This window comes from Microbacterium schleiferi (genome assembly GCF_015565955.1).
Lineage (GTDB): Bacteria > Actinomycetota > Actinomycetes > Actinomycetales > Microbacteriaceae > Microbacterium > Microbacterium schleiferi_A.
In genome coordinates this window covers 686383-1609128 of record NZ_CP064760.1, presented here as the reverse complement: position 1 = coordinate 1609128, position 922746 = coordinate 686383, and the positions used below count along the sequence as shown (strand labels likewise).

Here is a 922746-nt window from a genome sequence, read left to right as displayed (position 1 = left end):
TCACCCCCGCTTGCGTCAGGTGTCGGTACGCGGCCATGACGGTGTTGCGGTTGACTCCGAGTGTCTGGGCGAGGACGCGCACCGGGGCAGGGCCTCGCCTGCCGCGAGGTCGCCACGATCAACAAGCGTTCGCACGCTGTCAGCGATGTCGGTCGCAGTGGCCCCGGTGATTCCGACGGTCATGACGCTTCCTTTCGGCGCGTTCAGTCTATGTCGCGTGACGTGCTACGTTTTGGCCTAGGCCAATTTGACGAGGCCATCTGAGCGACGTCACCTCGAGGAGTATCCGTGTCCGCATCCACCACCGGATCGTCCCGCGTCAAGCGGGGTCTTGCCGAAATGCTCAAGGGGGCGTCATCATGGACGTCGTCACCCCCGACCAGGCGAAGATCGCCGAGGATGCCGGTGCCGTGGCGGTCATGGCGCTCGAGCGCGTGCCTGCCGACATCCGCGCCCAGGGCGGGGTGTCACGCATGAGCGACCCGGACATGATCGACGGGATCATCGAGGCCGTGTCGATCCCCGTGATGGCCAAGGCGCGCATCGGCCACTTCGTGGAAGCACAGGTGCTGCAGGAGCTCGGTGTCGACTACATCGACGAGTCCGAGGTGCTCTCGCCCGCCGACTACGTGAACCACATCGACAAATGGGGCTTCACGGTTCCGTTCGTGTGCGGTGCGACCAACCTCGGCGAGGCGCTGCGGCGCATCAACGAGGGCGCTGCCATGATCCGCTCCAAGGGTGAGGCTGGCACGGGCGACGTGTCGGAAGCCATGAAGCACATCCGCAAGATCAAGGGCGAGATCGCCGCGCTCAGCGCACTCTCCAAGGACGAGCTCTACGTCGCCGCCAAGGAACTCCAGGCACCCTACGAGCTTGTCGCCGAGATCGCGGAGACCGGAACTCTGCCGGTCGTGCTCTTCGTCGCCGGTGGTGTCGCCACTCCTGCGGATGCCGCCATGATGATGCAGCTGGGCGCGGACGGCGTCTTCGTCGGCTCGGGCATCTTCAAGTCCGGCAACCCCGCCGAGCGCGCGGCCGCGATCGTCAAGGCGACGACCTTCTACGACGACGCCAAGGTCATCGCCGATGTCTCGCGCGGCCTCGGCGAAGCGATGGTCGGGATCAATGTTGCCGACCTGCCCGCGCCGCACCGTCTGGCAGAGCGGGGCTGGTGAGCACCGTCCGGCCACACGTCGGGGTCCTCGCGCTGCAGGGCGACGTTCGCGAGCACGTCGCCGTACTGCGTGCCTTGGATGCCGAAGTATCGCTCGTGCGTCGCCCCGAAGAACTCGCCGCGATCGACGGGCTCGTCCTTCCCGGCGGCGAGTCCAGCGTGATCGACAAGCTGTCGCGATCCTTCGGGATGCGGGACCCGATCATCGCGGCTCGTGAAGCCGGGATGCCGATGTACGGAACGTGTGCGGGTCTGATTCTGCTCGCCGACCAGATCCTGGACGGAATCGCGGGTCAGCGCACGTTCGGCGGACTGGATGTCGTCGTCCGCCGCAACGCGTTTGGCAGCCAGGTCGACTCCTTCGAGACGGACCTCGAGGTACCGAAGCTCGGCGCGCCGCAGGTGCATGCGGTCTTCATCCGGGCACCGCTGGTCGAGGAGGTGGGGGAGCGCGCCGAGGTGGTGGCATCCCTCGACGATGGCCGTGTCGTCGCCGTTCGCCAGGGTGCGCTCCTGGGAACCTCGTTCCACCCCGAGGTGACCGGTGAGACCCGGTTCCACGAGCTGTTCCTGCGAGCCGTGCGCGCGGCAGCCTGACGGAGCACGCTTCGCGCGGCCGATAGAATCGAGCGCATGTCCGGCCACTCCAAGTGGGCGACGACCAAGCACAAGAAGGCCGTCATCGACGCGCGTCGTGCCAAGTCGTTCGCCAAACTCATCAAGAACATCGAAGTCGCAGCCAAGCTCGGCGGTGCCGATCTTTCGGGTAACCCCACGCTGTACGACGCCGTACAGAAGGCGAAGAAGACGTCGGTTCCCAACGACAACATCGATCGCGCGATCAAGCGCGGCGCGGGAATCTCCGGCGACGCGGTCGAGTATCTGACGATCCTCTACGAAGGCTACGGACCCAACGGCGTCGCGCTCATGATCGAGTGTCTGACCGACAACAAGAACCGCGCTGCCGCGGAGGTACGAACCGCGCTCTCGCGCAACGGAGGAACGCTGGCCGACCCCGGGTCGGTCGCCTACAACTTCCACCGCAAGGGCGTGATCGTCGTCTCCGGCGAGGGCACCACGGAAGACGACGTCATGATGGCCGCTCTCGAGGCCGGCGCCGAGGAGATCGAGCCGCACGCACAGGGCTTCGAAGTCATCACCGAGGCATCCGATCTCGTGGCCGTCCGTTCGGCGCTTCAAGAGGCTGGCCTGGACTACGAGTCGGCGGATGTCGAGTTCGTCCCGTCGCTGAAGGTCGAGGTCGATGCCGATACGGCACGTAAGGTCTTCCGCATTATCGATGCCCTCGAAGACAGCGACGACGTGCAGAACGTCTACAGCAACTTCGATCTCTCGCCCGAGGTTCAGGCCGAGCTCGAGAACGACGAGTAGGGCGCGCCTTCACCCGACGCCGCTCGGCCGCGCCTAGCGTTGCCGGGTGGCGACTGTTCGCGTACTCGGAATCGATCCCGGCCTCACCCGGTGCGGCGTGGGTGTGGTCGATGTCGCCACCGACAGGTCAGCCGTGCTCGTGCACGTCGGAGTCATCCGTACCGATGCCGACCTCGCGATTGAGCGGCGCCTCGCGGGCATCGCGGCGGGCATCCGGGAGGTGCTCGACCGTCATCGCCCGGATGTCGTCGCCGTTGAGCGTGTGTTCGCCCAGCACAATCGCAACACCGTGATGGGTACTGCACAGGCCAGTGGCATCGCGCTGATGCTCGCGGGCGAGCGTGGACTCCCGGCCGCAACCCACACGCCGACCGAGGTCAAGGCAGCCGTGACCGGGTACGGCAGTGCCGACAAGCGTCAGGTGCAGACGATGGTGGCACGCATCCTGCGGCTGGATAGCCTGCCGCAGCCCGCCGACGCTGCCGACGCCCTGGCGCTCGCGCTGTGCCACGCGTGGCGCGGAGCCGGTCATGGCGCAACAGCACCGGGCGCGGGCGCCTTGACGAAGGCCCAGCAGGCCTGGCGCGCTGCCGAGCGTCGCGCCGGCGTCTGAGCGTGTCGCTCGAACAAATGTCCGATCGCGCGCTTAGCCTGCTGTGAGGCGCGTGCCGCGCCGATCGGAAGGAGCACGATGATCTCGTCAGTGCGGGGCGTTGTCGGCTACGCCGACCAGGATTCGGTCGTCGTCGAGGTCGGTGGCGTGGGACTCACTGTCGCCGTGACGCCCCACATCGCGCGTACTGCTCGCGTCGGCGAGCCGTTGTTTCTGCACACGTCGCTGATCGTTCGGGAAGACGCCCTGAGCCTGGTCGGATTCGAGACGCGCGACGAATTGACGACCTTCCTGCTCCTTGTCGGAGTCACCGGTGTCGGACCGAAGTCCGCGTTGGGGGTCCTCAGCGCCATGTCGGTCGACCAGATCGCCACCGCCGTCGCTGACGATGACGACGCGCCCTTCCGGCGCGTGTCGGGCATCGGACCGAAGACGGCGAAGCTCATCGTCGTGCACTTGACCGGAAAGGTCATCGCCCCCGCTGTCTCGTCGCGCGGGGCATCGGCGAGAGACGACCGAACGGATGCTGTCACGGCAGCGCTGACCGGGCTCGGCTGGGCCGAGCGTCACGCCGCCGAGGTCGCAGCCACCGTGGTCGAGGACGCCGCGGCCGAGGCATCCGTCCAGGATCTGTTGCGCCGCGCACTGGCCGAGCTCGGCCCCGCGCGGAAGGAGACTGCTCGTGGATGACCTGACCGATCCGACACCATCCCGGGACGAATCCGAACTCGCGATCGAGGGTGCGCTGCGGCCCGGATCGCTTGCCGACTTCGTCGGGCAGATGAAAGTCCGGGGGCAGCTCCAGCTGCTCCTCGATGCTGCCCGTCTTCAGCAGCGCCCCGCCGACCATATCTTGCTCGCTGGCCCGCCCGGTCTCGGAAAGACCACCCTCGCGATGATCGTCGCCCATGAGAGTGATCGGCCGCTGCGGATGTCGAGCGGACCCGCGATCCAGCACGCGGGTGACCTCGCGGCGCTGCTGTCGAGCCTCACTCCGGGCGAAGTGCTCTTCATCGACGAGATCCACCGCATGGCCAGGTCGGCCGAAGAGATGCTCTACCTCGCGATGGAGGATTTTCGGATCGACATCATGGTCGGAAAGGGAGCCGGTGCCACGAGCATCCCGCTCGATCTGGCACCGTTCACGCTCGTGGGCGCGACGACCCGCGCCGGACTCCTCCCGAATCCGCTGCGTGACCGCTTCGGCTTCACCGCCCACCTGGAGTACTACGAACCCGAAGAGCTTGAGCGGGTGCTGGAGCGGTCGGCACGGATGCTCGAGGTTCCCCTTCCCGCCGGATCCCGCGCCGAGATCGCCCGGCGATCGCGAGGGACACCGCGCATCGCGAACCGCCTGCTGCGGCGTGTCAGGGACTATGTCGTCGTGCACGGCGGAAGTGCGACCGAAGAATCCGTCGATGCCGCGCTCGACCTCTACGACGTCGACGTGATCGGTCTCGACCGGCTGGATCGCGCTGTCCTCGACGCTCTCGTACGCCGGTTCCATGGCGGTCCCGTGGGCCTGAATACCCTCGCTGTCACTGTGGGGGAGGAAGCAGACACGATCGAGTCCGTCATCGAGCCGTACCTCGTGCGGATCGGATTCATGGGCCGCACTCCTCGCGGCCGCGTCGCCACTCCGGATGCCTACGCGCACCTTGGTGTGCGTCACGCCGATCAGTCGCTGAGATTCGATGACCTATAATTCCTGGAGGCTTTGACCCCCACGCGGCCCGACGTCTGCGCGGCCGCACCCGAAAGGCGCCCCTCTTCATGAATTTCCAGGATTTCTTCCTCAACTACGGCCTGCTCATCCTGCTGGGCGCCCTCCTGGTGTTCATGTTCTGGAACTCCAGCCGCCGCATGAAGAAGCAGCGGGAGGAGCAGGCGCAGAAAGCCAGCCAGACCGTTCCGGGAGCCCAGGTGCTTCTGCAAGGCGGTCTCTACGGGACGATCGTCGAGTTCGACCCCGACAACCTCGACCAGCCCGCGCTCGTTGAGATCGCCCCGGGCGTGGACATCAAGGTCCACAGCCAGGCAATCCTGCGCATCATCACCCCCGCTGACGAGGTCGACGACGAGACCGACGACGGATTCGACGACATCGTGGACAACTACCACGACACCCACGACGACGCGTCTGACGCCGTGACGACGGATGCCGAGCCTTCCGCCGACAGCGACGCCGACGGTCGTGACGGCGACGCCAAGCCGAGCGCCTGACCCCTTCTTCGAGAGCATCCCGTGGCTGTATCCACTCCCGTTCGCCGTGCCTGGCGGGCCCTCACCGGTCTGCTGACGATCACGGCGGTCCTGTTCGGCATCAACGCCCTGGGCGTCTACGTCTTCAATGCAAGCTCCTGGGCGCCGGAACTCGCTCTGGATCTGCAGGGTGGTACGCAGATCATCCTGGAAGCACAGACAGCCGACGGGGCCGATCCGTCCACCGAGCAGCTGGATCAGGCCGTCACGATCATCCGTCAGCGCGTTGACGCATCAGGCGTCGGCGAAGCTGACGTGACGACGGAGGGCGGCAAGAACATCGTCGTCCAGATTCCTGGTGAAGCCGACGAGCAGACCCGCCAGCGCATCGAAGCATCTGCACAGTTGCAGCTTCGTGCCGTTCTCTACACGGGATCACCGGCAACGAGCTTCGTCGGCGAGGATGGCGAATCCACGCCCTATCCGACGCCGGATCCGTCGCTCGAGTCCACCCCCGCTGTCGAACCGACCAGCGGCAGCGATCCCAACTGGATCACCCCCGCGCTGCAGGCGGAGTTCCTGGCCTACGACTGCGCCAACCCCGACAACGATCCGGCGAACGCACCCATCGATGAGCCCCTCATCACGTGTGATGCCACCGGGACGGTGAAGTACATCCTGGGTCCTGTCGAACTCGACGGCTCGTCGATTGTGGATGCGACCAACGGCCTCGAGCAGTCCACGGGCCGCTGGGTCGTGAACCTGCAGTTCAACGATGCCGGTACCGAGACCTTCGGCCAGATCAGCCAGCGTCTGTTCGGTGCCACCCCGCCGCTCGATCAGTTCGCCTTCGTCCTCGACGGCTATGTGCTCACCGCTCCCTCGATGAACGCCCAGATTCTCGATGGGCGCCCCAGCATCAGCGGGAACTTCACCCAGGACTCGTCGAAGATCCTCGCCGACCAGCTCAAGTACGGTGCACTCCCGCTGAGCTTCGTGGTCGTCAGCTCTGACACGATCTCGGCGACCCTCGGATCGCAGCAGCTGCAGATTGGTCTCATCGCGGGACTCATCGGTCTGGCACTGGTCGCGGTCTATTCGCTCATCGTCTACCGGGCGTTGGGCTTCGTGATCATCGCCTCGCTGGTCGTCATGGCGGTACTGACCTACGTCATGCTGCTCATCCTGGGCTGGCGCATGGGCTTCCGACTGTCGCTTGCCGGCGTCGCCGGTCTGATCGTCTCGATCGGGTTCACCGCTGACTCGTTCATCGTGTACTTCGAACGCATCCGCGATGAATTGCGCGACGGAAAGTCGATCACCGGTGCCGTCGAAGACGGCTGGGCGCGGGCAAAGCGCACGATCTACATCTCGAAGTCGATCAACATCCTTGCCGCCGTCGTGCTCTATATCCTCGCGGACGCGACGGTGAAGGGCTTCGCCTTCACCCTGGGGCTGACGACCGCGATCGACGTGCTGATCTTCATCCTGTTCACCCACCCGGTGATGCAGTTGCTGGCCAGAACTCGGTTCTTCTCCTCCGGAAACCCGCTCTCGGGACTCGACCCCGACGCCCTGGGCGCGGTGTATCGAGGCCGCGCGCAGTTCCGCACCCCGGTGGCCGCACCCAAGACCGCCGCCGAGAAACGCGCTTCGCGGTCGCGGGGCGAGGCCGCGCGCCGCCAGACGATCGCTGAGCGTAAGCTCGCCGAATCCCGCACCGGGTCTACCCAGCCCGCCGAGGGAGAGGACACCCCCTGATGCGCTCCCCGAATCAGATCGGAAACGACCTCTACAGCGGGAAGACCTCGTTCCCCTTCGTCGGCAAGCGGCGACTGTGGTTCATCATTGCCGCGGTGCTCGTCATCGGAGCAGCCCTCGTGCCCTTCATCCGGCCGGTGCAGTTCTCCATCGAGTTCACCGGCGGATCGCAGTTCACAGTCTCGGGCGTGCAAAGCCCCGACCAGTTGATCGCGACGGAGGCCGTGCAGTCGGTCGTTCCCGGAGCGACCACGAAGGTGGCCACGGTCGGCGCCGACACCGTCCGGGTGCAGACCGATCAGATGACCGATGCTGACACCCGAGCAGTCGCTGCCGCTCTCGCAGAGGCCTACTCCGTCGACACAAGCGAGGTCACCACCTCGTTCATTGGTCCCAGCTGGGGCCAGGATGTCACCCGTCAATCGCTGTGGGGCCTCGCGATCTTCCTCGCGCTGACCTTCATCATCCTCGCGTTGTACTTCCGCACCTGGAAGATGTCCGCGGCAGCGATCATCGGTCTTGTCGATGTGCTGGTCATCACGGTCGGGATCTACGCGCTGTTCGGATTCGAGATCTCCCCGGCGGCGGTCATCGGATTCCTGACGATTCTCGCCTACTCGTTGTACGACACGACAGTCGTCTTCGACAAGATCCGCGAGAACACATCGGAGGACGGCGAGATATCCGGGCGGACGTTCGGGGAGTCCGTCAACCTGGCGGTCAACCAGACGCTCGTGCGCTCGATCAACACCACGGTCGTGGCGATCCTGCCGGTGGGCGCGATCCTGTTCATCGGCGCGTTCTGGCTCGGCGCCGAGACGCTGAGCGATATCTCGCTGTCGATCTTTGTGGGAATCATCGTCGCTGCCTATTCGACGCTGTTCGTCGCAGCGCCGCTGTTCTCGCTGTTCCGTGAGGGCGAGGAGCCCATTCGTCAGCGCGATCAGCGCGTGCTCGCCGCCCGCGAACAGGCGGTCGCTTCGGCGTGACCCCGCCTGCCGCGGCGTAGGATATGTGCTCCAGCGAAGGGAGGGCGATCGGATGACAGAGACCGTCCCGCCCGCCCAGAGCGTTCCCCCGGGCTCGTCTTCTCTCCTTCGTCTGGTGCCGCGGATCTTCTCGCGTGCCGCCCGCCGGGACGACGTCGAGAAGCTGCTGCGCACCGTTCGGACTCACCATCCCAAGGGCGACCTCGCGATCATCGAGCGGGCCTACGCCATCGCGGACCGTGCGCACGCCGGGCAGAAGCGCCAGAGCGGTGAGCCGTACATCACTCACCCCCTCGCGGTCGCGCAGATCCTCGCTGATCTCGGCCTCGGCCCCAAGGCGGTTGCGGCAGCGCTCCTTCACGACACCGTCGAGGACACCGGCTACTCCCTTGATGCCCTCAGCGCCGAGTTCGGCGACGAGGTCGCCATGCTCGTCGATGGCGTAACCAAGCTCGACAAGGTCAAGTACGGCGACAGTGCGCAAGCCGAGACGGTGCGCAAGATGATCGTCGCCATGTCGCGCGACATCCGGGTTCTGCTCATCAAGCTCGCTGACCGCCTGCACAACGCGCGCACGTGGGGCTTCGTCCCGCCCGAGAAGGCGCGCAAGAAGGCGACCGAGACCCTCGAGATCTACGCGCCGCTGGCCCACCGTCTCGGCATCCAGACGATCAAGTCCGAGCTCGAGGACCTCTCGTTCGCTGTGCTGCACCCCAAGCTCTACGCCGAGATCGAGAGCCTGGTCAAGCAGCGCACGCCACAGCGCGACAAGTACCTGCAGAACGTGATCGACGCGGTCGACCGCGACCTGCGGGAGCTCCGTATCCGCGGGCGGGTGCTGGGCCGACCGAAGCAGCTCTACTCCGTGTACCAGAAGATGGTGGTGCGCGGACGCGAGTTCGACGACATCTACGACCTCATCGGCATTCGGATTCTTGTTGCATCGGTGCGCGATTGCTATGCCGTGCTGGGGGCCATCCACGCTCGCTGGACCCCGCTGCCGGGCCGGTTCAAGGACTACATCGCCACGCCGAAGTTCAACCTGTACCAGTCGTTGCACACGACAGTCATCGGCCCCGAGGGGCGCACTGTCGAGATTCAGATCCGCACCCATGAGATGCACCAGCAGGCCGAATACGGTGTTGCGGCGCATTGGAAGTACAAGGAGCGGATGGCGGGCGGCAAGCTCGACGACAAGGCCGTCGACGCCGATCTGGCGTGGCTCGCGCGCATATCGGACTGGCAAGCAGAGACCGCTGACCCCGGTGAGTTCCTCGACTCCCTGCGCTTCGAGATCGGAGCGAAGGAGGTCTATGTCTTCACGCCGAAGGGGCGGGTGATCGGGCTTCCTGCCGGTGCCACACCCGTCGACTTCGCCTATGCCGTGCACACCGAGGTTGGTCACCGCACGATGGGCGCGAAGGTCAACGGACGACTCGTCCCGCTGGAGTCGGAGCTCAAGAGCGGTGATGTCGTCGAGGTGTTCACCTCGAAGAACCCGGATGCCGGGCCCAGCCAGGACTGGTTGACCTTCGTCAAGAGCACGAGAGCTCGTAGCAAGATCCGCGGCTGGTTCACCAAGGAGCGGCGCGAAGAGGCGATCGAACAGGGGAAGGAGTCGATCGCGCGGGCGATGCGGCGCCAGAACCTGCCGTTGCAGCGTCTCATGAACCAGGACACGCTGAGCGAGGTCGCTGACGGGCTGCGCTACGAGGACGTCTCCGCGCTCTACGCCGCCGTCGGCGAGGGCCATGTCTCGACCCAGTCGGTCATCGAGAAGGTGACCGCGATCGTGAGCGCCTCCAGCGACACGGCGACGGGGCCGATCGACCTGCCGCACGTGGGGCGCTCTCGTCAGCCCCGGGCCGGCGACTCGGGAGTTCTCGTTCGCGGTGCCCCGACATCCTGGTCAAGCTCGCCAAGTGCTGCACACCGGTGCCCGGCGACGAGATCCTCGGTTTCGTGACGCGGGGGAGCGGGGTCTCGGTTCACCGCTCGGATTGCACGAATGTGGCCTCGCTCCGCTCTGACCCCGAGCGCCTCATCGAGGTCGAGTGGGCCCCGACGACCAAGAGCGTGTTCCTCGTCCAGATTCAGGTCGAGGCCCTTGACCGGTCGGGACTGCTCAGCGACGTGACCCGCGTCCTCAGCGAGCACCACGTGAACATCCTGTCCGCGTCAGTGTCCACCAGCAACGATCGGCTGGCCATCAGCCGCTTCGTCTTCGAAATGGGTGACATCGTTCATCTCGATCGCGTGCTCAACGCCGTCCGCCGCATCGACGCCGTCTACGACGTGTATCGCGTCACGTCGTCGTAGCGTTCGGCACTGAGCGACCGCAGCAGCTCGAGCGCGCGCACCTTGTGGGGAACCGTGCCGGCCTGCTCGAGCCAGGCGATGCCCTCCCGCACCGCAGCCTGGTTTCGGGCGAAGCCGTTCAGAGCGATCCGATGCGCGGCGTCGCCGACACGGGCGAGATCGGCGACCGTGCGCGCGGGGGTCGTGACCAGGACCCCGCCGATACGCTGCAGGTCACGCTCGGGCAGGTACCGGTCGCGATAGTGGAGGCGCCGATGGATGACGCCGTGGATGCGGTGGGGCACAGCCCGCTGGACCGTGTGCCGCACGGGCGGGTCAGCGATGACGCCGTGGACCCACGCCGCAGAGAGGTGAGTCGCGCCGAGGAGATCGCGGAGCAAGGGGGCCAGCGATGCTGCACGCGCCGCGGAAGTCTCGACGGTATCGGCCGGCATGTAGGCGGCATCGACCTCGATGAGGTGTCCGTCAAGCCGTGCGGCGGAGAGCTCGGCGAGGGAGAGACGCTCGTCGGCGAAGTACAGGAACGGGGAGGCCATCCCCGCAGTCTGCCCCCGCTGCGCCGCGTGCTCCCGCGCCGACCTCGGTCTTGTGGAGAAGTTCTCGTCAGCCTTCGACGGCGCGGAGCCACGCGCGCCGGGCCTCGAGGGCGTCCGTCGCCTGCTTGATCGCGCGCTGGTCCTTGCGAGCCGTCGCCTCGGCGAGCTCGGCCTCCAACTTCTCAATCGCGTCATAGAGCTGACGGGTCATGTCGTTGGCGCGCGCCGTGGTCTCGGGGTTGTTGCGCGTCCACTCGGCATCCTCGCGCGAGCGTACCGACACCTCGATCTTGCGCAGCTCATCATCCAGCGCGCGCTCCTGCTCGCGTGGGAAGACCCGGCCGATCTCATCCCACGACCGCTGAATCGCCGTGAGAGCGCTGCGCGCAGCGGGCAGATCCTGCATGTCCAGAATCGGTCGCGCCTGCTCGAGAAGTTCCCGCTTGGCGTCGATCTTCTCCTTCGACGCCTCGACCTCTGCAGCCTCGCGACCCGCGCGTGCCGAGTACAAGGCGTCACCAGCGGCCTTGAAGCGCGCCCAGAGGGCGTCATCCACCTTCTTGCCGGCACGGCCCGCCGACTTCCACTCGTTCAGCAGGTCACGGTAAGCACCGATCCCGTCTTCGCCACGCGGCGCGAGCGCTTCTGCCCGCTCCACCAGCCGGTTCTTGCGCTCACGCACGGCCTTGTGCGCCTCGTCGAGTTCGGCATAGAACTCGCGACGGTGCTTGTCGACAGTCGCGCGGGCGTCACGGAACCTCTTCCACAGCGACTGCGAAACGGACTTGGGAAGGTGCGGACCGTTCTGCTGGTGAGACTGCCACTGATCGAACAGCGAGCTTATCTCCGCCGATGCCGTCTTCCACTGCACGGTCTTGGGATCGCGCGTCGCGATGGCTTCGGCCTGTTCGACCAGGCGTGTGCGTTCAGCGATCGCGGCATCCACGGCTTCGCGGGCCTGGGCTGCCTCGGCAGCGCTCGCTTCGGTCAGCGAGGCGGTGAGAGCCTCCACACGAGCGCTGAGAGCGGCGAGGTCGCCCACAGCGGATGCTCCGGCGATCTTGCCGCTGAGCGTCGAGGCCGTTGCGCGAAGATCTGCGGCGCTGGCGCCACCGCGGCGGTGGCGCACCTCGAGGAGGGAGACCTCTGAGGCGAGATCGGAGAACTTGCGCTCGTAATAGGCCAGCGCCTCCTCGGCGGTGCCATCGGGATACTGACCGACAACGCGCCACTGGTCGCCCTCGCGGACGGAAACCGTGCCGTCATCATCGACGCGCCCCAGGGCTGATCGGTCGGGGTGGAGGACGAAGCTGTGTCTGACACGGAAGGCACCTCAATGCGGCGAAGCCGCCTGCGGGGGATGGACGCTTAAGCCTAATACGGAGCGCCCGCGCGACCACGGCTGTCGCGTCGGCGATGTCGGGCCCCGCGGATAGCCTGGATCCCATGTCGAACACGGCGGGGCTCTTCTCCGGTCAAACCCCGCTACCTGTGCGGATGAGACCAACCTCGCTCGAAGAGGTCGCAGGTCAACAGCATCTGTTGCGTCCCGGCGCGCCCTTGGTCGTGCTCGCCGATCCCGACGGCGGTGCGCGCGCAGCGACATCCGTCATCCTCTGGGGTCCGCCCGGCACCGGGAAGACGACGCTCGCCCAAGCCGTCGCGCGGTCCTCCGGTCGCCGCTTCGTCGAGCTCTCGGCGGTGACCGCGGGGGTCAAAGATGTTCGCGAGGTGATGCAGGATGCTCTGACCCAGCGAGACCTGTATGGCACCTCGACGATCCTGTTCCTCGATGAGATCCACCGGTTCACAAAAGCCCAGCAGGATGCGCTCCTGCCCGGTGTCGAAAACGGCTGGGTCGTGCTCATTGCTGCGACGACCGAGAACCCGTCGTTCTCGGTCGTCTCCCCGCTGCTGTCGCGGTCACTGCTGCTGACGCTGCAGCCCCTGACGGACGCAGATCTCGCCGGCCTCATTGATCGGGCTGTCTCCGATGCTCGGGGCCTCGCCGGTGCCGTGACATTGACCGATGAGGCGCGAGCCGCGCTTGTTCGGCTCGCTTCCGGAGATGCCCGCCGCGCTCTGACCGCGCTGGAGGCCGCGGCGTCGCTCGCGGAGCCGGACTCCGATGGTGGGGCAGGCACGATCACCGCCGAGCACGTCGCGCAGGCTGTGGATCGCGCGCTGCTTCGATACGACCGCCAGGGCGACGAGCACTACGACGTGATCAGTGCGTTCATCAAGTCCATCCGCGGGTCGGATCCGGATGCCGCCCTGCACTATCTCGCGCGCATGATCGAGGCGGGGGAGGACCCCCGGTTCATTGCGCGGCGCCTCATCATCTCGGCTGCCGAGGATATCGGCCTCGCTGATCCCCACGCGCTGCCGCTGGCTGTTGCCGCGGCCGACGCCGTACAACTCATCGGGTTCCCCGAGGGGCGCATCCCTCTCGCAGAGGCGACCGTCTATCTGGCGACGACCGCCAAATCGAATGCCGCCTACCTCGCGATCGATGCCGCCATCGCCGACGTGCGCGGGGGAGGTGCTGGCCGCGTTCCGCCGCACCTGCGCGATGCGCATTACCCGGGAGCCGCACGGCTCGGCCACGGAAAGGGCTACCGCTACCCGCACGACGATGAGCGTGGTGTGGTCGCGCAACAGTACCTGCCCGACGCGTTGCGGGACCGCAGCTACTACCGCCCCACCGCCCGCGGAGCCGAACGTGAGATCTCGGCCAGGTGGAGCCGTATTCGCCGCATCCTCGGTCGACCGGACGAGCCTGGCGCCGAGAGCGCCGGCACATCCAGCGCCACCTGACCGCTCTGGTAGACTTATTCGGTTCGAAACCGAGTTTTCGGATATCCCCTCACTCAAGAACACCCCTTCGGTGCGCTGCGACGTGCGAACCGAGGTGGGAGTGCGGGATACGTCCATGAGCCGCGAGAGACGCGGACATGTCATCGAAAGGAATCTTCGTGCCCACGAAGTCCCAGGATCGCCGCAAGGTGCGCATGTCGCGCGCCCTCGGCGTCGCACTGACCCCCAAGGCCGCTCGTTACCTCGAGAAGCGCCCCTACGCACCGGGCGAGCACGGCCGCACCAAGCGCAAGGCCGACAGCGACTACGCGGTCCGCCTGCGCGAGAAGCAGCGTCTGCGCGAGCAGTACGGCATCCGCGAGAAGCAGCTGCGCATCGCGTTCAACGAGGCCCGCCGCAAGGACGGCCTGACCGGTGAGAACCTCGTCGAGCAGCTCGAGATGCGTCTGGACGCCCTCGTCGTGCGCGCCGGTTTCGCCCGCACGACCGCTCAGGCTCGTCAGCTCGTGGTGCACCGCCACATCCTCGTCGACGGCCAGACCGTTGACCGCCCGTCGTTCCGCGTCGCGCCGGGCCAGCTCATCCACGTCAAGGCGAAGAGCGAGGGCCTCGAGCCGTTCCAGGTCGCAGCAGCCGGCGGTCACGCTGAGGTTCTGCCGCCGGTTCCCGGCTATCTCGAGGTCGAGCTCGACAAGCTCCACGCCCGTCTCGTGCGTCGCCCCAAGCGCGCCGAGGTGCCCGTGGTCTGTGACGTCCAGCTCGTCGTTGAGTACTACGCGGCGCGATAAGCGGCGCGTAGTACAGCCGCGCAGCGGCCAACAGCGCAGTTACGCGGCGCGATAAGCGGCGCGTAGTACAGCCGCGCAGCGGCCAACAGCACAGCCACGCGGCGCGCTAGGCACGCCGCTCGAGCACGCACACGAAGGGCGTCGGGGTAACCCGGCGCCCTTCGCCGTTGTCACCTACGATGGAAGAAGCCGTCTTCGCGGAAAGGGAGTGAGCGCATGAAAAACCTGCTGTGGTTCGCACTGGGGCTTGCCGGGGGTTTTGTCGCTGCCCATTACGTCAACAAGGATCCGCGCGGACACGAAGTGCTCGCCGAGGTCGATGCCCGCATTTCCCAGTTCACCGACCGGATCGCCGATGCGTACCGTGAGCAGGAAGCGCGCATCGCAGGAATCGTCGAAGACGCGGTGGACGCGGCATCCGCAACGGTGGAAACCGTGACCGATGCCGTCGCGGATGCTACCGGCGACGCCGCCGAGGCAGCGAAAGACGCCACGAAGAAGCTGACTGACTGATCTCACCGCGTGCGGCATCGCCCGGGACGGGCGATGCCGCTCTCCCGTGCAAAGGAAACCCGATGAAGACCGCTGAGATCGCCCAGCGCTACCTCGACTACTTCGAGAAGAACGATCACGTCATCGTCCCGAGCGCGTCGTTGGTCACCGACGACCCGTCGCTGCTGTTCACCGTCGCGGGCATGGTGCCGTTCATCCCGTACCTGACCGGGGTGGTCCCCGCGCCGTACGCCCGGGCAGCTGACGTACAGAAGTGCATCCGCACCAACGACATCGAAGAGGTCGGCAAGACTGCGCGTCACGGCACCTTCTTTCAGATGCTCGGCAACTGGTCGTTCGGTGACTACTTCAAGGCCGGTGCGATCGAGTACGCCTGGGAACTGCTCACTTCGTCCGAGTCGGCCGGCGGCTTGGGTTTTGCCGAGCGCGACCTTTGGGTGACGGTGTACGAGGACGACGACGAAGCGGCGGACCTGTGGAAGCGGATCGCCGGACTGCCTGACGAGCGGATCCAGCGCTTCGGCAAAGAAGACAACTACTGGTCGACCGGCCAGCCGGGGCCGGCGGGTCCCTGTTCGGAGATTTACTTCGACCGCGGGCCCGCGTATGGACCCGACGGGGGGCCCGCTGTCGACGACAGCCGATTCACCGAGATCTGGAACCTCGTGTTCATGCAGTACGCGATCACGAATGTTCGGTCGAAGACCGACTTCGACGTGATCGGTGAGCTGCCGCAGAAGAACATCGACACCGGTATGGGGCTCGAGCGCGTCGCGTTCATCAAGCAGGGCGTCGACAACATGTACGAGACCGATCAGGTGCGCCCGGTACTCGACCTTGCGGTCGCGCTGTCGGGACGCACCTACGGCGCCGTCCACGACGACGATGTGCGATTCCGCGTGGTCGCCGACCACGTTCGTTCCTCTCTCATGCTGCTCTCGGACGGTGTCCGCCCCTCCAACGAGGGTCGTGGCTACATCCTTCGCCGACTCATGCGACGCACGGTTCGTGCGATGCGACTCCTCGGGGTGGACGCGCCGACCTTCCGCGAGCTGTTCGCCGCGTCCCGCGATGCGATGGCTCCCGCCTACCCGATTCTGGCCACCGACTACGACCGGCTCGAGTCCGCGGCAGTCGCCGAGGAGGAGACGTTCCTGCGTACTCTCGCTGCCGGGTCGACGATCCTTGATCTCGCCGTGGCCGAGACCAAGGGCGCGGGCAAGGACCAGATCGCCGGATCCGAGGCCTTCCTGCTGCATGACACCTACGGTTTTCCGATCGATCTCACGCTCGAGATCGCCGAGGAGGCCGGTCTCAGTGTGGATCGCACGGCGTTCGACGCGCTGATGCAGGAGCAGCGACAGCGTGCGAAGGCCGACGCGAAGTCGCGCAAGCGTGCGATCGCCGATCATTCGGTCTACCGCGAGTTCCGTGCGCTCGGCGAGACGACCTTCACCGGCTACACCGATCTGGAGACCGAGTCCCGCATTCTGGGTGTACTGGTCGACGGGGTATCGGTCGATCGAGCCACGACCGGCCAGATCGCCGAGGTTATCGTCGCCGAGACAGCGTTGTACGCCGAGTCTGGTGGGCAGGTGGCCGACAAGGGGATCATCGTCGGTCCCGGCTATCAGCTCGATGTCATCGATGTGCAAAAGCCGGTCCCGGGCCTTGTGAGCCACACCGTGGAGGTGACCAGCGGAGAAGTCGCCGTCGGTCTTGCCGCGACGACGATCGTGGATGCCGCCAATCGCCGCGCGGCCGCGCAGGCCCACTCGGCAACCCACCTCGTCCATGCCGCGCTTCGCGACACGCTCGGGAGCTCCGCCACCCAGGCGGGATCCCTGAACCGGGCGGGCTATCTGCGCTTCGACTTCGCCTGGACGCAGGCTCTGTCGCCCGAGACGAAGTCCGAGATCGAAGAGATCGCGAACAACGCCGTGCGTGAGAACCTGCAGGTGACCACGCGCGTGCTGGCGCTCGACGACGCCAAAGAGCTCGGCGCGATGGCTCTGTTCGGCGAGAAGTACGGCGACACGGTTCGGATGGTCGACATCGGCGGCCCGTGGTCGCGCGAGTTGTGCGGTGGCACTCACGTCGCGACGAGCGCAGAGGTCGGTCTGATCAACCTCGTCGGCGAGTCGTCGGTCGGCGCCGCGAACCGGCGCGTCGAAGCGCTCGTCGGCGCTGACGCCTTCCGCGAGCTCGCCGCCGAGCGAGCGATCGTCTCGCAGCTCACCTCGTCGTTGAAGACGCCGCGCGATCAGTTGCCGGCGCGGATCGCTGAGCTCGCGGCGAACCTCAAGGCCGCCGAGAAGAAGATCGCATCGCTGCAGGCCAAGGCTCTCGGTGAGCAGGTTCCGGATCTGGTAGCCGGCGCACGTCGCGTGGGTGCACTCACCGTCGTCGCAGCGAACCTGGGACGCGCGGGATCGGCTGACGACGTGCGCGCCGTCGCCCTCACCGTCCGCGAGCGACTCGGGTCCGACGCCGGAGTCGTTGCGCTGGGCGCCGATGTCGGCGACCGCCCCGTCGTCATCGTTGCCACGACCGAGTCGGCGCGTTCGCTCGGTATCAAGGCGGGCCCCTTGGCCAAGGCTGCGGCCACGACTCTCGGCGGCGGCGGCGGCGGCCGTGACGATCTTGCGCAAGGCGGCGGCACGGATGCGAGCGCGTTGCCGCGCGCACTCGATGATGTCGTGACGGCGCTGCCACGAGCGTGAGCGCATTTCGCCGCGGCATCCGTTTGGCCGTCGACGTCGGGAAGGCGCGCGTCGGCGTCGCCCAGTGTGATCCTGACGGCATGCTGGCGACACCGACAGAGACAGTTCCGCGCGCGGAGAACGCCATCGACCGCCTGGCGGAGCTCGTCCGCGATGCGGAGCCGCTCGAGGTGATCGTCGGTCTTCCGATCAACCTGCGGGGGAGCGCACCGCCTCGACAGAGGATGCGGAAACCTTCGCTCGGGAGTTGAGTGCGCGGATCAGCGTCCCGATCCGGATGCTGGATGAGCGCCTCAGCACGGTCTCAGCGCACAGCGCACTGCGCGCATCCGGCAGAACCACCCGAACTTCTCGTACGATTGTGGATCAGGTCGCCGCCGTCGTGCTGCTACAGCAGGCGTTGGATATCGAGAAGAGCACCGGCCGCCCACCGGGTGCGCTGCTACCCCCCGCCGAGGAGCCTGCCTGACATGCCCGACGATTCGTCACCGTTCGACGATCCGTTCGCCGATCTGTTCGGAAAGTTGCCCGATGGCCGTTCCCGCGCGGCGGGTGGCCCCGGATCCCCGTCATCCGAACCCGCCGAGCCCGCTCCGGGCGCCGACGACGCTGCGGCCGAAGCCACCGGCGATGACACCGCAGACGACGATGCCGTACAGAACGACAGCGCGGGGGAGCCGGCAGAGTCGCCGGCGTCTGCGCTCCCGCCGACGCCCGACGCGGCTGAGCAGCCGACGTCGGCCCCGCCCTCACGGCGCGCAGCCCGCGAGGCGCGAGCTGCGGGCACGTCCGGTGGCGCGGCGGCGCAGCCGCCAGCAGAGCAGAAGAGCGCGAGCGCCGCAACGGACGACGTACCCCCGGAGCTGTTCTGGGCCGCGGTAGCTGCCCCACCGGCGTCAACGCAGAGTCTCACCTCGACCTCGACATCTGTCCCTCGGGCGGATCGCCCTGCGCCGGCCGCGACCGGCACCCTCGACGACCTTTTCTCCGGGGAGCGCACAACGGATGACATCGGCATGACCGCCCCTCCCGCAGCACGCCGACGCCGCCGACGCGGCGGATGGATCGCCCTCGCTATCGTTCTCGTGCTGCTCGGCGGCGCGGCGGCGGGTGGCTGGTGGGTCTGGTCCACCTACGAGGACAAGATCCGCGAAGTGATGGGGTGGGAAGAGCCGAAGGAATACGACGCGGGGATGGCCACCGGCGAGGCGTTCCTGACGATCGTGTCCGGCGACACCGGCGCTTCGATCTCGCCCAAGCTGTACGAGGCGGGTGTGACCAGGACTCCTGACGCGTTCTACGACTACCTCGTCGCCAATGACCTCAACCCGCCCTTCGTCCCGGGAATCTTCCGGCTGCAGCAGCAGATGACCTCCGCGGCGGCACTCGATGCGATTCTCGATCCCGCCAACAAGATGGAGAACTCGGCGCAGCTGCGGGAGGGACTCACCGTCGATCAGTCGATCCAGATCCTCTCCGATAGCCTCGGCATCCCGCTCGAAGACTTCCAGGCTGCGGTGTCAGACCCGAGCGCGTACGGCGTTCCCGTCAACGAGGCCGTCGTCGCTGCCGGCGGGCACCCCCTCGAGGGCTGGTTGTTCCCGGCCACCTACACGTTCGACCCGGGTGTTACCGCACAGCAGGTCATCCAGACCCTCGTCAACCGTGCGTTCCAGTCCCTGGACGCGGCAGGAGTCCCGGTCGACGACAGGGAACGCATCCTGACCATTGCGTCGATCATCCAGCGCGAAGCCCGATTCGAAGCTGACTTCTACAAGGTTTCACGCGTCATCCAGAACCGTCTGGATCAGGGTATGCAGCTGCAGATGGACTCGACAGCGCAGTACGGCTACGGCGAACTGCACGATGGGACGGCGAGTTCGTCGGGCGAGGCGCTCCGCGACGACAACCCCTGGAACACCTATGTGGTCGAGGGGCTTCCGGTCGGTCCTATCGCCAACCCAGGCGACCTCGCGATCGATGCGGCTATGCATCCCACGGACGGCCCGTGGCTGTACTTCGTCACCGTGAACCTCAATACGGGTGAGACAGTCTTCACGACCAACCTCGATGACCACCTGGCCGCCGTGGATCAGTGGCGGCAATGGTGTTCGGAGAACCCCGACGCCGGATGTTGACGTGACGGCCCGTCGGACGCGTCTCGAGGTCTGGGGCGACCCGATCTCGCACAGCCGTTCGCCGCAGCTCCATGCCGCCGCGTATCGTGCGCTCGGACTCGACTGGTCCTACGGACGTCGACGCGTTGCGGCGGAGAGCTTTGCCGCAGAGCTCGCGTCTCTTGACGAGTCCTTTCGCGGGTTGTCGGTCACCTATCCGCTGAAGGAAGCGGCGTTCACCGCATCCGTGACCCGGGACTCTCGCGCACAGCTCACCGGCGCCGTCAACACCCTCGTGACGGGTGCTGAACCGGCCGGGTTCAACACGGATGTCGGCGGCATCGTGGGGGCCCTCGCCGAGTGCGGCATCACGGAACTGACGGCGGCGCGGATCGTCGGGGCCGGAGCGACCGCCACCTCCGCTCTGGTCGCCGCGGCAGAGCTGGGCGCGCGCCATGTCGATGTCGTCGCGCGGCGGTCCGAGGCTGTCGAGCCACTGCGCGCGATCGGCGAGACGCTGTCCGTCGCGGTTCGAGGCCTCCCTTTCGGAACGCGCTCGCTCGCACCGGCCGATCTGACGATCGCTGCGCTGCCCGGCCACGCGGTCTTGGCGGCCGCCGATGCCGATGCCCTCGCGTCCGGCGGGGAACCCCTGTTCGACGTCGTCTACGGCCAGGGGACGACCGCGCTCCAGGCCGCCTGGATGCGCGCGGGACACGCGATCCACACCGGCGAATGGATGCTGCTGCATCAGGCGGTTCTGCAGGTTCGGATCTTCGTCGCCGGCGATCCGGCGATTCCGCTGCGTGACGAGAGCGCTGTCGTCGGCGCTATGCGGGCAAGCCTCGTGGGAGACTAGACCAATGCTCCGCGTGCTCACGGCCGGCGAATCGCACGGCCCCGAACTGGTTGCCGTCATGGAAGGTCTTCCCTCCGGCGTGCCCATTGCCCGCTCCGAGATTCAAGCGGATCTCGCCCGCCGCAAGCTCGGGTACGGGCGTGGATCACGCATGAAGTTCGAAGAAGACGAACTCACGATCTCGAGCGGCGTCGTGCACGGCGTGAGCCTCGGCAGCCCCATTGCCCTGCGCATCGCAAACACCGAGTGGCCGAAGTGGGTCGAGGTCATGAGCCCCGAGCCTGTCGAGCTCACGGAGAAGTCGCGGGGAGGGGAGCAGCGCTCACGCGTCCGCGCCCGGGCCATGCCGATCTCGTCGGCATGCAGAAGTACGACTTCGACGAGGCGCGCCCGATCCTGGAGCGCGCGAGCGCCCGAGAGACCGCGGCCCGTGTCGCGCTCGGCGCCATCGCGCGCGCATTCCTCGGCGAGCTCGGCATCCGGCTCGTCTCTCACACCGTCGGTATCGGTCCGGTCGAGGCACCCCGCGACGCGCCCCTGCCAACGCCCGATGACGTCGAGGCGCTCGATGCGGACCTGATGCGGTGCTTCGATCCTGAGACCTCAGCGCGGATGGTCGCCGAGGTCGACGACGCCCGCAAGGCCGGAGACACGCTGGGTGGCGTCGTCGAGGTGCTCGCGTTCGGGCTTCCCCCGGGACTCGGCAGCCACGTGCACTGGGACCGACGGCTGGACGGCAAGCTCGCGCAGGCGCTCATGAGCATTCAGGCGATCAAGGGCGTCGAAGTCGGCGATGGTTTCCTCACGACGCGGCGTCGAGGCTCCGAAGCACACGACGAGCTGTTCGCAACCGACGGCGGTATCGTGCGAGCCACCGATCGCGCGGGAGGCACCGAAGGCGGCATGTCGACCGGAACCGTGCTGCGGGTCCGCGCCGGAATGAAGCCGATCGCCACGGTTCCTCACGCTCTTCGTACCGTGGATGTCGCGTCGGGCGAGACCGCCAGCGCCCACCATCAGCGCTCCGATGTCTGCGCGGTTCCGGCCGCGGGTGTTGTCGCCGAGGCCATGACCGCACTCGTACTCGCCGACGTCGTGCTCGAGAAGTTCGGTGGCGACAGCGTCGCCGAAACGCGACGGAACCTGCAGTCCTACCTCGATGCGATTCCCGCGACGCTGCGCACGAGCGCTCACAGCGACGGATCGCTGGCGGATGCCGCGGTCCTCACGGGCGATGCCGCCCTGTAGCCCCTCGTGCTGGTCGGCCCCATGGGGCGGGAAAGACGAGCATCGGCCGTCGCGTCTCGAAAGCCCTGGGGATCGATTTCATCGACACGGATACCGCGGTGCAGCGCGAACACGGGCCGATCGAGCAGATCTTCCAGACCCACGGCGAAGCGGCATTTCGTGCGTGGGAACGAGCCGCTGTTCGCGAGGCCCTGAGTCGCGGAGACGTCGTCGTTTCGCTCGGCGGCGGGGCCGTGTTGGATGCCGACACGCGCGCAGACCTCGCGGAGTGCCGCGTCGTCATGCTGACCGTCGACCCGCGGGTCGTCGCCGGACGCATCCACGGCACGACGCGCCCGCTGCTGGCCGGCGAGGACCCGCTCGTGCGGTGGCGCAGGATCTGGCAGGAACGCCGAAGCCTGTATGAAAGCGTCGCCGACATCACGATCGATACCTCGACGGGACACCTCCAGCATGTCGTGGATGAGATCGCGACGTGGGCGCGGCGCGAGCCCGAACCAACCGAACCACGCGACCCCGAGAAGGAGCAGTCATGACCTCTCCGACGACGATCGCCGTCACTGGCGAGAGCACGTACGAGATCACGATCGGACGCGGCATCCTGGACTCGGTCGCCGCGGCGCTCCCCGCTGGGGCCCAGCGCGTCCTCATCGTGCACCCCCCGACGTTGTCTGCGCAGGCCGAGCAGCTGCGGGAGCGACTGCAGGGCGAACGCACGGTACTCCTGGCTGAAGTTCCTGACGCCGAGGCAGGCAAGCGCGTTGAGGTGGCAGCGTTCTGCTGGCAAGTCATGGGCCAAGCCAACTTCACCCGGACCGACGCCGTCGTCGGCTTCGGCGGCGGAGCTGTCACGGATCTTGCCGGCTTCGTCGCGGCGACCTGGCTGCGGGGCGTGGCCGTCGTTCAGGTACCGACAACGGTGCTCGGCATGGTCGACGCGGCAGTCGGCGGAAAGACCGGCATCAACACCGCCGAGGGCAAGAACCTCGTCGGCGCGTTCTGGCCGCCGGCAGCCGTCGTGTGCGACCTCGACCTTCTGGACACCCTCTCGCGCAACGAAACCGTTGCGGGGTTCGCCGAGGTCGTGAAGGCCGGCTTCATCTGGCATCCGGAGATCCTCGACCTCATCGAGCAGGATCCGGATGCAGCGACAAACCCGGGCTCCGACGCGTTCCGGCGGTGCATCGAGCTGGCGATCGGAATGAAGGCCCGTGTGGTGTCCGAGGACCTGCGCGAGGCCGGGCTCCGTGAGGTCCTCAACTACGGGCACACCCTGGGCCACGCGATCGAACACTCCGAGAGGTACCAGTGGCGCCACGGCGCCGCCATCTCCATCGGCATGGTGTTCGCCGCGGAGCTCTCACGGCTCGCCGGGCGGCTCTCGGATGACGCGGCGCAGCGCCACCGCGACATCCTGACCTCCCTCGGTCTACCGACCACCTACCGTGCCGGGGCGTGGCAGCAGCTGCTGTCGACGATGCAACGCGACAAGAAGACGCGGGGAAGCATGCTGCGCTTCATCGTCCTGGACGACATCGCCCGCCCGACGGTGCTGCAGGCACCCGACGAGTCGCTCCTGTTCGCTGCGTACCAGGAAGTCGCGGCCTAGTGGCCGGCGCGCGCGGCGGCGTCGCCCGGTACGACGTCCGCCGCGTGCGACTGCACGAGTGGGAGGCCGTGCGCGCGTTGCGCATTCGTGCCACGGGCGATCCCGACGCCGGAGTCGCCTTCCTCACCAGCCGGGAGGAAGAGCTGGCTCGGGACGATTCCTTCTGGCAGGCCCGGACCGCGGGCGGAGCTCTCGGTGAGAACGCAGCGCAGTTCGTCGCCATCGCCGGCGGTGGCCGCTGGATCGGGACCGTGACCGTCTTGCTGCGCGCGCCCGGCGAGATCGATCACCTGGGGCATCCCCTGACCGCGCCGCGTGCTGACATCGTCGGCGTCTACATCGACCCCGACCACCGCGGGCAGGGGGTTCTTTCGGAACTGGTCGACGTTGCGTCAGCGTGGGCCAAGGCCGGTGGGCACGGCGCCCTGACGCTCGATGTGCACCAGAACAATGCTCGCGCGCAGCGGGCCTACGCGCGTCTCGGCTTTGCTCCCACCGGGGTCACGTTCGTGAGCACGATCGGCCCGGAACTCGAGATGCGTCGGGCAATAGAGTGACCACTGTGACCACTTCACCGCGTCGGCTGCTGCTCCTCAACGGACCCAATCTCAATCTGCTGGGAACCCGAGAGCCCGAGGTCTACGGGCACGAGCGCCTCGCCGATGTCGAGGCGCTCGTGTCGCAGACGGCTGCGGCATCCGGCTTCGAGGTGCGGGCGTTGCAGTCAAACCACGAGGGCGTCCTGATCGACACCATCCACGCCGCGCGCAGCGACTGCGCGGGCATCATCATCAACCCCGGGGGTTGACCCACACATCCGTATCGCTGCGCGATGCGCTCTCGGGCGTCGCGCTGCCGGTCGCCGAGGTCCACATCTCGAACGTGTACGAGCGCGAGGCGTTCCGCCACCACTCCTACATCCGCGATATCGCCGCCGTCCACGTCGTCGGTGAGGGCGTCCCCGGCTACGCCCGCGCCACGACCGAACTGATCACCCTCCTGACCCCCTGACGCACCCGGCCCCACCAGCGCCCGTCCGCTGAGACACCACCTGGCGCGTGAAGCGGGGAGTCGTCTGTCGCGCCGGGTTGTGTCTCACTCCACCACGGGGAGCCCGGGGGAGCGCGAGCGGGGCGGATGCGGGGGCGCGCGGGACTCCCGTAGACTCGGATGTCGGTCGCAGCCTGGCGCGCGGCATCCACGTATACGAACGGAACTTCCCCTCATGGCATCCACCGCAGACATCAAGAACGGCGTCGTCCTCAGCATCGACGGGCAGCTTTGGAGCGTCGTGGAGTTCCAGCACGTCAAGCCCGGCAAGGGCGGAGCGTTCGTGCGCACCAAACTCAAGAACGTGCTGACCGGCAAGGTCGTAGACAAGACGTTCAACGCGGGCGCGAAGATCGAGATCGAGAACGTCGATCGCCGTGACTACACGTACCTGTACAACGACGGCGAGAGCTTCGTGTTCATGGACCAGACCGACTTCGACCAGGTCAACGTGCCCGAGGCCACTGTCGGCGACGCCAAGAACTTCCTGCTCGAGAACCAGCAGGTCACGATCGCGATGAACAACGGCCTCCCGCTGTACATCGACATGCCCGCGTCTGTCGTGCTCGAGATCACCTACACCGAGCCGGGTCTGCAGGGCGACCGTTCGTCTGCGGGCACCAAGTCCGCGACCGTCGAGACCGGCTACGAGATTCAGGTTCCGCTGTTCCTCGAGACCGGCACGAAGGTCAAGGTGGACACCCGCACGGGTGACTACCTCGGCCGCGTCAACTGACGCGTCGACTCGATGAGTGCTCGCTCGAAGGCGCGCAAACGCGCGCTCGACATCCTGTTCCAGGCAGACGTGCGCGGTGAGGACGTCGCCCTGACGCTTGCCGCCGAGGCCCGCCGTGCCGCATCCGAGCCGGCGCGCGAAGCGTCGTGGCTCTACGCCCGGGAGATCGTCGATGGCGTGATCGACAACGCAGCTGCCATCGACGACGCGATCACCGCCGCCGCGAAGGGCTGGACCCTGGTCCGGATGCCCGCGGTCGACCGCGCGCTGCTGCGGATCGGCACGTGGGAAATCGTCTACAACGATGGCGTTCCCGCCGCCGTGGCCATCGACGAGGCCGTGGAACTTGCCAAGGAGTTCTCCACCGACGACTCGGGTGCGTTCGTGCACGGCGTGCTGGGCCGGGTCGCCCGCGGCGGCGAGTCGGCCGCCGGAACGACCGACTGACCTCGGCGCATTTGCACGGCGTGAACCCAGGGCTCCCGCCGATGCGCCGCCTACACTCGTCTCGGGAGAGGAGCGTCCATGCGCATCACCGGACTCGGCCATGCAGGCATGTTCATCGAGACCGCCGGAGGTTCGATCCTGTGCGACCCGGTCATCGGGCCGTCGTTCTTCGGATCTTGGTTCCCGTTCCCCGATAATCGCGGCCTCGACTGGGAGCGGTTCGGCGCGGCAGACTTCCTCTACATCTCGCATCGACACCGCGATCACTTCGACCCGAGGATGCTGCACCGGTACGTCCGCCGCGACATCCCGGTCCTGCTGCCCGAGTATCCGACCGATGATCTCGAGCGCGACCTCATCGATCTCGGCTATACGAACATCGTGCGCACGGAGGCCGGCGTCCCGCTGCACTTTGGTCCGCTCACCGTCATGGTCACGCCGCTGCGCGCACCCTCCGATGGTCCGATCGGCGACTCGTCGCTGTCGGTGGATGACGGCACGGCCAGCATCCTGAACCAGAACGACTCCCACCCGCTGGATGTGGACAAGCTGCTGTCGTTCGGGACGCCCGATGCGTACTTCACGCAGGTGTCGGGAGCGATCTGGTGGCCGATGGTCTACGACCTCCCGCAGGACTCGAAGCAGCACTTCGCCCAGCTCAAGCGCGAGGCCCAGAACAAGCGCGCGATGTACTACATCGACAAGGTCGACGCTGCGCACGTCTTTCCCATGGCGGGCCCGCCCATGTTCCTGCGCGAGGAGCTGTTCCGGTACAACGGCACGGGCCTGGAGAACGACTCGATCTTCACCGACCAGGCAGAGTTCCTCGAGCTTCTGCGCGAGCAGCGACCCGACAAGGCCGGACACCTGTTCGTACCGGGAACGCAGGTCGACATCGACGGCGGCGAGGTCACCGTCAGCCAGACGCTGTACACGGATGCCGAGATCGACCACATCTTCGGTGACAAGTGGACGTACCTGGCCGAGCAGCGCGACAGCCGTCAGGACGAGGTCCGCGCCGAAGAGAGCCGCCGCGCGCCCATCCTGCCGCCCGACGAGATGCTCGCGGCGATCAAGGAATGGTGGGAGCCGCTCCTGCGGCGCGCCCGCACGATTCGGGACGGCGTCGGTGGGAATGTCCGCTTCCGCATCGGCGATCTCGACATGGTCGTGGACTTCCCGAAGGCGAAAGTGCGCGCGTACGCGGGGGAGGAGTGCATCTACTGGTACACGATCCCCGCTGACCTCGTCTCGACCAACATCGCCGATCACGAGATCGACTGGTCGAACTCGATCTTCCTGTCGATGCAGTTCTCGGTGGGTCGCAGCGGCAAGTTCAACGAGTTCCTCACCACCTTCCTCAAGTGCCTGTCGCGTGACCGCATCGAGTACGTCGAGAACTGGTACGCCGAACAGTCTGATCAGACCGAGGACGTCCAGCTTGAGGACTGGGTAGTCCAGCGCCGGTGCCCACACCTGCGCGCTGATCTCACCAAGACCGGGAAGATCGAGAACGGCGTGCTCACCTGTTCACTGCACGACTGGAAGTGGGATCTGGCCAGCGGGAAGTGCCTGACCACGACGGGGCACCCGATGCGCTCGCACCGGGTCGAGGAGACAGCTGACGCGCCTGCCGCGACCTGAGGCGCGCGTCCGGTAGTCTCGAAGCACAGCAACCTTTAACACCGTCCTGTGAGGCGGAGAAGGGAGCGACGATGAGCACCCGCGCAGTCATGCAGGATGCCGACATCTCACGCGCTCTGACGAGGATCTCCCACGAGATCATCGAATCCAATCGCGGTGCCGGCGAGCTCGTCCTCCTGGGTATCCCGACCCGTGGTGTGCCGCTCGCCGAGCGCATCGCAGCCCTGATCAGCGGCTTCACCGATCACACGGTGCCCGTCGGGTCGCTCGATGTCACGATGTACCGCGACGATCTGCATCGCAATCCGACGCGCACGCCGCACCCCACGCGCATCCCGGACGCGGGGATCGACGGCAAGACCGTCGTCCTCGTGGATGACGTGCTGTTTTCGGGGCGCAGCATCCGCGCCGCCCTCGACGCCCTGCAAGACATCGGCAGGCCCGCCGCCGTGCGCCTGGCGATCCTCGTGGACCGCGGGCACCGGGAGCTCCCGATCCGCCCGGACTTCGTGGGGAAGAACCTGCCCTCCTCGCGGTCGGAGCACGTGGCCGTGCGACTTCGCGAGATCGACGGCTCCGACGAGGTGAGCATCCGATCATGAGGCATCTGCTCGACACCGCGACCCTGACACGGGAGGATGCGCTCCGCATCCTGGACACCGCCGAAGACATGTCCGATACCCAGCGCAGGGAGGTCAAGAAGCTCCCGACGCTGCGGGGTAAGACGGTGGTGAATCTCTTCTTCGAGGACTCGACCCGAACCCGCATTTCGTTCGAGGCGGCGGCAAAGCGCCTGTCGGCCGATGTCATCAACTTCGCCGCGAAAGGGTCCTCGGTCTCGAAGGGCGAGTCCCTGCAGGACACGGCCCAGACGCTCCAGGCCATGGGCGCGGATGCCGTCGTCATCCGCCACGGTGCCTCGGGTGCTCCGCACACCCTCGCCACGAGCGGTTGGATCACCGCGGGCGTTGTCAATGCCGGTGACGGAACCCACGAGCATCCCACCCAGGCACTGCTCGATGCCTTCACGATGCGCAAACGCCTCTATGGCGATGACAGCCGCGGACGCGATCTCTCCGGCACGCGCGTAGCGATCGTCGGGGACGTGCTTCACTCCCGGGTGGCCCGCTCGAATATGTGGTTGCTGCACACGCTGGGCGCGCACGTCACGCTCGTCGCCCCGCCGACCCTGGTGCCCCAGGATGTCTCGGCATGGCCTGCGCAGATCGTGTATGACCTCGACGAGGCGATCGCCGCAGCCCCCGATGTCCTGATGCTGCTTCGCATCCAGCTCGAGCGCATGAACGCTGCGTACTTCCCGAGCGAGCGGGAGTATGCCAGGCGCTGGGGCTTCGATGCGCGTCGGCTCGCAGCTCTGGGCGCCGATAGCATGGTCATGCACCCGGGCCCCATGAATCGCGGACTCGAGATCTCCGCCGAAGCCGCCGATTCGGCGCAATCGACCGTCCTGGAACAGGTCACCAACGGCGTGTCGGTCAGGATGGCGGTGCTCTATCTGCTGCTGGCGGGTTCGACGACATCCACAGCGACGACATCGACAGGGGAGGAACGAGTATGAACGAGGTCCTCTTGGTCCGGGGCGCTGAGCTCGCGGACGGCACCCGCACAGACCTGCTCGTGCAGGATGGCATCATCGCCGAGACGGGGTCGGGACTCGACATGCCCGGCGCGCGCGTCATCGACGCCTCCGGGCTCATCGCCCTCCCGGGGCTGGTCGACCTCCACGTCCACTTCCGCGAGCCCGGCTTCGAGGCATCCGAGACGATCCTGACCGGTTCCCGCGCGGCCGCCGCCGGCGGTTTCACGACGGTCTTCACGATGCCGAACACCTCTCCGGTCGCTGACACCGCCGGCGTGGTCGAACAAGAGCTCGCCCTGGGCGAAGCGGCAGGCTACGTCACCGTACAGCCGATCGGCGCCGTCACGATCGGGCAGAAAGGCGAACGGCTCGCCGAACTCGGCGCGATGGCTACCTCACGCGCGCGGGTGCGGGTGTTCAGCGACGACGGATTCTGCGTCTGGGACCCCGTGATCATGCGGCGCGCACTCGAGTACGTCAAGGCCTTCGGCGGGGTCATCGCGCAGCACGCGCAAGACCCTCGTCTGACCGAGGGTGCGCAGATGAACGAGGGGGTCGTCTCTGCCGAGCTCGGGCTCGCGGGGTGGCCGGCGGTGGCTGAGGAAGCGATCATTGCGCGCGATGTGCTGCTGGCAGAGCACGTCGGTTCCCGCCTCCATGTCTGTCATCTGTCGACAGCCGGCTCGGTGGACATCATCCGCTGGGCAAAGAAGCGCGGCATCGACGTAACCGCCGAAGTGACCCCCCACCACCTCCTGCTCACCGAGGATCGGGTCCGCGGATACGACGCACGGTTCAAGGTCAACCCTCCGCTTCGTACCTCCGAGGACGTGGAAGCCGTCCGGGAGGGGCTCGCGGACGGGACGATCGATATCGTGGCAACCGATCACGCCCCGCATCCGAGCGAGACGAAGGCCTGCGAATGGCAGGCTGCAGCCCATGGGATGGTCGGCCTCGAAAGCGCCCTGCGCATCGTGCACGGCACCATGGTCGACACCGGCCGCATGACCTGGAACGATGTCGCCCGCACCATGTCAGCGACGCCCGCTCGGATCGGCAGTCTCAGCGAGCATGGCACGCCGGTCGCGGCGGGGCAGCCCGCATCCTTCACGCTCTACGATCCCGCACCGGCCCGGACCTTCTCGGTGAATGACCTCCGCGGTCGCAGCCGCAACTCGCCCTACCTCGGCGAGGAGCTGCCCGGCGAGGTCCGCTGGACCATCAACCGCGGCACCGTGACAGTCGCCGACGGCGTCCTCCTCGAGACCCCGGGGGCGCTGTCATGACGCGCGAGACAGCCGTGCTTGTCATGGTCGCCGTGGCTGTGCTGCTGCTGGGCCTGGCCGCCTGGGGCTGGGTGCGGCGCACCCGCCGCGACCGCACGCCCCTCATCACACCGTCCGAGCTCGCCGACGCCGCCACGCCGGGTGAGGCATTCGATGCGCTCTACGTTGCGACGACGGTTCATGACGCACCGCTCGAGCGCATCGCTGCCCCGGGGCTCGGGCACCGATCACCGGTCACCGTGACGGTCACCGACGCCGCTGTCGCCCTGGATCTGACGAATCAGCCGCGCATCACGATCGACGCGGAGCGCGTCACCGCGGTCACGCAGGCCACCGTCACGATCGATCGCGTCGTCGAGAAGGACGGCCTCGTCCGCCTCAGTTGGCTCGCCGACACCGGCGTCGTCGTCGACACCTACCTTCGTCCCCGCGACACCTCGGCTCGCCAGTTGGCCGACGCCCTCTCGCCGCTGGCGAGCGCACCAGACCCCTCCACCGCAACCGGAGATTCCGAATGAGCTTGTTCCACACCGATCCTGCCGTGCTCGTCCTCGAGGACGGCACCCGATTCCGTGGCCGTGCCTACGGCGCGCGCGGCGTCACCCTGGGTGAAGTCGTCTTCGCGACGGGGATGACCGGGTACCAAGAGACACTCACCGACCCGTCCTACGCCGGTCAGATCGTGCTGCAGACTGCCCCCCACATCGGCAACACGGGAATGAACGACGAAGATCCGGAGTCCCGCCAGATCTGGGTGGCCGGCTACATCGTTCGCGACCCGTCCCGGGTCGTGTCGAACTGGCGCGCTGACGAGTCCCTCGATGAAGCGCTCGAACGCGACGGCATCGTGGGCATCAGTGGGATCGACACCCGGGCCGTGACCCGCCACATCCGTTCGGCAGGGTCCATGCGCGGTGGCATCTTCTCGGGAGACGCCGCGGCTCTGGATGCTGACGAACACCGGCGCCTCGTGCTCGAGGCCCCGCTCATGGCCGGACAGAATCTCTCAGCTGCCGTCTCGGTCGCTGCGCCCGAGGTCACGCCGGCCACGGGGGAGCGGATCGGATCGCTCGCGGTCATCGACCTCGGCATCAAGAAGGCCACGATCGACAACCTCGCGGCACGCGGCTTCGATGTTCATGTCCTGCCGCAGGATGCGTCGATCGACGACATCCGCGCGATCGAGCCGGTCGGGGTCTTCTACTCCAACGGCCCGGGGGACCCGTCGGCGTCCGCGGATCACGTCGAGCTCCTCCGTTCCGTACTGGACGACCGGGTTCCATTCTTCGGGATCTGCTTCGGAAACCAGTTGCTCGGCCGGGCCCTGGGGCTCGGCACGTACAAGCTGCCGTTCGGTCACCGCGGCATCAACCAGCCAGTCTTGGACAAGCAGACGGGACGTGTGGAGATCACTGCCCACAACCACGGCTTCGCGGTCGATGCACCGCTGGATGAGCCCTTCGACAGTCCACAGGGCTACGGACGCGTGGAGGTGAGCCACATCGGACTCAACGACCGGGTCGTGGAGGGCCTTCGCGCTCTCGACATCCCGGCCTTCTCGGTGCAGTACCACCCCGAGGCGGCGGCCGGCCCGCACGACGCCAACTACCTGTTCGACCGATTCGCCGACCTCGTTCGCGCGAACCTCAGCACGAAAGAAGCGAATGCCTAAGCGCGACGACATCCGCTCCGTCCTGGTCATCGGCTCCGGCCCGATCGTCATCGGCCAGGCCTGCGAGTTCGACTACTCCGGAACCCAGGCCTGCCGCGTGCTGCGCGCCGAGGGCGTCCGGGTGATCCTGGTCAACTCCAACCCGGCCACGATCATGACCGACCCCGACTTCGCCGACGCGACCTACATCGAACCGATCACCCCGGAGGTCATCGAGACGATCATCGCGAAGGAGAAGCCCGACGCGATCCTGCCGACCCTGGGCGGACAGACGGCGCTGAACGCTGCGATGGCCCTGCACGACCGCGGCATCCTCGAGAAGTACGACGTCGAGCTCATCGGCGCCAAGGTGGACGCGATCCGCAAGGGCGAGGACCGCCAGGTGTTCAAGGAACTCGTGATCGAGGCCGGTGCGGATGTCGCCGCCAGCCGCATCTGCCACACGATGGATGAGGTCCTCGCCGGCGCTGAGGAGCTCGGCTACCCCCTCGTCGTCCGCCCCTCTTTCACGATGGGTGGCCTCGGCTCCGGCTTCGCGTACGACGAGGCTGACCTGCGCCGGATCGCCGGTGCCGGAATCCACGACTCGCCCACCCACGAGGTGCTGCTCGAGGAGTCGATCCTCGGGTGGAAGGAGTACGAACTCGAGCTCATGCGCGACACCGCTGACAACACGGTCGTCGTCTGCTCCATCGAGAACGTCGATCCCGTGGGCGTCCACACTGGCGACTCCATCACGGTCGCCCCGGCGCTGACCCTGACCGACCGCGAGTACCAGAAGCTGCGCGACATCGGGATCGACATCATCCGCGCGGTCGGCGTGGACACGGGCGGCTGCAACATCCAGTTCGCCGTCGACCCCGCGAGCGGTCGGATCATCGTCATCGAGATGAATCCGCGTGTCTCCCGCTCGTCGGCTCTGGCGTCGAAGGCCACGGGGTTCCCGATCGCGAAGATCGCTGCGAAGCTCGCCATCGGCTACCGGCTCGATGAGATCCCGAACGACATCACCAAGGTCACGCCGGCAAGCTTCGAGCCCACGCTGGACTACGTCGTCGTCAAGGTGCCGCGCTTCAACTTCGAGAAGTTCCCGGCAGCCGACACGACGCTCACGACGACCATGAAGTCCGTCGGTGAGGCCATGGCGATCGGCCGCAACTACACGACGGCGCTGCAGAAGGCCCTCCGCTCGCTCGAGAAGCGCGGCTCCAGCTTCCACTGGGGCGCTGAACCGCGCACCGTCGAGGAGCTGCTCGACATCGCACGAACTCCCACCGACGGACGCATCGTCGTGGTCCAGCAGGCCCTGCGCAAGGGCGCGACGGTCGAGCAGGCCTTCGATGCGACAGCCATCGACCCCTGGTTCCTCGACCAGATCGTCCTCATCAACGAGGTGGCAGCCTTCATCGCCGGCGCCGGGGAGCTGGATGCCGAAACGCTGCGCATCGCCAAGGAGCACGGGTTCAGCGACGCGCAGATCGCCGAGCTTCGCGGCATCACCGAGACCGAAGCCCGCGGCATCCGACACGGCCTCGACATCCGCCCGGTCTACAAGACCGTCGACACCTGCGCCGGCGAGTTCCCGGCACTCACGCCGTACCACTACTCGAGCTATGACGCCGAGACCGAGGTCACGGCCTCGGAGCGCACGAAGGTCGTCATCATCGGGTCGGGTCCGAACCGCATCGGGCAGGGCGTCGAGTTCGACTACTCGTGCGTGCACGCCTCCTTCGCCCTGAGCGACGCGGGCTTCGAGACGATCATGGTCAACTGCAATCCCGAGACGGTGTCCACCGACTACGACACCTCCGACCGGCTCTACTTCGAACCGCTCACCCTGGAGGACGTGCTGGAGGTCCTGCATGCCGAGGCGCGCTCGGGCACGATCCTGGGCGTCATCTGCCAGCTCGGCGGCCAGACTCCGCTGGGCCTGGCCAAGGGCATCGAAGCAGCCGGGTACACGATCCTCGGCACGAGCCCGGCCGCGATCGACCTCGCGGAGGAGCGGAGCCTGTTCAGCGGCATCCTTGCCGAGGCAGGGCTCATTGCGCCCCGCCACGGCACCGCCGTCGACGTCGAGGGTGCCGTGGTCGTCGCTGAAGACATCGGTTACCCGGTGCTGGTTCGCCCGAGCTTCGTGCTCGGCGGCCGCGGCATGGAGATCGTCTACGACACGGCGAGTCTTCGCGACTACTTCGTGCGCGTCGCCGACCAGGCGATCATCGGCCCCGGGATGCCGCTCCTGGTCGACCGGTTCCTCGACGACGCGATCGAGATCGATGTCGACGCGCTCTACGACGGTCACCAGCTCTACATCGGTGGCGTGATGGAGCACCTCGAGGAGGCTGGCATCCACTCCGGCGACTCGAGCTGCACGCTTCCCCCGGTGTCGCTCGGACGCACCGAGATCGACCGTGTCCGCGAGGCGACCCTCGCCATCGCGCACGGCGTTGGCGTTCGCGGGCTGCTGAACGTGCAGTTCGCCATCAGTGCCGGCGTGCTCTACGTCATCGAGGCGAACCCGCGCGCGAGCCGCACCGTCCCGTTCGTCTCGAAGGCGTTGGGTATTCCCCTCGCGAAGGCCGCCAGCCGCATCATGGCGGGTTCCTCGATCGCTGAGCTGATCGCGGAAGGCCTGCTGCCGGCATCCGATGGCTCTCGCGTTCCCCTGGACGCACCGGTCGCGGTGAAGGAAGCAGTTCTTCCCTTCAAGCGCTTCCGCACCAAGGACGGCCAGATCGTCGATTCGGTGCTGGGCCCCGAGATGCGATCGACCGGCGAGGTCATGGGTATCGACCGTGACTTCCCGACCGCCTTTGCGAAGAGTCAGGCTGCCGCGTACGGCGGTCTGCCGCTCGAGGGAACGGTGTTCATCTCGGTCTCAGATGCCGACAAGCGTGCCGTGATTTTGCCCGCCCATCGACTGCAGGAACTCGGGTTCACCCTTCTGGCCACCGAAGGCACGGCAGAGATCCTTGCCCGCAACGGGATCGCTGTGGACGTCGTGAACAAGTACTCCGCTACGCAGGCCTCGGGTGAGACCAACGTCGTCGACCTGATCAACGACGGACGCATCGACATCGTGGTGAACACCCCGAGCGGCGGCATGGCCCGGGCCGATGGGTACGAGATCCGCGCCGCCGCGGTGGCGGGCGACAAGGCCCTGTTCACCACGATGGCCGTCCTCGGCGCCGCCGTGAGCGCGTTCCCGTCGCTTCGCCGGGGCTTCGAGGTCAAAAGTCTCCAGGACTATGCACGCGAAAGGGCTGAGCGCGCGTGAACTCGTTCGGTGCTCGGCTGTGGGCCACCCTGGACCAGTTCGGCCCGCTGTGCGTCGGTATCGACCCACATGTGAGCCTGCTCGAGTCCTGGGGGCTTGAGGCCACCGCCGACGGCGCCCGGCGCTTCGGGCTGCGTGTGGTGGAGGCCTGTGCGGGGCGCGTCGGCATCGTCAAGCCACAGGTCGCGTTCTTCGAGCGGTACGGTTCAGCGGGGTTCGCGGCGCTCGAGGAGGTCATGGCGGCTGCTCGCGACACGGGGCTGGTCGTGATCGCCGACGCCAAGCGCGGCGACATCGGAACGACCATGGACGGCTATGCCGCGGCGTGGCTCGAGCCCGGCTCGCCGCTGGAGGCGGATGCCGTGACCCTCAGCCCCTACCTCGGGCCTGACTCTCTGTACGCCACGATCACCGCGGCCATCCGCCGCGGCAAGGGCGCGTTCGTTCTTGCAGCCACGAGCAACCCCGAAGGAAGGCCCGTCCAAACGGCGCTCACCCGAGATGAGGCGGCGCCCGACAATGAGAGCGTGGCGGCGCGGGTCGCCCGCGACGTCGGCGCGCTCAACATCGGTCTGCCCGGTGCGCTCGGTTCGGCGGGACTCGTCGTCGGGGCGACCGTCGATCGCGGCGCTTTCGGGCTCAGCGATGTCGTCCTCGCGGGAACCCCGATTCTTGCTCCCGGTTTCGGCGCGCAGGGCGCGGAGCCGTCCGATTTGCCGCGATTGTTCGGCTATGTCGCCGCGAACGTCGTCGCCTCCGAGAGTAGAAGCATCCTGGCTGTGGGGCCCGACCGCCTGGAGTCGCGCATCGAGCAGCGGTCGGCGCTCTATTCTCGGGCGAGCAATGACTGAGCGTCCCGCTCCGCCCGCGGTCGACCGCGTTGCCGCCTCGCGACGAGCTGTCGCTGCTCGACGGGAGCGCGCCTCGCTCAAGCAGGATGTCGCAACGCGCGTGATCAGCCCGCAGGAGCTCCTGCGCCGGGCTCTTGCCGCTCCGGACTCTCCGGCCGGGGCGATGCGCATCACCGAGTTCCTCACGGCGATCCCCGCTATCGGGGTCGGCAAGCGCGATGCGATCTTGGAGCGCCTGCAGATCTCGCCTGTCAAGCGCCTGGGTGGACTCGGTGTTCGGCAACAGCGGGTGCTGCGCGCCTTTCTCGACGAGCGCGTACCCGAGCCGCTTCCCCGCGCCGACCGGTCGCGCTTGGTCGTTCTCGCCGGCCCGACCGCCGTCGGCAAGGGTACCGTGGCGCAGCATATTCGTGCCCACCACCCGGAGATCCATCTGTCGATCTCGGCGACGACGCGGCCGGCCAGACCGGGGGAGCGCGACGGGGAGCACTATTACTTCGTCGACGATGCAGAGTTCGATCGGCTCATCGCCGACGGCGAACTGCTGGAGTGGGCGACAGTCCACAACGCCTACCGCTACGGCACCCCTCGCGCCCCGATCCGCGACGCCCTCGATCGTGGTCAGTCAGTGCTGCTCGAAATCGATCTGCAGGGCGCGCGGCAAGTCCGCGCCGCGCAGCCGGACGCCACGCTCGTGTTCCTGCTCCCTCCCAGCTGGGACGAGTTGGTGAGCAGACTTGTCGGGCGGGGGACCGAGGATGCCGAGGAACGAGCGCGTCGCCTCCGCACGGCGCGCGTCGAGTTGGCAGCCCAAGATGAGTTCGACTATCGCGTTGTGAACGGTGACGTCGCCGTTGCCGCGCGCGAGGTCGTAGAATTGATGAATGCGCCCGCGCGCTGAGCGCGACTGCGGCGCCACAGACCTCTCACCGACATCCGTCGCCAGCGAAGGGATTCCGCCATGGCCGGGAACAACAAGGGCATCATCGACCCCCCCATTGACAGCCTTCTCGAGAAGGTCGACTCGAAGTACCAGCTGGTGATCTACGCATCCAAGCGTGCCCGCCAGATCAACGACTACTACTCCGACCTGCACGAGGGCAACCTGTTCGACAACGTCGGCCCGCTCGTGGACTCGACCGTGGAGGACAAGCCGCTGACGATCGCGCTCCACGAGATCAACGAAGACAAGCTCCGCCTGCGTCCGATCGACTGACGGTCACCTGTTGACGCGCCGGTGTCGTAGACCGGCGCGATACTGATCGACGTCTACTACTGACGGGAGCTCCATGACCGCGTTGCGTCTGTTCACGTCCGAATCGGTCACTGAGGGTCATCCGGACAAGATCTGTGATCAGATCTCTGACAGCATCCTCGACGCGATCATCAGCGAGGATCCGGATGGGCGCGTCGCTGTCGAAACGCTGGTGACGACAGGGCTCGTTCATGTGGCGGGCGAGGTCAGCACGTCGGCATATGTCGAGATTCCCGCGATCGTCCGCGATGTCGTCAACCGCATCGGGTACACCTCGAGCGAGACCGGCTTCGACGGCGAATCGTGCGGCGTGAGCGTGTCGATCGGCGCCCAATCGTCAGATATCGCCTCCGGCGTCAACAAGGCGTTCGAGCAGCGTGAGCGCGGTTCGTCCGACCCCCGAGACGAGCAGGGCGCCGGCGACCAGGGCATCATGTTCGGCTATGCGACCACCGAGACCCCGCAGCTGATGCCGGTCGCCGCGTGGACCGCGCACCGGATGGCGGAGCGTCTCGCGGCGGTCCGCCGGTCCGGAGAGCTGGCGTTCCTGCGCCCGGACGGCAAGACGCAGGTCACCCTGGGGTTCGAGGGAGCCGTTCCACGCACCGTCGAGTCGGTCGTGCTGTCGACCCAGCACCACCCCGACATTTCGCAGGAGGATCTGCGTGCGCAGATCCGGGAGAGCGTCATCGGTCCGGTGCTCGAGAGCACCGGGCTCGATCTCCCCGACGTCAAGTACTACATCAACCCGGCCGGTCCGTTCGTCATCGGCGGCCCCAAGGGGGATGCGGGACTCACCGGGCGCAAGATCATCATCGACACGTACGGGGAGCGTCCCGTCACGGCGGAGGCGCCTTCAGCGGCAAGGATCCCTCCAAAGTCGATCGCTCAGCGGCGTATGCCATGCGGTGGGTCGCCAAGAACGCGGTAGCGGCGGGGCTTGCCGATCGGCTCGAAGTGCAGGTGGCGTACGCGATCGGAAAGGCCGCGCCCGTCGGGCTGTACGTCGAGACCTTTGGCACCGGTCATGTTCCGGATGAGGCCATCACGAGGGCGATCCTCGAGGTCTTCGACCTGCGTCCCAAGGCGATCATCGATCAGCTGGATCTGCTTCGCCCGATCTACGCACAGACCGCGGCGTATGGGCACTTCGGTCGTGAGCTTCCGGACTTCACGTGGGAGCGCACCGACCGCGCAGACGACCTGCGCTCAGCCGCCGGTCTCTGAGATGACCACTCGGCGCATCGCGCGAGTGATCCTGGATTCGCCGCTGCCGCAGCTAGACCGGCTCTTCGACTACGAGATCCCCGACAACCTCGTCGAGACGGCCCGTGAAGGCGTTCGGGTGCGCGTTCCGCTGCGCGCCGCGGGCAGGATCGTCGACGGCTTCGTCGTGGAACTCGACGACGAGCCCGCGGCCGATCGTCCCCTGTCGGAGATGGATGCCGTCATCTCGCCGGTGCCCGTGTTGCCGCGACGGCTGTACGAGCTCGCACGGAGAGTCGCCGACCGATCAGCGGGGTCGGCATCCGACATTCTGCGTTTGGTTGTGCCGCGACGCATGGTCCGAGCAGAGCGCGCGTGGCAGAACGCCGACCGGGCGGGTGCTCTGCCGGTTCCGGCAGCGACCTCGGAGTGGTCGGACGCTGTGCTTGGCCGCTACCCGGGGCTCAGCGCGTCGCTCGAGAACGGTTCGCGGGTTGCGCTGACGGCTCCCACAGCTCCGGTGGGTGTGGACTCGCCCGTTCCGGGCTGGGTGGGGATCCTCGCTGCGGCGGCCACGAGGATGCTGGCGAGCGGACAGAGCACCATCCTCGTGGTGCCCGACTACCGCGACCTCGAGCAGCTCGAGCAGGGTCTGGTCGCCCTCGGGCTCGGTGACGCCGTCATCCGCACCGACGCGGCCCAGAGCGCCCCCGCCCGCTACGGCGCGTACCTTCGGCTCCTCGAACCGACGCCGTCGATCGTGATCGGCAACCGGTCGGCGGTGTACGCACCGGTCCACGCCTGCGGGCTCATCGCCATCTGGGATGACGGCGACACTCTGCTGCGCGAGCCGTTGTCGCCCGGCGTTCACGCCCGCGACGCAGCACTGGTCAGGCAAGAGCAGGAACAGGTCGCGCTCGTTTTCGCCGGATTCACACGCTCCACGGATGTGCAGCGTCTCGTCGACATCGGCTGGGTCGAGGAGCTCCGCGCGGCGCGTCCGTCGGCGCCGCGCGTGGTGCTCACGCCGCTTCGCGAGGGGGAGACAGGCGCCGCGCGAATCCCGTCAGCAGCCTTCGGCGCGGCGCGTGAGGCAGTGCGGACCGGGCCCGTCCTCATCCAGGTCGCCCGTCCCGGCTATGCGCCCGTGCTCGCGTGCGCTGACTGCCGACGCCCCGCGCGCTGCCGCTCCTGCGGCGGCCCGCTGCACGCCGGGGCGCGAGGCGCGACTCCGACGTGTTCGGCCTGCGGTCGGCGGGCCGAAGCGTGGACCTGCGCCACCTGCGGGGGACACGACTGCTGCTCATCGGATCCGGCAGCAGGCGCACCGCTGAAGAGCTCGGTCGCGCGTTTCCCGGCATCCGCGTCATCGTCTCCGACGCGGAGCATCCGGTGCGTGATGTTCCCGACGCGCCGGCACTGGTCATCGCCACCCGCGGCGCAGAGCCCCTCGCTCCCGGGGGATACCGGGCAGTGCTGCTCCTGGACGGCGAACGAATGCTCCTCGCTGACGATCTGCGGATCGCCGAACACTGCCTGCGGTGGTGGTCCAACGCCGCCGCCCTCGCTGCACCGGGCGCACCCGTTCACCTGGTGGGTGTGGCCGGGACCCTCGGCCGCGCGTTGGCGACCTGGACCCAGCCGGCGTTCGCGCGCGCCGAACTCGCCGAGCGCGCCGAGCTGCGGATGCCGCCGGCTGTGCGCGTCGCCTCCCTCGAAGGTTCCCGGCCGTCGGTGGAGACCGCGCTGGCCGCCCTGCGGTCCGATGTGCCACGGCTGCGCACGGGCGATGTGCTCGGGCCCGTGCCGGTGCCCGGAACCCGTTCCCGGGATGATGAGGTCCGCGCGCTCGTGCGCTGTGACTACCACGATGGCCCGGATGTGGCCCGGTCGCTGCGGGCGGCACTGGTCGCCGACGCGCTGCGCGGTCGTCGCTCTCGCGGACGCAACGGCGGTCCGCGCTCCACCCTGCGCATCCGCATGGATCTGCCCGACCTGACCCTGGAGATACAGCCATGAGCCTGGAGGCACAGCCATGAGCCTGGAGGAACAGCCATGAGAATTGTGTTCGCCGGAACCCCCGACGCTGCCGTGCCCTCGCTGCACGCTCTCGTGGATGCCGGTCACGAGGTAGCTCTCGTGATCACCCGCCCGGATGCGCCCCTGGGACGCCGACGTATCCTGACGCCCTCTCCCGTCGCTGCCGCGGCTGACGCGCTCAACCTCCCCGTGCACCGCGCTGTCCGCCTCGCCGACGACGCCCGTGAGGCGGTGCGCGAGACGCACCCGGATCTCGGGGTGATCGTCGCGTACGGCGGGCTGGTCCGGGAGCCCCTGCTCTCGACGCCGCGGCTCGGCTGGATCAACCTGCACTTCTCGCTGCTGCCACGCTGGCGTGGTGCCGCGCCGGTGCAGCACGCCATCATTGCCGGCGACAGCGAGGTGGGAGCCGATGTCTTCCAGCTCACGCCGGGACTCGACGAGGGCGACGTCTACGGGGAGGTTCGCCTTCCCCGGCCCACCGAATCAACCGCCGGTGAGCTGCTCACGACGCTCGCCGCTGCCGGTGCCACACTCCTCACCGCTGTGGTCCACGCCATCGCGACGGGAACCGCGAAGCCCCGCCCACAACAGGGTGAGGCGACCTACGCCCCGAAGCTGTCGATCGAGGACGGTCGTCTGGACTGGGGGCAACCACGTGACCGGGTGCTCTCCCGCATCCTTGGTGTCACTCCCGAACCCGGAGCTTTCGCAACGACGGGCGGGGCGCGACTGAAGATCCTCGCTGCCGGTCCTGCCCCGATCGATGCTCCGCGCACCCGCCCCGGGTTGGTCATGGCCCACGGCAAGCAGGTCATCGTCGGCACCGGCACCGGCCCGATCGGATTGCGCCGGGTCCAGCCTGCGGGAAAGCCCGCGATGGATGCCGGGGACTGGTGGCGCGGCACGCACCTGACCGAGCTCCAGCTCGACACCGGCGGGGACTCGGGACCGGCGCCCCGCAAGCCTGAGGTGACGGCATGAGCGGGGCGATCTCTGCCAGGCGCGTCGCGTACGAGACGTTGCGCGCTGTCCACGACGCCGACGCCTACGCGAACCTCGTCCTCCCGACAGCCATTGCGCGGGCGCGGCTCAGCCCCGGGGATGCGGCGCTCGCGACCGAACTCACCTACGGAACGCTCCGGCAGCAGGGAACCTGGGATGCCGTGATCGGCGTCGCGGCGAAGCGCCCGGCCGACACGCTCGACCCACCCGTGCGCGACATCCTGCGCCTCGGCGTGCACCAGCTCCTGGCGACACGGGTCCCCCCGCACGCGGCGGTCAATGAGTCCGTCGCCCTGACGCGGGACAGCGTGGGGGAGCGAGCTGTCGGTTTCGTCAACGCCGTCTTGCGCACCATCGGCACAGCGGACCCGGCCACCTGGGTCTCACGTGCCGAAGAAGCCGCGCGCTCCGATGACGAACGGCTGTCGGTTCGTACGTCGCACCCGGTGTGGGTGATCCGCGCTCTGCGGCGGGCGCTCGATGACGAGGGACGCGCGAGCGAACTCGCCGACCTTCTCGCCGCCGACAATGACCCGCCGCGCGTGACGATGACGGCACTTCCCGGACTTGCGACGATCCCCGAGGAGTCGGATCAGACATCCTTCTCGCCCTATGGGTTCCGGGCGCCCGCCGGTGATCCCGGACGACTCGTCGCCGCCTCACACGGTGCCCTGCGTGTGCAGGACGAGGGCTCGCAGCTTGCCGCGCTCGCCCTGTCAGAGGTCGCGCCCGTCCGCTCCGGGGAGCGCTGGCTAGATCTGTGTGCCGCGCCCGGCGGAAAGACAGCGCTGCTTGCTGCCCGCGTGTTCCAGGCACGAGAGGCGGGGACCGCTGTCGAGCTCGAGGCCAATGAGGTGTCGCCGACCCGAGCGGGGTTGGTGCGCCGCTCCCTCGAGCCGATTCCGTTCGAGGTTCCCGTCTCTGAGCAGGACGGACGCGAAAGGGCGGGAGCTGCCGCGTACGACCGGATCCTCGTGGACGCGCCCTGCACGGGCCTCGGCGCGCTGCGCCGCCGCCCCGAGTCGCGATGGCGCAAGAGCCCGCAGGATGTCGCTCCGCTCGCACAACTCCAGCGCGAGTTGCTCTCGGCCGCGGTAGCCGGCCTGCGACCCGGCGGTGTCGTCGCGTACGTAACCTGCTCACCGCACCTCGTCGAGACGCGGGATGTCGCGGCCGAGGTCACTGACCACTACGGCAACGGACTGCGTGAGCTTGATGCACGAGACGTGCTGCGTCGGGTGTCACGCGCTCCGCTCGATCTGGCGACACCGAACAGCGGCGCGGGCCGCGCCCAGCTCTGGCCCCACCGCCACGGGACGGACGCGATGTCGATCACGCTCCTGCAGCGCGCGCAGTGACCGACACGCTCGCCATAATGGACGAGTGAGTTCCCCCGACGCCGCAGCGCACGACCACGAGGTGCGGATCAATCCCAGCATCCTCGCGGCAGACTTCGTCAACATGCAGGCAGAGCTGCAGCGCATCGCAGCAGCGGACTTCGTGCACGTCGACGTCATGGACAACCACTTCGTTCCGAATCTCACGTTCGGACCCCAGATGGTCGAGCGGATCCACGCGACCTCTCCGGTGCCGCTGGATGTGCACCTCATGATCGACGATGTTGACCGGTGGGCTCCCGGCTACGCCGAGATCGGCGCAGCATCCGTGACGTTTCATACCGAGGCCACGACGGAACCCGTCGCCCTCGCTCGGAGGCTGCGATCGATCGGCTCCCGCGCCGGCATCGCGCTCAAGCCCGGGACACCGGTCGAGCCGCTCTTCGAGATCATCGACGAGTTCGACCAGATCCTGGTGATGACCGTAGAACCGGGCTTCGGCGGCCAGTCCTTCATGGCTGACATGATGCCCAAACTCCGGGCGCTTGCCGACGAATGCCATCGCCGCGGTTCCTCGGTGTGGCTCCAGGTCGACGGCGGAATCTCCGCGTCGACGATCGCGCAGGCCGCTGCGGCCGGGGCCGACACGTTCGTGGCCGGGTCGGCAGTCTTCGGCGCCGAGAACCCGGATTCCGCGATCTCGAGCCTGCGCTCCCTCGGCGCTCACGCGCATCGGCACTGACCGACCAGCCCGCGCGATTCGCTACCCTGGCAAGGTGAAGTCGTTCGAGGAGTTGTTCGCCGAGTTGACGGTGAAGGCGCAGACCCGTCCCGAGGGGTCGGGTACCGTCGCCGAGCTCGACGCAGGCGTCCACACGATCGGCAAGAAGATCGTCGAAGAGGCAGCCGAGGTCTGGATGGCCGCCGAGTACGAATCGGACGAGGCAGCAGCGGAGGAGATCTCGCAGTTGCTCTACCACCTCCAGGTGCTGATGCTGGCAAAGGGTCTTTCGCTCGAGGACGTGTACCGACATCTCTGAACCCGTCGCCCCTCCCGCTTCGACCCGAAAGACCCCCATGCTGAGAATTGCCGTGCCCAACAAGGGCTCGCTGGCCGAGACCTCCGCCGCCATGCTCACCGAGGCCGGCTACACCGGACGTCGTGATCCCAAAGACCTCCACGTCATCGACCCGGCGAACGAGGTCGAGTTCTTCTACCTGCGCCCGCGCGATATCGCCACCTACGTCGGCTCGGGGGCGCTGGATGTCGGCATCACCGGCCGCGACCTGCTCCTTGACGCCCGCATGCCGGCACGCGAGGTGGAATCCCTGGGCTTCGCCGACTCCACCTTCCGCTTCGCGGGGCCTCCGGGACGTTTCACGGATCTGGCCGACCTCGAGGGAATGCGGGTGGCAACTGCCTACCCGGGCCTCGTGGACTCGTTCCTCGATGAGCGGGGTATCGCCGTCGACCTCGTTCCCCTCGACGGTGCTGTGGAGTCTGCCGTGCGGCTCGGGGTCGCGGATGCCGTCGCCGACGTCGTGTCCACCGGAACGACCCTCAAGCAGGCGGGGCTGGAGATCTTCGGACCCATCCTCCTGGAGTCCGAGGCCGTCCTCATCGGGGGACCGCGCGAGGTCGAGGGCACCGAGACGCTCCTGCGTCGCCTGCGCGGTGTGATGGTGGCCCGCCAGTACGTGCTGATCGACTACGACCTTCCAGCCGACCTGGTCGATCGGGCGGTCCAGATCGCTCCCGGCATCGAGTCGCCGACCATCTCTCCGCTGCGAGACCCCTCGTGGGTGGCGGTGCGCGTCATGAGCCCTCGCAAGGGCGTCAACCAGGTGATGGATTCTCTCTACGCGATCGGTGCCCGCGCCATCCTCGTCACCGAGATCCACGCGGCGAGGCTCTAGATGACCGTCGCGACGCGCATCATCCCGTGCCTCGACGTCGCCGCCGGGCGCGTGGTGAAGGGCGTCAACTTTGTCAACCTCCGCGACATGGGCGATCCCGTCGAACTGGCCGCGGCTTACTTCCGTCAGGGTGCTGACGAGATCACCTTCCTCGACGTCACCGCAACGGTCGATGAGCGCGCGACCACCTACGACGTCGTCCAGCGGACTGCCGAAGAGGTCTTCATCCCGCTCACCGTCGGGGGAGGGGTCCGGTCAGCCGAGGATGTGGCACGCCTCCTGAGTGTGGGAGCCGACAAAGTCGGCGTGAACTCCGCTGCCATTGCCCGGCCAGGCCTGGTCGACGAGATCGCCGACCGCTTCGGAGCTCAGGTGCTCGTCCTCTCACTCGATGTAAAACGCTCGACTGCCGTCGAGTCGGGTTTTGTCGTCACCACCCACGGCGGTCGCACCGAGACGACGCTGGATGCTCTGGCCTGGGCCCGTGAGGCGATCGAGCGGGGAGCGGGAGAGTTGCTGGTGAACTCCATCGACGCCGACGGCACCCGCGAGGGCTTCGACCTCGAGCTCGTCTCTCTCATGCGCGAGGTTTCTTCAGTACCGGTGATCGCCTCCGGCGGCGCGGGGTCCGTCGAGCATTTCCCGCCGGCCGTGCACGCGGGCGCTGACGCGGTTCTCGCGGCGAGTGTTTTTCACACCGGCCAGTTGACCGTCGGCGAGGTGAAGTCCGCGCTGGCTGCGGAAGGCGTGGAGGTGCGGGCATGAGCGAGCTCGACGACCGGATCGCATCCGTCGCTTTCACGGCGGACGGGCTGGCCCCCGCCATCATCCAGCAGTGGGATACCGGCGAAGTGCTGATGCTCGGCTGGATGGACGCCGAAGCACTGCGGCGCACGCTCACGACGGGTCGCGTGACCTTCTGGTCGCGTTCTCGACAGGAGTACTGGCGCAAGGGCGACACGTCCGGCCACGTCCAGTATGTCCGCGGCGCGAAGCTCGACTGCGACGGCGACGCCCTGTTGATCGAGGTGGAGCAGGTCGGCGCCGCGTGCCACACGGGAACGCGAAGCTGCTTCGACACGACCGACCTGCACCCGAACGTCGGCGACGGGGCCACATGATCGCGCGCGCTCGACTCATCAGTGTCGTAGCGTTCCTCGTGGCGGGCGCGACTGGTCTGATCGCCTCGACACAGACATGGCTGCTCGTGTCGCTCACCGACGGCGCGGCCGAGCCGCTTGCGGTGCCGGGCGCATCCGCGGTCGTGCTGCTCGCGCCCCTGAGCCTGACCGCACTCGCTCTGGGTGCCGCTGTCTCGATCGTGGGCCGTATCCTTCGACCCGTGTTCGGTGTGCTCGGTGCGGCGCTCGGCATCACGCTCGCCGTCCTGACGGCCCCCATCGCGTTTGGCGCACCGGTCCGCGCCGTCGTGGCCGAGGTCGCCGCCGTGACCGGCATCCGTGGCGACGGTGCGGTCTCTGCGCTCGTCGCGAGCATCACGACGACCCCCTGGCCCGTGATCACGCTCCTTGCAGCCGTCGTTCTCGCCGCCAGCGGCCTCTGGGTCGTCGTCACGGCGCGCCTGTGGCCCGACGGCGGCAAGCGCTACCAGGCGGAGAGGGCGGCGCGAGTCCGTAGCAACGAACCGCTCGATGCAATCGACTCGTGGGATGACCTCTCGCGTGGTGGGGACCCCACGACCTGACCGCTAGACTGACCACAGCCCGCGCACTACCGGAGGATATCCATGAGCAACCCCATCGGCGACCCCGGCCACGGACACTCGCCGGCGGCCTGGACGGCTGTCGTCATCATGCTCGCTGCCATCGCCCTGGGTACGGTGGCGTTCGTCCTGGAGATCGTCTGGCTCGTCTGGGCATCGGTCGTTCTTGTCGTGGTGGGCCTGCTTGTCGGCTGGATCATGGCCAAGGTCGGCTACGGCGTGGGTGGCTCCAGGTACACCGCGAAAGAGCATTGAGCATGCTCGCCGACCTCACGGCCGGCGCTCTCGAGGACGCCCGGACGCGAGAAGCGGTGCGTCCGCTCTCGGATGTCGAACGCGCCGCGCTCGCACGTCCCGCCGCCCTCTCAGCGCTCACGGCCCTGGCGCCCACAGACAGCGTGCGGATCATCGCCGAAGTCAAGCGCGCGAGTCCCTCGCGCGGTGACCTCGCCGAGATCCCCGACCCCGCTCACCTCGCGGCCCTCTACGAACGCGGCGGCGCATCGGCGATCTCGGTCCTTACCGAGCAGCGCCGGTTCAAAGGCAGCCTGGACGACCTCGAGGCAGTTCGCGCGACGGTTACTGTTCCGGTGCTCCGCAAGGATTTCATCTCCACCGAGTATCAGGTGTTCGAGGCCCGAGCAGCCGGCGCCGACATCGTTCTTCTCATCGTCGCGGCTCTCGACCAGCCCCTGATCACGCGGCTTCTACACCTGACGGAAGAGCTCGGGATGACGGCTCTTGTCGAAACGCACTCGCTGGACGAGGTGCACCGCGCTGCCGACATCGGTGCCCGACTGGTCGGGGTCAATGCACGCGACCTCTCCACGTTCGAGCTTGACCGCGACCTGTTCGGACGCCTGCGCGCGTCGATCCCCGCGGATGCGATAGCCGTCGCCGAGTCCGCCGTGCTCGCGCCCGCCGACGTCACCCACTACCGGGCTGCCGGCGCGGATGTCGTGCTCATCGGCGAGGCGCTGGTGACCGGCGACCCCGTCGCGACCCTCACAACGTTTCTGGAGGCAGGATCATGACGACGAGCCTGCGCGATCAGCGCGGCCCCTTCTTCGGCGACTTCGGCGGGCGTTTCATGCCCGAGTCACTGATCGCCGCGATCGACGAGCTCACCGCGGAGTATGAAGCGGCCCGCGTCGACCCGGCTTTCCAGGCCGAGTTCCGCCGTCTGCTGAACTCGTATGCGGGGAGGCCGTCCGCCCTCACCGAGGTGCCCCGGTTCGCCGAGCACACCGGCGCCGGCCGGGTCTTCCTCAAACGGGAAGACCTGAACCACACCGGTTCCCACAAGATCAACAATGTGCTGGGGCAGGCACTTCTCACGCAGCGACTGGGCAAGACGCGCGTCATCGCCGAAACCGGCGCAGGGCAGCATGGCGTCGCGACAGCCACGGCGGCCGCGCTGTTCGGCTTCGAGTGCACCGTCTACATGGGAGAGGTCGACACGCAGCGCCAGGCACTCAACGTGGCGCGCATGCGGCTGCTCGGCGCCGAGGTCATCCCCGTCACCACGGGCTCGCGGACCTTGAAGGATGCCATCAACGAGGCCTACCGCGACTGGGTAGCGAGCGTTGAGACCACGAACTACATTTTCGGGACTGCCGCCGGCCCGCACCCCTTCCCCGCGATGGTCCGCGACTTCCAGAAGGTCATCGGCGAGGAGGCGCGCGAGCAGCTCCTCGACGAGATCGGGCGGTTGCCCGACGCCGTCTTCGCGTGCGTCGGAGGTGGCTCGAACGCCATCGGCATGTTCGACGCGTTCCTCGATGACGAGGGTGTCGCCCTCTACGGCGTCGAAGCCGCCGGTGACGGCGTAGACACGCCCCGACACGCAGCATCCATTGAGCGGGGAACGCCCGGGATCTTGCACGGGGCGAAGACCTTCGTTCTGCAGGACGAAGACGGCCAGACCGTCGAGTCACACTCCATCTCGGCCGGTCTGGACTATCCCGGGGTCGGCCCCGAGCACGCCTGGCTCGCTGACATCGGGCGGGCGCACTATATTCCGGCCACGGATGCCGAGGCGATGGAAGCGCTGCGTTTGCTGTCGCGCACGGAGGGCATCATCCCGCGATCGAGTCAGCGCACGCTCTCGCGGGCGCCCTGCGTCTTGGTCGCGAGCTCGGCCCAGACTCGGTGCTCGCGATCTCGCTCTCGGGCCGCGGAGACAAAGACATGGATACTGCTGCGCGGTGGTTCGAACTGTACGACGAGGGGGCCCAGGCGTGAGCGCCGTCGCCGCCGCGATCGACGCTGCCCACGCCCAGGGGCGCGGCGCTCTCATCGGCTACCTCCCGATCGGATACCCCGACCTGGAAACGAGTATCGAGGCCGCGGTGACGCTCGCGGAAGCCGGGGTCGACATCCTCGAACTCGGTCCGCCGTACTCAGACCCCGTAATGGATGGCCCGGTGATCCAGGAGGCCACGAATGCGGCACTGGAAGCGGGCTTCCGGATGCGCGACACCTTCACAGCTGTGCGTGAGGTGACAGCGCGCACCGACATCCCCGCCCTCGTAATGACGTATTGGAACCCCGTGGTCCAGTACGGGGTCTCTCGCTACGCCGATGATCTCCGCGCCGCCGGCGGCGCCGGACTGATCACGCCGGATATCACCCCCGATGCTGCAGCCGACTGGCTCGCCGAGAGCGCACGCACCGGCCTTGACCGCGTGTTTCTTGCAGCCCCGAGTTCGACCGATGACCGTCTCGCCATGATCGTGCGCGAGACGACGGGCTTCGTCTACACGGTCTCGACCATGGGGATCACGGGGGAGCGGGCGCAGCTGGATGCCGCTGCTCGCGCTCTGGTCGCACGACTGCGGGAGCACGGCGCCGAGCGCGCGTGCGTCGGAATCGGCGTCTCGAACGCCGACCACGTGCGCAGCGTGCTCGAATACGCTGACGGCGCGATCGTCGGCACGGCGCTCGTGCGCGCGCTGCGCGACGGCGGTCTCGACGGGCTGGCGGCGGCTGCGCGGGAGCTCGTCGCGGGTACCGTCCGCGGATAAGCGCAGCGCGATCGAACTAGACTCACGTCGTCGGCCCTCCGGCCGGCGCCCGACCAACTGAGGACGATCGATATGATCACCGCTTCCCAGAACGTCCTGACCAGCATCCCGAGCCCGGGTATCAGTTCGTTCCCCGTGGGCCCGTTCACGATCCACTTCTACGCGCTGTGCATCATCGCGGGCATCATCGTCGCGGTCCTGCTCACGAACTACCGGCTGACCAAGCGCGGTGCCGAGAACTGGATCGTCATCGACATCGCGCTCCTCGCGGTGCCCCTCGCGATCATCGTCGCTCGGATCTACCACGTCGTCACCCACCCCGGCTTCTACTTTGGCGAGGGAGCCGACATCTGGGCCATCTTCCGCATCTGGGAGGGTGGTATCGCCATCTATGGCGCGCTGATCGGCGGAGCGGTGGGCGCCTGGCTCGGATGCCGCTGGACCGGCATCCGATTCTGGTCATTCGCCGACGCATTGGCGCCAGGTCTGATCATTGCGCAGGCCATGGGACGCCTCGGAAACTGGTTCAACCACGAGCTGTTCGGCCTTCCCACCGACCTTCCGTGGGGACTGGAGATCGAGTCCACCAACCCGGCCTTCCCGCCGGGTCTTGCCCCGGGCACTCTCTTCCACCCGACGTTCCTGTACGAGATGATCTGGAACCTTCTGGGAGCTGCCGTCCTCCTGTGGGCGGGCCGCCGTTTCGTGCTGCAGTGGGGCCGTCTGTTCGGTCTCTACCTCATCTGGTACAGCGCCGGCCGCATCGTGTGGGAGTCCATTCGGATCGATCCGAGCGAAATCTTCCTCGGTATCCGCACCAACGTCTGGGCCGCGATCTTCGGGGTTCTCATCGGCCTCGCGATCATGATCGTCCAGAAGCGCCGCCATCCCGGGCGGGAGCCCTCGCCGTACGTTCCCGGTCGCGAGCGCGCCGCGAAAGGCACTGTACAATCGCAGGACACTCCCGACTTCGTCGACGTCAGCGAACCACCGGCCCCCGAAGTCACCGCCGGCAGCGCCACAAGCACCCCTCGGCCGCAGTGATCTGATCACCGGAGTAGTACCCCGATCACCGCGTACACCACACACAGCCGGGCCGACGTCGTCCCATCTTGAGCATCAACGTGAGGACGGTAGGAATGGCATCGAGCCCCCGTCGCATCGCCACCGGCGAGACCGGCTTCCCCGCCAAGCAGGGGATGTACAACCCTGACTTCGAACGGGATGCGTGTGGCCTGGCCATGGTCGCGACCCTTCGTGGGGAGCCCGGTCACGACATCATCGACCTCGCCCTGACGGCGCTGCGCAACCTCGAGCACCGCGGTGCGATCGGCTCTGATGCCGGCACCGGCGATGGCGCCGGCATCCTCACGCAGATGCCGGATGCTTTCCTGCGCGCCGTCGTGGGCTTCGACCTCCCGCCGATGGGGGAGTACGCCGCGGGCATGGTGTTCCTGCCGCTGGACCACGAAGCCCGCGCCGAGCAGAAGGCCGGCATCGAGCGCATCGCGGCCAGCGAGAACCTCGAGGTGCTCGGCTGGCGTGAGGTGCCGACCGAGGACGAGAACCTCGGCAAGCTCGCGTTCGACGCGCGTCCCGCCTTCGAGCAGCTCTTCGTCTCCCGTCCCGCGGTCGGCGACGCTCCGGCTCTGTCGGGAATCGCGCTGGACCGCCGCACCTACCGGCTCCGCAAGCGCAGCCGCACCGAGCTCGGCGCGTACTTCGTGTCTCTCTCGGCGCGCACGCTCGGCTACAAGGGCATGGTCACGACGCTGCAGTTGGAGCCGTTCTACCCTGACCTGCAGGACGAGCGGTTCGCATCCGAGCTCGCCGTCGTCCACTCGCGCTACTCGACGAACACCTTCCCCTCGTGGCGCCTGGCGCAGCCGCTGCGCATGCTCGCGCACAACGGCGAGATCAACACCGTCAACGGCAACCGCAACTGGATGCGGGCACGCCAGTCCCAGCTCGAGTCCGAGCTGATCGGCGACATCCGTCCGCTGCTTCCCATCTGCACCGACGGTGCGAGCGACTCGGCATCCTTCGACGAGGTGCTCGAACTGCTCACGCTGACCGGGCGGAGCCTGCCCCACGCCATCATGATGATGGTTCCCGAGGCCTACGAGAAGCAGGTCGGTCTCGACCCAGCGTTGCGGGCGTTCTACGACTACCACGCGATCCAGATGGAGCCCTGGGACGGCCCCGCCGCGCTCATCTTCACCGACGGCACGCTGGTCGGTGCGACGCTGGACCGCAACGGCCTGCGTCCGGGCCGCTGGACCGAAACCACCGACGGCCTGGTCGTCATCGGCAGCGAGACCGGCGTCCTGGACTTCGCTCCCGAGCGCATCAAGCGCCGCGGGCGACTGCGCCCCGGGCGCATGTTCCTCGTGGACACGGCGCAGCGCCGGATCATCGAGGACGACGAGATCAAACACGATCTGGCAACGATGCAGCCCTGGCAGGAGTGGCTCGACGCCGGGCGGGTGCGCTTGTCGGAGCTGCCCGAGCGCGAGCACATCGTGCACCCGATCGCATCGATCACCCGCCGTCAGCGCACGTTCGGCTACACGGAGGAAGAGGTCCGCATCCTGCTGACCCCCATGGGGCAGAAGGGCGCCGAGCCGCTCGGCGCCATGGGAAGTGACACCCCGGTGGCCGTCCTCAGCGATCGTCCGCGGCTCCTGTTCGACTACTTCACGCAGCAGTTCGCGCAGGTGACCAACCCGCCCCTGGACTCGATCCGTGAAGAGGTCGTGACCTCGCTCTCGCTCGGAATCGGGCCGGAGCGTAACCTGCTGGGCTGGGGTCCGAGCCACTCGCGCACCGTGACCCTCGACTTCCCGGTCATCGACAACGACGAGCTCGCGAAGATCCAGCACATCGACACGGCAGTACCCGGCCGTTCGTCCGTGACGATCCGCGGTCTGTACCGGGTCGAAGCAGGCCACAAGGGCATGCAGAAGCGCATCGCGCAGATGTGCAGCGAGGTCGATCAGGCTATCGAGGACGGTGCCGAGTACATCGTGCTCAGCGACCGCGACTCGAACAAGGACCTCGCGCCGATTCCCTCGCTCCTGATGGTCGCAGCCATCCACCACCACCTGATCAGGCGTGAGACGCGCATGAAGGTGGGCCTGGTGGTCGAGGCCGGCGATGTGCGGGAAGTCCACCACGTCGCGACGCTGCTCGGCTACGGCGCATCGGCGGTAAACCCCTACCTCGCGATGGAGACCGTCGAGTACCTGGTGCGCGCCGGCTACATCAGCGGCCTCACGCCCGAGAAGGCTGTCAAGAACCTGATCTACGCGCTCGGCAAGGGCGTTTTGAAGATCATGTCGAAGATGGGCATTTCCACGGTTTCCTCCTACGCCGGCGCCCAGGTCTTCGAGGCCGTCGGTCTGTCGCAGGAGTTCGTGGATGCCTACTTCACCGGCACCGAGACGAAGCTCGGCGGTGTCGGGCTCGACGTCATCGCCGCCGAAAACCGGTCACGGCACGCGTACGCGTACCCCGAAGACGAGGCAGAACGCGCGCACGAGCGCCTCTGGACCGGAGGCGAGTACCAGTGGCGTCGCGATGGTTCGCCGCACCTGTTCAACCCCGAGACCGTCTTCCGTCTGCAGCATTCGACGCGGACTCGCCGGTACGACGTCTTCCGCGAATACACCAAGCTGGTCGATGACCAGGCCAGTGAGCTGAAGACCCTGCGCGGCCTCTTCCGCCTGCGCACCGGCGTTCGCCGACCCGTGCCGATCGACGAGGTCGAACCGGTCTCCGCGATCGTGAAGCGGTTCTCGACGGGAGCCATGAGCTACGGCTCCATCTCGAAGGAAGCGCACGAGACGCTCGCGATCGCGATGAACCGGATTGGCGGCAAGTCCAACACCGGTGAAGGCGGCGAGGATGTCGATCGCCTGCTCGACCCGGAACGCCGCAGCGCCATCAAGCAGGTGGCCTCGGGTCGGTTCGGTGTGACGAGTCTGTATCTCACCGAGGCAGACGACATTCAGATCAAGCTCGCGCAGGGAGCAAAGCCCGGAGAGGGCGGCCAGCTCCCGCCGACCAAGGTCTATCCGTGGGTTGCCCGCACGCGGCACGCCACCGCGGGGGTCGGACTCATCTCTCCGCCGCCGCACCACGACATCTACTCGATCGAAGACCTCAAGCAGCTGATCTTCGATCTCAAGCGCGCAAACCCCGAAGCCCGGGTCCACGTCAAGCTGGTCAGCCAGTCGGGCATCGGTGCCGTGGCAGCGGGTACTGCCAAGGCGCTGGCCGACGTCATCCTGGTTTCGGGTCACGATGGCGGCACCGGGGCGAGCCCACTCAACTCGCTCAAGCACGCCGGTACCCCCTGGGAGCTCGGGCTCGCCGAGACGCAGCAGACCCTGATGCTCAACGGAATGCGCGATCGGGTGGTCGTGCAGGTGGACGGCCAGATCAAGACCGGACGCGACGTCATCATCGGCGCCCTGCTGGGTGCCGAAGAGTTCGGTTTCGCCACCGCACCGCTGGTCGTCTCCGGATGCATCATGATGCGCGTGTGCCACCTGGACACCTGTCCGGTCGGCGTCGCCACGCAGAACCCGGTCCTGCGATCGCGGTTCACCGGCAAGCCGGAGTTCGTCGAGACGTTCATGGAGTTCATCGCCCAAGAGGTGCGGGAGTACCTGGCAGAGCTCGGCTTCCGCTCCCTCGACGAGGCCATCGGTCACCACGAGGTGCTCGACACGAACCGGGCTATCGCGCACTGGAAGGCAAGCGGCATGGATCTGACCCCCGTGCTGGAGGGTCCCGCCTTTGCCGACGACGAGCCGCGCCGTAACCTGCGCCCGCAGAACCACGAGCTGGACGAGCATTTCGACGTCCCGATCATCGAGCGCGCGCAGGATGTCATCGCACACGGTGGTGAGATCACGATCGATCTGCCGGTGCGCAACACGGCGCGGGCCGTCGGTACTCTCCTCGGTCACCATGTGACCAAGGCGCAGGGTCAGAACGGACTTCCGGCTGGTTCCATCACGATCAACCTCACCGGTTCGGCCGGCCAGTCCTTCGGCGCGTTCATGCCGGCGGGCATCACGCTCCGGTTGACGGGAGACTCGAACGACTACGTCGGCAAGGGACTCTCGGGCGGTCAGATCGTCATCCGGCCCCCGGAAGATGCCACGTTCGATGCATCGCAGAACGTCATCGCCGGCAACGTCATCGGCTATGGCGCAACGCAAGGCACGCTCTTCCTGCGCGGCGTGGTCGGTGAGCGTTTCTTCGTCCGCAACTCCGGAGCGACAGCTGTCGTCGAAGGCGTCGGCGACCATGCGCTGGAGTACATGACCGGTGGACTTGCCGTCATCCTCGGGCCGACGGGTCGTAACCTGGGCGCCGGGATGTCCGGCGGAACCGCCTACGTCTACCGGCTCAACTCCGATCTTGTGAACCGGGAAGCGCTGGCAACCGGCGAGCTGGAGCTGGGCCCGCTGGGCTCAGCGGATGCCGAGATGTTGCGGGACCTGCTCGAGCAGCATGTCGAACAGACCGGGTCTGCTCTTGCCGCGGACTTCCTCGCACGCTTCGACGAGGAGGTCGCCAACTTCGTCCGCGTCGTTCCCCGTGACTACGCCGCCGTGCTGCGCACGCGGCAGGAAGCTGTTGACGAAGGACTCGACCCCGACGGCGATGTCGTCTGGACCCGCATCCTGGAGGTGACCGGTGGCTGATCCCAAGGGCTTTCTGAAGGTGACGGAACGGGAGCTTCCCGCGCGCCGTCCCGTGCCGGTGCGCATCATGGACTGGAAAGAGGTCTATGAGCCCGGCGACAACGCCGTACTGCGCCGACAGGCGGGTCGATGCATGGACTGCGGCATCCCGTTCTGCCACCAGGGATGCCCCCTGGGCAACCTCATCCCGGAGTGGAACGACCTCACCTGGCGGGGGAGGGTCGAGCTGCGATCGACCGCCTGCACGCGACGAACAACTTCCCCGAGTTCACGGGTCGGCTGTGCCCCGCGCCGTGCGAGAGCGCGTGCGTCCTGGGGATCAACCAGCCCGCGGTGACCATCAAGCAGGTGGAGGTCTCGATCATCGATCAGGCCTTCGCGAGCGGTTGGGTCGAGCCCAAGCCGCCGGGCCGGCTGACGGGCAAGACCGTGGCCGTGGTCGGCTCGGGCCCCGCGGGCCTGGCCGCCGCGCAGCAGCTCACGCGAGCGGGCCACACCGTTGCGGTCTACGAGCGCGATGACCGCATCGGCGGGCTGCTGCGCTACGGCATCCCGGACTTCAAGATGGAGAAGCGGCACCTCGAGTCGCGGCTTCGCCAGATGCAGGACGAGGGAACCCGGTTCCGCGCGGGCGTGAACATCGGCACCGACATCAGCTGGGATGCGCTTCGCGCCCGGTATGACGCGGTCGTCGTTGCGACCGGTGCGACAGTTCCGCGTGATCTCCCGATCCCGGGACGAGACCTCGCCGGAGTTCACTTCGCGATGGAGTACCTCGTCGAGTCGAACCACGCCGTCGCGGGGGATGCCGTGGCCAATCAGATCACGGCGGAAGGCAAGCACGTCATCGTGATCGGCGGTGGTGACACCGGTGCGGACTGCATCGGAACGGCACACCGCCAGGGTGCGCTGAGCGTCACGAACCTCGCGATCGGTCGCCGCCCTCCCGAGGCGCGCCCCGATGCCCAGCCGTGGCCGATGGCCCCGACGCTCTTCGAGGTGCAGTCGGCACACGAGGAGGGTGGCGAACGCATGTACCTGGCCTCCACCGTCGAGTTCCTCGGCAACGACGCGGGCGAAGTGCAGTACCTGCGCCTCGCCGAGACCGAGTTCGTCGACGGTCGACGCGTCCCCAAGAGCGGCACCGAGCGCGAGATCCCCGCCGACCTCGTACTCATCGCTATGGGGTTCACCGGACCGGAGCGGTTGCTTCTCGAAGAACAGCTCGGCACCAGATTCACCGATCGTGGCAACGTTGCCCGTGAGGACGATTACCAGACGACGCATCCGGGGGTGTTCGTTGCCGGTGACGCCGGCCGCGGCCAGTCTCTGATCGTCTGGGCAATCGCCGAAGGACGCGCGGCCGCTGCAGCGGTGGATCGATATCTGATGGGTGAAACGGAGCTTCCGTCTCCTGTTAACCCCACGGATGTCGCCATCGGTATGGCGCACGCGTAGGCTGGGCCCGGCCCCTGCCTGTACCCGCAGGCCTTCTGCCTGCATCACGCAAACAACGGAGCACACTCGGATGAGACGCGCGAAGATCGTCGCAACCTTGGGCCCGGCAACCTCGACGTACGAGATGGTTCGAGCCATCATCGACGCCGGCGTTGACGTCGCCCGCTTCAACCTTTCCCACGGCGATTACTCGGTACACGAGAACAATTTCGCCAATGTCCGCAAGGCAGCCGACGACGCACAGCGCGCCGTCGCGGTCCTGGTGGACCTGCAGGGACCCAAGATCCGCCTCGGGAAGTTCGAGAACGGCCCGCACGAACTCGCGCCGGGTGACATCTTCAAGATCACCATCGAGGACATCCTGGGCACCAAGGACATCGTTTCGACGACGTTCAAGGGGCTGCCCACGGACGTGAAGCCGGGCGACTTCCTCTTGATCGACGACGGCAAGGTGCGCGTCAAAGTCATCGACACCGACGGCACGGTCGTGACCACCGAAGTCATCGTCGGTGGGCCCGTTTCCAACAACAAGGGCATCAACCTGCCCGGCGTCGCGGTCAACGTTCCCGCGCTCTCCGACAAGGACGAGGCTGACCTGCGCTGGGGTATGCGCACCGGCGCCGACCTCATCGCCCTCTCGTTCGTGCGAGACGCCAAGGACGTGCAGCGTGTTCACGTGATCATGGCCGAGGAGGGGCGCCGAGTCCCGGTCATCGCCAAGATCGAGAAGCCGCAGGCCGTCGACAATCTCGAGGAGATCATCGACGCCTTCGACGGGATCATGGTCGCCCGTGGTGACCTCGGTGTCGAGCTTCCCCTGGAGGCCGTGCCGATCGTGCAGAAGCGCGCGGTCGAGCTCTGCCGCGCCATGGCCAAGCCCGTGATCGTCGCGACGCAGATGCTCGAATCGATGATCAACAACCCGGTTCCCACCCGCGCTGAAACCAGCGACGTCGCCAACGCCGTCCTGGATGGCGCCGACGCAGTGATGCTCTCGGGCGAAACGAGTGTCGGGGATTACCCCGTGGTGGTCGTGCAGACGATGGCTCGCATCATCGAGTCCACGGAAGAGCACGGGCTCGAGCGCATCGCGCCGATCCACACCAAGCCGCGCACGCAGGGCGGCATCATCACGCTCGCAGCCAATGAGGTCGCAGACTTCGTCGAGGCGAAGTTCCTCTGCGTCTTCACAGAGTCGGGGAACTCGGCTCGCCGTCTTTCGCGTCTGCGACCGAAGATCCCCATGCTGGCCTTCGCACCCGACCCTGCGATCCGACGTCGCATGGCGGTCACCTGGGGCATCCAGTCGACCCTCGTGGAGCACGTGTCCCACACCGACCGGATGTTCATTCAGGTCGATGACTACCTGCTCGCCAACGACCTGGCACAGGTCGGAGACAAGGTCGTCGTGATCTCGGGTTCCCCTCCCGGGATCGAAGGCACCACGAACGACATCCGCATTCACAACGTCGGAGACGCCGTGCACGGGAAGGCGCCGGCGTACCAGAACGCGGGCTGATCGCACGACACACGAAAGGGTCGCGCCCAGCACTAGGCTGAGCGCGACCCTTTCGCATTCGGAGGTAGCCGTGCTCGGCATCTGGGACATCTTCTGGTTCGCGCTCGTGATGTTCTACATCGCGGCCTACATCTACGTCGTCGCGCTGATCATCATCGATCTGTTCCGCGACCACACCCTGGCGGGCGGCTGGAAAGCGCTCTGGATCGTCTTCCTGGTGCTCGTGCCCTTCCTGACAGCCCTCGTGTACGTGATCGCGCGCGGCCGCGGTATGGCTGCGCGTGCGAGCCTCCGTCGCGGTGTCGTTCCCGAGACCGATGAGTACCACCCCGCTGCTTCGGCGAACCCGTCCGCCGAGATCGAGCGCGCGAAGGCGCTGCTGGATGCCGGCACGATCTCGCAGGGCGAGTTCGACGCACTCAAGAGCAAGGCCCTCGGAAACCAGTTCTTCGGCGCCTGAGCCGCGCCATCGTGACCTGTGAAAGGCCGCAACCCTGACGGGTCGCGGCCTTTCACACGTGCCGGTGGTGGGAGTCGTCCCCACGGCCACTCCACGCGCCGCTGCGCAGCGCGCGGAGCCTCCGACCGCGTGGGCCCACCCACACTGTGCGTTCTTCCCAAGCCGCGCCATCATGACCTGTGAAAGGCCGCAACCCTGACGGGTCGCGGCCTTTCACACGTGCCGGTGGTGGGAGTCGAACCCACACGCCCGTTCGGGCAACCGATTTTGAGTCGGTCGCGTCTGCCATTCCGCCACACCGGCCGGGCACGTCCGCATTGACGATACCGTAGGATTCAAAGGTGACAGAGCAAGAACAGGCCGCTACGTCCGCCTCCCAGACCCCCCGCCGCGTCGTCGTGGCGGAAGATGAGTCCCTCATCCGACTCGACATCGTCGAGATCCTTCGCGACAACGGGTTCGACGTCGTCGGTGAAGCCGGGGACGGGGAAAGCGCAGTCCAGCTCGCGACCGAGCTCCGGCCCGACCTCGTCATCATGGACGTCAAGATGCCCCAGCTCGACGGCATCTCCGCAGCCGAGAAGCTCAACAAGAACAACATCGCTCCGGTCGTGTTGCTCACGGCGTTCAGCCAGAAGGAGCTGGTCGAGCGCGCGAGCGAAGCCGGTGCCCTCGCATACGTCGTCAAGCCCTTCACGCCGAACGATCTGCTTCCCGCGATCGAGATCGCCCTCGCCCGCCACGAGCAGATCCTGACCCTCGAGGCCGAAGTGGCCGACATGGTCGAACGGTTCGAGACGCGCAAGCTCGTGGACCGGGCCAAGGGCCTGCTCAACGAGAAGATGGGGCTCTCCGAGCCGGAGGCCTTCCGCTGGATTCAGAAGGCTTCGATGGACCGCCGGCTCACGATGCAGGACGTCGCCAAGGCGATCATCGAGCAGCTGGCACCGAAGAAGGCCTAAAGCTCCGCGGTCGGTGGCCCGGTGAGCGAACTCACGCCTGCGGGCGCGTGAGCTCTTCGGGGAGCGGCACATCCTTGATGAGGTTCGTGATCCGGATGGTGGAACAGCGCCGTCCCTGATCATCGGTCACGACGATCTCGTGCACGGTCATGCTTCGTCCCAGGTGCACGGGCGTGCACACGCCCGTCACAAGACCGGACCGCGCCGACCGCGTGTGCGTCGCGTTGATATCGACGCCGACGGCGAGGCGCCCAGCACCAGCCCACAGGTTCGCAGACATCGACCCGAGCGACTCACCGAGCACGACGTATGCGCCGCCATGCATGAGGCCAATGGGTTGCGTGTTGCCCTCGACGGGCATCGTCGCGACCGACCGCTCGACGGTGAACTCGAGGAACTCCATCCCCATCTTTTCGGCCAGCGTTCCCATGCCTCGTCGCGCCGCCCACTCCATGCCGTTGACGTCTGCTGGATGCTGCGTGCTCATGACCACCTTCGCGGAGAGTGCTGTCGGATGCCGTGGGTAGGCTGACAGAGTGACGGACTCCTCGAAGCCTACCCTCCTGGTTGTTGACGGCCATTCGCTGGCATTCCGGGCGTTTTTCGCGCTCCCCGTCGAGAACTTCACGACGAAAGACGGGCAGCACACGAACGGGATCTACGGGTTCTTGTCCATGTTCGTGAACCTCCTGAAGGCCGAAAAGCCCACCCACGTCGCTGTCGCGTTCGATACCTCACGGCAGTCGTTCCGCACCCGTGAGTATGCCGAATACAAGGCCAATCGGGCGGAGACGCCGAAGGAGTTCCAGGGCCAGATCCCGCTGCTGCAGGACTGCCTGCGCGCCATGAACATCACGGTTCTTCAGAAGGAAGACATCGAAGCCGACGACATCCTCGCGACACTCGCCACCCGCGGTGCTGACGCGGGCTATAACGTTCTCGTCTGCTCGGGCGACCGCGACACGATTCAGCTCGTCGATGAGCGCACGACGCTGCTCTACCCGAGCGTCCAGGGCGTCTCACAGCTCAAGCGCTACGACCCCGAGACCGTGCGCGAGCGCTACGGCGTGCCCCCCGAGCAATACCCCGACATTGCTGCGCTCGTCGGCGAGACCAGCGACAACCTCCCGGGCGTGCCCAAGGTGGGGGAGAAGACCGCGGTGAAGTGGCTGACGCAGTTCGGCTCCCTCGACGAGCTGCTCGAGAACGCGGATCGTGTCACGGGCGTGGTCGGAAACAACCTGCGGGAACACCTCGATGATGTCAAGCGCAACCGGGCGCTGAATCGGCTCCTGCGGGATGTCGAACTGCCCGTCGCACCTGACGATCTCGCCGTCACAGCTATAGACGCGCAGGAGGTTCGCGACATCTTCGCGCGTCTCGAGTTCCGCACGCTTCTGCCGAGGGTCTTCGAGGCACTCGGTGGGGAAGAGCCCGTGGCATCCGCACCCACGGTCGCGGTTCCCGGTGCCGCCGAGCTAGAGCCGGGTGCTCTGGCGGCCTGGCTCGCCAGCGGTTCGGGCGAGGTCGCGATCACCGTCGTCCCTGTCGCGGGAACGCCGAGTTCTGCCTCGATACCCGCGCGTCTCGGTTTTGCGCGCGAGAGCGATGTGGTGGAGACGAGCTGGACCGACGAGTCAGTCGCGCACCTGGCGCCCTGGTTCTCGTCGGACAGCCCGAAGGTGTTCGCCGACGCGAAGCCGCAGGTCAAGATGTTGCGCCGCGCGGGCCTTGCGGTGGGCGGAGTCACGTTCGACACGGCGCTGGCCGGGTGGCTGCTGCGACCGAGCTTCCCCGACAAGACCCTCGCCGATCTCGTGGATCGCTACCTGGGGGAGAGGCTCCCGGAAGCCGATCCGACGCAACTGATCCCCGAAACCGAGGGCGCGACCCCGGGTCAGCTCTCGTGGTTCACGCTGCGCGTCGCAACCGCGCTTCGTGCCGAGCTTCCCGACGCCCTCGCGGGTGTCCTGCGCGATATCGAACTACCGACGCTCGATGCGCTCGTCGACATGGAGCTGGACGGGGTCGCGGTTTCGCACGACACCCTCGCGGGGTTCTCCGCTGAGCTGGGCGCCCGTGCTGATGCGATCGCCACCGACGCGTTCGCCACGATCGGCCGCGAAGTCAACCTCGGGTCGCCGAAGCAGCTGCAAGAGGTGCTGTTCGAAGAGCTCGGGCTCCCAAAGACACGCAAAACCAAGACCGGCTACTCCACGGATGCGGCGGTCCTCGCCGATCTGCAGGAAACCAACCCCCACCCGTTCTTGGGGCTGCTCCTCCAGCACCGCGAAGCGACGAAGCTGCGCCAGATCATCGAGTCGCTCGATGCGGCCATCGGCGCCGACGGCCGCATCCACACGACGTACGTGCAAACCGGCAGCCAGACCGGACGACTCTCGAGTACCGATCCCAACCTGCAGAACATTCCCATCCGCACCGACGACAGCCGCCGCATCCGTTCCGCTTTCGTTGTCGGCGATGGCTACGAGACACTCCTGACGGCTGACTACTCGCAGATCGAGATGCGCATCATGGCGCACCTGTCTGAGGATCCTGGGCTCATCGAAGCCTTCAACTCCGGCGAGGACCTGCATCGGTTCGTCGGCGCTCGCGTGTTCGGGGTGGACCCCGCAGACGTCACTCCCCAGATGCGCACAAAGGTCAAAGCCATGTCGTACGGCCTCGTCTACGGGCTCTCGGCGTTCGGGCTGTCGAAGCAGTTGCGTATCGAGCAGGCCGAGGCCAAGCAGCTCATGATGGAGTACTTCGCGCGATTCGGTGCGGTGCGCGACTACCTGCGCGCATCCGTGGAGAAGGCTCGGATCGACGGGTACACCGAGACGATCTTCGGTCGCCGTCGCCCATTCCCCGACCTCACCAGTCCCAACCGTGTGCTTCGCGAGAACGCTGAGCGTGCGGCCCTCAACGCGCCGATCCAAGGCAGCGCTGCCGACATCATGAAGATCGCGCTCTTCCGGATCCACCAGGACCTTCGCGACAGCGACCTCCGGTCGCGCGTGCTGCTGCAGATCCACGATGAGCTCGTCGTTGAAGTTGCGCCAGGGGAGTGGGAGCAGGCCGAGACGATCGTGCGGGCACGAATGGCCGACGCGGCCACGCTGTCCGTGCCGCTGGATGTCGAAGTGGGCCGTGGCGGCGACTGGAACCAAGCCGGGCACTGACAGCTCGTTCTGACTAGGCTCGATCGCATGACTGAAGCCCCTCGATCTGCCACGCCCATCGACGCGATCGCAGACGCGTGGGTCGATACGCTCGCCGAGCGCGTCCCCACCCTTGCCACCTACATCGGTCGTTCTGAGCACAACGCGCGTTACGGCGACTACTCGCCCGCGGGCGCTGACGCGCTTGCCGACGAGGCCCGTCAGACCCTAGCCGCGCTCGGCCGCGCCGAGCCTGTCGACGACATCGATCGCGTCACCAAGGCTGACCTCACGCGTGAGCTGGAACTCGATCTCGAACTCCACGACGCCCGGTGGCACCTGCGTGACCTGAACGTCATCGCCTCGCCGCCCCAGGACATCCGCGCGGTCTTCGACCTGATGCCCACCGAGACGGCCGAGGACTGGTCCGTCATCGCGACGCGACTGGGAGCGATCCCAGACGCGGTTCGGAGCTACATTGAGACGCTCCGAGCCGGGGTCTCGGAAGGCACAGTCCCTGCTCGGCGGCAGGTGCACGAGGTCGTCACGCAGATCGGTCGCTACACCAGCGACCGCGGTTTCTTCGCGGAGTTCGCCGCGGAGGCAGCGCCCGCGGACGGGCAGCTCCCGGCATCCCTCGCGCGCGACCTGTCCAATGCCGCCGGCGCCGCGCGTGTTGCGTATGAGGAGCTCGCCGATGTGCTCGCGGCCGAGGTCGCTCCCGTTGCCCCCGAACAGGACGGCGTCGGTCGAGATCTCTACGCGCTGCACTCGCGACGCTTCCTCGGCGCAACCGTCGACCTCGATGAAACCTACGAGTGGGGCATCGAGGAGCTCGCGCGCATGGTCGCCGAACAGGAAGAGATCGCCGACGAGATCCTCCCGGGAGCAAGCGTCGAAGAGGCCGTCGCGTTTCTCGAGAAGGATCCGGCGCGCAAGCTCCACGGCACCGAGGCTCTGCAGGCGTGGATGCAGCGGACCAGCGATCACGCCGTCGCCGAGCTCGGCAAGACCCACTTCGACATTCCCGAGCCCATCCGCACGTTGGAGTGCATGATCGCGCCGACCAGAGAGGGCGGGATCTACTACACCGGTCCGACCGACGACTTCTCGCGTCCCGGCCGTATGTGGTGGTCGGTTCCCGAGGGCGTCGATGAGTTCGACACCTGGCGCGAGCTGACGACCGTGTACCACGAGGGCGTCCCGGGCCACCACCTGCAGATCGCGCAGGCGGTCTACAACCGCGCCCAGCTGAACTCCTGGCGGCGTCTGCTGGCGGGCACGTCGGGTCACGCCGAGGGCTGGGCACTGTACGCAGAGCGACTGATGCAGCAACTCGGCTACCTCGATGACCCCGCCGACCGGCTCGGCATGCTCGATGGGCAGCGGATGCGGGCTGCCCGCGTCGTCCTCGACATCGGCGTGCACCTCGGCAAGCCCCGTCTGGATGGCGACGGTGTGTGGGATCACGACTACGCCCTCGCCTTCATGCGCCGCAATGTCAACATGTCGGACGAGTTCATTCAGTTCGAAGTCAACCGCTACCTCGGCTGGCCGGGCCAAGCCCCCTCGTACAAGGTGGGGCAGCGTATCTGGGAGCAGCTGCGTGACACGGTCGCCGAGAAGGAGGGCGACTCCTTCGACATCAAGGCGTTCCACAAGCGAGCCCTCGATATCGGCGGCGTCGGTCTCGACACACTTCGCGCGGCTGTGGTTGGTTGAGGCTCCGGAATAGCGCGCGGACGTCGATGGTTCTATGCATGTGCATGGAAAGGATGCCGTCATGATCCAGTTCGGCCTTGATACCTTCGGTGATGTCACGCACGACGAGAGCGGGAAGCAACTCTCCGACGCGCAGACGCTGCGAAACCTCGTCGACCAGGCGGTGCTCGCCGACGAGCTGGGTATCTCATTCATCGGCGTGGGGGAGCACCACCGCCCTGATTTCGCGGTCTCGAGCCCCGAGATCGTGCTCGCCGCGATTGCCGGACGAACGCGTGACATCCACCTCGGTACCGCCGTCACGGTGCTCTCCTCCGATGACCCGGTGCGCGTGTACGAGCGGTTCGCGACGCTGGATGCGGTCTCCGGCGGGCGTGCGGAGGTGGTCCTGGGACGCGGCTCGTTCATCGAGTCCTTCCCGCTGTTCGGGTTCGACCTGGGCGACTATGAGGCGCTGTTCGAGGAGAAGCTCGAACTGTTCGCGCTGCTGCGTGACGAGGCTCCGGTGACGTGGTCCGGCCGCACCCGCGCTGCGCTCACGAACGCCGACGTCTATCCGAAGACCGAAGGACCGGGGCTGACGACCTGGGTGGGTGTCGGCGGATCCCCGGAGTCTGTTGTGCGCACCGCGCGCTATGGGTTCGGTCTCATGCTCGCCATCATCGGCGGGCCCGCTGAGCGCTTTGCGCCATACGTGGAACTCTTCCATCGCTCCCTGGCATCCTTCGGACACGAGCGCAAACCCGTCGGCGTGCACTCGCCGGGCCACATCGCCGACACCGATGAGCAGGCGTGGGAGGAGGCCTACCCGGCCTTCGAGGCGATGAACAACCGGATCGGCGCAGAGCGCGGCTGGCCGCCGTACAGTCGCATGCGGTTCCAGCACGACGTCGGCGCCGGGGGAGCGGTGTACTCGGGATCCCCCGAGCGCGTAGCCCGAAAGATCGCCGACACCGTGCTCACGTTGGGCGTAGACCGGTTCGATCTGAAGTACTCCAACGGCACGCTCGGGCACGACAAGCTGATGCGCTCGATCGAGCTGTATGGCACGAAGGTCATTCCGATGGCGCGGGAGCTGATCGCGGAAGGCGCCGACACGACGAGCGATGCCACGCCCGTAGGCTAGGAGCGTGCACGAGATCCGCTACGTCGCCATCGGTGACTCGTTCTCCGAGGGCGTCGGTGACGAGCTGCCCGACGGTACCGTGCGAGGGTGGGCCGACCTGACCGCACTCGGGTGGGCGAACGCGCTCGGCACCCCGATCTCGTATGCGAACCTCGCCATTCGCGGCAAGCTCGCGCGTCCCATCGTCGAGGAGCAGCTCGAGCCCGCTCTCGCCCTCCACCCCACGCACCTGTCGTTCAACGGCGGCGGCAACGACATGTTGCGTCCCCGCACGACCATCGAGAGCATCGCGGATGCCTTCAGCACTGTGCTGCGCCGGTGCGACGAGGAAGGGGTGAGGTTGGTTTTGCTCTCAGGCGCCAATCCGTCAGCACAGCTACCGTTCCGATCACTGATTCAGCGTCGTGGGGATGAGCTCTCGCGTGCTGTCGTCGCGCGTATCGCCGACCGCCCCGACGTGATTCGGGCGCTGAATTGGCCCGATCGCGAGCTGTCGCATCCGTCGTTCTGGTCGCCGGATCGCCTGCACATGAACGCGCGGGGACACCATCGAGTGGCTGCGCGTCTGCTGGGCTCGTTGGGGCACCCGGCACCGGGGGAGTGGTGGTCGATGCCCGCGCAGTCACCCGCGGATGCTGTTCGCGGACTGGCGTACTACCGGGAACACGTCGGCCCGTGGGTGCGGCGCCGGCTGACGGGTCGCTCATCGGGAGACGGTCGCGCACCGAAGTTCGGCGATTGGATCACGATCGAGCCCGCCGTGGCCTGAGCCGGTCTATCGTGGGGCACAAGGGGTAGCGATGACGACGTTGTGGAACCGCGTGACCGGTCTGTTTCGCCGGAAGCCCATCTCGTACACCGAGGCCAAAGAAGGCCGCGACGCGCAGGCCGAGGTCGATCGAGCCCGCGCTGCCGCCCAGCACCAGTTCCACGACCGCACGGTGCGCAACAGCGGCTGGTTCATGTGACGCCGACGCCGGTACGGATTCATTCCACATTCGGAATCTGATGTCAAGCCGCTAGTGATCGCGGGCCACGTGCCCGAGGGTGTCCGATGCGGCGTCTGCCGCATGACGAAAGGAACACCCTATGAGTATCGGTACCGGCATCGTGCTGTTCGTGATCGGCGCCATCTTGGCTTTTGCCGTGAACGTCGACGTCGAGTGGATCAACCTCGACCTGGTCGGCTACATCCTCATGGGCGCCGGAGTACTGGTCTTCTTGTTCGGGATCATCCTGTTGGCTCGACGTCGCCAGACAGAGACTGTCACGCGTTCGAGCGTTGACCCCGCCACGCAGGAGCGTGTCGATCGTCGCAGCACCAGCACGACTGACGACGGAACCGGTCTCTGATTTCGGCAACGCCGACAACGCACGCGGGCGGATTCATTCGGCGAGAAGCTCGCCCGGGTGGGTGAGTCGCCACCCATCGGTCGGGGGAGCAATCCGCTCGGCGACGATGATGTCGGCGCTCTCTGTCTGGGGGCCCGCCGTCCACGTCACCTGACCCACGACATCGCCGGCCGCGAACTCCTGGGCATCGCTCATCGTGACCGCCACGGAGATCGGCGTGTCAGACCAGGTGAAGATGTCGACGTCACGGGCCAGGACAACATCCGTGCTGCCGCCCCACGGGGCTGTGACCGTTCCGATGCGGTCACCGGCCCGCGCCACCGGGACATCGTGAAAGCCGCTGCGGATGCTGTCGAGGATGCGGAGCACGTCTGAGTTGACGGATTCACGGGTCGCCCCGCCCTGGAGTGCACCCGTGACATCCAGATGAAGGATGCCGACATCGAGCCGCGCGGTGAACAGGAACGCGAACGTGCCATAACCGAGGTTTCCCGTCTTCATCCCCGTGATCCCGTCGACGCCGAGCAAGGCATTGGTGTTCTGCATCGCGCCGGGGCCGGGAATCGAGAGCGAGGAGGTCCCGACGATCGATGAAATCGTCGGGTTGGCGGCAGCGAGCTTTCCGATCGCGACAAGATCGCTCGGCGTGCTCACGTTCTGCGAGTCCAGACCGGTGGGCTCGACAACAGCGGTGCCGGAGAGACCATGGGCGTCGAGCCACTCGCGTGCTGCCGAGCGGAATCCGGATACCGAGCCGAACGCCCACCGCGCGATCGCCTCGGCGTAGTTGCTCGCGGACGGGATCAACATTGTGGCAAGAGCATCGTGCAGCGACATCCTCGTACCCGTCGGCATCGGTGCGATCGTCGCGCCCCGGACGTAGTACTGGTCGTAAAGGTCGTGGTCGGCCTTCGAGAAGGTGATCGTCGGGCCTGGGTCTGACGCATCAGCCAACGGATACTTCTCGAGCACGACAAGCGCGGTGACGATCTTGCTGATGCTCGCCATCGACTGAGGATCCTGAGGACCGCTGGTCTGCCACATCCCGCTCGCAGCCTCGCCGAGATAGACGTCAGCTCCGGACACGCTCACTGCCGAAGCCCCGAACGACGGCAGCGCAATCTGTGCGGCGGCGGGTGTTTCGACGGTCGGGGTCTGCCAGTCCAGCGTCGGCGCGGGCAGGGGAGCGTTGAGGGCCCACGCGACGTAGCCGCCCGTCGCCACGAGCGAAAGCACCAGGAGGATTCCGATCACCAGCCCGGTGATGCGCAGCCCCCGCGACGGCCCCGAGGTGACAACGAACTCCTCGTCGCCGGTTTCCGGCGTCATGAGATCGCTGATCGTCATCTGCTCGTCGCGATCCGGGGGAGGAGTACCTTTCACGCCCAGCCCCCGGCGTGCTGGGCACCCCGCAGGCGCTCACAACCACCCGAACAGACACGTTCCCGCATCCGACACGCCCCTCCGCGTCATGCACCACACCCGATGGATACGAGGCTAACCCGATGACCGCTGGATGACGAACGGCGCTAGCCGGGGAGCGGCCTCACAACGGCACTGTCCATTCGTTTCCCTTGAACTGACATAATGTGCATTATCGGCGACAGCCGATTTGTGCTGACTCACACGCGCGCGCGTCACAAGCGCTGCGGGGCTATCTGGTTAGGCTCGACGGATGCGTCGACGAAACCTGACCTGGACGATCGGTGGCAGCGCGCTCGTTCTGTCCGGAGTGCTTATCATGATGCGCGCGATCATGCTCGGCTCCTCGCTGAGTCCCGCGCTCACGGTGATCGCCGAGCTCGCCTGGGCCGGAGGTGTCACCGTCTTCGCCGTCGGACGAACCAGATACGAGAGTGTCGTCGGCCGTAGGCCGCTGGGCCTTGTCGCCCTGCTGATCGTGGCGTGGTGGCACATGGGTGCCCGGGTCGTCTTCGACGCCCTGTCGCCCAGCGAGACCTTTGCCACGCCAGCAGCGGTTCCCCCGGCTTACCTCATCTTCGGCTATTTCGACCTCGTGGTACCACTCGCAGCGGGAATCATCGCCACCGTTCAGATCGCGCGGACCCGCATCGTCCCGTCTCCGTGGCGCTGGGCGCCGCTGTGGGTACTCGCCCTGAGCGCCGTCGTGTGGGTCGTCACCCAGGGCGCGTACGCGACGATGGCTCTTCCTCAGCAAGCGATGGCCGATGTCGGAACCCTCCTCGGAGCCCTCGCCAGCATTGCGAGCACCATCGGACTCGGCGTTCTCGCAATCGTCCTCAGCGAACGCGGCCGCGCGTCGAGCGTGCAGGTCTTCCGATCCGGTCAGTCGTGACGTTCAGGAGCAGCGCGGGTACTGAATTCTCACGGGCGCCGTAGCGGCACGCACGAGTCAGCGTGGCGCGGACCTGCGGACGGCGGCGGTAGCGTGGAAAGATGCGAGCCCCGGATCCGTTGTGCTGAACGCGGCAACGGGGTTCGCGGTTATCGGACTGGCGATTGCCGTCGGATACCTGATCGGCCGCATCGGTCTGCTCGGCCCGCAAGCCGGCCCGGTTCTGGGTCGACTTGTCTTCTTCGTCCTCTCCCCCGTGCTGCTGTTCGTCGTCCTGTCCGAGGCCGACATCGCGACGCTGTTCTCGGCGCTACTGCCCGTCTCGGCGATCACGGCCGTGCTCATCATCGCCCTGTATGCGACCATCTCGCGCGTGTTCTGGCGCCGCCCCGTGGGCGACACCCTGATCGGCGCTCTCGCGGCGGGTCAGGTGAACTCGAACAACATCGGCATTCCGCTCTCCCTCTATCTCCTCGGCTCTGCCGCCTATCCCGCCCCCGTCATCCTGTTCCAGCTGCTCGTGCTGGTGCCGATCTCGATGGCGATCCTCGAGAGCGTCACCGCCACGACCCGGAACGTCGGGAAGATCGTGCTGCGTACCGTGACGAACCCGGTCGTGATCGGATCGGTGGCGGGCACGATCGTCGCGGCGACGGGACTTCAGCTTCCGCAACTGGTGACCGAGCCCCTGCACTTCCTCGCGGCGGCCTGCGTGCCGGTGCTGCTGTTGAGCTATGGGATGTCGCTGCACGGCCAGCGCGTTCTTGCCGCCGGCGGCCATCGCCGCGAGGTCATCCTCGCAACGGTGTTCAAGCTGATTCTGATGCCGGTTCTTGCCTGGGTGCTCGCCAGCCTCGTGTTCGGACTGCCCGAGGCCAAGACGCTGACCGTCGTCGTCCTGGCCAGCCTCCCGACCGCTCAGAACGTTTTCAACTTCGCCCAGCGATTCGGTGTGGCCGAAACCGTCGCGCGCGACACCGTCTTTCTCACGACGATCGGGTGCATCCCTCTCCTCATCGCTGTCCTCGTCCTTTTGGGGTGATCTCGGGCCGACATGCGCTTCCCACTCCCCCGAAGACGACGCGGAACGCTACGCTGAGAACGCACGCTCTCAGCTAACTCCCAGAAAGGGAACGCAATGTCAACCGAAAGCTCCGTCGCCAAGGAGGCCGTCAACGGCGTCCGCACGGCGCTCGGCATCGCCGGTGTCCTCTCGCTCATCGTCGGAATCCTGATCCTCGTCTGGCCCGGCCGTACGGCGATGGTCGTCACCGCCATCATCGCGATTTATGCCATCGTGGCAGGCCTCGTCTACGGTGGGCTCGGCATCTTCTCGAAGTCGATGGGCGGATGGTCGCGTGTCGGCCACATCATCCTCGGCGTCGTGTTCATCGCCGCCGGCATCTTCGCCTTCTTCAACCTCGCTGCCACCACGGGATGGTTCGCTGTCTTCCTCGGCATCCTGGTCGGAATCATGTGGATCGTCGAAGGTGTCGTCTCGCTGACCACGCTGAGCGACGCCGCCTCGAAGGGTTGGACGATCTTCTTCGCGATCATCAGCATCGTCGCCGGTATCGTGCTGCTGTTCTCGCCGCTGTGGGGTGCCGTCGTGCTCTGGTGGCTGCTGGGAATCTCGCTCGTCGTGCTCGGCATCATCCAGATCGTGCGTGCATTCACGTTCGGCAAGAAGAGCGCCTAACCGCTCGATGCAACGGAGAAGACCCCGGGATATCTCCCGGGGTCTTCTCCGTTGGCGGCTGCAGAGCGGGCTTACGCCCCCGCGAAAGAACTCGTGTCCCCGACCAAGCGCGTGTTGTCGGCCGGAATCGGGTCGACGGCGGCCTGTGCGACCTCGGCGGCGAACTCCGACACGTTGTAGAGCTTCCCTGCCGACTCGCGCCGCGAGGCGATCGCGCCGGGGTTCGCGCGCTCCAGCAGTGTGGCGGTGATCGTCCCTTCGATCATGTCTCCGGAAACGACGACGAAGCCGATGCCGCGCTCGAGAAGCGCGGGCATCCGCTCGCGAAGCGCATCCTCGCCGGCACGCTTGGAGAGAGCCACCGGCTCGTACTCCGGCATCGTCGGGGTTGTCCGGATGAAGTGCGCTTGGTGGCTCGTGACGAAGACCACGCGGGCGTCACCTCGAAGCAGCGGCACCGCCGCCTCGAGGACGCTGACCTGCGCATCACGGTTCAACAGCAGCGCGTAGTCATCTGCCATTCCCGCTTCCATGCCACCGGATGCGTTCAGGACGAGGATGTCGAGGCCTCCGAACGCCTTCTCGACGGCGGCGAACATCGCTGCGACCGACTCGGGATCGGTCAGGTCAGCACCGACCACGAGCGCGTCGACACCGAACGCCCGCACCTCCGCAGCAAGCTTCTCGGCGCGCGGAGCTTTGTTGCGGAAGTTGATGACGACGTTTGCTCCGGCTGCCGCAAGATAGCGGACGGTGTCGGCACCGATTCCGCGCGATGAGCCCGTGACGAGTGCGGTCTTGCCGCGCAGCGTTCCGGGGGCGATCGGGGTGGAAATTTCGGTCACTGTTGCTCCTGTTGCACGTCGGCGCATGGGCCGGGGGGCAGCACCGGAATGGCGCGCGTTCCGACCCTACCAACCGGGCCACGGCGGCCTCGACGTTGATAGGGTCAGACCAGGAGGAAGGAGATTCGGATGTTGCCCGATCTCACGCAGTATCTGTGGATCCTCTGGCTCGCTCTCGCGGTCCTGTTCGTGATCATCGAGCTCCTTACGCTCGAGTTCACGTTCCTGATGCTCGCCGCCGGGACCCTGCTCGGTGGCCTCGGCACGAACCTGCTCGGCGGCCCCTGGTGGCTGCAGATCGGACTCGCGGCGATCGCCTCGGCGCTTCTCCTGTTTACGATCCGCCCGCTGCTCTTGCGTGCCCTGCATCGAAGTTCGCCGGTCGTTCTGACCAACGTGGATGCGCTTGTCGGAATGCCCGCACGTGTCACCCGCGCGTTCGTGCAGGGCGCGGGCGAAGTCAAGCTCGACAACGGTGAGACCTGGACAGCGCGGCTGAGCCCCGGAACCGCGGATGACGAGGCCACCGTTGGTCAGCCCGTCAGCGTCGTCGCCGTCCGGGGCGCCGCCGTTGAGGTCACCCCGGCATCCGTGCCAACGACAGAAAGGACCGCGGAACATGATTGACATCGGCGCGTTCGCGGGACAGATCTTCGTCATCGTCCTGCTTCTGGTCATCGCGATCTTCGTGGTCGTGGTGATCTTCCGATCGATTCGGATCATTCCGCAGGCCACGGCAGGGGTCGTCGAGCGGCTCGGTCGGTACCACAAGACCCTCTCCCCCGGTCTGAACCTCCTCGTGCCGTTCATCGACCGGGTCCGTCCGCTTATCGACATGCGCGAGCAGGTCGTGTCCTTCCCCCGCAGCCCGTCATCACGGAAGACAACCTGGTCGTTTCGATCGACACCGTCGTCTACTTCCAGGTCACGGATGCCCGCGCCGCCACCTACGAGATCGCGAACTATCTTGGGGCGGTCGAGCAGCTGACGACCACGACGCTGCGAAACGTGGTCGGTGGCCTGAACCTCGAGGAAGCGCTCACGAGCCGCGACGAGATCAACACGAAACTGCGGGTCGTGCTGGATGAAGCGACGGGCAAGTGGGGCATCCGGGTCTCGCGTGTTGAGCTGAAGGCAATCGATCCGCCGGTGTCGATTCAGGACTCGATGGAGAAGCAGATGCGGGCCGAACGTGACCGCCGTGCGGCGATCCTGACGGCGGAGGGCACGAAGCAGTCAGCGATTCTGCAGGCCGAGGGCGCCCGCCAGGCGGAGATCCTTCGAGCCGAGGGCGAGAAGCAGGGCCAGATTCTTCGGGCTCAGGGTGAGGCGGAGGCGATCGCGACGGTCTTCAACGCGATCCACGAGGGCAACCCGGATGACAAGCTGCTCGCCTACCAGTACCTGCAGACTCTGCCGAAGATCAGCGACAGCGCATCGAGCAAGCTGTGGATCATCCCCAGCGAGTTCACCGAGGCTCTCAAGGGTGTCTCCGGTGCGTTCGGTCCCCGCGACGCCGCCAAACCCACGCCCGACGAGTAGGTGTGTCCCACCCGTACTTCGCCGATGCGCCGTACCCGCGCGTCCTCGCCCACCGTGGACTGACGCTCGACGACACGATCGCTGAGAATTCCTACGCATCCGTCGCGGCCGCGCAACAGGCCGGCGCCGTCTTCATCGAGTCCGACTGCCACCTCACTCGCGATGGCGACGTCGTGCTCTTCCACGATGCCGATCTTCGTCGTGTCACCGGCGACCCTCGGCGCATCGTCGAGGTCGATCTTGCCGAGCTGACGGCGTTGATGTCTGACCGCGGCGGACTGATTACTCTGCGCGCTGCGCTCCAGGACTTCCCGACCGCGCGCTTCAATCTCGATGTGAAGGCAGCGGGAGCCGCGGATGCCGTCGGCGCCCTGGTCGCCGGTCATGGTGAGCGCGTGCTCCTCACCAGCTTCGCGGATGCCCGGCGCCGCGCTGCGCTCGCATCTGCCGCGCGCCACGCTCCCGCCAACGCCGTCCCCCAGCGACCTCCGCGGGGCGCGAGACGATCGGGCGCGTGCTCTGGGGGCTCGTAGCGCGGTCACCACGCCTGGTGGCATCCGCGCTCGACGGCATCCACGCCCTGCAGGTTCCCGAGCGCCAAGGCCCGGTCCGGGTGGTGACACCGCGGCTCATTGAGGCTGCCCATCGGCACGGAGTCGAGGTCCATGTCTGGACCGTGAACGAGCCTGCTGACATGCGACGCCTGGTCGCCCTGGGAGTCGACGGCATCGTCACCGACCGTGCGGACCTCGCGCTGGTCACGCTCGGGCAGCCCCCAGATCGCGCCTGACCCGCCGGCCGAGAGGGGTACCCGTGGCCGAGCGCGACACGCCGCCCGTCCTCCCCCGCTGAAGATCGGCTGAGAATGCTCTCATCTGCGGGTCGGCGTGGATGATCTGCCCAGCTGAGAGCGTTATACCTGAACAGCGACGAGAGGACCACACAATGGCAGACCGCAGCCTTCGCGGCATGCGACTCGGCGCCTCCAGCCTACAGAGCGAGGACGGCGTCGTATTTCATGAGCGAGCACAATTCACGTACTCCTGTACGTCCTGTGGACGTGACACCACCATGACCTTCGCGGCAGACGCCGAGGTCCCCGAAACCTGGGAGTGCCGCACCTGCGGCGCCGAGGCCCTGCTGCGCGTCGACGGCGAGACCGTCACTGTCGACCACGGCGACGTCAAGGCACCCCGATCGCACTGGGACATGCTTCTTGAGCGTCGCACGATCCCCGAGCTCGAGGAGCTTCTCGAAGAGCGCCTCGCGTTCGTCCGCTCGCGCCGCGGCGCTGGCGATGCTGCGGTCGACAAGCTGAGCGCATAACGCCTTCGCTCCGGCGAGCTCATCGCCGTGGCGGGCAGAACGGGACCGATCCGATCACGGGTCGGTCCCGTTCTCATGTCCGCCGGCGACCCGCGATGACGCCGCTCGCGATCAGACCGACGATACTGAGTATCGCGATCGTCATCCCGAGTGATCCGCCGATCACGACGCTGGGCGTGAGCCCGGTGCGAAGCGGAACCTCCGTGAGCATCGCGCCGGCCTCATCAGCCGGGAGGGAGTCGATGGTTGCGCCGTCGGGGGCGATGACCTGGCTGGTCCCGACCGTGGAGATGTTGACCACCGAGCGACCGGTCTCGATCGCGCGCATCCGGGCGAAGGCGAGTTGCTGGAGGTTCTCGTCGGTGTTCCGGAAGTCCGCGTTGTTCGTCTGGAACATGTACACCTCGGCGCCCTCGCGCGCGCCCTCGTGGATCACATCGTCGTAGATGACGTCGAAGCAGATCGCGAGCCCCACCCCGACGCCGTCGATGTCGACATACGGAGGGTTGGACCCCTGCGTGTACTCGCGACCGATCAGCCCGACCAGGTCCGGCACGATCATCGCGTAGAACCACCGATCCGGAACGTACTCCCCGAAGGGAACCGGGTTCGTCTTGTCGTGATACTGCACGGCGCCCTCCCCGCTTCCCACAGCATCGAGGTGTTGTAGGTGAGGTCGCCCCGTGTTGTTGCGGCGTTCACGAGGAGCGGAGCATCCACCGTCTCCGACAGACCGTCGAGCACTGCCGCCGTCGTCTCGTTCGTGAGCGGATCCGAATCGATGCCCCCTCGGGCCACAGCAGCACATCCATGTCCTGGCCGAAGAGCTCCGTGGATGCCGACAGCTGCGCGTTCAGGATGTCATTCGGCTTCCGGGCATCGAAGTAGCCGGACGGACCGTTGCCCTGCACGCTCCCGACCGTCATCGTGCCGGCGGGCGTCGTGGGGAACTGCGGAGTGATGAGCAGCACGACACCGACCGCCGCGACCGGGATCGCCGTGCGAACATCCGACCACTGGCGCAGGCGCAGCCACTCGATGACCCCCGCCGTGAACGCGACCATGAGGAATGACAAACCGCTGACGCCGATCCACGACGTCAGGTGCGAGAGCGGACTCTCGGACTGACTCATGCCCAGTCGGGCCCACGGAAAGCCCGTGTAGGGCCAGGACCCGGTGACGAGTTCCCGAAGGGTCCACAGCCCGGCGATCAGCAGTGGCGTCAGGACCAGCTGAGCCCAGCGGCCGGGCACGGCCTTCGGCATCCACCGGTAGGCGAGCGTGATGAGCACCGAGCCGAGCGTGACGTAGGCCGTGGCGGCACCCGCCAAAGCGAACCACGGGATCACCCCGAGGTACCGGTTGAGCCACATGATGTGGACGAGGTAGAACGTGATGCCGAAGATGAAACCGACCAGCAGCGAGCCCCAGACGCTCCGACCGATGAGGGTCACCAGCGACAGGCCTGCGCCGATGAACGCCAGCGGCCACCACCCGACGGAGGGGTAGGCGAGATCCAGAACGAGTCCCGCCGCCACGGCGACCAGAACCGCAGCCCACAACGGCAGCAGCGCACGGGGACCGGTGGCGCGGCGCGCGGCGTCGCGCGTGGGTTCGGGCATGGGATCCAGCCTAGATTCGAACGGCTATGGCGTGGCTGAAGGTTCGGCAATCACACCGAGGAATACGCCACGATGCCGCGACGAACGCCATCGAGCGCGCGCCGCGCGACAGTGGCAAGACTCGGCTCGGCGACCAGCGACATCTGATCGAGAAGGTCAATCGTCTGCTTGGCCCATCGCACGAAGTCGCCGGCTGCCATGTCAGCCTCGCGCAGGACGCGGTCGAGTGGCATCCCCTTCGCCCATTGGTGCATTGCAAGCGACAGGCCCGCAGCGGGCGGCTCCGATCCGGGCAGGCGGGAGTCCTGTTCGAGATCGTCCAGACGCTGCCACAAATCGAGAGTCTGCGCGAGTGCCTCCCGGAAGGCGCCACGGGGCAGCGCCCGCTCCCCCGCGCCCGCTTCGTCGCGGCGCGGTTCGTACACCAGCGCACACGCCAACGCGGCGAGTGACGGCGCGTCCAGGGATTCCCACAGTCCGAGGCGAAGTGACTCGGCAACGAGCAGATCCCGCTCCCCGTAGATCCGACGCATCGTGCGACCAGCGGGCGTGAGTGTTGCCGTCTCGTCCGGCTCGACGCGCACGTAGTCGAGGGTCGCCAGTACATCGACGATGCGGTCGAACACGCGCGCGACAGTTCCCGTCCGCGCATCGATCTGGCCGCGAAGCCGCGAGACGGTGCGGTTGAGCTTCCAGTACCGTTCCGCCCACCGGGCGTGGTGCTCGCGGTCCGGGCACTGGTGACACGGATGCCGCTGCATCCGTCGTCGCAGCTCGCTGATCTGGCGCTGCCGCTTGTCCCTTGTCTGCCGAGAGGCATTCGCGTCCTTGCGGTTGAGCTTCTCGAGGTCGCTGAGCTCGCGACGGATCCCGGAGTACGCGGCGAAGTCGCCCTTGTCGCAACTCATCGCCTTCGCATACCCCGCGAGCGACTCCTCAGCGTCTTTCACTTGGCGTGCCAGGCCGACCACCGCGCGGTCGGCTTGGAACTGCGCGAAAGAGGACTCCAGAATCTCTCGCGCCCGAGCCCGGCCGAACTGGTCGATGAGGTTGACGGCCATGTTGTACGTGGGCCGAAAGCTGGAGTTCAGCGGATACGTGCGACGGGATGCGAGCGCGGCGACAGCCTGCGGGTCGAGTCCCTCGGTCCACTGCACGACAGCATGACCTTCGACGTCGATCCCCCGCCGTCCAGCGCGACCGGTGAGCTGGGTGTACTCCCCCGACGTGATCGCCACCCGAGCCTCACCGTTGAACTTCTCGAGCTTCTCCAGCACGACGGTGCGCGCGGGCATGTTGATGCCGAGCGCGAGCGTCTCAGTCGCGAACACGACCTTGACGAGCTTTCTCTGGTACAGCTCCTCGACGACCTCTTTGAAGGCGGGAAGCAGCCCGGCGTGGTGAGCGGCTACGCCGCGCTCGAGGTTCTCACGCCACTCCCAGAATCCGAGAACTGCCAGATCCTCCTCGAGCAGCGTGCGCGTACGCTCTTCGACGATCGCACGGATCTCGGCTCTTTCCTCCGGGGAGGTGAACCGTGCTCCGGAGCGCCGCACCTGCTGCACGGCAGCGTCGCATCCGGCGCGGCTGAAAATGAAGAAGATCGCCGGGAGCAGGTTCGACCGAGCGAGCAACTCGATGACCTCGGGGCGGTCGAGCCGTTCGATACGTTGCGCGTTCGCCGCCCGAACCGGCCGGTGCCCGCCCCGGTGTGGTCGGCGGTGCTGGCCATCGCGGGCGCGGCTTCCCGACATGGCGGCGCTGCGGCTGGCCTGCACGCGTCGGTTGTTCTCATACGTCGAGCCCTTGAACGAGCGGATGCGCATGAGTTCTTGATTCACCTGCGCCGTTGCGACGCCGGCACGGTCATCGAAGAGCGGCAGCAGATCTCCGCGCACGAGCACGTGTTGTTCGAGCGGCACCGGCCGGGTCTCCGACACGATGACATCGGTGTCTCCCCGCACCGTGTCGAGCCAGTCTCCGAACTCTTCAGCGTTCGATACGGTCGCCGAGAGCGAGACGATGCGCACCGCCGGGGGCAGGTGGATGATCACCTCTTCCCACACGGCCCCGCGGAACCGGTCGGCAAGGTAGTGGACCTCGTCCATCACGACGTAGCGGAGGTCCCGCAGCGCCGGCGACCCTGCGTAGAGCATGTTGCGCAGCACCTCGGTCGTCATGACGACGACGCGGGCGTTTCCGTTGATGTTGGTGTCGCCCGTGAGAAGTCCCACCCCGTCGGGGCCGTAGACATCCACCAGCTCGCGGAACTTCTGGTTCGACAGCGCCTTCATCGGCGTCGTGTAGAACGCCTTGTCGGACGGTTCCCGCATCGCCAGATGAATCGCAAACTCTCCGACGATGGTCTTTCCCGCACCCGTCGGCGCCGCAACGAGCGCGCTTCGCCCCGATTCGAGGGCATGGCACCCGGCGATCTGGAACGGATCGAGCTCGAACCGCTGCGCGTCGGCGAAGGCCGCCGTCACCGGGTACGCACGAGCAGCCTCGGCGCGCGCGAATCGCTCCGCGGGGCTCGGAACGCTCACCCCGCAGCCTCGGGCGGCAGCAGGGCTGATTCGCGCTTGGATCGGCGCCGGTCGAACAGCAGCGAGACGCCCGCTGCCGCGAAGAACAGCACCACGAGGATGCCTGCCAGCATCAACATCGAAACGGCATCAGCGGCGGGCGTGGCCACCGCGGCGAACAGGGTTGCCACGAGCACGGCCACCCGCCACCCCTTGAGGATGCCCCGGCCCGAGATGACTCCCGCGACGTTCAGTGCGACCAGGAAGACGGGCAAGACGAACGAGACACCGACAACAAGCATGAGTTTGAAGACGAAGTCGTAGTAGTAGTCAGCTTGATAGAAAAGCGCCGTACCGTTTGGCGCGAACGTTGACATGATCTCGACGATGTGCGGCATCACGATCCAGCCGACGGATGCGCCGGCAAAGAACAAGGGAACAGCTGCTCCGACAAAGGCTGCGGTGTAGCCGACTTCCTTGCGCGTCAGGCCGGGCATGATGAAGGCCCATATCTGCCACAGCCAGATTGGCGCAGAGATCAGAAGACCGATGGCGAACGCGATCCGAATACGAAGGTCGAAGGCACTGGTCACCGTCGTAAACATCAGCTGCACGTCGGATTCGTCGCCTCGCTCCATCGCGATCGCGTTGATCGGGATGGTAAGAAGCTGGATCACAGCATCCGTTATGAAGAACGCAACCACCATGCCGACGACAAGGGCGATCGCCGAGATCATGAGCCGCTTGCGCAACTCGATCAGATGTTGCCCGAGAGACATCCTCCGGTCACGGCGCGGCCGGTTGGGCTCTCCTACCTCCGGCAGGGAACTGGTCGCCACGCGGACGGGTCAGGCTGTGGAATCTCGGCCGCTGGACGACGCGGCCTGCGATGAGCCGGCAGAATCCGTCGACGAAGAGTCGGCGGCTTCGGACGCGGCGACATCGGGCTTCGCGGCATCCTTGGAGTCGTCGTCCTTCATGGCCTTCATCTCGCCCTTGAAGACACGGGCGGACTGGCCGAGGCTCTTTGCCAGTGCGGGCAGCTTCGCCGCGCCGAACAGCAGCAGGATCACCGCGAGAATGATCAGCAGGTGCGGCCACCCGAATGCGTTCCCCATGGGGTCTCCTCACGATTGCGGTGCCTGCAGTCTACCCCGGCACCGCGCGGCGGTCCCGAAACCCCGCCTGAGAACCGACAAAGTCTCTGATCTGCTCCGGCTACCCGCGTTCGGGGTACTGCGCGAGGCCTGCCTCAGCCCATTCCCGCGCTGCCTCACGCGCGCCGAGGGGAGCGACGATGCGCACCTCTCCCCCGCGCCGCGCCGCCAACCGGCGCAGGCTCACTTCATCGGCCACCCGCATCCGCGCCGTGGTCACGCCCGCCGACGTCGTGACTGTTGCGCGGTCGAGGTAGTCGCCGAGGAGCGGGGCGACGGATGCCGGGAATGCGAGCGTCACGATGACCTCGTCGGCCGCGTGATCACCCGTATCGGCGAACCAGCCGGGCACCACTTCCTGTCCGTGCGTGATGGGGATATCGGTCAAGGCAAGCTCGCTCACGCGATCCAGATGGAACGTCCGCATTGCCTCGCGCAGATGGCACCAGCCCTGCAGGTACCACTGCCCCTGAGCGATGAGGACCTTGACCGGGTCGACGGTACGCGTGGTCGGGGATCCTTCGGGCGTCTTGTAGGTGAAGCTCACCGCGACACGCCGAGCGAGGGCATCCGCCACAAGACGCCGAACCGCATCGACCGGTTCGGAGGCGACGACGACGGCCGCGGGAGCGCGTGAGGCGCCGCGGGCGAGCTTGGCCAGAAGATCGGCGTACAACTGCGAATCTCCGACACCGGGAATCGTGGCGGCAAGTTGCAGTCCGGCCAGCAGCGCCGCTGCTTCCCGGGCCGTGAGCCGAGGCGCGCGCTCGAGACCCACCGAGTTCGTGATGGCGATGAGGTCGCGTTCGTCGAGCAGATCCCAGTCGATGTCGAACAGCTCATTCGCCATCTGCCAGTACCCCGAATCCCCCGGCAGACCGATGACCGTGAGACCTCGCACCATGGTGCGCATCTGCGCGGGTGTGACATCGAACTCGTCGGCAGCCTCGGCAACCGAGACCTCACCCTTGGAGATGAGGTACGGAACGAGCTGGAGGAGCAGCGCCGCGCGGTCGGTTGCCACAGACGAACCACTCACTGCGCTTCTCCGCTGTGCGCGTCACGGGCGGCTTCCAGCCGCCGGATCACCTCGGTCTTGACCTCGTCGGGCTCCACGACCCGGACTTCGGGACCGTAGGACGCCAACTCATCGGCGAACACGTGAACATCGACGTAGGGAACCCAGTAACCCTGGGGCGCGGGCTCTGCGCGTCGAGACAGACGTAGCCAGGCTTCCGTCCCCGGGTCGATCTCGACCAGGGCGCGCTGGCGTGCGGCGAGGGCACGAAGCCCATCCAGGGCGCGCTCACCGGCTCCCTCACGCAACGCGGGATCGCCGACAGAGCGCGTGGTGACAACGTCGTCCACGATGCGGGTCAGGAGAAAAGTGCGCGGCGCATCGAGGTCCAGGTCGAGGCCGTACACGTGCCAGCGTGCCTCGAACTCGACGAGCGCGAGCGGCTGCAGCCGCCGCACGCGTGGCGCCGCACTTCCCGGCCGCATATAGCGGAAACTCACGATCCGCGAGTCCTCGATGGCTCGCTGCAGGGGCGCAAACGACGGCTCGCGCAGGCTGATCCGGGGAGAGTATCCCAGGATCGGGTCCTCGACGGGGATTCCCAGCGCGCGGATCTTGCGCAGCCCGCTACGAGCATCCGCCGACAGCGAGCTCTCGCTCCACACGCCGCCGGCGAGGTTCAGCAGTGCCAGTTCGGCAGGCGTGAACTCGATGTCTGCGGGCAGCTCGTACTCGGCGGTCGGGACACGGTAACGCGCTTGGCGCAGGTCGTCCGGATCAGCGCGGTCGCCGATCGTCTCAATGGGAACGCCCAGACCACGCAGGCTCTCTTTGTCGCGCTCGAACATCTTCTCGAGCGCGTCTTTCGACGTGCCGGCCTCAGACTGCTCCCGGTATCCGGACACCGACGACAGGATCGTGTCCTTCGTCAGTCCCTGTTCCGTTGCCATCAGGGCGACCACGAGGTTCACCAACCGTTCCTCGGGCGGAATGCGCACAGTGGTCTTCGAGGGCACGCCCTCATCCTAGGTGCGTGAGACGCGGCAGCTCCTCTTGCGCGGGCGATTCCGCTACGAGGACGGTTCGGGATCGAGACCCAGGATGTCGATGACGAAGACGAGCGTCGACCCGCCAGGAATCGCGCCCTGATCGGCGTCGCCATACCCCTGGTCGGGAGGAACGACGACCAGAACCTGGGATCCGACGGTCTGCCCCTCGAGAGCGGCTGCGAAGCCCGGGACCACGGCGTTCAGATCGAACGACACCGGTTCGGCATCCCAGCTGGTATCGAAGACCTCACGCGTATCCCACAGCAGACCGGTGTAGTTGGCGCGAACCGGACGGTCTCCGGTGACGACCTCGCCGTCACCCTTCTTGATCGTCTGGATCGAGAGCTCGGTCGGTGCCGGGGCATCCGGGATGATCACCCCGGGCCGCCCGTTCGGTGCCCGAACAACCGATGGCAAGCCGTTGCTGTCGGTGAACTGGTCTGCCCCGGTCGCTTTCGGCAGGTAGACCTTGCGCACATCGACGACCGCCACGGCGGAGCCGTCCGCCTCGAGGCCGATCTGCGTCGCGGCTGCCGGGTTGATGGCATCCGGGGGAAGAGCGACGACGACGCGGTCACCCTCCTGCGCGCACTGGAGCGACTGCTCCAGGCCCGGGAGAGTATCGATCCACCGCGACATCGAGAAGACGCTCGAAAGCGTGACATCGTACGAGGTGGCAACGGCGGTCTCCCCCGTCTGACCGTTCAGGACCACCATGTCGAGAACAACCATCTGGTCGGGGGTCGTGATCGCGGTGCCCTCGCCCTCCGAGAGGTCGGTCCATGCGAGCTCATCCACCCGGAACGGCGTGTACAGCTCGACATCAGGAACCTCGCCGAACTCTCCCGTGACGGTCACGAGATCCGTGACGGAGGTGTCGGTGTCGGTAACGCGCACACACCCGTCAGACGGGGTCGTCGAGCAGCCGGCGAGTGCCGCAGCGGTCAGGCCAAGGGTCGCGAGGAAGGCGGGTGTCTTTCGCACCGGATCAGTCTAGGCGGTCGAGGTCAGCGGGATCGTCGCCCGCAGACGAGCCCGCATCGCTGGCCGCGTGGCGCGCGCCCTCGGCTGCGCGCTGCGCTTCGCGAACGCGCTTGCGGAGGTTCTTGTCGGTGATCTGGCGGTCACCGACGGCGCCGGGTGTCCACAGTTCGACGTCCTCGTCGCCGTAGCTCGACTTGGAAGCGCGGCGCTTCTGCTCGGGCGCAACAGCTCCGGGAGCGAGGCGTCGCGCCCACAGCAGGAAGCCGGTGTGGGCGATCATCCGGTGGTCGGGGCGTACGGCGAGCCCTTCGACGTGCCAGCCGCGCACCATCGTCTCGTTGGCGTCCGGTTCCGTGAACAGGCCGGTGTTGCGGATGTACTCGGCCACGCGGCTGAGTTGGGTGGCCGTCGCGATGTAGCACAGCACGACTCCCCCGGGCGTGAGAGCCTCGGCGACGGCATCGATGCACTCCCAGGGCGCGAGCATGTCGAGGATGACGCGGTCGACCGAGCCCGGTTCGACCGCTGTCGGGAGGTCCGCGGCGAGGTCGCCGACGCGCACGTCCCAGAAGGGCGGACGGTGACCGAGGAAGGTCTCGACGTTCGCCTGCGCCACCTCGGCGAACTCGGGGCGGCGCTCGAACGAGACGAGCCGGCCGGCGTCGCCGATCGCGCGCAGGAGCCACAGCGACAACGCACCGGAGCCGACTCCGGCTTCGACCACAACCGCGCCCGGGAACACGTCAGCTTCCGAGAGGATCTGCGCGGCATCCTTGGGGTACACGATTGCAGCGCCGCGCGGCATCGACATGACGAAATCGCGCAGCAGGGGGCGAAGCGCCAGGTACTCGTGCCCGGCGCTGTTACGCACCACGGAGCCGTCAGGAATCCCGATGAGGGTCGAATGGGGCAGCACCCCGTGGTGCGTGTGGAGTTCCCCACCTTCGCGGAGGGTGATCGTGTGCAGACGGTTCTTCGGCCCGGTGAGTTGGACGCGATCGCCCACACGGAACGGTCCCGAGAGACGCGGAGTGGTGCTCATGCGGCGCCGACCTTTCGATGTGCACGGTAAAGCTCACCCAGGTCGGATGCGCTCACGCCGTGAAGCGTCGGCCACACCGCGTGGGCACCGGCACCTTCGAGCGAGACCATCGCGGGAACGCCCAGGACGACAGACCCCGCCGCGACCGCGGAACGCAGCCCATTCGGCGAGTCCTCGATGGCGAGGGTGTCCGCTGGTTCGACGCCGAGCGTCGCACAGGCCTCCAGATACGGATCCGGATACGGCTTGGGACGCGTGACGTCGTCGCCGGCGACCACGATGTCGAAGGCCTCGAAGTCGATGAGATCGGCGATGTGCGTAGCCATGCGCCGCATCGACATCGTGACGAGAGCGGTCTTGATGCCGGCATCCTTCAGGTCTGCCAGGAGTTCCCGCGCGCCCGGACGGAAGGGAACGCCGTCGCGGGAGATGTTGCGCATCACTTCACTGGTCAGGTGGTCGATGATGTCGTCCACCGACATCCGCACGCCCTCGCCCTGCAGGATCCGCGCAGAGTCTTCCAGCGCGAGACCGACGAGGGACAGCGCCTTCTCGTGCGTCCACGTCCCGCCGTAGCTGTCGACAAGCGGGGTCTCGGCCGCGATCCAGTAGGGCTCGGTGTCGACGAGTGTGCCGTCCATGTCCCAGAGCACGGCGGAGAGGACAGGTGGCGCAGTCATCGGACCATGCTATCGATGGGCTCCGATGACAAGCGCCCGCTACCCGACCCCCGCGAGCTCGCCGTTTCTGGCACCCGGCAGAGATGGGCGTCCTATTCTGGATGGATCGCCACCTGAGGAGGTCACGTGGAGGGACTGGGACGCCGGGTTCTCGTCGCCGCATTCGACGGCTGGAACGACGCGGGAGAGGCAGCATCCTCCGCCGTCGCTCATCTGCGGGAGTCGGGCGGCTACGAGACTGTCTACTCCGTCGATCCCGAACTGTACTTCGACTATCAATACACGCGTCCCCAGATCCGCACGACTGCGGATGGCTCGCGCGAGTTGACCTGGCCCGAGACGAGCATCCTCCGGCCAACGCGCACCACCCGGGGCACGCAGCTGTGGTTGCTCACCGGTGTCGAGCCGGCGCGCGCCTGGCAGGCCTTCGCATCTGAGCTGGTCGACGTCGCCCTCCGCGAAGACATCACGGGGCTCGTTGCGATGGGGTCGATGATGTCGGATGTCCCCCACACGCGCCCGATCTCGGTGTTCGCGGGCAGTGAGAGCGAGCCGGTGCGTACGTCGCTGGGACTCGAGCGCAGCACCTATGAGGGGCCGGTCGGGATCCTGAGCGTGATCTCTCACGTCGCCAGCGCCGCCGGTATCCCGGCGGCGCACCTCTGGGCGAGCGTGCCGCATTACGTTGCCGGGCACACGCCCTCCCCCAAGGCCAGCCTCGCTCTGCTCGATCGCCTCGAAGACATCACCGGAGCGAAGCTGGACCGGGGTGACTTGCCCACCCAGGCGCGAACGTGGGAGGCCTCGATCGACGCGGCGGCCGCAGACGACGAAGAGATGACGGAGTACATCCATCAGCTCGAGCGCACCCGCGACACGTGGGACTCGCCGGAAGCGTCCGGAGACGCGATCGCGCAGGAATTCGAACAGTACCTGCGTCGCCGTGGCGATGGCCCGGGTCGCGGCGGGCGCGACGAACCCCGCAAGCCCTGAGGTCCCGCAGGGGCGACCCCGCGTCAGTACGGCTGGATGATGCCCATGCTCAGCAGCACCAGGAGCGTCGCACCGAGCGCGACGCGGTAGACGACGAAGGGCAGGAAGCTGCGCTTGGAGATCCAGCTCATGAAGAACGCGATGACACCGAGCGCCACGATGAAGGCGACGCCGGTCGCGGCGGCCGTCTCGACCGGGGTGAACGGCCCCTGCTCGTCCCAGTTCTTGATCAGCTGATAGAAGCCGCTGCCGAACACCGCCGGGATCGCGAGGAGGAACGCGTAGCGGGCTGCCGCGGCGCGCTCGTACCCCAGAAACAGTCCCGCCGTGATCGTGCCGCCCGAGCGCGAGACGCCCGGGACCAGCGCGAGCGCTTGTGCGAAGCCGAAGATGACGCCGTGCCCGAGGGTGAGCTGGTCGAGCTTGCGGCGCTTCGCACCAACGAGGTCGGCGATCCCCAGCAGCACTCCGAAGAAGATCAGCATCCCGGCAACCAGCCACAGGGATCGCAGGGTCGTCTCGATCTGATCCTGGAAGAGCAGACCGAGCACGACGATCGGCACCGATCCGATGATGATCAGCCAGCCCATGCGGACATCGGGGTCGTTCTGCGGGATCTTGCGAACGAGGGCGAGGGACCAGCGGGAGACGATCCGCACGATGTCGCGCCAGAAGAACACGACCACCGCGGCTTCTGTACCGATCTGCGTGATCGCGGTGAACGCGGCCCCGGGGTCCTGCGCGCTGGGCAGGAACTCGCCGAGGATGCGCAGGTGGGCGCTCGATGAGACCGGAAGGAATTCCGTGAGTCCCTGCACCAGACCGAGGATGAGTGCTTCCAGCAGCATGGATGCCTTCCGGATCAGTACGACAACAGGAGGTCGGTCAGCACACGCTGACCGAAGACGAGGGCCTCGAGCGGGACGCGCTCGTCGACCCCGTGGAACATGCCCGTGAAGTCGAGATCGGCCGGCAGCTTCAGGGGTGCGAACCCGTAGCCGCGGATGCCGAGCGCTGCCAGCGCCTTGTTGTCCGTGCCGCCGCTCATCAAGTACGGCAGGACGGGAACGCCGGGGTCGTGTCGTCCGAGCGCCGCGACCATGGCATCCACCAGCTCGCCCTCGAACGGCACCTCGAGTCCGATATCGCGATGGACGACCTCGATCTCGATGTCGGGCCCCACGATCTCCTGGATCGCCCGAAGCGCGCCATCCTCGCCGTCGGGCAGCGTCCGCACGTCGATGAGGGCTTCCGCCCGGTCCGGGATGACGTTGTGCTTGTAGCCCGCCGTCAATGCCGTCGGGTTGGCCGTCGTGCGAATGGTCGAGCGCAGGAAGCGCGAAGCCGGCCCGGCGGCGGCCGCCACGGCATCCGGATCGTTCGAGGCGATTCCCGTGATTTCAGCGATCCGGTTGGTGAGCCGCTCGGTCGTTGCCGTCAGCTCGACCGGCCACGCGGTGCGGCCGAGCGCAGCGACGGCCTCCGCGAGTCGCGTGACGGCGTTGTCTTCGTGGAAGGCGCTGCCGTGGGCGGCGCGGCCCCGCGCGACGAGGCGGATCCAGACGAGAGCCTTCTCGCCGACCTGGAGGAGGTACGCGCGACGGCCAGCGAGGTCGATCGAGTACCCGCCCACCTCGCTGATTGCTTCGGTTGCACCCGCGAACCACTCCGGCCGGTCGCGAACGACGAGCGCCGACCCTTCGCCGCCGCCGTTCTCCTCGTCGGCGAAGAAGGTCACGGCAAGGTCTCGCGCGGGCTGACGACCGCTGCGCAGGATGTCGGCGACCGACGTCAGGATCATGGCATCCATGTCCTTCATGTCGACTGCACCGCGGCCCCACAGCATCCCGTCGCGGATCTCTCCCGCAAAAGGATCGACCGACCAGTCTTCGGCGACCGCGGGAACGACATCGAGGTGGCCGTGCACCACCAGCGCGGGCTTGTCGCGGTTCGCGCCGGGGATGCGCACACCGACGTTCGTACGCCTCTCGATGGGCTCGTAGATCTCGGGAGTCAGCCCCAGCTGACGAAGGTACTCGGCGACGTATTCCGCCGCCTCTCGCTCGCCCCGGGCTTGTCCCCCACCCCAGTTCGTCGTGTCGAAGCGGATGAGGTCCCGAGCGACGGTGACGACTTCGGGGAGCTCTGACTCGGTATGCGACACGGCCACCAACCTATCGCGCTCAGACGTCGCAATTGTTTCAGAGTGGGACCCCGGGTGATTATCGGCGGCGCCGTGGACGTGATAATGTCGATCTTCGGTTGCAAGGCCGAAACCACTCTGCGCGGGTGGCGGAATAGGTAGACGCGCTAGCTTGAGGTGCTAGTGCCCGTATAGGGCGTGGGGGTTCAAGTCCCCCCTCGCGCACAGACGAAATCGGGTCCCGAAAGGGGCCCTTTTTCGTTTGTCTGGGAGGGGTTGCCGCGAACACCCTCGGGGTGGGCCCACGCCGCCAGAGGCTCCGCGCGCTGCGAAGCGGCGCGTGGAGAGGCGGTGGGGACAAGTCCCCCCTCGCGCACAAACGAAATCGGGTCCCGAAAGGGGCCCTTTTTCGTTTGTCTCGGTGGGTCACACCCGAGTCTCGTGACGGCGCGTTCGGCGTGCCCAGGTGAGAAGCGCGACGCCGACGACCATCACGCCACCCGCGACCAGCGTCATGCCGGCCACATCGGCACCCGAGGAAGCCAGGAGCGAGCCATCCGCGACGCCCGCCTCGTCAGCAGGATCAACGGCAGGCGCAGCAGGCACCGCGATGACGACCGTATAACCGACGGAGTCATCCGGGCTCGCCCCGTTTGCCGCGGTCGCCGTGAAGCCGTACGTCCCCTCACTCGTCGGAGTTCCCGACAGCACGCCGGTAGACGAATCCAGCGAGAGACCCGGGGCACTGCACCCGCGCTCAGCGCGTATGTCACGGTGGGGGTCCCCGTGGATTCGATCGTGTGCGAATAGGCGACACCCACGGTTCCCTCAGGCGGTGCACCCGAGGTGATCGTCGGGCTCGTGGTGACGGTTCCGCCGGAGGAGGCGCACCCGACCGGTCGCGTGATCGTGTTGGTATCCAGTGTGACAGCGCCGGTGCGCGCGAGAAGGCGTCCCTCGACGACAGCACCGGTCACCGCGGTGATCGACTGATCGGCCATGATCGTGCCGACGAGCTGGGAACCTGCGCCGAGCGTCGCCGAACTGCCGACCTGCCAGAACACGTTGCAGATACTCGCGCCGCCGGTCAGGGTGACGAGGGCGGAACTGCCAGCGGTGAACGTGCTGGCTGCTTGGAACACCCACACTGACGACGCGGAACCTGCCAGCGTGAGTTCGCCGCTCAGCGACAGCGCCCCGCCCGAATACACACCGGGAACGAGGGACAGGCCCGTCAGATCGCTCAGTCCGCTCGTGGCTGGCGTGAGGCTCGCCGCCGTGTTGTAGGCGGTCGTCAGATCCAGCTTGGCTTGGGCGGCAACCGGATCGGCCAGGTGCTGTGTTCCGGTCAGCGTGAGGAAGGCATCGCCCGTCAGAGAGCTACCTGGACTCAGGCCGACGTCGCCGACAACGGTTGTCGTCGGGTTGGAGGCCACCGTGATGGTCGATCCAGCCAGGACGGCGAAGGGCTCCGCCGAGCCCAACCCGATCGGGCCATCGATGGTCGTGACAGCCTGGGCGGATGCGGGCATGACGGCGCTTCCGGCGACGAGCACTGCCGCGAAGAGGACGCCAGCGGAAAGACGAGACTTTCGGACCATGATTTCTGATCCCTTCCGGTAAGGAGGGAGACGTCGAAATCCGAGGGTCGCGAGCATCTTTGCCTAACTCAAGGACTAGCACCGTTCGGGCCTGGTTTACCGAATGGCGCAAGACCGATGCACGATCGAGACCCCGCAGCCCTCCTCCGGCTGACCCGGAGGCATCCGTGAGGAGCCCAAGTGCACTGCTAGCTCGTCAGCGTCTCCGCGTGCACCTGATCGGGTGCGAGCCCCACCTCGTCGGGCCCGCTGCTCGGCAGCGCACACGCGTCGCCCTCGCACGCACCACCGGATGACCCGAGAATGTTCAGGACGGCGGCACCGTCTCCGGCCAGCCCGCTCATGCGTTCGCCCGCTCGGAGACGACCTGCTGCAGGACCTGCGCGAAGGTTGCGCTCTCCTGCGCCCCCGACACACCGTACTTGCCGTCGAAGACGTAGAAGGGCACACCCTGGATGCCGTACGCGGCAGCCTGCGCGACATCCGCCTTCACCGCCGCGGTGTATTCCCCAGCCTCCAGCGCACGGATGACATCATCGCGGTCGAACCCGACGGTCGCGGCGAGGTCCCCGAGATCGGCGATACGTCCGACATGACCGCCGTCAACGAAGTACGCCTTCAGCAAGGCCTCCTTCATCTCCTGCTGCCGGCCCCGCTCCTTGGCGTAGTGCAGGAGCTCGTGCGCCTTGATCGTGTTCGTCTGGTGGATGTGGTCGTAGTCGTAGTCGAGACCTTCGGCCGCAGCCAGTGTCGTTACTCGCTCGACCATCTGAGCAGCCTGGTCCGGGGAAACACCCTTGCGCTCCGAAAGGTACTGCACCGGGGTCCCGTCGTAGTCGACGGGAGTATCGGGTGCGAGCTCGAACGAGTGATACTCGATCTCCACGGGAACGCCCGACGCCGCCACGCCGTTCTCGAAGCGTCGCTTTCCGATGTAGCACCACGGGCATTGCACATCGGACCAGACATCGACTTTGATCGGGGCAGCAGGAGACTCGCTCATGTCACAGCGCAACCGCGGTGTCGCGGGCACTATTCCCGGCCGCTCGCGCATCGGGGTCACGAGGGCATCCGGGACTCAGCCGACGGTCACCCCGAACAGCAGGCCCAGCACGTAGGTCACTGCTGCCGCGCCGAACCCGATGGCAAGCTGCCGCAGCGCACGCTTCAACGGCGGGCCGCCCGAGAGAAGACCCACCGTGGCTCCCGTCGCCAGCAGCGCGACACCCACAAGCGCGAGAGCCGTGACGACGGCCGCGACCCCCGACAGCCCGAAGATCCACGGCAGCACGGGAATGATCGCGCCCGAGGCGAAGAACAGGAAACTCGACAGGGCGGCTCCCCACGCGCTTCCGACGACATCGTCGTCCGGTTCCATCGGAACCCCGCCGCGAACGAGCGCGCCGGGCCCGGCAGCCTGTGCGTCACCGATGATCGCTCGCGCCGCAGCGTGGGCCTCGTCTTCCGGCATCCCGCGGGCACGAAACACCAGGGCCAGTTCGTTCGCATCGAGATCGAGGAACGAGAGCACGTCGTCCGCGTAGTCGTTCGGTTGCGTCGCTGCCAGCAGCTCGCGTTGCGATCGCACCGACACGAACTCGCCAGCCCCCATCGACAGTGCGCCCGCCAGAAGGCCCGCAATCCCGCTGAACAGCACGAACTGGGGAGCGACACCCGTCGCCCCGATTCCCATGACCAGCGCAAGGTTGGAGACCAGCCCGTCGTTCGCGCCGAAGACAGCAGCCCGGAAGGTTCCCGACAGCCGGCGTCGTCCCCGAGCGGCGAGACCACGGACGACCTCGTGGTGGATCTTCTCGTCGGCGGCCATCTGCGGGGTCGCGAACGGCTCGCTCTCATACGGGGAACGCGCCTCAGCGTTCTGAGCGAGTGCGAGCACGAAGATCGATCCGAAGTGGCGCGCCATCCACGCAAGCATCCGCGTCGACAGGCGCGGCTGCGGCAGGCCGTCCGGCTCGCCGCCGAGCAATTGCAACCAGTGCGACTCGTGCCGGCGCTCGGCGTCGGCGAGGGCTTCGAGGATCGCGCGTTCCTCCCCGTCTCTGCGGGCGGCCAGCTCGCGGTAGACGCGGGCCTCGGCGCGCTCGTCCATCAGGTACTGAGCCCACCTCCGCCGCTCCTTGGCCGTGGGTTCGGCGTTCATCGGGCTCCTCCTGTGGTCTGTCCCAGGCTAGGAGAGCGTGCCCGGGCGGCTGCGCCGAAACCGAGGATTCGCAGCATTTTGGAGCACCGAATCCCCGCTCACGAGCGAACGCGGGCGCGAAGAACGTCGATGCGCGCCTGGAGCTGCGCGACGGTCGCGTGAGAAACCGCGGGTCCGCCGCAGATGCGGCGAAGCTCCGCGTGCACATGCCCGTGCTGCTCCCCCGACTGGCGCGCGTACAGACCGACGAGGCTATTCAAGAGCTGCCGCTGTTCCTTGAGGGTGCGGTGCAGCGCCGGTGGCGGCGAGGACTGGTCGCCAGCCGACGGTCCGTCCTCGCGCTCCCTCGCCTCTCGGGCCTGGCGATGTCGACTCTGTCGCGCCTGCCGCTGCATCAGAAGATCATGGACGTGCTCGGGTTCGAGCAGCCCGGGCAGCCCCAGAAACTCCTCCTCCTCCAGCGTCCCGGGAGTGGCCAGTTGACCGAACTCCTTGCCGTCGAAGAGCACGCGGTCAAAGTGCGCGATGGCCCCGAGCGCGGCGAATTCGAACTCGTCGGTCAGGGCATCGGAGGCGGCATCCTGACGCTCCGCCGCTGCCAGCATCTCGTCCTCGGCCGACCACTCGCCGTCATCGTCCGACGGACGGTCCAGCGCGTGGTCGCGCTGCCGTTCGAGTTCGCCAGCCAGAGCGAGCAGGGGGGGACGTGCGGCAGGAAGATACTGGCCGTCTCGCCGCGGCGCCGTGCCCGAACGAAGCGGCCAATCGCCTGGGCGAAGAACAGCGGCGTCGACGCCGACGTCGCATACACCCCGACCGACAGCCGCGGCACGTCCACGCCCTCTGACACCATGCGAACCGCGACCATCCACCGGCTCGTATCGGCCGCGAAGGACTCGATACGCGCGGATGCCTCCGCTTCGTCCGACAACACGACAGTCGGCGCCTCGCCGGTGACCGATTGCAGGATCTGGGCGTACGCCCGCGCGGCCGTCTGATCGGTTGCGATCACGAGGCCGCCGGCGTCCGGAACATGCTCGCGCACTTCTGTCAGCCGACGATCGGCCGAACGCAGCACCGCCGGGATCCATTCGCCCCCGGGATCGAGCGCCGTCCGCCAGGCCTGTGCCGTGATGTCTTTGGTGTTGTCCTGGCCGAGCTGGGCTTCCATCTCGTCGCCGGTGCGCGTGCGCCACCGCATGTGGCCGGCGTACACGAGGAAAAGAACGGGGCGCACGACGCCGTCTTCGAGGGCACGCCGGTATCCGTAGTCGTAGTCGGTACGGGAAACGCGAATTCCGTCGGCGGTCGGGTGATATTCCACGAAAGGAATAGGCGCAGTGTCGCTGCGGAAGGGCGTTCCCGACAGGAGCAGCCGTCGCGTTGCCCGGCGGAACGCTTCTCGAAGCGCATCTCCCCAGCTGAGCGCATCCCCGCCGTGATGCACCTCGTCGAGGATGACGAGGGTCCGCGCGGATTCGGTGACCTGCTGGTGCACGGATGCCTTGGTCGCGACCTGCGCATAGGTCACGGCGACCCCGTGGTAGTGGCGTGCGGGGCGGGTATGGCGGTTGGTGAAGTGCGGGTCCAGCCGCAGCGAGACCCGGGCGGCGGCATCCGCCCACTGCGTCTTGAGGTGTTCTGTGGGCGCGACGACCACGACCCGGTCGATAACCCCGCGCCGCAGCAGCTCGGTCGCCAGGCGCAGCGCGAACGTCGTCTTGCCGGCACCGGGAGTGGCAGCCGCGAGGAAGTCCCGTGGCCCGCTGCCGGGGCCGTCGGGGCCGTCCATCGCGAAGTACTGGTCGAGCGCTTCGGCCTGCCAGGCACGCAGGCGCCCCGCCGTCCCCCAGGGCGCACGCTGCGGATACGACGGTGAGAGGTGTTCAGCGGCGAAGCTACCGCGCGGATGATCGGATGCCGGGATCGGCGCTGTCTCGTGCACGATCCCCCTCCCACAGCAACGGTCACACGTCGGACCGCCCGACTACGATAGACGACCAGGAGGACAGAGCATGGCTGCCACCGACGAACACCGCACTCCGTTCATTGAGAACAGCGAACCGCACCCCTGGAGGCGATTCGTCGCTCTGGGTGACTCGTTCACGGAAGGCATCGGAGACCCGGATCCTGCACGCCCGGGCTCGCACCTGGGCTGGGCTGATCGTGTCGCCGACGTGCTGGGATCCCAGACGGAGGACTTCGCCTACGCGAACCTCGCGGTGCGCGGCAAGCTCATCGCGCAGATCGTGGCCGAACAGGTCGAGCCTGCCCTCGAGCTCTCTCCCGACCTCATCACGTTCTGCGCCGGCGGCAATGACGTCATCCGGCCCGGCACCGATCCCGACGAGATCTCTCAACTGTTCGAGGATGCTGTCGTGCGCCTCAGTAGCACCGGCGCGACGGTTGTGGTCTTCACGGGCATTGACACGAGCTTCACGCCGGTCTTCCGGGCGTTTCGCGGCAAGGTCGCGATCTACAACGAGAACCTCCGCGCGATCGCCGATCGGTATGACTGCATCGTCGCCGATCAGTGGTCGCTCAAGGAAATCCAGGATCCGCGCTTCTTCGATGACGACAGGCTGCACCTGAACGCGCTCGGTCACCACGAGGTCGCCCGGATGGTCTTGCGCGCGCTCAATGTGCCCAACGATCTCGTGCCGATGCAACCCGACCCCTTCCCCAACCGCACCTGGCGCGAAGCACGCGCGGGTGATCTCGTCTGGGCTCGCACCCACCTCGTGCCGTGGGTACTGCGGCGTCTGCGGCACCAGTCGTCGGGCGACAACCTGACCGCCAAGCGTCCGCAGCCGCTCCCGGTTGTTACGACCCCACTGATCTCCCCGTCGACAGAGGATGACTGAGGGCCCACAGCGCGACGGCACTCGCCGCGGCGACGTTGAGTGAGTCGACCCCTCCCGCCATGGGGATGGTGACCACCGTGTCTGCCGCGGCAAGGGCGCGAGGCGATAGTCCATCCCCCTCCGCGCCGAGGAGCAGAGCGACGCGCGGTGGGGGGTCGAACTCATCGAGGGTGACCGCGTCCTCACGCAGTGCGAGAGCAGCGATATGGAAGTCTTCGTTGTGCAGGATGCTGCGCGTCTGGTCCCAGTCAGGCAAGCGTGTCCACGGCACCTGGAATACGGTTCCCATGCTCACCCTTACGCTTCGCCGATAGAGCGGGTCTGCGCACCGCGGCGAGACGAGCACCGCGTCGGCCCCGAGGCCCGCACACGCGCGGAAGATCGCACCCACGTTGGTGTGGTCGACGATGTCTTCGAGAACGACGACCAGTCGAGCGTCGCGCAACACGTCCTGAACCGGTGGCATGGCAGGTCGGTGCATCGCCGCCATCGCGCCCCGGTGCACGCTATAGCCGGTGAGGAGTTCCGCGATCTCGGGGTCGACGACGTAGACGGGGACATCCGGGTGCTCCGTGAGCAGGGGTCCGAGGTCGTCGAGCCACTTCGACTGCGTCAGGACCGAGCGTGGCCGATGCCCGGCGCGCAGTGCGCGAGCGATCACCTTCGAGGACTCGGCGATGTAGAGGCCACCGGCGGGCTCGACGACGCGACGCAGCGCAACATCCGTGAGATCCCGGTAATCCGCCAGCCGCGGGTCCGCGGCATCCCGGATGTCGACGCGATGCATCCTTTGATCCTCTCACCCGCGGGGTTGGAACCCAGCCGCACGAAACATGCCCGAAAAGCTGTGTGCCTAGACTCAAGGGAGGCGAGGTAGAGGAGGCGCGGATGTCGCTCATCGACGGCGTCAGCACTGCTGTTCCCGAAGCCCTCGCTCACGCCCTCCGCGTCCTCGACGGTCGGAGGATGACAATCCTCACGGGCGCCGGGGTGTCCACCGACTCGGGGATCCCTGATTATCGCGGCAAGGGTGCGCCGGTGCGCAGGCCGATGACTGTCGAACAGTTCCTCGGTAGCGATACGGCCCGCCGGCGCTACTGGGTGGGCTCCCACCTCGGGTGGCGCAGCTTCGCCTCGGCAGACCCCAACGCCGGGCACCGGGCCATTGCCGCGCTCGAGCAGCACGGCCTGGCTAGCGGGGTCATCACGCAGAACGTCGATGGTCTCCACGTTCGTGCGGGCAGCCGCCGCGTCGTCGAGCTGCACGGCACGATGCGGCGTGTTTTCTGCACCCGCTGCGGTCAGGTCTTCGACCGCCGTGACCTCGCATCGCGGGTGGAGAGCGATAACCCGTGGCTCGTCACGACACACGAACTGCCCCTCGGGCCTGACGGGGACGTGACGCCTGAGACCACCGAAGGCTTCATCGTCCCGGATTGCTCGGTGTGCGCGGGAACCCTCAAGCCCGATGTCGTCTTCTTCGGCGAGTACATCCCCGCAGAGAAGTTCCGCGAAGCCGAACAGCTCGTCCTCGGCAGCGAAGCCCTCGTGATCGCGGGGTCGTCCCTCGTCGTCAACTCCGGCATCCGTCTGCTTGAACGGGCTCGTCGTCGACGCATCCCGATCGTGATCATCAACCGAGGACAGACGCGCGCCGATGCTCGCGCGACCGTGAAGATCGACGGCGGCACTTCTGAGGCTCTCACGGCACTGCTGGAGGGACTTGTGGCTCCGACCGGGCAGCGGGAATTGGCAAGTAGTCTCGAGAGGTGACCTACCTCACGCTGATCCGTCACGGAGAGACCGACTGGAATCGCGCCCGCCTCATCCAGGGCAGCACCGACATCCCGCTCAACGACACGGGGCGTGAGCAGGCCCGCCAGACCGCTGATCGCCTGCGACCTGCGCTTGCGGATCCAACCACGGCGTACATCGTCAGCAGCGACCTTTCTCGCGCCCGCGAGACCGCGCAGATTCTCGCCTCCCAGTGGGCGGCCGCGGCGCCGACCGCGTATCCCGCGCTGCGTGAGCGCGCCTACGGCGATGCCGAGGGGCTGACAGTCGATGACTTCGCCACACGGTGGGGCGACTGGTACACGTCCGAGGTTCCGGGTGCGGAGTCTCGCGAACAGCTGCAGCGTCGGGCGTTCGCCGCGTTGGATGCCGTCGTGGCCGAAGCGCTGGCGGAGCGGCCTGATCTCACGCGCGTGTTCGTCGTCACGCACGGCGCACTCATCCGCTCCGTCATCCATCACGTCAGCGATGGACGCCTGCCCGCTCGCGAGGAGCGGCTTGCCAACGGATCCGACTACACGTTCCGCTACGCGCCCGAAGGACTCACTCTGGTCGAGTACGCGGGCGCAGTGATTTCGCTCTGAGCTGGGCACACCGGCCTCCCTGCTCGGGCGTGCTACGCAGCTCGCTCAGTTTTGTGATGACATCGTGAGCAACATGAGCAATTCACTGGTGGGCGACATGCTAACCTTCCGCGATATGACCGCTCTTGACCACGTCGACCTCGAGCTGTTGGCCGCCCTTGCCACCGACCCGCGAGCCACTGTCGTGGCTCTGTCGGATCGCCTCGGGCTTTCGCGAAACACCGTGCAGGCCCGGATGTCACGACTCGACAAGGCTGGCGTGTTCCTGTCGTACGAGCGAGCGCTCTCGCCGACCGCTCTGGGGTTTCCCATCGAGGCGTTTCTCAACGTCACGGTCCGGCAGGCGGAACTGCCGCGCATCACCTCGGAGCTTGAGCAGATCCCCGAGATCGTCCAGGTGCACGGGCTGAGCGGCTCCGTGGACCTGCTCGCGCGCGTCGCCTGCCGCGACACCCAGCACCTGTTCGACACCGATGCCCGCATCCTCGCGATCGAGGGAGTCGAACGCACCGAGACCTCACTTGCGATGGGCGAGGTGATCGGCTATCGGGTCGGGCCGCTCATGGAGCTGGCACGAGAGGAACGCTAGCCGCCTCCTCTTTCGCCGCCACGCCGGGGTCGGAGCGGACGAGGATCACGCCTGCCAAGATCATCGCTCCCCCGACGGCCTGCATGGCGGTGGGGACCTCAGCGATCACGAGCCACGCGATGAGCAGGGCAAACAGCACCTCCGTGAGCCCGACGAAGGACGCCACGCGGGACCCCAGCATCGATCCGGCGCGCACACCGAACGCGTACCCTCCGGCTGTTGCCACGACGATCACCCAGACGATGGGGATGTACCAGGGCATGCTCACTCCCGCCAGCACGATGTCGACCGCCGGCGCCGTGAACGCCAAGAGTCCGGTACCGACCAGGACACCCATGAGAAGCGCGCCGGTGATGAGGCCGCCCGAGGCTAGGGCGAGCGGGGGGATGTCATCGCCGGTCTTCTCCGCGATCAGGAAGTACGCGGCAGTGCAGGCGGCTGCCCCCAGCGCCAAGAGCGTACCGATCAGGTCGAAGCTCGCACCCGCGATATCGACGACGAGAACCAGGCCGGCGATCGCAAGCACGGACCCGGCGAGGACGCGGCGCGATGGTGCCCGCCGTGTGCGCACCCACGCGAGCCCGACGAGCAGAACCGGCGCCAGATACTGGATGAGCAGCGCCATCGCCACGGGCATCCGCTGGAGTGCTGCGAAGTAGAAGATTTGGCACCCGGCCACCCCCGTGAGCCCGAAGGCCACGATCAGCAGGCCGTGCTTGCGCAGGAAGCCGGGCCGGCGACGGATCGTGACGATCAGCACCGGCGCGAGGATGAGGGCGGCTCCTCCCATCCGCAGGAGCAGCGTCGCGCCGAGGCTCCAGCCTGCCTCCATCAGGGGCTTCATGAAGCTTCCCGACGAGGCGAAGCTCAGAGCGGACAGCAGCCCGATCGCGAGTCCCACCAGGGACGACGATCGACGCGCGGGGGCGGTGAGAACGGGGACCGGTGCGGTCGGAGCAGACATGGGCGGCCTGTCAGGAGTGAAAGGGGTTGACACTCGTGACACACTGGTCACGAACGAAACAGTAGCCCTCGGAATGTCAGGAGTCAACATGGTCTTTATCCATGACACCGAGATGGCCCTGCGCGCGGCCGTCGACCTCGTGAATACGCTGCCGCTCGGCGGTGACGACGACACGCTCACGACCCCCGCGGAGTACGAGGCTTTCCTTTCCCGGTACCCGTACAGCGGCACGGTGTCGCGGACGCGGCAGGAGCGCGAGGCCGTGCGTGGCATCCGTAGCCGCCTTCGCACGCTCTGGGATGCCGACCGGGAAAGCGCGGTTCCGATCGTCAATGCGATGCTGCGCGACGGCGAGGCACTCCCCCAGCTCGTCATCCATGACGACTACGACTGGCACGTGCACGCATCGGATGACGACGCGCCGCTGGCTACCCGGATCCTCGTGGAGACCGCGATGGCCTTCGTCGAGGTCATTCGCATGGATGAGTACGATCGAGTGCTCGTGTGCGAGGCGGATGACTGCGACGGCGTCCTCGTCGACTTCTCACGCAACCGATCGAAGCGCTACTGCGACACCGGAAACTGCGGCAACCGCATGAACGTCATCGCGTACCGGGCTCGGCGGGCGCGAGAAAGTCGCTGATCGCCGCCGCAGCAGGCTCCGGTGTCTCGTAGTGGATGAGGTGCCCCACGTCGGGGATCTCCACGAGCGTCGCGTCAGCGAACAGGCGTGCGAGCACTCTCTCCGCCTCGATCGGCGTGATGTCATCGCGCTCAGCCGCGATCAGGAGGGTCGGCTGCGTGATCTCCGGCGCGAACTCCCGAACGTCGTGCGAGACCGAGGCCAGGAACGCATCGTGCAGCACGTCCCGGTCGGCGAAGCGTGAGAAATAGGTGTCGTGCTGATCGTGGATGAACCGCCGCAGGTCAGGGTCCTTCGTCTTGGCCATCGACACGCTCATGATCCGCACCACGGCGCTATTTCGCAGCAGCGCCGTGCCCGCTCGGCTCGGCATCCGGGCTCCTGCCCAGTAGTAGAACACCGCGAACCGGGTGAGGATGCCGCGAGGGCCCTCCAGCGCCGGGGCTCCGATCGGGTTGACCAGGATGACGCGGGGCGTCTCGAGGCCCGCGGCCACCGCTGCGGCGACGACGATCGAGCCGAAGGAGTGCCCCAGGATGACGGCGCCAGGCGCGACCTGTGCGGCGAACTCCGACAGCCACTGGGCGTACAGCGACAGGTCGTGGCGGCGGCCCGCGATCGGCGCGGTTTCGCCGAAGCCGGGGAGGTCTGGGGAGATGACGCGCATCCCCGGGAGATGAGCCACGACGGGCTCCAACCCGTGGTGCTCGCCCCGAAAGCCATGCACGGCGACGACGGTGATCGGCGCGTCAGCAGGGCCGTAATCCCAGTAGGCCGTGGTCCCGCCGAGGACCGAGACCTCGCGACGGCTCACCGGGATCTCGTCCAGGAGCGCGGCGTACGGATGCGGGGCGGGCACTCGACGAGTCTAGTAACCGCGCCACTCCCCCTTCGCCGAAGACACAAACGACGAAGACCTCGCTCGAAAGCGAGGTCTTCGTCGTGGGCGAATCGGGCTTACTTGCTCGAGCCGCCGAAGTTCTTGAAGCGCTGGTTGAACTTCTCGACACGACCAGCCGAGTCGAGGATGCGCTGCTTGCCCGTGTAGAACGGGTGCGACGCGGACGAGATCTCGACGTCGATGACGGGGTACTCAACACCGTCAAGCTCGATCGTCTTATCGCTCGTCACCGTCGAACGGGTCAGGAAGGTGTCGCCCGAGCCGAGGTCGCGGAACACGACAGCCTGGTAGTCGGGGTGAATGTCAGTCTTCATGGGGTTCCTTGCCGAGATGGGGAAAGAAAGTCTGTGGTGCGCTGGCACCAAAGGACGAGTCTACCAGGTCCGCGTCCGGATACCGGTCACGAGGTCTTCGCGCGGGCGGCGTAGCGCCCACCCTCTTCGTGCAGAGCGATCGGTACCCCGAAAGCTGTGCTGAGGGCGTCCTCGGTGAGCGTCTGGCGCAGCGGGCCCGAGGCGACGACGCCACCCTCACGCAGCAGGAGCACATGCGTGAAACCGACCGGGATCTCTTCCACGTGGTGGGTGACCATGACCATGGCCGGGGTGGTCGGCTCGGCTGCGTAGCCGCTGAGGAGCGTGAGGAGTTCTTCGCGTGAGCCCAGATCCAGGCTCGCGGTGGGCTCGTCCAACAGCAGCAGCTCCGGGTCGGTCATAACGGCCCGAGCGATCTGGACCCGCTTCTGCTCGCCGTCGGAGAGTGTTCCGAAGGTGCGTGTGGCGAGATCGTCGAGTTGCCACTCGGCGAGCACGCGCATGGCGCGACGGATGTCGACCTGGTCGTACTCCTCGCGCCAACGACCCATCACCGCATAGGCGGCAGTCATGACGACATCCAGCACCGTCTCATCCGGCGGGATACGGCGGGCCATCGAGGTCGAGGCGAAGCCGACGCGCGGGCGCAGTTCGAAGACGTCGGTTCGGCCGATGCGCTCTCCCAGGACGCTGACGCGACCCGAGGTCGGGTGGAGCAGGGAGGCTGACAGCTCGAGGAGTGTCGTCTTGCCCGCGCCATTGGGCCCCAGAACGACCCAGCGCTCGTCGTCGGACACCGTCCAGTCGAGGTGATCGATGATGTCTCTGGCGTTTCTGCGGACGACGACGTCGGAGAATTCGAGCACCTGAGCCATACGCTCCAGCCTATCGGGCGGCGCCCGTCACCTCGGCGTACAGCGCGGCGGTTTGCTCCGCGATGCGCTGCCAGCTGAACTCACTGGTCGCGCGCTCCCGGCCCGCCTTCCCGTACGCTGCGGCGCCATCGCGGTCGCGCACGACCTCGTTCAGCACCCGCGCCAGATCGGCGACGAACGCTTCGGGGTCCAACGGCGTTCCGGTGCCGTCCGTGACCTGCTCGATGGGGACGAGCCTGCCCGTCACGCCGTCGGCGACGACCTCGGGGATGCCGCCGGTCGCGGTCCCGACGACCGCGGCGCCGCACGCCATCGCTTCGAGATTGACGATCCCGAGCGGCTCGTAGATCGAGGGGCACACAAACGTCGTGGCCGCGGTCAACGCCACACACAGCTCATGCCGGCTGAGGTGGCGATCGATCCACACGACGCCATCCCGTGCCTGCTGCAGTCCGCGGACGAGGCCCTCGACCTCGGCGAGAATCTCGGGCGTATCCGGGGCGCCCGCGCACAGAATCAGCTGCACGTCGGGGTCGAGCAACTCGGCGGCGCGCAACAGATAGGGAAGCCCCTTCTGCCTCGTGATCCGGCCCACGAAGACGACGGAGGGGCGTGCCGGGTCGATGCCGAGCGCGGCCAGCGTTTCGGCATCCTCGACGGGATGCCACTGCTCGGTGTCGATGCCGTTGTAAATCACCCGCACGGCCGCCGGGTCCAGGTCGGGATAGCTGCGCAGGATGTCGGCGCGCATGCCTTCGCTGACCGCGACGATCGCGGCAGCGCCGTGGTAGGCGGTGCGCTCGATCTCACTCGAGACCGCGTACCCGCCGCCGAGCTGCTCGGCCTTCCACGGGCGCAGTGGCTCAAGGCTGTGGGCCGTGACGATGTGCGGGATGCCGTTGAGCAGCCCCGCGATGTGTCCGGCGAAGTTCGCGTACCAGGTGTGCGAGTGGACGACCGCGGCGCCGGCGACGTCATCCACGATGAGCAGGTCGGTTCCCATGGTCTGGATCGCGGCGTTGGCGCCACGAAGCTCGGCCGGTGTGGCGTACGACGTCGTCCCTGCCTCGTCGCGGTCCGCTCCGAATGCGCGCACCTGAACGTCGAGCGCTTCACCGGCGGGCACATCCGTCGCCGGCAGCGCACGCAGCGCCTTGACCAGCTCCGCGACGTGGACCCCGGCGCCGCCGTAGATCTCCGGCGGGTACTCCTTGGTGACGATGTCAACGCGCATGTGTCGAACGCTAGTACAGGGTCACGGAGCGGCATAGTGTGGGCATATGGCTACGTCGCCGAAGATCTTTGGAATCGTCCTCGCCGGTGGAGAAGGGAAGCGGTTGATGCCGCTGACCGCCGACCGCGCCAAGCCTGCCGTGCCGTTCGGCGGCCAGTACCGTCTGATCGACTTCGCGATCTCGAATCTCATCAACTCGGGGTTGCGTCAGATCGTGGTGCTCACGCAGTACAAGTCGCACAGCCTCGACCGGCACATCTCGCAGACCTGGCGCATGTCACCCATGCTCAGCTCGTATGTCGCGTCGGTCCCGGCCCAGCAGCGACTGGGCAAGCGGTGGTTCTCGGGGTCTGCCGATGCGATTCTGCAGTCGATGAACCTCATCATCGACGAGCAGCCCGACATCGTGATCGTCATCGGCGCCGACCACGTGTACCGGATGGACTTCCGCCAGATGCTTGACGCCCACATCGCCTCGGGGGCGCGGGCGACGGTGGCCGGCATCCGTCAACCCATCGCACTGGCCAACCAGTTCGGCGTCATCGACGTCGAGCCCGATTCGACGCGCATCCGCGAGTTCCTCGAGAAGCCGCAGAACCCGAACGGTCTGGCCGATGCCCCGCACGAGGTGCTGGCGTCGATGGGCAACTACATCTTCGACACGGATGCCCTGATCGAGGCTGTCGAGGCCGACGGCGAGATCCCGACATCGAACCACGACATGGGTGGCGACATCGTGCCGTACTTCGTCAACCGCGGCGAGGCGAGCGTGTACGACATGAAGCTCAACGAGGTGCCCGGCTCGACCGATCGTGATCGGTCCTATTGGCGGGATGTGGGAACGATCGACTCGTTCTTCGACGCACACATGGATCTGATCTCGACGCTTCCGATCTTCAACCTGTACAACACCGACTGGCCGATCCACTCGCAGACGGTCAACTCGCCGCCAGCCAAGTTCGTTCGCGATTCGGTCGGGCGTATCGGTACGGCGATCGACTCGGTCGTCTCGCTCGGCTCCGTCCTGTCGGGTACGCACCTGGAGCGCAGCGTGGTGGGTCCGTGGACGCTCGCCGCCGGCGGGTCGACCATCACGGATGCCGTGCTGTTCGATCATGTGCGGGTGGGCCCTGGCGCCCGGGTGCACCGAGCGATCCTCGACAAGAATGTCGTCGTCGCCGACGGTGCAACGATCGGCGTGGACCGGGCCCACGACCTGGAGCGCGGCTTCACGGTGACCGACTCCGGGATCACGGTCGTCGGGAAGGGCGTCGTCGTCGACCGGTGACCGTGCCGTGACAGCTCGACCAGCCCGCTAGCGTAGACGGGTGATGCCTGCGCGGTTCCTTGTCGTCCTGGACGCCGATTCGACGCTGCTGCGCAATGAGGTGATCGAGCTCATCGCAGACGAGGCCGGCCGAGGCGCCGAGGTCGCTGCCGCCACGGAAGCCGCGATGCGCGGCGAAGTCGATTTCGCCACGAGTCTGCGTCAGCGCGTGCGCGCCCTCGAGGGTGTGCCGATCGCCGCGTTCGAGCGGGTTCGCGCGCGCGTCGAGCCGACGCAGGGTGCGGCGGCGTTCATCGCCGGTGTCCATGAGCGTGGGGGCGTTGTGGGTGTCGTCTCCGGGGGCTTCCACGAGGTTCTCGACCACGTGGCGCCGGGGCTCGGGGTCGACCGCTGGCGCGCGAACCGTCTCGTCGTCGACGATGGCGCACTGACGGGCTCCGTTGACGGCGAGATCGTGGATGCCGCGGCCAAGGCAGCGACACTGCGGGAGTGGGCCGCATCCCTCGAGGTGCCGCTCTCACGCACGGTCGCGGTCGGTGACGGCGCCAACGACCTGCGCATGATGGCCGCGGCCGGTCTCGGCGTCGCGTTCAACGCGAAACCGACGGTTCGGGAACGCGCCGACATCGTGGTTGCACCCGTGGATCTGCGAGAGATCCTGCCCCTTCTCCCCCGCTGACCGCAGCGCAAGTCACGCGGCGAGCTCGCCGATCCCCCGGCGTCGTTTCACGCGTCGGCGGCCGGGTCTAGCGTGTGGCTATGCACATCATTCTGATCCCCGGTCTGTGGCTTGACGCCTCCTCGTGGGACGACGTGACCGCCTCCCTCCGCGCAGCCGGCCACGAGACGCATCCCGTGACGCTCCCCGGCGTGGGTGAACCCGCCGAGGTATCGAGTCAGATCGGCATCGCGGACTGGGTGGATGCCGTGGTCGAGGTCATTGACAGGCTCGCAGGTCCCGTCGTGCTCGTCGGCCATAGCGGCGGTGGGAATGTCGCCTGGGGCGCCGCCGATCGCCGCCCCGACCGGACGGCGCGGGTAATCCTCGTGGACACGATTCCGCCGACTCCCGGCGGAGCCATCTGGGAGTTTCCCGTCGTCGACGGTGTCATCCCGTTCCCCGGATGGGAGACCTTCGAAGAACCGGAGATCCGCGACCTCTCGGCTACCGTGCGCGCCACGGTTGCCGGGAAGGCGCTCTCGGTGCCCGCCCTGGTGCCCACGGACGCCATCGAGCTCACAGACCCACGGCGCCACGGTGTTCCCACGACCGTCCTGATGGGGACGGCCAGCGCCGACGAGATGAGTGGTTACCTCGAGAGCGAGCCCGCGTGGGCGTCGGAGCTCGTCGCGATCGAGCACCTCTCGATCGTCGAGCTCGACTCGGGCCACTGGCCGCAGTTCTCTATCCCGGCCGAACTTGCCGAACAGATCGCCGCCGCGATCAGGGAGCAGTGACGCGCGGGCTCAGTGCCCCATGCCCAATCCCCCGTCGACGGGGATGACGGCACCGGAGATGTAGGCGGCGTTGTCGGAGGCCAGCCACGTGACGACGCCGGCAACCTCATCGGGAGTCGCGAAACGGCCCGCGGGAATCGTCGCCTTGTACTGAGCCTGGGTCTCCTCGGGGAGCTCAGCCGTCATGTCGGTCTCAATGAAGCCCGGGGCGACAACGTTTGCCGTGATCGCCCGACCGCCGAGCTCACGCGTGAGCGATCGCGCGAAGCCCACGAGTCCGCTCTTGGATGATGCGTAGTTGATCTGTCCCGGCGAGCCGTAGAGGCCGACGACACTGGAGATCAGGATGACGCGACCCCACTTGGCGCGCAGCATCCCCTTGGCAGCCCGCTTCACGACGCGGAATGCACCCCCGAGGTTGGTGGCGACAACCGAATCGAAGTCCTCGTCGGTCATGCGCAGCAGCAGCGTATCTTTCGTGATACCGGCGTTGGCGACGACGATCGTCACGGGTCCGAGCTTCTCTTCGACCTCCGCGAACGCCGCGTCAACCGCTGCAGCATCCGTGACATCGGCGCGGACCGTCAGTGTGCCCGCCGGGCCCTCCCCGAGCGCGCCGTTACGGCGACCGGGTACCCCTCGGCGACGAACCTCTCGGCGATCGCGCGACCGATACCCCGGTTGCCTCCGGTGACGAGAACGACGTGATCGGTGGGCATGACGCATCTCCCTGAGCTCGAGTCGAGCCGCGACCGCGGCGGGACCGACCCAGACTACCGTCCACGTTGACACGCCATGGGGCGACTGGAACGCTGGTCAGAGCACGAACGATCGTGCGGATGCGTGTCAGAAAGGCCGAATCGTGAGCGACCCGTCCACCCCCACGAACCCCGACGAGCAACCGTCGAACGCAGCCCCGCCCCTGCCTCCTGCTCCACCGGCACCCCCGCCGCGTACCCGCCCCCGCGCCGCCCGCGCCTCCGGCGTATGGCACGCCTGGCGCGCCGCCCGCCTACGGCGCGGCTCCCGCCTACGCCGCCTACCCGCAAGGGCCCAAGACGAACACGCTTGCGATCGTGTCGCTGGTCTCGTCGCTGGTCGGCGTCTTCGTGATTCCGGTGATCGGCCAGATCGTCGGCATCATCACGGGCCACATGTCGCTCAACCAGATCAAGCGCACCGGTGAGAACGGCCGAGGCCTCGGACTCGCGGGCGTCATCATCGGATGGGTCAGCTTGGGGCTGGCCATCGTGGGAATCATCCTGTTCATCGCGTGGTTCGGAGTGATCTTCGCCAACGCTCGATATTCGTCCTAACACCTCCGCCACGAATGCCGCTCCGACGGATCTCGTCGGGGCGGCGCGGCGTACTCTGGTAGGACCGTGAAACCTCCAACCAAACCGCAACCGGCGACGTCCTTGCCGCGGGCGCCGAAGGAGGACGCGGGCAAGCGATCGACGACGTATCTGATCATGATGGGCATCCGTCTCGTCTGCTTCGCCCTCGTCCTGTTCGTGACGCCCTACAGCTGGTACACGTGGGTCTTCGCGGCCATGGCGATCTTCCTCCCTTATCTCGCGGTCGTGATCGCGAACGTCAGCGCTGACATGACGGCGCCCACGGCGCTCGGCCCCGAGCGCATGATCGAGGCTCCCGCACCGAGTCCGGCGCCGACCGCCACGGCTGCCCCGGCACCGCAGGTGATCCGCATCGACGAAAGCCCGCAGGAGCCCGCGGGTGACAGCTGACTCTCCCGCGGCAACCGCCGAGACGATCTGTTCCCGCGCCGGATGCCGTGAGGCGGCGCGGTGGAGTATCCGATGGCGAAACCCCCGTATCCATACCGGCGACCGCAGCAAGACCTGGCTCGCCTGCGATGAGCACGTCGGCTACCTGCGCGATTTCCTCGCCGCGCGCTCATTTCCGCTCAGTGTCGACGCCTTCACGGCGGAACCGTCGTGAGCGGGCGCACAGCGCCGGCAGCGGTGCGCTGGACGGCATACGTCGGCGTCGCCGTGCTGTTCGCGATCGCCTGCGGCTTTCTGGCGAACTGGCAGTTCGCTCGCAACACGGAGCGCTCCACGCAGCTTTCTCTCATCGAGAACAACTACGACGCCGAACCGGCGGCTCTTGATGATCTCGTCCCGGTGGCCGGGGACCTGCCGGTCGATAGCGAGTGGCATCCCGTGTCGCTCGTGGGCACCTACCTCGTCGACGACACCGTCCTGGTGAGAAACCGCCCCCACGGCGGAACTGCCGCGTTCGAGGTCCTGGTTCCGTTCCAGACACAGGACGGCCGCATCCTGCTCATCGACCGCGGTTGGATTCCCCCGGCCGAAGACAGCGACCCGAGCGCGGTCCCCGTGCCGCCAGCAGGCACCGTCGAGGTGATCGCGCGGCTGCGTCCGGGCGAGTCGCTCCCCCGCTCGGGACGCACCGATGCGCCCGCAGGCCAGGTGCCGACCATTCACCTCCCGCTGATCGCAGATGCCCTGGGAGGCGACTCCGCGTTCATCACCAGCGCCTACGGCATCCTGGTCACGGAGTCGCCCGCCGCGTCATCCCAACCCAACGCCCTCGAGTCCCCGTCCGAGGATCCGGGACCGCACCTGTCGTACGCGATCCAGTGGATCCTGTTTGCCGTCATGGGGTTCCTGTTCATCGGGTACGTGATCCGCACCGAGATCCGTCACCGCCGAGAAGAAGCCGAAGACTCCCCGCGTCCGCAGCGAACCGGCCGACGCCTCGACCGCGACATGGCCGAAGAGGACGAGATCCTCGATCGACTCCCGCAGTAGTTCACCGGCCCTCGCGTACGAGAGGCCCGAGGCGTCAGGCGAGGGTGATGAGGTCGATGTAGTCGCGACCCCAGATATCTTCGACCCCGTCGGGCAGGATGAGGACGCGCTCAGGGTTGAGCGCCTCAACAGCTCCCGCGTCGTGCGAGACGAGCACCACAGCACCCTCGTAGTGCGCGAGCGCACCGAGGATCTCTTCGCGCGAGGCGGGGTCGAGGTTGTTCGTCGGCTCGTCGAGGAGCAGCATGTTCGCACTCGAGACGACCAGGGTCGCCAGCGACAGCCGCGTCTTCTCACCACCCGAGAGCACCCCGGCGGGCTTGAGCACGTCGTCCCCGGTGAACAGGAACGACCCCAGCACCTTGCGCGCCTCGGTCGCCGTGATGTCCGGCGCCGCCGACATCATGTTCTCCAGGACCGACCGCGACACGTCGAGGTTCTCATGCTCCTGGGCGTAGTAGCCGATCTTCAGTCCGTGTCCGGGTTCGATGGTTCCCGTGTCGGGAGCGTCAACACCCGCGAGCATCCGCAGCAGTGTCGTCTTTCCCGCGCCGTTGAGGCCCAGCACGACCACCTTCGAGCCGCGGTCGATCGCCAGGTCCACGTCGGCGAAGATCTCCAAAGAGCCGTACGACTTCGACAGGCCACGCGCCATCAGCGGCGTCTTTCCGCAGGGGGCAGGCTTCGGGAAGCGGAGCTTCGCGACGCGATCCTCCTGGCGCACCTCATCGAGACCGGAGAGCATTTTCTCCGCGCGCGCCACCATCTGGTGCGCGGCCGCGGCCTTCGACGCCTTGGCGCCGAAGCGCGCCGCCTGCAGCTGTAGGGCGGTCGCCTTCTTCTCGACGTTGACGCGCTCCTTCTTGCGGCGTTCCTCGTCGGCCACCCGCTGACGCTGGTAGTTCTTCCAGTTCATGTTGTAGATGTCGATGACCTGGCGGTTGGCGTCGAGGTAGAACACGCGGTTCACCGTCTCGCCGACCAGCTCGACATCGTGGCTGATGACGATGAGCCCGCCCTTGTAGCTCTTGAGGAACTCGCGGAGCCAGACCACGCTGTCGGCGTCGAGGTGGTTGGTCGGCTCATCGAGGATCATCGTGTCAGCATCCGAGAACAGGATGCGAGCGAGCTCGATGCGCCGGCGCTGGCCTCCGGAGAGCGTGCTGAGGGGCTGGTCAAGGATTCGATCGGGCAACGCCAGGTTATGGGCGATCGACGCGGCCTCTGCCTCGGCGGCGTACCCGCCCAGGGACTCGAACCGCTCGGTGAGCGACCCGTAGCGACGCATCGCGCGTGCCGCGATGTCGGCGTCGTCATCGCCCATGGCAAGGCTCGCCTCGTGCATCCCGATGGCGAGCTGTCCGAGCCCGCGTGCATCCAGGATGCGAGTGCGCCCCAGGTCCTCGGGGTTGCCCGAACGCGGATCCTGCGGCAGGTACCCGAGTTCGCCGCTGCGATCGACACGCCCGCCGGCCGGGAGGAGATCACCGGAGAGGACCTTCGTGAGCGTCGTCTTGCCGGCCCCGTTGCGTCCGACGAGACCGACCTTGTCGCCGTCGCCGACGCGGAAGGTCACATCCGACATGAGCACCCGGGCGCCCACGCGGATCTCGAGGTCGTGCACGGAGAGCACAGCAAAGCTCCGTTTCATTCGGTGAGAAGGGTACGAGGAGGCCGATGGCCAGCCCCCTAGTATAAGTCGCAAGAGCTTGCCGCCTGGCTTCCACCGACCAAGGAGCACCATGACGACTGCCGCCGCACCGATGCCGACCACCCGGGTTCTTGCCGATGTCATCGCTCGCCCCACCTCGCGCGCCCGTGCGCTCGCGACCGACGCGGGCCTCGTACTCGCCGGTGTCGCCGTCGTGGCGCTGCTGGCGAAGGTGTCGTTCTTTATCGGTCCGATCCCGATCACGGGGCAAACCCTGGGCGTCATCCTCGTCGGCGCAGCCCTCGGCTCGGCTCGGGGCGCTGCCGCGATGACGACGTACATGTTCGTCGGTCTGCTGGGCCTGCCGGTCTTCGCGGGGCCCGTGGCCGGTCCCGCCTACCTGCTGGCGCCGTCGTTCGGGTTCATCCTGGGCTTCATTCCTGCGGCGTTCGTCGCGGGGTGGTTTGCCGAGCGTTCCTGGGATCGCAAGCCGCTGCTCGCCTTCGCGGGATTCGTGGTCGCGAGCATCATCCCGTTCGTCATCGGCGTGCCCTACATGGCCTTCATCCTGTCGACCGTGATGGGTCAGCAGATCTCGCCGGCGGGTGTGCTGGATGCCGGACTGTGGCCGTTCATCGTCCCGGGCCTCATCAAGGCGGGCTTTGCTGCCCTGCTGATCCCCGGCGCGTGGGCCGTAGTGCGGCGGATCGACGCCGCCAAGAAGGGCTGACCCTCAGCGAGAGAGGGCGCCGATGCGGTCGATCGCGTCGCGCAGGACCTCGGGCGAACATCCAAAGTTGAGTCGCACGAACCCTCGCCCCTCATCGCCGAACGTCGGCCCGTGGTGCAGCGCGACGCGAGCGCCCGTGAGGATGCGCTCCGCGGGGTCATCTCCCCACCCGAGGTCCGACAGGTCGATCCAGGCGAGGTAGCCGGCGTCGGGGATCGTGTACCGCGCCGCCGGAACGTGCTCGGCCAGGAGGTCAGCAAGCAGACGCCGGTTCGTGTCGAGAGCGGCCAACAACGCATCCAGCCACGCATCGCTTTCCGAAGCAAAAGCGGCGATGCCCGCCAGCGCGCCGAAATGACCGGTTCGCCACTCGACTTCCTTCGGCAGGCTCTGCACGACATGTCGCGTGTCATCTGCCGCGGTGAGCATGAGCGCGCACTTGAGTCCCGCGAGATTGAAGGCCTTGCTCGCGCTCGCTACCGCGTATCCGACGGATGCCGCCACCGGAGAAACGCTCAGAAACGGCGTGAAGGTCGCGGGAGCGTGCACCAGCGGCGCGTGGATCTCGTCACTGACGACGATCGCGCCGTGGCGCGCCGCGATCTCGGCGAGCTCTGCGAGCGTCTCGCGCGCGTGGACAGTGCCGGTGGGATTGTGCGGATTGCACAGCAGCACAGCGCGAGCCCCGCCCGCGAGGGCAGCCTCGATCCCTGCCAGGTCGAGCGCGTAGCCGGCATCCGCCAGGAGCGGCACCCGCTCGACAACTCCCCCGCCTCCGGGATGAGGTCGTAGAACGGCGGATAAACCGGCGGCGTGATGACGACACGGTCGCCGGGCGAGATGGTTGCGCGCAGGATCTCGACGAGCCCCATCACGACATCACCCGTGGAGCGGATGTGGGCAGGATCGATGTCCCAGCCGTACCGGCGCTGGGCGAACCCGGCGTAGGCCTGAGCGATCCCGGGGTTCGGCGGCGTGTAGCCGGTGTCGCCGACCTCGACCGCCGCGGTCAGGCGCCGGGTGATGGCCGGTGCGAGCGGATAGTCGGTCTCGGCGACGAACAGCGGCAAGACGTCCGCCGGGTACGCGCGCCACTTGGTGCTCGTCCGCTCGCGCAGTCGCTCGATCGGGAGGGCCTGGAGGGGGCTCACGGTCATCCCTCGAGCCTAGCCTTGTGAGCTGCGCCGACTGGCCTGAACCTGCTCAACGCAGCCGCGCAGCGGGGTGCCGTCCTCGGGGCTGGCACCGGGTCTGGCGGGAGCGGGCGCAGCCCGCGAGGGCATGCCCTGCGCCGTGCCGACATCACGCAGCCGCGCAGCGAGGTGCCGTCCTCGGGGCTGGCACCGGGTCTGGCGGGAGCGGGCGCAGCCCGCGAGGGCATGTCCCCGCGCCACCCCGACATCACAGAGCCGCGCAGCGGGGTGCCGTCCTCGGGGCTGGCACCGGGTCTGGCGGGAGCGGGCGCAGCCTGCGAGGGCATGTCCCCGAGGACGGCACCCCGCGGAGCGGCGGACACGAGACTGCGCCGCGCAACAGCGCGAGATTCAGCCGAAAAGCAGATACCGCGACGGGTCGTCGGGAAGCACCCAGTTGAAGCCCTCCTCGGCGAAGACAACGACAAGGTTGATCGCGATCGTGGCAACGAACGCCCAGACCACAACCCACGCGAGAGTGCGCAGCCAGGGAGTGGCGGGGGCCACCGGCAGCACATCCTGCGCGAACACCGCTACGACACCCGCGAACACGATGACGACGGCAAAGGTGATCAGCGCCCAGGTGTACAGATGCAGGCCCAGGACAGCCTCGCCGTAGCCCGGGTCACCGGGCAGGATGTGCAGCAGAATCTGGCGGATCGAGATCGCCGCGCCCACGATCGCGCCGAGAATGGCAAGTCCGAGGCCCGTCGCGAGCTCGCGCAGCAGGAGTTCGCCGCGCAGCGCCCGAACGACGACGTAGAGAGCGCCGAGGCTCGCCAGCATCATCCCCATCCGCTGCAGGATGCACAGCGGGCACGGCAGTTCGCCGAGCCCGAACTGGAAGACGAACATCGCCATCGAGAGGATGCCGACATAGGCGACGAGGAAGGCCACGAAGGCCCAGAACGCGAGCTTGCGGACGACGAGCGACCCAGCCATCAGAAGCTCAGCTCCAGCACGTCGCTCGCGTGGTAGGCGAACAATCCGAGCACGGCAAGCGCGCCCACGGCCCACGAGCCGATGACCAGCCACCGGCTCTTGGAGAAGATGATCAGGAGCGCGACCGTAAGCAGCACGCCGAAGATGAGGGTGTCCACGCCCTCACCATAGTGGCGGCCCTGCTTCGGCATCCAGAGCGCGCGGGGTGCGCGCATTCAGTCCCGCGAGCTCGCGTTCACCTGGCCAGAACGCTCCTGTCCGCTCAGCCCGGCGATGGCGTCCATCATCCGTTCGGTGATCTCTCGCCGGGCCTTGCCTGCCGGAACACCCTCGAGATCGGAAAGATCAAGGGGTGCGCCGAAACGGACCTCGATCCGGGACCCTCCGCGCACCAGGTGACCAAGCGGCTTCACCGTGCCGGTTCCGATCAGTCCGACCGGAACGAGCGTTGCGCCGGTCTCGTACGCCATCCATGCCGCTCCCCCGTGGCCCTCGTGCAGTCGACCATCGCGCGACCGAGTTCCCTCGGGGAAGACGGCGAAGACGCTTCCGGCTCGGAGAATACTGCTGCCGGCATCGAGGGCGGCCCGCGCGTCACGGCCGGTAGCCCGGTACACCGGCACGCCGCCGATCGAGGTGAAGAACCAGCGCAGGATGCGTCCGAGCACGCCCGATCGGGTGAAGTACGACGACTTGATGAGAAACTGCACGGGTCGCGCAGCAGAGGTCGGAATGATGACCGTGTCCAGTGATGACAGGTGATTACTCGCCAGCAGCACAGGCCCCCGCGCGGGGACGTTCACGCGCCCCACGATGAGGGGTCGGTAGAGGATCCAGAACAACGGCCGAAGGACTACCCGCCCGAGGAAGTAAATGAAGCCGGGACGGGATACGGCGCGAGTCTGACCGGGAGCTGACACCTCGTCACCCTATCGATGACAGCCGGGCGATCAGGCATCACGCCACGCATGTGATCTGATCAGATGGCGAAGCCCAGGGCACGCATCATGTCGCGGCCATCGTCGGTGATGCGCTCGGGGCCCCACGGCGGCATCCACACCCAGTTGATGCGGAACCGTTCTACGACGTCGTCGAGCGCCTGGGCGGTCTGCTCTTCGAGAACATCGGTGAGCGGGCAGCCCGCCGAGGTCAGGGTCATGTGGATGACGAGAGCGTCGTTCTCGTCATCCCAGCTGAGGTCGTAGATCAGTCCGAGGTCGACGACGTTGATCCCGAGTTCGGGATCCATGACGTCCTTGAGGGCCTCAGTGACCTCGTCGAACTTCTCAGGGCTGAGAGTCGCGGTCATAAGGACGATCCTAGGCGTCGGATCCGGCGGCGGGCTCGAGGTAGCGGTCGTACCCCTCGGATTCGAGGCGGTCCGCAAGCTCTGGGCCGCCCTCCTCGACGATGCGTCCGCCGACGACGACGTGCACGAAGTCGGGGTGGATGTAGCGCAGGATGCGGGTGTAGTGCGTGATCAGCAGCACACCCATGTCGCTGTCGGCCTTGGCCCGGTTGACGCCCTCGGAAACGACCTTGAGCGCGTCGACATCGAGGCCGGAGTCGGTCTCGTCGAGCACGGCGATCTTCGGCTTGAGCAGCTCGAGCTGGAGAATCTCGTGGCGCTTCTTCTCGCCGCCCGAGAAGCCCTCGTTGACGTTGCGCTGCGCGAACTTCTCGTCCATGCGCAGGTCTGCCATGGCCTTCTTGACGTCCTTGGTCCAGGTACGGATCGAGGGCGCCTGCCCGTCGATCGCGGACTTCGCGGTGCGCAGGAAGTTCGTGACCGTCACGCCGGGGATCTCGACGGGGTACTGCATGGCGAGGAACAGTCCGGCCCGGGCGCGTTCGTCGACCGACATCTCCAGGACGTCTTCGCCGTCGAGCGTGATGGAACCGCTCGTGACGGTGTACTTGGGGTGTCCGGCGATCGTGTAGGCGAGCGTCGACTTGCCCGACCCGTTCGGGCCCATGATCGCGTGCGTCTCCCCCGTCCGGATCGTGAGGGTCATGCCGTTGAGGATTTCGGTCTCACCGTCGTCCGTGGTGACCGTGACGTGCAGGTCGCGGATCTCGAGAACAGCCATGGGGTTCCTTTTCAGTGGATGTCTGGGGTGACGGCCTTGGTGACGGCGGGGTCGATGAGGACGTCGTCGCCCTCGATCGTGACCTCGTACACCGGCACCGGCTCGTACGCGGGAAGGTTCAGGGGGCGTCCCGTCACAAGGGAGAACGCTGAGCCGTGGGCCCAGCATTCCAGCGTGTCGCCCTCCACGAAGCCATCGGACAGGGAGATGTCTCCGTGCGTGCAGGTATCGCCGATGGCGTGCACGTCGCCGTTGGAGTCTTTGACGACGGCGATCGGCGTGCCGTCGATCACGACGCGCTTGGCAGCATCCTGTTCCAGCTCGCTCAGCGAGCAGACGCGGGTGGCGCTCACGCAGCCGCCTCCTGTTCGAGTTCGGCGGTGACCGCCTCGGTGAGTTCGGCCTCGAGCTCGGGAATGCCGAGGCGCTGAATGATGTCGCTGAGGAATCCGATGACGACGAGTCTGCGCGCCTCGTCCTCGGCGATGCCGCGCGCCTGCAGGTAGAACAGCTGCTCGTCATCGAACCTGCCGGTCGCGCTGGCGTGGCCCGCGCCCTGGATGTCCCCGGTCTCGATCTCGAGGTTGGGGATCGAGTCGGCACGTGCGCCGTCGGTGAGCACGAGGTTGCGGTTGGCCTCGTAGGAGTCCGTGCCGACGGCGTCGCGCCCGATGAGCACGTCGCCGACCCAGACGCTTCGCGCGCTCGAGCCCTGCAGGGCGCCCTTGTAGAGCACGTCGGCGGTGGTGTTCGGGCCGCGGTGGTGGATGTACACCTGGCTCTCGAGGTGCTGCCCGGAGTCGGCGAATGACAGGCCGTAGACCTTGCCCTCGGATCCGGCACCGGCAAGGTCGACAGACGGGTTCACCCGCACGACCGCGCCGCCGAGGCTCACTACGGTGTGGCGGAGGGTGGCATCGCGTCCGACAACTGCCTGGTGCGCGGCGGCATGGACCGCGTCATCGTCCCAGCGCTGCAATGACACAAGGGTCAGATTCGCGCCGTCACGGACGATGACCTCGACGTTCTGGGCGAACTGGGCCGAGCCTTCATGCCGCAGCACGATCGTCGCGCGCGAGTGGGGGGCCGCCTCGATGACAACATGCGCGTGGGCACGCAGCTGAGCGCCCGACCCCGTGAAGACGACCTCGACGGTCTCGTCGAGTTCGGCATCCGCCGGGACCTTCAGGTACAGGGCCTGCGCTGACCGGTGCCACGCGATCGCGCTCGGCAGGTCCTCGGGCACGAATGCTTCGCCACGCGGCGCTTCGCCGATGCCCAGGCTCGCGGCGGCGAGCGGGCCGGTGACCGTGATACCGACCGCGCCCTCGTCACCGGGCTCGTCGGCGAACAGCGGCGCGATGCGAGCGACCGGGCTGTGCTTCCAGTTCACCTCGCGGCCGGTGGGCGCGCCGAACGCCGACGGCTCGTACGAGCGCGGCCGTTCGGAGCGGGTTTGGACGGGAACGAGGTCCCAGCCCCCGTCGGTGTGCGCGGTCGATCCGGGCGCCGTCGCCGACGCCTGTGCGGTAGTCGTCATCTCAGCCGACGCTGCCTTCCATGCTCATCTCGATGAGCTTGTTCAGTTCGAGGGCGTACTCCATGGGCAGCTCGCGGGCGATCGGCTCGATGAACCCGCGGACGATCATGGCCATCGCCTCGTCCTCGGGAAGCCCACGGGACTGCAGGTAGAAGAGTTGCTCTTCGCTGACCCGCGAGACCGTCGCCTCGTGTCCCAACTGCACGTCGTCGACACGGATGTCGATCGCGGGGTACGTGTCTGACCGGGAGACCGTGTCCACCAGCAGCGCGTCGCACCGCACGGTGTTCGCGGAGTGGTGCGCGTTCGGATCCACCCGAACCTCACCCCGGTAACCGGCGCGTCCGCCACCGCGGGCGATGGACTTCGACACGATTGAGGATGTCGTGTACGGCGCCATGTGGATCATCTTGGCGCCGGCATCCTGATGCTGACCGGGGCCTGCGAAGGCGACCGAGAGGGTCTCGCCCTTCGCGTGCTCGCCCATGAGGAAGACCGAGGGGTACTTCATCGTCACCTTGGAGCCGATGTTCCCGTCGATCCATTCCATCGTGGCGCCCTCGTGCGCGACAGCACGCTTGGTGACCAGGTTGTAGACGTTGTTCGACCAGTTCTGGATCGTCGTGTACCGCACGCGAGCGTTCTTCTTCACAACGATCTCGACGACGGCGGAGTGCAGCGAATCGCTCTTGTAGATCGGAGCGGTGCAGCCCTCGATGTAGTGGACGTAGGAGCCCTCGTCGGCGATGATCAGCGTCCGCTCGAACTGACCCATGTTCTCGGTGTTGATCCGGAAGTAGGCCTGCAGCGGGATCTCGACGTGCACCCCCGGCGGGACGTAGACGAACGAGCCACCGGACCACACGGCGGTGTTCAGGGCTGCGAACTTGTTGTCGCCGGCAGGGATGACGGTGCCGAAGTACTCCTCGAAGAACTCGGGGTGCTCGCGCAGCGCCGTGTCGGTGTCCATGAAGATGACACCCTGCGACTCGAGGTCCTCGCGGATCTGGTGGTAGACGACCTCGGACTCGTACTGAGCTGCGACGCCGGCGACGAGGCGCTGACGCTCCGCCTCGGGGATGCCGAGACGCTCGTAGGTGTTCCGGATGTCTTCCGGAAGGTCTTCCCAGGTCTGGGCCTGCTTCTCGGTCGAGCGCACGAAGTACTTGATGTTGTCGAAATCGATAGCACTGAGATCGGCGCCCCAGGTGGGCATGGGTTTGCGACCGAAAAGCTGATAGCCCTTCAGGCGGGTCTTGAGCATCCACTCGGGTTCGGACTTCAAGGCCGAGATCCCGCGGACCACATCCTCGTTGATTCCTCGCTGGGCCACCGCGCCGGCAGCGTCAGTGTCGTGCCAGCCGAATTCGTAAACCCCCAGGCTTTCGAGCTCTGGGCGGTCAATCAGCACATCGGACATCGGTTTTCTCCTTCGCGGCCATTGCGGTGTCATCCGCACCGACATCCGTCGCCCCCGGCGGAGCACCGGAGGGGATGTCGCTTACGGGCCCTTTCACGTCCTCGGCAGATTCTCGCGCCTAGACTGGTGATGATCCTGCGGCTTTTCTCCGCGGAATCAGACCCTTTGAGTCTACAGGCATCGTCCCAGTCCCGGGCCGAGCGCGCCACGCCCCCACCGGGCGATCACAGGAGTGAAGACCGTGTCCGCACCGTCCCCGGCCCCCGCCCGCGTTTCGCTGTTCGAGAGGTTCTGGGGGTGGCTTCCCGACCATGTCGATCGCCGCGTGCGGGTGGCCGCCTGGCTGTCGTTCCTGGCCGAGGTGCTGATCATCGGCACCGGCGGCGCGGTGCGGCTCACCGGCTCGGGCCTCGGCTGCCCGACCTGGCCGAAGTGCACGGCAGATTCGATCGTTTCCACGCCTGACATGGGTATTCACGGACTCATCGAGTTCGGCAACCGCACACTGACGGGCCTCGTCGGCATCCTCGCCATCATCGTGCTCGTCTTCGTTCTCAAGATGCGGCGCGAGCGCCGCGGCCTGTTCGTCCTCGCCCTGATCGTCGTGCTGGGCGTCGTCGCTCAGGCCCTGGTCGGCGGTGTCACGGTGCTCACGGGACTCAACCCGTTCATCGTCGGGTTCCACTACGTCGCTTCGGTCATCCTCGTCGCGGTGTGTGCGGCCTTCCTCGTGCTCATGCGCACGCCGGGCGGACCTCGCGTTCGCATCGTGACGCGGGCGCACGCGGCCTGGGCCCACGCTGCCACCGCGGTACTCGCGCTGACGATCTTCTTCGGCATCCTGACCACCGGCGCCGGTCCCCACTCGGGTGATGAGGATGCTATTCGCAGCGGCTTCAACGCCGAGGTGCTGGAGCATGTGCACGCCTGGCCGTCGTACGCCCTGTTCGCGCTGACGCTGGTGCTGCTGGGCTTCGGCTACCGTCGCCGACACGACGTGCCCCGCGTGTTCGGGTGGACACTGGCGGTTCTCGGCGTCGAGATCGTCCAAATCAGCGTCGGCCTGTTCCAGGCGCGCAACGGGCTCCCTCCGCTCGCGGTGGGTGTGCACATGGTGCTGGCAGCTCTGCTGGCGGCGGCGATGACGGCGCTCATCCTCAATCTGAAGCAGCCCGTGACCCAGGCAGCTCCGCCCGAAGCTCCTCTCGACGCACAGGCGATCCATAGCTGACACATCGACAGGGCAAGCGTCGAGGCACCAGACTTGTCTGGCCGATGTCTTCGGCGTGACTGAATCCCAACCCTGTTCAGGAGTTTTCCTATGACCAACCGTCTTGCCCGTAGCGTCCCGTTCTGGGTGCTGGTCCTCGCCTCTCTTGCCAGCATCGGCTTCGGGCTGTGGATCGTCTTGAGCAAGATCGCGGCGATGAGCTCGACGCTGGCCGACGGCAGCGCGACCTATGAGCAGGTGTATGTCAATCCCGTCTGGATCGGGTTCGGCGGCGTCTTCGTCGGGGCCGGCATCGTCGGACTGCTGCTTGTGCTGACCCTCGCTGCTCTCCGCTCGGCTCTGCCGACGCCCGTGACCGAAGCAGCCGTCGTGGAAGAGACCGTCATCGTCGAGGCTGCTCCCGTCACCGACGAAGCACCCGTGTTCGAGGATGCTGACGTCGAGACCTCGGCGACGGATGCTGCCCCTCCCGCCGCGGCAGCCGAAGCCGCCGCGCAGGCCGAGGCGGAGCCCGAGTCGGAGGCTCCCGAGAAGCGCTGAGATCGCGGCGCCCGCTGACAGCGAAAGCCCCGCCCACCGAACCCACACGGTTCGCCGGGCGGGGCTTTCTCGTCCGTGTACGACTCGGCTTCCGGCGCCCGATCAGGTCGCCGCGACGCCGATCAGAAAGGCAACAGCGGGTCGACCGCGATCGCGACGAACAGCAGCGTCAGGTACGTGATGGATGCGTGGAAGACCCGCATCGGCCGGGGCTCGGTGCCGCGCACGGCCCGGGCGTAGAGAAGGTGTGATTCGTAGATGAACCAGCCGCCGAACACGAGTGCGGATGCCGTGTACACGAGCCCCATCGATGCGACGGGGATCAGCAGCAGCGAGGTGACGACGGTCGCCCACGCGTACAGGATCACCTGCAGCCCGACCTGCGAACCGGAGCGGGTCGCGCCGAGCATCGGGACATCGACCTCGTCGTACTGGTCGCGGTACTTCATCGACAGCGGCCAGTAGTGCGGCGGCGTCCACAGGAACACGAGCAGGAACAGGATGAGGGCCGGCCAAGCCAGCGAGCCGGTGACAGCGCTCCAGCCGATGAGCACCGGGAAGCATCCGGCGATCCCGCCCCACACGATGTTCTGCTCGGTACGGCGCTTGAGGATCATCGTGTAGATGACGACGTAGAAGAAGATCGCACCAGCCGACAGCGCCGCGGCCAGCCAGTTTGTCGTGAGACCGAGCCACAGTGTCGAGCCGACCGCGAGCGACCAGGCGAAAACCAGCGCGCCGCGGGGCGAAACCTCACCGGTGACCAGGGGCCGATTCTCGGTGCGCTGCATGTGCGCGTCGATGTCGCGGTCGAGGTACATGTTGAACGCTGCGGCCGACCCGGCGCTGGCCGAGCCGCCGATGACGGTGGCGATGACCAGCCACAGCGGCGGGAACCCCTGCTGGGCGAGGATCATGACCGGAACCGTCGTCACCAGCAGCAGCTCGAGAACGCGCGGCTTGGTCAGAGCGATATAGGCGCGGACGGTGCGGCCGAACGAGGCGGGTGCGAGCTGCGCACGCGTCGTCGTGGAAATGTCCATTGCCCTCACTATCGGCCGTCACCCAGGGGTTTCCAGTCTATGGCATCGCTCGCGCCCGGCTCGCGCCGAGGCCGGTCCGGGGCATCGAAACACGGCCCACTGGGTGGGTCGAAATCGCTATGCTGAAAGCACACGCGCGCTCTGCGCCGGCTGCTCTTCCCGTGGTGACGCGGTCTGCGGACCGGTGGTCTCAGGGCGCACCCCCTCTCGAACGGAAGGCAATCCGGTGACGGAACTGCGTTGGGAAGAGATCGACAAGCGCGCGGTGGACACCGTTCGCGTTCTCGCGGCGGATGCCGTGGAGAAGGTCGGCAATGGCCACCCGGGAACCGCGATGAGCCTCGCTCCCGCGGCCTACCTGCTGTATCAGCGGGTCATGCAGCATGACCCCGCGGACACGCTGTGGCCCGGGCGCGACCGCTTCATCCTGTCGTGCGGCCACTCGTCGCTCACGCAGTACATCCAGCTCTACCTCGGCGGGTTCGGCCTTGAGCTCGACGACCTCAAGAGCCTGCGCACGTGGGGATCGCTCACGCCGGGACACCCCGAGTACGGCCACACCAAGGGCGTCGAGATCACGACGGGTCCCCTCGGCCAGGGCCTCGCATCCTCGGTGGGCTTCGCCTACGCCGCTCGCTACGAGCGCGGTCTGTTCGACCCGGATGCTGCGCCCGGTGAGTCCCCCTTCGATCACTTCATCTACGTCATCGCCTCAGACGGCGACCTCGAAGAGGGGGTGACCAGCGAAGCATCCTCGCTCGCCGGACACCAGCAGCTCGGCAACCTCGTCGTCATCTACGACTCGAACCAGATCTCGATCGAAGACGACACCAACGTCGCCCTGACCGAAGACGTCGCGAAGCGCTACGAGGCGTACGACTGGCATGTCCAGACCGTCGACTGGAAGAAGAGCGGCGAGTACGTCGAAGACGTCCACGAGCTCTACGACGCCATCGAAAAAGCCAAGGGCGTTACCGACAAGCCCTCCATCATCATCCTGAAGACGATCATCGGCTGGCCCTCCCCCGGCAAGCAGAACAGCGGCAAGATCCACGGCGCCGCTCTCGGTGGCGACGAGCTCGCCGCCACAAAGAAGGTGCTCGGCTGGGACCCCGACAAGACGTTCGAGGTGCCTGACGAGGTCATCGCCCACACCCGCTCGCTCGTCGAGCGCGGCGAGGCCGAGAAGGCGGCGTGGCAGGAGAAGTTCGACGCCTGGGCCGCTGCGAACCCGGAGCGCAAGGCGCTGTGGGATCGCCTGCAGGCCCGCGAGCTGCCCGCCGATATCGCTGACGCCCTCCCCCAGTTCGAGGCGGGCAAGGATGTCTCGACCCGCGCCGCGTCGGGCCAGGTCATCAATGCTCTGGCCGCCGAGCTGCCCGAGCTCTGGGGTGGCTCCGCTGACCTCGCGGAGTCCAACCTGACCACCATCAAGGGGGCGGCATCGTTCATCCCCGAGGAGTGGTCCACACACGAGTGGAGTGGTTCGCCCTACGGTCGCGTGCTGCACTTCGGCATCCGTGAGCACGCGATGGGGTCCATCCTCAACGGCATCGTGCTGCACGGCCCGACGCGCGCCTTCGGTGGCACGTTCCTGATCTTCAGCGACTACATGCGCCCCCGGTGCGCCTGGCCGCGCTGATGAACATCCCGTCGCTGTTCGTGTGGACCCACGACTCTGTTGCTCTGGGTGAGGACGGACCGACGCACCAGCCGATCGAACAGCTGGCTGCCCTCCGCGCGATTCCGAACTTCGCGGTGGTCCGTCCCGCTGACGCCAACGAGACGGCTGCCGTGTGGCTCGAGCTGGTCCGCCGACACGAGGGACCCGCGGGTATCGCCCTGACCCGCCAGAACGTTCCGACGTTCGCTCGCGGGGCGGGTGAGGCATCCGGCGACGAGTTCGCATCGGCTGACCTCGCCGCCAAGGGTGCGTACGTGCTCGCTGACTCACCGACGGGCACCGTCGACGTGATCCTCATCGCGACCGGCTCCGAGGTGCAGCTCGCCGTGGCAGCACGCGAGCAGCTTGCCGAGCAGGGCATCGGCGCGCGCGTCGTCTCCGCGCCCTCGCTCGAGTGGTTCGCCGAGCAGGACGCCGCGTACCACGAGAGCGTGCTGCCGGCATCCGTCAAGGCCCGCGTCTCGGTCGAGGCAGGCCTCGCCCTGCCCTGGCGCGGGATCGTCGGCGACGCCGGCCGCTCGGTGTCCATCGAGCACTTCGGGGCGTCGGCTGACTACAAGACGCTGTTCCAGAAGTTCGGCATCACGACCGATGCGGTCGTCGCTGCCGCCCACGAGACAATCGCTGCCGCTGGCGCCTGAGCCGCGGCCGCACACGAAGGAGAAGCCATGACCACCCCCACCGAGAAGCTCGCCGCCGAGGGCGTCAGCATCTGGCTCGATGACCTGTCGCGGGAGCGGATCACCTCCGGCAACCTCGCGGCCCTCATCGTCGACCGCAACGTCACCGGTGTCACGACCAACCCGACGATCTTCGCCGGCGCCCTCGCGAAGGGCAGCGCCTACGACGGAGCCATCCGCGACCTGAAGTCGCAGGGTGCCGACACCGAGACCGCGATCTTCACGATCACCACCACTGACGTGCGCGATGCCGCCGACGTCTTCCGTCCGGTGTACGACGCGACCGGTGGCGTCGACGGTCGCGTGTCGATCGAGGTCTCCCCCGAGCTCGCACACGACACCGCGGCAACGATCGCGCAGGCCAAGGAGCTGTGGAAGACCGTCGACCGGCCGAACGCGCTCATCAAGATCCCCGCGACCAAGGCGGGTCTTCCCGCGATCACCGAGGTCATCGGTTCGGGAATCTCGGTCAACGTCACGCTCATCTTCAGCCTCGAGCGGTACGCAGAAGTCGTCGACGCGTACCTGACCGGGATCGAGCAGGCCCAGGCCGCCGGTCACGACATCAGCGCGATCCACTCGGTTGCCTCGTTCTTCGTGTCCCGCGTGGACACCGAGGTCGACAAGCGCCTCACGGCGATCGGAACGGATGCCGCAACGGCACTGAAGTCGCGGGCTGGCGTGGCCAACGCGCGCCTGGCGTTCGAGCTGTTCGAGAAGGAGTTCGCAACCGATCGCGCGAAGGGACTCATCGCTGCCGGCGCAACCGTGCAGCGACCCCTGTGGGCCTCCACCGGTGTCAAGGACCCCGCGCTTCCCGACACCCTCTACGTCACCGAACTCGTCGCCCGCGGCACCGTCAACACGATGCCCGAGAAGACCCTCGAGGCAACGTACGACCACGCGGATGTCACGGGTGACAGGATCACCGGCAACTACGCGGATGCACACGGCGTGTTCGACGGGCTCGCGTCGGTCGGCGTGGATTTCGCCGATGTCACGCAGGTGCTCGAAGACGAGGGCGTCGACAAGTTCATCGCCTCGTGGCACGAACTGCAGGCAACGGTGACCACCGCCCTCGAGAACGCGGACGTCTGAGCCGGCGATGGCCTTCGACATCCACCTGACCGGGCACGTCAAGTCGGTCGTCGAGACGACACTGCCCGGCCTCGTCGGCGATCTCGTCGCATCCGGAGTCACCGCTGGCGACACCTCCCTGTGGGGACCCGCCGCCGAGGCGGAGGCCTCGCGCCGGCTCGGGTGGCTTGAGGCAGTCACGGTCTCCCTTCCCCTGGTGCCGCAGATCGTGGCGCTGCGGGAGGAGCTGGTCGAGAAGGGCCTGACCCGCATCGTGCTCGCCGGCATGGGCGGGTCTTCGCTGGCACCCGAAGTGATCGCTCAGACCGCGGGAGTTCCGCTCGTCGTCCTGGACTCGACAGCGCCGGGCCAGGTTCTCGCGGCCCTCGATGGTGACCCGGAAGCCGGTGGACTCGAACGCACTGTTCTCGTGGTGTCATCGAAGTCCGGGTCCACGGTCGAGACGGACTCCGCGAAGCGCGCCTTCGAGGCGGCATTCCGCGATCTCGGCATCGACCCCCTCGAGCGCATCATCGTGGTCACCGACCCCGGGTCGCCGCTGGATGAATCGGCCCGCGCCGACGGATACCGCGTGTTCAACGCCGACCCGAGCGTCGGCGGACGCTACTCCGCGCTCACGGCGTTCGGACTCGTCCCCGCGGGACTTGCCGGCGCCAACATCGAGGAGCTCCTCGCCGAAGCGGATGCGACGCTGCTCGAGGTCGCGATCGACAGCCCCGAGAACCCGGCACTCGTGCTGGCCGCGGCGATTGCCGGCGGAGATCCGCGCCGCGACAAGCTCGGCCTCATCAGCGACGGAACCCACATCGTGGGCCTGCCCGACTGGATCGAGCAGCTGATCGCGGAATCGACCGGAAAGAACGGCACCGGCATCCTGCCCGTCGTCATGCTGCCGGTCTCGCCCGAACTTGAGACCAAGCCGGCGGACCTGCAGGTTCTGCGTCTGGTCGATGAGGCACGTCAGTTCCACCTGTTCGAGCACCACTCGGGTGAGATCCTGGTGAGCGGTTCCCTCGGCGCGCAATTCGTCGTCTGGGAGTACGCCACCGCGATCGCGGGCCGGATGTTGGGCATCAACCCGTTCGACCAGCCCGACGTCGAGTCGGCGAAGGAGGCCACACGGGGCCTCCTTGAGCGTCAGCCCGAACCCACAGCCCCGGCCTTCTCGGTCGATGGTGTCGAGGTGCGGGTCACGGATGCCGCACTCGCGGCATCCGGCACGATCGCCGGTGTCCTCGACGCGCTGTGGGCGCAGATCCCGGCCGACGGCTATGTGTCGGTGCAGGCCTACGTCGACCGCCTCTCGATCCCCCAGCTCCAGGGCCTGCGGGAACTTGTCGCGGCGGATTCGGGACGACCGACCACGTTCGGGTGGGGCCCCCGGTTCCTGCACTCCACGGGCCAGTACCACAAGGGGGGACCCGCGAACGGTGTCTTCCTGCAGATCGTGGAGCGCACCGACATGGATGTCGAGATCCCCGGCCGTCCCTTCACGTTCGGTCAGTTGATCGACGCGCAGGCAGCCGGCGACGCCGAGGTTCTCGCGGCGCACGGACGTCCCGTGGTGACCCTGACCCTCACCGACCCGCAGGTCGAAGTTCTTTCCCTGTTCGAAGCGGCCCAGTAAGGCATCCCATCCGATGACAGTCGAGATCACTCGCGGGCACAATCCGCTACGCGACCCCGAAGACGCACGCCTGAATCGGATCGCGGGCCCCAGTGCTCTCGTGATCTTCGGCGTGACCGGCGACCTCTCCCGCAAGAAGCTCATGCCGGCCGTGTACGACCTCGCGAACCGAGGCCTGCTGCCTCCCGGGTTCGGCCTGGTCGGGTTCGCCCGCCGGGACTGGGAGGACCAGGACTTCGCGCAGGTCGTGCACGATGCGGTTCGCCAGCACGCCCGCACGGCGTTCCGCGAGGAGACCTGGCAGCAGCTGCTGCAGGGCATTCGGTTCGTGCCCGGCGAGTTCGGCGACGATGCAGCCTTCGCGCGCCTCCGAGAGACCGTGCAGAGCCTGGACGAAGAGCGCGGCACGATGGGAAACCACGCGTTCTACCTGTCGATCCCCCGAAGGACTTCCCCGTGGTCGCGCGGCAGTTGCGCACATCCGGGCTCGTGGACGACACCGCCGATCAGCCGGAGCGGTGGCGGCGCGTCGTCATCGAGAAGCCGTTCGGGCACGACCTCGCCTCCGCGCGGGAACTCAACGAAGCGCTGCGTTCGACCTTCCCGGCCGACTCGATCTTCCGGATCGACCACTACCTCGGCAAAGAGACGGTCCAGAACATCCTCGCGCTGCGGTTCGCCAACGAACTGTTCGAGCCCATCTGGAACCGCAACTACGTCGACCACGTGCAGATCACCATGGCCGAGGACATCGGCGTGGGCGGTCGCGCCGGCTACTACGACGGCATCGGTGCGGCGCGCGATGTCATCCAGAACCACCTGCTGCAGCTTCTCGCGCTGACGGCCATGGAAGAACCCATCAGCTTCGACGCGAGCCACCTTCGTGCCGAGAAAGAGAAGGTCCTCGCCGCCGTCACCCTCCCCGCCGACCTCTCTCTGGCAACAGCGCGGGGACAGTACGCCGGCGGATGGCAGGGCGGAGAGCACATCACCGGGTTCCTCGACGAAGACGGCATGAAGCCGGATTCGACAACGGAGACCTACGCGGCCCTGAAGCTCGAGATCAACACTCGACGCTGGGCCGACGTACCGTTCTACCTGCGCACCGGGAAGCGCCTGGGACGCCGGGTGACCGAGATCGCCGTGGTGTTCAAGCGTGCCCCGGAGCACCTGTTCACACGTTCGCAGACGTCGGGGCTCGGCGAGAACGCCCTCGTGATCCGCGTGCAGCCCGATGAGGGTGTCACGATCCGATTCGGTTCCAAGGTGCCCGGCGCAAGCACGCACGTTCGCGACGTCACGATGGACTTCGGCTACGGCCACGCCTTCACCGAGGCCAGCCCCGAGGCCTACGAGCGGCTCATCCTCGATGTGCTCCTCGGCGACCCGCCGCTGTTCCCCCGCCACGAAGAGGTCGAGCTCTCGTGGAAGATCCTCGACCCGGTCGAGAAGTTCTGGGCTGAGCAGGGCGGACCGCTCGACCAGTACGAACCCGGATCCTGGGGGCCGAAGTCAGCCGACCAGCTCCTTGCCCGCGACGGACGCACCTGGAGGCGGCCATGATCGTCGATCTTCCCGACACGACAGTCAGCAAGATCTCCCGCGCTCTCATCGATGTGCGCGAGGAGGGCGGCGCGGTAGCGCTCGGGCGCGTCCTCACGCTCATCATCGTGACCACCGACGGCGGCAGCGAAGACGGCATCGAGGCTGCGAACGACGCGTCCCGCGAGCATCCCATGCGCGTGATCAGCCTCCGTCTCGACCCGGTCGGCGAACCGAAGCTGGATGCCGAGATCCGTGTGGGCGGCGACGCTGGCGCGAGTGAAGTCGTCGTGCTGCGCGCATCGGGCGACGCGGCATCCAACGTCGAGAGCCTCGTGACCGGGCTGCTGCTGCCGGACGCACCGGTCGTGGTCTGGTGGCCCGATAATCCGCCCGCGACCCCGTCGCACTCCCCGCTCGGTCGGATCGCACAGCGGCGCATCACCGATGCCGCCACGGTGCCGTTCGAGTCCGCGCGTGTCGCCCATCTCGGCGACTGCTACTCCCCCGGCGACACCGACCTCGCGTGGACACGTCTCACGCACTGGCGCGAGCAGCTTGCCGCCGTGCTGGACCAGCCGCCGTACGAGCCGATCACCGCAATCGAGGTGCGCGGCGCGGCCACATCGCCGTCCACGGCGCTTCTGGCGGCCTGGCTGCGCCTGACTCTCGGGGTGCCCGTCGACTGGCACTACCTGCCGTCAGAGGAGTGGAGCGACGGCATCAAGTCCGTCCGCCTCACCCGCGCCAGCGGCGACATCGTTCTCGAGCGCTCGACCGCCGCGATCGCCCGGCTGTTGCAACCCGGGCAGCCCGAGCACGATCTCGTGCTGCCGCGTCGCACACTGCGCGAGTGCCTCGCCGAGGAGCTTCGTCGCCTCGACGCCGACCTCTTGTATGGTCGAGTGATCACCGAGGGCTGGGCGTTGCTCGGCCCGGCACAGTCGCAGGAGACCGATGGCTGAGATCACGAACGAGAAGCGGGTGCTCATCAGCCCCGACCGGGACGCCCTCGCGTCGTATGTCGCGAACCGGTTCCTGCGGCGCATCGAGAAGCAGGCCGCAAAGCCCGCCGTTCATGTCTCGCTCACCGGCGGCACGATGGGCATCGCGGTGCTCGAGGCAGCTGCGGCGAGCCCGCGACTCGCGGGCCTGAACTGGGGCAATGTGCATTTCTGGTGGAGCGATGAGCGTTTCGTTCCCCGCCACGATGGGGAGCGGAACGAGAAGCAGGCCCGCGAGGCGCTGCTCGACCAGCTCGACATCCCGGCAGAGAACATCCACTCGGTCGTCGCCAGCGACGAGGGTGTCGACCTCGATGAGGCAGCGCGGGCGTACGCGGCCGAGCTCGCCCGCTTCGGACAGCCTGGCGGCCCCGCGTGGCCGTCCTTCGACATGTGCTTCCTGGGCGTCGGTCCCGACGCACACATCGCATCGCTGTTCCCCGATCACCCCGAGATCCGTGACACCGAGCACGCCGTGCTTCCGGTGCGCAACTCCCCCAAGCCGCCGCCCGAGCGCGTGACCTTCACACGTCCGGTCATCAACGGGTCACAGCGTGTCTGGCTGGTCATGTCCGGCCCCGACAAGGCTGCCGCCCTCGGGCTGGCGCTCGCCGGCGCCAACTACACGAGCGTCCCGGCTGGTGGCGCGAAGGGGCGTCGACGCACCGTGTTCTTCGTCGACCGGGAAGCTGCCGAACAGGTGCCGCCCGAGCTCATCGATCAGGAGTACTGAGGCGGCACTGCCGCTGACGACGCACAACGCCCCGGTCCTCCCTCGTCGGAGGCCGGGGCTGTGTGCGTGCGGGGTGGTACCCGCGCCAAAGATCAGAGGCCGCGGCGCTCCCGCAGCGACTTGAGCGCGTCATCCAGAAGCGCGTCGGCTTCTTCTTCAGTGCGACGCTCTTTGACGTACGCGAGGTGCGTCTTGTAGGGCTCGGCCTTGGCCATCTGCGGCGGGTTTTCCTTGTCGCGGCCGGCCGGGAGCCCGGAGTGCGGGGAGTCGATCGTTTCGGGAATCTCCTCATCGGGAATTCCCGCCGCGAAGTAGCGGACTGTCTCGTTGCCGAGGGCATCCCAGTACGAGACGGCGACGCGGTCTGCGTGATAGCCGTGGTCCTGTTCGCCCATGGGGCCGGCACCCACCCGGGTGCCGCGGATTGCGTTGCCGCCGGTTGCCATCAGATCACCTGGAACTTCGTAATGAGGCCGAGTCCGACGATGGTGACGAACCATACGAGGGCCAGCACGATCGTGAATCGGTTGAGGTTGCGCTCAGCGAGACCCGACGATCCCAGAGCTGACGTCATTCCCCCGCCGAACATGTCGGACAGGCCACCGCCTCGGCCCTTGTGCAGCAGGATCAGCAGCGTGAGCAGCAGGCTCGTGATGCCCAGGATGACCTGCAGAATCAGTTCGAGAATCGCCAAGACGTGAAACCTTTCGTCGCGACGATGTCTCGTCGCACAAGCGTCCAGTATACGGAAAGAGGCGTGCGCGTTTGGTCTCGGCGTGACGCGCGTCGCGGGGCGAGCGCGAAGATGACTTCACGCTCGCCCCGCGAAAGCAGCGAGACGAAACGCCGTCAGACGCCGACGTGCTTCTGGTAGCGGATGATGGCAGCGAACTCGTCCACGACGAGGCTCGCACCGCCCACCAGGGCTCCATCCACGTCGGGCTCCCGCATGAAGCTCGCGATGTTCGCGGCCTTCACCGACCCGCCGTAGAGCACACGCGTGCGTTCTGCTGCGTCCGCGCCCAGTGTGTCAGCGACGACCGCGCGCAGCTTCGCACAGACATCCTGAGCCTGGTCGGGGGTCGCGGCCTGACCGGAACCGATCGCCCAGACCGGCTCGTAGGCCACGACGATGTCGGCATCCGCCGGGACGTCGGCAAGCGCGGTCTTCAGCTGTCCCACCGGGACAGCGCTGGCACCGTACTTCTCCAGGTCTTCCGCGGTCTCACCGACGCAGATCACGGGAACGAGCCCGTGCCGCAGGGCTGCCTGCACCTTGCTGGCCACGACCTCGTCGGTCTCGTGGTGGTACTCACGGCGCTCGGAGTGACCGATGATCACGTACTGCGCATCGAGCTTGGCCAGGAACGCGCCGGAGATGTCACCGGTGAACGCGCCGGAGTCCTTCGGCGACAGGTCCTGCCCACCGAGGGAGAACGGAATCTTGTCGGCATCCAGCAGCGTCTGCACGGTGCGCAGATCCGTGAACGGCGGGAAGACCGCCACCTCCACGGACCCGTCCTCGTGCTTGGCGTCCTTCAGTGTCCAGTGCAACTTCTGGACGAACGCGACAGCCTGCAGGTGGTCGAGGTTCATCTTCCAGTTGCCGGCGATGAGCGGTGTTCTCACTGCTCCCATCCGAGGACCTCCAGTCCGGGTAGCTTCTTGCCCTCGAGGAATTCGAGGCTGGCCCCACCGCCGGTGGAAATGTGGCCGAACTGGTCGTCCGAGAAGCCGAGCTGACGCACGGCTGCTGCCGAGTCGCCACCGCCGACGACGCTGAGGCCGTCGACCTCGGTGAGCGCCTGCGCGACGGTCTTGGTCCCTGCGGCAAAGGCCGGCATCTCGAAAACGCCCATGGGGCCGTTCCAGAAGACGGTCTTGCTCTCGCGGATCGCGTCGGCGAAGATCTTCGCCGTGTCAGGGCCGATGTCCAGCCCCAGGCCCGTGGCGCCGAACGGTGTCTCTTCGAGGGAGTCGGCGGGAGCTACCACGTGCTCCGCGTCGGCGCTGAAGGATGCAGCCATGACGGCATCCACCGGTAGAACGATCTCGACGCCGCGCTCGTGCGCGGTGGTCATGTAGCGCGTGACCGTGTCGATCTGATCCTCTTCCAGCAGGCTCTTCCCCACCTCATAGCCCTGGGCCTTGAGGAAGGTGAACAGCATGCCGCCGCCGACCAGGATGCGGTCAACGCGCGGGAGCAGGTGTTCGATGACGCCGAGCTTGTCGCTGACCTTCGATCCGCCGAGCACGACCGTGTAGGGCCGCTCCGGCTTCTCGGTGAGGCGGTCGAGAACGTCGACCTCCTTCTCGATGAGGAAGCCCGCCGCGGAGGGCAGAATCTCGGCGAGGTCGTAGACGCTGGCCTGCTTGCGGTGCACGACACCGAAGCCGTCCGACACGAGAGCATCGCCGAGGCCGACAAGCTCACGAGCGAACGCGCCACGAACCTCGGCATCCTTCGCTGTCTCCCCCGCGTTGAACCGCAGGTTCTCGATGACCGCGACATCGCCGTCCTCCAGGGCGGCAACGGCGTCGTGAGCTGACTCGCCGACCGTGTCGCGCGCGAAGGCGACCGGCTTGCCGAGCAGCTCCGACAGGCGCTGAGCAACGGGCTCCAGACTGTACTTCGGGTCGGGTGCCCCGTCGGGGCGTCCCAGGTGCGAGCACACGACAAGGCGCGCTCCCTGGTTGATGAGGGCGTTGAGCGTGGGAACCGAGGCCCGCACGCGGCCATCGTCCGTTATGACCCCGTCTTTCAACGGAACGTTGAGGTCACAACGGACGATGACGCGCTTGCCGGCCAGCGGACCCAGCGAATCGAGGGTGCGCAGAGCCATGTCTGGTTACCGGATGCCGCGACTCAGAGCTTGCTGGCGACGAGCTCGGTGAGGTCGACGAGGCGGTTCGAGTAACCCCACTCGTTGTCGTACCAGGCCGAGACCTTCACGAGGTTGCCGCTGACGTTGGTCTGACCGGCGTCGAAGACCGACGAGTGCGGGTCGTGAACGATGTCGGTCGAGACGATCGCGTCGGTGTTGTACTTCAGGTAGCCCGCCAGAGCACCCTCAGCCGCTGCCTTCTCGTACGCGGCGTTGATGGTCTCCTTGGTGAGGCCCTCAGCCGGCGTGATGATCGTCAGGTCGACGATCGACCCGGTGGGGACCGGGACGCGGTACGAGGAGCCGCTGAGCTTGCCGTTGAGCTCGGGCAGAACGAGGCCGATCGCCTTGGCGGCACCGGTCGCGGCCGGCACGATGTTCAGTGCGGCGGCGCGGGCGCGGTGCAGGTCGCCGTGGGGGCCGTCCTGCAGGTTCTGGTCGGCGGTGTAGGCGTGCGCCGTCATCATGAAGCCGCGCTCGATGCCGAAGTTGTCGTTGAAGACCTTCGCGAGCGGGGCCAGGCAGTTGGTGGTGCACGACGCGTTCGAGATGACGTGCATCGTGGCGGGGTCGTACTCGCCGTCGTTGACGCCCATGACGAAGGTGCCGTCGACATCCGTGCCGGGTGCCGAGATGAGGACCTTCTTCGCGCCACCGGCAATGTGCTTGCTGGCGTCAGCGGCCTTCGTGAAGCGGCCGGTGGACTCGATGACGATGTCGACGCCCAGCTCGCCCCACGGGAGGTTCGCGGGGTCGCGCTCTTCGAAGACCTTGATGCTCTTGCCACCGACGGTGATGGAGTCCTCGGTGTACGAGACCTCTTCGGCCAGGCGTCCGCCGACCGAGTCGTACTTGAGGAGGTGGGCGAGCGTCTTGTTGTCGGTGAGGTCGTTCACCGCCACGATGTCGAGGTCCGCGCCCTGCTCGAGAGCTGCGCGGAGGTAGTTACGTCCGATACGGCCGAAGCCGTTGATACCGATCTTGACAGACACGGTGTCTCCCTGATTCTTATCGCGCCGAAGCGCCGGGGGTCAGCTCCGGATCGACGACCCGGAGAGGGGTGTCATTTGTGGTGTATTCCAGCAGACAAATGAGGTTGCCGGAGCCCCCGAGCGGGCGAGGGCTCCGCGGCATCCTCACCTGATCATGACCCTAGCAGCAGAGCCGCCGTCTTCTCACGAGCCGTAACAAAGCGGTCCTGGACGTTGGCCCAGTTCACGATGTTCCAGAACGCCTTGACGTAGTCAGCGCGGACGTTCTTGTAGTCCAGGTAGTACGCGTGCTCCCACACGTCCAGCATGAGCAGCGGGACGCTGGCAGCGGCGAGCTGACCCTGCTGGTCGAAGATCTGCTGGATGATGAGACGCTCACCGATCGAGTCCCAGAACAGCGCCGCCCAGCCCGAACCCTGCACACCGAGAGCGGCGGCGGTGAAGTGAGCCTGGAACTTGTCGAACGAGCCGAAGTACTCGTCGATCGCCGCGGCAAGTTCGCCGGTGGGCTTGTCGCCACCATTCGGCGACATGTTCGTCCAGAAGATCGAGTGGTTCGTGTGACCGCCGAGGTTGAACGAGAGATCCTTCTCGAGCTTGTTGACGTTGGCGAGGTTCCCCGTCTCACGCGCCTCGGCCAGCTGCTCCAGCGCCGTGTTGGCGCCCGTCACGTACGCCTGGTGGTGCTTGTCGTGGTGCAGCTGCATGATCGTGGCACTGATGTGCGGCTCGAGCGCAGCGTAGTCGTAGGGGAGGTCGGGCAGGGTGTAGGTGGCCATTCGCTCTTCTCTTCCTGTCGTCGCGGCGCCAGGAATGCCCCGGCGTCGCTGGGGTGACAGTTGTCATCCTAGTGAGCCTGGGCGACCCCTCGGCGGGTCTTGCGGAAGAAGCTAGGACGCGTTACGGGGTGGCGCTGGTGAAGCGCGGTCAGTCCAGAGCGCTCGCCGGAACCGCAGATTCTGTTCCGGGAATACCCTCCGCGGAGGCCTTCTTGTCGGCCATCGCGAGAAGACGACGGATACGTCCGGCGACGGCATCTTTCGTGAGTGGCGGATCGGCGTGGTGACCCAGTTCGTCGAGGCTCGCATCGCGGTGCGCCAGCCGCAGGTCGCCGGCCTCGCGCAGGTGATCGGGAATGTCCTCGCCCAGGATCTCGAGGGCGCGCTCAACCCGCGCGCACGCGGCGACAGCCGCCTGCGCAGACCGACGCAGGTTCGCGTCGTCGAAGTTCACGAGTCGGTTCACACCGGCGCGAACCTCCCGGCGCTGACGCATCTCGTCCCAGTGCGCGGCGACCTGGCGAGCCCCCATGACAGCCAGCGCCGCCCGGATGGCGTCACCCTCGCGGACGACCACGCGGGGCGCGCCGCGCACCTCCCGCGCCTTCGCGCCGATGCCGAGCCGGTGCGCTGCCCCGACGAGGGCCATCGCCGCTTCCGAGGACGGGCACAGTACGTCGAGCGACGCTGAGCGGCCGGGGTCGGTGAGAGCACCCGAGCCCAGGAACGCGCCGCGCCACACGGCGGCGAGGTCGCCCCGGGAACCGGTCGTGAGCTTGTTCGGGAGGCCGCGCACGGGCCGGCGCCGCTGGTCGAGCAGTCCGGTCTGACGGGCCAGCGTCTCTCCCCCGTCGATGACGCGCACCGCGAACAACGCTCCGGCTCGGGATCCCGAGCCTTGCGTCTGAACGATCTCGGGCCGCACGCCGTAGATCTCCATGAGTTCGCGCGCGACGCGGCGCGCAAGAGCCTCGGAGTCCACCTCCGCCTCGACCGCAACACGGTTGGCGATGGAGTGCAGGCCGCCGGCGAACCGGAGCAGTGATGTCAACTCGGCGACACGGGCGCTGGGAAGCGGGTCCCGTACCGCGATGAGTTCTGCTTTGACATCGGCCGTCAGCGACACGTGGCTCCTTTCGAGGGTGCCGGCAGGGCCGGCGGATAACGCTCTAGCCTACTCGGGCCGAGGTCGAGAAATCTCGGCGGGATGCCGCCCGCGCGCTACTCCCGGCCGAGGTCGCGGTGCTTCACGCGCACCGCGACACCTGCCTCGGCTGCCAGTCGCTGAGCGAGCTCCTCGACGACGACGACCGAGCGATGCTTGCCTCCGGTGCAGCCGATTGCGACGACGGAGTGCCGTTTGTTCTCGCGCTGATACCCCTGGAGCACGGGCTGCAGGGCTGCCGCATAGGCGTCCACGAATTCGCGGGCCCCGGGCTGGCCGAGCACGTAGTCGCGCACCTGAGGATCCTGCCCCGTGAAGGTCCGCAGCGCGGGATCCCAATAGGGGTTGGGCAGAAAGCGCATGTCGGCGACCATGTCGGCATCCGTCGGGAGGCCGTACTTGAACCCGAAGCTCATGATCGTGAGCATGTGTCGAGCGGCGCCCTCGTCGGAGAAGAGCTCGAAGATGCGGGTCGCGAGTTGGTGGACGTTCAGCGACGTGGTGTCCACGACGATGTCTGCGCGCTCGCGAATCTCCGAGAGCCGCTCACGTTCGACGCGGATGCCGTCGATGATCGTGCCATCACCCTGCAGCGGATGGGGCCGGCGCACGGCCTCGAAACGCCGCACGAGGACGTCGTCGGAGGCGTCGAGGAAGACGATGCGGACATTCCGGCGGGAACGCAGCTCCCCCACTTCCGCGGGAAGCGCGGCGAACAGATCGCCACCGCGCACGTCGACGACGGCGGCGACCTTCGGCAGTGCGGACGCCGCGATCTCCGAGAGCTCGAGGAGCGGTTTGAGCATCTGCGGGGGCAGATTATCGACGACGTACCAGCCGAGGTCCTCGAGAGCGTTGGCAGCCGTGGATCGCCCTGCGCCGGACATTCCGGTCAGGATGAGCACATCGCTTCTCGCGGGTGTCGTCTCATCCATCGGGACCCCTCGTCCTCGGGTGTCGCTGTGCACTGGTCGCGCGGTCGTCGGATGGGCCGTTCGCTGCCGGGCAGCGGGCTCCCGCGCGCACTGCCAGCCTATCGACTTGCCAGGTGCGCGTGGATCGTCGCGGCGAGCTTCGGGCCCACTCCGGGGAGCTCCTGAATCTCTTCCGGCGTCGCGTTCCTGAGCGCCGTGACCGACCCGAAGTGGCGCAGCAGGGCGCGAATGCGAGCCTCCCCCAGCCCGGGGATTTCCGCGAGGACGGTCTGGATGTCGCGTTTGCGCTTTCCGCGCTGCTTCGTGATCGCAAAGCGATGGGCCTCGTCGCGCAGCCGCTGCAGCAGATAGAGCGCCTCGCTCGTGCGCGGAAGGATCACCGGGTAGTCCTCGTCAGGCAACCACACTTCCTCGAGGCGCTTGGCAATCCCGCACAACGCGATGTCGGTGTGGCCCGCGTCGGACAGCGCGCGCGCTGCCGCGTTCACCTGCGGCTTGCCACCGTCGACGACGAGCAGTTGCGGGCGGTAGGCAAAGCGGGGGCGGTTTCGTACCGTGACGACAGTGCCATCGCTGGTCGGATCGGAACTGACGACAGCGAGGCCGTCGGCATCCGTCTCGTCCTCTCCGACAGTCACGGGTACTTCCTCGTCGGCGTCCCGCTCGTCGTCGATATATGCGAGGCGGCGCATGAGCACTTGATACAGCGAGTCGGTGTCGTCGGTGGTCTCGGGGACGCCGAACGTCCGGTACTGATCCTTGCGAGGCAGGCCATCTTCGAACACGACCATCGAGGCCACGACATTCGTGCCGCTCAGGTGGGACACGTCATAGCACTCGATCCGGAGCGGGGCCTCGTCGAGCCCGAGCGCCTCCTGGAGGTCGGTGAGCGCCTGCGTGCGCGCGACGTAGTCGCTCGTGCGGCGGGTCTTGTGCAGCAAGAGCGCCTGCTGGGCATTGAGCGCCGCGCTCTTCATGAGCTCGGCCTTCGCGCCGCGCTGCGCGATCTGAATCGTGACGTTCGTGCCGCGCTTGTCTCGCAGCCACGCTTCGAGTTCGGCGGCATCCTCGGGGAGGGCGGGAACGAGGACCTGCTTGGGGATGTCGGCACTGCCGGAGGGACCGTACGTCCGCTGCAGGATCTGATCGACCAGCTCTCCCCCGCTGATGTCCAGTTCTTTCTCGATCGTAGTCGCCCGCACACCACGGACGCGACCGCCGCGGACGACGAAGTGCTGCACGGCGGCGGCCAGCTCGTCCTCGGCGATGCCGAACAGGTCGGCATCCGTGTCATCGGGCAACACGAGAGCACTCTTGTTGAGCACCGCCTCGATCGCCTGGAGCCGGTCGCGGAAGACGGCCGCAGACTCGTAGTCCATCGCGGCGGATGCCTCCCGCATCCGTGCCGTCAACTGTTTCGTGAAGCGCTGATCGCCCCCGGACATGAACGCCACGAAGTCGTCGACGATCGCGCGGTGCTCCTCGATCGTGACGCGACCGGAGCACGGTCCGCCGCAGCGTCCGATCTGTCCGGGAAAGCAGGGCCTGCCCGTGGCCATGGCCCGCTTGTACGAGGAGTCACTGCATGTGCGGATCGGGAACACCTTGATCATGAGGTCGATGACCTCGTGCACCGCCCACACCTTGGGGTATGGACCGAAGTACTTCGCCCCGCGGATCTTGTGGTTTCGCGTGACCATGACGCGCGGCGCCTCGTCGGCGAGGGTGATCGCCATGTACGGGTAGGACTTGTCGTCCTTGTAGCGCACGTTGAAGGGCGGCGAGTACTCCTGGATCCACATGTACTCGAGCTGCAGCGCCTCGACGTCGCTGCCGACGACCGTCCATTCGACGCCGGTGGCCGTTGTCACCATGCGCCGTGTCCGCTCGTGCAGCGTGTGCAACGGCGCGAAGTAGTTGGACAGGCGGGCACGCAGGTTCTTCGCCTTGCCGACGTAGAGCACACGCCCGGCGTCATCGCGGAACCGGTAGACGCCGGGGTTGGTGGGGATCTCCCCGGCGCGGGCCGGTACGCAAGCTGGGGGTGGCTGGCGCGAGCCACGCTCAACCCGCCTTGCGGGCCGCCGGCGCGTCGTGGGCGTCGAAAAGTTCGGCCAGGAACTGTCCGGTGTAGCTCTCGGGGACCCGCGCGACCTGCTCGGGCGTGCCGGTCGCGACGATCTCGCCACCGCCGGACCCGCCCTCGGGGCCGAGATCGATGATCCAGTCGGCTGACTTGATGACGTCGAGGTTGTGCTCGATCACGATCACCGTGTTGCCCTTGTCGACGAGGCCGCTCAAGACCTCGAGGAGGCGGCGAACGTCTTCGAAGTGCAGGCCCGTCGTCGGCTCGTCAAGGACGTAGATGCTGCGCCCGTTGCTCCGCCGCTGCAGCTCGGTGGCGAGCTTCACACGCTGCGCCTCGCCGCCCGACAGGGTCGTCGCCGACTGACCGAGTCGGACGTAGCCGAGCCCGACATCCACGAGCGTCTTCAGGTACCGGTGGATCGCCTGGATCGGTTCGAAGAACTCGGCGGCCTCGGTGATCGGCATCTCGAGGACCTCGGCGATGTTCTTGCCCTTGTAGTGGACCGCGAGCGTGTCCCGGTTGTAGCGCTTGCCGTGGCAGACCTCGCAGTCCACGTAGACGTCGGGCAGGAAGTTCATCTCGATCTTGATGGTGCCATCGCCCGCGCACGCCTCACAGCGCCCACCCTTGACGTTGAAGCTGAAGCGGCCGGGCTGGTAGCCACGCGCCTTGGCTTCGGGGTCTCGCTGAAGAGGGTACGAATGCGGTCGAAGACGCCCGTGTAGGTCGCGGGGTTCGAGCGCGGTGTCCGGCCGATCGGAGCCTGGTCGACGTGAACCACCTTGTCGAGGTTGTCGAGGCCCGTCACACGCGTGTGCTTGCCGGGAACCGTGCGGGCACCGTTGAGCCGCGCCGCGAGCACCTGGTACAGGATGTCGTTGACCAGCGACGACTTGCCGGATCCGCTCACGCCCGTCACGGCGGTGAGCACACCGAGCGGGAACTGCGCGCTGACCTGCTTCAGGTTGTTCTCGCGGGCGCCGACGACTTCCAGCATCCGCTTCTTGTCGATCCTGCGTCGCTTCGCCGGTGTCGGGATGCTGCGTCGACCGGCGAGGTAGTCGCCGGTGATCGAGCCGGGGTCGGCGAGCAGCTCGCCGAGCGGCCCGGAGTGGACGACGTGCCCACCGTCGACGCCGGCGCGGGGCCCGATGTCGACGATCCAGTCGGCGGCGTGAATCGTCTCTTCGTCGTGCTCGACGACGATCAGAGTGTTGCCCAGACCCTTGAGCTTCAGGAGGGTCTCGATGAGACGGCGGTTGTCGCGCTGGTGCAGACCGATCGAGGGTTCGTCCAGGACGTAGAGCACGCCGGTCAGGCCCGAGCCGATCTGCGTCGCGAGACGGATGCGCTGGGCCTCGCCGCCCGAGAGCGACCCGGCGGACCGGCTGAGGTTGAGGTAGTTCAGACCGACCTGGATGAGGAACTCGAGGCGCGCGCGGATCTCGCGGAGCACCGCTGCCGCAATCATGGCTTCACGCTCAGTCAGCTCGAGCGTGGCAAAGTACTCCTGCGCGTCAGCAAGGCTCAGGCGTGAGGCATCCGCGATCGAGCGTCCGTGCACGAGCACCGCGAGGACTTCGGGCTTGAGGCGGTCGCCATTACAGGCGGGGCAGGGCACTTCCCTGAGGTACTCCGACCAGCGCTGGCGCTGAGTATCGGACTCGGCCTGCACGTACTGGCGCTCGATGTAGGGCACGACACCCTCGAAGCCGGAGGTGTAGCGCATCTCGCGGCCGTAGCGGTTCTTCCACTTGACGTTGACCTTGAAGTTCTCGCCGTGGAGGACGGCGTTCTGCACCTCCGCCGTCAGCTCCCGCCACGGCGTGTCGAGCGAGAAGCCGAGGTCATCGGAGAGTCCTTCGAGCAACCGCTCGTAGTACTGGAACAGTCCCTTGCCCTGCGTCGTCCACGGGATGAGGACGCCCTCGCGAATGGACAGCTCGGGGTCACCCAGCATGAGCTCGACATCCACCGACATCCGGGTACCCAGCCCCGAACAGGTCGGGCACGCACCGAAGGGGGCGTTGAACGAGAAGGTGCGCGGCTCGATCTCGGTCAGCTGCAGCGGGTGACCGTTGGGGCACGACAGCTTCTCGCTGAACGACTGCCACGCGTCGTCACCCTCGCCGTCCACAAAGTTGACCTGCATGATGCCGCCCGCCAACCCCAGCGCGGTCTCGACGGAGTCGGTGACGCGGCTCAGGATCTCGGGGCCGGCAACGAGGCGATCCACGACGACGGCGATGTCGTGCTTGTAGCTCTTCTTCAGCGTCGGCGGCTCGGCGAGCTGCACGAGCTCCCCGTCGACGACGGCGCGCGCGTACCCCTTGGCAGAGAGCTCTTTGAAGAGGTCGACGAATTCGCCCTTCTTCTGACTCACCACGGGCGCGACGATCTGGTAGCGCGTGCGCTCGGGCAGTTCCATGAGCTGGTCGGCGATCTGCTGCACCGTCTGGCGCTGAATCTGTGCGCCGCACTCGGGGCAGTGCGGGATGCCGATCCGCGCCCACAGCAGACGCATGTAGTCGTGGATCTCGGTGATCGTGCCGACTGTCGAGCGCGGGTTGCGGTTCGTGGACTTCTGGTCGATCGAGACAGCGGGGCTGAGTCCCTCGATGAAATCAACGTCCGGCCGGTCCACCTGACCGAGGAACTGGCGCGCGTAGGAGCTCAGCGACTCGATGTAGCGACGCTGTCCCTCGGCGAAGATCGTGTCGAACGCGAGGCTCGATTTGCCCGACCCGGACAGCCCCGTGAACACGACGAGAGAGTCGCGCGGGATGTCGAGATCGACATCCTTAAGGTTGTGGACGCGGGCACCGCGAACACTGAGAGTTCCACTGCTGTGGGCATGCGTAGAGACGGGGACGATGGGCACCCGTCAAGTGTAGGTGTGGCCTCCGACATCGGCTCCGGCCCCGCGAATCGCGCGGCCGAGAGGTCCCCTGTCAGGGGCAGTGCATGAGGGGTTTGTCGCCCGAGCGATCGAACGTATGGCGATTCATCGGCTGGTGACACAGCGGGCAGGCGCGCTCGGCGCGCTCCTCGGCCGTCGGGCCCGGCTCGAGCGGGCTGACGGCAGGCGGCCCGGCGACGCGGATGAGGTTGGTGTTGAACCACGTGTACCAACCGCCGGCCTCGCGCACCCGCTCGCGGAGCGGTCGCTTCGGCACCTCATTCGTTTGCGTCATGATGTTTAGTGTACTAATGAATCGCTAGACTGGCGATATGTCCGACGAGGAAGATCTGCTCAAGCTCGACAACCAGGTGTGTTTTGCGCTGGTCACAGCCGCCCGCAACGTCGTGTCGATCTATCGCCCGATCCTCGAGCCGCTCGGGCTGACGCATCCGCAGTACCTTGTGATGCTCGCCCTCTGGGAGCAGTCTCCGCGTTCCCTCGGCGAGCTCGCCGACGAGCTCGCCATGGAACCTGCAACACTCTCCCCTCTCGTCAAACGCCTCGAAGCGCAGGGACGCGTGACCCGCACGCGCCGGCCCGATGACGAGCGCGTGCTCGACATCGGGCTGACGACGGCCGGACGCGCACTCCGCGAGGACGCGCTTGAGGTTCCTCGGCGCATCATGGCAGTCACCGGACTGGGTGTGGAGGAGTTGAAGGACCTCCGCGACGGACTGCGGCCGTTCGCGGGCCGGATGCCGCACCTCGCCGGCTGAGGCATCCGTCGGGCCGCCGGGGCAGCCCAAGGATGTCGCGCCCGTCTACGCCGGTCGCAACGGCGCAAGAAGCCCCCGACACGCCGATGACTGGCCGCCGACGCCGGCGAGTCGCGGAAGACATGCGCCGTTGCGACGCTCCAGGATCGGCCGGTCGATGACCACAGAGGTCAGCTGACGCGCTGCACCAGGTGAACCAGGTGCCCGTCTCAGTCAGCCACGAAGAGGATCACCTGAGGGTCGACGAATCTCATCACGGTTCGATCGTCACACGGCCGGTCTCGTCGAGTGGCCAGGCGGGGTTGTGCGCTACCTCCCACGGATGTCCGTCTGGGTCGATGAAGATGCCGGAGTACCCTCCCCACGGGGTCGGAGCACCGGCTCGCCCCAGGCGGGCTCCCGCGGCCTCCGCGGCCGCAAGAATCGCGTCCACCTCGCCGGGTGCGCGCACGTTGTGCGCAAGCGTCACACCGCCCCATCCGCCCGGATCGTCGACGACGGAGTCAGCCGCCAGTTCAGCGCGACTCCACAGGGCAAACGCCAGGCCATCGAGCTGGAAGAAGGCGACCGCGCCGGGCACGGAACCCGGATGCGGCTCCCACCCCATCGCGCGATAGAAGGCGATGGCACGGTCGAGGTCGGCGACCCCGAGCGTGATGAGGCTCAGCCGCTGTTCCATGGTTCCTCCCGCGCTCTCGTTTCGACTCGCTCCACTCGCTCGACGACCGGAGGCCAAACTCTCGTTTCGACTCGCCCGCTCGCTCGACGACCGGGGCGGGTCAGGCGTGGCCGGCGCGCTCCATGGCTCGCAGCTCCTTCTTCAGATCTTGCAGTTCATCGCGCAGACGGGCTGCAAGCTCGAACTTCAGTTCACCGGCCGCAGCGAGCATCTGGTCTGACACATCCGCGATCATCGCTTCGAGTTGCGTCGCTCCCTCGGCCGCGATCCCCTCGCGCCGCAGGTTCGGTGTCGGGCTCTTGCCCTTGCCGTTCTTCGACCCGGCAGCATCCTTGCGGTTCAGCATCGCCTTCGTGTCGGCACCTTCGCGGATCAGCGCATCGGTGATGTCGGCGATCTTCTTGCGAAGCGGTTGGGGGTCGATGCCGTGCTCGAGGTTGTAAGCGACCTGCTTCTCGCGACGCCGGTCGGTCTCGTCGATCGCCGCGCGCATCGAATCGGTGATGGTGTCGGCGTACATGTGCACCTGACCGGAGACGTTTCGGGCGGCGCGACCGATCGTCTGGATGAGGGAGGTTCCCGACCGCAGGAATCCCTCCTTGTCGGCATCCAGGATCGACACCAGGGAGACCTCGGGAAGGTCAAGACCCTCGCGAAGCAGGTTGATGCCCACCAGCACGTCGTAGATGCCCGCGCGCAACTCACTTAACAACTCGACGCGGCGGAGAGTGTCGACATCCGAGTGCAGGTAGCGCACCCGCACGCCGTGCTCGCCGAGGAAGTCGGTGAGCTCCTCGGCCATCTTCTTCGTGAGGGTTGTGACCAGAACGCGTTCGTCGCGCTCGACGCGAATGCGGATCTCTTCGAGCAGGTCGTCGATCTGCCCCTTGGACGGTTTCACCACGATCTCGGGGTCGACAAGACCCGTGGGGCGGATGATCTGCTCCACGATGCCGTCGGCGATCCCCATCTCGTAGCGACCCGGGGTCGCGGACAGGTAGACGGTCTGGCCGATGCGGTTCTTGAACTCGTCGAAACGCAGTGGTCGGTTATCGAGCGCCGACGGGAGCCGGAAGCCGTGGTCGACCAGCGTGCGCTTTCGCGAGGCATCCCCCTCGTACATCGCCCCGATCTGCGGCACCGTGACGTGGGACTCGTCGATGACCATCAGGAAGTCGTCGGGGAAGAAGTCGAGCAGGGTGTGGGGCGGCTCGCCCGGCTGCCGCCCGTCCAGGTGCCGCGAATAGTTCTCGATGCCGGAGCAGAAGCCCAACTGCTGGAGCATCTCGAGGTCAAAGGTCGTTCGCATGCGCAGGCGCTGCGCTTCGAGCAGCTTCTGCTGAGACTCGAGCTCCTTCAGTCGCCCCGCGAGCTCATCTTCGATCGTGCCGATCGCGCGCTGCACCGTCTCGGTTCCGGCGACGTAGTGCGAGGCGGGGAAGATCGGGATCGAATCCATCTTCTGGATGACGTCGCCGGTGAGCGGATGCAGCAGGTAGAGCGCCTCGATCTCATCGCCGAACAGGTCAATGCGAATGGCGTACTCCTCGTACACCGGGATGATCTCGATCGTGTCGCCGCGGACGCGGAAGTTTCCGCGCGAGAAGTCGACGTCGTTGCGGTTGTACTGCATCGCGATGAACTTGCGGATGAGAGCATCGCGGTCGTACCGCTCCCCCACCTGCAGCGCCACCATGGCCCGCAGGTACTCCTCGGGCGCACCCAGGCCGTAGATGCAGGAGACCGTCGAGACCACGACGACGTCGCGGCGTGAGAGCAGGGAGTTGGTCGTGGAGTGGCGCAACCGCTCGACCTCGGCGTTGATCGACGAGTCCTTCTCGATGAAGGTGTCTGTCTGCGGCACGTACGCCTCTGGTTGGTAGTAGTCGTAGTACGAGACGAAGTACTCGACCGCGTTATTCGGCATGAGCTCGCGGAACTCGTTGGCCAGCTGCGCGGCGAGGGTCTTGTTGTGGGCGAGCACAAGCGTCGGCCGCTGTACCTGCTCGATGAGCCACGCCGTGGTCGCGGACTTGCCGGTTCCCGTCGCGCCGAGCAGAACGACATCCGTCTCGCCCGCGTTGATGCGCGCCGCAAGCTCGGCGATCGCCTGCGGTTGGTCGCCCGAGGGCTGGTACTCGCTGACGACTTCGAAGGGCCTGACGGATCGTGTGGTTTGCACTCTCCCAGGGTAGGCGCGGGGTCAGACATCGGGGCGTGCTCCGCCACACTCTGGCGCGAGGGGTCGCAACACGCCGCACGTCCGGCGCGGGTTGCGGCGTGTTGTGACCCTTCGCGCGAGAGTTCGGGCCGAGCGGGGCGGTGCGCGCGGGAAGAAGGATGCCTACCCTGGAGGGGTGCTCGAGTTCTTCGTGGGATCCGGCCTTGCCGCGGCGGCGGGGCTGAATGCGTGGATGCCGCTGCTGGTGCTCGGGCTGGCCAATCGCTTCTTCGACGCGATCGCGCTGCCGGCCGGTTGGGCCTGGCTCTCCAGTGACGTCGCCCTCTGGGTCATCGGGGCCCTCCTCGTCCTCGAGATCATCGCCGACAAAGTCCCGGTGCTCGACTCCATCAATGACGCCGTGCAAACCGTCATCCGTCCTGCCTCCGGCGGCATCGCGTTCGGTGCCGGGGCGAGCGCAGAGACCCTGCGCGTGGATGACCCGGGCGAGTTCTTCGCGAATCAGAACTGGGTGGCCATCGGGATCGGCGTTGCGATCGCGCTCGGCATCCACGTGGTGAAGGCGTCGATTCGCCCGGTCGCGAATGCCGCGACCGCCGGCGTCGCAGCCCCGATCGTGAGCACCGCGGAGGATGTCTCGAGCCTCGCGCTGTCGATATTCGCGATCGTGTTGCCGATCGTCGGGTTCGTGCTGCTGATCGGCGCGATCGTGACGGCGGTCGTGGTGGTTCCGCGCTGGTGGCGTCAGCGCGACCGGCGGGCGGCGATCCGCAACGGCAACGCCTCCCAGAGCACGTCGACCTGATCGAGGGTCTGCGCGAGGGTTCCCGTCGTGTCGATGACGACATCGGCGATCGCCAGACGAGCCTCGTCGGGAACCTGCGAGGCGATCCGGGATGCCGCCTCCTGCCGAGACATGCCGCGCAGGTCGACGAGGCGCTGTTCGCGCAGGTCGGCCGGCGCATGGGCGACGACGATCAGTTCCCACGGATCGTCAACCCGCGCCTCGACCAGCAGCGGCACGTCGTAGACGACGACGGCGTCGGGATCGGCGGCGAAAGCCTCCCCGAAACGGCGTGCCGACTCCTCACGCACCGCCGGATGCACGATCGCGTTGAGCGCGGCCAGGCGATCGGGGTTGCCGAACACGAGCGCGCCGAGTGCCGGCCGGTCCAGTGATCCCTCGTCCGTCAGGATGTCGTCGCCGAACTCGTCCGCGATCCGTTGCAGCACCGGCGACCCGGCGCCCTGCACGTCCCGCACGACCTGGTCGGCGTCGACGATCACGGCCCCGAGCTCTGCCAGGCGTGCCGCGACCGTGGATTTGCCGGCGGCGATTCCGCCTGTCAAGGCGATCAGCGGCACGGTCAGCTCCCCGCCACGGGGGTCGCGTCGGACTCGGGGAGCGCAGGATGCGACGGCTCGGCGATCAGCACGGAGATGTCTCCCGTCTTGGCGGAGCGGACGGATGCCGCATCCGCCGCGTGGATGAGGTCACCGGCACTGTAGCCGAAGTCCTGGGCGACGGCGACGCCGATTCCGACGACGGGGACGACGGCATCCGGAACGGCTCGAAGGGCCTCGAAGACGGCTGTTGCCAGTCGCGTCGCTTGGCGTCGCGCCTCGGTCGCGTCCCAGGCCGTGTCGCACACCCACAGCACCGTCGCACCGTCGTCGCCGATGATGGCCAGGGGCTCGACGGTGCGCCGCACGGCATCGCGGGCGGCGACGGCGACATGGCGTCCGACCTCGTTCCCGAACGCCTTCGCGATGAACGGCAGGTCGTCGATACGCATCGCGATCACACCGATGCCGATGCCCTTCTCCGCGGCCCGCTCGAGCACATCCGTCACCGTCGCCCGAAACTGCGGCTCGGTCAGGATGCGGTCGGCTCCGTCCGCCGCGACGAGGTTGGTGTAGCCGCGCATCCCGGCGCGGCCAGCGCGCAGGATGGACGTGACGATCGCCGCCGTGATCACGAGCGCAATCGTCACGAAACTCGCCGGGATCGTCGCGAACCACATCTGGAACTCGGGATCGTCGGGCCCGAGCACGAGGAACGCAATGGCTCTCGCCGCCGTGTAGACCGCTTCGACGCCGAGCACGACCCCGAGAGCGATCGTCGTGCGCGTCTGTGCCAGGCGGCCGCGAGCGGTCTCCCACACCCCCAACGAGGCAAGCACCGTCAGCACGGCGTACATCCAGACGACGCCCGCCCAATCACCGCCGTCAGGCCCCGCTGCCGCGACGGCGACGAACGCGATGGCCATGCCTGCCCCGACCGTCGCGTAGGCCCAGCCGGTGCGGTTTCCGTTGTAGCTGCGGCATCCGATCCAGATGAACCCGGTTGCCGCCACGAACGCGGCGTTGCCCGCGGCGATAGCGGCCCAGCCACCTCCCGCTGACCAGATGACATAGGCGATGGTGGTCAGGATGCCGGCAAGAAACGCGCCCGACCAGTGTCGCCCCGAGACCTCGTCGCGGCGGATGAGGGTCTCGGAGACGTAGATGACCCCGACGATCAGCACGACGGCCGCGGTCATCACGTTGACCGAGAAGAGGTCGAGGGTCATCCCGTCGCCTCCATGTCGGAGCGGCCCGCCGTCGTGATCGCCCCCGAGATGCTCAGAGCTTCTTCGGGATCGATCGGCGGCAGCGTCACATCGACCTGCGCGGGGACGCGCACGAGGAACGCTGTGCCGACGCCCTGCTCGCTCCCGACGATGATCTCGCCACCGTGGGCACGAACGATGTCGCGGCAGATCGCGAGTCCGAGCCCCGTGCCGCCGACGTCGGTGCTGGCGCGGAAGAAGCGCCGGAACAGGCGGTTCTGGTCGTCCGGCGACAGACCGATGCCGTCATCGCGGACCAGCACATACGAGGCGACGGCGTCGCCGTAGACGGCCAACTGGACCGAGCCTCCTTCGCGCCCGTACTTGATGGCGTTGCTGACGAGGTTGTCAGCGACCTGCCGCATCCGTGCCGGATCGACGTAGGCGTGAGTGGGCTGAACGTCGTCGGTGAAGATCGTGATCCGCCGCTCGAGCGCGGTCGGCTGCCACGCGGCGGCCGACTCGATCACGAGTCGCTGCAGATCGACATTCTCGGGCGAGACCGTCACATCGACCGTCGACTTCGACGACGAGGTCGCCGAGAGAATGTCGGAGATGATCTGAATCATCCGCTCGGCGTTGTGCATCGCCACGTCGAGGTCACCGCGAACCTTCTCGGGAATGCCATCTGTTTCCAGGGCGAGGTCGAGATACCCGACGATCGCGGTCAGCGGGGCGCGCAACTCGTGCGAGACGGATGCCACGACGTTGTCGCGCGCGAACAGGGCAGTCCGCTCGGCGGTGACGTCCCGCGAGATGACGACGACTCCGGCGTCCCCTCCCTGCGTGTCGCGCAGGCGCCGCGCTGTGACGCTCAGCGCGCGTCGGGTGGTGTCCGGGGAGCCGAACCACACGATCTGGTTGTCGAACACCTCGCCGCGGCGGGCGCGGGCTACCGGCATCCGTTCCGGGTCGAGGGGCGTCTGTCCGTCAGCATCGAACGCGGGCAGGCGGTTTTGTCCGTCGGCGGTCATGAGCGCGTGCTGCATCCGCGCTTGCGCCTCGTTCGTGATGGTGACGCCGTCGGCGGAGATCCGGATGACGCCGAAGTCGACGGAGTCCAGGACCTGCGTGACCAGTTGCTCCTGGTGCTGGGTGCGCTCCAGGCTCTGCCCGAGCACGAGTGCCTGCTTGTCGAGGAGCTTTCGCTGCGCGGCGAACCTGCGCACGCTGAGATACGCACCGGTGGAGACGGCCAACACCACGATCGGCAGGAGCAGGAGCGCAAAGCTGAATGCCGACTCTTGTCCCACGGCGATCACCCAGCCGTACGAGACCCAGATGAAAAGGTTCGCCGCAATATAGCCGACCAGTCCCAGCGCGCCAGACATCCACATCACGGGGAACAGCCACAGCAACGCGAGTCCCGACTCGGGGAACGCGGCGCGCATCAGCAAGATCGCGACGATGTCCAGCACCGGAACGATACCCACCGCCCACGGCGAGAGCGCGTTCCAGGGAACGAGCAGCGTCACGATCGTCAGGACGAACACAACCCCGACGCCGGTGAAGAAGAGGGTGAGGTCGCCGGGAATCGCCGCGATGATCGCGAAGGCGGCGACCGCCAGCACGACGAGACCGAGCATGAGCTGCTGCAACACCGCAACGCGGGCAGATGTCCCGTCGCGGTACGGGGTCAACTCTCCGATGAGGGATCGCCACAGCGTGCTGCGACGTCCGGAGCGATCCTCACCTCGGCGTGCAGAGCGCGTCCCCACGTTCCCCATGAGTGAACGTTATCGCGCGGGTGAGCGCTCGGCTCCTCCGCGCGCCGCGCGATCAGAAACCGAAGTCGCCGAAACCGCCGAAACCACCGTCGGAGAAGCCTCCGTCAGCGGGTCCGGATGCGTCGGCCCAGCCCTGGTCGGGTCCGGTCCCGGCATCAGCTGGTCCAGCATCCGTCGCGCCGGCGTCGGCGGCGACCATCGGCGCCATGAACGCCGAAACGAGCGCGGATCCGATGACGTACCCGGCGACCGTGCCGAGCAGCGATGAGCCGACCATCGATCCGAACGACGGGCCCTGCCGCTGACCGCCCAGGGTGCGTTCCATGGCGCCCGGGTTCATGTACTCGGCGCGGGTCGCGGCACGGGCCATGTCGTTCGGGTCTGCTGACCGGGGGCGCTCGGATGCCGGGAGCGATGCCGTCATGTCAGCGAGAACCTGCTGACGCTGTTGCTCGGTGAGCTTCGAAAAGGCCTCGGCGTGGACCTGCTCGATCGTTTCGGGGGGCGCCGTGCGCAGGAGGTACCGGTAGCGTTCGATCGCCCGTTCGTCCTCACTCTGCGGCGGAGTCGTTGAGGGATACCCGGCGGGTCGGGGCGGGGCGGGCTGCTGCCCGTAGGGCTGCGATGGCCGCGGGTTCTGGGGCTCGGTGCCGAAAAGTCGGTCAAGGAAACCCATGGTGTCCTCCGTGGGGTCGAGTTCGGGGACTCCTCACGCTATCCAGCGCAGCTTTGGGACCGCTGTGAGCAGCCATTGCTCCGCGGCATCCGTGACCGCGACGAACTTCGCAGAATTCGACGTACTCCGCACTCTCGCGCCGCAGCGGCTGCGACGTTCGCGCGAAACTGCGAAGTTGGCGCGAGGAGGCTGGTCCGTGGCCCACGCCGGGCGGTCAGGGCGGATGCCGCGGCATCCGAAACCATGCGGACGCCGCGGTATCCGTAGCCATGGCGAGCTTCACCCGCGTGGCTAGGTGTGATGCCCAGGGAGGTTGTTGAGTCTGCTGATGGGTGCGGCGCCGATTGCGGAGTGTCGCCTGTGGTGATTGTAGAAGTGGATCCAGCCCGGCAGCGCGTTTCGGCGCTCGGTTTCTGACGGGTAGAAGCGGGCGTAGGCCCAACCGTCGGCGAGGGTCCGGTGGAATCTCTCGATCTTTCCGTTCGTCTGCGGCCGGTAGGGGCGAGTGTGCTTTGGGTGGATGTCGAGTTGCGCGCAGGCGTCGCGCCAGGCGTGGGACTTGTATGCCGAGCCGTTGTCGGACAGGACTCGCTCGACCGTGACGTTGCGGTCTTTGAACCAGGCGACGGCGCGGCGGAGCACTCCGATCGCGGTGTCAGCCTTCTCGTCGGCGCAGATCTCGACGTAGGCGACGCGGGAGTAGTCGTCGACGACGGTGTGGAGGAACGCGGTGCCCAACAGTGGGCCACGCCATTTTGAGCGTGGCGCGCCGGTGCGTTCGACGGTCGCGGACCGGTTCCGATCGCCTTGCTGTTTACCGACGTAGCGCCAGCCGCCGCCATCGGGGATGTTGCCGAACTTGGTGACATCGACGTGGATGAGCGATCCGGGGTGGTCGTGCTCGTAGCGGCGGATCGGTTCCCCGGTGACTCGGTCGATGCGGCTCAGCCGGTTGATGCGGCAGCGAGTGAGCACCGCGTGGACGGTCGAGGCCGGGACGCCCAGCTCACCGGCGATTTGCACCGGACCGAGCCGGCGGCGCCACCGCAGTCGGACGATCTGACGGACGAGCTCGGGCGGTGTCTTGGACGGCATCGTGTGCGGGCGGCTGGACCGGTCGATCATCCCGGCCGGCCCTTCGGTGCGATACCGGGTCGCCCATTTGCGTGCGGTGATCGGCGAGACCATGAACATCTTCGCCGCGACGGTGACCGGCCAGCGCTCGTCGACGATGAGTCTGGCCAGCCGTAACCGAGCGCGTGGGGTGAGTGCAGCGTTAGCGTGGGACACGAAGGCCTCCTGTTGCGTGAAGCGGTTCCTTAGCCTCGATCCACCGATGAGCCTTGGGCGAGGGGGCTCGACTTGATGGATGCGGCTTTGACCGGCCGCGGGCAGGGTTGTGTTCCGGGCGTCGCATCCCGGTCGTCCACTGTGTTCTCGGTCGGGCCGTCGTCGCGGCGGTGGTCAGTTCGTGCTGACGTGTGGTGGGGCGTGGGTGGCCGTGAACAGGCGATCGAACGCGGCCTGCCAGGGCCAGGCCGCGGGCAGGTGCATGGTGATGCGCCGGGCGGATCGTGCGAGGCGTGCCGGGACAGTGATGAGGGTGCGGCGGATCGTCGCGGTTGTCGCTCTGGCGAGCCGCCCGGCGCGGTCGGAGATGAGTCCGGCGGTGCGGGTGAGGTTGAACGCGATCACCGCGAGCACGAGCCAGGCGCTGTTCGCGGTGAACACCCCGGACGGAAGGTGAGCGAGCGGTCCGCCCTTCAGATCGGCGTGGACCTGTTCGATGATCGCGTGGGCACGGTGGGTCTTGTCCGCCGCGACGGTGCCCATCGTCTGCTTGTCGGTGGTGGTGAAGAACGCGTGGTGCCGGTAGAAGTCGAACAAGGTCGGCTGCTCCACCTTGTTCGGGTTCAGGTCCGGGATGCGCCGCACCACGAGACGTCCTTCGACCCGTTCGGCGATCTTCCGGGAGCGGAACGCGACGAAGGGCACTTCGGCGACTTCGGCTTTCGAGATCCACCGCCCGGTGGCCTCGTCACGGATCGCGTTCGGATACTCGATCGTCTCCCACCCGTCCTCGGGGATCGACGAGATCGCTGTCTTCACCGCAGGGTCCATCCGGACCGTGACAGATACGTCCGCGCCGGACTTGATCGCGGTGCCAACGGTGCCGTGCCCATAGAACGCGGAGTCGGCCCGCAGCAGCGGCCGGACACTGCTCCCGATGTTCATGCGGCGGAGGGTTGCGAGGACGTCACCGACGATCCTGGCGGCGCCTTTCGGGGAGCCGGTCTTCCCCTGCCGGAGCCGCTGACCCAGGATCACCGGTGCTGACGAGGTCGTCGACGCCGTCGCAAGGAGTGCGTTGAGTCCGCGGACGCCGGAGTACCCGAACGAGGCGCCCTGCTTCTTGTATCCGTGGACCTCGACGATCGTGTCGTCCAGATCCACCATCACCCGCTCACCGCCCCGAACCTGCAGCAGCGGTGCGGCCGAGGCGAGGTTCACCAGAGTCCGGGAAGCGACGGCATCGAGCTGGCGGACATGCCCGAAACGGAACTCGCGCAGGAACGAGCCCAACGTCGACGGCGCATACGTCCGATCGAACAATCGCCCCATCCCGCCGTGACGGAGCAGGTTCATGTCGTCGATCGAGTCCGCACCGGCGAGCATCCCCGCCACCAGCGCCATCACCTTCGACCCGGCGTTCGCGCCCCTGTCCGTCGGGACGCTCAACCTCGACTGCGCGAGCTCGTCGAGGCCCACGGAACGGGCGAGGCGGAGCATCGGGACCAGACCCGCGGCCGACACGAGATTCGGATCATCGAACATCGCTGACACAGCAGCGGGAGCATGCTTGAATTGCACCTACGAGATGCCTCTCGGATCGGTCGAACAGCGGTCTAGACAATCACTATTCTTCCTGATCAGAGGGGCATTTCTGCGTCACCGCGCCCGCTCAACCCCACGGCTCATCGGTGGATCAAGGCTTAGACAGCTCCACTTCACAACGGGAGGCCTTCCCGTGTCAGCAGATCAGGAGTGATTCACGAAGCAACGTCCCTGGGCATCACAGCTAGGGCGACATTCGCCCACGCGGCCGCAGCGAACTTCGCAGAATTCGACGTACTCCGCACTCTCGCGCCGCTGCGGCTGCGAGATTCGCGCGAAACTGCGAAGTTGGCGCGGGGAGGCTGATCCGTGGGCCACGCCGGGCGACCAGGGCGGACGCCGCGGCATCCGAAACCATGCGGACGCCGCGGCATCCGTCACCATGGCGAGCTTCACCCGCGTGGCCAGGGGCAAGACTCGCCTCCGCGGCCAGGGCGAGATTCGCCCACGTGGCCGCGACGAACTTCGCAGAATCGGACGTACTCCGCACTCTTGCGCCGCTGCGGCTGCGAGGTTCGCGCGAAACTGCGGAGTTGGCGCGGGGAGGCTGCTGCGCGAGCCAGGCGGGGCGGCCGGGGCGGATGCCGTCACGAATCGAGAAGACGGATGCCGCGGCATCCGGATAACGTGTGCTCATGTCTGCCGCATCGACGCCGCACGCCGCTGACGCCCACGATCTGATCCGGGTGCAGGGTGCGCGCGAGAACAACCTCAAGAACGTGGATGTCGAGCTGCCCAAGAGGCGGCTTACGGTCTTCACGGGCGTGAGCGGCTCAGGGAAGAGCTCGCTCGTGTTCGGCACGATCGCGGCTGAGTCGTCGCGGATGATCAACGAGACGTATTCGACCTTTATCCAGGCATTCATGAACACGCCGCCCCGACCCGATGTCGATGTGCTCGAGGGGCTGACGCCCGCGATCATCGTCGATCAGGAGCGGATGGGGGCGAACGTGCGCTCCACCGTCGGGACGGCGACGGATGCCAATGCCCTGCTGCGGATCCTCTTCAGCCGGATCGGCCAGCCGCACGTGGGCGGTCCGCAGGCGTTCTCGTTCAACGTCGCGTCGGTCAGCGGCAAAGGTGCGGTGACCACGCAGACGGCCGGCGGCAAGAAGGTCGAGCGGCGCAGCTTCACGGTCACGGGCGGCATGTGTCCGCGGTGCGAAGGCATGGGGCAAATCAACGACATTGACCTCGCGCAGCTGTTCGATGAGGCGAAGTCCCTCGCGGGCGGCGCGCTCACCGTACCCGGCTACACCGCTGACGGTTGGTACGTGAAGATCTACGGTGCGGTCGTGCCGATGGATGTTCCCATCCGTGACTTCACCGAGCAGCAGCGGCACGACTTCCTCTATGCCGAGCCCCGCAAGGTGAAGCTCGAGAACATCAACATGACCTACGAGGGGCTGGTTCCGAAGATCCAGAAGTCGTTCCTCTCGAAGGATGTCGAGGCGATGCAGCCACACATCCGCGCCTTCGTCGAGCGGGCTGTCGCGTTCCAGCCGTGTCCGGACTGCGGCGGGACCCGGCTCAACGAAGGGGCGAGGTCGTCGAAGATCGCCGGCAAGAGCATTGCGGATGCCTGCGCGATGCAGATCTCGGATCTCGCCGCGTGGGTCAAGAGCCTCGACGAACCGAGCGCCACTCCCCTGCTGCGCAGCCTCGGCGCGCTTTTCGACTCCTTCGTCGACATCGGGCTCGGCTATCTCTCGCTCGATCGCGCCTCGGGGACGCTCTCGGGCGGTGAGGCGCAGCGGACGAAGATGATCCGGCACCTGGGTTCCGCGCTTACGGATGTCACGTATGTCTTCGACGAACCGACCGTGGGGCTGCATCCTCACGACATCCAGCGCATGAATCGGCTGCTCGAGCAGTTGCGAGACAAGGGCAACACGGTGCTCGTGGTCGAGCACAAGCCCGAGACCATCGCGATCGCCGATCATGTCGTGGATCTCGGGCCCGGCGCAGGATCGGGTGGCGGCGAGATCATGTTCGAGGGAACGGTCGAGGATCTGCGGGCGTCGGGCACGCTGACCGGACGCCACCTGGATGACCGGGCTCGGCTCAAGGCATCCGTTCGGAAGCCGTCCGGCACGATCGAGATCCGCGGTGCAAGCTCGCACAACCTGCAGGACGTCGATGTCGACATCCCGCTGGGGGTGCTCGTCGCCGTGACCGGGGTCGCCGGATCGGGCAAGAGCTCACTCATCCACGGATCTGTCGCCGATCTCGAGGGTGTCGTCGCGATCGATCAGAGCGCGATCAAGGGGTCGCGCCGGTCGAGCCCCGGCACGTACACGGGGATGTTGGACCCGATCCGCAAGGCCTTCGCGAAGGCGAACGGGGTCAAGCCTGCGCTGTTCAGCGCCAACTCCGAAGGCGCGTGCCCGGTCTGCGGCGGGTCGGGCGTGATCGTGACGCAGCTCGGCCCGATGGAGCAGGTCGAATCGCCGTGCGATGTCTGCGATGGCAAGGGGTTCGCCGAGACCGTGCTGGAGTACCGTCTCGGAGGCCGCACCATCGTCGAGGTGCTCGACATGTCGGCATCCGAGGCTGCGGAGTTCTTCGGCTCTGGCGAGGCGAAGGTTCCTGCGGCTGCGGCGATTCTCGGTCGGATGGTGGATGTCGGACTCGGCTACCTGCGCATCGGCCAGCCCCTGCCGACCCTGTCGGGTGGTGAGCGGCAGCGGTTGAAGCTCGCGGTACAGATGGGCGAGAAGGGCAGCGTGTACGTGCTCGATGAGCCGACCACGGGCCTGCACCTCGCGGATGTCGAGAATCTGCTCGCGCTTCTGGATCGACTGGTCGATTCCGGTGTGTCGGTGATCGTGATCGAGCACCATCAGGCCGTCATGGCGCACGCCGACTGGATCATCGACCTCGGCCCCGGTGCCGGCCATGACGGCGGCCGGGTCGTCTTCGAGGGCATCCCCGCCGACCTGGTCGCCGCCCGCCCAACCCTGACCGGTCAGCACCTCGCCGACTACGTCAGCGCCTGACCCCCGCTCTTGCCCGATACGCTGCGCTCCCCAGGAGGCACCGCAGATCGCACGAGGCACCGTGTGCGGCGCGAGGCGCTGCGTGCCGCACGGTGTCTCGGCGCGGCTACCGTGTTTCGCGCGCCAGCAGGCGAGGCGAACCGACTCCAGGGTCAGGGCTTCTCGGCATCCGCCTTCTCGTACGAAGCGACGAGCTCGAGTTCGCGCGACTTCTTCGGCAGGAAGAACCACACCACCGCGCCGCCGAGCGCGATGGCGATGGCGCCGACCGCATAGGCGGCGATCGCGCCGGTCTCGAGCGATTGCTGTGCGGCCTGGATGATCTGGTCCTTGTACTGCGGATACTGGTCGGCCACGTGCAGCGCCGACGCGTACGACGCCTGCAGGGCTGCGGTGACCTGGTCGCTGATGCTCGAGGCTTCGGAGGACTCCGAAATGAGCTTGCCGAACACGTGCGCGAAGCCCGCCGCGAGGATGGCGCCGAGCACGCCCTGCATGATCGATCCGCCGAGGTCCCGCTGCAGGTCGGCGGTGGCCGAGGCCATGCCCACCCGCCGCACCGGCGTCGATTCGGTGATGGCGCGGGAGGCGGGGGTCATCGCGAATCCGGCGCCAATGCCGATCACTAGGTACGCGATCGAGACATACCAGAAAGGTGTTGTCTCGTTCCAGAACAGCATCGTGATGAACCCGACCAGCACGAAGCCGAAGCCGAGCATCATTGTGAAGCGCGACCCGCGCGAGATGACGAGCTTCGCGGACTGCGGCGCCACGGCGAGAAGGCCGATGCCGGCAGGGACGATCGAGAGCGAGGCATCCAGGGTCGAGTATCCGAGGATGTTCTGCTGGAACTGCTGCCCCACGAACATCGCTCCCATGAGCGATCCGAACACGATGAGGCCGCCGGTCGCAGGAGCCCAGAACATGCGGCGTCGCGCGACGGCGAGGTCATAGAGGGGCGAGGATGCCGTGAGCTGGCGCCATGCGAACAGGGCGATGAGCACGACCGCGGCGATCAGCAGGATGAGACCGAACGTCGCGGTCTCGGGGACGAAAACCGTCGACAGGCCCAGCACGATAGAGCCGATCATGAACACCGAGATGATGCCGCCGAGGTGATCGACCTTTTCCTTGTTCTCGGCGACGTGTGACGGGACGAACAGCCAGACCAGGACGAAGCCGCCGAGGGCGAAGGGCACCGCGAGCAAGAACGCCGAGCCCCACCAGAACCACAGCAGCACGATGCCGGCCAGCACCGAGCCGATGACCGTCGCGGTTGCACTCACCGCCGACCACAGCGCGATCGCGAGGGTGCGCTGCTTGCCGGGGCCCCACAGCGCCGTGATGAGCGAAAGCGTCACGGGGTAGGCCATACCGGCGGCAATGCCGGTGACGATACGGGCGACGATGAGCATCTCGACGGATGCCGCGAAGGCGGCGAAGAAGCTGATGATGACCGTCAGCCCCAGCCCGAGAACCAGGAGCTGCTTGCGCCCGTACCGGTCGGCGACGGCGCCGAGGTAGAGCACCGACATCGCAAGTCCGAGCGAGCATCCCACAGCGACGAGGTTCAGGGAGGTCTGCCCGGCGCCGAATGCGTCGCCGATGTCGGGCAGCGCGATGTTGGCTGCCGCGAGGTTGATGTTGCACACCAGCGCCCCGAGTATCAGCGCGGTCAGCACCAGTTTGGGGCGCTCCGGAGCAGCCGGGGCGGTGCGGGCGGCGGATGCAGCAGCGTCGGTCACCCGATAACCCTAGCGATGCGGCGTACCCGTCGTTCACGGCGCCCCCGGCCGAGGCGTTGCACGCGAGGGGTCGCAACACGCCGCATCCCACCACGCGCGCGCGGCGTGTTGCGATCCTTCGCATGAGCACGCGATTCGGAGCCGTGGGATGCTGAGCGTCAGACGCCAGCCACGAAGGAACGACCATGCCGGGAACACGACGGATGCTGCGCCTCTCGCTCCTCGCGATCGTCGCTGCCCTCCCCGCGCTTGTGACGGCTTTCTCACCGTGGGCGGGCGCGACGGGCACACTGGTCCTGTCGCTCCTTCCCGTGCTGGGCGTCGCGACGGCAGGCGTCCGCCCGATGCTCACCGTCGCGGGCGCGGCCACCGCGACGGTGTTGATCGCGCTGCTTCTGGTGCAGACGGGTCCGCTCCTCCCCTGGCTCGGAACGGCACTGGTGGTCGTGCTCGCCCTTGCGGCTTCGCCACTGGTCGCGGCGGGACGAGCGAGCACGGGGGCTCTCGTCATCGTGTTGGCAGCGCATCTCATGGCGGTTCCGGATGCGGCATCCGCACCCTTCCGGGGTCTGGGCCCCCTGGGCGTCGCCCTCGCGCTCGCCGTACTGGTCGCGTTCGCAACACTGTGGGCGATCGGCGTGATCGCGCTGGCGCTGCGACAGGTGAAAATCCCGAGGTCCGCGGTGCCCCCGCCAACGCTGCCCTACACCTTGCTTCTGGCTGCGCTGGCGGGAGCTTTCACGTTCGTGACGTTGATGTGGTTTCGGGAGACGAACGCCTGGTGGTCGGTACTCACGGTGGCCGTGGTGCTGCAGCCCACCGGAAAGCGAACCCTGTCGCGACTGGCGGCGCGGGTAGGCGGCACGGTGCTTGGCGGATCCGTGGCGCTCACTCTCGCCGTCGCGCTTCCACCCGGGCTCCTCGGCCTCGTCGGAGGCCTCGCGGCCCTGGCCACGGCGATCGTCAAGCTCACCGCGCAGCCCTACTGGGTCTACGCGTCGACCTTGACCGTGACAATCGTGATGACCTCGTTCGCGCCGCAACAGGTGCTGGCCGGTGATGCGTTGCGGGTGGGGATCACGGTCGGCACCGCCCTGGTGACCGCGGCCGTCGCTGCGGTGGTCGCGCGCGCCCTGCCCGCCCGACCTCGCTGAACGCGCTATGCCACGGATGCCGCGCAGCCGCGCTCACGCTCAGGTGCGACTCCCCTCAGCTAAATCCTCATATCCACGCGGCCCAGCCGCGTTCTGCCCGGCTCTAGTCCCTCGCGACGTCCGGATATGAGGAGTTAGCTACGCGCGCCCGTGGCTACTCCCCCGCGGCGTGCGGGACTGTCGTGTTCAGCCCGTCACCCGGTCGTTGAACGAGCGGAGCGAGTCGAAACGCCGCAGACTCAGTCCAATCCGTGGAGGACGTAGACGTTCTCGCTGATGGCCGTGCCGTTGGAGGGCAGTTCCTCGTCGCCCGGGTGGAAGTGGAAAGTGCCGACCCCCGGCGCCGAGACACCGCCGGATTCCAGCGCGCAACCAGCGACCCATTCCGGCCCGTTCTGCGGGTCAGCGATCAGGCACACATAGCCGGGCGTATCCGTATTGACGAGCCACACCGAGACGCCGTCGTAGGTTCCCGCAAGCCGCGCCGTCTCGGGTTCCGGACGGACACCGCCGGGGTCACTCTCGCTCATCTGGTCGAGGATCTCTTGCGGCGGCTGGTCGGCCGCCGTGGCTTCGCGGTCAAAGATCGCGTAACCGTCGTTGCCGCCGGTGCATGCGGTGAGAGCCAGCGCTGCGACCAGCGTTCCGATCGCGGTGGCTAGTGTGCGTCGTCTGAATGAGCGCATGCTCCATGGTCATCACAGATCACGACGGATGTCGAACCTCGACATTCGCGCACCTGACGGGCGACGTCAGCCGATGACGTAGACGTTCTCGCTGATGACAGTGGCGTCCTCGGGCGCCGTCGCACCGTCGGGTACGAGGTGGTACTCGTAGTGGTCCGTGCCGCTGACGGTCACGCCATTCGGACCGCTGCATCCGATGAACCACGGTTCACTATCGGGGTATACGACGAGGCAGATCTCCATCCCGTACATCGATGGTCCTCGGGCGATCCACAACCTCTTGTCGTCGTGCTCGCCGATGTATCGCGTCTCCTTGCGTTCGATCTTGGTTTGCCCACCCTCGACGGCCCCAGGCACCGTGTCTTCTGCCGTCGGTGTTCGCTGGAAAACGCTGTACCGCTCTGGCGGCTCCGTGGCCGCCGTGCAGCCCGCCAATCCGAGCACGCCAACGAACCCAACAGCAAGCACGGCGATCCCCCGATGCATGCGCCCAGTGTGACACAACGCCCCAGCCGTTGCGCGAGCGCTGCGAGACGAAACGCCCGGCCCGGCCCGCCCCGGGAACACTGAAAGGGCGCGGCCCCGACAGGGATCCCGGCCGTTTCACCGCCCACCACGCATCCGCCCCGTCTGATGCGCCCAGATCGCGATCTCGACACGGTTCCGGGCGCCGAGCTTGGTCATGAGGCTCGCGACGTGCGACTTGACCGTGCTGAGCGTGATGTACAGCGCGCTCGCGATCTCGGTGTTGCTCAGTCCCCGCGCGACTTCGGCGAGCACCTGCTCTTCCCGTTCCGTCAGCGGCTCGATGGGCTGCGGCAGCGGCGCTGCGGGCTGGGAACCGCTAAAGGCTTCCAACAGCCGCACGGTGACGTTCGGCGCGATCAGGGCATCTCCGCCGGCGGCAGCGCGCACTGCCTGAGCAAGGAGTGCAGCACCCGCATCCTTGAGCAGGAATCCCCTCGCACCGGCACGGAGCGCCTCGAAGACGTACGCGTCGAGATCGAACGTCGTGATGATGACAACCGCCATCGGGTCGTCCACGCCCGGGCCGGCCAGGATGCGGGTCGCCTCGATGCCGTCGAGATCGGGCATACGGATGTCGAACAGGCAGACGTCGGGACGCAGCCGCCGCGCGAGGGTGATTGCTTCGTTGCCGTCGGAGGCCTCGCCCACGATCTCGATGTCGGGCTGTGCGCTCAGGATCATGCTCAGGCCCGTGCGCACGAGTTCCTGGTCGTCGGCGATGAGCACCCGGATCGTCACGGAGCCCACCCTTCCCGAGGAAGCTCTGCCGTGACAATCCACCCACCGCCCGGTGCGGGACCGCTCGTGCACGTGCCCCCGAGCAGGGCAGCGCGTTCGGTCATCCCGATAAGCCCGAATCCCGGGGCGGACGGCGGAGCGGGGTCGCCGTCGTTGGTGACGCTCAGTCGGACTCCCGCATCATCGGCGGTGACACGAACGTCGACCCGCGTCGCGTGGCGGGCGTGGCGCAGGGCGTTGGTCACCGACTCCTGAGCGATTCGATAGACCGCACCCGCAACGGGCGGCGGAACGCTGGGGCTACTTTCGGTGACCATCACGTCGACGACAACACCTCCCGGCCGCACGCCAGACAGCTGCCCGATGGCGTCGAGGCCGGGGCTCGGGGCGAGATCCGCACTCTCCCCCAGCCGCAGGACGCGAACCATGGACCGGAGCTCACTCAGCGTCTGCGCCGCCTCTGCCTCGATCACACCGAGCGCATTCGTCGCCGCGGCCGGATCATTCCCGGCCACGGCGAGGCCTGCTTGCGCGCGGATGGCGATCGCTGTGACGTGGTGGGCGACGGTGTCATGGAGGTCTCGAGCGAGGTGCTCACGCTCGAGCATCCGGATCCGATCCGTCTGGCGCTGCCGGGCTGCGGCACGGTAGCGGAAGGCCATGCCCAGCAGCAGCGCCGACAGGAGCAGCGCGAATCCGCCGATCAGCTCGACAAGTCCCCCGCCACGGATGAAGGTGAGCCCGAGGCTACCGAGCAGGAGCACTGACCCGATAACCAGGTCACGGCCGGACCCCCAGCGGAAGAGGGCATACACCAGCACGAGCAGGAACAGGCTGCTCGTGAGGTTCGACACGGGCACGACGATGTCGAGCGGCACCAGAACGATGACGAGCATCCAGAGCGGGTGGGCCCGGCGCCACAGCACGGTGGGCGCGACGACCAGCACCGCGGCTACCGAAAGCAGCGGGTTCGTCAGGTCGGGGGTGAGGATGCCTTCGGCGACAGCGCTCGCCGCGACGACCGCGAGCAGCATCCAGTCTCGCCAGACCCGGCGTGGCGGCGGAGGGGAAGCGCGCGGGGCATCCCACACAGAACGCAACAGCCCTCTCACCGGCTCAGGATACAAGCGCGCCACGCCCTGCCCGCTGCCGCGACGCGTCGGCCCGTCGCCGCCGGATGATGAGCTCGGCCACGCCGAGGTTGATGAGGAAGCCTGCGGCGACGACCCACGTTTCACCGGCTGCGTCAGCTTCGCCGAAGGGGATCGCCCACAGGATCGCGACCAGGGCCTGGGTTCCGCCCGAGACGGCGATCGCGAAAGCCCGGATCGACCACGCGGCGTGCGCCCTGAAGTCCCGCTGCGCGATGGCACGCACCGAGAGAGCGAGGAATGCCGCCATGGCGGCGCTGAAGACCAACCTCACGACGGCGAGCGGATACTCGTCGTCGGGTCCGCGGAAGAAGATCGCCAGCCATGCCCCGGAGAGTGCTGCCAGAAATCCGATCGGGATCAGCATCCGACCGGCGCGGCGATGCCACGCTCGCCGCGATCGGAGTGCGGGCGAGAACTGAAACGCTCCCACTAGGCAGAACACGCTCATCGACACGATGTGCGCGACGATCGCGGCAGTCGCGACCCACGTCAGTGGACTGCCGGAGCCGGATGCCACGTCTCGCAGACTGAGGGCACCGCCGATGATCGGGAGCGCGCTCAGAACGAGGAGCCCACAGATCGCGAGCCATCCGGTCGGGGCGTTGGGTCGAGCGGCGGACTGAGGCTCCACGGTGGGAGCGTCGTTGAGGTGATGCGGCATGCGTCGATGCTCGCGCGATCTGCGACCCCGGGCATCAGCCCACGGTACGGATGAACAATCGTCCTTTCGGCTACCCGGGTGGCGGTCTTCCGACCGATGACGGACGCTGGCCCTGCGTCACATGCTCAAGGCATGACAACGACAACGACGATGCGTGCCGTGGTGCAGCGACGATACGGTCCCCCGTCAGTGCTGGAGTGCGCCGCAGTCGAGATGCCTCAGCCCCGACGGGGCGACGTGGTGGTGCGTGTCAGCGCCGCATCCCTCCACCCGGTGACTGCTTCATCCTGGCTGGCGAGCCGTACATCGTGCGGCTGGCGTTCGGGATGCGACGGCCACGTCATCCGATCCGCGGCATGGACCTGGCGGGCGAGGTCGCGGCGATCGGCGAAGACGTCGCCGATCTCGAGCCCGGTGACGCGGTGTTCGGCTGGAGCGGGACAGGATCTCTGGCTGAATACGCCCGCGTGCCGGCGAAACATCTCGCGCCGGTGCCGAAGAACGTCACGATGACGGATGCCGCCGCCGTGCCCACGTCCGGGATGACGGCGTTGCAAGCACTTCGCGATATCGCTCACGTGGCGCCCGGACAGAAGGTGCTGATCATCGGCGCTTCGGGCGGTGTGGGCACGTTTGCGGTGCAGATCGCCAAGGCGTTGGGTGCTGAGGTCACCGGCGTGTGCGGGGGTGTCAGATGGTCTGTGTGAGTGGGGTTCACCTCGAAGGAGAACATCATGGAGACCATGGCTATCAGTCCGGAGCGCGAGGAGCGCAGGCGTCGGCAGAAGGAGCTCGCTGATCAGTTGAAGTCGTCGGGTGCGATGGATGAGATCTTCGCGAAGATCGATGCCGGCACCCCGCTGACGGGCGATCAGGGGCTGCTCGGTGGCATGCTGAAGGCCGCGCTGGAGCGGGGCCTGGACGCGGAGCTGACCGAGCACGTCGGGTACGAGCGTGGTGATGCGGAAGCGTCGCTGTATCCGAACTCCCGCAACGGCACGACGCCGAAGACGGTGTCGACCGAGATCGGTGAGATCGACCTATCGGTCCCGCGGGATCGGAACGGGTCGTTCACCCCGATGCTCGTCCCGAAGGGGCAGCGCCGGCTGGATGGGCTGGACGGGATGATCATCTCGCTCTATGCCGGCGGGATGACCATCCGCGATATCCAGCATCATCTCGCGAACACGATCGGCACCGAGCTCAGCCATGAGACGATCTCGAAGATCACCGACCAGGTCGCCGACGAGGTCCTCGCGTGGCAGACCCGCCCATTGGAAGCGTTGTATCCGGTGATCTATCTCGACGCGATCATCGTGAAGATCCGTGACGGCGGTCACGTGCGCAACAAGGCCGCGCATATCGCCGTCGGGGTCGACATGGACGGGATCAAGCACGTCCTGGGTATCTGGGTGCAGGCCACCGAAGGCGCGAAGTTCTGGGCATCGGTCTGCGCCGAGCTTGCCAACCGTGGCATCCGCGACGTGCTGATCGTCTGCACCGACGGGCTCACCGGATTTCCCGAGGCGGTCGCGGCGACGTGGCCGCAAGCGACCGTGCAGACCTGCGTGGTCCACCTGATCCGCGCGGCGATGCGGTTCGTGAACTACAAAGACCGCAAAGCCGTCGCCGCCGCGCTGAAACCGATTTACACCGCGGTGAACGAGGACGCCGCGCTCGAAGCGCTCGAGGCGTTCAGCGACTCCGAGCTCGGCCGCCGCTACCCCTCGGCGGTGAAGACGTTCCAGGACGCCTGGGACCGGTTCACCCCGTTCCTGGCGTTCCCGCCCGAGCTGCGCCGCGTGATCTACACCACCAACGCGATCGAGTCGCTGAACTACCAGCTGCGGAAAGTGACGAAATCGCGGGGTCACTTTCCCAACGACGCCGCCGCGGTCAAGCTGCTCTGGCTGGCGATCTGCGACATCGAAGACAAGCGCGCCCGAGAACGCGAGAAGGAACGCGGGCGCCCCTCCAGCCAGCGAAAAGCTTCCGGCCGACTCATCGAGGGCAACGTGACCACGAACTGGAAACAAGCCCTCGAACAACTCGCACTCGCCTACCCCGACCGCATCACCCCCTACCTCTAACCACCAACACCAACCCGCTTACACAGAAGACTTGACAAGCCCACGTGTGCAGTGCGCGGAACATGGCCCTCGTCGCGTCGCTGGGCGCCGATCACGTCATCGACTACGAGCGAACCGATCTGTCGCAGCTGACCACGCGCTACGACGTCATCCTCGACAACGTGGAGTCCACGCCCCTCGGCGTCCTCCGCCGAGTGCTGACTCCCACCGGCACGCTGATTCCCAACAGTGGTCGAGGTGGGCGCTGGTTCGGCCCGCTGGGACGCATCGCGCGCGCCCGGATCCTGTCAGCCTTCTCCCGGCAGCGCCTGCGCCCGTTCACCTCGATCGGCACGCGGGAAGATCTGCTCACGCTGGCGGACCTCATCGCGGACCAACGGATCACTCCGATCATCGATCGCGCGTACTCGCTGGATGACGCGTCTGACGCGTTCCTGCACGTTGCGAGCGGACACACGCGCGGAAAGGTCGTCGTCGCGCTCTGACCATGATGCCGGCATCCATCGCCGCATCCCTGAACAGTCCTTTCGCCGCCCGGCGACAGGACCACCCCCAAGAAAGAGGAACCCATGAACACCCCCTCCCCATCGACCCCCCTGCAGAACCGCCCGATTCCCGTGCAAGCCAAGATCGCTGCAGCCTGGACCAGCTTCATGTTCCTGTACATCTATGTGGACTACTACCACCTGCACAAGCCCGAGGTCATCGACAACCTCCGCGCCGGCCAGGTCTTCGAGTTCGCCGTCAGTCCAGCGTTGATGACGGGCTTTCTCGTCGTGACCGGGATCCCGACGATGATGGTGGTGCTCTCGGCAGTGCTCCCGGCGCGGGTCAACCGCATCACCAACCTTGTCGCCGCTGTTGTCTACATCCCGGTGACCGTGTTCAACGCGGTGGGCGAAACCTGGGAGTGGGCGTCCTTCTACGCCCTGTCGATCGGCCTCGAGCTGCTGCTGCTGGCCTTCATCCTGCGCAGTGCCTGGGCATGGCCACGCGAGGTTGCCCCGGCGACGGCCATGGATGCTCCTGCTCACGCCGGGCACCGATGAACCGTCCGACAATCTCGATGCGCGCGGCGGCTCTTGCCGCCGCGCTCGTCGTCGCCCTGCCCCTGGCAGCATGCGGGCACCTCACCGGCAGCGCTCCCCTCCAGACGCAGACACGGGATGTCGCCGGCATCGACTCCGTGGAGTTGCACACGAGCGGTGACCTGATCATTTCGGTGGGCGAGGCCGAGTCGCTGACGATCACCGCCTCGGGCGTCGAGCTGTCGTCTCTCACCTCTGAGGTGCATGGCGGCACGCTCGTGCTGGACATGAATGGCCTCGCCCTCGGCGCCGCCCGCATCACGTACGCGCTGACGGTGCGCTCGCTGGAACGGGTGCAGGTGAGCGGCTCCGGCAGCGTCACGGGCACGGGAGTGTTCGGGTCGACGGGAACGCTCGACCTCGGCGGTTCAGGTAGCGCCGTGTTCACGGGCCTCCACACCGACGATCTGACAGTGATGATCGATGGATCGGGAAGCGTGACGCTGGAGGGATCAAGCGACGCACTGGAGCTCACGATGGATGGGTCCGGGGACTTCGACGGCACGGAACTGCGTACCCGGGCGACGACGGCGTCGGTGGCCGGCAGCGGTTCCGCACGCGTGCACGTCTCCGGTGCCCTAGTGGCGACCGCGAGCGGGAGCGGTGGCCTTACCTACTCCGGTGACCCGGCACGGGTCGATGCGGATGTCTCCGGCAGTGGGGAGGTCGTCGCCGAATGAGGCATCCGTGAACGCTGAAAGGCCGGGACCCCCATAAGGGATCCCGGCCTTCCGTTGCTGTGTGGTGCTACCGGCTGTGACGCGGGTGGTGCCGGGTCTTAGCGGCCCGAGAGCTTCTCGCGAAGAGCCGCGAGAGCCTCGTCATCCGCGAGCGTGCCCACGGGGCTTTCGCTCGAGTACGAGCCCGAACCGGATGCCGAACCGCTGTAGTCCTCGTCCTTGGCCTTGGTGGCCTCGGCTTCGGCGGCAGCGGCGACGGTGGCCTTGTGGGCTTCCCAGCGCGCCTGGGCTGCAGCGTATTCCTGCTCCCACTTCTCGCGCTGCTCGTCGAAGCCTTCCTTCCACTGGTTGGTCTCGGGGTCGAAGCCCTCGGGGTACTTGTACTCCCCGTTCTCGTCGTACTCCGTGACCATGCCGTAGAGGGCCGGGTCGAACTCGACACCGAAGGGGTCGATGGACTCGTTGGCCTGCTTCAGCGAGAGCGAGATGCGGCGACGCTCGAGGTCGATGTCGATGACCTTGACGAACACCTCTTCGCCGACCGAGACAACCTGCTCGGCGAGCTCGACGTGCTTGCCCGAGAGCTCCGAGATGTGCACGAGGCCCTCGATGCCGTCCGCGACGCGAACGAACGCACCGAACGGAACGAGCTTGGTGACCTTACCCGCAGCGATCTGACCGATCGCGTGGGTACGGGCGAACACCTGCCACGGGTCTTCCTGGGTGGCCTTGAGCGAGAGCGACACGCGCTCGCGGTCGAGGTCGACCTCGAGGATCTCGACGGTGACTTCCTGGCCCACCTCGACGACCTCGGATGCGTGCTCGATGTGCTTCCACGAGAGCTCCGAGACGTGCACGAGACCGTCGACGCCACCGAGGTCGACGAACGCACCGAAGTTGACGATCGACGAGACGGTGCCCTTGCGGACCTGGCCCTTGTGCAGGTTGTTGAGGAAGTTCGAGCGCGACTCCGACTGGGTCTGCTCGAGCAGCGCACGGCGCGAGAGCACGACGTTGTTGCGGTTCTTGTCGAGCTCGAGGATCTTCGCCTCGATCTCCTGACCCAGGTACGGGGTCAGGTCACGGACGCGGCGCAGCTCGATCAGCGATGCGGGGAGGAATCCGCGCAGGCCGATGTCGACGATGAGTCCACCCTTGACGACCTCGATCACGGAACCGGTGACAACACCGTCGTTCTCCTTGATCTTCTCGACGTCGCCCCACGCACGCTCGTACTGGGCACGCTTCTTCGAGAGGATGAGGCGGCCTTCCTTGTCCTCCTTCTGGAGAACCAGCGCCTCGACCTGGTCGCCGACGTTGACGACCTCGTTGGGGTCAACATCGTGCTTGATGGAAAGTTCACGGGAGGGGATGACACCCTCGGTCTTGTATCCGACGTCGAGGAGCACCTCGTCGCGGTCGATCTTGACGACGATGCCCTCGATGAGCGAGCCGTCGTTGAAGTCCTTGCCCTTGAGGGTCTCTTCGACCGCGGCCAGGAAGTCCTCAGCAGATCCGATGTCGTTGATCGCAACCTGCTTGGTGGCCGGGGCGGTCGTTGCAGTAGTCATGTAGTGGGTTGTCCTTGGATGGTGTTGTAGTCGGGGCCAGATGCTTTCCGTTCGTTGAGCGAGCGAAGCGAGTCGAAACGCGCCTCTCGGTCGTTGAGCGAGCAAAGCGAGTCGAAACGCACTTCACTCAAACGGATGCCGCACCAAGGCCAGGTGGATTGGGTTATGCGATGTCACTCCCCCGCGTTCCCGCGGGCAGGCATGCAGAACGAAGCCCACGAGTGACACTTCAGGATATCAGAGAGGAAGGCCGGATTCGACGGCGCTGAACGCGGGCGCCGTAAGTTTCGGCCCGACACTGCGGATTGAGATCTACCAACACGAGCGCCAGTCTCAACTCTCCCTCATGACGCGACCGACGAACAGCGGGCACCTCGGGACGCCCGCGTGACTGGTGCTTCCTACGAAAGCCTCTATGTCACCAGACTTATCGGCACTCAATATGCGGGTCTATCCCGCCGTTGCATCGGTCCGCCATACTGACGGAATGCCTGACATGCCGTGGGTTGACGCCATCAAGCTGGTCTTAAGCGAGCAAGGCGAGCCAATGCGCGCCTCAGAAATCGCGCAGACAATCGTTGACAAAAAGTACCGAGTGAAGGTCGGAGCTACACCAAACACAACCGTCGGCTCGATCCTCTCGCAACCCCCTCTCCGCGATGAAGTCGAGAAGGTGGAGCGCGGGATCTACAGGTACCCGCCTAGCAACGAAGTCGAAGGCGGCACTGCAGCAGCGGACGGCGACGCTCCCCCCGCGGAGTCAGGCCCAACCAAGTCGGGGACTGAGCTGACTCAGGACGAGCCGGGGCTACTGAACGCGTTCGGATTGTTCTGGCGACGCGCAGAAGTGGATTGGACGGCAGCCGCGCCGAAGCTATTCGGCGTACAACTCGCTGGGAGCACGGCGGTTGACTTTGGATCGCAGGCGGGCATCTATGTGCTCTACGACGGCAGTCGACTAGTTTATGTCGGTCGCGTGAATGAACCCCGACTCGCTAAACGGCTGCGCGAACACACGCGAGATCGTCTAAGCGGAAGATGGGACCGCTTCTCTTGGTTCGGAGTTCGGGCTGTGACCGATACCGGCCTCGCGGACTTCTCACCGTCAGCTACCGTGACCCTTGACTCGCTGATCAATACCCTCGAAGCGCTGTTCATCGAGGCCCTTGAGCCCCCACAGAACCGTCGCCAGGGTGACGGTTTCGCCGAACTCGAGTTCATCCAGGTACTTGACCCCGGTATCGAGAAGAAGCGCAAGAAGCAGATCCTCGACGAGCTAAGTAAGAACTTGTGAGCTTTGGGTGGCGCCTGGTACCGAAGCCGCAACTGTCGCGGCGGTTCTTGGTCAGCAGCAAAAGCTAACCTGTCCGGCGCTCTCGCAGTCGCTCGTACAGCCCGAAGTCGAGCGCGAGCTGGACGAGCTGGCGGGGTTCGAGTTTGCGGATCGCTGCTAGCACCTCGGCGCTGGCGGTCTCGTGCGACCAGATCGCGTCTTCGAGCACGACCTGCAGGGCGGGCGAGTTCGAGAAGTCGACCTTCGTGTTGTTCTTGGCCTGCTCGGCCAGCCCAGCGTCCGCGACAGCCTCCAGAAGTACACCTTCGATCGCGCCGACCTTGTGCTCGTCCTTCGCGTCGAGGTCCCCAAGGTACTTGTTCACCTTCTCGATCAGCTCGGCGGTGGAGGCTCGCTCCTTCTCGCGGAGCTTCGCCATGCCAGCTTCGGTGAGGCCCCGGAGCCCCTCAGCGTCCCCCGTTACGAGTGCGAGGTCTTCCTGCTTCAGTTTCTCGAGCTTGTAGTGGGTGAGCACGACATCCGACACGTCGACGACCTCGCCGTTCCCGCCATCATCGACAGCGGCGCGCAGTCGTCGACCGAGCAGATCGGCAAACACCGAGAACTTCTCGTATCGCGTGTCGCCAAAGTGAAGGATCTGGGAGAAGAACGCGTACGAGGTGACGTACTGCGCGAGTGTCGAACGGAAGTCGACCAGACGCTCCCGCTCCTCGGCGTCGTCGATCGAGTCCCGCCAGCGCGCGACGAAACGATCGACTGCAGGATCGAGATGCGCCGAGAGCGCGTTGTGTGCAGTACCCGGGTTTGCGTCGGCGCGTGTCCAGTCCGCCCAGACGCGATCGACCTCGGCCCAGGTGAACACCCCAACGGCGTCGAGCTTGTTCAGTTGGTTCGCCACGAGATCCGGATCAGAGGATGTCTCGACCCGCGCCTCTTCGTAGTACTCCTGGAACGCCTGCTTGATCAGCTCGGGCTCATTGACGAAGTCGAGCACGTACGTCTCGGTCTTGCCCGGCATTGTGCGGTTCAGGCGCGACAGCGTCTGAACCGCGGCAATCCCCGAGAGCTGCTTGTCGACGTACATCGCCACGAGCAGAGGCTGGTCAAAACCGGTCTGGTACTTGTTGGCCACGATGAGCACGTGGTGGTCGGGCTGCGCGAACACGTCGGCGAGGTCACGACCCTTGAGTGACGGGTTCATGGATGCCTCGGTCACCGTCGGCTGCTCGAGGCCAGGGAGCGCAACAACGTCAGGATCGGGAACCTCCCCCGAAAACGCCACGAGCGCTGTGAGCGGGAGCCCCCGCTCGCGAGCAAGCTTCTCGAAGGCCCGCGCGTACTTCACCGCCGCCGCGCGTGAAGAAGTGACGATCATCGCCTTCGCCCGACCGCCGAGCTGCGGCTGCACCACTTCTCGGAAGTGGGTGATGATCTCCGACACCTTCGACGCAATATTGGTCGGATGCAACTCGACGAGCCCGATGAGCGCACGCGTCCCCTTCCGCACGTCGACCTCTTCGTCGTCAGACTCCGACCCATCCATCGCGCGTTTCGCGATGCGCGCGGCCATCTCGTAAGTCGTGTAGTTGCGAAGCACGTCGAGGATGAAGCCCTCTTCGATCGCCTGCTTCATCGAGTAGAGATCGAACGGCTGTGGCTTGCCGTCGGGTCCGGGCGTGCCGAACAGCTCCAGGGTCTTCGTCTTCGGGGTCGCCGTGAACGCGAAGAAGCTGATGCGGTGCTCGTCGTCGGCGTGGGCAGCCATCGCGACGAGCGCGTCCTGGTCGGCGCCGGGTTCGTCTTCGTCGATGGTCACGTTCTCGCCGAGGTACAGCAGATCTTTCAACGCTGAGGCTGCCGCCCCGCCTGTGAGGAGTGGGCCTCATCCGCGATGACGGCGAACCGCTTCCCAGCTAGCGCACCGCCCGTCTCACGAATCTGCTTGAGTGCATGCGGGAACGTCTGCAGGGTCACGCCGATGATCGGGATACCTGCGGCCAGCGCTTCGGTGAGCTGCGCCGTCTTGGATCCTTCGGACCCTCTCGTAATGGCCTGGAAGGTGCCGGTCGCAGTGACGAGCTGGTCGACGGCGTCTTGTAACTGTCGATCGAGCACCTGTCGGTCGGCGATCACAATCACCGAGTCGAACACCTTCTCACCCTCGAGGGTATGGAGTGACGCGAGCCGGTGCGCGGTCCACGCGATGGAGTCTGTCTTGCCCGAGCCGGCCGAGTGCTGCACGAGGTACCTATGCCCGGCACCATCGGCCCGCGCTGCCGCGGTAAGCGCCGTGACAGCCCGCCACTGATGGAACCGTGGAAAGCGGATCTGCGACCGGTACGTCACTTTGCCCGTGAGTGGGTCGCTCTGCTTCTCATGGTTGGTGTAGACGAACTTCGTGAGGATCGTGAGCCACGCGTCGCGGTCGAGCACGTCTTCCCAGAAGTAGGCCGTGCGCGGCTTGTCTCCGTTCGGGGCGTTACCCGCACCGCCGTTGTTGCCGCGGTTGAACGGCAGAAACGACGTGGACTCCCCCGCGAGCCGCGTCGTCATGGCGATCTCGTCCTGCGTGAGCGCAAAGTGCACGAGCGCGCCGCGACCCGAGGTCAGCAGCGGCTCTCCCTGCGGATGACGATCACGCTTGTACTGCGTGGTGGCCGCCGCGAGATTCTGAGCGAAGTTTGTCTTGATCTCCACCGTCGCGACAGGGATGCCGTTGACGAAGAAAGCCAGGTCGAGCCTGTCTTCCTTCTTCGTCGAGTAACGCAGTTCGGGCACGACGCGCAGGATGTTCCGCCGATAGAGGTCGAGCATCGCGCGGTTGCGGTCGTCAGCGGGCGGATGCTGCACCATGCGGAACCGCTTGGCACCGACGACGTCGAACCCCTTGCGCAATACCGTGAGCGTTCCGCCACCTTGATGCTCGTCGGCCGCGAGGGAGTCTGCGAGGCGCTTGAGGATCCGCTCACGACCGCTAACATCGCCATCGGCTGTGACGATCTTCCGCAGGTTCTTCGCGTCATCTAGCTCAAGCCAGGCCAGAACATCGTCGGGGTAAAGCGCACGCTCGCGGTCGTATCTCTCGCTCGTGCCGACTTCCCAACCGTGGTCCGCAAGGTGTTTCACGATCAGCTTCTGGAACTCGGTCTCGGCGTAGAGCGTGCTCATCGCGCCTCCTCGATGGCGGTCTGAATACTGTCTACCACCGGCTTCTGCCGCGACGTGACGTCAATCTGGCCAGTGACAGCCGCGGTGATGAGCGCCGCGCGCCGCTCCTTCGCCAGCGCGATCGCGGCGTCAATGTCAGCTTCGAAACGAGCACGGCCGCGCCTCAATTCGTCCACCCGGATCGCCACTTCCCGGCGACTTCGCTCATTCGGAAGAGGAACGCCGATCCGCGAGAAGCTCTCGAACGAAATCTTCTGCATGGTTGCGCTGGCCCCGACCCTAATGCGTGCGATTGACTCCGCGTATGCGCGACTAGCCATCCAAGCCCCTACATACTCCGTACACCCCCCGCCAACTTGAACTCTCCAGAGAAGATCAGAGAGGTACAGATTCGGGTGAGCGTGACGGACATAGACGCCCCGACCAACAAGATCGGGGGTGTTCGCACGGTTGACGATGAGAGAGTCCGCGAGGACGGGAGTGGCTAGCCGCTCGCGCTCCTCCGGTTCAAGTACGGCCTTGTTCTCCGCGGGGTCAAAGTAACCCTTCGATACTGACCCTGTCCGAAGCACACCGGGTTCGGATCCCGTAGCAGGCCAAGCGACGCCATTGACACTAACGCCAGACTCCCGGGCGAGACCCAGGCGCTTCAGCGGCACCAGATGGTCCGAGAAGGCCCGAAATGAGATATCAACTTCGGCGTTGATCCGCTCGGATTCAAGTTCCCTCAGTCGACGTAGATCGGCGATGAAGGCGTCGATCTCGGCGGTCTCGTGGTCGAGGTAGTCCGCGATCTGCTGCTGCACCTCAATGCTCGGGAGAAGAAGGGGCTCGCTACCGAGATCGCTCTGGGTCATGCTCGGTAGGGCCGTTCCCGTCGAGTAGTAGTCGAAGGGGAGTCTTGTTGCCCAGTAGTAGAGAAACTTCGGGCTGATCAGCCGCTGATTTGGCACTGTGTAGTACATTGTGTCCACGGTCCAGAAGCGCCCAGTGACGTAGATTGGCCTGTCGATCGTTCCCTTTCGGCCGAAGAGCACCGATGGCCCGTCATGAAGCCATGCACTGGCCCACCGAAACCGCCCACCTGAGCCATAGACGGGGTATCCGGGCTCCTCGGCCTCAACATGCGCGAAGTCGGCGCCGTTCCGAAACGAGACGACGTCGCGCAATCTGGCTGGTCGCCATCCTTCTGGCGCTGTCTCACGCGGACTCGTCGCGCTACTCACGCCTTGACCGCTTCTAGCCGGACACGGATGCGCCCGAGGACTTGATCCAGGTCGCGGTCGATCTCCTCGAGCGGACGCGGCGGCACGTACTCGTAGAAGTGGCGCGTGAACGGGATCTCGGCGCCTTCCTTCGTCTTGGACCCGTCGATCCAGGCATCCGGCGCGAAGGGCTTGACCTCGCGTTCGAGGTAGTCATGGATGTCTTCGTGCCACGGGACGTTCTCGGTGTCGCGGCGCCCGGCATCCGCCACAGGTCCACCCGCGGAGGTCACCAGTTCGCCCTCGTCGTCGGGCTCACCCAGCTCTGTGACGAGGGCCTTGAGCTGTGCGGGTGAGAGAGTAACGCCGGCATCCGTCAGTGCCTGGGCAAGCGAACGCGAGAACTCGGCGCGGTTGGTCGAGACGACGTCGCTGGTCACGCCTTCGAGTGCTGCACGAAGCGCCGCAAGCTGCGCGGCATCCGTCTTGGCGAACGCTCGTGACGCGAGAGCCTTCTCGACACGCACCTGCGTGATGGCGTAGTTGAGGCGGAGCGGGCGTTCGACCGTGATGGTGCGGTAGAAGAAGTCGGTCGAGCGGAAGATCATGGAGTGCTTGGTCTCCGTGAAGTCGGTAAAGAGCTTCGTGATCTCGCGGATGTGGTCGTCCGAGAGCTTGCGGCGCTTCGAGCCGATGGACTTGCGCATCTTCTCGAACATGCCGGTCGCATCGATCAGCTGCACGAGCCCGCGCCGGTGCGCCGGCTTGTCCTTGTTGAGCACCCAGACATAGGTCGCGATGCCGGTGTTGTAGAACATGTCGGTCGGCAGCCCGACGATGGCTTCGAGGTAGTCGGACTCGAGGATCCACTTGCGGATGTTCGACTCCCCCGAGCCGGCGCCGCCGGTGAAGAGCGGCGAACCGTTGAGCACGATCGCGCCGCGACCAGCTACCGCATTCTCCTCACCCGGCTTCGGCTCGCGCAGCTTCGAGATGAGGTGCATGAGAAAGAGCAGCGACCCGTCCGAGACGCGCGGCAGCCCCGGCCCGAACCTGCCGGCATAGCCCGCGACTGTGTGTTCGGTCTCGATCTGCTTGCGGTACTGCTTCCAGTCCACGCCGAACGGCGGGTTGGACAGGCCGTAGTGGAAGGTGCGTCCCTCGAACGCCGGATCGGTGAGCGTGTTGCCCAGCACGATGTTGTCGATGGGCTGGCCCTTGACCACCATGTCGGCCTTGCAGATCGCATACGAGGCTGGGTTGATCTCTTGCCCGAGCAGGTTCACATGGGCCTTGGCGTTGTGGCCATGGATCCGGTCGGCCGCGACCGACAGCATCCCACCGGTACCCGCCGTCGGGTCGTAGACCTCGCGCACGATACCCGGCGTCATGAGGCTGTCGTCGCTCTCCACGAGAAGAGACACCATGAGCTCGATCACCTCACGAGGAGTGAAGTGCTCACCGGCCGTCTCGTTCGAGGCTTCCGCGAACTTGCGGATCAGTTCCTCGAAAATGTGGCCCATCTGTTCGTTGCTCACGGCATCCGGGTGCAGATTCGCCTTCGCGAAGTGCTGCAGGATCTGCAGCAACAGGTCATGAGAGGCAAGGTCGGCGATCGTGTCTTCGAACTTGTACTTGTCGAAGATGTCGCGCACGCTCGACGAGAACGCATGCACGTAGTCGCGCAGGTTCTTCTCGAGGTTGTCGGGATCGCCCTGCAGCGACTTCAGATCGTGGCGCGAGCGGTTCCAGAACGAGTACGGATGCTTCGCCTTCGCCCGGAGCATCGCCTGCGGCGGCTCGTCGTCGGGGCCAAGACCTTCGCAAGCGGCGAGGACGGCCTGCTTCGTCGGCGCCAGCACCGCGTCGAGACGAGAGAGCACCGTGAACGGCAGGATGACATCGCCATACTCGTGCTGCTTATAGGTGCCGCGAAGGATATCGGCGGCGTTCCAGATGAATGTGGCGTGGTTCAGCGATGACACTGTTCGGGGACCCCCTCGACTACGAACTTCACTCTAGAGGGCCGCTACTCGGTCAGAGTGGCCTACTTCGCGCCATCGCTCTCAGCGGGCGTGGGGCGCGGATGAGCTCCCGGCGCTTGATCAGGTTGCCGCAGGAGTCGCGCTATTGCACCGTGATCCGAAGCAACGCCCCGTCAGACGACACAGCTTCCGCCACGGGCTGGCCAGCGCGAAAATCCTCACCCCCTGCGTCGCCTCGCTCTTTCTCTATTCTTGCGAACTGGCGCTGCGTTTCCGCCACGGCTCGATAGTCGTCGCCTTTCAACGCGGTCGCGACATCGCGCGCCACACCCTGAAAAACGCGGATACGTTCGAGGCCTGGCGCCTCAAGGACCATTTCCTCCCCGATGAATGCCCCAAGATCGTTCTCGCGGACCGTCGCGGAATCCGCTCTCCTCCCTCGCCAATCGAGGAGATGCGGACGCCACAATCGAGCGGATTCCGATAGGCCACCGAACTCGGCCAGTGACGCCATCTCAACGTTCGTCGAACTCGCGAAGAGTTCATCGGCAGCCACGTCGATCTTGTCGGTCGGTCTTGACCGCCGACGGCTAGCGTGTCGTGCAGACCTTAACGAATCGTCACTCGGAGACCACCTGACTTTCCGTTCCTCGGGGTCGACTGCCATGAGGCGGATCCCCGCTGCGTTCGAGACCGTGGACACCACGACTCCAGGAAGCAAGTTGGCGTCCACTGTGAGCCCAGCCAACTGTGTGGTCCCACGGGCAAGCTGATGCTCAGCGTTGGAACTAGAGACGGTGCCTTTCGTTTCCAGCAACTCGAAGTTCCGCACGCTTGGGTCGCTTTCGTCTGGAAAAGCAAGCAAATAGTCGGGCTGGCGACGACCATTGCGCTCGAGCGCGGGCACGACCTCGTCGTAAAGAGCTTGATCCACGTCGATCGCTGCAATCGGGCCAACCTGCGGGTTACGCGCGCGAACCCACATCTTGGCTGCAACGATGCCGAATCCAATGCCGATCTCCTCGGACAGGACCCTTCGCTGATTTGCTCCAATAAAGAGGAGCGCCTCGCCATCAAGACAAAGGTGGCCCGACGCTGGCACACGTCCGAATACGCCAAGGTATCGAAGCACCGACCACCCCGAGTCAGCGCAGAAACAGCCGGGTCCCGCAGGAGTCCGGTCGCACGCGAGAGCTCCAGTAGCGCTTGAATGGGCCGAATAGTAAGAACTCCATTCAGTCCCTGCGCGGGCGTCAACGGAGTTTTGAAGGGCATTCCCGGGTTTTCGTGCACGAGCTGCCGCTGCAGCGCCTCGACGCGATGTGTCAGGGGGTAATCACTTGTCGCGTGTACCGGCGCGGGGGCGCTGAGTACCTTAATCGCATGAACGATCGTCACACCCGCATGATGACGCACCCAGCCAGTATGCGATAGGTCTACCTACCCTTCCGCGCCAGTCGATCCTCGCGCTAGGCCGTGTTGATCAAGAGGTTTCGTTCCTCGGTGGGCAAGTCTTGAACGGTGACGCGACAGGAGATCTCTGACGAGGTGTGGGCCGTGATGGAGCCGTTGATGCCGACGGCGACCGGGAGGTCGCGGCCGTGGACAGATCACCGACTCACTGTTGAGGGGATGGCGTGGAAGTACCGGACCGGGGCGCCGTGGCGGGACGTGCCGGATCGGTTCGGGAAGTGGAACTCGATCTACAAGCGGTTCAACCGGTGGGCCGAGGACGGCACCTGGGAGCGACTGCTCGCCGAGGTGCAGAAGCAGGCTGACGCTGCCGGGAAGATCGACTGGGTCGTCTCGATCGACTCCACGATCGCGCGTGTGCATCAGCACGGCGCGACCCTCGCCCGGGACACAGGGGCTCTGCCGAATCACAAGAATCCGTGGTTCGAGCCGCCTGATCACGGGATCGGCCGCTCCCGGGGCGGGCTCACGACCAAGCTGCACCTGGTCTGCGACGGTCGCGGCCGGCCGCTGGGGATGATGATCACCGGCGGGAACATCAACGACACCACGATGATGACCGCCGTGCTCGAGGACATCCGCGTGCCCCGCGACGGGAAGGGCCGGCCCCGCACCCGCCCCGACCGGGTACTCGCCGATAAGGGCTACCCATCGAAGGCGAACCGGGCATGGCTGCGCGACCGCGGTATCGCCGCGACCATCCCGGAGCGTGACGATCAGATCGCGCACCGCCGCAAGAAGCCGGGCCGGCCGATCGACTTCGGCGACCAGCAGCAGGAGCGATACAAGGGCCGCAACGTCGTCGAACGCTGCTTCAACAGGCTCAAGCAGTGGCGTGGCATCGCGATGCGCTCCGACAAGCTCGTCCGCACCTACCGCGCCGCCGTCAGCCTCGCCGCCACGCTGATCTGGATCAAATCAGACTTGATCAACACGGCCTAGGCTCACCGTCACGTCGAAGGTGACTGTTGGGGGCACGTATGGAGTTCGATGAGCGCATCGCCGCGCTTGCCACGAAGGTGAAGAACCAAGCCGGATCCATCGGGACCGAGGAGGCCACGAAGAACGCGTTCGTGATGCCCTTCATCTCGACGATCCTCGGATACGACGTGTTCGACCCGCTCGAGGTCGTTCCGGAGTTCGTCGCCGATGTCGGCACGAAGCGCGGCGAGAAGGTGGACTACGCCATCATGCGCAACGGTGAGGTGCAGATCCTCATCGAGTGCAAAGTCTCTAAAGGCGACCTGCGCATCGAGCACGCATCGCAGCTCTTCCGCTACTTCGCCACGACGAACGCCCGCATCGCTGCCCTCACCAACGGGGTGGTGTGGCAGTTCTACACCGACCTCGACGCCCCGAACCGGATGGACGAGAAGCCCTTCCTCGTCCTCGATCTCAGTGACGTCGACGACACGCTCATCCCTGAGATCAAGAAACTCAGCAAAGACAGCTTCGATCTCGACTCGATCATCAGCGCCGCAGAGGAGCTCAAGTACGTCGGCGCGCTCAAGCGCGAAATTGCGGCCCAGTTCCGCGATCCGTCGGACGAGTGGGTCAAGTTCTTCACGCAGCGCGTTTATGAAGGCATGTTCACTGCGAAGGTGCGCGAGCAGTTCACGGGGATCGTGATGAAGGCATCCGCGCAGTTCCTGAACGAGCGAATCAATGACCGACTCAAGCTGGCACTCGGCGCCGGCCGCACGAGCGACTTCGTGCCGGATGCGGATCCCGCTGCCATCGCGAGTGAGCCCGTTGCGCGAGAGGACATCTCGCGCGATACCGAGATCGAGACAACGCTCGAAGAGCTTGAGGGCTATCAAATCGTCAAGGCAATCGCGTGCGGCGAGGTCAAGCCGCAGCGGATCACCCATCGCGATGCCAAGAGCTACTTCGCAGTCCTGCTCGACGACAACAACCGGAAGCCCCTCGCTCGGCTCCACTTCAACGGTCGACAGAAGTACCTCGGTCTTCTCGATGAGAACAAGGATGAGACACGGCATCCGATCGAGTCACTCGACGAGATCTACGAGCACGCGGGCGAGATCCGCGAAGCAGTGACGCGATACGCATAGCGAGGCAAGATGACGGACCAACCGCCCGCACCTGCTGGCTGGTACCCCCTTCCAGACGGTAGCCAGGGGTACTGGGACGGTCAGCAGTGGACGACCCCTCCAACACATCCCGCGCCCGCGCTCTCGGCATCCGGCACGAATCCCGGCGGGGGCAAGCCCATCGGCTTCGCGCTGACCGCTCTGATCACCGGGATCGTCGCCTTTCTCACTGGGCTTGCCCCGTGGGTCGGCCTCGTCTTCGGCGCCGCTGCGATCGCCTTCGGAATCGTGGCGACCGTACGCAAGCAGAGCAAAGGCATGGCCATCACGGGCCTTGTGCTCGGCGCACTCGCTTTCCTCTCGAGCGCCGTGGCAACTGTTAGCTTCACCGCATTCTTGGCCAACCCACCGATCGTCGTGGCAGATGACGATCAGTCGCCGACCTCAGACTCGGCGACGCCGTCTCCAACCTCGTCATCAGAGTCGGAGGTATCGACCGCGCCACCGCAGGATGAGGGCGCAGAACTCGGCAGCGTCGCGAACCCTTACCCCCAGCCGTACACAGCAATGGGACTGTTTGGAGGGAGAAGTACGCCCTCACAGCCCGGATCGTGGACGCCAACGCCAACAGTCTCGTAAGCGACTGGAGCGCCTACAACACGGAGGCCCCCAGCGGATACAAGTGGGTGGTCGTCGAACTCACGATGACAGGGCTCGACCCCGACGGCATAGAGCCCGCCCTTGCCTAGTTCGACCTCTTTCTGGCCACCGACGAGGGCAACCGCTATTCGAGCGAGTACATCATTCTGGGTGACGGGATGGCTTCAATGAGCGACGCGCCGACTGTATACCCCGGCTCATCGTTCACCGGCTACACCGCCTACCGGGTGCCGGAGACGGCACAGACGTTCTACATCTACGACAACGGCAACTACGTCGCGTTCTAGGCCGATGGAATGTGCAGCGCAAGACTCCGCCGCGGACGCGTCGAAGCCCAGCCGATAGCGTGTGATGCGACGTACGCCGTAACGATGGAGGTCCGAGCGTGACGATCCCGAAGTGGCACGAGTTTATGGGGCCCGCCCTCCGAGTCATGTCTGATGGCGCCACACGGGATCGACGCGAGATCACCGAAGCTGCTGCGTCCGAAGTCGGCTTGTCGCCCGAGGAGAAATCGATTGTTCTCACAACGGGACAGCCGATGTACGCGAATCGAGTCGGATGGGCGATCTCTCACCTGGCACGATCCGGTGCATTGACCCGACCGGAACGTGGGCGGTATCTCATCACGGATGCTGGCCGCGTGCTCCTTGCTGAACGGCCAGGCGTCTCAAGGGCTGATGTAGAGGCCGTCACTGGGTACCGCCGTACTCGCGTTGTCGCTGCGACGACAGTTGAACTGTCGAACGTCGACGACGATGACGCTCTTGACCCAGCCGAACTCATTGACAAGGGGATTAAACAGATCCACGCGGACGTCGCGAGCGAGCTGCTGACGCGCCTTCACGCAAAGTCACCCTCGTTCTTTGAACAGACGGTTGTCGATCTGCTTGTAGCGATGGGGTATGGGGGCGCGGACGGCCAAGCACGCGTGACACCGATGACGAATGATGGCGGAATCGACGGGGTGATCGATCAGGACACGCTCGGGCTCAACCGCGTCTACGTGCAGGCGAAGCGATACTCGCTCGACACGCCCGTGCAGCGGCCGGAGATCCAGGGGTTCGTCGGCGCGCTAAGCCTCGATCCACCGATGGACGGGGCGTTGAGCGAGCGTCGTGACGTAGAAATGCCCCTCTGATCAGGAAGAATAGAGCTTGCTTAGGGTTCTGTTCGTCTGGTCGGAGAGGCATCTCGTAGATGCAATTCAAGCACGCCCCCGCCGCAGTGTCTGCGGTGTTCGATGATCCGAATCTCGTGTCGGCCGCGGGGCTGGTGCCGATGCTCCGCCTGGCGCGTTCCGCGGGGTTGGACGAGCTCGCGCGTGAGCGGTTGAGCGTCCCGACGGATAAGGGCGCCAACGCGGGTGCGAAGGTGATGGCACTGGTCGCGGGCATGCTCGCCGGGGCGGACTCGATCGACGACATGAACCTGCTCCGCCATGGCGGAATGGGCCGGTTGTTCGACCGGACGTATGCGCCGTCGACGCTCGGGTCGTTCCTGCGGGAGTTCCGGTTCGGACACGTCCGCCAGCTCGACGCCGTCGCCTCCCGGGTGTTCGCGAATCTCGCTGTCGACGCGCCGCTGCTCCGAGCAGGCGATGGCGAGCGGGTGATGGTGGATCTGGACGACACCATCATCGAGGTCCACGGATACCAGAAGCAGGGCGCCGGTTTCGGGTACTCCGGCGTCCGGGGGCTGAACGCCCTCCTCGCCACGGCATCGACCACCTCGTCGGCGCCGGTGATCCTGGCCCAGCGGTTGCGGCAGGGGAAGACCGGGTCCCCGAAGGGGGCCGCGCGGATCGTCGGCGATGCTCTCGCCACCCTGCGCCGCACCCGCGCCGCGACCGGGGCCAGGCCGTTGCTGCGGGCGGACTCCGCGTTCTACGGACACGCGACCGTCGGCACCGCGATCAAGGCGGGCGCCGACGTGTCGGTGACCGTGAGGATGGACCCGGCGGTGAAGGCCGCGATCGCGACCATCCCGGATGATGCGTGGGAGATGATCGAGTACACCGACGCGATCCGTGACGAGACCACCGGGCAGCTGATCTCCAAAGCCGAGGTCGCCGAGGTCCCGTTCACCGCGTTCCGCTCGAGGAAGAAGGCGGAACAGGTCGCCGGACGGTTGGTGGTGCGGCGCATCCCCGATCTGAACCCGAGACAGGTGGAGCAGCCGACCCTGTTCGACGTCTACCGGCATCACGCGTTCTTCACCACCACAGCGAAGGAGGTGATGGACACGGTGGCCGCGGACAAGACCCACCGCGGTCACGCGATCATCGAGCAGGTCCACGCCGACCTCAAAGCGGGGCCGCTCGCGCACCTGCCCTCCGGGGTGTTCACCGCGAACAGCGCCTGGCTCGTCATCGCCGTGATCGCATTCAACCTCACCCGCGCTGCCGGTCTCGTCGCCGACCGAGCGGGACGGCTCGCGAGAGCAACGACCGCGACGATCCGCCGCACCCTGATCCACGTCCCCGCACGGCTGGCGCGCTCCGCGCGCCGAATCACGCTGCACCTGCCCGAGGCCTGGCCATGGCAGACCGCGTTCGACCGGCTCTTCACAGCCACGCACGCGCCACCGCCAACGGTGACCACCTGACCATCGCCGCAACGCGGCACGACCGAGGACCAAGTGGACGACCGGGATGCGACGCCCGGAACTCAACCCTGCCCTCGACGCGTCACCGCGCCCCGATCATGCCGCCCCGGCACACCCACGGCTCATCGGTGGATCGAGGCTAAGCGGTAAGGCCTCCAGCGGGGTCTTTATCACCACCGGAAGATTCAGCTCGGGTGCGCGCGAGTTCGCGGGATCGATACCGACGCGCATCATCCTGATCGATGGCGAGCGATTGGCGACACTGATGATTCGCTTCGGCGTCGGCGTGCAGGTGCGGCAGACCGTCAACATCGTTGAGATCGACGAGGACTTCTTCGAGTGAGCCAACAAACGGACTAGCCGACAGGCGAAAGCCCGAAACGCCGCATCCAGTCGACGTGGTATCTCGGCGAAGCGTGCCGGGAGCCGACTTCCTCCCCCGCCTGCACGATCCCCGGGTATGCGGTCAGCAGGCCGTCCCAGCCGGGGCGCTCGGGAAGCGGGTTGCGAAGGGATAGCTCGTCGAGGAGAGCATCAGCCTTCTGCGTGTTGCAGAGCGCGTGCATCGCGGTGAGGTTGGTGACGTCATCTGCGCCGCCCTTCGCGAACGCGAGCGTGTGGTCAGCTTCAAGCACGAGCAGCCAGTAGGCAGGATGGATGCGGCCACGACCATAGTGGCGGTCGTATGGGAACTCCTCGGGGAACACATCGCTGATCGCCACGAGGACGCACCGCGGCACGCCACGACCGCCGCATCGCGAGCATCGGAACCGATCGCGGATCAGGGCTTCAGCGCGCGAACGAGCCGAGACCCGACGCGCATCCGCCGTTCTGGTCCCGGCGGTCACGGTGCGGGTTGTCGGCACCCGGACGGCCCATTGCTCGCCGGCTATCGGGGCCAGCGATGCTCGCGCGTCTTCGACATCCTTCTTGGCGAGAAGGTGTGCAACGTCTTCGAGGATGTCGGCGTAGAGGTCGACAGCATCGTCGCTGACAGAGTCGATCAGGGTCACGGGCACACCATAGCGAGATACAGGGGCTGGGTTGGGTTGTCGCGCGTCAGAATGTTTGGCAGGGGTAGTTAGTTGCTGATGCAACGCCCCAGCTGAGAGGTCTGAAGCATGAGTCGTCCCCCGACGATCCCGGTAGAGAAGAAGCTCCGCATCGTGTTGTCCGTGTTGCAAGGCGAGATCACGATCGCCGAAGCCGCCCGCCGCGAGAAGGTGTCCGAGCAAGCGATCGGGAACTGGAAGCGCCAGTTCCTCGAGGGCGGCAAGGCCGGCATCGAGGCGGGCAAGTCCAAACCCTCGACCCGGGAGCAGCAGCTCGAGGATGAGGTCGCGGAGTTGACGCAGGCCCTCGGTGAGGCGGCGGTCGAGATCCGGGTGTGGAAGAAGAGCGCGGAGGGCCGGCTGGGCCCTTCGAGGACCTCGAGGTGATCCGTTTGGAGGCGGGCATGCCGACGTCGAGGTTCTGCAAGCTGACGGGCGTGCCCGAGCGTTCGTATCGCCGCTGGCAGGCCAAAGCGAGAGCGGATCGCCCGCCGAAGGGTCCGTGGCCGCAGCCCGCGCGGGACGCGGCCAGGCCGCTCGCGACCAAGCACGCGCTGGCGCATCCGGCGTGGGGTCATCGGAAGATCTGGGCGATGACCCGCCACGACGGGCACCGGGTGTCGCAGGCGACCGTGCTGCGCCTGCTGCGCGATGACGGGCTGATCCTGCCGTCGGAGTATCAGAAGCAGCGCCGTGAGCTCGCGAGAGACCGTAAGGCGGCGTTCGCGAGGAACCCGACGGGCCCGAACCAGGTGTGGCAGCTGGACTTCAGCGAGTTCGAGACCACCCAGGGTGGGACGTGGCGGATCGCGGGGTGCCGGGATTGGTTCTCCAAGGTCGAGCACCCCTTCCATACCTCGCCCACGGCGAACCAGCATGACGCGATCGCCGCCGTCGAGCTCGCCCTGACCGACTACGAGCGCATGTTCGGGCACCCCCTCGTTGATCAGTGTCAGGTCGACCCGGAGACCGGCGAGCTGCTGCCGGTCGTGACCCTCGTGACTGACAATGGTGGCCCGTTCCGGTCGATGAACTTCGAGTTGTTCATCTTGCGTCACCCCGAGCTGCGGCACGTCCGCACTCGGGTGAAATCGCCCGGGCAGAACGGGTCACGCGAACGCGGGTTCGGGACGCTGAAGTACGAGCGGCTGTTCCTCGACGAGATCCCCGACGCGATGACGCTCGTCGAACGCGCTGAGGACTACCGGATCGAATACAACGAGATCCGTCCTCACGAGGCGATCGCCTGGAACCGGCCGATGGACGTGCACCTGGGCCTTGCCGACCCCACCATCCCCAACTTCGAAAGAGAAGAAATCCTGCCAAATACTTGACGCGGGACAGGGTCTATGACCACTCCGGTAGCCCGTTGCGCCAGGAGTGCTCGAGCGGAAGCCCGACCCTATCGAGTGCCGCGAGGTCTCGGAACTTTGGCGGCAACAGCACGGGTGAGGAATCCTGATCCACCATCAGCAGGTCCCACCGGTCCTCGTACCGTTCGAAGACGTCGATGTAGACACGCGCCAGGCTCACCGGCGCGTTGCGCGTGCCCGTCGGCACACTCGGATCCGTCAGCCACGCCATGTGTTGGATCCACGCGGCTGCGGCGATGTGGCTCCGCGGGACGACGAATGTCCGCGGGGTGAGTGACACATCGTTCGGCACGGCGACAAGCACGAAGTACTCGGTCTGACCGCGACTCGGCGACTGCGCCTTCGCGCCTAGCAGCCAGTTGATGTGCGACCAGTCCCTGCCCGTCGCCGTCTTGACCTGGATCTCGACCATGCGCCGCTCGGGATCGTGGGTCGCGACCGCGAGAATATCGGTGCGTTCGAGTCCGTCACGCGTGAGCGCCGGCGCCCACCCGCGGCGGGCAAGGGCGGATGCGACGAGGTGCTCGCCGACCGTCTTGGTCTGCTTGTTGTCAGCCATCGCCAGATCGTAGCGATGTGGCGAGGTCTTGCACCCCGCCGCGGCATCCGGATGCCGCGCTGTCGGCATCCGTTGTCACCGGCGCCCCTCGTGTCTACCCGACCGCGCCGCGCGGGCAGCGAGCTCGTCGCGCACCTCATCGGGGACGTTGCGAATCGTGATGTTCACCGGCATGGCAGCAGGGTAGGCACGGATGCCTGCATTCTGCATGCACTCCCCCTGCCGCGTTCTTGTTGTCAGCCATCCCCAGTTCATCCCACCCGCGATCTTGCTACTTCGGTAGCATCGAAGAATGGTGCACGTGAAAGTCAGCCTCAGCCTCAGCACCGATGACCTCGCGTTCCTCGACGCCCAGACTCGAACTGGCGTCTACTCCAGTCGGTCCGCTGCGGTGCAAGACGCCGTGCGGGCGCTGCGCGAAGAACGACTCGCGGATGCCTACGCCGATGCCTTCGCCGAACCTGGGGACGACGCGTGGGATGCGGCATCCGGCGACGGACTTGCGCGGCCGTGACAGACCCTGTGCGCGCGTTGCGACGCGGTCACGTCGTGCTGGTCGATCTCGATCCAGCCGTCGGATCCGAAGCCGCGCGAACTCGCCCGGCCATCGTTGTGAGCAACGCGACGGCAAACCTCAGCGCCGCGCGCACCGGCCACGGGGTGATCACGGTCGTGCCAGTGACCTCGAATATCTCGACCGTGCATCCGTTTCAGGTGCTTCTCTCGCCGGAACAGTCGGGACTCCCCCAGCCCAGCAAAGCCCAGGCAGAACAGGTGCGCGCAGTGTCGATTTCGCGCGTGAGCCGCGTCACCGGACGCATCACGGCTGAATCGCTCGGCGCTCTCGATGACGCCCTGCGGCTTCACCTGTCGTTGTGACGGACTCGCTATCGGTCGTAGACCTCGCGGCGGTGGCCGGCGCGAACGACCGTGACCACCAGCTCACTGTCGAACACGTCATAGATCACCCGGTAGTCGCCGACACGAATCCGCCAGGCGGTTTCTTCCCCGGCGAGCTTCTTCGCCCCGCGGGGCCGGGGATCGCCAGTCAGATTCGCAACTGCATCAAGGATCCGATCGCGTGCCGGCCGCGGGAGCTTCTTGATCTGACGTGCTGCCGCCGTGGTCAGTTCTACGCGGTAGCTCACGACGCGAGGTCGGCACGCAACTCATCGAGGGTCACGCGGGTGCCGTCATCCTCGGCCTTGGCCTGCCGGTAGGCCGCAACATCCTGGGCCATCTCGAACGCTTCGAGAGCCTCCAGATCGGCCACGCTCACGACCACAGCCGCGAGCTTGCCGTTGCGGGTTACACCAATGCGCTCGCCCGCGTACATTGCGCGTCCGAGCACGTCAGAAAGCTGACTGCGCAGCTCACGCGTCGAGATTTCAGTCGTGACGGATTCCATGCGGACATTGTAGCACTTAGCGCCACCGTGTACACAGTTTCACTCTGTGGATGTCATCACTCAGCCGACCCAGAGGGTCGAGAGCACGAGGCCGGCAGGTGCCAGGGGCAGCACGGCTCCGAGGAGCGCGTCGGTGCGGCATCCGTCTGTTCGCTCGGGATCGCGGCGGGCACGCCATCCGGTCACGACCCACACGGATGCCGAGGCCACCAGCGCCAGCAACGTCACGACGCGAACGGATGCCGCGATCTCGACGCCCGCGATGAGGGTCGTGATCTGCGCGAACGCGATGACACCCCACGGCACGATGGCGACCGCGGATCCGAGGGCGAAGGCGGGACCGCCGAAGCGGCCGGTCGCGGCGCGGTGGTCGTGGACGATGAGGAAGAGCGCGCCGGCCGCGCCCAGCGCGTAGATCGGGACGAGACTCGTGACCTCGGTGATGCCGTTGAGCTGCGCGACGAGAAAGGTGCCGACACCGGCCAGCTGCGAGTACTCGATCCAGCGCCAGGTGTGGCGATCCGCTGCGGCATCCGTGGCGTGACGCCTGCGGACGGCGGGGACGAGCAGAAGCAGGCGCATGGCGGCGACGAACAGCAGGAGTGTCGCGATCGCTGCGCCCATCCGGATGCCGGGCAACACGACGGGCGTCGGAGTGACGACGATGAGCATCCCGCTGTCGTTCTCGGTTGGTGCGATTCCCGGCGGGGTGAGGGTCAGCGTGATGAGGGGCGCGAAGCCGGGCTGCAGGCTCGAGGCGACGAGGGCGACCGCGGCGAGGATGACGGCAGCAGCCGCGACGGCGAGATCAGCGCGCGGCACGGGTGGGGGGTCGGTGGGCGGGGTGTCGGTGGGCGACTGGGCGCGCGGGGTGTGCCGGGTGTCGAGGGGCGGCTGGGCGCGCGGGTTGTGGTGTGTCGCTATGCCACTCCTCCTCGGGCCGGTTGCCACCAATGTGGGTCCCGTGACGAGCTTAGGTCGGGTGTCCGGATGACGTCGCTTCCTCCCCAGGCTGGTGGGGAAATGACCTGTCCACAGGGTGTTTTCGGTTCGCTTCGGGGGCCGGGTGAATGTCGGAGGTCGGTGAGAGAGTGAGCGTATGAACATCCTCACGGCGATGCGCGAGCGGCTTGACCGCCTCGCGGTTTTCGCTGAGCTGGATGTCGAGCCGTCGGGCCTTCCGCAAGGCGCTGCCGCGCTCAGTGACGCGTCGGTGCTGGAGGTGCTGCGGGAGGTCACGGGCATCGCAAACGATGCCGAGCGGTTGCAGTCCGTGGTCGCGGGTGTCGCCGCCCAGCGATCGAAGCGTGAGAACGGGCATTCCGGGCTCGCCGCAACCCAGGGGCACGCGTCGCCGGTCGCTCTGGTGCAGTCGATCACGGGCGGCACGCGGGCGGACGCGCTGCGGCAGGTTCGGGTCGGGCAGTCGCTGCTGGATGGTGCGGCGTCGGATGCGGGTGGTGACTGCGGAAACGGCACGGATGCGGGGGCCGATGCCACCGGCGCTGACGGCCTCGAGACTGAGGCTGGGGCCACCCGGCGCACGCCCTGGCACGCGCCGCTGCAGTCAGCACTGTGGGCGGGTCGGTTGACCACCGCCCAGCACGATGCGATCCGCGGTGGTCTGGGTGAGCCCGAGGCTGACGGTGTCGACCCGGCGTCGGCAGCTCTCGCGTGGTCGGTTGCCGCTGAGACTCTCGTCGATGAGGCGGTGGCGGGGGCATCCGTTGAGGAGCTGCGCGCCCGGGCCCGGCAGTTGCGGGACATTCTCGACCCCGTCGGCGCCGAGAACCGGTTCCAGGCGCGGTACGAGAAGCGGTCGTTGCGGACGTGGATCGACCAACACGGACAACACCACGGCCACATCGTCTTCGACGACGAGATGGCGCTGTGGTTGCGGTCGACCTTCGCCGCAGCGCTCCGCCCCCGGCGCGGCGGACCCCGGTTCATCTCGGATGCCGACCGCGCCGCAGCGAAGGAACTCTCCGACGACCCCCGCAGCAACGAACAGCTCGAATACGACCTGTTCGTCGACCTCATCCGCGCCGGCGCACTCGCGAACGCCACCGATGTGTTCGGGGCACGCCAGCCCGGGGTGCGGATCGTCATGGTCGGCGATGCTGACGGGCCACGGGATCCGATCGGCCGACTCATCAAGACCGGCCACGCCGAAGACGGCGGGGACGCGCTCCCCGGGTCTGTGGTCGACCGGAACATCTGCATGAACGGAACCGTGACCATCACCACCGACTCCGGCGGCAACCCCCTCGACGTCGGACACGAACAGCGCCTGTTCACCCCGAAACAGCGGATCGCTTTGGCCGTTCGCGACGGCGGATGCATCGCCGAAGGATGCCCCATGCCTGCGTCGTACTGCGAAGCTCACCACATCGACCATGTCGCCACCGAGAGCGGCCGAACCGACATTGACCGCGGCGTGCTGCTCTGCCGTTTTCACCACATGCAACTCCATAACAACGGATGGAAGATCGTTCGCGACGGCCATAGGGCGTTCGTTCTGGTTCCACCCCTGGGACATTTGGGGGCGCGCGGCGAACCTGCGGTTCCGCGCGTGTTGCGAACGAAGGCGCCGTGGGCCTGGGCGTGGGATCCACCGCCGCCACCCGACCGACCGCCCTGGCGTGAGAACGCCCCACCGGCCCAACAGCGTCAGCTGGCGGGATGATCAGTCACGACCCCGGAAGGATGAGTCCGCTCGACCGGCAACTCTCAGCGCACGCGCACGGGAGCCGCGAACTGTGTGACGAACCCAGGGTGGTCCATCGGCATCGCCAGCACCGAATCGGGTCGGCGCTCCGCGAGATCCTCGAACCCGCGGTCGGCGAGAAGACCATCACGGATGCCGAGCAACTCCGCTCGCCGCAACGGCCAGGGTTCGTGGGTGTTGGCGGCCCAGATCGTCTGACCGAGATGGCTCTCGTGAAAGCCCCAGCGAGCGGTGAGGAATCGCGAGAGTTCGTCATCCACCACCTCGTCGCTAACCCGCACGCGCAGCCGCGTTCCCGGGCCGCGCGCGGCACCGTCGGGCCGGCGGCGCCGGGAGCGATACTCGACGGTCGCGGCGTCCTCGGCATCCAGGCGGTGGCCAATACTGGCCCACCGGTAGGGCAGCCCGAACAGCGCGTTGGCGGTGAGCACGGGGATGAGGTGCTCGGCCTCGAGGGTCAGAAACACCACCCCGCGGCGACCCTCATCGTCGACGCCGTAGGTGCGGACGTTGATCTCGTTGAAGGTCCCGAGAAACGGAACCGGCGGGGCGGGCAAGAACTGCAACCGCGAGAGGACGAACGGAACGAGCGCCACCCAGCCCGAGCCGTCGAACACGTCGGGGCGCACCCCGGGCGGCAGGAGCGGCGCGAGCCGGGCGGCATCCACCCGCCAGTGCAGAAAGACGGCCCGCGACCAGCGTTGGGCGATGATCGCTCGACCCGGCAACGGCCGAGGGTGGCTCGACGAGACCATGACCCTATTCTCCCGCTGCGGAGACGGCGGAAGAGGCGATTAGCGGAGCGCCGTGCTCAGGTCATGCCCCGGCGAGCAACGACATCATTCGGAACTCAGAGAAGTCTCTTCCGTTCATAACCACGGCGTGAGCCACGCACGCGCCGTCGCGGCGCGCTGGGTCTCATCCGGAACCCACGTGAGCCGCTCGGCGATCAGCGCGGAATCCACAAGCGACGCATCCAGCAGGGCGGCAACGAAGATGCGATCCTTGTCGCGATAAGCGATGAGCTTGGCAGCACAAAGATCGTGCGGATCGAGGCAAAGTCCCACCGCGCCGGCCGTGTTCTCGCCTGTCACCGTCACCAGCCGGGTCTCCCAGCCGAGCGGCAGTCTGGCCGTCCTTCGACCTACGCCCTGAATGTAGAACCCGTGAGTCTCGTGGAACGTTGACATCTCCCCCGCGACCGCATCGATCTCGGTCGCGAGGGACTCCGCATCGTCATCTACCAGCGGGCACATGTCGACCTCGACCGACATCACTGCCTCAGCGGGAAGTTCATCCTCATCCCACGAACCGAGAATCGCCTGCGACCCGATGACGATGATCTCGGACTGCTGGACGATCGTCGTTGCCGCGCGAATCGCGTGCTCCAGTTGCTCCCGCCTCACGCTGCAGCCGCCCGTCGGACAATCTCGCGCCGCTCGTCCTCCGAGAGAACCCCCGCGAACGGTGTCATCTGACGCAGATCATCGGCACGCTCACCCGTCGCCAGCATGAACTCGATGAGCTCTCCCGTCGGCGCGGCGAGCATGCGCTCCCACTCGTCGAGCCACTGCTGGGCCATCGCGCTTCGCGTAGTGGGTCGCATGGTAGCGATGTTCTGCAGGGCGCGTGAACGCACACGTTCGGGCGCATCCCGCAGCTTTCGTGCGACTGCACGGTGAAGCTCACGAGACAGCGCCCTCGACCTGGATACGTCGCTCTCACGCTGTCGCAGCGGCGACGAGACCCGCTGCCGAGGCGGCGCAGAAACTCCCGGCGACGCCACACCCGCAACGCAAAACTCCACCCCCATGGCAGCACCAACAGCCCAAGCCGTAGCGAGCGAACTACCTTCGCCACGCTCTAAGCGTCTGACAGCCTGAACGCTTACGCCTGCGGCGACCGCGACATCGCGCTGGTCGAGCTGACGGCGCAGGCGCTCTGCACGCAGAATCTCACCGAACTGCTGCGGTGACGCGACCGGATACATGTGACGATTCTACGACTAATAGTTTGTTTTCACAGCATTATCACCGGTGGCCGCGGTGCGGCTCCCCTACGCACGCACGGATGGAGAGAAGTTCGACCACCCCAGATAGTCACGGCGTGCCCACGTCGCGACTGTCGCAGGAAATGGCTAACCTGCCGCCTATGACTACCTGGGGGGGCGAGTCAGCAGACTCGCGGCTACGCGACGATCGACTTCGAGACAACGGGGCTCTGGCCCGAAAAGCACGATCGCGCCGTTGAACTCGCGGTCGTTCATTCCGACCCCGACGGCACGATCACGGGCCGGTGGGAGACCATCATCAATCCCGGACGTGATCTGGGTAGGCAAGACATCCACGGCGTGACGGCTCGCGAGGTGCTGTCTGCTCCCCCGTTCGGCGGTATCGCCAGCGACCTCATCGACTTACTCTCGGGGCGGGTCATCGTCGCGCACAACGCCTCGTTCGACATCCGTTTTCTCGACGGCGAACTGAACCGCCTCGGATATTGGCCCGGCGCTCCTTACGCGCGCCTGTGCACCATGCGCGCCGCACGGACGATGCTCGACGGAGGATGCCGCCTGGTCGACTGCTGCGCCGCCTTCGACATCGAACTCAGCGGCGCACACCGCGCGAGCGTCGATGCCTACGCGACAGCGCAACTGCTCGGCGCCTTCATTGCCAGCAGTCGGCGCAGCGACTGGGACGACCTGCTGTTGTCAGCGCCGGCTCTCGTGCCGTACGAGGGCCAACGGATGCCGTGGCTCGCCCGCGAAGGCGTCGCACCCTACTCCCCGGGATTTCTCGAGCGGATTATCGACCGCATTCCCGACGTATCCGAGACCCACGAGCAGGCTGAGTATCTCGCGCTCATGGAACGCTGCCTGCTCGACCGCTACCTCTCCGAGCACGAGAAGAATGCTCTGGTCGACCTCGCTGGCCGCTATGGAATCGGGCGCTCCACCGTCGAGAAACTCCACCACGACTACTTCCTCGCCCTGGTCCGCCTCGCGTGGGCTGACGGCATCGTCACTGAGGCGGAGAGAACTGACATCCAGGCCGTTGGCGAGTTGCTCGAGATCGCCCCGGATGTCGTCGACTACACGCTCGCCGATGACTCGCCGTGGCGTGCGGCTGGTGCGGAGCAACTCTCTCAAACGGTGTCAGGGTTTGCGCTCCAGTCAGGCGATGAGATCGTGCTGACGGGCGAAATGACCAGGCCCCGGTCGGATTGGGAGGCTCGCCTGCGCGAGCTCGGGTACGTTCCGAAGCCGGCAGTCACGAAGAAAGTCAGCCTCGTTGTCGCCGCCGACCCCGATTCGCTCTCGGGCAAAGCACGCAAGGCCCGTGACTACGGCATCCCGATCGTCGGCGAGGAGTGGCTGATCTCGACTCTGGAGGGATGAGACACTGAGCCGTGCTCGATCGACCCGAAATTGTCTGCATCTGTGGGTCCGCGCGATTCGTGGACGAAATGCGTGCTGTGAACCGCGAGCTGACTTTCGCGGGGATCATCGTGGTCGCACCGGGAGAATCAGGCGAGCCCGTCAGCGACGAGCAGAAGAACGTGCTGGACGCGCTCCACCTGCGCAAGATTGATCTGGCTGACCGTGTTCTGGTCGTCAACCCGGGCGGCTACATCGGCGAGTCCACGAGTCGGGAGATCGCGTACGCACGAGCGACGGGAAAGCCTGTGACGTTCACCGCTCCCGTCGACGCATAGAGGCGTCGCTGCGCCCTGGGTGACAAACGATCACTCTTGGGTGTCCGTCGCCACTGTCCGACTGTCGTCGTGGGGCTTCAGCCGTCGCGTCGGGGGCTGACGCCAGCAGACGGTGCCGATGCTGGCATCCGCCGGTTTGAGCGGGAAACGAGGCGACGCTATCGTCGCGAATGTGACGCAATCCCTGGCCGAGGGCTATCGCCGGTTCGCCAAGCTGGAAGCTGCCGGGGTGTCGGAGATCTATTTCGACTGGGCGATCGGGATCTCAGAAGACCCCGTCGTGCTCGGCCTGATCGCTGCCCTACCTGGGATCAAGAGGCAGCCGAACCTCGTGTTTGCGGCTGCCCGATTCATCGGCGCCCCCGTGCGAGGGTACGCGGAGTTCCGCGACTGGCTCGTGTCGCATTGGACGGCCGTGGTCCCCGTGATCATGGCCCGGTCCACCCAGACCAATGAGGCCGCCCGGTGCGCGGTGCTGCTCCCGCTGCTCGCAGAGTTGGATGGACCGCTCGCGCTCATTGAGGCCGGCGCTGCTGGCGGTCTCGTGCTCTACCCCGATCGTTACAGCTACCGCTACACCGTGGACGGCACGACGGATGCGGTCAGGCTTGACCCCGCGACGGGCCCGAGCCCGGTCGAGCTGCCGTGCAGGATCGACCCAGCCAGCGTCCCCTCCCGTATCCCCGAGGTCGTGTGGCGCGCGGGCGTTGATCTGAACCCGATCGACGTCTCCCGTCCCGACCAGCTCGCCTGGCTCGAAACGCTCATCTGGCCCGAGCATACGGAGCGGCGGCACCGCCTCCACGCCGCCGCCGGCCTCGTCGCAGACGACCCGCCGCTTCTTGTGGCCGGCGATATCGTCGACCGGGTTCCGGCGCTCGTGGAGCAAGCACCAGCCGAGGCTCACGTTGTGGTGTTTCACAGCGCCGTCCTCGTCTACCTGGCCGAGGAACGCCGTGCAGAATTCGCCGAACTGATGCAGTCGATGCACAACGTCACGTGGATCAGTAACGAAGGTGCTGGCGTTCTGCCGTTCATCTCCGAGCAGGTCTCTGCGGAGATTCGAGGGCGAACAATTCTCGCGCGCGACGGACGCCCGGTTGCGCTCGTCGGCCCGCACGGCCAGAGCTTTGAGCGACTGCAGCCCCGCTAAGGAAGCAACCCACGCGGCTCTGCTCGTATCGGCCGGCTCAGGTCGCGTTCCAGAGGTCGCGGTAGTAGAGCATCCGCACCGGATCCGGGTCGATGCCATACGCATCCAGCAGCGCACCCTCCCACCCGGGTCCGTAGTTCCATTCCAGGCTCAGCGCGCTCACGGCGATGTCTGCCCACCGATCCGCCACGCCGAGCGAACCGAGGTCGACGTGGCCTGACCAGGTGCCGGCATCCGTGAGCAGGGTGTTCGGGGCGCACGCGTCGCCGTGACACACCACGAGGCGATCGTTCGGCGGCGGATCCTGCAGCGCGTCAGGAACACGGATGCCGCGCGCTGCCGCGTTCGCGAGGCGCTCGGGCACATCCCACCGAAACGGACATGCCTCCACCGGGAGCCCGTCGTGCAGCGCACGCAGACCCTCCCCGATCGCCCGCACCGCCGTCGCCGGATCCTCGAGCCACCGCGGCGATACGGCGCTCTCCCCCAGCATCCCGGTTGTCACGATCCACTCGCGGGTTGCGTCACGTCCGGTCTCGAGCACGTGCGGCACCGGGGTGTACGGCTCCGCCCACCGCAACCGCTCCGCCTCGTCGTCCGCCGACCACTCGGGGTTGCGCGCGTCGTACTTGATGAACCGGATGCCGTCAGCATCCGTCGCGCGAAACGTCACGCCGCCGTACCCGTTGATCCAGACCGGTACAAGGTCGGCAGCTGGGGCGAGCGTGCGAACCCGCGGCGGGATCGGGATGTCGGGCGCAGGGATCGACATGGATCAGCGGACCATCCGCACCGAACTCAGCAGCGGGCGATCTTCGTCTTCGCGCCGGGCGCCGTCGCGGGCGAAGCCGTTGCGCACGTACAAGCGGATCGCGCGCGGGTTGCGCTCGGCGACCCACAGCATCGCAGGGTCATCGCCGACGACGGCATCCAGCAGTGCCCGGCCAAGCCCCGTGCCGTACTCGCTCTCGAGGATGTAGAGCAGAGAGAGCTGGCGCTCGCGCGGCACATCCTCACCCTCGGCGCCGGACGCCGTCGCTGCCATCGCGATGCCGACGATCTTCCCGTCCCGGATGCCGACACGAAACTCCGCGCCCGGCGGCGGTTCCTGCAGCATCCGTCGCCACACTTTCCTGCGCGACTCGGCGTACTCGGGCGTGAAGAAGCCCTCGGGCAGCAGAGGGGTATAGGCCTCTTGCCAGCTCCCGACCAGGACCGCCGCCCACTCGTCGGCATCCGTCGCCTCGGGTGCGCGGATCGTCCAGGTCATGGGGTCATCGTGCCACGCCGCCTCAGGTGTAGCGAGGAGCTATCGGGGCCCTACCTGGCCGGAGCGAGCTCGATCCGCGTATCGGACCCGACGGTGACGACCACCGTGTCGCCGGGGGCTACACCCTCAGGTGCGGAGATCCGAAAAGTCGTCGGTCCCAGGTCGGACGTACAGATGGGCCCGCCTTCGCGTGCGATCTCAATAGTGAACTCGCCGGGAGCTGTCTCCTCCAGGGACACCGGCGCGGCCGGGCACGAGCTGCTGCCCCAGGTGATCACGAACCAGTCCTCCCCATTGTCGGCCCACACGACAGTCGGCTTGGGATCCAGCACGTCAACGTCGATGCCCGCGGCTTCAGGAGGTGTCTCCCGGAGCTTCTCGGTGTAGAACGTGCCGCATCCTGTCAGCAGCAACGCGCCAGCAAGCAGACCCGCAGCCGCTGCCGCCCGGCGCTTCCCCATGGGCTGATCATCTCACCGCGGCTGCGACGGACCAACGGCCGATACCGAAGCGAAATCTGGTCCGACCGGGGGCGCGGAGTCGCTCCTCGCGCCTCACGCGTGCCGCACGCTTGACATCCGCGTACCGATCTGGCGTGCTGAGGAGGCACACGCGCGCCGAGAAGGAGAGACGATGCGACTGCTGTTGACTGCCGGCGGAGTGACCAACCCCAGCATCCGTGCCGCGCTCGTTGATCTGCTCGGCAAACCCATCGAGGAGTCGACGGCGCTGTGCATTCCGACCGCGATGTACGGGCATCCGTGGGTCGGACCGGGCGTGAAGACGTGGGAGTTCGTCGCGGGCGCCGAGACGGGAAACCCGATGGTCTTGCTCGGGTGGAAGTCGGTGGGACTACTTGAGCTCACCGCCCTGCCGAGCATCCCCGACGAGCGATGGATGCCGCAGGTGCGCGAAGCCGACGCGCTGCTCGTGTCGGGCGGTGACGCGATCTATCTGCACCACTGGTTACGCGAATCACGGATGCTGGACCTGTTCGACGAGCTCGAGGACACCGTCTGGGTCGGCCTGAGCGCGGGCAGCATGGTCATGACACCCCGGATCGGGGACGACTTCGTCGGTTGGAAATCCCCGCTCGGCGACCGGGGGCTCGGCCTCGTCGACTTCGCGATCTGCCCCCACCTCACCACCGACGATCGTCCGGGCAACTCGATGGCAGCTGCCGAGCGGTGGGCCTCCGGGATCGACGTGCCCGCTTACGCCATGGATGACGACACCGCGATCGTCGTCGACGGCGACCGGGTCGAGGTCGTGTCAGAAGGGTTCTGGCGGCACTTCGAGGGCTGAGACCGGTTCGCGCCGCGATGGGCTCACGCAGCCCAGTCGCCGAGCGCCCCCTCGAGCGAACCGAGCGCCGCGTCAATCAGCGAGTCACGATCGCCTTCCGGGCACTCCCGTTCGACCCAGCGCAGGCAGGCCGCGTCAAGGAAACCGAAGTAGCCCCACAGCGCGTACTCGTGCCGCACCTGCGAACTCGGAGCGAGCAGGGCCCGCAGCCGCCCGACGTACTCCTCGCGGGCCCTCGCCCGGAGGGCTGCCGCCACGGCAGGCTCGCCCCCGGGGTACCGCAGCGGCATCGCCCAGGCTGACGCGTGCGAGGCGATGTGATCGAGATACACCTCGGTGGCCGCGCGCACGCGGTCGCGGACCGGAACGCCGTCATCCAGTTCTTCCAGCGCTGCGGCCTGACGCTCGAGCAGCTGCGCGATCGCCAGGCGCACGACCGCTGTGTACAACTCCTCTTTGCCCGCGAAATAGCGATAGATCAGGGCATCTGAGGCGCCCACGCGGCGTGCGATCGACGAAACCGTCACCTCGGAGTACGGCTGATCGGTGAAGGCCTCGGCGGCGGCATCCAGGATCGCAGCCCGCCGCGCATCCGGGTCCAGCCGGGTGCGCGGTTGCCGATCAGTGCGAGCCATGTTGCCTACATTACCGTTACTGAACTAGCATCACTAACGTTAGTGAAGTCAATTCAGTAGGAGGTCGGCATGGGATGGGTCGAACACGCGATCTGGTGGCACGTGTACCCACTCGGGTTCGCTGGCGCGCCGATCCGGGAACCTGACGACGCCCCCGCCCTCGCCTCCGGCGCCTTCTCGGCTGGCTCGACTATGCCCGCGACCTCGGCGCCTCGGGCCTCCTCCTCGGGCCGGTGTTCACCTCACGCACGCACGGCTATGACACCCTCGACCAGTTCCACGTCGACCCGCGACTGGGCGCCGACAGTGATCTCGACGAGCTCATTGCAGAGTGTCGCGCTCGCGGCATCCGCGTCGTGCTCGACGGGGTCTTCAGCCACGTCTCCTCGGAACATCCCGACCTGCTGCGCGCGCTGCGCGAGGGCCCCAACAGTCAGGCGGCAGCCCTCTTCGACATCGACTGGGACGCCCCCGGCGGGGCGGCACCGCGCGTGTTCGAGGGTCACGACAGCCTCGCGCGTCTGAGCCACGACCGCCCCGAGGCGGTGACATACGTGACCGCCGTCATGTGCCACTGGCTGGATCGCGGAATCGACGGGTGGCGATTGGATGCCGCGTACTCGGTCGACCCCGCCTTCTGGGCCCAGGTGCTGCCGCGGGTGCGCGAGCGCCATCCCGACGCGTGGTTCCTCGGCGAAGTCATCCACGGCGACTACGCCGGCTTCGTCACAGCCTCGGGCGTTGATTCCGTGACCCAGTACGAGTTGTGGAAGGCGATCTGGTCGAGCATCACGGACCGGAACCTGTTCGAACTGGACTGGGCGCTTCTTCGCCACAACGACTTCCTCGCGCAATTCACCCCGAACACCTTCGTCGGCAACCACGACGTCACCCGCATCGCCACCACCCTCGGCAGCGACGGCGCGATCACCGCCCTGGCGATCCTGATGACCGTCGGCGGCATCCCATCCATCTATGCGGGCGACGAACAGGGCTACACCGGCGTCAAGGAGGAACGCCTCGGCGGAGATGACGCCATCCGGCCCGCCTTCCCGGAAAGCCCCGACGATCTCGCCCCCTGGGGCGCCGCCATCTACCGGACCCACCAAGAACTGATCGGGCTGCGGCGACGGCATCCGTGGCTCGTGACAGCCACAACAGCGGCGCTTGATGTCCAGAACACGACCTACACGTACCGCGTCACGGCGCGCGACGGACACGACCACCTGGATGTCGCGATCGACCTCGAGTCCGCGCCGAGCGCGTCCATCCGCGACCGGTCGGGCGAGGTCCTCTGGCCACACGCGTAGGCACTCCCCCGCGGCCGGCGATCCCTGCGGCACGACCGCGGTTCGCGCTTACGCCTCGACGTGCGCCGCGAGGTGAGCCAGCGTCTGAGTGCCGCCCTCGACAGCGTGGTACTCCTCGACGGCGGTGTCGCGCAGCTGCTTCGTTGGGAAGACGGTCGTGAGCGTCACGCGCGTCTCCTCCCCCACCTCATCGAACGTGAAGACGGAGTCGAACGCGTTCGGGTCGCCCGCGTATTCGCCGTGCAGCAGCACGATGCGCTCGGGCGCGACGATCGTGCGCCACTGGATCCACTCGGCGTACACGGTCCCGTCGGGGCCACGCATCGTGAACTCCCACACCCCACCCTCACGGAACTCGAAAGCGCGCGTCGTGGTCGTGAAGCCATCCGGACCCCACCACGCCGAAAGGTGGTCAACGTTCGTGAACGCGTCGAACACCACCGCGCGGGGCGCGCTGACGAGCCGTTCGATCGCGACGGTCCGTTCCTCTTCGGGTTCGGATACCGCGGTGGATGCACTAGCCATGGAACTCTCCCTTGTCTTGTCGCGTGTCGGGCCTCTGCTGTGCGAGCCGCTGGACATAGGCATCCAGGCGATCGAAGCTCGCGTTCCAGAACTGCTCGAAGCCGCCCGTCCATTCGTGAATGGTGCGCAGGCCGCGGGCATCCAAGCCGTAGAGACGCTGCTTGCCCACCCCGCGCACCTCGACGAGACCCACCTCGCGAAGGACGCGCAGGTGCTTCGAGGTCTGCGGCTGGGTCATCTCGAGCTCGCCGGCGAGGTCGGCAACAGCGCGCTCACCGCTGCGGAGCAGGGTCAGGATGTCGCGCCGCCGCGGTTCAGCGATCGCGTTGAACGCGTCAGAGGTGGTCGCAGCCCGTGCCATGGCATCATCATATGCCCATATAGGCAGATGTGAGCAACATCCGGCTCGCGGTGGCAGTCGCCGCCCGGGGTGTCCGCGCCACTGCGGCGGTCGCAACGGCGCAGAAACGTCATGACACGCCGCACCGGAGCCACAGATACCGGCGGTTGACCAATCCGTGCGCCGTTACGACCATCCCCGAGGGTTCGCCTGCATCCGGGGGCGTCTGCACGCCGACAGTGCGCGCGCGGCATCCGCACCGCTACTGTGATCCCGTGCGAAAGCTAATGGCGGCTATTGCTGCGACGACAGGTCTCGTGTTCATGCTCCTCACCGGGGCCCCAGCCCTCGCCAACGGCGGTTCTGGCCCGCTCGACGGCCTCGACTACGTGTCTCTCGGCGACTCCTACCAGGCCGGCTACGGACTCACCCCGTTCAGCAACACGAGTCCGTTCGCGGGCGACCCGAACGGCTGCTACCAGGCCGATGGCAACTACCCGCACCTGCTCGCCGCCGCGTTCGGTCTGACGATCAACGACCAGACATGCTCGGGCGCCATCACGGCAAACATCGGCTACGGCTCAGCCACGGTCCCGTCGACTGACCCCAATGTCATCCTGCCGACGCTGCCCGACGTTTCGACACTGCAGGTGACGCTGTCGGGGATGACGGCGCCGCAGTTGCAGTCCGCGGGACTCAGCACCGACACCGACGTGGTCACGGTCGGCATCGGCGGCAACGACCTCGGCTTCTCGTCGATCGCCACCGCCTGCATGCGCCTGTCGCTCAGCAGTGACCCGGCCTACCTCGAGTACAAGGTCGGCGCATTCGATAACTGCAAGGACTACTTCGACGACGAAACGACCTATCCCTCGGCCTACCTCGCCGGGCGCATCACCGACTCGGTCGCGCCGCGGCTTGCGCAGAGCTTCGCCGAGATCCGCGCAGCAGCACCCAACGCGCAGGTCTTCGTCGTCGGCTACCCGCAGGTCGCGCCCGATGGCGCCACGGATGCCTGCTTCACCGAACCGACCACCCCCGATGCCGTTCCCTACAGCGGCGTCGATCTGCAGTTCTTACACGACATCGAGCAGCAGCTCGACGACACAATCGAGGCGGCCGCCGTTGCCGCGAACTTCACGTTCATCCCGACGTGGGACCAGACCGCAGGTCACACACTGTGCACCCCCGAACCGTGGATCAACGGGATCACGCTCTATATCAACACCTCGTCGGACTGTAACCCGGGGTATCTGCCCGCCGACTCGGAGAAGTGGGTCTGCGTGAAGCTCGGCGCCCTCCATCCGAACGAGGGCGGAGTGCTCGAGATCGCGAACATCGTCGAGCAGGCCGTGACCGACTGGGCAGCGACACGCGGAGTCACCGCCAGCGCAAGCGAGGTGGCACAAGGCGGCCAGGTAACACTCTCCGGTGGCGGGTTCGGCGCCGGAGAAACCGTCGAGATCTGGCTGAACTCGACGCCCGTCCTCCTCTCCTCGCTGCCGGCCAGTGCATCGGGCACGTTCTCGACGACGCTGACGATCCCCGCGGATGCCGCACCCGGCGCGCACACGATCGTGGCGACGGGTCTCTCGTCGGGCCGTTCCTTCTCGACACCGATCACGATCACGGCATCCGGGTCTTCGAGTGGCGGCGGAGCATCCGTCCTGGCCGAGGGCGGCATGGACACCACCGCCCTGCAGCTGGTGGGGCTGAGTGGCCTGCTGGGAACCACCCTGATCGCCGGCGGTGCCGTGCTGATGCTCCGCCGCCGTCGCGGCATGAGCACGGATCGCTGAGTTCGAGATCAGCCAGTTGTCGCTGCGTGAAGCGCGGTCAGCGCGGCTGACGAGCGAGAACGATCGCGATCGCCGCACACATCGCGGTGCTCACCGCAACGAGAATCGCCCCCATCGTGCCGATGCCCTCGCGCGCGACGAACACGAGATTCAGCGCCAGGCTGATCGCACCCGCCAGAGCCGGGATCCACGCACGCCGCGCGACGGGGACGAGCAGCACGGCAAGCGCAGCAGCCAGGACGACGAGATTGCCTGAGATGCGCAGCGGCTCGACCTGATCGATCGCAACGTGCAGAACGATGTCGAACACGGTCAGTGCGGCAAGAATCGCCGAGAGCACCAGGGCAGAGCGGGAACGGGAGTGCACATCTGAGTTTCTCACCACCAGGCACCGCCTCCTGGCGCCCGAGCGAAGACGGATGCCCGGTGCTGTCGAGGTCAGCGGGCGTCGAGCTGCCTGACGAGCGTGACCGGCGCGGTCACCCGGTACGACGCGTCGATGAGCTCTGCGACCTCATCCCACGCGCCATTCGCGTCGAGGTCGAGCCCGAGCCACCCGGACGGACCGAGGTAGGCCGGGATCCAGAACCGAGGATCCTGCCGAAGCGCCGGCTCGTCGGCAGGGTCGGGTTTGATCACCAGCGCGGCATCGTGGGCGACCCACTCCCCGTCGATGCGCTGTGACCCGCCGAAGATGCAGAAGGTGCGCTTCGTGAAGAAGTGCGGCCGACCGTGTGACACCTTCTCACCGGCACCCGGCAAACCGAGGGCGATCGCCCGCACGCGGGCGAGGATCGGATCGTCCTCGTCGAACATGATCGGATGCGCCACGGTCGACATCCTCGCAGCCCGCCAGCTCTGCCGCACGGATGCCGCGGCAACCGCCGCTACGGAAGCAGATTCGGAATCGCGAACTCGCGCATCGGGTCCCACGGCTCAGTCCATCCGAGACGATCGAACAGGCCGTCCAGCAGCATCGCGGTGAACCCCCAGACCAGGTGTTCTCCGGTATCGGTGCGCACCTGGAAGGCGGGAGCGCGGTGCATTCGTGGGCCTCGATCGATGACGGTGCTGCCCCGATTCGCGGGATCGAGAAGGTCGGCGACCGGGGCCCGGAACACCGCAGCCGATTCGGCCACATCGACAGCGCGCACGGGCGACGGCTCGCGCCACCACCCCAGCACCGGCGTCACGCGATGCGACGAGTACGGCAGCGGCACCTCGCCGAGCGTACCCAGCACATCGACACCGTCCGGATTCAGGCCTGTCTCTTCCCGCGCCTCACGCAGCGCCGCCGCGACCGGACCGGAGTCGCCCGGATCGAGCCTGCCCCCGGGAAACGCGACTTGCCCGGCGTGGGAACGCAGGGTCGTCGCCCGAGCCAGCAGCAGAACATCCAGATCCTGCGAGACCTCGGCGGCGCTCGCACGGTGAGCGCTGGGCGACGAGTCCAACACCCCGAACAGGATGAGCACAGCCGCCCGCCTCGCGTCGGGGTCGTCAGGAAACCCGAGGAGCGCGGCCAAACTGTCACGGGGCCCGACCGTGGGATCGCTCGAGACGAGCTCCAGAAGCTGTCGGCGCGCGCCGTGCGCTCCGACGGAACCTGGCGCGCCTCGGTCACTCCCGTCGGCAGCGCTCACCGGTCCCGCCGCGTCACGGGAGTCGCCTGTCATCCGTCCAGGCTACGGCTGACCGGCCCTCACGCCGCGTACGGCTGGTAAGTTTCCCGCCACGGGACAGGACGAAGAGGTGCTGATGCCTAGACTGCGGGCCCTGCCGATCCGCGCGGTGACTCTCGCGGTGATCGCGATTGCCATCGCCGCGATCGGCGTCGTCGGGACGACCCAGCTCTGGGCGGCGTATGACCGAGCAGCGTCGTCGGCGGCACAGAACCGCGGCATCCTGGATGATGCACTTGCCGAGGCGCGCAGCCGCGCCGATGCCGTCATGGCAGCCCAGGACGAGACCGAGCGCCTGCGCGAGTTCGCGGTCGGTCACGCGAACTGCCTCCGCGTGAATCCGTGGTCAGCTCTCTGCAACAACTGGAGCGCCGAGACCGACCTCGCGAACGCCGAAGCGTCGTTGGCTGACCTTGAAGGCGATATGGATCTCGCTTTCGCCCGGGTCGCGGTCGTGCGCATTCCCAGCGACGCGGCTCGCATCGATGCCGATGCCGCCTACGCAGCAGTCACCGGCGCGTGGGTCGCCGCGATCGCGACGCCGGCGGTGTTGCTGGGGTTTGCGATCGTCATCGCGCATCGGGCGGGACGCGGCACGCCCTGAGCAGGCCAGACGGATTTCAGTCGCTGGCTGCGGTGCCAACCATCTGATCGGCGTGAACGGCGATCCACTCCATCAGCGGCCCCAGGCGCAGCATGAGGTCGTGGCCGAGGGCCGTCAGGGCGTACTCGACTCGCGGCGGCACCTCGGGGTAGGACGTGCGCTGCACCAGTCCGTCACCCTCGAGCGTCTTCAGCGTCGTCGCGAGCATCTTCTCGCTGATGCCGTCGATGCCGCGGCGCAACTCCCCCCACCGGGCGGTGCCGTCGCCGAGAGTGAGCAGCACGAGGATGCCCCACTTCGACATCACGTGGTCGAGGACGACCCGCGTCGGACAGGCCGCTGAAAAGGCTGCCGCGTGAGATTCCCGGATTTCCGCAAGACTTACCGCCACGTGGGTACCTTACGAGGAAGTGGGTACCAGTCGCAAGGAATGCGGTGATGAGCACCCCGGTTGCGGGTGATGAGCGCCGAAGCGGCCTCACGATCGAAAGGACTCATCATGGCCATTCTCGTCACGGGCGCCTCTGGCAACCTCGGCGGCCACGTCGTTGACGCTCTCCTCGAGCGCGGTATTCCGGCATCCGACATCGTCGCCGGCGTCCGCACTCCCGCCAAGGCTGGCCCGCTCACCGACCTCGGTGTGCGCGTCGCTCCCCTGGACTACACCGAGCCCGCCACAATCGACGCCGCCCTCGACGGCATCACGAGCGTCCTGCTGATCTCGGGTTCCGAGGTCGGATCCCGCTTCGCTGGCCACCGCAACGTCATCGAGGCAGCCCAGAAGGCAGGCGTCGACAAGTTCGTGTACACGAGTGCACCGAAAGCGACATCCGTCGACTACGCACTGGGCGCCGAGCACCGGGCAACAGAAGAGGCGATCGCCGCCGCGGGGCTTCCTGCCGTCATCCTGCGCAACAACTGGTACCACGAGAACTACACGCAGGACCTGCTCGGCGCGGCAGACTCAGGCGTCATCGCCGCGGCAGCCGGGGACGGTCGTGTGGCCAGCGCGAGCCGTCGCGACTACGCCGAAGCGGCAGCCGCCGTACTCGTGAATGACGGACACCTGGGTCAGGTCTACGAGCTCGCCGGCGATGTCGCGTGGACCTATGACGAACTCGCCGCCACGGCGGGAGAGGTTCTTGGCCGAGAGGTCGCCTACGTCACCCAAACCGCCGAGCAGAAGCAGGCTCAGCTCGAGCAGTTCGGCCTGCCCGCCGAGGTCGCTCAGTTCGTCGTCGGCATCGATCTGGCGATCGCCGAGGGGGTCCTCGCGGACACTGACGGCACGCTCGCCCGTCTCATCGGACGCCCCACCACGCCGCTGGTCGATGGTCTGCGCACTGCCCTCGCGCAGGCGCAGCCCGCCGCGTGATCACCGCCTGATCACCGCGTGATCGCCGCGGGTCCGGCAGCGCTCCTGTCGGACCCGCGTCAGCCGGCCGCTCGCACCGGCTGACGCAGAATCGTCTTCAGTTTCTCGGGAGCCACGCGGCGCGGGTCACTGAGATAGATCTCGTGATGCGGGCCGTTGAAGGTCAGGCCCTGAGCGGGCATGAGCTCCGCGTGGAGCCGATGCAGCGTCGGAGTCTCGGCGTCATAGGACCCGACGTGCAGGATCTGCAGCGAGAGCCCCTCGTCGATCGTGGGCGCCCCGATCCGGTCGATCGGGAGCTCCGGCTTCTTGCGAGCGGCAGCGTCGAGTCCGGCACGGATGTCGGGATCGGTCACGGCCGGCGGCAGCGGAATCAGCATCGTCCAGTCCCAGGCATCCTTGCGCCGGTCGGCGAAGCTCGACGGGTCGTCACTGGTCCACAGCCCCTCGAGGGGACCGACGACCAGGTCATCACCCGTGCGGGCGCGGAAGGCGAACTTGACGGCGTATCCCGCCGCGTAGAGGGCACCGACGGCGTCCGTGTACGCGGCTGACGTGTTGGGGTCGCCGTGGCCGTCGATCGCGAGATACGTGATCGGGGGCACCGTCACTCGCGTGAACTCGTGCGTCCCGGGCGCGTACAGATCCTTCCGGTCCTTCTTGAGGTCGTACTTCACCCGCGCTCCCCCGCGCCGGCATCGGATGCTGCGGCACCACCTGCCGCGGAGCGCGCCGCGGCCCGCCGAACGACGAGCGCACCGACGAATCCGAGCAGCAGGAACACCGTCGCCACCAGCAGCGACCAGCGCGTGGCATCCGCGAAGCCGTTCGACAGCGCGGTCACCGCAGCCGCGGTTTGGTCTCCGAGCGAGCTGCTGGATCCTTCAGCGCGCAGCTGGCTGATGGTCGTACCCGCGGATTGCCGCGTGGTGTCGGCCAGCTGCGTCGCGGTCGATCCGGTGATCCCGGCATCTGTCAGCGCGGCCGGCAACGTGAGCGCGAGGGCGACCGCCAGCGCAGCACCCGCGAACGCCGTCCCGAGGGCAGACCCCACCTGCCGGACGGTGCTCTGGGTCGCCGACCCCTGCCCCGACACGTCGACCGGCACATCCTGCAGAACCGTTCCGGTCAGCTGCGCGGATGCCAGACCCAGGCCCAGGCCGTAGACCACGAGCGGGATCGCGACAATCCACCCCGAACTCGTGCCGCTAACGAGCAGAGCGAGGACGGCGACCCCGACCACCTCGAGGGCAAGGCCGATCAGCACGGTGCCGGGTGACCCGAAGCGCGCCGCGAGATGGCGCGCGGAGGCGCCGGAGAAGAACGCCCCCACTGCCATCGCCGCCAGCACGAGCCCTGCGCCCATGACATCCAGTCCCAGTGCGTTCACGAGATAGAGGGGCAGGACGAAGATGATGGCGAACTCCCCCACCGCGACCATCGCCGCCGTCACGTTTCCCCATGTGAAGGTCGGGAGCCGGAAGAGGTTCAGATCGAGGATCGCGGACCGGCGCACTTTCTCGCGGTGCCGTTCCCACAGCACGAACAGCACGAGGGCCACGAGCGCGACCGCGAAGGCGATGGGCACCACCGACACGGGAGCACCCGCCGGCCACTGCCATCCGAAGATCGAGAAGTCGCCGGTCGGCGCCCACCACCCGAGTTGCGGACCCTCGATCACGGCGAAGACCAGTGCGCCGAAACCGATCGCGCTCAGCAGCGCGCCGTCGACGTCGGCGCCGGGTCGCCCCTTGGCGCCCTTCGTTTCGGGCACGGTGAGCAAGCCCGCGATGAACACCGCGGCGCCCAGCGGGATGTTCACCAGGAAGATCCAATGCCAGGAGGCCCACTGGGTGAGAGCACCACCGGCGAGCGGACCGACAGCTGCCGCACCCGAGATCACCGCGCCCCACACCCCGAAGGCGGCGCCGCGGTACTTGCCCCGGAACACGGCATTCACGGTGGACAGCGTGGAGGGCATGATCAGCGCCGCGCCGATTGCCTGCACGGCGCGCGCTGCGATCAGGGGGCCTGCGGCATCCGCCATCGCGGCAAGGATGCTGCCGCCGACGAAGACGACGAGACCGACCTGGAACAGGAGCTTGCGTCCCCAGCGGTCGGCGAGCTTGCCGGTCGATAGGAGGAGAGCTGCGAGCAGCACCGCGTAGAGGCTGTTGACCCACTGTGCGTCGGTGAGGTCGAGACCGATGTCGGCGATGATGACCGGGAGGGCAACGCCCACGATCGTGCCGTCGAGCACGATCATCCCCAGTCCCGTGGACAGAACCGCGAGGGCAAGCCACTCGCGGCGGGTCGGGGGCGTTACGCGTAGATCCGTGCTGGTACTCACGGTTCGAGCCTGGCACAACCCCTCACGCCGAGCCCAGACCTTCTCGCGCGAGCCCTCATGATTGCGCGCGCAGACTGTGTGGGGTCAGCCCGGATGCTGGGGGTTCGCGCCGGCGTGGCGCACCCCGACAACGCGCGCCCGGCGATCGGCGGGCACTTCTCCCGACCTACCGAGATACAGCGGTTTCGGGTCGTGCCGTTGATCGGGGGACCTCACGGTTACCCCAGGGCACGTCGTTGTGGGTCGGCCACGGTAACACTCGCGCCATGTCGGGCGCAAGCATCCACCGCGCCACTCGCGCACCCGGGGGGATCAGCCGGTGAAGGGCGGAACCTCCACGGGGGCGGCGAGGCCGACGAAGGCGACGATCTGATGGCCACCGGGGTTTGACTGCAGCGGCACCTGTTCCCAGTTGTTGGCGATCCAGAGGTTGCCCGACGGGTCGACGATGAGTCCCGTATTGCGAACGAGACCATCGAACGCGTAGCCGGCATCCGGTGAGATCGGATCGCCCGTCGACAGGTCGCCGGGGCAGGTGTCGGGCGACGTGCCGCAGAACGCTGAGACGCGCTGGTCGGAGAAGTTGGCAACCCAGACGTTGCCGTTGCCGTCGGTGGCGATGCCCCACGGCCGGGTGATCCCGCCACCGGTGAAGGGCCCCGAGACCGTCTGACCGTCGGCGTCGATGAGCGCGATCGACCCGGTCGGCCCCGACGAGATCGGCCGGGTGGGGCACGGGAGGGTCGTCGAGCCCGAGTTGGCAACCCACACGTTGCCCTCGGGATCGGCCGCGACACCCATCGGCAGCACGAATTCGTCGCCAGTCAGCGGGGCACCACCCACCAGCGTGCCGTCGTAGTTGAAGACCGCCACGGAGCTGCTCGCGATACCGCTCACGACAACGTGGGTACCCGTGTCGACAACGCCGAACGCCTGGTCCAGGCCGGCATCCAGCGTCATCGCCTTCTCGGGGTCGCCACCGGGATACACGGTGACGGTTCCGGTCTGGCAGTTCGCATTCCACACATCGCCGGCGGCCGTGATGTCCATACCCTGCGGCCAGGCGAGCTCGCCGGCGGTGAATCCGGTCTCCGGCGGCGAGAGCGGCTCCCCTTCGAGCGAGAAGAGCGACACGCTGTTGTGTGTCGGCTGCTCGGTGCATCCTTCTCCGGCGAACCCGAAGTTACTGACCCACAGCTGTCCCGAGGGGTCGAAGGCGATCCCGAATCCGGATCCGCTCAGCCCGCCTCCCGTGTATTTGCCCACCATGTCGCCGTTGGGCGCGAACTTCATCAGCAGGTCGCTGCCGCAGGTCGGGTCCTGCGGATCAGCACCGTATTCGTAGTTGTTGTTGACCCAGATGTTGCCGTCGGGGTCGATGGCGAAGTTGCCCGGACCGTCGAGAGTCTGCCCGTCACCGTCGAAGCGCAGCGCGAGGGTCCAGGCGGCGGGTGCTGCCATCAGCCCGGGGCGATCCCCGGCGACGGTCAGCGAGAGGTCATACAGCGTCGAGGCAGCAGGGCTGGGGTCTCGAGCGACCTGCGCGAAAGCTCGGAACGTATCGACGGGCCGATCGTCTGACCGCGCGCTCGCGGCATCGACGAGGACTCGGCACGCGTCAGCATCCAGGACGCACGCACTGAGGATGTTCGTCAGCGACGTAAACGTCGGCAGGGCCTCGGTCTGCGTGCCGTTGGGCGCCGACGTCAGCACCGCCCCGTAGTCGCCGGTGTGCGCATCCACGAGGTTCGCGTACATCGCGGCAGCGTTGGGCAGGCCCGGCGCTGAGCCCTCGACGCCGTCCGGGCCGGTGAACTGCGCGAGGGCATACCCCGCGGCGACGGTGGTGCGCTCATTGAGAACGACAGCGGTGGCATCCGCGGGCACGATCGCCGCGAAGGTCGCGGTCACCGTCGCGTCATCGCCGCCGGGCGCGGTCGCCAGCAGGTAGACGAGGTCATCCTCCCGCGACACTGCACCGAGATCGACGACGAAGTCACCATCACGATCGGATGACGCGGAACCGATCTGAGACGCCGCGTCACCGTCAGCACCGGCTGACCACGCCGACACCTCCCATCCCGAGACAGCGGCACCCTCGACGACCGGCGCGACGGCACCGCTCACGGCCGATCCCTCACCATCGGGGTCGGCGGGTGCCCAGCAGCCCGCCAGCGCGAGCGCGGATGCCGCAACGAGAGCAACAGCGCCGATGATGCGGTGCGCCGGGCCCCGGGTGCTCGTTCTGTCGTCGGATTCGGTCAGGTAGGACTGTTTCTGGCGCACAACGTTCCGCATCGAGGTCACTCCGTCAGGTATGGGTCGATTGTTCGGGCCCCCGCCCACGCGGCAGATTAGCAGCGTCCGATGGCCGGACTGGGTGTCGAACAGGTCGAGATTCGGTCACGAATCCCTCTGTGTTTTCTCTGACAACCCATCCCCGCCTCGGGTTCACCGTCAGCTCGCGAGCGCCCGCATCGAGCAGGAATCAAGAAGTATCCCGCGGCCGTGCACCGTATGTTCGATGTCACCGGCACGAGAGAGGACGCACGATGGCTGACAAGCGCGACACCCCAACGGATGGCTTCAGCGACGCCGAACGCGAGGCGATGAAGCAGCGCGCCGCCGAGCTGCGGGAGCAGGGCGCGGGTGGCACGGGATCGGCGAAGAAGAAGCGCGAAGCGCAGGCGTGCGTGGATGCCATCGCCGCACTGAGCGGGACAGACAAGGCCGTCGCCGAGCTGCTGCACCGGATCGTGCAGGACGAGGCGCCGCATCTTGATCCCAAGACCTGGTACGGATTTCCCTCGTACGCGCGAGACGGGAAGGTCGTCATCTTCTACCAGCCGGCCTCGAAGTTCGACACACGCTACGGCAGCGTCGGGTTCAACGAGGACGCCCTGCTCGACAACGGCGCCATGTGGGCGACCGCCTTCGCCGTGGTCGAGGTCACCGACGAGGTTGAGACGACCCTGCGCGATCTCGTGCACCGCGCCGCCGGCTGACGAGGTCGGCACGACCGGCTCGTGCGTCGGAGCGCCGCGAGCCACGCATGCGGGGTGTGTCGCACGGCCGGCGCGGACGGGACGCACTACCGTCGGTCGCATGGCCGCCCCGCGCACCCGTCGCGCCCGTGTCGCGCGTCGCCGCGCACGGCGTATCGCCGCATCGGGCAGCGATCTCACCGGTGCGCAGTGGTTGCTCATCCGCGAGGCGTGGGGACGGTGTGCGTACTGCGGTGCCGCGGACGTTCCGCTCCAGAAGGACTGCGTCCTGCCGATCTCGCGCGGTGGCAGCTACACGATCGAGAACGTGGTCCCGGCCTGTGGCCGCTGCAACGCGAGCAAGTGCAACACCGAGGTGACCAGCTGGATGCGACGACGACGGCTCGACGAGCCCGCGTTCCTGCTGGCGTGGGCCCTCATCTCTCGCGAGCTGCGCGAGCCGCGCGACGCTGACGCCACCACTGCCAGAACCGGTCCAGCATCCGCTTGACCCAGCCCGCCAGCCGGCGAGCCCAGTGGAACTCGGTGCCGAGCACCGCCAGCCCCAGAAACACGACGAGCCAGCCCGGTCCCGGAAGCGGCACGAGCACGAGTCCACCGAGGGTCAAGACCGTCCCGACGACTCCGACGCCGATGCGGTAGGCGACCTCGACACGCGGATGCCGCGCGACCCACGCTCGGGTCGTGCGAAGCATCCGTCTGATCGGACGGTCCGCGCGCTCGGCATCGGCGATCTCGGCACGGATGTCGCGCTCAAGCGGTCCCGGCGAAGCGGAGTGGGAGTCGTGGTCGGCAGTCCCGGGATGAGTCGTCGAGGACATGGCGCGACGCTAACACGCGCGGCGACAAGATCCCTGAGAAGCCGGGCGTCGCCGGGCTTGACCTTAACACTGTGTCAAGCTTTTGGATGGTCTCTGGAGGTGGACCATGACCACGCAATCAGGAAACGTCGACCGGTTGGACGCGCTGCTGCGAGACGCGTCTGCATCCACCCGGATGCAGGCAGCGCTGACCGCGGGATCCCGACCGGATCCGAGCTTCGTCGAGATCCTCATCGGTCGGTGCGGCGCAGAGCCGGACTTCACCGTTCGCGACACACTCACGTGGGCGATCACGCGTCACGCCAGCGACCTGACGGTGCCGAGGCTTCTCGCCGAGACGCGCAGCACGAACGCGCAGGCGCGCAGCCAGGCGCTGCACACCCTGTCGAAGGTCGGTGAGGCCGCCGGGTGGCAGGCGATCACGCCCGAAGCGCTCGCCGACCCGGATGACGAGGTTGCGCGATCGGCGTGGCGGGCCGCCGTTGTCCTCGTCCCCCGGGGCGGCGAACCAGAGCTTGCCGCCGCACTGGCCGGACAACTCGGCCGCGGCGGCACGGACGTACAGCGCAGCCTCAGTCACGCGTTCGTCGGCTTGGGTGAGGCGGGGTCGAGCGCGATCGACAGGGTTCTCGCGAAGGATCTGAGCGACGAAACCCGGATGCACGCTCTCGCGACCCAACGGCTTCTCGCCGATCCCGACGAGGGCTTCGAGGCAGCCGTGTTCGAAGCGCGGCGGGTCGTGGCGCTTCGAAACGCCCCGACGGTCGCCGACGACGATGCAGAGGAGTCGCCCGGATGAGAATCGGTGATGTCTCGCGGCGTTCCGGCGTGAGCGCGCGGATGCTGCGGCACTACGACCGCATCGGCCTCGTGCAGCCGAGCGAGCGCACCGGCGCGGGGTACCGAGACTACGGCGAGGACGATCTGCGTCGCCTGCTGCAGGTCGAGGCGCTGCGCTCGCTCGGGCTGCCGCTGCGGCAGGTCGGGGATGCGCTCAGCGACGCCGGCGCCACCCCGACCGACATCCTCGACCGGGTGATCGCCGGCACGGTAGAGACGATCGCGCGCGAGCAGGAGCTTCTGGGCCGGCTCCGTCAGCTGCGAGAGCAGCAGCCCGACGCCTGGACCGACGTCCTGCAGACCGTGGCGCTGCTGCAGCGCCTGGGGTCGGCCGACGCATCCGAACGGCAACGCGCCGCGCTCGCACATCCCGCGGCGCCCATGGCCTCCGCGCTCACCGACGCCGTGCTCGCCGAGGACGATCCGAACGTCGCGGGGGCACTGCAGTGGGCGCTCGCGCGATCGGCCGACGAGTCCACCGTCACCGCCCTGCGCAGCGCCCTCGATTCGCCCGATGGCACGGTTCGGCAGCGAGCAATCACGACGCTCACAAAGATCGCGTCACCGGCGCGAACGGATATCGATCCGCTCCTGCTCGACGCCCTCGACCACGCCGACCCGGTCGTCCGCGGGAGCGCTGCTCTCGCCCTCGGCCCGCGCGGAGCGACGGAAGCGGCTGACGAACTCATCGCGATGATCGTGCGGGGCACCGACGACGTCGAAGCAGCCGAGTCGCTCGGGCACATCGCACGCTCCCATCCCGGCGATATCGAGCAGAGGCTGGATGCCGCCCTGACGACACTCGCCGACGCTGAGGCCCGGCTTCGGCTGACCCAGGCCCTCGGTGAGATCGAGAGCGACGAGGCAACCGGCATCCTTCAGCGGCTGACCCATGATCCCGACCGTCGCGTGCAGATGACCGCCCGGTATCTCACGAGCGTGCGCGGCCACTGACACCGGCGCACGAGCGCGCTCGCCGCTACTCTGGGCCCTGACGCCGCGCGAGGGCCGCCGCGGGAAAGGACGCCGCCCAGCCGTGGTCGATTCACTCCCCCGTTCTCGGCTCGCCATCGCCGTGCTGCTCGCCGTCCTCGCGGGCTACATCGACGGCATCGCGTTCATCTATCTCGGCGGGTACTTCGTGTCGTTCATGAGCGGCAATACGACGCAGTCCGGCGTCGAGCTTGCCGGGGGCGATCTCGCGGCCGCTGGATTCGGTTTCGCGGTCATCGTCGCCTTCGTCGTCGGGGTCATGGCCGGAACGGCGATCAGATCGCCACGGCGCGACCGGAGCTGGCTTCTTCTCCTGGCCGTCGCAGCGATCACCGCCGTGGGAGCAGCGCTGGCATCCGCTGCGCCGGTCGACCCCAACGCCGTGACCGGTTCGGCTCTACTCGGCGTCGCGCCCACCGCCGTGTGCCTCGCGCTCGGGATGGGAGCCGTGAACACGGTCTTCAGTGGGCGGGGCGGGCCATCCTTCGGCATCACGTACATGACGGGCGCGCTCGTGAAGATCGGCGAAGGGATCGTCGGGGCGCTGCGCGGCGGCGACCGAACCGGGTGGCTCCGCTACCTCGCGCTGTGGCTCGCCATTGCGGTCGGTGCGATCGGCGGTGCGATCAGCTACGCGGCGTTCGGCACCGCTGCGCTCTGGTACGCCGCGATCTTCGCTGGTGGAATCGCCGCCGTCAGTTCCAGAGTGAGAGCTTCTCGGGGTTCAGCACCAGCCTGACCTCGCGCACACTGGTCGCCCCCACCTCGAGGGTGACGACACCGACGATTCGCGCATCCAGCCACATCGCGAATCCGAGTCCATCGGGTGTCTGGAGAGGGTGCAGCTGGACCTCGGGTCGCTTCTGCCCGATACCCAGCAGGAAGCGGGCCACGCGATCGGCACCGATCACCGGACGGCGGGCTGCGCTGACGCGACCGCCGCCGTCCGAGCGCAACACGACCTCCGGGTCGAGCACGGCGATCAGCTCATCGAGCCGGCCCGACTGTGCGGCCGCCGCGAAGGCCCACACCACCCGATCGTGTTCCTCGCGCGAGACCCGACGCGCCGCAGCGCTTCGCACGCGACGACGAGCGGATGCCGCGAGTTGGCGGCACGCCGCATCCGTTCGCCCCACCACCTCGGCGATCTCACGAAAGGGCACCGCGACGACCTCGTGAAGCACGAAGACGACACGCTCTGCCGGTGTCATCGATTCCAGGACCGTGAGCAACGCGGTGGACACCGATTCGTCAAGACTCACGCGATCAAGCGGGTCCCGCGCGTCGGAGGACGCGGGTTCATGGGGAGCGCCGAACGCTGTCACCGGCACCGGCTCTGGCAGCCACTCCCCGATGTAGCTCTCGCGCCGTGCTCGCGCGCTCCCGAGAAGGTCCAGGCACACCCTGCTGGCCGCCCGAGTCAACCACGCGCGCGGCGAATCGATCGAGGCCCGCTCCTGATCGGAGAGGCGATACCAGCGCACGTACGTTTCTTGCACGGCGTCCTCGGCCTCGGCGATCGTGCCCAGCATCCGGAAAGCTAGCGATACGAGGTGTCGGCGCTCGGCGATCGCCTCGCCGTCGATGGACTCATCGGTCATCGGCTCCCCCGGTGCCACGGTACTGGTCCAACCACTGCGCGAACGTCTGCGACCCGAGACGGGCGTCTGACCCGGGCAGCAGTCCGCCCTTCGCCATTGCGGCGCCCAGTGCCCCGGGAAGACGCACCTCGAGCACCCGGTCCGCCGATCCCGTCCGGCGCAGGTAGCTGCGGGACAGGTCAGCCATCCGCTCCTCGCGCGGTCCGGCGAGATCGGGCTCATCGCCGTGTGCCCCGCTCTCAACGATCTGAACCAATGCGGCGGCGACCTCTGACGCGGCCACGGGTTGTGACCGCATCCGCGGCACCAGGTGCGCGCCGAGAATCTTCGCCTGAGCGAGCACCTGAGCGGCGAACTCGTGGAACTGCGTTGCACGCAGGATCGACCAGTGACCAGCGGACGCCGCGACACGCTGCTCTTGCACGAGCTTGCCCGCGTAATACCCGTGGGGTGCCGCCGCGGCACCGACGATCGACAGCGCCACATGGTGAACATCGGCGCCGCGGGCCGCCGCCAGCAGGTTCTCCGTCACCGATCCGAAGAAGTCCCGGGATGCGCGCGCCGAGAGCGTCTGCGCGGATGCGACGTCGATGATGGCATCTGCTCCCTCGATCGCGGCGCGAAGCCCGTCACCGGTGGTCAGATCGACACCGTTCGAACGCGCCAGGGCGACGACCTCGTGACCGGCACGCGTCGCCTGATCGACGACGTGGTGCCCCACCGTCCCCGTTCCTCCGGCAACCGCAATGCGCATGATCTCTCCTCATCCGCGTCGTCACGACCAGGACGCACGCTCTCATCATTCAGGACGACACAGCTCCCCTGAATGTGAGGTGGCTGCCGGTCCACACCACGCGCATTGTCTGACTATAGTCAGATATATGGTCGCGAATCCCCTCGATCCCGCCGGCGCCCGGGCCGAACTGCGGGCCTTCAACCGCACGGTCACCGAGCGCATCGGCATCCTCGAAGACCAGTACCTCGACCGCGGACGATCACTCGCTCTCGATCGGCTGCTCTGGGAGATCGGCGCAGACGGCGCGGAGGTGCGCGAGCTGCGAGCACGACTCGGATTGGACTCCGGGTACCTCAGCCGCATGCTGAGGGCACTCGAGAACGAAGGGCTCATCGTCACGACCACATCCGGAGACGATAGTCGCGTCCGACGTGCGGAGGTCACGGCTGCGGGCCGCGCCGAGATCGGCATCCTGGATCACCTGTCGGATGATCTGGCCGACGCGATCCTCCAACCGCTCACGCCGAACCAGCAACGCGACCTGCTGGCGGCTGCGGCGACGACCCGCCGCCTTCTCACGGCCTCCGCTATCGAGATCGCACCGGCAGATCCCGACGGTGCCGCGGCGCGCGACGCGATCGCGCAGTACTACGCCGTGCTCACGGAGCGGTTCGAGACCGCGTTCGATGCCACCACCACCCGGCCGGCGCCGGCGGAGGCTCTCAGACCGCCCGCCGGGCTCTTCCTCCTGGCAACCCTCAAGGGCACCGTCGTCGGATGCGTCGGCGTCAAGCTCCACCCGGATGGCGTCGGCGAGATCAAGCGGCTGTGGGTTGCGCCCGAAACGCGCGGGATGGGCCTCGGACGACGCTTGCTCACCGCCATCGAGGATGCCGCACGCGACGCCGGATCAACGGTCGCGCGTCTTGACACGAATCGCGCCCTCACCGAAGCGATCCAGCTCTACCGCTCCGCCGGCTACTCCGAAATCCCCGCGTTCAACGACGAACCCTACGCGCATCACTGGTTCGAGAAGCCCCTCACCGGTCAGCCGTCGACCACGCCGCGACCCACGCCTGCCGAGCGCGTGGGATTCATCGGTCTCGGGCTCATGGGAACCCCGATGGCCCGCCGGCTCCTGGACGCGGGAGTCCGGCTGACAGCATGGACGCGGTCACCGGCAGCGCTCCAGCCGATCGTGGATGCCGGCGCCGCGGCGGGAGCGTCACCGGAAGGAGTGTTCGCGGCATCCGACACCGTGATCGTGATGCTCCGGAACGCAGGCGCCATCGACGCGGTGCTGCGCGACGAAAGCGGAGCCATACACGCCTTCGTGGCGGGGCGCACCATCGTGAACACCGGGACGATCTCTCCGGCCGACTCGCTGAAACTCGCCGACGACATCGCCGCGGCGGGAGGAACCTACGTCGAAGCACCGGTATCGGGCTCGCGCGTACCCGCCGAGACCGGCACCCTCGTGGGGTTGCTGGCCGGGCCGCCGGATGCCGTCGAGCGGGTCCGCCAGCTCATCGGCCCCCTGTGCTCACGCGTCGAAGTCTGCGGCGAGGTTCCGGCGGCGCTGACGATGAAGCTCAGCGCCAACGTGTTCCTCGTCTCGCTCCTGGCGGGACTGGCGGAGTCCTTTCACTTCGCCGAGGCCCACAGCATGGATCTGAAGGTGCTGCGCAGCATCCTCGACGCCGGCCAAATGGCCTCGCCCCTGTCCCGCGTGAAGACCGACAAGCTGGTGCGCGGCGACATGACCCCGCAGGCTTCGATCGCCGACGTCCACGTGAATGCCGAGCTGATCCAGGATGCCGCTGCCGCCGCAGGAATCGCGTCGCCCCTGATCGACGCATGCGCGCAGCTGTTCGCCGGGGGCGTTGTCGCCGGCGACGGCGGACTGGATGCTGTCGCGATCGTGCGAACACTCGCGGGCCTGTCGCGCTGACCGCACAGACGAACTACGGCGCGGCCTCGACGAGACGGACGGACAGCAGGCGATCGTCGTTGCCGGAGGGTGATCCCCGCCCATCGGTGTTGTTGGTCAGCAGCAGCAGTTCGTCGCCGTCGACCACAGCGTCACGGATGCGACCGAGCTCCCCGATCCACAGCGGCTGCGGATCACCGATCAGCCCGCCGGCGTCGACGTCGAGCGTCCACACGCGCTGGCCGCGCAACGCCGCCACGAAAAGGGTGTTGCCGATGGCCGCCAATCCGCTGGGACTCGCCTCGTCGGTCGCCCAGGTGACGACGGGATCCTCGTAGGCGGAATCGCCCGCAGCGCCCTCGTGGATCGGCCAGCCGTAGTTGGCGCCGGGCACGATGCGGTTGATCTCGTCGACTTGGTCCTGCCCGAACTCGGTTGCCCACAGGGTTCCGTCATCGGTCCACGCCAGGCCTTGAACGTTGCGGTGGCCGAGCGAGTAGACAGCCGTCCCGAACGGATTGCCCGGCGCGGGCGCACCATCAGCGTCAAAGCGCAAGATCTTGCCCGCCAATGAGCCCGGGTCCTGGGACGCATCACGGATCCCGGCATCCCCCGTCGCGACGTACAAGTAGCCGTCAGGACCGAAAGCAATGCGCCCGCCATTGTGCGTGTTCGCCTTCGGGATGCCCTCGACGATGAGCTGCTCGCCGCCGAGTCGTCGTTCACCCGGAGCGCCCAGCAGCGGCATCCGGATAACCCGATTGCCATCCCAGCTCGTCAGATACGCGTAGAGCCACGTCTCGGCATCCGTTTCTCGCAGCGCAAGGCCCAGCAGGCCGCCTTCGCCGATCGCACTGACGCCCGAAACGCCGCCGATCGTGCGCGCCGACCCGCTCGCGTCGACCTCGGCGATCTCACCGCCACGCAGACTCACGATCCGCGTACCGTCAGCAAACGGCACCACCGACCATGGCACGCGCAGATTCGCTGCCACCGTCTTCGGCGCACTCGCCGTGCGCCACATCACCGGCATCGAGGATGGCCCGGGGGCGGGCGTTTCGCTCGCCGGCGCCGGAACACGGCTGCTCGTGAGTGGTTCCGGCGCGGATGCCGATTCCACACACGCGGTCAGGCTCAGCGCCGCGGCAAGCACCGCAGCACTGACCGTGCCACGAGCTGCCGCGGGGACCGTCATTCGGACGACGACGAGCGCGAGAAGACGGCGCGCAGCAGGAAGAACACGAAGAGGGCGACGACCGCGACGACCGCAAGTTTCACGATGAGCAGCGCAACGCCCCAGAGCAGTTCCACGAGAATCCATGCGATCACGATCGCCGCGATGACTCCGAGGATCGTCCAGAGAGTGCCTTTGTTCATGACTCCAGCGTACGGATGGCGGGACCGCCCCGGGCGACCGTTGAGATATCCAGCGACGCGTGACACAGCACAGCACGGCGGCCGCGCGAACGCTACGCTCGGGATCGAACGGGGGATCAATCATGTCAAACGACACACCGACGGGGCCCGAGAGCCCGGACACCCCGAGCGAGAACGCGGCGCCTCCGCCACCACCCGAGGGCGCTGCTCCCCGGCGTTCCCGCCCCTCCCGCTACCCCGCCGTCCGCGGGGAGCGGCCCCACGACCCCCACGTATGCGCCGCCGCCGGGGTATACGTCCGTCGCAGCACCGCCCGACACGCGACCGAAGACCCTGGCGATCGTTGCGATCGTGCTCGCTGGCATCGGACTGGTCATGGCGTTCGTGCCCTTCGTGAACTGGTTCGCCGGGCCCGTCCTGATTGCGGCGTTCATCGTGAGCCTGATCGCTCTGATCGGGAGAAAGCACGGCGGCACGGGCCTGAGCATTGCGGCGCTGGTGATCTCGGTCGTCGGGTGGATCGTCGCGTTCGTGATGATCCTGATCTCGTTCTTCTGGATCGGCGGCTTCGCGGCTCTTGTCGCGCCTGACCAAGCTCCGGTCACCGAGGCGACCTCCGTCCCGCCCCAGGACGATGAGCCGATGGATGACGCCGTCGTCGCAGAAGACATCGTCGTGCTCGAGACCGCTGTCGGCCAGTACGCGTCCGACCCGGGCTCCTGGTGGTACGTCGCCGTGATCGACAATCCGAACGAGGACTACATCTTCGATTACGCCAGCATCGACGTCGAGGCGATTGGCGCCGACGGCACAATCGTCGACGTCGCGAACGAGTACCGTGTGCTCCTCTCCGGCGAGACCGCCCTGGTCGGCGACTTCATCGGAGTCGGCGACGCCGAGATCGTCGATCTCAACATCGTCTTCCCCGGTGGCGCGGATGCCGTGTACTCGCCGTTCGTCGAGACCGGTGAGCTCACCCTGGGTGCTCTCAGCTCGTCATCCGACGGGGTGTCGACGACCGTCACGGGCACCGTCAGCGGAGACTTCGCAGAGGACCTGGAACTCGTGCAGATCACGGTCGTCGCCCGAGACCCGTCAGGACAGATCATCGGCGGCGCCTGGACCTACGTGGATGAGCTGCCGTCGGCCGGCACTGCCGTCCCCTTCGAGGCGATCTTCTGGGATCCGCTTCCCGAGGGCACCGTGTTCGAGGCGTACGCCTCCCTCTAGGAAGAGAGGGAGCGCGGGGCTGGCGCCAGAATGGATGCCATGATCCGTCGCGCCGCCCAGAAGACGCGCCAGCTCTCCACCGCCTCGCTGCGGCGACCTTCCCGCTGGCGTGCCCGCCGGAGTTGACCGCTGACGACCAGCGGGCGTTCATCGACGCGCACCTGAGCGAGGCATCCTTCCTCAGCTACCTTGCCGACACCCACCGCGTCGTGCTCGTCGACGAGATCGACGACGCACTCGTCGGCTACACGATGCTCGTTCTGGGCCCGCCGACGGATGCCGACGTCCGCCTCGCGCTGGACGAGGAGGATGCACGCCCCATCGCCGAGCTGTCGAAGTGTTACGTGCTTCCCACCGCGCACGGATCTGGCGTCGCACACCGCCTGCTCGACGCCACCATCGAGATCGCCGCGGCCTCTGGCGCGGAGCGGATGTGGCTCGGGGTCAACCATGCCAACGTCCGCGCTCAGCGCTTCTACCAGAAACACGGCTTTCACGCGGTCGGGACAAAACGCTTCCTCGTGGGAGCGCGGCTCGAGCATGACTTCGTGCTCGCGCGAGAGTTGTGACGCATCGCAGTACCCCGCTGACCCGGGTCTTTGCGTCCACACCGAGACACCGGCGCGGCGACGGCATGCCGCCGCGCCGGTGAGCGTCACCGTCTCGGTCTGGTCCTCACGACGCCCGCGGAACCGGATTCGCCGCGGCGAACAGGTCGGCCGGGTCGAACTGACGCTTGAGTGCGGACAGCTGCGGCGCGGAGTCCCCGAAACCCGCCGCGTTTTCGACGCCGCCGTCGACAAACGTGAGGGCGAGAGAGGAAGCGCGCCAGGACGACATCGCCTCGACCAGCCCGCGAGTGAGCGCCCGCGCAAGGTCGGCCATCTGCGGCTCGGGAATCATGCCGATCGCGGCGAGCAGGTACTCGCCGTCGAGTGACGTGATCGCACCGCCGCCGGACGGTCGCGCTGCCGCACCACCGAGGTGTCGCAACTCGGCCATCATCGGGCTCGGCGCCGACGCCGTGGACACGAACGCATTCACCGCCTCCGGGGTGAGCTCTGCCAACATTGCGTGGGCCGTTGCCGACGGCGTCGGCACGGGCGGGTCCATGTGCACCGCAATCAGCTCGGCGGCGGGAATCCGTCGGAACGTGTCGATTTCGGGAGCGAGGTTGCGCAGCGGTTGCAGGAGCGCGGCGGCATCAGCATCCGACTCGAGGATCGCCCCGTCGATCACCACGACCGAGCGGCCCCGCAGGAACGGCGGAAGCGCCGGGTCCGGCGGGAAGTGCAGGATGCGAAGCGCCGTTGTCGCCGACTCCGGCGCCGTCATCGTCCACTCGCGCCAGGCGTGCGAAACCCGCGCCGCGTGCGGGAGATCCCACAGCAGCATGCCGGCGAACACATCGGCGTACGGGAGCAGATCGATCTCCAGCGAGACGATCACACCGAACGCCCCTGACCCGCCGCGCACCGCCCAGAACAGCTCCGCGTTCTCCGTCGCGCTCGCCGTGACAAGACGGCCATCCGCCGTCACCATCGTCACGGAGCGTACGCTTCCCACAGCAAGGCCATGAGCGCGGGCGTAGAAGGAGAGGCCGCCGCTGAGCGTGTAGCCCACCACCGAGACGTCCCCGGCGCTGCCGTGCAACGCGGTGAGTCCCAGCGGCGCGGCCTCGGCGAGGACGTCATTCCAGTGACTTCCGCCCAACACTCGAGCGGTGCGGTTCTCAGCGTTGACGGTGACACCGCGCAGGCCGCCCATCCACAGCAGAATCGTCTGCGAGAGGTCGGTGTCGGCCAGAGCGCCGGCAGCATGACCGGTCGACTGCGGAGCCACGCGCAGTCCGGTGGCGACCGCGGCACGGACGATATCGACGACATCCTCGGCAGAGGTCGGCCGAGCAACGGCGAACGGCCGCTGATCGATGGCCAGGTTCCAGGGGCGGCGTACGGTGTCGTACTCCTCCTCGCCGGGGAGAACGACTCGACTGCCCAGAGCTGCGCGCAAATACTCGGCGGCAGCGAGCGGGTCGGAAACGGTCGGATCGGGTGATGTGAGAGTCATGATGCTGTCCTTCTGTGACGTGAAAGGCGGGTCGCTCGGCGCGCCCGGCTCACACAGTTTCTGCAGTGGACCAACCCCCGGACCATCCCAGATCAGCGGGGAGTTTTGACTCCCAGATATTCGCGGCGCCGGCATCCCAGACTTCTGGGATGGTGCGGTGGGACATCACGCGGCACACTGATCTCATGGCCACGACTTTGGCGCGCCAGCGGGCAAGCAGCGACATCGATGTCGTCTCGCGCGCCGGTCTTGCACTGCCGGAGTTTCTCGACGAGGCCACCACGACCCTGCAGCGGGTCGTCCCCTTCGTCGCCGCCTGCCTGTCGACCCTGGATCCCGCGACCGCCATGGTCTCGAGCACCCGGAAGTTCGCGGGGCTGGTGGGCCGGAACGACGACGACGTGATGTGGGCGCGCATCGAGTATGGACGTGACGATCCCACGTCGATCACGCGCATGGTGCGCACCGGCAAAGTCTCGGTCGGCGTTCATGAAGAACTCGGCGGAGATCTGGACCAATCCGTGCGCATGGCCGAGTTCATGGAACCGCGCTTCGGTTACCGCGACGAGGCTCGCGTGGTCTTCGCAGACCGTACGGGCGCCTGGGGTGCCATCTCTATGTTCCGCGGGGCCGACGAGGACCCGTTCTCACGATCTGAACTGGATTATCTCGCCGGGGTGGGGCCGGCTTTCACACGCGGCATCCGCGCCGGCCTCTTGGCTCAGGTGAACCGCCTGGACGTCGATCCCAGCCGGGGCCCGGCCGTCGTGATCATCGACGCGCGCGACCGCATCGCACAACTGAGCCCGGGAGCATCCGCGCAGTTGGCTCGTCTTGCGACGGTGCCAAACGCCGGCGATCCGTTCACGCTAGTGCAGGCCCTCGTCAGCGCTGCGCGCCGCTTCGCGAGCGGCGACGCCGACCGGATGCCGCGTCTTCGCGTCCGGACCGATGACGGCGTCTGGCTCGTGGTGCATGCCGCGCCGCTCGGCGGCAGAGAGGACCGGGCCGGCGACGTCGTGGTCACGATCGAGGAGGCGCGCCCCCAGGAGGTGATCGACATCGTCGCGGCGGCCTTCGGACTGACCGAACGCGAGCGGGATGTCTTCGCCCTCGTGCTGCGCGGGTCTGACACGAAAGACATCGCGTCATCGATCCATGTCTCCCCCTACACCGTGCAGGATCACCTGAAGTCGATCTTCGAGAAGGCGGGCGTGACCTCGCGTCGGGAGCTTGTGGCACGCGTCTACTTCGACCAGTACGCACCGCGCTGGGGTCAGGAACTCGCCGCGGATGGTTGGTTCGCTGGCTGAGACATCCCGCATCCATTCAGCGGAATAAATCCGCGCTCCCGGAGGTTGACTCAGACATGCAGCGATTCGGAACACTCTCGTTCGGTCACTACGGCCCGCTCGGCGGGGGACACATCCTCACCGCCCAGGACTCGATGCTTCAGGCGATCGACCTGGCGCAGGGCATGGATGACCTCGGCGTCAATGGCGCCTACTTCCGCGTGCACCACTTCGCGAGGCAGCAGTCCTCGCCCATGCCGCTGCTCGCCGCGATCGCTGCCCGCACGCAGCGCATCGAGGTCGGCACCGGCGTCATCGACATGCGCTATGAGAACCCGCTTTACCTCGCAGAGGAAGCGGCATCCGTCGATCTCATCAGCGACGGACGACTCGCGCTCGGAGTGAGCCGTGGTTCACCCGAGACCGTCGTGCGCGGCTACGAAGCCTTCGGCTACACCGGCTCGGAAGACCCGCGCGGCGCAGACATCGCTCGCGAGCACTTCGATCTGTTCCTGCGGGCAGTCGAGGGTGAGGGCCTTGCCGAGCGGGACGCGATGAGTCCCTTCGGCGGCGGTTCAGGCATGCAGCGCATCGAGCCGCACTCCCCCGGTCTTCGTTCGCGCATCTGGTGGGGCGCCGGAAACCGCGACTCCGCTGAGTGGGCAGGACGGATGGGTGTGAACCTCATGTCCTCGACCCTCCTGACCGAGGACCGTGGGTTGCCCTTCGACGAGCTGCAGGCCCAGCAGATCGATACGTTCCGCGAGGCATGGCGCGGTGCCGGCCACGCCGGCGAGCCGCGCGTATCGGTCAGCCGCAGCGTCTTCCCGATCACCACCGCCGAGGACGAGATGTACTTCGGCGGCCGGCAGGATGGCGACGGCGTCGGCTACATCGACGGGATGCGGTCCACGTTCGGCAAGACCTACGCAGGCGCCCCGGACGTCCTCGTCGAGCAGCTGCTCGCGGATGCCGCGGTGCAGTCGGCCGACACGCTTATGCTCACGATCCCCAGTCAGCTCGGCGTCGCGTTCAATCTCCGCATTGTCGAGGCGTTCGCCAAGCACGTCGCACCGGCGCTCGGCTGGACGTCGACGAGGGACAACGTCACGGCCTAGGCGACAGATCCGCCGACGGCTCAGCGGAGAGCAGCAGATTACGATCGCGATGTGATCCGCTTCGACGAGCCGTTGCCGTGTCGCCCGCGGCGCGTGCTCATCGCGGGAGTATCTGGGGTAGGCAAGCGAGCACATCATTCGCTGGGCATGGTCGACGCGGAACAACCTGAAGAACCTCGTTCCGGCTGTTGAGGCCGACGTCCCGCAACTCACGGTTGTGCGACTCCAGAGTCAACGGGAAGTCGATTCCTGGGTCGCGCGGCTGGGAGGTCTGAGCGGCTCCGCCTAGCATGCAGTCATGAGTTTCGGTCCGGCTACGACCCTGGAGAACGAGTTCGTCCGCCTCGAACCGCTGAGTGATTCGCACACCGGTGACCTCACGGAGGCTGTCAAGGAGGGTGAACTCTGGCGCGCGTGGCACACGAGTGTCCCAGCCCCCGATTCGATGGCGGATGCCGTGCGCTCCCGGCTCGCCGCCGGCGAGCGCGGCGAGATTGTGCCGTGGACGATCATCGATGTCACCAGCGGTCGTGCGATCGGGATGTCGTCATATCTGCACTTAGAGCCGGCGAACCGCCGGCTGGAGATCGGTTCCACGTGGATCGGGCGCGCCCACCCCGAGGTGGAGCCCGTCGCCGGTAAGGATGCTGACAGTGCGTCTCCTCGGATGGTCAGGATCACGGTGCGCGATACCGGGCCCGGTATCGCGCCGGAAGCCCTCGAACACGTGCTCGAACGCTTCTACCGCACTCCGGATGCCGAAAAGGTGCATACGCCCGGGACCGGTCTCGGCTTGGCTATCGCGCACGAACTCGCGCAGGCCAACGGCGGCCGGATCGAGATCCACTCCCCCGACCGCGACGGCGTCATCGCGACCTTGGTCGCACCCGCCGTCACGGCGGAAAGCAACGAGATCCCCCACACGGGGTCTGATCCATCGCTATACCGGCTGGCTACCTCGCAGGTCAGCGACGGTTTCGATCGGCGGCGCCCCGGGGCGGGTCGACCGAGACGTCAAGCGGGTCCAAACCCCGCAGCGAGGTCCACGTCAGCGCCTCACCCTTGGCCGCATGCTCGGAGGCGCGCACCGCTCGCTCATCAGCCCAGCTGTTGAGCCGATGTCCGCTGTGACCGCGGACGTGCTCGAGCACAACATCCGGCATCCCCGCTGCCCGCCGCGCATCGCGGGCAGCGATGAGCCGTTCGAGGATGTCACGATTGGCGACCGGTTTCTTCGCGCTGGTCACCCACCCGCGGCGCCGGTGTCCATCCATCCACGACGAGTACGTGTCGATCGCGTACTTCGAGTCTGCCTGGATCACGAGCTCCCGCACATTGGCGTGGTCGGCGATGGCGTAGAGGAGCCCAAGAAGCTCACCAATGTTGTTCGTGCCTTCCGGCAAGGATCCCGCAGCCCAGTTGCCGTCTTCCCCCACCCATGCCCACCCGGCAGGCCCCGGGTTGCCCTTGCAGGCCCCGTCGGTAGCGACGATATAGCGGTCGGTCGGATGCGGCTGCGTCGGTTGTGGCACGCCCTCCAGTCTCCCAGCCCTCGACCGTGCTCGCGTCTAAGCGGTGGCGTGCTCCAGGATCTCGACTGCCGTCTGGGCGCCGCGCTCTGCCGCAATGAGCGGCCCCAGCTCAGCGTTCGTTGCGGCGTACCGGCCCACCGCATCGAGAGCGTCACCCAGACTGCGGGCGGTGAGCGCGCGAGGCCGAACGGGCGGGGAGCCAGGCCCTGACGGTGCAGCACGGCACCCCAGAACGGCTGATCGGCAAAGAACGGGACGACGATCGAGGTGATGCCAGCCCGCGCCACGGCCTGAACGGTGCCGACGCCGCCGTGATGGACTGCGGCGACGACCTGCGGCAACACCGCCGCGTGCGAGACCGATGTGGTCACGAACACATCGTCTCCGCGCAGTTCGTCGGGTACGGCGATCCCACCGAGCCCCGTCGCGGCCAGCACACGCAGGCCGCGCTCCCGTGCCGCCGTGACGATCGCCGCGCCGAGACGCTCCGGTTCCGGGAAGACCATCGATCCGAACCCCGCGTACAGCACGTCGCCGCCGTCCACGAACTCCTGGAGCTCTGCCGGCACGGAGTTCCTCGTCCCGACGGGCGTGTCCCAGGATCCCGTCAACTGTGTCGTGTCGGGCCAATCCGCCGGGCGACGCAGCAGTCGCGGGCTGATCGGAACGAGCGAGGGTTGCGACCCCTCCGGCGCGGCTGACGCCGAGACGCCGAGCACATCCGCCGCTTCGGCGCGCTCGCGCCGGAAGAGCGCGGAAGCGCCCGCCGCAGCGCGGTACGTGAGCCGGTTGAACGGACCGAGCGAGCGCGAGACGGTGCCCGCGGCGGGAAACTCCCGCGTGGGCGTCAGGGCGGGTACGAGTTCGCCGAGATAGCCCGGAACCCCGAGGGCCCGCGCGACCAGGGGCCCCGAGAGGACCTTGGGGTGAAAGACCACGGCGTCGGGGCGCTCCTCGAGCGCGCGGCGCGCAGAGCCGACGATCACCTCACGCATGATCGGTCGTACGACCGTGTCCATCGAGCGCATCGCTGCCCAGGCTGACAGTCCCTGTGACTGGATGACGGCGCTGTAGTCGGCATCCAGTTCTCGCACGGTCAGATCCCGAAGATCAGCACCCGAGTTGCGGGGAACGATGAGCACAGCCTCGTGGCCGGCATCCTCGGCCGCCCGGGCGAGAGCGACGAAGGGCTCGACGTCCCCGCGCGAGCCTGCGGTCATCAGTGCCAGCTTCATGACGGACCCTCTCGATGATTGAACAGCTGTTCAATCATCGAGAATAGCGCGACTTCCGCCCGCGGTGAAGCGGATCGGGACTCACATGTTGTTCGTGCGGATGCCGAGACCGATAAATCTCAAGGCAAGCGCGGTCGGGGGCGGTGTCGAACCTACGACACTCGATCCCACTGCAGATCCACGGAGCCGCTCCCCGTCTCGTACGGCACCGTGAGGGTCGTCGAGGTGCATACGACCGCGCCGGGCGAACTGAGCATGGGACTGGACTCGATCAGGCCATTGGTCAGGTCCGCGACATCGAAAGCCTGACCGTTGAGTTGAGCGTCCACCGCAAGCGCACTGTCGGTCTCGGTCAGCACGAGTCGCCCACTCTCGATGCTCCACGATCCCGTGACCGCTCCGGTGACCACCGCACGCGGTTCTATCGAGACGGGACCTGCCGACACTGTCAGCACGAAACCGTAGTCGGGCGCGTATGCGTAGGTGCCCTCGGTATCGAGGGTCAAGCCGATCGTGCCGAAGGGCGCGATCTCGAGCTCGGGAATCGAGGCCGCAACAGCTCCGTAGAACGCCGTCACCTGCCCCTCGCCCAGAACCCATCGACCCGGCACACAATCGCCGAGAGCACCCGGCGCTCCGCCGCCCTCGGCCTCCGATCCACCACCATCGGTTCCCGATCCGTCAACGCCGTCGGCACCACCGGAGCCTCCCGCGGCATCGGCGGCAGCCGCGTCGAGGGTGGAGGTCGGTGTCGGCAACGGCGACCCCGCCCCGCATCCGCTCAGAATCGGCACGCTAGCCAGGATCAGGAGGGCTCCGGAGGTCGTGAACTTCGACACAAGAGACATGAGTACGAGCGTCGAGGAGGGACCCTGCCAGCGCAATGGGCAGTTGGTGCCCATTGCGCCGGAGCCCACCCCTCCCGAGACTCTTCTCGTCCCGCACTACCCCAGGAACGCCCCCTGTAGAAACGAGCCCGCCATGCATCGCCCCGCCTTCGTCACCACCACCATGATCCTCGCCGGGATCCTCCTCACCGGATGCGGGGCCTCAGCCGACCCGTCAGCCCCCGTGGAGAACGCGACGAACAGCGACGCAACTTCGGCGGACCAGAACTCCGGAGCGGCCGAAAACGCGGTCGAGCAGGACGAGCGCAGCGGGTCCTCGGTCGAGGTCGTCGCGTACCCCGAAGGATGGCCGTCCGACGTGCCCGTCCCGGCGTGCGATCTCGTGGTTGCAAGAACGTACAACAGCGGATTTCCGGCCTCGGGGGGAGCGGCGGCGCTCGAGTACGCCTGCGACGACGTCGAAGCCGAGGGGGCTGCGCTGCTCGATGTGCTGCGCGCTCAGTACACGACGACAGTCGATGGGGGCACCAGCGGCATCTTCGAGAACGATCAGTGGAATTTCCAGGTCGGATACGACGACGAGAAGATCACGTACGGCCTCGTCGCCAAGTAGCCGAGACGACTCGCTCGAGCCTCGCCCGTTCAGTGCTCAGACACTCCACTCAGGCCGAGTTCGGCAAGCACCTCGCGCAGTTCGTCGCGCGACGAGACGCCGAGCTTTCGGAATGCCGAGTGCAGCTGATTGCTGACGGTCGACTCAGAGAGGCCGAGTGCCTGGGCGATCTCCTTCGTCCGTGCGCGACTCGCCGCTCGCGACGCAACCTCGAGTTCGCGCCGCGACAAGAGCCGTCACTGCACGACGTGGATCCGTCGGGAGCTTCCGCGCCGCGAGCGTTGGCGCCCAGGCACCGAGCGGCACCCCGACAGTGCCGTCAATCCGATCACGGTGACGGTCTCAGCCGGCGACAACTGCTCAGTGAGCTGGCGCGCGAGCACGGACTTGCCGACGCCAGCGGGCCCGACCAAAGAGGCACCCTGCGATGGTGAGCCGACAAGACCATGCAGGAACTCTGCGAGCAGGTCGTCCCGGGGAACGATCGGCCAGGTCGGAGAGCGGCCGTTCGCAGGGCGCACTGAGCTCATGCCTCGTCGTCGGAGGCGCCCGCCCGGTGCGGGACGGATGCCGAGCGCACGCGCGCCGGGCATCCGTTCCCGGGTCTACGACCGGTGAGCCTGGTAGTACTCCAGCAGTGCGCGGGTGGAGGCATCCTGGGCCGCGACGGCATCCGCGTCGCCCTCGATCGCCGGAGCGATCTGCAGCGCCAGCTGCTTGCCGAGCTCGACACCCCACTGGTCGAAGGAGTTGATGCCCCAGATCGTTCCCTCGGTGAACACGATGTGCTCGTACAGGGCGATGAGCTGACCGAGCACCGACGGCGTGAGCGCCGGCGCGAAGATCGAGGTCGTGGGACGGTTCCCCGGGAACGTGCGAGCCGCGACGAGCGCACCGGTCGTTCCCTCGGCCTCGACCTCTTCGGCGGTCTTCCCGAACGCGAGGGCCTTCGTCTGCGCGAGGAAGTTCGCGAGGAACAGGCCGTGCACGTCGCGCCCGCCATCCTCGAGCGGGTAGGCGGGGTTCACGACGGCGATGAAGTCGGCAGGGATCAGGCGCGTGCCCTGGTGAATGAGCTGGTAGAACGCGTGCTGGCCGTTCGTGCCGGGTTCGCCCCAGAACACCTCGCCCGTGTCGGTGGTGACCGGTGAGCCGTCCCAGCGGACGCGCTTGCCGTTGGACTCCATCGTGAGCTGCTGCAGGTACGCGGGGAACCGGTGCAGCTGCTGTGCGTAGGGCAGCACGGCGTGCGACTGCGCACCGAGGAAGTTCGTGTACCAGACGTTGAGCAGGCCCATGAGCACGGGCACGTTCTGCGCGAGCGGCGTGGTGGCGACGTGGACGTCGACGGCGTGGAAGCCGGCGAGAAGGTCGCGGAAGGCATCCGGTCCGAGCGCGATGACCAGCGAGAGCCCGATCGCCGAGTCGACGGAGTAGCGGCCGCCGACCCAGTCCCAGAAGCCGAAGGCGTTGTCGGTGTCGATCCCGAAGGCGGCGACCTTGTCGAGCGCGGTCGAGACGGCGGCGAAGTGGTGAGCGACGGCATCCGTCTTGGCGGCGTCGGAGCCATCGATGGCGCCGGATGCCTGCAGCCCTGCCCAGAGCCAGTCGCGCGCGAGGCGGGCGTTGGTGAGGGTCTCGAGCGTCGTGAAGGTCTTGGATGCGACGATGAACAGCGTCGTCTCGGGGTCGAGGTCGGCGGTCTTCTGCGCCATGTCGGTGGGGTCGATGTTGGAGACGAACCGCGCCTCGATCCCGGCGTTCGCATAGGGGCGCAGAGCCTCGTAAACCATGACGGGGCCGAGGTCTGACCCGCCGATACCGATGTTGACGACGTGCGTGACCTTCTTGCCGGTCACGCCCACCCACTGCCCCGAGCGCACGCGCTCGGCGAAGGCATCCATCGCGTCCAGCACGGCGTGGACGTCGGTGTCGACGTCCTGCCCGTCAACGACGAGAGCCGGTGCCTGTCCGGCGGGCCGGCGCAGGGCCGTGTGGAGCACGGCACGGTCCTCGGACGTGTTCAGGTGCGCCCCGGCGAGCATCTGCGCGAAGCGCTCGGCGACGCCGGTCTGCTCGGCCAGCTCGACAAGCGAGGCGAGGATCTCGTCGCTGACGAGGTTCTTCGACAGGTCGACGTGGAGGTCGGCGAGAGGATGGCTCATCCGCTCGACGCGACCGGGGTCGGAGTCGAACCAGGCGCGCAGATCCGGAGTGAATCCGGAAGCGGCGGCGGTGAGGGCGGACCAGGCGGGCGTGGATGTCGGATCGACGGGTGCGTTCACACTCTCACGCTACCGAAGCGCGCGCCCCGCGTCAGCGGAACGGGCCGTGAGTCCGTTATGCGTCCGGTCCTGGCATCCCTCACCCGAGCGCGTCGAGGAACCCGTGCGTGTACGACAGCGAGGCGGTGCCGCTCGGGACGGAGTTGCACGTGATCGACACCCAGGCGCTGGGCGGCGAGCAGGGCACGTCGCGATCGAGGGACCAGAAGTGGATGCCGGCAAGCCCGTGCGTCTTCGCGTACGCGGCGACCGTGGTCACATCAGCAAGGGTGAAGACCTCATCGCGCACGTCGTTCATGCCGATCATCGGGGTCAGCTCGATCTTGCTCGCCGGGATTGCGTACGTGTGCTGCAGGTTCTCGGTCGCCTGGATCGCCGAGGCTCCCATGTCGCACACTCCCCCGCTGACAACGCACACTCCCGATCCCACGGCGCCGTAGTCCATCACCATGAGGTTCACGGTGTAGTTGCGCAGTCCCGATGCCAGGATCGCACGCACCGTCGCGTCACCGGTCGCGTTGAGGCCGCCGTAGCTACCATCGCTGGCCGCGAGAGTTGCGAGAGTGAACGAGAAGCGCAGGTGCGGATAGGCATCCTGCACACCAGTCGCGGCAGCTACGAGATCACGGATGTCGGCGGCCGACTGACCGGATTCGATGTCGAAGTCGATGCCGATGAGGTGGTCAGATGCGTACCGGTCGATGAACGAGGTCAATCCGGCAGGCGATGAGCAGTGGAAAGCTCCCGCCGCCCCGCCCGTGGAGACGATGTAGTCAACGCCCGCCGCGGCAAGCGCGGGAATGTTGGCATCCGCGAAGGCCTGGGCGGTGACGCCGCCCCAGTTCTCGTTTCCGCACGTTCCCGTCGCGAACGCCAGGGTGACAGCATCCAGGTCGGTGGCGCTGCTGCCGAGCAGCCCTCCCGCGCCCACCAACGGTTGGGAGGCCCCGCCGACGGCGGTTCCCATCGCGAAGGTGTTCCAGTTCATGCCGACGGTGACGTCCTTGTACGGGCTGAAGACGAACTCCGGCGTGACTCCCGGCGTACCCGAGGGCGTCGGAGACGGCGTCGGGTAGGGCGAGGAGGTCGGCGTGGGCGTGGGAGCCGGCGTGGGCGTGGGAGCCGGCGTGACGGTGGGCGTGGGTGTCGGTGTCGGGGTGGGTGCACCACAGGAACCCAGTGACGTCCAGGGCTGGCCCGTTCCGGTTACACCGTTGTGGGTGGCGGGGTCATCGCCCCGCGTCCACCAGTTCGCCCGGTACAGGATGCCGCCCGCGCTTGCCGTGTTGCCCGAGACGTAGATCGCGTCGGCGCTCCACGCGGCGCCAGTGCACGCCGGCGTCGGCTGCGGCGTCGGTGTGCCCGTCGGTGACGGCGTCGGCGTGGAGGTTGCCGTCGGGGTGGGCGTGCTGCCCCGCACGCGCCGAGCGAGGTCCACGGCTGGCCGGTTCCGGTCACACCGTTGTTCGAGACCGGGTCGTCGCCTCGGGTCCACCAGTTCGCCCGGTATTGGATGCCGTTCTTGCTGGCTGTATCTCCGCCGACGTACGTCGCTCCCGACGACCATGACGGCGCGCAGGCCACGGCATCCGACCTCGCTGCGGGTGCGATGGCGACCCACACGCCGAGGAGGAGTCCCAGGGCGGCAAGAACGGCAAGGCCAGGGCGGGCGAAGCGAACGATCATGGAGTCCTCTCGGGTGCGGACGCTGATGCGGAGACGGATGCCGCGAGCCACACGCTAGCGATCACGCCGTCGGTGCCACATCGACGACACGATGAGAAAGTCCTCACCTTCTGGCGGTGCCAGGATGGAGACATGACCCGCATCGGAACCAGCGACCTCGACGTCTTTCCCCTCTGCCTCGGCGGCAATGTGTTCGGCTGGACCGCCGACCGCGACGAGAGCTTCGCGATTCTCGATGCGTTCACCGACGGCGGCGGAGACTTCGTCGACACAGCCGACGGGTACAGCGCCTGGGTTCCCGGCAACACCGGTGGGGACAGCGAGCGGATCATCGGCGCCTGGCTCGCCGCTCGGCCCTCGGCGCGGCTCACGATCGCGACCAAGGTGAGCCGCCACCCCGACTTTCCCGGTCTGAAGAACATCCGCGGCGCCGCCGAAGCATCGCTGGAGCGGCTCGGTGTCGACACCATCGACTTGTACTACGCGCACTACGACGACCCGAGGTTCCCCTCCCCGAGGCCGTGGCGGCCTTCGGGAAACTCGTCGACGATGGCCTCGTCCGCACGATCGGACTGTCGAACTTCACGCCCGCGCGCATGCGCGAATGGATGCAGACAGCAGCCGATCTCGGCGTCGCTCAGCCTGTCGCGCTGCAGCCGCACTACAACCTCGTGCACCGCAACGAGGTCGAGGGCGAGATCGCGCCGATCGCCGAGGAGTTCGACCTCGGCATCCTGCCGTACTACGCGCTGGCAAGCGGCTTCCTCACCGGCAAGTACCGGTCCCCGGATGCCGCCGGCTCGTCGCCTCGCGCCAAGGGTGCCGCCAAGTACGCCACGCCGCAGGGTCTTCAGATTCTCGAGGTGCTCGAGAGGATCGCCGCGGCGCATGACACATCGATGGCAGCGGTGTCGCTGGCGTGGCTGCGCAGTCAGCCGCACGTGGCAGCCCCGATCGCCAGCGCGTCGCGGGTCGATCAGGTTCCCGATCTGCTTGCCAGCGGCACCCTGACACTCACCGACGACGAGTTGGCTGACCTCGATGTCGTCTCGGAGTGGACCCCGACCGACATCTGAGTCGAGCCGTCAGCACTCTCGCGCGCGTGACGCCACGCGCGAAGGGTCGCAACACGCCGTTGCGCGCTCTGTGCGCGCGGCGTGTTGCGACCCTTCGTGTAAAACGGTGAGGCGCCGCAGACCCTACTGGGCGGCGGGGCGCTGGCCCGAGCCGCGACCGCGGGAGCCGCGGCGGCGACGGGCGGGAGCACCGTCCGTGGTGCGCTGCGGGTTGCGGTCCGCGGCGACGCCCTGGTCGGCACCGTGGCGCGGGTTGTGCGCGTGAGTGGGCTTGGCCGTGTGGCCCTGCTTCGCCGAGCGCGCAGGCTGGGTCCCGCGCTGACCGCCACCGGAGCGCTGTCCGCCGCTTCCCGAGCCCCCCGACCGCGCCGGGCGAGCCGACGAGGCGACGGGCGCGGTTGCCGGCAGCATCCGGTGCGGCGCGCGCGGGCCGACGAGCGTGTCAACGGATGCCGACGACGCACGCACCGAGTCAGGCTCGACCTGGATGCCTGCCTTCTTGAGAAGCTGGGCGATCTCGCGGCGCTGGGCCTCGAGCCCGACCGTGACGACGGTGCCCTCGGCGCCGGCCCGAGCGGTGCGGCCCGAGCGGTGCAAGTAGGCCTTGTGCTCGACAGGCGGGTCGACGTGAACGACGAGCTCGACCTGGTCGACGTGGACGCCGCGCGCGGCGACATCCGTCGCGACCAGCACGCGCACGCCACCGTTCTCGGGTGCCGCCGAGAAAGCCGCGAGGTTGCGGTCACGTGCGTTCTGCGAGAGGTTCCCGTGCAGGTCGACCGCGGGAATGCCCGCAGCGGTGAGCTGCTTCGCGAGCTTCTTCGCCTGGTGCTTGGTGCGCGTGAACAGGATGCGGCGTCCCTGCCCGGAGGCAAGTTCACGCACGAGCGCTGTCTTCTCCTCGGTGCCGGGAACGAGCAACACGCGGTGGGTCATCTCCCCCGCGGGCACGCTGGACTCGTCCACCTCGTGGCTCACGGGCGACGACAGGAAGCGGCGAGCGAGTCCGTCGATGCCGCCGTCGAGGGTTGCGCTGAAGAGCAACCGCTGCCCGTCCGCGGGAGTGGCCGTAAGGATGCGGGTCACGCCGGGGAGGAACCCGAGGTCGGCCATGTGGTCGGCCTCGTCGAGCACGCTGATCTCGACGCGGTCAAGGCGCACGACCTGCTGCTTCATGAGGTCTTCGAGGCGGCCGGGGCACGCCACGACGATGTCGACGCCGGCGCGCAGAGCCTGCTCCTGCGGGCGCTGGCTGACGCCGCCGAAGATCGTGGTGACCCGAAGGCCCACGGCGTTCGCGAGGGGCTCGATCGTTGCGGCGATCTGCGTCGCGAGCTCCCGGGTCGGGGCGAGCACGAGACCGCGGGGACGACCCGAAGTGAGGGGGGTCGAGGATGCCGCGATGCGCGCGACCATCGGCAGCGCGAAGGCGATCGTCTTGCCGCTACCGGTGCGGCCGCGGCCGAGCACGTCACGCCCGGCGAGCGAGTCCGGCAGGGTGTCTGCCTGGATCGGGAAGGCCTCGGCCTTGCCCTCTGCGCTGAGCACCTCGGCGAGCACTGCGGGCACGCCGAGATCAAGGAAAGTAGTCATGGGGTTGCTTTCGTGATTATCCGCAGGCAGCGGCACAACCCGCACAGAGCGGCGAAGGGCTGGGTTAAGCGGAGGATTGGCGACGGCGCGGGTTCGCGCATCGGTTCGCCGTTCGAGAAGAGAGCCGGACCGTCAGGCCGGGATGCGTATCGACGACGCTGGCAGAGATCGAGAACGACCGTCCGCCGTGATCGAGCCTATCAGTGTTAGCTGGACACTCGATCCCGGCGGTGCGCGGACGCCCCGGGCCGCTCAGGCGCGGCGGTACTCCGAGACCATCGGGCAATCGAACGGGTCGCGTGCGGCCAGGCCCACGCGGTTCAGGTAGCCGATGACGATCGCGTACGAGCGCCACAGCGAGGTCTCGGTGTAGGGCACGTCGTGGGTCTGGCAGTAGTCGCGAACGATCTCGCGGGCCTGAGCCAGGTGCAGGCGCGACATGCTGGGGAACAGGTGGTGCTCCACCTGGTAGTTGAGGCCACCCATGAGCCAGGTCGCCCACCATCCGCCGGCGACGTTACGCGAGGTGCGCACCTGCTTCGAGAAGAAGTCGAGCTTCGCGTCGGGGGCGATGATCGGCATCCCCTTGTGGTTGGGCGCGAACGAAGCCCCCATGTAGACACCGAAGACCGCAACCATCACGCCCACGAACGCGAACGCCATACCCAGGGGCAGCAGCAGGAAGATCGGGACGAGCACGACGCCGAAGCGCAGGCTCAGGATGCCGAGCTCTGTCCACCGGCCCTTGATCGGTCCGCGTGAGAACAGGTGGCGGAAGCTCAGCGCGTAGAGGTTGAAGCCTTCGAGAGTGAGAAGCGGGAAGAACAGCCAGCCCTGTTTGCGGGTGATCAGGCGCACGATGCCGCGGGAGGCTGCGGCATCCGTCTCGAGGAACGAGATCGTGTCGACCTCGATGTCGGGGTCTTTGCCGACACGGTTGGGGTTGGCGTGGTGGCGGGAGTGCTTCGAGTCCCACCACGAGTAGCTCATCCCGACGATGCCGCCGAGGACCCGGGCGAGCCGGTCGTTGGCGGGGCCGCTCGAGAGGATCTGGCGGTGCGCAGCTTCGTGCGCGAGGAACGCAACCTGCGTGAAGAGGATGCCGAACGCGGCAGCCATGAGCAGCTGCAGCCAGCTGTCGCCGAGCAGGATGAATCCGGTGATGGCACCGCCGAAGGCGAGAGCGATCGCGCCGCCGACAGCGGCGTAGAACCAGGGCGTGCGCTGGAGCAGCCCGAGTTCGCGGACGACCTGCGAGACCTGCGTGTACGAACGCGCCACCGGCGGGAAATCTGCGGTCCCGGCGTAGGTCTGACGAACCGGCCCGAGGCGGGCGGTCTCAGTCACGACGGGGGTGGAGGAGGAAACAGAGGATGACGGCACTACGACACCTGACTTCACTCGTGCGCCGCACGTCGTGCGCGCCGCGGGATGGATGCCAAGGGCAGTTGCCGTTCGCTATCCCCCACCCTACGGAGGACCACATGTCGGCATCCGAATACGCGCCTGTTCACGGGACATCGTCAGGCTCGCGCCGGTCGGTGTGGTCGCGCCGCCGCACGCACCGACGTCGGCAAAATCGCCCAGGTAGGACGATCCCCCGCAGAATCTTCCTTCCTCGGGAAGAGCTCCTACCTCCGCGAGACGGGTGCTCCGCGAAAACGACGAACGCGCCGACTCCATCAGGAGTGGCGCGTTCGAGGGGATCGTGTCAGAGTGCGCGGATGTTCGCCGCCTGCAGACCCTTGGGGCCCTGCTCGGTGTCGAACTCGACCTTCTGCGCTTCCTCGAGGCTACGGTAGCCGCTGCCGGAGATCGCGCTGAAGTGCGCGAACACGTCGGCGGAACCGTCATCGGGAGCGATGAAACCGAATCCCTTCTCGGAGTTGAACCATTTGACGGTGCCGGTGGCCATATCGTCTTTTCCTTCTTATACCTCCGGGTCACAGTGCGTAACCCGCGCGCCGGAGACCGACGCGGGACTCACACTACGGCACGCAGGCCCGAACCCGTAAGGATGTTGTGATCTCGTGACGAAATAGGTCGAGACAGGATGTCGGCGCAGACGATCGCTGCGGCTGCGGACCACGCCTGTGGCCGGCACGCCGCGGGGTATGGGGTCGGAACCGGAGACTGCCCCTGTGAATCGCCCGCGTAGAGCTCGGGAACGCGGTAGCCGAAGCCCTCTGCAGCGTCGATGAGCTGCTGTGCGACGGCGGCGGCGTCCTCCGAGAGCCCCGTGCGCGCCATCCCCCAGGCCGCGATGGCGGTGTCGTGAGCCCAGACGCTGCCGCCGTGATACGACAGCGGCCAGTATCCGGCAGCCTCGGTTGACATCGTGCGGATCCCGTACCCGCTGGAGAGGGTTGCACCCCGAAGCAAGGTCGCGACCTGGGCCTCGTCCCGGGGGTCAAGGATGCCTGTTCCAAGAAGGTGCCCGACATTGCTGGTCAGGGTGTCCACCGGGCGCTTGTGGCGATCAAGCGCGACCGCGGGGTAGCGACCTTCCGGAGTCGTTACCCAGTAAGCCTCCGCAAACCGATTGCGCAAGTCGCGCGCCCACTCCCGCAGGACAGCCGGTTGCACTGGGTCGTCGACGTCGGTGAGTCCCATGTTCTCGAGCAGCTCCGCGCCGCCGACCGCAGCCTCATACGCGTAGCCCTGTACCTCGCACAGCGCGATGGGACCTTCCGCGAGACGACCGTCGCGCCACTGGATGGAGTCACCCGAGTCCTTCCACCCCTGATTCGCCAGGCCGTGACCTGAGCGATCGATGTAGTCGAGGAATCCGTCTCCGTCCGTATCGCCCTCCTCGAGCATCCACCGCAGTGCAGCCCGCAACGCCGGAGCCAGCTCACGCACCTCGCCCTCGGGCATGCCCGACCGCCACGCGTCGACGAGCAAGCAAACCCATAGCGGCGTCGCGTCGACACTGCCGTAGTACAGCGGCGGGAGCGCGACGCCCTCCGCGGGAAGCTGCATCCCTGCAGAGCGCAGTTCGTGCGGGATCTTCCCCGGTTCCTGGGCTGTCGGAGCGTCGTGCGCGTGCCCCTGCACGCGGGCGAGCACGCGCAGGGTCGACGCGGCGATTTCGGGGGCGACCGGGAGCGCAAACCGCGCCGCCCACAGCGAGTCGCGACCGAACAGGGTGAAGAACCACGGCGCGCCCGCGGCGAAGAACTCGTCGGTGGGATCGGCCGGAAGAGACATCCGCAACGCGTCGAGGTCCCCCATCGCCGCACCCAGCCACCGACGCAACCGGGGGTCGCTAACCCGATTGATCAGAAGGGGCAGGTCCCACGGTGCTGGGGAGCTCGCGCCTCGCACCACCAGCGTCGGATCGGTGATGTCGATCCGTATCTCGCGTTCCACGCGCGCCGCCGGTGGAAGATCGAGAGACCACGTGATGTCGATCGCGCCATCGAGTGTGTCCACTGCCGCGTTCGGTGCGGCGACACTGACCGTCGACGATCCGGCGGTGACCCGCATCCGATCGGAGGCGACCGCCTCGATAGTGAACTGCTGTGGTGCGGGCGCTCCCGCCTTCACGTCGTGGAGGGACGAGAACTCGGGGCGAACCTGCGCGCGTAGCGTGAGGCGGATCGCTTCGGTCACGTGGGACTGCACGATGAGCGTCTCCGTTAGCGATCCGTCGCCAACCCGCCGGTCTCGCAGTATGCGCACCTTCGGGTCCGGCATCGGGTCATCGATTCCGCGCGCGAGCAGTCCGAAGACGGCACGATCCGCGCCGTGGGCGACCGTCGAGATGGTCTCCAGGTCTGATTCGTCGCAGTGCACGGTGAGTGAACGGATGACGCGCACGTCACCGTGGAAGACCCCGTCGATGGCAGCTTCCCCGATATCACCGCCTCGGCTGCCCCAGACCTGGGTCGGGGCGCGTAGCACGATGACGGAATCGCTCAGCAGCGGCTGGCGGGGCGGATGCGGGTCGTCGGTCATTCCTTGACGGCTCCTTCACTGGTGTTCATGATGCGGCGTTGGAAGATGAAGAAGATCACAGCGACAGGGATCGTCATGATGGCCGCTGCGGCGAGCTTGATCGGATACTGAGACCCCTGACTGAGTTGGCCGCTGGCCAGCGACGCGACGCCCTTGGTGAGCGTGGTGAGTTCGGGCGATTGCGTCGAGACGATGAAGTGGCTCAGTTCGTTCCACGATCCCTGGAACGACAGGATCACGATCGTGATGAGCGCGGGGCGCGCCATGGGAAGCACAACCGACCAGAAGATCCGGAACGTTCCCGCACCGTCGACCCGGGCCTGTTCCTCGACGGCGACGGGGATCGACTCGAAGAAGTTCTTCATGATGAACACTCCCGCCGCATCGACCAAAAGCGGAAGGATCATTCCGGCGTAGGAGTCGTAGATGCCCAGTTGATTGATCACGAGGAACTTCGGGATCAGGAGCACGACAGCTGGTACGGCCATGACCCCGATCAGAAGCGCGAAGACCACCCCTCGTCCGCGAAAACGCAACCGTGCGAGGGCGTAGCCGGCCAGGGAGTCGAAGAACACGCGTCCGAGGGTGACGCTGATGGTCACGACGACGGAGTTGGCGAACCAGAGAGGGAATGCCGACTCCAGGAACAGCCGCTGGTACGCGGCCCAGGTGAACGGCGACGGGATGAGTCCGATCGGATCTGCCGCGGCATCGGCGTCCGTCTTGAACGAGGTCGCAACCTGCACCAGGAACGGATAGATGTAGATGATCGCGAGCACCGCGAGGATTGCGTAGAGAGCGATCTGCCATGCCAGCACGCGCCCCGGCAGGCGGCGGCGAGCCGCTGACGGGACGGTGGCCGCCACGGTGGGCGTGGCGACGGACTCCCGCGTCGGCGCTGCGGCGCTCATCGCCCGGCCTCCCCAGATGTGGAACCGAGTACGGCGGGATTGACCTGGTACTGACGGATGCGGCGCCGCGAGACTTTGCGTTCACGCAGGACCCACCGCTGCAGGATCGTGAAGGCGACGATGATCACGAACAGAATGAAAGCGATCGCCGCACCCTCGCCCCACTGCTGCGAGATGAACGCCGACTGATAGCTGAGGAAGGCGGGCGTCAGTGTCGTCTTGCCGGGGGCGCCTTGCGTTCCGGTGTAGATCTGGTCGAACACCTGCCAGCAACCGATCAGGCCGAGCGTGACGACGGTGAAGACCACGGGGCGCAGTTGCGGGAGCGTGACGCGCCAGAAGCGCTGCCAGGCATTGGCGCCATCGATCATCGCTGCCTCCTGAATGTCAGGGCCGACGTTCTGCAGCCCGGCCAGGAACAGGAGCATGAATGTGCCGCTGGTAGTGAAGATCGCCATGAGGATGAAGGCGCTCATCGCGACCGAAGGTCCTGCCAGCCAGTCCCAGAGGGACAGGCCGAGAAAGGAGTTGGCCGCCAACGCTTCTGGTCCGCTCTGGATGCCCAGCGCGGAGAGGGCGTTATGCACGACACCACTCGGGTCGTTGAACCAGTTGGGCCCGTTGATCCCGATCCAGGAGAGGACCTCATTGACTACGCCAGAGGTCGAGAACAGGAACAGCCACAGAACGGTGATGGCAACAGAGCTGGTCACCGACGGAAAGTAGAAAGCGGTGCGGAAGAAGCCTCGTCCGCGCAGGATCGCCCGATTGACAAGGAGGGCCAGCACCAGGGATAGCGCCGTCTGAAGCGGCACGACGAGCAAGACGTACCAGGCGTTGTTGCGCAGTGAGATGCCGAAGTCGCGTTCGGCGAGCCCCCGCCGGTTGTGACCGCCGCGTAGTTGTCGAGGCCGACGAAGGACACGTCAGATGACATCGGACTCCCCCGTCCACCCCAGTCGGAAAACGAGACCCAGAGGGCCATGATGACCGGAACGAGGAGGAACACACCGAGGATGAGAAGGGCTGGGGCGGTGAACAGCCAACCGGCTGCGGCCTCGCCGCGCCGGATCCCCTTTCCCGAGGATCCGACGCGGCGCGCCATGGGGGCAGTGAGGCTCATGACTCAGCCGAGGGTCGCCTCGAGGTTGGACTGGACGGAGTCGAGGATGACTTGCGAATCACCCGACGACAGTCCTTCAAGCTGTGCGTTGAAGTCGGCAATGACGTCGCTCGCGCCCTGCTGGTTCGGCGGGAACTGCGCGTAGTCAGCGCCGTCGAGGAAGGCGGCGAGTTCGGGGTTGTCGCTGCGCCACTGATCAGCGGCGGACTGGATGGAGGGCATCGGACCGAATGCATCGGAGAACGCGAGCTGCTGGTCGGTGCTCGTGAGGTACTCCACGAGGCTCAGTGCCGCCTGCTGGTTGGGGCTGTCTGCTGCCATTCCCCAGCAGTTCGTGAACTGCAAGGTGCCTTGGCCGCCGGGACCGGCGGGCAGCTGCGCAACGATGAAATCGACGTCCGGGTAGTCGTTGGACATGGCACCGGTGATCCAGTTGCCCTCGATCACCATCGCGGCCTTCTGCGTGCCGAACGCCTCGCCGCCCCACCCCGTGCCGATGTCGGCGGCGTAGGCGAAGGTGCCATCGTCGAGGTGGCCCTTCACGTAGTCGAGCGCGTCGACGTTCTCGGGGCTGTTCGCGATTGCTTGACCGTCTTGGACCAGGCCGCCACCGGCCTGAGCCATGAAGGTGCCGATGCGCTGATACTCGGCACCGAACGCGAGGCCAACATGGTCATCCGTCGTGAGCTGGGCGGCCACAGTGTCCAGCTCATCCCAGGTGGTCGGGATGTCGGCCTCGGTGAGACCCGCCTCTTCCCACATCGACGTGTTGATGATCAGGGCAAGCGTCGAAAAGTCCTTGGGCGCGCAGTAGAACGTGTCATCAACAGTGAAGTTCTCAACCAGCGACGGATAGAAGTCGTCCTTGTTCGCGAGCACATCGCCATAGGCCTGAAGCGATCCGTTTGCGGCGAATCCGGCGATCGAGTCGGTCGAGAGATAGAACAGGTCGGCGGGTGTGCCGGCCGCGAAGCCCTGAGACAGTTGCTGCGCAAGGTCGTTGGCTACCTGCACGGATGCCGGGACTCCGGACTGCTCAGACCAGGCAGCTACAGCGTCCTCCACGGCCGATGTCTCGGCGTCTCCTGACGAACCGATCAGGACGGTGATGGCGTCGTCGGAGCTTGTGAGCTCGCCATCCGAGCTCCCACCCCCGTCGGAGAATCCCGACCCGCAGGCCGAGAGCGTGAGTGCAGCGACGACGCCGAGCGCGCCTGCGCCGACCACCGTCCGGATGTTGTGTCGTGTCATGTGCGTGTCTCCTTCGATGAACCCGGCTTCCGTGCCGGACGTGACGCAAGGGGTGTGCAGATTCGGATCCTTCGATGAATTTGAACGATCAAACTATTGCCCACGCCCTACGTTAGGAACACCGTCGGCGCCTTGTCAAGACCGTCCTACGGTGCCGGATACGATGCAGATCGCTGAGGAGGTGCGATGAAAGCCCCCACCGTGGAAGACGTCGCCCGCGTCGCTGGCGTCTCGCGCCAAACAGTGTCGAACGTGATCAACACGCCGGCAATCGTTCGCGAGGCCACGCGAGAGCGCGTCGAACGCGCGATCAGCGACCTCGGCTACCGCCCACATGCTGCCGCCCGGTCCTTGCGCACCCGACGAAGCTCAACGATCGGCATCCATCTCGATCCGTACGCCGGGGGAATCTCCGGCGTCGTCCTCGACCGGTTCGTCCATGCCCTCACTGAACGGGCCGACGACCGCGGCATGCGCATCCTCCTGTATGCGGCTCGCTCAGCCCAGGACGAGATCTCGCGGATGAGCGAACTCCTCGACGGCGGCGAGATCGATGCCGTCGTCCTGAGCGGCACGTTTCAGGGCGACCCGCGCACCGAGTGGCTCTCGCACCGAGACGTGCCTTTCGTGGCCTTCGGGCGCCCGTGGGCCGGAGACGACGAAACGGCGCAGCACCGCTGGGTCGATGTCGACGGCGCCGCCGGTACCCGGCAGGCAGCACAGCACGCTCGAGACCGCGCCGGCAGGTTGGTCGGCTTCCTCGGATGGCCGAGCGGGTCGGGCACCGGCGATGACCGGGAACGCGGCTGGATCGAATCCCTCGGCGCCGCTCGCGGACCCCGCCTGGTCGCCGAAGATAGGGTCACGGCAGCCCGAGCTGCCGCAGCCGACGCGCTCGAACGCCATCCGCACCTGTCTGCCCTGGTATGCGCGAGCGACACCCTCGCGATTGGAGCTCATCTGGCGGCCATCGACGCCGGGCATACCGGGCTCGTGGTCTACGGCTTCGACAACACTCCCGCTGCCGAGGCGATGGAGCTCAGTAGCGTCGAACAACGCCCCGAGCAGGTCGCCGCCGGCGCATTGCGCCTGTTGATGGGCGAGAGCGGTTCTGCGGTCGGGGATCTCCCGCCCGAGACGCAACGCCACATCATTATTGAGCCGGCTCTCGTTGTGCGGGGTGCAGCGGCGGCGCCGTGACCAGGGCGCGTACCGGTGTCAGGCGGCCACGGTGCCCGAGACGCCATGACGGGCGCACCGGGCGGATGCCGCATCCGTGCATTCCTCGCACTGTACGACGCGCACCCGGCAGTCCTCGTCCGCGCAGTTGACCATGCGTGATGAGGCGGCGCCACATGTCGCGCACGCCCCGATCGTTGCGGCGTTTGTGCCGAACGTGACCGACTCCCGGCCGTCGAAGACGTAGAGCGCACCCTCCCAGAGCCCGGTGTTGCCGAAGCTCTCGCCGTAGCGGACGATTCCGCCATCCATCTGGTAGACCTCCGCGAAGCCGCGCGAGACCATGAGGCTCGAGAGCACTTCACAGCGGATGCCACCCGTGCAGTACGTCACGACCGGCTTGTCTTTGAGGTGGTCGTATCGTCCCGATTCCAGTTCTGCGACGAAGTCCCGGGTTGTCGCGACATCCGGCACCACCGCGTTCTTGAAGCGCCCGATCTCGGCCTCGAAGGCGTTGCGGCCGTCGAAGAAGACGACGTCATCGCCGCGCTCCTCGACGAGCTTGTGCACGGCGCCCGGCGACAGGTGCGTGCCGCCACCGACGACGCCCGCACCCTCGACGCGCAGCTCCCCCGGCGCGCCGAAGCTCACGATCTCATCGCGCACCTTGACCGACAGGCGCGGGAAGTCCAGGCTCCGCCCGTCGGCGTCGAGCCCGCTTCCCTCCGACCACTTGAAGTCGATGTCACCGAATCCCGGGTACTGACGCGTCTTGCGCCAGTAGGTCTTCATCGCGCCGAGCTCGCCACCGACGGTCGCGTTGATGCCATCCTTCGAGATCAGGATGCGGCCCCGCAGCCCCAGCAGCTCGCAGAGGTCCCGCTGCCACAGCCGCACCGCGGTGGGGTCGGTGATCGGCGTGAACCGGTAGTAGAGCAGGATCTTCGACAGTGCCACCGCACAAGATTAGCCCGGGATCCACGGTCATCCGGGCAGACTGGATGCATGAGCTCAGCCCCTGAACCCGGCCGCCCCTCCCCGTGTTGCCGGCACCGCGCACTGTCGCGATCGCCCTCGCGGTGGATGTCGTGCTGGTCGTCGTCTTCGCCGCGATCGGGCGCGCAAGCCACGGAGAAGAGGTGATCGGTCCTGACGGCCTCGGCCTCGCGCAGACCACCTGGCCCTTCCTGGTCGCTCTCCTGGTCGGATGGCTCACGATGCGCCTCTGGCGGTTCCCGCTCGCGATCCTGAATGCCGGCGTCGCCGTCTGGCTCTACACCGTGATCGGTGGCATGCTCCTGCGTGCCATCAGCGGGCAGGGCGTGCAGACCGCGTTCGTGATCGTTGCGTCGATCGTCCTCGCGGTCTTCCTCGTCGGGTGGCGCGCGGTGGTCGCACTGATCATCCGACGGCGAACCCCGCGCCAGTAATCGCTGGTTGACTGGGGGCATGGCGGATGTCGCGATGTTCCCGCTCGGCACGGTGTTGTTCCCGCACACACCGCTCGCGCTGCGCATCTTCGAGCAGCGGTACCTGATGATGCTCGGCCGCGTCCTCGATGATGACGAACCGTCCTTCGGTGTGGTCCTCATCGAGCGGGGCAGCGAGGCAGGGGTGGCGATCAGCGTTTCTCGGTCGGCACGATGGCTCGGATCCTGCAGGTCGACCCGCGGGCGGATGACATCCACGTGGTCGCTGTGGGTGGGGCCCGGGTTGCCGTTGATCGGTGGCTCGAGGACGCCCCCTACCCCGCAGCATCCGTGACCGCGCTGCCGGAGCTGGAGTGGAACGAGGAGCTGGCGCCCCTCCACGCGGAGGCCGAACAGATCGTCCGCCGGGTGCTCGCGCGGGCCGCCGAGTTCAGCGACGTCCGCTGGGACCCGAACGTCGAGCTGTCGGAAGACCCGGTGGAATCCGCCTGGCAGCTGGCTGCCATCGCGCCGCTGGGCCAACTGGATCAGTTCCGCCTGCTGCGCGCGACCACCCTGGGAGGCCTGCTGCGCGACGTCATCGACCTGACGCTAGACGCGGAGGTGCTGCTGACCACGGGCCCCGAGATCGACGATGCCGGAGACATCGAGCTCGACGGCCCTTAGCCCTCGACCGCCCGCGCGCTACCAGCCGCTGGAACCGGGCACGCCCTTCACAGGGCCACGGATGTCGCTCGTGATCCACCCGCCGTAGAAGCCGCCGGGCTGGGGCGTGACGACCTCACCATCGACGGTGCAACGATCCATCGGGCCGGGGTACAGCGCAACGCGACCGGCGAGGTCCTCGAAGCCGGGCGAGGGCTGCGGGTAGGTCCAGGCGACGCGCGATGCAACCCGCCCGTTCGCCACGATGTCGAAGTACGCAGCCCGCCCCTTGTACTCGCAGAACGATGTTCCCTCGCCCGGGCGCAGAGCCCCTCGGCAAAAGCGTCGATCGGAAGGTAGTACGCCGGCGGATGACTCGTCTCGAGCACCCGGACCACATCCCGGGTATCGATGATCACCGATCCGGCGAACTCGACGACGATGCGCCGATCGACGTGCTCGAGGCGCGGCGGGCGCGGGTAGTCCCAGACTGACTCCTGCCCCGGGCCGACGGGATCGGGTCTCGGTGTGCGCATGGTGCCAGCGTACGGTCATCGCGTCACCAAACCTTCAGCTACGCGAAATGTCGTATGGCCGGATCAGAGCCGGCCACCTACGGTCGGATGCGGAGGGGAGCGTCACAGCATCCGGGATCGTCGTGGGTCCCGAGCAGGGACGCTCAGGGACTGCACCGGCGGACCCGCCACTGATCGTGGAACCCGAGGCCACCGATGGGACCGCCGGTGCAGTGTCCGAGGGGGCGCGGCGGGCGTCAGCCCGAAACCAGCGGCCGAAGCAGAATGTCGGCCGCCTCGGGGTGCACGAGACGCATGACCGTCGCTGCGACAGCAGCACGGCTGGTCACGCCGAGCGTCGCGTGCACGGCTTCGAGGTGCTTGCGCACGGTACCCGTCGAGATCTGCAGCGACATGGCGATCTGGGAGGTGGCGGCGCCGCTGGCCACCATGAGCGCGATCTCAGCCTGGCGTGCCGTCAACCCCGCCGACCGCAACGCCTTATGGGCGCGTAGCTGCGCGTCATCGATCGTGATTCCGGCGGGTTGGGCACCGGCGGGCGCGAGCGCTGCCGGGTCGGGAGCAGACAGGGCCTGATCGACCGTCGTGTCCTGCACGCCATCCGCGAACGGCCAGACGAGATGCCCCTCGGCTCTGCTCACCAAGCGGTAGCTGTTCTCCAGCAGCGGCGCAATCGTGGACAGCACAGCTGCCTCTCGCTGCCCGCACGGATGCGCCGCGGCGCAGTCGATGGTGATGACCATCGACGTCCCGTGAGCGGTCGGAAAAATGAGCACGACCTGGCTGCGCACACCGTTGGGTTCGTAGAACGAGCGGTAGAGCTCGGTGCGGGCGAACGAGCGCTCAGCCCCGTCGACGCTCCACGCGATGGGTCCGACGCGCTGACCCGACAGGAGCTTCTCGAACAGCGGATGCTGCCAAGCGAACTTCTCGAAGGCCGGCCCGTACTGGGCGATCCACCCCGACGGGAACGGTGGCGCCGGCTCGGCGACGACGCGGCGTCCTGTGACGTCGATCTCGGTGCACGAAGCGCCCTGGCAGGGCAGCAGCCGGTACAGCCCGGCGCTCACCCGCGCGGCATAGTCTCGCGTGTCGTGTGAGCCGGCGACCGATTCGAGAACGTCGAGGATCGCCGCGTAATCCTCCGCCTCGAGCTGCATCCGAACATTGTTACAGAGAACGTCCCGGATGACCTGCGACGAAAGTCCCCCGCGATGCGTCGGTGCTCTGCCGCCACGACTACGGACGCAGCAGCACCTTCGTCGCTCGCCGTTCGTCCATCGCCGCGTAGGCTTCGGCAACCTCGCTCAGCGGGAGCTCGAGGTCGAAGACCTTGCCCGGCTCGATAGCCCCGGACCGCACATCGGGCAGCAACTCTTCGATGTACCCGCGAACCGGAGCAACACCGCCGACGACACCGACGTTGCGGTTGAACATGTCGCGAACCGGCAGCTCTGGGCCCCCAGCGGGAACACCGACGAACCCGACGCGTCCGCCGGGGCGGGCTGAGGCGAGAGCCTGGGCCATCGACTCCTTGGTCCCGACGCACTCCAGCACACGGTCGGCACCGATGCCCTGCGTGAGTTGCTGGACGGCCGCGACACCCTCGTCACCACGCTCGGCAATGACGTGTGTCGCGCCGAACTCCCACGCGAGTTCTTGCCGCTGAGGATTGCGGGACATCGCGATGATCTTCGTCGCGCCCAGGCGCTTCGCGGCGATCACCGCACACAGACCCACCGCGCCGTCACCGACGACCACGACGGTGTCACCGGGCTGCACGCCGGCGCTGAGAGCGGCGTGGTGACCGGTTCCCATCACGTCGGCCAACGCCAAGAGGCCCGGAATCTCGTCGTCTGTCACAGGCCCGGGAACGACCACGAGGGTTCCGTCGGCCAGCGGCACCCGAACGCGCTCACCTTGCCCGCCGTCGGCAAAGCCGCCGAACCGGTCGTCCTGGCCCCACCATCCGCCCGTGAGGCACGAGGTACTCACCCCGTTGCGGCAGTTCACACAGGTGTTGTCGCACACGTAGAACGGCGCGATGACGAAGTCACCGGCACGCACGCGATCAACCTGGTCACCAACGGCTTCGACGACGCCGATGAACTCATGTCCGATGCGGTGCGGCTCGCCGGTGGGCGCGATCCCCCGGTATGACCAGAGGTCCGAGCCGCACACGCAGGCTGCGACAACACGGACGATCGCGTCCCCACCGGTCGATAAAACCGGATCCGCAACGGATTCCAGGCGGACGTCTCGGGCACCATGAATGACGGTTGCACGCATGGCTCGAGAATATGCCCCGCGAGCGGCTCGCGGGGCATCGGTCACTTCTTCTCGGTGACCTCGACGGTGAAGGTGACGTCCTGGATGCCGCCGTCGCTGTTGGAGAGCACAACCTCGGTCGTCCCCACACTCAACGCCTTGACTCCCGGGTTGAACGTCGCGGAACCGTCGGTGTAGCCGGCGACGAACTCCGCAACAGCCGTGTCTGCGACCTCACCGCTGTAGCTCTCGACCGCCAGATCGCCGGTGTTGATGTTCAACACCTGGTCGACGATCAGCTCAACAGTCTGTCCCTGCAGCTCACCGGCATCCATCGTCACCGGGGCGATGACGGGCTCGTTGCTCTGCGAGCAACCGCTCAGGGCGATCGACACGGCGAAGACACCGGCGACAACTGCACTCAATGCTCTGGTTCTCATAGCTGTGAGTCTGGCAGGCTCACCCGCGAGCAGTAGTGGGAAACGCCAGAACCGCGCTACAACTGTTATCAAGCGTCGCGGCGACGACCCGCGCCCTCGGCGCAGGGAGGGATCGATGCGCGCGACGGACTCGCTGTCCATCCGCGGGCTCGTGGGTCTGGCGAAGGCTGAGGCCAAGCGCTGGGGCTCGGACCACGCGACGGTGACGCACGCCGCATCCGCGTTCGCCCAAAACTGGAGCGGCGAGTTTCGCGACGCGTTCGGCAACGAAGGCGAACCGCTCCTGCACCGTCTTCTCGCGGCAGGACAGACGATCGGCAACGAAGCCGAAGTTCGCAACATGATCACGGCCTCGCCGGATGCCGCAGCACTGGCGATGCGGTTGCACGCCGCGCTGCGGGGAGATCTCGCGGTCGCCGATCTGTTGCCGGAGGAGAGCACCCCGAGTCGTCAGCGCTCCGAGGACGCCGACGACGCCGGAGCAGCCGACGGTGACGCACCCGCGGTACGCGCGGACCCGCTTGCGGGCTTGCTTCGTGGGCGGGAAGCCCTCGATGTCGCCGCGTATCTGCTCAGCGATCAGCCGCTGATCCCCGCCCTTGTCGGGCGACGCGGATGCGGTAAGACGAGCCTCGCCGCCGAGATCGCGCGACTCCTGCTCGATCTTGAAGACCCGCTGCCCACGCTCTTCTTCGATCCGGGCACGACCGTCGACGGCGAGCCGGCAATGCTGCTGCGTGACACGCTGTCGGCGCTGACGCGGCGCACCGTTGTCGTCGTCGAAGACGTTGACGAACTCGCACGTCTCGGGACCACGGAGCCGGACGTGTCGATCCTCCGCGAGATCTGGCAATCCGAGCGATTTCCCCTCGCACGCCTGGTCATCACCGTGACCGCCCCGTACGAGAAGAGAATCGCGCAGTTCTACGGCGCCCTGTCTGATCGCCTCGTCATCCTGGAGCTGCAGCCCTGGGACGAGAACGTCGTCCGCGGCTTGGTCGTGCCGGTAGCCACCCAGCTGGCCGAACAATACGGCGTCGTCATTGATCACGCCGCCATTGAGGCAGCGCTTCAGCCACCGACCGACACTGACACGCTCGACCACCCGGGGCTCGCTATCGCGCGCCTCGACATCGCCTGCGCCCGCGCCATGATCGCGGGCGGGCACACCGTCACCGTCGCCGACGTCGTACCCGCCTGAGACGCGGCCGCCGCGCATATTCCCGTCTCGCACCCTGCCGCGCCGTGACGCTGAGCGCTAGCGTCGAAGAGGGAGGTCGGAGGATGCTCGATAGCGATCGCTCACAACGGCTCGTTTCCCTTCGCGCCGAGCTGGTGGCGCTCAGATCGGCAGCTGAGGAGGCCGAACGGGCGGCATCCGCTCCCCTCGCCCGGGTGCACCCGATCCATGCCCCGGCGCCGCCAACCTCGTCCGCTATGTCGCCCTGCGGTCGCGGGATCTGCGCGACCTCCAGGATCGTTTGACCGCCGAGGGGCTCTCCTCGCTCGGGCGCATGGAATCCGATGTGTTGCACAACCTCGATGCCGTCCTGGGCACGATCGACGCCGCCCTGGGGCAGGGCGCGCTGGCAGACCGGGAGGAACCCGGAGCGGATGGGCGGGCCCCTGTCCCCGCTCCCCTGAGTGTGCACGCCGCGGCGCTGCTGGGTGGCACCGCCGAAGACCGCCAGACACGGATCATGGTGACGCTGCCGAGCGCGGCCGCCGATGATCCGGCGCTCGTGGCGCGGTTCGTGTCGGCGGGAATGGATGTCGCCCGGATCAACTGTGCGCACGACGATTCCCGCGCGTGGACGCGGATGGCCCGGCACGTTCGGGACGCCGGCACCGACATCCGTATCGCGACCGACCTCGCGGGACCCAAGCTGCGCACCGGCCCGCTCGCGCCGGGACCGCGGGTGGTGAAAGTGTCGCCCACGCGCGATGCGCTCGGACGGGTGATCGAGCCGGCATCCGTGTGGCTTGTCGCGCCCCGCGCCGACGGCTCCGCGCCGCCCCCGGGCGAGATCCCCGTGACGGATGCCGCGTGGGTCACTCACCTGCGGATCGATGACACCGTCGAGTTCACCGATACCCGGGGTCGTTCGCGGTACATGACCGTTGTTGCGCTGCGGGACGGCGGGGCGCGGATCGACGGCGACCGCACGGCGTACATCGGGACGGGCACGCTGCTGGATGTCGATGGCCGCGAGATTCGAGTGGCCGCGCTGCCACCCGTGGACCAGGCGTTGCGGGTCCATCGGGGCGAGATCATCGAACTTCGCCCCGATACGGAACCGGGGTTCACCCACGAGGGCCGGCACCGCGTCGGATGCACGTTGCCGGAAGCGCTCGAGGTGATCCGGGTCGGCGATCGCGTGCTGTTCGACGACGGCAAGATCGAGGGGTTCGTGCGCGCTGTCGGCATGAGCGACGGGCACCGGTTCGCCGAGGTGGAGGTGACACTGGCTGCGCCGAAGGGGACGAAGCTGCGTGCCGAGAAGGGCATCAACCTCCCCGACACCGACCTGCCGATCTCAGCCCTGACCGACGACGACCTGAGCGATCTCACCGAGATCGTCGGGGTGACCGACATCGTCCAGCTCTCCTTCGCGCGCTCACCCGCTGACGTCGAGCGATTGTTCGACGAACTCGACGCGCGCTCCGCCGGGCACCTCGGTGTCGTCGTCAAGATCGAGACAGTTCGTGCGTTCCGGGCCCTCCCGAGATCCTCCTTGCGCTCATGCAGCGCCCCGGGTGGGCGTCATGATCGCCCGAGGAGACCTGGGAGTCGAGGCGGGCTGGGAGCGGCTGGCCGAGGTGCAGGAAGAGATCCTGTGGCTCTGCGAGGCCGCGCACGTTCCCGTGATCTGGGCGACGCAGGTGCTGGATTCGCTCGCCGGCAGCGGCGTACCCACCCGTGCCGAGGTGACGGATGCCGCAGCCGGCGAGCGGGCGGAATGCGTCATGCTCAACAAAGGACCCCACATCGAGGAGGCCATCGAAGCGCTCGACGACATCCTGCGGCGCATGCACGGCCACCTCGAGAAAAAGCGTCCGCTACTGCGACGGCTGCGGGCCTGGTCGCACGAGAGCTGAACGCATCGATCGGGCTTCGCCGGCCCCGGCGCGTCGGCCATGCGTCACACTGTGTGCATGGATGCTGCGCCGACCGCCTACGTGGCAACCCTCGTCGCCGACACCGCGACCACCAAGCTCGACGCTCTCACGATCGTTGCAAGCGCCGCTGGCGGAGTGATCACGGACGCCGGCACGCCGCGGGCCGCTGTCGCCCTGCCCTCGGGCGCCCGAACGGTGATCGAGATTCCGAAGTTCGGCGAACCACCGCCGCTGACGATCGATGTGTTCTCGAGCGAGTCTCGCGCCGCGGCCCGCTCGCAAGCCGAAGCGCTGCGCGAAGCGATAGCCGCCGCGACCGGCTGGGAGGTGCGGGTCCTGCCGGACCGCCTCCGGGTGTGACGCTCGCCGTCACAGACAGTCATAGAGCACCCCTCGGGCTGCGCTCCGCTTAGCGTGGGCAGTATCCCCACTATCCGAGGAGTTCCATGTCCGTTCTGTCCGAGGTGCTTGACGCCAACGAGTCCTACGCATCCACCTTCGACAAGGGCGATCTCGCCCTGCCGCCCGCTCGCGGGTTCGCGATCCTGACCTGCATGGACGCGCGCCTGGACCCCGCCAAATACGCGGGCCTGAGCGAGGGCGACGCTCACGTCATCCGCAACGCCGGCGGCCGCGCTTCTGACGACGCCATCCGCTCGCTCGTGATCTCGTACAAGCTGCTGGGCACGCAGGAGTGGTTCGTCATCCACCACGCCGACTGCGGCATGGAGTTCTTCACCGACGAGGTCATGCGCGATCTGCTCGCGAACTCGCTCGAGACTGCCGAGCTCGGGCCCGACGGCTTCCGCGATATCGGCGAGGGTCCGGGCTCCGCCGAAGCTGCGTACATCGACTGGCTCACGATCAGCGACCGGGCGCAGGCCGTCGTCGACGATGTGGCCCGCATCAAGGCTCACCCGCTCGTCCCCGCCCGCATCCCGGTGTACGGCTACGTCTACGACGTCCGCACCGGGCGCCTCGTCGAGGTGCCGGCCGCGACGGCAGCGGGCGCCGCGGCCTGAGCACAACCGCCTCGGCCGGTTTCGACATCCGTCACTGGATGTCGGAGCCGGCCGTTTCGGCATCGAGGTACCACCAGCGTCCACCGGCGCGCCGGAACCGGCTCCGCTCGTGCTGCTCCCCGGTCTGTGCTCCGTGCCGCCAACGCGCGCGGAACTCGACGATCCCCGCGGTGTCGGTGCCGACCTCCGGGGCGTCGACGATGCGCAGGCCCACCCAGCGCACGTCGGGGTCGAGATCGAGCCGCTCGGGTCGGGTCCGTGGGTGCCACGTCTCAGCGAGGTAGCGGGCGTCGGCCAGGGCGAACGCACTGTACCGCGAGCGCATCAGCCGCTCCGGGCTCGGCGCCGCCTCGCCCCGGTGCAGCGGACCGCAGCATCTGCCATAGATGTTCCCGCTCCCGCAGAGACACGGATCCTGATCCGGCGGGCGACGGATGCCGGACTGTGCCGCGGATCCGAAACTCATGTGAGGATTCTATGAACCGCGAGCTCGGTGGCTTTCCTTAGAGCCGTCTCAGAGGCCGGCCGCCACGCTGGCCACATGACCACAGCGACACCGTCTCGCACCGCCGTCACGGCCCCGCCGCCCGCCGCGCGGCGTCCGCAGCATGTCGTCCCCGCCCCGGCGACCACCGCTGCTCCCACCAAGAGCCGTGCGCGCTCCGCCCGCCGGGCATGGAACCTCGCCGCGACAGCCGTCATCTGGGTGACAAGCCTGTTCGTTCTGGCACTGTGGGTCGCCGGTGGCGGCATCCAGGACCTGTGGGGCTTCGACGCCGCGGCGCTGAATAGTCTTGGCCGCCTGACCGGGCTCATCGCGTCGAACCTCTTGCTCTACCAGGTAATCCTTCTTGCCCGTATCCCCCTGTTCGAGCGGGGCTTCGGCCGCGACGGGCTGACGCGGATGCACCGCCTCGTCGGCTTCTGGTCGTTCTCCCTCATGCTCGCCCACATCGCGCTTCTGGTCCTGGGCTATGCAGCCGCGGCGGATGTGAACGTGTTCGTCCAGCTCTGGGAATTCGTGTGGGACTACCCCGGGATGCTGCTGGCGACCGTCGGGACGATCCTCATCATCCTCGTCGCGCTGACGTCGATGCGTCGCGCGCGGGCGAAGCTGCGCTACGAGTCGTGGCACTTGCTGCACCTCTACGCCTACCTCGGTGTCGGGCTGGCGCTGCCCCACCAGCTGTGGACGGGCGCCGACTTCCTCTTCTCTCCGGTCGCCACCGCGTACTGGTGGGGTTTGTGGGCGGTCAGTGCCGCCGCGATCATCGTCTTCCGCATCCTGGTTCCGCTCGCACGCTCGGTGCGCCACCGAGTGCGGGTCGCAGAGGTTCGCCCAGACGGTACCGGCGGGGTGGCCGTGACGATGACCGGCCGCCGACTGGACCGCCTCGGTGCCCGCGCCGGCCAGTTCTTCATCTGGCGCTTCCTCGACGGTCCGGGCGCCTCCCGCGCCAACCCCTTCTCCCTGGCCGCTGCTCCCGACGGGCGCACACTCACGATCTCTGCCCGGATCGTCGGCGATGGCACGGCACGCCTGGCGCGGCTCACGCCGGGCACACCCGTCCTGTTCGAGGGCCCGTACGGCACGATGACCGGCGAGGCCCGCACCGGCTCGAAGCTCCTCATGATCGGAGCGGGTGCCGGCGTCGCACCCCTGGTTTCGCTGCTGCAGGCTGAGCAGTACGCGCCGGGCCAGGCGACGCTGGTCACCCGCGACCACTCGACGCAGGCAGCTCTGCGCCAGGATGCCATCGGCACACTCATCGCGCGCCGCGGCCTGCGACACGTCCCACTCCCCGGGCCCCGGGCGCACACGAAATCCTCCTGGCTTCCCGCATCGCACGCCGCGTGGAGCGGAGCCGACGCGATCCGCCACCTCGCACCCGACCTTCACGAGTACGACGTGTTCCTGTGCGGGCCAGCCGCCTGGATGAAGGCGCTCGAGCACGACCTGCGGGCAGCCGGCGTTCACCGCGGACGCATCCACTGCGAGTCGTTCACCGTTTGACTCATCCACCTCGAAGGAGCCTTCGATGAAGCGCATCATCTACGGACTGCTCGCCACCCTCAGCGGCGTCGTCCTCCTGTTCAGCTACCGCACCTCGCTCGAGGCGGTGATGCCCATCACTGCTGAGAACACGAGCGGTACGGCGACAACTCCGTCGGCGCCCGCGGCCGCCGCGCCCGCGACCGGCAGCTCAACGCCCTCGGCATCCGCATCGCCGTCCGCCTCCGACTCCGGCAGCGGCACCGGCAGCGGCGCTGCCACTACACCGGCCGCAAGCGGGCTCGCCGATGGCACATTCACGGGGGACGCCGCACGCACGCGCTATGGCAACGTGCAGGTCGCGATCACGATCAGCGGCGGGACCATCACCGACATCCAGGTGCCGCAGTACCCCAACAGCAACCGCGAGGACCAGCAGATCAATGCACGCGCGCTGCCCGTACTGATCTCCGAGACCGCGAGCGCGCAGAGCGCGTCGATCAGCATGGTGTCGGGGGCCACCTACACGAGCCAGGGGTACACCCAGTCCCTCCAGAGTGCGCTGGATCAGGCGCAGCAATGACATCCGCCGAACGCCGCGTCTGGGTCGAGACGATCATGGGAACTGCCGTGTCGGTGCACGCCCACGGCACGAGGGAGTTCGTCGGCGCAGCGGCGACCGCGGCATCCGTGGCCCAGGCTTTCGCAGAGCTCCGAGAAGCCGACCGCATCTTCTCGACCTATCGCGAGGACTCCGAGATCAGCCGTCTGCGGCGCGGTGAGATCACGATGGCCGACGCGCACCCGCTCGTTGCCGACGTCGCCACGGCGTGCCTGGATGCCGAGCGGCGCTCTGCGGGCCGGTTCTCGGCCACCTGGCGTGGCTGGTTCGACCCGACCGGCTACGTCAAGGGGTGGGCGGTCGAGCGCGCCGCGCGGATGCATCTGCTGCCGCTGGTGACACAGACCGGCGCGACGGCGATCGGCATCAACGCCGGCGGGGACATGCAGCTGGGAACCGCCGCGGGCAGCGACTGGGTGTGGCATATCGGCATCGCCGATCCGAATCACCCCGGCGAGGTGCTCGCGATCGTCGATGTGGTCGATGGCGCTGTCGCGACCTCGGGCACGGCCGAACGCGGCACGCACATCGTCGACCCCCGCTCCGGCCGACCCGCCACCGGCGTACGCAGCGCGACCGTCGTCGCCGATTCCCTCGCCGAGGCCGACCTCTGGGCAACGGTCGGGGTCGTCGCCGGCGACGACCTGTCGTGGATGCCCGGGGCCGCCACGCGGTCGGGCCTCACGGTCAGCGACGACGGGCGCGTGCGCCGCTGGATGGGTGAGACCGAGGTGTCGGTCGTCAGCTACGCGGACCCGGCAAAGCTATGAGGAACGTCGTGCCGGTCAGCGAGGTAGCCTCGACGGCGATGCTCCCCGCATAGCGGGACAGCACGTCCCGCACCAGCGCGAGCCCGAGGCCGAACCCGCGCCGCTTGCCCGTCTCTGAGGCACGAGCGAACCTCTCGAAGATGCGATCCGTGTCGGCGGGGGCAATTCCGCTGCCCTGGTCGCTGATGCGGATCTCGACCTCGTCGGCGGCAGCCGAGGCCTCGATCGTCACGGTGGTCCCCCGGGACTGTGCTGGATCGCGTTGTCGATCACCGCGATGAGCACGCGCGTGAGCGTCGGCAGCGGCATCCTCACCGCCCGATCGGTGGAAACGACCTCCAGCGTCACTCCGCTGTCGTCGGCCAGCGGCTGCAGTCGAGCCACGGCGGCATTCACCGCGTCACCCACGCGCGTCAGCGAGGTCGTGTCGGCCGTGCCCTCGGCGGCCATGAGCAGATCGGTGAGCGTGTCGTTCATGGCATCAGCGTCGGAGCGCAGCTGCTCCAGCGCTCCGGCGACATCTCCCCCTCGAGCAAAGCGATGCTGGGCGATCTGGATGCGACTGGTCAGTGTCGTCAGCGGCGTACGCAGCTCGTGGCTGGCGTCGGCGACGAAGTTCCGTTGCAGTCGGAGTGCCTCGCCAAGCGGACGCACCGCGCGGCGGGCGGCGAACCACGCGATCGCCGAGAGCACGATCACGCCCAGGATGCCGAGGCCGATCACCCACGGAAGCAGACGGTCGACATCGACCACCAGATCATCGCCGCCACCGTGGTGACCGGGGAAGTCCGTGCCGTGCTCGTCGCTTTCGACGCGCGCACGCAGCAAGATGACGGCAACCATCACCGTCACCCCGAGCGCGACGACGATCGCCGACGACGCGGCGACCCACATGCCCACCGACAGGGCAGCCTGCCGCACGCGGCGACGATCGCCGGCTTCTGAACTCGTCATGTCGGTTGTCCCACCCGGTAGCCGCGGGCGCGCACGGTCTCGATCATCTCGGGAACCGTCTTCCGGCGGATGTAGTGCACGTAGGTGTCGACCGACCCCGGGGTGTCCCCCTCATGGAACACGGCGCCGAGGATCTCCTCGCGGGTGAAGACATGCTCGGGGCTCGCGCTGAGCACATCGAGGAGCGCCGTCTCGGTGGTCGTGAGCGCAACCCGCGCCCCGGAGGGTCCGTAGAGCGCCTGCGATTCGGGAACGAACACCCACTCACCGAGCATGCGACGGTGCTGTTCGGCCCGATAGCCGCGAACCAGAGCCCGGATGCGGGCGAGCAACTCGCCGTAGTCGAACGGTTTCACCAGGTAGTCATTGGCGCCGGCATCCAGACCCTCGACGCGGTCGTCGACCGCGCCCAGCGCCGTGAGCAGCAGGATCGGCGTTGTGATGCGGGCCGTGCGGATCGAGCGCACCAGCTCGATTCCATCGCCGCCGGGAAGCCGCCTGTCGATGACCATGACATCGAATCTCTGCTGAAGCGCTCGCGCGCGAGCCGACGGGACGTCTGCCTCGTGCACGACAGTGTGCACTTCCGAGAGCACTTCGATGGTCATCTGGGCGACGTCCTGATCGTCCTCGACGTACAGCACGTCGGCGCGCTGTCCGCTGTCGTACGGCATGATGCCTCCCGGAGTAACGCTAGCGCGCTGAGCTCTCCGTGAGCTGGAGCGCGGCGATCCTCCCCAAGCATGCTGCGGCGACGAGGACTGTGGATAGTGCCGTCACGACGGATGCCGCGGGCTACCGTGGTCGACATGAGCCGCCACCGACCGCTCCACGCAGCATCCATCGTCATCGCGGTGCTGCTCGGCGCCGGTGCGCTGGCCGGATGCGGGCCCTCGGCCCCGCACCCACCCCGACGCCGACCGGGTTCGCCTCGGAGGCCGAAGCGTTGGCTGCAGCCGAAGCCACCTACCGGGCGTATGTCGACGCCCTCAACCAGGTCGATCTCGGCGACCCCTCGACCTTCGAGGAGGTCTACCGGTGGACCACCGGTGATGCGAATGCGGCGATACGCACTTCACTGTCCTCGATGGCGGCCGAGGGGTGGACCGTGGTCGGCGATAGCACCGTGGCTCTGGTCGAGCCCGCGCCCCTGGGTAACGCAGAGAACGCAGCAGTCGTGCTTGCCGTTTGCGTGGACGTCAGCGGCGTCGACGTGGTCGACGCGAGTGGCGTCTCCCAAGTCCAAGCGGACCGCAATGACAAGGAATCGCTATCCGTCTCTCTCGAATACTCCACGACTTCCCCTACAGGAGCGCTTATCGGTTCTTTCGATGGCCGCGAGGGAGAACCTGAGTGCACCTGATTCACGCAAGCCTCGCTCTCGCCATAGCGGTCGCGCTCTCTATGCCCGCGGCCGGCTCGATACGCACTGAAAGATGCGACGGAACTACCTGGCTGGGAAGCTGCAGCGTGTCCAACAATGGGAGCCAGGTCGACGTCGGAGGCACCGCGAATCAGCCCGGGTCTGGTGGTGGCTCCGGGGGCGGCGGCACGGGTGGGTCCCGAGACGGTGGCGGTTCGAGCAACGGGAACACGGGCGCCGAATCCGACGGAACCGCTACCGCAGATGAGGAGTGCCCCATTGTCGGGTGTCGCGGCAACTACAGCGTCGTCCTCTATCCCGACGTGACGATCGACGACCTGACAAGTTTCGTTCCGGCGCGCCCGAGTCTCGGCGGCGAGCCGGCCGGGTTCGGTGTCGTCGGGATGCCGACCAACATCATTGCTGCAGCATCCACGCACACCCTCACCGGGCCGCTGCTCGGGTGGGACGTGACAGTTCGGTTCCGACCGGCCGGGTTCGTCTTCGACTACGGTGACGGCTCAAGCGCCCGCACCGCCACCGGCGGGGCGACCTGGGCTTCGCTCGGACTCCCCCAGTTCAGTCCGACGTCGACGAGTCACGTGTACCGGGAGCGCGGCACGTACACGGTTTCGCTCACCCTGCAGTACGCGGCTGACGTCGACTTCGGCAGCGGCTGGCGGCCGGTTTCCGGCTACGTCAACGCGCCCGCGCCGCCCTACAGCCTCGAGGTCCTCGAGGTCCGGACCGCCCTGGTCGAGCGCACCTGCGCCGAGAACCCGAGCGGACCCGGCTGCTGAGCGGTCGTGAGATGCTGAGCGCGTGACGGGTCGAAAGCTCTCTGCAGCGGCGGCCATATCGCTCATGGCTGCCACCGCGCTCGTCGGGTGCTCCCCGCTGATCTCCTCGGGGGCGTGCGTCGACTGGGTGCTCTACGACACTCCGACGGATGCGGCGACTGAAGCAGACGCCGTTGTCATCGGGTCAGTGATCGGCCCCGCCGGCACGGCCACCGAGTTCGGTCTGGAAGCGAACGTTTGGCGTGTCGCCGCAACCACGTGGGTGCAGGGTCGCGGCGGCTCTGAGATCGAGGTGGTCTCCGCGCCCCGAACCTGCGAGAACGGGGCACCGTACCCGGACGGAGACCCGCTCGATGTCAGCACTGACGTCCTGCTCTTCCTGCGCGCCGACGGAGATCGATGGATGACGATCACCCCATATCAGGCGGTGCTTCCCGCTCCGACCGACCCAGGCATCCCCTCGGTATGGCCCTGACCGCGCCGAGGGTGGCGCTCATGGTTACGCTGACCGCATGGGCTCACGACCTGAGAAGCTGATGTTGCTCGACTCGGCGTCGCTGTACTTCCGTGCGTTCTATGGCGTACCCGACACGGTGAAGGCGCCGAACGGGATGCCGGTCAACGCGGTGCGCGGATTCCTCGACATGATCGCGAAGCTCGTCACGACCTACGAGCCAACGCATCTCGTGGCCTGCTGGGACGATGACTGGCGCCCGCAGTGGCGGGTCGATCTGATCCCGTCGTACAAGACCCACCGGGTCGTCGAGATTGTCGCGGGCGCTCCCGATGTCGAAGAGGTCCCCGATCCGCTCGAGGTACAGGTGCCGCTCATCCGTGATGCGCTGGCCGCCCTCGGGATCACGATCATCGGCGCCGCCGAGCACGAGGCCGACGACGTCATCGGAACACTCGCCACCACAGCCACGATGCCCGTTGACATCGTCACCGGTGACCGCGACCTCTTTCAGCTCGTCGACGACGAGCGCAGCATCCGTGTCATCTATACGGCACGCGGGATGAGCAACCTCGAACTGGTCACCGACCGCACCGTCGTGACGAAGTACGGCGTCCTCCCCAGCCAGTACGCCGATTTCGCGACGCTCCGCGGAGACAGCTCCGACGGGCTGCCGGGCGTGGCGGGCATCGGCGAGAAGACAGCAGCCGCCCTCCTCGCCACCCACGGCGACCTCGCTGGCATCATGGCAGCCGCCGAACGGGGCGAGGGGATGTCGGCGGGAGTCCGGGCGAAAGTCACCGCGGGGCTCGACTACCTCGCGGTCGCCCCCACGGTCGTCGAAGTCGTCCGCACCCTCGACCTTCCGCAGCCGGATGTGCGGCTGCGGCCCCTCGATGACGATCAGCGCGCCCAGACCACCGAGCTCGCTGAGACGTGGGCGCTGGGCACCTCGATTTCACGCGTCATCGAGGCGCTCGCCACGACACGATGACCGCTGCGAGCAACAACATGCAGTAGATCAGCACGACGACAAGGGATGCCAGCAGCACGGCCTCCCACCCACCGGTCGCCTCGTGCAGCGCGCCCATCGCGGGTGCGGCGAGCGCCGCGGCACCGTATCCGCCGCCCTGGACGAGCGCGGACATCCCGGCGGCTTCTGCATCCGAGCGGGCGATCGCGACGAGCGTGCTGAAGATCACGACAAACCCGCCCGCGTGCCCGATCGCCCCGAAGCTCAACCACACGGCGGCCCACTCGGGCGCGACGAGCATCCCGACGGTCAGCACGACCCACGAGACGCAGATCGCGACGGCTGGCACGATCCGCGGCGTGAACCGGGCCAGCAGCGGAACGACGAACGCGCCCACCACCGCGACACCGTGGAAGAACGCCGTCAACCCGCCCGCGGCCGCTGCGCTGACCCCGAGATCGTCCGCGATGAGTGTCGGCAGCCAGGTCGCGAAGCCGTAGTACACGGCAGCCTGTCCCGCGAACGCCAGAAGAAGCATCCATGGCACGGGGTGGCGAAACATCGAGTCGCCGCGCATCCGCCCTCGCCCCAGAGGTACCGGCACGGGACCGGTGAGCGCGTCAGCGTTCCTGTCACCGACGGATGCCGCACCGGCGCGCGGCGCACCCGAGAACCTCTCCCCCACAGATCCCCGCGCGCGGCGGCGTGACGCAGGTGCAGCCCCCACAGCAGCATCCCGGCGATCGTGATGACCGACCACGCGAGCAGCGCCAGATTCCACCCGATCACCGACGCGATCGGAACCGTCAACAGCGAGGTCAACAACGATCCGGCGTTGAGCATCGCGACGTAGGCGGCGGTGACCAGGGCAACCCGTTCGGGAGCGACATCGCGGCGGATGATGACCGGAATCACGACGTTGCCGACCGTGATGGATGCCCCGATCACGATCATTCCGGCGAGCATCCACCCAAAACCCGGGACGGCGCGCAAGAAGGTGCCCAGCAACACGCCCGTCAGCGTGATCATGAGCGCGAGCTCGGCTCCAGCGCGCCGGATCACGAGAGCAGCCACGGGAGTCAACAGCGCAAACATCAGCACGGGGGCGGTCGTGAGCAGGCCCGCCGTAGCCGCACCGATCCCCAGATCGGTCTCGATCTGCCGCAGCACAGGAGTCGGTGAGACGATGGGACCACGAAGACTCAGCGCGGCGACGAGGATGCCGGCGATGACGAGCGCGGCGGCGCCTCCGGCGGCACCGGGAGCGATGCGTCGGTCGGAAGCCACCCGTCGAGTCTAGGGTCGCGTCAGCGGACCGCCGCCTGCCGCGAGTTGCACCACATATACCCCCAGGGGTATCGTAGTCATCGAACATCACCGACCCCGAAAGGACAACCCCCTCATGTGCTCTCAGATTCGTTGCTCCTCGTGCGGAAAGATCACCTGGACCGGCTGCGGAATGCACGTCGAGCAGGCCCTCGCCGGCGTCCCGAAAGATCAGCTCTGCACCTGCAACTGAGCTCCACCGCGTCGTAGGGTCAGGCCGATGATCGCGCCTGCCGAGCGCATCGAGGCCGCTCGAAGCGCCGCGCTGGATGCGCTCACGCGCGCTACCGCCGGTCAGTCCCTGTGCACGCTCGGTCGCGAGCGGCTCGACGCCGCGAAGTACCACGAGGGCGCCGTCGCCGCGCTCAGTGATGCGCGGCGGGCGCTGCGCCGCGGAGCTCCTCCCCCGACGCCGGAGGACTGGGGCGCGGGATCTGCGGAGACGCGGGCACAGGTCAGCGCGAGCTGGCGGGCCTACCTCGTCGGCGGACGCGACGCGCTCACCGCCGTGTACCGGTCCACTCTCGAAGACGAGCAAGGGGCCAGGTCGTAACGATCCGCTCAGCCGGAATGCCCAGCCGCTCCGCCCGCTCAGCACCGTAGTCCAGCAGCGACAGATGCCCCGGCGCGTGAGCGTCGGAATCGATCGAGAACAGACACCCCTTCTCGAGCGCGAGGGTGATGAGCTCATCCGGCGGGTCTTCGCGCTCGGGGCGCGCGTTGATCTCGACAGCGACCGCACGCTCGGCACACGCCTCGAACACGCGATCCGCGTCGAAGTCTGAGGGGGTCGTGTCCCCCGCTGTCCACTCACCAGTCGTCCCGTCGCGTGGCCGAGCACGTCGATCCGGCCGCTACGCACAGCGCGCAGCATCCGCACCGTCATCGGAGCACGCTCCATCCGCAGCTTCGAATGGACCGACGCCACCACGACATCCAGTGCCTGCAGCAGGTCGTCGCGCTGGTCCAGTCCCCCGTCCTCGAGGATGTCGACCTCGATCCCCGTCAGCAGCGTGAACCGGTCGTCGCGAAACGTCTCGACGATGGCCATCTGCTCCTCGAGCCGCTCGGCAGACAGGCCGTTGGCGACCCGGAGCCGCGGCGAGTGGTCGGTGAGAGCCAGATACTCGCGCCCGAGAGCGCGAGCCGCGTCGACCATCGTCGCGATCGGTGTCGTCCCATCCGACCAGTCGGAGTGACTGTGAAGGTCGCCGCGCAGCAACTCGCGCAGCGCGGACGGACGGATGCCGGCCCGCTCACGCAGCTCCGCAAGATACTCGGGCACCCGCCCCTCGCGGGCTTGCACGATGACCGCGAGCGTCGAATCCCCGATGCCCTTGCGGCGGCGGAGCCCGGCGGTATCGGCCAGCTGCGCGGCATCCAGCCCCTCGATCGCCGCGGCGGCGGCGCGAAACGCCTTCGCCTTGTAACGGATGGCCCGCTCGCGCTCCAGGAGCAGGGCGATCTCGATCAGCGCATCGTGCGGATCCAGCTCCTGCTCGCTCATGGCGACCAGCCTGACACGCCCGGCGCGGCAGTGCACGGTGTCGCGGATGCAGGCAAAATCCCGGGCGTAGGTCGATTGCTGCTGCGATCGGCCTACGCCCGGGATATGTCCTACCTCCGCGAGGAGGCTGTGGGACTCAGAGCGTCAGGGTGTGACGCCGCTCACGGAGCGGCGGTGGCGCGCTTGACGACAACCGGGGCGCCCGCGAGGCGGTGAAGCGCCCAACCGAACAGGATCGACAGCACGCCGATGCCCATCGCGAACGCCGCGACACCGAAGCTGACGACGGAGGTGAACAGGGATGCCCGCAGGAACGACGCGTTCATCATCGTCGCGCGCACCGGGTCTTCGCGGTCGAGCTCGGCATAGGTGGCGCCGCCGGAGGCCTCGAGGGCGTGGTGCTGGATGATGTCCGCCTGCACGTAGGCGGTGAACGGGCCGGCAACGGTCTGTCCCTGGAAGGCGATCGCGTCATCGGGGATGGTGATGTTCTCCGCGCGGAGCTGGCTCGAGACCGTCACCCACACGATGAGACCCACGATGATGAGCAGGGCGCCACCGACGATGCCGAGGATCCCCACCACCTTCACGAGGCCGAGGTTGCGAGCGGGCGCCTGGACGGTGTCTGTGGCGGAAGCTGTGTCGGGGGCGGACATGGCGAACTCTCCTTCTGGGAACTGCGTCGTCGGGGGGATGTGACGGTGTCTCTCACCATCGACACCTACGCTACGAAGCCGCGCCGCCTACGGAAAGTGACGTAGGTCCTCTCGCCGAAGATCTTCGGCACACAGCGCCGCGTCAGGGCGCCAGGGCGACGGTCGCCTCGGCCCACGCCTGGAGCTTCGCAGCTGCCGCACCCGAGTCGATCGCCGCGGCGGCATCCTGCTGCGCATCCCGCAGGCGCTCCACGATGGGAAGCTGCGACTGCGCGGCATCCTGCGACAGCCGATACGCGACGATGCCGGCCGCAGCGTTGAGCAGCACGATGTCGCGAACCGGTCCGGCCTCGCCCGCCAGCACCCGCCGGACGATCTCGGCGTTGTGTTCGGGCGCGCCGCCACGCAGGTCGTCGAGTGTCGCCAGGCGGATGCCGAGATCCCGCGGGTCCAGATCGTGCTCATGGATGTCGCCGCGGGAGACCTCCCAGATGCGGCTGTGCCCCGTGGTGGTGAGTTCGTCGAGCCCGTCGTCGCCGCGGAACACCAGCGCGGTGGCCCCGCGGGTGCGGAACACGCCCGTGATGAGCGGCACACGGTCCAGGTGAGCGACCCCGACCGCGTTCGCCTCGGCGCGAGCGGGATTGCACAGCGGACCGAGGAAATTGAACACGGTCGGCACGCCGAGTTCTGCGCGGGTCGGGCCCGCGTGGCGGAAGCCCGGGTGGAAAGCTGCCGCGAATGCGAACGTGATGCCGGCCCGGTCAAGCACCTCGGCGACAGCATCCGGGCTCAGCCGCAGGTCGACGCCGAGGGCCGACAAGACATCGGAAGACCCGGATGCCGAACTCGCCGCCTTGTTCCCATGCTTGACGACCGGGATGCCGGTGGCTGCGGCGACAATCGATGCCGTCGTCGAGACATTGACCGTGCGGTGGCGGTCACCACCGGTTCCGACGATGTCCAAAACCTGAGGGTCGACCGGAAGCGGCAGCGCGGCCTCGAGGATCGCGTCGCGGAAACCGACGATTTCGTCGACTGTCTCCCCCTTGGCACGGAGCGCGATGAGGAATCCAGCCAACTGTGACGGGGTCGCGTCGCCCGCCATGATCTGGCGCATCGCCCAGGTCGACTCCGACACGCTGAGGTCCTCGCCGTCGAGGAGCGCACTGATGATCGAGGACCATGAGGGCTGCTGGGTCATGGCTCCGAGCGTAGCGGGGCAGACAAGTGAGGTGCGCCTAAGTCGCAAATCACCTCACCTCAGTGGTGGCTCATGCGAAACCCCAGGCAAATCTTCAGCCATAATGAAGACTGTGACCACCAGCTCAGCGACGTACTCCCAGGCCATGCGGTCGGTCAAGCGACCCGACCCGGTCGCAGTTGGAACCATCGTGTGGCTCGGCAGCGAAGTCATGTTCTTCGCCGGCCTCTTCGCGATCTACTTCACACTGCGAAGCACCTCCCCCGACCTCTGGGCCCAAGAGACCCAGCTGCTGAACGTGCCGTTCGCAGCGGTGAACACCACGATCCTGGTGCTCTCCTCGGTCACCTGTCAGATGGGTGTCTTCGCGGCAGAGCGTTTCCAGCCGTACACCGTGAAGACCAACCGGTTCCGTGACCGCTGGGGCATGGTCGAGTGGTTCTGGCTGACGTTCGCACTCGGCGCCATCTTCGTGTCGGGCCAGGTGTGGGAGTACGCCCAGCTCGTCGCCGAGGGGATGCCGATCCAGGCAAACGCGTACGCCTCGGCGTTCTACCTCACGACCGGTTTCCACGCCCTGCACGTGACCGGTGGTCTCATCGCCTTCCTCCTGGTGATCGGACGCGCCTTCGCGGTCAAGAACTTCGGCCGCAAGGAAATGACGTCCTCGATCGTCGTGTCGTACTACTGGCACTTCGTCGACGTCGTCTGGATCGCCCTGTTCTTTGTCATCTACTTCCTCAAGTAACCGAGCGGAGCTGAATCACACTCATGGCACGACAGACCAAGCGCCGCTCGAACGGCCGCCGGAGTCCCTGGGCCGCGACCGCGCTCATCGGCATCGGACTGCTCATCACGGGCGGCGTCTACGCCGGCGCCTCTGCCGCGATGGCCGCGACCGAGCCCGAGAACGCCACCGCGACCAGCCTGACGATCGAGGACGGCAAGAAGCTCTTCCAGGCCAACTGCGCCACTTGCCACGGACTCGACCTGCAGGGCACCGAGAACGGACCCTCGCTCTACGGTGTCGGCGCTGTCGCCGTCGACTTCCAGGTCGGTACGGGCCGGATGCCGCTGCAGATGCAGGGACCACAGGCTCCCCAGAAGCCGGTGCAGTTCACCGATGATCAGATCCTCGCGATGGCCAACTACGTGCAGTCCATCGCCCCCGGCCCGGACTTCCCGGACGAGGAGATCCTCGACGGTGAAGGCGACATCGCGCGCGGCGCCGAGCTGTTCCGCATCAACTGTGCGATGTGCCACAACGTCGCCGGTGCCGGTGGCGCCCTGACCGAGGGCAAGTACGCCCCGGCCCTGACCGAGGTCAGCGCGCTCCACATCTACGCCGCGATGGTCACCGGCCCGCAGAACATGCCGGTGTTCAACAACATGTACCTGACCGACGAGGACAAGCGAGACATCATCTCGTCGCTGCTGTACATCCAGCAGACCGAGTCCCCCGGTGGGTTCAAGCTCGGGTCTCTCGGGCCGGTCGCCGAGGGTCTGTTCATCTGGATCTTCGGTATCAGCACCCTGATCGCCATCACCGTGTGGATCACGGCGAAATCCAACTGATCCCCCACGCCGAGACGTAGTAAGACGCTAGAGGAGCACCATGGCACACGAGGACGACCCGCACGGCCTCGACAGAGCTTCGTACGAGCCCTCGTCGGGAACGGCCGTGGCCGTCACCGACCCCGTGCGTAACCCCGAGCTTCCGCCGCACCGCGAGCGGATGACCGACAAGGACCCGGCGGCGATGAAGCGCGCCGTCCGCACGATCTACACGCTCTTCTACATCTCTGTCGCGGGATCACTGTGGGCGGTCGCCGCCTACATGATCTTCCCGATCGAGAGCGGCGAGATCCCCGCGATCCGCGACAACAACCTCTTCATCGGCCTCGGGATCGCGCTGGCGCTTCTGGCGATCGGTGTCGCAGCGATCCACTGGTCGAAGGCGGTGATGTCGGACAAGGAGCACACCGAAGCCCGCCACCCCACCCGCGGTACCGACGCGACCCGCGCCGGCGCCGTCGCCGTGTTCGAAGCGGCCAACGACGAGTCCGGGTTCGGGCGACGCACCGTCATCCGTGGCGGCCTCTTCGCGGCCCTCGTCGCCTCGATCCTCCCGGCAATCACGCTCTTCCGCGGCCTCGCACCTGAGAACACGCCTGAGCGCCCTAACGCGGGCAACCCGAACTACCTCCTGAGCCACACCATGTGGAAGCCCGGAATGCGTCTGGCAAAGGACCCCGAGGGAACGCCGATCAAGGCGGCGGAAGTCACCCTGGGCTCTGCCGTCCACGTCATTCCCGAGCCGCTGGCATCCCTCAGCCACGAGGAGGGGTACCTCGACGAGAAGGCCAAGGCGATCGTCCTGCTCGTGCGCATGCTGCCCGAGCAGATCACGGAGACTCCGGAGCGCGCCAGCTGGTCATATGACGGCATCGTCGCCTACTCCAAGGTCTGCACCCACGTCGGCTGCCCCGTCGCCCTCTACGAGCAGCAGACGCACCACCTGCTGTGCCCCTGCCACCAGTCGCAGTTCGACGTCTCCGACGGCGCGAAGGTCATCTTCGGCCCCGCCGCCCGTCCGCTGCCGCAGCTGCCCATCGAAGTGGATGACGAGGGCTACCTCGTCGCACAGCGCGACTTCACCGAACCCGTCGGACCGAGCTTCTGGGAGCGCCATTGAGCACCGCCACCGCTACTGACGAGACGGCCGTCGGTACCACCAGAGAAAAGCCGCTCGGCGGCCGCTTTGTCGGCGGCGTCGCCAACTACCTCGACGAGCGCACCAGCCTCTCCGGCCTGGTCAAGGAACTCGGCCGCAAGATCTTCCCCGACCACTGGTCATTCATGCTCGGCGAGATCGCGCTGTGGAGCTTCGTCGTGGTCCTGCTGTCGGGAACCTTCCTGACGTTCTTCTTCCAGGCATCGATGGTGCCGACGCACTACACGGGTGCCTACATTCCGATGCGTGGCATCGAAATGTCGGCAGCGCTCGACTCGACCCTGCGGATCTCGTTCGACATCCGTGGTGGTCTGCTCGTGCGTCAGATTCACCACTGGGCAGCTCTTGTGTTCATCGCCGGTATCGGCGTGCACATGCTTCGCGTGTTCTTCACGGGTGCCTTCCGCAAGCCCCGTGAGCTGAACTGGACGATCGGTTTCGTGCTGTTCGTCCTCGCGATGGGTGAAGGCTTCACCGGTTACTCCCTTCCCGACGACCTGCTCTCGGGCAACGGCTTGCGCATCATCGACGGCATGATCAAGGGTCTCCCCCTGATCGGAACGTGGACATCGTTCCTGCTGTTCGGCGGTGAGTTCCCCGGCGATCAGATCGTGGGACGTCTGTACACGCTGCACATCCTGCTCCTGCCGGCGATCCTCGTCGCGCTCCTTGCTGCTCACCTCATCCTCATGATCGTGAACAAGCACACGCAGTTCGCTGGGCCCGGACGCACCAACGACAACGTCGTGGGCTACCCGATGCTCCCCGTGTACGCATCGAAGATGGGCGGGTTCTTCTTCATCGTCTTCGGCGTCATCGTGTTGATCGCGTCACTGTTCACGATCAACCCGATCTGGAACTACGGCCCCTACGATCCGTCGCCGGTCTCGGCGGGCACACAGCCCGACTGGTACATCGGCTTCGCCGACGGCGCCCTGCGCCTTGTGCCGCCGCACCTAGAAAGCGTCTTCTGGGATCGAACGTGGTCGTGGAACATCATCCTTCCGGTGACTGTCCTCGTCCTGTTCATCGTCCTGGTGGCCCTCTACCCCTTCATCGAGAGCTGGATCACCGGTGACAAGCGGGAGCACCACATCGCTCAGCGCCCCCGCAATGCCCCGACGCGCACCGCGATCGGCGCCGCCGGTGTCACCTTCTATGCGGTGCTGTGGGCTGCGGCATCGTCCGACATCATCGCTACCCACTTCTGGGTCACGATGGAAGGCGTCATCCATACACTGCAGGCCCTGCTGTTCGTCGGCCCGGTGATCGCGTACTTCGTCACGAAGCGCATCGCGATCGCGTTGCAGAAGAAGGATCGCGAGATCGCCCTGCACGGGTACGAATCCGGCCGCATCGTCCGCCTCCCCGGTGGCGAATACATCGAGGTCCATCAGCCCGTCGACGAGTACGAGCGCTGGAAGCTCGTGGACTTCGAGACCTACGAGCCGCTGGTTGTTCGTCCGAACTCGCGCGGGCAGATCCCCTGGCACCAGAACTTCCGCGCGTCCCTGTCGCGCTGGTTCTTCGAGGACCGCCTCGCACCGGTGACGCAGGCCGAGGTCGACGAGGCGCTGTCGCACCAGCACCACGAGCTCGACCACATCGCCGAGGAAGAGGATGCTGAGATCCAGGCGATGCACGAGCGCGCCGGAGTTCCGGATGCGCCGCACCACCCGATCACCGAGGGCAAGCAGTCAGAGACGGCGGTGCGCCCGACCAACGTGATCGTCACGGACGAGATCGTTGAGAACACGTCAGCTGACAAGGGAACGTCGAACACGGATGTCGATCCCGACGACGACGTTCACCCCGGCGGCGACAAGAAGTAGACGCGCACGACCACGGCGAGGGTCCGGCATCCGAGGATGTCGGGCCCTCGCCGTTTGGCTGCAGCACACTCTGGCAGGATCCGGCCCACAGCTGGCCGTCAGAGGGCGGTCGTGGCACTGAAGGCATGACGGCTTGGCTCTAGTGTCGGCAACATGAACAGCGCAGACTTCTTCGCCGCCCGCCTCGCCCACGAGACTGACCCCTCGGATGTCTACGCCGCTCAGAAGGCCGGCGACGACATCGTGCTCGTCGATGTGCGCGGCGCCGAGGCGTGGGCGCAGGGGCGAATCGCTGGCGCGATCCACATGCCTTACCGGGAGATCGCGGACCGCGCGCCTCGGGAGATCGCACCCGACGCCACCGTCGTCGTGTACTGCTGGAGCCCCGGCTGCAACGCCGGCGTCAAGGGAGCTCTCGAGTTCGCGAGGCTCGGCTACGCAGTCCGGGAGATGATCGGCGGCTACGAGTACTGGGCGCGGGAGGGACAGCCGACTGAGAACGATCATGGGCCGCTCCCCCGCGTATTCGATCCGCTGGTGATGGTGGTTCGCCCGTGAGTGAGGCGTCCGATTCCCGCCAGCGTCGTATCCGCGGCCCCGCGTAGCGTCTTCTTCGTGACCTCACCCCCGACTCTCACCCCGGTTCGCAGCAGCACTGTCCCGCTCATGTTTGCGGCGCTAGCGCTCGTCTGGGGTGCGAGCTTCCTGTTCATGAAGGTCGCCGTGGCTGCCTTCGACCCGGCACAGGTGGCCCTCGGTCGCATCATCCTCGGCGCTGTGACGTTGGCGGCGATCATGGCCCTCACACGGCGACGCTGGCCACGAGAGCGCCGCCTGTGGTTGCACATGGTCGTCGTGGCGGTCTTCTTGTGCCTCCTCCCGTTTCTTCTCTTCGCCTGGGCTGCTCAGAGCCTCCCGTCGGGGCTCTCGGCGATCCTCAACGCGACGACCCCGTTGTGGACGACCCTCGTGGCCGTCGTCGTGCTCCCCAGCGAACGAATGACGGCCCGACGCATGACCGGGGTGATCATCGGGGCCGTCGGCGTCGCGATCGTCATGGGTGTGTGGGATGTCGTGAGCTCTCCTGAGTTCGCCGCATCGCTCCCCGCGCAGCTGGCGTGTCTGGGCGCCACGGCGTCGTACGGCATAGCCTTCGGGTGGATGCGACGCTTCATCACCGGAACCCACACCCACGACAGCGTCACGATCGCGTCGACCCAGATGGCCGTCGCCGGCACGCTCGCTGCGCTCCTGTTCCCCGCCATCGGCCTCTCGCCCGTGGCCTGGGCTCCTGTTCCCGTGCTGGCTCTCGTTGCCCTCGGTTGCCTGGGAACCGGGATCGTCTACGTCTGGAACACGCGCGTTGTCAACGAATGGGGCGCCGTTGGCGCGTCAACGGTGACCTATGTGATTCCGGTCGTCGGTGTCGCTCTCGGCATCCTGGTGCTCGGTGAGCGCTTCACGCTGAACGAACTCATCGGAGCCGTCATCGTGATCGACGGTGTGCTCCTCGTCCAACGCTCCCGCTGAGCCAGCCGGGGCATCTGGTCCGCTCAGACGCGCAGCACGCAGAACGCGCAGCGAGGTGCCGGGGGCCGAGGCTGCCATCGGGTCTGGCGGGAGGCTGCCGCAGGCAGCCGGGGGCATGTCCTCGGCCCCCGGCACCTCGCGGAGCGCGGACGCACGCGGAGTGCGGACGAGCGCGAACTAAACCAGAGCCCGGTGCGACGCGAAGGCTCAGCGAGCGAAGTAGCCGCGGTAGTACTCGTAGACCCAGCCGACGATCGCGACCAGGAAGATCCCCAGACCGATCGGCACCATCCAAGCACCAACTGAGAGCCCGATCATGGCGACAGCAGCCGAGAACGCGAGAACGATCGGCCACCACGACCACGGGCTGAATTCACCGATCTCGGGGTCGCCGTCATCGATGTCAGCCGTCAGGGTGTCCTCCGGCAGTTCACCGCCCTGGGCGCGGCGAACCGCACCCGTGTAGAAGGCGATGAGCGCGCCCATCAGGGCGGTGAAGAAGAGCGCAACGGTGCCAACCCACTCGAGGTTGCCGTACCAGATGAGGCTCCAGATGGTGTACGTGATACCGACGAGAGCGAAGAAGCCCGCCAGAATCCACCAGAGCGCGACGTTGGTGCGCATCGGACTACTTCACCTTCCCATCACTCAGATCAGTAACCGGCGTATGCGGAGCATCCTTGGCCGGGCCAACACCAACCGTCATCGGCGCAGCCTCGGGGTGGTTCAGGTCGAAGGCCGGACGCTCGCTGCGGATGCGCGGGATCGACGTGAAGTTGTGCCGCGGCGGCGGGCACGACGTAGCCCACTCGAGCGACCCCCCATAGCCCCACGGGTCGTTGACCGTGACCTTGGGCGCCTTGCGCGCGGTGATCCACACGTTCAGCAGGAACGGAATCATCGAGACGGCGAGGATCATCGCACCGACGGTCGAGAGCTGGTTCTGCCACGTGAATCCATCAGCTTCCGCGTAGTCGGCGTAGCGGCGGACCATGCCCTCAACACCCAGCCAGTGCTGGACGAGGAAGGTCATGTGGAAGCCGATGAACAGCAACCAGAAGTGCACGTAGCCGAGGCGCTCGTTGAGCATCCTTCCGGTCCACTTCGGCCACCAGAAGTAGAAGCCGGCGAACATCGCGAACACGACGGTTCCGAAGATGACGTAGTGGAAGTGCGCGACGACGAAGTACGAGTCCGACAGGTGGAAGTCCAGCGGAGGCGACGCCAGGATGACGCCGGTGAGACCACCGAAGACGAAGGACACCAGGAAGCCGAGGGCGAAGGTCATTGGTGTCTCGAAGGTCACCGATCCTCGCCACATCGTTCCGATCCAGTTGAAGATCTTCACACCTGTTGGAACGGCGATCAGCATCGTCATGAGCGCGAAGAACGGCAGGAGGACACCGCCGGTGACATACATGTGGTGCGCCCACACGGCCACCGACAGGGCGGCGATCGAGATCGTCGCGTAGACCAGCGTCTTGTACCCGAACACCGGCTTGCGGCTGAACACCGCGAAGATCTCGGTGACAATGCCGAAGAACGGCAGCGCGATGATGTACACCTCGGGGTGACCGAAGAACCAGAACAGGTGCTGCCACAGCAGCACACCGCCGTTCTCCGGGTTGTAGATCTGGGCGCCGAGCACACGGTCTGCGGCGGCGGCGAGGATCGCGGCAGCCAGCACCGGGAAGGCCATCAGGATCAGGATGCTGGTGACCAGCGTGTTCCAGCTGAAGATCGGCATCCGCCACATCGTCATGCCGGGCGCACGCATCGTGATGACGGTGGTGATGAAGTTCACGGCACCGAGGATCGTGCCGAAACCGCTCATGCCGAGCCCGAGCATCCAGAGATTGCCGCCGACTCCTGGTGAGAAGGACGCGTTCGCGAGTGGTTGATACGCGAACCAACCGAACGCCGCGGCGCCCTGGGGAGTGAGGAAGCCCGAGATCGCGATGATCGAGCCGAACAGGAACAGCCAGAACGCGAAAGCGTTCAGACGCGGGAACGCGACGTCAGGGGCGCCGATCTGCAAGGGCAGGATCGCATTGGCAAAGCCCGCGAACAGCGGCGTCGCGAACATGAGAAGCATGATCGTGCCGTGCATCGTGAACAGCTGGTTGTACTGCTCCTTGGTCGGCAGCACCTGCATGCCCGGCTCGAACAGCTCGGCGCGGATGATGAGGGCCATCACACCGCCGAGCAGGAAGAACAGGAACGAGGCGATCAGGTACATGTACCCGATCGTCTTGTGGTCAGTGGAGGTGATCCACTTGACGATGATGTTGCCCTTTTGCTCGACGCGCGAGGACGACATCAGCGCCGCCTGGCGTGCGGGCAGAGTGCGCGGGCGCGAGCTTGTCGCATCCTGCAGTGGCAGTGTCGTAGCCATCACTCGTTCCCCTCATCGGACTGCTGAACCGAGGGATCCGTGGGATCGTTCGGCGTGTTCTGCAGGCGGTCGTACGCGTCGTTGATGTCGCCGGTCTGGCCCTTGGCCTCCAGGCTCGCGAGGTAGCTCTCGTACTCCTCGGCGCTCACGACCTTGACGGTGAAGAGCATCATCGAGTGGTACTCACCACACAGCTCGGCACAGCGACCGGCGTAGGTCCCTTCGCGGGTCGGGATGAAGGACATGAAGTTGTCCTTCCCGAGGTACATGTCCTTCTTGTAAAGGAAGTCGACGACCCAGAACGAGTGGATGACGTCTCGCGACTGCAGCTTGATCTTCACCGTTTCGTCAACGGGCAGGTACAGCGTGGGAAGCTGATCCTGGTCGATGTTGCCGTCCTTGTCGGGCTGGGCCTGAATGCCCATCGTCCAGACAGCGTCGGAGTTGTCTTCCTCTTCGCCGTCGTACTGGAAGTCCCAGGCCCACTGCTTGCCGATCGCGGTGATCGAGACATCCGGGTCGTCGTACTGATCCTCGATGATCGCCTGGTCACGTGCCGTGAAGGCGAAGAAGCCGAGGACGAGGATGAACGGCACGACCGTGTAGAAGATCTCGATCGGCATGTTGTACCGCAGCTGCACGGGCAGACCGGTCTGCCCCTTGCGGCGGCGGTAGGCGATCGCAGCCCACCCCATGAGGGTCCACGTGATGATGCCGACAACCAGCAGCACGATCCACGAGTTGACCCACAGTCCCGAGATCATCTCGGTGTGGTTGGTGACAGGAGCTCCGTCTTCAACGAAGCCGGGCAAGAACCCGTTCAGCTGCGTCGGCGTGCATCCTGCGAGCACCAGGGCCGCGGCGGCACCAACCGGAAGTAGAACCCAGCGGAGTCGGCGTTTGGATGGCACAGGCGCACCTTTCCACGTTGCGAAGTGTGACTTCGGCCAGTCTAGAGCAAGCTCACACCTGCTTGAGGCCAACCACTCAGCATCCGCACACTTTCGGGGTACTGAAGGTCAGCCTTCTCGCAGACTGAAGCTATGAGGGGTCAGTGGAAGCTGTCACCGCACGCGCAGCTGCCCTGCGCGTTGGGGTTGTCGATCGTGAAGCCCTGCTCCGAGATCGTGTCCTTGAAATCGATCGTCGCGCCGTCGAGGTAGGGAACGCTCATGTCGTCGACGATGACCTCGACACCCTCGAAGTCGACGGTCTTGTCGCCGTCGAGGTAACGCTCGTCGAAGTACAGCTGGTAGATCAGGCCGCTGCATCCGCCGGGCTGAACAGCCACGCGCAGACGCAGGTCGTCGCGACCCTCCTGGTCGAGCAGGTTCTTGACCTTGGCGGCCGCGGCATCCGTCAGTGCGACGCCGTGTTCGCGGGTGGTCTGGTCCGTGGTCAGTGCGGTGTCGGTCATGACTCTCCTTATCGGCTGAAGCCGTCGGGGTGGATGCTGAAATTCTACGCCCGCTGTCACCGGGGACGGCGGGAACGCGGCCAGGTCAGAGCGTGCGCGCGTCGAGCTTCTCCAACAGAAGCGCTTCCGAGATCAGCGCGTGCCGGAAGGTCTCGAGGTGCAGCGACTCGTTCGGGCTGTGTGCACGGGAGTGCGGATCCTCGACCCCGGTCACCAGGATCTGAGCACCCGGGAACTCGCGCACCAGGTCTGCAATGAACGGAATCGAGCCACCCACACCGATGTCGACAGGATCGACACCGTAGCCCTCGGTGAGCGCGTGGCGCACATCCTGCACCGCCCAGCCGGAGGTGTCGACGAGGAACGGGTTCCCAAGGTCGATGTCGAAGAACTCCAGCTGCGCCCCGAAGGGCGCGTGAGCGCGCAGATGGGCCTCCAGCGCAGCGTAGGCATCCTCGGCCGACTGCCCCGGAGCGACCCGTGCGCTGATGACGACCGTCACCTCGGGAGTCAGCGTGTTCGAGGCCGAGGCGACATCCGTGGCGTCGATGCCGATCACGGTCACGGAGGGCTTGTTCCAGATCCGTCCGATGATGGACCCGGTGCCGATCGGGCTCACGCCCTCGAGCAGACCCGTCTCGGAGCGCAACGTGCCCTCGCTGTACTCGGGGTCTCGGCCTCCCGCGAGCTCATGCCTTCGACCGCGACCGCGCCGTCTGCATCCCAGAGCGTTGCCAGGAGCGTGATGGTGGCGAGCATCGCATCGGGGACCGCTCCCCCGAACATTCCCGAGTGCGATGCGTGCTCGAGCGTGCGTACCCGCATCGAGAAGCGGGCGTTGCCGCGGAGCGAGACGGTGAGGCCCGGGGTCCGGTCGTCCCAGTTGCCAGAATCCGCGACGACGATGACATCCGAGCGGAGGGCGTCGGCGTTGTCGCTCAGGAACTGCGCGAACGAGCGCGAGCCGTACTCTTCTTCGCCCTCGATGAACAGGGCGAGTCCGAGGTCGAAATCGGGGCCCAGCGCCTCCACCATCGCGCGAATCGCACCGACATGAGCCATGATCCCGGCCTTGTCGTCGGCGGCACCACGGCCGTACAGACGCCCGTCTCGGACCGTCGGCTGGAACGGCGGTGTCTCCCACAGGGCCTCGTCACCGATGGGCTGAACATCGTGGTGTGCGTAGAGCAGGACCGTCGGGCGACCGTTTCGCGCCGCGCGTGTCGCGAGCACGGCAGGCTGCCCGAATTCCTCGGTCCCGGGGATCGCCGCACGCTTGATCGCAACGGAATCGAACACTCCGGTGCCCTCGACCAAAGCCGCGACAGCCTCCGCGCTGCGCACGAGCTGCTGCTGATCCATCGACGGCCACGCGATCGACGGAATCCGCACCAAATCGCCGAGATCGGACAACGCTCGGGGATGCCGAGCTCGGCGGCGTCGCGGACAGCATCGGAACGGGAGACGATATTGCTCATGCGGGTAATCTTAAGGACTACCCGTAACGCGACAGCGAGGATCATCGTGGCCAAGACCCCCGCCCCCGAGGCACCGAAGGACGCGTCGACGTCGACCGCCGGCAAGGGAAAGGCGACGCCGAGCCGCGCCGAGCAAGAGGCTGCGCGCAAGCGCCCGCTCGTTCCTGACACGAAGGAAGCGAAGGCACAACGCAAGGCCGAACTCGCATCCGCGCGAGAGCGCGCGCGCATCGGCATGGCCAACGGTGAGCAGAAGTACCTGCCCGCCCGCGATCAAGGACCGCAGCGCAAGTTCGTCCGCGACTTCGTCGACGCCGGATGGCACCTCGGCGAGGCAGTCATGCCGGCAATGGTGGTGGTGATCGTCGCGACCTTCATCCCGCTGAACTTCATCCAGTACTGGTCTTTCGTGGCGCTCTGGCTGTTCATCTTCTTCGTGATCGGCGACATGGTCATCACCTCGATCCGCGTCAAGCGCGCCGTGCGGGACAAGTTCGGCGAGACCAAGGTCGAGAAGGGTCTCGGCTGGTACGCGGCCATGCGCAGCGTGCAGATGCGCTTCATGCGCCTGCCGAAGGCTCAGGTTCGCCGGGGTCAGTACCCCGCCTGATCTGGCTTCGCGCGGCACAGGCTGGGCTGAACTCCGCTGCGCAGACTGGCCAGTCGTCCGCTGCGCGGGGGTGCCGGGTGCCGAGACATGCCCCCGGCCGCTGCGCGGCCTCCCGCCAGACCCGATGCCAGCTCGGCACCCGGCACCCCCGCTTCGCTCCTTGATCACCCTGTGCCGCGCCGCGCGCTAGCCGCTGCGCGGCCTCCCGCCAGACCCGATGCCAGCTCGGCACCCCGCACCAGCGCTCCGCTCCCCCGTCAGCTCAGTTCCGCACCACGCACCCCCGCTCCGCTCCCTGATCACCCGAGTGCCGCGCCAGGCTCCAAGAGCACGCCACGGGGCTAGTAGTCAGATGTAGACGCGGGGAATGAGCGGCGAGACGCGGACGATGATCTCCTCGCCGACGGTCCCGATCGCCTCGGCGAGCGTCGTGACGCTCGACTCGCCGCGCGTGCCCGGTCCGAAGACGGAGACCTCGTCGCCGACTGCGGCTCCGGGCCACGGGTCGATCAGCATCGATGCGGGGCCGATCTCGCGGACGGTGCGGGGACCGGCCGCGGTGCCCACAGACATCCGGCCGGCCAGCGTTGAGGGCAGGCCGTCGAGGTAGCCGTAGGCAACCTCGACGCCCGAGGCGCTGATGGCGCTCACGGGCGCGACGAGCGTCGCTGCCGGGGTGATGCCGGGAAGATCGGCGCCGCCCGTGGAACGGATGCCGTAGCTGAACGCTCCGAAGCGGACGAGGTCGAACCGGAACTCGGGTCGTGCGAAGGCCGCAGCACTCGCGGCCAGATGCCGAACCTGGGGCCGCAAGCCGGCCGCTTCGGCGATCTGGATCGCATCGAGGAACGCGGCGCGAGATCGGTCATCGTCCTCGTCGCTGGTTTCGGCGATGTGACTCCAGATTCCTGCAACGTGGATGTCGCCGCGCGCCTCGAGTTCGGCAGCCCGCGCAACGAACGCGGGCCACTCCTCCGGCCGGACGCCGTTGCGGTGCAGCCCGGTATCGATCTTGATGTGCACGCGCGCGGAACGGCCAGCCGAGACGGCGGCGATGTCCTCGAGGTAGGAGGCGTCTCCCACACCGAGTTCGATGTCGGCATCCAGCGCAACCGCGATCTCCGGCCGAGTGATCGTGACCCACGAAAAGACCCGCGCATCGGGCCCGGCCGCCTCGCGTGCCCGGACTCCCATCGGCACATCGAACGCACCGAACCAGCGCACACCGTGGGCAGCAGCTGCCGCCACGACGCGGTCCACGCCATGGCCGTACGCGTCGTTCTTGACGACCAGCATGTACTCCGCCGGCGCTATGCGCTCGCGCAGCACATCGATGTCGCTGAGAATCCGACCCAGATCCACAATCATCTGTGCGCTCATGCGATCACCTCCCGCGGGAGCCGAAGGCCCAGCGCACAGACCAGCTCGGCAGCCGTCAGCCCGGATGCTGCTTCCCACGTGGCCAGCGCCGGGCCCGCCGGGCCCTCGCCACCGAAGTAGATCACCTCGTCACTGCGCGCGACGTCAGCGTCACCGATGTCGACGACGCAGACATCCATCGCGACGCGGCCAACGATGGGGTACAGGGCGCCGCGAATCTCGACGGACACCTGGTTGCCGAGCGCACGGGCCACGCCCTGGCCGAACCCGCCCGAGACCAGAGCGATTCGCGTGTCCTGGTGCGCGATGTGCGTGTAGTTGTACGAGACGCCCTCACCGGCGCGCAGAGCCTTGACCGACAGCACCGAGCCGATGAGGCTCATCACCGGCCGCACCGGCTGCGAGCCCGCGACGGCCCCGGTCGAGGCGCGAGGCAGACCGAACAGGAGCACCGGGTCCACCGTCGGCGGGTCCGGCACAGCGGCCATCCCGGCGGCGGATGCCACCTCGGTGCCCTCCGGGTCCAGACACGCTGCGCGCACCCCGGACTCGACGAGCACGTCGGCCACGAGCGACACCCCGTGACCGTACGCATCCCGCCTGAGGTCTGCGACGGCATCCGCTCCCCCGGCCTCGAGCGCCCGGCTGACGCCCTCGACGAGGGCCGAGCGACTCAGCCGAACACGAGGCCCGGTCGGACTGATCAAAAGCCCATGGCCTTCTGGTACCGCGGACGATGCCCCGTGCGGACACCGAGCACGCTCGGCTTGTTCTCGTAGACGCCCGTAGCCCAGTTGCCTTCGATGAGGACGGGACCGTCGGGAGTGACCGCGATGTCCCAGCCGACGTACTTGACCTGGGGAACATGCCGAGCGACCTTGTCGACGAACGCGACGACCTCGTCGAACATCGGGAGCTGGAACTGCGCGATCGGGTACCCGGAATCGGGATGGAGCTTGTGGACGTGCCCGTGCGAGTCGTAGCCGTCGCCGAGCGACGCACCCGTCTCGGGGTCGAGCATCGTGTAGAAGCCTCCGAAGTCCATCTGGTCGGCGACCTGCCCGCGACCGAACTTCTGGGCGATCGCCAAGATGTGGGTCTTCTCGCCGTCGAAGAAGGCTGCAACGCGGGTCGAGTTGACCGTGCCGGCGCACACAGCAGCGACATCCGGATGCTGAACGATGTTCTCTTCGATCAGCAGTTCACCGCGCTCGTGCAGCTGCGCGTGGAAGTCTGCCCAGTCCTCGATCTCGGTCGAGTAGTACCGGTTGATGGCCGCACCGGAACGGCCGGCCTGCTTCTTGGTGATGAGCACGGGGTGCGCCTCGCCGAAGGCCCGCAGCTCGTCGACGTTGTCGTCGGTGACCATCATCCAGTCCCGACCGAGGTGCTCGGAGAAGACGCGATCGAACTCCCACTTGTCGTAGAAGATCCCGCGGTATTCCGGATCGTCGAACGTGTAGGAGTACTTGTTCGAATGCGGGTGGGTCATCATCGTGCGCCGCTCGCGCCGGTTCAGGATCGCGAAGTCGTAGTCGACGTAATCCTGAAAGCCGACCTGGTGGAACGTCGCCTGCCAGAACATGTCCACGACCACCGCCGGTGTCCACTTGTGGAACTGCGCAGACACCTCACGCGCGCGCTCGATGACCGAGGGCAGGTCGATGACCTTCAACCGGGCCACCATGTATCCGAACCGCGAACCAAGGCCTCGTGATGCCATCGCTCTTTCCTTCCGAGGGTGTCGCCCTCACACGTCGGCCGGCACCCCCGGGGCGCCGGCCGACGTGTGATCAGCGAATGTCAGGCGCCGACCAGCTCGTTCTCGACCACGCGCTGGTGGCGAGTGCGACGGTCCGTGGAGCGACCGAGGTCGTCGGTGATGATGACACGCTGCAGCCACCGGTCAGTGCCGTCGTACCGGGGCTCGAAGGGCGTGCGCGCGTGCATGACCCGACGGTTGTCGAACAGGAGGATGTCGCCCGCGCCGAGGGTCACGTAGATGCCCTCTTTGTCGGCACCGTCGTGGAAAGCCTTCAGTGCAGCGGCGGCTTCGTCGTCACCGGCGACGGCGGCGGCGCAGTCCATGTCGATACGCACGAAACGCTTGCCGTTCTCGCCGTAGAGCGCTGCCCCCTGCACGCCATCCTCGGGGCGACCGGTGCCCCCGGAAGCCTTGTCGATGCCGTGCATGAACCGCGGCTCGCGCAAGACCTTCTCGTCCTCGGCAGTGAGGTCGATACGGTCAACCGGCGCGAGTGCGGTCTGCACGCGTTCGTCGCCCCGGACGCAGAAGAGACCGACGAACTGCGGGTGGGCGTCGTCGAAGGCATCCTCCGAGTGCCAGTCGAGCAGGCTGCGACTTCCCGTTCCGACGGCGTCGTACTCGTGCCCGGGAATCGGCGTCACGTTCTGGATCAGGGCGCCGCGGTGCTGGCGCGCAAACGAGAAGACCTCTCCGGCGACCGAGGCAAACGCCAGCAATGCGGCCTCCGTGACCGGGTCGCGATCCTTGCCCTCGAATGCCACCGGATCGCGCGGGCTCTCACCCATGTCGTCCTGGTCGACCGTGAGTCCGTGGAAGAGCACTCCCCCATCGGGAACCTCGGCGCGCGCGAACTGCCGGATGATCTCGGCAGTCTCGGGGTCGGCGGCTTCGAAGGCCGCCTTCGCCTCGGCGAGCAGTTTTTCAAACGCGGCGTCATCGGCGTAGATCCCGCGACGGCCGCGGGCGACATCGATGAAAATCGCAGCGACTTCGGGCTTGATGTGACGTTCGATCACAGAGATTCCTTCCCATGGCGCGATGACCGCGCAGAAGCACTCGACGACGCGAATGCCGGTGTTGTGCTGTCGGGAGTATAGCCGAGGAGGTCCCCCGGATCCCGGATGAAGTTAGGGCTTCCTAAGTCTTCGCCGCCGGGTTCGTCATGACCGGTCACGTGTTGACGAGACCGCGATTGATCTGCCGCGCCCAGAGCGGACCCCGGTAGAGAAACCCGGTGTATCCCTGCACGAGCGTCGCACCCGCGTCCACCCGCTCACGCACGTCGGCGGCAGTTTCCACACCGCCCGCGGAAATGACACAGAAGTCGTCGGGGACGAGCGAGCGAACGAGGCGGAGGACCTCCAGGGCTCGCGGAGCAAGCGGCTTGCCCGAAAGCCCGCCCGCGCCTGCTGCGGCAATCACCGAGGGGTCGGTGACCAGTCCGAGACCGTCGCGTGCAATCGTCGTGTTCGTCGCGACGATGCCCTGGAGGCCGAGGTCGAGAGCCAGCGCCGTGACCTCGCGGATGTCATCGTCTGCGAGGTCGGGCGCGATTTTCACGAGCAACGGGGTGTCCTCTGCGGCGTCCTTGACGGCCGTCAGCAGGGGCCGGAGTGCGTCGACGGCCTGGAGGCTACGCAAGCCCGGCGTGTTCGGCGACGAGACGTTGACGACCAGGTAGTCGGCGACCGGCGCGAGCAGGCGTGTGCTCGTGACGTAATCGACGACGGCGTTCTCGACATCCACGATGCGGCTCTTGCCGATGTTGACGCCCAGAACGGTGCGGCGGTGCCGACGACGAGCCCGCTCAAGCCGAGCCGCCGCGGCATACGATCCGCGATTGTTGAATCCCATGCGATTGATGACGGCGCGGTCGGGGATCAGCCGAAATAGACGCGGTTTGGGGTTTCCGGTCTGGGGGATCGCGGTCAACGTCCCGACTTCGACGTGACCGAAGCCCAGCGCATGCAGGCCGTCGACGCCCACGGCATCCTTGTCGAACCCCGCGGCCACGCCGAACGGCGCGTCGAAGGTGAGCCCCATCGTGTGCACCCTCAGCGACGGGTCAGGTCGCGTGAGGGCTCGAGCCACCCACGACAGCGGCGGGATGCCGAGCAGCCGGATGACGAGCATCGCCGCATGGTGCGCTGTCTCCGGGTCCATCTTCGAGAGGAACGTGCGAAACAGCCACGGGTACATGCTTACTCCTCGGGATCGGATGCCGGGCGATGGTGATCCGCGCGCAACTGTGCGATCGCCGATTCAAAATCCTCCAACGTATCGAACGCCTGGTACACGCTCGCGAACCGGAGATAAGCAATTTCGTCGAGTTCGCGGAGCGGACCGAGGATCGCCAGGCCAATCTCATTGGTGTCGATCTGTGACGATCCGGTCTGCCGGACCGCCTCTTCGACCGTCTGCGCCAGCACCGCGAGGTCGCCCTCGGTCACCGGGCGCCCCTGACAGGCCTTCCGCACACCCGACATGACCTTCTCGCGACTGAACGGTTCGATCACCCCCGAACGCTTGATGACGTTGAGGCTGGCCGTTTCGATCGTCGAGAATCGTCCGCCGCACTCGGGGCATTGCCGGCGTCGACGGATGCTGAGACCGTCGTCGCTGGTGCGGGAGTCGATCACGCGCGAGTCGGAGTGACGGCAGAACGGGCAGTGCATGGCAGCCCCAGACTACGCGGTGAATCGCGCGCGAACGGCTTCGCCGTGCGCGGGAAGCACTTCTGCTGTGGCAAGGGCCACGATCGCGTCAGCAACCTCCGCCAGGGCATCCCGGTCGTACTCGATGACCTGCTGCGGCCGCAGGAAGGTCGACGCCGACAGACCGGCGGCGTAGCGCGCCTGTCCGCCGGTAGGAAGCACGTGGTTGCTCCCCGCGAGATAGTCACCGAGACTCACCGGCGAGTGCGGACCGACGAAGAGGGCACCGGCGTGCACGAATTTGTGTGGCATCGGGTCAGCGAGGTGGAGTTCGAGGTGTTCAGGTGCGTAGGCGTTGGAGAAGTCCACGGCGGCATCGAGGTCGTCGACGAGCACGATGGCGGACTGCGGGCCGGTCAGCGAAACGGCGATGCGCTGTGCGTGCAGGGTCTGGGCGGCCATCACCGTGACCTCGGCCTGCACGGCATCCGCCAGCGCCGACGACGACGTCACGAGAACGGCTGAGGCCTGCTCGTCGTGCTCGGCCTGGCTGATGAGGTCGGCAGCAACCAGCCGCGGGTCCGCGGTGTCATCGGCGACGATGAGGATCTCGGTGGCGCCGGCCTCGGAATCCGTCCCGACGCGCCCGGCGACCGCGCGCTTGGCCGCTGCCACGAAGTTGTTACCCGGCCCGGTGACCACGTCGACCGGGTCAAGCCCGAGACTGGCCGCCCCGTACGCGAACGCGCCGACCGCGCCGGCCCCGCCCATCGCATAGACCTCGGTGACGCCGAGGAGCTTGGCGGCAGCGAGGATCACGGGGTGGACGCGACCTCCCTCGGCGCGCTGCGGCGGGGAGGCGAGAGCGATCTGCTCGACACCGGCTGCCTGAGCGGGAACGACGTTCATGACGACGCTGGAGGGGTAGACGGCCTTGCCGCCGGGGACGTAGACACCGACGCGACGGACGGGCTGCCACCGCTGGTGCACGAGCGCACCGGGCGCCAGCGTCGTCGTGGTCGGCGGCGGAACCTGCACAGCTGAAGCCGCGCGCACGCGATCGATCGCGCGCTCGAGAGCCTCACGAACCGCCGGGTCCAGCTGATCGAGGGCGTCATCGAGGTGTTCCGCGGGAACGCGGATGTCGTGGCCGGCAACCCCGTCGAACTGTTCGGCCTGCTCGCGCAGCGCCTCCTCGCCGCGCGTGGCGACGTCGTCGACGAGGCGTGCAGCAGTGGCAAGAGCCTCAGAACGGGCAGCCGTCGCGCGAGGAACGGCGGCGAGAAGCTCTGCGGGCGTCAGGCTTTGCCCGCGCAGATCGAGGGTGCGAAGCATCCATCTACGCTATCGCTCGCGCGGGCCCTGGGTTATCCCAGGCATTGCGGGCCGAGCAGCCCCTTGAGCTCCCCATACAGGTCGGCGGTGACGCTCACCTGATGCGGTACCTCGAACACCTTCGCGACCCCGCCCTTGTGCAGCCGCAGCGTTACTTCGGTATCACCGCTGTGACGGCGCAGGCAGTCGGCGAGATCACCGATGACAGCCTCGGTGGCCCGCTGTTCGGGCATGACGAGCACGAGCGGTCCCGAATCATCGACGGAACCGAGGTCGGGTGAGAAAGCCGCCTGCGCGTGCAGGTTCATGCCGTCGTCGCGTCGGGACACGCGCCCCCGCACCACCAGGATCGAGTCAGCCTGCAGCATCGACTGGAACTCGGTGTAGGTCTTGCCCATGAACATGACAGTGATCTCGCCGTCGAAGTCCTCGACCGTGATCATGCCGTAGGGGTTGCCGCTGGACTTGGCAACCCGATGCTGCACGCTTGTCACCAGGCCCGCGATGGTCACCTGATCGCCGTCGGTCAAGACTTCCGAGCCCAACAGATCGTGGATGTTGATCGAGGCGTGCTTCGCAAGCGGCACCTCGAGTCCCGCGAGCGGATGATCCGAGACGTAGAGCCCCAGCATCTCGCGTTCGAAGGCCAGCTTGTCTTTCTTGGTCCACTCCGGACGCTCGGGAACCTTGTTGACCTGCTGGGGTTCGTCCTCTCCCCACAGCGAATCGAAGTCGAACCCGACCTCGCCGTTGGCCTCGCGACGCTTGTCGAGGACAGCCTGCTCGGTGGCATCCTCGTGGATCTCCAGAAGCGCCCGCCGTGTCGCGCCCAGCGTGTCGAAAGCACCGGCTTTGATCAGCGACTCCACGGTCCGCTTGTTCGCGACCGAGACCGGCACGCGACCGAGGAAGTCGTGGAACGAGGCGAAGGGCTCGTCGACGCGCGCCTGCACGATCGCTTCCACGACGTTCGCGCCGACGTTGCGCACGGCGCCGAGGCCGAAACGGATGTCGTCCCCGACGGCCGCGAAGTAGCGGATCGACTCGTTCACGTCCGGCGGGAGCACCCGGATGCCCATCCGCCGGCACTCGTTGAGGTAGACGGCCATCTTGTCTTTCGAGTCGCCGACGCTCGTGAGCAGCGCCGCCATGTACTCCGCGGGGTAGTGGGCCTTCAGATACGCCGTCCAGTACGAGACGAGCCCGTAGGCGGCCGTGTGCGCCTTGTTGAAGGCGTAGTCCGCGAAGGACTCGAGCACCTTCCACAGCGTCTGCTGCGCGGCATCCGAGAACCCGCGCTCGGTCATGCCGCCGAAGAAGATCTCTTTCTGCTTGTCGAGCTCGGACTTCTTCTTCTTACCCATCGCGCGGCGCAGCAGATCCGCCTGACCGAGCGTGTAGCCGGCCACGCGCTGGGCGACGGCCATCACCTGCTCCTGATAGACGATGAGGCCGTACGTGGTGTCGAGGATGTCGGCCAGGGGCTCTTCGAGCTCCTTGTGGATCGGCTCGATCTCCTGCTGCGCGTTCTTGCGGAGGGCGTAGTTGATGTGCGAGTTCACGCCCATCGGACCGGGCCGGTACAGGGCGAGCACCGCCGAGATGTCTTCGAAGTTGTCGGGCTTCATCAGCCGCAGAAGCGAGCGCATGGGCCCGCCGTCGAGCTGGAAGACACCGAGCGTGTCGCCGCGGGCGAGCAACTCGTAGGACGCACGATCGTCGAGCGCGAGATCCTCGAGGATGAGCGGTTCGCCCCGGTTCGCCTCGATGTTGTCGAGGGCATCGTTGATGATCGTGAGGTTTCGAAGCCCCAGGAAGTCCATCTTGATGAGGCCAAGCGACTCGCACGAGGGATAGTCGAACTGCGTGACGATCTGGCCGTCCTGCTCGCGGCGCATGATCGGGATGATGTCGATGAGCGGTTCGCTCGACATGATCACGCCAGCCGCGTGCACACCCCACTGGCGCTTGAGGTTCTCAAGGCCGACCGCAGTGTCGAAGACCGTCTTGGCTTCCTGGTCGGTCTCGATGAGCGTGCGGAACTCCCCGGCCTCTTTGTAGCGGGGGTGATCCTTGTTGAACATGTCGGTCAGCGGCACGTCCTTGCCCATCACCGCGGGCGGCATGGCCTTCGTCAGGCGCTCGCCCATGCTGAACGGGAATCCGAGCACGCGACCGGCATCCTTGAGCGCCTGCTTGGCCTTGATGGTGCCGTACGTCACGATCTGAGCGACCCGGTCGTCGCCGTACTTCTCGGTGACGTACTGGATCACTTCGCCGCGGCGGCGGTCGTCGAAGTCGACATCGAAGTCGGGCATCGACACCCGGTCGGGGTTGAGGAATCGCTCGAAGATGAGCCCGTGCTGCAGCGGGTCGAGATCCGTGATCCGCATCGCGTACGCCGCCATGGACCCGGCGCCGGACCCGCGGCCCGGGCCGACACGGATGCCGTTGCGCTTTGCCCAGTTGATGAAGTCGGCGACGACGAGGAAGTAGCCCGGGAACCCCATCTGCACGATGACGCCGACCTCGTACTCGGCCTGCTTGCGGACCTCGTCCGGAATCCCGGCCGGGTAGCGCTCCTCGAGCCCCGCCTCGACTTCCTTGACGAACCAGCTCTCCTCGGTCTCCCCGTCGGGAACGGGAAAACGCGGCATGTAGTTCGCGCTGGTGTTGAACTCGACCTCGCAGCGCTCGGCGATCAAGAGCGTGTTGTCGCACGCCTCGGGATGCTGCCGGAAGATCTGGCGCATCTCTGCGGGCGTGCGGATGTAGTACCCATCGCCGTCGAACTTGAACCTCTTCGGGTCATCGAGCGTGGATCCGGATTGCACGCAGAGCAGCGCCGCGTGACTGTTCGCGTCGTGCTGGTGCGTGTAGTGGGAATCGTTCGTCGCGAGCAACGGGATGTTGAGGTCTTTGGCGATGCTCAGCAGATCGGTCATGACCCGGCGTTCGATGTCGAGCCCGTGATCCATGATCTCGGCGAAGTAGTTCTCTTTGCCGAAGATGTCCTGAAACTCCGCCGCCGCGGCGCGTGCCGCGTCGTACTGGCCCAGGCGCAACCGCGTCTGAACCTCACCCGACGGGCATCCCGTCGTCGCGATGAGACCCGTCGAGTACTTCTCCAGCAGCTCGCGGTCCATGCGCGGCTTGAAGTAGTAGCCCTCCATCGATGCCTTCGAGGAAAGTCGGAAGAGGTTGTGCATCCCGGTCGTCGTCTCCGACAGCAGAGTCATGTGCGTATAAGCACCCGCACCCGAGACATCGTCGTCGCTCTGTTCAGGCGACCCCCAGCGCACACGCGACTTCTCGGACCGGTGCGTACCGGGCGTCACATAGGCCTCGATGCCGATGATCGGCTTGATGCCGACATCCTTCGCGGCCTTGTAGAACTCGAACGCCGCGAACGTATTGCCGTGGTCGGTGACAGCGATGGCCGGCGAGCCTTGCGAGGCTGCTTCTTGCACCATCGCCCCGATTCGCGCTGCCCCGTCGAGCATCGAATACTCGCTGTGCACGTGCAGGTGGACGAAGGAGTCGGACGCCATGCCGAGAGTCTACGTTTGGGCTCCGACGCCGATCGACCCGGCCCGCCGGGGCTGCCGCGATGCCTCCTGTTCAGCGGCCGATACGGTTGCCGTGTGCCCACTCCCGACTTCATCCTCGAGCTGCGCCGCTTCGTCGGCACGCGCCCTCTCCCCCTCGTCGGCGTCACCGCTGTCATCGTCCGTGACGGTGAGGTCCTGCTGGGTCGACGCTCCGACAACCACGCGCTGACCCCGATCACCGGCATCGTCGATCCGGGAGAAGAACCGGCCGATGCGGCGGTCCGCGAGGCTGCCGAGGAGGCCGGTGTCGTCATCCGCGCCGATCGCCTGGCATGGGTGCATCAGATCCCGAGAATCACGTACGCCAACGGCGATCAGAGCGACTATCTCGATCTGACCTTCCGCTGCACCTGGCTCTCGGGCGCGCCGGTTCCCGTCGACGGCGAGATGACCGAGGTCGGCTGGTACCGGCTCGACTCCCTCAACGACGTGGATGCCGAGATGCGGGCGCGCATCGCGGCTGCCGTGCCCGAGTACGGTGAGGCCCGGTTCCGCAGCGGCGGCAGCGCCGAGCAGAGCCCCTCCGCCTGATTAAGTCCGGCTCGACGGCCACCACAGCACCGGGGCCCACGCCGACAATGGCCGGGTGGCCCTGCACCGACCCACCGCTGCCCTCGCGGTCTTCTGGATCGTCGGCGGAGTATTGGGTGCCATCGTCGCGTTCCTGCTCTACCTGGAGTACATCGGGCAGCTCACGGGGGCCGATGCGATCATCTCGTGCCAGTGGGGCGTGCTGGTCACCTGCGGCCCGAACCTGCTCTCCCCCGGCGGGAACCTCCTCGGGTTCAGCAATTCGATCGCCGGCATGGTGTTGTTCCTCGGACCGGTCTATGCCGGCGTCAGTGCACTGGCCTCGCCATCCGGACTTCGTCGCTGGTACTGGCGGACCTACGGCATCTTCGTGGCCGGTGCGTTCGTGCTCGTGCACTACTTCGCGTTCGAGAGCATCTTCGTCTACGGGTCGCTGTGCCCCTGGTGCATGACAATCTGGCTCGTCACGATCCCCCTGTTCTGGTTCACGACGGGTTGGATGCTCCGCGACGGCGTCTGGAGCACCGCCGCGCCCGCGCGACGAGTGGGAAGCGTGATCTTCTCGTGGGCGCTGCTGGCGACGGTCCTCGACTACGCCCTGATCGCCGTCACAGCGCAGCTGCGGCTGGATCTGCTCGCGAGCCTCTAGGGCGCCTCAGGAGCCAGACGATCTGATGGCACCGGCCATCGCCGCCGCGAGCATCACGAGCATCGGCGAGGTCACTCGAGTTCCTCACCACGGATGATCGCCAGGGCGTGAGCCAGATCCGGCGCATACGGCGATTCGAAGGAGACCCACTCCCCCGTGCTCGGGTGTGTGAAGGCGAGCCGGTGCGCATGCAACCACTGGCGCGTCAAGCCCAGACGCTGCGACATCGTGGGGTCGGCACCGTACAGCGGGTCGCCGACGCACGGATGCCGGTGGGCAGCCATGTGGACCCGGATCTGATGCGTCCGTCCCGTCTCGAGATGAATCTCCAGCAGCGACGCCCCCCGAAACGCCTCGATGGTCTCATAGTGGGTGACCGACGGTTTGCCGTCGGGGGTGACCGCGAACTTCCACGAGTGCGACGGATGCCGACCGATCGGCGCGTCGATCGTTCCGGCGAGGGGGTCCGGATGCCCCTGGACGAGGGCGTGGTAGATCTTCTCCACCGTGCGGTCCTTGAACGCCGCCTTCAGGACGCCGTAGGCGTGCTCCGACTTGGCCACGACCATCAGACCGCTCGTCCCGACATCCAGGCGATGGACCACGCCCTGACGTTCGGGGCACCGCTCGTGGCGATCTGAAACCCCGCAGCGGCCAAGGCACCCAGAACAGTCGGGCCTTCCCAGCCCACGGACGGATGGGCGGCAACGCCCGACGGCTTGTCGACGACCACGATGTCGTCGTCGTCGTACACGATGCCAAAGCCCGGCACGACGGCCGGTACGACCTCGGGTTCACGGCGATCGGTCCAGACGACCTCGAGAACCGTTCCCGCCGTCAACCGGTCGGACTTGCCCAGGGGCCTGCCCTCTTCGCTGACCCCGCCGTCCTCGGCCACCTCGGCGGCGAAGGTGCGGGAGAACCCCAGCATCTTGGCTACACCGGCATCGACCCGGGCCCCGTCGAGGCCGTCCGGAACCGGCAGCATCCGCGCCGGCATGTCAGCGTCCGTCTCGAACGCGCTGGAGGTCAGACAACAGCGGGTTGCGGCGGCTCACGAGTCGCGGTGGCGGGATTCCTCGTCAGCGATCCGGTCCGCCTCCCGGGCAACGGCCTCCTGCTCGGCCTCCGTCAGCGGCGGCAGCCCGATCTCGCTGCGCGGCACGCCCGCGTAGGGGTCTGCGACAGGAAACTCGGAGTCGAAACCGCCGGCGACACCGCCGCCGGGAGGGAACTCGTCCCCCGCGGCGCCGAGAATCGTCTCCTCCTCGGCGGGGTCGCTCTCATGGTGGTGGTGTCGCTTGCCGTCCATCTGAACTCCTACGATCACGAGCAGGGCCACGCCGATCATCATCGAAACGATGAAGATGTCGGCCACGTTGTAGATGGCGGGGCTCATCCAGAACCACATCCACGGCGTGTTGATGAAGTCTACGACGTGCCCCACGGGGAAACCGGGCTCACGGAAGAGGCGGTCGCTGAGGTTTCCCAGGACACCGCCCAGGAGCAGCCCGAGCACGATCGCCCAGAGGCGCGACTGAACGCGTGTGGCGGCAAGCCACACGATCACGCCGGCGACGACGGCCAGGGCGATGGTGAAGATCCAGGTGAAACCCTCGCCGAGCGAGAACGCAGCGCCCGGATTCTTCACCAGATAGAACTGCAGAAACTCTCCCCACACCGGAACGGGCTGCTCCAAGGGCAGGTTCGTGAGGGCGAGGTACTTCGAGAACTGATCGGCGGCCAGCACCAGGATCGCCAGGAGCGCGATCGTGATGCCGGCCGCCGCGTGACGCAGGGGTGGCCGGGACGCCAAGAGCGTCCTCAGTTCGTGATGTTCGCGACAGACGCGCTGTCGGTCGAAGAAGCGTCGAGGTTCTTGAGGTGGCCCTCGATGAAGCCGCGCAGCTGCGAGCGGTAGTCACGCTCGAACTCGCGCAGCTCGCCGATGCGGGCATCCAGTTCGGCCTTCGTTGCTTCCATACGCGCGACCTCGTCGCGACCGCGGGTCTCGGCATCCGAGATGATCGACGCGGCCTGGGCCTGAGCCTCGGCGATGAGCTGGTCGTGGCGAGCCTGGCCTTCGGCGACGTGCTCGTCGTGCAGGCGCTGAGCAAGCTCCAGCAGGCCGGCACTTGCCACCGTGGGAAGGGGCGTGCTGGCGGGAGCAGCAGCGGGCACGGGGGCTGCCTCTTCGGCGGGTGCCTCGGCCGGTGCCTCGGGGCGGCCGGAGCGCCCGACTCGAGTTCGGCGATGCGCGCCTTGAGTTCTTCGTTCTCGGCCAGGGCCTTGCGCCACTCGACCACGACCTCGTCGAGGAAGTCATCGACCTCGTCGGGGTCGAACCCTTCCTTGAACCGGACGTGCTGGAACTGCTTGGTGACGACGTCATCCGGAGTCAGTGGCATTTCTTCCTTCTTTCGTTCGCCCGGCCGCTGGCCGATCGTGCGTTCCGGCACGCGGTAGTGGACGGTTGATACCAGCAAAGCATAGTCGTGGGTGGATTCACCCTGCGAGGGCGCGTGTCACCGACAGCAGGATGAAGCACGAGAGCATCGTGAGCGCGAACGCGAAGTCGATGGCGATGCTCCCGATACGCAGAGGCGGGATGAACCGGCGGAGAAAACGGATCGGAGGGTCCGTTGCCGTGTACACACCTTCCGCCACGACGAGCATTGCGCCGCGGGGACGCCACTCACGATCGAAGACGGGGATCCACTCGAAGATGAGTCGACCCAGCAGCACGAGAATGTAGATCAGGAGTGCCGCGTTGAGGATTCCGGCGACGATCTGGATGACGTTCACGTATCAAGTCTGGGGAAAGGAACCGCCTCCGGATCCGCTTGCGCGACGGCACCCTCTCCTGAGACCGCCACATTCTCGGGGGACAGCAGGAAGACTTTGCTCGTCACGCGCTCAATGCGGCCGTAGAGGCCCAGCGAGAGCCCGCTGGCGAAGTCGATGAGGCGGCGCGCGTCGGCATCGCTCATCTGCGAGAGATTGATGATCACGGGAACCCCCTCGCGGAAGCTCTCGGCGATGACCTGCGCGTCACGGTACTGCTTGGGGTGCACCGTGACGATCTCGTTGAGGGCTCCCACAGCCGGCTGACGAACCACCGCGGGGCGATGAATCGGCGTGACGGGGGCGGCCTTCTCGACGGATGCGCCTCCCGACTTGCGCGTCGGCGCGGGCGCGGGGGTCTCGTCGTAGACCTCTTCCTCATCGGCGAGGCCCAGGTAGACCATTGTCTTCTTCAAGGGGTTCGACATCGCATCCTCCGTTTGCTCGTCTGCTCCGAGGTTAACCGCGCACAGGGCGCGGACCCGTGATTGCCGTGCCGATGCGCAGGTGTGTCGCGCCGGCGTGGATGGCTGCTTCGAAATCGCCGGTCATACCGGCCGAGATCCACGTCGCATCCGGAAAGATCTCGCGCACGGTGCGCGCATGAGACGCGAGCCGTTCGAACGCCTCGGCGGGGCGCTCGTCGAGCGGGGCGACGGCCATGACCCCGCGCACCCGCAATCCTCGGCATCCGGCGGCGTGCTCGGCCAGGGGCCCGAGCCGCTCTGGTGAGACTCCCCCGCGACCGGGATCGTCGGTCAAGTTCACTTGGATGAGGACATCCAGCGGGTCGTCGCTGTCGGCATCCAACGCGTCGGCGAGTTTCTCGCGGTCGAGGGAATGCACGACCGACGCGACGCGGCGTATCGCCCGTGCCTTGTTCGTCTGCAGCTGTCCGACGAAGTGCCAGCGCAGTCCGGGCGCCTCGCTCACCTGGTCGACCTTCTCCAGCACCTCTTGCACGCGGTTCTCGCCGACATCTCGTACGCCGAGGCCGTACAACTCATCGACGAGCGACGCCGGATGGAACTTCGTCACCACAATGCGCGTGATCTCCGCGGGTGAGCGCCCCGCCTCGCGCGCTGCGACGGCGATGCGGTCATCGATGAGAGCCAGGCGGTCAGCGACTGACCCCGCTTCCGCGCTCATCGCCGCTGCCCCGGAGCGCACGCGCGGTGGCGATCCGTTCGCGTCACTTCAGGAAGTCGGGGATATCGAGATCGTCATCACCGAAGGCCGAGTCGAAGGCGGCATCCGAGATCGAGGGAACCGGAGCGAGCTGCTCAGGACGCTGAGACTCCTCGTCGGCGCTCGCGGCGGCCTGCGGCTCGACCGGCTCGCGACGCACCACGGGAACCGCGTCGGCCCGTGTCTGCGGTTCACCGCCGTCGAACCCGGCAGCGATGACGGTGACGCGGACCTCGTCGCCGAGGGTGTCGTCGATGACGGTACCGAAGATGATGTTCGCCTCGGGATGCGCGGCCTCCTTGACCAGCTGCGCAGCGTCGTTGATCTCGAAAATGCCGAGGTTCGAGCCGCCCTGGATCGACAGCAGAACGCCGTGAGCCCCCTCGATGGATGCTTCGAGCAGCGGAGATTCGACGGCAAGCTCGGCGGCCTTGATCGCCCGGTCGGCTCCGCGAGCGGAGCCGATTCCCATGAGTGCTGAGCCCGCGCCCTGCATGACGGACTTCACGTCCGCGAAGTCGAGGTTGATCAGGCCCGGCGTCGTGATGAGGTCGGTGATGCCCTGGACACCGGCAAGAAGCACCTGGTCGGCCGTGGCAAAGGCCTCGATCATCGAGATCCCGCGATCGCTGATCTCGAGGAGCCGGTCGTTGGGAACGACGATGAGGGTGTCGACCTCTTCCTTCAGGCGCGAGACGCCCGTCTCCGCCTGGCTCTGCCGGCGGCGCCCCTCGAACGAGAAGGGCTTGGTCACGACACCGATCGTGAGGGCACCGATCGACTTGGCGATCTTCGCGACGACGGGCGCACCACCGGTGCCGGTGCCACCACCCTCGCCCGCGGTGACGAACACCATGTCGGCGCCGCGGAGGGCCTCTTCGATCTCCTCGGTGTGGTCTTCGGCCGCACGACGGCCCACTTCGGGGTCTGCGCCAGCTCCCAGCCCTCGGGTGAGTTCACGCCCGACGTCGAGCTTCACGTCGGCGTCGCTCATCAGCAGAGCCTGGGCATCCGTATTGACGGCGATGAACTCGACCCCGCGCAGGCCGAGCTCGATCATGCGGTTGACGGCGTTGACGCCTCCGCCGCCGACGCCGACCACCTTGATGACTGCAAGGTAGTTCTGGTTCTGGCTCATGCCGACTCCTGTGCTCGTGTCCTGCAACCTTCAACCTCAACTGGAGGTATAAAGTATTGCTGGGTATACATTTCCTAGACACGAAACTAAGCGTCGATTCCCTCGATTCCGCGCGCTGGAAGGGGCGTGTCGCACATCCCGCGCGCTCGCGTGCGCGTTCGGGCTGAGCACCGTCAGCGCATCACTGAATCACGACAGCCGAGGGCGAGGAGACGTCGTACCGCGACACGGTGTCGGGCGGGCGCACCTGCATCGCTGCGGCCAGCGCGATCGTCTTGTTCGAGGACTCATCGGCGTTGCCCCAGACGATCTGCGTGCCGGTCCCGCCGAGAGTCAGTGTCACGTCATTCGGAGTCGTCGCCGACGCTTCTGTGACCTGGGACATGATCTCGGCGGGCAGCGACCGCAGCACGTGTCCCACGGCGCCAAAGGCTTCCGAGGCCGTTCCACCCGTGACTTGCAGCACAGGTCTCCCGGGGGCAGGTGTCTGTGTGGTCGACAGCGCGACACCGGCAGCATCGACGAGCGTGTACCCCGCGGGCGAGGAAATCACACCGATCGGGGTTCGTTCGACCACCCGGACGACAAGGTCGTGCGGGGGTTGGGCCTCCACCGTATACGACTCGACGAGCGGGAAGCCCACCAGCGCGGCCTTGATGGCGCTCTCGTCCACGAGCGGCAGCGGCGCGCCCAGCTGCGACGACAGGGCGTCGGACACGGCCGCGGCGTCCAGTTGCTGCGCTCCCGCTACCGTGATCGTCTCGACCGCGAACAGCGGGCTGTACGCGGCGCCGACACTTCCGAGCGCAACGAGGACGACGGCGGCGAGGGAACCGAGCCAGACCGCGCGTCGGCGGCGCGCGCGAGCGGTGAACCGGCGTACCTCGGATTTGAGGGCGCGGCGCCTCGCTCTGGCTGCGCGCCAGACTTCCCGCATCCCCACCGCTTCGGCGCCCTCGGCAGGCTGATCCGCCGGCGTCGTGACCGGCTCCCCCGCTGATGAGTCATCCCGCGACACCTCGGAAGGGCCGGATGCCGCATCCGTCACCCGCGCAGCGGGGTCGGAATCCGGCACGATCGGCCAGATCGGTGCGGGCGTGGGGCGGACGGGCAGATCGATCGGCTCCGTTATGGCGCTCTCGAGCGGCCCGGAAACCTGCTCCTCACGCGGGTCGGCGGCCGGCTCCGGTCCGTTTCCGTCGGGCGCAGCACCGCGCCAGCCCCGCTTGCCTGAACGAGCGGGAGCGGGGGCTTCGTCGTCAGCACCCGGCGGAGGGCCGGACGGCGGGAGCGGGGTCGGCCGACGCACCGCTACTCCGCCGGTGCGCCCGATCGGCCGAGCGCAGCAAGCACGTCGGGAATGATGAGGTAGACGTTGCCGCAGCCGAGAGTGATGACGTAGTCCCCCTCCCGCGCGACCGAGGCGGTGTAGGCGGCCGCGGCAGCCCAATCCGGCTCGAAGTGAACGCGATCGGCATCCGTGAACCGGCGCGACACGAGCTCACCGGTCACGCCGGGGATCGGATCTTCGCGGGCACCGTAAACGTCCAAGACGACGGTGTGATCAGCGTGGGTCTCGAGCACCTGCGCGAACTCGGCGGCCATCTGCTGCGTTCGCGAGTAGGTGTGCGGCTGATGCAGCGCGATGATGCGCCCGTCGCCGATCACAGTGCGCGCCGCGGCGAGCGCAGCAGCAACCTCGGTCGGATGATGCGCGTAATCGTCGTAGACACTCACACCACGCTCAGTACCGTGCAGTTCGAAGCGGCGTACGGTGCCGGCGAAGCTCTCGACAGCCTTCACCGCGGCATCGAACTCGTGTCCGAGCGTCAGGAGGACAGCCACCGCTCCCGCCGCGTTGACGGCGTTGTGCTCGCCCGGGATCGCGAGCGCTGCCGAAACCGTCTGGCCGTCGTGCGTGAGTTCGAAAGACACCGGTCCATCGGTACGGATGCCGTGCACGCGCACATCCGCATCCTCCGCCTTCCCGAAGGTCACGACCCGGGGGTGGGTGAGGTGGGGAAGGATGCGACGCGCGCCCTCGTCATCCGATGACAGCACGACGGCCTCACGCGCCTTGTTGGCAAAGCTTGCGAATGCGGCGTCGAAGGCCTCCCGGCTCCCCCAGTGATCCAGGTGGTCGGGGTCGATGTTCGTGATCAGCGCGATCGCGGTGTCATAGAGCAGGAACGTGCCGTCGGACTCGTCGGCTTCGATGACGAACAGATTGTCGGATCCGGTGCCGCTCGACACGCCGAGGTCGGCGATGACTCCCCCGTTGACGAAGCTCGGCTCGGCACCAAGAGCGCGCAGCGCCGTGACGATCATCCCCGTGGAGGTGGTCTTGCCGTGCGCGCCCGCGACCGAGACCAGCGGACGCGGACCGATCAGCCAATACAGTGCCTGCGAGCGATGGATGACAGGAAGTCCCCGCTCCTTCGCCGTGACGAATTCGGGGTTCTCGGGCCAGATCGCCCCCGTGTGGATGACCGTGTCCGCGTCACCGAGGTGTGCGGCATCGTGGCCGACGTGGACGCGTGCTCCGCGGGCGGCGAGGGCTTGGAGCGCTGCGCTGTCGGCGCGGTCCGAGCCCGAGACGCGGATGCCGCGATCCAGGAACATTCCGGCAAGGCCCGACATCCCCGAGCCGCCGATACCGATGAAGTGCGCTGCCTCGATGGTCTCGGGGATCGGGAGGCTGAGGTCGGGTCTGATCATGACCCGACAATCCTAGGTCGGTGCCGCTGCGGAACTCCTTCGGCGCGCGGCCGTTGCCGGCATGGTGCGACGAGATAGGCACGGATGGCTCATGGCCGCCTCGCCGTGGGCTGAGTCAGCCCAGGCCGCAGGTCAACCCAGACTTCGCGTGAGCCACTCCGCGCTCACCTCGTCGATGATCAGGTCCGAGATCAGCCCGGCCGCGAGAGCACCTCTCAGCGCAAGCAGCTTGCTCTTGCCTGAGAGCACACAGATCCGGCGGGGCGTACGCCGCAACACATCGAAGCTCGGGCCCGTGGACCGCGCGTTCAGCGGGATGTCGTTCGTGCTCCCGTCAGCACGAAAGAAGACCGTCGCGATATCCCCCACGACTCCCGACTGGACCAGCCCGTCATAGTCGGACTTGTCGAGGTAGTCCTGGCGATAGACCTTGCTGGGTACCTCTGCGCGCGGGGAACCGATGCCGAAGAGCGCGACATCCAGTTGGGTGTGGAGAGCGAGAATCCGGCTGACACTTCGCTCGCGCCACATGATCTTCTTCGCCTCCGGGTTGTCGAAGAAGGCCGGCACAGGAAAGTGCTGCAGATCCGCGCTGAACGCAGTTCCGAATCTGTGCATGATGTCGTTCGCGAAGTCAACTCCTGTTGCACTCCCGGCACCACTGAGCTGCACGACCTGTGCGCGCACGAGCGGATGGCTGCCAAGGTGCTGGCTGATCGTGTTCGTCGTAGAGCCCCACGCGAGGCCCAAGTTCTGGCCGCTGCTGAAGAACCGGGGCAGAAGCGAGGCTGCCGCAGCACAGACACGGTCATGCGTGTCGATGTCGTTCAGCCCGCGGGGAATGGGGACCACATGCATCGCTACGCCGAAGCGCTGGGCAAGCGCGCGGTGAATCTGCGGATCAAGGTCGCTGGGCGTGTGCACCTGGATTGTGACGATTCCCAACTGCCGTGCACGTTCGATCAACCGCGAGACCGTGGAACGAGATGTGCTCAGATCCCGCGCGATCGCCTCCATTGTCATCTGCTGGACGTAATACAGGTGCGCTACCCGATGGAGTTCCCGCGTCGTTTCGCCTGCCATAAGCCATCCTCTCGACTGCACCGACCACGAGCTGCATCGATGCCCCACTCCTGAGTACTGGACCGGCGCGATGCCCATCCCGAATCTGCACATGTTCTCAGATCCTTTGCGCGGACATGCAGCCATTTGCATAGTGGGTCAGGCCGGATCGGGGGAACTCGTTCCGGGAGAGCGCTACAGGGCTCCAGGCAATCAATGACGATGAGGAGACATCATGAAAGACCATCTTCGCTGGCCGCAGTCGCGAGCGATCACCACGGTTGCGGTGGGCGGCCTCGCCGCTGCGATGCTGTTGAGCGGGTGCGCATCCGGGCCCGGATCGGATGCTTCGGGCGATTCGAGCGAACCGGATGTAACCCTGACCGTGGCGAGCTTCCTGCTTGACGGCACACCGAACGCGGACATGGTCCACTGGTTCCTCGACACCGTCGAGGAAGAGTCTGACGGATCGATCACGTTCGACTACTTCGCCGCCGAATCGCTCTGCCCCAGCTCTGAGATCGTTCAGTGCGTCGTCGATGGTCGCGCCGACATGGGTGTCGTACCGGCGGCGTACACACCAGACAAGTTCCCCCTGCAGAACCTCAGCGCGCTGCCATTCATGACCGACGACAATGCCGCGATGACGCGCGCGTTCTACGAACTCAACAAGGGAAACGAGGAGTTCAACGCCGAAAGCTCAAGGCTGGGACTCACCAATCTCGCGTACTGGCCGGCTGGAGCATCCTTGTTCGGCACCAAGGTACCGCTCGAGAGCACCGAGGACTTCGAAGGCATGCGAGTACGCGCGGTCGGCGATGGCCTGCTTGCAGCGATGGAAGCCGTCGGCGCCTCCCCGATCGCGCTGACCGCGGGGGAAATGTATGAGGGCGTCGAACGAGGTGTCATCGACGGACTGGCCAACAACATGGATGCACCGATCGCGTACAAGCTCACCGAAGTGCTCGATTACTGGACCGACACGGGATACGGGCACTACATCACGATCGGCATGTGGATCTCGCAGGCTGCATACGACCGGATGTCACCCGCTCAGCAGGAGATCTTCGACTCGGCTGTCGAGCGGCTCAACACCGGCGAAGGAATCGCGGCATTCGCAGCCACAGCGGCCACCCAGTGTGACTACATGCTCGATCAGCCGAACGTCGAGTTGACACGCTGGTCCGACGAAGAGATCGACTCCTTCAAGGCGATGACCGGTGACACCGCCGAGCAGATGTGGATCGAGACCGCGAAGTCCGCGGGAATCGAGGATCCGGAGGCCGTTCTCGAGGAGTACCGCGGGTACCTCGATGAGTTCGGCGCGGATGACACCACCCGTGTCGCGCCCCTCGCCGACTGCGCCGAGCGCTTCGCGAACCGCTGATCCGTGACACGGAAGCGCCCCGAGACGAGCTAGCGTGAAACACCTCGAGAAATTCAACGGCCACGCATCGCGAGCCGCCGCGGTCATCGCGGCAACTCTGACGCTGCTTCTTGCGATTTCGATTACGTCCGACGCGGCTGCGCGGCTCCTCACGAACCGCAGCATCCCCGGCATGGTCGAGTTGTCCGAGACATTGCTGGTCGCGATCGTCTTCCTCGCGTTGGGATACGGTGCCTACACCGGATCCCATATATCGCTCACACTCGTTACCGGGGCGCTTCCGACACGCGCCGCCGCCGCCGTGCGCGCGGTAGCCGATCTTGTGGTGATCGTCCTGCTGGTGTGGATGCTGTGGGCCACGGGATCCCGTGCGATCGACTCGTTCCTCACCGGTGAGTTCAAGTTCGGACTGGCCCAGTGGCCATTGTGGCCTGCGCGCACGTCGATCGTCATAGGCATCGCACTCACCAGCTGCGTGTATGTCGCATCGACGTGGGAGAACACGCAGATCGCACGCGGCGTGCGCCGCGCGACCCCGACTGGACCGGAGACGCGGGAGATTGTGCCGGAAACACTGGAGACGCTGGAGGGGGGAAACCGATGATGATCGACACGCCCCTGATCATTGGCATCGTCTTCGCGGCGCTACTGCTGCTTCTCGTGATGGAGGTCCCCGTTGCCTTCGCGCTCGGTGGCTCCGGCGCGCTCGGGCTGGTCCTCCTCCACTCGTTCGGCTACGCGACGAATGTCCTCGGCAGCGTACCGTTCACCGCATCCGCTTCGTTCGCGCTCACGATGATCCCAATGTTCATCTTGATGGGAACACTCGCGGTAAAGGCAGGAATCGCAGAACAGGTGTTCGCCATCGCCCACCGCGCGTTCCTGAAGATCCCCGGCGGTCTCGGCTGCGCCACGGTCATGGCATGTGCTGGATTCGCAGCGGTGTCGGGTTCGAGCGTCGCAACCGCAGCGACGATGTCGAAAATGGCTGTCGGAGAAATGCGCAAGTACGGCTACCCGCCGCATTTCGCCGCCGGCATCGTCGCCGTCGCGGGAACGCTCGGCGTGATGATCCCCCCGAGTATCCTGCTCGTGCTCTACGCCGTACTCGCGGGCGAGTCGCCCGCCCAGCTGCTCGCTGCCGGCATCATCCCCGGTCTCTTGTCGGCGGCTGCCTACATCCTCTACATCATGTCTGTCGCGCGCCGCGTGATCAGGCCCGCAACGGAGGACCTTGCCTCCGCAACAGCTGCCGCCGCCATCGACGCACGCACACTGGGAGGTTCGGCAAAACAGGATCGAGCCTCCGCCACGGCAGTCCTTGCGGAGGAACGTCCGGCATCTCTTCGCTCGTTGCCGTGGCGCGGACTCGTCAACGTCGGCATCCTGTTCCTCATCGTCATGGGCGGGCTCTACTCCGGCATCGTCACACCGACAGAGTCCGCCGCGCTCGGCGCGCTGGCGGCCCTCGCCATGATGGCGATCGAACTGCGCAGAAGCGGGATGCGCTCGCTCTGGCAGAACCTGACGTCAGCGCTGCGGGAAGCGGCGACGTCGACGACCAGTGTGTTCGCGATCGTCATCGGGTCGACGGTCCTATCGACGTTCTTCGTCGCCTCGCGCGTGCCGCAGGACCTCGCAGCGTGGGTTGCCTCCCTCGACGTTCCGGCTTGGCTGATCGTGGTGATCTTGCTCGCAGCGCTCATCCCCATGGGAATGGCGCTGGAGTCGATCTCGATACTCGTCCTCATCGTGCCGTTGGTCCACCCAATCGTCACGGGTCTCGGCTTCAATGGCGTGTGGTTCGCCATCCTCGTCGTGAAGCTCATCGAGATCGGACTCGTCACCCCTCCGGTGGGCGTCGTGTGCTTCGTCGTCTCGGGGACGACCGGCCTACCACCGCAGACCGTGTTTCGTGGGATCGGTCCGCTGGTCCTGGTCGAACTGTTCGTCGTTGTGGTCCTGTTCCTCTTCCCCGATCTCGTTCTCTTCCTCCCCTCCCTCGTCGCGCAGTAAGCGACCCCACCAGAACCTTGGAGAATCATGTCCGCAACAGGTCCCGACGTTTCGTTCGACTTCACCGGTCGAACCGTTATTCACACCGGTTCGGCTCAGGGCATCGGACGCGCAACGGTGGAGCACTTCCTCTCTTCCGGAGCCCGAGTGATCGCGATCGACTTGGACCCCACTCCTCTCGGCGAGCTGCAGAGCGCAAGCGACGGTCGGTTGATCCTCGTCGGCGGCAACGTGAGTGACCCGAGTACGGCGGACCGTGCTGTCGCAGCGAGTGACGGTCGGATCGACGTTCTCATCAACAACGCCGGAGTCCTGCGAGACCGCGTGCACTGGAAGATCAGCGACGAGGACTGGACCACGGTGCTGGATGTCCACCTTCGCGGCTCATTCAATCTCATCCGCGCGTGTACCCCTCACATGCGGGCGGCGGGGTACGGCCGCATCGTCAACACCACGTCCTATGCCGGCATCCGCGGCAACTTCGGCCAAGCGAACTACTCGGCAGCGAAGGCCGGGATCATCGGAATGACGAAGGCTATCGCGAAAGAGCTCGCTTCGTTTGGAGTGACGGTCAACGCGATCAGCCCGAATGCGCACACGGCGATGATCGAGTCGATTCCGTTCGAACGCCGCGAGGAGATCCGCAAAGACGTGCCCATGCAGCGCTTCGCCACCACCACTGAAGTCGTACCGGCCATCGCGTTCCTCGCTTCGGCCGAGGCCGGCTACATCACGGGCACGGTCCTGCCCGTCGATGGCGGCATCGCGATCTGACCACCCACTCCCTTTCCAACAACCCATAGAAGGAGCACGAAGACATGGAACTCACCCTCGCCCAGGTGCGCGAAGCCGTCGACCTCGACCTCGGAGTCACCGACTGGTTCACCGTCGAGCAATCACTCATCACGAAGTTCAGCGAGATCACGACAGACGATCAATGGATCCACGTAGACGAGGAACGCGCCGCGAAGGGCCCGTTCGGTACCACCATCGCCCACGGATACCTCATCAGCGCGCTGATCGCACAGTTCATGGAGGAGCTGCTGGTGATCACCGACCGTGAACTCACTGTCAACTACGGCATCGACGCCCTCCGGTTCACGGGCCCGGTTCCCACGGGAAGCCGTATCCGTTGCCGCATGCGAATCGCAGACTCAAAGATGAAGAACGATGCGATCGTTTGCGCGCTCGATGTCCGCATCGAACGCGAAGGCGTAGAGAAGCCCGTGCTCGTGGGCAAGGTACTCTTCCGATTCAGCTGAACCGAGACCGAAATGAACACAGAAGGAGGGGAGGACGAATGCCGGACCCAGCCGCACCAAGACCGATACCCGCGGTTCTGGATGACTCGCTCATCCTGCCGAACCTGCTGAGGACCCGTGCTGCGCGCACCCCTCATCACGTCTTCTCACGCGATGTGAATGGAGACGAACGCGACTACGCGACGATGCTTGAGAACACACTTGCCTACGCGTCCTACTTCCAGGAACAAGGCGTCGAGCGGGATGAGATCGTCGCGACCTTCCTGCCGGCATCCCACGCCGCCCTGGAGATCTGGATGGGGATCACCTGGGCAGGCGGTATCGAGGCTGCACTGAATCGCGCATACCGTCATCAGCTGCTCGCGGATGTCCTCAACGACACCACGGCACGGGTGGTCGTGACGACACAGGACTTCCTCCCGACGCTGGCTGAGGTATCCGGCAACCTGGAACACATCCAACGAATCATCCTCATTGATGCGCACGAACAGGTGCGCTCTCCGGTTGAGGGTTGGGTCTGCGTCCCCGCGGCCGATGCCCATCACCACCCGCACGATGAGGACGCACTCGTCAGACCGTCCTTGGAGTCGACGGCCTGCATTCTCTACACCTCGGGCACGACCGGGCCGTCGAAAGGCGTGGTCATGCCCTGGGCTCAGCTTCTCGAGACCGGGCGAACGATCGTGCCTACGGAGCACATGGACGAGACCGACGTGTTCTACTCGCCCTACGCCCCCTGTCACATCACAGGGAAGGCGTACTTCTACAGCATGATGTTGCTGGGTGGCGGCTACGTCTTGCGGCCACAGTTCAAGACGAGCGAGTTCTGGTCAGACATCCGTCGCTTCGGAGCGACGTCGACCCTGCTGCAGGGCGCAATGGCCCACTTCTTATGGAACGCTCCGGAGACAGAAGATGATGCGATCACCTCGCTGAGCAAGGTGATCATCGCACCCGTGATCGCCGAGGTCGAGGCGTTCGAGGAGCGCTTCGGGGTGGCAGTCGGCACGGTCTACAACATGACCGAACTCAGCTGCCCTCTCATGTCCGACGGGTGGGTAAATGACGGGCGAGGAAGCTGCGGCACTCCACGTCCCGGGGTGACAGCACGGCTTGTCGATGAGTTCGACCGCGAAGTCTCCGCGGGAGATGTCGGCGAGTTGGTCGTGCGGCATGACGACCCGTGGACAATGACCACCGGCTATCTCGGCCGGGCCGAGGCAACCGTCACCGCCACCCGGAATCAATGGTTCCACACTGGCGACACGTTCTATCAGGATGCGGAAGGACGGTACTTCTTCGTCGACCGCAAGAAGGATTCGATCCGACGTCGGGGCGAGAACATCTCATCTGCGGAGATCGAGCGAGAGGTTCGCCAGTATCCGGGAGTGCGCGAAGTGGCCGCGATCGCCGCTCCGTCCGAATTCGGTGAGGACGAGGTCCGACTGATCGTGGTGCCCGAGGGAGCAGACGTGGTACACCCAGAACAGCTGTTCGACTTCCTCAAGTCCAGGCTGGCGGGGTACATGTTGCCCTATTACATCGACCTTGTGGAGACGATCCCTAAGACCGAAACGCAGAAGGTGCAGAAGAACCTTCTGCGGGGACTCCCCATCTCAGACTCGACCTGGCGCCGACCGGCGAGGTTGCCGCAGCAATGAAGACCGCGACAGCGGCCGAAATCTGGCAGCAGTATCCTCAGCGTCTCCTCGAAGCGGCGCAGCAAACCGGAGTCGACGAGTCAGTCACCGTGGCCGTGGAGAGCCTCGCCGGAAAAGTTGCGGTCGTCGCCAGACTCCACTTCGGTTTCCTGGGGGATCAATGGGGCGCACGCACGGCCGCCGGATCGCGGAGGGCATCGACCTCGCGATAGCGCGGGGCGTACCCTTCGTCGCCCAGATTGCCTCCGGTGGTGCCCGCACGCAAGAGGGCTATGAGGCGCTCTACCAGATGGGCCAGACGATCTCTGCGATGAACCGCGCGCGCGCCGCAGGCATCCCCTCGATCTCCTGGCTCTGCCACCCGACTATGGGCGGCGTCCATGCGTCCTATGCCGCAGCTGCGGATCTCATCCTGGCCGAACACGGCGCGGCCGTCGGATTCGCTGGGCCGCGCGTTGTCTCGGCTCTGACAGGCGAACATGTCGACGAGACCAGCCACACGGCCGACGTATATGCCGCCGCAGGCTTGATCGACGCGCTCGCACCTGATCGAGCCTCCGCACAGCACATGGTCGCTGAGTGGGTGTGGGCAGTGCACCCTCAGCAATGGGAGCCGAACACGGTGGCGCCCCCGACGGAATCGACGGTCGCACTCACGGGATGGGAGGCGGTACAGCGAGCTCGCGCCCCTCGAGCGTCTGCCCGCCAGATCCTCCACGCTCTCTCACCGAGGTTCGTCGAGTTGCGCGGTGATCGTGCAGGTCACGATGACCGTTGCATGCTCGCGGCAATCGCGCGGGTGGATGATCAACGCGTCCTCGTAATCGGAACTGATCGTCACTCGCCGGGCGCGGCTGGTCGCAGAGGATCCCCCACGGCGAGCGGCTACCGGAAGGCGGTCCGGGCGATCCGCATCGCCTCCCGCTGGCGGATTCCGATTGTCACGCTGATCGATACGGCGGGTGCCGACCCGACGCCCGCTTCGGACCGCGCAGGGCTCACCGCCGCCATAGCCGAGACCATCGCCACCCTGCAGGCATGCGACGTGCCCACACTGGGAATCGTGACAGGCGAGGGCGGATCCGGCGGCGCATACGCTCTCGCAACGACCGATCGCCTACTCATGCAGGATGATGCCGTGTTCGAAGTGATTGCACCGGAGGGTGCCGCATCCATCCTCCTGCGTGATCCCGCACAGGCACCTCAAGTTTCCGAGCTGATGGGTCTCGGAGCTGCGGAGCTGCGAGCGAGGGGGCATTCGCACGGCACACTCCCCGGGCCCACCACCCACGGGGAGAAAGCCGCCCACGACTCGCTGCGTCGCGCCATCGCGCACCACCTCTTTCATCGCCCTCGGCGGGAGGAGAAAAGATGAGCCCGCTCCCCGACGTGACGACAGCGCTCGATCCCTGCGGAATCACCTGGGCGACACGAGGCCGCCGCCTCAACTACGCGGTCGCAGGCACTGGTGACAGCGGTACGGTTCTCCTGATATCGGGCCTGGGTATGCAGCGTACGGAGTGGACGCCTCAATTCGTTGCGGCGTTGCTGCGACGGGGATATCGCGTCCTGCTTGCGGACAACCCGGGATGCGGCCGGAGCGTGTCGTCTCGTCGTCCCTTGACTCTACCGGCCATGGCAGACGACCTCATCGACCTCGTTCATCACCTCTCTGTTGCACCGGTGCACCTTGTCGGGATATCCATGGGTGGCATGATTGCCCAGCATCTCGCGCTGCGTGCACCCGAGCTCTGCGGGTCCCTCACCTCCTTGATGTCAACCACCGGGCGCCGAGGAGTGGGGCGCCCCGCGCAACAGGCAAAGTGGATCTTTAGCGCGCCGGTACCCACGGATACGGAAGAGGAGTACGTCGAATACGCCGTTCGACATCACGAGGCGATAGCGGGCGAGCGCTACCTCGACATACCGCTCGCCCGCACCACCGCCTCGCTTGCCTACGAGCGCGGCGTCAGGCCCGACGGGACGGCAGCCCAATTGGCGGCGATCAGGGTCGACGGCGACCGGACAGACCGACTACAAGACATGACCGTGCCCACACTCGTCCTCCATGGCGACAGTGACCCCATGATCGACCTGTCGGGGGGCGGGATACCGCCAGCGCCATCCCGGCCGCGACCCTGCACATCATGGAGGGACTCGGACACACCATCCCGAGCGCCGAGGCGGACAACATCGCTCGACTCATCGACGCGCACATCGGCAGGACTGTGCGAAGCACATAGACGACATCGAATATCCGCGCTGCGTGATGGCGCGAACGCCGTCCACCGCCGGCTACGACGTGAGGGCCTCGTCGATCAGGGCGATGAGGTTCTCGGTGCCGGTGCGGATGCCGATCTGCGCCGCCCTCTCGGCCATACCCGCCCGTTCGTGGGGATCCGTCAGCAGGGGCAGGATGCGGCCCCGGACGGTCTCCGGAGTGAACTCTGCATCCGGGATCAGGATCGCCGCCCCATGCGCAACCGCCGAGGCAGCGTTCAGCGCCTGCTCCCCGTTGCCAACCGCGTACGGCACGTAGACGGCGGGGATGCCGAGCGCGCTGATCTCGCTCACCGTGGCCGCGCCCGAGCGCGAGACGATGAAGTCGCACGCCGCGAAGGCGAGGTCCATGCGGTCGACATACCGGAGCAGCGCGTAGCCCTGCTCCCCCGGATCCTCGAGGTCAGAGCGGTCGCCCGTGACGTGGAGCAGCTGCCAGCCGGCATCCAGAACGTCTCGCCACGAGGCGGAGATCGCCGTGTTCAGCCGCAACGCCCCCAGGGAGCCGCCGAACACCAGCAGCGTCGGCGCATCCGGTCGCAGACCGAAGTGGGCTGCGCCCTCCGCGCGGAGCGCAGCACGGTCGAGGACTTCGATCTCACGGCGCAACGGCATCCCGACCAGCCGGGCCCGCGGTAGCGGCGTTCCCTCGAAGGCCACACCGACACCGGCGGCGCGGCGCGCACCGAGCCGGTTCGCAAGCCCGGGTCGCGCGTTGGCCTCGTGCACCACGAACGGGATGCCAGCGCGCCGGGCCGCGACGTAGGCGGGTGCCGACGCGTAGCCCCCGAACCCGACGACGACGTCTACCCCGTGCGTCGCGATGTGTTCCCGGACCTGAGCGACGGCGCGGCGGAATCGGCCGGGAAACACGGCGGCAGTGCGATCGGGACGCCGCGGAAACGGCACCTTGTCGACAACGAGCAGTTCGTAGCCCCGCTGCGGCACGAGCCGGGCTTCCAGCCCCTCTGCGGTACCGAGGACGCGCACGTCGGCATCCGCATCCCGCGCCCGCAGGCCATCGGCAACGGCCAGCAGGGGGTTGACGTGCCCGGCGGTCCCGCCACCGGCCAGCAGGTAGGTCGTCACCGTCCGACCCTATCCCGACAGACCCATCGACGGATCGCGCACCCTGGCCACGAGCAAAGAGCGGCGCCGACCATCCCAGAGGCAGATCCCGTGCTCGGTGCGCGTCAGCGGCGAGCGGCGCCGGCGCGAGGGGCTGCCCGCCCCGTCACCGGGATCGTCCGGGCAAAGGCGAGCAGCACGCCGGTGGCCACGAGCACCGAGACGAGCGAGGTGCCGCCCTGCGACATGAACGGTAAGGGAACGCCAAGCGGCGGGAACAGCCGCAGCACGACGCCGATGTTGATGAGCGCTTGGCCGACGATCCACACGGTGATCGCACCGGCAACGATCCGCACGAACGTGTCGTCGGTCTTGCGGATGATGTGGAAGGCGCCGATGGCGTAGATTGCGAACAACCCCAGCACGACGATCGCGCCGATGAGGCCGAGCTCTTCGCCGACGATCGCGAAGATGTAGTCGCTGGATGCCGCGGGGAGCCACTCGTACTTCTCTTTCGAGTTACCGAGGCCCAGGCCGAAGATGCCGCCGCCCGCGAGCCCCCAGATGCCGTGCAGCGGCTGGTAGCAGGTGTTCAGGTAGTCGGCGGTGCAGTCGGTGTTGAAGACGCTGAGGATGCGCTCCATCCGGTTCGAGCTCGTCACCGCCAGTGCCGCCACCGCGACGATGGCCCCGAGCAACGGAATGATGAAGACTCGCAGCTTCACGCCGGAGAAGAAGAGCGCGCCGAGGGCGAGCAGGAACAGCACCATCGCGGTACCGAGATCGTGGCCCGCGAGGACCGTCGCGATCACCGCTGCCGCCACGGGAACGACCGGGATGAAGACGTGTCGCCAATCGCCCAGCAGGGTGCGCTTGCGGAACAGGATGAACCCGAGCCAGAGCGCGAGTGCGAGCTTGAGGAACTCCGAGGGCTGCGCCTGCATCCCACCGATCAGGATCCAGTTGCGGTTTCCGCCGTCCTCGACGCCGAGGGGCGTGAACACCAGGAGCTGGAACGCCGTGGTGACGATCAGCGCCGGCCACGCGATCTTCTTCCAGAAGCTCACCGGGAGCCGGCTCGCGATGAACATGAGCGGCAGCCCGATCGCGGCAAAGACTGCCTGCTTGATCACGGCGTCATACGGCGCCTGACCGGCGGCCGTTGCCGTCGCGCTGGTGGCCGAGAGCACCATGATCAGACCGAAGATCGTCAGCAGCACGGCGGTCGATGAGATGAGCAGGAACTCGCCGGCAACGGGACGAAACAACGACCCCAGAGAAACCCGGGCAGCAAGACCCCGCTTCGGCGTGGGCTCGTCAGGCTCCTGCGGAAGCGGACGGATCGGCGTCGGTGTCGCCATCGTCGCCCCTTCCCACTCGCTGCCTGACCGCCGCAGCGAACTTCTCGCCGCGGTCCGCGTAGGAGGCGAACTGGTCGAAGGATGCCGCGGCCGGTGCGAGGAGGACGACATCCCCCTCGGCCACGAGTCCGATCGCCAGGTCCACGACCTGCGCCATGACGTCCCCAGTCTCATCGGCAATGACCTCGTGCAGCGGAACGTCGGGCGCGTGTCGCTCGAACGCCGCCCGCACCGCATCCCGCTGATCGCCGATCACGATCGCCGCCTTCGCCAGCCGCCCGCGCGTCGAGACCAACGCAGCGATGTCCACGCCCTTGAGCAGTCCCCCGACGATCCAGACGGCACCGGGGTAGGCAGCGAGCGAGGATGCCGCGGCGTGCGGATTCGTGGCCTTCGAGTCATCCACCCACGTGACACCCGCAACCGTCGCGACGATTTCCATCCGATGCGGGTCCAGGCGGAACTCGCGCAGCGCGTTTGCGATGGCGGCCGGCGCCACCTCGAGGGAGCGGGCGAGGGCACTGGCGGCGAGGATGTTGGCAACGACGTGGGGGGCCGCGAGGCCGAGCTCGCGGAGTTCTTCGAGCGTCGTGAGCTCCAGAGCGCTCGTGTGTCGCTCGGCGAGGAAGGCGCGGTCCACGACGATCCCGTCGACGACGCCGAGGTCGCTCGGGCCAGGGACGCCGAGATCGAACCCGATGGCCCGCGCCCCCTCGATCACGTCAGCCGCTTCGACCATCTCGCGCGTCGCATCGTCAGCCTTGTTGTAGACGCACGCGACGCGGGCGTGGTCGTACACGTGCGCCTTCGCTGCACGGTATGCCTCGAACGACCCGTGCCACTCGAGGTGGTCGTCGGCGAGGTTCAGACAGACGGCGGCATGGGGCGACACCGGTTCCGGCGAGGACTGCAGACCGAGGTACCAGAGCTGGTGGCTGGAGAGCTCGACGACGAGAACATCGAATCCGGACGGGTCGCGAACGGCATCCAGAATCGGTGTGCCGATGTTCCCGCAGGGCACGGCCCGCAAGCCGCCGGCGACCATCATGGTCGCGGCAAGGCCCGTCGTGGTGGTCTTTCCGTTGGTGCCGGTGATCAGCACCCAGTCCGCGGGTGCGCCCCCGGGACGCAGGACCTTGTCGCGCACCCGCCAGGCCAGTTCGATGTCGCCCCAGAGCGGGATCTCGCTCTCGAGCGCCCAGCGAACGAGCGGATGCGTCGGACTGAACCCCGGCGAGGCGATGACGACCTCGGGGTCGAAGTCGAGCAGCTCTGCCGGCGGCGCGCTGAGAGATCCGATCGAGGATCGAACGCCGATGACGGGCAGCAGCCGCTCGTAGGCCGGATCGGCGGACTCGGCGAGGACGAGCACGTCTGCTCCGAGCTCGGCGAGCGTATCGGCGACCGAGAAGCCGGTCATGGACAGCCCGAGGACGGCGACGCGCAGACCGCGCCAGTCGGCGTGCCAGCTCGTCAGCCCGTCCAGCCGCGCGGCAACCGTTTCGCCGCCGGTCATGTGCGCGCGAGCCATTCGACGTAGAAGAAGCCGACACCGGTGACGGCCAGGCCCGCGGCGATGATCCACATCCGGATGACGATGTTGGTCTCAGACCACCCCCGCATCTCGAGATGGTGGTGGAAGGGACTCATCAGGAACAGGCGTTTGCCGCGGGTGATCTTGAAGTACACGCGCTGCAAGATGACGGAGCCGGGGCCGATGATGAATGCTCCGGCGGTGAGCGCCGTGAGGATCTCGGTGTGCGAGAGGATCGAGACCGCGGCGATGACGCCACCGATGGCCATGGATCCGACATCCCCCATGAAGACCTGAGCCTTCGGCGCGTTCCACCACAGGAACCCGACCAGCGACGCGGCGAAGGTCGCGGAGATGATCGTCAGGTCGAGCGGATCCCTGGTTTGGTAGCACGCCTGCTGATAGGCCGCGACGAGATCCTCCCCACGCAGCGCTGCTGGAACTGCCAGAACGTCGTGAGACTCATGGCGCCGATCGTGAACACGCCGACACCGGTGGCAAGCCCGTCGAGACCGTCGGTGACGTTCGTGCTGTTCGACCAGGCGACACCGATGAAGCTGATCCAGGCGATGTAGAGCAGGATGCCGATCGCAACCGGCAGCGCCAGGAAGTTCAACACCGAGATGTCGCGGAAGACCGAGACGTATGCCGTCGCGGGGTTTGGCCCTGGGCATCCGGGAACTGGAGGGCCACGATCGCCCACGGCACGATCACGATCACCTGACCGACGATCTTGCGCCAGCCCGACAGACCGAGGCTGCGCTGACTACGCAGCTTCATGTAGTCGTCGATGAAGCCGACGAGAGCGAAGCCCACCATCATCCAGATCACGAGGAAACCCGAGATCGTCGGTGGATTGCCGCCGGCGTACGTTCCGATCAGGTACGCAATGGTCGTGCCGCCGACGAAGATGACGCCACCCATCGTCGGCGTCCCCCGCTTGAGTTCGTGCTGGGGGTTGTTTCCCGCGTCAGGGGTACGGATGACCTGACCCCAGCCCCATCGGCGGAACAGACGGAGAAAGACCGGTGTGAGAAAGAGCGAGAACGACAGGGCGATCGCCGACGCCATCAGGAGTGATCTCACGAGAAGGATTCTCCCAGACGGTCGCCGAGGTGCCGGAGCCCCGCGGAGTTGGAGGACTTCACGAGCACCCGATCGCCGTCGCGCAACTCCGACATGAGGTACTCGTAGGCGTCGTCAGCCGTTTCGAAGAAGACGGCTTCGCCGTCCCACGAGCCCTCGCTGATCGCCGAGAGATACAGCCGCCGCGCGGCGGAGCCGATGACGACGATGCGTTGGATGCGTAGCCGCACCGCGAGCAGGCCGACGCGGTCGTGCTCCTCCCCCGCATACTCGCCGAGCTCGCTCATCGCGCCGAGAACCGCGACCGTGCGCTGATCCGGTCCCGTAATCTGCGCGAGCGTACGCAGCGCCGCCGCCATGGAGTCCGGGCTCGCGTTGTAGGCATCGTTGATGATGCGCACGCGGTCCGACCCCATCGGTTGCATCCGCCACCGCTCGGCCAACTCCATCGTCTCGAGCCGCTCGAGGCAGGCCTCCGGACCGATGCCGAGGCTTGTCGCCGCAGCGATGGCGGCCAGCGCGTTCATGACGTGGTGTTCGCCGAGGACGCGAAGGACAACGGGGAACACGTCACCGTCGATGATGGCGCGGAATCGTGTTCCCTCGGGCGTGACCTCGACGTCTTCGGCACGAACCTCGGCAGCCGAACCCCGCCCGAACCATCGGACTGTCGCGCCCCGTTCGGCGGCGATTCCCGCCATCGCGGCGACGCGCGGATCGTCGGCGTTCAACACCGCGACGCCCCCGGGCCGCACGGCGTGGATGAGCTGCGACTTCTCGACGAACGTCGACTCGATGCCACCGAAGCCTCCGGCGTGGGCCATGCCGACCATGAGCACGACCCCGACATCGGGGTGGACGAGCCCGGCAAGACGCGCGATCTCTCCCGGAGCGCTGGCCCCGAACTCGCTCACGAGATAGCGGGTGCGCTCGGTGACGCGCAGCATCGTCAGCGGCGCGCCGACGTCGTTGTTGAAGGATGCCTGCGGCGCGACGGTCTCATCCTCGGCCTCGAGGATGAGCGCCAGCATGTTCTTGGTCGTCGTCTTACCGTTGGACCCCGTGATTCCGACGATCTGAAGAGCGCCCCGCGACCGAACCTCACGCACGACGAATCGGGCGAGGTCTGCCAGGGCGTGGACCGCACCGGGGACGACGATCTGGGTGATGGCAGCATCCACGCGACGCTCGACGATGGCGAGCACGGCACCCCGCTCCATCGCGGCAGGAATGAAGTCGTGACCGTCGGCATGCTCGCCGGGCTTGGCGACGAAGATGTCCCCGGGACCGATGAGCCGGGAGTCGGTGTCGACGGTGCCGGAAACGACAGTGTCAGCGGAATCGGCGCCGCGGAGCACAAGGGTGCCGCCGAGGACATCGGCGATTCGGGACAGAGTCAGACTGATCATGCGCGGGGAGCGTGCCGTTGGGATCAGCCGAAGGTCGGGAGATCGGGTGAGGCGGAGTTCGAAGGCATGATCCGGTAGGTCTTGAGCACCTGGGTCATCGCCTCACGGAACGCCGGAGCGTTGGCACTAGACGACTTTATCGTGGACGGCTCGTCGAGCGTCACCACGACGACATACTGGGGATCATCGGCCGGCGCGAAGCCCGCGATCGTCGTGAAGTACGAACCGACCTTGTAGGTACCGGCGCCCGGGTCGACCTTCTCGGCCGTTCCGGTCTTGAGCGCGAGCCGGTAGCCGGCAATGCCGACCTTCTCCGAGACCGATCCCTTCGTGGCGACGTTCTCGAGCATGTCGGTGACCTGCCGCGCCGCCTCGGGGCTGATCACCTGCGCGGGCTCGCCGTTGTCGGGGGTGGTGACGGTCCCGTCAGCAGCCGTGCAGGACTCGACGAGGCGCAGCGGCAACTTCAGTCCGCCGTTGGCGATCGCCTGATAGGCGTTCGCCAGTTCGGGAATCGTCGTGGTCAGGCCCTGACCGTAGGAGGTGTTGTACTTCGTCTGGTTGTCCCACTGGCTCGGGTCGCGCACGAGGCCGTTCGCTTCGCCGAGGAAGTCGACATCCGTCCCCTGCCCGATCCCGAATCTCGTGAGGTAGTCGAAACGGGCCTGGTCGCTCATCATTCCGGCGAAGGTGGAGATACCGACGTTTGAGGAGTTCACGAGCACGCCGTTGAGGGTGTAGTCGTAGTCCGGGTGCTGCAGGTCATCACGAACGCTCGCACCGTTGTCGAAGGTCTGCCGGAAGGGGACGTGGACGACCGAGAACGGGTTCGCGGTACCGGAGTCGACGAGCATCGCCGCCGACAGCGCCTTGAAGGTCGAACCGGGCTCGAAGGTATTGCGGAAGATCCGGCTTGCGCGATCTGATTCATCGACGGATGTCGGGGCATTCGGATCGACGGTCGGGTATTCGGCTGCCGCGCGGATCGCGCCGGTCTTGACCTCGACCACGAAGATCGCACCGCTCAGTGCTCCGGTGTTCTGCGTCTGCTCGGCGATCAACTGCTGGAGATACCAGTTCAGATCGCGGTTGATCGTCAGTTGCAGCGTCCCGCCGTCGACGGCGGGGATTTCCGTCATGGTCCCCGGGATGATGACGCCGTCACCCCCGCGCTGGTAGCGGATTTCCCCGTCGGTCGAGGCAAGGCATCCGTTCTGGGAAACCTCCAGGCCCGCGAGCGGAGTGCCATCGGACCCCACGAAGCCCACGAGGTTACCCCCGACCGCACCATCGGGGTACGTACGCGCGGGGTGGGGGAAAGCCGCGAAGTAGGGAATGTTCATGTCCGCCAGTTCGCGATACTGCGCCGTCGTCAGGCCGCGCGTGAGCATCGCGTATCGACTGTCGGGGTTCTCGGCGAGGGCCGCGGCGACGATTCCCTGAATTTCCTCGGCGCTCTGGCCCGTCACGGCACCGATCTCGGCGGAGATCGTCTCCCACGGCACCGTGACCTTCTCGCCGTTGATCTCACGGTCGATGGGACCCACGAGCTTCGGGTCCAGCTGCGCGTCATAGAGCACGATGCTGCCGGCGAGGGTCGCACCGTTCTCGTCGACGATCGCGCCGCGGCTTCCGTAGGTCTCCTGCGAGCCGGAGAGTCCCAGCTCGAGCGACTGCGCGATGTGTTCCTTCGCATTGACGACCTGGATGTCCACGAGACGGATGACGAAGGCACCGATGACTGCCAGAACCATGAACATGGCGACAACGGTGCGACGCCGTGGGCTGCGGTTGCTTCGTCCGGTCATCGTCTGCTGCGTCCGGTCATCGCGTCGTGGGGGTCGGCAAGCCGTCGGAGAGCGCGGGCGGGGTGACCGACTGTCCGGCCTCATCCGTGACCTCGACGGGGACCCCCTCGATCGTCGCGGCGGGGTCAGTGACCAAGGGAGTCTGGGTGATGAGGGCGTTTGCCACTGCTCCCCTTCCGACAGCGTCGATGGATGACTGCCAGCCCGCGGCCTGCGAGGCTCCCACCAGCGCTCCATCCGACAGGCGGAGGAAGGTTGGCGCTTCGCTGATGACCATACCCAGGGCAGACGCGTTTGCCGCGAGGTACTGCGGCGAGCTGAGACCTGCGACCTCGTCGTACAGGATCTGCCGGTCCCAGGTGAGCTGTCGCTGCTGCGACGTCAGGGTCGAGATCGCGTACGTGTCCTGCGTGGTCAGAATCGAGACCACCATCTGCGCGGCAACGATCGCCGCCGCGCCGAGCACCGCGACGATGCCGTACGCCAGCCGGGGACGACGTCGCGTCGCCGTGCGCTCGACGGGACGCAGGCGGGGGGCGCGGGTGTCGGCGGGCCGAGGACTCGGTGCGAACTCGTCAAGGGCTGCCAGCAGGTCCGCGCTCATGCGGCATCCTTCACTCGTTCGGCCGCGCGCAGGCGCACAGGGGTGGCACGGGGGTTACGCAGCTTCTCGTCGTCCGAGGCCATTTCCGCTCCCTTGACGACGAGGCGGAACTGCGGAGCATGCTCAGGAAGCTCGACAGGCAGGCCTGCGGGCGCGGTCGAGCGCACCGCTTGAGCAAGGACGCGCTTGACGAGACGATCCTCCAGAGACTGGTAGGACATGACGACGAGGCGGCCACCGACAGCCAACGCATCCAGCGCCGCCGGCAGTGCCGTCTCGAGCGCCGCGAGTTCCGCGTTCACCTCGATGCGCAGGGCCTGGAAGACGCGCTTGGCGGGGTGGCCGGCGTTCTTGAGGGCTGCGGGAGTCGCCTTCTGCAGGATCTCGACGAGCTGACCCGACCGCTCGATGGGCTCCTGCCCACGCGCCTGGATGATGGCTCGCGCATACCGTCCAGCGAGCTTCTCTTCGCCGTAGCGCTCGAAGATCCGCCGCAGGTCGCCCTCGCCGTACGTCGCCAGAACCGCGGCGGCCGTCACTCCCCCGGACTGATCCATCCGCATGTCCAGCGGGGCATCCTGGGCGTAAGCGAAACCACGGTCCGCGACATCCAGTTGCAGGGACGAGACGCCCAGGTCGAAGAGGATCCCGTCGACGCGAGCGAAGCCGCACTCTTCGATCGCTCCGGCAATGCCGTCGTAGACGGTGTGAACGGGGCGGAGGCGATCACCGAACCGCGCAAGGCGCTCCGAGGCGATGCGCAGGGCGTCGGTGTCGCGATCGAGACCGATCACCGTCAGCGCCGGGAACCGTTCCAGCAGCGCCTCGGTGTGGCCCCCCATGCCGAGGGTCGCATCCACCACGACGGGGCTGTCTCCACCGAGAGCGGGAGCCAGCAGCTCGATGCAGCGCTCGAGCAAAACGGGGGTGTGGATGTCGCGCAGGTCCATGATGTCGGGCCGGACCACTGGGCTCTGATCCCCATCCGCTGAAGACCTGGCGCCGGGGAAGTGCGTCAGGGCCCCGCAGATGGGCATCACAACCGAGGGTCAGAACAGGCCGGGAATCACCTCCTGCTCCATCTCCGAGTAGGTCGCTTCGTTTCCTTCGAGGTAGTCGTTCCAGGCCTGCGCGTCCCAGATCTCGGCGTGAGCGCCGACACCCGTGACCACGAGCTCGCGCTCGAGACCGGCGTAGGCCCGCAGTGGCGGCGGGATGGTGATGCGGTTCTGGCTGTCGGGAGTTTCAGCACTCGCTCCCGACAGGAACATGCGCAGAAAGTCGCGCGCCTGCTTGTTGGTCAGCGGGGCTTCGCGGATGCGGTCATGGACGCGCTCGAACTCGTCAGCGGCGAAGACATAGAGGCAGCGCTCTTGTCCGCGCGTCACGACGATGCCGGCGCCGAGATCGTCGCGGAACTTGGACGGCAAGATGACGCGTCCTTTGTCGTCGAGCTTCGGAGTGTGAGTCCCCAGCAGCATCCCGCGTCACCCCCCTTCGTCCGGCCCCTCCAGGTTGCACGCCACTTTACTCCACTTCCCTCCACTTTGTCACCACTTTCCTGGCACACTGCTCCCCCGAAGCCCCCGAGGGCGCGCCGGACGGACGGAACGGAGCGTCGGCTGGCGAGCGCTGGCGGCGCCCGAGAGCAGCCGTTAACGACGAAACGCCGACCCGAAGGTCGGCGTTCGGTGGCCCCGACGGGGGCCTAGGTAAGGGTGGGGGCTGTGGCGTGGAGCGGAGTGGAGGGCTCTTCGGGCCTCCGGTCAGTGACCTTCCTGGCGGCGGTCCCAGCGTTCGTTCATGCGATCCATGAAGCTTGCACTGGTGCGGCTGGCAGCGGGAGCCTGCTCCGTGCGTACCTGGTCGCCATCGGCGCGCTTTGCCGGTGTAACGGCGACGATGACGCCGGCGATCATGGCGAGGAATCCGAGAACACCGACGACGATCAGCTGCAGTGCCACGCCGACGATGAGGGCGCCGATGCCGGCGAGAACCAAGATCGTGCCGTACACGACATTGCGGTAGGAGAGACCACCGCCGCCGCCGGACGCCGAAACGACATCCGCGTCGTTGCGCATGAGATGGCGCTCCATCTCGTCGAGCAGACGCTGCTCCTGTTCGGAGAGTGGCATGAGATCCCCCTCGGGCTGGATCGGTGGCACGATTCTACGCGCGCCGTCGATTACTAGGCTAGGCCCGTGTCAGTAGGTAGTGATGCGGTTGCGGCAGTTTCTCAGCGAGTCGAAGATTTCCTGGAGGTCCGGGAGGCCGAGGCTGAGCTGTTCGGCGACGAAGCGATCTTGCTGCACGGGGCCGGCGCCGACGCCGTGAGAGGCGGCAAGCGCCTGCGTGCCCGGTTCTGCTTCGCCGGCTGGCGCGCGGTCCGTGAGCACACCGGTGCGGACCTGACGCCGACCGACGACGTGCTGGCGACGGCCGCGGCGCTCGAGGTGTTCCACGCCGCCGCCCTCGTGCACGATGACATCGTCGACAACTCCGATACTCGCCGTGGCCGCCCCGCCGCGCATCGCGCGCTCGAGGCCGCCCATCGCGAGCGAGGCTGGGTCGGTGACCCCGCCCGGTTTGGACGGTCGGGTGCGCTACTGCTCGGCGACCTTCTGGTGGCGTGGAGCGATGACCTCCTCGAGGAGGGGCTTGCCGCCGCGGATCCAGCTGCCGCATCGGCCAGCCGCCGGGAGTTCGCCCTGATGCGCCGCGAGGTGACGATCGGTCAGTTCCTGGACGTGGCCGAGGAGTCGGCCTACGTGACGGAGGCCGACGATCGCCACGCCGAGCGCGCCCTGCGCGTCGCATCGCTGAAGTCGGCGCGATACAGCATCCAGCAGCCCCTCGTCATCGGGGCCGCGATCGCCGGCGCGGATGCGACGCAGCGAGCGGCCCTCATCGCCTTCGGTCACCCGGTCGGCATGGCGTTCCAACTGCGGGATGACGTCCTCGGGGTCTTCGGTGACGCTGAATCGACGGGCAAGCCATCGGGCGACGACCTCCGCGAAGGCAAGCGCACGGTTCTGGTCGCCTACACACGGGAAGCCCTCTCGCCCGGGTCGCGGCGCCTGTTCGATGAGATGCTCGGCGATCCGACCCTCGAGCCGGAGCAGATCGCGGCGATGCAGCAGACCATCCGCGAGACCGGTGCACTGGAGCGGGTCGAAGCGCTCATCGCCGACTACACGCGCAGGGCCGAGCGTGCGCTCTCAGGCGTGCCGCTCGGACATCGCTCTGTCAGTGAACTCCGGGACCTCGCCCGCGCAGCGACAGTGCGGACCACCTGAGGGCGGATCACCTGAGGGGATCACGGCCGAGCCCGGGACCTCGAGCGCGTGCCTGCACTGAGGCGAGCGCCTGCACTCACGCGAGTGTTTGGGCGACCCGTCGAACCTCGCTCTTGCGCCCGGCCCGAAGCGCCTCGATCGGAGCCACGCCGATCGTGTCATCGAGCGTGAGCATCCAGTCGATTGCTTCGTCGTCGCTGAATCCGACGTCGTGGAGCACAATGATGGTCCCGCGCAGCGACGGCAGCGGGCGGCCGTCCATGATGAACACCGCCGGCACCGCGAAGGCGCCGTGGCGCTTGGAGCCGATCAGCTGCGACTCGTCCAGCAGACGGCGCACGCGACCGAGCGGTTCGCCGATCACCTCGACGAGGTCGGGCATCGTGAGCCAGGCGGTTTCGGTAACAGGGGATGGGATGGTCACGACAGCCATGATCTCACCACGAGCGCGCTCCTTCACCGCTCTCCCCCGCCCGTCGAAGCCGAAGACTGCTCGGCCGCTTCTGTGAGCCGCTCCCAGGCCAGGCCGCTCGCGCTCCGTAGACTCGGTCCGTGAGCACCAGCGCGCAAACCGATCCGTTGATCGGCCGTCTCGTCGACGGCCGATACCGGGTGCGCGCCCGCATCGCCCGCGGTGGCATGGCCACCGTCTATGTCGCAACGGATCTGCGCCTGGAGCGACGCGTCGCTCTCAAGGTCATGCACGGGCACCTGAGCGATGACACGGTTTTCCAGAGTCGGTTCATCCAGGAGGCCCGCGCTGCCGCGCGCCTCGCCGACCCGCACGTCGTGAACGTCTTCGACCAGGGCAGCGACGGCGAGATCGCGTATCTCGTCATGGAGTACCTGCCCGGCATCACCTTGCGCGAGTTGCTCCGCGAAGAGAAGCGGTTGACCGTCCCGCAGACGATTTCGATCATGGATGCCGTGCTCTCCGGCCTTGCCGCAGCCCACCGAGCCGGCATCATCCACCGCGACGTCAAACCCGAGAACGTGCTGCTGGCAGAGGACGGCCGCATCAAGATCGGCGACTTCGGCCTTGCGCGGGCGACGAGCGCGAACACGGCAACGGGCGCGCAGCTCATGGGCACGATCGCCTACCTCGCACCCGAGCTGGTCACCCGCGGGACCGCCGACGCCCGAAGCGACATCTACAGCCTCGGCATCATGCTCTACGAGATGCTCACGGGTGAGCAGCCCTATCGCGGTGAGCAGCCGATGCAGATCGCGTTTCAGCACGCCACCGACTCGGTCCCCCGCCCGAGCGTCAAGAACCCCGGAGTTCCCGAGCAGCTGGATGAGCTCGTGCTGTGGTCGACGGAGAAGAAGCCCGACGATCGCCCCGCCGACGCGATGGAGATGCTGCAGCGGCTGCGAGAGATCGAGCGCAGCCTCGGCATCTCGCCGAACATCGTCGCGGCGGCGACGTCGGGATTGATCGACCGCGAGGATCCCAGCGAGCTCACGAAGGTTCTTCCGGCGACGACCGGAAACCTCACCCTGCCCGGCGCCGAGATCGACAACGCGGCGCGCCTGCGGCGCTCGGCGACTCGCCAAGGCGCGCGCACCGCGTGGATCGTGGCGGTCGTCATCCTTCTCGCGGCACTCGCCGCCGGCGTCGGCTGGTGGTTCGGGTCAGGGCCGGGGTCACAGGTGCCCGTCCCTGCCGTCGCAGGACTCGACTATGAGAGTGCGGCTGACGCGATCACGGCGCAGAACCTCGTTCCCGAACAGGTCGGCGAAAACAGCCTGGAGGTCGAACAGGGCCTCGTCATCCGCACCGACCCTCCGGTCGGCGAACGCGTCGACAAGGAGTCGACTGTCCAGGTCATCGTGTCGCTCGGACCCGCTCAGCACGACATCCCGGCCGTGGCCGGTCAGCCCGCCACCGAGGCCCGCGCGACGCTCACCGGCTATCAGCTCATCGTCACCGAACCCGACGCCGAGCTGTTCTCCGACGCCGCCGCCGGGACGGTCGTCGCCGTCTCGCTCACACCGCGCCTGGGCGGGGATGCGGTCAACTGCACGGACGGCTGCACGGCGTTCGAAGGCGACACCGTCACCATGACCGTCTCACTGGGCCCGGTGCCGGATGTTCGTGGCATGTCGGTTGCAGCAGCCACGCAGACGCTCGAAGACGCGGGCCTGGGCGTGTCGGGCGAAACCATCGACCAGTACGACAACGACGTCGCCGCCGGCGAGGTCATCGGCATTGCCGATCACCCGGATGGCGGGCAGTGGCGACCCGGCGACACTGTGACGCTCGTCGTGTCTAAGGGTGTCCAGCCGGTCGAGGTGCCTGCCGTCATCGGGCTGTCGGTGCGGGACGCGGTCACCGTGCTCGAAGATGCCGGATTCCAGGCCGAGACGGCACTGCCCGAGGGAAGCCTCTGGGACGTCTTCCGCGTCAACGAAATCGATCCGCGAGCGGGCACCTTCCATGTGCCCGGAACCGTCATCACGATCACCGACATCGGGATCGCGGGCGGTAACGGCGGCGGGAACGGCTGACGCCGCCCGTCACCTCACGGCGAACCCCGACACGGCGAACCCCGACTGACAACGGACCCCTCAGCTGGCACGAATGCTCAGCTGGAAGCCCGCGCTCAGCGCTTCGCGAGCTCCTCAGCGCTCAGCGCTTCTCCAGCTCCTCAGCCACGAGGAACGCCAGTTCGAGCGACTGCATGTGGTTCAGTCGCGGATCGCACAGCGACTCGTACCGCGTCGCGAGACCGGCGTCGTCGATCTTCTCCGAGCCGCCGAGGCACTCGGTGACGTCGTCACCGGTCAGTTCGACGTGGATGCCGCCGGGGAAGGTGCCGACAGCGCGGTGCGCCTCGAAGAATCCGCGAACCTCGTCGACGACGTCATCGAACCGGCGCGTCTTGTAGCCGGTCTGCGACGTGATCCCGTTGCCGTGCATCGGATCGGTGACCCAGAGCGGCATCGCACCGGATGCCTTGACGGCCTCCAGCAGCGGCGGGAGCGCGTCACGGATCTTGCCCGCGCCCATGCGGGTGATGAAGGTGAGGCGACCGGGTTCGCGCTCGGGATCGAGCTTGTCGATGAGCGCGAGAGCCGTCTCGGGAGTCGTCGTGGGCCCGAGCTTGACCCCGATGGGGTTGCGGATGCGCGAGAAGTAGTCGACGTGCGCGCCGTCGAGGTCGCGCGTGCGCTCCCCGATCCAGAGGAAGTGAGCTGACGTGTTGTACGGCGTGCCCGTGCGCGAGTCGATGCGGGTCATCGGGCGCTCGTAGTCCATGAGCAGGCCCTCGTGGCCGGTGTAGAACTCGACACGACGCAGTTCATCGAAGTCGGCTCCGGCCGCTTCCATGAACTTGATGGCACGGTCGATCTCGGTCGCAAGGCGCTCGTAACGCTGGTTGGCGGGGTTCTGCGCGAAGCCCTTGTTCCAGCTGTGCACTTCGCGAAGGTCCGCGAAACCGCCCTGCGTGAAGGCGCGGATCAGATTGAGCGTCGACGCGGCGGTGTGGTACGCCTTCAGCACCCGAGCCGGGTCTGCGCGCCGCGAGGCCTCGGTGAAGTCGTAGCCGTTGACGATGTCGCCGCGGTAGGCCGGCAGCGTCACGTCGCCGCGAGTCTCGGTGTCAGAGGACCGGGGCTTGGCGAACTGCCCGGCCATGCGCCCCATCTTGACGACCGGCATCGATGCGCCGTACGTCAGGACGACCGCCATTTGGAGCACGGTCTTGATGCGGTTGCGGATCTGCTCAGCAGTCGCGCCCGCGAAGGTCTCGGCGCAGTCACCGCCCTGCAGCAGAAAAGCCTGACCCGCAGCGGCGCGGCCGAGCTTCTCGCGAAGGATGTCGACCTCACCGGCGAACACGAGCGGGGGAAGCGTCGCGAGCTCAGCGGACACCTCAGCTGCAGCCTCCGGCGCATACCACGACGGCTGCTGCTTGATGGGGAGAGTGCGCCAGTGGTCGAGCGGGTCGGTCTTCAGGAGCATCCGCTCAGTCTATCGGGGCGGGAACCGGCTCGGAGCGCGGCGCTACCGCGCGGTTCTTGACCGTCGAGGCGTACACGTCGTCGTAGGTCTGCTCCCCAGCCGCTGCAGAGCGACCATGATCTCGTCGGTGATGGAGCGGAGGATGTACCGGTCCCCCTCCATGCCGTGGAAGCGCGAGAAGTCGAGCGGCTCACCGATGATCACACCGACGCGCACGACGTTGGGGACCCGCTGCCCGATGGGCATCATGGTGTCGGTGTCGACCATGACGCACGGCACGACGGGGACGCGGGCTTCCAGGGCCATCCGGGCGATGCCGGTGCGCCCGCGGTAGAGCTGCCCGTCGGGACTGCGTGTGCCCTCCGGGTAGATGCCCAAGAGGTCGCCGCGACCCAGGACCTGGAGCCCGGTGTTGAGGGATGCCTCGGAGGCCTTGCCGCCGGAACGGTCGATGGGAAGCTGCCCGGTGGCCTTGAAGAACACGCGCGTCGCCCACCCCCGAATCCCCTTGCCGGTGAAGTAGTCGCTCTTGGCGAGAAACGTCACGGGGCGGTCGATCATGAGGGGAAGGAAGATCGAGTCCGCGAACGAGAGGTGGTTGCTCGCGAGGATCGCAGCGCCGGTCTTGGGGATGTTGCGCCGTCCCACGATCCAGGGGCGGAAGATCGCCTTCACGATGGGGCCGATGACCACGTACTTCATGAGCCAGTAGAACACCGCTCGCACGCTCCTTTCCCCGTCGCAGATGCCTCTGAAGTCTAGTCACGCCGTACTCTCGTGCTGAGAACACCGATTCCCGAGCCGCGCCAGCACATTTCCGGACTGGAACGTGGTGTCATCCCGGCTGAGATTGAGTCTCATCAGGTAGCATTGGCGGTCAACCGATCCGCTTTTCACCGGTACCGAAGGAGTTGCCGTGGTTCAGTTCGATACCCCCGCGGTCGTGGCCCCCGACCCGCAAGCCAACATCACCGATCTGCTCGTGGAACGGGTGAAGAAGACGCCGCAACTCGCGTTGTTCGCCGTCCCCGACGGCGACGGATGGCGCGACATCACCGCATCCGAGTTCTTGAATCAGGTCGTCGCGCTGGCGAAGGGACTGGTCGCCGGTGGCATCGAGCCCGGCGACAAGGTCGGCTTCATCGCCCGCACGACCTACGAATGGACCCTCGTCGACTTCGCGATCTTCTTCGCGGGAGCCGTCATGGTTCCGATCTACGAGACGAGCTCCTCCACCCAGATCGCCTGGAACCTGTCGGATTCGGGCGCGGTCGCCTGCATCTGCGAGTCGGCCGATCACGAAGCCCGTCTTCAGGAGGCCCTCGCCGAGCTCCCGAACGTGCGCTCGACGTGGGCGATGCACAACGGCGATCTCGACGCGCTCATCGAGAAGGGCACCGCGATCACGGATGACGAGATCGAACGGCGCCGCTCGATCGCCGTGGGCGCCGACATCGCGACCTTGATCTACACGTCCGGGTCGACCGGGCGGCCCAAGGGATGCGTCCTGACCCACAGCAACTTCGTCGAGCTCTCGCGCAACTCCGCCGAGGCCCTCAAGGAGGTCGTCGCCAAGCCCGGGGTCTCCACGTTGCTGTTCATCACGACCGCTCACGTGTTCGCGCGTCTCATCTCGATCCTGAACGTCCACGCGGGCGTCAAGACCGGCCACCAGCCCGACACCAAGCAGCTCCTGCCCGCGCTCGGCTCGTTCAAGCCGAGCTACCTGCTGGCGGTGCCGCGCGTGTTCGAGAAGGTCTACAACTCCGCTGAGCAGAAGGCGGAAGCCGGCGGCAAGGGCAAGATCTTCCGCACGGCGGCCCACACGGCGATCGAGCACTCCAAGTACGTCCAGGAAGGACGTCGGGTGCCGTTCATGATGGGCCTGAAGTTCCGCCTGTTCGACAAGCTCGTCTACTCCAAGCTTCGGGAGGCAATGGGCGGTCGCATCGAGTACGCCGTGTCGGGGTCTGCTCCCCTGGGTGAGCGTCTCGGCCACTTCTTCCACAGTATCGGCGTCGACATCCTCGAGGGCTACGGCCTGACCGAGACGACGGCTCCCGCGACGGTCAACCTGCCCGGAAAGTCTCGGATCGGGACTGTCGGACCGGTGCTTCCGGGCGTCGGTGTGCGGATCGCGGAGGACGGCGAGATCGAAGTCCGCGGCATCGACGTGTTCCAGGAGTACTGGCGCAATCCCGAGGCGACCGCCGCGGCCTTCGACGGCGAGTGGTTCAAGACCGGCGACATCGGCGCCTTCGACAAGGACGGGTTCCTGCGGATCACCGGCCGCAAGAAGGAGATCATCGTCACGGCCGGCGGCAAGAACGTCGCCCCTGCCGCGCTCGAAGACCCCATCCGGGCAAACCCCATCGTTGGGCAGGTGGTCGTGGTCGGCGACCAGAAGCCGTTCATCTCGGCGCTGGTGACTCTCGATCCCGAGATGCTGCCGACGTGGCTTGCCAACAATGGGCTCCCGGCCGACATGTCCCTCGACGACGCGGCCTCGAACGAGGCTGTTCGCGCCGAGGTGCAGAAGGCCATCGATGTCGCCAACGCGTTCGTCTCGCGCGCCGAGTCGATCCGCAAGTTCGTCATCCTGCCCACGGAGTGGACCGAGGCCAGCGGTCACCTGACGCCGAAGATGAGCATCAAGCGCAACGTGATCATGGCCGACTTCAGCGACGAGGTCGACGAGCTCTACTCGGTGCCGGTCTCGACCTCGAACGTGTCGCTGTCCTGACCGTCAGCGCCTGACAGGCTCAGAACCAGTCGGACTCGCGGACCTCGCGCATCGCTTGCTTGCGACGCGCGGGGTCCAGCCTGTCCAGGTAGAGCTTCCCGTCGAGGTGATCCGTCTCGTGCTGGAGCGCCTGGGCCATGAGCCCGTCGCCTTCGAGCACCACGGGGTTACCGTCGAGATCGATGCCGTGAACGACCGCGTGCGGATACCGCAGGGTGTCGTGCCACAGACCCGGCACCGAGAGGCACCCCTCGCCCACGAGGTCGGGCTCCCCCGAGACCGAGACGAGCACGGGGTTCAGGATGTAGCCGATCTCGCCGTCCACGTTGTAGCTGAAGGCACGCACGCCCACGCCGATCTGGGGAGCAGCGACTCCCGCGCGCCCCGGCAGTTCGACGGTGTCGAGCAGATCGGCGACCAGCGCCTTCGTCCCCTCATCGATCGACTCGATCGGGGCGCAGGGCGAGCGCAGGACGGGGTCACCGAACACACGAATGGGACGAACTGCCATCTGAGCCTCAGACCGTCGCCGGGACGCGCAGGGACTCGACGACCGCCGCCGCGAGCTGACGTGCTGCTTCGCGCGTGGCGGGGTGGATCTCGTGGAAACCGATGGCGGCACCCGACGCGATGTGGGAGTCGTACGGCATCCGGATGACAGAGCGGACACGCGTGCGGAAGTGCGCCTCGACCTCGTCTGCCCGAACCAGCGGCGAGCCGGGTCGGGTGGTGTTGAGCACCACGACGGCGCCGCGTACCTGGGCGCCGTAGCCGTTGGTCTCAAGCCACGTGAGGGTCTCGGATGCCAGGCGCGCCTCGTCGATGCTGAGGCCCGCCACGACGACGAGAGAATCAGCGCGTTCGAGCGTTGCCGCCATGACGGAGTGCACGATGCCCGTGCCGGTGTCGGTAAGCACCACGGAGTAGTAGTGCGCTGCGACCTCCGCAGCGGCGCGGTAGTCATCGTCGCCGAACGCCTCGGAAACGCGCGGGTCGGCATCCGAGGCGAGGACGTCAAGACGCGTCTCGTCACGCGCGACGATCGTCGACAGGTCGTTGTACCCGACGACGTCGTCCTTGATGCGCACGAGGTCACGGATTGTCTTGCCGCTGGTGCGCGAAATGCGCTCCGCGAGCGTGCCGCGGTCGGGGTTGGCATCGACGGCGACCACGCGATCATCGCGCGCATCGGCCAGCGCCATCCCCAGAAGGGTCGTCACCGTGGTCTTGCCGACCCCGCCCTTGCGGCTGAGCACCGGGACGAACCGGGCTCCACCGGGAAGGGGCGCCGCGATGCGTCTGCTCAGTTCCTTGCTTGCGCGTGCCCGCTTGCTGTCACCGAGGTTGATGAGCGTGCCCGACGCCCGGTACAGCGCGGTCTGCCAGAACCCCTCGGGTTCGACCTTCGTGACGTGATGCGGGTCGAGCAGCCGGTCAGCGGTCAGCACATCGGCGCCTTCGCGGCTGACCTCCAGCTCACCCAGACGCTTCGAGGCGAGCGTGACATCGAAGGCCACCGGCGAGGGCTCCACGGCGCGAACCGGCTGGGCCACAGGAACGGCGACACGCTCGACGGGGGCAGCGGTCTCGGCCCCGTCGGTCGCCACGTTCTGCTCGGCGGGGGCAGCAGCCTCGGGCGTGTCGGTTGCCACGTCCTCGGCAGCGGCATCCTCGATCTCGACGTCGTGCACGTCGGCGTCGTGGTGAGCGTGCGCCACAGAAACGGGGAGGTCATCGATGATCTCGGCTTCTGCTGTATCGGTGTGCTCGGGTTCGCTGAGGCCCGCCACGACGCGTTCCTGACCGGACGCTTCCTCGAAATCCTCGTCGATGGCGTCGTCATCATCGGCGGGCACCGGAAAGGCAACACTGACCTGCGCGGTCGACCCGCCGAGGAAGATCCCGGAGGTGTCCACCCGCTCCTCATCGAGGACGCCGTGTTCTTCGGTCTCCGCTCGTTCCGAGTCCGATCGATCTGCCACGTGCTCTCCCTGCCGTCGATTGGCGCGATGCGCCGCCCCTCAGGCTATCCGGCGGGTCGTACGACGAGCAAAAGATCACCGGCGTCCACGTGCTGCGGTGACCCGATCACGAGTCGTTCGATGACTCCGTCAACCGGCGAGGTGATGGCCGCTTCCATCTTCATCGCTTCGATCGAGGCGACCGGCTGACCGGCAGAAACCCGGTCCCCCTCGGCGGCTTTCAGCGTCACGACTCCCGCGAAGGGCGCGGCCACCTGGCCCGGCTTCGAGGTGTCGGCCTTCTCAGCCTGTCGTACCTCGACCGAGATGCTGCGGTCTCGCACGAACACGGGACGAAGCTGACCGTTGAGCGTGGTCATGACGGTCCGCATGCCCTTCTCGTCGGCTTCACCGATCGCTTCCAGACCGACGAACAGCTGCACACCGCGCTCGATCTCCACGACGTGCTCTGCGCCGTGTTCGAGCCCGTAGAGGTAATCGACGGTGTCGAGGACGCTCACGTCACCGAACGTGTCACGAACGCTCTCGAACTCCTTGGTCGGCGCCGGAAAAAGCAGCCGGTTGAGAGTCGCACGCCGCTCGTCCGAGGAACCGGCGAGCTTGTCGGCATCCTCGGCGTTCAGCGGGGCCGACGCGACGCGACGCTCACGCCCCTGCAGGACCTTCGAGCGGAACGGCTCGGGCCATCCGCCCGGCAGGTCGCCCAGTTCGCCGGCCATGAAACCGACGACGGAGTCCGGGATGTCATAGCGCTCGGGGTTGGCCGCGAAGTCAGCGGGGTCGGCCTTGACGGCAGCGAGGTGCAGCGCGAGGTCACCGACGACCTTCGACGACGGCGTCACCTTCGGCACGCGACCAAGGATGTCGTTGGCAGCCGCATACAGGTCTTCGATGAGCTCGAAGTCCTCGGCAAGGCCCAGGGCGATCGCCTGCTGACGCAGGTTCGAGAGCTGTCCGCCGGGGATCTCGTGCCGGTAGACACGCCCGGTCGGGCCCGGAAGACCGGACTCGAAGGGGCGATAGAGGTGCCTGACCGCCTCCCAGTACGGTTCGAGATCGGATGCCGCCGTGAGGTCGATCCCGGTGTCTCGGTCGGTGTTGGCCAGGGCTGCCACGAGCGCCGACAGCGAGGGCTGGCTCGTGGTTCCGGCCATCGGAGCGGCTGCCGCATCGACGGCATCCGCACCCGCGGCGGAGGCCGCCAGGAGCGTCGCGAGCTGCCCGCCGGCGGTGTCGTGGGTGTGGACGTGCACGGGCAGATCGAACCGCTCGCGCAGCGCGCTGACGAGCGCGGATGCCGCCGCCGGCCGCAACAGTCCCGCCATGTCCTTGATCGCGAGGATGTGCGCACCGGACTCGACGATCTGATCGGCCAGCCGCAGGTAGTAGTCGAGGGTGTAGAGGTCCTCAGCGGGGCTGAGCAGGTCGCCGGTGTAACACATCGCGACCTCGGCGACAGCCGTTCCGGTTGCCAGCACGCTATCGATCGCGGGACGCATCTGAGACACGTCGTTGAGGGCGTCGAAGATGCGGAAGATGTCGACGCCGCTGGCGGCGGCCTCGGCGACGAACGCATCCGTCACCTCGGTCGGGTACGGCGTGTAGCCCACCGTGTTCCGCCCGCGAAGGAGCATCTGGATCGCAACGTTCGGCAGGGCCTCGCGGAGCCGGTCGAGACGCTCCCAGGGGTCCTCGCCGAGGAAACGCAGTGCGACATCGTAGGTGGCGCCGCCCCACGCTTCGACCGAGAGCAGCTCGGGTGTGAGCCGAGCGACGTAAGGGGCCACGGCGACGAGGTCTTTCGTGCGCACCCGCGTGGCAAGAAGCGACTGATGCGCATCACGGAAGGTGGTCTCGGTGACCGCGAGCGGGGTCTGTTCGCGCAGGGCGCGCGCGAAGCCCTCCGGGCCCACTTCGAGCAAGCGCTGGCGCGAACCGGCGGGCGGCTCCTGCGTCAGATCGATCGTGGGGAGCTTCAGCGCGGGAGTGACCGTCAGCGGGTTCTCGCCGTTGGGGCGGTTGACGGTGACGTCGACCAGCCAGTTCAGCATCTTGGATCCGCGGTCCTTGGACTCGCGTCCGCGCAGCAGCTCGGGGCGCTCGTCGATGAACGAGGTCGAGAGGTCTCCGACGAGGAAGGCAGGGTCTTCGAGCACCGCCTGCAGGAACGGGATGTTGGTCGAGACCCCGCGGATGCGGAACTCGGCCAGCGCGCGCCGGGCCCGCAGCACGGCGGCGCCGAAGTCGCGCCCGCGGCAGGTGAGCTTGGCGAGCATCGAGTCGAAGTGCGGGCTGATCTGCGAGCCGGCCGCAGTCGTGCCGCCATCCAGGCGGATGCCGGCACCACCCGGCGATCGGTAAGTCGTGATCTTGCCGGTGTCGGGGCGGAAACCCTGCGTGGGGTCTTCGGTCGTGATCCGGCACTGCAGGGCGGCGCCCCGAAGACGGATCCGCTCCTGCTGAAGCCCCAGCTCCTCCAGGCTCGTGCCCGAGGCGATCAGCATCTGGGACTGGACGAGGTCGACATCCGTGACCTCTTCGGTCACGGTGTGCTCGACCTGGATGCGGGGGTTCATCTCGATGAAGACGACCTCACCCGTGCGCGGGCCCGCGGTCTCGAGCAGGAACTCGACAGTGCCCGCGTTCTCGTACCCGATCGATTCGGCGAAGGCGACGGCGTAGCGGTGAAGGTCGTCGCGAACGGTCGGGTCGAGGTTCGGCGCGGGGGCGATCTCGATCACCTTCTGGTGACGGCGCTGCACCGAGCAGTCCCGTTCGAATAGGTGCACCGTGTGCCCGGTCTTGTCGGCCAGGATCTGCACCTCGACGTGGCGGGGACGCTGCACGGCCTGCTCGAGGAAGACGCGCGCGTCTCCGAAAGCGCTGCCGGCCTCGCGCATCGCCTCGGCCAGAGCGGGCGGCAACTCGTCGGGGGTCTCGACCCGGCGCATCCCGCGCCCGCCACCACCGGCGACGGCCTTGACGAAGATCGGGAAGCCGATGTCGGCGGACTGGGCCACGAGCGCGTCAACGTCGTCCGAGGCATCCGTCGACCTCAGCACGGGGACCCCGGCGCTCACGGCGTGCTGCTTCGCGGTGACTTTGTTGCCGGCCATCTCGAGGACGGCGGCGGGAGGCCCGATGAAGGTAATGCCGGCTGCCGCAGCCTTCTCGGCGAGGTCCGGGTTCTCGGAGAGGAAGCCGTACCCGGGGTAGATCGCGTCGGCACCGCTTTCGCGTGCGACGCGGATGATCTCGTCGACATCCAGGTACGCCCGTACCGGATGTCCCCGCTCCCCGATCTGGTAGGCCTCGTCGGCCTTCAACCGGTGCAGCGAGTAGCGATCCTCATACGGATAGACAGCGACGGTGCGAGCTCCCAGTTCGACCGCCGCACGAAAGGCTCGAATCGCGATCTCGCCACGGTTTGCTACCAGGATCTTGCGAAACATCACACCTCGCTGTTGGTGACGGGGCCTGCCTGAGTGTGCACCCAGCCTAGGGGACGGTAACGTAGAGCCTCGTGCACGTACTGTCGGTGAGCTCGCTCAAGGGTGGTGTCGGCAAGACCACTGTCACGCTGGGGCTTGCCTCCGCCGCCTTCGCCCGAGGTGTCCGCACCCTCGTGGTGGACCTCGACCCCCAGTCGGATGTCTCCACCGGCATGGATATCCAGGTCGCGGGAAAGCTCAACGTCGCCGACGTCCTGGCCAATCCGAAAGAGAAGGTCGTCCGTCAGGCGATCACCGCCAGCGGGTGGGCGAAGGTCCACCCCGGCACGATCGATGTCATGATCGGGTCGCCTTCGGCGATCAACTTCGACGGCCCGCATCCGAGCGTCCGCGACGTCTGGAAGCTCGAGGAAGCTCTCGCGACCATCGAGGCCGACTACGATCTCGTCCTCATCGACTGCGCTCCCTCGCTGAACGCCCTCACGCGCACGGCGTGGGCAGCAAGCGATCGCGTCATCGTCATCACCGAGCCGGGTCTGTTCTCGGTGGCGGCCGCCGACCGGGCACTGCGTGCGATCGAAGAGATCCGCCGCGGCCTCTCCCCCGACTACAGCCGCTGGGCATCGTCGTGAACCGCGTCCGCCCGCAGTCGATCGAGCACCAGTTCCGCATCAAAGAACTGCGCGAGATGTTCGGCCCGCTCGTCCTGTCGCCGCAGCTGCCCGAGCGCACATCGCTGCAGCAGGCTCAGGGCGCGGCAAAGCCCCTGCACATCTGGCCGGGAGACTCGGCACAGGAGCTGGCTGCCGACTTCGACGCGATCCTCGATCGCGTCATGCGCACCGGGCGGATTCCCTCCCCGACGCCGCAGCTTCCTGACCCCGAACGCTCGATACGTCAGGGCCGACGGCGATACGTCGCGAAGACTTGGCTCAGGCGGAGCGGGCGGCGCGACGCGCGGAAAGCTCGTCGAGGGTCTCCGGGACCTGCGTGTCGAACTCGACCAGCGTCGACTCGACCTCGCGCCACACCTTGCCGACGGCGATGCCGAACACTCCCTGACCGCGGCTGACGAGGTCGATGACTTCGTCGTTCGAGGTGCACAGGTACACCGATGCGCCATCGCTCATGAGCGTCGTACCCGCCAGGTCACGGATGCCGGCAGCGCGCAGCTGTTCGACCGCAGTGCGGATCTGCTGCAACGAGATACCGGTGTCGAGGAGGCGCTTGACCAACTTGAGGACGAGGATGTCGCGGAAACCGTAGAGCCGCTGCGAGCCGGAACCGGATGCGCCGCGCACGGTCGGCTCGACGAGCTCGGTGCGGGCCCAGTAGTCCAGCTGCCGGTACGTGATGCCGGCTGCCCGCGCTGCGACAGCTCCGCGGTAACCGACCTCGTCGTCGAGGGCGGGAAGGCCGTCGGTGAACAAGAGGTCTGCCGTCAGGCTTGGCGTCGACTCCGCCTCGCGTGCCGTCATGGCCACCTCCCAGTTCGATCGGACATGTCAACGCTAGATCAGCCGAGAGGCTCGGGCAACGACATCCGGCCGTTGCGTCTCGGCGTGTCGCCCTAGGAGAGGAATCGCTCGAGGGCAGAGCGCAGGAAGATCGAGCGTACCTCCTCGAGACGGCGCGCCAGTTCGGGCGCGAGTTCCTCGGCTCTTCCCCGCGAGGTGGCGTCGGTGCGACGCGCGAGCGGGGCGACTGCAGATTCGACGAGTGCCGCGTCGCGCTCGGCGCTCTGGCGAAGCGTCCGGATGTGGCGCGGCTCGATCCCGTGGCGATCGAGGGCGACCAGGCACCGCAGCAACGCCACAGTCTGCTCGGTGTAGCTCTCCGCTGCAGCGATCACTCCCGTGCTGATGGCGTCGTTGAGCAGCTGCGGTGCGGCCCCGGCGGCGGCGAGCAATTCGTCGCGCCGGTAGCGGCGGGGTGCCGCGACGATCGAGGTCGGCGGCGCAGGGATCGGAGTGACAGGATCGCGTCCGGCATCCACATCGTCGAGATACCCACGGATGACGTGAAGCGGCAGATAGTGATCGCGCTGCAGCGTGAGCGCAAGCCGCAATCTCTCGACATCGGCGGGAGCGAACTTGCGGTAGCCCGACTCGGTCCTCGTGGGGGTGACGATGCCCTGCACTTCGAGGAAGCGCAACTTGCTCGAACTCAGCCCGGGGAATTCGGGAGAGAGCCGCGCGAGGACTTGGCCGATGCTCAGAAGCCCCGCAGACGAGGCGCGATCACGGGCGGGAACACCCGCCATCACTGGTCCGCCGCGGGCTCGAGGTCGGCCGGCGAGACGAAGAAGTTCAATCGGAACTTGCCCACACGCGCTTCCGAGCCGTTCGTGAGGACTGCTCGGTCCACGCGCTCTCCGTTGACGTACGTGCCATTGAGTGAGCGCTGGTCGACCAGCTCGAATGTCGTACCGGAGCGGGTGATCTCTGCGTGACGACGCGAGACCGTCACGTCATCGAAGAAGATGTCGGCCTCAGGGTGGCGGCCGACGGTCGTCACGTCGGCATCCAGCAGGTAGCGGGCGCCGGCGGTGGGCCCCGACCGGACGATCATGAGCGCCGATCCCGACGGCAACGCGTCGATGGCCTCGAGCTCGATCTCGGTCAGCTCACTGCCGAACGGCACGAACGACAGGTCGGAATCGTGTCCGAACGAGACTGTCGTGTCAGCCCCCCGACCACCGGGAACGGCGGTTCCGGGGTCGCCGGAGGCACGACGGATGTCGTCGGGTTCAGCGGGCGCATTGTGTTCCACGGGGTGCCTCCTCAGGCTCCCCAGGATAGTCGGATTTGCTCACCGGATGTCGAGTGCTCGGCGTGCCAGATGATCCTCGTTCGGTGGCGCCGGCGGCTCCGCTGCGAGCGATAGGCTGGCAGCATGCCTCACTACGACGTCGTCATCCTTGGTGCCGGCCCCGGCGGGTATGTCGCGGCCGTCCGCAGCGCTCAGCTGGGACTTTCCACAGCGGTCATCGAAGAGAAGTACTGGGGCGGCGTGTGCCTGAACGTGGGGTGCATCCCCTCGAAGGCGCTGCTGCGCAACGCCGACCTGGCGCACACGTTCCACGCGAAGGCCGATCTGTTCGGCATTTCGGGTGACGTGCACTTCGACTTCGGCGTCGCCTGGGACCGCAGCCGCGAGGTGGCGACCGGCCACGTCAAGGGCATCCACTACCTGATGAAGAAGAACAAGATCACGGAGTACGACGGCCGTGGCTCGTTCGTCGACGACCACACGATCGAGGTGAAGACCTCCGAGGGTGGCACCGAGACCGTCACGTTCGACAACGCGATCATCGCGACCGGCTCCACGGTGCGCCTGCTGCCGGGCGTGAGCCTCAGCGAGAACGTCGTGACCTACGAGGAGCAGATCCTCACCCGCGAACTGCCGAAGTCCATCGTGATCGTCGGCGCCGGCGCCATCGGCATGGAGTTCGCGTACGTCCTCAAGAACTACGGCGTCGAGGTGACGATCATCGAGTTCCTCGACCGTGCGCTGCCCAACGAGGATGCCGAGGTCTCGAAGGAGATCGCGCGGCAGTACAAGAAGCTCGGGGTCGACATCCTGACCTCCACGAAGGTCGAGAGCGTCACCGACCACGGCGACAAGGTGACGGTGACCTACACCGGCAACAACGACGGCGCGCAGGGCTCGATCGACGCCGACAAGGTGCTCATGTCGATCGGGTTCGCCCCGCGCGTGGAGGGCTTCGGACTCGAGAAGACCGGGGTGAAGCTCACCGACCGCGGTGCCATCGACATCGACGACTACATGCGCACGAACGTGCCGCACATCTACGCGATCGGTGATGTCACGGCAAAGCTGCAGCTGGCCCACGTCGCCGAGGCACAGGGCGTTGTCGCTGCCGAGACGATCGGCAAGGCCGAGACCATGGCCCTCGGCGACTACCGCATGATGCCGCGTGCGACGTTCTGCTCGCCGCAGGTGGCCAGCTTCGGCCTCACCGAGGCACAGGCACGGGATGCCGGCTACGACGTGAAGGTCGCGAAGTTCCCCTTCAGCGCGAACGGCAAGGCGAACGGTCTGGGCGAGGCTGTCGGCTTCGTGAAGGTCATCGCCGACGGCGAGCACCTCGAACTCCTCGGCGCCCACATGATCGGACCGGATGTCTCGGAGCTTCTTCCCGAGCTGACCCTGGCCCAGAAGTGGGACCTCACCGCCCTCGAGGCCGCACGGAACGTCCACACGCATCCGACGCTGTCCGAAGCCGTGCAGGAGGCATTCCACGGCCTTGCCGGCCACATGATCAACATCTGACCCGCAGGTCAGGTCTCACACGCCCAGGGCGCGTGCAAGCTTCGACTCACTCGATGCTTCGCGCGCCCCTGCGGCGTATGCCGCGTCAGTAACGGCGGCGAAGAACGCGGATCGAGCCTCCGCATCCTCGGGAGCGGAGGCGCCGAGTTCGATCTCCCATTCACGCCAGGCCTGCTCGATGCCGCGCTGCTCGTCGCGCGTGTGCACCCGGTCGTCGACCATTTCTGCGAGGACGCCGCCGCCGGCATCCCTCAGCACGTACGCGGTTCGTGTGTTGCGGATCCGTGCGATCACGACCAGCGGAGCGGTCGTCAACTCTGCGATGTGCGCGGCGATCGCAGCAGGAACGCCCGGCACGGATGCCGCGCCGCCGATGTCGAGCGGCCAGCCGGTCTCCATGCGACCCGAACCTTCGCGGGGTCCTTTCAGGTGCCAGCCCGCGTCGTGTCCGCCCTCGCGGCGCCGCAGCGCGTAGCCGGCTCTGCCGAGGACGTAGTCGGCGGTGTCGAAGTAGACGGCGTCGAGTTCGCGCACCTCGGGGTCGGCGACGCCGGCGACCAGTGGGACCTGGGTCCAATCGGGCACGGTGGTTCCCGGGTCGACGTCGAAGGTGATCTCGACCTCGAGAGACTGCGAGGGCTCCATCGCTGCGACGGCAGGATCAGTCGTCGGAGGGCGCGATGTCTTCGGTGGACTCCACGAAGAAGAACTCTCCTTCGGTGGGTCCGTCGTGATCCCCGGTGTGCTCGAGGGCGCCACGTCGCTCGTAGATGACCTGACCCTCGCCGTAAGGGACGATCATCGTGTCCGCGTCGGGCGCTTCCAGGGGCAGGACCTGCCCGTCGAGCGGGCCTCCGTGAAGTCGTGCAATGGCCATGCCCCGAGCATAATCCCCGAGCTCTCCCGCCTCGGCGATCGCGGCGGCGCGTGCCTCGAGAAGTTCGGCGGTGGCCGACCGGGCGCCGGCTTGGGCACGACGCAGTCGCCGCTGCGCGAAGGTCAGGGGCGGGGCTGCGGGAACGACGCCCTGCGCCTCCTCGGATGCCACGACGATGTACGTGCAGGCGATGAGGATGACCTGCGCCGAGAAGTTCAGCCACAGCAGCAGTGCCACGAGGGTGGCGAAGGCACCGAGGAGAGGGTTGGATTCGGCGCCCTGCACGAACAGGCCCGACAACTGCTGCAGGACGGTCAGGCCCAGTGCGCCGAGGAAGGCCCCGGCCCACAGCGCCCGTGCGGGTGGGCGGACGCCGCCGAGGACGAGGAAGATCGCGGCGATGAGTGCGGCATCCAGCACGAACACCGTGACGATTCCGACGGCACGGGTCATGACATCGGCGATGAGCGTGTTGGAGTCGATTCCCACCCAGTCCAGGGCCAGGGAGACACCGGCGGTTCCGAAGTAGGTGATCGCCGCGGTAGCGACGATCGCTGCCGCGACTCCGACAGCCATCGCGAAGTTGCGCAGGATCACCCAGAGGAAGAACCCGCCGCCCATGACGGTCCCTCCGATCAGGTGGAGAGCCGAGCGGAGCGTGCCGACGGCCCCGATCGCGGCGAAGACGAGACCGATGACCGCGATGATCGCCGCGATCGACAGGCCCGACTGGAACTCATCGAAACCCGATCGCAGGTCTTGCTCACGGATGACGCCGTTCTCGCCGATGAGACCCGGGATCACGGAGTTCACCGCGTTCACGAGGGCGTTCCACGCTTCGGGATTGCCGGCGAGCCACAACGCGGCGACCGAGAACCCGAGAAGGACCGCAGCGAAGATGGAGAACAGCGCGCGGTACGTGACGCTGTCGGCGAGGACGGGCCCCCGGCGCTCACCGTAGAGCAGCATGGTACGCACGATGCGCAGCGAGAGCGCCCACCTGATCGCGGCGGCGATGAACGTCTTCAGGGCGGCCGGCATGGTTCCAGGCTAACCGGGAAGGTCCCCCACACGGTGTGACGGTCGGGGGCTTGACACGGCGTGACGGTCAGCGCCGCGACACGGCGAGCGCGATGGCCACCCAGGCACCGGCGATCATCCACGGCCCGAACGCGACGGCGGTGCGGCGATCCGCCCGGCGAGTGAGCAGCATCCCTGCGGCGAAGACACCGCCGAGCATGAATCCGGCGAGTGTGCCGACCACCACGCTCCCCCAGCCGAGCCACCCGAGGTACAGCCCGATCACGGCGGCGAGCTTGACGTCGCCACCACCGACACCGCCGGCTGAGAGCATCCGCAGTGCCAGGTAGGCGATGAGCAGCACCAGCGCCGCGAGCACGCCGCGGAGCAGGGCGTGGATGCTGCCGCCGGTCACCGCGGCACCGATCAGCAAGACGAGACCTGACGCGCCGGCCAGCGCGACGAGTCGGTTGGGAAGGCGATGAGTGCGGATGTCGACGATCGCGAGGGCCGCTCCGATGGCGGCGAACGCCGCGAAGGCTGCGACCGTGAGTGTGGTCGAGATCGTCGGCATGGGGCCTGAGCCTAGGTGACCGCGACTCCCTCGTCTTCGCCGTCCTGACCTTCCTGTGGATAGCTGTCGTCGCGGCGTCGCCAGGGAGCACCCGCCGGCCAGCTCGCGGCGAAGGTCGGCACGACCCGTCCGACGCGACGGGCGAGCCCCCGCACCGAGATCAGGGGGCGAGCCGAGACGGGCATCGTCAGGGTGCGGTCCCAGCGGACCCCGTCGCTTTCGCGCAGGTGGATCGTGAGGTCGAGGTCGTCGTGGATGCGGGGGTTGTTGCGGTCGACCGATTCGCGGACGCGGTGCCAGATGGCCGAGCGCATCGCGAAGTTCGATCCGAACACCAGGGGAATGCCGAGCCACAGGTTCACCCAGAACCTGCCCCCGCCGATGTACCAGTGCTCGCCGAGGTAGCCGATGACCCTGCCGGTGCCGTAGAACTCGGCGCCGCCGGTGATGACCCCGAGCGCGTCCTCGGCGCCGAAGGCCGCGTCGATGCGCGCGAGCCAGTCGGGGTGCGGGCGGGAGTCGGCATCCAGCCGGGCGATGATGTCGCTCGTGGGCAGTGCCGCATCGTATCCGCGGGCCGCGGCGGGCCAGATCCCCACGAGGGGTTCGTCGATCAGTTCGACGCCTGCCTCGCGGGCGACTGCCGCCGAGTCGTCGGTGCTGCCGTTGTCGACCACGATGATGCGGTCGGCGGGGCGCTCCTGGTTCTGCAGCGCCAGCAGGCATTCGCGCAGGAACTCGGCGTCGTTGCGACACGGGATGACGACCGAGATGCGCAGCGCCGATGTCACCCCCTCACCCTACCGGCGAGGATCGCGGATGCCGGGAGCGCCGCATCCGGCATCCATTGCGGGGCCCACGGGCTTACCGTGGACGAACGGACAAGGGAGTCGGATGAGAACTCACGAGGTGACCAACCAGGTGCCCGAACGCACGGCGCTCGACGAGTACGAGGCGAACGCCGCGCTGAGGGAGGGTGTCGAGGCGTACGGAGCGGCGGATGCCGCCGAACGCCTGCACCGGATCGGGCGGCACGTCGGCTCCGCTGCCTTCCAACGCGATGCGGCCCGGGCGAACCGGATCGAGCCGGTGCTGCACACCCACGACCGCTACGGCCGACCGCTCGATGAGGTCGAGTACGACCCCGCGTATCACCGGATCATCGGTGCAGCGGTCGCCGACGGGGCCCACACCGGCGCGTTCCGGCATCCGGGACCCGGGGCATCGGTCGCGCGCGCGGCAGCGTTCATGCTGTACGCGCAGGTGGAGCCGGGCCACGCCTGCCCCGTGTCGATGACGCACGCGGCGGTTCCGGTCATCGCCGCGCACGCGGAGCGTGCCCGGGAGTGGATGCCGAGACTGCTGAGCACCGACTACGAACCGGACCTCGTTCCGGGCAAGCGCAGCGCGCTGTTCGGGATGGCGATGACCGAGAAGCAGGGCGGGTCCGATGTGCGCGCCGGCACCACGATCGCGACACCGATCGGCGGTGGCGAGTACGAACTCACGGGGCACAAGTGGTTCTGCTCGGCGCCCATGTCGGATGCCTTCCTCGTGCTCGCCCAGGCACCGGGGGGTCTGTCGTGCTTCCTCCTGCCCCGGCTGCATCCCGATGGATCACGCACCGAGATCCGCATCCGTCGCCTGAAAGACAAGGTGGGAAACCGGGCCAACGCCTCCAGCGAAGTCGAGTACGAGGGCGCCCGGGCATTCCTTATCGGCGAGGAGGGCCGCGGCGTCCGCACGATCATCGAGATGGTCACCCGGACTCGTCTTGACAGCGTGCTGGGCTCGACGGCGGGGATGCGGCAGGCGACGGCCGAGGCGGCATGGCACGTTCGCCATCGCGCCGCTTTCGGTGCGCGGCTGATCGAGCAGCCCCTCATGACGCAGGTGATCGCGGATCTGCAGCTGGAGACCGAGGCGGCGACCGCCACCTCGGTGCGCCTGGCTCGCGCCTACGACGACGACGCGTCGGCCGAAGAGGTGGCCTTCCGCCGTCTGGCGACGGCTGTCGCGAAGTACTGGATCTGCAAGCGCGGACCCGGGCATGCGTACGAGGCCATGGAGTGCCTGGGCGGCAACGGGTACACCGAGGCGTTCCCGCTCGGGATGCGGTATCGCGAGCAGCCCGTCATGGCGATCTGGGAGGGGTCGGGCAACGTCATCGCCTTGGACGTGCTGCGGGCGCTCTCACGCGACCCGCAGAGCTTCGAGGCATTCGATGCCGAACTGGCGCGGGCAGCCGGCGCTCATCGACGCCTGGACGCCCACCTGCGACGGACCCGCGAGCTGGTCGCCGAACTGGCACGCGATGATGCCCGTGAGGCGCGGGCCCGCGAACTGGTGAGCGCCCTCGCGCTCGGGCTCCAGGGGTCGCTGCTGGCCCGTCATGCACCCGCACCGGTAGCCGACGCGTTCATCGGGTCCCGCCTTGCCGGCGACGGTCACCTCTACGGCATCCTCCCGCCCGGCACGGATGCGGCATCCATCGCGGCCCGCGCCTGAGCGGCCTCGACATCCGTCCCCGATCTCGAAGATCGGGGACCCTGGGACCAAAGACCCTATGGCGGGGTCGGGGTCGTACGGCACTCTGATGTCAGACCACAAAAGTCGTCCGAGGCCCCACCGAGGATGACAGGTTTCGTCGCTGGACGATGTTCGGCGACGCACGTGGGAAGAGGTATCCGGCGGATAACCCAAACCTGGTGCAGAGGGCCCGCCGTCGATCTGCAAGCCTCCCCCACGTCTGCCGTCGCGGCGCCCGACTCGTCACCGGGTGCCGCGACGGCCTCACTGTGTGCGGCTCAGTTGGTGTGCGGCTCAGTTGGTGTGCGGCTCAGTTGCTGCGCAGCGACGTGGCGTAGACGGCAGCCTGTGTGCGCCGCTCCATGCCGAGCTTTCGCAGCAGGCCGGTCACATAGTTCTTGACCGTCTTCTCCATGAGGTCGAGGCGCTCCCCGATCTGCCGGTTGGTCAACCCCTCGGCGATCAGCTCGAGCACCTGACGTTCGCGGTCGGTCAGGTCGACGCCGGGCGTGCTGGGCCGGGTCTCACGCGCCTGCTCGCGCACGCGCGTCGCGGCAGCCGACGAGAGCAGGTTCTTGCCGGCGGCCACGGCACGGATGCCGTCGAGCAGGCCATTGGCCTTGATGTCTTTCAGGACGTAGCCGGCGGCCCCGGCGAGCACCGCCGAGTAGGCTGCCTCGTCGTCGTCATAGGCCGTGAGGATGAGGCACGTGACGCTCGGGTGCTGCGAGCGGATCTCGCGGCACACGTCGATGCCGCTGCCGTCGGGAAGCCGCATGTCGAGCACCGCGACATCGGGCATGGTCGCGGCGATACGGCCCAGCGCCTGCCGGGCCGTGGATGCCTCGCCGATCACTTCCATGTCACGCTCGGCGTCGATCAGGTCGACGACCCCACGACGGACGATCTCGTGGTCATCGAGCACGAACACTCGGATCATGTGGTCTCTCCCTGGGCCAGAGGCACCGCCCACCGTAGGCGGGTGCCGCCGCCGTCGCGGCCGGTGAGGACGAACTCCCCGTTCCAGCGCGCGGCGCGATCCTCAAGGTTACCCACCCCGCTGCGTCGGGACGGCGATTCGGGCACGCCGACTCCGTCATCGAGGATCTCGACGACCAGCATCTCGTCGGCGATGCCGACCCGCACCGAGGTCTCGGTCGCCCGAGCGTGACGGGCGACGTTGCTCACTCCCTCGCGCACGACCGCGACGACGTCTTCGGCGACGTCGGGGGCGTGCGCAGATCGAGCGGGCCCTGGAAGACGAGCCGCGGGGATTCCGAGAACGACGGCGCGACCTCGCTGATGACGTCCACGATGCGGTGCCTGACCGATCCTGACGAGGCGCGCGGTTGACGCAGCGCGAAGATCACCGTGCGGATCTCGGTGATCGCGGCATCGAGCGCATCGACCTGTTCGAGCAGTTCGCTCCGGGCCGCCGCGTCGCCGACCCTGCCCGCGACGGCTTGCAGCGACAACCCCGCACCGAACAGCCGCTGGATGACGTGGTCGTGCAGGTCACGGGCGATGCGACCGCGCTCGTCCATGAGCGCGAGCGCCTGCCGGTCGGACCTGCCGCGCGCAAGCTCGAGCGCGATCGTGGCCTGAGCGGCGAGGTCGGCGGCGAGGTCCACATCCTTGTCGGTGAACCGGGGCGAGCCCACGGGGCGCCCGACAGTGAGCACCATGGGCGCACCGTCGGCACCCAGCATCGGCACGACCACCGTGGGGCCCCACGCCACGAGTTCATCGCCGAGTTCGACGGTGTCACCGCTGGCCTGCAGCGGCTGCCAACTGTCGAAGACGCGCCCCGAGAGGGTGCCGGCTTGCGCGAGAACCGCACCGGTGAGTTCATCGGCGTGCTGGCCACGCGCGACCTCGACACACATCATGGTGTCACTGATCGACGAGATCACCACGACGGTGGCGGCATCCGTGAGCTGCAGGACCTTGTCGGCCAGCAGCTGCAGCGGCCTGCCGGTCTCATCGGAGAACATGGCGGCGCTCATTTCGGCTGCCGCGGCTGCCCACCGTTCGCGCCGCACGGAGTCTTCGTACAGGCGCGCGTTGTCGATCGCGATGCCGGCTGTCGCTGCGAGCGCCTCGAGCAGTTCGGTGTCTTCCTCGGTGAAGGCGCCGTCGGGGTGTTCGGTGAGGTAGAGGTTTCCGAACACCTCGCCGCGGATCCGGATGGGGACGCCGACGAAGCTGTCCATCCGCGGGTGGTTTCGCGGGAATCCGACGGAGCGCGGGTCGTGTCCGATGTGCTCGAGCCGGATCGGGTGGGGATCGTGGATGAGGGCGCCCAGCACGCCGCGGCCGCGCGGAGGCGGCCCGATGGCGTCGGCGGCCTCGGTGGTCAGCCCGACGTGGATGAACTCCTCGAGCATCCCGTCAGGCCCGATCACCCCGAGTGCGCCGTACTTCGCGCCGACCAGTTCCACCGCCGATTCGACGATCCGGCGCAGCACCGCCGACAGTTCTAGCTGGCTCACGACAGCCGCGTTCGCCTTCAGGAGGCTGCGAAGTCGTGCCTCGATATCGGCCACCCGGTGCCCCGTTCCTGTCCGTCGGCTCCCTCGCCTGGATTCTAGCGCGGGACCTTCGACCCTGTGCGGGTTACCGCGCGGATCGGATGCTGGAAAAGACAGGAGGTGCAGACGGATGCCGAACACAATCCACGACTCACAGGTGGGCCTGTCTGAGCGCGGCGCGTTGAAAGCGCCGGCCAGCGACGCGATCTGGCGGGTCTCGCCCTACGACCGGCTCGTCGTGGGCGTTGACGGGTCAGGACCCAGTTCCGGTGCGCTCGCGTGGGCGATCACCTATGCCGCCGATCACGGCAGCGAACTGCTGCTCGTTCACGTCGTCGACGACACCTGGGGTGTGGCCGGTGCAGACTACATGGCTGACGCGCAGCGCCGCGGCATCCATGTTCTGGATGCTTCTCGACGGCGCGCGGTCGATGCCGGGGTTCCCCACGTGCAGACCGAGCTCGTCCACGGACGGGCCCCCAGTGTGCTCTCGGGCGCTGCCCGCCCGCACGATCTTCTCGTGGTGGGTTCGCACCGCACCGGTTTTCTGCGCGGACGTTCGTTCGGCGCAGCATCCGTCTATGTCGTCGCTGCGGCCCGCTCGGCAGTGCTGGTCGTTCCGAACCTGCCGTACGAGGGGCGTCAGGGCGTCGTGGTCGGCATCAGCGGCTCGCCGACATCGGATGCCGCGCTGATGCAGGCAGCCCGCGAAGCGGCCCGCACCGATCAGCAGTTGGTCCTCATCCACGCTCGCCCTCCGGTTCCGCACGAGGAATCCTCGAGCAACGGCGAGTACCGCGCATCGGCGGCACGGGATGTCGTGGCGCGGGCCAGTGCCCACGCGCTGATCGATATCCCGCACCTGGATCTGAGTTCCCGGGTCGTCGCCGACAACGTCGCGCCGGCGCTGCTGTCGGCATCCATCGACGCCGCCATGCTGGTCATCGGACGCGGCCAGAGCGAGGCTCCCCCGAACATCTCGACCGTGGTGCATGACGTGCTCATGAACCTCAACGCACCGGTGCTCATCGTTCCCTGAGGCCACACGCACCCCACGCCCGGCTCTAGAGTCGAGGGGTGGATTCGGTGCTGTGGTACATCGTGCCCCTGGGGCTCGCCGTCGCTTTGAGCCTGTTCCCCATCCTCGCGGTCGTGCTCCTTCTTCTGTCGCCGAATCCCGTTCCGGTCAGTGTCGGCTACCTCGCGGGCTGGTCCTCCGGCGTTCTGGTGCTGGTCACGCTCTTCACCTTCGGAGCGCGCTTGATTCCGCCGAGCAGCGAGGCGAGCATGCCTCCGTGGGCGCACGTCGTCGAACTGGTGCTCGGGGCAGCGCTCGTCGTCGCCGGCATCTGGCGGGTGGTCGCCGATCGACGGCGAACATCGCCCGCAAGCCCCCGTCGTGGACCAAGGCGATGGATCACGTCGGCCCGGGCCGAGCCTTCGCGTTCGGGATCGCCATGAACGTGCGCCCCAAGAACCTCACCCTCGCCGTCGCGGCAGGTCTTGCCATCGGCTCGGCCTCCCTCGACGTCGTCGGAAGCAGCCTCGCGGTTCTGATCTTCACCGCGGTCGCGGTCTCGACGGTCGCCGCACTGGTGTTGGCCTACGTGTTCGGCAGCCAGTCAGTGCGACCCCGCCTTGAGCGCTTCAGCGACTGGCTCGTCGCGAACTCGTCGCTCGTGCTGAACCTCTCGGTGGTGCTGCTCGGGGCGCTGCTGGTCGGCATCGCCGTTGTGAACCTGGTCTAGAGCGACCACCGCGTCATCCGCTGAGCCCGGCCGGGGTGCGCCGGGAGCGTCAGGCGTGTGGTTGCCCCGAACGCCCCGCGTGTTCCGTGGGTGCCTCAGCGGCGACCCAGGCGGTGTCGACCGGGACGGGAACCGAGAAGGTCGGCGGCAGGCCGATGTCGGTTGGGCTCACGGCTCGAGCGTGCATTGTCATGGTGCTACCTCCACGATCGTCGTTTCCACGGCGGTGAGCGAGGTCTGCTCACCGAGTTCCCATCCGAAGAAGTTCGCTCCCGCGAGAGCGCGCTCTCCGATCACGAGCCCCGTGTCGGGGTCGATGATGATCTCACGCCGCTCACTGCCTCGGAACGGTTCGTTCCGGCCGATCGCAACACCGACGGCGCCGTCGAGGTTCGCAACGCCTTCGGTCGCGCTGACACCCGGGATGCGGGAGAGAGCGTCCAGCAGCGCGGCTCGCTGCGCGGCAGGAACGAGACCGGATCGAAGGATGTCGGCAATGCGAACAAAGTTGCCTTCATCACGAGAGGCTGACCCGCCCTGGTCCTGGGCGTCGATCCACGCGTAGGCCTCGGCTCCGTCCGTCGGAATGTCTGCGTAGTCCACGGGGATCCAACGGTCTTGCCCGTAGAACGTGCCGTCGTGAGCCGTGATCGTCTCGATCGACTCTCCTGTCACCCCGGTCTGGTTGCCCCAGTCGCGTACGAGCACCCACTCGCGCGTCGGATCGGCCGGCATGTACACATCGAGCGTCTGATCATTGAGCTCGCAGATATCGGGACCGCCGTCGGCGGCCGGTCTGCACGAGGGCCAGCGAGCATGCGTGACCGAGCGAAGGTACTCCCCCGATCCCGGCGTGAGATCCGCGTAGTGTGTGGCCTCCGACGCCGCGGACCGCAGGAGGTCGCTCGCGTGCGCCGACGACGCGGTCATGCTCACCTGACCCACCACGAGCACCGCGACGATGGCAGCCGCAGTTCCCGCTGTCGACCACGTCAGGCCCGTCCGCCACGGATGCCGCGAGCGGGCTGCGGCTGCCGGCGCAGTTCCTTCGTCGGCAGCGATGCGGGTCAACAGCGCTGCGCGCCCCGCGGTGAGTGATTCGGGGCTGGGCTCTCGCCGCCGGTCACGAGTGCTGCGGAGCAGTGTCAATTCGTCCACGGTCCGTCTCCTGTTCGAGGTTGTCGATTCCTGCGGCGCGCCGCAGGTGCCGTCGTGCGCGGTGAAGGCGCGAGCGAACGGTTCCTACCGGTACCTGCATCGCTGCGGCGATCGCCTCGTAGTTCAGTTCGCCCCACGCGTAGAGCAGCAGGGTGTCCCGATCCGTCGCGCTGAGCCGGCGCAGCGCCGTGCTCAGCCGCCGCGTCAGCCGCTCAGCGTCGATGCGAGCGCCTGCCTGATCGATGAAATCGGGCGCGACCTGCGCCGCGAGATCAGCGACCATGCCCCGCCACGCGACTGCCTCGACGCGCGCGTGCTTGCGGATGAGGCGTGTGGCAATCCCCAGCAACCAGGGCCGCGCATCCGGCACATCGAGGTCGTAGGCCGACCTACGCTCGAAGGCGACGAGGAACGTCTCCGACATCACGTCATCGGCCAGGTGGTCACCCAGCCGCTGCGCGGCGTACCGATACACGGCGCTCGCGTGGCGATCGAACAGCGTCGCGAACACTGCCGGTTCTCGCGCGGAGCGTTCGATCAGTTCGTTGTCGGGGGGCACACTCGTATTGCTCGATCTCATCGATTCGGTTCACGCGAATTTTCCGGACATGGTGAACCGGCCTGTATCGCCCAATCCCCGCGGGGCACGCTACCGCCATCGGAGGGGTGACGCCCCGAGACCGCACGTGAGAATCTCCTCAGCGCGGCGCGAGCTCATCCGCTCCCGTGACACACTCCCTTCATGACGCGTCGCCGATCATTCGCCGCTGCCGGGGTCGTCATCGTGCTGGCGCTCGGGGTTGTGCGCAGCAGACGAGCGCCGAGGAGTCGAACGAGGACGAGTTCACGACGGCCGAGCCGTGGGCGTTCGTGAGCCGGCCCGACCTCACGCCGCCGATCGTGACGGTGACCATATCTGAGCGCGGTGCGACCCTGTCGCGCGACGGGATGTACGCGTTCGTCGGCCCCAAAGACCTCGACCGCGGGTCGGCGATGCAGGGCGCGATGATTGTGGATGGGGAGGGCGACCCGGTCTGGGTCGCGAACACCGGCGAGGACTCGGCGTTCGACCTGCGGGTACAGGAGTATCAGGGCGAGCCGGTGCTCACCTACTGGATCGGTCAATCGGGATTCCACGGCCGCGGGGAGGTCGTCATCCTGGATGACACCTACGCCGAGATCGCCCGGGTGTCGACGGGCGCGCCGATCGGCGCAGGAAACGCCGACATGCACGAGACGACGATCACCGAGCGGGGAACGATGCTGCTGCTCGCGTATGTCACCGCTCCCGCGGATTTGACCGAGGTCGGCGGCCCGCGCGACGGGTACGTTCTGGAGGGCCACGTTCAGGAGGTCGATATCGCCACCGGTGAGGTCATTTTCGAGTGGTCGTCGCTCGACGAGGTTCCGGTGACCGAGTCGCGGCACGTTCTCGACGAGGATCAGGGCACCCGCGCCGACCCCTATGACTACATCCACCTCAATGCTGTGTCGCTCGACGGTGACGACGGCTTTCTGGCGTCGGCACGGAACACGGGCACGGTCTACCGGCTTGATCGCGACACGGCGTCCGTGGAGTGGCGCCTGGGTGGGCGAGACAGCGACTTCGCGATCGATGACGACGCTCGCTTCGCATGGCAGCATGACGCTCACCGCCGCGCCGACGGCACGATCACGCTCTTCGACAACCAGTCCGAGGATGACGCCGGATGGTCTCGAGGCTTGCGGTTGGCTCTGGATGAGGACGCCATGACGGCGTCGCTCCTCAGCCAATACGCGCCCGAGCAGGAGCGGATGTCGGCGACGCAGGGCAACCTGCAGGAGCTCCCGGGTGGGAACGTCGTGGTCGGATGGGGCTCGCAGCCGTTCTACTCGGAGTTCGATCGCGACGGGACTCTGCTCTACGACGCCACATTTACCGGCGGAACAAGCTATCGGGCCTACGTGCTGCCCTGGTCGGCGACGCCCGCAACTCCCCCGGACGCGCAACTGGTCGAGGACGGGACCTCGGCGAGCGTCTTCGCCTCGTGGAATGGTGCGACGGAGGTCGCATCGTGGCAGCTCGTGACGGGGTCGGATGAGGCATCCGCCGTCGAGATCGCACGCGTGCCGCGGGAGGGGTTCGAGACCGAGATTCCGATCCCGGCGGGTGCGACGCTGGGGGCGTACGTCGGGGTGCGCGCGATGGATGCCGCGGGCGAGGTGATCGGCGGCGGTGCCGCCCAGATCGCCGCGCCCGAGCCGGTGGGCTGAGGTTGCTGCTACTAAGCCTTGATCCACCGATGAGCCGTGGGGTTGAGCGGGCGCGGTGACGCAGAAATGCCCCTCTGATCAGGAAGAATAGTGATTGTCTAGACCGCTGTTCGACCGATCCGAGAGGCATCTCGTAGGTGCAATTCAAGCATGCTCCCGCTGCTGTGTCAGCGATGTTCGATGATCCGAATCTCGTGTCGGCCGCGGGTCTGGTCCCGATGCTCCGCCTCGCCCGTTCCGTGGGCCTCGACGAGCTCGCGCAGTCGAGGTTGAGCGTCCCGACGGACAGGGGCGCGAACGCCGGGTCGAAGGTGATGGCGCTGGTGGCGGGGATGCTCGCCGGTGCGGACTCGATCGACGACATGAACCTGCTCCGTCACGGCGGGATGGGGCGATTGTTCGATCGGACGTATGCGCCGTCGACGTTGGGCTCGTTCCTGCGCGAGTTCCGTTTCGGGCATGTCCGCCAGCTCGATGCCGTCGCTTCCCGGACTCTGGTGAACCTCGCCTCGGCCGCACCGCTGCTGCAGGTTCGGGGCGGTGAGCGGGTGATGGTGGATCTGGACGACACGATCGTCGAGGTCCACGGATACAAGAAGCAGGGCGCCTCGTTCGGGTACTCCGGCGTCCGCGGACTCAACGCACTCCTTGCGACGGCGTCGACGACCTCGTCAGCACCGGTGATCCTGGGTCAGCGGCTCCGGCAGGGGAAGACCGGCTCCCCGAAAGGCGCCGCCAGGATCGTCGGTGACGTCCTCGCAACCCTCCGCCGCATGAACATCGGGAGCAGTGTCCGGCCGCTGCTGCGGGCCGACTCCGCGTTCTATGGGCACGGCACCGTTGGCACCGCGATCAAGTCCGGCGCGGACGTATCTGTCACGGTCCGGATGGACCCTGCGGTGAAGACAGCGATCTCGTCGATCCCCGAGGACGGGTGGGAGACGATCGAGTATCCGAACGCGATCCGTGACGAGGCCACCGGGCGGTGGATCTCGAAAGCCGAAGTCGCCGAAGTGCCCTTCGTCGCGTTCCGCTCCCGGAAGATCGCCGAACGGGTCGAAGGACGTCTCGTGGTGCGGCGCATCCCGGACCTGAACCCGAACAAGGTGGAGCAGCCGACCTTGTTCGACGTCTACCGGCACCACGCGTTCTTCACCACCACCGACAAGCAGACGATGGGCACCGTCGCGGCGGACAAGACCCACCGTGCCCACGCGATCATCGAACAGGTCCACGCCGATCTGAAGGGCGGACCGCTCGCTCACCTTCCGTCCGGGGTGTTCACCGCGAACAGCGCCTGGCTCGTGCTCGCGGTGATCGCGTTCAACCTCACCCGCACCGCCGGACTCATCTCCGACCGCGCCGGGCGGCTCGCCAGAGCGACAACCGCGACGATCCGCCGCACCCTCATCACTGTCCCGGCACGCCTCGCACGATCCGCCCGGCGCATCACCATGCACCTGCCCGCGGCCTGGCCCTGGCAGGCCGCGTTCGATCGCCTGTTCACGGCCACCCACGCCCCACCACACGTCAGCACGAACTGACCACCGCCGCGACGACGGCCCGACCGAGAACACAGTGGACGACCGGGATGCGACGCCCGGAACACAACCCTGCCCGCGGCCGGTCAAAGCCGCATCCATCAAGTCGAGCCCCCTCGCCCAAGGCTCATCGGTGGATCGAGGCTAAGGCCCGGTGCGCCGGGCACGCCGAAGCCCCGCCGGGAAACGCGACCCGGCGGGGCTTCGGTGATCTCGTACTACGCGCCGCGCTTGGCAAGCGGGGCTGCGGGGGCCTCTGCCGGGGTTTCTCCCGCAACCGCAACCTCACCGCGGTGGGCACGGACCTCGTCGAACGAGGTTCCGTAGTACGCCGCCTCCATGAGGGTCTTCATGTCGGCGAGCATGGGCATCCGGGGGTTGGCCGGTGCGCACTGGTCTTCGTAGGCGGCCATCGCCAGCTCATCCAGCCGTCCGATGAACGCCTCCTCGGCGACACCCTGCGCCTGGAACGAGCGCTCGATGCCGACCAGGTCGCGCAGCTTCTCCACGGCCCGGGCGTAGGACTCGACGCCCTCTTCCGGCGTCGCCGCCTTCAGACCCAGGTGCTGAGCGATCTGCTGGAACCGTTCGGGAGCGATGTAGCGCTCGTACTTGGGCCAGCTGGTCAGCTTCGTGGGGATGCGCCCGTTGTAGCGGATGACGTGCGGCAGGTAGATCGCGTTGGTGCGTCCGTGGATCAGGTGGAACTTCGATCCGGTGACGTGGGCCATCGCGTGCACGATCCCGAGGAAGGCGTTGCCGAAGGCCATGCCTGCGATGGATGCCGCGTTGTGCATCTTCTCGCGAGCCTGGATGTCGGCGGGGTCGGTGCTGCCGGGGCGTGCCTTCGCGCTGCGTTCGATGTTCTCGAAGATCAGCTTGATGGCGTGCAGGGCCAGGCCGTCGGTGTAGTCGTTTGCGTACACCGAGACGTAGGCCTCCGTCGCGTGGGTGAGGGCGTCGAATCCGGCATCCGCCACGACCTTGGCCGGCAGCGCCGAGGTCAGGACCGGGTCGATGATCGCGACCGACGGGGTCAGCGCGTAGTCGGCCAGCGGGTACTTCATGCCCGTCTCGTCATCCGTGATCACCGCGAAGGGCGTCATCTCGGATCCGGTCCCCGACGTGGTCGGGACGCACACGAGCTGCGCCTTCTTACCCAGGTCCGGGAACTTGAACGCACGCTTGCGAACATCGAAGAACTTCTCGCGCATGTCGGAGAACTGCACGTCGGGGTTCTCGTAGAGCAACCACATGACCTTTGCGGCATCCATCGGGGAACCGCCACCGAGCGCGATGATCGTGTCGGGGTTGAACTCCCGCATCTCGGCAGCACCCGCGACGACGCTCGAGAGCTTCGGTTCGGGCTGCACCCGGTCGATGATCTGCAGGTGCACGCGGTTGCGCCGGCGGTTGAGCACATCGATGACCTTGTCGACGAATCCGAGGTTGGTCATCGTCGGGTCGGTGACGATCGTGACCCGTTCGACGCCCTTCATGTCGATGAGGTAGCGGATCGCGTTCGGCTCGAAGTAGGTCTTGGCCGGAACCTTGAACCACTGCAGGTTGTTGTTGCGCCGACCGACACGCTTGACGTTCACGAGGTTCACCGCCGAGACGTTGTTGGAGACGGAGTTGCGTCCGTAGGAGCCACAACCGAGGGTCAGCGACGGCATGAAGGCGTTGTAGATGTCGCCGATGCCGCCGAGGGCCGAGGGGGCATTCTCGATGATGCGGACGGCGCGGACGCGCTTGGCGAACTCGTCGATGACGCTCTGGTCGTTGCTGTGGATCGCACCGGAGTGGCCGAGGCCGTCGAAGTTGACCATCTGCTCAGACAGCGAAATGCCTTCTTCGGCGTTCTTGGCGCGCAGCACCGCGAGCACGGGAGCCAGCTTTTCGCGGGTCAGCGGCTCTTGGGGGCCGACGACGGCGCACTCGGCAAGGATCACCGAGGTGTCTTCGGGCACCGTAAAGCCGGCCTGCTCGGCGATCCAGACGGGAGACTGCCCGACGACCTTCGCGTTGAGCTTGGCCTCGCCGCAGTTCTTGGCGTTGGCGTGGACGCCGAAGATGAACTCTTCGAGCTTGCGCTTCTCGTCGGCGTTCACGACGTAGGCGTGGAGGCGCGTGAACTCGGCCATCGCCTCGGTCGCGATCGGCTCGTCGAGGATGACGGCCTGCTCGGAGGCGCACACCATGCCGTTGTCGAACGCCTTGGAGAGCACGACGTCGTTGACGGCGCGTCCGACCTTGGCGGAGCGTTCGATGAAGGCGGGGACGTTTCCGGCACCGACACCCAGGGCAGGCTTGCCGCAGGAGTAGGCCGCACGAACCATGGCGTTGCCGCCGGTCGCGAGGATCAGCGCGACGCCCGGGTGGTTCATGAGCTCGCCGGATGCCTCGAGTGAGGGCTCGGCGATCCACTGGATGCAGTTCTTCGGCGCACCGGCCGCGACGGCGGCATCCCGAACGATCTGGGCGGCGGCCACCGAGCACTTCTGTGCTGACGGGTGGAAGGCGAAAACGATGGGGTTGCGGGTCTTCAGCGCAATGAGGGACTTGAAGATCGCTGTGGAGGTCGGGTTGGTCACGGGCGTGATGCCCGCAACGACACCGACGGGATCGGCGATCTCGGTGATTCCGGTGATCTCGTCGTGGCTGATGACGCCGACCGTGCGCTGCTTGATGATCGAGTGCGTGACGTGCTCGCACGCGAACATGTTCTTCACGGCCTTGTCTTCGAACAGACCACGACCGGTCTCTTCGACAGCGAGGACGGCGAGTTCGCCGTGGTGGTGGAGTGCCGCCACCGACGCCTTGCGCACGATCTGGTCGATCTGCTCTTGGGTGAATGATGCGTACTCGGCCAGAGCGTCTTGTGCTCGCGTCACGAGTGCATCGATGGTGGTGGACATCAGATCCTCCTACCTGGCATGGACCCGGTGTCCACGCCCTTGTCCTGACACCATCGTGGCACTGTGGTCAGACCACATACAGGGACTATGGTCCCCGTCGCGGGAGCGGTCTCGTCGGCTTCGGCGCTCGCTAGTGTCGAGCCATGGGCGCGCACGAGAACGGGATGCAGACGGATGTCGACCGAATGGTCCACGAGTATCTTGCGAGCCTGGAAGCCGCCGATGCCGACCGGGTGATCGCCCTCTTCGCTCCCGACGGAATCGTCGAGTCTCCCCTCTATGGCACGATGCCGGCGACCGAGTTCTATCCCGCCCTGTTCGCCGACACCGCAAACTCGCGGCTCACGCTGCGGACCACCATGACCGGATCGACCGAAGGGCGCACGGTCGTGAGCTTCTGGTTCGACTTCGACTGGACCCTCTCGACGGGGGAACCCGCGCCGTTCACGGTCGTTGATGTCGCCGAGCTCGATGGGCACGGCCTGATCGAGCGACTGCACATCGTCTATGACACCTTCCCGATCCGGGATGCCTTCAACGAGGCCCACTACGGCGAGAACTGATCCCATCGTCCGACGTAGTGTCGAGGTATGAAAACCTCGGCGACGTCGATCGTGGCATGGGCGGTAGCCGGCGTTGTGATCGCCGTGGGCGTCATCATGCTCGCGGTCGGTCTCGCGACCCCCGTGGAGTTTGGTTGGTTCGCGTATCAGCCACTCGCGGGCGAGGTCTTCACTCCGGGCAACGGTGGCGTCTTCGTGTCGCGGATCGCGATCGTCGGATGGGTCATCCTGACGATCGGACTGATAGCAGCCGCCTTTCTCACGGGCTGGCATGTGGCACGCAGGCGTCACCAGCGAACAGCATCTGAATCTGCCAGCTAGCTTCGATTCTCCGGGACGATGGGCGCTTGCTGCCGTCGCACAGGGGCTGCCGTCCCCTGTCTCCCAAGGGTCTGCGAGGCGCGCGTCTCGATCAGTGGAGCGTGTCGCCCTGATCCAGCATCCGGACGTATTCGGCGACGCGGGCGGCGCGAGACTCCGGCCGCTTGAGGTTTCCGACGCGGAACGACATCGCAAAGCGGTTCTGCGCGGACTGGGCGGCGAACGCGGCAGCAATCTTCGGGTCGGCATCCAGCGCCGCCTGCAGCTCGGCCGGGATGTCGCCATCGCTCTGGCGGTAGGCGGCATCCCACCTGCCATCGGCGTTCGCGCGGTCGATCTCGCGCTGGCCCTCAGGCCGCATCCGCCCTTCGCCGATCAGGCGGGTTACGTGCGCGATGTTGACTTTCGACCAGAGGCTGCGGGGGCGGCGCGGAGTGAAGGCCTGCAGGAAGTAGTCGGCGTCGAGGGACTGCTTCTGTCCGTCGATCCAGCCGAAACATAGCGCGACATCGAGCGCTTCGGAGTAGGTAATACCCGGCTTGCGCGATGCCGTCTTGCGCAGACGGAGCCGTACGCCATCGGGGCTAGGATCGGCATCCAGCCACTGCTCCCACACTTCGACGGTGTCGACGTGCAGCTCGGGCTTGTCGTTGTGGGCGACCATCCTCGAAAGCTACCCCCTCGCACCGACACCGCCCGGCGTGGTGGACTGTGCGCACCGCTTGGACGAGGAGGATGCATGCCAGCACGCTTTGTGTATTGGATGAACGTCTCGCTCGACCTGTTCATCGAGCACGCGCACGACGAGCAGGGCGGCGGCGACTGGATGAGCATCAGCGATGAGCTGCACGAGGAGTTCAACGCGCGCGCCGAGGCACTCACGATGATGGTGCAGGGCCGCAAGGTCTTCGAGACGATGGAGAACTTCTGGCCCGCCGCGCGCGAGAACACCGACTTCCCGCAGGTGTACCGGGAATATGGCCACATCTGGACGGACAAGCCGAAGATCCTCGTCTCACGCACACGCAAGGAAGCGCCGTACAACACGACGGTGTTCGGCGGGGATGACGCGATCGAGCGGCTCGGCGAGCTGCGGGCGAGTTCGAGCGGCGACATCGGCGTGGGCGGGGCGGATGTCGCCACGCAGCTTCTCGCGGCCGGGCTGCTCGACGAGGTACTGCTCTTCACGCATCCGGTAATCCTCGGGTCGGGACGCCCACTGTTCGATGAGGTGACCACGCCTGTGTCGCTGCGGTTGATCGAGCAGGCTGCCTACGCCGGCGATGTGACGATGCACCGCTACGCGATTCAGGACGCCTGACGGCGGCAGGCACGCCGATTCAGCTGTCTGATGCCGCCCGTGGCAGTTTCGCTCGCTGGCGCGTCGTCCGTGAGTTGAGGATGATCAGCGTCACGGCAACAAGGCTGAGCGCGAACGTTGCGAGGTCCGCGGGGCCGACGTCATCAGCGACGCTTGCCGCCGCATTTGCCAGGACAACCGCGATCGCGAACACGTCGATCAATACGCTGCCTCTGCCCGCGAACAGCGCCGCCGCTGCGAGGAGCGCTCCATCGGTGACCAGCAGCAGACCGATCATCCCCGCACCAGCGGATAATCCGAAGTCCCAGGCGCCAAGAAGCGCTCCGATGCCCAACGTTCCGAACACGAGCGCGAACCCCGACAGGATCACCGTCTGAGTGATCCAGGCCACTGAGCGAGGCGCACTGTTCTGCACACGAAGACGCTAACAAACGCCCCGCGGCAACGTGATCTGTCTCGATGACCCTCGCGCACGACTGAGGGCTGGCCTGGACGTCAGGGGGAAAGAGTGAACGGCTCGTAGCAGTCGTACGTCTCGTGAGATGCGACCAGGCCGTCCCTCACCGTGACGAAGCCCGCCATGTGCGCCACGATCTCCGTGCCGCCGAGGACGCCGCGCCAGGTGGAACGCACGGCGGCGCGATGGCCCGAAACGAGGATTTCGTGGACGTCAATCCGCTGGTCTGTCAGCCGCGACTTGCCGGAGAGGAACCCCGCGACGGCCTGTTCGAGGCTCCGCTCGTGCCCGCTCGGAGCAATGGGGTTGGGAAGTTCCCGGAAGACGGCATCCGGGTCGACGACCGCGCGCAGCTGGTCTTCGGTCGAGTCGAGATCGCCGACGACGGCGAAGTATCTGCGGACGACAGCACTGACGGCATCCGGAGAGGTCACATCCAAGTTCATATGCACAACTATAGTTGTGAGTATGGATGAGGTAGACCTCCCATCGCTGATATCGCTCGCCGCGGGAGCCATCGAGCGGCACGTTCGCGAGCACCTGCTCGCGAGCGGCTTCGACGGGCTGCGCACGCGGCACGGCTACGTGTTTCAGCGACTGATGACCGGCCCGCAGTCGATCTCCGACCTCGGCCGCTCGCTGAACGTCACGCAGCAAGCGATGTCGAAGACAGTGCGCGAACTCACCGACCTCGGGTACGTCGAGACCATCTCCGACACCTCAGACGCGCGTCGCAAGCTCGTACAGCTGACCGCACGTGGTCATGACTCGATCACAGCGGCGCGCGACGTCCGCTCTCGGCTCAACGCAAGAGTCGCGGGCCGTGTCAGCACGCCCGAGTTCGCGGGCGCGACAGTCGTTCTCGCGGCGCTCCTCAACGACCTCGGGATCGGCGGCCACGTGAAGGATCGATCGGTCCCCGACCCTGAGGGGCAGCCCGACAATCGTCACCATCGAGGCGGCTCAGCCACCGCCTCCTAGGAGGATGCCGACGTGCGAGGCCTATCGGGGAGTGGTCACACTGCGGTGACCCACATGCAGATCCGGCCAGGACACGACCTGACGAGTCCGATGCCCGTACGCCGGTCCTCGACCGAGCGCCGGAGTGGTACCGTTTTACGTACTACTCAGCCGAACGGAGAGCTACCATGGCCGCCATCACCGCGACCGAAGCACGAAAGAGTCTGTTCGGGCTCATTCAGCAGGTCAACGAGGACCACACGACCGTTGAAGTCGTCTCCCGCCGCGGCAACGCCGTGATCATGTCCAAGGACGACTTCGACGCGCTGACCGAGACTGCCTACCTCCTGCGCAACGCTGCGAACGCGGAGCGACTACTGGAGGCCGTCGAGCGTGCGCGTCGCGGAGAGTTTGAGCAGCACGACCTCCTCGACGCGTGACGCGATCGCTTTCCTTCGACCCGAACGGGTGGGAGGACTACGTCTACTGGCAGACACAGGACCGCCGGACGCTGAACCGGATCAACCTCCTCATCGCGGATATCGTTCGCGATCCGTTCGACGGCATCGGAAAGCCCGAACCGCTCCGTCACATACTTTCAGGCGCCTGGTCTCGTCGCATCGACGAGAAGAACCGACTCGTCTACTACGTGACCGATGAACACATTGTCATCCTGCAGGCGCGAGACCACTACTGACTCACGGGGGCACGCAGAACGGCCGGAAAGTCTCGGAATCCGAGTCCTCGCTACCTTGCATGCCAATAACTTGCATGCGAAGCTTCTGGTGTGACCGAAACCGCAGCGAGCGTCGAGGATGCCGTGTGCTTCGCGGTGTATTCCGCCGCGCAGGCAACCGTGCAGCTCTATCGCGAACTGCTCGCGCCGTGGGGCGTGACGTATCAGCAGCTCCTGGTACTCAGCATCCTGTGGCGCGAGGGTTCGACCAGTCCGAGCCGCATCGCCGCTGAGCTCCACCTCGACGCGAGCACGATCACCGGCATCCTGAACCGGCTCGAAACCGCGGGACTCATCGAGCGCACGCGCCCTGCCGGAGACCGCCGTGCTGTCGCGGTGACGGCGACCGAGGCATCCGACGATCTGCGGGCGTCGCTGCACCGCGTGGTCGGGTGCGTCGCCGACGCCATGAACCTCGAACCGGATGCCGCCCGCAGCCTCATCGATACCCTGCACGGTCTGCGCGAGAGCATGACCAGCGCCGACCGCCCCTCGCTTCGCTCCGCCTGACCCCTCCCGAAAGAAGGACCCTCCATGGACCTCAGCAGCATTCCCGTCACCACGATCCGCGGTGAGGAGACGACCTTCGGCGCACTCACCGACGGTAAGGCCGCGCTCGTCGTGAACGTCGCCTCCCGCTGCGGGCTCGCGCCACAGTACGAGCAGCTCGAGAAGCTGCAGAAGGAATACGCCGATCGCGGGTTCACGGTCATCGGTTTTCCGAGCAACCAGTTCCTGCAGGAGCTCGGCTCGGAAGAGAAGATCGCTGAGTATTGCTCGGCGACATGGGGCGTCACCTTCCCGATGTCAGAGAAGGTCAAGCTCAACGGCAAGAACGCGCATCCGATTTACCAACAGCTGACCACGGTGCCTGGCGCCGACGGCAAGGCCGGCAAAATCTCGTGGAACTTCGAGAAGTTCGTCATCAGCCCCGACGGCCGCGTGTGGCGCTTCAGCCCCCGCACCCTCCCCGACGCTCCCGAAGTCATTGAGGCGATCGAAGAAGCACTCCCCGCCTGATTCGCAGGCTCTGCACCCACCGTCGATTGACGTGGCGGCTTTGCGAAGTCGCCTCGGCGGATTAGCGGTGCGCGCTGACGCCAATCAGGTGGGCCCACAGCACCAGCGTCCGATCAGACCGCAGCGCGGTTGGCCCCGGAACGCCGCGCAACCACCCACACGGCCAAGCCGCAAACGGTGCCGACGACCGCGCCGAGGAGGATCCCCTCGATCCAGCCCTGTTGGGGTGCACGGTCCTCGATGACCCACTCGCCGACGAGATCGCGTGCGAGGTCGGCGGAGGCGACCGACGCGCCTGTGAAGCCAGAATCGTAGGTCGCGAACGTCTCGGTCGCGCCAGTGCCGGCATCCACCCACATGAACTCGGCGCCGTTGTCGTCACGGTAGGCCTGAACGATGACGGTATCGTCATCGTTCCACCCGCGAACGGCCGCGTAATCGATTCCTTCCAGCGGAACCACGGCTGTTGTGTCGGTGACGACGTCTGTGATCTGGAGCAATGCCTCCGTTCTCAGAGCGCTAGCCCACTCCTCTTCGTATGCGATTGTCGCCAGGTGCGTGCCGTTGGGCGACCACGCGTCGTCGGTGAGCCCTCCCCCGCCCGAGAGAGACGAAAGTGATCGGACGCCGCGGCCTGCCGCATCCATCACCACCGTGCCGTCCTCGATCTGGGCGGCAACGCGCGTGCCGTCGGGCGAGATGGCCGCCGCCATCACGCCCTCAAGCGGGTAGTCGGCGAGGTCGCCGCTCGCGAGATCAAGCAGGGCCAGCGTGCCGTGGAGCTTCATGGCTGTGTCGGCGTACCTGCTCATCTCGTCATCGCCGAGCAGAACCAAGACCTGATCGCCGTCTGAGGTAATGCTGAGCGGTACGGCGCTGCGCCCCGCGCCGATAGAGATGTCGTGCGAGACGCCATCGGCGAAGGAATGCACGACGACGGTGCCGTGCCCGTTCGCGCCGGCGATGACCGCGAACGTCCCGTCAGCCGACAGCACCATGTCTGCTGGGTCCCCCTGGTCGGCCGGAATCGATCGATCCTCGGCCGCTGCGACGCGGCGATACGTGCTGCCATCCACGCCCAGCGCCACTGCCTGGGGCGCGTCCATGAACTCGACGCCGACGCCGTTTTGGTAGGTCATCGTCACGGGCATGCCGGGGTCGCCGTGCAGGGTGAACCACGAATACGTACCCAGCTGGGAGGGGAACACGACTGCGCTCGACGGAAGTGGCGCAGTCCAGGATGCGATCGCGGTGGGGGCGATGCCAAGAGTGAAACCCACGGCCGCGGCGATGAGCGCTAGGACGATCGGCCTACGCTTCCATGCCGCCTTTGTGGCGGCCGCAGGTTCGTGTGAAGCCGTCTCTGTGGTCACTGCTCGCCCCCTGCGGGGCAGGCTATCGCGGGCGTTCGCCGACGGGGTGAACGGGAAGCGAACCCTCGCTACGAGCCTCCGCGGTTGCTGAGCTGACGGGACGGGTGGCGCTAGACGGCGACGGCAGACGTGACGAGACCGCCGACAGTCACGATTCCCGCTGCCACGACCACCAGCACGAGGTGCTCTCGAACCACCGCGTGTATCGCGAAGCCGACGAGCGACACCATCACCCCAAACAGGAAGAGCGGAAAGATCACCGGCGCCAGCGACCTCAGGGGCGGGATAACGAAGCATCCGGCAAACAAAAGAATTGCCGGTCCACTGCCCACTATGGCCGAGAGGATCAGGGCAATCGGCAGCGGGGCCTTGGCTCGCAGCACGTGCATCACGGGAGCGAGGTACACGACTGCGGCGAGGATCACCCAGGGAAGGAACCGACTGAACAGGTCGGCCGATCTCTGCAACCAGAAGAGAGGCTCGCCGGCAAAAGGGTCAGCCTGCACCGGTAGCCCCAACGAGATCAGCACGGCGGTAAGCGCGGCGGCGAGCACATAGCAGGCCGTCGCGTGCGTGGCCTCGGAGAAGGAGGAGGGCTCCCTCACTCGTTCAGACGTTTCTGCACTCACACGTGCTGCTCACCTGGTGAGGGTCGCCCGCGCGGTGGTCGGCATGTGGACCATGCTTGCACACGTCGTTTCTCGGCCATTCCTCCCGCCCCCGCTGGTCATACTCGAGCTATGGCGATCTCGCTGCTCATCAAACCCACCGACCGCACGGTGCCGATCACGGTTCAGCAACGCACCTGGGTCACACCCCAGCACGCGTTCCACGTGATCGTGCCCATCGATCTGACGCGGGTGTTCCACAAAGTCGGGCCGTTTCCGGGGGTGACGTCGGTGGCGAACCAGACTGGGGACTGGGACCACGCTGGCCCGACCCGCAACCCCCAATTCGGGGACGGGTCGCAGGCGGATGAGCAACTCACCGAATACACGGAGGGAGTCTCGTTCGCCTACCAGCTGAGCAACTTCACGAATGTCCTCGATCGTCTCGCGGTCGGCATCCGCGGCGAGTGGAACTTCAACCCAGACGGAGAGGGCACCCTCATCCGATGGACCTACGAGTTTCTGCCTCGACCGGGCCGCCGATGGATCCTCGCGGGACCGTTCGCCCCGCTCTGGCGGCGGTACATGGTGGCGGCTCTCAACGAGTGTGTGCGCACGGCGGAAGACCTCGCGAGCGACAGGCGGTAGCTCGGCTCTCGTGATCCGAGGCACACCCTCCCTGCCCGATCCGAACGCGGCGGCTCTCAGCCGCGCATGGCGACACCGCGGCGCCAGTAACCCATGAACGCGACCTGTGAGCGATGGATGCCAAGATCCTTCACGAGGTGGCGGCGCAGCGTGGTGACAACCGAGCTCTCCCCCGCAATCCAGAAGTAGCGGTCGATCGCATCGGTCGTGTCATCCAGCGCCTCACCCGAGCCCGAGAAGACCGGCGTCTCCCAGAGCAGCTCTTCGGTGCCGTCGTCGGTCACGGTCACCGTCGCGGTGGCGCCGAGCTCGCCGAGCACGGTCGGAATCAGCGCCGAGCCGACGGTTGCCCCATCCCGCGGCACCCACCGCACATCGACGCCCCGGGGCGCATCGATCGAGAGCGCATCGGCATCCGACGGCACCTCGATGACCGCGAGGCCCACGGCATCGCGGTCGATGTCTTCGAGGATGCGGGCGATCGCCGGCGCTGCGGTCTCGTCGCCGGCGAGCAGGATCTCGCGGGCGTCGCCCGGGGCGTACTCGATCCCTCCCCCGCTCGGGCGGCCACGGCGGGGTCCGATCAGCAGCAACTCGTCACCGACGGATGCCTGACTCGCCCATGACGACGCGGGCCCGGTGAATCCCGGCTCGAGGTGCAGCACGAAGTCGACGACGACCGACGTCCCACCCTCGTCGACGCGCAGCTGCCTCATCGAGTACGTGCGCATCGACCCGCGCTCGTCCTCCGGAATGGCCAGGAACGCAGACCACCAGTCGCCGCCCGGGTGACCGAGATCGGGAAGCCGACCTGAGCTGGGCGGAAAGATGAGCTTGATGCGCTGATCGAGCACGCGCTCGGGATCGCCGAACTCGTCGAAGTCGGCGCCGGTGAAGGTGATGCGCACGAAGGTCGGCGAAACCCGGTCGACCGCGCTCACGGTTCCGCGCGCGACGAGGAACGGCGACGCCTCGAGAACGGTGGACTCAGCTGCGGACATGGTGCCTCCCCATGGGTAGTACGACGGGCGACCCCGACACGGGATCGGGGATGACGCGGCTGTTCATCCCGAAAACGTCACGAACGAGGTCCTCGGTGACGACCCGATCGGGCTCCCCCGACGCGTGGATCTGACCGTCCTTCATGGCGACGAGCTCATCGGCATAACGCGCCGCGAGGTTCAAGTCGTGCAACACCATGACGATCGTCGTGCCGCGGCTGCGGTTCAGGTCGGTGAGCAGATCGAGCACCTCGATCTGGTGGGCGACGTCGAGGAAGGTCGTCGGCTCATCCAGCAGCAGGATGCCGGTCGCTTGCGCCAACGCCATCGCGATCCATACGCGCTGACGCTGCCCACCCGACAGCTCATCGACGGAGCGGTCGGCAAGGTCTGCGATATCGGTGGCCTCCAGCGCCTCCGCGACGACCTGATAGTCCTTGGCGCTCCAGCGGGCGAGCATACGCTGGTGCGGATGCCGCCCCCGACCCACGAGGTCGGCAACCGCAATCCCCTCCGGGGCGATCGGGTTCTGCGGTAGCAGCCCGATCTCGCACGCGATCTGCTTGGTCGGAGTGCGGTGGATCTCGCGGCCATCGAGCACGACGCGCCCCGTCTGCGGTGGGAGCAGGCGGGCGAACGCTCGCAGCAGCGTCGACTTTCCGCATCCGTTGGCGCCGACGATCGTCGTGATGGCGCCGGACCGGATCTGCAGGTCTAGGTCGCTGACGACCGTGCGGTCGCCGTAGGCGAGCGAGAGCCCTTCGGCAGCAAGCCGATGACCGACCGAACCGGGCACGGGCGCGGGATCCACCGTCGTCGCGGCGTCAGGTTCGACATCCGGCACGCGGAGCGTGGTTGTCAGTGGCGGGTTCACAGGGATCCTCCCGACCGGTGCGTGCGCACCAACAGATAGACGAGGTAGGGGGCGCCGAGGATGCCGGTGATGACACCGACGGGGTACCGCGACGCAAAGGCGAACTGACCGACGAGGTCGGCGACGAGCACCAGCAGCGCTCCGACAAGACCAGCCGGCAGCAGAAGCGACGGTCCGGGGCCGAGCAACCGCGCGGCGATCGGCCCAGCCATGAAGGCGACGAACGCGATGGGGCCGGTTGCCGCGGTGGCAAAGGCGAGCAGGATGACGGCGCCCAGGATGAACAGCACGCGAGTGCGCGAGACCCGCACACCCAGGGCAGCGGCAGAGTCATCGCCCAGGCGCAGGATGTCGAGATCGGCGCCGCGCGTCAACATGACGGGCACGACCAGCAGCATCACAATCGCAAGCGGAACGAGGCGCTCCCACGACGCGTTGTTGAGGCTCCCCGAGAGCCACTGCATCGCCGACTGCAGGTCCCACTCGGCGGCGCCCGAGAGCTGGTAGGCGATGAGGCTCTGGATCATCGCCGCGATGCCGATGCCGATGAGGATGAGCCGAGCTCCCGCGAACCCGCTACGACTGGCGAGCAGGTAGATCGCCGCGGCCGTGACAAGGGCGCCGACCAGAGCGACGGCCGACACGGCGACATCGCTGAGGGAGAAGACGATGATGCCGGTCACTGCGGCAAGACTCGCGCCGGCGCTGATGCCGATGACATCCGGTGAGGCGAGCGGATTGCGCAGCATCGTCTGGAATGTCACACCCGCCATCCCGAACGCGAAGCCCGAGACGAGGGCGAGCAGAGCACGCGGCAAGCGGAGTTCACCAACGGTGAAGGATGCCCCGGGTACGGTGTCGCCGAGGATGACGCGAAGAACCTCCACGGGCGTATAGAAGGTGTGCCCGACCATCGTGCTCACGGCGATGACAGCCAGCACGATCAAGGCAAGGATCGCGGTCGTGATGCTCCAGCGACGCCGGCGGCTGCGGCGCCCGCGAACGATCGCCTCGGCGGTCGACGTGGTGGCTGACGGCGTGGGGATCAGGGTGGCGGTCACAGCTCGCGCACCTTCTGGCGTCGGACGATCCAGATGAAGAGCGGCGCTCCGATCAGCGCCGTCACGATGCCGACCTCGATCTCTTCGGGCTTGGCGACCAGGCGCCCGACGATGTCGGCGGCCAACAGCAGCACCGCCCCGCCGATCGCCGACAGCGGCAGCAGCCAGCGGTGGTCCGGACCGACGAGCATGCGCACGCCGTGCGGGATGACCAGGCCGACGAACGCGATCGGTCCCGCGACGGCTGTCGCTGCGCCGCACAGCACGACGGCGCCGGCAGAGGAGATGAGCCGGGTTCGGGCGACATGTTCGCCGAGGCCTGCCGCCAGGTCATCGCCGAGGGCCAGGGAGTTCAGGCCGCGCGCGGTCGCGAACACGACGAGGGCACCGATCAGCAGGACGGGCGCGACGACGGCAATGCGATCCCATTCGGCGCCGCCGACCCCACCGATCTGCCAGAACCGGAACGTCGACATGACATCGACGCGGGGAAGCAGGATGGCACTGACCAGCGACGCGAGCGCCGCCGAGGTCGCAGCCCCGGCCAGCGCGAGCTTGAGGGGCGTCGCTCCCCCGCGCCCGAGCGACCCGACGAGGTAGACGAAGATCGCCGCGCCCGCTGCCCCCAGGATCGCCAGGCCCATCTGCCCGTAGGGATCCACGATGCCGAAGAACGCGAGTCCCGCGACGACCGCCAGGGCAGCGCCGCTCATGACCCCGAGGATGCCGGGGTCGGCGAGCGGATTGCGAGTCACGGCCTGCATGCTGGCGCCGGCCAGGGCGAGGGATGCGCCGACGAGAATCGCGAGCACCGTGCGCGGCATCCGTTTGATCACAGCCGCCGCCTCGATCGAGGACGCGTCACCCGAGAGCCCGGCGACCAGGTCGGCGGGACTCACATCGGCGACGCCGAAGGCGACGGATGCGACAGCGAGCACCACCAGCAGTCCGAGACCCGCGATGAGCCACGCGACGCGCACCGGTACCGACCGTCGCAACGAAGCGAGGGCCGGTACCGGTGCTGACGCGTGGAGAGTGGTCACTGCTGCTCGGAGATTCCCGACGCGAGGAGGGCGAAGTAGTCGTCGATGCCCCAGCCGATCGACAGCGGCGACGGGTTGGCCGAGGCCGCGAGCGGCGTGCCGTTTTCGAGCACGACGATCGAGCCGTTCGCGATCGCCGGGATCTGGGACAGCAGCGGGTCTGCCTGCAGCTGCTCGATGATCGCGCCATCGGCCTCGCCGTAGGTCACGAACACGTCGACATCGGAGAACCTGTCGGCCTCTTCGGCGCTGACCGCGGTGTAGAACTCCTCGGTGCCCGCCGACTCGTCCGCGACGATCTCGGGGACGGGGAAACCGATGCTCTCGAGGAACCCGGGGCGCGTGTCGTGGCTGGTGTAGAACCCGATCTGGCTGAAGTCGGCCGGGTCGATGTAGCTGAAGAGGATGCGTGCGCCATCAAGCTCCGGATAGTTCGACAGCGACGCCTCGACCTCGGCGTGCAGCTCGTCGATGAGCTCGTCGCCCTCGGCCGGCAGCCCGATCGCTGCGGAGTTCATGCGGATCATCTCTTCGTAAGTCGTGCCCCAGGGGACATCGGGATAGGCGACGACGGGAGCGATCTTCGAGAGCGTGTCGTAGTCCTCCTGCGTGAGCCCGGAGTAGGCGGCCAGGATGACGTCGGGCTGCGTGTCGGCGACGGCCTCGAAGTCGATGCCGTCGGTCTCGTCGAAGAGCACGGGGGTCTCTGCGCCGAGCTCGTCGAGCTTGTCTTCGACCCACGGCAGCACACCGTCGCCGTCGTCGTCGCCCCACGTCGCCTTGCTCATGCCGACCGGAACGACACCCAGCGCGAGAGGAACCTCGTGGTTCGACCAGGCGACCGTGGCGATCCGCTCGGGCTTCGCGTCGATGACGGTCTCGCCGTAGGCGTGCTCGATCGTGACCGGGAAGTCTCCGGTCGACTCGGGCTCGGTCGTCTCGGCATCCGTCGACGACGAACAGGCGGCAAGGGAACCGGTCAGGGCCACGGCGATGCCGAGGGCGATGAGACGGGAGGCGCGCACGAGCGCTCCTTTCGTGGGTTGCTGTGTGAGGCTCACTCTCGAATTGGTAAGCCTTGCCTAACCTACCTCGCGCGCGAACCATCCCTCAATCTGAAGGTTCATGCGAAAGACCCTGTCAACTTTGTTGACTCGTTCTCTAGACTGGGATCACGCGGTCCCGAAACCGCGATCGACTCAAGGAGGAGACATGGCCAAAGACAAGGCACTCAGCGCAAAGTCGTCGATCGGCGCGTGGTTGAAGCATCCGGTCGGCGGCCCGATCCTGCGCGACCTGCTCGCCCAGGGCGGCCAGAACGAGTCGGCCCTGGCGCCCGTCAAACTCTTCTCGCTCGAGCGTGTCGCCTCGATGAGCGGTGGACGGATGCCGCAGGAAATGATCGACGACATGGTTCGTCGCGCCAACGACCCCAACGCCCTCGCCGCGGCGCCCGCCAGCGATGGCGGTGACGACGACGATGAGGATGACGAACCCGCCGCTCCCCCGATGGCAGCCCCGTGGATCGAGCGCATCACCCCCGGGCGCTTCGACGGCAAGACGGTGATCGTGACCGGCGCAGGGTCGGGCATCGGGCGCGCCGTGGCGGCGCGCGTCGCTGCGGAAGGCGGCACAGTCATTGCCGTCGACATCTCGCAGGAACGCCTCGATGCGGCGGTCGCGGAGATGCCCGGCGCCGTAGCCGTCGCCGGCGACATCACCTCCGAAGACGCGATCGCGAGAATTGTCGCCGCCGCCGACGGGCGCGCCGATGGCCTCGCGAACGTCGCCGGGATCATGGATGACATGACGCCGCTGCACGAAGTGAGCGACGCGGTCTGGGCACGGGTGATGGCTGTGAACGTCGAGGGGACGTTCCGCCTGACACGCGCGGTTCTTCCGCTCATGCTCGAGGGCGGCGCAGGTTCCATCGTCAACGTCGCCTCCGAAGCGGGGCTGCGCGGTTCGGCGGCGGGCCTTGCCTATACGACCTCGAAGCACGCTGTGGTCGGCCTCACCAAGAGCACGTCGTTCATGTACGCGGGAAAGAATATTCGCGTCAACGCGGTAGCTCCGGGGCCGGTTGCGACCGGGATCGAGGCGTCGTTCGCCTCCGAACTCGGTCAGGAGCGCGTCGGACTCGCAATGGCGATCCTGCCGCCGATCGCCGAGTCGGCGCAGCTTGCGGCATCCATCACCTGGCTGCTCAGCGACGACGCGACCAACATCACGGGGGTCATCCTGCCCTCGGACGGTGGCTGGTCGGCCATCTGATTCAGCCGGTAATCGCGGCCTGCAACAACGCGCCGTAGCGGCGTACGAGGGTCTCGCGCTCGAGATGCGCGAGACCCTCGTCGCGCACCACCCAGAGGCTGTAGAGCAAGCCGCCGACGACGGCAGCCGCCAGGCGCGCTCGCGTGTCAGCGTCGGCGGAGTCGGCAGGGGCGGGGTCGGCGGGGTCACCCACCGACGAGGCGATACGCGTCCGGAAGGGACGGACGAACCCCTCTTCGTGCGCCGCCCGCAGGTGGGTCCAGATTCCCGTGGAGTCGCTGGCGCGCAGCAGTGCCAGGTAGATGCCACGGATGTCGGCATCCGCGTCGAGCACGAAGGCGATGAACCGCTCGCCCAGCGTCTCGATCGGCCCGTCGAAGGCAGCAGCCCCGATATCGACGTCCATCGTCTCCATGAACAGCTGCTCTTTCGAGCCGAAATGGCGGATGACCAGGGCAGGATCGATGGCGGCTTCGGTCGCGATCTCGCGCACCGACGTGCGAGCAAAGCCGTTCTCGGTGAAAAGTCGCTGCGCGGCATGCCAGATGGCCCGCTTCGACGCGGGAGCATTCTCTGGCAGGCTCATCCCCCATGGTCGCACGGCGTGCACCGCGTACCGGGCGCGACAGAGGCTTCGCAGAGCACCGATTTCCGACTTCACAACGCCGCCATCGTGCGGATTCCGCCGATATCCGCTGCCATATCGACGTATTCAGTTGTCTTCTGGCATCTCCTCTGCGATGATCGTCGCGTGGCAGATCGCACTCCCCGGGTTCCCCAACTCGACGACATCTCGCGCGCCATCGTCGAGCACCTACAGGCCGATGGCCGGCGCTCGTACGCCGACATCGGCAAGGCTGTGGGCCTCTCTGAGACCGCTGTGCGCAATCGCGTGCAACGGCTTGTCGACGCCGGTGTCATGCAGATCGTCGCCGTCACCGACCCCCTCCAACTCGGGTTCGCGAGGCAGGCGATGGTCGGCATCCGCACCTCGGGAGATTCAACCCGCATTGCCGAGGAGGTTTCCGCCCTCCCGGAAGTCACGTACGTCGTGCTCACCGCGGGCAGCTTCGATGTGCTCGCCGAGGTCGTCTGCGCCTCGGATGACGAGCTCATCGACCTTCTCAACCGGCGCATCCGCGCCATCGACGGCGTCGTCGCCACCGAATCCTTCGTTTATCTCCGCCTCGTGAAACAGCTCTATGACTGGGGCACCCAGTCATGAATCGATACCCAGTGATCACCACCCAGACCAGCGTGATCGCGCCCCGAAAGGACATGTCATGACCTCGTCCGCCGATCTGCAGAAGAAGGCACAGGACCACCTGTGGATGCACTTCACCCGCCAGTCGGTGCTGGACACCTCCGGGGTGCCCATCATCGTGCGCGGTGAGGGCCATCACATCTGGGACGACCGGGGCAAGCGCTACTTCGACGGCCTGTCGGGACTGTTCGTCGTCAACGCGGGGCACGGCCGCAAGCGCCTGGCTCAGGCCGCAGCGAAGCAGGCTGAAGAGCTCGCGTTCTTCCCGCTGTGGTCGTACGCGCACCCGTCGGCGATCGAACTGGCCGACCGCCTGGCAGACGAGGCACCCGGCGACCTCAATCGTGTGTTCTTCACCACCGGGGGCGGTGAAGCCGTCGAGACCGCGTTCAAGCTCGCGAAGCAGTTCTGGAAGCTGCAGGGCCAGCCCCTCAAGCACAAGGTCATCTCGCGCTCGATCGCTTACCACGGCACCCCGCAGGGAGCGCTGGCGATCACCGGCATCCCGGTCATGAAGGCACCGTTCGAGCCGCTCGTGCCTGGCGCTTTCCGCGTGCCCAACACCAACGCGTACCGCGCCGAAGAGGCCGGGTTCGTGTGGGATGGAAACGGCGACCGCCTCGAAGCCTTCGGCAAGTGGGCAGCCGACCGCATCGAAGAGATGATCCTGTTCGAAGGCCCCGAAACCGTCGCCGCCGTCTTCCTCGAGCCCGTGCAGAACTCAGGCGGATGCTTCCCCCTCCCCCGGGCTATTTCCAGCGCGTCCGCGAGATCTGCGACCGCCACGATGTGCTGCTGGTGTCGGATGAGGTCATCTGCGCCTACGGACGCATCGGCCACACCTTCGCCTGCAACGCGTACGACTACGTCCCCGACATCATCACCTCGGCCAAGGGGCTCACGAGCGGCTACTCGCCGCTGGGCGCAACTGTGATCTCGGACCGGATCTACGAGCCGTTCCGCCACGGTCACACGTCGTTCCTGCACGGCTACACCTTCGGCGGGCATCCGGTCTCTGCTGCCGTCGCCCTCGAAAACCTCGCGATCTTCGACGAGGAGGGCCTGAACCAGCGCGTCCGCGAGAACTCCCCCCTGTTCCGCGCGGCGCTGGAGAAGCTGCTCGATCTGCCGATCGTCGGCGACGTGCGCGGCGACGGCTACTTCTTCGGCATCGAACTGGTCAAAGACAAGGCGACGCGCGAGACCTTCAATGACGACGAGTCCGAGCGACTCCTGCGCGGATTCCTCTCCGGCGCCCTGTACGACGCCGGCCTGTACTGCCGCGCCGACGACCGCGGCGACCCCGTCATCCAGCTCGCCCCGCCGCTGACGATCGGACCCTCGGAGTTCGACGAGCTCGAGCAGATCCTGCGCGACGTTCTCACGCGCGCCGCGGGCCTGCTGTAGCGGATTCACCAGCTGCGGATTCCGGCAACGTCGGAATCCGCAGCTGGTGTGCGTGAAACCGTTGCGCACGTTACTCGAAACGACAGATTCCTGTATCAAGTTTGTTTCGGGCTTCGGATATCGCTTGCCGCCCGGGGCTGGTCATGGCACGATCACTGACAATCCGTGCACAGCACGCATTCAGCTGATTGAGGTGACCGACTATGCCCGACCGTCAACTCCCCTCCGATCCGATGATCCGAGCGCTCATTTCGCAGGCCCGTGCAGCGCAGATCTCCCGCCGTGGCGTGCTCGCCGGCGCCGGTGCTCTCTCGCTCATGGGATTCCTCGCGGCCTGCACCGGCCGCGTGGGTGGTTCGGACTCGACGGGCGGCTCAGCGCTGACCGCCCCCGAAGACCTGTCATCGAGCGTGAAGACCCTCACCTGGGCGAACTGGTCGTTCTACCTCGACGAGGATGACGACGGCAACCACCCGACGCTGCAGGCCTTCGAAGAGCAGACGGGGCTGACCGTCAACTACGACGTCTCGATCGACGACAACAACACGTACTTCGCGAAGGTGCGCGACCAGCTCGCTCTCGGCCAGGGCATCGGCGCCGACACCGTGTGCCTCACCGACTGGATGGCGAACATCTGGATCGCCTCGGGCTACACGCAGGCCTTCGACAAGGCGAAGATGCCCAACGTCTACGCGAACCTCAACCCGAGCCTCATGAACCCGAGCTTCGACCCCGGCCGCGCCAACTCGGTGCCGTGGCAGTCGGGCTTTGCAGGTCTCGCCTGGAACACCGAGAAGCTTCCCAACGGCCTGGCATCCGTCGACGACCTCTGGAACCCCGATCTGAAGGGCCGCGTCGGCGTCCTCAGCGAGATGCGCGACACGATCGGGCTCATCATGCTGAGCCAGGGTGTGGACATCTCCTCCGGCTCGTGGGGCGACACCGAGTTCCAGAACGCGATCGACGTGTTCGCCCAGCAGGTCTCGGACGGTCAGATCCGCAACATCAAGGGCAACTCGTATGCCGACGACCTCATCAACGAGGACACGCTCGCTGCCATCGTGTGGTCGGGCGACATCACCGCCATCAACGCGGAGGTCGGCTACGACAAGTTCGGATTCGCCCTTCCCGACTCGGGTGGGACGCTCTGGAGCGACAACTTCATGATCCCGATCGGCTCGCAGCAGAAGGCCAACGTCGAGACGTTGATCGACTACTACTACCAGCCCGAAGTCGCCGCCGAGGTTGCCGCCTGGGTGAACTACATCACCCCCGTGGTCGGAGCCCAGGAAGCGATGGCCGACATCGACCCCGAGATGGTCGAGAACCAGCTCATCTTCCCCGACGAAGAGACGCTGGCCAACGCGTTCATCTTCCGGGCGCTCAGTAACCAGGAGCAGGAGAAGTACAACGCCGAGTTCGAAGCCGTCGGACTCGGCGCCTGATCCCGCATGAGCGCATCGACACCCGAGGCCGGCGCTGACCTCGAGCTCCGCGGCATCCGCAAGACCTTCCCCGGTTTCACCGCTCTGCACGATCTGGATCTGGTGATTCCCGCGGGTTCGTTCTTCGCCCTCCTCGGCCCCTCGGGGTGCGGAAAGACAACGACCCTGCGGATCGTCGCGGGCCTCGAGCGACCCACCGCGGGGTCGATCTCGATCGGTGGCAAGGACGTGACATCCGTGCCCCCGCACAAGCGCCCGGTCAACACGGTGTTCCAGAGCTACGCGCTGTTCCCGCACATGACGGTGCAAGAGAACGTCGAGTTCGGGCTGCGCCGCCGCAAGGTGACGGATGCTGCCAGCCGCGCCCTCGACGCGCTCAAGCTCGTCGAACTCGACCACGTGGCGGGGCGTAAGCCGTCGCAGATGTCCGGCGGTCAGCAGCAGCGTGTCGCGCTCGCGCGGGCCATCGTCAACCGACCCGCGCTCCTGCTTCTGGACGAACCGCTCGGCGCGCTCGACCTGAAACTGCGTCGACAGATGCAGAGCGAACTGAAGACGATTCAAGACGAGGTCGGAATCACCTTCCTGCACGTGACCCACGACCAGGAAGAGGCCATGACGATGGCCGACACCGTCGCCGTCATGAATCACGGCCGCATCGAGCAGATGGGCGCTCCGCAGGAGCTGTACGAACTGCCGCGCACCGGGTTCGTGGCGAGCTTCCTCGGGCAGTCGAATCTGATCGCCGGGGCCGTCGAATCGGCGGCGGGCGGCACCCTCGTCGCGCGCACCGCGGCAGGTGGCACGCTCCGGATGCCGATCGAACGGGCGGTCTCGACATCGGGCACCATCACCGTTGGTGTGCGACCCGAGAAGCTCATGCTCGCCTCTGAGGCGCCCACCACCGACGACAACGTCCTCGGCCCCGGCCGCATCACCGACCTCTCGTTCACCGGTGTGAGCACGCAATACACGGTTGAGATGCCCGGGATCGGATCCATCGGGGTGTTCGAGCAGAACATGGTGTTCGGCTCGGTCTTCGCGGTGGGCAGCGAGGTGTGGGTGCGGTGGCGACCCGAGCACACGTTCGGGTTGGATGCCGACGCTCAGGCCGGCGCCGCCGAGGCCATCGCCGACAGCGAGGACGCCTAGCCATGGCGATGTCGGCGCTGGCTGTCGCCGATACCAAGAAGGCCTCGCCGCAGCGGCGGGCAAGCTGGGTAGCGTTCGCGCTGCTGCTGCCGGGACTCGCATACCTCGCCCTGTTCTTCGTCGTGCCGTTCGTGTCGCTGTTGATGACCTCGTTCGGCGTCAACGACACCTCGCAGTACGGCGCGTTCTACTACGCGTTCAACTGGCAGAACTATGTCGATGTCATCTCGGAGTACTGGCCGCAGTTCCTGCGCTCGTTCTGGTACGCGTTGCTGGCCACCCTGTTCGCGCTGCTGATCAGTTACCCGATCGCGTACTTCATCGGTGTCGTGCTGCGCGATCGTCCCCTCATCCGCAACCTGCTGCTGGTGCTGGTGATCGCGCCGTTCTTCATCTCGTTCCTGCTGCGAACCCTCGCCTGGAAGGCGCTGTTCGCCGACGAAGGCCCCGTCGTCGGATTCCTGCAGGCGATAGGAGTCTTCGGCCCGCAAGACCACATCACCGGCACCGGATTCGCCGTCGTCTTCGGCCTGACCTACAACTTCATCCCGTTCATGACGCTGCCGCTGTTCGCGTCCCTCGACCGGCTCGACACGCGGTTGCTCGAGGCGAGCTCCGACCTCTACGCGACACCGGGGCAGACCTTCTGGCGGGTCACGTTCCCGCTCTCGCTCCCCGGGGTGGTCTCGGGGACGCTCCTCACCTTCATTCCGGCGACCGGTGACTACGTCAACGCCAGCCAGGCGTTCCTCGGAAGCCCGTCGACGACGATGATCGGAAACGTCATCCAGTCGAAGTTCCTCATCACGGTGAACTACCCGCAGGCGGCCGCGCTCAGCATCCTGCTCATGGCCGTCATCCTGATCATTGTCGGCAGTTACGTGCGGCGCACGGGGACGGATGACCTCCTGTGAAGACGCAATGGACCGTGCGGTCCCGAATCCTCGGCATCTACGTCATCGCGGCGTTCGTCGTGCTGCTCATCCCGATCGCGTACACGTTCCTGTTCTCGTTCAACGAGACGACGCGAACCAACATCACCTGGAACGGGTTCACGATCGAGAACTGGCTCACCGTCTGTGAGCAGCCCGAAGTCTGTGTCGCGTTCGGCAACAGCATCCTGGTCGGTCTCGTCGCCACGCTCATCGCCACGACCCTGGGCACGATGATCGCCCTCGCGCTCGTGCGCTACCAGTTCAAAGCCCGCGGCTCGATCAGCCTGCTGCTGTTCCTGCCGATGGCCACCCCCGAAGTCGTGATCGGTGCGGGCCTTGCCGCCCAGTTCCTGACGATGGGCGTCGCGAAGGGTCTCGGCACGATCATCCTGGCGCACACGATGTTCTGTCTGAGCTTCGTGGTCGTGACCGTGCGAGCCCGCGCGCTCTCGCTCGACCCCTCGATCGAAGAGGCGGGCCGGGACCTCTACGGCTCCCCCCGGCAGGTGTTCTGGCGCATCACGTTCCCGCTGCTGCTGCCGGGCATCATCGCGGCCGCGCTGCTCTCGTTCAGCCTGAGCTTTGACGACTTCATCATCACGTACTTCACGTCGGGCTCGGTGCAGACCTTCCCCGTCTACATCTACGTGGCAGCGCAGCGCGGCATCCCGCCGCAGGCGAACGTCATCGCGTCCGCGGTGTTCTTGCTCGCGATCGTCGGAACCCTCGCGTACGGGATCGTCAACGCCCGGAGGGCTGCGGTTCGCCGGGGTCGGTGACGGCTACGGCGATTTGTCAACATTGTTGACACCGGTCGGCGGGCGGCGTTCACTGGGGGCATGGCGCGACGAAGCATCAGACCGGACACAGCCTGGGATCGCGAGGTCGACTACCTCGTAGCGGGGACGGGCGCGGCGGGATTATCGGCGGCGATCGCTGCCCGCCTGAACGGCCTCGACACCCTCGTGGTCGAGAGCACGGACAAATGGGGCGGCACGACCTGCATCTCGGGCGGCGGCCTGTGGCTTCCCGCCAACCCCGTCATGCTGCGCGAGGGAGCGCTCGACTCGATCCCCGACGCGCTCACGTACCTGGATCGCACAGTCGGCGAGCCCGGACCGTTCGCGAACGCCGCACGCAAGCGCGCGTTCCTGGACGGCATCCATGGGTTCGTGCGGATGACGGAATCTCAGGGTCTGCGCTGGCGCACGTCGGCGCAGTACCCGGACTACTACCCCGACCTGCCCGGTGGCCGCGTCGGCCGCGCGATCGAGCTGCGGTGGTTCGACATGAAGAAGCTGCGCGGATACCAGAAGCACTCCCGGATGGATGAGGGTCTCCCCGCGGCCATCCGCAACGACGACGTCTGGGAACTCGGTCGAGCGTGGTCGACGGTCAGCGGCTTCGTCCGCGGGGCGCGGATCGTGGCTCGGATCCTCAGTCTCGGCATCCTCGGAAAGCAGGCTCGCGGCATGGGACCTGCCCTCGCGGGCGGGCTCATGTGGGTCACCCGCAAGAACGGCGTGCCGGTCTGGCTCTCGGCGCCGATGACCGAGCTCGTCGTCGAGAACGACCGGGTGGTCGGCGCGGTCATCGAGCGCGATGGCAAGCCTGTCCGCATCCGTGCCCGACGGGGAATCATGCTCGGCTCGGGCGGCTTCGCCCGCAACACCGAGTGGCGCGAGAAGTACCAGGGGGTGCCCGGCTGGACGGCTGCCCCCGAGGGCCAGACAGGCTCCGGCATCCAGCTCGGCATGGATGTCGGGGGCGACGTCGCGATGATGGATGACGCGTGGTGGGGCGCCGGTGTCCCGGTCGGCGACGACAAGACGGGGTTCATCCTGTGGGAGCGGTCGTTTCCCTACAGCCTCGTGGTCGACCAGTCCGGAGAGCGCTTCGTCAACGAGTCGGAGTCCTACGTCGACTTCGGTCACGACATCCTGGCCCGCAACAAGACGGTGCCCGCGATTCCGTGCTGGCTCGTCACCGATACGCGGCACCGGCACCGCTACCTCAACAACGTCCTCCTGCCACCGTCCGGCGCGTGGACCAAGGAGCATGGCGCTCAGGTCGAAGCGCCCACGCTGGCGGAACTCGCCGCGAAGATCTCCGTCGATCCGGAGCGGCTCGCCGCGACCGTGGCGCGGTTCAATGAGTTTGCCCGCGCGGGAATCGACCGTGATTTCCAGCGGGGTCGCACCGAGTACGACCGCTACTACGGCGACCCGTCCGTCAGGCCGAACCCGAACCTGGGGCCTGTCGAGAAGGGACCGTTCTACGCCTACCAGGTTGTTCCCGGTGATCTCGGCACGAAGGGCGGGCTCGTCACCGACGAGCATGCGCGCGTGCTTCGGTCCGACGGCTCCGTCATCTCGGGCTTGTATGCCGCCGGAAACGCGACGGCATCCGTCATGGGTCACACCTACCCGGGTCCGGGGGCAACCATCGGACCGGCCGCGGTGTTCGGCTACCTCGGGGCCCTGCACGCCGCGCAGCAGGTCAACAACCCGCAGGCGCCGGTGCCGCCGACGTTCGTTCCGGCGGGTTACTGAACGCGCGCCGGAACGACGATGTCGATGCTCGGATTCGGCCGCGACGGTCCGTTTGCGGCGTAGCGTGAGCCCATGCCACGCCTGCGTCGCAGTCGCACCTCAGAACCGGGGCTTCGCCGCGTGCGTCGCGGACGGGGATTCGCGTACCTGGATGAGTCGGGGGCGGCGATCTCCGACGACGACACCCGCGAACGGATAACGGCACTCGCGATCCCACCGGCGTGGAGCGACGTGTGGATCTCGCCTCATCCCAACGGGCACATCCAGGCGACAGGCGTCGATGACGCGGGGCGGCGCCAGTACGTGTACCACGACGCGTGGCGGGAGCGACAGGATCGCGTCAAGTTCGAGCGAATGCTGGATCTGGCCGAGACGTTGCCCACGGCGCGGCGGGGCGTGACGCTCGATCTGCGCGCCGAGGGGCTCGGCCGTTCTCGCGTCCTGGCGACCGCGTTCCGGATGCTGGACACCGGCAGCTTGCGCGTTGGATCGGAGCGGTACGCCGACGTGCACGGCAGTTACGGCCTATGCACGCTGCTGTGCGCCCACGCGAGCGTGCATGACGGTGAGCGCGTCGAGCTGCGCTTTCCCGGCAAGAGCGGACAGCCGTGGCAGTCAGAGCTCACCGACCCTGACCTTGCCGCCGTCGTGCGCGCGCTGAAGCGTCGTGGTGGACGAGCGCGCCTTCTGGCCTGGCGTGACGGCGATGGCGAGGTGCACCCGCTGCATCCCGAGGAGATCAACGCCGACATCCGGCGCCGCACCGGCGGTGACTTCACCGCGAAGGACTTCCGCACCCTGCACGGCACGGCAGCTGCTGCGCTGAGCCTTGCGACGGCCGGCCCGGTGAGCAGCCCGTCCCGCCGATCGCGCATCGTCGCTGCCGCGATGCGCGACGCGGCGTTCGTGCTCGGCAACACGCCGGCGATCGCCCGGAGCAGCTACGTCGATCCTCGGGTGGTGGATGCGTACGAGCAGGGGACGACGATCGATCCGGCTCGCCCGGCATCCGTCGAATCGGAGTTGCGCGCGATGCTGCGCTGAGCAGTCTCCCCGCGATCAGCCGACGAGTTCTGCCGCGTGAGGGTCGTGTCCGGCAATCACTTGAAGACCGGGAAGGTGCTCACGCAGCGCCACGATTCGGCGCAGCGTGTCGAGCTGGACCTTCCGGTCGCCGACATCGGGTACGACGCCGCGATCGATCAGACTCGGATCGTACGTCGCATCCCCGACCAGCAGCAGGGGGTTCTGATCGCCGCCACGGCGAACGAGCATGCTCATCGATCCGGCTGAGTGGCCCGGCGTCGGGAGGAGCGTCAACGCACCATCGCCGAAGAGGTCGTAGGCGCCATCGAACGCCGCGAGAGTCGGATCGTCGGACGGAGCGAACACGGTAGGCCGCCACTGAACGCCGGCATCGAGCAGGTACTCGGCGAGGACGCCGTGCATGTGCGGCGAGCTGCCGGTGAGGAGGGCGTATTCGGCCTCGCTGACAAGCACGGGAGTTCCGGCGGCGGCGAGCTCCCCGACGTTGCCGGCGTGGTCGTAGTGCAGGTGAGAGACAGCCGCGAGCGTCAGGCGATCGAGGGGAACGCCGGCAAGCTCGAGCTGTTCACCAAGCCCCTGTCCGGGTGTGAGGGTCGAGTCCACCTGGCGTGCGTAGACCGCGCCGACGAAGCCTCCCGGAAAGTACTCTTTCGGCGAGTCAGCTGACGCGGGCGCTTGCCCGGTATCCCACAGCACCCAGCCCTTCTCGTGCTCGATCAGCACGACGTTGACGGGCAGCGGCTGCGTCCACCGCCGGGAGGTGAACGTCCACCACAGCATCGGGGTGCCCCGGCCCTGGATGTTGCGCGGCCGCAGCCGCACCTCGCCGATACTCAGAACCGATACGCGTCCGACGCCACTGGTACTCATGTGGTTCAGTGTGCCAGGCCGCTGTTTCCCGTCCGGGGCGGCGAGGTTTCGGCGCGTCAGTCGGCGAGGGTCCGCTCGCGCATGAGTCGGGCCACGATGGGCACGATGAGCACGATGACGGCGACGACGATCGCCGTGATTCCGATCGGCACGTCCACCAGCTCACCGAGCAGACGGGCGACGGCGAGCCAGCCGAGCCCCCAGGCGATCGACAGGACGGGAGCAATGCGCCATCCTCCCGATGCGGATAGCCCCAGCGCAACAACGGCCACGACCACGAGAACGAGAACCCCGACGACGGATGCCGCGCTCTCCCAGTCCGACGGTACGGTCGCGGTCAGCGCCGCCGCGATGTTGGCAACGGTCGCAAGCGTCACCCAGCCCAGGTGCAGGCCGGTCACAACGTCGATGAGGATGCCGTCCAGCCATCCATCGGCCGGCTCTCGCGTGCGAACGGCCCGGAGGTAGGTGGCGACGAGGGCTGCAAGCAGCAGGATGATGCAGACCACGGTCGCCCAGACCGAGAGGAACTGCACCGTGACCAGCCACAGGCCGTTGAGAACCATCGTGAGGGCGATGAGCCACCCCAGACTGCGCTGCCGGTCACGCGCGCGCTGCGAGGGCAACGCCTGCCAGATGACGTAGATCGCGAGGCCGAGGTAGATCGGCGTCCAGATCGCGAAGGCCTCGGTCGCCGGCGTGAGGTAGGACGTATCCGGCGAGAAGGATCCACCCTGTGCGTCCTGGATCGGCGTACCGCCGAAAGCTCCCAGGCCGACTGCGTCGCCGATGATCATGAAGACGAAGGCCGCGATCACCAGGATCTGGCGGGCCACGTCGCTGCCGCGTGCTGACTCTGTCGCGTTCATGCCCCCACGCTATTACGCACCGGCGTCGGCAGGACCGGTTCGCCGGCATCCAGCCACAGCGGTGTCCCCGCCGCTGGGGCGACGCGGCGGTTCAGTTGACGCTCTCGCCCAAGGACCTTCCCGGCTGCTGCGCCGCGTCGACCTGGATCACACGGCGCCCGGCACGCTCAGGCGGCGTTGGGGTAGAAGGTGGGAAGGTGTCGCTCGGGCTTCACGATGTAGCGCCGCCCGTGCGGGGATATCCATTCCAGGGACCCGTCGTCGCGGTGGGTGATCACCCACCCGCCGTGGTGCTTGACCGTGTGGTGTCCTTGGCACAGCGGTGCCGTGTTCGTGACGGATGTTTCACCGCCGTCCGCCCATGCGACCGTATGGTCGATCTGGCATTGGGAGGCAGGTTTCCCGCACCCCGGCCCCATACACCGGTCAGCCCGCCACATCACGAGCTTCACCAGCTCCGGTGGTGGTCGGTACCGGGTGCGTCCCACGCTGACCACGGCGCCGGTCTCCGGGTGGGTCAGCACCCGCATCCACCCCGACGCGCCACGCGCCAGTTCCCGGGCCCGCTCGATCGGGATCGGACCAACCCCTTCCACCTCCGCCGGATCGGCCACACCCTCGACGCCGAGCAGCGCGAGGGCGGGGACGGTGACCACCACAGTTGCGCGGATCCCCCGAGCCCCTTCCGGGTGCTGTTTCGCGGTCCCATCGATGAGGAGGTCGCAGAACACGTCAGCACGGATCTCATCCAGACTCCGCTCCCCCGAGCCGTCCGGCGAGCCGCCGCGTGCGACACCCCGGTCGTGGTCACGGATCACAACAGCCTGCTGAGTGACCCGGGTATAGATCGCGTGCGCCTCTACCGACGGAACCAAAGCGTGCACCCACGACATCTCATCCGCGGCAGGTTCCACCAGGATCCGACGGGCCCGCACCGCCACCTGGTGACGCTCGGTCAGGGTCGGGGCGGCTTCCCGGTCGATCATGCGGCGTAGCGCCCGCCGAAACGACCCCACCGGCAACGACTGCGCCAGGTCCAACGCCCGCCCCACAAGACCCTGCGCAACCACCGGGTCCAGAACATCCAGGTCATCGACAAGGATCTCCGCATGCCGCACCGTCACACCCGCATGCGAGAGGGACTCCAACACTGTCGGGTACGCGTGCACGAGAGACTCGGCCCGGGCAAGCATCATCCCCGCCGCGTTCTCCGTGACCCGCAGAGCAGACGCCAACTCCAGGCGCAGGGAGCGCATCACCAGCTCCCGCGACCCAACCCCATACCGGGTGACATCATCCAACGCCTCAAGGCGAAGATCATCGACCCGGGCGAAGCGTTGCGCGGCGAACACCGCCTCCAAATCAGCGGCCTCCGCCACGAGGGCGACAGCGTCCGGCCGGGGTGGCACCCACCCGGCCTCACCATCCCACTCCCGCACATCCGACTCGCGCACGAAACCGACAGCATCCGGCACCTCGGGCCACTCGCCCGCGCCCCCGACACCGATCGATTCCATACCCCGACACTACGAGGGGGTTCCGACATTGAAACCGGTCACGTCGCGCTGCGCCCGTGCCAAAACATGCGGCACCCTCGCCTCCGCGAATCCCTCCAGCATGGGGGTGGCTGGCGCTACGGTGATCGACATGACGGCATCCCTCTCCCCCGACCAGGCGCGGGGATTGCGCCACCGGGCTCAGCTGCTCGGCGGTTCGGCGCACTCCCCGCAGGAGGTCGTCGACCGCGCGATCGCGCTGCAGGGCCAAGACCTTCCTGCCGTGCTGCGTGCAATTGCTCTTCGCTCGGCTCCAGGGACGACCGTCGCCGATGTGCGTGACGCGTTCGACAGCGGTGCCCTCGTGCGGTCGTGGCCGATGCGCGGCACGCTGTTCGCAACAACGCCGAAGCACCTGGCATCCCTCCTCGCCCTGACCGGCACGAGAACGCTGCAGTCGATGGCGCGCCGGCGCGAGCAGCTCGAGTTGGATGACGCCACGATCGACCGCGCGCACGAGGTCGCCGTTGCGGCACTCGAGCGCGCCCCGCAGCGTCGTGCTGACATGCTTGCCACCTGGGAGGATGCCGGAATCCCGACCGACGGCGGACGCGGCTACCACCTGCTCGTTCACCTGTGCATCAGCGGGCACGCGCACTGGGGCGCCTTCACTGCCGGTGGGTCCGAGCAGTTCCTCACCCGCACCGCGACCCCGAGCGAGACAGACACGGATGCCGCCCTCGCCCGCGTTATCGCCGGGTACGTCACCGCGCGCGGTCCGGTGACCCTCGATGACCTGGCCTGGTGGACGAAACTCCCCAAGACCGGCCTGCGCACAGCCGCGGCATCCATCGACGGAATCGAGCAGGCACAGCTCGGCGAGAAGCCCGTGTACGTGGATGCCGAGACATCCGCGTCAGCCGACACGAGTCGGCCGGAACCCACCGAGACAGTAACCCTCGTACCCGCGTTCGACGAGTGGATCCTCGGCTACGCCGACCGGTCTCTCGTCGCCTCCGACGCGATGTTCGAGGCCCTCGTTCCCGGCAAGAACGGGGTCTTCCGCCCTGCCGTGCTCGTTGAGGGGGTCGTCGTGGGCACGTGGCGCTTCTCAGCACCCCGGAGCGCGCAGATCCGAACGCCGGTGGTTGAGCTCATCGAGCCGGTGTCCACGCGCACGGCCACCCTCATCGACGACGCGCTGACCGCGTGGCCGCACGACTGACGGGAGCCGCCGCGGCGGCCGCCGCGGCGGCCCTCAGAGCAGCGGTCGCGCGTGCCAGATCCGGTCGAGGTAGTCCCGCATCGAGCGGTCGGATGAGAAGAACCCACTGCGGGCGATGTTGAGGATCGCCGAGCGAGTCCAGGCATCCTGATCCGCATACGCGAGATCGACACGCTTCTGCGCCTCGATGTAGGAGGCGTAGTCGGCGAGAACCATGAACCGGTCGTCGTAGAGCAGGTTCGAAACGACCGGCTCGAAAACCGTCCTGTCGCCGCCCGAGAACGCCCCCGAGGCGATGAGGTCCATCGCGGCGCGCAGCTGCGGGTCGGCCTGGTAGAAGTCGGCCGGTTTGTAGCCCTTGGCCCACAGCGCCTCAACCTCGGGCTCGGACATGCCGAAGAGGAAGAAGTTATCGTCACCGACGAGCTGGCGGATCTCGACGTTGGCGCCGTCATCCGTGCCGATCGTGAGCGCGCCGTTGAGGGCGAGCTTCATGTTCCCCGTGCCCGAAGCTTCCTTACCGGCGAGCGAAATCTGCTCCGACAGGTCGGCTGCCGGGATGATGCTCTCAGCGAGGGTCACGTTGTAGTTCGGCGGGAAAACGACCTTGAGGCGCCCCTCGACGCGCGGGTCGTTGTTCACGACCGACGCGACCGAGTTGATCAGGTGGATGATGCGCTTGGCCATCGCGTAGCCGGGCGCAGCCTTCGCCCCGAAGATGAAGGTGCGCGGCTGGATGTCGGCGGCGGCGACCTTGCCCGAGATGATGCTCTCGTACTCGGTGACGATGTGCAGCACCTTGAGGGTCTGTCGCTTGTATTCGTGCAGACGCTTGACCATGACATCCAGCAGGTGGTTGTCGTCGATCGTGACGCCGTCCCGACGCTCCAGGACGTCGCTCAAGCGACGCTTGTTGCCCGCCTTGACCGCAGCGAAGCGCTCGCGGAACTCCGGATCCTCGGCGAGCGCTTCGAGCCCGCGGAGACGCTCGAGGTCAACGGTCCAGCCGGCGCCGAGCGCTTCGGTGATGAGGCTCGCGAGCGACGGGTTGGCCAAACGGATGAAGCGGCGCGGCGTGACCCCGTTGGTGACGTTCGTGAACTTGTCGGGGTACATCTCGGCGAACTCGTGCAGCACCTTGTCGCGGAGGAGCTGTGAGTGCAGTTCGGCGACACCGTTGACCTTCGCGCCCGCGACGGTGGCGAGGTACGCCATCCGCACCGAGCGGTACGGGTGCTCACCGATGATCGACATGTTGCGGATGCGCATCATGTCGTCGCCGAACTTCTCACGCACCTCCTCGAGGAAGTCGTCGTTGATGCGGTAGATGATCTCGAGGTGGCGCGGTAGCAGCCGGCCGAGAAGGTCGACCGACCAGACCTCGAGGGCCTCGGGCAGCAGCGTGTGGCAGGTGTAGGCGAAGCACTTCTGGGTGATCGCCCACGCGTCCTCCCACTCCATGCCCCGCTCGTCAACGAGCACGCGCATGAGCTCGGGCACGCCGATCACGGGGTGCGTGTCGTTGAGCTGGAAGATCACCCGATCGGGCAGCTTCTCAAGATCGAACCCCTCGGGCAGCACCCTGTCGAGGAAGTCGTTGATGGATGCCGCGACAAAGAAGTACTGCTGCTGCAGGCGCAGCTCCTTGCCCTGGGGCGTGGAGTCCTCGGGATAGAGCACCTTCGAGATGTTCTCGGCGAAGGTCTGCGCGCGCACCGACTCTTCGTAGTCGCCGGAGTTGAAGATGCGCAGATCGAACGCGTTGGTCGCCGCCGCCCGCCATAGCCGGAGGGTGTTGACCCGGCCGTTGTGGTACCCGGGAACCATCATGTTGTACGGCACCGCGAGCACGTTCCAGTCCGGAATCCAGCGCGTGCGCGTGACGCCCTCGTCGTCGTACGTCTCGGTGCGGCCACCGAACGAGATCGTCTGCGCGGCCTCGGGGTGCGGGAACTCCCACGGCGAGCCCATGCGCAGCCAGGCATCCGGCTGCTCGACCTGCTGACCATCGACGAAGGTCTGCCGGAAGATCCCGTACTCGTAGCGGATGCCGTACCCGATCGTCGGCACACTCATGGTGGCGAGCGAATCGATGAAGCAGGCAGCCAGACGCCCGAGCCCGCCGTTACCGAGGCCGGGTTCGACCTCGACCTCGCGCATGTCATCCATCGAGATGCCGCACTGCTCGAGAGCGTCCGTGGCGATCTCCCCCAGACGCGCCGCGAGCAGATTGTTGTCGAGCTGCTTGCCCAGCAGATACTCCGCCGAGAGGTAGCAGACCGTCTTGGCCTGCTGCTCGCGCTGCCGCGTCTGGTCTTCGAGCCACCGCGCCATGAGGTAATCGCGCACGGTTCCCGCCAGCGCGAGGTACTGGTCGTTGGCATCGGATGCCGACAGCGAGACGCCCTGATCGAAGTTCAGGTTCGCAAGAAACTGCTTGACGAATCCGTCCACCGACGCGGGTGGCGAGATCACGGGAGCAAGAGCGAGGGGGTGGGTGGGGCGCAGGGGCGCGTCAGGGTTCTGTGTGTCGGGCACGTCACGAAGATACCGAGTCGCGCGGAGCGAATCATCTTCATCCACCGATCGCCACGGGAGGTTTACACACCCGTCACGAATCGCGCCGCGCAGTCGGGTGCGAGCCGATTGCAGGATGAATGCGGCATTGCGGCGCTTAAGCTGAGCGGATGAAGCCGTTCATCCTGCTGGCGACCCGCGCCGAGGACGGCCCGGCCAACGAGGAGTACGAACTCTTCCTGCGCTACACCGGTCTCACCGAGTCCGAGCTGCGACGGGTGCGACTTGAAGCAGGCCCGATGCCCGAGCTCGACCTCGACGACCTGTCTGGGATCTTCGTCGGCGGCGGACCGTTCAATGCGTCGGATCCGATCGAGCAGAAGTCCGCCGTGCAGCGACGCGTTGAAGCTGAGTTCAATGCGCTCCTCGACCAGGTCGTCGCGCGCGACTTCCCGTTTCTCGGGGCCTGCTACGGCGTCGGCACGGTCGGGGCTCACCAGGGCGCCGTTATCGACCGCACCTACGGTGAGCCGGTCGGCGTCGTCGAAGTGTCGCTGACGGATGCCGGGATCAGCGATCCGCTGCTGGCCGGCATCCCACCTCGCTTCGATGCCTTCGTCGGGCACAAGGAAGCGATGCGCTCGCTCCCGGCCTCGGCGACGTTATTGGCGTCATCCGCCTCGTGCCCCGTGCAGATGTTCCGGGTCGGAACGAACATCTACGCTACGCAGTTCCACCCCGAGCTCGACGTGAACGGCATCACCGCGCGCATCCACGCCTACACCGGCTACGGATACTTTGCGCCGACCGAGGTGCATGTCCCCCTGGCTGCGGTCCGCGCACGCGAGGTGCTGCATCCGAGCCGCATGCTGCGCACGTTCGTCGAACGCTACGCCCGCTGACCGGGGCGAGGGCGTAGAGCCAGCGGGGGCGCATTGGCTCTACTCGCCGCGCGACCTGATCGGTTGAATGGGCGCCAGCCATCACGAAAGAGGAGAGCGATGCAGGATGCTTCGGTTGTCGTGGTTCCAGGGCTCGGCGGTTCATCACCCGGACACTGGCAGTCGATCTGGGAAGCGCAGCACCCGTCCTGGGTGCGAAGCGCCCCGGCGTCGTGGGACGAACCCGACTTCGAGGCCTGGGACCGCGCCGTCGGCGCCGCCGTGCAGGCAGCCGGTGAGCCGGTGGTCCTGGTTGCCCATAGTCTGGGGTGCCTCACCGCGCTGGCGTTCGCGGCGCACTCCCCCGAGCGCGTGCGGGGAGTCTTTCTCGTCGCTCCGCCCGATCCGGATGCGCCGTCGTTCCCGACCGAGGTGTTGAGCTTCGGGGCCGCCACCGCGACCCTCGATCCCCCGCCGATTCCGACGGTCGCCGTGACCAGCCCCACCGACCCCTACTGCCCCGCCGACCGCTCCCCCGACATCTGCAAGCGCTGGGGTGCACGTCAGATCGATATCGGCGACGCCGGACACATCAACGTCCTGAGCGGTCATGGGCCGTGGCCCGAGGGACTCGACCTTCTTCGCAGCTTCATCGGCGACCTCGAGGGCGGACGGTGATGACCGCGTCGTTCGATCCGCTCGCTACGGAGCTCGTCTCGGCAGCGACCGGCCGCGCTGAACTCGTCGCCGCGCTGCGACCGCCGGCGGGTCCGGTGACGTTGCCGTCACCGCTGCCCGTTGATGATCTCGCTCTCGCCGCGGTCGGAACCGCGTCGCTTGCCGCCGCCTCCCTCGAGTCTGTGCGTGCGTCGGGACACGAAGCCGACGTGGAGCGCCTCGCCCCCGTCGTGCTCGACGGACCGCGCCTGACTGCGGCGTACCGCAGCGAGCAGGTCTTTACCTGGAACGGCGAGAGACCGGATGGCTGGGCACCGGCATCCGGTCTCTTCGAGACCGCAGACGGCTGGGTCAGAACCCACGGGAACTACCCGCACCACGCGGCGGCGCTGCGTCGTGTGCTGGGACTTGGCGCCGACGCGGGCAAGGAACAGGTCGCTGCTGCGCTGCGCAAGGCGACAGGCGCGCACTGGGAAGAGCGCGCTGCCGACGAAGGCGCAATCATCGGCCGCGTCCGCACCGAAGAGGAGTGGCGTACCCATCCGCACGCGCACGCGGTGCGCGAACATCCGCTCGTGCGCCGCAATGTCACGGACGCGGGAGCATCGCCGCTGCCGGATCTGACATCGCGACTCCCCCTCGCAGGCATCCGGGTGCTCGATCTGACGCGTGTGATCGCAGGACCCGTCTGCACCCGGACGCTCGCGCTCTTCGGGGCCGACGTGCTGCGTATCGACAGTCCGCGTCTGCCCGAGATCGACTGGCAGTTCCTGGATACCGGCGCCGGAAAAGGATCAGCCCTCCTCGATCTCGCGGATCCGGACTCCCGCGCCACGCTGGATGCCCTTCTCGCGCAAGCCGACGTGCTCGTGACCGGCTACCGCCCCGGCGCGCTCGCCGGCTTCGCGCTCGACCCGGCGAGCGCCCGCGAGCGCTGGCCGCACCTGACCACGGCCACCGTCGATGCTTGGGGCCCCGGCCCGTGGGCGGGGAGGCGGGGCTTCGACAGCATCGTGCAGGCGGTCTCGGGCATCACGATGCTCCACGGCACGGATGCCGCCCCCGGCGCACTCCCCGCGCAGGCCCTCGATCACACAGCCGGTTACCTGCTGGCGGCAGCCGTCATGAACGCGCTCGAGACACGGCATCTGTCGGGCGCCGCATCTCACGTCGCCGTGTCGCTCGCGCGAGTCGCGCAGACGCTGCTGCACGCGCCGCGACCGCCGGTATCCGAGGCCCCGCCGGTCACGCCAGACGAGTCGTGGCGCGATCGCACCGTCCAGATCCCGCTCGCCGGCGGCGGGTCGGTCCGGTGTGCCGCACCGGCACCGGTGTGGAATGGCGCGCCGCTCGAGAGTCCTCCCCTTTTCCCCTATGGGGCCGCGGATCCGGCGTGGTGACGGACCGCCAGCGCTGCCGCATCAAGACGAGGCGGCGCGCGCAGCGCGGATGAGGTCGGCGGAGTGAGCCAGGTGAGCGCGCACGGCCCGTCCCCGAAACGTTGCACCTCGTCGAGGTACACCGTGTGTTCGCGCGCGAGTGAGCCCGCCGGATAATCCGGCCTGATGTGCGTGAGCAGCAACAGGATCTCCGACTCGAGCTGACTGTGGGCCTGGGAGATCCGCGGGCTCGCCGCCGCCTCGACGATGACACGGTGCACCTCGGCGTGCGCCCGCGTCGTGGCCAGCCAGTCACCGGATGCCTCGGCGAGCGCGAGACGACAAATCGCGTCGCGAACCGGATGAGTGACCGCATCCGGCCACGGGCTTCCGCTGCGCTCCGTGATCTGCCGCACCGCCTCGGCTTCGAGCGCCCCGCGAAGCTCCTGCAGTGCGCCGACGGCGGCGTCGTCGAGATGGGCCACGCGCGCACCCCGGTACGGGGCGATCGTGACCAGGCGTTCCGCGGCGAGGGTCTGCAGCGCCGCCCGGACTGTGTGCCGGGACGCGTGGTGGCGCGTTGCCAAGTCCTCCTCACGGAGGGGGAATCCGGGGCGATCGCGCCGGAGAGGATGCGTGCTCGCAGCGCCTCGGCGAGGGCGGCGGCCTGGGTGGGTCCCGGGTCGCGATCACGGCGGCGAGGCGACATCCGTCGTCTCCTTCCGAGCGACCGGGAGCGAGAGCGCGACCAGCCCCGCTGCCAGTACCGCGAGCCCGACGGCGGACACCGCCGTCAGCTGCTCGTGCAGCACCCATACTCCCAGCAGCGTCGCGCCGAGCGGCTCGGCGAGCGTGAGGGTCGCCACCGTCGTCGGCGAAAGCCGCCGCAGGCCCCATCCGAACAGGAGGTAGGCGACCGCGGTCGTGACGAGACCGAGCCAGAGCGCGAGGGCAAGACCTTCTGGAGTCAGGAGCCAGGCCGGGCCAGTCGCGACCAGGAGCGGCGCACTCGCCACGGCAGCCACGCCGAACAGGATTCCCATCGCCGCCTGGAAACTCCATCCGCGGTCGAGCAGGAGCTTGCTCGCGAGCGCGTAGAGCGCGTAGGAGGCACCGGCGCCCAGTGACGCCAGGATGCCGACAGGGCCGATTCCGGTGGCGCCGCCCCGCCGACCAGTCCAGAGACGAGCACGACGCCGACGAGCGCGATCGCGGTCGCCACCGCCCAGCGCACGGTCGGCATCCGCCGACGGATGAGCGCGTCGAGGACGCCCGTGACAATCGGCGCGGATCCGAGCGCGATGACGGTGCCGACGGCCACGCCGTTTAGGCGGGTGCCGGCGAAGAAGGCCGGTTGGTAGGCGAGGACGCCTACCACGCCGACGGCGACGATGATCCAGGCGGGGGCGCGGTGCGCCGCCGCAGTACCCAGACCCGGTGCGCGCGGCATCCGGGGTCGTGTCGCGAGTGCGATCGCGCCGAGGATGCCGCCGCCGAGCAGGATGCGTGCGGCACCGATCGACAACGGCGACGCCTCGACGTCCGCGAGCGCCTGAGCAGTCCCCGTCGTCGCGAAACAGAGTGCTGCAAGCAGCACCGCGACGACCCCCGACATCCTGACATTGTTACACAATGTTCCCGAACGTCGTGCTCAGGAGCTGGCGTCGTGGGCCGCCGCAGGGGTCGCGGCCGACTCCTCCGATCCCGGGGCAGGAGGGATTCGAGCACGACGTCTGCGTCGGACTGGAAGATGCGGGTGTCATTCCGTCGGGTGCCGATCCCGGATGCCCGGCGCTCGACCGCCGGGAGCATCCCCGGTGACGACACCCGAACCCGAACCCGCCCGGTGTCCGAGCAGAAGAGCGCCACTGTCGCTCGGCTGGCGCCGGAATGCTTGACAGCGTTGACGAAAGCCTCCGTCACGACCTCGGCAGCCCGCTCGTCGGTCTCACTATCGCGCAGTGCGGCCTGCGCGTCGGGCGTCGTGGTGTAGGAGATGTCGAGCACGGCGCGCCACGCTGCAATCACACGACCGAGGGAGCCGAGCGGACCGTGGCGGGATCCACGTCCGACCTCCAGCTCGCTGACGGGCCCCTGCATCCGGTCGAAAGCGTCGTCGGTCCGCTCCCGAAACTGCGCCACCTCGTCCACGGTGGGCTGACGCTCGTCGGCCTGCGCGGCGAGGATCACGCACTGCCCCTGCACTCCACCGTGAAGGATGCCCACCGCGTGCCGCAGCGGGTCGGATGCCCGCGCGCTCTCGAGAGCCAGGTCGCGCGCCGCGGCTTCGAGCATCCGCTCCGAGCGCAGTGCAGCCAGATGCGCTGCACTCAACGCGTCGGTGCAGACGGATACGACGATGGCGAGCCCCGGGATCACGATGATCCCGACGAGCCCAACCAGGCCGATGTGCGGCAACAGAGTCAGCGTCATGGCCGCGACCGCGCCGCCCGCCAGCATCCAGACGAGGAGGAAGAGCACGGGACGCGCCCCCGCGCCCGGCCGGGGAAGCAGCCTGCTCGTGACGAGTCCGGCCGCCAGATCGATCGCGACCAGTCCGATGAGTCCCGCAACCGCGACCCAGATCCCGCCGTTGAACAACGAGAACGGAAGAGTCGCGACGCCGTACACGGCCGCGATCACGAGCGGCGGCGGTCGCATGAGGCGCTCCGAGACGGTGCGGCGCCGCTCCGCGTGTCTGGCAAACGTGGGGTCGGGGACGGGCACCGACGCGTCGGCCTCGTCGGCCCGCGCCTCGAGGAGGTGACTCTCGCGGCGCACTTTCTCGGCGTATGCCCGCACGGTCGCGAAATCGACCGCGCGGGCGAGCATGAGGTTGCGGGACGCGCGAAGGCGCTGCGCCGTCGCCGCGAGGACGGCGTCCACCTCGCCTGCTTGATCGTGCGCCCGCTCCAGACGCGCCCGCATCGGGGCCAGCGCGGTGTCGAGGCGTGTCACGATCGCCCGCCGACGCCCGTACTCCGAGACTGCGATGCCGACGAGTGAGAACATCGCGAGGCCCGAGACCATGTTCGTCACCACTCGCGGCCCCAGCACGCCCGCCGTGCCCGCGCCCCAGAGCCACCAGCTGATCGCTTCGTTGAGCGGGGTTCGCACGGCACACAGGACAACCACGGTCCCGAGCGCGACGATGCCGCGAGCAGGCCGAGACGTCATCCGCCGTTCTGCGAGCGCCGCCGGGAGCGCGAGCGTTGCCAGCACCACCCATCCGAGGGCGCCGACCACCATGCCTCGCAGGTAGCCTTCGACCGAGGCGCCATCGAGGGTCGGGACACCGACGATGGCTGCCATGATGAATGACAGGAGCGCGCTCCACCGGTTGAAGAACGCGCCGTCAGTGACAGCACGCCACCAGATCGCAACGAAACTCCGCACGCGCAATCGTTCCCACACCTCGCTCAGCCCAGGGCCAGATCCACACCACGCTAGCGGCGGCGGCTGGGAAGCGTCAGCGGCGTTTGTCCCGGAGGCGTCCGATCCCCGCATCCGTCGCGGTCACGGCGACGATCGTCACCACGTATACGACAAGGTCTCGGGGGTCGAAGACGGTTCCGAGCACGAGCATGGCGGGCGGGAACGCCGCCCCGGCGGCGAGCGGCAGGCCCGTGAGCTGAAACAGCTCGATGCCCACACACCAGGTCACGGCGATGGCTCCGACAACGAGCGGGGACTGCCGCACGGCGATCCCGGCAACGAACGCATACACCGCAGCCGCGTAGAGCGCGTCCCCCGCAATGTCGGTCCCCGCGGTGTCCGGCAGCATCGTGTGGACCGCGAGGCCGGCGATCACCAGCACCGCCAGCGCCCCGGCGCATGCACTCCGTCGGATCAGGACCCAGCGGCCGGCGCCGGCGGAATCTCCCATATGTCCACCGTAGGCCGGAGCGCGACCTACAGCGTCGTCGTGAGCACGCCCCGTCCGCCCGGAGCGCTGCACCGTTGGTCGCCGACGCGCGCGGACTTGCCAGGTATGCCACGAGCGCGGCGATCTCGGACGGGTCGATGAACCGCTCAAGCAGCTCCGGATCATCCCCCAAGGCGGACGGCCCGCAGCACGACATCCTCGACATGATCCCCGCTGGCTGCCCCCGCTGGACGCGGCCTCTTCTCGTGCACCTCGATCCGCCAGCCCCCGTCCGCGGCGAGTGCCGCCGCGATCTCGGTGACGCCGACGTAAGCATCCGGGTCGAACATCCGGGTGTGTTCGGCAGAATCGCCCGCGTCGCGAGCCCACGCCGTGTCGTGCGAGACGACCAGGAGGGTGCCGCCCGGAGCGACCGCCTCGAGCAGGCTCCGCACGCCGCGGCCATCAGGCGTGCGCGTGAACGAGCCGTACTGCAGCGAGACGAGATCGAAGGTCTCCCCTGCGTACGGGTGGACGCTGTTGGCGTCGACGTGCCACGTGCGTATGTCGAGGCCGCGGCGCCGCGCCTCCTGCCGGATCCGATCGAGCGCGCGCGACGAGACATCGGATGCCGTGACCTGCCATCCGTTCTCGGCGAGCCAGAGAGCATCTGCCCCCTCTCCCGCACCGACATCCAGCGCCCGGCCGGGAGCGAGCATCGAAACCTCCGCGACCAAAGTGCCGTTCGGATTACCGCTCCAGATCTGTCCCTCGCCATAGCGGTCATCCCACTCGGCCTCGACGCCCGAGGGACGGGAACCTGCCGCAAGATCCTCGTGGGCGAGGCTGAAGGCGATCTGTGCGCCGACCATGCTGCCGTTCGCGGCGGCGTGGAGCACCTGCACAGCGGGATCGACGACGTTTCCCGCCGCGAACACGCCCTCGACCGCGGTACGACCCGTGGCATCCGCCGTGAGCACGTCCCCCCAGCCGCTCGGGTGAGGGGTGGCGCCGAGCCCCAGCCCGCCGAGCGCCTCGACGCGCGCCTGGAATCGCGCACCGACCAGCACCGCATCCGCCGCCAGGTGCGCGCCGCCCTCCAGCTCGATGCGGAGAGCGCCGTCGGCATCCGTGACGCGTTCGACCGCCGCCGCATGCACGGGCACACCGGACGCCTCGAGCGCCTGGACAGCGGTGTCGTGGGCATCGACGCCCTCGTGGAGCACGACCGACAGACGGTCGGTGAGGTGCCTCATGAGGGCTGTCGCGTGCAGGTTCAGAGGGTCGGTCACGATCTGCACGACACGCTGGTCGCGCACCTCCCAGCCGTGGCAGAAGGGGCAGTGGATGACCGAACGGCCCCAGCGCTCGCGAAGGCCGTCGATCTCTGGAAGCACGTCGGTGAGTCCGGACGCCACGAGGACACGCCGTGCGAGCAGCGCGCTCCCACCCGAGAGCTCGACGCGGAACAGGTCGCCCTCGCGGGAGACATCGACGACGCGACCCGACAGAACCTCCCCACCGTACGAGCGCACTTCCCCACGGCCGATCGCGCGCAACTCGGCGGGCGGAGTGCTTTCGCGGCCGAGGTAGCCGTGCATGTGGTCGGCGGGCGCATTCCGTGGCGTGCCGTCATCGACGACGATCACCGAGCGGCGCTGCCGCGCCAGCTGTAGGGCGCCCGCCAGTCCTGCGGCAGACCCGCCGATGACGGCGACATCGCAGCGACGCGTCCTGGCGGGGGCGGCGGTGTGCGCGTGAGGGGTGTCGGTGACCATGCGACGAGCGTACGGCCGCCTGTCATAAGTGGATACCACCTTGCGCAATTCGCAAGAGCGGCGGATGCTGGATCCATGGCGACCAGCGATGTGGAAGCGCTCGCACGGATGCGGCTGCGCAGCGTTCGGACGACCCTTGGGTATTCGCTCGATGAGGTCGCCGAACGGAGCAATCTCAGCGCATCGACGATCAGCCGCATCGAGACCGGCAAACGGGCGCTCAGTATCGATGTCCTTGTGCCACTCGCGGAGGCGCTGCAGATCAGCCTCGACGATCTGTTCCACGCCGAAGACGACGATGATGTCGTCATCCGACCGACCCAGCGCAGCTACGGCGCACGGACGACGTGGGCCCTCAATCGCATCGATGGCCGCACGATGGCGATGAAGATGCGGCTCGAGCCCGAGCCCGAGGTGCCGGCGACACGCGTGCATCCTGGCTTCGACTGGTTCCTCGTCCTCGAGGGCCGCGTGCTGCTGCAGCTCGGCGAGCGACGCATCGAGGTCGCGCAGGGTGAGGCTGCCGAGTTCTCGACCATGACCCCCCACGCGATCAGCGCCATCGACGCGCCTGCAGAGCTCGTCATGGTGTTCGACCGCGAAGGTCAGCGGGCGCACCTGCACCGCTGAGGCCGAATCGCGCCGAACCCACGGAGCGACTAGCGTCACACCTATGGCCTCTTCCCTCGATAACGCGACCGACGAGGCCGAGCCCCTCGCATCCGAGCCCACCTTTGCCGACCTCGGTCTCGACGACGCGGTCATGAAGGCGCTGAAGGATGTCGGCTACGAGACGCCTTCCGCCATCCAAGCCGCGACCATCCCTCCCCTGCTGGCAGGACGCGACGTGGTCGGGCTCGCCCAGACCGGCACCGGAAAGACCGCGGCGTTCGCGCTGCCGATCCTCTCCCGGCTCGACCTGTCGCAGAAGACCCCGCAGGCGCTCGTGCTCGCACCCACCCGCGAGCTGGCCCTGCAGGTGTGCGAAGCGTTCGAGAAGTATGCGTCGCACCTGCGCGGTGTGCACGTGCTGCCTGTGTACGGCGGACAGGGCTACGGTCAGCAGCTCTCGGCGCTGCGCCGCGGCGTGCACATCGTCGTCGGCACCCCGGGCCGCATCATGGACCACCTCGAGAAGCGCACTCTCGACCTGTCTGAGCTGAAGTACCTCGTGCTCGACGAGGCCGACGAGATGCTCACGATGGGCTTCGCGGAGGATGTCGAGACGATCCTCGCCGACACGCCCGCCACCAAGCAGGTAGCCCTCTTCTCGGCGACGATGCCCGCGCAGATCCGCCGCATCTCGGCGCAGTATCTCAACGATCCCGACGAGATCACGGTCAAGACCAAGACCACCACTTCGGCCAACATCACGCAGCGCTATCTGATGGTGTCGTACCCACAGAAAGTCGACGCCCTTACGCGCATCCTCGAAGTCGAGAACTTCGAGGGCATGATCGTCTTCACGCGCACCAAGAACGAGACCGAGACCCTCGCTGAGAAGCTGCGCGCCCGCGGATACACGGCGGCCGCGATCAGCGGCGACGTCGCCCAGGCGCAGCGCGAGCGCACGGTGAACCAGCTCAAGAGCGGCAAGCTCGACATCCTTGTCGCCACGGATGTCGCGGCCCGCGGCCTCGACGTCGACCGCATCAGCCACGTCGTCAACTACGACCTGCCGATCGACACCGAGTCGTATGTCCACCGCGTCGGACGCACGGGACGCGCCGGTCGCACGGGAGCTGCGATCAGCTTCGTGACGCCTCGCGAACGTCGGATGCTGACCTCGATCGAGAAAGCCACGCGGCAGCCGCTGACCGAGATGAAGCTGCCGAGTGTCGACGATGTCAACGCAACGCGACTCACGCGATTCGATGACGCCATCACGGCGGCGCTCGCGGACCCGGCGCAGATCGGGATCTTCCGCGACATCATCGCGCACTACGTCGAGCACCACGATGTTCCGGAGGCGGATGTCGCGGCGGCGCTCGCCGTCGTCGCACAGGGCGATACGCCTCTGCTGCTCGAACCGGATGCAGCACCCGAGCAGCGGTTCTCACGTGATGAGCAGGATCGGTCCGGGCGCGGCGGACGTGAGCGCAACGGACGCTCCGATCGCGGCCCCCGTGGCGGAGGCGGACCGCGAACGACCTACCGAATCTCCGTCGGCCGGCGCCAGAAGGTTGAGCCGCGCCAGATCGTCGGAGCCCTAGCCAACGAGGGGGGCCTTCGCCGCGAGGACTTCGGCGCAATCCAGATCCGCCCGGACTTCTCACTCGTCGAGCTGCCCGCGGATCTCCCGCGCGACACGCTGAAGCGCCTCGAGAACACCCGCATCAGCGGCAGGCTCATCGAACTCAAGCCCGACCGCTTCGGCAACTCGGCTAAGCGCGAGGGCCGCCCGCCGCGCCGTTGAGAGCACGGACGCCTCCGACCATGGCCCACCGCACCCGCTCCGTTGCGACCATCGCCCTTGCGTCAATCATGGCCGGCATCCCCGCCGGTTGTGCCCCGGTTGGGCACGCAGCCATGTGTACCTCTCAGGCCTCCTCACCAATCCCGACAGCGTCACAACCACGGGCGCGCGAGAGGCAACGGACACACTCTGTGTTGGGCTCGACGGATGCCTCGAAGCATGGACCACCGACCACGCACACTTCTATCGGTTTGAGTCGAACGCGCAGGCCGAGCAGTTCCTCACGACCGTTACGGATGGGTTCCAGTCGGATCGGATCGCGGTCAGCTTCGATGAGACCGAGCCGAGCGAACAGATGAAGCAGTGGACGCGTGAGCTCGTCGACGGAGCGCACAGCCTGACCTGAACGGCGGAGTCGCAGCATCCGCCAGAGCGTCATTCGCGGATGATCACCGGAGTCCCAAGCGGAAGTGTTGAGAGCGCGTGCGCTGCCGCTTCATCGACGCGCAGGCATCCGTTCGACACTCGACCGGAACGGGTGTCGTGATAGTGGAAGGCGGTGACGGCGACATCGCCACCGTCGAACCCGTCGAGAGTCGGACTCTGCACCGACAGGTAGGTGATCGGGTTGCCCCTCGTGTAGGTGAAGGTCGGCTCGGTGCGCACCGTCATGATGAAGGAGCGACCGAGGGGCGTTGGGGTCGCCTCCACGCCGGACCCGAAGTCGGCGGCGACGCGCTGCCGGTCCCCGCCTCGAACGATGTCGACGGTGCGGTCGCCGAGAGAGACCTCGACGAGCGCCTCTTGTGCCGTCAACTCGACATCCTGCGTCCGGAGCCATCCGGTCAGTTGCCCGGAGTTTCCCCCGGAGGGATAGGCCTGACGGCCTACAAGCATGACCTTCACCCATGCGTCGTACTGCTCGATCACCGGCACCACGGTGCCGTCGTAGTAATAGTCACGCGGGAGGGACGCCACCGGCGCTGCACCGGGCTCGGCGAAAACAGGGACTGCGGCGCCTGCCGCTCGAGCGGCGACGCCGGTCAGCCCGCCGAACGGATCGTCGTCGACGGGCAGCTCGGGAACGACGGCGAAGACGGTAATCTCAGGGAGTCCGGCGAGGTCGTAGTCGGTCGTGTCCGCGGCGGGCCCGATCAGTGTGGGTGTGGGCGTTGGTGTGGGCTCGACGGTCGCCGTGGGTGTGGGGCTCGGCGCTGCCGCGAGCGGTTCGCCCCGCCACGACGCGACGATCGATGCGATGACGAGCGCCGCCGCGACGAGGACACCGGCGACAGCAAGCGCGATCCATCCCGCGTTCCGTCGGGTGAGCGTGCGCGTCGTGGCCATGCATCCATCGTCGGCGCTGACGAGGACCCTCACAAGCGCCGACGCTTCTTCCGTGGCTGGGAGGCGACGTGTGCGTAGGCTGAAACGCATGAGCCGCGTCACAAGAATCGCACTCGGGGCTATGGCCGGTATTGCTGGTGTCGCTCTCGGCGTCACCAGCATGACGGGGTGCTCAGCGTCGTCGGAACTTCGCACGGCATCCCCGGATGAGACGGATGCGGCATCCTCGGGCGCCGCTCCGCTCCCTGATTCGACGACGCCCTCACCGCCCAGTGGACCAGATACCCAGACGATCGATGGCCACACGTTCTCTGCGATCGGCCCCGGAGACTGCGCAACCAACGCGATGGTCGCCATCGACCGAGAAGGGCCGGGGAAGCTCCTCGGCGAGCTGACCGACATGGGAGCGTCAGAGTACGCAGCCGGCCCGGTGGGCTACGACGAACACGGGCGGATCGAGACCTACACGGTGCAGCCCGGCGACGCACTAGCCGCCATCGGCGAGCGCTTCTGCATCGACTACATCACCGTCGGGATCCATAACCACCGGATGCCTCCCGGGAAGACGATCCAGCCCGGCGACATCCTGGTGCTCCGCCCAGACCCGACTGTGACGTGGTCGCCCGACGACGGATACGCCGCCCCGAACCCGTGAGAGCGGCTCGGGCACTTCATGCCCCCTGTCGTGAGACGCGGAGCAGACGCCCGCCTGCGCGCGCCCGAATCACTCGCGGGAACGACGAAGAGACCGCTCGACTCGAGCCGGGCCTTGTGCACTCCGGTCTAGCCGCGACCGAGCGGAATCACCCGTGGACCGATGCGAAGCCTCCAGCAACCGCCATTCTGCTCCGGACCTGGGTCGATCGCCGCGCCGACCACTTCCAGAATCTCACTCAGATTCGCTGAACCCAGATCGACGCTCAACTCGGGGACAGATGAGCCGCGAAATCGCGACAGGTAACGAATACGCGTCGGATGTCATGTCTTCCTCCAAGCTTCGGCGCCCGAACTGAGAATACGGTTGGTCTCCGACATCGGGAGCGCCTTCGGTGAGGAAGGCGACCAGGTGCCGGGATCAGAGCCCTTACCCCGAGACGCTGACGGCAGCCACGCAGCGACAAGCGAGCCTCGACAGCATGCTGGAGAACTCCAGATAGGTTTTGACTGACGAGACGGGGGCGCCGTGGTTCATGAGATGCGACAGCAGGTGGACTACATCAGGGCCGCCCTGGAACAGGAGAAGAAGCCGCTCGGGTTTCTGATCGGAGCAGGCGCACCGATGTCGATCCGACCGAATGGGGTTCCGCTCATTCCTGGGCTTGAGGAACTGACGGCCAGAATCCGCACGGACATCGATCCGGCCTACGCCACCGCCATAGACACTCTTATCAGCCACTTGGATCCCAAGGACGCGGGCAACCTCGAAGCCCTTCTGAACTACGTTCGCTCGCTCGCGTCACTTCCCGGCTCCAGCGATATCCGCGGAGTCAGTGTCGATGTTCTCTCCAAACTCGATGCTGAAATCTGCAAAGTAGTTCGGATGCATGTAGACCAGCCTTTACCGGCCGGCGACAGTCCATACTTGGCTCTCGCGCTGTGGATTGGTGCTGTACGACGACTAGTTCCGGCTCAGCTGTTCACCACCAACTACGATCTCCTACTTGAGCAGGCGCTGGAACGCCAACGCGTCGCCTATTTCGATGGCTTCATGGGATCACGCGAGCCAAGTTTCGATCTGCAAGCGATTGAAGAGGATCAGCTGCCGAGCCGGTGGACTCTCCTGTGGAAGCTTCACGGCTCAATCAACTGGTCGCAGAATTCGGACGGAGAAGTGGTCCGACGTCCTGCCGATGCAGATGATGCTTCATCCGCTCTTGTATATCCCAGCCACCTAAAGTACGACCAAAGCCGCCGTCTTCCTTATCTTGCGATGATGGACCGACTCAAGGCCTTCATGCGTCGACCTGGAGCTATCCTCATCACGACCGGTTTCTCCTTTCGCGATCAGCACATCAACGAAGTCATCGATCAATCATTGAGGGCGAACCCGACCGCCAGCGTGCAAGGTCTGCTCTTCGGATCACTGGACGGCTACGACGAGGCTGTATCGCTAGCGAAGAACCTGCCGAACCTGCTCCTCCTGGCCGAGGATGCTGCTGTTGTGGGAACCGTTTCGAGTCCCTGGGCACCGGCTGAATCCGAGCCGGATGGCTCAACAACGCCGACGAAATGCACGCTCGGAGACTTCGCTGAGCTTGGCAATCTTCTCCGCAACCTCACCGGTGATCTCCCGCATAAGGACACTACCGATGAGTAACGATCCCACCCATATCGGCGATGTGACTAACGTTCAGGGCGACACGATCACCGCGGCTGTTCGCCCCGAAGCGGCACCCGGATTGACATTCTCTCGTGGACACGCCTACTTCGTCGGGCAGGTGGGTGCATACGTCCGCATCCCGCTAGGCCTAGTCGATCTCTTCGCTGTCGTCGTACAAGTGGGCTCGTCCGCCCAGCTAGATGAGCCTGTCGAAGGCACCGTTCCCGGACGGCCATGGATGCGTCTAGAACTGTTGGGGGAAGCGCATCGCGATGGCACCTTCGATCGAGGCGTCGCCAGATATCCATCTATCGGAGACCGGGTCCTTCTAGTCACCACAAATGACTTGAATCGCATCTATGAGGTGAAGGACCGCAGTAAGTCGGTTCGGATCGGTCATGTTGCTAACGCACCTCACCTTCCGGCGATGATCGACGTGACCAGACTCGTAACTCGTCATGCCGCTGTGGTCGGGAGCACCGGAAGTGGGAAATCCACAACGGTGTCCGCGATCCTCAGTGCCCTCGCTTCGCCAAGTCGATTTCCGTCGTCAAGGGTTCTTCTCGTTGACGTTCACGGCGAGTACAGCCATGCTTTCGGGGACTTAGCGATGAGTCTTCAGGTTGATGCGACCGAGAGCGCGCCGGGGTCAAGAACAGCCCACCAGTTGTATCTGCCGTACTGGGCTCTTCCGTTCGAGGACTTCATCTTCCTTGCGCTCGGCCCAGTCGACGACAACTCCGCCACGATCGTCCAGTCGTCCGTCACCGACGCCAAACGCGCATACGCTGACCGTCACCCCGAGCTCGGATTGAACGTCAACGCAGTCACTGCCGACACTCCCCTTCCGTTCAGCATAAGGAAGCTCTGGATGTCGCTGCATGAGATGCACTTCTCGACTCATACCGCCGCGCCCAGCGCGCAGACAGACGACACGCGAGCGTATGCATTGGATGCGACCGGCCGTGAGCTACGCGGCGATATCGAGACTGTTACGCCACCGACTTATAGACCGGCCACAGCGGGTGGAAAAGACCGCATCTATCTCAGTGCTTCAAGCATCAACCTACGGCGACAGACCGATGCGCTAGGAGCCAAGCTGCGTGATCCGAGATACGACTTCTTGTTCCGTCCCGGGCCTTGGGATGTTTCTCTGGCAGGCGAAGCCCAGGAAGACCTTGGCGAGTTCCTCAAGGTTTGGCTCGGCGCGGACAGACCGATTGTGATCGCCGATCTTTCCGGAGTCCCAAATCAGGTGTTACAGCGCGTCGTTAGTGTACTTCTTCGCCTTCTCTACGAATCACTGGTGTGGGCACGAAAACTCTCAGAGGGTGCGCGTGAACGGCCGCTTCTTGTCGTACTGGAGGAAGCCCATCGTTACCTGAACGACAGCAACGATACGGCAGGTGAAATAGTCGAGAGGATCGTGAAGGAAGGCCGTAAGTTCGGGGTCGGTGCGCTCATCATCAGTCAGAGACCTAGCGAGATTAGGCCGACCGTGCTCTCCCAGCTGGGCTCTTTCATCGTGCTACGGCTGAGCAACACGTCAGATCGCGGTCTTGTACGGTCGACGTTGCCCGACAACCTGTCGGGCCTATTTGACGCCGTGCCCGTGCTACGCACGGGTGAAGCCTTGATTATCGGCGACATCGTCAAACTTCCAACCCGGGTTGTTATCGATGTGCCCGAGGCCAGGCGGCCCGACAGCGCAGATCCAGAGGTAATCGGCCGCGACTATCCCGGTGGATGGGATGTTCCTCGGGTCCCGCAAGACTATGACGATGTCGCGTGGGCATGGCGCCGCCTAACACCAAACAGTCGTCGCGTGATCGCTAACGATCCCACTAATCAAGATGAGGCAACACCATGAATCGGGAGCCAGTAACGAGTTCGAACTTGTCCTCCGTCGGCTACGACGAAAGCAGCCAGACGCTGGAGGTCGAGTTCAAGAACGGCAACATCTACCAGTACTTCGATGTGCCAAGTTCGGAGCATATCGAACTCATGCGTTCAGACAGCGTCGGAACCTATTTCTCCGCGAACATCCGAACTGCATATAGGTATACGCGCTTGTAGCTGCTCTACGGGAGGACGGTGCGACACGCAACGCCAAAGCTGATGCAGACGATCGGCCCCTGGTAGCGGGAGGTCGAAGCTGGGCAGACCGCACAGTCACGGAACCCGCAGTTGAGCGACCAACCTGCACTCAGGCGGAAACGACCTCGCGGACAGCTTGCTGGCGATCGAGATAACCGAGCTGATCCATCAACGCTCGGACCACAGCCTTGCCAAGCTCAAGCGGGACAGCATTCCCGAGCTGACGCTGCACGTCCGCGCGGGTACCTTCGATCTTGAATTCGTCGGGGAAGGACATGAGGCGCAGCATCTCGTTGACGCGGAGGCGTCTTGCGCGTTCGTCTCCGGAGGCGGTGCGGACGTTCTCCCAGTGGAACGGGCCAACCCACGGGCCGGGCTGTGCCTGGAGGGTGGTGGAGGGCCGGTTGGGGTCGAGCCGGAGCAGGAAGGTCCAGTAGCGACTGCGCCACTCGAAGTGGTTGCGGCCGCCGTAGCGTTCGGTGTGCCAGAGGTAGTTCTGTCCCGGCGGGATCTCCGCCGCGAGCTGTCCGTAATTGCCCTCGACGATCTCGTCCTCAGCAGCGCGGACCAGCCTGGGCAGCCCGACGAACGCCTGAGACGCAGTGACGTGAGGGATCTTGCTGGCGTCGACGGTGCGGCTGTGCTCGCTCCATCCTGAGTGGGTGGGCCCGGGGAACTCGAACTTCTCACCGTCGCGTCTGCCGACGACGAACACGCGGCGGCGCAGCTGCGGGACTCCGTAGTCCGCGGCGAGCAGCACCTTCCACTGCGGGTTGTAGCCGAGTTCGCCGAGTCCCTTGAGGAGTCGGTCGAATTGGGCTTTGTGGGTCTTGTACGTCAGGCCCTGCACGTTCTCCAAGATGAACGCCTCAGGGCGTGACTCACGGACGACACGGACGTACTCGTCCAGCAGCGAAGCGTTCGGGTCGCGGCTCTCCCGCTTCTGCTCCAGCCAGAATCCGGACTTGCTGAACGGGGTGCACGGCGGCCCGCCGACGACGAGCACAGGCTCCTTGGCCCGCAGCCCTGCGGTGGCGAGGATCTGCTCGGTGGGGACCTGTCGGATATCACCGGTGAGGGTCGCGGCGCCGTCGAAGTTCGCCTTCAACGTCTGCAACGCGGGCTCGTTGTAGTCCGTGGCGACCGACACGCGAAGGAGGCCGCTGCCCCGGTCGCTAGAGGCAAGGGGCTCGGCGTCGGCACGCTCTACGGCGAGGTCGAGTCCGCCCGCTCCGGAGAACAGGCTCACCACCGGGAGCTGCTCGCCCATCTGCCACCTCTTCCTATACGTGCACGCACGGCCCGGCCTCTGCGGGCAGTGCGTGTCTGATCAGTATCGTCGAGACGAGTCTGCCGACAGCTACCGACATGCCCAACCTGACCAAGGACGTCGGTGGATAACCCAATCCGGAAGGGTCCTGTGGAGGAAGAGCCGCTCGCAGGACGCGCCTTCGGCGAGGTATACCGCGTCCAGGGACGCAGCGACCTGCGCGCGTTCCTCCTCGACGCGGTGCGTGCATCCGGCGGCCGTGTGCTCTACGCGAGCGATCCTCACCGCGCACCGATCTACCTTGGCGTACAGCTTGGCTCCGACGAGCGGATCGGTATGCTCGTCTATCCCTTCCGCGTCACCCGGAACTCGATCAAGAACCGCCCCGACGACGAGGTCCGCGGCCAGCTCCGATATGGCGCTGAGCAGTCCTGGAAGCGAGAGCACCCCGTCGGACGCGATGTCACCGGCGTGGACGTAACCATGATTCTCGGGGTCGATCTCGCCGACGGCGTCATCCTCGGCCTGGACGCCAACCTCTGGGACCCTCTGCCGATGGGCATCTCCTTCTACGCCAAGGACGCAGCGATCCAGCGGGCCAAAGCGTCGAGCTGGCACGTGTGGGAGAAGATCAACCGGCCAGGAACGAAACGCACCGAGCCCCGCTCCCCCACCAGCCTGGAGACACTCGTTGCGTTCACGCCCGACCGCCTCATCGACTACGCGCGTCTCGAACGACGAGCCACCTCCCTGCGCCTGGACCCACCGCTGCGATACTCGGCTGCCGTCGCCCTCGCGGGCAAGTCGGCGGTCGACGAGCTGCCGCGGCGGCACGTGCTGGAAGAGCAGTTCGCGCTCACCAGCGAGCAGATCCTCGACATCATCGGTGGCCGCAACCGGCTCTCCGTCGCCGTCCGCGGCGGGGTCGCCGAGTACCACCTGGAGCACCTGCTCGAATCATCGCCCGACGTCGCCGCGGTCGAGCGGCTCGACGTGGACGCGATGCACGACTTCAACGTCACCCTCACGGACGGAAGGCTGGTGCGGGTCGAGTGCAAAAACGCGAGCCCAAAGACGTCCGCTAGCGGGAGCTTCAAGGTCGAGGTACAGAAGACGCGCGCCTCCAAGGGCGATCCTGCGTCGCGCTTCTACCCCGTCGACGACTTCGATGTCGTCGCGGCATGCCTGTTCTCACCGACTGGACGGTGGGATTTCCGTTACGGGCACACCTCACGAATGGCGCGGCATAAGGACTTTCCCGACCGGCTCGCGCCTATCCAGACGATTACCGACGAATGGGAGGAGAGTCTGTCTGCGCTCGCCGAGTGACCTCGTCGAGCGCAAAGGAGGGCATGTCGGAGGTCGCTGCTGTAATCGCGATATGCAGTGAGCGACATCGACCCGAACGGAGCGCCCGCGTGAATTTCCTGAAGTACGACCTTGGCAACGTCGAGAAGGGCTCCATGGTTGTCGTGACGCTCAGCACCGGGGCGAACGTCCGCCTCATGGACTCGGCTAACTTCAATAGCTATCGACAGGGTCGCCGCCACCGCTTTTACGGCGGACTTGCGAAGGTCTCACCGTCACGGATCGTCGTTCCGTCGACGCGTCACTGGTACGTCACCATCGACCTTGCCGGCCTGCGCGCAAGCAGTGTCCGTGCCAGCGTCAACGTCGAGCCAGGGGCTCTTCGGCCGCTACGCTCGGCGGACGGATCGTTGGCAGGCATCCGGACTGAGCCGCCCGTTCGTCTCACTCCAGATGAAAGCGGCCAAACTTGGGACGTCTTCATCTCGCATGCAGGCGAGGACAAGGCCTCCGTCGCCCTCCCCCTCTATAAGGCGCTCACCGAACGTGGCCTCAAGGTATGGCTGGATAAGGGGGAACTAAGCATCGGGGACAGCCTGCGCCGAAAGATCGACTACGGCCTAGCGCACTCTTCGTTCGGCGTCGTGGTCTTCTCGAAGTCGTTCTTCGCGAAGGGCTGGCCACAGTACGAGCTGGACGGCATCGTCGGTATGTCAATCGCAGGCAAGCAGCGGATGCTTCCAATATGGCACGAGATCTCCAAGGATGAGATTGAGTCACAGTCGCCATCGCTGGCCGACAAAATTGCCCGCACTACGGCCACCAGCACCATCGCAGAGATCGCGGATGAGATCGTCCAGGTAGTACGCGACGTGGACGCCACCTGAGCAAACTCGCGCCCGGTAGCCTCGAATCAGCAGATCAGCACGGCGAACGGGGCGTAGATGTCGAACGAGGACGAGCCGCGCTCCGAGATCGAGCTGGTCAGTGATGGGGACGGCCTTGCGGTGATCGGTGACCCCCTGGCGGTCGAACGCTTCCTGTCCGCCGCGGGCGTCGCCTCGCGCGACCTAAACCTAGCGCACGCCTTCGGCGGTGCGCTCAACGTCGGCTCGGCTGCAGCGAAGGGCGGCTCTGAGGTCGCTGCTAGCGCCGGTCGCTGGGTGAAACTCACCGAGGAATCGGCCAAGGCGCTCAAGCTTGGCAACGCCATGAAGGGCTCGTCGGACAGTGTCAGCCGTGCCATCGTGACCACGAGCAAAGGCAAGATCACGAACATCCTCGAGTTCGTGAAGCCCGGCACCGTCGGCTCAATGCTCACTAACCCGGCGATGCTGGCTGGTGCGGCGGGCATCATGGCGCAGCTCGCCATGCAACAGACCATGCAGGAGATCACGGACTACCTCGCCGTGATCGACGAGAAGGTCGACGACATCCTGCGGGCACAGAAGGACAATGCGCTCGCCCGCATGATTGGGGTCGGGCTCGTCATCGACGACGCCATGCTGAAGCGCGAGCATGTCGGCCGCGTCTCTGAGGTGACTTGGTCGAGCCTGCACGGTGCTGCGCAGACCATCGCGGAGACGCAGTCCTACGCCCTCCGCCGTCTCGATGCTCTGGCCGAGAAGCTGGAGAAGAAGTCTCGCGTCGGGGATATCGCCGAGGTCGCGAAGGACGCCGAGCGTGAGGTCGAGGAGTGGCTGGCCGTTCTGGCACGTTGCTTCCAGCTCCAGGACGGCCTGGCAGTGCTCGAGCTCGACCGTGTGCTCGACTCCACGCCAAATGATCTGGACCGGCACCGCGAGGCTATTCAGGCGGGCCGCGCCAAGCGCCGGGATCTCATCGCGAAAAGCACGGAGCGGCTGCTCGCTCGTATGGATGCCGCCGCGGTGACTGCGAACACTAAGGTGCTTTTCCATCCCCTCAAGCCGGGCGAAGTGGTGCGCTCGAGCAATGAGGTGGGCGCCGCCGTGCTGGTCTTCCACGAGACGCTCGGCATCTCCGACACCCGCGTCACCCTGGAGAAGAAGCGCTGGAAGATCGCGGCTATCGAGGCGCGAGACGCTACGGTCGAAGCCGGCGCCGCAGGAGTTCAGACGGCCGGGCGACTCGGAGCACGCGGAGCAAAAGTGGTCGCGTCCTTCAGCGTCGACGTCGCTCACAATGCGAAGGACATGGCCGGGAAGGTGTCGAGCACCATCGCTTCCAAGATGCGTCGGCGCGACAGGGAAGAGCCGTCGGACGCCGACGCATCATGAACCTGCTCGAGGATGGCTCGTTCCGGCCGGCGGGTGAGATTGATGCCATCGTCCCGAACGACTTCGGCGTCTACGCAATCCGCCTTCGGGTGGGCTCGTCGCTACCCGAGCCGTTCCCGACACACCTGGCGTCACGTCGCTCTCGACTCATTTACATAGGGAAGGCGACCTCGCTGTTAAAACGCATGCTCCGCAACGAGCTACGCGGCCGCGGCCATGGCACCTTCTTCCGCAGCATCGGAGCCGTGCTTGGTTACCGGCCGGTGGCAGGATCGCTCGTCGGCAAAGCGAACCAGTACAACTTCAGCTTCGTGGCCGAGGATCGGGCGCGCATAGTGGCCTGGATCGACGAGAATCTCGAGGTGAGCTGGGCGGTGTTCCCCGAGCCGGATGTCCGCGAGGCGGAGAAGGCGCTCATCCTCAAGCACACGCCGCTGCTCAACCTGGACGGCAACCCCTTGGCGCTGGCTGAACTCGACGCGCTCCGTATCGAGCGCCGCACCACCGCAGCCGGGTTGTCCACTCCCGCGTTGTAATTTCTAATCCAGCGACCGTCTTGTCAGCATCGCGCTCATGGTTCATAGTCATGCGCAGATATGGCGCGAAAGGCATCACGCAGCAGTTTTGCGCTATCGACCAACTCTACGGCGAGTTGGAATTGACGTCGAAGCGCCACGGATTCACAATCGTCGAGCTGCTCATCGTGATTGTCGTCATCGCGATTCTCGCGGCGATCATCTCTGTCGCGCGCCGCCCCAACGGAGGTCTTCGAGCATCAGATACGCATCAGCTTCAGTCTTCAGGGAAGACGCGAGCTTTGGGATGCGCCCCGCCTGAATAATCCGGTCGTTCCTGTCGGGATGCGCCCCACGGCGGCGGCTCACCTGCATCACTCGCGGGAATGCGTAAGGCCCGGCTCATTCGAGCCGGGCCTTACGCATTCCGGTCGGGATGACAGGATTTGAACCTGCGACCCCTTGACCCCCAGGTGGTACGGGTATGGCCCATAGCCCACTTGACCAGGGATTTTGTGTTTCAGGAGTGTGCTCCGCGCATCACGTTTGCACAGTTTGCAGGCCGTTGGTCACCCGATTGGTCCACTTCAACCATGGCTCAGAGAGACTCTTCGAGCGACTGCTGAACGTGCAGCGGTGAGACGATCGGAACAACTGTGGGTGTCCCCACATCTCGGATCCAATCTTCTAGGTTCGCGCCGGCGAGCGTTCTGTCGGCCTGCCAGGTTCGACCTCTCGTGTAGATGGAGACCTCAGTATCCTCGAACTTCGTGCCAGCCTCGACAATCGACACCACGTTGCACTGGACCTCAAGCCCGTACTTGGACAAGGGAGCCTTTCCGACCACGTCCAGCAAAAGCTTCGAAAGTCGAGCACTTTCAATCTCGGAAAGCTCGTCGGCAACCACAACCGAGCAATCGATCGTTCCGTAACCCGTGCGAGCGGGTTTGTAGTTCACGGACTCGACTTCCATAAGCACGGCGCACACCTGCGAAGTCGTGAAGCCTCCCCGAAGCAACTGCTTTGCAAGCTCCTTTGGATACTTGAGCATTCGCAGTTCAAGCAGCCGTTGAGTCATGACGCTCACTGGCTTTGACTCCAACTTTTCCCTGGGAACTGCCGGGGCACCTCCGCGGAACAGCGAGACGTACTCCGGATTCAGTTCAATACCGAGGCCACGCCGCCCCTCTTGAATAGCACCTGCCACAACGGCACCGCTACCGGCGAAAGGATCGAAGACGACGTCACCTTCATCTGACGAGAGCACGACCATACGTCGAACGAGCTCAGGGGGAAACGGGCACGCGTGGCGGAATGCAGCGTTGTCCCAACTTCCCTGCACCGGGATCGGTATCTCCCAAACGTTGTCCGGTGACATACCCCACGGGTTGTGCCGCTCGGGATACTTTACCCACCATGACTTGAGGTTCCCGGTGTCCCGGAGGCGGTCAACGTTGAACGTGAAGCTATTCGACTTCACGAAAAACAGGACGTACTCGAACCCATTTCGGAGTTTTCCGCGGTGAGACCATGGACGGGTTCTATCTTTCCGCCAGATCACAACTTCTCGAAGAGTCCAGCCGACGGACTCCGCCTGTGCCGCAAGCTCGAACGGCAAGGGCACAAGGCGAGAAGGGGATCCGTTCTTACGCCTATCAAACAAACTATCGGCAACGACCCACATAGAGCCGGTATTAAGCGTCCACTGGTGAACACTTCGAAAGATTGACTTGCACGATTCGAGATAGTCCTCATAGGACTGCCCGAATCCAATCTGATTTTCGCTGCCATAGTCCACGAGTGTGGCGTAGGGCGGCGACGTGATCGTCGTCTGCAGGAACGGTTGACCTTCACGGCCCGCGGCGCGAGCAGCACGCTCCATCAACGCACCCAAGTCTCTGGCGTCTCCCTGGTGCACCGTCCAGAAGGCCGGATCCGATGCGTCCAAGCCGGCCGGCTGTGACGCGGCGACAGCGTCAGTCACTCGTATCGTTCTCCTCCGCCGAACAGTCTCCGGGCCACAGCCCACTCTAACGGCAGGCGCCGACGACGAACGCTACCGCGCGCCGAGCCGGCGCGACACGGCGCTCACGCTATCCTGGCAGCCCGGTGCTGGTGAAGTCGCCGGCCCGAACGAGGGGAAACCGAAGGTGGCGAGCCCGAAACCCAGGACGAGGACTCGGAAGAAGGCTACTCGTAAGCCGGTAGACCCTGCCATCCTCGAACAACGCCGCTTCGCTCGGTTGATTAGGACGATGTTCACAAACATGGGCTTCACCCATGTGCCCGCCGAAGGCAAAGAAGCCAAGTTTGGTAACAAGACGGGCGAACTGGACGCAGTCTTCGTGTACGAGAACGTTCTGCTGGTTGTCGAAGATACCACCAGCAAGAAACCTTTCGATCACGCTAAAAACAAGAAGCTCCTGGCCGAACAGATTCAGAGCTCAAAGGTCGAGTTCATCGAGTGGCTCCGCTACACGTTTCCAGAGCACGAAGATGCAATCAAGGCCTACTCCCCCAAGAGATTTCAGCTGTTCTATCTCTACATCTCACGCACCGAGATGGATCTCGATGACGACGACCTGGCGCTCCTTGCGCCCATGAAAATCGTTTCGGTGCGAGCACTCAACTACTTCGACAAACTCGCCAAGACAATCCGACGCTCCGCAAAGACGGACCTGTGGCGATTCCTCGAACTGACTTCGAGCGATATTGGCGCAGCAAATGCAACAAACGATGTCAAGTCGATCGATACAACAATCATCTCACCGGATGACAGCACCGGATTCAGCAACGGAGTCCGACTTGTCTCGTTCATGATCTCAGCGGATGTACTGCTCCGCAACTCATACGTGCTTCGAAAAGACAACTGGGGATATTCGACAGATCTTTATCAGCGCTTGATCGACGCTAATCGCATAAGGAAAATCCGACAGTATGTAGCCAGCGACGGCTCTGCCTTCTTGAACAACATCATTGTTGGACTCCCGCCCGACGTCACCTTCCAGACCTCCGACAAGTCTCCGATAGAGCTCGACGACATTCAGGACTACTCGGCCTATCGGATGACCATCCCTGACGAGTTCAATTCATTGTGCATCATCGACGGGCAGCACCGAGTCTTCGCCCACTACGAGGGCAACGACGAGCTGGAGCCGAAGGTTGCCGCGATTCGTGGCAAGGTACACCTCTTGGCAACGGGCCTCATCTTTCCTCCGGGCATGGACGAGCTCGAACGTCTCAAACTACAAGGCGAGATATTCCTCGACATTAATTCGAATACCAAACCCGTACCCGCTGATGTGCTCCTAGCGATCCAATCGCTGCGAGCCCCTTATGCGGATGTCGCAGTCGCGCGCCGAGTACTCGAACTCTTGAACAAGCAGTCGGCTTTCCGCAACATGTTCCAGCTGTCCCAGATGGACCAGGCGCCCATCAAGATTGCATCGATCGTCAAGTTCGCCCTTCGCTACCTAGTCGATATTCAGGCAAAGTCCGGACTATTTGCGGAGTGGGTAAAGGGGGACCCCGCGCGCACAAGCCTCAGAACCAAGAGCAACAGCGAGTTGCTGACCGAGTATGTGAATTACTGCACGGCGACACTTAATCTGTACTTCAATGCGCTGAAAGCTCATCATTCCAGCGAATGGAATGATCCTCAAAACAAGATCACCTCCACAACCGTCATCAACGCAATGATCATCGCGCTTCGCCGTTCACTGCCCGCCCTAGGAGTCCTGACTTTTGAGGAGTATGCGTCTCTGGTGAAGGCATGGCATGTCGATTTTTCAACAGGTACCTTCCCCTACGCCTCAAGCCAGTACGCACGTTTTTCGCAGGAGATCCTAAGAGATATGTTCAACCTCGTTGAAGAGGATGGACGCTGGGTCGCCTCGAAGTAGTTCCCGACGCCATGGTCTCGATGTCGCGGAGCCGGTTCTGGGCGATCTCGCCCTCCCAGTAGTCGCGGTTCGTCAATGACATCTTGAAGCGCTCAGGTATCCGTGCCAGTAGCAACCGTCGATGAGCACCACGACCCGGGCGCGAGTGAACAGCAGGTCCGCCGCTCGACGCAGGTCGCGCTCCGGTCGCGCGTTGACCCGGTACCGGTGCCTTACTACGTGCACCAGGCGGCGCACCGCCAGCTCCGCCTGCGTGTCCCGGCTTCGATTGCCCTGCACGGTCTTCCGGGTGGCAGCTGGAGGCACACGGCACGCACATGGTGCGAGACTACGCGCGCTGCGTTCCCGCCTGACCGAGTGGCGGACGCACCGGTGGCTGAGCCGCTCACCTGCGCCACCATCGCCACCGGACCTCCCGGGGGACCAGGCCCGCAGCGAAATGGCATCAATCAACCGCTATCCCGAAAGGTGGAAAGACCCTTCTCGGCTGCTCCCAGCTTCTGCTCTAGATTGTCCAGCCGAGGGTATACCCACGAAAGCGCCTCGGCCGGGCCATGAACATCGATGGCGGGCAACACGTCACCCCTCGGGGGGTACTGTCCTGCGAGGACGCTAAAGAGGACGTCCTTAATCTGCGCTAGAACGACGGCGCCGCTGTAGCCGTACGTTGGCCCCTCCGGACGAAGCCCGTATTCTTCGCGATGTGGCTTGGGCAGTGCCCAGTATCGAGCGTGGGCCGAGGCAACTCTCTTTGGTAGCGCTCGGACCTGCTCAAGAACGATCTCATCAGCCGCCATCGCCTTGAGATCCATGATCGATGTGACGTGCACGTTGCTCTTGTGAGTCACGGCAACTGCGCCGCTTTGAGCCCCGGACTCGGACAGCAAGACCCCACGATCTGCACCGACGTCCTCGACGATCGATCTCAGAGTCAACACGTGGGACTTGTCGACTGGTCGCTTCCAGTGCTTGCACTCGATGACCCAGTTCACGGCCAATCCAGCACGCTCGAAACTCGCGTAGACATCGACGTCATGGCTCCCACGCGCCCCAATAACTCGCAGATCGGTGCGCACGTCGAAGCCGAGCTCTTGGAACAGTCCTGCTGCCTGTTCTTGGTAATCACGCCAACCCGTCAACCTAGTTCGCCGCCTCCGTGAGCAGGCGCACGGTCGCACGCGCGATGTCGGCTGGCCTGTGGCTGATAGTAAGAAGCCGCAACAGTTCTTCGTCAAGGTGAGGACCAATAGCGGCACTAGCGTATGCGTCATGCAGCGCGTCCAGCGCGACTAGGACCTGTGCGTCCTCACCGTCAGCGGGGTACGCTCCGGGCGCCCAACCATCGAAAAACTGCGGATATAGACGCTGCGCGACTGCGGCTGCCGCGCCCCCGTACCCTCCGGCGACGAGCAGCAGACGTCCGGACTGAATGGTCAGACGTGCTTCTTCGACCACGCCGGGTTCCGCGCCGACGTAGCCCGCGAGGCGCCCCCAACAATCAGACGGGCCGTTGTTCCGCTCGCGACATATTCGCGCATCGCGGTCAATGCGTTGCCCGGCGCGTGACTCCAAGAGCCGTCCAGGGCACGCGAGATCGGCACCGTCTTACGCGACTCGGAAACCAACGTCAGTCTGCCGACGTCACCGAGATTCCTGTCTGCCGTCATCAGCTCGTCTGCCGTTAGCTTCCGGTACTCAGATTCGGCCAGCGTGATCTCAAGCGCGGATCGTCCACTGCTGAAACGTTGGGCCTCTTCGATCAGGATCTCGGTGTAGCCACCGGGATTGAGGTGACCGCCGTATACGACGGTTCCTCCCGCGAGCATGATCGCTCTGCCAACTTCGGCGACGACCAGTCGGCAGTGTTGCTCAGTGAGACCAAGACGCGAGAGATCGGCGCTCTCAGAGACTGACAAGGCGACTTTCTGGCCCGAGAGAGCGTCTCGCGAGATGAGGGTGGGTTCGCTCATGTCTTGAGTGCTCCACCGCGCGCAGCGAACGTTCGGGGCGTCAAGATGTCGACGTTGACGTCGTAGCCTGCCACCGCGCACAACTGCAGCAGCACCTCTCGTTCCGCGTGCCCGAGCGGCGGATCGGGGTGAATGACCCAGAGGTGCTTGTCATCTGGCTGCGTCTCTTGATGTGAAGCGAGCCAGGGGGCGAGTGTGGTCGGCTCAGGCGATTGCGCGGGAAGCCAATCGAACCCGTCCTCCGAGAGATAGGACGTCTGCGCTTGCCAAAGAGTGTTCTTGAGCGTCTCGTCGACGAGCCTGTTGAGGGCGACGGCGACACCCGGATCAGGGTCGGCGAGGTCACAGACCACCGAGGGGACGTGGTCCATCAGGAAGGAGCCCCGCTCCTCACCGGCAGTGAGCGCGTACATGCAGACGACCGGCATGCCGCTGTGCTTCGCGGCGTGGACCTCACGTTGCGTCCAGTCTCGCGCGGCATAGACGTCGGTGCGGATCATCAGCAACGCGCTGCTGCCAGCGGCGTCCTCAAGCGTCCTCTCCCAATCACCGCCAGGTTGGATGTCTTGCGCGTCGAAGAAGGCCGACAGGTGAGACTGCTGGATGTGGTCGCGCACACGCTCGAACATCGCGGGGCCGGAACGCGAGGCTTCCTCTGAAGAACGGTGCTTCGTGTGGCTCACGAACACCGTCAGCCGTGCGGGGAGGCTCGCCTCCTGCTGGATCTGTTGGGCGATCGCCTGCGCCAGCTCGCGCCCGAACAAGCCGGCATCCGTGTTCACATGAGCGGGCAGAGTCTGGATGCCGCCGAGGATATGACTGACGATGCTGGTGTCCCATTGCAAGCCGTTCGCCACCACGGGGTAGACGCCTACGCCAGCCCTCTGGTTTAGTGCGGCGATCTCGCGAAGGTACGTGTTCCATGGATTGCCCGGCTCGGCCGCTGCGCGGAGCAAGTTCGTGTCGATGATCGGGACGATCGCGTTGAACTGTGCGGTCGGGAGTCCCTCGCCGAGCGGCGTCGCAATGCCCAAGGGTCGTGGCGCCGCTCCGTCCTCCCAGGGATCGCTGCGCGCATACACCTCGACGGCACCGCCGGCCAGTCCCGAGAATGCCGGGCTATGGAAGTGCTCATGGAGCTCCGCGAATCGCTCGGCGCCGATCGCGTCGTCGGGATGCCAGACGACGAACACGTCGAGGATCGGCGGGATCGGCACGCGCTCTCCTCTCGAAATGCCTCCTCATCGGGGCGATGTCGGTGGTGAAAAGTAGACTATCCCTGGAAGGGAGGAGCCCGAGATGAGCGACCAGCACAACATCTTCATCAGCCACCGTCACGAGGACGACGCGCTGGTCGGAGATCTCAAGAAGATGCTCGCCGGCAGCGGAGCCGAGATCCGGGACTCGTCGATCACGAGCGAGACCCCGAACAACGCGAAGAGCCCCGACTACATCAGGACGCTCCTGGCGGACCAGATCCGATGGGCGGGAAAGATCATAGTCATTATCTCCCCCGACACGAAGAACCATGAGTGGGTCGACTGGGAGATCGAGTACGCCCGCAAGTTCCCCGACAAGCGGATCGTAGGAGTCTGGGCGCCAGGCACCACGCACGACGACATGCCCGAGCCGCTCGAAGACTACGCGAACGCGATCGTCAACTGGGATGCCCAGGCGATCATCGACGCTCTTGACGGTAAGGACAACTGGACAGAACCCAGTGGTGCTCCCGCGCCCGTGCAGTCGATTCCGCGGGCTGCCTGCTGACAGGGAGGTCGAGCGTGAAGGTGTTCAGCTACATCGTGCGCTACGACGTCGGGTTCGCGCCAAACCCCTTTCACGGGGTCTGCTCTCTCGCCACATGCAAGCAGGACATCCGCAAGGTCGCCCAGGTCGACGACTGGATAGTCGGCACCGGCTCCCGACCGAACGGCAAAGCCGGCAACCTCGTCTACGCGATGCGCGTCTCAGAGATCCTGAGCTTCCAGGAGTACTGGGACGAGGAACGCTTCGCCGAGAAGCGGCCAAACCTTCGGGGCAGCCGCATGCAGCACTTCGGCGACAACATCTACCACCGCGATCCCGCCGGTGATTGGATCCAGGAGAACTCACGCCACAGCAAGGACGACGGTTCTCCGGAGGCGCGTCACATGGTGCGCGACACCAAGAGCGAGCGGGTGATGCTCGGAGACGAGTTCGTGTACTTCGGCGGAGACGGCCCGGTCATCCCCGAATCGCTGCGCAACGACTACGGCTTCGACCTCGTGCACTCGGCACCTGCATACCGCAGCAACTTCACGGACGAGCACGTCGCTGCGATCATCGAGTGGGTGCGATCGCTCGAGCAGGGGGTGCAGGGACGCCCATACGACTGGCCACGGCGCCGGCAACCGGCAGCACAAGCCGCATGAGCGCTCACACCTAGAACATGGGCTCGAGGACGCGCGCACGCGCGTGCTCATCGCCCAGCACCTCGTTTTGAGGAAGGTGATCGTTGATCCCCCACTTGGGCGGGAAGAAGAGCGTCATCGGCTCCGGCGTGGAGACGTAGCGCGACTTGATCCGGCTTCTCGCACTGGCAAGCTCCGGAACCGCTTCACGGCAGTACTTATCCGTCTCGCAGAAGAGATTCTGAGCGTCGATCGCCTGGATCGGCCGACCCCAGAGACCGCTGAACTCAAGTTCCAGGCGGGCGAACTCGGCCCCTGGTTGTCGACCATCCACATGATCACCTCTTCCGGTGTGAGGCCGCCCAGGTCAGAGAACACCTTCTTGATGCCGCGCAGCGCGCCCGGACCAGGCTTCGTGAAGTCGTTCTCAGAGAAGTTCACGTGCTCTGAGTAGTTCAGGTCAATCGCCATCTGGTAAGACATGAAATCCCCCATCAAGGGGAAATTGTGGAGCAGGTCGTAGACCTCTTCCAGCGACTCAGCCTCAAGAATCCGCTCGGCAAGGCACGACCGCACGAACATGTCCCGGAACAGCTCCACATGGTTCAGATGCTTGGTCTTGCGACCGTAAGCGTCCGTGGCGCAGAGGATGAACGCCCCCGTGTAGAGGCCGCCGTTGCGGTCCTTCGCCTCGGTGAGCGCCGCCTCGAACACACCGGTCTCCAGATCTGCGATCCGAGGCGACCGCCCAAGTAGCTCGACAACGGTCTCCCACGTACCGACATTGCTGAAGTTTCGGAACGCGACGATCTGGAACAGACGATCTGCAGGGCTTGAGTCGTCATCGCGATAGGCGACGTCGCGGATGAGGTACTGGCTGACACGGTCAGCGGCCCGGTAGACGTTGCAGAACTTGTACTCCTGGAGAATCCGGTCCTGCGTCCACGGCCCCGGGGCCCCAGCGACGCGCGCTTCAAACACATGCTGCCGCTCAGCGGCGAACTTCCAGTAGAGCTCGTAGACCCCGTCCCGGGGAGTTGGTGCTCGCATAACCCGTGCCTGTCTCCGTCTTGCGCTGCCTATGGTCGTCCGCCTCTCGCGGCGACGAGTGAGTCTGACCCGTCGTCCCCTGCTTTCGCTCCATCATCTCTTTCCGGACGCGTCGCAGCCCACCGGAATCGCCGTTATGACCGTCCTGCATCGCGGCGTAGCGCGTTGACTCCATCCGGGTCGGACAGCGCGACCGCAAGCACGAGCCTTAATGCGGTCGCCGTCAGCCGCTCTGCCAGTGCGAGCTTCTCCATCCACTGGCCCTGCGGGTGGAGTTGAAGGAAGGCGTCCAGCTCGTCGAACGCCGTCGAGGCCTCTGCGGCTTCTGCGTGAACGGTCCCGACCTCGCCGACGACGTGACGCGCCCGCATGAGTTCCTCGAAGCCATCCGGACCGTCGCTGAACCGCTCACCGCCATTCGTGAAGAGCTTCTCGGCGACGTCGGTCGACTGGTCCGCGAGGAAGGTCTCATACTTGACTGCATACACGAGGAGATCGACCACAGTGTCCAGAAGTGCCTCTCTACCCGCCGCCGCACCGCCTACCACCTGATCGATGCGATCGATCTTGCGAGCGAGGTTGGCGGCGATGCTGATCAGCTCCCCGCGCCTCTTCCACGAGTTGCCGTAGGCGGCATCCTTCGACCGATGCAGATCGATGACGGACTCGCGCAGGTCGGCCCAATCCACCGTGGAGACGGCCGGGGTCAATAGCTGGGCGGAGTCTCGAAACAGTTGCTCTCGGAGCGCGAAGGCGATGTCGCTGTGGCCGAGCTCGTCAACGAGTTCACGTTGCCGCGCATCGTCGGCACCCGCTGCGATCGCCCACTTGATCGCGATCGCTTGAAGGAACTGACGCAGTAACGGGTCGGAGAACTCAGCGATCTCCACGTGACAGTCCTCCCCGGAAGCCAGTCGAGCTTCGAGGTCAAACCAGCGATCGAGCACATCCGCGAAGTCCTCCCACGGAGTCCCGAACTGGGCGCCCGCCCACTCCTGCTCATAGCCGGTGGCGCCACCAAGACCCTCGAGCGCACGGTCAGCTTGCTCATTCCGCTCGTCGTAGAGATGAAGGGATGAGATGAAGAACGACACGTGACCAACTCGCGCACCGAGCCAGAAGGCCATCATCTCGTGCAGCACACTCCACTCGAACGTGTTGATGCCAGAGAATCCCCACAGGATGTCGTTGGAACGCACGGTCACGTTGAGGTAGACGCTGCCATCCCTGACGAGGAAGTGCAGCCAGTTGTTGCAGGGCACATCGAGCGTGTCCACGAAGTCGCGCGCCGGATCGAACAGGACAGCGACCGCCCGGCGAGACTCAGGGTCCGAACGGAGGAGCTTGCGGATCTCATCCACTTGATCGACTCCACCCCAGTCGCGCAACCGTGGCCCATAGCCACCGCGCCATGTCACCTGGTCGTCCGAGAACTGCAGCGCGCGGCCGAGATAGCGGGCCAGATACTCCATGTCATTGCGCCCAGCGAGCACCCACATCGTCTCGGCGATGGTCGCGAACACATCGTTGCGACGACCCGGCACTGTGATGAAACGTTCCGTTGGCTGCGCCAAAGTCACAGTACGTGCGAGACGCTCGTGAGTAGGCAGTCCGCGAACCGTCACCGGTTGCCCACTCGAACGAATCTCGGCAAGCTCGGCGATGAAGGCCCGCGCAGCATTGCGATAGAGCATGCATCCCTCCCGGGGCGGCTTCGATCTTGAGATCGAGTATCCCGCGCGGCGCGAGGAATCCGGCGATCGTACGAGTCCAGCGCCAGTCGTGTCGTCCTGCCGCGTCAGTTCCTTGGCGATGGGTTGCATCAGGATGCGAAGACTGGCCCAGTCGTGCCAGCGCGTTAGCGCCAGACCTTGTCATATCGCTCGGTCTGGCTGACCCGATGAGCTCGGCGTCGGGTGGCTACGTCGCACGTCCATGCGCAAAACAGGAGCAGCACGGTGATCGGCCCATTGACGATGAGCTTCAGCATGTTCCAGATGGCGAGGAGAACGAGCAGGTTCAGCCAACCCGGACCGCCGCTGTCAATAGTGGTGATGCACCAGCTCGCGACGAACCAGTAGGGCACGGCGAGGAGCATGGCCGGGATGCCCCAGCACAGGCCGCGGCGGGTGCGGGTCGCGGCGATCAGGAAGTTGGTGGGCGCGTAACTGAGGATGATGTGGGCGCGGACGCCCGCCGCCCAGATGAGCCGGAACATGGGCATAGTCCTCTCAGGGGTTCGGCGACAAGAACCTGAAAGGACCGCCCGCTGTTGCGGGATGGTCATACCGTCGCGGCGAGCGACAGCGCCAACATAGAGGCCGCCTCGTCATCAACTGTACGACGCGGCTCTGACATCGGGAAGGGCACCCGCGTCACAGCGAGCGACGCACCTGCTCCCGTCCGGTCCGGCGCTGCGGTGTCTGCTCCGGCCCGTGGGCGATGGCTTGCGCCCGGTCGAGGGCGGTACGGGCGCGGGCGGCGTCGACCTTCTGTGCCGCGCTCTCGGCCGGCGCTCCGAGCGGCGCGGGGCCGATGATGCTGTAGCGGTCGCGGTAGGCGGCCACGGTGCGAGCGTGCCACCGCCAGATCGCGGCGGCCTTGTCGTCCTTCGGCTCGGGGCCGAGCGCGACCGTCCATGTCTCGCCGTCCTGTAGAGCGCCGACGAGTTCGGTGTCCGCGCGGGCCTCGATGAGGTCGCGGCGCTCGGTGAGCGCCTGCCGCGTCTCGGGCGTCATGGTCCCGGTGGCCTCGGGGATGAGTCCGGCGATCAACCGCGGCGTCTTGCGGGTGCGGCCCGAGCCTGCCGGCCGGGCGGTGGCTGTGGCGACGCGGTAGTGCAGGGCGGCGGCGATGTCGTCGGCATCGGTGAACCCGCGCGCCCTCACGAGGCGCGGCAGCAGGGCCTCGATGTCGTGGTGGTTGGCCTCGGCCCGGCGTAGTTCGGCGGTGAGCGCCCCGAACGCCTCGGAGGCGATCGCGTCGTCTGCTTCGTCGTCGGTGAGGCCGGAGGCGCGGATGAGGGCGGCCCAGCGGTCGTGCTGCGCGGCGGCGGCGATCGTCTCGTACTCGGCCGCGAGCTGAGCGATCGAACCCCAGGCCTCCTGCTCGGCGGTGATCGTCTCGTGCGCGGAGAGCTCGGCGCCGACGTGTTGGAGCACGCCGAACAGCACGCTCCGCGCGGTCGCCTCGGCATTGTCGGCGGGGTGCGGTGTCTCGTGTGCGGGGTCGGGCTTGTCGACGGCGACGTAGGCGGCGTTGGTGTGGCTGCCTCGGGTCATGGCGACGTAGAAGTTCTCCCGCGTGGTGCTCGCGTCGGCCAGGACGTGCGAGGCGTCCACGGTGATGCCCTGGGCGCGGTAGGCGGTCACCGCGTAGCCGAGCTCGACGTGCTCGGCGGCGTAGTCCGCGGGCAGGACGACGGAGCCGCCCCGCTTGCGGCCGGCGCGGCGCAGGGTGAGGGAGCCGTCGTCGCGGACCTCGGTGACCGTCCATCTGTTGCCGTTGCGGACCCAGCCCCTCCCGGCGCGCAGGCGGCGGTCGTTGTGGCGGGTGATGACGGTATCCCCAACCGCAGCACGGGTGCCGTCGCGCAGCTCGACCTCACGGCGCGCGTCCACGGTGCCGTCGAGGATCAGGTCGGCTCTGGCCCGCTCGTTCAGCGCGAGCACCGATTCGCCTGTATCCGCGACCAGCACCGCCGCCCTGCCCGCGAGGGTGTCTGTGCGCCAGGTGCGGTAGGCGGCGTCGATCATCGCCTCCGTCTCGCCCTCGGCGACGCGGCCGTGCTCCAGGTAGGCGTCGATCGCCTCGGGCCGGCCGTGCCGGAGCCCGAGGGAGGCGGCCTTCTCCCACTCATTGACGAGGCGGTGGATGTCGACCAGCTCGGGGGCGTCGTCGCGGTCGTGCACGAGCATCGCGAAGGCCCCCGATGCGGCCGGGGACTGGAGTTGCGCGTAGTCGCCCACCAACAAGACCTTCGCCCCGGCTTCGGCCGCAAGCCCGGTGATGCGGTCCAGGGACAGGGAGCCGGCCAGGGACGCTTCATCGACGATGACGAGCTGGCTCTTGCGGAACGTGGCCCCGGTGCGCTGGTGGGTGTCCCACCACTTCGCGGTGTTCTCGGTCTTGATCCCGAGGTCATCGGCGAGGACCTGCGCCGCGACCGCCGAGGGTGCCAGCCCGACGACGGAGCCGCGGCCGTGCTCGTTCTCCCATGCCCGCCGCAGCGCCGACATGGCCGTGGTCTTGCCGGCGCCGGCCGGCCCCACGAGCACGTCGACCACACGGCCGGAGACGGCGACCGAGGCGAGGGCGCCGGCCTGGTCGTCGCCGAGGACCCGGCCCTCGCGGTCGGGCTTGGCTGTGATCCTCTCGACGGTCGCCAACGGCACGGTCGGGCCGGTGGTGGTGCGGGCGCGCTCGAGGAGGCGGTCTTCGGCCGCCAGGAGGACCTCGGAGGAGAACACCGTCGAGTGGCGGGGTCGGAACACGCTGGTCCCGTCCCGCCGCTGGAACGCGGCCGGGGCGGACGCGAGCTCGGGCGGCGTGAGGCGCAGCGATCCGGCCTCGGCGGCATCCACGACGAGCCCGACGACCGTCTCGCGGTCGTGGATGGTGGCGAACCTGTAGCCCATCGTCTGCCGGGCCGCCTCGGCGGTCAGGTTCCAGCGCCGCCAGGTGGACCGCTTCTCGCCGACCGCCTCCACGACGCTCTGCCCGAGACTGGCGATCACGTCCAGGGGCACGTCGTCGGCACGCAGCAGCAGCGGTGCGTCGTTCGCGGTAACGGCGCGCGCCCACGCGGTCGCATCAGCTCCGAGCAGCCGGCCCGCGCGCCGCCGCCAGTCGGCGGTGAGGTCCGCGAGCGAGCGGACCTCCTTCTCCGGCCGCGTGGACAGAGTGGCTTGGGCGCGGAGCTTGATGATCGTCGCCGTCGAGGGCTGCCGGCCATGCCGGGCCACGTACTCGGCGATGAGTCGGTTCTTCTCCGCGTCGATGTGCCGGGAGCGGGAGGAGAACTCGGCCACCAGCTCCTCCGGCACCGAGGCGATCGCCCACGCCGGGTTCCGGTCCCGGCCCATGTCGCGGGCCTCCCACTCGACCCCGAACGCGCGGGCCAGGTGGTCGGCGAACACGGCCTCGTGCAACTCGGACAGCGCAACAGTCGCCGCGTGCATCGGCCGCCCGTCCAGGGACCGCCACTTGCCGTCCAGGACGGTCTGCACCTTGTTCGACACGACGACGTGCGTGTGCAGGTGCGGGTCGCCCGCCCGGGAGTCGTAGTGGTCGAACGTGGTAGCGACCAGTCCGGTCACGTCGACCTGCGCAACCGCGCCGTTGCGTCCGGTTGCGCCGGTGCGGGTGGCTGCAACCTCCCGTTCCATGAACGCAACCACCTCCGCAACCGCCGCATGGTGCGCGTCCGCGATGAGCGCCTGCGTCCCGGCGTCCGCGACCGCCCACAGCACCGACGCGGACTTCGGGATCGAGAAGGTAAAGTCGAACCCCGCAACCGCCCGCCGCGTGCCGCGCTCGGTCTCCTCGGCCTCGATCCCGGCGACCGCCTCGGCCTTCGCCGTCGGCGCCATGTCGGGGTCGAGGCCGGCGACGCGGGCGGCGACCCGCTCCGCGACGCTGCAGTACTCCGGGTACGCGCGCCCCAGCGGGGCGCCGGTGATCGGATCGCGGCCCATGCCGACGAGGAGCTGGAGCTGGGCTTCCGAGACCTGATCGCCCACCGCGATCCACCCGCCGCCGAGCGCGGCGACGCCGGAGCCGAGCCAGCGACCGGGCGGGCTTCCCTCCTCCGCGTAGTAGCGCGTCAACGGCGTCGAAAGCGACCTGTCCCCATCGCCGACCGCGACCGTGCGCAGCAGGTACTTGTACCCGTCGCCCGCGCTCATCACTCGCATCGAAACCGTCACCCGACCCACCGCCTCCGCTCACCGGGCAGGTGAGCGGAGGCGGTCTGTCGCATCGGATGCGACACAACGAATCTCGCGGCGCCCTCGATCTGCAAGACGCGTGGGTCGTCGTCGAGAACGTGTGCGGGCTGCGCTGGGTAACTGCGATCCGCCCCTTCGGAAGGAGACGACGATGAGCGACGCAACCCTGATCCCGCGGCCCTCGAGAATGCAACCCGACGCGGTGTCGTTCCGGACCCTTGGAGTCCGGGAGACCATCCATCCCGACCTCCACGCGCAGTTGGCGCCGTACTCGAAGGCCTGGTGACCTCCGGCATGACGCATAGGATCGGCCTACCCGCTTCCGCAATCGACGCACCGCGTCCCGGTTCCGTCTCTTCGTTCTCGCCCATGCCGCTGCTTCGTAGCGTGCTGCGATCACTGCACGCGTCCTAACTAGCGTCGGGATGAACTGCGGACTCGTCCGCTGCTAGGACGCCGCAATCAGCCAACACTGAGCCACGGCATCGCTTCGGAGCCTGCCCTAGAACCATTCGAGGATGTATCTGACCCTGTCTTCCGCGCCTAGGACAGGGGCGCACAGTCGGGAATGGCAGGGCGAGACAGACCCCCATGAGCAGTTCGTGGATGTCATTCTGGTCGGCGGCCTCTTCGGTGAAGAGCTGATTCGTGCCATACGAGCAGTGCGCCCAGGAGGATCGCGCGGGTAGTTCCCGGGACGTACATGAGACAGCTCCTTCCAGGAATTCTGTCACCGGACATACCGGGGCGAGCCGCGCGGTATGCTGTATGGGATGGTCTCTTCGGCCCGGACTCCGCGTGCCGCGACGCTGAACGAGCAGTTGTTGATAATGAGGCTCATTGCCAGCGTCGGTTTGGCGTTGCTGCTGATGCTGGGGCTGGCGGCGACTGGGCACACGGACGCGGATGGTTCGACTCCTGTTCCCTTGGTGATATCTGGGTTGATGGATCCGGACGTCGAGCCCATGGCTGATAGCCCGGCTGAGCATGAGGCCTTCGCTGGTGGCGGCACTTCTGGGCCGAACGCGGTGGTTGGCGCTGCGCTGTGCATGTTGGGTGCGTTGTGCGGGCTGACGCTCGTTGTGGTGCTGCGGGGGTTGTGGCATCGGCGGACGCCTCCGCTTCTCGGTGACGCACCACGAATGCCTTCGCTGCTTCCTGCGCCGGCCGCCCGCCCCCACCCGATCGTCTTTTCGTTGACGCAGTTGGGTCTTTCCCGAACCTGACATCTGGTACGCCGCCCTGCCGGGTGGCGCTTCGTCCCGGGCTACGTGCCCGGGTTCTGTCTTGTGCCGTGTCTTGGTTTGGAGTACCCGATGAAAGCCCCTGTGAAGGCGACGCTCGTCACCATGGCCGTTGTGGTGGTGATGGTGATCGCCGCGTTGATCTATGTCCTTGTCAATCAGAGCCAGACCGCTTCACCTTCACCTGGGGGCGGTGACGCATCCCCGCAGGTGGTGCGGGGGAGCTCGCATGTCCTCGACGACGGCGGGGAGGGCGCTGTCACCCTGGTCGAGTTCCTCGATTTCGAGTGTGAGGCGTGTGGCGCGTTCTTCCCGATCGTGGAGGATCTGCGGGACCGGTTCGCGGGGGAGATCACGTATGTGGTTCGTTACTTCCCGTTGCCGGGCCATTTCAACTCGAAGAACGCGGCGGTCGCGGCGGAAGCGGCCGCGCAGCAGGACCGGTTCGAGGACATGTATGTCCGGCTGTTCGAGACGCAGGCGGAGTGGGGTGAGGCGCAGGAGTCTCGCGCCGACCTGTTCCGTGGCTTCGCGGAGGAGATCGGTCTGGACATGGCCGCATATGACGCCGCCGTGGCGGACCCGGCCACGACGGAGCGGGTGGAGCTGGACTTCGAGGAGGGCCAGGCGCTTGGCGTGAGCAGCACCCCGACGTTCTTTCTCGACGGCGAGCTGCTCGAGCTGCAGGCGTGGGACGACCTCGAGAACGCCATCCAGGCTGCGGTGAACGGTGGCCAGTGATGCGGGCGGGTTTGACGCATCGGCGCGCGATCATCGTCGGCGCCGGGCAGTCCGGGCTCGCGGTTGCCGCGGCTCTGAGCGCGGAAGGGCTGCGGCCGCAGCACGAGTTCGTGGTGATCGACGCCGCCAGCACGGGGCAGCGTTCCTGGTCCTCACGGTGGCATTCGATGGAGCTTCTCAGCGACGCCCGGCATAGCGCGCTGTCTCCGCGGCGGCTGCTGGGTGACCAGCGCCGGCATCCGCGAGTGGACGAGATGGCGGACTACCTCTCTTTCGTGGAGGCCAGGCTGGGTGTGGAGACGGTCTGGGGTGTTCGTGCGGTTGGGGTGGAACAACGAGGGAACGGTTCGACGCTGTTGCTGTCTACGACGGCGGGGAGGTGCAGACCCGCAACGTGATCTGTGCGACTGGTGCCGCTGCGCGGCCTCGTCTTCCTGAATGGGCGGCGGGGATGACGGTGCCGGGGGTAGTGCTGCACAGCAGCCAGTACCTGTATCCGAAGCAGATCCCGGCAGGGGACGTGCTCATCGTCGGTGGCGGCAACAGCGGTGTCCAGCTGGCGCGTGAGCTGTCCGCGTCGCACACCGTCACTCTGTCCGTGCGCACGCGGCGGCAGCATCGCCCCGCGATGAGCTACCCCGCCGCTGCCGGCGAGCGGGTGTCCTTGTTCTCGCGGGAGCGTCGTCCGGAGCCCGTGTTCGGCGAGAGCTATGAGCAGCTGCGCCGCGCCGGGGTCACGATCGCTCCCGGGGTGGAGACCAGCACAGGCTCCGTGGTGGCCTTCGCTGATGGCACGCAGGCCTCCCCCGGTCGGTGATTCTCGCCACCGGCTACGACCCCGGCGATGACTGGCTCCCGGAGCCGGCCCGCATCAACCGGCCTCGGCGCACCATGACCGGGCTGCCCGGGCTGTTCGTGGCGGGGATGCCGCAGTACGGCGGCCGCGGTGCCGACACCCTCGCCGGGGTGTGGAAAGACGCGACGACGATTGCCCAGCACATCATCAACAGGCCCTGAAAGGACCACCGCCTTGACCACCGTCACAGACCACGAACGCCCGCACCGATCCGGCTCGCGGAGACGTGTCTTCCTCTTGCCCACCCTGACGTCGCTGCTGGTGGCCGCTGGGCTCCTGTTGGCCACTGCGGCGCCTGCGGCCGCGCACGATGAGATCGTCTCCTCGTCTCCGGAAGCCGGGTCCACGGTCAGTGTCGTCCCGGAGGAGATCTCGCTGACGTTCAGCGGTGAGATCCTCACCGATTTCAGCGCCGTGATCATCGAGGTGGTCGCCCCGGACGGGGGGAACCTCGCGTCGGGGGATCCGGTCATCGACGGGACCACGGTCACTCAGGCGGTGACGCCCGGTCAGGCCGGGGCGTACACGGTGCGGTGGCGGGTGGTGTCCAGCGACGGGCATCCGATCAGCAACGAGTACCAGTACACCGTCGAAGCGGTCACCGTCCCCACCAGCACCCCCACCCCCGAAGCGACCGAGGAGCAGACACCCGCCCCGTCTCCCACGTCCACCGATACCACCGGGAACCCCGGTCACGGTGAGCCCTCCGGGGGTGGGGAGTTTCTGCCGGTCCTCGCCGTCGTAAGCGGCGTGATCGTTCTCGGCGGCGCAGTGGTGGTCGTGCTCATGGTGGCCAGAGAGCGTCGCCGCCGCGACCGAGCAGCCGCGGCTGCGGATGCCGCGGATGGCGGACCCGCCGACGCACAGCAACAGAATGAGTACCCGTCATGAAATGTCCGGTCGACGGCGCCGCTCTGCTGATCACGGATCGCTCCGGGGTCGAGATCGACTACTGCCCGCAGTGCCGGGGGGTGTGGCTGGACCGTGGCGAGCTCGACAAGATCATCGACCGTGCCGCCGACCTCGCCGGTGGCGGGCGGCAAAGAAGCACCGCCCCTTATCCGCGTGAGGGCGACCACCGTTCTGACCGCGACAGGGATCATCACGGTCGCTCCGGGCGTCGGCGGAAGGAGGGGTTCCTCGGTGACCTCTTCGACTTCTGACCCCAAAGGCCTCTGCCTGGACGTCCGGCGTGTCAGCGACCGCATCTGTCGCAGGGAGCACCGCTGATGGTTCGTGAGCAGACCCGGCGGTTCGCGGTCGCGTGCCTGGCCGCCGCTGTGGTGGTCCTGGTCGATCAGGCGACGAAGGCGGCCGCGTTGGGAGGGTTGAGTGAGACGGAGCGGATCCCGCTGCTCGGGGATCTGCTCGGGCTGCAGCTCGCGTTCAATCCGGGCGCGATCCTTTCCCTCGGGTCCGGGTTCACCGGACTGCTCACTCTCCTCGGGGTCGGGGCCGTGGTGTTGCTGGTCGTCGCCGCCGCGCGGGCGCGGACCGGATGGTGGGCGGTGGGGATCGGGCTGATCCTGGGCGGTGCGATTGGGAACCTGATCGACCGGCTGTTCTCCCCGCCCGGGTTCGGGGTCGGTCACGTCACCGACTTCCTCGCCTACGGGAACCTGTTCATCGGCAATCTTGCCGACGTCGCGCTCGGCGCCGGCGTCATCGTCCTGGGCCTGACGATCTGGGCCCGTCACCGATGCGCCCGCGCGAGCGCAGCCGAGGGTGCGACAAACGCTGCCTCGCCCGCGGCGGGCTCGGTGGTGAACGGGTCATGATGGCGAAGCAGCGAACCCCGTCCGTGTACCAGCGCAACGCGTTCGCGCCGGGGCTGCTCGCGGCGGCGGTGCTGTTCGTCGCGCCGCTGCTGATGGGCGGGGGCTGGTTCACGCTGGTGCTGTTCGTCGCGGCGATCTTCGCGGTCATCGTGGGATGGTTCGCGATCCAGGCCAGGCAGTGGTGGTGGCTGCCGGTGTTCGCCGCGATCGCGGTGATCTGGAACCCGGTGCTCCCGTTCCCGTTCACCGGACCGGTGTGGACGGCCGCGCAGCCGGTCGCCGCGGTCGTGTTCCTGGTCGCCGGCGCGTTGATCAAGGTCAAGCGCGCATGAACCGCCGCGCCGTCCCTGCCGCCGTGACGCTGGTCGCGGTGCTGCTGCTGACCGGGTGCACGTCCAGCGACTCGCTGGCGCAGCAGTACCGGGACGGGAACGAGAAGGGCTACATCGCCGGCGACTTTCAGGTCGTGGAGATCCCGGATGCCGAGCGCGGTGAGCCGGTGGTGTTCGAGGGCGTCACCGAGACCGGGGAGGCGGTGTCCAGCGACGACTACCGGGGCGGGGTGCTGGTGGTGAACTTCTGGTACGCCGCGTGCGGGCCGTGCATCGTCGAGGCCCCGATGCTCGAGGAGGTCTGGCAGGAGTATCAGGACCAGGGTGTGGCGTTCCTCGGGGTGAACACCTACGACCAGCCGGCCACGGCACTGTCGTTCGCCCGGGACAACAACGTCACCTACCCGAGCGTGATCGACGTGAACGACGGGCGGGTCAAGCTCGCGTTCGCGCAGGTCACCCCGATCCAGGCCACCCCGACCACTCTGGTCATCGACCGGGACGGGCGGGTTGCGGCGCGGATCATCGGGCAGCTGGCCTCCGCGTCGATCCTGTCCACCCTGGTCGCCGACACGCTCGCGGAGGACACGTCATGAACCCGGGTCAGGTGATCGTCGACGGTGCCCTGTGGGTCGCGATCCCGGTCGCGATCCTCGCCGGCCTGGTCTCGTTCGTGTCCCCGTGCGTGCTGCCGCTGGTGCCCGGCTACCTGGGCTACCTCGGCAGCACCACCACCACCGCGGCGTCCACGGGGACCGGCGGCCGCACGGTGACGGCGGAGCGCGCCCGGCTGCTGCTGGGCGTGAGCCTGTTCATCGCCGGGTTCACGGTGGTGTTCGTCGCCGTCACGATCCTCGGCGGCGCCTTCGGATACGTGCTGCTGCAGTACGCGAATGTGCTCACCCGCGTGTTCGGGGTCGTCATCATCGCCCTGGGGCTGGTGTTCCTCGGGTTCTTCGGCATCGCGCAACGCACCCTCCGCCCCCGCGCCCGCGGGCGGGCCGGGCTGATCGGGGCGCCGCTGCTCGGGTTCGCGCTCGGTGTCGGTTGGACTCCCTGCATCGGCCCGACGCTCGCGGCGATCATCTCGATGTCGTGGAACCTGGGCGACCCCGCCCGCGCGGGCCTGCTGGGGCTGGCGTACTCGCTGGGTCTGGGCATCCCATTCCTGATCCTCGCGGCCGGATGGGGGTGGGCGTCCCGATCGGTGACGTTCCTGCGCCAACGCATCCGCGCCCTGAACATCATCGGCGGAGCCATGCTCATCGCCCTGGGCCTGCTGATGGTGACCGGGCTGTGGACCGCGCTGATGTCACAGCTGCAACAGGTGGTGATCAATGTCCCCCTCCCGCTCTGACACCGGCACCGACGTCACCGCCGACCCGCTACGCCCCGGCGATCACGCCGACACCGACGTCGACACCTCGACCGAGATCTCCCAGCCGACGCTGGGTGTCATGGGGTGGCTGCGGTGGGCGTGGCGGCAGCTGACCAGCATGCGCACCGCGCTGGTGTTGCTGCTATTCCTCGCGATCGCCGCGGTTCCGGGGTCGCTGTTCCCGCAGCGCAGCGCCGACCCCAACGGGGTCATCCAGTGGGAGCGAGACAACCCCGACGTGTTCCCGCTGGCAGATGCGGTGGGCCTGTTCGACGTGTACCTGTCGCCGTGGTTCTCCGCGATCTACCTGCTGCTGTTCACCTCCCTGATCGGCTGCGTGATCCCCCGCGCCCGCCACCACTACAAGGCGCTGCGTTCCCGCCCGCCGCGCACCCCCGCCCGGTTGTCACGGCTCTCGGAGCACCGGGAACTGACTTTGCCGAGAGGGGAAGGGCAGACCGACCCGGCCGCGCACGCGATCGACGTCGCGGCGGAGCAACTGCGGCGAGCCGGATACCGGGTGGAGCGCTACGACGCTCGCGGAACCACGTCGGTGTCGGCAGAGCGCGGCTACCTGCGCGAGACCGGAAACCTGATCTTCCATGTCGCCCTCGTCGGGGTGCTCGTCTCGGTCGCGATCGGCGGGTCGTTCGCATACACCGGGCAGCGAGTGGTGGTGGAGGGCACCACGTTCGTGAACGCGCTCAGCGACTACTCCTCGTTCAACCCCGGCCGGTTCATCGACGGCACCAGCCTTGCCCCCTACTCACTCACCCTCGACGACTTCCAGGTCTCCTACCGCCTGCCCGGCACCCCCGGCGCAGGGCAGGCCGGCGACTTCTCCGCCGACGTTACGATCCGCCAACCTGGGCAGGATAACCGGGCGCAAAGCGTGATCGTGAACTACCCGATCACCGTCGAAGGCGACCGAATCTACCTGCTCGGCAACGGCTACGCCCCCACCCTCACGATCCGCGACGCCGCCGGTGAGGTGGTGTACAGCGAGTCGCAGCCGTTCCTGCCGCAGGACTCCAACATGACCTCGCTGGGGATCATCAAGATCCCGGACGGGCTGCCCGAGCAGGTCGGGCTGGTCGGGTTCTTCTACCCCACCCAGGGGTGCTGCCCTCCGGCGCGTTCACCTCCGTCTACCCCGACGTGGTCAACCCGGTGATCACCCTCAACGTGTTCAGCGGGGATCTCGGCATCGACGATGGCACGCCGAGGTCGGTGTACACGCTCGAGGTCGACGGGCTCACCCAGCACACCGGCGGCGACACCGCGGCCGACTCCCTCGAGCTGACCCCCGGCGCCACCGTCGATCTGCCGAACGGGTGGGGCACCATCACGTGGGAGCAGGTCACGGCGGAGGAGCCGGTGAAACGGTTCGCGTCGCTGCAGATCCAACGCGACCCCAGCAGCGGGTGGGTGCTCGCGTTCTCCGCCCTTGCCACCCTTGGCCTGTTCGCCGGGCTGTTCGTGCCCCGCCGGCGGCTCTGGGTGAAGGCCCGCAGCACGCCGGAGGGTGTTCACGTCGAGTACGCGGGGCTGGCCCGCGGTGAAGATCCTGCTTTGGAGCGTGCGGTCGACGAGCTCGCGATCCGCCACGTGCAGGCTCTTGACGCGGAGCGTGATAGTGGGGGTGCGCCGTGATGAGCGTGTGGATCCCGGATGCCCCGCCGACCCTGCCCGGGTTTATCACCCCGGCCCCGCTTCCGGCTCCGGCGCTGCCGCTTATCGCGGGACTTCTCGCAGTCGTCTACCTGGCCGGTGCGATCCGCATGTGGGTGCGCGGCCGCGGCTGGCCGGTATGGCGGACGATCAGCTTCCTGCTCGGCTGTATCGCTCTCGCCGCGGTGACCGGGCTGGCGGTGGAGAACTACGGGTATGCGCTGTTCTCGGTGTTCATGTTCCAGCAGCTGACCCTGATGATGGCGATCCCGCCGCTGCTGGTCCTCGGCTCGCCCGGCACCTTGCTGCTGCGCGCCACCCCGCACCGCGGAGCGGGCCTGCTGGTGCTGCGTGCCGCGCATGCCGGGTTGCGCAGCCGCACCGCACGGTGGCTGCTGAGCCCGTGGCTGGCGGTGCCGCTGTATCTGCTGGCGTTCTACGGCTTGTATCTGGCGAACTTCGCCGACCCGATCCTGTCCACTATCACCGGGCACACCCTCCTCGAGGTCGGGTTCCTCGTCGCAGGGATGCTGTTCACCATCCCGGTGCTGTCCTCTGACCCGTTGCCGGTGCGGATGAGCCACGGCGGCCGCGCCCTGGACGTGTTTGCCGAAGCGGCCCTGCACGCATTCTTTGGGGTGTTTCTGATGATGGCTGCCACCACCCTCGTCGACGGGTTCGCCGGCCCCACCAGCGCGCTGGGCATCGACCCGATCGAGGACCAGCGCCTCGCCGGCGGGCTGGCGTGGTCCTACGGTGAGGCCCCCACCCTGCTGATGCTGATCTACGTCATGCACCGCTGGTTCCGCGATGACACCGTCGAGGCCGACGCCGCCGACCGCCGCGCCGACGTCCACGGCGACCCCGAGCTCGACGCCTACAACGACTATCTCACCCGCCTGCACCAGAAAGACATCTGACCGATGCGAACGACCCTGCCATCCCCTGCCCCGGCCGCCGCGCCGGAGCAGGAGTCCCCGCGCCGCACCCCCGGGGCATGGTCGCTGCCGTTGTGGGTGGCGGTGCCGGCGTCCGCGGCCGCCGGACTGCTGCTGGATCTGGCGTCCCCACCGGTGGGATGGTGGCCGGTGACGTTCGTCAGTGTCACGGTCGCCGTGGTGACACTGATCGGCCGCAGTATCGGCGGGGCGCTGCTGGTCGGCACCGTCTTCGGCGCCGTGTTCTACACGACCCATCTGGTGTGGGTGGGGGAGTTTCTCGGCCCGGTGCCGTGGCTGGCCCTCGCCGGGCTGGAAGCGGCCCTGTTCGGCGCCGGGGCGGCGCCGATCGCCCTCGCCTACCGGTGGACCGCCCGCTACCCGGCCCGGGGCCTGGTGCAGCTGCTCTTGGTTCCTCCGCTGATCGGGGGACTCTGGGCGGCCCGTGAGGTGGTGATGGGCGCATGGCCGTACTCCGGGTTCCCGTGGGCCAGGGTCGGGATCACCCAAGTGGGCGGGCCGTTCGCGGAAGTCGCGTCGTGGACGAGCGTGACCGGCCTGTCACTGCTGATCGTCGTGATGTGCGCCGGCGTGGTGCAGTGGATCCGCGCCGGCGGCATCCGGTTCCTAGTGGGACTGCATCCCGCGATCAGTGTCGCCGCTCTCCTGGTCATCGCGCCGCAGTTCCCCACCGCGCCGGCCGGGGAGTTCCGGGTCGGCTGGGTGCAGGGCAACGGTCCCACCGGGTACTTCGACGACAAGACCCCCGGCGAGGTCCTCGCCGCACAGACGGCCGCCACCATGCCGCTGTACGGGCAGCCGATGGATCTGCTGGCCTGGCCGGAAGGCGGCGTCGATGCCGACCCCCTGAACACCTCGGCCGCCGCTGCTGCCCTGGACCGGGTCGTGAAAGCCGCGGGGGCGCCGTTGCTGATGAACGCCGCCACCACCCGCGGCGACGACATGTTCAACACGTCCCTGCTGTGGACTGCGGATCCCGCAGGCCGGCAGTGGCACGACAAGGTCAACCCGGTCCCGTTCGGGGAGTACGTGCCCGACCGGTGGTTCTACGAGCTGCTCGCCCCCGACCTGGTCGGGCTGATCCAACGCGAGTACACCCCCGGCAGCAACCCGCCGCTGGTGCAGGTCGGGGACGTCGGGGTGGGATTGGCGATCTGCTTCGACGTGATCTACGACACCGTCATCTGGGACGCTGCCCGCGCCGGCGCGGAGATGTTCGTGTTCCAGACCAACAACGCCGACTTCCGCGGCACCGACGAGAACCTACAGCAGCTCGCGTTCGCCCGGATGCGCGCCATCGAAACCGGCCGCGCCGTCGTGAACGTCTCCACGGTCGGCACCAGCCAGGTGATCGCCCCGGACGGCACCACCCTCGACGGCATCGGCGTCGACACCGCAGGCGCGGCGATCACCACCGTCCCGCTGCGCACCGGCCTCACCCCCGCGACCGTGCTCGGCCCCTGGTTTTCAGGACTGGTCCTTGTTGTCGCCGGCGCCGCCCTGGCGGTGTTCGGATTCGCTCACCGTGCCCATGTCCGGTCGGGCACCAGGCCCCGCCGCTCTTACGAACGGAGTCGGCCATGAGCGCAACAAGCCGACCGCTGATTCGGTGGGGCGCAGAACCGGTGGTGAGCAGGCGGGCTCTGCTCGGTGCGGGCACGGCCGCTGTCGCCGCCCTGTTGGTGGCCGGCCCATTTCTGCCTGCCGCGTTCGCGGCAACTTATCCGTCCTGGGATGACGTGCAGGCCGCGAAAGCGAACGAAGCCACCAAGGCCGCCGAAGTGCAACGGATCCAGGGCCTCATCCAGAGCCTGACCGGCGAGGTCGCGCGCACTCGCACCGCCGCCGAGCAAGCCGCCGGCGCGTTCTACACCGCCCAGCAGGAGTACTTCGACGCATCCATCCGCGCCGACACGTTGCAGTCCCAGGCCGACGCGGAAGCGCGGAACGCGACCGACGCGGCGAACAAGGCCGGCCGCATCGCCGCTCAGCTGTACCGCGATGGGGGCGACACCACTTCCCTCGAGCTGTTCTTCTCCGGGTCGGCTGCGACCGCGGACGATCTCCTGTCCCGGCTGGGCGTGATGGACAAGCTGCTGGAACGCAACCAGACCGTCTACGCTGCGGCGCTCACCGCCCGCGATGCCGCGCAGAGCCTGACCGATCAGGCGGTGGTGGCCCGGGATGAGCGGGACCGGCTGCGCCGGGTCGCCGAGCAGAAGATGCTCGAGTCGCAGCAGGCCGCCGATGCCGCACAGGTCGCGCTGGACACGCAGTCCCTCTATCTCGGCCAGCTGCAGGCCCAGCTAGCCGCGCTCGAGGACACCACCGCGAGGACCGTCGCCGACTATCAGGCCGGAGTGGAAGCTGCCCGGATCGCAGAGGAGCAGCGGCTGGCGGCAGTGCGGGCCGAAGCGGAGCGGCTCGCCGCCTCAGGCGGTGGCGGCGGGGCTGTGGTCAGCTCCGGGTGGGCGCGACCGACCTCCGGGCATCGCACATCCGGGTTCGGGCCGCGCAGCTCCCGATGTGGCAACGGATACTGCTCAACCAGTTACCACTACGGCGTCGATCTCAGCGGCGGGTGCGGCGCCGGGATCTACGCCGCAGCGGCCGGCATCGTCGTCTACGCCGGGTACAACGGCGGCTACGGCAACTACATCAAAATCGACCACGGCGGCGGGATCGGCACCGGCTACGCTCACATCCGCCCCGGCGGCTTCTACGTCGGATACGGCCAACGTGTGAACGCCGGCGACCTGATCGGCAGCGAAGGCAACACCGGCAACGCGTTCGGCTGCAACCTGCACTTCGAGGCCTACGCGAATGGCTCCCCGATCGACCCCACCGCGTTCCTCGCCTCCCGCGGCATCTCCATCTGACCCAACGCGAAAGAGAGCTCCTCATGAATGAACGGATCACTTCATCACTAGGCGAACAGCCCCAGACGCCGCTCACCAGACGTAGCCGGCGCCAGCAGGCCGCCGCGCACCTACTGCCCGCGCCGCCCACACCTGGCGAATACTCAATGCCTCCTTCGTCCACCCAAGCCCGGCCGGTCCGGACCTTGACGGCCCTCTCAATGGTCTGCGGCCTGGTTGCCACATTTGCACTCCCTGCATACGGAGCTGGGCAACCCACGGACCAGGACTCCCCGACCTTGCAACAGGTTGCCTCTGAAGACGCCCAATCCCTGGTCGTGGCCTCCGGCAACGGCGGTGCCCAGTTGAACCGGGAAAGCTATGCGGCCACCACCCCGGAGGAAATCGAGCGGAAAAAGGCGGCGGAGGCTGCTGCGGCGCGCGCTCGCGCATCGGGTAGCGTCGCCTCGATTCCGTTCGACCCGAGCATGGTCAGTCCCAGTAGTGGGGTGGTGCGGTGGCCGCTAGGCGGGCCGTTCAGGGTCACCGATCGGTTCGGGGCTCGCGGCGGCGCCCACATGGGAACTGACATGGTAGCCGCCGGGGGGACCCCCGTCTACGCGTCGCTGGACGGCATGGTGCGGATCTCCCAGGATAGTTATGCGGCATATGGGGTGACCGTCGTGGTCGACTCCGTGTTGAACGGGCAGCGGGTGAGCACGGTCTACCCGCACATGCAGACCGGAAGCCGGCAGGTCGCCGCCGGGCAGACCGTCACGGCCGGGCAGCTGGTCGGACTCGTCGGCAGCACGGGACGCTCCACCGCGAACCATCTGCACTTCGAGGTCTACCTCGACGGAACCGCCGTGGACTCGCTGGCCTGGCTGGAAGCGAACGCGGGCTGACCCATGTGCCGCACGGATCTACCGCGCCACCCCGCTCGCGCGCACCCCCTGACCGCAACGACGAAGAGGACGACCCTGCCATGACCGGAACCGACGCGCTCTCCCTCGACAGCATCTCGCTGCTTCTGGTGTGGACGGCGATCGCCACCTACCTACTCGCGTTCATCGCGTACACCCTCGACCTGGCCGGGCGCTCCGTCCCGGCCAGCGTCGCGCAGCGGGAGCCGGCCCTGGCCGGCGCTCCCGCCCGGGCGGGCCAGCAGACGGACAACGCCGAGAGCGGGTCGGTGGACAGCGTTCGCACGCCGCCCGCGCAGCGTCAACGGCTGCTGTGGGCGCGGATCGGGACGTCGCTGACGGTCCTCGCGTTCCTGTTTCACCTGGCCGGCACCATCCTGCGCGGGATCGCCGCGGAGCGGGTGCCGTGGGCGAACATGTACGAGTTCGCGCTGACCGGTACGGTCCTGATCGTCGCCGTCTACCTGCTGGTGCTGCGCCGTTACGACCTCCGCTTCCTCGGCGCGTTCCTAGTCGGCATGATCGTGCTGCTGCTGGGCGGGGCGACGATCTCGTTCTACGTCGAGGTCGTCCCGCTGATGGATCCGCTCAAGAGCGTGTGGCTGATCATCCACGTCTTCGTCGCCTCCCTGGCCACAGCGCTGTTCGCGATCGCCTGCGGCATCTCCATCACCCAGCTCCTGCAGGCCCGCCGGGAGCGCCGCGCCCGAGCATCCTCGGACACTGCCCGCGCAGCCGGTCCCGGGTTCCTGCGCACTCTGCCCACCGCCGACGCGCTCGAGTCCCTCGCGTACCGGTTCGCGATCGTGGGGTTCGTGTTCTGGACCTTTACCCTGATCGCCGGCGCGATCTGGGCCAACGACTCCTGGGGCCGCTACTGGGGCTTCGATGTCAAGGAGGTGTGGACGTTCGTGATCTGGGTTCTCTACGCCGGCTACATCCACGCCCGCGCGACGCGCGGCTGGCGCGGCACCCGCTCCGCCTGGCTGTCCATCATCGGGTTCGTCGCGGTGCTGTTCAACTTCACGATCGTGAACATGTTCTTCCAGGGCCTGCACTCCTACTCCGGGCTCACCTGACCCCGCACCCCTGCTCCGACCGCTTGCCCGAACCGAAAGCACGCAGATGTCCTCGATACCCGCGATTTCCGCCATCAAGCGTGCGGACAACCTTAAACGCGGACAGTGGTCCCGCCACCCGCGACGGGAATGAGTCCTCGCGTCTTGGGGATCGCCGGTCCTGCGATCCTCGTCGGGGTCGCACTCATCGCCTTGGTCGGGGCGTTGTGGTTCGGTGGAGGTGCAGCGCAGATCCCGCTAGGCGACGCCGGCCCTGCCGTGCGCTGGGGGCTTCCGGTCGCGAAACTGGTCGTGAATCTCGCGGCCGCGGGCATGGTCGGTGTGCTCGTGACTGCGTTGTTTACGCTGCGGGCCGGGGAAAGCGCGTTCGACGTCGCCCTCGACACCGCGTCGATCTCTGCCGCCGTGTTCACCGTGGCCGCGGGCACGACCGGGTTCCTCACGTTCCTCAGCGTGTTCAACCCGGCCATCGACGCCGGCCCCCAGTTCGGTGCCCAGCTCGGCCGGTTCCTCGTCGAGCTCGAGGTCGGCAGGACATGGCTGATCACGACGGTCGCCGGCGCCGCACTCACCGTCCTGACATTCGCCGTGCGGTCCTGGGCGGGAACGCTTTTGGTCGCCCTGGTGGCGGTGGCCTCGCTCGTGCCGATGGGCACGCAGGGGCACTCCGGCGACGACGCCTTCCACCACGAGGCGATGATGGCGCTCATCCTGCACATCATCGGCGCCGCCGTGTGGCTCGGTGGGCTCCTGCTGCTCATCGCCGTCCGTCCGGCCCTCGACCGTCACCGCATCCCCGATGTCGTCGCCCGCTACTCGAGCATCGCTCTGGCCGCTTTCGTGCTCGTGGCCGTGTCCGGCACCGTGCGCGCCGCCATCGGCCTGCAGGAGTGGTCCGATCTGCTCTCGCCCTATGGCGCGATCTTGGGCGTCAAGGTCGTCGCGCTCGTCGGCCTCGGCCTCTTCGGGGCGTGGTACCGCACCAGCCTGATCGGCAGGATGCGCAGCTCAGATGCGGCATCCCGGCCTTTCTGGATGCTGATCGCGTTCGAGCTGGCGCTGATGGGCGTGGCCAGCGGCGCCGCCGCAGCGCTGGCCCGCACCCCGCCACCGAACCCGGCCCCGCTTCCCGAGACCCGCTCGCCGGCGGAACGACTCACCGGCGCGCCGCTGCCCCCGGAACTCACGATCGAACGGTGGGTCACCACGTGGAACGTGGACCTATTGTGGGCGGTGCTCGCCGGATTCGCGATCTTCTTCTACCTTGCCGGTGTGTGGCGGCTGCGTCGCCGCGGCGACGCGTGGCCGGCGTATCGCACGATCATGTGGATCGCCGGCATGGTGCTGCTGGTCTGGGTCACCGGCGGAGTCGTCAACGTCTACCAGGGCTACCTATTCAGCATCCACATGGTGGGCCACATGCTGCTCACGATGGCGATCCCGGTGCTGCTAGTCGCCGGCGCCCCGGTGACGCTCGCCGCCCGGGCAATCCGCAAACGCGACGACGGCACCCGCGGCGGGCGCGAGTGGATCCTGTGGGCGGTGCATTCGCCCGTCGCCCGCATCCTGACGAACCCGTTCGTCGCTGCCGCCCTGTTCATCGGCTCACTGTGGGTTTTCTACTACACCGACCTGTTCCGCTGGTCGCTGTACGACCACCTCGGCCACCAGTGGATGATCGCGCACTTCCTCATCACCGGCTACCTGTTCGCGCTCTCCCTAATCGGCATCGACCCGGTGCCGTGGCGGCTTCCCTACGCCGGCAGGCTGCTGCTGCTCATCGGCGTGATGGCGATGCACGCGTTCTTCGGCATCGCCATCATGATGCAGTCGGGGCTGATGGTCGCCGACTGGTTCGGCGCGATGGGTCGCACCTGGGGTGCCACACCGCTCGAGGATCAATACACCGGCGGCGGCATCGCCTGGTCGATCGGTGAGATCCCCACCTTGATTCTCGCGATCACCGTCGCGATCCAGTGGAGTCGCAGCGACGCCCGCGAGACCAAGCGGCGAGATCGACACGCCGACCGCACCGGCGACGCCGAACTCGAGGCCTACAACGCACGCCTCGTCGAGCTCGCCCACCGAGACGCTCGCAGCCGCAGGTAGAGCGCACCGCATGACTACGAAGGAAGAACTCGCCGACCGGTACGGTCGTACCCCGCGGCCCCTCCGCCGCCACGTATTCTGGATCACCGTCGCGACGGTAGCTGCCCTTTCTATCGTGGGGCTTTCCTGGCTGACCATCTCGAATGCGATCGACGACGTCGGATTCAACGAGACCGGTTATGAGCTGGTCGATGCCCGCACCGTGAGGGTGTCCTTCCAGGTCACCCCACCCGCCGAGACAACGTTCGCGTGTGCTGTGCAGGCGCTGGACGAGGACTTCGGCATCGTCGGTTGGCGTGTCATCGAATACCCCGCGTCCGCGCAGATCACGCGAGCCCTCGTGGAGACAATCCGTACCGTCGCGCAGCCAACGACCGGCACCGTGCAATCCTGCTGGGCGACATAGCCGCGCGCAGGCGGCTCGCTCAGCCGGATTGCGGCTTACGCGTTCGGCCTGTCTTCGTGGTCGATGCCGTGGTGCTCCTTGCCGCGCTCAAAGTTGAGCAAGCGGAGCGCGTTGACAACCACGATCAGGGTGGAGCCTTCGTGGATGAGGACGACCGCGCCAATGTTCAGCCCAAGGAACGTCGCGAGGATGAGGAACGCGACGATCGCGAGGCTCGCGATGAGATTCTGCCGGATGATCCGGCTGGTCGCACGGCTGAGCCGCACCGCGAACGGGACACGGCCGAGATCATCGCTCATCAGCGCGATGTCGCAGGTCTCGAGCGCAACGGTGGAGCCGGCGGCGCCCATCGCGATACCGATGTCTGCACGCGCCATCGCGGGAGCGTCGTTGACGCCGTCGCCGACCATCGCGATCGGCCGGTGGGCTTCGGCCAGGTGGGTGATCTGGGCGACCTTGTCTTCGGGGAGAAGCTCACCGATCGCGGTGTCGACGCCGACTTCCCGGCCGACAGCGTCGGCGACACGCTGGTTATCGCCGGAGACCATCACGAGCCGGCCCACGTCCGCGGCCCGGAGGGCGCTGAGCACCTGACCGGATTCTGCGCGTGAGGCATCCATCACTCCGACGATGCCGAGGAACCGGTCTCCGCGGCGCACGATCATCAGCGTCTGACCGGAGTCCCGCGCGCGCGTGTATGCGGCAGCAAGCGTGCCGTTCAGCGCGAGCTGCTGCTCGTCGAACATGCGGAGGTTTCCGACGTCGACCCGATCTCCGTCGATCGTCGCAGTGACGCCACGACCGACGACTGCGTTCAGGTCGGTCGCGGTGAGCCGCTGAGTCTGGGGGACGCGGGGCTCGAAGTCTCGGACGATGGCCTCGGCGAGAGGGTGGTCGCTGAGGGATTCGACGGCGACAAGCGTGCGGATCAGCTCGGCCTCAGGGACATCGCCGTCGGGAGTGATGGACGTTACTCGGGGTGCTCCCCAGGTTAGGGTCCCGGTCTTGTCGAACGCCATCGCCTTGACCCTTCCGAGCGTTTCGAGCGGGGCGCCGCCCTTGACGAGCACGCCGGCGCGCGCCGCACGGGCGACACCCGCCAGGACCGCGGCCGGGGTCGCGATAGCGAGGGCGCAGGGGCTGGCGGCGACGAGGACCACCATGGCGAGGTAGAAAGCGTCGGGGAACGGCTGCGCGAACGCGAGCCAGGAGACCAAGAGGGTGACCGCGACGCCGAGAATCACCGCGGGCACGTACCAGCGCTGGAAACGGTCGATGAACTGCTGGGTAGGGGACGCGGCCTGGTCGGCGGTGCGGACGAGCTCGACGACCTTGCTCAGCGTCGAGTCCGCCGCGGTCGCGGTGACCTCGGCCTCGAGCACGCCGGGCCCGTTCACGGTGCCGGCGAACACCCGATTGGCGGCGGGGAGCGTGTCGACGGTCCGCATCGCGCGCTCCGGATCCCCCACCGCCTCCTTCTCCACCGGGATGGACTCCCCGGTCACCGCGGACTGATCAACCGCAGACACACCCGATATCACGAAGCCATCTGATGGGACGCGGGAGTTTGGACGGATTACTACAATGTCCCCGACCACGATCTCCTCCACCGGAACCTCCACCGGCTCCTGGTCGCCACGGCGCACCAGCGCCCGGCGGGGAGCGAGCTCGGCGAGGGCCTCGATGGACTTGCTCGCCCGGCTGAGGGCGTACTCCTCGAGCGCGTGGCCGAGGCTGAACAGGAACAGCAGCACCGCACCCTCCGCCCACCGGTCAATGAGCGCGGCACCGATGGCGGCCACCAGCATGAGGAAATCCACTTCGAACCTTCCGCTTAGCGTCGAAACGATTGCGGTGCGGAACGTGAAGAACCCGCCGAAGAGGTAAGTAGCGAGGAAGAACACAATCGGCCATCCGACCATCGGCAACCCCAACGCAAACTCGGCGATCATCCCGCCCGAATAGGTGACGCCAGCGGCGATCGCGAACCACAGTTCCCACCTGGCCGAACCGTGGGAATGGTCATGCGTCCCAGCAGCGGGCGCGACCGTCGTCGGAGAAGAAGCAGTCATGCCACGATAATACATCACAAGATCATGATATTTTGTATGTGTGAATGATTATCGTGATTGGAGGGCACACTAGTGACCATGGTGGGTGGTGAGACGCGTCGGGAAGCAGGCTCCCTGTCGGTAGCGGATGCTGAGCGGCTCGCCGAGACCATGCGAGCGCTGGCCTCGCCTGTGCGGCTGCGCATTCTGAGCACCTTGAGTGTTCAGTCGAGTACCGTGACCGACCTCAGTGAGCGGCTGCACATCGGCCAGACGACCACATCGAACCATCTGCGGCTGCTGCGGCATCTGAGCCTGGTCATCGGCACGCGCGCCGGCCGACACATCCACTACTCACTCTTCGACGACCACGTCTCCGAACTGCTCGCGGAAGCTATTGGGCACCTTGAGCATCTGCCCGGCGGAAGATGACGCATGACAGATCTCGCCCGATCGGCAAGGGCAATCCCGCGTTCACGTCAACGAGCTCTGCTGCGACCGGGGAGAGCGTCGCTGCCGGCCCGCAGCCGCTGCATGGTTGCGTAGCCGATCGCCGCGGCGGCCATTAGTCTCGTGCAGGAATCCGCCATTACTCGTCGAATCCTCAACTCGAATCTGGTGCCAACTACCGTGGGAACCCATCGCTCTCTTCGCCATCTCGAGCGGGAACCTACACGTACTTCACATGGCTCCGTCTTGACGGCCAGCGCCTAGGCGGCGCGATCGATGGACGGTAGCGTGTCGGCACAGGCGTTCGCCGCCGGGGCCGGACCGGGCTTGCAGGCCATCGTCGCCGGTCGGATGGTCGCCGCCGGCTGCGCATCCCGGATCACCGAGCGCTGGGCACGTCCGCTACCCACCTAACTCACCGCGATCGTCGCGGCGGAAGAGGCGGTGGGGGTGACGGAAACGGTAGTGGCGTGGGGCGGACAGATACGCGGTGCGATCAGCGTCGCCGACACCATCAAGCCGACCAGACCCGGAGCAGTCGCGCGGCTACGCGAGCACGGACTAACCCCACTGCTGCTCACCGCCGACAACCCCGGCGCCGCCCGCGCCAGCGCCGATCAGGTGGGTATCGAAGACGTCCGCGCCGGGGTCACGCCGCAGGGCAAGCTCGACGCCGTCCCAGAGTTGCAGGCCGCAAGGCGGGTGGTCGCGATGGCACCGGTAACGACGCTGGCATCACCGCCGCCGACCTAACCACCGTCTCCGGCGACCGCGCCCCCGGCGCCGACGCGATCCGGCTCGCCCGGCGCACCCCGGGAACTATCAAGAGCAACCTGCCTGGGTATTCACGTACACCGTCGCTGCCATACCGGTCGCGATGCTCGCCCTGCTTCACCCCATCCTCGCCGACGCCGCGATGGCGTTCAGCAGCGTGTTCGGGTCCAGCAACAGCCTTGTTGGACGCAGACCCTGGACGCTGCGTGACGGGGGCTCGATATCAGGAGAACTCCGGGATGGACACGGCCGTCGGCTTGGTGCTGGCCAACCTGCGAGTCAACAGTTACGTCGCCGTCGCCGAGTATCCGGGGGGTGCTGGAAGCAATCGGACGTGGATCGCCGCGCACCCTAACCGACCTGGATATCCTCGCGATACGGCCACGCACCCGGCGATGATGTCACCCGGCGCTGGGTGCCCGCCCGGGCGGAAAGTGTCAAGGCGGGTGAGACAGATTCCGTCAGGCGGTCTGTATGAGGGCCTCCTGTGAGGGCTGGTTGATCCAGGCGGCCTCGGGCAGCTTGGGCGCCTGGGGTCGGCGGTGGCCGAAGCGCTCGGGACGGGCGGCGTAGGCCGCGTCCAGGGTGGCCTGGCGCTGGGCGCGGACCTGCCCGGCGGTGCCGAAGTGGACGCTGGCGGGGGTGTGCAGCCCGATCCCGCAGTGGCGGTGCTCGTGGTTGTAGTAGGCGAAGAACTGCTCGGCGAACGCGCCGGCGTCGGCCAGGGACCCGAAGCGCTCGGGGAAGACCGGGGCGTACTTCAGCGTCTTGAACGCCGCCTCGCTGTAAGGGTTGTCGTTCGACACGTGCGGGCGGGAGTGCGACCTGGCCACCCCGAGGTCGACGAGCAGCTGAGCGACCGGTTTGGAGGTCATCGAGGTCCCGCGGTCGGCGTGGATCGCCTCCGGCACGCCATGGATGCCCATGGCGTGCTCGAGCAGGTTCTTGGCGATCTCGGCGTCCTCGCGGGCCGCGATGGTCCAGCCCACGACGAACCTGGAGAAGATGTCGAGCACGACGTACAGGTCGTAGTACACGCCCCGCTCCGGCCCCTTGAGCTTTGTGATGTCCCAACTCCACACCTGCCCCGGCGCCGTCGCGACGAGCTCGGGCCGGGTCCGGGGCGGGTGGCTCGCCTGCCGGCGCCGTTCCCCGGCCATGTCGTGCTCGCGCAGGATCCGGTGCATCGTGGACATCGAGCACAGGTAGGTGCCCTCGTCCAGCAGCGTGGCCCAGACCTGGGCGACCGACTTGTCCGCGAACCGCTGGCTGGTCAACACGGCCAGCACGTGGGCCCGCTCGGCGGCGGACAGCTTGTTCGCCGGTGCCGGCCGCGGTGTCCGTGGACGTGGCGGTGGCGGGTTCTTGGCCCGGTAGTGACTGGCGCGGGAGCGACCCAGCAGCGCGCACGCAGCCGCGGTGCCGACGTGCTCGGCCAGCCCGTCGACGGCCGGGTTGATCACCGCGGCGACCGCGGCGGCTTGTCCGCGCTCTCGGAGAGCGTCTCCAAGAGCGCGTGTGCTTTTCCCATCAGGTCCAGCGCCGCCCTGGTCTTGGCCAGCTCGGCCTCGGCCTTCTCCGCCCGGGCCCGTAGCGCCTGCAGCTCCCGCTCGCGCCGGTCCCGCGGCTTGCTGCCCAGCCCGGACAGCGAGCCGGCGGCCGCGGCCTTGCGCCACTCGATGATGTGGGAGGTGTACAGGCCCTCCCGGCGCAGGATCTCCCCACGCCCAGAGCGGTCCGCGGCGTCGTACTCGGCCAGGATCGCCGCTTTGAACTCGGCGGTGAACGTCCGCCTCTTGGGCCGGTCAGCACGAGGAGCCATAGCCCCATCATCGGTGCCGACGTCAGCAACCGTCATCGTCATCTCAGTATTGGTCCGTTCTCGCCCCGTGCAGTGCGAAGGTCAGCAGTGCTGGTGTCTCACCCCATCCTGACGCACAGGGGGGACGCCATATGTGATCGTGGACGAGTTCAAGGAGAGCCCGCTACGGATCAACCGGGCGATGCTGATCCCGCGGTGCTCCAGGCTGCGTTCACTCGGTTCGGCTGCTGCGTGCCCACGCACGCACCTGCGCTCATTGACGAAGTGCTTACAACTAGGCAAACCGCAGCACCGGAGAGCGCCTGATTCGCAGTGTCTCGTTCGGCAACTCTGCCCACCAGAACCGATCCGGCTCCTGGCAAACCGTCCCGCCAGCTCGCATCCGCTCGATTCCCTGCACCTGCATCTGGTCCGAAACTGGGCCACTCTTGGACGCACACCGATCAAGGACGACATCCTCGGGCTGCTCACCCTTGTCGAGACGGCCCATCGCAGCGGTGGATCGGCTCGATGAGCCCGGAGGGGCACCTCCTCGATACTTCGAGACTTACGCTCGATCTGGACGCAAACGTGTAGGCCGTCCGACGCAGGAGTACCGGGCGCCAGTGGTGACGCTGGTCCAGGCGGTACCGTGGACGCGGGAAGGAGGTCGGCGGTGAAGCACATCCGAGCTCCGATACGCACTCTCTCCGGTTTGCACCGGCTGCTGCTGACCTTTTTGACCGCCTTCCTTGTGATCATTGGTCTGGTGGCCATGCATACCCTCGCGAGCGGGCTCAACGCGGAGCATCGTGAGACCCCGAACGCTCCGCCACGAGTATGGAGAATTCCACGGCGAGCATGCTCGATGCTGCGACCGGGGTGAGTCCCGAAGCCTGGGCTGCGCATTGTGCGGGCGACTGCGACGGTCGTTTCAGTGGGATGCCCAATCACTCGATGCTGACGGTCGCGTGCGCGCTCGCTCTGCTCTCCGTCCTTGTCCTCCTGTTGGCCCCGATGCTGCTCGGTCGCGTAGGCGCCGCCCTTTCCCTGCTGCGCCTGCACGGTCACAGCGTCCTCGCCGCGCTGCCGCATCCGCGACCACCCTCACTCATCGTTTTGTCGATCAGTCGAACCTGATTCCCCGCCGTCCCGGCGCTCGTGTCGCCGGGGGCACTCTTCGCCCTGCCCTCTTCCGGGCCGGGAATCGGCTGACCCATTCGACTAATAGACAGGGACAATCTCTGGTGCGTTTCCGTACCCTCGCGCTAACCGCAGGCGCTCTCATTGCCGCGCTCGTTCTCGCAGGCTGCGCCTCCACCAACAACTCGATTCCCAGCAAGTACTACGGCCCCGGCAACAGGAGCAACGCACCGCTCGCCCACACCGGAAAGGCTTCGGTCAGCTCGGCAGACGAGGTGTTTGTCATGACGATGATCCGGCACCACAAACACGCCATCCAGATGGCCGATCCGATTCTCGCCAACGACGGCATCGGCGGACAGGTCGTGACTCTCACCGAGCAGATCGAAGCAGCCCAGGACCCCGAGATTCAGACCATGAAGGGCTGGCTCGAAGAGTTGGGTATCCAATACGACGGATTATTGTCCGGGCATGAGTGACATTGCGGGGATGGGCCATGGCGACGGGCTGAACCGGGCGAATACCCGCGTCGTGGGCTACCCCTAGCCGACTCGTCATCGCGGTCTCGCCAGCCAAGGGCACGAGAACCGGCGAACCGACCCTGCCTCAAACACCACCAGAGCCAGAAGGAACTGTGATGACTGATCCGAGAACCGTGAGGCCGGGCGTGGGTGGCATGAGCCGCGCAACCTCGAAGGACGTCACCGGATCCCACCTGGCCCGCCGGCTCGGCATGATCGCTGTCGATGCGAACCGGTTCGCCCACTGCCACAACATCTACCACGCCGAAACCGCCATGACGACCGTGCTCGGCTATCGACAATGAGCGGAGCGGAATGCGCGGCTCGATACCGACCGCGACCGCAGTGGGTAGAGGAGGCAACCCCCCGATCGGTGGCGCTGTCGCACCAGTCCGCCTACCTTCGCACAGCGCGGTGAGGCACTGTGGCGAAGGATCGTCGGTGCCTGTCGACGGAGTCCGACGAGGCCACGGCAGTCGATCGGACAGGCGTCGCGCTCGACCGAGGCGGGCTGGCATTGGCCACGACCGTAGAGACTACTCGGATGCTCCCCACAAGCCGGGCGGTATTCGAACACGCGAAAATCGTCTTCGTCATGGAGGGTCTGGTCGACGTAGAAACGGTCGGGGGACCCATCTCCTACACCCTGGCATGTCGCTCGTCCTCGGCAGTCGCAGATGGTGTCGAGTGCGGCCGCTACCCTCCGTTCGCACATGGACGCTCTACGTCAATGAGGAGTTTCTGAGAACGCAGAGCAATTGGCTTCTTCCGCACCGAGATCGAGTGATATCTGGTGTGCATTTGCGGGATTGGGACGGCGCCCCACGTGTCCTTCATCTCGGGCTATCGGCGCTCCGTGCCCTTGAGCCGATCTGGCGGCAGATGAGTTTGTTACGCGATGAAGCAACGCCTCCAGAGATCGTCGCCGTGCGGACGGTGGAGCTCTTTGCCCGCGCAGCGGAACAGGCTCTTCCCGTCCTACTCGCTCCCCACGAGCGGAGCGCTTCTCCCGCGGGGCAGCAGATGCCCATCAGCGGCCGGCTAACGGAGCCTGAACTAGTCGGTCACGTTGGAAGAGCAATACAACTCCTGCGTGAGCGCATGGCTGAGCCCTGGACCGTCCTCCGTCTTGCAGCCGCAGTCTCCGTCTCCCGCACCCACCTGACGCGCCTATTCGTCACACATACCGGCGCCGCTCCGATGGTGTATCTCAGGGAACTCCGACTAACAGAGTTCACACGCTTGCTTGAAGAGTCAGACCTATCAGTAGCGAGCGCAGCGGCGCAGGTCGGTTGGACGGATGCCAGGGTTGCATCAGCGTGGTTCCGCAGGAGGTTTGGTACGACGCCATCGCGCTATCGAAGCGCGCCTCACCCATCCTGCTCCGAAAGCACTAGTCGATGACAGAACGATGGCGGGGAACCTGGCCCATCCAGTCCAGCATCGCGGCGTGTGACTCGTGGTTCTCGTACCCTGAACCCCGATTGCTCAACAGCCATCGACCAAGCGCAGTCCGGCAGGTAGACCCGATGGGACACGTCGGGTTCATGGGAGAGCCTGGCGGTCGTTCTCCATGGCGTCCGTCTCGGTCTCCTGATCCTCCCGGCGCACCTCATAGTCGCAAGGGCTACCGGCACATGCCGCCAGCCCGCGGGGAGGAGGTCAGCGACTGCGATGGACGAAGAGTCACGAGCCGCGCGGGACGCGAAGCTCGATGAGCTGCACGCGCGGCTTGCCGGTGCGGTTGAGCGGCTGGTGTCTGGTGACGACTGGCGGCGTGCGCTGGAGTTCGCGGCGCGGTTCCGGTCGCGGTCGTTCGGGAACACGCTGCTGATCTTTGCCCAGCACCTCGACGCCTACGAGAAGGGCCGCGCTTCCGACCCGGAGCCGTCCCACGTCGCCGGGTACAGGCAATGGCAGTCGCTCGGCCGGCAGGTCGTCAAGGGGCAGCCGGGCTACATGATCTTCGCCCCGGTGACGGGACGGTTCGCGTCCTCGACACCGAAGGATGCCGAGTCCTGGCGGCGGCTCGGGCGGTTGGAGAAGCCGAAGCCGGGCGAGGCGGTGCGCTCGCGGATGGTCGGCGCGAAGCCTGCGTACGTGTGGGATGCCTCGCAGACCACGGGCGATCCGATTCCCGAGCGGCCGGTGCCGCGGCTGCTGGAAGGCGAGGCACCCGCCGGGCTGTGGGACGGTCTGGCCGCGCTGGTCGAGGCGGACGGCTACCGGGTGCTGCGTGTCGAGCACGAGGGCATGATCCGCGGCGCGAACGGCCTGACCGACTACGCCGCGCGCACGGTCGCGGTGCGGACGAACATGGACCCGGCCGCGCAGGTGAAGACGTTGGCGCACGAGCTCGGCCACGTCCGCCTCCACGGCCCGGACAACCCCGATTGGGCGAAGCACCGCGGGATCGGGGAGGTCGAGGCCGAGTCGGTGGCGCTGATGATCGGAGCCGCGCACGGCATGGACACCAGCTCCTACTCCGTGTCCTACGTCTCCGGCTGGGCCGGCACGGTCAAGGACAAGGAGCCCGCCGAAGTCGTGCAGTCCACCGGGGAGCGGGTGCGGAAGACCGCGGCCGCGATCCTCGACGCCCTCGACACCGTGCAGATTGGAGCCGGCGACCCGCCCGGTCTGAACCGCGACGCCGCAGCCCGGCCGCGCGCGGAGCGCACCTCGCCGCCGCCCGTCGAGCAGCGCGCCGTGTCGGCGGCCGACGCCGCGGTGAGGAGCCTGTGATGAACCCCTGGCGCTTGTTCGCCGCCGTCGCGCCGCTGCCGCTGCCGCTGGCGGCAGCGCGGTTCGTCGGCGCCGGGGTGCCGATCTTCCCGTGCGTGCCGGACGGCAAGCGGCCGCTGGTGGAGCACGGCTTCCATGAGGCGACGACCGATCCCCGGCAGGTGCAGGCATGGTGGAAGCGGTGGCCGACCGCGAACATCGGGATGCCGACCGGGCCGGCGTCGGGCTGGGATGTGGTCGACGTCGACGCCAAGGGCTCGGATGCCGGGTTCGCCTCGTTCGACCGTGCCCGCCGCGCCGGGCTGGTGACCGGATGGGCGGCGCTCGTGCACAGCGCCTCTGGCGGGATGCACGCCTACTACCCGGCCGACCCCGACCGCCCGCAGCCGTCGTGGCAGGCGGCGAAGGCTCAGGTGGACTTCCGTGGTGCCGGCGGCTACATCATCGTCCCGTCCTCGATCATCCGATCCGGCGGCGAGGTGGTCGGCCACTACGGGCTCCTGCACAGCGCCAAGCCGGAGGTCCGCCCGGTCGATGCGGCCGCGCTGCGGAACTTCCTCGACCCGCGCCCTGCCCCGTCGTTCCGCCGCACCGGGGCCGAGTCACGGGGGCAGGATGCGGAGCGGCTGGCCGGGTGGGTCGCCGCGCTCGGGGAGGGCGAGCGCAACCGGGGCCTGTTCTGGGCCGCGTGCCGTCTCGCGGAGGCCGGCGCGTCCCCGGCGTCGGCGCTGGATGCGCTGGGGCCGGCGGCCGAACATGCGGGTCTGCCGCCGCGGGAGGTGTTCGTGACGATCCGCTCCGCCTACCGCGCGGTCGGCGCCGCACCCCCACGCCCGCAGAGCGCCGCGCCAGGGCAGGCGGAGCCGCCTCGCCGGGCGGCGGGGGTCGGAAGCCAGGTGCTCTCGTGAACCCGGTCATCCGGACACGGGGCGCCCGGCTGGCGGTGGTCACCGCCGTCGCGGGGACGGTGCTGATCGCGGCCGGCGCGTTCTGGCTGTCCTTCACCGCCCTCGCGGACCTGGCCCGCCGCTCCGGGGTCGATGCGGGGCAGGCGTGGGCGTGGCCGGTGATCGTGGACGGACTGATCGTGGTAGCCACGGTCGCCGTCGTCGCCCTCGCCGGGCAGAAGGCCGCCTGGTATCCGTGGACGCTGCTGGCCGGGGGTGCGCTCATCTCGGTCACCGCGAACGCGCTGCACGCCATCGTCGCCGCCGACGCGGACGTGCCCGGCGTGCTCGCCGCGTGCGTGGCCGCGGTGCCGCCGCTCGTTCTGCTGGCCTCGACGCACCTGACCGTGGTGCTCGTCCGCTCCCGCCCCGCCGAGGAAGTCGAGTCTGTCAACCCGGAGGCCATCGTCGACGTCGTACCGGCGCTGACCATTGAGAGCCTGCCCGAGCCGGATGTCAGGGAACGGCCCGTGGAGGACCATTCTGGCCGGCGGCAGGTCGCGGCTCGGCTGCGGGAGGAGGGGTGGTCGAACAAGGCGATCGCCCGAGAGCTCGACGTCGCACCGTCCACGGTGGGCCGGTGGTTCCCGAAGCAGGAGACGGCCCTGGATGGTGCACCTGATCGGCAGGAGACCGAGAGGGAGCTGATCGCATGAACGAACACATCACGCCGCGTTCCGTCGTCCGCGACGATGCAGATGACCAGGAGCGCAGGCTGGCGAAGGCCAACGAAGCGGAGACCTCGGAGCTCGCTCGCCACACGGACCCCTCGCTCGTGGCGAAGGACGAGGTGGCGAAGGCGAAGGCTCACGAGGTCGAGTGGGTGCGTCCGTCTGAGTTGCTGGTGTCACGGTCGGGGCGGATCGCCGGGCGCGGGATCGACTTCCAGGCCGAGTTCGCCCGGCGTTCCCGCCACGCGACCATCCAGACGGCAGGCGCGACCGGCCGCGGCGTGATGAAGGCGGGGCATGCGGTGAGCGAGCGGGCTCGGAAGCTGCCCCCGGCGTCGGCGTTCGGCCGTGGGTCTGGGGGGCGGTTCTCGTGGGTGTCGCGCTCCGGGATCGGGCTGGGGTGAGGTAGCCATGCGCTCCCCCGGCACGACGGCGAGCCCGGCGGCTGGATGGCGGGTGCGCACCTCCTGGTCAGGAGGTGCCGGAATGCGAAGCACAAGCGCCCGCGACCGTCGGAATCGTTTCGAGGACTCGGAGGCGCTGCGCGCCCTGCTGAACCGTCTGCACCAGGCGGGACGCGGCGCATGGCGGGATGACCCGGAGGCGGCCGCGCTGATGAGGCACGCCGCCGACAAGTACGCCGCTCTGGCCCGCAAGCACGGGCTGGACCCGTGGGAGGCCGCGTCGGCGGCATTCGAGGCGATGCGGGGCGCCGCCACGAGGCGGGCGGAGGACCCGTGGGCGGTGGTGACCCGAGCGGTGCAGGTGACCTGCATCGGCGAGGAGCGCGGCAACGGGCTGCTGGTGTCGGTGCACCAGGCCCGCCGGCCCCGCTACTCCGTGTTCCACGACGCGGAGCGGTTCAGCGACCGCGAGAACCCCCTGTCCGACTACCACCCGGCATTCCACGCCGACCCGTTCGCCGACCACGAGGAGCCCGAGGACTCGCCGGCCGAGCCGGTGACGACCGTGGCCGCGGCGGTGGAGGACACGATCGCGTTCTTCTCTCTGCTCGGGTGGGAGCCGGGCACCGCCCGCGCGGCCGTCGAATATGTCACCGCGAGGCTTGCCGAGGCGGCCTCCCGCTCGTCGGCGTTCGAGGGGCTGCGCCGCGACCGGCAGGCCCGTGCGCTGCTGGACCTTCCCGGCGCGTCCTGGTCGGCGCTGCTGCGGATCGTGCTCGGCACCCCGGACCCGGCCTTCGCGCACACCAACGCGGGCCGCGGCGTCCTGCTGCGGCTGCTGATCGGCGAGCCGCTGCGCGCGCTACTGCTGGACGACGGCCTCGTGCTCGCAGCGGGCCTCGCCGCCCCAGGGATCGAGCGCCGATGAGCACCACACCGGCAGGGCACATCGAGCTGGAGCGCACCGTGGACTCCATCACGGTCGGGCGCCGGCACCGCCACGACCTTGGAGACCTCGCCCCGCTGGTCGAGTCGATCCGCCGGGGCGGCCTGTTGCAGCCCATCACGATCACCCTCGACGGGCACCTGATCTGCGGCGCCCGAAGGCTTGCCGCGATCAGAGAGCTGGGCTGGAAGACGGTCAATGTCTGGGTGCGGGCGGGGGTGTCCGACCGGCTCGGGCAGCTCCTGGCGGAGCAGGACGACAACCTCCTGCACAAGCCCCTGACCCAGTTGGAGGCCGCCGCCCTGTACCGGGAGCTGAAGGTGCTGCTGGCCGAGGACGCCGCGCGCCGTCAGGAGGCCACCCGGTTCCACGCCGCGGATGAGGCCGGGGAAGACGGTGCCGCCAAGTTGGCGGCACCGTGGAACACGACCCCCGGCGACGCGCGGGCGCAGGCCGCCCGGATGGTGACCGGCCGCGCCTCCTACACGACGTTCGAGCGCATCGGCCGCCTCGAATACCTCGCCGCCGACGAGTCCCAGCCGGAGACTGTGCGCCAGCGCGCCGCGGAGGAGGTCGAGCGGATCAAGGCCGGCGGGAAGGTCTACCCCTCGCACCTGCGGATCAACGCGGAGCTGACCCTGGCCGATCTCGACCAGCTCGCCGCCGACCCCGCCCAGCCGGCGGAGCTGCGCGCCCAGGCCCGCGCCGAGGCCGCCGCGGTGCGCGGCGCCGAGCAGGAGGCGAAGACCGCGGAGATGGAGGCGCTGGCGCAAGCCGCCCTCGCCCGCGTCAGGGCCGCGAAGAGCGCTGGGCGGAAGGGCAAGCGGTCGGCGCTGTCGGCGTTGGAGACGAGTGAGCCGGTGCCGTTCCCGCTGACGGTGTTCACCGCGACCTGGGACGACCTGGCCGGTTGGTGGCTGCACTACGACCCCGCCGAGGTCGGCCCGGCGCTCACCGAGGAGCAGTGGGTCAGGTTCGAGCAGGCGGTCGACGGCACCCTCGCGTTCGCGGACGCGGCCCGTGCCGCACGGCGCTCCCGCGCCGAGCACATCGCCTGATCCGGCTCGGGTGCGACGCAGCGCACCTGCCTGGCGACATCACATCTCGCCCGGGAAGGGACTCGCACATGGACCCCGCCGCCGACCGTCGCCGTCGCCGCCTGCTGATCGCCGCCATCGCCGGGGGCCTGGCCCTGCTGATCCTCGTCGGCGTCGGCATCTACGGGCTGCTACGCGGCCCCGGCACAGTCCGCCCCGATCCTTCGGACGCACCGCCCCCGGCCGCCACGGCCTCGCCCGAGCCGGCCAGGGGACGGAGCCGGCGGCGGTGCCGCACACCGGCGACCCCGAGGCGTTCGCCCGCAACGTCGCCACAGCCCTGTTCTCCTGGGACACCGCTTCCGGCTACGGCCCGTCCGACTACGCGCAGGTGCTCGCGGACGTGGCCGCGACCGCCGAGGCGGATGCGCTGGTGAGCGACGTGCGCGCCTACCTCCCCACCGCGGAGGCGTGGGCGCAGCTCCGGCAGTACGCGACCCGCCAGTGGCTCACCATCGACACCGCCGTCATCCCCGACGCCTGGCAGACCGCCGTGGAGCAGGCCGCCCCCGGCCAGATTCCCGCCGGCGCGACCGCGTACACGATCACCGGCACCCGGCACCGCGATGGCACCTGGGGCACCGAGTCGGTCGAGGCATCCCGGCCCGTCGCCTTCACCGTGTTCCTCGTCTGCACGCCCCCGATCCCTGGCCGCGGCAGCTCGGGGCTGTGCGAGGTGCTGCGGCTGTCCGAGCTCGACAACCCGCTGCGCTGACGGTGGGTGACCTGCCGTGATGAGGAAGCTCGCCGCCCTCGCCGTCGCGCTGCTGTTCTTCGCCCCCGCCACCGTCCTGCTGGGCGTGGCGACGGTGGTCAACCCGTCCGCGTCCGCTGCGTGCCTGCCCGGCTCGCTGATCGTCGGCCCGATCCCGGACTCGCTGACCGCGACCACCCGGGACGGCACCACGATCACGCTGAACCGGGCGCAGCTTACCCACGCCGCGACGATCATCACCACTGGCTCGCAGACCGCCGGGGTCGGCCGGCCCGGCGTGGTCATCGCGCTGATGGCGGCCCTCACCGAGTCGAGCCTGCGGATGCTCGCCAACACCGGCGCCTACCCCGAGTCGGGCGACTACCCGAACGACGGCAACGGATCGGATCACGACAGCCTCGGCCTGTTCCAGATGCGGCCCGCCGCCGGCTGGGGCACCGTCGCCGAGCTCATGGACGCCGCCTACCAGGCCCGCGCATTCTACGGCGGCGAGGCCAGCCCGAACTACCCGAGCCCCAGGGGGCTGCTCGACATCCCCGGCTGGGAGGGCATGGACCCTGGCGAGGCCGCCCAGGCCGTCGAGGTATCCGCCTACCCGGACAGGTATCAGAACTACCAGCCAGTCGCCGAGGCGATCCTGACCGCCCTCACCCGGCCCGCGGGCTCAGGCAACGGGGGCGGGGCGGCGCCGGTCGTGCCGGAGACTACCCGGCTCGTGTTCCCGCTCCCCGAGGGGACCTGGGTGCGCACCAGCCCGTTCGGGTGGCGCGAGGACCCGACGACCGGGGATCGGGCGTTCCACTCCGGCAGCGACTTCGCTGCTGCGGACGGCACGCCGATCCTCGCCGTCGCGGACGGCCTGGTGGTGCACGCCGAATACTCCGGCTCCTACGGCGGGCTCGTCATCATCGAGCACACGGTCGGCGGGCAGCGGGTCGCCTCGTACTACGCCCATATGTGGGAGACCGGCATCCACGTCGTCAAGGGGCAGACGGTCACCGCGGGGCAGCACATCGGCGACGTCGGCTCCTCGGGGAAGTCGACCGGCCCGCACCTGCACTTGGAAATCCGCCCCGGCGGGCAAGGCGCCGAGGCGGTCGACTCCGATGTGTGGCTCACCGAGCACGGCGCCGAAGGCGTCGCCGCCGGGGACACGACTCTCGCCGCCTGCACGGGTGGGGATGCGTGATGGACGTGTTCCCCGACTTCGACGGTGTGGGCGGCTCCGCCGAGTTGCAGTCGATCGTGGGCGCGCTGCTGATGTTCGTGCTCATCATCGCCGTGCTCATGCTCATCGTCTGCGCCATCGTGTGGGCGGTCGGTGCCGCGAACGGCAACTACCAGGCCGCCACCAAGGCCCGCACCGGCCTGTGGGTGTCGGTCGGCGCCGCTGCGCTCGCCGGCGCCGGGGTCGCGTGGATGAACTTCCTGCTCGACCTCGGCACCCAGCTCTGACCGCCCAGGCCGGCCGGGCAGGCAGCGCGCACCTGACCGTCGAGAACTCCGTCTCGACCATCAAGGAGCACAACCGTGATCGACATCGACCCCAACTCGTCCGGCCTTCCCGGGATCGAGCAACTGCGCATCATCGTCGGCGCGGTGATGACCGTTGGCCTAATCCTCTCCGTCCTCGCCCTCATCATCTCGGCGATCGTGTGGGGCTTCGGCGCCAACTCCTCCAACCCGCACCTCGCTTCACGCGGCAAGCTCGGCGTGCTCGTGTCCTGCGGGGCGGCGATCATCTGTGGCGCCGCGGTCACCCTCGTCAACTTCTTCTGGGGCGTGGGGCAAGCGGTATGACACCGCGTAGCGAGCGCCCGGCTAACGAGGAGCCAGGCCAATGAGCGTCTGCGACGTCCCGGTCATCTCCTCCGTCTGCGACGCCGTCGGCGAAGGAACCGCCTCCCTGGTCGCGGCCCCGTTCGACTGGCTCGGCCAGGCGATGGCCGGCGCCGCCGCATGGCTGTTCGAGGCCGTCTGGCAGGTGTTCGACACCACGACCCTCGTGGACGTCACCAGCCCGGAGTACATCGGCGTCTACAACGTCCTGTTCGGCGTTGCGGTCTTCGTGATGCTGATCTTCTTCTGCTTGCAGCTCATCACCGGCCTCATCCACCGCGACCCCACCGCAATGTCGCGCGCGGCGCTCGGGCTGGCGAAGAGCGTGCTCGGGTCGTTCCTGGTCATCACCCTCACGGCGCTGCTGCTGGAAGTCACCGACCAGCTCGCGGTCGGGATCGTGCAGGCCACCGGCAACTCGATGGAGACGATGGGCACCCAGATCGCGCTCCTCGCCACCGGCTTGGCGGGCATCAACATCGCCGCGCCCGGCGTCGGCGCGATCCTCACGATCTTCCTCGCGGGCCTTGCGATCAGCGCGGCGGCGATCGTGTGGTTCAGCCTCCTCATCCGCAAGGCGCTGCTGCTGGTCGCCATCGTCTTCGGCCCCATCGCCCTGGCCGGGGCGACGTGGGATGCGACCAAGGGATGGTTCGCCAAGTGGGCGGCGTTCGTCATCGCCCTGATCTTCTCCAAGCTCGTCCTGGTCGTGATCTTCCTCGTCGCCATCGCCCAGGTCGCCTCGCCCATCGAAGCCGACCTCGCCTCGATCAGCGACCCCATCGCCGGCGTGGTCTTGATGTTCGTGGCGAGCTTTGCGCCCTACATCACCTACAAGTTCCTGTCGTTCGTCGGCTTCGACATGTACCACGCGATGAGCTCCGAGCAGGAGGCGAAGTCCGCCCTCAACCGGCCCGTCCCGATCCCCGCCGCACCCTCCGCCGACACCGCGAAGAAGGTGCTCGACGGCGGCGGCGCACCCGCCGGGGGCGGATCGGGCGGCCCCGGTGCCGCCGGGTCGGCTGCCGGCGGACCATCCGGCGGCGCGGGCTCGAGCGCGGCCACCGCCGGGGGCGGAGCCGCCGCATCCTCAGCCGGTGCGGGCACAGCCGGGGGCGCGGGGGCCGGTGCCGCGGCTGGTGGCGCCGGTGCCGGCGCGGCGGCAGGGCCGGTCGGGTTGGCCGTGGTCGCCGGGGCCGCGGTCGTCAAAGGTGCCGCGACCGCCGGGCCGAAGCTCGGCGGCGCGGTCGGCGGGGCCGCCGAGAGCCACGCGGGACAGGCGGCCGAGCAGGCATCCCCGCCCCCTGTCCCGCCCGCACGTCCCGCGCCGTCGCAGGCTCCGGCCCAGCCGGCGCCGCGCCGGGCGGACCCGCCGTCGGCCCCGTCGTCCACGCCGTCCGGGAAGGAGTGACCGATGGCGACCAACACGCACAGCGACTACCAGCTCGCGCCCGTGCAGTTCTCCCGCCTCACCAAACGGGGGATCATGCTCGGCCTGTCCCTGCCGCAGCTCGTCGTGCTCGGCGTGGCGATCCTCACCGTCGTCGCTTCCCTCTACACCGCGGGCGGCATGGGCCTGGCCTGGACCTCGCCCCTGTGGGCCGGGGCCGCCCTGCTCGCGGTGATCCCCGCTGGCGGGCGGAAGGCGATCGAGTGGGTGCCGATCCTCGCTCGCTGGGTGTCGCGGACGTATCTCGGGCAGCTCGTCTACCGGCGCCGCATCATCAAGCCTCGCCCCGCCGGGACCCTCGCTCTGCCCGGCGATGCCGCGCCGCTGCGGGAGTGGGAGGACCCTGAGACCGGGGCCGCGATGATCCACGACCCGCACGCGCAGACACTCACCGCGATCCTCGGCGTCTCCCATCCCGCGTTCGTGCTCCTCGATCCGGGCGAGCAGCAGCGCCGCGTCTCCGGCTGGGGCCGCGTCTTGGCCGCCGCGTGCCGCTCCGGGCGGATCGCGCGGATTCAGGTGTCCGAGCGGACCTTGCCGGACTCCGGCACCGGCCTCGCGGAGTGGTGGCGCACCCACGGCACCAACGACCGCTCCTGGGCCGCGACCACCTACGCCGAGCTGATCGAGCGGGCCGGCCCCGCCGGGGAACGGCACGCGACCACCATCTCGCTCGCGCTGGACATGAAGGCCGCCGCCCGGCAGGTCAGGACCTCCGGCGGCGGGATGCGCGGGTCCGCGGCGGTGCTGCGCCAGGAGATGACCACCCTGACGACCGCGCTGCGGGCGGCGGAGCTGACCTCGACCGGGTGGCTGACCCCCGGCGAGGTCGCCGTCATCCTCCGCTCGGCCTACGACCCCGCCGTCGCACCCGCCCTGGAACGCCACGGCACCCTCGGCCGAGACCTCGCCACCGCCGGCCCGGTCGCGGTCACGGAGACGTGGGAGCGGCTGCGGTCGGACTCCGCGCACCATGCGGTGCTGTGGATCAGCGAGTGGCCCCGCTCGCAGGTCTTCCCCGGCTTCCTCGCCCCGCTGGTGCTGTCCAACGGCATCCTGCGCACCCTCGCCCTGCACTACACCCCGGTTCGCGCCGACCAGGCCGCCCGGGACCTGCGGAAGAAGAAGACCGAGCTCATCTCCGACGCCGCCCAGCGCCGCAAGATCGGCCAGGTCGAGGACGCCGGATCGTCCGCCGAGCTCGATGACGTGCTCCAGCAGGAGGCCGACCTGACCGCCGGGCACGGCGTGCTGCGCGTCTCCGGCCTCGTGTCCGTCTCCGCGTCGACCGTGGATGAGCTCGACGCTGCGGTGGCCGCGGTCGAGCAGGCCGCGATCCAAGCATCTTGCGAGACGCGGCGGCTCGTCGGCCAGCAGGCGGTCGCGTTCACCGTTGCCGCGCTGCCGCTGTGCCGCTCGGTGTGACCCGGCGCACCTGCCGAGCACCACCGACCCGACCTGTGAGGAGCCGATCATGCCGACCTTCGATGACCCGATGAAGGATGCCGCCGAGGCGTCCGCCGCGCTGCGCGGCCTCGCGCACGCGAGCCGCGCCTTCGATGACCCCGCCGACACCTACGCGGTGATCGGTGAGCTGCTGGCCGGCGTCCGGTCGCTGCGGCAGGTGCTCGGCCAGCTCGCGGAAACGCACGTCGCCGCCAGCGGCCAGGCCCGCACCGACGAGGGCGATCCGCTGATCGGTCGCGCGTTCGCCTACGCGGCAGCAGACATGCTGCGCGAGGCCGGCACCGTCCTGGACACGGTGGAGTTCCGCCTGGACACCGCCTCCCAGCACTCCGGCCGGATCGCCTGGCATCCCAAGGCCCCGCCGGACCCCGGTGGAAGCGGACCCGAGCGCACCACCGCACGGGCGGGGCAGCTCACGCTGACCGTGTGGGCGGACACGCCCCTGGGTGAGCATCAGCGCTACGCCTACCGCATCGAGGACGCCGCGACCGGGGAGGCCGTGGAGGGCCGGGACCTGTTCACCGGCGCCGGAGCCCCGGTCGCCCCGGAGCGGGCGGTGCGAGAGCTCGCCGGGTTCCTCTCCGCAGCGGGCGAGGCGCGGCAGTACGCGATCGACAACCCCGGCACGAGCCCGGAGAACGCGGGCCTGTTCCCGGAGCGCATCGCCGAGGCCGCGCGGGTGAACGCCGACGCGCTGAGCGAGCTGGCCGAACCCGGCCCCCAGCCCCCGGATGCCCCGGACGCCGCGGAGCCTGCCGCGGGGCGGCGGTGGATCAGCGTCGTGTTCCTCGACGGCGGCGAGGGCGACAGGATGCTCGACCTGATCCACGCCTCCGGCACGGACGCCGCGATCGAGCACCTGGCCGGGTACGACCACGGGGAGGACACCGTGCGCGACGCCCTCGCCAACGGGTACGTCTACGACAACCCACCGCGCGGGGCGCTGGACCGCGCGGCGACCAAGGACGTCTACACGCTCACCTACAGCCCGTTCCTCGGGCGCGTCTCCCTGCTGCGCGAGTACGACGCCGTGCCCGACCCGGAACTCCTCGGCATCGACACGCCCGCGCCCGCCGCGCGCCGCGCCGAGCGCCGGGCCGCTTCCGCGTCCCAGCCGGAGACGACCGACTGGTACGCCCGTGCCCCGCGCACGGCCTCACCCGGCCGGGGCGTCGCCCTGTGACCGGCCAGGACGAGGACCGGCTGCACACCAGCGTGCTCGTCGGCCCGGAAGGCGAGCAGCGCCGGCACCGCAAGGCACGACAGAAGGCCGCCGCCCAGGTCGAGGCCGACGCGCGCGCGAGCCGCAAGGCCGACGCGAAGGCGAAGTGGGACGCCGAGCAGGCCGAGCGCCGTGCGACGACCTACCTGCCCCGAGCGGCGAGCCGGGGGCAGCGGCGCTGCGCACGCCGGGCCGGTTCCGGCTCCCCAAGCACCAGGACACCTCCGCGACCCTCGCCGGCCAGTACCCGTTCCTCGCCGAAGGGGGCCTCGGCAGCGCGGGGGTGTTCGTCGGCCAGGACCTCTACTCCGGCGGCAGCTTCGTCTACGACCCGTGGGTGCTCTACCAGCGCGGCCTCATCACCGCCCCCAACGTCGTGCTCGCCGGGATCGTCGGTTCCGGCAAGTCGAGCCTTGCGAAGTCCCTCTACACCCGCTCCCTGCCGTTCGGCCGCCGCGTCTACGTCCCCGGCGACCCGAAAGGCGAGCACACCGCCGTCGCGGAGGCGGTCGGCGGCCGGGCGATCATCCTCGGCCACGGGCTGCGCAACCGCCTCAACCCGCTCGATGAAGGCCACCGCCCCTCGTCCGTCTCCGACATCGAGTGGGCCACGCAGGTCGCGTCCCGCCGCCGCGACCTGATCGGCGCGCTCGCGGAGACCGTGCTGGACCGGACTCTCTCGCCGTTGGAGCACACCGCCATCGACCTCGCTCTGCGGGATGCCGTGCGGAGCGCGGAGGTGCCGATCCTGCCGATGGTCGTCGACCGCGTGCTCGCCCCGAACCCCGCCGATGACCCGGACGGCCGGCTTGCCGAGGACGGGCGGCTGGTCGGCCACGCGCTGCGCCGGCTGGCGGCCGGCGACTTGCAGGGCTTGTTCGACGGCCCGAGCACGGTGCGCTTCGATCCGTCCTTGCCGATGGTGTCCCTCGACCTGTCCCGTGTCGCGGAGAACTCCACGCTGCTGTCCGTGCTGATGACCTGCTCCTCCGCCTGGATGGAAGCGGCCCTCTCGGACCCGGCCGGCGGGCAGCGGTGGGTGGTCTACGACGAAGCGTGGCGGCTGATGGCCTACCCGTCGCTGCTGCGGCGGATGGACGCCCAGTGGCGACTCGCCCGCCATTTCGGGATCGCCAACATGCTCATCTTCCACAAGCTTTCCGACCTCGACAATGTGGGCGATCAGGGCTCCGCGATGCGGGCGCTCGCCTCGTCGCTGCTGGCGAATGCCGAAACGCGGATCGTCTACCGGCAGGAAGCCGATCAGCTCGGTTCCACCGCTCTCGCGCTCGGGCTGACCGGTACCGAGCAGCGCCTTCTGTCGTCGCTCGGCACCGGGCAGGGGCTCTGGCGGATCAAGGACCGCTCCTTCGTCGTCCAGCACCAGCTCCACCCCGCCGAGCTCGCCGCGTTCGACACCACCGGCCGCATGAACGCAGAACTCCCGTGAGTTCATGAATCGTGAAGGCGAGTAGGTGGGGAACTTGCGTGTTGAGGTGCCGTCTCAGGATGTGTGAGGTCGTGAGTTCCGGGCGTCACGCCTGGACGGCTTCCGCGGCTCAGTTGGGAATCAGGCGTGGGATGAGGCGGACGAAGATCACCATGACGATGAGCTCGACGAGGGTCTGTGTGACCACCACGAGCGGGGCGAGGTCGAATGCCGCAGGCAGGGCGAGGACGAGCGGGAGGACGACGAGGGAGTTGCGGGTTGCGCCGCTGAAAACGATCGCCCTGCGGGCGGGCACGTCCAGTCGCGCGATCTTGGCGAATCCGGCGCCGATCGGGACCATGATTGCGGCGAACAGGACGTAGACGGGGATGGCAAGCAGGAGGGCGCCAAGCTGCTGTCCGACCCCAGCGATCTGAGAGGCTACGACGACGGCGAGGGTGAGCATCATCAGCGGCACCATCGCCCCCAGCACGGCTTCCTGGACGCGGTGGCCCCAGCGGGTGCGGGTGGCGGCGAGCTGGGTGAGGCCGGCAGCGGCCAGGGGCAGGACGATGAGCAGCCCGAACGCCTCGATGAAGGGGGCGAGGTCGATGGTGGCGACGAACTCGGCTCCGACGAACGCCCAGAGGTAGAACGGGAGCAGGAGCATCTGCGCGAGCATCAGCAGCGGGGCTGCCGCGAGCAGCCGGTCTTTCGCACCGCCGGCGATGCCGGTGAACACGATGACGTAGTCCACGCACGGCGTGAGCAGCACGAACAGCACCCCGACGAGGAGCACTTGGTTGTGGGCGACGATCCGCGACAGCAGCCAGACCACGACCGGCACGACGAGGAAGTTCACCACCATGACCGTGGCGAGGAATCGCGCGTCGCGGAATGCCTGGCCGATCTTCGAGAACGGGACGCCGAGGAAGGTCGCGTAGAGCAGCAGCGCGAGCACCGGGTTGATCGCGAGCTCGGCCGGATGCGCGACGGGCGGGATCAGCAGCCCGACGCTGGCACCGAGGGCAAGGGCGGCGAGGTAGAGGGGAACCTGGTATCGCTCCATCCACTCGACCGTCGTCCGCATGGGTCGATTCTCCCAGGCTTCCGATAGGTCACCGTTCGCTGTATGGTCATTACATGCTGACTGTTGCTCCGCGGGTTGACGTGATGAACCGGCTCGGCCGGGCGATGGCTGACCCGACCCGCTCTCGCATCCTGTTGTCTCTGCTGTCCGCGCCGGGGTATCCGGCGCAGCTCTCGCGCGATCTGGGGTTGACGCGCACGAACGTGTCGAACCATCTGTCGTGCCTGCGCGGCTGCGGGATCGTCGTGGCGACCCCGGAGGGTCGGCAGACGCGGTATGAGATCGCTGACCCGCATCTGACGAGGGCGCTGACCGCGTTGATGGATGTCGTGCTCGCGGTAGACGACGGCTACGACTGCCAGGACGAGCACTGCGACGTGCCGCTGTGCTGCGGGCCGGGGGCTCAGGCGTGAGCCGGGAGTGCTGCGGCCCCGACGAGGGCTTCGAGCGCACCCCGATCACCCTCACCCGCCGCCCGCCCCTTCCCGCCGACACGACCGTGCCTGGCTCTGATGCTCACGGGCGTCAAGAGCACGAGCACGACGACCACGGGCACGACGGCCACGATCACGATGACGAGCACGATCACGGCCACGGCCACGGCGGCGAGGACACCGCTTCGTGGTGGCGCGATCCGGGGATGCTGTTGCCGCTGGCCTCCGGGGTGCTGCTGCTGGCCGGATGGGTCCTGGAATGGGCGGGGGTTCCGGTCGCTCCGACGGTCGTGTGGGCGGTGGGTCTGCTCGCGGGGGCGTGGACGTTCGTGCCCGGCGCGATCCGCCGTCTGCTGCGCGGCAGGTTGGGTGTCGGGCTGCTGATGACGATCGCCGCGGTCGGGGCGGTGCTGCTCGGGCATGTGGGCGAGGCCGCCGCTCTGGCGTTCCTGTTCTCGATCGCGGAGGCGCTGGAGGACCGGGCGATGGACCGCGCCCGCGGGGGCCTCCGCGCGCTGCTGGCCCTCATCCCCGAGACCGCGACCGTCTCCCGCCTGTCCGGGGAGACAACCATCCCGGCCGCGGACATCCAGGAATTCGACATCCTCGTCGTCAAGCCCGGTGAGCGTGTCGCTACCGACGGCGTGGTCGTCTCGGGCCGTAGCAGCATCGACACGTCCGCGATCACCGGCGAGTCGATCCCCGTCGAGGTCGGCCCGGGTGTTGCGGTGCCTGCCGGGTCGATCAACGGAACCGGGGCATTGCAGATCGAGGCGACCGCGGATGGACGCGACAACTCGCTGACCACGATCGTCACGCTCGTTGAGCAGGCCAACGCTCGCAAGGGCGAGCGCGCCCGTCTGGCCGACCGGATCGCCCGCCCCCTGGTCCCGGCGATCTTGATCCTCGCCGCCGTCATCGTCGTGTTCGGGTTCATCGTCGGCGACCCGGCCCTGTGGACCGAGCGGGCGCTGGTCGTGCTGGTCGCCGCATCCCCGTGCGCGCTGGCGATCGCGGTGCCGGTCACGGTGATCTCCGCGATCGGCGCGGCCAGCCGCTTCGGCGTCATCATCAAGTCCGGCCACGCCTTCGAACAGCTCGGCGCCGTCCAAACAGTCGCACTCGACAAGACCGGCACCCTCACCCGTGGCCGCCCCGAGGTCGTCGCCGTCCACACCGCCCCCGGCTGTGACCGTGACACAGTGCTCGCCATCGCGGCAGGGCTCGAGCAGCACAGCACCCACCCCCTCGCCACCGCGATCCTCACCGCCGCTCCCCGCCCCGCGACGGTCACCGAGGTGACGGAGCACTCCGGGCAGGGCATCAGCGGCTGGCACGGCACCGAACTGGTGCGGGTCGGGTCGCCCCGATGGATCGACCCCGCGGGCCTTCGCGAGCAGGCGGCCCCGTTGGAGGAGCAGGGCATGACCGTCGCTGTGGTCGAGACCGCCGGGCAGGTCGCGGGCATCATCGGTATCCGCGACGAGCTGCGTCCCGAGGCCGCCGAAGCTGTCCGCGATCTGCACGCCGCGGGCATTGAGACGGTCATGCTCACCGGCGATAACGAGCGCACCGCCCGCGCTCTCGCCGCCCAGGCCGGCATCATCGAGGTCCGGGCCGAGCTGTTGCCTGCCGACAAGGCGTCCGCGATCGAAGCCTCCCGCCAGACCCGCCGCACTGCAATGATCGGCGACGGCATCAACGACGCGCCCGCTCTCGCCGCCGCCGACGTCGGGATCGCGATGGGCGTCACCGGCTCCGACGCCGCGATCGAGTCCGCCTCCGTCGCCTTCACCGGCACCGACCTGCGCCTCATCCCGAAAGCCCTGCTCCACGCCCGCCGCGGCCGGCGCATCATGACCGGGAACATCGGCCTGTCCCTGGCGATCATCATCGTGCTGCTGCCCCTGGCCCTGTTCGGCGTCCTCGGACTAGCCGGGGTAGTCCTGGTGCACGAGGTCGCGGAGGTCGTCGTCATCCTCAACGGCATCCGCGCCGCCCGACGCTCCGCCGCCCTCCTGACGGCATCGGCTTGATCCCCCTCGGGCCGCTGAACGTCCTCCCGATCGCATGCACACCCCCGGACCCCCGGGATGCCGCAGGGTCAGAGATGACAGACATTCCGTCTCGCGAAAACCTGCGAGCGGGAACTCATCCCGCACCGATATCACGAAATCAGCAACTCCATTGCGAATATCTCGATCAACCTGCTCTGAGCCTCCGCATGCTGCCATCCCGGCGCACCTAGCGTTCGTGGCAGCAACAGCAACCACGCGAACGGAAGAACGCACGGCATTCGGGACGCACGTCCCGAATGCGCTCGAGTCCTGAACCTCCGACCGGGTTCGGGAAACGCCCAGGCGGGAGAGGGCGGGCGCACCTGCTGGCTGGACGGCTCCACGGCTGTCCATCCGCTGAAAGCCAGGAGGACCGCCCATGTCTGTGTCGACCGATTCCCCGCCCCCGATCTGGACGCGCCCGCCAGGGGCCTTGCGGCACTGGATGGCCTCGCTGATGGTGATGCTCCTCGTCGCGGCCGGCTCCGTCATACTCAGCACCTCCCCGGCGCACGCGGGCAGTCACGGGGTCGGCTACGACGAGGGGCTGGGGTTCCTCGGCGCGTACAGCACCGACGTCGACGGGCGGCAGGCGTACTGCATCGACCTCGGTGCGAACGCCCCGTTCGGGCAGACCTCGGACCCGCAGACGGTGACCTCGCTGGACGAGCTGTCACGGCAGCAGCTCGCGGAGCTGAACTACGTGCTGGACCGGTGGGGCAGTCGGGCGATCCGAACCTCACCGCGGCCGTCGCGCTCTACGTGTGGTCGGTCGCCGATCCCGGCGTCTACAACAGCCACGGCATGTCCGGCGATGACTACTACGTCGCCCGCGCACCCGCCGGGGTGCGGGGCACGATCCTCGCCAACCTCGCCGTCATGCGGCAGGAAGCGTCCGTGAACGCAGTCGCCGACCCGTCCCTCTCCTTGAGCCTGTCCATGTCCGATCAGTACGCGGGGACGCTCACCGTCGCCGCGCATCCGTCGTCGTTGCAGGGCACCGCGACCCTCACCGGCGGCGTGTTCGCCGGCGGCGGGGCATCGCGCACGGTGGGCGCCGGGCAGTACGGCATCACGGGCACCCCGGCGGATGGTGCAGCCGCCTACCGCATCGAGGCGTCGATGAGCGTACCGGCCGCCGGGTACGGCGCCGCCGTCGACCTGTATACGACTGCGGATTCGCAGCGGATCATCGCCGCCGTCGCCGGGACCTCTACCGGTATCTCCGCGCACGCGGAGACGCCGGAGATCCCGTTGGACTTCCAGCCCGAGATCGGCACCCAGGTCGCCTCCCGCTACGTCGCCGAGGGCGATGCGTTCGTGGATCAGCTCACGGTGACCGTCACCAAGGGCACCTGGATCACCGTCGGCGGCACCCCTGTCCCCGTCACGGCAACCGGAATCCTCTACGGCCCGTTCGACGAGCAGCCCGCCGAAGCAGACACCGCACCACCTGGCACTCCGGTCGTCGGTGTTGAGGAGGTGACGTTGACCGGTGCCGGTTCCTACGCCTCTCCCGGCACGATCACCGCCCCGGAGTCAGGGTTCTACACGTGGGTCTGGCAGATCGACAAGACCACGCAGGGCGAGACTGGCAAGTATCTCTCGGACTCGTTCACCGACTGGTTCGGCCGCGTGACGGAGACTTCGGTGGTGCCGTTCCAGCCGCAGGCCGTGTCGGAGGCGGACCAGCATCTCGCGGTGCCGGGCGAGGCGTTGACGGACACGATCGAGGTGACCAGCAGCAACGGCGCCTGGCTCACGACGGACGGGCAGTTCATCCCGGTGATCTTCGAGGGCACCGCCTATCAGGTGCCCGGCACGCTCCCACCTGCCCAGGACGGCGACGTACCCGCAGACGCGGTGGCGCTCGGGACGGTGACGGTCACCGCGACCGGCCCCGGCACCTACACCTCACCGTCCGTGGCCGCGCCGACGGGCGGGTTCGTGACCTGGGTGTGGGGGGCACGCAAGGCCTCTCAGCCCGAGTGGGTGAGCGACTACCTCGCCGCCGACTGGGCAGATGAGTACGGCATCCCGGTGGAGACGACATCGATCAGGTGGCCGGTGACGACGACATCGCTGATGCGCGAGTACAACGTCCACAACGGCGGGCGCGCGTTCGACACCGTGACCGTCACCGGTTTCCCCGCGAACCACGGCGAGTTCACCGGCGACGGGTACTGGGACGCAGATGTCGACGAGCTCGTGCACACCATCTACGGCCCCTTCGCCGACGATGCCGTGCTCACCAACGATCTCGACCTGTCGGATGCGCCGGTGTTGACGACGATCACCACCCCGGCACGCAACGGCGTCTACCGGCTCGGCTACACCGATCAGGATGCGATCATCCCGACGAAGGCCGGCTACTACGTCCTCGTCACGACCTTCGCCGGTGATGACCGGGTACAGCCGTACTCCTCATCCCCAGCGGATGTGCTGGAACGCTTCTACGTCCCGCCAACCCCGGAAGTCGAGGTGCCGGTGACGGTGATCACGCAGGCGACCCGGGCGGCGCTCGTGGGTCAGCCGTTCGGTGACACCGCGCTCGTGCAGGGCACCATCCCCGACGGTGCCACGCTCACCTTCCGCGCCTACGGCCCGCAGGCCGGTGATGCGGCGCCCGTGTGTGAGACGCCGTCCTTCGAGTCCGACCCGATCCCGGTCACCCAGGCCGGCGTCTACACGTCACCGACCACGACCGTCGCCGAACCTGGCAACGTGTACTGGGTTGAAACCCTCTACGACGCCGACGGCACGGTACTCGTCGCGGGTGCGTGTGGGGCGCCGGGTGAGACCACCGTGGTTGGTGAACACCCCGCAGGTGTCATCGTGACCACGACGGCGGTTGCGACCGTCACCCTCGGTGACCCGGCGCACGATGTTGCGACGGTCACCGGCACGGTCCCGGTCGGGGCGACGCTCACCTTCGAGGCCTACCGGCAGGACGGCGACACCGCCACCTGCACGCCAGGTGAGCTCGAGTTCACCTCACCCGCGCAGCCCGTGACGGGGCCGGGCGAGTACATCTCGGAGGAGGTCGTGTTCGAGAAGGCCGGCACGTACTACTGGATCGAAACCCTCCACAGTGTGGATGGCACGGTGCTGCACCGTGGCGTGTGCGGGGCGCCGAACGAGACAACGACGGTCACACCCGTGGTGGTGACGCCCGACTCGCCGGAGTTGCCGCCGAACCTCGCGCTGACCGGTGGCGGGGATTGGATGCTGCCGCTCGGGATCGGCGCCGGAGTGTTCGGCCTCGCCGGTGTGCTGACGCTCTGGTTCGGTCGTCGTCTGGCGATCTACCGGGAGCGTAACGGGTACGTCCGAGAAGACGACGAGGAGTTTCAGAACCTGATCGACTCCATGAACGGCTGACCGAAGGCACCCCACCTACACGGTCAGCATCTCCAGGGAGGGCGCGAACCCCGGCCGGTTCGCGCCCTCCCGCACGCCATGCCAGGGGCAGCGAAGTGCACCTGTCGGGAAACGACCAGCAGGAGGAACCTTGATGCCCGAGACCACCGAACGCGATGCGCGCCTTGTTCTCGCGGTTCTCTCCGAGCCCGGCGACCGCATCACCGGCACCCTCCTGGGCGCCCTCGGTGCCGAGGAGACGCTGCGACTCGTCACCGCCGACACGGCCCTCCGGCCGGTGTTGATCCCGTCGAGGGGGCCGTATGGCGTGGACGACTTGCCGCCCGCATCACCCCGCGCGGGGTCGAGCAGGCCCGGGAGCAGAGCGACCGTCTCGGACTGCGCATCCTCACCCCAGGCACACCCGGCTGGCCGGAAGGCCTGTCAGACCTTGGTGTTCTCGCGCCGGTCGCCCTGTGGGTCAAAGGTGATGCCGGGCTGCTGACGAGCTCGTTGGGGAGCCGGGTCACGATGGTCGGGGCACGCGCGGCGACCGGGTACGGCGAGCACGTCGCCACCGAACTCGCCGCCGACCTCGCACAGTTGCCACGGGTGATCCTCTCCGGTGGCGCGTACGGGATCGACGGAGCCGCGCATAGTGCCGCGCTGGCCGTGCGCGCCGGTTCGACGGTCGCGGTGCTCGCATCCGGGCTGGACCGCTACTACCCGGCCGGGCACCAGGAACTCCTCGCCCGGGTCGCCAACACCGGCGCCGTGATCTCCGAAGCACCTCCCGGGGCGGCACCGACCCGGTGGAGGTTCCTGCAACGAGGCCGACTACTCGCCGCCCTGTCCGCATCAACGATCGTCGTCGAGGCCGGCTACCGGTCAGGATCGCTCCACACCGCCGCAGAAGCCCACCGTCTCGGACGGCCCGTCGGTGCCGTCCCTGGCCCGATCACCTCCGCGGCATCTGCGGGATGCCACCGATTGCTGCACGACCAGATGGCGACTGTCATCACCAGCACGGGCGACATCACCGCGCTCACCGACCCACCCGCGCCACCGGATGCACCCACTCTCTCGGCACCGGTCGGGAGGCCTCCGGCGCGAACGCTCTGACCGGAGCAGGGTGCGGCGGGTGCACCTGCCGGACATGACTACATCTCTGCCTTCCTTCTGCCCGATCTCTGCCTTCCTTCTGCCCGCGCCTGAGCCAGCGGGGGTGCTGCTGATGCCACGACCCCGCTACCGCCGGACCTCTGACGGGATCGCTCCGGTCGAGGTTCCTGCCGTTTTGCCGCTGGTGGTGATGACCGTGGACGCGGACGGGTCAATGACTGTCGCCGTCGACGGGACTCCGTTCCTCCCTGCACCGTTCGCGCCCGCCTGGGTACGGGGATCGTTCGCGATGATCCTCGACCAGCTCACCACCCAGCACCCCACGCCGTTGCGGGTCGAAGTCCGCGAAGCCGACGGCAGCACCTTCACCGACATCATCACCCCCACCAAATCCCGCCGCCCCGCAACCGAACCAGAACCCGAGCCGGGGGCGCATGCGCCGAGTCCCGCGCCGGCTCCGCCTGAGCTCGTGGTGCTGCACGGGGACGGGTTCGCGCCCGGCGAGGATGTCGCAATCGCGATCATCATCGCGCACAGTGACGCCGCACCCGACGGGACCGCTCGAGGACTCCTCACCCCAGCACAACTTGCCGTGAGTCCGACCCGTGAAGTGATCCTCCTCGGCCGCATCTCCGGCACCCCGACCATCGGGCACCCGGCATGAGCACCCCACGGCCTGCCGGATCGCTCGGGGACGAGCTGAGCAACCTCGGCATCGGCATCCTCATCACCACAGCCCTCCTCGCCGGCATTCTGCGCGGCGCAGGCTCCATCGCCGCGTGGGTCACCGGCGCTGGTCAGCCCGCCGGAGGTATCGAAGCAGGGCTTGGGGCGCTGCTGAACCCCACCGACCCGGCGACCGCGCTTGACGCGCCCGGGCTCAACACGGTCGCCTACTGGGTGACCGTCGGCGTCCTGCTCCTCGCGGCGGGCGCTGCAGGGTGGTGGGTGTGGCGGTTCTTCCGCGAGCAGGGACGGCAGGTCAAGACCGACCCGTATCGCATCGCCGGAATCGCCACCCGCACCGAGATCGCCAAGGCCGCATCCGAGAAAGCACTGCTGCGTCGAGCCGGGCACCTGCGCCCCTCGCTCGAACAACCTGAGCCGGTGGATGTCGGCTACCGGATCGGTACCTCACGCGGCACCAGCGTGTGGGCGTCGGTCGAAGACTCCATCCTCCTCATCGGCCCACCCCGATCCGGCAAAGGCGCACACATCGTCATCAACACCATCCTCGACGCCCCGGGTGCCGTCGTCACCACCAGCACCCGGCCCGACAACCTCACCGCCACCCTCCGAGCCCGACAGAAGATCGGCCCGGTCGCCGTGTTCGACCCCCAGCACCTCGCCGAAGGCGTCCCCGCAGGGCTCCGGTGGTCACCGATCCGAGGATGCGAAGACCCGCTAACCGCGATGATCCGCGCCACCGGCCTCGCCGCAGGCACCGGACTCTCCGCCGGCGGGGTCGAAGGCGGCGGGTTCTGGGAAGGCAAAACCCGCACCGCACTCCAAGCCCTCCTCCACGCCGCAGCGCTCGACCACCGCCCGCCCGCCGAACTGTTCCGATGGACGCTCGACCCCTCCGCCGCAGCCGATGCCGTCGCGATCCTGACCGCGAACCCGCGAGCTGCGACCGGGTGGGCGGAGTCGCTGCAGGCGATGATCGAATCCGACCCCCGCACCCGCGACTCCATCTGGCAAGGCGTATCCCTCGCCCTCGCCGCCCTCGCAGACCCCCGCGTCCTCGACGCCGTCTCCCCAAACGACGACAAGAGCTTCGACCCCGAAGCCTTCCTCCAAGCCAAGGGCACCCTCTACCTCCTCGCCACCGGGGCCGGCGCGAACAACTCCGCGGCCCTGGTCGCGGCGCTCGTGGAAGACCTCGTCGAAGCCGCCCGACGCATCGCCGCACGCTCACCCGGCGCACGCCTCGACCCGCCCCTGCTGCTCGCACTCGACGAAGTCGGCAACCTCGCACCGTTGCCCTCGCTGCCGACGCTGATGGCTGAAGGGGGTGGCACCGGAATCACCACCATGCCTATGCTCCAGTCACTCGCTCAGGCACGAGAGAAATGGTCAGAGAACGCAGCCGGCGCGATCTGGGACGCCTCAATCGTGAAGATTATCCTCGGCGGGGCATCCAACTCCAAAGACCTCCACGACCTCACCACCCTCGTCGGCGAACGCGACGAGATCACCGACTCCACCACCATCGGAGACCACGGCTCCCGCTCCGCGCAACGCTCCATCCGCCGCGTGCCGATCATGCCGCCCAACACCATCCGCACCCTCCCGTTCGGAACTGCACTCGTTCTGCTGCGCTCCGCCCCGCCTATCGTCACCCGGCTACGCACCTGGACAAACCGGCCCGACGCAAAGGCCCTGCGCGCCGACAGAGCTGACATCGAAGCATTGCTGCAACAGACCCCTGTGGGGAGCGCTGACCCACCTGCTTGATGAGAGCGGTCCTCGCCGGGCCGCCACCGCGATCAGGAGAGAAGGTTGTCATGGCGATCCACACGCAGGAGTCGTTCTCGGGGTTTATCGCCTCAGAGCCGCAGCTCAGCGAGACGTCCAAGGGCGAAGCACGGTTCTACGCTCGTGTCGGCCAGGAGCACTTCCGGCGCGAGTCAGATGGATCGTTCACGGAGCTGGAGACCACGTTCCACGACCTCGTCGCCTATCGAGCGACGGCCGAACGCGCGCATCAGCGCTTCACCAAAGGCGACAGTTTCGTGGCCGAGGGATACACGCACCCGTTCGAGTACGACCGCGACGGACAGACCGTGCGCGGTGAGGAGTTCGTCGCGAAGAAGATCGGCCACGACCTCGCCCGCACCAGATACGACGTCGACCGTTCACCACGAGCATCACATGGTGTCGAACAGGCTTCAGCTGTCCCGGTGGCAACACGGCAGGTGGCGATCGACAATGAGCCTCGCAGATCGACCCCGTCTACGACCGCCCCGGCGCCCGCGCTCTGAACAGGGATGAGATGATGGCCGACTTCGATCCCGCGCCCACGCCCGATGATCCTGAGCCCGCACCGCTGTACTCCGAGGACATCGATGACCCCGGCGTCGAGCTGCGCGTGGAGCCCCCTCACCCGATCAACTGGAACCTGCTAACCGCTGAGGAGGCAGAGGCCGAATGGCTCGAACTCAACCAGTGGGTGAACTGGCTTCGCCGGGCCTACGGTCTGCCCGCCTCCGTGGTGCCGCCCCTGTGGCATCGGCACCCCGAACTCGTGTGGGAGCTATCCGCATTGCACCTGCACTGGCTGAGCGCCTACGACCCCGAGCAGAACGGGTCTGCACCGCTGGGCTGGCATCGCGACTTCGCCGACGCCCGCCAACGCCTGCGCGACTGGACCGCCGCATGCGGCACCCGTCTCGACACTGACCGCCCCACGCGGCAGACGAGCTGGCCGGGCGAGGACCCCGCAACCTCAGTCACGGATCGGCCGATCACCAACCGCGACGAAGACTTCATCCAGTTCGTCGTCGACGATGTGACCGCTCGACGCCAGGCGGAGGACGACTTCTACGCAGGCCTCGATATCGACCTCGCAACCGGCGAGGTGTCGAACGATGACGAGCCCCGCAGGTGACCACGGTGCCGGTCTCGTTGAGCCGCTGTGGGGGCCGAAAGAGGCATCCGAGTTTCTGAACGTCTCCCAGGCCACGCTCTCTCGGTGGCGTCGCGAGAACGCCGGGCCGCCGTTCGTGCAGGTCGGCGGCGTCTACCGCTACAACCCTGTCACCGTGCGGGCGTGGGTACGCGATCAGGAGGCCGCTCATGGCTGACCCGCGGAACCATCGGATGCCACCGGTGGCCGTCAAACTGACCACTGATGTCGAACGCCGCGTCGACGGCTACCGTGCCCGCGTCCGCTGGACCGACCCTTCGACCAAGAAGCGCGTCGGCCGGGTCACGCACGTGCGCACGACAGAGGAAGTCGAGGAGTTCTTCGAGCAGATGCGCGCGGCCACCGAGACAGGCAGCGACACCACCATCACCCTCACCGAGTACGCGGCCGCGATCGGCGACCGGTGGCAGCGCGGGCTTGACCCCACCTCCACCGCGGAGCTGTACGACACCGGACTCCGGCTCCGCGTACTCCCCGCCCTCGGACACATCCGCGTCGCGAAGATCACCGCAGGCATGATCGACCGGACCATCGACAGCTGGGAAGCCGAGCACTCCGCCTCCACGATCAAGAACTCCATCGCCCCACTCGTGCGCATCCTAGACGAAGCCGTCCGTGACGACATCCTCTCCATCAACCCCGCCAAGCACCGCGCGCGGCGCAACCTCGGCAAGCACGTCACCCACACCACCGGAGCACTGCGCCAATACGCCCTCCCAGACCTCGCGACGCTGCAGAAGCTCGCCGACGCATGCGGGAGTGTGCACCAGTCCTATTCCGACCACGTCATGCTCGCCGCGTTGCTTGCCGCCCGTGGCTCCGAGGTCGCTGGGCTCCGCGCAGGCGACATTGACTGGGAGAACCGGATCGTCTGGATCAGACGCCAGCACTACCCCGGACGCGGCGGCCTGGTGATCAAACAGACCAAGGGCCGCAGAGACCGTCCTGTGCCAATTCTTGAAGCGCTCGAACCCGTGCTCGAACGCCTCACCCTAGGTAAACAGCCCGACGATCCGCTCCTGCGGGGGCCACGCGGCGGAGTCCTGACAACGGCCACCGTCCGAGACGCGACTCACTGGGACGAACTCGTCACCAGTCTCGGATTCCCGAACCTCACCCGTCACGGCCTCCGCCACACCGGAGCGACCTGGATGGCCGACGCCGGCATCGCCCTGCACGTGCTCCAAGAGATCCTCGGACACCAGTCGATCGAGACCACCAAGGGCTACCTCCACCCCGACCACCGGCACCTCGCCGAAGCAGCCCGACAGGCCAACCAGTTCCTCTCCGCGGCACCGACCAGGAAGGACACCAACCGCCGAAACGGACCCCGTCTGTGACCACTCCTGGACCCGTGTTCCGACCCTCCCAGAGGGGGCCGGAATACGGTCGTGCGCGGAATCTGGTGCACTCGATGGACACCTTTTGGTGCACTTCACCGCTGACGGCACTGAAACAGAGTGGTCCACTTCCACAACGAGGAAAGCGAGCGAACCGAGCGAGTGGACCAGCCAGTGACCAGCCTCAGAAACGACGAAGCCCTGGTGAAAGTTGCCTCTCACCAGGGCTTTTTGTCGGGATGACAGGATTTGAACCTGCGACCCCTTGACCCCCAGTCAAGTGCGCTACCAAGCTGCGCCACATCCCGTTGTTTAGTTTTCGGACAGTCCCGCCGCTCTAACTCACCTGACCCCCAGTCAAGTGCGCTACCAAGCTGCGCCACATCCCGAAGCCCGCACCGAAGCGCAGACAACTCCCCTATCCTAGCCTGTCCGGCGGCCAGCCGAGAATCGGCCCGGCGGAGAGATTCGGCATCCGTGGGTACCGTGGATGCATGACCGAGGCGCAGCCGGCACGCGTGAGGATGTCGCGCCGCAGTGTCATCGCGCTGGTCACTCTGGTGATCGCGACGCTCGGCGCTGCGCTCCCCCTTTCGATGGTTGCGCCCACGCTCGCCATCACGGCAGACCAGTTCGGCACGACGGCCGCCGAGTCGAGCTGGACGCTCACAATCGTGCTGGTCGTCGCGGCAACCACCACGCCGGTGATCGGTCGGCTCGGGGATGCCTTTGGCCCGGGCCGTGTGCTCTTGATCCTCATCCCGATCGTCATGGTGGGCCTCGCGATTGCGGGGCTTGCCAGCTCGATGGGTGAGCTTATCGCCGGCCGGGCGCTGCAGGGGCTGGGCGGCGGCGTATTCCCGCTGGCGGTCGCGCTGGCCCGCCACGCGGTTCCCGAGGCGCGTCGAGCAATGGCCGTCGGGCTTCTCACCGCCACCTTCGCGACCGGGACGGGGCTCGGCGTCGTGATCGCCGGCGTTCTCGTCGACCGGATCGGCACGCAAGCCCTCGCCTGGGTCCCCTTCGCACTGCTCGCCGTCGCCGAGGTCATGGCGCTCGGCCTGATCTCCGCTCCGCGAACACAGCGCGAGCCCCTCCACCTCGCACCATCCCTGCTCCTGGCGGCCGGTATCGCCGTGCTGCTGTTCGCCGTGACCGAAGCGCCCCGCTCCGATGCCGAGGTCGTCCTGACCGCGGCGAGCCTCGGCGTCGGAGCCGCGATCATCGCGGTCTGGGCGTGGCTCGTCATGACACGGTCAGCGTCGGCGGGGATGTCGCATCTTCGCATCCGCGCGCTCTGGAGCTCGCACCTCACATCCGCGTTCTTCGGCGCTGCCCTTTTCGCGACGTTCGTCGCTCTCCCCGTCTATGTCGAAGTGCAGGGCACAACCCCCGGCCCGTTGACCCCAGCAACACTCGCGGGCCTCCTGCTTCTGCCCGCCACCGCGGCGATGGCAGCGGTGGCGCCGCTCACCGGGATCCTGCGCCGCCGACTCGGAAGGCGGGGCCCGGCGGTTCTCGGCGCCGCAGCGACGGTGATCGGCGGCATCATTCTCGCGGCCGGCGCGCACACGCTCGCGAGCCTGCTCGCGGGCTCGATCCTCCTCGGGGCGGGGGTCGCGGCAGGCTCGGCGGCCATCATCAACGTGCTGGTGGATGTCACCGATGACGACACGCTCGCGAGCGTCAGCGGCGTCAACATCGCGGCGCGCCAAATCGGTGGTGCGTTCGGAGCGGCAGGATGCGCGTCGCTGCTCGCGACGAGCGGCGAGCGCCCCGATCTTGACGCCTACACTCTCGCGTTCGGACTGATCGCCGTGCTGGCGGTCGCGGCGCTTCTCGCATCGCTGCTGATCCCCGCGCGACAGGTTCCCGCGTTCGTCAAGCCCGAGGGGCGCTAACCCACCTGGCCAGCCACCCACTGGCGCAGCTGCGGCGCCGGAAGCGCACCGACCTGCCTCGATGCCTCGGCTCCGTCCCGATAGAACAGGAGCGTTGGGATGCTCTGGATGCCGTGACGCTGCGACACCCGCGGGGATTCGTCTGAGTTGACCTTGACGACCTTCAGCTTTCCCGCGAACTCTCGCGACATCTGCTCGACGATCGGCGAGACCATCCGGCACGGACCGCACCAGGGTGCCCACACGTCGACGAGCACGGGAAGTGTCGCCTCGCCGACCACAGCATCGAACGACCGGTCATCGGCATCGACGAGCCACGGCAGGTCGGTGTGACACGACGCGCAGCGTACCATCCCGGCCCGCGCCGACGGAACCCGGTTCTTCGCGCCGCACGAGGGGCACGCAATCACACTGGAGTCCGACATCCTTGCTCCCTTCGGGTGCCCCTGAACCCTTCTCGCAGCCATTCTCGCGACCGGCATGCGGCGAGCGCTACCCTCCGGGATGCTCAGAGCGGACTAGGGTGGGAGCGGTTTCCTACACGAAGGAGTGTCTGTGACAACCGATGCCGCTACGACCCGAGTCGCAGCATCCGCGCTTTCCCCGCGCTGGTGGTGGGGATTCCTGCCGTACGTCGCCGTGTCGCTGGTTCACGTGACGGCGATCCTGTCCGGATGGGATGCCGCGAGCGAAGCGACCAAGCTCGCACTGATGCCACTTCTCGTGGTGGCCGTGCTGTGGGGCGGTCGAGGCTCGCAGTGGGGACCGCCGTACACGTTACTGTTCGTCGCGCTCGCCCTGTCGTGGCTCGGCGATGGCGCGGCGACGTTCTTCCCCTTCCTTGACGACGAACTGCCCGCGATGCTCGCGTGCTTCGGTCTGGCTCACATCGCCTACATCGTGCTCTTCTGGCGGTTCCTGTCGGTGCGGAAACTGCCGTGGTGGTCGGCCGTGTATGCGGTGTGGTGGATCGTCCTGGTTGTCTACCTCTGGCCGACGCTCGGGGGGCTCGCGCTGGCCGTTGCAGCATACGGTCTGGTGCTCGGGGGCACCGCCGCGCTCTCCACCCGCTGCCACCCCGCCATCGCGTGGGGCGGCGCGTTCTTCCTCATCTCCGATACCGTGCTCGCCTTCCGCCTCTTCCTCCCCGAGACCATGCCGTCGGGAAGCAGCGCCCTGATCATGATCACCTACACGCTCGGGCAGGGGCTCATCGCCGCGGGAGCCGTGGTCGCGACACACGCGGCGCGTGCCGCGAGAGAATCGACGGTGTGACCGACTCTGTTCGCGTGGATGCCTGGCTCTGGGCCGTTCGGGTCTATAAGACTCGGTCGGCCGCGACAGCGGCATGTCGAGCGGGCCACGTTCGCGTCGGCGGCGACCGGGCGAAGGCTGCGCAGCCCGTGCGGATCGGCGATGAGTTGCGCGTCCGGATCGCGGGGTTCGACCGCATCCTGGTCGTCAAGCAGCTGATCACCAAACGCGTCGGCGCACCCGCGGCAGCCCTCGCCGTCGACGACCGCACGCCGGCCCGTCCGTCCCGGGAAGAGACGCCGTTCGTGCCGGTCCGCGACCGCGGCGCCGGACGCCCGACCAAGCGAGAACGGCGCGACATCGACCGCCTGCGGGGTCGATCGGCCGAGTAGGCGCCGTCAGGAGCGCTCGTCGAGTTGGCTCAGCAGCCAGCCCGCGCCCACGACCCGCGCGCCGACGGCACTGACCCGGTCTGCGAGTCCTCGATCGCTCGTCACGACGACGACCTGCTCGCCAGCCCCGATGCGCCGCTGCGTTTCGGTGACGATCTCGTCATCTCCCTCACCCGGCGCCGGTACGACGCGGATGCCGGAACTCTCGCCATCCTGACCCGCGAGAGCGGCCTTCGCCTGACCCTCGAGCACCACCGACACGTCCGGAAACCAGAGCGAAGCGGGCAGGTCCAGCTCTGCGGCATCCACCCCGCGATCCCGCCACTGCCGGGTCCGGTCGATGAGCCGCCCCGCAGCGCCCGCGCGGTCGCGCCACCATCCATCGGGCACCGAGCCCACGACGTTCGCCGCATCGATCACGACGGCCGGTCGCGCCGCCAGCAGGGGGCGCAGCTGCTCCCACGCCGACGCGAAGGCCGGATGCAGCGGGCGGTCCGCGACCGCGTCCACGGGAACCCACTCCAGCGCGACACTCTCGGCATCCCCGATCTGCGGGTCGAACGGCTCGACGACATCCGCGATCACGGTGGTGTAGGTCCAGACGTCGAGGTCCAGGACGCTCCAGAAGCGCTGGCGCACGGCATCCGCGGGCACGGATGCCTCCTCGTGCGCCTCCCGTAGAGCTGCCTCACCGGCGCCCTCACCCTCGTGTCGCGCCCCGCCCGGAAGCGCCCAGGTGCCGCCGTGATGGCTCCAGCCCACACGATGCTGCAGCAGGATGCCGCGCTCGGCATCCGCGGCCAGCAACCCCGCCGCACCGAAGCGACCCCAGTAGCGCTCACCCGTGGGCGCGATCACCCACGCATCGCCGGGATCGCGAGGCCCCGTCGGGCGGCGCGGCTCACCGGGAGCCGGGGGTTCGATCGTCACCATCTCAGCCTGTCATAGACCGCGGATGCCCGGCCGCACGCCCGCTCCCGCTCCGTCGCGCCGACCGCGGCAGCCGGCCGCCCCGGCGCGCCCCACGACGCGGCGGAAACGACCGGGCGGAGCAGCCGCTAGATGAACAGTGTCGTGCCGGACTTCTGCGCCTCACCGAGGAACGTGGCGACGCCGCCGTAGTCGATGCCGTCTTGGAGATCGGATTCGGCGATCCCGAGCAGGTCCATCGTCATCGTGCACGCGACGAGCTGCGCACCGCCCTCGCGGGCAGAGGTCATGAGCTCCTCGAGAGTCGGGACGTTGTGCTGCTTCATGACGTCCTTGATCATCTTCGGACCCATACCCGCCATGTTCATCTGCGACAGCGGCAGGTGACCGGCATCCGAGGGCATCATCATCGCGAACATCCGATCCATGACCTTCTTCTCGCGCGGCGGCGCATCGTGCCGACGCAGCATGTTCAGGCCCCAGAACGTGAAGAACATCGACACCTTCTGCCCCATCGCGAGAGCCCCATTGGCGATGATGAAGGCGGCGATCGCCTTGTCGAGGTCTCCCGAGAAGACGACGAACGAGGTCTGATTCAGCGTCTGCACCCCGCCCCGTGTCGCCGGGGCGACCTCCCCGCTCTTGCGGAAGGTCGCCACGTAACCCGGGCCCTCCGGCGAAATCGCGAGCATCTCGTGACCGTGACTTGCCGCCCAGGCCGGCGCATCGTGCGCGAAGCCCGGATCCGAGACGTGCACGACGACATCGTCGCCGGGTTGCAGCTCATCCATCTGCTTCGTGAGCTTCATGATCGGTCCCGGACACGCCAGCCCCGTGCAGTCCAGATCGATGAGCTGTCCCGAGCCCTTGACCTGCGTGAGCAGATCGGATGCCTCGGCATAGTGGATCTCCGCAGGCTTGGCGACGAATCCTACCGGCTCGAGGTCGTGGAAGAACCGGAACGTCGTCGAGCCGCCCGAGAGCGTCCGCACGTCCGTGAATCCGCGCTGAACGAGCGCGCGGTAGGCGAGGTAGCTGCGGAAGCCGACGGCGCAGTAGAGGCGGATCGGGACGTCGCGATCCCAGTTCTCACAGGCCTCACGGATCGTCCCGAGCGGCACGTTCTCCGCTCCGGAGATGTGCCAGATGTCGTATTCGACCTCGGTGCGCACATCGATGATGCGGCATCCGTCGGTCGCTGCCGGATAGTCCTTCGCGTACCAGAGCTTCAGGTCGCCGCTGAGCACATTGCTCGCCACGAACCCCGCCATGTTCACCGGATCCTTCGCGGAACCGAACGGCGGCGCGTACGCCAGCTCGAGGTGCTCGAGGTCGTGCACTGTCGCGCCGAGCCGGATCGCTGTCGCGAAGACATCCAGGCGCTTGTCGACGCCATCGAACCCGGCGATCTGGGCGCCCAGCAGCTTGCCATCCGACGGGGCGAAGGTCACCTTGATGTGCATCTGCGCCGTTCCCGGGTAATAGCCGGCGTGCCCCGACGGATGCACGTGCGCGGTCAGGTAGTCGACGCCGGCGCGCGCGAGCTGACGCTCGTTGGCGCCGGTCGCACCCGCCGTCATGTCGAACACCTTGACGATCGAGGTCCCCTGCGTCGACAGGTACTCGGTGGTGCGGCCGCAGATGTTCTCCGCGGCCACGCGCGCCTCGCGGTTCGCGGGACCGGCAAGAGGCGTGATCCAGCGCCCCGGCAACACGGTGTGCGCTGTCTCGACGGCATCCCCTGCCGCCCAGATGGCGGGGTCGGAGGTGCGCATGTGCGTGTCGACCACGATGCCGCCGCGCTCCCCGATCTCCAGTCCCGCCTCGCGGGCGAGACTCACGTTCGGACGAACGCCCGCAGACAGGACCACGAGGTCGGCCGGGAGCGACTGGCCGTTGTTGAGCTCGACCCGCAGCATCCCATCGGATGCCTGTGTGAAGGCTGCCGCGGCGGTACCCAACTGCAGCTCGACGCCGCGCCCCGTGCGTGCTGTTCGACGGGAATCGAGACGTCCTTGTCCAGGGGCGGCAAGATCTGGTCGGCAAGTTCGACGATGGTGACCTCGGCTCCGCGATGAATGAGGTTCTCGGCCATCTCGATCCCGATGTAGCCGGCACCGATGACGACGGTCTTGGCCGCGCGGCCCTTCGCAGCCGCGGCGGCAAGAGCGTCATCGAGGCGCGACTTGATCATGTCCATGTCGGCGACGTTTCGCAGCGTGTAGATGCCGGGAAGATCGATCCCGGGCAGCGGAAGCTGCAACGGATCGGCGCCCTGACAGAGGGCGAGCGAGTCATACGCCTCGGTGTACTCGCGCCCGGTCGCCACATCCCGAACTGTCACCGTCTTCGCGGCGCGGTCGAGCGCGATGACGTCCTGGCCGACGCGCACGTCGATATCCAGCGACTCGTGCAAACTCTCCGGGGTCTGCAGCAGCAGTCGGCTGCGATCGGTGATGACACCACCGATGTGGTACGGCAGTCCGCAGTTCGCGAATGACACGTAGTCACCACGCTCGAGCACGACAATCTCGGCCGATTCGTCGAGGCGGCGAGCTCTCGCTGCAACGGATGCCCCTCCGGCGACTCCTCCGACGACGACGATCTTCATGACTATCTCCTTGCACCCGGGCCGCAACGGTTCGCGACTCCGGTTCGACGGTACTCCCGGGGTATCCGCCCAGTCAGGGGCGAAGGTCCCCGGTGCGCGAGCGACAACCATCAGCACCCGCATCCGATACTCCTCTGCGGTGATTTCCCCGGGATCGACACGCGATCATGTACGGCGCCACAGAAACGCGAACCACGCTGTGGTCTGACCATGTATGACACCACATATTGTGTCGGGTCCGTGCGATTACGCTGCATATAGTGGCAGCCCCCGCTACTGGAGGCGCCCCTCCGGTTCTCGTCACCCGACCATCAAGGAAGCCGCGAATGCGCACTCACGCCCCCGCCTCACCACGAACCGTCGCGGTCTCCGACACCATCAACGAGTACCTGTCACGGTCGGACTGGCGCGTGAACGCCAACGCGAATCAGGGGTACTCGCTGGGCGGCATGATCCTTAACACCTCGGGCAAGATCATCGCGAACTACTGGCTCGACGAGGTGTACGCCCCCGAGGCCGGAGCCGCTCACCGCGAAGGGGACATCCACATCCACGACCTCGACATGTTCGCCGGATACTGCGCCGGCTGGTCGCTGCGCACTCTGCTGGAGCAGGGCTTCAACGGCATTCCGGGCCGCATATCGTCAGCTCCGCCGCGGCACCTGTCGGCAGCCACGGGTCAGATGGTCAACTTCCTCGGGACACTGCAGAACGAATGGGCCGGGGCGCAGGCGTTCAGCTCCGTCGACACCTACCTCGCGCCATTCGTCCGCAGTGACGGCCTGTCCTACGAGCAGGTGCGCCAGGCCGTTCAAGAACTGGTCTTCAACCTCAACGTCCCGTCCCGGTGGGGAACCCAGACACCGTTCACGAACCTCACCTTCGATTGGGCCTGTCCCGACGACCTCGCAGATCAACGACCGCTTGTCGGCGGCATCGTGCAGGACTTCACCTACGGTGACCTTGCCGAGGAGATGGGGCTCATCAACCGTGCATTCATCGACGTCTACGCGACCGGAGACGCAGATGGCCGCGCCTTCACCTTCCCGATCCCGACCTACAACATCACGAGGGACTTCGACTGGGACGGCCCGAACGTCGACGCGCTGTTCGCGATGACTGCCCGGTACGGACTTCCCTACTTCCAGAACTTCATCAACTCCGACCTCGACCCGCACATGATCCGGTCAATGTGCTGCCGGCTGCAGCTGGACCTCACCGAGCTGCTCAAGCGCGGCAACGGCCTGTTCGGATCGGCAGAACAGACCGGATCGGTCGGGGTCGTCACGATCAACTGCGCGCGCCTCGGCTACCTCCATCCCGGTGATGCGCAGGGCGTGCTCACCCGACTCGACGAGTTGCTCGTGATCGCGCGCGACAGCCTCGAGGCCAAGCGCACCGAGATCGACACACACATCGAGGGCGGGCTCTTTCCGTATACGAAGCGGTACCTCGGCACGCTCGACAATCACTTCTCGACGATCGGCGTCAACGGCATCAACGAGTTCGTGCGCAACTACACCCTCGATGCCCACGACGTCACGGATGACGAGGGCATGGCGCTGGCGACCTGGATGCTCGAGCACGTGCGGGCTCGCATGGTCGAGTTCCAAGAGCAGACCGGGCACATGTACAACCTCGAGGCGACACCCGCCGAGAGCGCCACCTACCGGTTCGCGCGGCTCGACATCGCCCGTTTCGGCGAGCGCACCGCGGGCACAGGCACGGACACCGGCACGGGCACCAGCACCGGCACGGGCACCGGCCCCGGCCCCGGCACAGGCGGCATCCGTCACGCGGGAACGTCCGACCACCCGTACTACACGAACTCCTCGCAGCTTCCCGTCGGCTACACCGACGACCCGTTCGAGGCGATGAGTCTGCAAGAACCCCTGCAGCAGCTGTACACCGGTGGCACGGTCTTGCACCTGTACCTCGGCGAAGCCGTCACGTCGACAACCGTCTGTAAGAACCTCGTCCGGCGCTCGCTCGAACAGTTCCGGCTCCCCTACCTCACCATCACCCCCACGTTCTCGATCTGCCCCGCACACGGATACGTCTCGGGCGATCACCCCGCGTGCCCGCAGTGCGGGCGAGCGTGCGAAGTCTGGACGCGCGTCATGGGGTACTTCCGGCCGGTGTCGTCGTTCAACATCGGCAAGCAGGGTGAGGCCGCCGAACGCGTCTACTTCGACGCCACTAGCACGCCCGCAGCAGCAGGAACGCCGGCGATGGCATGACAGTGAACACGCTCGCGCATGCCACGACCGACGAGCTGCGCATCGCCGGACTGACCCGATTCTCTGGGGCGGACTGGCCCGGGCGCCTCGCCGCGACCGTCTTCTTACAGGGGTGCCCCTGGGACTGCGTGTACTGCCACAACCCCGACCTCATCGATCCCCACCGCGACGGCACCATCGCGTGGCGGGATGTCGTGACGTTCCTCAACCAGCGCCGCACCCAGCTCGATGGCGTGGTCTTCTCGGGCGGCGAACCCACGATGCAGGTCGCCCTGGCTCCCGCCGCACACGAGGTTCGGCAACTCGGCCTCGGCGTCGGACTGCACACCGGAGGCGCGTTCCCGCAGCGACTGGATGCCGTCCTGCCCGAGCTGGACTGGGTGGGTCTCGACATCAAGGCATCAGCGGCCGACTACGCCACCATCACTCAGCGCCGCGGCAGCGGCATCCATGCCTGGCGCTCCCTCCGACTCGTCCTGGATGCCGCGCGGGCCCGCGCACGCACCGATCACCCCCTGGAGTATGAGGTGCGCACCACGGTGCATCCGGCGCTCACCGACGCCGACCAGCTGCGTCTGTTGGGCCACCAGCTGCTCGCCGAGGGCGTTCAAGCGTGGGCGTTGCAGCGCGCGCGGGACGTCGGCACGCGGGCCGAGTCCCCCACGGCCACTGCTGCGCCCACGCCGAACGACCTTGTCGACATGATCGCCACCGAGTTCGCCGGCCCCTTCGCGAGCGTGACCACGCGCTGAGCGCGGTTGTCAAGACCCTCGCACGAGCGATACCCGAGTGTTCGGCTGGTGCCATGGGAAACGCACACGACCACGAGATGATCGAGACTCCGGAAAACGGCGAAACCCACGGCGAGTGGGAAGACCGTGACTTCGGCGGCACCGATAAGGGCACCGGCGACCCCGGCGATGACCGCTCACACCTTCAGGACCTGCCGCCGGCCAAGACCGACGGCGCCTGACGGCTCAGCGCTGGCGGCGCTCCCGCACGCGCATGTTCAACACGATCGGGGTTCCTTCGAAGCCGAACAGCTCGCGCAAGCGACGCTGAATGAACCGGCGATAGCCGGGGTCGAGGAAACCTGTCGTGAAGAGCACGAATGTCGGCGGGCGGGTCGCCGCCTGGGTGCCGAACAGGATGCGCGGCTGCTTGCCGCCGCGCAGGGGATGCGGGTGCTCGGCGACGAGTTCGGCCAGGAAGGCGTTGAACTTGCCGGTCGGGATGCGCTGATCCCACGATGTGAGCGCCGTCTCGAGCGCGGGAACGAGCTTCTCAAGGTGACGCCCGGTCCGCGCCGAGATGTTCACGCGGGGCGCCCACGCGACGTGCGCGAGATCCTGCTCGATCTCCCGCTCGAGGTAACGGCGACGATCCTGGTTCTCGAGTTCGGGCGTGGCAAGCAGATCCCACTTGTTGTAGGCGAGCACGAGAGCGCGCCCCGACTCCAGCACGAGATCGATGATCCGCACATCCTGATCGCTGATCGGCTGGCTGACATCGAGCACGACAACAGCCACCTCCGCCTTCTCCAGCGCGGCTGAGGTCCGCAGCGACGCGTAGAAGTCGGCGCCCTGCTGCAGGTGAACGCGGCGACGGATGCCGGCCGTATCGACGAACGTCCAGAGCCGCCCGCCGACCTCGACGATCTCATCGACCGGGTCGCGAGTCGTGCCGGCGAGCTCGTTGACGACGACCCGCTCCTCGCCTGCTGCCTTGTTCAGCAGCGAGGACTTGCCGACGTTCGGTCGCCCGAGGATCGCGACGCGGCGCGGTCCGCCGATCTCGTACTTCGCGACGGCGGAAACATCCGGCAGCACCTTCATGATCTCGTCGAGGAGATCCGCGACCCCGCGACCGTGGATCGCCGAGACGGGATGCGGCTCCCCGAGCCCCAGGTTCCAGAGCGCTGCGGCCTCGGGCTCCTGACGGGCATCGTCGATCTTGTTGGCGACGAGGAAAACCGGCTTGCCGCTCTTGCGCAGCATCCGGACGACCTGTTCGTCAGTCGAGGTCGCGCCGACCATCGCGTCGACGACGAAGAGCACGACATCCGAGAGATCGATCGCGACCTCTGCCTGAGCCGCCACCGAGCGGTCGATGCCGCGCGCGTCCGGCTCCCACCCGCCGGTGTCCACGAGTGTGAACCGGCGGTCCATCCACTCGGCCTTGTAGGTCACCCGGTCACGGGTGACGCCCGGCGTGTCTTCGACGACCGCCTCGCGCCGGCCGAGGATGCGGTTGACGAGCGCTGACTTGCCGACGTTGGGCCGCCCGACGATCGCCACGACGGGCAGTGCCGGCAGGTACTCGATGCCGTCTTCGCCTGCCGCAAGCCCCGCGAGCACCGCAGCGTCGTCTGCGTCGAGGTCGTAGTCCTCGAGCGTCGCGCGCAAAGCTGCTGCACGCTGCTCGGCGAGTTCATCGTCGAGGTCCGCGAGGGTGTCGGCGAGGTGGTCATCCCCCGCTGCTGTCTCGTCGAACTCATCTCCTGTGGTGGTCACGGTCAGTCCTTCCCGTCGGTGCCGGTACCGGGCTCGGCCCGATCGGCGGCCGCCAGTTCCCGGCGGGCAACGGCAAGCACCGCGGCCACCGTCTCATCGAAATCCAACGTGGTCGAATCGACCACGGCAACGCCCGGCGCGGCGGTCAGGAAGTCCACGACCTTCGAGTCCGAGGAGTCCCGGCGGCGCAACGCCTCCGCGACGTCAGCCGCGGTCGAGCCGCTGATCTCCGCGCTGCGTCGCGCCGCCCGCACCGCAGGGTCGGCGGTCAACAGGATCCGCGCGGGCGCATCGGGAGCGACGACCGTCGTGATGTCCCGCCCCTCCACAACGACGCCGGGGCGGCCGGATGCTGCGATCAGCTGCCGGAACGCGGAGTTGATCGCCCGGCGAACGGCGGGAACGCGCGCGACGCCGCTGACGGCATCCGTTACCCGCTGTTCACGGATCGCCTCTGTCACGTCGGCCTCGCCCGACCGCACCCAGTAGGCATCGGGGTCGAGGGAGATGCTGAAGTCGAAGTTGCTCGCAGCCTCGAGCACGGCGGTGGCATCGGAGGTATCGATCTCGCGCGCCAGTGCGTGCCAGGCCAGGGCGCGGTACGCGGCTCCCGTGTCGAGGTATCCGAAACCGAGCGCCCGGGCTACCTGCTTGGAGACGCTGGACTTGCCACTGCCGGCAGGGCCGTCCACAGCGACGATCACGACGTCGGATCCGGGGGTAATGACGGGGAGAGGTGCGGTGTCAGTCATTGGTGGTGCTCGCGATCTTCCATCCGCGCTCTTCGAGTCCTGTGATCGCGTCGCGCAGCACGGCGGGCGCAACCGCGATCTCGGCGAGGCCGAACGGCGCCCCCGGCGAGTGCTCCAGCCGAAAATCCTCGACGTTGACCGCGAGGGCGCCAAGATCACCGAACAGGCGACCCAGCTGCCCGGCCGTATCGTCGACCATCACGACGAGAGAGGCAAAGCGACGGTTCTGACCGTGCTTGCCGGGAAGGCGTTCGACGCCCTCGTTGCCGCGGCGGATCGTGTCAGCGACCTCGCGCCGGGCGCCGACAGCTTCGGGCGCGCGCAGCGCGTCGGCGACGGCGGCAAGGTCCTGGGAGAGAGCGTCGAGAATGTCGACCACGGGGGCGGCGTTGGCCGCCAGAATCTGCACCCACAGTTCCGGAGCAGACGCGGCGATGCGTGTCGTGTCGCGCACGCCCTGACCGGCGAGCCGCAACGACCCGTCGGGAGCATCGGCGAACTGGCCGGCCAGCAGGCTCGCGACCAGCTGCGGAACGTGCGACACGAGAGCGACCGAGCGGTCGTGGTCTTCCGGCGTCATCTCGATCGGGGTCGCGCCGAGATCGAGCGCAAGAGCCTCGACGAGCGCAAGGTCGGATGCCGGGGTCTTGCCGTCCCGGCAGACAACCCACGGGCGACCGATGAACAGATCGGCTCGCGCCGAAATCGCGCCGCCCCGCTCACGACCGGCCAGCGGATGCGAACCGATGTAGTGCGTCAGGTTGACGCCGCGCTCCACCAGTTCCCGCAATGGCTCGAGCTTGACGCTGGCGACATCGGTCACAACGGCATCGGGAAAGGCGCGCAGTTCCCGCTCGACGACATCCGCGACGACATCCGGCGGAACGGCGACCACGATCAGGGTCGGCGCATCGTCTGCCGTCGCGGCACGCCCAGCGCCGTAGTCGATCGCAAGACGCAGTTGCGACGGAGACGCATCCTCGAGAACGACATCCGCGCCGCGAGCGCGCAGCGCGTGACCGACGCTGGCGCCGAGCAGCCCGGCACCGACGATGCGAACGGTGCCGGTGACGCGCGGGGTCAGTGGGCCCTCGTCTGTCAGGGCAAACGAGTCGGTGGTGGTCACGGGGAGATCTCCTGGGAAGCGGCCGATGGAGAATCATCAGCCTCGCGGCTTGCATCGTCGTGCTGCGGGCCGTTCTCGCGGCGCGCGAGAGTCAGCAATGCGCCGCGTTCTACTGTAGTCAACTCCCTCACACCCCCGACCGGCAGGCTTCCCAGGTGCAGCGGTCCAAACTGCCGTCGGACCAGTTCCACCACCGGATGCCCGACCTCAGCCATCATCCGCCGCACGATGCGGTTCCGGCCCGAGTGCAGGGTGAGTTCCACGAGCGAGCCGCCGCCGGCATCGGATGCCGACAGCAACCGCGCCTTATCCGCGGCAATCGGGCCGTCCTCCAGCGTGATCCCGCGCGTCAGCCGCGCGATCGTTTGCGCCGTGACGCGCCCCTCGACCTTCGCGATGTAGACCTTCGTCACCCCGAACGACGGGTGCGAGAGGACGTGCGCGAGGTCGCCGTCGTTGGTCAGCACGAGCAGGCCGCTGGTGTCGGCATCCAGGCGACCGACGTTGAACAGCCGCTCGGTCCACTCTTTCGCGTACTCGCGCAGGTCTGGCCGACCCCGCTCGTCGCGCATCGAACTCACGACACCGCGCGGCTTGTTGAGGATGACGTACCGCTTGCTCTCATCGAGCTGCACAGCCACGCCGTCGACATCCACGAGGTCCGTGGTGGGGTCGATGCGCGACCCGAGCTCGGTCACGACCTGGCCGTTCACACGAACCCGTCCCGCCGCGATCAGCTGCTCCGAGACCCGGCGCGACGCGACTCCGGCCGCGGCGAGCACCTTCTGCAGGCGCACACCCTCCGGCCCCTCAGACTCGACCCCGGACGCCGTCATCGGATCGACTCCCCCGGGAATCCGTCTGCACCGTCGTCGAGCAGCGGGGAGATGTGCGGCAGCTCGTCGAGGGAGTTGATCCCGAGGTTCACGAGCAGAGCGTCAGTCGTGCCGTAGTGAATCGCTCCCGTGTCGGGATCCGTGAACACCTCGGTGATCAGCCCCCGGCCGAGGAGGGTCCGGACGACCGAATCGACGTTGACGGCGCGGATCGCGGCGACCTGCCCGCGCGTCACGGGCTGCTTATAGGCGATGACCGCGAGCGTCTCGAGCGCTGCCTGCGAGAGCCGCGAGGGAGCCTGCGTCCCGACGAACTCGCTCACGAGATCGTCGAACTCCTCCCGCACGTACAGCCGCCAGCCACCGCCGACCTCGCGCAGCTCGAACCCGCGCACGGGGCCTCCGGTCAGGCCGTCGTAGTCAGCGACCAGGGTCTCGATCGCCTGACGCACCGCCGGCACCGGTGCCCCGACCGCCGCGGCGAGGCTCACGAGGCTGTGCGGCTCGTCAAGGATCATCATGATCGCCTCGAGTCGGCGCGTGATGTCGGAAGCCAGGTCTGGTGCAGTGTCATCGGTCATAGTCGGCTCCCAGTGTCGCAAGATTCTCGTCCGACCACCGCTCAGCGGTCCAGCGCAGCGTGAGTTCACCGAGCGGCTCGACCTGCTCGAACGAGAGCGCCGCGTGCCGGTAGAGCTCAAGAACCGAGAGGAAGCGGGCCACCACGATCCCCGGCTGATCCACCCCGGCGATCAGCTCGCGGAAGTTCAGTGATCCGGCATCCCGCAGCAGTGTCACGACGACTGCCGCCTGCTCGCGGATGCTGATCAGCGGCGCGTGCAGATGGTCCAGCCCGACGTGCGGAATCTCCTTGGGCGCGAAAGCGAGCATGGCCAGCGCCGCGAAATCCTGCGGCGAGAGTGTCCACACCAGTTCGGGTACGGCATCCCGGTACTTCCCATCGAGTCGCACCGTTCGTGCGTGACGTCGGTCCTCGCGGACGAGGCTGCGGCCGAACCAGGCCGAGACCTCTTTGAACGCGCGGTATTGCAGCAGCCGCGCGAACAGCAGATCGCGAGCTTCCAGGAGAGCGACGCTCTCGGCATCCACGAGCTCGCCCTGCGGCAGCAACCCCGCGACCTTCATGTCCAGGAGCGTCGCCGCCACGACCAGGAACTGCGAGGACTCGTCAAGGTCATGATCAGGGCCGAGCGCTCGCACGTGAGCGATGAACTCGTTGGTAACCTCACTGAGCGCGACCTCGGTGATGTCGAGCTCGCGCTTGCTGATGAGGCTCAGCAGCAGATCGAACGGGCCATCGAACCCGTCGAGCGTGACGCGGAACCCACCGTCTGCCTCGGTCGGCGCCTCCGCAGCGGCATCCGTCGCGCTCGCGTGCTCAGGCGACGGCGCCACGGGCGACGAGCTCTCGCGCGAGCCGCAGGTAGGCCTGCGCTGCAGCATGTTCGGGAGCGAACGTCGTGATCGGCATCCCCGACACCGAGGCGTCTGGGAACTTCACGGTGCGGCCGATCACGGTCTCCAGGACGTCATCGCTGAAGGCCTCCACGACTCGCTCGAGCACTTCGCGTGAGTGCAGCGTCCGCGGGTCGTACATGGTTGCGAGAACGCCATCCAGACGAATGTCGGGGTTGAGGCGGTCGCGCACCTTATCGATGGTCTCGATGAGCAGGGCGACCCCTCGCAGCGCGAAGTACTCGCATTCCAGCGGGATGATCACCCCGTGGCTGGCGGTGAGGGCATTGACGGTGAGCAAACCCAGCGAGGGCTGGCAGTCGATGAGGATGACGTCGTACTCGGCCGCGACCTTCCGCAGCACCCGAGCGAGGATCGTCTCGCGCGCGACCTCGTTGACCAGGTGGACCTCCGCCGCCGACAGGTCGATGTTGGCGGGAAGTACGTCCAGTCCGGGCACTGCCGACGGGATGATCGCGTCGTGGGGATCCCGCTTGGTGTCCAGCAGCAGGTCGTAGACGGTCGGAACATCGTGGGTGGGGATACCCAGACCCGCCGTCAGCGCCCCCTGTGGGTCGAAGTCCACGGCAAGGACGGTACGCCCGTATTCGGCGAGAGACGCCGCCAGGTTGATGGTCGTCGTGGTCTTGCCGACGCCACCCTTCTGGTTGCACAGAGCGATGATCCGGGCCGGACCGTGCGAGGACAGCGGCCGCGGCGTGTCAAACCCGCGATAGGGGCGACCGGTGGGACCGAGGATGTCCGACTCCGCACCCGCCGTCGCGCCTCGTTTGCTGCCCGCCACCGACTCTCCTGACTTCGCCATGCCGTTGATCGATTCTAGTCACCGAGAGTTCACCAGCCGCGAGGCGTGCCGTACGCCTTGCGGAGTGTCGATTCATGACTTATTCTAAGTCGCGTACTAAGGACGAAGGAGCCCAATGAGCACCGCACTGCCCTCCCCGACCCCACCTCGTTTCCTGCCGACTTCCAGTGGGGTGTAGCAACCGCCGCCTACCAGATCGAAGGTTCCGCAGGCGGGCGCGGCGAGAGCATCTGGGACGTCTTCTCCCGCACACCAGGCCTCACTCGACACGGCGACACCGCTGACATCGCCTGCGACCACTACAACCGGCTCGACCAGGACCTCGACCTGCTGGCATCGCTCGGGATGCGCGCCTACCGCCTGTCCCTGTCGTGGACACGCCTGCAGCCCCTCGGACACGGTCCGCTCAGCACGGACGGGATCGACTTCTACCGTCGGATGCTCACCGGCCTCGCCGCTCGCGGCATCCGACCGTTCGTGACGCTGTATCACTGGGATCTCCCCAGGCTCTCGAAGAAAGCGGCGGGTGGGCGAACCGCGCCACCGCGTACCGCTTCGAGGAGTTCGCCGCGCAGGTCGCACAGTCCCTCGGCGACCTCGCATCGGACTGGATCACACTGAACGAGCCGTGGTGCTCCGCTTTTCTCGGATACGGATACGGCGCGCACGCCCCGGGACACCGCGATCTGCGCCGTGCGGTGGCCGCAACTCACCACCTGAATCTCGCGCATGGCCTCGCGCTGCGAGCGCTGCGAACCGCCTGCCCGGACGCGCAGGTCGGAATCACGAACATCGTGACCGACATCGTTCCGGGAGGCGGCGCCGAAGACGCCGCGGCGGCGGACCGACTGGATGCGGTGAGCAACCGCGTGTTCCTGGATCCGGTGTACCACGGTGCTTACGGCGCGAGGGTGCACGAACTCCTGGATCCCCTCGGACTACAGGAGCACATCCGCGACGGAGACCTGGAGATCATCTCCGCTCCCGTCGACGTCGTCGGCCTCAACCACTACCAGCGCGTGGTTGCCAGCGCTGACCCGACCGCACACTTCGGCGTACGAGAGACCCCCGCACAGCCCGCAACGACAGCATTCGGGTGGTCGGTGATCCCGGATTCTCTGCACAGCGTTCTGATCCGCGTATCCCGCGACTACTCCTCCCTCCCGATCTATATCACCGAGAGCGGCGCGAGCTTTCACGACTACGTCGATCCGGAAGGCGGCGTTGACGACGTGGAACGCGTGGACTACCTCGCGGGGTACTTCGCCGCAGCCGCGCGCGCCATCGACGATGGTGTCGATCTTCGCGGCTACTTCGTCTGGTCGCTGCTCGACAACTTCGAATGGGCAGAGGGGTACTCCCAGCGATTCGGCATCGTCTATGTCGACTACCGCACACAGGAACGCATCCCCAAGCTCAGCGCCCAGTGGTACAGCGCTCTCGTCGCCGAGCACGCTCGCCTGGCTTCCGTTTCCCTTCCCTCCTAAATCCGCATACCCTGCACCATCTGAAAGGAAGATCCTCAATGAAGAGAATGCGTTGGCTCACCGTGGGCCTGGCAACACTCACCGTCGCTGCGCTGGCCGGATGTTCGAGTGGCGGCGCTGACCCGGATTCGTCCAGTGGCGGCTCCCTGACCGTCTGGGTCATGGGTGACAGCTCGACCAAGTTCGACGCCCTCGTCGCGCCGTTCGAAGAATCGAGCGGCATCGACGTCGAAACCGTCGCCATCCCCTGGGACAGCGTCGACCAGAAGTTCACGACGGCGGTCGCCTCCGGTGACGGACCCGATGTGTTGCAGATCGGACTATCCAAGCTGCGTACGTATGCCGACAGCGGGGCACTGCTCCCGCTCGAGGATGCCGACCTTGCCGACTACCCGAACCTTGCCGCATCGAACTTCGTCGACGGGGTCGCGGGAGATGCGACCGCGATCGGCGGCCAGATCGTCTCGCTGCCCTGGGTCTCCGACACGCGCGTGCTGTTCTACCGCAGCGACATCCTCGCGGAGGCGGGGATCGACGCACCGCCGGCTACCTGGGATCAGCTTCGCGCCGACGCCAAGACTCTCGCCGCGCGGGGTGACGGATCGTACGGGTACTACATTCCGCAGTGGGACAGCGCTCTCCCGGTCATCATGACGTGGGACCAGGGCGGCCAGATCGTCGATGCGAACGACACCATCGACTTCAACACTCCCGACTTCGAAAAGGCGGTCGACCTCTACACCGGTCTGTATGCGGACGGAAGCGTCCCGACCAACAGCGACTTCGACCAGACCCAGGGCTTCATCAGCGGCGCGACGCCGATGCTGGTCAGCGGCCCGTACCTCGCTGCCGCGATCTCGGATGCCGCCCCCGAACTCGAGGGCAGCTGGGGCGTCACGACGGTTCCCGAAACGGTGACCAACACCTCACTGTTCGCAGGATCAAACCTCGGTGTCTGGGGGTCGACGCAGAACAAGGCCGGCGCGCTCCAGCTGCTGGACTACCTCTCGCAGCCGGCGGTGCAGGTGCAGTGGTACGAAGCGGACGGCCAGCTGCCGACGGTGAAAGCAGCGCTCGAAGATACCGCTCTCACGGGGGACCCCCTCGTCGCGGTGTTCACGGAACAGCTCGCCAATGCGGAGCTCCTCCCCTCGTCCCCAACTGGGACGGCGAGACCGGGAAGGCGCTGTTGGACGCGCTGAACTCCATCGTGCTCACGGGAGCCGATCGGACGGTCGCGCTGGACGCGCTGTTCGCGGCAACCACCGGAACCCCCGCGAACTAAGGAACCCGGGGGTGGGGCGCCCACGGCGCCCCACCCCCGCACGCGCATGAGAAACCGATTCCTCCCGTACGCCTTCGTCGGGCCAGCGATGCTCCTGCTGGTCACCTTCGGCATCCTGCCGATCCTGGTGGCGTTGCTGGTGAGCTTCACCGACATGAACCTCGCGGGCCTGGGCAACTGGTCACGCATCCAGTTCATCGGTACGGACAACTACACCAAACTGTTCGCCGATCCATCGTTCTGGCAGGCGCTGGGGAACACTGCCCTGTTCGCCATCATCGGCGTCCCGAGCGTCATCGTGATCTCCCTCGTGATCGCTCTCGCGCTCAATCACTCGCAGGGACGCTTCTTTCGCGCGCTCCGCTCGTTCTACTTCGTCCCAGCAATCACCGCCATCGTCGCGGTCGCGCTGGTCTGGGGCTATTTGTACAACACCCAGTTCGGGCTGTTCAACTACCTCCTGTCCCTCGTCGGACTGCCGCCGGTGCCCTGGCTGTCAGATCCGATCGTCGTGAAGTTCTCGGTCGTGATGGTCGCCGTGTGGCGCGGGCTGGGGCTGAACGTCATCATCTTCCTCGCTGCGCTACAGGGCGTCCCCAAGGAATACCTCGAGGCCGCGGAGATTGACGGCGCGTCGGGACTGCGGCGCATCGTCTCGATCGTGATCCCCCTCCTGCGCTTCGCGATCTTCTTCGTCACGATCACCACCGTGATCGCGTGGCTCCAGTTCTTCGACGAACCGTTCGTCCTCACCAAGGGTGGACCGCTGGGTGCATCGACATCGATCGCGCTCTTCCTCTACCAGGAGGGGTTCTCGCTGAGCCAGTTCGGCTACGCCAGCGCCGGCTCGGTGATCCTCGTCGCGATCATCGCGGTCATCACCGTCATCCAACTGCGTCTTCGGAGGGCCGATGTCGACTACTGAGACCCGCCCGCGCGACGCCGCGCGCCGCCGGCGTGCCCGAACCGGCACGATCATCATCGGAATCCTGCTGGCAATCGGCGCGATCATCACGGCATTCCCGTTCCTGTGGATGCTCTTCGCCTCCGTCAAGCCCCGCAGCGAGTCCGTGGCGTATCCGCCGCACCTGCTTCCCCAACAACCCACGTTCGAGTACTTCGTGCAGCTGTTCACCGAGCTGGACTTCGGCCGCTACCTCCTGAACACTCTCGCGATCGTGGCGATCTGCATGGTCGGCCTCCTGCTGATGGCCGCTGCGGGGTACGGATTCGCGAAGTTCACCTTCCCGGGACGCGACGCGCTCTTCTTCCTCGTGCTGGTGACGATGATGATCCCCGGCCAGGTCACGATGATCCCGAGCTACCTGATCCTCAACGGCATGAAGCTCACCAACACCCTCGTCGGTATCGCCCTCCCGATGCTCGTGTCGGGATTCGCGGTGTTTCTCTTCCGCCAGTTCATGACGACGATCCCCACCGAAGTCATCGAAGCGGCCCGCATGGACGGGGCCGGCGAATGGCGGATCTTCTTCGGCATCATCCTGCCGATGTCCGGCCCGATCCTGGCCGTCCAGGTCGTGCTGACCTTCATCGCGGGCTGGAACAGCTTCCTGTGGCCGCTCATCATCGCGAACGACCAGAGCTTCTACACGCTCTCGGTCGGCCTGTCGCTGCTGAACCAGCAGATCGCGACCAACCCGTCCCTGCAGATGGCCGCATCCACCCTGATGGTCGTGCCCATCCTCATCGTGTTCATCGTCTTCCAGCGCTACGTCGTCCAAGGCTTCGCGCTGTCCGGTTTGAAGTAAGGACCCTCACCTCGTGACCACCCTCATGACCTCCACACCTCGCCGCGGCTTCGTGCGCGCCGAGGGAACCCGCCTCGTCGATGACGGGGGCCCCGTGCAGCTGCGCGGAATAGGTCTGGGGAACTGGTTACTCGCGGAAGGGTACATGTGGCAGTTCGGCGACGACATGTCCTCGCCACGACAGATCGAGAGGCGCGTCGCTGAACTGATCGGACCCGAACGAGCCGCCACCTTCTGGCGTCGCTTCCGGGACTCGTTCATCACCGAGGCGGATTTCGCGCAGATCTCGGCCGCCGGATTCGATCACGTGCGCCTGCCGATCAATGCCCGCGGCGTCATCGACGATGATGGCGAGCTCCTCGAGGAGGGGTTCGCGTACATCGACCGCGCGGTGGCCTGGAGCGAACGGCACGGGCTGCGCATCCTGCTCGATCTTCACGGCGCCCCCGGGGGTCAGACCGGCACGAACATCGACGACTCGCCGCGGGGTGCGCCCGAGCTGTTCACCTCGCCTCGCTACCGCGCCCTGACTGTCCGACTGTGGCAGGAACTCGCGCGGCGCTACCGAGACCGCGAGTCCGTGCTCGGGTACGACCTTCTCAACGAGCCTCTCCCGAACGAGTGGCAATACCGGTACCACGACGAACTCATCGACACCTACCGGGAGCTGACCGCGGCGATCCGCGAGATCGACGACCGTCACCTTCTCATGTATGAGGGCAGCCACTGGGCTACCAACCCCGCGCCCGTGTCCGTTCGCTACGACGAGAACCAGGCTGTTCAGTTCCACCGCTACTGGTGTCCTCCGGACCAGACGAGCATCGCCGACTTCCTCGCCCTCCGCCGCGACCTCGGCGCCCCGATCTACATGGGTGAGGGCGGCGAGAACACTCCCCAGTGGGTCTACGCCGCTACCCGGCTCTACGAGCGGCACGACATCGGCTGGAACTTCTGGCCCTGGAAGAAGCTGAACACCCTGACCTCTCCGCTCTCAGCGCGCCTGCCTTCCGGATGGGGGCGATCGCCGATCCCGAGCAGCGCCCGGACCCGGACGAGAGCGCCGCCATCCTCGAGGAGTTCCTCGAGGGCCTCTCGGTAGACCGCTGCGACGTGCGCACGCCGATCCTGCGCGCCCTCTTTGCCGAGCCTGACCTCGACCTGCCCGCGTGGGCAGGTCGCCGAGACGACGCGGAGACGGCGCTAGCGGACCTCGTCTGCGCGGAGCTCCCGGCAGATATCTGGCATCACACCAGCGGCGCGCCCTACGCCGAGAACGAGTTCGTTCCCGTCGATCTCGAACCTGGCCAGCACCTGTCGTTCGACCTCGCGAGGGAGCCGCGAGCGTGGAGCATCGACGCGGATCTCCCTCACGCGGTCAGCGGCCGGTGGGACCGGGGATCCCTGACGCTCTCGACGACCGCGCTCGTGCGGATTCGCAAGGTCGTGGTGCGCACATGACGGGATATCGTCGGACTATGAGCGCACCGACCCGGTCGGGATCGTCGCCGTCCCGCGAGTCGACGACAGTGACGACGCTGCGTCAGCAGAATCGTGCCGCCGCCCTGCAGTTCATCCTGCAGGAACGCGAGACGACCCGCGCCGCACTCGCCCACCGCTGCGGGCTGTCTGCCGCGTCGGCCGCCAACATCACTGCCGAACTCATCGAGGACGGACTGGTCGCCGAGGTCGGCTCTGTCGCCTCGCGCGGCGGCCGCCCGATCTCGTTGCTCGCTCCGCGTGCAGACGGCGCCTACGCCATCGGCGTCGACGTCGGCGAACGTGGCGTCGCGGTGGAGCTCTTCGATCTGTCGCTGACTATGGTCGATCGCGAATTCCGCGGCGGCCGTCAAGAAGAGTCCCCCGACGATATCCACCGCGACCTCATCGAGGCTGTCGCGGCGTTGCGAGCCCGCAACGCCGAGCGCTGGCCACGCGTCCTGGGCATCGGACTCGGTTTACCCGGCGTCGTCGAGACCGACGGGGCCGGCGAGCACGTGCTCTACGCGCAGAGCCTGGGGTGGGCCCCTTTCCCCATTCCGCGCGATCTCGATCCCGAGTTGCCCGTCTTCGCCGAGAACGGCGCGAAGACCCAGGCGCGCGCCGAGCTCTGGTACGGCGCGGCCCGCGGAATCGATCACGCAGTGATTGCCCTGCTGGGCCGCGGTGTCGGCCTGGGCGTCATCAGCGGCGGCGAGCTGGCTCACGGTGCCTTCAGCGGCGCGGGCGAATGGGGACACACGAAGATCCGATACGGCGGCGAGCTGTGCCGGTGCGGGCAGCGGGGCTGCGTCGAGGCCTACCTCGGAGCTGACGCGATCCTGAACTCGTGGCGCACCCGCGGCGGCCACTTCGAGGGAAGCGGGTGGCAAGCCATCGGCGCGCTCCTGCGCGAATCAGACGCCGTGTCCCAGAGCGTTGTCGCCGAGATCACTGAAGCGCTCGGCGCTGCACTGGGGAGCATCGTCAATCTCACCAATCCCCAGCGCGTCGTCGTCGGCGGATGGGTGGGAATGCGCCTCATGGAGAAGCACCAGGATCGGATCGCCGAGGCCGTTCGTCGCAACTGCCTCGAGCGCTTCGGGGTCCAGTTCGACCTCGTGCCCGCGACGTTCGGCGGTGACACCGTTGCTCTCGGTTCGGCTCTCATGCCGATCACCGCCCTCATCGCCACCCCGCGCAACCAACTCTTCGCGACCTGAGACCGGGGCGCGCTCGACTCTGCTGCCCCTCGTGCCGTGATTCGCGTCACCGAGCGTTCACCGGCCGCGAGGTGTGCCGCACCCGCGCCGCCCTACACTCGGGTCATGTCCACCGCACCGCACGTCATCGTCGGAGCAGGCCCGGTCGGGTCGTCCCTCGCCCGCATCCTCACCGGTGACGGCGAGTCGGTGATCGTCGTCACCCGCTCCGGTCGCACCCCGGCCGGTGACGGGCTCCGGTCGGTCGCCGCTGACGCGTCCGATCCCGATGCGCTCTCACGAATCTGCTCCGGGGCAGCGGCGATCTACAACTGTGCAAACCCCGGAAGCTACGTCGAGTGGGAGCGGCTATGGCCGCCGCTGGCGTCCGCGCTGCTGACGGCAGCCGAGTCGACCGGCGCCGTCCTGGTCACGATGTCGAACCTGTACGGGTACGGCCCGGTGACGGCCCCGATGACGGCAGGCATGCCGCTGCGGCCGACAGACCACAAAGGAGCCCTGCGGGCGCGGATGTGGGAGGACGCCCGCGCTGCGCACGAGGCAGGCCGTATCCGCGCGACCGAGGCTCGCGCGTCGGACTACATCGGCCCGACCCTGCCGGTCGCGAGCGGGCTGCTTGCGAGGTACGCGCAATCAACGCTTGCGGGCAAGCCGGCATCCGTGTTCGCCGATCCCGACGTACCGCACGCGTGGACCGCGATCGACGACGTGGCGCGAACTCTCGCGACGCTCGGCCGCGATGACCGCGCGTGGGGCCGGCCCTGGCTGGTGCCGACCAATCCGCCCGTCAGCGTCCGCGACACCCTCCGCGAACTGAGCGCTGCCGCCGGCGCCCCGGAACCGCGGCTGCGGCTCGTGCCGCGGTGGCTCCTGCGCGCCGGCGGCGTCGCGGTGCCGCTGCTTCGCGAGGTGAACGGGATGCTCTATCAGTTCGATGCCCCTTTCGAGGTCGATGCGACCGAGACGGAGGAGTCATTCGGCATCCGTCCCACGACCTGGGATGGTCTCATCACCGAGACGGCGCGAGCGTGGCGGCAGCGCCTCTCGGCCTGAAGCGCCTCAGCGCGCTCGAGGATGCGAGGTGACGTACACGTCGCGGAGCGCATCGACGCTGACGTGCGTGTAGATCTGGGTGGTCGCGACCGAGGCGTGCCCCAGCAGCTCCTGCACGACACGCACATCGGCCCCGCCCTGCAGCAGGTGCGTTGCGAACGAGTGCCGCAGCGTGTGGGGCGAGACGTGGGCATCCAGGTGCGCGCGTTCGGCGGCGGCCTGGATGACAAGCCACGCGCTCTGACGTGACAGCGGGGCCCCTCGTGCCCCGAGGAACAGCCGCGGGCTGGCCGTGCCGCGGCGGGCGAGCTCGGGCCGCGCGCGGGTGAGGTAGGCATCCACTGCCGCCCGGGCGTAGGACCCGATCGGAACGATGCGCTCCTTCGACCCCTTCCCTCGCACCCGCAGGATGTCGCCGTCGGTCACATCGTCGACATCGAGGTTCACGGCCTCGGAAACACGCGCTCCGGTTGCGTAGAGCAGTTCCAGAAGAGCCCGGTCGCGCAGCGCCACAAGATCCGCGGGCGTCGCAGCTGCAGGCTCGGGGCCTGCCGCCGCGAGGAGCGCCTCCACCTGCTCGATCGTGAGCGCCTTCGGGAGGCGACGGGGCATCTTCGGCGGCGTCACGTGCGTCGTCGGGTCGACGGGGTCGATGCCTTCGACGACGAGGAACCGGTGCAGCCCCGCACCGACGATTGCAGCCTCGCCAGGCTCGTGGCAGCCGGGGGCGGGTCGGATGCCGCACGCTCGGCGATGAACTCCGTCACGAGGGCCGGCGTCACCTGGGTGGAGTCGTCGATCCCCCGACCGGTCAGCCACTGCCGGTACGGTCCGAGGTCGCGGCGATAGGCCGCCACGGTGTGCGCCGACAGCCCCCGCTCGATCGTGACGTGACGCAGGTAGGTGTCCAGCGCCCGATCTAGCTGCATCCTCAGTCCTGGCGTTCGCGACGCAGCACTTCGGCGGCGGCGAGCACCCCCACCGAGAGGATGCCGTTGCGCAGGCTCCCGTCCAAGACGCCCGTGATGACGTCGTCGAGCGGGACCCACGCGAGCCGGATATCGGCTTCCTCATCCTCCCGCGCGTGCACCTCGGGTGCCGCGCTGAGCCCGCGGGCCAGGAACAGGTGCACGACCTCGTCGTTTCCGCCGGGCGTCGTGAAGATACTGACAAGCGGCTGCCAGGAGTCGGCGACGAGGTCAGCTTCCTCGGCCAGCTCCCGCTGCGCCGTCGCCATCGGGGGCTCGCCGGCAACATCGAGGAGCCCCGCCGGCACCTCCCAGTCCCGGTGGCGGATCGGATGCCGATACTGCTGGATCAGCAGCATCCGGCCATCCTCGTCGATCGCGACGACCGCTGCCGCGCCGGGGTGATCGACGTACTCGCGCACGATGTCGGCGTCGCCGTAGCGGACGGTGTCGCTGCGGACATCCCACACGCGCCCCTCGTGCACGAGCGTCGACGAAACGACGGGAGCCTCGAACGGCTCGTCCTGCACCGGAGCGCTCATCCCGTCACTCCTCCGACTCGACGTCGAAGAGTTCGCTTGCCCGGTGCCTCTCGAGAGCAGCGCCGACCAGTCCGCGGAACAGAGGATGCGGCGCCGTGGGCCGCGAGCGCAGCTCGGGGTGCGCCTGCGTCGCGATGTAGTACGGGTGCACCTCGCGGGGAAGCTCGACGTACTCGACCAGGTTGCGATCGGGCGAGAGCCCCGAGAACCGCAGGCCTGCGGTGGCCAGGCGGTCGCGGTAGGCGTTGTTGACCTCGTAGCGGTGACGGTGACGCTCAGACACGCTGGTTGCCCCGTACACCTCGGCGGCGATCGATCCTTCGTCGAGCTGGGCCGGGTACAGACCCAGGCGCATCGTGCCGCCGAGATCGCCGTGATCGATGATGTCGACCTGCTCCGCCATCGTCGCGATGACCGGGAACTCGGTGTCGGGATCGAACTCGCTCGAGGAGGCCCCGGGAAGATCGGCCATGGTGCGTGCGTACTCGATCACCATGCACTGCAGGCCCAGGCACAGGCCGAGAGTGGGGATGCCCTGTTCGCGCGCAAAGCGCAGTGCCCCGAGCTTGCCCTCGATCCCCCGGATGCCGAACCCGCCCGGAACGACGATGCCATCCACCGATGCGAGAGCCTTCTCTGCGCCCTCTGGGGTCTCGCACAGGTCGGAGGGAATCCAGGTGATGTTGACGTGGGTCTCGTGTGCGAACCCGCCAGCCTTGAGCGCCTCGGTGACCGAGAGATAGGCATCGGGCAGGTCGATGTACTTGCCCACGAGTCCGATCGTGACCTCGTGCTTGGGGTTGTGGACGGCCTGCAGCACGCGACTCCAGCGCGCCCAGTCGACGCGGCCGGCCTTGTCGATGTCGAGCGCGTCGACGATGTAGTCATCGAGCCCCTGGTCGTGGAGCATCGTGGGGATGTCGTAGATGCTCGGCACGTCCACCGCGTTCACGACGGCGCCTTCGTCCACGTCGCACATGAGCGCGATCTTGCGCTTGTTCGCTTCGGTGACGGGGCGGTCACTGCGCAGGACGAGCGCGTCGGGCTGGATGCCGATCGAGCGCAGCGTCGCGACCGAGTGCTGCGTGGGCTTGGTCTTCTGCTCGCCCGAGGCCCCCATGAACGGGACGAGCGAGACGTGGACGAAGAAGACGTTCTTGCGGCCGAGCTCGTGCCGGATCTGCCGCGCCGACTCGATGAACGGCTGCGACTCGATGTCGCCGACCGTGCCGCCGATCTCGGTGATGATGACATCCGGCTGCGGGTCTTCGGTCGCCTGCAACCGCATGCGCCGCTTGATCTCATCGGTGATGTGCGGAATGACCTGCACGGTGTCGCCGAGGTACTCGCCGCGCCGCTCACGGGCAATGACCTGCGAGTAGATCTGTCCGGTCGTGACGTTGGCCGCCTGACTCAGGTCGATATCGAGGAAACGTTCGTAGTGCCCGATGTCGAGATCGGTCTCGGCCCCGTCATCGGTGACGAAGACCTCGCCGTGCTGGAAGGGATTCATCGTGCCCGGGTCGACGTTCAGGTACGGGTCGAGCTTCTGCATGACGACCCGCAAGCCGCGAGCAGTGAGCAGATTGCCCAGACTCGCGGCGGTCAGACCCTTCCCGAGAGAGGAAACGACGCCTCCAGTGACGAAGATGTGCTTCGTCGTGGAGACCCCCGACGAGCGCTCCGCGACGGTGGAAGAAGGGGACGCCACGGCGTCATCCGAAGGGGAACCGTGCGAGTCACTCGGGGTCTGCATCACGGGCTTCGATCCTATCAGTCGGTGGCAGCGCCCAGATCGAGCAACTCGCGGGCATGACTCAGCGCCGCCTCGGAATCCGGCATACCCGACAGCAGCCGAGCCATCTCGGCTTCCCGATCGGCGCCGGTGAGCTGGTGCACACCGGATGCCGTCACCGCGCCATCGCTGGCTTTGATGACGCTGAGGTGGTTGGTGGCAAACGCCGCGACCTGGGCGAGGTGGGTCACGGCGATCACCTGGGACGTCTGCGCGAGGCGCGCAAGGCGCCTGCCGACCTCGATCGCAGCGGCGCCGCCGATACCGGCATCCACCTCATCGAAAACGAAGGTCGGGACGGCGTCAACGCCAGCGATGACGACCTCGATCGCGAGCATGACGCGGCTGAGCTCGCCTCCGGAGGCACTGCGCGAGACCGGGCGGGGCGAGGAGCCGGGGTGTGGCGCGAGCAGGATCGCCACCTCGTCACGACCGGACCGGCTGGGCGCGGCGGGGGTGACGGAGACCTCGACCCGCGCATCCGGCATCGCCAGCGCGTGCAACTCAGCGCTCACCAGCTCCGCAAGACGGGAGGCGGCGCCGGTCCGGGCCGCCGTAAGCGCGGCCGCGGCCTCGTCGAGGGCGGATGCCGCTTCCTCGCGCTCCCGCGTGAGCCGGTCGACCCGCTCGCCGTCGTCGTCCAGCTCGGCCAACCGCGCCGATCCGGTGTCCAGGAGCGCGATCGCCTCCTCGAGCGACCCGTGTGTGCGCACGAGCTCCGCGAGCGCGGCACGCCGTTCCTCGACGGCGGCAAGCTCGTGCGGGCCGGATTCGTCGAGGTCTGCGAGATACCCCGCGAGCGAGGCTGAGACGTCGACGAGCCGATATCCGATGTCGGCGACCTGCTCCGCGAGTCGCTCGAGCTCGGGATCGCTGCCCGCAGCCCGCTCCAGGGCGCGCCGGGCCTCCCCCACCAGCGTCGTCGCATCGGGGGTTTCGTCCTCCGCCGTCAGCGCGGCATGCGCCAGGGCGGCGGCCTCGCGGAGCGCTTCGGCGTTGGCAAGCCGCTCCGCGCGCTGGGTGAGTTCGGCATCCTCACCGGTGCGGGGTGCCGTCGCCTCGATCACCGCGATCGCTGCTCGAAGCTCGTCGGCTTCCGCCGCTCGCGCATCGCGATCCGCGACGAGGGTCGAAAGTTCCTGCTCCAGCCGCTCCCAGGCCTCGAACCGTTCCCGATAGGTCGCGAGAGCCTCCGCGACGGCGGCACCCCCGAACCGGTCGAGCGCGTCGCGCTGGGCGGTAGCCGAGCGCAGCCGCAACTGCTCGGACTGCCCGTGCACGACCACGAGGTCGTCGGCGAGGTCTGAGAGGACCGCGGCGGGTGCTGCCCGCCCCCCGACGGCTGCGCGGCTGCGCCCCTCGCTCGAGATGGTGCGCCCGACGATCAGTTCGGCCCGCGTGTCGTCGATGGGTTCGACATCCGCGCCGGCCTCGCGCACCCGTTCTGCCACAGCTCCGTCGGGCGGCACGATCCACACGCCCTCGACGGATGCCTGCGCCGCCCCGGCGCGCACGGCGCCGCTGTCGGAGCGCTGCCCGAGCAGAAGACCGAGCCCCGTCACGACCATCGTCTTGCCCGCGCCGGTCTCCCCCGTGATCGCGGTGAATCCCGGACCGATCGGCAGGGTCGCCTCGGCGATGACGCCGAGGTCGCGCAGAGTCATCTGCTCGATCACGAACTCTCCGCCGCCGGTGACGGTCCGCGCCATCCTTCGACAGGCAGACGGAACTTCTTGACAAGCCGGTCGGTGAACGAAGCCGGGTGCAGCCGCGCCAGTCGCACGGGATGCTCCGACCGGCGCACCACGACGCGGGCGCCCACGGGAAGGTCGTGGGAGCGACGACCATCGCACCAGAGGATGCCGGTGCCGTTGGTGCGCTCGAGGAGTTCGATGGCGACGGTGTGCTCGGGCGCGATCACGAGGGGCTTGGCGAACAGGGCGTGAGCCGACAGCGGGACGACGGCGATCGCCTCGACGCTGGGCCAGATCACCGGGCCGCCGGCGGAAAAGTTGTAGGCGGTCGAGCCGGTCGGGGTCGACACGACGATGCCGTCACAGCCGAACGAGGACAGCGGCCTGCCGTCGATCTCGATGACCACCTCCAGCATCCGCTCTCGGCTGGCCTTCTCGACGGTGGCCTCGTTCAGGGCCCACGTTTCGTAAATGACCTGCTCACCACGATCTTTGATGCGCACCTGGAGGGCGAGGCGCTCTTCGACCGTGTAGTCACGGTCGATGACGCGCCGGACTGCCTCGTCCATGTCGTCGCGCTCGATCTCGGCGAGAAAGCCGACGTGTCCCATGTTGATCCCGAGAACCGGGGCGCTGCCCTCGCGAACAAGCTCTGCCGCGCGCAGGATCGTGCCGTCCCCGCCGAGGACGATCGCCAGCTCGATGTCGGCGATCGCCACATCTGCCCCGAGGGTCGCCAACGGTCCCGCGATCGCCGTGCCCAGCTCGGCCCGGTCGTCCGCTGACAGCACGGGCCTGGCGCCCGCATCACGCAACGCGCCGATCACCCGGGCGGCAGCGTCGACCGTTTCGGGTCGGCGCGCGTGCGCGACCACGAGGATGTTGCGGCCCTCGTCGGTCATCGTGCTCCCGTCAGCTGATTCACCGTGCTGATCCATTCTGTCGGATTGCTCCCCCGCAAGGCCGCCAGATGCACGAGGTACTCGAGGTTGCCGTGCGTGCCGACGATCGGGGAGGAGATCACCCCGGCGGTACGCAGCCCGAGATCCCACGCCGACCAGAGCACTCCCATGACGGCCTCGGAGCGCAGTGCCGCATCCGTCACGATCCCTTCACGGATGCCGGTACGCCCCACCTCGAACTGCGGCTTCACGAGCAGGATGATGTCGGCATCCGCCGCTGCCACCCGGCAGATCGCGGGAAGAACATGTCCCAGCGAGATGAAGGACAGGTCCCCGACGACGACCTGGGGCTGCTGATCCACGCCGGATGCCGACCGTAGCGTGTCGGCATCCATGTAGCGCACATTGAAACCTTCGACCGAGACCACCGCGGGGTCGGCGGAGATCGTGGGCGCCAGCTGGCCGTGTCCGACGTCGACCGCGATCACCGGCGTCGCGTCGCGCTCCCGCAGCACCTGCGTGAACCCACCCGTCGACGCGCCGAGGTCGAGCGCGGGTTTGCCGGCGACGTCCACTGTGAACGCGTCAAGCGCTGCGACGAGCTTGTGCGCCCCGCGACTCACGTAGTGATCGGCGGCGGCGACCTCGATGACCGATGCCGCGTCCACCGGCGCGGAGGGCTTGACGACCCCCTGGCCGTCGACGCTGACGCTGCCGGCGGCGATCAGGCGCGCCGCGTGGGTCCGCGAGCGAGCCAGGCCGCGAGCGGCGAGCTCGGCATCCAATCGAGGTGTCATAGGTACAGTGTCATCGACGCCGTGCGGCGGCCGCGGCCTCACGCACGCGGAGCCTCAGGGTTCTGCTCGAGCCGCCGCGCCAAGTCTTCGTGGATCGCTTCGTAGGCCGCGGCGCGATCGGACAGCGGCTGCGACTCGACGATGTCGAGTCGCGACAGCAGATCCTCGTCAGGCCGGGGTGCACCGGCGTCGGGTCGCTCATCGCCCGAGCCGGTCTGGTCGGGGACGGCGTCCTCGTCGGGGCGATCGTCGCTGAGCATGACACCCAGACTACGGGCGTCACGGCGTGGAGCGGACGCTTGTGAGACCGCGCGAGCGATCAGGGACGGTGGAACGGATCGGCGTACAGCCGCTCGGGTACCCGGAAGCCGAAGATCGCGCGACCGGTCCCCCAGATCGCTGCGGCTCCGGCCCGCAGCAGGTCGATCGGACGCTCCCCCTCGGCGAGGATCGTGACATCCGGACCATCGATCCTCACGCGAGCGCCCCGCACCTCGGTCACGCCGTCGCGCGTGACGGCCGCGGGGTAGGGCTCACTGAGCTCGCGAAGATCCCCGAGAATGTACGTCGGCTGAGATCCGGCGGGCGCCGCGAGGATGTGCTTGGGCCGGTCGATTCCGGTCAGGACGATCGCCGAGGCGATTCCCGCCCGACACGCGCCGAGGATGTCGGTATCGAGCCGGTCACCGATGAACAACGGATGCTGCGCCCCGAACCGGGCGACGGCCTCGTCGAAGATCGGTGTCTCCGGCTTTCCCGCGACCGTGGCAAGCCGACCCACCGCGGTATGCACCGCCGACACGAGGGTCCCATTCCCGGGCGCGATGCCGCGTGCCTGAGGAATCGTCCAGTCGGTGTTCGTCGCGATCCACGGAATGCCGCCCTTGTCCTCGGGCGTCTTCAGCGCAAACGCCGCCTCGGCCAGGTGCTTCCACCCGACATCGGGGGAAAAGCCCTGTACGACAGCGGCCGGTGAATCCTCGGCGCTGCGCGTGACGACGTATCCGGCCTTCTCGAGCTCGACGACAAGTCCCTCGCCACCGACCACGAGGATCGTCGCGCCCGGCTCGACGCGGGTCCGCAGCAGACGCGTGGCAGCCTGCGGGCTTGTGACCACATCCGACGGCTGCGCGGACAGACCCAGTTCGCGCAGATGGGCGGCCACCGTCGCGTCGGTGCGTGACGCGTTGTTGGTGATGAACCCGAGCCGCCGTTCCCCGAGCGCGGAGAGACTCTCGACAGCCCACGGCAGCGCACCAGCCCCGGCATAGACGACACCGTCGAGATCAGCCAGGACCACATCGACGCCCTCGAGGGGCGTTGCCTCTGAGCGCCGGCGGGAGAAGACCGCCATCACCGCACTCCGTCAGTGGGATCATCCGTCCGCTCGTCCGCAGCGGGGCTGGTCGCCTCCGGCGAGGCGGCATCCGTCGCTCCGGACTCCTCGGGCTCGGATTCCTCGGGCTCGGCCCCTCCAGCTCGGACTCGGCCCGCTCCGGCTCGGCCCGCTCCGGCTCGGTGTTGGCCGGCATCTCGTCGTCGGATTCGACCTCCTCGGGCTCGATGTCCTCCACGAAGAGCTCTTCGCTCTCGGCATAGCCCGCGGCGGCATCCAGGGCGTCGGCGGCGACGACTGCGCGCCGCTGCCACTCCTGCGCCTCCTCGACCCGACCCAGTTCCTCGAGAACCGTCGCCCGCGCAGCGAAGAGCGCCGGCGACCACTCGAAAGCACGGTCCGGGTCGAGCTCAGGGATGTCCAGCTCGCTCAGCGCGCGTTCGGGCTCACCGAGATCCAGGCGGGCACCCGACATCGCGATCGCGAGTTCAACCCGCACAGCCGGTGGGAGCGCGGCACGATCCGCGGCGCGTCCGGCCTCCAGCGCCCGATCGGGACGCCCGACGCCGCGTTCGCTGTCCACGAGGAGGGCGATCTGATCATCGCGACCGGAGATGCGGCGATAGGTGCGCAGCTCCCGCAGGGCGAGCGCGAAATCGCCCGTGGCGTACGCGGTGATCGCGGCGGTCTCGCGGACAACAGCGATTCGCCCCGCACGGGACACAGCCGCCTGCGCGTGCTCGTGGGCCAGAGCCGGGTCCTCGTCGATGAGGCGGGCCGCCATCGCGAGATGGCGTGCCACGGCGTCGGCGTTCTCCTTGCTCAGTGTCTTGAGCTCGTTGCGAGCCGGAGCTGCGAGGTCACGTGCGGTGACGTCTTCGGGGATCTCCGGAGCACGGGGCCGGTCGTCGCGAGCACGGTCGTCCCGCGGACGCTCGTCGCGAGGACGCTCGCCGTAGGGACGATCGCCACGGGGAGCACCGCTCCGAGGACGATCCCCAGAGGGACGATCGCCTCGGGGACGATCCCCACGAGGAGCACCGCTCCGAGCGCGATCACCCGAAGGACGATCCCCACGCGGACGATCATCCCGCGCGCGATCCCCATACGGAGCACCGCTCCGAGCCCGGTCACCCGAAGGCCGGTCACCACGCGGACGATCACCTCGGGGGCGGTCATCGCGGGCACGATCACCTCGAGGAGCGCTACTCCGGGAACGATCCCCATACGGACGATCACCGCCCGACCGCTCGCCGTATCGACGATCGCTGCCCGACCGCTCGCCTCGGTCGGCGGCGCCGCCCCGATCGCCGGCACCACGGGGTGCTCCAGAACGATCATGCAAGCGCCCCGAGCCTGCCCGTTCGGAGCGCGCGCCAGGCTTGTCGCCAGACCGCGGCGGCCGCGCGTCGCGCGAACCCGACCCGCGGGGCGCCTGACCATCGCGCCGTGCAGGGCGGCCCTCCGAGGAACGACGATCGCCTGACGCACCGCGATCTCGACCGTCGCGACGGCGATCCGGAGACTCCTCCGACGGCCGTGAATTCTCCTCCGTCATGACGGTCTCCTCTCTTCGCTCGCACGCCGTAGCCGTACGAAAACTCTGTTAACGCGAAATGGCCACCCAACATTGGGTGGCCATTTCTCGAAAGAAGTCCGGCGGTGTCCTACTCTCCCACAGGGTCGCCCCTGCAGTACCATCGGCGCTGAGAGGCTTAGCTTCCGGGTTCGGAATGTAACCGGGCGTTTCCCTCTCGCTATGGCCGCCGAAACACTATTGATGTTTCAGTCTGCACAACAAAATCATTGTCATGCGGTTCTCGACCGTACATCGAGAACCACTCAGTGGACGCAAGCACCAAAAAACGGTGTGTTATCAAGTCATCGGCTTATTAGTACCGGTCAGCTTCACGTGTTACCACGCTTCCACATCCGGCCTATCAACCCAGTAGTCTGCTGGGAGCCTCTCGCCCGTAGGCATGGAAGTCTCATCTTGAGGCCGGCTTCCCGCTTAGATGCTTTCAGCGGTTATCCATCCCGAACGTAGCTAATCAGCGGTGCTCCTGGCGGAACAACTGACACACCAGAGGTTCGTCCAACCCGGTCCTCTCGTACTAGGGTCAGATCCTCTCAAACTTCCTACGCGCGCAGCGGATAGGGACCGAACTGTCTCACGACGTTCTAAACCCAGCTCGCGTACCGCTTTAATGGGCGAACAGCCCAACCCTTGGGACCTACTCCAGCCCCAGGATGCGACGAGCCGACATCGAGGTGCCAAACCATGCCGTCGATATGGACTCTTGGGCAAGATCAGCCTGTTATCCCCGAGGTACCTTTTATCCGTTGAGCGACAGCGCTTCCACAAGCCACTGCCGGATCACTAGTCCCGACTTTCGTCCCTGCTCGACCTGTCAGTCTCACAGTCAAGCTCCCTTGTGCACTTACACTCGCCACCTGATTGCCAACCAGGTTGAGGGAACCTTTGGGCGCCTCCGTTACTTTTTGGGAGGCAACCGCCCCAGTTAAACTACCCACCAGGCACTGTCCCTGAACCGGATTACGGTTCTAAGTTAGACATCCAGAGTGACCAGAGTGGTATTTCAACAATGACTCCACAAGAACTGGCGTCCCTGCTTCAAAGTCTCCCACCTATCCTACACAAGCCACACCGAACACCAATACCAAGCTGTAGTAAAGGTCACGGGGTCTTTCCGTCCTGCTGCGCGTAACGAGCATCTTTACTCGTAGTGCAATTTCGCCGAGTTCGCGGTTGAGACAGTTGGGAAGTCGTTACGCCATTCGTGCAGGTCGGAACTTACCCGACAAGGAATTTCGCTACCTTAGGATGGTTATAGTTACCACCGCCGTTTACTGGGGCTTAAATTCTCAGCTTCGCCTTGCGGCTAACCGGTCCTCTTAACCTTCCAGCACCGGGCAGGCGTCAGTCCGTATACATCGTCTTGCGACTTGGCACGGACCTGTGTTTTTAGTAAACAGTCGCTACCCACTAGTCTCTGCGGCCTCCAAACGCTTTCGGAGCAAGTCCTAATACGTCGAAGGCCCCCCTTCTCCCGAAGTTACGGGGGCATTTTGCCGAGTTCCTTAACCACGATTCTCTCGATCTCCTTGGTATTCTCTACCTGACCACCTGAGTCGGTTTGGGGTACGGGCGGCTAGAACCTCGCGTCGATGCTTTTCTTGGCAGCATAGGATCACCCACTTTTTATCCGCATCGTGTCTCAGCCATATGAGTGACGGATTTGCCTATCACTCGGCCTACGCACTTGCACCAGGACAACCATCGCCTGGCTTGGGCTACCTTCCTGCGTCACACCTGTTAATACGCTAACCGCACCAGCATGGGGTCGTGCGCTAGGCCCAATGCCTCACCCCGAAGGGATCGTACAAAGGGATTCGGGCACTTAGCACCACTGGATTGATTGGGGCGGTTCTTCGCCGGTACGGGAATATCAACCCGTTGTCCATCGACTACGCCTGTCGGCCTCGCCTTAGGTCCCGACTTACCCAGGGAAGATTAGCTTGACCCTGGAACCCTTGGTCTTTCGGAGGACGTGTTTCTCACACGTCTTTCGCTACTCATGCCTGCATTCTCACTCGTGTAGCCTCCACGGCTGGTTCACACCGCCGCTTCGCTGGCCACACGACGCTCTCCTACCCATCAACACGGCTGGACCACGAAGGCCTACCAATAATGTCAATGCCACAACTTCGGTGGCGTGCTTGAGCCCCGTTACATTGTCGGCGCGGAATCACTTGACCAGTGAGCTATTACGCACTCTTTCAAGGGTGGCTGCTTCTAAGCCAACCTCCTGGTTGTCTGAGCAACTCCACATCCTTTCCCACTTAGCACGCGCTTAGGGACCTTAGTTGGTGGTCTGGGTTGTTTCCCTCTCGACTATGAAGCTTATCCCCCACAGTCTCACTGCTGCGCTCTCACTTACCGGCATTCGGAGTTTGGCTGACGTCAGTAACCTTGTAGGGCCCATCGGCCATCCAGTAGCTCTACCTCCGGCAAGAAACACGCAACGCTGCACCTAAATGCATTTCGGAGAGAACCAGCTATCACGAAGTTTGATTGGCCTTTCACCCCTATCCACAGCTCATCCCCTCAGTTTTCAACCTAAGTGGGTTCGGCCCTCCACGACGTCTTACCGTCGCTTCAGCCTGGCCATGGATAGATCACTTCGCTTCGGGTCTAGGACATGCGACTGAATCGCCCTATTCAGACTCGCTTTCGCTACGGCTACCCCACACGGGTTAACCTCGCCACATATCGCTAACTCGCAGGCTCATTCTTCAAAAGGCACGCTGTCACAGCTACTAGGGCTGCTCCAACGGTTTGTAAGCAAACGGTTTCAGGTACTATTTCACTCCCCTCCCGGGGTACTTTTCACCTTTCCCTCACGGTACTTGTCCGCTATCGGTCATCTGGGAGTATTTAGGCTTATCAGGTGGTCCTGACAGATTCACACGGGATTTCTCGGGCCCCGTGCTACTTGGGATACTTCTCGCGCCAAGGGAGGCATTTCGACTACGGGGTTTGCACCCTCTATGACTGGCCTTTCAATGCCATTCGTCTATACCTTCTTGTAACGCTTGCTGTTCGGCAGAACAACACGAAAAGTCCCACAACCCCGAATACGCAACTCCTGCCGGATATCACACGTACTCGGTTTAGCCTGTTCCGGTTTCGCTCGCCACTACTAACGGAATCGCGGTTGCTTTCTCTTCCTGTGGGTACTGAGATGTTTCACTTCCCCACGTTCCCTCTACCCGCCCTATATATTCAGGCGGGAGTCACTGGGTCGGCATGCCGCCCAGCGGGGTTTCCCCATTCGGAGATCCTCGGATCAAAGTGTGCTTATCCACTCCCCGAGGCTTATCGCAGATTGCTACGTCCTTCTTCGGCTCCAGATGCCAAGGCATCCACCGTTTGCTCTTAAAGACTTGAAATCACATGAGTTTTATCAAGAATCAGATCCGACCGAAGCCGGATCAGAAATTGACTAATGATCTATATAGATCATCTTTGTGAAACGATCCGAAGATCGTCTCTAAGATGCTCGCGTCCACTGTGTAGTTCTCAAAGTACGGGCGGTACCTTCCCCGCTTGCCGGTCATCGGCAGCCAGAAAAGGCCCTGAGGTTCAGCTGCCGCTTTCGCGGCATCCGGTCCCTCAGGACCCAACAGCGTGCATGTGCCGGCCGTTCACGATCCACCGTTCCAGTCCCGAAGGACGTACTGAGTGGGGCGATCTTCGATCGGCACCTCGTCAAATGTTCCACCCATGAGCTGACCCCTCGAAGACATTCGCTTCGAGCGGGCTCTGGGATGCCGAAGCATCCAGATGCTCCTTAGAAAGGAGGTGATCCAGCCGCACCTTCCGGTACGGCTACCTTGTTACGACTTAGTCCTAATTACCGATCCCACCTTCGACGGCTCCCTCCACAAGGGTTGGGCCACCGGCTTCAGGTGTTACCGACTTTCATGACTTGACGGGCGGTGTGTACAAGACCCGGGAACGTATTCACCGCAGCGTTGCTGATCTGCGATTACTAGCGACTCCGACTTCATGAGGTCGAGTTGCAGACCTCAATCCGAACTGGGACCGGCTTTTTGGGATTCGCTCCACCTCGCGGTATTGCAGCCCTTTGTACCGGCCATTGTAGCATGCGTGAAGCCCAAGACATAAGGGGCATGATGATTTGACGTCATCCCCACCTTCCTCCGAGTTGACCCCGGCAGTATCCCATGAGTTCCCACCATTACGTGCTGGCAACATAGAACGAGGGTTGCGCTCGTTGCGGGACTTAACCCAACATCTCACGACACGAGCTGACGACAACCATGCACCACCTGTTTACGAGTGTCCAAAGAGTTCTACATTTCTGCAGCGTTCTCGTATATGTCAAGCCTTGGTAAGGTTCTTCGCGTTGCATCGAATTAATCCGCATGCTCCGCCGCTTGTGCGGGTCCCCGTCAATTCCTTTGAGTTTTAGCCTTGCGGCCGTACTCCCCAGGCGGGGAACTTAATGCGTTAGCTGCGTCACGGAATCCGTGGAATGGACCCCACAACTAGTTCCCAACGTTTACGGGGTGGACTACCAGGGTATCTAAGCCTGTTTGCTCCCCACCCTTTCGCTCCTCAGCGTCAGTTACGGCCCAGAGATCTGCCTTCGCCATCGGTGTTCCTCCTGATATCTGCGCATTCCACCGCTACACCAGGAATTCCAATCTCCCCTACCGCACTCTAGTCTGCCCGTACCCACTGCAGGCCCGAGGTTGAGCCTCGGGTTTTCACAGCAGACGCGACAGACCGCCTACGAGCTCTTTACGCCCAATAATTCCGGATAACGCTTGCGCCCTACGTATTACCGCGGCTGCTGGCACGTAGTTAGCCGGCGCTTTTTCTGCAGGTACCGTCACTTTCGCTTCTTTCCTGCTAAAAGAGGTTTACAACCCGAAGGCCGTCGTCCCTCACGCGGCGTTGCTGCATCAGGCTTTCGCCCATTGTGCAATATTCCCCACTGCTGCCTCCCGTAGGAGTCTGGGCCGTGTCTCAGTCCCAGTGTGGCCGGTCACCCTCTCAGGCCGGCTACCCGTCGACGCCTTGGTGAGCCGTTACCTCACCAACAAGCTGATAGGCCGCGAGCTCATCCCTGACCGAAATTCTTTCCAGCTGCTGAAGATGCCTTCGCAGCTCGTATCCGGTATTAGACGCCGTTTCCAGCGCTTATCCCAGAGTCAGGGGCAGATTGCTCACGTGTTACTCACCCGTTCGCCACTGATCCACAGAGCAAGCTCTGCTTCACCGTTCGACTTGCATGTGTTAAGCACGCCGCCAGCGTTCATCCTGAGCCAGGATCAAACTCTCCGTTAAGAAATGTTGCTGCGATCAGTCGGAAATTGACTGAAGCAGCGAGTTTGATCTGACCAAAGGGATGTCATTGCTGACTATCCGTTGCCGACACCGAAGTGCCGGACTTTGATCCAAAGGAATCTCATTCAGCCGAAGCTGAATCGAGGTTATTTGGCATTTGACAAGTGCACGCTGTTGAGTTCTCAAGGATCGGATGCTCCTGCTTTCAGCCTCTCGGCCTCCCCGCAGGGCAACTTCTCTATCTTATCCGTTTCTCCGTGGCTGTCAAATCGGCGTCCGGCGAGTCTCAGACTCGCTCGAGCGGTCGACAAGACCACCGCGAAGAGCGGACCCCCATCGTAGACCCGAAGGTCAGAGACTCTCAAGGAGTCTGTTTGTTGGGGGGTGGTTCACTGCTTGAGGAGGGGAGGCTCTCAGCCTCACCGCGCTCCTTTGGGGCGAACAAGAAAGACATTACGCGGATGTGAACGGCGTGACAAATCCTGACCGCATCCCGGGCGTGTCGCGCTCGTCCGCACCGAAATCATGCGGCGCAGCGCACCGGGTGTGCGCCCATTCAGCCACGAACGAAGACACCGGCGAGCGTCTTCTTCCCGCGACGAATCACGGACACTCCCCCGGGAAGCGCACCCGTGATCAGCGCTCCGTCGTCGTCGACGCGGATGCCGTCGAGCGAAACGCCGCCCTGCGCGATCGCGCGCCGTCCATCGGAGAGACTGGCAACCAGCCCGGTCGCGACGAGGGCGTCGACGACGCTCATCTCCGGACTGCCCTCCACATGCGGCAACTCCTCGAGCGCCGTGCGCAGCACGGCCGCATCGAGCGCTGTCAGATCCCCCTGGCCGAACAGCGCCTCAGACGCCGCGATCACGGCGGCAGTCGCTTCCGCGCCATGCACCGTGGTTGTCACTTCCAGCGCCAGCCGCTTCTGCGCCGCCCGGCGGTAGGGTTCCACCGCGACCAGTCGCTCGTACTCCTCGATCTCGTCGCGAGTGAGGAACGTGAAGATCTTCATCCGCGCGATGACGTCGGCATCATCCGTATTGAGCCAGAACTGGTACATCCGGTAGGGACTGCACATCGAGGGATCCAGCCAAATGGCGTTGCCCTCGCTCTTACCGAACTTCGTGCCATCGCTGTTGGTGATCAGGGGTGTGCCGATGGCGTGCACCGAGACGCCCTCCACCCGGTGGATCAGGTCGGTCCCGCTGGTGAGGTTGCCCCACTGGTCGCTGCCCCCGGTCTGCAGGACGCACCCGTACTGCCGGAACAGCTCGAGGTAGTCCAGACCCTGCAGGATCTGGTAGCTGAACTCCGTGTAGCTGATGCCGGCTTCCGAATTCAGTCGCGCCGAAACGGCATCCTTCTTCAACATCGTGCCGACTCGGTAGTACTTGCCGACGTCGCGCAGGAAGTCGATCGCGCTCATCGGCGCCGTCCAGTCCAGGTTGTTGACGATGCGTGCCGCGTTATCACCCTCGAAGCTGAGGAAGCGCTCGACCTGCCCGCGAAGGATGCTGACCCACTCGGCGACGGTTTCCTTCGTGTTCAGGGTGCGTTCCGCGCTCGGTCGCGGATCGCCGACGAGCCCGGTCGATCCCCCGACGAGGCCGAGGGGGCGATGGCCGGCCAGCTGGATGCGACGCATCAGAAGCAGCTGGACGAGATTGCCCAGGTGCAGGCTCGGCGCGGTCGGATCGAAGCCGCAGTAGTACGTGATCGGACCCTCGGACAGCAGCGCGCGCAGCGCCTCCTGATCGGTGGACACGTGCACCAGGCCACGCCAGACGATCTCATCCCACACGTTCTCGAAGGTGGGGTCGTTGGCGGGTGCTGTTGCGCTCACGACGGTTGCAGACACGCGCTCCAGGCTATCAGCGGGCCGAACGCCGACCGCGGCGTCAGGCAGCCGTGCCCCACCACACGAGGAAGGCGATCGCGAGGGCCGTCGTCCAGCTCACGAGGCTGCCGATGAGGAAGTACTCGGCACGGATGCCCCTTCTCCGTCCCGGGAGATCTCGGGAAAGCGGACGATGCCCTTGGCTGCGAGCACCGCGGCCAGAAGAGTGAACGCTCCGGTGAGCGTGAGGGCGAAGACGAGCACGCGCTCGATCGGACCGATGAGCCTCCCGCCCTTCAGCGTCGCCGCACGCTCTTCCACCGGCACCTCGCCGTCGCGGAGCGCGATCCGCACGACGACATTGCCGGACTCGAGGAGAAAGACGAGCGCGCCGACGACGAGGACGGCGACATCCAGGCTCACCGCACCCAGCGGCGAGCCTGACGGCCACACATCACCCAGCGGGCCCTGCGCGACGCGAATGCCGAGGAGGGCGACGGCGAGCGTGACGACCGCTGCCACGAGCACGACGGGCCAGAATCCGGTCCGGCCACCACGGCGATCCGGGGTCGCGGCAGCCCAGACGGCCGCCACGCCGACGGCGACGAAACTCCAGACGGCGGCATCCGCACCCGCCGAGCCGATGAGCAGGACCAGTCCGAGAGCGGCCAGAACCACTGTGCGACGCAGCCCCGTCAGCGACCGCCGGGTGAGGTCGACGCCGCCGACTGCCAGGAGGACGATGCCGGCGCCGATCACCGGGGGCCCTCCTCCAGTGTCTGGAATCCGGCCACGAGCCCCGCGGCACCGCCGGCGGCGAGCGCTTGAGAGACCGCCGACTGCGTGATTCCCTCCTCGGCGGCCAGGTCGCGCTGCGTGCGGCCCAGGCACCGGCCGTACGCGAGCCGGCGCGTGCGCGGCGTCATCGCGCCGACGATCTCGTCGCGGACAAGCAGGTAGGCGTTCACGGATCGGACGCGCTCGGCCATGGCCGCATCCTCCCCCGCACCCGCGACAACGCGCGTCCGGGCACGCGGCACCGCGCGATCCTGCAGGCGGTGCACGGCCTCGACCGCGTCCCGGGCGGACCACCAACCGGGGCCATCGGAGATGTGGTCGGTCGCAGACGAGACGGCCCCCACGGCGCCGATCCCGATCCCGAAGCGCAGCTCGATCCCCTCGGGAAGGGCGAGCTGCAGCAGCAGCAGCCACGCGAGCGCCTGATCCAGGTCCTCGAACACCGCCTGGAACTCATCGGCGAACGTCGCCGTCAGCGGGGTGATCGCGGTCGGTCGCTCGGCGTGGACGCGCGCGATCGTCGCCTCAAGCTCGCGCTGCGCGGCATCCCGGTCGGCGAGGCGCCGGGAGCCGACGATGTCGGCGATCACCGCGATGGTCACGCGAGCAGTCTACCGCTGATGAAACAAAAGAATAAGCCTCAAGCTGATTTTCCGAGTCGATCAGGCGCGTCACAGTCCGAGCGCGTGGGCCGCGCCCTGCGCGCGGGAGATCAGTTCCGCCCGCTGCTCGGCGACCCGCACGGGAGCCGTGCCGCCGGCACCGGTTCGACTGGCGACCGACCCCTCGATCGTCAGCACCTCGCGCACGGCGGGCGTCAGGTGGGACGAGACCTCCGCGAGCAGCTCGTCGTCGGCATCCTCCAGTCCGATTCCGCGCCGCTCGCACGCCTGGACCAGCGAACCGGAGATCTCGTGCGCGTCGCGGAACGGAACTCCCTGTCGGACGAGCCACTCGGCCACGTCCGTCGCCAGCGAGAAACCCTGCGGCGCCAGCTCCGCCATCCGCTCGGTGTCAAAGCGCAAAGTCGCGACCATCCCGGCGAAGGCGGGCAGCACGATCTCGAGGGTGCGCACCGAATCGAAGACCGGTTCTTTGTCTTCCTGCAGGTCGCGGTTGTAGGCCAACGGCAGACCCTTCAGCGTCGCGAGCAGACCAGTGAGGTTTCCGATGAGCCGCCCGGCCTTGCCGCGCGCGAGTTCCGCGATATCGGGGTTCTTCTTCTGCGGCATGATGCTCGAGCCGGTGGAGTACGCGTCGTCGAGGGTCACGAAGCCGAACTCCCGCGTGTTCCACACGATGATGTCTTCGGCACAGCGCGACAGATCGACGCCGATCTGAGCGGCGATGAAGGCGAACTCGGCGACGACATCGCGGGCCGCGGTGCCGTCCAGGGAGTTCTCTGCGGGTCGCGACAGGCCCAGCTCGGCAGCGACGAGGGCAGGATCAAGGCCGAGCGTGGATCCGGCGAGCGCTCCCCCGCCATACGGCGAGACGGATGCCCGCACCGACCAGTCACGGAGACGCTCGAGGTCACGCACGAGCGGCCACGCGTGAGCGAGAAGGTGGTGGGCGAGCAGGATCGGCTGTGCGTGCTGCAGGTGGGTGCGTCCCGGCATGATCGCCGACGGATGCGCCTCGGCTTGGGCGACGAGGGCATCGATGAGGCGAATGATCTCGCGCGCCAGCGTGCGCGTGTGGTCGAGCAGGTACATCCGGACAAGGGTCGCGATCTGGTCGTTGCGACTCCGGCCGGCCCGGAGCTTTCCACCGAGCTCGGGACCGATGATGTCGATGAGTGCCTGCTCGAGCGCCCCGTGGACGTCCTCGTCCTGGGGTCTGGCGACCACATCCCCGCGGGCGACGGCAGCCTCCAGCTCGTCGAGGCCGGCCCGCATACCCGCCGCTTCGTCAGCGGTGAGGTAGCCGGCGGCCTCCAGGGCTGACGCATGCGCGCGCGATCCCCGGATGTCGTATGCGGCGAGGGCCCAGTCGAAGTGCGTCGAGACGCTGAGGGCCGCCAATTCCGGCGAAGGACCGGAAGCGAATCGCGCACCCCAGAGGGCGCCATCGTGCGTTGCATCACCCGTCGCGCTCATCGTGCCAGCCTATCCGCGCGCGGCCGTGACACCGTATCGACCAGCCGCTCGAGAGGGCCGCGCCCGAGCAGGAGCGCCCAGGCGAAGCACGCCGCGACGATCCCCAGCGTCATCGGCCAGAACGGGTCCAGGGCACGGAACCCGAAAAGGTCGGAGGTCGTGCCCAGTGCGATGAACGCCCACACCGCCCAGACGACGATCTGCGCGGAGTATGCCGTCAACGGCATCGCGCCGAGAGTCCGGATCGGAAGCACGGCGGCGCGGATGACGGTCCGGCACACCAGGATGCACAGGGCGATGACGGCGATGGCGAACCCGCCCGAGCCCCACACCTCGAGGATGCCGCCGCTGTGAGCGCTCGCGCGCCACACCTGACCCAGGTAATCATCCTCGGGCGCCGGCAGCGCGAACGCGAGTGTCTCGGCGACCGCGGCTACCACCAGGCCCGCACCCGCGGTGATCCAGAGCACCGCGCGGCGCGTGAGGTCGAGACGTCCGATGGCCATTCCGGCCAGCAGGAAAGCGAGCCACAGCGGCGCGGGATAGGCCCATCCGGTCAGCAGGAACACCGCCTCCCCCGGGCTGTGTCCCAAAACGGTGCGGCCTCGACGGGGGGAAGCAGCCACGGAACGACCAGGGCAACCGCACCCGCCCAGATCCACAGGGTCGCGCTGCGCACGCGCAGGAACGGAATCGCCGCCGCGAACAGGATCGCGTAGGCCGGCAGGATGACGTACACCGGAATACCCGTCAGGATCAGCACGATGCCGATCACCCACAGCACGAGGGCACGCCAGGCCAACCACCGCCGCGGTGTCCGCGGGGCGCGCGGCCCTGCCGTGGCGATCGAGATCGACACTCCCGCGAGGGTCGCGAACAGAATCGACGACCGTCCCCCGGCGATCCCACCCCAGGTCGCCGGGTCGGTCCAGTCGATCTCCGGGAGGGTGTACAGGTGGGCGGCGAGCATGCCGATCACGGCGAGCCCGCGCGCGAGGTCGATCCCCGGGATCCGCGGCGGCCCGTCGAGCCGGCGCAGATTGCCGACGATCCGATCTGCTACTGCTGCTGCAGCAACCACACCAGCAGTGCCTTCTGCGCGTGGAGTCGGTTCTCGGCCTCGTCCCACACCACGCTCTGCGGGCCGTCGATGACCTCGGCATCCACTTCGTACCCGCGGTCGGCGGGCAGGCAGTGGATGAAGATCGCGTCGTCCTTGGCGAGACTCATGAGCTCCTGCGACACCTTGTAGGGCGTGAGGTCGCGCAGCCGCTGGAGCTTTTCGTCTTCTTTGCCCATCGAGACCCACGTGTCGGTGACGATGATGTCGGCGCCGGCGGCAGCTTCGTTGGGGTCGGTGTACAGGGCGACGGAGCCCCCGGTCTGCGCCGCGCGACGGTCGGCGTCGGCCACGACGTCTTCGCGCGGCGCGTACTCGACCGGGGAGGCGACCCGGACGTGCATCCCGGCGGTGACACCGCCGAGCACGTAGGACTGCCCCATGTTGGTGCGCCCGTCACCGAAGAAGGCCAGCGTGAGGCCCTTCAGCTCTCCCTTGTGCTCCTGAATCGTGAGGAGGTCGGCCAGGATCTGGCACGGATGGAAGTCGTCGCTGAGCGCGTTGATGACGGGCACGCGCGTGCCTGCCGCCATCTCTTCGAGCCCCGCCTGCGCATACGTGCGCCACACGATCGCCGCGACCTGTCGCTCGAGCACGCGAGCCGTGTCGGCCGGGGTCTCCTTGCCTCCCAGCTGACTGTTCGCCGTCGAGATGATCAGCGGCGATCCGCCCAGATCGGCAATGCCGACGGCGAACGACACGCGGGTCCGGGTCGAGGACTTGTCGAAGATCACCGCGACCGTCTGGGGGCCTGCCAGCGGCTGGACCTTCCAGCGGTCAGTCTTCAGCTCGGCGGCAAGCGTCAGAATCTCCGCCTGCTCCTGGGGAGTCAGGTCATCGTCGCGAAGCAGGTGGCGGGTCATTGCGCGGCTTCCTTGTCGTCGGGCTGCGAGCTCTCGTCCAGCAGCAGGGCATCGGTCACAGTTGCCAGAGCCGCGGCGAACAGCGTCAGGAACTCGTCGATTTCGACGTCGCCGATCGTCAGGGCCGGCGCGATCCGAATCGTGTCGTCGTTGGCGGCATTGACGACGAGCCCGTGTTCTTGCGCGGCAGCCACGACGGCCTTCGCGACCGGGCGCGAGAGCGCGACGCCCAGCAGCAACCCCTGCCCGCGGCATCCGGCGATCAACGGCGAGTCGATGGCGAGGATGCCCTCGCTCACCTGTGCGCCGCGGACGCGGGCGTTGGTCACGAGGTCGGCACTCTCGATCTCCTCGAGCACCGCCCCCGCGACCGCGGTGGCCAGCGCATTGCCGCCGAACGTCGACCCGTGGGTTCCGGGGTAGAACAGCTCGCTCGCTTCGCCGTAGGTGATGAGTGCCCCGATCGGGAATCCGCCTCCGATGCCCTTGGCCACCGTGATGGCGTCCGGGGTGATCCCCGTGTGCTGGAAAGCGAACCACTCGCCGGTCCGACCGGCGCCGGTCTGGATCTCATCGAGGATGAGGAGCGCGCCGTGACGCCGGGTCAGCTCGCGGGCTGCCTCGAGGTAGCCGTCCGGGAGCGGCACAACGCCGGCTTCACCCTTGATGGGCTCGAGGATGAGCGCGGCGACCGACTCGTCCAGCGCGGCCTCGAGGGCCTCGATCGTGGAATCGAGAAACTCGACGCCGGGAACCATCGGCAGGAACGGCTCCTGCATCCCCGGCTTGCCCGTGAGGGCCAGGGTGCCCATCGTCCGACCGTGGAACGCGTCAGTGAGGGCGAGGATGCGGGGCCGGCCGGGCGCACCGTCACGCGGGGCGCCGTGCAGCCGCGCGAGTTTGAAGGCCGCTTCGTTGGCCTCAGCACCGGAGTTGGAGAAGTAGACGCGTCCGGACTCGCCGGTTCCGGCGAGCCTCTTCAGTCGCGCCGCAAGCGCCAACTGCGGCGGTGTCGCGAAGTAGTTGGACACGTGCGCGAGGGTCGCCGCCTGAGCGGCGACGGCCTCGACGAAGGCGGGATGCGCGTGCCCGAGCGAGTTCACGGCAATGCCCGCAAGAAAGTCCAGGTAACGCTTACCCTCGTCATCCCACAGGTAGGCGCCCTCGCCGCGGGTGAACAGAGCCAGGCGGTCACCGGCGTTGGCGAGGAGGTCGCGGCGGGCATCGTGCAGCCAGGATGCCGGGATCATTGCCTCGTCGTTCATTGCGTCTCTTCTCGTCTCCGGTGCCACAGCACTCATCCGCTGACCACTTCTGTTCCGATGCCCTTGCTCGTGAACACTTCGATCAAGAGCGAATGGGGCACGCGTCCGTCGATGATCGCTGCCGTGTCCACTCCCCGTCGACCGCGTCCAGGCACGCCTGCATCTTGGGGACCATTCCCGACTCCAGCGTCGGCAGCATCGTTCGCAGCTCTGTCGACGTGAGGTGCGAGACCAACGAGTCGCGGTCGGGCCAGTCGGCGTAGAGTCCCGGGACATCGGTGAGGATGACCAGCTTGGCGGCGCCGATCGCGACGGCGAGAGCCGCGGCGGCGGCATCGGCATTCACATTGAGGGTCTGTCCGGGTCGGTCCAGATCCGGCGCGATCGAGGACACGACGGGGATGCGGCCGGCGGCGAGATGGTCGAGAACCGCTGCCGGGTTCACGTGGACGACATCGCCGACCGACCCGAGGTCGACCTCTTCGCCGTTGACGACGACGCCGCGGCGGCGACCCCCGAACAATCCGGCGTCCTCACCCGACAGGCCGCTCGCAAGCGGACCGTGCGCATTGATCTTCGACACGAGCTGAGGGTTGATGTGGCCGGTGAGAACCATCCGGACGACCGAGATCGCTTCGGTGTTCGTGACCCGGTAGCCGCCTTGAAACTCGCTCGGGATGTCGAGGCGCTCAAGCATCCGGGAAATCTGGGGACCGCCGCCGTGGACCACGACGGGCTTGACGCCGACGAAGCGCAGGTAGGCGATGTCTTCGGCGACGGTGCGCTGGAGCTCTTCGGAGACCATCGCGTTGCCGCCGTACTTGACGACGACGATCTGGTCGCGGAAACGCTTGAGCCACGGCAGCGACTCGATGAGGACGGCTGCCTTCTCGGCGGCCTCGTCGGGGTGGTCTCTTGCAGATCGGTCATGAGGAGTAGGCGCTGTTCTCGTGAACGTAGTCGTGGGTGAGGTCGTTGGTGTAGATCGTGGCCGAGGCGTCGCCGACCTTGAGGTCGATGACGACGCTCGTCGCGCGCGGCGAGAGGTCCACGAGCTCGCGGGGCTGATCAGGACCGCCGTCGGAACACACGCGGACGCCGTTCATCTCGACATCCACGGCATACGGGTCGAACTCGGCATCCGTCGTGCCGATCGCTGCCAGCACACGTCCCCAGTTGGGGTCGTTGCCGAAGATCGCGGCCTTGAACAGGTTGTTCCGGGCTACCGAACGCCCGACCTCGACGGCGTCGTCCTCGGATGCCGCGTGGATCACCTCGATGGTGATGTCGTGGCTCGCCCCCTCGGCGTCGGACTGCAGTTGGGTCGCGAGGTCGGTGCAGACCTCGATCAGCGCCGCCCGGAACGCGTCCGGAGCGGGGACGATGCCGCTGGCGCCACTGACCATCAGTGTCACCTGGTCGTTGGTCGACATGCAGCCGTCGGAGTCGAGGCGGTCGAAGCTCACGCGCGTGGCAGCCCGGAGGTGCTCGTCGGCTTCGGCGGCCGTGAGAACGGCATCGGTGGTCAGGACGACGAGCATCGTCGCAAGCCCGGGAGCCAGCATTCCGGCCCCCTTGGCCATCCCGCCGATCGTCCACCCGTCTGCCGTGACGGTGCTGGTCTTCGGACGGGAGTCCGTCGTCATGATCGCTCGGGCCGCATCATCGCCGCCACTGGTCGACAGCGCGCCGATGGCGGCCTCGGTTCCCGCGAGCACCTTGTCGCGGAAGACCTGATCTCCCGTGCCGATGAGGCCGGTGGAACACACCTGGATGTCGCCCGCGCTCACACCGAGGAGCTCGGCTGCCCGCTCGGCGGTCAGGTGCGTCGTGAGAAACCCGAACGATCCCGTGAAGCAGTTCGCGCCGCCCGAGTTGAGCACGATGGCCTCGACGACGCCATCCTGGATGGCCTGCTGCGACCAGAGGATCGGGTTGGCCTTGGCACGGTTGCTCGTGAAGACCGCCGCACCGACAGCGAGCGGACCGCGGTTGACGACCACGGCGACATCCGGCTTTCCGGTGGATTTCAAGCCGACGGCGACACCCGCCGCCTCGAATCCCGCGGGTACGGTGACGGTCACGGTGCCACTCCGTTCGTGCTCAGAGCGCGGGTCTCGGGAAGACCGAGCGCGATGTTCATGGACTGGACAGCTGCGCCCGCCGTCCCCTTGACGAGGTTGTCGACGGCAGCGACGACGACCATACGGCCGGCAGCGCGATCGATCGCAAGCCCCAGCAGCGCCGTGTTGGCCCCGATGACGTCGGCAGTTCGCGGGACGTGACCCTCCGGGAGCAGCTGTACGAATGGCTCGTCGGCGTACGCCTGCTCCCAGGCCGCACGGATGTCGGCATCCGTGGCATCCGCCGAGATCGGCGCCGTCGAGGTGGCGAGGATCCCTCGGGCCATCGGGACGATGACGGGAGTGAAGGAGATGCGCACCTCGGCGGCCCCGGCATCCTGCAGCGCCTGACGGATCTCGGGAATGTGCCGGTGCGTGCCGCCGACGGCATACGGATTCGCGCTGCCGAGCACCTCGCTTGCCAGCAGGTGGGGTTTGAGGCTCTTGCCGGCGCCGGAGGGGCCGACGGCGAGGACGCTGACGATATCGCTCGGATCGATGACCCCGGCTGCGACGCCCGGAGCAAGCGAGAGGCTGACGGTCGAGGCGTTGCACCCCGGCGCGGCGATCCGGGTCGCACCCGCGAGGGTGTCGCGGATCTTCCCGCCTCGGGTGGGCAGTTCGGGCACGCCGTAGGCCCAGGGCTCGGGGTGAGGACCGCCGTAGAACTTCTCCCACGCCAGCGCATCACGCAGCCGGTGATCGGCGCCGGCGTCGATCACCACCGGCACCTCGCCGAGGGCGTCGGTGTACTGCGCGGACTGCCCGTGCGGCAGCGCGAGGACCACGATGTCGTGGCCCGCGAGAATCTCCGGGGTGGTTTCCTGGAGCATCAAGTGAGAGAGCGAGCGCAGATGCGGCTGGTGCTCGATCAGCGGCTGGCCCGCCGTGGAGTGGGCGGTGACGGTGCGGATGTCGATGTCGGGATGTCCCGCCAGCAACCGCAGGATCTCGCCGCCTGCGTATCCGGAGGCGCCCGAGACGGCGACCGAGTAGGTCATGGCTTCCACCTTATTGTCTGGGTTCGTCGTGCACGGCACGGGGTCTGAGCCGGGGTGGCGACGCCGCCAGCGCACTCGCGCCGCGGGGTCGCCTAGAGTCGGCGACCGCCCAGACGTCGGCGCAGCACGATGACCGCCGTCGCGGAAGCGACGAGGTCGTGCGGTGCCGGGAGCATGTCGCGAGAGTACCGATCAGAGCCGGGACGTAGCAAATCGACGCACCCGCTCACGCCGGAAGCAGCGCGCTCACGGCCCGAGCGCGGGCCCTGCGGACGCCGATCACGGTGCCCGCGAAGGCGAGAGCTGCCCAGATGAGCAGCCCGACCGCGGCCCCCAGTACCTCGTGCAACGACCCGCCCACGAGGGCATCGGCACCTTGCAGGGCGATACTCAGCGGCAAGATCGAGAACGGTGTGGCAGCCAGCGACCCATCAGTCACCGGTTGGAGGGTCCCCGCGGCGACGAGCTGAATGCCCAGAGCGAGGACCGAGACGATGAGACCCGCGCGGCCGAACAGAGCCGTGAGGGCCTGATGGAACAGCGCGAACGACACCGCGACGGCAAGGGTCAGCCCGTAGGCCACGGCGATCCGGTCCGGAACGATACCGAGCACCGCGATGCCGAGCCAGACGAGCAGGGATTGCACCGCCGCGATGCCCAGCGCCACCAGAGCAGCGTCAGCGGCGATGTGCGCGGAGGTCGCCGGGGTCACAAGAGAGGCCCGGGCAAAGGGCGCCACGACCAGGAAGGTCGCGAGGGCTCCCAGCCACAGCGAGACCGGCGCCAGGGCAGCGACGGCAGCAGCCAGTGCGGAGTCGGGTCCGCCGATGCTCGTGGTGGTGACCCCGATCGGCGACGCGACAGTGTTCGCGATGCTCTGCTGCTGGGCGCTTGAGTAGCTGGGGATGCTGGATGCTGCCTCATCCAGTCCGCTGGCAAGGTCACCCGCGGCACCGCCCGCGGTCTCGAGGCCTGTTGCCAGATCCGCCATGCCCGTCGCGATATCGGATGCGCCGGAGACCGCGGCTTGCTGAGCTGCGGCGACCTCCGTCAGGGCGGATGCCGCGGGTCCGGCGAGGTCGGCGACCGCGTCAGCGCCGACCGCGAGCTCGGCGGCATCGACAGCGTCACCGGCGAGGGCTCCCGCCTGATTCTGGAGGTCCGACGCGATGGCTGCCGCGCCGCCGCGCAGCGCGAGGATGTCATCGAGCAGATCACCCGCCGGGGCCGTCGGGTCCGCGGAGATCAGTGCGGCCAGGACGTCGAGGTTTGCCACCCCGGCATCCTGCGCGAGCGAGAGCGCCTCGGCGTCGATCGCGGCACCGGCCAGCGATCCCGCGAGCGCAGCTGCGTCAGATCCGGCCGCCGAACTAAGCGCACCCAGATCGCGAACGCCGGTCGGGAGGGCGCGAAGCACCGTTCCGATCCCCTCGAGGCCCGTGACCAGCTCCCGCTGCCCCTGGGCGAGCACAGCCGCTCCGCCAGCGGCGTCGGTGATCCCGCTCGCCAGCTCTCCCGCGCCGTCGGCGGCCTGGCCGATGCCGGTGTGCAGTTCCGTGAACGCCTCCAGCGTGCCCGAGACATATCCCGAGGTGAGCTGGGCTTCCACGCCACGGGGCAGTCCGGCCGCCAGCGCCTCGGCCAGCACTCCCGACAGATAGCCGTGGCGGGTGCTGGTCTGCACGGTCAGGTCAGCCTGCGTGGGCGCGTCAGTGCCGAGGGTTGCGACGTCCTTCGAGAAATCGGCGGGGATCGTCACGACGGCAAGGTAGGTCCCCATCGCCAGCCCCTGATCGGCCGTCGCCGTATCGGTCAGGGTCCAGGCGATCCCGTCATTGGTCGTCAGGAGGTTCTCGGTCACGAGCTTGCCGGCGGCAACCGGAGTGCTCCCACTCTCGATCGGAACATCGAGATTCACGATCGCGACCGGAACCTGCTCCTGGGTCTGACGCGGCAGCAGCGTCAGCATGACCAGCAGCGGGATGACGATCGCGAAGACCGCGAGCGCAATCGCCCGCCCACGGCCGCCACCGGCCAGCAGGCCCGACAGGCCCGTCATACGACCACCTCGTCCGTCGCGTGCTGGCTACGGGGAACATCCGCCGCCGGATCTGCCCGGATGACACGCACGGGGCGCCCGGGAGATGCCAGGGAAACGGCGGGCTCGACGGCTGTCTCGGTCAGGGCGATCACGATCGTCGTCGAGGGCGACGCGGCGCGCAGGATGCGATCCAGCATCCCCGGTTGATCCGGCCGCCGGCGCATATCGAGGACTGTCACCTCCGCCGCCGAGGCAAGAGCGGCGGCGGCATCGAGAGTCCATCGCTGGTGCTCATCGAGAACCGACATCGGCACATCGAACTCATCGAGAACGCCCGGGCCAGCCGAGAGGTCACCCCAGATCTCGATCGCCCGGCGCGCCCGCTCGCGGTGGTCGCCCGATCTCCCGTCCAGACGCACGACCCGCCGCACGTGCTCGACAAGCGTGCTCGCATCCGTCGGGGTCGGCAGCGCCGGAACCAGAATCGAGACCCGCGACAGCGGCTCCCGCTCGAACGGAATGAGCCGGCCGCCGATCGCGAGATCACCGGCCACGTCGGGGATCCGCCCCGACAGACCCGCGCATACGGCTGCAGCCTCGGGTCCGTGGACCAGGAGGACCCCGGAGCTGGGCACATCGACAGTGAGAGGCGCGGAGTCGCCGAACGTCGCCTCGTGCGCGTGGATGCCCTGGCCGCGGGTCTCGCTGTCTGCTTCGCGCCACTCTCGCTGATCGAGCATCCGACGCACGGCCTCGCCCTCGATATCGGCGTCGGGAAGAGCCTTCTCGAGCCACCGCGGCAGCCACCAGGCCCGCGCGCCGAGCAGCGCCATCAGGGCGGGGATGAGCGTCATCCGCACCACAAAGGCATCGATGAGCACACCCACCGCGAGCGCCAGGGCGATCGGCTGGATGATGGCGTTGCCGCCGGGGACGAACGAGAAGAAGACCGAGAACATGATGAGCGCGGCAGCGGTAATGACGCGCGCGGAGGCCGAGAAACCGTCGAGGACAGCCGCGCGCGCGTCCCCGGCATCAACGAAGCGTTCGCGCATCCGCGACACCAAGAACACGTGGTAGTCCATCGCGAGCCCGAACAGCACGGCCATGACGAGGATCGGCATGAAGCTGATCACCGGGCCGACCTTGCCGACCCCGAGAAGGGACGCCCCCCATCCCCACTCGAACACCACGGTGGCGATCCCGAGCCCGGCGCCGACGGTCAGGAGGTAGCCGAAGGTCGCGGTGATCGGGACGGCGATCGAGCGGAACATGATCGTCAGCAGCACCAGGCTCAGCCCCACGACAACGATCGCGAACGGCAGCATCGCCGCACCCAGGCGATCGGAGATGTCGATGGCGAGGGCCGTTTGGCCGGTGACCTCGTATGTGAAACCGTTCGCCGCCTCGAACGTGGCTGCCCGGTCGCGCAACGTCTGCACGAGCTGCGCAGTCTGCTCGGAGGACGGCGAGCTGTCGGGGGTGATGGTCACAACTGCCATGTCGAGGGCTTCGTTCGGGAACGCCTGGGACACCGCCGTGATCCCGGGAACCCCCGAGAACGCATCCTGGAGCGCGTCGAGAGCCTGCTCGATCTGCAGCGTGCGGGAGATGTCGGCGGTCACCAGCAGCGGGCCGTTGAAGCCGGGCCCGAACCCCTCGTCGAGAAGGTCGTAGGCGACGCGCGCTTCGGTTCCGGGCGGGTCGTATCCGGCATCGGGCAGCGTCAGACGCAGTCCGGATGCCGGGATCGCTACCACCGCGAGCAGCGCGGTGACACCGATCGCGGTCAGAAGCGGCTGGCGGGTCACGATCCGCACCCACCGCGCCGTGCGCGCCGGTTCACTCCCCCGGCGAGCCATCCGGCCCCGCGGGATGAGCCGGCGACCGAGGAGCGAGAGGATCGCCGGCAGCAGGGTCACAGCCACGAGCAGCGCCGTCAGCACCGCGCCAGCAGCCCCGAGGCCCATGACCGTGAGGAACGGAATGCCCGCCACTCCGAGCCCCACGAGGGCGATCATGACCGTCATCCCGGCAAAGACGACCGCCGTCCCAGCCGTCGCGATGGCAACCGCTACCGATTCGGCCGGATCCATCCCCTGTCGCAGATTGTCTCGGTGCCGTGAAGTGATCAGGAGGGCGTAGTCGATACCGACAGCCAGGCCCAGCATCGTCGCAAGGACCGGGGCTGTCGAAGAGACCGGAACGAGAGCCGCGACGATCGTGATGGCGCTCGCCGCGAGCCCGACGCCGAGTGCTGCGGTCACCAGCGGAATACCCGCGGCGATCAGGGACCCGAACGTGATGGCCAGCACGATGTAGGCCACCCCCATGCCGGCCAGCTCAGTCCAGTCGACCCCCGACGACGAACTGGCGGCAAGACCCGAGACAGCAACGGTCAGCCCCGCGTCCGCCATCGGCTCGGTGGCCTGCGTGACCGAGGCCACGAGCGTGTCGGGGATGTCGGTGGAGGCGACCGAGAGCTGGACCGAAATGAACGCCATCTCGCCGCTTGCCGAGACCTGTGAGGCAGCGCCATCGGATGCCGCGGTCGCACCGCTCGCGGCCATCGCGTACGGACACGTGACGGCGACGACGTCATCGAGGGCTGCAATGTCCTCGCAAGCCGTGACGATCAGGTTCTCGCTCGTCGAGATCTGCTCACCCGAGGGCGCCGCGACGACGACCTTCGCGCTGGCGCCGCTGATCTGCGGAAAGCGCTGTTCCAGGGCATCCAGAGCCGACTGCGCTTGTGTACCGGGCACGGTGAAGCTCGACTGCAGATGGTTGCCGAGCACGCCAGCCAGCGTTGAGGCGCCGACGACCACGGCGATCCACAGGACGATGACCGTCCACCGTCGGCGGGCCGCGAACCTGCCTACCCGATAGAGGAACGACGACATCGGCGCAGCTCCTTAAGCGGTCGGTGTGTCACGGCTGAGGCCCGGCGCCTCCGCCCTGACCCGTGGCCAGCGTAGCGGCCCAGCTCCGCCCGCGTGGGAGCCGAGCCCGCGCCGCCCCCTCACGACGCGCCCGGGACGGCCCCGGGGGATGCTGCTCACTCCCGGATGTGAGCCTGAAAGCGATCCTCGGCGACGGCAACGCCGGCGAGCTTGGCCTCGGTCGCCTCCGCAGCCGTGAGCGTGCGGTCAGGGGCGCGGAAGCGCAGCGCGAAGGTCAGACTCTTCGTCCCCTCTGCGACACCGGACCCGCGGTAGTCGTCCACGAGTCGCACCGCCTCGAGCAGATCGCCGGCGCCCGACACGAGCGCCGCTTCGACCTCTGCCGCAGGAACCGTCGCCGACACGACGAGCGACACATCCTGCGTCGCCGCCGGGAACCCCGACAGGGATGCTGCCACGACCCGCTCCCCCGCGAGCGAGAGCATGAGGTCAAGGTCCAGCTCGGCGACGACGACACGACCCGGTAGGTCGGCATCGGCGGCGACGGAGGGCAGGAGCTCGCCGACATAGCCCACCGCGACCTCACCGACACGCACGGTGCCTGCTCGGCCGGGATGCAGCGCGGCGCGCCGCGTCTGATCGATCGTCACCTCGACGCCCGCTGCGGCGGCGACCGTGCGAACCGCGTCGATGACATCGGCGAGGTCTGCCGCCTCGGCCGCCTGGCCTGGCTGCTTCGACACCCGCATCCCCGTCAGCAGGATCGCGACGTGGCGCGGCTGCGAGGGAATCGACGCGTCCAGGGCCGCGAGGGTCGCCGCATCGGGTCGGACCCCCAGCGGCGGAACGAACGGCGTGCCGTACTCCACGCCGTCTGCCGGCACGAACACGACACCGGTCTCGAAGAGTGCGAGATCCACGAGCCCGCGGGAGAGGTTCCGGTGCGCAACCTGCAACAGCCCCGGGATGAGCGAACGCCGAAGGTAGGGCAGCTGCCCGTCGAGGGGGTTCGCGAGTTTGATGCTCGGGAGGCGCCGCCCGTCAGCGCTGCCGTGGAGGTCGTTGCTCTCGGCCGTGGCGAACGGGAACGAGGGCGTCTCGACGTAGCCGGCGGCAGCCAGAGCGTTCGACACCCGACGCCGCGCACGCTGCGCGGCAGTCAGCCCGCGCCCGGAGGGTGGGGTGGGGAGGACCGAGGGCACCTGGTCGAGCCCGTGGATGCGCGCCACCTCTTCGGCAAGCGTCCACCGGTCGGTCAGGTCAGGTCGCCACGACGGCGGGAAGACGAGCCACGGTGCGCTCGCGTCGCTGTCGGCATCCTGGATGTCACAGCCGATCAGCCGCAGGGCCTCCACGATCTGGTCAACCGTGTAGTCGACGCCGATCAGCCCCGAGACGAACCCGCGGGGCAGCTCGATCGCGGGCTGTTCATGCCCGGCACGCAGGGCACCGCCGAACGCGGTGTCCAGTGTCCCGCCGGCCAGCTGGACCATGAGGTCGGCAACCCGACGGGCGGCGACGAACGGAATCGCGGGGTCGACGCCGCGCTCGAAACGCCGCGAGGCTTCGGACGGCAGCTTATGCCGGCGGGCCGTCCGCGCGATCGACACGGGATCGAACGTGGCGGCTTCGATGAGCACGGTGCGGGTCGCTGACCCCATCTCGGTCGTGGCGCCGCCCATCACGCCCGCGAGGCCGATCGGGCCCGACTCATCGGTGATGAGCAGGTCCTCCGTGCTGAGGGTGCGCACCTGTCCGTCGAGGGTCTCGAGCTTCTCGCCGGCGCGAGCGCGACGAACGGTGATTCCGCCCCGGAGGGCGTCGTAGTCGTACCCGTGGATCGGGTTGCCGAGCTCGAGCATCACGTAGTTCGTGATGTCAATCAGGATGCCGAGCGGGCGCACACCGGCAAGAGCGAGCCGGGTGATCATCCACGGGGGCGTCGGCTTGGCAGCATCCACGTCGCGAACGAGCCGCGCGACGAACTCGGAAGCGCCGACGCGGCCGCGGATGGGGTTCGCGTCGTCGACGGTGATCGAGAAGCCCTCGCCCGGGTCGACCTCATCCCACGGCCTGTCCGCGGGGTCGCGGAAGGTCGCGCCCGTGGCGTGCGAATACTCCCGCGCAACGCCGCGGATCGAGAGCGCGTACCCGCGGTCGGGGGTCACGTTGATCTCGACTGCCTCGTCGTCCAACCCGAGCAGGGCTATCGCGTCCGAACCGACCGGCGCATCGACGCCGATCTCCACCAGGCGCAGGATGCCCGAGTGCTCTTGACCGAGCCCGAGCTCCTTGGCCGAGGCGATCATGCCGTCCGAGACGTGTCCATAGGTCTTGCGCGCCGCAATCGGGAACGGGCCGGGAAGCACCGAGCCGGGAAGGGTCACGACGACCTTGTCGCCGACGAAGAAGTTGCTCGCGCCGCAGACGATGCCGCGGACCGCGGGCTCGGCATCCGTACCCTCGCCGCTCGCGACCCGCACCTGGCACCACCGGATGGTCTTGCCGTTGGACTGGGGCTCCTCGACGAACGCGAGAACCTCACCGACGACGATCGGGCCCGACAGCTCGAATCGGTGGATGTCCTCCTCTTCGAAGCCCACCGAGACCAGTGACGCCAAGACATCCTCGGGGGTGGCTTCGGAGGGGACCTCGACGAACTCGCGGAGCCACGAGAGCGGAACGCGCATCACACCACCATCCCGAACTGCTCGCTGAAGCGCACATCGCCCTCGGCCATGTCGCGCATGTCTTTCACATCGCTGCGGAACATGAGCGTGCGCTCGATCCCCATCCCGAACGCGAAACCGGAGTACTCCTCGGGGTCGATTCCCGCCGCGCGGAGGACGTTCGGGTTCACCATCCCGCAGCCGCCCCACTCGATCCAGCGCGCGCCGCCCTTGAAGGTCGGATGCCAGAGGTCGAGCTCAGCGCTGGGCTCGGTGAAGGGGAAGTAGTTCGTGCGCAGGCGTGTCTTTGCCTCCGGGCCGAACAGGACGCGCGCGAAGTGATCCAGGGTGCCCTTGAGGTGCGCCATCGTGATGCCCCTGTCGATCACGAGGCCCTCGACCTGCGAGAACACCGGCAGGTGGGTGGCATCGAACTCGTCGGTGCGGTACACCCGTCCCGGGCACACGACGTAGACCGGGAGCTCGCGATCGAGCATCGAGCGCACCTGCACGGGACTCGTGTGCGTGCGCATCACGAGGTGGCGCTCGACGGGGTCGACGAAGAAGGTGTCCTGCATCTGGCGTGCCGGGTGGTCGACGTCGAAGTTCAGGGCGTCGAAGTTGAACCACTCGTGCTCGAGCTCGGGGCCCTCCGCGACCTCCCACCCCATACCGACGAAGACGTCCGAGATCTCCTCCTGCAGGAGGGTCAACGGATGCCGCGCGCCGACGCGCGCACGCGTCGGCAGCGCCGTGATGTCGATCGCCTCGGCCTCGAGCCGCGCGGTGAGCTCCGCCGCCTCGATCTCGGCCTCGCGCGCCGCGAGCGCTTGGGTCACCCGGCCGCGCGCTTGCCCGATGAGCTTGCCGAACTCGGCTTTGCGTTCCGGAGCCACATCACGCAACCTGGCGTTCAGGCGAGCAAGCGGCGACCCGTCGCCGACGTGAGCCGCGCGAGCGGACTTGAGGGCGGCGGAGTCGGCGGCAGCGGCGATCGCGGCAAGAGCCGCATCGGTCGCCGCCGCTACGGCCTCGGGGGTGATCTCTGGGGCGTCGGACACGAGAGTCGAGTCTACCGAGGCCAGAACGCGCGATCAGCCGAGGGAACCCACCCGGATGGAGCGCTGGGCGAAGGCCGTCTCGTAGAGACACACGCTCGCCGCCGTCGCGAGATTGAGCGACTCGGCCTTGCCATAGATCGGCAGACGCAGAGACAGATCGGCGTGCGACAGGGCATCCTCTTCAAGACCGCGTGCTTCGTTGCCGAACAGCCACGCCGTGGGCTCTGCCAGCACGTCACGCGATGCGAGGAAGTCGGTCCCGTCGACATCCGCGGCGACGACCCGAACCCCTGCCGCGTGCGCCCGCTCGACAGCCTCCGACAGCTCGACTCCCACCGCGATCGGCAGGTGGAACAGGGAACCGGTCGTGGAGCGCACGACCTTCGGGTTGTAGGGGTCGACCGACTTGCCCGTGAGCACAACAGCATCGGCTCCCGCAGCGTCCGCGGCACGGATGATGGTGCCAAGATTCCCGGGATCGCGCACCTGCTCGCAGATCGCGACCAGGCGCGGCAGAGCGGCGAACACCTCGGCCACGGTGGACGGCGTCTGACGCGCGACCGCGATGATCCCCTGAGGCGTCACCGTATCGGCCATGGCATCCAGGACCGCTTCGCTGGCCAGGTCGGGATCCAGACCCGCGGTTCGTGCCGCGTCACGGATGTCGGTGTGCCGGTCCAGCGCGGCCGGCGTCGCGTACAGCTCGACGAGCGCGTCCGGGCGGTACGTGAGAGCCTCTCGGACGGACTGCGGGCCCTCGAGCAAGAAGAGTCCGGTCTCGTGGCGGGCGCTGCGCTTGGACAGCTTCGCGACCGCGCGTACGCGCGGGGATCGCGGGTTCTCCAGCACGCGCCCAGTTTAGAGGCACCGCCGAGCCGGTTGATGCCAGTGGACGACGCGCGGCGCACGCACGACGAAGGGCGCCTCCCCTACGGGAGACGCCCTTCGTCGAAGAACGGACCGGTCAGGCCGACTTGGGTGCGTTGACGTCGCTGGGCAGCGCCTTCTTCGCGGTGTCGACGAGCGAGGCGAACACCGCCGGCTCGTTGACCGCGAGCTCGGCGAGCATGCGACGGTCGACCTGGACGCCAGCCAGGTTCAGGCCCTGGATGAAGCGGTTGTAGGTGAGGCCGTTCTGGCGGCTCGCGGCGTTGATGCGCTGGATCCACAGACGACGGAAGTCGCCCTTACGCTTGCGGCGGTCGCGGTACGCGTAGACGAGCGAGTGGGTGACCTGCTCCTTCGCCTTGCGGTACAGGCGCGAGCGCTGCCCGCGGTAACCGGACGCGCGCTCAAGGATGACGCGACGCTTCTTGTGGGCGTTGACAGCCCGCTTGACTCTAGCCATTTCGTTTCGTTCCTGTTCGTACCGTGGCGCTCAGATGCCGAGGAGCTTCTTGGCGACTTTCGCGTCACCGGGGGCGAGCATCTTGTCCGCCGACAGGCGGCGCGTGCGCTTGGTGGGCTTGCCCTCGAAGTTGTGGCGGAGGCCCGCCTGCTGCTTCTTGATCTTCCCGGTTCCGGTGACCTTGAAGCGCTTCTTGGCACCCGAGTGGGTCTTCTGCTTCGGCATCTTCTGTTCCTTCGTTGTGGTTCCCGCCGGGCGGGAGTCTGGGGGCCTACTCGGCGGGAGCGGCCGTGGGCTCGGAGGCATCACCGCGGGCGGTCTGGCGTGCCGCTTCCTTGGTGGCTGCGCGCTGAGCGTTCTGCTCTGCCTTCGCCTCGGACTTGTTCTTGTGCGGTGCGATCACCATCGTCATGTTGCGGCCGTCGATCGTGGGGTTCGATTCCACGGTGCCGAACTCGGCGACGTCCTCTGCGAACCGGCGCAGCAGGCGCACACCCTGCTCGGGACGCGACTGCTCGCGACCACGGAACAGGATCATTGCCTTGACCTTGTCGCCGGCCTTCAGGAACGACTCCGCGTGCTTGCGCTTGGTTTCGTAGTCGTGCGGCTCGATCTTCAGGCGGAACCGGACTTCCTTCAGGACCGTGTTGGCCTGATTGCGTCGCGCTTCCTTCGCCTTCTGCGCAGCCTCGTACTTGAACTTGCCGTAGTCCATGATCTTGACCACGGGCGGCTTCGAGTTCGGAGCGACCTCGACGAGATCGAGATCGGCTTCCTGAGCCAGACGCTGCGCGACTTCGATGCGAACGACACCGACCTGTTCGCCGCCGGGACCGACCAAACGGACCTCAGGCACGCGAATGCGCTCGTTGATGCGGGGATCGCTGATGCGGAACTCCTCTTCGTGCGGGTGTAAGGCACCGCGACACGGGGTGCGCCGCGGGTGAGATCAGAACACTCCACCCGCACGACGCAATGCACCGGCTTTTCTGCACCCTGCTGCCCGAGAGTTCCTCGAGCACGACCTCATCTGACAACCAGGTTGTGAAACGAAGCGGAGTGCGTGGACCCGGTAGCCTTGAGCGGCAAGCGCGGGTGGGATGTGATCCTCTTTCGTGTCCGGGGCACAAGGCTCCGGAGCCCGCACGAGTCTAGCAGAAGGCAACACGTGTCGACGATTCCCGGTTCTCCCGACCCCGCACCATCCGACAGCGAATCGGCCGACCGCCGAGACCGCGAGCGCGAGCAGCGCTGGGAAGAGGATGCCCAAGCCGCCGCTTCGGCGTCCCGAGACATCGCCGACGTGCCCGCGGTCGAGGTCATCACGACCACCGCCGTGCACCTCATGAGCGCAGCCGCCGTGAAGGTCGGCCTGGCCGACGACCCCGACCGGCAGAAGGACCTCGACGAGGCTCGAAAGCTCATCAACGCTCTCGCGGGCTTGATCACGGCAGGCGCCCCGGAGATCAGCGACATGCACGCTCGCTCCCTGCGCGATGGCCTCCGATCCCTGCAACTCGCGTTTCGCGAGGCATCCGTCATTCCCGATCCGATCGGCAAGGGGCCGGGCGAGAAGTGGACCGGTCCGGTCACCTGACCAGAGTCGACACGCCAGCCGGATGGCGCCGCCCCCGTGCGCGAGACCTCAGGCCTGGGAGCGCCGGATCTTCACGGCCAGGGAGTCCACGAGAACCGCGATGCGGTCATCCGTCGACCAGCGCTTCGCGAGCCGCTGCAGCACGGCATCGAGCTCCTCGCGGTCAAGGCCCGGCATGATGTCCAGCTGGACCTGCACCTCGGGCCCTCTCCCCCGCGCGAGCGGGTCGGCGGGCGCCAGCGACAGATCGAGAACGGCAAGCTCCGCGCCGATGCTCTCCTGAAATCCGGCGAAGACCTCGGGCGACGTGTGGGCAGGCTCCCACGCCTGACCCTGCGCGATAGCCCATACGGCGGGGCGACGGATGACGAACTCGGTTTCGGAACCGGGATCGAGGACGATCCAGTCTGTGCCGTCGTCGACGGCTGCCGCGGCGGTGCGCACGCCGTCGGCCGGAACGGGACGGGCCGCCGTATCCCACACGCTCATCGCCGCGACCGACGAGAACACCGGCAGCACACGCCTGCCGTCGGGCGCGGCAACGGTGACGATCGACAGCTCCTGCGTCTTGTCGACGGTCAACCCGTGAGCGCCGACACCCTCGTCGCCCTTCTCGGCGATGAGGGGGATCAACAGGCGCGCCGACCGGTACGCATCGATCACCGCACCGACGGGAGCCTGACCCGCCCGGAATCGCTCGATCGCGCTGACGAGCTCGGGATCGGCCGATCCATCGTCACCGGAGAACGGGTTCGCCTCGAAGCTGCGACCTTCCCAGGGAAACCCGGCGGAGTCTGCAGTGTGTCGTGGTGCGTCAGCAGCGGAACCGCCGGTGCACCGATCGTCAGCCTCCGGCGACATCCAGCGCCTCGGCCAGGGTGAAGGCACCCGAGTACAGCGCCTTCCCGACGATGGCTCCCTCGACACCGAGCGGAACGAGCTCGCGCAGCGCGGCGATGTCATCCAGGGTCGCCACCCCGCCCGACGCGATCACCGGCTTGGGGGTGCGTGTGGTGACCTCACGAAGCAGGTCGAGATTCGGGCCGCGCAGCGTCCCGTCCTTGGTGACGTCGGTGACGACGTAGCGACTGCATCCGGCATCCTCGAGACGGTCGAGCACCGCCCACAGGTCGCCGCCCTCCTGCGTCCAGCCGCGGGCGGCGAGGGTCGTTCCCCGAACATCCAGTCCGACGGCAACCAGCTCGCCGTACCGCCCGATCACGTCGGCCGCCCACTCCGGGTTCTCGAGTGCGGCGGTGCCGAGGTTGACGCGCTCTGCGCCATACTCGATCGCAAGCTCGAGGCTGCGGTCATCCCGGATGCCGCCCGATACCTCGACGTGCACGCCCTTGACCTGCTTGATGACCTTGCGAATGACGCCGACGTTGCTGCCGCGGCCGAAGGCGGCATCCAGATCGACCAGGTGGATCCACTGCGCGCCCTGCCGAGCCCAGTCGACGGCGGCCTCCACCGGGTCGCCGTAGCTCGTCTCCGACCCCGCGGCACCCTGCGTGAGGCGCACCGCCTTGCCATCGGCGACATCGACGGCGGGCAGCAGGATCAATTCGGGCGTTGACGCGAAGTCGTTCATGGTTCCTCGGGCGGGTTCACGGAGCCCGCGGCACGCCGATGACTCTCGGAGGCAGGCACGAGTTCAGAGGGTAGCCGCGGGAAGGCTCGCGATCCAATTCGCCAGCAACCGGATGCCCGCCTCGCCCGATTTCTCGGGATGGAACTGCGTCGCCGCCAGCGGGCCGTTCTCCACTGCTGCCACAAACGGGACGCCGTGCGTGGCCCACGTGACGACCGCGCTCGGGAAGGGCTCCTGCGACGGGAGGGTCCAGTGCTGCGCCGCGTAAGAGTGGACGAAGTAGAACCGTTCCGATTCGATCCCGCGAAACAGCGTCGAGCCTGAGCCGGCCTCGACGGTGTTCCACCCCATGTGCGGCAGGACGGGAGCGTCGAGCTCGGTCACCGCGCCGGGCCACTGTCCGAGTCCCAGACTGTCGGCCCCGCGTTCGACCCCGTGTTCGAACATCACCTGCATCCCGACGCAGATCCCCAGGACCGGGAGCCCGCCGGCCACGCGACGCTCGATGAGCTGATCGGCTCGGGATTCCCGCAGGGCGTCCACAACGGACCGGAAGGCCCCGACACCCGGGACCACCAGCCCGTCGGCAGCCATGATCGCGTCGAGGTCGTCGGTCAGCCGGGCATCGGCGCCGGCGAGGGCGAGCGCCTTGACGGCCGAGTGCACATTGCCGGATCCGTAATCCAAGACAGCGACTGTCGGCCGGGCGGCCGAGCTCGGTGTCGCGGTCACAGGGCACCCTTCGTGCTCGGGATTCCGCGCACGAGGGGGTCGAGGGCTTTCGCCTGGCGGAACGCGCGCGCGAAGGCCTTGTACTCGGCTTCCGCGATGTGGTGCGGGTCACGTCCGGCAAGAACGCGAAGGTGGACCGTCAACCCGGCGTGATAGCTGATCGCCTCAAAGGTGTGCCGCACGAGCGAGCCCGTGAAGTGACCGGCGATCAGGTGCAGCGCGAACCCGTCGGGTTCACCGTCGTGCACGAGGTACGGGCGCCCGCTGATGTCGACGACAGCCTGCGCCAAGGCCTCGTCGAGGGGAACGAGCGCATCGCCGTACCGTGAGATACCCGACTTGTCGCCGAGTGCTTCGCGGATCGCGTCACCGAGGACAATCGCGACGTCCTCGACGGTGTGGTGCGCGTCGATCTCGACGTCGCCTTCGGCCCGGATCGTCAGGTCGGTCAGCGAGTGCTTGGCGAACGCGGTGAGCATGTGGTCGTAGAACGGGACGCCGGTGTCGATGGTGCTGGCACCGGTACCGTCGAGGTCGAGACTCACCTCGACGCGCGACTCACTCGTGGCGCGCGTGAGAGTTGCGGTGCGGCTGCTGCTCATGCGCGAGAGTCTATCGACGCGAGCGCTTCGAGAAACGCGGTGGTTTCCTCGGCGGTTCCCGCCGACACACGCAAACTGCGCGGGATTCCGATGTCGCGCACGAGGATCCCGCGGTCGTAGAGCTGCTGCCACGTGCGGCCGGGATCATCGACCCCGCTGAAGAGAACGAAGTTCGTCCACGACTCGTACGCGCGGTAGCCAAGCGCCTCGACGGTCGCTGAAATCCGGTCGCGTTGCGCGATGATCTCATCGACCATCTGGAGCATGACTGGAGCGTGCGCGAGCGCTGCGATCGCCGCAGCCTGGGTGAGCGAACTGAGGTGGTACGGCAGGCGCACCAGACGGAGCGCATCGATGACGGCAGGATCGGCAGCGAGGTAGCCCACTCGCGCCCCCGCGAACGCGAACGCCTTGCTCATGGTCCGCGATACGAGCAGCCGTTCGCGGCCCGGCAGCAGAGCAAGTGCCGACGGCGCTGTGCGCGGCGCGAACTCGAAGTACGCCTCATCGACGATGACGATCCCGCGCGTCGCCTCATACGCGGCCTCGATCACGTCGAGGCTCAGGGGCGTGCCCGTCGGATTGTTGGGTGCGCACAGGAAGACGATGTCGGGATCGACGGCGCTGATCTGCTCGACCGCAGACTCAGCATCGAGGGTGTAGTCCGCGCCGCGGCTTCCCGACACCCACTCGGCACCGGTTGCCCGCGTCAAGAGCGGGTACATCGAGTAGGTGGGCGCAAAACCGAGCGCTCGACGCCCGGGGCCGCCAAAGGCCTGGAGCACATGCTGGAGCACCTCGTTGGAACCGTTCGCCGCCCAGATCTGATCGGCGACAAGGCCGTGCCGAAGATAGTCGGCAAATGCGGCGCGAAGCTCCCGGAACTCGCGGTCGGGGTAGCGGTTGATTTCGCCGAGAGCTCGGCCTACCGCATCCAGGATGTCGTCCGCCACCTCCCGCGGAACCGGGTGCGTGTTCTCGTTGACGTTCAAGGCGACCGGCAGCGGTGCCTGGGGCGCACCGTAGGGCTGGAGACCCCGGAGGTCGTCGCGGAGCGGGAGATCATCGAGGCGGATCGTCACCCGTCCCATCGTACGGTGCCAAGCGACACCGTCGCCGGGCACGCCGGAGGGATCACTGACTGTATACGGCGGGAATCGCGAGTCGCTGCCCCGCGCTCACAACGCTTCCGGTCAAGCCGTTCAGGCGGGCGATGTCGGACACGACATCACGGGGATCGGCATCCGGTGCGATCTCCTCCGCGATGGACCAGAGGGAGTCCCCCGACGACACGGTGACGGTCTCGAAGGTGCCGGCGGGCGCAGCAGGCTCCAGGGAGGCGAGCGCTGCGCCGCCTCCCCAGATCGCACCGAGGATGACCAGAACAGCGGGAAGAGCGGCAACAGCGGTCAGCACTGCTCGTCCGCGGGCGGTCAAGCGAAGGCGGGTCGCCGGCTGCCGCGTATCCGCGCGCCGAACCGATGAGGTCGCCGTGGTCAGGGGGCCGAGAGCAATCGTCGTCATGTCATCCTCCGCTATCTCGGGGAGAAATTCGCATCCACCTCTCGGCCAGGAGGGATGGATACGAACCTCTCTTCCGAAGCTATCTTCGAGTATTGTGTCTGTCAAGGGGTAACTGTCTCGCTGTTCTTTCGAACACGACACGCGGGCCGAGAGTCCGCGAATCGGCGTCGGGACGGTTACGGTTTCGATGAACACACGTAATCACCGACCTCCGACATTCGAAGAGGAGTGCGGGGCAGATGCGAGCAGCGACAGGAGCAGGGTCATGAACGAGGAGCCGTCACGGGAGCGCACGGGCACACGGCGGCGGCGCAGCCTCAGCGAGAAACAGCTCGCCATTCTCGAAGTGATCCAGCGGGCGATCGCCCGAAACGGCTATCCGCCGAGCATGCGAGAGATCGGCGACGCCGTCGGACTCAAGAGCCTCTCGAGTGTCACCCATCAGCTCAACCAGCTCGAGCTCAGCGGATACCTCCGGCGTGACGCGGGCAAGACGCGCGCGATGGAAGTACTGATCGATCTGCCGGGCATGGCAGCCGAGAACCCGGCAGACATCTCGCCCTCGGTCGGCGATGCCGCGATGGTCCCGCTCGTGGGGCGCATCGCCGCGGGCGTGCCGATCACTGCCGATCAGCAGATCGAGGAGATCTTCCCCCTGCCGCGACAGCTCGTGGGCAAGGGTGACCTGTTCATGCTGCGCGTGAGCGGCGAGTCGATGATCGATGCAGCCATCTGCGACGGGGACTGGGTCGTGGTGCGATCACAGCCGACGGCCGACAACGGCGACATCGTCGCGGCGATGCTCGACGGCGAAGCGACAGTCAAGGCCTTCCGTCAGCGAGACGGCCACACGTGGCTCCTCCCCCGCAACTCGGCTTTCGAGCCCATCCTCGGCGACGACGCGACGGTCCTCGGCAAGGTCGTCGCCGTTCTGCGGGCCGTCTAGTCTCACGCACCTCTTTCTGGGTGTAACGGGACGCAGTCGTTACCTCACGGACATGTGAGCGCCTGACAGTTCCGACAGAATGGGCGCATGACCCCGACATCGCCGGATGATCTCGAAGCCCGCATTCGTACTCTCGAGGCCGAGAACGCGCGCCTAGCCGGTCGCGCCACCTCATCCGGAGGCTGGTGGCGCGCGGCGCTGTCCGCGCTGCTGATCGTGATCGCGACCATCCTCGTTCCGGTCTCGGTCGTGACCACGTGGGCGCGCGTGCAGCTCGTGGACGAAGCGGCGTTCGTGGCGACCTTCGCGCCCCTGACCGAAGACCCCGCCGTCCAGGAGCTGATCGTCGACGAGGCTACTGCCGCCATCGACGAACAGGTGGATTTCACCGCGCTCACGAATCAGGTCTTCGACGGGGTCGAGAGTCTGGGGTTGCCGCCGGCAGCGGCTACCGCCCTCAATGCGCTGCGGGCGCCGGCGGCGCAAGGTGTACAGAACCTCGTCAACTCCGCGGTTGAACGCATTGTCGCGTCCGAGGCCTTCTCCGATGTCTGGGGGTTCGCACTTCGCGGGGTTCATCGGTCGATCACGACCGCAGCCACAGCTGACGGTGGCGGCATCCTCGTCCTCGACAGCGACGGGCTGGGGATCGCTCTGGGCCCCATCATCGAACAGGTCAAGGAGCGGCTCACCGAGAGCGGGGTCGGCGTTGCAAGCCTGATCCCGACGATCGACAAGACCATCATCATCGGTGACGGTGAGGCTCTCACCACCTTCCGCACCGTCTACGCACTCGCCGATGCTGTCGGTTGGTGGCTCTCGGTCGTGACGATCGGCCTGTTTGTGCTCGCGATCGTCATCGCCCGCCGCCGCAGTGTCGCCGTGATCGGCACCGGAGTCGGACTCTTCATCGGCGGGGGGATGCTCGCGGCCGGATTCGGCATCGGCGCGGCGGCGAGCACCGTCTTGGCCGGTCAGCTCGATCTGTCGCCGTCGGCCCTCAGCGTCATCTATGCCCAGCTCACGGCATCCATGGCTCAAAGCGCCCTCGTGATCGCGGTGCTCGGCGTCGTGATCGCGGTGATCGGCTGGCTGATGGGTTCCAGCCGTGGGGCGACGGCGGTTCGCGGTGGTGTCAGCGGCCTCAACGCCACGGCGCGCGAGGCATTGGCAGCCCGTGGTCTCAACACGGGTGGCTTCGGACGTTTCCTGGCCCGGTACCGTGTCGCGATCCGCGTCGCGCTCGTGGTCCTCGCCGTCGTCTGGCTCCTCGCCCTGCGTCCGCTGTCGTTTGCCGACGTCGTCGTCGTGTTCCTCGTGACGATCATCGTCGCGTGGGTCCTCGAACTGCTCCAGCAGCGCGAGATCGCGGAGGTCGAGGTCGTCGAGGTGATCGTGTCCGAGGAGGAGACCGCGAGCGACCGCGCGTAGCGTGGGGAGCATGGACTCCCCCGACACGCGACTCGCCTACGGCACGTGGCCCTCACCGATCACGGCAGCCTCCGTCGCGGCTGCTTCGCCGCGGTACGAAGGGGCGCGGTTCGTTGCCGCTCCCGAGGGCGAACAGATCTGGTGGGGCGAGAGCGTTCCGGCCGAGGGCGGCCGCACGACGGTCAGGCGCCGCCTCCCCGACGCGACGATCGAGGATCTGCTGCCGGCGCCGTGGAACGCCCGTTCGCGCGTGCACGAGTACGGTGGCGGCGCCTGGGCGGCGACGGATGATGGCGCGCTGTGCTTCGTCGAGAAGACCGACCAGCGGGTGTGGCTCCGCGAGACGGGAACGGAGCCGCGCCCTCTGACGCCAGCGGGCACGGGAATGCGCTTTGGTGGCCTTCGTTTCGCGGCGGGACAGCTCTGGGCGATTCGCGAAGACCACGCGAGGCCCGGCATCCCGGCTCGCGACATCGTCCGGATCCCCCGAGACGGTTCGGCCTCGGCCGATCCCGACCGGATCGTGTCGGTGGTCGCCGGCAGCGACTTCGTCGCGCAGCTCGCCGTCTCGCCCGACGGGTCGCAGCTTGCGTGGATCGCCTGGGATCACCCCAACATGCCGTGGGACAGCACGGAGCTGCGCCTCGGCGGCATCGTTGACGGTCGTGTCGAGAACTGGCGGACCCTCGCCGGGGGAGCCAACAGAGCACCCCTGCAGCCGGAGTGGGCCGACGCCGAGCAGCTCGTCTTCGTCGATGATCCCGACGGCCGCTGGAACCTGCACGCCTGGTCGCCCTCGCGCGGCTCGATGCGCATCGATGCCGCACCCGAGGACACCGGCGGCCCGCTGTGGTCGCTCGGCGGCCGCTGGTATTCCCTGACCGCGGACGGCACCGCCGTCTGCGTCCGCACGCACGGCACCGACCGCATCGTCGCGATCTCGCCGGATGGCGAGGTCCGTGAGCTCGGCGGACCGGTGAGCGCCGGGGCATCGATCGAGGATGCCGCAGGAGAGCGCGCCCTGGTCATTGGCGCGCGGACAGATGGTGCTGCCGGGGTCTGGGTGGTCGACACCCAGACCGGGAACTGGGAGTCGGTCGCGGGAGGCGAGTCCGCGTGGCCGGCCCCGTGGACGCCGCGGCCGGTCGAGCTGACCGCCGAGGGTCCCCGCGGAGAGGTCTACGCCTTCGCCTTCCCTCCGACGAACCCCGATGCCTCAGCGCCGGAAGGCGAACTGCCGCCCTACCTCGTCCTCGTGCACGGCGGGCCCACAGGTCATGTCGGCGGAGCAGCATCCCCGAAGATCGCCTACTTCACCAGTCGCGGGATCGGTGTTCTGGATGTGAACTATGGCGGCTCCACCGGGTACGGTCGCGCCTACCGCGACAGGTTGCGGGGACAGTGGGGCGTCGTCGACGTCGAGGACGTGCGCGCCGCCGCGGTGGCGCTGGCAGACGCGGGCCTTGCCGACCCTTCCCGCATCGCCATAGACGGCGGTTCGGCCGGCGGATGGACCGTGCTCGCCGCCATCGCCCGCACCAACGCCTTCGCTGCCGGCGTCTCACGCTACGGCGTCGGCGATGCTCGCGCGCTCGCCGCCGAAACGCACGACTTCGAGGCCCGCTACCTCGACGGATTGATCGGTCCGCTCCCCGACGCGGAAGACCTCTATCTCGAACGGTCTCCGCTGTCGCACCCGGAGGGATTCGACGTTCCGATGCTCTTGCTACAGGGGGCGGATGACGAGGTCGTCCCCCGGCACAGGCCGAGGCCATTCGCGCGGCGCTGGCTGCCCGCGCGGTGCCCCACGCGTACGTCCTCTACGAGGGCGAGGCGCACGGGTTCCGACGGGCGGAGACCGTCATCCACGCCCTGGAGACCGAGCTGGCGTTCCTGGGCGTCGTGTTCGGCTTCACTCCACCGGATGTCGCGCCGCTGACGCTGAGCTGAACGGCGCGAGCTCTGCCGCAAGCTTCTCGGACACGAAAGCATGAAGCGCTGTCCCGGCTTCTTGGTGCGCGATCGTGATGACGTGTCCGGACTCGTGCGCTGCCGAAATCAGATCGCCGCGGTCGTAGGGAACGACCGCCTGTACCTCGACCGCCGGAAGCGGAAGCGCCTGCTCGATGGCGTCTCGGAGCTGGGCGATGCCCTCCCCGTCCGGGACGAGACGAACAGCGCCGCGGGCTCCAGCCCTCGGAGCACCATCCGTGTCGACTCGTCGACGAGGTCCGCCTTGTTGAACACGACGAGCTCGGGAAGATCGCGCGCACCGACGTCGCCGATGACATCGCGCACCGTCGCCAGCTGCGCCGCGGGATCGGGGTGGGAGGCATCCACGACGTGCACGATCACGTCCGACTGGCCGACCTCCTCGAGCGTCGAGCGAAACGCCTCGACGAGCTGGTGGGGCAGATTGCGCACGAAACCGACGGTGTCGGTGAAGGTGTAGACGCGGCCATCGGATGCCTCGGTGCGGCGCACTGTCGCGTCGAGGGTCGCGAACAGAGCGTTCTCGACCAGCACGCCGGCGCCCGTCAAGCGGTTGAGCAGACTGGACTTGCCGGCGTTCGTGTAGCCCGCGATCGCGACCGACGGCACGGTGTTTCGACGCCTCTCCGCGCGCTTGGCATCCCGGGCGGGCCCGAAGTCGCGGATCTGGCGACGCAGCTGCGCCATCCGAGTGCGGATGCGACGGCGATCGAGTTCGATCTTGGTCTCACCCGGTCCACGAGAACCCATACCGGCTCCGCCGGCACCGACCTGACCACCGGCCTGGCGGCTCATCGACTCACCCCACCCACGCAGGCGCGGAAGGAGGTACTCGAGTTGCGCGAGCTCGACCTGAGCCTTGCCCTCGCGGCTCTTGGCGTGCTGACTGAAGATGTCGAGGATGACGGTCGTGCGGTCGATCACCTTGACCTTGACGACATCCTCGAGCGCACGACGCTGGCTGGGCGCGAGCTCCGTGTCGGCGATGACCGTATCGGCACCGAGCGAGGCGACGAGGTCGCGGAGTTCCTCGGCCTTGCCGCGGCCGAGGTAGGTGGCGGGATCGGGATGGGGGCGCCGTTGGAGCACACCATCTAGCACGACGGCACCGGCTGTCTCGGCGAGCGCGGCGAGCTCGCGAAGCGAGTTCTCGGCATTCTCTTGCTCGCCCTGCGGATGGACACCGACCAGGATGACGTTCTCGATCCTGAGCTGGCGGTACTCGACCTCGGTGACGTCTTCGAGCTCGGTTGACAGGCCGGGGATCCGCCGCAGCGCCGCGCGCTCCTCGCGATCCCACTGGTCTCCGTCGGAATCGGCGCCGACGGCGGTTGCGGCATCCTGCAGGGCCTGGGCCGACCCGAAAACCCACACGTCCGAGCGGCCGCGGGCACGCTCCAGCACCCGGTCGACAGGGTCGACCCGGTGCTCCTCGGGGTGTTCTGGGTGTCTGAGATCTCGTCCATCGTCATTTCTGTTGGATGCCCGCCAGCAGGCATCCGTAAACTCTAGCCTCCCGAAGGCGGCCCGTCCTCCGCTACGCTCGTCGCCATGGAGAGCGATCACTACTTCTCATCGTCGCCTTCCAGCCCCGAGAACATCCGCCGTATCCGTGTGTCCATCGCCGGGCAGCCGGTTGAGGTCACGACGGCCGGTGGGGTCTTCAGCCCGGATCACATCGACACCGGAACCGCAGTCCTGCTCGAGAACACTCCTCCCCGCCGGCGGGTGGACACCTCCTGGACCTCGGGTGCGGCTGGGGCCCGATCGCGCTCACTCTTGCGATGGATGCTCCCCACGCGACGATCTGGGCCGTTGACGTGAACGAGCGTGCTCTCGACCTGGTGCGCACCAACGCGAGCGAACTCGGCCTCACCAATGTCAACGCGGTCCTCCCGAACGATGTTCCCGATGACGTCGCCTTCCGCACGATCCGCTCCAACCCACCGATCCGGGTTGGCAAGAACCAACTCCACGGGCTGCTGGAGGAGTGGATCCCGCGGCTCGATGAGCGGTCGGACGCGTGGCTGGTCGTCTCGCGCAACCTCGGGTCGGACTCCCTGCAGCGGTGGATGACGACGACGTTCACCCCCGGCTACTCGATTCATCGTTCCGCGACGGCCAAGGGCTTTCGGGTTCTCCGCGTGCGCCGTCACGGGACCACGCCGACGGCGGCGATCGACATCGTGTGATGCCGCCTCCTCGCGGGAGATCAGGCCAGCGCCATCTCGCCCGAGAAGACCAGGGTCGCGGGGCCCGCGAGGAAGACGTGGGGAGCACCGTCGACCGTGGCCACACGAACGCCGAGCTCGCCCCCGGGCACCGTGACGTGCCACGTGTCCGGAGCGGCAGACCCCGCCCAGTGACGCACGGCGAGGGCTGCTGCTGCCACGCCCGTGCCGCAGGAGAGCGTCTCGCCGACTCCGCGTTCGAAGACCCGCATGCTCAGGCCCCCGCTGCCGTTGTGCACCAGCGGGTCACGGGGAACGACGAACTCCACGTTCGCACCCGCGGGCGGCGCGGGGTCCAGCTGTGGGGCACGCGACAGATCGATGCCGGCAAGCTCTTCAGGGGTCGGAAGAGCAACCACGACATGGGGGTTTCCGACATCCACTCCGACCCCGGGCCGCGCCACGTCGAGATGACGAGCCCGCACGAGCACCTCGGACTCGTCGATCTGGAAGGCGCCGAGATCGACTTCGAAGCCGCGGTCGTGCACGGTCACCGGCTTGATACCGGCTCGCGTACCGACCAGCACGGGCCCGGCGGCAGCATCGGCCCAGCCGACCGCGGTGAGGTAGCGCACGAAGACGCGGATGCCGTTCCCGCACATCTCGGCGGCCGTACCGTCGGCGTTGCGGTAGTCCATGAACCACTCCACGCCCGCAGCCGTTGCTTCGGCCCCCTCGGGAATCGCCGCAGCCCGAACGACCCGCAGCAGTCCGTCGGCGCCGACGCCGAAGCGACGGTCGCACAGCGCGGCTACCTGGTCGTCGGAGAGGTCGAGGTCCCCGTCGGCATCGGGCACGATGACGAAGTCGTTGCCGGTGCCGTGGCCCTTCGTGAACGAGATGGGGGTCGACATACCTTCAGTCTAGGAGCCCGGCGCTCGCCTCCCCGGTCAGCCCGGCGCGAGCATCCCCGGCAAGCACCGCCACGTCTGCACCCGGATCAAGCCACTCAACCCCGGCGTAGCGCCGGAACCACGACACCTGGCGTCGCGCATATCGACGCGTGAGAGCTTGGGTCTGGGCTATCGCCTCGGGCTCCGAAATCTCTCCCCCCAGCTGCGCGAGCGCCTGCGCGTAACCGATCGCGCGACGGGCCGTCACGCCCCGCTCCAGGCCCGCAGCGCGCAGAGCCTCGACCTCGCCGAGCAGCCCCAGCGCCCACATCCGTTTAACGCGCTCATCGAGGCGACTCACGAGCTCGTCTCTGGGCATTCGACGCCCCACGATGCGAGTCCTCGGGTGCCAGAGGACCGGTCTGTCCGGGAGTGCAGCACCGTGGCCGGAACTCCCGGACTCGAGAATCTCCAGGGCCCGGATCACCCGCCGTTCGTTGGCGGGATCGATCCGCCCCGCCGCGGCGGGGTCGAGGCGCCGCAAGCGCGCGAACAGGACGCCGATCCCCCGCTCCGCGGCTTCTGCCTCCAGGGCGGCGCGGCGCCCGGGATCGCGCGGGGGAACTGGAAGTCGTAGATGACGCTCGAGACATAGAGCCCCGAGCCGCCGACGAGGATCGCCTCCGCGCCGCGCGCGTGAACGTCCGCGATTGCTGCGCGTGCGGCCGGCTGGTACATCGCGACAGCCGCCTCTTCGGTGACGTCGAGAACATCGAGCAGGTGATGCGGGAAGCCGAGCCTCTCGCGGTGCGGCAGCTTGGCGGTTCCGATGTCCATGCCGCGGTAGAGCTGCATGGCATCGGCGTTGATGATCTCGGCTCGCTGTCCGCGGCGTGCCAGCGCCTGCGCGAGCGCGAGGGAGGTCTCGCTCTTCCCGGTTCCCGTCGCTCCGACGATCACCCACAGCGTTGGTTCCGCGGTCATGTCGCGTTCCGCGACCGCTGAATCCACGCGGACGTGCTGCCCGCGCCCCTGTCGTGCACGCAAGCGCCAACCGCAGCTGCGCGCGCACATGGCGGCTGCGTTGGGGGCAGCGCCTGGATGCGGTGCACGAGCGGTCACACGCTCACACGGAGCGCGGGGACACCCAGCGACACCGCGCGCCGCTCACCGTTCGCGGCAGGGGCCGGCACGGCGCACGATTCGGCGAGCGACCGGTCCCAGGCATCGCCGGCACGCGTCCGACGGATCGGCAGCACGCCACCCTCGGGGGCGTCGGCGAGCAGGTGGAAGGGCGCCGCGTGCGTGACGACGGCCGTGACGACATCCCCAGGCCGGGGAGCATCCGACCCGTCGGGCACCGCGAAGTGCACGAGCCGGTTGTCTTCGGCGCGGCCCGTCAGGCGCCGCGTCTCGGCATCCTTCTTGCCCTCGCCCGTCGATACGAGCACCTCGAGCTCCCGGCCGATCTGCGCCTGGTTCTCTTCGAGACTGATCTGTTCCTGCAGCGCGATCAGCCGGTTGTACCGCTCCTGGACGACGGCCTTGGGAACCTGATCGGCCATGGTCGCCGCCGGGGTGCCTTCGCGGATCGAGTACTGGAAGGTGAAGGCGCTGGCGAACCGAGCGCGCTCGACGACGCGCATCGTCTCGGCGAAATCCTCCTCGGTCTCACCCGGGAATCCAACGATGATGTCGGTGGAGATCGCGGCGTGCGGGATCCGCTCGCGCACCCGGTCCAGGATGCCGAGGAACCGATCGCTGCGATACGAGCGACGCATCGCCCGCAGGATGCGATCGCTGCCGGACTGCAGCGGCATGTGCAGCTGGGGCATGACGGCCGGCGTCTCTGCCATCGCCTCGATGACGTCATCGGTGAAGGCTGCCGGATGAGGACTGGTGAACCGAATGCGCTCGAGCCCGTCGATCTCGCCGGCCGCGCGCAGCAGCTTGCCAAACGCGTGGCGGTCACCGAACTCGACACCGTAGGAGTTCACGTTCTGCCCGAGCAGGGTGACTTCGATCGCTCCGTCGTCGACGAGCAGCCGGATCTCGTTGAGGATGTCGCCCGGTCGCCGATCCTTCTCTTTGCCGCGCAGGCTCGGAACGATGCAGAAGGTGCAGGTGTTATTGCACCCGACAGAGATCGATACCCACCCCGATGCTGCACTGTCGCGCTTGGTGGGAAGCGTCGAGGGAAAGACCTCGAGGGCCTCGAGAATCTCGAGCTCCGCTTCGTCGTTGTGCCGGGCCCGCTCGAGCAGACTCGGCAGGGATCCCATGTTGTGCGTGCCGAAGACGACGTCTACCCACGGCGCCTTCTCGAGGACCCGCTGCTTGTCCATCTGCGCGAGGCAGCCGCCCACCGCGATCTGCATGCCCTCGTGCTTGTCTTTGCGGGACTTGAGGTGACCGAGGGTGCCGTAGAGCTTGCCGGCTGCGTTGTCGCGGACGGCGCAGGTGTTGATCACGACGACGTCAGCCTCGTCGCCGGCAGCCGCGCGCACGTAGCCAGCACTCTCGAGCGATCCCGACAGGCGCTCGGAGTCGTGGACGTTCATCTGACAGCCGAAAGTGCGCACCTCGTACGTGCGCACCGCACCCGTTGGTGACACGGCTGCGGCAGAGGGCGCGATCAGCGTCGGCGAGGCAGAGGGGGTGGTCATAGTGCCTGCCATTCTACGAGCCCCACCTCGGAGCGGGCCGCGTGAGCACCGCAGTAGGCCCCTCGTGCCCCTACCGCGCCTCGTCGTGAGGGTCGGCAAGCGCGAGGCGTGCCGCAGACATCGCGACCCCGGGCGGGTAGCCTCGCCGCTGCAGTTGACCGACCAGGCGCCGGATCGCGACATCGACCGGCACACCCCGGTATCCGCCCGCCTTCTGCCGCGCAAACTCGAGAGCGCGCTCGGAGTCATCGTCGGGCAACGCCGCGAGGGCCGCATCGGCGATCTCGCGGGGAATTCGACGCTTGGACAGCACCTGGGCGATGGCCCGTCGCCCTTCTCGACGCCTCGTGACCGCGGTGTGAACGAGCTGCTCGGCGAGGTCCGCGTCGCCGAGCCATCTCTTGCCGACGAACTCGGCGACGAGAACCTGAGCGACGGTCTTCTCCACGCCGTCGGCAACAAGTTCGTCCGTTGCTTCGGCCTCCGACAAGCCGCGCCGGCGCAGTCGCTTGATCAGGCGATCGAGCGCTGCGCTGATGACAGCTGACGACGCCCGGGTCTCCCCGAACGGATCGTCGCGATCCAGGTCGTCGTCATCACCGAAGAGATCGTCGTCATCGACCCACGTCGAGTGCCAGCCACCCGCGGAGAGTTCCGCGCATGCTTCGCCGCGATCCTCACCAGGAGCGTCGTCAGTGCGGGACACTGCCCCGCCGCCGAAGAGCGGGATAACGGGGGCGAGTGACTGCTCGCCCCCGGTCTCACGCGTCATGATCAGGCCGGGCGCCGCTTGGCGAGCTCGTCTTCGACATCGGATGCGGGCTTTGCCCCGCCGATACCGAGCTTCTCTTTGATCTTGGTCTCGATATCGGCCGCGATGTCTTCGTTCTTGAGGAGGAACGACCGAGCGTTCTCTTTACCCTGACCCAGCTGCTCGCCGTCGTAGGTGTACCACGCACCGGACTTCTTCACGATCCCGTGCTCGACGCCGAAATCGATGAGACTTCCCTCGCGCGAGATTCCCGTGCCGTACAGGATGTCGAACTCGGCCTGCTTGAACGGCGGCGCCATCTTGTTCTTGACGACCTTCACGCGCGTGCGGTTGCCGACGGCATCCGTGCCGTCCTTGAGCGTCTCGATACGGCGGATGTCGAGGCGTACCGATGCATAGAACTTCAGCGCCTTTCCACCGGCGGTGGTCTCGGGCGAGCCGAAGAACACACCGATCTTCTCGCGCAGCTGGTTGATGAAGATCATCGTCGTGTTGGTCTGGTTGAGCCCACCGGTGAGCTTGCGCAGCGCCTGCGACATCAGCCGCGCCTGCAGACCCACGTGCGAGTCGCCCATCTCACCCTCGATCTCGGCCTTGGGCACGAGCGCGGCGACCGAGTCGATCACAACGAGGTCGATGGCACCGGAGCGCACGAGCATGTCGGCGATCTCGAGCGCCTGCTCGCCCGTGTCGGGCTGGGAGACCAGAAGCTGGTCGATGTCGACACCGAGCTTCTGGGCGTAGTCGGGGTCGAGCGCGTGCTCCGCGTCGATGAAGGCCGCGATCCCTCCCGCGCGCTGCACATTGGCGATCGCGTGCAGAGTGAGGGTGGTCTTACCCGAGGACTCCGGACCGTAGATCTCGATGATGCGCCCGCGCGGGAGTCCGCCGACGCCGAGCGCAACGTCGAGAGCGATGGAGCCCGTGGGGATGATCTCGACCGGCGCACGCTCGTCGCTGCCCAGTCGCATCACCGAGCCCTTTCCGAACTGCCGATCGATCTGTGCGAGCGCTGAATCGAGCGCCTTCTCGCGGTCTGCGGGTGTGGGCATGGCGTGTGCTCCTTCAGCACTCGGTCCGGCGTCGGTGTGTCCGGCTCCGGAGAATCGGCCGCCTGTAGGCTGTCGCGGTGCTGCTCGGATGAGCCTCACCCCGACAAGGCGTGTGGTGTCGTTCGACGCTGATCACGGTACGCGGGGGCTCCGACACTGCTGCCGGTGATCCCGCGTGTCGTGAGGGAACGCCTTCTCGACTCCACTTGTGCAGGAGACTACGTTGTCATCGAACAGATCTTCGACGACACGCCGCTGGATCAGCGCCGAGGTTCGAGGCGACCGACGCCGTAGCGTCGCTCCACCGGGACATCCGTTTCATCGCACAGCGCAAGCCACACTTCTCGCGGGCGAACGCCCTCACTGAGCGCTTCGCTAGCGGTGAGCCCGCCCACAGCCGAGAGCACGAGGTCGGCCATCAAGGCACCGGCGCGAGCACCGAACTCGTCGGCGACGGCGCGGTCGAATTCGCTGCGACGCATGCAGTGGGCGGCGCGGCTCAGCGCAGCGAGAGTTCGGCGTCCATCGACGCGACGAGCTCGTCGGGAACGACGTCGGGGAACGTCTGCAGGCCCTCGAGCACCGCGAGTCGGTCACCGACTTCGCGCATGATCGTCGAGATGGGAACGTCGAGCGCCTCGGCGACCGAGGCGAGAATCTCGCTCGACGCCTCTTTCTGACCGCGCTCTACCTCGCTCAAGTAGCCCAGCGCAACACTGGCGCGGCTGGCGACCTGACGGAGGGTGCGACCCTTCTGCTGGCGGAAGTCACGCAGGACTTCGCCGATCTCTTGACGTACCAGTACCATGTCGGGTCCCCTCCTCACTGACTGCTTCTGTTGGTGGCAATTCCGCTGGTGTCGCGGGTGGACAACAGTACAACACCGATGTAGGTCACACTAATGCCGCCTTCTGGGGAATGGGTGGGAATCACCGAAAGTAACGCATCCGAAACATCGTGTGTTCCCGCGTGCGGCGAGCGCTCGCTCAGAGCGAAACGCGCAGGAGCGTGAGCGCCGCCTCGACCGCTCCCCCGCGGATCGCCGCCCGGTCACCGGCGAGCTGATGCTCGATGACCGACTCACGATCGGGCGTCACGACGGCGACATACACGCGCCCAACCGGCGCCCCATCCTGAGGGTCTGGTCCCGCGACGCCGGTCGTGGCGACGCCGACCTCGGTGAGGGACCCCGCCCGAGCGCTGGCACGCCGGATGCCGCGAGCCATCTGGATCGCCACGTCCGGATGCACGGCCCCTCGCGGTCCAGGAGCGCGGCATCCACTCCGAGCAGGCTCGTCTTCAAATCAGTGGCATACGCGACGATGCCGCCCCGCAGGACGTCGGAGGCACCCGGAACGGACACGAAGGCGGAGGCCAGGGCACCACCGGTCAGCGACTCGGCAACACCCAGCCGCCACCCGCGGGACCGGAGCGCCGCGAGCACCTCGGCCGCAGCCTCGGGAGCGAGCTCCGTCATGCGTCTCGGGTGGGCGATGCTGCCGCGCGCCGAGCGCGCGCAGCCCGGACCTCTGTCACCACGTAGTCGATACCGCTAGCGATCGTGAGCACCACGGCGATTGTCATGGTGACCCCGTTGACCCAGAAGATCCATTCACCCACGAGGTCCCACAGCGGCAGGAGGGCCAGCGAGAGCGCGACGGCCTGGGCAACGGTCTTCAGCTTCCCCATCCAGGCGGCAGCCAGCACATGGTCGCTGACGACGATGAACCGGTAGACGGTGATCCCGACCTCACGGATGAGGACGACGATCGTGATCCACCACGGCAGCTCACCGAGGATCGACAGCCCGATGAAGGCGAAGCCGGTGAGGACCTTGTCGGCGATGGGGTCGAGGAGCTTTCCGAGGTCGGTGACAATCTCGTACTTGCGGGCCAGATACCCGTCAATTCCGTCCGTCGCGATCGCAACGATGAAGATGACCGCCGCCCACCAGCGCAGGGCCCCGTCCGATCCCCCGTCTGCCAGCAGCATCCAGAGGAAGATCGGCGCCATGAGGATGCGCACGATCGTGATCGCGTTGGGGAGCTGCCGCGGAATCGCCATGGGGCGAGCCTACTGCGCAGGCCTGTCCCGGCCGATCAGTCCCGGCCGGTCAGCCCCCACGCGTCCTCGCCGCCGTCGTCACCGTCGACGACCTCGAGGCCCGCGAACTGCCCGTCGACCGCGTCGGGACCGTACCGGTCCTCGGATGCCGCACCGGGCGCATCCTCGCCGCGCAGTCGCGCCAGGACTCCCGGGAGCTGCTCGGCTGTCACGAGCACATCGCGCGCCTTTGACCCCTCGGACGGGCCGACGATCTCGCGCGACTCGAGGAGGTCCATGAGTCGGCCCGCCTTGGCGAAGCCGACGCGGAGCTTGCGCTGAAGCATCGAGGTCGAACCGAACTGCGTCGACACGACGAGTTCAGCCGCCGCCAGCAGCAACTCGAGGTCGTCGCCGATGTCGGCATCCACTTCTTTCCTCTCGGCAGCCACCTGCACGTCCGAGCGATACTCGGGGCGGGCCTGACCGGTCACGTGGGCAACGACCTTCTCGATCTCGGACTCGCTGACCCATGCCCCCTGCACACGCAGGGTCTTGGATGCCCCATCGGGAGGAACAGCGCGTCACCCTGCCCGATGAGCCGGTCGGCTCCGGGCTGATCGAGGATGACCCGGGAGTCGGTGACGCTTGTGACAGCGAACGCGAGGCGCGAGGGGACGTTGGCCTTGATGAGTCCCGTGACAACGTCCACCGAGGGGCGCTGGGTTGCCAGCACCAGGTGGATGCCGCTGGCACGGGCCAGCTGCGTGATGCGCACGATCGAGTCCTCAACATCGCGCGGGGCGACCATCATGAGGTCGGCGAGCTCGTCGACGACGACCAGCAGGTACGGATACGGCTTCAGCACCCGTTCGCTGCCCGGCGGCAGCTTCACCTCGCCCGCGACGACCGCGCGGTTGAAATCGTCGATGTGGCGGAACCCGAACGACGCCAGATCGTCGTAGCGCATGTCCATCTCTTTCACGACCCACTGCAGCGCCTCGGCTGCCTTTTTGGGGTTCGTGATGATGGGGGTGATCAGGTGCGGGACGCCGGCGTAGGAGGTCAGCTCGACCCGCTTGGGGTCGATGAGCACCATGCGCACCTCGGAGGGCTTGGCGCGCATCAGCAGGCTCGTGATCATTGAGTTGACGAAGCTCGACTTACCCGAGCCGGTGGAACCGGCCACGAGCAGGTGGGGCATCTTGGCGAGGTTGGCCACGACGAACCCGCCGCCGACGTCTTTGCCGACACCGATCGTCATGGGATGCGTCGACTGGGTCGCGGCGGCCGAGCGCAGGACATCGCCGAGGGTGACGATCTCACGGTCGGTGTTGGGGATCTCCACGCCGATCGCGCTCTTGCCGGGGATCGGCGCGAGAATGCGGACCTCGTTGGAGGCGACCGCATAGGCGATGTTGTTGGTGAGCGCCGTGATGCGCTCGACCTTCACGCCGGGACCGAGCTCGATCTCGTACTGCGTGACTGTCGGGCCGCGCGAGAAGCCGGTCACACGGGCGTTGATCGAGAACTCCTCGAACACGCTCGTGATCGCACGAACGACAGCGTCGTTGGCCTCCGAGCGGGCCTTGGCGGGGGTTCCCGCTGACAGGTTGTTGACGGAGGGAAGCCGGTAGGGCGCCGTGGGCGTGGACCGCGGGGTGTCGCTGCCGATCCCGATGACACCCGGCAAAGCGGCATCCTCGTCATCGGAGTCATCGTCCTGGAGCCCCGTGTGCGAGGCGCCGACAGCCTTCTTCGCCCCATCGAGGACGGCAGGATCGATGACCTCGGTGAGAGCGTCGGGTGCTGGCGCGTCGGATGCTACCGCGGCGAAAGCCTGGTCGAAGCCCCCTTCGGGAGGTCCCGGCGGGAGGAGTTCGGTCAGGAAATCCTCGGTCGACAGGCTGCCGTCGGCATCCTGCTCGCGGCCAGAGCTGTTGCGTCGCCACCACGGCACCGACGCCCGCTCTTCGGACTCGGTTCGGTCGGCATCGTTCGTCGGCGCGGCACGCTCGGCGCCGAACATCCACGCGTAGAGGTCACCCAGGCGCCGACCGATGCGGTTGGGCGGCGTCTTGGTGAGGATCAGGATGCTGAGGACGCTCAGCAGGCCGAGCACGATGCCGGCACCGATAGGAGTCAGGCCCAGCGCGAGCGGCTCGCCCAGCATCCACCCGAACACGCCCCCGGCCTCGCTGAGTTTCGGAAGGCCCTCACGCGGCTCAGGACGTCCGCCGTAGACGTGGGCGAACGCGGCGATGACAAGAATCAGGAGGCCGAAGCCGATGCCGATCCGGCCGTTGTCGTGAACGGAGGCCGGGTGGCGAAACAGCCATCCGGCGAGAATGACCAGCAGGACCGGGAGGACGAACGCGACGCGTCCGACCAGGGCGCCGACCGAGTAGGCCGAGATCGTCTCGCCGATATCGGAGCCGATGAAGAACCACTCCACGACCGCGCCGGCGATCGCGAGCAGCACGAGGAAGAAGGGGAAGCCGTCGCGGCGCTGGTCCTTCTCGAGGGTCTCAGGGCCGAATGCGCGGAACAGCCCACCGGTGGCGTGCGCGAGACCCATCCACATCCGCACGATCAGGGCGGGACGCTCGTCATCGCCGACGTACCGCTTGGGTGCCGGTGCGGACGCGCGCGAGCGCGAACCCTTGGCGGGCGCACGACCAGAGGTCGAGGTTTTGGTGCTACTCCTCGGCATGACCTCCACGGTAGGCGCGACCACCGACGTTTCCCCGGAACGACGCGGCCTGTCGGCATCCGCCCCGGTCGGGGCAGTCAGCGCAGGCGCTTGACCATGGTGTCGCGACCGAAGCCGCTCTGGACGACCGCGAACCCTTCCGTGCGGTAGAAGACCGCCGCGAAGTTGCCGCGCTCCACACTCAGACTCAGCCGCGCGAAGCCCTCGGTGCGGGCGTTGTCCGACAGGGCACGCAACAGTGCACGCCCCACGCCGTGGGCGCGCCAGATCGGCCGCACGCCGATGATCAGCTCGGGTACGCCGGTTCCGATGTACCCGAACCCGGGATCGGAACGCGGAAACATCCGGTACCACGCGGCCCCGATCGGCTCGCCCTGCGGATCAGACGCGACAAACCCCGCGTCGCCGGGTCGCATCCAGCCCGACACGTACCTGCCATGCTCGGGTGCAGTCAGCACCTCGTACCGCGGCCGCGACCGTCCCGGCGACCAGTTGGCCGCCTCCACGACCATGTCACCGAGGAACGCGCCGTCAGCGGCGGTCGCCGGACGGATGCCGAAGGCTGTGGGCATGGCCCGAGTGTAGCGATGCGCGGTGGGTTGCCCCGCCGCCGAGATCTTCTGAGCGGGCTCAGGCCTCGATAACGAGCGGGACGATCATGGGCCGTCGCCGCAGCGACTGGTTGACCCAGCGACCGATCGTGCGGCGAACGACCTGCGAGAGCGCATGGTTGTCGCGCACGCCCGACTGCGCGGCCTCCGCGAGCGCCGCGGCGATCTTCGGCTTCACGCTCTCGAAGACTGCAGCGTCCTCCGCGAACCCGCGGGCGTGGACCTCGGGACCCGAGATGATGCGTCCGGTCGCCGCATCCACGACGACGATCACCGAGATGAAGCCCTCTTCGCCGAGGATCCGCCGGTCCTTGAGGTCGGCATCCGTGATCTCACCGACGCTGGACCCGTCAACGTAGACGAAGCCGAGATCGAGCTGACCGACGTTGCGTGCCACGCCATCGCGCAGGTCGATGACCGACCCGTTCTCGGCAACGATCGTGTTCTCTGCCGGTACCCCGGTCTGCTGGGCCAGCTGAGCGTTGGCCATCAGGTGCCGGTACTCACCGTGGACGGGCAGGACGTTGCGCGGCTTCAGGATGTTGTAGCAGTACAGCAGCTCACCCGCTGCTGCGTGTCCCGACACATGGACCTTCGCGTTGGCCTTGTGGACGACGTTGGCGCCGAGCTTGGTGAGTCCGTCGATGACCCGGTACACGGCGTTCTCGTTGCCCGGAATGAGGCTCGAGGCCAGGATGACGGTATCCCCCGGTCCCGGCTCGATCTCGTGGTCGAGATTGGCCATGCGCGAGAGCACGGCCATCGGTTCGCCCTGCGACCCTGTCGACATGTAGACGATCTGATCGTCGGGAAGGTTGCGCGCCTTCTTGTAGTCGATCAGCAGCCCATCCGGAACCTGCAAGTAGCCGAGGTCCTCGGCGATCGTCATGTTGCGCACCATGCTGCGACCGAGCAGCGCGAGCCGGCGCCCGTGCGCCGCGGCGGCATCCATGACCTGCTGCACGCGGTGGACGTGGCTGGAGAAGCTGGCGACGATGACCCGGCGCGGTGCCCTCCCGATGATCTGGTCCAGAACGGGACCGATCTCCTTCTCGAGCGGCGTGAATCCGGGGACATCGGCGTTGGTGGAGTCGACCAGGAACAGGTCGACCCCGGCTTCGCCGAGACGCGAGAACGCCCGGAGGTCGGTGAGCCTGCCATCCAGCGGTAGCTGGTCCATCTTGAAGTCGCCGGTGGCGAGCACCGTACCCGCAGAGGTTCGAATGGCAACGGCGAGGGCATCGGGGATCGAGTGGTTGACCGCGACGAACTCGAGCTCGAACGGTCCGAGCCGCTCGATCTGGCCCTCCTTGACCGTCAGGCTGTAGGGACGCAGACGGTGTTCCTTGAGCTTGGCTTCGGTGAGCGCGAGGGTCAGGCCCGAGCCGATCAGCGGCAGGTCGCCCTTGAGCCTGAGCAGGTACGGAACCGCGCCGATGTGATCTTCGTGGCCGTGTGTGAGGACGACGCCGACGATGTCATCGAGGCGGTGCTTGAGGGGCTCGAAGTCGGGAAGGATGAGGTCCACTCCCGGCTGGTGCTCTTCGGGGAAGAGCACGCCGCAGTCCACGACGAGGATCTTGCCGTCGAGCTCGAAGATCGTCATGTTGCGGCCGACCTCGCCGAGGCCCCCAGCGGGATGACGCGAAGCGTCCCCGGCTCGAGCGAGGGCGGGGCGAGAACGGCGTTGGACATGCGACTCCTATCGGCGCTGACGGATCAGCGCGTGGTGCCTGAGACCCGGGGCAGAGCGCCGCCGGCGGCGGCGTTGCGGTCGGGGCGGAAGTTGGAGAAATCGACACCGGGAACGCCGGAGACGAGGGCGAGTTCGTCCTCGATCTTGGCGGCTTCCCACTCCTCCGGACCCACGAGCGGCAGGCGCACGCGGGGGCTCGTGATCCGGCCAAGGCCGTGGAGGATGTACTTGGCCGAGACGGTGCCGGGAACGTGGGTCATGACGGCACGCACGAGGGGTTCGAGCTGGCGGTGGGCTGCCGTGGCCGCCGTGAGGTCGCCGGCGTTGACGGCATCCACGATCACGCGGTACGGCTGCGCGGCGATGTTGGCTGTCACACCGATGAGCCCCGTGGCCCCGATCGACAGGTGCGGCAGGACGTTCGCATCGTCCCCGGAGAAGTACAGGAGGTCGGTCTGATTGAGCACGCGGCTGACCTCGCTGAAATCACCCTTGGCGTCCTTGATCGCGAGGATGTTGGGGTGCTTGGCCAGCCGGAGGATCGTCTCGTACTGGATCGGCACACCAGTGCGGCCCGGGATGTCGTAGAGGATGACGGGCAGGTCGGTGGCGTCGGCAACGAGGCGGAAGTGGGTCAAGATGCCGGCCTGCGTCGGCTTGTTGTAGTAGGGCGTGACGATCATGATGCCGTCAGCGCCGACCTTCTCGCTGGCCTTGTAGAGCTCGATCGCGTGCGCCGTTTCGTTGGAGCCGCCACCGGTGATGATGGCGGCGCGACCGGCCGCGACATCCTTGCCGACCTCGACGAGACGGATCTTCTCGGCATCCGTCAGGGTCGAGGTCTCCCCCGTCGTGCCCGTGACCACGATGCCGTCGGCGCCGGCACCGATCACGTCGTCGATGTGCTTCTCGACGGCCGGCCAGTCGACCTCGCCGTCGGCGGTCATCGGAGTGACCAGCGCGACCAGCACCTGCCCGAACGGGTTTGTCGAGTGCGTCATGGCTTCAGGCTATCGGTTCGGCATCCGACGCCGCCCCGGATGGCACTCGGGGCGCTCTAGCCTGGAGCCATGGCCTGGCGCACGGACTCCTCTCGATCGGTCTACGACAACCGGTGGATAGCCGTCCGTGAGGACAGCGTCACCGGCCCCGCCGGCGCAGGGGTCTACGGCGTCGTCCGGATGCAGCATCCAGCGGTGTTCGTTGTCGCCGTCGACGCGCAGGACCGCGTGTGCCTCGTCACCCTCGAGCGCTACCCCACCGGTAACCGGTCGATCGAGGTGCCCGCCGGCGGCACCGACGGCGAGCCCCCACGCGAAGCTGCCGAGCGGGAACTGGGTGAGGAGACCGGTCTGCGAGCGCGCGAGTTCACCGACATCGGCTTCATGTATGCCCTCAACGGCATTGCGGACGCCCCCGAGCACGTCTATCTCGCGACGGGCCTCGAGCCGCTCCCCGGAGCCGATACGACAGAACGCCGCGACGAGGGGATCGACGACGTGTCGTGGGTGCCCTTCCCCCAGGTTCTCCAGATGATCCGGGACGGCGAGATCACCGACGGTGAGACGATCGCCGCGCTGATGTTCGCCGCCATCCACCTGGGTCGCGTCAGCTGAGGCGCCTCACCGGCCGCGGCTGCCGGCAGCTGCTGCGACGGATGCCGGAAGAAGGCGTGCGACGGCGGTGATCGCCTTCCACCGCAGCGACGGGATCGAGACCGCCCGGCCGCGGGCAGCGTCGCGCAGGGATTGCTCGACGACGACATCGGCATCGAGCCAGAGCCAGTCGGCCACGCCCTCGCGTCCCGGCTCGAGCCCCATCCGCTCGTGGAAGTTCGTGTGGGTAAAGCCCGGGCAGACGGCGGTCACCGTGACCCCCGCGGGCGAGTAGGCGGTGTTTGCCCACCGTGAGAACTCGACGACCCAGCGCTTGACAGCGCCGTAGGTCGAGCGCGGCGTGTAGGCAGCCACGGAGGCGACGTTGATGATTCGGCCGTGACCCCGGCTGAGCATGGGCCCCAGGGCCGCGTGCATGAGCCGCATGGGGGCCTCGACGTGCACCGCGAGGTGGCGTGCTTCGTCCTCGATGTCGTTGTTCTCGAAGGCAATGGGCAGCCCGAACCCGGCGTTGTTGACGAGAACCTCGATCGGGCGCTCCGGGTCGGCCAGTCGGGCTTCGACCTTCGCCCGCTGCCGCGGCTTGGCGAGGTCGGCGACGATGATCTCGGCGCGAACCCGGTAGCGGTCCCTGATGTCGCTCGCGACGGCATCAAGGGCAGCCCGATCGCGCCCCACGAGCACGACGTCGGCACCGCGAGCGGCGAGGCGGCGGGCGTACTCGGCGCCAAGCCCGGAGCTTGCCCCGGTGACGAGAACGGTCTTCGGCATGAGTCTCAGCGGGTCCGGGCGCAGCTCACGGAGCGACGCGGCCGGCAGCGGCGAAGGCAGCGTGCGTCATCGGCATGAGAGTGGCCCAGAGCTCTTCCATCTTCTCCGCACACATCTCGATCTCGCGCTGCGGGAACGACGGGAAGTGGGAGCCTTCGACCTTCGTGCGCAAGGAGAGGAAGTTCATCAGCGAGCGGGCGTTCATCGTGACGTACATCGACGAGTACGTGTTCAGCGGCAGCACGATGCGGGCAACCTCGCGCGCGACCCCGGCATCCAGCATCCGTTGGTACGCGGCGAACGCGTGAGCGGATGCCTCCCTCGTCGCCTCGTCAACGATCGCCGTCTGCTCGGGGGTGCCGTCGACGAAGTCGTATGCGCCGGGCTTGCCGACCTGGACGAGCTTGCGCTCGGGCGCGGGAACGTAGAACACGGGACGCAGTTCGCGGTAGCGCCCGGATTCCTCGTTGTAGGAGGCGATGCGGTGACGCATGAACTCGCGGAAGACGAAGATCGGCGCCTGCACGTAGAACGTCATGGAGTTGTGCTCGAACGGCGAACCGTGCCGGTCGCGCATCAGATAGTTGATGAGGCCCCGGTCGCGGTCGGATGCCTCCACCCCCGCGGCTGCGTCGCCGAGAGTCTGCTCTCCCAGGGTCGACACCCGCGCGGCGAAGAGGACGTCGGAATCGGCGGCACTGGCTCGGACAAGCTCGACGGTCACGTCGCTGCGAAACTCGATGTCGGTCACGGCTCACACCCTACCCGCGCAGCGTCGCCCGTACCGGTCCGCTGTGGGCGCGTCTTGCGTCCTGCCGCGGTTTGTCACAGTCCGTCACGTGCACCCTGCCCCCGTCCGGGTCGCTTAGTGTGGGTTGCCGTGGAACCCGTCTCCGCCCTGCTGGGCATCGCCGCGCTTGTTGCGGTCACCGTCGTGATCGGCATCCTGCTGCGCGCCCGTCAGGGACGCCTGCGGCGCGATGTCAACCACGAGATCGTTGAGCCCGCTCGCCTCGGAGCCGACCGACTCGGCGACGCTGCCACCCTGCTGCAATTCAGTACCGAGATGTGCAGCAGGTGCCCAGCGGTCCACCGGACGCTCGCCGAGATCGCGCAGTCGCGCCCCGGGGTGCGTCACCTGGATGTCGACCTGACCCACCGGCCCGATATCGCGCGCCACTTCAACGTGCTGCAGACCCCCACAACCCTCGTGCTCGACCGCAACGGCGCCGTACAGACCCGCTTCGGCGGCGTCCCGAACCGGCACGTGCTCGAGCTGGAGCTTCAGCGACTGACGACGGAGCGCACCCATGCCTGAGACCGCCCGCGGCATCGACCCCCGGGGTCCGCGGTTCGCCGCCGCCATCACCTCCGTCCTCCTGCTGGTCGATGTGTTCCTCGGCCTGATCGGCGCGACCGTCCCGGCCTTCGTGCTGCTCGTTGTGATCGCGCTCCTGTTCGTGTGGGGTGTCGCGTCGCCGCGCACGGCCCCGTGGGGCGCCCTCTATCGCTCCCTCATCCGGCCCCGCTTGGCTCCGCCTCGCGAGCTGGAGGACCCGCGTCCGCCGCGCTTTGCGCAGGGAGTCGGCCTGTTCGTCACCGCGATCGGCATCGCCCTGTCCCTGCTCGGCGTGCCGTGGGCTGTTCCTGCTGCGGCCGCAGCAGCGTTCGTTGCGGCCTTCCTCAACGCCGTGTTCGGGCTGTGCCTGGGGTGCCAGCTGTACCTCGTGCTGCAGCGCGCAGGGGTTCTCGGCCGACGCACCGCGGATGCCGCCTGAGACCTCCGTCCCCGCCGCAGCGCGAAGTTTGGCGCGAGCCTGCCCTCCCCCGCGAAACGCCGTTAGGCTGACCGCGGAAGCGCCCACTCCGGGTGCATGACGACCAGGGAGGTCCCCATGTCCGTGACGAGCGAAGCCACCACCGTCTGGAACGGCAGCCTGACCGATGGGTCGGGAACAGTGACGTTCGACAGTTCGCACCTGGGCACGTTCGATGTCAACTGGAAAGCCCGCAGCGAGGGCTCCTCGACCGTGACCACGCCCGAGGAACTCATTGCGGCAGCCCACGCGTCCTGCTTCAGCATGGCGTTCTCGCACGAGCTCACCCAGAACGGCACCCCGCCCGAGTCGGTGCGCTGCTCGGCGGCCGTGACCTTCATCCCCGGCACCGGCATCACCGGCAGCCACCTGAACGTGCATGCGTCGGTTCCGGGCCTGTCACAGGAGGATTTCGACCGCATCGCGAACGCCGCGAAGGCCGGATGCCCCGTTTCCGCCGCCCTCGCGGGAATCGAGATCACTCTCGAGGCAACGCTTGCCTGAATCGGCTCTCCGACACGTCGTCATCGGCGGAGCGTCCGGTCTCATCGGCCGGGCGCTGGCCGAGAGTCTGCGTGCCGACGGCATCCGGGTGACGACCCTCGTGCGCGCGGCCGACGCCGGTGCTGACGAGGTGTCCTGGCTCGTCGACAGCGACGTGCTCGACCCCGCGGTGTTGGCCGGGGCGGATGCCGTCATCGGCCTCAACGGCGCCAGCATCGGCCGGTTCCCCTGGAACTCGTCGTACAAGCACACGCTGCTGTGGTCGCGGATCACCCCCACCCGCGCGCTGGCACGTGCGGTGCGCGAGCTCGGCACGGATGCTCCGCACTTCGTCTCGGCCTCTGCCGTCGGCTATTACGGCACGGACCCTGCCGGCGCCATCGCCGAGGATGCACCCCGCGGCGACGGATTTCTCGCTGACCTGTGCGGCGAGTGGGAAAGCGCTGCCGCCGCGGCGGGCGAGGACGCCCGCGTGGCGACGCTGCGCACCGCGCCGATCATCCATCGTGACGGGGTTCTGAAACCCCTGATCCTGCTCACCAAACTCGGTCTCAGCGGGCCTCTCGGTCGCGGCACGCAGGTCTGGCCGTGGATCTCGCTCGAGGATGAGGTCCGTGCGATCCGGCACGTTCTGGACACCGGGATCGTCGGTCCCGTGAATCTGTGCGGTCCCACCCGCGCGACGGCGAACGACATCGGGTTCGCCCTGGCGCGGGAGCTGAACCGCCCGTACCTGCTGCGGGCCCCGGAGTGGGGCCTGAAGCTCGCGCTCGGGCCAGATCCGACCGAGTCGCTGCTGACCACCGATGCCTACGTCATCCCCGAGGTTCTCGCCGCATCCGGGTTCACGTGGACGCACGAGACTGCGGAGGACGCCGTCCGGGAGGCTGTCGCCGGGAGCTGACGACTCGATCCCTCAGGCCTTCCGGGCCTCGCCCCGCTCGATCCGGATGGCGGTTCGTACTGCCGCCCGGGCCCGGCGCCGATCCCCCGCGGCGTCGTAGACGATCCCGAGCCGATACCAGGCGCGCCAGTCGTCCGGAGCCTCTTCGACGTCAGCTTTGAATCGAGGAAAGAGCGCGTCCCCGTCCGACCGCATGACCCGCCCGCTGGGGCGAACCGCGACGAGATCGTCCGGGAGCTCGCCTTCGGCCTCGAGCCGCCGCCCGAGCTGTTCGGCTCGCACACCGAACCACAGCTCGCGCCCGAGCGCCCACACGGCGATCACCGGGAGCACGACCAGCGCCGCCCCCATTGCCACGCCGATGGGGTCGCCGCTGATCAGCAGCAGCCACGCCCGCTGGGCTACCAAGACGATGTACAGCAGCAGGAGCGCCGCCATCACCGCGACGGCGATGCGCGAGCTCATGCGCCGGTGGCTCGGGCGACCTGCCCCGGCACGCCTCCCTCATCGACGGGCGCCGGCTCGACGAACGCTGGTAGACGGACGCCGATATCGAGGAAGCTGTCGAGTCCGATGACGACGCGGCCGGGGTCTACGCCCGCGACGCCGCGCGCGACCGCCCCCAGCACCAGACGGATGCCCGGCCCGTAGGCTGCCGCAGGCTCGATCGTGTCGTGGGTGAGGGTGAGCGTCTCTCCCTGCCCCGAGAGCAGGACGCTCTGACTGGCGACCACTCCGGGTCGACGCAAGGAATGGATGGGAACGCTCGCAACCTGCTGTCCCCGTGCTCGCTGGTCGACGTGCGGGGCGGCGACGGGTCCGGCATCCTCGCGCGCGGCCGCGATCAGCTCGGCGGTGCGCACCGCCGTTCCCGACGGTGAGTCGATCTTGGTCTCGCGATGGGCCTCGATGATCTCGATCGACGAGAAGAAGGGAGCGGCGGCGGCAGACAGTGCCGAGCCGATCACCGATCCGAGGGAGAAATTCGGGATGAAGACGGCCCTGATGGCTGCCTGTTCGATCTCCGTCCGCACCCGCGCGATGCGTTCGGCCGACCAGCCGGAGGTTCCGACGATGACGTCGATCCCCCGTTCGGCTGCGGCCCGCACCACATCGATCGACACCGCGGGAGTGGTTGCATCGACCACCAGGTCGGCGCCATCGAGCGCTGACATCGACGAGCGCGAGTCCAGTTCGGCGAAGACCTCGAAGCCGGGCTCTGCAGCAACGACATCGCGGATGATTCCGCCGAGCTTTCCGGTGGCACCGACGACGGCGACGCGTGTGGTCATGGTCTCCAGCCTATCCGCGGCATCCGGCCCTCCGAGCGCCGGTCAGAAGGCATAGGCCTCGGGAAGTCCCGTCCGGTCTTCGACCGGCAGATGCGCGAGGTCGTTGTGCGACAGCAGCGTCCACGGCCTCCCGTGCTTCTGCGCGAGCACCGTCAGGCCGCAGTTCGCCTGATTCAGCGTCATCCACTTCCACTCGGGAGCTTGCAGAACCTCGCGCACGAGCCACCCGATCACGAAGTTGTGCGTCACGAGCAGCTCGTGGACCTCGCCGGACTTGCGCACCAGGAATGCGTTGACAGCATCCGCCATCTGGGCCCGGCCTGCCTCGATCTCTTCCTCGGTGACCGCCCCGAAGAACGGCTCGAACACGGTCGGGGTCTCTTCGACCATGCCCGTGGGCACGCAGTCGAACAGCAGCGCCGAGGGTGTCGGCGTGAGCGCCGGCATCCGCTCCGCGATCACTCGCGCCGTCTCGGCGGCGCGGTCTAGCGGCGAATGCCACAGCGCGTTGAACGGGATTCCCGAGAGCCGGTCGGCCAGCAGCGATGCCTGCCGTTTGCCACGCGGCGAGAGGGGTCCGTCGATCAAGCCATGCTCGGCATCCAGATGCTCACCGTGGCGAACGAGATAGATGTAGTGGGTCACGGGCCGCTTCCTCGACGTGCTCGGAACAGTCCTACCCTAACCTCTCGGTCTGTGGGCGAGGGGCTCAGTCGGCCGCGCGTGCGATGTCTGCCAGCTGTGCCCGCGTGAGCCGAACGCCCACGCCCTGCACGAGCTCGTCGACCTGGTACGGGGCGTACGCGTTGATGATCGGCGCCGTGATGATGCGTTGCGCGAGGAGCCAGGCGACGGCGACTGACGCGTTCGTCACTCCCAGTTCGGCAGCGATCGCATCCAGCGCCTTGAGCGTTCTCGTGCCGCGTCGATTCACGTTCGCGGTGATCTGCTTCGCCCGCACCGACAGCGGCCCGTTCACCCGATCACGATGCAGACCCGACAGAAAACCGTGCTCGAGAGCGTGAGAGGGCGTCACCGCCATCGACTGCGCACTGGCTACCAGCCGCAGGTCTCCATCGAACTCGTGGCGCCGCAGCACGTTGAACGGGACATCGAGGACGGAGATTCGCGGATACCCCGCAGAGCAGAGGATGCGTGCTTCCACGAGCTGCGCTGCCCGATAGCCGATCGCGCCAATCGCACGAACCTTGCCCGCGCTGATGAGCCATTCGGCAGTCGCGAGCGTTTCTTCCACCGCCGTTGTCGTGTCGGCCCGGGCATCCAGGTAGAGCACATCGATGCGGTCGGTGCCGAGCCGGGTGAGCGACGCTTCCGCGGCGCGCACGAGATCGACCGGCCCCAGGCCCGGGTGATCGGGGTGTGCTCCGACGCGAACGGCCAGCACGATGTCATCGCGGATGCCGCGCTCAGCCATCCATCGGCCGATGATGTGCTCGCTCCGGCCGCCCGAGAAACTGTCGGCTGTGTGGATCGCGTTTCCGCCCGCACGCACGTAGGTGTCAAGGATCTCGTGGCTCGTCGCGGTATCGACGGTCCACCCGAACTCGCCGCCGCCGAGGATGAGGGGAAAAACAGACATCCCGGTCTCGCCGAGCTCGACGCGCACGCTCGATCCGAGCGGCTGACCGAGGACAGGAATCGGGGCGGAGGGGTGGGCCGGGTTCACCGCTCCGGCTCCCGCGGTTGCCGCGGCACCGACGCCGAAAGCAGCCATTCGCTCACCCCTTCACGGTATCCGCGGTGGTGAGTGACGGATGCCGACGCGCTCCCCGGCGCGTGTTTCGAGATTACGGCGTACCGGCGCCTGCGCGGCGACGCCAGGCGTCACAGGCGTGAATATTACATAACGCTTCGATCACGCCGGGACGCGAGAACGCCCGCCCCCGCAGGGACGGGCGTTCTCGAACGCGGATCAGCCTTCGGCCGGAGCCTCGGGACCCTCGTTGGCTGCAGCGCGCCCTTCCTGATCGGCCTCGTCGAGCACCGGCTCGAGCGACAGCTTGCCCCGGTCGTCGATCTTGGTGATGCGAACGAGGAGCTTCTGCCCGACCGAGACCACGTCTTCGACGTTCTCGACACGCTTGCCACCGGCGAGCTTGCGGACCTCGCTGATGTGGAGCAGTCCGTCCTTGCCCGGCAGGAGGGAAACGAACGCACCGAACGTCGCGATCTTGACGACGGTTCCGAGGAACTGCTCGCCGACCTCGGGGTTGGTGGGGTTGGCGATCGCGTTGACCTGGGCGCGGGCGGCCTCGGCCGACGGACCGTCGGTCGCGCCGATGTAGACCGTGCCGTCCTCCTCGATGGAGATGTCGGCGCCGGTGGCGTCCTGGATCGCGTTGATCGTCTTGCCCTTGGGGCCGATGAGCTCACCGATCTTGTCGACGGGAATCTGCACGCTGATCACGCGCGGCGCGGTGGGCGCCATCTCGTCGGGGCCGTCGATGGCGGCGTTGATGACGTTCAGGATCGTCAGACGCGCTTCCTTGGCCTGCGTGAGCGCGGCCGAGAGCACCGACGACGGGATGCCGTCGAGCTTCGTGTCCAGCTGGATCGCGGTGACGAACTCGCTCGTTCCGGCGACCTTGAAGTCCATGTCACCGAGGGCGTCTTCGGCGCCGAGGATGTCAGTCAGCGCCGCATACCGGGTCTGACCGTCGACCTCATCCGAGACGAGGCCCATCGCGATGCCGGCCACGGCGGCGCGCAGCGGCACACCCGCGTTCAGCAGCGACAGGGTCGAGGCACATACCGAACCCATCGACGTCGAACCGTTGGATCCGAGAGCCTCGGAGACCTGACGGATGGCGTAGGGGAACTCCGCGCGCGACGGGAGCACCGGAACGAGCGCGCGCTCGGCCAGGAATCCGTGGCCGATCTCACGTCGCTTGGGGCTTCCCACACGACCGGTCTCACCGGTCGAGTAGGGCGGGAAGTTGTAGTGGTGCATGTAGCGCTTGTGCGTCACCGGCGAGAGCGAGTCGATCTGCTGCTCCATCTTGAGCATGTTCAGCGTCGTGACGCCCAGGATCTGGGTCTCACCGCGCTGGAAGATCGCCGAACCGTGCACGCGCGGGATCACCTGGACCTCGGCATCCAGCGGACGGATGTCGGCGAGCCCGCGACCATCGATGCGGACGCCATCGGTGAGGATGCGGCCACGGACGATCTTCTTCGTCACCGACTTGTACGCCGCAGAGAACTCACCCAGGGCCGTCTCGGGCAGCTCGCCAGCCTCGACGGCGGCGACAAGCTCTGCCTTGACGGCATCCTTGAGCTCGTCATCGGCGTTCTGACGCTCGACCTTGTCGGCGATCTGGTAGATCGGCACGAGCTTGTCGTACGCGCGACCGGCGACGAAGTCGTAGGTCTGGTCGGCGTAGGGCGGGAAGACCGGGTAGGGCTGGATCTCCTTGGCGGCGGTGTTCGCGACGACGTTCTGCGCAGCGACGAGTTCCTTGATGAAGGGCTTGGATGCTTCCAGGCCCTGCGCGACGATCTCTTCGCTGGGCTTGGTGGCGCCGCCCTTGATGAGGTTCCAGCTGTTCTCGGTGGCTTCTGCCTCGACCATCATGATCGCAACGTCACCATCGGGCAGCACGCGGCCGGCGACGATCAGGTCGAAGACGGCATCTTCGAGCTGCTCGGCCGTGGGGAACGCGACCCACTGGTCAGCGTGCTCGCCGTGGCCGGGGATGAGCGCCAGTCGCACGCCCGCGATCGGACCCGAGAAGGGAAGCCCCGAGATCTGCGTCGACAGGGATGCCGCGTTGATCGCGAGCGCGTCGTAGAACTCGCCCGGAGCGATCGAGAGCACCGTGACGACGATCTGCACCTCGTTGCGGAGCCCCGCGACAAACGACGGGCGCAGCGGACGGTCGATGAGGCGGCACACGAGGATCGCCTCGGTCGAGGGGCGGCCCTCACGACGGAAGAACGAGCCGGGGATCTTGCCGGCGGCGTAGGAGCGCTCTTCGACGTCCACCGTCAGGGGAAGAAGTCGAAGCCTTCGCGGGGGTGCTTTCCGGCGCTCGTGGCCGACAGCAGCATGGTCTCTTCGTCCAGGTAGGCGGCTACGGCGCCCTGTGCCTGCTGGGCCAGGCGTCCGGTTTCGAACCGGACGGTACGGGTGCCGAAGCGGCCGTTATCGAGAACGGCTTCGGCGGCGGTGATTTCAGGACCTTCCAAGAGGTCTCTCCTTCTTTGTTTCGACTCGCACACCCGTGTGGTGCGCGAGCACATGCGAAGGAGCAGGAACAGGCAGTATTTGGCGCGCGGCACAAGCTGCGTGATTCGCCTGCGCTGGCCACCAGTAGAAGATCACCCGGCGTCTTGACGGGGAACCCACCACAGGGGACCAGCTTCCTGCCGGCCTGCTCCATGAAGCTCACTGTGAAGTTGAGCGGATGCCGTAAGGCAACCCGATCGATCCTATCAGGGCCGCACCCGTCGCGCCGGGTCAACGGCCGCCGGTCCCATCCCCGGGCGCGGTTGACGCTGCGCGGGTTCTGGCGCGCGCAGAGACGCGGTCGCCGCACCGGTTCGTCGCGCGATCACGACGTAGTCAGCGTGCTTCGCGCTCAGTCCGTCTCCGGCCGTGCGGCCGCGAAGCCGCCGCCAGAGCCAGGGCATCGCGTCGCGGCGGACCCAGCCGCGCGGGTTGGGACTGTCATCGTCGTGGAAGGCGGAATCCAGGGTCGCCAGCTCGTCCGCGTGGGGAACACCGAGGGCTTCGGCCGCCCGGTAGGCCACGAAGCGGTGTCCCTGCGAACGGAAGTGGACCTTGTCGTCGGCCCACATATCCAGGTCGCTGATCGCCGGCTGCGCTTCGAGGTCGAGCAGCAGGCACCCGGTGGCGGCTGCGATGCGCCGGATCTCGGAGTTGTACACCGCAACGCGCCGAGCGAACACCATGGCTGCCAGGCGCCGGGGCAACACGATGCTCACCAGCAGCACGTCGATGCCGCGCGAGCGCAGCGCCACGACTGCCCGCTCGAGCCCCCGCGCGAGAGTGAGGGGATCTGCCCCGCGGCTGACCAGGTCGTTTGCGCCCATGAACACCGAGACGAGATCCGGCGCCATCTCGAGCGCGCGCGGCAACTGCTCATCCAGGAGATCGCGGATCTTGCGGCTGCGCACGGCCAGGTTCGCGTATCGGAAGGGCTCCGCGGTGGCCGGCAGGCTCGCCTCGCGGGCACCCGCCAGCAGATCGGCGAGGCGGTCGGCCCACCCGCGGTACTGCCCCTTGGGCATCCGCGACGTATCGCACAGCCCTTCGGTCAGCGAGTCGCCGAGGGCGACGAAACGCGACCATCGCGGCGTTCCCTCGGTCGCGGGAGCAGGCGGAGCTGCGGGCCGGGTCGCAGCCCGCACGAGAAGCGCGTCGTCGATCGGGCGCAGCATCCGAGCCTCGTCGTAGTGCCCGACCAGTTGACGGCCGAGGGCTTCCCAGGTGCGGTCGCGCACGGACTCTCGCGCCGCGACCGCGAACGCGCGCCGTTTGGCCTCATCGCCGACGAGGTCAGACACACGCGCGCGCAGGTCAGCGAGGTCGCCGGGACGGTAGAGCCATCCGTCGACGCTGCTGCGGACGAGATCAACCGGCCCACCCGTGCCGGTCGCGACGACCGGCACGCCCGCCGCGAGAGCCTCCTGGATCGTCTGACCGAAGGTCTCGCTCTCACCCGGGTGGACGAAGACATCGAAGGACGCGACAGCCTCGCCGAGCGCAGCTCCGGACAGATGCCCCAGGAAGACCGCCCGCGGCAGAGCCTTCTCGAGTGCGGGGCGTGACGGTCCATCACCGACGATCACCAGGCGGGTGCCAGGGAGGTCATGCAGTGCCGCGAGGTCTTCAACCTGTTTTTCCGGGGCGAGCCGACCGACATATCCGACGATCGTCTCCCCCGGCGCAACACGCTCGCGCCAGCCGAGGCTGCGGTGCTCGGGAGCAAAGCGCACAGCATCCACGCCGCGCCCCCACCGACGCAACCGATCGACGCCGAGGTCTTCGAGCTGCGCCATGCTCGCGGAGGACGGCACGAGGGTCAGTGTCGATCGACGGTGCAGCCGGGTCAGGTGCGACTGCACGATGGAGGTAGCCGCCGGCACCCCGTACTTCTGGGCGTACGCCACGACGTCGGTCTGATAGACCGCGACGACCGGGACCTTCAGGGCATCGGCAGCCGCCGTGCCCTGCCACCCGAGGACGAACGGCGATGCCAGGTGGATGACGTCGGGTCCGAAGGCACGCAGGTGCGCGGCCAGCGTGGCCGCGCGAGCGAACACGACGCGCACCTGCGGGTAGGAGGGCAACGGCACCGACCGCAGCATCGTGGTCCGAGCTCCCGACAGATCGGCGCCGTGCAGGTCGGCGTCGACATCGCCGGCCTTGGGGGCGATCACGAGGGTCTCGTGCCCTTCGCTCGCGAGATGACGAAGGACGTGGAGCACCGAGCCGGTGACTCCGTTCATGTGGGGGAGGAACGATTCCGCCAATACCGCGACTCTCACGCATCCAGGGTGACGCGTGTCGGATCACCGAACACGCTGAGGCAGGCCGGGTCGCCGAGAGTTCACCGGATGCATGCAAACGCGTCACCCGACGTGCCCCGTTCGGTCTTCGTTTACCCGCGGGTGTTACCTCAGAGGGGTGATCGATGAGGTGCTGACGCACGTTGCCGGCAGCGCCTGGGCACTGCCCCTGATGTTCGCCCTCGTCCTCGCCGACAGCCTTCTGGTCCTCGTTCCCGGAGAGATCGCGGTCACGGCGTTCGGCGCACTTGCCGTGACCGTCGGCTCGCCTCCGCTTCTCGGCGTCGTGCTGGTCGCCGCCCTCGCTGCCTTCCTCGGTGACACGATCGTGTACGTCGTCGGACGCCGTGTCGGGCTGGATCGTTGGGCGTGGATGCGCGGCCGCCGCGTGAGCGCGGCAATCCGCTGGGCACGCCGACGCCTGCACCGATCGAGCGCGACGGTGGTGTTCACGGCGCGTTTCATTCCGTTCGCCCGCCTAGCGGTGAACCTCACAGCGGGAGCATCGCGGGTTCCGGCTCCTCGGTACCTCACTCTGGTGGCGGCAGCCGCCACCGGGTGGGCGGTGTATCAGGCCGCTGTGGGCGCGATCGTGGCACGCCTCGTGCCGGGTGGCCCCGTCGTCGCCGTGCTGATCTCCATCGCTGTCGCGATCGCGCTCGGCATCATCATCGACCTGATCGTCACGCGACTCTCGCCCGCGCGCGAAACTCCTCCCCCGGAGCGGCTGACCCCTCCGCCTAGATCAGCGCCATCGGCCTGACAGACCTGACCCCTGCCCGGCGTCGGCGGGTCCAGCGCTGGAACCCTCCACTGCTGTGCGCCCGAAAAACAGATTCACTCTTGTAAAACCACACATTCGCAGTTACTCTCACACATACACAGATTTCGGCGTCACGGTTGACGTCGGTGGGGAGAGCACAGCACTCATGTACGCGACGGAGCGCCAACAGCGGATCGCCGGGATCATCACCGATGAGGGCCGCGCATCGGTCACCGCCCTCTCGACACTGTTCGGGGTCGCACAAGAGACCATCCGGCGCGATCTCGACCAGCTCCAGGCCGACGGCATCCTTCTTCGGGTGCACGGTGGCGCCGTCCCAGCGGGCCGTACCAGTGCCGCCGAGCCGAGCCTCGCGGCCCGCGAAGCGACGGCGACCGAGGCCAAGGAGCGTATCGCTGCCGCAGCCATCGACCTGATCCCGCGCGGCCTGGGCGGAGCGGTGCACATCGATGCCGGGTCCACGGCCGCACGGGTCGCCCGTCTCCTGGCGGCGCGCGAGGAAACGAATGCCTCTCTGACGCTCATCACGAACTCGATCACGACAGCAGCAGCTCTCAGCCACCTCACTGTCCCCGCGGTTCGCGTCATCGGCGGCAGACTTCGCGCCCTGACCGCTGCCGCCGTCGGGTCAGGTGCCATCGAACAGATCGCCGGGTTCCGACCGGATGTCGCGATCATCGGAACCAACGCCGTGCATCCTCAGTTCGGACTGAGCACTCCGGATGAGGCCGAGGCAGAGGTCAAGCGCGCTGCTCTCGCCGCAGCGCGGCGGGTGATCGTCGTCGCCGACGGGTCGAAGCTCGGCGAAGAGTCACTCGTTCGTTTCGGGGGGCTCGAGGACATCGACGCTCTCGTGACCGATGGCGAGCCGGGTGCCGATCTGCGCGAGGCACTCCGCGCCGCTGATGTGGACCTGGTGCGTGCATGATCGTCACGGTCACGATCAACCCGAGCGTCGATCGCACCATCCAGCTCCCCTCTCCTCTCGTCCGCGACGCGGTGCTTCGCGCAAGCGCGGTGACGTCTCAGGCCGCCGGGAAGGGTGTGAACGTCTCGCGGGCCTTGGCGCACGCATCCGTCGCCACCCGGGCGATCGTGCGGGCTGACTACCACGACCCCTATGTCCGTGAGCTCGTCGAGAGCGGACTGGCGGTCGTGACGGTCGACCCCGGCGCCACGGTGCGCACGAATATCTCGCTGGCCGAGCCGGATGGCACGACGACGAAGATCAACGAGCCCGGCTCTCCGCTGAGCGCTTCGGCCGTCGCAGCCCTGCACGAGGTCGTCGCTGCGGAAGCACCACGCTCGAGCTGGATCGTCCTTGCCGGCTCGCTCCCCCGGCCGCAGATGTCGAGCTGCTCGCCGATCTGGCGCGGACGGCCCGGATTGCGGCGCCCGAGATCCGGATCGCGGTCGACACCTCGGGCGCACCGCTGACCGCCCTGCGCACCGCGGGAGTGCGGATCGACCTGATCAAGCCGAACCTGGAGGAACTCGCCGAGCTCACCGGGACCGATCCCGCCTCGCTCGGGGACCCGCGAGCGGTCGCGGAGGCGTGCAAGATCCTGCGCGCTGAGGGAATCGCCGCGGTTCTGGCAACGCTCGGCTCCGCCGGCGCGGTCCTCGCCACCACTGACGGCGCCTGGTACGCCACGCACCCGCCGGTGATCGCGCGCAGCACGGTCGGCGCCGGCGACTCCTCTCTTGCCGGTTACCTCATCGCCGATGCGAGGGGGCTCTCCCCGGCAGAACGGCTCGCGAACGCGGTCGCCTACGGCTCTGCCGCTGTCGCTCTGCCCGGGACGACCATCCCGCGCCCCACTGACACCCGCCCTGACCAGGTCACGGTCACCGAAATACACCTGCCCGCCGCGGTCGCCACGCCGTGACGTTCTTCGAAGGAGAGAACATGTCCATCATCACCACGGAGCTCGTCGCTCTCGATGTCGCGTTGGGCGCGACATCAAGCGACGTCATCGATGCCCTCAGCACGATCGTCGCGTGCGCGGGACGCACGTCCGATGCCCGCGCCCTCGCGACAGACGCGCATGCCCGCGAAGCACAGACCTCGACGGGTATGCCCGGCGGCATTGCCATCCCCCACTGCCGGACGGCTGCCGTGACCGAGCCGACCCTTGCGTTTGCCCGGCTGTCTGACCCGGTCGACTTCGGGGACGACGATCCGAGCGACCTCGTGTTCTTCATCGCCGCGCCGATCGGTGCCGACACCGATCACCTCGCGATCCTCTCCACGATCGCCCGCGCGCTCGTGCGCGACGAGTTCGTCGCCTCGCTGCGCGCTGCAACCTCTGCCCCGGAGGTCGTCGCCCTGATCGATGAAGCGATCGCCCCGGCCCCGGCGGCGAGCCCTGCCGCGAGCGCTCCAGCACCGGCGGCTGATCAGCGGCTCCTGGTCGCCGTCACCGCCTGCCCGACCGGCATCGCCCACACCTACATGGCAGCCGACGCCCTCGTCGCCGAAGCCAAGAAGCGTGGCGTGCGCCTCGAGGTCGAGACGCAGGGGTCGAGCGGCTCGACAGCCCTGGATCCGGCCGTCATCGCCGCGGCTGACGCCGTGATCTTCGCCGTGGACGTGGACGTTCGCGACCGCGCTCGCTTTGCCGGCAAGCCCGTCGTGCAGGGACCGGTCAAACGCGGAGTCGAAGCTCCCGGGCAGATGATCGACGAGGCCCTCGCTGCCGCCGCGGACCCCTCGGCCACGCGTATCTCAGGAGCCCCGACGACCGAGACCACGGATACGGCCAGCGAACACGTGGGCCGCAAGCTCCAGCGCTGGCTGCTCACCGGCGTCAGCTACATGATCCCGTTCGTGGCCGGCGGCGGCCTGCTCATCGCGCTGTCGTTCTGGCTCGGCGGCTACGACATCAACGCGACGGCCGGCGACATCGTGGCTTCATCCTCGCTCTGGAACCTCCCCGACGGTGGGCTGCAGACCTACATCGGCGCCGTCGCCTTCGTCATCGGCGCCGCATCGATGGGCTTCCTCGTCCCAGCCTTGGCCGGCTTCATCGCCTACGCGATGGCTGACCGCCCCGGCATCGCTCCGGGATTCGTCGTCGGCACGATCGCCGTCATGATGGACGCCGGGTTCCTCGGAGGTATCGTCGGCGGCCTCCTCGCGGGGCTCGTCGCCGGTTCCCTCGCGCGTATCCCCGCTCCGCGGTGGCTGCGCGGTCTCATGCCCGTCGTCATCATTCCGCTCTTGGCGTCCATTGCCGCGTCCGGAGCCATGATCCTCTTCCTCGGCGGGCCGATTGCCTGGCTCATGACGACCCTCACGGACTGGCTGAACAGCCTGACCGGCGTGGGAATCGTGTTGCTCGGCGTCATCCTGGGCCTCATGATGTGCTTCGACCTCGGCGGTCCCGTCAACAAGGTCGCGTACTCGTTCGCCGTCGCAGGCCTGGGAGCTGCATCCGTCGCCAACCAGGTACCGCTCGAGATCATGGCCGCGGTCATGGCATCCGGAATGGTGCCGCCGCTGGGCCTCGCCCTGGCCTCGACCTTGCTCGCCCGCAAGCAGTTCACACCCGTCGAGCGTGAGAACGGTGTCGCGGCGTGGCTGCTCGGGGCATCCTTCATCTCGGAAGGGGCAATCCCCTTCGCCGCCGCCGACCCGCTGCGCGTGATCCCCGCCTCGATGCTCGGCGGTGCCGTCACCGGTGCGCTGTCGATGGCCTTCGGCGTCACCTCGCAGGCCCCGCACGGCGGGTTCTTCGTCCTCTTCGCGATCGGGAATATCCTCTGGTTCGTCCTGTCGATCGCGATCGGAACCGTCATCACCGCGCTCGCGGTCATCGCGTTCAAGCGCATCGGACGTCGGCCGAGCCCCGAGACCGTCGAGGCGGCTGGCGCTGCCGACGACACTGAGGCCAGCGGCGTGCTGGCCAGCGGCGCGCGCGCCTGATCACGGACAACACCCCGGCCGTCGGGTGCGGCCGGGGTGTTGTGGTCTGCGACGCAGGTCAGGGATGGCGCTGGACGCGTTCCGATACTGATGTCGTCCAGTGCCCCTTCGGACATCGCGCTGGAAGTAATGTCGGCGACAACACCGCGGCCAGCGGAGTTGTGGTCGTATTGGACGTGTCGAGCCCGAAGGGAGGGGCCGCGTGGCGAGCAGGGTCGGCAGCAGTGCGGCATCCCGCGTCTTCGTGGTGCTCCTGGCCTGCGTGGTGACGATCTCGGCGGTTCTCGCGACGCTGTTGGCAGTCGACGCGCAGAACTCCGAGCGCGCCGATGCGGAGGCACTCACGCTGTCACTGGCGAACACGCTCGCCCGCACACCCTCGGTGATCGAGGCGATGTCGCAGCCCGATACCGCAGCCAGCGCGGCCCTCGAGCCCTACGCGTTGAGCCTCATCGACGCGACCCCCGTGGACTTCATCACGCTGATGCGTCCCGACGGTATTCGACTCACGCATCCGGACCCCGCTCAGATCGGCAAGCCCTACCTCGGCACGATCGCAGCCGCGCAACAAGGGGGCACGATCACCGAGGAGTTCACGGGAACGCTCGGCCCGTCCGTCCGTTCGGTGGTTCCGGTAGAAGCTGACGGAGAGATCCTCGGGCTGGCAGCTGTGGGCGTGACGGTGAGCAGCCTCGGACAGCAGGTGTGGGCACGGATGCCCTTCGTTCTCGGCCTCGCAGCCGTGCTGACTGCGCTCGGCATTGCCGCGGCACTCGCGGCGCGCAGGTTCACGCGTCGCCTCGCCGGAGACCTTCCCACGAGCGAGGTCCGAGATGCCGTGTCCTCCTACGAATCGGTTCGGACCCTCGGCGAAGCGCTGCGCGCGCAGACCCACGAGCACGGCAACCGGATGCACACGGCGGTCGCGCTCCTCGAGCTCGGACGGACGCAGGAGGCCATCGACATCCTGACCGAAACGTCCCGGCAGAGCCAGGAACTGGTCGATCAAGTCGCCGCGCGTCGCGACGGCGATCCCACCGTCGGGGCCCTGCTGCTGGGTAAGGCCGCGCAGGCGCGGGAACGAGGCGTCGGCTGGGATGCCGAGATCGACCCGCTCGCACCCCGGAGCACACTCAGCGGCATTGACGGGGTCTCGGTGGTCGGAAACCTCATCGACAACGCCCTCGATGCCGCGTCGGTCGGCGACGAACCACGCTGGGTCCGTGTCGTCTTCGCCCGCGCCGGCGGCGGAGCGCTGGAGATCCGCGTGTCGGATTCGGGTCCGGGCATCTCTGCGGATGTCGGCGAGCGCATCTTCGAACACGGCTACTCGTCCAAGCCTGCGGGAACGACGGGGCGAGGCGTGGGGCTCGCTCTCGTTCGCTCCCTTGTCGAGGCCGCCGGCGGGGCGGTCGATTACAGCAACGATCCGACGACGTTCCAGGTGATCCTGCCGGGGAGGCTGCAATGATCTCTGTCCTGGTGGTTGACGACGACGCGCTCACTCTCGAACTGCACCGCACGTACCTCGAGCGCGTGCCCGGTTTCCGCGTGAGCGCGGAATGCACCGGCGCCCGCGCAGCAGTGTCGGCGATCCTGGAGCAACGCACAGAGCACCCGATCGATCTCGTGCTCCTGGACATCACGATGCCCGATGGCACGGGGCTGGATGTCCTCCGCCACGTCCGCGCGCGGGCAGCTGACGTCGACGTGATCGCCGTCACGGGAGTGCGCGACGCGGAGGTCGTCCGTCAGATGGTGGGCTTAGGGGTCGTGCAGTACCTCGTGAAGCCCTTCTCGTTCGCCGTCTTCCGGGACCGGCTCGAACAGTACCGCGAGTACCGGGATCGCGTCCACGGCACATCGGGTGCCGCAACGCAGGCCGAAATCGACGCCCTGCTCGGGGCACGGCGACCCCTCACCGCGCCCGAGCTTCCCAAGGGGCTCTCTGCCGAGACGCTGCAACGGATCGTCGAGGTGCTGCGCCCGGGCCCCGCCAGGTCTGCTACCGAGTGCGCCGCAGATCTGGGGATGTCTCGCGTCTCGGCGCGGCGCTACCTCGAGTTCCTTGCCGAGTCCGATCGCGTGACGCGGGCGCCGCGCTACGGCGCACCCGGACGCCCCGAGACGGAGTACCGCTGGAAAGGGTGAGACCGCGGTCGTGAACGCCGATCAGTCGCCGGCGCCACCGCCGAGCAGGCTCTCGAACGACCGTCCCTCACCCAGATAGGTCGCCGGATCGAACGGGTCGGCGATGGAGGCAGACGCGCGTCGGGTCACAGCCTCCGCAAGCTCTCCGGCTGCCCGGTCGATTCGGGACCGCAGCGAGGTCGCGCCCTCCCCGTCGCCGGCCCAGTCCTCGGCGGCCGCGAAAACGGATGTCGAGACGGGTTCAGCATGCAGATACGTGAACAGCGGTCGCATCGCGTAGTCGAGCGCGAGCGAGTGCCGCGGCGATCCCCGGTGGCGGCCAGCAGCACAGGCATCCCGCGCAGCGAATCCGGATCAAGGATGTCGATGAAGGACTTGAACAGACCCGAGTAGCTTGTCGTGAAGATCGGGGTGACGGCGATGACGGCATCCGCCGACGTCACCGTCTCGATCGCGGCAGCGAGCTCGGGACGAGCGAACCCCGTGAGGAGGTTGTCGGTGATCGCGTGAGCGTGCTCACGCAACTCGACCACATCGACCCCCATCTCGATCTCCCGCTCGGCGAGCTGTGCACGGACGGCCTCTGTCAGCCGATCGGCGAGCAGCCGCGTGGATGACGGGTTGGAGAGCCCTGCGGCGACAACGGCAAGACGTCGCGTGGTCATCTCACGCCCCCTGACGGGTCGCGGCGGCCCCGAACGCGGCGCCGGCAAGCGGAGCGCTGTCCCGGTAGGGCGAACCACCCGTGACATTGTCACCGCGGTTAGGACGGGGCGAGCTTCCCGCGCTCCCCCGGCCGCTGCCACGAGGCGCTCGTGAGTCGGCGCATCGGCAACGCCCGCCGGGCGATCCTTCGCGAGCTCCTTTCGGAGCACCGGAACGACCTCGCCGCCGAGGATGTCCAGCTGCTCGAGCACGGTCTTCAGGGGCAGGCCGGCGTGATCGATCAGGAACATCTGGCGCTGGTAGTCACCGAAGTGATCCCGCATCGCCGCGTACCGGTCGATGACCTGCTGCGGCGAGCCGACCGTCAACGGCGTCATCTCGGTGAAGTCTTCCAAGCTGGGCCCGTTCCCGTACACCGGGGCGTTGTCGAAGTAGGGGCGGAATTCCCGCACCGCCTCCTGGGAGTTGCGGTGCATGAACACCTGTCCGCCCAGGCCCACGATCGCCTGTTCCGGAGTGCCGTGACCGTAGTGCGCGAACCGCTCACGATAGAGCGTGACCAGCCGCTGGAAGTGCTCGGTGGGCCAGAAGATGTTGTTCGCGAAGAACCCGTCGCCGTAGTACGCGGCCTGCTCGGCGATCTCGGGCGTGCGGATCGAGCCGTGCCAGACGAACGGGGGCACGCCGTCGAGCGGCCGCGGCGTCGAAGTGAAGCCCTGCAGGGGCGTGCGGAATTGGCCCTGCCAGTCCACGACATCCTCGCGCCACAGCCGATGCAGCAGCGCGTAGTTCTCGACCGCGAGGTTCAGTCCCTGGCGGATGTCCTTCCCGAACCACGGGTAGACAGGGCCGGTATTGCCACGTCCCAGGATGAGGTCGGCCCGGCCACCCGAAACGTGCTGGAGCATCGCGTAGTCTTCCGCGATCTTGACCGGGTCGTTGGTGGTGATGAGGGTCGTGGCCGTCGAGAGCAGAATGCGCTCGGTCTGGCCCGCGATGTAGGCGAGCGTGGTCGTCGGTGAAGAAGACCAGAACGGCGGATTGTGGTGCTCGCCGAGGGCGAAGACATCGAGCCCGACCTCTTCAGCGTGCTTGGCGATCTGCAGGGTCGCGCGGATCCGCTCGGCCTCGCTGGGAGTGTGCCCGGTCGTCGGGTCCTCGGTGATATCGCTGACCGTGAAGATCCCGAACTGCATTTGGCTCATCGTGCTCTCCGCTCTCGGCCCGGGGTGAGGACCGATCTATGCAACTGAATGTATCTTGTGCAACGCGACCGCGACGGTTCTATTCCCCGGCCTCGGTTCCGGACCCGTCGGCCGGGCCATCGACCTCCGCGAACATCGCGAGCATGTCACGAACCAGTTGATGGGGCGCGGTCTCGCACGGACTGTGTCCCGTCTCATACACCGCGACCTGTGCGCCGATGCGCTGGGCGTAGGAAAGGTACTGCTCGGTCGACCAGAGATCGTGCGCCCCTGTCGCGACGAGCGTGGGCACGGATGCGGCGCGCACGGCGTCGGCGACATCCGGCATCCGCATCATGAGACCCACGATGTCGTCGACGCTCTCTCGCCGCGTGAGGGCGAACCGCTCGCGAACGAACGCGATCCGTTGCGGCGGGACCCGGTTCAAGTTGTTCCGGATGCCCCAGAGCAGCAAAGACGCGCCGCTTCGCGGACCCGCAAGACTGCTGAAGCGCCCGATCCGCTTGACTCCTCGGAAAACTTGCCCGGTCGCTGGCGGCGTCGAAAGCAGAGTCAGCGTGGCGAACAGTTCGGGCCGCTCGGCGAGGATCAGTTGTGACACGAGACCCGCGAAGGAGTAGCCGAGGACGTGCGCGGGGCCCGGCCGACACTCGAGCACTGCCGTCAGATCGTCGATGAACAGCGGATAGTCGTACCGCGCGCGGGGCGGGTCGAGGTTCTCGGGTCCGGCATCCCGCGATTCGTACTGGCCAGCGAGATCGTACGCCTCGACCCGGTAGCCGGCCTCAGCAAGCAGCGGCAGCATGAGCGTGAAGTCCTCTTTGGAACCGGTCACGCCCGGAAAGAGCACGACCCTCCCCCGAGTTCCGGTTCCCAGACTCACGCGCGCGAGGCGCCCGCTCGGGGCATCGAGGTCGTCGCGCACAGTGCCCGCCGGGAAGACCCGCCAGTCGAGATCGGGGATCGCGGCGTCCCGTTCTCGAGCGTCATCGGTAAGCGTCATCGACGCCCGAGACTACTCCAGGCACGCACGCTCTGGCGGCATTCCGGCTACGCGAACAGCGCCGCGCCGATGAAGGAACCCTCGGCCGGCGCCGGGGGTACAGCCCAGATCCCCGACCCGATCGTGAGGAGATACTCCATCATGAGGTCCGTCGCGACCGACCTCTGGACGGTGATGAAGCGCTCGGGCGAGCGCACATACGCGAGAAAGAACAGGCCAGCGTCGAGCCTGCCCAGGGCCGTGTTGCCGTCGACGTAGTTGTAGCCACGGCGCAGCATCCGGATGCCGCCGTTGGCGTCGGGGTGCGCGCGGGCGACGTGGGATGCCGGGTCGATCGTGGGCATGCCGGATCCCCACGCGGCGGCGAAGTCGGGCGGAGTGAATTCGTCTCCGCCGCTCAGGGGTGCACCGCTGCCCTTGGTGCGGCCGGTGATCTGTTCTTGCTCGGCAAGACGAACCCGGTCCCACGTCTCGATCTTCATCGCGATCTTTCGAGCGACGAGATACGAACCGCCGGCCAGCCACGCGGGGCCGTCCTCCGTCGAGACCCAGACGTGCTCGGCAAGGGCCTGCTCGTCGGTGGCGAGGAGGTTGGCGGTGCCGTCTTTGAATCCAAAGAGGTTGCGCGGGGTCTGTTGCTGCGCAGACGTCCGGGAGGTGCGCCCGAACCCGAGTTGAGACCAGCGCAGTCGCGCTCTCCCGAAAGCGATGCGACTGAGGTTGCGCACAGCGTGCACGGCGACCTGCGGATCATCGGCGCATGCCTGAATGCACAGGTCCCCGCCACTGTGTCCGGGGTCGAGGTCGTCGCCGAGAAACGGGGGCAGCATCGCGAGCGCCGGCGGAGCCTGATCCGCAAGACCGAAACGGTCGGCCCCTCGTCGGTGCGGAACAGCGTCGGCCCGAATCCGACGGTGATGGTCAGGTTGCTCGCCGGCAGCCCAAGCGCCTCGCCGGTATCGTCCGGTGGCGCGTCTGGTGAGCCGCCAATCGCGCCCGACGCGCTCACCTCGAGGCCGAGCATCATCCTCGAGGCGGCATAGCTCCAGTCCTGAAGCAACTCGATGAGCTCGTCCCGGCTGGTCGTATCCATGACATCGAACGCCGCGAAGTGCAGGTGGTCTTGCACCTCCGTCGTAATCCCGGACGGGTGCTCCCCGAAGAAGGGATGCGTATCGGCGGGTGATGCTGCCCTCGGGTCGGTAGCGCGTGCGACCAGCGCGGCGCCGCCGACGCCGACCGCAACGCCCGCGGCACCGGCGCCCAGTGCCAGGCCGAGCAGACCTCGCCTGCTCAGCCCGGCTCCGGGGCGCCCCTGCGATTCGGGATCGGTCATGATCACTCCAGAACGGTCGCCGTCAGTTGCGAGAGCGGCTCGGCGAGCGCATTGATCTGATCAGAAAGTGCGCGCTTGTCGGCCTCCGTCAACGCGCCGTAGGCGACGAATCCGTCGCTGAGCGATCCGAATGCCGCCAGCTCCGCGTCAAGCCGGGCGTAGCCGTCGTCGATCTGCGCGACGAGTTCCTCCCCGTCGGGCCCGCTTGCGACGGCGAAGTCCCGCACGAGCGAGAAGGCCATCTTCGAGCCCTCGACGTTGGCAGCGAAGTCGTACAGGTCGGTACCCGACCACCAGTCCTCCTCGCCGCTGATCTTGCCGGTCGCGACCTCGTCCAGCAGCGCGATAGCGCCATTGGAGATCCCCGCGATGCCCTGCGATTCGAGGGCGTCGACGAATTCCTCGCTGTGCACGTAGTCGTAGAGCTCCTGCACGTCCGCGATGAGCAGGTCACCGAAATCGGCACGCTGCTCAGGCGTCGAGGGCGCCCAGTCCTTCCATGCCGACGTTGCACCATCGGAGTTGAGAGCATCGGAAGCAGGGACCCAGAGGTCCTTCTCGATGCGATGGAAGCCGGTCCAGTCGATTCCATCGGCGACAGCGTCGACCTCGCGGAAGTCGATGCGCGGGTCCAGATCGCCCAGCGACTCGGCGACAGGTTCGATGCGCTCGTAGTACGCCCGCACCTGGGGGAACATCTCGCGGGCGGTCTCGTCGTCGCCGGCCACATAGGCGGCGACGAACTCGTCCACAGCCGGCACCAGTTGTCCGACCTGATCCTTGACGAACGCCGCGTACAGGTCGACAGCCTGCTGCTTGAGCTCGGCATCTTCGGCATCCACCGTGACAGCATCTCCGCTGACCGTGAACGCGGCACGGCCCACACCCTCGCCGACCATCCCGGGCTTGCACAGCGTGTAGTAGTCGCCCGGCTGGGCCAGCACCGTGAGGGTTCGGGACGCGCCGGGGGCGATGTTCTCGACCTCGCCGACGATCCGCAGCCCGTCGCTGGCAAGAAGGTAGAACTCGGTGGTCTCCGATCCGGCGTTGGTGACCTCGAAGTTCAGGGTGCCGCTGGTCGTGCTGGCTGCCGAAATCTCGCACGCGTCATCCGTGGAGGTGACAGTGAGCGCGTCACCGGAGGCCTGATCGGCCCGGGCGACGCACCCGGCGAGGATGAGGGAACCGGCTGCGGTCGCCGCAACGAGCGCCAGGCTACGAGAGAGAGTCTTCATGGGTCTCCTTGCTGTGGGGAGTGAGATCGGACGAGCGGATGCTCGGGGCAAGAGGGGCGGGCGTGGGCCGCGGGCGTGCCGCGAACGCGCGGGCGAGAAACACCGTGCCGACGATGGCGACGTAGAGGCCCCAGGCGATCACCTGCAGCCAGCTCATGCGCGCGGTGAAGCCGATGGTCGCCTGCAGGATGACAGCAGGGGCACTCACTGGGTCGAAGACTCCGGTCAGATCGAATGCCCAGCCGAAGGGGAAAGCTGCCCAGCCAACCGCGACCACGCCAGTGTCCTGGACCGGGGCTATCGCGGTGAAAGGCCCGGGCAGCACGCCAGCTTCCTGCAGATCGCCAATCCCATACGCGAGGACCCCCGCGGCGACGAGGATCAGAAACGCACCCGTCCACGTGAAGAAGAGCCGGAGGTTCAGGCGCAGCATCCCGCGGGCGACAAGCCACCCGAGAACTGCCGCGCAGAGGATGCCGAGAACGGCGCCCGCGAGAGCCTCCGGCGTATTGCCCAGCGACTGCACCATCGACCACAGCAGGAGTGTCGTCTCGACGCCCTCTCGAGCGACGGACACGAACCCGAGGACGACGATTCCCCACAGTCCCCCGGTCGCGATAGCCCGGTCGACGCCGCTGCGCAGACCTCCCGCCAGCGTTCGCGCATGGGCCTGCATCCAGAAGACCATCCAGGTCACCATCGCGACAGCCAGCAGCGACAGCGTGCCGCCGATGATCTCCTGGGCTTCGAAGGTCAGCGCGTAGGTACCGAACGTGAAGAACGCTCCGATCGCGAGGGCGAGCGCAACTGCTCCCCGACGCCCAGCCAGAGGCGCGGCAGGACATCGCGTCGCTGCAGCTGCGTGAGGTACGCGATCAAGATGCCGACGACAAGCGCGGCCTCCAGACCTTCGCGAAGGCCGATGAGAAAGCTCGCGAGCACGAAGAACCTCGAGGTGGGACGGATTTATGTCGGTAAGGCTTACCTAAGTCATCCGAGACATTACTCGTCGGCGATCATCGGAGCAACTCTTCCCGCCCCGGACATGACAAAGGGCCGCCCCACACCGTGGGGCGGCCCTTCGAGAAAGCGATATACGCGGGTGCGCTGCGTTAGCGGCGAAGACCCAGGCGCTCGATCAACGAACGGTACCGTGCGATGTCGATGTCCTGAAGGTAGCCGAGCAGACGACGGCGCTGACCCACGAGCAGGAACAGACCACGACGCGAGTGGTGGTCGTGCTTGTGCTCCTTCAGGTGCTCCGTGAGGTCCTTGATGCGCTGCGTCATGAGCGCGACCTGCACCTCGGGGGATCCGGTGTCACCGGGGTGCGTTGCATACTCTTCGATGATCGCCTTCTTGACTTCTGCTTCCAGTGCCATAGAACGATCCCCTCTCTCCTCGTTGCGCGGCGCCCGTCACCTGATGTGCGAGCTCTCTTCATCCGCGGCCGATCGAACGGCAACCGCACAAGTCTACCAGCATCGAAGACGCACCCACGAGCGAGCGCCAGAGTAGCCTCGTCGGGTGCGCATCACCGTTCGAGTAAAACCCGGGAGCCGGCGCGGTCCCCTGGTCGAGACGGTGGGAACCGATCTCGTCGTCTATCTCCGTGAGCCGGGCCGCGAGGGCGCTGCCAACGCCGCTCTCCCCCGGGTGCTTGCCGAGCACTTCGGCACCTCGCCGAGCCGCGTCTCTATCGTGCGGGGGCATTCGGCCCGCATCAAGCAGGTCGAGGTCGACATCTGATGGCACGCCTCTCGCGTGACCAGTTCCTCGATCTCCGGCCCTTCCGCGCCAGCCCCGCGTTCGCACGGCTGTGGATCGGGTCCACGCTCGCGGGCCTCGGCGGTCAACTCACCATCGTCGCCGTCATGCTGCACGTGTACGACCTCACGCAGAGCACCTTCGCCGTCTCGATGATCGCCGTGGTCGGGCTCGTGCCGATGGTCATCGCCGGGCTGTACGGCGGGATGCTCGCTGACGCGTTCGACAGACGCTTGGTGGCCCTATTGGCCGCGAGCATCACGTTCGTGTCCACCGCCGCGCTGGCGATCCTCGCCTGGACGCAGCTCGAGTCGGTGTGGTCGCTCTATACCTTGAGCATCGTCAACTCGGCAGCGAACTCGGTGGTGCTCGCAACGCGCTCCGCGATCGTTCCCCGGCTCCTTCCGCGTCAGCTTCTGCCCGCGGCAGCTGCCCTGCAGGGGATCACGGTCGGCATCATGGTGATGGCAGGCCCCGCTCTCGCTGGCGTTCTGGTCGCGACAGTCGGCTACGCATGGACGTACTCCGTGGATGTCGTCCTGATGACCTCGCTGTTCCTCGGCCTCTGGACGCTCCCCCGCATCGTTCCCGAAGGCGAGATCGTTCGGCCCGGCCTCGAGTCACTCCGTGACGGCATCGCCTTCCTGCGGCGGGCGGCAAACATCCGGCTGCAGTACATCCTCGATATCACCGCGATGACGTTCGGGCAGCCGCTCGCCCTTTTCCCGGCGATCGGCGCCGTCCTCCTCGGAGGCGGCCCGATCACCACCGGCGTCCTCACCGCGGCATTCGCCGCCGGCGCATTCCTCTCGAGCCTCTTCTCGGGTCGCATCGGGCGATATCGTGCGCACGGGCTGGGAATCGAACTCGCGATCCTCGTCTACGGCGGCGCCATCGTGGTCTTCGGCGGCGTGCTGCTGGCGGGGGCCTTCGGCGTCGGCGCCCCGACCGGCGTGAGCGAGACCTCACCGAACATTCCGCTGATCGCGCTCGCGGTGCTGGTGCTGGTCGTGGCCGGTGGGGCAGACAACGTGAGCGCCATCTACCGATCGACGATGATGCAGTCCGCAGTTCCCGACAGCATCCGGGGCAGGCTCCAGGGCATCTTCATCGTGGTCGTCGCCGGAGGACCCCGGGTCGGCGCGCTCTACGCGGGCACTCTCGCGACCGTCACGACTCTCTGGTTTCCGCCGCTGCTGGGTGGGCTGCTCATCCTCGCGATCGTGACGACGCTGGTGCGCCTGAGTCCCGGGTTCCGGGCTTACGACGCCGACAATCCGGTTCCCTGATCGCGCGCAGCACGGACGACGGCGGGGCGGATGCCGCAGCATCCGCCCCGCCGTCGTTGTGGCTCGAACCTCAGTCGGCCTGGAGGGAACCCTGCAGGTCGAGTTCGATCGTGACGTCCTTGCCCACCAGCACGCCGCCGGTCTCCAGCGCGGCGTTCCAGTTCAGGCCGAACTCCTCGCGGTTGATGACAGCCTTGGCGGTGGCGCCTGCCTTGTAGTTGCCCCACGGGTCGGTACCGAAGCCGCCGAACTCCACCTCGAAGGTCACGGGCTTGGTGATGCCGTGAAGGGTGAGGTCGCCGTCGACGAAGAAGTCGCCGTCCTCGATACGCACGCCGGTGGAGACGAAGTCCATCGTGGGGTACTGCTCGGCGTCGAAGAAGTCAGCCGAACGGAGGTGGTTGTCACGCCCCTCGTCGTTGGTGTCGACGGAGGTCACGTCGACCGAGGCGGTCACGGTGGTCTCGAGCGGGTTCGCGGGAGTCACGAACGTCGCGCTCTTCATACCGAAGGTGCCACGCACCTTCGAGATCATCATGTGCCGAACGGTGAAGCGAACCTCGCTGTGCGACGCATCCAGCTGCCACGTACCGACGCGGTAGCCGGGGATCTCGACGGTCGTCGTTTCGGTCATAGTTTCTCCTCGGGAGTTTGTCTGGGTCACCATGCGGCGACAAGAGGCCCAACGGCACAGCCCGGGCGCTCTATTCCCGTGAATGGAAAAATTTCCCCGTTTGTCACCGCACGGTCATCCGCAGACATGACGCGGCGGCGGATGCCGAGGCATCCGCCGCCGCGTGAGAGAAACTCAGCCGACCGAGATCAGATCGATGATGAAGATGAGGGTCTTTCCGCCGAGGAAGTGGCCGCCGGCGGGACCATAGGCCAGGTGCGGCGGAATGACGAGTTCGCGGCGACCGCCCTCACGCATGCCCGGGATGCCGTCCTGCCACCCCTGAATCAATCCGCGCAGCGGGAATTGGATACTCTCCCCACGGTTCCACGACGAGTCGAACTCCTCCCCGAGTCATACTCGACGCCCACGTAGTGCACGGTGACGCTGTCACCGGGCTTCGCCTCGGCGCCCTCACCGACGATCAGGTCACGAATGACGAGGTCGGACGGAGCAGGGCCCTGGGGGCATCGATGTCGGGCTTGGTGCGGTCATCAGTCATGCTCACCATCCCACCAGAGCCGGTCGCGGCGCGCAACGCGGCATCACGCGCGCGGGCTGGACCGCGCGACCGACTCGAGCGCAAGAACTTACGAACTGCTGACGTCAACGCCTGTGCCGGCGGCGGGCAGCCCACGGATGCCTATAGTGGGCGCGTGGTGCGTCTGATGCTCGTCGAGGATGATCGGACGATGCGCGAGACCGTGGCCGCGTACCTGACCCGCGCCGGACACGAGGTCATCGCCGTCGGTGACGGCGATGACGCCGTCTCACGTTTCGCCGAGGCCCCCGTCGACCTCGTCCTCCTCGATCTGATGCTCCCCGGCATGAGTGGACTCGACGTGACCAGACGACTTCGCGCGATGCGACGGGACCTCCCCCTCATCATGGTGACCGCGCGCACACAGGAGCACGAGAGAGTCCAGGGCCTCCTGGCCGGCGCTGACGACTACATCACCAAGCCCTACAGTCTCCGCGAGCTGGACCTGCGCATCCGCTCGCTGCTGCGCCGCACGACCGCGACAGCGGCCGAGCCCTCCGGCGTTCTCGTCGACGGCGACCTGCGTGTCGAGGTCGCCGCCGGCCGCGCCCTCCGAGGCGGGGAAAGCCTCTCACTCACGTCCCGCGAGTTCGACCTTCTGGTCTGGTTCCTGCAACACCCGGGCGTCGTCCACAGCCGTGAGGACCTCATCCGCGAGGTGTGGCGCTGGAACGTCGGGGACCCCTCGACGGTGACGGTGCACGTGCGGCGCCTGCGGGAGAAGATCGAGACTGACCCGTCCCACCCGACGCGGTTGGCAACGGTATTCGGCAAGGGATATCGGTGGGATGCGACCGATACGGCGGTCAGCCCGTGACTCCGGATGAGAACGCGGTAGTCCTATCGATCCTGACCACGGCGGGAGTCGGGCTCGCCGGAACCGCGATCGTCGCCGCCCTCCCGCGGTCCAAACCCGTCGTCGCGGCGATCGCCGCACCCTTCGTCGTCGTCGCGTCGTTGGCTGCCGGTGTCGCCGTCGCCACCCGTCAGATGCTCATCGACGACCACACCTCGCAGACCCTGCTCATCGTGCTCGCCGCCTGCGCGCCGCTCGCACTTCTGGTCGGGCTCGTGCTCGCACGACGCGCCCGAGCGATCGAGCGGGAAGCAGCCGCCGAACGGGCCGACAGGCAGCGCGCCCGCGAGGTTGAGGACTCGCGCCGGGAAACGGTGCGCTGGCTCTCGCACGATCTGCGGACGCCGCTTGCCGGCATCCGTGCCCTGGCCGAGTCCGTTGCCGAAGACAGCGCCCCCGAGGACCCACCCGCGCGGATCGTGCGCGAAGTCGACCGGCTGGATGCGATGGTCGATGACATCGTGGAGCTCTCGCGGCTGCACGCGCAGCGCCGCCGCGACATCACCCCGGCCTCGCTGGATGACATCGTCTCCGACGCCGTGGCCTCGGTCTCACCGCTGGCTGCCGCGGAAGGCGTCGAGATCGAGGCAACGGCCCTCGGCGGCGACATCGTCGAGGTCGAGGTTCGCGAACTCACTCGCGCCGTGACCAACATCATCACCAACGCCGTCCAGCACACTCCCGCGGGCGGTCGCGTTCTTCTTACAACAACGCGGGACGCCAACCATGCCGTGGTTTCGGTCACGGACGGATGCGGCGGAATTCCCGCGAGCGATCTTCCCCACCTTCTCGAGCCCGGGTGGCGCGGCGACACAGCTCGATCCGCCCGCGGGATGGGGCTCGGCCTGGCGATCGCCGACGAGGTTGCGCGCGCTCACGGCGGCGAGGTGACGATCGTCGGAACGGCGCCGGCCGACGGCTGCACGGTGAGCCTGCGGCTGCCGGCGACCGGGCTCGACGACAGCACCCCCGCCTGAGCCGCACCGCGGAGCCGGCCACGGGAGTTCTTACGGACCCGTGACGAGCTCTCTGGTTATGTAGAGGACCACGGCACGGTCGCGTTGACTGACGGTAGAGATGATCTCCCGACCGAAACAGGAGTCCCCATGCGCCGTTCACCTGCCACCGCAGCAGCCCTGGTCCTGATCGCGGGTCTCGGCCTGACCGCGTGCGCCACCCCCGCCACCGATGCTGCCGCCACTCCCGCATCGACCCCCGCCGACGTCATGACCGGTGGTGCGACCGACGACATGGCCACCAGCGAGCCGATGGACGATATGTCCGCGGACGCCATGGCGGCGGGCGCGTACCTCACACTCGACGAGTACCAGAACCAGATGGCCGACCGTGCTGGCACGACGGTGGTCTACTTCTTCCATGCCGACTGGTGCCCGAGTTGCCGCGCGACAGAGGATTCGCTCACGACGGCCGGCGTCCCCGACGGGCTCACCGTCGTGAAGATCGACTACGACACCGCCACCGACCTCAAGCGCGAATACGGCATCACCCAGCAGCACACGTTCGTGCAGGTCGACGAGGACAGCGCACAACTGGCGAAGTGGACCGGGTCGGTCACCGGGGATGACATCAAGGCGCAGGCGATCGAGGGATGATCACCGCCCTCGCCGGGGCACTGTTGGCGGGGGCGCTGACGACCCTCGCACCCTGCTCGCTGACGCTTCTGCCGATCATCGTCGGCGGCTCGCTCCAGGGCGCATCGAACCGGGATGCGACGCGACGGGCGATCATCATCACGCTGTCCTTGGGAGCGAGCGTCACGGTCTTCACGTTGCTTCTGCGGGCGACCACGGCGCTCATCGACATCCCCACCCAGGTCTGGCAGGTCGTCAGCGGCATCCTGCTGATCGTCCTCGGCGTGTTCTCGGTCTTTCCCGGCGCGTGGGACAGCATCTCCCAGCGCACGGGACTGACCGGAGCTTCCGCCCGGAACCTGGATGCCGCCCACCGTCGCGGCGGCACACTCGGCGCGATCCTCACCGGCGCCGCGCTCGGCCCGGTCTTCACCTCGTGCAGCCCGCTGTTCGCCTACGTGATCGTCACCGTCCTGCCCGCCGAACCCGCGCGGGGGCTCGCGCTGCTGGGCGCCTACGTCGTGGGGCTCATGGCCGTATTGCTCGTGATCGCCCTGGCCGGACAGCGCGCCCTCCGCCGGATGCGCTGGGCAGCCGACCCGCACGGGTGGTTCCGGCGGGGGCTGGGCATCCTGTTCATCGTCATCGGCATCCTGATCGCCACCGGCCTCATGCAAGACATCGAGGCGTGGATCCTCACCTACTCGCCGATCGCGCCGTGGGAGATCGGGTCCGACATCGGCCGTTGATACTCATGACCGGGGGCCCTTGACAAGGCGCCGCGGCGGCGAGAAGCTGATATCAGATCCACTCAGCGCCCGGATTCGACTCGCAGGCATCGCCGCGGCACCGGGCGCTGAGTCTGTGTCTGGGCAGCTCATCGACGTCCGACGACGCTAGCGTGGGTGAATGCGCTTCGCTCACGTCTCCCTCCCCGGGTCAGCAACGATGCAGCTCGTGACCATCGATAACGACGGCGCCGCCGTCGTGTCACAGCTCTTCGACGGCGCGCCAACCACCCTCAACGAGCTCATCGAGGGCGGCAGCGAGCTGCTCGATCGCGTGCGCGCCGCCGCATCCCCTGCTCCCCGCCTCCCTCTGGAGGGCGCCACGTACGGACCTGCCGTGCCGCAGCCGCCCGTGATTCTGGCCGTCGGCCTGAACTACGCGGCGCACTCGAGCGAACTCGGGCTGAAGACCGACACGGCACCGACGGTGTTCGTGCTCTGGCCGAATTCGCTCGCCGGTCATGACGGAACGACCAGCTGGCCGCGCACGCTCAGCGAAGCGGTGGACTATGAGGCCGAACTCGGAGTCATCATCGGCGAACCCGCGAAGGATGTCACACCCGAGTCGGCCCTCGATCACGTCTGGGGCTACACCGTCGTCAACGACATCACCGCGCGCGACATCCAGTTCGCCGAGGCGCAATGGTCACGGTGCAAGTCCTTCGACGGCTTCACTCCCGTCGGCCCGGTCATCGTGACCGCTGATGAGATCCCCGACCCGCAGAACCTGCACATCTGGACGGTCCTGGACGGACACACGCTGCAGGATGCGTCGACGAACCAGATGGTGCGACCGGTCGCAACCCTCATTGCGCACCTGTCGGCATCCGTGACCCTCCTGCCGGGGACGCTGATTTCCACCGGTAGCCCGGGGGGCGCCGGCTACTCGCGGGACCCGCAGGTCTTCCTCCGAGACCGGTCGACGGTGACCGTCGGTGTCGAAGGCATTGGAGAACTGAAAACGCACTGCCGGATCATCGACTGATCCGGCAGTGCGTTCTCGTGATCGTCAGTTCGAGTAGACGACGAACGACGCCGTCGACAAGACGACGATCGCGATGATGATCCCCAGCACCATGAAGATGATGCTCAACCAGATCGCCCACTTCGCGGGAGCGTTGCTGTAGCCCGTTCCCTTGCTCTGGTTCAGCGCGACGATCCCGAGGATCAGGGCGAGCAGCTGGAAGAAGAAGGCGAGGATCAGAGCGACGATACCGAGCGTCTTGCCCGGCACGACAGCCGGCGCTCCGGCGGGCGCCTGCGGGGCAGGCTGGTAGGCGGGTGAATCGGACATGGGCGACTCCTTGCGTCCATTGCGGGTGAGGGCGGCCGCGCGTCATTGAGCGACCTCGCCGCAATCTAGCGGCATATTCCCAGCTACCGCAACGGGCCCGGCGGAGCCCTACAGGTCAGTATCTCCGGTGGGAGCGTTCTCGAGCCCGACGATCGGCATCGCCGCGGTGACGGCCTCCAGCCCCGACAGCCGGGCCGGTGACAACTGCTTGTCGACCTCGGCCCGAGACATGAGTCCTGCCTCGACCACGAGTTCGGCGATATTGCGGCCCGACACAAGGGCTGACTTCGCAAGAGCAGCCGCTGCCGCGTAGCCGATGAAGGGGGTCAGCGCCGTCACGACGCCCACTGACGCTCCCACCGACGCCGCGAGTCGCTCGCGATTGGCCGTAATGCCGTCCACACAGTTCACGCGCAGGGTGCGCATGGCTCTGCGCATCCAGGTGATCGACTGGAAGATCGAGTGAGCGATGATCGGCTCGAAGGCATTCAGCTGCAGCTGGCCGCCCTCGACCGCCATCGTCACGGTCAGGTCCGCACCGGCGACAGCGAAGGCTACCTGATTCACGACCTCGGGGATGACCGGATTCACCTTGCCGGGCATGATGCTCGATCCTGCCTGGCGCGCGGGGAGGGATATCTCCCCCAGACCCGCCTGCGGGCCCGACGAGAGCAGCCGCAGGTCATTGGAGATCTTCGAGAGCTTGATCGCGTTGCGCTTGAGGGATGCCGAGAACGACATGAACGCCCCCGTGTCACTCGTGGACTCCACGAGGTCGGACGCCGTCTCGAGGTCCAGCCCCGTGATCTCGCGGAGGTGGCGCAGAACCGCGTCCGCATAATCAGGATGCGCGGTGATGCCGGTGCCGATCGCCGTCGCCCCGAGGTTCACCTCGAACAGCAGGTGCGCGTTCTCGGTCAGTCGCTGGTAGTCCTGCCCCAGGGTCGTGGCAAAGCCGTGGAACTCCTGCCCGAGGGTCATGGGAACCGCATCCTGCAGCTGGGTGCGGCCGACCTTCAGGACATCGTGGAACTCCGTCGCCTTGTGCAGGAACGACTGACGCAGCAGGTCGAGCTCCTCCAGGAGCGTCTGCAGATCAAGACTCAAGCCGACCTTGATCGCCGTCGGATAGACGTCGTTGGTGGACTGACTGCGGTTGGTGTGATCGATCGGCGAGAGATAGGTGTAGTCGCCGCGGGGCCGGCCGGCAAGCTCGAGCGCGATGTTGGTGATGACCTCATTCGCGTTCATGTTGGTCGACGTGCCCGCCCCGCCCTGCACGACACCAACCACGAACTGATCGTGGAACTGACCGTCGATGACGAGCTGGGATGCGCGGTCGATGAGCGCCGCCCGCTCGGCATCGAGCACGCCGATCTCGGCATTGGCCCGCGCCGCGGCCTGCTTGACCATCGCGAGGGCGCGGACGAGGTCGGCATAGACCGAGATCGGGCGCCGCGAGATCGGGAAATTCTCCAACGCGCGGGCGGTGTGAATGCCCCAGTACGCGTCTGCGGGGATCTGCATCGACCCCAGGGAATCAGTCTCGATGCGCGCCGGAGCGGCTGTGTGGTGCGTCATTGTTCCTGCCGTTCATGAGCGCTTGCGAGAGAACGCCTCGAGGCGCTCGTGGGGGGTGAGTGCCGCCATCCGTTCGACCCACTCCTCGGAGAAGTAGTCGCCGGTGTCGGCGTCGACGACCGGCACGACGGCGTGCGTGATCGTCGTTTCGTACACGTGCACGAGATGGAAGGACTGCCCGGCATCCATTCCATTGACCTGCTGCGGAGGCCGGGCGAGATCCATGGTGTAACAGGTGGCCGCCGACACCGACACGGGGATGCCGGCGAAGGTGGCATTTGTCGAGTAGTGCAGGTGACCGGCCAGAATGCCGCGCACGTCAGTCCCGGCGATCGCATCGGCGAGGCGCTGCTGGTCGCGCAGCTCGAGAATGTCGAAGAATGGCAGGTGCGACGGGATCGGCGGATGGTGCATCGCCAAGAGCGTTCCCAGCGGCGCGGGCGTCGCGAGGTGTTCCTCGAGCCAGCGGAGCTGGCCCTCGTCGAGGTCACCGTGATGCCAGCCCGGCACCGACGTGTCGATCGCGATGAGTCGCAGGCCATCGAGATCCCAGACGCCTGTCACCGGCTCCTGCGTCGGTTCGGCATCCATCAGGTGTTCGCGAAGCGCGGGGCGCTCATCGTGGTTTCCTGCCACCCAGACAAGCGGTGCGGCAAGATCGCGGGCAACCGGCTCGAGCACGGCGCGCAGGTCGCGGTAGGCCCCGGGCTCCCCCTCATCGGTGAGGTCGCCGGTCACAACGATCGCATCGGGACGGATGCCCAGGTCACGCACCTTCTGCAGAGTCCGGCTGAGGTTCGCCGTGGTATCAAATCGTCCGCCGAGCGGCCTGCCCCCGTCGAGGAAGTGCGTGTCGCTCAGGTGCACGATCGTCCGAAGCGCGGGCGGATACTGACCGAACCGCACAGAAGCCGAGGCCATGCCGCCAGCATACGTCTCGCCGCCGACGCGCCCCGCTCGGCTAGCGTGGGTCGGGTGACATCCGTCCCCGAAGCACCGCGTGCCGCCCGTCGTCCCCTCATCCGCTCTCATCACGGCGATGACGTCGAGGATGCCTACGAGTGGCTTCGCGCGAAGGACGACGCAGACGTCCGAGCCCACCTGGAGGCCGAGAACGCCTTCACCGATGCGCGCACCGCCCACCTCGCGTCGCTTCGCGAGCAGATCTTCGAGGAGATCCGCTCCCGCACCCTCGAAACCGACCTGTCGGTGCCGGTGCGCCGCGGCCAGTGGTGGTACTACTCGCGGTCGGTCGAAGGACAGCAGTACGGCATCCACTGCCGCGCGCCGCTGACCACTCCCGACGACTGGGACCCGCCGGCCCTCTCCCCCGACCACGCGGTGCCGGGCGAGCAGGTCCTCCTCGATGCCAACCGCGAAGCCGCCGGACACGAGTTCTTCGCGCTCGGCAGCTTCGAGGTCTCCACCGACGGGGCGCGGCTGCTGTACGCCGTCGACACCGTCGGTGACGAGCGCTACACCATCCGCGTTCGCGACCTCGAGACCGGCGAGCTGCTCCCGGACGAGATCCCCGACACGTTCTCGGGAGCGACCTTCTCCCCGACGGCCGCCACATCGTCTACACGACCGTCGACGACGCCTGGCGGCCCGACACCGTGTGGCTCCACGAGGTCGGCACGGCGGCATCCGATGACCGAACCCTCTTCCACGAGCCCGACGACCGCTATTGGGTCGGCGCGGGGTTCACGCGCAGCGACCGATACCTCGTCATCGAACTCGGCTCCTCGATCACCTCCGAAGAGTGGCTCCTGGATGCCGATGACCTGTCGGGACAGCCGCGCGTCGTGTGGCCGCGACGAGAGGGCGTCGAGTACTCCAGCTCCCACGCGGTCGTCGGCGGCGAGGATGTGCTCTACATCGTCCACAACGACAACGCGCTCGACTTCGAACTCGTCCGGGTGCAGGCCGATGACCCGCAGGGAGCGCGTGAGGTCGTGCTGGAGCACCGGCCGGGGCAGCGCCTGCTCGGGATGTCGACGTTCCGCGACTGGGCGGTGCTGGCCTACCGCCGTGACGGGCTCTCCCGGCTCGCGACGTTCGACTACGAGGCGGCGACGCCGACCGAGATCGTCTTCGACGAGGAACTCTACGACGTCGGCACGGCGGGCAACCCCGAATGGGCGCCCCCGATGATCCGGCTCGCCTTCGGGTCGTTCGTGACGCCGACCACCGTGGTCGACCTCGTGGTCGCGACCGACGAGCGACGCATCCGCAAGCAGCAGCCCGTGCTCGGCGGCTACGACCCCGCGGACTACGGGCAGCGGCGCGTATGGGCTCTCGCCGACGACGGCACCCGGATCCCCGTCTCGCTCGTCTGGCGGCGCTCGTTCGGAGAGCCGGGCGAGAAACCCCGCCCCCTGCACCTCTACGGCTACGGGTCCTACGAGCACTCCATCGATCCCGCCTTCTCGATCGCGCGGCTCTCGGCGCTGGACCGGGGTGTGGTCTTCGCGGTCGCCCACGTGCGCGGTGGCGGCGAGATGGGACGCAGCTGGTACGAGGACGGCAAGCTGCAGAGCAAGCGCAATACGTTCACCGACTTCGTCGCTGCAGCGCACCACCTCGTCGAGACGAAGTACACGGATGCCGAGCATCTCGTTGCCGAGGGCGGCAGCGCCGGCGGCCTGCTCATGGGGGCAGTCACCAACATCGCCCCGGAGCTGTTCGCAGGCATCCTGGCCGTCGTTCCCTTCGTGGATGCCCTGACGACCATCCTCGACCCCTCCCTGCCGCTGACGGTGATCGAGTGGGACGAGTGGGGCAATCCCCTCGAGGATCCGGATGTCTATGCGTACATGAAGGGCTACACGCCCTACGAGAACGTGCGGGCAGGCATCCGCTACCCCGGATCCTCGCCGTCACCTCACTCAACGACACCCGCGTGATGTACGTGGAACCGGCGAAGTGGGTTGCGCGGTTGCGCGAGGTCGGCGCCGATGCGCTCCTGAAGTGCGAGATGTCGGCCGGGCACGGCGGTGTCAGCGGGCGCTACAACTCCTGGCGCGAGCGCGCCTACGAGCTGGCCTGGATCTTCGACGTCCTCGGTGTCGCCGACGCCTGATCCTCCTCGCCCCGCCCCGCCCCGCATACCGGATACGGCGCCTCACGGGCACGGCGCCTCACGGGCCCGGCGCCCCACGGGCGCGGCGCCTCACGGGCGTAGGCAATATCGCGGGCGTAGGAAGAATCACCGCAGAACCGACCTACCTCCAGAAGAACACCTACCTTCGCAAGGCGCCACAGCAACGCAAGCACGCGACGCAAGCACACCACTCAGGATCACGCCGGTAGGCAAAATCGCGGACGTAGGACCACTCAACGCCACCACGACCTACCTCCGGAAGAGTGCCGACCTCCGTGAAACGGCGGTCTGCCGGTGCAGACCCTGAGCCATGGCATCCGTGATGGTCTCCGTCACGTACGCGGGATCGAACAGGATCTGGTGGTAGTCGAACCGCAGAACAGTGAAGCCGCGCAGGGCGAGTCGAGCGTCAGCCCGAAGATCCCGGCGGCGATCGGATGCCTGGTGATGAGCGAATCCGTCGAGCTGAACGACGAGCCGCTCGCCGATGAGGCAGTCCAGCGGGTGCCCGTCGACCCAGACCTGCTGCACGACCGTCACGCCGATGCTGTGCATGAGATGGGTGAAGTGGGTTTCAATCCCCGAGTCCGACAGCAGCGATGCTACGGATGCGAGCCGCCGGGCCCGCTCGCTCCCCCACTGGACGCGTTCCAGTACGCGCCGATCAGTGTGACCACCGCGCAGCGCCGACTCCCAAACCGCTGCGGCATCCGCGAGCGGCACGCACCGCGCCACGTGAAACAGCACGTTGATGAGAGGCTCGTCAGTCTGGAGCGCCGAGGTCGGCGCAGGACCGCCACCCCAATGCAGCCGCACCCTGGGAGCACGGACGCGGGACGCCGTTCGCGCCACCGCGACGTGAACCTCGTCGTGGAGCGGAGTCCATAGCCCGAGCGCCGACGCCGCACTCAGGCACGTGAGGCGTCCGCCAGCTGTAGCCGCAGCGCGCCGCGCCGGATCGCAGGCCGGCAGCACGAGCCAGCTCCGTCGAACGCGCTCGATGACACCGAGCGCGACCGCGGTGCGAACGACGTGCACAGTGAAACCCGCCGCGGCGACCGATCGCGTGTGCGCGGCACCGCCGCATCCGTCGATCCATCTGACCAGGTCATCCACACTCCGCATCCACTGACTCTTCCGCGCGGCGGGGCCGCGGACTCGCCGATCCGCAGAGCCGTGGATGACGCGTTTCGCGCGCGGGCCGGGGAGGAGCGTCCCACCCGCTTCGCGGGTACCCCGGTAGGAACAATCACCACCGTCTGACGCTAAGGCTCGGCACCGTCCTACCGCCCGAAGAACTCCGACGTCCGGAAGTCGAAGGCTCGCCACACGGCGGGCGGGACAGCAAGACTCGGCCTCGGGCAGGGTGCCTCATCGGCGTCGGTGAAATCACCGACGTAGGACGATAGGCCCCGGAAACGTCCTACGCTCCGAAGAAGTCCTAGTTTCGCGCGCGGGCGGACTCGGCTGCGCACGAGGATGCCGCGAACCGGATGCCGCCCGACGCCGGGTCAGCCGAAGAGAGCTGCGGCTTCCTCGTAGCGGTAGAGCGGGACCGTGTTGAGTTCGCCGAGCGCTTCATCGAACTGGACGCGGACGATGTCGGTTCCGCGCATCGCGACCATCTGACCCCACGCGCCATCGACGAGAGCATCGGCGGCGTGCAGGCCCAGGCGGGTGGCCAGAACACGGTCGAACGCGGAGGGCGATCCGCCGCGCTGGATGTGGCCGAGCACGGTCGCGCGGGTCTCGATGCCGGTGATGCGCTCGATCTCGGGCGCGATGAGCTCACCGATACCGCCCAGGCGGGGGCGGTTGAACGCGTCCAGGCCCTTGTGGCTGTGCGCCTCATCCATGCCCGTGATCGTGAAGCCCTCCGAGACGACGACCAACGGCGCGCGGCCGCGATCGTGAGCGCTCGTGACCTGCCGGCAGATCTCGTCGATCGACATGGGCACCTCGGGGATGCAGATGACGTGAGCGCCAGCAGCGACTCCCGCGTGCAGGGCGATCCAACCGACATGCCGGCCCATGACTTCGGCGACCATGCATCGCTGGTGCGAGTCGCCGGTCGTACGCAGCCGGTCCATCGCGTCGGTGGCGATGTTGACGGCCGTGTCGAAGCCGAACGAGTAGTCCGTGGCGCGCAGGTCGTTGTCGATCGTCTTGGGAACGCCGAGAACGTTGATCCCGTCCTTCCAGAGGCGGTCGGCAGCGGCGAGTGTGCCCTCGCCACCGATAGCCAGGATGCCGTCGATTCCGGCATCCTCGAGCGTCCGAGCGATGTTCTCGGCGCCGCCGCGCGGCCCTTCGTACGGGTTGGTGCGGCTGGTTCCGAGGATCGTGCCGCCGACCTTCGACAGGCCCTTCACGTCGTGACGCGAAAGCGGAAAGAAGTCCCCATCGACCACGCCGCGCCATCCGTCACGGATGCCGACGAAGTCGAGCCCGTACGCCGTTGTGCCCTTGAGGACCACGCCGCGAATGACCGCGTTCAGGCCGGGGCAATCGCCGCCGCTGGTGAGGATGCCGATTCTCATGTGCCGTCCCTGTAGGAGTATCCGGTTGCAAGGTGGCGACGTTGCCTCCACCGACACTAGCGTTCGTACCGCGCAGCATCCATCCCCCCGCCGCCGTGATTACTCGACGTGCGCGAAAAGGCGCGTGCGCGACACTCAGTCGACGTCGCCCAGCGCCTGCCGGAGCAGGTGCATGAGCGCCGCGAGCTGCACGGAGTCGCTCGAGCCCGGATCGACTGCCTCACCGTCAAGGGCGCGCAGTGCGAGCCCCTGCTTGGTATCGATCAGCTCGGCGATCTTCGTGTCGATCGTGTGCGCGGCGATGATCCGCCACGCCGTGACCGGCTCGTCCTGCCCGATCCGGTGCACGCGGTCGATCGCCTGCGTCTGCTCCGCGGCCGTCCAGCTGAGTTCGGCGAGGACGACGTTCGAGGCAGCCTGCAGGTTCAGACCGACACCGGCGGCGGTGAGCGAACACACCGCGATCGCGACATCGGCATCCTCGTTGAACGCATCGATCGCCTGCTGACGCGCCGCCGTGGTCTGCTCGCCGCGGATCGACACGGTCCGAAGGCCCGCCTGCGCGAAGTGGCGTTCGGCGGCATCCATGACATCGATGTGCTTGGCGAAGAAGACGACCTTGCCGACCGACCGCTGCAGCTGGGCAGCATAGTCGGCGGCGACGGTGGCCTTGGCCTGACCGATACGCCGAACCATCGTGAAGACGTTCTCACTGCCGGAACCGGCAGCCTTCGACTCTTCGAGCTCACCCTCGGCCACGAGCCGGACGATGTCTCCGTCGATCTCGCCGGGGGCGAGGCCACGATCGCCGCGCGCATCGATGATGCGCCGGTACTTCGCGGCCAGGCGCGCGCCGAGTTCGCGCTCGGCCTGCCGGATCGACCGCCCGTATTCGTCGTCGAGCTCGACCGGCAGGTCAGCGATGAGCTTGTCGGGCAGGTCGGCCGCGACATCCTTCTTCTTGCGTCGCACGATCCCCATCGAGATGACGGCGGATCGCGCTTCGGGATAGAACGCCTTGTCGGCCGGGGTGAGCCCGGTCTCATCGAGCTTGGCCATCAGCTTCGCGCCGGGCTTGTCGCCGGTGGTCCAGCCGAGGAAACGCCAGATCGCATCGAAGTCCTCGACATCGTTGATCAGAGGCGTACCGGTCAGCGCCAGCAGGAGCGGGTTGTGGACCTGCTCCTTGATGCGGCTCGCGAGCGCGAGGACGTTCTGGGAGCGCTGCGACGTGAGGTTCTTGATGAAGTGGGCCTCATCAACGACCATGCCCTTCAGCCCGATCGATCCGAGCCACGACAGATGCCGGTCGAGGATCTCGTAGTTGACGATGAAGACGTCGGCGAAGGCATCCAGATCTTCACCGTCGCCCGAGATGACGGTCGCGCGCCGCTGCGGCGTCCATCGCTCCACCTCACGAGCCCAGTTCATCTTGACGACGTTGGGGACGACAGCCAGCAGCGGATAGGCGCCGGCGACGGATGCCGCGAGCGCCGACTGCGCCGTCTTGCCCAGTCCCGGCTCGTCAGCCAAGAGGAACGTGCGATGTCCCTCGCGCACCGACTCGAGAAAACGCGACTGGTGCGGCATGATCTCGAGTCCGCGCGGCGAGAGACGGTCGAATTCGGGGACCGGAGGAAGGTCCATCGAGGCTGCGGAACCGCCGGCTCCGGTCTCGAAGGCCTTGTAGAGGGGACCCATGAGTTCCCACCCGTCCAGGCGACGCCGCGGAGTATCCCGCGGTGCACGGACGGTGAGATCGGGCTCGAGGAACGGATGCGCCATCTGTCGAGCCTCGATCGAGGCGGGAATGACCTGACGCTCGGCGAGCGCGGCAGGCACGACCTGCTGCGCGGGAACCGGCGTATCGGTGATGATCAGTTCGTCCGGCGCGAGCTCGGCGCCCGATTCCAGCAACCAGTCGCGGCGCATGCGGCGAGCCACCGGGGACGTTGCCTGGTCGACCTCGAGCAGCTGGATCAGGGACGTATCCCGCGCAGCCGTCTTGGCAAGGATCGTCGCCACACCATCGAGCCGCTTGAGCAGCTCGGCGCGAACGGCATCCGTAACCGAAGAATCAGCCTTGACGCGGGCGCGTTCCTCGCGCACGAGAAACGCGATCACCTGGAACTTCACGCGATTGGTGGGCCCGAGCTTGCCACGCTGAGCCTTGGCTTCGACCTCGCGCACCTTGCGCGCGAGGATCGGGATGATGGGGGCCTCGTCGTCGCGGCGCGCGGACGAGGACTTCTTGCGCCGCTGAGCGGCGGTTGCCGTAGCCGGCATGCTCCTCCTGAGCGTTCGTACATCTGTGACCGCCGCCGTCATGGCGTCGGATGAGCGTCTGGGACAGACGCAATCTCACTTGAACATCGACGCCTGCGGCTCACGACAGCACGGGCACTCGCTTCTGCGAGATGTGCAGTGTGACGCTGCGTCGCCTCTAGTCTAGCGCGAGTGCGCGCCGCGCCATCGCGACCGGCCGTTCACGGCATCCGGATGACGAGTCCGGCGCTCCTACGACCAGAGTGTGGCGACGATGTCTTCGGTATAGCCGTCGGGCGCGAAGTCCACCCAGTGGGTGGCGACCCATCCGCTCCCCTGCAGATAGTGCGTCTCACCGATCGACACGATGTTGTCGTTGCGATCGATCGTCTGCTGCTCGATGCGACACACCGTGCCGCTGCCGAGCGCCTCACACGCCATTCCCGAGCTCGAGAAGGCATCACGAAGGGCCGCGGACTGGTCGGCAGAAACGACAGAGACGCTGGTCACGAGCCCCGGCTCCCCTGCGACACCCCACGAACAGCGCAGCGTCGGAATCCCGGAGGAGAGGATCTCCAGAGCCTCGACGTTCTCGGTCGCGTAGATCGTGATGCCGGGGTCGTTCAGCGGCGGGTTGGTGCGGTTCAGTTCGTCGAGCATCCCGGGCGAGTACAACTGCTCACAGGAGTCCGGCACCGTGAATCCGGCATCCGCGGTCGGCGACGGTGCGGCAGTCGAGCTTCCGCTGGGGACAGGCGCAGCTGACGATGCGGATGCCGTGGGCTCCGGGCTCTGAGTCGGCAACGCATCGCACCCGGCGAGAACGAGGGCGCCGGCGGCCAGTACGACGACGGCGAGAGTTCTCGAACGCATCCTGTTCTCCTTGGACTCGACAGCATGAGCGACGATACCGGGCCCTCTCCCCCTCCGCTGTCCCCCGCGCCGACCGGTGCGTAGGCTGAAGGTATGACTGAGACCACCGACCAGATCACTGAGGCACAGCTCGCCGCGACGATCGACCACGCGATCCTCAAGCCCGAGTTCACGCGGGACGACGTTGACGAGCAGCTCACGATCGCCCGGGACTGGAAGGTCTTCAGCGTGTGCGTCCGCCCGTCGGATATCGCCCACGCCACGGAGTTTCTGGGCGGCTCTGGTGTCGCCGTCGGCACCGTCATCGGCTTTCCCCACGGGACCACCTCGACGGCCGCGAAAGTTGCGGAGACCCGTCAGGCCGCACAGGACGGCGCTACCGAATTCGACATGGTGATCAACATCGGCGCCCTGCGCTCGGGCTTCGACGATGTGGTCCGTGACGACATCCGCGCCGTCGTCGAGGCTGCGGCTGGTGCGATCACCAAGGTCATCCTCGAGGTGTCGCTCCTGAGCGACGAGCAGATCGAGCGCGGCTCCCGGCTCGCAGAAGAAGCCGGCGCTGATTTCGTGAAGACCTCGACGGGATTCGCGGGCGGGGGCGCGACGGTCGAGACGGTGAGCCTGATGCGGCGCACCGTCGGCCCTCAGACACAGGTGAAGGCATCCGGCGGGGTGCGGAGCCTTCAGGATGCACTCGCCATGCTTGAGGCGGGAGCGACTCGGCTGGGAACCAGCGGCAGCGCGACGATCCTCGGAGAACTCCGCCAGATCGCGGCGGGCGGGGCAGCCAGCGGCGCGGTCGACGAGTCCTCCTACTGATCAGTCCCCGCTGACTGATCAATCCGCGGACTGATCGCGCCCGAGAATCTCCCGAGTGCGCTCGACATCGTCGGCGATCTGCGCGACGAGCGCGTCGATCCCGTCGAACGCTCCCATGCCACGGATGCGGTCGACGAACCTCAGCTGGACGTGGTGACCGTAGAGGTCGAGATCGGTCTCGTCGAGCACGTAGGCCTCGACTTGCCGGGAAGCAACGTCATCGAACGTCGGATTCGTGCCGATACTGATCGCCGCCGGGTACCGGATGCCGGGGCGCAACCCACTGGCATCCGCTTCATCGATGAGCCATCCGGCGTAAACCCCGTCAGCGGGGACGAACCCCTCGAGCTCGTGGCTGAGATTCGCCGTGGGATACCCGATCTCGCGCCCCCGTTTGAGGCCGTGGACGACCTCGCCGACCACCGAATGGTCGCGTCCGAGCAGCTTGCGAGCATCGGCGACATCGCCAGAGCTCAGCAGCTCCCTGATCCACGTCGATGACACGCGTCGGCCGCGGTCGGCCGCGCGGACGTCATGAACGACGTCGACCTCGAAGCCGTGACTGCGCCCGAACGCAGTGAGCGATTCCACGGTTCCGGCGCCGCCGCGCCCGAAGCGGAAGTCGGCGCCGACCAGCACGGCCTGCGCGGACAGCGCCTCCACGAGCACCACTCGGGCGAAGTCGTCCGCGGAGAGCGATGCGAAGTCCTCGTCGAAGCGCAGCACGAGAACGGCATCCACACCTGTGTCGCCGAGAAGACGCACCTTCTGAGTGACCCCGATGAGACTCTCGGGGCACTTGTCGGGAGCGAGCAGCGCCAGCGGGTTGCGGTCGAACGTGACCGCGACGACGGCAGCGCCCAGAGAAACCGCCTCCACCCGAGCACGGTCGATGACTGCCCGATGACCCGAGTGGACCCCGTCGAACTTGCCGATCACCACGACACTGGGGCCGAAGCCCGGGGGCACCTCGGCCGGATCTCGAAAGACGATCATGACGTGACAGCGACCTCATCGACGGCGGCGACGCGCGCGGGACGGTGCGACCACAGCCACCACAACCCCAGGAATGGGAGGACGAGCGGAACGAACAGGTACCCGATGTAGCCGTCCGGCCCGAGCCCGCCGAAGTACGACCACACCGACGGATGCCCGAAGATCTCGGGGACCAGGTAGCTGAGCGTTCCGACGATCAGCACGCCGGCGAGTTCGAACGAGATCGCGATCCACGCGACGAGATACCATCCGCGGCGTCCGGCGAAGACGAGGGCGAGGGTTGCAACGATGTAGACCGCAGCGGCAAGTGCCGACAGCGTGTAGGCGACCGGTGCCTCATCGAATTCGCGCACGATCTGCACGAACGAGCGGCCTGTCGCTGCGAGCGCCATGATCGCGTAGACGATCACGAGTACCCGTCCGATTCCGGTCATGCGGGGTCGGGAAGGCGTAGTCATAGCGGCATTCATCCTACGTGCACCGCCGCCCGGTGCGGGGCGGGAGCGAGCCTGCGACGGGGCCCTCACGCGATCTGAATCGTCCAGATGACGTGCATCCGCCACACCATGACCGCAACTGATAGCGCGGCGATACCCATGATCACCGTGCTCCATCGGCTGCGCTCAAGCAGTGCCCAGATGACCGCAGCGGGCGGGAGAAGTGCGGCAGAAACGAGATACACCCAGAACTCGAGAACACTGCCCGAGGGCACGTTGCCGGCGAACGGTGCCACGATCGCGATGACAACCTGCGCCACCAGCAGGAGCTCGAGCAGTGCCAGAGCGCCGACCGTGAGGTCGCTCGGGCGCCGCCCCGCAAGACCCAGGATGACGCAGAGCAGCCCGCCGAGAACGGCCACCGCCACCTGCACGTAGGTGAACCACAGGATCATGAGTCCTCCGCCATATTCATCGCGCTCTTCAGATCGTTGCCCCGTCGCTCGAGGATGCCGACCAGTCGCCCGTCCGGGTCGATGGCTGCGGTGCCCGATGCGAGGCGGTCCGCGGCCCCGAGCAGACGCTTGCCGTGCCGCAGATCGCGCGCCTCCTCGGCCGTCACGGGAACCGCACCGAGAACTGCCGTGGCAACAGCCGACGGCGACAGCAGCCCCTCAGGTGTGATCGCGTCGATTCCGGCCGCGTCGGCGACAGGGAAGGGTCCGATTCGGGTGCGGCGCAGCGCGGTGAGGTGACCGCCCACGCCGAGCGCCGTTCCGAGGTCTCGGGCGAGCGCACGGATATATGTTCCGCTCGAGCAATCCACCGAGACGTCCAGGTCGATCACGGGCAGCGGGGCGCCCTGAGCATCCGTCGTGCCCCGGCGAGTGTTCCGAACCTCGAACCGCGACACCGTCACCGTGCGTGCCGCGAGCTCGACCTGCTCCCCCGCGCGGACGCGGTCGTACGCGCGCCGCCCATCGACCTTGATCGCCGAGACGGTACTGGGGACCTGGTCGATCGTGCCGGTGAGCGCCTCGATGCCGGCGCGGATGTCGGCATCCGTCACCCGCTCGGCCGACACCGACTCCGTGACCTCGCCCTCGGCATCGTCGGTCCCGGTCGACACTCCCAGGCGGATCGTCGCCTCGTAGGTCTTGTCGAGGCCGACCAGGAACGTGAGAAGGCGAGTCGAGGCGCCCGCACCCAGCACGAGAAGGCCGGTGGCCATCGGGTCGAGTGTTCCCGCGTGGCCGACTTTGCGCGTGCCGAGCGCGCGACGAGCGCGGGCGACCACGTCGTGGCTGGTGATGCCGCCGGGCTTGTCGACGAGCAGGATGCCGCTCGGATCGCTCATGGGATGACCTTCGGGCTGGCCGGATCGGCGTTGTCGATGCGCACGGCGGCGAGCGCGGCCGGATTCACCCGCGAGAGGTAGATCTCCTGGCCGACGCGGTAGCGCTCGTTCGACGACGCGTCCGGGTCGGGGTCGGTGCCGTCGCGGTCGGCCATCCGAGCAAAGCGCACCGCCGCCGGGGCATCTAGCCAGAGCGACCAGTCCCAGATGTCGATGAGCTCCGGTCGGTGGAGAAAGATCCCGTCGACGACGAGAACAGCATCCAGCGGCGCCGTGGTCCATTCCGTCTCGACGGGGGTGTCGCGTTCAAGGTCGAACGCGGCAAGCTGGAAGCCGGTGCTCGCGCCCGTCAGACCGCCCTCGCGGAACGGATCGATCAGGACCCGGCGGAACGTGGCGTAGTCGTAGGAGTCGAGATAGAACCCCTCCGGCGATCGACGGCCCCGGGCATAGCGCTCTGCCCGCGGCCGATGGAAACCGTCGATGGTCGCACGGATGGCCGTGTGGCCGAGGTCGTTCATGACAGCAGCGAGAGTGTCGGCGAAGACCGTCTTTCCCGCACCGTCAGCGCCATCGACGCCGACGATTGAGCGTCCCGTGAGCTGCCGACGGGGAAGCGCGCCGACCACCTCGCGCATCAGCGTCACGGTCGGTGTGGCGGGCAGACGCATGAGCCCAGCCTATTCGGCACCCGAGCGATTGCCCGCGGCCGGTTCGGTCGGACGGGCACGCTCCCGTCGACCCCGAGCCGGATCTGAACGACCGACGCACCTGATGAGCGGCATAGGCTGATGGCCGTGGATCCGCTCGCTTCCGACCTCACCGCGTGGTTTCGGGAGAACGCGAGAGACCTGCCGTGGCGCGAACCCGGCATCGGTGCGTGGGCGGTCCTGGTGAGCGAGTTCATGCTGCAGCAGACGCCGGTCAATCGCGTGATCCCTCACTGGGAGTCGTGGCTCCGGCGGTGGCCGACGCCAGCTTCCCTCGCCTCCGACCCGCCCGCCGAGGCGGTGTCCCAGTGGGCCAATCTCGGGTACCCGCGGCGGGCGCTGTGGTTGCACCGGGCAGCCGAAGAGATCACCGCGCGACACGGCGGCGTGGTTCCCCGTCGCGTGGATGACCTGCTCGCGCTGACGGGCATCGGCGACTACACGGCGCGCGCGGTCGCGGTGTTCGCCTACGGTGAGCGGCATCCTGTCGTCGACACCAACATCCGCCGGGTTCTCGCACGCATCATCGACGGGAAGTCGCAGCCGGGAGCCCCGTCGCGACGCGACCTTGACGCGATGGCAGCTCTTCTTCCCGAGGATCGTGCGGATGCCGCGCTCTTCAACGCCGCCACGATGGAGCTGGGTGCGACGATCTGCACCGCGCGCAAGCCCCGGTGCGACGCATGCCCGGTCGCGAAACGATGCGCGTGGCGGGCCGCGGGTTTCCCGGATACCGGAGACCGGCGTCCGCGCCAAGCCACCTACGAGGGAAGCGACCGCCAGGTCCGCGGTCTCGTGCTGCGGGGGCTGCGCGAGGCCGCGCCCGCGCCGCTGCCAGCGCAGGCCCTCGCCCCGGATTGGCCGGATCAGATGCAGCGCGATCGCGCCATCGACTCGCTGATCGCCGACGGGCTCATCGAACTCGAGGATGGCATCGCCTGTCTTCCCCGGGGGCGAAGGTCCCTAGTCGAGGTCTCCGCGGCGCCCTAGCCTCGAGTTTCGTGAAGACTGTCGTGATTTACGAGTCGATGTTCGGCAACACCCGCGATATCGCCCGCGCCGCAGCCGAAGGGCTGGCGGAATGGTCGGATGTCTCGATCACGGACGTCGACGGCGCCGGGGCGACAGTGCCCTCGGATGCCGCGCTGGTCGTGGCCGGCGGACCGACCCACGCGTTTTCGATGTCGCGCGACACGACCCGTCACGACGCTGTCTCCCGCGGGGCGGTTCGAGCCACCGCCCGGGGGCTTCGAGACTGGCTTGAGGGCGTTACCCTCGCGGGGCCGATGCCTCTTGCCACCTTCGACACGCACGCCAAACAGCGGTGGGTCCCGGGGTCAGCCAGCCGGGCCGCGGCGAAGGAAGGCCGAGCCCACGGGTTTGTCCCCGTCGCGTCAGTAAGCTTCTACGTTGCCGATATGCAAGGACCGCTCCTTGCCGGCGAGCTTGAGCGAGCGCGCCACTGGGGCCGCTCCTTGCAGTCGAAGGTGCGCGGCTGAGAGCGCTCAGTCCTCGTCGTCGGCGAGGATCCGAGGCGCGACGTACGGATCGGCGTCGCCGGCGTATGTGGCAGATGCGGCAAGTCCGGCGACGGCGTTGTCACGCTCGCGCGCCTCACGCAGCAATTCTTCGATGTGTCCGGCGTCCTCGGCCAGCCCGTCGTGGATGAACTCCAGCGTGGGGGTCAGCCGAACGTTGAGCTGGCGACCGACCTCACTGCGCAGCATGCCGGTGGCAGCGCGCAGCGCTTCGGCGGTGGAGGTGCGCTCCTCCTCGCCTCCCAGCACGGTGTAGAAGACTGACGCGTGCTGCAGGTCACCGGTCACCCGGACATCGGTGATCGTCACGAACCCCATCCGAGGATCGCGCAATCCCTTCTCCAGCCGCTCGGCCACCAACACCTTGATGCGGTCTGCCATGCGTGCCTGACGTTCGCCAGCCATCTCTCTCCCTCTGTTCCTCACGTGTCTACGAGGACCGCGGAGGTTCAGGATGTCCCGACCGCGGGACATCCTGAACCCTCGCGTGCGACTACCCTCAGCCGCGCGGCTTCTCCACGAGCTCGGTGGTCTCGATCTCGTCACCGATCTGGATGTCGTTGAACTTGCCCAGGCCGATACCGCACTCGTAATCGGTACGGACCTCGGTGACGTCATCCTTGAACCGGCGGAGCGACTCGATGGCGAGTCCATCGGCGACGACGACACCATCGCGGATGACGCGGGCCTTGGCGTTGCGGGTGATCGTGCCGCTGCGGACGATCACACCGGCGATGTTTCCGAACTTGGAGGAGCGGAACACCTCGCGGATCTCGGCCACACCCGACTGCTTCTCTTCGAACTCCGGCTTGAGCATGCCCGTGAGGGACTGCTCGACGTCGTCGATCGCGTTGTAGATGACGGAGTAGAACCGGACGTCCACGCCTTCGCGGGCCGCACGTTCGCGCGCCTTCGGGTCGGGGCGGACGTTGAACCCGATGACGATCGCGTTATCGATCGTCGCGAGGTTGATGTCGGACTCGGTCACCGCGCCGACACCGCGGTGGATGATGCGCAGCTGCACCGAGTCGTCGACCTCGATCTTCAGGAGCGACTCTTCGAGCGCCTCGACGGCACCCGAAACGTCGCCCTTGATGATGAGGTTGAGCGACTCGACCTTGCCCTCTTCGAGTGCACGGGTGAAGTCCTCGAGCGAGATGCGCTTGCGCGCCTTCGCCAGGGCGGCGTTGCGCTCGGCTGCCTCACGCTTCTCAGCGATCTGACGGGCCATGCGGTCCTCGTCGGTGACGATGAAGACATCACCGGCGCGGGGTACGGAGTTCAGACCCTGCACCTGGACCGGACGCGACGGCGCGGCCTCATCGACCGCATCACCGTTCTCGTCGACCATGGCACGCACGCGGCCGTAGGCGGTACCGGCGACGATCGCGTCACCGACACGGAGCGTTCCGGACTGGATGAGCACCGTCGCCACCGAACCACGACCCTTGTCGAGCTTGGCTTCGATCGCGACACCGCGCGCGTCCTTGTTCGGGTTGGCGCGCAGGTCGAGTCCGGCGTCCGCGGTCAGGAGCACCGCGTCCAGGAGGTCCTGGATGCCGGTCCCCTGACGGGCCGAGACGTCGACGAACATGACGTCCCCGCCGTACTCTTCGGCGACCAGACCGTACTCGGTCAGCTGCTGGCGGACCTTCTGCGGGTTGGCGTCAGGCTTGTCGACCTTGTTGACGGCCACGACGATCGGCACCCCGGCGGCCTGGGCGTGGTTGAGCGCCTCGACCGTCTGGGGCATGATGCCGTCATCGGCGGCGACCACGAGGATCGCGAGGTCGGTCACCTGCGCACCACGGGCACGCATGGCGGTGAACGCCTCGTGACCCGGGGTGTCGATGAAGGTGATCGCCCGCTCGATGTCTTCGTGTTCGGTCCACACCTGGTACGCACCGATGTGCTGGGTGATGCCACCAGCCTCACCGGCGACGACGTTGGTCTGACGGATGGCGTCAAGCAACCGCGTCTTACCGTGGTCGACGTGACCCATGACGGTGACCACCGGCGGACGGATCTCGAGGTCCTCGTCGTCTTCTTCGGCCAGCTCCTGCTCGAGGTTCAGACCGAAGCCTTCGAGCAGCTCCTTGTCCTCATCCTCGGGCGAGACCATCTGGATCTTGTAGCCGAGCTCGTCACCGAGGACTTCGAAGGTGGCCTCATCCAGCGACTCGGTCGCGGTGGCCATTTCGCCCAGGTTGAAGAGGATCGTCACGAGGGTGCCAGGCTGCACCGTGTACCCACGGATCGCCTCGAGCTTGTCGGCGAAGTCCGAGATCGAGGCGCCGCGGCGCAGACGGATGATCTCGCCGTTGCCCTTCTGGACGTTGACGCCACCGACCTGCGGGGCATCCCTCATCTCGAATTCTTGACGCTTGGCCCGACGCGACTTGCGCTGCTTGGACTTGCCGCCACCCTTACCGAAGGCACCAGCGGTGCCACCACCGGGACCACGGCCACGACCGCCGCCACCGGGGCGGGCGGGGAAGCCACCGCCACCGCCCGGCGCGCCGGGACGTGCGAAGCCGCCACCGCCGCCGGGACGGCCGGGACCGCCGGGACGCTGCTGGAACGGTGCGCCGGGACGACCGCCGCCACCGGGACGACCGGCGCCGCCCGGACGACCGGGACCGCCGGGGCGTCCGGGGGAACCGGGACGCGGGGCCTGCGGGCGAGGAATGTTGGCGGGCGTCGGGCGCTGACCCATGCCCTGCTGCGAGGCGAACGGGTTGTTCCCGGGCCGCGGGCCGGCCGGGCGCTGGCCCATGCCCTGCTGCGAGGCGAACGGGTTGTTCCCGGGCCGCGGAGCGCCGCCCGGACGCGGAGCCTGCGGCGTCGGTGACCCAGCTCCTCCGTCGGCGGAGGTGCTTGCCGGGGTCGGCGCGCTCGGCGCCTCGGCTGCGGCAGGGGCCGGCTCGGCCGCGGCCGGAGCTTCGGTCTTCTCAGCCGGCTGCGGGGCGGGGCGGGGCCCCGGGGTCGCAGCCCCCGGAGTGGCCGCAGGCCGCGCGGTCGAACGGCTGGATGCCGCACCCGGTCGGGGAGCGGGTCGTGCCCCACCGGCGCTCGACGGAGTTGCCGCGCTGCCGGCTGCCGCGCCCTTCGAGGCGTCGGCGGACTGGCCTTCGAACGCCGCACGCAGCTTGCGCGCCACGGGGGGCTCAATCGTCGAGGACGGGCTCTTGACGAACTCGCCGAGCTCCTTCAGCTTCGCGAGAGCCACTTTGCTGTCAATGCCGAGTTCGGAAGCGATCTCGTGCACGCGTGGTTTTGCCACAGTTCTCCTGTCTGGGGTCCACCCAGACAGGGCAGACCGCTAATTGCGGACGGGTCTCATCTCGAGCCGTTCACTTCGTGTCCATTGCCATTCAGCCGTTTCTCGTTCAGCCGTTTCGTGAGCGCTTGCGAATCCAGGGGACCCTGGGCGCGGAGCGCGCGTACGAAGGCCCGACGCTTCACTGCCGCGTCGATGCACTCCTGCTTCGGATGAACCCACGCACCCCGCCCCGGCATCGATGCTCTCTCGTCCCAGACGAGTGAGGAATCGGTGGCCACGACGCGAAGAAGGGCCGACCGGGCAGAACGCGTGCGACATCCGACGCACGTTCGTACGGCTTCCATCCTACACCTGCCCTCCCGGGCCAGCCCACGCGGGGCAGCGCCCGATCAGGACTCGTCGAGGATGCTGTCGGGCTGGATGTCGATCTTCGCGCCCGTGAGCTTTGCCGCCAAACGCGCGTTCTGACCTTCCTTGCCGATCGCGAGAGACAGCTGGTAGTCCGGCACGAGGGCGCGCACTGCCTTGGTTTTCGCGTCGAGAACGAAACTCGAGGTGACCTTCGCCGGCGAGAGGGCGTTGCCCACGAACGTTGCGAGGTCGGGACTGTAGTCGACGATGTCGATCTTCTCGCCACCGAGCTCCTCGGTGACTGCCCGAACGCGCCTGCCCAGTTCCCCGATGCACGCCCCCTTGGCGTTGATCGAGGGGTCGTTCGCCTTCACCGCGATCTTGCTGCGGTGGCCCGCCTCGCGGGCGAGCGAGACGATCTCGACGAGCCCCGCAGGAATCTCCGGAACCTCGAGCGCGAAGAGCTTGCGCACGAGCCCAGGGTGCGTGCGCGAGACGGTGATCGACGGACCTTTCGTCCCCTTCGAGACGGATGTCACGTAGACCCGCAACCGCGAGCCGTGCGCGTAGTCCTCGCCGGGCACCTGCTCCTCCGGCGGCAGAATCGCCTCGACCGTGCCGAGGTCGACGTGCACCATCCGCGGGTTCGGGCCCTGCTGCACGACGCCGGCAACGATGTCGCCCTCTTTGCCGCGGAACTCCCCCAGGACAGCGTCATCGGCGATGTCGCGCAGCCGCTGGCTGATGACCTGCTTGGCGGCGAAGGCAGCGATGCGACCGAAGTCCTCGGGAGTGGTCTCCTCCTCGCCGATGACGGCGCCCTCGTCATCGACGAGCGGAACGAAGATCGCAACGTGCCCGGTCTTGCGGTCGAGTTGCGCGCGCGCGCCCTCGGGTGCCTCACCGGTGGGCGAGGTGTGCTTGGCGTAGGCGGTCAAGATCGCCTGCTCGATGATGCGAACGAGTTCGTCGAACGGAATGTCCTTCTCGCGCTCGACCGTTCTGAGCAGCGTCAGATCGATGTCCATCGTGACCTCCCTATTAAGCTCTACCCGTCGCGAATCGCACGCCGCGCGGAATCATCCCACGTTACCCGATCGCCCCCGCGCTCGCCCCGTGTTGGTGGCCCAATCCATCCCGAAACCGACATACTGAACCCGTGGATGCCGTCAATTCCCTCATCGTCGAGTGGGGCGACCTGTTCTGGACCTGGGCGGTCCTCCCGATCGTCGTCGGGCTGGGTCTGTATTTCACCGTGCGCTCCGGCGTCGTGCAGATACGACTCTTCCCCGAGATGTTCCGCACGCTCACCGATAAGACGCCACGAGGAAGTGACGGCGCCCCCCAGTCCGTCTCCTCGTTCCAGGCCTTCACGATCTCGGCGGCGTCGCGGGTCGGTGTCGGAAACATTGCCGGTGTGGGAACCGCGATCGCCCTGGGTGGACCCGGCGCGGTCTTCTGGATGTGGTTGATGGCGCTGATCGGCGCCTCCTCGAGTTTCATCGAATCGTCGCTTGCTCAGCTGTTCAAGGTGCGAGACGCCGAAGGCGGCTTCCGCGGAGGTCCCGCGTACTACATGCAGCGCGGGCTGCGCGCGAGGTGGATGGGCGTGCTCTTTGCCGTCATCCTGCTGATCTGCTTCCCCTTCGCGTTCTCCTCACTGCAGGCCAACACGATCGCCGACACCGTCTCGTCGAGCTTCGGGACGGATGCCGGATGGGTCGGTCCGGTCACCGGTGTGGTCGTGTCGCTTTTGACGGCACTCGTGGTCTTCGGCGGCATCCGTCGCATCGCCTCTGTCACCCAGACTCTCGTGCCCCTCATGGCGCTTGCCTACCTGCTCCTCGGCCTTGCCGTGGTCGCCATCCACATCGAGCAGCTCCCGGTTGTGTTCGGGGAGATCTTCACGCAGGCGTGGGGGTTCAACGAAGTCGTCGGGGCAACCTTCGGGTACATCGTGCTGACGGGCGTGCGTCGTGGCATGTTCTCGAATGAGGCGGGTCTGGGCTCGGCTCCCAACGCGGGCGCCAGCGCCGCCGTCACTCACCCGGTCAAACAGGGACTCGTGCAGTCCCTGGGCGTCTACTTCGACACCTTCTTGGTCTGCTCGATCACCGCGTTCATCATCCTGGTGTCGGTTCCGGACCTGGCCGGCGCATCGCGGGGAATCGCGCTCACGCAGGGCGCCCTGGTTTCGACGCTCGGCGAGTGGTCGAACATCGCCCTGAGCATCATCATCTTCCTGCTGGCCTTCTCCTCGATCCTGGGCAACTACTACTACGGCCAGTCCAATATCGAATTCATCACCACCCGCCGCGGCATCCTGCCCGCCTATCGCGTCGCCGTCGTCGTTGCGGTGCTCGTGGGCTCGCTGGCCTCCGCCGACCTGGTGTGGAGCTTCGCCGACGGTGTCATGGGGCTCATGGCCCTGATAAACCTCGTGGCCATTGCGCTGCTCTCGGGCATTGCGTTCCGCCTCCTGCGGGACTACACGCGCCAGCGCCGAGAAGGACGCGATCCGGTCTTCACACGGGATCTGCTTCCCGGTGTCACCGGGATCGAGTGCTGGGAGGACGAACTCACCGTCACCGGTCCGCTCGATCTCATCACGAAGAAGCGCCAGTCTCAGAAGCACCGCGATCACCTCCACGGAGCGCAGCAGTGACCCATCACCGGACAGCCCTCGCCGTCTCGAGCGTTCTCGTCGGTCTGCTCGTGGCGATATCGGGCTGCTCTCTGACAGCCTTCCCCGACATCGGCACGATCGATCAGAGCGACGGCTTCGGGGACGACGGCGACGGCCAGGTCTACACCGAGGACGATGAGGACCTCGGCATCGTCGAGGTGTACGCCGTCGAGCCGGATGCGTCGCTCACACCCGCCGGTGACGACACGACCGAGTCGGTCTGGGACATGTTCGTGAAGATCGTGACCCCGAGGTCGCCGGCAGCGTCATCCGAGACTTCCGCGTCGGAGACTCGGAGTCCAGCGACACCCTCGCGTACGTTTCACAGACTGACGACCCGCAGCAGTGGACGCTCGTCGTGAACCTCGCCTACGCGTCGGACCAAGACCTGCTCCTGTCCACGCTGATTCACGAGTACGCCCATATCCTGAGCCTGTCGCCGGGCCAAACCGATCCCGACGCGTGGAGTTGCGACACGCTTCAGTTGGACGAGGGGTGCGCGGAACCCGACTCGGCGCTCTGGGCGTTCGATCAGGAATTCTGGGCAGCGTACAGGTCGGATGCTCCGGATGCGGCCAACGCGGACGCTGACCTCGCCTATGAGTTCTACCTCGATCACGAGGACGATTTCGTCAGCGACTACGCCGCGACCAATGTCGTCGAGGACTTCGCCGAGAGCTTCATGACGTTCGTGCTGGAACCCGAGCCCGACAGCGACACGGTGATCGCGCGCAAGCTCCTCTTCTTCTGGGATCGACCCGAGTACGTCGAGATTCGCGACCACGTGCGGGCCGCGTTCGGCCTGTAGTCGGTCGCGAGCGGAGCCACACGACCCGCCGGGCGGCGCCGCCCCCTTGCATTGACGAGCGGGCGCGTCAAGCGGGTCTGAGATGCGGATAGCTCCCACTACTGTCGTCGCGTGGATCACGACACGGTGAAGGATGCCGCCCGCGCGGCGGAGTCGAATCCTGCTGTTCGGGCGCTCGCCCGCGGCGGGTACGCGGCAACCGGCCTCGTCCATCTCCTCCTCGGCGGACTCGTGGTCGCGGTGGCCCTCGGCGGCGCGAGCGGGCAGACGAGCCAGAGCGGCGCCATGGAGGCTCTCGCCGGCGCGCCGTTCGGGGTGGTCCTGGTGTGGATCGTCGCGGCCCTGCTGGCAGCTCTCGGGGCCTACCAGCTCGTCAACGGTGTGGTCGTGCGCGAGTCGGATGCCGCCGCCCGGTGGCGGGCCAGACTCTCGGCATGGGGGCGCGCAATCGTGTACCTCGCGCTGGCCGGTCTCGCGGCATCCATCGCCGTCGGCGCGCGGCCCCAAAGCGACGACAGCGCCGAAGAGGCCAGTCGCGGCGTGCTCTCGATCCCCGGCGGCGGCATCCTTCTCGGCGCTGTCGGCCTCGGCATTCTCGTCGCGGGGGTGTCATACGCCGTCATCGGAGTGAGGCGGGACTTCCGGAAGAAGATGACGCTTCCCGCCGGCGTGCTCGGCACGACGGTCACCGCACTCGGCGTCATCGGGTACGTCGCGAAGGGGCTCGCGCTCGGCGTCGTGGGTATCCTCGTCGGCATCGCTGCCGTGACCGTCGATGCCGAGACCGCAGGCGGGCTGGATGCGGCGATCCAGTCCCTCCTGGATCTTCCGGCCGGCCCGGCGATCGTGATGGGCGTGGGGGCCGGATTCGCCGCGTACGGCGTCTTCTGCTTCTTCCGGGTTCGCTACGCGGACCTGTGAGCAGTGTCAATCCCCTCCTGGGAACCCGGACAGAATCGAATCGAGCAGGCCGCCGGCATGCTCACGGCACTCGTGACCCGCGACACCCCGGATGACGACATCGTCCGGCACGCGAAGATCAGCTACTGAGAGCTCTCACGCGGTGAGGCGAGCGATGGCTTCGTGAAGCGCCATCGTCTCGCGCTCACCGCTGCGGCGATCCCAGAGTTCGACCTCGCCGTTCGGGGCGCCTCGGCCCACCACGAGGATGCGCGGCACACCGATCAGTTCCGCATCGCCGAACTTGACGCCGGGTGAGACCTTGGGCCGGTCGTCATACACGACTTCCAGTCCGGCATCCTCGAGGCTGGCGCTGGCCTGCTCGGCAAGGTCGAAGGCGACGGCATCCTTTCCCGTGGCAACGATGTGCACATCGAACGGAGCCACCGCTGAGGGCCAGACGAGACCCTTCTCGTCGTTGCTGAGTTCCGCGATAATCGCGAGGATTCGCGTGACACCGATGCCGTAGGAGCCCATCGTCACCGTGACGAGCTTGCCGTTCTCGTCGAGTACCTTGAGCCCCAGTGTCTCGGCGAAGAACCGGCCGAGCTGGAAGACGTGGCCGATCTCCATGCCGCGCGCGAGCTCAACGGGCCCCGACCCGTCCGGGGCGGGGTCGCCCGGCAGAACGTTGGCTACTTCGACGAAGCCGTCGCCGGTGAAGTCGCGGCCAGCCACGAGCGAGTGGACGTGCTTCTGGTCGATGTTCGCGCCCGTGACCCAGGACGTTCCGTCCACGACCCGCGGGTCGAGGAGGTACCGGATGCCGGTCGCCGACTCCTCGCCGAGAACCGCGCCGGTCTGCGACCAGGGCCCGATATACCCCTTCACGAGGAGAGGGTTGTTCTCGAAGTCCTCAGCGGCTGCAGCCTCCACAGCGGCGGGGGCGAAGGCGACCTCGGCGCGCTTGTCGTCGATGTCCCGGTCCCCGGGGATGCCGACCACGACGATCTCGCGCGTGCCGTCGAGGTGCGTCAAGGCCAGCACCACGTTCTTCAGCGTGTGAGCTGCCGTCCACGTCGCCTCGCCGTCGGTGGCCGGACCGGCGACACCCGGAGCCGGAGGCGCCTGGTTCGCGTTGAGGTGATCGACGAGGGTGGCGATGGTCGGGGTATCGGGCGAGTCGAAGATCACCGGCTCGGGAAGGCCGTCGATCGGGAGCGGCGCAGGAACGACTGTCGTGAACGCCTCGACGTTCGCTGCGTATCCCCCGGCGCTGCGGACGAAGGTGTCCTCCCCGACGGGCGTGGGGTGCAGGAACTCCTCGCTGCGGGCTCCGCCCATAAGTCCGTTGTCGGCGTTGACGATGACGTACTCGAGTCCGAGCCGTTGGAAAATGCGCTCGTAGGCATCCCGCTGCGTCTGGTACGAGACCTCGAGGCCGGCATCCGTGTAGTCGAAGGAGTAGGCATCCTTCATCGTGAACTCACGCCCCCGCAACAGCCCGGCACGCGGGCGCGCTTCGTCGCGGTACTTGTCCTGGATCTGGTAAATCGCCAGCGGCAGATCCTTGTAGGACGAATAGAGATCCTTCACCAGCAGCGTGAACATCTCCTCGTGGGTCGGCGCGAGGAGGTAGTCGGCACCCTTCCGGTCCTGCAGACGGAAGATGCTGTCACCATAGGACTCCCAGCGGCCCGACGCTTCGTAGGGCTCGCGGGGCAGAAGCGCCGGGAAGTGGACTTCGTACGCTCCCGCGGCCGCCATCTCGTCGCGGATGATCTGCTCGATCTTCGCCTTCACCCGTAGTCCCAGTGGCAGCCAGGCGAAGATGCCGGGAGCCTGGCGCCGGATGTAGCCGGCGCGAACCAGGAGCCTGTGACTCGTAACCTCGGCGTCAGCGGGGTCCTCGCGAAGCGTGCGGAGGAAGAAGTGCGAAAGACGGGTGACCACGAGCGTCAAGTCTAGGCCGCGATGCGGGGCGCTCCCGGCGCCGGCCTAACGCGCCGATCACGCGTGAGCGGGCGGGTTCGCCAGCAGATCGTCAGTCGCGTGCTCGGGGCCGCCGGCTCGCGCCCAGCGCAGGTGCGCTTCGCCTCGGTCCAGTCGAGCCCGAAGCTCTGACCAGCCGGACTCCGACTCCCACCGCAACCGCAGCCAACCGTGCTCGTCGAGCTCCGAACGGAAGGTCCCGTCGAAACCCGGGGCATCGACGCGGAAACGACACAGCTGAAGCAGCGCCGCGACGACGGGGCGGTGGAGATCGCGCTCGAGATCGGCGTCGCTGTAGATGTGACGGTTGATGTCGCGACCGACTCCTGTCTGCGCAAGAAGCTCCCGGTCGTTGTGTCCGGCCAGCGCCCCGACGTAGTAGATCTGGTGGATGCCGGGCAGAAAGAGCTGCACCGCCCGTGCCGCCAGATAGGCACGATCGCGCCGACCCATCGCGTCATAGAACGTGCTGTTGACCTGGTAGATGTCGAGGTTTGAGGCGGCAGCCCCTGTCGCAGCTCGACTGTCTCCGCCCGTCGCCTCGTGGATCGCCTCGACGAGCAGGTCAAGCTGCGCAGCATCCAGCAGTCCGGGCTCGCCGCTGTCGGGGTGGGGCCCCACGTCGACGATCCCGATTCCGTCATGAGTGTCCAGCACCGTGACGGCGTTGACAGGGCGCTGGCCGATCCAGCGGGCAAGCGGCCCGTGATCCCCGGTCGCCGCCGCGAAGAGCACGAGGGGCGGCAGGGCGAAGTCGTAGACGCGGTCGACGCGCGCAGCGATCTCGATCTGGCGCCGGTAGAAGGAGTGCACTTCCACGAGCACCTCGAGCCCGCGATCGTGGGCGAGCTCTGCAAGCTCGTCGATGAAGGCGAACGTCTCCGGGGTCATGAACGATGATGTTCCGGGCGTCTTCACCGCGTAGCCGACCGCGTCGAGGCGGATCATCCGCACCCCCGCGTCCCGCAGCGTGTCGAGGACGGAGACCAGGTAGGCCGCACCGGCATCGCTGCGGACGTCGATGTCGACCTGCGCGGGGGTGAAGGTCGTCCACACCAACCGCGTGCCGTCACCCCACCGATACGGAGTGAACGGCAGTCCCGGACGCGGGCGGTAGATCTGCAACAGCTCTGCCTCCGTTGCCCCGTCGGGGAACACCGACCCCATCGTGAGAAACATCGAGGCGTAGGCCGAGTCCTCACCGTGCTCGATCACGTCGCGGAACTGAGGCGAGCGGGCCGACACATGATTGACGATCACATCGACCATCACGTCCAGGTCGCGCGAAAGCTCCTTCACGTCGTCCCAGCTGCCCAGCCGCGGATCCACCGTGGTGTGGTCGTCGGGGTCGAAGCCGGCATCCGCGCCATCGAAGGGCGTGAAGAACGGCAGGATGTGCACGCCTCCGAAAGCCCCGTCCAACCGTTGGCGAACGAGAGACCCGAGCGCCGGGATCGTGCCGCCCAGGCGATCGGCGTAGGCGATGAGCTGGATCGGATGGACCATGGGAGCACTCCGGAGGTGGGTGCGTAGGGATCACGGCGAATCGCGCCCGTACGCTAAATCGTGTCAGCACAGTCTACCGGGCGCGCCGTCTAGCGTGAAGAGATGACGACCGTTCTGCTGACCGGCTTCGAACCGTTCGCCGGCGATCCGACCAACCCGTCCGGCGATGCCGTCACGCGCGTCGCGGCCGAGTGGGACGGACCGGCAGAGCTGCTCACAGCGATCCTTCCCGTGGAGTTCGATCGCGCCGCGAAGCTCGTGGGCGAGCTCGTTCGCCAGGCAGCACCCGACATCGTCATCGCGACGGGTCTAGCCGGTGGACGCGGTGCCATCACCCCCGAGCGCATCGCCATCAACCTCCGCGATGCTCGCATCCCCGACAACGCCGGCTCCCAGCCCGTCGACGCCCCCTGCGTGCCGGGGGCTCCCCTGGCCTACGCGTCATCGCTTCCGGTCACCGCGATCGCTCACGAACTCGCGGCGCGCGGCATCCCGGCCCACGTGTCGCTGTCCGCCGGCTCCTTCGTCTGCAATGACGTCTTCTTCGCGATCGCGCACCTGAGCACCACGACACCGGGGCTGCGTGCGGGCTTCATCCATGTTCCCTGGGACACCGAGAACGCCCCGGCGGGCGTGGCATCGCTCCCCCACGCGACGATCGCGAACGCGATCGACAGTGCTATCCGCACAACGCTCGCGCGCACCCGCGACCTCGAGATCCCGTCCGGTCACGTGCACTGAAGCGCGGGACGAGCCAGCGCGGGAGTTGACAGGGGGTGCCTCATCAGCTGCAATATATTGCATGCCGGTCCCCTCGGTTGCGGGTACGCACCGTCCTCTCCTTCGCGAAGAAGTGCAAGCGCGCCTGCGCGCCGCAATCGTCGATGGCACCCTCGCCCCGGGAGAACAGGTCCGGGATGTCGACATCGCACACTGGCTGGGCGTGAGTCGCACCCCGGTTCGTGAGGCCCTGCTGGACCTCGCGCACGCCGGCTTGGTGTACACCAAGCCGGGTCGAGCGACGATCATTTCGCCGATCGAGCCTCGGGCCATCAGCGAAGCGCGGGATGTCGTCGCGGCCATGCATCGACTGGCTGCCCTTGCCGCGGTGCCGCGTCTGGACGAGGACGCGATCGAGCGGATGCGGGCAGCAAACCGCTCGTTCACCTCCGCGCACCGCTGCGGCGATATCGACGGCGCGCATGCGGCTGACGAGCTCTTTCACGGCGTCCTGGTCGAACTCGCCGACAACGACGCCGTCCGGACGGTCCTGCGGCTCTACGAGCCCGTCCTGCTGCGTGCCGAGCGCGCACAGTTCTCGTCGAAGCTCGCCGAACTATCGACGGTGCGGCATAACCTGCTCATCGCTCGGTGCGCCCGCGGTGACGCGATCGGCGCCGCGCAGGTCGCCGAGTCCATCTGGACCCACCTCGTTACCGATCTCGACACCGATGTCCCCGACACCTCCGGTGCCGAGAAGCACACTACCCAGCAGAACGAGGACCCTCGCGCATGAAGCTCCATGACTTCCCCCGCCACCCGCTCACCTTCGGGCCGAGCCCGGTCCACCACCTCGCGCGGCTGAGCATGCACCTGGGCGGTGCACAGGTCTGGGCCAAGCGAGAGGATGTCTCCAGCGGCCTCGCCTACGGCGGAAACAAGGTGCGCAAGCTGGAGTACATCGTCCCCGACGTCCTTGCGTCAGGCGCCGACACCCTCGTCTCGATCGGCGGGTACCAGTCCAACCACACGCGGCAGGTCGCCGCCGTTGCCGCCCACCTCGGGCTGAAAGCCCGACTCGTCCAGGAGAAGTGGGTCCCCTGGGAAGACCCCACCAACGACAAGGTCGGCAACATCCTGCTGTCCCGGATGATGGGCGCCGACTCCCGCCTCGACGACGCCGGCTTTGACATCGGCATCCGCGACTCGTGGAAGACCGCGCTACAGGAGGTCGAGGACGCCGGCGGTGTTCCGTATCCGATCCCCGCCGGCGCTTCCGAGCACCCCCTGGGCGGCCTAGGGTTTGCCAACTGGGCGTTCGAGGTCGCGGAGCAGGAGAAGCAGCTCGGCGTCTTCTTCGACACGATCATCGTCTGCACTGTGACCGGGTCGACCCACGCCGGCATGATCGCCGGTTTCGCAGCGCTCGAGTACCTCACGGGAGTGCGACGGCGGGTCATCGGGATCGACGCGTCCGCGACGCTGGAGAAGACCCGTGACCAGGTAGCCCGGATCGCGCGCAGCACCGCCAGCCTCATCGAACTCGGCCGAGACCTGCGCGACGACGAGATCGAGGTCCTGGAGGGCTGGGCCGGTGATCTCTACGGCATCCCGGTCGAATCGACGATGGCGGCGATGGCGCTCGGCGCCCAGCTCGAGGCGATGATCACCGACCCCGTGTACGAGGGAAAGTCCCTGGCCGGACTCGTCGACCTCGTGCGCAGTCGCGATATTCCGCAGGACTCGACCGTGCTCTACGCGCACCTCGGCGGCCAGCCCGCGATCAACGCCTACTGGCGTCTATGGAACTGAGCCGCCCGAGCGCAAGGGGATAGCATCACGCAGGGACCTATGGCAGGTTAGGCAGACGACCGAGCGGGCCACGCCCCCGCCGCTATCCCGAACCACGGGAGGAACAGATGACCGCCGCGGAACCGACGACCAACACCGTTTCCATCCCGATCCTGACGCAGGAACCGTTCCCTGACACACCGGGAAGCGCCGAGCCCGAGTGGTTCAAGACGGCGGTGTTCTACGAAGTCTTGGTCCGGTCGTTCAAAGACAGCGACGGCGACGGCACCGGAGACTTCCGGGGCCTGATCGACAAGCTCGACTACCTCGAGTGGCTCGGCGTCGATTGTCTGTGGCTCCCGCCCTTCTTCCCCTCTCCCCTGCGCGACGGCGGGTACGACGTCGCGGATTACACCGGTATCCAACCGGGCCTGGGAACGACCGAGGACTTCCAGGCGTTCCTCGACGCCGCCCACGAGCGCGGCATGCGCGTCATCATCGACTTCGTCATGAACCACACCAGCGACGAGCATCCGTGGTTCCAGGAGAGCCGCCGTGACCCCGAGGGCCCGTACGGCGATTTCTATGTGTGGAGCGACACTGACGAGCTCTATGAGGATGCTCGGATTATCTTCGTCGACACGGAGCCGAGCAACTGGACCTGGGATCCGGTACGCCAGCAGTACTTCTGGCACCGGTTCTTCTCCCACCAGCCTGATCTGAACTTCGACAACCCTCGCGTGCACGATGCTGTCCTCGATGCGATGCGGTTCTGGCTTGACATGGGCCTCGACGGGTTCCGTCTGGATGCCGTCCCCTACCTCTACGAGCGCCCCGGCACCAACGGCGAGAACCTCCCCGAAACGCACCAGTTCCTGCGGAAGGTGCGTCGCATCGTCGATCGGGAGTACCCGGGGCGCGTGCTGCTGGCCGAAGCCAACCAGTGGCCCGCGGATGTCGTGGACTATTTCGGAAATCCCGATGTCGGCGGCGACGAATGCCACATGTGCTTCCATTTCCCGGTCATGCCGCGAATCTTCATGGCCGTCCGCCGCGAGTCTCGCTACCCGATCAGCGACATCCTCGCTGAGACACCTCCGATCCCGTCCGGATGCCAGTGGGGCATCTTCTTGCGCAACCACGACGAGCTGACCCTCGAGATGGTCACCGACGAGGACCGCGACTACATGTGGAACGAGTACGCGCAGGACCCCCGTATGAAGGCGAATATCGGCATCCGTCGCCGCCTCGCGCCGCTGCTGGACAACGACATCGACCGCATCGAGCTGTTCACCGCGCTGCTGCTCTCTCTCCCCGGCGCGCCGGTGCTGTACTACGGCGACGAGATCGGCATGGGCGACAACATCTGGCTCGGTGACCGCGATGGAGTCCGCACCCCCATGCAGTGGACCTCGGACCGCAACGCCGGATTCTCGACGGCCAACCCCGGGAAGCTCGCGCTGCCGATCGTGCAGGACCCCGTTCACGGCTATCTCGCCGTGAATGTCGAGGCCCAGCAAGAGAACCGGTCGTCCCTGCTGCAGTGGACGCGGCAGATGATCCAAGCACGCAAGCGCCATCCCGCGTTTGGACTCGGCAGCTTCAATGACCTGGGCGGATCGAATCCGTCGGTCCTGTCGTACACGCGAGAACACACGAACGACGACGGGACCGTCGACGTCATCATCTGCGTCAACAACCTGTCGCAGTTCCCACAGCCGGTGGAACTCGACCTCCGCCGTTTTGAGGGACTCGTCCCGGTCGAACTCGTCGGAGGCGTTCCCTTCCCGCGCATCGGCGAGCTGCCCTACCTGCTCACGCTCGGCGGGCACGGCTTCTTCTGGTTCCAGTTGCATTCACCGGCCGACGACGCAGAGGAGGTGGGGCTGCTGTGACCACGCCCGACGCCGCTCTCCTGGAGAGCTACTTGGTACGCACCCGATGGTTCGGAGGGAAAGGTCGCCCATTCGAGGTCGACCACGTGCGCAGCATCGCCGAGGTGCCCGCGCACCAGGGTAGGCCGTCCCTCACGGTGTACCTCGTCACCGTGACCTACAGCGACGAGGATGCCGGCAGCGAGCTGTACCAGGTGCCCTTGAGCGGGTACGACGACATCGAAGAGCGGATCAGCCACGCCTATGTCGGCGCGATCGACACCGACGGCGGCCTCGTGCACCTCTACGACGCCGTGCACGATCGCGAAGCTATGCGCATCTGGCTGGACGGCTTCATCGCTGCGGAGACGACGGGCACCTCCCAGATCGACCGGCTCCGCTTCCGTCGCGTGCCCGGCGGGGACCCTCTCGATGACACGCTCGTCTCGTCACCGATGACCGGCGAGCAGTCCAACTCGTCGGCGCGCTTCGATGACACCGCGATCATGAAGCTCTTCCGCAAGGTGAGCCCCGGAATCAATCCCGACATCGAGATCCACGAGGAGCTCACGCGCGGCGGCTCCGAGCACATCGCGCAGCTGTACGGCTGGGTGGAGATCGATGTCGACGGCGAGCTGCTGCAGACGGCGATGCTCCAGGAATTCCTCGCCACGGCGACCGACGGCTTCGAACTCGCGGTCGCGAGCGTTCGCACGCTGCTTGCGGATCCCGAGCAGAACGTCGAAGACTCGGGCGGGGATTTTGCCGGCGAGGCTGCGCGTCTGGGCGAGGCCCTGGCGAACATCCACGCCCTGATGCGGTCACGCTTTCCCGCCGAGAGCCGCGGAGCAGAGACCACAGCCGAACTGGCCAGCACGATGCGCGATCGCCTCGACTACGCCCGTCGGTCCGTCCCGGGCCTGGAGCCGAGCGTCCCGCAGCTCCAGCGCCTCTATGACGCGGTGGCGGCGCTGGACGAGCTGGACATCCAGCGCGTGCACGGCGACCTGCACCTCGGCCAGACGCTGCGCACGTCGCACGGCTGGCGCATCGTGGACTTCGAGGGCGAACCGGGTCGGCCGTTCGCGCAGCGGTCACTTCCTGACTCCCCCTGGCGGGACGTCGCCGGGATGCTGCGTTCGTTCGATTACGCGGCGGCGATGATCGAGATGTCGTGGGCGACGGACGCCGAGGTCGACGAGGGGCACGCCCTGCGCGCTGAGCGCGCCCGTGAGTGGTCGGCCCGTGCGCGCGAGCACTTCGTGGACGCATACGTCACGGCTGCGGCATCCGATGACGGTGAAGCGGCATCCGATGCCGGTGGTGCGTCATCCGATGCCGGGGACGACACCGCCTCGGCGCAGCTCACGGGCGCGAGCCGGGTGCTGCTTGACGCCTACGTCGCTGACAAGGCCGTGTACGAGGTCATGTACGAGATACGCAACCGACCCACCTGGGTGTCGATTCCGCTCGAGGCCCTGGAGCGGGTCGCGAACACCTGAGCGCCCGGCGCTGCGTCGCGGGTTCGCTCGACGCGCCGGTGTGACCGGCGCGCTAGCTCGTGAGGACCTGCGCAGTGCCGAGGGGCGCGTCGGGCCCCATCTCGTCTGCGAGGCGGTTAGCTTCCTCGATCAGGGTCGCCACGATCTCTGATTCGGGCACGGTCTTGATGACCTCGCCCTTCACGAAGATCTGCCCCTTGCCGTTCCCGGACGCGACGCCGAGGTCGGCATCCCGCGCTTCACCGGGCCCGTTGACCACGCATCCCATGACCGCGACGCGCAGCGGGACAGTCATGTCCTTGAGTCCTTCGGTGACGTTGTCGGCAAGCGAATACACGTCGACCTGGGCGCGCCCGCACGACGGGCACGACACGATCTCGAGCTTGCGCTCACGCAGATTGAGGGACTGCAGGATCTGGTGGCCGACTTTGACCTCTTCGGCGGGCGGTGCCGACAGCGAGACGCGAATGGTGTCGCCGATCCCCTCGCCCAGCAGGATGCCGAACGCCGTCGCCGACTTGATGGTGCCCTGGAAGGCGGGGCCAGCCTCGGTCACACCGAGGTGCAGGGGCCAATCGCCGCGCTCGGCCAGCAGGCGATAGGCCTTGACCATGACGACGGGGTCGTTGTGCTTGACCGAGATCTTGAAGTCGTGGAAGTCGTGTTCCTCGAACAGAGATGCCTCCCAGACAGCGCTCTCCATGAGAGCCTCCGGAGTGGCCTTGCCGTACTTCTCCAACAGGCGGCGATCGAGCGATCCCGCGTTGACCCCGATGCGCAGCGACACGCCCGCCGCCTGCGCGGCCTTCGCGATCGCCCCCACCTGGTCGTCGAACTTGCGAATGTTGCCCGGGTTCACCCGCACCGCTGCACACCCGGCGTCAATCGCCTGAAAGACGTACTTCGGCTGGAAATGGATGTCGGCGATCACGGGGATCTGGCTCTTGGCCGCGATGATGTGCAGCACATCCGCATCGTCTTGAGACGGCACAGCAACGCGCACGATCTCGCAGCCGGATGCCGTCAATTCGGCGATCTGTTGCAGGGTCGCGTTGATGTTGGTCGTCGGCGTCGTCGTCATCGACTGCACGCTGACAGGGGCGTCTCCGCCGACGAGGACCTTGCCCACCTTGATCTGGCGGCTCTTGCGGCGCGGAGCGAGGGTTTCAGGGACCTTCGGCATCCCGATGTTCACAGCTGGCACAGCATCCAGCCTACGCAGTTCAGCTGAGGACCAGGCCGATGCCGCGGGGGTGCGCCGCTGCTATTGCAGTCGACGCATCTCGTCCTGGATCTTGCTTTCGTTCAGGGCACCGCGTGAGGGACCGTACGCATTGAACCCGGAGAAGGCCACGCCGATCGCGATTCCCGCGATCGGCCAGGCCGGCCAGAAGTAGCCCATCCCGGTGAGCGCCCAGATCACGACGAAGAAGATGGAGAGCACGACCCACGTCGCGAGTGTGTACCAAAAGCCCTGCTTGGCCCGAAGGCTGGCGACCGCGCGCTGGCGGAGCTCGTCGGAACCGCCCATACCCTGAGGATCTGTCATGTCTCGAATGTATTGCGAGCAGGGCCCCGAGCACTAGACACTCCGCGCGTCGGTCCGGCGCTGTGATAGTTTCGGCCCATGTTCGCGAGCACCGCATGGTGGCCCACCGTCTGAGGCGGTGTGCTCGCGTTGACGCATAGACCGCCCCCGGGCGGTCTTCTTTGTGAGGGTGGCCGCCCCACGACGAAAGACCGACCATGACCGGCACCCTGCTTCCCCCGCTCGCTGGGCTCGCAACCAGCGACCTCCCGTTCGCGATCCTCGCCCGCGATGCCGACACGGTGGAGGTGCTCACCGGCGAGATCGTCGACGTGGAACTGCTGCGGGACATTCCGTTGCTGGCAACCGATGGAACGCCGCGCGAGGTGCTCGCGCTCGTTCCCTTCCGCCAGGTCCGCGAGCGCGGATTCGCCTGCCTCGATGACAACGCCCCGTTGCGGTGCCTGGTCATCACGGAGCGTGCCACCTACCCGCGTGACGAGGCTCTGGCGGTTCTCCCGCACGATGACATCCCGCTGCGGGACGCCGGTTTCGACATCGACGACGAGGCGTACGCCGACATCGTCCGCCGCGTCATCGCCGACGAAATCGGACGCGGCGAAGGCGCCAACTTCGTCATCCGTCGTGACTTCACGGCTGACGTCGACGCGGACCCGCGCGTCGCAGCGTTGGCCTGGTTCCGGGCCCTGCTCGAGCACGAGCGCGGCGCCTACTGGACGTTCGCTGTCGTGACCGCCGATCACATCGCCGTCGGGGCGAGCCCCGAGGCACACGTCAGCGCCGAGGCCGGCATCGTCACGATGAATCCGATCTCGGGAACGTTCCGTCACCCGGACGAAGGGGCCACCGTCGACAACCTCAGTGAGTTCCTGCGCTCCACGAAGGAGACCGAGGAACTGTTCATGGTCGTCGACGAAGAGCTCAAGATGATGAGCGCCGTGTGCACCGACGGTGGGCGCATCACCGGTCCGCATCTCAAGGAGATGTCCCGACTCACGCACACCGAGTACATGCTGCGGGGCTCGAGCAGACTCGACCCCCGCGACATCCTGCGCGAAACGATGTTCGCACCGACGGTCACCGGCTCCCCCATGCAGAACGCCTGTACGGTGATCACCCGTCACGAGACGACGCCGCGCGGGTACTACTCCGGAGTCGCTGCCCTGTTCACGCCCCGCACAGATATCGTGCCCGGCGCCGCATCAGATGCCGTCACCCACGATCTCGACGCCCCGATCCTCATCCGCACGGCGTACATCGAGAACGGCCGGCTTCGGGTGCCCGTCGGCGCGACCCTCGTGCGCCACTCGGACCCGTACGGCGAGGTCAGCGAAACGCACGGCAAGGCCGCGGGGGTGCTGGGCGCTATCGGAGCGATCCCGCGCGGGGCCCGACCGGAGGCACTCTCCCTCGACGAGGACGCGCCGACGCCGGAGCCGCGGCGCCTGGCTGACGATCCGACGATCGCCGCGCTGCTGGAATCGCGCAACGCGCGGCTCGCGCCGTTCTGGTTGAATCCTCAGGCTCCAACCGGTTCCGGCCCGTTCGCGGGGCGTCGCGCGCTGGTCGTTGACGCCGAGGATCGCTTCACCACGATGCTCGCGCACCAGTTGAGCCATCTGGGCCTGGATGTCTCCATCGTCCCCTGGGACGCCGTCACCGACGACGAGGTCGACGCGGCAGAGCTGCTCGTCTCGGGCCCCGGCCCCGGCGATCCGCTCGATGTCGCCTCGGCACGGATGGCGCGCCTGCGGCAGATCATCGCGCGGCGGCGGGCAGCATCCGCCCCGCTGCTCGCGGTGTGCCTCAGCCACCAGATCCTCGCCAGCGAACTCGGTATCGAGCTCGCTCCGTTGGCGCAACCCCACCAGGGCTTGCAGCTGACGGTCGATGTCTTCGGGCAGCCGGCCTCGATCGGTTTCTACAACACCTTCACGGCGCGCAGCACCCCCGGGACGACGATCGCGGGTGTGGAAATCGCGGCTGACCCGGCGACCGGCGATGTCTATGCCCTGCGTGGTGCGGGGTTCGCTTCCGTGCAGGGGCACCTGGAATCGATCCTCTCGCGCGACGGAATGGCCACGCTGCACCAACTCATCGCGTGGGCCCTCGGCCCCGCGTAATCTCGCTCGGACCTCTCAACCGAAGAGGGAGATCGGGTTCACGAGATCGGCGATGATCAGAATGCCGCCCATCACGACCAGGGCGATCACCACGACAAAGGTCAGCGGCGCGAGCTTGGTCGCATCGACCGGAGCGGGTTGGGCTTTGCCACGCACCCGCGCCCACCAGCTGCGGATGCCGCCCCACAGCGCGACGGCGATGTGCCCGCCGTCCAGCGGCAGCAGCGGGATGAGGTTGAACACGAACAGCGAGATATTCAGCGCTGCCAGGAGCGACAGGATGACGGCCACCCGGTTCACGACGGGCGCATCGGTTGCGGCGACCTCCCCGGCGATCGCGCCGGCGCCGACGATGCTTCGCAGACCGTTGGGATCACGCTGCTCACCCGTCACGAGCGTCGCGGCAGTCTCGTAGACCTTCACCGGAAGCTGCACGACGAGCCCGGCAACGGCGCCGACGTTCTCAGCGACCGCGACCGGAGCCGACCAGATCGGTTGACGCACGTAGTCGACCGTCCCCGTGACGCCGATGACCCCGACCTCCGAGTCGACGGTCTGGCCGTTCTCATCCACGATCTGACGGGTCACGGTGTCGGGCGTCACCGTGAGGGACACGCTCTGGCCGTCGCGATCGACCACGATCGGCACGCTCTGACCCGGTGCCGCCTGGATGAGCGTTGCAGCCTCGGCGAAGTCCGCGACGTCCTGACCGTCAACCGACACGATGACGTCACCGGGTTGGATGCCTGCTGCCGCTGCCGGTGAGGGCGGATCGCCTGCCTGGCACTCCTGCGCAGCCTGCGCGGGAACACAGGCACTTACCGACGCGACGGTGCTCGTCACAGTCTGCACACCGATGCCGCTGAGCACGAGTGTCATCAGCACGAGCGCGAACACGAGGTTCATGAGCGGACCACCGAGCATGATGATGACGCGCTTGTAGACCGGCAGCCGGTAGAAGACGCGGTTGTCGTCGGCACTATCCAGCGTCTCGTCGTTGGCCGCGCGGGCGTCCTGGACCATCGTTGCGAAGAAGCCGCCGCCCGCTCGACCCGGCGCCCCGGAACCGTCCGCCGCACCGCGGGCCGCCGGCGAGGGCGGGTACATCCCCGCCATCGAGATATAGCCGCCCAGAGGAATCGCCTTCACGCCGTACTCGGTTTCACCTCGGCGACGTGACCACAGCGTGGGTCCGAAACCAACCATGTACTGGCCGACCCGCACCCCAAAGCGCTTCGCAGGAACGAGATGACCGATCTCATGCAGCGCGATCGAGATCGCCAGGCCCACCACGAGCACGACGACACCGACGATGAAGGCGACCAGATCCACGCCGCCACGCTATCGGCTCTGCCTTGGAGTCAGCCCAGCGCGCGGGTGAGAAGATGGATGCGCCATGACGACAGATCCCGCGAACCTGCCGCCCGTGCTCCGGCCGGAGAATCCGCCCGTGCACCGATTCGCGGACCTCGCGGCCCACCTGGGAGCGCCGATCGAGCACCACCCCGTCGACGCAGACGCCACGGATGTGGGAGCCGACCCCTCGGCACCCGTGACTGGCCTCACCCTCGCTACCGCCGACCTTCGCCCCGGCGACCTGTTCGTCGCCGTCCAGGGCGGGACGCGCCATGGTGCGGAGTTCGCCGGCGATGCAGCGGCCCGCGGCGCCGTGGCGGTTGTCACGGATGCGGCGGGGCGTGAGCGCGCCCTTGCGAGCGGACTGCCGACCCTGGTCGTCCCCGACCCGCGGGGGTGTCTCGGGGCGCTGTCGGCCTGGATCTACGCCACCGGACCGGGGGACGCGCTCCCGATCCTGTTCGGGACGACCGGCACGAACGGCAAGACGAGCGTGTCGCACCTGCTCGAAGGCATCCTGACCCAACTCGGCGTCACCTCCGGACTCTCCTCCACGGCGGAGCGTCACATCGCCGGTGATGTCATCGTCTCCCGTCTGACAACGCCCGAAGCCTACGAGATGCACGCACTGCTGGCCCTCATGCGCGAGCGCGGCGTCGAGGCCGTAGCCGTCGAGGTGAGCGCTCAGGCCCTCAGCCGCCAGCGCGTGGATGGCATCGTGTTCGACGTCGCCGGGTTCACCAACCTCTCGCACGATCACCTGGACGACTACGCAGACATGGCGGAGTACTTCCAGGCGAAGGTGCCGCTGTTTCGTCCCGACCGCTCCCGCCGCGCCGTGATCTGCCTCGACTCGGCCTCGGGCGCGGACGTCGTCGACGCCTGCGAGGTCCCGTACGTGACGATCGGAACCCCGGCGATCGCCGCCGATCCGGATGCCGCAGCAGCGGCCGACTGGACGGTCGAGATCGTCGACGAGCAGCCGGACGGCACGCGGTTCCGCCTGTCCGGACCGGCGGGCCGCACCCTGACCACCACGGTTCCCGTGATCGGGCGCCACATGGCTGCCAATGCCGCCCAGGCGATCGTCATGATCACCGAGGCCGGCTACGACTGGGGTCGGATCTCCGAGGCCCTCGATCAGGGCGTCATCCGCGCCTACCTGCCGGGTCGCACCGAGCTTCTCTCCGGTGCCTCCGGCCCTGCGATTTACGTCGATTTCGGCCACTCCCCCGACGCGTTCGAGAAGACGCTCGCTGCCGTGCGACGTGTCACACCGGGCCGGGTCCTCATGCTCTTCGGCGCCGACGGCGACCGCGACAAGAGCAAACGGCACGATATGGGTCGCACCGCCGTCGAGGGCAGCGACATCCTTGTCATCACCGACCACCACCCGCGGTTCGAGAACCCCGACTCCATCCGGGCGACGCTGCTGGAGGGCGCGCGGCGAGCACGCCCAGATGCCGAGATCCACGAATACTCTCCGCCGGAGCGGGCGATCGTCGAGGCTGTCGCGCTGGTCGGCGACGGCGATGCCATCCTCTGGGCAGGTCCCGGTCACCAGGACTACCGCGACATCCGCGGCGAGCGCACCCCCTACTCGGCCCGGGAGCTGTCGCGCCGCGCACTGCGCGACGCCGGCTGGCCCGTTCCCGAGCCGCGCTGGCCGGTTCCCTACCCCGACTGAACGCCGCGGTATCCCGACTCGAGACGATCACCCCGTGGGGTTTTTCGCCTTCGCCATTCTCGGCATCCTGACGGGCATCATCGCCCCTATCATCCTGCCCGGCAAACACGTCGGCGGCTGGTTCGTCGCGATACTGCTGGGTCTGCTCGGCGCCATGGTCGGCGGATGGATCGCCGGGCTGTTCGGACTCGATGTCTACACGACGTTCTGGAACTTCTCGGGCTGGGTCTTCGCGCTGATCGGCTCGATCGTCGTGCTCCTGCTGTTCGGGCTCATCTTCGGACGCAAGCGCAGCTCACACCTTGTGGTCTGACCACAAACGATCGTGTGGTCAGACCACATGGATGCAGGGATTCGTGCATCTTTCCGACGGGACGTCGACGCAGGGCTAACGTCGGTGTCACAAGCACTCCCGCGGCGTCGTCATCCGTCGCCGAGACGAGTGACCGACACTTCGACACCCACGAAGGAGATGCGTCACTATGAGCACCGTCACCCCCACCCCCGTCGACCAGGCTGACGCGATCCCCGCGGCCTGGGATGGATTCGTCGCCGGCCCCTGGCAGGATGCCATCGACGTCCGCGATTTCATCCAGCGCAACTACACCCCCTATGGCGGTGATGCGTCGTTCCTGACGGGCGCGACCGAGCGCACGCAGCGCGTCTGGCAGACGCTCACGGCGATGTTCCCCGCCGAACGCGAGCGTGGCGTCTACGACGTCGACGCCACCACCCCCTCGACGATCACCGCGCACGCGCCGGGCTATATCGCCCGCGAGGACGAGCTGATCGTGGGTCTGCAGACGGATGCGCCGCTCAAGCGCGCGATCATGCCGTACGGCGGCTGGCGGATGGTCAAGGGAGCCCTGGAAACCTACGGCTACGAGGTGCCCCAGGATCTCGAGAAGATCTTCACGACCTACCGCAAGACCCACAACGACGGCGTCTTCGACGTCTACCCTCCCGCTGTCCGTCGTGCTCGCAGCAGTCACCTCATCACGGGGCTGCCGGATGCCTACGGTCGTGGTCGCATCATCGGCGACTACCGCCGCGTTGCGCTGTACGGCACGACGGCACTCATTGACGCGAAGAAGGCCGAGCACGCCGAGCTCGACATGCACTTCTCGACCGAGGACATCATCCGAGACCGGGAAGAGAACGCGGAGCAGATCCGCGCGCTGCAGGAACTTACGCGCATGGCCGAGTCCTACGGCTACGACATCGCGCGTCCCGCCGCCAACGCCCGCGAGGCTCTGCAGTGGCTCTACTTCGCCTACCTCGGCGCTGTGAAGGAGCAAAACGGCGCGGCGATGAGCTTCGGGCGCAACACCGCGTTCTTGGATGTCTACATCCAGCGGGACCTTGCCGCCGGCATCCTGGACGAAACCGCGGCGCAGGAACTCATCGACGACCTCGTCATCAAGCTTCGGATCGTGCGGTTCCTGCGCACGCCCGAGTACGACGCCCTGTTCTCCGGCGACCCGACCTGGGTGACCGAGTCGCTGGGGGGCACGGGCGTTGACGGGCGCACCCTGGTGACCAAGACCGCGTTCCGGTTCCTGCAGACCCTGTACAACCTGGGTCCCGCGCCCGAACCGAACCTCACGGTGCTGTGGTCCAATGATCTGCCCGAGGGATTCAAGGAGTTCTGCGCGAAGGTCTCAATCGACACCTCCTCGATCCAGTACGAGTCCGACTCCCTCATCCGCGGCCTGTGCGGCGACGACGCGGCGATCGCATGCTGCGTCTCCCCGATGAGCGTCGGCAAGCAGATGCAGTTCTTCGGCGCCCGCGTGAACCTCGCCAAGACGCTGTTGTACGCCATCAACGGCGGGCGTGACGAGGTCACCGGAAAGCAGATCGCACCGGTCATGCCCGCGGTGGCAGGAGATGTCCTCGAGTACGACGACGTGCGGACAAAGTTCCGAACGATGATGGAGTGGCTCGCGGCGACCTACGTCGACGCGTTGAACTGCATCCACTACATGCACGACAAGTACGCGTACGAGCGGCTCGAGATGGCTCTCCACGACCGTGAGGTGCTCCGCACGATGGCCTGCGGCATCGCCGGACTGTCGGTGGCAGCCGACTCCCTGTCGGCGATCAAGTACGCGACGGTCACACCGGTGCGTGATGAGACGGGTCTCGTCGTCGACTACCTCGTCGACGGGGAGTTCCCGGTCTACGGCAACGACGATGACCGGGTCGATGACATCGCCCGCGAGCTCATGACCGAGTTCATGGAGATGCTGCGCACCCACCCGACGTACCGGAACGCGGTTCACACGCAGTCGGTGCTGACCATCACCTCCAACGTCGTCTACGGAAAGGCCACGGGTAACACGCCCGACGGACGCCGCGCCGGCGCTCCCTTCGCCCCGGGTGCCAACCCCATGAACGGACGGGACACGCACGGGATGCTGGCCGCGACCCTCTCGGTCGCCAAGCTCCCGTTCGAGCAGGCGCAGGACGGCATCTCGCTGACGACGACCGTGGTTCCCGCGGGCCTGGGTCGGACGGAGCAGGAGCGCGTGACCAACCTCGTCGGACTGCTGGATGCCCAGATGGCCGCCGGTGGATACCACCTCAACGTCAACGTGCTCTCCCGCGAGACGCTCGAGGACGCGATGGAGAACCCGGAGAACTACCCGCAACTGACCATCCGGGTCTCCGGCTATGCCGTCAACTTCGTCCGCCTCACGCGCGAGCAGCAGCTCGACGTGATCAGCCGCACCTTCCACGCGGGAGTGTGACATGGCCGCCGTCGCGCTCCCGCAGCCGACGGTCCACGCGGGCCGCCTCGAGACGCACCACGCGCGTCTGGAGGCGGCCCGCGCCGGCGAGATGGGAAGCGTCCACTCCTGGGAGCTGGTGACCGCCGTCGATGGGCCCGGCACTCGGATGACGTTGTTCCTGTCTGGCTGCCCGTTGCGCTGCCAGTACTGCCAGAACCCCGACACGTGGGTTCAGAAGGACGGCACGCCGACGACGCTGACCGAGATCGTCACCCGGATCCGCCGCTACGCCGGCGTCTTCCGGGCGACCGGCGGCGGGCTCACGATCTCGGGTGGCGAACCGCTGCAGCAGCCCGCGTTCGTGGCGCGCATCCTTCGCGAAGCGGCGGATGCCGGCATCCACACCGCCATCGACACGTCAGGCTACCTCGGTCGCAACGCGACCGACACGATGCTCGACGACGTCAACCTCGTCCTGCTGGATGTGAAATCCGGCATCCCCGAGACCTATCGCGCCGTCACCGGTCGCGACCTGCAGCCGACCATCGACTTCGGCGATCGCCTCGCAGCCCGCGACATCCCGGTATGGATCCGCTTCGTGCTGGTGCCGGGGCTCACGGATGCCGAAGAGAACGTCGACGCCGTCGCGGAGATCGTCTCGCAGTGGCCGAACGTGCAGCGCGTCGAGGTGCTCCCCTTCCACCAGATGGGCGCCTCCAAGTGGGAGCGCCTCGGGCGCGCCTACTCTCTCGCCGGGACCAGGGCCCCGGAACCGGAGCTGATCGAGCGGGTTCGCCAGCAGTTCCGCGCCCGCGGCCTGACGACCTTCTAGTTCTCCCGCCGCAGAACCTCCGTCGCGGTGCGCCTGGCCCAGTCTTCGGCGTCGGCGAGGCTCTCACGCGTGAGGGCCGCGGGGGGCTCGTGGGCTTCCACGACCCGCTCGACGGTATCGAGGATGCCGAGAAACCCGAGGTGACCGTCGTGGAAGGCATCCACGGCGACCTCGTTGGCCGCGTTGAACACCGCGGGATAGGTTGCGCCGGCACGCCCGACTCGTTTGGCCAGCGCAACGGCAGCAAAGGCGACCTCGTCCAGCGGCTCGAAGCTCCAGGTCGTTGCGACGCTCCAGTCGATGGGGGCGCCAACCCCGGCGACGCGGTGCGGCCAGTCCAAGCCGAGCGAGATCGGGAGGCGCATATCGGGCGGCGAGGCCTGCGCGATCGTGGACCCGTCGCTGAATTCGACCATCGAGTGCACGACCGACTGCGGGTGCACCACGACGTCGATCTGCGCATACGGCACATCGAAGAGGAGATGGGCCTCGATGACCTCGAGGCCCTTGTTGACCAGGGTCGCCGAGTTCGTCGTCACGACCCGTCCCATGGTCCACGTCGGATGCGCGAGCGCTTCGCCGGGCGTGACGGTCGTGAGCGCTTCACGGGAGCGACCGCGGAAGGGCCCCCGGATGCGGTGAGGACGAGGCGGCGGATCTCGGCGTGCTCACCGGACCGCAGCGCTTGTGCGATCGCGGAGTGCTCCGAATCCACCGGGACGATCTGTCCGGGCCGGGCGAGCGCCGTGACAAGCTCACCACCGACGATGAGCGACTCTTTGTTCGCGAGCGCAAGCACGGGTCCGGACTCCAGCGCAGCGATCGTCGGCCCGAGGCCGACCGAGCCCGTGATGCCGTTGAGGACGACATCGGCGTCGGTGTCCCGGACGAGCTGCTCCGCCTCGTGGATGCCGACAGCCGTGTCTTCCACGCCAAACTCACGAGCCTGCTCCTCGAGCACGTCTCGCTGACTCCCGGTCGCCAGGCCCACGACCTCGAAGCGATCGCGGTTCGCTCGAATCACATCGAGTGCCTGCGTCCCGATCGACCCGCTCGAACCGAGGATGATGACGCGGCGCATGCGCTCAGCCTATCGAGGGCCTCGCGCTGCGCCGCGTCAGGGTGCCCGTCAGCCGGCTGCAGGCTGGCTGGAGATGATCTCCACGACGAACACGAGGGTCTCGCCGGCCAGCGCACTGGTGTTGGTCACGGATGCCTCGCCGTATCCGCACAGCGGGGACATCGAAACGAGGACGGTGGAGCCGACCTTCTGCCCTTCCAGCGCTCGCTGGAATCCGGACACGACCTGCGTCGTCTGGAAGGTCGCGGGTGAGCCCTTCTCCCAGCTGGAGTCGAAGACGGTGCCGTCGCTCCACTTCACGCCGGTGTAGTTGACGGTGACGCTGTCGCCGGGCTCGACGACCGCGCCATCACCCTCGGTAAGGACATCGACGACGACACCGCTCGGCGGGCCGGAGTCGGGAATCGCGATGGTCGGGGCACCGTTCTCGTCGAACGTGACGGTCGGCATGGCGGTGTCTGGGTCCACGACCTGGCACCACTGATCAGCGGGCGTGACCTCGAGCACATCGAGGACGTAGACCTGCGCTGCGGTTTCGCCCTGTCCGGGAACCGCCAGAACGATCCGGGAACCCACCGTCGCGCATCCGAAGAACTCATCGATGCCCGTGCCTGCTGCCACCGGGATCGGGGCGAGCGGTTCGGCAGCGTCATATCCTGCGGCATCCACCTGCGCCCCGGTGTCGCCGTCGAAGACGGTGAGGGCATATGACACGTAAGCCCCGTCGGTCAGCGCCGTACCGTCGCCGGTGATCGCAACGGTGCGCTGGAGCGCATCGACAGCGATGGGGGTCGAGAACGACGCCGTGGGAATCTCCCCGAACTCTCCCTCGACGGTCACCGACTCCGAGACGGGCCCCGAGTCCGCCGCTGCCGCGCACAGTCCGCCGTTGTTGGCGGTGGTCGCGGTGGGGTCGCTTTCGGAGGACGACGTGCAGCCGGCCAAGAGAAGAGCCGCGGTGGCGGCAACGGTCAGGGCAAGAACGGAACGTGATCGCACAATGATCCTCTGCTGTGGGCGGACTCCCCATCCTTTCGCACTCTTCCTCTGTCTCGGCTGGGAATCGTGCGCCCGGCGCCATTCCGATCCGGGAATGGAATCGGGGGTAGCCTCGACGGGTGACCGTCGAACCCAACGCCCCCGCGACCGACGGGGCGCCCGCCGAAGACAGCCCGTCCCGTCGTCGCGTGGGCTTCACATATGCGCTCGGGCGAATGGTGATCACCCCGCTGGCCCGCCTGGTCTACCGCCCCCGGGTCGAGGGCAAGGATCTGGTGCCGAAGACGGGCCCGATCATTTTCGCGAGCAACCACCTCTCGTTCATCGACTCGATCGCCATTCCCGTCGCCGCTCCCCGCCAGGTTCACTTCCTCGCGAAGTCCAGCTACTTCGAAGGCACCGGTCTGTCGGGCTGGGCGTCGCGACAGTTCTTCACCTCGATCGGCGCCATTCCAGTACGCCGAGGCGCCGGCCAAGCCGCCCTCGACGCCCTCGATCAGCAGCGCACGCTCCTGGAGAGCGGAAGCGCGGTAGCGCTCTATCCCGAGGGCACGCGGTCGCTTGACGGGCGCCTCTACAAGGGGCGTACCGGCGTTGCCTTCCTCGCGCTGCAGACGGGTGCTCCGGTGGTTCCCGTCGGTCTCATCGGCACCGACAAGGTCATGCCCAAGGGAGCGACGATGCCCTCACTGAAGCACCGTGTCACGGTGAAGTTCGGTCAGCCCTTGGACCTGTCGCATCACGGCGAGTCCTCATCCGGTCGTGCCCGCCGCTCGGCAACGGACGAGATCATGGCCGCCATCCACGCCCTCTCCGGTCAGGAGCTCGCGGGTGCCTACAACGAAGTCCAGCCGCAGTCACCCATCGAGCGCATCAAGCAGGCGCTGCCCCACGAGCGCCGCTGAGCAGGATGCTCAGTCGTCGACGCCCGCCACGAGAGTCGTCACACGGTGGTGCACCGGGAAGTTCACCGAGTTCGCGATGAAACACCACGCGTTGGCCTGCGCGTGCGCCGCCTCGGCAGCGCCACGCATCGACTCCTCCGCGACCATCACGACCGGATTCAGCGTCACCTCACGGAACCTGCCCCCACCCCGGCCGTCTTCCACCATGATCCCGGTCGCCGTGTCTCGGTAGGAAACCACCACGACTCCCGCCTGCACGGCGGCGTGCAAGTACGACAGCAGGTGGCATTCGCTCAGGGACGCGACGAGAAGATCCTCGGGATTCCACCGCGACGCATCCCCGCGAAACGGCTTGTCACTGGAGGCGAGGAGCTCCGGTTTGCCCTCGATCCGAAGCGTCACGTCCCGGGCATAGTCGCGATATCCCGCGGTCCCGACGCCCCGATTTCCGGTCCATTCGGCGCGGACGGTGTAGTCGTGTTCACCCAACATGGGCCCAGTCTGGCACCGCGTACCAGGCGGAGTGCCCGGATAGGCTGTGGGGGTGTCTGAGACCCTCCCTGTTGCCGCTGCCGTCGAGCTTGCGCGGGTCGAACGAGGTGGATTCGTGGAATCCCGCCATGCCGGCGCGGCGATCGTTCTGGACGCGGACGGTCAGGTCGTCGAGCAGTTCGGCGACGCCGATGCGCCGATCCTTCCTCGATCGTCACTGAAGCCCATCCAAGCGCTCGCGTGTCTGGCGGCGGGTGCACCGCTTGCGGGAGAGACGCTCGCGCTGGCAACCGCGAGCCATGCCGGCACCGACCGTCACGTCGCCGTCGTCCGTGACGTGCTCGACGCTGCCGGGCTCGATGAGCGCAGCCTGCAGTGCCCGCCAGCGTGGCCTTCCGACACCGCTACCCGCGATGCCCTGGTCCGCGCCGGCGGGGAACCTGAACGGCTCCGAATGAACTGTTCCGGCAAACATGCCGCAATGCTCGCGGCCTGCGTCGCGCAGGGGTGGGATATCGCCACCTACCTCGACGCGGAGCATCCGCTGCAGGTCCAGATCCGCGAACTCGTGGAGCGGCTCACGGGAGAGCGGGTTCAGGCATCCGTCGTCGATGGATGCGGCGCTCCTGTGTTCGCTGTCACCCTGGCGGGCCTGGCGAAGGCAGCGCACCGGATCGGAGGCTCCTCGGAGCGGTCCCCGTTCGCGCTGCATCGGAACGCGGCGGCGCTCGTTGCTGCCGTGCGCGCGCATCCGTGGACGATCGACGGCCCGGGCCGACCCGATACCATCGCGATCCAGGAGACGGGCGTCTTCGCAAAGGGCGGCGCCGAAGGCGTGATGATCATGGTCGCCCCGGACGGCACGACGGCAGCCCTCAAGATGCTCGATGGCTCTGCCCGGGCGTCGACGATCGTTTCGCTGCGGCTGTTGGAGCGTGCGGGGGCGCTGAGTCCCGCCGATGTCTCGCGCGCCCGGGAGGCTCTGCCGTTGCGGGTACGCGGCGGCGAACGGGACGTCGGCGTCATCTCGCCGGCGTTCTGATCCGGTTCAGCCCAGTCGCACCCGGCGCACGTCTCGTCCTGGTTCGAGGAGCCACCCTCGCTCGGCGCCAGGAACACACAGCGGCGGAAGCTCCCTCCGCCCGGTGAGAAGGCGGTACTCTCCCGCGCACGACGGGTCGATCAGGAGCGGTCCCTGTGCACGCAGGGTCGTCAGAGCCGCCCACATTCTCTGCCAGTGCTCCGGCTCGGCGCGCAGGATGACCGAGCGCCCAGGCTCACGTGCCGGCGCCAGGCCCGCGCCGAGCGCCTCATCGGCACTCCTGACCTCCACTCCGCCGTCGTGCCAGCGCGCCTGAATCCGCTCGGCGCTGGACGTGGCACGCGTGACCCAGCACGTGAGTCCGACGGGCGGCTGCCACACAGGCGGATGAGACGTCTCCGCCAGCTCTGAGGGCGGCTCGATCCGGAAGACGTGCACGAGCGTCCCATCCAGTCGGCCCCGCCCTGGCGGGGCGGCCGGGTCGTGGTGACGCGCAGCGCCGCCGCTGGCGAGGTAGTCCGGGCGCTGGGCATGGCGAAGCAGCAGCCGATGCGGCAGCAGGTCGGCGACGCGAGCGAGCGATCCCGTGAGGCGCTCGAGTCCGAGCAAGAATGGTCTGTCCTCCCCGGATGCGCGGGCTATCGCGTCGAACAGACCGACGGCGGCTTGCACATACTCCGACGGAAGCGCGGCCAGGAGTGCGTCCGCGCCGTCCACCACGACCCCGCCCCGGCGCGAGGCGGCGACCCGGTTCAGGTCATCCCAGGCCGCCTCAAGGTCGCCTGCCCCCACCCAGGCATCGATGTGGTCTATCTGCGAACCCAGCATCCGCAGCGTGGTCGTTACGCCCGAGCCGGATGTGCCGATCACGCATACCCCGCGAGCGCGGCGATCCACGCCGACGGGGTCCTGCCGCTGCAGGTGCGGCTCGTCGGCGAGCCCGACGAGGATTCGGCTCTCACCCTCCGCCGGCAGGGTCGGGAACGGCACTACCGCAGGAAGAGGTTCGAGCCACGGCGCACGGGCCGGTGCGCCCGTGGAGCGGTCCGCAACCTGGGCGATGAGGTCATCTCCCGCTACGGCGATGCGAACCGGTACCGGCCGGTCATCTCCGGAACGCTTCACGAGCGCGGTGCCGGCGCTCCGCGCGCCCGCGGGTATCCGGATGGCGCTGTCATCTCCGATCATCAGACGACTGTCGGCGGCGTCGGCCGTCCTCAGCGCGACGCGCAGCAGGCAATTGGCCAGAAGTGCGTCGCGAAAGACCCCCGTGGCCCGTTGTGTGCCGAGGACGACGTGGATGCCGAGGGCCCTCCCCGCGCCGTGAGGTCCACGAACAGGCTCGCGAGCTCCCCATGGGCACTCACCAGCGTGGCGAACTCATCGACAACCACGACAAGTCGCGGCAGATCCGCCGCGCCCTCCGCGATGTCACGGATGCCGGCTGCCGCAAGCACGCTCTCGCGCCGGCGCACCTCGGCTCGCAGGCTCTCCAGCCCGCGGGATGCACCGGCCTCATCGAGGTCGGTGAGCACACCGGTGACGTGCGGGAGTCGCTCCAACGACGCGAATGCGGTGCCGCCCTTGAAGTCGGCAAGGACGAAGACGACGTCCTCGGGCGTGTAGCGCGCGGCAAGCGCTGCGACCCACGTGCGCAACAGTTCGCTCTTGCCGCTGCCCGTCGTTCCGACCACGAGCGCATGCGGCCCGTCGGCAACCAGGTCGAGGCAGAACGGCGCAGCGCCCGAGCGGCCGATGACGCTTGCTAGGCTGCGGGCCCCGGCGCCGGAAGCCGACCCCGGATGCGCGTCGATCAGACCTTCGAGCGCGAGAGCTCCGTCATCCGGCACGGTCGGCGCAATCCGCTCGCTCAGGGAACGGGCCAGACGCCTCGCCTGCACCTCGGAGAGAACCTGCGGACAGATCGCCTGCGTATCGTCGCCCGTATCGATCGTCGCGCGCGGAGCCCCGGAATCGGTCTGGGCCAGGACAACGCGAACGCCGCCGCCACCCGCTTTCCCGATGAGGATCGCGGCGTCGGTCTCTCCGGCGGAAGGGTCCCACCCCTCCGCCGTGACGAGCGCGACACGGCGCTGCCCGGGGGTGACGCGGTGCGGGAGCAGCTCCACCCACGAGAAGCCGTCCGGAAGATGTCCGACGACCTGGAGCCGGCCCGGCGGATGGACAAGGCACAGCTGCAGGAGCATCGCCCGCACGGCGCCCGCGACGAGGGGTTCGGGCCCGACGACCGCGAGGGTGCCGCGCAGGGGCACCGCAACGGGAGCATCCGACATCGTGTGCGTGGGTTTCTCCGCGGTCCGCGTGGTGGTGTCGGAGGACGCGAGCTGCGCACGCAGATCCGCCAGCTGATCGGGAGCGAGCGCGATCTGCACGTCACCGCTTCCCAGCAGCAGGGTCCCCTGGCGACCGGGCACCTCCCGCCACACCTCTCCCGGCTCGTCGAGGAAGCGACGGATATCGGGCGATCGCCGCCACGCACGGCGCCGTTCTCGATCGACCAGCTGCTCGACCGCGGCGCCGAACGCCGCCGCCTCCTGCTGAGCGACGGCGGTATCCCGTCGCCCTGCGCGCCGCGCAGCCCAGAGGCGGTCACCGAACCCCGCGACCGCCATCATGGGCGCGAGCGCCGCGAACCAGAGGCTCAGCACGGAACCGGTCACCGCCCACAGCCCCACCGCCCCGAGGACGGGCACCGCTGTCGCGAGGATCGGAAGACCTGCTGTTCCGGGGGTGCGGCGGCGCGGCATCCTGGAGGATGCCCGACGGTGGTCGGAGCCGGCAGAAGAACGCATGGGTCCCACCCCAGCATCCGGACGGGCCTTAGATCGGAGCGACGACGGGCACCGGGCACGGAGGAGCCGTGCGGCCCGATGGGGAGGAGTGCTCGGTCAGGGGCCCGGAACGCGGGAGACGTTCACGACGACGATCGAGATGTTGTCGCGCCCCCCGTTTTCCAGTGCAGCGTCAAGCATCGCCTCGACTGCCGCATCGGGTTCGGGATGTTCGGCGAGGAAGTGCTGGATGCCGAAGTCAGTGAGCTCCTTGGTCAGGCCATCGGAGCAGATGACGAACCTGTCGCCATCGACGACATCCAGTCGCACGTAGTCGGGCGTGACGCTCTCGCTCGGTCCGAGCGCCCGGGTGATGACGTTGCCGTACGGGTGGTTCTCGGCCTCTTCCGGGCTGAGGCGCCCCGAGGCGATGAGTTCCTGCACGACCGAGTGATCCGTGGTGACCTGCACGATTGCGCCGGCTCGAAGCAGGTAGACGCGTGAGTCGCCGATGTTGAGGGCGACCCAGGATGCCTCGGCCCCCGAGACATCGAGGAACAGCCCCGTCACTGTCGTGCCGGTTGCCTCATCCGTGGCCTCGGGGCGAGCCGCGATGTCTTTGACGGCTCGCGCGAGGGCCTTCTCGATCGCCTTGGTCGAGACAGACCCGGTGTCGGCGACCGCGTGGAGGCGTTCGACCGCGCTGGCGCTGGCGATCTCGCCACCGATGTGGCCCCCCATGCCGTCGGCGACGACGAAGAGCGGGAACTCCGCGAGGACGGCATCTTGGTTGACCTCGCGTCGACGACCCGTGTGCGTCACGGCTGCCCACGCGAGCTCGAGGCGATCGCGTGTCAGGTCGACGGTGTGGGAATGGGCGGAAACCTCGGCCACGCGACCCTTTCCTCGTCGTTGTCGGTGTCGGCGCAAGGCACCGACCCGTCACATACTAATCGAACCACCGAGCTCGGGCGGGGACGCGCGAGCCCGGTGGCGCGCCATCATCCCTGCGGAGCTGGCTCGGCGCCGTCGTCGGCGGGGGCTTCGAACTGCGCGTTGTAGAGCGCCCAGTAGGCTCCCCGCGCGCGCAGCAGGTCGTCGTGCGTCCCCTGTTCCACGATCGCGCCGCTCTCCATGACCAGGATGAGGTCGGCATCCCGGATCGTCGAGAGGCGATGCGCGATCACGAACGAGGTCCGGTCACGGCGCAGGCGCGACATCGCACGCTGGATCAGGAGTTCGGTGCGGGTGTCGACCGACGAGGTCGCCTCGTCGAGGATCAGAATGCGCGGATCGGCGAGGAACGCCCGCGCGATCGTGACGAGCTGGCGCTCACCCACGGAGAGGTTCGTCGCCTCGTCATCCAGCACCGTGTCGTACCCGTCCGGCAGGGCATGGACGAACCGATCGACGTAGGCCGCGGAAGCCGCCGCCACGAGCTCGTCCTCGGTCGCGTCCGGCCTCCCGTACGCGATGTTCTCGCGGATGGTGCCCGCAAAGAGCCACGTGTCCTGCAGCACCATGCCGGTGCGCGCCCGCAGATCATCGCGCGTCATCCGGCGGGTGTCGAGGCCGCCATCGGGAAGCCCCGAGGCCGTATCGAGCAGGATGCCACCCTCATCCACGTCGTAGAACCGCATGACGAGGTTCACGAGCGTGGTCTTTCCCGCGCCGGTGGGCCCGACGATCGCGACGGTGCTGCCGGATGCCGCCCGCAGGCTCAGGTCGTCGATGAGAGGCGTGTCGGCGACGTAGCGGAACGAGACATCGCGGAACTCCAGCGTGCTGGCCTCGGCCGGAACCGTCTCAGCGGGCTCGGGATCGTCGGTCTGTTCGGGCTCGTCGAGCAGTTCGAACACGCGCTCGGCGCTTGCCACACCCGACTGCAGCAGGTTCGCCATGGATCCCAGCTGACTCAGCGGCTGCGTGAACTGCCGCGAGTACTGGATGAAGGCCTGAACATCACCGATCGAGAGCATGCCACCCGCGACCTGCAGACCCCCCACGACGGCGATGGCGACGTAGACGAGGTTCCCGATGAACATCATCGCCGGCATGATGATGCCGGAGAGGAACTGCGCACCGAAGCTCGCGCGATAGACCTCCTCGTTCTCGGCGGCGAAATCGGTCTCGGCCTCGCGCTGGTGGCCGAAGACCTTGACGACCGAATGACCCGAGAATGTCTCTTCGACACGGGCGTTGAGGACGCCCGTCGCGCGCCACTGGGTGACGAACAGCGCTTGCGAGCGGCGCGCGACCACGACCGTCACCACGATGGTGAGGGGAATGGTCACGAGAGCGATGACGGCCAGCAGCGGCGAGATCACGAACATCATGACCAGCACACCGATCACCGTCAGGAGAGAGATGACCACCTGCGACAGCGTCTGCTGAAGGCTCTGTCCGATGTTGTCGACGTCGTTGGTGACGCGGCTGAGCAGTTCCCCCCGCTGCACGCGGTCGAAGTACGCCAGCGGCAGGCGGTGGATCTTCTCCTCCACCTCGATGCGCAGTCGGTGCATCGCGCGCTGGACCACGCCGTTGAGGATGCGGGCCTGCAACCATCCGAAGATGCTCGCGCCGATGTAGACGGCGAGCACGAGCAGCAGGAGCTGCCCCAGGGCGGCGAAGTCGATGCCCGCGCCCGGCGCGAACGTCATCGTGGACAGCAGATCGGCCTGTTCTTGCTGACCGTTGGCAATCAGCTGGTCCATGATCTGCTGCTGCGTCGTGCCCGCCGGAGCGTCGGCGAATTGCAGCGAGACGAATCCGGCGAAGACGAGGTTCGTCCCCTCCCCCAGAAGCTTCGGGCCGACGACCGACAGGGCTACCGAGAACACCCCCAGCACGATCACGACGACAAGGCGTGCATTCTCTCGGCGCAAGTGGACCAGCAGCCGCTTGGCGCTGGCGCCGAAGTTCTGGGCCTTCTGCACGGGCATCCCGGCCCCGCGACCCATGGGGCCACCCATCGGACCGCGCGCGGGAGCGGCACCGGCTGCCGGACGAGGCGCGCTCATGCTGCCGCCTCCGCCGAGAGCTGCGAATCCACAATCTCGCGGTACGTTTCGCACGTCTCGACGAGGTCATCGTGCGTGCCGATCCCGACGATGCGCCCGTGATCGAGCACGACGATCTGATCGGCCTGCTGGATCGTCGACACCCGCTGGGCAACGACCAGCCGCGTCGCGTCGGGAAGCTCTGCATCCAGGGCCCGGCGCAGGGCGGCATCCGTTCGCAGATCGAGGGCAGAGAACGAGTCGTCGAAGACGTAGATCGGGGGGTTCTTGACCAGCGCGCGGGCGATGGCCAGTCGCTGGCGCTGCCCGCCCGAGACGTTCGTCCCGCCCTGCGCGATCGGGGCCTCGAGCCCCAGAGGGAATGCCTCGACGAACGAGCGCCCCTGGGCACGCTCCAGGGCGCGCCACAGGCTGTCGTCGTCGGCCTCGGCATCCCCGTAGCGCAGATTGGAGGCGACGGTTCCCGAGAACAGGAACGCCCGCTGCGGGACCAGCCCGATCCGCGCCCAGAGGTCGTCGGGGTCGTACGCACGCACGTCGACCCCGTCGACGCGCACCTCGCCCGCCGTCACATCGAACAGGCGCGGCACGAGACCGATCAGTGTGGACTTGCCGGAGCCTGTGGATCCGATGATCGCGGTCGTCGTCCCCGGTTCGACGGTGAACGTGATGTCGTGAAGCACAGCATCCTGCGCCCCGGGGTAGGCGAAGTCGACGTGAGAGAACTCGACCCTGCCGCGCGGGGTGGGCGCCGCGGTGGGGTCTGCGGGAGGCTCCACCGACGGCTCGGTGTCCAGCACCTCGCCGATGCGCTTCGCGCACACGGCAGCCCGCGGAATCATGACGAACATGAAGGTCGCCATCATGACGCCCATGAGGATCTGCATGATGTAGGTCAGGAAGGCGAACAGCGTCCCGATTTCGACGCCGTCGTACTGCACCTGGAACGCGCCGAACCAGATGACAGCGACGCTCGAGACATTGAGCACGAGCATGACCACCGGGAACATCAACGCCATGAGATTCCCCGCGCGAAGCCCCGTTGCCATGACATCGCGGCTCGCGACGTCGAAGCGCCGCTGTTCGTGGTCCTCGCGGACGAATGCGCGAACGACACGGATGCCGGTCAGCTGTTCCCGCATGATCTGATTGACGCGGTCGATCCGGGCCTGCATGACCGTGAACGCGGGGACCATCCGCACGACGATGAGCGAGACCAGGATCAGCAGCACCGGAACGGCCACCGCCATGAGCCATGACAGGCCGGGGTCCTGGCGGATAGCCATGATGACGCCGCCGATGGCGAGCATGGGAGCTGACACCATGAGCGTCGCCGACACCTGCACGAGCATCTGGACCTGCTGCACGTCGTTGGTGTTGCGGGTGATGAGCGAGGGGGCACCGAAGTTGCCCACCTCCCGCTGCGAGAAAGCGACCACGCGGTGGAAGACATCCGCCCGCAGGTTCTTGCCCATTCCCATCGCGAGTCGGGACCCGAAGTACACCGCGATGACAGCGCACACGACCTGCACGAGCGACACGATGAGCATGACGCCGCCCGTTGACCAGATATAGGCGATGTCACCGGTCACGACACCGTTGTCGATGATGTCGGCATTCAGGGTGGGTAGCAGCAGCGACGCGATCGACTGTGCGAGCTGAAAGACGACGACGGCGATGATCAGCGGCCACGCGGGTCGCAGGTAGCGCACCAGGAGGTTCCAGAGCACGAGGAGTTCCTTCCACCGGAAAGGGACGGTCAGCTCCCCGCGGACACGTCCTCGCTGACGCTACGCCCGGCATCCGGCGGGGAGCAAATCTCTCCCGTGCGCCGTCAGCGAACGCGCGAGCGCGCCACGGTGAACGCACAAGCGCGCCACGGTGAACGCACGGGAGGCCCCCACCGTGCGGTGGGAGCCTCCCGTGTCAGACGAGATCAGGCCTTGGGCTCTTCCGGAGCTGCCGGCGGCTCGGGGCTTGCCGGCGGCTGCGTGCTTGCCGGCGGCTGGGGCGCAGCTGCCGGGGGCGCGGCGGGAGGAGCGTAACCCGTCGGGGGCGCCGGCGGCGCTGCATACCCGGCTGCCGGGTTGGTGGCCGGGTTGGCGGGGTAGCCGCCGGCCGGAACCTGCGAGGGGATGCTCTGCCAGTTGGTACGGTCGCCGAGGAAGCCGTTGCCTGCCCACGGTGCTGCGGGGATGGCGGTGTTCCAGCGCGACTTGTCGAAGGCGGCAATACCGAGCCAGACGATCGCCAGGAAGAAGTAGAGGATGAGCCAGACGGCTTCCTTCTGCAGCTTCAGGCCCACGCGCCACGCAGCAAGCAAGGTCAGCACGAACGCTGCGAGCCCGATGAGCTGGCCGATGACGGGAATCCAGCCGAGGAGAATCGACGCGCCGAGGGCGTAGAGAAGCAGCCACGGGCTGAGGTCGCCGAGCTTGAGGAAGATCATGAAGTTGTAGATCGGCACCCACGCGCGCCACTTGCCCTGGACGCCTGCCTTGTCGAAGATCCTCATCAAGAAGAAGGACGTAAGGACATAGCCCGCGGCGGCGAAGATGATCCAGAAGAAGACGAGAAAGATCAGCAAGCCGATCGATGCGCCGTCGTTGTAATAGACGACCGACGCGCCTATGAAATCGAACATGAACGTTCCTCCCGAACGGTCAGGACTCGCACCTCGAGTTGGTGCGCGACGGGGCGTTCGCCCGTTGCGTTCATGCTAGCGATCCTTGGACGCCGCTGTCAGCAGATTCTCAGCATGAGGGCACAATGAGCGTCACGACATGGCCGTCGCGGTCCGCCTCGAACCCTGCGTCGCTGGCCCATCCCACGAACTGTGCGGCATCCGACAGGTTGGCACCGGATTCCGCGAGAGCGCGGGCGAGCCGGCCCTTCGCGTTCTTGTTGAAGTGATTGAGCGCCCGGGTTTCCCCGCTCGCATCGCGCGTCAGAACGCGCACGTAGGCGCTCCGCTCGACGGGGGCAGCCCCGAGCGCGACATAGGCCTCGGACCTCAGATCAAGCACGAACCCGTCGGCGTGACGGTCGAGCGCTGCAGCGACGGGACCGGCCCAGAGCCGCCGCAGCGAGGCGAGGCCGGGCAGACGGATGCCTGCGCCCAGCCGGTAGGACGGGATCGGGTCAAGCGCCCCGACCGGCCCAAACGGGGCGGAATGGATCAGGACGTGGTCGCCGAGCCAGCGCCTGGCCGATGCGTCAAGACTCCCAGAATCCAGAGCATCGAAGAGCACTCCCGTGTACCGGTCGAGTGCCGGCATGGTCGGCGACGTGCGCAGCGCCCGATTCACCTCGATCTCACCACGCTGGGTCCCCCGAGTTTCAACACCTTGGCCGCTGCATCCGGGTCATCGGTGAGTCGAACGAGCGCCTCGATGACCGATTCGCGGATCGGTGTCAGCTCAGCAAGCTTCAGACGGGTGGCATCCCACGGCGCACCCTCCCCGCCCGGCCGCTTCGTCTCCGATGGCGGCAGCAGGATCAGCACGAGGGAACCTCACCGAGGAAGGCAAAATCGCCGAGGGAGGACGGATGGCGGTGCATTCGTCCTACCTCGGCGATTCTTCCTGCGTCCGTGCGGCCCGGTTCAGACCGAGCGCCGAACGGATGCTGAAACTACGCGACCAGCGCGGCGTTGCCTGCCACGATCGTCACGACATCGCTCTCGATCGAGAGGAATCCGTCCTGAGCGTTCGCGACGACCTTGCTGCCGTCATCCTTCGTGATGCGCACCTGGCCTTCGGCAAGGATCGCCAGAACCGGCTCGTGCCCGGTCATGAAGCCGATCTCGCCTTCGACGGTCTTGGCGACCACGAGGGATGCCTCCCCGACCACACTTCGGCGTCGGCGGAGACGAGGCTGACGTGCAGCGGCATGATCAGCCGTTCTCCTTCTGGATCTGCGCCCAACGCTCTTCGACGTCCGAGATCCCGCCGACGTTGAAGAACGCCTGCTCGGCCACGTGGTCGAAGTCGCCCTTCACGATCGCGTCGAACGACTCGATCGTCTCCTTGATCGGGACCGTGGAGCCCTCGACGCCGGTGAACTTCTTCGCCATGTACGTGTTCTGCGAGAGGAACTGCTGGATGCGGCGTGCGCGCGAGACGACGACCTTGTCCTCTTCGGAGAGCTCATCGACACCGAGGATCGCGATGATCTCCTGGAGTTCCTGGTTCTTCTGCAGGATCTGCTTGACGGCCGTTGCCACGCGGTAGTGGTCCTCACCGACGTAGCGGGGGTCCAGGATGCGGCTGGTCGAGGTGAGCGGGTCCACCGCGGGGTACAGACCGCGCGACGCGATCGCACGCGAAAGCTCGGTGGTCGCATCCAAGTGCGCGAAGGTCGTCGCCGGTGCCGGGTCGGTGTAGTCGTCGGCGGGGACGTAGATCGCCTGGAGGGAGGTGATCGAGTGACCACGCGTCGAGGTGATGCGCTCCTGGAGCACACCCATCTCGTCGGCGAGGTTCGGCTGGTAGCCCACCGCGGAGGGCATGCGACCCAGCAGCGTCGAGACCTCGGAGCCGGCCTGCGTGAAGCGGAAGATGTTGTCGATGAACAGCAGCACGTCCTGCTTCTGCACGTCGCGGAAGTACTCCGCCATCGTCAGCGCCGACAGCGCGACGCGAAGACGCGTCCCCGGCGGCTCGTCCATCTGGCCGAACACGAGGGCGGTCTTGTCGAAGACGCCGGCCTCTTCCATCTCGTGGATGAGGTCGTTTCCTTCACGGGTACGCTCACCGACACCGGCAAACACCGACACGCCACCGTGATCCTGCGCGACACGCTGGATCATCTCCTGGATGAGGACGGTCTTGCCGACACCGGCACCGCCGAACAGACCGATCTTTCCACCCTGCACATAGGGGGTCAGCAGGTCGATGACCTTGATGCCGGTCTCGAACATCTGCGTCTTGGACTCGAGCTGGTCGAAGGCCGGCGCCTTGCGGTGGATGCCCCACCGCTCGGTGATCTCGATCTTCTCGCCCGGCTCGGCGTTGAGAACGTCACCGGTGACGTTGAACACGTGACCCTTGGTCACATCGCCCACGGGCACCGAGATCGGGCCGCCGGTGTCGTGCACTTCCTGGCCGCGGACGACGCCGTCGGTGGGCTTGAGCGCGATGGCACGGATGAGGTCGTCACCCAGGTGCTGCGCGACCTCGAGGGTCAGCTCGCTGGACTCGCCCTCGATCGTGATCGTGGTGGTCAGCGCGTTGTAGATGTCGGGGATCGAGTCATGCGGGAACTCGATGTCGACGACGGGGCCGGTGACGCGCGCGACGCGGCCGACGACCGCGGTCTTCTCGGCGGTTGCGGTGGGAGTCATGGTCATTCTCTTTCGTGTCAGGTCTACTTGCCCGACGCCAGAGCGTCGGCACCGCCGACGATCTCGGCGATCTGCTGCGTGATCTCAGCCTGTCGCGCGTTATTGCGCAGGCGCGTGTAGTCGGTGATGAGCTTGTCGGCGTTGTCGCTCGCGGACTTCATGGCCTTCTGCGTCGCGGCGTGCTTGGCGGCCGAGGACTGCAGGAGGGCGTTGAAGACGCGGCTCTGGATGTACACCGGCAACAGCTGATTGAGCACCGTTTCGGCATCCGGCTCGAACTCGTAGAGCGGGTAGACCTGAGCGGATGCCGTCTCCTCAGCCTCGACGACCTCGAGCGGGAGCAGGCGGACCCGCTCAGGGCTCTGGGTCATCATGCTCACGAAGCGGTTGTACACGAGGTGGATCTCATCGACGCCGCCCTCGTCACCGCCGCGGTCGTACGAATCCAGCAGGGTAGCTGCGATCTCCTCAGCCGTGTGGAAGTGCGGGGTGTCGGTGTCGCCCGTCCACTGCGCGGCGCTGGCCATCTTGCGGAACTGGAAGTATCCGACGGCCTTGCGCCCGACGAGGTAGAACACCGGCTCCTTGCCCTGCTCACGAAGTAGCTGCGCCAGCTCGAGTCCCTCGCGGAGGATCTGCGAGTTGAACGCGCCCGCGAGCCCGCGGTCGGAGGCGAAGATCACCACGGCTGAGCGCCGGATGACCTCGCGTTCCGTCGTGAGCGGGTGATCCACGTTCGAGTGCGTGGCAACCGCCGAGACCGCGCGCGTAACAGCGCGAGCGAACGGTGCGGATGCCCGCACGCGCCCCATCGCCTTCTGAATGCGCGAAGCCGCGATGAGTTCCATCGCCTTCGTGATCTTCTTGGTCGTCTGGGCAGAAGAGATCTTCTGCTTGTAGACCCGGAGTTGTGCGCCCATGGTTTATCGCCCTCGCGCGCCCTTAGTGGCGACCCTTGACGATCTTCTCCTGGTTGACGTCTTCTGCCTCAGCGGCGCCGACCTCTTCGTGACCGGGCTTGGAGATCGCCTGCCCCTTGCCGGAGCGGAACTCCAGCACGAAGTCGTCGACGACCTTCTCGAGCTCGGCGGCGGTGTCGTCATCCAGCACGTTGGTCTCGCGAAGACGGTCGAGGATCGTCGTGTTGCGACGCAGGAAGTCCAGCAGCTCGCGCTCGAACGGCAGCACGTCCTCGACCTCGATCGTGTCGAGCTTGCCGTTGGTGCCGGCCCAGATCGAGACGACCTGCTCCTCCACCGGGTACGGCGAGTACTGCGGCTGCTTGAGCAGCTCGGTCAGGCGCGCACCGCGGGCGAGCTGGCGACGGGATGCCGCATCCAGGTCGCTCGCGAACATCGCGAACGCCTCGAGCGAACGGTACTGGGCAAGCTCCAGCTTGAGCGTTCCCGAGACCTTCTTGATGGACTTCACCTGCGCGTCACCACCGACACGCGAGACCGAGATACCCACATCGACCGCGGGACGCTGGTTCGCGTTGAACAGGTCGGACTGCAGGAAGATCTGGCCGTCGGTGATCGAGATCACGTTGGTCGGGATGTACGCCGACACGTCGTTGGCCTTGGTCTCGATGATGGGAAGACCCGTCATCGATCCGGCACCCAGCTCGTCGCTCAGCTTCGCGCAACGCTCGAGCAGACGCGAGTGCAGGTAGAAGACGTCACCCGGGTAGGCCTCACGGCCCGGCGGGCGGCGCAGCAGCAGCGACACGGCACGGTAGGCCTCGGCCTGCTTGGACAGGTCGTCGAAGATGATCAGGACGTGCTTGCCGCCGTACATCCAGTGCTGGCCGATCGCCGAACCGGTGTAGGGCGCGAGGTACTTGAAGCCCGCGGGGTCGGATGCGGGGGCCGCGACGATCGTCGTGTACTCCATGGCACCGGCGTCCTCGAGCGCACCCTTGACGGAGGCGATCGTCGAGCCCTTCTGACCGATCGCGACGTAGATGCACCGCACCTGCTTGGTCGGGTCACCCGAAGCCCAGTTGTCCTTCTGGTTGATGATCGTGTCGATTGCGATCGCCGTCTTACCCGTCTGGCGGTCGCCGATGATCAGCTGGCGCTGGCCGCGGCCGATCGGGATCATGGCGTCGATCGCCTTGATGCCGGTCTGCATGGGCTCGTGAACGCTCTTACGCTGCATGACGCCGGGCGCCTGCAGTTCGAGGGCGCGACGCCCTTCGGTGACGACCTCGCCGAGGCCGTCGATCGGGTTGCCGAGCGGGTCGACAACGCGGCCGAGGTAGCCGTCGCCGACAGGCACGGAGAGAACCTCACCGGTGCGCCTGACCTGCTGTCCGGCCATGATGCCGGAGAAGTCGCCGAGAACGACGACACCGATCTCGTGCTCATCGAGGTTCAGGGCCAAGCCCGCGGTGCCGTCGGCGAAGGTCACCAGCTCGTTGGCCATGACGCCGGGGAGACCCTCGACATGGGCGATGCCGTCGGCGGCGTCGATGACGGTGCCGACCTCGTTGGCCGCTGCCCCGGAGGGCTCGTAGGCCGCGACGAAGTCTTTCAGCGCGTCACGGATGACGTCGGGGCTGATGGAGAGTTCTGCCATGGTCTTCCTTCGTTGGTGTTCTTCGCGGGATCCGTGCGTCGGACCCGAAGTCTGCGCCTGTCGGCGGTGTCGTTAGCCGGCTAGTCGCTGACGTAGGTCGGCGAGCCGGGAGGAAACACTCATATCGATGACATCATCGGCGATCTGCACGCGCAGGCCACCCACGACTGTCGGGTCGATGACGGTGTTCAGGGAGATCTTGGTGCCGTAGCGACGGCTGAGCAGGTCGGTCAGGCGTGCCGCCTGTTCCGCGCTCAGCGGGGCAGCTGCGGTGACCGTCGCGACGGCGCGGCCACGCTCGTCGGCAACGACGCGCACGGCACGCGACAGGAGCTGACGCACCCGACGCTCCCGGGGCTGCTGCACGAGGGATGACGCGACGAGGACTGTCGCCTCGCTCGCGCGGCCCGTCAGCAGCGTCGCGACCAGGTCGCCCTTCGCCGAGGCGTCACCGAGGCGGCTCCCCAGTGCGAGTTCGAGCTCCGGGTTCGCCGCTACCGTGCGGGAGAACTCGAACAGCTCGGATTCGACGTCAGCATCCGACGCGATCGTTGCCGCGCGGACGGCGAGTTCTTCGATGCCGTCGATGAGATCGGACGCCGAGGACCACCGCTGCTGCACGGCGTTGCTGAGCAAGCCGACGGTCGTCGGTGTCATCGAGGGTCCGAAGACATCGGTGATCACCTTCGTCCGGGCAACGGGCGCCGCGGCGGAGTCAGCGAGTGCCCCACTCAGGTGCGTGGTCTCGCTGAGCTCCCGCGCGGCGACGAAGAGCTCGCGGGCGACGGTCAGGTCGACGCCACGAGCCGCAGCCAGCGCCGCGGTCGTTTCCGCGAGCGCCTGATTCGTCGCGCTGCCCATTACTTCGCCGCCGTCTCGGATGCCTCGAGGTCGGCGAGGAAGCGGTCGACCACGGCCTTGGCCTTGGCGTCATCCGACAGCGTCTCGCCGATCACGCCGCCGGCGAGATCGAGTGCAAGGGTGCCTACTTCGCCGCGGAGCGACACGAACGCAGTCTGCCGTTCGGCGTCGATCTGCGCGTGCGCCGCGGCGGTGAGGCGCGCGGCTTCGGTCGATGCGTTCTCCTTGGCCTCGGCGACGATCTTCTTGCCGTCCTCGCGGGCGGCGTCGCGGATCTCACCGGCCTCGCGGCGGGCGTCCGCCAGCTGCGCGGTGTATTCCTCGAGGGCGGCCTCAGCCTTGCGCTGGGCCTCGTCGGCCTTGGCGATGTTGCCTTCGATCGCCGCGGAACGCTCGTCGAGAAGCTTCTTCATCCGCGGCAGGGCGTACACCCAGAACAGGACGAGGATGACGATGAAACACACGCCCGACCAGATGATGTCGTACCACGCCGGGATGAGGGGGTTTTTCGTAGCCCCCTCTTCGGCGGCATACGTGACAAGAGCGGTCAGCATCCTGTCTCCTTAAGGCTGGGTGAGGCGGATTAGACGAAGATGAAGCCGGCGGCGATGCCGATGAACGCCAGCGCCTCGGTGAAGGCGATACCGATCCACATCAGCACCTGCAGGCGGCCGGCAAGCTCGGGCTGGCGAGCGACGCCCTCGATCGTCTTGCCGACGACGATGCCCACGCCGATCGCCGGGCCGATGGCGGCGAGGCCGTAACCCATCGTCGCGACGTTGCCGGTGACCTGGGCGAGAACCGTAGTTGCGTCCACGGATTTTTCCTTTCGGTTGAGGGCGGCTTTCGGGCCGACCCGCTTAGTGCTCTTCCGCCACCGCGAGCTGGATGTAGACCGCGGTGAGGAGGGCGAAGACGTATGCCTGGAGGACGGCCACCAGGATTTCGAAGAGAGTGAAGACGAATCCGAAGGCGAGGCTGCCCGCTGCCAGAGCCGACCACCAGCCACCGAGGTCGAAGAGGAAGAACTGCGTCGCCGCGAAGAAGAGGACGAGCAGCAGGTGGCCGACCATCATGTTCATGAGGAGTCGGAGGGTCAGCGTCACGGGACGGATGATGAACGTCGAAATCAGCTCGATCGGCGTCACGATGATGTAGATCGGCCACGGCACGCCCGAGGGGAAGAGCGAGTTCTTGAAGAAGTTCTTCGGGCTCTTACGGATACCGGCGTAGATGAACGTGATGTAGCTGATGATCGCGAGGACCAGCGGAACGCCGATGACGCTCGTGCCGGCGATGTTCATGAACGGGATGATTCCCGTGATGTTCATGAACAGGATCATGAAGAACATCGTCGTGAGGATCGGGAGGAACCGCTGCCCGTCCTTCTTGCCCAGCAGGTCCTCGGCGATGTTCACACGCACGAAGTCCAGGCCCATCTCGACCAGGCTCTGGAAGCGGCCCGGGACGACCCGCATGCGGCGTGTGCCGAGCCAGAAGATCAGGACGATCGCGATCGTCGCGATGAACTGGATCAGGGTGATTCGCGTGACCGAGAGGGCTTCGATCCCGAACAGGTTGAAGAGTGGTTCCGGGAAGAACTCATCGACAGACGGTCCGTGGAATCCCCCGCCGTCTTCGGCAGTGGACACAATTAGGCTCGCAGCTTGAGTAAACAGCGCTGGCTCCAGCTTCGGGGCACCGGGGATAAGCCGTTGCGACGATGGGCGATGAGTTGGCGATCCCGGCAGCGCTCGTCAGGCGAACGGGCGGGCGCAAGACCACATTAGCAAACCCGGAGAGGTCCCGGCGCCGCGTCACTCCCTTACGGGGGTGTCATCGGGGTCCGTCGTGGGCAAAGTGGTGTCGCTCGCATACGGCAACCGCATCCGGGTGAGCACGATGACATCCACCGCCAAAGACGCCAGGACGCCCGCGACGATCGCGATGAAGAACACCATCTCGTTGACCCAGGGCTGGCCGCGAACCACGAACAGCACGACGAGGAACACGACGAACTTCAGCAGCCAGCCCCCCAGCACGATTCCGAAGAAGATCGGCACGTACAGGTCGGTGCCGAACCATCGGTTGGCGATGAGGATGCTGACGCTCGTGATTCCGAGGAACACCGCCGCGAGCAACACACCGAGCAAAGCGCTCCACAGTCCTGACTCGTCGGCGACGAGATAGCCGACGACGGCACCGACGACGGCGAGCGCGCCGGTCACGATCGCCGACCAGATCACTGTCGTTCGCAGGATCGGGGTGCTGGACACGGTACTCACGAGGCCTCCTGGGCGGTTGTGACGGGCGCGCGGCGGCGCTCGGGGGCATGAGGGTGACGACGAGGCAGGCGATCACGCCGAGGGCGCCGAAGCCGACGCCGATGAGGTACTCCCCGGCCAGTCGGACGCGGTTCCGATGTACATCAGCAGCATCGCCAGACCGATGATCGCCGTCCAGGCGTAGAAGATCAGCACGGCAGTCCGATCGCTGTGGCCCATGTCGAGCATCCGGTGGTGCAGGTGTTTGCGGTCGGGCGAGAACGGGGACTTTCCTGCGCTGACCCGCCGGATGATCGCAAGCCCGAAGTCCAACAGCGGGAGCAGCACGATCGTGATCGGCAGCAGGATCGGGATGAAAGCACCGAGCAGCTGCGACCTGCCGAAGTTGTCGGGGTCCAGTTGCGAAGGTGTGATCTGCCCGGTGATCGCGATCGCCGAAACGGCCATCAGCAGTCCCAGCATGAGAGCTCCACTGTCGCCCATGAACAGCTTCGCCGGCGTCCAGTTCAGCGGTAGGAATCCGATACACGCTCCGATGAGCGCGGCCGCGATGAAGGACGCGAGGTTGAAGTAGGTGGTCGCCCCGGCATCGCGCACCAAGAGGTACGAATACGCGAAGAAGACCCCGTTGGCGATGAGGGCGACACCGGCGACGAGGCCGTCGAGGCCGTCGATGAAGTTGACGGCATTCATGACGACCACGATCGAGAGCACCGTGAGCACGAAGCTCATCCAGCTGGAGCCGACGGTGAGACCTCCGATCGGCAGCGAGAGGATCTGCAGCTTGCCGAACCAGGCGATGATCCCCGCCGCGGCGAACTGAGCGCCGAGCTTGATCATCCAGTCGAGGTCCCAGATGTCATCGGCAACGCCGACGAGCACGATCAGTGTCGTCGCGCCGAGGATGGCCCACACTGCCGCGGGATCTGCCCAGAAGATCGAGAAGAACGGATGCTGCGAGGACGCCAGGAATGCGGCGACGATGCCGACATACATCGCGATGCCACCCAGGCGCGGTGTGGGCGTCTTGTGGACATCGCGTTCCCGGATGCCGGGGTAGAGCTTGTAGCGCATGCTCAGCTGCCACACCGCCCACGCCAGCACCAGGGTGATGGTCGCGGTCAGGATGACGACGAACAGGTACTGCTTCACGCGGATCCGGTGTCGTCGGCGTCCGCCTCGACGGGCTCCGCCGGCGGGTCCTCGAGCAGATCGCCGATCACCTCGCGGATCTCGTCGGCGCTGACGGCGCCCACACGCAGGATGCGAGCGGAGCCGGGCTCGCGACGAGCAAGTCCCGTGGCATCGAGGATCGTGGAGGGAACGCCGGTGGCGACGGGCCCCGAATCCAGGTAGACCTCGATGCGATCGCCGAGCATCTGGTGAGCGCTCAGGATGTCGATCGCTGCGGCTTCTCCGGTCAGGTTCGCGCTGGATACCGCGAGTGGACCGGTCTCTTCGATGAGCTCGAGAGCGATGCGGTGATCGGGCATACGCACGGCAACCGTGCCGCGGGTCTCCCCCAGATCCCACGTCAGCGAGGGCTGGGCCGGCAACACAATCGTGAGCCCCCGGGCCAGAAGCGGTCGATGAGCCGCTCGACGGGTTCCGGCAGCTCGGCCACGAGCGCGCGCACCATCGTCACGCCCGCGACCAGCACGGGCGGCGGCGATTGGCGGGTGCGGCCCTTGGCATCCAGCAGCCGCTGCACGGCAGCGGTGTTGAAGGCGTCGGCGGCGACACCGTAAACGGTGTCGGTGGGGAGGACGACGAGGGCACCCCGGCCGATTGCCTGGCGTGCCTGTCGCATGCCGGGCAAGAGCTGGGCGTCGTCGCGGCAGTCGAAGACGTCGGACATGGCCTGCCCAGTCTACGGAAGCGGCGAGCAGTTGCGGGAAGCGGCTGGCTGTTACGGATGCAGCGCTGTCGTGACCCGGTCGCGACGTGTGAGATCCATGTGGGTGGCCGGCGCCCGCCATCCGGCTGCCGCCAGCAGCTCCCGGATCGCCGGGCCCTGATGCTCGCCGTGCTCGATAGCCACGAGGCCCCGGGGTGCGCGAGGCGCAGCGCCGTCGCACTGACCTCGCGGACGACATCCAGGCCATCGGTCCCGCCGTACAGAGCCGTCGGCGGATCGAACCAGCGCACCTCCGGGTCACGCGGCACTGCAGCATCCGGAACATAGGGCGGATTGCTGACGACGACAGACACCGTGCCGTCGAGCTCGGGGAAGGCGCGAGCCAGATCGATGAAAGCGAGCGTCGCGTTGTCGGCACCGACGTGGGCGAAGTTCTCCTTGGCCCACACGAAGGCGTCGACGACGTTCTCAGCGGCGAAAACGCGCGCGTGCGGAGCCTCCGTCGCAAGGGCCAGGGCGATCGCGCCTGATCCGGTCCCGAGATCGATCGCGATCGGAGAGGGCGATGCTGCTGCCAGGAGCGCGTCCAGGGCGATCTGCACGAGTGTCTCGGTCTCGGGCCGGGGTACGAACACACCCGGGCCCACGCGCAGCTCAAGATGGCGAAACGGTGCAGTCCCGGTGATGTGCTGCAGCGGCTCCCGGGTCGCCCGTCGCGCCACGAGATCGCGGTAGCGGGCCACGGATGCCGGTTCAATCGCGTCACCGCGCAGCGCAGCGGCCTGAAGCTCGCCGCGACCCACCTCGAGCGCGTGCGCGAGCAGCAGCTCGGCATCCACGCGGGCATCGGGGATGCCGGCCGCGGTGAGAGTGTCGGCCGCTGCGGCGATGGACCCGGCGAGCGTGTCGCGGGGATGCGTGTCGTCGGGGGCGCTGTGAGCAGGCATAGGCGCCCCAAGCCTAGGACCCCGGGACGTTCTTCGTCACAATCGGGCCCGTGCCGGTGAGGCTCGCCTAGGCTAAATGGTCGTCACCCACGTCGCCCGAAAGGCCCCGCAATGACCGGTATCCACAACGACATCACGAGCGCGTTCGGCAACACTCCCCTCGTCCGGTTGAACCGTGTCGCCGAGGGCGTCGACGGAACCGTGCTGGCAAAGCTCGAGTTCTACAACCCCGCCTCCAGCGTCAAGGACCGCCTTGGCATCGCCATCGTGGATGCCGCCGAGGCATCCGGCGAACTGCCCCCGGGCGGAACGATTGTCGAGGCCACCAGCGGCAACACCGGGATCGCGCTGGCCATGGTGGGTGCGGCACGCGGGTACCGCGTCATCCTCGCCATGCCCTCCTCGATGTCGACCGAGCGCAAGCTCCTCCTGAAGGGCTACGGCGCCGAGCTCGTCCTGACCGACCCGGCCCAGGGCATGAAGGGCGCTGTCGCGAAGGCCGAGGAGATCGCCGCTGCCACCCCCGGCGCGGTCCTGGCCAAGCAGTTCGCCAACGAAGCCAACCCGGCCATCCACCGCAAGACGACCGCCGAAGAGATCCTGCGCGACACCGACGGCAAGGTCGACTACTTCGTTGCCGGCATCGGTACCGGAGGAACCATCACGGGCGTCGGTCAGGTACTCAAGGAGCGCGTGCCGGGCGTGAAGGTCGTCGCCGTCGAGCCCAAGGATTCGCCGCTGCTGACCGAGGGTCACCCCGGCCCCCACAAGATCCAGGGCATCGGACCCAACTTCATCCCCGAGATCCTCGACCAGGATGTCATCGACGAGGTCATCGACGTCGAGTTCGACGACGCGATCGCCACCGCCCGTGCCGTCGGCACCCAGGACGGGATCCTCGTGGGCATTTCCAGCGGTGCGGCAGTCTGGGCAGCCCTGCAGGTCGCCGCACGGCCCGAGGCTGCCGGCAAGAACATCGTGGTGGTCATCCCCTCCAACGGCGAGCGCTATCTCTCAACGGCGCTGTTCGAGCACCTGCGCGAGGACTGACGGTGGGAGTCCGACACGTCGTCGGCCGCATCCGTGAAGACATCGCGGCGGCGAAGCTGCGCGACCCCGCGGCACGGAGCGGCCTGGAGATCGCGGTGCTCTACTCGGGATTGCACGCGATCTGGGCTCACCGCGTCGACCACTGGCTGTGGACTCACAACGCGCGATTCCTCGCGCGAGCGGGGTCGCAGCTGGCGCGCTGGCTCACCGGCATCGAGATCCACCCGGGGGCACAGATCGGCCGCCGGTTCTTCATAGACCACGGCATGGGCGTCGTCATCGGCGAAACCGTCGAAATCGGCGACGACGTGCTGCTCTACCACCAGGTCACCCTGGGTGGGCGTCAGCGCGAGGGCGGCAAGCGACACCCGACGATCGGCGACGAGGTAGCCGTCGGCGCCGGTGCGAAGATTCTGGGCCCGATCACGATCGGCGCCCGCTCCGTCGTCGGCGCAAACGCCGTCGTCACCCGCGACGCACCCGACCACAGTGTCCTGACCGGCATCCCGGCCAAGGCCCGCAGACGCAAGGATGGCATGGATACCCGCGCCATCCTGACGATGCCCGACTACCAGATCTGAGCATGCCTGGTCGCGGAGCCACGGGCTTCGCCGCAACGGAGCCCCGACCTTCGCAGAATCGTGCGAACGTCGCAGGATGCCGCGACAATCGTGCGAACCTCGCGTGATCCTGCGATCCCTACGAAGAGGGTTATCTAGGAGGCTGGACTCGGGCTGGTTGGCTTCGAGGCTGGGAGCGTCCTCTCGAATCGACGCAGGGCGAACACGGTGAGCAGCGAGAGCACTCCGACGATGGCGGCGGTGACCACCATGGTCGTGACGAAAGCGACCTCGTAGGATGCGGCAGCCCCCTGGAGCAGCGCTGTCCCGTTGTCTCCGGAGGGAACCGTGCCGTTCTGCGCATATGCGTAGATCGCGTCGAGCGCCTCACCGTAGCGGGCCGGGGTGACTCCGGCATCCTTGAGCCGATGGATGACGCCCTCACGCGTGATCGCGTCGACAAGGATCATGCTTCCCGAGAGCCCCACGGCGTAGCCGAACTGCCCGATCGTCGTTCGCGACGACGTCACCGCGCCGAACTGCGCCGGCGGAGCCAGCCGCAGCACGAGGGCGCCGTAGGGCACGAGACCGCTCATCCCGAAGCCGATCAGCAGCATGCCCGGCAGGAAGAACCAGAATTCGTGCGAGATCAGGATGAGGGCAAAAGCGAGGAAGCCTAGGACCGACGCTCCCCCGCTGATCACGATCGCGGTCGCGGGCGAGAGACCCGCACTGAGCCTGCGGCCGATGTAGATCGAGGCGGCAACCGAAATGACGGTGACCGGGAGCTGCCCCAAGGACACCTCGACGGTGGAAAAGCCGTAGACGTACTGCCAGATGTTGGCGAGTTGCAGGATGCCGACAGCCTGCGCGAAGTTGAAGGCGATTCCCATGCCGACTGCGGCAAGAAACCCGGGGTTGCGGAACAACTCGATGGGGAAGAACGGGTGGGCGCCGCGTTTCTCGACGATGACGAACAGCACCAGCAGCACGAGTCCTGCCAGCAGCGGGGCCCACGTGAGCGGTGAGGTCATGCCTGCACCGGCATGCGAAATTCCGTACAGGACGCCGACGATGCCGAGCCCGAGCACGACCTGGCCGGCAACGTCCGCGGGGCCCCTGGCGCTCCGGGGTTGCCGCGGCAAAACCGCGAGCACGGCCGGGATGGAGATAAGCGTCACCACCGGGACCACGATGAACGCGAGCCGCCAGTCGACGGACGCCAGCGACCCGCCGATGAAGCTGACGACGATCATCGACACCGCGTTGCACGCAGCGAACGAGCCCATCGCCGCGGCGATCTTGCCCTGCGGAACGACCGCCCGGATGTAGGCGAAGGACGCGCCGTACACGGCGCCGAGTCCGACGCCGGCCAATGCCCGCCCGGTGAGGAACAGCGCGGGATCGACGGCGACAGCAACGATCAGATCTCCCAGCGCCGACAGCGCCAGAGCAAGCACCAGGAGGAGCCGCCTGCCGATACGGTCGGCGAGCAGGCCCGTGGTGATCACCGTCGCCGCCAGCATCAGGGTCGAAATGCTGGCCGCGATCGCCTGCAGTCCCGCATCCATCTGGAGCGCCCTCGCCGACTCGACGAGAGCGGTGCTGGCAATCGTCGGGTCGGCTGTCTGAATGCCGCCCATGATCCCCAGGAGGGGCACAGCGAGAGCGGTCGCCTTTCTCGCTGCTGCGCCCGGCGCTGCTCCCGACGCAGCGGCGGACCCGGTCACGATGCCGTCGCCGCGGGGAGGTGGCAGCAGGCTGGCACCCCGTACGTGCGCAGCTGCGCGAACGCGGCGTCGTCGACCTGGTGGGATGCCGCTGCGAACTCCCCGAGGTCGACGCGAGAGCCGCCGAGCCAGGTGCCGAGCACTCCGATGGCGCCGATCTTGTCGGGGACGACAGCGTAAGGATCCGCGTCGAGTTCGACGAAGTCCGCGAACTTGCCGACCTCGATGGAGCCGATCTCGTGCTCGCGTCCCAGGGCGAACGCGGCGTTGACGGTATGGGCTCGCAGGGCCTCATCGACAGTTGCGGCTTGTTCGGGGGCATGCAGGGTGCCCGACGCGCACCGGCGGGTGACAGCTGCCTGCATGTTCAGCAGCGGCGTGGGCGGCGTGACGGAGCCGTCGTTGTGGAACGAGACCGGAAGCCCCGCATCGAAGGCGTCTCGGAATCGCTGCCACGAACCGCCCACCGCCGGTTCGAACATGCCCCCATCGAGCAGGTCTCCCCAGTAGTAGAACTGGAAGGGACCCATCGACGGCACGGCGCCGATGGAGGCCATGCGGGGAAACTGGTCGGCGCGCGCACCGCCGATGTGCTCGATGCGCCAGCGATGGTCACTGTCGATCAGGTTGTGGCGGCCGAGCACCGTCGTAAAGGCATCCAGCACGATGTCGATCGCGATATCGCCGTTGGCGTGGAAGGCCATCTGCCACCCCTCGCCGACGTGCGCCTCCAGCAGGGCGTCGAGTTGGTCGCGGGTGTAGTTCATCATCTTCTCGCCGGGGATGCCGGGCGCGATCCCCGCGGCGCGGGTGACGTCGGTGTCGAGGTAGGGCGAGCTCATCGCCACATTGCCAACCCACGGCGACCCGTCGGCCCAGAGCTTGATGCCCTGCTTACGGAGCATGTCCTCGGGAACGGCCGAGGTGAACGGCTCTCCACAGTCAGCCTCGGTCGACATGTGGTACAGCGAGATGCGCAGCGGGCTGTTCGGAAGCGAGGCGAGGGTTTCGTACGCGGATTTCAGCTCGGTCTTGTAGGTGTGCTCCGAGGTCGAGGTAATCCCCGCCGATGACAGGAGCACGTAGTACTCGACGGCGCCCTGCAGCGGATGCGGCCCCGTGGCGATCGCCTCAAGAACGGGGGCTGCCTGCGCCATCGCCGCGGGGATCTCGGTGGCCACACCGTTGAGGGATCCGTCGGCGTTGCGGCCGAAAAACCCGCCGACCGGGTCCGTGGGCGGGTTCTTCACCCAACCGAGGTGCTCGAGCACCGCGGTTGTCACATAGGAGGTGTGACCCGAGTTTCCGAAAACCATGACCATGCGGTCCCCGAAGATCGCATCGAGCTCGGGAGCGGTCGGGTCGGCGTGCTGCTGGAGGAGCCCGTCGAAGCCGAAGAACGCGAGCGGCTGGTCGACCGGAGTTTCGGCGATGGCCGTCCGGAAGGCTGCGACGACGTCATCCCACGTGGGGGCGAACCACGGCGCGATCCAGTAGGCGGGCGGCATCGTCGCCATGCCGCTGAGAACCGGGTGCGAGTGCGGCTCGACGAATCCGGGCAACAGCGCGGCTGCGCCGGTGTCGTGCCTGGTCGCACCCGGCAGCGCCTTCTGACAGTCGGCCACGGTGCCCACCGCCACGATCCGTCCCTGCGAGACGGCGACAGCTTCGGCGCGGGTACGCTCCGGGTCCATCGTGATGATGGTGCCGGCGGTGATGATGACGTCCATGTCTCTCACCCTTGATCGGCGACCCGTGGCGGCGTCGCGCCTCACTTCTCGGAGCGGCGCTCCTCGACCTTGTTCTTGATGAAGATCATCGGCAACAGCCAGGTAGCAAGCGCGGTCACGAGCCACACGATGACCGGCGCGAGGATCCAGGTGAGCACGAACGGCTCTCCGATACTCACGCCGCTGGCCGGAATCACCACGACGATGACCAGCGCGACGAGCGTCGAGATGATGCCGATGCCGCCCAGCAGTGCCGGGGCGTTGCGCTTGGCGACTGTCGCGATCCACGGCGAGAGAAGGCTCTGGAGCACCGCGAAGATCAGGACGGCCAGCACGAAGCCCCACCAGTCAATACGGAAGCCCGGCAGCAGCAGGTCGGCGGCAATCAGTCCGACGGCGGCGGAGAGGACGAAGATCAGCGCGCGGATGAGGAACATGACCACGCCCCGACAGTAGCGTGTCCGTCCCCGCCGCGACAGGGCGCCGTGCTGAACCACTCGACAAACGCCGTGAGCGCACGACAGGCAACACGAACCGTCGGCCTGGCCATCCTGGCGAGATAGCGCGCTCAGTCGGTGTCGGCTCCGAGAGCCGCGAGCCGCTCCTCCTCGTCGGCGGCGATGCATGACGCGATGATCGGTTCGAGCGCGCCGTCCATGACCTGGTCGAGGTTGTAGGCCTTGTAGCCAGTTCGGTGATCGGCGATGCGGTTCTCGGGGAAGTTGTAGGTGCGGATACGCTCCGAGCGATCCATTCCGCGGATCTGCGAGCGCCGGGCATCGGATGCCGCGGCGTCTCGCTCTTCCTGCTGCTTTGCCAGCAGTCGGGCGCGCAGCACCCGCATCCCAGCCTCGCGGTTCTGCAGCTGCGACTTCTCGTTCTGCATCGACACCACGATCCCCGTCGGCAGGTGCGTGATCCGCACGGCGGAGTCGGTCGTGTTCACCGACTGCCCGCCGGGACCGGACGAGCGGAACACATCGATCTTGAGGTCGTTCTGCTCGATGTGGATCTCTTCGGGCTCATCGACCTCGGGGAACACCAGGACGCCCGTCGTCGACGTGTGGATCCGCCCCTGCGACTCGGTAGCCGGAACGCGCTGCACACGGTGGACGCCTCCCTCGTACTTCAGGTGGGCCCACACCCCCTGCGCAGGATCACTCGATGAACCCTTGATGGCGACCTGGACGTCTTTGAACCCGCCGAGGTCCGACTCGTTGCGCTCGAGCATCTCGGTCTTCCACCCCTTCGAGGCGGCGTACTGCAGGTACATGCGCAGCAGGTCTGCAGCGAAGAGGGCGCTTTCTGCCCCGCCCTCGCCCTGCTTGATCTCCATGATCACGTCGCGCGCATCATCCGGATCACGCGGGATCAGCAGACGACGCAGTCGTTCCTGGGTCTCCGCGAGGCGCTCCTCGAGAGCCGGCACCTCTTCAGCGAAGGCCTCATCTTCGCGCGCGAGATCACGAGCAGCAGTGAGGTCATCGGATGCCGCGACCCACGCGTCATGGGCCGCGACGATCCGACTCAACTCGGCGTAGCGCCTGTTCACCCGCTTGGCGCGGGCGGGATCTGCGTGAACCGCCGGATCGGACAGTTCGATCTGCACCTCGCGGTGCTCGTCGATCAGCGTACGGACGGAGTCGAACATCGCCGGCTCTGCCATCTCCATGCCGCCGGTCAGCGGATGCTGTTCTCGTGACCGTGTCCGCCTGCGCCGTGGCCGTTGGAGGTCGGCGCCGGAATCGACTTCTGCATCTGCACGAGGAACTCGACGTTGGACTGGGTCTCTTTGAGCTTTCCGAGCACGACCTCGAGCGCCTGCTGCGGGTCCAGGCCAGCCAGAGCGCGACGCAGCTTCCAGGTGATCTTGACCTCGTCCGGCGAGAGCAGCATCTCTTCACGACGTGTGCTCGAGGCGTTGACGTCGACGGCCGGGAAGATGCGCTTGTCGGCGAGCTGACGGTTCAGACGCAGTTCGCTGTTGCCGGTGCCCTTGAACTCCTCGAAGATCACCTCGTCCATCTTGGACCCGGTCTCGACAAGTGCCGTGGCAAGAATCGTGAGCGATCCGCCGTTCTCGATGTTGCGGGCAGCACCGAAGAATCGCTTCGGCGGGTAGAGCGCTGAGGCGTCGACGCCACCGGTGAGCACGCGGCCCGAGGTCGGGGCGGAGATGTTGTAGGCGCGCCCGAGACGGGTGATCGAATCCAGCAGCACGACGACGTCGCGGCCGAGCTCGACGAGGCGCTTGGCGCGCTCGATGGCGAGCTCCGCGACCGTCGTGTGGTCCTCGGCGGGACGATCGAAGGTCGAGGCGATGACCTCGCCCTTGACGGTGCGCTGCATGTCGGTGACCTCTTCGGGTCGCTCGTCGACGAGCACGACCATGAGGTGGACCTCGGGGTTGTTGGTCGCAATCGCGTTCGCGATCTGCTGCAGCACGATCGTCTTGCCCGCCTTGGGGGGCGCGACGATCAGGCCGCGCTGGCCCTTGCCGATCGGGGCGACCAGGTCGATGATCCGCTGCGTGAGCTTCTCCGGAGCCGTCTCCAGGCGCAGGCGCTCCTGGGGGTACAGCGGCGTGAGCTTGCTGAACTCGACGCGGGTCGCGGCGTCGTCAACAGACAGGCCGTTGACGGCATCCACCTTGACGAGCGCGTTGTATTTCTGGCGGCCAGTCTGTTCGCCCTCGCGCGGCTGCTTGATGGCACCGACGACCGCGTCGCCCTTGCGCAGGTTGTACTTCTTGACCTGACCGAGCGAGACGTACACGTCGCTCTGACCGGGCAAGTACCCGGTCGTGCGAACGAAAGCGTAGTTGTCGAGCACGTCGAGAATGCCGGCGATGGGGATCAGGACATCGTCCTCGCCGACCTCGGGCTCGAACTCGTCGTTCTGATTGGGGCCGCGACGCTTGTTACGCTGCCGGCCCCGACCGCCGGTCGAGCCGCCCTCGTCGTCGCCGCTCGTGGACGCGGACTGGTCGGCACCACCGGAGGCGCCCGCATTTCCGTTGCCGGCGTTGCCGTTGCCTGCGTTGCCACTGCCACTGTTGCCGGACGCGCGGTTGCGGCTCCGGCTGCGGTTGCGACTGCGGCCGCGGTTCGGCGTGGATTCCTCGCCCGAATCGTCGGCGGACTCGGAACTCGACGACGAGTCGTCGGTCTTTGCGGCCTCGGCGGGCTTGTCGCTGTCAGCAGCCTTGTCGGTGCCGGCAGCCGTGTCAGTGCCAGCAGCCTCGTCGGTGCCAGCAGCCGTGTCATTGTCGGATGCCTTGCGGCGGCCTGCGGACTTGCCGCGGCCAGCGGGCTTGTCGCTGCTGGCAGCCGTGTTCGTGTCGGCAGCCTCGTCCGTGGATTCCTCGGCCTTCGGCTCGGCCGGCGTCTCTGCGGCGGGCTGGTCGGCGGGAATGTCAGTGCTCTTGGCTCGGCGAGGAGCCCGCTTGCGGACAGGCTTGGTGGGCGCTTCGGCGGCCTTCTCCTCGGCGGGGGCGGCTTCGGCGGGGGCTTCGGCCGGCGCGGCAGGCTCGCGCTGCTCGGCGGAGGTCGATTCTGCGCTCTCAGCGCCCGCAGCCGCGTCAGTGGTGACGGTCTCTGCCTCGGCGGCCTCAGGGGCTTGAGTACCGACCTCGGCGGTGTCGGCGGTCGACGGCTCCGCTGCCTCGGCTTCGGCCTCGGCCGATGTATCGGCCTCTGCAGCCGGAGCTTCGGCCGGGGCCTCGACACCGGCGTCCGCTGCCTCGGGGGCCTCCGCGTCAGCGGTCTCGGTCTGAGTGGCGGCCTCGGCGGCCGCGGGGGCGGTCTGATCGACGGCGTCGCTCTCGGACGCGTCAGTGTGGACCTCGGAGATGGACTCCACGAGTACTCCCTTGTGTACCTAATGTGCGGTAAATCGAATGATGTGCGGATCCGCACGGATGAAGAAGCCGCCGCGACGGGCTCGACGTGCTGAGCGGGACTCAGCGTCTCGGGCTCATCTGCCTCTCCTCGATTCCTTCCGGGCAGGGATGCCCGGAGTCGGGAGTTCGAGGGAATTGCGGAGGCTTCGCAGATATGCGGCGGGGGCCAGATTCACGAGTTACGTGGAACCCCCCGCGTGCTCCTTCACTGTACCACCTGCGTCCGCGACGCACGTCCAGCGCACCCAACTTCGAACGGTGGGCCGCGTGATGACTCCTGCCGAGAAGCTCGGGCACCGGGCACGAGCGAACCGAGTTCACACCGCGATCGGTCCGGCGTGGCAGGCGTCCTGCTCGTGCGGATGGGAAGGTCGCCGGTACTACACGAAGGGCGCGAGCGAAACCGCGCGAGCGGAGCGCTGGTCCCACGAGATCAGCGTCGAAGATGGCCTAGTCGCCTCAGCGCGCACGTAAAGGCACACACGTCACCAGCATGCCCGAACGCGGTCACATCCGTTCGGATAGATTCTCAGCCCCGACACTCAACGGCGAGTGCCGGGGCGAAATACGCGGAACGGCAGGTGCACCATGGACGGACTACTCGACCAATTCATCGACTACCTCCACCGTCGACGACGCGCACCCGTAACCATCCGCAAACGCCGCGCCGTCATCGCCCGACTCCTCACCGAAATCGACCCGTACACAGTCACACTGTTCGAGCTCGACGAGTGGGTCCATACCCACTGGACTGCAGACGAATCCCTCAACGCCGCCGTATCCGGGCTCCGCGGATTCTTCCGGTGGATGCACGCCTCCGGCCGACGCTCCGACAACCCAGCCGCCGAACTCGAAACCGTCACCGTTGAACGTCGACCCGCACGGATCGCCACCGACACCGACATCCTCGCCGGCATCGCGAACGCCGACCCGGAAACCGAAATGATGATCCGCCTCGCCGCCGAATGCGGGCTCCGACGGCACGAAGTCGCGAAAGTCCACACCGACGACATCGAAGCCGGAGCATGGCTGCACGTCATCGGCAAAGGCGGCAAGCACCGGGTCGTGCACCTCACCCCCGAGATTCAACACCTCATCCAACGCGCACCAGCGGGATACCTGTTCCCAGGAGGAACGGACGGGCACCTGCACCCCAACACCGTCTACGAACACATCCGCCGCGCTGTCGGCGCAAACCCCCACTCCCTCAGACACCGGGCCGGGACCGTCGTCTACGAGGGCACCGGACACGACCTCCGCGTCGCACAAGAGTTCCTCGGCCACTCCTCCCCCGAGATGACCGCACGCTACGTGCACGTCACACGACCCGACCTGCTGCGCGCATCGGAAGCATCGCGCCTTGCGGCGTAGACGAGCGCACCGCCAGCCCGGTACGATCCGGTGGCATGACCGACAGTGTGAAAGCGGAATCCCGGAACGGTTCGATCGAGGTGCTCCCCAAGGGTGTGATCATCACCACGAAAGGCGCTACGAAAACGATCCCTCTGGAGCAGATCACGGGTGTCGAGTTCAAACGTGCGGGCCTCACCGCCGGGTATATCCGGTTGACGGTGCCCGGGTCGGTTGCGGTGAAGGGCGGGTCTAGCCTCGTGTCGAACAAGAACTATCAGGTTCAGAACGACCCGAACGCGGTCCAGTTCACGAAGTCGTCGAAGAATGATGAGTTCGCGGCGGTTGCTGACGCGATCAACCGTGCGCTGTTGAGCTGACCGCAGTAGGGAACGACGAAGAGAGCCCCCGACCCGACCACCCTCGAGTATGAGGGGGTCGAGCCGGGGGCTCTGTGAGTTTCAAGCGGATCGGGATCGGCTTGAATCTGCACGCTCAGGATTCAAGGAAACCTGAGCTATTGGTGTGTTAGTCGGAACTTCGCGGTCTCGAACGCGAAACGACCGCACGATATTCTTTGCGCCATGAAGATCAGGCATAAGGGAAGCAACGTCACGATCGAGAGGTTCCGCGGACGCGTGCGAATCGAACAACGCACGATCATCGGAGACTATGTCTCGATCGGCGGCGGCACCTCGATTGGCGCTTACGCTCAGCCTGGTGGTGGAGACGGTGTGGTCATCGGGAACGGAGTGAGGATCGGCCGGCGGGTGACAATCGACTTCGCGCCGGGACTCACGCTGGGAGATAACTGTTCAATCGCGGATGACTCCCACGTAACACGCTCTGTCCCTCCCTTTGCGCGCTGGTCCGGGACTGGGATCGAAGATTGACCGGGCCACACGTCGCCGTCGTCGCGCAGTCTTCCGTCGATGGCGGGGCAGAGAAGTACCTGCGAATGCTGTACGGCGATGGTGGGATACCTGGCACACTCTTCGGGTCCATTCCAAGGTGGGCCGCACCTCAAGTCGACGTAGACCTTGGTCCGAAGTGGGGATCAAGAACGCTCTTCACCGGACTGGCGAAACTAAGGAGCGAGCAAGAGAGGCTGGACACGGCAGTCGGTCTGCGTGATCACAGCCTCGCGCATGTCCAATTCAAACGCGAGCAGATTGGTTTCACTCGACAACTGGCCCAAGACATGCCGGTGCTGTGGACCGAACATGGCGTCTTCAACGGTCGAATGCGATTCGCGCTCGGCAACGCGTACAGACGAGCTTCCAGGGAGGCCACAGCGATCATTTGCGTTTCCGAGGAAGCTGCCGCGTCGCTGACGGGCACTGTGTACGACAGGCGCAGGATCGTGGTCATCGAGAACCCGGTTGACACCTCTTCAATAACTCCGCCGAATCCAGACATCAAAGCAGAGGCTCGAGACCGCTTGGGAGTGAACCCAGATGGCCCTCTCGCGATCTGGGTAGGCAGGCTCGACAAAGGGAAGCGCCCGGAGCTTGCTATGCGCATCGGCCGAGAGTGGCGTGGGCAGCTCCTAATTGCAGGAGAAGGGCCTCTGAGAGCAGCGCTTCGTGACGGTGAGGGCGTGAGGATTCTCGGCTTCATGGACCCGACGGATCTGTACCAGGCCGCAGATGTGCTCTTGATGACGTCAGATGGATCCGGTGAGGGCCTCCCTAACAACGTACTGCTGGAGGCCGCTGCGCACGGAGTGCCCGCCGTCGTTGACGGGTCAGTCGCAGCTTTTCGACGGGTCGTGAAGCAAAGCGGCGGGTTACCCGTCCACGGTGACTGGATAGCCGGGCTCGATCTGGCGGTCTCAGAACGTGAGCGCCGCCAGGTGGCAAGAGAATGGGCCGAGGCCCACGATCTCACCACCTGGCGGATACGGCACCGCGAAGTATTCGAGGCTGCCCTTTAGGGCGTGTACGTCGCGCCACTGTAGAGGTTCTTCCAGCTCGTCCCGTCCGAGATTACCGGACCAGCACCACACGCTAGCGATGCGTTGGTGTTCCACATCATTGCGCCTGCCGCCTTGCCGAATACTGAAGCGTCCCCGCGGATACCAAGCGAGTACGGCACTGAAGCGGCACCGTTGGTGTTGAGAAGCACGTTGCCCGTGCTGTTTGATCCTGACGATTCTGCCCCGGTTCCCCTGATAGTGAGGGCGACTGCGGCGGACTGGGGGTAGAGCGCGTACTGGGTGCAGTCGATCCGACGGGCGGCGTCTAGATGAACGACGGTCGCGAGTCCCGAGTGCAACAGTCTTTGACCTGCGTTGTGCCGGAACCCATCGAATCGAACTGTCGAGACGGCCCCCGAATTGGCTCGCACAACAGAGTCACCCAGCGCGACCTCGCCATCACGAAAGAGGATGCCGCCGACCGTAGCACCCTCCAGAAGCACACATACGCAACCGTTCGTGGTGACGGGCCAAACGATGTTCGGGTCGATGAATGAGACTCGATCGACGGTCCCTGCCGTAAGACGAACCAGGCCGACCGTCGTGGCCCGACCAACAGTGATCTGCGGGGTGTCCAAGATCAGGTGTCGGACCCTCGCGTTTGCCGAGTTCATACGAAGGAACGATCTGTCCGCAGACGGCGTGAAGCTCTTTACCCGCAGCTTCAGGGTGCCGATTGTTGCATAGTTCAGCAACTGGACGCCTTCACCGATATCTCCAGTGAAGTCGAGAGCCAGATCCACTGATTCAATCACCGGGGGGGTGGTGTTCCCGTCGCCAGGGTTGATGCGAACCGGGTGGACAGTACGCCCGATCACATGCGCCTTCAGTGACCGTATGGCCACGCCACCAAAGCCTAGGACGCCGCTGGATGACGCCGGGAAGTCAATCACGCCCAGGTCGATCGAGCCGCAGGTACCGCCTGTGGTTTCTTCCTCCACGATGTCTTCCATGATCGTGATACGGGATGCTGCTCCGCCGTTGCGGACGCCACCGATCCGGCCCTCGACCACAACACCGTCAACGAAGTTCCCCTGGCAAGGGTTGATCTTCAAGGCCGAGCCGTTGGTCGTTCCGGAGTTGACGATGTCCTCGATGGTGACACCGACGACATCGCCGGACGTGTTGGTCTGGTCACGGTAGACGTTCCCGCAGAGGTTCACGAGGTCGTCTGTGCAACGCCCGCGCGCATACAGGCGGAGATCGAAGATTGGGCCGACGACCTGCACCCCCGTGCGGTGGACATCGGCATCCCAGAGTCGCACCGTGCCGTGGGAGGCGTTCGTCGGCCAGATGAAGCTGATGCCCGCAGTCGATGTGGCGCGCTGCACCTCGACGCTGTACTGGCGAACGCCGCGTAGGAAGATCGAGTGACCCGCGATAGCCGAGCCGCGAGCAACGCCGGAGTCGGGGCCGTTCGCCCCCCGCTTCGCGTTGCGGATTCTGATGTGGACATCGGCATCGACGTTCGACAGCTGAATGTTCGCACCTGATACCGTAGCGCTTGCTACTGCTGGAATTGTCGTGCCATGCAGCTTGTGGAGGGTGATCGTGCCAGCCCCGGTGTCAACCGATCCGACGAGGCCGATCAGTTCGCCGTAGCCGTTGGACCCAGCACCGTCGACATAGACGGTCATGCCGACCGCTGCGACAGACGCCAGGCTGGTCGTGACGACTGCACTCCCCGACGTAACCGCCGCATCAGTGGCTGTCCCGACAGGCACGCGGTCGCTGTAGTTCGTGACCATCTGGCAGTTTGAACCAGGCAGAAGCGTCAGGTCAGAGGCTCCAAGGTCCAGCAACGTACCAGCTCCGATAATGAGCGTGTCGTCGATCTTGTAGTCCGCACCCGGCTTCCCGTAAACGACCCCACCCCCAGCGAGACGGCAGGCCGTCAGCGCCGTGTTGATCCGATCCGTGTCGTTTTCGGTTGCGTCGCCGAGTGAGAAGACCGCGAGTCCATCAGCTATTGCAGCGGATAGTTCAGGTGCTGCGGCGATGGCGGCCATGTCCGTCTGCGCAGCGGGGACCTTCCCGTCGACGAGCTCGGCGACACCATCATCCGCGCCCTTCTCTGTCGCCGGCAGCGCATCATCGGCCTTCCCGAGAGACGTCTGCACAGCGGCAGCGAGATCCGTCTTCGGGACACCCGTATTGGGCTTCACGTACGCGCCCAGGCCGGCGGCAGTGATCGTGACCTCACCATCCTGACCGTTCACCGCGTACACAGTCGGGCGAGCCACCACCGAACCAGCCGTTGTGGTCTGCTCCTCAAGCTCGTCCAGCCAAAGCGTCGACTCAGACGCCGGCACCACGAACGGCCCGTACTCGTACTTGTCCCCCACCGGCTGCCCGGTCGCGTCCAGCACAGTCACGACCGCCGTGTACGTGTGGGTGTACGCCCCACCCTCGGACACGTCAATGATCTCGTTCGCTGTGGTCAACCAGCCATCATCGTCCGTGACGGGAAGCTCGAACGTGACCGACGCTCCCCGCCCGGATGAGAACACGCCACCGAGGGTTTCGAACAGCTCACCCGTGTCAGCCAACCGCAGCGAACCCGACGAACGAACAGCCACCCTCGCGGTCAGCCCCTTGCCCTGCTCGAGCTCGAGGACGCCGCGGAAACCGACCGTGCGGGTGGGGATGTAGGCAGGCAAACCCATGATGGTGTTCCCTCTCTGAAGTTCAGTTGTAGGTCGGGGTCTTCGCGGAACCCAGCAGGAACCGTTCCACCGCGGGCCACTTCTTCCCCAGTTCACGCGCAGCCCAGTAGTACGCGGCGATCACAGCGCCGACGCACGCACCAGTGAGGATCACCGACACGGTGTATCCGGGTGCGGATTCCGCGAGAATCCCATCGACGTACGCGATCACGTCCCCGACTGCGGGGATGCGGGCGATGAGGTACGCGAGAACCCACCCGACAGCGCCGGGAATGGCGGTGCGGATGGTCGCGAGGATCAGATCCTGACGTGTGTTCATTGGTGGACCCTCCCAGGTCAGTCGTCTTCCATCCACCCGTCGGGCGGATCGGGTAGCCGGATACCCGGCGCGTGAGTGTGGGCGAAGAGAATGAGGGACTGGATGTAGATCCACGACTTCCGGTCCCGCGCCTCGAGCTTCTGGATACGGGCGTCCTGCGCGGCGATCCTCGCTTCTTGCGTGTCGGATCGTTTCTCAAGCTGCCGTAGCCACCAGATCACGATGCTCCCAAGGATCGTGAGGATTCCGGCAGCTACAGCAGCAGCGACCAGCGCCCAGCCGGGAGGAATGTCGATGATCACGATGCTTTCCCGAGTCGGTCGATGAGCGCCTGCACCGTCGCCTGCGCGATCGCATCACTATCAGCAACGACTTTTACGTCCACGCCCTGCGGGGAGTAGATCGACTTCACCAGGTCGTACGCGCGGTCGTTGATCGGGACGTGGATCGGTATGTCTTCTGCGAGGTTCGTGGCTGAGAAGTACGCCCATTCCTCACCCGTGAACGGGTTCCAGAACCCCGGCGCGGCGAGCACGATCCCGTTGCGGTGCGTCGGTGATGCGTAGCTGATGATGCGTGCCGATGTCATGTCGATCTCCTCAGGAATCGTGAACGGTCGGAAACTGATGCTGGCGAGATGCGCTGTCGGTGCGGGAACGTCCTGCCACGGAATGCGCGTCCCGTCCGGTGCGTGCCCCTGAAAGTGGCAATGCTGGCCTGTGGACGTACCTGCTCCGAAGGTTCCCCGGCGCCCGTCAGTGATCGCGCACGATGTTCCGGCAGCGACTCGCGAACCGTTCGGGACACGTCCGTCCTTCTGCACATGGATCGCCTGATGCGCGTACCCGTTCGTGTACTTGAACTGCACGTAGCTCGCGCCGTCGTCGTACATCCCGTAGGTCACGGTCGCGTCGTACGGGGCGAGAACAGGCGACCCGACCGGGTGGCGACGATCCTCACCGCCGCGAGACCCGCGAGCACGGTGGCAATCCCAATCGCACGTCACTTCGTACTTCGTGAACCAGTCGAAAACACCCACGGTCAGTACCCGAACGCGATGTACGGCAACGCCACCGCCACCCCAGCAGCCGACGCCCACAACGTCTGGAAGCCCGTCGCCGAAACCGACGATTGAACCAGCACGGGAAGATTCTGCGCCGCATACCCAGAGTTCTGGTGCGGCATGATCAGCACACCCGCGCACGCGGTGGGAAACGCGGCCGGGAACGTGTGAGTCAGAACACCAGTACCGCTCGTGGTTCCCGACGCGATACCGCCCCGGATGAACGGCACCCCCGTGAAAGCAACGGTGCTCGAGTTGTAGGGCGGCAGTGACGCCACCCCTTCAACTTTCCACGCGGAACCGTCATGCATATACAGCAGGTTTTCGTCGGTGTCGTGACAGTACAGCCCTTCCCAACCGTCCGACTCGAACGCTTCACGATCCGCGGTCGACAACACCATGATGTTGCCCATCTTCGCGACGTGATCCGAGATGATGTTCAGATCCTCAGCCGTCGCTGGCGCACCAGACCCCAGAAACTGGGGCTGCAACCGTGCCCCCGCAGTACCATCAGCGGCCATCCCTGCCTCCTACGTCCTATACGTGACCGTCAGCCGGCCACTGTTCCCATCCGCCCCAACCGAGCGGTACACGTTCCTGCCACCGTGATTCACGCCGACACCACCGTCCGACGCTTTCAACGTGTCGAACCACGACGTCGGCAAAGGAACCTCCCCAACCCGCGGGCTCAACGCAACCGTCGAGGAAACCGTCAACGAACCCGCTGGCCTGACAGCCTGGTTGTGGATACCGAAGTTCGGCGAGTCACCGAACGTCGACTTCGCCGGCAGGTAGATCGACGCGGCAAGGATCACCGCACCGTCCGGAATCGAATCCTTGATCTTCGTGCCGTAAAACCACCCACCCACGTACGAACTCGACGCCCACACCTCATCCGTCCACCACGACGACCCGTACGACCCGGACTGGTCAGCGAACAACTGCACCGTCACCGTCTGCCCAGAACCCGCAGGCGCATCCGGGGTTTCCGTCGCTGTCGGCGAAGCCACCACCGCGAGGACAGTCCCACCAGACGACCAGTCAATGATCACCGGATCATCAACCTCGACCGTGAGCCCGTCAACCACGGGAAGTTCAGCGGTCACACCGGAACCATCCGGGTACTCGACCGTCGCCGGGTTACCGTCAACGGTCACCTTCCCCAACGTGGCCCGGTTTACCGTCGGCCCCACAACAACCAGATCCGGGCCGCGCCGCTCCAACCTGACCGGGTCAGACGGCAACACCCGCAACTGGGTCGCAGCTTTCACCGACAACCGGCGCCCAGCAACATCGACCGTCGCGACCGGGCCGTCCTGAGAAACGAAAACCCCCACGATCGACTCGACCACCGGCACATCAGCGAGGGACCGGGCAACCCATTCCTGGCTACGCATTCGGGACCCTCACCGTCGCTTGCATCGGCTGGTCCTTCGTCATCGTCCACCGGCACACCCGGCCCGTGAAAGCCAACGCCGGGTCCGGTTCCCCACCAGCACCGGGACGGTTCACCGTAACCACGTCGAACTCCAGCCGAGGGTCAACGGTCAACGTGACCGGAACCTCCAACGGGGAACCCTTCGACACCTTCGCGAGATAGTTCGCCACCGCCGTGTCAGCAGCGGACTGAGTTTTGATGAACTCCCGCTGATCAGCCGGGTACTCGATCGGCCGCTCACCAAACGGACCCGTCACCGCGAGCTGACCAGACCGGATCATGTCCTCCGCGTGAATAGGGCGACCGTTCGCGTCCTCGAAATCCCCGAACACCGCGTTGTAGATATCCGCCGACGACATGAACTGTGCGACGTCGATGATCTTCCCGTCGACCTGCCCAAAGTTCAGGACCACATCCACGTCACCCAGGTCATCGGGGACAATCCCGACCGTCCCGTCAGCACGCATGTACGCCCTGCCACCGAGGACACGCGCGAGCTGCTGCACCGCATCCAACCGGTTCCGGGCGTACACCACACTCCGCGGGATCGCCGCATCATCCACGTTCCTAGTCCCCGGCAGCCGGGCGATACGGATCAGCTCCGACCATGCCGACGTCAACGACGACGGGTTCTCAAGCCGCATGAACGGCACATCGGCCTCGTAGAACCGGTCCATCAACGTCAACGTGACCACCGAACCGACCGTCAACTCCCGCCCATGCACGGACAGTTTGTCGTCCATCGACGAGGGGACATCGGTGATCCGGAACGTCCCAATCGGGATCCGGTCCTCATAGGCACCCAACGACACGAGCGCGTACACACGAACAGTCCCACCGAACGGTGACAGTGCGTCACCGATCTGCCGCGGCGAATACGACCGGGCGAAGTCATCCTGAACCACCAGGGTCACAGTCCCCGACGTCTTCACGTTCGCGTCAAGGTCACCCGTGAACGTCCAGTCCGTGAACGACACGTCCTGCAACACGCGTTTCGTGCCCTGCATCACATCCGCGACGATCGTGAACCCGAACGACCCACCAGAGATCACGTCAGCGGTTTGCGGCTTGTGCTTCCTCACTCCCCGCCACCAGCTTTCGAGAAGTCACGGTCGATGTCGAGGCGGGTAGCGTACGCCGCATCCATCTCATCGCGGGTGTCGAACGCTGCATCAATGTCGTCCCGCGTCAGCAGGGGAACGATGATCCCCGGGAACGGCGGCTCAGCTTCGTCAGCGACAAGTTCCCATCGCCGCAAAGTGCCGCCGAGGTGCACGTTCACGGGGACCGCCTTCGGCGACAGCACGCCCGCGAAGAACGTCCGAGGAATGTCGATCAGGGGCGGGGTGCGGACACATAGCACCGGGACGGACTGGTTTTCGTAACCGCCGATCATCGACTCGAACTTGGTGGCAATAGACGCGCTGTCCGTGGACATGAACAGTTCCACGCCCTGCAACCCGAGACGCCGGCCGGTGATGAAAACGGCGAGGGGACGCTGCTCCGGGTAGTACCGTTGCCCGTTCACCGGCCGCGTCAACGCTTTCCCGCTGCTGTCCGCGAGGTCGATCTCGACCGCGTTCCACGGGTCCAACGGGTTATGCACCCACGTTGTTGCGACATCGAGCGTGACCGTAGCCGTAGGTGTGTACCCGAGGCTGATCCCGTCCACATCGAACATCTCAGCCCGGTACTGCATCTCGGTCTGGAACGGGGCCTCCACGTCAACCACCTGGAAACCTGTCGAGACACTAGCCGACACTGCTCCCCGGGCACGCCACGTCCTGCCTTCAGCTACCCGGTACAGAGTGATTGTCGCGACGTCCTCGTCAAGGTCGTCGATGAGGACTTCCACCCGGGGGCACGGTGCCGCGTCGGTGCGGGCTGTCGCGGTCACGGTGAGAGTCATCGCTGCCTTCCCATCCGGATGGTCATCGCGGACTTCCGGTCGTAATCGTCGATGCCCTCCGCGACACGGACTTTCACGAAGTCACGGAACATCGCCGCGTCACCCTCGAACACCAGAACAACATCCCCACCGGTGGTGGTCTGCTGTTGCCCTGCCCGGTACGCGCGGTCCAGACGCGCCTCATACGAGCTGAGGGGCTCCACAACCTCACGGCCACCCGGGTTATCCCCGATCAGCGCGAGCGTCGGACCAGACGTCACACCGCCCTCAGCGAGGCGTGGGAGACGCACGTTCGGGATGTAGTCGATGCGGATACCGAACGCCCCACCGACAGCGTTCACCCCGTCGATCATGCTGTTGATCAGGTCGATAGCGCCGTTCACGCCACCCTCGATCCAACCGAGGATCCCGTTCCACACGCCCTTGACGATCCCGACCAGACCCTCCCACACGTTCCGGAAGACCTGCCCGATCCCGTCCCACACGCCAGCCCAGAACGACACGAACCCGTCGAGGATCCCGTATAGCCATGTCGCGTACCCGATCCACAGGTCTTTGACCCAGTTCAGGAACCCTTCCCACACGTCGCGGAAGAAGTTCCCAACCTCGGTCCAGACACCGTTCCACCAGTCCACGAACCCGTCGATCACGTCAGTGATCCACGAGATGAACCCGGACCACACGTCGGTGATCCACGCGACCACCTGATCCCAGTTCAATACCAGCGCGACGACCGCGGCGATCAGCGCGACGATCGCGAGGATGATCCAGGTGATCGGGTTCGCGAACAAAGCGACGTTCGCCGCCCAGATGGCCGCGGCCCACGCGATGAAAGCTGCGACCAGCACCACACCGATAGCGATCGCGATCGCCGCGAGAACCCACTGGTTCTCCGCGATCCAGTCACCGAACTGTGTCAGCCACGGCATCACGGCCTCGAGCCCGTCACCGAGAGCTGTGAACACGGATGTTGCGAGAGGCTCGAGCGCGACCATTGCGGTGTTCATGGTCTGCTGCCACCGCTCAGCGAATGTCATGGTCTCTTCGCCTACGCCGAGGATCGTGTCACCGGTTGCGCCGGTCGCGGCCATCAGGTCGTTCATGTTCAGAACGCCCGACTGCAATGCGCCGACGAACTGGGATGCACCACGGGTGCCGAACACCTGCCCTGCGAGATCCAACGCAGCCGCGGTATCCCCGGTGTCGATGAACCCTTGCAGTTCCCCGATGACCCGCTGATACGCTTCCGCGGGCTGTTCCCCGTCCTTCGCAAGGTTCACCAGCCCGCGCGACATTGACGTCATGATCTGCGTCGAATTCAGGCCGGCCTTATCGAACAGACCCACCATCGACACGGCGTCCTCGAAACCGAACCCGAGCGCCTGCAACGCAGGGGCATTCGCCTGCGCGCCAGCAGCGAGCTCGTTCAACCCGACACCGGTCGCCTGCGAAATCTGGAACAGGGTGTCCATCGCCCCGGACACCGCGTCACCCTCAACACCGAACGCGGTAAACGCCGCCGTGGTGCCCTGGATATCGACGTCCTCGCCGAGGATCCGGCCCGCCTCGAGGTATTGCGACGCGACGGTCTCGAGCGTGTCGCCGGACAACCCGAGGCGAGTGTTCAGGTCAGCGACCACCGGGGCGATCTGATCGAACGAAGCGGGAACTTCCTTGCCGACGTCCTTCGCGACATCCACCAGCCCGTCAAGGGCGGCTCCGGTTGCTCCTGTCCCGACGCGGATCGTGTTCTCAACGTCCGTGAATGTCTCACCGATCTTGTACAGGCCAGCAGCAGCAGCCACACCAGCAGCCGCGAGACCCGCGCCCACGAGTGCAGACCGCTTACTGAACTGCTTCAGGTTGGAATCGGCGTTCTTGGTGTCCGCGAGAACCTTGATCAGGTAGTCGGTGGAGGTGGTCATCTGCGTCGCCTCCCCGGTCGCCCGATCTTCCGTTTCTGCTTCTGCGTCTCAGCGACGTGCTCGTCGTACGCGCGGGCGAGCATCACCCAATGCCCGTACTCCATGTCGTCGATCACGGGCAGCGTGTACCCGGGGAACACATGCGCGATCCCGATAAACCGTTTCCCGATCTGATCCGCTACCCACGGTTCGGCACGGTTGAAGGCGGTGAGCGCTTCTAGCCCTCGCTCAACTGCCCGCCCGGAACCTCGCCCACCGGAGCGTCGACCGGAGATGAAATGGGCAGGGAGGGCACCGGAGGGTCCGCGACATCACCCGGCTTCTCATCCCGGCTGTCACCGGGCTCCTGGATAACCTCGAACTCGTCAATGTCACGGTCGATCAGGTCGTCCCACTTCGGTTCGTAACCGGCGTTACGCAGCGCGCACCACGCCGCGAACGCGGTCCCGTACACGGCGGCGTCTTTCTTCTCCCACTCAGAGAAGTTGATGCCCGACTCGTTCTGGAACTCAGCCAGAATCCGTGTCGTCTTCCGGACCACAAGCTCATGCTCGATGCCCTTGATCTTGATCTTCACTGCGCCCTCCTAGAGCGTCCTGTTCGCCTGTTCGACCGCGTCCGCGATCACGTCGTTGATGCGGTCACGCATCAGATCCCGCAACTCACCTGTGGCGGGTTTGAAGAAGTACGGGCGCCCCTGCTGCTCAACCCACGTATCCGAACCGAACACCGGGTGACGGATGAACTTCGCCTGGAAGATCCGGGCCATGTTGAACCCGTCACGCTTGGGTCCGGTCGTCTTGATGTCGATGCCCTGCCGGGTCTTCCCCGCCACAATCCGGGTCTTCAACCCCGAACCGATCTCCTCACGGGTTCCCGCCGTTGACGGCCCGCCCTGCGCCAGCTCAGCTTGCTGCGCACGGATGATGTCCTCCCCAGTCGCCCGAAGCTCGCGACGCAGATTCGTCGCGAGCTTCGGGTTGATCTCCTTCAGCTTCCGCAGAAGGTGGGGCAGGTCAGGGGAATCGATGCTGAACTGGATCCCCTGCTCGGCCATCAGAGTGCAGTGTCGCCGGTTCGGACCACGAGGTAGATCGCCTGCGCCGCCACGTCATCATCGAACGCTTTGAACGTGAGATCCTGTGCCGGCGCGTTCTCCGTGTCCGGCTCCGGAAGACCATCGTCGAACCGGATCTGCGGGCACACGATCTGCACGGTCGGCTTGTTTCCCGACGTGATGTCGGTGAGCCCCTCGAACGTTGCCACCAGGGCGAGAGGGGTGTCAGCGAGGACCGCGTCACGGAACGTGTTGGACTGGTACTCCTGCTTGATCGAACCGGTGATCATCGCCCGACCGGGAACCCCGGCGCGTCCGATCAGCCCACCGCCGCCGATGAACGCCTGACCCTCATCGCCGCCGTGATCCACGCTGATCGAGAAATCGGTGACTGTCCCGACCTCGGTGCCGCCAGACGCGAGCGCCGTCGAGGTGGGGACAGTCACGGAACCGCCAACGATCAGCGACGCACCGACGAACTGGAAATCCTCCGTGTCGTCCGCGTACGACGCAGTTGCGAGAGTGACGTCGGTCTTGTACTCCTTCGCCACCCACGACGACTTCAACGTGAGAAGCCCTGCCTGCGCGATCGACAGTTCGAAGCTGTTGCAGAACGCACCGACGAGAGTGATCGGAGATACCGTCCCCGACGCGTCCGCCATCACAACACCGACCTGGATCGTCGCGGACGGTTTCCGGTTCGTGGTACCGAACGTGAACAACTGCTGGTACAGGTCCGTCGAAACCTCCTCCGAGGAACCCGTGCCCATCAGAAGTTCGAACATTGTCCCGAACCCGCTGGACATCACAACCTGCTCAATGTCGAGAGTGCCGCGCGTCGCAGTCACCGACCGGTGCTTACCGCGCTCCACACGCCCACCAGGACGCGCACCGTCACCCTGCTCGATCGTCTTCTCGAACTTCGGCGGAGCACTGTTGAACTCCAGGAACCGGTCCACGGTAACCGCAGTGCCGAACGTCGATTCCTTCTTGAACCCGAGCTGATGCTCGACCATGCTTGCCATCAGGACTCACTTCCCTTCTTACGTGTGGGCGCCACCTGCGTGAACACCTCGGACTGTGCGAGCAGACCAGCCCCGACCTCGTCGGAAACCTCGAACTCGACACCGGGGCAACGACACCCGCGGTAGGAATGTGGAGTCGCCCCTGCGGCGACCGGTGTGTAAGCAGCATTTCTGGGGTTCCTTTCATCCCGTGATACGGACACGGCCCTCGAATTCGAGGCCGACGCCGGCCGTATAGCCGGTCGTGTCTTTCGCCTGATACGAGAGCGTGTCAACCTCGATACGGCTGAGGAAACAGTGGCGGGCAACACCACCCAGCGTCGTGTTCTCCCGCACGTACTCCTCGAGTTCCCCGACCCGGTCGTACAGGTACTCCTCCGCTTCACGCGCCGCACCGATAGGTCCCGAACGCACAGCCCAGAACTCGACCTGGACCCGCAGCGTTTCGTCGCGCGGTTTCGTCGGCGCGAACGGTCCCGGCTGCTGGTCGGTGTCCCCACCGACCCAGTTCGCCCACTGCCCCCGGGCGCGGATCGCGCGCCCCCAGTTCTGCTCAAACTCCGGAGCCGAGGTTTGGAACACCGACACGGCAGCGTCGAACAACGCCTTCTTGAGGACGTAGAAACCGGTGCTTGTCCTGGAACCGGCCATCACGCAACCCCGGGGAGGGAATGAGTCGCGGACGCAAGCTCGAGGACGCGCTTCGGGACAGCGAACCCGGACGGTGTGACACCCATCGGGCGGTCACCGTACGAGCCAGGCACACCCTCGATGGTCTGCTGTCCCACCTGCCATAGGTGGCGCACCAGTTCTCGGGTAGCTAGTTGCAGGTTCGGTGCCACACCTTCCGACCCGGTGCGATACAGGATGCGAACTACCTGAAATCCAGGGTCGAATCGCTCACCATACTTGCCGCGCTTGAGAATCGCGGCGGACTTGTTCACTACGTAATCGGTGATCGCGGTTCCGTCTACCTCGACGGACAAGACCTCGGACGGTCGGTCCCACAGAAGCACGCCCGTCTTGCCGCCGTCCGCGTACTGCTCGACCGTGCGGATCAGGACCGCCCCAGCGATGTCTTCGATGATCGGGGTCGCGGCGGCAACGTAGAGCCGCACCATGTCCCTACTTGCAGTGTCGGCCTTCGATGCTGTGTTCCACTGCAACGACTCCATAGCGTCGTCGACGCTTATCAGGAATCGCGGGTCAGCGGGCCACACATCGATCGTGTCGGTGTACACAACGTCTGCAGTGGTGTCATCCCACCGGAGCAGGTAACGTCCCGCGAGAGGAGTGGCGACCGTCGCAGAGTACGTGTCGAACGTTTCCGTAGCAGACACCGCGTCGAGCTGTGTCCCGTCGGGACGGGTGACCGTGACGGTGACCGTGTGCGAGGTTGTGGTCGTCCAGGTGACGGTTTGCTCGGTGCCGAGGTCGATGGGCATGGGAGCCTCCTACCGGTGAACGAGCGGGCGGTGATCTGCGGTGTCCCGGTCGGGCTGCTCCGGGCGATCCTCGGGCTGCTCGACGGGGCGTGTCTGGTTCTCCATAGCGACCTCCCGGGCGGCGAGGAACTGTCTGTCGTCGAGCCAGTAGCGGCGGCGGTGCGGGAGCATCGCCCCGGTGTGAGCGTGTATCGGGAACCCGAGCGACTTGATACGCCGGCAGAAGTAGAGGTCTTCCCCGAGCCACAGCCCGTTCAGGGGAAGGTCACGGAACCAGCACCACGCGTCACCCTCGTGCGGGTCCGCGTTCTCACGGATCGCTTCGAGGACCGAGCGGTGCACGAGCAGGCACCCTGTGCCTGCGGCGTCGATCTCGATCACCTCGTTCTCGGGGTAGTTGATGACCGGTTCCACCGACACACCGTCGTCGGCCTGCCGGTACAGGTGAGGGACGGGCCGTGGCAGCAGGCCCGGTGACGGCCATGTCCCGAAGTAGAGCCCAGCCACGACGGGCCGGGTTTCGGCGTGCGCGGCAGATACGAGTTTGTCGAACGCGGGAACGCTGAGCTGCTCGTCCGAGTCGATCATGAGGATCCACTCGGCGTTCATGTGATCAAGGAACGTCTTCACGACCTCGTTGCGTTGACGTGACAGCAACCCGCCCTCGATGCGGATGATTCCGTCGACCCGGTCAGACCGGGCACGCATCACCTCGATGATCGACGTCATGAACGCCCCATCAACCTGGCCGGGGTCGATCCACGCGATCGTGACCTTGTCTCGTGTTCTCACTGGTTCTCTCTCTTTCCTGTTGGGTCGGTGCGGGGGTGGGGAACAGGAACCCCAACCCCACACCTGATCGCCCTGATCGGGGGCGACTACTTGCGGGTCAGAACGTCGGTGCGACCAGACCCGTACCGGAGATCACCTGCACGGACGCCTGGTGGCGGTGCGGGATGAACGCGGCGAACCCGAGAACGCGGTACAGGATCGCGTTCTCTTCCGCCTTCGTTGCGTCGAACGACGCGGTCTCCATGTCCGACTCCCAGAGCCACAGGTCGTCACGTCGCAGAACGAACGCGACATCCTGGTTGGTTGCGGCTCCAAGGTTGGTCGGGATGTTCGGGTCGACGTAGACCGGCAGGCCAGCCCACGTTCCCGCGTACCCTTCCGCGGTCGGCCCACCCGTGATGCCGGGGGTGTTCTGGCCGTTCGCTGTCGGCGGGATGAGGGGGCGCCCTGCGGTGTCGTACCCGTTGAGCACCCACAGCCACCGGTTGGGGTGCATCAGCAGCGTGTCGGCCGGCAGGAACCGTGTCCCGTTCATCGCCGCCTGCGCGCCGAGAACCTTCGAGTAGAACGAGTTCGTCGTCGAAGTAGATGCCTGCGTCGGCTGTGTGGTCGTGTACGTGACGGTCGTTCCGGCTGTGATCAGACCGCGGAGCTGACCATTCGCAGCCGAACCGGCGATCACCTGACCGTCAAGGACCGCAGCGTAAGCGCGTGCCAGGTCGTTCAGGATCACGCGGTCGAGGGGAACCCCGGACTGCCGCAGAAGCGCGATCGGCACGGTCTGCTTACCGCTGATCTCGGCGATACCAGACGACACCGACGTCGAGGTGAAAGAACCCTCGGTGATCGTTGTGTTCTGGGTCTGCGTGACAGCCGGGGTGGTGTTCCCCGTCGCCTTGGGCAGGTTCACCGACGCGACACCCTCAGGAAGAGTGTCGGGCTGCATGAGATCAGCGGTGACGCGACCCGCGCGGGCGATCTCCACGAAATCCTCGACGAGCCACAGCGGAGGAGCGAACTCCCCACCGGAACCAGCCGCGGACGACGCGGCGCGAACCTGCGAGTCGGCGAGTCGGCGGATCGCGTCCTGAGCTCCGGTCGTAGCACCATAGAGGTCACGGAAGTACGAAACCTCCGTGTCGCCCTTGCGGTACACCGGGTTCGGTTCGCTTGCCACACGAGCGGCGGGCGCCGGGTTCACCGGCTTGCGCTGCTCAGCGGCACGCTGCTGTTCGGCGTCGGCGTCACGCTCAGCCTCGACCTGCGCGATCTGCGCGTCGAAACCAGCGAGTTCGCTGCGCGCCTCGCCCAGCTCGGTGACGATCGACATGGACCGTTCCTGCTCTTCGGCGCTCAGCGCGTCACGGGTGGCGAGAACGCCTCCCTCGGCGCGAAGAGCGTCGATCTTCGATGCGGCTGCGGCGCGCTTGGCCCGCAGATCCGCGAGGAGCTTCTCGAACATGAGAAGACCCTCCTTCCTCCCCAACATTTGGGGAATCGGGGGTGCGCGGTGCGTCGCTCTTCTGGCGTGGCCGTCCGTCATCTGCATGGGCCGTGCTGTGCGCGGATGAACCTCCACCGGGATTGGTGGAGGGAGATTTCACAGAGACGCGGTGAGCGCGTCTTTCACGAGGACTGCTGCGAGGGTGTCCTGAGCGACCGAACGAACCGGGGCGTCCTCAACAACGTCGATGGGCTCGGAACCCGCGAGGCGTTCCTGCCCGCGCGCGACCAGCGCACGCAGCATCGGTGCTGGGAGATCCTCAACTGCCGTGAGTGCCTGCTTCACGCGGGCACTGATCGACGTGTTCGGGTTCGCGCCGTAGTTCACCGCAGACACGTCGCCACGATCCAACTCGACATCGAGGATCCGGTACTCCGTGTAGTCAGGTGACCACTGCCCCCGCACGATCCGGAACGCGAACGACATCTGGTCAATGTCGCCGTCGTTGATCGCGATGACCATGTCGCGCACATCGGAACGCTCGGGGTTCAGGAACGCCTCCGTCGCGAGACCATGCTCGTCAACAGACAGGAACAACGTACCCGACTTCGTGCGGGCCATCGTCGTGCCGCGGTGATTCAGGAGGAACGCAACATCCGGGTCACGGGACAGCGTGGCGTCGAACGCACGGGCGTCGATGATCTCCTCGTACGGCCCCCAGAAGTCGTACATCTCGTACGCCTGCTCAACCGTCGAGGCGTACCCATTGACCTGGTAGAACTTCTTCCCGTCACGTTCCACGAGCTGCGCGCGCATCTGCGCGCCGAACTCCTGCGAACGCGCCGCGGTCGACGGAACCTGCCCGGGCTCAGCGAGAGCCGCAGCACGGCGCCCGTCGATGTCAGCTGCGATAGCGATAGTCATCTCGCATCTCCTCTCTGCGCACCCGCAGGGATCTCCTTGAACTCAGTCGGGAACAGGGTCTTGAACTCGTCGATCTGCTCCGGTGTGTAGGGGGCACGGTTCAGCAGTTCGCGCGCCTCGGACGGCGCAACCAGCCGGTCTTTCACCTGCTGCCCGAGCATCGTCGAAACCGTCTCCGGGTCCATCCGCAGCAACGCGTCACTGTTGAACTTCACGAACCGGGGCTGCGGCAGAAGCTTCGACAGCGCCCGCTCCCGGCGTGTGATCGCCGGCCCCAGGTTGTGGACAAGGAACTGCAGGTTGCGTTGGGTGATGTTCGCGTACGTGATGCTCGAGCCCTCAACAGCCGCGTCGAAAAGGTCACCGGGGACACCGAAGAACCGCCCGATCTCGATGTCCGTGAACCGCATAGTCTCGATGAACGTGGCCTGCGCTGCCGCAGCGTCGATCGGCTTGTACTCCCAGTCCTTGCCGGTGACGAACGGTTCCCCGTTCTCGATCGCGACCATGAACCGGGCCTTGATCGCCTCCGACTCTGCCGGTGGGACTTTCGCTTCCCCGTACTTCAGGTGCGCCGTCGGGACCAGCCCGCCACCGAACCATGCCGCGGCGAACTCCTGCGCCGACTCGTACTGCTGCAACGACAGCGCCGCGTACGCCACCGGAGACATTCCGACGACCATGCCGGAACTGGTGAACTGCCGCTCATGCCAGACATCCTCGGAGTCGCGTTTCTTCCCCTGAATCCAATACTCGACAGCACCTCTGACTGAGGTGATCCTGTAGTCCTCACGCGCGACCAGGTCGATACGGCGAGGCTTCCCAACACCGTCCTTCTCGGTGATCAACCCGACCGTGTTGCCCAGACTGTCAAGGTCCGACTGGGTCGAGTACATCCACTCGACGATGTCGACCTGCGACCCGCCAGGCTCCACCAGCACGGGCGGTTTCGGAACCTCCACCTGACCCCACGGCACCTTACGGAACGTGTCGATCGGCAGCGTCGACACAAGATCAGCACGCAAGCGAACACACGCCCACATCGCCGAATGCCCAAAGTGAGACTTCTTCGACGGTCGCCGCGACCACTGCCCAGTGCGCGACACGATCGGAGCGAAACCAGAACCGGAGGCATCACGGAACAGAACACTCATCCGCGACCCCTCGAGTCCACATGTACGACATCCCGATGCACGCCGCACCAGCGGCGATCAACGCGACCGGAACCATCCACAGCCACAGGCCCCACACGATCAGCCCAACACCAGCGAGCTCGAGCAATGTCGTGGCGACTGACTTGAGGTTCTTGTTCACGCGGAACTCCTTCCGGTCAACCGACCGTCTCGAGGATGTCCGGTAGCTCTCTGTCGGTTTCGATGCCGAACGCGCGTGGTCCGATAGATGCAGCAACAAGGGGGCTGATGATCGACGTCGATTTGCGGACATCCCACACGCGGGCGTCTCCGCTTGACCACGCGGCACCACCCACCGCAACGTCAAGAGGCAACTGCCCCGCGGCGCGGTGGACAATCACAGGAGGTGTGCTGGTGACACCGTCGTAGAACTCCGCGCACGACGTGGCATAGTCCTGACGCGACAACACCACCAGTTCGATGCCGGCACGTTCGAACGTGTCAGCCATCACCGCCGCTTGACCACCCGGCGCGCAATACACCCGCCGCGGCATCCGCGGGTTCCGTTCGAACAACTCACCGAACCACGGCACAACCCAATGCGGCGATCGGTCATGTTTCACAAGCTCGACCTGCACCTGACCGGCACCATTACATCCCGTCCACGCCGCTGTCGCCCACGACCTGTCGTTCGTCACATCGAACGTCGGAACCCGCGCACCAACAATGTCGTCGTCGACACCAGCAGCAGCCCACACGTCCGGGTTGAACACAGCATCACGGCCCAGCGGCGCCCAAATCCCGAGACGTTCCCGACGGAACTGCTCATCCGACCCCGTGTTCTTCGCGAGAGTGTCGAACTCGTCACGCACGTACTCCTCGGAGATCCTGATCCCCAGGCCAGGGTTCGCGTCGTACCACGCGTCAACGTCATCCGAAGCGGTGTCGTCCGGGACGGACCATTCGTAGTAAGCGAGCCGGTCAGCAGACTCGTCCATCGCGAGCTTCCGCAATGCCGCCAACTGTGTCGATTCGGGCATCCCAGCCGACGACGTGAACCACACCTGCGGGTTCCCCTGCATCGACCTGGCAGCCATCGTCGGCAGCAACGCCGCCATCTCATCCAACGTCAGCGCGTACGCCTCATCCAGAACAACCAGATCCCCGGTGAAACCACGACCCGAACCCTTAGACCGGGCCGCGTACAACAACCGGTTACCGTTCTTCAACGTCACACCGGGCTTGTTGCCCGTCCGCATCCCCGGCACCCGCCGAGCATCATCATCAAGCTCAGCGTCCTCAATACCCTCGACGTACTCGAGCAGCTCCGGTGTCGAACGCAACCGCGCCATCATCGACGTCATCGCCTCGTTTGCGGTCTTGTACTCGTGCGCCGTATGAACGATGACCTTCTCACCGAACAAGAACAGCCCGGCAAGTTCACGGGCCTCGAGGATCGCGTTCTTCCCGTTCTGCCTCGGCACCACCAGACACGTACGGAACGCCGTCCACCGGCCATCCTCACGCTCACCCAAAGAGCCCCGAAGAACACGCTCCTGCCACGGATCCAAAAACAGGCCAGCTATCGCAGCAAGATCAATCGCATCATCCGCCGCCGTCGAAAAATACGGAGGGTAGAACTCAACCCGCGGAACCTGCGAGCCTTGCCGCGCGTCGGTTAGCGAGCTCATCCAGCTTCGACTCCTTCGCCCTACCAGCAGACTCAAGACGCTTGACCTCAGCCACGTCAGCAGCATGTTGCTTCAGCAACGCCGCCGAACCCGGAGCGCCAGCTCGGATCAACTCCTCCGCAGCAGCAACACGCCACCGCGCTTTCGCCAGCAGATCAACCGAATCACTGGCCGAATCATCCGGCTCAGCATCAGCCGGAGGCATCGGAACAACAGCAGCAAGAGAACCCCGGCGCGCCTCCACACGACCGTTCTTCTGATCACGAGCAGCCTGAGCACAAGCCTCATCAACCGGCTCACCACGACGCACATGACGCACATACGCAGCCCTCGTCCCACACGGCTTCAAATCCCTAGGCATGTGAGACCCTCCCCGATGTGAGACCTAACAAACCCCCGTGTGTGAAATTGGAAGACGGCGCGGTCTTCTGTGGTGTTCGTGTGTTCTAAAAAAACGGGCGTGTCACGTCCAGTCGGGGGATGTGGAGAGTTCCTGGCCTGTTTCGCCTCGGCGTTTCGCGTTGGTGCGGTGCGCTCCCCCACGGGAGTTGCACGTCGCGCACTGAGGCCCGTAGTTCTTTGGGTCGAACGGGTCAGTAAGGCCGAGGTCTACGTCGATGTAGTGGCCTACCGTTATTGCTTGGGGGTGGGGTTTCCGCGCTGAGGCGAGGAGGGCCTTGCCGCAGGACCAACAGGTCTGGTGTTCACCTCGTGCTCGGAGTTCCTTGAGGCAGGCTGCGTGGCGGGGGTCGTGGTGGATCTTCGACATCAGTCGTCGAGCCAGTCGCCGCAGCACGCTTCCGCAGCATCGAACGATTCCCACGGCTTCTCACACACGGGGCACTCGAACCTCGGGTCGGCTTGCTCGGTGACGAGCTGTTCGATGTCGGTCACAGGAGCGCCAGCCTTGCTTCGATCAGGTCCGGGTCGTGATCATGCTCGGGATGCTTCACAAGGAACTTGCCGATCGCGTCGAGCGCGTCACCCTTGTCCCGGGACTGGGCTCCAATGTGGTCAAGCATCGCGTCCGTGACCCTTGGGATGTCGCGGACCATCAGCGGTGGTTCCTGTTCCGGTGCCACATGTACATGCGGTGCTGCACCCGGTACGGGGCGAACGCGAGCACCAGCAGGGTCACCAGGAGTACACCGAATCTGCGGAACATGGACATCATCCGTCGGACATCTTGGCGGCGAGCCGCCGGCACATGTCGCAGTGGTTCGTGTCGAACCTGTCGCCGTGGATCTCGGGGAAGAAGAAGTAGTGACGGAACCCTGATCGGACCTGCGCATCGTTCAGTTCGGACGCCCGATCATGGACCGTGCTGAAGTCACCGACGAGCGGGGTGAACTGTGGGGGACGCTCCGGCAGTGTCGCGTCCCGCTCTGCGTCCCGCACCAGCTTGCTGCCGACTACCTTGTATGCCTCTCGGCGGTAGCGGAGCTCGAACTTGAGCGGTGCGATCACAGGCACGGCACGCCTCTTTCCTCGAAGTGTGGTGTCCCGCCGCGCATCACCGGCTCCTGGGGCAGCTATTCCCGCGGTCACGGCGCTATGGCCGGCTCTGCGCGGTTTCGTGTGCGTGTAGGTGTGAGCGTGTGGCGGAGGGACAACTTGCCCCCGGGCTTCATGGGCCAGTCACAGGCATTACGCTTCGCGGCTATGTAGTCCGCCTTGCTACCCGGGGGTCTTCTGCGGAGGTCGCAACTTCCCCGCCGTTTTGACAGCAGGCTCCGCATTGCATACCCCGAGGAGTCGAACCTCGCACGCCTGGTTTTGGAGACCAGCGCTCTGCCGCTGAGCTAGGGGCACCCGGACGGCCTCACCCGAAGTGGCTCCGTCATGTGAAGTTTGTTGCGGAAGCTGTGAGCCAATGGCTCATGCGACCGATGACCGCCCCAACCTTGGGACGGATACCCTCAACCAGCACAGGCCGCGTGTCAGGCGACTAGCCGGGAGGGGGAAGTGTTCCCGGGGTGCGGGGCACACGCACACCCGGGAAGAACGGGTGAAGGCCGCAACCCCTGGCGGGCGCGACCTTCGGACAACCCTAGACTATCGCGATTTCGTGTTTGTCAAGTATCTTCGCCGCTACGGCGTGTCGCGGCGCTCCCGATCACCCGGACTGGCGGCACGACCGCCTGCCCATTTCGCGCCGCAGTCGTCGCAGACGTGCAGGCCCCTGTGGAATGCCTTCTCGCCGCACACGCACGGGTTGTCGCCGTCCTGCTCTTCGCCGTGCGGCCAACCACGCCGATAGCACTGGTCCCTCATGACGGATCACCCGACTTGTGAGTGGATGCCGGCCCGTGGATGAGGTGAGTGCTCGGTTCCTCCACGCTGCCCCCGGAGTCCTCCCGCGCATTGACGGTCTCGACACTCGGGCTATGTCCTGACCCCAACGAGCCAGCACCCAACGGTTCTGCCGGTACGTTCAGCAGGTCAAACAGCCCACCGACCCACTCCGGGGGTGGTGTCGAGCCGTTCGGGCCGTAGTCGCTCTCATCGAGGCTTGGAGCGACGTGTGGGACATGGACTCAGACGAGTGGTGGACGCTCGGATGGCTGCGTAGTTGGAGGCGGATCAGCCGGTTTCTGGAATGGGCCGGTCTCGCGCAGTCCGAGACTGAACTCGATCACTTGGTAGCCCTCCCGACGCCAGAATTCGGCGCGGGAAGCGTCGACATACCAGTGGAGTACCTCGCCCATGTAAATCACGGCGTAGACGATCATGACGGATCACCCGAACTAGTCAGGAGGTCGAGAAGCTGGTTGCGCCCGTCATCGGCGAGCACGTCGACAATGAACTCGGCTTCCTCGTCGACGGTGAACAGGTAGCGTCCGTTCACGACGCCGACAGTGGTCGGGCTCTGACGCCCTGCGGGATGGAACATGCCGACCCGATACGGCGGATTGCCCACAGATCCGACGAGCGCCTCGGCGTCGTCTATGAAAGCCCACACGCGATCGACGGGCGTGCCCCACTTGGCTGGGCCACCTGGAAGGCCCACCGACAGGGCTTCGGCAAGAGCCCACATCTTCTCGTCGTGGAAGCAGTCGTCAGCCATGCCGTTGGCCCGGCATCCGGGGCAGACGTAGCTCATTGTTCCTCCTCCTGGGTACGGATCTGTTGGTTCTGGTCAGGCGTCTTCGGGACGAGGTTGTCGCCCTCGTCGTCCCACTCGACGTGCTCGCCGCAGTAGTGCTTGCCGTTGACCGCGAGCCACCCGTAGTCGTCCGACAGAGTGCCCTCGAAGTGGCGTGTGAACTGCTCCGCGAGGGGCTTCCTCGCTCCCGTAGACGGTGTTGTTGCCGTGCACATCACCGGACCTGTCTGAACGACTGAAACCACTCATGCCTACCCCCCTCTCAGCATCAGCACGAGCGTCAGAACCCGCCGCGCGCGGCGCTTCTCAGGCCATAGGTCTGATGCCTCCGAACCCATCAGCCATAGCACGCTAGCTATGCTGCGTGCGGTTCCGTCGTCATCTCGGCGCGCTCTAGCGATCCAATCGACCGAGTAGCTCATGCTCCCTGTCCTTCCGATCGGGGAGCGGTGTGGAATCCGACGCCGTGACACTCCGGACAGCTCTCCCAGTGGTTAGGGTGGCTCCACTCTCGATCAGCGGGCCAGGTCGGCGGCGGGCCGTCGACCTTGACCATGCCGCCGTTGCACGCCGACGCGCACGGCCTGGCGTCCGGGTGATGCTCAGGGCAGAGCGTTCGCCCGTCCTCGTAGAACCAGAAGACCTCGGTGTCACGCTCCTCGTGTGGCTCCCGCAGGTACTCCTCGACGGATTCGAGCGGCCAGTGCGAGGCCTCGTGGTCGTCCACGTCCGGGATGGTGCGCGTGCACTTCAGCTCGTCGCATTCGGCGCGGTAGAACATCTCGCTCGTGATGCTCATTTCTCCTCCTCCTGGGTACGGTTCTGTTGGTTCGTGTGCTTGGTCATGTCGTTGCTCCGATCCCGTATCTCTTCGCGAGACGTTTCGCGACCCGCGCTGTCTTCGCTTCTTCCCGAGCCACCTGCTCAAACACCCGGATCAGATGCTCGTACTCTTCCTCCGGGTACCAGTGCCCGGCGGTGCACACCACACGCCTGTCATCACCCTCAAACGCGGGCGGGTACACGGCGATCCGGGCGCCGCAATCCTGCCTCGGGCACGGGACCGCCGAGAACGATGGTCGTTCGATGCGGGGCCAGCGGGCGTTCATCCGCCACACATCCCGCACAGCGTCAGACATCGCATCCACATCATCCGGCCGGTCAGCGGACAGGATCGCGTCGAGCCGGTCACCCAGCCACCCCGCCAACCCCGACACAAGCCGTTGCCCATCCACTGGTGACGTTGATCGGGGCAGGCCGATGATCCGGCCCGTGTCCGACCGCCACGCCCGCCCAGCAACCCCCGGCACCGGTTGACGCAGCGTCCCAGCCCACACCGTAACCCAATACACCAGCAACGAATACAACTCATTCACATCATCAAACGCCGCAGCATTGAACGGGACAGGCGCCTCCGACGACGAATCCACCCGCTCAGCCTCCGCCGGCCGCATCACAACACCGTGATGCAGAAGGTGACCGGCGAGCTCACCAGATATCAGCAACGCCGTACGGATCCTCCCGTGGCAGCGCGCACAATACGCCCCGTGACGCGCCACCAGACCAGACCCGTCCTCCCGGGTGCAACCACGGGCGCAGAACCGTTCCACCTCGATCTCACCCACGGCTACCCCTCACTGCTTTCAACCCGGCGTCACGTCTGACCTGCGCGACGAACCCGACCAGTTCCCCGGTGTGCGCGGCGACCTGAGCGTCCGTGAACCCCGCCCTGACAAATGCGAGAATCATCTCCCTACGGCCCTGCGGGCGGATCACATGGTTGATCGCCGCGACGAGCACATCCTCGACCGTCACACCACGGGTATCCGCCTCGGATGCGAGCCGCCCCCACACCCCCGCAGGGACCGTGACATTCATCGTTTCCATCACGACCCCAGCTTTCGCGCGCGGTAGGCGCGGGATCGTTGAGCAGCGCATGCCCTACACACACGCCCAGTCGAACCACGCGTGCGCGTGTTTTCTGGTGTGTACTCATGCCCGTGTTTACAGTGCGTCGCAAGTGATAGGCGCTGACGGCGAGCGTTCTCCGCCCAGGTAAGCAGCCGGAGGTGCTTCGGATTGGCGCATGCCCTGTTGAAGCACTGGTGATCGACCGTAAATCCATCCGGTATCGGTCCGAACTCGATCGTGTATACCAATCGATGAACTCTCCAGTCACTGCCTCGGAATGCGACCATCCCGTAACCGTCACGATCACGTCTTCGCACCCAAACCCAGCAGTCGCGATCATTAGCAACCGTCAGCCGGCGGATGTCCTCGACGCTTTGGAACCTATTGGTCATACCTAGGCCACCCCCAGTGCGTTTTCGTGGATGAACTGTTGAACCTCGAGCGGGTTCTTCGTGATCGCCCCGGTCACGTACCGTTGCGGCGCTGATGGTGCGGTCTTCGCCTTGTCAAGGATCCAGAGCGCAACCTGCAACGCCCCGTTCGCGTCGACCGTGACACCGGTGTGCCGGACGATCGCATCCACGACGGAACGGATGTTGTTGACCCCGCGGCGGGCGGCGAGCTTCCTCGTCATCTCCGGGACATGGATTGCGTCGGTCGAAACTCGCGCGCGGTTACTACTGGACTGACTCTTAGAAGGTGAGTAGAAATCCCCTGTTCCCCTGTTCCCCTGTTCCCCTGTTCCAGGCGCGACACTCTCGCGAGGATTCGCGACGCTCTCGCGAATTACGGATGCCTTGTAGTCAAAAGTGCCGTCTGGCCTGGGAAATCTTCCTTTGCCTGGCTTGTCGATGCGTTGCACGTCTTCCCAGAACGAGATGTAGAGAAGTTCGGTCCCGTCGACCTCGTATCTGTGGATAAGTCCTGCCTGGTGGAGGTCGGAAATCGCTTCTGACACTCTCGCGAGAGTGTCGCGAGGATTCGCGAGCATGTCGCGAGGGAACACGTCACCGACGATCAGAGCGAGGTCATCCTTGCCGACGCCGTTGTCATCGACGTAAGACTCAAGCCCCTTGAGGACCAAGCGAGCGTCCCACCCAACCGATGCGATGCGTGACGATCGCCAGAACTCCGGCTTCGTACTCCTGATCCTCATGATTCCCTCTCATACGGCGTGCGTGTGTGTGCGTCGACGAGCAGCCACAGGTCACCGGCAAGGTCCATCACTGGCGTCGCTATGGCGCGTTGTAGCGTGGCGGCGTGGGTGGCCCCGGGCCGGATGTACAGGCCGCGTTCCTCGAGGTCGTGGAGGACGATCGCGCCGGCATCGGCTTTGTCGCCGTTGCAGATCGCACATGCGGCGATGAGGTTCGCGGGATGGTTGAGGATGCGCGACCCGCCCGCTTGACGGTTCGCCCGGTGATCCGTCGTGGTCGCTTCGCCCTGGCACCGGTTGAGCGCGAGGATGCAGAAGCCACCGTCCCGGTGAATCACGGCATCCTTCACCACACGGGGCGGGTGATTCACACCCCTACGCTTATTCACGCCGTCACCTCGTCAACCCACAGGAACGCTCCCGGCGCACGGTTCATCCAGACGACCTCGATCACGTCCCGCTTCACCGCGTTATCGCTGCGCGCGCCGATCTGGACCTGGTGCCAATCTGAGAACAGCTCGTCGTAGAGACTCGATGCGTAACCCGACAGCATCACCGTCGCCTGACACTCCCTGAGCGTTGCGGCCATCGCTCGGTGGTCGTCGTCGGTCATCTCGTGCGAATAGCGTGCGCCGCGGCGACTGCTGTGCACGTACGGCGGATCGACATAGAGCAGGTTGTCCGCGAATGCTCCGTACTGCTCGATGACCTCGAGCGCTGGTCTGCATTCGAGCGACACTGCGCGCAGCCTCTCCGCCGCTGGCAAGAGCCGGGTCCGGTACGCATCCATGTACGTCTGAAACGACGCGTTGGTCCCGTTCGGGTCGGCATAGAACCGCCACCCGGTGCGCTTCATCGTCCTCGAGCGTCCCTGCGTCAGAAGCACCCACACCTGTCGAGCTAGCTCCAGCTCGTCGGCATCCTTCAGAGCGGCAGCTCTTTCCAGTTCGGCCCGAGAGTGTGGTGTTAGGTCCGCAAGGTGGAGCAGCTCGCCCGGACGTTCCCGGAGCACGCGCCAGAACGTCATCAGGCGCTCGTCCAGATCGTTGACGATCTCGATCTTCGATGGCTCCTTCGCGAGCAGCACCGAGAGGCTTCCTGCGTATGGCTCGATATACCCGCGATGTGCGGGCATCAGTGCGACGATCTGATCCGCGATCTGCTGCTTGGCACCGAAATACTGGATGGGAGATTTGAGCCCGCTCACGTTCCCTGCTCCATCCGTGTGATGTCGGCGGCGGGGTCTTCCGAGTGGTAATGAGACCAGCGAGTGCATCGCCCGCCCGAATCCGTTACGCACGACTCGTACACGCGGGAAACGTGTGAGGAGTCTGGCTCAAGTGCTGCGATGAGAGCGACTCGGGCGTACTCGCGGAACTTCGCGTCGAAGTCTTCGGTAGCCCTGTACTCGTCTGACACCGCCTCGCCGCAGTCCTCGAAGAACATCGCGTCCGCAGCGCGCTCAATCATGTCGGCGGTGATCATCATTCCTCCCCCGGTGGTCCGCCATGCATTCGTCCGGGCACCCCTCAGAGCACAGGTCCCAGGACTCGCGTTCCTCCTCGCGAGGATCTTCATCAGGCGCAAGCATCCTCATGTCGCGCTCTCCATCCGTGTTATGTCGGCGGGAGTTGCGTCCCAAAGCGTGCGCGGAACGTTGTCCGCCTTGTTCGTGCGGCGGCGAGACGGTGTATCCCACCCTGGGCGCGGGGGACGCTGAGCGACGACACGGAACCCAGCTGCCCGCAGGCTCGCCCCAGACTCGTCGACTTGCGTGTATGTGATGAGCCGGTCATACCCGAGAGCGAAGGTCGCGCGCCTGGCCGCTCCGTACAGCATCGAGTTCGCGTTGCGCGTGCCATCCGTCGCTGTGCGAATCACTTCGAGAGTCGCACCCTCAGCTTGGATCACCCGCGACACAGGACGGCCGACGATCGCGACACCGACAAGCTCCGATCCCTCAGCGACACCGACGCTGAACTTGTGCCCAACAGGCGGTTCGTTGTGTCGGTGATGCAGCGCGACGAACTCTCGCGCCGCCTTCAGATCCACGGGAACGATGCGAAGACTCATTGCTGACGCTCCATCCGTGTGATGTTGGCGCGGAGCCGGGTGATGATCCGGTCCAACTCGGCAACCCTGGCCACGTTCGTGTCCGACAGGTGCGACCGTTGAGCGCGGATCACGGCGCTGCTCATGAGCCCGCCGTACGCGGCGCGGTCCTCAACCGGTGACGTGGTGCGGCGCGTGTACTCCGCCTCAGCTCGCTCCAACGCCACACGCCACCCTGGAAGCTTCGGCGCGTTACGTTGCCGCCACCGGGCCTCCGCGTTCTCGCGCTGCACACGCTCGCTCTCCTGGCGACGCTTCGTGCGGGCAAGCTCGGCCTCGAAGTGCTTCTCGCACAGAGAGAACCGGTGCACAGGATTGCCACAGACGTGACCGGTGGTGTCGGACCCGATCCAGTGACGGCACCCAGTCATGCTGCACCGTCCTCGAAAACGAACGTCTGCTGAGCTAGCCTTTGCGCCGCGGCGTGTGCGTAGTCCTCGCGCACCTCGAACGCGACGCAACGCCGACCCATGCTCCGCGCCGCTACGGCGGTAGTCCCAGACCCGGCGAACAGGTCCAGCACAAGCCCCCCTAGGAACGCTGTACTCAATCAGAGGCGACACGATGCCCTCGGGCTTCTGCGTCGGGTGAATCGCTCTGCCGTGCTCTGAACGCACGTACTGCACCGACCGCATCAGACGCGGCCCACCATCCTCAGACCGGTACGCCGACGACTCGATGTGACCGGTGTGCGTCGGCCGCGTCTTGCGGCGCACCGTGCGCGGCGTCGCGTCCGGTGTCGTCGGCGTGACGTGGTGTATGTCTTCCCACTCCCCGCGATACCAGAGCACTGCCAGCTCGTGGACCCGCTTGAACCGGTCAGCATGAAACCCTGACCCGTTGTGCTTCTCCCACACGATCTCCTGCGAAAGTTTCCATGGTGCGAACTCGTCGGCGTTGTCATGGAACATGCGGAATGACCCGAAGCACCACATCGCGTTCGTCAGAAGCGCTGCCTCATAAGGCCAGCCCTTCGGCCACTGGTCCCACTCCAGAGATGTCTCCCCGTACGGCGGATCGGTAATGATCGCCGCCACGTCGGTGTTCTGCAGCATGTCGAAGTGGTCCTGCCAACGTCCGTGGTGTAACTGCACGTACTCGTCCTCGTAGATGACGCTCATGACTTCCTCCTGGGCTTGCGTCGGCGCGTCGGGCGCTTCGCGTTCTTCGTCGTCGTGAGCGCCGCCACAATCTCCGTAAGCCGCGTCACTTCTGGTCCTCAGCGATCTCTTCCGCCGTGCGCCCAAGCGGGTCACCCACACCCGGCTCAGCCGGACCGATCTCGTCGTGCTGAATGTCCAGATCGGGCACACCGTCGACCTTGCGGACCACCGCCTGATCGGCCTGCGCGGCAAGAGACAACGCCAGCGATTCGGTGGACTTCGGGAGGTACTTCTGCAACACACGCACGGCCGTCTTACGGAACATCTCACCCTCACGGGTTGCCCACGGTGTGCTGTTCCAGTAGTCGGGTCGGTGGTGGTCGCGGATCGTGTCAGCGTCGAGGTAAACCCACGAGGACTCGTCGAAGCCCTTCACCTTCGCGTAAGCGACCACACCCTTCAGCGCGCCGCGGTCGCCGTCTGCGTGTTTGAAGTCGTAGAACTCGCCCCGCTCCGACGACGCCCCCATAGTGAAGTAGTCGTTCTCATGGACAAGGAACGCGGACACCTTCGAGTACAGGCCCGTGTTCATCGCGAGCTGGATGTACCCGTTGTATCCCACGATCGGGACGACCGTTACTGCACCCTTGACCTTTCGGGTGGTGAGGTGGAACTGCGCCAACGGGCCACCGACCGGGAGCCGGAGTTGCGCGGCGAGGAACAGTGCACCGAACAGGGACCGCGGGTCGGCTTGCCCGATCTGGGGGTTCTGCTTGATCGCCGTGAGGGCGTCCTGTGTGAACTTCGCGGCATCCATCGACTGCCCGAGAGCGCGAGCGAACTCGGGTTCGTACCGGAGTAGGTAGTCCTCGACGGTGGGTTGCTTCTTCGCTTGCGCGGCGGCGACGCTCAGGTCGGTCACTTCTGCTCCTTGGTCTTTGTACGGCGGAGCACCCTGAACGGTGCCCCCTGAGTTGTGAACTCCCGAACAATGTCGGGGTGCGCTTCACGGAGCGCTTTCGTGTCGAGCCCCACACGGCCCTTCTGCTGCCGCCACGTCGCGACCTTCCGCCCCTCAAACGTGAGGGTGTCGGCGGCACCGACGTACTGACCTAACGCGACCTTGAGTGCGTCGCGTTCCGCTTCCTGCGCCTGAATGTCAGAGTTCAGGACGGTGATCCGTTCGAGAGTGTCGAACGCTTCACCGGACAGTTCGATCTCGGCTTCCTCGGTCGGGATCGCGTTGACCTCCGCCAGTGTGGACGGGGGAGGTTCGACCTTCGCCCGCACGTTCCCGTCCCAGAACATCTGCACCGCCGGCAGCAGGTGGTTGGTGATGAACCGGTCATCGCGGGGCTCCCAGAAGTGACGGAACTCCCGACCACCGATCCACACGACCACCAGGGCGCGGGGTGTGCCGGACACGGCCATCTCGGCCTGCACCTGGACGCGGATGTCTGTGGGGATACCCTCATCCCAGTGATGCCCCGCATACTGATGGGCGGTCTTCATCTGGATCGGGAAGAACGGGCCAGCGTTCACCCGGTCGAACGATGCGTGCAGGTACGGGTGATCCACGCTCCTCGCCATGAACCCCGGCTGAATGTCCAGGTCCAGGCCGGAGAACTCCCGCAACCACGCTTCGATGATCGGTTCGGACTGATGCCCGATCCACGCGAGCACAGGGTCGAACGGACGATCGACACCCATCTTCTGCCGGTACACGTCCAACGGGGTAACCCCGTACGCTGACAGGCCCATCACCGCGGCAACCTCAGACGCACCCACAGACAGGCGACGTTCTGCCTCCCACGCTGGGGTATCCGGGGTCACATCGACCTTCACAAACGGGATGCCGGCACTCATGACGGATCACCCGGTTCAAGCTGCTGGCGTGCTTGGTGGTCTATCGCCCGCGCGATCCGCGCTAGGAACTCGGCGTACTCACGCTGCTCCTTCGTCGGGAAGCGGCTGAGGATAGCGCGGGCGTCTGCGGCGAGCACTCCGTGAATCGTCGCGATGTCATCGGACGGGAGCGTGATCGTCATTTCGGCAGGAACGCCCGGAGGTGGAGCTGGTACGTGGTGAGTCATGCGGTCACCGCCAGGTGTGTGTCGATCGCGTCGACGACCCGCTGGGATTCCAGCAACTCCCGCGACAACCGCAACTGCATGTCGAGCTCGACAGCGCGGCGGCGACGCAAACCCTCCGCCCCGATGACCGTATAGTCCGCGTCCTGGTCGACGGTGTACCGGGCTGTTTCACCGGACTCGACGATCTGCACCGTCAGCAGCAGCATCCGTTCCCCGAGGGGGTGTGGTTGCTCAGTTACGATCAACACGTGCCCGAGGGTTGCGAGGGTAGGGTTCGACACCCAATCCCCAGGGGACAGGTACTTCGCCGCGGTCATGACGCACCCCCAGTCGTGTCAGGCTCAGGAACCTGAACGAGCGGAGTCAGACGGCCCTCTTTCGCTGCGATGCGGGCGACCTGTTCGGCGGTGTGCGTCTCGTGCTGTGGCGCATCACCCCGGTAGAGGTGGAGCCACTTGCCCCGTCGTCGCTGCACGAGTCGCTCGTAGGGATGGAAGGTCTTGTTGACCATGTAGATGCCGTCGGGCATATCCAGCGGATCCGGGTGAGCATCGAAGAACGCCCGAGCGGCTCGGTGCCAATCTTGGATGCCACCGTAAGTCGCACCATTCACCGCACGTCGAGTTATCACCCATACTTGCCCGCTTGGCTCGTGAAGAACCCGCGCATCGTCGTCGGCTCGATAAACCACATATTCCGGGTTCTCGGGCCACCTCCACCGTCCGAGGCGTTCGTCTTCCTCAGCACGGAAGAACTCCCGCAATGCGACGCGCTCATCCGGCTTCATCCATACCGGCGAGGTGGGACGATTCGGCACGGCGAAGACGATCTGTTCTTCATCGTTGATCTCCACGCCGATGCCGTTGGATGCTGTGAAGTCGTTCATGCCGTCACCGCCGATACCACCAGCAGCACACACACCACAGCCACGAGCCCGGTCACAGCGACCATCGCCCAGAACCGGGAGTCACGCCGCAACGGGCGCACATGCACACCACCGACCGCGGCGGACGCCGGCACCGGAAGATACTTCTGCCGCGCCTGCGGGAACTCACACCAACAACACGCGCCACCCATATCAGCCCGCTGCTCAATCACACGCCCCTCGGTCAGGGGAAACCACACGCCCCCATCCCAGTCCGTGTACGAATTCCGGGTAGGGTCCGCGGCGACCAGATCGACAATGCTCGGGGGGACGCACCGGTCACCCCGTGACGTGAAATGCGTGACCTCTACGAGCCGGTCACCATCGAACCGGCCCAGGTAGATCCGGGTTGTTGTTTGCTCCGTCATGTCTTGTGCCCTTCTATACGGAGGTGTTAGCGGCGGTGCCGCGGAGGATCAGATGGGGAAGTGAGAACTACCAGCGCGATGAGCCGGTGCCACGGGGTGAACGCCACCACGAACATCACGAACAGGAACGCAGCCAGAAGCCAGTCGCGGACACCCAGGAACGCGGGGACCAGGGCCAGGAAGAACAGGAACCCGGCGCACCAACGAACAGTGATCATGACGCGACCTCCGCAACGGGGAAGGCATCGACGCACTGCCGCATCGCCGCGAGCAGGTCGTCCATCGCGTCTTCGATGTCAGCCTTCACCTCGGCGCGGATCATGTGCCCCGGGATCTCGATGCCATCGCCATTGACGATCGCAATGAAGTCGTCGTACTTCACGACGCGGCCCCAGGTGTGCTCGTCGTCCCACAAGGTGACGTTCAGAGGCTTCACTTCATGCACGCCGACCTTCGCGGCGTAGACGATGAAGTCGCCTCGGACGCGGCCGTGATCGACGGTGAAGATCCGCCAGAAGCGAGTCATGTCGTGCGCGGTCATGATGCGACTGCCCATGTCTTGCAGCGGCGACCCTTCGACGTCCGCCCCACCCCGGCCTCAACCACACGCCCGTCTTCAACAAGCTCATGCCGGGCGGTCCTGAGACGGGAATCTGAGAACGACCACGGATTCAACACCGGAGCGGCCAGATGCTCCCGGTAAATCTCCCCATCCGACAACGGGCGGTCAGCGTGCTCGAGGATCCGCATCACCTCAAGCTGCGACGCCGCGGTATCCGACAGGTCAGCCGCCTCATGCGACTCGATCGGGTCCGTGGAACGGACATTCGGGGAACCCGGGTAAACCATCGGGGGAACCGTGGTCATGACGCACGCTCGCTGATCGCGGTGACGTCGGAGCGCCAGAACAGGTAGGCGCCCGTGTATCCAGGGAGCTTCCGAGATGGTGTGAGGGTTCCACGTTTGACCAGTCGGGTGACCTGTCGGCGGTCCTTGCCGAGGATCTCGGCGGCTTCAGCCGCTGTGACTTCGGTGTCTGCGGTTGTGTCCATGTTGGGCATATGTCCATGATGCCTCAATCTGGACATATGTCAAGCCCAAGTTTGGGCTTTGTTCACTTTCGGTCGTATTGACAGTTTCGAAAGGTAGTCCTAACTTGGACATATGACGATTGTTCTCAGCCTCGACCGCGGCGCAAAGGTTCCACCCTCCACGCTCCAGAACCGCCTCCGCATCGCACGCGAATGGCGCGGCCTCGAACAGGCCGACCTCTCACGCGAACTCGGCGTCGGCCGATCCACAGTGAGCAACTACGAACGGGGCGTCACCATCCCCGGAAAGCTCGTCATCAACGCATGGGCCGTCGCCTGCGACGTCGACGTCGAATGGCTCAGGACCGGGCAAACAGAAGACCCCCGCCCTGGTCCGGGCGAGGGTCTGAGCGCCGGATCTAAGAGCCCGGCCGGAGAGACTTCACTGTACCACCCTTGACGTCGACGGCCAGCATGTGCGCCTCCCACGGGGTGTCCGCGACCCGCTCGGCGACAGCGGCAGCCTCCAGCCGACGACCGGGGCCATCGGCCAGCACAAGCACACTGGGACCTGCTCCCGACACGACCGCCGCGAAGCCGTGCTCGCGCAGTGCTCGGACCAGCCGATCGGTCTCGGGCATCGCCTGCGCACGGTAGTTCTGGTGCAGTTTGTCTTCTGTGGCGGCCAGGAGCAGTTCGGGGCTCTGCGTGAGAGCCGCGATCAGCAACGCCGACCGCGAGAGGTTGAAGACGGCATCCTCGCGGGGCACCTGCAGGGGCTGGAGGCTGCGCGCCACGCTCGTGGACATCGTGAAGCTCGGGACGAACACGACCGGAGAGACGCCGCGATGCACCAACAGCTTCTTGTGCTGCGGCATCGCCTCGTCCATCCACGCGATGGTGAGGCCGCCGAACAGTGCCGGAGCGACGTTGTCGGGATGCCCCTCCAATTCGGTAGCCAGACGCAGCATCGTGTCGGGCCCGATCTCGACGTCGCCCTCGAGCAGTCCCTTGACGGCCAGGATGCCGGCGACGACGGCCGCCCCCGAAGATCCGAGCCCGCGGCCGTGCGGGATCGTGTTGCGCGCCCGGAGCCGCAGGCCCGGCACGGGACGGTCGACGGCCTCGAAAGCGTAGGCCATGGCCCGCACCAGGAGGTTCGACTCGTCGCGAGGGATCTCGTCGGCACCTTCGCCCTCGGCCTGGATATCGAGCCCGGGTTCCGGAAGGGAGGTCACGACGAGATCGTCGTAGAGGCTGAGCGCGAGTCCCAGCGTGTCGAATCCGGGCCCCAGGTTCGCACTGGTCGCGGGCACACGCACCACGACCGAACGCTCGGCGACCCGGGCTGCGTTCACGCGGTCGCCCCCGCGCGAGCGAGCCCGAGCACGGAAGCCACCTCGGAGGTGGTCGCGTCCACAACCGTCGGCCGCGCTTCCGATCCGTCGGCGTTGCGCAGCGCCCACTGGGGGTCCTTCAGGCCGTGGCCGGTCACGGTGAGCACGACCGTGGACCCCGCGGGCACGATTCCCGCTTCTGCCCGGTCGAGCAGGCCCGCGACGCTGATCGCCGACGCGGGCTCGACGAAGACGCCCACCTCACCGGCGAGGATCTTCTGCGCGGCAAGAATCCGCTCGTCGTCGATCGCGCCGAACCAGCCGTCGGTTGCCGCGCGAGCCTCGAGTGCGAGTTCCCACGACGCCGGGTTACCGATCCGGATCGCGGTGGCGATCGTCTCGGGGTTCTTGACGACCTCGCCACGCACGAGCGGAGCGCTTCCCTCAGCCTGGAAACCGAACATCCGGGGCACACGGGTGGAGACTCCGCGCTCGGCCTCTTCGCGGTAGCCGCGCGAGTACGCCGTGTAGTTTCCGGCGTTGCCGACGGGAATGAAGTGGAAGTCGGGAGCGTCGCCGAGAACCTCAACGATCTCGTACGCTGCCGTCTTCTGCCCCTCGATTCGGTCGGGGTTGACCGAGTTCACCAGATGAACCGGGTAGTTGTCGGCAAGCTCGCGAGCGATCTCGAGGCAGTCATCGAAGTTGCCGCGGATCTGGATGAGCTGTCCGTTGTGGGCGACCGCCTGGCTGAGCTTGCCCATCGCGATCTTGCCCTCGGGAACCAGCACTGCCGCCGTGATCCCGGCGTGGGCGGCGTAGGCAGCGGCGGATGCCGAGGTGTTGCCCGTCGACGCACAGATGACGGCCTTGGCGCCATGTTCGACGGCCCGCGAGAGAGCCACCGTCATGCCGCGGTCCTTGAAGGAGCCCGTGGGGTTCATGCCCTCGAACTTCACCCAGACCTGCGCTCCCGTGCGCTGCGAGAGCGCCGGTGCGGGCACGAGCGGCGTGCCTCCCTCCCCGAGCGAGACGACGGTCGATTCCGCCGTCACCCCCAGGCGGTCGGCGTACTCGTGCATGACTCCGCGCCACACGTGTGCCACGTCAATCTCCTTCTACTCGCAGGACCGAAACGACCCGGTCCACGACGTCACTGTCAGCAAGGCGAACAACCGTCTCGCTGAGATCCTGCTCCAAAGCCTTATGCGTACCGATCACGAGTCGGGCAACACCCGTCGGGTCTGCGGCGACGCGCGCGAGCGGGTCGGTGGAGGCATCCGCCACCGTCTGCTCGACCGTCGCGATCGACACGCGCCCCTCGCTGAGGATCCCAGCGACCGTGGCGAGCACGCCCGGCTGGTCGGTGACCTCGAGCGTGATCTGGTACTGGGTCGTCACGTGCCCGATCGGCAGGATCGGCAGGTTGGCGCGGGTCGACTCCCCCACGCCCACACCGCCCGCGATGTGGCGGCGGGCCGCCGAGACGACATCGCCGAGAACCGCGGAGGCCGTCTGCACCCCGCCCGCTCCCGCGCCGTAGAACATGAGGTTCCCGGCAGCCTCGGCCTGCACGAAGACGGCATTGTTCGCACCATGAACGCTCGCGAGCGGGTGTTCGCGAGGCACCAGCGCCGGGTACACCCGAACCGAGATCGCGTCGCCCGAGCCGTTCACAACCCGCTCGCACACCGCGAGGAGCTTGATGACGTAGCCCGCCTTGCGCGCGGCATCCATCATCGGCTTGTCGATCGCGGTGATCCCCTCTCGGTGGACCGCCTCCAGCGGCACCGAGGTGTGGAAGGCGAGGCTCGCGAGGATCGCCGCCTTCTGCGCGGCGTCGTAGCCCTCGATGTCGGCCGTCGGGTCGGCCTCGGCGTAGCCGAGCGCCTGCGCCTGCGCGAGCACGTCGCCGAAGTCGGCGCCCTCGGTGTCCATGCGGTCAAGGATGTAGTTGGTCGTGCCGTTGACGATGCCCATGATCCGCTGCACCCGGTCGCCGGCGAGCGAGTCGCGAAGGGGACGGATGATGGGGATCGCACCAGCTGCGGCAGCCTCGTAGTACACCTGAGCGCCCACCTGGTCGGCGGCCTCGAAGATCTCCGGGCCGTGCGTTGCCAGCAGCGCCTTGTTGGCGGTCACGACATCGGCGCCCGACCCGATCGCCTGCAGCAGGCTCGTGCGGGCCGGCTCGATGCCGCCCATCAGCTCGATGACGATGTCGGCACCGAGGATGAGAGTCTCGGCATCCGTCGTGAACAGCTCGCGAGGCAGGTCAGCCTCGCGCGGTGCATCCGGGTTGCGCACGGCGATGCCCACGAGTTCGAGGCGCGCTCCGGCGCGGTCTGCCAGTTCATCGGCGTGCTGACGCAGCAGCGCGGCGACCTGGGAGCCGACGGCCCCAGCGCCCAGCAGCGCGACGCGTAGGCGGCGGTAGTCGGTCATGCCGTCCTTTCGGTCGGGAGGATGCCGGCATCACGCGCCAGCAGGTCATCGATGGTCTCACCGCGAACGATCACGCGGGAGCGCCCGTCCCGGACCGCGACGACAGCGGGGCGCGGGAGGTAGTTGTAGTTGCTGGCCAGCGAGAAACAGTACGCCCCGGTCGCCGGAACGGCCAGGATGTCACCGGGCGCGACATCGGCGGGCAGGTATTCGGCGTCCACGACGATGTCGCCGGACTCGCAGTGCTTCCCGACGACCCGGACCAGCTGCGGAGCCGCGTCGCTGACCCGGGAGGCCAGCCGCGCGCTGTAGTGAGCACCGTAGAGCGCGGGGCGTGCGTTGTCACTCATCCCGCCGTCCACGCTCACGTAGAGCCGCTCACGCTCGGCGTCGAGGGCGACGGGCTTCGTGGTCCCGACGGTGTAGAGGGTCACGCCCGCCTGCCCGACGATGACGCGGCCCGGTTCGAAGGCGACATTCGGCATCCGGATGCCGCGCGCGGCGCACTCGGCAGCAACGGCGTCGACGATCCCGTCGGCGAGAACCTCGATCGCCGTGGGGCTGTCAGCGCGGGTATAGGCGATCCCGAACCCGCCGCCGAGGTTCAGTACCCGAAGATCCCCCGCGGCATCAGGATCCGCGAGCAGGTCAGCGTAGAGGGCCACGATGCGCGCTGCAGACTCGGCGAAACCGGCAGTGCCGAAGATCTGCGAGCCGATATGGCAGTGCAGCCCGATCAGCCGCAGGCCGGCGGCCTCGCGCACCCGTCCCGCCGCGACAATCGCGTCGGCGAGCGTGAATCCGAACTTCTGGTCCTCATGCGCCGTCGCGAGAAAATCGTGGGTCTCGGCGTGCACACCGCTGTTGACCCGCAGGAGCACCGGTTGCTCGACCCCCGCGGCAGCGGCGACGGCCGCGAGCCGATCGATCTCCTGGAAGCTATCGACGACGATCGACCCGACGCCCGCCGCCACGGCGCTCTCGAGTTCGGCGACACTCTTGTTGTTGCCGTGCACACCGACCCGCGCAGGGTCCGCACCGGCTGCCAGGGCAACGGCCAGTTCCCCGCCACTGGCGACATCCACGGCAAGTCCGGCATCGGTGACCCAGCGCACCACCTCAGTACTGAGGAAGGCCTTCCCGGCGTAATAGACCCGCGCCCCGACGCCGTGACGGGCGGCCGCGGATGCGAAGGCCTCGCGAGCCCGGAGAGCGTGGGAGCGGACCTCGCTTTCGTCCAGGACATACAGCGGCGTCCCGTAGTTACGGACGAGGTCGGATGCCGTCACTCCCCCGAGGACCAGTTCACCGGCAGCATCGCGCTCGGCATCCGTCGGCCACACACCGCTGACCAGGTCATTCGGGTCCGAGGGCACGTCCAGCGACGCCGGCAGCGCCGGAGCGGAAGTCGGGTGGGCGGACACGCGGAAGCCAATCGATGAAGTCTTCGGCGCCGGGCGAGCGGCGCGAACCAGCCTCGGGCGGTCAGCGCACGCGCCGAGACACTCCGGTCAGTCTAGGGCACGGGGTATCCTCGCCCGGGAATCCGCTGGCGGTCCCGCTCAGGCCACGGGGCGGTGAGCGGCCGGGTCATCCAGCCGGCCTCGCCACTGCATCCTCACGCCGTCGGAGACGAACGCCGCGTCCACGCTGTCGCGTGCCAGGCGCTGGATCATGACCTCGTCGAAGCCGAGGCCCTCGCGCAGCACAGTGACTTCGTTCGAGAGCAGCGAACCGGTCTGCCGCGGGTTGTCATCGCCGAGGACGACACGCGCACCGGCGCGAGCGAATCCCGCCGCCGGGTGGGCTGCCATCGACGCGACAGCACCCGTGTAGACATTCGAGGTCGGGCACACTTCGATCGCGATCTCGCGCTCGACGAACCACTCGATGAGGCCGGGATCCTCGGCGATACGGGCACCGTGCCCGATCCGCGTGGCGCCCAGGAGCTCGACAGCGCGCACCGCTGCGTTTCCGGATGCCGCCTCAGCCGCGTGGCAGGTGATTCCCAGGCCCGCGCTGCGCGCGATCGCGAAGGCGTCGCGGTAGCGCTCGAGGTCGGGAAAGATCAGTTCGTCGCCGGCCAGATCGAACCCGACGACGCCGGAACCGGCAGCTCGAGCCGCAGCACGGGCCACCGCCTCGTTCACCTCGGTCGGGTCGCTCCGGAGCGCGGCCACGACGACACCGGCAGAGATCCCCGTCTCTGCCATGCCTGCGGTGATCCCCGCACACATCGCTCCGATCACGGCATCCAGCTCCGGCAGCGATGCCGCGTGCGATGCGGGACCGAACCGCAGTTCGAGGTGATCCTCACCGTCAGCCGCAGCATCCTCGACGGCCTCCCGCGTGATCCGTTCGAGCAGATCGAGGCGAGAGAAGAACGGAAACGTCGCGACGACCTTGACGAGATACGACGTGAGGTCAGCAGGGCCTTCCAGCTGCAACGCCGCCGCCCAGTCGCGATCGGCATCCGGCATCCCGAGCTCGCGCGCGATCTCGGCAGCAGTACTCGGCCTGACGCGACCCTCCAGATGCGAATGCAGGTTGATCAGCAGCGGCGCCGCGGTCATCATGCGCTCTGCTGAAGCGAGATGGTACCGGCCGCAGACAGCACGACGGTCTTCGCGTAGAGGACGACGCTGCCGCGGTACGCGACGCGCTGCGTGAGGATGAGCGCGCTCGTGTCGGGATGGGCTCCGAGCACACCGGCGCGGTGATCCCCCAAGACGCCGAGGGAGATATCGCAGGCGCTGGAGACATGGGATGGGTCAGCTGACGCGAGGAGCCGCGTCAGCGCCGTAGCTGCGGGCATGGTGTCAGTCCCGGGGTCCGTGAAGGCAGATGGCCCAGCGGCGGGAACGGCCTCGAACGTCAGCGCCAAAGCACTCCCGTCGCGTCGCAGGAGGGACTCCCACGTCCACACGGCAGCGGTCGCATCGAGCTGCAATGCCTGGGACAGCAGATCGGATGCCTGCTGGGCTTCATGGCTGACGCGCTCCACGGTGATCGGACCGAGGGACTCGCCGAGCAGGAGCTCGAGCCCTCGGACGCGCTCGAGGCCGATCCGGGGAAGCGCGTCGCTCACGAAGCGGCCGATACCCCGGCGCGTCGTGATCAGGCGGTCTTCCTCGAGCAGCAGCATCGCCTCGCGCACGACGGGCCGGCTCACTCCGAGCGCCGTGCAGAAGTCGGCGTCGCTGGGCAGCACCGACCCGAGGGGGTATGTGCCGTTCCGGATCGCGCGCGAGATGCTGTTGTACACAGCGACACGAAGGGGCTGGCCGACGGTGAGAGTCAACGGCTCGAGGGGCATACTGCCTTCTCTCCTCACTAGCGTCTCGACACTCACAACAGTCCCCCCGTCATCCACGAGGCGGTCACGAGAGGGCCTGGATCATGGTCTGGAAGAACAGATCCTCGTCGATCTCCTCGATCACGCGCGCATTGGGCTCGCGTCCGGATCGACGGACCGAGTCGACCAGGCAGTAGCCCGATGCGATCCCGTTCGCGGTCTCGACGTCCACATAGTAGTCGCTCGCCTTCGTCACGATTCGGGGCTCCACGGCGATCGCGACCGCTATCGAATCGGGGTGGGTACTGCCGTCCATCCCGTGTGCCTTCTTGTTGTAGGCGAGAGTGCCGCGGTTGGCTCGGACGAAGAACCGGGATGCGGGAGTGTCCAGGCTCTCGATCTGCCGGAGTTTGTCGAGATCGAACACCCCCTGACGCATCACGAGATCCCACGGCACGAGCGTGGTGCGGAAGCCTGCTCGGAGCACGATCGCCGCGGCCTCGGGGTCGTGGAAGAAGTTCGCTTCTGCCGCCGCAGTGATATTGCCGGCGGCGTTGTTCGTGCCCCCCATGATCACGAGCTCCTTGACGTTCGCGGCGAAAGTGCGGTCGGCGGCGGCAGCCAGAGCGAGGTTCGTCAGCGGCGCCTGACCGATGATCGTGAACTCCCCCGGGTTGTCGGCAACGAGGCGGAGCAGCGCCGTCACGGCATTCTCTGATTCCGGACGCTGCCGAGCCTGCGGAAACCCCGCCCCACCGAATCCGTCGGAACCGTGCACGTAGGAAGAGTCATCGAACGGCGCCAGCAGCGGAAGCCGCGCGCCCTCGTAGACGGGCACTTCCCCTCCTCGGCCCGCCACCTCGATCGTGAAAAGGGCGTTCTCAACCATCTGGTCGAAGGCGACGTTGCCGTAATTGATCGTGACCGCCTCCACCTGGGCGGCGGGATGGCGAAGTCCGATCAACAGGGCGAACGCATCGTCCTGCGCGGTGTCGGTGTCGATGATCATCCGTAGCGTCATGGCGCTCCCTCTTTCCGAGGATCGTCTATCGGGCCCGGGCTGCACCCTGTGGCGCAGCCCGGGGGTGGGTCAGGAACCGAGGGAGGCGAGCTCAGGGAACTCCGCATAGACCTCGGCGAGCACGGAGAGATCGAACAGGTCCTCTGCCGCGACATCGATGCCCGCGGCGGACAGACTCGCGAGGGTGCGCTCTTGGAGCTCCGGGCTGATGGTGAGCAGACCGTTGACCATCGTCTCCGGCGACACCACGAGTGTGTTCTGTTCCTCGGCACCAGCGCGCACAGCGACCGGGTCGAGATCGAGGTCGGCGCCGAACTCCTGCGTCACCAGCCGAACTGTCTCATCGACATCCCCCAGGGCGTCAGCCCATCCCTGGATCTCGGCGCGAAGGAACGACTTCAGCATCTCGCGGTTCTCCGCGATCATCTGATCGGACGCCGTGATCGTCTTGGCGACGAAGGGCAGCCCGTTGGTGGCAAACGGCAGGGTCGTCGTCTCGATCCCCCGGGCTTCCAACACGAGCGGCTCGTTCGTCAGATAGGCGATGAATCCGTCGACCTCGTCGTTGACCAGCGGCGCGGGATCGAACTGCACGGGCACGACAGTCACCTCATCGGCACCGATTCCGTTCGCCGCGAGGAGGGCGGCAAACAGCGCGGAGTTGCCGTCCTGAACTCCGATGCGCTTGCCGATCATGTCCTGCGGGGTCGCGATGTCGGCACCGTCTGTCAGCGAAAGCACCGCGAACGGATTCTGCTGGAACACGGCCCCGAGAATCTTCAGGGGCGCCTGTTCACGGGCCACTGCCGCGCCGATGGTCACCGCATCACTGAACGCGACGTCGGCCGTTCCGCTGATCAGTTCGGGCACCCCCGCAGAAGGGCCCGGCACGAGGCGGACAGGATCGAGCCCGGCGTCGGCGTAGTAGCCGTTGGCGTCGGCGAAGTACTCGCCGGCGAACTCTTCGTTGAAAATCCAGCTCAGCTGGACGGTGACCGGTGTGGTCTGGGCTGCGGGATCTGTCGCGTCCCCGACGATGTCACCGTGGACGTGCCAGAGGAGCACGCGGCAAGGGCGAGCATGCCGGCGAGCAGCGCGGCGAGTCCGGTGGTGCGGGGGGCCCGACCGGGCGAGAACAGGGTAGTCATGGCGAGCTGGCTCCGAGATCGAGGGGACCGACACGAACGTGCCGGCACCACGCACAGTAGGGAGTTAGCATTTCACCGAGACGGCATCCAGGTTTCCATCTGATTTCAGATATCGGTTGTCTGACATCTGCCCTCAAGGACAAGCAAGGATCAGGCGCCTGCCTTCTCACTCGCAGGTGCCGTTCTGCTGCAGCGACGCGTCGTCGAGCATCCGACCATCGATATCGAAGGTGGCGACGAGCTCGTCATCCGTCACGGACGCCGCCGTCAGCGTCGCCCCCGCCGGCAGGTATTGGGCGACGCAGATCTGCCAGTCCTGCAGGATCGGGTCGGCGAGCGATCCGAACTGGTCCCGGACGCCGTCTGCCGTGACCGCCAGGCCGCTGACCTGCAGGCTCTCGGGCCGCAGGACCAGCTCTCCCGCCTCCGCACTGGGGACCAGCGACAGCGACACCGGGATGCCGAATCCGAACAGGGAGAGCTCGGTGCCGACGACGATCGTCGGGTCTTCGAGGGTCAGATCGACGATGTCGATCTGCGCGACACTGTCGGTGAGCGCGGCGACTTGGCTCTGATCGAGGGTCACCGTCGCGACTCCGGCGCCGACGGTGTACGGGGCTGTCGTGCTCACGCCGCGGAGGGCGACATCGACATCCGCCGTCGTCGGGCCGAGCGGCACATTATCGGAGGACAGTCGGAGATCGTCGAGGCTCCCGGTGAGCAGCTGGAGAGTGAGCGGCCCCTCGATCGACACCTCGACGGGCTGATCCGCGGGCAGATCCAGCCCCGTGCGCACCTGACCGGCGATGCCTGCCTCGATCGAGGACCGCACAACGGTCTCGACGATGACGACCACGACAACGAGGATGACGACCAGGACCGCCGCTGCAGCAACGAGCCAGGGCCAGACCCGGCGACGCTTCTTCGGCTCGTCCGGCACCGCGAGCACCCACCCCGCGCGCAGGTCCGGGAGCGGGTCGGTGGGGTGCTCGGCATCCGTCATGGGTTACATCCGTTCCGGGGCCCCGACGCCCAGCAGGGTCAGACCGTTGCGCAGTACCTGGCCGGTGGCATCGTTGAGCCACAGTCGCGTCTGATGGACCGGCTCGATCGGGTCGTCACCGAGCGGGATCACGCGGCAGTTGTCGTACCAGCGGTGGTACAGGCCGGCGAGCTCTTCGAGATAGCGGGCGATGCGGTGCGGCTCGCGGACCTCGGCCGCGAACGCGACGGTGCGGGGGAACTCCTGTAGGGCGCCCAGCAGCGCCGACTCGGTTTCGTGCGTCAGCGTCTCGGGGGCGAACACGCTGCGCTCGACGCCCGCCGCGGCAGCGTTGCGACCGACATTGTGCGTGCGAGCATGCGCATACTGCACGTAGAAGACGGGGTTGTCGTTCGTACGCTTCTGCAGGATGTCGAGGTCGATGTCGAGGTTCGAGTCGGCGGAGCTCCGGGTGAGGGCGTAGCGCGCGGCATCCACCCCGACGGCCTCGACGAGGTCTTCGAGGGTCACGACGGTCCCGGCGCGCTTGGACATGCGAACCGGCTGTCCCTCGCGGAGCAGATTCACCATCTGGCCGATGAGGATCTGCAGGTTCACGTACGGCTCGTCACCGAATGCCGCGCACATCGCCATCAGCCGCTTGACGTAGCCGTGGTGATCGGCGCCGAGCATGATGATGCAGCGGTTGAAGCCCCGTTCGCGCTTGTCGAGGTAGTAGGCGAGGTCCCCCGAGATGTAGGCGGGCTTGCCGTCGCTCTTGATCACGACGCGGTCTTTGTCGTCGCCGAACTCCGTTGAACGCAACCAGATCGCGCCGTCGGCTTCGTAGATGTGGCCGAGCTCACGCAGCCGGTCAACAGCCCGGGTGACCGCTCCGGACGCATGGAGATCGTTCTCGTGGAAGTACACGTCGAAGTCGACGCCGAACTCGTGCAGGCTCTGCTTGATCTCGTCGAACATGAACCCGACGCCGAGCTCCCGGAACGCCTCTTGCTTGGCATCGGCATCCAGGGCTGCGATGTCGCCGTCGTAGGCATCCGAAACCCGTGCGGCGATGTCGGCGATGTAGGCGCCGCCGTACCCGTCTTCGGGAGCCGGCCGCCCCTCGGCTGCCGCAACGAGACTGCGGGCGAACCGGTCGATCTGGGCGCCGTGATCGTTGAAGTAGTACTCACGCGTCACGCTCGCGCCCTGCGAGGCGAGGATGCGGGCCAGAGCGTCGCCGACCGCCGCCCATCGGGTGCCCCCGATGTGGATCGGTCCGGTGGGGTTCGCCGATACGAACTCCAGGTTGATCACCTGGTCGCCCAGCGCCGTTGAGGATCCGAACGCGGTTCCCGCGTCCACGATCGTCTTCGCGAGGGAGCCTGCCGCCGCGGCATCCAGCCGGATGTTGATGAACCCCGGGCCTGCCACCTCGACGCTTGCGACACCGTCGACCTGTGCCAGGCCGGCCGCGACCTCGGCGGCGAACTCGCGCGGGTTCACCCCGAGCTTCTTCGCGAGCTTGAGCGCAGCGTTCGAGGCCCAGTCGCCGTGTTCGCGGTTCTTGGGTCGCTCCAGCGGGAGGTCTGCAACGGTGAGATCGGATGCCGCGCCGTCGCGGCGACCCTCGGCGAGGGGCGTGATGACGGCAAGAAGAGCGGCGGAGAGGGCATCGGGGTTCATGGCCGATCCAGTCTAGGCGCCGCCGCCGTGCCCCTCCCTCGCGCCGTCCCTCCCCCGCGCCGCTTGCCCGCCGTCCGTCCCTGACCGCGTGAGACACAGCGTGGCGCGAGAGACGGACCGGTGTCGCTCGCGCCAGGTTGTGTCTCACCCCGGCATCGGGCGGATCAGGCGAGGTGCACGAGAGAGGTGAAGTCGTCGGATGCTTCGGGAGCCGTGTCGGGGTTGGATGCTCCGGCATCCGTGTCGGGGCCTGCGAGGCGGGCATCCACGCGCATCCGGTCGAGGCTCAGGTTGCCGCCGTGGTAGCTGAGGAAGGCGCAGTCGGCGGCATCCCGCCCCGTTGCGATACGGACGAGGGAACGCCGGTCGGCCAGTCGCGTTGCGTCGATGACATACCAGGCGCCGTCGAGGTAGGCCTCGGCGACGGCGTGGAAGTCCATCGGATCGAGACCTGGCGCGTAGCAGGCCGTATACCGGGCGGGAACGTCCATGGCACGCAGCAGCGCGATGACCAGGTGCGCGTAGTCGCGGCATACGCCCTGGCCGGTCATGAGGGTCGTGACTGCCGAGTCGGTGCCCAGACTCAGGCCCGGCGTGTACGTGACGGTTTCCGAGACGAACTCCGACACCGCCAGCAGCAGATCCTCGCCGCCGATCCCGCGGAACTGCCGACGGGCCTGCGAGAACACCTCGTCGGACTGGGCGTACCGACTCGGACGCAAATAGGTGATGGCCTCGAGGTCGCTCGTGGCCCGCGCTGTCAGTTGCTCGTCCACGACCGCGTCGTAGCGAACTTCGAGGACACCCGGCTCGCCGCAGAAGCGGTGCAGGCGGCTGCCCGTCTGGTCGATGATCTCGATCGGGGTGTAGACGCGGTCACCCTGCGAGAAGGTCAGATTTTCGCTGAGGACGGGGGCATGCTGCGCAACGGCGATCTGGAAAATCAGGTCGATGGATGCCCCGAGTTCCAGGTCCAGTTCGGCGGTCACGATGCGATGCACCGGAGTATCCTCGCACGCCTGGAAGTCCACCGGATGACGCGTCCGGCTGCCCCGCTCGTGCGAGGGTCAGGGTGTGCCTGGCGCGCGGTGGTAATCTCGATCGGTACGCCTCCGTAGCTCAGGGGATAGAGCGTTGGTTTCCGGTACCAAAGGTCGCAGGTTCGATTCCTGTCGGGGGCACGTTATCGAAGAAGGGACCGTCCGAAGGGCGGTCCCTTCTTCGATCTCTACACCCTCCGTCAGGCGGGCCCCTGCCGCCGGAGGCTCCGCGCGGCGCGTAGCGGCGCGTAGCGGCGCGTGGAGTGGCGGTAGGGCGCGGGGGCACGTTATCGAAGAAGGGACCGTCCGAAGGGCGGTCCCTTCTTCGATCTCTACACCCTCCGTCAGGCGGGCCCCTGCCGCCCGAGGCTCCGCGCGACGCATCCGGCGCGTGGAGTGGCGGTAGGGCGCGGGGGCACGTTATCGAAGAAGGGACCGTCCGAAGGGCGGTCCCTTTCTTCGATCTCTACACCACCCGTCAGGCGGGCCCCTGCCGCCGGGGGCACGCGGGCAGGCATCCGGAATGTAGGAGATGTCCCGAGCGTCGGATGATTCGGCCCCGATCCGTCCTCCGCCGGCGATAGCGCCTACGGTCGTGTTGCGCCGCCGCGGCGCCCACGCACGCGCGGAAAGCTCTTCCGCTGCCGTGACTGCGCCGATAGCCTGCCCCCGACGACACTCGGGGAGAGACCATGGCCAATCTATTCAGCAGGCACGCGCACGACGTCTTCGAGACGGGGTTCTACAGCGAGGACTTCGACTTCGAAGTGCGGATCCAGCTCGGACAGGCCCCCTACGGCGGATCCGATGTCGGGGAGGTCCTGCGGACGATCGCCGACGTGAAGGACGGGGACCACGAGGGCTGGTACCACGCGTGGAGTGCGCTCGGCGAGCGCCTCACGAGTCAGGCCGCCGCCTCAGCGGATGCCGGGCACCGCGCCAGCGCAGCGTCGGCGTACCTGCGAGCAGCGAACGCCTACGCCCCCGCCGTCAACGCCGCAGCAGCGTTGGGGACACAGACCTCCTGCAGCGGGCCTTCCGGGCGCACCGCACCGCCTGGGATGCGTTCGTCGATCGCGCGCCGTACCCCGCCGAACGCGTCGCGATCCCCTACGAGAACACCACGATGCCGGGATACTTCTTCACGGCGAACACGGATGACCAGAAGGCGCCGACCCTGATCCTGGTCAACGGCAGCGATGGCTCCATCAGCAGCATGTGGGCTACCGGCGGCCTCGGCGGGCTGCAACGCGGCTACAACGTCCTGATGTTCGACGGTCCCGGCCAGCAGTCGATGCTGTTCGACCACGAGATCCCGTTCCGGTACGACTGGGAGGCCGTGATCACCCCGGTCGTTGATGCGTTGGTTGCTCGAGACGACGTGGATGCTGACCGCATCGCCGCGTACGGCATCAGCCAGTCCGGATATTGGCTCCCCCGCGCTCTGGCGTTCGAGCACCGGATCGCGGCGGCCGTCGCCGATCCCGGGGTCGTCGATGTTTCGCAGTCGTGGCGCGCCGGCATCCCGAAGTCCGAGATGGAACTGGTCGAGAAGGGTGAGAAGGAGAAGTTCGACCGCGGGATGGAGATGGCCCTGCGCTACTCGAAGTCCGTCTCGCGCCTCTGGAACTTCCGCGCTCGACCCTTCGGCAAGCAGAGCCCCTACGACACGATGGTCGAGATGCTGCGCTACCGCCTGGAGCCCGAGGATGCCGCCAAGATCACGACGCCACTGCTGGTCACCTCTCCCGAGAAGGAGCAGTTCTGGCCGGGCCAGTCCGAGCAGCTCGCCGCGATGGTGCCGGATGCGACGCTGCAACCATTCACGGCTGACGAAGGCGCCGACTACCACTGCCAGCCGCTGGCGCGCCTACTCACCGACGAGCGGATGTTCGACTGGCTCGACGCTCGCCTCGGGCGCTGAGCGCCGCATCCGCAGGGTAGGAGAAATCACCACCGCAGGATGAACCTGGACTGATTCGTCCTACCTCGGGGATTTCTCCGACGCCCGGGATGAGGGGCGGGGCACCTCCCCGATCAGGGCAGGACGATCTCGAAGTCCGGGTCGCCCGGTTCGAGCACGGCGGCCAGCTGCTCGAACACGCGCATGTCGCCCTCCACCTCGATACCGGGGCTCGTGCGGTCTCCCCCGAGGAGGGCGAGCAGGCGCAGCTTCGGCATCCGCAGCACGAGCGGAGCGTCAGCCGGCGCCTGCCGCGGGACGTACACGAGCACGCCGTTTCGCAGCGTCACCCGGTAGGTCACGTCCAGGTCGGTGAAGACGAGGTCGAACGCAAGGTCCAGGTCCCACGCGGCGGGCCCGTTCACCGAGATCGCGAGCGAGTCCAGCAACTGCTCGGGCGAGAGTTGCGCGACGATGGAGGGCGCGTTCGGGTTCGTCGGGGTACCGAAGCTCCCCGATTCCAGCTCCGTCGCCCGGAGAGGAAGAAGTTGCGCCAGGTGCCGTTCTCGGACCCGTATCCGAGCTGGCGCAGCGTCGCGGCGTACAGCTCCCGGACGCCGGCGTGCTCCGCATCAACGAAGACGGCGTGATCGAGCAGGGTCGCCGCCCACCGGAAGTCGCCCGCGTCGTACGCTGCCTGCGCGAGCTCAACGACCCTGTCAACGCCGCCGAGCGCCGCGACGTACCGCTCCGCGAGCGCTGCGGGCGGATGCTGCCACAGACGTGCCGGATTCCCGTCGAACCAGCCCATGTAGCGCTGGTAGATCGCCTTGACGTTGTGACTGACCGAGCCGTAATACCCGCGGGCGTTCCACGCGTTCTCGAGCGCGGGAGGCAGCTGGATCACCTCGGCGATCTCCGCTCCCGTCATGCCCTGGTTCAGCATTCGCAGCGTCTGGTCGTGGAGGTAGGCATAGAGGTCGCGCTGCGTCGAGAGGAACTCGACAATCTCGTCGCGCCCCCACGTCGGCCAGTGGTGGGAGGCGAAGACGACATCGGATGCCTCACCCCACCGCTCGATCGCCTCGGTGAGGTACTGCGACCACACGTGGGGGTCGCGCACGAGCGCACCACGCAGCGTCAGGATGTTGTGCAGGTTGTGGGTAGCGTTCTCGGCCATGCACAGGGCTCGGTACCGCGGGAAGAAGAAGTGCATCTCCGCAGGCGCCTCGGTGCCCGGAGCCATCTGGAATTCGATGTCGACCCCGTCGATCGTGTGATGCTCCCCCGTCTGTCCGATCTCGAGGGTCGGGACGATCAGTCCCACCGACCCGGTCGAGGTGGTCTGGCCAAGCCCCGCCCCGACCTGACCGCGCGGGCCGCGAGCGAGCGCGGCTCCGTACATGTATCCGGCTCGACGCCCCATCGCGGTGCCGGCATACACGTTCTCGGCCACCGCGTGCGCCACGAGCCCCTCGGGCGCGATGATCTGGACCGCACCCCCATCGACCTCGTCCTGAGAGGTCACACCGAACACTCCGCCGAAGTGATCGACGTGACTGTGCGTGTAGATCACCGCGACGACCGGGCGCTCGCCCCGGTGCTCGCGGTAGAGCGCGAGGGCGGCGGCCGCAGTTTCTGCGGAGATGAGCGGGTCGATGACGATGACCCCGCTGTCTCCCTCGACGAATGTGATGTTCGACAGGTCGAAGCCGCGCACCTGATAGATCCCGGGGACGACCTCGAACAGCCCGTGCCTGGCCACCAACATCGACTGTCGCCACAGGCTCGGGTGCACGGATGCCGGTGGCTCGCCCTGCAGGAAGTTGTAGCTCTCGCCGTCCCAGACCACGCCACCCTCGGCATCCGTGATCAGGAGCGGGGCGAGAGTTCCGAGGAACCCGCGCTCAGCGGCGACGAGGTCCCGGTCGTCGGCGAACGGGAGCGTGGTCAGCGCGAGGGCGTGGGCATCGATGATGGCCGGGGCCGGGTCGAGGGAGTCACTCATGGCGCCAGCGTGACTCACGCCGCGCCGCCACGCAAGGGCCGACCCACCCAAACCCGAGGCGGAGCGTCAGACCAGAAACAGGTGGTCGAACAGTCCGGGGTTGTGGGCGTGGACAAGCACGGCGAAGACCACCGCGTCAAAGAGCAGGTGCACGGTCACCACATACGCGAGCGAGCGCGTGACGAGGAAGATGTAGCCCTGCAGCAGAGCGAACGGGATCGTCAGCAGCGGTCCCCACGCCTGGTAGCCGAGCTCCCACAGGAACGAGACGAACACGACGCCCTGTAGCAGGTTCGCGGTGACCGGATGCATGTGCCGCAGCAGCAGGACGAAGACCGTGCAGATGAAGAAGAGCTCGTCCCAGATCCCCACGGCGCCGACCCCGACGAACAGCCGGGCGATGAGGTCGGGAGTGTCCACGACCGGCCAGTTGAGATAGACCCCGGAGGTGATGAAGTAGAACGGCAGGATCAGCCAGCCGAGGATGAGAACGCCGACCAGCCACGTCCACTGAAACCAGCGCCAGCGACCACCGCCGCGCCAGGGGAACCCGATCGCCCGGTCCCGGTAGACGAACCGCGAGATGACGTAGGGCACCGCGACGGCGCCCCCCAGGGCGATCGCGAAACGCACGATCGCGAGGTTGTCGAGCTCGGCCTTGAGCGGAATCGCACTGACGATCAGCATCCCGATCGCGATGAGCGACAGGTCCCGCACGATCGACGGGGGCGCGAGACCACCCGGGCCGTCTCGAGCCGCGACCCTATTCGCACGGTCGGTCCGGCAGGTGCCGGCGCGAAACGCTCGACCAGGAGCGCGGCGATCATGCCGGCCGCCAGGAGTGTCCATCCCAGCCAGGGCATCAGTGCGACGAAGAACGCGGGAGCTGCCAGAACGATCAGCACGGCTGGCACGACGCGCCACGAGACCGCAGGAAGCCGCTGCGCGATCCCGTGCCCGGCGTCCGCGTCACTACTCACGTGCTCCGCCGGTAGGTGAGGTCTCGGATTTCCCGCCCGGCCCGCTCACCCTTTCGTTCGAAAGCCGTCAGCACGCGGCCACCGAAACGGGGTGCCCAGTCGCCCTCGAAGGCGCGGGTGAAGCCGGGCGCAGCATCCAGCACCGATCGCATCTGGTCGGCATAATCCTGCCAGTCGGTCGCGAGCCGCAGCACCCCGCCCGCATGCAGCACGGATGCCGCGAGCGCGGCGAACTCGGCGGTGACCAGGCGCCGCTTGGTGTGTTTCTTCTTGTGCCAGGGGTCGGGAAAGAAGATCCAGAGCTCATCGACCGAGGCTGGCGGGAGGAGGTGCTCGAGCACCTCGGGGGCGTTGGCCTCCACGAGACGGAGGTTCGAGAGCCCCGCCCGATCCGCATCCAGCATCGTCCGCGCGAGGCCCGCCCGGAAGACCTCGACGGCCAGGAAGTTCGCGTCGGACCGGGATGTCGCCGCGTGCACGATCGCGTGCCCCTGGCCCGACCCGATCTCGACGATCAGCGGCGCCGCGCGTCCCCACACCGCCGCGGGGTCGATGGTCGATCCCTCCCGGATGCTGGTGGATGCGGCATCCCGTTCCACGGGAATCAGCATCCGGGGACCAACCTCGGTCCACGCCCGCTGTTGGGCCTCCGACATCCTGCCGCTTCGGCGGACGAAAGAGACGGGCCGGTCACGAAAACCCGTCGAGCCGTCCTCGGAAGATGTCACAGCGGGCGCCCGACCGGTCACGGATATCCGATGGTCCACAGCAGGAACACGGCGACCACCTGCAGGCCCAGACACCCGACCAGGAGCCACTGCCGACGATGCTGTGTCGACGAGAAGCGTTCGTCACCGAGGAGGGGTGACAGCGGCATCATGAGGCGGAAGGTCGACTGCTGCGGCAGGAAGACGCCGAACAGGTACAGGCCGTAGCTTGCCGCGTAGGCCACAATCACCAGACCCAGCTTGCGCGTGGGCTTGGAGAACATCCACCAGGCGAACGCCGCCATGATCGCGAGAACCAGAAGGATGCCGAACACGTTGAGGTACGTGCCGAAGAACCGGAACCACGGCGTCAGGGGCACGAAGTCCCCGGTACCGACAAGCGGGATCCACCAGGCTGTCTCGGTACGAACGTAGGCGTGCGGAATGCCGGTGACGGCGTCCGCGATGGAGGTCCACGAGAGACCAGCCGCCGCGATGGCGATCCCGCTCGCGGCGAGACTCAGCCGCTGGGTCCAGGGGAACGGGTCGGTGCGGTGCTGCATCCATCGCACGACGAAGACGATCCCGAGGCCCAGCGCGAGGGCGAGGACGCCGGGCCGGGTGTACGCGGCCAGTACCCCCACCGGCAGGATCAGCAAATACTGGCGCCGGATCGCGAGGAGCAGGGCGGTGAACAGCAGCAGGAGGAACAGCGACTCGGCGTACGCGAGCACGTAGACGAACGAGAGCGGGGCGAAAGTGAAGAGCACGATGCCCCACCAGGCTGCCCGCGGAGTGGTCACCCGCCGCAGCAGCAGGAACAGCACGAGGGTCGCGCCGAGGCTGGCCGCGATGCTCACGATGACCCCGATGATGCCCTCGTTGACCCCGGTCAGATCGGAGCCCACGCGCTCGAGGAACGGCAAGACCGGCAGGAACGCCCAGTCGTTGGTCTGGACGATCCCCTCCTCCATCGGCAGGCGGATCGGATAACCGGTGCGCGCGATGTTGAGGTAGTGGTCGGCGTCCCATCCCGTGAGGAATGTCAGGAAGCTGCGCACGTGGATGCCGAACGGACCGAATCCGAGATCGGCAAGGCGCGACACCTCGAAGAACATCCAGAGAAGTCCGAGGTTGACGGCCCGGCCGAGCGCCCAGATTCCGACGACCTTCGTGAGGGTCCCGGAGGCGATGGGCTCGACGCCCACGCGCGGCGACGTCAGGTCGGCGAGCCAATCGCTCAGACCGCGAGGGACGCCTCGCCATCCCCGGGAGGAGGGGGCTCTCCGCGGGGAGAGCGCGACATCCTGTCGAGAGGTGGGAACCACTGCTGACCTTCCGCGCACACAAAAGGAGGCGAGCACGCCTCAGCCCAGTATGCCAGTCCCCGCGGCGGCCACCGATCCGCCAGCCCCGGCGGCACGATCGCCGCGGCGCTGTCGGTGACCTGATCTCAGGGCGCCGCCGTCACGTAGTCGATGAGTTCCTCGACGCGGCCCAGGAGCGAAGGTTCCAGGTCGCGATAGCTGCCCACCGCGCTGAGGATGCGGCGCCAGGCGCGGGCCAGATCGGCGGGCGTCTCGCTCGGCCAGCCCAGAGCGCGGCAGGTTCCGACCTTGATGTCGACGCCGCGCGGCACGGTCGGCCACGCTCGCAGGCCCAGCGAGGCGGGCCGCACGCACTGCCACACGTCGATCTCGGGGTGTCCGACGATGAGAAGGTTCGTGCCGTGCCGACCGCGCGTGATCTCCGCCGCAATGCGCGCCTCCTTCGAGCCCGGCACAAGATGGTCGACGAGGATGCCGTAGCGGCGGCGCTCCGAGGGCGGTTCCTCCTCGAGCATGGCCGCCAGGCGATCGATCCCTTCGAGGTACTCGACCACGACGCCCTCCGCGCGCAGGTCGTCTCCCCAAACCTTCTCCACCAGCTCGGCGTCGTGGCGCCCCTCGACCAGGATGCGGCTTGCCCGCGCAACCCGCGCCCGCTCGTCGGGGCCCGCGAACGAGCCGGATGCCGTCCGCTTCGGCTGCTGGGGGGCCACGGGCCGGTGCGCGACGAGGACGACGTGCGACCCCTCCACCAGAAACCCCGGGCCCAGCGGAAAACGGCGCCGGGCACCGAAGCGGTCTTCGAGCTCGACGGTCGCGGCATCCGCGTGTGTCACGGCACCGCAGAACCCGTCTGCCTGCACCTCGATGACCAGACCCCGCTCTGCCGGAACACGGGAGCTCTCGGTCCGGCCGTGACCGCGCCAGCCGCTCGCGAGTACGTCAGTTCCGTAGCGATCGTCCACCACCGCACCTGCCTTTCGGGCACTCACCCTACGACGCACGCTGTGAGGATCCGGTGCGCCTCGCGGAGCGCTTCCGCGAGGCCGTGCCCGATCAATAGGATCGAAGGGCGCGGGCTGTGGCGCACCGGGAGGGGAATCGATGCCGACTCGATGGTCGTTCGGGACGGTACTGAGCGCGGTGGCGGTCGCGGCACTGCTCTCCCTCACCGCCGCGCCCGCAAGCGCCACTGATCCGGTCACGCTCGGTGCTGGCTACGTCCTCGATGAGGTGGACGCGCTCAGCGCGGCCGACCAGCAGGCGGCGGACGCGCGATTGGCTGAGCTGTACGCGTCCACGGGTGTCGACCTGTACGCGGTGTTCGTCGACGAGTTCACGAATCCGTCGAACAGCCAGGAATGGGCCGATACGGTCGCCGAACGCAACGGCCTCGGGCCGAACCAGTACATCCTCGCGGTGGCGACCGAGTCGCGCCAGTTCTACACCTCCGCCGATGCAACCGGTCCCCTCAGCGAAGACCAGCTCCTGGCGATCGAGGCGGAGGTCAAGCCATACCTGAGCGACGGGGACTACCTCGGGGCCATCACGACAGCAGCCGATGGCGTGGAGTCCGCGCTGTCGGGAGGATCGGGCTCCGGGGGGTTCTTCACGGCCGTCCTGGTCCTCGTCGTGATCGCCGCCATCGGCGGACTGGTGTTCTGGCTGATCGTCCGCTCTCGCCGGAGGCGCGATGCCGATCTGCAAGCGGTGAGTCTCGACGAACTCGCTCGGCGCGCGGCGACCGCTCTGGTCGCGACCGACGATGCCATCACGACGAGCACGCAGGAACTCGGGTTCGCGCGTGCGCAGTTCGGTGATGCTGCGGCTGCCGAGTTCGAGAAGACGATCACCGCCGCGACGGCGAGCCTCACCGAAGCTTTCTCGCTCCAGCAGCGGCTGGACGATGCCGAGCCCGACACTGACGCCCAGATCCGAGAGTGGAACGTCGCCATCCTCGCCCTGTGCGAGAAGGCGAACACGGCGCTCGACGAGAAGGTTGCCGAGTTCGAGGCCCTGCGTGAACTCGAGCGCAACGCACCGCAGGCGATCGAGCGCATCGCGAAGGACCGTGACGACGCCGTCGCCCGACTGGACGATGCCGATCACGAACTATCCGAACTCGCGGCATCCTTCCACCCGGATGCCATCGCAACCGTCGCCGATAACGCCGAGCAGGCGCGTGAACGGATCGCCTTCGCGGATGCCGCACTCGCGTCGGCTCGCACCTCACTGGCTGCCGGCAAGACATCGGAGGCGGCAGTCAGCATCCGCGGCGCCGAGGATGCCGTGACCCAAGCCCTGCAGCTGGAACGCGCCGTCGACACCCTGGCCCGTGATCTGCGGCAGGCGGCGACGACTGCCCGGAGTGTGATGGCGGGCCTCGAAGCCGATATCGCGACCGCGCGAGCGCTTCCCGATCCCGACGGACGTCTGGCCGGTGTCGCAGCCAGCACGGCGCAACAGATCGAGTCCGCCCGTGCGCTTCTGGATGCTCCCCTGCAGCGTCCGCTTGCGGCGCTGCACGCACTCGAGGAAGCAGACCGGCAGATCGACACGGTCGTGCAGGCCGCGCGGGATGCTCAGGCTCAGGCGCAGCGGGCCCAGCAGGCGCTCGCCCAGGTCACGATGCAGGCAGGCGCTCAAATATCCGCGGCCGACGACTTCATCGCCGCCCGTCGCGGCGCCGTCGGCGCGCAGGCCCGCACCCGGCTGGCCGAAGCGCGCGCGAGTCTGGCAACGGCGCAGCAGATCCAGGTTTCCGACCCGGCGCAGGCCCTCCCGCACGCTCAGCGCGCCGAGCAGCTCGCCTCGCAGGCGATCCAGGCGGCTCAGCGCGATGTCGGAGCCTTCGACCCGGGTGGTTACGGCGGCTCCCGGGGCGGCGGATCGAACGGGATGATGGGCGCCGTCCTCGGCGGTATCGTCCTCAACTCTGTGCTCTCCGGCGGCGGATCGCGGCGCGGAGGGTTCGGCGGCTTCGGCGGAAGCTTCGGCGGCGGGAGCTTCGGCGGCGGCTCCCGGCGCGGCGGCTTCGGCGGCGGCGTATCACGCGGCGGCGGCTTCGGCGGCGGGGGCTCACGCGGGCGCCGCGGCGGGGGCCGCTTCTAGCAATCACGTTCATCGACCACCACTCACACTCCACACGGAAGGACACACCGATGGCAAAGCAGTCCATTTTCGGGCGTATCTCCACCCTCATGAAGGCGAACATCAACGCGATGCTCGACCAGGCCGAGGACCCGCAGAAGATGCTCGACCAGCTCGTGCGTGACTACACGAACAACATCGCCGATGCGGAAGCCGCGATCGCCGAGACGATCGGCAATCTGAGGCTCCTCGAGCGCGACCACCAGGAAGACCTGCAGTCGGCATCCGAGTGGGGCAACAAGGCTCTGGCTGCCAGCCGGAAGGCTGACGAGTTCCGCGCGAGCGGCGATGCCGTGGATGCCGACAAGTTCGACAACCTCGCCAAGGTCGCCCTGCAGCGGCAGATTGCGGCCGAGAACTCGGCGAAGGCCGCGGCCCCGCAGATCGCATCGCAGACCGAGGTCGTGAACAAGCTCAAAGACGGCCTGAACGGCATGAAGCAGAAGCTCGAGCAGCTCAAGGCCAAGTCGGCTGAGCTGGTCGCGCGTCAGAAGACCGCCGAGGCCCAGACGAAGGTCGTGGATGCCGTCAAGTCGATCGACGTGCTTGACCCGACGAGCGAACTCGGCCGCTTCGAAGAGAAGGTGCGCCGCCAGGAGGCGATCGCGCAGGGCAAGACCGAGCTCGCCGCCTCGAGCCTGGACGCCCAGTTCGAGAGCCTGGAAGACCTCGGCGAACTCACGGAGGTGGAGGCCCGATTGGCTGCCCTGAAGTCCGGCGGTGCTGCCAAGCCCGCCATCGAAGGCTGATCGAACAGCCCCATGGCTCATTTCGTCATCGCCCCGCAGTGGCAGGGTTCGGGGTCGGCTCGCGCTATGCAGCTCGTCGACGGCGCCGAAGCCATCGCGGGCGACCTCCCGGCTTCGGCCTGCACCCGCTTGGAGGTGCCGGTCGAAGCCGGTGAAAGCCTGGATACCGGCATCCGCCGCGCCAGTTCACTCGGTCGCATCCGCGAGCTCGTTCGGGATGCCGTGGCGAGCCAACCCGAGCCGGTGGTTGTCATCGGCGGGGATTGCGGCGTGAGCATCGGTGCGCTGGAAGCCGTCGCTGCCGAGGACGTCGCCCTGGTATGGCTCGATGCGCACGCCGACCTGAACACTCCCGAGTCCTCACCCAGCGGTGCGTTCCACGGCATGGTGCTGCGCGCCGCGCTCGGAGACGGCGCCGAGCGTCTCCGTCTTTCCCGCGGCGTCCTGACTCCCGATCGGGTGGTGCTGGCAGGCACCCGGGAGCTCGACGACGCCGAACGGCAGTTCATCGATGAGAACGACATCTCCCTCGTGCCGCCCGAGCGCCTCGCCGACCCGGAGGCCCTGATCGCGGCGATCTCCGCGACCGGGGCGGCACGGGTCTACCTGCACATCGACCTCGATGTCTTCGACCCCTCCGCCGTGACAGGGGTGTCGTTTCCGGTGCCGTTCGGCCCGGATGCCGGCGCCGTCATCGCCGCAGTCCGAGCTGTCCGTGATCGCTTTCCGCTTGCCGGGGCGACCATCGCCGAGTTCTCCCCGTCCTCCCCCGATGCCGCGATCGACGACATGCCGACGATTCTGCGTCTTCTCGGAGCCGTGGCGTGAGCCCGATCCCGATGCCGCCCGCCGGGTGGGAGGCAGCCGCCGACCGCGCCGTCGCCCGCGGCCGCGCCCTGGATCGGTGGCTCCCGCTGCTGGACTCGCCTCTCTCCCGAGCGGGGGCCGTGGTCGGAACCGCCATCGGGTTCACGTGGGGGTTTCTCTGGAGCACCGGACGGATACGGCGACACCGCGGCCGGGACGGCACCGTGCTGTATGTCTTCCGCGGCATGCCGTCCTGGACCTTCCCGCGCGGCGGGGTGTGCGTCGGCTCCTGCTACCTCACCGCGACCAATGACGGCGCCCGGGTGCTGCGGCACGAGCTCGTGCACGCGCGTCAGTGGCGCCGGTACGGGATGCTCATGCCGCTGCTGTACCAGCTGTCGGGGCGCAATCCGATCCGCAATCGTTTCGAGATCGAGGCGGGACTCGCCGACGGCAACTACATCCCCCGCCGGCGGGCTGCCGAGGCGCTCACTCCGTGAGGGCGGCATCCAGCGAGACGAGCTCGTCATCGCTCATGCCGTGAGCCCGCAGGTAGTCTCGCGGCGACCCATAGGTCGCATCCAGGCTCTCCAGCATCCTGGCCATCACCGCGGCGGGTGACTTGGTCGCCAGTTCCTCGAGGTTGGCGGCATCCGGGTGGAACTGACGGATCCGCGCCACCACATCGCGATTGCGTGACGCCGGCAAGAGTGCTTCCGTGCGGGCATAGTCGGCGATCACGGCGTCACGGTCCACGCCCGCGGCGGCGAGGGTGATGGCCACGGTGACGCCGGTGCGGTCTTTTCCGACGGTGCAATGCACCAGGACCGGCTGGTCGGCGATGACGCCGCGCACGACCTCGACGACGCGCGCGGCGGAGTCGTCGACCAACCGCCGGTACATCTCGGTCAGTGGAACATCCTCGACGAAGAACGACGCGACCGAGCCCAGAAACAGCGGCACCCGCTGAACGACAAGGGCGCGGTCGTCGAACCTGCTGGGTGCACCGGCGACTTCGGTGTCGTCGCGCAGGTCGATCACGCGACGGATCCCGAGGCCGGAGAATGCACGGATGCCGTCCTCGTCGAGTCGCGCCAGATTGCCCGACCGGTAGAGCACGCCCGTGCGGGTCCTCCCCGAACCAGCAGAAAGTCCGCCGGTGTCCCGGAAGTTGATGGCGCCGGAGATGTCGAGAGTGCTCACGTTCTTCGAGCCTATCTGCGTCGCGTGACTCCCACCTGTGCGCAGGCTGTCGTCGTCCCCACGCGAGGGGGCCAGAATGGGGTCATCCCCCGCAACCGAGGACGGACGGCGATGACCACCTCTGACGACGAATTCCGCTTCCTGGCCACCGATGCCCGTGACGTCGGCGTGACCGGGGATCTCCCTCGGGTCGAGCGCATGTCGCTGACCCTCGAGGACGGACGCAGCCTGAGCGCGCTGCGGTTCGGCGACGCGCCTCCGGCGGTCACGTTCGTGCACGGCGCAGGACTGAACGCACACACCTGGGACTCGACGATCCTCGCGCTCGGGCTTCCCGCCCTCGCGATCGATCTGCCCGGGCACGGCGACTCGTCGTGGCGAACCGATGCCGCCTACACGGCGACAAACCTCGCGCCCGATGTCGCGACGGGTATCCGGGCGTGGGCATCGGGGCCGCAACTGGTCGTCGGACACTCGCTCGGCGGACTGACCGGCGCCGCATTGGCGGCATCCGCTCCCGAACTCGTCGCGCAGCTGATCATGGTCGACATCACTCCGGGCATCGATCCGAACGCGGGAGCGGCGCAGATCCGGGCTTTTTTTGCAGGTCCGACCGACTGGGCGAGCCGCGACGAGATGGTCGATCGGGCGATGGCCTTCGGTCTCGGGGGCGGAACCCGCGAGAAGACCGAGCGGGGCGTGTACCTGAACTCGCGGGTGCGCGAAGACGGACGGGTGGAATGGAAGCACCACTTCGCTCACCTGGCAGCGGCGCTCGCGGCGGCGCCCGAGGTTGCCGCGCAGGTCGATGCGCAGCAGGACGCCCTCTCCGAGATTCTCTCCACCACGGGATGGAACGACGTCGCCGCCGTGGCTGCGCCGCTCACGCTCATCCGCGGGGAGCACGGCTTTGTCACCGCCGAGGACGCGGCAGAGTTCATGGGGCGCCGACCGGATGCCGTTCTCGTCGCTCTCCCGACCGGTCATAACGTGCACGAGGAGGCGCCGAGGTCGCTCGCCGGGACGATCGCCGAGCTGGGAGACACCCGGCAACGATGACGTTACGTTCGCCCCTCGATGAGGGGAACAGAGCCACCGGACCCTAGAGTTATCTACCGCAGATCCCCTTCGTGCTCCGCGTGCCCACCAGCCTCGCCGCGGATGCCCCCCGGAAAGGACTCCCATGTTCCGCCGCACCGCTCTGGCCGCGTCGGCCTTGCTCGCCGCGAGCGCCCTCGTTCTGACAGCCTGCACCGGCAGCAGTGACACCGCACCGACGCCGACGGGGGCACCTGACCCCGATGCCTCGGTGGCGATCCGTCTCGTGCTGGAGCCGGGGAATCTCGACATCCGGCAGACGGCGGGCGCTGCCCTCGATCAAATCCTCATCGACAACGTCTACCAGGGGCTTGTCGGTCGCACATCGGAACAGGACATCGTTCCGGTTCTCGCGGAGAAGTACGACGTGTCGGCGGACGGGCTCACCTACACCTTCACGCTGCGCGAGGGCGTGACCTTCGGCGACGGCCAGGAGCTGACGCCGCAGGATGTCGTGTGGTCGCTGACCACGAGGCGTGACACCCCCGAGTGGGCGGAGTCGGGTCGGTTGGCGAACATCGCCTCGATCACCGCCGAGGGGCAGGAGATCACGCTGACCCTCTCGGAGCCGGATTCGAGCCTGCTGTGGAACCTCACCGGGCGCGCCGGGCTGATCCTCAAGGAGGGCGACACTGTCGACTACGCGACAGCCGCCAACGGGACCGGCCCGTTCCTGCTCGACTCGTGGCGACAGGGCGACTCGATCACGTTCGTCCGCAACGACGCATACTGGGGCGACCCGGCGGCGGCCGCCGAAGTGGTCTTCGACTACATCCCGGAGACGCAGGCGGCCCTCAACGCGGCGCTTGCCGGCGAAGTCGATGTCGTCACCGGGTTCGATGCGAACTTCACCGAACAGATCCAGGCGGACGGCGGATTCGAAGTAGTGCTCGGACAGTCGACCGACAAGGGAACGCTGGCGATGAACCAGTCTCCCGGCAGCCCGCTTGCTGACCAGCGCGTGCGCCAAGCGATCCGCCAGGCGATCGACCACTCCGCCTTCACCGATGCGTTCGGCGCCGGCCAGACACTGTACGGACCGATCCCCGAGCTCGACCCCGGCTACGAGGACCTGTCGGATGTCGCCCCGTACGATCAGGATGCCGCACGGCAACTGCTCGCCGAGGCCGGAGCGGAGGACCTCGACCTCACGCTGACGATCCCGTCTTTCTACCCCACGACGATCCCGCAGATCCTCGTCTCGGATCTCAACGAGGTCGGCATCACCCTCACAGTGAACAGCGTCGACTTCCCGACCTGGATCAACGACGTGTACGTCAACAAGGACTACGACCTCAGCTTCGTGTTGCACACCGAGGCCCGTGACTTCGAGAACTGGGCAAACCCGGACTACTACTTCACGTACGACAGCCCCGAAGTCCAGGAGCTCTACCAGGAGTCCCTGGCCGCGACAGACGAGGCTGAAGCCGCTGCGCTGCTGGCCCAAGCCGCTCGGATCGTCTCCGAAGACGCTGCAGCGGATTGGCTCTACAACGGCGCCTCGATCGTCGCTGTCGGAACGGGCATCACCGGGATGCCCTCCATCAACGTCAACGAACGACTCAACCTCGCCGACCTCGCCAAGATCGCGGGCTGAGGCGAGCGCTGACGAGGCCCTCGTGATGCGCCGACCGTCGTCGCCTGACCGCGCGGCGCAGCCCGGGTCGCTCATCCGGAGCGGCACATGACCCGGTACGTCGTCACGAGGCTCGGGCTGCTGGTGGTCGGCCTCGCGGTGGCAAGCGCGATCATCTTCCTGACGCTTCGAGTCCTTCCCGGGGATGTCGCTCAGCTGATCGCGGGAACCAACGGCACTCCCGCGCAGGTCGAAGGCATCCGCGAGCAGCTGGGGCTGAACCAGCCGCTGCTCGTGCAATACCTCGACTGGATGGGCGGTGTGCTCCGCGGAGACCTCGGCACGTCGCTGCTGACCGGCACGCCGGTCGCGGATGAACTGGTCCAGAAAGCGCAGGTCACGGTGCCCCTCGGCATCCTGTCGCTGAGTATCGCCATCGCTTTCAGCGTGCCGCTGGGCGTTGCCTCCGCGATCTGGCGCGGGCACCGCCGTGGCACGATCATGAGCGTGAGCGCCCAGACACTGGCCGCCGTTCCGGTGGTGTGGGCGGGGATGATCCTCGTTGTGATCTTCGCGGTGTGGCTCGGCTGGCTCCCCGCGCAAGGCTTCCCCGGGCCGGATGGGCCGATCCCGCCGCAGCGGTGCGATCGCTGATCCTGCCGGCCATCACGATCGGCGTCGTCGAGGGGGCGATGCTGTTGCGCTTCGTGCGCAGTGCGACGCTCCAAGCCGTCGGTCAGGACTACGTCCGCACCGCAGCGGCCAAGGGCCTGACCCGCACCACAGCACTCATCCGTCACGGGCTGCCGAACGTCGGCCTCTCGGTCATCACCGTGCTCGGGCTGCAGGTGGCCGGCATTATCGTCGGCGCCGTCATCATCGAGCAGCTCTTCTCCCTCCCGGGCATCGGTCGGATGCTCGTGGCCGACGTCAGCGCACGAGACCTCCCGAAGGTCCAGGGTGAGCTGCTCGCTCTCACCGCCTTTGTGCTCATCGTCGGCTTCTTCGTCGACCTCCTCCACCGGGTCCTCGACCCTCGGCAGCGGGAGAGCGTATGACGCCGGCAGACTCGGCCATCACGGCCTCGGGCGCACCGCGTGACCGTCGGCCGGCGCGGCCGCGAGCCCGATGGCTGCGCCGCGTGTGGGCGGTCCCCACGGGGCGCTTCGGAATCTGCGTCGTCCTCGCCCTGGTCCTGGTCGCGCTCTGCGCCCGGATCTGGACGCCGTTCGACCCGCAACAGGTCGACGTGCAGAACAGGTGGCTTCCCCGAGCTGGCCGCACCTCCTGGGCACGGACGGTGCGGGACGCGACATCCTGAGCCTCGTGATGGCGGGAGCCGGTACCACGGTGTGGGTTGCGCTCGGGTCGGCCGTGATCGCAACGATCATCGGAGTTGCGCTCGCATCGCTCGGAGCCCTCACAACGCGATGGGTGCGCGAATCGGTTGCGGTCGTTATCGACATCCTCATCGCGTTTCCTGTGCTGCTGGTAGCGATGATGATCTCCGCGGTCTGGGGCGGCTCGCTCTGGGTCGTGATCTGGTCTGTCGGCCTCGGCTTCGGCGTGAACATCGCGCGCGTCACTCGGCCCGAGCTGCGCCGCGTCATGCACAGCGACTTCGTGATCGCCGGAACCGCGGCGGGCCTGACGCCGACGCAGAACCTCTGGCGTCATCTGCTCCCGAACGTTGCACCCGTGTTCATCGTGCAACTGTCGTGGGCCATGGCCGTCGCGGTGCTCGCCGAAGCCGGGCTGTCCTACCTCGGGTTCGGCGCTCCCGTCACCGAACCCTCGTGGGGTGTCCTACTCCAAGATCTTCAGACATACCTCACGGTGTACCCGCTCGCCGTGCTCTGGCCAGGGCTTGCGATCACAGTGACGGTGCTCGGACTGAATCTGCTCGGCGACGGCATCCGAGAGGCTTCCGACCCCACTCTCGCATCCAGGTCCGGCGCCGCCCGAGCATCCCGCACGCATATGCCGGAGGTGGTCTCATGAGCCTGGAGGTTCAGGGCCTCACGATCGACATCGGCGGACTCCGCGTGGTGGACGGGGTCACTTTCGAGGTACCCGCCGGCGGCACCGTCGGGCTCATCGGCGAGTCCGGGTCCGGGAAGTCCCTGACGGCACTGGCAATCATGGGGCTCCTGCCCGAGGGCGCTTCCGCATCGGGGAGCGTCCGGTGGCAGGGGCAGGAGATCCTCGGCCTCAGCGATCGCGCGATCGCTGCGCTGCGCGGCGACGAGATCGGAATCGTGTTCCAAGACCCGCTCACCGCGCTCAATCCGATCCGGACCGTCGGGCGACAGATCGCCGAGTCGGTCCGGATCCACGAGCGCGTGCGCGGCCCCGAACTGCGAGCGCGCGCGATTGCCGAAGCCGCCCGCGTCGCGCTCCTCGATCCCGAGGGCATCGTCCGCCGCTACCCGCACCAGCTTTCCGGAGGCCAGCGGCAGCGGGTAGCCATCGCCATGGCACTGGCGTGCCGGCCGCGCCTGCTCATCGCGGATGAACCGACAACGGCGCTCGATGCCACGGTTCAGGCCGAGATCCTGGGTCTCCTGCACCGGCTCACGGCCGACGAGGACATGTCGCTGCTGTTCATCACCCACGACCTCGCTGTTCTCGCGCAGGTAGCAACCCACGCCGTCGTGCTCGAGCGCGGACGCGTCGTCGAAGCTGGCGATGTGCCTGGCCTGTTGAGCGCTCCCCGCGCGGCTGTCACGCAAGGACTGCTGCGCGACGCGACAGCGACGCTCTGGCGCGGCGAGAACCCCGGTGGGAACGCATGATGTCCGCCTTCGTCCGCGCCGACGCCCTCACCCGCCGCCACCGCAACCCGCCGACGCGGCTGTTTACGAAGCCGGTGTCCACGACGGCGCTGGATGCTGTCGATCTCGCGCTCGACAAGGGGCACGCCCTCGGTGTGATCGGCGAGTCCGGGTCGGGCAAGTCCACGCTCGTCAGGCTCCTTCTGGGCCTGGACCGACCGACCTCGGGATCGGTTCACATCGATGGCCGCGAGGTCGACGCGTCGGCCTCTGCCACGTCGCTGCGGTGGCTGCGCCGCGAAACGGGCATCATCTTCCAGGATCCCTACGCGTCGCTCGACCCGCGGATGAGCGTCGGACGCATCGTCGGCGAGCCGCTGTGGGCGCTCGGCATCACCGGAGACCGGCGAGCGCGGGTGCGCGAGGTTCTCACCCAGGTGGGGCTGGATGCCGCGGCAGCCGACCGGTTCCCGCACGAGTTCTCGGGTGGACAGCGTCAGCGAATAGCGCTCGCGCGGGCGATCGTGCACCGCCCGCGTCTGCTGGTCGGAGACGAGCCACTCTCGGCGCTGGATGTCACGGTGCGAGCCCAGATCCTCACCCTGTTCGAGCGGCTTCGAGACCAGGAGGGGATGACGATCATCATGGTCTCCCACGACATCGGCGTCGTGCAGAACCTGTGCGACCAGGTTGTCGTCATGAAGGACGGACGCATCGTCGAGCGCGGCGAGACCTCGCAGGTGCTCCGTTCACCGCGGGCTGACTACACGCGTGCACTCCTCGCGGCGATCCCGTCGATCACTCCCCCGAGGGAGGCTCGCGCAGACCCGGACCGCGACGGAACCAGCCCTTCCCCGCCGGCTTGAGCGACTTCTGCAGGTAGATCGTTCCGAGCCAGCGGCCGAACTTGAAACCGACCCGACCCATCCGGCCCACCTCGGTGAAACCGAGCCGCTCATGAAGGGCGACGGATGCCTCGGCTCCCTTGTCGCTGATGACGGCGACGATCTCGCGGATGCCCTTCTGACGGCAGGCATCGATGAGCGCCTCCAGGAGCGCTCGCCCCAGTCCCTTGCCCGCGGCAGCCTGGCCGAGGTAGATCGAATTCTCCACGGTGTAGCGATAGGCGGACTTCCCGGCCCAGGGTTGCACGAGGGCATATCCCAGGATCTGACCGGTCGGTGACTGCGCGACCAGGAACGGCAGGTCGAGCTTGCGGAGGAAGGCGAACTTCTCTCGCCACTGCGCGATCGACCACACCTTCTCGTCGAAGGTCACGACCGAGTTGCGCACGTAGTAGTTGTAGATCTCGCGAATGTCGGGGATGTCCCGCTCTTCTGCAGGGCGGATGACGTACGTGAACGGGCCCTCGGGCTCGGGACGCCGACGCAGATGGAAGGGAAGCCGCCGCTTCTTCTCGTACTCCTCTTCCAGCATGAGATCAGCCTACGCGGGCCGCTCGACGCGCCAATCGATCGGCTGCGCACCCTGCTGCTGGAGGAGCTCATTGGCTCGGGAGAACGGGCGCGAGCCGAAGAAACCTCGACTCGCCGAAAGGGGCGACGGATGCGGCGACTCGATGATCGGCACCGATCCGAGCAGCGGCCGCAGATTGGCGGCATCCCTGCCCCAGAGGATGGCGACAAGCGGCTGCTCTCGGGCTGCAAGGGTGCGGATCGCGTGCTCGGTGACCGCTTCCCATCCCCAGCCTCGGTGCGATCCCGGGGAGCCCGGCGAGACCGTCAGGACGCGGTTCAGCAGCATGACACCCTGATCGCTCCAGGCCGACAGATCGCCGTGCGCAGCCGGCGGAATGCCGAGGTCATCCTGGAGTTCCCGGTAGATGTTCGCAAGACTCCGCGGCAACGGACGCACGTGCGCATCGACCGCGAATGAGAGGCCGATCGGGTGACCCGGCGTCGGATACGGATCCTGGCCGACGATGAGGACCCGAACATCCGCAAGCGGGCGCGCGAACGCACGGAGAACCCGATCACCCGCCGGGAGGTAGCGCCGACCCGCCGCGACCTCGCCCCGAAGGCGCTCACCGATGCCCGCGATCCGGTCAGCGACAGGCGAGAGCGCATCAGCCCAGCCGGGATCGATCAGACCCGCGTCGGCAAGTTCGGGCAGGGACATCGCCATGGCTCAGGCGCGCTCCGCTACCGCGGCATCCTCATCGAGCACCGATCCCTGCCACGACCAGGGGAAGTCGATCCAGCGGGAGGTGTCTTTCCACGACCAGTCCGGGCGGATGATCGTCGTCGGCTTCGTGTAGATGACGACACTGCGAACGATCGCCCCGCGGTCGGTCAACAGGCGCACCGCGAGATCGAGCGTGCGGCCGCTGTCGGCAACATCGTCCACGAGCAGAACGCGTCGACCGTCGAGGTAGGCCATGTCCATCTCAGGCGGGAGCAGTTCGGGGTCGGGAAGGACCGTGCCGATGCCGGTGTAGAACTCGACGTTGATCGCCCCGCAGTTCTTGATACCGAGGCCATAGGCAATCGCTCCGGCGGGCAGAAGCCCACCGCGGGCGATCGCCACGACGACCTCGGGCATGAACCCGTCAGCCACGATGGTCCGGGACAGGTCGCGCGTCGCATCTCCGAAGCCTTGCCACGTCAACGTTTCCCGCTCGGTCGTCACCGGTTCTCCTCTCGGTTGCCCCCGCACCAGACTAGGCGCGAGCACGGTGCTATTCTCGCGGGCATGCCCGCCGCATCCGCCCTCGACCGGTTGCGCGGAACGGGCCTGGGAATCACTGCAGGGCTGATCGGCTGGTTCATCCTCGTCGAATTCGTCAGCGGCATCATCCAGGGCTACTACGTTCCGCTCTTCAGCGACATCGTCATCGACCTCGGCATCCACGATTCGGATGTCAACTGGTTCGAGGCAGCCCAGCTGCTGCTCTCGGCGATCGTCGTTCCCATCCTCGCGAAGCTCGGCGACATGTACGGGCACAAGCGGATCCTGCTGATCTCGTCGATCCTCACGGCCGGCGCCAGCTGGTGGCTCGTCTTTGCCGGTGACTTCTGGACGTTCCTGATCGCGTGGGCGCTGCAGGGGTTCTACGTCGTGTGGCTGCCGCTCGAGGTGGCGCTCATCTTCGAGCGCGGTCGCCGCCAGAACCGGGGCGTCTCCTCGACCCGCCGCGCAGCCGGGCTCCTGGTCGTGGGGCTCCAGGCCGGCGCGATCGCCGGGGCCCTGGCCGCGGGCGCGATCTTCGAAGCCACCGGCGGTGATCTCACCGTCACGATGATGATTCCCGCGATCGCGGTCACCCTCATCGCCGGCGTCATCTGGCTCGGTGTCCCCGAGTCTGAGCCGACGCCCGGCCGACGCCTGGACACCTGGGGCTTCGTGCTGCTGACCTGGGGGTTGCTGCTGGTGACCGGGGCACTGGTCTACATGCGCATGATCCCGCAGCTCGACCTCGGCCAGAACGCGTGGTGGTGGGTGGTTGCCCTCTTCGCGGCGGGCCTTGCCGTCTTCGTCTGGTTCGTCCGCTTCGAACTTCGCCAGGACGACCCCGCGATCGACATCCGTGTGCTGCGCCGACCCGAGATGTGGCCCGTGCAGACCACCGCATTCCTCGTGGGAATCAGCCTCCTGGGCGCGCAGGGTCCGCTGTCGACGTACGCGGGTACCGACTCGTCGCTCGGCTACGGGCTGGGGCTCTCTGCCTCGCAGCGCTCCTACGTCATCGGCGTGTATCTGCTCTCTCTCATCATCGGAGCGATCGTCTTCGCCGTCCTTTCGCGTCGAGCCAACCCTCGGCTCATCCTGATCGGTGCCTCCCTTCTGGTCGGCATCGGGTACACGCTGTTCCTGCCGTTCCATCTGGAGCTCTGGCAGGTGCTGCTGAACCTGATGATCGCGGGCCTCGGCTCGGGAGCCCTTGTCGGGGCGCTTCCCGCCGCAGCCGCTGCGGCGGCGCCACGCGGACAGACGGGGATCGCCTCAGCCCTCACCAACACCACCAAGACCGTGGGTGGTGCCTTCGCGTCGGCCGTGTTCGGTGTGCTCCTGGCTGCCGGTGCGGGCGCCGTCGCAAGCGAGACCGCGGCGTCCCTGGGCGGCTACCTCGCGGTTTGGGCCATCTGCGCCGGCGGCGGTTTCCTCGCCGCGCTGCTGCTGTTGTTCGTTCCGAAGGTGGCCTTCGCCGACACCGACACGAGCCAGCTGGACGCGACCCGGGGCAGCGCGCAGGTGACCTGAGCTACGAGAGGCGGGGCCGGAGCGGTCCCCGGGCGAGCAGGTGCTGCGCCGACTGAGCGACCGGTCGCATCGTCACGAGGTCGAGGTTCACGTGCCCCGGAGCCTCGAGCGCGTAGCCGATGACGTCGGCGACGTCCACAGCGGTGAGCGGATCCTGCACGCCGTCGTAGACCGCCGCGGCACGCTCCCGGTCGCCACCGACGCGGTTCAGCGTGAACTCCTCGGTGTAGACCATCCCGGGGGCGACCTCGATGACCCGTAGCGGTTCGCCGTTCAGCTCAAGACGAAGAGCATGCACGAGCATCGACTCGGCAGCCTTCGCGGCGTTGTATCCGCCGCCGCCCGGGTAGGCTGCCTGCGCGGCCGTGGAGGTCACGAAGAGCAAATCGGCATGACCATCGGATGCCGCGGCCGCGCGTAGCTGCGGCAGCACCGCTCGCGTCAGGCGCTGCACCGCCAGAACGTTCACGTCGTACATCCAGCTCCAGTCCGCCGCGTCGCCATCCTCGACCCGGTCGGTGCCCCGGGCGCCGCCGGCGATGTGGGCGACGGCGTGCACGGGCCCGGACGCGGCGAGAAACTCACACAGGGCGTCAGTGTCGGCATCCGTCGTCAGATCTGCCGCGAAGGCGACGGCCCCGGTCTCACGCTCCAGCTCGGCGAGACGGTCGGCGCGACGGGCAACGGCGACGACGTCCCACCCGCTCGAGCGGAGGCGGCGTACCGTCGCCGCGCCGATTCCCGAACTCGCTCCCGTCACCACAGCACGTCTGGTCATTCCCCCACGCTAGCGGGCCGAGTGTTACGTCACATTTCCCCGTTGTTGTTGACATCGGCTGGTGTTCGTACTCTCGGTTGTGGCCGGTCGACCCGCCGACCGTCCCCACAGATTCGAGGAGCACATCATGTCCGAGGCCCAGAACTGGCAGTTCGAGACCAAGCAGATCCACGCCGGCGCGGCGCCCGACCCCGTCACGAAGTCGCGCGCGACCCCGATCTACCAGACGACGTCGTACGTGTTCGACAACGCCGACCACGCCGCGAACCTGTTCGCGCTGGCCGAGTTCGGCAACATCTACACCCGCATCCAGAACCCGACCCAGGATGTCGTCGAGCAGCGCGTTGCAGCGCTCGAGGGCGGCACCGGCGCACTCCTGGTCTCCTCGGGGCAGGCGGCCGAGACCTTCGCCGTCCTGAACATCGCGCAGGCAGGCGACCACATCGTCTCGTCGAGCTCGATCTACGGCGGCACCTACAACCTCTTCAAGTACACGCTGGCCAAGCTCGGCATCGAGACGACCTTCGTCGAGAACCAGGACGACCCCGAAGAGTGGCGCCGCGCGGTGCGTCCGAACACGAAGCTCTTCTTCGCCGAGACGATCGGCAACCCGAAGATCAACGTCCTCGACATCCGTTCGGTCTCCGCCGTCGCCCACGAGAACGGTGTTCCGCTCATCGTCGACAACACGATCGCGACGCCGTTCCTCATCCGTCCGCTCGAGCACGGCGCCGACATCGTCATCCACTCGGCGACGAAGTTCCTCGGCGGTCACGGCACGACCATCGGCGGCATCATCGTCGACGGCGGAAAGTTCGCCTGGTCGCAGAACGTCGAGAAGTTCCCCGGCCTCACCGAGCCCGACCCCTCGTACCACGGCGCGTCCTACACGACGGCTGTCGGCGACGGCCTGGCCTACATCATCAAGGCGCGCGTTCAGCTGCTGCGCGACCTCGGCTCGGCGATCTCGCCGATCAACGCCTGGCTGCTGCTGCAGGGCATCGAGACCCTGTCGCTGCGTATCGAGCGCCACGTGCAGAACGCGCAGGAGATTGCGGAGTGGCTCGAGAACCAGGATGACGTCGCAACCGTGAACTACTCGGGCCTGCCGACCTCGCCGTGGTACGCCGCCGCGAACTCCTATGCGCCCCAGGGCGTCGGTGCTGTGCTCTCGTTCGAGCTGAAGGGCGGTGTCGACGCCGGTCGCGCGTTCGTGGACTCGCTCAGCCTGTTCAGCCACCTCGCCAACATCGGCGACGTGCGCTCGCTGGTCATCCACCCGGCATCCACGACCCACTCGCAGCTCACTCCCGAGCAGCAGCTCACGGCCGGCGTGACCCCGGGCCTGGTTCGCCTGTCGGTCGGGCTCGAGAACGTCGACGACCTGAAGGCCGACCTCGCCCAGGCCCTCGCCGCAGCTCGCAGCGTCGGCGCCGCAGCGAACGCCTGAGCCTCGCCGCGCACCCGAGGGGTCGCAACACGCCGTACGGATCGCAGATCCACCGGCGTGTTGCGACCCTTCGGCGTTGAACGCTGAGCGCACGAGGCGAATCCGACGTGGGGTCGTCATATTGCGACGGATGCTGCGCGAGAACCGAGAGAATGGGCGAATGGACTGGCAGACCTCGGAAGACACGGTGCCCTCATCGCCCGTGACCGAAGCCGACGCGCGCCTGCTCCTGGGCAGGCCCCCGGCGACGGGCGCCTGGCGTGACGGCGACCCGCCGGGTGACCGCCACTTTGCCGCGTTCGGGGCTTTTCGCACGGAGGGCGGGGCCGAGCTCCCCGCCTATCGCCTCGCGTTCGAGACCTGGGGTGAACTCTCCCCCGCGCGCGACAACGCGATCCTCATCCTCCACGCTCTCACCGGGGACTCGCACGTCCGCGGACCCGCCGGGCCGGGGCATCCGACCGACGGCTGGTGGGACGGCATCGTCGGCCCCGGCAGCGCCATCGACACCGACCGGTGGTTTGTCGTCGCGCCGAATATGCTCGGCGGATGCCAGGGGTCGACGGGTCCGGCGACGATCGCGCCCGACGGATACGAGTGGGCGGCGCGGTTCCCGTACCTCACGATCCGCGACCAGGTGCACGCCCAACGGCAACTCGCCGATGCACTCGGCATCGACGTGTGGGCGGCCGTCGTCGGCGGATCAATGGGCGGAATGCACGCGCTCGAGTGGGCTGTCGAGTATCCCGACCGCCTCGCGCGCGTTGCCGTGCTCTCTGCTCCCCCCGCGAACACCGCCGATCAGATCGCTCTGAACTCCGTGCAACTCGATGCGATTCGCGTCGACCCGCGCTTCCAGAGCGGCGAGTACTACGACGCGGCGGACGGCGACGGACCCCATCGCGGACTGGCGCTTGCCCGGCGCATGGCGCTGTTGAACTACCGCTCCCCCACCGAGCTCAACCAGCGTTTCCAGCGCTCCTGGCAGTCCGAGGTCAGCCCCCTGGGCAACGGAGGTCGGTTCGCCGTCGAGTCGTACCTCGACTTCCACGGCAACCGCTTCACGCGCCGCTTCGACGCCAACACCTACATCACCCTGGTCGAAGCGATGAACTCGCACGACGTGGGCCGGGATCGCGGCGGGATCGAGGATGCCCTGGCTCGTGTGAGCGCCACAGCGCTCGTGGTCGGTATCGACAGTGACCGGCTCTTCCCCATCGAGGGACAGCATCGGATAGCCCGCGGCATCCGCACGAGCCTCGACGGCGATCAGGCGGCGATCATCACGAGCGACTACGGCCACGACGGCTTCCTCATCGAAACGCCGACCGTCAGCGCCCACCTGCGCCGGCTCCTCGAGAGCTGACGCAATCGACCCGGCGCGGTCAGTCCGCGCTGTCGATCGCCTTCTCGAGGCGCTCGAGCTTTCCCTCGAGTTCCCCGGTGTACCCGGGCCGGATGTCGGCCTTGAGCACGAGCGAGACCCGGGAACCGTAGGCGCCCACTGCCTCGGTCGCGGCCTTCACGACCGCGAACACCTCGTCCCATTCCCCTTCGATCTCGGTGAACATCGAGGAGGTGCGGTGCGGCAGGCCCGATTCCCGAACGATCCGCACGGCTGCCGCGACGGCGTCGTGGACGGAGCCGTCGGAGCGACCGGTCCCGCTGGGGGCCACGGAGAAAGCAACGATCATGAGGGGGACCTTTCGACGACGGAGGTGGAGCGTCTGAGCGAGGATACGCGACCCGCACTGCCGGGCCCTCCGCCGCGGGCGACTCGCGCGAGATGGATGACCGCCCAGACGAACAACGCGACGAGGGCGAGATTTCGCACCGTGAGCAGCGCCACGACGCCCCACGCCGGGTGGTCGGTCATGAGGAAGTTGTAGTAGATCGGGTAGACGATCTGTGTCAGCAGACCCGTCGCAACCGCGAACGCCGCGGGCCGCATCCAGGTCGCACGATCGACCACGAGTCCGTAGACCAGGGGCGCGACGATCCAGGTCATGTACTGGGGCGAGCCGACCTTGTTGACGACGATGAGGGCGAGGACGAGCGCGAAGGCCAGCGCCGGGAAGAGCCGCACGATGTGGGCGCCGCGGCGCACCCCCCACAGCCCGAGCAGCAGCAGCGCCAGCACGGATGCCGCCAGCAGCGGCGTCATGACCGCGATCACCGCGTCCACACCCGGGCCGGTGACCTGGAAGGTGAGCAGGTCGCTGGAGTAGTAGACCTGGGAATCGAAGACGTCGAGAGCCGAGAACCACAGGTATACGGCCGACACCGGCGCTTCGATCTGCAGTCCCCTGCCGGTCTGGTCGGTGATGAACCCGAACAGATACCGTCCGCCGCCGAGGGCGAGCACCACGGCGATCGTCGCCGCCGAGACGGCGACGGCACCGCCGACGATCGCGAGCCGACGCCGCACCGCGACAACGGCTGCTGCCAGCAAGGCCGCGGGCCACACTTTGATCCACGTGCCGACGGCCAGCAGCGCCGAGGCAAGCCACGGCCGGGGAATCAGCCACACGCATCCCATGATCGCCAGCGGAACGGTAATGCCTTCCAGGCGGTACAGCCCCACCGGGCCGAGCGCCACCATGAACGTGAGCCAGAACGCGGCAGCGATCGCGCGGCCGCGCGATCGCGCGTCGCCGAGGAGCACGGCGAACGCTACCGCGTCGACGAGTGTCACGACGATGGCCCAGGCCGGCGTATACGACACCGCAGCCTCGAACAGCCAGGCCGCGAGCATGGGAACGAGGGCAAGAATCGGATACACCCACGGCTCGGTGATCCCGACGATCTCGCGTCCCGACGCTCCGCAATAATCCATCAGGCCGAGCGCGCACCCCGACCACGGTTCGTACACCAGGTACACATCGCCCATCGGCGCGTGGGGCAGTTGATAGCCCGCTACCGCGACGAAACCATGTACCAGGGCGAACGCCACCCACAGCCAACCCCGACGTGCCACGGCACCATCCTACGGAAGCCGCTGCGACCGCCCCGTCAGCCGGCGGTCTACGGGGCGGTGAGGACCCGACCCACGACGGCGGGGAGGTGCTCAGCGACATCGAGCGCCGTGATGGGCCCGCCGCCGACGGCATCCGACGCGGCCTGCGCTGCCTGACCGTGCAGCCAGGCCGCGGTCGCGGCGCACGCGGCAAGGGACACTGACGCACCGCGGCCTGCGGCGCTGGCGGTGACGGCGCCGAGAATGCCGGCGAGCACGTCCCCGGTTCCAGCCGTTGCAAGCCACGATGTCGGCGCCTCGATCGCGCATTCCCCGCCCTCGGGTGAGGCCACGATGGTCGTCGCCCCCTTCAGCAGCACCACGCCGCCCAGCGCAGCAGCGGTCTCTGCCGCGCTCGAGGGGCTCCGAGCGGTGTCGGGGTCGAGTCCGAGCGCGGAGCGGAGCCGCGCGTGCTCGCCGGCATGCGGCGTGACGACGATCGGCGCGGTGGCAGACACCGCAAGGTCCAGGGCTCCCGCATCGACAATGACGGGATCGCTCCCCCGAGGATCGTGCGCAGCGCCTGCGTCTCGGCATCCGTGCGGTCCTCCGCGCTCGTGCCCGAACCAATCACCCACGCCTGTACGCGTCCGTCAGCTGTGACGGTCTCGGGGCGCCGTGCCAGCACGAGCCGGGTCGGCCGCGACGGGCCGAGGTACCGCACCATGCCGATTCCGGTGCGCCACGCGCCCTCCACACCCAGCACCGCGGCACCGGGGAAGTGCCGGGATCCGGTCCGCAGACCCACCACGCCGCGGGAATACTTGTCGTCAGCGGCGGTTGGCATACCGAGGACGCGTCGCGCGTCGTCCATCAGCCATGACCGCAACATGCGAGCAACCCTACCTCCGGAGTATCGATGAGTCTGCTGTTCACCCCTGTCGAGATCGGTTCGCTGCGAGCGCGGAACCGTCTGTGGGTCGCGCCGATGTGCCAATACAGTTCGACGGACGGGATGCCGAACACCTGGCACCTCACGCATCTCAGTGCGTTTGCCACCGGCGGTGCGGGCCTGGTCATGACCGAGGCCACGGCGGTGAGCCCGGAGGGGCGGATCAGTCCCGACGACACCGGGATCTGGAACGATGAGCAGCGGGATGCCTGGATGCCGATCGCTGCCGAGATCCGCGCACGAGGCGCTCTTGCCGCCATCCAGCTGGCTCACGCGGGGCGCAAAGCGTCGACGTGGTCACCGCTGAAGGCGGGTCGCGGGTCGGTGTCTGAAGCCGACGGCGGCTGGCACGCGCTCGCGCCCTCACCGATCGCCTACGAGGGCTACGCCGTTCCCGAGCAGCTGGATGCGGCAGGGATCGCGACGGTTGTCACCGACTTCGCAGCAGCGGCCCGTCGCAGCGTCGAGGCGGGCTTCGACGTGCTGGAGGTGCATGCCGCGCACGGGTACCTCCTGCACGAGTTCCTCTCACCGCTGTCGAATCACCGCACCGACGAGTACGGCGGGTCGCTCGAGAACCGCGCCCGGCTGCTTCTCGAGGTGATCGACGCGGTCCGGGATGCCGCACCGACGGCTCCCGTGATGGTGCGGTTCTCGGCGACCGATTGGGCAGACGGCGGTTGGGGCGTCGCCGATACCGCCATTGTCGCCGGGTGGGCGGCTCAGCACGGCGCCGTCTTCATCGACATCTCCAGCGGCGGGCTCGTCGCCCATCAGCGGGTGGTTGTCGGTCCGGGCTACCAGGTGCCCTGTGCCCGCGAAGTTCGCGAGAGCGCGGGGGTCCCCGTGAGCGCGGTGGGCCTGATCACGACGGGCACGCAAGCCGAGGAGATCCTCGCCTCGGGCGCGGCGGATGCCGTCATGGCGGGACGCGAGTGGCTCCGTGATCCACACTTCGCGCTCCGCGCCGGGGCCGAGCTCGGCGCCGACATCGGCTACTGGCCACCGCAGTACGAGCGCGCCCGCCTCACCCAGCGAGCCTGATCACCCAGCGCGCCCGATCACCGGCCGCTATCGCTCGTTGCGCCATCCGCGGCGGGTGGCGTCCTGCACCTCGCCGACGAGCTCCTCGATGACATCCTCGAGGAACAGGACACCCGTGATGGTGCCGCCGGCATCCCGCACTTGAGCGAGGTGACGCCCCTGCTCGCGCATGAGAGCGAGGGCATCCTCAAGATCGGTGTTCTCGGTCACCGGCACCATGTGGTGGATGCGGGCGGGGTCGATCGGCCGGATGACGTCGGTGGCGGCATCCTCGCCCTCGGCAGCACGCAGGATGTCTTTGAGGTGGACATAACCGAGCGGAATGCCCGCCGGATCCACGATGACGTAGCGCGAGAATCCGTTCTTCGCGACAGCGCGCTCGATCTGCTTCGGGGTCGTGTTCTGCGGCAGCGTCAGAAGGTCGGCGAGCGGCACCGCGATGTCGCTCGCCTTCTTCTCGGTGAACTCGACGACTGCCGCAACCGTCCCGGCAGTGTCCTCAAGCACACCTTCCATGCGGGACTGCGCCACGATGGTCGCGACCTCCTCGAGGGTGTAGGTCGACGTCGCTTCGTTCTTGGGTTCGACGCGGAACAGCCGCACGATGTGATTCGCGATCCAGTTGAGCGTCACGATGACCGGGTGGAAGACCTTCGATACCCACACGAGGGGAGGCGCGAGCATGAGCACCGCACGATCGGGTACCGAGAACGCCAGGTTCTTCGGAACCATCTCACCGAAGACGACGTGCAGGTACGACACGAGCACGAGGGCGATCACGAACGCGATGACGTCCACGACCGCGTAACTCAGTCCGGTCAGCTCCAGGGGAACCGCCAGCAGATGGTGGATCGCCGGCTCCGAGACGTTCAGGATCAGCAGCGAACAGATCGTGATGCCCAGCTGCGAGGTCGCGAGCATGAGCGTTGCGTGCTCCATGGCGTACAGCGAGGTCTTGGCGGCACGGGAGCCGCGCTCAGCCAGCGGCTCGATCTGCGATCGCCGCGCGGAGATGACCGCGAACTCGGCGCCGACGAAGAAGGCGTTGGCCACCAACAGGACGACCAGCCATGCGAGGCCTGCCCAGTCGCTCACGACAGCACCTCCTCGGCGGCGTCCTCACCGGGCAGCGCGGTGGGGACGAACCTGACCCGGTCCACGCGCCGACCCGCCATCCGCTCCACCACGAGGGCACCCTCCGGAAGCGCGACAGTGTCGCCGACGACGGGGATGCGCTCGAGTTCACTCATGAGGTAGCCGCCGACGGTGTCGTAGACGTCGCCCACGGGAATGCGGATCCCGACCCGGTCGAGGACCTCGTCCGGCCGCAGGTCCCGGGGAAGACGACGTCACGGTCGATGCGGACGATGTCGGTGCGGCGCCTGTCGTGCTCGTCGAGCACTTCGCCGACGATCTCTTCCACGAGGTCTTCGAGCGTGACGACGCCGGCGGTGCCGCCGTACTCATCGACGACGATCGCCATCTGGTAGCCGCGCGACCGAAGCTCAGACAGCAGAGCGTCCAGGTGGACCGCTTCGGGCACGCGAAGCGGCTCGGTCGCGATCGCCGCGACGGGAACCGTTCCCCGCTTGCCACGCGGCACTGCCACGGCCGCCTTCAGGTGCGCGATCCCGACGATGTCGTCCATGGACTCCTCGTAGACGGGGAAGCGGCTGTGACCGGTCGAGCGCGCGAGCTGGATGACATCCTCGACGGAGTCATCGGCGCCCAGCGCGTGAACGCTCGGACGCGGCGTCATGACATCGGCGGCCGTGAGGCGCGCGAAGGTGAGGGAGCGGTCCAGGAGCGAGGCGGTGTCCTGTTCCAGGACGCCAGCGCTGGCGGAGCGGCGCACGAGACTCGACAGTTCCTCGGCCGAACGCGCACCCGAGAGCTCCTCCTTGGGCTCGATCCCCACCGCGCGAAGGAAGGCGTTGGCACTTCCGTTGAGCACGACGATCGCGGGGCGGAACACGGTCGTGAAGGCGGTCTGGAACGGCACAACGAGCTTCGCGGTCTGTCGTGGCACGGCGAGCGCGAAGTTCTTCGGCACGAGTTCACCGATCACCATCGAGAAGATGGTGGCGATCGCGACACCGATGATCGCAGCGAGCGGGCTGATGACGGCCTCCGGCCAGCCCCACCCGAGGAACACGGGTCGCAGCAGGCTCGAAATCGCCGGCTCCATCGTGTAACCGGTGAGCAGCGTGGTCAGGGTGATGCCCAGTTGCGCGCTCGAGAGGTGCGTCGAGGTGATCTTCAGCGCACTGATCGTCAGCGCAAGTCGCGTCTCACCGGCGGCCTGCCGCGCCTCGAGGTCGGCGCGATCGAGATTGACCAGCGCGAACTCGCTGGCGACGAACAGTCCGGTTCCGATGGTGAGGAGGAGCCCCACCCCCAGCATGATGAACTCCATCACGCATCACCCCCGGTCAGGAGTGCGGGTCGGTGGGGCGATCGTCGGCAACTCGGAGGGTCGTCCATCGTGGCACGAGTCTACCGGTGGAACGTCAGCCCCGGGACGAGCTTTTCCTCACGCACGCGCGAGCGGTCACCAGCTGACCGGGAGCGCTTTGCCCTCTTCGTAGCCGGCCGCAGACTGCAGGCCGACGAGGGCCCGTTCGTGGAACTCGGGCACGGATGCCGCACCGGCGTACGTGAACGATGATCGGACGCCGGAGGTGATCATGTCGATGAGGTCTTCGAGGCCCGGTCGCTGCGGATCGAGGTAGATCTTCGACGAGGAGATCCCCTCCGCGAACAGTTCCTTGCGAGCGCGCTCGTAGGCATCCAAGCGACCGAAGCGCGCCTGCACGGCCTTCGTCGACGCCATCCCCCACGATTCCTTGTAGAGGCGGCCGGCGGCGTCGCGTTGGAGAGTCCCGGGCGCCTCGATCGTCCCGGCGAACCAGGAGCCGATCATGACGGATGCCGCACCGGCTGCCAGTGCCAGCGCAACATCGCGCGGATAGCGCACCCCGCCGTCCGCCCACACGTGAGCTCCGGCACTACGGGCGGCCAGGGCCGTTTCATGGACCGCCGAGAACTGCGGGCGACCGACCGCGGTCATCATCCGTGTCGTACACATCGCGCCAGGTCCGACACCGACCTTGATGATGTTCGCGCCAGCAGCAACGAGATCGTCGACACCCGCGCTCGTGACGACGTTGCCCGCAACAAGCGGTACGCCAAGATCGAGGGCGGACACCGTTCGCAGTGCGCTGAGCATCCCCTCTTGATGGCCGTGCGCGGTGTCGAGAACGAGCACGTCGACACCGGCTGCGACCAGCGCGCGCGCCTTGCCCGCGACATCGCCGTTGATACCGACGGCGGCGGCAACGATGAGGCGACCGTCTCGGTCGACGGCGGGCTGGTACAGCGTGGCGCGGAGGGCGCTCCGGCGAGACAGCGTGCCCACGACCTGCCCGTGGTGGACGACGCAGACGATCTCGGCGTCGGCGGCGACGATGACATCGAAGGCGTGCCGCGCGGACTCGATGTCATCGGCATCCACGGATGCGGGCCGGCCGCGCGCGAGATCGCCCAGACGCGCATCGGGGAGGGCCGATCCGAGGCGGACGGCCGTCACAATGCCCTGGACGGCTTCGATCATGAGGCGGTCGGCGGGCGGCGCGACGATCACGCCGTACCCCTCCGTCGGAGGCAGCAGGGTCGTCGCCTCCGCCACCGTTGCATCGGGGGGAAGCACCAGCGGGCTGTCCCACGTGACCGGCTGATCTTTGACCCAGCGGATCGCGGCGTCGAGCTCCTGCAACGGCAGGTCCTGCGGCAGGACTCCGAGTCCGCCCCGGCGGGCGAGCGTCGCGGCCAGGCGCGGCCCCGTGACCGAGTTCATGTTCGCAGAGACCAGAGGCACGGTCGCTGCGGTTCCGTCACGCGGAGAGAGATCGACCTCGAGTCGGCTGCCGACCCCCGATCGGCGAGGAACGAGGAAGACGTCCGAGTACGTCAGATCGAAGGCCGGCGCATCACCGTAGAACTCCATGTGCGCAAAGCCTACCGGTCGATGATCTCAGCGGAATCGTGACCAATTCGCGGCGCAGCTCAGGGTTCTGATGGCCTGCCGGGGTGTCGAGACGGACTACGCTGGTGTGTTGAACGAAGCGGGCGCGACGACGACGGTCCGCGACGACAATCGTGACGAAAGCGGGCGATCTAACGTGTCGAGTCAGGTGACCGGCGTCGGAGTGTCGAACGAAAGCGAGTTCGGTGCCAACGAGTGGCTCGTCGAAGAGCTTTACGAGCAGTTCCGGCAAGACCGCAACTCCGTAGACAAGGCCTGGTGGCCGGTGCTCGAGGCCTACCACTCCGCATCCGAGAACGGCGCGAAGGCGTCCGGCGATAGCGCTGCCACATCTGGCGATAGCGCGGCCCCCGGATCCAAGCCCCCGTCGGATGACGCGCACCCGGTGACGGCGCCGACACCGGTGATCGGCTCCCAGCCCGTCGCCCGCACCACGGCGCGTCCCGCCTCGGCCCAGCCGATTCCCGCGCAAGCTCCCGACACCGCGCGCGCCGCCTCAGACGCAACCCCGTCGGAAGACACGGTGACCGCCCTCAAGGGAATGCCGAAGGCCCTCGCCGCGAACATGGACGAGTCCCTCACCGTTCCCACCGCGACGAGTGTTCGTACGATTCCCGCCAAGCTCATGATCGACAACCGGATCGTGATCAACAACCACATGGCGCGTACGCGGGGCGGCAAGGTCAGCTTCACGCACCTCATCGGGTGGGCCATCATCCGTGCCCTCACCGAGTTCCCCAGCCAGAACGTGTTCTACGCAGAGGTCGACGGGAAGCCCTCAGTGGTCGCCCCGGCCCACGTGAACCTCGGCATCGCGATCGACCTCCCCAAGCCCGACGGCACGCGAGCGCTGCTGGTGCCGAGCATCAAGCACGCCGACACCCTCACCTTCGCCGAATACCTGTCGGCCTACGAAGACCTCGTCTCCCGCGCCCGCAAGAACAAGCTCACCGCGGCGGACTTCCAGAACACCACCATCTCGCTGACCAACCCGGGCGGCATCGGCACGGTGCACTCGGTTCCCCGCCTCATGAAGGGACAGGGGTGCATCGTCGGCGCCGGCGCGCTGGAGTACCCCGCAGAGTTCCAGGGGGCGAGCGAGAAGACGCTCAACGAACTGGCGATCGGCAAGACGATCACGCTCACGAGCACGTACGACCACCGCGTCATCCAGGGCGCCGGCTCGGGAGAGTTCCTCAAGAAGATCCATGAGCTGCTCATCGGCGAGCGCCGCTTCTACGAAGACATCTTCGCCGAGCTGCGCATCCCCTACGCTCCGATCCACTGGAACGCCGACATCAACGTCGACATCGCCGAGCGGATCGACAAGACCGCTCGCGTGCAGGAACTGATCAACAGCTACCGCGTTCGCGGCCATCTCATGGCCGACATCGACCCGCTCGAATACCAGCAGCGCACGCACCCCGACCTCGAGATCGAGTCGCACGGGCTGACGTTCTGGGACCTCGACCGCGAGTTCGTCACGAACGGCTTCGGCGGCAAGCGCATCATGAAGCTGCGCGAGGTCCTCGGTGTGCTCCGCGACTCGTACTGCCGCACGATCGGCATCGAGTACATGCACATCCAGGACCCGGAGCAGCGAGCCTGGTTCCAGCAGAACCTCGAGGTCAAGTACACCAAGCCCGGACACGACGAGCAGCTGCGCATCCTCAGCAAGCTCAACGAAGCCGAAGCCTTCGAGACGTTCCTGCAGACCAAGTACGTGGGTCAGAAGCGGTTCAGCCTCGAAGGCGGCGAGTCCCTCATCCCGCTGCTGGATGAAATCCTCCAGGGCGCTGCCGAAACGGGGCTCGACGGGGCCACGATCGGAATGGCGCACCGCGGGCGACTGAACGTCCTCACCAACGTCGCCGGCAAGACCTACGGACAGGTGTTCCGCGAGTTCGAGGGACGCGTCGCCATCGGTTCCAAGCGCGGCTCGGGCGATGTCAAGTATCACCTCGGAACCGAAGGCACCTTTGTCGCCGACGGCGGCGAGGAGCTTCCGGTCTACCTGGCGGCGAACCCCTCGCACCTCGAAACCGTCGACGGTGTTCTCGAGGGAATCACCCGCGCCAAGCAGGACCGGCTGCCGCTGGGTTCGTTCACGTGGCTGCCGATCCTCATTCACGGCGACGCCGCTTTCGCCGGCCAGGGCATCGTGGTCGAAACCCTCCAGATGTCTCAGCTGCGCGCCTATCGCACGGGCGGCACGGTGCACGTCGTCGTCAACAACCAGGTCGGCTTCACCACCCTGCCCCAGGATGGCCGCACCTCCGTCTACGCGACGGATGTCGCAAAGACCATCCAAGCCCCGATCCTTCACGTCAACGGCGATGACCCCGAGGCCGTGGTCCGTGTCGCCCAGGTCGCCTTCGCCTACCGCGAGAGATTCCACCGCGACATCGTGATCGACCTGGTGGTCTACCGCCGCCGCGGACACAACGAGGGCGACGACCCCTCGATGACCCAGCCGCTGATGACGAACCTCATCGAGGCGAAGCGATCCGTGCGCCGCCTGTACACCGAGTCCCTCGTGGGTCGCGGTGACATCACCGAAGAGCAGTACGAGCAAGCCAAGAAGGACTTCCAGGATCGCCTGGAGCAAGCCTTCGCCGAAACGCACGCCGCCGAGACCGGATCCTCTCAGGTCGCGAGCGCGCCGATGACGGGCACGATCGACACCATCGGCGAGCCGGAGACGACGGGCGTCTCGCGCGATGTCGTTCAGCTCATCGGCGATGCCTTCGTCAACAAGCCCGACGGGTTCACGGTTCACCAAAAGCTGCAGCAGCTGCTCGACAAGCGCCAGGACATGAGCCGCAACGGCAGTATCGACTGGTCGTTCGGCGAACTCCTCGCGTTCGGTTCCCTCCTCGTCGAAGGCACCAACGTCCGGATGGTCGGCCAGGACTCGCGGCGCGGAACCTTCGTGCAGCGGCATGCCGTGTTCCACGACCGCGCCAACGGTCAGGAGTGGCTGCCGCTGGTGAACCTCTCCCAGTCACAGGGGCGGTTCTGGATCTACGACTCCCTCCTGAGCGAGTACGCCGCGATGGGGTTCGAATACGGCTACTCGGTCGAGCGCGCCGACACTCTCGTCCTCTGGGAGGCGCAGTTCGGCGACTTCGCGAACGGCGCCCAGTCGGTGATCGACGAGTTCATCTCGTCCGCCGACCAGAAGTGGGGGCAGCAGTCAAGCGTGGTGCTTCTGCTGCCGCACGGGTATGAGGGTCAGGGCCCGGATCACTCGTCGGCTCGCATCGAGCGCTACCTGCAGATGTGCGCGCAGGACAACATGATCGTGGCACGCCCGTCGACGCCGGCATCCTACTTCCACCTTCTTCGCCGCCAGGCGTACGCGCGCCCGCGGCGCCCCCTGATCGTCTTCACGCCGAAGGCCATGCTGCGCCTGCGCGGTGCGACGAGCCCGGTCGAGGACTTCGTGGGTGGCCGGTTCCAGCCGGTACTCGACGACGACCGCGGGATCGACAAGAGCGCCGTCAAGCGCGTCCTCCTGCACTCGGGCAAGATCCACTGGGACCTGAAGTCGGAACTCGAGAAGAACCCGAACCCCGAGGTCGCCCTGGTGCGGCTGGAGCAGTTCTATCCAGCTCCGGTCGACGACCTCAACCGGGTCATCGACGAGTACCCGAATGCCGAGCTGGTGTGGGTGCAGGACGAGCCGGAGAACCAGGGGGCCTGGCCCTTCATCGCCCTGGAAGTGGTGAAGCACCTGCATGGGCGGACGATTCGTCGCGTGTCGCGGGCTGCTGCGGCATCCACGGCAACCGGCTCCCCCAAGGTGCATGCCGCTGAGCAGGCGGAGATCATGCAGAAGGCGCTTACCCTCTGAACGTCACCGTGCTGGTCAACCCGGCAGCTCGAGCCGGGACGGGTGGCACGATCGCACGGAGAGCAGCTGAGCGTCTGCGCCAGCACGGCATCCGTGCGACCCTGATCAGCGGTGGAAGCGCCGCCGAATCGACGGATCTGCTGCGCGAAGCGGTCCGCCTCGGGACGGATGCCGTGGCCGTGGCCGGCGGAGACGGGACGGTCTCCCTCGCGATGCAGGTCCTCGCTCATAGCGAGACTCCCCTGGGCATCATCCCGGCCGGGACGGGCAACGATCTGGCGGAGATTCTCGGCATCCGCGAACTGCGTCCCGACGAGGCTGCCGACGCGATCGCAGGCGGGATGACCCGCGACATCGACCTCGCGCGCGTTCAACGGGAGGGCGAGCCGGCGGTCTACTTCGGGTCGGTTCTGGCGAGCGGATTCGACTCCCTCGTCAACGATCGCGCCAACCGAATGCGCTGGCCGCGCGGATCGTCGCGCTATACGTTCGCGATCCTGCGCGAGCTGCTGGCGCTGCATAGCTTCGCCTACGAGGTCGAGCTGACGGATGCCGCAGGTACGGTGACACGGCACGACGGAGCGCTGCTCATGGCGGCGGTCGCCAACGGCACCAGCTACGGCGGGGGCGTTCGGATCGCCCCCGCGCGGACCCTGCCGACGGCGAACTGGATGTCGTGCTCGTCCGCCCAACGCACCGCGCACGGTTCCTGCGCCTGCTCCCCGCGTCTATCGCGGCACCCACGGAACAGTCCCCGAAGTCAGCATGCACCGCGCCCGCACGGTGCGCCTCCAGGCGGCAGGCGTCACCGCGTACGCCGACGGGGACCCGATCGGTCAGCTCCCCCTCACGATCGACATCGTTCCGCGCGCCCTGCGCGTGTTCGTTCCGACCGCGCTCTGATCGACTAGACGGTCGGTGAGGCCTTCGTGGCCAATTCGGTGTCGTGGACTGCCTGCACGGCCCGCAGCTTCGCCATCACCTGATCGCGCAGCTCCTCGGGCGCGGTCTCGGTGCAGGCGCGAGCCACAGCCTCCGTGAGCGTGGTAGCCACGAGCGCCTCTTCGCGGCACGCGGGGCAATGCTCCAGGTGCTCACGAATATCGGCGTGCTCGGTCTTGCACACTTCGTTGCGCAGGTACTCCTCCAAGTCCCGCGTAGCTTTCGCGCAGCCGCAGTCGGTCATGTCGCACTCCTTGGGGCGACCGAGATCCCGCGCTCGGTCGCGTATTCGGCCAACAGCTCCCGCAGCATCCGTCTGCCACGGTGCAGACGGCTCATCACGGTGCCGATGGGGGTCTTCATAATGTCAGCGATCTCTTGGTAGGCGAAGCCCTCGACGTCGGCCAGATACACCGCGAGGCGGAAGTCCTCGGGGATCGACTGCAACGCGTCCTTGACGACGGATGCCGGCATGTGGTCGATAGCCTCGGCCTCGGCCGACCTCGTGCGCGTCGAGGTCGTTGACTCCGCCCCGCCGAGTTGCCAGTCCTCGAGATCCTCGATGGCGCTCTGGTAGGGCTCTCGCTGCTTCTTGCGGTACGTGTTGATGTACGCGTTAGTGAGGATGCGATAGAGCCACGCCTTCAGGTTCGTCCCCTGGGTGAAGCTCGACCACGACGCATAGGCCTTGACGAAGGTCTCCTGGACCAGGTCCGCGGCATCCGCGGGATTCCTCGTCATCCGCATGGCGGCGGCGTAGAGCTGGTCCATGAACGGCAGAGCCTGCTCTTCAAACTGCGCGCGCGGGTCGGCCGGCGCCTCGGCCTGATCAGTCATCACGCGCCAGTCTACGTCTGGCGCCACAACGATCGTCATCGGGCTCCTTCCGTCCCTCATTAGGCTAGGAACCGATGAGCGGCGAAAGATATTCCGTCCCCGCCAGTTCCGGCCAGTCCGGCTGGCTCGCCCCGCGATCCGCGGGTGCCCTCGCCGCGCGCCTCGCGGTCCCAGGTTCCAAGTCGCTCACCAACCGTGAGTTGATCCTCGCGGCCATTGCCGACGCCCCCAGCACCATTCAGGCGCCCCTGCACTCCGATGACTCGGTGCGCATGGTCGCGGCCCTCACGGCGCTGGGCGTCCAGATCGACCCCGTCGAGGGTGACAGCCCCTTCGGGCCCGACCTGGTCGTGACCCCTCCGGGCGGATCGGGCTCGGTCGGGGCCTCCTCCTCGGGACTGCACGGCGCGACAGTCGACTGCGGCCAAGCGGGCACCGTCATGCGGTTCATCGCCGGTATCGCAGGCCTGGCAGATGGCGATGTCACCCTCACCGCGCACGAGAGCGCGCTGCACCGCCCGATGGGGGCGATGATCACCGCGCTGCGCGACGTCGGTGTGGACGTCGATGACGAAGGCCGCTGGGCGCTCCCCTTCCAGGTGCGGGGGCGTGGCCACATCCGCGGCGGTGAAGTCGTGATCGATGCGAGCGCGTCCAGTCAGTTCGTGTCGGGGATGCTGCTCGCGGCGCCCCGGTTCGACACGGGCCTGCACCTGATCCACTCCGGATCGCGACTGCCGAGCCTGCCGCACATCGATATGACCATCGAGTGCCTGGCCCATCGCGGCGTGCACGTCGAGCGGCCGTCCCCACGCGAGTGGATCGTGCCCCCGCAGCCCCCACGCGGCAAGACCGTCGCCATCGAGCCCGACCTGTCCAACGCCGCCCCTTTCCTCGCCGCTGCCATGGTGACCGGTGGGACTGTCACCATCACCGGCTGGCCTGCGCACTCCACCCAGCCCGGCGTCATGCTCGCGACGATCCTGCACGATATGGGAGCACGCGTCACGCGCCGCGGCGGCGCCCTCACCGTCGCGGCGGGGCGCGGCATCCGGGGCATCGAGATCGACCTGTCTGCGGCGAGCGAGCTGACACCCACGATCGTCGGGCTCGCCGCCTTCGCCGCCGAGCCGACGACGATCACCGGTGTGGGACACATCCGGGGCCACGAGACCGACCGCATCGCCGCGCTCGTGGGTAACCTGCGCGCGCTAGGAGGCGGCGCAGAAGAGCTGGAGGACGGTATTCGGGTCCTTCCACAGCCCCTGCACGGCGGTGTCTGGCGGGCTTTCCACGATCACCGCATCGCGACCACGGGTGCTCTGATCGGCCTCGCTGTCGAGGGTGTTTTCGTGGATGACATCGGCACGACCGCCAAGACGATGCCGCAGTTCCCCGATCTGTGGGCGACGATGCTCGAGGGGAATGACGCGGAGTGAGCTGGCTCGGGGATGTCGACGACGACGATGAACACGGTGTGGACGAGAGCGACATCCGCATCCGGCCGAACCCCAAAGCCAACCGTCCCCGCACGAAGCGCCGCCCCCTCACGCGGACGCCGAAATCGCACGCGTGCTGGCGGTGGACCGAGGCCGGTACACGCTCCTCGTCGGGGAGAACACGGATGCCGAGCGCCAGCTCATCGCCGCGCGGGCTCGCGAACTCCACCGCACCGCGATCGTCACCGGCGACCGCGTCCGCGTCGTCGGAGACACCTCCGGCGACGACGGAACGCTCGGGCGCATCGTCGGGATCGAACCGCGCACGTCGCTGCTTCGCCGCAGTGCCGACGACACCGACCAGGTCGAGCGCGTCATCGTGGCCAACGCCGACCAGATGCTCATCGTGATCGCCGCCGCCGATCCGGAACCGCGCCCGCGCCTGGTCGACCGATACCTCGTTGCCGCGCTGGATGCCGGCATCCGCCCCCTCATGGTCATCACCAAGACCGACCTCTCCGACCCGTCAACATTCTTGGCGCACTTCGCAGGCCTCGATCTGGACGTGTTCACCAGCGCGCGCGGCGACATGCCGGTCGACCAGATCGGCGCTGCGCTCGTGGGCCACAGCACCGTGTTTGTCGGACACTCGGGCGTGGGAAAGTCGACCCTCGTGAACGCTCTCGTTCCCAGCGCCGATCGAGCGACCGGATACGTCAACGAGGTCACCGGTCGAGGACGCCATACCTCGAGCTCCACGGTGTCGCTGCGGTACGAAGCGCCGTCGGGCACGGGCTGGGTGGTCGACACCCCCGGGGTGCGCTCGTTCGGGCTCGGACACGTCAACCCCGACAACATCCTGCGAGCGTTCACCGATCTGGGCGAGCTGGCACGGGAATGCCCGCGTGGGTGCACGCATCTGCCGGATGCCCCCGATTGCGCCATCGAGGAGGCCGTTGCCGCCGGTCGACTGGGACCCGGCGGGGCGGCGCGTCTGGACTCGCTACAGCGTCTGCTCGCGACGTTCTCGGACCGCCCCTGACGGGCCGCCGCTCCGCGTCCTCGCGGTGGCCGGGTATCGACCCTCGGCTCTAGGCTGGAGACATGACCGTTCGCCTCGAACCCGGCACCGCCGCACCCGATTTCACCCTCGTCAACCAGGACGAGACGGATGTCTCACTCCACGATCTGCGAGGGCACGGCGTCATCCTCTTCTTCTACCCGCAGGCGATGACACGCGGGTGCACGACGGAGGCCTGCGACTTCCGTGACAGTGTCGAGCCGCTCCGCAGTGCGGGGTATGTCGTGCTCGGGATCTCACGCGATGCCCCCGCGAAGCTCCGGGCGTTCCGGGAACGGGATGCACTCCCCTACGATCTGCTGAGCGACCCCGACCGGGCCGTCCACGAGGCATACGGCGCGTGGGGTGAGAAGACGATGTACGGCAAGACGACGGAGGGTGTGCTGCGTTCGACCTTTGTCCTCGACGAGAACGGCGTCATCGCGCACGCGCTGTACAACGTCAAGGCGACCGGCCACGTCGCCCGCGTCCGCGGACTGCTCGGTCTCTGACCCGTTGGGCGGCTGATAGACGGCGCCGCGGCTGATCGACGGCGCCGCGGCCGATTGACGGCGCCGCGGTCGCTCCCTCGTTCAGGCCGCAGACTATGCCGATTCGCCCGAATCGGCGGCATCCGAGCCCGAGCGGGCATCCGCGGATGCACCGCGGACCGTGATCACCAAGAGCACGAGAGCGATGACAGCCGGCACCGCGATGGCCAGCCCTGTCAACGGATCCGCATACTGGCCCGTCGCTGCGCCCAGCGCGACGGCGAGGATCAGGAGTTGCGTCACGATAGCACCCGAGCGTCCCCACGACTGCCCGCGCCAGGTCACGACGCCGAACAGCGCGACGATCGCTGCACCAGCCACCGTGAGCACGATGAGGGCGAGCGCACTGTCCAGCGCTGCCGTGTCACCGGTCATGACCGCGACGATCTCCCACGCCGCAAGCGTCAGGAGCCCCGCCGCTTCGAGCAGCACGATCACACCTGCTGCTCGAGCGGCACTCACCGCGCGCATCATGGACCTCCCGACTGCACTCGGCCCGCACACAGCACTCTGGCATCCGACTCACGAATTCACCCTTGATTCGGGTGAACTGCTGTGGGACGATTGGTAAAGCCGTGTGCTCCCACAAGGTCGTGGGACGAGACATCTTCTCGTACACCTCACAGAGTATCCGACCGCCCGTTGGTCCGATGCTCATCCCCCCATCAAGGAGCACCCCCTATGGATTGGCGCGACAAGGCAGCCTGCTTGACTGTCGACCCCGAGCTGTTCTTCCCGGTGGGAAACACCGGACCAGCGGTCGACCAGATCGAAAAGGCGAAATCCGTGTGCGCCCGGTGCACCGTCACCGAAATCTGCTTGCAGTACGCCCTGGAGTCCGGTCAGGACTCCGGTGTGTGGGGAGGCCTCTCCGAAGACGAGCGCCGCGCCCTCAAGCGCCGCGCAGCCCGCGCGCGCCGCGCCAGCTGACGACCGCGGCCCGACGGTGAGCGACCGTCATCAATCGGGCGCGATATAGCGGAGCGGAATGTCGATCGTGACCTCCGTGCCGCTGCCGACGAGCGTGTGCCAGTCGATCGTGCCGCCGAGTTCGCCCTGGATGAGGGTGCGCACGATCTGCGTGCCGAGCCCCCGTCCGACCTGACCCTCCGGCAAGCCCACGCCGTTGTCGCGCACACGCACCAGGAGCCGCTCCGGGTCGCGCTCGGCCTCGATCTCGACGTCGCCTTCTTTGCCGGCAAGGCCGTGCTCGACGGCGTTGGTCACCAGCTCGGTGAGGGCCAGGGCGAGGGGCGTCGCGTACTCGCTGGGGAGCGTGCCGAAGCGTCCGACCGAGCGCGTCCGCGCGCGGGTCGTCGGCGCGGCAGCTACTTCGGCAACAAGCTTGAGCACACGGTCGAAGACGTCGTCGAAGTCAACGCGCTGCGTCAGTCCCTCCGAGAGCGTGTCGTGAACGACCGCGATCGCGGAGACGCGGCGCATCGCCTGGGTCAGAGCCTCCCGCGCCTCTTCCGTGTGCGATCGACGGGCCTGGATGCGAAGCAGGGAAGCGACAGTCTGCAGGTTGTTCTTGACCCGATGATGGATTTCGCGAATCGTGGCGTCCTTGGTGATGAGCTCCTGCTCCTGGTGGCGCAGCTCCGTCACGTCCCGGCACAGCACGATCGCGCCGATGCGGGTCCCGTGATCACGCAGCGGGATCGTCCGCAGGCTCACGGTGACACCGCGCGCCTCGATGTCGGCACGCCACGGTGCGCGACCTGTCACGACCAGCGGAAGTGACTCGTCGAACTGGCGCTTCTCGGGAAGGATCTCGGTGGTCACCTCGATCAGGGACTCGCCCTCGAGTTCGTCCTCGAAGCCCATCCGGTTGAACGCCGAGAGAGCGTTGGGACTCGCGAAGGTCACGGTGCCGTCGACGTCGAGGCGCACGAGTCCATCCGACGCTCGCGGGGCACCCCGGCGCGGGGCTGTGGGTGCGCTGAGGTCGGGGAAATCACCCGAGGCGACCATTCCGAACAGGTCGTCGGCGCACTCGTTGAAGGTGATCTGCTGCCGTGACGGGGTGCGTGTCTCACCGAGATTGGTGTGTCGAGTGAGGACCCCGACCGTGGTCTGGCTCGAGCCGGATCCCCGCACGATCGGGACCGCGCGAACGCGTGTGGGAGTCTCTTCGAACCAGTCCGGGGATGCCGAATCGACGATCATTCCCGAGAAGAACGCCTCCCGGATCTGTGTACGCCACTGCGGGCGAACCGGGTCACCGACGATGTCCCGATAGAACAGGGTGGCGGCGCCGCTGGGTCGGGCGTGACCGACAGCCACGAACGAGTCGTCTGTCGTGGGCACCCAGATCACGATGTCGGCGAACGCGAGATCGGCAAGCAGCTGACCATCCCCGGCGAGACGGTGCAGCCACTCGACATCCGCGCCGGTGGAACGCCCCTGGGCAAAGACGAGATCGCTGAGCGTCGACATCGTCTCAGCCTACTGCGGGCAGATCGCCTGCCCAGATCGATTGATCTAGGCCGCCGTGCGGGCATCGACGGCGAGCGCCTCGCTCACAAAGCGCCGCACGGCTGACACGATCGGAGATCGCCGGGCCACCTCGGCGATCGGGCGTGCAGCCAGGAGCGCAGCATCCGCCGACCGCGGGTCCTGCGGGACGAACCACACGTCACGGATGCCTGCGAAGCGGTCGAGACTTCGACGGACCTGTCCACGCGCGTCGATCCCGAGCGCGCCGGGACGGAGTCGGTTCGCGATCACTGCGATCGGCGTTCCCCCGACGGTTTCCCGCAGCTGCGCGTACCCGCGGACGAAGCGGCCGATCCCGACCGGGTCGGCCCCGGCCACGGCTACGACGAGATCCGCCTCCTGGAGGGCGGCGATCGTTGCCGCGTTGCGCCGGTCACCGGCAAGGTCACTGACGATCTCCTCGTCGCGGTCCAGCGGCGCCGCAACGTCGACGACGGTGTCATCCACCCACTCGCGGCATACCGCGAGCGCGCCGCGCACCCGATCCTCACGGAGTTCCGGCCAGCGCGATGGCCGGTTGATTCCCGTCAACACCTGCGGTCCGCGTCCGAGGCGCAGCGCTATCCGCTCGAGTTCGGCCACGTCCAGGGCACCACGGTGCACCTGCCGACACGCAGCGGCGAAGCCTGGTCCTTCATCGGGCAGGCCGAGTGCGAGGGCTATCGACGACGCGTGCGAGTCAGCATCGACCAGCGCCGCCGCCCGATCGCGGGCGAGTTCTACGGCAAGTTCGATCGCGATCGTCGAGCGACCCGGGGAACCCGCCGGCCCCCACACGGCGATAACGCGGCGCTGCCCCCGGGGCGCGTGCACCGGGGGCAGCGGGTCCCGCAGGGCACGCACGAGTTCGCGACCCGAAGCTCGCGGCGACATCGGGGCCCCGAGCCCGAATGCCTGGGCGAGGCGAGTAGGAGCCTCCCCCTCCCCGACCGGGACGATCCGGACGCCCTCTCGATCGCACGCGGTCACGAGTTCACGCGTGAGTGTGTCGTGGCGGGCAGCGATGACCAGAAGCTCCACCGCCTCGTCACCGGCATCTCGAATCGCGCCGCGGGCTGCCGCGATGCCGGGGGCGGTCACCGGCTGCGCCTGGGCGTCCCATCCCAGCCGCGACAGCTCGTCGGCCAGACGGGTAGCGTGCGGTTCATCCAGGGCGATCAGCGTCCTCATTGCTGCCCCGGCCCCCACGGCACCACCGACAGAGCGGAGCCGTCGGAGATCGCAGCGAGCGCGGCGGCGACGTCGGCGCGCGGGATGACGACCTCCACCGCTGCCGTGCCGCCTGCCAGCGGAGAATCGTCTCGGCTGACGCTGACGACCGTCGCGTCAGCCACCAGGATCCGGGGTGTGTCGAACCGCGATTGGTCCAGACGAGGGGCGGCCCACAGTTCGACCGTCGAGCCGGATATCACCGACCCGGGAACCTCAGCGGCGCTGCGGATCACCACCGTCGTGGACTGCGTGCTCTCGGCGGTCACGAGCGCGTCGGCCGGCACGAGCTCTCCGGCGGCCACCGTTCGGGCTGCCACGAGTCCCTCACTCAGGCCATCAGCGGCCAGGTAGGCATCCGATGCGGTACCGAGCGCGACATCGACGACGGCGAGATCGGCAGCCGCGACAGGCTCCCCGGGAACGATCGCCCGGACGGCGACGTAGACGGGTTGTGTGTGACGCGCGGCCGACACGATGAACCAGACGCCACCGACGGAGGCCACGACCAGGACGATACCGACCAGGAACCTCAGGTCCGCCCATGCGGGGCGCCGGGCGGTGCGGGATGGGGAGAACATGCGAACCATGGTGACCGAGACGCGAGATCGAGGGTCGGGCTTATCCACAACGGGCGCCACAGCGCAGCCCTGTCCGAACCCGGCACCATAATGGGGACATGCCCCATCCCCCCGCTGCCGACGCGCGCCTGCTGACGCCCTCGCAGGTCGCCGAGGTGCTCGCGATCGACGTGGACGATGTGATGGCTCTCGTCCTGGCGGGGCAGCTGCGCGGCATGCGCGTGGGTGAGAGCGGACAGTGGCGCATCGACGAGAAGAGCGTCGATGCCTACCTCGATGATCAGGTCGAACAGACCCGGCGTATGGCGCTGTGGCACCAGTCGCAAACCGCGAGCTTCCCCGAGCTCTGGGGCACGGGAGCCATTCGCAACCCCGACTGAGACTCGACGCGTCCGCGGATCAGAGCCCCGCCTCGTCGGCGGCCACGATCAGCTGCGCGATCGCCCCGAAGGGAACCATGCGGAAGCTCGTCACGGCCGAGGGATGCCGGGCAGTCTCCAGGTCGTGGACGGCAAGATCGACGTGATCGGCGCCGGCTCGGTCCACCGTTCCGGTGAGCGAGTCACCCGTGACCACCTCGATCCGAACGGGGACCCGACGACGCGCGAGGTCGCGAACGACGAAGCCGAGATCGAGCCGTTCGCGCAGCGCCTGCCCCGCGCGTCCCGTGGCGCTGTGCAGGAGGTCGGCGTGCGGCATCCGCAGACCGGCGAGCGCCGCCAACGGCACGACGCTCACCGACGCTGGGCCTCGGTCCACCGCGAACCAGTCAGTGCCGACAGCGGCGATGCGCCCCTCGACAGCGCTGCCTACCGTCAGGTGCGCGCGCACCTGTGCTTTCGCGTCACGCAGCACAAGAAGCCGGTCTCGGAGCGAAACACGCGACAGACGCACCCGCTCCGACTCGGAAGCCAGGGCGGCACGCTCGGCCTCCCACTCGGCGGATGCCTGAGCCTCCAGGTCGTCGAACAGCCGGTCCCATCGCACGGGGCGAGCGTATGTCGTAGATGAGGAGTCGATGAGAAACTGTCCACAGCGGCGCCCTGGCCCCCATCCGAGAGTTCGCTGTGTGCTCTACTTCTCGACATCCTGTTACCGGTCGAGAGTGAGATCTCATGGCGACGACGCAATCGAGCTTCGCCCGCGCCTACCGCGCGGCAGACGAAGCGGCCGAGCTGAATCAGTACTTCGCCCCGCAGCGCACGAGCACAGCCGATCTTCCCGATCCCGAGACGTTCCTCCGCAATATCTCCCGCGGCGTGCTCGAGATCTTCGCGGGTGTTCGGGAAGTCGATCAGCTCGCCAGGTGGCTGACCGAGGATGCCTACCGCAAGCTTGTCACCCGGGCGAACCTCGCCGCCCGCGCACGAAGCGCCCGAGGCATCCCGGCTAAGCGCCCCGTGCACCAGATCGTCTCGGTGCGCCACTCCTCCCCGCCGACGGCATCGTCGAGGGGGTCGTCATCGTCCGGGGGCCCGCACGCACCAGGGCTGTCGCCCTGCGGCTGGAGGGCATGGACGGCCGGTGGCGGACCACCTCGCTCGCCCTCCTGTGACGGTCTCGATCGGTCGCGCGCCGCGCTACTGACGGTACGACGACAGGAAGTTGCCGAGCCGCTCGATCGCCTCGGTGAGTACCCGGGTCTCGGGAAGGGTCACAATGCGCACATGGTCAGGCGTGGGCCAGTTGAACCCCGTCCCCTGCACGAGCAGCACCTTCTCGGCCACCAGGAAGTCGTAGACCAGACGGGCGTCATCGCGGATCTCGTACACATTCGGGTCGAAGCGCGGGAACGCGTACAGCGCACCCTCCGGCTTCACACAGCTCACGCCGGGGATCGACTCGAGAGCCTCCCACGCGGCGTCCCGTTGCTCGTGGAACCGCCCGGTCGGAGCGATCAACGCGTCGATCGACTGGACTCCCGATAGTGCCGCCTGCACCGCGTACTGCGCCGGAACGTTGGGGCAGAGCCGCGTCGAGGCCAGCAGCGTGATGCCCTCCAGGAAGCCGGCGGCATGGTCCTTCGGTCCCGTGATCGCGAGCCAGCCCGACCGGTACCCCGCGACGCGGTAGGTCTTGGACAGTCCGTTGAAGGTCAGCACGAGCAGATCCGGCGCAACGACCGCCATCGGGATGTGTGTCGCGTCATCGAAGAGGATGCGGTCGTAGATCTCGTCAGCGAGAACGAGAAGCGAGTGTTCCCGGGCGATGTCGGCGATCTGGTCGAGCACCTCACGCGTATAGACGGCTCCGGTCGGGTTGTTGGGGTTGATCACCACGATCGCCTTCGTGCGCTCGGTGATCTTCGAGCGGATGTCCTCGATGTCCGGCTGCCACCCGTTCTCCTCGTCGCACAGGTAATGCACCGGTGTCCCGCCGCCGAGGCTCGTCATTGCCGTCCACAGCGGGTAATCCGGCGCCGGGATGAGCACCTCGTCGCCCTCGTCCAGGAGCGCTTGCATCGTCATCGTGATCAGCTCGGAGACCCCGTTGCCGAGGTACACGTCATCCGGGTCCAGCGCCGGGAAGCCGGGCACCTGCTCGTACCGGTAGACGACGGCGAGTCGGGCGGACTTGATGCCGCGACTGTCGCTGTAGCCGTGGGCTTCCGGGACCGCCTCGATCATGTCGCGCACGATCTGGAACGGAGCCTCGAACCCGAACGCCGCCGGGTTGCCGGTGTTCAGCTTGAGGATCCGGTGTCCCTCGGCCTCCAGCCTGTCGGCCTCGACCAGGGCCTGCCCTCGGATCTCGTAGAGGACGTGCTTGAGCTTGCTCGACTGGTCGAGCGGCCGGGGGTGGGTCATCCGTTCAGGATAATGCCGCACCCGCCGAGCCACCTGACCGTGCGTGGCTCGGCTGATGCTGCCTGCCGCGACTACTTCTTCTTGTCGGCGGCCCGCCGCTGAGCGCGGTTCATCGGCTGCTGCTGCGGAGCCTGCGCCGGGGCATCCCCGTCGGTCCGCTGTCCGAACGCACCCCGAGCTGCAGGCGGCGCGGGGGCGACGGGCGCAGCGGGCACGGATGCCGCAGCCTGCCGGGCGCGGCTGGTCGCGGCCTGCTGCACCTGTCCGCGTTCGTTGCGCACTTCGACCTCACCGGCGTCGTTGGCCGCGGAGTACTGCAGACGCTGTCCCTCGACGGGAGCGATCGACAGACCCTTCGCCTCGACCTCTGCAGCGTTCTCGCCCTCGGCGCGGCGGACCTCCACATCCAGGTTGTAGAGGTACCCGACGGACTCTTCCTTGATCTGCCCCATCATCTGCTGGAACATCTGGTAGCCCTCGCGCTGGTACTCGATGAGCGGGTCACGCTGCGCCATGGCGCGCAGGCCAATGCCGTCCTTGAGGTAGTCCATCTCGTAGAGGTGGTCACGCCAGCGGCGGTCCACGACCTGGAGCACGACGCGCCGCTCGAGTTCGCGCATCGCCGCCTCACCCAGCGTCTCTTCGCGCTTCTGGTAGGCGATGCGGGCATCCGAAATGATCTCGCGCTTGAGTACCTCGGGCGTGACCTTGCCCTTGCTGCCCGACTCCGCGACGACCTCGTCGATCGTGAGGGAGACCGGATACAGCGTCTTCAGTTCGGTCCACAGGGCGTCGAAGTCCCAGCTCTCGGTGTGTCCCGTGCCGGTGTGGTCGTCGATGAGCGTGCTGATCGCATCCTCGATGAAGTGCTGGACGCGATCGGCGATGTCATCACCCTCGAGGATGTGGCGGCGATCCGAGTAGATCGCTTCGCGCTGCCGGTTGAGCACGTCATCGTACTTGAGCACGTTCTTGCGCAGTTCAGCGTTTCGGGACTCCACCTGCGACTGAGCACTCTTGATCGCGCGCGAGACCATGCCCGATTCGATAGCGACGTCATCGGGGAAGTTCGTCCGCGCGAGGATGGCCTCGGCAGCCCCCGACTGGAACAGGCGCATGAGGTCGTCTGTGAGAGACAGGTAGAACCGGCTCTCGCCCGGGTCACCCTGACGGCCCGAACGACCGCGCAGCTGATTGTCGATGCGGCGCGACTCGTGCCGTTCCGTCCCGAGGACGTACAGGCCGCCGGCTGCCACGACCTTTTCGCCTTCCTCCGCGACGCGCGCGCGCATCGCCTCGTAGACGGCATCCCACTCGGCCTCGTACTCGTCGGGAGTGTCGACGGGGTCCAGCCCCTTCGCCTTCATCTCCTGGACCGCCAGGAACTCGGCGTTCCCGCCGAGCATGATGTCGGTTCCTCGGCCTGCCATGTTCGTGGCCACCGTCACGGCACCCAGCCGGCCGGCGCGTGCCACGATCTCGGCCTCACGCGCGTGGTTCTTCGCGTTGAGGACCTCGTGCTTGATGCCCTTCTTGGCAAGCAGTCGCGAGAGGTACTCGCTCTTTTCCACCGACACTGTTCCCACGAGCACGGGCTGTCCGTCCTCGTGCCGCTTCGCAATGTCCTCCACGACCTGAGCGAACTTGGCGGGTTCGTTCTTGTAGACCAGGTCCGACTGGTCCTTGCGAATCATCGGCCTGTTCGTCGGAATGGCGACGACCCCGAGCTGGTAGGTCGACATGAACTCGGCGGCCTCTGTTTCGGCGGTACCGGTCATTCCGGAGAGCTTCTCGTAGAGGCGGAAGTAGTTCTGCAACGTCACTGTCGCAAGGGTCTGGTTCTCGGCCTTGACCGGAACACCCTCCTTGGCCTCGATCGCCTGGTGGATTCCCTCGTTGTAGCGTCGACCCACCAGGATTCGGCCGGTGTGCTCATCGACGATCATCACCTCGTCGTTCATGACGACGTAGTCGCTGTCGCGCTTGAACAGGGCGAGTGCCTTGATCGAGTTGTTGAGGAAGGAGATCAGCGGGGTATTGACCGACTCGTACAGGTTGTCGATGCCGAGGTAGTCCTCGACCTTCTCGATGCCCGGTTCCAGCACTCCGATGGTGCGCTTCTTCTCATCCACCTCGTAGTCGACACCCGGTTCGAGAGTGCGCGCGATCTTGGCGAACTCGGTGAACCAGCGGTTAGCCTCGCCCGCCGAGGGTCCGGAGATGATCAGGGGCGTGCGCGCCTCATCGATGAGAATCGAGTCGACCTCATCGACGATCGCGAAGAAGTGCCCGCGTTGGACCAGGTCCTCCCGACGCCACGCCATGTTGTCGCGCAGGTAGTCGAAGCCGAACTCGTTGTTCGTGCCGTACGTGATGTCGGCGAGGTACTGCTCCCGGCGGACCTCCGGGGTCTGCCCCGACACGATCGTGCCGGTGGTCATCCCCAGGGCACGGAACACGCGGCCCATCAGGTCGGCCTGGTAGCTGGCGAGGAAGTCGTTGACGGTGATGACGTGAACGCCCTTGCCCGCGATCGCATTCAGATAGGCGGGAAGCGTGGCGACGAGCGTCTTGCCCTCACCGGTCTTCATCTCCGCGATGTTGCCGAGGTGAAGGGCAGCGCCACCCATCAACTGCACGTCGTAGTGCCGTTGACCGATCGTGCGTTTGGCAGCCTCCCGCACAGCGGCAAACGCCTCGGGCATCAGCTTGTCGAGAGTCTCGCCCGCCTCGTACCGGGTTCGAAACTCCACGGTCTCGTCCCGCAGTTCCTCATCGGTCAGCTGCGAGTACTCGTCCTCGAGGGCATTGACGGCCTTCGCTACCTGCTGCAAGCGCCGCAGCAGTCGGCCTTCACCGGCACGAAGGAGTTTCTCGAGAGGATTGGCCACGGAAAGCTCTCCATCTGTCAACGGCGACACCCACGGTGCCGACCCAGCGCGAACCGCGCTCGGACATACCGACTCATGTTACCGGGCCGTGACCTTGGCGTGCGCTGGGTCCGCTGCCAGCGGAAGCAACCCGGGTCCTCCCCCAGCGAACCCTGGTTCTTCGCAACAACACCCTGAACTGTCACCGAGGGTCGCAGCGGACGCTTGGAATCCTCGACGCCCGCGGGTTAGGTTGCACGCGGGGGATCACGGAGCCAACCGCCGCTATCGGGGGCGCTTCGTCGCGAAACGGAAGGCGTGAATCTATGGTCATCTGGCGTCGATGGGTGCTGCCCATCCTGATGGTTGTTGTGTTCGGGGCGATAGCGGTTGCGCTGGTCAAGGTGGCGTTCTTCCCCGACACCGCGACCGCGGCAGCCGACCCGGGCGGCGTGATCACCGAACCGGTGGTTCCGGCCGTTCGCCAGACCGTGGTCGATGAGCTGACGCTGGAGGGGACGATCGCGCGCGACGAGGCCGTCGCGGTGCGCTCGGAGGTCGATGGCACCGTGACCGAGGTCCGCGTCGCGCCGGGCCAGTCGGTCACCGGTGGGCAGGTGCTGATGACGATCAAGCAGTCCTACCCGACGAAGACCGTTGAGGTCGTTGCGGCGGAAGCCGGCGAGATCACCGAGGTCGCGGTCGTGAAGGGCCAGTCGACAAGCATCGGAAGCGAGATCGCCACACTGAGCCCAGCGCGCTACCACGTGCACAGCACGATCGAGCCCGTGCAGTTGTATCGGCTGCTGAATGCACCCACCGAGGGCGAGGTGACGATCCAGGGAGGTCCCGCCCCCTTCGTGTGCACCGGGCTGTCGGTGCAGGTCTCGGAGGACGGCACGACGAGTGTCACGTGCGCGGTTCCGGGAGACCAGACCGTGTTCGCGGGACTTCGCACCCAGCTGGCCGTCCGCGTCGCCACGGTCGAGGATGCTCTGGTCGTTCCCGTCACATCCGTCCGGGGCGGTGCAGGAACCGGACAGGTATGGGTGGATGCGGGAACCGGCGACCCGCTCGAGGAGCGGGCGATCGATCTCGGGGTCAGCGATGGCGCGGTCATCGAGGTTCTCTCCGGCCTGGACGAGGGCGAACAGGTGCGCCAGTTCGTACCGGGGCTCGCGGCGCCGAACGAGCCCGTCTGTTTCGATGACGGCATGGGCGGGGAGTACTGCGAGGACCCTGGGTGGAACTGGTGAGCCTGGTCAGGCTGGAAGCGGTCACCAAGCAGGTCACGCTCCCGGACGACTCGCTGCTGGACATCCTTCGTGGCGTGGACCTGTCGGTCTCCGCCGGCGATCACGTCGCGATCGTCGGGCGCAGCGGCTCGGGGAAGTCGACGCTGCTGAACATCCTCGGGCTGCTGGACCTCCCGACCTCGGGAACGGCGGAATTCCGGGGCGCCGCGGTCGCCGGCATCCGGCGTGGGCGCCTCGATCGGATGCGCGGCAAGGACGTGGGCTTTGTCTTCCAGCAGTTCCACCTGCTCTCGGGGCGGACGGCGCTTGAGAACGTCGAGATGCCGTTGGGGTATGCGCGGGGCAGACAGTTCTGGCGTCGCCGCGAGCTCGCGACCGCGATGCTCGACCGGGTGGGCCTTGCCCACCGGCTCGACGCGCCGCCCGAGCGGCTTTCCGGCGGCGAGCAGCAACGCGTCGCGATCGCCCGCGCTCTGGTGCGCCGCCCCGCACTCATCCTCGCCGACGAACCGACCGGCGCCCTCGATGTCGAAACGGGCGCGGCAGTGATGACACTGCTCGATGAGATCGCCACCGAGAGCGATGCTGCCCTGGTCACGATCACCCACGATCTGCACGTGGCGGCTCGGGCGCGACGACACCTGCGCCTTGCCGATGGCGTGCTCTCCCCCGTCGACCTCGATCGCGCGTTCGCCGACACCGCCCTCGGGGCGGTTTCGGCATGAGCGGGCTGGTGGGCGCACTCCTCGAGGCGTGGGCAGAGTTGCGCCACCACAAGCTGCGGGTCCTGCTGAGCCTGGTCGGGATCGCCGTCTCGGTAGCGGCGTTGACGGCGGTCGTCGCCCTCGGCGAGTATCAACGCCAGTACGCCGCCGAGCAATCCGACCGCTACGGCGGGCGGGTGGCGACGATCTCGGTATCGGGCATGTCGAGCGACGGCAGCCCGATGGACTGGGATCGCTTCGACGCTCAGGTCATGGGCGCCGCGGCGCGGTTCGACCTGTCATACATCTCGCGTGTCGCACAAACCGTGACACTGCAGGTGCAGACGCCGGATTGGGTTCGGCCGGTGCCCGCGACCCTCGTGGACCCCGCCTACCCCGTCATCCACCGATCCACCGTTGCCGAGGGTCGCTGGTTCGTGCCCGGTGACGGAGACCTGCTCGCGCCGCCCATGGTGATCAGCTTCCCGCTGTGGACGGCGCTCGGGTCCCCGCCGCTGGCTTCCCACCCGACTCTTCAGGTGCTCGGCACCGCAGGGGGCACGTTTCCAGTCGTCGGGGTCACGCCGCGGGAGGGCGAGTGGGACAACAACAAGCAGATCTGGATGCTCTACGACGGCTACCGGGACCGGGTTGACGCACTGCCGGCCGATACCGGCGTGATCTGGGAACTGTGGGCGCCGGAAGAGATCACCCCCGAGGTTGGTGCACTGCTGGCATCCGATGTTCGCGCAGCCGCCGGAGACGGCGTCGAGGTGATCGTGAATCGCACCGACTGGGGATCACGCCCCGACGCACAGAACGCCTCAGCCCTGTTCGAGATCATCACGGGATCGATAGCCGTGCTGATCCTGCTGCTGGGTGGTCTCGGCCTCGTGAACATTCAGCTCGTCGCCATGCGCCAGCGGATCCGCGAGATCGGTGTACGCCGCAGCTTCGGGGCAACCGCGGGCCGGATCTTCACGGCTGTGCTGCTGGAGAGTGTCGTGGCCACGGCCGTCGCCGGCGTCGTCGGAATCGTTCTCGCTGTCGCGATTTTGCGCACCCCGATGGTGCTGACCCTCTTCGGCGGGATGCAAGATCTTCCGGGGTTCCCGGTGCGCGCAGCTGTCACGGGGCTCGTTGCTGCCATCGCCATCGGCGCACTCGCGGGGTTCCTGCCGGCGCTCGTCGCCGTGCGCGCCCGGGTCATCGATACTCTCCGCGTCTGAGGCTCAGCCTCACCTCGGGTGGGCGATTCTAGGATCGAGTCATGGCCGGTTTCTGGGGACGACGCAAGCGCGAGCAGACGGAGGTCGCGGAGCGGGATGCCGACCTCGCCCGCCGCGCCCAGAGCGCTCTGGTCGCGGCCGATGAACACATCCGTCTCGCCGCCGATGAGGTTTCCTTCGCAGAGGCAGAGCTCGGACCGAACGCGGTCGGTGACCTGCGCACAGCGATCGAGGCGGTGCGAACCCACATGCAGGAAGCGTTCCACCTGCAGCAGCTCAACCACGACGAGATCCCGGATACCGCCGACGAGCTTCGCACCCGCAACGCGCGGATCGTGCAGCTGTGCGAGTGGGCCGAAGACCTTCTCGAAGACAGGATGACGGCGCTGGCCGAACCGATCGAGCGAGCGCGCAGAGCCCCGGAGATCATCGCGCGGGTGCGCGCAGATGCCGCCCGCATCCGCACCCGGCTGCCTCACGCCCGCGGCACTGTCCAGCGCCTCGCGGCACGGTACTCGCCGAGCGCTCTGGAAGGGGTCGCAGCCAACCCCGCAGAGGCCGAGCAGCTGCTGGGCTTTGCCGAACACAGCGCTGCCGTGGCCGAGCGACGCCGCGAAGCCGGCCAGCGCGAGCAGGCGAACCTCGCGATGGAGGCGGCTACCGAGGCTGTGCGTCGCGGCGAAACGCTCGTGGACGCCCTCGAGACGTTCGAGGTCGAAGCCCTGCGTGCCGAGTCGACTCTGGGCGCGATCGTCGAAGACTCGCGCGGCGATCTGATCGCTGCGCGCACCGCACCCCAGGTGCCCGCCGTCATCGAGGCGATGTCGGCGCTGCAGGCGGCCCTGACCGCACTTCCGGCGGCCGGGGTGAACACCGACCCGTTCGAGCATCTGACCCGCCTGCGGGAGGCGAATGCTGCCCTGGATGCGGCGGTCGCTGCCGCACGTGAGCGTGCGGCCCGGCCGGTTCCTGAGCTCGGTCACGTCCGGCACGCGGTCGATGATGCCGACCGCCAGCTCGCGGTTGCCCGGGACGTCATCGCCGGTCACCGCGGGTGGATCGGCGCCGATGCGCGCACTCGTCTCGCCGAAGCCGAGCGGGTACGAGCCGACCTCGACCGCATCGTCGGCGGTGCAGCAGCCACCGTGCCCACGATCGCCGAGGACGACCGCGAGCAGGCGATGGAGACCGCCCGCCGCGCCGCTCACCTGGCGAGCGAGGCCCTGCGCTATGCCCAGCGCGATATCGATGCCTCGCGGCCCGCGGCTGGCCCGCCGCCGCAGTGGGCAGGCCCGATGGAGGGCTTCGGACGACGCACCGGCGGAGGCTCGGATCTGGTCGGCGGAATCCTCGGAGGCCTGGTCATCGGCAGCATCCTGGACGGCATCTTCGACTGAATGACGGATGCCGCGAACCGAGCGGTTCGCGGCATCCGACCTTCGAGACCTGCGGAAGCAGACCCTCGGGAATCAGCTCACCAGGGCTGCGGGGCGCGCCTCCGTCGTGAGAGAGATCACACCGTAGTCCCAGCCCTTACGCCGGTAGACAACACTCGGGTGGTCGGTCGCGGCGTTGATGAACAAGAAGAAGTCGTGACCGACGAGTTCCATCCGGTCCACGGCCTCCTCGACGGTCATCCACTCCGCGTCGAACTCCTTGGTTCGGATGACGACAGGGGTGTACGCCTCCTCGTCCTCACCATCGACGATCGGGACCTCGCCGGTAGCCACACGCCGGATGGCATCCGCCGACGCTGGCTGGATGTCGATGCCCTCGAGCTCCCCGCGACCCTTGTCGAACATGGCCTTGCGGGGGTGATTGCGAGCATCCACCCTCTTGTCCTTGGCCCGGCGCAGCTGCTCGCACAGCTTGTCGACGGCCATGTCGAGCGCCGTGAACTTGTCGGCATCCGTTGCCTCGGCCCGCACCAGCGGGCCTTTGCCGGTGAGCGTGAGCTCGACCGTGTGGTCTTCCACCCGCCCGGTGCGGTACGTGCGGTGAGTGACCTTGACATCGACGCGCTGCGCACGGGGCGCGAGGTGCTCGATCCGGACGACTTTCTCTTCGACGACCGAGCGGAAGCGGTCTGTGATACCAACCCCCACGCCGACGATGTTCGTGTCCATCTTGACCTCCTTGTTTCCGGTCCGCCCGGTTCCAAGGGCGGACCATCAGTCGCCTTGTCACCCCCACGTTAGACCCTGGTCATCTGCCTGTCACGCACGATCTACGCCGTGTCGATATGCTCCGCGGCGACGACGACGTGTTCGCCCGCTCCGGGCGGCCGAACGCCGGCCCGACAGCGTGAGCGGGCGCGTGTGGACGCGGTGATCATCGCGGGTTCGGCGTCCACCGCAGCGGCGTGGACGCGACGGTGACCGCGCCGAGGACCGTCGCTCCCTCTGCCCGCAACGCGTCAGCTGCCGCGCGGAGAGTTGCGCCGGTCGTGATGACGTCGTCGATCAGAACGACCGGCTGGCGGGGCACGGACAGCACCGCGAACATGCCTTCCGTGTTCCGTTCTCGCGCAGCCCGGCCGAGCGCGCGTTGATCGATGGCAGCGCCGACACTCCGGAGGACAGGCAGGCACCGGAGTCCCGCGCGGCGTGCGATGAGCTCGACCACCCGGTAGCCCCGGCGAGCGAACGCGGCGGGTGACGAAGGGATCGCGACCGGCACGAGCGACAGCGTCGCGCCCCCGGTCCACATCCCGCCGGGCAGGACCTCGGCACGCTCCAGCGTCGCACGCAGGGCAGCGCCCAGGGGCCGAGCAAGCCCCGTTCTTCCGTCCGACTTGAGAGAGCGCATGACTCCCACGACCGGGCCGGCGTAGTCCAGCGCGCTGAACACGTCGAGTTCACCCACCATCCGGTGCCTCACGGCGCTGCGACGCAGCGCCAGTTCACACTCCTCGCAGAGGGAGATATCTGCCCTGCCGCATCCTGCGCAGTCGACCGGGATCAGCCACGAGACTGCCTGCGCCGCAGCGTCGCGGGCCCATGCGGCAGCAACCGCCGAACGAGAACTGGTCACGGCACCACCGTGTACCCGGGCCGGTGAGCCGCGCGTACCGGATCGTCGCGTACGGGGACGGCGGCGTCCCTGCACACGCTGGGGAGGAGCCCCGTCCATCCGCTACGGGGGCGTGCCCTGCTGCACCGCCAGCAGCATGATGCCCTCTGCCGTCTGCAGCCAGTTGGCACCGCGACGGACGTACAGTCCGCCGTCATCGGAGCGCAGCCGGATGCTCGAGGTCGCGGTCGCCACCGTCGTGATCGACGCGCCGGCAGGCCCGGCAATCGTCGAGGAGGTCCCCCGACGGTCTGCTCGACGATATCGGTCTCGGTTCCCGAGCGCACCACGACCGCGACAGTGACGTCATCGGTCCAGACCATCGAGACCGCCTCACCCTCGATCGTGCCCGCGACGATCGGCTCTCCGAGGCGAGCCGGGGCCCCCCGATTGTCCCTTTCGTCGCGGATGATGCCCGACAGCCACAGCTCGGTTCGGTCCCCGATCCGCACGACGCCCGCTATTCGCGTGCCATCGCGCGAGATCGCTATCGCCTGGACATCCGTGACGCCCGCGGCAGCCCATGGCTGAGAGAGCAACGGCGACTCGACGCCAGGACCGAACGCGGTGAGAGCGGCAGGCGATCTGGCGGGAATGCTCCACACGTACCCTCGGGCATCGATCACCGGGGCTCGAAGAGCGCTTCGCGTGTCGAGCACGACGATGTTGTCGGTCGCCTCGGCCCGCACGACCGATCCGTCAGCCGAGAGGACCGCCGCGCTTCGCTGATCCGGCCCGACCTGGACGGCCACGGGCGTGCTTCGCGCGACGGCATCCGAAAGCCCCGTGATCGTCGTGAGCTCGCCACCCGAGAGGAAACCGAAGCCCTGATCGGTCATGACAAGAGGGGCGCCGGTCACGGCGGTCGATCTGGTCTGTACCGGCGTCGCCGCGATGGGGACGCCGTCGACGGTCAGTTGCACCTCGGTGATGCCGGCGGTTGCCAGACTCGCTTCCAGCTGCGTGGCCATGCGATCGATCGTGAGCTGCTCGAGCGCGAGCGCCTCGGGAGAAAGCTCGACCCGCGCGGTACCGGCGCTCTGCGGCACAGACGAATAGACGGATGTCACATCGTCCGTGAAGGCTGTGGACACGGCCCCGGTGAGCCAGTCGCTGGGCTGCTCGTCGACCAGCGCGCCAGTGATGCGTACGGCAGCGGACGTCGTGGGGAACCATCTCTCGTCGGGAACGAGATAGGTCCACGAGGGGTCGAAGTACATCACCGAGTAGCGATGAAAAACGGTCCCGAACACACTCTCGTCGAGGACGATCCCGTCGGGAGCCTTCGATATCCGCCACTGGCCTGCGACCTGGACCAGGTCGAACGCGAGGGTCGCGGTGCCGCCGAGAGCAGGCTCGTAGCGGCCGGTGTCATCGACGCTGGCAACGGGAGCGAGAGTGACCGTCACGGTGTCATCGACCGCCGGCTGCGCGACGATCTCCCCCGTGGGGACGACCGCCACCCCCGCTGAGGGGTCCCACGACGACTGGATCGAGGGCGCCAGAAAGGACCGAGCCGTCTGCCAGTCGTTGCTGGAGCCCGATCCGGCAAGCAGAAAGCCCTCGACGATCTCCTCCTGGGTCGCTCCCGGCTGGGGTTCTTCCGGGAAGAAGCGCACCTCGGGCCCGGTTCGTGCCTCATCAACGGGGCGTCCCGCCGTGACGGGACCGCTGACGGGAAGCCCCGCGCAGGCAGCGAGCGCAAGGATGCCGAGTAGGGCGAGTGTGCCGCCGATGAGCCGCCTCATGACTCACCTCCTGGCGCCCTGTCGCCGCCCGGGATCGTCGAGATCGGCTGCGTGTGCTCGAAGGCGTCTACCGTGTTCTCGTCGCCCGGATCCAGCGGGATGGGCGAGTCCAGCGGAAGCGCTGCAAATCCCGTGCGGTGCGCACCGCGGGGAAGCGTGAGCACGAAATGTGCACCGCGTCCGGGTTCGGACCATACGGCCAGGTCTCCGCCATGAAGCTTCGCGTCACCGAGCGAGATCGCCAGGCCCAGCCCCGTCCCGCCGAGGGTTCGCTTGCGGGAAGGATCGGCGCGCCAGAACCGGTCGAACACGCGTGCGGCATCCTCGGCGGCGATGCCCATTCCGAAGTCTCGAACTCCGACGGCCACGGCCTGCTGATTACTGTCCACGGTGACCACGACCGGCCCGCCCTCCCCGTGCTCGATGGCGTTCCCGATCAGGTTCCGCAGGACCCGGCGCACACGTCTCGGGTCCATATCCACCGGCGAGTATCCGCCTGGGGCGACCAGCCGCAGGTCAGTCTTGTGCTGCTCAGCAACCTGCTCCATGGAGGCGATCACATCTTCCGCGACGTGAGCCAGACTCGTGGGCTCGAGCTCGAGCTGTACCGAGCCCGCGTCGTACCGGCTGATCTCCAGGAGGTCGCTCAGGAGAACCTCGAACCGCTCGACCTGGGCAGCCAGCAACTCGGCAGCGCGCGCCGTCGCAGGGTCGAACTCCTCCCGGCGGTCGTTCAACATGTCGGCCGCGAGCCGGATGGTGGTCAGCGGTGTCCGCAGCTCGTGGGAGACATCAGAGACGAATCGCTGTTGAACCAGCGACAGATCGGCGAGCTCCTTGATCTGGGTTTCGATGCTGTCGGCCATGGCGTTGAAGGACTCACCCAGGGTCGCGAGCTCATCCTCGCCGCGCACGGGCAGCCGAACCCCGAGCTCACCGGCGGCGAGCTTTGCGCTGGTCTGTGCCGCTTCCCCGATGGGAGTGGTGACCGAGCGGAGCACGAACCAGGCGATGCCTCCGATGAGCAAGACCAGCGCGACACCGACGACCCACAGCGTCGCCTGGACGAATCGCAGCGTCTGATCGGCTCCCTCCAGCCCATAGGCGTAGTAGACCTCGAAGCTGCCGACCTGCGGGAAGATGAGCTGCTGCCCGACGACGATGCCCGGCGTGCCCGAGGCATCGAGGGCGACCGATTGCCACCACTGCTGATTCGCGTCGGCCCGGACCTTCTCGCGCAGGCCCTCCGAGATGATCGCCGTATCGAACTCGCCGACGCGGTACGCCTGCGCAGCAGCCGAGGGCGCCCCCATGCGAAACGTCGCGATCATGTCGGTCGAGGCCTGCTGCTGCAGGGCTGTGCGCAGTCCGAGCCAGACGCGCTGGATCTGCGCGCTGTCACCCTGCGTGTCGGCACCGTCGAGCACGGTCTGCGCGGATGCTGTCGCACGCAGCGCCTGCTCCGTGACCTCGTCGCGACGTGAGGCGAACAGGTCGTCTTGGATCGCCAGGGCTGTCCAGGTCACCGCGATGAGAATCGAGAACGCCGTGAGCACGATCGTGACAGCGAGTGTGCGAAACCGCAGCGAACGTCGCCACAGGTGCACGAGGTTATCGGGCCACGCCCGCCAGTTTCGCCGCCAGATCAGCGGACGAAACGACGGCTCGGTGGCCCCGCGGGAGCCCACGGTCTCACCCCACGCGACCGCTGTTCGCGGCCCGATCGTCGAAGGCGGTCACTCCACAGCACCGGCCCGGTATCCCACGCCGCGCACGGTCGTCACGATCCGGGGATTGTCGGGGTCAAGTTCGACCTTGGCGCGGAGCCGCTGCACATGGACGTTGACCAGGCGCGTGTCGGCCTTGTAGTGGTAGCCCCAGACCTGCTCGAGGAGCATCTCGCGGGAAAACACCTGTTGCGGCTTGGACGCGAGGGCTACCAACAGTTCGAACTCGAGGGGCGTGAGTGAAATCACGTCATCACCGCGGCGAACTTCGTGGCCGGCGACGTCGATCGTGAGGTTCCCGATCCGCAGCGTCTCCTGCGACGGATTCCCACCCGGACGCAAGCGGGTGCGAATCCGCGCCACGAGCTCTTTCGGGTTGAACGGCTTGACGATGTAGTCGTCAGCCCCGGACTCCAGCCCGCGAACGACGTCGGCCGTGTCGGTGCGCGCCGTCAACATGATGATGGGGATGCCGGACTCCGAGCGAATCGCTGTGCAGATCTCGATCCCGTCACGACCCGGAAGCATGAGATCGAGCAGGATCAAGTCGGGACGTTCCGCACGCCAGGTGTCGACAGCAGCGTTTCCGTCGGCGCAGAAGACCGTGTCGAATCCTTCTGTGCGCAGCACGATCCCGATCATCTCCGCCAGGGCGGTGTCATCGTCGACCACCAGGATGCGTGAATTCATCGCGCCTTCGTTCCTTGCGTCCAGCCTGCGCGCTGGCGGCGGGTGACCGCCTGCGCTTTCCCCGAGAGTAGTCGACTCCGCCTGTGCGCACGCCGTTGATTCGCGCGCGCGTCGATGCTGCAGCCTCCGCCGCGCGCGACACGAGCGCGTCGGAGGCCCGTATGACACCATGGAAGTCGCGCTGATTCCAGCCCAACAGGAGGAACCCGTGACCGCGTACCCGTCTTGGACGCCTGCGCCGCGGCCGGGGATCATCCCGCTCCAGCCGCTGACATTCGGCACGATTCTCGGCCGCTCCTTCTCGGCGCTGCGCCATAACCCCAAGGTGCTCCTCGGCTTCGCGATGATCGTGCAGACCCTCGCGTACCTCGTCGTCACCATCGCGATCTCGGGGATCGCGTTCGCGAGCTTCTCCCGGCTGGACACCGTGCCGGCGGGTACCGACGAGTGGGACGCGGTGCTGACGGGATCGATCACGCTGACAGCGCTGTCGGGTTTGGTGCTGGGCCTGCTCGCCGGCGCCGTGGGCGTCCTGGTGCAGGCGGTCGTCATCTCCGACGTGCTGCATGCCGCGGTAGCCGAGAAGATGACGTTGCGGATGCTGTGGCGCCGGGTGCGGCCCGTCGCCTGGCGCCTGATCGGCTACACGATCCTGCTCTCGCTCGCGATCGGCGTGGTCGTGATCGTCGTCGGGGGTCTGATCGCCGTGCTGGCCGTCGCGGTTCCGGCCGCGGCTGTTGTCCTGGGGATCCTGGTCATCCTTGCGGCGATCCCGATCAGTCTGTGGCTTGCGGTGAAACTGCTGCTCGTGCCCGCGGTCATCATCGTCGAGCACACGTCGTTGGGTGCAGCCCTCAGCCGCTCCTGGCGGCTGTCACGAGGCCGGTTCTGGGTGATTCTCGGCATCCTCGTGCTCGTCTCTCTCGTCTTCGGCGTCATCGCCCAGGTCGTGAGCATCCCGTTCTCCTTCCTCGCCTCCGCACTGTCGGTGGTCATCGCCCCCACGGGGGAAGAGAGCACGGCGGCGATCATCGGCATCATCGCGACTCTCGGTCTCACCCAGATCGTGACCCTTCTGATCCAGTCGGTTGCCGTCATCGTGCAGTCAACGGCGGCGGGGCTCGTCTACATCGACTGCCGGATGCGCCACGAGGGGCTCGACCTCGACCTGCTCGAGTACGTGGACCGGCGCGACGCGGGTGCGGCCGACCTTCCCGACCCGTATGTCGTGCATATCGGCCGCGCCATCGCACCGCGGTGGCCCGCAGCGTCTGCGCAGCCGGCGCCCTTCGCTCCCCCGCCGGGGTACACGATCACGCCGCCGCCCCCGGCGCAGGCGCCGCCCGCAGCTCCCGTTCCGCCGCCAGCTCCGGCTGACGGGCCGTCGTCGGCGCCGAGGACCGGGCCGGACGACGATCAGACGACATGGGCGACGCCTCGGTGATTTCCGAGATCCCGCTCATCCCGGACGGGGAGCAGGCCCGTGAGTGGGCCGTGCGCGAACTCGCCGATCCCGTGTATCAGGCGGCTCAGCCGACCTGGTTCGACCGAGCGGCGCAGGCAGGTCGAGACGCACTCGCTTCCCTGTTCTCCCCGGATGTCGCGCCCGAGTGGGCAGCCGTTCTCGCACTCGTCGCGGCGATCCTGGCGATCGCGGTCATCGTCATCGCGATCCTGGTGTGGGGGCTGCCCTGCCGCACGTCCTCCCGAAGCCATCGGAGCGGCGAACTGTTCGGCGACATCGACTATCGAACCGCCGAAGGACTGCGCGCAGCGGCCGACGCGGCACGCCGGCGTGGCGACTGGGACACGGCGATCGTGCTCCGGTTCCGCGCCGCAGCACGCGGCCTGGACGAGCGGGAGCTCGTCGACCTCGCCCCCGGCACCACGTCGCGGCAGTTCGCGGTGCGTGCCGACGCCCTCCTCGTGCCCGGCAGCGCCGAGGTTCGTCGCGCCGCCCTCGTGTTCGATGACATCCGTTACCTTCAGCGGCCCGGAACCGAGGCGGGGTACGGGCTGGTGGCTGCCGCCGACAGCGCGCTGGCCCGGGTCGTTCCTGCGGCATCCGCCGAGCCGGCCGGGGTGTCCGCGCCATGAGCGTCGATGCGCCAGCGCACCGGCAGCCCGCCACCGGTGCAGAAACTCAAACACCGAGAGCTCGTCAGCGCTCGGCGCTCGGATGGATCGCCATCGTCGCCGGACTGATTGCTGTCGGCATCGTCGGCGCGAGCGTCGTCGGCGGCGGCGAATGGTCCCAGCGCGAGGCGCTGGATCCCGAGTCGGCGGCACCGGATGGCACGCGGGCGCTGGCACACATCCTGGCCGACCAAGGCATCGACGTGCGCATCGTCCGCTCCCACGATCAGGCTGCCGCGTCCTTGCAGGGGACCGAGGCTACGCTCGTGCTCCCTGATGCGCCGGCTCTCTCCGATGACGCGATATCGGCTCTGACGGCGCCAGCAGCGGATGTCGTCCTCATCGACCCGCGCTCCCGGACACTGCGCCTGATCGCCGACGGGGCTGGTGCGGTCGGGGTCGCCGATGACGCGCTCGTGGAACCGCAGTGCTCGGTGCCCGAGGCGCAGCGAGCAGGACCGATTCGCCCGCGAACCGTGTTCGCCGGTACGGATGCCGCCCAGTGCTATCCGGCAGCCGGAGGTTACGGACTGCTGGTGCGCGAGACGGTGCGCTCCGATACGCCCGGGACCCAGCGCGTATCGGCCGTGGACGGCGCCGCCCTGTTCACGAACGAATACCTCGCGGATGACGGCAACGCTGCCCTCGCGCTGGGTCTCATGGGCCGCCACCCCACGCTCGTCTGGTACGTCCCGTCGGTCGCCGATACCGATCTGGACCCGCTGAACCCGTCGCTGGGCGAGCTCACTCCGCCGTGGGTCAGTCCCGTCATCGCCCTCGCTCTGACTGCCGCAGTCGCTGCCGCGCTGTGGCGCGGCATCCGGTTCGGGCCTCTCGTCGCGGAGCGCCTGCCGGTCACGGTCCGCGGGGAAGAGACAACGCGCGGCCGGGCACATCTCTACGCGCAGTCGGGCGATACCGCGCACGCCGCACTTCTGCTGCGCCACGGTACGCGCGTGCGGATCGCGCGCCTTCTGGGCCTGTCGGGGGCGTCCTCCGCCGCGGAGGTCGCCGACGCGCTGGCAACCCTGTCGGTGTCCTCCCGCGAGGAGGCCCGAACCGCGCTGGACGGCCCTCCGCCCGCATCCCGACGCGACCTTGATGATCTCTACGACCGCCTGCGCCGGCTCGAAGCTGCAGCACGCGCGGCACTGCACCCCGAAAGGAACGACCGATGACGACCCCCGACCCGATGCCCACGGCTGCTGAGGAATCCGTTCCGGGCGGCTCCGTTCCGGGCGATAACGATGCCAGGGACGCCATCGGACGTGTTCGCGCCGAGATCGGCAAGGCTGTCGTCGGTCAGGATGCTGCCATTACAGGTCTCCTGATCGCGCTTCTCGCCCGCGGACATGTCCTGGTCGAAGGCGTTCCCGGTGTTGCCAAGACACTGCTGGTTCGCGCGTTCAGCCGCGCGCTGGGACTGGAGACCAAGCGCGTGCAGTTCACCCCCGACCTCATGCCGGGAGACGTGTCGGGCTCGCTCATCTACGACGCGCGGTCGGGCGAGTTCGAGTTCCGCGAGGGCCCCGTCTTCACCCACATCCTGCTCGCCGACGAGATCAACCGCACGCCGCCGAAGACCCAGGCGGCTCTTCTCGAGGCGATGGAAGAGCGCCAGGTCTCCACCGACGGTGTCACCCGACCGCTGCCCGATCCGTTCCTCGTCGCTGCCACACAGAACCCCATCGAGCACGAGGGGACCTATACCCTCCCCGAAGCTCAGCTCGACCGGTTCCTTCTGAAGCTCATCGTCGACATGCCCGCGCGTGACGCGGAGGTGACGGTGCTGCGGCGGCACGCCGACGGCTTCTCCCCGCGCGATCTGGAGGAGGCTGGCGTGGAGCCCGTGGTCACGGCTGCAGACCTGCGTGCCGCGCAGGCAGCGGTGCGGGGCGTGACCACCACCGACGAGGTCCTCGGCTACATCGTCGATCTCGCGCAAGCGACCCGCCAGAGCCCCTCCGTGCAGCTGGGCGCGAGCCCGCGCGCGGCAACGGCGCTGCTGGCAACGGCCAAGGCGTGGGCGTGGCTCGGCGGCTCACCGGCCATCACCCCGGATCACGTCCAGACGATGCTGCTGCCCACGTGGCGGCACCGGCTTCGGCTTCGTCCGGATGCCGAGCTGGAGGGCGTCTCAGTCGAAGCGCTGCTCCAGAGCATCCTGCAGCAGACGCGCGTCCCGCTGTGAGCACCGCATGTACGTAACCGGACGGTACCCCCTCCTGGTGGGCGCCGGCGCTCTGCCCGTCATCCTCGGCTCCGTGGGTGGCATGCCCGCGTGGGCCGGTGCGGCCGGCTGGCTCGGGTTCTGTCTGCTGGTGTTGGGCATCGATGTGGTGGCCGCACCCGACCCCCACCGCATGAGCATCACCCGTTCGGGCCCCGCGAAGGTGCTTCGTGACCAACCGGCACACGTGACGGCGACGGTTGTCAACACGGGTACGCGCGCCCTGCGTATCCGTGTCCGGGACGCGTGGCAGCCGACGGCTGGCGCTGTCACCGGAACCGCAGTGATACGGATCGATCCGGGCGGTTCCGGGCGGGTGGTCACCTCCCTGCTCCCGCGCCGACGGGGTGAACTGCGCAGCGCCGGGTTCGCTGTGCGCTCGGCGGGTCCCCTCGGCATCGCGGGACGCAGCGCTCTGCTGGCTGTCGCGGGGAGCATCCGTGTTCTTCCACCGTTCACGTCACGGCGACACCTTCCGTCCCGACTTGCGCGGCTGCGCGAACTCGACGGCAACACGAGCGTCCAGGTGCGCGGGCAGGGCACCGAGTTCGACTCCCTCCGCGAGTACGTGCGGGGCGACGACGTGCGATCCATCGATTGGCGCGCCACGGCCCGAGCCAGCGCGACGATGCTGCGCACCTGGCGCCCCGAGCGCGACCGTCACATCGTCATCGTCATCGACACCGGACGCACCGCCGCAACGCGCGTGGGCGACGGGGTGCGACTGGACGCTGCGATGGAGGCTGCTCTTCTGCTCTCGGCTTTGGCGGCGCAGGCGGGAGACCACGTCCACCTGCTGATGTTCGACCGGGCCGTGCGAGCGCGGGTGACCGGCCGCGATGGTGCGGCGCTGCTGCCCGCGCTCGTGGACGCGATGGTCGCCGTGGATGCCGGACTGATCGATACCGACTGGGACGCCGCCTTCGCGCAGGTCCGGCTGCTGACGACTCGCCCGTCTCTGATCGTCGTCCTCACCGCTCACGACGACCCTGAGGCCTCTCGGGGTTTCCTGGGCGCCCTCCCCCTGATTCCTCCGCACACCTCCGTGCTCGTCGCCGCCGCCCAGCCCGATGGCGCCGGTTCGGAGGGAGGCGACGCGTTCGAGGCCGCTGCCCGCGAACGGGCCCGGTGGGACGCCGACCGGATGGTGACGGCGCTGTCGCGGGCAGGCGTCGATGCACTGTCGGCATCAGCCGATGACCTGCCGCCGCGCGTCGCGGACCGCTACCTTGCTCTCAAGGCGCTGGGCCGACTCTGACCCGCGCCCCGGATGGCTCCCGAGTACGCGCCAGCACAGGTGAAAAGCAGGGTGATTTCGCCGATGTGAGGCATGTCGTTTGCCTGCACGCCGCTCGGGAGCGCTACGTTTCGGCCGAATGAAAGGAGCCAGAGATGGCTGAGACCACTTCCGCCCCCGGCACAGCGACGAAGCTGATAGCCGAGGCACTGGGCACGTTCCTGCTCGTATTCGGTTCAATCGGCACTGCCCTGTTCGCCGCGAACTTCGGCGCGAGCGAGAACGGCACCTCCCTCGGCGTCGGCTTCCTCGGCGTCTCTCTCGCGTTCGGGTTGACCCTCATGGCGGGCATCTACACGTGGGGTCCGATCTCGGGCGGTCACTTCAACCCTGCCGTCACCTTCGGACTTGCCGCCGCCGGTCGGTTCGCGTGGAAGGATGTCCCCGGCTACCTCATCGCGCAGATTGTCGGTGGCGCTGTGGGGACGACGCTGATCGTGCTCATCGGTCTGTTCGGTCCGGACGGGTGGCTGAGCGCCGCCCAGGACGGCGGGTTCGCGAGCAACGGCTACGGCGCGGCATCCCCCGGCGGGTTCGGGCTCGGCGCGGCGATCATCGCCGAGATCCTCCTCACGGGGATCTTCCTGCTCGTGATCCTCGGTGTGACGCATCCTCAGCGCAACGCCGAGAAGTTCGCGGGCCTGGTCATCGGCTTCACACTCACGATGATCCACCTGGTCTCGATCCCGATCGACAACACCTCGGTCAACCCCGCTCGCTCGATCGCCACGGCAATCTACGGCGGTGGCGAGGCGCTCGCCCAGCTGTGGGTCTTCATCGTGTTCCCGCTGGTCGGCGGCCTCCTGGCCGGTTTCGCGCACCGCGCGCTGTTCGAGCGCAAGCCGCTGCCTCCCGTTCAGGCCGAGGCGCGCGTGAGCTGACGACCCCACTGGATCCAGCACGGCGGCGGCCCGCCTCCGAAGAGACGGGCCGCCGCTGTGTGGATGCAGAGTCTGCGACTCAGACCAGGTCGAACCGGTCGAGCTCGGTGACCTTGCCCCAGGCCTTCACGAAATCCCGCACGAACTGCTCGTTCGCGTCGTCACTGGCGTAGACCTCGGCGATCGCACGCAGCTCGGAGTTCGATCCGAACAGCAGATCGACGCGGGTGCCGCGGCCGACGAGCTCGCCCGAACCGTCCTTCGTGCCCTCGAATGCGTGCTGACCGGGGTCCAGCGCCCGCCACGTGGTGCCGAGGTCAAGCAGGTTCACGAAGAAGTCGTTCGTGAGCGTGCCCGGCCGGTCTGTCCAGATGCCGTACGCCGAGCCGTCGTAGTTGCCGGCGATGACGCGCAGACCGCCGACGAGGACGGTCATCTCGGGGGCAGTGAGGGTCAGCAGGTTCGCCTTGTCGATGAGCAGGTGCTCCTCGGGCAGACCGGATGCCGCGGCGACGGGACCCAGGTAGTTGCGGAAGCCGTCGGCTGCCGGCTCGAGGTACTGCATGGATTCGACATCCGTCTGCTCCTGCGTCGCGTCGGTGCGTCCCGGGTGGAACGTCACGACAGCCTCAACGCCGGCATCCTTCGCAGCCTTCTCGACACCGGCATTGCCCGCCAGCACGAGGAGGTCGGCCAGCGACACCTTCTTTCCGTCTGCAGCCGACGCGTCGAAGTCGGCCTTGATGCCCTCGAGCACCCCGAGCACCTTCGCGACCTGCGCCGGGTTGTTGACCTCGAAGTCCTTCTGCGGAGCCAGGCGCAGGCGAGCGCCATTGACGCCGCCACGCTTGTCGCTGCCGCGGAAGGTGGATGCGGCGGCCCAGGTCGTCTGCACGAGCTCGGCGACCGTGAGGCCCGATTCGAGGATGCGCTGCTTGAGCTGCGCGGCGTCGGCCTCATCGATGAGCGGGTGGTCAACGGCCGGCACCGGGTCCTGCCAGACGAGGTCCTCCGCCGGAACCTCGGGTCCGAGGTAGCGGGCCTTGGGCCCCATGTCGCGGTGGGTCAGCTTGAACCAGGCCCGGGCGAACGCGTCGGCGAACGCTTCCGGGTCCTCCAGGAACCGGCGCGAGATCTTCTCGTACGACGGGTCGAACCGCAGCGCGAGGTCGCTGGTGAGCATGCGCGGCTCGCGGCGCTTGGCGGGGTCGTGGGCAAGCGGGACCATGTCGGCGCCGGCGCCATTGACGGGACGCCACTGGTTGGCTCCCGCGGGGCTCTTCATGAGCTCCCACTCGTACCCGAACAGGATGTGGAAGAACTCGTTGTCCCAGCGCGTCGGGTGGTACGTCCAGGTGACCTCGAGACCACTCGTGATCTGGTCGTCTCCCTTTCCGGAGCCGAAGTTGTTCTTCCAGCCCAGGCCCTGCATCTCGGGTCCGGCTGCTTCGGGGTTGGCCTCGAGATTCGAGTCCGGCGCTGCGCCGTGCGTCTTGCCGAAGGTGTGGCCGCCCGCGATCAGAGCGACGGTCTCTTCGTCGTTCATCGCCATCCGCTTGAAGGTCTCCCGGATGTCGATGGCCGAGGCCAGCGGGTCGGGGTTGCCGTTCGGGCCCTCCGGGTTGACGTAGATGAGTCCCATCTGCACCGCCGCGAGCGGACGCTCGAGGCTACGCTCGCCCGTGTAGCGCTCGTCGCCGAGCCAGGTCGTCTCGGGGCCCCAGTAGACGTCGTCATCCGGCTCCCACGCGTCGATGCGGCCACCGGCGAAACCGAACGTCTCGAAGCCCATGTTCTCAAGCGCGACGTTGCCGGCGAGGATCATGAGGTCACCCCAGGACAGCGCCCGGCCGTACTTCTTCTTGACGGGCCACAGGACCCGGCGAGCCTTGTCGAGACCCACGTTGTCGGGCCAGCTGTTCAGCGGCGCGAACCGCTGCTGCCCGGTGCCGCCGCCACCGCGACCGTCCATCACCCGGTAGGTGCCCGCGCTGTGCCAGGCCATACGGATCATGAGCGGCCCATAGTTGCCGAAGTCAGCAGGCCACCAGTCCTGCGACACCGTGATGGTCTCTTCGATGTCCTTCTTGACGGCGTCGAGGTCGAGGGCGTCGAACGCGGCCTTGTAGTCGAAGTCGCCACCGTAGGGGTTCGCCTCGACGGGGTTCTTCGCGAGGATCTTGAGGTTCAGCTTGTTCGGCCACCACACCTGGTTGGCCGAACCGTTGGTCGGGTGGGGCTGCTCGTGGATGACGGGGCAGGCACCGTCGCCCGTTGCCTCGGCGAGTTCGGCTTCATCCGTGTCGGTGACGGTGACCGACTGATCGATGTCATTGGCCTGTTCCCCGAGAGGGGTGACGGCCGGGTCGTTTTCGCTCATGATCGTCCTTCCGTGACGGTCGGGTTGTGGGTGGGTGATGAGGAGTCGGCGTCTGCGGCTGCGCACGCGGCGCACAGGCCCCAGAAGGTGATCTCGGCCTGCGTAAGCGTGAAGCCGTGGGTCTGCGACGGATGCAGGCACGGGGCCTCACCAACGACGCAGTCGACATCGTCGACGCGACCGCAGGATGTGCAGACGAGATGGTGGTGGTTGTCGTCGATGCGCACTTCGAACCGCATCGGCTGACCGGCGGGCTGGATGCGACGCACGAGCCCCGCTGTTCCGAAGTCGCTCAGCGCGTTGTACACCGACTGCAGGGTCGTCCCGGGAGCCCGGCGATCGACGTCGGCGAAGATCGTGTCGGCGCTTGCGTGGGGGTGCTCTCGCAGGGCGTCGAGCACCGCGAGCCGGGCACTGGTGACCCGCAGTCCTGCTGCACGAATCACGGATTCGGCCGGCTCAGCGTCCGTGATCCCCCGTGCATCAGCCACACCTCAACGGTAGCGCATTTTTGATTAGTTCAAAAGGAGAAGCGGTCGACGCGACGGATCATCCACCTGTCCACAGCCGCGCCGTACCGGCGTGGAACTCCGTAAGATCCCCCGTCTCGCCCGCGCGCGCCGCTCGACGTCCGACCACGAGCATGTAGATCAGGAAACCGGCCAGCGCGGCTGTTCCGATGCCGATTTTGAGGACCCACGGCCACGCCTGCGCCGTGACGAAACCCTCGATGATCCCCGCGACGGCCAGCGCGAAGACCAGTCCGATCGCAACCGTCGCCAGCGCCCGCCCCTGCGAGGCCAGCGCTTCACCGCGGGTTCGGGGCCCCGGAGCCACCCACGACCAGAAGAGGTGAAGCCCTGCGGCAACGGCGACGAAGACGCAGGTGAGTTCGAGCTGTCCGTGGGGAAGGATGAACAGGAAGAACGTGTCGATGCGGTCGAAGGCGGCGAGCACGGCGGCGGCGGTCCCGACCGCGACGGCGTTTTGCACCAGCACCATGACCGGCCAGATGCCGGTGATCCCGAACAGCACGCTCTGCGCCGCGATCCACGCGTTGTTGGTCCACACCGTGCCCGCGAACACCGCTGCAGGATTCTCGCTGTAGTACCCCTCGAACTCGACCTCGGCGTAGTACCCCAGTTGCACCTGCGAGCCCAGTGACGCGACAAGTGCGGGGTCGCGAGAAATCCACGTAGCGACCACGGCGGCGACCATCACGAAGAAGACCGCGACGGCGAGAGTCGTCCACCGCAACCGATACAGCGCGGCCGGCAACTGCCACACGAAGAACCGCGGGATCTGCCGAAGCGGGTTCTCACCGCGTCCCGTGAGTCGCCGGCGCGCGCGGGCGAGCAGCAGTGAAACGTAGTCCCCCTCGGCCGTGCGCCCCGCTGTCGTCTTGATGTCCGCGAGGTCGGCCGAGGCTGCCCGGTAACGGGTGACCAGCTCATCGATCTCGGCGCCGGAGAGCCGGCGGGAGCGGCCGAGATGATCAAGCCGCGCCCACTCCGCGCGTCGCGCGTCAGCGAGGGCATCGAGGTCCATTTGCTTTACTGTACCCATGGCCTCTGAGCACCCGGTGACGGTAGAGATCCGTCAGGACGAAGTGCTCACCGGCGAGGCTGTCGCTCTCGACATCCAGCCCCTGAGCTTCTTCCAGCGCGCCCTGGGCTGCCTGATCGATGTGGTCGCGTCGGTCGTGCTGTTGATCGTGCTCGCTGTCGTAGCCAGCTGGGCGCTGGGAGGCGCGTTGGTGGACGCCGCGGCGGCACCGATCCTCGGAATCACCACCGTGGTCACCGTCCTGGTGCTCCTGCCTGCGCTCGTCGAGACACTCAGCGGCGGATCGAGCCTCGGCCGATGGGCCGTGGGCGGCCGCATCGTCCGCGTCGACGGCGGTGCAGCCGGGTTCCGTCACGCATTCATCCGCGCGTTCATCGGTGTGCTGGAGATCTGGCTGACGGTCGGTGCGGTAGCCGCGATCGTCGGCGCGTTCACGCCGCGGACGCAGCGCCTCGGCGACCTGGTCGCCGGAACGTACTGCGAGCGCTCACGCGCCCCGAAACTCCAGCCGCGCCCCGTCGAGCTGCCTCCCGAGCTCGCGAGCTGGGCCACGGTTGCTGACGTTGGCCGCATGCCCGACCGGCTCGCGCGGCGCGTTTCTCAGTTCGTTCACCAGGCGGCATTCCTCGATCCGCGCGCTCGGGCACGACTGGCCGGGGCGCTTGCCAGCGAGGTCGCTCCGCACGTCTCCCCCGTCCCCCCGGTCGACCCGGAGACACTGCTGCGTGGCGTTGCCACCCTCCGACGCGAGCGAGAAGGCAGAGCGCTGGCGCTGCAGAACGAACGCCTCGCTACCCTGACAGCGGGCGATGCCGATACGGCGACGATCCGGACGGCGCGTCAGTAGCGGTAGTGCTCGAGCTTGTAGGGGCCATCGACCGGGACACCGATGTAGTCAGCCTGATCGGTGGAGAGTTCGGTCAGCTGCACGCCGAGCGCGGGAAGGTGCAGGCGCGCGACCTTCTCATCGAGCGCCTTCGGAAGCGTCGCGACACCGAGCGGGTAGTTCTCGCCGTGCGTCCACAACTCGATCTGGGCGAGGACCTGGTTGGTGAACGAGGCGCTCATCACGAACGAGGGGTGACCCGTCGCGTTCCCGAGGTTCATGAGTCGTCCCTCGCTGAGCACGAGCACACTGCGACCGGTGGGAAGTCGCCACTCGTGCACCTGCGGCTTGATCTCCACCCGCTCGGCACCGGCCAGGCTCTCGAGCCCCGCCATGTCGATCTCGTTGTCGAAGTGTCCGACGTTCGCGACGATCGCGAGGTGCTTCATCGCGAGGAGGTGCTCGACAGTGACGACGTTGCGGTTGCCGGTTCCCGTGATGAGGATGTCGACCTGACCGATCACGTCCTCGAGCCGCGCGACCTGGAAGCCGTCCATGGCGGCTTGCAGAGCGCAGATCGGGTCGATTTCGCTGACGATCACGCGAGCCCCCTGGCCGCGCAGCGCCTCGGCAGCGCCCTTGCCAACGTCGCCGTAGCCGGCGACGAACGCGACCTTTCCGCCGATGAGGGCATCGGTCGCACGATTGAGGCCGTCGGGGAGGGAATGACGGATGCCGTACTTGTTGTCGAACTTGGACTTGGTGACCGAATCGTTCACGTTGATCGCGGGAAACAGCAGCTGCCCATCGCGCGCCAGCTCATAGAGCCGGTGGACACCGGTCGTGGTCTCCTCCGTCACCCCGGCCAAGCCCCGAACCATCCGGGTGAAGCGCTCGGGGTCGCGGGCAAGCGAGCGTCGCAGCACCTCGAGGACGACGCCGTATTCGGTCGAATCGCCGGGCGCGGCATCCGGTACGGCGCCCGCCTTCTCGAACGCGACGCCCTTGTGGACGAGGAGTGTTGCATCGCCGCCGTCGTCGAGGATGAGGTTCGGGCCGTCGAAGCCCTCCCCTGACCAGTCGAAGATCCGGTCCGTGCAGTCCCAGTACTCTGCGAGGGTCTCGCCCTTCCAGGCGAAGACCGGAACCCCTGCGGCCGGTCGACGGTGCCGGTGGGGCCGACCACGACAGCAGCCGCGGCTTCGTTCTGGGTCGAGAAGATGTTGCAGCTGGCCCATCGCACCCGGGCTCCGAGGGCCACGAGCGTCTCGATGAGCACAGCAGTTTGCACCGTCATGTGCAGGGACCCCGCGATTCGCGCGCCCCGGAGCGGCTGATGGGGACCGAATTCCTCGCGCAGGGCCATCAGGCCCGGCATCTCGTTCTCGGCGAGGCGGATCTGGTGGCGTCCCGCCTCGGCAAAGGCAAGGTCGGCGACGGCATAGTCAAGCGCGGCGATCGTGGGGGTCGACATGCCCGCCATTCTCCCACGCCGGCGAGGGGCCGAGTCAGCGCTCCGTCAGGCCCGCAGGGTCTCGTGACGGACGACCACCCAGCCTCGCGGCATGGCGAGGCGTTCGGTATGGATGCTGCACAGATCGTGCGCGTGGATGACGGCCTCCGGGCCGAGCGGACCCAGCACCGCCATCTGGTCCCCGTAGTCGTAGGTGAGCGTGGCGACGGCCTCCCGCGCGCACGCGATCTTGGAGCACAACCGTTCACGCATCACCGTCACGGTACCCGCACGACCTCGCCGTCGCCCGCCGCCACGCGGGCTGCCTGCGGAGCCGTCCTCGTTGCCGCTCGCTCGACGGACGCCGCGGGGCCGCTACCCGGGAGATCGAGAAGACCGGATGTCCCGGGCGGCACGGGGCGGACCTAGGATGGGCGCATGGCCTGGCGACGCTCCCGCTCCGCCCCGGCGAGATCCCGGCGTCCCGCACGTCACGGGCGTCACGGACGCGTCGGGCGCAGCCCGGTCGTTCGGCCGCCGCTCCCGCCCCTGGACACACGCATCGATCGGTTTGATCTCACCGTCGGTACGGCCGCCGAGTTCCTGCGCTCCGCGTGGGAGGAGCTCCGCGAGGTCAGTTTCGAGATCGGCGATATGCCCCCGCGACGGATGCCGACGGCATCCCCCGGTGGGCGGTGCTGGCAGAGCACAAGCGCATCATCCTGTACCGGGTACCGCTCGAACGCTTGTCGCACCTCCACCGCAATGACGACCTGCACCGCCGGATGATGATCGAAGGTGCCGTCTTCCGGGCTGCGGCGCAGTACCTGGGTAAGGATCCCTGGGATCTGGGTCCAGACCGCTTCCGCTACTTCTGAGGCCGCTCCGGGCTTGACGACTCTGGGTCGATGGCGCCGGGGAGGGCTACTCAGGGGTAGACGACGATCGGTTCCTGACCGGCGGTTGACGGCCAGACCGGGAAGGCGCCGAGAGCGCCCGCGCCGACGTAGCCGACGCTCGCCAGCACCGGACCTCCGGTGAGCTGGTACGAGGTCGAGGCCCGCACAGGGACCTGCACGCTCGTTCCGGCGGCCACGGCAACCGGGACCGCCTCCGCCCCCGGCTCGGCGAGCTCGACTGTCACATCCGCGGTGCTCGGGTTCGCGATCGTCAGGACCGGGCCGGGGCCGCTCGGTACGGCGATCACCGCCGCGGCGTCGATCGAGGGAGACGGCTGGTACCACGCGAAGTCGGATGCCGCACCGAAGCCCGTGGTCTGCCACACCGCTGCCGCGACCGGAGCGCTGGCCTGGACATCCACGGTGTAGGCCCCTACCGGCACGCTCGGCATCTCGACGGCCGCGGGGATACCCGCCTGCAGCTGCACCGTCACCGGATCGATGACCGGCGTGGCAGCACCGATCGCGCGCACCCCGATCGTTGCCTCGGTATCCGCATCCGGCGAGAGCAGCCGCACCATCGTCCCGGCAAGGCCCGTCCCCGTGCCGAGCGCCCCCTCGGTGACGGTGACACCCACAATCGTCTGCCGCGTCGCGAGCTCGCTGAGGGCGCCGGCCTGGTCCACCCCACCGGGCTCGAGGACCCGGGTGATGCTCGACTGCAGGGTTGCCGCGACAGGAGCGCCCGTCGCCTGTACGTGGATGACGAGGCTCTCTTCACCACGCGCGATGCCCGCAACCGGAATGATGCGCTGCGCGCCCGCGCGGACGACGATGTCCTCGCCGCCGGGAGGGACGTCACCCCCGGATGCGCCGTACACCGTGAGTGTGATCGTCGCGGCCACTTCGCCCGGGTTCGACAGCACGACCAGGTCCGCGGCCCCTGTCGTGCCCGCGCCGGCGACAAGCCACGAATCCAGAAGCGGGAGGCGGCATGACGACGCGCTGTATCCCGCAAGGTCGGGGTCGCCCACGGTCGCAGAGCCCGCCGCGGCGAACGGCTCCGACCCGGGCGCCGAGCGAAGAACGAGGGGCGCCGCACCCTCCGCGTCCGAGGTCAGCTCGCCGCGGTCGAGGGCGCTCTCCCCCGCGGTCGCGACAGCTTGGGGTGCTGCCACCGTGATCGAGCTCACGGCGGTGGAGTCCCGAGCGGTGGCGAGAAGAGCACCCGTGCACACGAGGGTCTGTCCGGCTGAGGGTGGCGCGATGGCCACGGATGCCGGTTCGGGCGCGACCGTGGGAAGGTCGATGGTCGGCAGCACGGCGATGGCGGCGATGACGCCGGCTCCCGCAAGGGCGCCGAAGAGGGGGCGTATCCAGCTCGAGGGCGTTGCGGTCATGTCGCCTCCTCCCCGCGGGGCTCGCTGGGCAGGGCCTGAGCCTCGTGTGCACCGTCGTCATCGAGGCGGCTGGCGCGGCCGGCATCCGTCGCCCGTTCGGACGCAGTCAGGCCGACGATGCGCGGATGTTGCCTCGCTCGGGCCCGGCTGCGCCCCGTCGGTGCAGCAAGCAGCAGGGCGATCACGATGACGGCGAGTTGGAGGATCTGCAGCGCGATACCCGTCGCCGAACCCTCAGCGCTCGGTCGCGCGGCGATGTCGGATGTGACCCGCCAGAGCTCGCCGCGCTCGGTGGTGCCGACGGCGTCGAGATCATCGCGCTGATCGAGTGCCGTGGATGACTCCCGCCCCAGCACCTCCGCCGCCGGAGCGTCGGCACCGGGCGCGAGCAGTACGAACGCGATTCCCTGCTCACCCAGTGCGAGCACCGCGTCGGGAGAGGTCGAGGTCACGAGGGCCGCAGCCGTGGCGGCGAGCGCGGAGGACGCGTCATCCATCGCCCGCCGGGTCTCGAGCACGGTGCTGTGGGCGCCGAGCGTCTCGCTGCCGCCCCACACCACGCGCGCGGCCAGGCTCCCGTCAGCTTCGGGGGTGAGGACGATCGTGCCTGTCGCGGTTTCGCCACCGCTGTCGGCTTCGACGTAGGCCGGCAGCGTGCTGGTCGGTCCGTTGGTGAGCGCGGTTGCGTCACGGGCCGGAGCGGTGAGCGCGGGGACGGCGAGGGCCACCAGAGTCACCATGCAGACCACGGCCGCGGATGCCGACGCAGCCCCGGCCCGCCGTCGGTACCGAAGCATCTCGGCCCGGCCGATCTGGTCGAGCGTCAGCGTCGCAGCACCCACGATGCCCCACCACGCGAGGCTGAGTCCGGCACCGGGCCACAGACCGAGGGCGCTCGCGCCATCGAAGCGCACGGCCACGGCGGTGGCGGCGACGGCTGTGGCCACGCCGAGGACGATCAGGGCAAGGTGGGCAAGCCCAACCGGCCATCGCGGCATCGCGGCTGCCGACACCGCCAGCAGGCCGATCGGGACCAGCAGGAGCGCGGGCCCCCACAGGGGAAGTGCGGGAAGAAGCTCTGCCCATCCGGCGCCGCTTGAGGCGGGAAAACCGAGAGCCACCCACAGGCGGGCACCCGACGCCGTTGCCGGCGCGAGTCCGCTGATCGGAGCGCCAGGGTCAGCGAGGAGCCCCCACGGATTCCCGGCCTGAACCTGCGCCCACGCCACGGGAACGAACATCACGATCGTCGGAACCGGGACCCACAGCATCCGTGCCAGGCTCGCCCCGGAACGGCGTACGCCAGCGGCGACCAGTCCGGCGATCAGAACCACCGCCAGCGCAGGGGCCAGCGACGGGCTGCGGCGATGACCGCCGCTGCCAGGAGGGATGCGGCAGCTGCCGGGACCCACGAGCGATGGGCGACAGCACCGGCGAAGACCAGCCAGGGCAGCAGGAGATGGACGATCACGCCGGTCGGGACACCCTCGGTCAGCGCGACCAGGAAGGTCGGTGCCAGCGCCCACGCGACGCCCGCCGTGATGCGCAGCACCGGTCGGTCGGTGATTCGCGTCGCCGCGAACCACCCGCCGAGCGCTGCGAGCGGGAGCGCAGCCAACCACACCAGCACGAGCGCGCGGCTCGGCGAGAAGGGCCAGAGCGAGCCGACCACCGCGACGATCGCCGCGAATGGGTCCGCGGGGCCTGACACGTTCCATCCGGTCGGTCGCAGTCCGTAGGCAGCATCCGCCCACAGACCCGCGACAGTGTCGCGCAACGGCTGCAGGGCGCCACCGCCGAGCGCCGGCCACGCCAACAGCGCGGGGAACACGGCAAGCGAGACGGCGGCCATCGCCAAAACGAGCCAGGCCCCGCCACCGCCGAAGAAGTGAAGTTCGCCGCGGGGAAGCGAATCGGGCGCGGGTTCCTCGGGTTCGGCGGCGCGCTCCCGGGCCAGCGCTGTCGAGACGCGAAGGGGGCGATCCGCGACCACGGCACCGTGCGATGGCGGCGCAGGCGGCGCCGGCCGCGCGCGATCGCCGCAAGGCGCACCATCGCAAGAATCGTGGCAGCCCACTCCCCGGTGATCCTGCCCGGGTCTTTCCTCACCAGCTGCGCGATCGTGCGACCGAGGGCGACAAACGGCAGGGACAGCCACACCGGGATCAGCAGCAGCGGATGACTGGCCGTCAGGCGCCGATGAAGGTGCGCAGCCCGGTGACGGGCAATGATCATGCGGCGCCGGCGACCGGTGTCGGCGAAGGGCAGCCCCGCAACACCATCGCCGGAAACGGCGACGCGGGTGGCCGGGACGAGGGAGACGCGTCCTCCCATGAGGCGCGCCGCAACCGCGAGGTCGAGGCCCTCGTCGGCATCGCGCAGCGCCGGGTCGAGCCCTCGCAGCGCGCGGAACACCGACCCGCGCACGAGCACGGCACGGATGTCGGAGCCCAGCACATCGGTGATGCCATCGCGCTGGCCCTGATCGAGGTCACCCGCGGCGAGTTCGACCGAGGCGCCGGTGCGGGTCATGCTCACACCCAGCGACACGATCCGCTCGGGGCGGTCGACACGGACGAGCTTGGGCGCCACGAACGCGAGCGTGGGTGAGAGCTCCAGCTGCCCCGCGAGCCGGGCCAGCGCCTCCGGTTCGGGTGCGGTGTCTTGCGCGAGCAGCCACAGGAGGTCGGCGTCGGCGTCCAAGCCTCCCTGCGCATCGGGGTCGAGGGCGGCCCGGGCGACCGCTGCCGCGAACCGCGTCCGACGCCCGAGTCGGATGACGCGCACGCCGCGTCCGTCGACCGTGGGGTCAGGCAGACTGCCCGGCTCAAGTGCGTCCTCGACGGCGGGGTCGGTGCCGCACACCACCAGAGTCACGGCATCCGGGCGACGAGATCCCGCTGCCAGCGACGCGAATGTGCGACGCAGGTGGTACGCCGCGGACGTGCGACCGTCGGGGCGCACGACGACGATCGCGTGAACTGTGCCGGGCATGACGCCGTCAGCCTATGGTTGCGTCCCCCGACGCACCCGGCTTGGGCCCGGCGTTTCCGGCTGAGGCGTGTTCTCGGCCGGAGCGCTCGTCGGAGCCGATCAGCTTGCCCGGCGCTTCAGCTTGCGACGCTCACGCTCGCTGAGGCCGCCCCAGATCCCGAACCGCTCGTCGTTCTGAAGCGCGTATTCGAGGCACTCGCCGCGCACGTCGCACGAACCGCAGATCCGCTTCGCGTCCCGCGTCGATCCGCCCTTCTCGGGGAAGAATGCCTCGGGGTCGGTCTGAGCGCACAGCGCATCGGTCTGCCAGGCGAGCGCGTTCTCGTCTTCCGGGTCGATGCGACGCACACCGGGCACCCCGAGGTGCACCGGATCGACGAACCAGTTGTCCGGAACGCCCGAGCGGTACTGCGAGGCCGTCATGTCGTTCTCCCCACCTCAAGAACTCCCCCACGCGGTCAGCGTGTTGGAGTAATTACACCGGTGTAGTTCGCTGCGGTCAAGTCGCAGATCGTAAACCCTCAATCGCCGCCTTAACCTTCTTGGCGGAATTCTCGGCGTGTCGCGGGGAAAACTACTGTCCGGGCTCGGCGACGAAGACCTCACCGGAACCCGAGACGGAGACGGATCCCTCGTCGGGGGTGATGAGTACAGCCGATCCGGGCCGCAGCGCGCAGCGGCTTCCGGTGCCAGCTCCCGTGAGCTCGACCTCGCCGGAGGTTGCGACGGCGATCGCGACACCGTTCACGGGCATGTCGACACCGGCGCCCGGGCCTGACGACACCTGCGTCAGGCGGAAATCAGGCACGCCACCCGTGAAGACCCGCACACCGGCCGCAGCGGGATCAAGCACCGGCGCCGGTCCCGGGCGGGGATCCAGGATCGCGGTCAGCTCTGCCACATCGATGTGCTTCGGAGTGAGTCCACCGCGCAGCACATTGTCGCTGGCGGCCATGATCTCGACGCCGAGGCCTTCGACATAGGCGTGCAGCACCCCCGCCGGCACGAACACGCCCTGGCCGCGGCGAAGGATCACGAGGTTCAAGAGCATGGCGACGACGATCCCGGGGTCGCCGGGATAGTGACTCTGCAGGTGGCGTACGAGCGCCAGCTCTTCCACGAAGTCGTCGGATGCTGCATCCGTCGCTGCCGCGATGATCTCGCTCACCGCCGGCTCGGCGGCCGGGGAGAGAACCCAGGCCAGGGCGGCGGCGAGCGCTGCCGCGTCATCCGGATGCTCGTCCAGGACCGCTTGGAGCGGCTCTGCCGCCGACCCAATCACGGCGAGGAGCCGCCGAGTCGCGGCGAGGTCTCGAAGCCCTGCCAGTGCCAGGAACCGGTCACTGAGGGCCACGATGATCTCGGGCTTGTGGTTGGCGTCTCGATAGGTCCGCGTCGCGGCATCCCGGGGAATTCCGGCAGCTTCCTCGCGCGCGAACCCACCCTCGGCCTGCGCCTTCGACGGATGGGCCTGAATCGACAGCGGCGAACCCGCAGCGAGGATCTTCAGCAGATACGGCAGCCGATCCGGCGTCCCCTCGGGCGCGTCCGGCGAGGCGAGCCAGTCACCGAGAGCCCGGCCGTCGGGGACGCGCGCGGGATGACCGGGGTGATCACCAAACCAGACCTCGGCCTCGGGAGAACCGGAGGGGCTTCGTCCCTCCAACTCGGCGATCAGAGTCGTGGACCCCAGGCGTAGTCGCGGGGCGTGTTCGTGAGAGGAACCAGCACCCGACCAGCGTACCGAGGGGCGCACCCGTCTCCGTGCCCGTGCTCCCCCGCGCCGGGCACACCCTGAGCGCTACCCTGAGAGCACCATGGCCCGCTTCAGCCGTCACCCCGCCTCGGCGCCTCCGGTCGCTCCAGAGCGGGAGCGCACCCGGCACCTGCTGCTGCGCGGCTGGATGGTCTTCAGCCTGTTCTTCGCCTTCACCGCCCCGGGTTGGGTGCTCGGTTTCGGCGTTCCGATCGCCGCGATCGTCGGCGGAGTCATCGTCGCCGCGTCGGCGGTCATGGTCGCGATCATCCGCCCGCCGTTCCAATGGCGCAGACTTCCCTGGATCGCCGGAACGTTCGTCCTGTGGGCGGGACTGTCCATCGCATGGTCGGCGTGGCGCGAAACCTCGGTGCTCACCTGGCTGTTGCTGGTGGCTACCACCTTCCAGGGTGTCGCGATCGCGAGCGTCTTGACCTGGCGCGAGATCGTCCGCGCGATCGGCTCCGCCCTGGGCTGGGTTGTCGGGCTCTCTCTCGCCGCGGAGATCCTCGTGGCATGGATCGTCGGTGGCCCGCTCTCCGCGGGCTTTGAGACGGGTGCCGACACCGGCGCCGCCGAGTGGATCAGCGGTGGAATCTTCGCGGGGGCTCGGATTGACGGCGTCATCGGCAACCCGAACCTCCTCGGAATGATCGCCCTCATGGCTGTCATCGTGTTCGCCCTCGAATTCGCAGCGCGCGAGTCCCGCAGGGTCATGCTCGGGTGTGGATCGGCCTGTCGGCACTGACGTTCGTGCTCGCCGCATCCGTCACCGCCTGGATCGCCGCCGCCGGTGTCGCGCTCGTCCTCGCGACCGTCTTGCTGATGCGGACCGCGCGCAAGCCCGGCGAGCGCACGCGCTACTACGTCGGCTATGCCGTCATTGGCGCTGCCGGCGCGCTCGCGCTCTGGATCTGGCGCGTCCCTGTGTTCACCGCGCTCGACCGCACGGCCGACCTCCTCGACCGGGAGGCCATCTGGACCGCCGTCCTGGACCGGGCCGGGAACCACCTCGCCGTCGGCGGCGGCTTCGCGACCCCTTGGCTACCGTGGGATCCCGCGTTCCAGGACTGGATCGTGCTCGATGGCAGACAGGTCACGCAGGCACATAGCGTGTGGGTCGATGTTCTCTTCCAACTCGGCATCGTCGGGGTCGTGCTTCTCGGACTGAGCTATCTGGCTTTCGTCTGGCGCTCGTGGTTTTTCGCCGTCGACCGGCCGCGCTGGGACCTGCGCGGCGACCGTCCGTATTCGGCGCTCACCCTCCTCCCAACCCTCACGGGAGCCGTCCTGCTCGTGCAAGGTCTCGCCGAGACCGCACCCCTCATGGGGTGGGGATGGATGCTGATGATCCTGCTCGGATCCAAGATCAAACAGTCCCCGCACATCGGCGAGGGGCCCGCCGAGCAGCGACTCGCGATCGAACGCGGCGAGCTCCTGCGCGTCAGCTGAGGACGGCATCCTGCGGCCCCGGGCACGGTGGATTCGGGGCGAAGGCTCGGGAGTCTGTGACCGATCTGTGATGTCGGCCAGCTAGCGTGGCGATCGATGACGGCTTTCGGAGCCCCTACGGCCACTCTTCCTGTCGTCGCCCCTTCCACCACGATCCCCCTGCGTCTCGCGCCACACATGTGGGCCGGCGTAGTCTTCTTCATCGCCTTCACGGCACCCGGATGGGCGGCGGCGTTCGGCGCACCCGCCGCCGCTGCCGCTGGCATCGTCGCGTGCGCGGGAGTTGCGATTCTCGCCGCGCGCGTCATTCGCGCTCCGCAGTGGCGGGCGCTCCCGTGGACGGCGCTCGCTTTCGCGGGATGGGCTGGTGCCAGCATCGCCTGGTCTCGGTGGCCGGAGACGACAGCCCTGACGTGGACCCTGCTCGCGGCGACGACGCTCGTTGGCATCGCCCTTGCTGCGATGCTCACGTGGCGCCAGCTCGTCTCGGCACTCGCGTGGGCGCTGGCCGCCGTCATGGCACTGTCGGTGATCTTCGAAGTCTGGGCCGCCCTCATTGTCGGTGGTCCGGTCGGGATCGAATTTGCCGCCGTGGATGCGCAAACCGAGCGCAGTGATATCTGGACGAGCGCCCAGCTCTTCACCGGCGGCCGCCTCGACGGAATCGTCGGCAACGCCAACCTGCTGGCAATGCTGGCGCTGCTCGCCGTGGTCGTGCTCAGCATCCGTCTGGCTATCGAGAGACGCCACCGGGTCCTGTTCGCGGTCACGCTAGCCGTCTCGGCTTACCTGTTGGTTCGCGCCGAATCGGCTACCGCATTCATCGCGACAGTCGCGCTCGCGGTCGCGCTTGTCATCCTGCTGTCCGCGCGCATGGCACGCACGACGTCGGGTCGCGTGCGGGTGTACCTCACGGCAGCGGCCCTCGGCTCCCTCATTGCGGGCCTTGCGTGGGTTATGCGGCGCGGCATCCTGTCGTTTCTCGGCCGCGACGGAGACCTCACCGACCGCACCGAGATCTGGGATCTCGTGTTCTCTCGCGGGGCGGCTCAGCCGGTCGTCGGCAACGGCTTTGCCACACCGTGGATCCCCTGGGACCCGGCGTTCACGGACTGGATCGTCATGCCCCGGGGCCTCCACATCATCCAGGCGCACAGCGTGTGGGTCGACGTGTGGTTCCAGCTCGGTGTCGTGGGGGTCGTGCTGCTCGCCGGCCTGTACGCCCTCTTTGTGTGGCGGACGTGGGTGTTCGCTGTCCGCCACCACCGGTGGCAGCGCCGGGACGACCGGGTCACGGCCACCGTGTCGCTCCTCCCCGTCGCGGTCGGCGTCATCGTCGTCATCCAGGGAATCACCGAGTCGAGCCCGCTCCTGCTGTGGGGGTGGATGCTGACCGTCCTGTTCCTGGCGAAGCTGCAGCCGCGCGATGGGGCGTCGCAGATAGGATCATCGGGACATGCACGACGCGAAACAGCACCCGAGTTCTTCTGACGCAGCCTTCGACCCGTCCACCGCGACGATCGTCGCTGTCACCTTCAATCGGTCGGGGCTGCTCGCACGGCTACTCACCAGCATCGGCGAGATGGATCCGAAGCCGGGCCACGTCGTCGTCATTGACAATGCCTCTACAGACGACACCACCGAGGTCGTTGAGGCCTTCCGTGAGCAGATCGGCACCGAGCTCGTATACCGCCGCCTCGAGACGAATACCGGCGGTTCCGGTGGCTTCAGCGCGGGAATGCAGACTGCGTACGACCTGGGATCCGAGTGGATGTGGCTCATGGACGATGACGTCGAAGTCATCCCCGACGGGCTTACGAAGATGGGTCGATGGTCGACGCGGTTCCGCTCGATCCAGGGCCGCCGGTACGACTTCGACGGCAGCGAGTTTTACTGGCAGTACCGCATCGCCGCACGCATGGGAATCCCCATCCCCTTCGCTCCCGCAGAGTTCGATGAGTCCGGATACAAGGAGATGAATTCCGGATGCTTCGAGGGGATGTTCATCCACCGCGACATCGTGCGCCAGATCGGCCTGCCGGACCCACGCTTCTTCATCTACTGGGACGACCAGGTCTACGGCTGGCTTGCTTCGCGCATCACGACATCCGTCATCGTGAACGAGTTCGTACTGCGCCGTACCCGCGAGATCAAACAGTGGGACATGGGTGTTCGACACATGAACGCCTCGAGCGACAACTACCGGTACTACATCATGCGCAACCGATCCCTGATCAAGCAGTACTACCGGTCCGTGGGCTTCTACCGGCCGATCCCCTTCGCGCTCGGGACTGCGGCGACGTTCGCGAAGGAGCTCATCCGGCTAGTCGTCGTGGAGCGAACCGTCCGTGGCACGAGCAACCTGTTCCGGGGGCTTCGCGACGGTCGTGACATCGCCCGGGACCGGGGCTGGATGCCGATGCCGCCGTTGGATCGACAGTCTTGTCCGACTCCACGCGCGGGATCTTGACAATACTGGCCAGCAATGATCGATTGACAGCCGTGCAGCGCCGGCACACGTTAATCACCCGGCGATGGTCTGCCGCCATCGCTACACGTTCGATAGCGACTCGCATCTACATCGGGAGGACCTGGCTCGGGACGGTGAAGCAATACTTCCTACGGAGTCCGCGGGATCTAGACGAGGTATGCATGCCAGTGAACGTACTGTTCGCAAGCTCTCGGACATCGCGACGCCGCAACCCATCGCGATGTCGTTCGCGGAAAGCCTCCGCGTCCCACGTCACTTGCTGGTGGGCCTCCAGCGGAGACCGTCCCATAGCCCCCGAAGAGCTGCCGCGGTCTTCGAACCACGCTGGGTCTCGAAGAGAACTATCTTCGTCCATGCCTTGAGGGTGAACCAACAGTCTTCGCCGAACCAGCCGCGCGGCCCGAAGCGACGCAGCAACACGACCCGATTCCGGGATTGATAGTAGAGGCGCAGCGGCGAATAGTTCGCGAGATACACCTTCCGTCCAAGCAGGCGGGCGGGTACTGAATCACCGAAACGGTGGTCCAGAACAGTGTCGAAAACCTTCAAGTTTGTATACCCTGCGGCACCGGCGCGGAGGCAGATGTCGTGATCAACGTAGTCGACAAACATCCACTCATCGTGGAGACCGATATCTTCGAGCAGTTCCCGCGAGAAAAGGGAACCGGACGAGATCAAGGTGTTTCGCCGCGCTGCGCCACGCCCTGAATCCGCGGGGTAGACCCGGCCGGTCTCTGCTGCACGCAGCGCCGGCCCCACGATCCCGGTATGCACTCCGTAGTCGTCCACATGCGAAAGAAGAGCACGGAGCATACGGGGTGCAACCGTGCTGTCCTGATCAAAGATCCAGACGTATTCGGCGTCCGCGTCGAGCGCGCGACGGATTCCCGCGTTGAAGCCCGCACCTACACCCAGGTTGCCCTCGAGCTCGATGACCTCGACGTCGGAGACGGAAACCAGAGGCGCAAGCACCTGTGTCGCTGCCTCGCCGGGCGAGTTGTTCACGACGTAGACGGCATCGACCTGCTCCAAAAGTGCGGCGATGTTGCGCAGAATGGTGACGTCAGGATGGTACGCGAGGACAACCCCGGCCACGCGCGGTCGGAGATTCTGCTTCGCTATCACGAGGGTTCGCTCCCGCTCGTCGCTAATCCGCGGGGCCCATCCGGCGATGTGACGAACAGAGAGAGCCCCACCGCTCGCTTTCCCAGCGATCCTGCGGTCGGCAGGATATGCCGAACGACCCCTTCACCGCGATCAGCGTCGGAAGCGCTGCTTGCAGCGGAAGCCTCTGACGCCACTCCAACACTCTCGTGTTTGCCGAGGGGCACAACATGCCGAATCTCCGACGCCGGGCTCACTGCCAGCGGGACAGCAGACATAGGAGTTCGACGCGTCACCGAAACACGTTCCACCTGCGAGCTGATGGGCCAAAGGCAATCGCCGATCCCCGCGTCTGGCTCGAAGACGCGCATCACCGTGGTTGCCGTTGCCCCGGACAGCATAGCGCCGGTATTCTCACTCCACCGCCTCAATGAGAAGCCAGACGATTCGTCCATAAGGTGAGGGCGGAGCCGATTGCCATGTGCATGTCAAGGTATTGATAGGTCCCCAAACGCCCCCCGAAATAGACGTCCCTCTCGCCGTCCATGAGTTCGCGGTAGGCGAGCAGACTAGCACGATCCGCGGGACTGTTCACCGGATAATATGGCTCATCATCCCGAGAAGCAAAACGTGAGTATTCGCGCATGATAACGGTTCTATCGCGCGGATATATTTCCGCGCGTTCAGGGTGGAAGTGCTTGAATTCATGAATACGGGTATACGGCACCTCCGCATCCGCATAATTCATCACACTCGTGCCTTGAAAATCAGCGACGTCGAGTACCTCCTGCTCAAAGTCCAGCGTCCGCCAAGCCAGGTCGCCAGCCGAATAATCGAAGTAACGGTCAACCGGTCCGGTGTAGACGATAGGCAGCTGACCAACCGTCGCCTTCCGGCTTAGTGGTTGAGATTCGTCGAAGAAGTCGACCCCGAGTCGAACCTCAATGTTGGAATTCTCGACCATTCGCTCAAGCCAAGCAGCATACCCATCGACGGGAAGACCTTCCCATTTGTCGTTGAAGTAGCGACTATCGTAGGTGTACCGCACCGGGAGCCGGCTAATGATTTCGGAGGGCAAGTCCCTAGGATCAGTCTGCCACTGCTTCGCCGTGTAGTCCCGAACAAATGCCTCGTAGAGCGGGCGGCCGACAAGTCCAATCGCGCGCTCTTCAAGGTTGCTGGCGGCCTTCGGGTCGAATTCCTCCGCAAGTTCGCGGACCAGCGCGCGCGCCTGGGCGGGTGTATACGCTGCACGAAAGAACTGATTGATCGTGCCCAGGTTGATCGGAAGCGGATACACGATGCCCTCGTGGTTCGTGAACACTCTATGCACATAGTCCGTAAAGCCGGTGAACCTGTTGACGTAATCCCAGACCATGGGATTCGACGTGTGGAACAGGTGCGCACCATAGCGGTGAACCTCGATCCCGGTGGCCGGTTCAGTAACGCTGTACGCGTTCCCTCCGAGATGGTCACGCCGATCGATGATGACGACTTTGCGGCCTGCCGAGGCCGCACGCTCAGCAACTGTGAGGCCGAAGAGACCGGATCCGACAACGAGGAGATCCATTTACCTATGCCACCCTTCAATTTCCTCGGTCACCGATGGCTGACGCGCGAAGAAGAACGAAGTCCTGCTCACGCGAAGACATGTCGTACCAGACGATTTACCGCCCCTCCTCGAGTGATCGCCTTCGGCACCAACGACGCCGCATTGAGGCGTGAGGCGAAGTGCCACCGCGCTGCTCGAGAGGCACGGTTCCAACCGAGAGAGGAGAACCGCCGAGCCTCACCGTCAAAGAAACGTCGCTCTTCATCGAAGCGCCGCCCGTCGAGAGCTCGCACGGATGAGTCAGAAGCAGTGTGGCGTCGATACTCAAAGATGACGTCTGGCAACACCATCATCCTCCCGCCTCTCGCGAGAATGTCGAGGATGAGCCCAAGATCTTGCGCGACGTCCAAGTCCGGGCGGAATCCGACTTCCCTCACCGAGGACGTTCGCCACGCAATTGACGGAAAGTAAGCCCAATTCGCCCTCAAGAGACTCGCGACCAGGGTTTCACCTCCGAGTACGCTGCCTCCGGGTTCGGGCTTGAGCGATAGGAGCCGCTTGACACGGTCCGCTAGCGGGCGCACCACAGCATCATTCTCGTCGATTACCCTTACTCCCGGCTGAATGATGTCCGCCTCGGAAGACTGGATTGCCCGGTTCACAACGTGAAGGTAGTCGGGCGCCATGATGTCGTCCGCACCCATCATCACGAACCATGAGGACTCGACAAGTTCAACAGCTTTCCTATAGTTGCCATTGGCGCCGAGGTTCTGCTCATTGCGGAGGTACACAACTCGAGCGTCTGCAATGGAAGCAAACCAGCGTGCGGGTTCTTCGTCCGGATAACCGTCGTCAATGACTACGAGGCGCCAATGCGGGCTGCTTTGCATCATTACGCTGTCGACTGCCGCCTTCATCTGCTCAACATCCCCGTAATACGGGAGCATCACATCAATGACAGAGGACAAGCGGTACCCACTTTGCGGCGACAAACGGACTTCGAGAGCTCAACCCACTGATCATACCGCGTGAGAACGCCGACGCCCGGCCAAGCTCAGCCCGAGCAGATGAACCGCCAGTCCGACAGCGACGGGCAATGTCAGCGCCACAGTGAGCCTCACCTCGAAGGGCAATGGAAGCAAAGCGGTAACCAACACCCCGGCAGCTGTCGTGACCCACCCTAGAGAGTACACACGGTGACTCCCGCGAGCTAACGCTGCCGCCCCGGCGATGGACTGTATACCGACGAGCGCAGCAGCGAACACGATCGCGACAAGAACCCACACGGGCGGCAGAGTGTACAGGGGCGAGAGTAGGTCATCCGCGACCTGAGCACCCCAGGCAACCGCAAGGGCCGCGATGCCACCGGCGAGAAGGAGTCCCGCCGTCAGAAGAAGAGAACGTCGGCGGGCAAGCGACGGCGCGTCACGGAAAGTGACCGTCAGGTAGCTCTGCAGCGCAAGCATCGGGCTCACGAGGGGGGCACGCAGAAGGACAACAGCGAGCACGGCCCCCGCAATGACCGAAGGCTCCTCTCCCTGGCCGATCGCTGCTATAACGAGAGGCATTCCTGCCGCGACAAATCCCAGCGCGGTCGCCGCCGCCACTGTGTGAAAAGAGTTGCGAAGCAGCCGTGCCCAGGTCTGCTCGATGAAGACCGCCCTGACCGTCGCTCTGCCACCGCCCCACCAGACGACTATCGCCGCTCCTATGAAGGGCAACACAGTCGCGAGCAGCAACGTCCCCAGCGGCACAGTGTCACTACCAGCCAAAGCAAACGCAGCAATGGCCAAGAACACTAGGGCGCGCAGTCCCGGGTCGGCGATAATCGCCAGCGCAACACCGGTCCAGCGCCCGGCACCATAGAGCGTACCCGTCTGGATAGCGAGAATCACGAAGCCGCCGAGCCCGAGCGCCATCGCGACGGCAATCTCGCCCGAATCATCTGAACCGAGTAGTCCACCGACGACTGCGCCCCCGATCGCGCCGCCGACGGCGGCGCCGAATCCGACGACTACCGCATAGCGCCGCAGAGATTCGGCGGCAGCAGAGCTGCCTTCGGGGAGCGATGATCGTGCCACTTCGTTCTGAACGCCGGACAACGCAGCAACCCCGAGAAAAAGCGCACTCCAAAAGGCGCTGAACTCGACATACTCCAGCGACCCGAGGAGGAAGGGCGCAAGCAGCTGTATCCCATAGCCGAGCACGCTAGACAGGACGAGCGCAGGAATAACCCGAGCGAGCCCGCCATCACGGTGAGGTTTCGACGCGCCGTTCACACTTCTCGCAGACGCAGCGCCGGTATCGAGGGCGTCTTCTTCCCTTGGATTTCCTTTGCGGCCAGGTCGCTCGCGAGCATCGTGAAGCTCCCCCACTCTCTTGCAACAGTCGACATTCCTGATATCGGCCAGCGTTTCAAACGTTACGATCGACTCCATGCTATTGAGTCGCAGGTCACGCCCCGTGAGATTCATGTACACAAAGACCACGCGGCAATCGGGAACGACCATTATGCGAGGTAGGCAGCTATCCGAGCTCCTGGCGCACAGCGCGCACCGGGAAAGACGCGTGACTTTCGAACCAGTGAGCAGAGCCGTCCGCAACTCGGATCTCTTCCTTACCAAGGGCGCCGCCCGGACTATGGATCCGGACATGATCCATAGTCTGCGCCACAAGGGAAACCGCATCTTCCTTGATCCCGTGGATGAGGACGTGAGCGACGACGTTGCGGCAGCCGCCGATGTGCTAGTGGCCGCGTCGATCTCCGCGCATAGGGAGTTCGAATCCCGGCCGTTAGCTACCAAGGTCGTACGCATCGACCATCACGTTGATCCCCGCCTCAGGCGCCTGCTCGCCGCAGGGGGCGCCACAACTGAACCGACCGAACCGATGCTCGTCCGATACTTCGGAGAGACGGTGAACGCGGTGAGTACACCCCAGATCGCGGCCTCGGTGGAGTTTGTCCACGTCGACACCGCCCGCCAGGATACTGCATGGATGCAGCGAGTTCCGGGAGTTCACATGCACTACGCAGTGCGTCAGCATCGCGCGTTGGATCGACACAAGCCGTTCTTGAAGGGCTTTACCGCCGCGCTTGCTGGCGCGAACATCCTCTTGGCGCGAGACGAAACGGAAGCAGCGTTCTGGTTGCCAGACGACTACCCATACTGGATCGAGGCCCATCCCAGCGAAGACGCTATCCTCGCCGGGCTCGAGTACGCCCGTGAGACCTTTCGTGGAGAGCAGTGGCGCGAGGCGCTCACGATGATGCGGGAGCTATCGGCACGTACCGCTGACTCTGTCATCGTCTCCCAGCTAGAAGACGCCCTCTCGTGAGCTTCGCTATCAGCGCGCGCACGTACTTTCGGACCCGCCTGGGCAGTGAGCGCCTGCGCGAGGCCACGTACTCTAGTTCCCACTGACGCCGCCGCAGCCCCTCGATGTTCTGTTCGAGCCTGACGCGCTCGGCGAACCCGTCTTCGATCTCGGCCGTTTGTTGCGCTATCCGATTGCGGAGTGCCGCGACGGCCGCGGGCTCGCAGTCTGCGAGTTGCACCTCCAACTCCTTGATGCGTTGGGCTGCACGCCGTAACTCCGCAACCATGGGGCCGTGAGCGAATGCTGGGGCCTTACCTTGCACAATCTTGCGGCCCGTGATGACGGGCCACTCATGCAGTTCCGACTGGAAATTGTCAAGTTCCACGACATTCGCAGTCAGTCCTGCCGCCTGCAGCGCATACGGCAATGAGAGCTGGTCGCGCCGCGAGTACCGGAGAACCTGATAGAACCAGATACGCATCGCTTCAGCGACGCATCGACTGTTGCGTCGAATGAGCATGCCGCCCCATAGCGGCCGCGCGTCGAGCGCCTCGGGAAAGTGAACCGCATAGTCGGTCAGCTGTTCGTAAACTCTAAATCTATCGTCGTAATTGAGGCGGACTACTTCATCGAATTCGTCGAGAGCGGTCTCGCGATAGCTATGCGCGAGCACGGCCATGTCAAAGTCCTCGGGTAGGAGCTCAGCGACGATCCGTTCTGGAGTCGATCGAAGCAAGACGGACGCGTCGATACAGATCGTCACGTCATACTGCTGAAGCACCGGGTGCCCGAGGATCTTGTACTCCCGCGAGCTGCGGTGCAAGTCCTGTGGTAGCAGCGGATCGACTCGCTCAACTCGCCATGTCTTGCTGACGAGGTCTCGGCTGTCTGAGAAGCAGAGAAAATCGGCCTCGCTATCCGCCGCTACAGCCTGTTCGAGAAGCGTGTCGTAGCCCCCGAGGAGCACAGTGTATACGCAGATCCTCACCTAAGCCTCCTCGTCATGGCAACGAGAGACTAGCTTACTGATCGAGATGAGCCACGACCATGCGCCTCGGATAAGCTTCTGGGATGGGACTGGATGACCGATGAGGGCAGTTGTCACGGGCGCGGCGGGTTTCATTGGCAGCCACCTAACCCAACGGCTCATAAGCGACGGCCACGAGGTCGTGGGGATCGACAACCTCTCAGACTATTACGATCCGCGCCTGAAGAAGCGCAATCTGTCCGAGCTGGTCGGCAAGGGCTTTACACTAGTGCGCGCAGACCTGACGCAAGCAGATCTGAGTAGTGTCCTCGACGGCACCGACGTGGTCTACCACCTCGCCGGCCAACCGGGCGTAAGAGCATCATGGGGCGAGTCATTCGACGAATATGTCAATGCAAACGTCATAGCAACGCAGCGACTGCTCGAAGAAGCACTGCGCGTTCGCGGCATTCGCATCGTATATGCCTCCTCGTCCTCGGTGTACGGCGACGCCGAGTCGTACCCTACTAATGAGAATGTTCTTCCGCGCCCGCGCAGTCCTTATGGAGTAACGAAGCTTGCGGCGGAGCACCTGTGCAGGCTCTACGCCGCGAACTTCGGCTTAGAGACTGTGTCGCTAAGGTTCTTCACCGTGTACGGTCCTCGGCAGCGCCCAGACATGGCTTTCGGCCGATTTCTTCAGGCGACGCTGGAAGACACGGAAATTGTGGTCTACGGCTCGGGAGAGCAGATTCGGGACTTCACATATGTTGGTGACATCGTTGACGCGCTCGCGGCCGTGGGGTCGGGAGAGGTGACGCCCGGAACGGTATATAACGTGTCTGGCGGTGGTAGCCACTCAATCAACGAGGTTCTCGAACTGATCGCGGACGTCACCGAGCGAACCCCGCGCGTGCGGTACACGGATGTAGCGCGCGGCGACGTCTCCCGCACCAAGGCCGATGTCACTTCGATCACCACGCAGTTCGGATGGATGCCGAGGATCGGTCTTCGCGAGGGCCTGACACGGCATTGGGAATGGGTACTAAGCCAGGCCGGCCACCCTAGATCACGTGCAGATCTGCCTTCGGAGGAGCTACCGCCTCATCTCCGAACCGCGACGATTGCCTCCGAGTAAAGGGTGCCAGTCTGTCGGAATTCCACAGGCACGAAGAATGAGGCGCCCTGCCACATCGCGTCCAACGGAGCTCCGTCGGCATCCGAAACTTCAGCATTGACGAAGTACTGACCGCCCGCGAGCGACACCGCGGGAAGTCGATATGACACATCCACTCTCCCGGGTGTTACAGCGTCGTGGGGCACCCCCAATCGCCTTGTGCCGGTACCGAAGACCTGTTGGCCTTGTGGCGTGTCGATGCTGATACCAGTGTTCCACCTGTCGTGGGAAACGGCGTGGTCGATGGAGAGAGTGACGGTGAGATCATCACCGGGCGAGAAGGTGCTGCTCGGCATGCCAGAGCCATCGTTGACCGTGATGCCCGCGATTGACGAGTACGCTCGCGGCTCCGCGAGGTGTTCATGCTCCGCGAATGCCTGCTTCCGTTTGCCTTCGAGGATCTCCCGGTGAACCTTAGTCGCCTCTGCGGCGGAGCCAATGAACGCTACTTCCCCAGCGCTGAGCACGACACCTCGATCGCACACTTCCATGACCTGACCGGCGGAGTGAGATACGAGGATTATCGTGCGACCTTCCGCCTGAAACTGGCGAATCTTGTCCATACACTTCCGCTGGAACGCCTCATCGCCAACCGCGAGGACTTCGTCAACGAGGAGCAGATCCGGGTCCGTGTGGATAGCGACAGCGAACGCCAGGCGCACGTACATGCCCGACGAGTAGAACTTCACCTGTGTATCAATGAAGTCTTCGATCTCCGCGAAAGCGACGATCTCATGAAAGCGCGCGTCCGTCTCGCTCCTGGATAGCCCCAGGATCGATGCGTTGAGATAGACGTTGTCTCGCCCAGATAGGTCAGGGTGAAATCCAGCTCCGAGTTCTAGCAACGCGGCCATTCGCCCTCTGCGTCGAACGCTCCCGCTAGTGGGGTCGATGATGCCTCCGATGACTTTGAGGAGGGTGCTCTTTCCGGAACCGTTAGGCCCGAGGAGCCCGATCGACGATCCCGCGGGAATCGCGAACGAAACGTGGCGCAAGGACTCGAAGGTCTCACGATGTGCGCGCCCTCTTCTGCCGAGCGTGACGACCCTCTCCTTGAGAGAGTTGTCCTTACGGATTGTGAACGTCTTCGACACATCGTCGATCACGACGATGTCCGGGGGGCTGGAAACTGAGTCGGTCATCAGAGCTCCTGAGCGAAATTCCCTTGAAGTCGCGCGAACACCCGCTGAAATATCCATATGAGAACGAGGCCGATAAGAACGGCGATACCCATCCGGAGCGCCAAGCCCTCGGGATAGTCAGAAGAGGAACCCGCGGCCCAGAAGGCCTTGTGGAAGCCAAGCACCGCAAGAGTCAGCGGGTTGTTGGTGTACACCTCTAGCAACCACGCCGGAACTGATGCTCGCTGAATGACGTCGCCGACCATCGTCCACCCGTAGACGATCGGCGACGCCCACATCGCCAACATCAGAAGAATCTGTGTGAGGTATTGCACATCCCGCAAATATACGTTCAGCGCCGAAAGCAGCAGTCCGAACGCGAGGCCATACACGGCTACGACAAGCACTGATGGGAAGAAGTACAGCAGATCCCACCCTGATGGCAACCCGCCGAGAAGCACGCAGGCGATCAGGAGGACCACGAGCTGGACCGCGAAGGTGAACAGCGCCGACCCCATCGATGCAAGCGGGAAGACCTCGCGCGGAATGTACACCTTCTTGACCAGTCCAGAGTTGGCCACGATCGAAGCTGTGGTGCCGGTCAACGTCTCGCTGAAAAGTACAAAGATCGTCAGGCCAGAGAAAATGTAGATGGCGAAGTTGGGGATTCCCCGGGCGGCCCCGAGGAACTGACCCATCACGACGTAGTAGACAACAAGTTGGACGATGGGGTTGATCAGCGTCCAAAGCATGCCGAGCACGCTGTCCTTGTACCGTGCCTTGATGTCTCGTCGAATCAAACCGCCAAGAAGCTGGCGCTGCGCGAACACTGCCTTGGCGGAGCCCCAGAACCCGGACCGTTCCGTGACAGGGCGAAGCGGCCACTGCTCGAGTCTCTCGTATCGCGCGCGAGCGCTATCAGTTGTCACAGATTGATCCCATTCCATGCAGGCGGAGATGACCCCATGCCGCCGGCGGTGTCATCCACACGACCCGCGCGATGTCACTCAAATCTCTGCCCCTGATCTCCTAGACTCTCGGGACTTCGCAGAGCGATCTCCCTCGCGAGTTGCGTGATCTGGGCGTCCTGGGCGCGGCGCCTCCGGACTGTGGTAAGCGCGTTCGCCACGAATACTACGAGGAACACGTAGAGGAGGAGGTCTGTGCCGCGACCGACGCCAACCAATTGTGCCAAGTCGTTAATGACGGCGGGGAATAGCACCGCGTACACCGCAGCCGCCAGCAGCATCAGGAGAGTAATCGTTCGTAGGGCTTGCGTCCGCGCCGATCCTCCGGACTTGAGCAGGACGAAACCCATAACAAGAAAAGCACCTATCAAGAGGAACTTGATTATCAACTGATCAGACATCACGCCTACTTGATGAATAGTTCGCTGAGAATGTTGACGGAGTTCCAGAGCGATTGCCCCTTCGCCCGTGAGTAATCGGTGTACACGATCTCTACGGGGTGCTCCGCATATCTCAAATGTTTCTTGCCGACCTGGGAGACAATCTCGCTCGCGTGCGCCATGCGGTTTTGGGTTATTTGTAGGGCACGGGCGGCACTCCTGTTGAAGGCGCGCAGCCCATTATGTGCGTCTGTCAAGCGCACTCCGGTGGAAAGGCGCTCGAACAAGACAGCAGTCCGCAACACGAGTTTCTTCAGCCCGCTGGCGTTCGTGCGATCATCGAGGAATCGCGACCCGAAGATGATGTCGATCGGCTCCTCACGCAAGCGGTCAACCATCGCCGCCGCGTCTGCCACCTTGTGCTGACCATCAGAATCGAAAGTCACAAAGTACTCCGCGCCTGCCTGGCGTCGCGCGAAGACGATCCCCGTCTGAATTGCAGCCCCCTGACCCAGGTTGATCGGGTGACGAAGCACCGTCGCACCTCCCGCGAGCGCCTCCGCTACGGAGTCATCGGAGCTTCCATCGTCTATGCATACGATGTTCGGAAACGTGCGCCGAGCCTCTGCTACAACCTGCCGCACGACGGTCGCCTCGTTGTAGAGCGGCACGATCAGCCACGTATCTGTGTAGTCGAGCGTTCTCACAGTTTCGTTACCTCACCCCCCAAGAACAGGCGCGTGCGACACATCCAATCGCGAGCGTCGAGCGCGCCGGTGTCTGTTTGCCCGGACGCCCCCATGATGGAGGACTCATCCCAACCTCCGAGCCCAAGAGTTCACCACGCCTCGCCACCAGCGACCACCGCAACGATTGGGCAGCCTCCAGATCCTAACACCGCAGGGTCCCTTGATTCTGTGACGTAGCGTGTCGCCCGACTCCTAGTAGCTAGACCCAATGTGGATCGCCAGCGTGAGCCCGAAAGTGAGGAGCAGTGCGGAGTAGGCAACAACTACGATCGTCGCCACCCTGTTCTTTAGCATGAACCCTACGAGGAGCAGGATCGCCGGAACTAGTCCAGCCGCGTAGCGCCCGGGGAGGGGAAAATACACTCCGGTCAAAAACCACATCAGGCAACCGAGCGCGGGGAGCGCGGCGATCGTGGCAATTGCGGTTCCCCAAACGAGTGGCCCTCGCTTCGAGCTCCATTCCATGGACATAGCCGAACCAACTACCCCCGCAATCGCCAACCAGCTCAAGGGGATGAATATCAGTTCAGGCAGCATCGAGTCCGTCCGACCGATCGCAGGATTGTGCGTGATTGCACCAGTAATCCCACTCAGCGACAAACGCACCACTTCACCTGCGGTCAATGGCGTAGTGATGCCCTGATCGACCACTACATCGCTCACTGCGAGCAATGGGACTATGCGTAGCCACGCGACCTGAATTGCTCCAGCGACTGCAACGGCGAGGCCTACGGGAAGCCAGAGGCGGCGAGCGCTGACGTCACCTCGCGGTGAACCTGGGCCGTCCGCGGATTCGCGGCCCCGCCGAGTCAGACCGTCGAGCACGAGGTAGACCAGAATGAGGCCGAAGACGACGAGGTTCGTGATCTTGAAGAGCGGAGCAAGAACCGCGAGGGGGACGAGCCACCATGCGGACCACCTCCCGCGCACGGCCTCCATCGTTACCAGGAGAATACTCGCTCCGAAGATTACGACGCTTGTGTCGGTACTGATATAGGTGTATGTCCACCATGCATACGGCGATCCAATGAACACGAGGCCAAGCGCGAACACGGCGAGCTGAGGTACACCCGCTCTGCGCAGGAGCGCGGCTAGCACAAGGACTGTTCCGGCGAGCCAAACCGCCCCGCTCAATCGCCACGAAGTAACTTCGCTTAGGCCAGTTATGGCGTGCACAGGGTCCCCGATAATTCGGACGGTCCAGAAATAGATCGGGGTGTAACCCTCGCCGGTCGTATAACCAGCGTTGGGCATCGCGGCGAGGTTCACATCATCTGATCCGCACTCCTGACCAAGCGAGCCGAACGGGATGACGTTCTCGCACGCGACAAGATGCGCGATCTCGTCCCCGAAGGTCTCCCCCTTGTGCACCAGGCCCTGGTCCCAGAGCTTGTACGTGTAGTCCAGGTAGACAACTTCATCGATCGGCGAAACGGAGTCGTCGTGCAGTACCGTTACCGCTCCGCCGTAGAGGAGCGATATCGCAACAAGAGCGATGCTCACCCAATGGCGGGTGACTCGCTGGAGGACACGCGTAGGAGTCTGCCGCTCCCGATCAGAACGGTTGGTCATGTGGCTCCTGCCTTTCAGCGCTCTCTTGCGCACCCCGATATTCTGCCGTGTCGACAGGCGCCCTGAGCGCCATGGAACCAGCGCATGACATGCGGAGGCACTGCGAGACCGCGATCCTTCTGGACTAGCATCGAATCGGACGAACCTGGGAGGGTCCATTGCGTGTTCTCGTCACCGGCGGCACCGGCTACATCGGCTCGCACACCGTCGTGGCGCTGCTAGAGCGCGGACACGAAGTCACCATCGTTGACAACCTTTCAAACAGTTCGTCGGTCGTGCTTGACCGAGTCGCTCAGATAACGACCAAGTCGGCCGCGATGCACGTAGCGGATCTTCGCGATGAACATGCTCTGACTGATGTCTTCGCTGCCACCGGACCTGAAGCGGTGATCCACTTCGCTGGGTTGAAGGCAGTCAGCGAGAGCGTCGCGGAGCCGTTGACTTACTACTCGCATAATCTTGAAGCCACCTTTTCGCTGCTCAAGGTAATGAACGAGCGCGGCGTCCGTAGGCTCGTGTTCTCTTCATCCGCAACGGTCTACGGGGGCGGACAGGAGCCGCCCTACAAAGAGGAAGACGAACCCATCATCTCGACCAATCCGTATGGTCAAACGAAAGCGATGCTGGAGAGAGTTCTATCCGATCTTGCTGCTTCTGACCCGAGCTGGAGCATTGCTGTTCTCCGCTACTTCAACCCCATCGGCGCTCATCCGAGCGGCCTAATCGGTGAGGATCCGCTCGGCGTTCCCAACAACTTGGCCCCTTATGTCGCACAGGTCGCGGTAGGAAGACGGGAAGCAGTAACCGTCTTCGGCACTGATTACCCGACCAAGGACGGGACCGGAGAACGTGACTATATTCACGTCTGCGACCTCGCGGAGGGGCATATCGCTGCCCTCGCATGGGCTCTGGCCAATCGCGGCGCACGTGCGTGGAATCTCGGAACTGGCCTCCCCACGACCGTCCTTGACCTCATACGAGCGTTCGAGGCAGCCTGCGGAAAGCGGATTCCCTATCATCTGGGTCCGCGACGCCCCGGAGACTTAGCGTCGGCGTGGGCAAATGCCTCACGAGCAAGGGATGAACTCTGTTGGCAATCCACCCGGACAATCGAAGACATGGCCCGCGACGCGTGGCGATGGCAATCGCTTAATCCGCTTGGCTTCGCCCCACCTGCGTCGCTCGACTAGCGGGCGTCATCTGACAACCGCTAAGTACGATGCTCTGTTCACTTTCGCCACCGTAAGCGACGCCGGATTGCGCGCATTGCCGCGAACAGGCGCCCTAGGCGAGGCTCCCAGGCCGGCCGGGTGACACGAGCGAATGCGTAGGCGAAATCCTCGTGTGTACCGCGGCCGAGTTCCCCCATCCGTCGGAGGAACAGGATCTGGTCCATTGTGGTGTTGGGCACGGTAGCGCTCATCTGGTCAAGGTTGTAGTCCAAAGCCGTGTGACTGGCTGCCGCATATTCGGCGTTCGCGATCGTTCGCGTGTAGTAGCCGGACTCACCTGCCGCATACGACGGCATACGCTCGAGAACGTGAGCGAGCCCACCGTCCAAGTATGACTCCTCGCCGCCGAAGTCTTCGTAGGTCCACTCATGCTCAAAGAGCGGCCGGAGCGCGTCAGGACGCGCAAAATACATAGATCCGAATGGGGCTAGCGGCGAAACCTCGTCCACGGGAACAGATATTCCGAGCATGCGGCATATGTCGACGAATCGCGATCTGTTTCCCCACCACGCGTGACCCATGGTCCCGTAACCGAGGTGAACCATCGGAGGATAAGCGATCCCCAGCATCTTCTCTCTTTGAAAGAGCGCTACCACATTCGCGGCGTAGTCAGAGGAATCAAGCAAGTTATCGAACTGCTGACGTTTGAAGTGTTGGGATGCGTTTGACGCATCTTGAGGCGTCTTCTTCGAGTGGATCTTGACGAGGAGATCGTAGCCACCGTCAACGACGACATCTCGACATCCAACGAGGAAGGCCCCCTGATCACGACCATTGTTCGACGCGAGAACACGAACCTCGACCGCGCCTCGAGCTGGCCACGCAGCTAGCACTGCGCGTATTCGCTCGGCCTTCTCCTTGTCCGGCACAGTAACAACGAGGTCAAACCGACCCGGAAGCCGCGAGACCCGGTCGATTATCTCCCCCATCATCTCGTCATAGAAGACGTGAGCGATAACCACTGTGCGCAGGGGTTCCCCATCGCGATAGTCGCTAGCGTCCGATCGAAGCACGCTCGTAAGCGCTAGATCGGCATTCAGGACGCGTGGAGCAACATTGCGTGCGAGGTCGGACAGGATCAGGTCGGTCGGATAGCCGTGGCGACTGGCCGCCTCTAGAGCCCAGCGCCCGACGACTCCAAGATGGTCAAGGTAAGGCGGCCATTGGAAGAAGGCGCGCCGCTTCAGAGTCGGGCACCCCGCATCGATCAGTTGCTCGGCGTAGAGGACCGCATGGTTCTCCGTGCGGTCGGTTAGCGTGGGGAAGGCGACCTCCCCCACGAAGCCCATGCCGGTGAACAGTTCCGTGAAGACAGCCTCGTGTCGCACGACAGCATCGTCGTAGGAGTGCAGCTCTGGCAGATCACGCCAGTAACTCTTCCACTCGTCCGACAGAAACATTGACGAACGCACAGCAAGCCAGTAGGACTGCAGGTGGTACGCCAGATATCCAGTTCTCGTGAACGGGTTCGGCTCCACTCGGATGTGATCGGTCATGCCCCAGAAATGCAGCTGTGCACTGTCCATTCGCGTGAACACAGGACGCAATGGGCGGACCGGTCCGTACCAGGTGTCATTGGCGAGCACGACTTCGTCGTAGGTGGATATCCCGTCCGCAAGATAGTCCAGGCCCGCCTTGTAGCCCCAGATGTCGTAACCTCGGTTCTCGCGAACGATCACATCTTCCGCAAGAGGCTCAAGCGCGTAACGACCACGATCTGTGAGCTTCCCATTTACGACAACAAGGATTGTGTCGAAGAACTCGCGCAGATGCCGTAGCGCGAACAGAACATAGTCCTCGACCTCGCCGCGGCGATCGTACACAACGTAGATGAGGATTCTGCGACCGCCGTCAGGAAAGGCAAAGGCCGGGCGGGCGGCACTCACCACAAGCTCGGCAGTCTTCATCGATTACGCCTCCTTGCCCGCAGGCGAGAGCCAACGTCTCGCGATTCTGAGGAGACCGTGCGCACTCCCAGGTATACGCGCTCGACAAGCGACATCATGGGTAGAAAGATGTGAGCGATTCGCGGATGCTTGGCCCGAAGGAACATTCTCACCAAGCTCACCGGTCCTCCACGACCGATCCTCCCCGCCCTATGTAGCAGGGCGATCTGCTCAACCGGGTACCCGCTAACGGTCGAGGACAGTTCATCGACCTTGTACTCCAACGCAGTATGGCTTATCTCGAAGTGCTCCGCCGTGAGCACGTTTCGGCTGTGAAAACCAAGCTCTGCAGCGGCAGGAACCAGTAGGCGTTCCTGGACACGTGCCAGGCTTACCGAACGCTTTCCCCCGGACCTCCGGTAATCTCCATAAGTCCATCGCTCATTCGCGAGTAGCTGCAGGGCAGCCGGACGGGCAAAGAACATGCCTCCAAAAGGCGCGAGCGGTGACACCTCATCAGCCGGCACCTGGATACCCATGCGCGCCGCCAGAAGATTAGCCATGCGGCGGTAATGCGACCATCCCTTGCCCATGGTGTGGTAGCCAATGTGAATCATCGGCGGAAAGACGAGTCCAAGCCCCTTTTCCTTCATGAACAGGTTGAGTATCTGTGCGACGTACTCCTGGGATGCGAGCATGTTGTCGAGTTGGTAGCGCCGAAAGTACTGACGCACCACTCGAGTCTTCCTACCCATCGGGCGGGCATGGACCTTCACCAGAAGATCGTAGTTTCCGCCGAGGAGAAGGTCACGGCAGGCGATGAAGAGATCGCTCATGTCACGGCCCGGGCTCGCGGGGGTTACTCTCACCTCTGCGTGGCGCATCTTGCCGCCATCTGTGTTCATCAAGCGCCCCAATAGCGCAGCCTTTGCTCCGTCCGTCGTCGTGACAACGAGGTCGTAACCCTCCGGGAGGCTCTCGAGCCGTTGGAGCAGGTCCTCTGCGGCGTTGAGGTCTGTAATGTGCGCCAAGGCGAGTATCCGTAGCGAAGGCACAGATTCAGGGCTGCTCGGAAGCAACACCTCCAACATACCGATATTCGCGTTGAGTGCCTTTGGAGCGATCGTGCGAGTCAAGCCCTCTAGTACTTCGTCAAGATCGAACCCCCGCCTCACAGCCATCGACATCAGCTCGCGGCCGATGACAGCGTGCCGCTGCAGGAACGGCGGGTAAGCGGCAAATGGGCCCCTAGGCAGCACAGGGCACCCCGCCTCAATGAGGTGTTCCACGCTCATCAACGCCGGGTCCTCAGACCCCATCGACTCCGCGGTGAACATCGCGGCAGTGGAGAAACCTTGTGACGATGCCCGTCGAGCAAGGGGCACCCCCGTGGAACCACCGTACAGAAAGTCGGAACTGGTGAGCGCACCCCGGACACGAACCCAAAGATAAGGCTCCTCGACGTGCGGAAATCCCTCTGCGGGGAACTCCTGCAACAGCTGGGCCCGCTGCTCGATGAGCTCCCAGAGGTCAGCATCCGAATCATCCATTGCAGCGAAGACGTCGATCAAGCCGCGGTGCGTTGGGCCGAACCACCCACTTCCTGTCAACACGATCTCATCGACATCTTCGGGATGGAGCCCGCTTTCCTGAAGCGCCCACTTGTACATGCGGCGGGCAAAGGGCACATCGCCCGCATCCGCAAGCGTTGAGCAGTATCGCTGCAACTCCGCGCGCGCGGCCGAATCGAGGGACCCGGTCACCACGACCACTACCTCCGCGCCGCTGTCGCGGAGCGCCGAGAGCGCTCGAATGACGTAGCGATCGACATTCCGACGCGCTCTTGGAAGTGCGTACAGGATGACCCGACGCCGATCACGCGCGAGCCGCACACTCATGTCTCTGTGGGTTAGCGTTTCGTTCACTCATCTGCTCCGACGGGCAAGGTTCCCGCGTCGGAGACCCACTCCGAGTACTCTGACCGCACGGCCGTTCAGCCGATGCCCTGATCGAGCGCCTTCAGCAGGTAGGCCCCGTAACCGCTCTTGACTAGTGGCTCCGCCCGCACGCGCAACTCATCATCGGTGAGGAACCCCATTCGCCAGGCCACCTCCTCGGGACAGCCGATCGACAAGCCTTGTCGTCTCTCAACCGTCCGAATAAAGTCCGTAGCTTCGCTCAACGAGTCGAATGTACCCGTGTCGAGCCAGGCGGTACCGCGCGGAAGGATCTCGACGCTCAAGGCTCCGCGTTCAAGGTAAACCCTATTGATATCTGTGATCTCCAGTTCACCGCGCGCTGACGGCCTAAGGCTCTTCGCGATCTCGATCACGTCGTTGTCATAGAAGTACAACCCTGGAACGGCGTAGTTGCTCTTGGGTGCGGTCGGCTTCTCCTCCAGCGAAACTACCCTGCCTGCGTGGTCAAACTCGACGACGCCATAGGCCGTGGGATCGTCGACCCAGTAGCCAAATATGACGCCGCCGCTCAGCGATGTGTACTGCCGAAGTCGCGTACCCATCCCTTGGCCATAGAAGATGTTGTCTCCGAGCACGAGCGCGGCGCTATCGGAGCCGATGTGATCCTCCCCGAGGATGAATGCTTGCGCGAGCCCATCGGGCGACGGCTGCGACACATAGGTGATCGCGACACCAAAACGGGCACCGTCTCCCAAGAGTCGCTGGAACTGCTCCGAGTCCTCGGGCCGAGTAATGATGAGGATGTCACGAATACCAGCAAGGATCAGAGTGGACAGCGGGTAGTAGATCATCGGCTTGTCGTACACAGGGACAAGCTGCTTGGAGACACCGAGGGTGATCGGGTGCAGCCGGGAACCTGTGCCTCCGGCGAGGATGATGCCACGCATGGTGCAATTCTCTCATGTCGACGTAACGAGTGCTTCGTGGCCCCGTGCGCGCGCGGGATGGCCTCAGAGCGGGCGGCATCCCAGCAAGGCGTTACTATTCCCGGTGTCGTCGATCGCATATGCGCAGACAGACCGTGCGCCTGCCGGAACAGGAACGGAGCCAGAGAAACCGTGCAGCGCCCCAAGAGCCGGATATGCCGATGCGACGTCGGGTCGCTCCAGATCTGCCTCCAGTACATGACCGCTTGACCCGACGTAAACGTGAACCGCGATCGGATCCAAAGTGTCGGGATCAGCGGCCCAACCGCTCACGGTTACGCTGCCATTCGACACGGTAATCCCGTCAAGCGAACCTATGGGAGCGCGAGAGCTACTGGCAGGCACGACAAATCGGCACCCCAGGAGGGAATTGTCCCCCGGGGCGTCATTGATCGCGTACAAGCAAACTTGAGCGCCCGCATTGGGCACCGTCCTCTGGATCACGAACCCATGCGCGTCTCCGTACGCGGGGAACACGGCGGCAAGGTCGCGGCGAGGGAAGTCGGCGACATGAGCACTGCCTGACCCGGCGACGTACGCGTGAACCCGAATGGGGACCTCAGTGTCCGGATCGATCGCCCATCCCCGCACGGTGACCACGTTCCCCTGAAGATCGAGACTATCGATGTTGCCAATCGGCGGCGTCGACCCCTGGGGACTCAGGAAACGACACCCCAAGAGCGTGTTGGCTCCCTGCCCATCATTGATCGCATAGATGCAAACCTGCGCGCCTCCTGCTGGAAGTGTGCCTTGGAGGTCGAATCCATGCCGATCTCCATACCCCGGATAGGCTCTGCCCACATCCGCTCGGAGAGCATCTGCCTGATACGCCGCGCCGGAAGACCCCACGTACATGTGCACCGCCACAGGGTTGGGAGTATCCGGATCCAATGCCCAGCCGCGCGCAACAACTGAGTCTCCACGCACTTCGAAGGAATCGACCGCGCCGAGCGGCGGCGTACCCGGGTCAGTGGCTGCCTCGACAAAGAGGTTCCGGCAGGGCCCAAGCAGCACATTCCCGCCCGTGCGAACGTTTATTCCATACACACAGACGCTCTGATAACCGCTTGGGGCGGGAACCGTTGTGCTGAACCCATGACTATCGCCATACAGCGGAAACGAGTCCGCCACATCACGACGTGACGTGTCCGCACGCGTGACAAAACCCTTGCCGCCAACATAGACATGGACGTCGATCGGTTCTACGGTGTCTGGGTCTAGCGTCCATCCCCTCACCGAAACGGATCCCGCTCCGGATGCCACGGAGTCCACGTATCCGATTGGAGAGCCGCCATACGATGCGACTGTGCGACATCCGAGCAGCCGATTGGCGCCGTCACCGACGTTGATACCGTAGATACAGACGTCTACCTGACCCCAGATGGGGGCGCTGAGGGTGACATCAAATCCATGTGCGGTGCCGAGGTTCGGGTAATGCGGAGCAAGGTCCGGCCTCGGAAGGTCTGCCACGGCTTGCTTACCGACACCGTTCACATAGATGTGGATGTCAATCGAATCTGCGCTGTTCGGGTCAAGCGCCCATCCACGCACGCGCAGTGTTCCCGGAGACGAGTCAACGCTATCCACGAATCCGACGGGCGCGCCAGCCAGCGAGGATCCGTCGGTTGGGCCGAACCAGTCAGTGAAGTAATTGAAGAAGTTGCGGTTGCCATAGCTTGAGCACGAGTCCCCCAAGCCATAGCCCGCCGACAAAGCAGCAGCATTCGGCTGATACGGAGTGTAGTAGTACAAGTTGGCCGTGGCCTGGTTCTCGATGAAGACCTGGCCACTGCCACAGGCACTATTCGGGTGATATCGAACATTCCAAGTCTTACCCGGCGCGTACCAGGTGAAGTAATTGCTCGTGCCCGGCGGGTTGGCATAGCGCTTCATCTGCCACGCGCCGCCATAGACCTGATTGAACAAGCCGTAATACCGCGCGTCACAGGCGGCAGTATCAGGGCATCCCTGCCCCATTGCTGCCTGATATGCCCATGCGCTAGGGGCAGTCGACGTAATGAGCCCCTGCTCCTTCTGGAGCATCACGAGGATGACTTGCGGATTGATGCCGCATGCCTGCGCCACCTTGTAGATGACCCGTGAGGCCCGTTCCACCCCACCTCCGGAATACGCACCGCACATCGCATCGGCCGATATCGCACGGGTCTGCACGTAGTAGTCCTTGAGGCATGTGTACCCTGATCGACACGAGGGTACCTTCGACTCGAGGAAGGACTGAATCTCCGCCTCTGACATAGATGCGGCGTCAAAAAAAACTGCGTCGCTGACGATATTGCCGGGCCGGAACTGGCTCAGGTCTGCCAACTTGCGAACGGATGAGTCCGCGACAGATGCCGCCGAAACGCCTTCAGCAGTTGAAACGCCCGTTGCTGCCGCGGACGCAGTTCCTCCCGCCACACCTGCGGCGAGTACGAGCACGGCAACAACCCCGATGCTTGCTCGACTGAGTACCCGCCCCCAACCGAACGGCCGCATTGACCCGCTAGTCACCACCACCGGACTAGTCTCTCTCACCTCTGTTCGCTGGCCATCAACGCCGAGCCGTAATCACGACATGAAGCTCGACCCCTTCCGCGCGATAGCGTAGGAACCGTGCACAAGATCTTAGTTACTGGTGGTGCGGGATTCATCGGCTCGAACTTCGTTCACTACGTTGTAGAGCACACGGATGACTATGTCACGGTGCTGGATAAGTTGACGTACGCGGGGAACCGTGCGTCGTTGGAGGGGCTTCCCGAGGACCGCGTGCGGTTGGTGGTGGGGGACATCGCAGACCCTGCCGTCGTGGATCCGCTGGTGGACGAGGCGGATGCAGTGGTCCACTACGCGGCCGAGTCGCATAACGACAACAGCCTTCATGATCCGCGTCCGTTCTTGGACACGAACATCGTCGGGACGTACACGTTGCTGGAGGCTTCCCGGAAGTACGGGACCCGGTTCCACCACATCTCCACCGACGAGGTGTACGGGGATCTGGAGCTGGATGATCCTGAGCGGTTTACTGAGCAGACGCCCTATAACCCCTCGTCGCCGTATTCGTCCACGAAGGCCGGTAGCGATTTGTTGGTGCGGGCATGGGTGCGTAGTTTCGGCGTGCAGGCCACGATCTCGAATTGCTCGAACAACTACGGGCCGTTCCAGCATGTGGAGAAGTTCATTCCCCGGCAGATCACCAACGTGATCCGCGGGTTCCGCCCGAAGCTGTATGGGGCAGGGCAGAACGTGCGGGACTGGATCCACGCGGATGACCATTCCTCTGCGGTCCTGACCATTCTCGAGAAGGGCCAAATCGGGCAGACGTATCTGATCGGCGCGGACGGGGAGAAGGACAACAAGACGGTGGTCGAGTTGATCCTGGGCTTGATGGGACAGCCGCAGGATGCGTACGATCACGTCACCGACCGGGCGGGTCACGACCTGCGGTACGCGATCGATTCCACGAAGCTGCGCACCGAGCTGGGGTGGCAGCCCCGCTACCGCGACTTCGAGACGGGTCTTGCCGCAACAATCGACTGGTATCGGAACAACGAGGCATGGTGGGCGCCATCCAAAGATGGTGTTGAGGCGTTCTACGCCGCCAAGGGGCAGTGATGACCGCATACGGCAAGACATTGTTGGTGACCGAGACCCCCATCCCGGGTCTCGTCGTCTTTGACCTCCCGGTGCACGGAGACGCACGCGGCTGGTTCAAGGAGAACTGGCAGCGGGAGAAGATGACCACGCTGGGTCTTCCCGATTTCAGGCCGGTGCAGAACAACATCTCGTTCAACGACGCCGTCGGAACAACCCGCGGCATCCACGCCGAACCGTGGGACAAGTGGGTCTCGGTCGCGACCGGGCGGATCTTCGGTGCATGGGTCGACCTGCGCGAAGGCCCCACCTTCGGGGCCGTCTACACCACCGAGCTTGACCCGTCGAAGGCGATCTTCGTGCCCCGCGGGGTCGGGAACTCCTACCAGACCCTCGAGCCCGACACCGCGTACACGTACCTGGTCAACGACCACTGGTCCCCGACCGCCGAGTACTCGTTCCTGAACCTCGCCGACGAGACCGTCGCCATCGAGTGGCCAATTCCCCTCGACCAGGTGCAGATCAGCGAGAAAGACCTGAGCCACCCACGCCTGGCCGATGTGACACCGATCGGGCCCAAGAGGATCCTCGTCACCGGCGCGAACGGGCAACTCGGCCGCGCCCTCCGCGACCAGCTCGGTGACGCACCCCACATCGAATACGCGACCCGCGACACCCTTGACCTAACAGGCCGCGACCTGAACACAGCGCGGCGGTGGCGAGACTACGGCACCATCATCAACGCCGCCGCCTACACCTCCGTCGATACCGCCGAAACCCCGACGGGCGCCGCGAGGCGTGGGCCGCGAACGTCACAGCCGTCACCGCCCTCGCACGGATCGCGACCGAGAACGGCCTCACCCTCGTCCACGTCTCCAGCGACTACGTCTACGACGGGTCCTCCGACCGGCCCTACACCGAGACCGACCCGATCGCTCCGCTCGGTGTCTACGGGCAAACCAAAGCCGCCGGCGACGCCATCGTCGCCACCGTCCCGCGCCACTACATCGTGCGAACCAGCTGGGTGATCGGCGAGGGCAAGAACTTCGTCGGCACCATGGCCTCCCTCGCCCAGCGCGGCATCAACCCCACCGTCGTAGCCGACCAGACCGGACGCCTCACCTTCACCGAAGGCATCGCCGCAGGCATCCAACACCTCCTCGACACCCGCGCCGCCTACGGCACATACAACCTCACCGGATCCGGCGAACCCGCATCCTGGGCAGACATCGCCCGCACCGTCTACCAACTCACCGGACACGACCCCGACCGCGTCACCCCCGTCACCACCGAGCAATACTTCGCCAACGCGACCGGCCCGGTCGCACCACGACCCGCCAACAGCACCCTCAACCTCACCAAGATCGAGGCGGCCGGGTTCGGACCGCAGGATTGGCGGATCACACTCGAGAATTACCTCTAGAGATGGCCTGACGGCAAGCGACGTCGACGCGGTACGCGCCGTGGCAATTGCGGGGCCTACAGATCCGCATGCAGCTGCCAGACGCGGTCGCCGGATTCACGCCAGGAGAAGCCCCGGCCACGGTCTGCCGCGAGGGTCGCAGCCCGAGTGCGATCGGCGTCAGACGCGAGAAGTATCGCAACGGATGCCCCGAGCGCGTCAGCACCACCTTCAACGACCGCTCCCCCATCGCTGGCGAGTTCGCGGTTAGTCGCAGATGCCGCAGCGACGACCGGGACCGCGAGCACAAGCGCTTCGAGCGTCCGCCACCCGTAGGCGGGAGTCGCCTGCGGAGCGACAACCACGGAAGCCGAAGCCAGTGCCGCCGCGCGATCTGCGGCATCCAGAGCCGACAGGGAAACCACCGAGCCGGGCGACGAATCCGCGTCCGACGGCGCGTCGAGGACAACAACAGGCGCCTCCGGAACCTCCCGATCGAGGGTGGCAAGCACCTCTCCCAGCTCTCCCGCCGACAACCCCGCACCGTCGACAACAACAGCGCCCTCGGGCACGCCAAGCGTCCGCCGTCGCCCGACGGCATCCCGTGGCTCCGCGAATCCCGCCGGCGCCGCGCCGGCGATCACCCGGATCCGGCCGCGGAGCTTCGTCCGTTCCGCAAGCTCCTCCGCCATGGCGTGAAGCGGCACGACGACGGCATCCGCGTGCTTCTCTGCCCGCTTGAGCATCGCCCGGTGCCACGCGACGGATGCCTTCGAGACGCGCTCCGGATGGGTCCAGGGCGTGAGGTCCCAGATGGTGACGACGGTCTGCTCGTGGTTGTGGACACGGTCGTGACGTACGAGCGGTGCGAACAGGGTCGGCGAGTGAAGCATCCCGCCGCCGAGACCACTGGGGAGTCCGAGAGAGAGCGCGGTCGAGAGCTCGCGGCGCGGAATCGGCGAGGCCTCTACCCCGGCAATGCCCTCGAGCGTCCGAACCTCGGCGAGTGCTTCCTCCCCGGCGGATGGAACGACAGCCGCAACCTCGCACCCCCGCGGCGCGGCGGCGATGAGCGCCCGTGTCAGCTCACGCGAGGCCATCGCGAGGTCGGGGTCGGTGGGCGCGACCAATTGGTCTAGAACCACACGCAATGTCGTCGTCACAGATTGGAGCCTCTTCGTCGAGCCGAACGCCTCACGCGGCGGGCGTGGGCGTGGGTGTCGGCGGATGCAGCGCCTGCTGCAGGTAGTCCTGGATGAAGGCAACGTCATCGGCCGAGAGTTCCTCGGGGATGATGCCGATGCCGCCCACACCCGATGGGGTGAGCTCGATGGTCGTGACCGGCTGCTCCTTGGACTTCAGCGCGAGTTCTGCGAAGTACGGAACCATCGACTGCGGGATGTCGGTCTGCACAATCGCGGTACCGGCGTTCAGCACCTCGTTGAACCGGTTGAGCACATTCATCGGCGTGAACTGCGCGAGGATCGCCTCCTGCAGCTGGCGTTGGCGCAGCATCCGATCCCAGTCGCTCGTGGTGTAGCGGGAGCGCGCGTACCACTGCGCCGTGTCGCCGTCCATGTGCTGCATGCCGGGCTCGATCCAGCCGATCGCCCACTCTTCGGCAGGTTGCCCGTCATAGGCGGGGCCGCCGCCCTTGGGAAGCCGCTCTGTGACCTCGATGTCGACCCCACCGAGCGCATCGATGAGCGCCGCGAAGCCGTGCATGTCGATGAAGACGTAGTACGGGATCTCGATACCGAGCAGCCCTTCGGCGGCATCCTTGGTCGCCTCGATGCCGGGCTCGGAGCCATTGGCGACGGCATCCGGGTACAGCGCGGTGCCATCGCGGCATACTTCGACTTCGGTGCGGAGCTGGTTGATGCCGCTCCCCCACCCGCAGACCGGGTCGGCGTGACCACTGTGGCCGTTCGGGTAGAGATCCTGCATGGGGCCAGGCGCGAACGGAACGTTGACCATGTCGCGAGGGATGCCGGTGATCGTGACGGCTCCGGTGTCGGCGTTGATCGACGCGACCGAGATGCTGTCGTAGCGCATCGAGTCCCGGCCTTCGCCGGAGTCTGCTCCGAGCAGCAGGATGTTGTAGTACCCGTCCGACGGAGGAACCGAGGGCCCCGACTCGGCGAAGATCTCACCGAACGAGTCGCGCACGCCACCGAGTCGATCGGATGCCCAGACCACCCCGCTGCCGGCGAGGACGATCGCTCCGACACCGACCAGCGCGACGGCAAATCGCGTGATCGATCCGGTGCGCACGAGCCGGACGAGTCGCAGGGTGTCGATCGTGAGGACGATCCACAGCACCAGGTAGGCGAACAGCAGCGCCTGCACCCCGAGCAGAACGAACCAGTTCGTCGCGATCGCGAAGAACACCTGCTGCCAGAGAAGGAGCGTGACGATCGAGAGCGCGACCAGAATCCAGCCGAACAGGGTGGCGCCGAGCCCGAACCGGCCGAGTCGGCGGTTTCCGGCGAGGACCTGCGCCGATCCAGGAATCAGGAAGTTGAAGACCAGCAGCCACCAGGCTCGCCGCGTCATCATCGGCCGCGATGCCGTGTTGGGGTACCGCAGCGGTCGATTCTCAATCACCGGACGCCGCGCGGATTGCTGCGCTCCGGTCATCCGCGGGGGCTGGCGACGCTCACAGCGCCTCCTTGAGCCGCCGGTTCTTCTCCTCGACGACGCCCTCGAGCTCGCGCGCGTAAGTTTCGATCGCGTCGGCGTGTGCGGGGTCGGCGATTCCCAGCATCCGCACCGCGAGCAGCCCCGCGTTGCGCGCACCGCCGATCGAGACCGTTCCGACCGGGATGCCGGCGGGCATCTGCACGATGCTCAGGAGCGAGTCCAGGCCGTCGAGGGTGGCCAGTGGCACGGGAACGCCGATCACCGGCAGCGCGGTGACCGAGGCGAGCATGCCGGGCAGATGCGCGGCTCCGCCGGCGCCGGCAATGATGACACGGATGCCGCGACCTCGCGCCTCGCGTCCGTAGGCGACGAGCTTGTCGGGCGTGCGGTGGGCCGAGACGACCTCGACCTCGTGGGGCACGCCGAAGTCGGTGAGCGCTTGCGACGCATCGCTCATGACGCGCCAGTCGGAATCCGACCCCATCACGACACCGACGAGCGGGGCGGGGGAACTGTGGAGCGCAGCGGTCACCGGACCAGGCTAGGGTGCATGGCTGGGGATTGCCCGGAACGGCACCCCCGAAGGGAGAATCCGTGACCGAGTCCACAGCTTCGAGCCCCGACATCGACGCTCTGCTGCACGCCCGCTACGGCGCCGCTGCTCCCGAGCTGACCGAACCGGGGCTGCGAGAGTCGACGACGCTCGCGGGGTTGCTGCGCCACCACACGGTGCGCAGTTTCACGGATGCACCCGTCACTGACGAGACCATCACCGCCCTGGTCACCGCTGCGCAATCGGCGGCGAGTTCGTCGAATCTGCAGCTGTGGAGCGTCGTCGAGGTGCGGGACGCTGCCACCCGGAGGGCGCTCGTCGACGAGGTCGGCACGAGCACCTTCGTCGCGGACGCCCCCGTCATCCTCCTGTTCGTGGCTGACTGGTCTCGGGCATCGGCGATTGCGGCAGCTCAGGGCGAGTCAGATGCCGCCGCCGACTACCTCGAGTCCACCCTGGTCGCCTTTGTCGACGCCGCCCTTGCCGCGCAAAATGCCGTGATCGCGGCTGAATCGTTCGGACTCGGCACCTGCTACCTGGGGTCGGTTCGCAACAACCCGGAGCGGGCCGCTGAGCTGATCGGCCTCCCCGACCGGGCCATGGTCGCCTTCGGCCTCGCCGTCGGATACCCCGATCCCGCCGACACCGCGGGGGTCAAGCCGCGCCTGGCACCCGGGGTCGTCCACTCCCGCGAACGGTACGCCCCGATCACGGATGCCGACGTCGCGACGTACGACACCGAGATCGCCGCATACCACGCGAGCCAAGGTCGCCCGACGGGATGGAGCAGAGCCGTCATCCGTCGCGTGCGGGATGCGGCGGGCTTGAACGGTCGCGACCGGATGCGCGCGTGGCTCACCGGCCGCGGACTGCCCTCGATCTAGGCATCCGGCGCAGCGTCGGGCTTTCGAATCAGTCCTGGAAGAACGCGGCAGCCGCGCGGGCGTCGTAAACGACGTCGTCGAGGTCTTCTCCGAAGGCCGTGACGTGCCCGACCTTGCGGCCGGGACGCGGCTCCTTGCCGTAGGTATGGATGCGGGCAGCCGGATGCTGCGCCATCGCCGGCGCGAACCGCTCCGACAGTCCTCCCGCGGCCGGGCCGCCGAGGATGTTGATCATCACCGACCACGGCGCGACGGGGGACGTGTCACCCAGCGGGAGGTCGAGGACGGCGCGCAGATGCTGCTCGAACTGGCCGGTCACGGCGCCGTCCTGGCTCCAGTGACCACTGTTGTGCGGACGCATGGCGAGCTCGTTGACGAGGATGCGGTCATCCGCCGTCTCGAACAGCTCGACTGCGAGCATCCCGGTGACGCCGAGTCCTTCCGCGATCCGTTCGCCCACCTCAGCTGCAGCCGCGGCAAGCCGAGCGCTGGCGCCGGGGGCGGGGGCGAGAACCTCGGCGCAGACACCGTCACGCTGGACGGTCTCGACGACGGGATAGGCGCGAACCGCGCCTGACGGGGTCCGCGCGACCTGCTGCGCAAGCTCGCGGGTGAAGTCGACGAGTTCTTCGACCAGCAGCGCGCCGCCACCGGCGTCCTCGGCGAGCGCCGTGAACCAGTCGGCCGCGCCGTCGGGGGTCGACACGACGCGCACGCCCTTGCCGTCGTATCCGCCGCGGGGCGTCTTGACGACAGCGCGACCGCCGTGGGCATCGAGGAAGGCGCCGAGCTCATCGGGACCGGTGACCGCCGCCCAGTCAGGCTGGGGCATCCCCATCTCCTGAAGCCGCGTGCGCATCAGCAGCTTGTCTTGCGCGTAGCGCAGCGCGTCGGGGCCGGGATGCACGGCGACGCCGGCATCCACCAACGCGCGCAAGACGTCCTGCGGGACGTGTTCGTGGTCGAACGTGACGACATCGACGTCCCGCGCGAAGGCCAGCACGGTGTCGGCGTCGCGGTAGTCGCCGACGGCGGTGGCAGCGAGCGCCGCAGCCATCCCCTTCTGCTCGGCGAGCACCCTGATCTCGAGTCCGAGCTCGACAGCCGGCGCGATCATCATCCGTGCCAGCTGTCCGCCGCCGATCACACCGACGCGATAGGTCATAGCAGTCCTCCGTTCGGGTCCATTCTGTCGCGAAGCGGTCCGGTCCCTCACCTCGGGCGAACGCGGGTCCGCTCGCTCAGGACTCCGGCGGCGCCTGGCCGTCCCGGTGAGCGAGGATCTGATTGACCTCGACCTGATCGATGAGCACCTCGTGCACGAGCGCGACCTGGGGGACCCGGGTGATCCGCATCGGCTCGTCAACGCCGTTGGAAAGAATGAGCGTCCCGCTGCCGGCCAGGCGCTGCAGCGGGCCACGGCGCATCTGCACGGAGTACCCGCGAACGTGCGCGAGCTCGCGTCGGCGAGTCACGAACAGGCCGCTGCGTTCGATGACGCGCCGCGTCGTGATCGTGTACACGTGCGCGCGCCACGCCAGAAAAGGCAGGAACACGAGCAGCAGGATGACGAGGGCCGCCGCGGTCAGCAGCATCCAGTTCTCGATCGGGGCCGGAAGGTTGTCGTAGAAGTACCCGGCGGCTGCAGCAACCGCGATCAGGACGATCGCCGACAGGAACAGCGCGGGGCGGCGGCCTCGAACCTTCGCGATCAGCAGTTCGGGTGTCGAAACGCCGGGCGCGGGAGCGAGCGGTCGCCCAGCAGAGGTCGGCGGCGGGGAGAACCCCGACGGACCTGTGCCTGGATGCAGCGACATACCCCCATTGTGGGGGTCTCAGCGGACATGGATGACGTCCCCCGCCGCGACCGCGACGGATTCGCCAGCTGCCGCGACGATGAGTCGCCCGGCGTCATCGAGCCCGGTCGCGCGGCCATCGAGCATGCGGTCATCCGGCAGCGTCACCCGGACCTCTCGCCCGACGGTTGCGCAGAGGCCGCGGACCTCGGCGAGGAGGCCGGCGAAATCCTCACCAGACGCTGCAACTGCCAGCATCCGGTCGAGCTCCCGGAGGTAGTCGGCCGCGAGCCGGTCGGGGTGAACGTCGGCTCCGGCGATTGCCAGCGACGTGGCAGTAGGCACGGGCAGCTGTTCCGGGGTCATCCGCGTATTGATGCCGGCGCCGATGACGATGGCGTCGGGCTCGCCCGGCAGCACCTGAGCCAGGATGCCGCACACCTTCGCGCCGTCGATCAAGACATCGTTCGGCCACTTCAGCGCCACACCCGAGCTCGCGTCCGGGGCGCCGGGCGCGAACTGACCGCGGATCGCGAGTGTCATGGCGGCGCCGGCGATAAGCGGCACCCACCCCCGCAGGTCGACGGGGATGTGCGGCACGCGGACGAGCACCGAGATCGCCAGGGCTGCCCCGGCGGGGGCTGTCCAGGTGCGATCCAGGCGTCCCCGGCCCGCCCGCTGGTCGTCGGTCAGCAGCACCGAGAGGTGGGGGTAGACATCCGACTGCTGGGCCGCGGCCGCCAGGAGGTCGGCGTTGGTGGATCCCGTGCGCGCCACGACATCCAGCCGCGCCGCCACAGCCACCGCCCGCGGAAACTCGCCTGTCTGCATCCGTTCACTGTAGAGCGGCCGGACCGCTGGCCGAGGAGGCGCCGATCGCCGAGGTCGGAGGAAGCCGCGGATCGCCAGGGTAGGAGAAGTCGCGGAGGTAGGCCGATTCGGCCGCCAACCGACCGACGCCGGTGGTTTCTCCTACCTCGGTGAGAGCGGCGGCGAGCACCGCAATGGCGGGAAGGCGATAACGGATGCGGCGGCGCGTTGTCGCTGGTCTCCAAGGGCTTCCCACGACACGCCGATAGTGTGGAGGCGTGACCGACGACATCGACCTGTTCACGACGGCCGGCAAGATCGCCGATCTGCGCACGCGCTACCAGGAGGCTGTCGTCTCCGCCGAGGAATCGGCGCGCGAGAAGCAGCACGCGAAGGGCAAGCTGACGGCCCGCGAGCGCATCGAGCTGCTCGTCGACCCCGGCAGCTTCACCGAACTGGACGAGTACGTGCGCCACCGCACTACCGCGTTCGGCATGGACAAGTCCCGCCCCTACGGCGACTCGGTCGTCACCGGCACCGGGACGATCCACGGTCGCACCGTGGCGGTGTACGCACAGGACTTCTCGACCTTCGGCGGCTCGCTCGGCGAGGTCGCCGGCGAGAAGATCATCAAGGTCATGGAGCTGGCCCTGCGGTGCGGGATGCCGATCATCGGCATCCTGGACTCCGGCGGCGCCCGCATCCAGGAGGGCGTCGTGGCCCTCGGCAAGTACGGCGAGATCTTCCGCCTGAACACCCGCGCCTCGGGCGTGATCCCACAGATCTCGATCATCATGGGCCCCGCCGCGGGCGGCGCCGTGTACTCCCCCGCCCTCACCGACTTCGTGATCATGGTCGACAAGACGAGCCAGATGTTCGTCACCGGCCCGGACGTCATCAAGACCGTCACCGGCGAGGACGTCGGAATGGAGGAGCTCGGCGGCGCCTACACCCACAACACCCGCTCGGGCGTCGCTCACTACCTCGCCGAAGACGAGGACGACGCGATCGACTACGTCCGGACCATGCTCGGGTTCCTGCCCGACAACAACCTGGCCGAGATCCCCGAGTACGAGAGCGCCTTCGAGTGGGAGACGACGGATGCCGACCGCACCCTGAACGCGATCATCCCCGACTCCCCCAACCAGCCCTACGACATCCACGATGTCATCGGCCACATCGTCGACGACGCGGACTTCCTCGAGGTGCAGCCACTGTTCGCCCCGAACATCGTCATCGGCTTCGGCCGCATCGAGGGCCGCACGGTCGGCATCATCGCGAACCAGCCCTCGCAGATGGCGGGGACGCTGAACATCGAGGCCGGCGAAAAGGCCAGCCGCTTCGTGCGTTTCTGCGATGCCTTCTCGGTGCCGATCGTGACGCTCGTCGACGTTCCCGGCTACCTTCCCGGTACTGACCAGGAGTGGACCGGGGTGATCCGACGCGGCGCCAAGCTGCTCTACGCCTACGCCGAAGCCACGGTGCCGCTCGTGACCGTGATCTTGCGCAAGGCCTACGGCGGCGCGTACATCGTGATGGGCTCCAAGCAGCTCGGCGCCGACGTTAACCTCGCGTGGCCGACGGCCGAGATCGCTGTCATGGGCGGCCAGGGTGCGGTGAACATCCTGTACCGCGGCGAGCTCAAGAAGGCCAGCGAGACCGGCGAGGATGTCGCCGCGGTGCGCACACGGCTGGCCAACGAGTACACCTACAACGTGGCCTCACCGTTCCTGGCCGCCGAGCGCGGTGAACTCGACGGCATCATCGAACCGGCTCAGACGCGTGTCGCGATCGCCAAGGCCCTCCGGTCGCTGCGCGGCAAGCGTGCCAGCCTGCCGCCGAAAAAGCACGGCAACATCCCCCTGTAGGCAGCGATGAGCAACCGAGACGAACCCGACCAGGAGCGCGACCCCGCCGTGCCGATCACCATCGTGCGCGGCGACGCAACGGCCGAAGAGCTTGCTGCCGTCGTCGCCGTCGTCTCCGAGCACTACGTCACCGAGCACGCTGAGGCGGTCGCTGACGAGCCGCGGCGCTCGGCGTGGGCTCTCTCGCAGCGCGCGCTGCGAGAGCCGCTACGGCGAGAGCTGGGCTGGAACCGTAGTCCCTGCTGACCCCGCGGACAAAATTGGCCTGGTCATCAAACAGGCCAATTTTGTCCCCCAAAGTACCTACAGACGAATCGTTGCGACTCGGCAAGACTGGAACAGCTGGAACGCAGTAGCGTTCGGCTGAACCGCCGTCACCTCTCGCGTGACGCGGCCCAGGTTCGGCCACGCGGCCGGTTTTCGGGTAACCGTCCGCACCGGTGGGGGGTGGAGCATCTATCCGCCCCCACCATCCTTTTGTGATGCGCATCAGGCCCGAACGTCGGGTTCCGCCGGGAATCGGGTGATCTCCGTCCAGAGGTCGACGGTGTCTTCATCGCTCAAGCCACGGCCGGCATCCGATCGACCGACGACCGTCACCGCCACGCTCTCGTGCGGCGAGGTCCGGATGTAGAGCCGGTCCGACTCCGCCGAGCGCAGAGCGGCCACCAGCCGGGCCCGGATGCTCGCGAGGCTCTCGGCGTCGATCCCATCGAGGCCCCCCTCATCAAGGACGGTAACTGTCGCGCCGCGGCGGCGCGCAGCCTCCAACTCGTGACGGACGGCGTCGTCGAGCAGACGAGCTCCTCGGAGCTCGTCGCGCAGACTCCCCTCGGCAAGTCGCGCCTCCACGCGTTCGTTCCGCGTCAACGCGCCACCCTGCGCAATAGTGCGGGCAAGCACGGGACCGGCGACCGACAGCGCCCGCTGGATCTGCACGCGCCGCTCCCGCTGACGCACGGTGTGGGCAGCCTGCCACGCGGATGCCGCCCGCTGCAGCTCCACGAGCTTGGCGGTGTCTTTGGCTGCACGATCGGTGAGCATGACCAGCAGTTGCGCCAAGCCCACCCAGAGGATCGAGCCGACAAGCCCCTTCTCGAGGGCATCGAGGATGCCGAGCCAGAACGACGAGATCGCGGCGAGCATGCCGATGCCCACCCAGGCGAAGACCGGGCGGCGTCGCACCATGACGATCGTCATCAAGACTCCGATACCGCCGAGATACCAGACGACGTAGGGCTCCTCGATCGCTTCGCTCGGCACGGCCAGCGACAGCGCGTTGGGAACGATCACTGTCGTCGCCAACGCCATGAGAGCAGCGGCAAGCGGCATCCGATCGGACGCGGTTCGTGGGGCAAAGCCAGGCGCCGCAGGTGTGACGTCGTCGTCGTCGGGGTCCCGGTTCCCCCACAGCAGCGCAACGCCCGTCGTCACCACATAGAGCGCGACGGCAGCCACGAGCACGAGGGGCTCGGTGAACGGACCCGTCCACCACAGGCCGCGGACGGCGAGGTAGGCAGTGAACGCGAGAGCCAGACCGATGAGCAGGCGACGAACGCTGATCATGAGCGCACCCCCTGCCAGGTCAGCCGAACGAGCGTCCCGTTCGAGTCGGATGTGATGTGGACGGTGCCCCCGACCGCGGCGACGCGGGCGATGATCGACCCGCGGATACCCAATCGGTCGTCCGGAACCATGTCGAGATCGAACCCGTCGCCGAGGTCTTGCACCTCGAGGTGCAGCCGCTGGGTGTCTGGCTCGTGGCGTGCAGTGACCGTGAGTCCGATCCCGCCGGCGTGCTCGATCGAGTTCGCGATGGCCTGCATCGCCGCGAGAATCAGCGCATTCGCGACCCGCCCCGGGAGTTCGGGCGCATCGTGCCCGTAGGAGCGTTCGACGACGAGATCGACGCCGAGCCCCCGCGCGCCACGTTCCACTTCTTCGACGAGCGTCGCGAAGCGTCGCGGGGCATCGCTGCCCAGGCCCGCGTCACTTTCCGCGTTGGCCAGGCGCGTCAGCGCCTCCTGCGCCATCGCCACGGCCAGCCCCTGCTCTCGCGGCGTCTGCGCACGCTCAGAGGCGATGAGGGCGGCGAGCACGCTGTCGTGCATCAGCGCTGCAACAGCGACCCGCTCGTTCTCTGCGGCTTCGGTGACCGCAGCAGCGGTGTACGTCTCCACCGCGCTGCGACGGGACTCATCCACGTTGTCGGCGATCGATCGGAACATCCACCCCAGAGTCACGAAGACCCCGCCGAGGATGACGGCGAACGACACATCCAGCAGGGTCGGCCACCAGAAGTCGACCGCGAAACCCGCCTGCGCCAAGCGGGTGATCCCGAACAGCACCGGCACGAACACCGTCCATGCCATCTGCCATACGAGGGGCAGGAACATGATGGATGACGCCGTGACGACGCTGACGAGGAACCAGGTCCAGGGCGGATCCGACGGGGGGATGTCCTGCCCCGCGACGACGAAGGGCCAGGCGATCAGGGTCGCGACGAAGATGGCGCAGAAGGTGATCGCCGCCGGTGCGATGCTGCGGCCGACGATATAGGTGACCAGCAGCGCGGCAAGCGAGCCGAAGTTGCCGACCATGAACGCGACATGCCACGCCTGAGGTTCTTGAACGGAGCCGAGTGCCGCGACGAATGCCTGAGCGCCGAGGGAGACCGACCCCACCGCCAGGACGATACTGATCATCCTCTCGATCCGTCGCCGGGTGAAGGAGCCGAGGCCCGCCGTCGGGTCGTGGGCAAGCGGAATCTGCGCCCACGCTGCCGCCAGCGCTCGCTCGCGGGGGTGAGTGGCGGCGCTCATCGGTGGTCCGATGCTCCGGCAGCGAACGCGTCAGCCGACACGAGGCCGTCCTCGAGGGCACGGCGCATGAGATCGAACTTCGTGGATGCCGACCTGCCGACCTCGACATACTTGAGCCGCACGCGACTGATGTTCTCTTTGGCCGTCGAGTACGCGATGCCCAGCCGCTCGGCGACGGCCTTCAGCGGCAGGCCGGCGGCATAGAGGCGGAGCACATCCCGCTCCCTCGCCGACAGCTGCGCATCGGCGAATTCTCGATCGCCCTCGACCGCGCTTGCCCATTCGACGTTGTGGAGCGGGTCACCGTTGGCCACAGCGTGAATCGCCGAGATCACATCATCGATCGGTGAGGCCTTGCTTACGACGCCGATGGCACCGGCGACGAGCGCTTCGCGCACTGCCGACGGTCGATCCGCGACGGAGTGCACCAGGATGCTGGAACCGTCGGCAATGAGCCGCCCAACGTTTTCTCGTACTGTCGTACCGTCGCCCAGGGTGAGATCGAGCACAACCACATCGACTGGCGGGGCGCTGGTCGCGCGCCGCCAGCGGACGTACTCGGTGACAGTGCTTCCCGAAAAAACAACCTCCGGGCCCCCGTCTGTCACACACGCCGCCTCTACCCCAAGCGAACGGACTCATGGTCATCGATCAGAGCCACCCGCGTCATGGGGTCACTCTACCGAGCAGCGTCCCGTCTGAGCAGAGCAACCGCCTCCATGTGATGGGAATGAGGAAACAGGTCGATTCCGCGGACGTGGTCGGCGCGATATCCGTGACCGGCGAAGCGCGCGAGGTCGCGCGCGAGAGCAACCGGATCGCACGCGACATAGACGATGGATGCCGGCGCGAGCGCTGCCAGATCATCCACCACCGCCGCGCCAGCCCCCGTGCGTGGCGGATCGAGCACGACAGTGCCGCGCGCAAGCCGCTCCCGATCGCGCTCGCTGATCGTCTGCCGCAGTGCGCGGGTCCATCGGTCCACCCGGGCGGTCTCCGCCCGCGCCCCGACCCACTCCGCGAGGTTCTCCCCGGCGTGCTCGGTGGCGCGATCGTTCCCCTCGACCGAGGTGATCCGCGCGGAGGGGCCCGCGAGCTCGCCGAGGACCGCGCCGAACAGTCCGACGCCACCGTAGAGGTCGAGGTGCCACCCATCCGGGTCGATGCCATCCGCGAGTTCCTCTGCCACGACGGCGGTGAGCGTGGATGCCGCGAGCCGGTGCACCTGCCAGAACCCGCCGGCGTCGACCCGGAACCGGCGGCTGCCGACGTGTTCGACGATGACATCGGCGCTTCGGCGGGGAGCGCTGCCCCGCCGGCCGCCCTCGGCTCGCCCGGGATGAGGGAGCACGCGAACGTGCCCGTCGGCGGGCTGGACGAGGTCGATCCGTCCGGGTGCGGGGCGGCCCAGCGTCGCGGCGGCTCGCTCGATCGCCGCCGTCGCCAGTGGCAGGTTCTCGGTCTGGATGACCCGATGGCTCCGCGCGGCAAACGCACCGACGCGGCCATCGTCATCGACGTGCAGCGAGACGCGGGTCCGCCACCGCGTGCCGTCGGGCTGCTCGGTGACGATGTGGTTGCCGACGGATGCCGCGCGCGGCCCCTCGAACTCCACCGGAATATCCAACCCGCCGGTCCGCTGCAGAGCCGTCGCGAGGATGTGGCACTTGAGGTCTCGCTGATGGGCGAGCTCGATGTGACCGAACTCCGCGCCGCCGGGCCGGTCCGCCGGATCGCGGTCGATGTCGGCCTCGGGCCAGATGTGGCGCTGACGATGGGGTGATGCGTCAGTGACCTCGAGGGTCTCGGCCCGCCAGAACGAGGTCTTTGAGACATCCGTGAGCCGGGCTCGCACCCGTTCGCCCGGGATGGCGTCGCCCGTGAACACCACTCGGCCATCGAGCCTGCCGACGACGACGCCGCCGTGAGCGGCATCCGTGATCTCGAGGTCGACGATCTGTCCTACTTCGCCGCTCATGCATCGAGGATCTCACGGGCCGCTACCGTGGAACGATGCGCGTCCTGCTGGCATCCACCTCCCCCGCCCGGCGCGCGCTGCTGCGCCAGGCGGGTATCGACCCGCTCACGATGGCTCCCGAGGTCGATGAGGATGCCGTCATCCACGCCGTCGAATCCGCCGAAGGCCGCACGCTGCCGCCCGACGAACACGTCCTCCTGCTGGCCCGGCGCAAGGCGCTGGACGTCGTAGCCCGGCTCGCGCTGGACGACCCCGAATTCGACGGGCTCGTCATCGGCGGTGATTCGATGTTCGAGCTTGACGGGCAGGTCCTCGGCAAGCCCCACGAGCCGTCCGTCGCAACGCAGCGCTGGCACGCGATGCGTGGACGCACCGGCACCCTGCACTCCGGACACAGCGTCTACCGCGTCGTCCCGAGTCAGGCTCCGGTTGAAGCGCACGCCGTCGCGCATGCGTCAGTGACCTTCGTCGACGACATCACGGATACCGAGATCTCGCGCTACGTCGACACCGGCGAACCACTCGCCGTGGCGGGGGCCTTCACGATCGACAGCCTCGGCGGCCCGTTCATTTCCCGTGTCGAGGGCGACCCGTCCACGGTGGTCGGAATGTCCCTGTCGACGCTCCGGAAGCTGGCTCGAGAACTCGGGGTCGTGTGGACCGACCTGTGGAACCGCTCTGAAGATTCCTCCGAACACCCGTAGACGTCGCTGCACGTTCATCGGGGTTTCTTGTCGAAACAATCCAATTTCGCACCCTGGGGCCTCGGTAGGCTGACATCCATGCCTCATATCGCCAAGGTCCTGGTTGCGAACCGCGGCGAGATCGCCGTCCGCATCATCCGTGCAGCACGGGATGCCGGCAAGGGCTCGGTGGCGGTGTACGCCGACCAGGATCGCGATGCACTCCACGCCCGCCTCGCCGACGAGGCATATGCGCTGGACGGCTCCACGAGCGCCGAGACCTATCTGTCGATCGAGAAGATCCTGTCGATCGCCCGGCGGTCGGGTGCCGATGCCGTTCACCCCGGATACGGCTTCCTCGCGGAGAACGCCGACTTCGCCCGGGCCGTGATCGCCGCCGGGCTCACCTGGATCGGTCCCTCTCCGGAGGCGATCGAAGCTCTCGGCGACAAAGTCACGGCTCGTCACGTTGCCGAGAAGGTCGGCGCCCCGCTCGCTCCCGGCACGCCCGGGCCTGTGGCCGGCGCCGACGAGGTCCTCGCGTTCGTCGACACCCACGGCCTGCCGATCGCGATCAAGGCCGCCTACGGCGGCGGCGGTCGCGGCCTGAAGGTCGCCCGCGCGCGCGAGGAGGTCGCTGAGCTCTTCGAGTCCGCGACCCGGGAGGCGATCACGGCATTCGGCCGCGGCGAGTGCTTCGTCGAGAAATACCTGGACCGGCCCCGACACGTCGAGACACAGTGCCTGGCGGATGCCGAGGGCACCGTTGTTGTCATCTCCACCCGCGACTGCTCGCTGCAGCGGCGCCACCAGAAGCTCGTCGAAGAGGCACCGGCCCCGTTCCTCAGCGACGAGCAGCACCGCATTCTCGTCGAGTCCTCCAAGGCGATCCTCCGCGAGGTCGGCTACCTCGGTGCCGGTACCTGCGAGTTCCTCATCGGCGCCGACGGCACGATCTCGTTCCTCGAGGTCAACACCCGCCTCCAGGTCGAGCATCCGGTCTCCGAAGAGGTCACCGGTATCGATCTCGTCCGTGAGCAGTTCCGCCTGGCCGAGGGAGAACCGCTCGGCTACGACGACCCGGAACCGGTGGGTCACTCGATCGAATTCCGCATCAACGGCGAAGACCCGGGCCGGAACTTCCTGCCCCAGCCCGGAGACATCCATGTCTTCAAAACCTTCGGGGGTCCCGGCATCCGTCTGGATTCGGGAGTGACCGCCGGCGACACCGTCGGCGGAGCCTTCGACTCCCTGCTCGCCAAGATCATCGTGACCGGTCGCGATCGCGCCGAGGCGCTGGATCGTGCGCGGCGGGCGCTCGACGAGTTCGAGGTGGCGGGGCTGCCGACCGTCCTACCGTTCCACCGGAAGGTCGTGCGTGACCCCGCCTTCACGGCCGAGAACGGCGAGTTCGGGGTCTATACGAGCTGGATCGAGACCGCGTTCGACAACGACATCCCGGCGTGGGACGGCGAGATCGGCGCACCCCGTCCGGAGGAATCCCGACACACCGTGGTCGTCGAGGTCGCCGGCAAGCGCCTCGAGGTGAGCCTGCCGGACCGCGTCGTGACCGCCCCCGCCGGACGCGGGCGTCCCGCGGTTGTGCCGCCGTCGCGCCGCTCCCACACGAGCAGCGGAGTGTCGGGCGCCTCGGGCAATGCCGTGATGGCGCCGATGCAGGCGACGGTCGTCAAGATCGCGGTCGAGGACGGGCAACAGGTCGTCAAGGGCGACCTCGTGCTTGTTCTCGAGGCCATGAAGATGGAGCAGCCGATTCAGGCGCACAAGGATGGCGTCGTCGGCGCGATCAACGCGACGCCCGGCGCGACGGTGTCGGCGGGGCACCCGCTGCTCACGATCTCCTGAGCCCCGGGCCCGAGGCCCAGCCGCGACGCGTGTCAGGTAGCCCAGCCGCGACGCGTGTCAGGTAGCTCTGCCGCGACGCGTGTCAGGTAGCTCTGCGGCGACGCGTGTCGGGTCGCGGGGCCGGGACTATTCTTCGGGCTCGTCGCGGTCGACGATGTGCATTGCTCGGGCGGCATCCGTGATCGTGCCTGCCAGCGACGGGTAGACGGCGAAGACGCGCGAGACCTGGTCGACCGTCAGGCGACGCTCGACGGCGATGGCGATCGGGTAGATGAGCTCGGAAGCGCGGGGTCCGACGATGACACCACCGACAACCGTGCCGGTGCCGTCTCGGGCGATGAGCTTGACGAAACCGTCGGAGATGCCCATCATCTTGGCCCGCGGGTTCGAGGAGAGCGGCAGCTTATGGACGACACCACCGAGGTGCCCCGCGGCGATGTCCTCTTCACCCCAGCCGACTGTCGCGATCTCGGGCGCCGTGAAGATGTTCGCGGTGATGCGACGCTTCTCGAGGGGGATGACGACGTCCCCGAAGGCATGGAACACGGCGGTGCGTCCCTGCATCGCCGCGACCGACGCGAGCGGAAAGAAGTTCGTGCAGTCGCCGGCCGCGTAGATGTTCGGAACCGACGTTCGGGCGACGCGGTTCACACGGATGTGGCCGCTCTGGGTGAGCTGCACACCAGCCTGTTCGAGGCCGATGCCCGCGGTGTTCGGGATCGATCCGACCGCCATGAGGCAGTGGCTTCCCTCGACGCGGGTGCCGTCTGAGAGCGTCACGACCACACCGTCGCCCTCCCGGACCACGGATTTTGCCCGGGACTTGGGAAGAAGCGTCATCCCGCCGCGCAGGAAGACGCTCTCGATGACGGCCGCGGCATCCTTGTCCTCACCGGGGAGCACCTGATCACGGCTGGAGATGAGCGTGACCTTCGAGCCGAGGTTCATGTACGCCGAGGCGAACTCGGCGCCGGTCACACCCGAACCGACGACGATGAGGTGCTCGGGCAGCGTCTTCATGTCGTAGAGCTGGGTCCAGGTCAGGATGCGTTCCCCGTCGGGCTTGGCGCTGGAAAGCTCGCGCGGCGAAGCACCCACCGACACCACCAGGGTGTCAGCCTCGATGCGGTCGAAGTCCGTACCACCGGGGCCCGTGGAAACCACCACGGCGTTGTCGTCCTCGATGCGACCATGCCCCTCGAGAATCGTGACACCCGCCTGTAGGAGGGACCCCCGCATGTCCTCGGACTGCTGGCGAGCCAAGGCGAGCACGCGCTTGTTCACCTGTGCGAGGTTGATCGCGATCTCGGGTTTCAGCGGACGCCCGTCACCGCCCTTTGCGAACAACTGGACCCCGAGCTCCCCCGCATCGGCGATCGCAACGGCGGCATCGGCTGTGGCGATGAGCGTCTTCGACGGCACGACGTCGGTGATGACCGCGGATCCGCCAACGCCGGCACGCTCGACGAGCGTGACATCCGCGCCCAACTGAGCCGCCGCGAGCGCCGCCTCGTACCCGCCGGGGCCTCCGCCGATGATCGCGACGGATTGGGTGCGCTCGAAGCTCAAAGACATGCGTCCATTGTTTCAGGAAGCCCCCGTTGTTCACGCCAGCGCCGGGTTCCTAGAGTGGGAACATGTCAGATACCTTGGGCAACCCCCTCGATGACCCCCACGCCGACCCCTTCGAGATCGCTCGCACCGCGGCGGCAGACATCGCCCGCCTGACCGGCGTCGAGCATCACGACATCGCGTTGACCCTCGGCAGCGGATGGGGCAAGGCCGCCGACCTCATCGGTGAGACCGTAGCGACGATTCCGGCGACCGACGTCACGGGCTTCAGCAAGCCGGCGCTGGAAGGACACGTGGGGTCGCTGCGCAGCATCCGCACCCCGAAGGGTCGCCATGTTCTCGTCATCGGGGCGCGGACGCACTACTACGAGGGCCACGGGCCGCGCCGCGTGGTGCACAGCGTGCGCACGGCGGCCGCGACCGGGGCGAGGACGATGGTGCTCACGAACGGCGCTGGCGGCATCAAGCCGTCGTGGAAGCCCGGGCAGCCCGTGCTCATCAGCGATCACATCAACCTCACCGGCGCCTCACCGCTGGAGGGGGCGACATTCATCGACTTGACCGATCTGTACTCGCTGCGGCTGCGGGATGTCGCACGGATGGTGGATCCCACCCTCGACGAGGGTGTCTACTGCCAGTTCCGCGGACCTCAGTACGAGACACCCGCCGAAGTGCGGATGGCCAAGACCATCGGCGGCCACATCGTCGGGATGTCCACGGCCCTCGAGGCGATCGCCGCCCGCCAGGCCGGCATGGAGATCCTCGGCTTCTCGCTCATCACGAACATGGCAGCCGGTATCCAGACCACACCCCTGAGCCACCAGGAGGTCATCGACGCGGGCAAAGAAGCTGAGCCGGTGATCTCGGCACTGCTGGCGCGCGTCATCGGCGAGCTGTGATGGGCGTGATCGATACCGCGCGGGCCTGGCTTGAGCAGGACCCCGACCCCGTCACCCGGGCAGAGCTCGCGGCGCTCCTCCAGACCGCGGATGCCGGTGACGGCGCCGCGATCGGCGAGCTCGAGGACCGTTTCGGCGCACGGCTCGCGTTCGGCACCGCGGGGCTTCGCGGGGCGCTGGGTGCCGGGTCCAACCGCATGAACCGCGTCCTCGTGACACAGGCTGCAGCAGGGCTTGCGGCCTACCTGCGCGAGCGAGCGGGCACGGGCGCCACCCCCCGCGTCGTGATCGGATATGACGGTCGCCGCAACTCCGATGTCTTCGCCCGGGACTCCGCCGAGATCTTCGCGGGGGCAGGGTTCGAGGCGGTGCTGCTGCCGAGGCTGCTCCCGACTCCCGTGCTCGCGTTTGCCGTTCGCCACCTGGATGCCGCGGCCGGGGTTATGGTCACGGCATCCCACAATCCGCCCGATGACAACGGCTACAAGGTGTATCTGGGCGGCCCAGACGCCGGATCGCAGATCGTCTCCCCCGCGGATGCCGAGATCGCTGCACACATCGACGTCGTGGCCGCGGGCGACATCCGCGATCTGCCCCGCACCTCCGCGTACGAGATCGCACCGGAGTCGGTGATCGATGCCTACGTCCAGGCAACAGCGGCGGTGGCCCCCGCGGGAGCCGGCGCGAACGGCATGCGGTGGGTCTACACCGCGATGCACGGCGTCGGGTGGGAGACGCTCTCGCGCATCCTCGATGCGGCTGGGTACCCGGCACCGACCCCCGTCGCCGCACAGATCGAGCCCGACGGGCGGTTCCCGACCGTGTCATTCCCGAATCCCGAGGAACCCGGGGCGATGGACCTCGCCTTCGAGACCGCCCGAGAGGCCGGGGCAGAGTTCATCCTCGCCAACGACCCGGATGCCGACCGCCTCGCCGTCGCAGTTCCCGATCCGTCTGCGCCGGACGGATGGCGCCGCCTGACCGGTAACCAGATCGGTCTGCTGCTCGGGTGGCGGGCCGCGCGCTCGGCTGATGCGGCATCCGGTGCGACCCTTGCCTGCTCGCTCGTGTCCTCGCCCGGCCTCGCCGCTGTCGCCGAGCACTACGGCCTCGGCTTTACCGCCACCCTCACCGGCTTCAAATGGATCTCCCGCGCGCCGGGCATGGTCTACGGATTCGAGGAGGCGCTCGGATACCTCGTCAACCCCGAGACCGTTCGCGACAAGGACGGGATCTCCGCCGCCATTGCGATGCTCGGCATGATCTCGGGGGCTCGGGCATCCGGGCGGACGGTCGCGGATCTGTTGACCGAGTTCGACGAGACGTTCGGGGCGTTCGCCAGCGATCAGATCTCGCTGCGGGTGACCGACCTGTCGCTCATCGGCACCATGATGGCGGCGCTGCGGGCAGCTCCCCGACGGTGGTGGGCGGTGTCGCCGTGTTGCGGATCGATGACCTGCTCGACGGCGTCGACGGCCTGCCTCCCGGCGATGTACTGCGGTTGTGGCTGGAGGACGGGTCGAGAATCATCATCCGTCCCAGCGGCACCGAGCCCAAGCTCAAGGTGTATCTGGATGTCCGGGCCGACACAGCGGCGGAGGCCACCACGCAACTCGCGACCCTCACCGCCGGCGCCCGCGACCTGCTCGCCGCCGTCAGCTGACCGGCCAGACCGGCGCGACGCCGCCGTGGCGCCCGTGGCTAACTCCTCAAATCCGGGGCCGGATGGCGGCATCAGGGACGCCAACACGCGGCATCGGGGCGAAAGCGAGGAGTTAGCCGCGGGTTAGAGCTGGCGCTGGCCCGCACTCACCGCCAAGCCGCCGCGGGGAGTCAGCTGCCCCGTCGCCGCCACGTCATCGGGATCACCCGTGGCTAACTCCTCAAATCCTGGTCCGCGGGGGCTACCGACGACCGCGGGATGCCCCGGCCGGCGCGAGTTTGAGGAGTTAGCCGCGGGCTAGAGCCTGCGCTGGCGGGCGTGCACGACCTCGACGAGATCGACGAACAGCGGATGCTCGGGTCCGAGCCCGGTGATGCGGGTGACGGCGGCCGAGGCATCCGTCTCCCGAAGCAGTTGCTGCAGCTCCTGGGACTGCGGGTCGTCGGGGTCGTCGAACTCCAGCGCGGCGCCGACCGCCGCGAGCAGACCCGACACTGACATCCCCCGCTCCGCCGCCTCGGTGGCTGGTCCGATGAACCGCTCGTGGCGGGAGAGCTTGCGCAGGGGCTGGCGCCCCACCCTGCCGACGGTGTCGGGCAGCGCCGGGTTCTGGAACCGCCGCAGGATCGTCGCCCGATAGTCCGCGAGCTCGTCGACAGGCAGTTCGTGCTTAGCCGTCAGAAGCGCCGAGGTCTCTTCGAGCGCGGCGATCACCTGGCCCGCGATCGCCGGATCGGCCAAGGTTTGCGCGATCGTCACGTGCCCGGCTCGCGCACCCAAGTACGCGGCGGCAGCGTGTCCGGTGTTGACGGTGAAGAGCTTGCGCTCGATATAGGGGGCGAGGTCGTCGACGAAGTGCGCCCCGGGAATCTGCGGCGGGTTATCGCCGAAGGGCGGACGCTCGATAGCCCACTCGAAGAACGGCTCAACGGTCACGTCGACACCACCGCCATCGGGCTGCGCCGGCACGATGCGGTCGACGGCGGTATTCGCGAACACAGCCCGGCTCTGCAGGTCGGCCCAGCCCTCACCCGCCGCTGCGGCGACCTCGTCGCGCAGCAGATCGGTCGCGTTGATGGCGTTCTCGCACGCCATCACCTGCAGTGCTGGCCGGGATGTTTCCCGGGCGGCGAGACCCGCAGCGATGTGCGGAGCAACGAACCGCAATACCGTGGGCCCGACGGCCGTCGTGACCACATCGGCGGTTGCGATCTCGGCGACAAGCGCATCCGGCTCGGTCGCCGAGTTGATGGCCCGGAACCCGGTCACCGTCTTGTCGATGCCGCCCTCGCCGACCTCGTGAACGGTGTACGAGGATGCCGCATTGATGGCATCAACCAGGGGCGCCGCGACATCCGAGAAGACGAGCTCGTAGCCGCCCTCGTGAAGCAGAAGCCCGACGAAGCCGCGGCCGATGTTGCCCGCACCGAAGTGGACGGCCTTCATGACGGTCCCTTCCTCAGACGCCGGCGGCGGAGACGAGCGCGAACAGATCGTCGGATGTTGCCGCAGCCTTCAGCCGTGCGACGTCGTCCTCGTCCGAGAAGAGGATCGCGATCTGCGACAGGATCTCGAGGTGTTCGTCGCCGACACCGGCAATGCTCACGACGAAGGTCACCGTCTCGCCGTCCCAGTCGATACCGCCGTCGTAGCGGACCACGGACAGCGCGGAGGCGAGGATCGCGTCTTTGGCGTCGTTCGTCCCGTGCGGGATCGCGAGTTCGTTGCCCATGTAGGTCGACACGGTCTGCTCGCGGGCGAGCATTGCGTCGTAGTACGCCGAGGTCACCGCTCCGGCGGCGATCAGCAGGTCGGCCGCCTCGCGGATCGCTTCGTCGCGCGTGGCCGACCCGGCGTGGATGCGCACCCGATCGCTTGTGAGAACGTCACTGGTCATGATGATTACCTTTCTCCCCGCTTCGTTCCGCCGCGATGCCGACGAGGCACCGAGACAGCAGATGAGGGGTGCGGGGCGGTGTGCGCCGCCCCGCACCGTCTCATCGGTTATGCACCATCCTGGTGCTGGTCGCGCACGAGCTCCACAACCTCGTCGTACTTCGGCGAGTTCATGAAGTTGTCGACGGAAACGTGCACGGCATCCGGTGTCTTCTGCCGAGCCCGGTCGGTGAGCTGGTTCTGCGTGATGACCAGATCTGCCGAGGCATCCAGGTTCGCGATCGCCTTATTGGTGACCGTGACGCCCGTGACCCCCGCCTTGGTGATCTTGTTACGCAGCACGCTGGCGCCCATCGCAGACGATCCCATGCCCGCATCGCAGGCGAACACGATGGTCGAGATCTGCTTGGTCTCGAGCCGTCCGCCGCTGGCAAGACCGCCCGTTGCCCGCGCGGTCTCCGCCTCGTCGTACGCCTCTTCAGCGTCGTACTCGGCGCGTGCGTCGTTTCCGGCGCTGGCTCGGAGGCCGGCGAGAGCCGCCGACTCCTTGCCCTTGTTGGCCTCGGTCTGGGCGATGGCAGCGCTGAGGTCTCCACCGAGCCCGGCCTCGAGGTCGCGCTTGCGGCTTGCCCGAAGCATGATCCCTGCCAGCAGGAAGGTGACCGTCGCGGCGAGGATGACCGACAGATAAACCACCAAGAGGTTGCCGATTCCGGGGCCGAGGGCCGCGAACGTCACCGCGATAATGCTTCCCGGAGCAGCGGGGAACGCGAGGCCACCTCCGAGGAGCATGTTCGTAGCGACTCCGGTCGCGCCACCGGCGATGAGCGCGAGGATCGTGATCGGCTTGGACAGTGCGTACGGGAAGTAGATCTCGTGGATACCACCGAAGAACTGGATGATGATCGCGCCAGGGGCCGAGGCCTTTGCCGCACCTACGCCGAAGAACGTGAAGGCCAGAAGCAGCCCCACACCCGGTCCGGGGTTGGCCTCAATGAGGAAGAGGATCGACTTTCCGGTCTCGGCTGCTTGCTCGATACCCAGCGGCGTGAAGACACCGTGGTTGATGGCGTTGTTCAGGAACAGCACCTTCGCCGGTTCAACGATGATCGACACGAGCGGCAGCAGGTTCACCGAAACGAGCCAGCCCACCGCACCACCGAGGACGGCGCTGACGCCGAGCATGACGGGGCCGAACACGAAGAAGCCGACGATCGCGAGAACCATACCGAGGATGCCTGCGGAGAAGTTGTTGACCAGCATCTCGAAGCCGGGCTTGATCTTGCCGTCCCACAGCCGGTCCATCCATTTCGTCATGAGAGCCGCGAAGGGACCCATGATCATCGCGCCGAGGAACATCGGGATGTTCGTGCCAACGATCACGCCCATCGTTGCGATCGTGGCGACGACTCCACCACGCTCGCCGTAGACCATCCGGCCGCCGGTGTTGGCGATGAGCAGAGGAAGGAGGTACACGATCATCGGCCCGACGAGGCCGACATACGAGAAGAAGTTTCCGTCAGCACCCTCCGAGAGCTGCACCATCGCGCCCTGCCAGCCGATGACCGCTTCATCGCCGCCCGAGCCGATGATGTCCGAAACCGGATACCAGTGCCAACCGAACGGACTGTCGGGGCCGAAGAAGCCCGACGGAATGAAGAGCATCGTGATGAAGCCCCAGGCGATGAATGCCGCGATGTTCGGCATGATCATGCCGGAGAGGAAGGTGCCGAATCGCTGGACGGCGACGCGTGCCCGCCCAGGATCCTTCGCCACTCCAGGCGACGTCGTTGTCATTGCATTCTCTCTTTCTGTGAGACGGAGGCTGCGTGTGCCGCCTCCCGTGCGGTTGCCGCATCCGTTGCGGCCAGTGCGGCCTCGGCGACCCGCTGGGCGTCGTCGAGGGAGTAGGTGAGCAGGGTCGCGCGCACATCGGCGAGTGCCGTCGGTGCCATGGACAGCGAAGTAGCTCCGAGTCCGACGAGCACGACGGCCAGCAGCGGATCGGCCGCGGCCTCACCGCAGATCCCGACGGGCTTGCCGGTTTTCGCGCCGGCAGCGCCGACGTCGCGGATAAGCCGCAACACCGCCGGATGCCACGGGTCTTGGTATCCCGCTACCGAGCCGAGCAGCCTGTCGGCAGCGAGCGTGTACTGCGTCAGATCGTTCGTACCGATCGAGGCGAAGTCCGCGTGCGCGAAGATCTGCTCGGCCATGAGCGCGGACGAGGGCACCTCGACCATGACCCCGGCGGTCCGGATGCCGTACTCCCGCGCGATCGCGGTGAAGTACTCGGCTTCGTCCACGGTGGAGACCATGGGGGCCATGACCCACAGGTCCGCCCCGGAACCGGCCTTGCGCGTCTGCGCGTCGGCTTCGGCGAGCGCAGTGAGCTGCTCTCGCAGGATGTCCTCGCTGGCTCGGAGCGCGCGAAGACCCCGAAGGCCTAGCGCCGGGTTCTCTTCGTGAGCGTCGTTGAGGAACGGCAGGGGTTTGTCGGCTCCGGCATCCAGGACCCGGACGACCACCTTCTTGCCCGCGAACGCGGCAAGAAGCTCGGCGTAGGAGGCACGCTGCTGCTCGACCGTGGGGGCGGAGCTGGCGGAGAGGAACAGGAACTCGGTGCGGAACAGACCGACGCCTTCGGCCCCGAGAGCCACGGCCTCGGCTGCTCCCGCGGGATTCCCGAGGTTCGCCAGGAGCGGCACCGCGGTGCCGTCGGCGAGCGCTCCGTCGGTGATCGGGGCGTCTGCAGCGGCGGCCCGCGCGTTCGCGCGGTTCTTCGCCCGTGTCAGCTCGTCGTCGGTGGGCTCCGTGGTGACGGCGCCGGCAGCGGCATCCACAATCACCGTCTCACCGTCGGCGAGTCCGGCGGCTCCCGCCGACCCCACGACCGCGACGATGCCCTTCTCCCGCGCGAGGATCGCGGTGTGTGAGGTGGGGCCGCCCTCGGTCGTGACAAGGGCGAGCACCTGATCGAGGTCCAGAAGCGCGGTGTCGGCGGGGGCGAGATCCTTCGCGACGAGCACGAACGGATGCCCCGGTTCCGGGACCCCCGGAGCCGGAACGCCCTGCAACCGAGCGATGACACGCTGTGCGACATCGTCGAGGTCGGCGGCGCGCTCACCGAGGTAGCCGCCGACGGCCTCGAGTTGAGCCCGGAAGGACGCGAACGCTTCGTGTACGGCGCGCTCGGCGGTCTTACCCTGCGCGAGCGACGCGTCGACCTCGTCGGTGAGCGTGGGATCCTCGGCCATCATGGCCTGCGCCTCGAGAACCTCCTGCGCGGCGCCTCCCGCCTGAGCGCCCCGCTGCTCAAGCTCGCGCGCGACAGCCTCCAAGGCCTCCTGGACGCGGGCGCGCTCCTGCTCACCCCCGAGCGCGCTCGGGGTGTCTTCGGGGGCAGGAAGCGGCGCCGCCATCCGAGCGACAGGACCATGGGCGACACCCAGGCCGATACCGACTCCTCGCAATTGCGCCATGATCAGGCTGCGTCGTGGTCGGTGGTGAGCAGTTCGCTCAGGGTGTCCAGCGCCGCTTCTGCGCCGTCACCGTCTGCCGTCAGCGTGACGTAGTCGCCGTGTTCGACGCCCAGCGAGATCACCCCGAGGATGCTGGCCGCGTTGACCGGAGCCCCGGCATCCTTGGCGATCGTGATCGGGATGCCAGCGTCTTTGGCCGCCTGAGCGAACAGCTTCGCGGGGCGAGCGTGCAGCCCGTGCGACGAGCCGATGCGGACCGTGCGGGTGATCTGAGACATGGTTCCTCCCTGGAACGGACTATTCGGTGACGGATGCGGCACGGGCCGCGGTGACGATCTGAAGCAGTCGAGAACCGTCACGGTCCTCGAATGCGTCGGGGGCAGAAGCACAGCGGCTGAACCCGAAACGCTGACGGCGTCGCGGATGCGGGGGAAAGCAGATTCCAGGTGAGGACCCACGAGCACGATGTCGACGGGCTCGGCGAGGCCCACGAGGGTGTCCTCGGTTCCGGCCGAGACCTCGGCCTGCACACCGCTGCGCAGCGCGGCGTTCCGCAGCCGCTGTGCGACGAAAGTGCTGGACGCTCCTGCGCCGCAGATCACCAGGATCTTCATTGACCCGCCTCCTTCGGATTCGATTCTTGTGAGAACGCTGTGAGGCAACAACCAGTCCTTTTTCCGCGGGGGCGGAAGACGATTTCCGGGCAGCATCGGGCGCGCGGGCGCTGCCGACGGTCGGGGGCGCCGACGGGCCCCGCTCACCCCATGCCGCCGCTCCGTGCCCGCTGGAGCCCTCGTCGTGGTTGACTGACACCGTCGAGGACGCGTCGGGTGCGACCTCGCGCGAGGAGTTCGGTGACACGACCACGACAGGACCGGATGCTGAGCCTGCTCGTCCGCGAGGGCGAATGGGTCACTGCCGCGACCCTCGCCGATGCCCTCGGCGTCACTCCCCGCAGCATCCGTTCGTACGTGACCGCCGTCAACGCGCGCGTCCCCTCCGGCGCAGCAATCGAATCCGGTCCCTCCGGGTATCGTGCCGGCGTCGATGCCGCCGCGGCGCTGCGGGCGTCGGCAGCAGCGGACGCCGGGACACCGCGGGACCGCCTCCATACCCTCGTCCGGGCTCTCCTGAACGACCCGACCGGCATCGACGTCTTCGAGACCGCCGAAGAACTCCACGTGAGCCCGGCGACCCTCGAAGCCGACCTGGGTCGGGTGCGGAGCCTGCTGGGCGGCACAGGCATCACGCTCGAACGCTCGGCCTCGACGGCGCGCCTGCGCGGCGCGGAGGTCGCTCAGCGACGCCTGCTGAGTTCGCTCGCCCACGATGAGATGGAGGCGGGCGCGTTCGACTTCGACGCACTGCGCCGCTCGCTCGGCGGATCCTCCATGGGTGCCCAGGTGTTCGGGCCGTTCAAACCGGCGCTCGTAGCCCGCATGGGAGAGCTCGGGTACTACGTCAACGAGTTCGGCATCGCTGACGTGCTGATGCACATCGCCATCACGGCAGACCGGGCGTCCCAGGGACGCACCCTGGAAGCAACCACCGGCTCGCCCGTTTCCGACGATCGCCGCACCATCGCTGACGTCCTCGATGCCCTCGTGCGCGAACACATCGGCGTCGATCTCGGGCACGGTGATCTGGACCACCTCGCGATCCTTGTGCTGACACGGGTCGTCGCGCCGGGCGCGGCGGCACCGAGCGAGCGGGCACGGGAGAACCTCGACCCCCACCTCGAACAGGTCGTCCGCGACATCGTGCAGGATGCGGCATCCGAGTTCCTCGTCGACATTGCGCATGAGGACTTCGTCGTGCGACTCTCCCTGCACGTGCAGAACCTGCGGCAGCGCGCCGCTGCACAAGCCTGGTCGCGCAACCCGCTCACCCGGTCGCTGAAGACGAGCTACCCGATGGTGTTCGAGGTGGCGGTCTTCATCGCCGGTCAGCTCCACGAGCGGCTCGACATTCCGCTGCTCGATGATGAGATCGCCTACATCGCGATGCACGTCGGCGGACGCCTCGAGCGCAGCCGCCGGAGCGAGCAACTGCTGACCGCGACCATCGTGTGCCCGGGCTACTACGAGCTGCACGAGCTGCTGCGCTCGAGCGTCGATCGATCCCTCGGCCGCGCGATCGAGGTGGTCGGCGTCGATACCCGCGCGGACCCGGGGTGGGATGCGATCCACACCGACCTCGTCCTGTCGACGATCGATCCCCCGGCGCCGTCGGATCGGATCGTCCGCGTCCAGCCGTTTCTGACAGAGAGCGATATCGAGCGCGTGCAGGCGACAGCGAGCCGCATCCGGCGCGGCCGACGCCTGGCCAGGCTGCGAGCCGACCTTGCCCGCTACTTCGTCGCCGGAGCCTTCAGCCGCGAGCTCGCTGCCGCAGGGAACGAAGAGGACGCCATCCGCCTGCTGGGTGCACCGCTGGTCACGGAGGGCGTCATCGACCAGGACTACATAGAGCGAGCCATCCACCGTGAGCACCTGTCGTCGACGGCCTTTACCGATGCGCTCGCCGTTCCCCACGCCATCGGGATGACGGCCACGCGCACGGCGATCTCGGTCGGCGTCTCCGAGAACTCGATCGCCTGGGGCGACTCCCGGGTCCAGGTGGTCGCGCTGGTGGCGTTCTCGGAGTCCGACCGCGCCGCGTTCCAGACCGTCTTCGAGCAGTTCGTCGAGGTCTTCTCGGAGCGCGAGAGTGTGCAGCGCATCGTACGCCGGGCAACAGATCTCGCCGGGTTCCTCGATGAACTGGCCGCGGTCATCGACGGCTGATGCGCGGCTGCTGAGTAGGCTCGTGGGGTGGATGCCGATTCTGCCCCGCCGCCGCATCGTCGCCGCCGCTCCCGCGCGGCGCGCATCATCGGATGGATCGCTGCCAGCCTCGGCATCCTGCTGATCGTCGCCATCGTGGGAATCGTCATCTACTCCCAGGTGGGCGTGATGGCTGCCGAGCCCGAGCCGCTTGCCGCAGTGAAGGCGGATCCAGCCATCTCGATCACGGATGACTATGCAGCGATCGTCCTCTCCCCCGTCGAGGGCGCGACCGGTGACGGGCTCGTATTCATCCCGGGCGCGAAGGTCGACCCGTGGGCGTACGCCGCGAAGCTGTCGGGCATCGTCGAGTCGGGGACGACAGTTGTGATCACCAAGCCCTGGCTGAACCTCGCGTTCTTCGACCTGAGGCCCCTGGATGCGTTCACGAGCCTCGCGCCGGACGTCGACACCTGGGCCGTGGGTGGCCACTCCCTCGGCGGGGTGCGTGCCTGCCAGTTGACGCAGGATGCCGAGGCTCTGATCCTGTTCGCGTCGTACTGCGCGAACGACCTCAGCACCTCCGGCATGCCGGCGCTCAGCCTCGCGGGCGAACTCGACGGACTCTCGACTCCGGCGAAGATCGCCGATGCCAGGCCGCTCCTTCCCGCTGATGCCGACATGGTCGAGATCGCGGGCGCCGCGCACTCGTCATTCGGCGACTATGGCCTCCAGCCAGGCGATGGCACACCGACCATCTCGGACGCCGACATGACCGAGACCCTCACCTCCGAAATCGACCACTTCTTCCAGACCCAGGTGGCGGTCGGCTGACGCGACCGGGCCGGTGAGGCCCGTGTCGGTTGCGGCGCCTTGCGGCTGCTGCGGTGCCCGGCGGCAGCTGCGGTAGCCGCCGGCGGCTGCGGCTAGCTCCTCACATCCGCCGCCGCTACCGCCGGATTGGGCTGACCCCGACGTCGATCCGGGGTGATCTTGAGGAGTTAGCAACGTCCGGGCGTCGGACTCGGCATCCGACTCGGCATCCGAACTGGTCCTCCCCAGGTCTCGGTATCGGGCGCCTCTCCTCGGCACGGACGGACCGGGGTCATCCGTCATATGCCGCGCGGTTGACTGCCCGCATGCCAGGAGCGTCGAGCGGCCGCCAGCCGGCCCGGCGCGACCGCATCCTGACCACGTCCGATCTCCGCGCTCACGGGTTGTCGGAGCGGGCGATCAGGACACTCGTCAACGCGGGGCAACTGCTGCGCGTGCGGCGCGGCCAGTACCTCATCGCCGGAACGCCCGCCTGCATCGTCGAAGCCACACGCCTGGGCGGTCGGCTCGACTGCGTGTCTCTGCTGCGCGAGGCGGGGGTCTTCGTCGCCGGGAGCGCTCCGCTCCACATCCAGATCACCAACGGATCCAGCCGGTTGCCGACGCGCCCGTCTCACGTCATCGCGCACTGGAGAGACACGGCTGCCGATCGCTGCTCCCCCATCGCTCCGTGGATCGAAGCGCTGGCACAGGCGTGCCGATGCCAGGATCCGCGTTCAGCTATCGCGACCCTCGATAGTGCCTGGCATCTGGGATTTGTCGACGAAGCCGACCTCCGAGAGGTCTTTGCTCGCCTGCCGCTGCGCTACCGAGCGCTCCAGGGGCTGCTCGATCGCCGCTCGGAGTCGGGCACCGAGACGCTCATGCGGCTCCTCCTGCGCACCCTCGGATGCGACATCCGGGTTCAGCAGCGCATTCCCGGTGTCGGACGGGTCGACTTCGTCGTGGACGGTTGGCTCATCATCGAATGCGACAGCGAAGCACACCATTCGGGCTGGGAGGCTGCGCGACGCGACCGTCGCCGCGACCTGGCCGCAGCAGCGCTCGGCTACACGACGATTCGACCGATTGCTGAAGACATCCTGCACCACCGCGATGAGCTGACCGCGGTGCTCCGAACGATCCTCGATCGCCCACACATGCGCGGCGAAGCACGTCGCTAACTCCGCAATCCGCGTCCCGCATCGCTGGCTACAACGGTCAGCAGCGGATGCGGTGGTCACTCTTGAGGAGTTAGCCACCCCGACGGGACCTCGCCACGCCGACCCACGGGCGCAATCGATGCCGCCGACACCGACGCCTCAGTGCCAGCGCTCCGGCGCAGCTAACTCAGCAAGACCGGGCCCGATGCCGGCACAGCCGACATCAGACACCGGCGAACGCGGGCGAGATTGAGGAGTTAGCGGCGCCACCGGGCGCTGCGCAGTCCGACAGCAGTGACCGACGCTGCCGGATGGCGTCCGACCCCCGGGCACAGCTAACTCAGCAAGATCAGGCCGGATGCCAGCACAGCCGACACCAGAAACCGGCGAACGCAGCCGAAATTGAGGAGTTAGCGGCGCCACCGGGGGCTAGGTAGTCCGACAGTAATGACCGACGCTGCCGGATGGCGCACGATGCTCGGGCACAGCTAACTCAGCAAGACCGGACCCGATGCCCGCCTAGCCGACACCAGACACCGGCGAACGCAGCCGAGATTGAGGAGTTGGCCACAAGAACGGCCGCGACCGGCGCTGGCCGAGCGGGGATCAGCGTTCGAAGCCCTCCCCGATGAGCTCGATGAGTTCCTCACGCTCCTCGACCGGGAGGAAGGCGCCCGCGGCGGCGTTGAGCTGGAAGACCTCGAGGTCGTCAAGGTCGTACTCGAACGTCTCGGCCAGCAGGGCAAGCTCGCGCGTCAGCGATGTCCGGCTCATGGTGCGGTTGTCGACGTTCACCGTCACCGAGAAGCCCAGCTGATAAAGCAGGTCGAAGGGGTGGTCAGCGAGCTCTTCGCCCCACGCCGAGATCGCCCCGGTCTGCAGGTTCGAGCTCGGCGACAGTTCGAGCGGGATCTCCCGGTCGCGCACCCACCGGGCGAGGTCGCCGAACTGCACGAGCACCTCGTCGCCCGCACGGGAGACCACGTCGAGGTCCTCCGCGATCCGCACCCCGTGCCCGAGGCGCAGCGCGCGGCCGTCGAGCAACGCGGAGCGGATCGAGTCCAGTCCCGCTGCCTCACCCGCGTGCACTGTCACCGGGAAGAACTCGCTGGCGAGATAGTCGAAAGCCTCACGGTGGCGCGACGGGAGGAATCCGTCCTCCGGGCCCGCGATGTCGAACCCGACCGCGCCACGCTCGCGCCACTCGACAGCGAGCCGTGCGATCTCGAGGGACCGATCGGTGTGCCGCATCGCGGTGATGAGCTGCCCGACACGGATGTCGTGACCTGCCTGCTCGGCAGCATCCTCACCCTCTTCGATGCCGTCCTGTACGGCCTCGACGACCTCCTCGAGCGACAGCCCGCCCGACAGATGCTGCTCGGGCGCCCACCGGACTTCGCCGTAGATCACGCCATCGGCGGCAAGATCCTCGACGAACTCCCGGGCGACCCGTGTGAGCCCCTCGCGGGTCTGCATGACGCCGACGGTCAGGTCAAAGGTCTTCAGGTACTCGACCAGCGATCCCGAATCGGAGCGTTCCGCGATCCAGTCGGCGAGGTCGTCAGCCGTGTCCTCGGGCACCTCGAGCCCGACCTGGTCGGCGAGCTCCACGATCGTCGCGGGCCGCACGCCCCCGTCGAGGTGGTCGTGCAGCGACACCTTGGGGAGCTTGCGGATCGACATCCCCTGCAAGACGTGGTCACCGTGCTGATCGATCGACATGAAGGCTCCTGAGAGTGAGGGGGATGGCGGGGCGGGAGAGGACGACGGATGCTCAGGCGGTGATGCGCTCGAGAACAATCGGCGCCCTCGAGACCTCGGCGTCACCAATCTCCCACGCGTTCTCAAGCGCGTCCAGTGCGCGCGGGAACCGCGCCGCATCCTGCGCCGACAGCGTAAACAGCGGCGCGCCGGCAGCGACCGCATCGCCGGGCTTGGCGTGCAGATCGATGCCCGCCGCGTGGATGACGGGATCTTCGGCGCGCGCCCGTCCTGCCCCGAGTCGCCAGGCGGCGATACCGAACGGCAGAGCTTCCAGACGGGTCACGGTCCCGGATCGCGGCGCCGTCACGGTGTGCGTCTCGCGGGCGACCGGCAGGTCGGCATCCGGGTCCCCACCCTGGGCGAGGATCATCGCGCGCCAGGAATCCATGGCACGTCCGTCGGCGAGCGCCGCCTCGACATCGGCATCCGGCTGGCCCGCCAGCGCGAGCATTTCACGGGCGAGGGCGACCGTGAGCTCGACCACGTCGGCAGGTCCCCCGCCGGCGAGCACCTCGACAGACTCCCGCACCTCGTTCGCGTTTCCGATCGCGAGGCCCAGCGGCGTGTCCATATTCGTCAGGAGCGCGGTCGTGGCGACCCCGGAATCGGTACCGAGAGCAACCATCGTGCGGGCGAGCTCGCGGGCACGATCGACGTCGCGCATGAACGCGCCCGAGCCGAACTTGACGTCCAGCACCAACGAGTCGGTGCCCTCGGCGATCTTCTTGGACATGATGCTCGAGGCGATGAGGGGAATCGCCTCGACGGTGCCGGTCACATCGCGCAACGCATAGAGCTTCTTATCGGCCGGAGCAAGGCCAGAGCCTGCCGCGCAGATCACGGCACCGACATCGCGTAGTTGCGCTGTCATCTCGGCATTGGAGAGCGCAGCGCGCCAGCCGGGGATCGACTCGAGCTTGTCGAGGGTGCCCCCGGTGTGGCCGAGTCCGCGCCCCGACAGCTGCGGGACGGCAACACCGAAGGATGCCACCAGCGGCGCGAGCGGCAGCGTGATCTTGTCGCCCACCCCGCCCGTGGAGTGCTTGTCGACGGTCGGCTTGCCGAGCCCGGCGAAACTCATCCGCTCCCCGATGCGATCATCGCATCGGTCATCACCCGGATCTCGTCGCGCTGCATCCCGTTGAGCAGCGTCGCCATCGCGAAGGCTGCCATCTGCGCATCGGCGACATATCCGCGGGTGTACGCGTCGACCATCCAGCGCAGCTCCGGCTCGGGAACGGCACCCCCGTCTCGCTTGATCCGGATGACGTCGACGGCGTCGAACGGCTCGATCGGCGCCTCGGTCATGCGCGTGCCTCCTCGAGGTCGCGGGGCCCGAAGGCATCCGGCAGCACCTCATCGATCGTGCGGATGCCGGACACCGTGTGCAACAGCATCCCGGATGCGGAGTGTTCGTAGAGGAGCTGCCGGCAGCGGCCGCACGGCATGATGATCTGTTCCTGACCATTGACGCACACGAAAGCCGTGAGCCTGCCGCCGCCGCTCATGTGCAGTGCCGAGACGAGTCCGCACTCAGCGCAGAGCCCCACGCCGTACGAGGCGTTCTCGACGTTGCATCCGGTGACGATGCGGCCGTCGTCGACGAGCGCTGCAGCTCCGACGGAGTAGTTCGAGTACGGGGCGTAGGCGCGGCGCATCGCCGAGATCGCCTCGGTGCGCAGCCCCTCCCAATCGATGTCTGTCATGCGGATCCTCCCGGCTCGCACAGGTCTCAGCGCCCCCGCTCGTGGCGAGGGCGCCGATTCCGTTATTCCTTGATGTAGGGCTTGCCGTCGGCGGCGGGCGCTCGGGAGCGGCCGACGACACCGGCGACGACGAAGATGGTCACCACGTAGGGCAGCATCAGCATGAACTCGCTCGGCACCGGCGAACCGACGATGCTCAGGGTGTTCTGCAGGCTCGACGCGAACCCGAACAGCAGCGCCGCGAGCGTCGCCTTGATGGGGTCCCACTGACCGAAGATGACGGCAGCGAGCGCAATGAAGCCCGCTCCGGCGGTCATCTCCTTGTTGAAGGCGATGCCGTTGCCGATCGTGAAGACGGTGCCGCCGAGGCCGGCGATAGCGCCGGCGAGCAGAACGTTCCAGAACCGCGTCGCGTTGACCTTGATCCCGACGGTGTCGGCAGCTTGCGGATGCTCACCAACGGCGCGCAGGCGCAGCCCCCAGCGCGTGTGGAACATGCCGACGTAGACGGCAGCGACCGCGATGTACATGAGGTAGACGATGATCGTCTGGTTGAACAGCACCGGCCCGATGACGGGGATGTCTGCGAGCAGCGGAATCGGCATCCGGTCGAACCGCGGCGGACTGTTCAGCGTCGCACCGTTGGGCTGCAGCACCTGCGAGTACAAGAAGCTCGTCAACCCGATCACGAGCACGTTCAGCACGACACCGACGATGACCTGCTCGACGAGGTACTTGATCGCAAACGCAGCGAGGATGAAGGCGACGAGCGTCCCTGCGACCATCGCCGCAAGAAGCCCGAGGATGGGCTGGCGCGTCGCGGACGCGACGACGGCGGCGGTGAATGCGCCCGCCAACAGTTGCCCCTCGATCGCGATGTTCACGACACCGGCCCGTTCCCCGATCACACCACCCAGGGCGCCGTAGATGAGGGGAACCGCCAGTCCGAGCGATCCCGCGAGAAGCCCCGCCACGGGGATCGCAGCACCCGCCGCAGCCCAGGTGAGGAATCCGACGACGATCGCCAGAATGTAGACGATGACGATCCACAGCGGCGAACGCGCGAACGCGCGGACGAAGAACACGGATGCCACTGTCAGCAGCACCAGCAGGACGACACAGACCCACGCGGTCGCCATGACGGGCACGGCGAGTTCGGGGAGCTGAATAGCGTCCGTGGGTGTGGACAGCCGGAAGGTCGTGACCCCCTCCCGCGGCGCAGCGAGCAGCAGGATGGCAAAGAGCGCCGTGAAGATCGTGAGCGCGATCGGGACCTTCCAGCTGCGAATTCTCTCGGGCTGGGCGGTTGCCAGCGGCGCGATGGGGACGGTTCCTTCGCCCGTGGGAGATGCAGTCGTGCTCACGCGGCACCCCCTTCAGCGCGGGCTTGCGCTTTCAGCTGCTTCTGCCGTGCCTTCTCACGCTTGCGGCGGTCGCGCTCGGGCGAGGGCAGGAAGAAGATCGTGCGAACCAGCGGCGGCGCCGCAATGAACAGCACGATGAGCGCCTGGACGACGGTGACGATCTCGACCGGAATCTGCTCGGCAGCCTGCATCGAGTATCCGCCGGCCTTGAAAGCGCCGAACAGGATGCCTGCCGCAAACGTTCCCCACGGAGTAGAACGGCCGAGGAGCGCGACCGTGATGGCGTCGAATCCGATGCCGGCGTCGATGTCGGCCGAGAAGCCGGTCGTGACGGTCCCCAGCACCTGGTTGACTCCGGCAAGACCGATGAGCGCGCCCGAGATCAGCATGCCGTAGACATACATGCTCGACACCTTGATACCAGCCACCCGTGCGGCGTTCGGGTTCTCGCCGACGGCACGGAACTGAAAGCCGAGGCTCGAACGCGACAGGATCCACCACACGAGCACCGTCGCACCGATCACCAGGATGAACCCGAAGTGCAGGTTGTAGGAGGGCCGAGCAGATCCGGGAACACCGCGGTGTCTTTCATCGCCGGCGTCTTGGGATTGCTCGATCCCGGCGCCTGGAGCAGGCCCGGGGTGCGCAGCATCCACGAGATCAAATAGAACGCGATGTAGTTGAGCATGATCGTCACGATCACCTCGTGCGCTCCGGTGCGTGCCTTGAGGAGACCCGCGATGCCAGCCCACAGCGCACCCGCGATCAGGCCCGCGATGAGCGCGACGACCATGTGGATGCCCCACGGCAGGTCGAGCGAGAACGCCACCCATCCAGCTGCAGCGGAGGCCATCAACATCTGACCGCGGCCACCGATGTTGAACATGCCGATGCGGAAGGCGAGTGCGACGCCGAGACCCGCCGCGATCAGCGGCGTCGCGAAGGTGAGCGTCTCGGTGATGGGCTTGATCGCTCGCTCGAAGGTCGGCGCATTGAAGTTGTAGATCGCCCCCTGGAACAGGGCGATATAGGCGCCGCTGACGGCATTCCACACGGCAGCAATGGTGTCCATCGGACGCGCGAAGAAGTACCCGGATGCCGCCTGCACGTCCTCGTCGGTGAAGGCGATCATGATGCCGCCGACGATCAGCGCCAGGAGCACCGCGAGCACGGAGATGATCGCGTTCCCCTGGGTGATCCGCCGGAAGGTCTCGTGCCACTTTCCGGGCGGGGGCACCTCCTCGGGGCCGGGCTTCGAGCTGCGTTTTGGCTCCGATGCCGTGGTGCTCATGCGGCAGCTCCTTCCGTGCTCGGGCTCTCGCCGGCCATCATGAGGCCGAGGACCTCACGCGGCGTGTCGCCCGGAACAATGCCGACGATTCGGCCGCGATACATCACCATGATCCGATCTGCGAGGGCGACAACCTCGTCCAGTTCGGTGGACACGACGACCACGGGGATGCCGGCGTCGCGGGTCTGGACGACGCGCTTGTGGATGAACTCGATGGACCCGACGTCAACGCCTCGCGTGGGCTGGGCCGCGACCAGCAGCGACAGCTCGCGGCTGAGCTCGCGGGCGAGCACGACCTTCTGCTGGTTTCCGCCGGAGAGGGTGCCGACGGGCGTATCGACGCTCTGTGCGCGGACGTCGAACTCCTCGAACTTCTCCTGCGCGAACGCCGCCAGCGCCGCGCGCTGCACGGTGCCCGCCTTGACGAACGGCGCTCCGTGGGCGCGATCGAGCATGAGGTTCTCGGCGATCGTGAAGGGGCCGACAAGGCCGTCTTCCTTGCGATCCTCGGGGACGAATCCAACGCCCGCGTCGAGGATGCCTCGCACGCTGCGGCCGATGAGCTCGGCGCCATCCAGCGTGGCTGACCCACGGACGATTCCCTGGAGGCCGACAAGAGCCTCTGTGAGCTCGGTCTGCCCATTGCCCTGAACTCCCGCGACGGCCAGGATCTCGCCACCGCGAACCTCAAAGCTGACGTCATCGACGATGGGGTGACCGGTGGGATCGAGCACCGACAGGCGCGAAACGACAAGGGCAGAATCGCGCAGCTGCGGCGGGTCCTTATGCACCGTGAGCTCGACGGCCCGACCGACCATCATCGACGCGAGTTCGGCATTGGATGAGTCGGGCGATGCTTCGCCGACGACCTTGCCGAGGCGGATGACGGTGATCCGATCAGCCACTTCGCGGACCTCGCGAAGCTTGTGGGTGATGAACACGATGGAGGCCCCGGACTCCTTGAGCTGACGCATGATCGCCATGAGCTCGTCGGTCTCCTGCGGCGTGAGCACCGCGGTCGGCTCGTCGAAGACCAGCACCTTCGCGTCGCGAGAGAGCGCCTTGATGATCTCGACGCGCTGCTGCACCCCGACCGGCAGCTCCTCGACGAGAGCGTCGGGGTCGACGTCGAACCCGAATCGCTCCGAAATCTCCCGGACACGCTGTCGGGCCGCATTCAGGTCGAGGAACCCGCCGGCCTTGGTGGATTCGTGACCGAGCATGACGTTCTCGGCGACCGTGAACACCGGGATCAGCATGAAGTGCTGGTGCACCATGCCGATGCCCGCGCGCATGGCGTCACCGGGTCCCTGGAAATTCTGGACGTGATCGTCAAGGAGGATCGTGCCCTCGTCGGCCTGGTAGAGGCCGTACAGGACATTCATCAGCGTTGATTTGCCGGCACCGTTCTCGCCGAGGAGACAGTGAATCTCTCCGGGTTCGACCACGAGATCGATGTGGTCGTTTGCGACGAGGCTGCCGAACCGCTTGGTGATCCCGCGGAGTTCGAGCTTCATGATGCCGATCCTAGGAGACAGGTCGGGTCGGCGCACCGAATTGCGCGGCCGACAGACGGGCGGTGAGGGGCGAGAACGACAGCGGCGGGGAGGCTGGATACCCAGCCTCCCCGCCGCTGAGGGTTATCAGCCCGCGAGGTACGACGTGACCGGGATGGATCCGTCGATGATGCCCGCGGCGATCTCGTCGAGCTCCGCCTGGAGGTCAGGCGAGACCTTGCTCTCGAAGTCGTGGAACGGAGCCAGGCCCACGCCACCGTTGTCGAGCGTGCCGACGAACGGCGCCGGGTCGAACTCGCCGATGCCGGCGGCGAGGACCGCGTCCTCGACACCCACGTCGATCAGCTTGCGGATCGAGGTCAGGAGCAGGTCGGCAACGGTCGGGTCGGTCTCGAAGACGTCGGCGTCGACACCGATGAGGGCGATGTCGCGGCCCGAGTCACGGATGACGGACGCGGCGCTCTGGTAGATCGGACCACCGACGGGGAGCAGGACGTCGACACCCTGGTCGACGAGGCCCTGCGCGGCGTTGATCGCGTCCTGGTTGGCGACGAAGCCACCGGTGAAGACACCGTCCTGCGTGGCGGAGTCCCAGCCGAGAACCTCGACGTTGGCGCCGTTGGCCTCGTTGTAGTAGGCGACGCCCTGGGCGAAGCCGTCCATGAAGATCGAGACCGTCGGGAAGTTCATGCCACCGAAGGTGCCGACCTTGCCAGCGGTCGAGTACGACGCCGCGGCGTAACCGGCGAGGAACGCGGCCTGCGCGGTGTCGAAGACGATCGGCTTGATGTTGGGGGCGTCGGTCTCACCGTCGAAGTCGTTGTCCACGACATCGTCGATCGAGACGTACTCGATGTCGGGGTTGGCCAGGGCCGACTCGCCCGCAGCCGACGCGAGCGCGAAGCCCACCGTGATGATCATCGAGCAGCCCTGGTCGACCAGGTTGGTCAGGTTCGGCGCGAAATCGGACTCGGAGTCGGACTGAACCGTCAGGAAGTCGACGCCGAGCTCGCCAGCGGCGCGCTCGAGGCCTTCGTAGCCGAGCTGGTTGAACGACTTGTCGTCGAAGCCACCGGCGTCGGAGACCATGCAGGGCAGGAATCCTTCGACGACGTCGCCACCGGCCGCGGCCGTGGTCTCCGTGTCAGTGGGGGCCGACGCGCAGCCGGCGAGAGCAACGAACATGCTCGCGGCAACGAGGCCGCCGAGCACGCGCTTACGGGTGGAAATGGTCAACTGTGCCTCCAGGTGAAGGGCCCGCCCAGACGGCGGGTGCATCTGGAGAATCTACCTAGCGAATGGCCAGGATGCATGCCCCAGACAGCCACCACTGAGCAATGGTTACAAACCCGCAATAGAGTCGTCACGCAAACTGCTCGCGCCCGGCCTCCGCGCTTCAGAGAACGTCGCCGCGCCCGCCGAGCTTGAGCGCGTCGACCACCCCCTTGACGCGCTGCGCGTGCTCGCTCGTGGTCACCAAGAGAGCATCGGGGGTGTCGACGACGACGATGTCCTGCACACCGATGAGGCTGATGACCCGTGAGGTCTGTGAGACAACGATGCCGCTGGATGCGTCCGAGAGGATCCGCGCGTTCCCCCCGAGAATCGCGAGATCGTTCTTGCGCCCGTGCGAGTTGAGCTTGGCGAGGCTCGCGAAGTCTCCAACGTCATCCCAGTCGAAGTGACCCGGGATCACCGCGAGCTTGCCCTTCTCAGCGGCGGGCTCGGCGACCGAGTAGTCGATCGCGATCTTCGTCAGACCGGGCCAGACGCGGTCGACGACAGGTCCACGACGGTCGCGGTCATCCCATGCCTCGGCGAGTTCCATCAGTCCGGCGTGGAGCTCGGGGTTGTTCGCCTCGATCTCGGCAAGCAGAACATCGGCACGGGAAATGAACATGCCCGCGTTCCAGAGGTAGGAGCGGTCGGCGAAGTAGGTGCGCGCGGTCTCGAGGTCGGGTTTCTCCACGAAGCGCTCGACGGTTGCAGCCTCCGGCGCGCCGTCGACAAGAAGCTCATCGGCCTTCTTGATGTACCCGAAGCCGATCGAGGGCTCTGAGGGTTGGATGCCGATCGTGCAGATGTATCCCTGCCGCGCCACCGCGACAGCCTGCTGCACCGCCCACTGGAACAGGTGCGGAACCCGGATGACGTGGTCTGCCGCAAAGGACCCGATGATCACCTCGGGCTCGCGTCGCACAAGCACGGCAGCTGCCAGCCCGATCGCTGCCGTCGAATCGCGAGGCTCGGACTCGAGGAAGACGTTGCGATCAGGCACGCCCGGCAGCTGGGCCTCGACTGCGGCACGGTGCGCGCGTCCCGTGACGACGGCGATGCGCTCACTGCCGGCCAGAGGCTCGAGTCGGTCCCACGTGTCGCGCAGAAGGGAATGACCCGATCCGGTGAGGTCGTGGAGGAACTTCGGCGCGTCGGCACGCGAGAGCGGCCAGAGTCGGCTGCCGATGCCTCCCGCGGGGATGACGGCGTAGAAGTCGGAGATCACCTGGGACATGCGCCCAGGCTACTGGGGCGTCCTTTCGGCCACGTGTCGCAGAGGTGACGAGCAGCGATACCCCCGGACTAAGGGTGCCCTAAGAGCCGAGCTCTCGCCCAGCGCAATAGGATGGGACTCGCGCCCGAGTGACGCCGGGGAGCCTGCGTCAGGTTCCTGTTGGGGCACTGACCGCCCCGCTCGTGTTCGATCCAGGGAGGACGACCGTGTCTGCACCAGCACGCGTCACACCGTCGGTATCCGAAACCACCTCCAAGACCCCTCGTGGAACGCTGTACCGCGGTCACGAGGGCATGTGGTCGTGGGTCTTGCATCGCATTACCGGCGTGGCCATCTTCTTCTTCCTTCTGGTCCACATCCTCGATACGGCGCTCATCCGGGTATCCCCCGAGGCCTACAACGCCGTGATCGGCACCTACAAGAACCCGATCATGGGGATCGGCGAGGTCTTCCTGGTCGGCGCCATCGCGTACCACGCGTACAACGGTCTGCGGATCATCATCGTGGACTTCTGGTCGCAGGGCGCCCGCTACCAGCGTCAGCTCTGGTGGATCGTCCTCGGCGTCTGGGCGGTGACGATGATCGGGTTCACCCCCCGTCACCTCATCAATGTCTTCAGCGGGATGGGAGGCGGTCACTGATGAGCGCTCCCGCGATCGCAGAACCCCGTTCTGCGCACAGCACCCCTCGCCGCCGTGGTGTGAACCTCGAAAAGTGGGGCTGGGTCTACATGCGAGCCTCCGGCATGGTGCTCGTGGTCTTGATCTTCGGCCACCTCTTCGTCAACCTCATGGTGGGCGACGGCATCCACGCAATCGACTTCGCGTTTGTCGCGGGCAAGCTCACCAACCCGTTCTGGCAGTGGTGGGACGTCCTGATGCTGTGGCTCGCGCTGATCCACGGCGCAAATGGCATGCGCACCATCACCAACGACTACGTGACCCACGCCAAGACCCGCACCGTGCTGGTCACGGCGATCTGGGTCACCGCAGCGCTTCTGATCCTGCTCGGCACGCTCGTGGTCTTCACCTTCGACCCCTGCATCGGGTTCGACCCGGCCACCGCGTCCGAAACGATCATCGGCATTTGCGCCTCGTAATCCCGCCGCTCACCTGACATCGAAAGCACAGCACCCGTGACTACTCAGAGCGCCGAAAGCGTCGTCAAGGACGGCGTCCACTACCACCAGTTCGACATCGTCATCGTCGGCGCCGGCGGCGCCGGGATGCGCGCGGCCATCGAGGCGGGCCCCGGCGCGAAGACGGCGGTCATCTCGAAGCTGTACCCGACCCGGTCTCACACCGGCGCCGCCCAGGGTGGCATGGCGGCAGCCCTGGCAAACGTCGAAGAGGACTCCTGGGAGTGGCACACCTTCGACACTGTCAAGGGCGGCGACTACCTCGTCGACCAGGACGCCGCCGAGATCCTCGCGAAAGAGGCCATCGACGCGGTCATCGACCTCGAGAACATGGGCCTGCCCTTCAACCGGACCCCCGAGGGCAAGATCGACCAGCGGCGCTTCGGCGGACACACCGCCGACCACGGCAAGAGCCCCGTCCGTCGCGCCTGCTACGCCGCCGACCGCACCGGCCACATGATCTTGCAGACGCTGTTCCAGAACTGCGTCAAGCTCGGCATCAACTTCTTCAACGAGTTCTACGTCCTCGACCTCATCACGGTCAAGGATGCCGACGGCAACACCCAGGTCGCGGGCGTCGTGGCCTACGAACTGGCAACCGGAGAGCTCCACGTCTTCCAGTCCAAGGCCGTGATCTTCGCCACGGGCGGGTTCGGCAAGATCTACAAGACGACCTCCAACGCCCACACCCTCACCGGTGACGGCGTGGGAATCGTGTGGCGCAAGGGCCTGCCGCTGGAGGACATGGAGTTCTTCCAGTTCCACCCGACCGGGCTTGCCGGTCTCGGCATCCTGCTGACCGAGGGTGCCCGTGGCGAAGGTGCGATCCTGCGCAACGCGAGTGGCGAGCGCTTCATGGAACGCTACGCGCCCACCATCAAAGACCTCGCCCCCCGCGACATCGTCAGCCGCTGCATGCAGCAGGAAGTCGCCGAAGGCCGCGGCGCGGGACCCCACCGTGACTACGTCCTCCTGGACTGCACGCACCTGGGCGCTGAGGTTCTCGAGACCAAACTCCCCGACATCACCGAGTTCGCGCGCACTTACCTGGGTGTCGACCCGGTCGTCGAGCCGGTGCCGGTCATGCCGACCGCCCACTACGCGATGGGCGGCATCCCGACCAACATCAAGGCCGAGGTGCTCGCCGACAACGAGACCGTCGTTCCGGGCTTGTACGCCGCTGGCGAGTGCGCGTGCGTCTCGGTGCACGGCTCGAACCGCCTCGGCACCAACTCGCTCCTGGACATCAACGTGTTCGGCAAGCGCGCCGGCCAGTATGCGGTCGAGTACGTGAAGACCGCCGATTTCGTCGACCTGCCGGAGAACCCTGCCGCGGGTGTTCTCGAGATGATCGAGGGCCTCCGCAACAACCCCGGGCAGGAGCGCATCGCGGTCCTCCGCAAGAAGCTGCAGGACGAGATGGACAAGGGCGCTCAGGTGTTCCGCACCGAGGAGTCCCTGAAGCACGTGCTCGGCGTCATCGAAGAACTGCGTGCCCGCTACCTCAACATCCACGTCGACGACAAGGGCAAGCGGTTCAACACCGACCTGCTCGAAGCCGTCGAGCTCGGATTCCTGCTCGACATCGCTGAGGTCGTCGTCGTCACCGCCCGCAACCGGCTCGAGAGCCGCGGCGGCCACATGCGCGATGACTACCCCAAGCGTGATGACGAGAACTACATGCAGCACACGATGGCCTACCTCACGGGCGACCCGCACTCGTCGGTCGCGGATGACCACATCCGGCTCGACTGGAAGCCCGTGGTCATCACCCGCTACCAGCCGATGGAGAGGAAGTACTGACGATGAGCGCGACGCTTGTCTCCACGGATGCCGCCACGAACGCGACCGAGGACGCTGATGCGCAGGGCGGTGTCGAGCAGTCCGCTGACCCCACGGGCATCCAAGCGTTCCTGGTGACCTTCATCATCCGTCGCTTCGACCCCGAGGTGGATGCCGAGCCCCGCTGGGTGGACTACGACGTCGAGCTGTATTCGACCGACCGCGTGCTTGACGCTCTCCACAAGATCAAGTGGGAGGTCGACGGGTCGCTCAGCTTCCGCCGTTCCTGCGCCCACGGCATCTGTGGCTCGGACGCGATGCGCATCAACGGACGCAACCGCCTCGCCTGCAAGACCCTCATCAAGGACCTCGACATCTCCAAGCCGATCTACGTCGAGGCCATCAAGGGTCTGCCGCTGGAGAAGGACCTCATCGTCGACATGGAGCCTTTCTTCGCGTCCTACCGCGAGGTGCAGCCGTTCCTGATCGCGAACTCGACGCCGGAGCCCGGCAAGGAGCGCATCCAGTCGATCACGAACCGCGAGATCTTCGACGACACCACCAAGTGCATCCTGTGCGCGGCCTGCACCTCCTCGTGCCCCGTGTTCTGGACTGACGGTCAGTACTTCGGCCCCGCCGCGATCGTCAACGCCCACCGGTTCATCTTCGATTCGCGTGACGACGCGGCAGGCGTGCGCCTGAACATCCTCAATGACAAAGAGGGCGTGTGGCGTTGCCGCACGACCTTCAACTGCACCGAGGCATGCCCCCGCGGTATCGAGGTCACGAAGGCGATCGCCGAGGTCAAGCAGGCGGTTCTTCGCGGCAAGGCCTGAGCCGGGCCTCACCAACGGCGCGCAGTACCTGATCCGGGCCGCACCACCCTCATGCAGCGTTGAGGTTGTGAGGTTCTTCTCGGCCGACGGCTCTCGGCTCGCTACTCTGGCCGAATGAGCACCCCAGACGCGCCCCGCCTCGCTGGCGCTGCGCGAGCGACATCCACGCGCGTCGCCGTCTTCGCCGCATATGCGGCTCAGGGCCTCGGGTACGCCGTCGTAGTCACCTCCCTCCCCGCGCTCAAGGAACGCCAGGGAGTCGACGACACCGTCGTCACGCTCATCGTGCTGGGTGTCGCGATCGCCGCCGCCGGCGGTTCCGTGCTCGCCAACGCCCTGGCCGTGCGGTTCGGAAGCCGCACCGCACTCGTCGTGGGCCTCCTCCTTCAGGCAGCCGCCCTCCCCGCCATCGCCCTCCCGACACCGTTCCCCCTCTTCGTCTCGCTCTTCGCGGTGTACGGCATCGGCCTCGGGTGCGTGGATGCCGCAACGGCGATGCAGGGCGTCATCGTGCAGCGCGCGCATGGCAAGCCCCTCCTCGGCGGCTTCTTCTCCGCCTACACCGCTGCCGCGATCGCGGGAGCCCTGCTCGTGTCCGCCATCGCGGCATCCCCGTTCGCGGCGGGAGTGGCGATCGGAACGGCGGGCATCGCGATCCTCCTCATCGCGGTCATCGGCATCCGTCTGTTCGCCCGCGAGGTGGCGATCGATACGGCCCTTCCCGCCGCCGAGCGCGCTCGGCTCCCCCGAGCGGGCATCTGGGCATTCGGTTTCGTCATCTTGGCAGTGTTCGTCGTCGACTCGGCAGTAAGCACCTGGAGCACGGTCTATCTGCAGGATGACCTGGGAGCCCTCCCCGCGCTCGCACCGCTCGGATACGCCGCCTACCAGGTCTGCGTGCTCATCACCCGTCTCGCGACCGACCGACTCCTCGGAGTCATGAGCCGGAGACGCCTGGTCGCCGGCGCCATCGTCGTCTCGGTGATCGGCGTCGTGGCAGTGGCGCTTCTGCCGTTCGAGGCCGCCGCAATCGCCGGCTTCGCCCTCGCGGGCGCCGCGACCGGCATCCTCATCCCCGTCACGTTCGGCGCCGCCGGCGACCTCGCCCCCGCCCACTCCGACCAGGTGATCGCCCGGGTCAACATCTTCAACTACGCAGGCGCGATCCTCGGAGCCGTCATCGTCGGGCTGCTCGCCGACGGTCCGGGACTGGCGATCGCGTTCCTCATCCCGGCGGCGGTGCTCGCGGCATCCCTGTCGGTGGTCCGGTGGTTCCGCACGGACTCGCGCACCGCTGCCGAAACGGATGCCGCGCGCGACCCTCGATAACCTGAGAACGTGAGCTCGTCCGACCGCAATCGCCGCGATACCGCGCGCGACGCGCAGCAGCGGGAGGAAACGCTGCGTGCACGGTGGGAAGACACCCAGGAGCGGCTGCTCACCCGATTCGAAGAGCCGATCTCCTTCGCCACCCGGGTCACCAAGCAGACGCTGGCGTGGTTTCCGGTGCGCGTCTGGCGCCACTTCCTCATCGCCAACGGCTTTCTGCTCGCGGCGGGAGTGAGCTATCAGGCGCTGTTCGCGATCTTCGCCGCCGTCTACGTTGCGTTCGCTCTCGCGGGCCTCTGGCTCGGCGGCAGCGACGAGGCCATCCAGAATCTGATCGACCTCATCAACACCTACATCCCCGGATTGATCGACAAGGACGGTCCGATCACCCCGGATGCCGTGGCCGAAATCGCCACAAACTCCGCGAGCCTGTTCGGGATCACGGGTGCGATAGCTCTCGTCACTCTGGTCTGGACGGCGATCGGCTGGGTAACGTTCTCACGCCGCGCCGTCCGCGAGATCTTCGTGCTGCCCCTGACCGGCGCCCCTACCTGCTCCTCAAGAGCGGTGACCTTCTGGCGGCGGCGTTGTTCGGCATCCTGCTGCTCGTGGGCGGCGGGCTCGGCGCCGCGGGCACCTGGGCGCTGGACATCGTGTTCTCGCTGCTCGGACTCGACACCGGCTCGGTGTGGTTCTCGATCGGCGTACGCACTGCGACCCTCCTTATCTCGTTCGCGATCAATGCTGCTGCTCTGGCGGCGCTGTATCGATTCCTGACGGGAACGAGCCTGCGCTGGCGCACGATCTGGCCAGGAGCCTTGCTGGCTGGGGCGGCTGTCACCGTGCTCCAGCTCGGCGCGGGCTGGCTGCTCAGCTACACGCCGACCAACGCGCTGCTGGCCACCTTCGCCATCTTCGTGGGTCTGCTGCTGTGGTTCCGCCTCATCGGGATCATCATGCTCGTCGGGGCGGCGTGGATCGCCATCTCTGCCCGCGACGAGAACATCCCGCTGTTGGAGAAATCCGAGGCGGAGCAGCTGGCCGAGGAGCATGCCGCACTGCTCCTTGCCGCCCAGGTGCGGCTGCGCACCGCCCAGGAGGCGCGAGATGCTGCGCCGTGGCACGCGCGGTGGGCAGCAACCCGCGATGTGCGTCGGGCCGAACGGGAGCTCGACGAGGTGGAGGCATCCACACCGCCCCAGCCGCGCCGCCCCAGCGCCCTGGACGGTCTCGTCTGAATCGACGCCGGCCCGTCAAGCCCCGAATGCCGTCAGCCGGCTCAGGGCGAACACGACGATCGCGCCGTTGAAGAAGAACGAGATGACCGAGTGCAGCGTCATCAGCCATCGGATGCGTGACGAGTGGGTCTCGACATCTGACACCGCGAACGTCGTGCCGATCGTGAAGGCGAGATACGTGAAGTCGACGATCGACGGCTCCGGGGTTCTCGGGAAGCGCAGCGGTGGGTCTGCGGCAACGCGATAGCGGTACATGTACCACTGCGCGAATCCCCAGTGCAGGAGCCCCCAGGAGAGCACCATCGCCCAGATCCCGATGAGGCGAAAGAGGAAACCATAGTCCGTCCCGTCATCGAAAATGACGACCGTCACCGCTGCGAACACGCCGACGAAGCTGGGCAGAATCGTGACAGCGGCGACCATCACGCTCACCCACCAGCTCTTCTCGATCGCCACGGTCTCGGGTGCCGGTGTGTCTCGCCGCGCGAGGACAGCGAGCACGATCATCGCCCCGATCGCGTAGAGCGAGCCGCCGAGGCACCAGATCAGCAGGCCGTCGATGGAATCGAAGCGAATGACAACGACGCCGGTCGCTGCGACGGCAAGTTGAATGATCCAGCCCGTCACGAAGACGGCAGCACGCCAGGCGCGGCTGAGCGGCGGTCGTGGCACTGTCGCCCTCACAATCGGATGCCGGTCTGGGAGTGCTCAGAGCGTAGCGCGGGCTCGCGTGTCGGTGACGACACCTAGGCTGAAGCGCGTGCCCCGAACAGTTCGTATCGCTTCCATCAACGTCAACGGCATCCGCGCTGCCACCCGCAAGGGGATGCTCGAGTGGATCGATCAGGCGGGCGTCGACATCATGGCGCTGCAGGAGGTTCGAGCGAATGAGGAGCAGCTGACAGCTGCCCTGCCCGGATGGCGGATCGTGCATCACGAAGCACTCCAGAAGGGCCGCTCGGGCGTCGCCGTGGCAAGCCGCGTGGAGGCCGCGGCGGTCCGCACGGTGCTCGGGCCGGAGCCGCTCGACCAGTCGGGACGGTGGATCGAGGCGGACTTCGACATCGACGGCGAGACCCTCACCGTGGTGAGTGTCTACGTCCATTCCGGAGAGGACGGCACCCCGAAGCAGGATGCCAAGTACGCGTTCTTGGACGCGATGCAGTCACGCCTCCCCCACCTGGCCGCGCACTCGCCGCTGGCTCTGGTCATGGGAGACATGAACGTCGGGCACCGTCAGCTCGACATCCGCAACTGGAAGGGCAACCTCAAGAAGGCGGGCTTCTTGCCCCGCGAACGCGCCTATCTTGACCGCATCCTCGCGCCCGAGGGAACCGAGATCGAGTGCATCGATGGGACGACCGGCACCGGGCTCGGGTGGGTCGATGTCGGACGCCGCTGGGCCGGCGAGGTCGATGGACCCTACTCGTGGTGGTCGAACCGCGGGCAGGCTTTCGACAACGACACCGGGTGGCGCATCGACTACCACCTCGCGACAGCTCCATTGGCCGACCGGGTCACCGCCTACCGGATCGACAGGGCACCCTCCTGGGACACCCGCTGGAGCGACCATGCTCCCGTCGTCGCCGACTACAGCGTCGGTCGCTGAGCGCACCGGAGCCGACCCCACCGCGGCCTAGGATTGTCGGGTGACCAAGCCCCGCCTCTACTCCGGAATGCAGCCCTCCGCCGACTCTCTCCAGATCGGCAACTACATCGGGGCGCTCATGCAGTGGCGGGATCTGCAGGAGGCCTACGACGCGTTCTTCTCCGTTGTCGACCTGCACGCCCTCACCCAGCCGAACGACCCCGCGGAGCTGCGCGAGAAGACGAGGCGGACCGCCGCCCAGTACATCGCCGCCGGTATCGAGCCGGCCAAGTCGACGCTCTACGTGCAGTCTCACGTTCCGGCGCACGCGGAGCTCGCGTGGGTACTGTCGACGCTCACCGGGTTCGGCGAGGCGGGTCGGATGACCCAGTTCAAAGACAAGTCGCAGCGGTACGGACAGGATGCGACATCCGTCGGGCTGTTCACCTACCCGGTGCTCATGGCAGCCGACATCCTGCTGTATCAGACCGACATCGTGCCTGTCGGTGATGACCAGAAGCAGCACGTGGAGCTGACGCGTGATCTCGCCGAGCGGTTCAACGGGCGCTACGGCACCACTTTCCGGGTGCCGATGCCCGTCATCCAGCAAGACACCGCCCGCATTTACGACCTCCAGAATCCGACAGCGAAGATGTCGAAGTCGGCCGAGTCGGATGCCGGAGTGCTGTGGCTCCTGGACGACCCCGCGAAGAGCGCGAAGAAGGTCATGCGCGCCGTGACCGACAGCGAAGGCTCGGTGCGGTACGACCGGGAAAACAAGCCCGGGGTCTCGAACCTGCTCGTGATCTACGCGGCCCTCACGGGTCGGCAGATCCCGTCGATCGAAGACGAGTACGCGGGCCGCGGCTACGGCGACTTCAAAAAGGGTCTCGCCGAGGTCGTCGTGAACGAGTTCGAACCCGTGCGGGCTCGCGCGCTCGATCTACTCGATGACCCGGCCGAGCTCGACCGGGTCCTGGCCTCCAACGCCGCGCGTGCCGAGTCTGTCGCCCGCGCGACCCTCGGCGACGTCTACGACCGGATCGGGCTGCTGCGCCGGGCCTGAGTCGGGGTGTGCCCTAACTCCTGCACTTCGCCCACCAACGCCCGCCGCGGCGGGCGGGGGACGCCATCGAGCAGGAGTTAGCGACGCCTGGCGCCGTGAGTGAGAAGCAACCGCAGCGCCTCTCGAACACGCTCCGGGCGGTACAGGATGTCCTCGGCCAGGAACCTGACGGTGACGTAGCCGCCGATGGCGGCAGCGAGATCCCGAGCACGGTCTCGCCGCTGCGAGCGCTCATCACCATGGAAGGCAACACTGTCGCACTCGACCACGAGCCATCCGTCAACGATGAAGTCCACCCGTCCAACCCCAGCGAGCTCCGCTTGGAGCACGAAGGAAGCCCCCAGCGATCTCAGCATCAGTCTGACGAGCGTTTCCGTTCCGGACTCGGCTCGCGGATCGAGCAGATTCCGAAGCTTCCGGTACCGCTGCGGCAGCCGACAGAAGACCTCGGCGACCTCACTCTCCGTAACAAGTCCCTGATGCCACGCGCTGTCGAGTGTCGCAACCGCGAACCGAGCGGGCTGGCATCGACAAGCCTGGACGAGTGCCTCAATCATTCCGCAGACGAGATCGCTGCGCGCAGCGGTTGAGGTTCGCCAGTGAGCCACGACGCCATCACGCGACGGGAGCCGACTCGCGTCGCGCTCGAACTGCACATGCAGACTGTGCCGTTCAGCGACGAAGACGCCTCGCAGCCGCAACAAGGACACGCAGTCGAGGCGACCGCCGACAGCGGCGGCCCGCACGAGCGGTGTCGGAGTGTCAGCTGCTAAGTAGACATCTCGTCGAACTCGGAGCCACGACCCGGAGCGCAAGGCCGATCGGAGCGCCGCGCGGCCCATCCCCGACTGTCGAAGTTCAGCGCTGGTATAGCGACGAGCTACTGAGATCACACCGCGAGAGTGCCCCCGCCCGACTCTCGCGTCCTCGCCGTTGCCTGGAACCGAGGAAAGAGCGTGCGAATCCCATCCTGGGGAGGGAGCGTCACAACTCCTGCAATCGGCGCCCCACCACCTCCGATTCCAGCCCCCGAGTGAGGAATAGCAGGAGTTGCGGCGAGCGGGACGTGGCGGCGCTTAGCCTCGATCCACCGATGAGCCTTGGGCGAGGGGGCTCGACTTGATGGATGCGGCTTTGACCGGCCGCGGGCAGGGTTGTGTTCCGGGCGTCGCATCCCGGTCGTCCACTGTGTTCTCGGTCGGGCCGTCGTCGCGGCGGTGGTCAGTTCGTGCTGACGTGTGGTGGGGCGTGGGTGGCCGTGAACAGGCGATCGAACGCGGCCTGCCAGGGCCAGGCCGCGGGCAGGTGCATGGTGATGCGCCGGGCGGATCGTGCGAGGCGTGCCGGGACAGTGATGAGGGTGCGGCGGATCGTCGCGGTTGTCGCTCTGGCGAGCCGCCCGGCGCGGTCGGAGATGAGTCCGGCGGTGCGGGTGAGGTTGAACGCGATCACCGCGAGCACGAGCCAGGCGCTGTTCGCGGTGAACACCCCGGACGGAAGGTGAGCGAGCGGTCCGCCCTTCAGATCGGCGTGGACCTGTTCGATGATCGCGTGGGCACGGTGGGTCTTGTCCGCCGCGACGGTGCCCATCGTCTGCTTGTCGGTGGTGGTGAAGAACGCGTGGTGCCGGTAGACGTCGAACAAGGTCGGCTGCTCCACCTTGTTCGGGTTCAGGTCCGGGATGCGCCGCACCACGAGACGTCCTTCGACCCGTTCGGCGATCTTCCGGGAGCGGAACGCGACGAAGGGCACTTCGGCGACTTCGGCTTTCGAGATCCACCGCCCGGTGGCCTCGTCACGGATCGCGTTCGGATACTCGATCGTCTCCCACCCGTCCTCGGGGATCGACGAGATCGCTGTCTTCACCGCAGGGTCCATCCGGACCGTGACAGATACGTCCGCGCCGGACTTGATCGCGGTGCCAACGGTGCCGTGCCCATAGAACGCGGAGTCGGCCCGCAGCAGCGGCCGGACACTGCTCCCGATGTTCATGCGGCGGAGGGTTGCGAGGACGTCACCGACGATCCTGGCGGCGCCTTTCGGGGAGCCGGTCTTCCCCTGCCGGAGCCGCTGACCCAGGATCACCGGTGCTGACGAGGTCGTCGACGCCGTCGCAAGGAGTGCGTTGAGTCCGCGGACGCCGGAGTACCCGAACGAGGCGCCCTGCTTCTTGTATCCGTGGACCTCGACGATCGTGTCGTCCAGATCCACCATCACCCGCTCACCGCCCCGAACCTGCAGCAGCGGTGCGGCCGAGGCGAGGTTCACCAGAGTCCGGGAAGCGACGGCATCGAGCTGGCGGACATGCCCGAAACGGAACTCGCGCAGGAACGAGCCCAACGTCGACGGCGCATACGTCCGATCGAACAATCGCCCCATCCCGCCGTGACGGAGCAGGTTCATGTCGTCGATCGAGTCCGCACCGGCGAGCATCCCCGCCACCAGCGCCATCACCTTCGACCCGGCGTTCGCGCCCCTGTCCGTCGGGACGCTCAACCTCGACTGCGCGAGCTCGTCGAGGCCCACGGAACGGGCGAGGCGGAGCATCGGGACCAGACCCGCGGCCGACACGAGATTCGGATCATCGAACATCGCTGACACAGCAGCGGGAGCATGCTTGAATTGCACCTACGAGATGCCTCTCGGATCGGTCGAACAGCGGTCTAGACAATCACTATTCTTCCTGATCAGAGGGGCATTTCTGCGTCACCGCGCCCGCTCAACCCCACGGCTCATCGGTGGATCAAGGCTTAGGGTGGGGCGATGGATGTCGTCGTGCTGCGTACCGAGCGCTGCGAGCTGTCGCCACCGACCGACGCCGACGTGGATGAGATCTTCGAGGCATGCCAGGATCCGGCGATCCAGCGCTACACCACCGTCCCAACGCCGTACCTTCGCGAGCACGCCGAGCAGTTCATTCCCCGCGTGGAGCGGCACTGGGCCGAAGGCCGTGAGGCGACGTGGGGCATCCGTCATGACGGCCGGCTGGCCGGAATGATCGGGCTGTACCGCCGGGAGCCGGAGACGGCAGAGCTGGGGTTCTGGATGGCGCCGTGGGCTCGGCGGCGACATCTGCTCACCGAGGCGGGCTCCGCCGTCATCGACTTCGGCTTCGAGCCCGCGGGCATGTCTCTGGCTCGCATCGAGTGGCGTGCCGTGGCCGGAAACACCGGATCTGCGCGGGTCGCCCGCGCGCTGGGCTTCCGCTACGAGGGACTGCTGCGGCGGGCGCTGGCGGGTCCATCTCACCGGGATGATGCGTGGATCGCAGGGCTCCTCCCCGACGACGATCGCAGCCCCGTTGCCTGGCCGATCCTCGATGGGGGCCTGCCGCCACTTGCCACCCCGTGACAGGATGTCGCCATGCCCGAGATGCCGGAAGTACAGGGACTGGTCGACTATCTCGACGGCCGCCTGCCGGGACTCACCGTCTCACGCGCCACGGTCGCGAACATCGCTGCGCTCAAGACGTACGATCCTCCGCTGGACGCGCTCGTCGGCACGACGGTGATGTCGGTGTCGCGCCACGGCAAGTTCATCGATATCGAGGCGGCGGCGGACGCGACAGCTCCCCTCCACCTCGTCTTCCATCTCGCGAAGGCCGGATGGCTCCGCTGGTACGACCACCTCCCCACCACGATCATCCGCCCCGGAAAGACGCCGATCGCGCTGCGCATCGCCTTCTCGGATGGCTCGGGGTTCGACCTGACGGAGGCGGGAACGAAGAAGTCGCTCGCCGTGTACGCGGCCCGCGAGCCTGCAGACGTGCCGGGCATCGCGCGGCTCGGCCCCGATCCCCTGGACCCGGCGTTCGACCGCGAAGCGTTCGCCGCGTTGCTGTCGGGTCGCCGCACCCAGATCAAAGGGGTTCTGCGCGATCAGTCGATCATCGCCGGCATCGGCAACGCATACTCCGATGAGATTCTGCACGCGGCACGGATGTCGCCCTACGCCCTGGCTGCAAACCTCAGCGACGAGGACATCGAGACCCTCTTCGCGGCGATGCAGCAGACGCTCGCCGAGGCGATCGCCGAGGCATCCGGCAAGCCCCCGACAGATCTCAAGGACGCGAAGCGCCGCGGGATGCGCGTGCACGGCCGGCGCGGCGGGGCGTGCCCGGTCTGCGGCGACGAGGTGCGCAGCGTCTTCTTCGCCGACAACTCCCTCGAGTACTGCCCGACGTGCCAAACCGGCGGCAAGCTCCTGGCCGATCGCCGCCTCTCCCGCCTGCTGAAGTAACGCAAGCGCAAGACGCGCCCTACGCAGGAGCGAAGCGAACTGCCCAGCGCGGGGCTGACGCGTGCCGGCGCACGGCATACCGGTGCGCACGATGGTCTGCGCAGGAGCGAAGCGCACTGCCCCAGCGCGGGGCTGGCACCGGGCCTGGCGGGAGCCGGCGCAGCCTGCGAGGGCATGTCCCCGCGCTGGGCAGTTCGCGTAGCGGCCCCACCCATCGGCACACCACCGGGAGCGAAGCAGGTCACCCGATCGTCTACGCAGGAGCGAAGCGAACTGCCCAGCGCGGGGCTGGCACCGGGCCTGGCGGGAGCCGGCGCAGCCGGCGAGGGCATGTCCCCGCGCTGGGCAGTTCGCGTAGCGGCCCCACCGAAACGCAGCGGCCCGTCTCGAACGAGCTAGTCGCCGAGCGTATCCATCAGAGTGCGGGCGTCGTCGTCAACCCAGTCGAGGGACTTGGTGACGGCCTTCTTCCACAGCCGATAGCGGCGAGCGCGTTCCTCATCCGACATCGCCGGTTCGAACCGGCGATCGACCTGCCAGTGCTCGCGCAACTCGTCCAGCCCCGACCAGACACCGACCGCGAGACCCGCAGCGTAGGCGGCGCCAAGAGCCGTCGTCTCGACGACGCGCGGTCGCACGACGGGGATGCCCAGGATGTCGGCCTGGAACTGCATGAGCAGATCGTTCTTGGTCATGCCGCCGTCGACGCGCAGCTCCGACAAGTCGCGGCCGGCATCTCCGACGACAGCCTCGATGACATCGCGGGTCTGGAAGGCCGTCGACTCGAGAGCGGCGCGAGCGATGTGGGCGCGTGTGACGTACCGGGTGAGGCCGACGATCGCGCCGCGGGCATCCGGTCGCCAGTACGGGGCGAACAGGCCCGAGAACGCGGGGACGAAGTAGGCCCCGCCGGCGTTCTCGACGGTCATCGCGAGGGTCTCGACATCTTGCGCGCGGTCGATGATCCCGAGGTTGTCGCGCAGCCATTGGACGAGCGATCCGGTGACGGCGATCGAGCCTTCGAGCGCGTAGTGGGCGGGCTGGTCACCGAGCCGGTACGCGACAGTGGTGATCAGGCCGTGGCGGGAACGGACGATCTCGGTGCCGGTGCCCACGAGCAGGAAGTTGCCGGTGCCGTAGGTGTTCTTGGAATCACCGACCCCGAAGGCAGCCTGCCCAAAGGTCGCCGCCTGCTGGTCACCGAGGATGCCGGCGATCGGCAGCTCGCGCGCGGTACCGGGTAGAGCGAGCTCGCCCACGACGTCCGAGGACGACCGGATCTCGGGCATCATCGCGCGGGGAATACTCCACAGCGCGAGCATCTCGTCGGACCAGTCGAGGGTCTGCAGGTCCATGAGCAGTGTGCGGCTTGCGTTGGTGACATCGGTCACGTGCGCCCCGCCGCTGGTTCCGCCGGTGAGGTTCCACACCACCCACGAGTCCGGGGTCCCGAACAGCAGGTGTCCGGCTTCGGCATCCGCCCGCGCCCCCGGCACGTGCTCGAGGATCCACGCGACCTTGGATGCCGAGAAGTAGGTAGCAAGCGGCAGGCCCGTCACCTCGGTGACGCGGTCGCCGACGCCGTCACGGGCAAGCGCATCCAGGCGGGGCTGCGTGCGCGTGTCCTGCCACACGATCGCGTTGAAGATGGGCTGCCCGCTACGACGGTCCCACACGATCGCGGTCTCGCGCTGGTTCGTGACACCAGCGGCGGCGATACCGGACGCCTGCAGGTGGGCCTTGCCGAGTACGGCAGAAATCACCCACTCGGTGTTGGTCCAGATCTCCATGGGGTCGTGTTCGACCCACCCCGCGCGGGGAAAGATCTGCTCGTGCTCGCGCTGGGCGGTTGCCACAACGGTGCCGGCGCGGTCAAAAACGATCGCCCGTGTTGAGGTGGTGCCCTGGTCGATGGCTAGGACGTGTTCGGCCACGATGCCTCCCGAAGTGTTGAACGCCTCCAGACGATGGATGCCGCGCCGCTCAGGCTACCGGTGCCGACGCGGGCTCCCACGTCGGATCGGCGGCGTGGACAGCGGCGAGTGCCGCATCGACCTCAGCCGAAACGTCCGCCTCATCCCACCCGAGCACTCCAGAGACGGCTTCGGCGATCTCGGCGACGACCTCAGGGCTCGCCTCGCCCCGGAACGCGATGCTCGTGCGGCGCAACAGCAGATCCGCGAGGTGTACGACATCCTCCGCGCCCGCCAGGTACCGCAGCTCTCCCGTGCTGTAGGCGGGAAGGCTCGTGAGTGGCTGGTCGTCGGCATCCTCGTCGACCGACGCGATGACCTCGCGGGCGATTGTTCCGTACCGTTCGAGCAGAGTCGCGGCGACATCCTTCGAGAGCCCGCGACGGTTCTCGGTCACCCACTGCTGCCGTGCCCGTTCCGTGAGGGGATAGCCAGCTCCCCCGCCGATGGCCCGGCCGCGGGTGCTGACCGTGCGAGGTCGGGCAAGCAGCGCGAGAGCGTCATCGGTGAGGTGGGCCGCGGAGGCCCGGAAAGTCGTCCATTTGCCGCCGACGAGGCTGATCACCGTGGTGTCTGCCGACCCCGGGAGCTGCTCGGCTTCGACGCGGTAGTCGCGCGAGACGAAGCCCGGGGCGAGGTCGCCGTGACCGGGTAGGGGACGTACGCCCGAGAACCGGTAGACGATCTGCGAGCGATCGACCGTGATGTCGGGGAAGACGTGCCCGATGAGGTCGATGAAGTAGTCGACCTCGGGCTCGGTGCACACGGCGGGATCGGCCATGTCGTGCTCGATGTCGGTGGTGCCCACGAGGACTCGTCCCTTGAGGGGGTAGATGAGCACGATGCGACCGTCGCGGTGCTCGAAGAAGATCTCGCGACCAGCCGTGGCCGCGAGTAGCTCCGGGTTATCGAGCACGATATGCGAGCCCTTGGTTCCGCCCATGAAGGTCGTCGGAGCCCCGAGTGCGCGGTTGGTGAGGTCGGTCCACGGCCCGGATGCGTTGATCACGACGGCGGCGCGGAAGGCGAACTCGCCGCCCGTTTCCGTGTCGCGAAGGGTGATCGCTCCGTCGTGGGCGCCGACGACATCCACGTAGTTCGCCGCCCGGGCGCTGTTGCCGCCCGCCGCTCGCCCGTCGCGCAGCAGATCCAGCGCGAGACGCTCCGGATCTTGCACCGAGGCATCCCAATAGGTCGCGGTGTACTTCACGGTGTCATTCATCGCAGGGAGGGCACGCAGCGACGCGGTGCGGCCGCGGAAGGTGTGACGCGGAACACGGCCTCCACCCCGGGAGAAGGAGTCGTAGATGGTGAGACCGATCTTGATGAGCGCGGCCCCGCGCTCGACGTGCTTGCCAGCACCGTGCCGCAGAAAGCGGAACGGTGCTGAGAGGACGCCCGAGAAGGTCGAGAAAATCGGGATCGTGGTCTGCAGCGGGCGCACGTAGTGCGCAGCGGTAGCGAGCAGGTCGTTGCGCTCGGTCACTGCCTCGTGGACGAGCCGGAACTCGCCGTTCTCGAGATAGCGGACACCACCGTGGATCATGTGCGATGACGCGGCCGATGCACCGCTCACGAAGTCTCCGCGTTCGACGAGCGCGACATCGACACCCTGAAGCGCGAGGTCGCGAAACGCCGCGAGCCCGTTGACGCCACCGCCGACGATGAGAACGTCGGCCTGCGGCCGTTCGCTCAGCTGGGTGACCGTGCCTCGTTCGACGGCGCTCATCGATTCGTGTCCTTCCTCGCTCGGGGACCTCCCGGGTTCTCCCCCATCGTGCCACGCCTGGTCGAAGTTGCAGACCTAATGCACGTATGTGCACACTGTGTCCGTGACCGATGACGCGACCCACCTGCGGCGAGCGCTGACAGCCGCCCACCTGTACTACGTCCAGCTGCGCACGATGGACGCCATCGCCACCGAACTGGGAACATCCCGATCGACGGTGTCTCGACTCCTGTCCTTCGCACGCGCCGAAGGCATCGTCGAGGTGCGCGTCCGTTCACCTCTCGACGCACCCGGGCTCGTCGAGACCCACCTGCGGCGCCAGTTCGGGGTACGCGCGCAGGTGATCCCGGTGCCCGAATCGGTCAGCGATCTCGAGCGGCTCGACCGCGTCGCTCAGGGCGCTGCGCAGTTGCTGGATGAACTGATCGTCTCGGAACTGGTCGTCGGCATCGCGTGGGGATCGACGCTGGCGGCGGTCGCGCGCCGACTCACCCCCAAGCGCGTGCACGGAACGACATTCGTGCAACTGAACGGCTCGGGAAACGTGAAGACATCGGGCATCACATACGCCAGCGAGCTTCTCAGCAGGTTCAGCACGGCCTATAGCGGGGATGCCGAGCAATTCCCGGTCCCGGCCTTCTTCGATGACCCCGAGACGCGGCGCGCGCTGTGGCGAGAACGAAGCACCCGCCGCATCCTCGACATTCAGAGCCGCATGGGTCTCGTACTCTTCAGCGTCGGAGCGTTCCAGGCCGAGGTGCCCAGCCGCGTCCACGCCGGCGACTACCTCGAACCCGCCGACCTTGAGCAGCTGAAGTCGGAACGCGTCGTCGGCGACGTCGCGACGGTGTTCTACCGAGCGAACGGGTCGACCGAGGGGATCGCGTTGAACGAGCGGGGGTCGGGCCCGTCGTTCGATCTGCTTCGCGCGGTACCGCGTCGCTGCTGCATCGTGACAGGCGAGGCCAAGATTCCGAGCCTTCGCGGTGCGCTGGCCGCAGGCCTGATCACCGATCTCGTCATCGACGAGCGCACCGCTCGCGCACTGGTGGGTGCGGATGAGGCCTCATGACGGGCGCACCGGGCTCCGACAGCGCGCCGGACCCACGCGCTGCCCGGGAATGAACACACGCGCACTGCGTTGACTACACTCGAGAGCAACAACGTGCTCCGGGGTCGGTGAGAATCCGAACCGGCGGTGACAGTCCGCGACCCGCTGCATCCGTGTTCGAGAGAACACCGCAGCGGTTGATCCGGTGTGATTCCGGGACCGACGGTGATGCGACGCGACAGCGTCGTCAGTCCGGATGGGAGGCAGCACAGGCGACGCTGAAGTGTCGCCGCCTTCCCTGCCCCGTCGCACCCGACCGGAGTGGGCAGTGAGCCAAGGCGCAAGTGAGACAGCCGCGATGAGACGCGCGCTCACCGCGGCGCTGCGCGGCCCCCGGGGACTGAACCCCCAGGTCGGGGCCGTCATCCTCTCCCCGGACGGAGACATTCTGGCGGAGGGCTGGCACCGTGGTGTCGGGACCGCACACGCCGAAGTCGACGCGATGTCTCAGCTGTCGTCGGAGCAGCTTCGCGGAAGCACGGCAGTTGTCACCCTCGAACCCTGTAACCACACCGGCCGCACCGGCCCGTGCGCGCAGGCTCTCATCGATGCCGGCGTCACGCGCGTGATCTACGCCGTCGACGACCCCGGCGTGGCCTCGGGCGGCGGAGCGGAACGACTCGTCGCCGCGGGCGTCACGGTCGACGCGGGCCTGCTGCAGGACGAGTGCACCGCTCTCTTGGAGTCCTGGCTGACCGTGCAGCGACTGGGCAGACCTCATGTCACCGTCAAGTGGGCACAAAGCCTCGACGGGCGTGCCGCCGCCGCGGACGGCACGAGTATGTGGATCACGGGGCCGACGGCCCGCGCCGACGTGCATCGACGCCGGGCGGATGCCGATGCCATCGTCGTCGGCATCGGCACGGTCCTGGCCGATGACCCGGCGCTGACCGCGCGCGGGCCCGCAGGCCAACCGTTGTCGCAGCAGCCCCTCCCGGTTGTGCTCGGGCAGCGGGCGATTCCGGATGCTGCGCAGGTCCGGCGGCATCCGCGCACCCTGATTCAGCGCCCCGGCACAGATCTCGCGGCGGTCCTGGAGGAACTTCGCGATCTCGGCATCCAGCGTGTGTTCGTGGAGGGCGGGCCGACGGTTTCGGCATCCTTCATGCGCGCCGGACTGGTCGACGAGGTCCTCGCGTACGTCGCGCCCGTCCTGATCGGCTCCGGCCCGGACGGCGACCGCCCCGCCGTGACCGACATCGGGGTGGGCACGCTCGCCGCTGCGCACCGACTCGAGTTCACTGCGCTCGAACAGCTCGGCGACGATCTGCTGCTGGTCGCACGCCCCCGGGCTGCCACCGAGCAGTCCGTATCCCCATCCCTTACCGCCAGCGACGACGCTGGCACACCGTCGGTGTAGTCAGGAGCTTCTCATGTTCACAGGCCTCGTCGAAGAGATCGGTCGCGTCACCGCCGTCGAACCGTCGGGCGACGGCATCCGGCTCACGATTCACGCACCCCGCTCGGTTGCGGATGCCGCGCACGGCGACTCGATCGCCGTCAGCGGAGTCTGCCTGACGGTCGTCGCCCGCGACGGCGACGGATTCACCGCCGACGTCATGCGCCAGACTCTCGTGATCTCGACACTCGGCGACGTTGCCGTCGATCGGCTCGTCAACCTCGAACGGGCAACCGCCGCGGGCGGGCGGCTGGGCGGGCACATCGTGCAGGGCCATGTCGACGGCACGGGCACCGTCGTCGACGTGCGGCCCGGCGACCAGTGGCGCGTGATCCGCGTCGCGATTGCGCAGCACCTCGCGCCGCTCATCGTGGACAAAGGATCGATCGCCATGGACGGCGTATCCCTCACCGTGAGCGACGTCAGCGAGCCGGCCTCGACCGAGCCCTGGTTCGAGGTCTCCCTCATCCCCGAGACTCTCGAGGCCACGACGTTCGACTCCCTTCAGCCGGGGTCCCCCGTCAACCTCGAGACCGACATCCTTGCCCGACACGTGCAGCGTCTGCTGGCGTTCCCCCGGCGGCTGCGACCGCCCCGACCGAAGGAGGCTCCCGGTGAGCCTTGCCCCCATCACCGAGGCGCTCGACGCGCTGCGCGCCGGACGCCCGATCATCGTCGCCGACGACGAGAACCGCGAGAACGAAGGCGATGTCATCTTGTCTGCCGAACTCGCAACCCCAGAGGCAGTCGCGTGGACGATCCGCTGGTCGAGCGGCTTGCTGTGCGCGCCGATGCCCGCCGATTGGGCTGACAGACTCGATCTTCCGCCGATGGTGGCGGTCAACGAAGACGCCCGCGGCACCGCGTACACCGTGACCGTGGATGCAGCTGACCGCGATTCGACCGGCATCAGCGCCAGCGACCGCGCACACACCCTGAACGTGCTCGCCAACCCGGCATCGACCCCCTCCAGCGTCATCAGGCCCGGCCACGTCCTCCCGCTTCGCGCTGTCGAGGGGGCGTTCGCGAACGTCCCGGGCACACCGAGGCTGCGGTCGAGCTGATGCGACTCGCGGGCCTGCAGCCGGTCGGGGCGATCGCGGAGGTCGTCGCTGAAGACGGCTCCATGATGCGGATGCCGGGGCTCCTCGACCTCGGCGCTCGCGATGGTGTGCCGGTCATCACGATCGAGCAGCTCATCGCGTACCTCAACGAGCACGAGCCGCGCGACGCTGCCGCCGCCACCAACCCCCATCACCGCCGCGTCAGCCTCCGCGCCGAAGCCTCAGTGCCCACGGCACACGGCGTGTTCCGCTTCCTTGCCTACAAGGATCGAATCACCGGCACGGACCACATCGCGGTCGTGGCGGGAGACCTCACCGAGGATGCGCCACTGGTTCGGGTGCACTCGGAATGCCTGACCGGCGAGGCGTTCGGTTCCCTGAAGTGCGAGTGCGGCCCGCAGCTGGATGCTGCGCTCGACGCGATCGAACAAGACGGCGGCGTTGTCATCTACATGCGCGGGCACGAGGGCCGTGGAATCGGTCTGATCAACAAGCTGCGCGCTTACAGCCTGCAGGAGCGGGGGCTCGACACCGTCGACGCGAACCTTGCCCTGGGCCTTCCGGCCGATGCGCGCGACTATGCCGCGGCAGCCGGCATCCTGGGAGATCTCGGTATCGAGCGGATGCGGCTCCTGACCAACAACGGCGACAAGGTTGCTCAGCTGCGCGAGCTCGGCCTGGACATCGTGGAGCAGGTGCCGCTGCTCGTGGGTGTCGGCCCGAACAACCACCAGTACCTGGCCACGAAGGCCGAGCGCATGGGACACACCATCGCTCTCGACGACCTGGACCGCGCCCTCGGAGTGGGGGCCGCGGCAGAGAGGACCGACGCATGAGCGGCACCGGAGCACCTGAACGCGAGACGATCGACGGCTCAGGACTGAACATCGTGATCGTCGCAGGCAGCTGGCACGAGACGATCGCGAACGGCCTGCTGGAGGGCGCCCGCCGGGCACTCGAGGGCGCCGGCGCCACATACCGCGTCGTGTCAGTTCCCGGGTCGTTCGAGCTGCCCGTCGTTGCCAAGGCGGCACTGGAAGCCGGCGCCGATGCCGTCGTCGCGCTCGGCGTCATCATCCGCGGCGGAACACCGCACTTCGAGTTCGTCTCGTCAGCGGCCACCGACGGACTGACCCGGGTTGCCCTCGACACCGGCAAGCCCGTCGGGTTCGGCGTTCTCACCCTGGACGACGAGGCGCAGGGGATCGACCGCGCCGGCCTCCCGGGGTCGCGGGAAGACAAGGGGTTCGAGGCAGCGGATGCCGCGCTGCGCACCGCGCTGACGCTGCGGGAGCTGCGGGCCTGAGACACCCTGCGACTGGCCGACACGACTCCACCTTCAGTGAGCCGTAAGGTACGCTGACGGCATGGAGATTCTTCGTCACGCCGTCCTTCTCGTTCACCTCTCGGGCTTCGCCATCCTCTTCGGCGCCTGGGTCGTGGAGGCCGTGCGCCGCACCGGGGCCGTGACGGCACTCATGAACTGGGGTCTGCTGATCGCCGGTGTCGCGGGGCTCGCTCTGGCAGCGCCGTGGGGCGTGCCCGAGGGCGTGGAGTTCAACTACGCGAAGATCGGCACGAAGCTCGTCATCCTGCTGATCATCGGTGCGCTGCTAGGGATCGGTACGGCCCGCACCAAGCGGAACGGCTCGGCTCCGGCCGGTGTATTCTGGGCGATCGGCATCCTGACCTTCGTGAACGCGGCCATCGCCACGCTCTGGCGCTAGGCGGCCACGGAGGCGCAGGGCCACTCTCGTCCGCCTCGTCGACAGGCCCGCATGACCTCCGCCACCGCTACCCCTTCCGCGCCCGCTAACCCGCGCAGCCGTGTCATCACGGCAAGCCTCATCGGGACGACGATCGAGTTCTACGACTTCTACGTCTATGCGACGGCGGCGGTGCTCGTCTTCCCCGCCCTGTTCTTCCCGACGGGGAACGAGACGACGTCGCTGTTGGCATCCTTCGCCGTCTTCGGCGCCGCGATGGTCGCCCGCCCGCTCGGCGCCGTGGTCTTCGGTCACTTCGGTGATCGGTTCGGCCGCAAGGCCACTCTCGTGACGTCGCTGCTGACGATGGGAATCGCGACCTTCGTGATCGGGCTGCTGCCGACGGTGAACGAGATCGGCGTGTGGGCTGCGGTGTTCCTGCTCGTACTGCGACTCGCGCAGGGATTCGCGCTCGGCGGCGAGTGGTCAGGGGCCGCGCTCGTGGCCACCGAGAACGCCCCGGCGGGCAAACGCGCCTGGTACGGCACGTTCCCGCAGCTGGGAGCCCCGATCGGTTTCATCATCGCCAACGGCATCTTCCTGGCGATCAACTTTTCGCTCCCCCACCCGGATGGCACCGCTCAGGCCTCGGATGCGTTCCTCGCCTGGGGCTGGAGAATCCCGTTCCTCTTCTCGGCAGTGATGGTGATCGTCGGCCTGTGGGTACGGCTGCGACTGGTCGAATCGGACTCGTTCACGCGTGCCGAGAAGAAGGGGACGCTGCGCAAGTTTCCCCTGGGTCTCGCGTTGCGCCGCTACTGGCGACGGCTCATTCTCGGCACCTTCATCATGTTGGCGACCTACGTGTTGTTCTATCTGATGACGAGCTTCACGCTCTCGTACGGAACGAAGGCGACGACGGATGCCGCGCAGGCTGCCGCCCAGGCGGCCGGGACTCCCTTCGACCCGGCGACCTACGTTCCCGGCCTCGGTTTCGGGTACACAGACTTCGTGCTGATGCAGATCATCGGCGTCGTCTTCTTCGGGATCTTCACCCTGCTCTCGGGGCCCGTGGCCGACGCGATCGGCAGGCGGCGCCTGCTGCTGTGGGTGACGGCGGCGATCATCGTCTTCGGCCTCACGTTTACCGTCTTCCTTCTCCCCCAGGCCGACCCGAAGTTCACGGGAGCGCTCGTGCAGGCCTTCCTGGTGTTCGGCTTCGTGCTCATGGGTGCGACCTTCGGGCCGATGGGAGCGGTGCTTCCCGAACTGTTCCCGACGGAGGTCCGATACACCGGCTCCGCTGTCTCGTACAACGTGTCATCGATCCTGGGGGCGGCTCTTGCTCCCCTCGTCGCCGTGGCGTTGTGGGCGGCAGCCGACGGGAGCCCGGGGCTCGTCGGCCTTTACCTGTCGGCGATGGCCGTGCTCACCTTCATCGCCCTCGTGCTGTCTCCGGAGACCAAAGACGTGGACTACGAAGAGATCGGGCGGGCGAGACGGTATCGCTCTAGCGGGCGGTGCGTGCTCGGTGAGCCGCCCCGCTAATCGAGGAACAGCGTGCGTAGCCGCTTCGTCGTGAAGACGAGACCGATCGCGATCATGACCACGTAGTACAGGACGTGGCCGAGCATCGCGACCGAGAGTGCCCCGGTCGTCAAGCCGCGGATGAGTTCGACGCCGTGCCACAGGGGCAGGGCCATGACGATGGCCTGCACAGCTTCCGGGTACACGGTGATCGGGTAGAAGGTCGCCGAGAAGAGGAACATCGGCAGCAGCACCATGTTGATCCAGTCCATGTGCTGGAAGGTCTTCATGTAGCTCGTGACAGCCATCCCGAGGCTCGCGAACCCGAAGGCGATCAACACGACCGCGGGGAGCGCAAGGATCGCCGTGGGTGCGAGGTTCAGGCCCGCGATCTGCATGATGATCATGAATCCGGTGGCGTACACGAGTCCGCGCAGCAGCGCGTACAGGATCTCGCCGAGGGCGACATCCAGCGGGCCCAGGGCTGTCGCCAGCTGCCCCTCGTAGAGCTTGCCGTAGTTGAGCTTGAAGAAGACGTTCCAGGTGGAGTCGTAGATGGCGCCGTTCATCGCCGACACCGCCAACAGCGCCGGCGCGATGAAGGCAGCGTAGGAGACAACCAGCCCCGATGACGTCTCAACATCCTCGATGAGCTTTCCGAGGCCGATACCGAGCGAGAACAGGTAGAACACCGGCTCGAAGAAGCCCGAGAGCACGACGACCCAGCTCGACGAGCGCGCGGCGATGAGCCCGCGCTGCACGACGGCCCAGGGGTTGCCCGACCACAATGCGCGGACGCTCCCGCTACGACGACGTTCCGTCTCCGATGCCAGCGCGGTCACTTCGCGAGCCTCCGCGTGAAGGTGCGGCGAGCGAACGCGTAGCCGACGACGGTGAGGATCACCAGATAGGCCAGGTGGATCGCCGCCAGGCCGGGGCCGCCCGGGGAACCGTACGTCGCCATCCGGCCGAGCTCAGACGCGTGCCACAGGGGCGAGATCCAGCCGATCCACTGCAGCCAGATGGGGAGGTTTTCGAGCGGGTAGAACGTCCCCGAGAACAAGAACATCGGAACGAACAGGAAGCGCTGCACGAGCGCGAACTGCCCCTTGTCGTCCTCGATGGAGGCGGCGTATGCCATCAGCGGTACGCCGAAGGAAAGTCCAGCGAGGAGCCCAACGAACACGGACACCCAGCCTGTTGCCGGGTCGGGAACAGCACCGAAGAGGACGATGAACACGTAGTAGGCGACGACAGCCACCAGCATCCGCGCTGAGGCCCCGAGGATCACACCGTTCGCGATCTGCGGGCTCGACAGAGCCGAGGCGTTGAAGCCGTAGAAGTACCGGCGCCACTTGAACCCTGACATCACCGGATAGGTGAACTCTTCGGTCGCGACACCGATCGCTGCGGTCATGAGCAGCGCCGGGGCAACGAACACGAGATAGTCGACCTGCTCGCCGTGCGCCTCGATCGGTGCATCCAGGAGCGCAGCAAGACCGAGCCCCAGCCCGAGCAGATACAGGATGGGCTGTCCCAGCGCCCCGACCACGATGGTCCACCCGTACGCGCGCATCGCGCGCACCATGTGCTCGGCGACGTACCACGAGCCCCAGCGACGGGGCTTGCGCCCCCACGCGAGGGCTTCGGCGCGCAGCTCGTCGAGCGTGGGCTGCGTGCGCGCGTCCGGAAGCGGCGTGCTCATTCGATCAGCGACCTTCCGGTCAGGCGCAGGAAGACATCCTCAAGGCTCGACCGGCGCACGAGCGAGGTCAGCGGCTGCAGGCCCGCGGCCGTCACCCGTTCGAGAGCCTGCTCGCCGTCGTGCGCGTAGACGAGGATGCGGTCGGGGAGCACCTCGACGCGCTCGCCGATCCCCTTGAGCTGCGGCGCCACCTGCTCATTGCGATCCGACCCGAAGCGCACCTCGAGCACCTCTCGACTGGAGTGCTCGCGGATGAGGGAGGCAGGTGTCCCCTCGGCCATGATCTGGCCTTTGTCGACCACGATGAGCCGGTCGCACAGCTGTTCGGCCTCATCCATGTAGTGCGTCGTCAACACGAGCGTCGTGCCACGCTCCTTGAGGCGGAACAGTCGATCCCACAGCACGTGGCGAGCCTGCGGGTCGAGGCCCGTCGTCGGTTCGTCCAGCAGCAGGATGCGGGGATCGTTGATCAGTCCTCGGGCGATCGTGAGCCGGCGCTTCATGCCGCCCGAAAGCTGGTCGACTTTGCTCTTGGCCTTATCTTCGAGCGCGGCAAAAGCGAGCAGCTCATCCGCCTTCTGGGCACACACCTTTCCGGGCAGGCCGAAGTACCGGCCGTAGATGAAGAGGTTCTCGCGGGCGTTGAGCTCGCCGTCCAGGTTGTCTTGCTGGGGCACGACGCCCAGCCGCGAGCGAATCTCGGGACCGTACTGGTCGGGATCCAGGCCCAGGATGCTGAGCTCCCCGCTCGTGCGCGTCGAGACCGCACCGATCATCTTCATCGTCGTGGACTTGCCCGCACCGTTCGGTCCGAGAAGTCCGAACGATTCGCCCGGCGCCACCTCGAACGACAGTCCGTTCACCGCGAGGAAGTCGTCCTTACCCGGAATCTTGTAGGCCTTGACGAGGTTGTGGGCGCGGATCACGGGCTCTGGCACCGTCCTACTGTACGAGCGATCACCGACATCCGATGACGTCGGAGTAGCATCCCGGTGTGACCGATACCCAGCTTCCGTACCGCGCCGACATCGTCGGCAGTTTCCTTCGACCGGCAGCCCTCGCCGAGGCCCGCGCCGCGCGCGCTGCGGGAGAGATCGACGATGCCGCCCTGCGCGCGGTGGAGGACGCCGAGATCGACGTGCTCGTGGCCGCCGAGGCCCGGAACGGACTACGCCTTGCCACCGACGGCGAGTTCCGGCGGTCGTGGTGGCACTTCGACTTCTTCGGGATGCTGGATGGTGTGGAGGTCGTCGAGCTCGACCACGGCATCCAGTTCCAGGGAGTGCAGACGCGGCCGCTCGGCCTGCAGGTGAGCGGCCCGATCGGCTTCAGCGACACCCATCCGTTCCTCGCCCACTTCCGCGCACTGGCCGAAGCGACTGCCGCCACCGGGGCGACGCCGAAGTTCACGATCCCTGCCCCCACCGTCTTCGATTTCCGCCTGGAGCCCGCCGGGATCGACCCGGCAGCCTACGCCGACCGGGATGCGCTTGTTCCCGACCTCGTGCAGGCCTACCGCGATGCGGTGCAGGCGTTCTACGACGCCGGATGCCGCTACCTGCAGTTCGACGACACCGCGTGGGCCTACCTCTGCTCGACCGAAGAACTCGAGAAGGCCGCCGCGCGCGGCATCCGGACCGAAGGAATTGGCGAGCGCTACGCGGCGATGCTGAACACGATCCTCGAGGCCAAGCCCGCCGACATGACGATCACCACCCACGTCTGCCGCGGGAACTTCCGCTCGACGTGGATTTCGTCCGGCGGCTATGAGCCGGTCGCGAAGCACCTGCTCGCCGACACGAACTATGACGGCTACTTCCTCGAGTACGACAGCGACCGGGCTGGCGGGTTCGAGCCGCTGCGTTTCCTCCCGCAGGGGAACAAGCGCGTGGTCCTCGGTCTGGTGACCACCAAGTCGGGCGAGCTCGAGGATCCCGAGCTGCTGCGCACCCGCATCCAGGAGGCTGCGCAGTTCGCGCCGCTGGAGCAGCTCGCTCTGAGCCCCCAGTGCGGCTTCGCCTCGACCGAGGAGGGCAACCTGCTCACCGAAGACGAGCAGTGGGCCAAGATCCGCCTCGTCGTCGACACTGCCGCGACCGTCTGGGATTGACCCGTCTCTCGGACGCCTCGCACTGCCGCGCCGACAGCCCTGCGCGAGGGGTCGCGTGAGAGTCCGCCCCTCAGGAGCGCTTGACGTACGGGCGACCCTCGAGAGCCGCGCGGTCGATCTCCGCAATATCAGGCTGTCACACCAGAGCTCCCCCGCCGCGTTGAGACCGTGAGCTGGCCGTCGTGGCCATGAGGTGTCCTCTCTGACACTGCCGCTTTATCGATGCATCCTGTCTATCACCGATTTACCTCTGGACATAGGTAAATTTTGCCCGTACGATCTCGCTGAAGCCACCCGGACGAGGAAGTCGAGGAGACACCCCATGGCGAAGAACCTTCAAGAGCTGCTGGACGAGAAGGGCGACACCGTCCGCATGCTGCGCGACTCGCAGCTCGGCACGTACATCTACCCGGTCGTTCCCGCCGAGTTCTCGAACTGGCGGCGCGAGCAGAAGGCCTGGCGCAACGCCGCCGTGCTCTACGACCAGAGCCACCACATGGTCAATTTCTTCGTGAAGGGACCCGACGCGCTGAAGCTGCTGACCGACACCGGCATCAACGGCTTCAAGAACTTCCCCGTCAACACCGCGAAGCAGTTCGTTCCCACCGCCTCCAACGGCGGCGTGATCGGTGACGGCATCCTCTTCCACGAGACCGAGGGCGAGTACGTCTACGTCGGTCGCGCGCCGGGCGCCAACTGGCTGCAGTTCCACGCCGAGACCGGCGGGTACGACGTCGAGTTCCGCTACGACGACCGCTCCCCCTCGCGCCCCTACGGCCAGGCCGTGCACCGCGACTACTACCGCTTCCAGATCCAGGGCCCGAACGCCTGGGCGATCATCGAGAAGCTCGCCGGCGGACCGGTCGAGCAGGTCAGGTTCTTCCACATGGGCGAGATGACGATCGCCGGCGAGAAGGTGCGGACGCTCCGCCACGGTATGGCAGGCGCCCCCGGCCTGGAGATCTGGGGCCCGTACGAACAGCACGGCAAGATCCGCGACGCGATCCTCGAGGCCGGCCGCGAGTTCGGCATCGAACCCTGCGGGTCGCGTGCGTACTCGTCGAACACCCTCGAGTCCGGCTGGATCCCCTCGCCGCTGCCGGCGATCTACTCCAGCGAGGCTGAGCGTGCCTACCGCGAGTGGCTGCCCGCGAACAGCTACGAGGCGATCAACGCCCTTGCGGGCTCGTTCGTCTCAGAGAACATCGAGGACTACTACCTGAACCCGTGGGAGCTCGGCTACGGCTCGTTCGTGAAGTTCGACCACGACTTCGTCGGGCGCGATGCACTCGAGAAGCTTGACCCCGAAACCCAGCGCAAGAAGGTCACGCTCGCCTGGAACGACGAGGACCTGACCAAGGTGCTCGCATCCGTGCTCGACCGCGAGGGCCCCGGCTACCAGTTCTTCGACCTGCCCAACGCCAACTACGGGTCCAGCAACTACGACGCCGTCATCGACGCCGACGGCAACACCGTCGGCCTGTCGCTGTTCACCGGCGTGACCGCGAACGAGAAGCGCGGCCTCTCGCTGGCCACCGTCGACCGCGACGTCCCCGTGGGCGCCGAGGTCCGCGTCGTCTGGGGCGAGCCGAACGGCGGATCGGGCAAGACGACGGTCGAACCCCACGAGCAGATCGCGATCCGCGCCGTGGTCAGCCCTGTCCCCTACGCCGTGACCGCGCGTCAGGAATACCAGGGCGGGTGGCGCACCACCGGCCAGGTCTGATCCGAACCGCGCTGCGGACAGAACGAGTGAGGGGACGGATGCTGAGGCATCCGTCCCCTCACTCGTCTGCGCTCACGACGCGATGTGGATGCCTTCGAACCCGCCCGGGAATCCGCTGACCGCGGCCGAAACGGTGTCGAAGAACCAGTCCAGAGCGCCCGCGTGCTGGGGGAGCGGCGACGATACAGGTGCAGTTCGACAGGGCCCAGAGCGAAAGGCAGTTCGCGAATGACTAGCGGCCAACTCCGGGACCATCCAACAGCGAGGGTTTCGGGAATCGTCGCGATGAGCGTCGTCGAACGTGCGAGCAAGGGCGGCAGCGAGGCGATGTGCTGCACGCTGACAGCCGGCGGCTCGCTCACGGCATGCCGAGCATGCACACCCGCCAGAAGGCGGGCGCTTGAGTCAACCTCGACCCACACGCGGCGCGCCGCGCGGTAGGTATCGAGAGTCATCTCGGCGTCGGCCAGAGGATTGTTCGACGACATGACCACGCGGTATTCCTCACGCTTAACGGTCTTGCGCTCAAACGCACCCGGGAGCTCCATCGGGGTGATGGCAAGGTCCACGGATCCGCGGGTGAGCAACTCCTCGAGGTTCTCGCTGCTCAGGGAGCTGACGGCGAGGCGAGCGTGAGGCGCCGCGTGTGCCATAGCCTCGCCGATTGCCGGCAGCCAGCCGATCTCGCCGAGTTCGGACAGGGCGATGCGGAACGTGCGCTCGGAGGACAGCGGATCGAACCCGGTCACTGCTGCGAGCGTTCGATCGATGACCGAGACGCCCTCGTGCAGCTGGGGGTAGATGGCTTCCGCGAGCGCGGTGGGTCGCATCCCCTGGGCGGTGCGCTCGAACAGCGGGTCGCCGAGTTCCCGGCGCAGCCGCGCCAAGGACTGACTGATCGCCGACTGCGTCACGAACAGCCGGCGCCCCGCAGCCGTCAGGCTACCGGCCTCGTAGATGGCGACGAACACCCGCGTCAGGTTCAAATCGGTGAGCATGCGTGTCCTGTGTCGATCGGAGATGAGGAGCGGATCGAGATGAGGGGGCTGATCCGGGATGAGGACTGCTCATAGCGTCATTAGCAGCACTCATGCAGAAAGGCTATTAGATTCAGTGGTACTGGGGATAGCGTCTTCTCGGGTCGGCGCGCACCGCGGCAACCCGAGAACGAAGGAGTTCACATGACCGAGTCGCTGGCCGCCGCGATTGCCCGAGCGGGAAGCCCCGTGCAGCTTCTGCGTAACGCGCAGGCGCGGCCCACGATCTTCCCCGTGACGGCGGAGTTCAGCAACTGGAGGTCGGAGCAGCAGTCGTGGCAGAAGACGGTAGCACTCCTTGACCAGTCCCACCACATGACCGACCTGTTCATCCGGGGACGGGATGCCCTGCGACTGCTGAGCGATCTCGGCGTCAACAGCTTCGCGTGTTTCGAGGTCGACAACGCGAAGCAGTTCATCGCGGTGAACGACGAGGGCTATCTCATCGGCGACGCGATCCTCTTCTACCTGGCCGAAGAAGAGTTCGACCTCGTCGGTCACCAGATGGTCATCGACTGGGTGCAGTTCCACGGCGAGACCGGCGACTACGACGTGAGCTTCGAACGCGACGGCAACTCGATCGTGCGGCCCGGCAACCCCACCCTGTACCGGTACGAACTGCAGGGTCCTGGGGCCCTCGAACTCATGGAGCGCGTCACCGGCGCCCCCGTGCCGCCGACTCGCTTCTTCCACATGGCCACCTTCACGATCGACGGCGTCACGGTGCGATCACTGCGCCACGGCATGGCCGGCCAGCCCGGCTTCGAACTCTTCGGCCCGTGGGACGAGGGCGATCGCGTCCGCGAGGCTCTGCTGCGCGAAGGAGAACCCCTCGGGCTGGTCCGCGTGGGGTCCAAGGCGTATTCGTCAGCCAATCTCGAGTCCGCATGGGTGCCTTCTCCCCTGCCCGCCATCTTCACCGGGGCTCTCGCTGAGCGCTACCTCGAGTGGCTTCCCGCCACCAGCGCGGGTTCCCTGGCCGGGAGCCTCACCTCTGAGCGGATCGAGGACTATTACGTCACGCCCTACGACCTCGGTTACGGTCGCAGCGTCGCGTTCGATCACGACTTTCTCGGCAGGGAGGCTCTCGAGCGCCTCGCGCAGCAGCCGGCGCGCAGCAAGGTCACGCTGATCTGGAACCCCGACGATGTGGCTGCGGCGCAGCGATCCCTGCTCGAACCGGGTCTGCCGGCGAAGTACATCGACTTCCCGAAGGCCCGCTACGGCCTCTACCAGGTCGACCGGGTGCTGATCGGCGGTCACGATGTCGGCATCTCGCACGATGCCGGGTACATCACCAACGAGCAGGTCTTCGCGTCGCTGGCGAGCCTCGTTCCGGATGCCGCAGAGCCGGGCACCGAGGTCGTGGTGGTCTGGGGCGAGGAGCCGAACTCGGCGAAGCCCGCTGTCGAACCGCATCGTCAGGTCGAGATCCGTGCGACCGTTGCTCCCGCACCGTACTCGTCGTACGCACGCGAGAACTACCGTCGGGACACCAGCGCGGCATCCAGCTGACGCGCGGCGCCTCGTCGTCGTCGCCGCCGCGCGTCAGGCAACTCCGCGCGGCGGCGACGGTCGGCGTCCGGGCTCGGGGTGGGTCTCCAAATAGGCCAGCGAGCGCAGCGATGTCGACACGAGCGGATCGATTCCATGCGGCGCGTCTCGGCCGGTGGCCCCCGCATCGGGAAGATAGGCATCCCGCAGCGCCTCGGTGATCTGCCGCGCAGCAACGGAGAGCAGCTCGACGATCCCCTGGATCGGCGCTCCGTCATTGGGGACGACAACCCCGAGGCCCGCGTAGACCACGCCGTGGGGCCCGACCACCGGCACGGCAATTCCGCGGGATTCCTCGTGGATGAAGCCCTCCGCGCAGATGTAGCCGTCGCCGCGTGCACGACGCAGCAGCTCACGCAAGTCAGCTTCATCTCGCGGAGTGCTCGCAGTGTAGGCGGGCCAGCCCGCCGCCACGACATCCTCGACGAGCCCCGGCGCGGCGTGGGCAAGGAGGACGAGTCCGCTGGAGCTGACCGGGAGGGGGATGCGGCCGCCGATCAGGGTCGCGTTGACGACAGCGTCGCGGGTCGACATCCGTTCGACGAACAGGACGTCGCAGCCAGCGAGGACCCCCAGCTGCGTGTGCTGGCGCACCCGCGAGTGGACGGCGGCCAGCCACGGCTTGGCGAGCTCGCGCAGCCCGATGGCACCCGGGGTACGCGACGCGAACTCCCAGAGGCGCACCCCGAGTCGGTACGACCTGTCGGGAAGTCGCTCCAGCAGCCCTTCCCGCTCGAGTTCGCCGACGAGGCGGTGCGCTGTCGAGACCGACAGGCCCGCCGCGTCGGCGATCTCGGTGAGGGTCAGAAACGGTCGTCGCGCTTCGAAGGCGTCGAGGATCCTCAGGTGCTTGTGCAGTACCGACTCTCCGGCTGATCCTCTCGCCATGGCATCCTCCTCGATGACGCCACGATGCTACTCGCCGACTCAGGCGTCGGCGCGATAGACCGTGCGCGCATACTCGTGGTACGGCGCCGGCGCGACGGTTGCGCGGATGCGTACCTGCCGGTGCTGAGCGTCGACGCTGTGCTTCTGCGAGATGGGGTCCTCTCCCCAGACGACCTCAACGACCTCGCCGTCGGCAATGTCGGCATCCAGGGTCGCGAGCGACATGTAGAGCTGGTCGAACGCGATGTACCCGGCGTCGGTCGAGATGCCCACACGGCGGCCGTCCTGCAGCACCTCGTCCATCTGATAGAGGCCGTACCGAGCCTTGGGGAAGTCGAGGAACTTCGCCGGGATGCCGGGCTCCATCTGCGAGCGCACGACGTCGGCGACATCGTTCGCGTTCCACAGCAGGGTGACCTTGCGCCGTTTCGGGCTCTCGGCCAGCTTCTCGAGGGCTTCGCGACCGTGGAAGTCGTGGTCAAAGCGAACTGACCGTCCAAGCCCCAGGTCGTAGGGCGTCATGTAGTAGTCGTGGATGTCTTCGCTATAGAGCGACCCACCGATCGAGCCGGCGCGATCTGCCGGCAACCACTCCCGGTACTCGGCAAAGTCCTCGTCGAAGATGGCCGGGAAAGGGGTGGGGACCCAGCCAGACTCGAGCGGTGTCGCCGAGTATGCCTTCGCGCCGACGCGACGGATGCCGTGCTCCGCGCCAGCGTCCATGAGCGCGCCCAGGACGATCTCGTTGTCTTCCCAGGGACCGTAGAACTCGAATCCGGGCTGGCCAGCCATGCCGTGTCGCAGCGCCTTGACGGGGCGCCCGGCGATCTCGACATCCCCGATGTGGAAGAACTTGATGTCGGGCGCAGGACCCCCGAACACCTTCTCCATGACGAGGTCGGCGCTCGGACCCTGCAGCTCGTAACGGTAGAAGGTCGGTGGCCCCTGGCGCATGTGCGAGTTGCCCTCGAGCCGGTGGTGGACGTCCTTGCCTGCCGCCTGGGCCTTCTCGACGGTGAAGCGAACCCAGTCGATGAGCAGGTGGTGTCCGATGAGCACAAGCCCCTCGGGTGCGTCCTCGTTGTAGAACAGGATGCCGTCGCCGATGAGATAGCCGTCCTTGTTCACCGAGATGAGCTGCTTCGCTACCCCGGGCCGGAAGGTGGTGAACGTGTTCGGCGAGATGGTCGAGAGCAGCGGGATGAGATCCGCGCCGCCGAGGAACAGCTGGGTCATGTGGTGGGACTGGTCCATGAGCGCGACTGTGCTGTTCCACGCGCGCTGTTCATCGCGCCAGTTCGTGAATTCCGGCGCAACCGGGAACGTGAACGCGGGCCAGTTCTGGTTGCGCATCAGCGCAACGGGGCTTCCGGCGCGGGCGATCGCCGCGGCGAGGGACTCGGATGTCATCGTCGACCTTTCCTATCGATGTGGCGCCATGCTAGGTCGGGCTCTTCACGCCGCTCGCTCTCACTTCCGTTGAACGGAAGCTACTCGGACGACGTCCTGTCTACGGGGCCAGGATGGGAGCACCTCGGACGCTTCCCTCCACGGGTGTCACGATCTGGACACACCCGCAGTGGCGTGGCACCAAAATCGTTGACAATCCCAACGGCGAGTCGTAGCGTCCGAGACAGGTCGTGGCACCGGCGCCACGGGGAAGGATGGGCGATGGCCGCTCGACTGACACTGCGAGACCTGACGCTCCGATTCGGAGGAATCAGCGTGCTCGAAAACGTCAGCTTCGACGTGGACCCCGGTCTCATCTTCGGCATGGTCGGTCCCAACGGTGCGGGCAAGACATCGCTGTTCAACTGCATCAGCGGGCACTACAAGCCGAGTTCGGGTTCGATCCTGATCGACGATGAGGAAGTCATCGGGTCCTCTCCCGCAACCCTCGCGCGTCATGGACTTGCCCGGACCTTCCAGCACCCCGCGCTGCAGCTCGAATCCACTGTGCTCGACAACGTCATGCTCGGCGCCCACACCCGCCTGCCGGGTGGTCCCATCGCCTGGTCGTTGGGACTTCCGCTGACCGGACGCTCTGAGAAGAAGATACGAGCAGAGGCGCGCGAGATCCTCGAGAAGGTCGGCCTCGACTGGGCGGCTGACATGAACGCCGACGAACTGTCCCATGGTCTGCATAAGGGGATCGAGCTCGCGCGCGCCCTGATGTCGCGCCCACGGCTCCTGCTGTTGGACGAGCCCGCCGCGGGTCTTCCGCATTCCGAGGTCGAGCACCTGATCGGGCTGATCCGCACCATCCGCGCGGAGACCGACATCACGATCGTCGTCGTCGAGCACCACATGGGCTTGATCGCAGCGCTTACCGACAGAGTGGTCGTGCTCGACCACGGCAAGAAGCTCGTCGAGGGCACCGCTGCTGAAGCGCAGTCCGATCCCCGCGTGATCGAGGCCTATATCGGGAAGGAGGCCGACGATGACGCTGCTTGAGCTCGAAGACGTCACCGCGTTCTACGGGCCCGTCCAGGTTCTCGAAGGCGTGTCCCTCAGCGTTCCCGAGGGCGGAGCTGTCGGCATCCTCGGCGCCAACGGGGCGGGCAAGACGACAACGCTGCGCGCGATCACCGGTGTTGTGCGAACCGGAGGGCGGATCACCTTCGACGGCAAGGACATCAGCGGGAAGCGCCCCGACCAGGTTGCCGCGCTCGGCATCGCACATGTCCCCGAGGGGCGCGGAACATTGGCAGACCTTACGGTTCGCGAGAACCTTCGGGTAGGTGCCTACTTGCGCAAAGACCGCAAAGGCATCGAGAAAGACATCGACTATCTGCTCGAGCTCTTTCCAAACCTGAAAGCGCGGATCCGCTCGCACGGGGCGGCGCTCTCGGGCGGTGAGCAGCAGATGCTCGCAGTCGCCCGGGCGGTCATGGCAAAACCCCGGCTCATCCTGCTCGACGAAGCCTCGCTGGGCCTGGCGCCGAGCACGGCCAAGAGCGTCTACGAGGCCATCGCGCGACTGCGCGCCGAGTCGGGAATCGCGATGGTCGTCGTCGAGCAGAACGCCAATCTTGCTTTCACCGTCGTCGATTCTGCGACGGTTCTCGAAACCGGCCGCAACGCGCTGACCGGAACCACGTCCGAACTCAAGGGCATGGACGAGATCCGACGCGCATACCTGGGAGGCTGACGGATGGGAACCTTCGTCCAACTCGTCATCGACGGTCTCTCGACCGGTTCGATCTACGCAGCGCTCGCGCTCGCGATCGTGCTGGTGAACCAGTCGACGGGACTGATCAACTTCGCGCAGGGTGGGATGGCGGTGCTCGCCGCCTACGTCGCCTACACACTCACGCAGGTCGGCGTGCCGCTGATTCTCGCGATCCTCGCTTCGGTGCTGTTCTCGTTCCTCTTCGGAGCGATCGTCGAACGGTTCCTCATGCGCAGGTTCGAAGGCGGTGATCCCGACACCGCCGTGGTTGTGACAATCGGCCTGCTGACCCTGATCACGGGCTTCGTCGGCTGGATCTGGTCGTACAACAACCTGCTCTTCCCCTCACTGTTTCCCCTCGATACGGTGACGATCCTCGGGGCGGTCATCAGCGTCCGCTCCCTCGGCACGATATTCGTCATCGTGGCGATCATGGGCCTGCTCCAGCTGCTGTTCGTGGGATCCAAGCTGGGCCTTGCCCTTCGCGCCGTGGCGGTCAACCCGCAGTCAGCTGCGTTCTCGGGCATTGCCGTTGGCCGAATGCTGATGGTCGGCTGGGGTCTTGCCGCAGGCCTCGGAGCGGTAGCCGGAGCGCTCGTGGCACCCCAGCTGACTCTCACCCCGGGAATGATGGACTCCGCGCTCGTCTACGCGCTGGCGGCCGTCATCCTGGGCGGGCTGTCGAGTCCGATCGGCGTGGTCATCGCCGCGTGGCTCATCGGTGTTCTCGAGAACCTGGCAGCTGTTTATGTGCCGTTCATCGGCCATGACATGAAGATCGCGGTCCCCTTCATCCTGATCTTCCTGGTGCTGCTCGTGCGACCGCAGGGGCTGTTCGGACGCAAGACGGTGGTGCGCGTGTGATGACCTCGACAACCGACTTCGCGTCCTCGACCCGCAACGCCGCCCGCCCCTGGGTGCGGTGGGTCATCATCGCCGCGATCGCCGCCGTGCTCATCGTGGGTCCGCTGATCCTGCCCGAGTTTGCGAACCAGACGGCCGCCCGCATCGGCGTCTTCGCCGTCGCCGTCCTCGGCCTCAATGTCGTGATGGGCTACGCCGGCCAAGTCTCGCTCGGCCAGATCTTCTTCGTGGGCCTCGGCGCGTACGTCACGGCGTACGGCGTCACCCAGGACTGGAACATCATCGTGGTGTTCGCCCTCGCCTGCATCCTTCCCGGCGTCGTGGGACTGATCGTGGCCCTGGCCGCAAGCCGACTCGGTGGCCTCGCGATCGCGATGGTCACGATCGCCCTCCCGATCGTGGGAGTCCCGCTGGCCAAGCGACTCTCGGAGTTCACCGGCGGATCGCAGGGAATCTCGGCGCGCTTCTCGGCAGCACCCGAGTGGACCGGGCTCTACAACGACCAGTGGCAGCTCTATATCGTCATCCTGATCACCGCCATCGTGTTCCTGCTCACGCGAAACCTCGTACACGGCAAGTTCGGTCGGGCGATGGCGATCGTGAAGTCCAATGAGGCCGTCGCGGCATCCATGGGAATCTCGCCCTACTGGTACAAAGTGCTCGCGTTCACGATCGCGTCCATCATCGGCGGCGTCGCGGGATTCATGTACATGGTCGTCGTGCAGTACACGTCGCCCGAGACCATGAGCTTCGGGCACTCCATTTCGCTGCTGGCCGCGATGGTGATCGGCGGCGCGGGAAGCATCGTGGGCTCGCTGCTCGGTGGCGCGTACTACGTCCTCGTTCCCCAGCTGACGAACCTGATCAACCCGAGCATGACGGCGCTCTTCCAGGGCATCATCCTGCTCGCCATCCTCTTCCTCCTTCCCGGCGGCCTTGCCTCCATCCCCCGCGCGGTGCGACGCCTCACCAGGCGCTCGTCTGGATCGGGGCGACCGAGCGGTCCAGCAGGTGCAGAATCCGACCCACCCTCCCACCCATCACCACAAGAAAAGAGGCACAACACATGAGTACTCTGCGCACCAAAGCGCGGGTCACCTCCGTCGTTGCGGGCATCGGCATTGTCGCCCTGCTCGCCGCCGGATGTTCCCGCGGCGGCGACTCCGGCGGGGGCGAAAGCACCGATGGTGCCGTCGCCAACAGCCCCGGCATCACCGACACCACCCTCACGCTCGGCGTCTCGACGCCGCTGTCGGGCGCCACAGCCGGGCCCGGCACGTGCACGGTCGCCGGCCTTGCGGCCTACATGGGTGCACGCAACGCCGAGGGCGGCATCGAGTTCGGCGACGGGAAGACCCGCACGATCGAGGTCAAGTCCTATGACGACGCCTACGACCCGCAGAAGGCCCTCGCCAACTTCCAGCAGATGGTTGCCGACGACGTGTTCGCCGCCACCTCGGGTCTCGGGACTCCCACCAACCGCGCCTGGCGCGAAGCGGCGATCGACGAGGAATTCCCGCAGGTCCTGATCATGACCGGTGACCCGCTCTTCTCCGACCCCGAGGAAAGCCCCTGGCAGCTCGGCTTCGTGCCCGTCTACCAGAACGAGGGCGCCGCGTTCGGCGAGCTGCTGGCGGAGTCCGGTGACCACAAGGTCGCGATCCTTTACCAGAATGACGACTACGGCCAGGGCTACGTCGAGGGCTTCAAGGAAGCTGTCGCGGGCGCCAGCAACATCGAGATCGTCTCAGAGCTCAGCTACGAGGCCACCGACGCCTCGGTGGATGCTCAGATCACCGAGCTCGCTGCCAGCGGCGCAGATGTCTTCTTCAACGCGATGTCGATCACCCCGCTGGTGATCTCTTCGCTGCAAAAGGCTCAGGAGCTCGGATGGCTGCCCAGCTGGTTCCTGCCCTCGAACACCTCCAGCCCGACGGCGATTCTGCAGCCGGGTAACGCCGCTGCTTTCCCGGGCGTCTACTCCGTCTCGTTCTCGAAGGCTCCGGCAAGCCCGGCCTTCGCCGAGGACGAGGATGTCGTGACATTCCTGTCCGACCTCAAGGAGTACGGGGACTACCCCGACCCGCCGGCATTCCCGCACTGCATGTGGAGCTACATGATCGGCGCAACGCTCGAGCAGGTGTTCCAGAACATGACCGAGCCCACACGCGATGACTTCATGCTCCACCTGCGCGAGGTCACCGACTTCGAGGCGCCGCTCATGCTTCCGGGCACGGCGGTCAACACGACGGTCCCCGGCGAGCCGGCGGTTTCGAGCGTGATCGTCCAGAAGTACAACGGCACCGGCTACAGCGACGCAGACAGCATCGGCTGAGCTCTGAATAACCCCCGTGGGGCGGCCCGGATCTCCGGGCCGCCCCACTCTTATTCGGCCGTAACGCGGTGCGCCGGTCGGCGTGGCTAGGCAGGGCCCCGCTCAGTCCAACGTGCGCAAGACCTCAAGCACACCGGCCAGGTGTACCCGCATGGCCGACTCAGCAGCATCGGGATCTCGGGCGAGGACAGCGTCGATGATCGCGGCGTGCTCGTGCACCGAATCCAGACCACGACCCGGATGCAACGCGAGACGGAACTGGTGACGCGCCGACTGCGCGCGAAGACGCTCGAGCAGGACGACCGCGGTCCGGTGGCCGCTGATCTGCTGCACACTCTGGTGCACGGCGCTCTTCAGCTCGGAATAGGCCAGGTGGTTCCCCGACTCGGCGGCGGCGACCATGTCAGCGCGCAGGCGCAGCAGCTGAGCGATGTCGTCCTCGTCGGCGACCTCAGCCGCCTTGCGTGCGCAGAGTGCTTCCAGCCCCATGCGCACTTCCGCGATTTCGATTGCTTCGTCGACGGTGACCGAGCGCACCCGAGCGCCCTTGTTCGGCATCCGTTCAACCAGACCCTCACTGGACAGGGTCAGCAGAGCGTTTCGGACGGCGGCTCGGGACGCACCGAACTGGTCGCTGATATCGGCCTCGATGAGCCGCTGGTGGGGGGCGTATCGTCCGGTCAAGATCGCCTGGCGAACAAGGTTCGCGACATCCTGGTTCGCGGAACCCGCGGTTGACGTCGTCGTCATCGACGTATCCTCCTTGCTTCGACAATACTGTCTGCGACCGGACTGTCGACGGTTTCCTTCACGATCGTGGCGGGGTCCGTGACCCGGTGCCGACGGCGCCTCAGAGGTCTCAGCGCGGAGTACCGTCGTAGGAGCCCCTCCCCCGAATCGAGGTCCCGATGTCGCGCGCTGATACGCGTCCCGCCCGCCGTGGTCGCCGCACTCCCGAGGAGGGGCCACGGGCGACGTTCCGCCAGCTGGTGCCGTTCCTGCTCGAGCACCGCAACGTCCTGATCGTCGTCGCCATCCTGAGCGTCGTCGGGGCAGTTGCGACGCTGGCGCAGCCGCTGCTGGTCGGTCAGGTGATCGCGCAGGTCGAGGAGGGAGGCGGCCTCGGGTTGCTGGTGTGGGGAATCGTCGCACTCGTGGTGGCAGCCTCGGTCATCTCCGGGTTCCAGCACTATCTGCTGCAGCGCACGGGAACTGCCGTGGTCTACTCCAGCAGGCGGCAACTCGTGGCGCGCATCCTGCACCTGCCCATCCGAGAATTCGACGCGCGCCGCACGGGCGACCTCGTTTCCCGTGTCGGGACCGACACGACGCTGCTCTATGCGGTCCTGACGCAGGGACTCGCGGATGCCGTGGGCAACTCGCTCATCTTCGTCGGCGCCCTCGTCGCGATGTCGCTGATCGATCCACTGCTGCTGCTAGCCATCGTGGTCGTGATCGGTCTGTCCATCACCGGTGTCGTGGTGCTCAGCGGTCGCATCCGGCGCGCGACCGGCGAACAGCAGGAGAAGGTCGGTGAACTGGCCTCGTCGGTGGAACGTGCAGTCAGTTCGATCCGGACGGTGCGCGCCGCCGGAGCCACCGAACGCGAGGTAGCCGAGACCACGAGTGTCGCTACTGAGGCGTACGGCGTCGGAGTCCGCATCGCCAAGGTCTCGGCACTTGTCGTCCCCGTCGCCGGGATCGCCCTGCAGGTTTCGTTGCTGGTGGTCTTGGGGGTGGGTGGCTACCGGGTCGCGTCCGGAGCAATCGAGGTGGCGAGCCTCGTCACCTTCATCCTGTTCCTGTTCCTGCTCGTCGGGCCGCTCGGGAGCTTCTTCGGCGCCATCACCTCGGTCAACCAGGCCCTGGGTGCGCTGGGGCGCATCCAAGAGATCCTGAACCTGCCGACCGAGGATGCCGACGACGTGCAGCTCGCGGCATCCGTCGCCGTCTCGTCGACCGCATCGCCAGAGATCGCCGTCGAGTTCCGCGACGTCCGGTTCCGCTACCCCGAAGCCGTCGTCGCCGCTCGGCGTAAGGCCGAGACCGAGGCGCGCGCCGTGCTCGAGAACGCGCACGTCGATACGTCGGCTATCGCACTGCCTGACGGAGCGGGCGGCGCGGGCGAGGACCGCCCGGACACTGCCTCCGAGGTGGTCACCGACGGCGAGGCATCCGACACCGTCGGCGACGTGCTGCGCGGCGTCTCGTTCCAGGTTCCTCGTGGCTCGCGGGTGGCCATTGTCGGGCCCTCCGGCGCAGGCAAGAGCACGACGCTCGCCCTCATCGAGCGCTTCTACGACCCGACCGGCGGCGCGATTCTGCTGGGAGGAACGGACATCCGCGCACTCCCGCGCGAGCAGCTCCGCGCGCAGCTCGGCTATGTCGAGCAGGATGCCCCGACCCTCGCCGGGACGATCGCACAGAACCTGCGCCTCGCGTCGCCCGAGGCAACGGATGCCGACTGCGAGCGCGTCTTGGAGGCGGTGAACCTCACGGAGGTGCTCGAGCGTAGTCCGCTGCACCTGGAGGCTCCGGTGGGCGAGAACGGCGTCATGCTTTCGGGAGGCGAGCGTCAGCGTCTCGCGATCGCGCGCGCCCTGCTGGCGGCGCCCCCGATCCTGCTGCTGGACGAATCGACGTCATCCTTGGACGGACTCAACGAGCAACGGATGCGGGATGCCATCGACGCCGTCGCTGCCGAGCGGACGCTGATCGTCATCGCGCACCGGCTCTCGACGGTCGTCGATAGCGACCTGATCGTCGTGATGCAAAACGGCGAGGTGATCGGCCAGGGAACCCACGGCGAGCTGGTCGAGTCCACGCCGCTCTACCGTGACCTCGCCCGCCACCAACTCCTGGTCTGACTCCACCCCACGCGCGCTCCCCCGCCGAACCCGCCCCAGCGAACCAGCCTCACGAACCCACAGCAACGGCGCGAACCCACACGGTCCTGCGGCCGAAACCGGTGGGTCGGCGCAGGACCGTGTGGGTTCACGGTGACGGGCGGGAGGAGTGCGCCCGGGTCAGGCTGATCTGAGGCGGTAGCGCAGCGCCGCGAGCTCCGCGTTCAGCTGAGCCGGGATGCGTCCGTCGAAGATTCCGAAGAACTCCTCGGTCAGGTCGGCCTCGTGCAGCCACGACGCGGGGTCGACAGCGAACAGTTCATCAAGATCCGCCTGCGGCACCTCAATGCCCTCGAGGTTGAGGTCCTCGACGCGCGGCAGGCGTCCGATCGGGCTGTCCAGCGCGGGAACCTCCCCCTCGACGCGACGGATGATCCACTCGATGACGCGTGAGTTGTCACCGAACCCGGGCCACAGGAATCGGCCGTCCGAGCCCTTACGGAACCAGTTGACCTGGAAGATCCGCGGTGCCCGATCGAAGCGGAGTCGCTGGCCCATCGAGACCCAGTGCCCGAAGTAGTCGGCCATGTTGTAGCCACAGAACGGGAGCATCGCAAACGGATCGCGACGCAGTTCGCCGACCGTGCCCTCGGCAGCGGCGGTGCGCTCGGACGAGATTGTCGAGCCGAGGAAGACGCCGTGCGCCCAGTCGGTTGCCTCGACCACCAGCGGGACGTTGGTCGCCCGGCGTCCACCGAACAGGATCGCGTCGATCGGCACGCCCTCGGGCGCATCCCAATCGTCGGCGATCTGCGGGCACTGGTCGGCGCGAACCGTGAACCGGGAGTTCGGGTGCGCGGCGGGCCGGCCGGATGCCGGGGTCCAGGGATTGCCTTCCCAGTCGATGAGTTCGGCGGGTGCCTCGTCGGTGAGCCCCTCCCACCAGACATCCCCGTCGGGGCGGAGGGCGACGTTCGTGAAGATCGTGTTGCCCCACAGCGTCTCGACGGCGGTCACGTTCGTGGACTCACCGGTACCGGGGGCGACGCCGAAGAACCCTGCCTCGGGGTTGATCGCCCACAGGCGCCCATCCTCGCCGGGGCGCAGCCAGGCGATGTCGTCGCCGAGCGTCTCGACGCGCCATCCGGGGATCGTCGGGCGCAGCATCGCGAGGTTCGTCTTTCCACAGGCCGAAGGGAACGCGGCGGCGAGGTGGTAGCGCTTGCCCTCGGGGCTGATGACGCGGATGAGCAGCATGTGCTCGGCCATCCATCCCTCGTCGCGACCGATGACCGAGGCGATCCGCAGCGCGAAGCACTTCTTCGCGAGGATCGCGTTGCCGCCGTAGCCGGAGCCGTAGGACCAGACCTCGAGCGTGTCGGGGAAGTGGACGATGTACTTGTCGTCGTTGCACGGCCAGGCGACGTCCTCCTGGCCCGGTGCAAGCGGCGCACCGACGGAGTGGACGGTCTTGACCCACGGCGCCCCGTTCGCGATCTCGCGCAGCACGTCGGTGCCGACCCGCGTCATGATGCCGATCGAGGTGACCGCGTACGCGCTGTCGGTGATCTGCACGCCGATGTGCGAGAGGGGCCCGCCGACGGCGCCCATCGAGAACGGCACGACGTACATCGTGCGTCCCCGCATCGACCCGTCGAACAGCGGAGTGATCGTCGCGCGGATCTCAGCGGGAGCCACCCAGTTGTTGGTCGGGCCGGCATCCTCTTCTCGGTCAGAGGCGATGAAGGTACGCGCCTCTGTGCGCGCAACGTCGCTGGGGTGAGAGCGGGCGAGGTAGGAGCCCGGGCGCCACTCGGGGTTGAGCTTGATGAGCTTGCCCTGCTCGACCTGCTCACGCAGCAGCGCCTCGTTCTCGGCGCGGGAACCGTTCACCCAGTGGATGCGGTCGGGCTTCGTGAGCGCGGCGATCTCGTCAACCCACTCGATCAAGGCATCCATTCCCGGGCCGGAGATCGAGGGCAGCTCGCCGGATGCCAACGCGGGCGTCGAGATGCTGGGGCGAGTGATGTCGGCGATGGCCATTGTCTCTCCTGTGTGCGACGTCGTCGGGGGCTGTTCCTCCACTTTCCCGCACACATACTCGCGTTTGAAGACGACTCTGGTCATAAAAAGTTCGATTCTTTCGCTAGCATCAAGGAATGGCTCCCACGAACCTGGAACTGGTCACGCTCGGGCACCGCATCCGTCACGAACGCGTATCCCGCGGCTGGACGCTCGACGAACTCGGTGCCCACGTCGGCGTCGCGGGAAGCCAGCTGAGCCTGATCGAGAACGGCAAACGCGAACCGAAGCTTTCGCTGCTGCAGGCCATCGCGCAGGCGACGGGACTGGAGGTCACCGACCTCCTGGCAGCGGAACCCCCGAACCGCCGAGCGGCCCTCGAAATCGAGCTGGAGCGCGCGCAAGCGAGTCCGGTCTTCCGTACCCTGGGCATCCCGCCCGTCAGGGTCACCAAGGGGATGCCTGACGAGACCATCGAGTCGATCCTCGGCCTGCACCGCGAACTCGACCGCCGCGCGCGGGAGGCGATCGCAACACCCGAGGAGGCCCGGCGCGCGAACACCGAGCTTCGCCTGCGGATGCGCGAGCGAGACAACTACCTCCCCGAGATCGAGAAGCTCGCCGAGAAGCAGCTGGCCGCGGCCGGTCACGTCTCCGGTGCACTCACGCACCGCACGGTGAGCATCATGGCCGAGCGCCTCGGCTTCGAGTTGCTCTACGTCAACGACCTGCCCCAGTCAGCGCGATCGGTGACAGACCTCGAGAACGGACGTATCTATCTGCCTCCGGCATCGATTCCCGGCGGGCACGGACTCCGGTCGATGGCACTGCAGGCGATGGCGCACCGACTGCTAGGACACCAGCGGCCCACCTCGTACGCCGACTTCCTGCAGCAGCGCCTCGAGATCAACTACTTCGCCGCCTGCTGCCTGATACCCGAAACCAACGGCGTTGCGTTCCTTCAGCAGGCCAAGAAGGATCGGAACCTCGCCGTCGAGGACTTCCGCGATGCGTTCGGTGTCACCCACGAGGCGGCGGCGATGCGGATGACCAATCTCATGACGCAGCATCTCGGCATCCGTCTGCACTTCTTGCGCGTTGACGGGTCCGGCGCCATCTCGCGGGTGTACGAGAACGACGACCTTCCGCTGCCGATGGATGTGACGGGAGCCGTGGACGGGCAGATCGCGTGCCGCAAGTGGTCGGCCCGCGCGGCGTTCTCGGAGCAGAACCGCACGACCGAGCACTACCAGTACACCGATACCCCCGCGGGCACGTTCTGGTGCGCGACGCAAACCGGCACGACGGCTGACGGTGAGTTCTCGATCAGCGTCGGCGTCCCCTTCGACGATGCCCGTTGGTTCCGCGGTCGCGAGACGACCAAGCGCGCAGCGTCGACCTGCCCCGATGAGGCGTGCTGCCGCCGGGCCCCCTCGGAGCTCACGTCACGCTGGGAAGGCAAGGCGTGGCCGAGCGCCCGCGTGCACATGCAGATGTTCACCCCGCTCCCCCGCGGCAACTTCCCCGGGGTCGACGATTCCGAGGTGTACGCCTTCCTCGATCGCCACGCCTAGCATCCTGCCCCCTAGACCCCTCGCGCAGTCCGCACGCAGCCCCTGGCGCGAGGGGTCGCAACACGGCGCTAAGAAGCAACTGCCAACGGCGTGTTGCGACCCCTCGCGTGAGACGCATCCAGCACGTCCAGGAATCGAGTCGCGGCATCCGTGGCACGCTGGAGTCGTGCGCGCCTGGCTGATCCGCTTCGTCACCCTCTACGTCTTCGACGTCGCCGTGCTGCTCGTGATCGGTCTGATCCTGCCTCAGGTCTCGGTCGGATGGTCGGCGCTGTGGGCAGCCGTGGTCCTCGCTCTTGCGACGACCTGGGTCAAGCCGGCACTACGACGCTGGCTGGGAAGCCGCGCCGAGCGCTCCAGCCGCGACCTCACACGGACGGGCGCGAAACTCGTTCAGGCCGTGGTCGTGCTCCTCGTCGCCGCAATCGTGTGGGTGCTCGTCGTCGTGCTCTCGGGTGTCAACGTTGCGGGCCTGCTCTGGGGATGGGTGATACCGCCTCTGCTGCTGGTCATCGCGTGGCTCATCTACGACGCCATCGATGACCGCCTCGAAGCTCAGGCGGGTCGCCTCTGGGACGGTGCCCGCCGCCGGTCGTAGCTCACTCGCCTCCGCCGGCCCCGCCACCGTCTGAACCCGCATCGGCGTCGGATCCGTCATCCTGACTGTGAGCGTTGTCGTTCGCCGACTGCGCGGATGCGACGCCATCGGGACCGCTCCGAAGCCAGGCGAGCACGAAAATGACCAACCCAGCGATGAGCGCGGCGATCACCCAGAGGACGATGACGTAATCCACCCAGGACCCGATCGGCGGAGATCCGGGAAGGAAGTTCCGCAGCGGAATCGTGGCGAACAGCATCGCGCCGAACCAGCCGAGCATCGTCGCCTCGATCTTGCGTCGGCCACGGTAGACCGTGATCGCGGCAGTCAGCACCAAGACCGGCGCGATCACCATCAGCGTCAGCAGCACGATGCCGAAGGCGACGGTGGATGCCGCGCGGGTGACCGTGAACTGCACACCGAGCGGCGCGACAGGCCCATCTTCGGTGACCATCGGATCCGTCGCGACAGCCTCGGCCTGAACGCTCCATCCGGGCACCCGACCGTCGACCGAGAGGACGTAGGGAATCGGCACACCCTCGCCGTCGGCGCCCTCGCGCAACGGGACGATCAGGGTCTCGGTCGTGTACCGGTCGAAGGGCCACTGCTCGATGAACCCGTCGAGGGTGAGCGTCACGGTCTCCGTCGCTGCCACCTCGTCGGCGCCGTATTCGATCGTGCGCGACCCGTCAGTCCCCGTGACGAGGACATGAACCGTCTCATCCATCGAGAACTGGTCCGAAGAATAGGAGCCGAGCGGGCCGGGCTTGATCCGCAGCGTCATGTGCCCTGCCGCGCCGTCGATGCTGGCGGGCGTCAGGGTGAGGACGAGCGGGTCACCGGCCCCGCCACTCGAGACCTCCGCGCGTTCGATGCGCCCACCTGCCGCGTACAGCAGGATGACGACGACGTAGAGCAGCACGAGGGCGAGGATGCCGCCGACCAGCGCCGCGCGACGACCGCGTCGTCGCGCGGGAGTCGGGGAGGTCACGGCGCCATTGTGCCAGAGCGACACGACCGTCGCGCGACGCGAACGCCCCCAGCGTCAGCCGGCGAGACGCTCGGCGGTTTCGACGACGTTGGCGACAAGCATCGCGCGCGTCATCGGTCCGACACCGCCCGGGTTCGGGGAGAGCCAGCCGGCGACCTCCGCCACGGCAGGATCGACATCGCCGGCGAGCTTCGCGCGGCCCGAGTCGGTGGTCCCGACGCGAGTCACACCGACATCGAGAACGGCGGCGCCAGGCGCGATCCACTCGGGCTTGACGAGGTGCGGCTGCCCGACTGCCGCGACCACGATGTCGGCCCGACGAACCTGAGCCTCGAGGTCTGGGGTGCGCGAGTGCGTGAGGGTGACGGTTGCGTCAGTTCCCTTACGGGTCAGGAGCAGCCCGAGGGGGCGACCGACCGTGATCCCGCGACCGATGACGGTGACGTGCTTGCCGGCGATCTGCACACCGTGGCGGGTGAGCAGCTCGATGATGCCGGCGGGGGTGCAGGGCAACGGCGCCGGAACGGCGGTCGCGGGGTCGACCCCCAACACGAGCCGGCCGAGGTTCGTCGGATGCAGACCGTCGGCGTCCTTGTCGGGATCGATCAGTTCGAGGATCGCATTCTCATCGATGCCCTTCGGCAGCGGCAGCTGCACGATGAATCCCGTCACGGCAGGGTCGGCGTTGAGGGCTCGGACGGCATCCGCGATCTCGTCCTGCGTCGCCGTCGCCGGGAGCTCGACCGCGATCGAGGCGACGCCGACTTCGGCGCAGTCACGGTGCTTGCCGGTGACGTACGAGCGCGAGGCCCCGTCCTCTCCCACGAGCAACGTACCGAGACCCGGGACGATCCCCCTCTCGGCAAGGGCGGCGACGCGGTCGCGCAGCTCCCCCTTGATCGCGGCGGCGGTCGCGGTGCCATCGAGCAGTTGTGCAGTCATTCGCGTCTCCTGTCGTCATCCCGAAACCTCCGCGTTCCGGGACGGATAACTATGTCGATAGGTATCCTACGGGCGCACGGTCGCCTCATCCAGACCCGGATGTCGTTGCCGGCCGCGCCATCCGAGGCGGGACCGCGCGCGCCCCGCCCTACTGGGACAGGCCCGGGTAGAGCGGGAACGCCTCGGTCAGGGTCGCGACCCGCGCACGCAGGGCATCGACGTCGGGCTCCGGGAGGAGCGCGAGCGCGATGATGTCGGCGACCTCGGCGAACTCCGCATCGCCGAATCCGCGGGTGGCGAGCGCCGGAGTACCGATGCGCAGTCCCGACGTGACCATCGGCGGCCGAGGGTCGTTCGGAACCGCGTTGCGGTTCACGGTGATCTGGATCTCGTGCAGCAGATCCTCCGCCTGCTTCCCGTCGATCACTGCGTTTCGCAGGTCGACAAGCACGAGGTGCACATCGGTGCCAGCCGAGCGCACCGAGATGCCGGCATCTGCGACATCGCGCTGCGCGAGCCGGTCGGCGAGGATCTTGGCTCCGCGCACCGTGCGCTGCTGCCGTTCGCGGAACTCCGGCGTCGCAGCCAGCTTGAAGGCTGTCGCCTTCGCCGCGATCACATGCATCAGGGGTCCGCCCTGCTGCCCCGGGAAGACCGCGGAGTTGATCTTCCTCGCGAGCGCTTCGTCGTTGGTCAGGATGAATCCCGACCGCGGTCCACCGATGGTCTTGTGAACCGTGGATGACACGACGTGCGCGTGCGGCACGGGTGAGGGATGCACGCCACCGGCCACGAGCCCGGCGAAGTGGGCCATGTCGACCCAGAGCAACGCGTCGACCTCGTCGGCGATCTCACGGAAGCGTGCGAAGTCGAGCTGGCGCGGGTAGGCCGACCACCCGGCGATGATCACCTGCGGACGGTGCTCGAGCGCGAGGCGACGCACCTCATCCATGTCGATGAGGCTCGTCTCGGGATCCACACCGTAGGCGACGATGTCGTAGAGGCGGCCCGAGAAGTTCGCCTTCATGCCGTGGGTCAGGTGCCCGCCGTGATCAAGCGACAGACCGAGGAGCGTGTCGCCGGGACGCGCGATCGCGTGCAGCACTGCGGCATTGGCGGTAGCTCCGGAATGCGGCTGCACATTCGCGTACGCGGCGCCGAACAGGTCTTTCGCGCGGGCGATCGCGAGCTCCTCGGCCACGTCGACCTCTTCGCAGCCGCCGTAGTAGCGTCTGCCGGGGTAGCCCTCGGCGTACTTGTTCGTGAGCACGGATCCCTGCGACTGCAGCACCGAGACAGGCACGAAGTTCTCGGAGGCGATCATCTCGAGATAGCCCTGCTGGCGAGCCAGCTCACGGTCGAGGACCTGGGCGATCTCGGGATCGACTTCAGCGAGCGGGGCGGAAAAGAACGAGTCGCTCATGGCGTTCGGCTCCTTGGGGCGGGCGGGGCGGGGACGACGGCTTCGGGTGGGGTCCGTATCGACCCAGGCGTGCGGTCGAATACCGTGTCGGTCGCTCCCCGGTGGTCATCCACCTCAACGCCAGTCGCGACACCTTGAGCATAGCGGATCACCCCGTGCCCTCGATCCGCGCCAGCGCGGTTGGTAGAGTGAGTGCAGGCTATTTGTTAGGACGCTTTACATGACCGGAACACCGCCTCGCGAGACCGCTGCCGCACCCGCCTCGGCCGGCGTCGTCCCGGTCCCCCGCGAGCTCGTCGCCGGGGAGGGGCCCGGGTTCGGACTGCGAGCGCGGACCGCGGTCAGCGGCGACCAGGCGGCGGTCAGTATCCTCACGAACCTCGTCGCGGCGCGGACGCACGGACAGGTTGCCATCGATTCGGCGGCGACCGGCCCGGGCATTTCCCTCGTCCGCGCGGAGACCGGAAGCCCCGAGTCCTACCGACTCGTCGCCTCCGCAGACGGCATCGAGGTGACCGGGGCGGATGCCGCGGGACTGTTCTATGGCATCCAGACCCTCGTGCAACTCATCGAGTCCGCGGCGGCCGGGTGGCGGATACTTGCTGCGACGATCACGGATGCCCCGCGCTTCTCCTATCGCGGCGTCATGCTCGATGTCGCGCGCCACTTCTTCCCGGTTGACACGGTGCTCGGCGTCATCGACCGGGCGGCGCAGCTCAAGCTCAATCACCTCCACCTGCACCTGACCGACGACCAGGGGTGGCGGATCGAGATTCCCTCGCGCCCGGAACTCACCCGGCTCGCATCCGGGACAGCCATCGACGGCGACCCGGGCGGCTTCTACACGGCGGAGGACTATGCCCGCATCGTGGCGTACGCCGCGGCTCGGCACATGACCGTTGTGCCCGAGATCGACCTTCCGGGCCACACCCATGCCGTCGGACTCGCCTATCCGCAGATCGTCCACCCTCCCGTGCTCTCCGAGCACATCCGCGAGGTCGTCGAGAGCTACGGCAGCACGCTGCCGGTAGCGGGCGAACCGTACGAGGGCCTCGCTGTCGGCTTCTCGTCGCTGCGGATCGGCGACCCGGCGACCGAGACGTTTGTCACGGATGTCGTCACGGATCTTGCCGCGATGACTCCCGGACCCTATCTGCACGTCGGCGGCGACGAAGCCCTGGGCACGGATCCGGGAGACTACGCGGCGTTCGTCGCGCTCGCCTCGCGGATCGTGGCGGCGACGGGCAAGGCTCCCGTGCTGTGGCACGAAGCCGGCGCGGCCCGCGACCTGCATCCGGGAACTGTCGGCCAATACTGGGGGTTTGTGGCCCCGACCGACGGAATGGACGAGAAAGCACGAGGTTTCGTCGCGCGCGGCGGGCGCCTCATCCTGTCGCCGGCCGACGCCGTGTACCTCGATATGAAGGACTCCGAGGATTCGGCGCTCGGACTGGTTTGGGCGGGAGGTCCGACCAGCGTCGAGCGCGCGTATGCCTGGGAGCCCGGTGCTGTGCTGGACGGCGTCGCCGAGCCCGATATCCTCGGGGTCGAGGCGCCCCTGTGGACCGAGACCGTGCGGAGCGCGGACGAGATCGACACGCTGATGTTCCCGCGGCTTGCCGCAGCCGCCGAAGCCGCGTGGTCGCCTGCCACCGGCGCGCATCCGCTACGGACATGGGAGTCGTTCCGCAGCCGGATCGGCGCCCTCGACGGGCTGTGGAGCGCTCTCGGCATCCGCTTCCGTCGCTCAGCCGAGATCCCCTGGAGCGGGGAGGGAGCATCGTGACCGCTCCGGATGCCTCCGCGCATGGGCCCGAGGGCACGATCATCCACGGCGTCCGGCTAGTCACGGATGGTGCCGAGACCAGCGACGCCTGGGTCGAGATGCGCGACGGTGCCGTCGCCGCCGTCGGAACCGGCGGCGACTGGCGTTCCCGGTCAGCGACGGCGACGGTGGTCGATGCACGGGAGGTCGCAGGAGCTGGCGCCGTTCTCGCGCCAGGGTTCATCGACATCCATGGCCACGGCGGCGGCGGGTTCTCGTATGAGGGCTCCGAGTCAGACATCCGTGGCGCCCGCGCCCTGCACCTCACGCACGGTACGACGCGGGCCGTGCTCTCGCTCGTCTCGGGGCCGCTCGGGCACCTCACGGCGCAGGTCGAGCGCATCGCGCAGCTGACACGAACGGATGCCGACATCCTCGGTTCCCACCTCGAAGGGCCGTTCCTCGATGCGGGCCACCGGGGAGCACACGATCCGGGCACGCTGCGAGCGGCAACCCCTGAGGCCCTCGCGGCGCTGCTCAACGCGGGCTCGGGCACGATCCGGCAGGTGACCCTCGCGCCGGAACTGCCGGGCGCGGGCGACGCGATCCGCGCCTTTCGCGAGGCGGGTGCGGCTGTCGCGGTCGGTCATACGGGTGCCGACGTCGAGACGAGTCGTGCGGCGTTCGAGGCCGGCGCGAGCATCCTGACCCACGCGTTCAACGCGATGCCACCCCTGCACCACCGCGCTCCCGGACCGGTCGCCGCCGCAACCGCCGACCCGCGCGTGACGCTCGAAGTGATCGCGGATGGCGTCCACGTGCATCCCGAGCTCATCCGGATGCTCTTCGCCGCGGCCCCGGGGCGCGTTGCGCTGATCACCGACGCGATGGCAGCCGCCGGCGCCGACGACGGACGCTACGTGCTGGGTGAGCTGGACGTCGATGTCGCCGCCGGGGTCGCCCGCCTCGCGGGGACAGACACGATCGCGGGGTCGACGCTGACGCAGGATGCCGCGCTTCGCGTGGCCCGCGCAGCCGGGGTCGAACTGCCCGCGGCTGTCGACGCACTCACCCGCGTCCCGGCCGCCGCGATCGGCATCGAGGTCCGCCACGGTAGCCTGCGCACGGGCTCCGTGGCCGACGCTGTGCTGCTGGATTCCCGCCTCGAACCGCGAGCGGTGTGGCTTGAGGGCCGCCGCGTGCGCTGAGTCCGGGAAGAGTGGGCGCGAACCGTCGCCTCCCGGCTCAGAAGCGACAATTCGGGCCCACCTTCTGCCGCACCAGCGACCAGATGCGCCCACATTCACGCGGCCTAGACTGGGGGCATGCCCGAATCAGCGACCCCGACCGGCGTGCCCGCGGGAACGCGCCCAGCGCTGAGCGCGGTCGACGTTCTCGCCGTCCTCTGTGAGCTGTTCGCGTTCGGGACTCTCGCGTTCTGGGGGTTCGCTGCCTGGCCGCTCCCGTGGAACATCGTCATCGGCATCGGCGCGCCCCTGGTCGCCATCCTGCTATGGGCCCTGTTCGTTTCTCCCCGCGCCGTGATCGTCGTCCACCCGTTCCTGCGGGCCGTGGTCGAGCTTCTCGTCTACGTCTCGGCGACGATCGCGTGGTGGAGCGTCGGCCTGATCTGGGTAGGCCTGATCTTCGGGGTCATCGCCGTGACGGTCGGTGTCCTCTCCGGGCGCCGCCGGTTGGCATGAGCGACCGGGAGGTCCTCGCGCAGCTGCGCGCCGAGCTCGGCGACGCGCTCGAC

General features: G+C 67.1%; 838 protein-coding genes, 5 tRNA genes, 3 rRNA genes, 80 pseudogenes and 1 riboswitch (2 of these 927 cut by a window edge). Of the genes and pseudogenes, 423 read left to right on the top strand and 503 right to left on the bottom strand.

Features of this window, described 5'->3' with window-relative positions; translation table 11 throughout:
- Window positions 1–183, bottom strand: a pseudogene (locus IT882_RS07730) (aminotransferase class I/II-fold pyridoxal phosphate-dependent enzyme); it reaches 1154 nt to the left of the window's first position.
- Window positions 184–339: 156 nt separating this feature from the next.
- On the opposite strand from IT882_RS07730, the pseudogene pdxS reads away from it, so the two are divergent.
- From pdxS to IT882_RS07680, 10 genes and pseudogenes are all read left to right on the top strand, one after another.
- A pseudogene (gene pdxS / locus IT882_RS07725) lies at window positions 340–1178 on the top strand (pyridoxal 5'-phosphate synthase lyase subunit PdxS).
- Window positions 1172–1774 (top strand): pyridoxal 5'-phosphate synthase glutaminase subunit PdxT, encoded by a 603-nt coding sequence (gene pdxT, locus IT882_RS07720; protein ID WP_195694198.1) that lies wholly within the window; start codon window positions 1172–1174, stop codon window positions 1772–1774. The pseudogene pdxS and the gene pdxT overlap by 7 nt, the downstream one beginning before the upstream one ends.
- Window positions 1775–1810: 36 nt before the next feature.
- Window positions 1811–2569, top strand: coding sequence for a YebC/PmpR family DNA-binding transcriptional regulator (locus tag IT882_RS07715; RefSeq protein WP_195693883.1), 759 nt, complete (start codon window positions 1811–1813; stop codon window positions 2567–2569).
- Between the two features lie 46 nt (window positions 2570–2615).
- Window positions 2616–3182, top strand: coding sequence for a crossover junction endodeoxyribonuclease RuvC (ruvC, locus tag IT882_RS07710; protein ID WP_195693881.1), 567 nt, complete (start codon window positions 2616–2618; stop codon window positions 3180–3182).
- A 78-nt stretch (window positions 3183–3260) separates the two neighbouring features.
- Window positions 3261–3872 (top strand): Holliday junction branch migration protein RuvA, encoded by a 612-nt coding sequence (gene ruvA, locus IT882_RS07705; protein ID WP_195693879.1) that lies wholly within the window; start codon window positions 3261–3263, stop codon window positions 3870–3872.
- Window positions 3865–4887, top strand: a complete 1023-nt coding sequence (ruvB, locus tag IT882_RS07700) for a Holliday junction branch migration DNA helicase RuvB (RefSeq protein ID WP_195693877.1) — start codon at window positions 3865–3867, stop codon at window positions 4885–4887. Before ruvA ends, ruvB begins: the two co-directional genes overlap by 8 nt.
- 68 nt (window positions 4888–4955) lie before the next feature.
- Window positions 4956–5405: a preprotein translocase subunit YajC gene (locus tag IT882_RS07695; RefSeq protein ID WP_195693875.1), complete on the top strand. Its 450-nt coding sequence runs from the start codon at window positions 4956–4958 to the stop codon at window positions 5403–5405.
- 21 nt (window positions 5406–5426) lie between these two features.
- A complete protein-coding gene (gene secD, locus IT882_RS07690) occupies window positions 5427–7145 on the top strand; it encodes a protein translocase subunit SecD (protein WP_195693873.1) in 1719 nt (572 codons plus the stop codon).
- Window positions 7145–8134 carry a protein translocase subunit SecF gene (secF, locus tag IT882_RS07685; protein WP_195693871.1) on the top strand — a complete coding sequence of 330 codons (990 nt, stop codon included), beginning with the start codon at window positions 7145–7147 and terminating at the stop codon, window positions 8132–8134. The genes secD and secF overlap by 1 nt, the downstream gene beginning before the upstream one ends.
- A 52-nt stretch (window positions 8135–8186) precedes the next feature.
- Window positions 8187–10453, top strand: a pseudogene (locus tag IT882_RS07680) (RelA/SpoT family protein).
- On the opposite strand, the gene IT882_RS07675 reads toward IT882_RS07680, so the two are convergent.
- Both IT882_RS07675 and IT882_RS07670 read right to left on the bottom strand, forming a co-directional pair.
- Complete coding sequence (locus tag IT882_RS07675) at window positions 10423–10989, bottom strand: hypothetical protein (protein ID WP_195693869.1); 567 nt, start codon at window positions 10987–10989, stop codon at window positions 10423–10425. The pseudogene IT882_RS07680 and the gene IT882_RS07675 overlap by 31 nt on opposite strands.
- A 67-nt stretch (window positions 10990–11056) precedes the next feature.
- Window positions 11057–12118: a DUF349 domain-containing protein gene (locus IT882_RS07670; RefSeq protein ID WP_229382373.1), complete on the bottom strand. Its 1062-nt coding sequence runs from the start codon at window positions 12116–12118 to the stop codon at window positions 11057–11059.
- 317 nt (window positions 12119–12435) lie between these two features.
- Here IT882_RS07670 and IT882_RS07665 point away from each other — a divergent pair, with 317 nt between their 5' ends.
- The 43 genes and pseudogenes from IT882_RS07665 to IT882_RS07455 all read left to right on the top strand — a co-directional run bounded on the left by IT882_RS07665 (window position 12436) and on the right by IT882_RS07455 (window position 58895).
- Entirely contained in the window at window positions 12436–13806 is a 1371-nt protein-coding gene (locus tag IT882_RS07665) for a replication-associated recombination protein A (RefSeq protein ID WP_195693867.1), read from the top strand.
- Window positions 13807–13943: 137 nt separating this feature from the next.
- A complete protein-coding gene (rpsD, locus tag IT882_RS07660; RefSeq protein WP_418887779.1) occupies window positions 13944–14594 on the top strand; it encodes a 30S ribosomal protein S4 in 651 nt (216 codons plus the stop codon).
- 216 nt (window positions 14595–14810) lie between these two features.
- Window positions 14811–15107, top strand: coding sequence for an ATPase (locus IT882_RS07655; protein ID WP_229382372.1), 297 nt, complete (start codon window positions 14811–14813; stop codon window positions 15105–15107).
- A gap of 62 nt (window positions 15108–15169) precedes the next feature.
- Window positions 15170–17830 (top strand): alanine--tRNA ligase, encoded by a 2661-nt coding sequence (gene alaS, locus IT882_RS07650; RefSeq protein WP_195693863.1) that lies wholly within the window; start codon window positions 15170–15172, stop codon window positions 17828–17830.
- 80 nt (window positions 17831–17910) lie between these two features.
- Window positions 17911–18299 (top strand): annotated as a pseudogene (ruvX, locus tag IT882_RS07645) (Holliday junction resolvase RuvX).
- A gap of 1 nt (window position 18300) precedes the next feature.
- Window positions 18301–19968 carry an endolytic transglycosylase MltG gene (mltG, locus tag IT882_RS07640; protein WP_195693861.1) on the top strand — a complete coding sequence of 556 codons (1668 nt, stop codon included), beginning with the start codon at window positions 18301–18303 and terminating at the stop codon, window positions 19966–19968.
- A 1-nt stretch (window position 19969) separates the two neighbouring features.
- Window positions 19970–20806 carry a shikimate dehydrogenase family protein gene (locus IT882_RS07635; protein ID WP_229382371.1) on the top strand — a complete coding sequence of 279 codons (837 nt, stop codon included), beginning with the start codon at window positions 19970–19972 and terminating at the stop codon, window positions 20804–20806.
- 4 nt (window positions 20807–20810) lie between these two features.
- Window positions 20811–22054: pseudogene (gene aroC / locus IT882_RS07630) on the top strand (chorismate synthase).
- A gap of 41 nt (window positions 22055–22095) precedes the next feature.
- Window positions 22096–22590 (top strand): shikimate kinase, encoded by a 495-nt coding sequence (locus tag IT882_RS07625; protein WP_418887786.1) that lies wholly within the window; start codon window positions 22096–22098, stop codon window positions 22588–22590.
- Complete coding sequence (gene aroB / locus IT882_RS07620) at window positions 22587–23663, top strand: 3-dehydroquinate synthase (protein WP_195693858.1); 1077 nt, start codon at window positions 22587–22589, stop codon at window positions 23661–23663. Before IT882_RS07625 ends, aroB begins: the two co-directional genes overlap by 4 nt.
- On the top strand, window positions 23663–24220 hold the full coding sequence (locus tag IT882_RS07615) for a GNAT family N-acetyltransferase (protein WP_195693856.1): 558 nt from the start codon (window positions 23663–23665) through the stop codon (window positions 24218–24220). Before aroB ends, IT882_RS07615 begins: the two co-directional genes overlap by 1 nt.
- Window positions 24221–24225: 5 nt before the next feature.
- Window positions 24226–24674: pseudogene (locus tag IT882_RS07610) on the top strand (type II 3-dehydroquinate dehydratase).
- Window positions 24675–24888: 214 nt separating this feature from the next.
- Entirely contained in the window at window positions 24889–25449 is a 561-nt protein-coding gene (efp, locus tag IT882_RS07605; RefSeq protein WP_195693854.1) for an elongation factor P, read from the top strand.
- A 12-nt stretch (window positions 25450–25461) separates the two neighbouring features.
- Entirely contained in the window at window positions 25462–25896 is a 435-nt protein-coding gene (nusB, locus tag IT882_RS07600; RefSeq protein WP_195693853.1) for a transcription antitermination factor NusB, read from the top strand.
- A gap of 78 nt (window positions 25897–25974) precedes the next feature.
- Window positions 25975–27540 (top strand): Rieske 2Fe-2S domain-containing protein, encoded by a 1566-nt coding sequence (locus IT882_RS07595; protein ID WP_195693851.1) that lies wholly within the window; start codon window positions 25975–25977, stop codon window positions 27538–27540.
- A gap of 71 nt (window positions 27541–27611) precedes the next feature.
- Window positions 27612–28142 carry a bifunctional pyr operon transcriptional regulator/uracil phosphoribosyltransferase PyrR gene (gene pyrR / locus IT882_RS07590; RefSeq protein WP_195693849.1) on the top strand — a complete coding sequence of 177 codons (531 nt, stop codon included), beginning with the start codon at window positions 27612–27614 and terminating at the stop codon, window positions 28140–28142.
- Window positions 28139–29119, top strand: coding sequence for an aspartate carbamoyltransferase catalytic subunit (locus IT882_RS07585; RefSeq protein ID WP_195693847.1), 981 nt, complete (start codon window positions 28139–28141; stop codon window positions 29117–29119). The genes pyrR and IT882_RS07585 overlap by 4 nt, the downstream gene beginning before the upstream one ends.
- A complete protein-coding gene (locus IT882_RS07580) occupies window positions 29116–30426 on the top strand; it encodes a dihydroorotase (RefSeq protein ID WP_195693845.1) in 1311 nt (436 codons plus the stop codon). Before IT882_RS07585 ends, IT882_RS07580 begins: the two co-directional genes overlap by 4 nt.
- Entirely contained in the window at window positions 30423–30944 is a 522-nt protein-coding gene (locus IT882_RS07575) for a hypothetical protein (RefSeq protein ID WP_195693843.1), read from the top strand. The genes IT882_RS07580 and IT882_RS07575 overlap by 4 nt, the downstream gene beginning before the upstream one ends.
- Window positions 30941–32098 (top strand): glutamine-hydrolyzing carbamoyl-phosphate synthase small subunit, encoded by a 1158-nt coding sequence (gene carA / locus IT882_RS07570; RefSeq protein WP_195693841.1) that lies wholly within the window; start codon window positions 30941–30943, stop codon window positions 32096–32098. The genes IT882_RS07575 and carA overlap by 4 nt, the downstream gene beginning before the upstream one ends.
- Window positions 32091–35378 (top strand): carbamoyl-phosphate synthase large subunit, encoded by a 3288-nt coding sequence (carB, locus tag IT882_RS07565; protein WP_195693839.1) that lies wholly within the window; start codon window positions 32091–32093, stop codon window positions 35376–35378. Before carA ends, carB begins: the two co-directional genes overlap by 8 nt.
- On the top strand, window positions 35375–36229 hold the full coding sequence (gene pyrF, locus IT882_RS07560; protein WP_195693837.1) for an orotidine-5'-phosphate decarboxylase: 855 nt from the start codon (window positions 35375–35377) through the stop codon (window positions 36227–36229). Before carB ends, pyrF begins: the two co-directional genes overlap by 4 nt.
- On the top strand, window positions 36222–37130 hold the full coding sequence (gene gmk / locus IT882_RS07555) for a guanylate kinase (protein ID WP_195693836.1): 909 nt from the start codon (window positions 36222–36224) through the stop codon (window positions 37128–37130). The genes pyrF and gmk overlap by 8 nt, the downstream gene beginning before the upstream one ends.
- 60 nt (window positions 37131–37190) lie before the next feature.
- A complete protein-coding gene (gene rpoZ, locus IT882_RS07550; RefSeq protein WP_195693834.1) occupies window positions 37191–37445 on the top strand; it encodes a DNA-directed RNA polymerase subunit omega in 255 nt (84 codons plus the stop codon).
- A 73-nt stretch (window positions 37446–37518) separates the two neighbouring features.
- Window positions 37519–38711 (top strand): annotated as a pseudogene (gene metK / locus IT882_RS07545) (methionine adenosyltransferase).
- 1 nt (window position 38712) lies between these two features.
- Window positions 38713–40709: pseudogene (locus tag IT882_RS17345) on the top strand (primosomal protein N').
- 36 nt (window positions 40710–40745) lie between these two features.
- The gene (fmt, locus tag IT882_RS07535) at window positions 40746–41714 is read left to right on the top strand and encodes a methionyl-tRNA formyltransferase (RefSeq protein WP_195693831.1); all 969 of its coding nucleotides are present in this window, start codon (window positions 40746–40748) and stop codon (window positions 41712–41714) included.
- Entirely contained in the window at window positions 41711–43093 is a 1383-nt protein-coding gene (locus tag IT882_RS07530) for an RsmB/NOP family class I SAM-dependent RNA methyltransferase (protein ID WP_195693830.1), read from the top strand. The genes fmt and IT882_RS07530 overlap by 4 nt, the downstream gene beginning before the upstream one ends.
- 25 nt (window positions 43094–43118) lie before the next feature.
- The gene (gene rpe, locus IT882_RS07525) at window positions 43119–43814 is read left to right on the top strand and encodes a ribulose-phosphate 3-epimerase (protein WP_267490548.1); all 696 of its coding nucleotides are present in this window, start codon (window positions 43119–43121) and stop codon (window positions 43812–43814) included.
- A 34-nt stretch (window positions 43815–43848) separates the two neighbouring features.
- On the top strand, window positions 43849–44112 hold the full coding sequence (locus tag IT882_RS07520) for a phosphoribosyl-ATP diphosphatase (RefSeq protein WP_195693828.1): 264 nt from the start codon (window positions 43849–43851) through the stop codon (window positions 44110–44112).
- A 37-nt stretch (window positions 44113–44149) separates the two neighbouring features.
- Window positions 44150–44989 carry an ATP phosphoribosyltransferase gene (gene hisG, locus IT882_RS07515; protein ID WP_195693826.1) on the top strand — a complete coding sequence of 280 codons (840 nt, stop codon included), beginning with the start codon at window positions 44150–44152 and terminating at the stop codon, window positions 44987–44989.
- Window positions 44990–45754, top strand: a complete 765-nt coding sequence (gene hisF, locus IT882_RS07510) for an imidazole glycerol phosphate synthase subunit HisF (protein WP_195693824.1) — start codon at window positions 44990–44992, stop codon at window positions 45752–45754. It abuts the gene before it with no gap.
- Entirely contained in the window at window positions 45751–46110 is a 360-nt protein-coding gene (gene hisI / locus IT882_RS07505; protein ID WP_195693822.1) for a phosphoribosyl-AMP cyclohydrolase, read from the top strand. Before hisF ends, hisI begins: the two co-directional genes overlap by 4 nt.
- On the top strand, window positions 46107–46694 hold the full coding sequence (locus IT882_RS07500; protein WP_195693820.1) for a Trp biosynthesis-associated membrane protein: 588 nt from the start codon (window positions 46107–46109) through the stop codon (window positions 46692–46694). The genes hisI and IT882_RS07500 overlap by 4 nt, the downstream gene beginning before the upstream one ends.
- A 42-nt stretch (window positions 46695–46736) precedes the next feature.
- Window positions 46737–46967 carry a DUF6704 family protein gene (locus IT882_RS07495; protein ID WP_195693819.1) on the top strand — a complete coding sequence of 77 codons (231 nt, stop codon included), beginning with the start codon at window positions 46737–46739 and terminating at the stop codon, window positions 46965–46967.
- A 2-nt stretch (window positions 46968–46969) separates the two neighbouring features.
- Window positions 46970–47746 (top strand): indole-3-glycerol phosphate synthase TrpC, encoded by a 777-nt coding sequence (trpC, locus tag IT882_RS07490; protein WP_195693817.1) that lies wholly within the window; start codon window positions 46970–46972, stop codon window positions 47744–47746.
- Window positions 47743–48956 (top strand): annotated as a pseudogene (trpB, locus tag IT882_RS07485) (tryptophan synthase subunit beta). Before trpC ends, trpB begins: the two are co-directional and overlap by 4 nt.
- Window positions 48953–49738, top strand: a complete 786-nt coding sequence (gene trpA, locus IT882_RS07480; protein ID WP_195693815.1) for a tryptophan synthase subunit alpha — start codon at window positions 48953–48955, stop codon at window positions 49736–49738. The pseudogene trpB and the gene trpA overlap by 4 nt, the downstream one beginning before the upstream one ends.
- 72 nt (window positions 49739–49810) lie before the next feature.
- Window positions 49811–50782, top strand: coding sequence for a prolipoprotein diacylglyceryl transferase (lgt, locus tag IT882_RS07475; protein WP_195693813.1), 972 nt, complete (start codon window positions 49811–49813; stop codon window positions 50780–50782).
- A 95-nt stretch (window positions 50783–50877) separates the two neighbouring features.
- Window positions 50878–55458, top strand: coding sequence for a glutamate synthase large subunit (gltB, locus tag IT882_RS07470; RefSeq protein ID WP_195693811.1), 4581 nt, complete (start codon window positions 50878–50880; stop codon window positions 55456–55458).
- Window positions 55451–56916, top strand: a pseudogene (locus IT882_RS07465) (glutamate synthase subunit beta). Before gltB ends, IT882_RS07465 begins: the two are co-directional and overlap by 8 nt.
- Before the next feature lie 70 nt (window positions 56917–56986).
- Window positions 56987–58435: a pyruvate kinase gene (gene pyk / locus IT882_RS07460; protein WP_195693810.1), complete on the top strand. Its 1449-nt coding sequence runs from the start codon at window positions 56987–56989 to the stop codon at window positions 58433–58435.
- 109 nt (window positions 58436–58544) lie between these two features.
- Window positions 58545–58895: an SHOCT domain-containing protein gene (locus IT882_RS07455; RefSeq protein WP_195694190.1), complete on the top strand. Its 351-nt coding sequence runs from the start codon at window positions 58545–58547 to the stop codon at window positions 58893–58895.
- Between the two features lie 220 nt (window positions 58896–59115).
- Here the strand turns inward: IT882_RS07455 and IT882_RS07450 are convergent.
- A tRNA-Leu gene (locus IT882_RS07450) sits at window positions 59116–59198 on the bottom strand.
- 38 nt (window positions 59199–59236) lie between these two features.
- Between IT882_RS07450 and IT882_RS07445 the strand changes: the two genes are divergently transcribed.
- Window positions 59237–59857: an ANTAR domain-containing response regulator gene (locus IT882_RS07445; RefSeq protein ID WP_195693808.1), complete on the top strand. Its 621-nt coding sequence runs from the start codon at window positions 59237–59239 to the stop codon at window positions 59855–59857.
- A 31-nt stretch (window positions 59858–59888) separates the two neighbouring features.
- Here IT882_RS07445 and IT882_RS07440 read toward each other — a convergent pair whose 3' ends face one another.
- The gene (locus IT882_RS07440; protein WP_195693806.1) at window positions 59889–60344 is read right to left on the bottom strand and encodes a hotdog fold thioesterase; all 456 of its coding nucleotides are present in this window, start codon (window positions 60342–60344) and stop codon (window positions 59889–59891) included.
- A gap of 49 nt (window positions 60345–60393) precedes the next feature.
- Here IT882_RS07440 and polA point away from each other — a divergent pair, with 49 nt between their 5' ends.
- The 6 genes from polA to IT882_RS07410 all read left to right on the top strand — a co-directional run bounded on the left by polA (window position 60394) and on the right by IT882_RS07410 (window position 67222).
- A complete protein-coding gene (gene polA, locus IT882_RS07435; protein ID WP_195693804.1) occupies window positions 60394–63042 on the top strand; it encodes a DNA polymerase I in 2649 nt (882 codons plus the stop codon).
- A gap of 27 nt (window positions 63043–63069) precedes the next feature.
- Window positions 63070–64743 (top strand): DUF885 domain-containing protein, encoded by a 1674-nt coding sequence (locus tag IT882_RS07430; RefSeq protein ID WP_195693803.1) that lies wholly within the window; start codon window positions 63070–63072, stop codon window positions 64741–64743.
- A 61-nt stretch (window positions 64744–64804) separates the two neighbouring features.
- Entirely contained in the window at window positions 64805–65869 is a 1065-nt protein-coding gene (locus IT882_RS07425) for an LLM class flavin-dependent oxidoreductase (RefSeq protein ID WP_229382370.1), read from the top strand.
- Between the two features lie 4 nt (window positions 65870–65873).
- Entirely contained in the window at window positions 65874–66638 is a 765-nt protein-coding gene (locus IT882_RS07420; RefSeq protein ID WP_195693801.1) for an SGNH/GDSL hydrolase family protein, read from the top strand.
- Window positions 66639–66669: 31 nt separating this feature from the next.
- Entirely contained in the window at window positions 66670–66837 is a 168-nt protein-coding gene (locus IT882_RS07415; RefSeq protein ID WP_195693800.1) for a hypothetical protein, read from the top strand.
- 121 nt (window positions 66838–66958) lie between these two features.
- A complete protein-coding gene (locus IT882_RS07410) occupies window positions 66959–67222 on the top strand; it encodes a DUF6458 family protein (RefSeq protein WP_195693799.1) in 264 nt (87 codons plus the stop codon).
- Window positions 67223–67255: 33 nt separating this feature from the next.
- Here IT882_RS07410 and IT882_RS07405 read toward each other — a convergent pair whose 3' ends face one another.
- A complete protein-coding gene (locus tag IT882_RS07405; protein WP_229382369.1) occupies window positions 67256–68569 on the bottom strand; it encodes a D-alanyl-D-alanine carboxypeptidase family protein in 1314 nt (437 codons plus the stop codon).
- Between the two features lie 328 nt (window positions 68570–68897).
- Between IT882_RS07405 and IT882_RS07400 the strand changes: the two genes are divergently transcribed.
- The 3 genes from IT882_RS07400 (at window position 68898) to IT882_RS07390 (ending at window position 71238) form a co-directional block, all read left to right on the top strand.
- Window positions 68898–69539: a hypothetical protein gene (locus tag IT882_RS07400; protein ID WP_195693798.1), complete on the top strand. Its 642-nt coding sequence runs from the start codon at window positions 68898–68900 to the stop codon at window positions 69537–69539.
- Between the two features lie 121 nt (window positions 69540–69660).
- Window positions 69661–70581 (top strand): AEC family transporter, encoded by a 921-nt coding sequence (locus IT882_RS07395; protein WP_195693797.1) that lies wholly within the window; start codon window positions 69661–69663, stop codon window positions 70579–70581.
- Between the two features lie 96 nt (window positions 70582–70677).
- Complete coding sequence (locus IT882_RS07390; protein ID WP_195693796.1) at window positions 70678–71238, top strand: HdeD family acid-resistance protein; 561 nt, start codon at window positions 70678–70680, stop codon at window positions 71236–71238.
- 71 nt (window positions 71239–71309) lie between these two features.
- On the opposite strand, the gene IT882_RS07385 is transcribed toward IT882_RS07390, so the two are convergent.
- A complete protein-coding gene (locus tag IT882_RS07385) occupies window positions 71310–72110 on the bottom strand; it encodes an SDR family oxidoreductase (protein ID WP_195693795.1) in 801 nt (266 codons plus the stop codon).
- Between the two features lie 102 nt (window positions 72111–72212).
- Here IT882_RS07385 and IT882_RS07380 point away from each other — a divergent pair, with 102 nt between their 5' ends.
- The 5 genes and pseudogenes from IT882_RS07380 to IT882_RS07365 all read left to right on the top strand — a co-directional run bounded on the left by IT882_RS07380 (window position 72213) and on the right by IT882_RS07365 (window position 74951).
- Window positions 72213–72710, top strand: coding sequence for an NfeD family protein (locus tag IT882_RS07380; RefSeq protein ID WP_195693794.1), 498 nt, complete (start codon window positions 72213–72215; stop codon window positions 72708–72710).
- Window positions 72703–73625 (top strand): annotated as a pseudogene (locus tag IT882_RS07375) (SPFH domain-containing protein). Before IT882_RS07380 ends, IT882_RS07375 begins: the two are co-directional and overlap by 8 nt.
- 2 nt (window positions 73626–73627) lie before the next feature.
- Window positions 73628–74158 carry a glycerophosphodiester phosphodiesterase family protein gene (locus IT882_RS07370; RefSeq protein WP_324253937.1) on the top strand — a complete coding sequence of 177 codons (531 nt, stop codon included), beginning with the start codon at window positions 73628–73630 and terminating at the stop codon, window positions 74156–74158.
- Window positions 74140–74415, top strand: a complete 276-nt coding sequence (locus tag IT882_RS17075) for a glycerophosphodiester phosphodiesterase family protein (RefSeq protein ID WP_324253936.1) — start codon at window positions 74140–74142, stop codon at window positions 74413–74415. Before IT882_RS07370 ends, IT882_RS17075 begins: the two co-directional genes overlap by 19 nt.
- A gap of 155 nt (window positions 74416–74570) precedes the next feature.
- Window positions 74571–74951 carry an RNA polymerase-binding protein RbpA gene (locus tag IT882_RS07365; RefSeq protein WP_195693793.1) on the top strand — a complete coding sequence of 127 codons (381 nt, stop codon included), beginning with the start codon at window positions 74571–74573 and terminating at the stop codon, window positions 74949–74951.
- Window positions 74952–75024: 73 nt separating this feature from the next.
- Here IT882_RS07365 and IT882_RS17070 read toward each other — a convergent pair whose 3' ends face one another.
- The 10 genes from IT882_RS17070 to IT882_RS07320 all read right to left on the bottom strand — a co-directional run bounded on the left by IT882_RS17070 (window position 75025) and on the right by IT882_RS07320 (window position 85028).
- A complete protein-coding gene (locus IT882_RS17070; RefSeq protein WP_324253935.1) occupies window positions 75025–75582 on the bottom strand; it encodes an apolipoprotein N-acyltransferase in 558 nt (185 codons plus the stop codon).
- Window positions 75583–75649: 67 nt separating this feature from the next.
- Window positions 75650–76573, bottom strand: a complete 924-nt coding sequence (locus IT882_RS17065) for a hypothetical protein (protein ID WP_324253934.1) — start codon at window positions 76571–76573, stop codon at window positions 75650–75652.
- 50 nt (window positions 76574–76623) lie between these two features.
- A complete protein-coding gene (locus tag IT882_RS07355; protein WP_195693792.1) occupies window positions 76624–79119 on the bottom strand; it encodes a DEAD/DEAH box helicase in 2496 nt (831 codons plus the stop codon).
- Window positions 79116–79877, bottom strand: coding sequence for a twin-arginine translocase subunit TatC (tatC, locus tag IT882_RS07350; protein WP_195693791.1), 762 nt, complete (start codon window positions 79875–79877; stop codon window positions 79116–79118). Before tatC ends, IT882_RS07355 begins: the two co-directional genes overlap by 4 nt.
- 69 nt (window positions 79878–79946) lie before the next feature.
- Window positions 79947–80216 (bottom strand): Sec-independent protein translocase subunit TatA, encoded by a 270-nt coding sequence (gene tatA / locus IT882_RS07345; protein ID WP_195693790.1) that lies wholly within the window; start codon window positions 80214–80216, stop codon window positions 79947–79949.
- 100 nt (window positions 80217–80316) lie between these two features.
- Window positions 80317–81279 carry a helix-turn-helix transcriptional regulator gene (locus IT882_RS07340; protein ID WP_229382368.1) on the bottom strand — a complete coding sequence of 321 codons (963 nt, stop codon included), beginning with the start codon at window positions 81277–81279 and terminating at the stop codon, window positions 80317–80319.
- Window positions 81280–81290: 11 nt separating this feature from the next.
- On the bottom strand, window positions 81291–82223 hold the full coding sequence (locus tag IT882_RS07335; protein ID WP_195694186.1) for a helix-turn-helix transcriptional regulator: 933 nt from the start codon (window positions 82221–82223) through the stop codon (window positions 81291–81293).
- A 120-nt stretch (window positions 82224–82343) separates the two neighbouring features.
- Window positions 82344–83306, bottom strand: a complete 963-nt coding sequence (locus IT882_RS07330; protein ID WP_195693788.1) for an FKBP-type peptidyl-prolyl cis-trans isomerase — start codon at window positions 83304–83306, stop codon at window positions 82344–82346.
- A 4-nt stretch (window positions 83307–83310) separates the two neighbouring features.
- The gene (locus IT882_RS07325) at window positions 83311–84348 is read right to left on the bottom strand and encodes a tRNA (adenine-N1)-methyltransferase (protein WP_195693787.1); all 1038 of its coding nucleotides are present in this window, start codon (window positions 84346–84348) and stop codon (window positions 83311–83313) included.
- Complete coding sequence (locus IT882_RS07320; protein ID WP_195693786.1) at window positions 84345–85028, bottom strand: HAD family hydrolase; 684 nt, start codon at window positions 85026–85028, stop codon at window positions 84345–84347. The genes IT882_RS07325 and IT882_RS07320 overlap by 4 nt, the downstream gene beginning before the upstream one ends.
- 126 nt (window positions 85029–85154) lie before the next feature.
- On the opposite strand from IT882_RS07320, the gene IT882_RS07315 reads away from it, so the two are divergent.
- Window positions 85155–86021, top strand: a complete 867-nt coding sequence (locus IT882_RS07315) for a PAC2 family protein (protein WP_195693785.1) — start codon at window positions 85155–85157, stop codon at window positions 86019–86021.
- A 23-nt stretch (window positions 86022–86044) separates the two neighbouring features.
- Here IT882_RS07315 and IT882_RS07310 read toward each other — a convergent pair whose 3' ends face one another.
- Entirely contained in the window at window positions 86045–86869 is an 825-nt protein-coding gene (locus tag IT882_RS07310; RefSeq protein WP_195693784.1) for an undecaprenyl-diphosphate phosphatase, read from the bottom strand.
- A gap of 14 nt (window positions 86870–86883) precedes the next feature.
- Window positions 86884–88191 carry a M20/M25/M40 family metallo-hydrolase gene (locus IT882_RS07305; RefSeq protein ID WP_195693783.1) on the bottom strand — a complete coding sequence of 436 codons (1308 nt, stop codon included), beginning with the start codon at window positions 88189–88191 and terminating at the stop codon, window positions 86884–86886.
- A 113-nt stretch (window positions 88192–88304) separates the two neighbouring features.
- Between IT882_RS07305 and IT882_RS07300 the strand changes: the two genes are divergently transcribed.
- Window positions 88305–88389: transfer RNA gene (locus IT882_RS07300), tRNA-Leu, on the top strand.
- 201 nt (window positions 88390–88590) lie between these two features.
- Here the strand turns inward: IT882_RS07300 and IT882_RS17340 are convergent.
- The 6 genes and pseudogenes from IT882_RS17340 to IT882_RS07275 form a co-directional block, all read right to left on the bottom strand.
- A complete protein-coding gene (locus tag IT882_RS17340; protein ID WP_418887778.1) occupies window positions 88591–88875 on the bottom strand; it encodes a hypothetical protein in 285 nt (94 codons plus the stop codon).
- 203 nt (window positions 88876–89078) lie between these two features.
- Window positions 89079–89696 (bottom strand): annotated as a pseudogene (locus IT882_RS17335) (ice-binding family protein); the annotation flags it as partial.
- A gap of 257 nt (window positions 89697–89953) precedes the next feature.
- The gene (locus IT882_RS07290; RefSeq protein WP_195693781.1) at window positions 89954–90109 is read right to left on the bottom strand and encodes a hypothetical protein; all 156 of its coding nucleotides are present in this window, start codon (window positions 90107–90109) and stop codon (window positions 89954–89956) included.
- The gene (locus tag IT882_RS07285; RefSeq protein ID WP_195693780.1) at window positions 90106–90768 is read right to left on the bottom strand and encodes a DsbA family oxidoreductase; all 663 of its coding nucleotides are present in this window, start codon (window positions 90766–90768) and stop codon (window positions 90106–90108) included. Before IT882_RS07285 ends, IT882_RS07290 begins: the two co-directional genes overlap by 4 nt.
- A 75-nt stretch (window positions 90769–90843) precedes the next feature.
- On the bottom strand, window positions 90844–91926 hold the full coding sequence (locus IT882_RS07280; protein ID WP_195693779.1) for a VIT1/CCC1 transporter family protein: 1083 nt from the start codon (window positions 91924–91926) through the stop codon (window positions 90844–90846).
- Between the two features lie 98 nt (window positions 91927–92024).
- Window positions 92025–93853: pseudogene (locus IT882_RS07275) on the bottom strand (DEAD/DEAH box helicase).
- An 88-nt stretch (window positions 93854–93941) separates the two neighbouring features.
- Between IT882_RS07275 and IT882_RS07270 the strand changes: the two are divergent.
- Window positions 93942–94790 carry an SGNH/GDSL hydrolase family protein gene (locus IT882_RS07270; RefSeq protein ID WP_195693778.1) on the top strand — a complete coding sequence of 283 codons (849 nt, stop codon included), beginning with the start codon at window positions 93942–93944 and terminating at the stop codon, window positions 94788–94790.
- On the opposite strand, the gene IT882_RS07265 is transcribed toward IT882_RS07270, so the two are convergent.
- On the bottom strand, window positions 94750–95577 hold the full coding sequence (locus IT882_RS07265) for a TrmH family RNA methyltransferase (RefSeq protein WP_195693777.1): 828 nt from the start codon (window positions 95575–95577) through the stop codon (window positions 94750–94752). The genes IT882_RS07270 and IT882_RS07265 overlap by 41 nt on opposite strands.
- 101 nt (window positions 95578–95678) lie before the next feature.
- Between IT882_RS07265 and IT882_RS07260 the strand changes: the two genes are divergently transcribed.
- The 3 genes from IT882_RS07260 (at window position 95679) to IT882_RS07250 (ending at window position 97757) form a co-directional block, all read left to right on the top strand.
- Complete coding sequence (locus IT882_RS07260; protein ID WP_195693776.1) at window positions 95679–96563, top strand: Sir2 family NAD-dependent protein deacetylase; 885 nt, start codon at window positions 95679–95681, stop codon at window positions 96561–96563.
- Window positions 96560–97168 (top strand): histidine phosphatase family protein, encoded by a 609-nt coding sequence (locus tag IT882_RS07255; protein WP_195693775.1) that lies wholly within the window; start codon window positions 96560–96562, stop codon window positions 97166–97168. Before IT882_RS07260 ends, IT882_RS07255 begins: the two co-directional genes overlap by 4 nt.
- Before the next feature lie 115 nt (window positions 97169–97283).
- The gene (locus IT882_RS07250; protein ID WP_195694185.1) at window positions 97284–97757 is read left to right on the top strand and encodes an Lrp/AsnC family transcriptional regulator; all 474 of its coding nucleotides are present in this window, start codon (window positions 97284–97286) and stop codon (window positions 97755–97757) included.
- Here the strand turns inward: IT882_RS07250 and IT882_RS07245 are convergent.
- Entirely contained in the window at window positions 97729–98721 is a 993-nt protein-coding gene (locus tag IT882_RS07245; RefSeq protein WP_195693774.1) for an EamA family transporter, read from the bottom strand. The genes IT882_RS07250 and IT882_RS07245 overlap by 29 nt on opposite strands.
- Before the next feature lie 88 nt (window positions 98722–98809).
- Between IT882_RS07245 and IT882_RS07240 the strand changes: the two genes are divergently transcribed.
- The gene (locus tag IT882_RS07240; protein WP_195693773.1) at window positions 98810–99364 is read left to right on the top strand and encodes a CGNR zinc finger domain-containing protein; all 555 of its coding nucleotides are present in this window, start codon (window positions 98810–98812) and stop codon (window positions 99362–99364) included.
- Here the strand turns inward: IT882_RS07240 and IT882_RS07235 are convergent.
- From IT882_RS07235 to glgA, 4 genes are all read right to left on the bottom strand, one after another.
- Window positions 99324–100223 (bottom strand): alpha/beta fold hydrolase, encoded by a 900-nt coding sequence (locus IT882_RS07235; protein WP_195693772.1) that lies wholly within the window; start codon window positions 100221–100223, stop codon window positions 99324–99326. The two genes, IT882_RS07240 and IT882_RS07235, sit on opposite strands and share 41 nt — an antisense overlap.
- Before the next feature lie 98 nt (window positions 100224–100321).
- Window positions 100322–100579, bottom strand: coding sequence for a type B 50S ribosomal protein L31 (locus IT882_RS07230; protein WP_195693771.1), 258 nt, complete (start codon window positions 100577–100579; stop codon window positions 100322–100324).
- A gap of 86 nt (window positions 100580–100665) precedes the next feature.
- Window positions 100666–101454, bottom strand: a complete 789-nt coding sequence (locus tag IT882_RS07225) for an ABC transporter ATP-binding protein (RefSeq protein ID WP_195693770.1) — start codon at window positions 101452–101454, stop codon at window positions 100666–100668.
- Between the two features lie 10 nt (window positions 101455–101464).
- Entirely contained in the window at window positions 101465–102688 is a 1224-nt protein-coding gene (glgA, locus tag IT882_RS07220; RefSeq protein WP_195693769.1) for a glycogen synthase, read from the bottom strand.
- 46 nt (window positions 102689–102734) lie between these two features.
- Between glgA and IT882_RS07215 the strand changes: the two genes are divergently transcribed.
- The 3 genes from IT882_RS07215 (at window position 102735) to IT882_RS07205 (ending at window position 105434) form a co-directional block, all read left to right on the top strand.
- Window positions 102735–103976, top strand: a complete 1242-nt coding sequence (locus IT882_RS07215; RefSeq protein ID WP_195693768.1) for a glucose-1-phosphate adenylyltransferase — start codon at window positions 102735–102737, stop codon at window positions 103974–103976.
- A gap of 43 nt (window positions 103977–104019) precedes the next feature.
- Entirely contained in the window at window positions 104020–104655 is a 636-nt protein-coding gene (gene serB / locus IT882_RS07210) for a phosphoserine phosphatase SerB (protein ID WP_195694183.1), read from the top strand.
- Between the two features lie 80 nt (window positions 104656–104735).
- The gene (locus IT882_RS07205) at window positions 104736–105434 is read left to right on the top strand and encodes an alpha/beta fold hydrolase (protein ID WP_195693767.1); all 699 of its coding nucleotides are present in this window, start codon (window positions 104736–104738) and stop codon (window positions 105432–105434) included.
- Between the two features lie 9 nt (window positions 105435–105443).
- Here IT882_RS07205 and fabG read toward each other — a convergent pair.
- A pseudogene (fabG, locus tag IT882_RS07200) lies at window positions 105444–106153 on the bottom strand (3-oxoacyl-ACP reductase FabG).
- Window positions 106154–106510: 357 nt separating this feature from the next.
- Between fabG and IT882_RS07195 the strand changes: the two are divergent.
- The 4 genes from IT882_RS07195 to IT882_RS07180 all read left to right on the top strand — a co-directional run bounded on the left by IT882_RS07195 (window position 106511) and on the right by IT882_RS07180 (window position 108232).
- Window positions 106511–106750: a DUF4190 domain-containing protein gene (locus IT882_RS07195; protein ID WP_195693766.1), complete on the top strand. Its 240-nt coding sequence runs from the start codon at window positions 106511–106513 to the stop codon at window positions 106748–106750.
- A gap of 66 nt (window positions 106751–106816) precedes the next feature.
- Window positions 106817–107182: a DUF3099 domain-containing protein gene (locus IT882_RS07190; protein WP_195693765.1), complete on the top strand. Its 366-nt coding sequence runs from the start codon at window positions 106817–106819 to the stop codon at window positions 107180–107182.
- On the top strand, window positions 107172–107396 hold the full coding sequence (locus IT882_RS07185; RefSeq protein WP_195693764.1) for a hypothetical protein: 225 nt from the start codon (window positions 107172–107174) through the stop codon (window positions 107394–107396). The genes IT882_RS07190 and IT882_RS07185 overlap by 11 nt, the downstream gene beginning before the upstream one ends.
- Window positions 107393–108232, top strand: coding sequence for an SURF1 family protein (locus IT882_RS07180; RefSeq protein WP_195693763.1), 840 nt, complete (start codon window positions 107393–107395; stop codon window positions 108230–108232). The genes IT882_RS07185 and IT882_RS07180 overlap by 4 nt, the downstream gene beginning before the upstream one ends.
- A 34-nt stretch (window positions 108233–108266) precedes the next feature.
- Here the strand turns inward: IT882_RS07180 and IT882_RS07175 are convergent, their stop codons facing one another.
- On the bottom strand, window positions 108267–109865 hold the full coding sequence (locus tag IT882_RS07175; RefSeq protein ID WP_195693762.1) for an ABC-F family ATP-binding cassette domain-containing protein: 1599 nt from the start codon (window positions 109863–109865) through the stop codon (window positions 108267–108269).
- Between the two features lie 109 nt (window positions 109866–109974).
- Between IT882_RS07175 and IT882_RS07170 the strand changes: the two genes are divergently transcribed.
- Entirely contained in the window at window positions 109975–110613 is a 639-nt protein-coding gene (locus IT882_RS07170) for a biotin transporter BioY (RefSeq protein ID WP_195693761.1), read from the top strand.
- 3 nt (window positions 110614–110616) lie between these two features.
- Here the strand turns inward: IT882_RS07170 and IT882_RS17060 are convergent, their stop codons facing one another.
- The 9 genes from IT882_RS17060 to sufB all read right to left on the bottom strand — a co-directional run bounded on the left by IT882_RS17060 (window position 110617) and on the right by sufB (window position 117798).
- Window positions 110617–111366, bottom strand: coding sequence for an aminotransferase class I/II-fold pyridoxal phosphate-dependent enzyme (locus IT882_RS17060; RefSeq protein WP_324253933.1), 750 nt, complete (start codon window positions 111364–111366; stop codon window positions 110617–110619).
- A gap of 791 nt (window positions 111367–112157) precedes the next feature.
- A complete protein-coding gene (locus IT882_RS07160) occupies window positions 112158–112748 on the bottom strand; it encodes a disulfide bond formation protein B (protein WP_195693760.1) in 591 nt (196 codons plus the stop codon).
- A complete protein-coding gene (locus tag IT882_RS07155; RefSeq protein WP_195693759.1) occupies window positions 112748–112906 on the bottom strand; it encodes a DUF5993 family protein in 159 nt (52 codons plus the stop codon). The genes IT882_RS07160 and IT882_RS07155 overlap by 1 nt, the downstream gene beginning before the upstream one ends.
- Before the next feature lie 57 nt (window positions 112907–112963).
- Entirely contained in the window at window positions 112964–113668 is a 705-nt protein-coding gene (locus tag IT882_RS07150) for a lysophospholipid acyltransferase family protein (protein ID WP_229382366.1), read from the bottom strand.
- A 59-nt stretch (window positions 113669–113727) separates the two neighbouring features.
- Window positions 113728–114057 carry a metal-sulfur cluster assembly factor gene (locus IT882_RS07145; protein WP_195693758.1) on the bottom strand — a complete coding sequence of 110 codons (330 nt, stop codon included), beginning with the start codon at window positions 114055–114057 and terminating at the stop codon, window positions 113728–113730.
- 10 nt (window positions 114058–114067) lie between these two features.
- Window positions 114068–114838, bottom strand: coding sequence for a Fe-S cluster assembly ATPase SufC (gene sufC / locus IT882_RS07140; RefSeq protein ID WP_195693757.1), 771 nt, complete (start codon window positions 114836–114838; stop codon window positions 114068–114070).
- An 11-nt stretch (window positions 114839–114849) separates the two neighbouring features.
- The gene (locus tag IT882_RS07135) at window positions 114850–115191 is read right to left on the bottom strand and encodes a non-heme iron oxygenase ferredoxin subunit (RefSeq protein ID WP_195693756.1); all 342 of its coding nucleotides are present in this window, start codon (window positions 115189–115191) and stop codon (window positions 114850–114852) included.
- Window positions 115188–116378, bottom strand: coding sequence for a Fe-S cluster assembly protein SufD (gene sufD, locus IT882_RS07130; RefSeq protein ID WP_195693755.1), 1191 nt, complete (start codon window positions 116376–116378; stop codon window positions 115188–115190). The genes IT882_RS07135 and sufD overlap by 4 nt, the downstream gene beginning before the upstream one ends.
- 1 nt (window position 116379) lies before the next feature.
- Window positions 116380–117798 carry a Fe-S cluster assembly protein SufB gene (sufB, locus tag IT882_RS07125; protein WP_195693754.1) on the bottom strand — a complete coding sequence of 473 codons (1419 nt, stop codon included), beginning with the start codon at window positions 117796–117798 and terminating at the stop codon, window positions 116380–116382.
- A 241-nt stretch (window positions 117799–118039) separates the two neighbouring features.
- Between sufB and IT882_RS07120 the strand changes: the two genes are divergently transcribed.
- Window positions 118040–119029, top strand: a complete 990-nt coding sequence (locus IT882_RS07120) for a COX15/CtaA family protein (RefSeq protein WP_229382365.1) — start codon at window positions 118040–118042, stop codon at window positions 119027–119029.
- Window positions 119030–119119: 90 nt separating this feature from the next.
- Window positions 119120–119569: a dinucleotide-utilizing enzyme gene (locus IT882_RS07115; RefSeq protein ID WP_195693753.1), complete on the top strand. Its 450-nt coding sequence runs from the start codon at window positions 119120–119122 to the stop codon at window positions 119567–119569.
- 122 nt (window positions 119570–119691) lie between these two features.
- On the opposite strand, the gene IT882_RS07110 is transcribed toward IT882_RS07115, so the two are convergent.
- On the bottom strand, window positions 119692–120612 hold the full coding sequence (locus IT882_RS07110) for a heme o synthase (RefSeq protein ID WP_195693752.1): 921 nt from the start codon (window positions 120610–120612) through the stop codon (window positions 119692–119694).
- 226 nt (window positions 120613–120838) lie between these two features.
- Here IT882_RS07110 and tkt point away from each other — a divergent pair.
- The 6 genes and pseudogenes from tkt to pgl all read left to right on the top strand — a co-directional run bounded on the left by tkt (window position 120839) and on the right by pgl (window position 128980).
- Window positions 120839–122937 (top strand): annotated as a pseudogene (gene tkt, locus IT882_RS07105) (transketolase).
- A 27-nt stretch (window positions 122938–122964) separates the two neighbouring features.
- Complete coding sequence (gene tal, locus IT882_RS07100; protein ID WP_195693751.1) at window positions 122965–124074, top strand: transaldolase; 1110 nt, start codon at window positions 122965–122967, stop codon at window positions 124072–124074.
- Between the two features lie 7 nt (window positions 124075–124081).
- On the top strand, window positions 124082–125701 hold the full coding sequence (locus IT882_RS07095) for a glucose-6-phosphate isomerase (RefSeq protein WP_195693750.1): 1620 nt from the start codon (window positions 124082–124084) through the stop codon (window positions 125699–125701).
- 13 nt (window positions 125702–125714) lie between these two features.
- A pseudogene (zwf, locus tag IT882_RS07090) lies at window positions 125715–127264 on the top strand (glucose-6-phosphate dehydrogenase).
- Entirely contained in the window at window positions 127261–128208 is a 948-nt protein-coding gene (locus IT882_RS07085) for a glucose-6-phosphate dehydrogenase assembly protein OpcA (protein WP_195693749.1), read from the top strand. Before zwf ends, IT882_RS07085 begins: the two are co-directional and overlap by 4 nt.
- Window positions 128201–128980 carry a 6-phosphogluconolactonase gene (pgl, locus tag IT882_RS07080; RefSeq protein ID WP_195693748.1) on the top strand — a complete coding sequence of 260 codons (780 nt, stop codon included), beginning with the start codon at window positions 128201–128203 and terminating at the stop codon, window positions 128978–128980. The genes IT882_RS07085 and pgl overlap by 8 nt, the downstream gene beginning before the upstream one ends.
- Window positions 128981–129072: 92 nt before the next feature.
- Here the strand turns inward: pgl and IT882_RS07075 are convergent, their stop codons facing one another.
- The 11 genes and pseudogenes from IT882_RS07075 to IT882_RS07025 form a co-directional block, all read right to left on the bottom strand.
- Complete coding sequence (locus IT882_RS07075) at window positions 129073–129426, bottom strand: RNA polymerase-binding protein RbpA (RefSeq protein ID WP_195693747.1); 354 nt, start codon at window positions 129424–129426, stop codon at window positions 129073–129075.
- Window positions 129426–129674, bottom strand: coding sequence for a preprotein translocase subunit SecG (gene secG / locus IT882_RS07070; RefSeq protein WP_195693746.1), 249 nt, complete (start codon window positions 129672–129674; stop codon window positions 129426–129428). Before secG ends, IT882_RS07075 begins: the two co-directional genes overlap by 1 nt.
- 155 nt (window positions 129675–129829) lie before the next feature.
- Window positions 129830–130618: a triose-phosphate isomerase gene (tpiA, locus tag IT882_RS07065; RefSeq protein ID WP_195693745.1), complete on the bottom strand. Its 789-nt coding sequence runs from the start codon at window positions 130616–130618 to the stop codon at window positions 129830–129832.
- Window positions 130606–131823, bottom strand: coding sequence for a phosphoglycerate kinase (locus IT882_RS07060; protein ID WP_195693744.1), 1218 nt, complete (start codon window positions 131821–131823; stop codon window positions 130606–130608). The genes tpiA and IT882_RS07060 overlap by 13 nt, the downstream gene beginning before the upstream one ends.
- Window positions 131824–131846: 23 nt before the next feature.
- Window positions 131847–132857 carry a type I glyceraldehyde-3-phosphate dehydrogenase gene (gene gap / locus IT882_RS07055; protein ID WP_195693743.1) on the bottom strand — a complete coding sequence of 337 codons (1011 nt, stop codon included), beginning with the start codon at window positions 132855–132857 and terminating at the stop codon, window positions 131847–131849.
- Window positions 132858–133009: 152 nt separating this feature from the next.
- Window positions 133010–133636, bottom strand: a complete 627-nt coding sequence (locus IT882_RS07050) for a superoxide dismutase (protein WP_195693742.1) — start codon at window positions 133634–133636, stop codon at window positions 133010–133012.
- A gap of 148 nt (window positions 133637–133784) precedes the next feature.
- Window positions 133785–134762: a DNA-binding protein WhiA gene (gene whiA / locus IT882_RS07045; protein ID WP_195693741.1), complete on the bottom strand. Its 978-nt coding sequence runs from the start codon at window positions 134760–134762 to the stop codon at window positions 133785–133787.
- Between the two features lie 95 nt (window positions 134763–134857).
- Window positions 134858–135736 carry an RNase adapter RapZ gene (gene rapZ, locus IT882_RS07040; protein WP_195693740.1) on the bottom strand — a complete coding sequence of 293 codons (879 nt, stop codon included), beginning with the start codon at window positions 135734–135736 and terminating at the stop codon, window positions 134858–134860.
- A 98-nt stretch (window positions 135737–135834) separates the two neighbouring features.
- Window positions 135835–137700 carry an excinuclease ABC subunit UvrC gene (gene uvrC, locus IT882_RS07035; protein ID WP_418887777.1) on the bottom strand — a complete coding sequence of 622 codons (1866 nt, stop codon included), beginning with the start codon at window positions 137698–137700 and terminating at the stop codon, window positions 135835–135837.
- A gap of 100 nt (window positions 137701–137800) precedes the next feature.
- Window positions 137801–140706: pseudogene (uvrA, locus tag IT882_RS07030) on the bottom strand (excinuclease ABC subunit UvrA).
- Between the two features lie 70 nt (window positions 140707–140776).
- Window positions 140777–141019 carry a hypothetical protein gene (locus IT882_RS07025; RefSeq protein ID WP_195693739.1) on the bottom strand — a complete coding sequence of 81 codons (243 nt, stop codon included), beginning with the start codon at window positions 141017–141019 and terminating at the stop codon, window positions 140777–140779.
- 37 nt (window positions 141020–141056) lie between these two features.
- On the opposite strand from IT882_RS07025, the gene IT882_RS07020 reads away from it, so the two are divergent.
- Window positions 141057–141503 carry a MarR family winged helix-turn-helix transcriptional regulator gene (locus tag IT882_RS07020; RefSeq protein ID WP_195693738.1) on the top strand — a complete coding sequence of 149 codons (447 nt, stop codon included), beginning with the start codon at window positions 141057–141059 and terminating at the stop codon, window positions 141501–141503.
- A 253-nt stretch (window positions 141504–141756) separates the two neighbouring features.
- On the opposite strand, the gene IT882_RS07015 is transcribed toward IT882_RS07020, so the two are convergent.
- Both IT882_RS07015 and uvrB read right to left on the bottom strand, forming a co-directional pair.
- Window positions 141757–142182, bottom strand: a complete 426-nt coding sequence (locus IT882_RS07015; protein WP_195693737.1) for a VOC family protein — start codon at window positions 142180–142182, stop codon at window positions 141757–141759.
- Between the two features lie 100 nt (window positions 142183–142282).
- Window positions 142283–144364: an excinuclease ABC subunit UvrB gene (gene uvrB, locus IT882_RS07010; protein WP_195693736.1), complete on the bottom strand. Its 2082-nt coding sequence runs from the start codon at window positions 144362–144364 to the stop codon at window positions 142283–142285.
- A 175-nt stretch (window positions 144365–144539) separates the two neighbouring features.
- On the opposite strand from uvrB, the gene IT882_RS07005 reads away from it, so the two are divergent.
- The gene (locus IT882_RS07005; protein WP_195693735.1) at window positions 144540–145169 is read left to right on the top strand and encodes a DUF4126 domain-containing protein; all 630 of its coding nucleotides are present in this window, start codon (window positions 144540–144542) and stop codon (window positions 145167–145169) included.
- Here IT882_RS07005 and coaE read toward each other — a convergent pair.
- The 6 genes from coaE to IT882_RS06975 all read right to left on the bottom strand — a co-directional run bounded on the left by coaE (window position 145109) and on the right by IT882_RS06975 (window position 152250).
- Window positions 145109–145729 carry a dephospho-CoA kinase gene (gene coaE, locus IT882_RS07000; protein ID WP_195693734.1) on the bottom strand — a complete coding sequence of 207 codons (621 nt, stop codon included), beginning with the start codon at window positions 145727–145729 and terminating at the stop codon, window positions 145109–145111. The genes IT882_RS07005 and coaE overlap by 61 nt on opposite strands.
- A 2-nt stretch (window positions 145730–145731) precedes the next feature.
- Window positions 145732–146937, bottom strand: a complete 1206-nt coding sequence (locus IT882_RS06995; protein WP_195693733.1) for a hypothetical protein — start codon at window positions 146935–146937, stop codon at window positions 145732–145734.
- A complete protein-coding gene (locus IT882_RS06990; protein WP_195693732.1) occupies window positions 146934–148703 on the bottom strand; it encodes a sensor histidine kinase in 1770 nt (589 codons plus the stop codon). Before IT882_RS06990 ends, IT882_RS06995 begins: the two co-directional genes overlap by 4 nt.
- 52 nt (window positions 148704–148755) lie before the next feature.
- Window positions 148756–149379 (bottom strand): hypothetical protein, encoded by a 624-nt coding sequence (locus IT882_RS06985; RefSeq protein ID WP_195693731.1) that lies wholly within the window; start codon window positions 149377–149379, stop codon window positions 148756–148758.
- A 291-nt stretch (window positions 149380–149670) separates the two neighbouring features.
- Window positions 149671–150669: an IS481 family transposase gene (locus IT882_RS06980; RefSeq protein ID WP_195693730.1), complete on the bottom strand. Its 999-nt coding sequence runs from the start codon at window positions 150667–150669 to the stop codon at window positions 149671–149673.
- A gap of 174 nt (window positions 150670–150843) precedes the next feature.
- The gene (locus IT882_RS06975; protein WP_195693729.1) at window positions 150844–152250 is read right to left on the bottom strand and encodes an IS1380 family transposase; all 1407 of its coding nucleotides are present in this window, start codon (window positions 152248–152250) and stop codon (window positions 150844–150846) included.
- Window positions 152251–152909: 659 nt separating this feature from the next.
- Between IT882_RS06975 and IT882_RS06970 the strand changes: the two genes are divergently transcribed.
- On the top strand, window positions 152910–155273 hold the full coding sequence (locus tag IT882_RS06970; RefSeq protein ID WP_195693728.1) for an ATP-binding cassette domain-containing protein: 2364 nt from the start codon (window positions 152910–152912) through the stop codon (window positions 155271–155273).
- Window positions 155274–155425: 152 nt separating this feature from the next.
- Here the strand turns inward: IT882_RS06970 and IT882_RS06965 are convergent, their stop codons facing one another.
- Window positions 155426–157018: an MFS transporter gene (locus tag IT882_RS06965; protein ID WP_195693727.1), complete on the bottom strand. Its 1593-nt coding sequence runs from the start codon at window positions 157016–157018 to the stop codon at window positions 155426–155428.
- 185 nt (window positions 157019–157203) lie between these two features.
- On the opposite strand from IT882_RS06965, the gene IT882_RS06960 reads away from it, so the two are divergent.
- Window positions 157204–158172 carry an FUSC family protein gene (locus IT882_RS06960; RefSeq protein WP_195693726.1) on the top strand — a complete coding sequence of 323 codons (969 nt, stop codon included), beginning with the start codon at window positions 157204–157206 and terminating at the stop codon, window positions 158170–158172.
- Window positions 158173–158411: 239 nt separating this feature from the next.
- Here IT882_RS06960 and IT882_RS06955 read toward each other — a convergent pair whose 3' ends face one another.
- The 5 genes from IT882_RS06955 to IT882_RS06935 form a co-directional block, all read right to left on the bottom strand.
- Complete coding sequence (locus IT882_RS06955; RefSeq protein WP_195693725.1) at window positions 158412–158858, bottom strand: hypothetical protein; 447 nt, start codon at window positions 158856–158858, stop codon at window positions 158412–158414.
- Window positions 158859–158924: 66 nt separating this feature from the next.
- On the bottom strand, window positions 158925–159344 hold the full coding sequence (locus IT882_RS06950) for a hypothetical protein (protein WP_195693724.1): 420 nt from the start codon (window positions 159342–159344) through the stop codon (window positions 158925–158927).
- 117 nt (window positions 159345–159461) lie between these two features.
- Entirely contained in the window at window positions 159462–160124 is a 663-nt protein-coding gene (locus IT882_RS06945; RefSeq protein ID WP_195693723.1) for a response regulator, read from the bottom strand.
- Entirely contained in the window at window positions 160121–161158 is a 1038-nt protein-coding gene (locus IT882_RS06940) for a sensor histidine kinase (RefSeq protein WP_229382364.1), read from the bottom strand. Before IT882_RS06940 ends, IT882_RS06945 begins: the two co-directional genes overlap by 4 nt.
- 82 nt (window positions 161159–161240) lie before the next feature.
- Entirely contained in the window at window positions 161241–161939 is a 699-nt protein-coding gene (locus IT882_RS06935) for a DUF2306 domain-containing protein (protein WP_195693721.1), read from the bottom strand.
- A 356-nt stretch (window positions 161940–162295) separates the two neighbouring features.
- Here IT882_RS06935 and IT882_RS06930 point away from each other — a divergent pair, with 356 nt between their 5' ends.
- The 5 genes from IT882_RS06930 to IT882_RS06910 all read left to right on the top strand — a co-directional run bounded on the left by IT882_RS06930 (window position 162296) and on the right by IT882_RS06910 (window position 165797).
- Window positions 162296–162646 (top strand): NAD(P)-dependent alcohol dehydrogenase, encoded by a 351-nt coding sequence (locus tag IT882_RS06930; RefSeq protein WP_195693720.1) that lies wholly within the window; start codon window positions 162296–162298, stop codon window positions 162644–162646.
- Between the two features lie 36 nt (window positions 162647–162682).
- On the top strand, window positions 162683–164029 hold the full coding sequence (locus IT882_RS06925) for an IS256 family transposase (protein ID WP_228481089.1): 1347 nt from the start codon (window positions 162683–162685) through the stop codon (window positions 164027–164029).
- A 44-nt stretch (window positions 164030–164073) separates the two neighbouring features.
- Window positions 164074–164514, top strand: coding sequence for a zinc-binding dehydrogenase (locus IT882_RS06920; protein WP_229382363.1), 441 nt, complete (start codon window positions 164074–164076; stop codon window positions 164512–164514).
- Between the two features lie 84 nt (window positions 164515–164598).
- On the top strand, window positions 164599–165078 hold the full coding sequence (locus IT882_RS06915; protein WP_195693719.1) for a DUF6326 family protein: 480 nt from the start codon (window positions 164599–164601) through the stop codon (window positions 165076–165078).
- Complete coding sequence (locus tag IT882_RS06910) at window positions 165075–165797, top strand: head GIN domain-containing protein (protein WP_195693718.1); 723 nt, start codon at window positions 165075–165077, stop codon at window positions 165795–165797. Before IT882_RS06915 ends, IT882_RS06910 begins: the two co-directional genes overlap by 4 nt.
- Window positions 165798–165895: 98 nt before the next feature.
- Here IT882_RS06910 and rpsA read toward each other — a convergent pair whose 3' ends face one another.
- The gene (gene rpsA, locus IT882_RS06905; protein ID WP_195693717.1) at window positions 165896–167368 is read right to left on the bottom strand and encodes a 30S ribosomal protein S1; all 1473 of its coding nucleotides are present in this window, start codon (window positions 167366–167368) and stop codon (window positions 165896–165898) included.
- A gap of 487 nt (window positions 167369–167855) precedes the next feature.
- Between rpsA and IT882_RS06900 the strand changes: the two genes are divergently transcribed.
- Window positions 167856–168662: an HTH domain-containing protein gene (locus IT882_RS06900; protein WP_195693716.1), complete on the top strand. Its 807-nt coding sequence runs from the start codon at window positions 167856–167858 to the stop codon at window positions 168660–168662.
- 64 nt (window positions 168663–168726) lie between these two features.
- Here IT882_RS06900 and IT882_RS16435 read toward each other — a convergent pair whose 3' ends face one another.
- From IT882_RS16435 to IT882_RS06880, 5 genes are all read right to left on the bottom strand, one after another.
- Window positions 168727–170508, bottom strand: a complete 1782-nt coding sequence (locus IT882_RS16435; protein ID WP_229382362.1) for a type I restriction enzyme subunit R domain-containing protein — start codon at window positions 170506–170508, stop codon at window positions 168727–168729.
- Window positions 170505–171830 carry a type I restriction endonuclease gene (locus IT882_RS16430; protein ID WP_229382361.1) on the bottom strand — a complete coding sequence of 442 codons (1326 nt, stop codon included), beginning with the start codon at window positions 171828–171830 and terminating at the stop codon, window positions 170505–170507. Before IT882_RS16430 ends, IT882_RS16435 begins: the two co-directional genes overlap by 4 nt.
- Complete coding sequence (locus tag IT882_RS06890; RefSeq protein WP_195693715.1) at window positions 171827–173056, bottom strand: restriction endonuclease subunit S; 1230 nt, start codon at window positions 173054–173056, stop codon at window positions 171827–171829. The genes IT882_RS16430 and IT882_RS06890 overlap by 4 nt, the downstream gene beginning before the upstream one ends.
- Window positions 173053–175020, bottom strand: coding sequence for a type I restriction-modification system subunit M (locus tag IT882_RS06885; protein WP_195693714.1), 1968 nt, complete (start codon window positions 175018–175020; stop codon window positions 173053–173055). The genes IT882_RS06890 and IT882_RS06885 overlap by 4 nt, the downstream gene beginning before the upstream one ends.
- Window positions 175021–175162: 142 nt before the next feature.
- Window positions 175163–176152: a hypothetical protein gene (locus IT882_RS06880; protein WP_195693713.1), complete on the bottom strand. Its 990-nt coding sequence runs from the start codon at window positions 176150–176152 to the stop codon at window positions 175163–175165.
- A gap of 389 nt (window positions 176153–176541) precedes the next feature.
- On the opposite strand from IT882_RS06880, the gene IT882_RS06875 reads away from it, so the two are divergent.
- From IT882_RS06875 to IT882_RS06850, 7 genes and pseudogenes are all read left to right on the top strand, one after another.
- Window positions 176542–177435 carry an IS5 family transposase gene (locus IT882_RS06875; protein WP_195693712.1) on the top strand — a complete coding sequence of 298 codons (894 nt, stop codon included), beginning with the start codon at window positions 176542–176544 and terminating at the stop codon, window positions 177433–177435.
- 38 nt (window positions 177436–177473) lie between these two features.
- Window positions 177474–178565, top strand: coding sequence for a type I restriction endonuclease (locus IT882_RS06870; protein WP_195694173.1), 1092 nt, complete (start codon window positions 177474–177476; stop codon window positions 178563–178565).
- Window positions 178566–178574: 9 nt separating this feature from the next.
- On the top strand, window positions 178575–179183 hold the full coding sequence (locus IT882_RS06865) for a DUF2510 domain-containing protein (RefSeq protein ID WP_195693711.1): 609 nt from the start codon (window positions 178575–178577) through the stop codon (window positions 179181–179183).
- Window positions 179184–179616: 433 nt separating this feature from the next.
- Window positions 179617–179847 (top strand): annotated as a pseudogene (locus IT882_RS17330) (winged helix-turn-helix domain-containing protein); the annotation flags it as partial.
- A complete protein-coding gene (locus tag IT882_RS06860) occupies window positions 179848–180345 on the top strand; it encodes a restriction endonuclease (protein ID WP_229382360.1) in 498 nt (165 codons plus the stop codon).
- Between the two features lie 59 nt (window positions 180346–180404).
- The gene (locus tag IT882_RS06855) at window positions 180405–181811 is read left to right on the top strand and encodes an IS1380 family transposase (RefSeq protein WP_135950160.1); all 1407 of its coding nucleotides are present in this window, start codon (window positions 180405–180407) and stop codon (window positions 181809–181811) included.
- Window positions 181812–181857: 46 nt separating this feature from the next.
- Window positions 181858–182154, top strand: coding sequence for a restriction endonuclease (locus IT882_RS06850; protein WP_195693709.1), 297 nt, complete (start codon window positions 181858–181860; stop codon window positions 182152–182154).
- Between the two features lie 13 nt (window positions 182155–182167).
- On the opposite strand, the gene IT882_RS06845 is transcribed toward IT882_RS06850, so the two are convergent.
- Window positions 182168–182824, bottom strand: a complete 657-nt coding sequence (locus IT882_RS06845) for an HNH endonuclease (protein ID WP_195693708.1) — start codon at window positions 182822–182824, stop codon at window positions 182168–182170.
- Between the two features lie 108 nt (window positions 182825–182932).
- On the opposite strand from IT882_RS06845, the gene IT882_RS06840 reads away from it, so the two are divergent.
- Together IT882_RS06840 and IT882_RS06835 are read left to right on the top strand one after the other, a co-directional pair.
- Complete coding sequence (locus IT882_RS06840) at window positions 182933–183250, top strand: helix-turn-helix domain-containing protein (RefSeq protein WP_195692783.1); 318 nt, start codon at window positions 182933–182935, stop codon at window positions 183248–183250.
- Window positions 183251–183300: 50 nt separating this feature from the next.
- Window positions 183301–184197, top strand: coding sequence for an integrase core domain-containing protein (locus tag IT882_RS06835; protein WP_229382213.1), 897 nt, complete (start codon window positions 183301–183303; stop codon window positions 184195–184197).
- Window positions 184198–184210: 13 nt separating this feature from the next.
- On the opposite strand, the gene IT882_RS06830 is transcribed toward IT882_RS06835, so the two are convergent.
- Complete coding sequence (locus IT882_RS06830) at window positions 184211–184795, bottom strand: hypothetical protein (protein WP_195693707.1); 585 nt, start codon at window positions 184793–184795, stop codon at window positions 184211–184213.
- A gap of 75 nt (window positions 184796–184870) precedes the next feature.
- Window positions 184871–184969, bottom strand: coding sequence for a FitA-like ribbon-helix-helix domain-containing protein (locus tag IT882_RS17325; protein ID WP_418887776.1), 99 nt, complete (start codon window positions 184967–184969; stop codon window positions 184871–184873).
- Between the two features lie 118 nt (window positions 184970–185087).
- Here IT882_RS17325 and IT882_RS06825 point away from each other — a divergent pair, with 118 nt between their 5' ends.
- Both IT882_RS06825 and IT882_RS06820 read left to right on the top strand, forming a co-directional pair.
- A complete protein-coding gene (locus tag IT882_RS06825; RefSeq protein ID WP_229382359.1) occupies window positions 185088–185309 on the top strand; it encodes a ribbon-helix-helix domain-containing protein in 222 nt (73 codons plus the stop codon).
- Window positions 185306–185674, top strand: a complete 369-nt coding sequence (locus IT882_RS06820; RefSeq protein ID WP_229382358.1) for a type II toxin-antitoxin system PemK/MazF family toxin — start codon at window positions 185306–185308, stop codon at window positions 185672–185674. Before IT882_RS06825 ends, IT882_RS06820 begins: the two co-directional genes overlap by 4 nt.
- Before the next feature lie 8 nt (window positions 185675–185682).
- On the opposite strand, the gene IT882_RS06815 is transcribed toward IT882_RS06820, so the two are convergent.
- From IT882_RS06815 to IT882_RS06805, 3 genes are read right to left on the bottom strand one after another with little or no spacing between them, the layout of a single operon-like run.
- Entirely contained in the window at window positions 185683–185943 is a 261-nt protein-coding gene (locus IT882_RS06815) for a type II toxin-antitoxin system RelE family toxin (protein ID WP_195693706.1), read from the bottom strand.
- Complete coding sequence (locus IT882_RS06810; protein WP_195693705.1) at window positions 185940–186203, bottom strand: type II toxin-antitoxin system Phd/YefM family antitoxin; 264 nt, start codon at window positions 186201–186203, stop codon at window positions 185940–185942. The genes IT882_RS06815 and IT882_RS06810 overlap by 4 nt, the downstream gene beginning before the upstream one ends.
- 60 nt (window positions 186204–186263) lie before the next feature.
- Window positions 186264–187025 (bottom strand): hypothetical protein, encoded by a 762-nt coding sequence (locus IT882_RS06805; RefSeq protein ID WP_195693704.1) that lies wholly within the window; start codon window positions 187023–187025, stop codon window positions 186264–186266.
- A 277-nt stretch (window positions 187026–187302) separates the two neighbouring features.
- On the opposite strand from IT882_RS06805, the gene IT882_RS06800 reads away from it, so the two are divergent.
- Window positions 187303–188889 carry a DUF222 domain-containing protein gene (locus IT882_RS06800; protein WP_195693703.1) on the top strand — a complete coding sequence of 529 codons (1587 nt, stop codon included), beginning with the start codon at window positions 187303–187305 and terminating at the stop codon, window positions 188887–188889.
- 44 nt (window positions 188890–188933) lie between these two features.
- On the opposite strand, the gene IT882_RS06795 is transcribed toward IT882_RS06800, so the two are convergent.
- The 4 genes and pseudogenes from IT882_RS06795 to IT882_RS17320 all read right to left on the bottom strand — a co-directional run.
- On the bottom strand, window positions 188934–189686 hold the full coding sequence (locus IT882_RS06795; RefSeq protein WP_195693702.1) for a YqjF family protein: 753 nt from the start codon (window positions 189684–189686) through the stop codon (window positions 188934–188936).
- Between the two features lie 114 nt (window positions 189687–189800).
- Window positions 189801–190337, bottom strand: a complete 537-nt coding sequence (locus IT882_RS06790) for a DUF6036 family nucleotidyltransferase (protein ID WP_195693701.1) — start codon at window positions 190335–190337, stop codon at window positions 189801–189803.
- On the bottom strand, window positions 190334–190513 hold the full coding sequence (locus IT882_RS16425) for a hypothetical protein (protein WP_229382357.1): 180 nt from the start codon (window positions 190511–190513) through the stop codon (window positions 190334–190336). The genes IT882_RS06790 and IT882_RS16425 overlap by 4 nt, the downstream gene beginning before the upstream one ends.
- A gap of 228 nt (window positions 190514–190741) precedes the next feature.
- A pseudogene (locus IT882_RS17320) lies at window positions 190742–190921 on the bottom strand (helix-turn-helix domain-containing protein); the annotation flags it as partial.
- Between the two features lie 207 nt (window positions 190922–191128).
- Between IT882_RS17320 and IT882_RS06780 the strand changes: the two are divergent.
- From IT882_RS06780 to IT882_RS06770, 3 genes are all read left to right on the top strand, one after another.
- Window positions 191129–192325 (top strand): exonuclease domain-containing protein, encoded by a 1197-nt coding sequence (locus IT882_RS06780; RefSeq protein WP_195694168.1) that lies wholly within the window; start codon window positions 191129–191131, stop codon window positions 192323–192325.
- 68 nt (window positions 192326–192393) lie between these two features.
- Window positions 192394–192642, top strand: coding sequence for a hypothetical protein (locus tag IT882_RS06775; protein ID WP_418887785.1), 249 nt, complete (start codon window positions 192394–192396; stop codon window positions 192640–192642).
- 172 nt (window positions 192643–192814) lie between these two features.
- Window positions 192815–193795 (top strand): DUF2332 domain-containing protein, encoded by a 981-nt coding sequence (locus IT882_RS06770; RefSeq protein WP_229382356.1) that lies wholly within the window; start codon window positions 192815–192817, stop codon window positions 193793–193795.
- A gap of 37 nt (window positions 193796–193832) precedes the next feature.
- Here the strand turns inward: IT882_RS06770 and IT882_RS06765 are convergent, their stop codons facing one another.
- Genes IT882_RS06765 through IT882_RS06755 form a run of 3 tightly spaced genes read right to left on the bottom strand, consistent with a single transcriptional unit; the run spans window position 193833 to window position 195526 of the window.
- Window positions 193833–194567, bottom strand: a complete 735-nt coding sequence (locus IT882_RS06765; RefSeq protein ID WP_195693697.1) for an aminoglycoside 3'-phosphotransferase — start codon at window positions 194565–194567, stop codon at window positions 193833–193835.
- Window positions 194568–194570: 3 nt separating this feature from the next.
- Window positions 194571–195065: a GNAT family N-acetyltransferase gene (locus tag IT882_RS06760; RefSeq protein WP_195693696.1), complete on the bottom strand. Its 495-nt coding sequence runs from the start codon at window positions 195063–195065 to the stop codon at window positions 194571–194573.
- Window positions 195066–195115: 50 nt separating this feature from the next.
- Complete coding sequence (locus tag IT882_RS06755) at window positions 195116–195526, bottom strand: hypothetical protein (RefSeq protein WP_195693695.1); 411 nt, start codon at window positions 195524–195526, stop codon at window positions 195116–195118.
- 172 nt (window positions 195527–195698) lie between these two features.
- Here IT882_RS06755 and IT882_RS06750 point away from each other — a divergent pair, with 172 nt between their 5' ends.
- A complete protein-coding gene (locus tag IT882_RS06750; RefSeq protein WP_195693694.1) occupies window positions 195699–196370 on the top strand; it encodes a Type 1 glutamine amidotransferase-like domain-containing protein in 672 nt (223 codons plus the stop codon).
- A gap of 23 nt (window positions 196371–196393) precedes the next feature.
- Here the strand turns inward: IT882_RS06750 and IT882_RS06745 are convergent, their stop codons facing one another.
- A complete protein-coding gene (locus IT882_RS06745; RefSeq protein ID WP_195693693.1) occupies window positions 196394–197005 on the bottom strand; it encodes a TetR/AcrR family transcriptional regulator in 612 nt (203 codons plus the stop codon).
- Between the two features lie 233 nt (window positions 197006–197238).
- On the opposite strand from IT882_RS06745, the gene IT882_RS06740 reads away from it, so the two are divergent.
- Window positions 197239–198315, top strand: a complete 1077-nt coding sequence (locus IT882_RS06740) for an alpha-amylase family glycosyl hydrolase (protein WP_324253932.1) — start codon at window positions 197239–197241, stop codon at window positions 198313–198315.
- 48 nt (window positions 198316–198363) lie between these two features.
- Here the strand turns inward: IT882_RS06740 and IT882_RS06735 are convergent, their stop codons facing one another.
- Both IT882_RS06735 and IT882_RS06730 read right to left on the bottom strand, forming a co-directional pair.
- Window positions 198364–198840: an SRPBCC domain-containing protein gene (locus IT882_RS06735; protein ID WP_195693692.1), complete on the bottom strand. Its 477-nt coding sequence runs from the start codon at window positions 198838–198840 to the stop codon at window positions 198364–198366.
- On the bottom strand, window positions 198833–199201 hold the full coding sequence (locus IT882_RS06730) for an ArsR/SmtB family transcription factor (protein WP_195693691.1): 369 nt from the start codon (window positions 199199–199201) through the stop codon (window positions 198833–198835). Before IT882_RS06730 ends, IT882_RS06735 begins: the two co-directional genes overlap by 8 nt.
- A 254-nt stretch (window positions 199202–199455) precedes the next feature.
- Here IT882_RS06730 and IT882_RS06725 point away from each other — a divergent pair, with 254 nt between their 5' ends.
- Entirely contained in the window at window positions 199456–200979 is a 1524-nt protein-coding gene (locus IT882_RS06725) for an SGNH/GDSL hydrolase family protein (protein ID WP_195693690.1), read from the top strand.
- A 37-nt stretch (window positions 200980–201016) separates the two neighbouring features.
- On the opposite strand, the gene IT882_RS06720 is transcribed toward IT882_RS06725, so the two are convergent.
- Genes IT882_RS06720 through IT882_RS06710 form a run of 3 tightly spaced genes read right to left on the bottom strand, consistent with a single transcriptional unit; the run spans window position 201017 to window position 202655 of the window.
- Entirely contained in the window at window positions 201017–201361 is a 345-nt protein-coding gene (locus IT882_RS06720; RefSeq protein ID WP_195693689.1) for a hypothetical protein, read from the bottom strand.
- Between the two features lie 56 nt (window positions 201362–201417).
- Window positions 201418–201810, bottom strand: a complete 393-nt coding sequence (locus IT882_RS06715) for an MmcQ/YjbR family DNA-binding protein (protein WP_195693688.1) — start codon at window positions 201808–201810, stop codon at window positions 201418–201420.
- 56 nt (window positions 201811–201866) lie between these two features.
- Window positions 201867–202655: an NUDIX hydrolase gene (locus IT882_RS06710; RefSeq protein ID WP_195693687.1), complete on the bottom strand. Its 789-nt coding sequence runs from the start codon at window positions 202653–202655 to the stop codon at window positions 201867–201869.
- Window positions 202656–202737: 82 nt separating this feature from the next.
- Here IT882_RS06710 and IT882_RS06705 point away from each other — a divergent pair, with 82 nt between their 5' ends.
- Entirely contained in the window at window positions 202738–203265 is a 528-nt protein-coding gene (locus IT882_RS06705; RefSeq protein WP_195693686.1) for a hypothetical protein, read from the top strand.
- A gap of 16 nt (window positions 203266–203281) precedes the next feature.
- On the opposite strand, the gene IT882_RS06700 is transcribed toward IT882_RS06705, so the two are convergent.
- Window positions 203282–203656 (bottom strand): winged helix-turn-helix transcriptional regulator, encoded by a 375-nt coding sequence (locus IT882_RS06700; RefSeq protein WP_195693685.1) that lies wholly within the window; start codon window positions 203654–203656, stop codon window positions 203282–203284.
- A 108-nt stretch (window positions 203657–203764) separates the two neighbouring features.
- Here IT882_RS06700 and IT882_RS06695 point away from each other — a divergent pair, with 108 nt between their 5' ends.
- Complete coding sequence (locus IT882_RS06695; protein ID WP_195693684.1) at window positions 203765–204640, top strand: SDR family oxidoreductase; 876 nt, start codon at window positions 203765–203767, stop codon at window positions 204638–204640.
- 59 nt (window positions 204641–204699) lie between these two features.
- Here the strand turns inward: IT882_RS06695 and IT882_RS06690 are convergent, their stop codons facing one another.
- From IT882_RS06690 to IT882_RS06680, 3 genes are all read right to left on the bottom strand, one after another.
- Complete coding sequence (locus IT882_RS06690; RefSeq protein ID WP_195693683.1) at window positions 204700–205317, bottom strand: GyrI-like domain-containing protein; 618 nt, start codon at window positions 205315–205317, stop codon at window positions 204700–204702.
- Window positions 205314–206906, bottom strand: coding sequence for an MFS transporter (locus tag IT882_RS06685; RefSeq protein ID WP_195694166.1), 1593 nt, complete (start codon window positions 206904–206906; stop codon window positions 205314–205316). The genes IT882_RS06690 and IT882_RS06685 overlap by 4 nt, the downstream gene beginning before the upstream one ends.
- Window positions 206907–207302: 396 nt before the next feature.
- Window positions 207303–209288 (bottom strand): NHL repeat-containing protein, encoded by a 1986-nt coding sequence (locus tag IT882_RS06680; RefSeq protein ID WP_229382355.1) that lies wholly within the window; start codon window positions 209286–209288, stop codon window positions 207303–207305.
- Window positions 209289–209542: 254 nt separating this feature from the next.
- Between IT882_RS06680 and IT882_RS06675 the strand changes: the two genes are divergently transcribed.
- Window positions 209543–209995: a hypothetical protein gene (locus IT882_RS06675; RefSeq protein WP_195693682.1), complete on the top strand. Its 453-nt coding sequence runs from the start codon at window positions 209543–209545 to the stop codon at window positions 209993–209995.
- A gap of 100 nt (window positions 209996–210095) precedes the next feature.
- Complete coding sequence (locus IT882_RS06670; RefSeq protein ID WP_195693681.1) at window positions 210096–210485, top strand: HNH endonuclease; 390 nt, start codon at window positions 210096–210098, stop codon at window positions 210483–210485.
- Here the strand turns inward: IT882_RS06670 and IT882_RS06665 are convergent.
- On the bottom strand, window positions 210412–210816 hold the full coding sequence (locus IT882_RS06665) for a TIGR02611 family protein (RefSeq protein WP_229382354.1): 405 nt from the start codon (window positions 210814–210816) through the stop codon (window positions 210412–210414). The two genes, IT882_RS06670 and IT882_RS06665, sit on opposite strands and share 74 nt — an antisense overlap.
- A gap of 106 nt (window positions 210817–210922) precedes the next feature.
- Between IT882_RS06665 and IT882_RS06660 the strand changes: the two genes are divergently transcribed.
- The 3 genes from IT882_RS06660 (at window position 210923) to IT882_RS06650 (ending at window position 213388) form a co-directional block, all read left to right on the top strand.
- Entirely contained in the window at window positions 210923–211615 is a 693-nt protein-coding gene (locus IT882_RS06660; RefSeq protein WP_195693680.1) for a HEAT repeat domain-containing protein, read from the top strand.
- Window positions 211612–212610, top strand: a complete 999-nt coding sequence (locus IT882_RS06655; protein ID WP_195693679.1) for a HEAT repeat domain-containing protein — start codon at window positions 211612–211614, stop codon at window positions 212608–212610. Before IT882_RS06660 ends, IT882_RS06655 begins: the two co-directional genes overlap by 4 nt.
- A gap of 82 nt (window positions 212611–212692) precedes the next feature.
- Window positions 212693–213388 carry a YoaK family protein gene (locus tag IT882_RS06650; protein WP_195693678.1) on the top strand — a complete coding sequence of 232 codons (696 nt, stop codon included), beginning with the start codon at window positions 212693–212695 and terminating at the stop codon, window positions 213386–213388.
- Here the strand turns inward: IT882_RS06650 and sigJ are convergent.
- Entirely contained in the window at window positions 213345–214250 is a 906-nt protein-coding gene (gene sigJ, locus IT882_RS06645; protein ID WP_195693677.1) for an RNA polymerase sigma factor SigJ, read from the bottom strand. The genes IT882_RS06650 and sigJ overlap by 44 nt on opposite strands.
- Window positions 214240–215004, bottom strand: coding sequence for an SDR family oxidoreductase (locus IT882_RS06640; RefSeq protein WP_195693676.1), 765 nt, complete (start codon window positions 215002–215004; stop codon window positions 214240–214242). Before IT882_RS06640 ends, sigJ begins: the two co-directional genes overlap by 11 nt.
- 127 nt (window positions 215005–215131) lie before the next feature.
- On the opposite strand from IT882_RS06640, the gene IT882_RS16420 reads away from it, so the two are divergent.
- Complete coding sequence (locus IT882_RS16420) at window positions 215132–216937, top strand: GNAT family N-acetyltransferase (protein WP_229382353.1); 1806 nt, start codon at window positions 215132–215134, stop codon at window positions 216935–216937.
- Between the two features lie 13 nt (window positions 216938–216950).
- Here the strand turns inward: IT882_RS16420 and IT882_RS06625 are convergent, their stop codons facing one another.
- Together IT882_RS06625 and IT882_RS06620 are read right to left on the bottom strand one after the other, a co-directional pair.
- Entirely contained in the window at window positions 216951–218111 is a 1161-nt protein-coding gene (locus IT882_RS06625) for a PQQ-dependent sugar dehydrogenase (RefSeq protein ID WP_195693675.1), read from the bottom strand.
- A complete protein-coding gene (locus IT882_RS06620; RefSeq protein ID WP_195693674.1) occupies window positions 218108–218293 on the bottom strand; it encodes a hypothetical protein in 186 nt (61 codons plus the stop codon). The genes IT882_RS06625 and IT882_RS06620 overlap by 4 nt, the downstream gene beginning before the upstream one ends.
- 351 nt (window positions 218294–218644) lie before the next feature.
- Between IT882_RS06620 and IT882_RS06615 the strand changes: the two genes are divergently transcribed.
- Together IT882_RS06615 and IT882_RS06610 are read left to right on the top strand one after the other, a co-directional pair.
- On the top strand, window positions 218645–219523 hold the full coding sequence (locus tag IT882_RS06615) for an FxLYD domain-containing protein (protein ID WP_195693673.1): 879 nt from the start codon (window positions 218645–218647) through the stop codon (window positions 219521–219523).
- Window positions 219472–220092 carry a GNAT family N-acetyltransferase gene (locus tag IT882_RS06610; protein ID WP_195694158.1) on the top strand — a complete coding sequence of 207 codons (621 nt, stop codon included), beginning with the start codon at window positions 219472–219474 and terminating at the stop codon, window positions 220090–220092. Before IT882_RS06615 ends, IT882_RS06610 begins: the two co-directional genes overlap by 52 nt.
- Before the next feature lie 106 nt (window positions 220093–220198).
- Here the strand turns inward: IT882_RS06610 and IT882_RS06605 are convergent, their stop codons facing one another.
- A complete protein-coding gene (locus IT882_RS06605) occupies window positions 220199–221593 on the bottom strand; it encodes an FAD-binding oxidoreductase (RefSeq protein ID WP_195693672.1) in 1395 nt (464 codons plus the stop codon).
- A 185-nt stretch (window positions 221594–221778) separates the two neighbouring features.
- On the opposite strand from IT882_RS06605, the gene IT882_RS06600 reads away from it, so the two are divergent.
- The 3 genes and pseudogenes from IT882_RS06600 to IT882_RS16415 form a co-directional block, all read left to right on the top strand.
- On the top strand, window positions 221779–222906 hold the full coding sequence (locus IT882_RS06600) for a helix-turn-helix transcriptional regulator (RefSeq protein ID WP_195693671.1): 1128 nt from the start codon (window positions 221779–221781) through the stop codon (window positions 222904–222906).
- A 56-nt stretch (window positions 222907–222962) separates the two neighbouring features.
- Entirely contained in the window at window positions 222963–224003 is a 1041-nt protein-coding gene (locus IT882_RS06595) for an LLM class flavin-dependent oxidoreductase (RefSeq protein ID WP_195693670.1), read from the top strand.
- Between the two features lie 298 nt (window positions 224004–224301).
- Window positions 224302–224880: pseudogene (locus IT882_RS16415) on the top strand (GNAT family N-acetyltransferase); the annotation flags it as partial.
- 88 nt (window positions 224881–224968) lie between these two features.
- Here the strand turns inward: IT882_RS16415 and IT882_RS06590 are convergent.
- Together IT882_RS06590 and IT882_RS06585 are read right to left on the bottom strand one after the other, a co-directional pair.
- Window positions 224969–225535 carry a ribonuclease H family protein gene (locus tag IT882_RS06590; RefSeq protein WP_195693669.1) on the bottom strand — a complete coding sequence of 189 codons (567 nt, stop codon included), beginning with the start codon at window positions 225533–225535 and terminating at the stop codon, window positions 224969–224971.
- Between the two features lie 1387 nt (window positions 225536–226922).
- Window positions 226923–227618, bottom strand: a complete 696-nt coding sequence (locus IT882_RS06585; RefSeq protein ID WP_195693668.1) for a hypothetical protein — start codon at window positions 227616–227618, stop codon at window positions 226923–226925.
- Window positions 227619–227751: 133 nt separating this feature from the next.
- Here IT882_RS06585 and IT882_RS06580 point away from each other — a divergent pair, with 133 nt between their 5' ends.
- Window positions 227752–228231 (top strand): hypothetical protein, encoded by a 480-nt coding sequence (locus tag IT882_RS06580; protein ID WP_195693667.1) that lies wholly within the window; start codon window positions 227752–227754, stop codon window positions 228229–228231.
- A gap of 29 nt (window positions 228232–228260) precedes the next feature.
- Here IT882_RS06580 and IT882_RS06575 read toward each other — a convergent pair whose 3' ends face one another.
- From IT882_RS06575 to IT882_RS17315, 5 genes and pseudogenes are all read right to left on the bottom strand, one after another.
- Window positions 228261–228461, bottom strand: coding sequence for a response regulator transcription factor (locus IT882_RS06575; protein ID WP_195693666.1), 201 nt, complete (start codon window positions 228459–228461; stop codon window positions 228261–228263).
- A 6-nt stretch (window positions 228462–228467) separates the two neighbouring features.
- Window positions 228468–228761 (bottom strand): ATP-binding protein, encoded by a 294-nt coding sequence (locus IT882_RS06570; RefSeq protein WP_195693665.1) that lies wholly within the window; start codon window positions 228759–228761, stop codon window positions 228468–228470.
- Between the two features lie 75 nt (window positions 228762–228836).
- Entirely contained in the window at window positions 228837–230516 is a 1680-nt protein-coding gene (pgi, locus tag IT882_RS06565; RefSeq protein WP_195693664.1) for a glucose-6-phosphate isomerase, read from the bottom strand.
- A gap of 79 nt (window positions 230517–230595) precedes the next feature.
- Entirely contained in the window at window positions 230596–231954 is a 1359-nt protein-coding gene (locus tag IT882_RS06560) for a carbohydrate-binding protein (RefSeq protein ID WP_229382350.1), read from the bottom strand.
- 56 nt (window positions 231955–232010) lie between these two features.
- A pseudogene (locus IT882_RS17315) lies at window positions 232011–232202 on the bottom strand (hypothetical protein); the annotation flags it as partial.
- A gap of 132 nt (window positions 232203–232334) precedes the next feature.
- On the opposite strand from IT882_RS17315, the pseudogene IT882_RS06555 reads away from it, so the two are divergent.
- Window positions 232335–233278, top strand: a pseudogene (locus tag IT882_RS06555) (aldo/keto reductase).
- Window positions 233279–233401: 123 nt separating this feature from the next.
- Here IT882_RS06555 and IT882_RS06550 read toward each other — a convergent pair.
- The 7 genes and pseudogenes from IT882_RS06550 to IT882_RS06520 form a co-directional block, all read right to left on the bottom strand.
- The gene (locus IT882_RS06550) at window positions 233402–234871 is read right to left on the bottom strand and encodes a DEAD/DEAH box helicase (protein WP_195693663.1); all 1470 of its coding nucleotides are present in this window, start codon (window positions 234869–234871) and stop codon (window positions 233402–233404) included.
- A 252-nt stretch (window positions 234872–235123) separates the two neighbouring features.
- A complete protein-coding gene (locus tag IT882_RS06545) occupies window positions 235124–236218 on the bottom strand; it encodes a fatty acid desaturase family protein (RefSeq protein ID WP_229382349.1) in 1095 nt (364 codons plus the stop codon).
- 364 nt (window positions 236219–236582) lie between these two features.
- On the bottom strand, window positions 236583–236786 hold the full coding sequence (locus IT882_RS06540) for a cold-shock protein (protein ID WP_195693661.1): 204 nt from the start codon (window positions 236784–236786) through the stop codon (window positions 236583–236585).
- Between the two features lie 68 nt (window positions 236787–236854).
- Window positions 236855–238831 carry a glycogen debranching N-terminal domain-containing protein gene (locus tag IT882_RS06535; protein WP_195693660.1) on the bottom strand — a complete coding sequence of 659 codons (1977 nt, stop codon included), beginning with the start codon at window positions 238829–238831 and terminating at the stop codon, window positions 236855–236857.
- A complete protein-coding gene (locus tag IT882_RS06530; protein WP_195693659.1) occupies window positions 238828–239742 on the bottom strand; it encodes a carbohydrate ABC transporter permease in 915 nt (304 codons plus the stop codon). Before IT882_RS06530 ends, IT882_RS06535 begins: the two co-directional genes overlap by 4 nt.
- Window positions 239739–240847: pseudogene (locus tag IT882_RS06525) on the bottom strand (carbohydrate ABC transporter permease). The gene IT882_RS06530 and the pseudogene IT882_RS06525 overlap by 4 nt, the downstream one beginning before the upstream one ends.
- 21 nt (window positions 240848–240868) lie before the next feature.
- Window positions 240869–242116 carry a sugar ABC transporter substrate-binding protein gene (locus tag IT882_RS06520; protein ID WP_195693658.1) on the bottom strand — a complete coding sequence of 416 codons (1248 nt, stop codon included), beginning with the start codon at window positions 242114–242116 and terminating at the stop codon, window positions 240869–240871.
- A 186-nt stretch (window positions 242117–242302) separates the two neighbouring features.
- On the opposite strand from IT882_RS06520, the gene IT882_RS06515 reads away from it, so the two are divergent.
- Window positions 242303–243316, top strand: a complete 1014-nt coding sequence (locus IT882_RS06515; RefSeq protein ID WP_195693657.1) for a LacI family DNA-binding transcriptional regulator — start codon at window positions 242303–242305, stop codon at window positions 243314–243316.
- 18 nt (window positions 243317–243334) lie between these two features.
- On the opposite strand, the gene IT882_RS06510 is transcribed toward IT882_RS06515, so the two are convergent.
- Window positions 243335–244252, bottom strand: a complete 918-nt coding sequence (locus tag IT882_RS06510) for a rhodanese-related sulfurtransferase (RefSeq protein WP_195693656.1) — start codon at window positions 244250–244252, stop codon at window positions 243335–243337.
- Between the two features lie 83 nt (window positions 244253–244335).
- Between IT882_RS06510 and IT882_RS06505 the strand changes: the two genes are divergently transcribed.
- Window positions 244336–244725: a DUF3054 domain-containing protein gene (locus tag IT882_RS06505; RefSeq protein ID WP_418887775.1), complete on the top strand. Its 390-nt coding sequence runs from the start codon at window positions 244336–244338 to the stop codon at window positions 244723–244725.
- Between the two features lie 19 nt (window positions 244726–244744).
- A pseudogene (locus IT882_RS06500) lies at window positions 244745–245391 on the top strand (LON peptidase substrate-binding domain-containing protein).
- A gap of 18 nt (window positions 245392–245409) precedes the next feature.
- Here the strand turns inward: IT882_RS06500 and IT882_RS06495 are convergent.
- The 4 genes and pseudogenes from IT882_RS06495 to IT882_RS06480 all read right to left on the bottom strand — a co-directional run bounded on the left by IT882_RS06495 (window position 245410) and on the right by IT882_RS06480 (window position 248614).
- A pseudogene (locus IT882_RS06495) lies at window positions 245410–245906 on the bottom strand (DUF427 domain-containing protein).
- Between the two features lie 236 nt (window positions 245907–246142).
- Window positions 246143–247066 carry a response regulator transcription factor gene (locus IT882_RS06490; protein WP_195693654.1) on the bottom strand — a complete coding sequence of 308 codons (924 nt, stop codon included), beginning with the start codon at window positions 247064–247066 and terminating at the stop codon, window positions 246143–246145.
- A 79-nt stretch (window positions 247067–247145) separates the two neighbouring features.
- On the bottom strand, window positions 247146–248195 hold the full coding sequence (locus tag IT882_RS06485) for a zinc-dependent alcohol dehydrogenase family protein (RefSeq protein WP_195693653.1): 1050 nt from the start codon (window positions 248193–248195) through the stop codon (window positions 247146–247148).
- 41 nt (window positions 248196–248236) lie between these two features.
- Window positions 248237–248614 (bottom strand): hypothetical protein, encoded by a 378-nt coding sequence (locus IT882_RS06480; RefSeq protein WP_195693652.1) that lies wholly within the window; start codon window positions 248612–248614, stop codon window positions 248237–248239.
- 115 nt (window positions 248615–248729) lie between these two features.
- Between IT882_RS06480 and IT882_RS06475 the strand changes: the two genes are divergently transcribed.
- From IT882_RS06475 to IT882_RS06460, 5 genes and pseudogenes are all read left to right on the top strand, one after another.
- Window positions 248730–249815, top strand: coding sequence for an AAA family ATPase (locus tag IT882_RS06475; protein ID WP_195693651.1), 1086 nt, complete (start codon window positions 248730–248732; stop codon window positions 249813–249815).
- Between the two features lie 313 nt (window positions 249816–250128).
- Window positions 250129–251262 (top strand): annotated as a pseudogene (locus IT882_RS17310) (pyruvate kinase); the annotation flags it as partial.
- Between the two features lie 118 nt (window positions 251263–251380).
- Complete coding sequence (locus tag IT882_RS16900) at window positions 251381–251713, top strand: pyruvate kinase (RefSeq protein WP_267490546.1); 333 nt, start codon at window positions 251381–251383, stop codon at window positions 251711–251713.
- Between the two features lie 57 nt (window positions 251714–251770).
- On the top strand, window positions 251771–252094 hold the full coding sequence (locus IT882_RS06465; protein WP_195693650.1) for a hypothetical protein: 324 nt from the start codon (window positions 251771–251773) through the stop codon (window positions 252092–252094).
- Window positions 252095–252180: 86 nt separating this feature from the next.
- Entirely contained in the window at window positions 252181–252756 is a 576-nt protein-coding gene (locus tag IT882_RS06460; RefSeq protein ID WP_195693649.1) for a beta-class carbonic anhydrase, read from the top strand.
- A gap of 31 nt (window positions 252757–252787) precedes the next feature.
- On the opposite strand, the gene IT882_RS06455 is transcribed toward IT882_RS06460, so the two are convergent.
- Window positions 252788–253222, bottom strand: a complete 435-nt coding sequence (locus IT882_RS06455; protein ID WP_195693648.1) for a YchJ family protein — start codon at window positions 253220–253222, stop codon at window positions 252788–252790.
- A gap of 75 nt (window positions 253223–253297) precedes the next feature.
- Between IT882_RS06455 and IT882_RS06450 the strand changes: the two genes are divergently transcribed.
- From IT882_RS06450 to IT882_RS06440, 3 genes are read left to right on the top strand one after another with little or no spacing between them, the layout of a single operon-like run.
- Window positions 253298–254770 carry a ferric reductase-like transmembrane domain-containing protein gene (locus tag IT882_RS06450; protein ID WP_195693647.1) on the top strand — a complete coding sequence of 491 codons (1473 nt, stop codon included), beginning with the start codon at window positions 253298–253300 and terminating at the stop codon, window positions 254768–254770.
- 25 nt (window positions 254771–254795) lie between these two features.
- Window positions 254796–255332, top strand: a complete 537-nt coding sequence (locus tag IT882_RS06445; protein ID WP_195693646.1) for an FMN-binding protein — start codon at window positions 254796–254798, stop codon at window positions 255330–255332.
- Window positions 255329–256141 carry an FAD:protein FMN transferase gene (locus IT882_RS06440; RefSeq protein WP_195693645.1) on the top strand — a complete coding sequence of 271 codons (813 nt, stop codon included), beginning with the start codon at window positions 255329–255331 and terminating at the stop codon, window positions 256139–256141. The genes IT882_RS06445 and IT882_RS06440 overlap by 4 nt, the downstream gene beginning before the upstream one ends.
- Here the strand turns inward: IT882_RS06440 and IT882_RS16400 are convergent.
- Genes IT882_RS16400 through IT882_RS06430 form a run of 3 tightly spaced genes read right to left on the bottom strand, consistent with a single transcriptional unit; the run spans window position 256113 to window position 257769 of the window.
- Entirely contained in the window at window positions 256113–256373 is a 261-nt protein-coding gene (locus IT882_RS16400; RefSeq protein ID WP_229382348.1) for a sensor histidine kinase, read from the bottom strand. The genes IT882_RS06440 and IT882_RS16400 overlap by 29 nt on opposite strands.
- Window positions 256370–257095 carry a sensor histidine kinase gene (locus IT882_RS06435; protein WP_229382347.1) on the bottom strand — a complete coding sequence of 242 codons (726 nt, stop codon included), beginning with the start codon at window positions 257093–257095 and terminating at the stop codon, window positions 256370–256372. Before IT882_RS06435 ends, IT882_RS16400 begins: the two co-directional genes overlap by 4 nt.
- Window positions 257092–257769 carry a response regulator transcription factor gene (locus IT882_RS06430; protein WP_195693644.1) on the bottom strand — a complete coding sequence of 226 codons (678 nt, stop codon included), beginning with the start codon at window positions 257767–257769 and terminating at the stop codon, window positions 257092–257094. The genes IT882_RS06435 and IT882_RS06430 overlap by 4 nt, the downstream gene beginning before the upstream one ends.
- Before the next feature lie 209 nt (window positions 257770–257978).
- On the opposite strand from IT882_RS06430, the gene IT882_RS06425 reads away from it, so the two are divergent.
- The 4 genes from IT882_RS06425 to IT882_RS06410 all read left to right on the top strand — a co-directional run bounded on the left by IT882_RS06425 (window position 257979) and on the right by IT882_RS06410 (window position 260706).
- Window positions 257979–258458 (top strand): hypothetical protein, encoded by a 480-nt coding sequence (locus IT882_RS06425; protein WP_195693643.1) that lies wholly within the window; start codon window positions 257979–257981, stop codon window positions 258456–258458.
- Window positions 258459–258565: 107 nt separating this feature from the next.
- Window positions 258566–259258, top strand: coding sequence for a hypothetical protein (locus IT882_RS06420; RefSeq protein WP_195693642.1), 693 nt, complete (start codon window positions 258566–258568; stop codon window positions 259256–259258).
- Window positions 259259–259280: 22 nt separating this feature from the next.
- Window positions 259281–259733 carry a hypothetical protein gene (locus tag IT882_RS06415; RefSeq protein WP_195693641.1) on the top strand — a complete coding sequence of 151 codons (453 nt, stop codon included), beginning with the start codon at window positions 259281–259283 and terminating at the stop codon, window positions 259731–259733.
- A gap of 37 nt (window positions 259734–259770) precedes the next feature.
- Window positions 259771–260706, top strand: a complete 936-nt coding sequence (locus IT882_RS06410) for a 5'-3' exonuclease (RefSeq protein WP_229382346.1) — start codon at window positions 259771–259773, stop codon at window positions 260704–260706.
- Here IT882_RS06410 and IT882_RS06405 read toward each other — a convergent pair.
- Both IT882_RS06405 and IT882_RS06400 read right to left on the bottom strand, forming a co-directional pair.
- Window positions 260678–261085, bottom strand: coding sequence for a hypothetical protein (locus tag IT882_RS06405; protein WP_229382345.1), 408 nt, complete (start codon window positions 261083–261085; stop codon window positions 260678–260680). The genes IT882_RS06410 and IT882_RS06405 overlap by 29 nt on opposite strands.
- A 23-nt stretch (window positions 261086–261108) precedes the next feature.
- Window positions 261109–261972 (bottom strand): CynX/NimT family MFS transporter, encoded by an 864-nt coding sequence (locus IT882_RS06400; RefSeq protein WP_195693639.1) that lies wholly within the window; start codon window positions 261970–261972, stop codon window positions 261109–261111.
- A 259-nt stretch (window positions 261973–262231) separates the two neighbouring features.
- On the opposite strand from IT882_RS06400, the gene IT882_RS06395 reads away from it, so the two are divergent.
- Window positions 262232–262564: a hypothetical protein gene (locus tag IT882_RS06395; protein WP_195693638.1), complete on the top strand. Its 333-nt coding sequence runs from the start codon at window positions 262232–262234 to the stop codon at window positions 262562–262564.
- Here the strand turns inward: IT882_RS06395 and IT882_RS06390 are convergent.
- From IT882_RS06390 to trpD, 3 genes and pseudogenes are all read right to left on the bottom strand, one after another.
- Window positions 262512–263503, bottom strand: a pseudogene (locus IT882_RS06390) (PHP domain-containing protein). The gene IT882_RS06395 and the pseudogene IT882_RS06390 overlap by 53 nt on opposite strands.
- Window positions 263504–263679: 176 nt before the next feature.
- A complete protein-coding gene (locus IT882_RS06385; RefSeq protein WP_195693637.1) occupies window positions 263680–264174 on the bottom strand; it encodes an aromatic ring-opening dioxygenase LigA in 495 nt (164 codons plus the stop codon).
- 142 nt (window positions 264175–264316) lie between these two features.
- The gene (gene trpD / locus IT882_RS06380; RefSeq protein ID WP_195693636.1) at window positions 264317–265378 is read right to left on the bottom strand and encodes an anthranilate phosphoribosyltransferase; all 1062 of its coding nucleotides are present in this window, start codon (window positions 265376–265378) and stop codon (window positions 264317–264319) included.
- Window positions 265379–265481: 103 nt separating this feature from the next.
- Between trpD and IT882_RS06375 the strand changes: the two genes are divergently transcribed.
- The 6 genes from IT882_RS06375 to IT882_RS06350 all read left to right on the top strand — a co-directional run bounded on the left by IT882_RS06375 (window position 265482) and on the right by IT882_RS06350 (window position 271474).
- On the top strand, window positions 265482–266126 hold the full coding sequence (locus IT882_RS06375) for a cytochrome c oxidase subunit 3 (protein WP_195693635.1): 645 nt from the start codon (window positions 265482–265484) through the stop codon (window positions 266124–266126).
- Between the two features lie 23 nt (window positions 266127–266149).
- Window positions 266150–266953 (top strand): c-type cytochrome, encoded by an 804-nt coding sequence (locus IT882_RS06370; RefSeq protein WP_195693634.1) that lies wholly within the window; start codon window positions 266150–266152, stop codon window positions 266951–266953.
- 40 nt (window positions 266954–266993) lie between these two features.
- Entirely contained in the window at window positions 266994–268073 is a 1080-nt protein-coding gene (locus IT882_RS06365; protein ID WP_195693633.1) for a ubiquinol-cytochrome c reductase iron-sulfur subunit, read from the top strand.
- Window positions 268070–269944, top strand: coding sequence for a cytochrome b (locus tag IT882_RS06360; RefSeq protein ID WP_195693632.1), 1875 nt, complete (start codon window positions 268070–268072; stop codon window positions 269942–269944). The genes IT882_RS06365 and IT882_RS06360 overlap by 4 nt, the downstream gene beginning before the upstream one ends.
- Before the next feature lie 153 nt (window positions 269945–270097).
- Window positions 270098–270502 carry a rhodanese-like domain-containing protein gene (locus IT882_RS06355; protein ID WP_195693631.1) on the top strand — a complete coding sequence of 135 codons (405 nt, stop codon included), beginning with the start codon at window positions 270098–270100 and terminating at the stop codon, window positions 270500–270502.
- Window positions 270503–270559: 57 nt separating this feature from the next.
- Window positions 270560–271474, top strand: a complete 915-nt coding sequence (locus IT882_RS06350; protein WP_229382344.1) for a DMT family transporter — start codon at window positions 270560–270562, stop codon at window positions 271472–271474.
- Between the two features lie 207 nt (window positions 271475–271681).
- Here the strand turns inward: IT882_RS06350 and IT882_RS06345 are convergent, their stop codons facing one another.
- The 6 genes from IT882_RS06345 to IT882_RS17300 all read right to left on the bottom strand — a co-directional run bounded on the left by IT882_RS06345 (window position 271682) and on the right by IT882_RS17300 (window position 276678).
- Window positions 271682–272098 carry a cytochrome c oxidase subunit 4 gene (locus IT882_RS06345; protein ID WP_195693630.1) on the bottom strand — a complete coding sequence of 139 codons (417 nt, stop codon included), beginning with the start codon at window positions 272096–272098 and terminating at the stop codon, window positions 271682–271684.
- A gap of 4 nt (window positions 272099–272102) precedes the next feature.
- Window positions 272103–273869 carry a cytochrome c oxidase subunit I gene (ctaD, locus tag IT882_RS06340; protein WP_195693629.1) on the bottom strand — a complete coding sequence of 589 codons (1767 nt, stop codon included), beginning with the start codon at window positions 273867–273869 and terminating at the stop codon, window positions 272103–272105.
- Complete coding sequence (coxB, locus tag IT882_RS06335; RefSeq protein ID WP_195693628.1) at window positions 273869–274780, bottom strand: cytochrome c oxidase subunit II; 912 nt, start codon at window positions 274778–274780, stop codon at window positions 273869–273871. The genes ctaD and coxB overlap by 1 nt, the downstream gene beginning before the upstream one ends.
- A gap of 140 nt (window positions 274781–274920) precedes the next feature.
- Complete coding sequence (erpA, locus tag IT882_RS06330) at window positions 274921–275286, bottom strand: iron-sulfur cluster insertion protein ErpA (protein WP_195693627.1); 366 nt, start codon at window positions 275284–275286, stop codon at window positions 274921–274923.
- 85 nt (window positions 275287–275371) lie between these two features.
- Window positions 275372–275905 carry a peptidase dimerization domain-containing protein gene (locus IT882_RS17305; RefSeq protein WP_418887774.1) on the bottom strand — a complete coding sequence of 178 codons (534 nt, stop codon included), beginning with the start codon at window positions 275903–275905 and terminating at the stop codon, window positions 275372–275374.
- Window positions 275902–276678 (bottom strand): M20/M25/M40 family metallo-hydrolase, encoded by a 777-nt coding sequence (locus tag IT882_RS17300; RefSeq protein ID WP_418887784.1) that lies wholly within the window; start codon window positions 276676–276678, stop codon window positions 275902–275904. The genes IT882_RS17305 and IT882_RS17300 overlap by 4 nt, the downstream gene beginning before the upstream one ends.
- A 132-nt stretch (window positions 276679–276810) precedes the next feature.
- Between IT882_RS17300 and IT882_RS06320 the strand changes: the two genes are divergently transcribed.
- Entirely contained in the window at window positions 276811–277374 is a 564-nt protein-coding gene (locus IT882_RS06320; RefSeq protein WP_195693626.1) for a DUF3043 domain-containing protein, read from the top strand.
- A 348-nt stretch (window positions 277375–277722) separates the two neighbouring features.
- Here IT882_RS06320 and IT882_RS06315 read toward each other — a convergent pair whose 3' ends face one another.
- The 8 genes from IT882_RS06315 to dnaE all read right to left on the bottom strand — a co-directional run bounded on the left by IT882_RS06315 (window position 277723) and on the right by dnaE (window position 288062).
- Window positions 277723–278754: an alanine racemase gene (locus IT882_RS06315; protein WP_195693625.1), complete on the bottom strand. Its 1032-nt coding sequence runs from the start codon at window positions 278752–278754 to the stop codon at window positions 277723–277725.
- A complete protein-coding gene (locus IT882_RS06310) occupies window positions 278751–279461 on the bottom strand; it encodes an alanine racemase C-terminal domain-containing protein (protein ID WP_229382343.1) in 711 nt (236 codons plus the stop codon). The genes IT882_RS06315 and IT882_RS06310 overlap by 4 nt, the downstream gene beginning before the upstream one ends.
- Entirely contained in the window at window positions 279458–280477 is a 1020-nt protein-coding gene (locus IT882_RS06305; protein WP_195693624.1) for a sugar-transfer associated ATP-grasp domain-containing protein, read from the bottom strand. The genes IT882_RS06310 and IT882_RS06305 overlap by 4 nt, the downstream gene beginning before the upstream one ends.
- Before the next feature lie 80 nt (window positions 280478–280557).
- A complete protein-coding gene (locus tag IT882_RS06300) occupies window positions 280558–281538 on the bottom strand; it encodes a TauD/TfdA family dioxygenase (RefSeq protein ID WP_195693623.1) in 981 nt (326 codons plus the stop codon).
- A 154-nt stretch (window positions 281539–281692) separates the two neighbouring features.
- Window positions 281693–282721, bottom strand: a complete 1029-nt coding sequence (locus IT882_RS06295; protein ID WP_195693622.1) for a quinone-dependent dihydroorotate dehydrogenase — start codon at window positions 282719–282721, stop codon at window positions 281693–281695.
- 2 nt (window positions 282722–282723) lie between these two features.
- On the bottom strand, window positions 282724–283197 hold the full coding sequence (nrdR, locus tag IT882_RS06290) for a transcriptional regulator NrdR (protein WP_195693621.1): 474 nt from the start codon (window positions 283195–283197) through the stop codon (window positions 282724–282726).
- A 12-nt stretch (window positions 283198–283209) separates the two neighbouring features.
- Complete coding sequence (gene hisD, locus IT882_RS06285) at window positions 283210–284511, bottom strand: histidinol dehydrogenase (RefSeq protein WP_195693620.1); 1302 nt, start codon at window positions 284509–284511, stop codon at window positions 283210–283212.
- Between the two features lie 32 nt (window positions 284512–284543).
- Entirely contained in the window at window positions 284544–288062 is a 3519-nt protein-coding gene (dnaE, locus tag IT882_RS06280) for a DNA polymerase III subunit alpha (RefSeq protein WP_195693619.1), read from the bottom strand.
- A gap of 93 nt (window positions 288063–288155) precedes the next feature.
- On the opposite strand from dnaE, the gene IT882_RS06275 reads away from it, so the two are divergent.
- Window positions 288156–288653, top strand: a complete 498-nt coding sequence (locus IT882_RS06275; protein ID WP_195693618.1) for an NUDIX hydrolase — start codon at window positions 288156–288158, stop codon at window positions 288651–288653.
- A 55-nt stretch (window positions 288654–288708) separates the two neighbouring features.
- The gene (locus IT882_RS06270; protein ID WP_195693617.1) at window positions 288709–289302 is read left to right on the top strand and encodes a vitamin K epoxide reductase family protein; all 594 of its coding nucleotides are present in this window, start codon (window positions 288709–288711) and stop codon (window positions 289300–289302) included.
- A gap of 71 nt (window positions 289303–289373) precedes the next feature.
- Here IT882_RS06270 and IT882_RS06265 read toward each other — a convergent pair.
- From IT882_RS06265 to IT882_RS06220, 10 genes and pseudogenes are all read right to left on the bottom strand, one after another.
- Window positions 289374–290302, bottom strand: a pseudogene (locus IT882_RS06265) (RluA family pseudouridine synthase).
- A 246-nt stretch (window positions 290303–290548) separates the two neighbouring features.
- Window positions 290549–291118: pseudogene (lspA, locus tag IT882_RS06260) on the bottom strand (signal peptidase II); the annotation flags it as partial.
- Between the two features lie 8 nt (window positions 291119–291126).
- A pseudogene (locus IT882_RS06255) lies at window positions 291127–291710 on the bottom strand (DivIVA domain-containing protein).
- A gap of 97 nt (window positions 291711–291807) precedes the next feature.
- Window positions 291808–292107, bottom strand: a complete 300-nt coding sequence (locus IT882_RS06250; RefSeq protein WP_195693615.1) for a YggT family protein — start codon at window positions 292105–292107, stop codon at window positions 291808–291810.
- Entirely contained in the window at window positions 292104–292574 is a 471-nt protein-coding gene (locus IT882_RS06245) for a cell division protein SepF (RefSeq protein WP_195693614.1), read from the bottom strand. The genes IT882_RS06250 and IT882_RS06245 overlap by 4 nt, the downstream gene beginning before the upstream one ends.
- A 31-nt stretch (window positions 292575–292605) precedes the next feature.
- Window positions 292606–293295 carry a YggS family pyridoxal phosphate-dependent enzyme gene (locus IT882_RS06240; RefSeq protein ID WP_195693613.1) on the bottom strand — a complete coding sequence of 230 codons (690 nt, stop codon included), beginning with the start codon at window positions 293293–293295 and terminating at the stop codon, window positions 292606–292608.
- A 43-nt stretch (window positions 293296–293338) separates the two neighbouring features.
- The gene (gene ftsZ, locus IT882_RS06235; RefSeq protein ID WP_195693612.1) at window positions 293339–294472 is read right to left on the bottom strand and encodes a cell division protein FtsZ; all 1134 of its coding nucleotides are present in this window, start codon (window positions 294470–294472) and stop codon (window positions 293339–293341) included.
- A 181-nt stretch (window positions 294473–294653) separates the two neighbouring features.
- Complete coding sequence (locus IT882_RS06230) at window positions 294654–295781, bottom strand: FtsQ-type POTRA domain-containing protein (RefSeq protein ID WP_195693611.1); 1128 nt, start codon at window positions 295779–295781, stop codon at window positions 294654–294656.
- Window positions 295782–295783: 2 nt separating this feature from the next.
- Window positions 295784–297190 (bottom strand): UDP-N-acetylmuramate--L-alanine ligase, encoded by a 1407-nt coding sequence (gene murC / locus IT882_RS06225; RefSeq protein WP_195693610.1) that lies wholly within the window; start codon window positions 297188–297190, stop codon window positions 295784–295786.
- Between the two features lie 132 nt (window positions 297191–297322).
- A complete protein-coding gene (locus IT882_RS06220) occupies window positions 297323–298273 on the bottom strand; it encodes a sugar-binding transcriptional regulator (RefSeq protein WP_195693609.1) in 951 nt (316 codons plus the stop codon).
- Between the two features lie 214 nt (window positions 298274–298487).
- On the opposite strand from IT882_RS06220, the gene IT882_RS06215 reads away from it, so the two are divergent.
- The 8 genes and pseudogenes from IT882_RS06215 to IT882_RS17295 form a co-directional block, all read left to right on the top strand.
- Window positions 298488–299639 carry a TRAP transporter substrate-binding protein gene (locus tag IT882_RS06215; protein ID WP_195693608.1) on the top strand — a complete coding sequence of 384 codons (1152 nt, stop codon included), beginning with the start codon at window positions 298488–298490 and terminating at the stop codon, window positions 299637–299639.
- 34 nt (window positions 299640–299673) lie between these two features.
- Window positions 299674–300243: a TRAP transporter small permease gene (locus IT882_RS06210; RefSeq protein WP_195693607.1), complete on the top strand. Its 570-nt coding sequence runs from the start codon at window positions 299674–299676 to the stop codon at window positions 300241–300243.
- Window positions 300240–301655 (top strand): TRAP transporter large permease, encoded by a 1416-nt coding sequence (locus IT882_RS06205; RefSeq protein WP_229382342.1) that lies wholly within the window; start codon window positions 300240–300242, stop codon window positions 301653–301655. The genes IT882_RS06210 and IT882_RS06205 overlap by 4 nt, the downstream gene beginning before the upstream one ends.
- 27 nt (window positions 301656–301682) lie before the next feature.
- Complete coding sequence (locus tag IT882_RS06200; protein ID WP_195693606.1) at window positions 301683–302429, top strand: SDR family oxidoreductase; 747 nt, start codon at window positions 301683–301685, stop codon at window positions 302427–302429.
- Between the two features lie 44 nt (window positions 302430–302473).
- A complete protein-coding gene (locus IT882_RS06195) occupies window positions 302474–302917 on the top strand; it encodes a MaoC family dehydratase (protein ID WP_195693605.1) in 444 nt (147 codons plus the stop codon).
- A gap of 38 nt (window positions 302918–302955) precedes the next feature.
- Window positions 302956–304578, top strand: coding sequence for an AMP-binding protein (locus IT882_RS06190; protein WP_195693604.1), 1623 nt, complete (start codon window positions 302956–302958; stop codon window positions 304576–304578).
- A 160-nt stretch (window positions 304579–304738) separates the two neighbouring features.
- A complete protein-coding gene (locus IT882_RS06185; protein WP_195693603.1) occupies window positions 304739–305953 on the top strand; it encodes a carboxyl transferase domain-containing protein in 1215 nt (404 codons plus the stop codon).
- Window positions 305950–306666: pseudogene (locus IT882_RS17295) on the top strand (alpha/beta fold hydrolase); the annotation flags it as partial. The gene IT882_RS06185 and the pseudogene IT882_RS17295, both read left to right, overlap by 4 nt.
- Window positions 306667–306873: 207 nt before the next feature.
- Here IT882_RS17295 and IT882_RS06175 read toward each other — a convergent pair.
- From IT882_RS06175 to IT882_RS06130, 10 genes and pseudogenes are all read right to left on the bottom strand, one after another.
- On the bottom strand, window positions 306874–307947 hold the full coding sequence (locus tag IT882_RS06175; RefSeq protein ID WP_195693602.1) for a UDP-N-acetylglucosamine--N-acetylmuramyl-(pentapeptide) pyrophosphoryl-undecaprenol N-acetylglucosamine transferase: 1074 nt from the start codon (window positions 307945–307947) through the stop codon (window positions 306874–306876).
- A gap of 104 nt (window positions 307948–308051) precedes the next feature.
- A complete protein-coding gene (gene ftsW, locus IT882_RS06170) occupies window positions 308052–309287 on the bottom strand; it encodes a putative lipid II flippase FtsW (protein ID WP_195693601.1) in 1236 nt (411 codons plus the stop codon).
- Window positions 309244–310803 carry a UDP-N-acetylmuramoyl-L-alanine--D-glutamate ligase gene (gene murD / locus IT882_RS06165; protein WP_195693600.1) on the bottom strand — a complete coding sequence of 520 codons (1560 nt, stop codon included), beginning with the start codon at window positions 310801–310803 and terminating at the stop codon, window positions 309244–309246. Before murD ends, ftsW begins: the two co-directional genes overlap by 44 nt.
- Window positions 310800–311907 (bottom strand): annotated as a pseudogene (gene mraY / locus IT882_RS06160) (phospho-N-acetylmuramoyl-pentapeptide-transferase). Before mraY ends, murD begins: the two are co-directional and overlap by 4 nt.
- The gene (locus tag IT882_RS06155) at window positions 311904–313316 is read right to left on the bottom strand and encodes a UDP-N-acetylmuramoyl-tripeptide--D-alanyl-D-alanine ligase (protein ID WP_195693599.1); all 1413 of its coding nucleotides are present in this window, start codon (window positions 313314–313316) and stop codon (window positions 311904–311906) included. The pseudogene mraY and the gene IT882_RS06155 overlap by 4 nt, the downstream one beginning before the upstream one ends.
- 23 nt (window positions 313317–313339) lie before the next feature.
- Window positions 313340–315124 carry a peptidoglycan D,D-transpeptidase FtsI family protein gene (locus IT882_RS06150; RefSeq protein ID WP_195693598.1) on the bottom strand — a complete coding sequence of 595 codons (1785 nt, stop codon included), beginning with the start codon at window positions 315122–315124 and terminating at the stop codon, window positions 313340–313342.
- 16 nt (window positions 315125–315140) lie between these two features.
- Entirely contained in the window at window positions 315141–315728 is a 588-nt protein-coding gene (locus IT882_RS06145; RefSeq protein WP_195693597.1) for a hypothetical protein, read from the bottom strand.
- Window positions 315725–316678, bottom strand: a complete 954-nt coding sequence (gene rsmH / locus IT882_RS06140) for a 16S rRNA (cytosine(1402)-N(4))-methyltransferase RsmH (RefSeq protein WP_195694147.1) — start codon at window positions 316676–316678, stop codon at window positions 315725–315727. Before rsmH ends, IT882_RS06145 begins: the two co-directional genes overlap by 4 nt.
- A 99-nt stretch (window positions 316679–316777) precedes the next feature.
- Entirely contained in the window at window positions 316778–317209 is a 432-nt protein-coding gene (mraZ, locus tag IT882_RS06135; protein WP_195693596.1) for a division/cell wall cluster transcriptional repressor MraZ, read from the bottom strand.
- Between the two features lie 285 nt (window positions 317210–317494).
- On the bottom strand, window positions 317495–317863 hold the full coding sequence (locus IT882_RS06130; protein WP_195693595.1) for a DUF3040 domain-containing protein: 369 nt from the start codon (window positions 317861–317863) through the stop codon (window positions 317495–317497).
- Window positions 317864–317929: 66 nt separating this feature from the next.
- On the opposite strand from IT882_RS06130, the gene IT882_RS06125 reads away from it, so the two are divergent.
- The gene (locus tag IT882_RS06125; RefSeq protein WP_195693594.1) at window positions 317930–319024 is read left to right on the top strand and encodes a polyprenyl synthetase family protein; all 1095 of its coding nucleotides are present in this window, start codon (window positions 317930–317932) and stop codon (window positions 319022–319024) included.
- A gap of 76 nt (window positions 319025–319100) precedes the next feature.
- Here the strand turns inward: IT882_RS06125 and IT882_RS06120 are convergent, their stop codons facing one another.
- Window positions 319101–319442, bottom strand: a complete 342-nt coding sequence (locus IT882_RS06120; protein ID WP_418887783.1) for an Rv2175c family DNA-binding protein — start codon at window positions 319440–319442, stop codon at window positions 319101–319103.
- Window positions 319443–319576: 134 nt separating this feature from the next.
- Here IT882_RS06120 and pknB point away from each other — a divergent pair, with 134 nt between their 5' ends.
- On the top strand, window positions 319577–321535 hold the full coding sequence (gene pknB, locus IT882_RS06115; protein WP_195693593.1) for a Stk1 family PASTA domain-containing Ser/Thr kinase: 1959 nt from the start codon (window positions 319577–319579) through the stop codon (window positions 321533–321535).
- A gap of 121 nt (window positions 321536–321656) precedes the next feature.
- On the opposite strand, the gene IT882_RS06110 is transcribed toward pknB, so the two are convergent.
- Window positions 321657–322994 (bottom strand): class II 3-deoxy-7-phosphoheptulonate synthase, encoded by a 1338-nt coding sequence (locus tag IT882_RS06110; RefSeq protein WP_195693592.1) that lies wholly within the window; start codon window positions 322992–322994, stop codon window positions 321657–321659.
- A gap of 4 nt (window positions 322995–322998) precedes the next feature.
- Window positions 322999–323711, bottom strand: a pseudogene (locus IT882_RS06105) (lysophospholipid acyltransferase family protein).
- 199 nt (window positions 323712–323910) lie between these two features.
- On the opposite strand from IT882_RS06105, the gene IT882_RS06100 reads away from it, so the two are divergent.
- Complete coding sequence (locus IT882_RS06100) at window positions 323911–325737, top strand: AMP-dependent synthetase/ligase (protein ID WP_195693591.1); 1827 nt, start codon at window positions 323911–323913, stop codon at window positions 325735–325737.
- A gap of 19 nt (window positions 325738–325756) precedes the next feature.
- Here IT882_RS06100 and IT882_RS06095 read toward each other — a convergent pair whose 3' ends face one another.
- The 3 genes from IT882_RS06095 to IT882_RS06085 are packed head-to-tail and all read right to left on the bottom strand — an operon-like array spanning window position 325757 to window position 331171.
- Entirely contained in the window at window positions 325757–326248 is a 492-nt protein-coding gene (locus IT882_RS06095) for a peptide deformylase (protein ID WP_195693590.1), read from the bottom strand.
- 7 nt (window positions 326249–326255) lie between these two features.
- Window positions 326256–327719 carry a MinD/ParA family ATP-binding protein gene (locus IT882_RS06090; RefSeq protein WP_195693589.1) on the bottom strand — a complete coding sequence of 488 codons (1464 nt, stop codon included), beginning with the start codon at window positions 327717–327719 and terminating at the stop codon, window positions 326256–326258.
- 44 nt (window positions 327720–327763) lie between these two features.
- A complete protein-coding gene (locus IT882_RS06085; RefSeq protein ID WP_195693588.1) occupies window positions 327764–331171 on the bottom strand; it encodes a pyruvate carboxylase in 3408 nt (1135 codons plus the stop codon).
- A 71-nt stretch (window positions 331172–331242) separates the two neighbouring features.
- On the opposite strand from IT882_RS06085, the pseudogene IT882_RS06080 reads away from it, so the two are divergent.
- Window positions 331243–332024 (top strand): annotated as a pseudogene (locus IT882_RS06080) (ParA family protein); the annotation flags it as partial.
- 79 nt (window positions 332025–332103) lie between these two features.
- Here the strand turns inward: IT882_RS06080 and IT882_RS06075 are convergent.
- The 3 genes from IT882_RS06075 to IT882_RS16395 form a co-directional block, all read right to left on the bottom strand.
- Window positions 332104–332649, bottom strand: coding sequence for a MerR family transcriptional regulator (locus IT882_RS06075; RefSeq protein WP_195693587.1), 546 nt, complete (start codon window positions 332647–332649; stop codon window positions 332104–332106).
- 92 nt (window positions 332650–332741) lie between these two features.
- Window positions 332742–333434 carry a MerR family transcriptional regulator gene (locus IT882_RS06070; protein WP_195693586.1) on the bottom strand — a complete coding sequence of 231 codons (693 nt, stop codon included), beginning with the start codon at window positions 333432–333434 and terminating at the stop codon, window positions 332742–332744.
- Window positions 333434–333943, bottom strand: coding sequence for an FHA domain-containing protein (locus tag IT882_RS16395; protein WP_418887773.1), 510 nt, complete (start codon window positions 333941–333943; stop codon window positions 333434–333436). Before IT882_RS16395 ends, IT882_RS06070 begins: the two co-directional genes overlap by 1 nt.
- A gap of 123 nt (window positions 333944–334066) precedes the next feature.
- Here IT882_RS16395 and lpdA point away from each other — a divergent pair, with 123 nt between their 5' ends.
- Entirely contained in the window at window positions 334067–335467 is a 1401-nt protein-coding gene (gene lpdA, locus IT882_RS06060; protein WP_195693585.1) for a dihydrolipoyl dehydrogenase, read from the top strand.
- A gap of 15 nt (window positions 335468–335482) precedes the next feature.
- Here lpdA and IT882_RS06055 read toward each other — a convergent pair whose 3' ends face one another.
- The 4 genes from IT882_RS06055 to IT882_RS06035 all read right to left on the bottom strand — a co-directional run bounded on the left by IT882_RS06055 (window position 335483) and on the right by IT882_RS06035 (window position 338729).
- Window positions 335483–336112 (bottom strand): CYTH domain-containing protein, encoded by a 630-nt coding sequence (locus IT882_RS06055; RefSeq protein ID WP_195693584.1) that lies wholly within the window; start codon window positions 336110–336112, stop codon window positions 335483–335485.
- A 16-nt stretch (window positions 336113–336128) separates the two neighbouring features.
- Window positions 336129–337385 carry a YihY/virulence factor BrkB family protein gene (locus tag IT882_RS06045; RefSeq protein WP_229382341.1) on the bottom strand — a complete coding sequence of 419 codons (1257 nt, stop codon included), beginning with the start codon at window positions 337383–337385 and terminating at the stop codon, window positions 336129–336131.
- 67 nt (window positions 337386–337452) lie between these two features.
- Window positions 337453–337938: a prepilin peptidase gene (locus IT882_RS06040; RefSeq protein WP_195693583.1), complete on the bottom strand. Its 486-nt coding sequence runs from the start codon at window positions 337936–337938 to the stop codon at window positions 337453–337455.
- Between the two features lie 11 nt (window positions 337939–337949).
- Window positions 337950–338729, bottom strand: a complete 780-nt coding sequence (locus IT882_RS06035) for a glycosyltransferase family A protein (RefSeq protein ID WP_195693582.1) — start codon at window positions 338727–338729, stop codon at window positions 337950–337952.
- A 103-nt stretch (window positions 338730–338832) separates the two neighbouring features.
- Here IT882_RS06035 and IT882_RS06030 point away from each other — a divergent pair, with 103 nt between their 5' ends.
- Window positions 338833–340446: an acyl-CoA dehydrogenase family protein gene (locus IT882_RS06030; RefSeq protein WP_195693581.1), complete on the top strand. Its 1614-nt coding sequence runs from the start codon at window positions 338833–338835 to the stop codon at window positions 340444–340446.
- 331 nt (window positions 340447–340777) lie between these two features.
- Here the strand turns inward: IT882_RS06030 and IT882_RS06025 are convergent, their stop codons facing one another.
- From IT882_RS06025 to IT882_RS06015, 3 genes are read right to left on the bottom strand one after another with little or no spacing between them, the layout of a single operon-like run.
- Complete coding sequence (locus IT882_RS06025) at window positions 340778–341407, bottom strand: response regulator (protein ID WP_195693580.1); 630 nt, start codon at window positions 341405–341407, stop codon at window positions 340778–340780.
- Window positions 341404–341655: a sensor histidine kinase gene (locus IT882_RS06020; RefSeq protein ID WP_195693579.1), complete on the bottom strand. Its 252-nt coding sequence runs from the start codon at window positions 341653–341655 to the stop codon at window positions 341404–341406. The genes IT882_RS06025 and IT882_RS06020 overlap by 4 nt, the downstream gene beginning before the upstream one ends.
- Complete coding sequence (locus tag IT882_RS06015) at window positions 341652–343013, bottom strand: GAF domain-containing protein (protein ID WP_195693578.1); 1362 nt, start codon at window positions 343011–343013, stop codon at window positions 341652–341654. Before IT882_RS06015 ends, IT882_RS06020 begins: the two co-directional genes overlap by 4 nt.
- 115 nt (window positions 343014–343128) lie before the next feature.
- On the opposite strand from IT882_RS06015, the gene IT882_RS06010 reads away from it, so the two are divergent.
- Together IT882_RS06010 and IT882_RS17290 are read left to right on the top strand one after the other, a co-directional pair.
- Window positions 343129–344037: a universal stress protein gene (locus IT882_RS06010; RefSeq protein ID WP_195693577.1), complete on the top strand. Its 909-nt coding sequence runs from the start codon at window positions 343129–343131 to the stop codon at window positions 344035–344037.
- A 38-nt stretch (window positions 344038–344075) separates the two neighbouring features.
- Window positions 344076–344746: pseudogene (locus IT882_RS17290) on the top strand (GAP family protein).
- Window positions 344747–344795: 49 nt separating this feature from the next.
- Here IT882_RS17290 and IT882_RS16895 read toward each other — a convergent pair.
- Genes IT882_RS16895 through IT882_RS05990 form a run of 3 tightly spaced genes read right to left on the bottom strand, consistent with a single transcriptional unit; the run spans window position 344796 to window position 346463 of the window.
- Window positions 344796–344918 carry a hypothetical protein gene (locus IT882_RS16895; protein WP_267490545.1) on the bottom strand — a complete coding sequence of 41 codons (123 nt, stop codon included), beginning with the start codon at window positions 344916–344918 and terminating at the stop codon, window positions 344796–344798.
- 17 nt (window positions 344919–344935) lie between these two features.
- The gene (locus tag IT882_RS05995; protein ID WP_195693575.1) at window positions 344936–345904 is read right to left on the bottom strand and encodes a CU044_5270 family protein; all 969 of its coding nucleotides are present in this window, start codon (window positions 345902–345904) and stop codon (window positions 344936–344938) included.
- Window positions 345870–346463 (bottom strand): RNA polymerase sigma factor, encoded by a 594-nt coding sequence (locus tag IT882_RS05990; RefSeq protein ID WP_229382339.1) that lies wholly within the window; start codon window positions 346461–346463, stop codon window positions 345870–345872. Before IT882_RS05990 ends, IT882_RS05995 begins: the two co-directional genes overlap by 35 nt.
- 167 nt (window positions 346464–346630) lie before the next feature.
- On the opposite strand from IT882_RS05990, the gene IT882_RS05985 reads away from it, so the two are divergent.
- The gene (locus IT882_RS05985; protein WP_195693573.1) at window positions 346631–348157 is read left to right on the top strand and encodes an arylsulfotransferase family protein; all 1527 of its coding nucleotides are present in this window, start codon (window positions 346631–346633) and stop codon (window positions 348155–348157) included.
- 137 nt (window positions 348158–348294) lie between these two features.
- Entirely contained in the window at window positions 348295–349701 is a 1407-nt protein-coding gene (locus IT882_RS05980; protein WP_195692261.1) for an IS1380 family transposase, read from the top strand.
- 215 nt (window positions 349702–349916) lie between these two features.
- On the opposite strand, the gene adhE is transcribed toward IT882_RS05980, so the two are convergent.
- On the bottom strand, window positions 349917–352616 hold the full coding sequence (gene adhE, locus IT882_RS05975) for a bifunctional acetaldehyde-CoA/alcohol dehydrogenase (RefSeq protein ID WP_195693572.1): 2700 nt from the start codon (window positions 352614–352616) through the stop codon (window positions 349917–349919).
- A gap of 143 nt (window positions 352617–352759) precedes the next feature.
- Here adhE and IT882_RS05970 point away from each other — a divergent pair, with 143 nt between their 5' ends.
- Window positions 352760–353179: a nuclear transport factor 2 family protein gene (locus tag IT882_RS05970; protein ID WP_229382338.1), complete on the top strand. Its 420-nt coding sequence runs from the start codon at window positions 352760–352762 to the stop codon at window positions 353177–353179.
- A 27-nt stretch (window positions 353180–353206) separates the two neighbouring features.
- A complete protein-coding gene (locus IT882_RS05965; RefSeq protein WP_195693571.1) occupies window positions 353207–353500 on the top strand; it encodes a hypothetical protein in 294 nt (97 codons plus the stop codon).
- Window positions 353501–353591: 91 nt separating this feature from the next.
- Here the strand turns inward: IT882_RS05965 and IT882_RS05960 are convergent, their stop codons facing one another.
- The gene (locus tag IT882_RS05960; protein ID WP_195693570.1) at window positions 353592–354164 is read right to left on the bottom strand and encodes a YdeI/OmpD-associated family protein; all 573 of its coding nucleotides are present in this window, start codon (window positions 354162–354164) and stop codon (window positions 353592–353594) included.
- Window positions 354165–354239: 75 nt separating this feature from the next.
- On the opposite strand from IT882_RS05960, the gene IT882_RS05955 reads away from it, so the two are divergent.
- On the top strand, window positions 354240–354821 hold the full coding sequence (locus IT882_RS05955; RefSeq protein WP_195693569.1) for a dihydrofolate reductase family protein: 582 nt from the start codon (window positions 354240–354242) through the stop codon (window positions 354819–354821).
- Between the two features lie 19 nt (window positions 354822–354840).
- On the opposite strand, the gene IT882_RS05950 is transcribed toward IT882_RS05955, so the two are convergent.
- Both IT882_RS05950 and IT882_RS05945 read right to left on the bottom strand, forming a co-directional pair.
- Entirely contained in the window at window positions 354841–355212 is a 372-nt protein-coding gene (locus IT882_RS05950) for a hypothetical protein (RefSeq protein WP_195693568.1), read from the bottom strand.
- 104 nt (window positions 355213–355316) lie between these two features.
- Window positions 355317–355724, bottom strand: a complete 408-nt coding sequence (locus IT882_RS05945) for a nuclear transport factor 2 family protein (protein ID WP_195693567.1) — start codon at window positions 355722–355724, stop codon at window positions 355317–355319.
- Window positions 355725–355746: 22 nt separating this feature from the next.
- Between IT882_RS05945 and IT882_RS05940 the strand changes: the two genes are divergently transcribed.
- The 5 genes from IT882_RS05940 (at window position 355747) to IT882_RS05920 (ending at window position 357994) form a co-directional block, all read left to right on the top strand.
- The gene (locus IT882_RS05940) at window positions 355747–356259 is read left to right on the top strand and encodes a MarR family winged helix-turn-helix transcriptional regulator (RefSeq protein WP_195693566.1); all 513 of its coding nucleotides are present in this window, start codon (window positions 355747–355749) and stop codon (window positions 356257–356259) included.
- Between the two features lie 167 nt (window positions 356260–356426).
- On the top strand, window positions 356427–356678 hold the full coding sequence (locus tag IT882_RS05935) for a type II toxin-antitoxin system Phd/YefM family antitoxin (protein ID WP_195693565.1): 252 nt from the start codon (window positions 356427–356429) through the stop codon (window positions 356676–356678).
- The gene (locus IT882_RS05930) at window positions 356675–356935 is read left to right on the top strand and encodes a Txe/YoeB family addiction module toxin (protein ID WP_195693564.1); all 261 of its coding nucleotides are present in this window, start codon (window positions 356675–356677) and stop codon (window positions 356933–356935) included. Before IT882_RS05935 ends, IT882_RS05930 begins: the two co-directional genes overlap by 4 nt.
- Window positions 356936–357025: 90 nt before the next feature.
- Window positions 357026–357484: a MarR family winged helix-turn-helix transcriptional regulator gene (locus IT882_RS05925; protein ID WP_195693563.1), complete on the top strand. Its 459-nt coding sequence runs from the start codon at window positions 357026–357028 to the stop codon at window positions 357482–357484.
- A gap of 24 nt (window positions 357485–357508) precedes the next feature.
- Entirely contained in the window at window positions 357509–357994 is a 486-nt protein-coding gene (locus tag IT882_RS05920; RefSeq protein ID WP_195693562.1) for a glutathione peroxidase, read from the top strand.
- Window positions 357995–358107: 113 nt separating this feature from the next.
- Here the strand turns inward: IT882_RS05920 and IT882_RS05915 are convergent, their stop codons facing one another.
- Complete coding sequence (locus IT882_RS05915) at window positions 358108–359274, bottom strand: hypothetical protein (RefSeq protein ID WP_195693561.1); 1167 nt, start codon at window positions 359272–359274, stop codon at window positions 358108–358110.
- Window positions 359275–359477: 203 nt separating this feature from the next.
- Window positions 359478–359972: a hypothetical protein gene (locus tag IT882_RS05910; RefSeq protein WP_195693560.1), complete on the bottom strand. Its 495-nt coding sequence runs from the start codon at window positions 359970–359972 to the stop codon at window positions 359478–359480.
- 135 nt (window positions 359973–360107) lie between these two features.
- On the opposite strand from IT882_RS05910, the gene IT882_RS05905 reads away from it, so the two are divergent.
- Complete coding sequence (locus IT882_RS05905; RefSeq protein WP_195693559.1) at window positions 360108–360623, top strand: SRPBCC family protein; 516 nt, start codon at window positions 360108–360110, stop codon at window positions 360621–360623.
- A 56-nt stretch (window positions 360624–360679) separates the two neighbouring features.
- Here the strand turns inward: IT882_RS05905 and IT882_RS05900 are convergent, their stop codons facing one another.
- The 5 genes from IT882_RS05900 to IT882_RS05880 all read right to left on the bottom strand — a co-directional run bounded on the left by IT882_RS05900 (window position 360680) and on the right by IT882_RS05880 (window position 365627).
- Window positions 360680–361624: a siderophore-interacting protein gene (locus tag IT882_RS05900; protein ID WP_195693558.1), complete on the bottom strand. Its 945-nt coding sequence runs from the start codon at window positions 361622–361624 to the stop codon at window positions 360680–360682.
- Complete coding sequence (locus tag IT882_RS05895) at window positions 361611–362420, bottom strand: ABC transporter ATP-binding protein (protein ID WP_195694137.1); 810 nt, start codon at window positions 362418–362420, stop codon at window positions 361611–361613. The genes IT882_RS05900 and IT882_RS05895 overlap by 14 nt, the downstream gene beginning before the upstream one ends.
- Window positions 362421–362494: 74 nt before the next feature.
- Window positions 362495–363559 carry a FecCD family ABC transporter permease gene (locus tag IT882_RS05890; RefSeq protein ID WP_195693557.1) on the bottom strand — a complete coding sequence of 355 codons (1065 nt, stop codon included), beginning with the start codon at window positions 363557–363559 and terminating at the stop codon, window positions 362495–362497.
- The gene (locus IT882_RS05885; protein WP_195693556.1) at window positions 363556–364602 is read right to left on the bottom strand and encodes a FecCD family ABC transporter permease; all 1047 of its coding nucleotides are present in this window, start codon (window positions 364600–364602) and stop codon (window positions 363556–363558) included. The genes IT882_RS05890 and IT882_RS05885 overlap by 4 nt, the downstream gene beginning before the upstream one ends.
- Window positions 364599–365627 (bottom strand): iron-siderophore ABC transporter substrate-binding protein, encoded by a 1029-nt coding sequence (locus IT882_RS05880; protein WP_195693555.1) that lies wholly within the window; start codon window positions 365625–365627, stop codon window positions 364599–364601. Before IT882_RS05880 ends, IT882_RS05885 begins: the two co-directional genes overlap by 4 nt.
- A 187-nt stretch (window positions 365628–365814) precedes the next feature.
- Between IT882_RS05880 and IT882_RS05875 the strand changes: the two genes are divergently transcribed.
- Window positions 365815–366876, top strand: a complete 1062-nt coding sequence (locus IT882_RS05875) for an SDR family NAD(P)-dependent oxidoreductase (RefSeq protein ID WP_195693554.1) — start codon at window positions 365815–365817, stop codon at window positions 366874–366876.
- Window position 366877: 1 nt separating this feature from the next.
- Here the strand turns inward: IT882_RS05875 and IT882_RS05870 are convergent, their stop codons facing one another.
- A complete protein-coding gene (locus tag IT882_RS05870; protein ID WP_195693553.1) occupies window positions 366878–367462 on the bottom strand; it encodes a TetR family transcriptional regulator in 585 nt (194 codons plus the stop codon).
- Window positions 367463–367627: 165 nt separating this feature from the next.
- Here IT882_RS05870 and IT882_RS05865 point away from each other — a divergent pair, with 165 nt between their 5' ends.
- From IT882_RS05865 to IT882_RS05830, 8 genes and pseudogenes are all read left to right on the top strand, one after another.
- On the top strand, window positions 367628–368101 hold the full coding sequence (locus tag IT882_RS05865) for an Lrp/AsnC family transcriptional regulator (protein WP_229382336.1): 474 nt from the start codon (window positions 367628–367630) through the stop codon (window positions 368099–368101).
- 58 nt (window positions 368102–368159) lie between these two features.
- Window positions 368160–369547: pseudogene (locus IT882_RS05860) on the top strand (aspartate aminotransferase family protein).
- 203 nt (window positions 369548–369750) lie between these two features.
- The gene (locus IT882_RS05855) at window positions 369751–370992 is read left to right on the top strand and encodes an ABC transporter substrate-binding protein (protein ID WP_195693551.1); all 1242 of its coding nucleotides are present in this window, start codon (window positions 369751–369753) and stop codon (window positions 370990–370992) included.
- A gap of 6 nt (window positions 370993–370998) precedes the next feature.
- Window positions 370999–372144 carry an ABC transporter ATP-binding protein gene (locus IT882_RS05850; protein WP_195693550.1) on the top strand — a complete coding sequence of 382 codons (1146 nt, stop codon included), beginning with the start codon at window positions 370999–371001 and terminating at the stop codon, window positions 372142–372144.
- 2 nt (window positions 372145–372146) lie between these two features.
- Entirely contained in the window at window positions 372147–373058 is a 912-nt protein-coding gene (locus tag IT882_RS05845; RefSeq protein ID WP_195693549.1) for an ABC transporter permease, read from the top strand.
- A gap of 14 nt (window positions 373059–373072) precedes the next feature.
- Window positions 373073–373858 (top strand): ABC transporter permease, encoded by a 786-nt coding sequence (locus tag IT882_RS05840; RefSeq protein WP_195693548.1) that lies wholly within the window; start codon window positions 373073–373075, stop codon window positions 373856–373858.
- 60 nt (window positions 373859–373918) lie between these two features.
- Window positions 373919–375631 (top strand): FAD-binding protein, encoded by a 1713-nt coding sequence (locus IT882_RS05835; RefSeq protein WP_195693547.1) that lies wholly within the window; start codon window positions 373919–373921, stop codon window positions 375629–375631.
- Window positions 375632–375703: 72 nt separating this feature from the next.
- Entirely contained in the window at window positions 375704–376675 is a 972-nt protein-coding gene (locus IT882_RS05830; RefSeq protein ID WP_195693546.1) for a DNA topoisomerase IB, read from the top strand.
- A 15-nt stretch (window positions 376676–376690) separates the two neighbouring features.
- Here IT882_RS05830 and IT882_RS05825 read toward each other — a convergent pair whose 3' ends face one another.
- From IT882_RS05825 to IT882_RS05815, 3 genes are all read right to left on the bottom strand, one after another.
- Window positions 376691–377548 carry an N-acyl homoserine lactonase family protein gene (locus IT882_RS05825; RefSeq protein WP_195693545.1) on the bottom strand — a complete coding sequence of 286 codons (858 nt, stop codon included), beginning with the start codon at window positions 377546–377548 and terminating at the stop codon, window positions 376691–376693.
- 56 nt (window positions 377549–377604) lie between these two features.
- Window positions 377605–378417, bottom strand: a complete 813-nt coding sequence (locus IT882_RS05820; protein ID WP_195693544.1) for a TspO/MBR family protein — start codon at window positions 378415–378417, stop codon at window positions 377605–377607.
- Between the two features lie 167 nt (window positions 378418–378584).
- Complete coding sequence (locus IT882_RS05815; protein ID WP_229382335.1) at window positions 378585–379934, bottom strand: HNH endonuclease; 1350 nt, start codon at window positions 379932–379934, stop codon at window positions 378585–378587.
- Window positions 379935–380064: 130 nt separating this feature from the next.
- Here IT882_RS05815 and IT882_RS05810 point away from each other — a divergent pair, with 130 nt between their 5' ends.
- Window positions 380065–381138, top strand: coding sequence for a winged helix DNA-binding domain-containing protein (locus IT882_RS05810; RefSeq protein WP_195693543.1), 1074 nt, complete (start codon window positions 380065–380067; stop codon window positions 381136–381138).
- A 33-nt stretch (window positions 381139–381171) separates the two neighbouring features.
- Here the strand turns inward: IT882_RS05810 and IT882_RS05805 are convergent, their stop codons facing one another.
- The gene (locus IT882_RS05805) at window positions 381172–383676 is read right to left on the bottom strand and encodes a glycogen/starch/alpha-glucan phosphorylase (protein ID WP_418887772.1); all 2505 of its coding nucleotides are present in this window, start codon (window positions 383674–383676) and stop codon (window positions 381172–381174) included.
- Between the two features lie 149 nt (window positions 383677–383825).
- On the opposite strand from IT882_RS05805, the gene IT882_RS05800 reads away from it, so the two are divergent.
- From IT882_RS05800 to IT882_RS05790, 3 genes are all read left to right on the top strand, one after another.
- Window positions 383826–384557 carry a glutamine amidotransferase gene (locus IT882_RS05800; RefSeq protein WP_195693542.1) on the top strand — a complete coding sequence of 244 codons (732 nt, stop codon included), beginning with the start codon at window positions 383826–383828 and terminating at the stop codon, window positions 384555–384557.
- A 99-nt stretch (window positions 384558–384656) separates the two neighbouring features.
- A complete protein-coding gene (locus IT882_RS05795; protein WP_195693541.1) occupies window positions 384657–385214 on the top strand; it encodes an RBBP9/YdeN family alpha/beta hydrolase in 558 nt (185 codons plus the stop codon).
- Window positions 385214–386614 carry a CoA transferase gene (locus tag IT882_RS05790; protein ID WP_195693540.1) on the top strand — a complete coding sequence of 467 codons (1401 nt, stop codon included), beginning with the start codon at window positions 385214–385216 and terminating at the stop codon, window positions 386612–386614. The genes IT882_RS05795 and IT882_RS05790 overlap by 1 nt, the downstream gene beginning before the upstream one ends.
- Here IT882_RS05790 and IT882_RS05785 read toward each other — a convergent pair.
- The 5 genes and pseudogenes from IT882_RS05785 to IT882_RS05770 form a co-directional block, all read right to left on the bottom strand.
- Entirely contained in the window at window positions 386587–387180 is a 594-nt protein-coding gene (locus IT882_RS05785; RefSeq protein WP_229382334.1) for a GntR family transcriptional regulator, read from the bottom strand. The genes IT882_RS05790 and IT882_RS05785 overlap by 28 nt on opposite strands.
- A 102-nt stretch (window positions 387181–387282) precedes the next feature.
- Window positions 387283–387717, bottom strand: a complete 435-nt coding sequence (locus IT882_RS16390) for an EamA family transporter (RefSeq protein WP_229382379.1) — start codon at window positions 387715–387717, stop codon at window positions 387283–387285.
- A 116-nt stretch (window positions 387718–387833) separates the two neighbouring features.
- Window positions 387834–388208 (bottom strand): annotated as a pseudogene (locus IT882_RS16385) (EamA family transporter); the annotation flags it as partial.
- 1854 nt (window positions 388209–390062) lie between these two features.
- Window positions 390063–390479, bottom strand: a complete 417-nt coding sequence (locus IT882_RS05775; RefSeq protein WP_195693539.1) for a DUF2809 domain-containing protein — start codon at window positions 390477–390479, stop codon at window positions 390063–390065.
- Window positions 390480–390640: 161 nt separating this feature from the next.
- A complete protein-coding gene (locus tag IT882_RS05770; protein WP_195693538.1) occupies window positions 390641–392236 on the bottom strand; it encodes a bifunctional NAD(P)/FAD-dependent oxidoreductase/class I SAM-dependent methyltransferase in 1596 nt (531 codons plus the stop codon).
- Window positions 392237–392311: 75 nt separating this feature from the next.
- On the opposite strand from IT882_RS05770, the gene IT882_RS05765 reads away from it, so the two are divergent.
- The 3 genes from IT882_RS05765 (at window position 392312) to IT882_RS05755 (ending at window position 395058) form a co-directional block, all read left to right on the top strand.
- A complete protein-coding gene (locus IT882_RS05765) occupies window positions 392312–392866 on the top strand; it encodes a helix-turn-helix transcriptional regulator (RefSeq protein ID WP_195693537.1) in 555 nt (184 codons plus the stop codon).
- Window positions 392867–392909: 43 nt separating this feature from the next.
- Window positions 392910–394652 carry a DEAD/DEAH box helicase gene (locus tag IT882_RS05760; RefSeq protein WP_195693536.1) on the top strand — a complete coding sequence of 581 codons (1743 nt, stop codon included), beginning with the start codon at window positions 392910–392912 and terminating at the stop codon, window positions 394650–394652.
- Between the two features lie 115 nt (window positions 394653–394767).
- Window positions 394768–395058: a hypothetical protein gene (locus IT882_RS05755; RefSeq protein ID WP_195693535.1), complete on the top strand. Its 291-nt coding sequence runs from the start codon at window positions 394768–394770 to the stop codon at window positions 395056–395058.
- Between the two features lie 29 nt (window positions 395059–395087).
- Here IT882_RS05755 and IT882_RS05750 read toward each other — a convergent pair whose 3' ends face one another.
- Complete coding sequence (locus tag IT882_RS05750; protein ID WP_195693534.1) at window positions 395088–395999, bottom strand: L,D-transpeptidase; 912 nt, start codon at window positions 395997–395999, stop codon at window positions 395088–395090.
- An 88-nt stretch (window positions 396000–396087) separates the two neighbouring features.
- Between IT882_RS05750 and IT882_RS05745 the strand changes: the two genes are divergently transcribed.
- From IT882_RS05745 to IT882_RS17285, 4 genes are all read left to right on the top strand, one after another.
- Window positions 396088–396654: a LysM domain-containing protein gene (locus tag IT882_RS05745; protein WP_195693533.1), complete on the top strand. Its 567-nt coding sequence runs from the start codon at window positions 396088–396090 to the stop codon at window positions 396652–396654.
- A gap of 528 nt (window positions 396655–397182) precedes the next feature.
- On the top strand, window positions 397183–398316 hold the full coding sequence (locus IT882_RS05740; protein ID WP_229382333.1) for an SIR2 family NAD-dependent protein deacylase: 1134 nt from the start codon (window positions 397183–397185) through the stop codon (window positions 398314–398316).
- The gene (locus IT882_RS05735; protein WP_195693532.1) at window positions 398309–400189 is read left to right on the top strand and encodes an ATP-binding protein; all 1881 of its coding nucleotides are present in this window, start codon (window positions 398309–398311) and stop codon (window positions 400187–400189) included. The genes IT882_RS05740 and IT882_RS05735 overlap by 8 nt, the downstream gene beginning before the upstream one ends.
- Window positions 400186–400395 (top strand): KTSC domain-containing protein, encoded by a 210-nt coding sequence (locus IT882_RS17285; RefSeq protein ID WP_195693531.1) that lies wholly within the window; start codon window positions 400186–400188, stop codon window positions 400393–400395. The genes IT882_RS05735 and IT882_RS17285 overlap by 4 nt, the downstream gene beginning before the upstream one ends.
- A 130-nt stretch (window positions 400396–400525) precedes the next feature.
- On the opposite strand, the gene IT882_RS05725 is transcribed toward IT882_RS17285, so the two are convergent.
- Complete coding sequence (locus IT882_RS05725) at window positions 400526–401686, bottom strand: DNA cytosine methyltransferase (RefSeq protein WP_195693530.1); 1161 nt, start codon at window positions 401684–401686, stop codon at window positions 400526–400528.
- Between the two features lie 150 nt (window positions 401687–401836).
- On the opposite strand from IT882_RS05725, the gene IT882_RS05720 reads away from it, so the two are divergent.
- The 5 genes from IT882_RS05720 to IT882_RS17280 all read left to right on the top strand — a co-directional run bounded on the left by IT882_RS05720 (window position 401837) and on the right by IT882_RS17280 (window position 406093).
- Complete coding sequence (locus IT882_RS05720) at window positions 401837–403015, top strand: hypothetical protein (RefSeq protein ID WP_195694130.1); 1179 nt, start codon at window positions 401837–401839, stop codon at window positions 403013–403015.
- Window positions 403016–403104: 89 nt separating this feature from the next.
- Entirely contained in the window at window positions 403105–403881 is a 777-nt protein-coding gene (locus tag IT882_RS05715) for a DUF1883 domain-containing protein (RefSeq protein ID WP_195693529.1), read from the top strand.
- Window positions 403882–403938: 57 nt separating this feature from the next.
- A complete protein-coding gene (locus IT882_RS05710; RefSeq protein ID WP_195693528.1) occupies window positions 403939–405252 on the top strand; it encodes a hypothetical protein in 1314 nt (437 codons plus the stop codon).
- Window positions 405249–405788 carry a GIY-YIG nuclease family protein gene (locus tag IT882_RS05705; protein ID WP_195693527.1) on the top strand — a complete coding sequence of 180 codons (540 nt, stop codon included), beginning with the start codon at window positions 405249–405251 and terminating at the stop codon, window positions 405786–405788. Before IT882_RS05710 ends, IT882_RS05705 begins: the two co-directional genes overlap by 4 nt.
- A gap of 50 nt (window positions 405789–405838) precedes the next feature.
- On the top strand, window positions 405839–406093 hold the full coding sequence (locus IT882_RS17280; RefSeq protein WP_195693526.1) for a type IV pilin protein: 255 nt from the start codon (window positions 405839–405841) through the stop codon (window positions 406091–406093).
- Window positions 406094–406365: 272 nt separating this feature from the next.
- Here the strand turns inward: IT882_RS17280 and IT882_RS05695 are convergent, their stop codons facing one another.
- Window positions 406366–407751, bottom strand: coding sequence for a DNA-methyltransferase (locus IT882_RS05695; RefSeq protein ID WP_195693525.1), 1386 nt, complete (start codon window positions 407749–407751; stop codon window positions 406366–406368).
- 283 nt (window positions 407752–408034) lie between these two features.
- Here IT882_RS05695 and IT882_RS05690 point away from each other — a divergent pair, with 283 nt between their 5' ends.
- Window positions 408035–409669, top strand: coding sequence for a DGQHR domain-containing protein (locus IT882_RS05690; RefSeq protein ID WP_195693524.1), 1635 nt, complete (start codon window positions 408035–408037; stop codon window positions 409667–409669).
- A gap of 72 nt (window positions 409670–409741) precedes the next feature.
- Here the strand turns inward: IT882_RS05690 and IT882_RS17275 are convergent, their stop codons facing one another.
- The 4 genes and pseudogenes from IT882_RS17275 to IT882_RS05665 all read right to left on the bottom strand — a co-directional run bounded on the left by IT882_RS17275 (window position 409742) and on the right by IT882_RS05665 (window position 412856).
- Complete coding sequence (locus IT882_RS17275; protein ID WP_418887782.1) at window positions 409742–409906, bottom strand: hypothetical protein; 165 nt, start codon at window positions 409904–409906, stop codon at window positions 409742–409744.
- 212 nt (window positions 409907–410118) lie between these two features.
- Window positions 410119–410847 (bottom strand): restriction endonuclease, encoded by a 729-nt coding sequence (locus tag IT882_RS05680; protein ID WP_418887771.1) that lies wholly within the window; start codon window positions 410845–410847, stop codon window positions 410119–410121.
- Window positions 410810–411639 (bottom strand): annotated as a pseudogene (locus tag IT882_RS17270) (hypothetical protein). The gene IT882_RS05680 and the pseudogene IT882_RS17270 overlap by 38 nt, the downstream one beginning before the upstream one ends.
- Window positions 411636–412856, bottom strand: coding sequence for a toll/interleukin-1 receptor domain-containing protein (locus tag IT882_RS05665; protein ID WP_229382331.1), 1221 nt, complete (start codon window positions 412854–412856; stop codon window positions 411636–411638). The pseudogene IT882_RS17270 and the gene IT882_RS05665 overlap by 4 nt, the downstream one beginning before the upstream one ends.
- Before the next feature lie 82 nt (window positions 412857–412938).
- Here IT882_RS05665 and IT882_RS05660 point away from each other — a divergent pair, with 82 nt between their 5' ends.
- Window positions 412939–413406, top strand: a complete 468-nt coding sequence (locus IT882_RS05660; protein ID WP_195693520.1) for a TIR domain-containing protein — start codon at window positions 412939–412941, stop codon at window positions 413404–413406.
- A gap of 14 nt (window positions 413407–413420) precedes the next feature.
- Complete coding sequence (locus IT882_RS05655) at window positions 413421–414050, top strand: hypothetical protein (protein ID WP_195693519.1); 630 nt, start codon at window positions 413421–413423, stop codon at window positions 414048–414050.
- A gap of 226 nt (window positions 414051–414276) precedes the next feature.
- On the opposite strand, the pseudogene IT882_RS05650 reads toward IT882_RS05655, so the two are convergent.
- The 4 genes and pseudogenes from IT882_RS05650 to mobF form a co-directional block, all read right to left on the bottom strand.
- Window positions 414277–415079: pseudogene (locus IT882_RS05650) on the bottom strand (nucleotide kinase domain-containing protein); the annotation flags it as partial.
- Between the two features lie 134 nt (window positions 415080–415213).
- Complete coding sequence (locus IT882_RS05645) at window positions 415214–416773, bottom strand: thymidylate synthase (RefSeq protein WP_195693518.1); 1560 nt, start codon at window positions 416771–416773, stop codon at window positions 415214–415216.
- Between the two features lie 164 nt (window positions 416774–416937).
- On the bottom strand, window positions 416938–417297 hold the full coding sequence (locus tag IT882_RS05640) for a sulfate permease (RefSeq protein ID WP_195693517.1): 360 nt from the start codon (window positions 417295–417297) through the stop codon (window positions 416938–416940).
- A gap of 157 nt (window positions 417298–417454) precedes the next feature.
- On the bottom strand, window positions 417455–420994 hold the full coding sequence (gene mobF, locus IT882_RS05635; RefSeq protein ID WP_195694126.1) for a MobF family relaxase: 3540 nt from the start codon (window positions 420992–420994) through the stop codon (window positions 417455–417457).
- A 184-nt stretch (window positions 420995–421178) separates the two neighbouring features.
- Between mobF and IT882_RS16890 the strand changes: the two genes are divergently transcribed.
- From IT882_RS16890 to IT882_RS05550, 20 genes and pseudogenes are all read left to right on the top strand, one after another.
- Complete coding sequence (locus tag IT882_RS16890) at window positions 421179–421313, top strand: hypothetical protein (protein WP_267490543.1); 135 nt, start codon at window positions 421179–421181, stop codon at window positions 421311–421313.
- A gap of 487 nt (window positions 421314–421800) precedes the next feature.
- Window positions 421801–422253 (top strand): hypothetical protein, encoded by a 453-nt coding sequence (locus tag IT882_RS05630; protein ID WP_195693516.1) that lies wholly within the window; start codon window positions 421801–421803, stop codon window positions 422251–422253.
- A 90-nt stretch (window positions 422254–422343) separates the two neighbouring features.
- On the top strand, window positions 422344–423012 hold the full coding sequence (locus tag IT882_RS05625) for a DsbA family protein (protein ID WP_195693515.1): 669 nt from the start codon (window positions 422344–422346) through the stop codon (window positions 423010–423012).
- The gene (locus tag IT882_RS16375; RefSeq protein ID WP_229382330.1) at window positions 423012–423410 is read left to right on the top strand and encodes an FAD/NAD(P)-binding protein; all 399 of its coding nucleotides are present in this window, start codon (window positions 423012–423014) and stop codon (window positions 423408–423410) included. The genes IT882_RS05625 and IT882_RS16375 overlap by 1 nt, the downstream gene beginning before the upstream one ends.
- The gene (locus tag IT882_RS16370) at window positions 423392–423829 is read left to right on the top strand and encodes an NAD(P)-binding domain-containing protein (RefSeq protein WP_324253930.1); all 438 of its coding nucleotides are present in this window, start codon (window positions 423392–423394) and stop codon (window positions 423827–423829) included. The genes IT882_RS16375 and IT882_RS16370 overlap by 19 nt, the downstream gene beginning before the upstream one ends.
- Window positions 423826–424029: a hypothetical protein gene (locus IT882_RS16365; protein WP_229382328.1), complete on the top strand. Its 204-nt coding sequence runs from the start codon at window positions 423826–423828 to the stop codon at window positions 424027–424029. The genes IT882_RS16370 and IT882_RS16365 overlap by 4 nt, the downstream gene beginning before the upstream one ends.
- Window positions 424030–424042: 13 nt before the next feature.
- A complete protein-coding gene (locus IT882_RS05615; protein ID WP_195693514.1) occupies window positions 424043–424759 on the top strand; it encodes a copper resistance CopC family protein in 717 nt (238 codons plus the stop codon).
- Window positions 424756–425031: a zf-TFIIB domain-containing protein gene (locus IT882_RS05610; RefSeq protein WP_195693513.1), complete on the top strand. Its 276-nt coding sequence runs from the start codon at window positions 424756–424758 to the stop codon at window positions 425029–425031. Before IT882_RS05615 ends, IT882_RS05610 begins: the two co-directional genes overlap by 4 nt.
- 66 nt (window positions 425032–425097) lie before the next feature.
- Entirely contained in the window at window positions 425098–425646 is a 549-nt protein-coding gene (locus IT882_RS05605) for a signal peptidase II (RefSeq protein WP_195693512.1), read from the top strand.
- Window positions 425643–425978, top strand: a complete 336-nt coding sequence (locus IT882_RS05600; RefSeq protein ID WP_195693511.1) for a DUF6804 family protein — start codon at window positions 425643–425645, stop codon at window positions 425976–425978. The genes IT882_RS05605 and IT882_RS05600 overlap by 4 nt, the downstream gene beginning before the upstream one ends.
- A complete protein-coding gene (locus IT882_RS05595; RefSeq protein WP_195693510.1) occupies window positions 425975–426574 on the top strand; it encodes a TlpA family protein disulfide reductase in 600 nt (199 codons plus the stop codon). The genes IT882_RS05600 and IT882_RS05595 overlap by 4 nt, the downstream gene beginning before the upstream one ends.
- Complete coding sequence (locus IT882_RS05590; protein WP_195693509.1) at window positions 426571–427335, top strand: cytochrome c biogenesis CcdA family protein; 765 nt, start codon at window positions 426571–426573, stop codon at window positions 427333–427335. Before IT882_RS05595 ends, IT882_RS05590 begins: the two co-directional genes overlap by 4 nt.
- Window positions 427316–429009 (top strand): annotated as a pseudogene (gene resB, locus IT882_RS05585) (cytochrome c biogenesis protein ResB). The gene IT882_RS05590 and the pseudogene resB overlap by 20 nt, the downstream one beginning before the upstream one ends.
- Window positions 429009–429947, top strand: a complete 939-nt coding sequence (locus tag IT882_RS05580; protein ID WP_195693508.1) for a cytochrome c oxidase assembly protein — start codon at window positions 429009–429011, stop codon at window positions 429945–429947. Before resB ends, IT882_RS05580 begins: the two are co-directional and overlap by 1 nt.
- A gap of 3 nt (window positions 429948–429950) precedes the next feature.
- Window positions 429951–431570: an apolipoprotein N-acyltransferase gene (lnt, locus tag IT882_RS05575; protein ID WP_195693507.1), complete on the top strand. Its 1620-nt coding sequence runs from the start codon at window positions 429951–429953 to the stop codon at window positions 431568–431570.
- Window positions 431567–432865: a M23 family metallopeptidase gene (locus IT882_RS05570; protein WP_229382327.1), complete on the top strand. Its 1299-nt coding sequence runs from the start codon at window positions 431567–431569 to the stop codon at window positions 432863–432865. Before lnt ends, IT882_RS05570 begins: the two co-directional genes overlap by 4 nt.
- 557 nt (window positions 432866–433422) lie before the next feature.
- Entirely contained in the window at window positions 433423–433749 is a 327-nt protein-coding gene (locus IT882_RS16360; protein WP_229382326.1) for a M23 family metallopeptidase, read from the top strand.
- 80 nt (window positions 433750–433829) lie between these two features.
- Window positions 433830–434846: a c-type cytochrome biogenesis protein CcsB gene (gene ccsB / locus IT882_RS05560; RefSeq protein WP_195693505.1), complete on the top strand. Its 1017-nt coding sequence runs from the start codon at window positions 433830–433832 to the stop codon at window positions 434844–434846.
- A 129-nt stretch (window positions 434847–434975) separates the two neighbouring features.
- On the top strand, window positions 434976–436955 hold the full coding sequence (locus IT882_RS05555; protein ID WP_229382378.1) for a cytochrome c oxidase assembly protein: 1980 nt from the start codon (window positions 434976–434978) through the stop codon (window positions 436953–436955).
- Window positions 436956–436965: 10 nt separating this feature from the next.
- The gene (locus IT882_RS05550; protein WP_195693504.1) at window positions 436966–437361 is read left to right on the top strand and encodes a DUF4307 domain-containing protein; all 396 of its coding nucleotides are present in this window, start codon (window positions 436966–436968) and stop codon (window positions 437359–437361) included.
- A gap of 35 nt (window positions 437362–437396) precedes the next feature.
- Here IT882_RS05550 and IT882_RS05545 read toward each other — a convergent pair whose 3' ends face one another.
- Window positions 437397–439433: a heavy metal translocating P-type ATPase gene (locus tag IT882_RS05545; protein ID WP_195693503.1), complete on the bottom strand. Its 2037-nt coding sequence runs from the start codon at window positions 439431–439433 to the stop codon at window positions 437397–437399.
- A 78-nt stretch (window positions 439434–439511) separates the two neighbouring features.
- Here IT882_RS05545 and IT882_RS05540 point away from each other — a divergent pair, with 78 nt between their 5' ends.
- The 3 genes from IT882_RS05540 (at window position 439512) to IT882_RS16355 (ending at window position 440615) form a co-directional block, all read left to right on the top strand.
- Window positions 439512–439844, top strand: coding sequence for an ArsR/SmtB family transcription factor (locus IT882_RS05540; protein ID WP_195693502.1), 333 nt, complete (start codon window positions 439512–439514; stop codon window positions 439842–439844).
- Between the two features lie 306 nt (window positions 439845–440150).
- Window positions 440151–440276: a hypothetical protein gene (locus tag IT882_RS16885; protein ID WP_267490542.1), complete on the top strand. Its 126-nt coding sequence runs from the start codon at window positions 440151–440153 to the stop codon at window positions 440274–440276.
- Window positions 440277–440312: 36 nt separating this feature from the next.
- Window positions 440313–440615, top strand: a complete 303-nt coding sequence (locus IT882_RS16355; RefSeq protein WP_229382325.1) for an HAD family hydrolase — start codon at window positions 440313–440315, stop codon at window positions 440613–440615.
- Between the two features lie 482 nt (window positions 440616–441097).
- Here the strand turns inward: IT882_RS16355 and IT882_RS05530 are convergent.
- Window positions 441098–442494 (bottom strand): IS3 family transposase gene (locus IT882_RS05530; protein WP_370428832.1). Its coding sequence is split into 2 segments (ribosomal slippage): window positions 441098–442158 and window positions 442158–442494, totalling 1398 coding nucleotides; the frame shifts between segments, so codons are not numbered across the junction.
- 900 nt (window positions 442495–443394) lie between these two features.
- On the opposite strand from IT882_RS05530, the gene IT882_RS05520 reads away from it, so the two are divergent.
- The 18 genes and pseudogenes from IT882_RS05520 (at window position 443395) to IT882_RS05435 (ending at window position 459051) form a co-directional block, all read left to right on the top strand.
- Window positions 443395–443577 carry a hypothetical protein gene (locus tag IT882_RS05520; RefSeq protein ID WP_195693501.1) on the top strand — a complete coding sequence of 61 codons (183 nt, stop codon included), beginning with the start codon at window positions 443395–443397 and terminating at the stop codon, window positions 443575–443577.
- A gap of 107 nt (window positions 443578–443684) precedes the next feature.
- Window positions 443685–444059: a DUF305 domain-containing protein gene (locus IT882_RS05515; RefSeq protein WP_195693500.1), complete on the top strand. Its 375-nt coding sequence runs from the start codon at window positions 443685–443687 to the stop codon at window positions 444057–444059.
- Between the two features lie 158 nt (window positions 444060–444217).
- Window positions 444218–444406 carry a hypothetical protein gene (locus IT882_RS05510; RefSeq protein WP_195693499.1) on the top strand — a complete coding sequence of 63 codons (189 nt, stop codon included), beginning with the start codon at window positions 444218–444220 and terminating at the stop codon, window positions 444404–444406.
- Window positions 444407–444416: 10 nt separating this feature from the next.
- Window positions 444417–445505, top strand: a complete 1089-nt coding sequence (locus tag IT882_RS17265) for a helix-turn-helix domain-containing protein (protein WP_418887770.1) — start codon at window positions 444417–444419, stop codon at window positions 445503–445505.
- 270 nt (window positions 445506–445775) lie between these two features.
- A complete protein-coding gene (locus IT882_RS05500; RefSeq protein ID WP_195693497.1) occupies window positions 445776–446843 on the top strand; it encodes an ArdC-like ssDNA-binding domain-containing protein in 1068 nt (355 codons plus the stop codon).
- Window positions 446843–447751, top strand: coding sequence for a bifunctional DNA primase/polymerase (locus tag IT882_RS05495; protein ID WP_195693496.1), 909 nt, complete (start codon window positions 446843–446845; stop codon window positions 447749–447751). Before IT882_RS05500 ends, IT882_RS05495 begins: the two co-directional genes overlap by 1 nt.
- 35 nt (window positions 447752–447786) lie before the next feature.
- Complete coding sequence (locus IT882_RS05490; protein WP_195694120.1) at window positions 447787–448446, top strand: DUF2637 domain-containing protein; 660 nt, start codon at window positions 447787–447789, stop codon at window positions 448444–448446.
- Window positions 448443–448865, top strand: coding sequence for a hypothetical protein (locus IT882_RS05485; protein WP_195693495.1), 423 nt, complete (start codon window positions 448443–448445; stop codon window positions 448863–448865). The genes IT882_RS05490 and IT882_RS05485 overlap by 4 nt, the downstream gene beginning before the upstream one ends.
- An 82-nt stretch (window positions 448866–448947) precedes the next feature.
- Window positions 448948–449793, top strand: coding sequence for a hypothetical protein (locus IT882_RS05480; RefSeq protein WP_195693494.1), 846 nt, complete (start codon window positions 448948–448950; stop codon window positions 449791–449793).
- A complete protein-coding gene (locus IT882_RS05475) occupies window positions 449790–450869 on the top strand; it encodes a ParB N-terminal domain-containing protein (RefSeq protein WP_195693493.1) in 1080 nt (359 codons plus the stop codon). Before IT882_RS05480 ends, IT882_RS05475 begins: the two co-directional genes overlap by 4 nt.
- Before the next feature lie 268 nt (window positions 450870–451137).
- Window positions 451138–451623, top strand: coding sequence for a hypothetical protein (locus IT882_RS05470; protein WP_324253929.1), 486 nt, complete (start codon window positions 451138–451140; stop codon window positions 451621–451623).
- A gap of 19 nt (window positions 451624–451642) precedes the next feature.
- The gene (locus IT882_RS05465; protein ID WP_195693492.1) at window positions 451643–452812 is read left to right on the top strand and encodes a M23 family metallopeptidase; all 1170 of its coding nucleotides are present in this window, start codon (window positions 451643–451645) and stop codon (window positions 452810–452812) included.
- A complete protein-coding gene (locus IT882_RS05460; protein WP_195693491.1) occupies window positions 452812–453078 on the top strand; it encodes a DUF6112 family protein in 267 nt (88 codons plus the stop codon). The genes IT882_RS05465 and IT882_RS05460 overlap by 1 nt, the downstream gene beginning before the upstream one ends.
- Window positions 453079–453153: 75 nt before the next feature.
- A complete protein-coding gene (locus IT882_RS05455; RefSeq protein ID WP_195693490.1) occupies window positions 453154–453423 on the top strand; it encodes a DUF6112 family protein in 270 nt (89 codons plus the stop codon).
- Between the two features lie 40 nt (window positions 453424–453463).
- On the top strand, window positions 453464–454873 hold the full coding sequence (locus tag IT882_RS05450; protein WP_195693489.1) for a conjugal transfer protein TrbL: 1410 nt from the start codon (window positions 453464–453466) through the stop codon (window positions 454871–454873).
- Window positions 454874–454876: 3 nt separating this feature from the next.
- Window positions 454877–456337 (top strand): SCO6880 family protein, encoded by a 1461-nt coding sequence (locus tag IT882_RS05445; protein WP_195693488.1) that lies wholly within the window; start codon window positions 454877–454879, stop codon window positions 456335–456337.
- 49 nt (window positions 456338–456386) lie between these two features.
- Entirely contained in the window at window positions 456387–457562 is a 1176-nt protein-coding gene (locus IT882_RS05440; RefSeq protein ID WP_195693487.1) for a hypothetical protein, read from the top strand.
- Window positions 457559–459051: pseudogene (locus tag IT882_RS05435) on the top strand (ATP-binding protein). The gene IT882_RS05440 and the pseudogene IT882_RS05435 overlap by 4 nt, the downstream one beginning before the upstream one ends.
- Window positions 459052–459160: 109 nt before the next feature.
- On the opposite strand, the gene IT882_RS05430 reads toward IT882_RS05435, so the two are convergent.
- Window positions 459161–460120 (bottom strand): arsenic resistance protein, encoded by a 960-nt coding sequence (locus IT882_RS05430; RefSeq protein ID WP_195693486.1) that lies wholly within the window; start codon window positions 460118–460120, stop codon window positions 459161–459163.
- A gap of 53 nt (window positions 460121–460173) precedes the next feature.
- On the opposite strand from IT882_RS05430, the gene cmtR reads away from it, so the two are divergent.
- From cmtR to IT882_RS05380, 11 genes are all read left to right on the top strand, one after another.
- Window positions 460174–460533 (top strand): Cd(II)/Pb(II)-sensing metalloregulatory transcriptional regulator CmtR, encoded by a 360-nt coding sequence (gene cmtR, locus IT882_RS05425; protein WP_195693485.1) that lies wholly within the window; start codon window positions 460174–460176, stop codon window positions 460531–460533.
- 227 nt (window positions 460534–460760) lie between these two features.
- Entirely contained in the window at window positions 460761–462590 is a 1830-nt protein-coding gene (locus IT882_RS05420; protein ID WP_195694118.1) for a heavy metal translocating P-type ATPase, read from the top strand.
- Between the two features lie 735 nt (window positions 462591–463325).
- Window positions 463326–465992 (top strand): hypothetical protein, encoded by a 2667-nt coding sequence (locus IT882_RS05415; RefSeq protein ID WP_195693484.1) that lies wholly within the window; start codon window positions 463326–463328, stop codon window positions 465990–465992.
- Between the two features lie 133 nt (window positions 465993–466125).
- Window positions 466126–466476, top strand: coding sequence for a hypothetical protein (locus tag IT882_RS16350; RefSeq protein WP_229382454.1), 351 nt, complete (start codon window positions 466126–466128; stop codon window positions 466474–466476).
- Complete coding sequence (dprA, locus tag IT882_RS05410) at window positions 466371–467093, top strand: DNA-processing protein DprA (protein ID WP_229382377.1); 723 nt, start codon at window positions 466371–466373, stop codon at window positions 467091–467093. Before IT882_RS16350 ends, dprA begins: the two co-directional genes overlap by 106 nt.
- A 112-nt stretch (window positions 467094–467205) precedes the next feature.
- Window positions 467206–467757, top strand: a complete 552-nt coding sequence (locus tag IT882_RS05405) for a hypothetical protein (RefSeq protein ID WP_229382323.1) — start codon at window positions 467206–467208, stop codon at window positions 467755–467757.
- Window positions 467754–469550 (top strand): type IV secretory system conjugative DNA transfer family protein, encoded by a 1797-nt coding sequence (locus tag IT882_RS05400; protein WP_195693482.1) that lies wholly within the window; start codon window positions 467754–467756, stop codon window positions 469548–469550. Before IT882_RS05405 ends, IT882_RS05400 begins: the two co-directional genes overlap by 4 nt.
- Window positions 469551–469600: 50 nt before the next feature.
- Entirely contained in the window at window positions 469601–470077 is a 477-nt protein-coding gene (locus IT882_RS05395) for a single-stranded DNA-binding protein (RefSeq protein WP_195693481.1), read from the top strand.
- 14 nt (window positions 470078–470091) lie between these two features.
- Complete coding sequence (locus IT882_RS05390) at window positions 470092–470703, top strand: hypothetical protein (RefSeq protein WP_195693480.1); 612 nt, start codon at window positions 470092–470094, stop codon at window positions 470701–470703.
- Complete coding sequence (locus tag IT882_RS05385; protein WP_195693479.1) at window positions 470684–470899, top strand: helix-turn-helix domain-containing protein; 216 nt, start codon at window positions 470684–470686, stop codon at window positions 470897–470899. The genes IT882_RS05390 and IT882_RS05385 overlap by 20 nt, the downstream gene beginning before the upstream one ends.
- Window positions 470892–472082: a tyrosine-type recombinase/integrase gene (locus IT882_RS05380; protein ID WP_195693478.1), complete on the top strand. Its 1191-nt coding sequence runs from the start codon at window positions 470892–470894 to the stop codon at window positions 472080–472082. The genes IT882_RS05385 and IT882_RS05380 overlap by 8 nt, the downstream gene beginning before the upstream one ends.
- 234 nt (window positions 472083–472316) lie before the next feature.
- On the opposite strand, the gene IT882_RS05375 is transcribed toward IT882_RS05380, so the two are convergent.
- A tRNA-Pro gene (locus tag IT882_RS05375) sits at window positions 472317–472390 on the bottom strand.
- A 186-nt stretch (window positions 472391–472576) separates the two neighbouring features.
- Between IT882_RS05375 and IT882_RS05370 the strand changes: the two genes are divergently transcribed.
- Window positions 472577–473983, top strand: coding sequence for an MFS transporter (locus IT882_RS05370; RefSeq protein ID WP_195693477.1), 1407 nt, complete (start codon window positions 472577–472579; stop codon window positions 473981–473983).
- Here IT882_RS05370 and trxA read toward each other — a convergent pair.
- Window positions 473980–474408, bottom strand: coding sequence for a thioredoxin (gene trxA, locus IT882_RS05365; protein ID WP_195693476.1), 429 nt, complete (start codon window positions 474406–474408; stop codon window positions 473980–473982). The two genes, IT882_RS05370 and trxA, sit on opposite strands and share 4 nt — an antisense overlap.
- A gap of 130 nt (window positions 474409–474538) precedes the next feature.
- Here trxA and IT882_RS05360 point away from each other — a divergent pair, with 130 nt between their 5' ends.
- Both IT882_RS05360 and IT882_RS05355 read left to right on the top strand, forming a co-directional pair.
- A complete protein-coding gene (locus IT882_RS05360; protein ID WP_195693475.1) occupies window positions 474539–475258 on the top strand; it encodes a lysoplasmalogenase in 720 nt (239 codons plus the stop codon).
- Window positions 475255–475629: an RNA-binding S4 domain-containing protein gene (locus tag IT882_RS05355; protein ID WP_195693474.1), complete on the top strand. Its 375-nt coding sequence runs from the start codon at window positions 475255–475257 to the stop codon at window positions 475627–475629. Before IT882_RS05360 ends, IT882_RS05355 begins: the two co-directional genes overlap by 4 nt.
- Before the next feature lie 6 nt (window positions 475630–475635).
- Here IT882_RS05355 and IT882_RS05350 read toward each other — a convergent pair whose 3' ends face one another.
- From IT882_RS05350 to IT882_RS05345, 3 genes and pseudogenes are all read right to left on the bottom strand, one after another.
- Window positions 475636–476559: an NUDIX domain-containing protein gene (locus IT882_RS05350; RefSeq protein ID WP_195693473.1), complete on the bottom strand. Its 924-nt coding sequence runs from the start codon at window positions 476557–476559 to the stop codon at window positions 475636–475638.
- 128 nt (window positions 476560–476687) lie between these two features.
- A complete protein-coding gene (locus tag IT882_RS17260; protein ID WP_418887781.1) occupies window positions 476688–477830 on the bottom strand; it encodes a DsrE/DsrF/DrsH-like family protein in 1143 nt (380 codons plus the stop codon).
- 81 nt (window positions 477831–477911) lie between these two features.
- Window positions 477912–479170, bottom strand: a pseudogene (locus IT882_RS05345) (FAD-dependent oxidoreductase); the annotation flags it as partial.
- A 326-nt stretch (window positions 479171–479496) separates the two neighbouring features.
- Between IT882_RS05345 and IT882_RS05340 the strand changes: the two are divergent.
- The 3 genes from IT882_RS05340 to IT882_RS05330 are packed head-to-tail and all read left to right on the top strand — an operon-like array spanning window position 479497 to window position 482383.
- Window positions 479497–481410 carry a ribonucleoside triphosphate reductase gene (locus tag IT882_RS05340; protein ID WP_195693472.1) on the top strand — a complete coding sequence of 638 codons (1914 nt, stop codon included), beginning with the start codon at window positions 479497–479499 and terminating at the stop codon, window positions 481408–481410.
- On the top strand, window positions 481407–482162 hold the full coding sequence (locus tag IT882_RS05335; protein WP_195693471.1) for an anaerobic ribonucleoside-triphosphate reductase activating protein: 756 nt from the start codon (window positions 481407–481409) through the stop codon (window positions 482160–482162). The genes IT882_RS05340 and IT882_RS05335 overlap by 4 nt, the downstream gene beginning before the upstream one ends.
- A 53-nt stretch (window positions 482163–482215) precedes the next feature.
- On the top strand, window positions 482216–482383 hold the full coding sequence (locus IT882_RS05330; RefSeq protein WP_195693470.1) for a hypothetical protein: 168 nt from the start codon (window positions 482216–482218) through the stop codon (window positions 482381–482383).
- Window positions 482384–482387: 4 nt separating this feature from the next.
- On the opposite strand, the gene der is transcribed toward IT882_RS05330, so the two are convergent.
- The 7 genes from der to IT882_RS05295 are packed head-to-tail and all read right to left on the bottom strand — an operon-like array spanning window position 482388 to window position 488939.
- On the bottom strand, window positions 482388–483923 hold the full coding sequence (gene der, locus IT882_RS05325) for a ribosome biogenesis GTPase Der (RefSeq protein ID WP_195693469.1): 1536 nt from the start codon (window positions 483921–483923) through the stop codon (window positions 482388–482390).
- Window positions 483924–483925: 2 nt separating this feature from the next.
- Window positions 483926–484675, bottom strand: a complete 750-nt coding sequence (gene cmk / locus IT882_RS05320; protein WP_195693468.1) for a (d)CMP kinase — start codon at window positions 484673–484675, stop codon at window positions 483926–483928.
- A complete protein-coding gene (locus IT882_RS05315) occupies window positions 484668–485801 on the bottom strand; it encodes a prephenate dehydrogenase (protein WP_229382322.1) in 1134 nt (377 codons plus the stop codon). Before IT882_RS05315 ends, cmk begins: the two co-directional genes overlap by 8 nt.
- Window positions 485798–486637 carry a pseudouridine synthase gene (locus IT882_RS05310; protein WP_195693467.1) on the bottom strand — a complete coding sequence of 280 codons (840 nt, stop codon included), beginning with the start codon at window positions 486635–486637 and terminating at the stop codon, window positions 485798–485800. The genes IT882_RS05315 and IT882_RS05310 overlap by 4 nt, the downstream gene beginning before the upstream one ends.
- Window positions 486634–487218 carry an SMC-Scp complex subunit ScpB gene (gene scpB / locus IT882_RS05305; protein WP_195693466.1) on the bottom strand — a complete coding sequence of 195 codons (585 nt, stop codon included), beginning with the start codon at window positions 487216–487218 and terminating at the stop codon, window positions 486634–486636. The genes IT882_RS05310 and scpB overlap by 4 nt, the downstream gene beginning before the upstream one ends.
- Complete coding sequence (locus IT882_RS05300) at window positions 487208–488053, bottom strand: segregation and condensation protein A (protein WP_229382321.1); 846 nt, start codon at window positions 488051–488053, stop codon at window positions 487208–487210. The genes scpB and IT882_RS05300 overlap by 11 nt, the downstream gene beginning before the upstream one ends.
- Window positions 488037–488939 (bottom strand): ParA family protein, encoded by a 903-nt coding sequence (locus IT882_RS05295; RefSeq protein ID WP_195693464.1) that lies wholly within the window; start codon window positions 488937–488939, stop codon window positions 488037–488039. The genes IT882_RS05300 and IT882_RS05295 overlap by 17 nt, the downstream gene beginning before the upstream one ends.
- Before the next feature lie 81 nt (window positions 488940–489020).
- Between IT882_RS05295 and IT882_RS05290 the strand changes: the two are divergent.
- The 8 genes and pseudogenes from IT882_RS05290 to IT882_RS05260 all read left to right on the top strand — a co-directional run bounded on the left by IT882_RS05290 (window position 489021) and on the right by IT882_RS05260 (window position 497232).
- Window positions 489021–490426, top strand: a pseudogene (locus IT882_RS05290) (GH1 family beta-glucosidase).
- Between the two features lie 38 nt (window positions 490427–490464).
- Window positions 490465–491628 (top strand): extracellular solute-binding protein, encoded by a 1164-nt coding sequence (locus IT882_RS05285; protein ID WP_229382320.1) that lies wholly within the window; start codon window positions 490465–490467, stop codon window positions 491626–491628.
- 129 nt (window positions 491629–491757) lie between these two features.
- Entirely contained in the window at window positions 491758–492636 is an 879-nt protein-coding gene (locus IT882_RS05280; protein ID WP_195693463.1) for a carbohydrate ABC transporter permease, read from the top strand.
- Window positions 492623–493480, top strand: a complete 858-nt coding sequence (locus IT882_RS05275) for a carbohydrate ABC transporter permease (RefSeq protein WP_229382319.1) — start codon at window positions 492623–492625, stop codon at window positions 493478–493480. Before IT882_RS05280 ends, IT882_RS05275 begins: the two co-directional genes overlap by 14 nt.
- Before the next feature lie 13 nt (window positions 493481–493493).
- A complete protein-coding gene (locus IT882_RS05270) occupies window positions 493494–494579 on the top strand; it encodes a glycoside hydrolase family 5 protein (protein WP_229382318.1) in 1086 nt (361 codons plus the stop codon).
- Window positions 494492–494938, top strand: a complete 447-nt coding sequence (locus IT882_RS16340) for a hypothetical protein (protein ID WP_229382453.1) — start codon at window positions 494492–494494, stop codon at window positions 494936–494938. Before IT882_RS05270 ends, IT882_RS16340 begins: the two co-directional genes overlap by 88 nt.
- A gap of 17 nt (window positions 494939–494955) precedes the next feature.
- Entirely contained in the window at window positions 494956–496179 is a 1224-nt protein-coding gene (locus tag IT882_RS05265) for an ROK family transcriptional regulator (protein WP_195693462.1), read from the top strand.
- 105 nt (window positions 496180–496284) lie between these two features.
- Window positions 496285–497232 (top strand): NAD-dependent epimerase/dehydratase family protein, encoded by a 948-nt coding sequence (locus IT882_RS05260; RefSeq protein WP_195693461.1) that lies wholly within the window; start codon window positions 496285–496287, stop codon window positions 497230–497232.
- Between the two features lie 6 nt (window positions 497233–497238).
- Here IT882_RS05260 and xerD read toward each other — a convergent pair.
- The 32 genes and pseudogenes from xerD to infC form a co-directional block, all read right to left on the bottom strand.
- Window positions 497239–498161, bottom strand: a pseudogene (gene xerD / locus IT882_RS05255) (site-specific tyrosine recombinase XerD).
- Window positions 498162–498163: 2 nt separating this feature from the next.
- Complete coding sequence (locus IT882_RS05245) at window positions 498164–498742, bottom strand: NUDIX domain-containing protein (protein ID WP_195693459.1); 579 nt, start codon at window positions 498740–498742, stop codon at window positions 498164–498166.
- 4 nt (window positions 498743–498746) lie between these two features.
- On the bottom strand, window positions 498747–500498 hold the full coding sequence (locus tag IT882_RS05240; protein WP_229382375.1) for a CTP synthase: 1752 nt from the start codon (window positions 500496–500498) through the stop codon (window positions 498747–498749).
- A gap of 17 nt (window positions 500499–500515) precedes the next feature.
- The gene (gene recN / locus IT882_RS05235; RefSeq protein ID WP_195694109.1) at window positions 500516–502213 is read right to left on the bottom strand and encodes a DNA repair protein RecN; all 1698 of its coding nucleotides are present in this window, start codon (window positions 502211–502213) and stop codon (window positions 500516–500518) included.
- Window positions 502210–503133 carry an NAD kinase gene (locus tag IT882_RS05230; RefSeq protein WP_195693457.1) on the bottom strand — a complete coding sequence of 308 codons (924 nt, stop codon included), beginning with the start codon at window positions 503131–503133 and terminating at the stop codon, window positions 502210–502212. Before IT882_RS05230 ends, recN begins: the two co-directional genes overlap by 4 nt.
- Window positions 503130–503930 (bottom strand): TlyA family RNA methyltransferase, encoded by an 801-nt coding sequence (locus IT882_RS05225; protein WP_195693456.1) that lies wholly within the window; start codon window positions 503928–503930, stop codon window positions 503130–503132. Before IT882_RS05225 ends, IT882_RS05230 begins: the two co-directional genes overlap by 4 nt.
- Before the next feature lie 38 nt (window positions 503931–503968).
- Entirely contained in the window at window positions 503969–504190 is a 222-nt protein-coding gene (locus tag IT882_RS05220; protein WP_195694488.1) for a hypothetical protein, read from the bottom strand.
- Between the two features lie 59 nt (window positions 504191–504249).
- Window positions 504250–505284, bottom strand: a complete 1035-nt coding sequence (locus IT882_RS05215; RefSeq protein ID WP_195693455.1) for an HAD-IIA family hydrolase — start codon at window positions 505282–505284, stop codon at window positions 504250–504252.
- Complete coding sequence (locus tag IT882_RS05210; protein ID WP_229382316.1) at window positions 505217–506068, bottom strand: hypothetical protein; 852 nt, start codon at window positions 506066–506068, stop codon at window positions 505217–505219. Before IT882_RS05210 ends, IT882_RS05215 begins: the two co-directional genes overlap by 68 nt.
- Before the next feature lie 20 nt (window positions 506069–506088).
- Window positions 506089–506607 (bottom strand): hypothetical protein, encoded by a 519-nt coding sequence (locus IT882_RS05205; RefSeq protein WP_195693454.1) that lies wholly within the window; start codon window positions 506605–506607, stop codon window positions 506089–506091.
- Between the two features lie 313 nt (window positions 506608–506920).
- Window positions 506921–507037 (bottom strand): 5S ribosomal RNA (gene rrf / locus IT882_RS05200).
- A 101-nt stretch (window positions 507038–507138) separates the two neighbouring features.
- Window positions 507139–510240: ribosomal RNA gene (locus IT882_RS05195) — 23S ribosomal RNA — on the bottom strand.
- Window positions 510241–510645: 405 nt separating this feature from the next.
- A 16S ribosomal RNA gene (locus tag IT882_RS05190) occupies window positions 510646–512167 on the bottom strand.
- Together the 16S, 23S and 5S rRNA genes form the textbook arrangement of a ribosomal RNA operon.
- A 556-nt stretch (window positions 512168–512723) precedes the next feature.
- The gene (gene tyrS, locus IT882_RS05185; RefSeq protein ID WP_418887769.1) at window positions 512724–514028 is read right to left on the bottom strand and encodes a tyrosine--tRNA ligase; all 1305 of its coding nucleotides are present in this window, start codon (window positions 514026–514028) and stop codon (window positions 512724–512726) included.
- Window positions 514029–514124: 96 nt separating this feature from the next.
- On the bottom strand, window positions 514125–514766 hold the full coding sequence (locus IT882_RS05180) for a hypothetical protein (RefSeq protein ID WP_229382315.1): 642 nt from the start codon (window positions 514764–514766) through the stop codon (window positions 514125–514127).
- Window positions 514763–515407, bottom strand: a complete 645-nt coding sequence (locus tag IT882_RS05175) for a SatD family protein (RefSeq protein ID WP_195693453.1) — start codon at window positions 515405–515407, stop codon at window positions 514763–514765. Before IT882_RS05175 ends, IT882_RS05180 begins: the two co-directional genes overlap by 4 nt.
- A 69-nt stretch (window positions 515408–515476) precedes the next feature.
- A complete protein-coding gene (gene argH, locus IT882_RS05170) occupies window positions 515477–516904 on the bottom strand; it encodes an argininosuccinate lyase (RefSeq protein WP_195693452.1) in 1428 nt (475 codons plus the stop codon).
- Window positions 516901–517473: a hypothetical protein gene (locus IT882_RS16335; RefSeq protein ID WP_229382314.1), complete on the bottom strand. Its 573-nt coding sequence runs from the start codon at window positions 517471–517473 to the stop codon at window positions 516901–516903. The genes argH and IT882_RS16335 overlap by 4 nt, the downstream gene beginning before the upstream one ends.
- Window positions 517461–517985, bottom strand: a complete 525-nt coding sequence (locus IT882_RS16330; protein ID WP_229382313.1) for a heparan-alpha-glucosaminide N-acetyltransferase domain-containing protein — start codon at window positions 517983–517985, stop codon at window positions 517461–517463. Before IT882_RS16330 ends, IT882_RS16335 begins: the two co-directional genes overlap by 13 nt.
- Complete coding sequence (gene argF, locus IT882_RS05160; RefSeq protein WP_195693451.1) at window positions 517964–518887, bottom strand: ornithine carbamoyltransferase; 924 nt, start codon at window positions 518885–518887, stop codon at window positions 517964–517966. The genes IT882_RS16330 and argF overlap by 22 nt, the downstream gene beginning before the upstream one ends.
- Window positions 518884–520152, bottom strand: coding sequence for an acetylornithine transaminase (locus IT882_RS05155; RefSeq protein WP_229382312.1), 1269 nt, complete (start codon window positions 520150–520152; stop codon window positions 518884–518886). Before IT882_RS05155 ends, argF begins: the two co-directional genes overlap by 4 nt.
- 32 nt (window positions 520153–520184) lie before the next feature.
- Window positions 520185–521082, bottom strand: a pseudogene (gene argB / locus IT882_RS05150) (acetylglutamate kinase).
- Window positions 521079–522236 carry a bifunctional glutamate N-acetyltransferase/amino-acid acetyltransferase ArgJ gene (gene argJ, locus IT882_RS05145; RefSeq protein WP_195693450.1) on the bottom strand — a complete coding sequence of 386 codons (1158 nt, stop codon included), beginning with the start codon at window positions 522234–522236 and terminating at the stop codon, window positions 521079–521081. Before argJ ends, argB begins: the two are co-directional and overlap by 4 nt.
- A complete protein-coding gene (argC, locus tag IT882_RS05140; protein ID WP_195693449.1) occupies window positions 522233–523276 on the bottom strand; it encodes an N-acetyl-gamma-glutamyl-phosphate reductase in 1044 nt (347 codons plus the stop codon). The genes argJ and argC overlap by 4 nt, the downstream gene beginning before the upstream one ends.
- Window positions 523277–523502: 226 nt before the next feature.
- Entirely contained in the window at window positions 523503–525335 is a 1833-nt protein-coding gene (locus IT882_RS05135; protein ID WP_195693448.1) for a YhgE/Pip domain-containing protein, read from the bottom strand.
- Window positions 525332–528220 carry an MMPL family transporter gene (locus tag IT882_RS05130; protein WP_195693447.1) on the bottom strand — a complete coding sequence of 963 codons (2889 nt, stop codon included), beginning with the start codon at window positions 528218–528220 and terminating at the stop codon, window positions 525332–525334. The genes IT882_RS05135 and IT882_RS05130 overlap by 4 nt, the downstream gene beginning before the upstream one ends.
- A 155-nt stretch (window positions 528221–528375) precedes the next feature.
- A complete protein-coding gene (gene pheT, locus IT882_RS05125) occupies window positions 528376–530910 on the bottom strand; it encodes a phenylalanine--tRNA ligase subunit beta (RefSeq protein WP_195693446.1) in 2535 nt (844 codons plus the stop codon).
- Complete coding sequence (gene pheS / locus IT882_RS05120; protein ID WP_195693445.1) at window positions 530910–531950, bottom strand: phenylalanine--tRNA ligase subunit alpha; 1041 nt, start codon at window positions 531948–531950, stop codon at window positions 530910–530912. The genes pheT and pheS overlap by 1 nt, the downstream gene beginning before the upstream one ends.
- Before the next feature lie 33 nt (window positions 531951–531983).
- Window positions 531984–532799: a TrmH family RNA methyltransferase gene (locus IT882_RS05115; protein ID WP_195693444.1), complete on the bottom strand. Its 816-nt coding sequence runs from the start codon at window positions 532797–532799 to the stop codon at window positions 531984–531986.
- Between the two features lie 115 nt (window positions 532800–532914).
- Window positions 532915–533298 carry a 50S ribosomal protein L20 gene (gene rplT / locus IT882_RS05110; RefSeq protein ID WP_195693443.1) on the bottom strand — a complete coding sequence of 128 codons (384 nt, stop codon included), beginning with the start codon at window positions 533296–533298 and terminating at the stop codon, window positions 532915–532917.
- Between the two features lie 30 nt (window positions 533299–533328).
- On the bottom strand, window positions 533329–533523 hold the full coding sequence (gene rpmI / locus IT882_RS05105; RefSeq protein ID WP_195693442.1) for a 50S ribosomal protein L35: 195 nt from the start codon (window positions 533521–533523) through the stop codon (window positions 533329–533331).
- Between the two features lie 46 nt (window positions 533524–533569).
- Complete coding sequence (gene infC / locus IT882_RS05100; RefSeq protein ID WP_229382311.1) at window positions 533570–534154, bottom strand: translation initiation factor IF-3; 585 nt, start codon at window positions 534152–534154, stop codon at window positions 533570–533572.
- Window positions 534155–534466: 312 nt separating this feature from the next.
- Between infC and IT882_RS05095 the strand changes: the two genes are divergently transcribed.
- Complete coding sequence (locus IT882_RS05095) at window positions 534467–534895, top strand: DUF1844 domain-containing protein (protein ID WP_418887768.1); 429 nt, start codon at window positions 534467–534469, stop codon at window positions 534893–534895.
- A gap of 48 nt (window positions 534896–534943) precedes the next feature.
- On the opposite strand, the gene IT882_RS05090 is transcribed toward IT882_RS05095, so the two are convergent.
- From IT882_RS05090 to IT882_RS05065, 6 genes are all read right to left on the bottom strand, one after another.
- Window positions 534944–535756, bottom strand: coding sequence for an SseB family protein (locus IT882_RS05090; protein ID WP_195693441.1), 813 nt, complete (start codon window positions 535754–535756; stop codon window positions 534944–534946).
- Window positions 535740–536486 carry a bifunctional 1-(5-phosphoribosyl)-5-((5-phosphoribosylamino)methylideneamino)imidazole-4-carboxamide isomerase/phosphoribosylanthranilate isomerase PriA gene (gene priA / locus IT882_RS05085; protein ID WP_195693440.1) on the bottom strand — a complete coding sequence of 249 codons (747 nt, stop codon included), beginning with the start codon at window positions 536484–536486 and terminating at the stop codon, window positions 535740–535742. The genes IT882_RS05090 and priA overlap by 17 nt, the downstream gene beginning before the upstream one ends.
- 63 nt (window positions 536487–536549) lie before the next feature.
- On the bottom strand, window positions 536550–537218 hold the full coding sequence (gene hisH, locus IT882_RS05080) for an imidazole glycerol phosphate synthase subunit HisH (protein WP_195693439.1): 669 nt from the start codon (window positions 537216–537218) through the stop codon (window positions 536550–536552).
- Window positions 537215–537820 carry an imidazoleglycerol-phosphate dehydratase HisB gene (hisB, locus tag IT882_RS05075; protein WP_195693438.1) on the bottom strand — a complete coding sequence of 202 codons (606 nt, stop codon included), beginning with the start codon at window positions 537818–537820 and terminating at the stop codon, window positions 537215–537217. The genes hisH and hisB overlap by 4 nt, the downstream gene beginning before the upstream one ends.
- Window positions 537817–538911 (bottom strand): histidinol-phosphate transaminase, encoded by a 1095-nt coding sequence (locus IT882_RS05070; RefSeq protein WP_195693437.1) that lies wholly within the window; start codon window positions 538909–538911, stop codon window positions 537817–537819. Before IT882_RS05070 ends, hisB begins: the two co-directional genes overlap by 4 nt.
- Before the next feature lie 43 nt (window positions 538912–538954).
- Window positions 538955–539344 (bottom strand): LysM peptidoglycan-binding domain-containing protein, encoded by a 390-nt coding sequence (locus tag IT882_RS05065; protein ID WP_195693436.1) that lies wholly within the window; start codon window positions 539342–539344, stop codon window positions 538955–538957.
- A gap of 265 nt (window positions 539345–539609) precedes the next feature.
- On the opposite strand from IT882_RS05065, the gene lexA reads away from it, so the two are divergent.
- The 3 genes from lexA to IT882_RS05050 all read left to right on the top strand — a co-directional run bounded on the left by lexA (window position 539610) and on the right by IT882_RS05050 (window position 543660).
- Complete coding sequence (gene lexA, locus IT882_RS05060) at window positions 539610–540290, top strand: transcriptional repressor LexA (protein ID WP_195693435.1); 681 nt, start codon at window positions 539610–539612, stop codon at window positions 540288–540290.
- A gap of 87 nt (window positions 540291–540377) precedes the next feature.
- Window positions 540378–541721, top strand: a complete 1344-nt coding sequence (locus IT882_RS05055; RefSeq protein WP_195693434.1) for a hypothetical protein — start codon at window positions 540378–540380, stop codon at window positions 541719–541721.
- Between the two features lie 10 nt (window positions 541722–541731).
- Window positions 541732–543660: a prolyl oligopeptidase family serine peptidase gene (locus IT882_RS05050; protein WP_324253927.1), complete on the top strand. Its 1929-nt coding sequence runs from the start codon at window positions 541732–541734 to the stop codon at window positions 543658–543660.
- Here IT882_RS05050 and hflX read toward each other — a convergent pair.
- Window positions 543634–545117 (bottom strand): annotated as a pseudogene (gene hflX, locus IT882_RS05045) (GTPase HflX). The gene IT882_RS05050 and the pseudogene hflX overlap by 27 nt on opposite strands.
- Window positions 545118–545264: 147 nt before the next feature.
- On the opposite strand from hflX, the pseudogene IT882_RS05040 reads away from it, so the two are divergent.
- A pseudogene (locus tag IT882_RS05040) lies at window positions 545265–545905 on the top strand (class I SAM-dependent methyltransferase).
- A 20-nt stretch (window positions 545906–545925) separates the two neighbouring features.
- Here the strand turns inward: IT882_RS05040 and dapF are convergent.
- The 13 genes and pseudogenes from dapF to dapA form a co-directional block, all read right to left on the bottom strand.
- Complete coding sequence (gene dapF, locus IT882_RS05035) at window positions 545926–546798, bottom strand: diaminopimelate epimerase (protein ID WP_195693433.1); 873 nt, start codon at window positions 546796–546798, stop codon at window positions 545926–545928.
- A 4-nt stretch (window positions 546799–546802) separates the two neighbouring features.
- Window positions 546803–547761 (bottom strand): annotated as a pseudogene (gene miaA / locus IT882_RS05030) (tRNA (adenosine(37)-N6)-dimethylallyltransferase MiaA).
- A 134-nt stretch (window positions 547762–547895) separates the two neighbouring features.
- The gene (gene miaB / locus IT882_RS05025; RefSeq protein WP_195693432.1) at window positions 547896–549443 is read right to left on the bottom strand and encodes a tRNA (N6-isopentenyl adenosine(37)-C2)-methylthiotransferase MiaB; all 1548 of its coding nucleotides are present in this window, start codon (window positions 549441–549443) and stop codon (window positions 547896–547898) included.
- A gap of 70 nt (window positions 549444–549513) precedes the next feature.
- Complete coding sequence (locus IT882_RS05020; RefSeq protein ID WP_195693431.1) at window positions 549514–550215, bottom strand: regulatory protein RecX; 702 nt, start codon at window positions 550213–550215, stop codon at window positions 549514–549516.
- Between the two features lie 2 nt (window positions 550216–550217).
- Window positions 550218–551267 (bottom strand): recombinase RecA, encoded by a 1050-nt coding sequence (gene recA / locus IT882_RS05015; protein ID WP_195693430.1) that lies wholly within the window; start codon window positions 551265–551267, stop codon window positions 550218–550220.
- Between the two features lie 260 nt (window positions 551268–551527).
- Entirely contained in the window at window positions 551528–551749 is a 222-nt protein-coding gene (locus IT882_RS05010) for a DUF3046 domain-containing protein (protein WP_195693429.1), read from the bottom strand.
- Between the two features lie 17 nt (window positions 551750–551766).
- The gene (locus IT882_RS05005; protein WP_195693428.1) at window positions 551767–552075 is read right to left on the bottom strand and encodes a helix-turn-helix domain-containing protein; all 309 of its coding nucleotides are present in this window, start codon (window positions 552073–552075) and stop codon (window positions 551767–551769) included.
- 178 nt (window positions 552076–552253) lie between these two features.
- Window positions 552254–552744, bottom strand: a pseudogene (locus IT882_RS05000) (CinA family protein).
- Window positions 552741–553331 carry a CDP-diacylglycerol--glycerol-3-phosphate 3-phosphatidyltransferase gene (gene pgsA, locus IT882_RS04995; protein ID WP_195693427.1) on the bottom strand — a complete coding sequence of 197 codons (591 nt, stop codon included), beginning with the start codon at window positions 553329–553331 and terminating at the stop codon, window positions 552741–552743. Before pgsA ends, IT882_RS05000 begins: the two are co-directional and overlap by 4 nt.
- 35 nt (window positions 553332–553366) lie before the next feature.
- Window positions 553367–556023, bottom strand: a pseudogene (locus IT882_RS04990) (DNA translocase FtsK 4TM domain-containing protein).
- 77 nt (window positions 556024–556100) lie between these two features.
- The gene (locus IT882_RS04985; RefSeq protein WP_195693426.1) at window positions 556101–556595 is read right to left on the bottom strand and encodes a GNAT family N-acetyltransferase; all 495 of its coding nucleotides are present in this window, start codon (window positions 556593–556595) and stop codon (window positions 556101–556103) included.
- Between the two features lie 58 nt (window positions 556596–556653).
- A pseudogene (locus IT882_RS04980) lies at window positions 556654–558329 on the bottom strand (ribonuclease J).
- A gap of 24 nt (window positions 558330–558353) precedes the next feature.
- On the bottom strand, window positions 558354–559331 hold the full coding sequence (dapA, locus tag IT882_RS04975) for a 4-hydroxy-tetrahydrodipicolinate synthase (protein ID WP_195693425.1): 978 nt from the start codon (window positions 559329–559331) through the stop codon (window positions 558354–558356).
- Between the two features lie 69 nt (window positions 559332–559400).
- Here dapA and IT882_RS04970 point away from each other — a divergent pair, with 69 nt between their 5' ends.
- Window positions 559401–559946, top strand: coding sequence for an NUDIX domain-containing protein (locus IT882_RS04970; protein WP_195693424.1), 546 nt, complete (start codon window positions 559401–559403; stop codon window positions 559944–559946).
- 6 nt (window positions 559947–559952) lie between these two features.
- Here IT882_RS04970 and IT882_RS04965 read toward each other — a convergent pair whose 3' ends face one another.
- Window positions 559953–560717, bottom strand: coding sequence for an SDR family NAD(P)-dependent oxidoreductase (locus IT882_RS04965; RefSeq protein WP_195693423.1), 765 nt, complete (start codon window positions 560715–560717; stop codon window positions 559953–559955).
- 25 nt (window positions 560718–560742) lie between these two features.
- Window positions 560743–561468, bottom strand: coding sequence for an FAD-dependent thymidylate synthase (gene thyX, locus IT882_RS04960; RefSeq protein ID WP_195693422.1), 726 nt, complete (start codon window positions 561466–561468; stop codon window positions 560743–560745).
- Window positions 561469–561597: 129 nt separating this feature from the next.
- On the opposite strand from thyX, the gene IT882_RS04955 reads away from it, so the two are divergent.
- From IT882_RS04955 to IT882_RS04940, 4 genes are all read left to right on the top strand, one after another.
- The gene (locus tag IT882_RS04955) at window positions 561598–562035 is read left to right on the top strand and encodes a TlpA family protein disulfide reductase (protein ID WP_195693421.1); all 438 of its coding nucleotides are present in this window, start codon (window positions 561598–561600) and stop codon (window positions 562033–562035) included.
- The gene (locus IT882_RS04950; RefSeq protein WP_195693420.1) at window positions 562028–562495 is read left to right on the top strand and encodes a DUF4395 domain-containing protein; all 468 of its coding nucleotides are present in this window, start codon (window positions 562028–562030) and stop codon (window positions 562493–562495) included. Before IT882_RS04955 ends, IT882_RS04950 begins: the two co-directional genes overlap by 8 nt.
- A 117-nt stretch (window positions 562496–562612) precedes the next feature.
- A complete protein-coding gene (locus tag IT882_RS04945) occupies window positions 562613–563038 on the top strand; it encodes an OsmC family peroxiredoxin (protein ID WP_195693419.1) in 426 nt (141 codons plus the stop codon).
- Complete coding sequence (locus IT882_RS04940; RefSeq protein WP_195693418.1) at window positions 563031–563942, top strand: TIGR01777 family oxidoreductase; 912 nt, start codon at window positions 563031–563033, stop codon at window positions 563940–563942. Before IT882_RS04945 ends, IT882_RS04940 begins: the two co-directional genes overlap by 8 nt.
- Before the next feature lie 12 nt (window positions 563943–563954).
- Here the strand turns inward: IT882_RS04940 and IT882_RS04935 are convergent, their stop codons facing one another.
- The 6 genes and pseudogenes from IT882_RS04935 to IT882_RS04910 form a co-directional block, all read right to left on the bottom strand.
- Complete coding sequence (locus tag IT882_RS04935) at window positions 563955–564407, bottom strand: hypothetical protein (protein ID WP_195693417.1); 453 nt, start codon at window positions 564405–564407, stop codon at window positions 563955–563957.
- Entirely contained in the window at window positions 564404–565234 is an 831-nt protein-coding gene (dapB, locus tag IT882_RS04930; RefSeq protein WP_195693416.1) for a 4-hydroxy-tetrahydrodipicolinate reductase, read from the bottom strand. The genes IT882_RS04935 and dapB overlap by 4 nt, the downstream gene beginning before the upstream one ends.
- 42 nt (window positions 565235–565276) lie before the next feature.
- On the bottom strand, window positions 565277–565879 hold the full coding sequence (locus IT882_RS04925) for a histidine phosphatase family protein (protein WP_195693415.1): 603 nt from the start codon (window positions 565877–565879) through the stop codon (window positions 565277–565279).
- 64 nt (window positions 565880–565943) lie between these two features.
- Window positions 565944–566969, bottom strand: a complete 1026-nt coding sequence (locus tag IT882_RS04920; RefSeq protein WP_195693414.1) for an aldo/keto reductase — start codon at window positions 566967–566969, stop codon at window positions 565944–565946.
- Window positions 566970–567167: 198 nt separating this feature from the next.
- Window positions 567168–569443: pseudogene (locus IT882_RS04915) on the bottom strand (polyribonucleotide nucleotidyltransferase).
- Between the two features lie 246 nt (window positions 569444–569689).
- Window positions 569690–571768 (bottom strand): GDSL-type esterase/lipase family protein, encoded by a 2079-nt coding sequence (locus IT882_RS04910; protein WP_195693413.1) that lies wholly within the window; start codon window positions 571766–571768, stop codon window positions 569690–569692.
- A gap of 139 nt (window positions 571769–571907) precedes the next feature.
- Here IT882_RS04910 and IT882_RS04905 point away from each other — a divergent pair, with 139 nt between their 5' ends.
- The 7 genes from IT882_RS04905 (at window position 571908) to IT882_RS04880 (ending at window position 578652) form a co-directional block, all read left to right on the top strand.
- The gene (locus IT882_RS04905) at window positions 571908–572552 is read left to right on the top strand and encodes a DedA family protein (protein ID WP_229382310.1); all 645 of its coding nucleotides are present in this window, start codon (window positions 571908–571910) and stop codon (window positions 572550–572552) included.
- A 166-nt stretch (window positions 572553–572718) separates the two neighbouring features.
- A complete protein-coding gene (locus IT882_RS04900; protein WP_195693411.1) occupies window positions 572719–573501 on the top strand; it encodes a DeoR/GlpR family DNA-binding transcription regulator in 783 nt (260 codons plus the stop codon).
- Window positions 573498–574010: a hypothetical protein gene (locus IT882_RS17050; RefSeq protein WP_324253926.1), complete on the top strand. Its 513-nt coding sequence runs from the start codon at window positions 573498–573500 to the stop codon at window positions 574008–574010. The genes IT882_RS04900 and IT882_RS17050 overlap by 4 nt, the downstream gene beginning before the upstream one ends.
- Window positions 573929–574462: a 1-phosphofructokinase family hexose kinase gene (locus IT882_RS17045; RefSeq protein WP_324253959.1), complete on the top strand. Its 534-nt coding sequence runs from the start codon at window positions 573929–573931 to the stop codon at window positions 574460–574462. The genes IT882_RS17050 and IT882_RS17045 overlap by 82 nt, the downstream gene beginning before the upstream one ends.
- A gap of 20 nt (window positions 574463–574482) precedes the next feature.
- Complete coding sequence (locus tag IT882_RS04890) at window positions 574483–576501, top strand: PTS fructose transporter subunit IIABC (protein ID WP_195693410.1); 2019 nt, start codon at window positions 574483–574485, stop codon at window positions 576499–576501.
- Window positions 576502–576703: 202 nt separating this feature from the next.
- Window positions 576704–577972, top strand: coding sequence for an ATP-binding protein (locus IT882_RS04885; RefSeq protein ID WP_195693409.1), 1269 nt, complete (start codon window positions 576704–576706; stop codon window positions 577970–577972).
- Complete coding sequence (locus IT882_RS04880) at window positions 577969–578652, top strand: response regulator (protein WP_195693408.1); 684 nt, start codon at window positions 577969–577971, stop codon at window positions 578650–578652. Before IT882_RS04885 ends, IT882_RS04880 begins: the two co-directional genes overlap by 4 nt.
- A 21-nt stretch (window positions 578653–578673) precedes the next feature.
- Here the strand turns inward: IT882_RS04880 and IT882_RS04875 are convergent.
- From IT882_RS04875 to rpsO, 7 genes and pseudogenes are all read right to left on the bottom strand, one after another.
- Window positions 578674–579317, bottom strand: a pseudogene (locus IT882_RS04875) (FMN reductase).
- A gap of 1 nt (window position 579318) precedes the next feature.
- Window positions 579319–580514: pseudogene (locus IT882_RS04870) on the bottom strand (LLM class flavin-dependent oxidoreductase).
- A gap of 88 nt (window positions 580515–580602) precedes the next feature.
- Complete coding sequence (locus IT882_RS04865) at window positions 580603–581526, bottom strand: alpha/beta fold hydrolase (protein ID WP_195693407.1); 924 nt, start codon at window positions 581524–581526, stop codon at window positions 580603–580605.
- Window positions 581527–581573: 47 nt separating this feature from the next.
- A pseudogene (efeB, locus tag IT882_RS04860) lies at window positions 581574–582862 on the bottom strand (iron uptake transporter deferrochelatase/peroxidase subunit).
- Window positions 582863–582864: 2 nt separating this feature from the next.
- Window positions 582865–584097 carry an iron uptake system protein EfeO gene (gene efeO / locus IT882_RS04855; protein ID WP_195693406.1) on the bottom strand — a complete coding sequence of 411 codons (1233 nt, stop codon included), beginning with the start codon at window positions 584095–584097 and terminating at the stop codon, window positions 582865–582867.
- A pseudogene (efeU, locus tag IT882_RS04850) lies at window positions 584078–585039 on the bottom strand (iron uptake transporter permease EfeU). Before efeU ends, efeO begins: the two are co-directional and overlap by 20 nt.
- 170 nt (window positions 585040–585209) lie before the next feature.
- On the bottom strand, window positions 585210–585479 hold the full coding sequence (rpsO, locus tag IT882_RS04845; protein WP_195693405.1) for a 30S ribosomal protein S15: 270 nt from the start codon (window positions 585477–585479) through the stop codon (window positions 585210–585212).
- 145 nt (window positions 585480–585624) lie between these two features.
- Here rpsO and IT882_RS04840 point away from each other — a divergent pair, with 145 nt between their 5' ends.
- On the top strand, window positions 585625–585846 hold the full coding sequence (locus tag IT882_RS04840; protein WP_195693404.1) for a DUF167 domain-containing protein: 222 nt from the start codon (window positions 585625–585627) through the stop codon (window positions 585844–585846).
- Entirely contained in the window at window positions 585846–587153 is a 1308-nt protein-coding gene (locus IT882_RS04835) for an MFS transporter (protein ID WP_195693403.1), read from the top strand. The genes IT882_RS04840 and IT882_RS04835 overlap by 1 nt, the downstream gene beginning before the upstream one ends.
- Window positions 587154–587223: 70 nt before the next feature.
- Here IT882_RS04835 and IT882_RS04830 read toward each other — a convergent pair whose 3' ends face one another.
- Together IT882_RS04830 and IT882_RS04825 are read right to left on the bottom strand one after the other, a co-directional pair.
- Window positions 587224–587787, bottom strand: a complete 564-nt coding sequence (locus IT882_RS04830; RefSeq protein WP_195693402.1) for a YceI family protein — start codon at window positions 587785–587787, stop codon at window positions 587224–587226.
- A gap of 174 nt (window positions 587788–587961) precedes the next feature.
- Window positions 587962–588328: pseudogene (locus IT882_RS04825) on the bottom strand (FKBP-type peptidyl-prolyl cis-trans isomerase).
- Here IT882_RS04825 and IT882_RS04820 point away from each other — a divergent pair.
- The 5 genes from IT882_RS04820 (at window position 588300) to IT882_RS04800 (ending at window position 592588) form a co-directional block, all read left to right on the top strand.
- Entirely contained in the window at window positions 588300–589184 is an 885-nt protein-coding gene (locus tag IT882_RS04820) for a response regulator transcription factor (protein ID WP_324253924.1), read from the top strand. The pseudogene IT882_RS04825 and the gene IT882_RS04820 overlap by 29 nt on opposite strands.
- Complete coding sequence (locus tag IT882_RS04815; protein ID WP_195693401.1) at window positions 589181–590200, top strand: sensor histidine kinase; 1020 nt, start codon at window positions 589181–589183, stop codon at window positions 590198–590200. Before IT882_RS04820 ends, IT882_RS04815 begins: the two co-directional genes overlap by 4 nt.
- Window positions 590201–590329: 129 nt before the next feature.
- A complete protein-coding gene (locus tag IT882_RS04810) occupies window positions 590330–590836 on the top strand; it encodes a thioredoxin family protein (protein WP_195693400.1) in 507 nt (168 codons plus the stop codon).
- Complete coding sequence (locus tag IT882_RS04805; RefSeq protein ID WP_229382309.1) at window positions 590833–591564, top strand: cytochrome c biogenesis CcdA family protein; 732 nt, start codon at window positions 590833–590835, stop codon at window positions 591562–591564. The genes IT882_RS04810 and IT882_RS04805 overlap by 4 nt, the downstream gene beginning before the upstream one ends.
- A 160-nt stretch (window positions 591565–591724) precedes the next feature.
- A complete protein-coding gene (locus tag IT882_RS04800) occupies window positions 591725–592588 on the top strand; it encodes a fumarylacetoacetate hydrolase family protein (RefSeq protein ID WP_195693399.1) in 864 nt (287 codons plus the stop codon).
- A gap of 24 nt (window positions 592589–592612) precedes the next feature.
- Here IT882_RS04800 and IT882_RS04795 read toward each other — a convergent pair whose 3' ends face one another.
- The 3 genes from IT882_RS04795 to IT882_RS04785 all read right to left on the bottom strand — a co-directional run bounded on the left by IT882_RS04795 (window position 592613) and on the right by IT882_RS04785 (window position 595399).
- Window positions 592613–592897, bottom strand: coding sequence for a hypothetical protein (locus IT882_RS04795; protein ID WP_195693398.1), 285 nt, complete (start codon window positions 592895–592897; stop codon window positions 592613–592615).
- Between the two features lie 108 nt (window positions 592898–593005).
- Window positions 593006–594478: an aspartate ammonia-lyase gene (locus IT882_RS04790; protein ID WP_195693397.1), complete on the bottom strand. Its 1473-nt coding sequence runs from the start codon at window positions 594476–594478 to the stop codon at window positions 593006–593008.
- Window positions 594479–594490: 12 nt separating this feature from the next.
- Complete coding sequence (locus IT882_RS04785; RefSeq protein ID WP_195693396.1) at window positions 594491–595399, bottom strand: phosphodiesterase; 909 nt, start codon at window positions 595397–595399, stop codon at window positions 594491–594493.
- Between the two features lie 54 nt (window positions 595400–595453).
- Here IT882_RS04785 and IT882_RS04780 point away from each other — a divergent pair.
- Window positions 595454–597560, top strand: a pseudogene (locus IT882_RS04780) (S9 family peptidase).
- A 270-nt stretch (window positions 597561–597830) separates the two neighbouring features.
- On the opposite strand, the gene IT882_RS04775 reads toward IT882_RS04780, so the two are convergent.
- The 4 genes from IT882_RS04775 to IT882_RS04760 all read right to left on the bottom strand — a co-directional run bounded on the left by IT882_RS04775 (window position 597831) and on the right by IT882_RS04760 (window position 603259).
- Entirely contained in the window at window positions 597831–598706 is an 876-nt protein-coding gene (locus IT882_RS04775; protein ID WP_195693395.1) for a DUF559 domain-containing protein, read from the bottom strand.
- Between the two features lie 386 nt (window positions 598707–599092).
- Window positions 599093–600121 (bottom strand): 6-phosphofructokinase, encoded by a 1029-nt coding sequence (locus tag IT882_RS04770; RefSeq protein ID WP_195693394.1) that lies wholly within the window; start codon window positions 600119–600121, stop codon window positions 599093–599095.
- 135 nt (window positions 600122–600256) lie between these two features.
- On the bottom strand, window positions 600257–602407 hold the full coding sequence (locus IT882_RS04765; RefSeq protein ID WP_195693393.1) for a DEAD/DEAH box helicase: 2151 nt from the start codon (window positions 602405–602407) through the stop codon (window positions 600257–600259).
- A 231-nt stretch (window positions 602408–602638) separates the two neighbouring features.
- Complete coding sequence (locus IT882_RS04760) at window positions 602639–603259, bottom strand: hypothetical protein (RefSeq protein WP_195693392.1); 621 nt, start codon at window positions 603257–603259, stop codon at window positions 602639–602641.
- 93 nt (window positions 603260–603352) lie between these two features.
- On the opposite strand from IT882_RS04760, the gene deoC reads away from it, so the two are divergent.
- On the top strand, window positions 603353–604081 hold the full coding sequence (gene deoC, locus IT882_RS04755) for a deoxyribose-phosphate aldolase (protein ID WP_195693391.1): 729 nt from the start codon (window positions 603353–603355) through the stop codon (window positions 604079–604081).
- A gap of 18 nt (window positions 604082–604099) precedes the next feature.
- On the opposite strand, the gene IT882_RS04750 is transcribed toward deoC, so the two are convergent.
- The 5 genes from IT882_RS04750 to IT882_RS04730 all read right to left on the bottom strand — a co-directional run bounded on the left by IT882_RS04750 (window position 604100) and on the right by IT882_RS04730 (window position 607542).
- Window positions 604100–605077, bottom strand: a complete 978-nt coding sequence (locus tag IT882_RS04750) for a bifunctional riboflavin kinase/FAD synthetase (RefSeq protein ID WP_195693390.1) — start codon at window positions 605075–605077, stop codon at window positions 604100–604102.
- On the bottom strand, window positions 605074–605511 hold the full coding sequence (locus tag IT882_RS04745) for a hypothetical protein (RefSeq protein WP_229382308.1): 438 nt from the start codon (window positions 605509–605511) through the stop codon (window positions 605074–605076). The genes IT882_RS04750 and IT882_RS04745 overlap by 4 nt, the downstream gene beginning before the upstream one ends.
- A gap of 89 nt (window positions 605512–605600) precedes the next feature.
- A complete protein-coding gene (locus IT882_RS04740) occupies window positions 605601–605969 on the bottom strand; it encodes a hypothetical protein (protein ID WP_195693388.1) in 369 nt (122 codons plus the stop codon).
- A complete protein-coding gene (truB, locus tag IT882_RS04735) occupies window positions 605966–606871 on the bottom strand; it encodes a tRNA pseudouridine(55) synthase TruB (protein WP_195693387.1) in 906 nt (301 codons plus the stop codon). Before truB ends, IT882_RS04740 begins: the two co-directional genes overlap by 4 nt.
- Window positions 606868–607542: a uridine kinase gene (locus IT882_RS04730; RefSeq protein ID WP_195693386.1), complete on the bottom strand. Its 675-nt coding sequence runs from the start codon at window positions 607540–607542 to the stop codon at window positions 606868–606870. Before IT882_RS04730 ends, truB begins: the two co-directional genes overlap by 4 nt.
- 126 nt (window positions 607543–607668) lie before the next feature.
- Between IT882_RS04730 and IT882_RS04725 the strand changes: the two genes are divergently transcribed.
- Together IT882_RS04725 and IT882_RS04720 are read left to right on the top strand one after the other, a co-directional pair.
- Complete coding sequence (locus tag IT882_RS04725) at window positions 607669–608571, top strand: A/G-specific adenine glycosylase (RefSeq protein WP_324253923.1); 903 nt, start codon at window positions 607669–607671, stop codon at window positions 608569–608571.
- A gap of 11 nt (window positions 608572–608582) precedes the next feature.
- Window positions 608583–609080 carry a flavodoxin family protein gene (locus IT882_RS04720; protein WP_195693384.1) on the top strand — a complete coding sequence of 166 codons (498 nt, stop codon included), beginning with the start codon at window positions 608583–608585 and terminating at the stop codon, window positions 609078–609080.
- Window positions 609081–609086: 6 nt separating this feature from the next.
- On the opposite strand, the gene rbfA is transcribed toward IT882_RS04720, so the two are convergent.
- From rbfA to nusA, 4 genes are all read right to left on the bottom strand, one after another.
- Window positions 609087–609524 (bottom strand): 30S ribosome-binding factor RbfA, encoded by a 438-nt coding sequence (gene rbfA, locus IT882_RS04715; protein ID WP_195693383.1) that lies wholly within the window; start codon window positions 609522–609524, stop codon window positions 609087–609089.
- A gap of 94 nt (window positions 609525–609618) precedes the next feature.
- Entirely contained in the window at window positions 609619–612402 is a 2784-nt protein-coding gene (infB, locus tag IT882_RS04710) for a translation initiation factor IF-2 (protein ID WP_195693382.1), read from the bottom strand.
- A 56-nt stretch (window positions 612403–612458) separates the two neighbouring features.
- Complete coding sequence (locus IT882_RS04705; RefSeq protein ID WP_195693381.1) at window positions 612459–612746, bottom strand: YlxR family protein; 288 nt, start codon at window positions 612744–612746, stop codon at window positions 612459–612461.
- 45 nt (window positions 612747–612791) lie between these two features.
- On the bottom strand, window positions 612792–613781 hold the full coding sequence (gene nusA / locus IT882_RS04700) for a transcription termination factor NusA (protein WP_195693380.1): 990 nt from the start codon (window positions 613779–613781) through the stop codon (window positions 612792–612794).
- A 131-nt stretch (window positions 613782–613912) separates the two neighbouring features.
- Between nusA and IT882_RS04695 the strand changes: the two genes are divergently transcribed.
- The 5 genes from IT882_RS04695 (at window position 613913) to IT882_RS16880 (ending at window position 617297) form a co-directional block, all read left to right on the top strand.
- A complete protein-coding gene (locus IT882_RS04695; protein ID WP_195693379.1) occupies window positions 613913–615418 on the top strand; it encodes an alanine/glycine:cation symporter family protein in 1506 nt (501 codons plus the stop codon).
- Window positions 615415–615801 (top strand): hypothetical protein, encoded by a 387-nt coding sequence (locus tag IT882_RS04690; protein ID WP_195693378.1) that lies wholly within the window; start codon window positions 615415–615417, stop codon window positions 615799–615801. Before IT882_RS04695 ends, IT882_RS04690 begins: the two co-directional genes overlap by 4 nt.
- Complete coding sequence (locus IT882_RS04685; RefSeq protein ID WP_195693377.1) at window positions 615798–616247, top strand: hypothetical protein; 450 nt, start codon at window positions 615798–615800, stop codon at window positions 616245–616247. Before IT882_RS04690 ends, IT882_RS04685 begins: the two co-directional genes overlap by 4 nt.
- 111 nt (window positions 616248–616358) lie before the next feature.
- Window positions 616359–617168 carry a DUF1206 domain-containing protein gene (locus IT882_RS04680; RefSeq protein ID WP_229382307.1) on the top strand — a complete coding sequence of 270 codons (810 nt, stop codon included), beginning with the start codon at window positions 616359–616361 and terminating at the stop codon, window positions 617166–617168.
- 3 nt (window positions 617169–617171) lie between these two features.
- Window positions 617172–617297 (top strand): hypothetical protein, encoded by a 126-nt coding sequence (locus IT882_RS16880; RefSeq protein ID WP_267490541.1) that lies wholly within the window; start codon window positions 617172–617174, stop codon window positions 617295–617297.
- 6 nt (window positions 617298–617303) lie between these two features.
- Here the strand turns inward: IT882_RS16880 and IT882_RS04675 are convergent, their stop codons facing one another.
- Window positions 617304–619100 (bottom strand): proline--tRNA ligase, encoded by a 1797-nt coding sequence (locus IT882_RS04675; RefSeq protein ID WP_195693376.1) that lies wholly within the window; start codon window positions 619098–619100, stop codon window positions 617304–617306.
- Between the two features lie 57 nt (window positions 619101–619157).
- Window positions 619158–620645, bottom strand: a complete 1488-nt coding sequence (gene gtfA / locus IT882_RS04670) for a sucrose phosphorylase (RefSeq protein WP_195693375.1) — start codon at window positions 620643–620645, stop codon at window positions 619158–619160.
- Between the two features lie 102 nt (window positions 620646–620747).
- Here gtfA and IT882_RS04665 point away from each other — a divergent pair, with 102 nt between their 5' ends.
- The 5 genes from IT882_RS04665 (at window position 620748) to IT882_RS04645 (ending at window position 626532) form a co-directional block, all read left to right on the top strand.
- Entirely contained in the window at window positions 620748–621386 is a 639-nt protein-coding gene (locus IT882_RS04665) for a pyroglutamyl-peptidase I (protein ID WP_195693374.1), read from the top strand.
- A 61-nt stretch (window positions 621387–621447) separates the two neighbouring features.
- Window positions 621448–622161, top strand: a complete 714-nt coding sequence (locus IT882_RS04660; RefSeq protein WP_195693373.1) for a GntR family transcriptional regulator — start codon at window positions 621448–621450, stop codon at window positions 622159–622161.
- A complete protein-coding gene (locus tag IT882_RS04655; RefSeq protein WP_195693372.1) occupies window positions 622158–623177 on the top strand; it encodes a 1-aminocyclopropane-1-carboxylate deaminase in 1020 nt (339 codons plus the stop codon). The genes IT882_RS04660 and IT882_RS04655 overlap by 4 nt, the downstream gene beginning before the upstream one ends.
- 107 nt (window positions 623178–623284) lie before the next feature.
- Complete coding sequence (treS, locus tag IT882_RS04650; RefSeq protein ID WP_195693371.1) at window positions 623285–625051, top strand: maltose alpha-D-glucosyltransferase; 1767 nt, start codon at window positions 623285–623287, stop codon at window positions 625049–625051.
- Entirely contained in the window at window positions 625048–626532 is a 1485-nt protein-coding gene (locus IT882_RS04645; RefSeq protein ID WP_195693370.1) for a maltokinase N-terminal cap-like domain-containing protein, read from the top strand. Before treS ends, IT882_RS04645 begins: the two co-directional genes overlap by 4 nt.
- 52 nt (window positions 626533–626584) lie before the next feature.
- Here IT882_RS04645 and ispG read toward each other — a convergent pair whose 3' ends face one another.
- Window positions 626585–627736: a flavodoxin-dependent (E)-4-hydroxy-3-methylbut-2-enyl-diphosphate synthase gene (gene ispG / locus IT882_RS04640; RefSeq protein WP_195693369.1), complete on the bottom strand. Its 1152-nt coding sequence runs from the start codon at window positions 627734–627736 to the stop codon at window positions 626585–626587.
- Between the two features lie 60 nt (window positions 627737–627796).
- The gene (locus tag IT882_RS04635; RefSeq protein ID WP_195693368.1) at window positions 627797–628081 is read right to left on the bottom strand and encodes a 2TM domain-containing protein; all 285 of its coding nucleotides are present in this window, start codon (window positions 628079–628081) and stop codon (window positions 627797–627799) included.
- Between the two features lie 197 nt (window positions 628082–628278).
- On the opposite strand from IT882_RS04635, the gene IT882_RS04630 reads away from it, so the two are divergent.
- Complete coding sequence (locus tag IT882_RS04630; protein ID WP_195693367.1) at window positions 628279–630204, top strand: anthranilate synthase family protein; 1926 nt, start codon at window positions 628279–628281, stop codon at window positions 630202–630204.
- 15 nt (window positions 630205–630219) lie between these two features.
- Here IT882_RS04630 and IT882_RS04625 read toward each other — a convergent pair whose 3' ends face one another.
- Window positions 630220–631536, bottom strand: a complete 1317-nt coding sequence (locus tag IT882_RS04625; RefSeq protein WP_195693366.1) for a M50 family metallopeptidase — start codon at window positions 631534–631536, stop codon at window positions 630220–630222.
- A 64-nt stretch (window positions 631537–631600) separates the two neighbouring features.
- On the opposite strand from IT882_RS04625, the gene IT882_RS04620 reads away from it, so the two are divergent.
- From IT882_RS04620 to pflA, 4 genes are all read left to right on the top strand, one after another.
- Complete coding sequence (locus IT882_RS04620) at window positions 631601–633247, top strand: Mur ligase family protein (protein ID WP_195693365.1); 1647 nt, start codon at window positions 631601–631603, stop codon at window positions 633245–633247.
- A 34-nt stretch (window positions 633248–633281) separates the two neighbouring features.
- Window positions 633282–633560, top strand: coding sequence for a GlsB/YeaQ/YmgE family stress response membrane protein (locus IT882_RS04615; protein WP_195693364.1), 279 nt, complete (start codon window positions 633282–633284; stop codon window positions 633558–633560).
- A gap of 169 nt (window positions 633561–633729) precedes the next feature.
- On the top strand, window positions 633730–636000 hold the full coding sequence (pflB, locus tag IT882_RS04610; protein ID WP_195693363.1) for a formate C-acetyltransferase: 2271 nt from the start codon (window positions 633730–633732) through the stop codon (window positions 635998–636000).
- Between the two features lies 1 nt (window position 636001).
- Window positions 636002–636814 (top strand): pyruvate formate-lyase-activating protein, encoded by an 813-nt coding sequence (gene pflA, locus IT882_RS04605; protein WP_195693362.1) that lies wholly within the window; start codon window positions 636002–636004, stop codon window positions 636812–636814.
- Here pflA and IT882_RS04600 read toward each other — a convergent pair.
- Both IT882_RS04600 and IT882_RS04595 read right to left on the bottom strand, forming a co-directional pair.
- Window positions 636811–637895, bottom strand: a pseudogene (locus tag IT882_RS04600) (1-deoxy-D-xylulose-5-phosphate reductoisomerase). The gene pflA and the pseudogene IT882_RS04600 sit on opposite strands and share 4 nt — an antisense overlap.
- Before the next feature lie 48 nt (window positions 637896–637943).
- On the bottom strand, window positions 637944–638894 hold the full coding sequence (locus IT882_RS04595) for an FKBP-type peptidyl-prolyl cis-trans isomerase (protein WP_195693361.1): 951 nt from the start codon (window positions 638892–638894) through the stop codon (window positions 637944–637946).
- Window positions 638895–639109: 215 nt separating this feature from the next.
- Between IT882_RS04595 and IT882_RS04590 the strand changes: the two genes are divergently transcribed.
- Complete coding sequence (locus tag IT882_RS04590; RefSeq protein ID WP_195694093.1) at window positions 639110–639799, top strand: lysophospholipid acyltransferase family protein; 690 nt, start codon at window positions 639110–639112, stop codon at window positions 639797–639799.
- 9 nt (window positions 639800–639808) lie between these two features.
- Here the strand turns inward: IT882_RS04590 and IT882_RS04585 are convergent, their stop codons facing one another.
- Entirely contained in the window at window positions 639809–640291 is a 483-nt protein-coding gene (locus tag IT882_RS04585) for an OsmC family protein (protein ID WP_195693360.1), read from the bottom strand.
- A gap of 52 nt (window positions 640292–640343) precedes the next feature.
- Here IT882_RS04585 and IT882_RS04580 point away from each other — a divergent pair, with 52 nt between their 5' ends.
- Entirely contained in the window at window positions 640344–641333 is a 990-nt protein-coding gene (locus IT882_RS04580; RefSeq protein WP_195693359.1) for an asparaginase, read from the top strand.
- Window positions 641334–641339: 6 nt separating this feature from the next.
- Here IT882_RS04580 and IT882_RS04575 read toward each other — a convergent pair whose 3' ends face one another.
- From IT882_RS04575 to prmC, 20 genes and pseudogenes are all read right to left on the bottom strand, one after another.
- On the bottom strand, window positions 641340–642521 hold the full coding sequence (locus tag IT882_RS04575) for a hypothetical protein (protein ID WP_195693358.1): 1182 nt from the start codon (window positions 642519–642521) through the stop codon (window positions 641340–641342).
- A gap of 29 nt (window positions 642522–642550) precedes the next feature.
- On the bottom strand, window positions 642551–644146 hold the full coding sequence (locus IT882_RS04570; RefSeq protein WP_195693357.1) for an FtsK/SpoIIIE domain-containing protein: 1596 nt from the start codon (window positions 644144–644146) through the stop codon (window positions 642551–642553).
- Window positions 644147–644242: 96 nt separating this feature from the next.
- On the bottom strand, window positions 644243–645019 hold the full coding sequence (locus tag IT882_RS04565) for a PP2C family protein-serine/threonine phosphatase (RefSeq protein WP_195693356.1): 777 nt from the start codon (window positions 645017–645019) through the stop codon (window positions 644243–644245).
- A gap of 107 nt (window positions 645020–645126) precedes the next feature.
- Window positions 645127–647145: an ABC transporter ATP-binding protein gene (locus IT882_RS04560; RefSeq protein ID WP_195693355.1), complete on the bottom strand. Its 2019-nt coding sequence runs from the start codon at window positions 647143–647145 to the stop codon at window positions 645127–645129.
- A complete protein-coding gene (locus IT882_RS04555; RefSeq protein ID WP_195693354.1) occupies window positions 647142–648875 on the bottom strand; it encodes an ABC transporter ATP-binding protein in 1734 nt (577 codons plus the stop codon). The genes IT882_RS04560 and IT882_RS04555 overlap by 4 nt, the downstream gene beginning before the upstream one ends.
- A gap of 206 nt (window positions 648876–649081) precedes the next feature.
- Window positions 649082–649789: a DUF5684 domain-containing protein gene (locus IT882_RS04550; protein WP_195693353.1), complete on the bottom strand. Its 708-nt coding sequence runs from the start codon at window positions 649787–649789 to the stop codon at window positions 649082–649084.
- 109 nt (window positions 649790–649898) lie between these two features.
- Window positions 649899–650423 (bottom strand): YaaA family protein, encoded by a 525-nt coding sequence (locus IT882_RS04545; RefSeq protein WP_324253922.1) that lies wholly within the window; start codon window positions 650421–650423, stop codon window positions 649899–649901.
- 26 nt (window positions 650424–650449) lie between these two features.
- Window positions 650450–650650 carry a hypothetical protein gene (locus tag IT882_RS17035; RefSeq protein ID WP_324253921.1) on the bottom strand — a complete coding sequence of 67 codons (201 nt, stop codon included), beginning with the start codon at window positions 650648–650650 and terminating at the stop codon, window positions 650450–650452.
- Between the two features lie 128 nt (window positions 650651–650778).
- Window positions 650779–651038: pseudogene (locus tag IT882_RS04540) on the bottom strand (F0F1 ATP synthase subunit epsilon).
- A 2-nt stretch (window positions 651039–651040) separates the two neighbouring features.
- Window positions 651041–652489, bottom strand: coding sequence for a F0F1 ATP synthase subunit beta (gene atpD, locus IT882_RS04535; RefSeq protein ID WP_195693352.1), 1449 nt, complete (start codon window positions 652487–652489; stop codon window positions 651041–651043).
- A 23-nt stretch (window positions 652490–652512) separates the two neighbouring features.
- The gene (locus IT882_RS04530; protein ID WP_195693351.1) at window positions 652513–653409 is read right to left on the bottom strand and encodes a F0F1 ATP synthase subunit gamma; all 897 of its coding nucleotides are present in this window, start codon (window positions 653407–653409) and stop codon (window positions 652513–652515) included.
- A gap of 22 nt (window positions 653410–653431) precedes the next feature.
- Complete coding sequence (gene atpA, locus IT882_RS04525; RefSeq protein ID WP_195693350.1) at window positions 653432–655069, bottom strand: F0F1 ATP synthase subunit alpha; 1638 nt, start codon at window positions 655067–655069, stop codon at window positions 653432–653434.
- 72 nt (window positions 655070–655141) lie between these two features.
- A complete protein-coding gene (locus tag IT882_RS04520) occupies window positions 655142–655930 on the bottom strand; it encodes a F0F1 ATP synthase subunit delta (protein ID WP_195693349.1) in 789 nt (262 codons plus the stop codon).
- A complete protein-coding gene (locus tag IT882_RS04515) occupies window positions 655930–656484 on the bottom strand; it encodes a F0F1 ATP synthase subunit B (RefSeq protein WP_195693348.1) in 555 nt (184 codons plus the stop codon). Before IT882_RS04515 ends, IT882_RS04520 begins: the two co-directional genes overlap by 1 nt.
- 29 nt (window positions 656485–656513) lie before the next feature.
- On the bottom strand, window positions 656514–656747 hold the full coding sequence (gene atpE, locus IT882_RS04510; protein WP_324253920.1) for an ATP synthase F0 subunit C: 234 nt from the start codon (window positions 656745–656747) through the stop codon (window positions 656514–656516).
- Between the two features lie 43 nt (window positions 656748–656790).
- Window positions 656791–657582 (bottom strand): F0F1 ATP synthase subunit A, encoded by a 792-nt coding sequence (gene atpB / locus IT882_RS04505; RefSeq protein ID WP_229382306.1) that lies wholly within the window; start codon window positions 657580–657582, stop codon window positions 656791–656793.
- Between the two features lie 165 nt (window positions 657583–657747).
- On the bottom strand, window positions 657748–658215 hold the full coding sequence (locus IT882_RS16325) for a hypothetical protein (protein WP_229382445.1): 468 nt from the start codon (window positions 658213–658215) through the stop codon (window positions 657748–657750).
- A 4-nt stretch (window positions 658216–658219) separates the two neighbouring features.
- Window positions 658220–659367, bottom strand: a pseudogene (locus tag IT882_RS04500) (MraY family glycosyltransferase); the annotation flags it as partial.
- Window positions 659364–660073 (bottom strand): annotated as a pseudogene (locus tag IT882_RS04495) (L-threonylcarbamoyladenylate synthase). The pseudogenes IT882_RS04495 and IT882_RS04500, both read right to left, overlap by 4 nt.
- A 51-nt stretch (window positions 660074–660124) precedes the next feature.
- Window positions 660125–661020 (bottom strand): annotated as a pseudogene (gene prmC / locus IT882_RS04490) (peptide chain release factor N(5)-glutamine methyltransferase).
- A gap of 111 nt (window positions 661021–661131) precedes the next feature.
- Here prmC and cysK point away from each other — a divergent pair.
- Together cysK and epsC are read left to right on the top strand one after the other, a co-directional pair.
- A complete protein-coding gene (gene cysK / locus IT882_RS04485; RefSeq protein ID WP_195693347.1) occupies window positions 661132–662070 on the top strand; it encodes a cysteine synthase A in 939 nt (312 codons plus the stop codon).
- 2 nt (window positions 662071–662072) lie between these two features.
- Entirely contained in the window at window positions 662073–662651 is a 579-nt protein-coding gene (epsC, locus tag IT882_RS04480; RefSeq protein ID WP_229382305.1) for a serine O-acetyltransferase EpsC, read from the top strand.
- 134 nt (window positions 662652–662785) lie between these two features.
- Here the strand turns inward: epsC and IT882_RS04475 are convergent, their stop codons facing one another.
- From IT882_RS04475 to rho, 5 genes are all read right to left on the bottom strand, one after another.
- Complete coding sequence (locus IT882_RS04475) at window positions 662786–664360, bottom strand: MFS transporter (RefSeq protein WP_195693346.1); 1575 nt, start codon at window positions 664358–664360, stop codon at window positions 662786–662788.
- On the bottom strand, window positions 664357–666090 hold the full coding sequence (locus IT882_RS04470; protein WP_195693345.1) for an amidohydrolase: 1734 nt from the start codon (window positions 666088–666090) through the stop codon (window positions 664357–664359). The genes IT882_RS04475 and IT882_RS04470 overlap by 4 nt, the downstream gene beginning before the upstream one ends.
- A 41-nt stretch (window positions 666091–666131) precedes the next feature.
- Window positions 666132–666527: a hypothetical protein gene (locus IT882_RS04465; protein ID WP_324253957.1), complete on the bottom strand. Its 396-nt coding sequence runs from the start codon at window positions 666525–666527 to the stop codon at window positions 666132–666134.
- Window positions 666528–666658: 131 nt separating this feature from the next.
- On the bottom strand, window positions 666659–667741 hold the full coding sequence (gene prfA / locus IT882_RS04460) for a peptide chain release factor 1 (RefSeq protein WP_195694087.1): 1083 nt from the start codon (window positions 667739–667741) through the stop codon (window positions 666659–666661).
- A 29-nt stretch (window positions 667742–667770) separates the two neighbouring features.
- On the bottom strand, window positions 667771–669951 hold the full coding sequence (gene rho / locus IT882_RS04455; RefSeq protein ID WP_195693343.1) for a transcription termination factor Rho: 2181 nt from the start codon (window positions 669949–669951) through the stop codon (window positions 667771–667773).
- Window positions 669952–670579: 628 nt separating this feature from the next.
- Between rho and IT882_RS04450 the strand changes: the two genes are divergently transcribed.
- The 3 genes from IT882_RS04450 to IT882_RS04440 all read left to right on the top strand — a co-directional run bounded on the left by IT882_RS04450 (window position 670580) and on the right by IT882_RS04440 (window position 673277).
- Complete coding sequence (locus IT882_RS04450; protein WP_195693342.1) at window positions 670580–671362, top strand: tyrosine-type recombinase/integrase; 783 nt, start codon at window positions 670580–670582, stop codon at window positions 671360–671362.
- 35 nt (window positions 671363–671397) lie between these two features.
- A complete protein-coding gene (locus IT882_RS04445; RefSeq protein ID WP_195693341.1) occupies window positions 671398–671721 on the top strand; it encodes a DUF4429 domain-containing protein in 324 nt (107 codons plus the stop codon).
- Between the two features lie 509 nt (window positions 671722–672230).
- Complete coding sequence (locus IT882_RS04440; protein ID WP_195693340.1) at window positions 672231–673277, top strand: glycosyltransferase family 4 protein; 1047 nt, start codon at window positions 672231–672233, stop codon at window positions 673275–673277.
- Here the strand turns inward: IT882_RS04440 and IT882_RS04435 are convergent.
- The 47 genes and pseudogenes from IT882_RS04435 to IT882_RS04210 all read right to left on the bottom strand — a co-directional run bounded on the left by IT882_RS04435 (window position 673274) and on the right by IT882_RS04210 (window position 705985).
- Window positions 673274–675694, bottom strand: a complete 2421-nt coding sequence (locus IT882_RS04435; RefSeq protein ID WP_195693339.1) for a hypothetical protein — start codon at window positions 675692–675694, stop codon at window positions 673274–673276. The two genes, IT882_RS04440 and IT882_RS04435, sit on opposite strands and share 4 nt — an antisense overlap.
- Window positions 675695–676007: 313 nt before the next feature.
- Entirely contained in the window at window positions 676008–676304 is a 297-nt protein-coding gene (locus tag IT882_RS04430; protein ID WP_195693338.1) for a hypothetical protein, read from the bottom strand.
- Window positions 676305–676321: 17 nt separating this feature from the next.
- A complete protein-coding gene (locus IT882_RS04425; RefSeq protein WP_195693337.1) occupies window positions 676322–676606 on the bottom strand; it encodes a hypothetical protein in 285 nt (94 codons plus the stop codon).
- The gene (locus IT882_RS04420) at window positions 676603–677343 is read right to left on the bottom strand and encodes a M23 family metallopeptidase (RefSeq protein WP_195693336.1); all 741 of its coding nucleotides are present in this window, start codon (window positions 677341–677343) and stop codon (window positions 676603–676605) included. The genes IT882_RS04425 and IT882_RS04420 overlap by 4 nt, the downstream gene beginning before the upstream one ends.
- Window positions 677344–677345: 2 nt before the next feature.
- Complete coding sequence (locus tag IT882_RS04415; protein WP_195693335.1) at window positions 677346–677888, bottom strand: gp53-like domain-containing protein; 543 nt, start codon at window positions 677886–677888, stop codon at window positions 677346–677348.
- Between the two features lie 9 nt (window positions 677889–677897).
- The gene (locus IT882_RS04410) at window positions 677898–678764 is read right to left on the bottom strand and encodes a hypothetical protein (protein ID WP_195693334.1); all 867 of its coding nucleotides are present in this window, start codon (window positions 678762–678764) and stop codon (window positions 677898–677900) included.
- Window positions 678757–679887 carry a hypothetical protein gene (locus IT882_RS04405; protein ID WP_195693333.1) on the bottom strand — a complete coding sequence of 377 codons (1131 nt, stop codon included), beginning with the start codon at window positions 679885–679887 and terminating at the stop codon, window positions 678757–678759. The genes IT882_RS04410 and IT882_RS04405 overlap by 8 nt, the downstream gene beginning before the upstream one ends.
- A complete protein-coding gene (locus IT882_RS04400) occupies window positions 679884–680714 on the bottom strand; it encodes a hypothetical protein (RefSeq protein ID WP_195693332.1) in 831 nt (276 codons plus the stop codon). The genes IT882_RS04405 and IT882_RS04400 overlap by 4 nt, the downstream gene beginning before the upstream one ends.
- Complete coding sequence (locus tag IT882_RS04395) at window positions 680711–682639, bottom strand: phage tail tape measure protein (RefSeq protein WP_195693331.1); 1929 nt, start codon at window positions 682637–682639, stop codon at window positions 680711–680713. Before IT882_RS04395 ends, IT882_RS04400 begins: the two co-directional genes overlap by 4 nt.
- A 217-nt stretch (window positions 682640–682856) precedes the next feature.
- On the bottom strand, window positions 682857–683216 hold the full coding sequence (locus tag IT882_RS04390; protein WP_195693330.1) for a hypothetical protein: 360 nt from the start codon (window positions 683214–683216) through the stop codon (window positions 682857–682859).
- A gap of 9 nt (window positions 683217–683225) precedes the next feature.
- Window positions 683226–683696, bottom strand: coding sequence for a hypothetical protein (locus tag IT882_RS04385; protein WP_195693329.1), 471 nt, complete (start codon window positions 683694–683696; stop codon window positions 683226–683228).
- Window positions 683696–684721, bottom strand: a complete 1026-nt coding sequence (locus IT882_RS04380; RefSeq protein ID WP_195693328.1) for a phage tail tube protein — start codon at window positions 684719–684721, stop codon at window positions 683696–683698. The genes IT882_RS04385 and IT882_RS04380 overlap by 1 nt, the downstream gene beginning before the upstream one ends.
- A gap of 183 nt (window positions 684722–684904) precedes the next feature.
- The gene (locus IT882_RS04375) at window positions 684905–685372 is read right to left on the bottom strand and encodes a hypothetical protein (protein WP_195693327.1); all 468 of its coding nucleotides are present in this window, start codon (window positions 685370–685372) and stop codon (window positions 684905–684907) included.
- Window positions 685372–686166, bottom strand: a complete 795-nt coding sequence (locus tag IT882_RS04370) for a hypothetical protein (RefSeq protein ID WP_195693326.1) — start codon at window positions 686164–686166, stop codon at window positions 685372–685374. Before IT882_RS04370 ends, IT882_RS04375 begins: the two co-directional genes overlap by 1 nt.
- A gap of 9 nt (window positions 686167–686175) precedes the next feature.
- Window positions 686176–686958, bottom strand: coding sequence for a hypothetical protein (locus tag IT882_RS04365; RefSeq protein WP_195693325.1), 783 nt, complete (start codon window positions 686956–686958; stop codon window positions 686176–686178).
- A gap of 97 nt (window positions 686959–687055) precedes the next feature.
- The gene (locus tag IT882_RS04360) at window positions 687056–688420 is read right to left on the bottom strand and encodes a phage major capsid protein (RefSeq protein WP_195693324.1); all 1365 of its coding nucleotides are present in this window, start codon (window positions 688418–688420) and stop codon (window positions 687056–687058) included.
- Window positions 688421–688558: 138 nt separating this feature from the next.
- Entirely contained in the window at window positions 688559–689326 is a 768-nt protein-coding gene (locus IT882_RS04355) for an HK97 family phage prohead protease (RefSeq protein ID WP_195693323.1), read from the bottom strand.
- Window positions 689323–690369 carry a phage portal protein gene (locus tag IT882_RS04350; protein WP_267490563.1) on the bottom strand — a complete coding sequence of 349 codons (1047 nt, stop codon included), beginning with the start codon at window positions 690367–690369 and terminating at the stop codon, window positions 689323–689325. The genes IT882_RS04355 and IT882_RS04350 overlap by 4 nt, the downstream gene beginning before the upstream one ends.
- A gap of 91 nt (window positions 690370–690460) precedes the next feature.
- A complete protein-coding gene (locus IT882_RS04345) occupies window positions 690461–690640 on the bottom strand; it encodes a hypothetical protein (RefSeq protein WP_195693321.1) in 180 nt (59 codons plus the stop codon).
- 16 nt (window positions 690641–690656) lie between these two features.
- Window positions 690657–692150, bottom strand: coding sequence for a terminase large subunit (locus IT882_RS04340; protein ID WP_195693320.1), 1494 nt, complete (start codon window positions 692148–692150; stop codon window positions 690657–690659).
- A gap of 768 nt (window positions 692151–692918) precedes the next feature.
- Window positions 692919–693044 carry a hypothetical protein gene (locus tag IT882_RS16875; RefSeq protein ID WP_267490540.1) on the bottom strand — a complete coding sequence of 42 codons (126 nt, stop codon included), beginning with the start codon at window positions 693042–693044 and terminating at the stop codon, window positions 692919–692921.
- Window positions 693041–693205 (bottom strand): hypothetical protein, encoded by a 165-nt coding sequence (locus IT882_RS04335; RefSeq protein ID WP_195693319.1) that lies wholly within the window; start codon window positions 693203–693205, stop codon window positions 693041–693043. Before IT882_RS04335 ends, IT882_RS16875 begins: the two co-directional genes overlap by 4 nt.
- A gap of 115 nt (window positions 693206–693320) precedes the next feature.
- Window positions 693321–693623: a hypothetical protein gene (locus tag IT882_RS04330; RefSeq protein ID WP_195693318.1), complete on the bottom strand. Its 303-nt coding sequence runs from the start codon at window positions 693621–693623 to the stop codon at window positions 693321–693323.
- A 266-nt stretch (window positions 693624–693889) separates the two neighbouring features.
- A tRNA-Trp gene (locus IT882_RS04325) sits at window positions 693890–693964 on the bottom strand.
- A gap of 723 nt (window positions 693965–694687) precedes the next feature.
- Window positions 694688–694882: a hypothetical protein gene (locus IT882_RS04320; protein ID WP_195693317.1), complete on the bottom strand. Its 195-nt coding sequence runs from the start codon at window positions 694880–694882 to the stop codon at window positions 694688–694690.
- On the bottom strand, window positions 694879–695253 hold the full coding sequence (locus IT882_RS04315) for a hypothetical protein (protein WP_195693316.1): 375 nt from the start codon (window positions 695251–695253) through the stop codon (window positions 694879–694881). The genes IT882_RS04320 and IT882_RS04315 overlap by 4 nt, the downstream gene beginning before the upstream one ends.
- Complete coding sequence (locus IT882_RS04310) at window positions 695250–695471, bottom strand: hypothetical protein (protein ID WP_195693315.1); 222 nt, start codon at window positions 695469–695471, stop codon at window positions 695250–695252. Before IT882_RS04310 ends, IT882_RS04315 begins: the two co-directional genes overlap by 4 nt.
- A 203-nt stretch (window positions 695472–695674) precedes the next feature.
- Window positions 695675–696055: a hypothetical protein gene (locus IT882_RS04305; RefSeq protein WP_195693314.1), complete on the bottom strand. Its 381-nt coding sequence runs from the start codon at window positions 696053–696055 to the stop codon at window positions 695675–695677.
- 43 nt (window positions 696056–696098) lie between these two features.
- The gene (locus IT882_RS04300; protein ID WP_195693313.1) at window positions 696099–696686 is read right to left on the bottom strand and encodes a hypothetical protein; all 588 of its coding nucleotides are present in this window, start codon (window positions 696684–696686) and stop codon (window positions 696099–696101) included.
- A 187-nt stretch (window positions 696687–696873) separates the two neighbouring features.
- A complete protein-coding gene (locus IT882_RS04295; protein ID WP_195693312.1) occupies window positions 696874–697146 on the bottom strand; it encodes a hypothetical protein in 273 nt (90 codons plus the stop codon).
- Window positions 697143–697454, bottom strand: coding sequence for an HNH endonuclease signature motif containing protein (locus IT882_RS17255; RefSeq protein ID WP_195693311.1), 312 nt, complete (start codon window positions 697452–697454; stop codon window positions 697143–697145). Before IT882_RS17255 ends, IT882_RS04295 begins: the two co-directional genes overlap by 4 nt.
- A gap of 107 nt (window positions 697455–697561) precedes the next feature.
- Window positions 697562–698323 carry a hypothetical protein gene (locus IT882_RS16320; RefSeq protein WP_229382304.1) on the bottom strand — a complete coding sequence of 254 codons (762 nt, stop codon included), beginning with the start codon at window positions 698321–698323 and terminating at the stop codon, window positions 697562–697564.
- A complete protein-coding gene (locus IT882_RS16315) occupies window positions 698320–698694 on the bottom strand; it encodes an HNH endonuclease (RefSeq protein WP_229382303.1) in 375 nt (124 codons plus the stop codon). The genes IT882_RS16320 and IT882_RS16315 overlap by 4 nt, the downstream gene beginning before the upstream one ends.
- A gap of 14 nt (window positions 698695–698708) precedes the next feature.
- Entirely contained in the window at window positions 698709–699530 is an 822-nt protein-coding gene (locus IT882_RS04275; RefSeq protein ID WP_229382302.1) for a DNA adenine methylase, read from the bottom strand.
- A complete protein-coding gene (locus tag IT882_RS04270; protein WP_229382301.1) occupies window positions 699527–699901 on the bottom strand; it encodes a hypothetical protein in 375 nt (124 codons plus the stop codon). The genes IT882_RS04275 and IT882_RS04270 overlap by 4 nt, the downstream gene beginning before the upstream one ends.
- A gap of 15 nt (window positions 699902–699916) precedes the next feature.
- Window positions 699917–700396, bottom strand: coding sequence for an XF1762 family protein (locus tag IT882_RS04265; protein WP_195693308.1), 480 nt, complete (start codon window positions 700394–700396; stop codon window positions 699917–699919).
- A complete protein-coding gene (locus IT882_RS04260; protein ID WP_195693307.1) occupies window positions 700393–700806 on the bottom strand; it encodes a hypothetical protein in 414 nt (137 codons plus the stop codon). Before IT882_RS04260 ends, IT882_RS04265 begins: the two co-directional genes overlap by 4 nt.
- Window positions 700803–701490 (bottom strand): annotated as a pseudogene (locus IT882_RS04255) (DNA-methyltransferase). Before IT882_RS04255 ends, IT882_RS04260 begins: the two are co-directional and overlap by 4 nt.
- Before the next feature lie 151 nt (window positions 701491–701641).
- Window positions 701642–702460, bottom strand: a complete 819-nt coding sequence (locus IT882_RS04250) for a recombinase RecT (RefSeq protein ID WP_195693306.1) — start codon at window positions 702458–702460, stop codon at window positions 701642–701644.
- Complete coding sequence (locus tag IT882_RS04245) at window positions 702457–703404, bottom strand: YqaJ viral recombinase family protein (protein WP_195693305.1); 948 nt, start codon at window positions 703402–703404, stop codon at window positions 702457–702459. Before IT882_RS04245 ends, IT882_RS04250 begins: the two co-directional genes overlap by 4 nt.
- Complete coding sequence (locus IT882_RS04240; protein WP_195693304.1) at window positions 703401–703586, bottom strand: hypothetical protein; 186 nt, start codon at window positions 703584–703586, stop codon at window positions 703401–703403. The genes IT882_RS04245 and IT882_RS04240 overlap by 4 nt, the downstream gene beginning before the upstream one ends.
- Window positions 703587–703627: 41 nt before the next feature.
- Window positions 703628–703879, bottom strand: coding sequence for a hypothetical protein (locus IT882_RS04235; RefSeq protein ID WP_195693303.1), 252 nt, complete (start codon window positions 703877–703879; stop codon window positions 703628–703630).
- 65 nt (window positions 703880–703944) lie between these two features.
- Window positions 703945–704484: a hypothetical protein gene (locus tag IT882_RS04230; RefSeq protein WP_229382300.1), complete on the bottom strand. Its 540-nt coding sequence runs from the start codon at window positions 704482–704484 to the stop codon at window positions 703945–703947.
- 29 nt (window positions 704485–704513) lie between these two features.
- Window positions 704514–704651 (bottom strand): hypothetical protein, encoded by a 138-nt coding sequence (locus tag IT882_RS16310; protein WP_229382299.1) that lies wholly within the window; start codon window positions 704649–704651, stop codon window positions 704514–704516.
- A gap of 299 nt (window positions 704652–704950) precedes the next feature.
- Window positions 704951–705142: a hypothetical protein gene (locus IT882_RS04220; RefSeq protein ID WP_195693300.1), complete on the bottom strand. Its 192-nt coding sequence runs from the start codon at window positions 705140–705142 to the stop codon at window positions 704951–704953.
- Window positions 705139–705465: a hypothetical protein gene (locus tag IT882_RS04215; RefSeq protein WP_195693299.1), complete on the bottom strand. Its 327-nt coding sequence runs from the start codon at window positions 705463–705465 to the stop codon at window positions 705139–705141. Before IT882_RS04215 ends, IT882_RS04220 begins: the two co-directional genes overlap by 4 nt.
- A 322-nt stretch (window positions 705466–705787) precedes the next feature.
- A complete protein-coding gene (locus tag IT882_RS04210; protein WP_195693298.1) occupies window positions 705788–705985 on the bottom strand; it encodes a helix-turn-helix transcriptional regulator in 198 nt (65 codons plus the stop codon).
- A 103-nt stretch (window positions 705986–706088) separates the two neighbouring features.
- Between IT882_RS04210 and IT882_RS17250 the strand changes: the two genes are divergently transcribed.
- Entirely contained in the window at window positions 706089–706415 is a 327-nt protein-coding gene (locus tag IT882_RS17250; protein ID WP_195693297.1) for a helix-turn-helix transcriptional regulator, read from the top strand.
- On the opposite strand, the gene thrB is transcribed toward IT882_RS17250, so the two are convergent.
- The 11 genes from thrB to IT882_RS04150 all read right to left on the bottom strand — a co-directional run bounded on the left by thrB (window position 706375) and on the right by IT882_RS04150 (window position 718873).
- Window positions 706375–707313 (bottom strand): homoserine kinase, encoded by a 939-nt coding sequence (gene thrB, locus IT882_RS04200; RefSeq protein ID WP_195693296.1) that lies wholly within the window; start codon window positions 707311–707313, stop codon window positions 706375–706377. The genes IT882_RS17250 and thrB overlap by 41 nt on opposite strands.
- Window positions 707310–708398, bottom strand: a complete 1089-nt coding sequence (gene thrC, locus IT882_RS04195; protein ID WP_195693295.1) for a threonine synthase — start codon at window positions 708396–708398, stop codon at window positions 707310–707312. Before thrC ends, thrB begins: the two co-directional genes overlap by 4 nt.
- A 1-nt stretch (window position 708399) precedes the next feature.
- Window positions 708400–709737, bottom strand: coding sequence for a homoserine dehydrogenase (locus IT882_RS04190; protein WP_195693294.1), 1338 nt, complete (start codon window positions 709735–709737; stop codon window positions 708400–708402).
- Entirely contained in the window at window positions 709734–711161 is a 1428-nt protein-coding gene (gene lysA, locus IT882_RS04185; protein WP_195693293.1) for a diaminopimelate decarboxylase, read from the bottom strand. Before lysA ends, IT882_RS04190 begins: the two co-directional genes overlap by 4 nt.
- Window positions 711162–711299: 138 nt before the next feature.
- The gene (add, locus tag IT882_RS04180; RefSeq protein WP_195693292.1) at window positions 711300–712313 is read right to left on the bottom strand and encodes an adenosine deaminase; all 1014 of its coding nucleotides are present in this window, start codon (window positions 712311–712313) and stop codon (window positions 711300–711302) included.
- Complete coding sequence (locus IT882_RS04175; RefSeq protein WP_195693291.1) at window positions 712310–713053, bottom strand: GntR family transcriptional regulator; 744 nt, start codon at window positions 713051–713053, stop codon at window positions 712310–712312. Before IT882_RS04175 ends, add begins: the two co-directional genes overlap by 4 nt.
- A gap of 64 nt (window positions 713054–713117) precedes the next feature.
- On the bottom strand, window positions 713118–714053 hold the full coding sequence (locus tag IT882_RS04170; RefSeq protein ID WP_195693290.1) for a nucleoside hydrolase: 936 nt from the start codon (window positions 714051–714053) through the stop codon (window positions 713118–713120).
- Between the two features lie 69 nt (window positions 714054–714122).
- Complete coding sequence (locus IT882_RS04165) at window positions 714123–715118, bottom strand: ABC transporter substrate-binding protein (protein WP_195693289.1); 996 nt, start codon at window positions 715116–715118, stop codon at window positions 714123–714125.
- Window positions 715119–715367: 249 nt separating this feature from the next.
- A complete protein-coding gene (locus IT882_RS04160; RefSeq protein WP_195693288.1) occupies window positions 715368–716204 on the bottom strand; it encodes a DUF2993 domain-containing protein in 837 nt (278 codons plus the stop codon).
- Window positions 716205–716207: 3 nt separating this feature from the next.
- Window positions 716208–717872: an arginine--tRNA ligase gene (gene argS / locus IT882_RS04155; protein ID WP_195693287.1), complete on the bottom strand. Its 1665-nt coding sequence runs from the start codon at window positions 717870–717872 to the stop codon at window positions 716208–716210.
- Window positions 717873–718036: 164 nt separating this feature from the next.
- Complete coding sequence (locus tag IT882_RS04150; RefSeq protein WP_195693286.1) at window positions 718037–718873, bottom strand: transglutaminase-like domain-containing protein; 837 nt, start codon at window positions 718871–718873, stop codon at window positions 718037–718039.
- Between the two features lie 107 nt (window positions 718874–718980).
- Here IT882_RS04150 and IT882_RS04145 point away from each other — a divergent pair.
- The 3 genes from IT882_RS04145 to IT882_RS16300 all read left to right on the top strand — a co-directional run bounded on the left by IT882_RS04145 (window position 718981) and on the right by IT882_RS16300 (window position 720836).
- Window positions 718981–719053 (top strand) — tRNA-Arg (locus tag IT882_RS04145).
- Between the two features lie 551 nt (window positions 719054–719604).
- Window positions 719605–720093 carry a hypothetical protein gene (locus IT882_RS16305; RefSeq protein ID WP_229382298.1) on the top strand — a complete coding sequence of 163 codons (489 nt, stop codon included), beginning with the start codon at window positions 719605–719607 and terminating at the stop codon, window positions 720091–720093.
- Complete coding sequence (locus tag IT882_RS16300; RefSeq protein WP_229382297.1) at window positions 720039–720836, top strand: alpha/beta hydrolase family protein; 798 nt, start codon at window positions 720039–720041, stop codon at window positions 720834–720836. The genes IT882_RS16305 and IT882_RS16300 overlap by 55 nt, the downstream gene beginning before the upstream one ends.
- Before the next feature lie 113 nt (window positions 720837–720949).
- Here IT882_RS16300 and IT882_RS16295 read toward each other — a convergent pair whose 3' ends face one another.
- From IT882_RS16295 to IT882_RS04115, 7 genes are all read right to left on the bottom strand, one after another.
- Window positions 720950–721264 carry an alkyl sulfatase C-terminal domain-containing protein gene (locus IT882_RS16295; RefSeq protein WP_229382296.1) on the bottom strand — a complete coding sequence of 105 codons (315 nt, stop codon included), beginning with the start codon at window positions 721262–721264 and terminating at the stop codon, window positions 720950–720952.
- On the bottom strand, window positions 721237–722823 hold the full coding sequence (locus IT882_RS04135) for an alkyl/aryl-sulfatase (protein WP_229382295.1): 1587 nt from the start codon (window positions 722821–722823) through the stop codon (window positions 721237–721239). The genes IT882_RS16295 and IT882_RS04135 overlap by 28 nt, the downstream gene beginning before the upstream one ends.
- Window positions 722824–722889: 66 nt before the next feature.
- The gene (locus tag IT882_RS04130) at window positions 722890–723540 is read right to left on the bottom strand and encodes a CPBP family intramembrane glutamic endopeptidase (protein WP_229382294.1); all 651 of its coding nucleotides are present in this window, start codon (window positions 723538–723540) and stop codon (window positions 722890–722892) included.
- Window positions 723504–723803 carry a hypothetical protein gene (locus IT882_RS16290; RefSeq protein ID WP_229382293.1) on the bottom strand — a complete coding sequence of 100 codons (300 nt, stop codon included), beginning with the start codon at window positions 723801–723803 and terminating at the stop codon, window positions 723504–723506. Before IT882_RS16290 ends, IT882_RS04130 begins: the two co-directional genes overlap by 37 nt.
- Window positions 723800–724459 (bottom strand): tRNA (guanosine(46)-N7)-methyltransferase TrmB, encoded by a 660-nt coding sequence (trmB, locus tag IT882_RS04125; protein ID WP_229382292.1) that lies wholly within the window; start codon window positions 724457–724459, stop codon window positions 723800–723802. Before trmB ends, IT882_RS16290 begins: the two co-directional genes overlap by 4 nt.
- Before the next feature lie 89 nt (window positions 724460–724548).
- Window positions 724549–725718 (bottom strand): hypothetical protein, encoded by a 1170-nt coding sequence (locus IT882_RS04120; RefSeq protein ID WP_195693284.1) that lies wholly within the window; start codon window positions 725716–725718, stop codon window positions 724549–724551.
- Window positions 725719–725963: 245 nt separating this feature from the next.
- Window positions 725964–726803 carry a DUF3097 domain-containing protein gene (locus IT882_RS04115; protein WP_195693283.1) on the bottom strand — a complete coding sequence of 280 codons (840 nt, stop codon included), beginning with the start codon at window positions 726801–726803 and terminating at the stop codon, window positions 725964–725966.
- A gap of 139 nt (window positions 726804–726942) precedes the next feature.
- On the opposite strand from IT882_RS04115, the gene IT882_RS04110 reads away from it, so the two are divergent.
- From IT882_RS04110 to IT882_RS04095, 4 genes are read left to right on the top strand one after another with little or no spacing between them, the layout of a single operon-like run.
- The gene (locus IT882_RS04110; protein ID WP_195693282.1) at window positions 726943–728949 is read left to right on the top strand and encodes a TPM domain-containing protein; all 2007 of its coding nucleotides are present in this window, start codon (window positions 726943–726945) and stop codon (window positions 728947–728949) included.
- 50 nt (window positions 728950–728999) lie between these two features.
- Window positions 729000–729737: a PspA/IM30 family protein gene (locus tag IT882_RS04105; RefSeq protein WP_195693281.1), complete on the top strand. Its 738-nt coding sequence runs from the start codon at window positions 729000–729002 to the stop codon at window positions 729735–729737.
- A gap of 12 nt (window positions 729738–729749) precedes the next feature.
- Window positions 729750–730565 carry an arginase family protein gene (locus IT882_RS04100; RefSeq protein WP_195693280.1) on the top strand — a complete coding sequence of 272 codons (816 nt, stop codon included), beginning with the start codon at window positions 729750–729752 and terminating at the stop codon, window positions 730563–730565.
- Window positions 730562–731044, top strand: coding sequence for a Fe-S oxidoreductase (locus tag IT882_RS04095; RefSeq protein ID WP_229382291.1), 483 nt, complete (start codon window positions 730562–730564; stop codon window positions 731042–731044). Before IT882_RS04100 ends, IT882_RS04095 begins: the two co-directional genes overlap by 4 nt.
- Here the strand turns inward: IT882_RS04095 and IT882_RS04090 are convergent.
- Window positions 731034–731747, bottom strand: coding sequence for a tyrosine-protein phosphatase (locus tag IT882_RS04090; RefSeq protein WP_195693279.1), 714 nt, complete (start codon window positions 731745–731747; stop codon window positions 731034–731036). The two genes, IT882_RS04095 and IT882_RS04090, sit on opposite strands and share 11 nt — an antisense overlap.
- 111 nt (window positions 731748–731858) lie before the next feature.
- On the opposite strand from IT882_RS04090, the gene IT882_RS04085 reads away from it, so the two are divergent.
- The 6 genes and pseudogenes from IT882_RS04085 (at window position 731859) to IT882_RS04060 (ending at window position 738061) form a co-directional block, all read left to right on the top strand.
- Window positions 731859–732806 (top strand): alpha/beta fold hydrolase, encoded by a 948-nt coding sequence (locus IT882_RS04085; RefSeq protein WP_195693278.1) that lies wholly within the window; start codon window positions 731859–731861, stop codon window positions 732804–732806.
- A 124-nt stretch (window positions 732807–732930) separates the two neighbouring features.
- Entirely contained in the window at window positions 732931–734442 is a 1512-nt protein-coding gene (locus IT882_RS04080; RefSeq protein WP_195693277.1) for an ABC transporter substrate-binding protein, read from the top strand.
- Between the two features lie 87 nt (window positions 734443–734529).
- A pseudogene (locus tag IT882_RS04075) lies at window positions 734530–735479 on the top strand (ABC transporter permease).
- A pseudogene (locus tag IT882_RS04070) lies at window positions 735476–736422 on the top strand (ABC transporter permease). The pseudogenes IT882_RS04075 and IT882_RS04070 overlap by 4 nt, the downstream one beginning before the upstream one ends.
- The gene (locus tag IT882_RS04065; RefSeq protein ID WP_195693276.1) at window positions 736419–737216 is read left to right on the top strand and encodes an ABC transporter ATP-binding protein; all 798 of its coding nucleotides are present in this window, start codon (window positions 736419–736421) and stop codon (window positions 737214–737216) included. The pseudogene IT882_RS04070 and the gene IT882_RS04065 overlap by 4 nt, the downstream one beginning before the upstream one ends.
- Window positions 737213–738061, top strand: a complete 849-nt coding sequence (locus tag IT882_RS04060; protein WP_418887767.1) for an ABC transporter ATP-binding protein — start codon at window positions 737213–737215, stop codon at window positions 738059–738061. The genes IT882_RS04065 and IT882_RS04060 overlap by 4 nt, the downstream gene beginning before the upstream one ends.
- Here the strand turns inward: IT882_RS04060 and IT882_RS04055 are convergent.
- Genes IT882_RS04055 through IT882_RS04045 form a run of 3 tightly spaced genes read right to left on the bottom strand, consistent with a single transcriptional unit; the run spans window position 737994 to window position 739844 of the window.
- Window positions 737994–738632 carry a GNAT family N-acetyltransferase gene (locus IT882_RS04055; protein WP_195693274.1) on the bottom strand — a complete coding sequence of 213 codons (639 nt, stop codon included), beginning with the start codon at window positions 738630–738632 and terminating at the stop codon, window positions 737994–737996. The genes IT882_RS04060 and IT882_RS04055 overlap by 68 nt on opposite strands.
- A 9-nt stretch (window positions 738633–738641) precedes the next feature.
- Window positions 738642–739340 carry a uracil-DNA glycosylase gene (locus IT882_RS04050; RefSeq protein ID WP_195693273.1) on the bottom strand — a complete coding sequence of 233 codons (699 nt, stop codon included), beginning with the start codon at window positions 739338–739340 and terminating at the stop codon, window positions 738642–738644.
- A 3-nt stretch (window positions 739341–739343) separates the two neighbouring features.
- Window positions 739344–739844, bottom strand: a complete 501-nt coding sequence (locus IT882_RS04045; RefSeq protein WP_195693272.1) for a phosphoribosyltransferase — start codon at window positions 739842–739844, stop codon at window positions 739344–739346.
- Window positions 739845–739907: 63 nt separating this feature from the next.
- On the opposite strand from IT882_RS04045, the gene IT882_RS04040 reads away from it, so the two are divergent.
- Entirely contained in the window at window positions 739908–741416 is a 1509-nt protein-coding gene (locus IT882_RS04040) for an MFS transporter (RefSeq protein WP_195693271.1), read from the top strand.
- Between the two features lies 1 nt (window position 741417).
- Here IT882_RS04040 and IT882_RS04035 read toward each other — a convergent pair whose 3' ends face one another.
- A complete protein-coding gene (locus IT882_RS04035) occupies window positions 741418–742194 on the bottom strand; it encodes an SDR family oxidoreductase (protein WP_195693270.1) in 777 nt (258 codons plus the stop codon).
- 127 nt (window positions 742195–742321) lie between these two features.
- Here IT882_RS04035 and IT882_RS04030 point away from each other — a divergent pair, with 127 nt between their 5' ends.
- Both IT882_RS04030 and metX read left to right on the top strand, forming a co-directional pair.
- The gene (locus tag IT882_RS04030; protein ID WP_195693269.1) at window positions 742322–743644 is read left to right on the top strand and encodes a bifunctional o-acetylhomoserine/o-acetylserine sulfhydrylase; all 1323 of its coding nucleotides are present in this window, start codon (window positions 742322–742324) and stop codon (window positions 743642–743644) included.
- A 160-nt stretch (window positions 743645–743804) separates the two neighbouring features.
- On the top strand, window positions 743805–745010 hold the full coding sequence (gene metX, locus IT882_RS04025; RefSeq protein ID WP_195693268.1) for a homoserine O-acetyltransferase MetX: 1206 nt from the start codon (window positions 743805–743807) through the stop codon (window positions 745008–745010).
- A 19-nt stretch (window positions 745011–745029) separates the two neighbouring features.
- On the opposite strand, the gene IT882_RS04020 is transcribed toward metX, so the two are convergent.
- The 3 genes from IT882_RS04020 to IT882_RS17030 are packed head-to-tail and all read right to left on the bottom strand — an operon-like array spanning window position 745030 to window position 747118.
- Window positions 745030–745338, bottom strand: coding sequence for a thiamine-binding protein (locus IT882_RS04020; RefSeq protein WP_195693267.1), 309 nt, complete (start codon window positions 745336–745338; stop codon window positions 745030–745032).
- Window positions 745335–746621 carry a hypothetical protein gene (locus IT882_RS04015; RefSeq protein WP_229382290.1) on the bottom strand — a complete coding sequence of 429 codons (1287 nt, stop codon included), beginning with the start codon at window positions 746619–746621 and terminating at the stop codon, window positions 745335–745337. The genes IT882_RS04020 and IT882_RS04015 overlap by 4 nt, the downstream gene beginning before the upstream one ends.
- 47 nt (window positions 746622–746668) lie before the next feature.
- Window positions 746669–747118: an NAD(P)H-hydrate dehydratase gene (locus IT882_RS17030; RefSeq protein ID WP_324253919.1), complete on the bottom strand. Its 450-nt coding sequence runs from the start codon at window positions 747116–747118 to the stop codon at window positions 746669–746671.
- 401 nt (window positions 747119–747519) lie between these two features.
- Here IT882_RS17030 and IT882_RS04005 point away from each other — a divergent pair, with 401 nt between their 5' ends.
- Complete coding sequence (locus IT882_RS04005; RefSeq protein ID WP_195693266.1) at window positions 747520–748596, top strand: NADH:flavin oxidoreductase/NADH oxidase; 1077 nt, start codon at window positions 747520–747522, stop codon at window positions 748594–748596.
- 27 nt (window positions 748597–748623) lie between these two features.
- On the opposite strand, the gene IT882_RS04000 is transcribed toward IT882_RS04005, so the two are convergent.
- The 3 genes and pseudogenes from IT882_RS04000 to IT882_RS03990 all read right to left on the bottom strand — a co-directional run bounded on the left by IT882_RS04000 (window position 748624) and on the right by IT882_RS03990 (window position 752602).
- Window positions 748624–749691, bottom strand: a complete 1068-nt coding sequence (locus IT882_RS04000; protein WP_195693265.1) for a hemolysin family protein — start codon at window positions 749689–749691, stop codon at window positions 748624–748626.
- A pseudogene (locus tag IT882_RS03995) lies at window positions 749688–751012 on the bottom strand (hemolysin family protein). Before IT882_RS03995 ends, IT882_RS04000 begins: the two are co-directional and overlap by 4 nt.
- 135 nt (window positions 751013–751147) lie before the next feature.
- Window positions 751148–752602 carry a GuaB1 family IMP dehydrogenase-related protein gene (locus IT882_RS03990; protein ID WP_195693264.1) on the bottom strand — a complete coding sequence of 485 codons (1455 nt, stop codon included), beginning with the start codon at window positions 752600–752602 and terminating at the stop codon, window positions 751148–751150.
- A 175-nt stretch (window positions 752603–752777) separates the two neighbouring features.
- Between IT882_RS03990 and IT882_RS03985 the strand changes: the two genes are divergently transcribed.
- The 3 genes and pseudogenes from IT882_RS03985 to IT882_RS16865 all read left to right on the top strand — a co-directional run bounded on the left by IT882_RS03985 (window position 752778) and on the right by IT882_RS16865 (window position 757400).
- Entirely contained in the window at window positions 752778–756497 is a 3720-nt protein-coding gene (locus IT882_RS03985; protein WP_195694079.1) for a multifunctional oxoglutarate decarboxylase/oxoglutarate dehydrogenase thiamine pyrophosphate-binding subunit/dihydrolipoyllysine-residue succinyltransferase subunit, read from the top strand.
- 8 nt (window positions 756498–756505) lie between these two features.
- Window positions 756506–757084, top strand: a pseudogene (locus IT882_RS16870) (diacylglycerol kinase family protein); the annotation flags it as partial.
- A gap of 178 nt (window positions 757085–757262) precedes the next feature.
- The gene (locus IT882_RS16865; RefSeq protein WP_267490562.1) at window positions 757263–757400 is read left to right on the top strand and encodes a hypothetical protein; all 138 of its coding nucleotides are present in this window, start codon (window positions 757263–757265) and stop codon (window positions 757398–757400) included.
- Window positions 757401–757404: 4 nt separating this feature from the next.
- Here the strand turns inward: IT882_RS16865 and IT882_RS03975 are convergent, their stop codons facing one another.
- Together IT882_RS03975 and IT882_RS03970 are read right to left on the bottom strand one after the other, a co-directional pair.
- Window positions 757405–757683 (bottom strand): zf-HC2 domain-containing protein, encoded by a 279-nt coding sequence (locus tag IT882_RS03975; protein ID WP_195693263.1) that lies wholly within the window; start codon window positions 757681–757683, stop codon window positions 757405–757407.
- Complete coding sequence (locus tag IT882_RS03970; RefSeq protein ID WP_195693262.1) at window positions 757680–758315, bottom strand: sigma-70 family RNA polymerase sigma factor; 636 nt, start codon at window positions 758313–758315, stop codon at window positions 757680–757682. Before IT882_RS03970 ends, IT882_RS03975 begins: the two co-directional genes overlap by 4 nt.
- A 35-nt stretch (window positions 758316–758350) precedes the next feature.
- Here IT882_RS03970 and aroA point away from each other — a divergent pair, with 35 nt between their 5' ends.
- From aroA to bcp, 3 genes and pseudogenes are all read left to right on the top strand, one after another.
- Window positions 758351–759715, top strand: coding sequence for a 3-phosphoshikimate 1-carboxyvinyltransferase (aroA, locus tag IT882_RS03965; RefSeq protein WP_195693261.1), 1365 nt, complete (start codon window positions 758351–758353; stop codon window positions 759713–759715).
- Window positions 759712–760757 (top strand): annotated as a pseudogene (rsgA, locus tag IT882_RS03960) (ribosome small subunit-dependent GTPase A). The gene aroA and the pseudogene rsgA overlap by 4 nt, the downstream one beginning before the upstream one ends.
- Before the next feature lie 62 nt (window positions 760758–760819).
- A complete protein-coding gene (bcp, locus tag IT882_RS03955; protein ID WP_195693260.1) occupies window positions 760820–761287 on the top strand; it encodes a thioredoxin-dependent thiol peroxidase in 468 nt (155 codons plus the stop codon).
- Between the two features lie 93 nt (window positions 761288–761380).
- On the opposite strand, the gene IT882_RS03950 is transcribed toward bcp, so the two are convergent.
- Window positions 761381–761797 carry a histidine kinase gene (locus tag IT882_RS03950; protein ID WP_195694077.1) on the bottom strand — a complete coding sequence of 139 codons (417 nt, stop codon included), beginning with the start codon at window positions 761795–761797 and terminating at the stop codon, window positions 761381–761383.
- 210 nt (window positions 761798–762007) lie between these two features.
- Between IT882_RS03950 and IT882_RS03945 the strand changes: the two genes are divergently transcribed.
- A complete protein-coding gene (locus IT882_RS03945; RefSeq protein ID WP_019182239.1) occupies window positions 762008–762256 on the top strand; it encodes a WhiB family transcriptional regulator in 249 nt (82 codons plus the stop codon).
- Window positions 762257–762286: 30 nt separating this feature from the next.
- Here IT882_RS03945 and IT882_RS03940 read toward each other — a convergent pair whose 3' ends face one another.
- The 3 genes from IT882_RS03940 to IT882_RS03930 are packed head-to-tail and all read right to left on the bottom strand — an operon-like array spanning window position 762287 to window position 765615.
- A complete protein-coding gene (locus tag IT882_RS03940) occupies window positions 762287–763765 on the bottom strand; it encodes a sensor histidine kinase (protein ID WP_195693259.1) in 1479 nt (492 codons plus the stop codon).
- A 45-nt stretch (window positions 763766–763810) separates the two neighbouring features.
- Window positions 763811–764995 (bottom strand): AAA family ATPase, encoded by a 1185-nt coding sequence (locus IT882_RS03935; RefSeq protein ID WP_195693258.1) that lies wholly within the window; start codon window positions 764993–764995, stop codon window positions 763811–763813.
- Entirely contained in the window at window positions 764992–765615 is a 624-nt protein-coding gene (locus IT882_RS03930; protein WP_195693257.1) for an SAF domain-containing protein, read from the bottom strand. The genes IT882_RS03935 and IT882_RS03930 overlap by 4 nt, the downstream gene beginning before the upstream one ends.
- Before the next feature lie 98 nt (window positions 765616–765713).
- Between IT882_RS03930 and IT882_RS03925 the strand changes: the two genes are divergently transcribed.
- Window positions 765714–765995, top strand: coding sequence for a helix-turn-helix domain-containing protein (locus tag IT882_RS03925; protein WP_195693256.1), 282 nt, complete (start codon window positions 765714–765716; stop codon window positions 765993–765995).
- A gap of 19 nt (window positions 765996–766014) precedes the next feature.
- On the opposite strand, the gene IT882_RS03920 is transcribed toward IT882_RS03925, so the two are convergent.
- On the bottom strand, window positions 766015–766602 hold the full coding sequence (locus tag IT882_RS03920; protein ID WP_195693255.1) for a hypothetical protein: 588 nt from the start codon (window positions 766600–766602) through the stop codon (window positions 766015–766017).
- A 128-nt stretch (window positions 766603–766730) separates the two neighbouring features.
- Here IT882_RS03920 and IT882_RS16285 point away from each other — a divergent pair.
- Window positions 766731–767170, top strand: a pseudogene (locus IT882_RS16285) (Rv3235 family protein).
- Between the two features lie 25 nt (window positions 767171–767195).
- On the opposite strand, the gene IT882_RS03915 reads toward IT882_RS16285, so the two are convergent.
- Window positions 767196–768422, bottom strand: coding sequence for a pyridoxal phosphate-dependent aminotransferase (locus IT882_RS03915; RefSeq protein ID WP_195693254.1), 1227 nt, complete (start codon window positions 768420–768422; stop codon window positions 767196–767198).
- 71 nt (window positions 768423–768493) lie between these two features.
- Window positions 768494–771313 (bottom strand): preprotein translocase subunit SecA, encoded by a 2820-nt coding sequence (gene secA / locus IT882_RS03910; protein ID WP_195693253.1) that lies wholly within the window; start codon window positions 771311–771313, stop codon window positions 768494–768496.
- Between the two features lie 305 nt (window positions 771314–771618).
- On the opposite strand from secA, the gene IT882_RS03905 reads away from it, so the two are divergent.
- The 4 genes from IT882_RS03905 to IT882_RS03890 are packed head-to-tail and all read left to right on the top strand — an operon-like array spanning window position 771619 to window position 775878.
- Window positions 771619–772548 (top strand): efflux RND transporter periplasmic adaptor subunit, encoded by a 930-nt coding sequence (locus IT882_RS03905; protein ID WP_195693252.1) that lies wholly within the window; start codon window positions 771619–771621, stop codon window positions 772546–772548.
- Window positions 772545–773273: an ABC transporter ATP-binding protein gene (locus IT882_RS03900; RefSeq protein WP_195694076.1), complete on the top strand. Its 729-nt coding sequence runs from the start codon at window positions 772545–772547 to the stop codon at window positions 773271–773273. Before IT882_RS03905 ends, IT882_RS03900 begins: the two co-directional genes overlap by 4 nt.
- Entirely contained in the window at window positions 773270–774481 is a 1212-nt protein-coding gene (locus tag IT882_RS03895) for an ABC transporter permease (RefSeq protein ID WP_195693251.1), read from the top strand. Before IT882_RS03900 ends, IT882_RS03895 begins: the two co-directional genes overlap by 4 nt.
- A 41-nt stretch (window positions 774482–774522) precedes the next feature.
- Window positions 774523–775878: a hypothetical protein gene (locus IT882_RS03890; RefSeq protein ID WP_195693250.1), complete on the top strand. Its 1356-nt coding sequence runs from the start codon at window positions 774523–774525 to the stop codon at window positions 775876–775878.
- 72 nt (window positions 775879–775950) lie between these two features.
- Here IT882_RS03890 and hpf read toward each other — a convergent pair whose 3' ends face one another.
- The 5 genes from hpf to mtrA form a co-directional block, all read right to left on the bottom strand.
- Window positions 775951–776607 carry a ribosome hibernation-promoting factor, HPF/YfiA family gene (gene hpf, locus IT882_RS03885; protein WP_195693249.1) on the bottom strand — a complete coding sequence of 219 codons (657 nt, stop codon included), beginning with the start codon at window positions 776605–776607 and terminating at the stop codon, window positions 775951–775953.
- A gap of 205 nt (window positions 776608–776812) precedes the next feature.
- Entirely contained in the window at window positions 776813–777514 is a 702-nt protein-coding gene (locus IT882_RS03880) for a ComF family protein (RefSeq protein ID WP_229382287.1), read from the bottom strand.
- Entirely contained in the window at window positions 777511–779301 is a 1791-nt protein-coding gene (locus IT882_RS03875) for an LpqB family beta-propeller domain-containing protein (protein WP_195693247.1), read from the bottom strand. The genes IT882_RS03880 and IT882_RS03875 overlap by 4 nt, the downstream gene beginning before the upstream one ends.
- Window positions 779298–780989 carry an MtrAB system histidine kinase MtrB gene (gene mtrB / locus IT882_RS03870; RefSeq protein ID WP_195693246.1) on the bottom strand — a complete coding sequence of 564 codons (1692 nt, stop codon included), beginning with the start codon at window positions 780987–780989 and terminating at the stop codon, window positions 779298–779300. The genes IT882_RS03875 and mtrB overlap by 4 nt, the downstream gene beginning before the upstream one ends.
- 48 nt (window positions 780990–781037) lie before the next feature.
- Complete coding sequence (mtrA, locus tag IT882_RS03865) at window positions 781038–781718, bottom strand: MtrAB system response regulator MtrA (protein WP_195693245.1); 681 nt, start codon at window positions 781716–781718, stop codon at window positions 781038–781040.
- A gap of 208 nt (window positions 781719–781926) precedes the next feature.
- Between mtrA and IT882_RS03860 the strand changes: the two genes are divergently transcribed.
- The 6 genes from IT882_RS03860 to aqpZ all read left to right on the top strand — a co-directional run bounded on the left by IT882_RS03860 (window position 781927) and on the right by aqpZ (window position 788262).
- The gene (locus tag IT882_RS03860; protein WP_195693244.1) at window positions 781927–783162 is read left to right on the top strand and encodes a glycerophosphoryl diester phosphodiesterase membrane domain-containing protein; all 1236 of its coding nucleotides are present in this window, start codon (window positions 781927–781929) and stop codon (window positions 783160–783162) included.
- A complete protein-coding gene (locus IT882_RS03855; RefSeq protein ID WP_195693243.1) occupies window positions 783144–783815 on the top strand; it encodes a DUF4129 domain-containing protein in 672 nt (223 codons plus the stop codon). Before IT882_RS03860 ends, IT882_RS03855 begins: the two co-directional genes overlap by 19 nt.
- Complete coding sequence (locus tag IT882_RS03850) at window positions 783812–785032, top strand: DUF4350 domain-containing protein (protein ID WP_195693242.1); 1221 nt, start codon at window positions 783812–783814, stop codon at window positions 785030–785032. The genes IT882_RS03855 and IT882_RS03850 overlap by 4 nt, the downstream gene beginning before the upstream one ends.
- Before the next feature lie 14 nt (window positions 785033–785046).
- On the top strand, window positions 785047–786045 hold the full coding sequence (locus IT882_RS03845; protein WP_195694074.1) for an AAA family ATPase: 999 nt from the start codon (window positions 785047–785049) through the stop codon (window positions 786043–786045).
- 7 nt (window positions 786046–786052) lie between these two features.
- Window positions 786053–787342: a DUF58 domain-containing protein gene (locus IT882_RS03840; protein WP_195693241.1), complete on the top strand. Its 1290-nt coding sequence runs from the start codon at window positions 786053–786055 to the stop codon at window positions 787340–787342.
- 134 nt (window positions 787343–787476) lie between these two features.
- Window positions 787477–788262 carry an aquaporin Z gene (gene aqpZ, locus IT882_RS03835; RefSeq protein WP_195693240.1) on the top strand — a complete coding sequence of 262 codons (786 nt, stop codon included), beginning with the start codon at window positions 787477–787479 and terminating at the stop codon, window positions 788260–788262.
- Window positions 788263–788341: 79 nt separating this feature from the next.
- Here the strand turns inward: aqpZ and katG are convergent, their stop codons facing one another.
- The 3 genes from katG to IT882_RS03820 are packed head-to-tail and all read right to left on the bottom strand — an operon-like array spanning window position 788342 to window position 792190.
- Entirely contained in the window at window positions 788342–790642 is a 2301-nt protein-coding gene (gene katG / locus IT882_RS03830; RefSeq protein WP_195693239.1) for a catalase/peroxidase HPI, read from the bottom strand.
- Window positions 790639–791133 (bottom strand): Fur family transcriptional regulator, encoded by a 495-nt coding sequence (locus IT882_RS03825; protein WP_324253918.1) that lies wholly within the window; start codon window positions 791131–791133, stop codon window positions 790639–790641. The genes katG and IT882_RS03825 overlap by 4 nt, the downstream gene beginning before the upstream one ends.
- A gap of 58 nt (window positions 791134–791191) precedes the next feature.
- Window positions 791192–792190, bottom strand: coding sequence for a stage II sporulation protein M (locus tag IT882_RS03820; protein WP_195693238.1), 999 nt, complete (start codon window positions 792188–792190; stop codon window positions 791192–791194).
- 16 nt (window positions 792191–792206) lie between these two features.
- On the opposite strand from IT882_RS03820, the gene IT882_RS03815 reads away from it, so the two are divergent.
- The gene (locus tag IT882_RS03815) at window positions 792207–793055 is read left to right on the top strand and encodes an RDD family protein (RefSeq protein ID WP_195693237.1); all 849 of its coding nucleotides are present in this window, start codon (window positions 792207–792209) and stop codon (window positions 793053–793055) included.
- On the opposite strand, the pseudogene ahcY reads toward IT882_RS03815, so the two are convergent.
- A pseudogene (gene ahcY, locus IT882_RS03810) lies at window positions 793049–794508 on the bottom strand (adenosylhomocysteinase). The gene IT882_RS03815 and the pseudogene ahcY sit on opposite strands and share 7 nt — an antisense overlap.
- 45 nt (window positions 794509–794553) lie before the next feature.
- The gene (locus tag IT882_RS03805) at window positions 794554–794760 is read right to left on the bottom strand and encodes a DUF3499 family protein (protein WP_195693236.1); all 207 of its coding nucleotides are present in this window, start codon (window positions 794758–794760) and stop codon (window positions 794554–794556) included.
- Window positions 794761–795101: 341 nt separating this feature from the next.
- Between IT882_RS03805 and IT882_RS17245 the strand changes: the two genes are divergently transcribed.
- Window positions 795102–795365: a hypothetical protein gene (locus tag IT882_RS17245; RefSeq protein WP_418887766.1), complete on the top strand. Its 264-nt coding sequence runs from the start codon at window positions 795102–795104 to the stop codon at window positions 795363–795365.
- A 50-nt stretch (window positions 795366–795415) separates the two neighbouring features.
- Here IT882_RS17245 and IT882_RS03795 read toward each other — a convergent pair whose 3' ends face one another.
- From IT882_RS03795 to IT882_RS03785, 3 genes are read right to left on the bottom strand one after another with little or no spacing between them, the layout of a single operon-like run.
- The gene (locus IT882_RS03795; RefSeq protein ID WP_195693235.1) at window positions 795416–796786 is read right to left on the bottom strand and encodes a DUF5719 family protein; all 1371 of its coding nucleotides are present in this window, start codon (window positions 796784–796786) and stop codon (window positions 795416–795418) included.
- Complete coding sequence (locus IT882_RS03790; RefSeq protein ID WP_195693234.1) at window positions 796783–798120, bottom strand: hypothetical protein; 1338 nt, start codon at window positions 798118–798120, stop codon at window positions 796783–796785. Before IT882_RS03790 ends, IT882_RS03795 begins: the two co-directional genes overlap by 4 nt.
- Window positions 798111–798779 carry a hypothetical protein gene (locus tag IT882_RS03785; RefSeq protein WP_195693233.1) on the bottom strand — a complete coding sequence of 223 codons (669 nt, stop codon included), beginning with the start codon at window positions 798777–798779 and terminating at the stop codon, window positions 798111–798113. Before IT882_RS03785 ends, IT882_RS03790 begins: the two co-directional genes overlap by 10 nt.
- A 185-nt stretch (window positions 798780–798964) precedes the next feature.
- Here IT882_RS03785 and IT882_RS03780 point away from each other — a divergent pair, with 185 nt between their 5' ends.
- On the top strand, window positions 798965–799396 hold the full coding sequence (locus tag IT882_RS03780) for a hypothetical protein (protein WP_195693232.1): 432 nt from the start codon (window positions 798965–798967) through the stop codon (window positions 799394–799396).
- A 483-nt stretch (window positions 799397–799879) separates the two neighbouring features.
- Here IT882_RS03780 and IT882_RS03775 read toward each other — a convergent pair whose 3' ends face one another.
- Window positions 799880–800203, bottom strand: coding sequence for a WhiB family transcriptional regulator (locus IT882_RS03775; RefSeq protein ID WP_195693231.1), 324 nt, complete (start codon window positions 800201–800203; stop codon window positions 799880–799882).
- Between the two features lie 151 nt (window positions 800204–800354).
- Window positions 800355–801536: a mannose-6-phosphate isomerase, class I gene (manA, locus tag IT882_RS03770; RefSeq protein ID WP_324253917.1), complete on the bottom strand. Its 1182-nt coding sequence runs from the start codon at window positions 801534–801536 to the stop codon at window positions 800355–800357.
- A 61-nt stretch (window positions 801537–801597) separates the two neighbouring features.
- Here manA and IT882_RS16280 point away from each other — a divergent pair, with 61 nt between their 5' ends.
- The 4 genes from IT882_RS16280 (at window position 801598) to IT882_RS03755 (ending at window position 805458) form a co-directional block, all read left to right on the top strand.
- Window positions 801598–802284 (top strand): hypothetical protein, encoded by a 687-nt coding sequence (locus tag IT882_RS16280; protein WP_229382286.1) that lies wholly within the window; start codon window positions 801598–801600, stop codon window positions 802282–802284.
- A complete protein-coding gene (locus IT882_RS16275) occupies window positions 802260–802988 on the top strand; it encodes an O-antigen ligase family protein (RefSeq protein ID WP_229382285.1) in 729 nt (242 codons plus the stop codon). The genes IT882_RS16280 and IT882_RS16275 overlap by 25 nt, the downstream gene beginning before the upstream one ends.
- A gap of 96 nt (window positions 802989–803084) precedes the next feature.
- Window positions 803085–804479, top strand: coding sequence for an O-antigen ligase family protein (locus tag IT882_RS03760; RefSeq protein ID WP_195693230.1), 1395 nt, complete (start codon window positions 803085–803087; stop codon window positions 804477–804479).
- On the top strand, window positions 804445–805458 hold the full coding sequence (locus IT882_RS03755) for a glycosyltransferase (protein ID WP_195693229.1): 1014 nt from the start codon (window positions 804445–804447) through the stop codon (window positions 805456–805458). The genes IT882_RS03760 and IT882_RS03755 overlap by 35 nt, the downstream gene beginning before the upstream one ends.
- 273 nt (window positions 805459–805731) lie before the next feature.
- On the opposite strand, the gene IT882_RS03750 is transcribed toward IT882_RS03755, so the two are convergent.
- The 4 genes from IT882_RS03750 to IT882_RS03735 all read right to left on the bottom strand — a co-directional run bounded on the left by IT882_RS03750 (window position 805732) and on the right by IT882_RS03735 (window position 810624).
- Complete coding sequence (locus IT882_RS03750; RefSeq protein ID WP_195693228.1) at window positions 805732–806574, bottom strand: glycosyltransferase family 2 protein; 843 nt, start codon at window positions 806572–806574, stop codon at window positions 805732–805734.
- 436 nt (window positions 806575–807010) lie between these two features.
- Window positions 807011–808153 carry a UDP-galactopyranose mutase gene (gene glf, locus IT882_RS03745; RefSeq protein WP_195693227.1) on the bottom strand — a complete coding sequence of 381 codons (1143 nt, stop codon included), beginning with the start codon at window positions 808151–808153 and terminating at the stop codon, window positions 807011–807013.
- A 68-nt stretch (window positions 808154–808221) separates the two neighbouring features.
- On the bottom strand, window positions 808222–809103 hold the full coding sequence (locus IT882_RS03740) for a glycosyltransferase family 2 protein (RefSeq protein ID WP_324253916.1): 882 nt from the start codon (window positions 809101–809103) through the stop codon (window positions 808222–808224).
- Window positions 809104–809154: 51 nt separating this feature from the next.
- A complete protein-coding gene (locus IT882_RS03735) occupies window positions 809155–810624 on the bottom strand; it encodes a hypothetical protein (protein WP_195693226.1) in 1470 nt (489 codons plus the stop codon).
- Between the two features lie 94 nt (window positions 810625–810718).
- On the opposite strand from IT882_RS03735, the gene IT882_RS03730 reads away from it, so the two are divergent.
- Window positions 810719–811471: a hypothetical protein gene (locus IT882_RS03730; protein WP_195693225.1), complete on the top strand. Its 753-nt coding sequence runs from the start codon at window positions 810719–810721 to the stop codon at window positions 811469–811471.
- Here IT882_RS03730 and IT882_RS03725 read toward each other — a convergent pair.
- A complete protein-coding gene (locus IT882_RS03725; protein WP_195693224.1) occupies window positions 811437–812441 on the bottom strand; it encodes a glycosyltransferase domain-containing protein in 1005 nt (334 codons plus the stop codon). The genes IT882_RS03730 and IT882_RS03725 overlap by 35 nt on opposite strands.
- 100 nt (window positions 812442–812541) lie before the next feature.
- On the opposite strand from IT882_RS03725, the gene IT882_RS03720 reads away from it, so the two are divergent.
- Window positions 812542–813558: an NAD-dependent epimerase/dehydratase family protein gene (locus IT882_RS03720; RefSeq protein WP_195693223.1), complete on the top strand. Its 1017-nt coding sequence runs from the start codon at window positions 812542–812544 to the stop codon at window positions 813556–813558.
- On the opposite strand, the gene IT882_RS03715 is transcribed toward IT882_RS03720, so the two are convergent.
- From IT882_RS03715 to IT882_RS03695, 5 genes are all read right to left on the bottom strand, one after another.
- Window positions 813525–814739 carry an ABC transporter ATP-binding protein gene (locus IT882_RS03715; RefSeq protein ID WP_195693222.1) on the bottom strand — a complete coding sequence of 405 codons (1215 nt, stop codon included), beginning with the start codon at window positions 814737–814739 and terminating at the stop codon, window positions 813525–813527. The genes IT882_RS03720 and IT882_RS03715 overlap by 34 nt on opposite strands.
- Window positions 814739–815665, bottom strand: a complete 927-nt coding sequence (locus tag IT882_RS03710; protein ID WP_195693221.1) for an ABC transporter permease — start codon at window positions 815663–815665, stop codon at window positions 814739–814741. The genes IT882_RS03715 and IT882_RS03710 overlap by 1 nt, the downstream gene beginning before the upstream one ends.
- Window positions 815666–815721: 56 nt before the next feature.
- Window positions 815722–816087: a DUF2304 domain-containing protein gene (locus IT882_RS03705; RefSeq protein ID WP_195693220.1), complete on the bottom strand. Its 366-nt coding sequence runs from the start codon at window positions 816085–816087 to the stop codon at window positions 815722–815724.
- Window positions 816088–816092: 5 nt separating this feature from the next.
- Window positions 816093–816773, bottom strand: a complete 681-nt coding sequence (locus IT882_RS03700) for a glycosyltransferase family 2 protein (RefSeq protein WP_195693219.1) — start codon at window positions 816771–816773, stop codon at window positions 816093–816095.
- Between the two features lie 234 nt (window positions 816774–817007).
- Window positions 817008–818318, bottom strand: a complete 1311-nt coding sequence (locus tag IT882_RS03695; RefSeq protein ID WP_195693218.1) for a hypothetical protein — start codon at window positions 818316–818318, stop codon at window positions 817008–817010.
- A gap of 227 nt (window positions 818319–818545) precedes the next feature.
- On the opposite strand from IT882_RS03695, the gene galE reads away from it, so the two are divergent.
- Window positions 818546–819577 (top strand): UDP-glucose 4-epimerase GalE, encoded by a 1032-nt coding sequence (gene galE, locus IT882_RS03690; protein ID WP_195693217.1) that lies wholly within the window; start codon window positions 818546–818548, stop codon window positions 819575–819577.
- Between the two features lie 38 nt (window positions 819578–819615).
- Here galE and IT882_RS03685 read toward each other — a convergent pair whose 3' ends face one another.
- The 4 genes from IT882_RS03685 to IT882_RS03670 form a co-directional block, all read right to left on the bottom strand.
- The gene (locus IT882_RS03685) at window positions 819616–821526 is read right to left on the bottom strand and encodes a rhamnan synthesis F family protein (protein WP_195693216.1); all 1911 of its coding nucleotides are present in this window, start codon (window positions 821524–821526) and stop codon (window positions 819616–819618) included.
- Window positions 821523–823403 carry a rhamnan synthesis F family protein gene (locus IT882_RS03680; protein WP_195693215.1) on the bottom strand — a complete coding sequence of 627 codons (1881 nt, stop codon included), beginning with the start codon at window positions 823401–823403 and terminating at the stop codon, window positions 821523–821525. The genes IT882_RS03685 and IT882_RS03680 overlap by 4 nt, the downstream gene beginning before the upstream one ends.
- A gap of 95 nt (window positions 823404–823498) precedes the next feature.
- Entirely contained in the window at window positions 823499–824371 is an 873-nt protein-coding gene (gene rfbA / locus IT882_RS03675; RefSeq protein ID WP_195693214.1) for a glucose-1-phosphate thymidylyltransferase RfbA, read from the bottom strand.
- A gap of 63 nt (window positions 824372–824434) precedes the next feature.
- Window positions 824435–826735 (bottom strand): hypothetical protein, encoded by a 2301-nt coding sequence (locus tag IT882_RS03670; protein WP_195693213.1) that lies wholly within the window; start codon window positions 826733–826735, stop codon window positions 824435–824437.
- A 288-nt stretch (window positions 826736–827023) separates the two neighbouring features.
- On the opposite strand from IT882_RS03670, the gene rfbB reads away from it, so the two are divergent.
- A complete protein-coding gene (gene rfbB / locus IT882_RS03665; RefSeq protein WP_195693212.1) occupies window positions 827024–828022 on the top strand; it encodes a dTDP-glucose 4,6-dehydratase in 999 nt (332 codons plus the stop codon).
- Window positions 828022–829424: pseudogene (locus tag IT882_RS03660) on the top strand (sugar nucleotide-binding protein). The gene rfbB and the pseudogene IT882_RS03660 overlap by 1 nt, the downstream one beginning before the upstream one ends.
- A gap of 56 nt (window positions 829425–829480) precedes the next feature.
- On the opposite strand, the gene IT882_RS03655 reads toward IT882_RS03660, so the two are convergent.
- The 3 genes from IT882_RS03655 to purE are packed head-to-tail and all read right to left on the bottom strand — an operon-like array spanning window position 829481 to window position 832530.
- On the bottom strand, window positions 829481–830566 hold the full coding sequence (locus tag IT882_RS03655; protein ID WP_195693211.1) for a glycosyl transferase: 1086 nt from the start codon (window positions 830564–830566) through the stop codon (window positions 829481–829483).
- 31 nt (window positions 830567–830597) lie between these two features.
- Window positions 830598–832043, bottom strand: coding sequence for an LCP family protein (locus tag IT882_RS03650; RefSeq protein ID WP_195693210.1), 1446 nt, complete (start codon window positions 832041–832043; stop codon window positions 830598–830600).
- A 19-nt stretch (window positions 832044–832062) separates the two neighbouring features.
- On the bottom strand, window positions 832063–832530 hold the full coding sequence (purE, locus tag IT882_RS03645) for a 5-(carboxyamino)imidazole ribonucleotide mutase (RefSeq protein ID WP_195694068.1): 468 nt from the start codon (window positions 832528–832530) through the stop codon (window positions 832063–832065).
- A gap of 110 nt (window positions 832531–832640) precedes the next feature.
- On the opposite strand from purE, the gene IT882_RS03640 reads away from it, so the two are divergent.
- Window positions 832641–833483 carry a nitroreductase family protein gene (locus tag IT882_RS03640; protein ID WP_229382283.1) on the top strand — a complete coding sequence of 281 codons (843 nt, stop codon included), beginning with the start codon at window positions 832641–832643 and terminating at the stop codon, window positions 833481–833483.
- A 28-nt stretch (window positions 833484–833511) separates the two neighbouring features.
- Here the strand turns inward: IT882_RS03640 and IT882_RS03635 are convergent, their stop codons facing one another.
- From IT882_RS03635 to IT882_RS03625, 3 genes are read right to left on the bottom strand one after another with little or no spacing between them, the layout of a single operon-like run.
- On the bottom strand, window positions 833512–834771 hold the full coding sequence (locus tag IT882_RS03635; RefSeq protein ID WP_195694064.1) for a 5-(carboxyamino)imidazole ribonucleotide synthase: 1260 nt from the start codon (window positions 834769–834771) through the stop codon (window positions 833512–833514).
- Window positions 834725–835300: a PH domain-containing protein gene (locus IT882_RS03630; RefSeq protein WP_195693209.1), complete on the bottom strand. Its 576-nt coding sequence runs from the start codon at window positions 835298–835300 to the stop codon at window positions 834725–834727. Before IT882_RS03630 ends, IT882_RS03635 begins: the two co-directional genes overlap by 47 nt.
- An 18-nt stretch (window positions 835301–835318) precedes the next feature.
- Window positions 835319–836110: a biotin--[acetyl-CoA-carboxylase] ligase gene (locus tag IT882_RS03625; RefSeq protein WP_195693208.1), complete on the bottom strand. Its 792-nt coding sequence runs from the start codon at window positions 836108–836110 to the stop codon at window positions 835319–835321.
- A 257-nt stretch (window positions 836111–836367) separates the two neighbouring features.
- Between IT882_RS03625 and IT882_RS03620 the strand changes: the two genes are divergently transcribed.
- Entirely contained in the window at window positions 836368–837957 is a 1590-nt protein-coding gene (locus tag IT882_RS03620) for an acyl-CoA carboxylase subunit beta (RefSeq protein WP_195693207.1), read from the top strand.
- A gap of 6 nt (window positions 837958–837963) precedes the next feature.
- Window positions 837964–838203 (top strand): acyl-CoA carboxylase subunit epsilon, encoded by a 240-nt coding sequence (locus IT882_RS03615; RefSeq protein WP_195693206.1) that lies wholly within the window; start codon window positions 837964–837966, stop codon window positions 838201–838203.
- Between the two features lie 243 nt (window positions 838204–838446).
- On the opposite strand, the gene IT882_RS03610 is transcribed toward IT882_RS03615, so the two are convergent.
- The 4 genes and pseudogenes from IT882_RS03610 to IT882_RS03595 all read right to left on the bottom strand — a co-directional run bounded on the left by IT882_RS03610 (window position 838447) and on the right by IT882_RS03595 (window position 842757).
- Complete coding sequence (locus IT882_RS03610; RefSeq protein WP_195693205.1) at window positions 838447–839523, bottom strand: hypothetical protein; 1077 nt, start codon at window positions 839521–839523, stop codon at window positions 838447–838449.
- Window positions 839520–840779 (bottom strand): sensor histidine kinase, encoded by a 1260-nt coding sequence (locus IT882_RS03605; protein WP_195693204.1) that lies wholly within the window; start codon window positions 840777–840779, stop codon window positions 839520–839522. Before IT882_RS03605 ends, IT882_RS03610 begins: the two co-directional genes overlap by 4 nt.
- Window positions 840776–841449 (bottom strand): annotated as a pseudogene (locus tag IT882_RS03600) (LuxR C-terminal-related transcriptional regulator). The gene IT882_RS03605 and the pseudogene IT882_RS03600 overlap by 4 nt, the downstream one beginning before the upstream one ends.
- 9 nt (window positions 841450–841458) lie before the next feature.
- Complete coding sequence (locus IT882_RS03595) at window positions 841459–842757, bottom strand: class I SAM-dependent RNA methyltransferase (protein WP_195693203.1); 1299 nt, start codon at window positions 842755–842757, stop codon at window positions 841459–841461.
- Between the two features lie 35 nt (window positions 842758–842792).
- Between IT882_RS03595 and IT882_RS03590 the strand changes: the two genes are divergently transcribed.
- The gene (locus tag IT882_RS03590) at window positions 842793–843461 is read left to right on the top strand and encodes a Maf family protein (RefSeq protein ID WP_195693202.1); all 669 of its coding nucleotides are present in this window, start codon (window positions 842793–842795) and stop codon (window positions 843459–843461) included.
- Between the two features lie 78 nt (window positions 843462–843539).
- The gene (locus IT882_RS03585; protein ID WP_195693201.1) at window positions 843540–845306 is read left to right on the top strand and encodes an acetyl/propionyl/methylcrotonyl-CoA carboxylase subunit alpha; all 1767 of its coding nucleotides are present in this window, start codon (window positions 843540–843542) and stop codon (window positions 845304–845306) included.
- 126 nt (window positions 845307–845432) lie between these two features.
- Here IT882_RS03585 and IT882_RS03580 read toward each other — a convergent pair whose 3' ends face one another.
- Entirely contained in the window at window positions 845433–846881 is a 1449-nt protein-coding gene (locus IT882_RS03580; RefSeq protein WP_195693200.1) for an NAD(P)H-quinone dehydrogenase, read from the bottom strand.
- A 62-nt stretch (window positions 846882–846943) separates the two neighbouring features.
- Here IT882_RS03580 and IT882_RS03575 point away from each other — a divergent pair, with 62 nt between their 5' ends.
- Window positions 846944–847777 (top strand): purine-nucleoside phosphorylase, encoded by an 834-nt coding sequence (locus IT882_RS03575; protein ID WP_195693199.1) that lies wholly within the window; start codon window positions 846944–846946, stop codon window positions 847775–847777.
- Window positions 847777–849440, top strand: a pseudogene (locus IT882_RS03570) (phospho-sugar mutase). The gene IT882_RS03575 and the pseudogene IT882_RS03570 overlap by 1 nt, the downstream one beginning before the upstream one ends.
- Before the next feature lie 297 nt (window positions 849441–849737).
- On the opposite strand, the gene IT882_RS03565 reads toward IT882_RS03570, so the two are convergent.
- From IT882_RS03565 to IT882_RS16265, 6 genes and pseudogenes are all read right to left on the bottom strand, one after another.
- On the bottom strand, window positions 849738–850886 hold the full coding sequence (locus IT882_RS03565; RefSeq protein ID WP_195693198.1) for a mannitol-1-phosphate 5-dehydrogenase: 1149 nt from the start codon (window positions 850884–850886) through the stop codon (window positions 849738–849740).
- Between the two features lie 13 nt (window positions 850887–850899).
- The gene (locus IT882_RS03560) at window positions 850900–851337 is read right to left on the bottom strand and encodes a PTS sugar transporter subunit IIA (protein ID WP_195693197.1); all 438 of its coding nucleotides are present in this window, start codon (window positions 851335–851337) and stop codon (window positions 850900–850902) included.
- Window positions 851338–851444: 107 nt separating this feature from the next.
- Window positions 851445–853133, bottom strand: coding sequence for a PTS mannitol transporter subunit IICB (locus IT882_RS03555; RefSeq protein WP_195693196.1), 1689 nt, complete (start codon window positions 853131–853133; stop codon window positions 851445–851447).
- Window positions 853130–854818: a phosphoenolpyruvate--protein phosphotransferase gene (gene ptsP / locus IT882_RS03550; protein WP_195693195.1), complete on the bottom strand. Its 1689-nt coding sequence runs from the start codon at window positions 854816–854818 to the stop codon at window positions 853130–853132. The genes IT882_RS03555 and ptsP overlap by 4 nt, the downstream gene beginning before the upstream one ends.
- Before the next feature lie 2 nt (window positions 854819–854820).
- On the bottom strand, window positions 854821–855096 hold the full coding sequence (locus tag IT882_RS16270) for an HPr family phosphocarrier protein (RefSeq protein WP_229382444.1): 276 nt from the start codon (window positions 855094–855096) through the stop codon (window positions 854821–854823).
- 198 nt (window positions 855097–855294) lie between these two features.
- A pseudogene (locus tag IT882_RS16265) lies at window positions 855295–855432 on the bottom strand (hypothetical protein); the annotation flags it as partial.
- Between the two features lie 264 nt (window positions 855433–855696).
- On the opposite strand from IT882_RS16265, the gene IT882_RS03540 reads away from it, so the two are divergent.
- The 3 genes from IT882_RS03540 to IT882_RS03530 all read left to right on the top strand — a co-directional run bounded on the left by IT882_RS03540 (window position 855697) and on the right by IT882_RS03530 (window position 859580).
- A complete protein-coding gene (locus tag IT882_RS03540) occupies window positions 855697–857604 on the top strand; it encodes a BglG family transcription antiterminator (protein WP_195694062.1) in 1908 nt (635 codons plus the stop codon).
- Window positions 857605–857631: 27 nt separating this feature from the next.
- The gene (locus tag IT882_RS03535; protein ID WP_229382281.1) at window positions 857632–858417 is read left to right on the top strand and encodes an alpha/beta hydrolase; all 786 of its coding nucleotides are present in this window, start codon (window positions 857632–857634) and stop codon (window positions 858415–858417) included.
- A 305-nt stretch (window positions 858418–858722) separates the two neighbouring features.
- Window positions 858723–859580, top strand: coding sequence for a type IV toxin-antitoxin system AbiEi family antitoxin domain-containing protein (locus tag IT882_RS03530; RefSeq protein ID WP_195693193.1), 858 nt, complete (start codon window positions 858723–858725; stop codon window positions 859578–859580).
- A gap of 585 nt (window positions 859581–860165) precedes the next feature.
- Here IT882_RS03530 and IT882_RS03525 read toward each other — a convergent pair.
- The 8 genes and pseudogenes from IT882_RS03525 to IT882_RS03490 form a co-directional block, all read right to left on the bottom strand.
- Complete coding sequence (locus IT882_RS03525) at window positions 860166–861281, bottom strand: adenosine deaminase (protein WP_195693192.1); 1116 nt, start codon at window positions 861279–861281, stop codon at window positions 860166–860168.
- Between the two features lie 52 nt (window positions 861282–861333).
- A pseudogene (locus IT882_RS03520) lies at window positions 861334–862631 on the bottom strand (thymidine phosphorylase).
- Window positions 862628–863029, bottom strand: a complete 402-nt coding sequence (locus tag IT882_RS03515) for a cytidine deaminase (RefSeq protein WP_195693191.1) — start codon at window positions 863027–863029, stop codon at window positions 862628–862630. Before IT882_RS03515 ends, IT882_RS03520 begins: the two are co-directional and overlap by 4 nt.
- A 62-nt stretch (window positions 863030–863091) precedes the next feature.
- Window positions 863092–864393 carry an ABC transporter permease gene (locus tag IT882_RS03510; protein WP_418887765.1) on the bottom strand — a complete coding sequence of 434 codons (1302 nt, stop codon included), beginning with the start codon at window positions 864391–864393 and terminating at the stop codon, window positions 863092–863094.
- Window positions 864390–865684 (bottom strand): annotated as a pseudogene (locus tag IT882_RS03505) (ABC transporter permease). Before IT882_RS03505 ends, IT882_RS03510 begins: the two are co-directional and overlap by 4 nt.
- Window positions 865681–867201: an ABC transporter ATP-binding protein gene (locus tag IT882_RS03500; protein ID WP_195693190.1), complete on the bottom strand. Its 1521-nt coding sequence runs from the start codon at window positions 867199–867201 to the stop codon at window positions 865681–865683. The pseudogene IT882_RS03505 and the gene IT882_RS03500 overlap by 4 nt, the downstream one beginning before the upstream one ends.
- Before the next feature lie 126 nt (window positions 867202–867327).
- Window positions 867328–868437: a BMP family lipoprotein gene (locus tag IT882_RS03495; protein ID WP_229382280.1), complete on the bottom strand. Its 1110-nt coding sequence runs from the start codon at window positions 868435–868437 to the stop codon at window positions 867328–867330.
- Window positions 868438–868597: 160 nt separating this feature from the next.
- The gene (locus IT882_RS03490) at window positions 868598–869713 is read right to left on the bottom strand and encodes a mannose-1-phosphate guanylyltransferase (protein ID WP_195693188.1); all 1116 of its coding nucleotides are present in this window, start codon (window positions 869711–869713) and stop codon (window positions 868598–868600) included.
- A gap of 206 nt (window positions 869714–869919) precedes the next feature.
- Between IT882_RS03490 and sdhC the strand changes: the two genes are divergently transcribed.
- The 7 genes and pseudogenes from sdhC to IT882_RS16855 all read left to right on the top strand — a co-directional run bounded on the left by sdhC (window position 869920) and on the right by IT882_RS16855 (window position 876036).
- On the top strand, window positions 869920–870354 hold the full coding sequence (sdhC, locus tag IT882_RS03485) for a succinate dehydrogenase, cytochrome b556 subunit (protein ID WP_195693187.1): 435 nt from the start codon (window positions 869920–869922) through the stop codon (window positions 870352–870354).
- Window positions 870354–870812 carry a succinate dehydrogenase hydrophobic membrane anchor subunit gene (locus IT882_RS03480; protein ID WP_195693186.1) on the top strand — a complete coding sequence of 153 codons (459 nt, stop codon included), beginning with the start codon at window positions 870354–870356 and terminating at the stop codon, window positions 870810–870812. Before sdhC ends, IT882_RS03480 begins: the two co-directional genes overlap by 1 nt.
- 36 nt (window positions 870813–870848) lie before the next feature.
- On the top strand, window positions 870849–872654 hold the full coding sequence (gene sdhA, locus IT882_RS03475) for a succinate dehydrogenase flavoprotein subunit (RefSeq protein WP_195693185.1): 1806 nt from the start codon (window positions 870849–870851) through the stop codon (window positions 872652–872654).
- 2 nt (window positions 872655–872656) lie between these two features.
- Window positions 872657–873469: a succinate dehydrogenase iron-sulfur subunit gene (locus tag IT882_RS03470; protein WP_229382279.1), complete on the top strand. Its 813-nt coding sequence runs from the start codon at window positions 872657–872659 to the stop codon at window positions 873467–873469.
- Between the two features lie 114 nt (window positions 873470–873583).
- Window positions 873584–874798: an MFS transporter gene (locus IT882_RS03465; protein ID WP_195693184.1), complete on the top strand. Its 1215-nt coding sequence runs from the start codon at window positions 873584–873586 to the stop codon at window positions 874796–874798.
- A 9-nt stretch (window positions 874799–874807) separates the two neighbouring features.
- Window positions 874808–875269 (top strand): annotated as a pseudogene (locus IT882_RS17025) (YhjD/YihY/BrkB family envelope integrity protein); the annotation flags it as partial.
- Window positions 875270–875385: 116 nt separating this feature from the next.
- Window positions 875386–876036 carry a YhjD/YihY/BrkB family envelope integrity protein gene (locus IT882_RS16855; protein WP_267490539.1) on the top strand — a complete coding sequence of 217 codons (651 nt, stop codon included), beginning with the start codon at window positions 875386–875388 and terminating at the stop codon, window positions 876034–876036.
- A gap of 15 nt (window positions 876037–876051) precedes the next feature.
- On the opposite strand, the gene IT882_RS03455 is transcribed toward IT882_RS16855, so the two are convergent.
- The gene (locus IT882_RS03455; protein WP_195693183.1) at window positions 876052–876708 is read right to left on the bottom strand and encodes a DUF1345 domain-containing protein; all 657 of its coding nucleotides are present in this window, start codon (window positions 876706–876708) and stop codon (window positions 876052–876054) included.
- An 88-nt stretch (window positions 876709–876796) separates the two neighbouring features.
- On the opposite strand from IT882_RS03455, the gene IT882_RS03450 reads away from it, so the two are divergent.
- The 3 genes from IT882_RS03450 (at window position 876797) to IT882_RS03440 (ending at window position 879280) form a co-directional block, all read left to right on the top strand.
- Window positions 876797–877645, top strand: a complete 849-nt coding sequence (locus IT882_RS03450; protein ID WP_195693182.1) for an exodeoxyribonuclease III — start codon at window positions 876797–876799, stop codon at window positions 877643–877645.
- A gap of 40 nt (window positions 877646–877685) precedes the next feature.
- Window positions 877686–878690 (top strand): tryptophan--tRNA ligase, encoded by a 1005-nt coding sequence (gene trpS, locus IT882_RS03445; RefSeq protein ID WP_195693181.1) that lies wholly within the window; start codon window positions 877686–877688, stop codon window positions 878688–878690.
- A 95-nt stretch (window positions 878691–878785) separates the two neighbouring features.
- Window positions 878786–879280 (top strand): hypothetical protein, encoded by a 495-nt coding sequence (locus IT882_RS03440; RefSeq protein WP_195693180.1) that lies wholly within the window; start codon window positions 878786–878788, stop codon window positions 879278–879280.
- A 631-nt stretch (window positions 879281–879911) separates the two neighbouring features.
- Here IT882_RS03440 and IT882_RS03435 read toward each other — a convergent pair.
- Entirely contained in the window at window positions 879912–881318 is a 1407-nt protein-coding gene (locus IT882_RS03435) for an IS1380 family transposase (protein ID WP_195692261.1), read from the bottom strand.
- Between the two features lie 135 nt (window positions 881319–881453).
- On the opposite strand from IT882_RS03435, the gene IT882_RS03430 reads away from it, so the two are divergent.
- Together IT882_RS03430 and IT882_RS03425 are read left to right on the top strand one after the other, a co-directional pair.
- Window positions 881454–882041 (top strand): GNAT family N-acetyltransferase, encoded by a 588-nt coding sequence (locus tag IT882_RS03430; protein ID WP_195693179.1) that lies wholly within the window; start codon window positions 881454–881456, stop codon window positions 882039–882041.
- A 12-nt stretch (window positions 882042–882053) separates the two neighbouring features.
- Window positions 882054–882929 carry an Fpg/Nei family DNA glycosylase gene (locus IT882_RS03425; protein WP_195693178.1) on the top strand — a complete coding sequence of 292 codons (876 nt, stop codon included), beginning with the start codon at window positions 882054–882056 and terminating at the stop codon, window positions 882927–882929.
- Window positions 882930–883324: 395 nt separating this feature from the next.
- Here the strand turns inward: IT882_RS03425 and glpK are convergent, their stop codons facing one another.
- The gene (glpK, locus tag IT882_RS03420) at window positions 883325–884863 is read right to left on the bottom strand and encodes a glycerol kinase GlpK (RefSeq protein ID WP_195693177.1); all 1539 of its coding nucleotides are present in this window, start codon (window positions 884861–884863) and stop codon (window positions 883325–883327) included.
- 49 nt (window positions 884864–884912) lie between these two features.
- Window positions 884913–886631: a glycerol-3-phosphate dehydrogenase/oxidase gene (locus tag IT882_RS03415; protein WP_195693176.1), complete on the bottom strand. Its 1719-nt coding sequence runs from the start codon at window positions 886629–886631 to the stop codon at window positions 884913–884915.
- A 103-nt stretch (window positions 886632–886734) separates the two neighbouring features.
- Between IT882_RS03415 and IT882_RS03410 the strand changes: the two genes are divergently transcribed.
- The 7 genes and pseudogenes from IT882_RS03410 (at window position 886735) to IT882_RS03380 (ending at window position 893459) form a co-directional block, all read left to right on the top strand.
- Window positions 886735–887703, top strand: a complete 969-nt coding sequence (locus tag IT882_RS03410) for a sugar-binding transcriptional regulator (RefSeq protein ID WP_229382278.1) — start codon at window positions 886735–886737, stop codon at window positions 887701–887703.
- A 337-nt stretch (window positions 887704–888040) separates the two neighbouring features.
- Window positions 888041–889102 (top strand): bifunctional diaminohydroxyphosphoribosylaminopyrimidine deaminase/5-amino-6-(5-phosphoribosylamino)uracil reductase RibD, encoded by a 1062-nt coding sequence (gene ribD / locus IT882_RS03405; RefSeq protein ID WP_229382277.1) that lies wholly within the window; start codon window positions 888041–888043, stop codon window positions 889100–889102.
- A 13-nt stretch (window positions 889103–889115) separates the two neighbouring features.
- Window positions 889116–889652 (top strand): annotated as a pseudogene (locus tag IT882_RS03400) (riboflavin synthase); the annotation flags it as partial.
- 103 nt (window positions 889653–889755) lie between these two features.
- Window positions 889756–891041 (top strand): annotated as a pseudogene (ribA, locus tag IT882_RS03395) (GTP cyclohydrolase II).
- Window positions 891038–891511 (top strand): 6,7-dimethyl-8-ribityllumazine synthase, encoded by a 474-nt coding sequence (gene ribH, locus IT882_RS03390; protein ID WP_195693174.1) that lies wholly within the window; start codon window positions 891038–891040, stop codon window positions 891509–891511. Before ribA ends, ribH begins: the two are co-directional and overlap by 4 nt.
- Before the next feature lie 61 nt (window positions 891512–891572).
- Entirely contained in the window at window positions 891573–891932 is a 360-nt protein-coding gene (locus IT882_RS03385; protein WP_195693173.1) for a Fe-S protein, read from the top strand.
- A gap of 51 nt (window positions 891933–891983) precedes the next feature.
- Complete coding sequence (locus IT882_RS03380) at window positions 891984–893459, top strand: MFS transporter (RefSeq protein WP_195693172.1); 1476 nt, start codon at window positions 891984–891986, stop codon at window positions 893457–893459.
- Here IT882_RS03380 and IT882_RS03375 read toward each other — a convergent pair.
- The 3 genes from IT882_RS03375 to IT882_RS03365 are packed head-to-tail and all read right to left on the bottom strand — an operon-like array spanning window position 893456 to window position 896081.
- Entirely contained in the window at window positions 893456–894280 is an 825-nt protein-coding gene (locus IT882_RS03375; protein ID WP_195693171.1) for an ABC transporter permease, read from the bottom strand. The genes IT882_RS03380 and IT882_RS03375 overlap by 4 nt on opposite strands.
- Entirely contained in the window at window positions 894277–895143 is an 867-nt protein-coding gene (locus IT882_RS03370; protein ID WP_195693170.1) for an ABC transporter permease, read from the bottom strand. Before IT882_RS03370 ends, IT882_RS03375 begins: the two co-directional genes overlap by 4 nt.
- Window positions 895140–896081, bottom strand: coding sequence for an ABC transporter ATP-binding protein (locus IT882_RS03365; RefSeq protein WP_195693169.1), 942 nt, complete (start codon window positions 896079–896081; stop codon window positions 895140–895142). The genes IT882_RS03370 and IT882_RS03365 overlap by 4 nt, the downstream gene beginning before the upstream one ends.
- 56 nt (window positions 896082–896137) lie before the next feature.
- Between IT882_RS03365 and IT882_RS03360 the strand changes: the two genes are divergently transcribed.
- Window positions 896138–897253, top strand: coding sequence for a 5-methyltetrahydropteroyltriglutamate--homocysteine S-methyltransferase (locus IT882_RS03360; protein WP_195693168.1), 1116 nt, complete (start codon window positions 896138–896140; stop codon window positions 897251–897253).
- A gap of 322 nt (window positions 897254–897575) precedes the next feature.
- The gene (ligM, locus tag IT882_RS03355) at window positions 897576–898979 is read left to right on the top strand and encodes a vanillate/3-O-methylgallate O-demethylase (RefSeq protein ID WP_195693167.1); all 1404 of its coding nucleotides are present in this window, start codon (window positions 897576–897578) and stop codon (window positions 898977–898979) included.
- On the opposite strand, the gene IT882_RS03350 is transcribed toward ligM, so the two are convergent.
- Window positions 898937–899977, bottom strand: coding sequence for a LysR family transcriptional regulator (locus tag IT882_RS03350; protein WP_195693166.1), 1041 nt, complete (start codon window positions 899975–899977; stop codon window positions 898937–898939). The genes ligM and IT882_RS03350 overlap by 43 nt on opposite strands.
- Window positions 899978–900160: 183 nt before the next feature.
- Here IT882_RS03350 and IT882_RS03345 point away from each other — a divergent pair, with 183 nt between their 5' ends.
- The gene (locus IT882_RS03345) at window positions 900161–901531 is read left to right on the top strand and encodes an aminomethyl transferase family protein (protein ID WP_195693165.1); all 1371 of its coding nucleotides are present in this window, start codon (window positions 900161–900163) and stop codon (window positions 901529–901531) included.
- A gap of 33 nt (window positions 901532–901564) precedes the next feature.
- On the opposite strand, the gene IT882_RS03340 is transcribed toward IT882_RS03345, so the two are convergent.
- Together IT882_RS03340 and IT882_RS03335 are read right to left on the bottom strand one after the other, a co-directional pair.
- Window positions 901565–902458, bottom strand: a complete 894-nt coding sequence (locus IT882_RS03340; protein ID WP_195693164.1) for an IclR family transcriptional regulator — start codon at window positions 902456–902458, stop codon at window positions 901565–901567.
- Between the two features lie 39 nt (window positions 902459–902497).
- Window positions 902498–903868 (bottom strand): aminomethyl transferase family protein, encoded by a 1371-nt coding sequence (locus tag IT882_RS03335; protein WP_195693163.1) that lies wholly within the window; start codon window positions 903866–903868, stop codon window positions 902498–902500.
- Window positions 903869–904129: 261 nt separating this feature from the next.
- Here IT882_RS03335 and IT882_RS03330 point away from each other — a divergent pair, with 261 nt between their 5' ends.
- From IT882_RS03330 to IT882_RS03310, 5 genes are read left to right on the top strand one after another with little or no spacing between them, the layout of a single operon-like run.
- Window positions 904130–904912 (top strand): ABC transporter ATP-binding protein, encoded by a 783-nt coding sequence (locus IT882_RS03330; RefSeq protein WP_195693162.1) that lies wholly within the window; start codon window positions 904130–904132, stop codon window positions 904910–904912.
- On the top strand, window positions 904899–905609 hold the full coding sequence (locus IT882_RS03325; RefSeq protein ID WP_195693161.1) for an ABC transporter ATP-binding protein: 711 nt from the start codon (window positions 904899–904901) through the stop codon (window positions 905607–905609). The genes IT882_RS03330 and IT882_RS03325 overlap by 14 nt, the downstream gene beginning before the upstream one ends.
- A gap of 3 nt (window positions 905610–905612) precedes the next feature.
- The gene (locus IT882_RS03320) at window positions 905613–906494 is read left to right on the top strand and encodes a branched-chain amino acid ABC transporter permease (RefSeq protein WP_195693160.1); all 882 of its coding nucleotides are present in this window, start codon (window positions 905613–905615) and stop codon (window positions 906492–906494) included.
- The gene (locus IT882_RS03315; protein WP_195693159.1) at window positions 906494–907564 is read left to right on the top strand and encodes a branched-chain amino acid ABC transporter permease; all 1071 of its coding nucleotides are present in this window, start codon (window positions 906494–906496) and stop codon (window positions 907562–907564) included. The genes IT882_RS03320 and IT882_RS03315 overlap by 1 nt, the downstream gene beginning before the upstream one ends.
- Entirely contained in the window at window positions 907561–908829 is a 1269-nt protein-coding gene (locus IT882_RS03310; protein WP_195693158.1) for an ABC transporter substrate-binding protein, read from the top strand. The genes IT882_RS03315 and IT882_RS03310 overlap by 4 nt, the downstream gene beginning before the upstream one ends.
- 102 nt (window positions 908830–908931) lie before the next feature.
- Here IT882_RS03310 and IT882_RS03305 read toward each other — a convergent pair whose 3' ends face one another.
- Window positions 908932–909579: a GntR family transcriptional regulator gene (locus IT882_RS03305; protein ID WP_195693157.1), complete on the bottom strand. Its 648-nt coding sequence runs from the start codon at window positions 909577–909579 to the stop codon at window positions 908932–908934.
- Window positions 909580–909737: 158 nt separating this feature from the next.
- Between IT882_RS03305 and IT882_RS03300 the strand changes: the two genes are divergently transcribed.
- Window positions 909738–911696: an ABC transporter ATP-binding protein gene (locus IT882_RS03300; protein WP_195693156.1), complete on the top strand. Its 1959-nt coding sequence runs from the start codon at window positions 909738–909740 to the stop codon at window positions 911694–911696.
- 159 nt (window positions 911697–911855) lie between these two features.
- On the opposite strand, the gene IT882_RS03295 is transcribed toward IT882_RS03300, so the two are convergent.
- Window positions 911856–913718: a phosphoenolpyruvate carboxykinase (GTP) gene (locus tag IT882_RS03295; protein ID WP_195693155.1), complete on the bottom strand. Its 1863-nt coding sequence runs from the start codon at window positions 913716–913718 to the stop codon at window positions 911856–911858.
- Between the two features lie 116 nt (window positions 913719–913834).
- On the opposite strand from IT882_RS03295, the gene IT882_RS03290 reads away from it, so the two are divergent.
- Complete coding sequence (locus IT882_RS03290) at window positions 913835–915271, top strand: helix-turn-helix transcriptional regulator (RefSeq protein ID WP_195693154.1); 1437 nt, start codon at window positions 913835–913837, stop codon at window positions 915269–915271.
- Window positions 915272–915437: 166 nt separating this feature from the next.
- Window positions 915438–915869 (top strand): hypothetical protein, encoded by a 432-nt coding sequence (locus tag IT882_RS03285; RefSeq protein WP_195693153.1) that lies wholly within the window; start codon window positions 915438–915440, stop codon window positions 915867–915869.
- 1 nt (window position 915870) lies between these two features.
- Here IT882_RS03285 and IT882_RS03280 read toward each other — a convergent pair whose 3' ends face one another.
- The 3 genes from IT882_RS03280 to glyA all read right to left on the bottom strand — a co-directional run bounded on the left by IT882_RS03280 (window position 915871) and on the right by glyA (window position 919225).
- Window positions 915871–916860, bottom strand: coding sequence for a DUF4436 family protein (locus tag IT882_RS03280; RefSeq protein WP_195693152.1), 990 nt, complete (start codon window positions 916858–916860; stop codon window positions 915871–915873).
- A gap of 54 nt (window positions 916861–916914) precedes the next feature.
- Window positions 916915–917802: a bifunctional methylenetetrahydrofolate dehydrogenase/methenyltetrahydrofolate cyclohydrolase gene (locus IT882_RS03275; RefSeq protein WP_195693151.1), complete on the bottom strand. Its 888-nt coding sequence runs from the start codon at window positions 917800–917802 to the stop codon at window positions 916915–916917.
- 148 nt (window positions 917803–917950) lie between these two features.
- The gene (gene glyA / locus IT882_RS03270) at window positions 917951–919225 is read right to left on the bottom strand and encodes a serine hydroxymethyltransferase (protein WP_195693150.1); all 1275 of its coding nucleotides are present in this window, start codon (window positions 919223–919225) and stop codon (window positions 917951–917953) included.
- Between the two features lie 54 nt (window positions 919226–919279).
- A riboswitch (ZMP/ZTP riboswitch) is annotated at window positions 919280–919363 on the bottom strand.
- 82 nt (window positions 919364–919445) lie between these two features.
- On the opposite strand from glyA, the gene IT882_RS03265 reads away from it, so the two are divergent.
- From IT882_RS03265 to IT882_RS03250, 4 genes are all read left to right on the top strand, one after another.
- The gene (locus tag IT882_RS03265) at window positions 919446–921011 is read left to right on the top strand and encodes a family 20 glycosylhydrolase (protein WP_195693149.1); all 1566 of its coding nucleotides are present in this window, start codon (window positions 919446–919448) and stop codon (window positions 921009–921011) included.
- Entirely contained in the window at window positions 921008–922198 is a 1191-nt protein-coding gene (locus tag IT882_RS03260; protein ID WP_229382276.1) for an N-acetylglucosamine-6-phosphate deacetylase, read from the top strand. Before IT882_RS03265 ends, IT882_RS03260 begins: the two co-directional genes overlap by 4 nt.
- A 117-nt stretch (window positions 922199–922315) precedes the next feature.
- The gene (locus tag IT882_RS03255; protein WP_195693148.1) at window positions 922316–922693 is read left to right on the top strand and encodes a YrdB family protein; all 378 of its coding nucleotides are present in this window, start codon (window positions 922316–922318) and stop codon (window positions 922691–922693) included.
- On the top strand, window positions 922690–922746 hold the 5' end (the start) of the coding sequence (locus tag IT882_RS03250) for an FAD-binding oxidoreductase (protein ID WP_195693147.1). The gene runs 1311 nt beyond the window's last position; only the first 57 of its 1368 coding nucleotides appear in the window; the start codon lies at window positions 922690–922692; the stop codon falls past the right edge of the window. The genes IT882_RS03255 and IT882_RS03250 overlap by 4 nt, the downstream gene beginning before the upstream one ends.

Bases quoted from the DNA above. Each gene is read 5' to 3' on its own strand.
- IT882_RS07715 (WP_195693883.1), top strand. From the start codon at position 1,811: ATGTCCGGCCACTCCAAGTGGGCGACGACCAAGCACAAGAAGGCCGTC.
- ruvA (WP_195693879.1), top strand. From the start codon at position 3,261: ATGATCTCGTCAGTGCGGGGCGTTGTCGGCTACGCCGACCAGGATTCG.
- IT882_RS07695 (WP_195693875.1), top strand. From the start codon at position 4,956: ATGAATTTCCAGGATTTCTTCCTCAACTACGGCCTGCTCATCCTGCTG.
- secF (WP_195693871.1), top strand. From the start codon at position 7,145: ATGCGCTCCCCGAATCAGATCGGAAACGACCTCTACAGCGGGAAGACC.
- IT882_RS07675 (WP_195693869.1), bottom strand. From the start codon at position 10,989: ATGGCCTCCCCGTTCCTGTACTTCGCCGACGAGCGTCTCTCCCTCGCC.
- IT882_RS07665 (WP_195693867.1), top strand. From the start codon at position 12,436: ATGTCGAACACGGCGGGGCTCTTCTCCGGTCAAACCCCGCTACCTGTG.
- rpsD (WP_418887779.1), top strand. From the start codon at position 13,944: ATGTCATCGAAAGGAATCTTCGTGCCCACGAAGTCCCAGGATCGCCGC.
- IT882_RS07655 (WP_229382372.1), top strand. From the start codon at position 14,811: ATGAAAAACCTGCTGTGGTTCGCACTGGGGCTTGCCGGGGGTTTTGTC.
- alaS (WP_195693863.1), top strand. From the start codon at position 15,170: ATGAAGACCGCTGAGATCGCCCAGCGCTACCTCGACTACTTCGAGAAG.
- mltG (WP_195693861.1), top strand. From the start codon at position 18,301: ATGCCCGACGATTCGTCACCGTTCGACGATCCGTTCGCCGATCTGTTC.
- aroB (WP_195693858.1), top strand. From the start codon at position 22,587: ATGACCTCTCCGACGACGATCGCCGTCACTGGCGAGAGCACGTACGAG.
- efp (WP_195693854.1), top strand. From the start codon at position 24,889: ATGGCATCCACCGCAGACATCAAGAACGGCGTCGTCCTCAGCATCGAC.
- nusB (WP_195693853.1), top strand. From the start codon at position 25,462: ATGAGTGCTCGCTCGAAGGCGCGCAAACGCGCGCTCGACATCCTGTTC.
- IT882_RS07595 (WP_195693851.1), top strand. From the start codon at position 25,975: ATGCGCATCACCGGACTCGGCCATGCAGGCATGTTCATCGAGACCGCC.
- pyrR (WP_195693849.1), top strand. From the start codon at position 27,612: ATGAGCACCCGCGCAGTCATGCAGGATGCCGACATCTCACGCGCTCTG.
- IT882_RS07585 (WP_195693847.1), top strand. From the start codon at position 28,139: ATGAGGCATCTGCTCGACACCGCGACCCTGACACGGGAGGATGCGCTC.
- IT882_RS07580 (WP_195693845.1), top strand. From the start codon at position 29,116: ATGAACGAGGTCCTCTTGGTCCGGGGCGCTGAGCTCGCGGACGGCACC.
- IT882_RS07575 (WP_195693843.1), top strand. From the start codon at position 30,423: ATGACGCGCGAGACAGCCGTGCTTGTCATGGTCGCCGTGGCTGTGCTG.
- carA (WP_195693841.1), top strand. From the start codon at position 30,941: ATGAGCTTGTTCCACACCGATCCTGCCGTGCTCGTCCTCGAGGACGGC.
- carB (WP_195693839.1), top strand. From the start codon at position 32,091: ATGCCTAAGCGCGACGACATCCGCTCCGTCCTGGTCATCGGCTCCGGC.
- gmk (WP_195693836.1), top strand. From the start codon at position 36,222: ATGACTGAGCGTCCCGCTCCGCCCGCGGTCGACCGCGTTGCCGCCTCG.
- rpoZ (WP_195693834.1), top strand. From the start codon at position 37,191: ATGGCCGGGAACAACAAGGGCATCATCGACCCCCCCATTGACAGCCTT.
- fmt (WP_195693831.1), top strand. From the start codon at position 40,746: ATGAGAATTGTGTTCGCCGGAACCCCCGACGCTGCCGTGCCCTCGCTG.
- IT882_RS07530 (WP_195693830.1), top strand. From the start codon at position 41,711: ATGAGCGGGGCGATCTCTGCCAGGCGCGTCGCGTACGAGACGTTGCGC.
- hisG (WP_195693826.1), top strand. From the start codon at position 44,150: ATGCTGAGAATTGCCGTGCCCAACAAGGGCTCGCTGGCCGAGACCTCC.
- hisF (WP_195693824.1), top strand. From the start codon at position 44,990: ATGACCGTCGCGACGCGCATCATCCCGTGCCTCGACGTCGCCGCCGGG.
- hisI (WP_195693822.1), top strand. From the start codon at position 45,751: ATGAGCGAGCTCGACGACCGGATCGCATCCGTCGCTTTCACGGCGGAC.
- IT882_RS07500 (WP_195693820.1), top strand. From the start codon at position 46,107: ATGATCGCGCGCGCTCGACTCATCAGTGTCGTAGCGTTCCTCGTGGCG.
- IT882_RS07495 (WP_195693819.1), top strand. From the start codon at position 46,737: ATGAGCAACCCCATCGGCGACCCCGGCCACGGACACTCGCCGGCGGCC.
- trpC (WP_195693817.1), top strand. From the start codon at position 46,970: ATGCTCGCCGACCTCACGGCCGGCGCTCTCGAGGACGCCCGGACGCGA.
- lgt (WP_195693813.1), top strand. From the start codon at position 49,811: ATGATCACCGCTTCCCAGAACGTCCTGACCAGCATCCCGAGCCCGGGT.
- gltB (WP_195693811.1), top strand. From the start codon at position 50,878: ATGGCATCGAGCCCCCGTCGCATCGCCACCGGCGAGACCGGCTTCCCC.
- pyk (WP_195693810.1), top strand. From the start codon at position 56,987: ATGAGACGCGCGAAGATCGTCGCAACCTTGGGCCCGGCAACCTCGACG.
- IT882_RS07455 (WP_195694190.1), top strand. From the start codon at position 58,545: ATGTTCTACATCGCGGCCTACATCTACGTCGTCGCGCTGATCATCATC.
- IT882_RS07440 (WP_195693806.1), bottom strand. From the start codon at position 60,344: ATGAGCACGCAGCATCCAGCAGACGTCAACGGCATGGAGTGGGCGGCG.
- IT882_RS07430 (WP_195693803.1), top strand. From the start codon at position 63,070: ATGACTGAAGCCCCTCGATCTGCCACGCCCATCGACGCGATCGCAGAC.
- IT882_RS07425 (WP_229382370.1), top strand. From the start codon at position 64,805: ATGATCCAGTTCGGCCTTGATACCTTCGGTGATGTCACGCACGACGAG.
- IT882_RS07415 (WP_195693800.1), top strand. From the start codon at position 66,670: ATGACGACGTTGTGGAACCGCGTGACCGGTCTGTTTCGCCGGAAGCCC.
- IT882_RS07410 (WP_195693799.1), top strand. From the start codon at position 66,959: ATGAGTATCGGTACCGGCATCGTGCTGTTCGTGATCGGCGCCATCTTG.
- IT882_RS07405 (WP_229382369.1), bottom strand. From the start codon at position 68,569: ATGACGATCAGCGATCTCATGACGCCGGAAACCGGCGACGAGGAGTTC.
- IT882_RS07400 (WP_195693798.1), top strand. From the start codon at position 68,898: ATGCGTCGACGAAACCTGACCTGGACGATCGGTGGCAGCGCGCTCGTT.
- IT882_RS07390 (WP_195693796.1), top strand. From the start codon at position 70,678: ATGTCAACCGAAAGCTCCGTCGCCAAGGAGGCCGTCAACGGCGTCCGC.
- IT882_RS07385 (WP_195693795.1), bottom strand. From the start codon at position 72,110: ATGCGCCGACGTGCAACAGGAGCAACAGTGACCGAAATTTCCACCCCG.
- IT882_RS07380 (WP_195693794.1), top strand. From the start codon at position 72,213: ATGTTGCCCGATCTCACGCAGTATCTGTGGATCCTCTGGCTCGCTCTC.
- IT882_RS07365 (WP_195693793.1), top strand. From the start codon at position 74,571: ATGGCAGACCGCAGCCTTCGCGGCATGCGACTCGGCGCCTCCAGCCTA.
- IT882_RS17065 (WP_324253934.1), bottom strand. From the start codon at position 76,573: ATGCCCGAACCCACGCGCGACGCCGCGCGCCGCGCCACCGGTCCCCGT.
- tatC (WP_195693791.1), bottom strand. From the start codon at position 79,877: ATGTCTCTCGGGCAACATCTGATCGAGTTGCGCAAGCGGCTCATGATC.
- tatA (WP_195693790.1), bottom strand. From the start codon at position 80,216: ATGGGGAACGCATTCGGGTGGCCGCACCTGCTGATCATTCTCGCGGTG.
- IT882_RS07335 (WP_195694186.1), bottom strand. From the start codon at position 82,223: ATGGCAACGGAACAGGGACTGACGAAGGACACGATCCTGTCGTCGGTG.
- IT882_RS07325 (WP_195693787.1), bottom strand. From the start codon at position 84,348: ATGAGCACCACTCCGCGTCTCTCGGGACCGTTCCGTGTGGGCGATCGC.
- IT882_RS07320 (WP_195693786.1), bottom strand. From the start codon at position 85,028: ATGACTGCGCCACCTGTCCTCTCCGCCGTGCTCTGGGACATGGACGGC.
- IT882_RS07310 (WP_195693784.1), bottom strand. From the start codon at position 86,869: ATGCTGCTGGAAGCACTCATCCTCGGTCTGGTGCAGGGACTCACGGAA.
- IT882_RS07290 (WP_195693781.1), bottom strand. From the start codon at position 90,109: ATGAGCGGGCTGGCCGGAGACGGTGCCGCCGTCCTGAACATTCTCGGG.
- IT882_RS07285 (WP_195693780.1), bottom strand. From the start codon at position 90,768: ATGAGCGAGTCTCCTGCTGCCCCGATCAAAGTCGATGTCTGGTCCGAT.
- IT882_RS07280 (WP_195693779.1), bottom strand. From the start codon at position 91,926: ATGAACGCCGAACCCACGGCCAAGGAGCGGCGGAGGTGGGCTCAGTAC.
- IT882_RS07270 (WP_195693778.1), top strand. From the start codon at position 93,942: ATGGCTGCCACCGACGAACACCGCACTCCGTTCATTGAGAACAGCGAA.
- IT882_RS07265 (WP_195693777.1), bottom strand. From the start codon at position 95,577: ATGCATCGCGTCGACATCCGGGATGCCGCGGACCCGCGGCTGGCGGAT.
- IT882_RS07260 (WP_195693776.1), top strand. From the start codon at position 95,679: ATGTCGCTCATCGACGGCGTCAGCACTGCTGTTCCCGAAGCCCTCGCT.
- IT882_RS07250 (WP_195694185.1), top strand. From the start codon at position 97,284: ATGACCGCTCTTGACCACGTCGACCTCGAGCTGTTGGCCGCCCTTGCC.
- IT882_RS07245 (WP_195693774.1), bottom strand. From the start codon at position 98,721: ATGTCTGCTCCGACCGCACCGGTCCCCGTTCTCACCGCCCCCGCGCGT.
- IT882_RS07240 (WP_195693773.1), top strand. From the start codon at position 98,810: ATGGTCTTTATCCATGACACCGAGATGGCCCTGCGCGCGGCCGTCGAC.
- IT882_RS07230 (WP_195693771.1), bottom strand. From the start codon at position 100,579: ATGAAGACTGACATTCACCCCGACTACCAGGCTGTCGTGTTCCGCGAC.
- IT882_RS07225 (WP_195693770.1), bottom strand. From the start codon at position 101,454: ATGGCTCAGGTGCTCGAATTCTCCGACGTCGTCGTCCGCAGAAACGCC.
- glgA (WP_195693769.1), bottom strand. From the start codon at position 102,688: ATGCGCGTTGACATCGTCACCAAGGAGTACCCGCCGGAGATCTACGGC.
- IT882_RS07215 (WP_195693768.1), top strand. From the start codon at position 102,735: ATGGCTACGTCGCCGAAGATCTTTGGAATCGTCCTCGCCGGTGGAGAA.
- serB (WP_195694183.1), top strand. From the start codon at position 104,020: ATGCCTGCGCGGTTCCTTGTCGTCCTGGACGCCGATTCGACGCTGCTG.
- IT882_RS07205 (WP_195693767.1), top strand. From the start codon at position 104,736: ATGCACATCATTCTGATCCCCGGTCTGTGGCTTGACGCCTCCTCGTGG.
- IT882_RS07170 (WP_195693761.1), top strand. From the start codon at position 109,975: ATGACGACTGCCGCCGCACCGATGCCGACCACCCGGGTTCTTGCCGAT.
- IT882_RS07160 (WP_195693760.1), bottom strand. From the start codon at position 112,748: ATGGCTGGGTCGCTCGTCGTCCGCAAGCTCGCGTTCTGGGCCTTCGTG.
- IT882_RS07145 (WP_195693758.1), bottom strand. From the start codon at position 114,057: ATGACCGCGACTCTCAGCCCTGAGAAGTTCGACGAGGTCACTGAGGCC.
- sufC (WP_195693757.1), bottom strand. From the start codon at position 114,838: ATGGCTGTTCTCGAGATCCGCGACCTGCACGTCACGGTCACCACGGAC.
- sufD (WP_195693755.1), bottom strand. From the start codon at position 116,378: ATGACGACTACCGCACAGGCGTCGGCGACGGCGCCCGGATCGACCGCG.
- sufB (WP_195693754.1), bottom strand. From the start codon at position 117,798: ATGTCCGATGTGCTGATTGACCGCCCAGAGCTCGAAAGCCTGGGGGTT.
- IT882_RS07115 (WP_195693753.1), top strand. From the start codon at position 119,120: ATGACCAACCGTCTTGCCCGTAGCGTCCCGTTCTGGGTGCTGGTCCTC.
- IT882_RS07110 (WP_195693752.1), bottom strand. From the start codon at position 120,612: ATGGACATTTCCACGACGACGCGTGCGCAGCTCGCACCCGCCTCGTTC.
- tal (WP_195693751.1), top strand. From the start codon at position 122,965: ATGACCACCCCCACCGAGAAGCTCGCCGCCGAGGGCGTCAGCATCTGG.
- IT882_RS07095 (WP_195693750.1), top strand. From the start codon at position 124,082: ATGGCCTTCGACATCCACCTGACCGGGCACGTCAAGTCGGTCGTCGAG.
- IT882_RS07085 (WP_195693749.1), top strand. From the start codon at position 127,261: ATGATCGTCGATCTTCCCGACACGACAGTCAGCAAGATCTCCCGCGCT.
- pgl (WP_195693748.1), top strand. From the start codon at position 128,201: ATGGCTGAGATCACGAACGAGAAGCGGGTGCTCATCAGCCCCGACCGG.
- IT882_RS07075 (WP_195693747.1), bottom strand. From the start codon at position 129,426: ATGGCAACCGGCGGCAACGCAATCCGCGGCACCCGGGTGGGTGCCGGC.
- tpiA (WP_195693745.1), bottom strand. From the start codon at position 130,618: ATGGGAGCAGTGAGAACACCGCTCATCGCCGGCAACTGGAAGATGAAC.
- IT882_RS07060 (WP_195693744.1), bottom strand. From the start codon at position 131,823: ATGGCTCTGCGCACCCTCGATTCGCTGGGTCCGCTGGCCGGCAAGCGC.
- IT882_RS07050 (WP_195693742.1), bottom strand. From the start codon at position 133,636: ATGGCCACCTACACCCTGCCCGACCTCCCCTACGACTACGCTGCGCTC.
- rapZ (WP_195693740.1), bottom strand. From the start codon at position 135,736: ATGGATGAGACGACACCCGCGAGAAGCGATGTGCTCATCCTGACCGGA.
- IT882_RS07025 (WP_195693739.1), bottom strand. From the start codon at position 141,019: ATGACGCAAACGAATGAGGTGCCGAAGCGACCGCTCCGCGAGCGGGTG.
- IT882_RS07020 (WP_195693738.1), top strand. From the start codon at position 141,057: ATGTCCGACGAGGAAGATCTGCTCAAGCTCGACAACCAGGTGTGTTTT.
- IT882_RS07015 (WP_195693737.1), bottom strand. From the start codon at position 142,182: ATGGAACAGCGGCTGAGCCTCATCACGCTCGGGGTCGCCGACCTCGAC.
- IT882_RS06995 (WP_195693733.1), bottom strand. From the start codon at position 146,937: ATGACCCTCGACCTCTTCTCGGTCAACGTGATGACCGCGGCCGTCGTG.
- IT882_RS06990 (WP_195693732.1), bottom strand. From the start codon at position 148,703: ATGGGGAACGTGGGGACGCGCTCTGCACGCCGAGGTGAGGATCGCTCC.
- IT882_RS06985 (WP_195693731.1), bottom strand. From the start codon at position 149,379: ATGGGTTTCCTTGACCGACTTTTCGGCACCGAGCCCCAGAACCCGCGG.
- IT882_RS06970 (WP_195693728.1), top strand. From the start codon at position 152,910: ATGTCTGCCGCATCGACGCCGCACGCCGCTGACGCCCACGATCTGATC.
- IT882_RS06960 (WP_195693726.1), top strand. From the start codon at position 157,204: ATGCCGGGAACACGACGGATGCTGCGCCTCTCGCTCCTCGCGATCGTC.
- IT882_RS06955 (WP_195693725.1), bottom strand. From the start codon at position 158,858: ATGCGCTCATTCAGACGACGCACACTAGCCACCGCGATCGGAACGCTG.
- IT882_RS06950 (WP_195693724.1), bottom strand. From the start codon at position 159,344: ATGCATCGGGGGATCGCCGTGCTTGCTGTTGGGTTCGTTGGCGTGCTC.
- IT882_RS06940 (WP_229382364.1), bottom strand. From the start codon at position 161,158: ATGCTGCTCGCGGTCGTCGCGGCGAGCGCTGTCGCCGAAGGCATCCTC.
- IT882_RS06935 (WP_195693721.1), bottom strand. From the start codon at position 161,939: ATGCCGCATCACCTCAACGACGCTCCCACCGTGGAGCCTCAGTCCGCC.
- IT882_RS06930 (WP_195693720.1), top strand. From the start codon at position 162,296: ATGGACCTGGCGGGCGAGGTCGCGGCGATCGGCGAAGACGTCGCCGAT.
- IT882_RS06925 (WP_228481089.1), top strand. From the start codon at position 162,683: ATGGCTATCAGTCCGGAGCGCGAGGAGCGCAGGCGTCGGCAGAAGGAG.
- IT882_RS06915 (WP_195693719.1), top strand. From the start codon at position 164,599: ATGAACACCCCCTCCCCATCGACCCCCCTGCAGAACCGCCCGATTCCC.
- IT882_RS06910 (WP_195693718.1), top strand. From the start codon at position 165,075: ATGAACCGTCCGACAATCTCGATGCGCGCGGCGGCTCTTGCCGCCGCG.
- rpsA (WP_195693717.1), bottom strand. From the start codon at position 167,368: ATGACTACTGCAACGACCGCCCCGGCCACCAAGCAGGTTGCGATCAAC.
- IT882_RS06900 (WP_195693716.1), top strand. From the start codon at position 167,856: ATGCCTGACATGCCGTGGGTTGACGCCATCAAGCTGGTCTTAAGCGAG.
- IT882_RS16430 (WP_229382361.1), bottom strand. From the start codon at position 171,830: ATGAGCACGCTCTACGCCGAGACCGAGTTCCAGAAGCTGATCGTGAAA.
- IT882_RS06870 (WP_195694173.1), top strand. From the start codon at position 177,474: ATGGAGTTCGATGAGCGCATCGCCGCGCTTGCCACGAAGGTGAAGAAC.
- IT882_RS06865 (WP_195693711.1), top strand. From the start codon at position 178,575: ATGACGGACCAACCGCCCGCACCTGCTGGCTGGTACCCCCTTCCAGAC.
- IT882_RS06855 (WP_135950160.1), top strand. From the start codon at position 180,405: ATGCAATTCAAGCACGCCCCCGCCGCAGTGTCTGCGGTGTTCGATGAT.
- IT882_RS06850 (WP_195693709.1), top strand. From the start codon at position 181,858: ATGCGACGCCCGGAACTCAACCCTGCCCTCGACGCGTCACCGCGCCCC.
- IT882_RS06840 (WP_195692783.1), top strand. From the start codon at position 182,933: ATGAGTCGTCCCCCGACGATCCCGGTAGAGAAGAAGCTCCGCATCGTG.
- IT882_RS06830 (WP_195693707.1), bottom strand. From the start codon at position 184,795: ATGGCTGACAACAAGCAGACCAAGACGGTCGGCGAGCACCTCGTCGCA.
- IT882_RS17325 (WP_418887776.1), bottom strand. From the start codon at position 184,969: ATGCCGGTGAACATCACGATTCGCAACGTCCCCGATGAGGTGCGCGAC.
- IT882_RS06825 (WP_229382359.1), top strand. From the start codon at position 185,088: ATGGTGCACGTGAAAGTCAGCCTCAGCCTCAGCACCGATGACCTCGCG.
- IT882_RS06810 (WP_195693705.1), bottom strand. From the start codon at position 186,203: ATGGAATCCGTCACGACTGAAATCTCGACGCGTGAGCTGCGCAGTCAG.
- IT882_RS06800 (WP_195693703.1), top strand. From the start codon at position 187,303: ATGAACATCCTCACGGCGATGCGCGAGCGGCTTGACCGCCTCGCGGTT.
- IT882_RS06795 (WP_195693702.1), bottom strand. From the start codon at position 189,686: ATGGTCTCGTCGAGCCACCCTCGGCCGTTGCCGGGTCGAGCGATCATC.
- IT882_RS16425 (WP_229382357.1), bottom strand. From the start codon at position 190,513: ATGGCCCAGCAGTGGCTCGACGAGTGGGAGCGCATGCTCGCCGCGCCG.
- IT882_RS06775 (WP_418887785.1), top strand. From the start codon at position 192,394: ATGCGTGCTGTGAACCGCGAGCTGACTTTCGCGGGGATCATCGTGGTC.
- IT882_RS06765 (WP_195693697.1), bottom strand. From the start codon at position 194,567: ATGTCGATCCCTGCGCCCGACATCCCGATCCCGCCGCGGGTTCGCACG.
- IT882_RS06760 (WP_195693696.1), bottom strand. From the start codon at position 195,065: ATGACCTGGACGATCCGCGCACCCGAGGCGACGGATGCCGACGAGTGG.
- IT882_RS06755 (WP_195693695.1), bottom strand. From the start codon at position 195,526: ATGGGGAAGCGCCGGGCGGCAGCGGCTGCGGGTCTGCTTGCTGGCGCG.
- IT882_RS06750 (WP_195693694.1), top strand. From the start codon at position 195,699: ATGCGACTGCTGTTGACTGCCGGCGGAGTGACCAACCCCAGCATCCGT.
- IT882_RS06745 (WP_195693693.1), bottom strand. From the start codon at position 197,005: ATGGCTCGCACTGATCGGCAACCGCGCACCCGGCTGGACCCGGATGCG.
- IT882_RS06735 (WP_195693692.1), bottom strand. From the start codon at position 198,840: ATGGCTAGTGCATCCACCGCGGTATCCGAACCCGAAGAGGAACGGACC.
- IT882_RS06730 (WP_195693691.1), bottom strand. From the start codon at position 199,201: ATGGCACGGGCTGCGACCACCTCTGACGCGTTCAACGCGATCGCTGAA.
- IT882_RS06710 (WP_195693687.1), bottom strand. From the start codon at position 202,655: ATGACAGGCGACTCCCGTGACGCGGCGGGACCGGTGAGCGCTGCCGAC.
- IT882_RS06705 (WP_195693686.1), top strand. From the start codon at position 202,738: ATGCCTAGACTGCGGGCCCTGCCGATCCGCGCGGTGACTCTCGCGGTG.
- IT882_RS06695 (WP_195693684.1), top strand. From the start codon at position 203,765: ATGGCCATTCTCGTCACGGGCGCCTCTGGCAACCTCGGCGGCCACGTC.
- IT882_RS06685 (WP_195694166.1), bottom strand. From the start codon at position 206,906: ATGATCGTGCTCGACGGCACGATCGTGGGCGTTGCCCTCCCGGTCATC.
- IT882_RS06680 (WP_229382355.1), bottom strand. From the start codon at position 209,288: ATGCGGAACGTTGTGCGCCAGAAACAGTCCTACCTGACCGAATCCGAC.
- IT882_RS06675 (WP_195693682.1), top strand. From the start codon at position 209,543: ATGGCTGACAAGCGCGACACCCCAACGGATGGCTTCAGCGACGCCGAA.
- IT882_RS06670 (WP_195693681.1), top strand. From the start codon at position 210,096: ATGGCCGCCCCGCGCACCCGTCGCGCCCGTGTCGCGCGTCGCCGCGCA.
- IT882_RS06665 (WP_229382354.1), bottom strand. From the start codon at position 210,816: ATGTCCTCGACGACTCATCCCGGGACTGCCGACCACGACTCCCACTCC.
- IT882_RS06660 (WP_195693680.1), top strand. From the start codon at position 210,923: ATGACCACGCAATCAGGAAACGTCGACCGGTTGGACGCGCTGCTGCGA.
- IT882_RS06655 (WP_195693679.1), top strand. From the start codon at position 211,612: ATGAGAATCGGTGATGTCTCGCGGCGTTCCGGCGTGAGCGCGCGGATG.
- sigJ (WP_195693677.1), bottom strand. From the start codon at position 214,250: ATGACCGATGAGTCCATCGACGGCGAGGCGATCGCCGAGCGCCGACAC.
- IT882_RS06640 (WP_195693676.1), bottom strand. From the start codon at position 215,004: ATGCGCATTGCGGTTGCCGGAGGAACGGGGACGGTGGGGCACCACGTC.
- IT882_RS16420 (WP_229382353.1), top strand. From the start codon at position 215,132: ATGGTCGCGAATCCCCTCGATCCCGCCGGCGCCCGGGCCGAACTGCGG.
- IT882_RS06625 (WP_195693675.1), bottom strand. From the start codon at position 218,111: ATGACGGTCCCCGCGGCAGCTCGTGGCACGGTCAGTGCTGCGGTGCTT.
- IT882_RS06620 (WP_195693674.1), bottom strand. From the start codon at position 218,293: ATGAACAAAGGCACTCTCTGGACGATCCTCGGAGTCATCGCGGCGATC.
- IT882_RS06605 (WP_195693672.1), bottom strand. From the start codon at position 221,593: ATGACTCTCACATCACCCGATCCGACCGTTTCCGACCCGCTCGCTGCC.
- IT882_RS06600 (WP_195693671.1), top strand. From the start codon at position 221,779: ATGGCCACGACTTTGGCGCGCCAGCGGGCAAGCAGCGACATCGATGTC.
- IT882_RS06595 (WP_195693670.1), top strand. From the start codon at position 222,963: ATGCAGCGATTCGGAACACTCTCGTTCGGTCACTACGGCCCGCTCGGC.
- IT882_RS06585 (WP_195693668.1), bottom strand. From the start codon at position 227,618: ATGTCTCTTGTGTCGAAGTTCACGACCTCCGGAGCCCTCCTGATCCTG.
- IT882_RS06580 (WP_195693667.1), top strand. From the start codon at position 227,752: ATGCATCGCCCCGCCTTCGTCACCACCACCATGATCCTCGCCGGGATC.
- IT882_RS06570 (WP_195693665.1), bottom strand. From the start codon at position 228,761: ATGAGCTCAGTGCGCCCTGCGAACGGCCGCTCTCCGACCTGGCCGATC.
- IT882_RS06550 (WP_195693663.1), bottom strand. From the start codon at position 234,871: ATGACTACTTTCCTTGATCTCGGCGTGCCCGCAGTGCTCGCCGAGGTG.
- IT882_RS06540 (WP_195693661.1), bottom strand. From the start codon at position 236,786: ATGGCCACCGGCACCGTCAAATGGTTCAACTCCGAGAAGGGATTCGGT.
- IT882_RS06535 (WP_195693660.1), bottom strand. From the start codon at position 238,831: ATGACCGACGACCCGCATCCGCCCCGCCAGCCGCTGCTGAGCGATTCC.
- IT882_RS06530 (WP_195693659.1), bottom strand. From the start codon at position 239,742: ATGAGCGCCGCAGCGCCGACGCGGGAGTCCGTCGCCACGCCCACCGTG.
- IT882_RS06520 (WP_195693658.1), bottom strand. From the start codon at position 242,116: ATGACACGACACAACATCCGGACGGTGGTCGGCGCAGGCGCGCTCGGC.
- IT882_RS06515 (WP_195693657.1), top strand. From the start codon at position 242,303: ATGAAAGCCCCCACCGTGGAAGACGTCGCCCGCGTCGCTGGCGTCTCG.
- IT882_RS06490 (WP_195693654.1), bottom strand. From the start codon at position 247,066: ATGCAGCTCGAGGCGGAGGATTACGCGGCGATCCTCGACGTTCTCGAA.
- IT882_RS06485 (WP_195693653.1), bottom strand. From the start codon at position 248,195: ATGCGTGCAACCGTCATTCATGGTGCCCGAGACGTCCGCCTGGAATCC.
- IT882_RS06480 (WP_195693652.1), bottom strand. From the start codon at position 248,614: ATGAGAACCAGAGCATTGAGTGCAGTTGTCGCCGGTGTCTTCGCCGTG.
- IT882_RS06475 (WP_195693651.1), top strand. From the start codon at position 248,730: ATGCGCGCGACGGACTCGCTGTCCATCCGCGGGCTCGTGGGTCTGGCG.
- IT882_RS16900 (WP_267490546.1), top strand. From the start codon at position 251,381: ATGATCGCCCGAGGAGACCTGGGAGTCGAGGCGGGCTGGGAGCGGCTG.
- IT882_RS06465 (WP_195693650.1), top strand. From the start codon at position 251,771: ATGGATGCTGCGCCGACCGCCTACGTGGCAACCCTCGTCGCCGACACC.
- IT882_RS06460 (WP_195693649.1), top strand. From the start codon at position 252,181: ATGTCCGTTCTGTCCGAGGTGCTTGACGCCAACGAGTCCTACGCATCC.
- IT882_RS06455 (WP_195693648.1), bottom strand. From the start codon at position 253,222: ATGAGTTTCGGATCCGCGGCACAGTCCGGCATCCGTCGCCCGCCGGAT.
- IT882_RS06450 (WP_195693647.1), top strand. From the start codon at position 253,298: ATGACCACAGCGACACCGTCTCGCACCGCCGTCACGGCCCCGCCGCCC.
- IT882_RS06445 (WP_195693646.1), top strand. From the start codon at position 254,796: ATGAAGCGCATCATCTACGGACTGCTCGCCACCCTCAGCGGCGTCGTC.
- IT882_RS06440 (WP_195693645.1), top strand. From the start codon at position 255,329: ATGACATCCGCCGAACGCCGCGTCTGGGTCGAGACGATCATGGGAACT.
- IT882_RS06435 (WP_229382347.1), bottom strand. From the start codon at position 257,095: ATGACGAGTTCAGAAGCCGGCGATCGTCGCCGCGTGCGGCAGGCTGCC.
- IT882_RS06430 (WP_195693644.1), bottom strand. From the start codon at position 257,769: ATGCCGTACGACAGCGGACAGCGCGCCGACGTGCTGTACGTCGAGGAC.
- IT882_RS06425 (WP_195693643.1), top strand. From the start codon at position 257,979: ATGCGGGCCCTCGGCCCCGCACCCACCCCGACGCCGACCGGGTTCGCC.
- IT882_RS06410 (WP_229382346.1), top strand. From the start codon at position 259,771: ATGGGCTCACGACCTGAGAAGCTGATGTTGCTCGACTCGGCGTCGCTG.
- IT882_RS06395 (WP_195693638.1), top strand. From the start codon at position 262,232: ATGATCGCGCCTGCCGAGCGCATCGAGGCCGCTCGAAGCGCCGCGCTG.
- IT882_RS06385 (WP_195693637.1), bottom strand. From the start codon at position 264,174: ATGTCCGCCCCCGACACAGCTTCCGCCACAGACACCGTCCAGGCGCCC.
- trpD (WP_195693636.1), bottom strand. From the start codon at position 265,378: ATGACCCAGCAGCCCTCATGGTCCTCGATCATCAGTGCGCTCCTCGAC.
- IT882_RS06375 (WP_195693635.1), top strand. From the start codon at position 265,482: ATGAAGACTGTGACCACCAGCTCAGCGACGTACTCCCAGGCCATGCGG.
- IT882_RS06370 (WP_195693634.1), top strand. From the start codon at position 266,150: ATGGCACGACAGACCAAGCGCCGCTCGAACGGCCGCCGGAGTCCCTGG.
- IT882_RS06365 (WP_195693633.1), top strand. From the start codon at position 266,994: ATGGCACACGAGGACGACCCGCACGGCCTCGACAGAGCTTCGTACGAG.
- IT882_RS06355 (WP_195693631.1), top strand. From the start codon at position 270,098: ATGAACAGCGCAGACTTCTTCGCCGCCCGCCTCGCCCACGAGACTGAC.
- IT882_RS06345 (WP_195693630.1), bottom strand. From the start codon at position 272,098: ATGCGCACCAACGTCGCGCTCTGGTGGATTCTGGCGGGCTTCTTCGCT.
- ctaD (WP_195693629.1), bottom strand. From the start codon at position 273,869: ATGGCTACGACACTGCCACTGCAGGATGCGACAAGCTCGCGCCCGCGC.
- erpA (WP_195693627.1), bottom strand. From the start codon at position 275,286: ATGACCGACACCGCACTGACCACGGACCAGACCACCCGCGAACACGGC.
- IT882_RS06315 (WP_195693625.1), bottom strand. From the start codon at position 278,754: ATGAGCGCACAGATGATTGTGGATCTGGGTCGGATTCTCAGCGACATC.
- IT882_RS06305 (WP_195693624.1), bottom strand. From the start codon at position 280,477: ATGGCATCACGAGGCCTTGGTTCGCGGTTCGGATACATGGTGGCCCGG.
- IT882_RS06295 (WP_195693622.1), bottom strand. From the start codon at position 282,721: ATGTACCCGTGGCTGTTTCGCACGTTCCTCTCGAAGATGGACCCGGAG.
- nrdR (WP_195693621.1), bottom strand. From the start codon at position 283,197: ATGCACTGCCCGTTCTGCCGTCACTCCGACTCGCGCGTGATCGACTCC.
- hisD (WP_195693620.1), bottom strand. From the start codon at position 284,511: ATGCTTCGCACCCTCGATCTGCGCGGGCAAAGCCTGACGCCCGCAGAG.
- dnaE (WP_195693619.1), bottom strand. From the start codon at position 288,062: ATGGCGTCCGACTCCTTCGTCCACCTGCACGTGCACAGCGAGTATTCG.
- IT882_RS06245 (WP_195693614.1), bottom strand. From the start codon at position 292,574: ATGTCGAACCCCTTGAAGAAGACAATGGTCTACCTGGGCCTCGCCGAT.
- IT882_RS06240 (WP_195693613.1), bottom strand. From the start codon at position 293,295: ATGAGCGCGGAAGCGGGGTCAGTCGCTGACCGCCTGGCTCTCATCGAT.
- ftsZ (WP_195693612.1), bottom strand. From the start codon at position 294,472: ATGAGCCAGAACCAGAACTACCTTGCAGTCATCAAGGTGGTCGGCGTC.
- murC (WP_195693610.1), bottom strand. From the start codon at position 297,190: ATGATCAGACCCGACCTCAGCCTCCCGATCCCCGAGACCATCGAGGCA.
- IT882_RS06220 (WP_195693609.1), bottom strand. From the start codon at position 298,273: ATGGCAGGCGAAACGACGCGGGAACTCCATCGGGTAGCGCACCTGTAT.
- IT882_RS06215 (WP_195693608.1), top strand. From the start codon at position 298,488: ATGAAAGACCATCTTCGCTGGCCGCAGTCGCGAGCGATCACCACGGTT.
- IT882_RS06205 (WP_229382342.1), top strand. From the start codon at position 300,240: ATGATGATCGACACGCCCCTGATCATTGGCATCGTCTTCGCGGCGCTA.
- IT882_RS06200 (WP_195693606.1), top strand. From the start codon at position 301,683: ATGTCCGCAACAGGTCCCGACGTTTCGTTCGACTTCACCGGTCGAACC.
- IT882_RS06195 (WP_195693605.1), top strand. From the start codon at position 302,474: ATGGAACTCACCCTCGCCCAGGTGCGCGAAGCCGTCGACCTCGACCTC.
- IT882_RS06190 (WP_195693604.1), top strand. From the start codon at position 302,956: ATGCCGGACCCAGCCGCACCAAGACCGATACCCGCGGTTCTGGATGAC.
- IT882_RS06185 (WP_195693603.1), top strand. From the start codon at position 304,739: ATGGGGCGCACGCACGGCCGCCGGATCGCGGAGGGCATCGACCTCGCG.
- ftsW (WP_195693601.1), bottom strand. From the start codon at position 309,287: ATGGCGACACCGACGCCGATCCGTCCGCTTCCGCAGGAGCCTGACGAG.
- murD (WP_195693600.1), bottom strand. From the start codon at position 310,803: ATGACCGGCGGCGAAACGGTTGCCGCGCGGCTGGACGGGCTGACGAGC.
- IT882_RS06155 (WP_195693599.1), bottom strand. From the start codon at position 313,316: ATGATCAGTCTGACTCTGTCCCGAATCGCCGATGTCCTCGGCGGCACC.
- IT882_RS06150 (WP_195693598.1), bottom strand. From the start codon at position 315,124: ATGACCGGACGAAGCAACCGCAGCCCACGGCGTCGCACCGTTGTCGCC.
- IT882_RS06145 (WP_195693597.1), bottom strand. From the start codon at position 315,728: ATGAGCGCGGACCTGCTGGCAGCCCTTGACGAGTTCGCACCGAGTCCT.
- rsmH (WP_195694147.1), bottom strand. From the start codon at position 316,678: ATGGACCTGCGCGACATCCACACCCCCGTTTTGCTCGAGCGCTGCATC.
- mraZ (WP_195693596.1), bottom strand. From the start codon at position 317,209: ATGCTGCTGGGGACTCACACTCCGAAGCTCGACGACAAAGGACGCGTC.
- IT882_RS06130 (WP_195693595.1), bottom strand. From the start codon at position 317,863: ATGCCACTCTCCGAACAGGAGCAGCGTCTGCTCGACGAGATGGAGCGC.
- IT882_RS06110 (WP_195693592.1), bottom strand. From the start codon at position 322,994: ATGCTCCTGAAGACCGACCCGCTCGACCACTGGCGCACTCTCCCCATC.
- IT882_RS06095 (WP_195693590.1), bottom strand. From the start codon at position 326,248: ATGGCAGTTCGTCCCATTCGTGTGTTCGGTGACCCCGTCCTGCGCTCG.
- IT882_RS06085 (WP_195693588.1), bottom strand. From the start codon at position 331,171: ATGTTTCGCAAGATCCTGGTAGCAAACCGTGGCGAGATCGCGATTCGA.
- IT882_RS06075 (WP_195693587.1), bottom strand. From the start codon at position 332,649: ATGACGGCACGCGAGGCGGAGTCGACGCCAAGCCTGACGGCAGACCTC.
- IT882_RS06070 (WP_195693586.1), bottom strand. From the start codon at position 333,434: ATGGCGGGTGTTCCCGCCCGTGATCGCGCCTCGTCTGCGGGGCTTCTG.
- lpdA (WP_195693585.1), top strand. From the start codon at position 334,067: ATGCCTCACTACGACGTCGTCATCCTTGGTGCCGGCCCCGGCGGGTAT.
- IT882_RS06055 (WP_195693584.1), bottom strand. From the start codon at position 336,112: ATGGAGCCCTCGCAGTCTCTCGAGGTCGAGATCACCTTCGACGTCGAC.
- IT882_RS06045 (WP_229382341.1), bottom strand. From the start codon at position 337,385: ATGCCGGCCGCCCTGAAGACGTTCATCGCCGCCGCGATCAGGTGGGCG.
- IT882_RS06040 (WP_195693583.1), bottom strand. From the start codon at position 337,938: ATGCCGACGATCTCGACCACACTCACGGTCGCAGCCTTCGCGGCGTTC.
- IT882_RS06030 (WP_195693581.1), top strand. From the start codon at position 338,833: ATGAGAACTCACGAGGTGACCAACCAGGTGCCCGAACGCACGGCGCTC.
- IT882_RS06025 (WP_195693580.1), bottom strand. From the start codon at position 341,407: ATGATCCGAGTGTTCGTGCTCGATGACCACGAGATCGTCCGTCGTGGG.
- IT882_RS06010 (WP_195693577.1), top strand. From the start codon at position 343,129: ATGCCGAACACAATCCACGACTCACAGGTGGGCCTGTCTGAGCGCGGC.
- adhE (WP_195693572.1), bottom strand. From the start codon at position 352,616: ATGTCCACCACCATCGATGCACTCGTGACGCGAGCACAAGACGCTCTG.
- IT882_RS05970 (WP_229382338.1), top strand. From the start codon at position 352,760: ATGGGCGCGCACGAGAACGGGATGCAGACGGATGTCGACCGAATGGTC.
- IT882_RS05965 (WP_195693571.1), top strand. From the start codon at position 353,207: ATGAAAACCTCGGCGACGTCGATCGTGGCATGGGCGGTAGCCGGCGTT.
- IT882_RS05960 (WP_195693570.1), bottom strand. From the start codon at position 354,164: ATGGTCGCCCACAACGACAAGCCCGAGCTGCACGTCGACACCGTCGAA.
- IT882_RS05955 (WP_195693569.1), top strand. From the start codon at position 354,240: ATGCCAGCACGCTTTGTGTATTGGATGAACGTCTCGCTCGACCTGTTC.
- IT882_RS05945 (WP_195693567.1), bottom strand. From the start codon at position 355,724: ATGAACTTGGATGTGACCTCTCCGGATGCCGTCAGTGCTGTCGTCCGC.
- IT882_RS05940 (WP_195693566.1), top strand. From the start codon at position 355,747: ATGGATGAGGTAGACCTCCCATCGCTGATATCGCTCGCCGCGGGAGCC.
- IT882_RS05935 (WP_195693565.1), top strand. From the start codon at position 356,427: ATGGCCGCCATCACCGCGACCGAAGCACGAAAGAGTCTGTTCGGGCTC.
- IT882_RS05920 (WP_195693562.1), top strand. From the start codon at position 357,509: ATGGACCTCAGCAGCATTCCCGTCACCACGATCCGCGGTGAGGAGACG.
- IT882_RS05905 (WP_195693559.1), top strand. From the start codon at position 360,108: ATGGCGATCTCGCTGCTCATCAAACCCACCGACCGCACGGTGCCGATC.
- IT882_RS05900 (WP_195693558.1), bottom strand. From the start codon at position 361,624: ATGTCCGCAGCTGAGTCCACCGTTCTCGAGGCGTCGCCGTTCCTCGTC.
- IT882_RS05875 (WP_195693554.1), top strand. From the start codon at position 365,815: ATGGCCAAAGACAAGGCACTCAGCGCAAAGTCGTCGATCGGCGCGTGG.
- IT882_RS05870 (WP_195693553.1), bottom strand. From the start codon at position 367,462: ATGAGCCTGCCAGAGAATGCTCCCGCGTCGAAGCGGGCCATCTGGCAT.
- IT882_RS05855 (WP_195693551.1), top strand. From the start codon at position 369,751: ATGCCCGACCGTCAACTCCCCTCCGATCCGATGATCCGAGCGCTCATT.
- IT882_RS05850 (WP_195693550.1), top strand. From the start codon at position 370,999: ATGAGCGCATCGACACCCGAGGCCGGCGCTGACCTCGAGCTCCGCGGC.
- IT882_RS05845 (WP_195693549.1), top strand. From the start codon at position 372,147: ATGGCGATGTCGGCGCTGGCTGTCGCCGATACCAAGAAGGCCTCGCCG.
- IT882_RS05835 (WP_195693547.1), top strand. From the start codon at position 373,919: ATGGCGCGACGAAGCATCAGACCGGACACAGCCTGGGATCGCGAGGTC.
- IT882_RS05830 (WP_195693546.1), top strand. From the start codon at position 375,704: ATGCCACGCCTGCGTCGCAGTCGCACCTCAGAACCGGGGCTTCGCCGC.
- IT882_RS05825 (WP_195693545.1), bottom strand. From the start codon at position 377,548: ATGAGTACCAGTGGCGTCGGACGCGTATCGGTTCTGAGTATCGGCGAG.
- IT882_RS05820 (WP_195693544.1), bottom strand. From the start codon at position 378,417: ATGAACGCGACAGAGTCAGCACGCGGCAGCGACGTGGCCCGCCAGATC.
- IT882_RS05815 (WP_229382335.1), bottom strand. From the start codon at position 379,934: ATGGAATCGATCGGTGTCGGGGGCGCGGGCGAGTGGCCCGAGGTGCCG.
- IT882_RS05810 (WP_195693543.1), top strand. From the start codon at position 380,065: ATGACGGCATCCCTCTCCCCCGACCAGGCGCGGGGATTGCGCCACCGG.
- IT882_RS05800 (WP_195693542.1), top strand. From the start codon at position 383,826: ATGAAGCCGTTCATCCTGCTGGCGACCCGCGCCGAGGACGGCCCGGCC.
- IT882_RS05795 (WP_195693541.1), top strand. From the start codon at position 384,657: ATGCAGGATGCTTCGGTTGTCGTGGTTCCAGGGCTCGGCGGTTCATCA.
- IT882_RS05790 (WP_195693540.1), top strand. From the start codon at position 385,214: ATGACCGCGTCGTTCGATCCGCTCGCTACGGAGCTCGTCTCGGCAGCG.
- IT882_RS05775 (WP_195693539.1), bottom strand. From the start codon at position 390,479: ATGGGAGATTCCGCCGGCGCCGGCCGCTGGGTCCTGATCCGACGGAGT.
- IT882_RS05770 (WP_195693538.1), bottom strand. From the start codon at position 392,236: ATGGTCACCGACACCCCTCACGCGCACACCGCCGCCCCCGCCAGGACG.
- IT882_RS05765 (WP_195693537.1), top strand. From the start codon at position 392,312: ATGGCGACCAGCGATGTGGAAGCGCTCGCACGGATGCGGCTGCGCAGC.
- IT882_RS05760 (WP_195693536.1), top strand. From the start codon at position 392,910: ATGGCCTCTTCCCTCGATAACGCGACCGACGAGGCCGAGCCCCTCGCA.
- IT882_RS05750 (WP_195693534.1), bottom strand. From the start codon at position 395,999: ATGGCCACGACGCGCACGCTCACCCGACGGAACGCGGGATGGATCGCG.
- IT882_RS05745 (WP_195693533.1), top strand. From the start codon at position 396,088: ATGAGCCGCGTCACAAGAATCGCACTCGGGGCTATGGCCGGTATTGCT.
- IT882_RS05735 (WP_195693532.1), top strand. From the start codon at position 398,309: ATGAGTAACGATCCCACCCATATCGGCGATGTGACTAACGTTCAGGGC.
- IT882_RS17285 (WP_195693531.1), top strand. From the start codon at position 400,186: ATGAATCGGGAGCCAGTAACGAGTTCGAACTTGTCCTCCGTCGGCTAC.
- IT882_RS05725 (WP_195693530.1), bottom strand. From the start codon at position 401,686: ATGGGCGAGCAGCTCCCGGTGGTGAGCCTGTTCTCCGGAGCGGGCGGA.
- IT882_RS05710 (WP_195693528.1), top strand. From the start codon at position 403,939: ATGTCGAACGAGGACGAGCCGCGCTCCGAGATCGAGCTGGTCAGTGAT.
- IT882_RS05705 (WP_195693527.1), top strand. From the start codon at position 405,249: ATGAACCTGCTCGAGGATGGCTCGTTCCGGCCGGCGGGTGAGATTGAT.
- IT882_RS17280 (WP_195693526.1), top strand. From the start codon at position 405,839: ATGCGCAGATATGGCGCGAAAGGCATCACGCAGCAGTTTTGCGCTATC.
- IT882_RS05690 (WP_195693524.1), top strand. From the start codon at position 408,035: ATGGGCTTCACCCATGTGCCCGCCGAAGGCAAAGAAGCCAAGTTTGGT.
- IT882_RS05660 (WP_195693520.1), top strand. From the start codon at position 412,939: ATGAGCGACCAGCACAACATCTTCATCAGCCACCGTCACGAGGACGAC.
- IT882_RS05645 (WP_195693518.1), bottom strand. From the start codon at position 416,773: ATGCTCTATCGCAATGCTGCGCGGGCCTTCATCGCCGAGCTTGCCGAG.
- IT882_RS05640 (WP_195693517.1), bottom strand. From the start codon at position 417,297: ATGTTCCGGCTCATCTGGGCGGCGGGCGTCCGCGCCCACATCATCCTC.
- mobF (WP_195694126.1), bottom strand. From the start codon at position 420,994: ATGCGAGTGATGAGCGCGGGCGACGGGTACAAGTACCTGCTGCGCACG.
- IT882_RS16890 (WP_267490543.1), top strand. From the start codon at position 421,179: ATGAGCGACGCAACCCTGATCCCGCGGCCCTCGAGAATGCAACCCGAC.
- IT882_RS05630 (WP_195693516.1), top strand. From the start codon at position 421,801: ATGGTCTCTTCGGCCCGGACTCCGCGTGCCGCGACGCTGAACGAGCAG.
- IT882_RS05625 (WP_195693515.1), top strand. From the start codon at position 422,344: ATGAAAGCCCCTGTGAAGGCGACGCTCGTCACCATGGCCGTTGTGGTG.
- IT882_RS16375 (WP_229382330.1), top strand. From the start codon at position 423,012: ATGCGGGCGGGTTTGACGCATCGGCGCGCGATCATCGTCGGCGCCGGG.
- IT882_RS05610 (WP_195693513.1), top strand. From the start codon at position 424,756: ATGAAATGTCCGGTCGACGGCGCCGCTCTGCTGATCACGGATCGCTCC.
- IT882_RS05605 (WP_195693512.1), top strand. From the start codon at position 425,098: ATGGTTCGTGAGCAGACCCGGCGGTTCGCGGTCGCGTGCCTGGCCGCC.
- IT882_RS05600 (WP_195693511.1), top strand. From the start codon at position 425,643: ATGATGGCGAAGCAGCGAACCCCGTCCGTGTACCAGCGCAACGCGTTC.
- IT882_RS05595 (WP_195693510.1), top strand. From the start codon at position 425,975: ATGAACCGCCGCGCCGTCCCTGCCGCCGTGACGCTGGTCGCGGTGCTG.
- IT882_RS05590 (WP_195693509.1), top strand. From the start codon at position 426,571: ATGAACCCGGGTCAGGTGATCGTCGACGGTGCCCTGTGGGTCGCGATC.
- IT882_RS05580 (WP_195693508.1), top strand. From the start codon at position 429,009: ATGAGCGTGTGGATCCCGGATGCCCCGCCGACCCTGCCCGGGTTTATC.
- lnt (WP_195693507.1), top strand. From the start codon at position 429,951: ATGCGAACGACCCTGCCATCCCCTGCCCCGGCCGCCGCGCCGGAGCAG.
- IT882_RS05570 (WP_229382327.1), top strand. From the start codon at position 431,567: ATGAGCGCAACAAGCCGACCGCTGATTCGGTGGGGCGCAGAACCGGTG.
- IT882_RS16360 (WP_229382326.1), top strand. From the start codon at position 433,423: ATGGGAACTGACATGGTAGCCGCCGGGGGGACCCCCGTCTACGCGTCG.
- ccsB (WP_195693505.1), top strand. From the start codon at position 433,830: ATGACCGGAACCGACGCGCTCTCCCTCGACAGCATCTCGCTGCTTCTG.
- IT882_RS05555 (WP_229382378.1), top strand. From the start codon at position 434,976: ATGAGTCCTCGCGTCTTGGGGATCGCCGGTCCTGCGATCCTCGTCGGG.
- IT882_RS05550 (WP_195693504.1), top strand. From the start codon at position 436,966: ATGACTACGAAGGAAGAACTCGCCGACCGGTACGGTCGTACCCCGCGG.
- IT882_RS05545 (WP_195693503.1), bottom strand. From the start codon at position 439,433: ATGACTGCTTCTTCTCCGACGACGGTCGCGCCCGCTGCTGGGACGCAT.
- IT882_RS05540 (WP_195693502.1), top strand. From the start codon at position 439,512: ATGGTGGGTGGTGAGACGCGTCGGGAAGCAGGCTCCCTGTCGGTAGCG.
- IT882_RS05520 (WP_195693501.1), top strand. From the start codon at position 443,395: ATGCTGACGGTCGCGTGCGCGCTCGCTCTGCTCTCCGTCCTTGTCCTC.
- IT882_RS05510 (WP_195693499.1), top strand. From the start codon at position 444,218: ATGACTGATCCGAGAACCGTGAGGCCGGGCGTGGGTGGCATGAGCCGC.
- IT882_RS17265 (WP_418887770.1), top strand. From the start codon at position 444,417: ATGCGCGGCTCGATACCGACCGCGACCGCAGTGGGTAGAGGAGGCAAC.
- IT882_RS05500 (WP_195693497.1), top strand. From the start codon at position 445,776: ATGGACGAAGAGTCACGAGCCGCGCGGGACGCGAAGCTCGATGAGCTG.
- IT882_RS05495 (WP_195693496.1), top strand. From the start codon at position 446,843: ATGAACCCCTGGCGCTTGTTCGCCGCCGTCGCGCCGCTGCCGCTGCCG.
- IT882_RS05485 (WP_195693495.1), top strand. From the start codon at position 448,443: ATGAACGAACACATCACGCCGCGTTCCGTCGTCCGCGACGATGCAGAT.
- IT882_RS05480 (WP_195693494.1), top strand. From the start codon at position 448,948: ATGCGAAGCACAAGCGCCCGCGACCGTCGGAATCGTTTCGAGGACTCG.
- IT882_RS05475 (WP_195693493.1), top strand. From the start codon at position 449,790: ATGAGCACCACACCGGCAGGGCACATCGAGCTGGAGCGCACCGTGGAC.
- IT882_RS05465 (WP_195693492.1), top strand. From the start codon at position 451,643: ATGAGGAAGCTCGCCGCCCTCGCCGTCGCGCTGCTGTTCTTCGCCCCC.
- IT882_RS05460 (WP_195693491.1), top strand. From the start codon at position 452,812: ATGGACGTGTTCCCCGACTTCGACGGTGTGGGCGGCTCCGCCGAGTTG.
- IT882_RS05450 (WP_195693489.1), top strand. From the start codon at position 453,464: ATGAGCGTCTGCGACGTCCCGGTCATCTCCTCCGTCTGCGACGCCGTC.
- IT882_RS05445 (WP_195693488.1), top strand. From the start codon at position 454,877: ATGGCGACCAACACGCACAGCGACTACCAGCTCGCGCCCGTGCAGTTC.
- IT882_RS05440 (WP_195693487.1), top strand. From the start codon at position 456,387: ATGCCGACCTTCGATGACCCGATGAAGGATGCCGCCGAGGCGTCCGCC.
- IT882_RS05430 (WP_195693486.1), bottom strand. From the start codon at position 460,120: ATGCGGACGACGGTCGAGTGGATGGAGCGATACCAGGTTCCCCTCTAC.
- cmtR (WP_195693485.1), top strand. From the start codon at position 460,174: ATGCTGACTGTTGCTCCGCGGGTTGACGTGATGAACCGGCTCGGCCGG.
- IT882_RS05420 (WP_195694118.1), top strand. From the start codon at position 460,761: ATGCTGTTGCCGCTGGCCTCCGGGGTGCTGCTGCTGGCCGGATGGGTC.
- IT882_RS16350 (WP_229382454.1), top strand. From the start codon at position 466,126: ATGCCCGAGACCACCGAACGCGATGCGCGCCTTGTTCTCGCGGTTCTC.
- IT882_RS05405 (WP_229382323.1), top strand. From the start codon at position 467,206: ATGCCACGACCCCGCTACCGCCGGACCTCTGACGGGATCGCTCCGGTC.
- IT882_RS05400 (WP_195693482.1), top strand. From the start codon at position 467,754: ATGAGCACCCCACGGCCTGCCGGATCGCTCGGGGACGAGCTGAGCAAC.
- IT882_RS05395 (WP_195693481.1), top strand. From the start codon at position 469,601: ATGGCGATCCACACGCAGGAGTCGTTCTCGGGGTTTATCGCCTCAGAG.
- IT882_RS05390 (WP_195693480.1), top strand. From the start codon at position 470,092: ATGGCCGACTTCGATCCCGCGCCCACGCCCGATGATCCTGAGCCCGCA.
- IT882_RS05385 (WP_195693479.1), top strand. From the start codon at position 470,684: ATGACGAGCCCCGCAGGTGACCACGGTGCCGGTCTCGTTGAGCCGCTG.
- IT882_RS05380 (WP_195693478.1), top strand. From the start codon at position 470,892: ATGGCTGACCCGCGGAACCATCGGATGCCACCGGTGGCCGTCAAACTG.
- IT882_RS05370 (WP_195693477.1), top strand. From the start codon at position 472,577: ATGACCGAGGCGCAGCCGGCACGCGTGAGGATGTCGCGCCGCAGTGTC.
- trxA (WP_195693476.1), bottom strand. From the start codon at position 474,408: ATGTCGGACTCCAGTGTGATTGCGTGCCCCTCGTGCGGCGCGAAGAAC.
- IT882_RS17260 (WP_418887781.1), bottom strand. From the start codon at position 477,830: ATGGCGGGGTTCGTGGCGAGCAATGTGCTCAGCGGCGACCTGAAGCTC.
- IT882_RS05340 (WP_195693472.1), top strand. From the start codon at position 479,497: ATGCGCACTCACGCCCCCGCCTCACCACGAACCGTCGCGGTCTCCGAC.
- IT882_RS05335 (WP_195693471.1), top strand. From the start codon at position 481,407: ATGACAGTGAACACGCTCGCGCATGCCACGACCGACGAGCTGCGCATC.
- IT882_RS05330 (WP_195693470.1), top strand. From the start codon at position 482,216: ATGGGAAACGCACACGACCACGAGATGATCGAGACTCCGGAAAACGGC.
- cmk (WP_195693468.1), bottom strand. From the start codon at position 484,675: ATGACTGACACCGCACCTCTCCCCGTCATTACCCCCGGATCCGACGTC.
- IT882_RS05310 (WP_195693467.1), bottom strand. From the start codon at position 486,637: ATGACGGCGTCCGGGGTCGAGTCTGAGGGGCCGGAGGGTGTGCGCCTG.
- scpB (WP_195693466.1), bottom strand. From the start codon at position 487,218: ATGACCGATGACACTGCACCAGACCTGGCTTCCGACATCACGCGCCGA.
- IT882_RS05295 (WP_195693464.1), bottom strand. From the start codon at position 488,939: ATGGCGAAGTCAGGAGAGTCGGTGGCGGGCAGCAAACGAGGCGCGACG.
- IT882_RS05285 (WP_229382320.1), top strand. From the start codon at position 490,465: ATGAAGAGAATGCGTTGGCTCACCGTGGGCCTGGCAACACTCACCGTC.
- IT882_RS05280 (WP_195693463.1), top strand. From the start codon at position 491,758: ATGAGAAACCGATTCCTCCCGTACGCCTTCGTCGGGCCAGCGATGCTC.
- IT882_RS05275 (WP_229382319.1), top strand. From the start codon at position 492,623: ATGTCGACTACTGAGACCCGCCCGCGCGACGCCGCGCGCCGCCGGCGT.
- IT882_RS16340 (WP_229382453.1), top strand. From the start codon at position 494,492: ATGGGGGCGATCGCCGATCCCGAGCAGCGCCCGGACCCGGACGAGAGC.
- IT882_RS05265 (WP_195693462.1), top strand. From the start codon at position 494,956: ATGAGCGCACCGACCCGGTCGGGATCGTCGCCGTCCCGCGAGTCGACG.
- IT882_RS05260 (WP_195693461.1), top strand. From the start codon at position 496,285: ATGTCCACCGCACCGCACGTCATCGTCGGAGCAGGCCCGGTCGGGTCG.
- IT882_RS05245 (WP_195693459.1), bottom strand. From the start codon at position 498,742: ATGAGCGCTCCGGTGCAGGACGAGCCGTTCGAGGCTCCCGTCGTTTCG.
- IT882_RS05240 (WP_229382375.1), bottom strand. From the start codon at position 500,498: ATGCAGACCCCGAGTGACTCGCACGGTTCCCCTTCGGATGACGCCGTG.
- IT882_RS05230 (WP_195693457.1), bottom strand. From the start codon at position 503,133: ATGACCGACGAGGGCCGCAACATCCTCGTGGTCGCGCACGCGCGCCGA.
- IT882_RS05225 (WP_195693456.1), bottom strand. From the start codon at position 503,930: ATGACACCTCGATTGGATGCCGAGCTCGCCGCTCGCGGCCTGGCTCGC.
- IT882_RS05220 (WP_195694488.1), bottom strand. From the start codon at position 504,190: ATGCTCAGCGACGATCGCCCCGACGAGGACGCCGTCCCCGACCAGACC.
- IT882_RS05215 (WP_195693455.1), bottom strand. From the start codon at position 505,284: ATGGCGGTCTTCTCCCGCCGGCGCTCAGAGGCAACGCCCCTCGAGGGC.
- IT882_RS05205 (WP_195693454.1), bottom strand. From the start codon at position 506,607: ATGATCGTTCTGGAGCACCCCGTGGTGCCGGCGATCGGGGCGGCGCCG.
- argH (WP_195693452.1), bottom strand. From the start codon at position 516,904: ATGAGCGCGACGGGTGATGCAACGCACGATGGCGCCCTCTGGGGTGCG.
- argF (WP_195693451.1), bottom strand. From the start codon at position 518,887: ATGACCCGCCACCTGCTTCGCGACGATGACCTGACTCCCCAGGAGCAG.
- IT882_RS05155 (WP_229382312.1), bottom strand. From the start codon at position 520,152: ATGAACGACGAGGCAATGATCCCGGCATCCTGGCTGCACGATGCCCGC.
- argC (WP_195693449.1), bottom strand. From the start codon at position 523,276: ATGACCTACTCGGTCGCCGTCTCGGGCGCCTCCGGATACGCAGGCGGC.
- IT882_RS05135 (WP_195693448.1), bottom strand. From the start codon at position 525,335: ATGACGGGCCTGTCGGGCCTGCTGGCCGGTGGCGGCCGTGGGCGGGCG.
- IT882_RS05130 (WP_195693447.1), bottom strand. From the start codon at position 528,220: ATGTCGTCGTTCCTCTATCGGGTAGGCAGGTTCGCGGCCCGCCGACGG.
- pheT (WP_195693446.1), bottom strand. From the start codon at position 530,910: ATGCGCGTTCCGCTCTCGTGGCTCCGCGAGTTCGTCGAGGTCCCCTCC.
- rplT (WP_195693443.1), bottom strand. From the start codon at position 533,298: ATGGCTAGAGTCAAGCGGGCTGTCAACGCCCACAAGAAGCGTCGCGTC.
- rpmI (WP_195693442.1), bottom strand. From the start codon at position 533,523: ATGCCGAAGCAGAAGACCCACTCGGGTGCCAAGAAGCGCTTCAAGGTC.
- IT882_RS05090 (WP_195693441.1), bottom strand. From the start codon at position 535,756: ATGTCGCCGGAGGCTGACGATCGGTGCACCGGCGGTTCCGCTGCTGAC.
- priA (WP_195693440.1), bottom strand. From the start codon at position 536,486: ATGAACGACTTCGCGTCAACGCCCGAATTGATCCTGCTGCCCGCCGTC.
- hisB (WP_195693438.1), bottom strand. From the start codon at position 537,820: ATGAGCAGCAGCCGCACCGCAACTCTCACGCGCGCCACGAGTGAGTCG.
- IT882_RS05070 (WP_195693437.1), bottom strand. From the start codon at position 538,911: ATGGGACGGGTGACGATCCGCCTCGATGATCTCCCGCTCCGCGACGAC.
- IT882_RS05065 (WP_195693436.1), bottom strand. From the start codon at position 539,344: ATGACGACGATTGCTCTCGGCCCCCTGACCACGGCGACCTCATCGGTT.
- lexA (WP_195693435.1), top strand. From the start codon at position 539,610: ATGAACGAGGAGCCGTCACGGGAGCGCACGGGCACACGGCGGCGGCGC.
- IT882_RS05055 (WP_195693434.1), top strand. From the start codon at position 540,378: ATGACCCCGACATCGCCGGATGATCTCGAAGCCCGCATTCGTACTCTC.
- IT882_RS05050 (WP_324253927.1), top strand. From the start codon at position 541,732: ATGGACTCCCCCGACACGCGACTCGCCTACGGCACGTGGCCCTCACCG.
- dapF (WP_195693433.1), bottom strand. From the start codon at position 546,798: ATGTCGACCCCCATCTCGTTCACGAAGGGCCACGGCACCGGCAACGAC.
- miaB (WP_195693432.1), bottom strand. From the start codon at position 549,443: ATGACCACCCCCTCTGCCTCGCCGACGCTGATCGCGCCCTCTGCCGCA.
- IT882_RS05020 (WP_195693431.1), bottom strand. From the start codon at position 550,215: ATGACGCGTGAGACCGGGGGCGAGCAGTCACTCGCCCCCGTTATCCCG.
- recA (WP_195693430.1), bottom strand. From the start codon at position 551,267: ATGCCCACACCCGCAGACCGCGAGAAGGCGCTCGATTCAGCGCTCGCA.
- IT882_RS05010 (WP_195693429.1), bottom strand. From the start codon at position 551,749: ATGCGTCGCAGCGAATTCGACCGCGCCGTCGCCGACGAGTTCGGTGCT.
- IT882_RS05005 (WP_195693428.1), bottom strand. From the start codon at position 552,075: ATGGTACTGGTACGTCAAGAGATCGGCGAAGTCCTGCGTGACTTCCGC.
- pgsA (WP_195693427.1), bottom strand. From the start codon at position 553,331: ATGGCGATTCCGCGGCAGCTCCCCAACGCGATCACGATCGTGCGCATC.
- IT882_RS04985 (WP_195693426.1), bottom strand. From the start codon at position 556,595: ATGCCCACAGCCTTCGGCATCCGTCCGGCGACCGCCGCTGACGGCGCG.
- dapA (WP_195693425.1), bottom strand. From the start codon at position 559,331: ATGACGCACTCGACAAACCCGTTCGGGCAGGTGCTGGTCGCGCTGGTC.
- IT882_RS04970 (WP_195693424.1), top strand. From the start codon at position 559,401: ATGGCCTGGCGCACGGACTCCTCTCGATCGGTCTACGACAACCGGTGG.
- IT882_RS04965 (WP_195693423.1), bottom strand. From the start codon at position 560,717: ATGCCGAAGACCGTTCTCGTCACCGGGGCAAGCTCCGGGCTTGGCGCC.
- IT882_RS04950 (WP_195693420.1), top strand. From the start codon at position 562,028: ATGCCTGAGACCGCCCGCGGCATCGACCCCCGGGGTCCGCGGTTCGCC.
- IT882_RS04945 (WP_195693419.1), top strand. From the start codon at position 562,613: ATGTCCGTGACGAGCGAAGCCACCACCGTCTGGAACGGCAGCCTGACC.
- IT882_RS04935 (WP_195693417.1), bottom strand. From the start codon at position 564,407: ATGAGCTCGCGCATCGCCGTCGCGGTGATGGCGGCGCTCCTGCTGCTG.
- dapB (WP_195693416.1), bottom strand. From the start codon at position 565,234: ATGACCACACGCGTCGCCGTCGTCGGTGCCACCGGAAAGCTCGGCGGA.
- IT882_RS04920 (WP_195693414.1), bottom strand. From the start codon at position 566,969: ATGGCTGCTTTCGGCGTCGGTGCCGCGGCAACCGCGGGAGCCGGAGCG.
- IT882_RS04900 (WP_195693411.1), top strand. From the start codon at position 572,719: ATGTACGCGACGGAGCGCCAACAGCGGATCGCCGGGATCATCACCGAT.
- IT882_RS17050 (WP_324253926.1), top strand. From the start codon at position 573,498: ATGATCGTCACGGTCACGATCAACCCGAGCGTCGATCGCACCATCCAG.
- IT882_RS04890 (WP_195693410.1), top strand. From the start codon at position 574,483: ATGTCCATCATCACCACGGAGCTCGTCGCTCTCGATGTCGCGTTGGGC.
- IT882_RS04880 (WP_195693408.1), top strand. From the start codon at position 577,969: ATGATCTCTGTCCTGGTGGTTGACGACGACGCGCTCACTCTCGAACTG.
- IT882_RS04865 (WP_195693407.1), bottom strand. From the start codon at position 581,526: ATGACGCTTACCGATGACGCTCGAGAACGGGACGCCGCGATCCCCGAT.
- efeO (WP_195693406.1), bottom strand. From the start codon at position 584,097: ATGAAGACTCTCTCTCGTAGCCTGGCGCTCGTTGCGGCGACCGCAGCC.
- rpsO (WP_195693405.1), bottom strand. From the start codon at position 585,479: ATGGCACTGGAAGCAGAAGTCAAGAAGGCGATCATCGAAGAGTATGCA.
- IT882_RS04835 (WP_195693403.1), top strand. From the start codon at position 585,846: ATGGCACGCCTCTCGCGTGACCAGTTCCTCGATCTCCGGCCCTTCCGC.
- IT882_RS04830 (WP_195693402.1), bottom strand. From the start codon at position 587,787: ATGACCGAAACGACGACCGTCGAGATCCCCGGCTACCGCGTCGGTACG.
- IT882_RS04820 (WP_324253924.1), top strand. From the start codon at position 588,300: ATGTCGGGCTTGGTGCGGTCATCAGTCATGCTCACCATCCCACCAGAG.
- IT882_RS04810 (WP_195693400.1), top strand. From the start codon at position 590,330: ATGCGCCGTTCACCTGCCACCGCAGCAGCCCTGGTCCTGATCGCGGGT.
- IT882_RS04805 (WP_229382309.1), top strand. From the start codon at position 590,833: ATGATCACCGCCCTCGCCGGGGCACTGTTGGCGGGGGCGCTGACGACC.
- IT882_RS04800 (WP_195693399.1), top strand. From the start codon at position 591,725: ATGCGCTTCGCTCACGTCTCCCTCCCCGGGTCAGCAACGATGCAGCTC.
- IT882_RS04795 (WP_195693398.1), bottom strand. From the start codon at position 592,897: ATGTCCGATTCACCCGCCTACCAGCCTGCCCCGCAGGCGCCCGCCGGA.
- IT882_RS04790 (WP_195693397.1), bottom strand. From the start codon at position 594,478: ATGACGCACCACACAGCCGCTCCGGCGCGCATCGAGACTGATTCCCTG.
- IT882_RS04785 (WP_195693396.1), bottom strand. From the start codon at position 595,399: ATGGCCTCGGCTTCTGTGCGGTTCGGTCAGTATCCGCCCGCGCTTCGG.
- IT882_RS04775 (WP_195693395.1), bottom strand. From the start codon at position 598,706: ATGCGGAGTGTGGATGACCTGGTCAGATGGATCGACGGATGCGGCGGT.
- IT882_RS04770 (WP_195693394.1), bottom strand. From the start codon at position 600,121: ATGAGAATCGGCATCCTCACCAGCGGCGGCGATTGCCCCGGCCTGAAC.
- IT882_RS04765 (WP_195693393.1), bottom strand. From the start codon at position 602,407: ATGCCGGCTACGGCAACCGCCGCTCAGCGGCGCAAGAAGTCCTCGTCC.
- IT882_RS04760 (WP_195693392.1), bottom strand. From the start codon at position 603,259: ATGCGTTCGAGAACTCTCGCCGTCGTCGTACTGGCCGCCGGCGCCCTC.
- deoC (WP_195693391.1), top strand. From the start codon at position 603,353: ATGACTGAGACCACCGACCAGATCACTGAGGCACAGCTCGCCGCGACG.
- IT882_RS04750 (WP_195693390.1), bottom strand. From the start codon at position 605,077: ATGATCGTCTTTCGAGATCCGGCCGAGGTGCCCCCGGGCTTCGGCCCC.
- IT882_RS04745 (WP_229382308.1), bottom strand. From the start codon at position 605,511: ATGACCGGAATCGGACGGGTACTCGTGATCGTCTACGCGATCATGGCG.
- IT882_RS04740 (WP_195693388.1), bottom strand. From the start codon at position 605,969: ATGATCCTGTGGTTCACCTACGTGCAGGTGGCGGTGGCCGTTCTCGGC.
- truB (WP_195693387.1), bottom strand. From the start codon at position 606,871: ATGAGCGATCCGAGCGGCATCCTGCTCGTCGACAAGCCCGGCGGCATC.
- IT882_RS04730 (WP_195693386.1), bottom strand. From the start codon at position 607,542: ATGCGTCTGCCCGCCACACCGACCGTGACGCTGATGCGCGAGGTGGTC.
- rbfA (WP_195693383.1), bottom strand. From the start codon at position 609,524: ATGGCTGGCGAACGTCAGGCACGCATGGCAGACCGCATCAAGGTGTTG.
- IT882_RS04705 (WP_195693381.1), bottom strand. From the start codon at position 612,746: ATGGAAGCCGTACGAACGTGCGTCGGATGTCGCACGCGTTCTGCCCGG.
- nusA (WP_195693380.1), bottom strand. From the start codon at position 613,781: ATGGACATCGATCTGACGCTGCTCAGAACGGTCGAGCGCGAGAAGGAC.
- gtfA (WP_195693375.1), bottom strand. From the start codon at position 620,645: ATGGTCCATCCGATCCAGCTCATCGCCTACGCCGATCGCCTGGGCGGC.
- IT882_RS04665 (WP_195693374.1), top strand. From the start codon at position 620,748: ATGACGACCGTTCTGCTGACCGGCTTCGAACCGTTCGCCGGCGATCCG.
- IT882_RS04660 (WP_195693373.1), top strand. From the start codon at position 621,448: ATGCCGGTCCCCTCGGTTGCGGGTACGCACCGTCCTCTCCTTCGCGAA.
- IT882_RS04655 (WP_195693372.1), top strand. From the start codon at position 622,158: ATGAAGCTCCATGACTTCCCCCGCCACCCGCTCACCTTCGGGCCGAGC.
- treS (WP_195693371.1), top strand. From the start codon at position 623,285: ATGACCGCCGCGGAACCGACGACCAACACCGTTTCCATCCCGATCCTG.
- IT882_RS04635 (WP_195693368.1), bottom strand. From the start codon at position 628,081: ATGACAGATCCTCAGGGTATGGGCGGTTCCGACGAGCTCCGCCAGCGC.
- IT882_RS04630 (WP_195693367.1), top strand. From the start codon at position 628,279: ATGACCGGCACCCTGCTTCCCCCGCTCGCTGGGCTCGCAACCAGCGAC.
- IT882_RS04620 (WP_195693365.1), top strand. From the start codon at position 631,601: ATGACGACAGATCCCGCGAACCTGCCGCCCGTGCTCCGGCCGGAGAAT.
- pflB (WP_195693363.1), top strand. From the start codon at position 633,730: ATGAGCACCGTCACCCCCACCCCCGTCGACCAGGCTGACGCGATCCCC.
- pflA (WP_195693362.1), top strand. From the start codon at position 636,002: ATGGCCGCCGTCGCGCTCCCGCAGCCGACGGTCCACGCGGGCCGCCTC.
- IT882_RS04590 (WP_195694093.1), top strand. From the start codon at position 639,110: ATGGTGATCACCCCGCTGGCCCGCCTGGTCTACCGCCCCCGGGTCGAG.
- IT882_RS04585 (WP_195693360.1), bottom strand. From the start codon at position 640,291: ATGTTGGGTGAACACGACTACACCGTCCGCGCCGAATGGACCGGAAAT.
- IT882_RS04575 (WP_195693358.1), bottom strand. From the start codon at position 642,521: ATGATCGGAGATGACAGCGCCATCCGGATACCCGCGGGCGCGCGGAGC.
- IT882_RS04570 (WP_195693357.1), bottom strand. From the start codon at position 644,146: ATGCGTTCTTCTGCCGGCTCCGACCACCGTCGGGCATCCTCCAGGATG.
- IT882_RS04560 (WP_195693355.1), bottom strand. From the start codon at position 647,145: ATGAGCGCGCCTCGTCCGGCAGCCGGTGCCGCTCCCGCGCGCGGTCCG.
- IT882_RS04550 (WP_195693353.1), bottom strand. From the start codon at position 649,789: ATGTTCGATTTCATAGGCGCGTCGGTCGTCTATTACAACGACGGCGCA.
- IT882_RS04545 (WP_324253922.1), bottom strand. From the start codon at position 650,423: ATGCCGGCACTCGACCGGTACACGGGAGTGCTCTTCGATGCTCTGGAT.
- atpD (WP_195693352.1), bottom strand. From the start codon at position 652,489: ATGACTCCCACCGCAACCGCCGAGAAGACCGCGGTCGTCGGCCGCGTC.
- IT882_RS04530 (WP_195693351.1), bottom strand. From the start codon at position 653,409: ATGGGCGCACAACTCCGGGTCTACAAGCAGAAGATCTCTTCTGCCCAG.
- atpA (WP_195693350.1), bottom strand. From the start codon at position 655,069: ATGGCAGAACTCTCCATCAGCCCCGACGTCATCCGTGACGCGCTGAAA.
- IT882_RS04520 (WP_195693349.1), bottom strand. From the start codon at position 655,930: ATGGGCAGCGCGACGAATCAGGCGCTCGCGGAAACGACCGCGGCGCTG.
- IT882_RS04515 (WP_195693348.1), bottom strand. From the start codon at position 656,484: ATGCTGACCGCTCTTGTCACGTATGCCGCCGAAGAGGGGGCTACGAAA.
- cysK (WP_195693347.1), top strand. From the start codon at position 661,132: ATGACCGGTATCCACAACGACATCACGAGCGCGTTCGGCAACACTCCC.
- IT882_RS04470 (WP_195693345.1), bottom strand. From the start codon at position 666,090: ATGGACGTCATCATCACCGCCGGCACCATCATCACGATGGACCCGGAG.
- IT882_RS04465 (WP_324253957.1), bottom strand. From the start codon at position 666,527: ATGTTCCTCATCCGCGCGCTGATCTTCGTCCTCTCCGCCGCCGTCGGA.
- prfA (WP_195694087.1), bottom strand. From the start codon at position 667,741: ATGTTCGACTCCGTCCGTACGCTGATCGACGAGCACCGCGAGGTGCAG.
- IT882_RS04450 (WP_195693342.1), top strand. From the start codon at position 670,580: ATGGACGGACTACTCGACCAATTCATCGACTACCTCCACCGTCGACGA.
- IT882_RS04445 (WP_195693341.1), top strand. From the start codon at position 671,398: ATGACCGACAGTGTGAAAGCGGAATCCCGGAACGGTTCGATCGAGGTG.
- IT882_RS04430 (WP_195693338.1), bottom strand. From the start codon at position 676,304: ATGAACACACGTCAGGATCTGATCCTCGCGACCATCCGCACCGCCATT.
- IT882_RS04415 (WP_195693335.1), bottom strand. From the start codon at position 677,888: ATGGCCGCTGATGGTACTGCGGGGGCACGGTTGCAGCCCCAGTTTCTG.
- IT882_RS04410 (WP_195693334.1), bottom strand. From the start codon at position 678,764: ATGCGTAGCCAGGAATGGGTTGCCCGGTCCCTCGCTGATGTGCCGGTG.
- IT882_RS04400 (WP_195693332.1), bottom strand. From the start codon at position 680,714: ATGACTCTCACCGTGACCGCGACAGCCCGCACCGACGCGGCACCGTGC.
- IT882_RS04395 (WP_195693331.1), bottom strand. From the start codon at position 682,639: ATGACCACCTCCACCGACTACCTGATCAAGGTTCTCGCGGACACCAAG.
- IT882_RS04385 (WP_195693329.1), bottom strand. From the start codon at position 683,696: ATGGCCGAGCAGGGGATCCAGTTCAGCATCGATTCCCCTGACCTGCCC.
- IT882_RS04380 (WP_195693328.1), bottom strand. From the start codon at position 684,721: ATGGCAAGCATGGTCGAGCATCAGCTCGGGTTCAAGAAGGAATCGACG.
- IT882_RS04375 (WP_195693327.1), bottom strand. From the start codon at position 685,372: ATGGCCGGTTCCAGGACAAGCACCGGTTTCTACGTCCTCAAGAAGGCG.
- IT882_RS04370 (WP_195693326.1), bottom strand. From the start codon at position 686,166: ATGCCCATCGACCTCGGCACCGAGCAAACCGTCACCTGGACGACCACA.
- IT882_RS04360 (WP_195693324.1), bottom strand. From the start codon at position 688,420: ATGTTCGAGAAGCTCCTCGCGGATCTGCGGGCCAAGCGCGCCGCAGCC.
- IT882_RS04355 (WP_195693323.1), bottom strand. From the start codon at position 689,326: ATGACTATCGCTATCGCAGCTGACATCGACGGGCGCCGTGCTGCGGCT.
- IT882_RS04350 (WP_267490563.1), bottom strand. From the start codon at position 690,369: ATGTGGGCGTGTGTTCGCTTGCGTGCTGATCTTGTGTCGACGCTGCCG.
- IT882_RS04340 (WP_195693320.1), bottom strand. From the start codon at position 692,150: ATGAGCTCGCTAACCGACGCGCGGCAAGGCTCGCAGGTTCCGCGGGTT.
- IT882_RS04335 (WP_195693319.1), bottom strand. From the start codon at position 693,205: ATGGTCCGCGACATCCCAAGGGTCACGGACGCGATGCTTGACCACATT.
- IT882_RS04320 (WP_195693317.1), bottom strand. From the start codon at position 694,882: ATGATCGTCTACGCCGTGATTTACATGGGCGAGGTACTCCACTGGTAT.
- IT882_RS04315 (WP_195693316.1), bottom strand. From the start codon at position 695,253: ATGAGCTACGTCTGCCCCGGATGCCGGGCCAACGGCATGGCTGACGAC.
- IT882_RS04310 (WP_195693315.1), bottom strand. From the start codon at position 695,471: ATGTGCACGGCAACAACACCGTCTACGGGAGCGAGGAAGCCCCTCGCG.
- IT882_RS04305 (WP_195693314.1), bottom strand. From the start codon at position 696,055: ATGAGCATCACGAGCGAGATGTTCTACCGCGCCGAATGCGACGAGCTG.
- IT882_RS17255 (WP_195693311.1), bottom strand. From the start codon at position 697,454: ATGGTCGCATTCCGAGGCAGTGACTGGAGAGTTCATCGATTGGTATAC.
- IT882_RS16320 (WP_229382304.1), bottom strand. From the start codon at position 698,323: ATGAGGATCAGGAGTACGAAGCCGGAGTTCTGGCGATCGTCACGCATC.
- IT882_RS04270 (WP_229382301.1), bottom strand. From the start codon at position 699,901: ATGAAGATCCTCGCGAGGAGGAACGCGAGTCCTGGGACCTGTGCTCTG.
- IT882_RS04265 (WP_195693308.1), bottom strand. From the start codon at position 700,396: ATGAGTCTTCGCATCGTTCCCGTGGATCTGAAGGCGGCGCGAGAGTTC.
- IT882_RS04260 (WP_195693307.1), bottom strand. From the start codon at position 700,806: ATGACTGGGTGCCGTCACTGGATCGGGTCCGACACCACCGGTCACGTC.
- IT882_RS04245 (WP_195693305.1), bottom strand. From the start codon at position 703,404: ATGAGTGCCGGCATCCCGTTTGTGAAGGTCGATGTGACCCCGGATACC.
- IT882_RS04240 (WP_195693304.1), bottom strand. From the start codon at position 703,586: ATGACGATCACGCTCCCGTCCGATGACATCGCGACGATTCACGGAGTG.
- IT882_RS04220 (WP_195693300.1), bottom strand. From the start codon at position 705,142: ATGATCACTGTTCGTTGGTGCGCCGGGTTCCTGTTCTTCCTGGCCCTG.
- IT882_RS04215 (WP_195693299.1), bottom strand. From the start codon at position 705,465: ATGACCGCGCACGACATGACTCGCTTCTGGCGGATCTTCACCGTCGAT.
- IT882_RS04210 (WP_195693298.1), bottom strand. From the start codon at position 705,985: ATGCCCAACATGGACACAACCGCAGACACCGAAGTCACAGCGGCTGAA.
- IT882_RS17250 (WP_195693297.1), top strand. From the start codon at position 706,089: ATGACGATTGTTCTCAGCCTCGACCGCGGCGCAAAGGTTCCACCCTCC.
- IT882_RS04190 (WP_195693294.1), bottom strand. From the start codon at position 709,737: ATGACCGACTACCGCCGCCTACGCGTCGCGCTGCTGGGCGCTGGGGCC.
- add (WP_195693292.1), bottom strand. From the start codon at position 712,313: ATGATGACCGCGGCGCCGCTGCTGATCAACCTGCATTCGCATCTGGAG.
- IT882_RS04175 (WP_195693291.1), bottom strand. From the start codon at position 713,053: ATGCCCCTCGAGCCGTTGACTCTCACCGTCGGCCAGCCCCTTCGTGTC.
- IT882_RS04170 (WP_195693290.1), bottom strand. From the start codon at position 714,053: ATGACGCTACGGATGATCATCGACACCGACACCGCGCAGGACGATGCG.
- IT882_RS04160 (WP_195693288.1), bottom strand. From the start codon at position 716,204: ATGACGGATGCCGAGCACCCCACCGACCCGCTCCCGGACCTGCGCGCG.
- argS (WP_195693287.1), bottom strand. From the start codon at position 717,872: ATGAACCCCGATGCCCTCTCCGCCGCTCTTCTTGCCGTCATCACGCCC.
- IT882_RS16305 (WP_229382298.1), top strand. From the start codon at position 719,605: ATGGCCAATCTATTCAGCAGGCACGCGCACGACGTCTTCGAGACGGGG.
- IT882_RS16300 (WP_229382297.1), top strand. From the start codon at position 720,039: ATGCCGGGATACTTCTTCACGGCGAACACGGATGACCAGAAGGCGCCG.
- IT882_RS04135 (WP_229382295.1), bottom strand. From the start codon at position 722,823: ATGAGTGACTCCCTCGACCCGGCCCCGGCCATCATCGATGCCCACGCC.
- trmB (WP_229382292.1), bottom strand. From the start codon at position 724,459: ATGTCGGAGGCCCAACAGCGGGCGTGGACCGAGGTTGGTCCCCGGATG.
- IT882_RS04110 (WP_195693282.1), top strand. From the start codon at position 726,943: ATGCCGACTCGATGGTCGTTCGGGACGGTACTGAGCGCGGTGGCGGTC.
- IT882_RS04105 (WP_195693281.1), top strand. From the start codon at position 729,000: ATGGCAAAGCAGTCCATTTTCGGGCGTATCTCCACCCTCATGAAGGCG.
- IT882_RS04100 (WP_195693280.1), top strand. From the start codon at position 729,750: ATGGCTCATTTCGTCATCGCCCCGCAGTGGCAGGGTTCGGGGTCGGCT.
- IT882_RS04085 (WP_195693278.1), top strand. From the start codon at position 731,859: ATGACCACCTCTGACGACGAATTCCGCTTCCTGGCCACCGATGCCCGT.
- IT882_RS04080 (WP_195693277.1), top strand. From the start codon at position 732,931: ATGTTCCGCCGCACCGCTCTGGCCGCGTCGGCCTTGCTCGCCGCGAGC.
- IT882_RS04065 (WP_195693276.1), top strand. From the start codon at position 736,419: ATGAGCCTGGAGGTTCAGGGCCTCACGATCGACATCGGCGGACTCCGC.
- IT882_RS04060 (WP_418887767.1), top strand. From the start codon at position 737,213: ATGATGTCCGCCTTCGTCCGCGCCGACGCCCTCACCCGCCGCCACCGC.
- IT882_RS04055 (WP_195693274.1), bottom strand. From the start codon at position 738,632: ATGCTGGAAGAGGAGTACGAGAAGAAGCGGCGGCTTCCCTTCCATCTG.
- IT882_RS04050 (WP_195693273.1), bottom strand. From the start codon at position 739,340: ATGGCGATGTCCCTGCCCGAACTTGCCGACGCGGGTCTGATCGATCCC.
- IT882_RS04040 (WP_195693271.1), top strand. From the start codon at position 739,908: ATGCCCGCCGCATCCGCCCTCGACCGGTTGCGCGGAACGGGCCTGGGA.
- IT882_RS04035 (WP_195693270.1), bottom strand. From the start codon at position 742,194: ATGACCAGACGTGCTGTGGTGACGGGAGCGAGTTCGGGAATCGGCGCG.
- IT882_RS04030 (WP_195693269.1), top strand. From the start codon at position 742,322: ATGTCCGAGGCCCAGAACTGGCAGTTCGAGACCAAGCAGATCCACGCC.
- metX (WP_195693268.1), top strand. From the start codon at position 743,805: ATGGACTGGCAGACCTCGGAAGACACGGTGCCCTCATCGCCCGTGACC.
- IT882_RS04020 (WP_195693267.1), bottom strand. From the start codon at position 745,338: ATGATCGTTGCTTTCTCCGTGGCCCCCAGCGGGACCGGTCGCTCCGAC.
- IT882_RS04005 (WP_195693266.1), top strand. From the start codon at position 747,520: ATGAGTCTGCTGTTCACCCCTGTCGAGATCGGTTCGCTGCGAGCGCGG.
- IT882_RS03990 (WP_195693264.1), bottom strand. From the start codon at position 752,602: ATGGAGTTCTACGGTGATGCGCCGGCCTTCGATCTGACGTACTCGGAC.
- IT882_RS16865 (WP_267490562.1), top strand. From the start codon at position 757,263: ATGCACCGCGCCCGCACGGTGCGCCTCCAGGCGGCAGGCGTCACCGCG.
- IT882_RS03975 (WP_195693263.1), bottom strand. From the start codon at position 757,683: ATGACCGACTGCGGCTGCGCGAAAGCTACGCGGGACTTGGAGGAGTAC.
- IT882_RS03970 (WP_195693262.1), bottom strand. From the start codon at position 758,315: ATGACGATCGTTGTGGCGCCAGACGTAGACTGGCGCGTGATGACTGAT.
- aroA (WP_195693261.1), top strand. From the start codon at position 758,351: ATGAGCGGCGAAAGATATTCCGTCCCCGCCAGTTCCGGCCAGTCCGGC.
- bcp (WP_195693260.1), top strand. From the start codon at position 760,820: ATGACCGTTCGCCTCGAACCCGGCACCGCCGCACCCGATTTCACCCTC.
- IT882_RS03950 (WP_195694077.1), bottom strand. From the start codon at position 761,797: ATGCGCGCGGTGAGTGCCGCTCGAGCAGCAGGTGTGATCGTGCTGCTC.
- IT882_RS03945 (WP_019182239.1), top strand. From the start codon at position 762,008: ATGGATTGGCGCGACAAGGCAGCCTGCTTGACTGTCGACCCCGAGCTG.
- IT882_RS03940 (WP_195693259.1), bottom strand. From the start codon at position 763,765: ATGTCGACGCTCAGCGATCTCGTCTTTGCCCAGGGGCGTTCCACCGGC.
- IT882_RS03935 (WP_195693258.1), bottom strand. From the start codon at position 764,995: ATGAGGACGCTGATCGCCCTGGATGAACCGCACGCTACCCGTCTGGCC.
- IT882_RS03930 (WP_195693257.1), bottom strand. From the start codon at position 765,615: ATGTTCTCCCCATCCCGCACCGCCCGGCGCCCCGCATGGGCGGACCTG.
- IT882_RS03925 (WP_195693256.1), top strand. From the start codon at position 765,714: ATGCCCCATCCCCCCGCTGCCGACGCGCGCCTGCTGACGCCCTCGCAG.
- IT882_RS03915 (WP_195693254.1), bottom strand. From the start codon at position 768,422: ATGACCCACCCCCGGCCGCTCGACCAGTCGAGCAAGCTCAAGCACGTC.
- IT882_RS03905 (WP_195693252.1), top strand. From the start codon at position 771,619: ATGGTCATCTGGCGTCGATGGGTGCTGCCCATCCTGATGGTTGTTGTG.
- IT882_RS03895 (WP_195693251.1), top strand. From the start codon at position 773,270: ATGAGCGGGCTGGTGGGCGCACTCCTCGAGGCGTGGGCAGAGTTGCGC.
- IT882_RS03890 (WP_195693250.1), top strand. From the start codon at position 774,523: ATGGCCGGTTTCTGGGGACGACGCAAGCGCGAGCAGACGGAGGTCGCG.
- hpf (WP_195693249.1), bottom strand. From the start codon at position 776,607: ATGGACACGAACATCGTCGGCGTGGGGGTTGGTATCACAGACCGCTTC.
- IT882_RS03875 (WP_195693247.1), bottom strand. From the start codon at position 779,301: ATGAGGCGGCTCATCGGCGGCACACTCGCCCTACTCGGCATCCTTGCG.
- mtrA (WP_195693245.1), bottom strand. From the start codon at position 781,718: ATGAATTCACGCATCCTGGTGGTCGACGATGACACCGCCCTGGCGGAG.
- IT882_RS03855 (WP_195693243.1), top strand. From the start codon at position 783,144: ATGGGCGACGCCTCGGTGATTTCCGAGATCCCGCTCATCCCGGACGGG.
- IT882_RS03850 (WP_195693242.1), top strand. From the start codon at position 783,812: ATGAGCGTCGATGCGCCAGCGCACCGGCAGCCCGCCACCGGTGCAGAA.
- IT882_RS03845 (WP_195694074.1), top strand. From the start codon at position 785,047: ATGCCCACGGCTGCTGAGGAATCCGTTCCGGGCGGCTCCGTTCCGGGC.
- IT882_RS03840 (WP_195693241.1), top strand. From the start codon at position 786,053: ATGTACGTAACCGGACGGTACCCCCTCCTGGTGGGCGCCGGCGCTCTG.
- aqpZ (WP_195693240.1), top strand. From the start codon at position 787,477: ATGGCTGAGACCACTTCCGCCCCCGGCACAGCGACGAAGCTGATAGCC.
- katG (WP_195693239.1), bottom strand. From the start codon at position 790,642: ATGAGCGAAAACGACCCGGCCGTCACCCCTCTCGGGGAACAGGCCAAT.
- IT882_RS03820 (WP_195693238.1), bottom strand. From the start codon at position 792,190: ATGGACCTCGATGCCCTCGCTGACGCGCGACGCGCGGAGTGGGCGCGG.
- IT882_RS03815 (WP_195693237.1), top strand. From the start codon at position 792,207: ATGGCCTCTGAGCACCCGGTGACGGTAGAGATCCGTCAGGACGAAGTG.
- IT882_RS03805 (WP_195693236.1), bottom strand. From the start codon at position 794,760: ATGCGTGAACGGTTGTGCTCCAAGATCGCGTGCGCGCGGGAGGCCGTC.
- IT882_RS03795 (WP_195693235.1), bottom strand. From the start codon at position 796,786: ATGACCGCAACGCCCTCGAGCTGGATACGCCCCCTCTTCGGCGCCCTT.
- IT882_RS03780 (WP_195693232.1), top strand. From the start codon at position 798,965: ATGACTGGCCGTCAGGCGCCGATGAAGGTGCGCAGCCCGGTGACGGGC.
- IT882_RS03775 (WP_195693231.1), bottom strand. From the start codon at position 800,203: ATGACGGCCTCGCAGTACCGCTCGGGCGTTCCGGACAACTGGTTCGTC.
- IT882_RS16280 (WP_229382286.1), top strand. From the start codon at position 801,598: ATGGCCCGCTTCAGCCGTCACCCCGCCTCGGCGCCTCCGGTCGCTCCA.
- IT882_RS03760 (WP_195693230.1), top strand. From the start codon at position 803,085: ATGACGGCTTTCGGAGCCCCTACGGCCACTCTTCCTGTCGTCGCCCCT.
- IT882_RS03755 (WP_195693229.1), top strand. From the start codon at position 804,445: ATGCACGACGCGAAACAGCACCCGAGTTCTTCTGACGCAGCCTTCGAC.
- glf (WP_195693227.1), bottom strand. From the start codon at position 808,153: ATGGATCTCCTCGTTGTCGGATCCGGTCTCTTCGGCCTCACAGTTGCT.
- IT882_RS03720 (WP_195693223.1), top strand. From the start codon at position 812,542: ATGAGGGCAGTTGTCACGGGCGCGGCGGGTTTCATTGGCAGCCACCTA.
- IT882_RS03715 (WP_195693222.1), bottom strand. From the start codon at position 814,739: ATGACCGACTCAGTTTCCAGCCCCCCGGACATCGTCGTGATCGACGAT.
- IT882_RS03710 (WP_195693221.1), bottom strand. From the start codon at position 815,665: ATGGAATGGGATCAATCTGTGACAACTGATAGCGCTCGCGCGCGATAC.
- IT882_RS03705 (WP_195693220.1), bottom strand. From the start codon at position 816,087: ATGTCTGATCAGTTGATAATCAAGTTCCTCTTGATAGGTGCTTTTCTT.
- IT882_RS03685 (WP_195693216.1), bottom strand. From the start codon at position 821,526: ATGAAGACTGCCGAGCTTGTGGTGAGTGCCGCCCGCCCGGCCTTTGCC.
- IT882_RS03680 (WP_195693215.1), bottom strand. From the start codon at position 823,403: ATGAGTGTGCGGCTCGCGCGTGATCGGCGTCGGGTCATCCTGTACGCA.
- rfbA (WP_195693214.1), bottom strand. From the start codon at position 824,371: ATGCGTGGCATCATCCTCGCCGGAGGCACAGGTTCCCGGCTGCACCCG.
- IT882_RS03650 (WP_195693210.1), bottom strand. From the start codon at position 832,043: ATGACCGGAGCGCAGCAATCCGCGCGGCGTCCGGTGATTGAGAATCGA.
- purE (WP_195694068.1), bottom strand. From the start codon at position 832,530: ATGGGGTCGGATTCCGACTGGCGCGTCATGAGCGATGCGTCGCAAGCG.
- IT882_RS03630 (WP_195693209.1), bottom strand. From the start codon at position 835,300: ATGTCGCTGCATCCAGGCACAGGTCCGTCGGGGTTCTCCCCGCCGCCG.
- IT882_RS03625 (WP_195693208.1), bottom strand. From the start codon at position 836,110: ATGCAGACAGGCGAGTTTCCGCGGGCGGTGGCTGTGGCGGCGCGGCTG.
- IT882_RS03615 (WP_195693206.1), top strand. From the start codon at position 837,964: ATGAGCAACCGAGACGAACCCGACCAGGAGCGCGACCCCGCCGTGCCG.
- IT882_RS03610 (WP_195693205.1), bottom strand. From the start codon at position 839,523: ATGATCAGCGTTCGTCGCCTGCTCATCGGTCTGGCTCTCGCGTTCACT.
- IT882_RS03605 (WP_195693204.1), bottom strand. From the start codon at position 840,779: ATGAGCGCCGCCACTCACCCCCGCGAGCGAGCGCTGGCGGCAGCGTGG.
- IT882_RS03595 (WP_195693203.1), bottom strand. From the start codon at position 842,757: ATGAGCGGCGAAGTAGGACAGATCGTCGACCTCGAGATCACGGATGCC.
- IT882_RS03590 (WP_195693202.1), top strand. From the start codon at position 842,793: ATGCGCGTCCTGCTGGCATCCACCTCCCCCGCCCGGCGCGCGCTGCTG.
- IT882_RS03585 (WP_195693201.1), top strand. From the start codon at position 843,540: ATGCCTCATATCGCCAAGGTCCTGGTTGCGAACCGCGGCGAGATCGCC.
- IT882_RS03580 (WP_195693200.1), bottom strand. From the start codon at position 846,881: ATGTCTTTGAGCTTCGAGCGCACCCAATCCGTCGCGATCATCGGCGGA.
- IT882_RS03575 (WP_195693199.1), top strand. From the start codon at position 846,944: ATGTCAGATACCTTGGGCAACCCCCTCGATGACCCCCACGCCGACCCC.
- IT882_RS03565 (WP_195693198.1), bottom strand. From the start codon at position 850,886: ATGAAGGCCGTCCACTTCGGTGCGGGCAACATCGGCCGCGGCTTCGTC.
- IT882_RS03560 (WP_195693197.1), bottom strand. From the start codon at position 851,337: ATGACCAGTGACGTTCTCACAAGCGATCGGGTGCGCATCCACGCCGGG.
- IT882_RS03555 (WP_195693196.1), bottom strand. From the start codon at position 853,133: ATGACAACGACGTCGCCTGGAGTGGCGAAGGATCCTGGGCGGGCACGC.
- ptsP (WP_195693195.1), bottom strand. From the start codon at position 854,818: ATGGCGCAATTGCGAGGAGTCGGTATCGGCCTGGGTGTCGCCCATGGT.
- IT882_RS16270 (WP_229382444.1), bottom strand. From the start codon at position 855,096: ATGTCTCAGATCACCCGCACGGTCCGCATCGGCTCGTCGCACGGGCTG.
- IT882_RS03540 (WP_195694062.1), top strand. From the start codon at position 855,697: ATGCTGAGCCTGCTCGTCCGCGAGGGCGAATGGGTCACTGCCGCGACC.
- IT882_RS03530 (WP_195693193.1), top strand. From the start codon at position 858,723: ATGCCAGGAGCGTCGAGCGGCCGCCAGCCGGCCCGGCGCGACCGCATC.
- IT882_RS03525 (WP_195693192.1), bottom strand. From the start codon at position 861,281: ATGTCGATCGATCAGCACGGTGACCACGTCTTGCAGGGGATGTCGATC.
- IT882_RS03515 (WP_195693191.1), bottom strand. From the start codon at position 863,029: ATGACAGACATCGATTGGGAGGGGCTGCGCACCGAGGCGATCTCGGCG.
- IT882_RS03500 (WP_195693190.1), bottom strand. From the start codon at position 867,201: ATGAAGCTCGAACTCCGCGGGATCACCAAGCGGTTCGGCAGCCTCGTC.
- IT882_RS03490 (WP_195693188.1), bottom strand. From the start codon at position 869,713: ATGTCCCAGGTGATCTCCGACTTCTACGCCGTCATCCCCGCGGGAGGC.
- IT882_RS03480 (WP_195693186.1), top strand. From the start codon at position 870,354: ATGAGCGCTCCCGCGATCGCAGAACCCCGTTCTGCGCACAGCACCCCT.
- IT882_RS03470 (WP_229382279.1), top strand. From the start codon at position 872,657: ATGAGCGCGACGCTTGTCTCCACGGATGCCGCCACGAACGCGACCGAG.
- IT882_RS03465 (WP_195693184.1), top strand. From the start codon at position 873,584: ATGAGCACCCCAGACGCGCCCCGCCTCGCTGGCGCTGCGCGAGCGACA.
- IT882_RS03430 (WP_195693179.1), top strand. From the start codon at position 881,454: ATGGATGTCGTCGTGCTGCGTACCGAGCGCTGCGAGCTGTCGCCACCG.
- IT882_RS03425 (WP_195693178.1), top strand. From the start codon at position 882,054: ATGCCCGAGATGCCGGAAGTACAGGGACTGGTCGACTATCTCGACGGC.
- IT882_RS03415 (WP_195693176.1), bottom strand. From the start codon at position 886,631: ATGAGCGCCGTCGAACGAGGCACGGTCACCCAGCTGAGCGAACGGCCG.
- ribD (WP_229382277.1), top strand. From the start codon at position 888,041: ATGAGACGCGCGCTCACCGCGGCGCTGCGCGGCCCCCGGGGACTGAAC.
- ribH (WP_195693174.1), top strand. From the start codon at position 891,038: ATGAGCGGCACCGGAGCACCTGAACGCGAGACGATCGACGGCTCAGGA.
- IT882_RS03385 (WP_195693173.1), top strand. From the start codon at position 891,573: ATGGAGATTCTTCGTCACGCCGTCCTTCTCGTTCACCTCTCGGGCTTC.
- IT882_RS03380 (WP_195693172.1), top strand. From the start codon at position 891,984: ATGACCTCCGCCACCGCTACCCCTTCCGCGCCCGCTAACCCGCGCAGC.
- IT882_RS03370 (WP_195693170.1), bottom strand. From the start codon at position 895,143: ATGAGCACGCCGCTTCCGGACGCGCGCACGCAGCCCACGCTCGACGAG.
- ligM (WP_195693167.1), top strand. From the start codon at position 897,576: ATGGCGAAGAACCTTCAAGAGCTGCTGGACGAGAAGGGCGACACCGTC.
- IT882_RS03350 (WP_195693166.1), bottom strand. From the start codon at position 899,977: ATGCTCACCGATTTGAACCTGACGCGGGTGTTCGTCGCCATCTACGAG.
- IT882_RS03345 (WP_195693165.1), top strand. From the start codon at position 900,161: ATGACCGAGTCGCTGGCCGCCGCGATTGCCCGAGCGGGAAGCCCCGTG.
- IT882_RS03340 (WP_195693164.1), bottom strand. From the start codon at position 902,458: ATGGCGAGAGGATCAGCCGGAGAGTCGGTACTGCACAAGCACCTGAGG.
- IT882_RS03335 (WP_195693163.1), bottom strand. From the start codon at position 903,868: ATGACATCCGAGTCCCTCGCCGCGGCGATCGCCCGCGCCGGAAGCCCC.
- IT882_RS03330 (WP_195693162.1), top strand. From the start codon at position 904,130: ATGGCCGCTCGACTGACACTGCGAGACCTGACGCTCCGATTCGGAGGA.
- IT882_RS03325 (WP_195693161.1), top strand. From the start codon at position 904,899: ATGACGCTGCTTGAGCTCGAAGACGTCACCGCGTTCTACGGGCCCGTC.
- IT882_RS03320 (WP_195693160.1), top strand. From the start codon at position 905,613: ATGGGAACCTTCGTCCAACTCGTCATCGACGGTCTCTCGACCGGTTCG.
- IT882_RS03315 (WP_195693159.1), top strand. From the start codon at position 906,494: ATGACCTCGACAACCGACTTCGCGTCCTCGACCCGCAACGCCGCCCGC.
- IT882_RS03310 (WP_195693158.1), top strand. From the start codon at position 907,561: ATGAGTACTCTGCGCACCAAAGCGCGGGTCACCTCCGTCGTTGCGGGC.
- IT882_RS03305 (WP_195693157.1), bottom strand. From the start codon at position 909,579: ATGACGACGACGTCAACCGCGGGTTCCGCGAACCAGGATGTCGCGAAC.
- IT882_RS03300 (WP_195693156.1), top strand. From the start codon at position 909,738: ATGTCGCGCGCTGATACGCGTCCCGCCCGCCGTGGTCGCCGCACTCCC.
- IT882_RS03295 (WP_195693155.1), bottom strand. From the start codon at position 913,718: ATGGCCATCGCCGACATCACTCGCCCCAGCATCTCGACGCCCGCGTTG.
- IT882_RS03290 (WP_195693154.1), top strand. From the start codon at position 913,835: ATGGCTCCCACGAACCTGGAACTGGTCACGCTCGGGCACCGCATCCGT.
- IT882_RS03275 (WP_195693151.1), bottom strand. From the start codon at position 917,802: ATGACTGCACAACTGCTCGATGGCACCGCGACCGCCGCCGCGATCAAG.
- glyA (WP_195693150.1), bottom strand. From the start codon at position 919,225: ATGAGCGACTCGTTCTTTTCCGCCCCGCTCGCTGAAGTCGATCCCGAG.
- IT882_RS03265 (WP_195693149.1), top strand. From the start codon at position 919,446: ATGACCGGAACACCGCCTCGCGAGACCGCTGCCGCACCCGCCTCGGCC.
- IT882_RS03255 (WP_195693148.1), top strand. From the start codon at position 922,316: ATGCCCGAATCAGCGACCCCGACCGGCGTGCCCGCGGGAACGCGCCCA.